General features: G+C 63.6%; 857 protein-coding genes, 3 tRNA genes, 12 pseudogenes and 3 riboswitches (2 of these 875 cut by a window edge). Of the genes and pseudogenes, 397 read left to right on the top strand and 475 right to left on the bottom strand.

Translation table 11 applies throughout. From position 1 onward, the window contains the following. A protein-coding gene (locus AB7531_RS16975) for an IS1182 family transposase (protein ID WP_441280005.1) crosses the window boundary here: on the bottom strand, positions 1-995 show its 5' portion. The gene continues 451 nt to the left of window position 1, outside the view; 995 of the gene's 1,446 nt are visible here — the first part of the coding sequence; the start codon lies at positions 993-995; the stop codon falls past the left edge of the window. Positions 996-1,152: 157 nt separating this feature from the next. On the opposite strand from AB7531_RS16975, the gene AB7531_RS16970 reads away from it, so the two are divergent. After that, positions 1,153-2,193, top strand: a complete 1,041-nt coding sequence (locus AB7531_RS16970; RefSeq protein WP_135216197.1) for an IS110 family transposase — start codon at positions 1,153-1,155, stop codon at positions 2,191-2,193. Positions 2,194-2,548: 355 nt separating this feature from the next. On the opposite strand, the gene AB7531_RS16965 is transcribed toward AB7531_RS16970, so the two are convergent. Then, positions 2,549-3,556: an ABC transporter substrate-binding protein gene (locus AB7531_RS16965; RefSeq protein ID WP_441280004.1), complete on the bottom strand. Its 1,008-nt coding sequence runs from the start codon at positions 3,554-3,556 to the stop codon at positions 2,549-2,551. 172 nt (positions 3,557-3,728) lie between these two features. Here AB7531_RS16965 and AB7531_RS16960 point away from each other — a divergent pair, with 172 nt between their 5' ends. Next, complete coding sequence (locus tag AB7531_RS16960; RefSeq protein WP_441280003.1) at positions 3,729-4,106, top strand: hypothetical protein; 378 nt, start codon at positions 3,729-3,731, stop codon at positions 4,104-4,106. Next, a complete protein-coding gene (locus tag AB7531_RS16955; protein ID WP_441280002.1) occupies positions 4,103-4,375 on the top strand; it encodes a hypothetical protein in 273 nt (90 codons plus the stop codon). The genes AB7531_RS16960 and AB7531_RS16955 overlap by 4 nt, the downstream gene beginning before the upstream one ends. Positions 4,376-5,011: 636 nt before the next feature. Here AB7531_RS16955 and AB7531_RS16950 read toward each other — a convergent pair. Together AB7531_RS16950 and AB7531_RS16945 are read right to left on the bottom strand one after the other, a co-directional pair. After that, positions 5,012-5,215: a hypothetical protein gene (locus AB7531_RS16950; protein ID WP_441280001.1), complete on the bottom strand. Its 204-nt coding sequence runs from the start codon at positions 5,213-5,215 to the stop codon at positions 5,012-5,014. A 120-nt stretch (positions 5,216-5,335) separates the two neighbouring features. Continuing rightward, a complete protein-coding gene (locus AB7531_RS16945; protein WP_441280000.1) occupies positions 5,336-5,578 on the bottom strand; it encodes a DUF6894 family protein in 243 nt (80 codons plus the stop codon). A 513-nt stretch (positions 5,579-6,091) separates the two neighbouring features. On the opposite strand from AB7531_RS16945, the pseudogene AB7531_RS16940 reads away from it, so the two are divergent. Both AB7531_RS16940 and AB7531_RS16935 read left to right on the top strand, forming a co-directional pair. Then, positions 6,092-6,449, top strand: a pseudogene (locus AB7531_RS16940) (hypothetical protein). Next, positions 6,449-6,685 (top strand): hypothetical protein, encoded by a 237-nt coding sequence (locus tag AB7531_RS16935; RefSeq protein ID WP_441279999.1) that lies wholly within the window; start codon positions 6,449-6,451, stop codon positions 6,683-6,685. Before AB7531_RS16940 ends, AB7531_RS16935 begins: the two are co-directional and overlap by 1 nt. Before the next feature lie 826 nt (positions 6,686-7,511). Here AB7531_RS16935 and AB7531_RS16930 read toward each other — a convergent pair. Continuing rightward, a complete protein-coding gene (locus tag AB7531_RS16930) occupies positions 7,512-7,742 on the bottom strand; it encodes a hypothetical protein (RefSeq protein WP_283019008.1) in 231 nt (76 codons plus the stop codon). A 107-nt stretch (positions 7,743-7,849) separates the two neighbouring features. On the opposite strand from AB7531_RS16930, the gene AB7531_RS16925 reads away from it, so the two are divergent. Both AB7531_RS16925 and ligD read left to right on the top strand, forming a co-directional pair. Further along, positions 7,850-8,200, top strand: a complete 351-nt coding sequence (locus AB7531_RS16925; protein WP_441279998.1) for a hypothetical protein — start codon at positions 7,850-7,852, stop codon at positions 8,198-8,200. Between the two features lie 2 nt (positions 8,201-8,202). Beyond that, complete coding sequence (gene ligD / locus AB7531_RS16920; protein ID WP_441279997.1) at positions 8,203-9,123, top strand: non-homologous end-joining DNA ligase; 921 nt, start codon at positions 8,203-8,205, stop codon at positions 9,121-9,123. Positions 9,124-9,197: 74 nt separating this feature from the next. On the opposite strand, the pseudogene AB7531_RS16915 reads toward ligD, so the two are convergent. The 3 genes and pseudogenes from AB7531_RS16915 to AB7531_RS16905 form a co-directional block, all read right to left on the bottom strand. Continuing rightward, positions 9,198-10,306 (bottom strand): annotated as a pseudogene (locus tag AB7531_RS16915) (IS630 family transposase). Between the two features lie 429 nt (positions 10,307-10,735). Further along, complete coding sequence (locus AB7531_RS16910) at positions 10,736-11,764, bottom strand: IS110 family transposase (protein ID WP_283016398.1); 1,029 nt, start codon at positions 11,762-11,764, stop codon at positions 10,736-10,738. A gap of 222 nt (positions 11,765-11,986) precedes the next feature. Beyond that, positions 11,987-13,552, bottom strand: coding sequence for a winged helix-turn-helix domain-containing protein (locus tag AB7531_RS16905; RefSeq protein WP_063985051.1), 1,566 nt, complete (start codon positions 13,550-13,552; stop codon positions 11,987-11,989). Positions 13,553-13,805: 253 nt separating this feature from the next. Between AB7531_RS16905 and AB7531_RS16900 the strand changes: the two genes are divergently transcribed. After that, positions 13,806-13,940: a DUF1127 domain-containing protein gene (locus AB7531_RS16900; RefSeq protein WP_371496218.1), complete on the top strand. Its 135-nt coding sequence runs from the start codon at positions 13,806-13,808 to the stop codon at positions 13,938-13,940. 131 nt (positions 13,941-14,071) lie between these two features. On the opposite strand, the gene AB7531_RS16895 is transcribed toward AB7531_RS16900, so the two are convergent. Continuing rightward, positions 14,072-14,749 (bottom strand): alpha/beta fold hydrolase, encoded by a 678-nt coding sequence (locus AB7531_RS16895; protein WP_283016397.1) that lies wholly within the window; start codon positions 14,747-14,749, stop codon positions 14,072-14,074. A gap of 345 nt (positions 14,750-15,094) precedes the next feature. Here AB7531_RS16895 and AB7531_RS16890 point away from each other — a divergent pair, with 345 nt between their 5' ends. Further along, complete coding sequence (locus tag AB7531_RS16890; RefSeq protein WP_354099096.1) at positions 15,095-15,913, top strand: alpha/beta fold hydrolase; 819 nt, start codon at positions 15,095-15,097, stop codon at positions 15,911-15,913. Between the two features lie 448 nt (positions 15,914-16,361). On the opposite strand, the gene AB7531_RS16885 is transcribed toward AB7531_RS16890, so the two are convergent. Then, complete coding sequence (locus AB7531_RS16885) at positions 16,362-16,670, bottom strand: DUF6894 family protein (RefSeq protein WP_354114662.1); 309 nt, start codon at positions 16,668-16,670, stop codon at positions 16,362-16,364. Between the two features lie 40 nt (positions 16,671-16,710). On the opposite strand from AB7531_RS16885, the gene AB7531_RS16880 reads away from it, so the two are divergent. Next, on the top strand, positions 16,711-16,887 hold the full coding sequence (locus AB7531_RS16880) for a DUF2934 domain-containing protein (RefSeq protein WP_084795268.1): 177 nt from the start codon (positions 16,711-16,713) through the stop codon (positions 16,885-16,887). A 414-nt stretch (positions 16,888-17,301) separates the two neighbouring features. On the opposite strand, the pseudogene AB7531_RS16875 reads toward AB7531_RS16880, so the two are convergent. After that, a pseudogene (locus tag AB7531_RS16875) lies at positions 17,302-17,477 on the bottom strand (PRC-barrel domain-containing protein). A gap of 393 nt (positions 17,478-17,870) precedes the next feature. Here AB7531_RS16875 and AB7531_RS16870 point away from each other — a divergent pair. Then, on the top strand, positions 17,871-18,305 hold the full coding sequence (locus AB7531_RS16870; protein ID WP_085398627.1) for a hypothetical protein: 435 nt from the start codon (positions 17,871-17,873) through the stop codon (positions 18,303-18,305). 103 nt (positions 18,306-18,408) lie between these two features. Here the strand turns inward: AB7531_RS16870 and AB7531_RS16865 are convergent. From AB7531_RS16865 to AB7531_RS16855, 3 genes and pseudogenes are all read right to left on the bottom strand, one after another. Next, a pseudogene (locus AB7531_RS16865) lies at positions 18,409-19,194 on the bottom strand (ABC transporter substrate-binding protein). Positions 19,195-19,932: 738 nt separating this feature from the next. Next, positions 19,933-20,346 (bottom strand): nucleoside diphosphate kinase regulator, encoded by a 414-nt coding sequence (gene rnk / locus AB7531_RS16860; RefSeq protein WP_063985056.1) that lies wholly within the window; start codon positions 20,344-20,346, stop codon positions 19,933-19,935. A 9-nt stretch (positions 20,347-20,355) separates the two neighbouring features. After that, positions 20,356-20,847: a GreA/GreB family elongation factor gene (locus tag AB7531_RS16855; protein WP_063986618.1), complete on the bottom strand. Its 492-nt coding sequence runs from the start codon at positions 20,845-20,847 to the stop codon at positions 20,356-20,358. 479 nt (positions 20,848-21,326) lie between these two features. On the opposite strand from AB7531_RS16855, the gene AB7531_RS16850 reads away from it, so the two are divergent. The 8 genes from AB7531_RS16850 (at position 21,327) to AB7531_RS16815 (ending at position 29,343) form a co-directional block, all read left to right on the top strand. Further along, entirely contained in the window at positions 21,327-21,482 is a 156-nt protein-coding gene (locus AB7531_RS16850) for a hypothetical protein (RefSeq protein WP_283016394.1), read from the top strand. Between the two features lie 163 nt (positions 21,483-21,645). Further along, entirely contained in the window at positions 21,646-24,567 is a 2,922-nt protein-coding gene (locus tag AB7531_RS16845; RefSeq protein WP_441279996.1) for a monovalent cation/H+ antiporter subunit A, read from the top strand. Then, entirely contained in the window at positions 24,567-24,908 is a 342-nt protein-coding gene (locus AB7531_RS16840) for a Na+/H+ antiporter subunit C (protein WP_063985058.1), read from the top strand. Before AB7531_RS16845 ends, AB7531_RS16840 begins: the two co-directional genes overlap by 1 nt. Beyond that, entirely contained in the window at positions 24,905-26,536 is a 1,632-nt protein-coding gene (locus AB7531_RS16835; RefSeq protein WP_441279995.1) for a monovalent cation/H+ antiporter subunit D, read from the top strand. Before AB7531_RS16840 ends, AB7531_RS16835 begins: the two co-directional genes overlap by 4 nt. Continuing rightward, on the top strand, positions 26,533-27,021 hold the full coding sequence (locus AB7531_RS16830) for a Na+/H+ antiporter subunit E (RefSeq protein WP_063985059.1): 489 nt from the start codon (positions 26,533-26,535) through the stop codon (positions 27,019-27,021). The genes AB7531_RS16835 and AB7531_RS16830 overlap by 4 nt, the downstream gene beginning before the upstream one ends. Continuing rightward, positions 27,018-27,299, top strand: coding sequence for a K+/H+ antiporter subunit F (locus AB7531_RS16825; RefSeq protein ID WP_063985060.1), 282 nt, complete (start codon positions 27,018-27,020; stop codon positions 27,297-27,299). Before AB7531_RS16830 ends, AB7531_RS16825 begins: the two co-directional genes overlap by 4 nt. Then, the gene (mnhG, locus tag AB7531_RS16820; RefSeq protein WP_441279994.1) at positions 27,296-27,646 is read left to right on the top strand and encodes a monovalent cation/H(+) antiporter subunit G; all 351 of its coding nucleotides are present in this window, start codon (positions 27,296-27,298) and stop codon (positions 27,644-27,646) included. Before AB7531_RS16825 ends, mnhG begins: the two co-directional genes overlap by 4 nt. Before the next feature lie 800 nt (positions 27,647-28,446). After that, the gene (locus AB7531_RS16815) at positions 28,447-29,343 is read left to right on the top strand and encodes a universal stress protein (RefSeq protein ID WP_063985062.1); all 897 of its coding nucleotides are present in this window, start codon (positions 28,447-28,449) and stop codon (positions 29,341-29,343) included. A 202-nt stretch (positions 29,344-29,545) separates the two neighbouring features. Here the strand turns inward: AB7531_RS16815 and AB7531_RS16810 are convergent, their stop codons facing one another. From AB7531_RS16810 to AB7531_RS16800, 3 genes are all read right to left on the bottom strand, one after another. After that, a complete protein-coding gene (locus AB7531_RS16810; RefSeq protein WP_161495740.1) occupies positions 29,546-29,722 on the bottom strand; it encodes a hypothetical protein in 177 nt (58 codons plus the stop codon). A gap of 546 nt (positions 29,723-30,268) precedes the next feature. Then, complete coding sequence (locus tag AB7531_RS16805) at positions 30,269-31,135, bottom strand: class II fructose-bisphosphate aldolase (protein WP_283016390.1); 867 nt, start codon at positions 31,133-31,135, stop codon at positions 30,269-30,271. Between the two features lie 319 nt (positions 31,136-31,454). Then, complete coding sequence (locus tag AB7531_RS16800; protein ID WP_283016389.1) at positions 31,455-32,093, bottom strand: HD domain-containing protein; 639 nt, start codon at positions 32,091-32,093, stop codon at positions 31,455-31,457. Positions 32,094-32,584: 491 nt separating this feature from the next. Here AB7531_RS16800 and AB7531_RS16795 point away from each other — a divergent pair, with 491 nt between their 5' ends. Further along, on the top strand, positions 32,585-33,541 hold the full coding sequence (locus tag AB7531_RS16795; protein ID WP_283018866.1) for an NADP-dependent oxidoreductase: 957 nt from the start codon (positions 32,585-32,587) through the stop codon (positions 33,539-33,541). A gap of 334 nt (positions 33,542-33,875) precedes the next feature. Here the strand turns inward: AB7531_RS16795 and AB7531_RS16790 are convergent, their stop codons facing one another. The 3 genes from AB7531_RS16790 to AB7531_RS16780 form a co-directional block, all read right to left on the bottom strand. Then, positions 33,876-34,640, bottom strand: coding sequence for an HD domain-containing protein (locus AB7531_RS16790; RefSeq protein ID WP_084795271.1), 765 nt, complete (start codon positions 34,638-34,640; stop codon positions 33,876-33,878). Positions 34,641-34,776: 136 nt separating this feature from the next. After that, positions 34,777-35,214: a DsrE family protein gene (locus AB7531_RS16785; protein WP_063986621.1), complete on the bottom strand. Its 438-nt coding sequence runs from the start codon at positions 35,212-35,214 to the stop codon at positions 34,777-34,779. A gap of 54 nt (positions 35,215-35,268) precedes the next feature. Next, positions 35,269-36,234, bottom strand: a complete 966-nt coding sequence (locus AB7531_RS16780) for an MBL fold metallo-hydrolase (RefSeq protein WP_283016388.1) — start codon at positions 36,232-36,234, stop codon at positions 35,269-35,271. A 560-nt stretch (positions 36,235-36,794) separates the two neighbouring features. Between AB7531_RS16780 and AB7531_RS16775 the strand changes: the two genes are divergently transcribed. Together AB7531_RS16775 and AB7531_RS16770 are read left to right on the top strand one after the other, a co-directional pair. Next, positions 36,795-37,010 (top strand): hypothetical protein, encoded by a 216-nt coding sequence (locus tag AB7531_RS16775; protein ID WP_441279993.1) that lies wholly within the window; start codon positions 36,795-36,797, stop codon positions 37,008-37,010. Positions 37,011-37,149: 139 nt separating this feature from the next. Further along, positions 37,150-37,530, top strand: a complete 381-nt coding sequence (locus AB7531_RS16770; RefSeq protein WP_354080641.1) for an NUDIX hydrolase — start codon at positions 37,150-37,152, stop codon at positions 37,528-37,530. 838 nt (positions 37,531-38,368) lie between these two features. Here AB7531_RS16770 and AB7531_RS16765 read toward each other — a convergent pair. The 7 genes from AB7531_RS16765 to AB7531_RS16735 all read right to left on the bottom strand — a co-directional run bounded on the left by AB7531_RS16765 (position 38,369) and on the right by AB7531_RS16735 (position 44,932). Further along, entirely contained in the window at positions 38,369-38,530 is a 162-nt protein-coding gene (locus AB7531_RS16765) for a hypothetical protein (RefSeq protein WP_354080645.1), read from the bottom strand. A 246-nt stretch (positions 38,531-38,776) separates the two neighbouring features. Then, the gene (locus tag AB7531_RS16760; protein WP_441279992.1) at positions 38,777-41,065 is read right to left on the bottom strand and encodes a bifunctional DNA primase/polymerase; all 2,289 of its coding nucleotides are present in this window, start codon (positions 41,063-41,065) and stop codon (positions 38,777-38,779) included. Between the two features lie 310 nt (positions 41,066-41,375). Then, the gene (locus tag AB7531_RS16755; protein ID WP_441279991.1) at positions 41,376-41,600 is read right to left on the bottom strand and encodes a helix-turn-helix transcriptional regulator; all 225 of its coding nucleotides are present in this window, start codon (positions 41,598-41,600) and stop codon (positions 41,376-41,378) included. Positions 41,601-41,709: 109 nt separating this feature from the next. Continuing rightward, the gene (locus AB7531_RS16750; RefSeq protein ID WP_441279990.1) at positions 41,710-42,084 is read right to left on the bottom strand and encodes a hypothetical protein; all 375 of its coding nucleotides are present in this window, start codon (positions 42,082-42,084) and stop codon (positions 41,710-41,712) included. Continuing rightward, positions 42,084-43,358 carry a tyrosine-type recombinase/integrase gene (locus AB7531_RS16745; protein ID WP_441279989.1) on the bottom strand — a complete coding sequence of 425 codons (1,275 nt, stop codon included), beginning with the start codon at positions 43,356-43,358 and terminating at the stop codon, positions 42,084-42,086. Before AB7531_RS16745 ends, AB7531_RS16750 begins: the two co-directional genes overlap by 1 nt. A gap of 457 nt (positions 43,359-43,815) precedes the next feature. Then, positions 43,816-44,445 (bottom strand): TerC family protein, encoded by a 630-nt coding sequence (locus AB7531_RS16740; protein ID WP_354124988.1) that lies wholly within the window; start codon positions 44,443-44,445, stop codon positions 43,816-43,818. Between the two features lie 115 nt (positions 44,446-44,560). Further along, on the bottom strand, positions 44,561-44,932 hold the full coding sequence (locus AB7531_RS16735; protein ID WP_084795359.1) for a hypothetical protein: 372 nt from the start codon (positions 44,930-44,932) through the stop codon (positions 44,561-44,563). Positions 44,933-45,345: 413 nt separating this feature from the next. Here AB7531_RS16735 and AB7531_RS16730 point away from each other — a divergent pair. Continuing rightward, positions 45,346-45,444 (top strand): annotated as a pseudogene (locus AB7531_RS16730). 18 nt (positions 45,445-45,462) lie between these two features. On the opposite strand, the gene AB7531_RS16725 reads toward AB7531_RS16730, so the two are convergent. The 3 genes from AB7531_RS16725 to AB7531_RS16715 form a co-directional block, all read right to left on the bottom strand. Next, complete coding sequence (locus tag AB7531_RS16725) at positions 45,463-45,876, bottom strand: GFA family protein (protein ID WP_063986280.1); 414 nt, start codon at positions 45,874-45,876, stop codon at positions 45,463-45,465. Positions 45,877-45,896: 20 nt separating this feature from the next. After that, positions 45,897-47,729 carry an outer membrane protein assembly factor BamB family protein gene (locus AB7531_RS16720; protein WP_063982531.1) on the bottom strand — a complete coding sequence of 611 codons (1,833 nt, stop codon included), beginning with the start codon at positions 47,727-47,729 and terminating at the stop codon, positions 45,897-45,899. A gap of 104 nt (positions 47,730-47,833) precedes the next feature. Next, entirely contained in the window at positions 47,834-48,547 is a 714-nt protein-coding gene (locus AB7531_RS16715; RefSeq protein ID WP_063982530.1) for a class I SAM-dependent methyltransferase, read from the bottom strand. An 87-nt stretch (positions 48,548-48,634) separates the two neighbouring features. Here AB7531_RS16715 and AB7531_RS16710 point away from each other — a divergent pair, with 87 nt between their 5' ends. Beyond that, on the top strand, positions 48,635-49,396 hold the full coding sequence (locus AB7531_RS16710; protein WP_245328623.1) for a dienelactone hydrolase family protein: 762 nt from the start codon (positions 48,635-48,637) through the stop codon (positions 49,394-49,396). A gap of 226 nt (positions 49,397-49,622) precedes the next feature. On the opposite strand, the gene AB7531_RS16705 is transcribed toward AB7531_RS16710, so the two are convergent. Further along, positions 49,623-51,320 carry a methyl-accepting chemotaxis protein gene (locus AB7531_RS16705; protein WP_063982528.1) on the bottom strand — a complete coding sequence of 566 codons (1,698 nt, stop codon included), beginning with the start codon at positions 51,318-51,320 and terminating at the stop codon, positions 49,623-49,625. 218 nt (positions 51,321-51,538) lie between these two features. On the opposite strand from AB7531_RS16705, the gene AB7531_RS16700 reads away from it, so the two are divergent. The 3 genes from AB7531_RS16700 (at position 51,539) to AB7531_RS16690 (ending at position 52,968) form a co-directional block, all read left to right on the top strand. Further along, on the top strand, positions 51,539-51,757 hold the full coding sequence (locus tag AB7531_RS16700) for a hypothetical protein (RefSeq protein WP_063982527.1): 219 nt from the start codon (positions 51,539-51,541) through the stop codon (positions 51,755-51,757). Positions 51,758-52,027: 270 nt separating this feature from the next. Next, positions 52,028-52,417, top strand: coding sequence for a hypothetical protein (locus AB7531_RS16695; protein ID WP_063982526.1), 390 nt, complete (start codon positions 52,028-52,030; stop codon positions 52,415-52,417). 296 nt (positions 52,418-52,713) lie between these two features. Beyond that, on the top strand, positions 52,714-52,968 hold the full coding sequence (locus AB7531_RS16690) for a hypothetical protein (protein ID WP_063982525.1): 255 nt from the start codon (positions 52,714-52,716) through the stop codon (positions 52,966-52,968). Between the two features lie 33 nt (positions 52,969-53,001). On the opposite strand, the gene AB7531_RS16685 is transcribed toward AB7531_RS16690, so the two are convergent. The 4 genes from AB7531_RS16685 to AB7531_RS16670 form a co-directional block, all read right to left on the bottom strand. After that, positions 53,002-53,244, bottom strand: a complete 243-nt coding sequence (locus AB7531_RS16685) for a DUF6719 family protein (protein WP_038935984.1) — start codon at positions 53,242-53,244, stop codon at positions 53,002-53,004. A 251-nt stretch (positions 53,245-53,495) separates the two neighbouring features. Then, the gene (locus tag AB7531_RS16680; protein ID WP_063986279.1) at positions 53,496-54,206 is read right to left on the bottom strand and encodes an outer membrane protein; all 711 of its coding nucleotides are present in this window, start codon (positions 54,204-54,206) and stop codon (positions 53,496-53,498) included. Positions 54,207-54,493: 287 nt separating this feature from the next. Continuing rightward, positions 54,494-54,928, bottom strand: a complete 435-nt coding sequence (locus tag AB7531_RS16675; protein WP_187388016.1) for a hypothetical protein — start codon at positions 54,926-54,928, stop codon at positions 54,494-54,496. Between the two features lie 212 nt (positions 54,929-55,140). Further along, the gene (locus AB7531_RS16670) at positions 55,141-55,509 is read right to left on the bottom strand and encodes a His-rich protein BRANT (RefSeq protein ID WP_063982524.1); all 369 of its coding nucleotides are present in this window, start codon (positions 55,507-55,509) and stop codon (positions 55,141-55,143) included. A 251-nt stretch (positions 55,510-55,760) separates the two neighbouring features. Here AB7531_RS16670 and AB7531_RS16665 point away from each other — a divergent pair, with 251 nt between their 5' ends. Together AB7531_RS16665 and AB7531_RS16660 are read left to right on the top strand one after the other, a co-directional pair. Then, on the top strand, positions 55,761-56,303 hold the full coding sequence (locus AB7531_RS16665) for a tetratricopeptide repeat protein (protein WP_028150223.1): 543 nt from the start codon (positions 55,761-55,763) through the stop codon (positions 56,301-56,303). Positions 56,304-56,412: 109 nt separating this feature from the next. Beyond that, positions 56,413-57,801 (top strand): serine hydrolase domain-containing protein, encoded by a 1,389-nt coding sequence (locus AB7531_RS16660; RefSeq protein WP_063982523.1) that lies wholly within the window; start codon positions 56,413-56,415, stop codon positions 57,799-57,801. Here AB7531_RS16660 and AB7531_RS16655 read toward each other — a convergent pair. Next, positions 57,788-59,359 (bottom strand): S10 family peptidase, encoded by a 1,572-nt coding sequence (locus AB7531_RS16655; RefSeq protein ID WP_063982522.1) that lies wholly within the window; start codon positions 59,357-59,359, stop codon positions 57,788-57,790. The two genes, AB7531_RS16660 and AB7531_RS16655, sit on opposite strands and share 14 nt — an antisense overlap. A 250-nt stretch (positions 59,360-59,609) precedes the next feature. Here AB7531_RS16655 and AB7531_RS16650 point away from each other — a divergent pair, with 250 nt between their 5' ends. Then, positions 59,610-60,389 (top strand): NAD kinase, encoded by a 780-nt coding sequence (locus tag AB7531_RS16650; RefSeq protein ID WP_063982521.1) that lies wholly within the window; start codon positions 59,610-59,612, stop codon positions 60,387-60,389. 13 nt (positions 60,390-60,402) lie between these two features. Here AB7531_RS16650 and AB7531_RS16645 read toward each other — a convergent pair whose 3' ends face one another. The 3 genes from AB7531_RS16645 to AB7531_RS16635 all read right to left on the bottom strand — a co-directional run bounded on the left by AB7531_RS16645 (position 60,403) and on the right by AB7531_RS16635 (position 61,842). After that, complete coding sequence (locus AB7531_RS16645; RefSeq protein WP_063986277.1) at positions 60,403-60,987, bottom strand: hypothetical protein; 585 nt, start codon at positions 60,985-60,987, stop codon at positions 60,403-60,405. 34 nt (positions 60,988-61,021) lie between these two features. After that, entirely contained in the window at positions 61,022-61,276 is a 255-nt protein-coding gene (locus tag AB7531_RS16640; RefSeq protein WP_049807677.1) for a helix-turn-helix domain-containing protein, read from the bottom strand. A gap of 89 nt (positions 61,277-61,365) precedes the next feature. Then, complete coding sequence (locus AB7531_RS16635; protein ID WP_245328622.1) at positions 61,366-61,842, bottom strand: DUF2975 domain-containing protein; 477 nt, start codon at positions 61,840-61,842, stop codon at positions 61,366-61,368. Between the two features lie 172 nt (positions 61,843-62,014). On the opposite strand from AB7531_RS16635, the gene AB7531_RS16630 reads away from it, so the two are divergent. Both AB7531_RS16630 and AB7531_RS16625 read left to right on the top strand, forming a co-directional pair. Next, complete coding sequence (locus AB7531_RS16630; RefSeq protein WP_008549760.1) at positions 62,015-62,560, top strand: response regulator; 546 nt, start codon at positions 62,015-62,017, stop codon at positions 62,558-62,560. A gap of 31 nt (positions 62,561-62,591) precedes the next feature. After that, entirely contained in the window at positions 62,592-63,170 is a 579-nt protein-coding gene (locus tag AB7531_RS16625; RefSeq protein ID WP_063982520.1) for an Hpt domain-containing protein, read from the top strand. A 176-nt stretch (positions 63,171-63,346) separates the two neighbouring features. Here AB7531_RS16625 and AB7531_RS16620 read toward each other — a convergent pair whose 3' ends face one another. The 4 genes from AB7531_RS16620 to folE form a co-directional block, all read right to left on the bottom strand. Further along, on the bottom strand, positions 63,347-64,522 hold the full coding sequence (locus AB7531_RS16620) for a DUF2336 domain-containing protein (RefSeq protein ID WP_063982519.1): 1,176 nt from the start codon (positions 64,520-64,522) through the stop codon (positions 63,347-63,349). 180 nt (positions 64,523-64,702) lie between these two features. Beyond that, positions 64,703-65,722 carry a lytic transglycosylase domain-containing protein gene (locus AB7531_RS16615; protein WP_245328621.1) on the bottom strand — a complete coding sequence of 340 codons (1,020 nt, stop codon included), beginning with the start codon at positions 65,720-65,722 and terminating at the stop codon, positions 64,703-64,705. Between the two features lie 139 nt (positions 65,723-65,861). Beyond that, positions 65,862-66,284, bottom strand: coding sequence for a phosphoribosyl-AMP cyclohydrolase (hisI, locus tag AB7531_RS16610; RefSeq protein ID WP_063986276.1), 423 nt, complete (start codon positions 66,282-66,284; stop codon positions 65,862-65,864). A 46-nt stretch (positions 66,285-66,330) separates the two neighbouring features. Further along, complete coding sequence (folE, locus tag AB7531_RS16605) at positions 66,331-67,023, bottom strand: GTP cyclohydrolase I FolE (protein ID WP_063982517.1); 693 nt, start codon at positions 67,021-67,023, stop codon at positions 66,331-66,333. 242 nt (positions 67,024-67,265) lie between these two features. Between folE and AB7531_RS16600 the strand changes: the two genes are divergently transcribed. Then, positions 67,266-67,721, top strand: coding sequence for an iron-sulfur cluster assembly scaffold protein (locus tag AB7531_RS16600; protein ID WP_014494348.1), 456 nt, complete (start codon positions 67,266-67,268; stop codon positions 67,719-67,721). A 51-nt stretch (positions 67,722-67,772) separates the two neighbouring features. Here AB7531_RS16600 and AB7531_RS16595 read toward each other — a convergent pair whose 3' ends face one another. After that, positions 67,773-68,669, bottom strand: coding sequence for a hypothetical protein (locus AB7531_RS16595; RefSeq protein WP_063982516.1), 897 nt, complete (start codon positions 68,667-68,669; stop codon positions 67,773-67,775). A gap of 248 nt (positions 68,670-68,917) precedes the next feature. Here AB7531_RS16595 and yidD point away from each other — a divergent pair, with 248 nt between their 5' ends. Both yidD and AB7531_RS16585 read left to right on the top strand, forming a co-directional pair. Continuing rightward, on the top strand, positions 68,918-69,256 hold the full coding sequence (gene yidD / locus AB7531_RS16590; protein WP_063982515.1) for a membrane protein insertion efficiency factor YidD: 339 nt from the start codon (positions 68,918-68,920) through the stop codon (positions 69,254-69,256). Between the two features lie 101 nt (positions 69,257-69,357). After that, positions 69,358-69,564 carry a hypothetical protein gene (locus AB7531_RS16585; RefSeq protein ID WP_063986275.1) on the top strand — a complete coding sequence of 69 codons (207 nt, stop codon included), beginning with the start codon at positions 69,358-69,360 and terminating at the stop codon, positions 69,562-69,564. A 128-nt stretch (positions 69,565-69,692) separates the two neighbouring features. Here AB7531_RS16585 and AB7531_RS16580 read toward each other — a convergent pair whose 3' ends face one another. Next, on the bottom strand, positions 69,693-70,895 hold the full coding sequence (locus AB7531_RS16580) for a hypothetical protein (RefSeq protein ID WP_063982514.1): 1,203 nt from the start codon (positions 70,893-70,895) through the stop codon (positions 69,693-69,695). A 14-nt stretch (positions 70,896-70,909) separates the two neighbouring features. Then, positions 70,910-72,277, bottom strand: a complete 1,368-nt coding sequence (locus AB7531_RS16575; protein ID WP_063982513.1) for an APC family permease — start codon at positions 72,275-72,277, stop codon at positions 70,910-70,912. A 329-nt stretch (positions 72,278-72,606) separates the two neighbouring features. Between AB7531_RS16575 and AB7531_RS16570 the strand changes: the two genes are divergently transcribed. Continuing rightward, complete coding sequence (locus tag AB7531_RS16570; protein WP_063982512.1) at positions 72,607-73,932, top strand: hypothetical protein; 1,326 nt, start codon at positions 72,607-72,609, stop codon at positions 73,930-73,932. Positions 73,933-74,100: 168 nt separating this feature from the next. Next, the gene (locus AB7531_RS16565; RefSeq protein ID WP_063982511.1) at positions 74,101-74,427 is read left to right on the top strand and encodes a GrlR family regulatory protein; all 327 of its coding nucleotides are present in this window, start codon (positions 74,101-74,103) and stop codon (positions 74,425-74,427) included. Between the two features lie 60 nt (positions 74,428-74,487). On the opposite strand, the gene AB7531_RS16560 is transcribed toward AB7531_RS16565, so the two are convergent. Together AB7531_RS16560 and AB7531_RS16555 are read right to left on the bottom strand one after the other, a co-directional pair. Next, positions 74,488-74,865, bottom strand: coding sequence for a hypothetical protein (locus AB7531_RS16560; protein ID WP_028150242.1), 378 nt, complete (start codon positions 74,863-74,865; stop codon positions 74,488-74,490). A gap of 91 nt (positions 74,866-74,956) precedes the next feature. Further along, positions 74,957-76,132 (bottom strand): MFS transporter, encoded by a 1,176-nt coding sequence (locus AB7531_RS16555; RefSeq protein WP_063982510.1) that lies wholly within the window; start codon positions 76,130-76,132, stop codon positions 74,957-74,959. A gap of 185 nt (positions 76,133-76,317) precedes the next feature. On the opposite strand from AB7531_RS16555, the gene thrS reads away from it, so the two are divergent. From thrS to AB7531_RS16540, 3 genes are all read left to right on the top strand, one after another. Beyond that, positions 76,318-78,360 carry a threonine--tRNA ligase gene (gene thrS / locus AB7531_RS16550; RefSeq protein WP_063982509.1) on the top strand — a complete coding sequence of 681 codons (2,043 nt, stop codon included), beginning with the start codon at positions 76,318-76,320 and terminating at the stop codon, positions 78,358-78,360. A 93-nt stretch (positions 78,361-78,453) separates the two neighbouring features. Then, positions 78,454-79,017 (top strand): nitroreductase family protein, encoded by a 564-nt coding sequence (locus tag AB7531_RS16545; RefSeq protein WP_028154760.1) that lies wholly within the window; start codon positions 78,454-78,456, stop codon positions 79,015-79,017. A 63-nt stretch (positions 79,018-79,080) separates the two neighbouring features. Further along, a complete protein-coding gene (locus AB7531_RS16540) occupies positions 79,081-80,343 on the top strand; it encodes a serine hydrolase domain-containing protein (RefSeq protein WP_063982508.1) in 1,263 nt (420 codons plus the stop codon). Here AB7531_RS16540 and AB7531_RS16535 read toward each other — a convergent pair. Continuing rightward, positions 80,329-82,791, bottom strand: a complete 2,463-nt coding sequence (locus AB7531_RS16535; protein WP_063982507.1) for a putative bifunctional diguanylate cyclase/phosphodiesterase — start codon at positions 82,789-82,791, stop codon at positions 80,329-80,331. The two genes, AB7531_RS16540 and AB7531_RS16535, sit on opposite strands and share 15 nt — an antisense overlap. A gap of 1,079 nt (positions 82,792-83,870) precedes the next feature. Further along, a complete protein-coding gene (locus AB7531_RS16530; protein WP_441279988.1) occupies positions 83,871-85,487 on the bottom strand; it encodes an alpha/beta fold hydrolase in 1,617 nt (538 codons plus the stop codon). A gap of 152 nt (positions 85,488-85,639) precedes the next feature. Between AB7531_RS16530 and AB7531_RS16525 the strand changes: the two genes are divergently transcribed. From AB7531_RS16525 to AB7531_RS16515, 3 genes are all read left to right on the top strand, one after another. Further along, positions 85,640-85,903, top strand: a complete 264-nt coding sequence (locus tag AB7531_RS16525; protein ID WP_063982505.1) for a DUF1127 domain-containing protein — start codon at positions 85,640-85,642, stop codon at positions 85,901-85,903. A 110-nt stretch (positions 85,904-86,013) separates the two neighbouring features. Further along, positions 86,014-86,736 carry a methanethiol S-methyltransferase gene (gene mddA, locus AB7531_RS16520; RefSeq protein WP_187388061.1) on the top strand — a complete coding sequence of 241 codons (723 nt, stop codon included), beginning with the start codon at positions 86,014-86,016 and terminating at the stop codon, positions 86,734-86,736. A 21-nt stretch (positions 86,737-86,757) separates the two neighbouring features. Further along, positions 86,758-87,159 carry a nuclear transport factor 2 family protein gene (locus AB7531_RS16515; RefSeq protein ID WP_038944930.1) on the top strand — a complete coding sequence of 134 codons (402 nt, stop codon included), beginning with the start codon at positions 86,758-86,760 and terminating at the stop codon, positions 87,157-87,159. Between the two features lie 69 nt (positions 87,160-87,228). Here AB7531_RS16515 and AB7531_RS16510 read toward each other — a convergent pair whose 3' ends face one another. After that, on the bottom strand, positions 87,229-88,077 hold the full coding sequence (locus tag AB7531_RS16510) for a LysR family transcriptional regulator (RefSeq protein ID WP_063986273.1): 849 nt from the start codon (positions 88,075-88,077) through the stop codon (positions 87,229-87,231). Positions 88,078-88,180: 103 nt separating this feature from the next. On the opposite strand from AB7531_RS16510, the gene AB7531_RS16505 reads away from it, so the two are divergent. Beyond that, entirely contained in the window at positions 88,181-89,173 is a 993-nt protein-coding gene (locus AB7531_RS16505; protein ID WP_305764330.1) for a zinc-dependent alcohol dehydrogenase family protein, read from the top strand. A 44-nt stretch (positions 89,174-89,217) separates the two neighbouring features. Here AB7531_RS16505 and AB7531_RS16500 read toward each other — a convergent pair whose 3' ends face one another. Next, positions 89,218-89,448: a hypothetical protein gene (locus AB7531_RS16500; protein WP_014494328.1), complete on the bottom strand. Its 231-nt coding sequence runs from the start codon at positions 89,446-89,448 to the stop codon at positions 89,218-89,220. A gap of 276 nt (positions 89,449-89,724) precedes the next feature. Further along, a complete protein-coding gene (locus AB7531_RS16495; RefSeq protein WP_063982503.1) occupies positions 89,725-90,708 on the bottom strand; it encodes an aldo/keto reductase in 984 nt (327 codons plus the stop codon). Between the two features lie 103 nt (positions 90,709-90,811). Between AB7531_RS16495 and AB7531_RS16490 the strand changes: the two genes are divergently transcribed. After that, the gene (locus tag AB7531_RS16490; RefSeq protein ID WP_063982502.1) at positions 90,812-91,705 is read left to right on the top strand and encodes a LysR family transcriptional regulator; all 894 of its coding nucleotides are present in this window, start codon (positions 90,812-90,814) and stop codon (positions 91,703-91,705) included. A gap of 274 nt (positions 91,706-91,979) precedes the next feature. On the opposite strand, the gene AB7531_RS16485 is transcribed toward AB7531_RS16490, so the two are convergent. Then, positions 91,980-93,053, bottom strand: coding sequence for a hypothetical protein (locus AB7531_RS16485; protein ID WP_063982501.1), 1,074 nt, complete (start codon positions 93,051-93,053; stop codon positions 91,980-91,982). A gap of 244 nt (positions 93,054-93,297) precedes the next feature. On the opposite strand from AB7531_RS16485, the gene AB7531_RS16480 reads away from it, so the two are divergent. Further along, a complete protein-coding gene (locus tag AB7531_RS16480) occupies positions 93,298-94,341 on the top strand; it encodes a patatin-like phospholipase family protein (RefSeq protein WP_063982500.1) in 1,044 nt (347 codons plus the stop codon). A 19-nt stretch (positions 94,342-94,360) separates the two neighbouring features. Here the strand turns inward: AB7531_RS16480 and AB7531_RS16475 are convergent, their stop codons facing one another. Continuing rightward, on the bottom strand, positions 94,361-94,789 hold the full coding sequence (locus AB7531_RS16475) for a CBS domain-containing protein (RefSeq protein WP_063982499.1): 429 nt from the start codon (positions 94,787-94,789) through the stop codon (positions 94,361-94,363). A gap of 190 nt (positions 94,790-94,979) precedes the next feature. Continuing rightward, positions 94,980-95,786 carry a rhomboid family intramembrane serine protease gene (locus AB7531_RS16470; RefSeq protein WP_014494322.1) on the bottom strand — a complete coding sequence of 269 codons (807 nt, stop codon included), beginning with the start codon at positions 95,784-95,786 and terminating at the stop codon, positions 94,980-94,982. Between the two features lie 466 nt (positions 95,787-96,252). Here AB7531_RS16470 and AB7531_RS16465 point away from each other — a divergent pair, with 466 nt between their 5' ends. The 3 genes and pseudogenes from AB7531_RS16465 (at position 96,253) to AB7531_RS16455 (ending at position 98,237) form a co-directional block, all read left to right on the top strand. Further along, positions 96,253-96,807 (top strand): PAS domain-containing protein, encoded by a 555-nt coding sequence (locus tag AB7531_RS16465; protein WP_041958462.1) that lies wholly within the window; start codon positions 96,253-96,255, stop codon positions 96,805-96,807. A 64-nt stretch (positions 96,808-96,871) separates the two neighbouring features. Then, entirely contained in the window at positions 96,872-97,300 is a 429-nt protein-coding gene (locus AB7531_RS16460) for a cupin domain-containing protein (RefSeq protein ID WP_028150261.1), read from the top strand. A 143-nt stretch (positions 97,301-97,443) separates the two neighbouring features. Then, a pseudogene (locus tag AB7531_RS16455) lies at positions 97,444-98,237 on the top strand (Crp/Fnr family transcriptional regulator). Positions 98,238-98,530: 293 nt separating this feature from the next. On the opposite strand, the gene AB7531_RS16450 reads toward AB7531_RS16455, so the two are convergent. From AB7531_RS16450 to AB7531_RS16440, 3 genes are all read right to left on the bottom strand, one after another. Then, positions 98,531-98,719, bottom strand: coding sequence for a phasin family protein (locus AB7531_RS16450; protein WP_245328620.1), 189 nt, complete (start codon positions 98,717-98,719; stop codon positions 98,531-98,533). Beyond that, on the bottom strand, positions 98,698-99,024 hold the full coding sequence (locus AB7531_RS16445; protein WP_245328619.1) for a hypothetical protein: 327 nt from the start codon (positions 99,022-99,024) through the stop codon (positions 98,698-98,700). Before AB7531_RS16445 ends, AB7531_RS16450 begins: the two co-directional genes overlap by 22 nt. A 529-nt stretch (positions 99,025-99,553) precedes the next feature. Then, positions 99,554-99,940: a COG4315 family predicted lipoprotein gene (locus AB7531_RS16440; RefSeq protein ID WP_063982498.1), complete on the bottom strand. Its 387-nt coding sequence runs from the start codon at positions 99,938-99,940 to the stop codon at positions 99,554-99,556. A gap of 147 nt (positions 99,941-100,087) precedes the next feature. Between AB7531_RS16440 and AB7531_RS16435 the strand changes: the two genes are divergently transcribed. Further along, the gene (locus tag AB7531_RS16435; protein WP_063986272.1) at positions 100,088-100,594 is read left to right on the top strand and encodes a GNAT family N-acetyltransferase; all 507 of its coding nucleotides are present in this window, start codon (positions 100,088-100,090) and stop codon (positions 100,592-100,594) included. 117 nt (positions 100,595-100,711) lie between these two features. Then, on the top strand, positions 100,712-101,023 hold the full coding sequence (locus tag AB7531_RS16430; protein WP_441279987.1) for a hypothetical protein: 312 nt from the start codon (positions 100,712-100,714) through the stop codon (positions 101,021-101,023). 77 nt (positions 101,024-101,100) lie between these two features. Here AB7531_RS16430 and AB7531_RS16425 read toward each other — a convergent pair whose 3' ends face one another. Next, on the bottom strand, positions 101,101-103,074 hold the full coding sequence (locus tag AB7531_RS16425) for a DEAD/DEAH box helicase (RefSeq protein WP_063982496.1): 1,974 nt from the start codon (positions 103,072-103,074) through the stop codon (positions 101,101-101,103). A 244-nt stretch (positions 103,075-103,318) separates the two neighbouring features. On the opposite strand from AB7531_RS16425, the gene AB7531_RS16420 reads away from it, so the two are divergent. The 3 genes from AB7531_RS16420 (at position 103,319) to AB7531_RS16410 (ending at position 104,862) form a co-directional block, all read left to right on the top strand. Beyond that, the gene (locus AB7531_RS16420) at positions 103,319-103,648 is read left to right on the top strand and encodes a hypothetical protein (protein WP_245328618.1); all 330 of its coding nucleotides are present in this window, start codon (positions 103,319-103,321) and stop codon (positions 103,646-103,648) included. 54 nt (positions 103,649-103,702) lie between these two features. Continuing rightward, positions 103,703-104,443 carry a metallophosphoesterase family protein gene (locus tag AB7531_RS16415; RefSeq protein WP_063982494.1) on the top strand — a complete coding sequence of 247 codons (741 nt, stop codon included), beginning with the start codon at positions 103,703-103,705 and terminating at the stop codon, positions 104,441-104,443. Positions 104,444-104,508: 65 nt separating this feature from the next. After that, complete coding sequence (locus tag AB7531_RS16410; RefSeq protein WP_063982493.1) at positions 104,509-104,862, top strand: cupin domain-containing protein; 354 nt, start codon at positions 104,509-104,511, stop codon at positions 104,860-104,862. Between the two features lie 23 nt (positions 104,863-104,885). On the opposite strand, the gene AB7531_RS16405 is transcribed toward AB7531_RS16410, so the two are convergent. The 4 genes from AB7531_RS16405 to AB7531_RS16390 form a co-directional block, all read right to left on the bottom strand. Continuing rightward, positions 104,886-105,398, bottom strand: a complete 513-nt coding sequence (locus AB7531_RS16405) for a hypothetical protein (RefSeq protein WP_063982492.1) — start codon at positions 105,396-105,398, stop codon at positions 104,886-104,888. 95 nt (positions 105,399-105,493) lie between these two features. Continuing rightward, positions 105,494-105,910 (bottom strand): VOC family protein, encoded by a 417-nt coding sequence (locus tag AB7531_RS16400; RefSeq protein ID WP_187388014.1) that lies wholly within the window; start codon positions 105,908-105,910, stop codon positions 105,494-105,496. Positions 105,911-106,015: 105 nt separating this feature from the next. Further along, positions 106,016-106,498 carry a DUF5680 domain-containing protein gene (locus AB7531_RS16395; RefSeq protein ID WP_063982490.1) on the bottom strand — a complete coding sequence of 161 codons (483 nt, stop codon included), beginning with the start codon at positions 106,496-106,498 and terminating at the stop codon, positions 106,016-106,018. Between the two features lie 3 nt (positions 106,499-106,501). Continuing rightward, on the bottom strand, positions 106,502-107,653 hold the full coding sequence (locus AB7531_RS16390; protein ID WP_441279986.1) for a zinc-binding dehydrogenase: 1,152 nt from the start codon (positions 107,651-107,653) through the stop codon (positions 106,502-106,504). A gap of 177 nt (positions 107,654-107,830) precedes the next feature. On the opposite strand from AB7531_RS16390, the gene AB7531_RS16385 reads away from it, so the two are divergent. The 5 genes from AB7531_RS16385 (at position 107,831) to AB7531_RS16365 (ending at position 112,437) form a co-directional block, all read left to right on the top strand. Further along, complete coding sequence (locus AB7531_RS16385; protein ID WP_063982488.1) at positions 107,831-108,310, top strand: GNAT family N-acetyltransferase; 480 nt, start codon at positions 107,831-107,833, stop codon at positions 108,308-108,310. Between the two features lie 37 nt (positions 108,311-108,347). Further along, positions 108,348-109,145: an alpha/beta fold hydrolase gene (locus AB7531_RS16380; RefSeq protein WP_063982487.1), complete on the top strand. Its 798-nt coding sequence runs from the start codon at positions 108,348-108,350 to the stop codon at positions 109,143-109,145. Between the two features lie 145 nt (positions 109,146-109,290). Then, positions 109,291-110,538: an MFS transporter gene (locus AB7531_RS16375; RefSeq protein ID WP_256376483.1), complete on the top strand. Its 1,248-nt coding sequence runs from the start codon at positions 109,291-109,293 to the stop codon at positions 110,536-110,538. A 52-nt stretch (positions 110,539-110,590) separates the two neighbouring features. After that, positions 110,591-111,757 carry an MFS transporter gene (locus AB7531_RS16370; RefSeq protein ID WP_441279985.1) on the top strand — a complete coding sequence of 389 codons (1,167 nt, stop codon included), beginning with the start codon at positions 110,591-110,593 and terminating at the stop codon, positions 111,755-111,757. 68 nt (positions 111,758-111,825) lie between these two features. Next, positions 111,826-112,437: a PilZ domain-containing protein gene (locus AB7531_RS16365; protein WP_063982484.1), complete on the top strand. Its 612-nt coding sequence runs from the start codon at positions 111,826-111,828 to the stop codon at positions 112,435-112,437. On the opposite strand, the gene AB7531_RS16360 is transcribed toward AB7531_RS16365, so the two are convergent. Beyond that, a complete protein-coding gene (locus AB7531_RS16360; RefSeq protein ID WP_187388013.1) occupies positions 112,424-112,627 on the bottom strand; it encodes a hypothetical protein in 204 nt (67 codons plus the stop codon). The genes AB7531_RS16365 and AB7531_RS16360 overlap by 14 nt on opposite strands. Before the next feature lie 140 nt (positions 112,628-112,767). Between AB7531_RS16360 and AB7531_RS16355 the strand changes: the two genes are divergently transcribed. After that, positions 112,768-113,391: a transglutaminase-like cysteine peptidase gene (locus AB7531_RS16355; RefSeq protein ID WP_028154093.1), complete on the top strand. Its 624-nt coding sequence runs from the start codon at positions 112,768-112,770 to the stop codon at positions 113,389-113,391. A gap of 116 nt (positions 113,392-113,507) precedes the next feature. On the opposite strand, the gene AB7531_RS16350 is transcribed toward AB7531_RS16355, so the two are convergent. Both AB7531_RS16350 and AB7531_RS16345 read right to left on the bottom strand, forming a co-directional pair. Next, the gene (locus AB7531_RS16350; protein WP_063982483.1) at positions 113,508-115,271 is read right to left on the bottom strand and encodes a CYTH and CHAD domain-containing protein; all 1,764 of its coding nucleotides are present in this window, start codon (positions 115,269-115,271) and stop codon (positions 113,508-113,510) included. A 451-nt stretch (positions 115,272-115,722) separates the two neighbouring features. Then, positions 115,723-117,075, bottom strand: coding sequence for a metal-dependent hydrolase family protein (locus tag AB7531_RS16345; protein ID WP_063982482.1), 1,353 nt, complete (start codon positions 117,073-117,075; stop codon positions 115,723-115,725). Between the two features lie 356 nt (positions 117,076-117,431). Between AB7531_RS16345 and AB7531_RS16340 the strand changes: the two genes are divergently transcribed. Beyond that, on the top strand, positions 117,432-117,638 hold the full coding sequence (locus AB7531_RS16340) for a hypothetical protein (RefSeq protein ID WP_063982481.1): 207 nt from the start codon (positions 117,432-117,434) through the stop codon (positions 117,636-117,638). Positions 117,639-117,652: 14 nt separating this feature from the next. Here the strand turns inward: AB7531_RS16340 and AB7531_RS16335 are convergent, their stop codons facing one another. Then, positions 117,653-118,360 carry a GntR family transcriptional regulator gene (locus AB7531_RS16335; protein ID WP_063982480.1) on the bottom strand — a complete coding sequence of 236 codons (708 nt, stop codon included), beginning with the start codon at positions 118,358-118,360 and terminating at the stop codon, positions 117,653-117,655. A 268-nt stretch (positions 118,361-118,628) separates the two neighbouring features. Here AB7531_RS16335 and AB7531_RS16330 point away from each other — a divergent pair, with 268 nt between their 5' ends. From AB7531_RS16330 to AB7531_RS16305, 6 genes are all read left to right on the top strand, one after another. Then, positions 118,629-119,615: an ABC transporter ATP-binding protein gene (locus tag AB7531_RS16330; protein WP_063982479.1), complete on the top strand. Its 987-nt coding sequence runs from the start codon at positions 118,629-118,631 to the stop codon at positions 119,613-119,615. A gap of 42 nt (positions 119,616-119,657) precedes the next feature. Continuing rightward, positions 119,658-120,947, top strand: coding sequence for an ABC transporter substrate-binding protein (locus tag AB7531_RS16325; protein ID WP_028150047.1), 1,290 nt, complete (start codon positions 119,658-119,660; stop codon positions 120,945-120,947). A 4-nt stretch (positions 120,948-120,951) separates the two neighbouring features. Next, complete coding sequence (locus AB7531_RS16320) at positions 120,952-121,911, top strand: ABC transporter permease (protein WP_063982478.1); 960 nt, start codon at positions 120,952-120,954, stop codon at positions 121,909-121,911. 3 nt (positions 121,912-121,914) lie between these two features. Then, positions 121,915-122,793 (top strand): ABC transporter permease, encoded by an 879-nt coding sequence (locus tag AB7531_RS16315; RefSeq protein WP_063982477.1) that lies wholly within the window; start codon positions 121,915-121,917, stop codon positions 122,791-122,793. Between the two features lie 20 nt (positions 122,794-122,813). Then, positions 122,814-123,545, top strand: coding sequence for an aspartate/glutamate racemase family protein (locus AB7531_RS16310; protein ID WP_063982476.1), 732 nt, complete (start codon positions 122,814-122,816; stop codon positions 123,543-123,545). 177 nt (positions 123,546-123,722) lie between these two features. Then, positions 123,723-124,214 (top strand): hypothetical protein, encoded by a 492-nt coding sequence (locus AB7531_RS16305; RefSeq protein WP_063982475.1) that lies wholly within the window; start codon positions 123,723-123,725, stop codon positions 124,212-124,214. A gap of 221 nt (positions 124,215-124,435) precedes the next feature. Here AB7531_RS16305 and AB7531_RS16300 read toward each other — a convergent pair whose 3' ends face one another. From AB7531_RS16300 to AB7531_RS16290, 3 genes are all read right to left on the bottom strand, one after another. Then, entirely contained in the window at positions 124,436-124,816 is a 381-nt protein-coding gene (locus AB7531_RS16300) for a hypothetical protein (protein ID WP_063982474.1), read from the bottom strand. Positions 124,817-125,021: 205 nt separating this feature from the next. After that, positions 125,022-125,552, bottom strand: a complete 531-nt coding sequence (locus AB7531_RS16295) for a gamma carbonic anhydrase family protein (protein WP_063982473.1) — start codon at positions 125,550-125,552, stop codon at positions 125,022-125,024. 106 nt (positions 125,553-125,658) lie between these two features. Beyond that, positions 125,659-125,988, bottom strand: coding sequence for a DUF6949 family protein (locus AB7531_RS16290; RefSeq protein WP_014494286.1), 330 nt, complete (start codon positions 125,986-125,988; stop codon positions 125,659-125,661). Between the two features lie 223 nt (positions 125,989-126,211). Here AB7531_RS16290 and AB7531_RS16285 point away from each other — a divergent pair, with 223 nt between their 5' ends. Together AB7531_RS16285 and AB7531_RS16280 are read left to right on the top strand one after the other, a co-directional pair. Beyond that, entirely contained in the window at positions 126,212-126,919 is a 708-nt protein-coding gene (locus tag AB7531_RS16285; RefSeq protein WP_063986271.1) for a hypothetical protein, read from the top strand. Between the two features lie 63 nt (positions 126,920-126,982). Further along, positions 126,983-127,387, top strand: coding sequence for a PaaI family thioesterase (locus AB7531_RS16280; protein ID WP_187388012.1), 405 nt, complete (start codon positions 126,983-126,985; stop codon positions 127,385-127,387). Positions 127,388-127,503: 116 nt separating this feature from the next. Here the strand turns inward: AB7531_RS16280 and AB7531_RS16275 are convergent, their stop codons facing one another. Both AB7531_RS16275 and cysE read right to left on the bottom strand, forming a co-directional pair. Continuing rightward, the gene (locus tag AB7531_RS16275; protein ID WP_007602550.1) at positions 127,504-127,722 is read right to left on the bottom strand and encodes a DUF3126 family protein; all 219 of its coding nucleotides are present in this window, start codon (positions 127,720-127,722) and stop codon (positions 127,504-127,506) included. 124 nt (positions 127,723-127,846) lie between these two features. Beyond that, positions 127,847-128,671, bottom strand: coding sequence for a serine O-acetyltransferase (gene cysE, locus AB7531_RS16270; protein WP_014494283.1), 825 nt, complete (start codon positions 128,669-128,671; stop codon positions 127,847-127,849). Positions 128,672-128,948: 277 nt separating this feature from the next. Here cysE and AB7531_RS16265 point away from each other — a divergent pair, with 277 nt between their 5' ends. Further along, entirely contained in the window at positions 128,949-130,325 is a 1,377-nt protein-coding gene (locus tag AB7531_RS16265) for a hypothetical protein (protein ID WP_063986269.1), read from the top strand. Here the strand turns inward: AB7531_RS16265 and AB7531_RS16260 are convergent. Continuing rightward, the gene (locus tag AB7531_RS16260; RefSeq protein ID WP_063982472.1) at positions 130,311-131,066 is read right to left on the bottom strand and encodes an alpha/beta fold hydrolase; all 756 of its coding nucleotides are present in this window, start codon (positions 131,064-131,066) and stop codon (positions 130,311-130,313) included. The genes AB7531_RS16265 and AB7531_RS16260 overlap by 15 nt on opposite strands. Before the next feature lie 114 nt (positions 131,067-131,180). Then, positions 131,181-132,317 (bottom strand): hypothetical protein, encoded by a 1,137-nt coding sequence (locus AB7531_RS16255; RefSeq protein ID WP_063986268.1) that lies wholly within the window; start codon positions 132,315-132,317, stop codon positions 131,181-131,183. Between the two features lie 330 nt (positions 132,318-132,647). Here AB7531_RS16255 and AB7531_RS16250 point away from each other — a divergent pair, with 330 nt between their 5' ends. Continuing rightward, entirely contained in the window at positions 132,648-132,893 is a 246-nt protein-coding gene (locus AB7531_RS16250; RefSeq protein WP_008562814.1) for a zinc-finger domain-containing protein, read from the top strand. A gap of 19 nt (positions 132,894-132,912) precedes the next feature. Continuing rightward, positions 132,913-134,115: an FAD-dependent monooxygenase gene (locus tag AB7531_RS16245; RefSeq protein WP_063982471.1), complete on the top strand. Its 1,203-nt coding sequence runs from the start codon at positions 132,913-132,915 to the stop codon at positions 134,113-134,115. A gap of 21 nt (positions 134,116-134,136) precedes the next feature. On the opposite strand, the gene AB7531_RS16240 is transcribed toward AB7531_RS16245, so the two are convergent. After that, entirely contained in the window at positions 134,137-134,562 is a 426-nt protein-coding gene (locus AB7531_RS16240) for a hypothetical protein (RefSeq protein WP_063982470.1), read from the bottom strand. 175 nt (positions 134,563-134,737) lie between these two features. Between AB7531_RS16240 and AB7531_RS16235 the strand changes: the two genes are divergently transcribed. Beyond that, a tRNA-Leu gene (locus AB7531_RS16235) sits at positions 134,738-134,826 on the top strand. A gap of 122 nt (positions 134,827-134,948) precedes the next feature. Here the strand turns inward: AB7531_RS16235 and AB7531_RS16230 are convergent. Together AB7531_RS16230 and AB7531_RS16225 are read right to left on the bottom strand one after the other, a co-directional pair. Next, on the bottom strand, positions 134,949-136,232 hold the full coding sequence (locus tag AB7531_RS16230; RefSeq protein WP_063986267.1) for a hypothetical protein: 1,284 nt from the start codon (positions 136,230-136,232) through the stop codon (positions 134,949-134,951). Between the two features lie 250 nt (positions 136,233-136,482). Continuing rightward, a complete protein-coding gene (locus tag AB7531_RS16225) occupies positions 136,483-137,262 on the bottom strand; it encodes a crotonase/enoyl-CoA hydratase family protein (RefSeq protein ID WP_063982469.1) in 780 nt (259 codons plus the stop codon). 98 nt (positions 137,263-137,360) lie between these two features. Here AB7531_RS16225 and AB7531_RS16220 point away from each other — a divergent pair, with 98 nt between their 5' ends. Together AB7531_RS16220 and AB7531_RS16215 are read left to right on the top strand one after the other, a co-directional pair. Further along, on the top strand, positions 137,361-137,942 hold the full coding sequence (locus AB7531_RS16220) for a TetR/AcrR family transcriptional regulator (RefSeq protein WP_063982468.1): 582 nt from the start codon (positions 137,361-137,363) through the stop codon (positions 137,940-137,942). Between the two features lie 179 nt (positions 137,943-138,121). After that, complete coding sequence (locus AB7531_RS16215) at positions 138,122-139,324, top strand: multidrug effflux MFS transporter (protein ID WP_371497853.1); 1,203 nt, start codon at positions 138,122-138,124, stop codon at positions 139,322-139,324. Between the two features lie 203 nt (positions 139,325-139,527). Here the strand turns inward: AB7531_RS16215 and AB7531_RS16210 are convergent, their stop codons facing one another. Together AB7531_RS16210 and AB7531_RS16205 are read right to left on the bottom strand one after the other, a co-directional pair. After that, positions 139,528-141,123, bottom strand: coding sequence for a glycosyltransferase family 39 protein (locus AB7531_RS16210; RefSeq protein WP_245328617.1), 1,596 nt, complete (start codon positions 141,121-141,123; stop codon positions 139,528-139,530). A 213-nt stretch (positions 141,124-141,336) separates the two neighbouring features. Further along, positions 141,337-142,947 (bottom strand): ABC transporter substrate-binding protein, encoded by a 1,611-nt coding sequence (locus AB7531_RS16205; protein WP_063982465.1) that lies wholly within the window; start codon positions 142,945-142,947, stop codon positions 141,337-141,339. A gap of 267 nt (positions 142,948-143,214) precedes the next feature. On the opposite strand from AB7531_RS16205, the gene AB7531_RS16200 reads away from it, so the two are divergent. The 9 genes from AB7531_RS16200 to AB7531_RS16160 all read left to right on the top strand — a co-directional run bounded on the left by AB7531_RS16200 (position 143,215) and on the right by AB7531_RS16160 (position 155,077). Then, complete coding sequence (locus AB7531_RS16200) at positions 143,215-144,345, top strand: M20/M25/M40 family metallo-hydrolase (RefSeq protein WP_063982464.1); 1,131 nt, start codon at positions 143,215-143,217, stop codon at positions 144,343-144,345. Between the two features lie 94 nt (positions 144,346-144,439). Then, a riboswitch (glycine riboswitch) is annotated at positions 144,440-144,543 on the top strand. Between the two features lie 3 nt (positions 144,544-144,546). Then, a riboswitch (glycine riboswitch) is annotated at positions 144,547-144,660 on the top strand. A 67-nt stretch (positions 144,661-144,727) separates the two neighbouring features. Beyond that, positions 144,728-146,029: a D-amino acid dehydrogenase gene (locus tag AB7531_RS16195; RefSeq protein WP_063982463.1), complete on the top strand. Its 1,302-nt coding sequence runs from the start codon at positions 144,728-144,730 to the stop codon at positions 146,027-146,029. Between the two features lie 181 nt (positions 146,030-146,210). Beyond that, on the top strand, positions 146,211-147,152 hold the full coding sequence (locus AB7531_RS16190) for an ABC transporter permease (RefSeq protein WP_014494267.1): 942 nt from the start codon (positions 146,211-146,213) through the stop codon (positions 147,150-147,152). Between the two features lie 20 nt (positions 147,153-147,172). Beyond that, positions 147,173-148,060 (top strand): ABC transporter permease, encoded by an 888-nt coding sequence (locus AB7531_RS16185; RefSeq protein WP_028150021.1) that lies wholly within the window; start codon positions 147,173-147,175, stop codon positions 148,058-148,060. A 14-nt stretch (positions 148,061-148,074) separates the two neighbouring features. Further along, positions 148,075-149,724: an ABC transporter ATP-binding protein gene (locus AB7531_RS16180; protein WP_063986265.1), complete on the top strand. Its 1,650-nt coding sequence runs from the start codon at positions 148,075-148,077 to the stop codon at positions 149,722-149,724. A gap of 213 nt (positions 149,725-149,937) precedes the next feature. Beyond that, positions 149,938-151,443 carry a M81 family metallopeptidase gene (locus AB7531_RS16175; RefSeq protein WP_063982462.1) on the top strand — a complete coding sequence of 502 codons (1,506 nt, stop codon included), beginning with the start codon at positions 149,938-149,940 and terminating at the stop codon, positions 151,441-151,443. A gap of 14 nt (positions 151,444-151,457) precedes the next feature. Continuing rightward, complete coding sequence (locus tag AB7531_RS16170; RefSeq protein ID WP_063982461.1) at positions 151,458-152,621, top strand: M20 aminoacylase family protein; 1,164 nt, start codon at positions 151,458-151,460, stop codon at positions 152,619-152,621. Between the two features lie 2 nt (positions 152,622-152,623). Further along, positions 152,624-154,045, top strand: coding sequence for an amidase (locus tag AB7531_RS16165; RefSeq protein ID WP_063982460.1), 1,422 nt, complete (start codon positions 152,624-152,626; stop codon positions 154,043-154,045). A 141-nt stretch (positions 154,046-154,186) separates the two neighbouring features. Beyond that, positions 154,187-155,077, top strand: coding sequence for a crotonase/enoyl-CoA hydratase family protein (locus AB7531_RS16160; protein ID WP_063982459.1), 891 nt, complete (start codon positions 154,187-154,189; stop codon positions 155,075-155,077). Positions 155,078-155,182: 105 nt separating this feature from the next. Here the strand turns inward: AB7531_RS16160 and AB7531_RS16155 are convergent, their stop codons facing one another. The 3 genes from AB7531_RS16155 to AB7531_RS16145 form a co-directional block, all read right to left on the bottom strand. Further along, the gene (locus tag AB7531_RS16155) at positions 155,183-156,160 is read right to left on the bottom strand and encodes an NADPH:quinone oxidoreductase family protein (protein WP_063982458.1); all 978 of its coding nucleotides are present in this window, start codon (positions 156,158-156,160) and stop codon (positions 155,183-155,185) included. After that, positions 156,160-156,768: a 2-hydroxychromene-2-carboxylate isomerase gene (locus AB7531_RS16150; protein ID WP_063982457.1), complete on the bottom strand. Its 609-nt coding sequence runs from the start codon at positions 156,766-156,768 to the stop codon at positions 156,160-156,162. The genes AB7531_RS16155 and AB7531_RS16150 overlap by 1 nt, the downstream gene beginning before the upstream one ends. A 171-nt stretch (positions 156,769-156,939) precedes the next feature. Next, complete coding sequence (locus AB7531_RS16145; protein ID WP_063982456.1) at positions 156,940-157,641, bottom strand: glutathione S-transferase N-terminal domain-containing protein; 702 nt, start codon at positions 157,639-157,641, stop codon at positions 156,940-156,942. A 110-nt stretch (positions 157,642-157,751) separates the two neighbouring features. Between AB7531_RS16145 and AB7531_RS16140 the strand changes: the two genes are divergently transcribed. Together AB7531_RS16140 and AB7531_RS16135 are read left to right on the top strand one after the other, a co-directional pair. After that, positions 157,752-158,774 (top strand): methionine synthase, encoded by a 1,023-nt coding sequence (locus AB7531_RS16140; RefSeq protein WP_063982455.1) that lies wholly within the window; start codon positions 157,752-157,754, stop codon positions 158,772-158,774. Next, complete coding sequence (locus tag AB7531_RS16135; protein WP_063982454.1) at positions 158,774-159,004, top strand: hypothetical protein; 231 nt, start codon at positions 158,774-158,776, stop codon at positions 159,002-159,004. The genes AB7531_RS16140 and AB7531_RS16135 overlap by 1 nt, the downstream gene beginning before the upstream one ends. A gap of 35 nt (positions 159,005-159,039) precedes the next feature. Here the strand turns inward: AB7531_RS16135 and AB7531_RS16130 are convergent, their stop codons facing one another. The 3 genes from AB7531_RS16130 to AB7531_RS16120 all read right to left on the bottom strand — a co-directional run bounded on the left by AB7531_RS16130 (position 159,040) and on the right by AB7531_RS16120 (position 161,050). Further along, positions 159,040-159,660 (bottom strand): hypothetical protein, encoded by a 621-nt coding sequence (locus AB7531_RS16130; protein WP_063986264.1) that lies wholly within the window; start codon positions 159,658-159,660, stop codon positions 159,040-159,042. Between the two features lie 86 nt (positions 159,661-159,746). Further along, the gene (gene gpt, locus AB7531_RS16125; RefSeq protein ID WP_028150009.1) at positions 159,747-160,274 is read right to left on the bottom strand and encodes a xanthine phosphoribosyltransferase; all 528 of its coding nucleotides are present in this window, start codon (positions 160,272-160,274) and stop codon (positions 159,747-159,749) included. Positions 160,275-160,312: 38 nt separating this feature from the next. Continuing rightward, the gene (locus AB7531_RS16120; RefSeq protein WP_063982453.1) at positions 160,313-161,050 is read right to left on the bottom strand and encodes a competence/damage-inducible protein A; all 738 of its coding nucleotides are present in this window, start codon (positions 161,048-161,050) and stop codon (positions 160,313-160,315) included. 277 nt (positions 161,051-161,327) lie between these two features. Here AB7531_RS16120 and AB7531_RS16115 point away from each other — a divergent pair, with 277 nt between their 5' ends. From AB7531_RS16115 to AB7531_RS16080, 8 genes are all read left to right on the top strand, one after another. Beyond that, positions 161,328-162,746 carry a circularly permuted type 2 ATP-grasp protein gene (locus AB7531_RS16115; protein WP_014494252.1) on the top strand — a complete coding sequence of 473 codons (1,419 nt, stop codon included), beginning with the start codon at positions 161,328-161,330 and terminating at the stop codon, positions 162,744-162,746. A 4-nt stretch (positions 162,747-162,750) separates the two neighbouring features. Then, entirely contained in the window at positions 162,751-163,695 is a 945-nt protein-coding gene (locus tag AB7531_RS16110) for an alpha-E domain-containing protein (protein ID WP_028150006.1), read from the top strand. 165 nt (positions 163,696-163,860) lie between these two features. Then, the gene (locus tag AB7531_RS16105; RefSeq protein WP_063982452.1) at positions 163,861-164,709 is read left to right on the top strand and encodes a transglutaminase family protein; all 849 of its coding nucleotides are present in this window, start codon (positions 163,861-163,863) and stop codon (positions 164,707-164,709) included. A gap of 150 nt (positions 164,710-164,859) precedes the next feature. Beyond that, positions 164,860-166,059, top strand: a complete 1,200-nt coding sequence (locus tag AB7531_RS16100) for an acyl-CoA dehydrogenase family protein (RefSeq protein ID WP_063982451.1) — start codon at positions 164,860-164,862, stop codon at positions 166,057-166,059. 54 nt (positions 166,060-166,113) lie between these two features. Beyond that, positions 166,114-166,521 (top strand): carboxymuconolactone decarboxylase family protein, encoded by a 408-nt coding sequence (locus AB7531_RS16095; protein WP_063982450.1) that lies wholly within the window; start codon positions 166,114-166,116, stop codon positions 166,519-166,521. Positions 166,522-166,635: 114 nt separating this feature from the next. Then, complete coding sequence (locus AB7531_RS16090) at positions 166,636-167,394, top strand: proteasome-type protease (protein WP_028150003.1); 759 nt, start codon at positions 166,636-166,638, stop codon at positions 167,392-167,394. Positions 167,395-167,427: 33 nt separating this feature from the next. Further along, complete coding sequence (locus tag AB7531_RS16085; RefSeq protein WP_028150002.1) at positions 167,428-168,186, top strand: SDR family oxidoreductase; 759 nt, start codon at positions 167,428-167,430, stop codon at positions 168,184-168,186. Positions 168,187-168,468: 282 nt separating this feature from the next. Continuing rightward, complete coding sequence (locus AB7531_RS16080) at positions 168,469-169,080, top strand: hypothetical protein (protein ID WP_063982449.1); 612 nt, start codon at positions 168,469-168,471, stop codon at positions 169,078-169,080. Positions 169,081-169,152: 72 nt separating this feature from the next. On the opposite strand, the gene AB7531_RS16075 is transcribed toward AB7531_RS16080, so the two are convergent. After that, entirely contained in the window at positions 169,153-170,391 is a 1,239-nt protein-coding gene (locus tag AB7531_RS16075) for an MFS transporter (RefSeq protein WP_063982448.1), read from the bottom strand. A 159-nt stretch (positions 170,392-170,550) separates the two neighbouring features. On the opposite strand from AB7531_RS16075, the gene AB7531_RS16070 reads away from it, so the two are divergent. Next, a complete protein-coding gene (locus tag AB7531_RS16070; RefSeq protein ID WP_063982447.1) occupies positions 170,551-171,801 on the top strand; it encodes a NupC/NupG family nucleoside CNT transporter in 1,251 nt (416 codons plus the stop codon). Between the two features lie 199 nt (positions 171,802-172,000). On the opposite strand, the gene AB7531_RS16065 is transcribed toward AB7531_RS16070, so the two are convergent. Together AB7531_RS16065 and AB7531_RS16060 are read right to left on the bottom strand one after the other, a co-directional pair. Beyond that, the gene (locus AB7531_RS16065) at positions 172,001-172,540 is read right to left on the bottom strand and encodes a cupin domain-containing protein (RefSeq protein ID WP_063982446.1); all 540 of its coding nucleotides are present in this window, start codon (positions 172,538-172,540) and stop codon (positions 172,001-172,003) included. 160 nt (positions 172,541-172,700) lie between these two features. Next, positions 172,701-172,988: an usg protein gene (locus tag AB7531_RS16060; RefSeq protein ID WP_014494242.1), complete on the bottom strand. Its 288-nt coding sequence runs from the start codon at positions 172,986-172,988 to the stop codon at positions 172,701-172,703. A gap of 378 nt (positions 172,989-173,366) precedes the next feature. Here AB7531_RS16060 and AB7531_RS16055 point away from each other — a divergent pair, with 378 nt between their 5' ends. From AB7531_RS16055 to AB7531_RS16045, 3 genes are all read left to right on the top strand, one after another. Continuing rightward, positions 173,367-173,681: a co-chaperone GroES gene (locus AB7531_RS16055; protein ID WP_008139213.1), complete on the top strand. Its 315-nt coding sequence runs from the start codon at positions 173,367-173,369 to the stop codon at positions 173,679-173,681. 44 nt (positions 173,682-173,725) lie between these two features. Further along, positions 173,726-175,366: a chaperonin GroEL gene (gene groL, locus AB7531_RS16050; RefSeq protein ID WP_071912538.1), complete on the top strand. Its 1,641-nt coding sequence runs from the start codon at positions 173,726-173,728 to the stop codon at positions 175,364-175,366. Positions 175,367-175,546: 180 nt separating this feature from the next. Beyond that, the gene (locus tag AB7531_RS16045) at positions 175,547-176,164 is read left to right on the top strand and encodes a sel1 repeat family protein (protein WP_208087554.1); all 618 of its coding nucleotides are present in this window, start codon (positions 175,547-175,549) and stop codon (positions 176,162-176,164) included. Positions 176,165-176,260: 96 nt separating this feature from the next. Here AB7531_RS16045 and lepB read toward each other — a convergent pair whose 3' ends face one another. From lepB to AB7531_RS16020, 5 genes are all read right to left on the bottom strand, one after another. Further along, positions 176,261-177,007: a signal peptidase I gene (gene lepB, locus AB7531_RS16040; protein ID WP_063982443.1), complete on the bottom strand. Its 747-nt coding sequence runs from the start codon at positions 177,005-177,007 to the stop codon at positions 176,261-176,263. 162 nt (positions 177,008-177,169) lie between these two features. Next, positions 177,170-178,321, bottom strand: a complete 1,152-nt coding sequence (locus AB7531_RS16035) for a slipin family protein (protein ID WP_063982442.1) — start codon at positions 178,319-178,321, stop codon at positions 177,170-177,172. Between the two features lie 339 nt (positions 178,322-178,660). Then, a tRNA-Asn gene (locus AB7531_RS16030) sits at positions 178,661-178,726 on the bottom strand. Between the two features lie 4 nt (positions 178,727-178,730). Then, positions 178,731-178,800, bottom strand: a tRNA-Phe gene (locus tag AB7531_RS16025). 194 nt (positions 178,801-178,994) lie between these two features. Then, positions 178,995-179,828, bottom strand: coding sequence for a LysR family transcriptional regulator (locus AB7531_RS16020; protein ID WP_063982441.1), 834 nt, complete (start codon positions 179,826-179,828; stop codon positions 178,995-178,997). Positions 179,829-179,955: 127 nt separating this feature from the next. Between AB7531_RS16020 and AB7531_RS16015 the strand changes: the two genes are divergently transcribed. The 3 genes from AB7531_RS16015 to AB7531_RS16005 all read left to right on the top strand — a co-directional run bounded on the left by AB7531_RS16015 (position 179,956) and on the right by AB7531_RS16005 (position 182,674). Next, on the top strand, positions 179,956-180,549 hold the full coding sequence (locus tag AB7531_RS16015) for a cysteine hydrolase family protein (protein WP_063982440.1): 594 nt from the start codon (positions 179,956-179,958) through the stop codon (positions 180,547-180,549). A gap of 12 nt (positions 180,550-180,561) precedes the next feature. After that, entirely contained in the window at positions 180,562-181,200 is a 639-nt protein-coding gene (locus AB7531_RS16010; RefSeq protein WP_063982439.1) for a glutathione binding-like protein, read from the top strand. A gap of 109 nt (positions 181,201-181,309) precedes the next feature. Next, positions 181,310-182,674: a caspase family protein gene (locus AB7531_RS16005; RefSeq protein ID WP_231142250.1), complete on the top strand. Its 1,365-nt coding sequence runs from the start codon at positions 181,310-181,312 to the stop codon at positions 182,672-182,674. A gap of 38 nt (positions 182,675-182,712) precedes the next feature. Here the strand turns inward: AB7531_RS16005 and AB7531_RS16000 are convergent, their stop codons facing one another. From AB7531_RS16000 to AB7531_RS15970, 7 genes are all read right to left on the bottom strand, one after another. After that, positions 182,713-184,149 (bottom strand): NAD-dependent succinate-semialdehyde dehydrogenase, encoded by a 1,437-nt coding sequence (locus AB7531_RS16000; RefSeq protein WP_063982437.1) that lies wholly within the window; start codon positions 184,147-184,149, stop codon positions 182,713-182,715. Between the two features lie 12 nt (positions 184,150-184,161). Continuing rightward, complete coding sequence (locus AB7531_RS15995; RefSeq protein ID WP_063982436.1) at positions 184,162-184,809, bottom strand: ATP-binding cassette domain-containing protein; 648 nt, start codon at positions 184,807-184,809, stop codon at positions 184,162-184,164. Continuing rightward, the gene (locus AB7531_RS15990) at positions 184,810-185,511 is read right to left on the bottom strand and encodes an ABC transporter ATP-binding protein (RefSeq protein WP_063982435.1); all 702 of its coding nucleotides are present in this window, start codon (positions 185,509-185,511) and stop codon (positions 184,810-184,812) included. It lies immediately after the preceding gene. After that, positions 185,508-186,251, bottom strand: coding sequence for an ABC transporter ATP-binding protein (locus AB7531_RS15985; RefSeq protein ID WP_028158494.1), 744 nt, complete (start codon positions 186,249-186,251; stop codon positions 185,508-185,510). The genes AB7531_RS15990 and AB7531_RS15985 overlap by 4 nt, the downstream gene beginning before the upstream one ends. Further along, positions 186,248-187,291: a branched-chain amino acid ABC transporter permease gene (locus AB7531_RS15980; protein WP_063982434.1), complete on the bottom strand. Its 1,044-nt coding sequence runs from the start codon at positions 187,289-187,291 to the stop codon at positions 186,248-186,250. Before AB7531_RS15980 ends, AB7531_RS15985 begins: the two co-directional genes overlap by 4 nt. A gap of 3 nt (positions 187,292-187,294) precedes the next feature. Next, a complete protein-coding gene (locus AB7531_RS15975; protein ID WP_084795071.1) occupies positions 187,295-188,215 on the bottom strand; it encodes a branched-chain amino acid ABC transporter permease in 921 nt (306 codons plus the stop codon). Between the two features lie 103 nt (positions 188,216-188,318). Further along, positions 188,319-189,563, bottom strand: a complete 1,245-nt coding sequence (locus AB7531_RS15970; RefSeq protein ID WP_063982432.1) for an ABC transporter substrate-binding protein — start codon at positions 189,561-189,563, stop codon at positions 188,319-188,321. A gap of 184 nt (positions 189,564-189,747) precedes the next feature. Between AB7531_RS15970 and AB7531_RS15965 the strand changes: the two genes are divergently transcribed. Next, entirely contained in the window at positions 189,748-190,581 is an 834-nt protein-coding gene (locus tag AB7531_RS15965) for a MurR/RpiR family transcriptional regulator (protein WP_063982431.1), read from the top strand. A gap of 22 nt (positions 190,582-190,603) precedes the next feature. Then, entirely contained in the window at positions 190,604-191,425 is an 822-nt protein-coding gene (locus AB7531_RS15960) for an SDR family NAD(P)-dependent oxidoreductase (RefSeq protein ID WP_063982430.1), read from the top strand. Between the two features lie 61 nt (positions 191,426-191,486). Here the strand turns inward: AB7531_RS15960 and AB7531_RS15955 are convergent, their stop codons facing one another. Further along, positions 191,487-192,578, bottom strand: coding sequence for a DUF2778 domain-containing protein (locus AB7531_RS15955; protein ID WP_063982429.1), 1,092 nt, complete (start codon positions 192,576-192,578; stop codon positions 191,487-191,489). Between the two features lie 657 nt (positions 192,579-193,235). Here AB7531_RS15955 and AB7531_RS15950 point away from each other — a divergent pair. Continuing rightward, the gene (locus AB7531_RS15950) at positions 193,236-193,760 is read left to right on the top strand and encodes a FecR domain-containing protein (protein ID WP_063982428.1); all 525 of its coding nucleotides are present in this window, start codon (positions 193,236-193,238) and stop codon (positions 193,758-193,760) included. A gap of 61 nt (positions 193,761-193,821) precedes the next feature. Continuing rightward, on the top strand, positions 193,822-195,708 hold the full coding sequence (locus AB7531_RS15945; protein WP_063982427.1) for a CHASE2 domain-containing protein: 1,887 nt from the start codon (positions 193,822-193,824) through the stop codon (positions 195,706-195,708). Positions 195,709-195,721: 13 nt separating this feature from the next. On the opposite strand, the gene AB7531_RS15940 is transcribed toward AB7531_RS15945, so the two are convergent. The 4 genes from AB7531_RS15940 to AB7531_RS15925 form a co-directional block, all read right to left on the bottom strand. Next, positions 195,722-197,224, bottom strand: a complete 1,503-nt coding sequence (locus AB7531_RS15940) for a glycosyltransferase family 39 protein (RefSeq protein WP_063982426.1) — start codon at positions 197,222-197,224, stop codon at positions 195,722-195,724. A 6-nt stretch (positions 197,225-197,230) separates the two neighbouring features. After that, positions 197,231-198,364 (bottom strand): glycosyltransferase family 2 protein, encoded by a 1,134-nt coding sequence (locus AB7531_RS15935; RefSeq protein ID WP_063982425.1) that lies wholly within the window; start codon positions 198,362-198,364, stop codon positions 197,231-197,233. A 270-nt stretch (positions 198,365-198,634) separates the two neighbouring features. Then, positions 198,635-198,835: a hypothetical protein gene (locus tag AB7531_RS15930; protein ID WP_063982424.1), complete on the bottom strand. Its 201-nt coding sequence runs from the start codon at positions 198,833-198,835 to the stop codon at positions 198,635-198,637. Positions 198,836-198,990: 155 nt separating this feature from the next. Beyond that, positions 198,991-199,374: a hypothetical protein gene (locus AB7531_RS15925; protein WP_063982423.1), complete on the bottom strand. Its 384-nt coding sequence runs from the start codon at positions 199,372-199,374 to the stop codon at positions 198,991-198,993. Positions 199,375-199,474: 100 nt separating this feature from the next. Between AB7531_RS15925 and AB7531_RS15920 the strand changes: the two genes are divergently transcribed. Together AB7531_RS15920 and AB7531_RS15915 are read left to right on the top strand one after the other, a co-directional pair. Beyond that, positions 199,475-200,311, top strand: a complete 837-nt coding sequence (locus AB7531_RS15920; RefSeq protein WP_014494217.1) for a DUF72 domain-containing protein — start codon at positions 199,475-199,477, stop codon at positions 200,309-200,311. Between the two features lie 9 nt (positions 200,312-200,320). Beyond that, on the top strand, positions 200,321-200,782 hold the full coding sequence (locus tag AB7531_RS15915) for a DUF488 domain-containing protein (RefSeq protein WP_063982422.1): 462 nt from the start codon (positions 200,321-200,323) through the stop codon (positions 200,780-200,782). Between the two features lie 190 nt (positions 200,783-200,972). Here the strand turns inward: AB7531_RS15915 and AB7531_RS15910 are convergent, their stop codons facing one another. The 5 genes from AB7531_RS15910 to AB7531_RS15890 all read right to left on the bottom strand — a co-directional run bounded on the left by AB7531_RS15910 (position 200,973) and on the right by AB7531_RS15890 (position 205,270). Then, positions 200,973-201,887: a PhzF family phenazine biosynthesis protein gene (locus AB7531_RS15910; RefSeq protein WP_063986263.1), complete on the bottom strand. Its 915-nt coding sequence runs from the start codon at positions 201,885-201,887 to the stop codon at positions 200,973-200,975. A gap of 132 nt (positions 201,888-202,019) precedes the next feature. After that, positions 202,020-202,919: an amidohydrolase family protein gene (locus tag AB7531_RS15905; protein ID WP_063982421.1), complete on the bottom strand. Its 900-nt coding sequence runs from the start codon at positions 202,917-202,919 to the stop codon at positions 202,020-202,022. Positions 202,920-202,941: 22 nt separating this feature from the next. Then, the gene (locus tag AB7531_RS15900) at positions 202,942-204,159 is read right to left on the bottom strand and encodes an MFS transporter (RefSeq protein WP_063982420.1); all 1,218 of its coding nucleotides are present in this window, start codon (positions 204,157-204,159) and stop codon (positions 202,942-202,944) included. Between the two features lie 49 nt (positions 204,160-204,208). Then, positions 204,209-204,940 (bottom strand): GntR family transcriptional regulator, encoded by a 732-nt coding sequence (locus AB7531_RS15895; protein ID WP_063982419.1) that lies wholly within the window; start codon positions 204,938-204,940, stop codon positions 204,209-204,211. Positions 204,941-205,072: 132 nt separating this feature from the next. Further along, positions 205,073-205,270 (bottom strand): hypothetical protein, encoded by a 198-nt coding sequence (locus AB7531_RS15890; RefSeq protein WP_063982418.1) that lies wholly within the window; start codon positions 205,268-205,270, stop codon positions 205,073-205,075. A gap of 292 nt (positions 205,271-205,562) precedes the next feature. Here AB7531_RS15890 and AB7531_RS15885 point away from each other — a divergent pair, with 292 nt between their 5' ends. After that, the gene (locus tag AB7531_RS15885) at positions 205,563-206,495 is read left to right on the top strand and encodes an IS110 family transposase (RefSeq protein WP_441279984.1); all 933 of its coding nucleotides are present in this window, start codon (positions 205,563-205,565) and stop codon (positions 206,493-206,495) included. Between the two features lie 16 nt (positions 206,496-206,511). Here AB7531_RS15885 and AB7531_RS15880 read toward each other — a convergent pair whose 3' ends face one another. From AB7531_RS15880 to AB7531_RS15860, 5 genes are read right to left on the bottom strand one after another with little or no spacing between them, the layout of a single operon-like run. Then, a complete protein-coding gene (locus AB7531_RS15880) occupies positions 206,512-207,819 on the bottom strand; it encodes an adenylate/guanylate cyclase domain-containing protein (RefSeq protein ID WP_063982416.1) in 1,308 nt (435 codons plus the stop codon). A gap of 29 nt (positions 207,820-207,848) precedes the next feature. Next, positions 207,849-209,012: an ABC transporter permease gene (locus AB7531_RS15875; RefSeq protein ID WP_354238818.1), complete on the bottom strand. Its 1,164-nt coding sequence runs from the start codon at positions 209,010-209,012 to the stop codon at positions 207,849-207,851. Next, on the bottom strand, positions 209,009-209,941 hold the full coding sequence (locus tag AB7531_RS15870) for an ABC transporter ATP-binding protein (RefSeq protein WP_063982414.1): 933 nt from the start codon (positions 209,939-209,941) through the stop codon (positions 209,009-209,011). Before AB7531_RS15870 ends, AB7531_RS15875 begins: the two co-directional genes overlap by 4 nt. Then, positions 209,938-210,726 (bottom strand): HlyD family secretion protein, encoded by a 789-nt coding sequence (locus AB7531_RS15865; protein WP_063982413.1) that lies wholly within the window; start codon positions 210,724-210,726, stop codon positions 209,938-209,940. Before AB7531_RS15865 ends, AB7531_RS15870 begins: the two co-directional genes overlap by 4 nt. After that, the gene (locus tag AB7531_RS15860) at positions 210,723-211,412 is read right to left on the bottom strand and encodes a TetR/AcrR family transcriptional regulator (protein ID WP_187388011.1); all 690 of its coding nucleotides are present in this window, start codon (positions 211,410-211,412) and stop codon (positions 210,723-210,725) included. The genes AB7531_RS15865 and AB7531_RS15860 overlap by 4 nt, the downstream gene beginning before the upstream one ends. A 108-nt stretch (positions 211,413-211,520) precedes the next feature. Between AB7531_RS15860 and AB7531_RS15855 the strand changes: the two genes are divergently transcribed. The 3 genes from AB7531_RS15855 to AB7531_RS15845 are packed head-to-tail and all read left to right on the top strand — an operon-like array spanning position 211,521 to position 212,755. Continuing rightward, positions 211,521-211,856, top strand: coding sequence for an ArsR/SmtB family transcription factor (locus AB7531_RS15855; RefSeq protein WP_011088398.1), 336 nt, complete (start codon positions 211,521-211,523; stop codon positions 211,854-211,856). Beyond that, the gene (locus tag AB7531_RS15850; RefSeq protein ID WP_063982412.1) at positions 211,853-212,326 is read left to right on the top strand and encodes an SRPBCC family protein; all 474 of its coding nucleotides are present in this window, start codon (positions 211,853-211,855) and stop codon (positions 212,324-212,326) included. The genes AB7531_RS15855 and AB7531_RS15850 overlap by 4 nt, the downstream gene beginning before the upstream one ends. A gap of 15 nt (positions 212,327-212,341) precedes the next feature. Beyond that, complete coding sequence (locus AB7531_RS15845; RefSeq protein ID WP_063982411.1) at positions 212,342-212,755, top strand: GFA family protein; 414 nt, start codon at positions 212,342-212,344, stop codon at positions 212,753-212,755. Positions 212,756-212,885: 130 nt separating this feature from the next. Here the strand turns inward: AB7531_RS15845 and AB7531_RS15840 are convergent, their stop codons facing one another. From AB7531_RS15840 to AB7531_RS15800, 9 genes are all read right to left on the bottom strand, one after another. Then, positions 212,886-213,275 carry a DUF4189 domain-containing protein gene (locus AB7531_RS15840; protein ID WP_028158473.1) on the bottom strand — a complete coding sequence of 130 codons (390 nt, stop codon included), beginning with the start codon at positions 213,273-213,275 and terminating at the stop codon, positions 212,886-212,888. A gap of 226 nt (positions 213,276-213,501) precedes the next feature. Then, a complete protein-coding gene (locus AB7531_RS15835) occupies positions 213,502-215,106 on the bottom strand; it encodes an NTP transferase domain-containing protein (RefSeq protein ID WP_063982410.1) in 1,605 nt (534 codons plus the stop codon). Beyond that, positions 215,103-215,804, bottom strand: a complete 702-nt coding sequence (locus tag AB7531_RS15830) for an XdhC family protein (protein WP_063982409.1) — start codon at positions 215,802-215,804, stop codon at positions 215,103-215,105. Before AB7531_RS15830 ends, AB7531_RS15835 begins: the two co-directional genes overlap by 4 nt. A 2-nt stretch (positions 215,805-215,806) precedes the next feature. After that, positions 215,807-216,130, bottom strand: a complete 324-nt coding sequence (locus tag AB7531_RS15825; RefSeq protein ID WP_007602422.1) for an XdhC family protein — start codon at positions 216,128-216,130, stop codon at positions 215,807-215,809. Positions 216,131-216,141: 11 nt separating this feature from the next. Beyond that, complete coding sequence (locus AB7531_RS15820) at positions 216,142-217,344, bottom strand: vWA domain-containing protein (protein ID WP_063982408.1); 1,203 nt, start codon at positions 217,342-217,344, stop codon at positions 216,142-216,144. Positions 217,345-217,484: 140 nt separating this feature from the next. Then, a complete protein-coding gene (locus AB7531_RS15815; RefSeq protein WP_014494196.1) occupies positions 217,485-218,393 on the bottom strand; it encodes an AAA family ATPase in 909 nt (302 codons plus the stop codon). Between the two features lie 62 nt (positions 218,394-218,455). Continuing rightward, a complete protein-coding gene (locus AB7531_RS15810; protein ID WP_014494195.1) occupies positions 218,456-219,262 on the bottom strand; it encodes an FAD binding domain-containing protein in 807 nt (268 codons plus the stop codon). 32 nt (positions 219,263-219,294) lie between these two features. Continuing rightward, entirely contained in the window at positions 219,295-219,780 is a 486-nt protein-coding gene (locus tag AB7531_RS15805; protein ID WP_014494194.1) for a (2Fe-2S)-binding protein, read from the bottom strand. Between the two features lie 149 nt (positions 219,781-219,929). Next, a complete protein-coding gene (locus AB7531_RS15800; protein ID WP_063982407.1) occupies positions 219,930-220,376 on the bottom strand; it encodes an SRPBCC family protein in 447 nt (148 codons plus the stop codon). A gap of 169 nt (positions 220,377-220,545) precedes the next feature. On the opposite strand from AB7531_RS15800, the gene AB7531_RS15795 reads away from it, so the two are divergent. The 4 genes from AB7531_RS15795 (at position 220,546) to AB7531_RS15780 (ending at position 223,548) form a co-directional block, all read left to right on the top strand. Further along, complete coding sequence (locus tag AB7531_RS15795) at positions 220,546-221,901, top strand: 3-carboxy-cis,cis-muconate cycloisomerase (RefSeq protein ID WP_063982406.1); 1,356 nt, start codon at positions 220,546-220,548, stop codon at positions 221,899-221,901. A 54-nt stretch (positions 221,902-221,955) separates the two neighbouring features. After that, the gene (locus tag AB7531_RS15790; RefSeq protein WP_063982405.1) at positions 221,956-222,222 is read left to right on the top strand and encodes a hypothetical protein; all 267 of its coding nucleotides are present in this window, start codon (positions 221,956-221,958) and stop codon (positions 222,220-222,222) included. A gap of 42 nt (positions 222,223-222,264) precedes the next feature. After that, positions 222,265-223,047 (top strand): 3-oxoadipate enol-lactonase, encoded by a 783-nt coding sequence (gene pcaD / locus AB7531_RS15785; protein WP_039152039.1) that lies wholly within the window; start codon positions 222,265-222,267, stop codon positions 223,045-223,047. 108 nt (positions 223,048-223,155) lie between these two features. Continuing rightward, positions 223,156-223,548, top strand: a complete 393-nt coding sequence (locus AB7531_RS15780) for a carboxymuconolactone decarboxylase family protein (RefSeq protein WP_039152041.1) — start codon at positions 223,156-223,158, stop codon at positions 223,546-223,548. Here the strand turns inward: AB7531_RS15780 and AB7531_RS15775 are convergent. Both AB7531_RS15775 and AB7531_RS15770 read right to left on the bottom strand, forming a co-directional pair. Further along, on the bottom strand, positions 223,510-224,046 hold the full coding sequence (locus AB7531_RS15775) for a hypothetical protein (RefSeq protein WP_063982404.1): 537 nt from the start codon (positions 224,044-224,046) through the stop codon (positions 223,510-223,512). The two genes, AB7531_RS15780 and AB7531_RS15775, sit on opposite strands and share 39 nt — an antisense overlap. A gap of 182 nt (positions 224,047-224,228) precedes the next feature. Next, complete coding sequence (locus AB7531_RS15770) at positions 224,229-224,387, bottom strand: hypothetical protein (RefSeq protein ID WP_166091448.1); 159 nt, start codon at positions 224,385-224,387, stop codon at positions 224,229-224,231. Positions 224,388-224,676: 289 nt separating this feature from the next. Between AB7531_RS15770 and AB7531_RS15765 the strand changes: the two genes are divergently transcribed. The 5 genes from AB7531_RS15765 (at position 224,677) to AB7531_RS15745 (ending at position 229,784) form a co-directional block, all read left to right on the top strand. Beyond that, positions 224,677-225,594 (top strand): ABC transporter permease subunit, encoded by a 918-nt coding sequence (locus tag AB7531_RS15765; RefSeq protein ID WP_028147449.1) that lies wholly within the window; start codon positions 224,677-224,679, stop codon positions 225,592-225,594. A 10-nt stretch (positions 225,595-225,604) separates the two neighbouring features. Next, the gene (gene livM / locus AB7531_RS15760) at positions 225,605-226,924 is read left to right on the top strand and encodes a high-affinity branched-chain amino acid ABC transporter permease LivM (protein ID WP_063986261.1); all 1,320 of its coding nucleotides are present in this window, start codon (positions 225,605-225,607) and stop codon (positions 226,922-226,924) included. Next, on the top strand, positions 226,921-227,766 hold the full coding sequence (locus tag AB7531_RS15755) for an ABC transporter ATP-binding protein (protein ID WP_063982403.1): 846 nt from the start codon (positions 226,921-226,923) through the stop codon (positions 227,764-227,766). Before livM ends, AB7531_RS15755 begins: the two co-directional genes overlap by 4 nt. After that, positions 227,763-228,506: an ABC transporter ATP-binding protein gene (locus AB7531_RS15750; protein ID WP_063982402.1), complete on the top strand. Its 744-nt coding sequence runs from the start codon at positions 227,763-227,765 to the stop codon at positions 228,504-228,506. The genes AB7531_RS15755 and AB7531_RS15750 overlap by 4 nt, the downstream gene beginning before the upstream one ends. Positions 228,507-228,665: 159 nt before the next feature. Further along, complete coding sequence (locus tag AB7531_RS15745) at positions 228,666-229,784, top strand: branched-chain amino acid ABC transporter substrate-binding protein (RefSeq protein WP_028147453.1); 1,119 nt, start codon at positions 228,666-228,668, stop codon at positions 229,782-229,784. A 74-nt stretch (positions 229,785-229,858) separates the two neighbouring features. Here the strand turns inward: AB7531_RS15745 and AB7531_RS15740 are convergent, their stop codons facing one another. Further along, on the bottom strand, positions 229,859-230,245 hold the full coding sequence (locus AB7531_RS15740; protein ID WP_063982401.1) for a response regulator: 387 nt from the start codon (positions 230,243-230,245) through the stop codon (positions 229,859-229,861). Positions 230,246-230,440: 195 nt separating this feature from the next. On the opposite strand from AB7531_RS15740, the gene AB7531_RS15735 reads away from it, so the two are divergent. After that, the gene (locus AB7531_RS15735) at positions 230,441-233,293 is read left to right on the top strand and encodes a PAS domain S-box protein (protein WP_063982400.1); all 2,853 of its coding nucleotides are present in this window, start codon (positions 230,441-230,443) and stop codon (positions 233,291-233,293) included. Between the two features lie 54 nt (positions 233,294-233,347). Then, positions 233,348-234,346, top strand: a complete 999-nt coding sequence (locus AB7531_RS15730; RefSeq protein WP_441279983.1) for a P1 family peptidase — start codon at positions 233,348-233,350, stop codon at positions 234,344-234,346. Between the two features lie 212 nt (positions 234,347-234,558). Here the strand turns inward: AB7531_RS15730 and AB7531_RS15725 are convergent, their stop codons facing one another. Next, positions 234,559-235,341 (bottom strand): EF-hand domain-containing protein, encoded by a 783-nt coding sequence (locus AB7531_RS15725; protein WP_063982399.1) that lies wholly within the window; start codon positions 235,339-235,341, stop codon positions 234,559-234,561. Positions 235,342-235,590: 249 nt separating this feature from the next. Here AB7531_RS15725 and rpe point away from each other — a divergent pair, with 249 nt between their 5' ends. Together rpe and AB7531_RS15715 are read left to right on the top strand one after the other, a co-directional pair. Beyond that, positions 235,591-236,292 (top strand): ribulose-phosphate 3-epimerase, encoded by a 702-nt coding sequence (rpe, locus tag AB7531_RS15720; RefSeq protein WP_063982398.1) that lies wholly within the window; start codon positions 235,591-235,593, stop codon positions 236,290-236,292. A gap of 500 nt (positions 236,293-236,792) precedes the next feature. Further along, positions 236,793-236,984, top strand: a complete 192-nt coding sequence (locus AB7531_RS15715) for a hypothetical protein (protein WP_014494175.1) — start codon at positions 236,793-236,795, stop codon at positions 236,982-236,984. A 6-nt stretch (positions 236,985-236,990) separates the two neighbouring features. Here the strand turns inward: AB7531_RS15715 and AB7531_RS15710 are convergent, their stop codons facing one another. From AB7531_RS15710 to AB7531_RS15690, 5 genes are all read right to left on the bottom strand, one after another. Then, on the bottom strand, positions 236,991-238,424 hold the full coding sequence (locus AB7531_RS15710; protein ID WP_063982397.1) for a serine/threonine protein kinase: 1,434 nt from the start codon (positions 238,422-238,424) through the stop codon (positions 236,991-236,993). 6 nt (positions 238,425-238,430) lie between these two features. After that, positions 238,431-239,171 carry a metallophosphoesterase family protein gene (locus tag AB7531_RS15705; RefSeq protein WP_063982396.1) on the bottom strand — a complete coding sequence of 247 codons (741 nt, stop codon included), beginning with the start codon at positions 239,169-239,171 and terminating at the stop codon, positions 238,431-238,433. Between the two features lie 117 nt (positions 239,172-239,288). Continuing rightward, positions 239,289-239,894, bottom strand: a complete 606-nt coding sequence (locus AB7531_RS15700) for a hypothetical protein (RefSeq protein WP_063982395.1) — start codon at positions 239,892-239,894, stop codon at positions 239,289-239,291. After that, entirely contained in the window at positions 239,887-240,573 is a 687-nt protein-coding gene (locus AB7531_RS15695) for a hypothetical protein (RefSeq protein WP_063982394.1), read from the bottom strand. The genes AB7531_RS15700 and AB7531_RS15695 overlap by 8 nt, the downstream gene beginning before the upstream one ends. Further along, positions 240,570-241,340: a MotA/TolQ/ExbB proton channel family protein gene (locus AB7531_RS15690; protein ID WP_063982393.1), complete on the bottom strand. Its 771-nt coding sequence runs from the start codon at positions 241,338-241,340 to the stop codon at positions 240,570-240,572. The genes AB7531_RS15695 and AB7531_RS15690 overlap by 4 nt, the downstream gene beginning before the upstream one ends. A gap of 200 nt (positions 241,341-241,540) precedes the next feature. Here AB7531_RS15690 and AB7531_RS15685 point away from each other — a divergent pair, with 200 nt between their 5' ends. The 4 genes from AB7531_RS15685 to AB7531_RS15670 all read left to right on the top strand — a co-directional run bounded on the left by AB7531_RS15685 (position 241,541) and on the right by AB7531_RS15670 (position 245,219). Continuing rightward, positions 241,541-242,911, top strand: a complete 1,371-nt coding sequence (locus tag AB7531_RS15685; protein WP_063982392.1) for a sensor histidine kinase — start codon at positions 241,541-241,543, stop codon at positions 242,909-242,911. Positions 242,912-242,918: 7 nt separating this feature from the next. Next, positions 242,919-243,569: a response regulator gene (locus AB7531_RS15680; protein WP_063982391.1), complete on the top strand. Its 651-nt coding sequence runs from the start codon at positions 242,919-242,921 to the stop codon at positions 243,567-243,569. A gap of 222 nt (positions 243,570-243,791) precedes the next feature. Then, positions 243,792-244,823, top strand: coding sequence for an MBL fold metallo-hydrolase (locus tag AB7531_RS15675; protein WP_063982390.1), 1,032 nt, complete (start codon positions 243,792-243,794; stop codon positions 244,821-244,823). Positions 244,824-244,928: 105 nt separating this feature from the next. Then, a complete protein-coding gene (locus AB7531_RS15670; protein ID WP_038933963.1) occupies positions 244,929-245,219 on the top strand; it encodes a hypothetical protein in 291 nt (96 codons plus the stop codon). Positions 245,220-245,255: 36 nt separating this feature from the next. On the opposite strand, the gene AB7531_RS15665 is transcribed toward AB7531_RS15670, so the two are convergent. Further along, positions 245,256-245,843: a TetR family transcriptional regulator gene (locus AB7531_RS15665; RefSeq protein WP_231142285.1), complete on the bottom strand. Its 588-nt coding sequence runs from the start codon at positions 245,841-245,843 to the stop codon at positions 245,256-245,258. Positions 245,844-246,407: 564 nt separating this feature from the next. Here AB7531_RS15665 and purB point away from each other — a divergent pair. Next, on the top strand, positions 246,408-247,715 hold the full coding sequence (gene purB / locus AB7531_RS15660; protein ID WP_063982388.1) for an adenylosuccinate lyase: 1,308 nt from the start codon (positions 246,408-246,410) through the stop codon (positions 247,713-247,715). Positions 247,716-247,833: 118 nt separating this feature from the next. Further along, on the top strand, positions 247,834-249,006 hold the full coding sequence (locus AB7531_RS15655; protein ID WP_063982387.1) for a M20 aminoacylase family protein: 1,173 nt from the start codon (positions 247,834-247,836) through the stop codon (positions 249,004-249,006). A gap of 66 nt (positions 249,007-249,072) precedes the next feature. Here the strand turns inward: AB7531_RS15655 and AB7531_RS15650 are convergent, their stop codons facing one another. Then, entirely contained in the window at positions 249,073-250,926 is a 1,854-nt protein-coding gene (locus AB7531_RS15650; RefSeq protein WP_341850574.1) for an ATP-binding protein, read from the bottom strand. Between the two features lie 201 nt (positions 250,927-251,127). On the opposite strand from AB7531_RS15650, the gene AB7531_RS15645 reads away from it, so the two are divergent. Beyond that, positions 251,128-252,489, top strand: a complete 1,362-nt coding sequence (locus tag AB7531_RS15645; RefSeq protein WP_063982385.1) for an ABC transporter substrate-binding protein — start codon at positions 251,128-251,130, stop codon at positions 252,487-252,489. A gap of 69 nt (positions 252,490-252,558) precedes the next feature. Here AB7531_RS15645 and AB7531_RS15640 read toward each other — a convergent pair whose 3' ends face one another. Continuing rightward, positions 252,559-253,884 carry an LVIVD repeat-containing protein gene (locus AB7531_RS15640; protein ID WP_084795069.1) on the bottom strand — a complete coding sequence of 442 codons (1,326 nt, stop codon included), beginning with the start codon at positions 253,882-253,884 and terminating at the stop codon, positions 252,559-252,561. A 71-nt stretch (positions 253,885-253,955) separates the two neighbouring features. Next, entirely contained in the window at positions 253,956-255,863 is a 1,908-nt protein-coding gene (locus tag AB7531_RS15635; RefSeq protein ID WP_063982384.1) for an acyl-CoA synthetase, read from the bottom strand. A 247-nt stretch (positions 255,864-256,110) separates the two neighbouring features. On the opposite strand from AB7531_RS15635, the gene AB7531_RS15630 reads away from it, so the two are divergent. Both AB7531_RS15630 and AB7531_RS15625 read left to right on the top strand, forming a co-directional pair. After that, positions 256,111-257,223, top strand: coding sequence for a SecDF P1 head subdomain-containing protein (locus tag AB7531_RS15630; protein WP_063982383.1), 1,113 nt, complete (start codon positions 256,111-256,113; stop codon positions 257,221-257,223). Between the two features lie 260 nt (positions 257,224-257,483). Then, positions 257,484-258,290 (top strand): Crp/Fnr family transcriptional regulator, encoded by an 807-nt coding sequence (locus tag AB7531_RS15625; RefSeq protein WP_063982382.1) that lies wholly within the window; start codon positions 257,484-257,486, stop codon positions 258,288-258,290. A 16-nt stretch (positions 258,291-258,306) separates the two neighbouring features. Here AB7531_RS15625 and AB7531_RS15620 read toward each other — a convergent pair whose 3' ends face one another. Then, on the bottom strand, positions 258,307-258,948 hold the full coding sequence (locus tag AB7531_RS15620; protein WP_063982381.1) for a glutathione S-transferase family protein: 642 nt from the start codon (positions 258,946-258,948) through the stop codon (positions 258,307-258,309). A 147-nt stretch (positions 258,949-259,095) separates the two neighbouring features. Next, a complete protein-coding gene (locus AB7531_RS15615) occupies positions 259,096-259,647 on the bottom strand; it encodes a cytochrome b (protein WP_063982380.1) in 552 nt (183 codons plus the stop codon). 170 nt (positions 259,648-259,817) lie between these two features. On the opposite strand from AB7531_RS15615, the gene murI reads away from it, so the two are divergent. The 6 genes from murI to AB7531_RS15585 all read left to right on the top strand — a co-directional run bounded on the left by murI (position 259,818) and on the right by AB7531_RS15585 (position 264,743). Then, positions 259,818-260,615 carry a glutamate racemase gene (gene murI, locus AB7531_RS15610; RefSeq protein ID WP_441279982.1) on the top strand — a complete coding sequence of 266 codons (798 nt, stop codon included), beginning with the start codon at positions 259,818-259,820 and terminating at the stop codon, positions 260,613-260,615. A gap of 61 nt (positions 260,616-260,676) precedes the next feature. Beyond that, on the top strand, positions 260,677-261,450 hold the full coding sequence (locus AB7531_RS15605) for an HpcH/HpaI aldolase family protein (protein ID WP_063982378.1): 774 nt from the start codon (positions 260,677-260,679) through the stop codon (positions 261,448-261,450). A gap of 69 nt (positions 261,451-261,519) precedes the next feature. Then, positions 261,520-261,897 (top strand): cupin domain-containing protein, encoded by a 378-nt coding sequence (locus AB7531_RS15600; RefSeq protein ID WP_063982377.1) that lies wholly within the window; start codon positions 261,520-261,522, stop codon positions 261,895-261,897. Positions 261,898-262,002: 105 nt separating this feature from the next. Beyond that, positions 262,003-262,770 carry a hypothetical protein gene (locus AB7531_RS15595; RefSeq protein ID WP_063982376.1) on the top strand — a complete coding sequence of 256 codons (768 nt, stop codon included), beginning with the start codon at positions 262,003-262,005 and terminating at the stop codon, positions 262,768-262,770. A gap of 199 nt (positions 262,771-262,969) precedes the next feature. Next, positions 262,970-263,587, top strand: coding sequence for a 30S ribosomal protein S4 (gene rpsD, locus AB7531_RS15590; RefSeq protein ID WP_071912408.1), 618 nt, complete (start codon positions 262,970-262,972; stop codon positions 263,585-263,587). An 88-nt stretch (positions 263,588-263,675) separates the two neighbouring features. Further along, a complete protein-coding gene (locus tag AB7531_RS15585) occupies positions 263,676-264,743 on the top strand; it encodes a threonine aldolase family protein (RefSeq protein WP_028158436.1) in 1,068 nt (355 codons plus the stop codon). Between the two features lie 101 nt (positions 264,744-264,844). Here AB7531_RS15585 and AB7531_RS15580 read toward each other — a convergent pair whose 3' ends face one another. From AB7531_RS15580 to grxD, 4 genes are read right to left on the bottom strand one after another with little or no spacing between them, the layout of a single operon-like run. Further along, positions 264,845-266,107: a serine hydrolase domain-containing protein gene (locus tag AB7531_RS15580; RefSeq protein WP_231142288.1), complete on the bottom strand. Its 1,263-nt coding sequence runs from the start codon at positions 266,105-266,107 to the stop codon at positions 264,845-264,847. Between the two features lies 1 nt (position 266,108). Further along, complete coding sequence (locus AB7531_RS15575; protein WP_063982373.1) at positions 266,109-267,395, bottom strand: serine hydrolase domain-containing protein; 1,287 nt, start codon at positions 267,393-267,395, stop codon at positions 266,109-266,111. A gap of 46 nt (positions 267,396-267,441) precedes the next feature. Continuing rightward, positions 267,442-267,993, bottom strand: a complete 552-nt coding sequence (locus tag AB7531_RS15570; protein WP_063982372.1) for an O-acetyl-ADP-ribose deacetylase — start codon at positions 267,991-267,993, stop codon at positions 267,442-267,444. 3 nt (positions 267,994-267,996) lie between these two features. Next, entirely contained in the window at positions 267,997-268,323 is a 327-nt protein-coding gene (gene grxD, locus AB7531_RS15565; protein ID WP_085404302.1) for a Grx4 family monothiol glutaredoxin, read from the bottom strand. A 252-nt stretch (positions 268,324-268,575) separates the two neighbouring features. Between grxD and egtB the strand changes: the two genes are divergently transcribed. Together egtB and egtD are read left to right on the top strand one after the other, a co-directional pair. Next, positions 268,576-269,874 (top strand): ergothioneine biosynthesis protein EgtB, encoded by a 1,299-nt coding sequence (gene egtB / locus AB7531_RS15560; protein ID WP_063982370.1) that lies wholly within the window; start codon positions 268,576-268,578, stop codon positions 269,872-269,874. 51 nt (positions 269,875-269,925) lie between these two features. Beyond that, complete coding sequence (egtD, locus tag AB7531_RS15555) at positions 269,926-270,897, top strand: L-histidine N(alpha)-methyltransferase (protein WP_063982369.1); 972 nt, start codon at positions 269,926-269,928, stop codon at positions 270,895-270,897. Between the two features lie 193 nt (positions 270,898-271,090). On the opposite strand, the gene AB7531_RS15550 is transcribed toward egtD, so the two are convergent. Both AB7531_RS15550 and AB7531_RS15545 read right to left on the bottom strand, forming a co-directional pair. Then, positions 271,091-272,284, bottom strand: a complete 1,194-nt coding sequence (locus tag AB7531_RS15550) for a low temperature requirement protein A (RefSeq protein ID WP_063986258.1) — start codon at positions 272,282-272,284, stop codon at positions 271,091-271,093. Positions 272,285-272,310: 26 nt separating this feature from the next. Continuing rightward, on the bottom strand, positions 272,311-272,547 hold the full coding sequence (locus AB7531_RS15545) for a BolA/IbaG family iron-sulfur metabolism protein (protein WP_028147489.1): 237 nt from the start codon (positions 272,545-272,547) through the stop codon (positions 272,311-272,313). A gap of 179 nt (positions 272,548-272,726) precedes the next feature. On the opposite strand from AB7531_RS15545, the gene AB7531_RS15540 reads away from it, so the two are divergent. Both AB7531_RS15540 and AB7531_RS15535 read left to right on the top strand, forming a co-directional pair. Continuing rightward, the gene (locus tag AB7531_RS15540) at positions 272,727-273,086 is read left to right on the top strand and encodes a DUF427 domain-containing protein (protein WP_063982368.1); all 360 of its coding nucleotides are present in this window, start codon (positions 272,727-272,729) and stop codon (positions 273,084-273,086) included. A 58-nt stretch (positions 273,087-273,144) separates the two neighbouring features. Next, positions 273,145-274,248, top strand: a complete 1,104-nt coding sequence (locus AB7531_RS15535; protein ID WP_063982367.1) for an alpha/beta fold hydrolase — start codon at positions 273,145-273,147, stop codon at positions 274,246-274,248. Positions 274,249-274,288: 40 nt separating this feature from the next. Here AB7531_RS15535 and AB7531_RS15530 read toward each other — a convergent pair whose 3' ends face one another. Next, positions 274,289-274,462: a DUF1328 domain-containing protein gene (locus AB7531_RS15530; RefSeq protein WP_014494135.1), complete on the bottom strand. Its 174-nt coding sequence runs from the start codon at positions 274,460-274,462 to the stop codon at positions 274,289-274,291. Positions 274,463-274,645: 183 nt separating this feature from the next. Here AB7531_RS15530 and AB7531_RS15525 point away from each other — a divergent pair, with 183 nt between their 5' ends. Continuing rightward, positions 274,646-275,833, top strand: a complete 1,188-nt coding sequence (locus tag AB7531_RS15525; protein WP_063982366.1) for an acyltransferase family protein — start codon at positions 274,646-274,648, stop codon at positions 275,831-275,833. A gap of 121 nt (positions 275,834-275,954) precedes the next feature. On the opposite strand, the gene purL is transcribed toward AB7531_RS15525, so the two are convergent. After that, complete coding sequence (gene purL / locus AB7531_RS15520) at positions 275,955-278,165, bottom strand: phosphoribosylformylglycinamidine synthase subunit PurL (RefSeq protein WP_063982365.1); 2,211 nt, start codon at positions 278,163-278,165, stop codon at positions 275,955-275,957. A gap of 185 nt (positions 278,166-278,350) precedes the next feature. On the opposite strand from purL, the gene AB7531_RS15515 reads away from it, so the two are divergent. Beyond that, positions 278,351-278,830 carry a PaaI family thioesterase gene (locus AB7531_RS15515; protein ID WP_063982364.1) on the top strand — a complete coding sequence of 160 codons (480 nt, stop codon included), beginning with the start codon at positions 278,351-278,353 and terminating at the stop codon, positions 278,828-278,830. A 75-nt stretch (positions 278,831-278,905) separates the two neighbouring features. Further along, a complete protein-coding gene (locus tag AB7531_RS15510) occupies positions 278,906-279,877 on the top strand; it encodes a DMT family transporter (protein ID WP_063982363.1) in 972 nt (323 codons plus the stop codon). A gap of 56 nt (positions 279,878-279,933) precedes the next feature. On the opposite strand, the gene AB7531_RS15505 is transcribed toward AB7531_RS15510, so the two are convergent. The 3 genes from AB7531_RS15505 to purQ all read right to left on the bottom strand — a co-directional run bounded on the left by AB7531_RS15505 (position 279,934) and on the right by purQ (position 282,568). Continuing rightward, positions 279,934-280,671 carry a tetratricopeptide repeat protein gene (locus AB7531_RS15505; RefSeq protein ID WP_063982362.1) on the bottom strand — a complete coding sequence of 246 codons (738 nt, stop codon included), beginning with the start codon at positions 280,669-280,671 and terminating at the stop codon, positions 279,934-279,936. Positions 280,672-280,883: 212 nt separating this feature from the next. Further along, entirely contained in the window at positions 280,884-281,870 is a 987-nt protein-coding gene (locus tag AB7531_RS15500; protein ID WP_441279981.1) for a tripartite tricarboxylate transporter substrate binding protein BugD, read from the bottom strand. Then, on the bottom strand, positions 281,867-282,568 hold the full coding sequence (purQ, locus tag AB7531_RS15495) for a phosphoribosylformylglycinamidine synthase subunit PurQ (protein WP_063982360.1): 702 nt from the start codon (positions 282,566-282,568) through the stop codon (positions 281,867-281,869). The genes AB7531_RS15500 and purQ overlap by 4 nt, the downstream gene beginning before the upstream one ends. 167 nt (positions 282,569-282,735) lie before the next feature. On the opposite strand from purQ, the gene AB7531_RS15490 reads away from it, so the two are divergent. Continuing rightward, positions 282,736-283,752 (top strand): magnesium and cobalt transport protein CorA, encoded by a 1,017-nt coding sequence (locus AB7531_RS15490; protein ID WP_063982359.1) that lies wholly within the window; start codon positions 282,736-282,738, stop codon positions 283,750-283,752. A gap of 13 nt (positions 283,753-283,765) precedes the next feature. Here the strand turns inward: AB7531_RS15490 and purS are convergent, their stop codons facing one another. Next, a complete protein-coding gene (gene purS, locus AB7531_RS15485; RefSeq protein WP_014494125.1) occupies positions 283,766-284,005 on the bottom strand; it encodes a phosphoribosylformylglycinamidine synthase subunit PurS in 240 nt (79 codons plus the stop codon). A 12-nt stretch (positions 284,006-284,017) separates the two neighbouring features. Next, a complete protein-coding gene (gene purC / locus AB7531_RS15480) occupies positions 284,018-284,785 on the bottom strand; it encodes a phosphoribosylaminoimidazolesuccinocarboxamide synthase (RefSeq protein ID WP_172782948.1) in 768 nt (255 codons plus the stop codon). Positions 284,786-285,105: 320 nt separating this feature from the next. Here purC and AB7531_RS15475 point away from each other — a divergent pair, with 320 nt between their 5' ends. Further along, positions 285,106-285,429 (top strand): DUF1476 domain-containing protein, encoded by a 324-nt coding sequence (locus AB7531_RS15475; protein ID WP_014494124.1) that lies wholly within the window; start codon positions 285,106-285,108, stop codon positions 285,427-285,429. A gap of 66 nt (positions 285,430-285,495) precedes the next feature. On the opposite strand, the gene cynS is transcribed toward AB7531_RS15475, so the two are convergent. Together cynS and AB7531_RS15465 are read right to left on the bottom strand one after the other, a co-directional pair. Continuing rightward, entirely contained in the window at positions 285,496-285,984 is a 489-nt protein-coding gene (cynS, locus tag AB7531_RS15470; RefSeq protein WP_231142291.1) for a cyanase, read from the bottom strand. 88 nt (positions 285,985-286,072) lie between these two features. Further along, complete coding sequence (locus AB7531_RS15465; protein ID WP_063982357.1) at positions 286,073-287,641, bottom strand: alpha/beta fold hydrolase; 1,569 nt, start codon at positions 287,639-287,641, stop codon at positions 286,073-286,075. Between the two features lie 148 nt (positions 287,642-287,789). On the opposite strand from AB7531_RS15465, the gene mddA (AB7531_RS15460) reads away from it, so the two are divergent. The 4 genes from mddA (AB7531_RS15460) (at position 287,790) to AB7531_RS15445 (ending at position 291,863) form a co-directional block, all read left to right on the top strand. Next, positions 287,790-288,539 carry a methanethiol S-methyltransferase gene (gene mddA / locus AB7531_RS15460; protein ID WP_063982356.1) on the top strand — a complete coding sequence of 250 codons (750 nt, stop codon included), beginning with the start codon at positions 287,790-287,792 and terminating at the stop codon, positions 288,537-288,539. Beyond that, positions 288,536-289,513, top strand: a complete 978-nt coding sequence (locus tag AB7531_RS15455; protein ID WP_063982355.1) for an NADPH:quinone oxidoreductase family protein — start codon at positions 288,536-288,538, stop codon at positions 289,511-289,513. Before mddA (AB7531_RS15460) ends, AB7531_RS15455 begins: the two co-directional genes overlap by 4 nt. Before the next feature lie 33 nt (positions 289,514-289,546). Then, a complete protein-coding gene (locus AB7531_RS15450; protein ID WP_063982354.1) occupies positions 289,547-290,302 on the top strand; it encodes a hypothetical protein in 756 nt (251 codons plus the stop codon). 352 nt (positions 290,303-290,654) lie between these two features. After that, complete coding sequence (locus AB7531_RS15445) at positions 290,655-291,863, top strand: GGDEF domain-containing protein (protein ID WP_063982353.1); 1,209 nt, start codon at positions 290,655-290,657, stop codon at positions 291,861-291,863. Positions 291,864-292,005: 142 nt separating this feature from the next. Here the strand turns inward: AB7531_RS15445 and AB7531_RS15440 are convergent, their stop codons facing one another. Next, complete coding sequence (locus AB7531_RS15440; protein WP_063982352.1) at positions 292,006-293,307, bottom strand: tetratricopeptide repeat protein; 1,302 nt, start codon at positions 293,305-293,307, stop codon at positions 292,006-292,008. A 149-nt stretch (positions 293,308-293,456) separates the two neighbouring features. After that, on the bottom strand, positions 293,457-294,656 hold the full coding sequence (locus tag AB7531_RS15435) for a TrmJ/YjtD family RNA methyltransferase (protein ID WP_231142292.1): 1,200 nt from the start codon (positions 294,654-294,656) through the stop codon (positions 293,457-293,459). Between the two features lie 348 nt (positions 294,657-295,004). Here AB7531_RS15435 and AB7531_RS15430 point away from each other — a divergent pair, with 348 nt between their 5' ends. Both AB7531_RS15430 and AB7531_RS15425 read left to right on the top strand, forming a co-directional pair. Beyond that, on the top strand, positions 295,005-296,216 hold the full coding sequence (locus tag AB7531_RS15430; RefSeq protein ID WP_231142293.1) for an NADP-dependent isocitrate dehydrogenase: 1,212 nt from the start codon (positions 295,005-295,007) through the stop codon (positions 296,214-296,216). 98 nt (positions 296,217-296,314) lie between these two features. Next, positions 296,315-296,818 carry a DUF3455 domain-containing protein gene (locus AB7531_RS15425; protein WP_231142294.1) on the top strand — a complete coding sequence of 168 codons (504 nt, stop codon included), beginning with the start codon at positions 296,315-296,317 and terminating at the stop codon, positions 296,816-296,818. Between the two features lie 4 nt (positions 296,819-296,822). Here the strand turns inward: AB7531_RS15425 and AB7531_RS15420 are convergent, their stop codons facing one another. Together AB7531_RS15420 and alaS are read right to left on the bottom strand one after the other, a co-directional pair. Further along, positions 296,823-298,049: a cyclic nucleotide-gated ion channel gene (locus tag AB7531_RS15420; protein WP_063982351.1), complete on the bottom strand. Its 1,227-nt coding sequence runs from the start codon at positions 298,047-298,049 to the stop codon at positions 296,823-296,825. Between the two features lie 6 nt (positions 298,050-298,055). Then, positions 298,056-300,734: an alanine--tRNA ligase gene (gene alaS / locus AB7531_RS15415; RefSeq protein ID WP_063986257.1), complete on the bottom strand. Its 2,679-nt coding sequence runs from the start codon at positions 300,732-300,734 to the stop codon at positions 298,056-298,058. Positions 300,735-300,967: 233 nt separating this feature from the next. Beyond that, positions 300,968-301,056, top strand: a riboswitch (glycine riboswitch). A 145-nt stretch (positions 301,057-301,201) separates the two neighbouring features. Between alaS and gcvT the strand changes: the two genes are divergently transcribed. The 3 genes from gcvT (at position 301,202) to gcvP (ending at position 305,778) form a co-directional block, all read left to right on the top strand. Next, positions 301,202-302,350, top strand: coding sequence for a glycine cleavage system aminomethyltransferase GcvT (gcvT, locus tag AB7531_RS15410; RefSeq protein ID WP_441280291.1), 1,149 nt, complete (start codon positions 301,202-301,204; stop codon positions 302,348-302,350). Between the two features lie 11 nt (positions 302,351-302,361). After that, entirely contained in the window at positions 302,362-302,730 is a 369-nt protein-coding gene (gcvH, locus tag AB7531_RS15405) for a glycine cleavage system protein GcvH (protein ID WP_063982349.1), read from the top strand. Between the two features lie 180 nt (positions 302,731-302,910). Next, positions 302,911-305,778: an aminomethyl-transferring glycine dehydrogenase gene (gene gcvP, locus AB7531_RS15400; RefSeq protein WP_063986256.1), complete on the top strand. Its 2,868-nt coding sequence runs from the start codon at positions 302,911-302,913 to the stop codon at positions 305,776-305,778. Between the two features lie 152 nt (positions 305,779-305,930). Here gcvP and AB7531_RS15395 read toward each other — a convergent pair whose 3' ends face one another. From AB7531_RS15395 to AB7531_RS15385, 3 genes are all read right to left on the bottom strand, one after another. Then, positions 305,931-306,926 carry a hypothetical protein gene (locus AB7531_RS15395; protein WP_063982348.1) on the bottom strand — a complete coding sequence of 332 codons (996 nt, stop codon included), beginning with the start codon at positions 306,924-306,926 and terminating at the stop codon, positions 305,931-305,933. Between the two features lie 93 nt (positions 306,927-307,019). Further along, positions 307,020-308,108, bottom strand: a complete 1,089-nt coding sequence (gene recA / locus AB7531_RS15390; protein ID WP_014494106.1) for a recombinase RecA — start codon at positions 308,106-308,108, stop codon at positions 307,020-307,022. A gap of 633 nt (positions 308,109-308,741) precedes the next feature. Beyond that, the gene (locus AB7531_RS15385; RefSeq protein WP_166091088.1) at positions 308,742-308,915 is read right to left on the bottom strand and encodes a hypothetical protein; all 174 of its coding nucleotides are present in this window, start codon (positions 308,913-308,915) and stop codon (positions 308,742-308,744) included. A gap of 293 nt (positions 308,916-309,208) precedes the next feature. Here AB7531_RS15385 and AB7531_RS15380 point away from each other — a divergent pair, with 293 nt between their 5' ends. The 6 genes from AB7531_RS15380 to AB7531_RS15355 all read left to right on the top strand — a co-directional run bounded on the left by AB7531_RS15380 (position 309,209) and on the right by AB7531_RS15355 (position 316,216). Continuing rightward, on the top strand, positions 309,209-309,406 hold the full coding sequence (locus AB7531_RS15380) for a hypothetical protein (RefSeq protein WP_063982347.1): 198 nt from the start codon (positions 309,209-309,211) through the stop codon (positions 309,404-309,406). Between the two features lie 1,648 nt (positions 309,407-311,054). Then, on the top strand, positions 311,055-311,297 hold the full coding sequence (locus AB7531_RS15375) for a DUF6894 family protein (protein ID WP_063982346.1): 243 nt from the start codon (positions 311,055-311,057) through the stop codon (positions 311,295-311,297). Positions 311,298-312,911: 1,614 nt separating this feature from the next. Then, positions 312,912-313,925: a glycosyltransferase family 2 protein gene (locus AB7531_RS15370; protein ID WP_063982345.1), complete on the top strand. Its 1,014-nt coding sequence runs from the start codon at positions 312,912-312,914 to the stop codon at positions 313,923-313,925. Positions 313,926-315,113: 1,188 nt separating this feature from the next. Continuing rightward, complete coding sequence (locus tag AB7531_RS15365) at positions 315,114-315,350, top strand: DUF6894 family protein (RefSeq protein ID WP_063986255.1); 237 nt, start codon at positions 315,114-315,116, stop codon at positions 315,348-315,350. Positions 315,351-315,596: 246 nt separating this feature from the next. Further along, on the top strand, positions 315,597-315,788 hold the full coding sequence (locus AB7531_RS15360; protein WP_085404274.1) for a hypothetical protein: 192 nt from the start codon (positions 315,597-315,599) through the stop codon (positions 315,786-315,788). A gap of 263 nt (positions 315,789-316,051) precedes the next feature. Beyond that, positions 316,052-316,216, top strand: coding sequence for a hypothetical protein (locus AB7531_RS15355; protein WP_441279980.1), 165 nt, complete (start codon positions 316,052-316,054; stop codon positions 316,214-316,216). 883 nt (positions 316,217-317,099) lie between these two features. On the opposite strand, the gene AB7531_RS15350 is transcribed toward AB7531_RS15355, so the two are convergent. Continuing rightward, the gene (locus AB7531_RS15350) at positions 317,100-317,339 is read right to left on the bottom strand and encodes a DUF2798 domain-containing protein (protein ID WP_063982341.1); all 240 of its coding nucleotides are present in this window, start codon (positions 317,337-317,339) and stop codon (positions 317,100-317,102) included. An 802-nt stretch (positions 317,340-318,141) separates the two neighbouring features. Between AB7531_RS15350 and AB7531_RS15345 the strand changes: the two genes are divergently transcribed. Both AB7531_RS15345 and AB7531_RS15340 read left to right on the top strand, forming a co-directional pair. After that, on the top strand, positions 318,142-318,330 hold the full coding sequence (locus AB7531_RS15345) for a hypothetical protein (RefSeq protein ID WP_063986254.1): 189 nt from the start codon (positions 318,142-318,144) through the stop codon (positions 318,328-318,330). 147 nt (positions 318,331-318,477) lie between these two features. Then, positions 318,478-318,717 (top strand): DUF6894 family protein, encoded by a 240-nt coding sequence (locus AB7531_RS15340; RefSeq protein ID WP_028152656.1) that lies wholly within the window; start codon positions 318,478-318,480, stop codon positions 318,715-318,717. A 3-nt stretch (positions 318,718-318,720) separates the two neighbouring features. Here AB7531_RS15340 and AB7531_RS15335 read toward each other — a convergent pair whose 3' ends face one another. Continuing rightward, positions 318,721-318,975 carry a hypothetical protein gene (locus AB7531_RS15335; RefSeq protein WP_014494095.1) on the bottom strand — a complete coding sequence of 85 codons (255 nt, stop codon included), beginning with the start codon at positions 318,973-318,975 and terminating at the stop codon, positions 318,721-318,723. 103 nt (positions 318,976-319,078) lie between these two features. Next, complete coding sequence (locus AB7531_RS15330; RefSeq protein ID WP_084795357.1) at positions 319,079-319,375, bottom strand: hypothetical protein; 297 nt, start codon at positions 319,373-319,375, stop codon at positions 319,079-319,081. 363 nt (positions 319,376-319,738) lie between these two features. On the opposite strand from AB7531_RS15330, the gene AB7531_RS15325 reads away from it, so the two are divergent. Next, the gene (locus AB7531_RS15325) at positions 319,739-320,203 is read left to right on the top strand and encodes a PaaI family thioesterase (RefSeq protein WP_063982339.1); all 465 of its coding nucleotides are present in this window, start codon (positions 319,739-319,741) and stop codon (positions 320,201-320,203) included. Between the two features lie 123 nt (positions 320,204-320,326). Here the strand turns inward: AB7531_RS15325 and AB7531_RS15320 are convergent, their stop codons facing one another. Next, positions 320,327-320,620, bottom strand: a complete 294-nt coding sequence (locus AB7531_RS15320; protein WP_014494092.1) for an HdeA family protein — start codon at positions 320,618-320,620, stop codon at positions 320,327-320,329. 178 nt (positions 320,621-320,798) lie between these two features. Between AB7531_RS15320 and AB7531_RS15315 the strand changes: the two genes are divergently transcribed. Continuing rightward, positions 320,799-321,047: a PilZ domain-containing protein gene (locus AB7531_RS15315; protein ID WP_231142297.1), complete on the top strand. Its 249-nt coding sequence runs from the start codon at positions 320,799-320,801 to the stop codon at positions 321,045-321,047. A 46-nt stretch (positions 321,048-321,093) separates the two neighbouring features. On the opposite strand, the gene AB7531_RS15310 is transcribed toward AB7531_RS15315, so the two are convergent. Continuing rightward, positions 321,094-323,142 carry a pyrroloquinoline quinone-dependent dehydrogenase gene (locus tag AB7531_RS15310; RefSeq protein ID WP_063982338.1) on the bottom strand — a complete coding sequence of 683 codons (2,049 nt, stop codon included), beginning with the start codon at positions 323,140-323,142 and terminating at the stop codon, positions 321,094-321,096. Beyond that, a complete protein-coding gene (locus tag AB7531_RS15305; RefSeq protein WP_063982337.1) occupies positions 323,143-323,367 on the bottom strand; it encodes a hypothetical protein in 225 nt (74 codons plus the stop codon). Between the two features lie 151 nt (positions 323,368-323,518). Here AB7531_RS15305 and AB7531_RS15300 point away from each other — a divergent pair, with 151 nt between their 5' ends. After that, on the top strand, positions 323,519-323,923 hold the full coding sequence (locus tag AB7531_RS15300) for a hypothetical protein (protein ID WP_063982336.1): 405 nt from the start codon (positions 323,519-323,521) through the stop codon (positions 323,921-323,923). A gap of 114 nt (positions 323,924-324,037) precedes the next feature. Beyond that, positions 324,038-324,367: a hypothetical protein gene (locus tag AB7531_RS15295; protein WP_028152664.1), complete on the top strand. Its 330-nt coding sequence runs from the start codon at positions 324,038-324,040 to the stop codon at positions 324,365-324,367. Positions 324,368-324,426: 59 nt separating this feature from the next. Here the strand turns inward: AB7531_RS15295 and AB7531_RS15290 are convergent, their stop codons facing one another. Then, complete coding sequence (locus tag AB7531_RS15290; RefSeq protein WP_063982335.1) at positions 324,427-324,894, bottom strand: DUF6691 family protein; 468 nt, start codon at positions 324,892-324,894, stop codon at positions 324,427-324,429. A 5-nt stretch (positions 324,895-324,899) separates the two neighbouring features. Beyond that, positions 324,900-325,358: a YeeE/YedE family protein gene (locus tag AB7531_RS15285; RefSeq protein WP_371497795.1), complete on the bottom strand. Its 459-nt coding sequence runs from the start codon at positions 325,356-325,358 to the stop codon at positions 324,900-324,902. Positions 325,359-325,484: 126 nt separating this feature from the next. On the opposite strand from AB7531_RS15285, the gene AB7531_RS15280 reads away from it, so the two are divergent. Next, positions 325,485-326,654, top strand: coding sequence for a GNAT family N-acetyltransferase (locus AB7531_RS15280; protein ID WP_063982334.1), 1,170 nt, complete (start codon positions 325,485-325,487; stop codon positions 326,652-326,654). A gap of 7 nt (positions 326,655-326,661) precedes the next feature. Here AB7531_RS15280 and AB7531_RS15275 read toward each other — a convergent pair whose 3' ends face one another. The 10 genes from AB7531_RS15275 to deoC form a co-directional block, all read right to left on the bottom strand. Next, the gene (locus AB7531_RS15275) at positions 326,662-327,327 is read right to left on the bottom strand and encodes a DsbA family oxidoreductase (RefSeq protein ID WP_063982333.1); all 666 of its coding nucleotides are present in this window, start codon (positions 327,325-327,327) and stop codon (positions 326,662-326,664) included. 76 nt (positions 327,328-327,403) lie between these two features. After that, entirely contained in the window at positions 327,404-328,225 is an 822-nt protein-coding gene (locus tag AB7531_RS15270) for a helix-turn-helix domain-containing protein (protein ID WP_063982332.1), read from the bottom strand. Positions 328,226-328,484: 259 nt separating this feature from the next. After that, positions 328,485-329,576 (bottom strand): ABC transporter ATP-binding protein, encoded by a 1,092-nt coding sequence (locus AB7531_RS15265; protein WP_063982331.1) that lies wholly within the window; start codon positions 329,574-329,576, stop codon positions 328,485-328,487. An 84-nt stretch (positions 329,577-329,660) separates the two neighbouring features. Next, positions 329,661-331,100 (bottom strand): extracellular solute-binding protein, encoded by a 1,440-nt coding sequence (locus tag AB7531_RS15260; RefSeq protein ID WP_306326732.1) that lies wholly within the window; start codon positions 331,098-331,100, stop codon positions 329,661-329,663. 49 nt (positions 331,101-331,149) lie between these two features. After that, positions 331,150-332,187, bottom strand: coding sequence for a carbohydrate ABC transporter permease (locus tag AB7531_RS15255; RefSeq protein ID WP_063982330.1), 1,038 nt, complete (start codon positions 332,185-332,187; stop codon positions 331,150-331,152). Continuing rightward, complete coding sequence (locus tag AB7531_RS15250) at positions 332,184-333,059, bottom strand: carbohydrate ABC transporter permease (protein WP_063982329.1); 876 nt, start codon at positions 333,057-333,059, stop codon at positions 332,184-332,186. Before AB7531_RS15250 ends, AB7531_RS15255 begins: the two co-directional genes overlap by 4 nt. A 7-nt stretch (positions 333,060-333,066) precedes the next feature. Then, positions 333,067-333,990, bottom strand: a complete 924-nt coding sequence (gene rbsK, locus AB7531_RS15245; protein WP_063986250.1) for a ribokinase — start codon at positions 333,988-333,990, stop codon at positions 333,067-333,069. A gap of 5 nt (positions 333,991-333,995) precedes the next feature. Continuing rightward, positions 333,996-334,451 carry an RbsD/FucU family protein gene (locus tag AB7531_RS15240; protein ID WP_014494077.1) on the bottom strand — a complete coding sequence of 152 codons (456 nt, stop codon included), beginning with the start codon at positions 334,449-334,451 and terminating at the stop codon, positions 333,996-333,998. 83 nt (positions 334,452-334,534) lie between these two features. Continuing rightward, positions 334,535-336,925, bottom strand: a complete 2,391-nt coding sequence (locus AB7531_RS15235; protein WP_063982328.1) for an aldehyde dehydrogenase family protein — start codon at positions 336,923-336,925, stop codon at positions 334,535-334,537. A 2-nt stretch (positions 336,926-336,927) separates the two neighbouring features. After that, on the bottom strand, positions 336,928-337,845 hold the full coding sequence (gene deoC / locus AB7531_RS15230; RefSeq protein ID WP_224580998.1) for a deoxyribose-phosphate aldolase: 918 nt from the start codon (positions 337,843-337,845) through the stop codon (positions 336,928-336,930). A 340-nt stretch (positions 337,846-338,185) separates the two neighbouring features. On the opposite strand from deoC, the gene AB7531_RS15225 reads away from it, so the two are divergent. After that, positions 338,186-338,980, top strand: coding sequence for a DeoR/GlpR family DNA-binding transcription regulator (locus AB7531_RS15225; RefSeq protein WP_063982327.1), 795 nt, complete (start codon positions 338,186-338,188; stop codon positions 338,978-338,980). An 80-nt stretch (positions 338,981-339,060) separates the two neighbouring features. On the opposite strand, the gene AB7531_RS15220 is transcribed toward AB7531_RS15225, so the two are convergent. From AB7531_RS15220 to AB7531_RS15155, 14 genes are all read right to left on the bottom strand, one after another. Further along, positions 339,061-340,170: a substrate-binding domain-containing protein gene (locus AB7531_RS15220; protein ID WP_245328615.1), complete on the bottom strand. Its 1,110-nt coding sequence runs from the start codon at positions 340,168-340,170 to the stop codon at positions 339,061-339,063. A gap of 147 nt (positions 340,171-340,317) precedes the next feature. Next, entirely contained in the window at positions 340,318-341,310 is a 993-nt protein-coding gene (locus AB7531_RS15215) for an ABC transporter permease (RefSeq protein WP_028151194.1), read from the bottom strand. Then, a complete protein-coding gene (locus AB7531_RS15210; protein ID WP_231142299.1) occupies positions 341,307-342,887 on the bottom strand; it encodes a sugar ABC transporter ATP-binding protein in 1,581 nt (526 codons plus the stop codon). The genes AB7531_RS15215 and AB7531_RS15210 overlap by 4 nt, the downstream gene beginning before the upstream one ends. A 229-nt stretch (positions 342,888-343,116) precedes the next feature. After that, the gene (locus tag AB7531_RS15205) at positions 343,117-343,380 is read right to left on the bottom strand and encodes an MFS transporter (RefSeq protein WP_371497788.1); all 264 of its coding nucleotides are present in this window, start codon (positions 343,378-343,380) and stop codon (positions 343,117-343,119) included. Continuing rightward, a complete protein-coding gene (locus tag AB7531_RS15200) occupies positions 343,368-343,691 on the bottom strand; it encodes an MFS transporter (RefSeq protein WP_063982323.1) in 324 nt (107 codons plus the stop codon). The genes AB7531_RS15205 and AB7531_RS15200 overlap by 13 nt, the downstream gene beginning before the upstream one ends. 104 nt (positions 343,692-343,795) lie before the next feature. Next, on the bottom strand, positions 343,796-345,199 hold the full coding sequence (locus AB7531_RS15195) for an amidase (protein ID WP_063982322.1): 1,404 nt from the start codon (positions 345,197-345,199) through the stop codon (positions 343,796-343,798). An 86-nt stretch (positions 345,200-345,285) separates the two neighbouring features. Next, entirely contained in the window at positions 345,286-346,047 is a 762-nt protein-coding gene (locus AB7531_RS15190; protein WP_028158375.1) for an SDR family NAD(P)-dependent oxidoreductase, read from the bottom strand. 47 nt (positions 346,048-346,094) lie between these two features. Continuing rightward, complete coding sequence (locus AB7531_RS15185; protein ID WP_084795065.1) at positions 346,095-346,820, bottom strand: ABC transporter ATP-binding protein; 726 nt, start codon at positions 346,818-346,820, stop codon at positions 346,095-346,097. Continuing rightward, positions 346,810-347,529 carry an ABC transporter ATP-binding protein gene (locus AB7531_RS15180; RefSeq protein ID WP_014494067.1) on the bottom strand — a complete coding sequence of 240 codons (720 nt, stop codon included), beginning with the start codon at positions 347,527-347,529 and terminating at the stop codon, positions 346,810-346,812. Before AB7531_RS15180 ends, AB7531_RS15185 begins: the two co-directional genes overlap by 11 nt. Positions 347,530-347,531: 2 nt before the next feature. Then, positions 347,532-348,605, bottom strand: coding sequence for a branched-chain amino acid ABC transporter permease (locus AB7531_RS15175; RefSeq protein ID WP_063982321.1), 1,074 nt, complete (start codon positions 348,603-348,605; stop codon positions 347,532-347,534). A gap of 12 nt (positions 348,606-348,617) precedes the next feature. Further along, positions 348,618-349,484 carry an ABC transporter permease subunit gene (locus AB7531_RS15170; RefSeq protein WP_063982320.1) on the bottom strand — a complete coding sequence of 289 codons (867 nt, stop codon included), beginning with the start codon at positions 349,482-349,484 and terminating at the stop codon, positions 348,618-348,620. Positions 349,485-349,582: 98 nt separating this feature from the next. Next, positions 349,583-350,824 carry an urea ABC transporter substrate-binding protein gene (locus AB7531_RS15165; RefSeq protein ID WP_063982319.1) on the bottom strand — a complete coding sequence of 414 codons (1,242 nt, stop codon included), beginning with the start codon at positions 350,822-350,824 and terminating at the stop codon, positions 349,583-349,585. 34 nt (positions 350,825-350,858) lie between these two features. Beyond that, positions 350,859-351,857: an acetamidase/formamidase family protein gene (locus tag AB7531_RS15160; protein ID WP_063982318.1), complete on the bottom strand. Its 999-nt coding sequence runs from the start codon at positions 351,855-351,857 to the stop codon at positions 350,859-350,861. Positions 351,858-351,874: 17 nt separating this feature from the next. Continuing rightward, positions 351,875-353,275 carry an amidase gene (locus AB7531_RS15155; RefSeq protein ID WP_063982317.1) on the bottom strand — a complete coding sequence of 467 codons (1,401 nt, stop codon included), beginning with the start codon at positions 353,273-353,275 and terminating at the stop codon, positions 351,875-351,877. Between the two features lie 409 nt (positions 353,276-353,684). On the opposite strand from AB7531_RS15155, the gene AB7531_RS15150 reads away from it, so the two are divergent. Further along, on the top strand, positions 353,685-354,860 hold the full coding sequence (locus AB7531_RS15150) for a transporter substrate-binding domain-containing protein (protein ID WP_063982316.1): 1,176 nt from the start codon (positions 353,685-353,687) through the stop codon (positions 354,858-354,860). Further along, positions 354,857-355,444 carry an ANTAR domain-containing response regulator gene (locus AB7531_RS15145; protein WP_028151206.1) on the top strand — a complete coding sequence of 196 codons (588 nt, stop codon included), beginning with the start codon at positions 354,857-354,859 and terminating at the stop codon, positions 355,442-355,444. Before AB7531_RS15150 ends, AB7531_RS15145 begins: the two co-directional genes overlap by 4 nt. A gap of 229 nt (positions 355,445-355,673) precedes the next feature. On the opposite strand, the gene AB7531_RS15140 is transcribed toward AB7531_RS15145, so the two are convergent. Continuing rightward, positions 355,674-356,408 carry an IclR family transcriptional regulator gene (locus AB7531_RS15140; RefSeq protein WP_063982315.1) on the bottom strand — a complete coding sequence of 245 codons (735 nt, stop codon included), beginning with the start codon at positions 356,406-356,408 and terminating at the stop codon, positions 355,674-355,676. A gap of 90 nt (positions 356,409-356,498) precedes the next feature. Here AB7531_RS15140 and AB7531_RS15135 point away from each other — a divergent pair, with 90 nt between their 5' ends. The 10 genes from AB7531_RS15135 (at position 356,499) to AB7531_RS15090 (ending at position 365,975) form a co-directional block, all read left to right on the top strand. Then, the gene (locus AB7531_RS15135; RefSeq protein WP_063982314.1) at positions 356,499-357,179 is read left to right on the top strand and encodes an RraA family protein; all 681 of its coding nucleotides are present in this window, start codon (positions 356,499-356,501) and stop codon (positions 357,177-357,179) included. Between the two features lie 2 nt (positions 357,180-357,181). Continuing rightward, complete coding sequence (locus AB7531_RS15130; protein WP_063982313.1) at positions 357,182-358,444, top strand: 3-isopropylmalate dehydratase large subunit; 1,263 nt, start codon at positions 357,182-357,184, stop codon at positions 358,442-358,444. Beyond that, a complete protein-coding gene (locus AB7531_RS15125) occupies positions 358,441-358,938 on the top strand; it encodes a LeuD/DmdB family oxidoreductase small subunit (protein ID WP_038956051.1) in 498 nt (165 codons plus the stop codon). The genes AB7531_RS15130 and AB7531_RS15125 overlap by 4 nt, the downstream gene beginning before the upstream one ends. Next, positions 358,935-360,113: a pyridoxal-phosphate-dependent aminotransferase family protein gene (locus AB7531_RS15120; protein ID WP_063982312.1), complete on the top strand. Its 1,179-nt coding sequence runs from the start codon at positions 358,935-358,937 to the stop codon at positions 360,111-360,113. The genes AB7531_RS15125 and AB7531_RS15120 overlap by 4 nt, the downstream gene beginning before the upstream one ends. A gap of 31 nt (positions 360,114-360,144) precedes the next feature. Then, positions 360,145-361,152, top strand: coding sequence for an extracellular solute-binding protein (locus tag AB7531_RS15115; RefSeq protein ID WP_084795063.1), 1,008 nt, complete (start codon positions 360,145-360,147; stop codon positions 361,150-361,152). Between the two features lie 4 nt (positions 361,153-361,156). After that, on the top strand, positions 361,157-362,218 hold the full coding sequence (locus tag AB7531_RS15110; protein ID WP_063982310.1) for an ABC transporter ATP-binding protein: 1,062 nt from the start codon (positions 361,157-361,159) through the stop codon (positions 362,216-362,218). Continuing rightward, positions 362,215-363,852 (top strand): ABC transporter permease, encoded by a 1,638-nt coding sequence (locus AB7531_RS15105; protein ID WP_028151212.1) that lies wholly within the window; start codon positions 362,215-362,217, stop codon positions 363,850-363,852. The genes AB7531_RS15110 and AB7531_RS15105 overlap by 4 nt, the downstream gene beginning before the upstream one ends. Positions 363,853-363,869: 17 nt before the next feature. Further along, positions 363,870-364,925 (top strand): threonine aldolase family protein, encoded by a 1,056-nt coding sequence (locus AB7531_RS15100; RefSeq protein WP_063982309.1) that lies wholly within the window; start codon positions 363,870-363,872, stop codon positions 364,923-364,925. 384 nt (positions 364,926-365,309) lie between these two features. Then, entirely contained in the window at positions 365,310-365,540 is a 231-nt protein-coding gene (locus AB7531_RS15095) for a hypothetical protein (RefSeq protein ID WP_014494050.1), read from the top strand. A 36-nt stretch (positions 365,541-365,576) separates the two neighbouring features. Further along, entirely contained in the window at positions 365,577-365,975 is a 399-nt protein-coding gene (locus AB7531_RS15090) for a hypothetical protein (protein WP_063986247.1), read from the top strand. Positions 365,976-366,105: 130 nt separating this feature from the next. Here the strand turns inward: AB7531_RS15090 and AB7531_RS15085 are convergent, their stop codons facing one another. Next, the gene (locus AB7531_RS15085) at positions 366,106-366,663 is read right to left on the bottom strand and encodes an SET domain-containing protein (protein ID WP_063982308.1); all 558 of its coding nucleotides are present in this window, start codon (positions 366,661-366,663) and stop codon (positions 366,106-366,108) included. Positions 366,664-366,824: 161 nt separating this feature from the next. Here AB7531_RS15085 and AB7531_RS15080 point away from each other — a divergent pair, with 161 nt between their 5' ends. Further along, the gene (locus AB7531_RS15080) at positions 366,825-367,430 is read left to right on the top strand and encodes a hypothetical protein (protein ID WP_063982307.1); all 606 of its coding nucleotides are present in this window, start codon (positions 366,825-366,827) and stop codon (positions 367,428-367,430) included. A 21-nt stretch (positions 367,431-367,451) separates the two neighbouring features. Here AB7531_RS15080 and AB7531_RS15075 read toward each other — a convergent pair whose 3' ends face one another. After that, the gene (locus tag AB7531_RS15075; RefSeq protein WP_063982306.1) at positions 367,452-368,186 is read right to left on the bottom strand and encodes a TetR/AcrR family transcriptional regulator; all 735 of its coding nucleotides are present in this window, start codon (positions 368,184-368,186) and stop codon (positions 367,452-367,454) included. Positions 368,187-368,292: 106 nt separating this feature from the next. Here AB7531_RS15075 and AB7531_RS15070 point away from each other — a divergent pair, with 106 nt between their 5' ends. The 7 genes from AB7531_RS15070 (at position 368,293) to AB7531_RS15040 (ending at position 373,749) form a co-directional block, all read left to right on the top strand. Further along, positions 368,293-369,690: a carotenoid oxygenase family protein gene (locus AB7531_RS15070; RefSeq protein ID WP_063982305.1), complete on the top strand. Its 1,398-nt coding sequence runs from the start codon at positions 368,293-368,295 to the stop codon at positions 369,688-369,690. A gap of 74 nt (positions 369,691-369,764) precedes the next feature. Continuing rightward, complete coding sequence (locus AB7531_RS15065; RefSeq protein WP_063982304.1) at positions 369,765-370,028, top strand: hypothetical protein; 264 nt, start codon at positions 369,765-369,767, stop codon at positions 370,026-370,028. A 76-nt stretch (positions 370,029-370,104) separates the two neighbouring features. Next, positions 370,105-370,680, top strand: coding sequence for a hypothetical protein (locus AB7531_RS15060; RefSeq protein WP_063982303.1), 576 nt, complete (start codon positions 370,105-370,107; stop codon positions 370,678-370,680). A 14-nt stretch (positions 370,681-370,694) separates the two neighbouring features. Continuing rightward, positions 370,695-371,246: an inner membrane-spanning protein YciB gene (locus tag AB7531_RS15055; protein WP_063982302.1), complete on the top strand. Its 552-nt coding sequence runs from the start codon at positions 370,695-370,697 to the stop codon at positions 371,244-371,246. A gap of 108 nt (positions 371,247-371,354) precedes the next feature. Next, positions 371,355-371,651 carry a hypothetical protein gene (locus AB7531_RS15050; RefSeq protein ID WP_063982301.1) on the top strand — a complete coding sequence of 99 codons (297 nt, stop codon included), beginning with the start codon at positions 371,355-371,357 and terminating at the stop codon, positions 371,649-371,651. Positions 371,652-371,665: 14 nt separating this feature from the next. Then, positions 371,666-372,586, top strand: coding sequence for a hypothetical protein (locus AB7531_RS15045; RefSeq protein WP_063986246.1), 921 nt, complete (start codon positions 371,666-371,668; stop codon positions 372,584-372,586). A 143-nt stretch (positions 372,587-372,729) separates the two neighbouring features. Continuing rightward, the gene (locus tag AB7531_RS15040) at positions 372,730-373,749 is read left to right on the top strand and encodes a DUF3616 domain-containing protein (protein ID WP_063982300.1); all 1,020 of its coding nucleotides are present in this window, start codon (positions 372,730-372,732) and stop codon (positions 373,747-373,749) included. Positions 373,750-373,792: 43 nt separating this feature from the next. Here AB7531_RS15040 and AB7531_RS15035 read toward each other — a convergent pair whose 3' ends face one another. After that, positions 373,793-375,448: a fumarate hydratase gene (locus tag AB7531_RS15035; protein WP_014494037.1), complete on the bottom strand. Its 1,656-nt coding sequence runs from the start codon at positions 375,446-375,448 to the stop codon at positions 373,793-373,795. Between the two features lie 247 nt (positions 375,449-375,695). On the opposite strand from AB7531_RS15035, the gene AB7531_RS15030 reads away from it, so the two are divergent. The 4 genes from AB7531_RS15030 (at position 375,696) to AB7531_RS15015 (ending at position 378,851) form a co-directional block, all read left to right on the top strand. Beyond that, complete coding sequence (locus tag AB7531_RS15030) at positions 375,696-376,169, top strand: hypothetical protein (protein WP_063982299.1); 474 nt, start codon at positions 375,696-375,698, stop codon at positions 376,167-376,169. Between the two features lie 259 nt (positions 376,170-376,428). Next, a complete protein-coding gene (locus AB7531_RS15025) occupies positions 376,429-376,599 on the top strand; it encodes a hypothetical protein (RefSeq protein ID WP_166090739.1) in 171 nt (56 codons plus the stop codon). A gap of 375 nt (positions 376,600-376,974) precedes the next feature. Beyond that, entirely contained in the window at positions 376,975-378,096 is a 1,122-nt protein-coding gene (locus AB7531_RS15020) for a helix-turn-helix transcriptional regulator (RefSeq protein WP_063986245.1), read from the top strand. An 80-nt stretch (positions 378,097-378,176) separates the two neighbouring features. Further along, a complete protein-coding gene (locus AB7531_RS15015; protein ID WP_063982298.1) occupies positions 378,177-378,851 on the top strand; it encodes a methyltransferase family protein in 675 nt (224 codons plus the stop codon). 17 nt (positions 378,852-378,868) lie between these two features. Here the strand turns inward: AB7531_RS15015 and AB7531_RS15010 are convergent, their stop codons facing one another. Then, on the bottom strand, positions 378,869-379,576 hold the full coding sequence (locus AB7531_RS15010; RefSeq protein WP_063982297.1) for a glutathione S-transferase: 708 nt from the start codon (positions 379,574-379,576) through the stop codon (positions 378,869-378,871). Positions 379,577-379,776: 200 nt separating this feature from the next. Beyond that, entirely contained in the window at positions 379,777-380,451 is a 675-nt protein-coding gene (locus AB7531_RS15005) for a lectin (protein ID WP_063982296.1), read from the bottom strand. 59 nt (positions 380,452-380,510) lie between these two features. Here AB7531_RS15005 and AB7531_RS15000 point away from each other — a divergent pair, with 59 nt between their 5' ends. From AB7531_RS15000 to AB7531_RS14985, 4 genes are all read left to right on the top strand, one after another. Then, on the top strand, positions 380,511-381,776 hold the full coding sequence (locus AB7531_RS15000) for an NrtA/SsuA/CpmA family ABC transporter substrate-binding protein (protein WP_354122514.1): 1,266 nt from the start codon (positions 380,511-380,513) through the stop codon (positions 381,774-381,776). A gap of 14 nt (positions 381,777-381,790) precedes the next feature. After that, positions 381,791-382,615 (top strand): ABC transporter permease, encoded by an 825-nt coding sequence (locus tag AB7531_RS14995; RefSeq protein WP_231142303.1) that lies wholly within the window; start codon positions 381,791-381,793, stop codon positions 382,613-382,615. Between the two features lie 20 nt (positions 382,616-382,635). Continuing rightward, a complete protein-coding gene (locus AB7531_RS14990; RefSeq protein ID WP_063982293.1) occupies positions 382,636-383,475 on the top strand; it encodes an ABC transporter ATP-binding protein in 840 nt (279 codons plus the stop codon). A 90-nt stretch (positions 383,476-383,565) separates the two neighbouring features. After that, positions 383,566-384,291 carry a Crp/Fnr family transcriptional regulator gene (locus AB7531_RS14985; protein WP_063986244.1) on the top strand — a complete coding sequence of 242 codons (726 nt, stop codon included), beginning with the start codon at positions 383,566-383,568 and terminating at the stop codon, positions 384,289-384,291. A 10-nt stretch (positions 384,292-384,301) separates the two neighbouring features. Here AB7531_RS14985 and atzF read toward each other — a convergent pair whose 3' ends face one another. The 9 genes from atzF to flgB all read right to left on the bottom strand — a co-directional run bounded on the left by atzF (position 384,302) and on the right by flgB (position 393,377). Next, positions 384,302-385,687, bottom strand: a complete 1,386-nt coding sequence (gene atzF, locus AB7531_RS14980) for an allophanate hydrolase (RefSeq protein WP_063982292.1) — start codon at positions 385,685-385,687, stop codon at positions 384,302-384,304. A 169-nt stretch (positions 385,688-385,856) separates the two neighbouring features. After that, a complete protein-coding gene (locus tag AB7531_RS14975) occupies positions 385,857-386,888 on the bottom strand; it encodes a Tim44 domain-containing protein (RefSeq protein ID WP_063982291.1) in 1,032 nt (343 codons plus the stop codon). A 230-nt stretch (positions 386,889-387,118) separates the two neighbouring features. Then, complete coding sequence (gene cckA / locus AB7531_RS14970) at positions 387,119-389,701, bottom strand: cell cycle histidine kinase CckA (RefSeq protein WP_063982290.1); 2,583 nt, start codon at positions 389,699-389,701, stop codon at positions 387,119-387,121. A gap of 154 nt (positions 389,702-389,855) precedes the next feature. Then, positions 389,856-390,935 carry a flagellar biosynthesis protein FlhB gene (gene flhB, locus AB7531_RS14965; protein WP_063982289.1) on the bottom strand — a complete coding sequence of 360 codons (1,080 nt, stop codon included), beginning with the start codon at positions 390,933-390,935 and terminating at the stop codon, positions 389,856-389,858. A gap of 7 nt (positions 390,936-390,942) precedes the next feature. Beyond that, positions 390,943-391,713, bottom strand: a complete 771-nt coding sequence (gene fliR, locus AB7531_RS14960) for a flagellar biosynthetic protein FliR (RefSeq protein WP_028148497.1) — start codon at positions 391,711-391,713, stop codon at positions 390,943-390,945. 17 nt (positions 391,714-391,730) lie between these two features. Then, positions 391,731-391,994, bottom strand: a complete 264-nt coding sequence (gene fliQ, locus AB7531_RS14955; RefSeq protein ID WP_014494021.1) for a flagellar biosynthesis protein FliQ — start codon at positions 391,992-391,994, stop codon at positions 391,731-391,733. A gap of 130 nt (positions 391,995-392,124) precedes the next feature. After that, a complete protein-coding gene (fliE, locus tag AB7531_RS14950; protein ID WP_008142413.1) occupies positions 392,125-392,433 on the bottom strand; it encodes a flagellar hook-basal body complex protein FliE in 309 nt (102 codons plus the stop codon). A 16-nt stretch (positions 392,434-392,449) separates the two neighbouring features. Beyond that, entirely contained in the window at positions 392,450-392,875 is a 426-nt protein-coding gene (gene flgC / locus AB7531_RS14945) for a flagellar basal body rod protein FlgC (RefSeq protein WP_028158335.1), read from the bottom strand. Between the two features lie 97 nt (positions 392,876-392,972). Beyond that, on the bottom strand, positions 392,973-393,377 hold the full coding sequence (flgB, locus tag AB7531_RS14940; protein WP_063982288.1) for a flagellar basal body rod protein FlgB: 405 nt from the start codon (positions 393,375-393,377) through the stop codon (positions 392,973-392,975). A gap of 350 nt (positions 393,378-393,727) precedes the next feature. Here flgB and AB7531_RS14935 point away from each other — a divergent pair, with 350 nt between their 5' ends. Both AB7531_RS14935 and fliP read left to right on the top strand, forming a co-directional pair. Continuing rightward, on the top strand, positions 393,728-394,711 hold the full coding sequence (locus tag AB7531_RS14935; protein ID WP_436855371.1) for a flagellar biosynthetic protein FliO: 984 nt from the start codon (positions 393,728-393,730) through the stop codon (positions 394,709-394,711). Further along, positions 394,708-395,463 carry a flagellar type III secretion system pore protein FliP gene (gene fliP, locus AB7531_RS14930; protein WP_063982286.1) on the top strand — a complete coding sequence of 252 codons (756 nt, stop codon included), beginning with the start codon at positions 394,708-394,710 and terminating at the stop codon, positions 395,461-395,463. Before AB7531_RS14935 ends, fliP begins: the two co-directional genes overlap by 4 nt. 162 nt (positions 395,464-395,625) lie before the next feature. On the opposite strand, the gene AB7531_RS14925 is transcribed toward fliP, so the two are convergent. From AB7531_RS14925 to AB7531_RS14905, 5 genes are all read right to left on the bottom strand, one after another. Beyond that, on the bottom strand, positions 395,626-395,862 hold the full coding sequence (locus tag AB7531_RS14925; RefSeq protein ID WP_063982285.1) for a hypothetical protein: 237 nt from the start codon (positions 395,860-395,862) through the stop codon (positions 395,626-395,628). 81 nt (positions 395,863-395,943) lie between these two features. Beyond that, positions 395,944-399,705 (bottom strand): tetratricopeptide repeat protein, encoded by a 3,762-nt coding sequence (locus tag AB7531_RS14920; RefSeq protein ID WP_436855374.1) that lies wholly within the window; start codon positions 399,703-399,705, stop codon positions 395,944-395,946. Positions 399,706-399,937: 232 nt separating this feature from the next. After that, complete coding sequence (locus AB7531_RS14915; RefSeq protein WP_135214595.1) at positions 399,938-400,132, bottom strand: hypothetical protein; 195 nt, start codon at positions 400,130-400,132, stop codon at positions 399,938-399,940. A 36-nt stretch (positions 400,133-400,168) separates the two neighbouring features. Then, entirely contained in the window at positions 400,169-400,942 is a 774-nt protein-coding gene (locus AB7531_RS14910; RefSeq protein ID WP_245328614.1) for a tetratricopeptide repeat protein, read from the bottom strand. 144 nt (positions 400,943-401,086) lie between these two features. Further along, the gene (locus tag AB7531_RS14905) at positions 401,087-401,779 is read right to left on the bottom strand and encodes a FecR family protein (protein WP_084795356.1); all 693 of its coding nucleotides are present in this window, start codon (positions 401,777-401,779) and stop codon (positions 401,087-401,089) included. A gap of 371 nt (positions 401,780-402,150) precedes the next feature. Here AB7531_RS14905 and AB7531_RS14900 point away from each other — a divergent pair, with 371 nt between their 5' ends. Continuing rightward, positions 402,151-405,555, top strand: a complete 3,405-nt coding sequence (locus AB7531_RS14900) for a VCBS domain-containing protein (RefSeq protein WP_084795061.1) — start codon at positions 402,151-402,153, stop codon at positions 405,553-405,555. 22 nt (positions 405,556-405,577) lie between these two features. Here the strand turns inward: AB7531_RS14900 and AB7531_RS14895 are convergent, their stop codons facing one another. The 5 genes from AB7531_RS14895 to fliL form a co-directional block, all read right to left on the bottom strand. Continuing rightward, positions 405,578-405,775 (bottom strand): hypothetical protein, encoded by a 198-nt coding sequence (locus AB7531_RS14895; RefSeq protein ID WP_187388008.1) that lies wholly within the window; start codon positions 405,773-405,775, stop codon positions 405,578-405,580. A gap of 660 nt (positions 405,776-406,435) precedes the next feature. After that, a complete protein-coding gene (locus tag AB7531_RS14890; RefSeq protein WP_014494009.1) occupies positions 406,436-407,197 on the bottom strand; it encodes a MotE family protein in 762 nt (253 codons plus the stop codon). A 9-nt stretch (positions 407,198-407,206) separates the two neighbouring features. Then, on the bottom strand, positions 407,207-407,653 hold the full coding sequence (locus tag AB7531_RS14885) for a DUF6468 domain-containing protein (RefSeq protein WP_063982280.1): 447 nt from the start codon (positions 407,651-407,653) through the stop codon (positions 407,207-407,209). Continuing rightward, positions 407,650-408,852 carry a flagellar motor switch protein FliM gene (gene fliM / locus AB7531_RS14880; protein WP_063982279.1) on the bottom strand — a complete coding sequence of 401 codons (1,203 nt, stop codon included), beginning with the start codon at positions 408,850-408,852 and terminating at the stop codon, positions 407,650-407,652. Before fliM ends, AB7531_RS14885 begins: the two co-directional genes overlap by 4 nt. Before the next feature lie 19 nt (positions 408,853-408,871). Then, the gene (gene fliL, locus AB7531_RS14875; protein WP_063982278.1) at positions 408,872-409,372 is read right to left on the bottom strand and encodes a flagellar basal body-associated protein FliL; all 501 of its coding nucleotides are present in this window, start codon (positions 409,370-409,372) and stop codon (positions 408,872-408,874) included. Between the two features lie 381 nt (positions 409,373-409,753). On the opposite strand from fliL, the gene flgF reads away from it, so the two are divergent. Genes flgF through flgH form a run of 4 tightly spaced genes read left to right on the top strand, consistent with a single transcriptional unit; the run spans position 409,754 to position 413,241 of the window. Beyond that, positions 409,754-410,515, top strand: a complete 762-nt coding sequence (gene flgF / locus AB7531_RS14870) for a flagellar basal-body rod protein FlgF (RefSeq protein ID WP_063982277.1) — start codon at positions 409,754-409,756, stop codon at positions 410,513-410,515. 16 nt (positions 410,516-410,531) lie between these two features. Continuing rightward, complete coding sequence (flgG, locus tag AB7531_RS14865; RefSeq protein ID WP_014494004.1) at positions 410,532-411,320, top strand: flagellar basal-body rod protein FlgG; 789 nt, start codon at positions 410,532-410,534, stop codon at positions 411,318-411,320. A 10-nt stretch (positions 411,321-411,330) separates the two neighbouring features. After that, complete coding sequence (gene flgA, locus AB7531_RS14860; protein WP_063986242.1) at positions 411,331-412,473, top strand: flagellar basal body P-ring formation chaperone FlgA; 1,143 nt, start codon at positions 411,331-411,333, stop codon at positions 412,471-412,473. Between the two features lie 3 nt (positions 412,474-412,476). Continuing rightward, positions 412,477-413,241, top strand: coding sequence for a flagellar basal body L-ring protein FlgH (gene flgH / locus AB7531_RS14855; protein WP_063982276.1), 765 nt, complete (start codon positions 412,477-412,479; stop codon positions 413,239-413,241). Between the two features lie 146 nt (positions 413,242-413,387). Here the strand turns inward: flgH and AB7531_RS14850 are convergent, their stop codons facing one another. Together AB7531_RS14850 and AB7531_RS14845 are read right to left on the bottom strand one after the other, a co-directional pair. Then, positions 413,388-414,167 carry a 2-keto-4-pentenoate hydratase gene (locus AB7531_RS14850; RefSeq protein WP_063982275.1) on the bottom strand — a complete coding sequence of 260 codons (780 nt, stop codon included), beginning with the start codon at positions 414,165-414,167 and terminating at the stop codon, positions 413,388-413,390. Positions 414,168-414,269: 102 nt separating this feature from the next. Continuing rightward, a complete protein-coding gene (locus AB7531_RS14845; protein ID WP_063982274.1) occupies positions 414,270-415,298 on the bottom strand; it encodes an SDR family oxidoreductase in 1,029 nt (342 codons plus the stop codon). Positions 415,299-415,392: 94 nt separating this feature from the next. Here AB7531_RS14845 and AB7531_RS14840 point away from each other — a divergent pair, with 94 nt between their 5' ends. Next, a complete protein-coding gene (locus AB7531_RS14840) occupies positions 415,393-415,791 on the top strand; it encodes a winged helix-turn-helix transcriptional regulator (protein ID WP_187388007.1) in 399 nt (132 codons plus the stop codon). Between the two features lie 297 nt (positions 415,792-416,088). On the opposite strand, the gene dksA is transcribed toward AB7531_RS14840, so the two are convergent. Further along, on the bottom strand, positions 416,089-416,454 hold the full coding sequence (gene dksA, locus AB7531_RS14835) for an RNA polymerase-binding protein DksA (RefSeq protein WP_008554760.1): 366 nt from the start codon (positions 416,452-416,454) through the stop codon (positions 416,089-416,091). Between the two features lie 213 nt (positions 416,455-416,667). Then, a complete protein-coding gene (locus tag AB7531_RS14830) occupies positions 416,668-417,279 on the bottom strand; it encodes an NAD(P)-dependent oxidoreductase (RefSeq protein WP_063982273.1) in 612 nt (203 codons plus the stop codon). Between the two features lie 164 nt (positions 417,280-417,443). On the opposite strand from AB7531_RS14830, the gene AB7531_RS14825 reads away from it, so the two are divergent. Then, a complete protein-coding gene (locus AB7531_RS14825) occupies positions 417,444-417,815 on the top strand; it encodes a winged helix-turn-helix transcriptional regulator (protein WP_063982272.1) in 372 nt (123 codons plus the stop codon). Here AB7531_RS14825 and AB7531_RS14820 read toward each other — a convergent pair. Next, on the bottom strand, positions 417,812-418,225 hold the full coding sequence (locus tag AB7531_RS14820; RefSeq protein WP_063982271.1) for a flagellar assembly protein FliX: 414 nt from the start codon (positions 418,223-418,225) through the stop codon (positions 417,812-417,814). The two genes, AB7531_RS14825 and AB7531_RS14820, sit on opposite strands and share 4 nt — an antisense overlap. 270 nt (positions 418,226-418,495) lie before the next feature. Between AB7531_RS14820 and AB7531_RS14815 the strand changes: the two genes are divergently transcribed. The 4 genes from AB7531_RS14815 (at position 418,496) to AB7531_RS14800 (ending at position 421,019) form a co-directional block, all read left to right on the top strand. Continuing rightward, positions 418,496-419,620, top strand: coding sequence for a flagellar basal body P-ring protein FlgI (locus AB7531_RS14815; protein ID WP_028148517.1), 1,125 nt, complete (start codon positions 418,496-418,498; stop codon positions 419,618-419,620). Further along, a complete protein-coding gene (gene flgJ / locus AB7531_RS14810; protein WP_028148518.1) occupies positions 419,620-419,988 on the top strand; it encodes a flagellar assembly peptidoglycan hydrolase FlgJ in 369 nt (122 codons plus the stop codon). Before AB7531_RS14815 ends, flgJ begins: the two co-directional genes overlap by 1 nt. Before the next feature lie 11 nt (positions 419,989-419,999). Continuing rightward, positions 420,000-420,497: a hypothetical protein gene (locus AB7531_RS14805; RefSeq protein ID WP_063982269.1), complete on the top strand. Its 498-nt coding sequence runs from the start codon at positions 420,000-420,002 to the stop codon at positions 420,495-420,497. A gap of 159 nt (positions 420,498-420,656) precedes the next feature. Beyond that, positions 420,657-421,019, top strand: a complete 363-nt coding sequence (locus AB7531_RS14800) for a hypothetical protein (RefSeq protein WP_063982268.1) — start codon at positions 420,657-420,659, stop codon at positions 421,017-421,019. A 52-nt stretch (positions 421,020-421,071) separates the two neighbouring features. Here the strand turns inward: AB7531_RS14800 and flaF are convergent, their stop codons facing one another. From flaF to AB7531_RS14785, 3 genes are all read right to left on the bottom strand, one after another. Beyond that, the gene (gene flaF / locus AB7531_RS14795) at positions 421,072-421,440 is read right to left on the bottom strand and encodes a flagellar biosynthesis regulator FlaF (protein ID WP_014493991.1); all 369 of its coding nucleotides are present in this window, start codon (positions 421,438-421,440) and stop codon (positions 421,072-421,074) included. 290 nt (positions 421,441-421,730) lie between these two features. Then, positions 421,731-423,338 (bottom strand): flagellin N-terminal helical domain-containing protein, encoded by a 1,608-nt coding sequence (locus AB7531_RS14790; RefSeq protein WP_028148522.1) that lies wholly within the window; start codon positions 423,336-423,338, stop codon positions 421,731-421,733. Positions 423,339-423,582: 244 nt separating this feature from the next. Next, positions 423,583-425,187 carry a flagellin N-terminal helical domain-containing protein gene (locus AB7531_RS14785; RefSeq protein ID WP_063982267.1) on the bottom strand — a complete coding sequence of 535 codons (1,605 nt, stop codon included), beginning with the start codon at positions 425,185-425,187 and terminating at the stop codon, positions 423,583-423,585. A 322-nt stretch (positions 425,188-425,509) separates the two neighbouring features. Between AB7531_RS14785 and flbT the strand changes: the two genes are divergently transcribed. Beyond that, complete coding sequence (gene flbT, locus AB7531_RS14780) at positions 425,510-425,935, top strand: flagellar biosynthesis repressor FlbT (RefSeq protein WP_063982266.1); 426 nt, start codon at positions 425,510-425,512, stop codon at positions 425,933-425,935. Between the two features lie 79 nt (positions 425,936-426,014). On the opposite strand, the gene AB7531_RS14775 is transcribed toward flbT, so the two are convergent. The 9 genes from AB7531_RS14775 to AB7531_RS14735 form a co-directional block, all read right to left on the bottom strand. Continuing rightward, a complete protein-coding gene (locus tag AB7531_RS14775; RefSeq protein WP_063982265.1) occupies positions 426,015-427,514 on the bottom strand; it encodes a pyridoxal phosphate-dependent decarboxylase family protein in 1,500 nt (499 codons plus the stop codon). Then, entirely contained in the window at positions 427,511-428,764 is a 1,254-nt protein-coding gene (locus tag AB7531_RS14770; protein ID WP_063982264.1) for an ATP-grasp domain-containing protein, read from the bottom strand. The genes AB7531_RS14775 and AB7531_RS14770 overlap by 4 nt, the downstream gene beginning before the upstream one ends. 1 nt (position 428,765) lies before the next feature. Next, entirely contained in the window at positions 428,766-430,415 is a 1,650-nt protein-coding gene (locus tag AB7531_RS14765; protein ID WP_354102236.1) for a hypothetical protein, read from the bottom strand. Beyond that, a complete protein-coding gene (locus tag AB7531_RS14760) occupies positions 430,405-431,187 on the bottom strand; it encodes a hypothetical protein (protein WP_063982262.1) in 783 nt (260 codons plus the stop codon). The genes AB7531_RS14765 and AB7531_RS14760 overlap by 11 nt, the downstream gene beginning before the upstream one ends. A 72-nt stretch (positions 431,188-431,259) precedes the next feature. Beyond that, on the bottom strand, positions 431,260-433,134 hold the full coding sequence (locus AB7531_RS14755) for a flagellar protein (protein ID WP_063982261.1): 1,875 nt from the start codon (positions 433,132-433,134) through the stop codon (positions 431,260-431,262). Positions 433,135-433,154: 20 nt separating this feature from the next. Next, positions 433,155-435,038, bottom strand: a complete 1,884-nt coding sequence (gene flgK, locus AB7531_RS14750; protein WP_063982260.1) for a flagellar hook-associated protein FlgK — start codon at positions 435,036-435,038, stop codon at positions 433,155-433,157. Positions 435,039-435,072: 34 nt separating this feature from the next. Further along, entirely contained in the window at positions 435,073-437,352 is a 2,280-nt protein-coding gene (locus AB7531_RS14745; RefSeq protein ID WP_063982259.1) for a flagellar hook-basal body complex protein, read from the bottom strand. 292 nt (positions 437,353-437,644) lie between these two features. After that, the gene (gene msrB, locus AB7531_RS14740; protein WP_231142319.1) at positions 437,645-438,157 is read right to left on the bottom strand and encodes a peptide-methionine (R)-S-oxide reductase MsrB; all 513 of its coding nucleotides are present in this window, start codon (positions 438,155-438,157) and stop codon (positions 437,645-437,647) included. Between the two features lie 108 nt (positions 438,158-438,265). Next, entirely contained in the window at positions 438,266-439,702 is a 1,437-nt protein-coding gene (locus AB7531_RS14735; RefSeq protein ID WP_063982257.1) for an NAD(P)/FAD-dependent oxidoreductase, read from the bottom strand. Between the two features lie 93 nt (positions 439,703-439,795). Between AB7531_RS14735 and AB7531_RS14730 the strand changes: the two genes are divergently transcribed. Further along, on the top strand, positions 439,796-440,332 hold the full coding sequence (locus AB7531_RS14730) for a SixA phosphatase family protein (protein ID WP_038956013.1): 537 nt from the start codon (positions 439,796-439,798) through the stop codon (positions 440,330-440,332). A gap of 60 nt (positions 440,333-440,392) precedes the next feature. Beyond that, a complete protein-coding gene (locus AB7531_RS14725; protein WP_231142320.1) occupies positions 440,393-440,818 on the top strand; it encodes a universal stress protein in 426 nt (141 codons plus the stop codon). A 150-nt stretch (positions 440,819-440,968) separates the two neighbouring features. Here the strand turns inward: AB7531_RS14725 and AB7531_RS14720 are convergent, their stop codons facing one another. Then, a complete protein-coding gene (locus AB7531_RS14720) occupies positions 440,969-441,205 on the bottom strand; it encodes a DUF1127 domain-containing protein (RefSeq protein WP_038933822.1) in 237 nt (78 codons plus the stop codon). A 184-nt stretch (positions 441,206-441,389) separates the two neighbouring features. On the opposite strand from AB7531_RS14720, the gene AB7531_RS14715 reads away from it, so the two are divergent. Then, positions 441,390-442,733, top strand: coding sequence for an aminotransferase-like domain-containing protein (locus tag AB7531_RS14715; RefSeq protein WP_063982256.1), 1,344 nt, complete (start codon positions 441,390-441,392; stop codon positions 442,731-442,733). Between the two features lie 70 nt (positions 442,734-442,803). Here AB7531_RS14715 and AB7531_RS14710 read toward each other — a convergent pair whose 3' ends face one another. Further along, positions 442,804-443,403: a YdcF family protein gene (locus AB7531_RS14710; protein ID WP_063982255.1), complete on the bottom strand. Its 600-nt coding sequence runs from the start codon at positions 443,401-443,403 to the stop codon at positions 442,804-442,806. 62 nt (positions 443,404-443,465) lie between these two features. After that, positions 443,466-444,053 carry a hypothetical protein gene (locus AB7531_RS14705; RefSeq protein WP_063982254.1) on the bottom strand — a complete coding sequence of 196 codons (588 nt, stop codon included), beginning with the start codon at positions 444,051-444,053 and terminating at the stop codon, positions 443,466-443,468. Between the two features lie 79 nt (positions 444,054-444,132). On the opposite strand from AB7531_RS14705, the gene AB7531_RS14700 reads away from it, so the two are divergent. Continuing rightward, positions 444,133-444,567, top strand: coding sequence for a hypothetical protein (locus tag AB7531_RS14700; protein ID WP_063982253.1), 435 nt, complete (start codon positions 444,133-444,135; stop codon positions 444,565-444,567). 3 nt (positions 444,568-444,570) lie between these two features. Here AB7531_RS14700 and AB7531_RS14695 read toward each other — a convergent pair whose 3' ends face one another. The 3 genes from AB7531_RS14695 to AB7531_RS14685 all read right to left on the bottom strand — a co-directional run bounded on the left by AB7531_RS14695 (position 444,571) and on the right by AB7531_RS14685 (position 449,158). Further along, positions 444,571-446,970 carry a bifunctional diguanylate cyclase/phosphodiesterase gene (locus AB7531_RS14695; RefSeq protein WP_063982252.1) on the bottom strand — a complete coding sequence of 800 codons (2,400 nt, stop codon included), beginning with the start codon at positions 446,968-446,970 and terminating at the stop codon, positions 444,571-444,573. A 104-nt stretch (positions 446,971-447,074) separates the two neighbouring features. After that, complete coding sequence (locus AB7531_RS14690) at positions 447,075-448,508, bottom strand: MFS transporter (protein WP_063982251.1); 1,434 nt, start codon at positions 448,506-448,508, stop codon at positions 447,075-447,077. A gap of 143 nt (positions 448,509-448,651) precedes the next feature. Next, on the bottom strand, positions 448,652-449,158 hold the full coding sequence (locus AB7531_RS14685) for a YciE/YciF ferroxidase family protein (protein ID WP_063982250.1): 507 nt from the start codon (positions 449,156-449,158) through the stop codon (positions 448,652-448,654). A 444-nt stretch (positions 449,159-449,602) separates the two neighbouring features. Between AB7531_RS14685 and AB7531_RS14680 the strand changes: the two genes are divergently transcribed. The 8 genes from AB7531_RS14680 to garD all read left to right on the top strand — a co-directional run bounded on the left by AB7531_RS14680 (position 449,603) and on the right by garD (position 461,022). Continuing rightward, entirely contained in the window at positions 449,603-450,685 is a 1,083-nt protein-coding gene (locus tag AB7531_RS14680) for a lysylphosphatidylglycerol synthase transmembrane domain-containing protein (RefSeq protein WP_063982249.1), read from the top strand. 90 nt (positions 450,686-450,775) lie between these two features. Continuing rightward, positions 450,776-452,725 carry a hypothetical protein gene (locus AB7531_RS14675; protein WP_063982248.1) on the top strand — a complete coding sequence of 650 codons (1,950 nt, stop codon included), beginning with the start codon at positions 450,776-450,778 and terminating at the stop codon, positions 452,723-452,725. Between the two features lie 317 nt (positions 452,726-453,042). After that, complete coding sequence (locus AB7531_RS14670) at positions 453,043-454,398, top strand: MFS transporter (protein ID WP_063982247.1); 1,356 nt, start codon at positions 453,043-453,045, stop codon at positions 454,396-454,398. Positions 454,399-454,520: 122 nt separating this feature from the next. After that, positions 454,521-455,426, top strand: a complete 906-nt coding sequence (locus AB7531_RS14665) for a LysR substrate-binding domain-containing protein (protein WP_063982246.1) — start codon at positions 454,521-454,523, stop codon at positions 455,424-455,426. Between the two features lie 130 nt (positions 455,427-455,556). Further along, the gene (gene kdgD, locus AB7531_RS14660) at positions 455,557-456,501 is read left to right on the top strand and encodes a 5-dehydro-4-deoxyglucarate dehydratase (protein ID WP_063982245.1); all 945 of its coding nucleotides are present in this window, start codon (positions 455,557-455,559) and stop codon (positions 456,499-456,501) included. A 26-nt stretch (positions 456,502-456,527) separates the two neighbouring features. Further along, positions 456,528-457,871, top strand: a complete 1,344-nt coding sequence (gene gudD / locus AB7531_RS14655; protein ID WP_436855394.1) for a glucarate dehydratase — start codon at positions 456,528-456,530, stop codon at positions 457,869-457,871. Positions 457,872-457,890: 19 nt separating this feature from the next. Beyond that, on the top strand, positions 457,891-459,339 hold the full coding sequence (locus AB7531_RS14650) for an aldehyde dehydrogenase family protein (protein ID WP_063982243.1): 1,449 nt from the start codon (positions 457,891-457,893) through the stop codon (positions 459,337-459,339). A gap of 141 nt (positions 459,340-459,480) precedes the next feature. Next, on the top strand, positions 459,481-461,022 hold the full coding sequence (gene garD, locus AB7531_RS14645) for a galactarate dehydratase (RefSeq protein ID WP_135214562.1): 1,542 nt from the start codon (positions 459,481-459,483) through the stop codon (positions 461,020-461,022). Positions 461,023-461,139: 117 nt separating this feature from the next. Here garD and AB7531_RS14640 read toward each other — a convergent pair whose 3' ends face one another. Beyond that, the gene (locus AB7531_RS14640) at positions 461,140-461,880 is read right to left on the bottom strand and encodes a hypothetical protein (protein ID WP_063982241.1); all 741 of its coding nucleotides are present in this window, start codon (positions 461,878-461,880) and stop codon (positions 461,140-461,142) included. A gap of 6 nt (positions 461,881-461,886) precedes the next feature. Continuing rightward, on the bottom strand, positions 461,887-462,780 hold the full coding sequence (locus AB7531_RS14635; RefSeq protein WP_063982240.1) for a MipA/OmpV family protein: 894 nt from the start codon (positions 462,778-462,780) through the stop codon (positions 461,887-461,889). Between the two features lie 348 nt (positions 462,781-463,128). On the opposite strand from AB7531_RS14635, the gene AB7531_RS14630 reads away from it, so the two are divergent. The 3 genes from AB7531_RS14630 (at position 463,129) to AB7531_RS14620 (ending at position 465,632) form a co-directional block, all read left to right on the top strand. Next, the gene (locus tag AB7531_RS14630) at positions 463,129-463,809 is read left to right on the top strand and encodes a response regulator transcription factor (protein ID WP_441279979.1); all 681 of its coding nucleotides are present in this window, start codon (positions 463,129-463,131) and stop codon (positions 463,807-463,809) included. Positions 463,810-463,901: 92 nt separating this feature from the next. Further along, complete coding sequence (locus AB7531_RS14625) at positions 463,902-465,170, top strand: sensor histidine kinase (protein WP_441279978.1); 1,269 nt, start codon at positions 463,902-463,904, stop codon at positions 465,168-465,170. Positions 465,171-465,362: 192 nt separating this feature from the next. Next, the gene (locus tag AB7531_RS14620) at positions 465,363-465,632 is read left to right on the top strand and encodes a hypothetical protein (protein WP_063986239.1); all 270 of its coding nucleotides are present in this window, start codon (positions 465,363-465,365) and stop codon (positions 465,630-465,632) included. A gap of 48 nt (positions 465,633-465,680) precedes the next feature. Here AB7531_RS14620 and AB7531_RS14615 read toward each other — a convergent pair whose 3' ends face one another. Continuing rightward, the gene (locus tag AB7531_RS14615; protein ID WP_063982237.1) at positions 465,681-466,802 is read right to left on the bottom strand and encodes an L-dopachrome tautomerase-related protein; all 1,122 of its coding nucleotides are present in this window, start codon (positions 466,800-466,802) and stop codon (positions 465,681-465,683) included. 227 nt (positions 466,803-467,029) lie between these two features. Between AB7531_RS14615 and AB7531_RS14610 the strand changes: the two genes are divergently transcribed. Then, positions 467,030-467,446, top strand: a complete 417-nt coding sequence (locus AB7531_RS14610; protein ID WP_080583959.1) for a winged helix-turn-helix transcriptional regulator — start codon at positions 467,030-467,032, stop codon at positions 467,444-467,446. Between the two features lie 267 nt (positions 467,447-467,713). Beyond that, positions 467,714-469,978: a TonB-dependent siderophore receptor gene (locus tag AB7531_RS14605; protein WP_085405874.1), complete on the top strand. Its 2,265-nt coding sequence runs from the start codon at positions 467,714-467,716 to the stop codon at positions 469,976-469,978. Positions 469,979-469,987: 9 nt separating this feature from the next. Here AB7531_RS14605 and AB7531_RS14600 read toward each other — a convergent pair whose 3' ends face one another. Continuing rightward, positions 469,988-470,344 (bottom strand): hypothetical protein, encoded by a 357-nt coding sequence (locus AB7531_RS14600; RefSeq protein WP_028158285.1) that lies wholly within the window; start codon positions 470,342-470,344, stop codon positions 469,988-469,990. A 399-nt stretch (positions 470,345-470,743) separates the two neighbouring features. Here AB7531_RS14600 and AB7531_RS14595 point away from each other — a divergent pair, with 399 nt between their 5' ends. After that, complete coding sequence (locus tag AB7531_RS14595) at positions 470,744-471,844, top strand: hypothetical protein (protein WP_245328613.1); 1,101 nt, start codon at positions 470,744-470,746, stop codon at positions 471,842-471,844. 115 nt (positions 471,845-471,959) lie between these two features. Here the strand turns inward: AB7531_RS14595 and AB7531_RS14590 are convergent, their stop codons facing one another. Further along, positions 471,960-472,571, bottom strand: coding sequence for a DUF2147 domain-containing protein (locus AB7531_RS14590; RefSeq protein WP_063982234.1), 612 nt, complete (start codon positions 472,569-472,571; stop codon positions 471,960-471,962). A 107-nt stretch (positions 472,572-472,678) separates the two neighbouring features. Then, positions 472,679-473,707, bottom strand: coding sequence for an NAD(P)/FAD-dependent oxidoreductase (locus tag AB7531_RS14585; protein WP_063982233.1), 1,029 nt, complete (start codon positions 473,705-473,707; stop codon positions 472,679-472,681). A 182-nt stretch (positions 473,708-473,889) separates the two neighbouring features. Here AB7531_RS14585 and AB7531_RS14580 point away from each other — a divergent pair, with 182 nt between their 5' ends. After that, the gene (locus AB7531_RS14580; protein ID WP_063982232.1) at positions 473,890-474,357 is read left to right on the top strand and encodes an acyl-CoA thioesterase; all 468 of its coding nucleotides are present in this window, start codon (positions 473,890-473,892) and stop codon (positions 474,355-474,357) included. A 15-nt stretch (positions 474,358-474,372) separates the two neighbouring features. On the opposite strand, the gene AB7531_RS14575 is transcribed toward AB7531_RS14580, so the two are convergent. Then, on the bottom strand, positions 474,373-474,693 hold the full coding sequence (locus AB7531_RS14575) for a 2Fe-2S iron-sulfur cluster-binding protein (protein ID WP_014493954.1): 321 nt from the start codon (positions 474,691-474,693) through the stop codon (positions 474,373-474,375). A 166-nt stretch (positions 474,694-474,859) separates the two neighbouring features. After that, positions 474,860-475,234, bottom strand: a complete 375-nt coding sequence (locus AB7531_RS14570; protein WP_187388006.1) for an Hpt domain-containing protein — start codon at positions 475,232-475,234, stop codon at positions 474,860-474,862. Positions 475,235-475,629: 395 nt separating this feature from the next. Here AB7531_RS14570 and AB7531_RS14565 point away from each other — a divergent pair, with 395 nt between their 5' ends. Continuing rightward, positions 475,630-481,371 (top strand): negative regulator of septation ring formation, encoded by a 5,742-nt coding sequence (locus AB7531_RS14565; protein WP_085405870.1) that lies wholly within the window; start codon positions 475,630-475,632, stop codon positions 481,369-481,371. Positions 481,372-481,550: 179 nt separating this feature from the next. On the opposite strand, the gene AB7531_RS14560 is transcribed toward AB7531_RS14565, so the two are convergent. The 3 genes from AB7531_RS14560 to AB7531_RS14550 are packed head-to-tail and all read right to left on the bottom strand — an operon-like array spanning position 481,551 to position 484,367. After that, on the bottom strand, positions 481,551-482,432 hold the full coding sequence (locus AB7531_RS14560; RefSeq protein WP_085405869.1) for an MlaD family protein: 882 nt from the start codon (positions 482,430-482,432) through the stop codon (positions 481,551-481,553). Between the two features lie 16 nt (positions 482,433-482,448). Continuing rightward, on the bottom strand, positions 482,449-483,231 hold the full coding sequence (locus AB7531_RS14555) for an ABC transporter ATP-binding protein (RefSeq protein ID WP_063982229.1): 783 nt from the start codon (positions 483,229-483,231) through the stop codon (positions 482,449-482,451). A gap of 2 nt (positions 483,232-483,233) precedes the next feature. Next, complete coding sequence (locus AB7531_RS14550; protein WP_063982228.1) at positions 483,234-484,367, bottom strand: MlaE family ABC transporter permease; 1,134 nt, start codon at positions 484,365-484,367, stop codon at positions 483,234-483,236. 143 nt (positions 484,368-484,510) lie between these two features. Between AB7531_RS14550 and dgcA the strand changes: the two genes are divergently transcribed. Further along, positions 484,511-485,506, top strand: coding sequence for an N-acetyl-D-Glu racemase DgcA (gene dgcA / locus AB7531_RS14545; RefSeq protein WP_441279977.1), 996 nt, complete (start codon positions 484,511-484,513; stop codon positions 485,504-485,506). Here dgcA and AB7531_RS14540 read toward each other — a convergent pair. Then, positions 485,476-486,672 (bottom strand): MFS transporter, encoded by a 1,197-nt coding sequence (locus tag AB7531_RS14540; RefSeq protein WP_441279976.1) that lies wholly within the window; start codon positions 486,670-486,672, stop codon positions 485,476-485,478. The genes dgcA and AB7531_RS14540 overlap by 31 nt on opposite strands. Before the next feature lie 75 nt (positions 486,673-486,747). On the opposite strand from AB7531_RS14540, the gene AB7531_RS14535 reads away from it, so the two are divergent. Then, positions 486,748-488,115 carry a hypothetical protein gene (locus tag AB7531_RS14535; RefSeq protein ID WP_063986237.1) on the top strand — a complete coding sequence of 456 codons (1,368 nt, stop codon included), beginning with the start codon at positions 486,748-486,750 and terminating at the stop codon, positions 488,113-488,115. Positions 488,116-488,333: 218 nt separating this feature from the next. On the opposite strand, the gene AB7531_RS14530 is transcribed toward AB7531_RS14535, so the two are convergent. From AB7531_RS14530 to AB7531_RS14520, 3 genes are all read right to left on the bottom strand, one after another. Further along, complete coding sequence (locus AB7531_RS14530) at positions 488,334-488,747, bottom strand: SDR family NAD(P)-dependent oxidoreductase (RefSeq protein ID WP_256376479.1); 414 nt, start codon at positions 488,745-488,747, stop codon at positions 488,334-488,336. Positions 488,748-488,818: 71 nt separating this feature from the next. Beyond that, positions 488,819-489,079 (bottom strand): SDR family NAD(P)-dependent oxidoreductase, encoded by a 261-nt coding sequence (locus tag AB7531_RS14525; RefSeq protein ID WP_256376478.1) that lies wholly within the window; start codon positions 489,077-489,079, stop codon positions 488,819-488,821. A gap of 138 nt (positions 489,080-489,217) precedes the next feature. Next, a complete protein-coding gene (locus AB7531_RS14520) occupies positions 489,218-489,577 on the bottom strand; it encodes a hypothetical protein (protein WP_063982225.1) in 360 nt (119 codons plus the stop codon). 147 nt (positions 489,578-489,724) lie between these two features. On the opposite strand from AB7531_RS14520, the gene AB7531_RS14515 reads away from it, so the two are divergent. Then, the gene (locus tag AB7531_RS14515; protein ID WP_063986236.1) at positions 489,725-490,108 is read left to right on the top strand and encodes a VOC family protein; all 384 of its coding nucleotides are present in this window, start codon (positions 489,725-489,727) and stop codon (positions 490,106-490,108) included. Positions 490,109-490,229: 121 nt separating this feature from the next. After that, positions 490,230-491,912: a Na/Pi cotransporter family protein gene (locus AB7531_RS14510; RefSeq protein WP_063982224.1), complete on the top strand. Its 1,683-nt coding sequence runs from the start codon at positions 490,230-490,232 to the stop codon at positions 491,910-491,912. 95 nt (positions 491,913-492,007) lie between these two features. On the opposite strand, the gene AB7531_RS14505 is transcribed toward AB7531_RS14510, so the two are convergent. Beyond that, the gene (locus tag AB7531_RS14505; protein ID WP_371497739.1) at positions 492,008-492,223 is read right to left on the bottom strand and encodes an RbsD/FucU domain-containing protein; all 216 of its coding nucleotides are present in this window, start codon (positions 492,221-492,223) and stop codon (positions 492,008-492,010) included. A gap of 205 nt (positions 492,224-492,428) precedes the next feature. Here AB7531_RS14505 and AB7531_RS14500 point away from each other — a divergent pair, with 205 nt between their 5' ends. After that, entirely contained in the window at positions 492,429-494,261 is a 1,833-nt protein-coding gene (locus AB7531_RS14500; RefSeq protein ID WP_063982223.1) for a caspase family protein, read from the top strand. 73 nt (positions 494,262-494,334) lie between these two features. Here the strand turns inward: AB7531_RS14500 and AB7531_RS14495 are convergent, their stop codons facing one another. The 4 genes from AB7531_RS14495 to thiD form a co-directional block, all read right to left on the bottom strand. Further along, positions 494,335-495,318: a threonine/serine dehydratase gene (locus AB7531_RS14495; RefSeq protein ID WP_063982222.1), complete on the bottom strand. Its 984-nt coding sequence runs from the start codon at positions 495,316-495,318 to the stop codon at positions 494,335-494,337. A gap of 64 nt (positions 495,319-495,382) precedes the next feature. Beyond that, positions 495,383-496,426 (bottom strand): glycosyltransferase family 4 protein, encoded by a 1,044-nt coding sequence (locus AB7531_RS14490; protein WP_063982221.1) that lies wholly within the window; start codon positions 496,424-496,426, stop codon positions 495,383-495,385. Beyond that, on the bottom strand, positions 496,426-497,238 hold the full coding sequence (locus AB7531_RS14485; RefSeq protein ID WP_063982220.1) for a UDP-2,3-diacylglucosamine diphosphatase: 813 nt from the start codon (positions 497,236-497,238) through the stop codon (positions 496,426-496,428). The genes AB7531_RS14490 and AB7531_RS14485 overlap by 1 nt, the downstream gene beginning before the upstream one ends. A 226-nt stretch (positions 497,239-497,464) precedes the next feature. Further along, on the bottom strand, positions 497,465-498,265 hold the full coding sequence (gene thiD, locus AB7531_RS14480) for a bifunctional hydroxymethylpyrimidine kinase/phosphomethylpyrimidine kinase (RefSeq protein WP_063982219.1): 801 nt from the start codon (positions 498,263-498,265) through the stop codon (positions 497,465-497,467). Between the two features lie 129 nt (positions 498,266-498,394). Here thiD and AB7531_RS14475 point away from each other — a divergent pair, with 129 nt between their 5' ends. The 3 genes from AB7531_RS14475 to AB7531_RS14465 all read left to right on the top strand — a co-directional run bounded on the left by AB7531_RS14475 (position 498,395) and on the right by AB7531_RS14465 (position 501,808). Continuing rightward, on the top strand, positions 498,395-498,640 hold the full coding sequence (locus AB7531_RS14475; RefSeq protein WP_014493934.1) for an Lrp/AsnC ligand binding domain-containing protein: 246 nt from the start codon (positions 498,395-498,397) through the stop codon (positions 498,638-498,640). A 377-nt stretch (positions 498,641-499,017) separates the two neighbouring features. Then, positions 499,018-500,052 (top strand): KPN_02809 family neutral zinc metallopeptidase, encoded by a 1,035-nt coding sequence (gene ypfJ, locus AB7531_RS14470; protein WP_245328612.1) that lies wholly within the window; start codon positions 499,018-499,020, stop codon positions 500,050-500,052. A 124-nt stretch (positions 500,053-500,176) separates the two neighbouring features. Then, the gene (locus AB7531_RS14465) at positions 500,177-501,808 is read left to right on the top strand and encodes an alpha/beta hydrolase (protein ID WP_187388005.1); all 1,632 of its coding nucleotides are present in this window, start codon (positions 500,177-500,179) and stop codon (positions 501,806-501,808) included. A gap of 1 nt (position 501,809) precedes the next feature. On the opposite strand, the gene AB7531_RS14460 is transcribed toward AB7531_RS14465, so the two are convergent. Then, positions 501,810-502,739, bottom strand: a complete 930-nt coding sequence (locus tag AB7531_RS14460) for a c-type cytochrome (RefSeq protein ID WP_063986235.1) — start codon at positions 502,737-502,739, stop codon at positions 501,810-501,812. Between the two features lie 153 nt (positions 502,740-502,892). Between AB7531_RS14460 and AB7531_RS14455 the strand changes: the two genes are divergently transcribed. Then, positions 502,893-503,309 carry a CHRD domain-containing protein gene (locus tag AB7531_RS14455; protein ID WP_014493929.1) on the top strand — a complete coding sequence of 139 codons (417 nt, stop codon included), beginning with the start codon at positions 502,893-502,895 and terminating at the stop codon, positions 503,307-503,309. A gap of 180 nt (positions 503,310-503,489) precedes the next feature. On the opposite strand, the gene AB7531_RS14450 is transcribed toward AB7531_RS14455, so the two are convergent. Beyond that, the gene (locus AB7531_RS14450) at positions 503,490-504,965 is read right to left on the bottom strand and encodes a winged helix-turn-helix domain-containing tetratricopeptide repeat protein (RefSeq protein WP_436855413.1); all 1,476 of its coding nucleotides are present in this window, start codon (positions 504,963-504,965) and stop codon (positions 503,490-503,492) included. Between the two features lie 170 nt (positions 504,966-505,135). Here AB7531_RS14450 and AB7531_RS14445 point away from each other — a divergent pair, with 170 nt between their 5' ends. After that, positions 505,136-505,387, top strand: a complete 252-nt coding sequence (locus AB7531_RS14445; protein WP_063982216.1) for a DUF1127 domain-containing protein — start codon at positions 505,136-505,138, stop codon at positions 505,385-505,387. Between the two features lie 132 nt (positions 505,388-505,519). Here AB7531_RS14445 and AB7531_RS14440 read toward each other — a convergent pair whose 3' ends face one another. Beyond that, complete coding sequence (locus AB7531_RS14440) at positions 505,520-506,803, bottom strand: cystathionine gamma-synthase family protein (protein ID WP_063982215.1); 1,284 nt, start codon at positions 506,801-506,803, stop codon at positions 505,520-505,522. Positions 506,804-507,148: 345 nt separating this feature from the next. On the opposite strand from AB7531_RS14440, the gene AB7531_RS14435 reads away from it, so the two are divergent. Further along, positions 507,149-507,451, top strand: a complete 303-nt coding sequence (locus AB7531_RS14435; protein WP_441279975.1) for a hypothetical protein — start codon at positions 507,149-507,151, stop codon at positions 507,449-507,451. A gap of 134 nt (positions 507,452-507,585) precedes the next feature. Here AB7531_RS14435 and AB7531_RS14430 read toward each other — a convergent pair whose 3' ends face one another. From AB7531_RS14430 to AB7531_RS14380, 11 genes and pseudogenes are all read right to left on the bottom strand, one after another. Next, positions 507,586-508,032, bottom strand: coding sequence for a c-type cytochrome (locus AB7531_RS14430; protein WP_028153044.1), 447 nt, complete (start codon positions 508,030-508,032; stop codon positions 507,586-507,588). A 131-nt stretch (positions 508,033-508,163) separates the two neighbouring features. Further along, a complete protein-coding gene (locus AB7531_RS14425; protein WP_063982214.1) occupies positions 508,164-510,473 on the bottom strand; it encodes a xanthine dehydrogenase family protein molybdopterin-binding subunit in 2,310 nt (769 codons plus the stop codon). A gap of 282 nt (positions 510,474-510,755) precedes the next feature. After that, on the bottom strand, positions 510,756-511,031 hold the full coding sequence (locus AB7531_RS14420; RefSeq protein ID WP_063982213.1) for a DUF1127 domain-containing protein: 276 nt from the start codon (positions 511,029-511,031) through the stop codon (positions 510,756-510,758). A gap of 428 nt (positions 511,032-511,459) precedes the next feature. Next, a pseudogene (locus AB7531_RS14415) lies at positions 511,460-512,373 on the bottom strand (NADP-dependent oxidoreductase). 447 nt (positions 512,374-512,820) lie between these two features. Next, positions 512,821-513,807: an alpha/beta hydrolase gene (locus AB7531_RS14410; RefSeq protein WP_231142355.1), complete on the bottom strand. Its 987-nt coding sequence runs from the start codon at positions 513,805-513,807 to the stop codon at positions 512,821-512,823. A gap of 146 nt (positions 513,808-513,953) precedes the next feature. Then, positions 513,954-516,761 carry a helix-turn-helix transcriptional regulator gene (locus AB7531_RS14405; RefSeq protein ID WP_436855419.1) on the bottom strand — a complete coding sequence of 936 codons (2,808 nt, stop codon included), beginning with the start codon at positions 516,759-516,761 and terminating at the stop codon, positions 513,954-513,956. A 154-nt stretch (positions 516,762-516,915) separates the two neighbouring features. Continuing rightward, positions 516,916-518,442, bottom strand: coding sequence for a murein biosynthesis integral membrane protein MurJ (murJ, locus tag AB7531_RS14400; protein WP_063982211.1), 1,527 nt, complete (start codon positions 518,440-518,442; stop codon positions 516,916-516,918). A gap of 270 nt (positions 518,443-518,712) precedes the next feature. Beyond that, positions 518,713-519,864, bottom strand: coding sequence for a DegT/DnrJ/EryC1/StrS family aminotransferase (locus AB7531_RS14395; RefSeq protein ID WP_063982210.1), 1,152 nt, complete (start codon positions 519,862-519,864; stop codon positions 518,713-518,715). A 40-nt stretch (positions 519,865-519,904) separates the two neighbouring features. Next, a complete protein-coding gene (locus AB7531_RS14390) occupies positions 519,905-520,909 on the bottom strand; it encodes a Gfo/Idh/MocA family protein (protein WP_063982209.1) in 1,005 nt (334 codons plus the stop codon). A 181-nt stretch (positions 520,910-521,090) separates the two neighbouring features. Beyond that, positions 521,091-522,503, bottom strand: coding sequence for a mannose-1-phosphate guanylyltransferase/mannose-6-phosphate isomerase (locus AB7531_RS14385; RefSeq protein WP_063986234.1), 1,413 nt, complete (start codon positions 522,501-522,503; stop codon positions 521,091-521,093). Positions 522,504-522,510: 7 nt separating this feature from the next. After that, on the bottom strand, positions 522,511-523,500 hold the full coding sequence (locus AB7531_RS14380) for an SDR family NAD(P)-dependent oxidoreductase (RefSeq protein WP_063982208.1): 990 nt from the start codon (positions 523,498-523,500) through the stop codon (positions 522,511-522,513). Positions 523,501-523,721: 221 nt separating this feature from the next. Between AB7531_RS14380 and AB7531_RS14375 the strand changes: the two genes are divergently transcribed. Together AB7531_RS14375 and AB7531_RS14370 are read left to right on the top strand one after the other, a co-directional pair. Further along, complete coding sequence (locus tag AB7531_RS14375; protein WP_063982207.1) at positions 523,722-524,681, top strand: lysylphosphatidylglycerol synthase transmembrane domain-containing protein; 960 nt, start codon at positions 523,722-523,724, stop codon at positions 524,679-524,681. Between the two features lie 26 nt (positions 524,682-524,707). Continuing rightward, positions 524,708-525,697, top strand: coding sequence for an MraY family glycosyltransferase (locus tag AB7531_RS14370; protein ID WP_371498143.1), 990 nt, complete (start codon positions 524,708-524,710; stop codon positions 525,695-525,697). On the opposite strand, the gene AB7531_RS14365 is transcribed toward AB7531_RS14370, so the two are convergent. The 6 genes from AB7531_RS14365 to rfaD form a co-directional block, all read right to left on the bottom strand. Continuing rightward, a complete protein-coding gene (locus AB7531_RS14365) occupies positions 525,685-526,632 on the bottom strand; it encodes an NAD-dependent epimerase/dehydratase family protein (RefSeq protein ID WP_063982205.1) in 948 nt (315 codons plus the stop codon). The two genes, AB7531_RS14370 and AB7531_RS14365, sit on opposite strands and share 13 nt — an antisense overlap. After that, the gene (locus AB7531_RS14360; RefSeq protein ID WP_063982204.1) at positions 526,629-527,849 is read right to left on the bottom strand and encodes a glycosyltransferase family 4 protein; all 1,221 of its coding nucleotides are present in this window, start codon (positions 527,847-527,849) and stop codon (positions 526,629-526,631) included. The genes AB7531_RS14365 and AB7531_RS14360 overlap by 4 nt, the downstream gene beginning before the upstream one ends. Positions 527,850-527,851: 2 nt before the next feature. Then, positions 527,852-529,765: a nucleoside-diphosphate sugar epimerase/dehydratase gene (locus AB7531_RS14355; protein WP_063982203.1), complete on the bottom strand. Its 1,914-nt coding sequence runs from the start codon at positions 529,763-529,765 to the stop codon at positions 527,852-527,854. A gap of 99 nt (positions 529,766-529,864) precedes the next feature. Beyond that, positions 529,865-531,160, bottom strand: coding sequence for an O-antigen ligase family protein (locus AB7531_RS14350; RefSeq protein WP_436855424.1), 1,296 nt, complete (start codon positions 531,158-531,160; stop codon positions 529,865-529,867). Then, on the bottom strand, positions 531,157-532,641 hold the full coding sequence (gene rfaE1, locus AB7531_RS14345) for a D-glycero-beta-D-manno-heptose-7-phosphate kinase (RefSeq protein WP_135214518.1): 1,485 nt from the start codon (positions 532,639-532,641) through the stop codon (positions 531,157-531,159). The genes AB7531_RS14350 and rfaE1 overlap by 4 nt, the downstream gene beginning before the upstream one ends. A 13-nt stretch (positions 532,642-532,654) precedes the next feature. Continuing rightward, positions 532,655-533,635: an ADP-glyceromanno-heptose 6-epimerase gene (gene rfaD, locus AB7531_RS14340; RefSeq protein ID WP_063982201.1), complete on the bottom strand. Its 981-nt coding sequence runs from the start codon at positions 533,633-533,635 to the stop codon at positions 532,655-532,657. Between the two features lie 174 nt (positions 533,636-533,809). Between rfaD and waaF the strand changes: the two genes are divergently transcribed. The 3 genes from waaF (at position 533,810) to AB7531_RS14325 (ending at position 536,094) form a co-directional block, all read left to right on the top strand. Continuing rightward, a complete protein-coding gene (gene waaF, locus AB7531_RS14335) occupies positions 533,810-534,859 on the top strand; it encodes a lipopolysaccharide heptosyltransferase II (RefSeq protein WP_436855427.1) in 1,050 nt (349 codons plus the stop codon). 254 nt (positions 534,860-535,113) lie between these two features. After that, positions 535,114-535,413 (top strand): hypothetical protein, encoded by a 300-nt coding sequence (locus tag AB7531_RS14330; protein WP_028153513.1) that lies wholly within the window; start codon positions 535,114-535,116, stop codon positions 535,411-535,413. A 282-nt stretch (positions 535,414-535,695) separates the two neighbouring features. Next, entirely contained in the window at positions 535,696-536,094 is a 399-nt protein-coding gene (locus tag AB7531_RS14325; RefSeq protein WP_028153514.1) for a hypothetical protein, read from the top strand. Between the two features lie 219 nt (positions 536,095-536,313). On the opposite strand, the gene AB7531_RS14320 is transcribed toward AB7531_RS14325, so the two are convergent. Next, positions 536,314-537,351 carry a glycosyltransferase family 4 protein gene (locus AB7531_RS14320; protein ID WP_063982199.1) on the bottom strand — a complete coding sequence of 346 codons (1,038 nt, stop codon included), beginning with the start codon at positions 537,349-537,351 and terminating at the stop codon, positions 536,314-536,316. Between the two features lie 126 nt (positions 537,352-537,477). Between AB7531_RS14320 and galE the strand changes: the two genes are divergently transcribed. The 3 genes from galE to AB7531_RS14305 all read left to right on the top strand — a co-directional run bounded on the left by galE (position 537,478) and on the right by AB7531_RS14305 (position 541,152). Next, a complete protein-coding gene (galE, locus tag AB7531_RS14315; RefSeq protein WP_028153516.1) occupies positions 537,478-538,491 on the top strand; it encodes a UDP-glucose 4-epimerase GalE in 1,014 nt (337 codons plus the stop codon). A gap of 118 nt (positions 538,492-538,609) precedes the next feature. Continuing rightward, positions 538,610-540,412 (top strand): ABC transporter ATP-binding protein, encoded by a 1,803-nt coding sequence (locus AB7531_RS14310; protein WP_063982198.1) that lies wholly within the window; start codon positions 538,610-538,612, stop codon positions 540,410-540,412. Between the two features lie 38 nt (positions 540,413-540,450). After that, positions 540,451-541,152, top strand: a complete 702-nt coding sequence (locus AB7531_RS14305; protein WP_063982197.1) for a fumarylacetoacetate hydrolase family protein — start codon at positions 540,451-540,453, stop codon at positions 541,150-541,152. A 57-nt stretch (positions 541,153-541,209) separates the two neighbouring features. Here the strand turns inward: AB7531_RS14305 and AB7531_RS14300 are convergent, their stop codons facing one another. After that, on the bottom strand, positions 541,210-541,668 hold the full coding sequence (locus AB7531_RS14300) for a YybH family protein (protein WP_063982196.1): 459 nt from the start codon (positions 541,666-541,668) through the stop codon (positions 541,210-541,212). Between the two features lie 131 nt (positions 541,669-541,799). On the opposite strand from AB7531_RS14300, the gene AB7531_RS14295 reads away from it, so the two are divergent. Further along, positions 541,800-542,612 carry an amino acid kinase family protein gene (locus tag AB7531_RS14295; RefSeq protein ID WP_063982195.1) on the top strand — a complete coding sequence of 271 codons (813 nt, stop codon included), beginning with the start codon at positions 541,800-541,802 and terminating at the stop codon, positions 542,610-542,612. A 13-nt stretch (positions 542,613-542,625) separates the two neighbouring features. Beyond that, entirely contained in the window at positions 542,626-543,453 is an 828-nt protein-coding gene (locus tag AB7531_RS14290; protein ID WP_063982194.1) for an amino acid kinase family protein, read from the top strand. A 64-nt stretch (positions 543,454-543,517) separates the two neighbouring features. On the opposite strand, the gene AB7531_RS14285 is transcribed toward AB7531_RS14290, so the two are convergent. Beyond that, entirely contained in the window at positions 543,518-544,447 is a 930-nt protein-coding gene (locus tag AB7531_RS14285; protein ID WP_063982193.1) for an aspartyl/asparaginyl beta-hydroxylase domain-containing protein, read from the bottom strand. A 233-nt stretch (positions 544,448-544,680) separates the two neighbouring features. Between AB7531_RS14285 and AB7531_RS14280 the strand changes: the two genes are divergently transcribed. Then, the gene (locus AB7531_RS14280; RefSeq protein ID WP_063982192.1) at positions 544,681-545,301 is read left to right on the top strand and encodes a hypothetical protein; all 621 of its coding nucleotides are present in this window, start codon (positions 544,681-544,683) and stop codon (positions 545,299-545,301) included. A gap of 13 nt (positions 545,302-545,314) precedes the next feature. Here AB7531_RS14280 and AB7531_RS14275 read toward each other — a convergent pair whose 3' ends face one another. Then, on the bottom strand, positions 545,315-545,470 hold the full coding sequence (locus tag AB7531_RS14275; protein ID WP_014493894.1) for a hypothetical protein: 156 nt from the start codon (positions 545,468-545,470) through the stop codon (positions 545,315-545,317). Positions 545,471-545,623: 153 nt separating this feature from the next. Then, the gene (locus AB7531_RS14270; RefSeq protein ID WP_063982191.1) at positions 545,624-546,547 is read right to left on the bottom strand and encodes a LysR family transcriptional regulator; all 924 of its coding nucleotides are present in this window, start codon (positions 546,545-546,547) and stop codon (positions 545,624-545,626) included. A 213-nt stretch (positions 546,548-546,760) separates the two neighbouring features. Here AB7531_RS14270 and AB7531_RS14265 point away from each other — a divergent pair, with 213 nt between their 5' ends. The 3 genes from AB7531_RS14265 to AB7531_RS14255 are packed head-to-tail and all read left to right on the top strand — an operon-like array spanning position 546,761 to position 548,994. Further along, the gene (locus tag AB7531_RS14265) at positions 546,761-547,471 is read left to right on the top strand and encodes an SDR family NAD(P)-dependent oxidoreductase (protein WP_028154477.1); all 711 of its coding nucleotides are present in this window, start codon (positions 546,761-546,763) and stop codon (positions 547,469-547,471) included. A gap of 15 nt (positions 547,472-547,486) precedes the next feature. Then, positions 547,487-547,723: a tautomerase family protein gene (locus AB7531_RS14260; RefSeq protein WP_063982190.1), complete on the top strand. Its 237-nt coding sequence runs from the start codon at positions 547,487-547,489 to the stop codon at positions 547,721-547,723. A gap of 29 nt (positions 547,724-547,752) precedes the next feature. Beyond that, positions 547,753-548,994 carry a YbfB/YjiJ family MFS transporter gene (locus tag AB7531_RS14255; RefSeq protein ID WP_084795352.1) on the top strand — a complete coding sequence of 414 codons (1,242 nt, stop codon included), beginning with the start codon at positions 547,753-547,755 and terminating at the stop codon, positions 548,992-548,994. A 20-nt stretch (positions 548,995-549,014) separates the two neighbouring features. On the opposite strand, the gene AB7531_RS14250 is transcribed toward AB7531_RS14255, so the two are convergent. The 5 genes from AB7531_RS14250 to AB7531_RS14230 all read right to left on the bottom strand — a co-directional run bounded on the left by AB7531_RS14250 (position 549,015) and on the right by AB7531_RS14230 (position 555,275). Further along, positions 549,015-550,481, bottom strand: coding sequence for a flavin-containing monooxygenase (locus AB7531_RS14250; protein ID WP_063982188.1), 1,467 nt, complete (start codon positions 550,479-550,481; stop codon positions 549,015-549,017). A gap of 49 nt (positions 550,482-550,530) precedes the next feature. After that, a complete protein-coding gene (locus tag AB7531_RS14245; protein WP_063982187.1) occupies positions 550,531-550,950 on the bottom strand; it encodes a nuclear transport factor 2 family protein in 420 nt (139 codons plus the stop codon). Positions 550,951-551,113: 163 nt separating this feature from the next. Then, on the bottom strand, positions 551,114-552,535 hold the full coding sequence (gene ahcY / locus AB7531_RS14240; RefSeq protein ID WP_063982186.1) for an adenosylhomocysteinase: 1,422 nt from the start codon (positions 552,533-552,535) through the stop codon (positions 551,114-551,116). Positions 552,536-552,660: 125 nt separating this feature from the next. Continuing rightward, the gene (gene metK / locus AB7531_RS14235; protein WP_063982185.1) at positions 552,661-553,857 is read right to left on the bottom strand and encodes a methionine adenosyltransferase; all 1,197 of its coding nucleotides are present in this window, start codon (positions 553,855-553,857) and stop codon (positions 552,661-552,663) included. Positions 553,858-553,919: 62 nt separating this feature from the next. Next, positions 553,920-555,275, bottom strand: coding sequence for a hypothetical protein (locus tag AB7531_RS14230; RefSeq protein ID WP_038957543.1), 1,356 nt, complete (start codon positions 555,273-555,275; stop codon positions 553,920-553,922). Between the two features lie 166 nt (positions 555,276-555,441). On the opposite strand from AB7531_RS14230, the gene AB7531_RS14225 reads away from it, so the two are divergent. Beyond that, the gene (locus AB7531_RS14225) at positions 555,442-557,148 is read left to right on the top strand and encodes a caspase family protein (protein WP_063982184.1); all 1,707 of its coding nucleotides are present in this window, start codon (positions 555,442-555,444) and stop codon (positions 557,146-557,148) included. A gap of 208 nt (positions 557,149-557,356) precedes the next feature. Here the strand turns inward: AB7531_RS14225 and AB7531_RS14220 are convergent, their stop codons facing one another. From AB7531_RS14220 to AB7531_RS14195, 6 genes are all read right to left on the bottom strand, one after another. Continuing rightward, positions 557,357-558,475: a cobalamin-independent methionine synthase II family protein gene (locus AB7531_RS14220; RefSeq protein ID WP_063982183.1), complete on the bottom strand. Its 1,119-nt coding sequence runs from the start codon at positions 558,473-558,475 to the stop codon at positions 557,357-557,359. A gap of 20 nt (positions 558,476-558,495) precedes the next feature. Further along, positions 558,496-559,212: an ABC transporter ATP-binding protein gene (locus tag AB7531_RS14215; protein ID WP_063982182.1), complete on the bottom strand. Its 717-nt coding sequence runs from the start codon at positions 559,210-559,212 to the stop codon at positions 558,496-558,498. After that, a complete protein-coding gene (locus tag AB7531_RS14210) occupies positions 559,205-559,960 on the bottom strand; it encodes an ABC transporter ATP-binding protein (protein ID WP_014493881.1) in 756 nt (251 codons plus the stop codon). The genes AB7531_RS14215 and AB7531_RS14210 overlap by 8 nt, the downstream gene beginning before the upstream one ends. Continuing rightward, entirely contained in the window at positions 559,957-560,985 is a 1,029-nt protein-coding gene (locus AB7531_RS14205; RefSeq protein ID WP_063982181.1) for a branched-chain amino acid ABC transporter permease, read from the bottom strand. Before AB7531_RS14205 ends, AB7531_RS14210 begins: the two co-directional genes overlap by 4 nt. Positions 560,986-560,993: 8 nt before the next feature. Next, entirely contained in the window at positions 560,994-561,863 is an 870-nt protein-coding gene (locus AB7531_RS14200) for a branched-chain amino acid ABC transporter permease (protein ID WP_063982180.1), read from the bottom strand. A 134-nt stretch (positions 561,864-561,997) separates the two neighbouring features. Beyond that, positions 561,998-563,188 (bottom strand): ABC transporter substrate-binding protein, encoded by a 1,191-nt coding sequence (locus tag AB7531_RS14195; RefSeq protein ID WP_063982179.1) that lies wholly within the window; start codon positions 563,186-563,188, stop codon positions 561,998-562,000. A 519-nt stretch (positions 563,189-563,707) separates the two neighbouring features. Here AB7531_RS14195 and AB7531_RS14190 point away from each other — a divergent pair. Next, entirely contained in the window at positions 563,708-563,992 is a 285-nt protein-coding gene (locus AB7531_RS14190) for a hypothetical protein (protein ID WP_014493877.1), read from the top strand. 73 nt (positions 563,993-564,065) lie between these two features. Here the strand turns inward: AB7531_RS14190 and purU are convergent, their stop codons facing one another. After that, a complete protein-coding gene (gene purU / locus AB7531_RS14185; protein ID WP_028152006.1) occupies positions 564,066-564,929 on the bottom strand; it encodes a formyltetrahydrofolate deformylase in 864 nt (287 codons plus the stop codon). Positions 564,930-565,071: 142 nt separating this feature from the next. On the opposite strand from purU, the gene AB7531_RS14180 reads away from it, so the two are divergent. Further along, positions 565,072-565,911 (top strand): uroporphyrinogen-III synthase, encoded by an 840-nt coding sequence (locus tag AB7531_RS14180; RefSeq protein WP_063982178.1) that lies wholly within the window; start codon positions 565,072-565,074, stop codon positions 565,909-565,911. A gap of 14 nt (positions 565,912-565,925) precedes the next feature. On the opposite strand, the gene AB7531_RS14175 is transcribed toward AB7531_RS14180, so the two are convergent. After that, positions 565,926-566,606 (bottom strand): redoxin family protein, encoded by a 681-nt coding sequence (locus AB7531_RS14175; RefSeq protein ID WP_063982177.1) that lies wholly within the window; start codon positions 566,604-566,606, stop codon positions 565,926-565,928. A 21-nt stretch (positions 566,607-566,627) separates the two neighbouring features. Then, positions 566,628-569,948 (bottom strand): adenylate/guanylate cyclase domain-containing protein, encoded by a 3,321-nt coding sequence (locus AB7531_RS14170; RefSeq protein WP_063982176.1) that lies wholly within the window; start codon positions 569,946-569,948, stop codon positions 566,628-566,630. A 290-nt stretch (positions 569,949-570,238) separates the two neighbouring features. Here AB7531_RS14170 and AB7531_RS14165 point away from each other — a divergent pair, with 290 nt between their 5' ends. After that, positions 570,239-571,501 (top strand): MFS transporter, encoded by a 1,263-nt coding sequence (locus AB7531_RS14165; RefSeq protein WP_441279974.1) that lies wholly within the window; start codon positions 570,239-570,241, stop codon positions 571,499-571,501. Here the strand turns inward: AB7531_RS14165 and AB7531_RS14160 are convergent. Further along, a complete protein-coding gene (locus tag AB7531_RS14160) occupies positions 571,498-572,172 on the bottom strand; it encodes a Crp/Fnr family transcriptional regulator (RefSeq protein ID WP_063986232.1) in 675 nt (224 codons plus the stop codon). The genes AB7531_RS14165 and AB7531_RS14160 overlap by 4 nt on opposite strands. Positions 572,173-572,509: 337 nt before the next feature. Between AB7531_RS14160 and AB7531_RS14155 the strand changes: the two genes are divergently transcribed. The 6 genes from AB7531_RS14155 to AB7531_RS14130 all read left to right on the top strand — a co-directional run bounded on the left by AB7531_RS14155 (position 572,510) and on the right by AB7531_RS14130 (position 579,767). Then, positions 572,510-573,331, top strand: a complete 822-nt coding sequence (locus AB7531_RS14155) for an ABC transporter ATP-binding protein (protein ID WP_063986231.1) — start codon at positions 572,510-572,512, stop codon at positions 573,329-573,331. Next, on the top strand, positions 573,328-575,259 hold the full coding sequence (locus AB7531_RS14150) for a long-chain fatty acid--CoA ligase (protein ID WP_063982174.1): 1,932 nt from the start codon (positions 573,328-573,330) through the stop codon (positions 575,257-575,259). The genes AB7531_RS14155 and AB7531_RS14150 overlap by 4 nt, the downstream gene beginning before the upstream one ends. Positions 575,260-575,482: 223 nt before the next feature. After that, positions 575,483-576,376, top strand: a complete 894-nt coding sequence (locus AB7531_RS14145; RefSeq protein WP_063982173.1) for a branched-chain amino acid ABC transporter permease — start codon at positions 575,483-575,485, stop codon at positions 576,374-576,376. Positions 576,377-576,379: 3 nt separating this feature from the next. Next, on the top strand, positions 576,380-577,453 hold the full coding sequence (locus AB7531_RS14140; protein WP_041960455.1) for a branched-chain amino acid ABC transporter permease: 1,074 nt from the start codon (positions 576,380-576,382) through the stop codon (positions 577,451-577,453). Between the two features lie 45 nt (positions 577,454-577,498). Beyond that, a complete protein-coding gene (locus tag AB7531_RS14135; RefSeq protein ID WP_063982172.1) occupies positions 577,499-578,782 on the top strand; it encodes an ABC transporter substrate-binding protein in 1,284 nt (427 codons plus the stop codon). A gap of 145 nt (positions 578,783-578,927) precedes the next feature. Next, positions 578,928-579,767, top strand: a complete 840-nt coding sequence (locus AB7531_RS14130) for an ABC transporter ATP-binding protein (RefSeq protein WP_028152015.1) — start codon at positions 578,928-578,930, stop codon at positions 579,765-579,767. A 3-nt stretch (positions 579,768-579,770) separates the two neighbouring features. Here the strand turns inward: AB7531_RS14130 and AB7531_RS14125 are convergent, their stop codons facing one another. Further along, positions 579,771-580,922 carry an AGE family epimerase/isomerase gene (locus AB7531_RS14125; protein WP_063982171.1) on the bottom strand — a complete coding sequence of 384 codons (1,152 nt, stop codon included), beginning with the start codon at positions 580,920-580,922 and terminating at the stop codon, positions 579,771-579,773. An 86-nt stretch (positions 580,923-581,008) separates the two neighbouring features. On the opposite strand from AB7531_RS14125, the gene AB7531_RS14120 reads away from it, so the two are divergent. From AB7531_RS14120 to AB7531_RS14110, 3 genes are all read left to right on the top strand, one after another. Beyond that, positions 581,009-582,232 carry a phenylacetate--CoA ligase family protein gene (locus tag AB7531_RS14120; protein ID WP_063982170.1) on the top strand — a complete coding sequence of 408 codons (1,224 nt, stop codon included), beginning with the start codon at positions 581,009-581,011 and terminating at the stop codon, positions 582,230-582,232. 520 nt (positions 582,233-582,752) lie between these two features. Beyond that, positions 582,753-583,373 carry a TVP38/TMEM64 family protein gene (locus AB7531_RS14115; protein ID WP_063982168.1) on the top strand — a complete coding sequence of 207 codons (621 nt, stop codon included), beginning with the start codon at positions 582,753-582,755 and terminating at the stop codon, positions 583,371-583,373. Positions 583,374-583,660: 287 nt separating this feature from the next. Next, entirely contained in the window at positions 583,661-584,179 is a 519-nt protein-coding gene (locus AB7531_RS14110) for a D-glycero-alpha-D-manno-heptose-1,7-bisphosphate 7-phosphatase (RefSeq protein ID WP_245328607.1), read from the top strand. An 87-nt stretch (positions 584,180-584,266) separates the two neighbouring features. Here the strand turns inward: AB7531_RS14110 and AB7531_RS14105 are convergent, their stop codons facing one another. The 7 genes from AB7531_RS14105 to AB7531_RS14075 all read right to left on the bottom strand — a co-directional run bounded on the left by AB7531_RS14105 (position 584,267) and on the right by AB7531_RS14075 (position 595,316). Then, entirely contained in the window at positions 584,267-585,718 is a 1,452-nt protein-coding gene (locus AB7531_RS14105) for a hypothetical protein (protein ID WP_187388003.1), read from the bottom strand. Between the two features lie 90 nt (positions 585,719-585,808). Next, complete coding sequence (locus AB7531_RS14100; RefSeq protein ID WP_063982165.1) at positions 585,809-587,446, bottom strand: carbamoyltransferase family protein; 1,638 nt, start codon at positions 587,444-587,446, stop codon at positions 585,809-585,811. Positions 587,447-587,912: 466 nt separating this feature from the next. Next, positions 587,913-590,039 carry a bi-domain-containing oxidoreductase gene (locus AB7531_RS14095; protein ID WP_063986230.1) on the bottom strand — a complete coding sequence of 709 codons (2,127 nt, stop codon included), beginning with the start codon at positions 590,037-590,039 and terminating at the stop codon, positions 587,913-587,915. Next, positions 590,036-591,271, bottom strand: coding sequence for a UDP-N-acetyl-D-mannosamine dehydrogenase (gene wecC / locus AB7531_RS14090; RefSeq protein WP_371498140.1), 1,236 nt, complete (start codon positions 591,269-591,271; stop codon positions 590,036-590,038). The genes AB7531_RS14095 and wecC overlap by 4 nt, the downstream gene beginning before the upstream one ends. A gap of 26 nt (positions 591,272-591,297) precedes the next feature. Continuing rightward, on the bottom strand, positions 591,298-592,419 hold the full coding sequence (gene wecB, locus AB7531_RS14085; protein WP_063982164.1) for a non-hydrolyzing UDP-N-acetylglucosamine 2-epimerase: 1,122 nt from the start codon (positions 592,417-592,419) through the stop codon (positions 591,298-591,300). 184 nt (positions 592,420-592,603) lie between these two features. Further along, on the bottom strand, positions 592,604-593,881 hold the full coding sequence (locus AB7531_RS14080; RefSeq protein WP_063982163.1) for a glycosyltransferase family 4 protein: 1,278 nt from the start codon (positions 593,879-593,881) through the stop codon (positions 592,604-592,606). 1 nt (position 593,882) lies between these two features. Beyond that, positions 593,883-595,316 (bottom strand): heparinase II/III family protein, encoded by a 1,434-nt coding sequence (locus tag AB7531_RS14075; RefSeq protein WP_187388002.1) that lies wholly within the window; start codon positions 595,314-595,316, stop codon positions 593,883-593,885. A 454-nt stretch (positions 595,317-595,770) separates the two neighbouring features. On the opposite strand from AB7531_RS14075, the gene AB7531_RS14070 reads away from it, so the two are divergent. Then, on the top strand, positions 595,771-596,580 hold the full coding sequence (locus tag AB7531_RS14070) for a class I SAM-dependent methyltransferase (protein ID WP_063982161.1): 810 nt from the start codon (positions 595,771-595,773) through the stop codon (positions 596,578-596,580). Between the two features lie 121 nt (positions 596,581-596,701). Here AB7531_RS14070 and AB7531_RS14065 read toward each other — a convergent pair whose 3' ends face one another. The 4 genes from AB7531_RS14065 to AB7531_RS14050 are packed head-to-tail and all read right to left on the bottom strand — an operon-like array spanning position 596,702 to position 603,689. After that, entirely contained in the window at positions 596,702-597,922 is a 1,221-nt protein-coding gene (locus AB7531_RS14065; RefSeq protein WP_063982160.1) for an oligosaccharide flippase family protein, read from the bottom strand. Next, on the bottom strand, positions 597,910-599,934 hold the full coding sequence (locus AB7531_RS14060) for an alginate lyase family protein (RefSeq protein ID WP_063982159.1): 2,025 nt from the start codon (positions 599,932-599,934) through the stop codon (positions 597,910-597,912). The genes AB7531_RS14065 and AB7531_RS14060 overlap by 13 nt, the downstream gene beginning before the upstream one ends. Continuing rightward, positions 599,921-601,963, bottom strand: coding sequence for an asparagine synthase (glutamine-hydrolyzing) (gene asnB, locus AB7531_RS14055; RefSeq protein ID WP_063982158.1), 2,043 nt, complete (start codon positions 601,961-601,963; stop codon positions 599,921-599,923). Before asnB (AB7531_RS14055) ends, AB7531_RS14060 begins: the two co-directional genes overlap by 14 nt. Before the next feature lie 31 nt (positions 601,964-601,994). Then, positions 601,995-603,689: a glycosyltransferase gene (locus tag AB7531_RS14050; RefSeq protein WP_063982157.1), complete on the bottom strand. Its 1,695-nt coding sequence runs from the start codon at positions 603,687-603,689 to the stop codon at positions 601,995-601,997. Between the two features lie 549 nt (positions 603,690-604,238). On the opposite strand from AB7531_RS14050, the gene AB7531_RS14045 reads away from it, so the two are divergent. Then, positions 604,239-605,555, top strand: coding sequence for a hypothetical protein (locus tag AB7531_RS14045; protein ID WP_084795054.1), 1,317 nt, complete (start codon positions 604,239-604,241; stop codon positions 605,553-605,555). A 69-nt stretch (positions 605,556-605,624) separates the two neighbouring features. Here AB7531_RS14045 and AB7531_RS14040 read toward each other — a convergent pair whose 3' ends face one another. The 7 genes from AB7531_RS14040 to AB7531_RS14010 form a co-directional block, all read right to left on the bottom strand. Then, a complete protein-coding gene (locus AB7531_RS14040; protein ID WP_436855455.1) occupies positions 605,625-606,950 on the bottom strand; it encodes a hypothetical protein in 1,326 nt (441 codons plus the stop codon). A 24-nt stretch (positions 606,951-606,974) separates the two neighbouring features. After that, entirely contained in the window at positions 606,975-608,783 is a 1,809-nt protein-coding gene (locus tag AB7531_RS14035; RefSeq protein WP_063982155.1) for a hypothetical protein, read from the bottom strand. Between the two features lie 192 nt (positions 608,784-608,975). Then, a complete protein-coding gene (locus AB7531_RS14030) occupies positions 608,976-609,968 on the bottom strand; it encodes a Gfo/Idh/MocA family protein (protein ID WP_063982154.1) in 993 nt (330 codons plus the stop codon). A 37-nt stretch (positions 609,969-610,005) separates the two neighbouring features. Beyond that, positions 610,006-610,740, bottom strand: a complete 735-nt coding sequence (locus AB7531_RS14025; protein WP_063982153.1) for a class I SAM-dependent methyltransferase — start codon at positions 610,738-610,740, stop codon at positions 610,006-610,008. Then, the gene (locus AB7531_RS14020) at positions 610,737-611,201 is read right to left on the bottom strand and encodes a GtrA family protein (RefSeq protein ID WP_063982152.1); all 465 of its coding nucleotides are present in this window, start codon (positions 611,199-611,201) and stop codon (positions 610,737-610,739) included. Before AB7531_RS14020 ends, AB7531_RS14025 begins: the two co-directional genes overlap by 4 nt. Next, complete coding sequence (locus AB7531_RS14015; RefSeq protein WP_199877127.1) at positions 611,198-612,256, bottom strand: glycosyltransferase family 2 protein; 1,059 nt, start codon at positions 612,254-612,256, stop codon at positions 611,198-611,200. The genes AB7531_RS14020 and AB7531_RS14015 overlap by 4 nt, the downstream gene beginning before the upstream one ends. Further along, positions 612,256-613,488 carry a class I SAM-dependent methyltransferase gene (locus AB7531_RS14010; RefSeq protein WP_063982150.1) on the bottom strand — a complete coding sequence of 411 codons (1,233 nt, stop codon included), beginning with the start codon at positions 613,486-613,488 and terminating at the stop codon, positions 612,256-612,258. Before AB7531_RS14010 ends, AB7531_RS14015 begins: the two co-directional genes overlap by 1 nt. Before the next feature lie 128 nt (positions 613,489-613,616). Here AB7531_RS14010 and AB7531_RS14005 point away from each other — a divergent pair, with 128 nt between their 5' ends. Next, entirely contained in the window at positions 613,617-615,590 is a 1,974-nt protein-coding gene (locus AB7531_RS14005) for an acyltransferase family protein (RefSeq protein ID WP_063982149.1), read from the top strand. A 109-nt stretch (positions 615,591-615,699) separates the two neighbouring features. On the opposite strand, the gene AB7531_RS14000 is transcribed toward AB7531_RS14005, so the two are convergent. Beyond that, positions 615,700-618,324: a M10 family metallopeptidase C-terminal domain-containing protein gene (locus AB7531_RS14000; protein WP_436855458.1), complete on the bottom strand. Its 2,625-nt coding sequence runs from the start codon at positions 618,322-618,324 to the stop codon at positions 615,700-615,702. 662 nt (positions 618,325-618,986) lie between these two features. On the opposite strand from AB7531_RS14000, the pseudogene AB7531_RS13995 reads away from it, so the two are divergent. Next, a pseudogene (locus tag AB7531_RS13995) lies at positions 618,987-620,804 on the top strand (chloride channel protein). On the opposite strand, the gene rfbG reads toward AB7531_RS13995, so the two are convergent. From rfbG to AB7531_RS13940, 11 genes and pseudogenes are all read right to left on the bottom strand, one after another. Further along, positions 620,768-621,841 carry a CDP-glucose 4,6-dehydratase gene (gene rfbG, locus AB7531_RS13990; protein ID WP_063986227.1) on the bottom strand — a complete coding sequence of 358 codons (1,074 nt, stop codon included), beginning with the start codon at positions 621,839-621,841 and terminating at the stop codon, positions 620,768-620,770. The pseudogene AB7531_RS13995 and the gene rfbG overlap by 37 nt on opposite strands. Then, positions 621,838-622,608, bottom strand: a complete 771-nt coding sequence (gene rfbF / locus AB7531_RS13985) for a glucose-1-phosphate cytidylyltransferase (protein ID WP_038957498.1) — start codon at positions 622,606-622,608, stop codon at positions 621,838-621,840. Before rfbF ends, rfbG begins: the two co-directional genes overlap by 4 nt. A gap of 1,210 nt (positions 622,609-623,818) precedes the next feature. Next, positions 623,819-625,015, bottom strand: coding sequence for a glycosyltransferase family 4 protein (locus AB7531_RS13980; RefSeq protein ID WP_063982147.1), 1,197 nt, complete (start codon positions 625,013-625,015; stop codon positions 623,819-623,821). Further along, entirely contained in the window at positions 625,008-625,940 is a 933-nt protein-coding gene (locus AB7531_RS13975) for an NAD-dependent epimerase/dehydratase family protein (RefSeq protein WP_038957496.1), read from the bottom strand. The genes AB7531_RS13980 and AB7531_RS13975 overlap by 8 nt, the downstream gene beginning before the upstream one ends. Positions 625,941-625,942: 2 nt before the next feature. Next, on the bottom strand, positions 625,943-626,791 hold the full coding sequence (locus AB7531_RS13970) for a class I SAM-dependent methyltransferase (protein WP_063982146.1): 849 nt from the start codon (positions 626,789-626,791) through the stop codon (positions 625,943-625,945). Further along, positions 626,781-627,404 carry an acyltransferase gene (locus AB7531_RS13965; RefSeq protein WP_063712108.1) on the bottom strand — a complete coding sequence of 208 codons (624 nt, stop codon included), beginning with the start codon at positions 627,402-627,404 and terminating at the stop codon, positions 626,781-626,783. Before AB7531_RS13965 ends, AB7531_RS13970 begins: the two co-directional genes overlap by 11 nt. 103 nt (positions 627,405-627,507) lie before the next feature. After that, a complete protein-coding gene (locus AB7531_RS13960) occupies positions 627,508-628,497 on the bottom strand; it encodes a glycosyltransferase family protein (RefSeq protein WP_436855461.1) in 990 nt (329 codons plus the stop codon). 99 nt (positions 628,498-628,596) lie between these two features. Continuing rightward, positions 628,597-630,435 carry an asparagine synthase (glutamine-hydrolyzing) gene (gene asnB, locus AB7531_RS13955; protein ID WP_063982144.1) on the bottom strand — a complete coding sequence of 613 codons (1,839 nt, stop codon included), beginning with the start codon at positions 630,433-630,435 and terminating at the stop codon, positions 628,597-628,599. A 3-nt stretch (positions 630,436-630,438) separates the two neighbouring features. Next, entirely contained in the window at positions 630,439-631,989 is a 1,551-nt protein-coding gene (locus tag AB7531_RS13950; protein WP_245328605.1) for a lipopolysaccharide biosynthesis protein, read from the bottom strand. A gap of 348 nt (positions 631,990-632,337) precedes the next feature. Continuing rightward, entirely contained in the window at positions 632,338-632,832 is a 495-nt protein-coding gene (locus AB7531_RS13945; protein WP_245328604.1) for a hypothetical protein, read from the bottom strand. A gap of 740 nt (positions 632,833-633,572) precedes the next feature. Continuing rightward, a pseudogene (locus tag AB7531_RS13940) lies at positions 633,573-634,491 on the bottom strand (M10 family metallopeptidase); the annotation flags it as partial. A gap of 202 nt (positions 634,492-634,693) precedes the next feature. On the opposite strand from AB7531_RS13940, the gene AB7531_RS13935 reads away from it, so the two are divergent. Both AB7531_RS13935 and AB7531_RS13930 read left to right on the top strand, forming a co-directional pair. Beyond that, entirely contained in the window at positions 634,694-635,002 is a 309-nt protein-coding gene (locus tag AB7531_RS13935; protein ID WP_063986226.1) for a hypothetical protein, read from the top strand. Positions 635,003-635,132: 130 nt separating this feature from the next. Then, on the top strand, positions 635,133-636,326 hold the full coding sequence (locus AB7531_RS13930) for a CaiB/BaiF CoA transferase family protein (RefSeq protein ID WP_063982142.1): 1,194 nt from the start codon (positions 635,133-635,135) through the stop codon (positions 636,324-636,326). 85 nt (positions 636,327-636,411) lie between these two features. Here the strand turns inward: AB7531_RS13930 and AB7531_RS13925 are convergent, their stop codons facing one another. The 7 genes from AB7531_RS13925 to AB7531_RS13895 all read right to left on the bottom strand — a co-directional run bounded on the left by AB7531_RS13925 (position 636,412) and on the right by AB7531_RS13895 (position 643,225). Beyond that, on the bottom strand, positions 636,412-636,684 hold the full coding sequence (locus AB7531_RS13925) for a hypothetical protein (protein WP_245285670.1): 273 nt from the start codon (positions 636,682-636,684) through the stop codon (positions 636,412-636,414). Between the two features lie 58 nt (positions 636,685-636,742). Beyond that, positions 636,743-638,077 (bottom strand): IS5 family transposase, encoded by a 1,335-nt coding sequence (locus tag AB7531_RS13920; protein ID WP_436855093.1) that lies wholly within the window; start codon positions 638,075-638,077, stop codon positions 636,743-636,745. Between the two features lie 211 nt (positions 638,078-638,288). Further along, entirely contained in the window at positions 638,289-639,152 is an 864-nt protein-coding gene (locus AB7531_RS13915; RefSeq protein WP_245328603.1) for a leishmanolysin-related zinc metalloendopeptidase, read from the bottom strand. Positions 639,153-639,540: 388 nt separating this feature from the next. Then, positions 639,541-639,894 (bottom strand): hypothetical protein, encoded by a 354-nt coding sequence (locus AB7531_RS13910; RefSeq protein ID WP_063982141.1) that lies wholly within the window; start codon positions 639,892-639,894, stop codon positions 639,541-639,543. A gap of 97 nt (positions 639,895-639,991) precedes the next feature. Beyond that, positions 639,992-641,491, bottom strand: coding sequence for a tripartite tricarboxylate transporter permease (locus AB7531_RS13905; protein ID WP_441279973.1), 1,500 nt, complete (start codon positions 641,489-641,491; stop codon positions 639,992-639,994). 9 nt (positions 641,492-641,500) lie between these two features. Continuing rightward, positions 641,501-642,043 (bottom strand): tripartite tricarboxylate transporter TctB family protein, encoded by a 543-nt coding sequence (locus AB7531_RS13900; protein WP_063982139.1) that lies wholly within the window; start codon positions 642,041-642,043, stop codon positions 641,501-641,503. A gap of 207 nt (positions 642,044-642,250) precedes the next feature. Beyond that, on the bottom strand, positions 642,251-643,225 hold the full coding sequence (locus AB7531_RS13895) for a Bug family tripartite tricarboxylate transporter substrate binding protein (protein WP_028149699.1): 975 nt from the start codon (positions 643,223-643,225) through the stop codon (positions 642,251-642,253). 421 nt (positions 643,226-643,646) lie between these two features. Between AB7531_RS13895 and AB7531_RS13890 the strand changes: the two genes are divergently transcribed. Next, entirely contained in the window at positions 643,647-644,258 is a 612-nt protein-coding gene (locus tag AB7531_RS13890; protein ID WP_084795051.1) for a prepilin peptidase, read from the top strand. A gap of 82 nt (positions 644,259-644,340) precedes the next feature. On the opposite strand, the gene AB7531_RS13885 is transcribed toward AB7531_RS13890, so the two are convergent. The 4 genes from AB7531_RS13885 to AB7531_RS13870 all read right to left on the bottom strand — a co-directional run bounded on the left by AB7531_RS13885 (position 644,341) and on the right by AB7531_RS13870 (position 649,035). Then, positions 644,341-645,138, bottom strand: a complete 798-nt coding sequence (locus AB7531_RS13885) for an enoyl-CoA hydratase/isomerase family protein (RefSeq protein ID WP_063982137.1) — start codon at positions 645,136-645,138, stop codon at positions 644,341-644,343. A 42-nt stretch (positions 645,139-645,180) separates the two neighbouring features. Then, the gene (locus AB7531_RS13880; protein WP_063982136.1) at positions 645,181-646,380 is read right to left on the bottom strand and encodes a pyridoxal-phosphate-dependent aminotransferase family protein; all 1,200 of its coding nucleotides are present in this window, start codon (positions 646,378-646,380) and stop codon (positions 645,181-645,183) included. Positions 646,381-646,496: 116 nt separating this feature from the next. After that, a complete protein-coding gene (locus AB7531_RS13875; protein WP_208070387.1) occupies positions 646,497-647,780 on the bottom strand; it encodes an MFS transporter in 1,284 nt (427 codons plus the stop codon). 52 nt (positions 647,781-647,832) lie between these two features. Continuing rightward, positions 647,833-649,035 (bottom strand): pyridoxal-phosphate-dependent aminotransferase family protein, encoded by a 1,203-nt coding sequence (locus tag AB7531_RS13870; protein ID WP_441279972.1) that lies wholly within the window; start codon positions 649,033-649,035, stop codon positions 647,833-647,835. A 131-nt stretch (positions 649,036-649,166) separates the two neighbouring features. On the opposite strand from AB7531_RS13870, the gene AB7531_RS13865 reads away from it, so the two are divergent. From AB7531_RS13865 to AB7531_RS13855, 3 genes are all read left to right on the top strand, one after another. Beyond that, complete coding sequence (locus tag AB7531_RS13865; protein WP_063986224.1) at positions 649,167-649,904, top strand: GntR family transcriptional regulator; 738 nt, start codon at positions 649,167-649,169, stop codon at positions 649,902-649,904. A gap of 104 nt (positions 649,905-650,008) precedes the next feature. After that, positions 650,009-652,984 (top strand): FAD-binding and (Fe-S)-binding domain-containing protein, encoded by a 2,976-nt coding sequence (locus AB7531_RS13860; RefSeq protein WP_063982133.1) that lies wholly within the window; start codon positions 650,009-650,011, stop codon positions 652,982-652,984. Next, positions 652,977-653,405, top strand: coding sequence for a GlcG/HbpS family heme-binding protein (locus AB7531_RS13855; protein ID WP_038957479.1), 429 nt, complete (start codon positions 652,977-652,979; stop codon positions 653,403-653,405). The genes AB7531_RS13860 and AB7531_RS13855 overlap by 8 nt, the downstream gene beginning before the upstream one ends. 681 nt (positions 653,406-654,086) lie before the next feature. On the opposite strand, the gene AB7531_RS13850 is transcribed toward AB7531_RS13855, so the two are convergent. Next, complete coding sequence (locus AB7531_RS13850; protein ID WP_063982131.1) at positions 654,087-655,175, bottom strand: tyrosine-type recombinase/integrase; 1,089 nt, start codon at positions 655,173-655,175, stop codon at positions 654,087-654,089. Between the two features lie 183 nt (positions 655,176-655,358). Here AB7531_RS13850 and dusA point away from each other — a divergent pair, with 183 nt between their 5' ends. Further along, positions 655,359-656,342, top strand: a complete 984-nt coding sequence (gene dusA / locus AB7531_RS13845; protein WP_225005777.1) for a tRNA dihydrouridine(20/20a) synthase DusA — start codon at positions 655,359-655,361, stop codon at positions 656,340-656,342. Positions 656,343-656,525: 183 nt separating this feature from the next. On the opposite strand, the gene AB7531_RS13840 is transcribed toward dusA, so the two are convergent. Both AB7531_RS13840 and AB7531_RS13835 read right to left on the bottom strand, forming a co-directional pair. Then, complete coding sequence (locus tag AB7531_RS13840) at positions 656,526-656,912, bottom strand: hypothetical protein (protein WP_245328602.1); 387 nt, start codon at positions 656,910-656,912, stop codon at positions 656,526-656,528. A 395-nt stretch (positions 656,913-657,307) separates the two neighbouring features. Further along, on the bottom strand, positions 657,308-657,697 hold the full coding sequence (locus tag AB7531_RS13835) for a hypothetical protein (RefSeq protein WP_208070371.1): 390 nt from the start codon (positions 657,695-657,697) through the stop codon (positions 657,308-657,310). Between the two features lie 176 nt (positions 657,698-657,873). Between AB7531_RS13835 and AB7531_RS13830 the strand changes: the two genes are divergently transcribed. Further along, positions 657,874-658,824, top strand: coding sequence for a LysR substrate-binding domain-containing protein (locus AB7531_RS13830; protein ID WP_063982128.1), 951 nt, complete (start codon positions 657,874-657,876; stop codon positions 658,822-658,824). Here the strand turns inward: AB7531_RS13830 and AB7531_RS13825 are convergent. The 13 genes and pseudogenes from AB7531_RS13825 to trbB all read right to left on the bottom strand — a co-directional run bounded on the left by AB7531_RS13825 (position 658,800) and on the right by trbB (position 669,792). Continuing rightward, positions 658,800-659,033 (bottom strand): DUF2274 domain-containing protein, encoded by a 234-nt coding sequence (locus AB7531_RS13825; protein ID WP_084795049.1) that lies wholly within the window; start codon positions 659,031-659,033, stop codon positions 658,800-658,802. The genes AB7531_RS13830 and AB7531_RS13825 overlap by 25 nt on opposite strands. A 7-nt stretch (positions 659,034-659,040) precedes the next feature. Beyond that, positions 659,041-659,262, bottom strand: a pseudogene (locus AB7531_RS13820) (TrbI/VirB10 family protein); the annotation flags it as partial. 16 nt (positions 659,263-659,278) lie between these two features. After that, on the bottom strand, positions 659,279-660,400 hold the full coding sequence (locus AB7531_RS13815) for an IS630 family transposase (protein ID WP_063981152.1): 1,122 nt from the start codon (positions 660,398-660,400) through the stop codon (positions 659,279-659,281). 227 nt (positions 660,401-660,627) lie between these two features. Next, positions 660,628-661,743 (bottom strand): TrbI/VirB10 family protein, encoded by a 1,116-nt coding sequence (locus tag AB7531_RS13810; protein WP_441279971.1) that lies wholly within the window; start codon positions 661,741-661,743, stop codon positions 660,628-660,630. Then, the gene (gene trbG, locus AB7531_RS13805) at positions 661,740-662,756 is read right to left on the bottom strand and encodes a P-type conjugative transfer protein TrbG (protein WP_063982126.1); all 1,017 of its coding nucleotides are present in this window, start codon (positions 662,754-662,756) and stop codon (positions 661,740-661,742) included. The genes AB7531_RS13810 and trbG overlap by 4 nt, the downstream gene beginning before the upstream one ends. Then, complete coding sequence (trbF, locus tag AB7531_RS13800; protein WP_063982125.1) at positions 662,753-663,436, bottom strand: conjugal transfer protein TrbF; 684 nt, start codon at positions 663,434-663,436, stop codon at positions 662,753-662,755. Before trbF ends, trbG begins: the two co-directional genes overlap by 4 nt. Before the next feature lie 91 nt (positions 663,437-663,527). Then, on the bottom strand, positions 663,528-664,757 hold the full coding sequence (gene trbL, locus AB7531_RS13795) for a P-type conjugative transfer protein TrbL (RefSeq protein WP_247302167.1): 1,230 nt from the start codon (positions 664,755-664,757) through the stop codon (positions 663,528-663,530). Then, positions 664,754-665,110: a putative entry exclusion protein TrbK-alt gene (gene trbK-alt / locus AB7531_RS13790; protein ID WP_084795046.1), complete on the bottom strand. Its 357-nt coding sequence runs from the start codon at positions 665,108-665,110 to the stop codon at positions 664,754-664,756. Before trbK-alt ends, trbL begins: the two co-directional genes overlap by 4 nt. After that, on the bottom strand, positions 665,107-665,841 hold the full coding sequence (gene trbJ, locus AB7531_RS13785) for a P-type conjugative transfer protein TrbJ (RefSeq protein WP_063982123.1): 735 nt from the start codon (positions 665,839-665,841) through the stop codon (positions 665,107-665,109). Before trbJ ends, trbK-alt begins: the two co-directional genes overlap by 4 nt. Beyond that, complete coding sequence (gene trbE, locus AB7531_RS13780) at positions 665,838-668,279, bottom strand: conjugal transfer protein TrbE (RefSeq protein ID WP_247302166.1); 2,442 nt, start codon at positions 668,277-668,279, stop codon at positions 665,838-665,840. Before trbE ends, trbJ begins: the two co-directional genes overlap by 4 nt. A 10-nt stretch (positions 668,280-668,289) precedes the next feature. Beyond that, positions 668,290-668,553: a VirB3 family type IV secretion system protein gene (locus tag AB7531_RS13775; protein ID WP_038957466.1), complete on the bottom strand. Its 264-nt coding sequence runs from the start codon at positions 668,551-668,553 to the stop codon at positions 668,290-668,292. Continuing rightward, positions 668,553-668,816, bottom strand: a complete 264-nt coding sequence (locus AB7531_RS13770) for a TrbC/VirB2 family protein (RefSeq protein ID WP_232674470.1) — start codon at positions 668,814-668,816, stop codon at positions 668,553-668,555. The genes AB7531_RS13775 and AB7531_RS13770 overlap by 1 nt, the downstream gene beginning before the upstream one ends. 61 nt (positions 668,817-668,877) lie before the next feature. After that, positions 668,878-669,792, bottom strand: coding sequence for a P-type conjugative transfer ATPase TrbB (trbB, locus tag AB7531_RS13765; protein WP_038957464.1), 915 nt, complete (start codon positions 669,790-669,792; stop codon positions 668,878-668,880). Between the two features lie 432 nt (positions 669,793-670,224). On the opposite strand from trbB, the gene AB7531_RS13760 reads away from it, so the two are divergent. The 6 genes from AB7531_RS13760 to AB7531_RS13735 all read left to right on the top strand — a co-directional run bounded on the left by AB7531_RS13760 (position 670,225) and on the right by AB7531_RS13735 (position 675,587). Beyond that, positions 670,225-670,395 carry a hypothetical protein gene (locus tag AB7531_RS13760; protein ID WP_157789197.1) on the top strand — a complete coding sequence of 57 codons (171 nt, stop codon included), beginning with the start codon at positions 670,225-670,227 and terminating at the stop codon, positions 670,393-670,395. Positions 670,396-671,159: 764 nt separating this feature from the next. Further along, entirely contained in the window at positions 671,160-671,441 is a 282-nt protein-coding gene (locus tag AB7531_RS13755; RefSeq protein WP_063982122.1) for a hypothetical protein, read from the top strand. A 179-nt stretch (positions 671,442-671,620) separates the two neighbouring features. Further along, positions 671,621-671,767: a hypothetical protein gene (locus AB7531_RS13750; RefSeq protein ID WP_224580826.1), complete on the top strand. Its 147-nt coding sequence runs from the start codon at positions 671,621-671,623 to the stop codon at positions 671,765-671,767. Between the two features lie 1,713 nt (positions 671,768-673,480). Then, complete coding sequence (locus AB7531_RS13745) at positions 673,481-673,738, top strand: hypothetical protein (RefSeq protein ID WP_038958625.1); 258 nt, start codon at positions 673,481-673,483, stop codon at positions 673,736-673,738. Between the two features lie 190 nt (positions 673,739-673,928). Beyond that, a complete protein-coding gene (locus tag AB7531_RS13740) occupies positions 673,929-675,212 on the top strand; it encodes a hypothetical protein (protein ID WP_157789196.1) in 1,284 nt (427 codons plus the stop codon). A 27-nt stretch (positions 675,213-675,239) separates the two neighbouring features. Further along, positions 675,240-675,587, top strand: a complete 348-nt coding sequence (locus AB7531_RS13735; protein ID WP_157789195.1) for a hypothetical protein — start codon at positions 675,240-675,242, stop codon at positions 675,585-675,587. Positions 675,588-675,718: 131 nt separating this feature from the next. Here AB7531_RS13735 and AB7531_RS13730 read toward each other — a convergent pair whose 3' ends face one another. Continuing rightward, a complete protein-coding gene (locus AB7531_RS13730) occupies positions 675,719-675,877 on the bottom strand; it encodes a hypothetical protein (protein WP_158332916.1) in 159 nt (52 codons plus the stop codon). Positions 675,878-676,191: 314 nt separating this feature from the next. Here AB7531_RS13730 and AB7531_RS13725 point away from each other — a divergent pair, with 314 nt between their 5' ends. From AB7531_RS13725 to AB7531_RS13710, 4 genes are all read left to right on the top strand, one after another. Then, positions 676,192-677,442 carry a hypothetical protein gene (locus AB7531_RS13725; protein WP_187388001.1) on the top strand — a complete coding sequence of 417 codons (1,251 nt, stop codon included), beginning with the start codon at positions 676,192-676,194 and terminating at the stop codon, positions 677,440-677,442. A gap of 168 nt (positions 677,443-677,610) precedes the next feature. Then, a complete protein-coding gene (locus AB7531_RS13720; protein ID WP_063982120.1) occupies positions 677,611-678,696 on the top strand; it encodes an IS110 family transposase in 1,086 nt (361 codons plus the stop codon). 387 nt (positions 678,697-679,083) lie between these two features. After that, positions 679,084-680,517: a hypothetical protein gene (locus AB7531_RS13715; protein WP_063982119.1), complete on the top strand. Its 1,434-nt coding sequence runs from the start codon at positions 679,084-679,086 to the stop codon at positions 680,515-680,517. Between the two features lie 79 nt (positions 680,518-680,596). Beyond that, on the top strand, positions 680,597-680,752 hold the full coding sequence (locus tag AB7531_RS13710; protein WP_166099961.1) for a hypothetical protein: 156 nt from the start codon (positions 680,597-680,599) through the stop codon (positions 680,750-680,752). A 94-nt stretch (positions 680,753-680,846) separates the two neighbouring features. On the opposite strand, the gene AB7531_RS13705 is transcribed toward AB7531_RS13710, so the two are convergent. The 13 genes and pseudogenes from AB7531_RS13705 to AB7531_RS13645 form a co-directional block, all read right to left on the bottom strand. Next, positions 680,847-681,155: a hypothetical protein gene (locus tag AB7531_RS13705; RefSeq protein WP_063982118.1), complete on the bottom strand. Its 309-nt coding sequence runs from the start codon at positions 681,153-681,155 to the stop codon at positions 680,847-680,849. A gap of 476 nt (positions 681,156-681,631) precedes the next feature. Continuing rightward, on the bottom strand, positions 681,632-681,790 hold the full coding sequence (locus AB7531_RS13700; RefSeq protein ID WP_187388000.1) for a hypothetical protein: 159 nt from the start codon (positions 681,788-681,790) through the stop codon (positions 681,632-681,634). A gap of 1,413 nt (positions 681,791-683,203) precedes the next feature. Continuing rightward, entirely contained in the window at positions 683,204-683,620 is a 417-nt protein-coding gene (locus AB7531_RS13695; protein ID WP_063982117.1) for a CopG family transcriptional regulator, read from the bottom strand. Positions 683,621-683,626: 6 nt separating this feature from the next. After that, the gene (locus tag AB7531_RS13690; RefSeq protein WP_063982116.1) at positions 683,627-685,615 is read right to left on the bottom strand and encodes a conjugal transfer protein TraG; all 1,989 of its coding nucleotides are present in this window, start codon (positions 685,613-685,615) and stop codon (positions 683,627-683,629) included. 35 nt (positions 685,616-685,650) lie between these two features. Beyond that, positions 685,651-687,414: a relaxase/mobilization nuclease domain-containing protein gene (locus AB7531_RS13685; RefSeq protein WP_063982115.1), complete on the bottom strand. Its 1,764-nt coding sequence runs from the start codon at positions 687,412-687,414 to the stop codon at positions 685,651-685,653. Positions 687,415-687,663: 249 nt separating this feature from the next. Next, complete coding sequence (locus AB7531_RS13680; protein ID WP_245328600.1) at positions 687,664-688,347, bottom strand: lytic transglycosylase domain-containing protein; 684 nt, start codon at positions 688,345-688,347, stop codon at positions 687,664-687,666. 188 nt (positions 688,348-688,535) lie between these two features. Then, a complete protein-coding gene (locus AB7531_RS13675) occupies positions 688,536-689,048 on the bottom strand; it encodes a S26 family signal peptidase (RefSeq protein ID WP_038958605.1) in 513 nt (170 codons plus the stop codon). Beyond that, on the bottom strand, positions 689,045-689,509 hold the full coding sequence (locus AB7531_RS13670) for a DUF2840 domain-containing protein (protein ID WP_038958604.1): 465 nt from the start codon (positions 689,507-689,509) through the stop codon (positions 689,045-689,047). The genes AB7531_RS13675 and AB7531_RS13670 overlap by 4 nt, the downstream gene beginning before the upstream one ends. A 226-nt stretch (positions 689,510-689,735) precedes the next feature. Beyond that, positions 689,736-690,613 (bottom strand): annotated as a pseudogene (locus AB7531_RS13665) (replication initiator protein A). 21 nt (positions 690,614-690,634) lie between these two features. Next, positions 690,635-690,916 (bottom strand): helix-turn-helix transcriptional regulator, encoded by a 282-nt coding sequence (locus tag AB7531_RS13660; protein ID WP_038958603.1) that lies wholly within the window; start codon positions 690,914-690,916, stop codon positions 690,635-690,637. 132 nt (positions 690,917-691,048) lie between these two features. Further along, the gene (locus AB7531_RS13655; RefSeq protein ID WP_080584124.1) at positions 691,049-691,531 is read right to left on the bottom strand and encodes a DUF2285 domain-containing protein; all 483 of its coding nucleotides are present in this window, start codon (positions 691,529-691,531) and stop codon (positions 691,049-691,051) included. A gap of 97 nt (positions 691,532-691,628) precedes the next feature. Beyond that, on the bottom strand, positions 691,629-691,823 hold the full coding sequence (locus AB7531_RS13650; RefSeq protein WP_038958601.1) for a transcriptional regulator domain-containing protein: 195 nt from the start codon (positions 691,821-691,823) through the stop codon (positions 691,629-691,631). Between the two features lie 164 nt (positions 691,824-691,987). Beyond that, a complete protein-coding gene (locus AB7531_RS13645; protein ID WP_080584123.1) occupies positions 691,988-692,260 on the bottom strand; it encodes a DUF2285 domain-containing protein in 273 nt (90 codons plus the stop codon). A gap of 112 nt (positions 692,261-692,372) precedes the next feature. Here AB7531_RS13645 and AB7531_RS13640 point away from each other — a divergent pair, with 112 nt between their 5' ends. Both AB7531_RS13640 and AB7531_RS13635 read left to right on the top strand, forming a co-directional pair. After that, on the top strand, positions 692,373-692,603 hold the full coding sequence (locus AB7531_RS13640; RefSeq protein WP_038958600.1) for a helix-turn-helix domain-containing protein: 231 nt from the start codon (positions 692,373-692,375) through the stop codon (positions 692,601-692,603). A gap of 226 nt (positions 692,604-692,829) precedes the next feature. Beyond that, on the top strand, positions 692,830-694,164 hold the full coding sequence (locus AB7531_RS13635; RefSeq protein WP_063982113.1) for an IS5 family transposase: 1,335 nt from the start codon (positions 692,830-692,832) through the stop codon (positions 694,162-694,164). Positions 694,165-694,298: 134 nt separating this feature from the next. On the opposite strand, the gene AB7531_RS13630 is transcribed toward AB7531_RS13635, so the two are convergent. The 3 genes from AB7531_RS13630 to AB7531_RS13620 all read right to left on the bottom strand — a co-directional run bounded on the left by AB7531_RS13630 (position 694,299) and on the right by AB7531_RS13620 (position 698,068). Next, positions 694,299-695,489, bottom strand: a complete 1,191-nt coding sequence (locus AB7531_RS13630; RefSeq protein ID WP_187388056.1) for a DUF932 domain-containing protein — start codon at positions 695,487-695,489, stop codon at positions 694,299-694,301. 539 nt (positions 695,490-696,028) lie between these two features. Then, positions 696,029-697,273, bottom strand: coding sequence for an IS110 family transposase (locus tag AB7531_RS13625; protein WP_063982112.1), 1,245 nt, complete (start codon positions 697,271-697,273; stop codon positions 696,029-696,031). A gap of 483 nt (positions 697,274-697,756) precedes the next feature. Continuing rightward, a complete protein-coding gene (locus AB7531_RS13620) occupies positions 697,757-698,068 on the bottom strand; it encodes a DUF736 domain-containing protein (protein WP_063982111.1) in 312 nt (103 codons plus the stop codon). A 1,917-nt stretch (positions 698,069-699,985) separates the two neighbouring features. Between AB7531_RS13620 and AB7531_RS13615 the strand changes: the two genes are divergently transcribed. Next, a complete protein-coding gene (locus AB7531_RS13615; RefSeq protein ID WP_049813062.1) occupies positions 699,986-701,053 on the top strand; it encodes a hypothetical protein in 1,068 nt (355 codons plus the stop codon). A 50-nt stretch (positions 701,054-701,103) separates the two neighbouring features. On the opposite strand, the gene AB7531_RS13610 is transcribed toward AB7531_RS13615, so the two are convergent. Both AB7531_RS13610 and AB7531_RS13605 read right to left on the bottom strand, forming a co-directional pair. Then, a complete protein-coding gene (locus AB7531_RS13610) occupies positions 701,104-701,886 on the bottom strand; it encodes an enoyl-CoA hydratase/isomerase family protein (protein WP_063982109.1) in 783 nt (260 codons plus the stop codon). Positions 701,887-702,015: 129 nt separating this feature from the next. Continuing rightward, positions 702,016-704,106, bottom strand: a complete 2,091-nt coding sequence (locus AB7531_RS13605) for a molybdopterin oxidoreductase family protein (protein ID WP_063982108.1) — start codon at positions 704,104-704,106, stop codon at positions 702,016-702,018. Positions 704,107-704,343: 237 nt separating this feature from the next. Here AB7531_RS13605 and AB7531_RS13600 point away from each other — a divergent pair, with 237 nt between their 5' ends. From AB7531_RS13600 to AB7531_RS13585, 4 genes are read left to right on the top strand one after another with little or no spacing between them, the layout of a single operon-like run. Then, positions 704,344-705,315 carry a Bug family tripartite tricarboxylate transporter substrate binding protein gene (locus AB7531_RS13600; protein ID WP_354134232.1) on the top strand — a complete coding sequence of 324 codons (972 nt, stop codon included), beginning with the start codon at positions 704,344-704,346 and terminating at the stop codon, positions 705,313-705,315. A gap of 15 nt (positions 705,316-705,330) precedes the next feature. After that, positions 705,331-705,801 carry a (2Fe-2S)-binding protein gene (locus AB7531_RS13595; RefSeq protein WP_063982107.1) on the top strand — a complete coding sequence of 157 codons (471 nt, stop codon included), beginning with the start codon at positions 705,331-705,333 and terminating at the stop codon, positions 705,799-705,801. A gap of 2 nt (positions 705,802-705,803) precedes the next feature. Next, entirely contained in the window at positions 705,804-707,930 is a 2,127-nt protein-coding gene (locus AB7531_RS13590) for a xanthine dehydrogenase family protein molybdopterin-binding subunit (protein ID WP_063982106.1), read from the top strand. Then, positions 707,927-708,625 carry a molybdate ABC transporter substrate-binding protein gene (locus AB7531_RS13585; RefSeq protein WP_063982105.1) on the top strand — a complete coding sequence of 233 codons (699 nt, stop codon included), beginning with the start codon at positions 707,927-707,929 and terminating at the stop codon, positions 708,623-708,625. Before AB7531_RS13590 ends, AB7531_RS13585 begins: the two co-directional genes overlap by 4 nt. 15 nt (positions 708,626-708,640) lie before the next feature. Here AB7531_RS13585 and AB7531_RS13580 read toward each other — a convergent pair whose 3' ends face one another. The 5 genes from AB7531_RS13580 to AB7531_RS13560 form a co-directional block, all read right to left on the bottom strand. Further along, complete coding sequence (locus AB7531_RS13580; protein ID WP_063982104.1) at positions 708,641-709,447, bottom strand: SDR family NAD(P)-dependent oxidoreductase; 807 nt, start codon at positions 709,445-709,447, stop codon at positions 708,641-708,643. Between the two features lie 24 nt (positions 709,448-709,471). Further along, the gene (locus AB7531_RS13575) at positions 709,472-710,764 is read right to left on the bottom strand and encodes a TRAP transporter large permease (RefSeq protein WP_014493780.1); all 1,293 of its coding nucleotides are present in this window, start codon (positions 710,762-710,764) and stop codon (positions 709,472-709,474) included. Then, the gene (locus AB7531_RS13570; protein WP_014493779.1) at positions 710,755-711,303 is read right to left on the bottom strand and encodes a TRAP transporter small permease; all 549 of its coding nucleotides are present in this window, start codon (positions 711,301-711,303) and stop codon (positions 710,755-710,757) included. Before AB7531_RS13570 ends, AB7531_RS13575 begins: the two co-directional genes overlap by 10 nt. Before the next feature lie 75 nt (positions 711,304-711,378). Further along, positions 711,379-712,350 (bottom strand): TRAP transporter substrate-binding protein, encoded by a 972-nt coding sequence (locus AB7531_RS13565; RefSeq protein ID WP_436855489.1) that lies wholly within the window; start codon positions 712,348-712,350, stop codon positions 711,379-711,381. 21 nt (positions 712,351-712,371) lie between these two features. Next, entirely contained in the window at positions 712,372-712,530 is a 159-nt protein-coding gene (locus AB7531_RS13560; protein ID WP_187387998.1) for a hypothetical protein, read from the bottom strand. 429 nt (positions 712,531-712,959) lie between these two features. Between AB7531_RS13560 and AB7531_RS13555 the strand changes: the two genes are divergently transcribed. Then, positions 712,960-713,736, top strand: a complete 777-nt coding sequence (locus tag AB7531_RS13555) for a cyclase family protein (RefSeq protein ID WP_063982101.1) — start codon at positions 712,960-712,962, stop codon at positions 713,734-713,736. Positions 713,737-713,740: 4 nt separating this feature from the next. Here AB7531_RS13555 and AB7531_RS13550 read toward each other — a convergent pair whose 3' ends face one another. The 6 genes from AB7531_RS13550 to AB7531_RS13525 form a co-directional block, all read right to left on the bottom strand. Then, positions 713,741-714,469 (bottom strand): Crp/Fnr family transcriptional regulator, encoded by a 729-nt coding sequence (locus AB7531_RS13550; protein ID WP_063982100.1) that lies wholly within the window; start codon positions 714,467-714,469, stop codon positions 713,741-713,743. A 282-nt stretch (positions 714,470-714,751) separates the two neighbouring features. Beyond that, positions 714,752-714,877 carry a hypothetical protein gene (locus tag AB7531_RS13545; protein WP_256376474.1) on the bottom strand — a complete coding sequence of 42 codons (126 nt, stop codon included), beginning with the start codon at positions 714,875-714,877 and terminating at the stop codon, positions 714,752-714,754. 81 nt (positions 714,878-714,958) lie between these two features. Beyond that, a complete protein-coding gene (locus AB7531_RS13540; protein ID WP_063982099.1) occupies positions 714,959-715,672 on the bottom strand; it encodes a helix-turn-helix domain-containing protein in 714 nt (237 codons plus the stop codon). Between the two features lie 127 nt (positions 715,673-715,799). Further along, positions 715,800-716,903, bottom strand: a complete 1,104-nt coding sequence (locus tag AB7531_RS13535) for an ABC-type transport auxiliary lipoprotein family protein (protein ID WP_063982098.1) — start codon at positions 716,901-716,903, stop codon at positions 715,800-715,802. 3 nt (positions 716,904-716,906) lie between these two features. Continuing rightward, entirely contained in the window at positions 716,907-717,674 is a 768-nt protein-coding gene (locus AB7531_RS13530; protein WP_063982097.1) for an ABC transporter ATP-binding protein, read from the bottom strand. 2 nt (positions 717,675-717,676) lie between these two features. After that, positions 717,677-718,813 (bottom strand): ABC transporter permease, encoded by a 1,137-nt coding sequence (locus tag AB7531_RS13525; protein WP_063982096.1) that lies wholly within the window; start codon positions 718,811-718,813, stop codon positions 717,677-717,679. Between the two features lie 176 nt (positions 718,814-718,989). Here AB7531_RS13525 and AB7531_RS13520 point away from each other — a divergent pair, with 176 nt between their 5' ends. Next, positions 718,990-719,265, top strand: a complete 276-nt coding sequence (locus AB7531_RS13520; protein WP_063982095.1) for a hypothetical protein — start codon at positions 718,990-718,992, stop codon at positions 719,263-719,265. Next, entirely contained in the window at positions 719,266-719,748 is a 483-nt protein-coding gene (locus AB7531_RS13515) for a phage holin family protein (protein ID WP_063982094.1), read from the top strand. It begins immediately after the preceding gene. 9 nt (positions 719,749-719,757) lie between these two features. On the opposite strand, the gene AB7531_RS13510 is transcribed toward AB7531_RS13515, so the two are convergent. Both AB7531_RS13510 and AB7531_RS13505 read right to left on the bottom strand, forming a co-directional pair. Next, the gene (locus AB7531_RS13510) at positions 719,758-722,451 is read right to left on the bottom strand and encodes a bifunctional acetate--CoA ligase family protein/GNAT family N-acetyltransferase (protein WP_063982093.1); all 2,694 of its coding nucleotides are present in this window, start codon (positions 722,449-722,451) and stop codon (positions 719,758-719,760) included. Positions 722,452-722,519: 68 nt separating this feature from the next. Continuing rightward, positions 722,520-723,359 (bottom strand): universal stress protein, encoded by an 840-nt coding sequence (locus AB7531_RS13505; RefSeq protein ID WP_063982092.1) that lies wholly within the window; start codon positions 723,357-723,359, stop codon positions 722,520-722,522. 184 nt (positions 723,360-723,543) lie between these two features. Here AB7531_RS13505 and AB7531_RS13500 point away from each other — a divergent pair, with 184 nt between their 5' ends. From AB7531_RS13500 to AB7531_RS13490, 3 genes are all read left to right on the top strand, one after another. After that, positions 723,544-725,067, top strand: a complete 1,524-nt coding sequence (locus AB7531_RS13500; protein WP_063986220.1) for a bifunctional aminoglycoside phosphotransferase/ATP-binding protein — start codon at positions 723,544-723,546, stop codon at positions 725,065-725,067. Between the two features lie 25 nt (positions 725,068-725,092). After that, the gene (locus AB7531_RS13495) at positions 725,093-726,067 is read left to right on the top strand and encodes a CHAD domain-containing protein (RefSeq protein ID WP_441279970.1); all 975 of its coding nucleotides are present in this window, start codon (positions 725,093-725,095) and stop codon (positions 726,065-726,067) included. 91 nt (positions 726,068-726,158) lie between these two features. Further along, on the top strand, positions 726,159-726,887 hold the full coding sequence (locus tag AB7531_RS13490) for a CBS domain-containing protein (RefSeq protein ID WP_063982090.1): 729 nt from the start codon (positions 726,159-726,161) through the stop codon (positions 726,885-726,887). Positions 726,888-726,905: 18 nt separating this feature from the next. On the opposite strand, the gene AB7531_RS13485 is transcribed toward AB7531_RS13490, so the two are convergent. From AB7531_RS13485 to AB7531_RS13475, 3 genes are all read right to left on the bottom strand, one after another. Next, a complete protein-coding gene (locus AB7531_RS13485; RefSeq protein WP_063982089.1) occupies positions 726,906-727,364 on the bottom strand; it encodes a RidA family protein in 459 nt (152 codons plus the stop codon). A 21-nt stretch (positions 727,365-727,385) separates the two neighbouring features. After that, positions 727,386-729,077 (bottom strand): benzoate-CoA ligase family protein, encoded by a 1,692-nt coding sequence (locus tag AB7531_RS13480; RefSeq protein WP_441279969.1) that lies wholly within the window; start codon positions 729,075-729,077, stop codon positions 727,386-727,388. 151 nt (positions 729,078-729,228) lie between these two features. Next, positions 729,229-729,738: a MarR family winged helix-turn-helix transcriptional regulator gene (locus AB7531_RS13475; protein WP_231142628.1), complete on the bottom strand. Its 510-nt coding sequence runs from the start codon at positions 729,736-729,738 to the stop codon at positions 729,229-729,231. 260 nt (positions 729,739-729,998) lie between these two features. On the opposite strand from AB7531_RS13475, the gene AB7531_RS13470 reads away from it, so the two are divergent. Together AB7531_RS13470 and AB7531_RS13465 are read left to right on the top strand one after the other, a co-directional pair. After that, the gene (locus tag AB7531_RS13470; RefSeq protein ID WP_063982087.1) at positions 729,999-731,174 is read left to right on the top strand and encodes an ABC transporter substrate-binding protein; all 1,176 of its coding nucleotides are present in this window, start codon (positions 729,999-730,001) and stop codon (positions 731,172-731,174) included. A 27-nt stretch (positions 731,175-731,201) separates the two neighbouring features. Beyond that, positions 731,202-731,657 (top strand): cupin domain-containing protein, encoded by a 456-nt coding sequence (locus AB7531_RS13465; RefSeq protein WP_007601580.1) that lies wholly within the window; start codon positions 731,202-731,204, stop codon positions 731,655-731,657. Positions 731,658-731,666: 9 nt separating this feature from the next. Here AB7531_RS13465 and AB7531_RS13460 read toward each other — a convergent pair whose 3' ends face one another. The 3 genes from AB7531_RS13460 to AB7531_RS13450 form a co-directional block, all read right to left on the bottom strand. Then, on the bottom strand, positions 731,667-732,917 hold the full coding sequence (locus AB7531_RS13460) for a flavin-dependent oxidoreductase (protein WP_063982086.1): 1,251 nt from the start codon (positions 732,915-732,917) through the stop codon (positions 731,667-731,669). 241 nt (positions 732,918-733,158) lie between these two features. Further along, positions 733,159-733,995, bottom strand: coding sequence for an enoyl-CoA hydratase family protein (locus tag AB7531_RS13455; protein WP_028156623.1), 837 nt, complete (start codon positions 733,993-733,995; stop codon positions 733,159-733,161). A gap of 31 nt (positions 733,996-734,026) precedes the next feature. Next, positions 734,027-734,788 (bottom strand): SDR family NAD(P)-dependent oxidoreductase, encoded by a 762-nt coding sequence (locus tag AB7531_RS13450; RefSeq protein ID WP_063982085.1) that lies wholly within the window; start codon positions 734,786-734,788, stop codon positions 734,027-734,029. A gap of 210 nt (positions 734,789-734,998) precedes the next feature. Here AB7531_RS13450 and AB7531_RS13445 point away from each other — a divergent pair, with 210 nt between their 5' ends. The 5 genes from AB7531_RS13445 to AB7531_RS13425 are packed head-to-tail and all read left to right on the top strand — an operon-like array spanning position 734,999 to position 740,708. Further along, on the top strand, positions 734,999-735,796 hold the full coding sequence (locus tag AB7531_RS13445) for an alpha/beta fold hydrolase (protein ID WP_063982084.1): 798 nt from the start codon (positions 734,999-735,001) through the stop codon (positions 735,794-735,796). A 12-nt stretch (positions 735,797-735,808) separates the two neighbouring features. Beyond that, positions 735,809-737,098: an acyl-CoA dehydrogenase family protein gene (locus tag AB7531_RS13440; RefSeq protein ID WP_063982083.1), complete on the top strand. Its 1,290-nt coding sequence runs from the start codon at positions 735,809-735,811 to the stop codon at positions 737,096-737,098. A 2-nt stretch (positions 737,099-737,100) separates the two neighbouring features. After that, positions 737,101-738,627, top strand: a complete 1,527-nt coding sequence (locus tag AB7531_RS13435) for a class I adenylate-forming enzyme family protein (RefSeq protein ID WP_063982082.1) — start codon at positions 737,101-737,103, stop codon at positions 738,625-738,627. Further along, positions 738,624-739,712 (top strand): NAD/NADP-dependent octopine/nopaline dehydrogenase family protein, encoded by a 1,089-nt coding sequence (locus AB7531_RS13430; protein WP_063982081.1) that lies wholly within the window; start codon positions 738,624-738,626, stop codon positions 739,710-739,712. Before AB7531_RS13435 ends, AB7531_RS13430 begins: the two co-directional genes overlap by 4 nt. 3 nt (positions 739,713-739,715) lie before the next feature. After that, on the top strand, positions 739,716-740,708 hold the full coding sequence (locus AB7531_RS13425) for a 3-hydroxybutyryl-CoA dehydrogenase (RefSeq protein WP_063982080.1): 993 nt from the start codon (positions 739,716-739,718) through the stop codon (positions 740,706-740,708). Here AB7531_RS13425 and AB7531_RS13420 read toward each other — a convergent pair. The 6 genes from AB7531_RS13420 to AB7531_RS13395 all read right to left on the bottom strand — a co-directional run bounded on the left by AB7531_RS13420 (position 740,705) and on the right by AB7531_RS13395 (position 747,062). Next, on the bottom strand, positions 740,705-741,751 hold the full coding sequence (locus tag AB7531_RS13420) for a hypothetical protein (protein WP_063982079.1): 1,047 nt from the start codon (positions 741,749-741,751) through the stop codon (positions 740,705-740,707). The two genes, AB7531_RS13425 and AB7531_RS13420, sit on opposite strands and share 4 nt — an antisense overlap. Before the next feature lie 40 nt (positions 741,752-741,791). Continuing rightward, positions 741,792-742,559 (bottom strand): ABC transporter permease, encoded by a 768-nt coding sequence (locus AB7531_RS13415; RefSeq protein WP_063982078.1) that lies wholly within the window; start codon positions 742,557-742,559, stop codon positions 741,792-741,794. Further along, complete coding sequence (locus tag AB7531_RS13410) at positions 742,556-743,341, bottom strand: ABC transporter permease (RefSeq protein WP_063982077.1); 786 nt, start codon at positions 743,339-743,341, stop codon at positions 742,556-742,558. Before AB7531_RS13410 ends, AB7531_RS13415 begins: the two co-directional genes overlap by 4 nt. Then, positions 743,338-744,183: an ABC transporter ATP-binding protein gene (locus AB7531_RS13405; protein ID WP_063982076.1), complete on the bottom strand. Its 846-nt coding sequence runs from the start codon at positions 744,181-744,183 to the stop codon at positions 743,338-743,340. Before AB7531_RS13405 ends, AB7531_RS13410 begins: the two co-directional genes overlap by 4 nt. Positions 744,184-744,307: 124 nt before the next feature. After that, complete coding sequence (ilvD, locus tag AB7531_RS13400) at positions 744,308-746,002, bottom strand: dihydroxy-acid dehydratase (protein ID WP_063982075.1); 1,695 nt, start codon at positions 746,000-746,002, stop codon at positions 744,308-744,310. Positions 746,003-746,078: 76 nt separating this feature from the next. After that, positions 746,079-747,062, bottom strand: a complete 984-nt coding sequence (locus AB7531_RS13395; protein ID WP_063986219.1) for an ABC transporter substrate-binding protein — start codon at positions 747,060-747,062, stop codon at positions 746,079-746,081. A 165-nt stretch (positions 747,063-747,227) separates the two neighbouring features. On the opposite strand from AB7531_RS13395, the gene AB7531_RS13390 reads away from it, so the two are divergent. After that, positions 747,228-748,136: an NAD(P)-dependent oxidoreductase gene (locus AB7531_RS13390; RefSeq protein ID WP_063982074.1), complete on the top strand. Its 909-nt coding sequence runs from the start codon at positions 747,228-747,230 to the stop codon at positions 748,134-748,136. 24 nt (positions 748,137-748,160) lie between these two features. Here AB7531_RS13390 and AB7531_RS13385 read toward each other — a convergent pair whose 3' ends face one another. The 4 genes from AB7531_RS13385 to AB7531_RS13370 form a co-directional block, all read right to left on the bottom strand. Further along, on the bottom strand, positions 748,161-748,724 hold the full coding sequence (locus tag AB7531_RS13385; RefSeq protein ID WP_014493742.1) for a flavin reductase family protein: 564 nt from the start codon (positions 748,722-748,724) through the stop codon (positions 748,161-748,163). A gap of 9 nt (positions 748,725-748,733) precedes the next feature. Continuing rightward, complete coding sequence (locus AB7531_RS13380; RefSeq protein ID WP_063982072.1) at positions 748,734-749,963, bottom strand: acyl-CoA dehydrogenase family protein; 1,230 nt, start codon at positions 749,961-749,963, stop codon at positions 748,734-748,736. 182 nt (positions 749,964-750,145) lie between these two features. Next, positions 750,146-751,420 carry a CaiB/BaiF CoA transferase family protein gene (locus AB7531_RS13375; RefSeq protein WP_063982071.1) on the bottom strand — a complete coding sequence of 425 codons (1,275 nt, stop codon included), beginning with the start codon at positions 751,418-751,420 and terminating at the stop codon, positions 750,146-750,148. A gap of 673 nt (positions 751,421-752,093) precedes the next feature. Next, positions 752,094-752,435 carry a hypothetical protein gene (locus AB7531_RS13370; protein WP_063986218.1) on the bottom strand — a complete coding sequence of 114 codons (342 nt, stop codon included), beginning with the start codon at positions 752,433-752,435 and terminating at the stop codon, positions 752,094-752,096. A gap of 533 nt (positions 752,436-752,968) precedes the next feature. On the opposite strand from AB7531_RS13370, the gene AB7531_RS13365 reads away from it, so the two are divergent. From AB7531_RS13365 to tnpC (AB7531_RS13345), 5 genes are all read left to right on the top strand, one after another. After that, entirely contained in the window at positions 752,969-753,313 is a 345-nt protein-coding gene (locus tag AB7531_RS13365) for a response regulator (protein ID WP_063982070.1), read from the top strand. Between the two features lie 229 nt (positions 753,314-753,542). After that, the gene (locus AB7531_RS13360; protein WP_441279968.1) at positions 753,543-755,072 is read left to right on the top strand and encodes an FAD-dependent monooxygenase; all 1,530 of its coding nucleotides are present in this window, start codon (positions 753,543-753,545) and stop codon (positions 755,070-755,072) included. 141 nt (positions 755,073-755,213) lie between these two features. Continuing rightward, positions 755,214-755,645, top strand: a complete 432-nt coding sequence (gene tnpA / locus AB7531_RS13355; RefSeq protein WP_063980519.1) for an IS66-like element accessory protein TnpA — start codon at positions 755,214-755,216, stop codon at positions 755,643-755,645. Beyond that, entirely contained in the window at positions 755,642-755,998 is a 357-nt protein-coding gene (gene tnpB / locus AB7531_RS13350) for an IS66 family insertion sequence element accessory protein TnpB (RefSeq protein ID WP_063980520.1), read from the top strand. Before tnpA (AB7531_RS13355) ends, tnpB (AB7531_RS13350) begins: the two co-directional genes overlap by 4 nt. Before the next feature lie 122 nt (positions 755,999-756,120). Continuing rightward, positions 756,121-757,599, top strand: coding sequence for an IS66 family transposase (tnpC, locus tag AB7531_RS13345; protein ID WP_063986009.1), 1,479 nt, complete (start codon positions 756,121-756,123; stop codon positions 757,597-757,599). Positions 757,600-757,999: 400 nt separating this feature from the next. Here the strand turns inward: tnpC (AB7531_RS13345) and AB7531_RS13340 are convergent, their stop codons facing one another. Then, positions 758,000-758,782 (bottom strand): outer membrane protein, encoded by a 783-nt coding sequence (locus AB7531_RS13340; protein ID WP_063982067.1) that lies wholly within the window; start codon positions 758,780-758,782, stop codon positions 758,000-758,002. Positions 758,783-758,893: 111 nt separating this feature from the next. Between AB7531_RS13340 and AB7531_RS13335 the strand changes: the two genes are divergently transcribed. Next, the gene (locus AB7531_RS13335) at positions 758,894-759,496 is read left to right on the top strand and encodes a helix-turn-helix domain-containing transcriptional regulator (protein ID WP_063982066.1); all 603 of its coding nucleotides are present in this window, start codon (positions 758,894-758,896) and stop codon (positions 759,494-759,496) included. A 433-nt stretch (positions 759,497-759,929) separates the two neighbouring features. Here the strand turns inward: AB7531_RS13335 and AB7531_RS13330 are convergent, their stop codons facing one another. From AB7531_RS13330 to AB7531_RS13290, 9 genes are all read right to left on the bottom strand, one after another. Continuing rightward, positions 759,930-761,288 carry a hypothetical protein gene (locus AB7531_RS13330; RefSeq protein WP_354100732.1) on the bottom strand — a complete coding sequence of 453 codons (1,359 nt, stop codon included), beginning with the start codon at positions 761,286-761,288 and terminating at the stop codon, positions 759,930-759,932. A gap of 1,453 nt (positions 761,289-762,741) precedes the next feature. Further along, on the bottom strand, positions 762,742-763,008 hold the full coding sequence (locus tag AB7531_RS13325) for a hypothetical protein (protein WP_354102597.1): 267 nt from the start codon (positions 763,006-763,008) through the stop codon (positions 762,742-762,744). A 58-nt stretch (positions 763,009-763,066) separates the two neighbouring features. After that, a complete protein-coding gene (locus AB7531_RS13320) occupies positions 763,067-763,258 on the bottom strand; it encodes a hypothetical protein (RefSeq protein WP_063982064.1) in 192 nt (63 codons plus the stop codon). A gap of 319 nt (positions 763,259-763,577) precedes the next feature. After that, positions 763,578-765,440 (bottom strand): acyltransferase family protein, encoded by a 1,863-nt coding sequence (locus AB7531_RS13315; RefSeq protein ID WP_187387994.1) that lies wholly within the window; start codon positions 765,438-765,440, stop codon positions 763,578-763,580. A 355-nt stretch (positions 765,441-765,795) separates the two neighbouring features. Further along, on the bottom strand, positions 765,796-766,185 hold the full coding sequence (locus AB7531_RS13310) for a tyrosine-type recombinase/integrase (RefSeq protein ID WP_063982062.1): 390 nt from the start codon (positions 766,183-766,185) through the stop codon (positions 765,796-765,798). Between the two features lie 109 nt (positions 766,186-766,294). Then, positions 766,295-767,824: an IS66 family transposase gene (tnpC, locus tag AB7531_RS13305; RefSeq protein WP_354132706.1), complete on the bottom strand. Its 1,530-nt coding sequence runs from the start codon at positions 767,822-767,824 to the stop codon at positions 766,295-766,297. Positions 767,825-767,893: 69 nt separating this feature from the next. Next, positions 767,894-768,250: an IS66 family insertion sequence element accessory protein TnpB gene (gene tnpB, locus AB7531_RS13300; protein ID WP_007606730.1), complete on the bottom strand. Its 357-nt coding sequence runs from the start codon at positions 768,248-768,250 to the stop codon at positions 767,894-767,896. Then, positions 768,247-768,699, bottom strand: coding sequence for an IS66-like element accessory protein TnpA (tnpA, locus tag AB7531_RS13295; RefSeq protein WP_144030647.1), 453 nt, complete (start codon positions 768,697-768,699; stop codon positions 768,247-768,249). The genes tnpB (AB7531_RS13300) and tnpA (AB7531_RS13295) overlap by 4 nt, the downstream gene beginning before the upstream one ends. Before the next feature lie 360 nt (positions 768,700-769,059). Continuing rightward, a complete protein-coding gene (locus tag AB7531_RS13290; protein WP_084795043.1) occupies positions 769,060-771,210 on the bottom strand; it encodes an acyltransferase family protein in 2,151 nt (716 codons plus the stop codon). 385 nt (positions 771,211-771,595) lie between these two features. On the opposite strand from AB7531_RS13290, the pseudogene AB7531_RS13285 reads away from it, so the two are divergent. Next, positions 771,596-771,709: pseudogene (locus AB7531_RS13285) on the top strand (hypothetical protein); the annotation flags it as partial. Between the two features lie 5 nt (positions 771,710-771,714). Here AB7531_RS13285 and AB7531_RS13280 read toward each other — a convergent pair. The 4 genes from AB7531_RS13280 to AB7531_RS13265 form a co-directional block, all read right to left on the bottom strand. Beyond that, positions 771,715-771,954 (bottom strand): hypothetical protein, encoded by a 240-nt coding sequence (locus AB7531_RS13280; protein ID WP_187387993.1) that lies wholly within the window; start codon positions 771,952-771,954, stop codon positions 771,715-771,717. Positions 771,955-772,510: 556 nt separating this feature from the next. Continuing rightward, a complete protein-coding gene (locus tag AB7531_RS13275; RefSeq protein ID WP_063982058.1) occupies positions 772,511-772,864 on the bottom strand; it encodes a hypothetical protein in 354 nt (117 codons plus the stop codon). A 328-nt stretch (positions 772,865-773,192) separates the two neighbouring features. Further along, entirely contained in the window at positions 773,193-773,711 is a 519-nt protein-coding gene (locus AB7531_RS13270; RefSeq protein ID WP_063982057.1) for a Cache 3/Cache 2 fusion domain-containing protein, read from the bottom strand. Positions 773,712-774,202: 491 nt separating this feature from the next. Next, entirely contained in the window at positions 774,203-774,610 is a 408-nt protein-coding gene (locus AB7531_RS13265) for a hypothetical protein (RefSeq protein WP_085405751.1), read from the bottom strand. Between the two features lie 389 nt (positions 774,611-774,999). Here AB7531_RS13265 and AB7531_RS13260 point away from each other — a divergent pair, with 389 nt between their 5' ends. The 3 genes from AB7531_RS13260 to AB7531_RS13250 all read left to right on the top strand — a co-directional run bounded on the left by AB7531_RS13260 (position 775,000) and on the right by AB7531_RS13250 (position 776,294). Next, on the top strand, positions 775,000-775,686 hold the full coding sequence (locus tag AB7531_RS13260; protein ID WP_354077023.1) for an SOS response-associated peptidase: 687 nt from the start codon (positions 775,000-775,002) through the stop codon (positions 775,684-775,686). A gap of 213 nt (positions 775,687-775,899) precedes the next feature. Then, on the top strand, positions 775,900-776,100 hold the full coding sequence (locus AB7531_RS13255) for a hypothetical protein (protein ID WP_063982055.1): 201 nt from the start codon (positions 775,900-775,902) through the stop codon (positions 776,098-776,100). Continuing rightward, positions 776,097-776,294 carry a hypothetical protein gene (locus AB7531_RS13250; RefSeq protein WP_028153017.1) on the top strand — a complete coding sequence of 66 codons (198 nt, stop codon included), beginning with the start codon at positions 776,097-776,099 and terminating at the stop codon, positions 776,292-776,294. Before AB7531_RS13255 ends, AB7531_RS13250 begins: the two co-directional genes overlap by 4 nt. Positions 776,295-776,332: 38 nt before the next feature. Here the strand turns inward: AB7531_RS13250 and AB7531_RS13245 are convergent, their stop codons facing one another. Further along, positions 776,333-776,581 (bottom strand): hypothetical protein, encoded by a 249-nt coding sequence (locus tag AB7531_RS13245; protein ID WP_014493719.1) that lies wholly within the window; start codon positions 776,579-776,581, stop codon positions 776,333-776,335. Between the two features lie 673 nt (positions 776,582-777,254). Next, a complete protein-coding gene (locus tag AB7531_RS13240) occupies positions 777,255-777,569 on the bottom strand; it encodes a hypothetical protein (RefSeq protein WP_231142700.1) in 315 nt (104 codons plus the stop codon). Between the two features lie 965 nt (positions 777,570-778,534). Here AB7531_RS13240 and AB7531_RS13235 point away from each other — a divergent pair. After that, entirely contained in the window at positions 778,535-778,720 is a 186-nt protein-coding gene (locus AB7531_RS13235; RefSeq protein WP_014493715.1) for a hypothetical protein, read from the top strand. Between the two features lie 34 nt (positions 778,721-778,754). Here the strand turns inward: AB7531_RS13235 and AB7531_RS13230 are convergent, their stop codons facing one another. Beyond that, on the bottom strand, positions 778,755-778,928 hold the full coding sequence (locus tag AB7531_RS13230) for a DUF3606 domain-containing protein (protein ID WP_064502491.1): 174 nt from the start codon (positions 778,926-778,928) through the stop codon (positions 778,755-778,757). 694 nt (positions 778,929-779,622) lie between these two features. Between AB7531_RS13230 and AB7531_RS13225 the strand changes: the two genes are divergently transcribed. Further along, on the top strand, positions 779,623-780,990 hold the full coding sequence (locus AB7531_RS13225; RefSeq protein WP_231142703.1) for an NRAMP family divalent metal transporter: 1,368 nt from the start codon (positions 779,623-779,625) through the stop codon (positions 780,988-780,990). 116 nt (positions 780,991-781,106) lie between these two features. On the opposite strand, the gene AB7531_RS13220 is transcribed toward AB7531_RS13225, so the two are convergent. From AB7531_RS13220 to rocF, 4 genes are all read right to left on the bottom strand, one after another. Continuing rightward, on the bottom strand, positions 781,107-781,391 hold the full coding sequence (locus AB7531_RS13220; RefSeq protein WP_063982050.1) for a hypothetical protein: 285 nt from the start codon (positions 781,389-781,391) through the stop codon (positions 781,107-781,109). 113 nt (positions 781,392-781,504) lie between these two features. Beyond that, positions 781,505-782,047, bottom strand: a complete 543-nt coding sequence (locus AB7531_RS13215; protein WP_063982049.1) for a c-type cytochrome — start codon at positions 782,045-782,047, stop codon at positions 781,505-781,507. Then, positions 782,034-783,305: a sulfite dehydrogenase gene (gene soxC, locus AB7531_RS13210; RefSeq protein ID WP_063982048.1), complete on the bottom strand. Its 1,272-nt coding sequence runs from the start codon at positions 783,303-783,305 to the stop codon at positions 782,034-782,036. Before soxC ends, AB7531_RS13215 begins: the two co-directional genes overlap by 14 nt. A gap of 160 nt (positions 783,306-783,465) precedes the next feature. Continuing rightward, positions 783,466-784,443: an arginase gene (rocF, locus tag AB7531_RS13205; RefSeq protein ID WP_063982047.1), complete on the bottom strand. Its 978-nt coding sequence runs from the start codon at positions 784,441-784,443 to the stop codon at positions 783,466-783,468. A 277-nt stretch (positions 784,444-784,720) separates the two neighbouring features. Here rocF and AB7531_RS13200 point away from each other — a divergent pair, with 277 nt between their 5' ends. Then, the gene (locus AB7531_RS13200) at positions 784,721-785,014 is read left to right on the top strand and encodes a hypothetical protein (protein WP_063982046.1); all 294 of its coding nucleotides are present in this window, start codon (positions 784,721-784,723) and stop codon (positions 785,012-785,014) included. On the opposite strand, the gene AB7531_RS13195 is transcribed toward AB7531_RS13200, so the two are convergent. Further along, on the bottom strand, positions 785,001-787,745 hold the full coding sequence (locus AB7531_RS13195; RefSeq protein ID WP_063982045.1) for an EAL domain-containing protein: 2,745 nt from the start codon (positions 787,743-787,745) through the stop codon (positions 785,001-785,003). The genes AB7531_RS13200 and AB7531_RS13195 overlap by 14 nt on opposite strands. Before the next feature lie 61 nt (positions 787,746-787,806). Continuing rightward, complete coding sequence (locus tag AB7531_RS13190; RefSeq protein ID WP_063982044.1) at positions 787,807-789,054, bottom strand: FecR family protein; 1,248 nt, start codon at positions 789,052-789,054, stop codon at positions 787,807-787,809. A gap of 131 nt (positions 789,055-789,185) precedes the next feature. On the opposite strand from AB7531_RS13190, the gene AB7531_RS13185 reads away from it, so the two are divergent. The 3 genes from AB7531_RS13185 (at position 789,186) to AB7531_RS13175 (ending at position 792,216) form a co-directional block, all read left to right on the top strand. After that, positions 789,186-790,982, top strand: a complete 1,797-nt coding sequence (locus AB7531_RS13185; protein WP_231142709.1) for a ShlB/FhaC/HecB family hemolysin secretion/activation protein — start codon at positions 789,186-789,188, stop codon at positions 790,980-790,982. 148 nt (positions 790,983-791,130) lie between these two features. Continuing rightward, complete coding sequence (locus AB7531_RS13180) at positions 791,131-791,961, top strand: alpha/beta hydrolase (protein WP_063982042.1); 831 nt, start codon at positions 791,131-791,133, stop codon at positions 791,959-791,961. 78 nt (positions 791,962-792,039) lie between these two features. Beyond that, complete coding sequence (locus AB7531_RS13175) at positions 792,040-792,216, top strand: hypothetical protein (RefSeq protein ID WP_187387992.1); 177 nt, start codon at positions 792,040-792,042, stop codon at positions 792,214-792,216. 50 nt (positions 792,217-792,266) lie between these two features. Here AB7531_RS13175 and AB7531_RS13170 read toward each other — a convergent pair whose 3' ends face one another. Together AB7531_RS13170 and AB7531_RS13165 are read right to left on the bottom strand one after the other, a co-directional pair. After that, positions 792,267-792,608 carry a phasin gene (locus tag AB7531_RS13170; protein WP_014493705.1) on the bottom strand — a complete coding sequence of 114 codons (342 nt, stop codon included), beginning with the start codon at positions 792,606-792,608 and terminating at the stop codon, positions 792,267-792,269. 134 nt (positions 792,609-792,742) lie between these two features. Then, positions 792,743-792,928 carry a hypothetical protein gene (locus AB7531_RS13165; protein ID WP_063982041.1) on the bottom strand — a complete coding sequence of 62 codons (186 nt, stop codon included), beginning with the start codon at positions 792,926-792,928 and terminating at the stop codon, positions 792,743-792,745. A gap of 679 nt (positions 792,929-793,607) precedes the next feature. Here AB7531_RS13165 and AB7531_RS13160 point away from each other — a divergent pair. Continuing rightward, complete coding sequence (locus tag AB7531_RS13160) at positions 793,608-793,964, top strand: hypothetical protein (RefSeq protein WP_063982040.1); 357 nt, start codon at positions 793,608-793,610, stop codon at positions 793,962-793,964. A gap of 50 nt (positions 793,965-794,014) precedes the next feature. Here AB7531_RS13160 and AB7531_RS13155 read toward each other — a convergent pair whose 3' ends face one another. Both AB7531_RS13155 and AB7531_RS13150 read right to left on the bottom strand, forming a co-directional pair. Beyond that, on the bottom strand, positions 794,015-794,587 hold the full coding sequence (locus tag AB7531_RS13155; RefSeq protein ID WP_063982039.1) for a hypothetical protein: 573 nt from the start codon (positions 794,585-794,587) through the stop codon (positions 794,015-794,017). 38 nt (positions 794,588-794,625) lie between these two features. Next, a complete protein-coding gene (locus AB7531_RS13150) occupies positions 794,626-795,156 on the bottom strand; it encodes a GcrA family cell cycle regulator (protein ID WP_084795042.1) in 531 nt (176 codons plus the stop codon). A gap of 166 nt (positions 795,157-795,322) precedes the next feature. Here AB7531_RS13150 and AB7531_RS13145 point away from each other — a divergent pair, with 166 nt between their 5' ends. Together AB7531_RS13145 and AB7531_RS13140 are read left to right on the top strand one after the other, a co-directional pair. Continuing rightward, entirely contained in the window at positions 795,323-795,931 is a 609-nt protein-coding gene (locus AB7531_RS13145; RefSeq protein WP_028152904.1) for a S24 family peptidase, read from the top strand. 99 nt (positions 795,932-796,030) lie between these two features. After that, positions 796,031-796,306, top strand: a complete 276-nt coding sequence (locus AB7531_RS13140) for a hypothetical protein (protein WP_063982037.1) — start codon at positions 796,031-796,033, stop codon at positions 796,304-796,306. 44 nt (positions 796,307-796,350) lie between these two features. Here the strand turns inward: AB7531_RS13140 and AB7531_RS13135 are convergent, their stop codons facing one another. Then, entirely contained in the window at positions 796,351-797,325 is a 975-nt protein-coding gene (locus AB7531_RS13135; protein ID WP_063982036.1) for a quinone oxidoreductase family protein, read from the bottom strand. A 227-nt stretch (positions 797,326-797,552) separates the two neighbouring features. On the opposite strand from AB7531_RS13135, the gene AB7531_RS13130 reads away from it, so the two are divergent. The 3 genes from AB7531_RS13130 (at position 797,553) to AB7531_RS13120 (ending at position 800,229) form a co-directional block, all read left to right on the top strand. After that, on the top strand, positions 797,553-797,750 hold the full coding sequence (locus AB7531_RS13130) for a hypothetical protein (protein ID WP_028152902.1): 198 nt from the start codon (positions 797,553-797,555) through the stop codon (positions 797,748-797,750). A gap of 146 nt (positions 797,751-797,896) precedes the next feature. Then, positions 797,897-798,844, top strand: a complete 948-nt coding sequence (locus AB7531_RS13125; RefSeq protein ID WP_063982035.1) for an AAA family ATPase — start codon at positions 797,897-797,899, stop codon at positions 798,842-798,844. Positions 798,845-798,849: 5 nt separating this feature from the next. Continuing rightward, positions 798,850-800,229 carry a vWA domain-containing protein gene (locus AB7531_RS13120; protein ID WP_063986213.1) on the top strand — a complete coding sequence of 460 codons (1,380 nt, stop codon included), beginning with the start codon at positions 798,850-798,852 and terminating at the stop codon, positions 800,227-800,229. 25 nt (positions 800,230-800,254) lie between these two features. Here the strand turns inward: AB7531_RS13120 and AB7531_RS13115 are convergent, their stop codons facing one another. Further along, complete coding sequence (locus AB7531_RS13115) at positions 800,255-800,437, bottom strand: hypothetical protein (protein ID WP_028152900.1); 183 nt, start codon at positions 800,435-800,437, stop codon at positions 800,255-800,257. 365 nt (positions 800,438-800,802) lie between these two features. Between AB7531_RS13115 and AB7531_RS13110 the strand changes: the two genes are divergently transcribed. Further along, complete coding sequence (locus tag AB7531_RS13110; protein ID WP_063982034.1) at positions 800,803-801,024, top strand: hypothetical protein; 222 nt, start codon at positions 800,803-800,805, stop codon at positions 801,022-801,024. A gap of 88 nt (positions 801,025-801,112) precedes the next feature. On the opposite strand, the gene map is transcribed toward AB7531_RS13110, so the two are convergent. After that, positions 801,113-801,865 (bottom strand): type I methionyl aminopeptidase, encoded by a 753-nt coding sequence (gene map / locus AB7531_RS13105; RefSeq protein ID WP_063982033.1) that lies wholly within the window; start codon positions 801,863-801,865, stop codon positions 801,113-801,115. 181 nt (positions 801,866-802,046) lie between these two features. Here map and AB7531_RS13100 point away from each other — a divergent pair, with 181 nt between their 5' ends. Further along, the gene (locus AB7531_RS13100; RefSeq protein WP_063982032.1) at positions 802,047-803,366 is read left to right on the top strand and encodes a dicarboxylate/amino acid:cation symporter; all 1,320 of its coding nucleotides are present in this window, start codon (positions 802,047-802,049) and stop codon (positions 803,364-803,366) included. 8 nt (positions 803,367-803,374) lie between these two features. Here AB7531_RS13100 and AB7531_RS13095 read toward each other — a convergent pair whose 3' ends face one another. After that, entirely contained in the window at positions 803,375-804,748 is a 1,374-nt protein-coding gene (locus tag AB7531_RS13095; RefSeq protein WP_063982031.1) for a hypothetical protein, read from the bottom strand. 101 nt (positions 804,749-804,849) lie between these two features. Next, a complete protein-coding gene (locus tag AB7531_RS13090) occupies positions 804,850-806,124 on the bottom strand; it encodes an allantoate amidohydrolase (protein ID WP_063982030.1) in 1,275 nt (424 codons plus the stop codon). Between the two features lie 399 nt (positions 806,125-806,523). On the opposite strand from AB7531_RS13090, the gene AB7531_RS13085 reads away from it, so the two are divergent. The 6 genes from AB7531_RS13085 to AB7531_RS13060 are packed head-to-tail and all read left to right on the top strand — an operon-like array spanning position 806,524 to position 812,396. Beyond that, positions 806,524-807,636 carry a BMP family ABC transporter substrate-binding protein gene (locus AB7531_RS13085; RefSeq protein WP_063982029.1) on the top strand — a complete coding sequence of 371 codons (1,113 nt, stop codon included), beginning with the start codon at positions 806,524-806,526 and terminating at the stop codon, positions 807,634-807,636. Continuing rightward, positions 807,633-808,745, top strand: coding sequence for an ABC transporter permease (locus tag AB7531_RS13080; protein WP_063982028.1), 1,113 nt, complete (start codon positions 807,633-807,635; stop codon positions 808,743-808,745). Before AB7531_RS13085 ends, AB7531_RS13080 begins: the two co-directional genes overlap by 4 nt. A 1-nt stretch (position 808,746) precedes the next feature. After that, positions 808,747-809,673 (top strand): ABC transporter permease, encoded by a 927-nt coding sequence (locus AB7531_RS13075; RefSeq protein ID WP_038957599.1) that lies wholly within the window; start codon positions 808,747-808,749, stop codon positions 809,671-809,673. An 11-nt stretch (positions 809,674-809,684) separates the two neighbouring features. After that, positions 809,685-810,368, top strand: a complete 684-nt coding sequence (biuH, locus tag AB7531_RS13070; RefSeq protein ID WP_063982027.1) for a biuret amidohydrolase — start codon at positions 809,685-809,687, stop codon at positions 810,366-810,368. After that, positions 810,365-811,897: an ABC transporter ATP-binding protein gene (locus tag AB7531_RS13065; protein WP_441279967.1), complete on the top strand. Its 1,533-nt coding sequence runs from the start codon at positions 810,365-810,367 to the stop codon at positions 811,895-811,897. The genes biuH and AB7531_RS13065 overlap by 4 nt, the downstream gene beginning before the upstream one ends. A 13-nt stretch (positions 811,898-811,910) precedes the next feature. Further along, the gene (locus AB7531_RS13060; protein ID WP_063982026.1) at positions 811,911-812,396 is read left to right on the top strand and encodes a nucleoside deaminase; all 486 of its coding nucleotides are present in this window, start codon (positions 811,911-811,913) and stop codon (positions 812,394-812,396) included. A gap of 178 nt (positions 812,397-812,574) precedes the next feature. Here the strand turns inward: AB7531_RS13060 and AB7531_RS13055 are convergent, their stop codons facing one another. Further along, positions 812,575-813,684: a hypothetical protein gene (locus AB7531_RS13055; RefSeq protein WP_063982025.1), complete on the bottom strand. Its 1,110-nt coding sequence runs from the start codon at positions 813,682-813,684 to the stop codon at positions 812,575-812,577. A 575-nt stretch (positions 813,685-814,259) separates the two neighbouring features. On the opposite strand from AB7531_RS13055, the gene AB7531_RS13050 reads away from it, so the two are divergent. The 4 genes from AB7531_RS13050 (at position 814,260) to AB7531_RS13035 (ending at position 818,963) form a co-directional block, all read left to right on the top strand. Next, complete coding sequence (locus tag AB7531_RS13050; protein WP_063982024.1) at positions 814,260-815,831, top strand: ABC transporter ATP-binding protein; 1,572 nt, start codon at positions 814,260-814,262, stop codon at positions 815,829-815,831. Next, positions 815,815-816,906: an ABC transporter permease gene (locus AB7531_RS13045; protein ID WP_063982023.1), complete on the top strand. Its 1,092-nt coding sequence runs from the start codon at positions 815,815-815,817 to the stop codon at positions 816,904-816,906. Before AB7531_RS13050 ends, AB7531_RS13045 begins: the two co-directional genes overlap by 17 nt. After that, a complete protein-coding gene (locus AB7531_RS13040; RefSeq protein ID WP_063982022.1) occupies positions 816,893-817,810 on the top strand; it encodes an ABC transporter permease in 918 nt (305 codons plus the stop codon). The genes AB7531_RS13045 and AB7531_RS13040 overlap by 14 nt, the downstream gene beginning before the upstream one ends. 76 nt (positions 817,811-817,886) lie before the next feature. Continuing rightward, positions 817,887-818,963 (top strand): BMP family ABC transporter substrate-binding protein, encoded by a 1,077-nt coding sequence (locus AB7531_RS13035; protein WP_063986211.1) that lies wholly within the window; start codon positions 817,887-817,889, stop codon positions 818,961-818,963. Between the two features lie 110 nt (positions 818,964-819,073). Here the strand turns inward: AB7531_RS13035 and AB7531_RS13030 are convergent, their stop codons facing one another. Continuing rightward, positions 819,074-820,423 (bottom strand): 8-oxoguanine deaminase, encoded by a 1,350-nt coding sequence (locus AB7531_RS13030; protein ID WP_063982021.1) that lies wholly within the window; start codon positions 820,421-820,423, stop codon positions 819,074-819,076. 152 nt (positions 820,424-820,575) lie between these two features. Between AB7531_RS13030 and AB7531_RS13025 the strand changes: the two genes are divergently transcribed. Both AB7531_RS13025 and AB7531_RS13020 read left to right on the top strand, forming a co-directional pair. After that, positions 820,576-821,403 carry an FAD binding domain-containing protein gene (locus AB7531_RS13025; protein ID WP_441279966.1) on the top strand — a complete coding sequence of 276 codons (828 nt, stop codon included), beginning with the start codon at positions 820,576-820,578 and terminating at the stop codon, positions 821,401-821,403. Next, entirely contained in the window at positions 821,400-824,126 is a 2,727-nt protein-coding gene (locus tag AB7531_RS13020; RefSeq protein ID WP_063982019.1) for a molybdopterin-dependent oxidoreductase, read from the top strand. Before AB7531_RS13025 ends, AB7531_RS13020 begins: the two co-directional genes overlap by 4 nt. Here AB7531_RS13020 and uraD read toward each other — a convergent pair. The 4 genes from uraD to AB7531_RS13000 form a co-directional block, all read right to left on the bottom strand. After that, a complete protein-coding gene (gene uraD / locus AB7531_RS13015) occupies positions 824,123-825,010 on the bottom strand; it encodes a 2-oxo-4-hydroxy-4-carboxy-5-ureidoimidazoline decarboxylase (RefSeq protein ID WP_063982018.1) in 888 nt (295 codons plus the stop codon). The genes AB7531_RS13020 and uraD overlap by 4 nt on opposite strands. A 5-nt stretch (positions 825,011-825,015) precedes the next feature. Beyond that, positions 825,016-825,951 (bottom strand): allantoinase PuuE, encoded by a 936-nt coding sequence (puuE, locus tag AB7531_RS13010; RefSeq protein ID WP_063982017.1) that lies wholly within the window; start codon positions 825,949-825,951, stop codon positions 825,016-825,018. Beyond that, positions 825,952-826,365, bottom strand: a complete 414-nt coding sequence (locus AB7531_RS13005; RefSeq protein WP_014493672.1) for a DUF3830 family protein — start codon at positions 826,363-826,365, stop codon at positions 825,952-825,954. Between the two features lie 89 nt (positions 826,366-826,454). Further along, positions 826,455-826,742: a hypothetical protein gene (locus tag AB7531_RS13000; RefSeq protein WP_038934641.1), complete on the bottom strand. Its 288-nt coding sequence runs from the start codon at positions 826,740-826,742 to the stop codon at positions 826,455-826,457. Between the two features lie 253 nt (positions 826,743-826,995). Here AB7531_RS13000 and AB7531_RS12995 point away from each other — a divergent pair, with 253 nt between their 5' ends. Continuing rightward, positions 826,996-827,211, top strand: a complete 216-nt coding sequence (locus AB7531_RS12995; RefSeq protein ID WP_063982016.1) for a hypothetical protein — start codon at positions 826,996-826,998, stop codon at positions 827,209-827,211. Positions 827,212-827,759: 548 nt separating this feature from the next. Here the strand turns inward: AB7531_RS12995 and AB7531_RS12990 are convergent. From AB7531_RS12990 to AB7531_RS12980, 3 genes are all read right to left on the bottom strand, one after another. Next, positions 827,760-828,260, bottom strand: coding sequence for a hypothetical protein (locus tag AB7531_RS12990; protein ID WP_063982015.1), 501 nt, complete (start codon positions 828,258-828,260; stop codon positions 827,760-827,762). A 537-nt stretch (positions 828,261-828,797) separates the two neighbouring features. Continuing rightward, a complete protein-coding gene (locus AB7531_RS12985) occupies positions 828,798-830,723 on the bottom strand; it encodes an AI-2E family transporter (RefSeq protein ID WP_231142722.1) in 1,926 nt (641 codons plus the stop codon). 272 nt (positions 830,724-830,995) lie between these two features. Then, the gene (locus tag AB7531_RS12980) at positions 830,996-831,391 is read right to left on the bottom strand and encodes a hypothetical protein (protein WP_063982014.1); all 396 of its coding nucleotides are present in this window, start codon (positions 831,389-831,391) and stop codon (positions 830,996-830,998) included. Positions 831,392-831,680: 289 nt separating this feature from the next. Between AB7531_RS12980 and AB7531_RS12975 the strand changes: the two genes are divergently transcribed. Then, positions 831,681-831,938 carry a DUF2798 domain-containing protein gene (locus tag AB7531_RS12975; RefSeq protein ID WP_063982013.1) on the top strand — a complete coding sequence of 86 codons (258 nt, stop codon included), beginning with the start codon at positions 831,681-831,683 and terminating at the stop codon, positions 831,936-831,938. Between the two features lie 62 nt (positions 831,939-832,000). Here AB7531_RS12975 and AB7531_RS12970 read toward each other — a convergent pair whose 3' ends face one another. The 3 genes from AB7531_RS12970 to AB7531_RS12960 all read right to left on the bottom strand — a co-directional run bounded on the left by AB7531_RS12970 (position 832,001) and on the right by AB7531_RS12960 (position 835,240). After that, a complete protein-coding gene (locus AB7531_RS12970) occupies positions 832,001-833,788 on the bottom strand; it encodes a chloride channel protein (RefSeq protein WP_063982012.1) in 1,788 nt (595 codons plus the stop codon). Between the two features lie 13 nt (positions 833,789-833,801). Further along, entirely contained in the window at positions 833,802-834,449 is a 648-nt protein-coding gene (locus AB7531_RS12965) for an L-fuculose-phosphate aldolase (protein WP_231142724.1), read from the bottom strand. A gap of 176 nt (positions 834,450-834,625) precedes the next feature. After that, a complete protein-coding gene (locus tag AB7531_RS12960) occupies positions 834,626-835,240 on the bottom strand; it encodes a MarC family protein (RefSeq protein WP_063982010.1) in 615 nt (204 codons plus the stop codon). 145 nt (positions 835,241-835,385) lie between these two features. On the opposite strand from AB7531_RS12960, the gene AB7531_RS12955 reads away from it, so the two are divergent. The 4 genes from AB7531_RS12955 to AB7531_RS12940 all read left to right on the top strand — a co-directional run bounded on the left by AB7531_RS12955 (position 835,386) and on the right by AB7531_RS12940 (position 839,086). Beyond that, the gene (locus AB7531_RS12955) at positions 835,386-835,955 is read left to right on the top strand and encodes a YciE/YciF ferroxidase family protein (RefSeq protein ID WP_063982009.1); all 570 of its coding nucleotides are present in this window, start codon (positions 835,386-835,388) and stop codon (positions 835,953-835,955) included. Between the two features lie 187 nt (positions 835,956-836,142). Next, positions 836,143-836,526: an Hsp20/alpha crystallin family protein gene (locus tag AB7531_RS12950; RefSeq protein WP_014493661.1), complete on the top strand. Its 384-nt coding sequence runs from the start codon at positions 836,143-836,145 to the stop codon at positions 836,524-836,526. 8 nt (positions 836,527-836,534) lie between these two features. Then, positions 836,535-838,925, top strand: a complete 2,391-nt coding sequence (gene lon, locus AB7531_RS12945) for an endopeptidase La (RefSeq protein ID WP_063982008.1) — start codon at positions 836,535-836,537, stop codon at positions 838,923-838,925. A 5-nt stretch (positions 838,926-838,930) separates the two neighbouring features. Further along, positions 838,931-839,086 carry a hypothetical protein gene (locus tag AB7531_RS12940; RefSeq protein WP_187387991.1) on the top strand — a complete coding sequence of 52 codons (156 nt, stop codon included), beginning with the start codon at positions 838,931-838,933 and terminating at the stop codon, positions 839,084-839,086. A 72-nt stretch (positions 839,087-839,158) separates the two neighbouring features. On the opposite strand, the gene AB7531_RS12935 is transcribed toward AB7531_RS12940, so the two are convergent. The 5 genes from AB7531_RS12935 to AB7531_RS12915 all read right to left on the bottom strand — a co-directional run bounded on the left by AB7531_RS12935 (position 839,159) and on the right by AB7531_RS12915 (position 843,830). Next, positions 839,159-839,461 (bottom strand): HU family DNA-binding protein, encoded by a 303-nt coding sequence (locus AB7531_RS12935; RefSeq protein ID WP_014493658.1) that lies wholly within the window; start codon positions 839,459-839,461, stop codon positions 839,159-839,161. A gap of 281 nt (positions 839,462-839,742) precedes the next feature. Continuing rightward, positions 839,743-840,975, bottom strand: coding sequence for an acetyl-CoA C-acetyltransferase (locus tag AB7531_RS12930; RefSeq protein WP_063982007.1), 1,233 nt, complete (start codon positions 840,973-840,975; stop codon positions 839,743-839,745). Positions 840,976-841,252: 277 nt separating this feature from the next. Continuing rightward, positions 841,253-842,716 carry a GH1 family beta-glucosidase gene (locus AB7531_RS12925; RefSeq protein ID WP_063982006.1) on the bottom strand — a complete coding sequence of 488 codons (1,464 nt, stop codon included), beginning with the start codon at positions 842,714-842,716 and terminating at the stop codon, positions 841,253-841,255. A 477-nt stretch (positions 842,717-843,193) separates the two neighbouring features. Then, complete coding sequence (locus tag AB7531_RS12920; RefSeq protein WP_063982005.1) at positions 843,194-843,601, bottom strand: hypothetical protein; 408 nt, start codon at positions 843,599-843,601, stop codon at positions 843,194-843,196. Positions 843,602-843,662: 61 nt separating this feature from the next. After that, on the bottom strand, positions 843,663-843,830 hold the full coding sequence (locus AB7531_RS12915) for a hypothetical protein (protein ID WP_187387990.1): 168 nt from the start codon (positions 843,828-843,830) through the stop codon (positions 843,663-843,665). Positions 843,831-843,959: 129 nt separating this feature from the next. Here AB7531_RS12915 and AB7531_RS12910 point away from each other — a divergent pair, with 129 nt between their 5' ends. Next, complete coding sequence (locus AB7531_RS12910; protein ID WP_063982004.1) at positions 843,960-844,526, top strand: DinB family protein; 567 nt, start codon at positions 843,960-843,962, stop codon at positions 844,524-844,526. 93 nt (positions 844,527-844,619) lie between these two features. Here AB7531_RS12910 and AB7531_RS12905 read toward each other — a convergent pair whose 3' ends face one another. Further along, positions 844,620-847,082 (bottom strand): TonB-dependent receptor, encoded by a 2,463-nt coding sequence (locus tag AB7531_RS12905; RefSeq protein ID WP_231142730.1) that lies wholly within the window; start codon positions 847,080-847,082, stop codon positions 844,620-844,622. A gap of 153 nt (positions 847,083-847,235) precedes the next feature. Then, positions 847,236-848,585 (bottom strand): histidine kinase, encoded by a 1,350-nt coding sequence (locus tag AB7531_RS12900; protein ID WP_063982002.1) that lies wholly within the window; start codon positions 848,583-848,585, stop codon positions 847,236-847,238. A 193-nt stretch (positions 848,586-848,778) separates the two neighbouring features. On the opposite strand from AB7531_RS12900, the gene AB7531_RS12895 reads away from it, so the two are divergent. From AB7531_RS12895 to AB7531_RS12885, 3 genes are all read left to right on the top strand, one after another. Beyond that, positions 848,779-849,399, top strand: a complete 621-nt coding sequence (locus AB7531_RS12895) for a response regulator (RefSeq protein WP_014493646.1) — start codon at positions 848,779-848,781, stop codon at positions 849,397-849,399. A 73-nt stretch (positions 849,400-849,472) separates the two neighbouring features. Further along, complete coding sequence (gene fghA, locus AB7531_RS12890; protein WP_063982001.1) at positions 849,473-850,318, top strand: S-formylglutathione hydrolase; 846 nt, start codon at positions 849,473-849,475, stop codon at positions 850,316-850,318. A gap of 336 nt (positions 850,319-850,654) precedes the next feature. After that, entirely contained in the window at positions 850,655-851,587 is a 933-nt protein-coding gene (locus AB7531_RS12885) for an IS110 family transposase (protein ID WP_231142732.1), read from the top strand. Positions 851,588-851,683: 96 nt separating this feature from the next. Here the strand turns inward: AB7531_RS12885 and AB7531_RS12880 are convergent, their stop codons facing one another. After that, complete coding sequence (locus AB7531_RS12880) at positions 851,684-852,256, bottom strand: DUF3280 domain-containing protein (protein ID WP_187387989.1); 573 nt, start codon at positions 852,254-852,256, stop codon at positions 851,684-851,686. A gap of 59 nt (positions 852,257-852,315) precedes the next feature. On the opposite strand from AB7531_RS12880, the gene AB7531_RS12875 reads away from it, so the two are divergent. The 6 genes from AB7531_RS12875 (at position 852,316) to AB7531_RS12850 (ending at position 857,166) form a co-directional block, all read left to right on the top strand. Continuing rightward, positions 852,316-853,497 (top strand): ABC transporter substrate-binding protein, encoded by a 1,182-nt coding sequence (locus tag AB7531_RS12875; RefSeq protein WP_063982000.1) that lies wholly within the window; start codon positions 852,316-852,318, stop codon positions 853,495-853,497. A gap of 8 nt (positions 853,498-853,505) precedes the next feature. Then, the gene (locus AB7531_RS12870; protein WP_063981999.1) at positions 853,506-854,474 is read left to right on the top strand and encodes a YVTN family beta-propeller repeat protein; all 969 of its coding nucleotides are present in this window, start codon (positions 853,506-853,508) and stop codon (positions 854,472-854,474) included. Then, the gene (locus tag AB7531_RS12865; RefSeq protein ID WP_063981998.1) at positions 854,471-855,277 is read left to right on the top strand and encodes an ABC transporter ATP-binding protein; all 807 of its coding nucleotides are present in this window, start codon (positions 854,471-854,473) and stop codon (positions 855,275-855,277) included. The genes AB7531_RS12870 and AB7531_RS12865 overlap by 4 nt, the downstream gene beginning before the upstream one ends. Further along, complete coding sequence (locus AB7531_RS12860; protein WP_063981997.1) at positions 855,274-856,122, top strand: ABC transporter permease; 849 nt, start codon at positions 855,274-855,276, stop codon at positions 856,120-856,122. The genes AB7531_RS12865 and AB7531_RS12860 overlap by 4 nt, the downstream gene beginning before the upstream one ends. Continuing rightward, positions 856,119-856,727, top strand: a complete 609-nt coding sequence (locus tag AB7531_RS12855; protein WP_063981996.1) for a hypothetical protein — start codon at positions 856,119-856,121, stop codon at positions 856,725-856,727. The genes AB7531_RS12860 and AB7531_RS12855 overlap by 4 nt, the downstream gene beginning before the upstream one ends. Before the next feature lie 139 nt (positions 856,728-856,866). Next, positions 856,867-857,166: a copper-binding protein gene (locus tag AB7531_RS12850; RefSeq protein WP_063981995.1), complete on the top strand. Its 300-nt coding sequence runs from the start codon at positions 856,867-856,869 to the stop codon at positions 857,164-857,166. Positions 857,167-857,335: 169 nt separating this feature from the next. Here the strand turns inward: AB7531_RS12850 and AB7531_RS12845 are convergent, their stop codons facing one another. Beyond that, positions 857,336-857,893, bottom strand: a complete 558-nt coding sequence (locus tag AB7531_RS12845; RefSeq protein ID WP_063981994.1) for a PQQ-dependent catabolism-associated CXXCW motif protein — start codon at positions 857,891-857,893, stop codon at positions 857,336-857,338. After that, a complete protein-coding gene (locus tag AB7531_RS12840; protein ID WP_063981993.1) occupies positions 857,890-858,771 on the bottom strand; it encodes a substrate-binding domain-containing protein in 882 nt (293 codons plus the stop codon). The genes AB7531_RS12845 and AB7531_RS12840 overlap by 4 nt, the downstream gene beginning before the upstream one ends. A gap of 129 nt (positions 858,772-858,900) precedes the next feature. On the opposite strand from AB7531_RS12840, the gene AB7531_RS12835 reads away from it, so the two are divergent. Further along, positions 858,901-859,827: a quinoprotein relay system zinc metallohydrolase 2 gene (locus AB7531_RS12835; protein WP_063981992.1), complete on the top strand. Its 927-nt coding sequence runs from the start codon at positions 858,901-858,903 to the stop codon at positions 859,825-859,827. A gap of 76 nt (positions 859,828-859,903) precedes the next feature. After that, the gene (locus AB7531_RS12830; protein WP_063981991.1) at positions 859,904-860,722 is read left to right on the top strand and encodes a quinoprotein dehydrogenase-associated SoxYZ-like carrier; all 819 of its coding nucleotides are present in this window, start codon (positions 859,904-859,906) and stop codon (positions 860,720-860,722) included. 157 nt (positions 860,723-860,879) lie between these two features. On the opposite strand, the gene AB7531_RS12825 is transcribed toward AB7531_RS12830, so the two are convergent. Next, on the bottom strand, positions 860,880-861,239 hold the full coding sequence (locus AB7531_RS12825; RefSeq protein WP_014493633.1) for a hypothetical protein: 360 nt from the start codon (positions 861,237-861,239) through the stop codon (positions 860,880-860,882). A 135-nt stretch (positions 861,240-861,374) separates the two neighbouring features. Here AB7531_RS12825 and AB7531_RS12820 point away from each other — a divergent pair, with 135 nt between their 5' ends. The 5 genes from AB7531_RS12820 to AB7531_RS12800 are packed head-to-tail and all read left to right on the top strand — an operon-like array spanning position 861,375 to position 865,009. Next, positions 861,375-862,322 carry an ABC transporter substrate-binding protein gene (locus AB7531_RS12820; protein WP_063986209.1) on the top strand — a complete coding sequence of 316 codons (948 nt, stop codon included), beginning with the start codon at positions 861,375-861,377 and terminating at the stop codon, positions 862,320-862,322. A 1-nt stretch (position 862,323) separates the two neighbouring features. After that, positions 862,324-863,061, top strand: a complete 738-nt coding sequence (locus AB7531_RS12815; RefSeq protein ID WP_063981990.1) for an ABC transporter permease — start codon at positions 862,324-862,326, stop codon at positions 863,059-863,061. Then, the gene (locus tag AB7531_RS12810) at positions 863,051-863,791 is read left to right on the top strand and encodes an ABC transporter ATP-binding protein (protein ID WP_063981989.1); all 741 of its coding nucleotides are present in this window, start codon (positions 863,051-863,053) and stop codon (positions 863,789-863,791) included. The genes AB7531_RS12815 and AB7531_RS12810 overlap by 11 nt, the downstream gene beginning before the upstream one ends. A gap of 58 nt (positions 863,792-863,849) precedes the next feature. Further along, positions 863,850-864,635 carry a pentapeptide repeat-containing protein gene (locus tag AB7531_RS12805; RefSeq protein WP_245328594.1) on the top strand — a complete coding sequence of 262 codons (786 nt, stop codon included), beginning with the start codon at positions 863,850-863,852 and terminating at the stop codon, positions 864,633-864,635. Positions 864,636-864,661: 26 nt separating this feature from the next. Further along, entirely contained in the window at positions 864,662-865,009 is a 348-nt protein-coding gene (locus tag AB7531_RS12800; RefSeq protein WP_187387988.1) for a hypothetical protein, read from the top strand. A 10-nt stretch (positions 865,010-865,019) separates the two neighbouring features. Here AB7531_RS12800 and AB7531_RS12795 read toward each other — a convergent pair whose 3' ends face one another. The 4 genes from AB7531_RS12795 to AB7531_RS12780 form a co-directional block, all read right to left on the bottom strand. After that, the gene (locus AB7531_RS12795; RefSeq protein ID WP_014493627.1) at positions 865,020-865,229 is read right to left on the bottom strand and encodes a hypothetical protein; all 210 of its coding nucleotides are present in this window, start codon (positions 865,227-865,229) and stop codon (positions 865,020-865,022) included. A gap of 124 nt (positions 865,230-865,353) precedes the next feature. Then, positions 865,354-866,256 (bottom strand): hypothetical protein, encoded by a 903-nt coding sequence (locus tag AB7531_RS12790; RefSeq protein ID WP_063981986.1) that lies wholly within the window; start codon positions 866,254-866,256, stop codon positions 865,354-865,356. 24 nt (positions 866,257-866,280) lie between these two features. Then, the gene (gene pqqA / locus AB7531_RS12785) at positions 866,281-866,361 is read right to left on the bottom strand and encodes a pyrroloquinoline quinone precursor peptide PqqA (RefSeq protein WP_012029362.1); all 81 of its coding nucleotides are present in this window, start codon (positions 866,359-866,361) and stop codon (positions 866,281-866,283) included. A gap of 171 nt (positions 866,362-866,532) precedes the next feature. After that, positions 866,533-866,925, bottom strand: a complete 393-nt coding sequence (locus tag AB7531_RS12780; RefSeq protein ID WP_063981985.1) for an EF-hand domain-containing protein — start codon at positions 866,923-866,925, stop codon at positions 866,533-866,535. 339 nt (positions 866,926-867,264) lie between these two features. Here AB7531_RS12780 and AB7531_RS12775 point away from each other — a divergent pair, with 339 nt between their 5' ends. The 6 genes from AB7531_RS12775 to AB7531_RS12750 all read left to right on the top strand — a co-directional run bounded on the left by AB7531_RS12775 (position 867,265) and on the right by AB7531_RS12750 (position 873,120). Continuing rightward, on the top strand, positions 867,265-868,929 hold the full coding sequence (locus tag AB7531_RS12775; RefSeq protein ID WP_441279965.1) for a methanol/ethanol family PQQ-dependent dehydrogenase: 1,665 nt from the start codon (positions 867,265-867,267) through the stop codon (positions 868,927-868,929). Between the two features lie 10 nt (positions 868,930-868,939). After that, the gene (locus AB7531_RS12770) at positions 868,940-869,296 is read left to right on the top strand and encodes a c-type cytochrome (RefSeq protein WP_063981983.1); all 357 of its coding nucleotides are present in this window, start codon (positions 868,940-868,942) and stop codon (positions 869,294-869,296) included. Further along, positions 869,293-870,222, top strand: a complete 930-nt coding sequence (locus AB7531_RS12765; RefSeq protein ID WP_063981982.1) for a substrate-binding periplasmic protein — start codon at positions 869,293-869,295, stop codon at positions 870,220-870,222. The genes AB7531_RS12770 and AB7531_RS12765 overlap by 4 nt, the downstream gene beginning before the upstream one ends. Before the next feature lie 259 nt (positions 870,223-870,481). Further along, complete coding sequence (locus AB7531_RS12760) at positions 870,482-871,471, top strand: FUSC family protein (protein ID WP_231142734.1); 990 nt, start codon at positions 870,482-870,484, stop codon at positions 871,469-871,471. A gap of 99 nt (positions 871,472-871,570) precedes the next feature. Then, complete coding sequence (locus AB7531_RS12755) at positions 871,571-872,560, top strand: Bug family tripartite tricarboxylate transporter substrate binding protein (RefSeq protein ID WP_063981980.1); 990 nt, start codon at positions 871,571-871,573, stop codon at positions 872,558-872,560. A 134-nt stretch (positions 872,561-872,694) separates the two neighbouring features. Continuing rightward, entirely contained in the window at positions 872,695-873,120 is a 426-nt protein-coding gene (locus AB7531_RS12750) for a hypothetical protein (RefSeq protein ID WP_063981979.1), read from the top strand. Between the two features lie 40 nt (positions 873,121-873,160). On the opposite strand, the gene AB7531_RS12745 is transcribed toward AB7531_RS12750, so the two are convergent. After that, positions 873,161-874,129: a helix-turn-helix domain-containing protein gene (locus AB7531_RS12745; protein ID WP_014493617.1), complete on the bottom strand. Its 969-nt coding sequence runs from the start codon at positions 874,127-874,129 to the stop codon at positions 873,161-873,163. Between the two features lie 513 nt (positions 874,130-874,642). Between AB7531_RS12745 and xoxF5 the strand changes: the two genes are divergently transcribed. The 7 genes from xoxF5 (at position 874,643) to AB7531_RS12710 (ending at position 882,553) form a co-directional block, all read left to right on the top strand. Next, positions 874,643-876,454: a lanthanide-dependent methanol dehydrogenase XoxF5 gene (gene xoxF5 / locus AB7531_RS12740; protein WP_063981978.1), complete on the top strand. Its 1,812-nt coding sequence runs from the start codon at positions 874,643-874,645 to the stop codon at positions 876,452-876,454. Between the two features lie 81 nt (positions 876,455-876,535). Next, the gene (locus tag AB7531_RS12735; RefSeq protein WP_084795040.1) at positions 876,536-877,057 is read left to right on the top strand and encodes a c-type cytochrome, methanol metabolism-related; all 522 of its coding nucleotides are present in this window, start codon (positions 876,536-876,538) and stop codon (positions 877,055-877,057) included. Between the two features lie 57 nt (positions 877,058-877,114). Further along, positions 877,115-878,224 carry an S-(hydroxymethyl)glutathione dehydrogenase/class III alcohol dehydrogenase gene (locus AB7531_RS12730; RefSeq protein WP_014493614.1) on the top strand — a complete coding sequence of 370 codons (1,110 nt, stop codon included), beginning with the start codon at positions 877,115-877,117 and terminating at the stop codon, positions 878,222-878,224. A 33-nt stretch (positions 878,225-878,257) separates the two neighbouring features. Beyond that, positions 878,258-878,821: an S-(hydroxymethyl)glutathione synthase gene (gfa, locus tag AB7531_RS12725; protein WP_063981977.1), complete on the top strand. Its 564-nt coding sequence runs from the start codon at positions 878,258-878,260 to the stop codon at positions 878,819-878,821. 649 nt (positions 878,822-879,470) lie between these two features. Further along, complete coding sequence (locus AB7531_RS12720) at positions 879,471-879,923, top strand: (2Fe-2S)-binding protein (RefSeq protein WP_014493612.1); 453 nt, start codon at positions 879,471-879,473, stop codon at positions 879,921-879,923. 1 nt (position 879,924) lies between these two features. Further along, positions 879,925-882,237 (top strand): xanthine dehydrogenase family protein molybdopterin-binding subunit, encoded by a 2,313-nt coding sequence (locus AB7531_RS12715; protein ID WP_063981976.1) that lies wholly within the window; start codon positions 879,925-879,927, stop codon positions 882,235-882,237. A gap of 55 nt (positions 882,238-882,292) precedes the next feature. Beyond that, the gene (locus AB7531_RS12710; protein ID WP_028151274.1) at positions 882,293-882,553 is read left to right on the top strand and encodes a hypothetical protein; all 261 of its coding nucleotides are present in this window, start codon (positions 882,293-882,295) and stop codon (positions 882,551-882,553) included. A gap of 221 nt (positions 882,554-882,774) precedes the next feature. Here the strand turns inward: AB7531_RS12710 and AB7531_RS12705 are convergent, their stop codons facing one another. The 4 genes from AB7531_RS12705 to AB7531_RS12690 form a co-directional block, all read right to left on the bottom strand. Beyond that, positions 882,775-884,502 carry a methanol/ethanol family PQQ-dependent dehydrogenase gene (locus tag AB7531_RS12705; protein ID WP_231142740.1) on the bottom strand — a complete coding sequence of 576 codons (1,728 nt, stop codon included), beginning with the start codon at positions 884,500-884,502 and terminating at the stop codon, positions 882,775-882,777. A 117-nt stretch (positions 884,503-884,619) separates the two neighbouring features. Next, positions 884,620-885,273 carry a ubiquinol-cytochrome c reductase iron-sulfur subunit gene (locus tag AB7531_RS12700; protein ID WP_063981974.1) on the bottom strand — a complete coding sequence of 218 codons (654 nt, stop codon included), beginning with the start codon at positions 885,271-885,273 and terminating at the stop codon, positions 884,620-884,622. Between the two features lie 264 nt (positions 885,274-885,537). Continuing rightward, on the bottom strand, positions 885,538-886,002 hold the full coding sequence (locus AB7531_RS12695) for a group III truncated hemoglobin (RefSeq protein ID WP_063981973.1): 465 nt from the start codon (positions 886,000-886,002) through the stop codon (positions 885,538-885,540). A 135-nt stretch (positions 886,003-886,137) separates the two neighbouring features. Beyond that, complete coding sequence (locus AB7531_RS12690) at positions 886,138-887,049, bottom strand: 3-hydroxybutyryl-CoA dehydrogenase (RefSeq protein WP_354102673.1); 912 nt, start codon at positions 887,047-887,049, stop codon at positions 886,138-886,140. Positions 887,050-887,293: 244 nt separating this feature from the next. Between AB7531_RS12690 and pstS the strand changes: the two genes are divergently transcribed. The 3 genes from pstS (at position 887,294) to AB7531_RS12675 (ending at position 889,595) form a co-directional block, all read left to right on the top strand. Next, positions 887,294-888,349 carry a phosphate ABC transporter substrate-binding protein PstS gene (gene pstS, locus AB7531_RS12685; RefSeq protein WP_187387986.1) on the top strand — a complete coding sequence of 352 codons (1,056 nt, stop codon included), beginning with the start codon at positions 887,294-887,296 and terminating at the stop codon, positions 888,347-888,349. Between the two features lie 182 nt (positions 888,350-888,531). Further along, complete coding sequence (gene arsC, locus AB7531_RS12680) at positions 888,532-888,900, top strand: arsenate reductase (glutaredoxin) (RefSeq protein WP_063981972.1); 369 nt, start codon at positions 888,532-888,534, stop codon at positions 888,898-888,900. Next, the gene (locus tag AB7531_RS12675) at positions 888,897-889,595 is read left to right on the top strand and encodes an ABC transporter permease (RefSeq protein WP_063981971.1); all 699 of its coding nucleotides are present in this window, start codon (positions 888,897-888,899) and stop codon (positions 889,593-889,595) included. Before arsC ends, AB7531_RS12675 begins: the two co-directional genes overlap by 4 nt. Here AB7531_RS12675 and AB7531_RS12670 read toward each other — a convergent pair. Both AB7531_RS12670 and AB7531_RS12665 read right to left on the bottom strand, forming a co-directional pair. Then, entirely contained in the window at positions 889,569-890,378 is an 810-nt protein-coding gene (locus tag AB7531_RS12670) for an extracellular solute-binding protein (RefSeq protein WP_063981970.1), read from the bottom strand. The genes AB7531_RS12675 and AB7531_RS12670 overlap by 27 nt on opposite strands. Positions 890,379-890,557: 179 nt before the next feature. After that, positions 890,558-890,965 (bottom strand): hypothetical protein, encoded by a 408-nt coding sequence (locus AB7531_RS12665; RefSeq protein ID WP_187387985.1) that lies wholly within the window; start codon positions 890,963-890,965, stop codon positions 890,558-890,560. 125 nt (positions 890,966-891,090) lie between these two features. On the opposite strand from AB7531_RS12665, the gene AB7531_RS12660 reads away from it, so the two are divergent. Both AB7531_RS12660 and AB7531_RS12655 read left to right on the top strand, forming a co-directional pair. Beyond that, entirely contained in the window at positions 891,091-892,443 is a 1,353-nt protein-coding gene (locus AB7531_RS12660; protein ID WP_063981968.1) for a hypothetical protein, read from the top strand. Between the two features lie 63 nt (positions 892,444-892,506). Then, complete coding sequence (locus AB7531_RS12655) at positions 892,507-892,785, top strand: TonB-dependent receptor plug domain-containing protein (RefSeq protein WP_441279964.1); 279 nt, start codon at positions 892,507-892,509, stop codon at positions 892,783-892,785. Positions 892,786-892,804: 19 nt separating this feature from the next. Here the strand turns inward: AB7531_RS12655 and AB7531_RS12650 are convergent, their stop codons facing one another. Beyond that, the gene (locus AB7531_RS12650) at positions 892,805-894,121 is read right to left on the bottom strand and encodes an alpha/beta hydrolase (protein ID WP_063981966.1); all 1,317 of its coding nucleotides are present in this window, start codon (positions 894,119-894,121) and stop codon (positions 892,805-892,807) included. A gap of 272 nt (positions 894,122-894,393) precedes the next feature. On the opposite strand from AB7531_RS12650, the gene blaBJP reads away from it, so the two are divergent. The 6 genes from blaBJP to AB7531_RS12620 form a co-directional block, all read left to right on the top strand. Next, positions 894,394-895,278: a BJP family subclass B3 metallo-beta-lactamase gene (blaBJP, locus tag AB7531_RS12645; RefSeq protein WP_063981965.1), complete on the top strand. Its 885-nt coding sequence runs from the start codon at positions 894,394-894,396 to the stop codon at positions 895,276-895,278. A gap of 335 nt (positions 895,279-895,613) precedes the next feature. Further along, positions 895,614-897,623 (top strand): putative bifunctional diguanylate cyclase/phosphodiesterase, encoded by a 2,010-nt coding sequence (locus AB7531_RS12640; protein WP_063981964.1) that lies wholly within the window; start codon positions 895,614-895,616, stop codon positions 897,621-897,623. Between the two features lie 245 nt (positions 897,624-897,868). Further along, positions 897,869-898,651 (top strand): LuxR C-terminal-related transcriptional regulator, encoded by a 783-nt coding sequence (locus AB7531_RS12635; RefSeq protein WP_063981963.1) that lies wholly within the window; start codon positions 897,869-897,871, stop codon positions 898,649-898,651. Positions 898,652-898,895: 244 nt separating this feature from the next. Next, positions 898,896-899,264 carry a hypothetical protein gene (locus AB7531_RS12630; protein ID WP_063981962.1) on the top strand — a complete coding sequence of 123 codons (369 nt, stop codon included), beginning with the start codon at positions 898,896-898,898 and terminating at the stop codon, positions 899,262-899,264. Positions 899,265-899,300: 36 nt separating this feature from the next. After that, entirely contained in the window at positions 899,301-900,821 is a 1,521-nt protein-coding gene (locus AB7531_RS12625) for a phage tail sheath family protein (protein ID WP_063981961.1), read from the top strand. Positions 900,822-900,845: 24 nt separating this feature from the next. Then, positions 900,846-901,258: the 5' portion of a phage tail protein gene (locus AB7531_RS12620; RefSeq protein ID WP_063981960.1), read on the top strand. 112 nt of this gene lie beyond the right edge of the window; the window shows 413 of its 525 coding nt (coding positions 1-413); its start codon is at positions 900,846-900,848; its stop codon lies off the right edge, out of view.

The following is a 901,258-nucleotide window of genomic DNA, read 5'->3' as shown; positions in this document are numbered from 1 at the left end:
CCCTCAGCCTTGGCGCCCGACGTCATGGGCTTGGGCAAGGTCACTGCGACGCCAGCCTCTTCGCAAGCCAGTATCTCCTCTCCATCGAAGTAGCCACGGTCGGCGACGGCCTCGAGTTTGTCCACTTCGAGCACTTCCTTGGCTTGCTTCGACATCCGAGCAAGCTGCCCACGGTCATTGCCGACGTTTATGACCTCGTGCGTAACGATCAGATGGTGTTCGGTGTCCACGGCGACCTGGACATTGTAGCCGACGACGCCCGATCCGCGTCCGCTGGTGGCCATCGAACGGGCATCCGGATCGGTGAGCGATATCTGTTGATCCGGCGTGTTGCGCATCTGCGCGTCAAGCACTTCTAGACGGCTCATCTCCTGCTTCAATCGAGCGATCTTTTCCTTGATCCTCGTCGTCTTGATGCTGATCGCTTCCGAAGGCTCCTGCCGATCGGCGCTATCGAGCTGACGCAGATACCGACCGACGCTTTCCTCGATCTGCGCCATCCACCTCGCCATCTTGGCATGCGTGAAGTTGCGGTCGCGGTTGTTCACCGCCTTGAACTTTCTGCCGTCGATCGCGACGCTTGAGGTCTGCAACAGGCCCATTTGCCGGCATAGCGCAACGAACTTCGCGCAGACCTTCCGGATCGCCGCGCCATTGTCCTTCCGGAAATCGGCGATCGTCTTGTGGTCGGGAGCCAGGCGGCCGATCAGCCACATCACCTCGACATTGCGGCACGTCTCACGTGCCAGGCGGCGACTGGATTGCACGCGATTGAGATAGCCGTAGATGTGAAGCTTCAGAAGGACTGCCGGATGATAGGAGGGCCGGCCCGTCTCCTTGGCGATCACGCGCTCAAACCCCATTCCATGCAGGTCGAGCGCCTCGACGAACACATCGATCACATGGACCGCGTTGTCCTCGCTTACCCAATCCTCCAGACATTCCGGCAAGAGCGTCAGCTGGGATCTGTCCGCGCCTTCAACGAAGCGTCCCATCCGTATCCCCCATCAGGAAACGGAAGAATCGTAGCCGACTCGCGACTTTTCACACATGGGGTAATTCCGGGCTCGAGCCATACTCAGGCTCTGGGAATCAGCTCTCCTGGAATCGACGAGGCCCTCCCTCAGGGCCTTGCAATGAAGGAGAGAGGTAATGGAACACTATGTCGGATTAGACGTATCGCTGAAACTGACTTCGATCTGCATCGTCGATCGGACAGGAAAGGTCGAGCGCGAAGGAGTGGTTGCTTCTGCCCCGGAGGCGATCGCGACATTCATCAAATTGCATGCGCCACACGTCGTTCGGATTGGGCTCGAGACCGGAGCAACGTCGACATGGTTGTGGACCGAGCTGGATAAGATGGGGTTGCCCATCGTCTGCATTGACGCCAGGCATGCGAAGGCGGTTCTGAAGATGCAGATCAACAAGAGCGACCGAAATGACGCCGCTGGCATAGCGCGTATCATGCAATGTGGTTGGTACAAGGAGGTTTGCGTCAAAGATCTCGATAGTCATGCGACCAAAGCTCTTCTTGTCAGTCGAGCTCTGCTCGTCAAGATCAAGCGGGATATCGAAAATCAAATCCGGGGGCTCCTCAAGAATCTTGGCCTGGTCATCGGACGGGCAAAGATGAATATGTTTGCTGTGCGCGCCGCGCAGTTGGCCGAGGATCGGTCAGAGCTTTTTGCCGCGGTAGATCCATTGCTGAAGGCACGCGAGGCCATCGAGCAACAGATTGTGGACCTTGACCGCAAGGTGCTGCGGCTGGCTCGCAATAATGCTCAGGTGCGACGGTTCATGACGGCTCCTGGCATCGGCCCGGTCACGGCCCTTTGCTTCCTTGCGACGATCGATGACCCCGCTCGCTTCAAGAGATCACGAAGCGTCGGAGCCTACGCAGGGCTAACGACCCGCCGATACGCATCCGGCGAGATTGACTGGACGGGCCGAATCTCGAAATGCGGCGATAAGATGCTCCGAGGTTACCTCTACGAGGCGGCCAATGTGCTGCTCACACGCGTAGCAAAATGGTCAGCACTCAAGGCGTGGGGCATTCGGCTTGCGAAACGAAGCGGGCTACGCAAAGCCAAGGTTGCGGTTGCCCGCAAACTTGCCGTCATTCTGCATCGGATGTGGATCGATGGCACCGAATTCAAATGGTCATCAAAGGATGCTGCTGGGCAACCTGCATAAAGGATAACGAGTTCCCGCCGACCAGCGGGAGCGAACGTCCCTGCCGGGACGCTGGCGTTGGTGAGATCGCCCCTGGCTTTGCGACGCTCGAAAGAGCAAAGCGCGCTTCACACATTGATCCGCCAGCGTCATCTTACGCCATCATGCGGAGGGCACGCCCCTACCGCGGAGAGAACCATGGACCCGGCAAGGATGTTCAAGGAGAGCTTGACCTCACGCCCGGAATTAGAGAACAGCCAGGGTCAAAATGCGAAACACTCGAACGGAGCAAATGTTTTCCGCTATACCCTCGAACTCAGACGTTGCTCAGAGCGGTTGGCATGTCAAAGGGGCGCCACACCGGACCTTTGCCCGTTCACTCAATTACCTTATCGGCCCTCGCGACGAGCGCAGGAGGTACGGAAAGCCTCAGCTGCTCGGCTGTCTTGAGGTTGATGGACAACTCGAATTTCGTGACTTGATAAATCGGTATGTCGCCGGGTTTTGCTCCTCGGAGAATCGCGTCGATGGTGTCGGCGGCGCGCGTAAACAATTCGATGAGGTCGAAGGAATAGGCCATTAGTCCCCCGGCCTCGACGTAGTTAAGATGCGTAAAAATTGCCGGAAGATTCGCGTTGCCGATTAACCTAACGATCAACGTTTTGTTTTGATCGACCTCAGGCGAATCGACGACCACAATTGCATGTGCACCCTCGCGCGCGATGCTCTCGATCGCCGTCCGATAGTCTGCTTCGCTGGCACCAAATTCCACTAAACCCACCGCGAGAGGGAGGCCCGCCGCTTCGGCCGCGGCCCGGATTGCGGGACCTGAGACTGGTCCATTCCATGACCACCGAAGAGCAAGACAGCCAAGTTTCGACATCGTTGGAACCATCTCGCGCAACAGTTCAATCCGTTTTCCATGAATGGAAACACCGGCGTCGATGCTAATTCCCGTGAAATTTCCGCCCGGGTGAGCCAGACTTTCGGCGATCCCTGTCTTCACAGGGTCGCCGGTAATCACCACGATCGGAATAAGCGATGTCAGCTTTTTGAAAAAGGGCGCGCCAGGTCCAATGATAAAGATGACATCCGGGTTGCTCCTAACGATTTCCGCCGCCAGGGCTTCGGGGCCGGACGAATTTTGCTCGCGGCCGTAAGCTTCGACTTTGAGATTGTGTCCCTCGACCTGCCCCAACCGCCGAAGTTCAGCGAACAAGGCTCGGGAACCTATGTTTTCGCTGTGGGAGTGCAGGTCCACGCTTGGGTGTGATGGGCTGAAGACAGCAAGACGCTTGCTATTGGTTCTTTGCTGTGCCGCCGCAGTGAGCGGCCATGTCACCGCCGCACCGCCAAGAAGACTGATGAAATCGCGCCGCCTCATGCAGCCCTCCAAGGAGGCTCAGGAGCACGCTAAATCCAGTTGAAGCATACCACATCGCGGCCCGGGAGTCCGGGGAGTTGGAGGCGCAAGATGTCGCGCGCGGCGACCGGCAAATGAGTGAAGCAAGTCCCAGCGGCTGGCTCAAGGCTCGGCTAGTCCCTATCCTGTCGCCATGATCAATAACACCACCCTCACCCGCCGCCGCGCCGACAACCCGCACGAGGAGACTTGGCACATCTATTTCAACGACGTTCGCATCGGCGCGATCGGCATGCGCGCCGGCGTGCCCGTGCTCGCCGATCAGTGGGGCTGGTCGTGCGGATTTTATCCCGGTCTAGAACCCGGCCAGCACCGCTACGGAACGGCCGCGACCTTCGAAGCCGCGCGCGAGGCTTTCGAGACCGCATGGTCGGAGCTACAGCCGAGCATCCCCGACAATGCCTTCGCCGAATGGCGCCAAGATCGCGACTGGCGAACTGAGGTTGCGGCCAACCGGGCGCGCCGCGAGAAGCTCGCCGCCGCGCAGGTGGCCAACGGGACACGCCGATGAAGCACACCGAAGAACGACCCTATGCAGATCCGGAGGCGGCCGCGCGCAAGCTCGTCGAGCTCGCAGCGAACGTCGAGGCTGTTCAGGACGGTCGCATCTACATCGAGCGGATCAACTCGCCGTTCCTTTACACGCTAAAAGCCAGTGGCTCGGAGTTTGGGGCCGGCATCAAGTATGCAGTTGAATGCGGCTGGCTCGGGCTGCACGAAAGCGGGACCTATGTCCGGCTGATCGGCAGCAGCGCAAAAGCGGCCCCCGCAAAAGACTAAATTGCCGGGGCCGTTTGGAGATCACCTTGGCGGTTATGGGGGCGCCAGATGGTCATGAGCTTAGGATAAACCGGCAATCAGCTCTACCTGCTTTCGCAGAAAGCGGTATAGTTCGAGATCGGGAACGGAACCGATCACACTGAAAGATATGCATATGGGAGCGGAACGTCGGCTTCGAGCTGGCACGGACATCGAGCGATGGAGATACTCGTGGACAATCCAAAGAGGCCACCGAAACAGGAAACCAGCCCCCGCATTTGCCCCACCTGCCGCGATCCTACTCGCGTCTCTACTTTGATAGTGGACGTGGAGCACGCCAGGACCGTCCCGGTATTTTTCTGCGATACCTGCCAGAAGGAAATCTGGGACTGAGGGAGCGGCCTTAGTTTGCCTTATTGGCGGTCCACTCTTGAACAGAGGCCGCCAACTCAGGCGGCCTTACTTCACGTCCATCATGAATTCGCGGGCGGTCGCCTCTTGAGGCGCCAGTGCCCGACTAGCGCGCGCCACTCGAATACGATGACGATGGTGCCGATCAGCGCAGTCCCTAGCAATGACATTATCAAAACCATTTGGGCATCGAGTCACCGTGTCGTGTCGATGTTCCTAAGTATCAAAGTGAACAATTGTTCCAGCCTACTTGGGTGACTGCAAGCCCGGCGAGCGCAGCCAGTCACTTATATGGGCGCCGATCTCGGCGGTCCTGGCTCGCTTTAGAAGGGCATCGCGCTCGACGCCTGGCGGCAACCTATCGGCCAACGTTTTGAGCTTGGCGGCGGCCTGCTCGGCCATTCGTTCTTCAAGGGACCGGGTTTGCTTCACTCTGCGGCGCTCTCCCATGGCGCGGCTCCTTGAGCAGTTCACAACGACTCCAAAACTAGTTAAAAGTAAGATCAGTTCCCACACTGAAACGAACCTATGCCACCGCGAAATTCGACCAGGGCGCCAGTTGAGGCGGCCTCAATGCCCGCGCCGTTCGACCGCGAATGTGAATTTGAGGTGGAGCACCGGACCGCTGTCGTCCCGGACTTCAATCGACAGCTGTTGGCTATCGCCCCCTAAGGTGCGGACGGCATCTCTGGCCATATCGGCAAGCGAGCGAGCCGCCTGTTCCTGCACCTTCGCTATGGTTGAGAGCTCTAGACCTTCCTCATCCGGGAAAATCTCGTCACCCTCTATGAGATCAAAATAGTACCGTCTCATCTGACCAAAACGACGCCGACCTCAAATGTTCTTTTCGTAAAACGGGCCACTCAACTAGGCGACTGATGCCGCAAGCAGGCCGGCCCCCCACCTCTGCTCGTTCCTCGCGAGAGAAGCAAGTCTATCCAGTTGGCCAGCCTAACCGACATAAGTTCGGGCGATGTCGGCGCGATCTTTGGAAATGCCGCTCGCGCCAGAAAGTCTCTTGTAGAGGTCAGCATGTTCTCGGCACTCAGCAATGTTGATCACTGGCTCTGCCTTCTGTTGGCCGTGCGGGTCACAGCAGCGCCTTCCCCGCTGGCTTACCTTCTACCAAGTTAGGCCCCGTTAAAATCAGTCTTATGACACTGGTTAAATACGAAGCGCCCGCTTCAGTTTGGAAAAGGAACCACAGAGGCGACTGATATTTGAGTCGTCGCTGGCTCGCTGGCCGAGCTGGCGGAGCGGCCCTGGCCTACCCCCTTTGACCCCTTTGCCGGGGCCGTCTCTCGCCTTGTCATGTCGGAGTAGCGTATGCGTTCCTCGCCCTCGATCGTGCCGGCCGACCGCCTCGACCGCGACATCAATCTAGTGCTTGAAGACTTCGGCGCGCGCGCCGGTTGCGCCTGGCGCGAGACCGACGTGGCTGACGCCGACCTCGAGACAATCCTGCAAAATCTCCTATCCGGCCAGTACGCCTATCCGGTCCGAATTGTATCCTTCAATCCCGTCGAGGGGTGGCCCCGCGATGCGACTTCCGACGTCGCCGACGCACTGGCCCAGCGCGTAGCCGACACCGACGCCGAGATATCCTCTGCAAGCCTTCATCGCCGCCAACGCCACTAGGCGCTTCGACGTACAGCTGACGCTGCCCTTGCGCGGGGCCGCCTGATGCCCACCGCGGAAAAGCCGGCGGCCGCCGGAATGATCGTGACGTGCGTCAACTGCGACGGTCTCGGCTGGGTCTGCGAGAACCACCCGGAGCGCCCCTGGGACGGCCCGCGCGCCTGCACCTGTGGCGGCGCCGGCGCACCCTGCCCGGCCTGCAACGCTGCTGGCGAAGGTGAAGTGCCGCGCATGCCAGAAGGTTTTCGGGTGGAGGTCGACAAGGACGGCTGGCGACACTGAGGTCCCTCGACTGATGTGAGCGGCCCCAAGCGCCTCCGGGCTGGAGGAACGGAGACACCGGGACCGCCACGACGCACCGGCTCGAAGTTGGGGCGCCGTGGATATTCTCCGCCCCTGGATTCATCGCAGGCTCTAACAAATGTTGGGTGTCCCAGATTAACTTTGCGGGCTTCCTCCGTTGCGCCTGTGCAACGCTCTCAGTGTTCCTGCGCGGAACAGAGCCGACGAAATATTCCTGACACAAATCGCTGCTTCCATGCCTTCAACCGGGCGCGGTGTTTGTATCCTTAGTTGTTTTCATTCCCGGGGCTGGCTTTGCTCGAACCAATTTTTTGACCGGCGTCGATAGACTTTGGAAAGGGCCGCCCCACAAAGGCGGCCCTTTCTTCTGCGGGCTTCACACCCTATCTGCGGCCTATGCGTACCGCGTTCGAATTCTGCCTGCCGACCGCCGCCTAGACGGTACCTGGCCGGATTCGACCGGAAGTTAGGAACGGCTCCATTTGTTACAGCATTCTGTCGTGGCGCGCGTTGCTATGAATACGGGATGCCTCTTGGTTGGAAAGCCGCAGTTTCATGGACCGGTTGCAAGGGATTGCGACGAAGAAGGCTTTCGCAATTATTGCAATCTTTTGCTCGACGAATTCCAAATCCGCGTTTTCCTGAACGATGCGGAGCAGATCGAATACACTGCGGCAAATCCTGAAGAAGGGTGGGTTCGGGTAATTCCTCCCGGCAACTCGTTGTCCGCTCGCGTTACTCTGACGGGCTATGTTGAGATCAGGATTGAGCGAACGTCCAGATCAGGGCGCACGTGAAGAGCCGCCTAGCTCTTCTTTGCCTTTTTCTTTTTGGTAGCTTTCTTCTCAAGCCGCACGCCCTTAAATTTCTTTGCAGCCTTCTTGCCCTTCGCGGGCTTCTTGACGCCCATGAATTCGCCGGACGCCTTGTCGCGCTTAGTGAAGGCGGAAGCTCCACCCAATGTCGCCTTCGCCTGCGAACGCTTCTTGACCGCACCTTTGCGAGCGTTGTCGCCGGTGGGCTTGTTGACCGCCATTTCGTCCTCCCGATATTGCTTTGCCTCTCTGGCGCCCCTGTTCACAGTTTCTGGAACGAATCGGGCCCCGTCAAATTGAATCCCGGTTCTTTGTGGAGTTGCGTATTATGCGTCAGTCCCGGTGGACCCCGTCCATTATTCCGGCCGATGAGCCGACCGTTTATCTGGTCGCGGACGATTTTGGCCGCGCCGGCAGCGCTTGGCGCGAGACGGACATGGAAGCGGCCGACCTGGAGACGGTCATTCAAGACCTGATGGCGGGCCAGTACAAGCGCCCTATCAAGGTGGTCGCCTTCAACACGTCGGAGCGCTGGTCCGAAGATGTGTCAGAGGATGTCGCACGCGAAATTCAACATCGCTGTAATCTCCAACTGAACGACGTCCCCTCGCATCTTCAGGAGTTCGTCGATCGCTACGCGCCTCAAGATGCGCGGCAGTTCAGCCTGCGCCTCGTGTAACCATGGCCTTCCAGCGGAAAAAGCCGGAAGCGCTCGGTGTCAAGGGGCCCCTGCCCGGCTTCGTCGTGCCGGCTCTCGCCTCCGCGACCGACCGCGTGCCATCCGGCGAGCGATGGATTCACGAAATCAAGTTCGACGGCTACCGCGTGCAAGTCCACCTCGCCAACGAAGCCGTCAAGGTCTTCACACGGCGCGGCCACGACTGGACCAAGCGTTTCAAGAAGGTTTCCGATGACGCCTGGCACGTCAAGGCGAGCTCGGCCATCATCGACGGAGAGATTGTCGTACCTGCCACCGACGGCACGACGGACTTCTCGGTCTTGCAGAATGAGCTCAAAGGCAAGTCAACGAAGATCGTTCTGGTCGCTTTCGACTTGCTCTACCTCAACGGCAGGGACATCCGGAAGTTACCGCTGTTTCAGCGCAAGGCGGAGCTGAAGAAGATCATTGCCGGCACCGACGTTCAGTTCAGCGCGAGTTTCGAGATCGACGGGAACGAGATGTTTGCCCATGCCTGCAAGATCGGGCTCGAAGGCGTCGTCTCCAAGGTGCGCGACAGCGCCTACCCGGTCGGCCGCACCAATAATTGGGTCAAGAAAACCTGCGCCCAGCGCGAGACACTCACCATCGCCGGCTTCGCGCTCGACGACGGCAAATGGGACGGCATATACCTTGCTCGGCGAAAGGGTTCTGACCTGGTTTACGCTGGCAAGGTCGACCATGGCTTCGACAAGACGTCGGCGGCCGAGCTGCGGCGGCGCCTCGAGCCGCTGGTCCGGAAGACACAGCCCTACGCGAAGCGGATAGCGCACAAAGGCATCTGGGTCGAACCGAAGCTATTTGCTGAGATTGAGTACCGAGCGAAGTCGGCCGAGGGGAAGGTGCGGCATCCGTTCTTCAAGGGGTGGCGCGAGGACCTGTAACGTCGGGCGATCGGTGACAATTTTTTTTCAGCCTCCTCTTGAAACCAAAACCGGCTTTGCTAGGTCACGTGAATCTAAAGTTCGCCACATAAAGTCCGCTGAGCTTTATAGCAGAAGCGTTTGACGGAAGCCAAAATCTGGTCTGCGGACTTGGTCCATTTGAATGGCTTCGGTTTTCTGTTGTGCAGGTCGATGAAGGTACGGATGTCGGCCTCGAGCTGCCTGACGGAGGTGTGAACACCTCGCTGGATCTGTTTTCTGGTGAGTTCAGCGAACCAGCGCTCGACCTGATTGATCCATGACGCGGAAGTCGGCGTGAAGTGGACATGATAGTGCGGCCGACGGGCGAGCCACGCTTTGATCTTAGGTGTTTTGTGGGTGGCGTAGTTGTCCATGACGAGATGGACATCGAGGCCTTCAGGAACTTGAGCATCGATCCCTTTTAAAAACTTCAAGAACTCGACTGCCCGGTGCCGCTTATAGCATTTGCCGATGACGAACCCCGAGGCGACATCGAGCGCGGCAAACAGCGAGGTCGTACCATGCCGCACATAACTGTGCGTGCGCCGTTCCGGTACGCCCGGCATCATCGGCAGGACCGGCTGCTCGCGATCCAGGGCCTGGATCTGGCTTTTCTCATCGATACTGAGGACAAGGGCTCGGTTCGGTGGGGACAGGTAAAGGCCGACGATATCGCGGACCTTGTCGACGAACAGCGGGTCGCTCGACAGCTTGAATGTCTGGCTGTGGTGCGGCTGCAGGCCGAACGCCATCCACATTCGGCGGATCGTGGTGTGGGAAAAGCCAGTTTCCCCAGCCATTGAGCGGATCGACCAGTGCGTCGCGTCGGGTGGCGTTGTACGCAATGTCCGCTCAATTACCTCAGCAACCTGGTCGTCGTTGATGGTTCGAGGGCGGCCAGGGCGGGCCTCGTCAAGCAGGCCATCACAGCGATCCTTCAAAAATCGGCGACGCCACTTGCCAACGGTGTGTTCGTGGAGGCCGAGTTCGGCAGCCACGGCTTGCTTGGCAAGCCATCCGCACACCGCAGGATCGCGCGGCAGCGCTCAGATAGCGATCGGGCAACGCGATGACGACGAACTTGCCTCTCCAAGTACGCCCGCTCCTGCGGACTAAGCACCAACGGCGCGATCGGCCGGCCTCGTTCACCTGCATTCGCCACGAGCTCTCTCCTCTGTAGAGATTCGAGCTATCAACTAATGTGGCGAACTTGCGTTCCAGATGACTAGGCCGTGAACCCATAAATCTGCCGGGCGGACGGCTTGCCAGAGTCCGCTATGCTCCGATAGCGACCAAATTCCGTAGCGCAGCGAAATGACGCGATGGGCCATGTGTGGACGGCTCCAGGTTGGCAAGAAGAATCTTCACGTCACAGCATTGGTCGGACAGCCATGTGTTCGGCCTGTTTGCGCGGTTCACATGACCGCTGGCCATAATGCCCTCCGCAGATCAGGTCCCGGTCAATACCTCGCATTCGACGATGCTGTGGCCCATGTGGGTTGTCCTGATCGCCGGATCGACCGGCACTGCATTACGTGCTGTTCGCCTTCCCAACCGTTACGTCACGCCGGGCTTTCCCGTGTGATCTCATTCACGCCGCGAGGGCGGCGGGTTCCTTGTAGCGTTCGTTCCTGGCCATCATCGCCCAAGCCATCCGGGCGAGTTTGTTGGCGAGTGCGATAGCGGCAACCTTGGTGGGGCGCCGGGCCAACAATCGAGTGAGCCAGGGCCGATGATCGGTGCCATGGATCTTGGCATAGCGGATGACGGCGAGCGCGCCAGCCGTGAACAGGCTGCGCAGATAGCGATCGCCTTGCTTGCTGATACTGCCAAGCTTGTCCTTGCCCCCGCTCGAGTTCTGCTTCGGCACGAGCCCCACCCAGGCCGAGAAGTCCCGTCCCGATCGGAAAGCCTTGGGATCCGCAATGCTGGCGACCAAGGCTGTTGCCAACGCCGGCCCGACGCCGGGGATCGCGTCCCGTTTGCTCGTCGCGCTTGATCGATGCCAGGCGATGATGCGTCGGTCGAACTCCAGGATTTGGGCCTTCAATGCCCGCAATTGACTGCCGAGAGCAGCAAGACACGCACGGGCCACCTCGGGGAGCCGGCGGTCGGCTATATCGGCGACGACTTCCAGCAGTTGCTCGACACCCCTGCGCCCGACAGGGGCGACAATCCCGAACTCGGCGAGATAGGCGCGGATTGAGTTGATCACGGCCGTCTGCTGGCGGATGAAGAGATGGCGCGCCCGGTGAAGCATCAGACAGCTCTGTTGCTCGACCGTCTTGGTCGGCACGAACCGCATATTGGGTCGCGTGACCGCCTCGCAAATCGCCTCCGCGTCGGTGCTGTCGTTCTTCTGCCGCTTGACGTAGGGCTTCACATAGGCCGGAGGCATCAATAGCACCGTATGCCCCAACGCCTGCAGTTCGCGGGACCAATGGTGCGATGATGCGCAAGCCTCGATCCCTATAAGACATGGTGGCACCTTCTGGAAAAACGCCAGGACGTGCCGGCGCCGCAACTGACGGCGTACGACCACCTGGCCGGCTGCATCAACGCCATGCACTTGAAAGACCGACTTCGCGATATCCAGGCCGACTGTCGAAAATGACTGCATAGGCTGCTCCTCCGAATCGTGGGAGCCTCAGACGGCGCCCACTCCTTGGCACTCTCGTGCCGGTGGAGGAGCCGTCCACAGCATCAAAACCGGAAGTCGCCGGGTCGCTCGATGACTTCACGTCCCGAGTGTCTCATCCAATCAGCGTCGACCTTATCAGCGCTGACGAGACGGGAACAATCCGTGCGTCGACAGCGGGACTGGACTGCGAGGCGGCGCGGCTCATTCCGGTAGGCCCGCCATCCGGCAAGCTTGCGACAATCTTTCGATATCTTCCGCCCTGCGAAATCTTGTTTTGATTCTGGAAATACGTAGGACCGGCTTCAGTTGCAGTAGGCGCGCAAAGACGACTCGTGCTTCCTCAACCCGTCCAGACATCGAAAGGCATGCCGCCAGAATAAATTGTGCGTTCACATAATTTGGCCGCTGCAGGACAGCAGACCTTGCCCAAGATGAACCGTCGTCATACCGACCCGCCATAAAATGAGCATATGCTATCCCGGTCTGGGCAAAAAATATTAATGGATCCAGCGGACTTAAACGCACCGCGATTTCATATTGTTCGAGCGCCGCGTCTAATTCGCCGAGCATAAGGTGTTCTCCGCCGCGCGAATACCGTGCGATGACGAGATTTGGATCTAGATTTATCGCCCGTGAGAGGAGGGCTGCGCCCTCCTCGACCTCACCCAATAATTCAGAGATCACCTGTCCGGTCCTCGCCAGCACCGTTGGATCGTCCTTATCGAGCTCAATTGCCCGCATTACGAGTCGCCTGGCTTCAACACACTCCTGTGCAGCATCGCTTCTCCAGCCGAAGAACTTTCTTTGCAGATAGGAATAAGCGCCAAGGGCGTATGCTGCGGCGAATTCGGGATCGATCACGTTGGCGGCCTGGCTCAGTCTAACCGCTTCAATATTCTGTTCGCGGGTGAATTGGTAAAAGCTTGATAGCGCGCGAAGATAATAGTCGTAGGCCTCAAGGCTTCCAGTCGGCTTGCGTTTCGCGCGCTCGATTTCGGCGCGCTCCAATTGAGGAAAGATTGCGCCAATCACGCAGCTCGTTACTTGATCCTGCAGGTCGAAAATATCTTCGAGTTGACTGTCGAACCGGTCCGCCCAAAGATGTGCTCCTGTCGTAGCGTAGATCAACTGCCCGGTAATGCGGACTCGATTGCCGGCTTTGCGCACACTGCCTTCGAGCACATAGCGAACGCCAAGTTCACGCCCGACCTGCTTGATGTCGACGGCCTTGCCTTTGTAAGTAAAGGTGGAGTGTCGCGCGATGACAAAAAGCGACTTGGACCGCGACAGGCCGGTAATGATGTCCTCGACCATGCCGTCGGCGAAATACTCCTGCTCCGGGTCGGAGCTCAGGTTGGTAAAGGGGAGAACGGCGAGCGAGGGCTTATCGGGGAGTGGCAGGACGGGTTTCGGCTGTTCCGCCGGGATTTCGGTCACCGCCACGCTTAAGGGCCTCTGCGCTTCCCGCACCGGGCCAACGAAGCGAAAGCCCTTCCTTGGCAGTGTTTTGATCAGGCGCTGTTCCTCGCCGGAATCGCCGATCGCGCTCCGGGCGACGTTCACGCGGGTCGTCAGCGCTGCATCGGAGACGATACGCCCGTCCCAAATGGCCTTGATGAGGTCGTCTTTACTAACGACGCGCTCCCTATTGCGGAGCAGGTAGTCGAGCAGGTCGAATACCTGGGGCGCGATGGCCACGACGTTCGCTCCGCGATGTAGCTCCCGGCGGTCAGTGTCGAATGCGTACTCCTCGAAGAGGTAGCGCACGTTGCTATTTCCCTACGTTGCCTCCAACGGCTTCTGTTGCCGGTTGCAGGCGCAAAGAATAAGCCGCCGGGGAGGAAAAAGTAAGCCGGATGTTAAGCGCGCCAGCGCATCGCCCGGTATCCTCGGCTCGTGAAACAGTCCAGCCTGGACACATCGCAATGAGCACGGTCCACGGGGCCACCGAGCCGAGACAGGCAGCCGCAAAGCGGCAAGTCTACAGCCCTCTCGAAATATATTGGGATGCATTTCAACAGTGGCGAGGTTACGAGCCACCTTGTGCGACCTAAGTGACAGGGAGCTAATGGATATCGGTACTACGCGCGGCGAGATCGATTACGTCGCCTCGAACCGAGGTATCGATCCGCGAGGCATCCGATCTGCCGAATGAACGTTCGATGTCTGGTAATGGTGGGGGCCTGAATTTGCCACGACCAGATGCGGCGGGGAAAGCGGACGTCTCCCGAGGTCGCTGAAGGGCCATGAGCCGACCTAGACTCATTTAGCAAAGCTGGCCCGCAATCAACCCTTCTCATAGGCAACAAGGCATTCGGCCAGTCCCTCCGCATTCGACAACGCAACAAGATGGCCACCGGGAATTTCTGCCACCTCCTTTCCGAGCCTTTCGCGCGCGACACGCCGTTGAAATTCGATTGGGAAAAAGCGGTCATCTTTTCCCGCAAGAACATGAATTGGGATGTCAGGCCAACGCTCGAAAAGACAGGGCTCGCCGAAAATGGTCTCGGCTTCCTCGCGAGGCTTTTCAGGGCCAGCGCGCAGCACCTCCTGCGCCACGTCGTGCAGAAAGTACGTTTCCACGTCGAATTCCGCCGTATAGCCACGCACCGCCGCAGCTTGTTCCCGCGCCTCTACTGCTCCTGTTGCGCCCCACCATACGCCAGCGGTCTCGCCCGGCTCTGGGATCATCGCGTTGACAAACACCACCATCCGCACGTGCGCACGTGCGCAAACGAGGGGTGCCGTGAAGCCTGCAAGCGACTGAGCGACCAGAATAACATCGGCTCGTTCCGCGATCGAGCGGACGACGATGTCAGCATACGCTGCAAGACCGGCGTGCCTGTCGTCGCCAGGGAGGTCAACCGCCACGGGTTCGTGCCCTGACGCGTGAATAAGCGGGGCCACACGGTGCCAATACCAAGCCATGCCGCCTGCCCCGGGAACAAGGATGAATGTTGCCATATTGAGTCCTCCTTTTCTTAAGACCGCTCGTAAGCCGCACTTTGATGGGCTGCCTCCCTATAAGACGGCTTGGAATGAGCTGGACCGACGGCATCACAGATTGTTTTGTCAGCGATGGCACCCTGATCCCTCATTCAGACGGATGTCTGGGTGGGGTCATTCGCGTCGGTTTGGCCGGAGCACGACGACTTCCGGTCTACCCCCCGGTGAACGGACATTCTCAGGATAGTGGGCACGTCTCAAACGGGCCACGAGCAGGCCTTGGCCGCGAACCGACGCGCGGATATCCTCCAAGGTTGCAATCCGCTTCGGTCCCGATCTTCCTCAAACCATAGGAATTTTGTCATGACGAATGGTGGAATTACCCGCCGTCGCATCCTGCGCAGTGCTGCAGCCGGCGGTCTCGCGGCAGCAGCGACCCCAGGGGCGGTCGGTGCCGCCCGCGCGCAATCGGCGCGAAAGACCTTTGTCTTTGTCAGCGGGGCTTTTTGCGGTGGCTGGATATGGCGCCGGGTCACTGACCGGCTCGAACAGGACGGCCATAAAGTGTTCGCTCCGTCACTCACGGGTTTAGCCGAGCGCTCGCATTTGCTGAGCAAGGATGTCGATCTGGACACCCACATTGCCGACGTCGTCAACCTGATCAAATGGGAAAGTCTCGAGAACGTCTGCCTCGTGGCTTGGTCCTATGCAGGCTTTGTAGGCTCGGGTGCACTCGAAAGCATCGGCGATCGCGTCTCATCGGTTGTATGGCTTGATGCCTACATTCCGGCCGACGGACAAAGGGTGGCGGACTACGCAGCCGAGCCGGTCCGCAAAGGCATACAAATGGCCATCGACAAGGGCGAGGCGGGCGTTCGCGGATCGGCGCATTATCCGGCCAGTGTTGTTGCCGAACGCGATCGGGCATTCGCCGAGTCTAAGGTTACTCCGCATCCAGTCGGCACCTATCTCCAGCAGATCAAGGTTTCCGGGGCGCTCCAAAAGGTGGCGAAGAAGACATACATCCGGCTCCCAAAATTTCCACAGCCGCCCTTTGACAAGGCACTGGCAGACTGCAAGAGCGACAAGTCTTGGGCCACATTCGAACTGCCGGATTTTGGGCACATGGCCATGCTCGATGCACCAGACCGCGTGAGCGAGTTGATACTGCAAGCCGCGTAAGATCGACCTCCCCGCAACGTAGGGGAAGACATCACGCCGGAGTGCGTTATGTCCGCCATGGGTCCAAAAGGCGAAATGCTCAAATTGCCTGCGTAGTCTGCTTTTCCTTCAGAAGCGGTCATCCATCCGTGCATTGCTGTGCCGGCTTCGGCGAGATGATCCACCAAAGCACGCGCCCGGTCTCGTAGAGGCTGAATGGCACGCCGACCCCGCAAACGAATACGACGGGCAAACCGCTCAGGTCGGGACCGTATGTGGGACGCTCCTGGGCAACGCCGGGATTTGGCCGGGGGCCGACCTCGAGCTTTTCTAGGCGGGGCGTGCCGAGCTCAGGCCGGTTCATGTCTTAGCAGCGACGCCCCCGAAGCAGGCGGTGCGCGAACTACGCAGGTCAGGATCATACCCACAAAACGCCAGCAAATCGTGTGGAAAGGCGGGTCTCTGGGCCTCACTTTGGCACTTCAGCTTGAATGCGCAGGACGTAAAGCGTGGTCTGAAACTCGTCCGTCACTTCCATCTGCCAGTCTCGGGCCGGCGTCAGCTTCCCATCAATGCCTTGGAGCATCTGACGGGCTGTCACAGTGGCCTCGTTCCACACCGCATGCTTGTCAGGAAGTTCCTCATCCTGGTGGTCGATCTCGCCACGCACGTGCTTGATATGAAAGAAGTATCTCGGCATGACCAGAAAATGCTGCGAAACTTTAGTTTCATGGGTTGCCGCGTCGCATCGCGGGTTCACTCCGTGCAGGAACTTCAACACCTCGCCCTACGTTTTCCCGGAAAGGGAGATCTCTCACATGACGGGTATGACCGAGCAAGACATCAGGAATCGAGCTTACCTCCTTTGGGAAAAGGCGGGCCAACCAGCAAGGCAGATGGACACTTTCTGGTACGAGGCTGAGAAGGAGCTTATCGCCGAGCGCAAAAAGCAGGGCGACGTGCCTTCCTACTTGCCCAACCTGGCGGCTAGCTGACCTTCGCAGTCATTGTTAAGACAGCGGCCTCTACCTGTATGCGATGTACAGCCGGATCAGCACGTAGCCCCAGCCGATGCCGTAGGCAGCAGCTGTGCAGACCAGGGCCGCGGCGGTGGCTTACCATATGATCTCGTGAACGCTCACGCGCTCGCCTCTTGCGCCAGCGACCGCCGGCCCCCACAGCGAGGACGTTCAGCCCGATCCAGCAGGCGGCGGCGATCAGGGCGATGGTCATTGGCCTGCCTCGTCGAAGATGTGCGGGCTGAGGGCGGACTGCTCGACCAGAAAGCCGGCGCGGTCGAGCACCAGAGGGGGACGGTCCAGAGCCGCCCCAACTCGGCATTCATCGGAGACTGGGCGAGTCGCTTCGATTAGCCGATAACATCAGATCATTATACGCGCGGTGAAGTTCTATCGCTCTAGGAGCTTAATCGTTGAGACGGGCCACTTCCCGGGACGGCCAGCGACGGAAAGACGCAAACGTGCGCTTCGTCCAAGCACAATTCCTCGACAGTCCCTGCCTTTTCATCCGTCAGCACCACGGCCTTGCCGATCAATTCCGTCTCGGCTTTGTGATACTCCCACAGACTAGCGGCGGCGTGCGCTTGGCTCGGGGCATTGCCTCAGCTGTCTCCAACGCATCAGAGCGACTGTGCATGCAAACCTTAGGAAGCTGAGCAGGGTTCCTTCGGGTGCCAGATGGCTGCCGGCGCGCGCATCGCAGCATGTTGCTCATAGGAGTTAAACAGAAATTTTCTGTTCAATGAAAGCACGTTGGGGCATCAGCAGAGGTGAGCCCCTACCCTAGCCAGCCTGCTCACTCCGCTTCAACCTGGGCCAGGAACCGACTGGTTGGTAAGGTTCGCGTTTGAACTCTCCCGCGCTGTCATTACTGTGACTGGATTGCCAATTGCCCTTCCTGCCGCGCGGATGGTGTCGACGAACAGCCTCGCGGCCGGATTCCAACCAATCGGACCACCATGTCCTCCGGTTCCAGCGCCAGTATCGCCAAGAAAGCGCGCACGAAGGCTGAGGCGGATTTTGCCACCTGGCTAATGATGGCCAAGCTCGGTGGTTTCGATGACCTGCCGTCCAGCGCCCAAAGCTTTCTGACTAACTATCGAACTCGGCTCGAGACAATGAGCGAGGCCGAATCCACGGCCCTAGCCGTTCGCGAGGTCTACAGCGCTTATTACAGCGAGATGGGAGGCGTGGGCGCAGCGCCGGAACCAAAGGCTCGGACGCCAACGACAGAGGGCAAAGTCGTGCGGTCCCAGAGACCGCCTAGATCTCAACCCCGTGAATCGGCTGCGCGCCGTTCGACGAGGCCAATGACCCGAAAAACCCTCGCGGCGCTGCTGATTTTCGCGAGCATGGTGGCGCTGGTTGTCGCATTCAGATTTCTAGCGCAGTAATACCGCCCGCGGATTGTGTGCGACGTCCGCTTTTACCCCGATAGCGACTAAATAGCGGACATCGTGCACTTCGCATTTAGGCCAATTTCGGAAGTGGCGACGCTCATTCGATGATCCTGTCGGCACGACTCAGGATCGTTGACGGCACCACAATGTTTGAGGCCTTAGCCGTCTTGAGTTTGACGACAAGCTCGAACGTGGTCGGCCGCTCGACGGGGATGTCTGCCGGCTTCCCGCCTTTGAGAATGAGGTCGATGATCTCCGCGCCGCGCCGCCATTGCTCGCCATGATCGGTGCCGTAGGACATAAGGCCGCCTGCCTCCGCGAACTCGCGGTAGCCGTAGAGAGCGGGCGAATGCAGGCGGGAGGCGGCCGCGGCGATTTCGGTCCGCTACTAAACGTGAGGCGGTCCTCGAGGATCGCAAGGCCCCGGCTCCTGCAACCTTGCTGGCCTCGAGCTGCGGCGCGATCTCCTCGGGCGAGCGCACAAGACCCGTAACTCTATTCTCCCGACATGCGCTGCGGTCTCGAGTTCCCTGTAGGCGAGGGCCGCGTACGGCGTGCCCGGGTTCAAGACCGCGGCAATCAACGAGGCGGCAGGGACGATCTCGCGCAACAGCTGAAGCCCGGATGCCCTATATGCGGCTAGGTCCGACAGTCCGGTGACGTTACCGCCGGGCCGGGCGAGACTTGCAACGACCTCGGCGCCGGCAGGATCGCCCACAGCCATGAGTACAACGGGGATGCCGCTTCTGGCTGCCTTGCCCGCCGTGGCGGCAACCGTGCCAAATCCGGTGACAAGCGCGTCAGGCTTCATCCGAATGAGGTCGGACGCAAGGCCTCGCAAGAGTTCCGGCCGGCCTTCTGCCGAGCGATAGACGAACTGCAGGTTTTTTCCGTCACGTTAATCAAGCTGATCGAGACGGCGCAAAAAAATTCCGCACGAAGCTACGATCCTCACCTGCAAGTAGGCGAGGTAGGCAATGGTGAATGATTTGACTTTTTGTGCGCTGGCCCTGCGCGCGACGCCGAGGAGCGTGGCACCGGCTAGGATTTTCAATCAACGACCGCAGGTCCGTCATGCAAATGCCTCTCGCTCGAAGTATTCGAGCCGCAGACCAGAACGGGTCGCTCAAGAATGCTGCTAGATATCAAATGCGCCTTGACTATTCCCGAACAAAAATACGGACTTAATCTTCCATTCGCCGTTGGATTGGTGCGCATAAAGCTGAACGGTACCGCCGGACAGCATGGTCGTTTCCTCGCCCTTTACCAAATGAAGCTTTGAATAGCGAGGTAAGCGTAGTCTCCCATCTGCAAAGTCTCTACAAGCTCAAGCTTGTGATTTCTGACGCTCGTGCCTCTTTTGGCAAAGAAGTCGCGTATCGCCGTAGGTCCAGAGGCGCTGCGCCGGGTGGCATTAGACTGGCGTCGGCGGCATACATTGGCAGCAAGGCGTCGAAATTCGGATCGTTGATCGCAGCATCCCATTGCGCATCGAGTTTCGTCATGTCTTCAGGGAGCGGGTCCGCCCGAGAGAGGGCCCGCGATCCAGACGCGACGCCCTCCTAGACGGCGCGCCCACATCGCAAGACGGCGAGGCTCGATCTGACTTAACGTACAGCCCTTATTCGGAAACAGCGAGAACGGTCAGGCCCCTGGTGCGCTTGTGGGGTGTCTCGAATTCGATCCGCTGCCCCGGCGATAGGCCGATCAAGGCCGCTCCAACAGGCGTCAGGACCGAGATCCGATTGAGTTCGATGTTTGCCTCATGCGGATAGACCAGCACGATCTCTCGGCTCGCACCCGTTTCGTCATCGCGATAGGTTACTTTCGACCCCATCCTGATCACACCTCGCAAGTTGTTCTCGTCCGTCACCGTGGCACGTTCCATTTCTCGAGCCAGAAAATGGGCGACTCGCGGAAACAGATCCATGCTCGAATTGGCCAAAGAACTGAGACGCCGCGATTCGTCCTCAGTGATCTTGATCGGCGGCAACACCGGCTGTTCTCGCAGGCTCTCAGCTTCGAAATTGCGCATTGATCGCTCCTATGCTGCAGTTGGTCCGGGGTCGTCATCGAACTGGTTGCCTGACCGCCTCGTCCCTCTCCGGAAGAGTGGGACGACCTTTGAATCCGATGGGGTCAGGCTTTGGACCCTGACGACATTCAGACATCCGGCGACAAAGTACGGCATCTGATCGCCGACCTGCAGTCCGATCAAAGCCGCACCCAGCGGGGTCAACACCGAAATGGAGGCGGGATCCGACCAGCACTCCTCGGGCCAGACCAATTGCACGGTGCGACGCGGAACGCCCCAATTCGTGCAATGAGTGACCCATGATCCGATCGTCACGAACGGACGGACGTTGTCCGCTTCGTCCGGGACGATATCGGCGCGGTTGATTTCGCCCATGAGGAATATCCCGTCCAAATCTCCTTTTTGGACGGCGAGGCGGGCGAGCTGTTCGAGCCGCGGATAGTCTGATGCGGTCAGCGCGATTTTTGGAAGAGGCAGCACGGCACACTCCTTCTGCTTCAAGACGACCTCTCGAGTGGAGGTCACGAAAGCTGGAAAAGAGCCCGGACGGCGCGAACACCGTCCGGCTAACCGCCTGCTTGGAGGCGGCCGGCGTGAAGAGCAAAACGCGCGGTGCGCGCATCAATGTCGATGACATAAGCCATGATGCTCTGACTATAGTAGTTCATTTCCCTGGAAACATTGCGACGAAACCGCACAGCACCTGTGCACGCGAAGTATCGAGAGGGGACAAAGGGACGTCGTTGGAGTGAGAGGGGCGGACAATCACGCGGGACTGCCTGGCTGCGTAAGAACATGCGTCGAAAGATTACATCGCGTGGGATGGCCAGGCTGGCGTTGCTGCAGGCGATCACTCTTGTCGCTTCACCGGTAGGCCTGGGCGGTTTGACGTGAATGTGAGCCGTAGTTCTACAGAGCCATTGTTATAGTCGGCGTCGATCGCTTGCACCTGCGATGGAACACTGAACGGGCGCCATGACATGCGATACCGCTCCGAAGTCAGCCCAGCTGAGGACACCGAGCCGGTCGAGATGAGTGGCTGGCAGGTGATCGCGCTCTGCGGATTCTACGCGTTGCTCGGCGCTCTCGCGGCCGTCGTCGCCGCTGCGACTGGCACGCTTCCACACTGGATCTGAACCGCTCGATTGCGGAGCCAGTGTCCGCCAGAATGGCGGTTTCCGGGTCAAACCAATCACAATGGCGCTAAATCTAGCAGTGGAGATATCGATCCGCCTCGGCTAAGCAATTGAGGATCAGCGAAGCATCTCTCCACCTCGCAGCCTGGGGCAATGAACGCAAATGTTCCTGCTTGCCGTTCTCGTCCTTCCTTTCGCAGGAAGCTTTATTGCGGCACTCTTGCGGGTCAATGCACGCAACGCTGAAGCATGGCTCGCTGGATCGATCGCACTTACAGCTTTTTGCCTCATCGGCGCGGCTTATCCGAACGTGACGAATGGCCGCGTTGTCGGGTGGCGAACGGACTGGGTCGCTGAACTTGGACTCGCATTTGTGCTGAGGCTTGACGGGTTCGCATGGGCCTTCGCCATGCTGATCACCGGCATCGGCTTTCTGGTGGTGCTGTATGCCCGCTACTACATGTCACCCAGTGATCCCGTTCCGCGGTTTTTCTCCCTCCTGCTCGCCTTCATGGGGGCAATGCTTGGAATCGTGCTCTCCGGCAACCTGCTGCAACTTGTTTTTTTCTGGGAGCTGACCAGTCTCTTTTCATTCCTGCTGATCAGTTACTGGCACCACAACGCGGCTGCGAGAGACGGCGCGCGCATGGCGCTGGTGATCACGTCGACGGGCGGGCTTTGCCTCTTCGCTGGCGTGCTGCTGATCGGGCACATCGTCGGCAGCTATGACCTGGAGCAGGTGCTGGCTTCCGGCAACGTGATCCGTTCGCACGCGCTTTATGTCCCCGCACTCGTTCTGATCCTTCTCGGCGCTCTGACCAAAAGCGCGCAATTCCCGTTTCATTTCTGGCTGCCGCACGCGATGGCCGCTCCAACTCCCGTTTCCGCTTATCTCCATTCGGCAACAATGGTGAAAGCCGGAGTGTTCCTTCTGGTGCGGCTCTGGCCGGCAATGGGTGGAACGAATGAATGGCTGTGGCTGGTGGGCTCGATCGGCCTGATCACGTTTTTTCTGGGCGCGTTTCTCGCCGTGTTCCAGCAGGATCTGAAGGGGCTACTGGCCTACTCGACGATCAGCCATCTCGGACTGATCACGCTTTTGACCGGACTCGATACCCCATTCGGGCAGATCGCGGCGATTTTCCATATCATGAACCACGCGACCTTTAAGGCATCGCTGTTCATGGCGGCCGGCATCATCGATCACGAAACCGGCACGCGCGACATCCGCCGCCTTAGCGGGCTATGGGCCTTCATGCCGATTACGGCGACGCTGGCCATGGTGGCTGCCGCGGCAATGGCGGGAGTGCCGTTGCTGAACGGTTTTCTGTCGAAGGAGATGTTTTTTGCCGAGACGATCGAGGTCCATGACAATTCCCTCGTCGATCAGGCGCTGCCGTACATCGTCACTCTCGCCAGCACGTTCACGGTTGCCTATTCACTGCGCTTTATTCGCGACGTGTTCTTCGGCCCGGCTCCAACCGGCTTGCCACGCGTTCCACATGAGCCGCCCCTGTTGATGCGACTTCCGGCCGAACTGCTCGTGCTGGCATGCCTCGTCGTCGGCGTCGCGCCGGCTCTCACCGTAGCGCCGATCCTCGATACGGCTGCTCGGGCGGTTCTCGGCTCCGCGATGCCGGAGTACAGCCTTCGTCTCTGGCACGGAATTACGCCCGAACTTCTGATGAGCATAGTAGCGATGGTCGGGGGGTTGGGCGTCTACGTCATGCTGCGCTCCTACCTGCTCGTGCACGAGGGACCGCCGTTGCTCGGTCGCATCAACGGTAAGCGGATCTTTGACTGGGTGTTGGTGACGTTGTCCTGGCGCCTTGCGCGATGGCTCGCCACCAATCTCGGGACGAGACACCTCCAACCACAATTGCGAATCTTGGCTGGCGTGGCGTTCGTCGCTGCCCTGCTACCCCTGTACGCCCGCGGCCTCTCGCTGACGGGACCATCAGGGCGTGAATTCGACCTCGTCTTCGGATCACTCTGGGTGGTGGGCGTCGGTTGCGCGGTAGGAGCCGCGGTCCAGGCCAAATTTCATCGGGTGGTCGCGCTGATACTGCTCGGGACCGCGGGCCTCGTCACCTGCGTCAGCTTCGTCTGGCTGTCCGCTCCCGATGTCGCGCTGACGCAGATCGTCGTTGAGACGGTTACGACGGTTCTCCTATTGCTCGGCTTGCGGTGGCTGCCAAAACGCATTGCTCAATCAAGCCCGGACGAGGCACGCGGCAGCATTCGGTGGCACCGCGCTCGCGACTTCTCCATCGCGCTCCTCGCCGGGCTCGGTTTGGCCACCCTCGCTCTGGCAGCTATGCAGCTCCCGGATAATCACAGCATTTCACGATACTTCGTGGAAAACGCATACACGAAGGGTGGCGGAACCAATGTGGTGAACGTCATCCTGGTTGATTTCCGCGGGTTCGATACGCTCGGCGAGATCACGGTGCTTGCGGTCGTCGCACTGACCGTCTTCGCGCTTTTGCGCCGTTTCCGTCCGGCCCCCGAAAGCATTCCCGTTCCCGAACAGCAGCATGCCCAGGATACCCACGACGAGGCTCATCCCGATCGACAGAAGGGCGACACTGCCAAGGACACGCTTGCTACCGCGGCATTGATGATGGGGCTGCTGTTTCCCGTGATCGGCGTCGTGGCCATTTTCCTTCTATTGCGCGGGCACGACCTTCCGGGCGGCGGCTTCGTCGCCGGCATCGCAATGGCGACAGCGTTCATCCTGCAATATATGGCTCGCGGCACGGTTTGGGTGGAAGCTCGTCTTCACGTCATGCCGGTGCGTTGGATGGGTTTCGGCCTCTTGCTGGCAGGGTGTGCGGGAGCTGCCGCCTGCGTTTTCGGACAGCCCTTCCTGACCTCGTACTTTGCATATGCCGAATTGCCTCTGCTCGGTCGCGTCCCCACGGCCAGCGCTCTTCTCTTCGATATCGGTGTGTTCTCGCTCGTCGTCGGCGCCACGGTCTTGATGCTCATCGCAATCGCGCATCAATCGCTGCGTCGCTACGGCGTGCCGCTCCAGGCGGGGCAACGCGGGCCCGGTGAGCGACCGAAAGAGGAGTTGGTGTAATGGAGCTTAGCCTGGCCATCGGCATAGGTGCGCTTGCGGCGTCCGGCGTGTGGCTGGTCCTCAGGCCGCGCACGTTTCAAGTCATCATCGGGCTTTCGTTGCTCTCTTACGCCGTCAACCTCTTCATCGTGGCCATGGGGCGGGCGCGGACGGGAGCGCCGGTGCTGATCGCAAAGGAGATCGGGGATGCAATGAAACATGCTGACCCGCTACCACAGGCGCTCGTATTGACTGCAATCGTCATCAGTTTTGCGACGACGGCGCTGTTCCTTGTCGTTCTCCTCGCGTCGCGCGGCCTGGCTCGCACCGATCACGTCGACGGTCAGGAGCCCGAGGCGTGAGCGGAATCGCAAATCTGGTCGTTGCGCCCATCGTCCTGCCCCTGCTTGCCGGTGCAGGCATGCTGCTCTTGAATGGAGAGCGGCACCGCAACATAGTGGCATCCGTCAATGTCGCCGCAACGGTTGCACTCGTTTGCGTCGCGATGATCTTGCTCGGAATGTCTGATTCGGGTCACCCCGGAATCAGGGAAGTCTATCGCCTGGGCGATTGGCCCGCTCCTTTCGGAATTGTCCTCGTTCTCGATCGGCTCTCCGCGCTCATGCTGCTCCTGACCAGCATCCTGGCGTTGGCGTCGGTTGTGTTCTCTCTTGCCCGTTGGCACCGGACAGGCGCGCATTTCCATCCGCTCTTTCAGTTTCTGTTGATGGGCCTCAATGGTGCCTTCCTGACCGGCGATCTCTTCAACCTGTTTGTCTTCTTCGAGTTATTGCTGGCCGCTTCGTACGGCCTTCTGCTGCATGGTTCCGGTCTCGCACGGGTGAAAGCTGGGTTGCACTACATCGTCGTCAATCTGGTCGCGTCGCTGTTGTTCCTGATCGGGGTCAGCCTGATCTATGGCGTCACCGGGACGCTCAATATGGCGGACCTCTCGGCGCGGATACCTACAATCGCTGCGGAGAGCCGCGGTTTGCTCGAAGCAGGCGCCGGCATGCTGGCGGTGGCCTTCCTGCTCAAGGCAGGCATGTGGCCCCTGTGTTTCTGGCTGCCGACGGCCTACGCAGCCGCGAGTCCACCGGTGGCGTCGATCTTTGCGATCATGACCAAGGTCGGCGCGTATATCATCCTGCGTCTATCGCTGTTGCTTTTTGGTGAGGCCAGCGGCGCGTCAGCGGGCTTCGGTAGTGACTGGCTGTTGTGGGGCGGGTTGGCGACGATCGCATTCGGAGCAATCGGCACACTGGCATCCCAGGACACCGCCCGTCTCGGCGGCTTTTCGGTGCTGGTATCCTCCGGAACCGTACTGGCAGCCACAGGGACCGGACAAGTCAGTGTCACCGGTGGAGCACTGTTTTACCTGGTTAGCTCGACTCTCGGCATCAGCGCGTTCTTCCTTCTGGCCGAACTCATCGAGCGCGGCCGCGAACCCGGAGCTGATGTGATCGCCGTCACCCGGGAAGCTTATGGAGAAGATGATGACGCGGACGATACGGAAGAGGAGGTCGGCATGGCCATTGTGGCCACGATGGGGTTGCTCGGCGTCGCCTTTATGGGGTGCGCGCTAGTCATCGCCGGGCTCCCGCCGCTGTCGGGGTTCATAGCCAAATTCGCGCTGCTGACGGCGGCGCTTCGTCCTGCAGACATGCATCCGGGCGGTGCCGTTCCTGGCAGTGGATGGGCGCTCCTGTTGGCGCTCCTCGTATCCAGTTTCGCGGCGTTGGTCGCGCTGACCCGAGCAGGCATACGCTCCTTCTGGGCCTCGCCAGATCGCGCCGTGCCGCGTGTGCGCTTGATCGAGATGGCGCCCATCATGTTCCTGTTGATCATTTGCGCGGCCCAGACAGTGCTCGCCGGTCCGGTGATGCGTTTCATGCAGGCAACGGCGCAATCGCTGCACGCGCCGGCGGGCTACGTCAGCGACGTCCTGGAGATCAGCGCCCAAGGCAGTCGAAAGGCGGGCGGCAAATGACGCGATTCCTGCCCTTTCCGCGGATGAGCTTCTGTCTGCTCGCATTGTGGCTACTGCTCAATCAGGCAGTCACGATCGGACATGTCCTCCTCGGTTGTGTGATTGCGCTCGTCGGCGGGCGGTTTCTCACCGTACTGGAGTTACCAAGCACGCGCGTCAGGCGACCCGGCGTCCTTCTACGCCTGCTGGGATTGGTGGCGATTGATATCATCCGCTCCAACTTGGCGGTTGGCCGGATCATTCTCGGTTTTGGGCGCCGACAGCGAAAATCCGGATTCGTGAACGTTCCGCTCGATATGCGCAATCCCTACGGACTGGCGTTGCTGGCCTGCATCATTACCTCGAGCCCCGGAACGCTGTGGGTGAACTTCGATGCACAGAAGGGTTTGTTGATGATCCATGTTCTGGACCTGGTCGATGAAGCCGAGTGGATCCGCACGATCAAGCAGCGCTACGAACGCCATCTGCTGGAGATATTCGAATGAGCCAGCTCTTGCTGATCTACGCGCTTTCCGCCGCGCAGGTACTTCTGGTGTTGGCTATCGGCTGTGGCGTGGTCCGCATCTTTCGCGGGCCGCGGGCACAGGATCGCGTTTTGGGCTTCGACACGTTGTCCGTGAACGCGATGTTGTTGCTTCTGACGTTCGGGATTCGATCCGGCGAAACGCTCTATTTCGAAGCGGCCCTGGCCATGGCCCTCTTCGGTTTTGTTGGTACGGTTGCGCTGGCGAAGTTTCTGCTGCGCGGCGAGGTGATGGAATGAACGGCATCGAACACCTGCCGCCCTGGGCTGCGGCTCTCACGGCATTTCTCCTGCTTGTTGGCGCCGCCGTCACACTGGTCGGTTCGCTGGGCCTTTTGCGGCTCGGCACATTCTACGAGCGGGTCCACGCGCCGACGCTCGGGACAACGCTGGGCACCGTATTCATTGCAGCTGCTTCAATCGTTTGCTTTTCGGTACTTCAGAGCAGGCCAGTGCTGCACGAAATCCTAATCATCGGGCTTGGCGTGGTAACCACGCCTGTTGCCTTGACCGTATTGGTGGGCGCAGCGCGATTTCGCGATACTGCCGAAAAGAGTGCGCAGGTTCGCGGACCAGAGGGCAATTAGCGCGAGACGCGCGATTTCTTGCAGCAGGTTCCTTGACCGGCGAGTCGGCCAATCCAGGCTAAATGTCGCATTTGATTTCCTGCATCGCATGGCCACCTCTAAGTGCATGATGTATGATGCTGAGTAGTAAACGAGTTCGCCGAAGTCTTTGCAGATTGGCCGCCTGATCGGAGGCAATCAGCCCCGAACTCAGTGCACGTCGCGGCCGCGAGGGCTCTAGCTCGCTGCCCCGCAGGGCGATGCACATGCCGCTCGCAAACAAGCCGTACGGCAAACAGAGGCAGTGATGACTACAACGCTACGACGCCGGATTTATAGGACCCAGCTGCAGATCCGCCGATAACCCGGACGATGCCACATCGTCCGGGACGGCACCTCAATAGTTCTGCAACCAAAGCCGGGAGTTTCTCATGTCAGTGTTTTTCGCGCTGCTCGTCCTGACCTCATGGGTCATGTTCATCTGGATTTCAGATCCCGATGGTTTCCGCGAGGCATTCGCTCGCCGCCAACCGCCAATTCCTCACGACCCTAAAAGGTGACGTTGAGAGGTTCACCTCCGTCACCGCGTACAACAGTTGCTTATGAGCGAGAAAGATATCGTGCTCCGGATGTTCGCGGGGCGCGATGCTTGGTTGCTTCTCGGCTACAGATCGTCGGTCCAAGCCAATCTGGTGGATTAGACGAACGAAGCCGGCACGCGACAGCGTCATAGGCCCTCCGCAAGGCAACCGAATTGCCGCGCTGGTCGAACTTGGCAAGCCATCGTTCTTGCTGCCGTTCGCAATTACAAGGATTATGACATGAACATCGTAGCTGCGACAGATTTCTCGACGCGCTCCAACCGCGCTCTGCGGAAGGCCGGCCTCTCAGCGCGCTCCCTTGATGCAAAGCTGCACCTTGTTCATGTCGTCGACGATGATCAGCCAAAAGAGCTGGTCCGCATCGAAGAGCGTGAGGCACAACGGGTGCTGGTTGAGCAGATCGTATCCATGCCGGAGCTGCAAAACGTTCAGTGCTATCCGACTGTGGTCAAGGGCCATCCTTTTGACGGGATACTGCGAGCGGCTGCAGCAGCCGACGCGGATCTCGTTGTAATGGGAGCCCATCGCAAGCAGTTTCTGCGCGATATCTTCACGGGCACCACAATCGAGCGTGTTATTCGCGGAGGAAGGTATCCTGTTCTGATGGTGAACAACGAGGCGCAGCGGCGCTATGAACGCGCTCTAGTGCCAGTTGATATGTCGGATACATCGGCCGATGCAATTCGCGTGGGCCTGTCCACCGGACTCTTGGCGGAGGGCACGATTCTTCACGCCTTCTCGCCGATGGCGAAAACGCGATTGCTCAGCTCTGGTGCGAGCGGGGCTGTAATCAGCGGATATGTCGATAGCGAGCGTCAAAAGGCAATGGAGGAGCTGACGAAGTTTCTGGTGACGAACAAGCTCGGCACGCAACGATGGTTTCTCCAGGTCGCCGAGGGCGGGCCTATGCAGGTCATCACCCGTGCTGTTTCGGAGAGGCGGCCTGACATGCTGGTGATGGGCACGCACGGCCGATCTGGCATGCTTCGGGCGTTGATCGGGAGCGTAACGGAAGAAGTCCTGCGTTCGTTGAACGTGGACGTTCTCGTTGTTCCTCCCGGCGGCTCTGAACGCACAATAGCAAATCCACCGATCGCCCCTGCCCCAAAGGCGTGACGCGTGCCGCGGCTCATCGCTCGCGAGCGAGTCATGCGCGCTCCGCCTGCAAACCGGCGGCGATCTGGCAAGAGACCCCCAAGAAATCGACGCCGTCTCTTGGTCTCCGCCCGCGCTAGGCGTCGGCCAGCCGTGTTCGCAGGGCCGGCGACCCCTCCTTTCAGCGAACAACGGCTCCCATTCTGCCGGGTTGGTCGATAGACTAGCGGCGTCTTCGTTCAGCGTCGCGCGCAGCCGGCTTTGCTGCGTGTGGTTTAGTCGAGCCCCGCGTGATTTTCAACGGATCGCTGGCCGGAAAGGTTTGCTGCAATTGCCGGTCCAGCTCCTCGTCGAGTTCTCGCTTCTCCCGCTGCTCCGATGTTTCGTAGTGCTTTGGCATTGCTCAATCTCCGCGTTTAGCACTTGGTGACCGGCCGTCTGCCACCAAAGAATTGTGGCGCCAAATACGCACAGTTGACGTTAAAGCGAGCGGAATTGAGGATTTAGAATCAACAAAGATCTTGAGGCAACAGCGCAGTGCTCGGGGCACCAATGCGGAGTTCGTGGTGCCGAGGCGCTCTACACCGGCAGGTTGCAGTCTGGTGATGCACTGCGCAAGCGCATGCAACGCTTCGAGTACCTGGCCCTGCGCTGTTGCGCCTAAGATCGGGCATTCCTGTCGGGGTGACGTAGATCCGGCGGATCAATTGTCCGGTCCGGGTCAATCGCTGCACGGGCGAGCCAGCGGTAAGTCCGGCTAATGTCGGCCATCCCGCCGAAAGCGGAAGTAACTTCAGAACATTTGCAATAGGCCGGTGCGGGTCGAATGCCTTGACGTGTTGAAGCTCTGAAATCGGAACCTCGAATCATGCGCTAGGAACTCAGCGACTGTGAGTGGCCGCCATTCCACCGACAAGAGCGAGAGCAACCCTCTAAAGATCGAGTCTCAGAGCTTGTTGAACAATTTCAATCGAGAGTACACCAGTCGACGCGTCGCTTCCACGACTGCGGGCAGGATCTTGTACGGAACCACTTCATCCGGCATAGCTGACAGCGCGTCATCCAGGCTACGACGCCAAGCCACCCTGAGCTCAGTGTTCACATGAATAATGTTTATGCCGGCATCTATGGCACTGACGAAATCGACATCCTCCGTTCCCGACCCGCCATGAAGCGTAAGCAACGTCCCAGTGGCTCGCTTGATGGCCGCAATCCTTTCAATGTCCAGGTGCTTTCTAGTCTTTCCCTCAACCATGCTCCGCAGCATGCCGTGCATGTTGCCGACCGCAGGGGCCAAGATGTGTATACCGGTCGCCTCGACAAAGGCCTTGGCCTGCTCCGGATCAGTTAACCCGCGGCTGAAATCAGGGGCAGCATCATGGATCCGCGAGCCCGTTCCGATGTCGCCGATTTCACCTTCTATCAGGATCGACGGATTGATGTCTTTGAGCATTTCAACCGCTGCTTTGGTTTTCCGGATATTTTCGTCGATCGGAAGAGCTGAGAGATCGAACACGATGGAATTGAAGCCAACTTTTGCGGCGGCCATCGCCGATTCCAACGAGTGGGTGTGATCGGCGTTAAGATAGACTGGGAGTCCTTCGCCATCGCGGAAGCTTGCGACCAGAGCCGATATTTGCCTATCACCGAGAAGCTCGCGTTCGCCCTCTGAAACCCCGACGACGACAGGAACCTGCAGGTCCTTGGCCGCCGCCACGATGCCCTTCAGTGTCCATAGATCCGATACATTGAAGTGACCGACCGCGATCTTCTTCTTTTGGGCGTCCTGATAGGTTGTAAGCAGATTTTTCACTATTCCCTCCCAATACGAGCGGACGATTGCCGACTGAATAATTTTGTCGATGTTCGAGCCATCGAGACATTTGTGGCCTAGCCTGCGCAGATCGATACCGAAATCCGCTGCAGTAACAGACGGCGCGCCCTGGAGCGGGAGTGCCAGCGCAACACCGATCAGCTGGCGCGCCAGCCATCGTCAAGCCGATTACTGTGAACTACAGTGCGACTGTCGAGGAAGCTCGCACGGATAATTCACGTGCTGTTGTGTTTCCCGAGTGCTGCAACAGCGTAGCGATCGCTCCCGACCACCTCCAGATGGCCGGCGGCTGGCAGGGTCAGCTATGCCACGGGTTGTTGTGGATCCAAGTGCACGCGTTTGGCTTGCGAAATGTGGGATCGCGATATTCGATGTAGTCGAAGTTCACCGTCCCGAACGTTGTCTGAGGCTTCTTTAAAGCCGAGCAAGTCTGAACCTCGATAAATTCGCTCTTGAAATTACCGCGTGGAAAAGCCGCGATGACTTGGTCGCGTTGCTCTGGCGTGTACTCATCATATCCAATCCCGACGACGTCCACCAAAACACCCGCGTTTGTGAGAGCGATCTCGGGCCGCATATACTGGGGGATACCAGGCGTGGTGTGTAGGGCGATGGCTTCCCACACCAGATCCGCCTTCGATTCGGAAATGCCATGGCTCTTGAGAAATTCGCGCGCTGCATCTGCGCCATCGACTTCAAAACGTTTTGTCTCGGTATGATAGGTGTCGATAAGGCCCAAGTCATGAAACAGCGCAGCGACATAGAGCAGTTCAGAGTCGAATTTCAGGTTCTGGCGGACACCCTTCATCGCACCAAACACAAAGACTCGAACCGAGTGGTTAAACAACATCTCGGTTTCGTGGTGCCGCACCAGTTCGGTGGCTTCGCGCGCGATCTTGCTATCCGGAATCTTAATGCCGAAAATTATGTCGTTCATTGTTAAACTCCTGTCTTGGGGGCGCTGAACTGCCGACAGCACCGCAATTCATGCCCACCGACGCTTTAGATCGATACCCACAAGGTAACGCGCGAATGTTGGACCGGAAGTACCCTTCTGTATGAAGATACTGCAGTGCGATGGAGACTGAAAGCAGCGTCTCGTTCGGGCAGTGTGGTTGTCGTGTTCTGATCAGCGATCCCTGTTCTCGTGTGGTGCACTCCATGGATTAGGGGCGGCCTGAAGCTCCTGAGGAAGTTCGCCACCCTAGTCAAAGAAATGTGCTGGGAAATTGTGTCGATCCCGGTCTAGAATTTCAAAATGCGATAAAGGCTACGAAGCCCATCTCTCAAACGTGCAGACTCCGGGTTGTGGAGAGCGCCGAGCGTAGGTGTGACTTTTGAACTCGGCAATAGCGCAAGCCGGCGGCTGACTCTTAGGAGTCCAGAATGGGAAGCACTCTCGTCGGTAATGGTCCTCCTGATTCTTCTATGTTGGCATGGCGAGTACACAAATTCGGCGCGCCGGACGTAATGATATTTGAACGGGTCCCAAGGCCAGATCCTGGTCCGGGCGAAGTTCTTGTCGATGTTCACGCAGCAGGCGTCGGTCCCTGGGACGGCTGGATCAGGGCCGGCAAGAGCGCGTTGCCGCAGCCTCTTCCTCTCACGCTCGGCTCCGATCTGTCCGGAACGGTCGCGGCTGTAGGATCGGGCATTTCGGACCTGGCTGTCGGAGATCAGGTTTTCGGAGTGACCAACACTCAGTTCCTTGGTGCTTACGCACAATACGCGGTGGCCTCCGCTGCGATGCTCGCGCAGAAACCACTCTCGCTGAGCTATGCCGAAGCTGCTTCCGTTCCCGTCGTTGCGGTCACGGCGTGGCAAGGTCTGTTCGACCACGCTCGCCTCGAAGCCGGGCAGACGGTGGTCATTCATGGAGCTGCGGGAAACGTTGGAGCCTACGCGGTTCAGCTCGCTCGTCGCGCTCGGCTTCGTTCAATCGCAACGGCTGGGGCGAAGGACGTCGAATACGTGCGGTCCCTCGGTGCCGACAAAGTATTCGACTATCATACGCAACGCTTCGAGGAAGAGGTGAAGGACGCGGACGCGGTACTGGATCTCGTCGGGGGCGAAACGCAAATGCGTTCTTTTCAGGTTCTTCGCCCGGGCGGCAAGCTGATCTCCGCCGTGTCCCAGCCCGATCAAGACCGCGCAAAGTCCCGGGGGGTCACCGCAGCCTTCTTCTTGGTGGAAGTGACCACCGAGCGGCTGCGCACAATCGCCGATCTCATTGACCGCGGCGAACTGAAAACCCGCGTCGGTGTAGTTCTGCCTCTCGCCGATGCGCGAGACGCGCACATGATGCTAGAAGGCCGACGATCACCGCCGAAAGGAAAGATCGTTCTCAACGTAGAGGCCACGGGCGAAGTCACCGCGCCCGCTTGAATTCGGGCTAACGATGAGCGTCGCGGCAAGCAGGTGTGGAGGGCCGCCGGCTCCCGAGGGGACCGGGATCAATTGCTGAGAACGCTTTGGCTTGTGGGCTCTGCTTGTAATCACCCATCGCTGATGCCGTCGTCAACGCAGGTTTCAGCCCGTCGACCCAACGCCGAGCACATCATCGCACTCAATCGCCAAGCTAGGCGGAGGGACGCGCCTCATTCGACGTCGACGACAAAAGTCTGGTTTCGGCTTCAAGATCTTCTTGTGAAACTCCGAAGCCTCTTCGAACTGAACGCTCTCCATGTGGGAGAACCGGACCACTGAGGGATCGCTTCGCCTATTGCCCGACAGCCCAGCGCGACTTCCGCATCAGATTGCTGAAGTCCCTGCGACGGAAACCAGGGTCCTTGTAGGCCATTACATCGGCCAAACCGGTGCCTTGGGTGGTTTCAGGACGGTGCTTGAGGCTGTCGTAAAGGGCCTGCAGGAAGCCTTCCGCGAATTGTGGCGGACGCGGATAAACCGTCTCGACAGCGCTCCGCTGCGCGGCAGTGAAGTCGTCATAGCCGGCGCCGACAAGGTCCATGTTGGCTCCTTCGGCAAGAAGTGCCGCGATGGGGTACAGATGCGGGGAAATTCCATTTGTCGTATGCAGTGCGATCGCAAGCCAGACGCTCTGGCCATCAGCTTCCGAAATGCCGTGACTCCGCAAAAAATCGCGTGCGGCATTCGCGCCATCCACTTCATAGCGCAGGTGACTTTCCCCATAACTTGCAGTCAGTCCATAATCATGGAACATGGCCGCTATGTAGAGAAGTTCCGGATCAAAGGTCAGACCCTTGCGCTTTCCTGCCAAAGCAGCCCAATAGTAAACGCGCATGGAGTGCTGAAACAGCAAATCGTTTTCGGTATCGCGAATGACCTGAGCTGCATCGCGCGACAATTTGCTGTCGGGAACTCTTATCCCCGAAACCTCCTCGACGGCGTTCGGAACCGCTTCCGCAATTTTAGGCGTGACCGTTTCGGCCTGACCGTTTGGTGCCAAGGCGGATCCGGCGACCAATGCGAGGGCGGCCCAGGTGAGAGTGGTACGAACATTCATGGCGTTCTCCTTCCGTAGCCGGAGATGGCGCGTATTGGGCTAGAACGTGCTTTCGCCCTAGCATCGGCCATTGGAGTTTTACCTGTTCGAGTCGAAAAGACGCTCCTCAGATCGCAAACAACACGCTCTCTTGCGCTTATTCCGTAATCTTTACGAATCCCTGCTGAACGAGCTGCGTCGTCCTCGCCATGGCATCCGTGTTGACTTTGATGCCGGGGAGCAGATCGGCATTGCCCCAGTTGTGAGCCTTCGCGGTCGCTCCGCATAGCTCGATGCGCACACTGCGCTTCATCAGGTCTACCACAAGGTCCTTATAGGGATTGCCGGTCCCGATGTTTCGATCGGCGTTGTAGGCGATGTCGTGCAGCGTCACGTGGCCGGCATTCGTGTGAAAGACGGCGATAACCTCCGATTCGGCCTTCGCGTGGGCGATGTCGTTGGTGATCAGCTGAAGGTGGAAAATGGAAGCCGGCAGATCGCCTTCGAACGCCAACGCGCCGATGCTATACACTGTCTTCACGTCCTTGAGCGTTACCTGAATATCGATGTGAAGCGGCTTCTCGGAGGCAGACATATCCATACTCCTTTCACTGGAAGAACGGGTGATGGCCATCATTTGAGAGGACCGTCAGACGCCCTCGTAAACCAGTCGGGTGAAGAGCGCCGGGGTGATGAGGAACTGGCCCCATATCGCATCGAACGCCGCGGTCGGCTTGGCGGCGATCGCGTCATCGAGCGATCGGCCCTGCTGCTTGAGCTTGCCGACATTGTCGCGGATTGCGATAAGCATGTCGCGGTAGGCCGCAAGTTCAACCTTGTTGCTGACAGGGTTGCCGTGCCCCGGGATGACGATCGTCTTGTCGGTTACGGCGGCAACATTCGCCTCGGCCGCCTTGATCATCCCGTCGATGTTTCCGCCGGTTGAATAGTCGATGAACGGATAGATGCCGTTCCAGTAGGTATCGCCACAATGAAAAATGTCCGCTTCGGGGATCGTCACCGATAAGTCGCTATCGGTGTGCGCGGGACCGTAATATTTAAGGAGAAGCGTGGACCGGTTGAGCTTCAGGGCTTTCTCAGACGAGAAGGTTTCGGTCGGAACGGCCGATAGCGGAGGAGACGGGAAGTTGAAATCCCAGTCCGCAACTCTCTGGGCAACTAGCAGATGCTTGTGGGTGTTCTCATGGGCGATGATGGCTGCCCCTTCCGCATTTAGCCATTGATTTCCGTCCGTGTGATCGAAGTGCCAGTGCGTGTTGATCAGGTGCGAAATTGGCTCGCGGCTCAAACTGTTCGCAGCCTCTAGGATGCGCGGACGGGATGCGGTGATGCCGGCGTCAATGAACACCTTGCCGTCGGCGCCTGTCATGACCGCGATATTGCCGCCAGAGCCCTCGAGGACGCTGACATTGTCGCGCAACTTATGGACTTTGATGGCCGCTTTGGCGGCGTCGTCGCGGATGAGGTCCACAATGTTGCGCGCTTCCGCGAAAGCCTGTCGCGGCGAGAGCCAGCCGCCCGTGGCCGCTGTCGCCGCCACGCAGCACAGGCAGAATCCGCGTCGTGACATGATATCCTGGTTGAGGGTCACCATGGGTTTCTCCAATGGATGTCCGCAAATGGTCTAGCGCCACAACGCGGCGTCGCGCATGATGCTTGCGACGTGAATGATGGTCATGCGGAAAACGCTTGTTGGCCCACCATCATCTCTTCTGCAATGCTCTTCGTAGCCTTATCGCTATCGACTTAACCTTGCATATCCGGAGCGATAAACGCAGATCTGTCGCCGAGCCGCTCAGTCCTCGGGAGGAACTCACGGTTGCTTTGCGGCCGCCGTGCATGCACAGAACCACGGGACCGTGACGTAATAAACCGTAACACCATTTGTCTTGATCCGCTTGTGAATCGTTTCCACGGAGCTGCTATTGGACTCCGGCCCTGGACTTGCTTCAGGACAGAGTTACTCAGCTTTGGCAAATCCCATCAGCCCTCGCCGGTGCCGCGTCGCAAGCCCATCTAGCGTACCGCTTCTAGTTGGCTCCTTCTCGAGGGTCTTTCGAGATCGCACTTAAACCCGGGATCAGACTCACATGGCATGATCATCGTGAGTGGCAACCCACAATTAAACCGACGACCTCTCGAGGTTGCTCCTCCATGATCCAGTGGCCGGACTTCATTTATGACAGCGCACTGGACGTTTCACGCGACAGCGGCGAGCTCAGAGCGCAAAATCCAATGAGTCCGTACAAGCCACCCATCCATATGATGCTCCTCAGTTTTAATGACAGAGCCTTTGTCCTCGGCCTGCGCTATTTAACCTCAACTTTTGAATTGCAGATGCGAGTAAAATGGGGGGCCGCCGGTTTTTGAAAACGATTTTTCTCGGAAAACTCGGACACCCCTCCCCGGTCGCAGCGCCACCGGGAACGATCGCCTCAAGCCTTCGGAAACTGAGGCTCAACCGATATTCTGCTATAGTTGCTCACCAATTTGGTCGGCGAAAACGGAAATGGCGAAGTCCTCAAAACTCGTAGCCGTGAAGCGCGGCAAGGTTCTCTTGGTGCGCCGCAAGAGTGACCGGTTTTGGATGTTTCCTGGCGGTCGCAAGCTACCGCGCGAGACCGATAAAGACTGCCTGCGAAGAGAAATCAAAGAGGAACTACCCAAGCTCAAGCTCGGAGGCGTCCAGCTTTGGCGGGAGGTAAGATCAAAGAACCGTCGCTCGGGCAAAAAAATGAGTGACGCGATCTTTGTCGCCAGAAAAGCATCCGGTCCCCTGACCATTGGCGACAAGAACGAGATCGACAGAGCTATTTGGCGGAAGCCGCGCGGCATTCGACTGACGCCCACGTCCCGTTATGTCAGGGATAAGCTGTTTCCGAAAAAGTAGAGCCGCCTCAGTTGGCGGCCTAAATCGCCTGTTGGCCCGAATGCGCCAAAGCTGACGCATGCTTGTGGGTGCATGCTCTAAGCCGGACCCCGCTCTCCTTCTGCCGTCGCCGTCTTCCGCGCGGCGACCGCCGCACGAACCTTCTTGCCGGCCGTCCGCGTCGCGTTTTGGCCGCCCAATCCCCAGACCTCGCCAATCTCCGCCGTGCTGTTGCCCGCAGCCATGTCCAACACAGTGGACGCTTCCGAGCCGACCACGCAACTTCTCGGTATCCATCGCCCGAGCTAACTCCACCTGTGCATCGGGCGCTTCTGCATCGAAATTCTCGAACGCAGCCTTGTCGCGCTTGCGCTGACGGACTTCGCCGAAACGCTCTTCAGGGCTAACCCAGACATGCCCGTCCCAAACCTTCACGACCCGAATGCCAACCCAGCGCGTCATTCCGTTCTCATGGGCACATTTGAGTTGCTTGGCTGATACGTCGACCAATTCCCTATCAAAGTTAGGCAACGGTGGCCGATCACCGCCCTCCGCGGGCATCCGGCACCTCAATATCGTTCGCAGCTATGCACGTGGCTCGCTTAGGCTCCGCCGAGCATTTCGTGGAAACTCAACACTCTGCTGAATCCGGGCGGCGCAATGGACGATTGTGGGCTGCGGCGGAGGGGTAGGTAGGGCTCTACGCCGATCCCCTCCAAATGCCGGCTCTTGCGGACGCGACGCCGCAGGTTTTCTGCTTGTGTCACCGGGCTAAAATAAGCCGCATATCTGCGGCGTCGCGCGTCTGACTGTGCGGCCGGTAGGCAAGGCGGTGGGCTGGCAACTTCGGAATGGCCCCCTACCCTAACCACGGCACCAAGTCGCCGCGACCTGCCTCGATCAGCACATCAACGGGCACCCACTGCCATTGCCACTCGCCAGTCGAGGTGTCGCGCCCGTAGGCGTGGAGCAACTCGCCATCGCAGTCGTCGGCATCTTCAATTGTGTCTGGATCGATCATCACACCCCATCCTCCGAGACCGACTTGCAGATTTGCAACCCATAGGGATTCTCGGAGTGATCCGAAAAAAGCGGGAGTGATTGCAAATGCTGCAATTCTGCAAGTGAATAGATAATATTTATATATATCATATACTTACACCTACCACACCACTTGCCAAACTCTTGCCATTTGCAACACCGTGGCACAATTTCCAGTACCACCTCGTTGCAATTGCCGTTCTTCTGCAAGAATTCTGCAAGTCCCTCACCCACCACTGGCGGGTGAGAGAACGAACCGCTTGCCGTCCGTCTTCTCGATCTGGCGGGTTTCCTGAAGCCGGAGGATCGCAGCATCAAACGTCCTGGTATCTGAGCCACTGATGCCGCGGCGCTTCAGCAATTCAGCTCGATACATAGAGCCGCCGCGACTGGAGCGGAGCGAAGACAGAATGGCCTGGCAGAGCTGCTCAAACTGGCTGCTAGACATATACTTGTCGACGCCATCATCGAGCGACCGGACGGAGGCCAACATGATCGCGTGTGCCCACCGCACATCCTCGACACTGACTGAAGGCCGCGAGGGGCTGCGGCTGAGCGCGCGTAAAGTGGCCAACCGGATTGCGTTCTCTGCCAATCGTCCAACGAGACCATCCCTGGTTTCGTCACGCTCGATTTCAGATTCCTGCCAATCTTCGATTGCCAACCACGCGGCTTCGGCCGCCTCATCAGCCCACGGGACTTCGTACAGATGGGGCTGAACATCGGGCGTCCGCCAATTCCCCTGCGAGTTCATGGATGGCCACGGGAACTTCTTTTGCGCTTCCTTGATCGCCTCCCGCAATGGCTCCGGCACCACCAGCCCGCCGTCGCGAGGATTGCCGCGCTCCGGTCGCTTGGTTGGGGCAATAAAGACCATGCGGGCGGCGAAGCCGTCCGACAGGTTTTTATCCGACAAACCACCGTAAAATCGTGTTGGTGTCGACGTGCCGATGACTGTCAACGACGGGCAATGGATCGGCGCCCCGATCCGATCGTCATCCATGGTTTCCTTGCCGAACCAGACACCGGTCGATTTCGAGTATAGCTCCAACATAGCTTTGCGAATTGTCGACGCCCAGTTCCCATTTCCTTTTGCGTTGATCGACTCCAGAACGTCACCAACTTCGTCCCAAGGCATTACGACGACGGGCTTACGACGAAGGATTTTCTCGATCGCACTGGCGCTGGATACTTCACCGGCTCCCACGAGGAACGCCATATCGGTCTCCTGCAGCAACTTCACCAACCGCTGCAGCGGCGCCTCTTTACCGAACCCCGGACCGGCGATGCCGGCGAGATAGAGGTTCACCCCACAAGTGGTCGGGCCAATAACGCGCCGCCCATAGAACACTGACATGAAGGCGATTGCCGACATGACCGCAAACTCGGGTGACTTGCGCCGAGACGTATCGAGAATCCACTGTGAGATGTCTGCCATGAGACCACCGCACGCTTCAGGCGTGAAAGGGTCCTCGTCATGACGACGGTTCGCAGGCGATCTGGTGTCATCGTTGGCGGGCGTCGGCAGCGCGACTGGGCCAGTGATGATCGCGACAGCCTGGCGCTGCTGCCATCCAAGATCGGCGGGATCGACGCCAACCTGTTCGCATAGCCAGAATGCGGCATCCTTGGTGGTGGGCGCACCACCAAACTCCTTCACGAGTTCAATGGGCGTGGCACCATGTTCGCGGCCGAAGTCTTGAATCCCTTCGGGATGGATTGAGATATCCTCCTCAAGTTTCCGGCCAAGCTCTTGGCTGGAAACTCGCCACGCTCCAGTGCCAGGTTGGTACTGTGCGCCAGGAAATAGCGTTTCCACCCATCGGTCTGGCGACGCAATAGCCGCGGTGTTGACCTGCTGCCAGAACGAATCTCCAGCCGACGCGCGCTTCGTCTTAGGCTTCTCCTTCACCCGCTCGCCAAGGCCAGCGAGAATAGTTTCGGCCTCGGAAAGAAACGCGGCGATCTCACTGTTGGTTATGGCGGGCAAATCGACTGGCCTCACATCGAGCGGTGAGCCATTATCCCAACGATACGGCTTGCCGGTTTCGACGTGATCGCCGAATGCGACAAACTGCTGCCCGTCGCGCAGAACCTCGACCTGATGCTTAGCGCCGTCGATCTTGAATTCTGGCGTGGCACTCTTGTCGCCCGGCTCAGTGGCTCGAAATAGGAATAGGCATTTTGGCGCTTTACCGGTACGGCGTGGCGCTTGTGCAGCGGCGTGCACAACCTCGGTCAGCCGAGTGAACAGCCTCTCGCTGACTGCCTCGATTGGCGCGTCGATATCAATAGCGACGAGATCGTTGCCGCACAGAATGCCAGTGCGGACGTGGTCAGGATATTGGCGAAGATACCCGTCTACCTGGCCCGTGGTAATACGCTTCTTCGCCCAGCCAGGAATACGCGGACCCTTATCCTTCACAGGGATGTGGGGATAGCCGTTCTCGCAGAGTGTGCGCCGAAGGTCGGCGATATCGTTTTTGTCGGTGTTGTTAGCTGCGAGTGCGGTCATTGGTGCGATGGCCCGTCAATGAGAGTTGAGAAATGGTTGCTGCTGCGATGTCTGCGACGATGGCTTGAGAGAATGAGCAGGTACGTCCGCGCTCGGAGTTCTGGCCGAATGCGCGATACGTGCCGTCATCAGCCCGCGAGACGCGGATTCCGAATAGTTTGGCGCCGTCGATTAATTCGACATCGACGTACGCAATCGTCGACGAGCCAGGCGGTGCCGGGCGGACTGATAGGATTCGCAATGTGGAATTCCCCTTTAGGGGTTGCTCCTTCGGAGCGATGCTCTCGGCTAAGGACCGATCGAGCTGGGACTAGGCGGCTTGGGTGCCGCCCTGCTTGTTATCATTGGCCGCAACAGCGGTGGACTCCCGCCGCCGCGATGTCATCCAGGCGTCAAGGTCATCCCGCGCATAGACAATCACCCGTCCGAGCTTGAAGTAGCGCGGCCCGCCCCCATGACAGCGAAGCTTGTCCAACGTTGATTTGGATAACCGAAGGTGTTCAGCCGCTTCCGCGACCCGAAGATTGTGCATCATTACCTCCACCTGTTGCCGCGAGAGTCGCGGCGATGGAGAGAATATGCGCCGTGTCGGCCTATGATCTTAGTTGCCTATAATAGGAAAGATGGTTGCTTAAAATGAGAAACTAGCCCTCGCCAACGACCGCGCCGTATTCGTCCATGGCCTTCTTATAGAGAGCAAGCGCGGTCTTGATCTTCGACTCGTCGCGCAGGTCGAACTCCTCGCCCAAGAGCCTCAGCCGAACCTCATACTTATGGCCTTCGTCGCGAAGAATCCCGTCCCGCTCGCCGATCTCGAACCATCGATACTTAGCCCCCGTCCTCGGTCGGCCGCGCCGAGCCTTTTCCAGTTCATCGGCGATCTTCCGAATCTCTGGGCGATGCCTCCCCTCGGCCAGGATTTCTGCGCAGCGCTGTTTCACCGCCTCGCGCTCGCCCTTATGAAGGCGCACGCGGAGCCTCATCGCTTCCAGATCAAACGACTTCGGAAGGGCCGCCATTACTTACCCCCAAGCGCACTGGCGATCGTGTCGCCGATTATATTGGTTGCCGCGCGCAGCGGTGCGTTGGCAAGGTGGGCATATCGGGCTGTCGTCTTCGGCTGGGAATGCCCCAGCAGGCCGCCGATCTGCACCAAACCCAATCCCTGACCCGCACCGACTGCAGCGTAGGAGTGCCGCAGGTCGTGCAGGCGGACATCCTCAAGTCCAGCGCGACGACGAATTGCGCGCCACGGCCTATTCAGATCTGCGCGAGGCCGCTCGTCCTTTTGGCCGGCCCTTTCGCCCGCAATGACATAGCGCCCCAGCTTCGGCAGGTTCTTCAACACAGCCGTGGCAGCATCATTTAGAACGAGGGACTTTTTGCCGGTCTTGGAGTCGGGCAGATTGAGCAAACCGCGCTGCTGGTCCCAATCGAGCCACCGGAGGTGCAAGATTTCCCGCAGGCGCGCACCGGTCAGTAACAATAGGCGAATGGCAGCAACGGCGTGCTGGTCGGTTACGACGGCGCGGTTTTCAGGTTTAGGAGCATGCTTCGCTTTCTTGAGAGGGTCCGGCTCCCATCGAATGCCGCGGGTCTCGGCGTCCCGCAGTGCGGCCCCGAGCCGCTGAAATTCTTTGACCGACAGGAAGCGTTCGCGGCTCTCTTCTTTGTACTTTTCAATTTTCCTGGTCGGGTTCGTCCCTTCCGGCACAAGTCCGCGCGCGTCGCCAAACGAATAAATAGCGCTCAGCACGGCAACGGCACGATTAGCCGTGACCGCTGTCTTACGCAGTGATAGGTGGAACTTGGCGACCTCAGCGCGGGTGAGGTCAATAGCACGCGCGGTTCCCAGCTTCGGTTTGATAAAATCATCGATCAACCGGCGATATGTCGACGCCGTTCGATCCTTCCGCTTTGGTTCCACGTGGTCAGTAATGAATGCATCGGCCAAGTCTGATACGCTTATCGCCGCACGCCCGTCGGCGCGCGCTGTCGCAGGGTCGTCGCCGACTCTGGCGTTTGCCAGCGCATCCTTAGCGGCCCTGCGCGCCTTCTCGGCGGTTAATGTGGATGCCGAACCCAATACTATTCTTTTCTTGGAAACGCCCCTACCTCCCGCGCCGGGCCGATACTCAACAATCCAGGCCCTGTGCCCATTCTCGGTGATCTTCAGACCAAAGCCCTTAAGCTGTGTGTCCCAGTAAATGACGTACCGGTCGGCGCCTCGATTGGTCGGTAGAAACTCCGGCTTGATCCTTAGTGATGACGCGCCCAATCGAACCATCGGCATTCGGTCTTTCCCCTCAAAAGTAGCCACCGAGAAGCCACCAAAACGGAAACCCACGGCCATCCCGCGGCAACACGGTGAAAGCAAAATAAGGAGAAATGGCATGTTTACAAGGGATTTAGTTCATCTCTAGAAACAATCGGCAAGCCCGCGAAAACTGTCGGACCAGTTTTGTAAACCGAAGGTCGGGGGTTCAATCCCCTCAGCCGGCACCAGCGCTTAGCTTGTTTTATTTCGATGTCCCTCAACCGGGCGCGGCGTTTGTATCCTTAGTTGTTTTCATTCCCGGGGCTGGCTTTGCTCTAACCTAATTTTTTTTGACCGGCGTCGATAGACTTTGGACAGGGCCGCCCCACAAAGGCGGCCCTTTCTTCTGCGGGCTTCACACCCATCTGCAGCCTATGCGTACCGCGTTCGAATTCTGCCTGACGATTTAGGATATCTAGGGTGAAACAGCATCTCATATCGACGCAACGTTAATGACATCCAACATCCCGCGAAAGACCATGTCACCCGCCACATAAAGGATGACGGCTAGGCCGACGTAAGCAATCCATCGATAAGTTTGCAGAAGGCGCGCAATGAAAGAAGCGGCCACGCCCATCATCGCGATGGAAAGCCCCAGGCCGAAAATCAAGATCATCGGATGCTCGCGTGCTGCCCCCGCCACGGCCAGAACGTTGTCGAGAGACATGGAAACGTCGGCCACGACAATCTGCCAACTCGCTTGAGCGAGGGTTTTGCGAGCTTTGCTGCCTGCAATTGCTCCAGCGGCGTCCATCGCACCTGTTGGCCCTGTGGAGGATGTGCGCAACTCTCGCCACATTTTCCAGCATACCCACAACAACAGGATCCCGCCAGCGAGCAAGAGGCCGACGATCTGGAGGATTTGCGTCGCCAACCCGGCGAGTAAGACGCGCAGTATCGTCGCGGCAACAATACCGATCAAAATCGCCTTGCCTCGTTGCGCCTCAGGAAGTCCGGCTGAAGCAAGACCGATGACGATGGCGTTATCGCCAGCGAGCACCAGGTCGATCAGAACGATCTGCAAGAAAACGCTAAGGACATCTGTATCGTAATAATCAGGCACGGGTCATGTCCCCGCCGCAGGGGAATGGGCAGCTGCAAGCGAGATCGCATACGTCCATCGGATCGGTTGACCGATACCTGCCACCAAGAAACGGGGGTCCTAACGCCGCCGGTTATCAGGGGCTAGCGCTATCGCCTAGAGCCGCGTCCGAATGTAGTCTAACCGGTTGCTCGAAAAGAAGTGCCACTTGATCTGGTTCGCCAAGAATCGCTGCGGCACAACCCAACATGGTCAATGCCCCGGCAACATCCCATAGCGTTACATTTTCTAATGTCGCATTTCCCGACTTTGCCCAAGCCAAAACCGCAGTGATCATCGCGTCTGAGAAAAATAGAATACTGAGCGCTGGCAAGACGAGCTGGGAATCCAGCAGGAGTATCATCACGAATGCAGGAGCTGCGACCAGTATGCTCAACACCGCGCATGTGCAAAATGCTTGCCGCCAAGAAGCATTCCTGTTTGTCCAACTTGCACGAGAAAGGATCATTTGATCCTCCTGCATAGGAGCACTTTTTAGCGCCACTCACCTGCTGAACTACTCTGGTCTAGCTGATCGTTTTCCGACGTCTCCCCATCAATGTTTTGTCCTATGACGCTGACTCTCAATTAGCGTAAGAATGCCAGCGGTCACCACGGCAATAACGACGACGGCTGCCAGCGCCTCGACAGAGGCCAAGGTCCCGTACCACTTGTTCCAAAGCTCAATCATGTGCTGGCCTCTCGCGAGAGCGCACCCACGATCGACAAGATCTGCTCTCCAAGAAGAACGAACCGGGCGATAAAAAAAGCAATGCTACTCATCGTCGCGCGGTTTTTCACCGCGCGGCAAGGTGACTTATGTGGCAAGCCTAGCATTTTGGAGAGTCTCCTATTGCCGGCTATTCCAGCGGCCGTCGGCGAGCCGGTTGATGCTCTTCCGACCTCAGCTTGCCGAGGTCAGCGGTCAAGCTTCGTAGATCGCCTTGAAGGTCGGGGGTTCAATCCCCTCAGCCGGCACCAGCGCTTGAGGCGGAAACCTCAGCTTGCATTCTTCTTCGCACTGCTTTGCTGGAAGTGCTCCGCACCGTTGATTTCGACCCAGCCATGTTTCGACTGCTCGAAAACCGATCTTAGCGGAGCCGGGAAATTCGGGTCCGCCATCGCGCCGACGGCGACGCCGATCATCCCTGGCAGGTTGTCCGCCTTCCAGTAGACCGTCGAGCCGCAATGGGTGCAAAAATAGCTGCGGACGTTGCCGCCGCTCGCGGCCTTGCGAACGTATTCGCTTGGGGTCCCCGAGATCGTGACGGCCTCAGCCGCGTAGAAGGCACCGACGCCGAAGGGCGCACCGGTTCGGCGCTGGCAGTCCATGCAGTGACAAGCAACGACCGCGCGGGATGGCCCCGCGAGCGACAATGCAACGGCGCCACAACTGCATCGGGCATCGATCATCGCGCCTCCCTGCCTCGCGCTCACTCCGTCCCCACCTCGAACGCCAGCAGCACGTTGCCGGCGACGCCGCTCCATTGGCCGTAGCCGGAATTGGTGTAGAGCATGCCGCCGGCGATGACCGGTCCGGGACCGTCGATCGCGCCGCCATGGGCGGGGACGCCGTTGACGGCCTTGTAATCCTGCGCGGAGTCGAACTCCCAGAGCAGCTTGCCGTCGCTGGCATAGGCACGCAGGAAGCCGCTGACGCCGCCGGAGAACACGACGCCGGGGATCAGGCTCACCGCCGCCGACAGCGCGGGGCTGCATTGGAGACGATCGCCACAGGCGACCGGAGGCACCTCCATCACGACTGTCCCGCTGGCGAGATCGAGCCCGAACAGGCCGCCGCCTTGCGTGGAGTCGAGACGCCTGGTGCCGTCACGCAGGAAACGCACGTCGGAGTTCGCGACATAGATGCGATCCTGATCGGCCGCCGAGCCCCATTCGCTGCCGCCGAGCGCACCGCCCTTCCCGATCCGCGTCTGCCACAGGATCTTGCCGCCGTCGTCGGGATCGAGCGCGTGCACGACACCGGATTTCTGTGCGATGGCAAGAACGCGCCTGCCGTCGCGCAGAGTCACCAGGATCGGCGACTGGCCGAAATCGTGGTCGGGTCCGTGATCCTCGGGACAATTGGTCTTGTCCGCGGCGAAGCACGCCACGACATAAGCGTCCTTCGGCGTGGCCTGCCGGCTCCAGAGCAGCTTTCCCGTCGCAAGATCGAAGGCGAGAATCGCGTCACTCGTCGCGGATGGCGGATTCGAATAGGAATTGCTGGTCGCGACATAGATCGCGCCGCGCTTCACATCGATCGTCGGCGCCGACCAGATCGCGGCACCGGACGGGCCGAACAGCTGCACGCCCCTCGCGTTCTTGTCGGTCGGATGCGGCACTTCCGGGATCGTATAGGCTTGCCAGACCGGCTTGCCGGTCGCGGCCTCCAGCGCCATCACGCTGCCGCGGAAGGTGCAGCATTCGTAAGAGGGTTGCGAGCCGGCGGCCTCCTCGAGCGAGGACACCGGCACGTAGAGCACGCCGGAATGCAGCACCGGCGCGCCGGTGATGCGCGCGGCCGGATGCTCCTCGACCTTCGTCTTCCAGATCAGCGCCCCCGTCAGCGCGTTCACGGCATAGGCGTTCGCACGCAAATCGCCGAAGAAGATCGCGAACTGATCGGAGCCGGGAAGCGGCGCGACCGTGATCGCGGCGCGCACCGCCGCATCGATCGCGAACGTCCACAGCGTGCAGCCGGTTCGCGCGTCGAGCGCGTGCACCTTGCGGTCGGTGCCGCCGATGAACAGCAGGCCGCCCATGATCGTCGGCGGCGCAAAGGATACCGAGGCGCCGGGAAACGCGTAGGCCCATTTCAGCCGCAGGCGCGGCACCTGCGCCGCGGTCAGCCCCGCCATGTCGGCCGGCTGGAAGCGGCTGTTGTTGAGATCGACGCCCCACCCGTTCCAGCGTGGACCGTCGAGCGGTTGCGGAAAGCCGCTGATCTGCTGCGTGCAGCGGCCCTGCCCGTCAGACGCGCTGTTGATTGCGGCCTTGCCGGTGACGAAAGCAGCAATCGCGCGACGCTCGTCGTCGCTGCGCTCCTTCGCCATCGCGGCCATGCTGCCGGAGGTCAGCGTCCCCAGCACGTGATCGAACGACATCGCCTGCATGGCGCCGCGCGCGGGCGCGCGGTTCTGGGCATCGCCGGCATCGTGACATTGCACGCAGTGCGCTGCGTAGAGCGCGGCGCCGTCCTGCTGCGCCAGTGCCGGCGTGGAGCACCAGATCAACAGAGCCGCTACGGCAAAACTCGGCTTCATGGCGTTCTCCGGTATCGTCGGCACGCGACGCAAAAATCGCGTCACACAACCTGAAGTGTATCGCCAGTGCGGTCACGGACGCAATGGAGTTCCGCCTGCGTCCGTCACATCGCCGTGGCCATGCGGATACGATCGGGCAGTTCATCCAGCCGCCATAGGGCAAGGCTCTTGTCGCGCCAGCCGCCGCCGCCCTCCTCGCAACGCTCGTTGATCAACGCGCGCGGCGCGGGCCAGTTGAATGGCGCCTTCTCCATGTTCAGCGCGCGCCAATCGCCATCCGCGCAATCGCGATTTGCATCCCATTCGGGAAATGTCGTGACCAGCAGGAAGCCCGCGCCGCTCTCGGCAAAGCGGGCAACGGCGCGGGCGATGTTGTCGAAGCTCAAATGAACCAGGCAGTCCCGGCACAGAATGACATCCGCGCGCGGCAGCGCATCGCGCGTGATGTCGGCAACGAGAAACCGGCCGGACAATTCGCCGCTGGCCACACGCCGGCGATTGGTCTCGATCAGCGACGGCACGATGTCGATGCCGGTGTAGTCGAGGTCGAGCTTGATGCGGCCGATCCAGCCGGCATCGCCGCAGGGCGCATCGAGCAGCGAGCGCGCGCCGAGCCGTTGCAGCAGGGGAGGAAGCTCCTCCCGGATCGCGGCGGTCGCCGGGTCCTCCGAGCCGAGGCCCGAGACGGATGTGGCCGCGCCCCACAGGTTGGTCCGCTCGATCCGCTCGAACCGCGCGGCGAGATCGAGGCCGTCAAAGCTCTCGCGGTCCGCAACGAAGCGCTCATGGGCGAGCACGGGTGGACGATTGGGGATCATCGGGCGGGACTCGCGTCAAGATTCCGTCGCAAGCACACTATACAGCCGACGCGTCGCCTCCGAAATCTCCCTGGCGCGAGTTCGCTGATGATTACCCGACGAACGGCCATGACCGGCATCGCCGCGCTGCTGACGTCTATCCTTGCACACGGTGCACCAGGCGAACAGTTCAGCGTCACCTCCGGCAATGACAGCCTGCCTGTATCACGTTACGCGGCGACGGTGGCCGGGAAGCGCCCTGCCGTGATTTTGCTGCACGGGTCCCGCGGCATCGAGCTTAGGCTCCGCGCCTACGAGCGATATGCCGATGCGCTGTCCGCCAAGGGCATCGACGTCTATTTTCTCCGCTATATGACACCGGCCGATACGGCCGCGCTGACGCCGAAGTCCAGCACGCATGAGAGCCGCGATGCCTATGACACGACGCGGTTCGACGATTGGGCCAACACGGTCTCCGCCACCGTGACGGCCATCCTGGGCCGGTCCGACAGTTCCGGGCGCATCGGCCTGCTCGGCTTCTCGCTGGGCGGCTACGTCGCCGCCGACACCGCCGCGCGGGACAAGCGTATCGCCGCGCTCGCGGTGCTCTATGGCGGCATGCCCGACGCTATGGCCGCCAAGGTCAAGCACCTGCCGCCCCTGATCGCATTGCATGGCGAGGCAGACAGGAACGTGCCGGTCGCGAAGGGACGGCAGCTGGTCGAGCTCGGCAAGTCGGTCGGCGCGGAGGCCGAATTCGTGCCCTATCCAGGCAAAGCCCACGGCTTTGATTTCTCCGACACCGACCCGATGACATCCGATGCGATCGATCGCGTCACACGGTTCTTCCAGCAAAGGCTCGCCGCCTGACCGAGGCGGGTCACGAGGATGGCTCCGGACCGCAGATTGGACCGAAGTTCAACATGAGGTAGCATGCAGCCCGCATGCGCTCGACCACCAGCAAAGAGAAGGCCAAAATCGTTGCCGGCGCCGTGACGGCCGTCGTCATGACGGCCATGCTGTTGGTGTTCGCGCTCGGCCTCTTGCTTCCGCATTAGGCGCGGTGAGCGCGGCGGACGAGTGCCGCGGCGCTCACTTACGCCGCGCGCACGGTCCGCAAGAATTTTCCGACTTCGTCCTTCAGCCGGTTGCTGTCGGTCGCCAGCATCTTGGCGGTCGAAAGCACCTGCGAGGACGCCGAGCCGGTCTCGGCCGCGCCGCGCTGCACGTCGGTGATATTAGTGGAGACCTGCTGGGTGCCGTGAGCGGCCTGCTGCACGTTGCGCGAGATCTCCTGGGTCGCGGCGCCCTGCTCCTCGACGGCCGCGGCAATGGTGGACGACACCTCCGATAGCCGCTCGATCGTCGCGGAGATGTCGCGGATCGCGTTGACGGATTCCTGGGTCGCGGTCTGGATTCCGGAAATCTGCTGGCTGATCTCGCCGGTCGCCTTCGCGGTCTGCTCGGCTAGCGTCTTCACCTCGGAGGCGACGACCGCGAAGCCGCGGCCGGCCTCGCCGGCGCGTGCCGCCTCGATCGTGGCGTTCAGCGCCAGCAGGTTGGTCTGGCCGGCAATGGTGTTGATCAGCTCGACCACATCGCCGATCCGCGTCGCCGCGATCGAGAGCTCGCTGACCCGCTCGGTCGTGGTGCGCGCCTGGGTGACGGCTTCGCCCGCCATCCGCGCGGATTCCTGCACCTGCCGGCTGATCTCGTTGACCGAGGACGACAGCTCCTCTGTGGCGGTCGCAACCGACTGCACGTTGCCGGTGGCTTCACCCGAAGCGACCGCGACCACCGAGGTCAGCTCCTGCGCGCGGTGCGCGGTGGTGGCCAGCGTCGAGGACGACGCTTCGAGCTCGGTGGACGCCGAGCCCACCGTCTCGATGATCTCGCCGACCGCGCGTTCGAAGCCGTCGGCCAGGTTGACCATGTCACGGCGGCGCTGCTCGGCAGCCTGCTTCTCGATCTCGAGCTGCGCAGCCTTGAGGCGTTCGACCTCGAGCGCGTTGGTCTTGAAGACTTCGACGGTCCTCGCCATGTCGCCGATCTCGTCGCTCCGCTCCTTCTCGGGCACCTCGGTCTTGAGATCGTTGCGGGCGAGACCCTCCATGGCGAGCTTGAGCCGGGCGATCGGCCGGGACATCGCATTGAGGCCGATGAACAGCGCGATCGCGATGCCGACGATCAGGCCGCCGGCGCTGACTCCGATCACGGTCCAGGTCGCGGATCTGGCGTCGCGGTTGATGGCTTCCTTGCGGTTGCTGACCGCCTGTGCGGACTCGGTCACGAACTGGACGATGCGTGCGAGCGCCGCGTCCAGCACCGGATCGCACTCCTTGTGCGCACGTTCGGCGGCCTTGGCATTCTCCTCCACGCTGCTTGCCTGCGCACCGGCCTGAAGTACCGGATCGCAGCTGGCGAACGCGGCCTTCAGCTGGTCCCCGATGCTCTTGACCTGGCTGGCGCGCGACGGGTCGTCCTGCACGGCCGCATCGAGGTACTGACTGATTTCGGTGCGGTTCTGGTTCGCGATCTTGAGACGGCCAGCGTTGCCCGCCTCCGTCGCTTCGGTGAAGACCGCATAGAGCGCGGCATGATAGGTCTCGGCGCGGCGCTGGGCCCGCGTCAGGTTGAGCGCCGAGGATTGCGCGGCGGAGAGTTCGGCAAATCCGTCGACGGTCGCCGAAAGTTCGCGCGCGGCGAAGCCGGCGACGGCAAGCATCGCGCATCCCATCACCGCCACGATCAGTGCGACCTTCCACACGATTTTCAGATTGTTCAAAAAGCTCATCACAGCCGCCCCAATGCTTCTGCCGACGCATAATCCCAGCAACGGGCATTGGAACCGGCGGACGTTAAGATTTGATGCCAAATCCTCCGAGTAGTCTTACGGAAAAATAACTATTCGGGGGGTCGGCGTAAGCCTCGTGTAAGCTTCTGCCTGTTTTGGGGGCGTGATCCGGACATGACCGGCCGGAACCGGTCGCCGACGTCAGTCGTTGTCGGCCCATGCGGATCAAGGAAGAAAACCGAAACATGTTTCTGCTGGCGACGGTGACGCTGTGCTGTGTCGCCGTGGCCGGCACCGTTGCGCTGTTCGAGCTGGCACCAGCGCCGGCTCAGGCAACGCAGGTCGCCGAACGCGCGGCGATCGACGTTACGGCTCCGACACCAGTCCGGGTGGTGGGGGCGCCGTTCGAGCCCAACATTAACCCGCGCGAGCGATAGCGCTCACGTCGGCGATGCCTCTGTGCCTGCCTCGGGCCGGCCTTGGGCCCGCGCCAATTCCTCCACGAACGCGATCACCTCCGCCCGCTTGTCGGGCGGCAGCGACAAGAACGCACGGACGAGCCTCAGGCCCTGCGCTTCGTCCGACTCGTCTAAATTGACGTCCATTCCCCACTGTCGGGCGAGCGGGAAAAATATGCAATCCCCAGCCGGACACCTCCTTGATTCGGCCGGCCACCTTTGCTGGAATAGCTCCAACAGAGGTGGACCATGAAGTGGATCAGCGAGCGCGACGCACTGATCGCGCAAACAATGGCCTTCGTCCAATCGGTAACCGGCAAGAAGGGTGACTTCCATCCGCCGGAGAGACCGACGGCTGCACCGGACGTGCCGGTGGGGACCGTCACCGTCGAGACCGTGGCGGTCGAGACATTGGCGGTCGAGATCAAGCCGCCGCCAGTCCCGCTCGCCCCGCCCGTCATGATCCCGCCAGCACGGACAAGCGGCGATTTCCGCTCCGAGATGCAGGCCCGCATCGCCAATTTCCGCAAGCATCAGGAGCGATTCGAGCGCGAGCGGGAGGAGTATTGCGCGGCGACCCTGACCAGGCTCCGCGCGGCCATTCGCGACCCCTCCCTCCGTCCGCCAGCCGAAAACTAAGGCCGACGGTCGATCAGACACCTACAGCCAGGACCAAACCAACCAGAGATTGGCCGCACAGGCGCTGAGCAATCCCAGCGTCAGTGGCAGCAGCATGTGCCCGCAGCAGGTCTTGAGGTCGGTCGTCATGGCCGAAAACATCCGCTGATTCCGGCAAATGAGTCCCAGGGATTCTTTTTTTTGGGATTCAGGACTCGTTAAAGACTCAGGGCCCGCGGCTCCGATTACGCCCCCGTGATCGCCCCGGAACCCCCTGCCCCATGAAGCCGTTAACGCGCTTTCCGGGAGCGGGAAGAATGCCCCACGCCCTGTTCTGCAACGACGCCCAAATCAGCAAGGCCTATCCCAGCGAGGCCGACGTCTGGCAGCTCGCGCAGCAAAGCGGCCTCGTCGTGGACGTCAGCACCGACGACCAGCGCCACGGGCCGCGCCGGGTCCTGGACAATGATTACGAGATCAAGCCCTGCCGGGCCGCCCAGGGCGAGGACCCCGCCAGGAACAAGGCCGAGGCCGAACAGCAGTCGAGGATGGAGCTTGCGCTGAATTCCTGAGGTTAGACCCAGGGTATCTCAGGAAGGGATCTCTCAGGGGGTCGCGGTCGCCAGCGAGGCCTGCTCGCCCGCCAGCACCACGCAGGCCTTGCGACGGTGCAGCCCGCGGATCGCGCCCGTTACTTTCAGCACCTTACCGGATGGGCAGGAAGCGTCCTTGACGAAGGCCACCTCATAGGGTGCCAGCATCAGAGGCTCGGATTTGAGGATTGTCTGTGCAGCGCACGGCAGGGAGATGAAGCACGAGAGCACTACTGCCGACACAAAGATACGCATGTCCGTCGTCCCACCAGCCCGGTAATTCTCATATAACGCCTTCCGGAGCGCGAGTTCCGTAGGCGGCAAAAATTATTTTTGCTTTACGCCAGTCCCATGACGCGCGTGAGAACGCGCGCCCCAGACCATTTGCTTGCAAATGACGCGCCAGATGGTTCACGCAAAGCAAACAACAGGCAGGCAAACAAGGGCCCGGCAAACGAAAGGCCGGCGTGAGCCGGCCCTTGTCAGGTCGTGGTCGCTGTTGAGCGTCAGTAGCGCGAGGCTGCCGGCCCGCCCCAGCCGAAGCGGTAGTTCACACCGACCTTGACGGTATGCTCGTCCTCCCGGCCCCGGACGCCGACGACGTCGGCCGGACCGGAGGTGAAGGTCGTGCTGCCAAAGTTGTAATACTGGTACTCGGCCTTGGCCGACCAGCTCGGTGCGAACATGTATTCGAGGCCGGCACCGACAGTATAGCCGTCCTTGTTGTTGCCAGTGGCAGTGAAGGGCTGCGCCACGCCGGCGACGTTGACGCCGAGGCCGCCATTACGCCAGGCGTAACCGCCCTTGGCATAGACCAGCGCCGGTCCCCAAGTGTAGCCGATGCGGCCGGTCACCGACCCGAGCTGGTCGGTGTTCGACGTCACCTGCGTCCCCAGCGGGAACGTGACACCATTGTTGTTGGTCGGCAGCCAGGAGTACTGGGCCTCGATGCCTACCACCCAATTGGGCGCGAACTGGTAGTCGAAGCCGCCCTGCACGCCGCCCAGGAAGCGGGCGTCGCTCGACTGGAAGCTGCTGTCACCGGCGAACGCGCCGCCGACATGGCCGCCGATGTAGAAACCGGTCCAGTTGTAGATCACCTGCGGCGGCGTATAGGCGGGCGCCTTGTTATAGGTGCGCGGCTGCATGTCGGCCGCAGCGGCCGGTGCGACCAGCGCCAGCAGAGCGGCTGCTGCGCCCAGCAAAATCGTCTTCATGATCATCCCCGTTCTTTCAAATTCGACACTCAGGAAACAACGTGGCGTGAATTAGGTTGCTTCGCGGCGATGCCGGAACGTTGATCGTCTGTAACTGTGACGGGTTGGCAACAACGCGATTTTGTTCCGTCACACCTGCTTGCACCGACTGTTTTCGTCGTCTGCGCAAGGCGGGCTGTAACGATCTGTCGCAAGGCAAACCAGCCCCGTTCAAAGCTCGCCAAATTGTGATCCAGCGGCTCCGGCGGCCCCTGTCCTAGCACCTGCCGATGAAGGCCGGCTTTGCGCTACCGCGCCATCTTTTCCAGTTCCGGAAAGGGTGCGTAAACCGCACCGGCGCAGAGCTCGCCGGCGCGATCGACGATGCGGTCGCCCCGCCCGTTGACGAACACGGCGGCCCGTTCGCGCATGCCCTTGTAGCTGCCGTCGGTCTCGCGTGGCGTGAAGTGCAGGCAGGCGACGTAGAACTGCCGTCCGCCGATCTCGCGGAGCACCGGATCGGCCATGGTGGCCTCGCGCACGCCGACGGGATTGTTGAGGTAAGCGCGCATCAAGGCCAGCGTGTCACTGCGAAAATTGTCGGGAAACGGCTGCGGCCCTCCCGCCTGGGTCCCCTCCATCAGGGATGGACGATCACCGTCGCTGCCGAAACATGCCGCGAGCGCCAGCGGCAAGACCAGAACCAACGCCAAGATCACCGCACGCTTCGCCAATCGCCCCACAGGCCACGCTCTCCGCTCGATCAGACTCGGAGGATGTTCTAGCTCCAAGGTTGCACGAAGGGAATTCGCTCCTGCTCGTAGGCTGCGCAAATAACGCACCGCCCCGCCGCCGGCGCCTGCGCTTTCGCGCTGACGCCGAGACGACGGGCCGGGCCTGAATTCCGCACGCGGCGGCGGGCAATGCCAGGGATGCCGCCGCGCCGGATCAGTCGTTAGCTGCGCTTGTCGACGGCCGCCGGCTTGGTCACGTCAGGCTGCGCCTTCAGCGACTTCTTGGCCGACAGATGCTTGTTGTGGTGGCGATGCGTGCGCACGGCCTTGTGCTCGTCGGGCGTGACCGCGGCATTGGCGTTCATCGCCTTCGACTTGGTATCCACCTTGGCGTCCGCCTTGACGTCGGCGGCCTTCGTGTCGGCCTTGACGCCGGCCTCGGGTTTCGCGGCGGTGGTCGACACCTTGGTCTGGCTCTGGTCCGCCTTGATCACCGGCGCGGTCGTGGTGGTCTTGCCGGCTTCAGCGGCGAAGGCCGGGGCTGCGATTACGGAAGCGGCGAGCAAGGCTGCGGAAATGGTCTTCAACATGGTTGGTCTCCTCTTGGAAGGATCTTGAGGCGGCGCCCTCTCGCCTACTCTTCGATCGTGGGTGGGAGCCTAGGCGGCGCGCGCTGAACCCAGTCTGAAGTCCCTTGCAGGCTTCTGTTCATCTCGATGACAAGTTTGTCATCTGCGGAGGGGCGAATAGATCGTGCGAAGCGGGAATGTTTTTGCCCTCTGGGTGTTCCGGTCTTTGGGCAATCGTGTAGGATCGCCACGTTCCATACGGGAGAAGATAGATGCGCAAACTTTCCATGCTTCTGGTACCGGGGCTTGTCTCGATGGCGTTGGCCGCCGGACCGATGCTGACCAGCGCCTACGCCGCGGGCAGCGACGAGCCCTCGCCGCCGCCGAAGTCGGACAGCTCGGCCAAGAAGGGGAAGAAGAAGAGCTCCTCCATCAGCGATCCCAAATTCCTCGCGGCCTATCGCACCGCCTACACCACGATCTACGACGGTCACGACTACACGAGCGCGATCGGCCAGCTGAAGTCGCTCGAGCGCGACGACGTCGCCGACGTCGCCAATTTGATCGGCTACTCCTATCGCAAGCTCGGCGACTACCAGTCGTCCAAGGTCTATTACGAGATCGCACTGAAGGACGATCCGAACCACGTCCGCACCTGGCAGTATTACGGCCTCTGGCAGCTCGAGCAGGGCAACCGCGAACAGGCGCAGTACCACCTGAACAAGATCGCCTCGCTCGCCGGCACCGACAGCTCCGAGTATCGCTCGCTCGCCGCGGCGCTCGACAAGCCGACCGGCGCGACGCTCGTCTACTGAGACATCGCATCCTCGAACGAAACGAACGGGCACAACCTCGGGGTTGTGCCCGTTCCGCTTTCTCGGTTAGCCTCTCGCATCAAGTGCTCCCCTCGCAAATTGGTGCGCAATGGATACGTGGCTGCGATCCGCGATCGACTACATCGGCTCCTGGATCGAATTCCAACAGACGACATTCCAGCAGCCCGGCGTCATCGTCGCATTTGCCCATCGCGGCGAAATCGTCGCCGAGCACGCCTTTGGTCTTGCCAACCTCGACACCGGCGAAAAACTCACCCCGCGCCACCGCTGCCGCATCGCCTCGCACTCGAAGAGCTTTACCTCCGCCGGCATCATGAAGCTGCGCGACCAGCGCAAGCTCCGGCTCGACGACACGGTCAGCCAACATGTCGGCGGCCTGCATCCGCGCGTCGCCGAGACGACGATTGCGCAGGTGCTATCGCACAGCGCGGGGCTGACGCGCGATGGCGCCGATTCCGGGCAGTTCATCGACAACCGTCCCTATCTCAACGCCAGGGAGTTGCTCGCGGAATTGAAGCTGCCGACCGCGATCGAGCCGGGGACGCGCTTCAAATACTCCAACCACGGCTTTGGCCTGCTCGGCCTCGTCATCGAAGCCGTGTCGAAGGAGCCCTACTCCGCCTGGATCAAGCGCGAGATCATCGAGCCCGCAGGCCTGCGCGAGACTGAGCCGGATGCGCCGCTTCCCAAGGGCGCATCGTTCGCGCGCGGCCACACGCGAAAAGTGCCCTTGGGCGAGCGTTGCGTGATCCCCGGCGACAATCCGACGCACGCGATGGCGTCCGCCACGGGCTTCGCCGCCACCGCCGGCGATACGGCCCGCTTCTTCGCGCAGCTTGCGCCCAACGCCAGGAAGAGCGTGCTCTCAGTCGCAAGCCGCCGCGAAATGACCCGGCATCACTGGCGCATCCCGCAGAGTTTCGAGGCCTATTACGGCCTTGGCATCAACGCCGGCAAAACCGACGGCTGGGACTGGTTCGGCCATGGCGGCCATTTTCAGGGTTACATCTCCCGGACCTGCTCCATCCCCGCTTGCGAGCTCGCGATCAGCATCCTCAGCAACTCCATCGACGGCGCGGCGCCGTTCTGGATGGACGGCGCGATGCAGATCCTGCGCGTGTTCAGGACTCGCGGCGCCCCCGACCGCCGCGTGCGCGACTGGACCGGCCGCTGGTGGACGATCTGGGGCGCAACCGATCTCGTCCCCGCGGGCAACCGCGTGCTGGTCGCCAATCCGCAGTTCATCAATCCGTTCATGGATGCCGCCGAGATCGAGGTCACCGGCCGCGACACCGGCAAGCTCGCCTGGGCTGCCGGGTATTCCAGCCACGGCGAGCCAGTGCGCCGCGTCCGTGACGCGCGCGGCAAGGTCAGCGACATCTGGATCGCCGGCGCCAATATCAAGCCGGAGCGTGTCGTGGCGCGCGAGATCGCGCGGAGATATCCGCCGCGCAAGCGGCGGCCTACTCTCGGATAAGAGCCTCGACCTCGCTCCGAAACGCCTGCCGCGAGCCGTCGCGCGAATAGAACATGTGGCCGCCGGGATAGACGACGAACTTGACCCGCTGCGTGGCGAACGCCGGAAGCTGGTCGAGCACCCGCTTCGATCCGAAATAGGGCGTGGCGAGATCGAACAGGCCGTGCGCGACCAGCACGTTCAGCTTTCCGTCGGTGGCGAGGATCTGGCGCAGCTCCGACACCGACTGGGGCGGGTTGATGCCGCGGCCGAAATCCCAATTGCCCTCGACGGCGCCGTTGAGGACTTCATAGGAGCCATCCGGCCGCCAGTTGAGCTTGCGCGTGAGAACATCGACCGCCGCGCTCGTCAGCGGCGCCTGGAGCGCATCGCCCGAGGGATCGCCGAACCGGGAGCTGCTCGAATCCGGATAGGGATCATAGCCTCGCACCGAGGCGTCGTAGCGCCCCGTGACCTTGCCGTTCTTGCGGTCGAACTCGCGGCGGAATTCACCGACGTCGAAACGGCCGGCGAGCCGGCGGCTCACGGCCTGATCGATCCCGGTGAGCTCAGCAACCTTGTCGGCAAGGCGATTGGTGGCCTCCTTGTCCGCCTCGCCCTTGACGAGGTCGGCCAGGAACTCGCCCCGCGCGTAAGCCTCGACGTCGGCGAGATCGGCGCGCTTGACCGCTCCCTTGGCTTCGCGCGCCACCGCGGCATAGCTCGGCAGCGTCGCGACATATTGCAGGAGGCTGGTGCCGGTGAACTCGCGGAAGTCCAGGAGCGGCGACACCAGGATCAATCCCCTGACGCCGACGCCGTGCTGGAGCTGCAACTGGCGCACGACCTTCGGCCCGCGAATGCCGCCATAGCTTTCGCCGCCGACATATTTCGGCGAGGTCAGCCGGTCGTGCTTCTCCAGCCAGCGGCGGATCACGAGCGCGATCGAATTGGCGTCGCCGTCGACGGAGTAGAAGGACTTGCGCGCGTCCTCGCCGCTGGCAACGAAACGGCTGTAGCCAGTGCTGACGGGATCGATGAAGACGAGATCGGTGAAGTCGAGCCACGTCTCCGCGTTCGGCTTCACATCCGGTGAGGCGGACGGCGACAGGGCTTCGCCATCGAGCGGCAGCCGCCACGGACCCGCAGCGCCGAACTGGAGCCATGCCGAGGACGCGCCGGGACCGCCGTTGAACAGGAACGTCACGGGGCGCGTCGCGCGGTCGGCACCATCGAGCTCATAGGACGTATAGGCGATGTCGGCGAGCGGCTCACCCTTGCCGTCGAACACGCGGATCGAGCCGGCCGTCGCGGTGAAGTCGAGTGCGCGGCCCGGCAGATCGAGCGTCTGCTTCGTGGTCGAATCCGACGGAAGTCGATGCGGCTCGGCGGCGGACGATGAACCCTGTGACGCGCCTGGCGTGTTGCCGCCGCGCCCACCACCCTTCTGTCCCGCTGGGGCCGCCGTCTCGGCGCGCGGCTGCTGCGGATCGTCCGCGCGGGCAAATCCCGCGAGCGCGAAAGTCGACACCGCCAGTACCAGGGTCGCGCGGCGGAGCGCCGGCAAACGCATGACCATGATCGTTCTCCTTGTCCGGCTACGAGAGCCGGCGAGCATCGCAAGGCTAGCGAGAAATTGCGACGGTTTGGGGGATAGCCGGCCCGGCGGCGCCTGAAGAAGCCGGGCGAGCACAAATCGACCCGGATTTGCCCTGAATCGGGATGGACGCTGTTTGCCTTGAACAGCGGTCCTTCTCGACAATGCAGGCCCAGGTCGTATAGACGAGCCCGGCGGAACTTTCTCCAGCCAGCGGCCCTGCCCGGAAGCCATGACCAAGCCAGCGCGATACAACCGGATCGCCTTTGTCGCGAGCCCAAGCAGCGAGGCGCAAACCGCCTTCGGCCAGCTCACTCGGGACTATGGCAATTGCGACCCGAACGACGCCGATGTCGTGGTCGCGCTCGGCGGCGACGGACTGATGCTCCAGACGCTGCACCAGAACATGCACTCGGGCAAACCGATCTATGGCATGCACCGCGGCACCGTCGGCTTCCTGATGAACGAGTACTCGACGGTCGACCTTCGCGCCCGTCTCGAGGCAGCGCAGGAATCCGAGATCAACCCGCTCCTGATGCGCGCCACCGACGTCAACGACCGCGTTCACCTGCATCACGCCATCAACGAGGTCGCCCTGTTCCGGCAGACCTTCCAGGCCGCGCGCCTCCGGATCCTGATCGACGAGCGCGAGCGCATGGCTGAGCTGATTGCCGACGGCATCATGGTGGCGACGCCCGCCGGCTCCACCGCCTACAATCTGTCCGCGCAGGGACCGATCCTGCCGATCAACGCCGCGCTGCTGGCGCTGACGCCGATCAGCGCCTTCCGCCCGCGCCGCTGGCGCGGCGCGCTCCTGCCCAATACGGCTTACGTCGTGATCGAGGTGCTGGAGGGCGACAAGCGGCCGGTGGCGGCGGTGGCCGACCATGACGAGGTGCGCGACGTCCGCCGCGTTGAGGTGCTGTCCGACAAGACCATCTCGATGCGCATGCTGTTCGACCCCGGCCACAGCCTGGAAGAACGCATCCTGCGCGAGCAGTTCGGCTATTGAGCGCCGGCGCGGATCACTGGCCGCAAGGCTGAATCGATTCCAGGCCGCCCGCCATGGCGGGATCTCCGAGCAGATCAAAATCCCTGACAACGGGAACGAAGCTCTTCGTCTCCGACGTCATCAGATAGATCGTGACAGGCAGCGATCCCTGCGGCGCCGCGTTGGCGCGACAGAATTCCCTGGCTGCCACGCCGAGCCCCATCGACCCGCGTTTGCCTTGCCTCCCCTGCTCGACCATCGACGCACGTAGCGCTTCGAAGCGTGCAGCATCGCCTGGCGACAAGCGATAGGCGTAGGTCGAGGAGCCCAGCGACGGCGCAGGCAGGCCGGCGCGATCTCGCGGGTCGCTCATCTCCATCATGGCGAAGCTCGTCCTGGTCTCGGCCTCGCCGGCCACTTTGGTGACGACGTCGAGCTTGACGCCGCCCGAACGTGGCCGCAGCGCGTCAGGCAACTGCACGGCGACGCGCAGCATCGACAGATCCGTCGTCCTGGCATCGATGCGGGCAAGCGGCGGAATCGATGTCAGCGGCACCGAGCTGCAACCGGCAAGCATGAGCGCAGCCGCGCTCGCAAGAACACGCGCCAGGCGGTTCATCGCAGGCATCTCCAGTCTGGACTTGAAGGATTGGCTAGGCCGATTTCCGGCCAGCCCCGCGCGGCTCCAGCGCGTCGTCCGCGCTGTCGGGGACATATTCCAGGATATCGCCGGGCTGGCAGTCGAGCACGGCGCAGATCCGCTCGAGCGTGTCGAAGCGGATGCCGCGCACCTTGCCCGACTTCAGCAGGGAGACGTTCGCCTCCGTGAGCTCGATGCGCGCAGCAAGCTCGCGCGACCTGATCTTGCGCCTGGCGAGCATGACGTCGAGGTTGACGATGATCGGCATGGTCAGATGATCTCGCTGTTCTCGTGCCACATGCGAACGGCATCGGCCATCACGGTCGCGAAGGCGACGAGCGCGAGGCCACTCAGCACCTACAGCACATGCGACTGCTCGATGCCGAACATGACCACGAGCTGGCCCGGCTGGTTGGCCCGCGTCAGGTTGAGCGTGGTGAGCATCTGCACCAGCGGCGACATCAACGCGTTGGCGATCAGCGCGAGGCCCATCCGGCGGATGCGCCAGGCGTTGTCGGTCACGAAGACCTCGCCGCGCGCGAAACGGGAGAACAGCATCGAGAGCTGCAACAAGGCGTAGAGGACAGGCGCAAGTCCGATCAGGCTGATCAGGGCACCGGCGAGGCGCGTACTGAGGTTGAGCGTGAAGGGCCGCGCCCCCAGCGGGGACTGGGTCGCGATCCAGTGCCGGAGCATCTCGTCGCTCGACCAGAGCAGCGGCACCGCAAGCACAGCGCCGGCGACGCAGAGGAGCGCGCCGACGGCCACGATCCGTCCGATGCGCCGCAACCGCGGCTCGACCGGCGCAGGAAAAGGAAACGCGACGACGCTCATCGGACTAGCTCCCATTAAATTGTATATTTTTATCGTTTTACAATAAAAAATGGCAGAATTACGATATTAATCCCTTCCCTCGTCACGTACTCCGCGAAATGCCGGCAGCAACCCTTCCTTAACCCCCGCCGCGATATGGTTAACGAAAGTTGACCGCTCCGGCCCAGGCGTCATGTTCCGCATCGATTTCAACAAGCTGCGCTTCCTCGTCTGCGACGACAATCCGCACATGCGCCGCATCCTGCGGACGCTGCTGCACTCCTTCGGCGCGCGCGAGGTTTACGAGGCCGAGGACGGCGCCACCGCGCTGGAAATGTACAGCCATTACGTGCCCGACATCGTCATCACCGACTGGGCGATGCCGATCTTCGACGGGCTCGAGCTCGCGCAGATGATCCGGCAGCCGGAATCCAAGGGCAATCCTTACGCGCCGATCATCATGCTGACCGGTCATTCCGAGAAACGCCGCGTCACGGTCGCGCGCGATGCCGGCGTCACCGAATTCCTGGCCAAGCCGATCTCCGCCAAGGGCCTCTACCAGCGCATCCTCAACGTCGTCGCCAATCCCCGGCCCTTCATCAAGACCAAGACCTATTTCGGTCCGGACCGGCGCCGCAACACCAACTCCGCCTATATGGGCCCCGAGCGCCGCGTCGGCGAAAAGCACGAGGTGCTCCAGCAACCCTCGCTGCTCGACAAGGCTCGTTCCTCCATCTAGCGCAACGTCTCACACGATCGGGGCAGACATCATGGCGAAGAACGGCGCAAAGGACATCGAGGTCACGGCCTTCGCCACGCACCAAGTGATCACGCAGCCCAATCCGCTGCGCAAGGTTCTGCGCCGTGTCGAAGAAAAGGACCTGGACGATCCGGTCGCCCGCGCCGAGCAGGCGCTGGCGGGCCTCGCCGGTGAGTTCAAGGACTGGATGGCGACCGAGGTCAATCGTCTGTCGGCCGCTTATGTCGCTGTCCGCCATGAGGGCTTCACCAAGGAGCGGCGCGACGAGCTGTTCCGCGCCGCGCACGACATCAAGGGCGACGCTGCGACGTTCGGCTATCCGGCGGCGGCGGGAGTTGCGGAGAGCCTGTGCCGCGTCATCGAGCACGCACCCGATCTCGACAAGGTGCCGGCCGAGCTGTTCACGCACCACATCAACGCCATCCTCGCCATCGTGCATGAAAACACCAAGCTCGACAGCATCAGCGTCTCGGCCGAGCTCAGCCGCCGCCTGCGCAAGGTCGCCGACGACTATCTCGCCCACGCCAACCGCGACCGCCCCGAGCATCTCGAGGTGATTTTGGCACCGAGCATCGCGCCGGCGGAGTAGCGGCTCCCGCTCTCTCCTCTCGTTATTGCGAATGCAAGTGTCGTAGGGTGGGCAAAGCGACTCGTCCGCCGTAGCTCGAAGAGCGAAGGCGGAAGCGTGCCCACCTACTAATATAAGCCGTGCGGATCGATGGTGGGCACGGCGCTACGCGCCTTTGCCCACCCTACGGCGTCTCGCTACGCCGCGATCAGATCGTCATACGCCGGATCGAGCGCGTCATCCGCGACGAGCTCGTCGCAGAACAACCTTGCCTCTTCGCGCGCGGATTCCGTGGCGAAGCGGCGGAGCAGGACCATCAGCGGTTCGGTGGCGCCGCGGTCGGTCTCGCAATGGGTGAGCACGCGCTCGACCATGCGCCGGCGCAGCCGCGCCGCGCCGTCGTCGGTATCGACAAAACCTTGCTCGTGGCAGGCATCGAGCGCAACCTGGAACGCCGCAAAGGTCGCCTCGGGAAGTCCGGCGCGGCGGAGCACCGCGTGCAGGCTGTTGCCCCCACGGTCGTGCAGCAGCGCGCAGACACGTGCCAGCGGCAGGTCGGCAAGTTCAGCGAGCGCGGCATCGAACAAATCGAGATTGCTCGACAGCAGCGCACGCAGGATCAGGCCCGCGGTGAGCTGGCCGGTGACGCGCAGATGATGCACGAGGCCCTGCATGTCCTCGCCGCGCGACCGCGCCGCGATGTTCATGGTGGAGCGATCGCGCGCCTCGACCGTGATGCGCTCGGCGCGGTCGGCGCTCAGCCAGTTCCGCGCGACGACGAATTGCGCAAGGGTCTCGGAGAGTTTTGCCACCAGCGCGGCGCGCGTTGCGGCCGGCAGATCCTCAAGCACCAGCATCGCCTCGCGGATCGCGGCGAGATGGCCGTGGCGCTCGACGATGCGATTCCAGGAGAACGGCGCGAGCTCGGCGTGGGGATTTTCGATCAGCTCGAGCGCGGCCGCCGCGCAGCCGACTTCGGCGATGGCGGCGCAGACCGACACCGGCAACGCGATGCGGCGGGCGACCGCGCATTGCACCTCGTCATTGCCGGTTGCGACGATGTCGACGAGATCGGCGTCGATCAGGAGCGGAGAATGTTCGAGCACCGGCAGCGCGACGGTCGGCTGGTCCGCCGACAGCGCCCGCACGATCGACGCCGGCGCATCGGTGCTGCGCGCAAAAGCCTCGGCCATCGCCTGCCGCACCAGCGGCGAGGGATCGTCGAGCAGCATCAGGAGCGCGCCTTCGGCCGCGATACGGTCGTCATGGGAAAGGTCTGAGATCAGCCAGGCCCGGGCCAATGCCCGCGTCGCCTCGGCCCGCTCGCCGGCGGGCGCCGTCCTGATCCAATTGATGAACTGCCGAACAATCATGCTGCTTCCGGCTTACACAACAAACGAAAACGGTGACGGCTTGTCACCTGCAACACAAAATAAACCACGACGCTTAACAAAGCGTTCACCATAACTGGCTGGTTTTATTGACGTTTTGTTAAGGGAACAAAGCCGCCTGCCACGCGTCCGGGACACGAGAGCGGGTTATTCGCGCGACGATCAGCTCGAGAACGTACCGCTGCGATCGCTGAAGAGATCGAGCGGTTGCGGCGGGCGCACGTCAGGCGTCGCCGATGCGATCGAGGCAAGCGAGGCGTTGTTGCCCCACAATTTCTGCACCGTGGTCGAAACCGGCTGCGTGGTATCGCCGGGCTGATAGATTGAGCGGAATGCGGGTGTGATCGGCGTGTTGTCTGCAACCGTTGACGACGACGTCGCACTCACCGGCGTCACGCCGCGCGCCTCCGGAAAGGTCTGCAGATAGGCGGCGTTGTCGATGACAGGCGCGCTGGGCTGCACGCCGTTGGCACTTGCGACCTGCGTCGTGGATGGCGTGTCGCCATACATCGCCATCGCACTGCGCGTCGTCTTCGAATTCGCCGCGCTGGCGTAGCGCGCGTCGAGCACCGAATAGACCTCGGAGACGCTGCGGGCGCGGCCGTCCCTGGCGTAGAAGATCGATCGGTTGGCGGAGGCCGCATTGGGAAACAGCCGCGCGCCGACCGCTTGCGGATTGTCCTCGGCATTGGCGATCAGCTTTGCGGCGCCGCCGACACCCATGAAATGCGCCATGTAGAGTTCGCTGTCAGACGGCCTGCGGCCAAGCAATCCGGTGAGCTTGAAACTGTTCGACTGCGTCAGCGCTGCGGCCATGGTGGAGGCGGCTTCCGGATCGTCGCGCAGCTTCATGATCGACCGCTTCATGGCGGGATCATCGACCGCGTAACTGCCCGACGACGTCCTGGTGATGGCGTCGGAATAATTGCCATAGCCGAGCTGGGTGCCCGCCTCCTTCACCGTACCCAGCCAGGTCTGGTCGATGAACTGGTAGAGCCCGTGCGCGGACGACGTGGTGGCTTCCGCCGTCGGATCGAAATCCGATTCCATCTTGGCGGTGGTCAGCATGTACTGGAAGCTGACGCCCGTCCGGTTAGAGACCTGCTTGATTGCGCCGGCGACGCGTGCCCGCGACGGATCGAGACCCGTCGTCTGAGAGGCACTGGAATTGTCGACCGACATGATGGAGTGCCCGCCCCGTGCGGCGTTGAGCGACGCCGGCAATTCGGCGCCTGTCGTCTCACCGTGGGACAGGTATGGTTAATGCGGGGTTAATCTGCCCCTCGCCGTCATTGCGGCCCGAATTCGGGGTGACGGCCGGCTATTTCTTGTAGACGGCGTCCGGATCGAACAACCTATCCGCATCGACGAAGACGAGCTTGGTGCCGCCGCTCTCGGCCTCGACCTTGCGGTAAAAGCAGGACCGGCGGCCGGTGTGGCAGGCCGCGCCGATCTGCTCGACACGGATCCAGACCGCATCCTGGTCGCAATCGGTGCGGATCTCGACCACGCGCTGGGTCTGACCCGACGTCTCACCTTTTCGCCACAAGGCATTGCGCGATCGGCTGAAGTACCAGGCCTCGCCGGTCGCAATCGTCTTGCGCAGCGCCTCGTTGTTCATGTGCGCGACCATGAGCACGTCACCGGTGGCAACGTCGGTCGCCACGCAGGTCACGAGGCCGGCGGCGTCGAACCTGGGCAGGAAGGCGAGGCCTTCCTCGATCTCATGGGAGTGAGCGGACACGGGCGTCCTCGCTTGGAGCATGACGCGGACATAGACCTTCGCGAGGTCAGCGCGTCGTGCCTCGCACCAGGGACAGGAAACGGGCTTGCTCCGCCGGATTGTCGCGGAACATGCCAGTGAAGCGGCTGGTGAAGGTCGAGGCACCATGCTTGGCAACGCCGCGCACCGACATGCAGGTATGCTCGGCCTCGATCAACACGGCAACGCCGCGGGGCTTGAGGATCTCGTCGATGGCCGCCGCGATCTGCGCCGTCATGTGCTCCTGGGTCTGGAGCCTGCGGGCGAAGATGTCGGTCAGGCGCGCAAGCTTCGACAGGCCGACGACGCGTTCCACCGGCGTATAGGCGATGTGCGCCTTGCCGTAGAACGGCATCATGTGATGCTCGCACTGCGAGGTGAACTCGATGTCGCGCACCAGCACGAAGTCGTCATAGCCGGCCGTCTCGCCGAAGGTGCGGTCGAGCACCTCGGCCGGGCACTGGTGGTAGCCCTGATAGAGCTCGTCGAAGGCCTCGACCACACGGCGCGGCGTGTCGAGCAAGCCTTCGCGCGCGGTGTTCTCGCCGATATAGGCGAGCAGCGTCTTCACCGCCGCTTCCGCCTCTGCGCGCGCGGGGCGCGGCTGGTCGGCGCGGACGGCGGCCGCGAGGAATTCGGCAGGGTCGAGCTCAGCCGGGCGGCTCTCGGGCTGGCGGTCGGAGGGCTTGCCCGGGCGGATGGATTTGATCGTAGCGTCCATGTCTACTCCGTTCGACGGCCTCGCGGCCGGAGTGTCACCGGCAGACGGGGCGGCAAGCCGCCGGACGCCTGAAGAGAACAGTTTTGACGAAAAAGGTCCTTTGGGTCATCACGCTGGCAGCGCAGATCTGGACCGCTGCCGCCGCACCGCTGGACTGTTTTTCCGCCAGTTCCGCCCCTATATAGGACCGTGGGCGGCGCCCGCCAAGGCCGATCCGGTGCGGAAGTGTTGGACTCCATCACATGCTGAACGACATCTATAACAAGCGGATCATCGAACTGGCCGGGAATATTCCACGCCTCGGACGGCTGCCGGACCCCGACGCCACCGCCACCGCCCACTCCAAATTGTGCGGCTCGACCGTGAAGATCGACCTCAAGATGGAGGGCGACAAGGTCACCGACTTCGCCCATGACGTGAAGGCCTGTGCCCTCGGACAAGCCTCTTCATCCATCATGGCAAGTCGCGTCGTCGGCTCGACCGCGAGCGAACTCCGCGAGTTACGCGAAACCGTTCGCAAGATGCTCAAGGAGAACGGTGCGCCTCCTGAAGGCAAATGGGAAGAGATCAAATTCCTCGAGCCGGTCCGCGACTACAAGGCGCGACACGCCTCGACCCTCCTGACCTTCGATGCCGTGGTCGATGCCATCGGCCAGATCGAGGCGAAAGCCAAGCAGCCGGCCGCGGCGCAGGGCTGATTTGGCCGAGGTCATTCCGGCGCACGCGCCGGCATGACGATCAGGGAAATCCTACTTCTGCGAGCCCGCGCTTTGCGCCGCACCGGTCGGCACCACGGCTTCCGCCGTCTTGGTCGACTTGACAGGCTGCGGTTCCGCTTCCGCGCCGAACCTCGCCTGGGTCTTCGGTGCAAGTTCCGCCACCGCGGGCGCAGCGACGTCCACATGTGGCAGCACGTCGGCCACCAGGTTGGTGGTGACGAGATTGGTGAGCTTCAGCTCGCCAGCATCCAGCTCGTGCAGATCTTCCCACGGCGGCACGCTGAGCGCGAGCGAGAGCAAGTCGCCGGCGCCGCCCATATCGAACGTGTATTTGGCGAGCCGGCCGATGTCGCGCTCCACGATCATCAGGTCCTGCGCGCTGTAGCTCGCCGCCTTGGCATCGTCGGCACGATCGCCCATCCAGATCTGGTGGACCCGGACGTGAGCTGCTTCCGGCACGTAGCGCTTCTTGCCGGCCAGCAGCAGGAACACGCACATGGATTCGCAATAGGCTTCGGGCGCAACCGCCGGACGGGCCGACTGCCCGCTGCGGTTCTGAACGCTGATGCCGACGGTGGTCGAAAGTCCAAGATTGCGGAAGCGCCGGCCGAGCGTGATCGCGTCGTTGACGGAACCGCCGCTGGAGTCGAGCACCACGGTCGCGCCGCCAAGTTGGCGTCCGCGCGAAAACTCCTCGAAATCCCTCGGCGTATCGGCGGTGATGATGCCGACCGCGCTGACCCAGCCGCGGCAGTTCGGGTCGCAGGCGACCCAGTTGAACTTCATCGGCAGCTTGCGCTCTTCGAGGGCGGCACCGGCATGAGCCGTTGTGCCGGTCGTGGCCACAGCTCCGAAGAGTGCGGCGCCAAGTGCGGCTGCCCCAAGCAACAACCAACCGCGACGATCGAGGGAGTTCAGAAGTCTCAATCTGGTTCCTTCCCCAAGCCCCAAAGGTTCCCCAACAGTCCTCGGTAGCGCCCTCTGAGTCCATCATACGGGCGTATGTTTCTACACACGGTCGTCATAAAAATGGTATCCGGGGGAATACAGATCGTCCACAGGTACTTGCTGCACTGCTCCCAAAAAGCACGGGAAATATGGCGCAGAAACAACAACTTGCGGTTCCCTGCGCCGGAACCGCGCAATACGTCGCTCACGATCGCAGCACAGCGCCCATGAAGCATTCAACCTGCGAGCACTGTTCCACTCCCATCGAGGGCGCGCTCCGGCTCCCGCGCCGATTCGGCCGCGCATTGATCTGGCTCTACCGCCACACGCTCTCGCCGCTGGTCGGCTACAATTGCCGGCACCTGCCGACCTGCTCCGTCTATGGCGACGAGGCGATCGAGCGGTTCGGCCTGTGGGCCGGCGGCTGGATGACGCTCGCGCGACTGCTTCGCTGCAATCCTTTCGGCACATCGGGAATCGACAACGTGCCCCTCAGCGCACCGCAAGGCGCGCGCTGGTATCTGCCCTGGCGCTATGGCAGGTGGCGCGGCGTCAACGCATCCTGAATATCACCAGGAACGCCGCGGCGCTTCGCGCATCGCTGCCTTGAATGGAACCGGAACTTCCCCCTCGCGTTGTTGTGATGCTCCTACGGGAGGAAACAAGAATGCGCTGGAAAATCAGCCCTCTTCACTTCAGGCTTGGTCCACATCCTGGTTCCAGAGGGCATCACGACCCCAGAACCCTCGACATGATTGCCATCATTGCGCTGCTGGCGCTCGTGGTCGGCTCCGGCTGGTATCTGGCAACGAGCCTTGCCACGGCGCCGAGCACCACGGCCTTCATCGTGCCGAGCCAGAGCGTGCACTGGTAGGCTGGACGTTAGAGATCGAGCACCAACCAATCCGCATCGGGTTTGGCGACATATCATCAGATGGCGTTCGCGTTCGTACGGCTGGTTGTCATCGCCCGGAGCGCGTGACACCCGCCTCAACAGGCAACCTAACGAAACCAGAAAAAGCGCCCGGGCGGTGGCGGGATCGACTCGGGCGGACGCAGCCGCTTCGGACGCGGCGGCTTTGGCGACGGCTCGGCGGACGAGGTGGTCTCCGCAGCCGGCGCGGTCTCGCTTCCCGGCACCCTCACCGACAGCAGCAAGTTCGATTCATGCGTCCGCCAGCGATAGCCGACGCCGAAATCGATCGGCTGGGCGCGCGTGAACAGTTCGGCGTAGCGCTCCTGGTAGCGGCCGGGGAATTCGTCGATCGGTCCGAGATAGCGGCCGAACGGGAAGAACCGCCACTGTTGCGCATTGTAGTTCGCAAGCGGAATGCCGGAATCGTCCTGGATGATGGTCGCGCTGTTGGCCAGCAGCCAGTTGCGAGCGACGGAGAAGTCGCCCTTGTGCAGGAGATAGGACGCGCTCTTGAGCAGGCTGTTGCCGGGCCCGAGCGTCTCGCAGAATTTCAGAAATCCCGTGTTGCGCGCGCTCGCATTGGAGAGATCGGTCGAGAAATAGTACAGCGTGCGCGCCTCGCCGTCGCTTCCGGCAAAGGTGATGCGGACACCGCGCGTCGCGTTCCGTCCCGGATTGTCGCCTCCCGTATGCACCCCGCCTTTGTCGTCGAGCGCGATCATCTCGACATTGCGGATGGTCTTGCCGGAGCGCGCGAGGAAGACATAGAGGATCGGCAACGTGCCGTTGACCTGGTTGGCGTGCAGGTCGACCTTCATGTGCTTGGTGATGAAGAAGGAGAAGCTCAGGATCGAGCCGAGCGAACGCTCGACATTGTAGAGCGCGGCACCGACCGAGCCGCGCGGCAGCCGCGTCAGGTCAGGCACCGCGCCGACCGGCTCCAGCGCGCCGAGCACGTAGGTGCTGGCCTTGGAGTAGAACGCATCGGCGTAGAGGAAGTCGGGGCCGCTGAACAAGTAGAACATGGTCGGCCGGGGCGCGGCCAGATTGACGTCGGCCCAATTGCGGATCTTCGAGAGCTGCCGCTGCTCGAGCTGGGCGAAGGCGCCGTCGAAGAATTTTGCGTGGCGCTGCCAGCCCGGGTCCTTGGTGAGCGGCACCAGCGGCGAGTCCGGCGAAGGCTGCATGCCCGCGAGAAAGCGCGCGGTATCATCGAAGGTGACGTCGGCGGCACGTGCAGACGAGACGGCCGCGGCCAGCAGGGCAAGAGCGACGGCCGCAATTCTCATGGGTCGAAACATGTCTATTCGCGGTGTGATGACGTGCCAGCGGCGACCGGCCGCCTGCGGAAAACAGCATAGATCAACAGGCCCGAGAGCATGAGGAGCATCCCCGCCAGCGACTGCACCGGCCGCTCGGTCAACAGGTAGTACATCATGAACGCGGTCACGAGCAGGAAAACGAGCGGCGTGAACGGGTATCCCCAGGCGCGATAGGGCCGCGGCAGGTCGGGATCGGTGATGCGCAGCTTGATGACGCCGGCGACCGTGAAGAACGAACAGAACAGCAGCGCCAACTGGATGAAGTCGAGCACCGCCTCGAAGCTGCGCGTGAACAGCAGCAGATTGGCGACGGCAAGCTGAAACAGGATGGCATAGGCCGGCGCGCCGCTCACCGATCGCTTCGAGAACACGCGCAGGGCCGGAATGTCCTCGCCCATCGTCATCATCACGCGCGGGCCGATCCACATCATCGCGCTGATCGAGGAGATCAGGCCGACGCAGATCATCGCACCGACGATCCGCCCGCCGAGGCTGCCGAAGATCGCGCTGCCCGCGACGCTGGCAACGTCGAGCTGGCCGGCCAGCGCACTGACCGGCGTCGAGTAGAGAAACACCGCATTCAGCGCGACGTACAGGACGAGCACGATCAGCGTGCCCGCGAGCAGCGCGCGCGGCAGATCGCGTTGCGGCATGTTCATCTCGCCGATGATGTAGGTCGCGGCATTCCAGCCCGAGAACGAGTACATCACGAAGACGAGGCCGATCGCGAAGGGCGCGCTGACGATATGCGCGAGATCACCCGGCTGCGGCGTGAAGGCAATCGGCTGCGGCGTGCCGATGACGAAGCCCGCGAGCAGGAAGGCGACGATCAGCACGACCTTGAGGATGGTCGAGATCAGCTGGAAGGTCGATGAGTGCCTGACGCCGGTCAATTGCACGATCGAGACCAGCCACACCACGCCGATGGCGAGCGGGATCGGCGGCAGATCGGGAACGACCGATTTCGCGTATTCGCCGAACGCCATCGCCGCAAGCGCGACAGGCGCTGCGAAGCCAACCGTCGCCGAGACCCAGCCGGCGAGAAAGCCGAAGGCGGGATGATAGGCGCGGCCGAGGAAATTGTACTCGCCGCTCGAGCGCGGAAACATGGCGCCGAGCTCGCTGTAGGAGAACACCCCGCACAGCGCGACGATGCCGCCGACGGTCCAGAGCAACAGGATCGAGAAGCCGGACGGGATGTCCTTGACCTGGAAGCCGAGGCTGGTGAAGACGCCGACCCCGATCATGTCGGCAACGACGATGGCGGTTGCGACCAGAACGGAGACCCCCGGCCCGCTCCCCGTCAGCCGGCCGGTCCAGGGCGCGGGTCCCGCATCTGATGCCGTCATCGGGGTCCTCAACCTCAGGCGTCACGTGTCGTGGAGAGCATCGTGCAGTCCGGTCCAGTCAATTCAAGCAGGGTTAACAAGGGTTAAATGAGGCGCATGGAATCGGTATTGCGGCACCTTTTGTGTACGATCCTGGGCAACAAAGCCCCGTAAACACCTGAGAATCCCGTTTCGCACCCCCACAATCAGGACACGATTGCATGGTCCCCTTGAGCATTCCGGATTTGGGGAAGTTTCTCCGGACACTTAACGTCGCCTAAACGCCAGTCGGCTCAATTAGCTTGAATATTGCCGCTGGGCTTGTGGACATGACTTGGGGTCATGGGTGGATGGTCGGGGCCGCTCCGAAATTGAGAGCTGACATTCGTGCTGATCGGACGCTGTCCGGCGTGCGCAGTGGTGCGCGCCGGATCGCGCTGGTCTCAGCCTTGGTGCCGCTGTCGCTCACGCTGGTTCAATGCGGCAGGGCCCCCAACCCGGCGGCGCTCGCGGCGAACTCGCAGGCCAACGTCCAAATCGTCGCGAAGACCAATCCTCAGGTCGCAAGCAGCGACACGTTCGAGGATCGCTTCCCCGCCCCGCAATTCAAGGAGCGCTTCCCGTCGGCGAGCGAGAGTCTTCTGCAACGGCAGATGTCGGACTTCTCGCCCAAACGCGCCGTTCAGCAGCAGCCTCAGCCGGAGCAGGCGCCGTACAAGGTGGCTTCGCTCGCACCGCAGATCCCCTACCAGCGTCCGGCACGTGAAGACCTGACGACGCTCGTCAGCATGAAATCGTCGGCCTTCCCGTATTTCGGCAACAACCCCGCCTCCGACGCGCCATTCCTCAACATCTCCAAGGGCGATCGCCGCGGCCACCGCAGCTATTCCGGGCGCGTCTACTGGCAGGACGAGACTTACAGCGACAGCCGCGTGCTGATGCACGTGCCCGAGCATTTCGACGTGCGCAAGCCGGGCGTGATCGTGGTGTTCTTCCACGGCAACGGCGCAACGCTGGAGCGCGACGTGCGCGACCGCCAACTCGTACCGCAGCAGGTCACCGATTCCGGCGCCAACGCCATCCTGCTGGCGCCACAGATGGCGGTCGATGCCGCCGATTCCAGCGCCGGCAAGTTCTGGCAGGCGGGCGGCCTCAAGCGCTTCATGGAAGAGTCGGCGGCCCATCTGGCCCGGCTCACCGGCGATCCCAACAACGCCCGCGCCTTCGCCAACATGCCGATCGTGATCGTCGGCTATAGCGGCGGCTTCCTGCCGACGGCCTGGAGCCTCGAGGTCGGCGGCATCAGCGACCGCGTCCGCGGCGTCGTCCTGCTCGATGCCGTCTACGGCGAAATGGACAAGTTCGCCTCCTGGATCGAGAGCCACCGCTCCGGCTTCTTCGTCAGCTCCTACACCCGCTACACCGCGCGGCGCGACCGCGAGCTGATGAGCATGTTGCGGCAAAAGGGCATCAGCGTCTCCGAGGACATGGACGGGCCACTCCGTCCCGGCAGCGTGGTGTTCGTCGAAACCGGCGACGGGATCACGCATCGTGATTATGTGACGCGCGCCTGGACCCGGGACCCGCTCAAGGACGTGCTGGTGAAGATGTCGGCGACGCCGTCGTTGGCGCTGACGCGCGTTGCGTCCACCAATCCAGCCGCATCGAGCCGCTAGCCGATATTGCGCGCGCCGGCATTTGGCCGCGCTGCCCGCAATTGCCGCAGGCTTTGATCAAAATGTGATGTTGATGGCCGACATCCCCGGGAGCCACCGGATTGCTTCCGCTGGCAACGATCATAATTTGCCGGCCAAGTTTTAGCTTGAATTCTGCGGGGACAGACGGTGCGTCAGGGACTGTATAAGGTCGACTTCCACACGGTTCATGGAACCGGCTGCGGCGTCGTCTATGTGACGGATGGCAAGATGCGCGGCGGCAATTCCGCCTTCGCTTTCATCGGGACCTACGTCGGGGAAGGCGACAGCATCAAGGTCAAGATTTCGACCCAGCGCTACAACGACGATCCGTCCTTCAAGCCGCTGTTCGGGCACGACAGGATCACGCTGACGCTGGCCGGCCGTGAGGACGGCGACACGGCGGAATTCGAAGGCACCGCGCTGCAGGTGCCGGGCGTTGCCTTCAGGGCCGTGCTCAGCCGGATCAGCGACTAGCCGTCCGGCTTCCAGACCTCGGCTCTTGATCTTCAGGTCTTGATGTTCGGGTCTTGATCTTCAGGTCTTGGGCAGCTTCGGAATGCTCTCGGCGAAGCCGTTGAAGCAGGCCAGCCGCTCGTCCTCTTCCTTGAAGAAGCGGCAATCGGCGTAACCCTTGGCCTTCGCCGGTTTCGGCTTCGGCTGCGGCGCGATCACGGCGTCGTAGCAGTTGAGGCGGTCCTTGGTGCCGTCATCGAGGTCGAGGCAGGCCTGGAGCCGTGCCGCGATCGACTGCGGTTTGCCCTTCGGCGCCGCGGCCGGCTTGGCCGCGGCCTCTTTGGTCCCCTTGGGCGTGACCTGCACCAGCGGCTTGTCTCCCACCATGGGTGGCTTGTCGGTTTGTGCAAACGCGGAGGCTGAATAGAGCACCGCGGCAACCGCCAGAATCATCCTCATGTCAGTCAACTCTCTTTGGTCCCCATGCCTCGCCTTCTAGCGCTCCCGCGCGTGGTTTGCCAAGCACCTTGCGCATAGGAAAACGCACCCTTCAGGCCGTGGTGGCAGCAGCCGGCCGGGGCCGGGTCAGAACCACGAGGATCAGCGCCAGGACGACGAAGCCGACCGCGACGAAACCAAGCGGATGCAGCAGTTCGCGGGCGAACAGCAGCCCGCCGATGGCGGAGCCGACAGCCTGGCCGACATAGAGGACGGAGGTGTTGAGCGCGACGGTCGCCGATGCGAGCGGCGGCGCAGCCGCGACCAGCCGCACCTGCTGCATCGAATTGGTCGAGGCAAAGCCGAGGCCCCAGATCGCGACCGCGAGCGCCATGAACACCAGGCTCCCCGCACCGAGCGCCCAGCCGGTGATGCCCGCAAACAGCAGGCAGGTGAACAGCAGCGACGTCCGATAAGGCCCCCAGGTGTCGACGATGCGGGTCGCGATGACGACGCCGAGGAAACCGCAAACGCCGTAGATGCCGAACACCATGCCGATTGCATCCGGGCTCGCCTCGGTCAGCTTCTTGAGCAGCGGACCCATGAAGGTAAACACCACAAACTGACCGGACATTTGCAGCATCGTGATCGCAAGCAGCAGCAGGATAGTCCTGCTGCGGCCGACCGCGCTCCAGGTCTTCAGGTCAACAGGCGTGCCCTTCAGGCCCGCCGGCAGGCGCAGCAGCAACAACAGGAAGCTGATGCAACCGAGCGCGCCGATCCCGCCATAGGCCGCGCGCCAGCCATAGCGGCTGGCGATGAAAGTGATCAGCGGAAGACCGACGGCCGCAGCTAACGACCAGCCGAGAAAGATGTAGGCGATGGTGCTGCCCCGCCGCTTCACCGGCACGATCAGCGCCGCCGTGCCCGCAGCCTGCGGCGTGTAGAGCGCGCCGACCGCCAGCATCAGCAGGCGAATGATGAGGAGGCTCGTGTAATCAGGCGCAAAGGCCGAAGCGAGATTGCCCAGCGCCAGCACCGCCAGTGTCGTCGCGAGTAGCGTCCTGCGGTCGATGCGGCTGGTGAGCCAAGCCGTCAGCGGCGAGCCGATGCATAGCGTGACCGCACCGAAGGTGATCAGCAGCCCGGCCGCGTGAATGCTGACGTCGAGCCCCGTTGCCAATTCCGGCAGCATCCCCGCCGGTGCCAGCACCGAGCTGCCGGTGACGAGATTGCCGAGCATCAGGGCGGTTGCGGTGAAACGGCCGGCGGCGGGCGGATTTTCCATGCAAGTGCATGTAGAGCAGGCCTGCGACCAGTTAAAGGGCGCGTTGCGAAATAGTTGGAGCATCGCCCAAGCTTTTGCGCGCGACTTTCTTGGAAATGCCGGATTGCACAGGCCGAATCGCCTGATATATCGCTCGTTCCCGCTTACCTGCGCTCGTTCGCAGGAGTGAGCCTCAGGAGAAAAGCATGACCGACCAGCCCAAATCCGAATCCGGCTTTCAATACAGCCTCAGCAATCTGAGACCCGTGACCCCGCCCGAAAAGATCACCCTCACCTTCCCCGACGGCGCCCGGCGCGAATACGCCAAGAGCATCACCGGCCTCGAGATCGCCAAGGGCATTTCGCCGTCGCTGGCCAAGCGCACGGTCGCGATGGCGCTCGACGGCGAGGTCGCCGACCTCGACGATCCCATCGAAGCCGATGCCAAGATCGAGCTGATCAACCGCGACGATCCGCGCGCGCTCGAACTGATCCGCCACGACTGCGCCCACGTGCTCGCGGAAGCCGTGCAGACGCTGTGGCCCGGCACGCAAGTCACCATCGGTCCCGTGATCGAGAACGGCTTCTACTACGACTTCTTCCGCAACGAGCCGTTCACGCCGGAAGACTTTGCCGCGATCGAGAAGAAGATGCGCGAGATCATCGCGCGCGACAAACCCTTCACCAAGGAAGTCTGGGACCGCGAGAAGACCAAGCAGGTGTTCCGCGACAAGGGCGAGGCGTTCAAGGTCGAGCTGGTCGACGCCATTCCCGGCAACGAGCCGATCAAGATCTACTACCAGGGCGACTGGTTCGATCTCTGCCGCGGCCCGCACATGACCTCGACCGGCAAGGTCGGCAGCGCCTTCAAGCTGATGAAGGTGGCCGGCGCCTATTGGCGCGGCGACAGCAACAACCCGATGCTGACCCGCATCTACGGCACGGCGTTCGCCAAGCAGGAGGACCTCGACGCTTATCTGAAGCAGATCGAGGAAGCCGAAAAGCGCGACCATCGCAAGCTCGGGCGCGAGCTCGACCTCTTCCACTTCCAGGAAGAAGGTCCGGGCGTCGTGTTCTGGCACGCCAAGGGCTGGACCATCTTCCAGCAGCTGATCGCCTATATGCGCCGGCGCCTCGCCGGCGACTACAGCGAGGTCAATGCGCCGCAGATCCTCGACAAGTCCTTGTGGGAGACCTCGGGCCATTGGGGCTGGTATCGCGAGAACATGTTCGCGGCGCAGTCCGCCGGCGACGAGGCCGAGGACAAGCGCTGGTTCGCGCTGAAGCCGATGAACTGCCCCGGCCACGTGCAGATCTTCAAGCACGGCCTGAAGAGCTACCGCGACCTGCCGCTGCGCCTCGCCGAGTTCGGCGTGGTGCATCGCTATGAGCCCTCCGGCGCCATGCATGGCCTGATGCGTGTGCGCGGCTTCACCCAGGACGACGCGCACGTCTTCTGCATGGAAGACCAGCTCGCCGACGAGTGCCTCAAGATCAACGATCTCATTCTATCGACCTATGCCGATTTCGGTTTCACCGGCGATCTCACGGTGAAGCTCTCGACCCGGCCCGAGAAGCGCGTCGGCACCGATGCGATGTGGGATCACGCCGAGCGCGTGATGGCGACGGTGCTGCGCGAGATCCAGTCGCAGAACAATCACATCAAGACCGAGATCAATCCGGGCGAAGGCGCCTTCTACGGGCCGAAGTTCGAATATGTGCTGCGCGACGCCATCGGCCGCGACTGGCAGTGCGGCACCACGCAAGTCGACTTCAACCTGCCGGAGCGGTTCGGTGCGTTCTACATCGACCATGACAGCGGCAAGAAGGCGCCGGTGATGGTGCACCGCGCGATCTGCGGCTCGATGGAGCGCTTCATCGGCATCCTGATCGAGCACTATGCCGGCAACTTCCCGCTCTGGCTGTCCCCGGTGCAGGTGGTGGTCACCACCATCACCTCGGAGGCCGACGAGTATGCCAAGCAGGTGCTGGAACAGGTCCGGCGCGCGGGGCTTCGGGCCGAGATCGACCTGCGCAACGAGAAGATCAACTACAAGGTCCGCGAGCACTCGCTGGCCAAGATTCCGGCGCTGCTCGTGTGCGGCAAGAAGGAGGCCGAGACGCAGTCGGTCTCCGTCCGCCGGCTCGGCAGCGACGGCCAGAAGGTGATGACGACTGTGGAGGCGCTCGCCGCCCTCGTCGACGAGGCCACCCCACCGGACGTCCGGCGGGCGCGCGAGGCGGCCTGAGTCCTGAAATCGATCTAAATTCGCTTCCGGTTGCGGGCGTGCATGCTTATCTCGGCATGGCACGCCCGACGACCAGCCGAAGAGGACATCGCAGTGCCCGACGCCATCGAACTCCTGAAAACCCGCCGCTCGGTCAAGCCGCGCGAGATGACCGGGCCCGGCCCCTCCCCCGCCGAGCTCGAAACCATCCTCACCATCGGTGCGCGCGTGCCCGACCACGGCAAGCTCGCGCCCTGGCGCTTCATCATTTTCGAGGGTGACGCCCGCGAGCGGGCCGGCGAGGTCATTGCGACGGTCTTTGCCCGCAAGAATCCGGACGCGCCGGCGGCGAACATCGAGACCGAGCGCAAACGCCTCACCGACGCGCCGCTGGTGATCGGTATCGTCAGCTTCACCAAGCCGCATCCGAAGGTGCCGGCGTTCGAGCAGGAATTGTCGGCCGGCGCCAGCGTCATGAACATTGTCACGGCCGCGACCGCGCTCGGCTACGGCGCCTGCTGGCTGACCGGCTGGTTCGCCTTCGATCGCGACGTGCTGGACGGCCTCGGCCTCAAGCCCGACGAAAAGCTCGCCGGCCTCGTCCATATCGGCACGCCGACCAAGCCCAGCGAAGACCGTCCGCGGCCGTTCCTTTCGGAAATCGTGACGCGTTTTTAATCGATGTCTTGTTGACGCCTCCGACGTCTTGCGGCTTTGATCCCGGCGAGGGAGGAAGCCCGGATGAAGCGTCGTGAATTTCTGGTCGGGGCCGCGCTGCTGGCCGGCACGATGGGGCGCAGCCGTGCCGCCACCAACATCCCTACTCCGTCGGCTGACGGGCTCGACCGCATCACCGCCTATTTTGACAACGAGGTGACGCTTGGCCGCCTGCCGGGCGCGGTGGTCCTGGTGCAGCAGCACGGCAAGCCGGTCTACCTCAAGAACTTCGGCGTGCGCGACACCAGGACCGGCCTCGCCATGACGCCGGATACGATCTTCGCCATCCACTCGATGACCAAGCCGATCACGTGTCTCGGCGCGATGATGCTGATCGACGAGGGCAGGCTCGCGCTCACCGACCCCCTGTCGAAATACGTCCCGCTCTTCGCCGACACCAAGGTGGGCGCGGAGCCGGAGGGCACCTCGAAGGTCGAACTCGAGCCGCCGATCCGCCCTGTCAACATCGAGGATCTGCTGCGGCAAACCTCGGGCATCAGCTACGACTATATCGGCGCCCCATGGGTGATGCAGGTTTACCAGGCCGCCAATATTTTCGAGGGGCCCTTCAACAACAGGCAATTCGCCGACCGCATCGCCAAGCTGCCGCTCACGCGCCAGCCCGGAACGCTGTGGCGCTACGGCCATTCCACCGACGTGCTCGGCGCCGTTATCGAGATCATCTCGGGCCAGACGCTGTATGAATTCATCAAGCAGCGCATTCTCGATCCGCTCGGAATGAACAGCACCAAATTCGTGCTGAAAACGCCGGAGGAGCGCGCCCGGATGGCGCGGCCGCTGCCGAGCGACCCGGTCCTGCTCGCCGGCGAGCGCGACCGCCTCGCCCATCCCGAATGGGAATCCGGCGGCGGCGGGCTGCTCTCCACCATCACCGACTATCAACGCTTCTCCCAAATGCTGCTCAATGGCGGCGAGTTCGAGGGCAAGCGTTACCTCAGCCCCGCCGTGTTCAAGGCGATGACCACCGATCACGTCGGGCCCGGCTCCGGTGTGAGCCGCGACTATTTCTATTTTCCGGGCGACGGTTTTGGCTATGGTTACGGCATCGGTGTGCGCACCGATCCCGGCAATGCGAAGCCGCCGCCGGCCGGATCGATCGGCGAATTGAAATGGGACTCAGGGAGCGGCACCTATTTCGGCGTCGACCCCAAGCTCGACATGGTCTACCTCTTGATGCAGCAGACCCAGAACGAGCGCAGCCGCATCACGCCCGCCTTCAAGGAACTGGTCTACGGCTGCTATCCCGAAGGGCTACGCCGCCCGTGAGGCGCGCTGGCCGAAATCGGCCAGCAGCTTTGCGATCTCGGCGGCGGGCCGCGCCGCGCTGAACAGAAACCCCTGCACCTCGTTGCAGCCTTCGGCGCGCAGCCAATCGAGCTGATCCTCGGTCTCGACGCCTTCAGCCGTCGTGGTGATGTTGAGGCTGCGGCCGAGGCCGGAGATCGCGCGCACGATCGCGACGCAATCGGGCCGCTGCGCCAGATCCTTCACAAACGAACGGTCGATCTTGATCTTGTCGAACGGGAAGCTACGGAGATAGCTGAGGCTGGAATAGCCGGTGCCGAAATCATCCATGGAGATGCTGACGCCGAGCTCGCGCAATTGATGCAGGATCGCGAGATTGGCATCGGTCTCCGCCAGGAAGATCGACTCGGTGATCTCAAGCTCGAGCCGCTTCGGCGACAGGCCGGACTGCGCAAGCGCGGAAATCACGACCTGGACCAGGTTGCGGCTGCGGAATTGCGCCGGCGACAGATTAACCGCGACCTTGACGTCGACAGGCCATTTCACCGCCTCCGCGCAAGCTTCGCGCAGCACCCACTCGCCGAGCTGGGTGATGAGGCCGATGTCTTCGGCGACCGGAATGAATTCCGCCGGCGAGATCATGCCCTTGTCGGGATGACGCCAGCGCAACAGCGATTCGAAGCCGGAGATGCGGTCGGACGCGATCGACACCAGCGGCTGGTAGTGCAGCTCGAACTCGCCATTGGCGAAGGCGCGGCGCAGATCGAGCTCCATGTCGCGGCGCTTCTGCGCCTGGAGGTCCATCTCGCGCTCGAAGAAATGGTGCACGCCGCCGCCGTCGGACTTCGCCCGGTACAGCGCCATGTCGGCGTTGCGCATCAGCTCCTCCGACGTCGTCCCGTCGCCGGGCGACAGCGCGATGCCGATGCTGGCGCCGATCACCATCTCCTGGCCGTCGAGGTCGTAGGGCGCCTTCAGCATGTCGATCAGCAAGGTCGCACAGGCGCTGGCTTCGTTCGGCGAGACGTCGGCTGCCAGGATCACGGCGAACTCGTCGCCGCCAAGCCGGGCCGCGAGATTGCCGCCGCGGACCGCGGTGGTGAGGCGTTCGGCAACTTGCTTCAGCAGGCGATCCCCCACCGGATGCCCGAAGGAATCATTGATGTTCTTGAACAGGTCGAGATCGATATAGAGCACGCCGACTCGTTTTCCGCCGGCCTGGTCGAGCGCCTGCTTCAGGCACTGCTGGAAATGTTCGCGGTTCGGCAGATCGGTGAGCCCGTCATGGTGCGCCATGTGGGCGATCCGCGCCTCGGCCTTGCGCCGCTCCGTGATGTCGACCACCGCGACCAGATAGCCGTCGCGATCGTCGAAGGCGACGCGACGACCGAAAGTGAGCACCTCGATCTCGCTGCCGTCGGCGCACAAATGGCGCCAGTTGCGCGAGGAGTGATAGGTGTCGCCGATGCGTTCGAGCGCCTCGGCGTGGCTGTCCCACTCGTCCTCGGGCCAGATCTCGTGCAGCTTCATGCGCAGGAAGGTGGCGCGGCTGTAGCCGTAATGCTGGACCGCGGCATCGTTGACGCTGAGAAATTCCTTGGTCTGTGCCTCGAACACCCACATCGGCATCGGGTTGTTGTCGAACAGCAGACGAAACGAGGCATCGCGCCGCTTCAACGCGGTGACGTCGGAGATCGTCAACGAGACCAGATCGACGAAGGCGGTGGCACTGAGCCGAAGGTAACGTCCGTCGTCCTCGATCTCGAGCTGCTCGCCGCGGCCGCCGGAGACGACCTTGAGCAGGAAGTCCATGATTTCGGGCGAGGCCAATAGCGTGTGCCCCTCGCCGATCCGCCGCCACAACAGGCCCGCGCTCGCGACCTTCAGCAGCGCACCGGCGCTCTTGTTGTGATGCACGATCTGGAGATCGAACGGCTTGCCTGCGGCATCGCGCAGCGTCGCCAGCGAAACCACGGCGTCATCGGTCGACGAGAAGATCGCGTCCAAGAGATTGTATTGCGCGCCGCGCTCGTTGATGTAGGCGCCGACCAGCGTGGCGCCCCAGCGCGAGGCGGTCGGCAGCGCCAGCACATCGTAGGTCCGGACCATGCCGTCGCGCACGCAATGCGCGCTGGCCTGGTGCGGACGTCCGTTCTCGAGCGCGCTCGCCACAGCTTCCGACAGCGCCGTGGCGCAATCGGGCGAGAGCTCGGCGACCGGGATATCCCAGCGCTCCTCGCCGAGCCATTTCTGCACGTAACGCCCGCTGCGCGACAATTCGAGCGCGCCATCGTTCTTCAGCAGCGCGATGTGGTCGGCGAGCCGTCCGAGGCTCCCAAGCATCACGTCCTCATAGCGCGGCAGCCGTTCGCCCGGCTTCAACGCGGCACGCCATTTGCGTTGAAGCACCGGGATGTCGTCAAACATTTCGGCGGCCGGTTTTCCCGGCATCTTCTTCGCGGCAGTCATTGCAGTCCCCAACGCACTTTCCCAGGGCATCCAATGCAGCCGCGCTTAATGCCGTGTAAAAAGGACGCAGCCGCGGGTTCCATTCGGTGATTATGACAGTTTTAAGTCAGGTGTTGGTTAGTGCACGTTAGAGACTATGACGGTTGCCTAAAATGCGATGCGTGCGCGTGAGAGTGAAGTTATGGCGCACAGCTGCTTCATCCTCGTCATTGCGAGCGCAGCGAAGCAATCCAGACTGCCGCCGCGGAAAGATTCCGGATTGCTTCGCTGCGCTCGCAATGACGGAGTGTGCAGGAGCTGCGCCCGCCTCTCTCGTGTCCCGGACGCGACGCAGCGCGTAGCGGTGCGGCGCAGAGCCGGGACCCAGCAGGTGACACAACACACTGACGCATGGGCCCCGGCTCTGCAGCGCATCACTTCGTGCTGCGCTGCGTCCGGGGCACGAGAGCGTCGATGAGTGACTGACATGGGCTCGCATCCTCGCGGCGCATTTCGCCCGAGCTTTGCCTGATCGCCTCACCCTCGAATGAAAGAGGGCGCAGGGAAGACCGGGAGCCCGCTGGCACCCGAGGTCCACTGTGCGGAGTTGTAGTGAGAAGTCTGCACAGCGGCATACAGGTGTAGCCAGGACATCCCGGCCTTCCCTGCGCAGTGGTTGGAACGGCGTATGTCGTGCTCTCCCCGGGGAGCGATGCACTATTGCCCCCGTCGCCTTGCGGATGGCTGATGCGCGCGCCCGGTTGGGCAACACGCACCACCACAAGACTTGGCGCACAGACCCCGGGCGCCAGGACGACACGATTTGGCCGTACGTGGATCCCACCGGTCGTGCGTACGACATGTCTCGCTCACGGTTTCCCGCCCTGCGATCACCTTCGCACCAGTGTGCCCCACGTCCACCGCCGCCCGGCCCGCGTTCGTGACGATCGCGATACGCCCCTCTTCCTTGGGCCGAAGTGAGGCAACACATACGCCGTTTCCGAATTCTTATAAAGCGAATTGTTTTCGTTGAAGGCGATTGACAGCGTTCTACCCTGAGTTCGGTGTTTTGCCCGTCGGGCAAAACTCGGCAAGCACGATCACCGACAGCGATCGGGCGCGAGAAACCTTCTTACACTGTCCAGAAATACCGACCAGGCCGGCTCGGTCCCCAGCAAGATATGATTGGGACTCTCGAGCGGAACGAATGTTGCGCCTTTAATCCGAGCAGCGAGTTCCTGCCCCTCCGTGAACTTTACGCTCGCGTCGGCACGAGCGTGCAACACCAGGGTCGGCGTTCGTACATCCTGCAGCAGATGCCGCACATCGATTTCGCCGAAGATATTCGTAAGCTTGAAGGCGTTCTGCGGCGACGTCGTAATCCGCTGCAGATCGTTGAACCACTGCGCCTGCTCGGCATTTGCTTCAGGAATGAAGAGGGACGTGAATATCTGGCGAAACACCGGACTTTCTTGCCCCCACCCCTCGAGGACCAGAGTTGTCAATGCCTCCCGGCGGGCCACGTTTGACGGGTCCTGATGGCGCCAACCCTTTGCGTATCCGCCATAAAGAACGAGATGACTGACACGCTCCGGGTGCTTCACGGCGTAGGCTATCGAGATCGCGCAGCCCTGAGAAATGCCAAGCAGGGGAAAACGTTCGAGCCCCGCCGCATCGACGACCGTCTCGAGATCACGCACGAAAGCGTCGAAGGAGATGTCGAAGACATCCCAGTCCGACAAGCCCGTACCGCGTTCGTCGTAGCGCAGGAACGTGTTGTCGCGGCTCAACGCCTCGATCCAGTGCTGCCAGACCGGGCTCGCAAAGTCGAATTCCAGATGATTGAGCCAATTGGCGGCTTTCACCAGCGGCGGCCCGGCGCCGACCGACGCATAGGCGATGCGCACCCCGTCGCGCGCGGTGCAGGTTCGAACGTTCTGCTTGAGCTGCCTCGGCGAAGCCGCTGGCTCAGCGGCGGCCACATCCCCGGGCGGCCCCCGATGCTGCGACCGATGTCGCAGGAGTTGCTGGTAGAGCGCCCTCGTCTCCTGATCCGGCTCGACGTTGAGCTCTTTGCGCAGGATCGCCTCGCAGCGCTTGTATTGCCGCAACGCCAACGCGGTCTGCCCCTGCTCGGAGTAGAGCCGCATCAAGGCGCGATCCACCTCTTCCTGCAACGGATCGATGGCCAACAAACGGAGCGCCAACGCGATCGCCTCCTCCCGTGCGCCGATAAGCTGTAATTCCTGCAGCAGCGTATGGAAGGCAGAGGTGGCGACGGCGCGCAACCGGGTCCGCTCGCCCAATAACCACTCGTCGAAAAGATCGGACCGCGCGTTCAGTCCCTCGAGAAAGGGGCCGCGATACAACTCCGCTGCACGTTTCAAATTGGCGATGGACGGATCGGATACCGCATCCTTGAATTCGACGACGTCGGTCGTGACGGCGCCGATATCGAAGCCAAGCAGGTCGTGATCGGCGGACAGCGGCAGCTCGGCGCAATCATGTCGCAGCATGCTGATGCATTGGCGCAAGCTTTGTCGCGCCGCGTCCTCGTGACTGTCGGGCCAGAGCAACGCCGCAAGCCGCTCACGAACATGGACGACCCCAGGGTTCATGGCCAGAAATGCCACGAGGGCCTGCGCCTTCTTGTTGCGCAAGGTGACCGGCCCGCCCCGGTCCATGGAAAACGAACCCAGCAAGGTCAACCGCGGCATTCCCACCCCCTCGGCATCAAATGGCGCAATTCTAGCAGCCTCGACCGCGTTTTTGACGGTTTTTTCACGCCTGCCCTGACGAGCCGCTCACCGCCGTCCTCTAGAAAGGAGACAACGCGCTACCCGGCGCACATTTGAAAAGGCACAAACACGTGACCCTGATTTCCCTATCCACATCAAGCCTCGCGGCGCCCTTCGGGCGCCGAGGCATTCCGCTGCTTCTCGCGAGGTTCCGGCGCCTGCTGAACGGTTGGATCGCCGCCGCCATTGCCCATCACGAGCGCCGGGCGGCGCTCGTCGCCCTGCGCCCGCTGGACGACCGGGCGTTGAAGGATGTGGGTCTCTATCGCGGCCCGTTCGATGACCTCATCGAACGCGCTGCACGGTCTCGATGGAGCCGCTTCCGGCAGGCGTGAGACGACCACATCAGTTCAATTCGATCCTCGCCAAAGACCAGGAGAAGATGATGTCTATCACGATTCAAAACGGGCCAGGTACAGCACCCACTCGCCCCTTCGCGCTGGCGATGAAGTCCGCGGCCCTCGTCTACGGGACCAGTGCCTATTTGATCTTTCTGGGCACGTTCCTCTATGCCATCGGCTTCGTCACGCAATATATCGTGCCCAAGACCATCGACACCGGCGCGCCGACCTCGCTAACCAACGCGCTCGCCATCAATCTGCTGTTGCTATCGACCTTCGCGGTTCAGCATAGCGGCATGGCGCGGCAGGGGTTCAAGCGGCTGTTCGCGCGCTTCGCTTCGCCGGTCATCGAGCGCTCCAGCTACGTGCTGCTGGCAAGCCTGACGCTCTTGCTGCTGTTCTGGCAATGGCAACCGATTCCGACGGTCATCTGGAACATCGAGTCTCCCGCCTTGGCCGGGCTCGTGATTGCGGGCGAGTTCCTGGGCTGGCTGATTGTGCTCTACAGCACATTCCTCATCAGCCATTTCGAACTGTTCGGCTTGACACAGGTTATCAGCCATTTCGCCGGCCGGCTCACCGCGCCCGTCAAGTTCAAGACGCCGGGCCTGTATCGCCTCATCCGCCACCCGATCTATCTGGGGTTCATCATCGCCTTCTGGTCGACACCGGTGATGACGCTCGGACACCTGATGTTCGCATCAGTGACAACGGCCTATATCTTCGTCGGCATCTGGCTCGAGGAGCGCGATCTGGTGGCGCTCTTCGGCGACGAGTACCGAAAGTATCGGATGCGCGTCGCGATGCTGTTGCCGGGCCTTTTCTGAACAGATTGGAAAGGCACCATCGTGACCGGACAGGATTTGATCGATCGTGCAAAAGCCTTCGTCGCGGCAGTCGCCGCGGCGAAGCCCCGCCAGACCGTCGAGGCCTTTTATGCCGATGATATCGTGCAGGAGGAATTTCCAAACCTTCTCCTGCCGCAGGGCGCAGTGCGCGATTTCATCAACTTGCGAGCGTCTTACGACAGATCCCGTTACATCCTTGCCTCGCAATCGTTCGAAATCGTCAACGCCCTTGCGTCAGGCAATTGCGTGGTGATGGAGACGATCTGGACAGCGACACTGGCGGTCGGCGTCGGCAAGCTTGCTCCCGGCGACACTATGCGCGCCCGTTTTGCGCAGTTCTTCGAATTCCGTGACGGGCTGATCTTCAGGATTCGCAACTACGATTGTTTCGAGCGAATCTAGTCCGTTGGGTGAGTTACGCCTGTCGACTGCGCTTCGCACGGCCGAAAGGCTGATCCACCCCGCAGGCCGTCATGCCAACCGTTCGATCACGAGATCCAGCAGCGCGCGCAGGCGCGCCAAGCGCCTGAGATCGCGGTGATAGCCGACATAGGTGTCGCGGCCGGGCGGCGTGGCGCCGATGTCGAGCGCGACGAGACGGCGGTCACGGTCGCCGAGGGGGCGTGGCAGCACGGCGAACCCGCCGCCGCTCGCGCAGAGCTCCGCCTGCGCCTGCCGGTTGTTGCTGCGCGAGGCGATCTCCGCATTCGGCAGCGTGCGCTTCAACCAGATCGCATCTGGCATGTCGGCGAATTCGGCATTCATGGTGACGACACGGGCGCCGCTTCCGTCGCCGGCGCGCGGCGGCTTGCTGCCCTTCCGGCCATAGAGCGCGTAGGGAATGTGGAGCAGTTTTCTCGAGATCACCTCGGGCTCGCTGAACGGCTTGATGCGGAAGACGAGATCGGCCTCGCGCCGCGGCAGGCTGTAGAGGCGTGCATCGGTCAGGAGCTCGACGATCACCTTGGGATGGCGCTTGCCGAAGGCGGCGATCACCGGCGACAGCATCACCGTGCCGAACCAATCCGACGACGACAGCCGCAGCATGCCGTCGAGCTGCGTCTCCGCACCCGAGGCGTGGCGCTGAAGCGCGAGCGCCTCCTCCTCGATCCGCTCGGCGTGGCGCAGCACGGCGGCGCCCTCGTCGGTCAGCACAAAACCATCGGCGGTGCGCTGGAACAGCGTTTGTCCCAGCGCGGTTTCGAGCGCGCGAAGCCGCCGCCCCATCGTCGGCTGGGTCTGGCCGATCTTGCGCGCGGCAGCTCCGAGCGTGCCTTCGCGCGCAATCGCCAGGAAGATACGCAGATCGCTCCAGTCCATCGAAATGACCTCATACAGAAATGCACGATTATCGTACATTCTTGTTCCTTCTCATGCAAAATTTCATGAGCATATTGGAGGCCGACAACGGAGCAAGACGATCATGACGAGACAATCGACGATGCGGGCTGCGATCCTGGAGACCCACAACGCGCCGCTGCGCCTCTCAACCGTCTCCACGCCCGAGGTCGGGCCGCGCGAGGTGCTGGTGCGGGTGCATGCGAGCGGGGTCAATCCGCTCGACACCAAGATCCATGCCGGTGCGGCGGCGCATGCGCGTCATCCGCTGCCCGCCATTCTCGGGATCGATCTCGCCGGCGTGGTCGAGCAGACCGGGCGCGACGTGACGCGGTTCAAGCCGGGCGACGAGGTCTATGGCATGACCGGCGGCGTCGGCGGCGTGCCGGGATCGCTCGCTGAATTCGCCGCGGTCGATGCCGACCTGCTGGCGTCCAAGCCCGCCAATCTCAGCATGCGCGAAGCGGCCGCCCTGCCGCTGATCTTCATCACGGCCTGGGAAGGCCTGATCGATCGCGCGGCGCTGATGGGCGGCCAGAAGGTTTTGATTCATGGCGGTGCCGGCGGCGTCGGCCATGTCGCGATCCAGATCGCGCGCGCCATCGGAGCAGACGTGTTCGCGACCGGCTCGGCAGCGCAGCGCGCCACCATCGAAGGCTTTGGCGCTGTGTTCATCGACCGCGGCACTGCGATCGAAGCTTACGTTGCAGATCATACCGGCGGCCGCGGCTTCGACATCGTCTATGACACCGTCGGCGGCAAGGTGCTCGATGCCTCCTTCGAAGCCGTGCGCCGTTTTGGCCATGTGGTGAGCGCGCTGGGCTGGGGTACGCACGCGCTTGCGCCGCTGTCGTTCCGCGCCGCCAGCTATTCCGGTGTGTTCACGCTGCTGCCGCTGCTATCAGGCGAAGGCCGCGCGCATCACGGTGAGATCATGGCGGAAGCGACGCGCCTGGTTGAAGCCGGCAAGCTCGCGCCGCTGGTCGATGCAAGGCGCTTCACGCTGGAAAGTGTTGGCGATGCCCACGCTCTGATCCGGGATCACGCCGCCAAGGGCAAGCTGGTCGTCGACATCTGAGGGGAGGCTCGTAGCCCGGATGGAGCCGTCTGCTGCACCCGCCGCTAGTCCTCGCTGGCCGCCGCGGAGCGATTGCGCAGGTAAGCCTGCGACAACAGGAAGAACAATGCGCGCTCGCCATGATATTTGGCGGACGGCCGGGTGCGCTCGAAGCCATCGGCAAATATCTTGCCGGACTGGCACACCTGCCATCGCCAGCCAAACCGCTTACGCCTGGTGATGATCACTTCAAACATGCCGACGGGCTTGGTCCCCTGCTTCTGCCGGTCTCGCAAGGCATGCGCCTGCTCCGGCCTCCCCCGTTAGACGGATGCCCGACATATAGCGCAGCAGGACGGAAAGAGAATAAAATTGATTATCGGAAATCCGTATCTTCCACCGGCTATGACGAAGTCGCGACGCTTGCGGAATAAGCCTGTGCTGGCGGTGTTAATCGATTCCTTCAACGCTGCTTGCAACGCTGCTTGGTAGCGCTGGCAAAGGTATTCAAGTCGGAACACAAGACGCGTATGCCCGGTAAGCGAACGCTCACCGGACATTCACGCCGCAGCTCAGCGGCCGACTCGCGCCTGGAGATGCGCAGGATAGCGGTCGCCCTGCACGGCGACCCTGGACAGCGCCCCTGCAATTGCAGTGAGATCCGCGTCCGACAGCGTCACCGCAGCCGCGCCGAGATTTTCCTCGAGCCGGTGCAGCTTGGTGGTGCCGGGGATCGGCACGATCCACGGCTTCTGCGCGAGCAGCCAGGCCAACGCGATCTGTGCCGGCGTCGCTTTCTTCATTGCGGCGATCTCGCCAAGCAGATCGACGAGGGTCTGATTGGATTTGCGTGCGCTGGATGAGAAGCGCGGCACGATGTTGCGGAAGTCGCTCGCATCGAACGTCGTGCTCTCGGTGATCGCGCCGGTCAGAAAGCCCTTGCCGAGCGGGCTGAACGGAACGAAGCCGATGCCGAGTTCTTCCAGCGTCGGCAGGATCTCCTGCTCCGGCTCGCGCCACCACAGCGAATACTCGCTTTGCAATGCGGTCACGGGCTGCACCGCATGGGCGCGGCGAATGGTCTGCGCACCCGCTTCCGACAGGCCAAAATGCAGCACCTTGCCGGCCTGGATCAGGTCCTTGACCGCGCCCGCAGTCTCCTCAACCGGCACGTCGGGATCGACGCGGTGCTGGTAGAACAGATCGATGCGATCGGTCTTGAGCCGCTTCAGCGCAGCCTCCGCCACCGCCTTGACGTTGGCGGGCCGGCTGTCGAGCCCGGCATCGACCTTGCCGCCCTTGAAGCCGAACTTGGTGGCGATCACGACCTTGTCGCGGAATGGCTGAAGCGCCTCGCCGAGCAGCTCCTCGTTGGCAAAGGGCCCATAGGCCTCGGCGGTGTCGAAGAAGGTCACACCGCGCGCGACGGCGGTCCTGATCAGTGCGATCGCCTGCGACGTCTCGGTCGCCGGGCCATAACCGTAGCTCAGGCCCATGCAGCCGAGGCCGAGGGCCGAGACCTCGAGGCCGCTCTTGCCCAATGTTCGCATCTGCATCGTCAGCTCTCCCTTGAGTTCATGTTCGGCGGCGAATTTAGGCCACGCGCCGACCTGCGATTAGATGATAAAATCGGTATGTACTGATGAGATGGATTCATGAATGACCCGCACCAACGTCAATGACCTCCTGGCCTTCCTTGCGGTCGCGCGCGAGCGCAGCTTTACCCGCGCGGCAGCCCAGCTCGGTGTGTCGCAGTCGGCGCTCAGCCATACTGTGCGCGGCCTGGAGGAACGGCTCGGCCTGCGGCTGCTCACCCGCACCACCCGCAGCGTCGCGCCAACGGAAGCGGGCGAACGTCTGCTCCGCAATGTCGGGCCGCGCTTTGCGGAGATCGACGCAGAGCTGTCGGCGCTGACCGCGCTCCGCGAGACGCCGGCGGGCACCATCCGCATCACCACCGGCGAGCACGCCGCACAGACGGTGCTGTGGCCAGTGCTCGCAAAGCTGCTGCCGCGCTACCCCGATATCAAGGTCGAGCTCGTCGTCGACTATGGCCTGACCGACATCGTCGCCGAGCGCTACGACGCCGGCGTGCGCCTCGGCGAGCAGGTCGCCAGGGACATGATCGCGGTGCGGATCGGGCCGGAGATGCGCATGGCCGTGGTCGGCGCGCCCGCCTATTTCGCCGCGCGGGGCAAGCCGAAGCTGCCGCAGGATCTCACCGAGCATAATTGCATCAACCTCCGCCTGCCGACCTATGGCGGGATCTATGCCTGGGAGTTCGAGAAGCGCGGACGCGCGATGAAGGTGCGGGTCGACGGCCAACTCGTGTTCAACACCGGCCTGCTCAGGATGAATGCCGTGCTGGCGGGGCTTGGCCTTGCCTATATCCCCGACGATCTCGTGAAGCGCGAGATCGCCGACGGCCGGCTGATCCGCGTGCTCGCCGACTGGTGCGCACCGTTTGCGGGCTATCACCTGTATTATCCGAGCCGTCGGCAGCCGACGCCGGCGTTTGCGGTGCTGGTGGAGGCGCTGCGCTATCGGAAGTGAGGGGCGCAGCCCTCCTCCTCGTCATTGCGAGCGCAGCGAAGCAATCCAGAATCTTTCCGCGGAGGTACTCTGGATTGCTTCGCTGCGCTCGCAATGACGATGTGGAAACAGCTGCGCGTCGAAACTGCGCTCTCGTGCCCCAGACGCGGCGCAGCGCTTCTTCAGCGGTGCGCCGCTGAGCCGGGGCCCATCTATCGAGATATGTGCTTGTGGCTTCCTGGGTCCCGGCTCTGCGGAGCGGCATTGCGTGCCGCACCGCGTCCGGGACACGAGACTAGCGCGCGACCACTTCCACTTCGCCGTCGACGCCGTTGACGACGTTGAAGCCGCGCTCGTAGACCTTGCCCTCGTTCTTGGCGATGGCGCGGTATTCGCCTTCGGAGAGCACGACGCGCGGGAAGGCGCCGATCGATTCCTTGATGACGTCGCCGCCGGGGGTCAGCACCGACCAGGCGGTGTTGGCGAGCGCCTCGCCGCCCCTGTCGCTGACGAGCTTCAGCGTGATCACGGCGGCGCGGTGGGTGATGGTGACGTCGGTGAGCTTGCCGGCCTGGACGCGGATATCCGAGCGCACCACCGAATTGGCGTCGCCATAATTGGAGATGATGTAGTAGGTGCCCTCCGGGATCAGCACGACGTCGCCGGCGGCGACGTTCGGCACCAGCGAGGCGCGCTCGCCGGACTCGAACTGGCTGCCCTTGTAGATCGCGAACGAAATCTGGTTCTGCGGAATGCGGCTGGTGCCGACGCGCCCCTCGATGCGCAGGCCGCCGGCCGGCAGCACGAAGGATTCGCGATCGGTCTCGGCCTTCAGGCTGACGGTGCGCACCGCGCTGACGAGGCCGAAGGCGACGTGCACGACGTAATTGCCCGGCGGCAACACGATGTTCGGCGTGGCGTTCCGATCCTCGCGGATCAGCTTGAAGGTGCCGTTCTCGTCAGGACGGTCGGCAAACACGCGCCAGACCAGGCCGCTGGTGATCGCGGGTGTGTCCTTGCCGTATTTCGCGGTCAGCGACAGAACGCCCTGGCCGGGCACGGCCGCGTTGAGCGGCGGGGCCGCCGGCACGGTGCTGACCGCAGGCGGGGGCATGCTGGGCGTATTCGGCTGCAGCAGGGTCGGCGGCAGGCTCGGCGGCGCAGCACCTGGGCCGGAGGGGGGCGCGAGGCTGACGGCGCCGCCCGGATCGGGCACCGAGGCAGGCGGCACCGGGGGCGGTCGATCGGAGAAAAGCTGCGCCCGCGCTGCATTTTGACCAAGGATATAGAGGCAGGCAGCAAGGATCAGGGTCGGCAGCAGCGATGTGCTGCGCCGCCATCCGATGATGCCGTCACCCCCGAGAGTCATGCCACCTGCTTTTCACCGAAAACGCGGCAAATTCAAGCCTCCGAATCCCCGGGGAATACGGCCGGATACAGTTCTTTGGAACCCGGTTGACGCCTGCGTGATTAAACGGGAGGCAACCCCTCCTCGCCACACTCCTGCCCCCTGCTTCCCGAACGGTATAAACCATGCTTTGCCCTCGTTCTGGCGGAGCGGAAGTACGGCGCCTACTCTGCTGTGAGGGCTGGCCCGGGGTAGGAGGGTTTCGGTGCTTGATATCTTGAAGGGTCGGGGCGCGAACGGCTCCAATGGAGAGAAGGTCGGTCTTGGCAGCGTGCGACGGCCGGTCATTGGCCTGGCGCTCGGCGGTGGCGCGGCGCGCGGCTTTGCCCATATCGGCATCCTCAGAACCCTGGCCGCCAATGGCATCGTGCCTGACGTCGTGGTCGGCACCTCGATCGGCGCCGTGGTCGGCGGCCTCTATGCGGCCGGCCGGCTCGATACGCTACAGGAGTGGGGACGCAGCCTGCAGGGGATGCGCAACATCCTCGGCTATCTCGACATCCGACTGAGCGGCTCCGGCCTGATCGGCGGTGAGAAGCTGGCAACCCGGCTCGAGGACGCGGTCGGCCAGACCCTGATCGAGGATCTTCCGATCAAGTTCGCCGCCGTCGCAACCGAGGTCCGTACCGGCCACGAGATCTGGCTGACGCGCGGCCGCGTGGTCGACGCCATGCGCGCCTCCTACGCCCTGCCCGGCATCTTCTCGCCCGTCCTGATCGGTGACCGCTGGCTGGTCGACGGCGCGCTGGTGAATCCGGTGCCGGTCTCGGCCGCCCGCGCGCTCGGCGCCGAAATCGTCATCGCCGCAAATCTTTCCAGCGACATCTTCACCCATTCCACGACGATCTATTCGCACGGCGCGGTGCCCGAGACGGTCCCGCCGGCGGCCGAGGCGACCACGGCGAAGCGGCGCTTCCCGCGATTGTTCTCGCCCGAGAAGACCATGAAGCGCGAGTTCTTCGGCGGCGCCGGACGGCCCGGCATCTCCTCGGTGATGGTCGACGCCTTCAACATCATGCAGGACCGCATTACCCGCGCGCGCCTCGCCGGCGATCCGCCCGATCTCCTGATCACGCCGCGGGTCGGTCATTTCGGCTGGTTCGACTTCCACCGCGGCGAGGATCTGATCGCGCACGGCACCCGCGCCGCCGAGCGCGCGCTGGAGTCGATCCAGGAGGCGATCGAGGTGCTCGCGCCGGCGCCCGCGGGCAGCGCGCCCAAGGCGGGCGAGCCCAAGGCAGACGAATAACGCCGACGAGTAAGGCCGCTCAGGCCGTCTTGATGTAGTCGCGCAGGGCTTCCTGCTCGGTCTCGTATTCCTGGACGCGGCGCTTCACGATGTCGCCGATCGAGATCAGGCCGACCACCTTGCCATCGTCGACGACCGGCAAATGGCGGAACTTGCCGGTGGTCATCGTCTCCATGAGCTCGGCGACCGTGTCCGTCTCCTTGCAGGTCACCACCTTGCGGGTCATGACCTGGGAGACCGGCTCCTCCAGCGCGCCGGCGCCGCGCTCGCCGATCACGCGCACGATGTCGCGCTCGGACAGGATGCCTTCGAGCCGGCTCTGGTTCATCACCAGCACCGCGCCGATCTTCTTCTCGCCGAGCAGTTTGACCGCGGCAGCCAGCTTGGCGTCGGGCTCGACGCTCATGATCTGGTGGCCCTTGGTGTTGAGAATGGAACGTACCGTCATTGTCGGCCTCCCTGAATCGGATCCGTCCGCATTTCGCGGACCGGACTTGTTCGTCGAGTCTTCAACTAACAGTTTAGGCGCCGGTTGCACGCTGAGGCGCTTTGCGAAGCATCGCCGCTAGCGGCTTGTCGCTTCGGAACATTCTTCTCGGGAATGATGGATGAATTCGGGCGGCGCCGCAAGCGGCGCTTCAAATGCGGTTTGAAATGTCCTGTGATGACGCATCCGCAGCATCGTTTCGCACGCGCGGCACGGGATCGAACAGCGCGAACAGCAGAAGGCCCGCGAAGAAGCCGCCGATATGCGCCTGCCAGGCGACGCTCGTGGTTTCGGAATCGACGCCGATCGCGCCGACGCCGAAGATGATGTTGACGCCGAACCAAACGGCGAGGAAGCCGACCACCCTCCCGTCGCGCAGTGCGCGCGACAGTGGCAGTGCCGGAACCCTTGCGGCGGTATCGGCGTCTGATCGGCTGAACGACAGGAAGCTGCCGCGGACAAAGGCGAAGCGGATCGCCGCCGCCATCGCGCCGGACACCGAGGCCGAGGCGCCGATCATCGGCGCCACCGCGTGCTCATGGGTGACAAGATGGGCGAGCGCGCCGGCCGCTGCCGTCACCGCGAGAAACAGGAAGAACCTGATCGCGCCGAAGCGCCGCGCCAGCGCGCTGCCGAACGGCAGCAGCCACAGCACGTTGAAGCCGAGATGGGTCAGATTGGCGTGCAGCAGCGAATAGGTGACGAAGGTCCAGACCTTGGCGCCGGCCCCACCGGGGATTTGCAGGTTGAGCAGCGAGGAATCGTAGCGCTTCGGGATGAAGCCGAAGACGTCGATGGTCCAGTTCTCGAGCTCCGGCGGCAGCAGCACCCGCAGATGGATCACCGCCAAAAGGAGGATATAGGCGGTCAGCGCGACCGGCAGCGTCAGGATCGGCTCGCGCGGAGCTTCCTCGACAACGGCCGGTATCTCCGGCGGAGAATCTTGCGGGGAATCCAAGGCAGCTTCGCTTTCAGGCGCGATCGGAGCGACAGGCTTAACGACAGCCTTGGAGATAGTCGCCTTTGCCGGCCTTGCGCAAGTGCACAAAAGGAAAAGGCAGGGCCCTGGGAAAGCCCTGCCTGTCCGTGTCGGTCTTCCGGTACCCAGAGGAATAAGGTGTATCCCCACCCCTCCCCGCGGCCCGCGACCAAACTGTTTGACGCCCGTGTACAGGCCCCGCCGAGAACCTGGATGAAAGCGGCGAGGCTTGCGACCGCGATCACCATAGCAGCGGCGCGCCGGACGGAAAGCGGATAGTTAATTTAACGTTAACGACGCAAAGACCGCCTCCGGGGGCCCGAAAACGCCTCCACGGCATGGACGCTGCAAATCCCCTCCTGCACAACAACAGAAGGGATCGCGGGTGCACTGAAGCGGGACAGGTTTGTCCCGCGAGCTAGCGCCCCGGGGTAAGCGTTCAGTCATGAAACATCCGTCGAGCCGCGCGTTCTTCGCGTATTGGGACAAGAAGCGCGGCACTGCGCGGGCCCCTGATCGGGCCGATATCGATCCGGCCGCGGTCCGCGGCCTGCTCGGCGATATCTTCGTGCTGTCCTGCGAGCAAAACCTCGGCTTCCCGTTCCGCGTCGCCGGCACGCGCGTCTGCGCGCTCGCGGGGCTCGACCTCAAGGACCAGAGCTTTGCGGCGCTGTTCACCGAGGCCAGCCGCAGCGAGATCGAGGAGATCACCACGATCGTCGCCGACGAGACGTTAGGTGCGATCGCCGGCGTCACCGCCGCGCGCGAGGATGGCAGCAAGGCGCATCTCGAGCTGCTGCTGCTGCCCTTCAACGCCCGCCCGCATACGCCGGTGAGTGTCACCGGCGTGCTCGCACCGTTCAACGACGAATGCGGCGCGTTGTCCGCATTCGCCCTCACCTCCTGGCGCTATCTGCATCAGCCGGAGAAGCTGCTGCCGCGCGCAATCCGCAAATTGCAGATCGCACGCGGGCTGATGGTGTATGAGGGGCTGAGGTAGTTTTCGTTTCGACGAGGGCGAACGCCGCGACCTCGATACAGTCTCTCACCGGGATGACACAGCCATGTCCGACATCATCAGTTTCGGTACGCTTCAGCTCCGCTTCCTGCACAGCAAGGACGACACCGGTGGCAGTGTCGACATCTTCGAAATGACGCTCCAGCCGAATGCGCGGATGCCGATCCCGCATTATCACGACCGCTGGGACGAAACCATCTACGGGCTGTCCGGCGTATCGACCTGGACGATCGACGGCAAGCAGAACGATCTCGGCCCCGGAGAATCGGTCTTCATCAAGCGCGGCATCGTGCACGGCTTCACCAACCGTTCGACGGGACCGGCAACATGCCTGTGCATCCTGAGCCCCGGGGTGCTGGGCCCGCAATATTTCACGGAGATGGCCGCACTCCTGTCGGCCGGCGCGCCACCCGATCCCGCGAAGATGAAAGAGACGATGCTGCGCTACGGACTGGTGCCCGCGCCGGCAGCGTGAGCCAGGCTCGCGATCCATCATTGGAACCTTACCTGCTGCAGGACGTTTAGCTGTTTGCCGGGCATACGCCTGCACGGCAACGCGGCTCGGCCGGAGACGATGCGTTTGCTCGCCGCCGGGCCTCCGTCGAGGGACGATTCCCCGTGATGGAGCACGCGACCAGAGTTGGTAATCGCCTGTTAGCTGCATTACCGCCGGCCGACTTCGCTTTGCTTGCACCGTATCTCCGGAAAGTGCCGCTCCAGCACGACGCAGTCCTGGTTCGATCGGGCGACCGGATCGAGCACCTTTGCTTCCCGTGCAGCGGCGCGATCGCCCTCATCATGGAGTTGCCGAACGGACAGACGGCTGCAACCGCCGTGATCGGCAACGACGGCGTCGTCGGCCTCATGACGGCGCTCGGCCCCGTCCGCTCCCCCTGACGGCGGTTGTCCGCGTGGCCGGGACCGCACTGCAGATCTCGCCCGCGCGATTTCAAGCGACGCTCGAACGCAGTCCCGCCCTCGCGAGCGCAGTTCAGATCGTCACCAGGGCGATGATGACGCAATTCCTGCACGTCGCGGCCTGCAATGCACTGCACTCCGTCGAGGCCCGGCTGGCCCGCTGGCTGCTTCACATTCACGATCGAACGGAGGGCCGTGGTGACGTCCTGCACCTGACGCAAGAGACGTTGTCGGAATTGCTCGGCGTCCGGCGGACCACCGTCACGCACGTCGTGAGCGCACTTCGAACGTCAAGGGCCCTGAAATCCAGTCGGCGCGGCCAACTCGAGATCGACAGGCCGCGGCTCGAGGTCGTCGCCTGCGAGTGCTACAAGGTGATGAGCCGCAGGATCGACCGGATCGTTTCGCAGGATGCCGTCAGGCGGCTTCACACCGCGCCCGCGCGGAATGGCTGCCCGCCCCCGGACTTCCCGTTCGCCAAGACCGATTCATAGACCCAGGCCTCTCTGGCGAACCACTCGTGCGTCGCCGCGCACATCCCGCAATATGTGCGCGAAAAGAACACCGTACTGCACCGAAATCTTTCGCGATCTATCTCGATGCCCGTCGGAATGGCGTGGCCCGTTTCCGGGCACTTGATCATCACCATACCCATCCTGACTTCCTCCAGCTTGGCATCACCTCACGGCAAGGCTTCTCACGGCAACGCTTCGCCGCCTCGGCCGGACTTGCGTCTCTTCTGGCGAAGACGCTCGTCCAGCCGATCCACGCGGCCAGTAGCCTCGATTCAAGCAGCCCTATGCAGAACCACGTTGAAGCTCTTCTTGATCGGCTCGGCCGTCTCGGTTGCGACCTTCTGGGCGAGGTCCCAAAGCTCCCGGTTTTGGCGAGAAGCCGCTTCAAAGGTCTTGCCGCTGTGGCTGGTGGAGAGGTTCACGACATCCGCAAACGACCTCACATCCGCAAGCTGGGACATGAACTCTCCAGCGCGGAGCTGGTATTGATGTTTGATATTTCGATGACCCTGGTGCCGTAATCGGCGGCACGCGTGGCATTGGTCGAACAGGCTTCGCGGAGCGCTTCGGTGATCTCCTCGGAAGCCGCCCTCATCCGCTCTAAATTTGCCTTGGCCCGGGCGGCGCCCTGCTCGGCGAGATCGCCGAAGATCGCCTGGAAGTTGAAAAATGGCAGGTCGAACCTGGGCATTGCACCGCCATTCGCCGTCCCATTCAGCGCAGTGGCGTTCGTCTCGGCTTTCAGATTGGCATCATTCATGGTCATTCATCCCCTCACGCGAAACCAGATAATGGATTGAAGACTCCCAGAAGCTCCCAGGTGCGGACCGCACCGGGAAACCAGTGCCCCTACTCTCAAATGGAGGGATGCTGCTGCCGATATGCCGCTTTCGCCCCCTGCCGGAACCAACTATGACCAACCAAAATCGGGCCTTCGGTTCGCTTTCGGACTCTCGACTTGAATAAATTCGATTCAAGCGACGGCGCGCCACGGGCAGCGTTTTTACTTCTTCGAAGTTGTCGCGATTACCTCCGCCAACTTGAGATCAGTCCGGCAAGCGGTTCGGAGACGCCGGCGCCGGTGGCCTTCCGCTGGGGCGCGGCGAGGATTCGGCCGCTTCCAGATGGCGCCCTGTCACTAATTGACAGCGAGTTGCTGGAGCCGCTCCGCAGCGCACCGCATTGAACGATACGTCGCATCGCCAACGCGGCGTTGCGCTGCGTCCGAAGCACGAGACCGGTGGCATCTCGTCAATGTCAGACACCACCTCGCATTCCCGCGGCGGATTGTCCGCTCACGGCATCGCCAGATGCCAGGCGCCGTTCAGAAAGCCGTCGCCGGTGATGTCGCCGGGCTTCTGGTCCTTGGCGAAGGTGTAGAGCGGCTTGCCCTTGTAAGCCCACTGCCTGGATCCGTCGTCGCGCGTGATGACGGTGTAGCCGTCGGCCGCGGCATCGCTCGCCTCGGCCTTCAGCACCGGCCAGTTTGTCGCACACGGTCCGTTGCAGGCCGACTTGCCGTCCGCATCCTTGTCGAAGGTGTAGAGCGTCATGCCCTTGGCGTCGGTGAGCACGTTGCCCTTGTCGGACTTGCCGGTCTTGGTCGGCGGCGCGGCGAAGGCAGCGGGGATGATGGCGAGCGATACGGCGAGCGTGAGCGCGAGGCGGATCGAGGACGTCATGGGTTCTCCTGTCATGCAATTGGCTTGCATGGGGTAGGACGCCGCGCAACGCTTCGTATTCCTGGGAGTGCGGCAAAGATATTTTTCGCTGCGCGCATCGTCGCGACGGAATAAACTGGAATGGGTGAGACCGACCAACGGACCGACATGAGCAAGCCGCACTGGCGTCCCGCGCGCGCCTCCGACCTGGTCGCGATCAGCGCGATCGCAGCGCGAATCCATCCCGATCTTCCTGAGAGTCCCGACGTGTTCGCGGAGAAGATGCGACTCTATCCCGATGGCTGCCGTCTGCTCATCGCCGACGAAGAGATCGCCGGCTACGGACTCGCGCATCCGTGGAAGCAGCACCGGATTCCGCCGCTCAACGGCTTCCTGCAACAATTGCCCGATGATGCGGATTGTCTCTACGTGCACGACGTCGCCGTGCTGCCCGATTTCCGCGGTGGCATCGCGCGCGACTATATTGCCGATATCGAGAAGCTGGCGCGCGCATCACACATCACAACGCTCGCGCTGGTCTCGGTCTACGCCACGCGGCCGTTGTGGGAGCGTCTCGGCTTTCGGCCCGTCGCGGCGGATGCGGAGGCGCGCGCAAAGCTCGCTTCCTACGGCGAAGGCGCGACCTACATGCTTCGCGACCTCGCTGCGACATAACGCCCCCGCCCGGCTCACGCGGGCGTGAAGCCGTCCCTCGAACCGCCTTCGATCACCCCCCGTCGAAGGTGTGCGCGGGCCGTTCTGGTCTCGCCGAATCGAGACTGGAGAATTTCCATGAAACTTACATTGTCAAAAGTTGCTTTGATTGCATTCGCCGCGGCGGCCGCGTTCAGCGCGACCAGTGCCAACGCGGCACAGGTCCGGACCTATGGCTGCGATTCCGCCTTCTTCGAGGGCTGCGGTATCCTTGTCGAGACGCCGACCCCTGGCGGCAGAAGCCGCGTCAACCTCACTCACGACACCTCGCCCATCTACATGAAGCAGACCGACCCCCGCTACAGCTCGTCGATGCGTGATGCCGGTGGTGGCGGCGGCGGAGGTGGTGGTGGTGGTGGTGGTGGTGGCGGCGGTGGCGGTGGCCGCTGAGTTCGCAGCTGACTTCTCAGATGATGTCGCCGGCGCAATCCGGCGGCATCATTGCTGTCTGCACGGTCAGGCGCAGTTCAGCCCCGATGCTTTTTCTTCGCCTTCTTTTTTCCAGGCGCGCCCTTCAACGGCCACGGCGTCACCGCCGGCTCGGCATGGCCAGGCTTGTTCTTGTGCTTCTTTTTCTTTCCGAACGAAGGAGCATCATCGAATTTCGGCCTGCGCTCGCCGTGAGCCTTGTCGCGGGGCTTGAATCCAGCTGCATCGCGCGGGCGATCGTCGCGACGTTCGCGATGATCGCTGTCGCCGCTCTCGCGCCGGGGCGGCCTTGACCGCTCTTCCGAAGGCGCCTGCCGCTGCGGCGCATCCGTCATCGGCTCGAGGCGGATATTGTCTTCCTTGTCCGGACGCTTGATCTTGGCGGCGAAGGTTTCCGCGACCCGCTCGGAAATTTCGAACTCGGTCGTCGTGTCCATGATCTTGATGGCGCCGATGTCGCCCTTGTCGATGCCGCCGCGGCGGCAGATCATCGGCAAGAGCCAGCGTGCTTCCGCATTCTTTCTTCGTCCGATGTTGGCCCGGAACCAGACGCTGCCGTCCGCCATGCCGTGTTTCGCCGACGATTTTCCTGATTTGGGTCGGGCTCTTTCGGGGCGATCATCGCCGCGCGAAGTGCGGGCATCGTCGCGCGGTGCGCGGACATTGTCGCGCCCGCGATCGTCGCGCGGCCGGCCGGCTCGCTCGCCGGGATCGATGATGTCTTCGGGCGACGGCAGCCGTGCGCGATAGAGCCGCGCGAGTGCGGCTGCGATATCCTCGGCCGACCGCTCGGCCAGCAGCGCCTGCGCCAGCACCAGATCGTCCGCGGTCGTCTCCTCGGTGAACAACACGTCCTTCATGCGGTCGTGATCGAGCTTGCGGATTTCCTCCGCCTGCGGTGCCGTTCCCCAGACCGCGTCGATCCCCGAGACATTCAGCAGCATTTCCGCACGTCGCCGCCGTACAGGCGGCACCAGCAGGACGCTCGTCCCCTTGCGGCCCGCCCGCCCGGTGCGGCCGGAGCGATGCTGCATCACCTCGGCGTCGTTGGGCAGATCGGCATGGATGACGAGATCGAGGCTCGGCAGGTCGATGCCGCGGGCGGCGACGTCGGTCGCCACACAGACGCGAGCGCGTCCGTCCCGGAGCGACTGCAGCGCCGTGGTCCGCTCGTTCTGCGTCAATTCGCCTGACAGCGCGACCACGGAGAAGCCGCGCTCCAGCAGCGCCGCCTGCAAATGCCTGACGTGATCGCGCGTGCTGCAAAACACCAGCGCGCTCGGCGCCTCGAAGAAGCGCAGCACGTTGACGACGGCATGTTCGACATCACCGGGGGCGACCCGGATGGCGCGGTACTCGATGTCGGCGTGACCGCCTTCATCGCCGGCGACCTCGATCCGAAACGCCTGCTGCTGATATTGCTTGGCCAGCGCCACGATACCGCGCGGAAACGTCGCCGAGAACAGCAACGTGCGGCGTGTCTCCGGCGTGGTCTTGAGGATGAATTCCATGTCCTCGCGAAAGCCGAGATTGAGCATCTCGTCGGCCTCATCGAGGACGACCACTTTCAATTCCGTGATGTCGAGACGGCCGCGACGCAAATGGTCGCACAACCGGCCGGGCGTGCCGACGACGATGTGAGCGCCCGCCGCAAGCTCGCGCTGCTCGCGCCGCGGATCCATGCCGCCGACGCAGGAGACGACCCGCCCGCCGGCATGCCCATACAGCCATGCCAGTTCGCGCTGAACCTGCAAGGCAAGCTCGCGGGTCGGCGCCACGATCAGGGCAAGCGGCGCCCCCGCCTGCTCGAACCGCTCGGCATCGCCAAACAGATCCTTGGCCATGGCGAGGCCATACGCGAGGGTCTTGCCGGAGCCGGTCTGGGCCGAAACCAGGAGGTCGCGGTCGGCGGCTTCGTCTGCGAGCACGGCGAGCTGGACGGGGGTGGGTGAATCATAGTTCCGCTCGGCCAAAGCGTGGGCGAGCGGCGGGGTCAGGGCCGGAAAAGACACGGGATGGAGAACCTTGGTTAATGTCAGGCGCGGAACGGTGAACCGGCGGACCTGAGTTGCGTGCGCGGCAAACGGCCCGGCCGCACGCTGGATGTGATCAGGGCGCTCTTTACGCCAAGTGCTCTGAAATCACCATGCCTATGATGCATGGCTTGACGGAAAGAACCGCGCCTGAAGGTTGCAGCGGCCTTTCGCGGCCACCTCCGTTAACCTGAAGCCAACCGGCTTAGAGGGGGACGGCCGCGTGACGCCTTCCGCCACACGCGCCTGCGGCGATTGCACGCTTTGCTGCAAGGTCATGGCCATCGAGGCGCTGGCCAAACCGGCTGGAAGCTGGTGCCGGCACTGCAAACCCGGCCAGGGCTGCGCGATCTATGCCGAACGCTCGGCCATCATGGGCCAGCGCATGATCCTCATCACGCCGGACCGCGAGTTCGATCTCGGCATCGTCGGGCCGGACGAGCGGATCGTGCGGGAGCTGGAGGGGACCAAGGTCGTCGGCGCGACGGTGGTGAAGGAACATCAGATCAGCCATGGCTGGTTGGTGAACGTCCCATCAGCCGATGCTAGATAGGTCCGGTGACCTGGCAGAGTTAAGTTCAGGCAAAGCAGCACGGGGAGCACGACGATGCGATTGGCAGTCATTTCCGATATCCACGGCAATCTCGCTGCGTTGGAAGCGGTGCTGGCCGACATCAAGGCGCGCGGCGTCGATCGTACGGTCAACCTCGGCGATTGCGTCACCAGCCCGCTGTGGCCAAAGGAAACTTTCGAGGCTCTCCAGTCGCTGTCGTTGCCGACGGTGCGCGGAAATCATGATCGCTGGATTGAGGAGTTTCCAGACGACAAGCTCTCGCCGGCAGGTCTGTTTGCGCGTAGCGCATTGACCGCGGAGCAGCGCCGCGCACTTCACAGCCTGCCCTCCCAAATTCGGCTGGACGACGGGATCCTGGCCTGCCACGGCACACCCGACGACGATACGACGTGCCTGCTCGAAGAAGCGCTCGAGGACGGCCGCTTCGTGCCGGCGCGTCGCGACGTGCTGACCGCGCGCCTTTCGAGCGCGCCAACGGCGCGTGTCGTGCTGTGTGGTCACAGCCACCGCCAAGCGGCTGTTCAGGGCCCGGGCGACCGCCTGGTCCTCAATCCCGGCAGCGTTGGTTGCCCGGTGTTCGCGGACATTCCTTTTGCCGCAAACCTGGAGCATCGCTCGCCTCACGCCCGCTACGCGATCCTCACGAAACGAACAAGAGGCTGGCAAGTCGAACTGCTGGCCCTGGAATACGACTGGGAAGCCGCGTCCGCGCAGGCGCTCGCCAACGGCCGCCCGGAATGGGCGGAGGCCATGTTATCAGGACATGTCAAATAGCTGGCCTTGCCACGTCGGTCATTCGATCCCAAATCGTGCCTCACGAGAGAGCAACGGGGTGAAACATGGCCGACAAGATATCGCTTGCCGACAAACTCGCGACCTTTGGGGATTTCTGGTCGCCGCGCACGGTCACGACCTTCAACGATTGCGACGTGATGGTGGTGAAGGTGAAGGGCGAGTTCACCTGGCACAAGCACGATGACACCGACGATTTCTTTCTCGTCCTGAAAGGCAGTCTGGACATTGAATTGCGGGATCGCACGGTGACGCTCGGCCCGGGCGAACTCTATGTCGTGCCCAAAGGGGTCGAGCATCGCCCGGTGGCACGCGAGGAGGTTCACCTCCTGCTCATCGAGCCCACCGGCACCCCGAACACGGGCGACAAGGCCACCGCCGCAGCACGCAAGCTCGCATAGAGGACAACGCGCTTGGCGCGCGTCTAATCCCTGGAGGTCGCCAGCTTGCTGAAGCGGCCGACCAGCCTCGCCTTTACCCGTGCAACTGTGTCCCTCGCCGCGCGGCTCAGGGCGCGGATGGCGCGCCAGGCGTCGGTTGCCTGCAGCCACGCCTTCACCTCAGAGAACTTGCCGTACGCCCAGGCGAACGCCGGAATCCGCATCAGCTTGTCGCGCGTGAGATGGAACAGGCGCTCGACCAGCACGAGCTTGAGCAGTTCGCCGATGATGAAAGTCACGGCGGCGCTCACGACCTGACCCGTTGCAGCGAGGTAGGCCGCCACGGGCTTGATCGGCTCCAGAATGATCACGGGCACGGAAAACAGGGCGAGCGAGGGATAAGGGGACAGCGACCTGATCCAGGTGCGCAACCACTTGAATTCGAAATGCCGCCCAATCCAGCGCGCCATTGGCCGCGCGACGGCCATGAAGACGGCATCCACCAGGAAGTAGATGGCCGCCAGGATGTAAGTAACGGGTTTCAGGATTCGCTTCACGATACCTCTCCCGTGAAGTGAAAGTCGGAACCTGAGCCTAAGTTTCACCTTAACATGGATAGATCGGGGATTCCCGATGGAACTTTTTGGGCGCCTCAAATCTCGGCATAGATTTCTAGCAAATTGCCGTCGGGATCGCGAAAGAACAGCGTCCGATGTCCGAACGACTGGTTCGTCGGCGGTGACAGCAGCGCCACGCCCTGCCGCACCAGTTCATCGGCACATTGATCGACCTCGCTCGCGGACACCTTGAAGGCCAGTTGCAGCGAGGCGCTGCCCGCCGGTGTCGGCGCGTCGGCCGCGGTCCGGCTTGGTCTGGCCAGCGCCAGCGTATTGCCGCCGAGGCCGTACTCGATCCAGTTCGGCGAGAGCTCGCGCAGCAGCGGAAAGGCGAGAACGTCCTCGTAGAACCGGCGCATCGCCGCCATGTCGCGCACGAAGATGACGGTGTAGTCGATCGCGCCAATGGCGTGGAAGGGGGAGCGGGTGCGCGGGTTAGGTTCGTCTGTCATTGTAGCCCTCATTCCAAAATCAGGCTCGTAACCCGCATGGAGCGAAACGGAATGCGGGACCGGCGGCCCCGGATTGCGCTGCGCTCCATCCGGGCTACGGACCATCTATCGCAGCAGGCCGCCACTATAGTGCAGCTCGTACAGCGGCGCGCCATTCTGCCGCGCGACCATCTCGATGCCGTGAAAACGATCGAGCGAACCTTCGACCTCGTTGCGGTAGGTCATGCCGCTCTGCTCGAACAGGCGCGGTCCCCGATAAGGCTCCTCGACGCTTGCGCCCAGTAGCGCCCGGCGCAGGAATTTGTAGATCTCGAGCAGCGTGGACCGATCCGTGATGTCCGCGCGGACGCCGCCGCTGTAGCTCATCGACCAGATGACACGGTCATCCCGTGACACGGTCTCTTGGCCAACGAAAAATCCAATCCCGAAATAGATATCGCGATAGGCATAAGGTGGCGCGCGATGCTCGAGCTGCTTGGAGCCGGCGAGCAGCGGCGCGGCCACGGTCGCGTCGTCGTCCAGCCCCGCATAGGTGCGCCGCTTGGCTTCGACCAGAAACGCTGCGAGATCGGGTGGAATGGACGGCATTGTCTAGTCCACCAATTCCGGCCACGGCACGATGGTCGATTTCACCGTCTTCATCGCCATCGCATCCCTCACCGCCTGTGCGACGCCCGCTTCCGTGAACGGATAGATCGTCTGCATCTTCAGCCAGGGATATTTGTCACGCGTGCGGTAGAGCATGTCGACGCCGAGCGGCAGATCGTTGCCGGTAAAACCCCAGGATCCCAGCACGTTGAGGTCCTTGGTGCAGATGCGGTGCCAGGAGGTCTCGATCGAGCCGGCATCGGTGAACTGACCCATCTCGACATAGGTGCCGCCGTCGCGGAGCATCTCGATGCCTTCGGGGCCGGCGGTCGGATGTCCCGAGCAATCCATCACGAGATCGGCGCCGAAGTGGCCTATGATCTCGCGCACACGGGCGATGCGCTCCTGCGGCGATTTGATCTCCTCGATGTTCACCGTCGCCTCCGCGCCGAACTCGCGCGCGAGCTTGAGCCGCGGCTCTTCCGGCGCGCCGACGCAGATCACACGCCCTGCCCCCATCTCCTTGGCGGCCGCGACCGCGAGAATGCCGATCGGACCCGAGCCCTGGATCACCACCGTGTCGCCCCAGGAAAAACCACCGGCGCGACTGGCGCGGTTGAAGGCGCGGATGCAGGACGTCAGCGGCTCCGAGAGCGCGCCCAGCCGCAGCGACATGTCGTCGGGCAGCTTGTAGATCTTGGTGCCCGGCAGCATCTCGAGATCGACATAGACATATTCGGCCCAGCCGCCCCACATGTGCGGCGCCTTGTCGAAGCCGAGATAGCGGCCGTAATAGACCGGCGTCAGGCACTTGTTGGCGGTCTGCGGATAATGGATGCAGTAATAGCAGTGGCCGCAGGGCATCAGCGGCGGGATCATCACTTTTGATCCGACCTTCAGCGGCTTGCTCATGAAGTCCTCGGTGAATTCGTCGCCGCATTCGACGATGATTCCGCCGAGCTCGTGGCCGAGCGTGAACGGCCAGGGCAACGGCTTCGGCCAATGCCCTTTGAGAATGTGCAGATCGGTCCCGCAGACGCCGCAGGCGCCGACCTTGATCAGCGCGGCTTTCCGGCCGACCTTCGGCCATGGCACGGTCTTGATGACGGGCTCCGAGCCCGGCCCTGCGTGAGTGCAGACGCGGATCTGGTCCATGGGTGTGTCCTCGCGGCCCGTCTGTTATGATTGATGGTGCGGGCGTGAGGCAAAGCGTATGTGAGATGCACGGTCGTGCCAAGCGTGAGTCTCGTAGCCCGCATGGAGCAGCGCGAAATGCGGGACCGACGGCCCCGGATTACGCTTCGCTCCATCCGGGCTACAAGGACAACGTCGATGCTACGTGACTATCAGCCAGCGGATGCGGAAGCGATCGTGCGCGTCGCTCTCGCGGCATTCGCGCAATTCGAGCAGGATTATTCCGACTGGCCGTTGTTTACGACCCATGTCGCGAAAATGCCGGAGCTTGCCAAAACCGGCGAGATCATCGTCGCCGAGGATGGCGGCCAGATCGTCGGCGCCGTCGCCTATGTCGGTCCGCAAGCCCCGAAGCCGGCCTTCTTCGATCCGGCCTGGCCGATCATCCGCATGCTGGTGGTTGATCCGGCCGCGCGCAGCAAGGGCATCGGCCGACAATTGACCGAAGAATGCCTGCGCCGCGCCGAGCGCGACCGGTCGCCGGTCATCGCCCTGCACACGACGCCGATCATGACGGTCGCATTGCCGATGTATCAGCGGATGGGATTTACCAGGGTTCGCGAGGCGCCGGATATTCTGGGCGTGCCGTATGCGGTTTGCGTCAAGGCGCTGGGGTAGGATGGCGTCGGCGTTGATTCTCTGACAGTCGTTGCGAATGACAAACTGGACGAGCCGAACCTGCGCGGCAAATGGCATCGACATCCATTATTTACGGACCGGGGACGACAAGCCTGCGCTGATTGCGCTGCATGGTCTGACCGGAAGCAGCGCCTGCTGGACACCGTTGGCGCGCGCTCTCGAGGACGGCTACGACGTCATCATGCCCTCTGCGAGAGGACATGGAGCGTCGAGCGCACCGTCCGGCGGGTATCGGTACCGCGATCTCGCAGACGACGTCATCGGCCTCATTGACGCGCTCGGGCTGACTGCCCCGATCCTGCTCGGCCATTCCATGGGCGGCATGACCGCCGCCGTGGTTGCGAGCGAGATGGGTACGGCCATTCGCAGCGTTATCCTCGCCGATCCGACCTTCCTGCCACCGGAGCGCCAGCGCGAGGTTTACGAGAGTGATGTCGCCGAGCAGCATCGCCGGCTTCTGGGGCAGGACAAGGATGAGGTACTGGCCGAGGCCCGGCGGCGGCATCCGCACCGCTCATCCGAGCTGCTTGACCTGATCGTTGATGCACGGCTGCGGACCGAGATCAGCGCCTTCGAGGTGCTCACGCCGCCGAACCCGGATTATCGCGAGCTTGTCAAAGCCATTGCCGTGCCGAGCCTGCTTCTCATCGGAGACAATGGCGTTGTCTCGGTCGAAACGGCGCGGGAGCTGCAGGGGCTCAATCGACACCTCCGCCATGAGGTGATCGCGAATGCGGGCCATGGGTTGCCATATGACAAGCCGGATGAGTTTGCTGCGGTGGTCAGGTCGTTTCTGGCGACGGAGATCGCGTGACGCGCTGCTTCGTAGCCCGCATGGAGCTTTGCGGAATGCGGGGCCGGCGGCGGTCCCGGATTGCGGGCTACGGACACACACCCAAGTGTCTTGAGCGGCTGGCGGCGAACGTGTAAGGCCCGAACAGTCCCACCCAGGTGATCGCTTGAACCCCCTTCCCCAAAATCCTGTTGTCGCGTCCGGTTCGTTCGCGGCGATGAAGTCGGTGCCGTACCGACTCCAGTTCATCGCCTATGTGCTGGCGATGATGGCGGACAATATCGAGCATGTGATCAGCTATTGGGTGGTGTTCCAGAAATTCCATTCGCCGACGCTGGGGGGCTTTGCCGTGCTGTCGCACTGGCTGCCGTTCCTGCTGTTCTCGGTCGCGGTCGGCGGGCTCGCCGACCGGTTCGATCCGCGGCGCATCATCCAATGCGGCATGCTGCTGTTCATCGTGGCCTCGGCCGGATGGGGCTTCTTCTTCATCACCGACACCATCCAGATGTGGCACGCGATGCTGCTGCTGGTGATCCATGGCTGCGCCGGCGTGCTGTGGCAGACGCCGAACCAGCTTCTGCTCTACGATCTCGTCGGTCCCGCCGATCTTCCGAGCGCGGTGCGCCTGAATGCGATGGCGCGCTATCTCGGCATCCTGGTCGGGCCCGCCGTCGGCGGTGTCATCATGCTGACGCTGGGCACCTCGCACGGCATCATCTTCAACACGCTGTTCTACCTGCCGATGCTGCTGTGGCTGTTCTGGGCGCCGGTGCGCGACAAGAGCGTCGCGGTGCGGCGCTTCGCCATGCGCGGCCTTGCCGACATCGTGCTGACGATGCGCGCCATCGGCACGCAGCCGGTGCTGACCGCAATGACGTGGCTCGCCGGCCTCACCTCCTTCATGATCGGCAACGCCTATCACGCCCAGATGCCGGGGTTTGCCGGCGATCTCGGCCACGGCGACCCCGGCGTCTCCTACAGCGTGCTGCTCGCGGCCGATGCGGCAGGTGCACTGCTCGCCGGCATCGCGCTGGAATCCTGGGGACGGTTGAAGGGCACGCCGCGCACCGCGATCATGCTCGCCATGCTGTGGAGCGTGGCGCTGCTCGGCTTCGCCGCGGTGCGGATCTATCCGGTCGCGATCGTGCTGCTGTTCTTTGCGGGTTTCTTCGAGCTGTCCTTCAACACCATGGCGCAGGCGCTGGTGCAGTTGAACGCGCCGCACGACATCCGCGGCCGCGTCGTAGGGCTCTACAACATGGCCGGCCTCGGGATGCGGGCCTTCAGCGGCATCACCGTCGGCCTGTTCGGCGCGGCGATCGGCATTCACTGGTCGCTTGGGCTCTCAGCCGCGGTGCTGTTGGCGCTGCTGTGTCTTCTCTATGGGCGCGCGACGAGGAAGACAGCCGGTTGACTCTCGTCCCTCCCCACCGCACCTTCGAGAGAGGGCTTGGGGAGATGAGACGTTGCGCAATCGCTGGGGCATTCTTGCGATCCTGTTCGTTGTGCGTCTCACCATCGCGTTCCAGTTCCAGAGCGTGGCCGCTGTCGCGCCGTTGCTGCAACAGACCTTTGGCGTCGGGCTCGCCGATATCGGCATCCTGATCGGACTCTATTTCACCCCCGGCATCGTGCTGGCGCTGCCGGGCGGCGCGATCGGCCGGACTCTTGGCGACAAGCCGACGACGATCGCAGCGCTGCTGCTGATGACCGCGGGCAGCCTCGTCATGACTACCACCGACATCTGGGGCTGGCAGATGGCGGGCCGGCTGGTCTCCGGCGCCGGCGGCGTGCTGCTGACGGTGCAGCTCACCAAGATGGGCACCGACTGGTTCGCCGGGAAGGAGATCGCGACCGCGATGGCGATCTTCGTCAATTCCTGGCCGGCCGGCGTCGCGATCTCGCTGCTGGTGCTGCCGGCGATCGGCACGGCCTATGGCGCAAGCGCGGTGTTCCTGGCGGCGGGCGCACTCACGGCAATCGGTACTGTGCTGATCACGCTCTATCAGTCGCCGCCGGGAGCCACGATCAGCGCGGCCGGTCCAGGCCGGCTCGATCCCCTCGCGCTGCTGGCGGTGATCGTCGCGGGCCTGATCTGGGGACTCTTTAATGTCGGCTTCGCCATGATCTTCTCGTTCGGGCCCTCCCTGCTCGCCGAGCGCGGCTGGAGCATTGCGGCGGCAGGCTCCGCGATCAGCCTCGTGATGTGGCTGTCGGTGATCTCGGTGCCAGCAGGCGGCTATCTCGCCGACCGCTTCAAGCGGCCGCTCACGCTCGCGACCGCAGCCAGCCTCATCGTGGCCGGGCTGCTGGCCTGGTTGCCGCGATCGGATGCGGTGATCACGGTCCTCGTCCTGATCGGCCTGATCGGCGGCCATCCGGCCGGCCCGATCATGAGCCTGGCCGCCCGCGTGCTCGCGCCGGAAACAAGGGCGATCGGCATGGGCGTGTTCTACACTCTCTTCTATGCCGCGATGATGCTGGGGCCGGCGGTCGCCGGCCGGCTGGCCAAATCGGCCGGGACGGCCGCGGTGGCACTCGACCTCGGCGCGCTGACGGTGCTGGCCTGCCCGCCGCTGATGTGGCTTTTCGAGCGCATTGTGTCTGTCCGTAATCGACGCGCCCAATCCTAACGCGGCGTTAACCCTGTGCACCTTAGGCTCGTCCCGGACTCCGCCAGGCGGGGGGTCGGGTTGTGAAAATGGCGTTGGCGAATAAAAAATTTCTTCCGGCCGCCGAGGAACGACGGCGTTTCCAGCGGGTGAAGGTTCACCTGCTCGGCCGCTACATGCTGCCGGACCGCCGGGAATTCCCCTGCCAGGTCATCAACATGTCGCCGGGCGGACTGGCGCTTCTGGCCCCCGGCATCGGCAATGTCGGCGACCGCGTGGTCGCCTATCTCGACCATATCGGCCGGGTCGAGGGCAAGATCACCCGCATCATCGACAACGGGTTCGCCATGACGGTCGGGGCGACGCCGCGCAAACGCGACAAGCTGGCGGCACAGCTGACCTGGCTTGCCAACCGCGACATCCTCAATCTGCCGGAGGATCGCCGCCACGACCGTATCGTGCCGCGTAACCCGATTGCGGTGCTGACGCTCGAGGACGGCACCAAGATGACCTGCCGCATCATCGACCTCTCGCTGTCCGGTGCCGCCATTGCCGCGGAGAACCGCCCGCCGGTGAAATCGATCGTGCTGCTCGGCCGGGTCCAGGGCCGCGTGGTCCGAAACCTCGAGGACGGCTTCGCGCTGGAGTTCATGCACGAGCAGCCGATAGAGACTCTCGAAGAGAGCGTTACCGCGCGGTAAAGCGCAAGGACGCTAAAACGCCTGTATTTCCAGCCCTGAAGGCGGCTTCCGCGATGCGGACGCCGCCTTTTTCGTGTCCGGCGACCGCCTCGCGCGGGTTAACGCGAGGGCCGCGTGCGCGCGCAAACAACAGTTCCGCCAGCGTTTCCGCGTTAATAGATAAAATTTGAATCAATTGAAGTAATTTCAAATCTTAGTCGAATTCGATTCAAGTATAGATCGAATTCATCGCGCCTTTTACTTGTATTCGTCTCGACTTGACTTGGCCGACTTAGCGGCAACTCAAAAGCTCCATGCGAAATGTGGTCCCAACAAGAAACGGGGGCCGCAATGTTGGACTTCAGGGGACAGGGGAAAGGGCTGGCACTGGCTGCCATGCTCTTCGGGATCAGCGCGGCAGCGCAGGCCGGCGAAGGCCGTCTGCTCTACGCGAGCCTCGGCGACACCACGCGTGCGCCGATCGGCTGGGTCGAGTTCTGTGCGGATAATGCCGCTCAGTGCCAAGGCGCGCCGACGCAACCGCGCGACATCGTGATGTCGCAGGCCGCATGGCGCGACCTCGTCAAGGTCAATCGCTGGGTCAACGAGACCGTCAAGCCTTTGACCGACCAGGAGCACTGGGGCGTGATCGAGAAGTGGTCGCTGCCGACCGACGGTTACGGCGACTGTGAAGACTACGTGCTGCTGAAGCGCAAGATGCTGATCGATGCCGGATGGCCGCGCGAGGCCCTGCTCATCACCGTCGTGCGGGACAAGAAGGGCGAAGGACACGCGGTGCTGACGGTGAAGACCGACAAGGGCGAGTTCGTTCTCGACAATCAGAACGAGAACGTCGTTGCCTGGACGGAGACCGGCTACCGCTTCGTCAAGCGCCAGTCACAGAGCGATCCCAACGTCTGGGTCTCGCTCGGCGACACCAAGCCGGCGGTCTCCACCGCCAGCGCCAAGAACTAGCAGTCAGGAAAACGAGTTACGCGGCCCGGTCACATCCCCACCCCTCCCCGTCCCAGACCGGTTCGCGCGCGCCCAGCCATCCCCCAATGGCTGGGCGCAACTTTTTGGGGAGAGCATCAGCCCTGTGACGACCACGGCACGCGCGCCGCAGTGAAATCGCGCCACGTGCGTTGCAAAGCGGGCTGCACGCCGATCGATGCACGGGCCTGCCAGCCGGCGATCGCCGCGGCCGCGATGGCGCTGTCGGGTTCAGTACCGAGCCCATCGAGCAGCGATGCCGTGACCGCCATGTCGTTGAAGGCGCCGAGTTCCTCCTGCAAACCGGCGAGGCTGCGCGAGAAACGTCGCGCCGACTTGCGATCCTCGTACAGCGGCAGCAGGAATTCGCTGAGATAGCGCAGCCGCTTGGTCGCGAGCCGCACCCGGTGCAGCTCTTCTGCAGGAAGCGACTTGAAGCGGCGGCCGCGCTTGAGCACCTTGGCGTATTGCTCCGACAAGATGCGCCGCGCGAAGTCGACGGCAGGTTCGGCGAGCTGGCCAAGATCTTCGGCGGCAACGTCGTTGCGCCAGCCCCGGGTCTCGATCCAGTTTCCGAGGCCGATCAGGAACACGGCGCAGCGGCGATCATCGAGCGCATCATGCGCCTTACGATAGGCGTCCGACTGGCGCTCGGCCGCAGCCCGGCCCAGCGCATCGAAGCCGTCGACCGACGGACAGGCCTGTGCGATCGTCGGCAAGGTCTCGAGCTGGAACACGTCCCAATCACGGGCGGCGGACAGGTCTTGCGCCAGCCATTTGACCTCCGACCGCAGCGCATCGAGATTGCTGAGCGCACCGACCGATCGCATCAGGTCGAGCGCCGATCGCAGCCGGCGAAGCGAGACGCGGAGTTGATGCACGCCTTCCGGGTTGCGCCCGTCCTCGGCCGCCGGCAGCGACTGAAGCAGATGGAGGAAGCAGGAGCGCAGGATCGTCGCGAAGGCCTCGTCGAGCGTGACCGACGCATCGAGGCGAAGTTTTCGCGGGCGACGTGCCGGGGGTGGCTCATCGGCGGCAAGATCAAAGCCGCGCGCCGACTTGGTACGGATGGACGGCTTCACCGCACCCTGCTCCGCGAGCCGCAGCGCGACCTCGTAGATCGTGCTGGCGCTGCCGCTCTTCAGCTCAAGCTCGATCTCGCTCACCTGTAGCGTGCGATCGCCAGCCGTCAGCTCGCCTTGATCGAAGGCGATTTCGACCGTGCCGGACGGCAAGTCGATCATCCTCGCATGACGACGGATGTCGGCGGTGAAGACGGCTTCGAGCGGCTGCGTCACGAGGTGGCTACGAAGCTTCTCCGGAATGAAGGGCATCGCCAGAGCGAGATCGGGCGCAAGCGACAACACGCTCGCCTCCCACTCGCCACGGCGCAACGGATCGTCCGCGGCGTCCGTCTTCACGGTCTGCACGAAGCGCGCGCCGCTCTGGCGGACACGCAGGCTCAGGCCATTGCGCCGAAGCAGGCGCTCGGCCGTGTCGTAATAGACCGACTTGAGATGCTTGCGCGTGCCCTTGTTGCGCGCGTTGGCCGTGATGACCGGCGCAGCGTTGAAATGCGCCATGCGATCGGCATCGACGAGAAGCTTGAGCTCGATCTCACCGGCGGGACGCGCAACAGTGCCGGACTGGGCTGGCTCCGGTGCAGGCGTCGTGTCTTGCGATGGCGTCTGATCAATCACAGCGCCCTCGACGATCGCATGTTCCGGGTCGGGCTCAGCTGCGTCACGTTGCCTGAGGAAGCCGGCGACGACTTGCGTTCTCTTGTTCCTGTCCTTGAGGACAGGATTCCCATCCGGCGCGCTCATGGTTTTGCGAGCCAGCGTAGCGTCTGATTTCAACATTTCCGGTGACATGACAATTTGATGACAGAGCGCAGCATATAGCTCGTCAGGCCCGCAAGGAATAGCAACGTTACGTCGCAACGCATTATCGTCCACATGCGACATGCTCGACGCTAAAGATCGGGCAGGACTGTCATAATTCGTCTGGCGTGACGAATTAAATTGCCGCCGCGTACAGTAAGTGATCGAATTGATGGCGAATCTCGTCGTTCTCGAAACCGAGATGAACGCGTCAGCGAGCTTGACTCATGCTAGCAGAAAAATTCTTTCTGGTTTTGGAGACGCTCAGAAGTCACGCCTCCGATGATGACAGGCCGGAGATTGTGACACGCCCCGCGCGGCCTCCTGCGCTTCCGGAGATCGCAAACGACTCCCGGCCAGGAAAGCCGGTTCCTGACGAGCGAGACTAGGAGCGATCGAATCTCGCAGGCTCACACCTGCCCAGCGCGCGTTATTGCGCGAGCCTGTTCTTGTAGATCCTGCCGTCCTTCATGATCACCACAAAATTCTTCGCGGGATCTTCGACAAGGGCGATGTTGTCGAGCGGATTGCCATCGACCAGCAGGAGATCGGCGAGCGCGCCTTCCTCGACCACGCCGAGCTTGCCGGGATAGGGATTGCGCAGGCCCGACAGATTCAACAGTTCGGCATTGGTGGACGTCGCCATGGCCAGCGCTTCGGCCGGCGTGTACCAGCGCGTCAGTGCGGCCAGCATCGAGCCCTGCTTGTCCGCCAAGGCCTTCGAGAACAGGACGTCAGTGCCGAACGCGGTCTTGATCTTGTACTTCTTCGCCAGCGCGTAGACGCGGTCGGTGCCGGCAACGACCTGCCGCATCTTGTCCTGCTCCGACGGTCCCAGCGCCGCGGCGCCGGAGATATCAAGGAATGGTTGCGTGCTCAGCCAGACGCCCTTCTCCGCGATCAGCTTCGCGCTCGCCTCGTCCATGAGATGACCGTGCTCGATGCATCTGACACCTGCTGCGATCGAACGCTGGATCGCGACCGGCGTATAGGCGTGCGTCGCGACATAGGTGCCCCAATTATCGGCGGCTTCGACGGCCGCGCGCAATTCGGGCTCGGTGAAGGTGGAGACGTCGAGCGGGCTGAAGGGCGACGCGACGCCGCCACCCGCGGTGAGCTTGACCTGCGAGGCGCCCTGCATCAGCTGCTCGCGCGCGCGCACGCGAACCTCGTCCGGGCTGTCGGCGACCAGGCTGCCGCCGATCAGCTCCATGCGGCTGAGCATGCCGCCGATGGTTCGCGGCAGATCGGTGAGTTGGCGGAAATCGCCATGACCGCCGGTGATGGTGATGATGGCGCCGGACGGATAGATGCGCGGACCGGCGACGAGACCCTCGTCGATGGCCCGCTTGAGGCCGAAACTCGGCCCGCCCATGTCGCGTATGGTGGTGAAGCCGCGCATCAGCGTCGCTGTCGCCTCGCTGGCGGCGAGCAGATTGTTGTAGCCGACATCGCCGAGCGCCGCGGCCGGCGTCGGGCGCACCAGCATCGCGTGCCAATGCGCGTCGATCAGTCCCGGCATCAGCACCCGGCCGCCGCCGTCGATCACTTGGCCGGTGGCCGTGATGTCGGTGGTGGAAATCTTCTCGATCTTCCTGTTCCTGATCAGGACGTTGGACGCGGCCGAGAGCGCGGCATTCTTTCCGTCGAAGATCCGAACGTTGCGGAACAGGACGGCGGAGTCCTGCTGGGCTTGTAAGGGCAACGGGCTGCCGAGGCTTCCAATCGACACAAGCAATGCGGCGGCTCTGAAGAGTCCGGCCGGCGTGGTCCAACCCCACATGTCCAATCTCCACGCAGATCTGGGCGAACGCCAGCCAGCTGACGCCGCGCGATGCAGCTATGGATTGATGCCTGCAAACCGCATCGAGTCAATTTGCAACCACAGGGAGGTTTTGCAAATCAGCCATACGGACGCGAAGAGAAGCGTCCCCATCAAGTTGGACAGGCGAATGGGTAAGTGCACCTGTCGCACTCGCGTCGAACTCAAATTAAAACGCACTATCGATTTCGACCCGCCAGCAACGGTAGATTGCAACTTTCTCGCTTGGGAGTACGATCCTGCGCGGTCTACGCGACTTGAGCCGCTGGGCAGGAGGGCTTGCGGTCGTCTGTAGAATTCAAATGACGAGGCGTAACATGGTGGCGCAAACGAGTGACGGACGCATCCTGCTGGCCAAGAAGCTCGGCGGGCTCATCGCAATCATCTTGGGATGCCTGCTGACGGCCGTAGGCGTGACGTTCGAATACAGCGGCATGACTTTCGTCGGCGTGTTGTTGCTGGTCCTCGGAGCCGTCCTGCTGGTGCTCAAGATCATGAGGCGAAATCAGGAACGTCCGTTCTGACAGACGGCAGGCGGTCACACGCCCAGCACGTCGGCGAGCCGCCGCTCGTCGGCGGCGGGATCCTTCAAGAACAGCTCGGCCTCGATCTCGTCCAGATGCGACAGCATCTGCACGCGCGCAGCCTGCTTGTCGCGCTTGCGGATCGCGGCGACGATGCCGGCGTGATGATCGGTGCCACAGGCCGGCGTGTCGTGGCGGCGGTAGAGCAGGATGATGAGCGAGGAGCGCGCGATCAGCTCTTTCAGGAAGCCAAGATAGATGCTGTGGCCGCTCATCTCGGCGACGAGACGGTGAAACTCGCCGGAGAGCCGGACCGAGGCGCGCGCGTCACCGCGCAGCTCCGCCTCGCGCTCCTCGGCGAGATGCTGCTGGAGGCGGTCGATCCAGGCCGGTGACACCGCATCGATCGCGTGATCGACGATGGTGGGCTCGATCAGGCGGCGCGCCTCGAACACTTCACGGGCATCACCCGGCGTCGGCCGCGCGACGAAGGCGCCGCGGTTCTTCTCGATGTTGACGATGCCTTCATGTGCAAGCTGCTGCAGCGCCGTGCGGACCAGCGTACGGCTCGCGCCGTAGATCTCGCCGATCTCGTCCTCGCCGAGCTTCGTACCGGGCAGCAGGCGATGCTCGAGGATCGCGGCGGTCACCCCTTCCCTGATACGGCTGACGCGATCGCTCGCGTCTGGCGCGTCGGATTTCGTGCGAGTCTTGGCGGCCATCAGTTCGACGGGTTGGGTGTGAGGGCTCGATCGGCGACGTTCGGCCTTGAATGTTAGTCGACGACCTGTATCCAATCACAGGCGAAAGATTATACAATCCGCGCCCGTTTTGTGTGCAGCGAGGCAGACGGGCGCTGGGACGGCCGAAGGCGGCGGATTCGATCTAACGACCTGACTCTGCTGCACAGTTCTGGAATTCGGCCGGCCAAGGGCGGTTGGCACGGACCTTGCGGAGAGACGGGAGCATCGCCCCTCCCTTGGACACGCCATGGCCACTCCCGCCGCTCTCGAACTGGTCGCCGTCACCAAGCGCTACGACACGACACTGGCGGTCGACACCGTCAATTTGAAGATCCCGGCCGGGACCTATTGCTGCCTGCTCGGCCCCTCCGGCTGCGGCAAGACCTCGACCTTGCGCATGATCGCGGGCCATGAGGCGGTCAGCAAAGGCGACATCATTCTCGGTGCGCAGAACGTGACCGACCTCGAGCCCGCCAAGCGCGGCACGGCGATGATGTTCCAGTCCTACGCGCTGTTTCCGCATCTGACCGTGCTCGACAATGTGGCGTTTGCGCTCAAAATGCGAGGCGTCGACCGCGCGACCAGGCACAGGCGCGCCGGCGAATTGCTCGAGCTGGTGGCGATGACACCCTATGCGGGCCGGCTCCCGGCCCAACTCTCCGGCGGCCAGCAGCAGCGCGTGGCGCTGGCTCGCGCACTGATCACCGAGCCGCAGATCCTGCTGCTCGACGAGCCGCTCTCCGCGCTCGATCCGTTCCTGCGGGTGAGGATGCGCGGCGAGTTGAAGCGCCTTCAGCGCGAGCTCGGCATCAGCTTCATCCAGGTCACCCACGGCCAGGAAGAAGCGATGGCGCTCGCCGACCACATCGTGGTGATGAACCAGGGCAGGATCGAACAGCAAGGCACCGCGCGCGAGATCTTCCACCGCCCCCGCACCGAATTCGTGGCGCGCTTCATCGGCGGCCACAACGTCCTCAGCGACGCCGGAAACCTCATCGCCGTGCGCGCCGATCAGCTCGGCATCGCGCCGTTCGCCGAGGGCGCGTTCGGCGCGCCGGCGCTGCTGACCCAGACCGAGTACCAGGGCTCCTACATTGCCGTCTCGCTCACGCTCGACGACGGCACCGCCCTATTCTCCCACCTCCCCGAGGCCGCCTTCGACGTCCACCCGTTCCGTCCGGGCGATCGCGTGCTGGCCACCTGGGATCCTGCCAAGGCGCAACGCCTGCAATAGCGCCGATCGATCACTGGAATGCGCAACAGAGGAGTGACTGATATGACCGAGACCACCAGGACGAAGGGCGTCAGCCGCCGCACGCTGCTCAAGGGCACCGCAGGTCTCGCGGGCCTCGCCGCCGGCTCCGGCGCCATCACCGGCTTTCCCTATGTGAAGTCGGCCGATGCGAAGGTGCTGCGCTATCTCGGCACCGCCGTGAACGAGGGCGACGACATCTCCAAGCAGTGCCTCAAGGACACCGGCATCAAGATCGAATACATCACCGCGACCACCGACGACGTCACCAAGCGGGTGATGACCCAGCCCAACTCCTTCGACGTGCTGGACACCGAATATTTCTCGCTGAAGAAGATCGTGCCGTCGGGCAACATCCTTGCGCTCGACGCCAAGAAGATCAAGGAGTTCGACAACATCACGCCGGTCTTCACCAAGGGCGAGACGCCCGGCGGCAAGAAGATCGGCGGCCAGGGCACGGCGCCCTGGAAGGTGCTCTATCTCGAAGGCAAGGACTCCAAGAAGTTCGCGACGTCGGCGACCGAGTTCGTCACGCTGATCCCGACCGTCTACAACGCCGACACGCTCGGCATCCGTCCCGATTTGATCAAGCGCCCGATCAGCTCGTGGTCCGAGCTGCTCAATCCCGAATTCAAGGGCAAGGCCTCGATCCTCAACATCCCCTCGATCGGCATCATGGACGCCGCGATGGTCGTGGAAGCCACCGGCAAGTACAAATATGCCGACAAGGGCAACATGACCAAGGAAGAGATCGATCTCACCATGAAGGTGATGACCGAAGCCAAGAAGGCGGGGCAATTCCGCGCCTTCTGGAAAGACTTCAACGAGAGTGTCAACCTGATGGCTTCAGGCGAAACGGTGATCCAGTCGATGTGGTCGCCGGCGGTGACGAAGGTGCGCTCGATGGGCATCCCCTGCACCTTCCAGCCGCTGAAGGAAGGCTATCGCTCCTGGGCCTCGGGCTTCTGCGTCTCCAAGGGCGTCTCGGGTGCGAAGCTCGAATGGGCCTATGAGTTCGTGAACTGGTTCCTGTCCGGCTATGCCGGTGCCTATCTCAACCGCCAGGGCTACTACTCCGCCGTGCTCTCGACCGCGAAGGCGCACATGGAGCCGTACGAGTGGGCGTACTGGATGGAAGGCAAGCCGGCCGAGAAGGACATCAAGGCGCCCGACGGCTCGCTGCTCGAGAAGGCCGGCGCGGTGCGCGACGGCGGCTCCTACGAGGACCGCATGGGCGGCGTTGCCTGCTGGAACGCCGTGATGGACGAGAACGACTACATGGTCCGCAAGTGGAACGAGTTCATCGCGGCCTAACGTGATGGACACGTCAGAGGACATCCTGCAACAGGCGTCCCCGGGATTGATCCCGGGGTCGGGCATGGCGCGCGCCGCGAAAGCGACGCGCCTGTCGCCGTCCTTCATCTCCTGGCTCCAGGCCGGGCCGATGATGCTGGTGTTTCTCGCCTTCTTCCTGATCCCGCTGGTCTTCGTCGTCATCGTCTCGTTCTGGGACTACAACGAATACCAGTTGCTGCCGGCCTTCTCCGGCCGCGGCTACACCGACACGTTCGAGGGCTGCATCGCGCAGCTCCCTGATCTCTGCACCATCGCCAAGACCTATCTGAAGACGCTGAAGCTGTGCTTCCTGGTCTGGGTCATCACGCTCTTCATCGGATTCTGGGTCGCCTACTTCCTTGCCTTCCACGTCAAGTCGAAGACCTGGCAGATGGGATTGTCGCTGCTCTGCACGATCCCGTTCTGGACCTCCAACGTCATCCGCATGATCGCCTGGATCCCGCTGCTCGGACGCAACGGCCTGGTGAACTCCGGACTGGTCAAGAGCGGATTGATCAACCATCCGCTGGAATGGCTGCTGTTCTCCGAATTCTCCGTGGTGCTGGCGCTGGTTCACCTCTTCACCTTCTTCATGGTGGTGCCGATCTTCAATTCGATGGTGCGCATCGACAAGTCGCTGATCGAGGCGGCTTATGATGCCGGTGCCACCGGCTTCCAGACGCTGGTCAACGTCATCATCCCGCTCTCCAAGCCCGGCATCGTGATCGGCTCGATCTTCGTCATCACCATCGTGATGGGCGACTTCATCACCATCGGCGTGATGGGCGGCCAGCAGATCGCGGCCGCCGGCAAGATCATCGAGACGCGGGTGAACGCGCTGCAGTTCCCGGCTGCGGCCGCGAACGCCGTGATCCTGCTCATCATCACCTTCCTGATCATCACCATGATGTCGCGCATCGTCGACATCAAGAAGGAGCTCTAGAGCATGAAGGAGGGACGCCCGCGCTCGTTCTACGTGCTCGCGATCTTCTTCGCGGCCTATGTGCTGTTTCTCTACGGCCCGATGATCGCGATCTACGTCCTCTCGTTCCAGGGCCCGCAGGGCGGCCTCACTTTCCCGATGAATGGCGTGTCGACCTTCTGGATCGCAAAACTGTTCCAGGGCACCGGCATCGTCGATCTCGGCGCGGCCTTCCGCCGCTCGCTGCTGCTTGGCCTGATCGTGATGGTTGTGACCGTCGTGCTGTCGGTCGCCGCCGGCATGGCCTTCCGCCGCAAGTTCAAGGCGCAAAGCATTTTGTTCTACTCGGCGATCGCGAGCCTGATCGTGCCCTCGATCATCACCTCGCTCGGCATCTCGCTTGAATTCCGCATCATCGACGACCTGATCAAGGCGCACTGGAACGAGAATTTCGAGACCTCAATGGGCCTGCTGACCTCGGGCTTAGGTGCGCACCTGACCTGGACGCTGCCGTTCGGCCTGCTCATCATGTTCGCGATCTTCAACCGCTTCGATCCCAGGCTCGAGGAAGCCGCGCGCGATCTCGGTGCGACGCCGTGGCAGGCCTTCCGTCATGTCGTGCTGCCGATCATCCTGCCCTCCGTGATCGGCATCGGCCTGTTCGGCTTCACGCTGTCCTGGGACGAGCTCGCCCGCTCCAGCCAGGCGATCGGGGCGGTGAACACGCTGCCGCTCGATCTCCAGGGCCTCACCACCACCGTGACGAACCCCGACATCTATGCGCTCGGCACCGTGATCTCGGCGGTGTCGTTCACCGTGATCGCCCTTGCACTCGGCACCATCCACATGCTCAACAAACGGCAGGCGGCCAAGGGCTCGGATGCCGGCCAAGGGCTTGTCTGACAAGGGGCTTGTCTGAACTGATGCGGCTGCACGTCGTCAATCCCAACACCACCGCGTCGATGACGGCGAAGATCGCCGCTGCCGCACGCAGCGTCGCCCTGCCCGACACATTGATCGATGCGCGCCAGCCCGCGATGGGCCCGGTCTCGATCGAGGGCTTTTACGACGAAGCCTTCGCCGTGCCCGGCATGCTCGGCTGCATCCGCGACGCCGACGCGGACGGCGCCGACGCCCACATCATCGCCTGCTTCGACGACACCGGCCTCGACGCCGCGCGTGCCGCCGCGAAAGCGCCGGTGATCGGCATCGGGGAAGCCGGCTTCCACATGGCGAGCCTGATCGCGGCGCGTTTTGCCGTGGTGACGACGCTCGGTGTCTCCATCGTGCCGATCGAGCATAATTTGCGGAAATACGGTCTCGCCGAGCGCTGCGCGCGTGTCCGCGCCGCCGAGGTCCCGGTGCTCGCGCTCGAGGAGCGCAATACTGATGCCCTCGGCAAGATCTCCGCGGAGATCACCGCCGCGGTCCGCGACGATCGAGCGGAAGCCGTCGTGCTGGGCTGCGCCGGCATGGCTGATCTCGCCGCCGAGCTCGCCGCCACACATGGCCTGCCCGTGGTCGACGGCGTCGCCGCGGCGGTCACGCTGGCAGAATCACTGGTGCGGCTGGGACTGAAGACCTCCCGACTCGGGCCCTATGCGGCGCCGCGCTCGAAGACCTATTCCGGACCGTTTTCGCCGTTCCAGCCTTGATCCCGGCTCTTTTCGAGGACCTTCAGGGGTCCCAAGACCAGCTGATTGCTGGTTTTTTGCCGTTAGCCTCTTTTTGGTCCCATTTGTTGCCGAATGGTAACACTTTCGGGACGTCCCGGCGACCTCTGGTTGCCGCACTTCGCCACTCACCAAGTTTCAATTTGGGTTTTGTCAGCGATGATCGATCTCGTCCAGGACAGGCCGTCCAACCCCCTCCTTCGCCTTGGCGCCCAGCCGATTGCGCTGACCGCCGCAGCCCTCCTGCTCCTCATCGCCGGCGTGACCTCGATCGCGATCTGGCGCGCTTCTACCGGTGCAACTCCTGAGACCGACCGCGTGGTGGCGTCGCGGCAGCTCCAGGCCCGCACGGCCCAGGCATCCGAGCAACTCGTCGAGAAGACCAAGGGTCTCGAGGCGACCCAGCAGGAATCGATCGACCAGCTCCAGGTCGTGCAGGACCAACTCCAGACCATGAAGCGCCTGATGGCGGCGCAGCAGGCCGACACCAAGCGCCTGTCCGAACAGGTCACGACGCTGAACGAATCCATCGACGGCCTTCGGCAGTCCTTTGCCAGCGTCCGGGCCACGGAAGCGGAGACACCCTCGGTTACCCGCAGGAAACCGTCGCGCCGTGTCCATGCCAGCGCCCGCAAGCGTTCGCGCGGCTAGCCGGGTCAGGACCTGCGACTTAAATTTTTCCACATGTGAACTGGATCACATTCCCCCGTATGATTCCGCGCCATGCTCCCGGTTACCGGATGGCGTGAGCCGATTTCAATGTCCGGGGCTGGCAAGGTCGTTGACGGTATACTGCGTCAACGGCCTTGTTCTTTAGTGGGTCCGGTCTTTTGGTAGATCTGGCTTTGTAGTCTGCCTGGGCCTCGTGGCCGCTATTCGCAGACGTCCACGCGGCGGACACGCCAGCCCGACGGCGTCATGACGCGCTTCCGCGCCACGTAACAGCCGCCGTAACCGCCGTCGTCATAGCCGGTACCATAGTAATAGGGGTCGCCGTAACCATAGCCGTAGCCGTAATAGCCGCCATAGTAGCCGGCGCCGGCGAGACCTGCCCCGATCGCCACTCCGGGCCAGAAGCCGCCGCCACGCCAGTGACCGCCATGGCCCCAGCCGCCACCATGGCCCCAGCCGCCGCCGCCGTGGCCCCAGCCGCCGCCACCATGACCGAAACCGCCCCGCGCCTCAGCCGCCTGCGGCGCCGACAAGCCGACTGCCGCGACGGCCAGCGCCGCCATCATCATCTTGCGTAACATCACTCGATCCTCCGCGTGGAGACGTTCCACGCTCAAAGCAGGACCAAGCTAACGTCACCCGAGCCTTCCTGACAGCCTTACTGCCTCACTTCCGCGCGAGTATCAGCAGCCGCGATCGAAGCATGTGAATCCGAAGGAAGCTGACGCGCGGCGCGCGCGGACCGCTTGCGGCGGCCGCCATCTTCTCGGCGGCCCACGGCCATTCTCAGCCGATCCGCTTCAGGCCTTTCTTGAAGCGCGGGCCGTTGGCCACGTAGAACCTCGCGGCACCCCCCATCTTCTGCACCTGGGCGTCGTCGAGCGTGCGGATCACGCGCGCGGGCGAGCCGATGATCAGGGAACGTTCGGGAAATTCCTTGCCCTCGGTGATGACCGAGCCCGCGCCGACGATGCTGTTGCGGCCGATCTTCGCGCCGTTCATCACGATCGAGCCCATCCCGACGAGGGCGCCCTCCTCGATCGTGCAGCCGTGCAGGATGACGTTGTGGCCGACGGTGCAGTTCTTGCCGATGACCAAGGGAAAGCCGAGGTCGGTGTGGCAGGTCGAGCCATCCTGCACATTGGCGCCCTCGCCGATCTCGATCCATTCATTGTCGCCGCGCAGCACGGCGCCGAACCAGACGCTCGCACCCGGCTTCAGGCGCACGCGGCCGATCACGGTCGCGGTCTCGGCGATGAAGTAATTCCCGTCGGCGGGAAGATCGGGTGCCTGTCCGTCGAGCTCGTAGATCGCCATGGGGTTCTCCTGTCGCGTCAACCCCAGCCATAGCGAAACGGCGACGCTGAGGCAAAGGGCCGCCGCGCCACGCAGGGGACGCAGAGTATCCCGTGCAACGGAAGCGTCAGACCAGAACGCCGGCGGCGCGTAGCGTCATCAGGAAGAAGGTGCCGCTCATCATGCTCCAGAAGCCGGCGATGACGGTCGCCATCATCACGAATTCGACGCGGCGGCTTTCCACCCGCATGCCACGCAACGTGTTGCGCATGATGATGAAGGGCGCCGCGAACACCAGGAACGGAACCGCGGCAAACGTCTTCGGCGCCACGCCGTCCTGCAACAGGCCGAAACCGGCGGGCCGCTGGGCAAACGCCTGGTATCCGTTCACGAGCGCGCCCGCGAGCGCGAAACCGATGCAGATCGAGAACAGAGAATTGAAGGCTTCAGGTGTCATCGGAACGGTCCGCCCTTACGCAACGCCGGAGCCTTCCTGTGACAAAGAGTGCCGGTTAACGCTACATTATCCTTAAGGGAAGGTTAACGTCGGCGGCCGATCCACGCAGGGCCCTCCCCCGTCCCGGCGGCCGGGAACGCTCCGCGAATTCGCCGCCGCATGGCATATTCGCCGCTGATTCGTCGGCCACCGGCCGACTTCCCGGTTCGACTTGCGCAAGCTCATGACGATGTTTTCGGCAGCTCCCCTTAGGTCCTCCAGGACGCACCCTCGGGCGCATGTCGTCCCGATCGTGCTCGGCGGCATTGCGGCGCTGGGCGCGGTGGCGCTCGTCGCCTATTTGCTGTGGCCGACCTGGGGCTCGGGCGGCGCGAATGCTCCGGACCGGCTGCCGGTGAGCGTCGGCGGCACGCTGTTCAACGTTCCCACGACCGCGATCCGGATGAAGATCCAGCGGCACTCCGGGCCGCAGGAGCGCATCGATCTCGACTTCCTCTACCCTTCGCTTGAGCCGCCGGGCGCGCCGAAACATGTCACCGCCGACACCGTGGAAGAGGCGATGCAACCGATCGACCGTGTCTTCCTGTCGATATCGGCGCATCACGATGCGCTGGCGCCGGAGCAGCGAACAGCCACGATCTATCCGCGCTATCTCGACCAGACCGCGACCAGTGCGGCGGACGGCCTGACGATGCGGATGTTCCGCGCCGACACGCCCTATGGCAGCGAGGACTTCTATTCCGCCGCAAGCCCCGCGCTGACCGCACGCTGCACGCGCGATGCCGCCACGCCCGGCATGTGCCTTTCCGAACGCCGTGTCGGCGGCGCCGATCTCACCTTCCGTTTTCCGCGGAGCTGGCTGTCGCAATGGCGCGATGTCGCGGAAGCGCTGGACCGGCTGTCAGCGCAATTGCGCGGACCGAAGGGCTGACCCCCGATCGCTTTGCGCCGCATTGACCGGCTGATAGGCTCGTCGCCAACAACATCAAGCGCGGTGATCGACGTGACCGATGCAGCAGCAAACCTGCCTCCGGGCGCCCAATTGTTGGGGCGCGAATGGCTCGGCTTTGACGAGGGCGGGCGGGCCTTGATCCGCTTCCAGGCTCAGCCCGCGTTCACCAACAGGCATGGCACGATCCAGGGCGGCTTCCTCGCGGCGATGCTGGACTCCGCCACCGGGATTGGCGCGCTGGCAGCGCTGTCTCCCGACCTGACAGTGGTCACCAGAAGTCTGGATACGCGCTTCCTGAAGCCTGCCGCGGTCGGAGCCATCACGGCACGCGCGCGCGTTGTCGAACGGACGGATCGCGATATGGTCGTGCAGGCCGAGCTCGTCGATGCGAACGGCATCACTGTCGCTGATGCCACGGCGCGGCTGCGCATTCTCGCGAAGAAATAGAACTACGGAACCGCGGAGCTAACGTTCGTCATTGCGAGCAGAGCGAAGCAATCCAGAATCCCTCCGCGGAAAGATCCTGGATTGCTTCGCTTCGCTCGCAATGACGGAGAGAGAAACTATTCCTGATCGACGAGATCGTCCTCGAGGATCGCCATCTGGAATTGGAACGAGCGATCATCATCCTCGTCATCGACGAAGAGCACGCCGATGAACTCCTCGCCGATATAAACCTCGGCGGAATCATCCTTCTTCGGCCGCGGCACGACGCGGATCTTGGGATTGCCGAATACGCGCTTCAGATACGCGTCGAGCTTCCTTACTTCCTTGACGTCCACGGCAAGTCTCCAATCGAAATCTGGGTTGGCGGGGTTTTAGGACGAGACGCGACGAACCGCCAGCATGAATTGCCAAAGAATTTGGGGACGAGCAGGGCCGGAGAATCCGGCCCGTTTCTCTAGCTCAAAGTCCCATCGCGTTGATCATCTGATCCATGGTGCGCGACGGCTCGGCGCAGCCGGCCTCACCGACGATCTTGGCGGGCACACCGGCAACCGTGACGTTGTGCGGCACCGGCTTGACCACGACCGAGCCGGCGGCGATGCGCGCGCAATGACCGATCTCGATGTTGCCGAGGATCTTTGCGCCGGCGCCGATCAGGACGCCGTGACGGATCTTCGGATGGCGGTCCTCGTTCTCCTTGCCGGTGCCGCCGAGCGTAACGCCGTGCAGGATCGAGACGTCATCCTCGATCACCGCGGTCTCACCGCAGACGAAGCCGGTGGCGTGGTCGAGGAAGATGCCGCGGCCGATGCGCGCGGCGGGATTGATGTCGGTCTGGAACACCGCAGACGCGCGGCTCTGGAGATAATACGCAAAGTCCTTGCGGCCCTTCAGATAGAGCCAGTGCGCGAGACGATGGGTCTGGATGGCGTGAAAGCCCTTGAAGTAGAGCAAGGGGTCGATGAAGCGCGACGTCGCGGGATCGCGGTCGTAGACGGCGACGAGATCGGCGCGGAAGGCGTTGCCGAGATCGGGAGCCTCGCGCAGCGCCTCGTCATAGGTCTGGCGAACGAGATCACCCGACAGCGCGGAATGATCGAGCCGGTCGGCGAGACGATGGATCACCGAATCTTCCAGGCGACTGTGATGCAGCACCGTCGAGTAGATGAAGGTCGCAAGCTCTGGCTCGCGATGGACGATGTCCTCCGCCTCGCCGCGGATCCGATCCCAGATCGGATCGAGCGTTGCGAGCTTTCCTCCCGGACTGACCTGATGCACTGCCATAGGATCTGCTCTTTCGAATTGGCTCATTTTGCTGGCTCTATACCACAGTCTAGCCGACGAAGTCCCGACGGGCTTGCCTGAGAGTGAACAGTGAGTTGCTCCGCGAAAGCACGCCAACGCCTTGAAACACAACAGTTTCTTTTGACGCCCCCAGGCGGCGAGGTCGGCTCAAAATGGTCAGGGTTTTGCCAAATTCAAGCCGGGCAGCGCCAAACTATTGGTGAATTCCGCCTCGACGGCTATTGCGGGCATGGTCGGGGAACACGACGGAGCGGATTTGAGCATCACCACCGATCAATTGCGCGCGGGCGCCGCGGGCTCGCTTTGGCTGCGGCTGGCGGCGGTGGGACTGCCCCTCCTCTTGATCGCGCCGGCGTTCTGGAACGGCTATCCGCTGTTGCAGTGGGATACCGGCGGCTATCTGGCCCGCTGGTACGAGGGCTATCTGGTCCCGAGCCGCTCGACCGTGTTCGGCCTCTATCTGCACTACGGCGAGAATTCCGGCTTCTGGATCAATCTCGCGGTCCAGTCGCTGGCGACGCTGTGGCTGTTGCAACTGACGCTGCGCGTACTCGGGTTGATGCAGACGTCTCGCTTCGTCGCGATCAGCCTCTGCCTGATCCTGTCGACCGCGCTGCCCTGGCTCGCGAGCATGCTGCTCACGGACATCTTTGCGGGGCTCTCGATCCTGTCCGTGTTCTTGCTGGTCGTCGGCGCGAGCCGGACATCGGGCCTCGAAAAGATCTCGCTGTTCGTCTTCACCGCCTTTGCCGCCGCAACCCACAGCGCCACACTGGGCGTGCTGTTCGGGCTCTGCGCCGCCGGCTGGATCGCGCGGCCGTTCCTCGGCGCGCGCCTGCCGCTCGCCGGATTGGCGCAGGCAAGCCTCACAATCGTCGCGGGCGGCCTGATGCTGGTGTCGGCAAACCATGCGCTGTCGGGCAAATGGGCCTGGACGCCCGGCGGCTATGGCGTCGCTTTCGGACGCATGATGCAGGACGGTATCGTCGCGCGCTTCCTGAGCGATCATTGCCCGCGCGAGCACTACAAGCTCTGTCCCTATCGCAACCAATTGCCGGCGACCGCCGACGAGTTCCTGTGGGGCAAGAGCATGTTCAACACGCTCGGCCGCTTCGAAGGCATGAACGACGAGATGGGCTATATCGTCGTGCATTCGCTCGCCGACTATCCGGCGTGGCAGGCCGGCGCGGCGTTGCGGGCGATGGGCCAGCAATTGCTGCATGTGGCCACCGGCGAAGGCACCAGTGTCTGGATCGGGCACACCTACGGCATCATCGAGCGCTACATCCCGGCGCAAGTCGCGCCGATGCGCGCGGCGCGGCAGCAGAATCACGGCCTCGATTTCGATCACGTCAACCGGCTGCACGTTCCCGTCGCGCTGGCCTCGATGCTGGCGCTGGTCGGGCTGCTCGCGCATGCGCTCGCCAATCGCCGGCTCGACGATCTGACGCTGCTGGCGGCAACCGTCACGCTGGCGCTGCTCGGCAACGCCTTCATCTGCGGCGTGATCTCGGGCCCGCACGACCGCTACGGCGCACGGATGGTGTGGGTCGCGACCTTCGTGGTCCTGATGGCGCTGGCGCGTCGTTTCGGTGACGACGAGCCTGACGACGAGACCTCAGCCGCGGCGTGACAGGAAGTCGAGCACGCCGGTCTTGTAGATCTTGTCGCCAACCGCGCGCATGTGGTCGCGGTTGGGGATATCGAGCACTTCCGATCCCGGGATGATGGCGCCGAGCGCGCTGGCGGATCCTGCGACGTCGTCTGTGCTGCCGACCGCGATCAGCACGGGCACGTCGATGCGCGCGGCCTCTTCCTTCGTCATGAGATCGCGGGTGCCGCGCAGACAGGCGGCGAGCGCACGACGGTCGGAACGGGTCTGATCGGCGAAGGCGCGAAACGTGCGGCCGACCGGATCGGTGACGTCGTCGAGCGAGGGCGCCTCCAGCGCCTTTGCGACATTCTCGCCGGGCCCGGTGCCCTCGATTAGGCCGCCAATTCCGATGCCGCCCAGGATCGCCGAGCGCAGGCGCTGCGACTCGTTGAGGGAGAGCCACGCCGTCATCCGTCCGCCCATCGAATAGCCCATCATGTCGGCCTGCGGAATCGCGAGGTGATCCATCAGCGCGAGCACGTCGCCGGCCATGGTCGGGATCGAGTACTGTGCGGGCTCGTAGAGCTTTGCGCTTTCGCCGTGGCCGCGATTGTCCAGAGCGATGACACGGCGGCCGTTCTTGCGCAGTTCCGAGACCCAGGTCGGATAGACCCAGTTCACGTTCTTGCTCGAGGCAAAGCCGTGCACCAGGATGATCGGATCGCCCTCGCCTTCGTCGAGATAGGCAATTTCAACGGCGCCGTTGTGAAAGCTCGGCATCACATGTTCCGCAGTCTTGAGGGGAAAGTTTGATCTTAGAGCATGATCCGGAAAAGTGTGCAGCGGTTTTCCGGCAAGATCATGCCCAAACGATAGCCTGAAGCGTATCGCGCTTCAGGCCGTGAGGGCCCCGTCCGCCAGAGCGGCCTCGGCCGCGGCCTGCGCGCGGCGGAGCCGGCGCGCCCGTCTGCGATCGCACCAGGCCTGGGTCATGCGCTCCGTCGCCGCCTTGATCGAAGACAGCAGGCCGAACAGCGTCAGTGCCGCGCCGAACAGCCAGAGCGCCAGATCGAACATGCCGCCGACGAGCAGCAGGGCGCCGCGGCCGAGCAGCTTCATGATCGCGCGGGTCTTGCCGCCCTGCGCTTCCGCAAGCCGGGCCGCGCGCGCGACGTCCTTCGGGCCTTCGGCGATGCGCAGCGTATCCATGGCGCCGCGCGTGCCGGTCTTTTCGGCAACGCGGGTGACGTCCTTGCCGAGCCGGACCAGCGCACCGGCCTTCTCGGCACGGAACGCGGCCTTGATCGCGCTCGCGGTCTCGCCGGGGCGGAACACCGAACCCTTGGCGACGGCATTCTGAAGCATCGGCGTATCGACCACCTCACGCGCCGACCGGCCGGCCCATGCGGCGAGTCCCTCGCCGAGCCGTCCGACCTTGCGGGCATCCTTCACCAGCGTCAGTCCAGCGCGAACAGGCGCAGCACCGCCAACGGAGACGTAGGTCACGGCCGTCACGGCAAGGCCCGCGGTCGCAAGCCCCAGCACCAGGCGATCGGTGTCCTCGCCCATGGCGAGGTGCTTGCCCTCGCGGACGACATCCCTGATGTCGCCGATCACGAAGAGATCGCCGGCGACGGTTCCGGACAGGCTCGCGACATCGTCGGCGTTGCCGGTGACGAGGCCGGTGGCGAACCGTTTGGCGAAATGCCGCGTGGAATTTTCGTCCTTGACCGCATCGCTTACGCGGTTGAGGAGGTCGTCGGGCAGCGCGATGTTGCGTTCACGCGCCAGCGCGACAAAACTGCCGGCGAGATCAGCGTCGCCGGCGGCGAGTGCGGCCTCGATATTGTCCTGAACCAGGCGGTCGTTCTGCCGCAGCAGCGCATCGAGCTTGAGCTCGGAGAGCGCCGCCGGATCGTCCTGGGCGGAGAGGAGCGCGCCGGCCTCGCGGGCATGCGGCGCTACCTGCGTGAGCATGAAGCTGCATGCCGCGATACCGGTCAACGCCGTGCTGATTCGCAGCCACTTCATGCCAAGAGTCATACCAAGAGTTGTGCCAAGAGCCTGGACGATCCCGAGATCATTGCGCCTGACGATTCGTCTTTCGTCGCAATTCCGCTTGTCCAAAGACATAGTATGCCAAAATTGCGACACAACGTCCCCGACGAAAGAAGGGCTTCTCTCAGGCCGCAAGATTGTGTCGAATTTGCATGAGCAAATGAGCATGGGGCAATTGCGAACCTTTCGGTTCCGCTGGACTAGCAATCATCTGCACCCAACAGTATGGTCCGCGGCGCCTCAAAGATGCCGCGTCAGTGTTTGATTGTGTCTGCCGCCATTGCCACTCCAGGATGAACTACGATGTCCGACCATGTCGTCCCGCACTTCCATAACGATGCCGGTGTCCCCGTCATCGAGATCGGCTCGCAAGAGTTCATGTGCGTCGGCGCCAATCCTCCGTTCGATCATCCGCACGTCTTCCTGGACCTCGGCAACGACAACGAGATCATCTGCCCCTATTGCTCGACGCTGTACCGTTTCGCCGCCGACCTGAAGCCGGGCGAAGCCCGTCCGCCGGAATGCGTGCTGAAGGACAAGGTGGCCTGACCGCCTCTCACGGTCAGGGGTGGCGCTCTCCAGAACGATTGTCATCGCCGGTGCCGGCATCGGTGGACTGACGGCCGCGCTTGCGCTCGCAGCCCGCGGCTTCCGCATCGTCGTGCTGGAAAAGGCCGAGCGGCTCGAGGAAGTCGGTGCCGGCCTACAACTCTCCCCCAACGCCAGCCGCGTGCTGGTCGAGCTCGGCCTCACCGAGCGGCTCAAGCGAAGCGCCGTGACGCCTGAGGCGCTCTGCGTCATGAGCGCGCGGGCCGGCGGCGAACTGCTGCGCATGCCGCTTGGCGAAGCCGCTTCCGCGCGGGCCGGCGCGCCCTATTGGGTGGTGCACCGCGCCGACCTGCAATCCGCGCTGGCCGGTGCGGTCTCCGACCATCCCGATATCGACCTGAAATTAGGTGCGACCTTCGAGGACGTGGCGCCCCACGCCAAGGGGCTGACGGTCGTCCATCGCAGCGGCACGATCCGCCGCAGCGATCTCGCCAGCGCACTGATCGGCGCCGACGGTATCTGGTCGACGGTACGCCAGCATCTGTTTCCCGAGGTGCAGCCGCGCTTCTCCGGCCTGATCGCCTGGCGCGGCACGCTCGATGCCACGCAACTGCCGAAGGATTTTACCGCGCGGCGGGTCCAGCTCTGGATGGGGCCGAATGCCCATCTCGTGGCTTATCCGATCGCCGGCGGGCGCCAGATCAACGTGGTCGCGGTGCTGCCGGGGACCTGGAACAGGCCCGGCTGGAGCACGCCGGGCGACCCCTTCGAGGTGATGGACGCCTTCGCGGCACCGCGCTGGCCATCGGCGGCCAGGATGATGCTCACTGCCGTCGACAATTGGCGCAAATGGGCGCTGTTCGGCGTGCCCGACGGCTGCCCCTGGAGCCAAGGACCGGTCGGCCTGCTTGGTGACGCCGTGCATGCGATGCTGCCATTCGCGGCCCAGGGCGCCGGCATGGCGATCGAGGACGCCGCCGTGCTCGCTCGGCATCTGAGCCTCGAGGCTGCCGAGAGCACCGCTGGTATCACGGCGACGCTCAAGCAATATGGCCGCGCGCGGCAGGCGCGGGTGCGGCGGGTGCAGCGGACGGCGCGGCAGCAGGGCCGCATCTATCATCTCGGTGGGCCGTTCGCGATCGCGCGCGATGTTGCGATCCGCGCGCTCGGCCCGGGGCGCATGCTGGCGCGGCAGGACTGGATCTACGGCTGGCGGCCGTGAGGCGGGCGCAATCGTGTCAACTCAGCGAACGGCGCTGCCGGATTTCGGGGCGGGCTTGATGTCCGGCCGCTGCGGAGCAGAGGCCGCCGGCGTCGCACCGGGCGGCGTTTCCCGGCACCTATTGCGGCGCCACGCGTCCTCGGCAAGTTGCGACTGCCCGCGCACCGCGATGTAGTCGTTGCGATAGGCGAGCTCGGACACGACCGCGCCTCCCGCCCCGGTCTCAGCCTTCTCCATCAGCTTCTGCAACTGCTCGGTGCGGCTGGCGAGCGCCTTACGCTCAGCCTCGAGTTGCTTGCAGTCGTACAATTCGTACTTGCCGGGATCGGCAAAGGCCGGTGCGACCGTCTCGGTCATGCTGGCGCAACCGGACAGCGCCGCGCCCGCCGCGAGCAGCGCCAGAAATGCGCCCGAGTCGCGCAGGCGAGAGGAAAACGTAGCAGCCATGCCGGATGAATAGTCCCCGTGGATTGAGAATGCCTAAAGCAACAACAGATGTCCGGATTGAGGCTTTGCCTTGCGCGGCCGGCTCGCTTAAGGAAGAACCGCCCATCCGGCCCGCGAAACGCGCCAATTCCAGACGGCCGGAGATGGACTTAACTAGTTGATCTCGTTGGATCAAGCGGGCATGGCGGAATTGGTAGACGCAAGGGACTTAAAATCCCTCGGCGCGCAAGCGCTGTGCCGGTTCGACCCCGGCTGCCCGCACCATCGGAGCTGACGGGGCGAGCCTCCGCCCAGAGGCGGACGGCAGACCGGTGCAGTCACGAACCGGCTGGAGCCTGCGCGGGGGCAAGGCGCCGTCCCTTTTCCGGCGGACGCGGCGGCATGCGCTATGACTGCGCACCTTCCGTCTCCAGTCGCTTCGGCTCGGCGCGAAGGTCGAGCAGCAGGATCCAGAAACTTGTCAGCGCAATGATGAGGAGGATGAAGCTGCCCTCGAATGCCGTCCCCAGAATCGAGATCAGTGCCGGAAAGGCGAGACCGACGGCGAGGAACGCTGCAAGTGACAGGGCCGGAAGATCGACGACGAGGATCGCGGCATAAAGCGCGAGCTCGAAGAAGGCATATTCCTTGAGGCGCGGCGAGCTGAGATAGAGCGCAAACATCGCGAATACCGTGATGCGCATGGCGACGCGCGGATGATCCATCAGCCAGCGATCCAGTCGCACAAGAAGTGATCCGCCTGCCTGCGCTGGCTCGCTCGTGACCATGCGCAGGATGGACAAGGCGAACGGCACCAGCACGAGCGCGAGCGCTGCGAATGCATAGGTCGCGAACGTCGCCGCCTTGCTGTCACCGAGGCCGGCATGATCCATGAGGTCGCGTGCCGCCAGCAGCAGCGACGGATTGATCTCGAAGAGATCGACGAGATGCTGGTCGGGGATATTTCCGCCCATCGCCAGTTGCCAGCTCGCGAACAGCTCGGGGTACATCAGCCGCGATATCAGGATCGGCAATGCGAAGCTGAACGCCGCAACCGCGATCAGCGTGAGCTTGCGGCCACGCGGCAGCGGCAGGAAATAGAGCGCGGCCAGCACGGGAAAGAACACCAGCTTGAACGATGTCACGAGGCCGAGCAGCGCGGCGCCGGCGAGCCGCAACGGAAAGCTGCGGCCCTCAGGCGCGTCGGACGCCGACCGAGAAAGCAGAAACCTCAGCGCAATCGCGGTCAGCACGCCGCTCAGGATCGCGAAATTGCCGGACGCCTGCACCCATTCGAAACCGACGAACGCGCCGAGCGTGCAGAGCACCCTCAGCGCAACATCGCGCGCGCTCGGGCGCGTTCGGCCAAGACCGGGCAAGAGGAGCCCGCAGAGCACGGCGAGGACAGGAAAGATGCCCTTGTAGTGATCGACCAGAAGTCCACCCGCGCACAACGGGCGGAAGACATCCAGCGTCACCGGCAGATAGGGATAAGAGAGCTTGGTGCCCTTCAGGTTCTTGACGAAATAGGGATCGAGCCCGCTGGCATACGCATCGACCGCCGCGCAATTGACGCGGGTGTCCCAGCCATATTTCATATCGAGCACGGCGTCGTTGGCGAGATTGCCGAGCACCAGCAGTGCGGTCAGTGCGATCAGGCAGGCGAGCCAAAAGTTCCGCCGCGAAGCCATGTCGGCCGAGGGTTCCAACCATCGTGCTGCACCGGTGACGTCGGACACAATCGGATACCTTGTTTGGCCAGGTTTCTCCCGGCGCCAACGCGGCGCCAGGCCGTGCCACCATGGACAGGATGGGTTGCGGATTCATCTCCCCTGTGCGTTGCGCTCGCGCTTATGGTGAATCCCTGGTTGCCAGCCGTCCGTCTGGACGGCAGGGAACCGGTTCCCTGTCGCCGCGACCGCCAGATCAGCCGCGCCAGCCCTACCGCGACGAGCGGACGGCAAGCCAGGCGTCGAGCGCTTCGCGCGTGTCCCGTGTCGCCGCCATGCGTGCGAACTGCTCGCTCTCGATGGCGAGGCCTTCCGAAATCGAGACGTTGAGGCCCCGCGTAGCGGCAGTGATGACCCGGGCGACCGCCAGGTGCGAATGCCGCGTGATGCGGCCTGCCAGCGCGAAGGCTGCGTCCAGGAGCTGCCCGTGCGGCACGACCTGGTTGACCAAACCGATCTCATGAGCCCGTTGTGGTGAAAAGGAATCTCCTGTCAGGAGATACTCGAGCGCCCGCTTCCGGCCTGCGAGCCGTGGCAGGCGCTGCGTGCCGCCGAAGGTCGGCGTGATTCCGATCGCGATCTCGGGCTTGGCGAAGCTCGCCCGCTCGCTCGCCACGGCGAGATGCACGGCCTCCGTGATCTCGCAGCCGCCGCCGAAGGCGATGCCGTTCACGGCGGCGATGATCGGCTTCGGAAACGCCTCCATGCGCGCCGTCATCGCCTGCCCGCGCCGTACGAAGGCCTTTACCGCCGCGTCCGGCCCGCATTTCACGCTCTCCGAGAACTCGGCAATGTCGGCGCCGGCCGAGAAGGCGCGGTCGCCCGCCCCGGTCAGGATCACGGCGCGGATATCGGCATCGTCCTCGATACGATCGAGGAGCGCCATCAGACGGTCGACGAGGGCGTAGCTCAGCGCATTGAGCTTGTTCGGGCGATTGAACGTCAGCAGCGCGACAGCGCCTCGCGTTTCGGAGAGTATGAGATCGGACAAGTGCAGGCTCCTTCCAGGTCGAATTCCAGGTCGAACAGGCGCGGAAGTCAGCCACAGCGATCTTGTCGTGTATACTCACTAGGCAGTATACATTGGCGATGTCAGGCAAAGGCGACACCACGCGCGAGCAGATCGTCATCGCGGCGACGCGCCTGTTCTATGGCGAAGGCATCAGGGCGGTGAGCATGGACGCGGTCGCCGAGAAGGCCGGCGTCACCAAGAAGACGCTCTATTATCACTTCACCAGCAAGGACGAGCTCGTCGCCGAGACCATCGCGGCCAGGGACCAGCCGACGCTGGAGCTCTATATGCGCTGGTTCGCCGAGACCGAGGGCACGGTGGCCGACAAGGTCCGCGGTCTCTTCACAAGGCTCGGACGCTCCGTGGATACGCCCCGATGGCGCGGCTGCGGATTCCTGCGCACCATCGCCGAGCTCGCAAACACGCCGGCACATCCCGCGGTCAAGGCCGGCGCGGCGCACAAGAAGCGTTTTGAAGCGTGGCTCGAAACCGAATTGCGCGGGCATGGCGTTGCCGGTGCACCGGCGCTCGCGCGCCAGCTTGTGATCCTGCTCGACGGCGCCACGACCGTGATGCTGATCCATCGCGATCTCGACTATGTCGACACCGCGGGACGCTTGGCGCTCGGCCTGGTCGAGCAGGCCCGTAGCGCACGATGATGGACGAGGCAGCCCTTCCCGAGCCGGCGACATCACCAATTCTTGTGCACCCGCCTGTCAGCCATCCCGAAACATGGGTTGTGCGACGCAGCATAACCGATAGAAAAGCCTCTGATTTTCAGAGGTGAGCTTTGTCCGACGTCAATGCCGACGATTGGGTGTCCTCGGGACACCGGCCTATGGGTTTTCCAGAATTCGTCATCGTGATCGCGTCCATCATGGCGCTGAATCCGCTTGCGATGGACATGATGCTGCCGGCGCTGCCCAACATCGGGGCAGCCTTCGCCATTCCCAACGCCAACCATCTTCAGCTGGTGCTCTCGACCTTCCTGATCGGCTTCGGCGCCGGCCAGTTCGTCATGGGCCCGTTGTCGGACCGCTTCGGGCGCCGCCCGGTGCTGCTCGGCGGCATGGCGGTCTATGCGGTGGCGAGCGTGCTGGCGGTCGCCGCGCCCTCGTTCGAGACGCTGCTGCTGGCGCGCGCGCTGCAAGGACTCGGCACGTCGGCAACGCGCGTGATCGCGACCTCGATCGTGCGCGACTGTTATGTCGGCCGCCGGATGGCGAGCGTGATGTCGCTCGCCATGATGGTGTTCATCGCGGTGCCCGTGATCGCGCCCTCGTTCGGGCAGGCGGTGCTGCTGGTCACGCAATGGCGCGGCATCTTCGTCGTACTGATGCTCTACGGGCTGCTCGCGCTCGCATGGAGCGTGCTGCGGCTGCCTGAAACTCTTCCCGAGTCCGAACGCAGGTCGCTGGCGCCCGCAGACGTGCTCTCGGCGTTCCGGCAGACCGTGACCAACCGCCAGACCATCGGCTATGCGACGGCCGCCGGCAGCGTGATAGGCGCGCTCTTTGCCTATGTCTTCTCAGCGCAGCAGGTCTTTACCGGCGTCTATCATCTCGGCCATTATTTCCCGATTGCCTTCGCCGCGATCGCGGCCGGCACCGCGATCGCCGGTTTCCTCAATGCGAAGCTGGTCGGACGGCTCGGCATGCGCGTGATCTCGCACGGCGCGCTGACACTCTACACCGCGGTTGCGGGCGTGATGCTGCTGACGGAAACTCTCGGCATGCTGCCGCTCTCCTTGTTCATGGTGCTGTCCGCCCTGATGATGTTCTCGTTCGGCATGATGGTCGCGAACTTCACCGCACTGGCCATGGAGCCGCAGGGCCACATCGCCGGCACCGCCTCCTCGCTCTACGGCTCGATCACGACGCTGATCGGCATCGTCGTCGGCATGGCGATCGGGCAGAGTTTCGACGGCACGCTGCTGCCGTTCTCGGTCGGCTTCTTCCTGTCGACGCTGGCGGCGCTTGCGATCGTGCTGGTGGTGGAAAAGGGACGGCTGTTCAAGCCGCATCATCGTCCCATCGCATGAGGAACTTCCCGGCCGCGTCGATGTTGTACTGCAGCAATTCGAAAGGCTGCCTCATGGAACCGGAACATCGCGAAGACAACACCACCCCGGATCGGGCGGGAACGGAGCGCCCGACGCCGGGCGCCGACCGAACTGCGTTCACTCCCCCCTTCGCGAGCGAAGGCCTCGAGCGAATCCGCGACAGCCACTGCTGAGCGCAAAGCCTAGTCCGTCGGGCGCCTGCTGGCGCTGAAGTCCTGCGCGGCGCTCTCGGGCGTCGCGCTGCTCGTTCGCGGTGGCACGATCAGCACGACCACGTCCCGCGTCAGGCCGGGCTTGCCCCATAGCGTCGCCTGCACGGTGAACTGGCGTCTGACGAAATGCTCGGCGCGCGCGGACACCGACTCCATCCACCTGCCGCAATAGTCCTGGCCGCTGAAGCAGAGCGCGGCCCAACCGCGATCCAATGTCGTCTTTCGCGGCATGCCCCACGTGTACTGAAATTCGAACGGCCGCGCGTAATACGGATGGTCCGGACTGTAGAACGCGGTCGCAAAGGCCAGCGAATCGTCGCCGCTGACGGCGCTGAGCGGTTCCCCGGTCAGCTCGTGCCACTCGCGAGTAATCTCGTTAGCTACCTGCGCGTAGAAATTCCGGCCCTCTTCGTAGCCGTGATTGTTGCGATAGACGGCGTGAATCGGGGCGGCGACGAAGACAGCGGCGAGCCCAACGATTGCGGTGATGACCGTGACATTGACGGTGTAGAATCTTTCGATCGGGTAGCGCGTGCCGCAAACGATCAGCACGACGAACAGGAACAGCCCTTGCAACGCCCATAGCGACGGCAGATCGGTGCCCATCGCCAGCGACGTCAGGACCGGCAGTACGATCGTGCCGATCGCAACGTAAAAAAGAAGCCGCAGGCCGGAACTCATCGCGGCGAAGTCGGCCGCAAATTGTTTCAGCCGTGTGCCGGCGATGATCACCCAGAAGACGGCCGATACGCTGATGGCCGCCACGAGTCCGAGCAGGAAGTTCTGCACCTCGCCGAGCGAGCTCACGAAGTTGCCGTTGGCGTGCGCCATCGCGTAGGTGAAGGCCGACGCGCCCGTCGTCGCGAGCCAGTAGATATGCGGCGACAACACCGCGAGCCCGACCACGACCGATATCCACGGCGAAGCGGACGTGAAATAGGCGCGGCGCGCGGGATGAGCCAGCGCGGCAAATGCAAAGCTCGCCACGAGGAAGACCGAATAATATTTGCCGACCATCGCCAGCGCCGTGGTGCATCCTACCGCGACCGCCCAGGCCGCGCTGCGGGTCTCGAACGCGCGCAGAAAACACCAGGTCGCGAGCGGCCAGAGCGCAAGAAGCACCGCGTTGGCGTTGAAGCGCTGGGCGTGGAATTGATAGGCCGGCGTCAGCATCAGGAGCAGCAGCACCAGGATGCGCTTGTGCCCGGTCACGAACTGCCGTGCGATCCGGTCGACGAAAAACAGGGCGAGCCCGGCATTGGCCATCGCCATCAATTGCAGCGACCAGTCGCTGAGCGGGAAGACGGAGGTCCACACCGCCGTAACCCAGCCCATCAGCGGCGGATGCTTGTGGTAGCCCCACGCGAAACGGCGCCCGAGCGTCCAGGCCTCGAGGGTATCAGGGTGCAGGCCGCTGCCGGCATAGGCGACGGCCAGATAGACCGTCCAGAGCGCGACAAAGCACACAATGAGAAGCGGAACGGCCCAACCCGTCTCGACGCCGTCGAGCCAGCGCAGGAAAGGCCGCCGCCATCGCGCCGGCGCGCGATCGGACCGCTCGGCCATCGCCCGAAATGAAAAATCAATCGACACGGGACTCAAATGCAGGAAGGAAGTGATGTGCGAACTGCGCACATCTATTTCAAGTCAGAAACAAATAGCAATGATTGGACACTGGAAGAGTTAAAAGCTGACGCGAGGCTGACAAACGAAAACGGCGCCGCTGATGACAGCGACGCCGCGTAACGCTCGGGGAAAGCGCGCGGGCGCGCCCTCGCCTTACTCGGTCTTGTCGATGTTCCAGAACACCGGCGTCGCCGGGCCGTCGAGCACGCCGGTGAGCGACTTCCGCCACGCGCTCGGCGCCAGATACTGGCCGAGCGGCACGTAAATCACCTGGTCATAGGCTTCCTTCTGGATCTCGGTCGCGATCTTCTTCTGATCGTCGAGCGAGGCGGCGCGGACGAAGTCGTCCTTGAGCTTCTCGATCTTGGCGTTTTCCGCCCAGCCGAACCAGCCCTTCTTGCCCTGGCCGCCGATCGACAGATTGGCGATCGGGTTGGACACGTCGGCGCTGACCCAGTTGGTGAAGAACATGTTCCAGCCGCCCTCCTTCGGAGGCTTCTGGCTGGCGCGCCTGCTGACCACCGTCTGCCAGTCGGTCGCCTGCGCGTCGACCTTGAAGCCGGCCTCGCGGAGCAACTGCACCGCGACCGTCGGCTGCGCCTTCAGCGTCACGACGTCGCCGGGCACCATGACCACGACGGGCGTGCCGTCATAGCCGGACTCGGCGAGCGCCTTCTTGGCTTCCGCCATGCCGTTGCCCTTGACCAGCGATTCCGAGCCGACGTCGGTCGCGAACGGCGTATCGCAGATGAAGAACGCACCGCAGATCTTGTAGTATTTGGGATTGCCGACGAGCGCGTCGAGCACGTCCTTCTGGTTCATCGCCAGAAGTGCGGCACGGCGGATCTTCGGATTGTCGAAGGGCGGATAGAGGAAGTTCATGCGCCCAAGGGTCTGGTAGCCGAACTTGTTCAGCGTCTCGGTCTTGAGGTCGGCATTGCCTTCAAGGACGGGCAGCAGATCCCACGGCGGCACTTCCATGAAGTCGATGTCGCCCGATTGCAGCGCGTTCACTGCGGTCTGCGCATCCGGCATGGTGATCCATTCGACGCGATCAACCTTGACCACCTTGCCTCCGGCAGTCCAGCTCGACGCCTCCTTGCGCGGCACGTAGTCGGTGTTCTTGACGTACACCGCCTTCACGCCGGGCTGGAATTCACCCTGCACGAACTTGAACGGACCGGAGCCGATCTGCTCGGGGATCTGCTTGTCCGGCGGCGTTTCGGCGAGACGCTTCGGCATCATGAAGGCGACGCGCGAGGACGGCTTGCCGATGGATTCGAGCACGAGGCCGTAGGGCTCCTTCAGCTTCAGCGTGATCGTCTTGGGGTCGGTCGCCTCGATGCTCGCAGTAAACTGCATCATCTGCTGGCCCATGCCGTCGACCGCGGCCCAGCGCTTCAGCGAAGCGGCGCAGTCTTCCGCCGTCACCGGCGTACCGTCGTGCCACTTCAGGCCGTCGCGCAGCGTGAAGGTGTAGGTGAGCTTGTCGTCGGAGATCTTCCAGTCCGCCATCTGCGGCTGGATCTTGAAATTCGAGTCCGTCGCGATCAGCGTGTCGTAGACCATGTAGCCATGGTCACGCGTGATGTAGGCGGTGGTGAAAATCGGATCGATGATGCGCAGATCCGAATGCATCACCGCGGTGATGGTCTTGCTGGCGGCGGCAAGTACCGGCGAGGCCATCGCCGTCGAAAGCGCAACGACCGATAGCGCAAGTGTGGAGGCGAACGCGCGACGCCCCCGGCGCATCAAGCTCAACATAAAAGTTTCTCCTGACGTGAAACTGTTCAAAGGCAGGTTATTGGTTGAGCATTCGGTTCGTTCTTTAGGCGAACTAACCTCATGCGATGCCTTTGTCTTTCGAGACTTGCAGACAGTGTTGAGCGCGTCAATCCGGTTTCGGTGCAGCCCCAAGCGGCGCGCCCACGGGCTCCACAAAGATCGGTTTGGCTCTACAACGCTTTCCGCCAGTCCCGTCCGCGCCAATGCAATGCGCGTTCCATCTTTCGAAGCTTGAGAGACATTAAGATGAATCCAGCCAATCTTCCCTTCGATTCCGAGGCGATGCTTGAGGGCCTGCGCACCTGGGTGGAATGCGAGAGCCCGACCTGGGACGCGGGCGCCGTCAACCGCATGCTCGATATCGCAGCGCGGGATATGGCGATCATGGGTGCGACGATCGAACGCATCAGCGGCCGACAGGGCTTTGGCGGCGTGATGCGCGCGCGCTTCCCGCATCCGAAACAGGGCGAGCCGGGCATCCTGATCGCCGGCCACATGGATACCGTCCACCCGGTCGGCACCATCGAGAAGCTGAAATGGCGGCGCGAGGGCAACAAGTGCTACGGCCCCGGCATCTACGACATGAAGGGCGGCAACTATCTCTCGCTGGAAGCGATCCGCCAGCTGGCACGTGCTTCCTTCACCACGCCGCTGCCGATCACCGTGCTGTTTACGCCCGACGAGGAAGTCGGCACGCCCTCGACGCGGGACATCATCGAAGCGGAAGCCGCGCGCAACAAATATGTGCTGGTGCCCGAACCGGGCCGCGCCGACAACGGTGTCACCACCGGACGTTACGCCATCGCGCGTTTCAATCTGGAAGCGACGGGCCGACCGAGCCATGCCGGCGCAACATTGTCGGCCGGACGCTCGGCGATCCGCGAGATGGCGCGGCAGATCCTCGCCATCGACGCGATGACGACGGAGGACTGCACCTTCTCGGTCGGCGTCGTGCACGGCGGACAATGGGTCAATTGCGTTGCCACGACCGCCACCGGCGAGGCGCTGTCCATGGCCAAGCGCCAGGCCGATCTCGACCGCGGCGTCGAGCGGATGCTGGCGCTGTCGGGCACGTCCAATGATGTCACGTTCAAGGTGACGCGCGGCGTCACGCGCCCCGTATGGGAGCCCGATGCCGGCACCATGGCGCTTTATGAAAAGGCGCGCGGCATCGCCAAGTCGCTCGGCACCGATCTGCCGCATGCGAGCTCTGGCGGCGGCTCCGACGGCAACTTTACCGGTGCGATGGGCATCCCGACGCTCGACGGCCTCGGCGTGCGCGGCGGCAACGGCCACACGCTCGAGGAGTTCATCGAGGTCGAGAGCCTGGTTGAACGCGGGCGCCTGATGGCCGGCTTGCTGGCGACGCTCGACTGACGACGCAGCCTTCGCACTGCACAATGCGTTGGCAGTCGCGGTTTAAATTTAGCCTTGTCTAAAAATGAGGCGCATCGTACTGCTCGATTGTCCACGCGACGATGCGGGAGAGATCGCAACGAGAGTTCAGGCTTTCGTTGCGGCGCCGACGGAGCAACCGCCCCGGAAACTCTCAGGCAAAAGGACCGTATCGTCAGGACGATCTGGAGAGAGGCGGCGCGATCTTGGGATCGTGACGTCCACCGAAGGGGATAGTCCGGAGCTGACCTCGCCGAGGTCCGCAACGGATCAAGCTCTCAGGTAACCGTGACAGATGGGGCGCCGCCAACGGCCTTTGGCCGGCGGTTAGCCGACTCTAACTCACGGGAGCCCCGAACCTGCCATGACCCATATCGCCATCATCGGCGCCGGCATCACCGGCGTAACGACCGCCTATGCCCTGCTCGAACGCGGATACAAGGTGACGGTGCTCGACAAGCACCGCTACGCCGCGATGGAGACGTCCTTCGCCAATGGCGGACAGCTCTCCGCCAGCAATGCCGAAGTCTGGAACAGCACCGCCACGATCCTGAAAGGCCTGCGCTGGATGTTCCGGCGCGATGCGCCGCTGCTGATGAACCCGCGGCCGAACTGGCACAAATATTCGTGGATGAGCGAGTTCGTCGCCAATATCGGCAACTACCGCGCCAACACGGTCCAGACCACGCGGCTCGCGATCGAAGCCCGCAAGCATCTGTTCGAGATCGCGGAGCGCGAAGGCATCGACTTCGATCTCGAACGCCGCGGCATCCTGCACATCTATCACGACAAGAAGGGTTTTGAATCCGGCCTGCAGGTCAATGCGCTATTGAAGGAAGGCGGGCTCGATCGCCGCCCGGTGACGCCGGAGGAGATCCGCGCCATCGAGCCGACGCTGCGCAAGGACTATTTTGGCGGCTTCTACACGCCGTCGGATGCGACCGGCGATATCCACAAGTTCACGCGCGGACTTGCGGAAGCCTGCAAGCGGCGCGGCGCGACCTTTATCCACGAAGCCAACATCGATTCCATTGCCCAGGCAGGTGGCGGCTTTGTCATCGGCTGGGCTGATCTTTCGGCCAGTGACACTGTCGCATCCGCGCGCGGCATGCTGAAGGCTGATGGCGTCGTGGTCTGCGCCGGTGTGGCCAGCCGCCACTTCGCCGCCCTCCTCGACGAGCGCGTCAACGTCTATCCGGTGAAGGGCTATTCGATCACCGTTCAGCTCGACACTGCCGCAAGCCGCAATGCGACGCCGACCGTGAGCCTGCTCGACGAAGCCGCAAAAATCGTCACCAGCCGGCTCGGCGCCGATCGCTTCCGCGTCGCAGGCACCGCCGAATTCAATGACTTCAACCGCGACATCCGCGCCGACCGCGTGCAGCCGCTGGTCGACTGGGTGCGCAGCAACTTCCCCGGCGTCGAAACGTCCAAGGTTGTGCCCTGGGCCGGGCTGCGGCCGATGATGCCGAACATGATGCCCGTGGTGCGCGCAGGACGGATGCCGGGCGTGTTCTTCAACACCGGCCACGGCCATCTCGGCTGGACCTTGTCGGCCGCGACCGCGCAGATGATTGCCGGGACCATCGATGGCTGGCGCGGGCTCAACGCACCGCCGGCCGCACCGTCACTCAGGGTTGAGCACAAGTTCCGTCATGCATCCTGAGTGGTCGATATCGGAGGCTCGGCGGCCCCTTGCGACCGCCCTGCCCTTGGCACACAATTTGCCCCGAAACGTCGGCTTCCACGGCCGGCTTTCCAGCCCGAGTGACAGGCGTGCATGATAGACAGAACCGATTCCACAGGGGCCTCCCGGCCCCACAAGTTCCGCAGCCGGAGATAGGTGCATGCTAGGTTATCTCATTCGCCGCGTTCTGGCCGCGGTGCCCGTGATGGGCGTCGTCGCGCTGTTCGTCTTCCTGCTGCTGCGGCTGACGCCGGGCGATCCCGCCGCCATTCTCGCCGGCGATAACGCGACGCCGGAACGGCTGGAACGCATCCGCGACTCGCTCGGCCTCAACGAGCCGCTGATCGTGCAATTCATCACCTGGGTGAACAAGCTGCTGCACGGCGATCTCGGGACGTCGCTGATCTCCAACCTGCCAGTCATGAAGATGATCAGCCAGCGCGTCGAACCGTCGATCTCGATCGCGCTCTCGACGATCATTCTCGCCGTGATCGTCGCCGTGCCGCTCGGCGTCATCGCGGCGTGGAAGCACGGCACCTGGATCGACCGTTTCGTGATGGGCCTCTCCGTGCTCGGCTTCTCCGTGCCGGTGTTCGTGGTCGGCTATCTCCTGATCGAGGTCTTCGCGATCGACCTTCGCTGGGTGCCGGTGCAGGGCTTCCGCAGCATCTTCAACGGCTTTGGACCGTTCTTCGAGCGCATCATCCTGCCGACCTGCGCGCTCTCCTTCATCTACATCGCGCTGATCGCGCGCATGACGCGCGCGGCGATGCTCGACGTGCTCGGTGAGGACTACGTCCGCACCGCCCGCGCCAAGGGCATCAACGAGGTCGCCGTGATGATGCGCCATGCGCTGCGCAACGCCGCGGTGCCCGTCATCACCGTGATCGGCACCGGCTTTGCGCTGCTGATCTCCGGCGTCGTCGTCACCGAGAGCGTGTTCAACATCCCCGGCATCGGCCGCCTCACGGTGGACGCGGTGCTGGCGCGCGACTACCCAGTCATCCAGGCGATGATCCTGCTGACGTCGCTGATCTATGTCGTCGTCAATCTCCTGATCGACGTCGCCTACACGCTGCTCGATCCCCGGATCCGGTACTAGGGCTAAGGATAACAACAAAAATGTCCGTCGATAGCCTTCCCCAGTCGTCCATTCCGATCACGTCGCCGCTGCGGCCGCGTTTCGGATTCCTCACCTCGACGCCGATCATCGCGGCGGCCACGATCCTGCTCGCGCTGATCGTGCTGGTCTCGATCCTGGCGCCGCTGATCGCGCCGCACGATCCGGTCCAGCTTGCGCCCTCGCAGCGGCTGAAGCCGGCCTCGGCGCAGTTCCTGCTCGGCACCGACGCCTATGGCCGTGACCTCTTGTCGCGCGTCATCTATGGTGGCCGCATCTCGCTCCTGATCGGCATCGGCTCGGCGATCCTGTCGATCGTCATCGGCCTTGCGATCGGCCTGGTCTCCGGCTTCTTCAAGCTGGTCGATGCCGTCCTGATGCGCGTCATGGACGGCCTCATGGCGATGCCGAGCATCCTGCTCGCGATCGCCGTGGTGTCGCTGTCCGGCGCCAGCATCTGGACCGTGCTGGTCGCGATCACCATCCCCGAAATACCGCGCGTGGCACGCCTGGTACGCTCGGTCGTGCTGTCCGCGCGCGAGGAGCCTTACGTCGAGGCCGCGATCTCGGTCGGCTCCAGCCTGCCGAAGATTATGTGGCGCCATCTGATGCCGAACACGATCGCACCGCTGATCGTCCAGGGCACCTATGTCTGCGCCTCCGCGATCCTGACCGAGGCCATTCTCTCCTTCCTCGGCGCCGGCATCTCGCCGGAGACGCCGACCTGGGGCAACATCATGGCCGAGGGCCGCCAGTATTTTCAGCTCAAGCCGACGCTGATCTTCTGGCCGGGCCTGCTGCTCTCGATCGCCATCCTCAGCATCAATCTGATCGGCGACGCCGCCCGCGACGCCCTCGATCCCCGCATGAAGCAGCGGGAGGGCAAGTGATGACGGATCAAGTGATGACCAACCCAGTTCTCGACATCAACAATCTCGTCGTCTCCATCGGCAAGAAGCCGAAGGGCGCCAACATCATCGATGGCATCTCGATCCAGGTGCACAAGGGCGAGACACTGTGTCTCGTCGGCGAAAGCGGCTCGGGCAAGTCGGTGACCTCGCTCACCACGATGGGCCTGCTGCCGAAGGGCACGCTGGTTCCGACCGGCGGCAGCGTCAAGCTCGTCGGCGAAGAGATACTCACCGCGACCGATCGCCGCCTGCGCCAGCTCCGCGCGACGCAGATGGCGATGATCTTCCAGGAGCCGATGACCGCACTCAATCCGGTGGTGCCGGTCGGCCGCCAGATCGACGAGGTCCTGCGCGCCCACACCGATCTCGACGCCAAGGCGCGGAAGAAGCGCATTCTCGACATGATGGAGCAGGTCCGCCTGCCCCAGGTCGAGCGCATCTTCGCCTCCTATCCGCATCGCCTGTCCGGCGGCCAGCGCCAGCGCATCATGATCGCGATGGCGCTGGTGCTGGAGCCGAAGCTGCTGATCGCCGACGAGCCGACCACCGCGCTCGACGTCACCACCCAGAAGCAGATCCTGACGCTGATCCGCGACCTCCAGCGCGATCACGGCACCGCCGTCCTGTTCATCACCCACGACATGGGCGTAGTTGCCGAGATCGCCGACCGCGTCGCCGTGATGCGGCAGGGCCGGCTGGTCGAGACCGGTCCGCTCGAGACCGTGCTGCGCAACCCGACCATGGAGTACACCCGCAATCTGCTTTCCGCGGTGCCGAGCCTGGTGCCGCGCGCGGCGCGGCCCGAGACCAAGGAGCCGGTGGTGCTGGAGGCCAACGAGCTCGGCAAGGTCTATAAGGAGCGCGCCTTCTTCGGCAAAGGCCGCGAGGTCGTCGCCGCCGACAAGGTCACGCTGACGCTGCGCAAGGGCCGCACGCTCGGCATCGTCGGCGAGAGCGGCTCGGGCAAGTCGACGGTGGCGCGGTGCATCGTCCGCCTGATCGATCCGACCTCCGGCGGCGTGCGTCTCGCCGGCCGCGAGATCGCCGACATCTCGCGCCGCCTGCTCCAGCCGCACCGGCAGAAGATCCAGATCGTGTTCCAGGATCCCTATCGCTCGCTCAACCCGCGCATTACCGTCGGCGAGAGCATCGCGGAAGGCCCGATCAATTACGGCACCTCGCATGCCGATGCGATGAAGCGGGCGCGCGAACTGCTCGAGCTCGTTGGCCTGCCCGCGGACGCAGTGACGCGCTATCCGCACCAGTTCTCCGGCGGCCAGCGCCAGCGCATCGCCATTGCGCGTGCGCTCGCGCTCGACCCCGACGTGCTGGTCGCGGACGAAGCGGTCTCGGCACTCGACGTCTCGGTTCAGGCGCAGGTGCTGGAACTGCTCGACGAGATCCAGAACCGGCTCGGCATCGCCATCCTGTTCATTACCCACGATCTGCGCGTCGCAGCCCAGATCTGCGACGAGGTCGTGGTGATGCAGCACGGCCGTGTCGTCGAACAGGGCCTGGCCGCCGAGGTGCTGACGCATCCGAAGGAAGCCTACACCAGGGCGCTGCTGGAGGCCGCACCGGGCCGCGGCTGGGATTTTGCGAACTTCAGGCCGGTGTCGGAAGGCGTCGCGGCGACGGCTTAGGTTTGTCCACTCGTCATTGCGAGCGGAGCGAAGCAATCCAGAGTCCCTCTGCGGAAACGGTCTGGATTGCTTCGCTTCGCTCGCAATGACGGGTAGCGACCATCATCATTCGAAAATGACTTAAAGCCATGCGCGGCGGCATGGGCTCCTCGCTTGCCCCCGCCTCGAAGCCAAGGCTAACGTCGCGCACTTTCAAACGCTGGACAAGAATTAATGACACGTATCGCCGTCGGCGGCTTCCTGCACGAGACCAACACGTTCGCCCCGACGAAGGCGACTTTCGCGGACTTCCAGCATGGCGGCGGCTGGCCGGCCATGACGGAAGGCGCCGACGTATTGAAGGTGATGCGCCGCATCAATGTCGGTCTCGCCGGCTTCGTCGACAGCGCCGAAGCCAATGGCTGGAACCTCATTCCGACGATCGCCTGCGGCGCAAGTCCGTCGGCGCATGTCACCAGGGACGCCTTCGAGCGTATCGTGAAGGTGATGGTCGACGGTATCGCCGCCGCCGGCCCGCTCGATGCGGTCTATCTCGATCTGCATGGCGCGATGGTGACCGAGCATCTCGACGACGGCGAAGGCGAGATTTTGGCGCGCGTGCGCCGCGTCATCGGCAAGGACGTTCCGCTCGTTGCCAGCCTCGACCTGCACGCCAACGTCACGCCCGAGATGATGGAACACGCGGATGCGCTGATCGCCTACCGCACCTATCCGCATGTCGACATGGCCGAGACCGGCCGCGCCTCCGCAAGGCACCTCGCCCTGCTGCTGCAGACCAAGCAGCGCTTTGCAAAGTCGTTTCGCCAATTGCCGTTCCTGATCGCGATCAGCTGGCAATGCACCAATGACTTTCCCACCGAGGGCATCTACGAAAAACTGGCCGCGCTGGAGAGCGACGCCATTCCGACGCTGTCCTTCGCGCCCGGCTTCCCCGCCGCCGACTTCCGCGACTGCGGCCCGAGCGTGTTCGCCTATGGCAAGACGCAGGCCGATGCCGACCGCGCGGCCGATGCGATCGTCAAACTGATCGAAAGCCACGAGGACGATTTCGACGGCAAGATCTGGTCGCCCGACGACGGCGTGCGCCATGCGATGGAACTCGCCAAGGGCGCGAGCAAGCCGATCATCATCGCCGACACCCAGGACAATCCCGGCGCCGGCGGTGATTCCGACACCACCGGCATGCTGCGCGCGCTGGTACGCAACAAGGCGAGCGCTGCGACCGGCGTCATCTACGACCCGGTCTCGGCCAAGGCCGCGCATGCGGCCGGCGTCGGCGCCACCGTGACGCTGTCGCTCGGCGGCAAGTCCGGCATTCCCGGGGATGAGCCCTATCGCGAGACCTTCATCGTCGAAAAGCTCTCCGACGGCCGCTTCATCGCGCCCGGCCCCTATTACGGTGGCCGCGAGATGGAGATGGGTCCCTCCGCGTGCCTGCGCATCGGTGACGTCCGCGTCGTCGTGTCCTCGCACAAGGCGCAGCTCGCCGATCAGGCGATGTACCGCTATGTCGGCATCGAGCCGACCGCGCAGAAGATTCTGGTCAACAAGAGCTCGGTGCACTTCCGCGCCGATTTCGAGCCGATCGCGGAAAAGCTGATGATCTGCGCCGCGCCCGGCGCGATGCCGGCCGACACAGCCACCCTGCCCTGGACGCGGCTGCGGCCGGGCATCCGCATCAAGCCGAACGGCCCCGTTTTCACGCCCCCATCACGCTAACCGGACAGGAACACATGCCCACGATCGAGCGCATCGACGGCTTTGCCGACGAACTCACCGCTATCAGGCGCGACCTTCACGCCCATCCCGAGATCGGCTTCGAGGAAGTGCGCACCTCCGGCATCGTCGCCGACAAGCTGAAGAGCTGGGGCATCGAGGTGCACCGCGGTCTCGGCGGCACCGGCGTGATCGGCGTGATCAAGGGCAAGGGTTCGGGCAGCAAGCGCATCGGCCTGCGCGCCGACATGGACGCACTGCCGATGGAAGAGAACACCAATCTGAAATGGAGTTCGAAAATCCCCGGCCGCTTCCACGGCTGCGGCCATGACGGCCACACCACCATGCTGCTCGGCACCGCGCGCTACCTCGCCGAGACCAAAAATTTCGACGGCACCGTGCACCTGATCTTCCAGCCGGCCGAGGAAGGCCTTGGTGGCGCTCGCGCGATGATCAAGGACGGCCTGTTCGAGAAGTTTCCCTGCGACGAGCTCTACGGCCTGCACAACGCGCCCGACCTCAACCTCGGCGAAATCGCGATCCTGCCCGGCCCCGCGATGGCCAGCGCCGACTTCTTCGACCTGCGCATCACCGGCTACGGCGCGCATGGCGCGATGCCAGAGCGCTCCAAGGACGCGGTGATCATCGCGACCACGCTGGCGCAGGCGATCCAGACCATCGTCAGCCGCAACGTCGAGCCGCTGCAGGCCGCCGTCATCTCGATCACGCAGATTCACGCCGGTTCCGCCTACAACGTCATCCCCGGCGAGGCGCATCTCTGCGGCACCATCCGCACCTTCTCGGATGAAGTCCGCGCCCTGATCGCCGAACGCATCCGCACGATCTGCGCCGGCATCGCGAGCGCCTATCAGTGCGTGATCGAAGCCGACATCCGCGACACCTTCGGCGTGCTGGTCAACCAGGTCGAGCAGTCCAAGGTGGTCGAGGAGGTCGCGCGCACCGTCGTCAACCCCGCCAACGTGATCACCCGCGCCCAGCCGAAGATGGGCAGCGAGGATTTCGCCGACATGCTGCAAACCATTCCCGGCGCCTATTTCTGGATCGGCCACGACGGCTCGGTGCCCGTGCACAATCCCGGCTTTGTGCTCGACGACAAGATCCTGCCGATCGGCGCCAGCATGTTCGCCCGGATCATCGAAACGCGCATGCCGGTAGGTTAGCAATGCACAAGAAGAGCGTCGAAGAGGCCGTCACCTCGCTGCACGATCTCTCCGCGGTTGATCTGATCGCGGGCTATCGGGCCAAGCAATTCTCGCCGAGCGAGGTGCTGGAGGACGTGCTTGCGCACGTCGCTGCGTGGGAACCGCATCTCAAGGCGCTCTACGCGTTCGATCCCGACAGCGCGCGCGAGGCCGCGAAGGCCTCGACCGCGCGCTGGAGCGGGGGCGAACCTTCCGGCGCGCTCGACGGCGTGCCTGTCACGGTAAAGGACAACATCGCGACCAAGGGCGTGCCGGTGCCGCTCGGCGCTGCGAGCGTGAAGCTCGTGCCGGCCGAGAAAGACGCCCCGCCCGCTGCGCGCCTGCGCGAGGCCGGTGCGATCATCTTCGCGAAGACCACCATGCCCGATTACGGCATGCTGTCCTCGGGACTCTCCAGCTTCCATGCGCTGGCGCGCAATCCCTGGGACCTCTCCAAGAATCCCGGCGGCTCCAGCGCGGGCGCCGGCGCCGCTGCTGCGGCTGGCTACGGCCCCTTGCATCTCGGCACCGATATCGGCGGCTCGGTCCGCCTGCCTGCGGGCTGGTGCGGCCTCGTCGGCCTGAAACCGAGTTTTGGCCGCGTGCCGATTGACCCGACCTATGTCGGCCGTGTCGCCGGTCCCATGACCCGCACGGTCGACGATTGCGCGCTGATGATGAGCGTGATTGCAAAGCCCGACCGGCGCGACGGCATGAGCCTGCCCGCCGAGCCTCTCAACTGGAAGGGGCTCGAAAAGTCGCCACGCAAACTGCGCATCGGCCTGATGCTCGATGCCGGCGTCGGCCTGCCGGCAGAAAGGCCGGTCCGCGATGTCGCGGTGAAAGCCGCAAAGGCGTTCGAATCCGCAGGTAGCGTCGTCACCGAGGTCGACGGCATTTTGACCCGCGAGATGCTCGACGGCCTCGACAATTTCTGGCGCGCGCGGATGTGGGACGATCTGGCCAAGCTGACGCCGGCCGAACAGGCAAAGGTGCTGCCCTACATCTTCAAATGGGGCGCATCCGGCGCAAAGCTCTCGGGTGTGGATGTCATCCGCGGATTCAACCAGACCGTGGCGATCCGCGCTGCCGCGTCAAAGCTGTTCTGCGAGCTCGACTATTTGATCTCGCCGACCGCGCCGAACGTGAACTATGCGGCGGACTGGGCTTCACCCACCAACGATCCCATGCGGCCGTTCGAGCACATCTGCTATACCGTGCCGTGGAATATGTCGGAGAACCCCGCGGTTTCCATCAATGGCGGCTTCGACGCCAACGGCTTTCCCATCGGCGTGCAGATCGTCGGCCGCCGCTTCGACGATATCGGCGTGCTCGGCATGGCCAAGGCGTTCGAGGGCTTGCGCAGCGCACAGAAGCCCTGGCCGAGCCCGCCGGCAAAGTAGGCATTCCGCTATGGCCGGGCTTGTCCCGGCCATCCACGTTCTCGTACCGGCCGCCACATGCCCAGTCCGCGCAAGACGGATGGTGGCGACCATGCATGACGTCTCTTCGAGACAGAATTCACGGCAAGGAAGGAAACCACCATGGCGTATGAGACCATCAAATACGAGGTCGCCGAGCAGATCCTCACCATCACGCTGAACCGGCCCGACAAGCTCAACGCCTTCAACGCGCAGATGCAGGCCGAGCTGATCGACGCGTTCGACGCCGCAGACAAGGACGACGACGTCCGCGCCATCATCGTCACCGGCGCGGGCCGCGGCTTTTGCGCGGGCGCCGATCTTTCCTCGGGCGCGGATACCTTCGATCGCGATGCGCGGCGCGGGCCGGTCAAGCGCTTCGCGGACGGCAAGGTCGATTACAGCGATCCGCAGGTGCGCGACGGCGGCGGTCAGGTGACGCTGCGCATCTTCAAGTGTCTGAAGCCCGTCATCGCCGCCGTGAACGGCCCTGCCGTCGGCATCGGCGTCACCATGCAACTCGCGATGGACATCCGCATCGCCTCGGATGCCGCGCGCTTCGGTTTCGTGTTCTCCCAGCGTGGCATCGTGCCGGAGGCCGCCTCGAGCTGGTTCCTGCCGCGCATCGTCGGCATCTCGCAGGCGCTGGAATGGTGCTATTCCGGCCGCGTCTTCCCGGCCCAGGAAGCGCTCGCCGGCCGCCTCGTCAGCAAGGTCGTAGCTCCCGATGATCTCTTGCCGACCGCCCGCGCGCTGGCCAAGGAATTCGCCGCCAAGACCGCGCCGGTGTCGGTCGCGCTGATCCGCCAGATGATGTGGCGCATGATGGGTGCCGACGATCCCATGGAAGCCCACAAGGTCGACAGCCGTGGCATCTATACGCGCGGCCGCTCGGACGACGTCAAGGAAGGCGTGGTGTCGTTCCTGGAGAAGCGTCCGGCGCAGTTCAAGAACAAGGTGTCGAGCGATATGCCGGATTATTTTCCGTGGTGGACGGAGCGGGAGTATAAGTAGGAGATCGTAGGGTGGGCAAAGGCGCTCTTGCGCCGTGCCCACCATCTATCAGCAATCGAAACCAGAATGGTGGGCACGCTTCGCTTTGCCCACCCTACGGCACCGTCACTCCATCACCAGCGCCACGCGCCCGATCGCCTTGCGGTCGATCAACAGCCGCATCGCCTTTGCATAGTCCTCCAGCGGCAGGCGGTGCGAGATGTTCGGGCGCAGCTTGCCTTCTTCCGCCCATTGCAGCAGCGCCTTCAGGCGCACCTCGCCGAGCGCGGGATTTTTCCGTACCGCCTCACCCGCACGCACGCCGAGCACGCTGGCGCCCTTGATCAGCAGCAGGTTGGTCTTCGCCGAGCCGATACCACCGGTAAAGCCGATCACCAGCAGCCGCGCGCCCCAGGCGATGCAGCGCATCGAGTTCTCGAACACCTCGCCGCCGACGGGATCGAACACGACGTCGGCGCCACGGCCGTCGGTGATGCGCTTGACGGCATCGCGAAACGGCTCCCGATCGTAGCGCACGAGATGATCGGCGCCGCGCGATTTCGCAATCGCGAGCTTCTCGTCGCTGGAGGCGGTCGCGATCACGGTCGCGCCCAGCATCTTGCCGATCTCGACCGCGGCAAGGCCCACGCCGCCGCCGGCGCCATGCACCAGCAACACCTCGCCCGGCATGACACGGCCGCGATCGATCAGCGCGTGATAGGCGGTGCCGTGGCCGGCCAGATAGGTCGCGGCTTCCGCATAGTCGAACGTCGACGGCATCGGCGTTAGCTGCGTCGGCGTCACCACCGCTTCGTCGGCGAAGGCGCCATGGCGCATCTTGACGATGACCTTGTCGCCGACGGCCACGCCGCTTGCCTCTGCGCCCACCTCGGTGACGTCGCCGGCGGCCTCCATGCCGGGCGTGAACGGCAGCTCCGGCTTGAGCTGATATTCGCCGGCCGCCATCAGCACGTCCGGAAAGTTCAATCCGGCGGCGCGGATCGCAACGCGCACCTCACCCGGTTTGACGGCGCGCGACGGAAACTCTTCCAGCCGCAACGTCTCGGGCGCGCCGAGTTCGCGGCAGACGACAGCCCGCACCATCAGGCCGCACTCGCCTTGCTGCGTTCAAGCGCCTCGCGGATCAGCGGCAGGCGGTCGTTGCCAAAGTACATGTCGGTCTTGCCCACGAAGATCGTCGGTGAGCCGAAGCCACCGCGTGCCACGACCTCTTCCGTGTTGGCCTTGAGCTGGTCCTTGATTGCCTGCTCGGAGATGCCGGCAAAGAACTTCTGCTCGTCGACACCGACCTTCCTGCAGATCTCGGCGAGCACGGCGTCCTGCGAGATGTCCTTGTCGCCGCCCCAATAGGTCTCGAACACGGCAGTGGCGAACGGCACCATGTCTTTCCCCAGCCAGATGCAGCCGCGCATGACCTTCACGCTGTTCACCGGAAACACCGTCGGCGGCATCTTGATCGCGAGGCCGGCCGAGCGCGACCAGTCTGCGAGGTCTTTTTTCATATAGCGCGCCTTCAGCGGCACCGGCGTCTCGCGCTGCGCGTAGACGCTCGGATTGACCGTGTTGAAGATGCCGCCGACCAGGATCGGCCGCCAGATGATCTCGGCCCCCAGCTCCTTTGCCAGCGGCTGGATGTTGTGGAAGGCGAGGTAGGTCCAGGGGCTGGAACAGTCGAAGAAGAATTCAATCATGGCGTTTCCTTTGCGTCTTGTTTGTCGTGCTCTATCCCCGTCATTGCGAGCGACTTGTCCGCCATAGCTCGAAGAGCGACGGCGGAAGCGAAGCAATCCAGAATCTTTCCGCGGAACCAGTCTGGATTGCTTCGTCGCTTCGCTCCTCGCAATGACGATGGGGCGAGCAGCCTAGTTCTTTCCCAGCACTTCCTTGGCACGCTGGCCGAACATGATCTTGCGTGATTCCTCGTCGAACGGCTCCTTCACGAACTTGCCGATCGCAAGCCCCGCTTGCACCTGCGGCCGTGCGCGCACCTCGGCGTACCAGTTTTTCACGTTCGGATAGTCGTCGAGCGTAAAGCCCTGCGCCTTGTGGGTCATGGTCCAGGGGAAGCAGGCGATGTCCGCGATGGAATAGTCGCCGGCGACGTAGGCGCCGGTCTTGGCCAACTGCCGGTCGAGCACGCCATAGAGCCGCGCGGCCTCGTCGCGGTAGCGCTCAATCGCATAAGGGATTTTTTCAGCAGCATAGAGCGCGAAATGGCCGTGCTGGCCGAGCATCGGCCCGAGGCCCGCCATCTGCCACATCACCCACTGGATGGTCGTCGAGCGGCCGCGCAGATCGCTGGCCAGAAAGCGGCCGGTCTTTTCCGCGAGGTAAATCAGGATCGCACCGGTCTCGAACGCCGAGAACGGCGCACCGCCGTCGGCGGGTGCGTGGTCGACGATCGCGGGAATGCGATTGTTGGGGGAGACCGCCAGAAATTCGGGGCTGAACTGCTCCCCGGCGCGGATATTGACCGGCTTCACGTCATAGGGGAGCCCGAGTTCCTCCAGCATGATCGAGATTTTCCAGCCGTTCGGCGTCGGCGCATAATAGAGGTCGATCATCGCCCTTCCCTGTCGTCGCCAATGGAATAGTGAGCGACTTTTGTTGTTCTGTACCTTGACGTTAAGACATGGCAGGAAGGGGCGCAACACAACCTGCCGGGAGAGCCGCCATGCTGTTTCCAACCACGATCGCCGGCTCCTTGCCGAAACCCGAATGGCTTGCCGAGCCCAACATGCTGTGGGCACCCTGGAAGTCGCAAGGCGACGAGCTTCTCCGCGCCAAGCGCGACGCGACGATGCTTGCCGTCAAGGTCCAGGAGGATGCCGGCATCGACATCGTCACCGAGGGCGAGCAGGCCCGCCAGCATTTCGTGCACGGCTTCCTCGAGAAGATCGACGGCATCGATTTCGCCCACAAGGTCGAGATGGGCATCCGCAAGGACCGCTACAAGGCGATGGTGCCCCAGGTGGTCGCGCCGCTTCAGCTCAAGGGGCGTGTTCATGCCGACGAGGCGCGCGTGGCGCGCACGCACACGAAGAAGAAGCTGAAGTTCACCCTGCCCGGCCCGATGACCATCATCGACACGATTGCGGACCGCTACTACGGTGATCGCGTCAAGATGGCCTTTGCTTTCGCCGATCTCCTCAACGAGGAAGCCAAGGCGTTGCAGGCCGACGGCGTCGATCTCGTGCAGTTCGACGAGCCCGCCTTCAACGTCTACATGGACGAGGTCAACGACTGGGGCATCAAGGCGCTGGAGCGTGCCGCGCAGGGGCTGACCTGCGCCACCGCCGTGCACATCTGCTACGGCTACGGCATCAAGGCCAACACCGACTGGAAGGAGACGCTCGGCGCGCAGTGGCGGCAGTACGAGCAGATCTTTCCGGCGATCGACGCGAGTCCGATCCAGCAGGTCGCAATCGAGTGCCGCAATTCGAAGGTGCCGCTCGATTTGCTGGCGCTGCTGAAAAACAAGATCGTGCAGGCCGGCGTGATCGACGTCGCCAGCGACACGGTGGAGACGGCCGAGGACGTCGTGCAGGTGATCGACGCGGTGTCGAAGTTCGTGCCCAAGAGCAACATCATCGCCACCACCAATTGCGGCATGGCGCCAATGCGGCGGGAGATCGCCGAGGCCAAGCTGATGGCGCTCGGCGCCGGTGCCGCGCTGGCGCGCGAGAAGCTGGGGTGATGGTGCTCCGAACGGCACTCGTCGTCACGGCTCTTGCGGGGATCACATTCGCTGCGCGCGCCGAGGATCGCTCCGTGCTGCTGAATTGCAAGGCCATGGTCGAGCGTGCGTCAAAGGATACGGGTACGGCAACCGAGGCCGAGCTCACCCGCTGCCGCCAGATCATGCGCGAATGGGCGCTGCGCGATGCGCGGACGACTGTGGATGAGCAAGGGCGGCCGCTGAAATAGCCACACGCTCGCTGCGTTCCCCCTTGCGGGGACGGTCAGGCGCGGTGCGCGCTGGGGTGCAATGTGACCTCATAGCCGGCGCTCATCGCGCGCAGCGTCGATGGCGGGGTCAGCAACTGCGCATCGTCAAGCTCTCGCGCGCCTTCAACATAACCCGCCGTCGACCACAGCAGCACCCCGCCCTGCATCAGCAGAAAGCTTTCCTCGCCCTGCTGCAGCATCGCGCCGTCTGGAAGCTGGTCGAGCGGCACCAGCAGCGCATGAAGCCGCTTCTTGCCGTGATCGAGCCGCTCGTGGTGCAGCACCGTGTCGATATCGTGCATGCGGACATCACGTACGCGGTTGCCCTTCTCCCACGCAGCCCGGAAGCGATTGGCATCGTCACGGCGGCAGTAGAAGCAGGGGCGATGGCCGGCGGCGAGCGCGGTGGCCTCGTCGAGGAAGAACAGCTCGGTCCAGCTGTGCGTCGTCATCACCTCGCGACGGCGGCCGCGGAATTCGCAAACACAGGTGAGCCAGGCCGGCGACGACCACCGCTTCTTGAGCAGCGTCCTGGTCGCGGGATCATGGATGATGCCGCGATTGCCGGTGAACAGGCCACGGTGCGGCGTGGCGATGATGTCGCCGGTCGGCGTGACACGGTTTTGCAGGGGCATGGCCACCTCCACCTGTCATTGCGAGCGAAGCGAGACAATCCAGAAATGCGTCTGCGGAAATCGTCTGGATTGCTTCGTCGCTTCACTCACGCCGCGCCGTCTCGCAGCGGCGGGTGGTAGGACAGCGCGGTGTCCCAGGGGAAGAAGATCCAGGTGTCCTGCGAGACCTCCGTGATGAAGGTGTCGACCAGCGGGCGTCCCTTCGGCTTGGCGTAGACGGTGGCGAAATGCGCATCGGGCAGCATGTCGCGGACCAGCCTGCCGGTCTTGCCGGTGTCGACGAGGTCGTCGACGATCAGAAGTCCCTTGCCGGTGCCGCCGCCGAGCTTCATCGCCGCCTCGGACATGCCCTTGAGGACCTGGAGCTCGCCCTGCTTGTCGTGGTCGTAGCTGGCGATGCAGACCGTATCGATGATGCGGACACCGAGCTCGCGCGCCACGATCGCGGCCGGCACCAGCCCGCCGCGGGTGATCGCGATGACGGCGTGGAACGGGCCGACCTCGTTGAGCCGCCAGGTCAGCGCCCGGCAGTCGCGGTGGAACTGGTCCCACGAAACAGGGAAGGCCTTGCCGGCCCGCTCCTGCGCGCTCAGTTCCGGTGCTTCGCCAGCCATTGTTGTCTCCTGCCAATCTTCATCCGGCAGCCATTCTGCTACCGGGTGACGTTCAATCCCGCCAGCATTTCCTTCACCGCCGCCATCGCCGCTGCCAGCTTGTCCGCGTCGCGCGAGCGCACCACCAGATTGGTGTTCGGCTTCTGATCTTCGTCCATGAACGGATAGCTGCCGATGATGGTGTCGGGATGGGCGGCGGCGATCGCGCGCAGCGGGCTGCCGATGTCACCTTCGCGCGCATTGGCGCGGACCGATTCGGAGAGCATGCGCACGCCCGACTTCAGCTTGGGCGAGACGATGTCCATCATCGCCTGCATGATCGAGGGCACGCCGGCCATCACGATGACGTTGCCGATCTTGAAGCCGGGGGCGAGGATGGTGGCGCTCTGGATCAGCTCGGCGCCGTCGGGGATGCGGGCCATGCGCAGGCGGGCCTCGTTGAGGTCCTGCTCGCTCCAGCGCTCGCGGAAGCGGGCGACGACCTCCGGATGGTGGTCGATGCCGACGCCGAACGCCTTGGCGACGCTGTCGGCGGTGATGTCGTCATGGGTCGGCCCGATGCCGCCGGTGGTGAAGACATAGGCGTAGCGATGCCGCAGTGCATCCAACGCCGCGATGATGTCGTCCTCGTCGTCGGAGACGACCCGGACTTCCTTCAGGTCGATGCCGATATTGGTCAGGTATTCGGCGATGAAGCCGATATTCTTGTCCTTGGTGCGGCCGGACAGGATTTCATCCCCGATGACCAGAATGCCCGCCGTGACGATGTCGCTCATACCTTAAGTCCCTCACCTGTCGGCCCGACTTTGCCGAGGTAACGCGTTGAAGTCACGCGGTTTTGCTGCCGAAATAAGCAGTCCTCAGCCATTTTTTGAGGCACCCTCCCGGCTGTCCCCGGCAAATGCCACAACTCCATGCTTATCGCGCTGGCCCAGCCCTTGCTACCTCCTCAGAGTCATGCACTCTTGCCGCATGGCCAGGACGTTGCGGTCTTCACCAAGGCCTGACGACCTGTCGAATGGCGCAACGCCTTGCGGAGACAAGTCGGGATCTATGGCAGTCGCGTTTGATGAAATGAACATTCCCGGCGGGGACCTTCGCCCCGCCTATCAGGAGCTGGCGCGCTGGCTCAAGGAGACGCCTCCCGAGGCGCTCGAATATCGCCGCCAAGAGGCCGAGCTCCTGTTCCGCCGCATCGGCATCACCTTTGCCGTCTATGGCGATTCCGAATCCACCGAGCGCCTGATCCCCTTCGACGTGATCCCGCGAATCATGTCCGGCAAGGAATGGGCGCTGCTGGAGAAGGGCCTGAAGCAGCGCGTGCGCGCGCTCAACATGTTCCTGCGGGACATCTATCATGGCCGCGACATCCTGCGCGCCGAGGTCGTGCCCGACGACCTGATCTTCCAGAACCCGGTGTTCCGCCCCGAGATGAACGGCCAGCAGGTGCCGCACGACGTCTACGTGCACATCGCCGGCATCGACATCGTCCGGGTCGATGCCGAGGACTTCATCGTGCTGGAGGACAATGCCCGTACGCCGTCGGGCGTGTCCTACATGCTGGAAAACCGCGAGATCATGATGCGGTTGTTTCCGGACCTGTTCGCCCGCCACAGGGTGGCGCCGGTCGAACGCTATCCGGACGAGCTGCTCTCCGCCCTGCGATCGGTGGCGCCGCAAGGCGCCTCCGGCGAGCCGACGGTCGCCCTGCTCACGCCTGGCGTCTACAACTCGGCCTACTACGAGCACTCCTTCCTCGCCGACAAGCTCGGCATCGAACTGGTCGAAGGCCGCGACCTCATCGTCAAGAACAACGAAGTGTTCATGCGGACGACCGAGGGAGTGAAGCGGATCGACGTGATCTATCGCCGCGTCGACGACGATTTCATCGACCCCCTCACCTTCCGCCCCGACTCCGTGCTCGGCGTGCCCGGGCTGATGTCGGCCTATGCGGCCGGCAACATCACGCTCGCCAACGCGGTCGGCACCGGCATCGCCGACGACAAGGCGATCTACTCCTACATGCCGGACATCGTGAAATTCTATCTCGGCGAGGAGCCGATCCTGAAGAACGTGCCGACCTGGCGTTGCCGCGAGCCGAAGGACCTCGCCTATGTGCTCGACAATCTCGGCGAGCTCGTCGTCAAGGAAGTCCACGGCTCCGGCGGCTACGGCATGCTGATCGGCCCCGCCGCGACGAAAGCGACGATCGAAGCCTTCCGCGAAAAGCTCAAGCGCGAGCCGGAAGGTTTTATCGCGCAGCCGACGCTGGCGCTCTCGACCTGCCCGACCTGTACGGCAAGCGGCCTCGCGCCACGCCACGTTGACCTGCGGCCCTTCGTGCTCACCGGCAGCAAGAGCACCACGATCGTGCCCGGCGGGCTGACACGGGTCGCGCTCAAGGAAGGCTCCCTGGTGGTGAATTCGAGCCAGGGCGGCGGCACCAAAGACACCTGGATCCTGGACGAGTAGTCAGATGCTGTCGCGTACCGCCGAAAACCTCTACTGGCTCGCCCGCTATGTCGAACGGGCCGAATATCTCGCGCGCACCATCGATGCGACGCTGCGCGTCACTGCGCTTCCCGCCGCCTATATCGGCAAGACCAATGAATGGGACTCGGCGCTTCTCACCGCCGGCGTCGCCGCGAGCTTCTATCAGCAATATGAAGTCGCCAACGAGCACAACGTCGTCGACTACCTCTCGTTCTCGGCAAGCAATCCATCATCGATCCGGAACTGCATCGAGGCGGCGCGGTTGAACTCGCGCTCGGTGCGCACCGCGCTCACCAGCGAGATGTGGGACACCATCAACTCGGCCTGGATCGAGCTCCAGGAGGTCTGGAGCAAGGGCACCTCCACGCGCGAGGATCTCGCCAAATTCCTGCGCTTCGTGCAGGAGACTTCGCTGCGCTTCGACGGCTCGGCCTACCGGACCATGCTGCGCAACGACGCCTACTGGTTCTCGCGGATGGGCGTGCATCTGGAGCGCGCCGACAACACCGCGCGCATCCTCGACGTGAAGTACCACGTGCTGCTGCCCGAGGAGGAGCATGTCGGCGGCCCGCTCGACTTCTATCAGTGGAGCTCGATCTTGCGCTCGGTCTCGGCGCTGACGGCCTATCACTGGGTCTATCGCGAGACGCTGAAGCCGTGGCTGATTGCGGACCTGCTCATCCTCAACGACACGCTGCCGCGCTCGCTGGCAAGCTGTTACGGCAATCTCGTGCGCAATCTCGACCAGATCGGCGTCGCCTATGGCCGCCAGGGCCCCGCCCAGCGCCATGCCCGCGGCATCCGCAACCGGCTGGAACACAGCAATATGAACGACATTTTCCAGCACGGCGTGCATGAATTCATTCAGGAATTCATCACGGACAATTCCAGGCTGGGCGAAATCATCACGAAGCAGTATTTGATCTGATGTCCCCCGGCTGACGAAAACGGGATATCGTCATGGCCGGGCTTGTCCCGGACATCCACGTTCTTGCTTTTGCGAGGGAAGATCGTGGATGCCCGGGACAAGCCCGGCCATGACGAGCTTCTTCGCAATAGGCAGCGGGTCTAACCACTAACTTCACGGTCCACCATGCGCCTGCGAATCCTGCACACCACGACCTATCGCTACGAGCCGCCGGCCACGAGCGTGATCCAGATCCTGCGCATGACGCCCGGCAGCCATGACGGGCAATATGTGGCGGAGTGGCAGATCGACGTCTCGACCGACACCAAGCTCGACACCCATGAGGACGCCTTCGGCAACGTCACCCATGTGCTGTCCTGCGGACCCGTCGGTGACATCAAGATCACCGCCGAGGGCCTGATCGAGACCCACGACACCGGCGGCGTGCTGCGCGGCGCCGACGAGCGCTTTCCGGCCGGCATGTTCCTGCGCGCCACCGACCTCACCACCGTCAATCCGGCGATGACGGCGGTCGCGCGGCAGTTGCGCAGCGAGGCCGAGAGCGACACGCTCGGCTTCCTGCACACGCTGATGACGCAAATCAGCGATCACATGACCTTCGACGAGGATCCGACCAACAGCGGCACCTCGGCGGCCGAAGCGTTCACGCTCAAGCGCGGCGTCTGCCAGGACTACGCGCATATCTTCATCGCCTGCGCCCGCAGCGGTGGCGTGCCGGCGCGCTTCGTCTCCGGCCATTTCCTGCGCTCGGACGGCACGGTGCACCAGGATGCCGGCCATGCCTGGGCGGAAGCTTACGTCGACGGTCTCGGCTGGGTCGGCTTCGATCCCGCCAACTGCATCTGCACCACCGACGCCCATGTCCGCGTTGCGATCGGGCTCGACTATCTCGGCGCAGCCCCCGTGCGCGGCACCCGCTATGGCGGCGGCGCGGAGACGCTGACGGTGGCCGTGAAGGTCGAGCAGGCCGGCCGCGGCGGGCAATCGCAGTCCCAGTCACAGCGGCAGAGCTAGGCGCTGCGGTATCTCGTCACGAGGCATCTGCGGCGCAATCACGTCGCAGCGTTACAGCTGTAATCGACGACGGCCCGCGCTGAAACCGTCCCGTAGCGCCATCTCTTCAACCTCCGTTGTGATCCGTTTCCGCAACAGAGGTTGAGACAGATGCGGCTTCACGACAAGAACAAGAAGCATTCCGTGCCCCTGCGCGATCCCCACCAAAACATGCTTGCGGGGATCCGGGAGTTGGCTCCCGAGATCAAGGCCCGCGCCGCCGAGATCGAAGCCGCACGCCGCGTCCCGCCCGACCTCGTGGAACGGCTGCGGTCGATCGGGCTCTTCCGGATGTTCGTTCCGCGCAGCCATGGCGGACTGGAGCTGGATTTTCCGGCCGGACTGGAGGTTATCAAGGCACTGACCCAGCTCGACGGCTCGATCGGCTGGATCTCGATTGTCGGCGGAGTCGGCAGCCTTTTCGCCGCCGCAGCACACCCTGAACTGTACCAGCAAATTTATAAGGACGGTCCGGACGTGGCGATCTGCGGCTCATCCCAACCGGGTGGAACAGCAGAGCGCGTGGCCGACGGCTATCGCGTCAAGGGCCGCTGGCCGTTCGCCAGCAGTTGCACCCACGCCGACTGGATCGGCGGGTTCTGCATCGTCACCGAAAATGGCAAGCCGGTCCCCGGCCAGCAAGGCAAGCCGCAGGTTCGCGTCGTTGTGCTGCCGGCGCGCGACTGGGAGATCGAGGACACCTGGCACGCGGCAGGGCTGAAGGGCACCGGCAGCCATCACATCACGCTACGGGAGACGCTGGTTCCCGAGACCCATGTTTTCGATGTCGAAGCTCCCCCTCGCATGTCGGGTCCGCTCTATCAGGCGTTGCGGCAATGGTTGCCATTGGTGCACGGCGCATTCTCGGTGGGTCTCGCCGAAGGCACTGTCGACGACTTGCTTGCGCTGGCCCATACCGGGAGGCAGCAATTGTATGCGGCCGTCCCGATGCGGGAGTCCGAGACCTTCCAGTACGAGCTCGGCCGGATTTCCGCCAACCTCCGGGCTGCGCAGGCCTTGCTCGAGGTGCAGATCGCCAGCCACTGGCGCCGCGCGATGGCCGGCACGCTGAGAGACGAAGACCTCATGATCGAGGGCGCCCGATCCGCGGTCTGGCTCGCCACGACCTGCGTCGGCATCGCGGATGCCTGTTTTGCGCTGGCCGGAAGCAGCGCGGTCTACGACAGCTCGCCGCTGCAGCGGCGCCTGCGCGACGTTCACGTCGGAGCGCAGCACGCCCATGCGCAGCAGCGGCAATATGTCGACGTCGGCAAGCTGGCCTTGCGTCGTGCGGCCGGACATGCCGGCTGAGCGCTTGAGCCGTGCTACACTCGCGGGATCAGACCTGACCCCGCGAGGTACCCCATGGCGACCGTAAAGTTGCTTTCGGACGATGAACTCTCCGCCGAGGCGCGCGCCGTTTTCGACGATATCCGCAAGGTGCGGAAGTCGGACTTCGTCAACAATTTCTGGCGCGCGCTGGCGCATGATCCGAAGACGCTGCGGCGGACCTGGGAGAGCATCAAGGAGGTGATGGCACCCGGCGCGCTCGATCCCAAGATCAAGGAAATGCTCTATGTCGCAGTCTCGATCGCGCATGGCTGCAGCTATTGCATCCATTCGCACATCGCGGGCGCACGCGCCAAGGGCATGACCGAGGCCGAATATGGCGAGATGCTCGCCATCGTCGGCATGGCCGCGGAGACCAACCGGCTGGTCACGGCGCTCGGCGTCCCCGTCGACGAGGCGTTTCTCGTCGATGCCGCTGACTGAGCGGCAGAGATAGCTGTTTCGCCGGAGAATGACGACCTCCCCCGGGGAATCGGGGGTTTCATGCCTCCCCGAAATTGGCTAGTAATTCCGCGCAAACGCGTTCGGGGACGGGAAATGACCTATTGTTGCGGAATCCTGGTTCGGGACGGTCTGGTGATGATCGCCGATACCCGAACCAATGCCGGGCTCGACAATGTCTCGACCTTCCGCAAGCTCCACATCTTCTCCAAACCCGGCGACCGCATCATGGCGATCGCCAGCGCCGGTAACCTCGCCATCAGCCAGTCGGTGCTGTCGACACTGACCGAAGGCCTGGAGGACCCCACCACGGGCGAGGTCGAGACGCTGATGAACGCACCGACCATGTTCCAGGCCGCCCAGCGCATCGGCCGGGCGATCCGGGCGGTGCACGCGACCGAAGGACCCGCGCTGAGATCCGAAGACGTTTCCTTCGACGTCTCCTTCCTGTTCGGCGGCCAGATCAAGGGCGCGCGCATGCGCCTGTTCATGGTCTACACCGCCGGCAATTTCATCGAGTGCACCACGGACACGCCCTACCTGCAGATCGGCGAGCACAAATACGGCAAGCCGGTGCTCGACCGCGCCATGCATTACGACGTCGAGCTCTACGAGGCGCTGAAGACCGGCCTGATCTCGATGGACTCGACCATGCGCTCCAATCTCGGCGTCGGTCTGCCGATCGACGTGCTGGTGGTGCGCGCAGACGCCTGCGATGCCGATCTCAACCACCGCATCGAGGCGGGCGAGCCCTATTTCCACGACCTCCGTTCGCGCTGGTCGGCGGCCTTGCGCGCGGCGCATCAGAACATTCCGCGGCCGCCCTACAAGAACGAAAAAGAACCAAAAACCTGACAGCCAACTTGAAGAGAGAAAAGGCAGGAAACGATGAGTGAAGCAAACAAGATCGCAGTGGTGACGGGCGCGGGCACCGGTGTCGGGCGCGCGGCGTCGCTGGCGTTGATGAACATCGGCTTCACCGTGGTGCTGGTCGGGCGCCGGCTCGACATGCTCGAGGAGACCGCGAAGCTCGGCCCCGCGGGCAAGAGCCTGTGCGTCACCGCGGACATGACCAAGCCGGACTCCATTGCCGCGCTGTTCGACAAGGTGAAGGCGACCTACGGCCGGCTCGACGTGCTGTTCAACAATGCCGGCATGGGCGCGCCGGCGGTGAACTTCGAGGATCTCAGCCTCGAGCAGTGGCAGGCGGTGGTGAACACCAACCTCACCGGCCCGTTCCTGTGCACCCAGCACGCCTTCCGCATCATGAAGGACCAGAGCCCGCGCGGCGGCCGCATCATCAACAACGGCTCGATCTCGGCGCACGCGCCGCGGCCGTTCTCGGCGGCCTACACTTCGACCAAGCACGCCATCACGGGCCTCACCAAGGCCTCGAACCTCGACGGCCGCATGTACGACATCGCGGTCGGCCAGGTCGACATCGGCAATGCCGCCACGCCCATGACCGATCGCATGGTCAACGGCCCCGGCGTGCTGCAGCCCGACGGCACGACCAAGCACGAGCCGCGCATGGACGCCAAGGCGGTCGGCGACGCCGTCGCCTACATGGCCGGCCTGCCGCTCGATGCCAACGTGCTGACCATGACGGTCATGGCCACCAAGATGCCGTTTGTCGGACGGGGCTAATCTCTCTTCCCTCTCCTCGCTTGCGGGGAGAGGGCCTGACTCAAAAAACTGAAAAACAACCCCATGCACAGTAGGCGTCAAGGCGCCGCGAAGTCTCCCCGCAAGCGGGGTGAGACGGAATAAGTCCTGGCCCCGCCTCGACAATCGTCCTTACACGCGCGAAGAGGCGGGCAACGGCGAGAATGCATGTCACAACCCCGAACTAAGGTATGATCCACCTAGGGTAGAGCCATAATCCCGGCCATTGCCCGGCGGCTCCGCAAATCGTTCGGAACAGTACAAATGGGTTTGGACATATATCATCTTCACATCGACGATGACGTCACTGATTTTCCCGTCATCATCGACGTCGAGCAGGCTCAACTTCAAAAGATCGTTCAATTCAGCCGCAAGAAAACAAATCAGTATATCGACTTTGAGCGGCTTCTTTCCGATCACGGATTCTCTGCGCGAGACTACTATCAAGCCCTTCATCAACGGGAGCTGTCAGGGATCGGAAAATTCTCCGACAGCTTTTATTTCTGCCCCACAGGTGAATCGGATCCGATGAACCCGAGCCAGACGGGTCTATACTTTACCGACAAGAGAAGCTTTTTCGCGCCGAAGCCGCAACTGCCGCCAAATGTCTTGAAGCGATTGAAGACCTTCAAGATCAAGCAGTATCCGATGATCGATCGATTGGAGGATGTCGTCTACACCAAACAGATCGGGTATCAAAGAAACGCCGTCGCTGACGCCTTTTTCAATGAATTCCTCCCGGACGGGATGTTCGTTGAAAAATCGTACGCGCAGAGAATATTCGAACTAACGATCGCTGAGGCACAGCAGGATTTCCGGACCAGCTTTCTCGACAACTGGGACGACCAACGCAGTCTCGTCGTGGTCTCCTGGTGAGAGACCACGCCTCCACGGCAGCAGTCTGGATTGCTTCGCTGCGCTCGCAATGACGGATGATAGAGCGGAGCCCTACTCCAAACTCTCCACCTGCCGCAGCGCCGGAAACAGCTTCATCCACAGCAGCGCGACCGCGACGGTGCAGACGCCGCCGAGCACGGCCGCAGGCATCGCGCCGAGCAGCGCGGCCGCGACGCCGCTCTCGAACTGGCCGAGCTGGTTGGAGGCGTTGATGAAGAGGAAGTTCACCGCGCCGACGCGGCCGCGCATCTCGTCGGGGGTTGAGAGTTGCACCAGCGAGAAGCGGATCACGACGCTGATCGTGTCGGCGGCGCCCAGAATGGCGAGCGACAACACCGACAGCCACATCCACGACGACAGCGCGAACACGACCGTGGCGACGCCGAACACGATCACAGCCTGGAACATGCGCAGGCCCACATGCCGCGAGATGGCGTGACGCGCCAGCACCATGGTCATCAGCAGCGCACCGACCGCGGGCGCGGCGCGCAAGATCCCGAGCCCCATCGGGCCGGTCTGAAGGATGTCGCGGGCATAGATCGGCAACAGCGCGGTGACGCCGCCGAACAGCACGGCAAACAGATCGAGCGAGATGGTGCCGAGGATCGCCGGGTTGCTGCGGATGAAACGAACGCCGGCGAAGATGTTGTCGGCGTCCGTCCCCTCCTTGGAGACCGCCTGCGGGCGCGGCCGGATGAAGCCGGTCAAAATCATCCCGAGAATCCAGAACAGCAGCATCACGGCATAGGCAAGATGCGGCGCGACCGCGTAGGCAAAGCCGCCGAGCGCCGGACCGGTGATGGTCGCGACCTGCCCCGCGCCGCTCGCGACTGCGGTTGCGCGCTGGAGCGATCCCTGCGGCGCGATCAGCGGCAAGAGAGCCGCGGTGGTCGGGCTCTCGAAGGCGCCGGCAATGCCGAGCACGAAGGTCGCGATGAAGATCTGCACCTCGCTGACCAGGCCGAGATAGGTGATGATCGCGAGATAGAGCGCGGTCGCGGCTTCCACGAGCTGGCAGAGCTGGACCACGCGCTTGCGCTCGAAACGGTCGGCGGCGTGGCCGGCGACGAACACCAGAAGCGCGGTGGGCAGGAACTGCACGAGGCCGACCATGCCGAGATCGAAGGCCGAGCCGGTGAGATCATAGATCTGCCAGCCGATCGCGACCGCCGCGATCTGGCTGGAAAAGCGCGACAGGCTGCGCGAGAGCAGGAAGAACAGGAAAGCGCGGTGGGCGAGGAGCGCGCGGGCACTGACCGGCGGGCTGGCTGATATTGGCTGCTCTGGCATCGCCTCTTGGGTCACCCTGGACCGTCCGCCCCCTGATATCGACGTGCCCCCGCGTGACTGAGGCGCACCTGCTTGTCAACAGCGGGAGGCTCAGGTCATCTCCCGGCATTGCGTTTGCAACGCGGGCGCGGCCATAATCATTGGGGGTTTGGGGACACCATGCTGCGCTTGCAATCGGCACTCGGCATTTTCGCATTGCTGTTGATCGCTTTCGCGTTGGCAGAGAATCGCCGCGCCGTATCGCTGCGGCAGGCTGCGATTGGCCTCGTCGCGACCTTCGTCACCGCGGCTGTCCTCCTGAAAGTACCCGTCGTCGCGCGCGCCTTCGGCGCCATCAACGACGCGGTCGGCGCGATCTCGGCGGCCTCGCGCGCCGGCTCCTCCTTCGTGTTCGGCTATGTCGGGGGCGGTCCCCTGCCCTTCGATCTGAAGGTGCCGGGCGCCGATTTCATCCTCGCGTTCCAGGCGCTGCCGATCGTGCTGGTCATGAGCGTGCTGACGACGCTCTTGTTCTATTGGCGCGTGCTGCCGCCGGTCGTGCGCGGCATGGCCTGGCTGCTGGAGCGGACGCTGGGCGTCGGCGGTGCTGTCGGGCTCTCGACCGCGGCCAACATCTTCCTCGGCATGGTGGAGGCGCCGCTGTTCGTGCGGCCGTATCTGGCGCAGATGACGCGCAGCGAATTGTTCCTGGTGATGACCGGCGGCATGGCCGGCATCGCCGGCACGGTGCTGGTGCTCTACGCGACGCTGCTGGCGCCGCTCATTCCCGATGCCGCCGCCCATTTCGTCATCGCCTCGGTGCTGGGTGCGCCGGCCGCGATCCTCGTCAGCCTGATCATGGTGCCGGAGACGTCAGACAAGCGCACCGGCGGCGCGCTGGAGGATCCCGAGATGGATGTCTCCGGCCCGATGGATGCGATCGTGAAGGGGACGAGTGCGGGGATCGAGCTGCTGATCAACATCGTCGCCATGCTGCTGGTGCTGGTGGCGCTGGTCTATCTCGTCAATGCCGTCCTCGGCCTGCTGCCCAATATCGGCGGCGCCGCGATCTCGTTGCAGCGGCTGCTGGGCCTCGTGATGGCGCCGGTGTGCTGGCTGATGGGATTGCCCTGGGACCAGGCGGTGACCGCCGGCAGCCTGATGGGCACCAAGACCGTGCTCAACGAGCTGATCGCCTATGTCGACTTCTCAAAACTGCCGCCCGATACGCTCGATCCGCGCTCGCGCCTGATCATGCTCTACGCAATGTGCGGCTTCGCCAATTTCGCCAGCCTCGGCATCATGATCGGCGGCTTAGGGGTGATGGCGCCGGAGCGGCGCGAGGAGATCAACGCGCTCGGGCTGAAATCGATCGTGTCGGGAACGCTGACGACGTGTTTGATGGGCGCGGTGGTGGGGGTGTTGAGCTGAGTGGCCGTAGCCCGGATGGAGCGCAGCGCAATCCGGGACAGTATCTCCGTCGCAGGCAGTCGCCCCGGATTACGCTGCGCTCCATCCGGGCTACGAAGAAACCCTCCACCGTCGTTGCGAGCGCAGCGAAGCAATCCAGAATCTTTCCGCAGTGACAGTCTGGATTGCTTCGCTGCGCTCGCAATGACGAGGAGACAGCCTACGCCTTCAACTCCACCGTCCTGAACTCCGCGGGCAGGATCACCTCCAGCAGCTCCACGTCATCCGAATAGTCCAAAATCATGTGCTTGATCTTCGGCGGCTGGGTCCAGGCGCTGCCTTCCTTCATCAAGGTCTCACCCTGACCGTCCATGTAGGTTTTCACCCAGCCCTTGAGCACGTAGACCATCTGGAATTCGACGTCGTGGAAGTGCAGCTTCGACACCTCGTTCGGATCGCAGGGGCCTTGCAGGCGGATCACGTGGGCTTGCGCGAGGCCGTGGCTGGCTTCGGCGATGCCGAGGTCGCGATACTTTGCGTAGGCGCGCAGGCCGTCGGCCTTGAAGTCTTCCTCGCGGTGATGGCTGATGGCGATGCGCTGCTTGGGACGCGCGGGCTTTTTCGGAGCGGCCCTCGCCGGTGTCGTGCGCGCCTTTGCCTTCACCGCCTTGCGCGCCGAGGATCGTGCCACGGCCTTGGCTCCGCTCCGCTTCTTCACCGCGGCCTGGGCTGCACTGCGCGATTTTGTTTTCTTGGCCATGGGCCGCCTCCCTGTTGTTATAGGCGGAGGCTAGCACAGAACGAGATATCGTAGGGTGGGCAAAGCGAAAGCGTGCCCACCATTGCCAGATGCAATCGTGGAGAGATGGTAGGCACGGCGCGAGCGCGCCTTTGCCCACTCTACGATGCCGGCGCGCTGTTCAATGCAGCCGGAACACGCCATCCACGGCGCGCAGCTCGGCCGGCTTGATCAGCTTGGAATGCGCGACGGTCACCGAATGGAGCGGACCGTCGAGCTTCTCCTGCCAGAACGCCAGGAAATCCTTCAGCGCCGGAAATTTCGGAAACATGTCGTAGTTCTGCCAGACGTAGGTCTGGAGAAGCGAGGGATGATCGGGCATCCGATAGAGAATTTGCGCCGTCGTCAGCCCGTAACCCAAAAGCTGTTTCCGGAAATCTTCGGAAACGCCCCCACTCCGCAAGCCCATGCCAACCTCCTTTGCAGGAGCGCATTCAAGGGGCGGCTTGGTCGGTGTGCGCCTTACGAGCCACCCGGTACTGATGCGCTCACATGAGAGAAATGTGACGCAAACTGACAATCCATCTCAAGCCTAAAAGTTTAACAAGCTGTTGAAATTCAATGCTTTAGCAGCAGAGGCGGCTCCGTGCTAATACGGTCACCGGGCGGGTTAACGATGGTAAAGAGATTCTGGCACCCGGGCCTTCAGAGTGCCGATTTTTCTGCTAGAAGCCCTTGCCCCCGCAAAATTCCTGTCCTATTTCAGCCTCGCCTGTGCTAGCACTCGTGAGCACAGACTGCTAACGCCAAAAAATTCCCATACCGTGCAACTACTTAGGAGGACTGCATGAAATTCCGTCCGCTTCACGACCGCGTCGTGGTCAAGCGTATCGACGCAGAAGAGAAGACCGCCGGCGGCATCATCATTCCCGACACTGCCAAGGAAAAGCCCTCGCAGGGCGAAGTCGTCGCCGTCGGCCCCGGTGGCCGCGACGAAGCTGGCAAGCTGATCCCGATCGACCTGAAGGTCGGCGACCGCGTGCTGTTCGGCAAGTGGTCCGGCACTGAAGTCAAGATCGACAACGTCGACCTGCTGATCATGAAGGAAAGCGACATCATGGGCGTCCTCGACGTCCCCGCTTCCAAGAAGAAGGCGGCCTAAGAGCCCCCTCTCCCCACCAGCTAAACACCTAAGGAAAAATCCAGATGTCAGCTAAAGAAGTCAAATTCGGCGTCGATGCACGCGACAAGATGCTGCGTGGCGTCGACATCCTCGCCAACGCCGTCAAGGTGACGCTCGGCCCCAAGGGCCGCAACGTCGTCCTCGACAAGTCGTTCGGCGCTCCCCGCATCACCAAGGACGGCGTCACCGTCGCCAAGGAGATCGAGCTCGACGACAAGTTCGAGAACATGGGCGCGCAGATGGTGCGCGAAGTCGCCTCCAAGTCGGCTGACGCGGCCGGCGATGGCACCACCACCGCAACCGTGCTCGCGGCTGCGATCGTTCGTGAAGGCGCAAAGTCGGTTGCCGCCGGCATGAACCCGATGGACCTGAAGCGTGGTATCGACCTGGCCGTGGAAGCCGTGGTCGCCGACCTCGTCAAGAACTCCAAGAAGGTCACCTCGAACGACGAGATCGCCCAGGTCGGCACCATCTCCGCCAACGGCGACGCGGAGATCGGCAAGTTCCTCTCCGACGCCATGAAGAAGGTCGGCAACGAGGGTGTCATCACCGTCGAGGAAGCCAAGTCGCTCGAGACCGAGCTCGACGTCGTCGAGGGCATGCAGTTCGACCGCGGCTACATCTCGCCCTACTTCGTCACCAACGCCGACAAGATGCGCGTTGAGATGGACGACGCCTACATCCTCATCAACGAGAAGAAGCTCTCCTCGCTGAACGAGCTGCTGCCGCTGCTCGAGGCCGTGGTGCAGACCGGCAAGCCGCTGGTCATCGTCGCCGAGGACGTCGAAGGCGAAGCGCTTGCGACCCTCGTCGTGAACCGTCTGCGCGGTGGTCTGAAGGTCGCGGCCGTCAAGGCTCCGGGCTTCGGCGATCGCCGCAAGGCCATGCTGCAGGACATCGCGATCCTGACCGGCGGCCAGGCGATCTCGGAAGATCTCGGCATCAAGCTCGAGAACGTCACGCTCAACATGCTCGGTCGCGCCAAGAAGGTGATGATCGACAAGGAGAACACCACGATCGTCAACGGCGCCGGCAAGAAGGCCGACATCGAGGCGCGCGTGGCCCAGATCAAGGCGCAGATCGAGGAGACCACCTCGGACTACGACCGTGAGAAACTCCAGGAGCGTCTCGCCAAGCTCGCAGGCGGCGTCGCGGTGATCCGCGTCGGCGGCGCGACCGAGGTCGAGGTGAAGGAGCGCAAGGATCGCGTTGATGACGCGATGCATGCGACCCGCGCGGCGGTCGAGGAAGGCATCGTCCCGGGCGGCGGCGTCGCCCTGCTCCGTGCCTCCGAGCAGCTCAAGGGTCTGCGCACCAAGAACGACGACCAGAAGACCGGCGTCGAGATCGTGCGCAAAGCGCTGTCGGCTCCCGCTCGCCAGATCGCGATCAACGCCGGTGAAGACGGTTCGGTGATCGTCGGCAAGATCCTGGAGAACAAGACCTACGCTTACGGCTTCGACTCCCAGACCGGCGAGTACGTCAACCTGGTCACCAAGGGCATCATCGACCCGACCAAGGTGGTCCGTACCGCGATCCAGAACGCAGCCTCGGTTGCCGCGCTCCTGATCACCACGGAAGCCATGGTCGCCGAGCTGCCCAAGAAGGGCGGCGCCGGTCCGGCGATGCCCCCGGGCGGCGGCATGGGCGGCATGGACTTCTGATCCAGCCGTTCAGATACGATACGGAATGCGAAACCCCGGCAGCGATGCCGGGGTTTTTGTTTTGGGGCGGCGCCCCGATGCAACGCCTTGTGGCGACCTGCGAGCGCACCTACAATTCAAAGGTGTATCCTTCGGATCACTAATGCTGCAGGATCCCGTCGAGCCCTGACGAGAATTGCAATGCCGCACCGCAAGATACGTCCGCTGCTGGCAGCCCTTGTCATCATCTCCGCTGCGGGCCTTTCCGCGCCGACGCCCGTAGACGCGGCGGACAACAATGACGCGATTGGGAAGATGGAAGGGACATGGCCGGATTGGCTTCCGCGAGCCGAGCAATGCCCCGCTGACTCCATGCCGGCGAACGCGGGCGCACCTGCTTTTTCGATCGAAGGATGCTCGGCTGCGGCGGAGCAGTGCCTTGATCGCTGTCGGGCGGGCAACGCGAGCGACTGCTACGCAGCCGCACTCGTCGTCCAGCGGATGATCAAGACCGGGCCGCTCTCCGATGCGCTGTTTCTGAGGGCCTGCAAGCTCGGCGTTGCTTCAGGCTGTACGAACGTTGCCGCCAGCATGGAAGACAGCGGCGACTATGCCTGTCCCAATCGGACGTATGAACTGGCATGCGGCCGAGACGATCCCTGGGCATGCACGATGATGGGATTTCACTTGATCAAAGGTATCGGCGTCGAAAAGAACAACGACCGGGCGCGGCGTTTCTTGGCGAAATCCTGCCGCTTTGGCGACACGGACGAAGCCTGCGCAAACGCGAAGGCCTTTCTGAAAGAGATTGGCGACTGAAGGGCTCGGCCCGACGACCTTCGGGAAACGAACCTTGCGGACGAATGAATTCCGGGCTCGGCGCTACGCGCCGCCCCGGAATGACGGCGGCGCCCCTCACCACACCTTCCCCAGCCGCTCCATGTGCGGCTCGCCGTCTTCGTCGAGCGACCAGATGATCCGCGTCACCTTGCCGATGAGATTGTCCATCGGGATGAAACCCATCACTGACATCAGCCGGCTGTCGGACGAGTTGTCGCGGTTGTCGCCGAGCGCGAAGAAATGGCCGGGGGGCACCGTGAAGACGTCCGTGTTGTCGAGATAACCGTTGTCGACGCAGTCGTAGGTTATGTAGGACGCGCCGCTCGGCAGCGTCTCGCGCCAGCGCTTGACCTTCGCGCCATCATCGGTGCCGCAGGCAGAGCCCGCGGGCACCTCCTTCAGAGGGACGCGCGTCACGGGGCGATCGTTCAGGATGAGTTGCCCCTTCCGCATCTGGATGCGGTCGCCTGGCAACCCGACCACGCGCTTGACATAGTCGGCCGAAGTCCCCTTCGACGAGCGGAATACGACGACGTCGCCGTGTTCCGGATCGGCGGCCCGGAAGCGGCCCGAGATCCATGACGGCGCGAACGGAAAGGAATAGCGGCCGTAGCCATAGGCATATTTTGCGGCGAAGACGTAGTCGCCGACGACCAGCGTCGGGGTCATCGAGCCGGAAGGAATGTTGAACGGCTGATACAGGAAGAAGCGAAACAGGAACGGCGGCGACCACAGCACCGGGATCAACAGGATCAGGACGACGATCGCTTTCCATTCCCGCGGCCGGGCCGTAGGGCCGATCGTTTGCTGAAGAGTGGTCATTCGCTTGCCATGATCGAGATTGTGGTCGTCACCGTGAGATTACGCAACCTTCGCGCGCGTGCAATACCCACTCATGGTTTGGTCGCACAGGCGCGCGCACGCGTTCATCGCAAGCGTCGACAATGAACATGTGAAGGGCCGCCCGTGGGCGGCCCTTCTGCTTCATGCAATCTCGGGCGCCTTCAGGCGCACGAGCCGGGTCAGGAGGGCATCGAGGCCCTCGCCGTTGCCGGCGTGGAGGTCGATGCGGCCGACCTTCTCGACCAGCCGCTCCAGCGACTCCAGCTCCTTGAGCCGCAGCAGCAGGGGGTTCTCCTCCATCAGGCGGGCGGTGTTCAGGAGCGAACGCGTCGCCGCGGTCTCCTCCTGCCGGCGGATCAGGTTCGCCTTCGCGACCCGCTCCGCCTCCACCACCTTGTTCACCAGCTCCCGGATCTCGCCGGGCAGGATCACGTCCTTGACGCCGAGCTCGGTTACCTCCACGCCGGACTCTGCGACGCGTGCCCGCACATAGTCGCGCAGCTCCGCATCCAGCGCCGCCTTCGCAGACAGCACCTCGTCCAGCGTCCGGCCCGCCACCGCCTCGCGGATCGCGAACTGCACCAGCCGGTACAGCCACGCATCCACGTCGGGCACGGTCGCAACCGTGCGCTCGGGATCGACGATCCTGCGGAACGCCGTCAGCGTCACCCGCAGCGCGATGCGATCCTTGGTCAGCATCTCCTGCGCAGTGATCTCGACCGCCTGGGGCCGCAGGTCGAGGCGCTTCACCTCGATCTTGCGGCCGACGGTCCAGAAGGCGTGCCGGCCGGGCGCAAGCCGCTCCACGAGCCGGCCCTCGACATAGAGCAGGCCCGCCTCGTGGTTCTCGACCACCGCTTCCATCACGACGGTCGAGCGGTTGCGCTCGATCATGGTCAGGTGCCGCGCGCCAACCCGGGGATCGGCGGACACATCGATGCGCTCGACATCGATGCGGGTCGCGACCTTCCAGTAGACGCGCACCTGCCAGGGCGTCATCAGATGCACGGGCCGGCCGTCGAGGCTGACGATGGCGATCTCGTCCGCCTTGGTCTCGATCGCCTCGAACAGCTCAGCGGCCAGATCAGGCCGCGCGGCCTTCAGCACCGCGTAGCGATCCGCGGGGAATTCGCTGCGCACCACGTCGAGCACCTCGGCCTTCAGCTCGTGCAGGGGATCGAACAGCCGGTGCTTGCCGGGCGCGAGCACGCGCACGAGCTGTCCGTTGCGCGTGAGCAACGCACGCTCGCCATCGTTCACCGTCACGTTCAGCATCAGCAAATGCCAGGTCATGGCACGCCTCCATCATGTTGCCTCCGGCCGCACGCGGCCGGATAGCGGGTTTCGTTTGCAAAGGACGTGAGGACGCGGACGACGCTTCCCTAGAGATCGGCGGGCCGGGGTTTGAGCTCGCGCGATGACGGGCGCACGCGCGCGATCGCTCGACGCGTGTCGAGCGGTCATGCGGAGCCACCCGGCATCCGCGCAAGCGGTATCGACCCGCGGCGCAAAGCCGGTCTCACAGTGTCTAGGTTCGGACGGAAAGCCTTTCGGCAAAACGGCCGGACTGCGACTGAAGCGCGCGTCCGGTCCTCGTCAGAGGTATCAGCTTTTCAGGCTGAAACGGAGCGCTGGAGCGGGATTCGAACCCGCGACAGGATGAGTAACAGTCATCTGCTCTACCAAACTGAGCTATCCTTTGTGCAAGAGACCGGAATCGAACCGATGCCTTCGGGTGTTCAGCCCGACGCTCTCCATGAGCTACGTCCTGCGTTTGCCCTTCATTCGGCGGAACACGAAACCGCAGAGCGGCCCGCGCCAGTCGGAATCTCAGAGAGCCCGAACCCATGGCCTAGCGAAGGAGGGGCGCTAATAGACGAAGCACGTTCGGGTTGCAAGGGGGAAAGCCAAGATTTTTCGTCACGCACTCCGCACTGTGACGCGATGATCACAATGCGATGTGACGTCAACCACGCGACGTTTCCTGAAAACACGCCCTCACCCAGTCGATCGTGACACGCGTCGCGGGATCGCGCTTGAGGTGGTTCTGCACCAGCAGCCAGGCGTCGCGCCGCTTCGGCAGCAGCGTGGCGCGCAGGCGGCGATCGCCGAGCAAGTCCGCGCAAACATACTCCGGCAACACGCCGGCGGCCCGATGCGCGCGGATCAGGTTACGGATGACGCGAACGTTGTCCGTGACGCAGCGCGCGCGGGATTGCTTCATGCGCAGGAATTGCATCTCGGGAATGGCACCGAGTTCGTCCGGATAGGCGCACAGCACCGGCTCGCCCTCGGTCGCAACAGGCTCGAAATAATAAATGCGGATCTCGCCGAGCCTGGAGATCGCGAAGTCACCCTTGTCGGGTTTGCGCAGCCGGATGGCGAGATCGGCCTCCCAGCGCGAGAACTTGACGTTCTCACTCGAGGTGAGGAATTGCAGCGTCAGGCCGGGATTGGCGCGCAGGAAGTCGCTCGCGCGCGGCGACAGCACCTCCTCAGCGAACGTGTTGGTGGAGGCGATGCGCAGGCGTCCCACCGGACCTGCCAGGCTCGCGCCGACGCGACCGATCTCGGCGGCATGTGCGGCCATCGCCTCGACATGCGCCAGCACCGCCTCGCAACTCCGCGTCGGCCTGCGGACGCCGTCGGCCGCCTCGAACAGACGCAAACCGAGCGCACGCTCGATGCGCGACAGCCTGCGCCCGACCGTGGTCTCGTCGATGCGCAGCCGCGCGCTGGCGCCCGCGTAGGTGCCCTCGTCCCTGACGGCAGCGATGATGCGCAGATCGTCCCAGTTCATTGCGTCAGGTTATACCGGCCGGAAGCAGCCTGCAATATCGCAGCCACCCGCTGCAATATCCCTGCATATCGGCAGGCATTCCCGGGGCTATGTTTGTGCAGCCTTTTGCCCCGGAGATTTCCAGACCATGACGACCGCAAAGACCCTGCTGCAGCTCGCCGGTGCCGATCTCAACCCGCCGCGTCTTAGCGACGCCGCGCTGGTGCTGATCGATATCCAGAACGAATATCTCGCAGGTCCCCTCGCTTTGCCCGACGCGGGACCTGCGATCGCGCGGGCGGCTGCGCTCCTGGCACGGGCACGCGAGAGCGGAGCCGCGATCATCCATATCGCCCATCGCGGCAAGGCCGGCAGCCTGTTCGATCGCGGCGCCGACCGCGGCGCCATCGTCGCCGAGCTGAGCCCCCGTGCCGGCGAGCTGGTGATCGAGAAGGAGTTGCCCAATGCATTTGCTGGCACTGATTTGCAGGCGCGCCTTGCCGCAACCGACAGGAAGAACATCGTACTGGCCGGCTTCATGACGCATATGTGCGTCAGCTCCACCGCCCGTGCCGCGCTCGACCTCGGCTTTCGCACGACTGTTGACGCCGATGCCTGCGCCACGCGCGACCTGCCCGACGGCCGCGGCGGCACGCTGGACGCCCGGACCATCCACGAGGTTGCACTTGCCGAGCTATCCGACCGCTTCGCGATCATCGCGCGCGGCGATGCGCTGAAATAGCGGAGCGACGCGATGCTGCAGCTCTATTTCTCGCCGATGGCCTGCTCGCTTGCGAGCCGCATCGCGCTGATGGAAGCCGGCCTCGATGCGAGCTATCATCTGGTGCATCTCCGGACCAAGACGGTCGCGGACGACGACCGCGATTTCCGCGGCGTGTCGCCGAAGGGCGCGGTGCCGGTCCTGGTGCTGGAGAACGGCGAACGGCTGACCGAAAGCGCGGCGGTGCTGCAATACATCGCCGATGCGAAGCCGGAGGCGGGCCTTGCGCCCCGGTTCGGCGATCCCAACCGCTACCGCCTGCAGGAATGGCTGAGCTTCATCGGCACCGAGATCCACAAGGCATTCCTGTTTCCGACCTTCTGGTACAAGGACGATGGCTCGCTCGCCAAGCCGCGTGCAAAGATCACGCTGACATTGGCGGTGCCATCAGCACATCTCGCGGACCGCGAATTCCTCGTCGGTGACCGTTTCACCGTCGCAGATGCCCACCTCGCCTGGGCCCTGCTGCTGCTCCGTCCCGCGGGCGTCGACATCGCGCAATGGCCGAGCCTGTCGGCCTATCTCGCGCGCATGCAGGCGCGGCCCGCCGTGCGGGAGGCGATTGCGACCGAGATGGAGCTGCGCAAGACGGTGCCGGCAAACCCGGCGTGACAGGATGTCACGGTCGCCAAATCTGACCGGGCCACAGCGAGGGCATTGATACCGACGCGGCATGCGCTAATCTGGGGCATATTTTTCGATATTTCCCTGGAAGGCATTCATGCGTGCTCCTTCTGGAATTTTGCGTCATTTTTTCCTGCCCCTCCTCGCCCTCTGGCTGAGCCTTGGACTGGGCCTTGGTCCCGCATCGGCGGACACGCGGGTCGCGCTGGTGATCGGCAACGGCGCTTATGTCTCTACAGCGCAGCTTCCCAACCCGTCGCATGACGCCGAAGACGTCGCAGCCTCGCTCAAGCGCAGCGGTTTCGAGGTGTTCCAGGGTATCGACCTGCGCCAGGCCGACATGCAGGACCTGACCATCCGCTTCGCGCGCGCCGCCAGCCGCGCCGACGTCGCGATGTTCTACTACAGCGGCCATGCGATGCAGTACAACGGCGTCAACTATCTGATGCCTGTCGATGCTGTGCTGACGGATGAAGCAGACCTCAAGCGCTTCGTACGTGTCGACGACATCGTGAACGATTTGCAGCAGGCCAAGAATTTGCGCATCCTCGTGCTCGATTCCTGCCGCGACAATCCGCTGGCCGAAACCTTGAAGCGCTCTGCCGGCTCGACGCGCGCCGCCTCGATCGGACGAGGCCTGTCGAAAGTCGAGGCGCCGCGCGGCACGATCGTGTCGTTCTCTACGCAATCAGGGCAGGTCGCCGCCGACGGCACCGGCCGCAACAGCCCCTACACGACCGCGTTCCTCAAGCATATCGAGGAACCGCAGGAAATCGGCGACGTCTTTCGCGACATCAGCAGCGACGTCTATGACTCCAGCGGCAAGACCCAGCTGCCGGAGCTCTCGCTGTCGATCATCGGCAAGTTCTACCTGAACGGGCCTGTAACGGTCACGGTCGCGCCGGCGGCCCCCCAAGCTGCACCGAAGGCCGATCCCTGCGCGGCCGCCGAGGCGCACTGGAAGGCTGCTGAGGGCATCGGCACGCTGGGTGCCTTTGAGGATCATCTCGCGAGATTCCCGAACTGCATCTTCGCCACCCTCGCCAAGGCACGCATTGAAGGCCTGAAGCAGAAAGTGGCGGTCGCGCCGAGCGGCAATGCCAGAACCACCGGCAGCAAGGATTTCGACGGCAGCTGGGACGTGACGTTGAACTGCCCGGCTTCCGGCAAGGCGCAGGGCTTCACCAGGCCCCTGGTCGCCACCGTGACCAATGGCGTGTTTCACGCCGAGGTGCAGGGTCCGGGCGGTGTCAATCGGCTGGAGATCGACGGCCAGATCCCCGCGGACGGCAAGACGACCTTGAGCGCGCGCGGCACGACCGGGGCGAGCACCTACACACTCAACAATCTCGCACCCGGCTCGCCTTACGCCTTTACGGTCGATGCGCAGTTCGATCGCACCCGTGGCAGCGGAAAGCGCAACGAGGCGCGTGCCTGCAACCTGGTTTTCGTCAAGCGCTAAGCCGCGCGATGATCGCGCGGCCTTGCGTGCACGCCCGATCACACGCCCGTCTGGCTGATGAACTTGGTGTTGAAGTAGCCTTCCATCGCCTCGGTGCCGCCTTCCGAGCCATAGCCGGAATCCTTGATGCCGCCGAACGGCACTTCGGGCAGCGCCAGACCAAAGCTGTTGATCGACATCATGCCGGCCTCAACCGCCGAGCCGATCGCGGCCGCCGTCTTGGCCGAGCTGGTGAAGGCGTAGGAGGCGAGACCAAAGGGCAGCCGGTTCGCCTCCTCGACCACGTCGTCGAATGACGAGAAGCGGGAGATCAGGGCGAGCGGGCCGAACGGCTCCTCGTTCATCGCGCGCGCATCCTTCGGCACATCGCTCACCACGGTCGGCTCGAAGAAGTGGCCCTTGTTGCCGACACGCTTGCCCCCGATCTCGAGCCTGGCGCCCTTGCCGACGGCATCCTGCACCATGCCTTCGATGGCGGTGACGCGGCGCGGATTGGCGAGCGAGCCCATTTTGGACTCTGGATCGAGGCCGTTGCCGACCTTGAACGCCTTGGCGCTGTCGACGAATTTGTCGACGAATTCGCGGAACACGTCGTCCTGCACCAGCATCCGCGTCGGCGAGATGCAGACCTGGCCGGCGTTGCGATATTTCGCCGCCGCGAGGATCTTCGCGGCCGACGCAACGTCGGCGTCGTTGAACACGATCGCCGGCGCATGACCGCCGAGCTCCATGGTGGCGCGCTTCATGTGCAGACCCGCGAGCGCGTTGAGCTGCTTGCCGACATGAGTCGAGCCGGTGAAGGAGATTTTTCGGATCACCGGATGCGGGATCAGATATTCGGAGATCTCCGACGGCACGCCGTAGACGAGGTTGATGACGCCATCGGGCACGCCCGCGTCCGCAAACGCTCGGATCAACTGCGCGGGCGAAGCTGGTGTCTCCTCCGGTGCCTTAACGATGATCGAGCAGCCGGCGGCGAGCGCTGCGGAAAGCTTGCGCACGACTTGGTTGATCGGGAAATTCCAGGGCGTGAACGCGGCGACCGGACCGACCGGCTCCTTTATCGCGATCTGGTAGATGCCGGGGCCGCGCGCGGGGATCAACCGGCCATAGGCGCGCTTGGCTTCCTCGGCGAACCACTCGATCACGTCAGCGGCGGCCATCGCCTCCATCTTCGCCTCGCCCAGCGTCTTGCCCTGCTCCATCGTCAGCAGCGGCGCGATCTCGTCATTGCGCTCGCGCATGATCGCGGCGGCCTTGCGCATGATCCGGCAGCGCTCGAACGGCGCGACATTGCGCCAGACCTTGAAGCCGGCGGAAGCGGCGGCGAGCGCCTCGTCGAGATCGGACTGGCCAGCATGCGCGACGGTGCCGATCACCTCCTCGGTCGCGGGATTGCGCACCTCGATCACTTTGCCCGAATGGGCCGGGCGCCATTTGCCGGCAATGAAAAGCTGCGTGTTCGAATAGGCCAACGGAGTCTCCTTTTACGTCGAGCTGTGACAGATGGCGTCCGCGGCGCGCGTCATCTCCGGTCCGAGATAGAGGCGGAAGCGCGGCTCGGCGGCGAGCGTGCGGAAGTCCGCCATCCGCGTCACCCCGCCGCCGGCGACGAACAGGAATTGCCCGGCGATCTCGGCGAGGATGTCGAGGTGCCAGCTGGCTGTCGGATGCATGCAGAGGACGACCAGCCTGCCCTCGTCGCGCAGCTTGCGGAAGAAATCGAGCATGAAGCCGATATAGCCGTCCTGCAGGTTGAACTGCGGTTCGTCGAACAAGTGAACCAGCGGCGTTTTTGTCGGCGACGGCGCCAGCAAGGCGGACGGAACGCGCTTGCGGAACCGCCTGACCTGATAGGACTGGTGATAGTGGATCGCGAGCCGGTCACGCTCGCGATATTTGACGCCATGGATATCGGTGCCCGCGACCAGCACGCGCCCCGAAGTCGGCGCGTTGGAACCGGTCATCATCTCGAACAAGGTCGTCTTGCCGGCGCCGTTCGGCCCGACCACGCCGACGATACCCGGCTCCTCCAGCGACAGGTTTGCCTGAAGCGTGAACGTCGGACGGCGGATGACGCGGCCCCTGGTGTAGACCTTGCGGACATCATCGAGAACGAGCAGTGGTGCGGCCACTCATTGTACTCCCAGCAAGCGCTGACGAAGCGCGCGATCATCGCGCAAGGTAGCGGCCTCGCCGGTCCAGACGATCCGGCCGCGATCGATCACCGCGGCATGGTCCGCGACCGACAGCGCGATCTCGGCATTCTGCTCGACAACCAGCGAGGCGATGCCCTCGTCCTTCATGCGCAATATCGTCGCGAGCACGTCGCCGACGATCTTTGGCGCAAGACCCTGGCTCGGCTCGTCGAACAGGACCAGTCCCGGCGAACCGACCAACGCGCGCGCAATGGCGACCATCTGCATCTCGCCGCCCGACAGGTTCTCGCAGTCGCGCTCCATGAGATATTCGAGCGGCGAGAAGATCGCGGCGGCCTCCTTGACGCTCCAGTTGCGAAAGCGAGTGCGCTTCTGCGCGATAGTGAGGTTACGCGCCACCGACAAGGTCGGGCACAACCGCCGGTCGTCGGGCACCCAGCCGATGCCGGCGCGCGCGATCTCGTGGGTCGGATCGCGCGTCACGTCATGCCCGTCGAAACGAACGGCGCCGCGGCGCGGGCGGGTCAGCCCGAGAATTGAACGGAGCATGGTGGTCTTGCCGGCGCCGTTGGGCCCAAGCAGTGCAAACACCTTGGCGTGCTCGATAGCGAGCGAGGCGCCGAACAGCGCCTGGGTCTCGCCGTAGAAGGTATCGACCCCGTCCACTTCGAGGATCATGCGAACTTCCCGAGGTTGGAGCGACGCACCCATTCGTTCTGCTGCAGCTCGTGCGGCGTGCCGCGCGCCACCACCTGGCCCCAATGGATGACCGAGATGCGATCGGCGAGCGAAAACAGGAACTCCATGTCGTGCTCGATGGCGACAATGGTCAGCCGGCCCTTCAGGCGCGCCACCAGAGCTGCCAGCCGCTGCACGCCGTCGGAGCCGAGGCCGGAGGTGGGCTCGTCCAGGCACAGCACGCGCGGGGCCTGCGCGAGCGCGACCGCGATCTCCAGTGCGCGGCGGTCGCCATAGGACAGGTCCTTGGCGCGGACATCGCCCTTGTCGGCAAGCCCGACCGCGGCGAGCGCTTCGGATGCCTGCTCGGCAAACCTGCGATCTCCAGCCGCCGCCCGCGCGATATCGAGGCCACGGGCGCGAAACGCGGGCAAGCCCATCATGACGTTGTCGCGGGCGGAGAATTCGTCGAACAGGGTCATGATCTGGAACGAGCGGGCGATGCCCTTGGCGGCGATGCGGTGCGGGCTCAATCCCGTGACATCCTCGCCGCCGAGCAGGACTCGGCCGCGGCTCGGCTTCACCCTGCCGGTGAGGACGTTGAAGAAGGTGGTCTTGCCCGCGCCGTTCGGGCCCATCACGCCGTGAAACTCGCCCTCGGCAACCGCGAGATCGACGCTTTCCAGCACGACGCGATCGCCGAAGCGAACGTGCACACCTGCGGCCTCGATCATGCTCATCGCCCGCCCCCGACCAGCAGACGCATCGCGGACGTGCCACGCCGCCTTAGCGCGTTCAATGAATGTTGCTGCACGGCGGCCGAGAGCGCGCCCGCAATGCCTTCCGGGCGGAACAGCACGATCGCAATGAACAGCAGACCAAAATAGAGCATCCAGGCATTGGTCAGCGCGCCGATCACGTCGCGCGCGGTGAGGAAGAGAAACACGCCGATCACCGGCCCCCAGAAGCTGACGAGCCCGCCACCGACCAGCGTCATCATCACGACGTAGCCGGATTGATGCAGGCTCATGACATCGGGGAATGCGGCGAGTTGCGCCATCGCGAACAGTCCGCCGGCAAAGCCGGACACGGCCGCCGACAGCGCGAACACCGATGCCTTGTAGAGCCACACGTTATAGCCGAGATGGGCGGCGCGAACCTCGCTCTGCCTGATCGCAGCGACCACGCGGCCATAGGGCGAGTGCACCAGCCGCCACAAGACGGCGGTACCGACCGCGAACACCGCGAGCACGAAATAGTAGAACGCGACATTGTCGGTGAGATCGAACGACACCAGCCCGAAATCGGCCGGCAGCCGCTTGATCTTGAGCAGCCCATCCTCACCGCCGGTGATGCGGTGCGACTTGATCGCCAGCGTCCAGAAGATCTGGCCGAATGCGATCGTCATGAAGGCATAGTAGATGCCGCGCCGGTGCGAGATGAACAGCGCCACCAGCACGCCGGCAAGCCCCGCGACCACGGCAGCAGCAGCGAGGCAGATCCAGAGATTGGCGACGATGTCGAGCTGGCAGAGCCCGAACGCATAGGCGCCGATGCCGAAATAGGCACCATGTCCGAACGAGGGAAGTCCGGCCGTGCCCAGCACCAGGTTGAACGCAAGCGCATAGAGCGACCAGATCAGGATCTCGATCCCGAGATAGGGATAGAGCCCGATCCGCGTGATCCACAGCGGCACCGTTGCAAGCACCAGCCAGAGCACCAGCATCGTCGGCGTGACGAGGCGCGCGGCATCGGATGAAGATCTTGATCCCACAATCATTCCCTAGGCCTCGAGCACGCTTTTCTTGCCCCACAGCCCGCGTGCACGGAACGTCACGACGGCGACGAGCAGGATGTACATCGACAACAGCGACCATTCGGACGCGTAAGCGCCGGCAAGGCCGACACACAGTCCGACCAGCAGCCCGGCCACGACGGCGCCCCAGAAACTCCCGACGCCGCCGAGCACGATCACCAGGAACGCGGGGATGACGGCATCGACGCCCATATGCGGACGAATGCCCCAGATCGGCGCGACGATAATGCCCGCGATCGCGGCCAGCATCGTACCGAACACGAACACCAGCAGCCGCAATCGCGACAGGTTGATGCCGAGCGCGCGGACGATCTCGCTGTCATGAGCGCCGGCCTTGACGGTTGCGCCGAATGAAGTCTTTTCGATCAGCAGCCAGACCAGGCCGATGATCCCCGCCGCAATGCCGGCGGCGTAGAAGCGATAGGTCGACCAGATCAGATCGCCGAACAGGAAGCCGCCATTGATGGCGGACGGCACTTGCAGCACATAGTCCCGCGTCCCCCAGACCAGGCGGATCAACTCCTCGATCACCATCGCTGCGCCAAACGTCAGGAGAAGCCCGTACAGCGGGTCCTTGCCGTAGGTCCGCCGCATGCAGAGCTCGATCAGCATCCCGACGAGACTCACGATCACGGGCGCGATCACCAGCGTCGCGGCATAGCGCCAGCCCAGCGGCAGCGTGAGCCACGCTTTGGCAAGATCGGCTGGCAGTGGCGGGCGCGGTCCGGTGAGCTGCATGGCGACATAGGCCCCGAGCGCGAACAGGGACCCATGCGCAAGGTTGATCTGCTCCATCAGCCCGACAATGAGCATGAAGCCGAGCGCGATCAGCGCGAACAACAGGCCAAGCGTCAGGCCATTCAGGAGATGCGAAAGAAGGTCGAACAAGGTTTTGACTCTCGCAACTGGCATTGCTCTCCCAAGCCCTCGAAGGCCCGGGCTGCGGCGCGCGACATGCGCGCCGCTCGTTCCACGACGCGACGCACCGTCTCTAGGAGTCGACGGTCGGCACCTGCTCGTAGGGCGTGAGCTTGCACTTGCCGGGAGCAGCGTCGTCGGCGGCCGATTTGGGCTCCGTCCAGCTGATGATCTCGAACAGATCGGTGTTGTCGGCCGGCTTGGCGTTGCGCCGCGCCAGATAAATCGTCTGCTGCATCTGATGCGTCATGGGATCCATGTAGGCGTCGAAATGCTGCATGCGGTCGGTCGCCGAGACCTTGAGGTTCTCGATCTCCTTGATGATCTTGACGTTGTTGGTCGACCCTGCCCGCTCGATCGCGCGCAGCAATTCGCGCGTGCTCATGTAGCCGTTGTAGGAGACGTTGCCCGGCACCGGGATCGGGCCGTCCTTGTTGGCGGCCTGCCATTTCTTGACGAAGTCGGCGACGCCGGGCAGCTGCAGCTTGTGATACCAGGTGGTGCCGAACACGCCGAACAGGCTGTCGGGCGCGCCCCAGACGTCGGGCCAGTCCTGCTGGTTGTTGATCCAGGCGGGCTTGCCGTCGAGCTTGAGCTGCGCCACCTGCTCGCGCAGTGCCTTGATGTCGTCGCCGCCGATCGCAGTCGCGACCACGTCGGGTTTTGCTTGCTGGATCTTCAGGAGGTAGGCGGTGAAGTCGCGGGTGTTCTGCGGCACCAGCAGATTATCGATGATCTTGCCGCCGGCAGCCTCGACCTGCGCTTTGGTCGCGGCAGACGTGGTGTGACCCCAGACGTAGTCATTGGTCAGCAGCATCCAGTTCTTGCCGATGGAATCGACTGCGTTCTTGACCGATGCCTTGGAGAAATTGGTGCCGTTGCCGTCCCAGACGAATTTCACACGCGAGCAATTCTCCCCGGCCTCGCTCGGCGCGGAGGAATTGGTGTTCATGTAGATCACGCCGTATTTGCTGGCGACCTGGGTGATGGCGTTAGCGACGCCGGAATGCAGCGCGCCGATCAGGATGGTGCAGTCCTCGCGGGTGATGAAGCGTTCGGCGACGCGGCTGCCTGTGGCCGGCGTCGTCTCGGTGTCCGCGGTGATGAACGAGATCTGGCGTCCGAGCACGCCGCCTTTGGCGTTGACCTCGTCGATCGCCATCTTGATGCCGCGGAAATCGTCCTGGCCGCTGTTGCCGTATTGGCCGCTGGCGTCGCAGGTCAGGCCGAGCTTGATCGGCTTGGCGCCTTGCGCCCACGCGTGATTCTCTTTCCACGGTCCAAAGAAGCTGCCGGTGCCGCCGATGACGCTGGCCATCAAGCTGCCCTTCAGAACGCTTCGCCGTGAGATCTGACGCCCTCTCATCGTTTCCTCCCGTTTTCGAAGTCTTTTGCTTTTTTCTGCGATTAGAATATTCATTCCATTTGTTATGTAAAGTAGAATATTTGATCCAAACGGTGAAATGCCGTTAAACAGGCGACCGATCCGGAGACCCGAGACGATGAACAAGGCACAAGGCGCGATGAGCTACGACGAGCTGCGCGGCGCCATTGCGCTGCGGCACCGGGCGCTGTCCGGCCGGCTGCAGCAAATCGCGGAGTTCGTGCTCGATCACCCGACCGATGTCGCGCTCGGCACCGTGGCGGAGGTTGCGCAGCGCTCGGGCGTGCCGCCGTCGGCAATCGTTCGCTTCGCCCATGCACTCGGCTTTGGCGGCTTCACCGAGATGCAGCAGGTGTTCCGCTCACGGCTCGTTGCCGGCGTAGCACCAAGCTACAAGGCGCGGCTCGCCCGCATGAAGAGCGAGGAGAAATCGGTGCTCGGCCGCCAGCCCGCCGCGGTGCTGTCGCGCTTCGTCTCGGAAGCGCAATCGGCGCTGGTGACGCTGAGCCAGTCCGTGCATGCGCGCGAACTCGACGCCGCGACCGCGATCCTCGCCAAGGCGCGCGACATCTATCTGCTCGGCCTCGGCGGCTCGTTTCCGGTTGCGACCCACCTCGCCTACGTGCTGCGCAAGCTCGGACGCCGCGTCGTCCTGCTCGACGGCACGGGCGGCAGCATCCACGAGCAGTCGCATGCCGCAACCACGGAGGACGCGCTGGTCGCGATCAGCTTCCGGAACTACTATCCGGATACGGCGCGGCTGTTTCCCGAACTCGTTGCGCGAGGCGTGCCCACGATTTCCATCACCGACAGCCTCCTAAGCCCGATCGTCGAAGGCGCGAGCGTCGTGTTCGAGATCCAGGACATGCCCGAGCCGGCGCTGCGTACGCTGGTCGCACCGATGTGCCTCGTGCAGGCGATGGCGATCGGGCTCGATCTCGCGGCGGACTGACGTTTCATAACAGGAGAAGATCATGGCTGCACATGACGGGAAAGTATTGTCAGGACAGGTGGCGTTGGTGACCGGCGCGGGACGCGGGCTCGGACGCGCCTTTGCAGAGAAGCTCGCCGCGCTCGGCGCCGATGTCGCCATCCACGGCATGCGCGAGAACGGGCCGGCGGAATATGGCGAGGGCACCACCCTCACCGCGGTGGCGGCAGAAATCGGCCAGCAATTCGGCGTCCGCAGCCAGCGCGTGCTCGGCGATCTCACCAGGGGCGATGACATCGCGCGCGTGATCGCCGAGACGGAAGCAGCCCTCGGCCCGATCGACATTCTCGTGCACAATGCCGGCGGCGACATCGCAGCCGCCGGCGGCAAGCCCGATCCGAACGATGCGGTAAACATCAAGGAGGCCGATGTGCGCGCGGTGCTGGAGCGCAATCTGCTCTCGACCATCCTGACCTGCCAGGCGGTCGCGAAGGGAATGATGGAGCGGCGCCGCGGCCGCATCGTCACGCTCGGTTCGGTCGCCGCGTTCAAGGGCCGCACCCAGGGCTCGATCTATGCGGTGTCGAAGGCCGGCGTGACCCACTACACGCGATGCCTGGCCGACCAGCTCCGCGCTTACGACATCGCCGTCAACTGCATCGCGCCCGGCGATACCCGCACCGGCCGTTTCCTCGGCACGCGCGCGGTGGACCCCGACAGGATGGTCGAGACCGGCACGCTCGACCGCATCGCGACCGTCGACGAGGTCGCGCGCGTCGTCGAATTCTTTGCAGGTCCCATGGGCGCCTTCGTCTCGGGCCAGGTGCTCAGGATCGACGGCGGCGGACAATGCTGGCCAGGCTAAATCAGAAACGAAAAAGGGCCGCTGCAAGCGGCCCTTTGAGATCATCGCGAATTGACTGAGATCACTCGACCCGCGCCAGCACCGCGAGCTTGCGGATGCCCTTGTTGCGGTAGGCGTCGAGGAACGCGTAATAGTCCTTGAACGACACGCAGCCGTTGGAATCGCCGTTCGGCCCGAGCATGAAGGTGTGGGCGAGCAGGCCGTCGCGGCCGTAGATCGCGCTTTCGCCGCCGATCGGAGTCAGGCGCAGCGCCGGCACACCATGGAACAGCGCTTCGCGCGGCTTCAGCATGTAGATGTGCGGCGGCGTCACGCCGCGCATGCGGACGCGCGAGGAGCGCGGATCGTCGAGATTGGAGCCGAGGCCGGAATGCGCCTCGAGCTTGGTGCCGTCGGGCAGGTAAACCATCTTGGCGGTGATGTCGTAGACCGCCGTGTCGCGCTCATAGGGCGCCGAACCGCCGAGCATGGGGTTCTGCTCCCTCGGCGCGATGGACGCGGTCACGCTGGCATCGGCCGAGGCATAGGCCAGCAGCCCGCCGGACGGCTCCCGCTTACCCCAGAGCTTCTCGACCATCGACTGGCGCGGCCCGGTGATCGACATCACCGCGGCCTTGGCGCGATCGGCAAATGATTTCGGCTTCGCCTCGGGCGCCGGCACGATCTCGGCCGGATCGGCCGAAGCCAGTTGCATCTGCGCATCCGGCGCACGCTTGGCCTTGTCCGCAGACTTGTCAGCAATCTTGGCCGGCGCCGCCGGCTTCAGCGCTTCCGCGACCTTCGCGATCACGCTCTGCTTGGGGGCGTCCTTCGACGCTTCCTTGGCGACGGCGACCTGGGTTGCGGGCGCGGCGCTCGCGTTCGACGCAACGCCCTGGGTCGCGGCCGCGGCAAAGCGCTCGTTGAACATCTCGCGCGAGATCGGGGCTGCGACCTGGAGCCGGTCGGGCAGCAGCGCAAAGGTGTCCCTGATGGCCTCGCCGGCCTCACGCAGCGCCACCCTGGGCGCGCGCTTGATCACGGGCTCGTCGTAGCCAATGCTGCCGACGGTCGGATAGACACTTGCGCCGAGGACGTTGCTGTAGATGGTCCAGCCGGCGCCCATCACGACGCAGCCGATCGCCGCGGCGCCCAGCCAATTGGTGGTGGTCATTTTCCGGGAAGGCTTCCGAAGAGAATTCTTGGACTTCCGTGCCGCGTTACTCTGCGCAGCGATACTCGTACTCATTCGCCTTGCGTCCAGGACGGTGTCACTCAGTCCCCCTTCGAAGTGCCGCTGGTCACGATCCGGGAACAGCATCTCGCAGGAGGTCGGAGCGTCATTAAGGCGACTTTTAGTTAAATGCAGATTAAGTTCGGGCAGATATGAGGCACCGCGTTAACGCTGTCCCATTTCGAGAAAAAAGTCCGCAGAACTACGGACTTAGGAGCGTCTGTTAACTATAATTCTCGGCCGGTTCGGCACGTTCGACGGACGTCACAGGCCGCCCCTCTAAGGCCATCCAACCAAGTCGTTTTCGTGATCTTCAATACCCGGACAATAGCGGGGAAGCATTGCGCGAGGCTGGTGCGCGCCGCCCTCTCCAGCGGGTGCCAGCAGGGTGGCGGCAGAGCCCGTCCCACATCACACATCGCGCACAGAGTGCTCACGCGGCACGGCGCCCTGACTGAAAGTTGATCGCGTCGGACTGGAAAAGACCGCACCGAGGAAATAGCTCCGAGAGCGGCACTTTTCAGCAGCCTCTGCGTGTGATACGGTACCGTATCAACATCGCTTTGAACTGTGCCAAGCACGCAAACGGAGGCTGGCATGAGAGGGATCGCGGGCGCCGGTATTTTCGCTCTGGCGTGGTTGTTTCAGTTGATCGGGTCTGCGAATGCACAGCCGGCTGTCAATGTCGGCTGCACCGCATCGCCATCGGCTGCGGGCACGCAAGTGTGGCGCTGCGACAACGGCATCACCATCGTTGCGGAAAACGGCGCGAGATTTGAACTTAAGGACGCCAACCGCGACGGACATATTGACTCCGTGGAGTTGAGCAGCAAGGCGCTGCTGATCGAGGTGCCCAAGAAGCCCGGCGGCAATCCCTTCAAGGTGCTGACGCCGCAGGCGATCGCCGCAGTGCGCGGGACCAAATGGGCCGTCGATGTCGCTGAGGCCAAGACCGCGGTCTTCGTTGCTGACGGCCGTGTCGGTGTGAGCCGCAGGGCTCGTGGACGCGGCGTCGTGCTCGGACCGGGCCAAGGCGTCGATGTCGAGGCAACGGGCCCGTTGACCGTCAAGACCTGGGGCCAGCCGCGCGTCGACGCGCTGATGGCAAGACTGGGTCAATAAGGCCTGGACAATTAAGGCCCGCGCAGCAACGCCCGGGCCACAAAGAAGATTGCAGCACGTAATGACTAGACGCGTTCAGATCCTGGTGGCACTCGTCCTCACCGCGCTGTGGGGTGCCGGCATCTATGCCGGCCACGCCAACGGTCATCTGCGCTTTCTCGATCGGCTCGAGGCGACGCTGACGGATTGGCGGACCCAGGTCCGCGGCGTGCAGGCTCCGCCCGATCTCGTCACCATCGTCGCGATCGACGACACCGTCGTGAAACGCGGTGGCAGCTATCCGCTGCCGCGCGCCGATCTCGCGCGCGTCGTCGATACCATCGTGCAGTTCAAGCCGAAGGTCGTCGCGATCGACCTGCTGCTGGTCGACCGCAGCGCGGCGATCGGCGACGCGACGCTGGCCAACACGCTCGCCACCGGTCCCATGGTGCTCGCCGCCGCGGCGATCTTCCCGACCGCCAGCGAGACCGTGGAGCCGGGCACCCAAGGTCCCCTCGCCGCGCTGCCACAGGCCGAGCGATTCCTGCTGCCGCTGCCCGCCTTCGCCGATCACGCCGAGGTCGGAGTCGTCAACGTCGCGACGGGGCAGTCGGGCTCGCCGCTTTCGGTGCCGATGCTGTTCCGGACCCGCGACAAGGTCGAGCTGTCATTTCCCTTGCGCGTCGCGACCCGCGCGCTCGACAAGCCGCTGACGATCGCGCCGGATCATCTCATGCTCGGCGATCGCGCGGTGTCGACTGACAGCGATTTCGCGCTGCCGATCACCTATTACGGCCCGCGCCGCACCATCCGCACCGTCAGCGCGCAGAGCATCTTCGACGGTACGCTCAATCGCGCGGCGATCGAGAACCGCATCGTCGTGATCGGCGCCGCGGTCGCCGGCGGCGGCGACTTCTATCCGACACCGTTCGATTCCCTGATGCCCGGCGTCGAGGTGATCTCGACCGCGATCACCCATCTCGTCGCCGGTGACGGCATCGTGCGCGACCGCAAGGTCCACATCGCCGACGCGCTTTTCGCGATCCTTTTGCCGATGCTGCTGGTCGGCCTGCTCGCCTGGCGGCGCAGCGCGCCCGGCATCGTCGCGGCCGCCGCGGTGATGATCGCCTGGGCCGGGCTCAATCTGTTCGCCTTCACGCACGGCGTTTGGCTGAACGCCGCGACGACACTTGCCGCCGCGGTGCCGCCGGTCGCGGTCTTTGCCGGCGTGCAGCTGTGGGCCGGCGGCCGCCGCACGCAATATTTTGCCGCCAAGAGCAGGTCGCTGGCGCAATTCCAGGCGCCCGCCGTGCAGGAATGGCTGACGCGCGATCCGAATTTCCTGTCCAGGCCGGTCCGGCAGGATGCGGCCGTCGTCTTCATCGATCTCTCCGGTTTCACGACGCTCAGCGAACGGATCGATCCGGACGAGCTGCAGCATCTGCTGAGGGCATTTCACGCGCTGATCGACAAGGCCGCGGTCGATTGCGGCGGCCTGATCACCGGCTTTCTCGGCGACGGCGCCATGATCCTGTTCGGACTGCCACACGCGATGCCCGACGACGCGGCGCGCGCGCTGCAATGCTCGATCGACCTGTATCGCAGCGTCGATCGCTGGATCGCTTCGCTGCCGCCTGCCCTCCGCGGCCAGCTCGGTTTCAAGATCGGCGCGCATTTCGGCCCGATCGTCGCCTCCCGCCTCGGCGAAAGCCACCAGCACATCACGGCGACCGGCGACACGGTCAACGTCGCGAACCGCTTGATGGAGGTTGCCGCCCAGAACTGTGCGCGGCTCGCGCTGACCGATACGCTGCTGGATGCGGCCGACTTCCACGGCGCTCCCGACGGCATTCTGTCGGGTCCCCTGCTCACGCAGGTCCGCGGCCGCTCCGGCGTCGTGACCGTCTGGTTCTGGCGCGACCAGAACGGGCCGAGCCAGGCCGCCGCCAGGGCCGAGATGATCGACTGATTTTTGGGGCCGCCTACCGCGCTTCCGGCGGCGGCGAGCGGTCGAGCACGTCGCCCTTGGCGCCTTCGAGCAGATCAATGCCGTAGGTTTCAATCACGAGCGGCCCGCGCTTGCGCTGCAATTGCGCAATTTGCGTCACCTTCGCGAAGAGCTCGTCGAGGGCGGGATGGCCGTCCGGGCGCAGCTCGTCGACAGAGATCACCTTGCCGGCAAGCAGCTTTGGATCGGGCTCGGGCATGTTGACCCAGCGGATGCGCTGGTTCTGCTGCACCACGCAGGTGCCGCGCGGCAGATAGAAGGCGAGCCAGCCCGTGGTGCCGTAGTCCTGCGCGAGCACGCAGGTCGCGCCACTGCGCGCGCGCACCGCCTCGATCTCGGCGGCGAGTTCACGCCAGCCGACGCCGACGCTGCGCACCGTCGCGTCGCGGCGATAGCCCGACAGCCAGCCGGTGTTGGCCTGCACGATCAGCGCGGCAAACATCACGATGCCTACGGGCGCGGCCCAGCGCAGGCAGAAGTCCACCAGGCGGCGCGCGCGTGGTTGCCACTGCACGAGATTGGCGGCGGCGGCCGCGGCAACGATGAAGGGCGGATAGACCGGCGCGAACCAGTTGGCCTCGACGCGGGCATGCAGCGAATGCCAGACGAAATAGACGACGATGGTCCAGAACAGCGTCTCGATCAGCAAACGCGAGGCCAGCGCGCCGGCCCGGCGCCAGGTCAGCGCGTGCAGGCCCATCGCGCCGAGGATGAAGACCAGCGGGGTCGCAAAGGCGATCTGGGTCGGGATCAGCTCGGCGATGAAGACGGGACGGAAGTCCTCGATCTTCGCGCGGCCGAGCTGCTTCACGAACGAGACCCATTGATGATCCGCATTCCACAGGATCACCGGTGAGAACAGCGCGAACGCAACGAGACCGCCGAGATAGGGCCAGGGCGAGAGGAACCAGCGCCGCAGTTTCGGCACGGCCGCAAGCCAGATCAGGATCGCAGCGCCAAAGAACATCGCGGTGTATTTCGACAGCAGCGCCGCGCCGACCGCCGCGCCGACGGCGAGCCACCAGACGCCGCGGCCGGTCTCCAGCACCTTGGCGAGGAAGAACAGCACGAAGCTGGAGGCAACCAGCAGCGGCGCATCGGGCGTGACGATCAGCGTGCCGACCGAGGCCATCATCGTCACGTTGAGCAGGATGGCGCTGGTCGCCGCCACCCGCGCGCCACCGAACAGGATGGCGGCGGAGCGGTAGATCGCGTAGCTCATCGGCAGCGCGAGCAGGATCGAGAACACGCGGACGCCGAGCTCGGTGTCGCCGGCGATCATGGTGCCGGCGCGGATCACATAGGCGACCATCGGCGGGTGGTCGTAATATCCGCCGGCGAGGTTCTTCGACCACATCCAGTAATAGGCTTCGTCGAAGGTGATGGGCGTGAACGCGGCCGCGACCAGCCGCAAGCCGACCAGCGCAACGATCACCAGCGCGGTATTGCGGACAATCCGCGCGTCAGCCCCGCCCATGTCGAGCTATTTCTTGCGCCAGACGAACAGTCCGGACATTGCGTAGTTCCACACCACGCCCATCAGCGCGCCGGCCATGCCGGCCAGCCACCAGATCGGCTCCTGGTCGTAGACAGAGAAGGCGACGCCGACATTGGCGAGCAGGCCGACGCTGCACACGATGTAGAAGGCGATCAAGCCGCGCAGCAGCGCAAAGCCCTTCAGCCGCTGGTCGCGATAGGTGAGGAAGTTGTTGAGGACGAAGTTGCTGGTCATGGCGACGACGGCGCCCGCGGCCTGCGCCTCCGCGAACGGCGCCTTGAACAGCTGAAGGGCGATGAACAGCGTCGTCAGATGCACCACGAGGCCGATGCCGCCGACCATCGCGAACAGGATGAAGCGAAGCGAGACAGCATCGTTGGTGAATTTGGCCAGCACCAGGCCGAGAAAATCCAGCGCGACCATGGAATCGAGCTTGCTCTCGCCGTGCTGGCGCTGACCGAACGTGTAGGGAATTTCAACGGCTCGCAAGCCACCGTTCGCGCTCGCGACGAGGTCGAGCAGGATCTTGAAGCCGTGCACCGACAGCTTCGGCGCGAGCTCCTCGAAACGGTCGCGGCGAACCATGAAGAAGCCGCTCATGGGATCGGCGATCTCGACCCGCAGCACCTTCCTGGCGAGTTCGGTCGCAAGCGCGCTGGCGCCGGCGCGCTGCTTGTTGAAGCCTTCGCTCTTGTAGCCCTCGATGTAGCGGCTGCCGACGACGAGATCGGCCTGGTCGCTTGCGAGCAGCAACAGCATCTTCGGCAGTTGCGTCTCGTCGTGCTGGAGGTCGGCATCGATCACGGCCACATAGGGCGCGCTGGAGGCCAGGATACCCTCGATGCAGGCGCCCGATAGGCCGCGGCGGCCGATGCGGCGGACACAACGCACGCGGCTGTCGCGCTGCGCCAGCGCGCGCACGACGTCCCAGGTGCCGTCGGGCGAATTATCGTCGACGAACACGACTTCCCAGGCGACGTTGGCGAGCGTCGCCTCCAGCCGCCGGTACAGCACCGTGACGTTGTCGCGCTCGTTGAACGTCGGGACGATGACCGACAGTTCCGGCGCCTCTTGAGCCTGCGGGGGAGTGCCGGAGCCCGGTCTGATCGCTTCATTCATGACGGCAGCGTATATCCGCCGCGTCCTGCGCTGCCAAGACGTTGCGCTGCCAAGATCTACCGAGCCGGGGGTCTGTGGGGAAAGGCCCAAAAAGGGCCCAAAAATGCCAACGACCCCGGAATGGCGGACCGCGCGTACATCCGGCGCGAGCCCAAGCTATTCCAAGGTCGTTCCAGCGCCGGAGGTTTCACTCAACGTCGCCGTTAGAAGCTAAATAGGTACGGCAAAACCGCTTCGCAAGGGGGCATAGCGCTCTTTTTTAGACCCTTGCTAATTCGGGACTTCCTTGATCACCGGCCCACGCGGCACGGGGGCGGCCGGGACAGCGGGCGCTGCCGCCGGAGCCGGCTCGGCCTTTGCCGGCCTGGGCGGCTTGCCGTACTGGCCGATCGGCCCCAATACGACGGCGACCGCAAGCACGACCGCCGCGACGATCGCGCCCAGAATGCCACCCATCGACTCAGACGACATGGAAGCCCATCCCTGTTCCAGATGCCTCCAGTGATACCATGGATGCGCGCGGAGCTGGAAGAGCCCTCCGCGAAGGGGCGAGTAGCGAATGGCTCGTCGCGCATGAGGATCGCCGGCTTACATGCCCTCTTCGCGATTGGCCATTCGCCACTGCCCTACTTTGCGGGCGGCCTGTGCTTGACGAAGGCCGTCACGATGTCCTTCTGCGCCGACTCGACCGCCCTGTTCGCGGTGGCGAGATGGGCGCCGGCATCGATGTTCGGATATTGCGTGGTGAGATAGTCGAGCAACGCCACCCGGTAATATTGCCGCTCCGACGGACAGGCGCCCGCGACCGAGCGGCCGAAATCCTGTTCCGACATTCCCTGATTGGAGTCGCGCGAATATTCCCGCGCCAGGCAATGCCAGTAATCGTCGCGGCCCTGCATGGCGAGCTTCTGCGCACCCTTGGCATCGTCGTCATCGTCGGCCATGGCACCAAACGTCATGGCAGCAGATGTCATCATGACGAGCGCCGCTCCCACCATCAGCATCCGCATTCTTGTTCTCCTTTTGCGCGGGTCCCGTTGCGACCTTAGACGGGACGGCGCAACTGGCCAATCACATCTGGTTTGATTAGGATGAGGTCCCTCCCCGTCGATGCGAGACCCTCCCGTGGCCAAAGCAAAAACCGCGTCCAAAAAATCCGGCAACATTTTCATCGGCGTGGGCGGCTGGACCTTCGAGCCCTGGCGCGGCGTGTTCTACCCGGAGAAGCTCACGCAGGCCAAGGAGCTGTCCTACGCCGCCTCGAAGCTGACCTCGATCGAGATCAACGGCACCTATTACGGCTCGCAGAAGCCGGAGAGCTTCCGGAAATGGGCCAGCGAAGTGCCCGATGGTTTCGTGTTCTCGGTGAAGGGACCCCGCTTCGCCACCAACCGCCGCGTGCTCGCCGAGGCCGGCGATTCCATCAAGCGGTTCTATGATTCCGGCGTGCTGGAACTCGGCGACCATCTCGGACCGGTGCTGTGGCAGTTCGCGCCGACGAAAAAGTTCGACGGCGCCGATTTCGGCAAGTTCCTCGAGCTGCTGCCGCGCAAGCTCGAGGGGCGCGCGCTGCGCCATGTCGTCGAGGTCCGCCACGACAGCTTTTGCGCACCGGACTTCGTCGCGCTGATCCGCGAGTTCGAGACGCCTGTCGTGTTCGCCGAGCACGGCAAATATCCGGCGATCGCCGACGTCGCCGGCGATTTCGTCTATGCACGGCTCCAGAAGGGCAATGACGAGATCAAGACCTGCTATCCGCCGAAGCAGCTCGATGCCTGGGCCAAGCGCTTTCAGGACTGGGCCGAGGGGAGTGAACCCGACGATCTGCCGAAGGTCGACAAGGCCAAGCCGAAGAAGGAGCCGCGTGACGTGTTCGCCTATGTCATCCACGAGGGCAAGGTGCGCGCACCGGCCGGCGCCATGGAACTGATCGCACGGGTGAGCTGAGGATGGTTCATGGCAAAGGCGAAAAAGCTCTTCACCATCGGTTATGAACAGACGCCGCCCAAGGCGGTGCTCGACGAGCTGGTAGAGGCCGGCGTCAAGCTCGTGGTCGACGTGCGCGCGGTGACCTCTTCGCGCCGGCCCGGCTTTTCGAAGAAGCAGCTGTCCGCGGGCCTCGATGAGCGCGGGATCACCTATGTCCATCTCGCCGCGCTCGGCACGCCGAAGGAAGGCCGCCTCGCCGCGCGCAGCGGCCAATACGATGTGCTGGAGAGGATCTATTCCAAGCACCTGAAGACGCCGCAGGCCAGGGAAGAGATGGACGAGCTCTCGGCGCTGGTGATGAAGGCCGGACCGGTCTGCCTGCTCTGCTACGAACGCGATCACACCCATTGCCACCGCCAGATGATCGCGGAGATCATCGAGGAGCGCGATGGCGTGGCGGTGAGGAATTTGGCCGGACGACAGGTGTAGCGGCCTTCGGGCGGGGAGGACGACTTTAACCGTAGCCGTCATCCTGAGGTGGCCGCTTCTTCAGCGGCCCTCGAAGGACGACGGCGTGCCCCGATGTAGCATCTCGGCCGTGCATCCTTCGAGGCTCGCAAGGGCTCGCACCTCAGGATGACGGATCTGGCGCGAGTTCGTCTTGGCGCGTGGAGAGAGCTCACCCCTCCCCCGCCAGCCGAAACGTCCCTTCCATCATTTGCACGCAGCTGCCGCCGACATGAGCGGACGTGATCTTACCATCCTGCTTGCGCACGCGCGTCCGGAGGATGCTTGGCCGTCCCATGTCAAAGCCCTGGCCCACGGTGAGCTTCAACTCGCCATCGCGCGTGGGATCGAGATCGGCAAACAGCGCGGCCGCGGCGACCGTCGCGCTGCCGGTGGCGGGATCCTCGACGAGGCCGCTGGCGCCGCGCATGAACATCCGCGCCTGCCGGTCGCAAGGCGCCTCCGCTGGCGGCACGTCGCGCGTGTAGAACCATACCGAGCGGGCGCCGTCCCGCGGCAAGACCTTGCCGTAGGCCGCCGCATCGGGCCGGGCGCGCTTGAGCGCCTCGCGCGAATGCAGCTCCATCACCAGAAACGCGTTTCCAACGCTGACGATCTGCGGCGCGTGGCTGTCGACCTTGATGTCATCCGCACCGAGCGAGACGCAGCTTGCAGCTTCAGCGGCAGACAATTGCGACAGCCGCGCCAAAGGCTGGGGCGCGGTGAGCTCGGTTCTGACCACCCGGCCCTGTTCTCTCACGATCTCGACCGGCACGAGCCCGGCCTTCTCCTCAAACAGCAGGCGCGGTTTCAGCTCTTTTGCCATCGAGGCCAGCACGAAGGCGGTGCCGACATTGGGATGGCCGGCAAAGGCAATCTCCAGCACCGGCGTGAAGATGCGCACCTCGGCGTCATTGGCCCTGTCGCGCGGTGGCAGCACGAAGGTCGTCTCGGAATAATTGAACTCGGTCGCGATCGCCTGCATCTGCTGCGTCGTGAGCCCGCCGGCATCGAGCACCACGGCGAGCTGGTTCCCGCCGAAGGCGCGGTCGGTGAACACGTCGACGGTGATGTAGCGGCGCTGCATCTTCACTTCCTCATGAAAATCGCGGCCTCAACCGGCCGCATCGCCGGCAGTCTACAGGCCGGCGACATCGCTCGTCATGCCCCAAAATTCGGAGCATTCGGAGCAATCGCGCGAGGAGATCAGGAGGGAGAATCAGAAGCGGAACAGCTGATGCGGCGATGCGAGCACCCGCGCGCGCTCGCTGTCGTCGACGATCAGCGCATCGAGAAACTGCCGGTTTTTCGCGTAAGCCTGCGACGCCTCGAACTGCGTGTGCGGCCAGTCGCTGCCCCACAGCAGGCGGTCGAGGCCGTAAGCCTTGCGCAGCAGCGGATAGGCCTCCTTCGCAAAACTCTCGCCGCTCGCGCCGTTGCGATACGGCGCCGAGATCTTGACCCAGACATTTCGCGTCGCGCCGAGCTTCAGCACCGACTGGAAGCCGGGATCGGCGACGCCGAGTTTCGGATCCGGCAACGCGTAGTGATCGAGCACGACGGTGACACCATGGTCGAGCAGCTGCGGCGCCAGCACTGCGAGGTCGGACGCGTTGCGCTGGAGCTCGACTTGCCAGCCCATCGATTTCACGTTTCCGAGCAGCGCCTTCCATTCGCCGGCAGCGAGATCGGGCAAGGGCTGACCGACCAGATTGAGGCGGATGCCGACGACGCCGGCGCGATCGAGCGCGCGCAGTTCGTCCGCGGTCACGGAAGGATCGACCACCGCGATACCACGCAGGCGTCCGCCGGAAGTCTTCAGGCTCTCGACCAGATAGGAATTGTCGGCGCCGAGAAAGCTCGGCTGCACCAGCACGCCATTGCTCATGCCATTGCGGTCGAGCTGCTCCAGATAGAGCGCCAGCGGCGCATCGTAATCTGGGGCATAGCGCCGGCCGGGCGCGAGCTTGAGGCCGCGGTGGAAGACATGGGCATGGGTATCGATTGTCGGCAAGCTCGTCTCACTCTTCGCTCGGCTCGCGACGGCCGTGGCCGACACGAGGGATACAAGGCCTGTGCCGAATTGGCGGCGCGTCAGGCCACGCTCGCGGGATATCATGGTGACTGCTCCCCATCCGGCGTCAGGCGCGCGTCGCCGCGGCTTGTTCGAAAACCTTGCCGCGGGTTTCGGGCAGCAGCACCACCGCGATCAGCACCAGCGAATAGGCGAAGGCCGCATCGATGCCGATCGCCGGTCCGAGCCCGATATGGTCGCTGAGATAGCCCACGAGGAAGGGGAACGCGGCGGAGACGATGCGGCCGAAATTGTAGCAGAAGCCGACACCGGTGCCGCGCACGCCGGCCGGATAGAGCTCGCTGAACAGCGCCGCCATGCTGGCGGGAATGCCGGCCGAGAAGAAGCCGAGCGGAAAGCCGAGCACCAGCATCTCGCCGTTGGTCAGCGGCGCGAAGATGTAGATCAGCACGGTGACGATGCAGGCGCTGGCGAAGAAGGTGACATTGGCCCTGCGGCCGATGCGGTCGCTGATGATGCCGCTCGCGATGCAGCCGCAGAAGAAGGCAACGATGATGACTGCGAGATAGCCGCTGGAGCCCAGCACCGACAGATGCCGCACTTCGCGCAAGTATGTCGGCAGGAACGTGGTCAGGGCCGCGTAACCGCCATGGGCGCCGATGCCAAACAGGCCTCCGATCAGCGTCGAGCGCAGCACGTCACGATGGAAGATGCCCGAGAGCGTGGCGAAGAATGGCGTCTTGTCGGCTGCGACCGCGCGCGGCGGCTCCTTCAAGCCGCGGCGGATGAAGATGATGAGGAGCGCGGGCAACAGCCCCAGCGCAAACAGCAGCCGCCAGGCGATGTCGGCGGGTGCATAAGTGAACACGAGGGCCGAGAGCAGCACAGCTGCGCCCCACCCCACGGCCCAGGCGCTCTGCACCGAGCCCAGCGCCTTGCCGCGATGCTCGGGGCGAATGATCTCGGCCATCAGCACCGCGCCGCAAGCCCATTCGGCGCCGAAGCCGAGGCCCTGAATCGCCTTCAGGATCAGGAGCTGGTTGTAAGTCATCGCGAACGCGCAGGCGAAGGTCGCGAGCGCAAAGGTCGCAACGGTAATCTGAAGCGCCTTGACGCGGCCAAAACGGTCGCCGAACGCGCCGAAGAACAGCGTGACCGAGCCGAGCAGGCCCGCATCGGCCTTGCTGATGCCGAAGGCGGCGATCAGCGCGGGAATGGCAAGGCCGAACATCTGGACGTCGAGCGCATCCAGCGCCCAGCCGCCAAAGCTTGCCCAGAACGTGCGCCGCTCCAGCGGCGAGCTTTCGCTGTACCAGTTTGACATTGTTTCTCCCTTGAATTCGTTATTGCTTGATGTCGTTGAAAGGTCGCTCTCACCTGATCTCGGCGTGGTAGCGGAACCGGTCGGCCGGCCCCCTCGACCTGCGCCATTCGATCGGCCGCCGCTCCAGATCGAGCGCGAGGCGCTCGATCACGATCAATGGTGCGTGCGCTTCGAGGCGCAGCAGGCGGGCCTGCATCTCGTTGGCGGTTTCGACCGTCAGAATTTCCTCGGCCGACACCACCACCTCCCCGCAGCGCTCCTCGTAGAGCGGATAAAGCAGGTCGCCGAATTCGGCGGTGTCGATCTCCAGGATCGGCGCGAAGCGCGATTGCTGGAGCCAGATTTCTTCGGCGAGCAGCGGTACATCGTCGATCAGGCGCAGACGCGACAGGCTGATCACGGGCTCGCCGACAGGGATGCGCAGCGCCGACGCAACGGCCGAATTCGCCGGAACGCTCTTGCGCCGGATGATGCGGCTCTTCGGCACGCGCCGCTCGCCGCTCTCGGACTGGAAGCGGAAGAAGCGGAATAGCGAGGAGTTGAAGCGCGCCCGGCGCACGAAGGTGCCGCGGCCCTGCTGGCGCTCCAGCACGGTATCGGCAACGAGCTGATCGATCGCTTTGCGCACGGTGCCGATGGCGACGCCGTAATGCGCCGCGAGCTCGGCCTCCGACGGGATCGGCTCGCCCGGCAGCCATTCATTGCGGTTGATCCGCGCGGCGAGGTCGTCGCGCAGGCGCTGGTAGCGTGGCAGGCGGTCGTCGTGCGGGGCTGCATTCATATAGTCATATAGATGACTAGATGAGATGGGAGTCAAGCACTACCGAGGTACCGCAGTCGAGAAACCGGCGATGCCCGCGGGGGACGCGAGGTCGGGCCGGCGGACGTTGCCAACCCGACCTCGCCTTGCGCGTTAATTCGCTGCCCTCGGCGTGCAGGGCGGCTGCTTGTAGGGCGCTGAGGCAAACGCGCCCTGTGCCGGAGCCCTCACGCAATCCGCAGCCGCCTGAGGCGAGGCGCGCCGCGGGGCGACGTCGCGAGCGGCTGCGACCTGGGTTTGATAGACGGCGGCGGCGATCAGGGCGGCCGAGACAAGGGTCAATCGGGTCATGGGTTCTCTCCGCGTGGCAAACGGAAGCCGAGAGGTTTCGGCGTCCTGACAATATGAGCGGAAATCGCCGTGGGATATTTCATCACGCGCCTTCAACGAAACGCGAGCCGCTTGTAAGTCGAAGCGCCGCAGGTCTGCTATTGTAGACGTTGCGGTGACGGACGGGAGCCCGCAACCCCCCAGGTCGTTGCAGGCCGTGGGTGAGAGAGGTGCCCCGTCCGTTAGTCCATTGAACCCGAACAGTCGCCTGGGCCGCAAAGTGCGAAGCCCGATTAGGCAAGGAAGGGTGACCATGGATATCATCGCAGTTGGTATCGACGTATCGAAGGACCGTCTTGACGTTGCAGTTCATCCCGGTGGTGAGGCGTTCGTCGTAGAACGCAACGGTGCGGGGTTGGAGCAGCTGACCGCTCGGCTGAAACAGCTTGCCCCCACTATTGTGGCGCTCGAGGCGACGGGCGGCTTCGAGACCATTGCGGCAGCGGCAGTTGGCGGCGCCGGCCTTCCTATCGTCGTTGTCAATCCGGCGCAGGTCCGTGCCTTTGCCAAGGCACTCGGACAACGCGCCAAGACCGATCCGATCGATGCTTCTGTAATCGCTCACTTTGCCGCAGCGACACGGCCCGAACCCCGGCCTTTGCCGGATGAGGCGACACGGTTTTTGTCGGATTTGGTGACGCGCCGGCGTCAAATCGTGGACATGATAGGTGCCGAGCGGCAACGGGAAAAGCGCGCAACCTCGCAGCATTTAAGAAAGAGCATCACACGGCTGATCAAGGCGCTGGAGAAGGAGCTCGTCAGCGTCGATACGGACATCGACGATGCAGTGCGATCTTCGCCGGCCTGGCGCGAAGCAGAGGATTTGCTCGCCTCCGTTCCCGGCGTTGGGCCCATCATTGCCCGGACCTTGATGGCCGAGCTGCCAGAGCTCGGCCGCCTGAACCGCAAGCAGATTGCGGCACTGGCCGGCTTGGCGCCCTACACGCGCCAATCCGGCCAATGGCGCGGAAAAAGCTTCATTGGTGGCGGGCGACAAGCGGTGCGAACGGTATTGTTCATGGGAGCAATGACCGCCAGACGTCACAACCCCGTCCTCAAGGCCTTCTTTGAGCGCCTCGTGGCCAAGGGAAAGCCGAAGCTCGTTGCCCTGATCGCCGTCGCCCGCAAGCTGCTTACCATCCTCAACGTCATGATCAGGACGAAAACACCATGGCAACCCGCTTGACAGCGAACACAGTCGCTCACCCCAGTTGAAACACCGCCACCTTGTGCTCGTAGCCGCGAACCGCGACCTCGCCGAGCGCGACGGCGTCCTCACCGTCGTCGCCGAGCGCCTCGCGGACGGACGCGGAGATCAGGAGGTGCGAGCCGAACTCCTTGTTGAGTGCCTCCAGCCGCGAGGCGAAGTTCACGGTGTCGCCGATCACCGTGTACTCCTTGCGCCGGGGCGAGCCGATATTGCCGGCAACGACCTCGCCGAAATGGATGCCGATGCCGATCCGCAGCGGCCAGCTCGTTTGCGCGTTGATGCGGTCCATCGCGGCCAGCATCTCGCGGCCTGCGGCAACCGCGCGGTGCGCGGCGTCGGAGGCCTCCAGCGGCGCGCCGAACAGGGCGAGGAAGCCATCGCCCAAAAACTTGTTCACGATGCCGCCCTGACGATCGAGAATGTCGACCAGCACGGCGAACGCACCGTCGAGCCGGTCAACCACCTCCTGCGGGGTGCGCAACCGCGCGCTGGCGGTGAAGCCGCGGAAATCGACGAACATCACCGCGACGCGGCGAAGGTCGCCGCCCGCGCTGGGCCCCGCCGCCATCAGCCGTTCCACCACCTGCGGCGAGACGTGCTGGCCGAACAGGTTGGTGACGCGATCACGCGCGGTGGCGGCCGCGATGCTCGCGGCAAATTGCCGCCGCAGCCGCGCGCCGACGGAGCCGGCGAGCACGCCGCAGATCAGGATGATGGTGCTGCGCACAGCGTGAAAGTAGATCAGCGGTTCGCCAGCGTCGCTGGCCGAATTGTAGTACAGCGCGACGGCTAGGAGTTCGGCTGCGGCCACAAATCCCGTGAAGGTGGACAGCCAGAAATCGAGCCGCAGCGTCGAAAGAATGATGAAGATGAAATAGGCCAGTGGCAGCACGAAACCGAGCGCGGGCCCAGCGCCCATGCTGCGAATCTGCAGAATCAGGATGATCGTCGGCAGCGACGTTTCGATGAGAGCGCCGATATAGCGCCTGATCACCGGCAGGTCGCGATCGAGCTTGAGGTTTCGCCTGATCTGGCTGTGGACCCAGACCTCGAAGAGGATGAAGCCCCCCAAGAGCATGTATTCGCGGACCAAGCCCTCCGTCCCGCGCCAGACCCGGTTCACGATGGCAGGGTCGATCAGGTAGGTTGCGGTGAGGAACAGGATCATGACGCAGCCCGTCGTGATCAGCGCCCTCACCCGCAACAGCTCGGTCCGCAGCACTTCTCGCGTCAGCTCGCGCTCGAACTCGTCCGACATCACGGCATGCTGCCGGGTCTTCCTGCTGGCAAACCTGACCATTCCACCCCTCGATTCCGGGGCATTGTGCCTCAATCCAGCGTACGGCGGAAGCGCGTCACCGCGATGGTCATGGCGACCAGCATCAGGATCGCCAGCGCCAGCGCGTCGAAGTGCAAATTCTGCATGGTCGCGCCCTTCAGCATGATGGCGCGGACGATCCGCAAGTAGTGGGTCAGCGGCAGGCATTCACCGAGATATTGCGCCCAGACCGGCATGCCGGCGAACGGGAACATGAATCCGGAGAGCAGAATGCTCGGCAGGAAGAACATCATGGCCATCTGCATGGCCTGGAGCTGGTTCTGCACCACGGTCGAGATGGTGTAGCCAATCGACAGATTTGTAGCGATGAACAAGGTCGACAGCAGCGCGAGCAGGAACAGATTGCCGAGCAAGGGCACGCCGAACAGGCCGACACCGATGCCGATGATGAGGAAGGCCTGAAGGAAGCCAACCAGCACATAAGGAACGATCTTGCCGAACATCACCTCGACCGGCTTGATCGGCATCGACAGCAGGCTCTCCATGGTGCCCCGCTCGACCTCGCGGGTGACCGAGAGCGCGGTGAAGATCAGCATGGTCATGGTGAGGATGGTGCCGACGAGGCCCGGCACGATATTGAGGCTGGACGACGCGGCCGGATTGTAGCGCGCATGCGCGCGGATCTCGAACGGCATCTCGGGCGGATTGCCGATATAGAGATCGTGCGCAAGCGCGGTCTGTACGACCATGCCGAGCGAGCCGAGCGCGGCGCTGGCCGCAACGGGATCGGTGGCGTCGGCCGCAACCAGCAGCGCCGGCCTGTCGCCGCGCCGCACCGCCCGCTCGAAGCCGCGCGGAATCTCGACGCCGAACAGCACCTTGCCCGATTTCAGCAGGTTGTCGAAATCGTCGACATCGTGCACCTCGTAGATGAAGCGGAAATAGGCGGTGTTCTCCAGCGCCTTCAACACCGAGCGGGCAAGATCCGAATCCTCCTGGAGCAGCACCGCGCTCGGCAGATGGTGCGGCGTGGTGTTGATGGCATAGCCGAACAGCAGAAGCTGCATCACCGGCAACATCACGATCATCGCGAACGAGACGCGGTCGCGCTTGAGCTGGATGAACTCCTTGACCAGCATCGCATAGGAGCGCTTCCAGAAGCCGAAGCGCTCGCGGATCTCGTGCGCGGGTGCGGGGTGATCGGCGGCGCTCATTGGAAATTGTCCCTGGAACGGCTCATCAATTCGATGAACACGTCTTCGAGCGAGGGCGATGATTTGTGCCAGTGCAGGCCGCCCTTCTCGCGCCACGGCGCGATGCTGGCCTCGAGCGCGGCGACGTCGCGCCCGGAAACGTGCAGCGAAGTGCCGAACGGCGCCACCATATCTACGCCGGGCTTGCCGGTGAGCGCGGCCGTCAGCCCGTTGAGCTCCTCGCCCGTCACGGTGTAGGTCGTCAGGGCGGACTTCGCGATCACCTCCTCGACCGTGCCGTGCGCCAGGAGATGGCCGTAGGCGATGTAGGCGATCTCGTGGCAGCGCTCGGCCTCGTCCATGTAGTGGGTCGAGACCAGGACGGTGAGGCCGTCGGCCGCGAGCGCATGGATCTCGTTCCAGAAGTCGCGCCGCGCCTTGGGATCGACGCCGGCGGTGGGCTCGTCCAGCAGCAGCAGTTTCGGACTGGGCAGCGTGCAGGCCCCGAGCGCGAGCCGCTGCTTCCAGCCACCGGAGAGCTCGCCCGCGAGCTGCTCCTCGCGCCCCGACAGCCCGAGCCGCTTGATCATGTCGCGCGCGGCGCCGCGTGGATCGGCGAGGCCATAGAGGCGCGCGACGAATTCGAGGTTCTCGCGCACCGAGAGGTCCTGGTACAGGCTGAAGCGCTGGGTCATGTAGCCGACCTGGCGCTTGATCTTTTCGGCATCGCGCCGGATGTCGTAGCCGAGGCAGGTGCCCTCGCCGCTGTCGGGCGTGAGCAGGCCGCAGAGGATGCGGATGGTGGTGGTCTTGCCCGAGCCGTTCGGCCCGAGGAAGCCGTAGATCGAGCCGCGCTTCACCTGCATCGACAGATCGTGCACGACCTCGCGGCCGCCAAACGACTTGGTCAGGCCCTTGACGTCGATCGCGATGCCGTTGCCGCCGCTCATCGCTTGTCGGCCACCGGCGTTTTTGGATGGAGATAGACGTCGATCGGCTGTCCGACCCGCAGGGCATCGGGCCGCGAGGGCCGCGCCTGGATCAAATAGACCAGCTTGTTGCGCTCATCGAGGCTGTAGATGACAGGCGGAGTATATTCGGCCGAGGTCGCGATGAAATAGATCTTTGCGGTGAGATCCGCCGCGCAATTGTCGCAAGAGATGCGCACCGTGTCGCCGATCGCAAGCTTCGGCAACTCGGTCTCCGGAACGAAGAAGCGCAGCTTCATGTTGCCGGGCGGCATGATCGAGAGCACCGGCCGCTGCGCCGCCACCATTTCGCCCTCGCGGAAGTAGATCTGCTGGATGGTGCCGGCAACGGGCGCAAAGCCCCTGCGCCGCGCCATTCGCGTCTCCGACGTCGCGACCCGCGCTTCGGCGACACGCAAGGACGACACGGCGGAATCGAGATTGGCCTGCGTACCGGAGCCAGTCTTGTTCAGCGAGGCCGCGCGATCATAGGTCTGCTGCGCATTGGCCAGTGTCGCCTTGTTCTGGTTGAGGTCGGCAAGCTGGAGATCGTCGTCGACGGAATAGAGGGGATCGCCGACCTTCACCTCGTCGCCCTCGCGGACATTGAGCTTCGTCACCCGGCCCGCTTCGTCCGGGCTGACGAAGATCATGTCGGCCTCGACCCAACCCTGAAATCCGGGATCGCGCTTGTCCTTGCAGCCGGCAAGGCCGGTTGCAAGGACGGCAGCCAATGCAACCACAGAAATTGCTCGTGACGACCTCATGTCGTCCTCCGTTCGCCAAAAATCAAATCGAGATGGACGCGCAGCATGTCCTGGGCGTCGAGCGGCGCGTGCCGCGCAAACAGGCTCTGCCAGATCACCGCGATCATCGCCGGTGCGACCAGGATCTGCGGATAGCGCGCGAGGTTCTTCTCGCGGATCTCGCCGCGGGCAATGCCGAGCTCGATCAGCGCGCGCATGCCAGCGGTCCCGCGCGAGACGACCTCGCGATAGTAGAAATCGGCGACGGACGGAAAGCGCGGCCCTTCCGCCACGATCAATCGCACGAGATCGCCGCGCCTCGTGCCGATGACCTCCTTGAGGAAGTTACCGGCAAAGGCCTCGACGAGATCGCGCACCGAGCCCGTCGGCGGCGGCAGCGCATTCAGCTTCGCCACGACCGGCACGATCACCGTGCGCACGAGCTCCTCGAACATCGATTCCTTGTCCTTGAAGTGCAGGTAGATCGTGCCCTTGGCCACGCCCGCCCGCTTGGCGATATCGTCGAGCCGCGTCGCGGCAAAGCCGCGCGCGATGAACTCCTCCATCGCCGCTTCCACGATGGCCGACCGACGCTCGGCCGCACGCGTGGCACGGTTCGAAGCGGGCGGAGCGTCGGCGGGCGCACGGCCCTTCGCATCGGCGCGAGCTGCGGTTGGCGTGGCTGCTTTGGTGGGCTTCTTTGTCATTCCCTATTTATGACTGACCGGTCAGTCATAGTCAAGGCAGTGATCCAACCCTATACAGCCAACAAATTAGTATTGACTAATGCATTAGCGAATGCTAATCGAATATCCATGATCGAAGCCGCCCCAAATCCCGTCACGACCGTGATGCGCGCCCTCGCCGATCCGACCCGCCGCGCCGTGTTCGAGCGCGTGTTCGAGAGCAAGGAGATCAGCGTCGCCGAACTCACCCGCGGCAGCGGCGTGACGCAGGGCGCGATCTCGCAGCATTTGAAGTCGCTGAAGCAGGCCGGCCTCGTCGCCGAGCGCGCCGAGGGCCGCAACGTCTATTACCGCGCCGCGCCGCAAGGACTCGAGCCGCTGGTCACCTGGATGGACCATTACGGCGTGTTCTGGCGCGAGCGCTTCCAGAATCTGCGTGACCTCTTGAAGGAGATCGATCCGTGAGTGCAGCCGAGTTCAAAGCCGAGACTAAAGACATCGTCCAAGACATTGTTTTGGAGGAGGTCTTCCCTCACGCGCCCGAGACGATCTGGAAGACGCTGACCAGCGCCCAGTTGATCGCGCGCTGGCTGATGCAGCCGACCGGCTTCGAAGCCATCGAAGGCAAGGCCTTCACGTTCCAGACCACGCCGGGCGGCAACTGGGATGGCGTCATCCATTGCCGGGTTCTGGAAGTCGTACCGAACCGGCGCCTCGTCTATGCCTGGAAGGGCGGCGACGAACGCAACACCGGCTACGGCGCGCCGCTCGATACCGTCGTGACGTGGTCCCTCACCCCGGTCGAAGCCGGCACGCGGATCCGCCTGGTGCATGCGGGCTTCGTCATGCCGAGGAACGAGTCGGCCTACACGGTCATGAGCGGCGGCTGGAAGAAGGTCGTGCGTCAGCTCGACGAGATCAGTGGCGAGAAGTGAGTGGGAGATCTTCCGATGACCAGGCCTTTTACCGGCGGCTGCGCCTGCGGCGCGATCCGCTATTCGATTCTCGGTGAGCCGCTGTTCAGCAATCACTGCCAATGCCGGGATTGCCAGCGCGAAAGCGGCGGCGGTCACGGCTCGTACATGACCTTCGCGCGCGGAGGTGTCACGCTGACCGGCGAGGCGAAGCATTGGGACATGGTCGGCGACAGCGGCAACGTGAAGACGCGCGGTTTCTGCACGCAGTGCGGCTTGCCGGTCTACATGACCTTTGCGGCGATGCCCGACATCTTCACCATCCGCGCCGCAAGCCTCGACGAGCCCGCCCGCTACAAGCCGCAGGTGGTGACCTACGCGGCACGCGGACATGACTGGGATCGTCTCGATCCAGACCTGCCGAAATTCGCAGGCATGCCGCCGGGATGAGGCAGCTGTACTTGGAGTGTCGAAGTCTCGGCATCGTCATGGCCGGACTGTCCCGAATGTCATTCCTGACGCAATGCTCCGGTCCGCGCATCGCGCGGTACCCGTTGCATCGCCAATGACAGCAAAAGGATTATCCCTTGGCGTCGCAGGCCCAGGCGCGGATCACGCATTCCTTGCCGCCGTATTTGTAGCACTCGCGCGTGGCGGCATTGAGCGAGGCGGAGATCTTCGGCTTGACGGCATAGCCATAGGCGCCGCACGGGTTGGCCATATCGACCGACATCGCCGCGCAGGCACGCTTCATGGTCACGGTCGTGCAGTCGCCCTTGCACTGCTTCTGTGCCGCTGCACGGGCCTCGCGCTCGGCGCCGTAATCAAAAGCCTGGCCATAGGCCCCGCACTTGCCGACCGCAAACGCACCGGCGGCATGCGCATCCGTGATGTAGCGCGCGCCGGCGACACAAACCGACAGCGCAAAGAAAAACATCGCGCAACGGCGCGCGACGACATTCGAAGCCATGGAAAAACCCCTCCCCCCAAGGCAGGTGGAGAGGACTCTAGGCGGTGGACGTTTCCAGATGGTGAACGAGGGGTGAAATCGAACGAATGAGAGTGCCGTAGGGTGGGCAAAGGCGCAAAGCGCCGTGCCCACCATCCATCCACACCATCAATCAAAATGGGTGGGCACGCTTCCGCCTTCGCTCTACGAGCTACGGCGGACAAGTCGCTTTGCCCACCCAACGGCACTATCCCCGTCGTGCCGCTTCCAGCGCCTGCGGCGTGTCGATGTCGAGGAAGGCGCTCTCGCCATCCACGGGGACTTCGGCCACCGCTTCGGTGTGCTTGGCGATCAGATGGCGCGCGCCGACGTCGCCGTCGAGCGTCATCAATTCCTTGAAGAAGCGGCGCGACCACAGCACGGGATTGCCGCGGCGCCCGTCACTGACGGGCACGACGATGAGGTTGCCGCGGTCCGGCGCAAAGCCGTCGATGAGACGGTCGATCAGGCCGGCATCGATCAGTGGCATGTCGCCCAAACAGACCACGGCGCCGTCGCAAGCCTCAGGCACGGCCGCGATGCCGGCCTTGACCGAGCTCGCGATGCCGCCGGCGAAATCCGGGTTGCGGACGAACTTCACCTTCAAGCCTTGCAGCGCCTGCTCGACCAGCTCGGTCTGATGGCCGGTGACGACGATCACCTCGGAGGCCTTGGAGGCCAGCGCCTGCTCGGTCGCGATCCGCACCAGCTTCTTGCCGTCGAGCTCGGCGAGCAGCTTGTTCGGTCCGCCCATCCGGGTCGAGCGGCCCGCCGCGAGCACGATGGCCGCGACCTGGCTGTTGCCCTCGATCGCGGGTTCTGCGCGCGGCTGCGGCCGCGTCACGATCTCCATCAGGAGGCCGCCGACGCCCATGCCCATCAACTCGGAACGCGTCACCTTGATGCCGGCGAGCAGCCGCATCAGCACCCAGTCAAAACCGTTCTCGACCGGCGAGCGTGCGCAGCCCGGCGCGCCCAGCACCGGCACCCCGCCGGCCCGCGCGATCAGCAGCAAATTGCCGGGATCGACCGGCATGCCGAAATGCTCGATCTCGCCGCCGATCCCGGTGACGGCCGCCGGGATCACGTCGCGGCGATCGGCGATCGCGGATGCGCCGAACACGATCACGAGCTCGGCGCCGAGGCCGAGCAATTCCTTGATCGCCGCGGACAGCGCACGTTCCTCATGTTGGACGCGCCGCTCGGCAATGATGCTGGCGCCGGCCGGCGCGAGCCGCTCGGCGGTAACGCGCAGCGTCTTGTCGATCACCTTCGACGAGAGGCCCGGCAGCAGCGTCGAGACCACGCCGACGCGCTTGACGACGTAGGGCGCGATCTTCAGCACCTCCCTGCCCGCCGCCTTCACCGCGGCATCGCGCAAATTGCCTTCGACGCCGAACGGGATGATCTTGACGGTGCCGACCATCTCGCCCTCGACCACCGGCTTGTAGGCGGTGAGCGTCGCAAAGGTGATGGCCTCGTCGATATTGTTGATGCGGTCGACTGCGGCGCGGTCGATCACCAGCACGCCCGGGCGCGCGGCGAACAGATTGGCACGGCCGGTGAAGGCGCGCTCGACATGAATGCCCTCGCCGCCGACGGCCAGCGCGATGCTGGCGGCGGCGACATCCTCGGAGACGTCGCCCTCCTCCATGCGCACCACCACGACGTCCTTGATGCCGGCGCGCGTCAGCGCCTCGACCTCGGCCGGGCCGATCGTCGTGCCTTTCTTCAGCACCAGCGGACCCTGGCGCAGGGTGTGGACGGTCACCCCGCCGATCGCATCCTTGGGGCTCGCCGGTCCGAATTTCATGCCGCTTCTTCTTTTTCTTTGGGAGGCAGGCGCAGCACCGCCGTGATCTCGGCCATGATCGACACCGCGATCTCGGACGGCGAGACCGCGCCGATCGCCAGCCCAATGGGCGCGTGGATGCGCGCGATGTCGCTGTCCTTGGCGCCCTGCGCGCGCAGCCGGTCGCCGCGCTTGGCATGCGTCTTTCGCGAGCCGAGCGCGCCGATATAGAAGCAGTTGCGCTCGAAGGCGTGCAGCAGCGCGGGATCGTCGATCTTCGGATCGTGCGTCACCGCGACGAAAGCCGTGTAGGCATCGACATTGAGCGGCGGCAGCGCCGTGTCGGGCCATTCGGCGACCAGGGGAATGTCAGGGAAGCGCTCCGCGCTCGCAAACGCCGTGCGGGGATCGACCACGGTGACGTCGTAGCCGAGCGAGCGCGCCAGCGGCGCCAGGGCCTGGCTGATATGGACCGCGCCGACGACGACGAGCTTTGCGGTCGGCGCGTAGACGTTGAGGAACAGCTTTTTGCCGCCGGCTTCGACACTGGCGCTCTTGCCCATGCGAAGCTGCTTGTCCAGTTCGGCACGCAGCGGGTCTTTTGCAAAATCCGCAGCCTTCACCAGGCGCTGATCGCCGCTCTCGGTGTCGGTCACCAGGATCACCGGTCGGCGCGCGGCGCGCTCGGCATTGAGTTCGTGCAGGATTGCGAGCTTCACGGCTAGCCGACCTTCTCGACGAAGACGCGGATGGTGCCGCCGCAGGACAACCCGACATTCCAGGCCGTCTCATCGGCAACGCCGAACTCCAGCATCCTGGGCTTGCCGCTCTGGATCACGTCCATGGCCTCGGTGACCACGGCGCCTTCGACGCAGCCGCCGGAGACCGAGCCCAGAAACGTGCCCTCATCGTTGATGACGAGGCTCGAGCCCGCCGGGCGCGGCGCCGAGCCCCAGGTCTCGACAACGGTGGCCAGCGCGACGCCCCGGCCGGCCTTCTGCCAATCCTCCGCCGCCTTCAGAATATCCTCGTCGCGATCGAGCATGGCTTAACCTCTCAAGCTGCGGAACGGATCAGGCTGCGGTGATGCGGCGGCAGCGGCCGGGAGAGCGTCGTGATCAGCTCCTGGATCGAACTCAAATTATGTACCGGGCGGAATTCGTCAACGTGCGGGAGCATCATTTTGATGCCCTGGGCCTTGGCCTCGAAGCCGCCGAACCGCAGAAGCGGGTTGAGCCAGATCAGCCGCCGGCAGGACCGGTGCAGCCGGTCCATCTCGAAGGCGAGCTTGGAATCGGCCTCCCGCTCCAGCCCGTCGGAGATCAGTAGCACGATGGCGCCCTGGCTCAGCACGCGCCGCGCCCACAATTTGTTGAAGTTGTGCAGCGAGGCCGAAATCCGGGTGCCGCCGGCCCAGTCCTCGACCGAGGCCGAGCAGCTCGCCAGCGCCTCATCGGGGTCGCGCTGGCGCAGCGCACGGGTGACGTTGGTCAGCCGCGTGCCGAACAGGAACACCGAGACGCGCTTGCGGGCGTCGCCGATGGCGTGGAGAAAGTGCAGGAACAGGCGGGTGTACTCGCTCATCGAGCCCGAGATATCGAGCAACGCGACGATCGGCGCCGGCTTTTCGATGCGCCCGAGGCGATGGATGTCGATGATGTCGCCGCCGGTGCGCAAGGACGCGCGCAGCGTGCGGCGCAAATCGAGACGAAGCCCGCGGGGATCGGGCCGGTGCCGGCGCGTCAGAAGCTCGGCCTGCGGCAGCCGCATCCGCTCGACGGCGTGGAGCGCTTCGGTGATCTCAGCCGCGCTCATCTGCGCAAAATCCTTCTTCTGAAGGATCTCCTTGTCGGAGACCGACAGGCGCAAATCCTGCTCCTGGTGCTGCGGCGTCTCCGTCATCCGCGGCTGCGACATCGCCTCCTGCACGCGGCGGGAGCCGGCCTGCGGCTTCTTCTTCGCCTGCTCCGGCAACGGCACCGAATCCAGCATGTGCTTCCACTCTTCCGAGGCGCGGAAGAACAGGTTGAAGGCCTGCCTGAAGATCAGCGCATGCTCGTGGCGCTTGACGAAGATCGCCTCCAGCGTGGTGAAGACGTCGGCGCGGTTGCCGATGTCGATCACCTGGAGCGCGCTCATGGCATCGATGACGGCGCCCGGCCCGACCGGCATGCTGGCTGCACGCAACGCGCGGGCGAAGCCGACGATGTTGTCGGCGAACTGCTCGGTCTGGTCGGGCGCAAGGTGGTTGATGGCCATGGTCTCGTATCCATCCCCTCGTCATTCCGGGGCGCGCCACTTGGCGCGAGCCCGGAATCCATACTCCCGATCGTGGTTATGGATTCCGGGCTCGACGCTGCGCGTCGCCCCGGAATGACCGGAGTACTAGTGGCGCAAGATCAATTCTCGCTCGTCGCTTCCTTCAGCACCTTTTGCAGGGTATCGCCCTGCATCCGGGTGATATCGTCCTGGTACTTGAGCAGCGCGCCCAGCGTGTCGCCGACCACTTGCGGGGTCAGCGAGCGGGCGTCGAGCTCCGACAACGCAGTGGCCCAGTCGATGGTCTCCGCAACACCGGGCGACTTGTAGAAATCCTGGTTGCGCAGCGCCTGGACGAAACGCACGACCTGCTGCGACAGCTTGGCCGAGATGCCGGGCACGCGCGTCTTGACGATCGCGAGCTCGCGCTCGGCTTCGGGATAGTCGACCCAGTGATAGAGACAGCGCCGCTTCAGCGCGTCGTGGATCTCGCGGGTGCGGTTGGAGGTGATGATGACGATCGGCGGATGCGGCGCCTTCACGGTGCCGAATTCGGGAATGGTCACCTGGAAGTCGCTGAGGATTTCGAGCAGGTATGCCTCGAACGCCTCGTCGGCGCGGTCGAGCTCGTCGATCAGGAGCACCGGCGGCCCGGCGACGTCAGGCTCCAGCGCCTGAAGCAACGGCCGCTTGATCATGTAGCGGTCGGCGAAGATATCGGACGAGAGCTGATCGCGGTCGGTGTCGCCGGCGGCTTCCGCCATCCGGATCGCGATCATCTGCGCGGCGCTATTCCACTCGTAGACGGCAGAGGAGACGTCGAGGCCCTCGTAGCACTGCAGGCGGATCAGCTTCCGCCCCAGCGCCGCCGACAGCACCTTTGCGATCTCGGTCTTGCCGACGCCGGCTTCGCCCTCCAGGAACAGCGGCCGGCCCATGCGCAGCGACAGATAGGTCACCGTCGCCAGCGATCGCTCCGCGAGATAACCGCGCGAAGTCAAGAGTTCGAGCATCGCATCGACCGATGCCGGCAGGGCCGTGAGAGTCATGAAAAAGCCAGTCTCGCTACGCCCTCACCGGGGACAAGTTTGGGCCGAGGCGTGAGGTTCACTCACTCCTTGGCGTTGGCGGCATCGAGGGCACGCCGCGTCAGCACCCCGATGAGATGCGCACGGTATTCGGCGCTGCCGTGGATGTCGCTGTTGAGGCCTTCCGCCGGCACCTCGATGCCGTCGAGCGCCTTCGCGGCGAAGCGCTTCTTCAGGGCTTCCTCGAACGCGGTGACGCGGAACACGCCTTCGGAGCCGGCGCCGGTGACGGCGACGCGCACGTCCGAAGGACGCCGCGCCACGAACACGCCGACCAGCGCATAGCGAGAAGCCTGGTTGCGGAACTTGATGTAGGCCGCCTTCTTCGGCAGCGGGAACATCACCTTGGTGATGATCTCGTCGGCTTCGAGCGCCGTCGTGAACAGGCCCTGGAAATACTCTTCCGCCTTGAGGCGGCGCTTGTTGGTGACGATGGTGGCGCCGAGCGCGAGCACCGCGGCCGGATAGTCCGCGGTCGGATCGTTGTTGGCGAGCGAGCCGCCGATCGTGCCCTTGTGGCGCACGGCGGGGTCGCCGATCTGGCTGGCAAGATTGGCCAGTGCCGGGATCGCCTCACCGACGATCGCGGAGCTTGCGACCTCGGCATGCCTGGCGGTGGCGCCGATCACGAGCGCGCGGCCCTTCATCTCGATCGTGTTGAGCCCCTCGATATGGGAGAGGTCGACCAGATGGGGCGGGCTCGCGAGACGCTGCTTCATGACGGGAATCAGCGTGTGGCCGCCGGCGATCACCTTGGCGTCTTCGTTCTTCACCAGGAGGTTGGCCGCCTGGCGAACGGTCCCAGGGCGATGGTATTTGAATTCGTACATCTGAATGTCCTGATCGCAGAATGCGCGCGAGGTTAGGCGAGATCGGATTTCGCCATCGCCTTGGCGCCGGCGGAGATCGAAGCGACGATGTTCTGGTAGCCGGTGCAACGGCAGAGATTGCCTTCCAGCTCCTCGCGGATGGTGTGGTCGTCGAGCTCGTGGCCCTTGCGATGGACGATGTCGATCGCCGTCATGATCATGCCCGGCGTGCAGAAGCCGCACTGCAGGCCATGGTGCTCGCGGAAGGCCTCCTGCATCGGATGTAGCGGAGCGCCGTCGGCGGCCAGTCCCTCGATCGTCTTGACCTCGTGGCCGTCGGCCATCACGGCCAGCGTGGTGCAGGACTTCACGGCCTTGCCGTCGAGATGCACGACACAGGCGCCGCACTGCGAGGTGTCGCAGCCGACATGGGTGCCGGTCAGGCGCAGATTCTCGCGCAGGAACTGCACCAGAAGGGTGCGGGGATCGACGTTGGCCGTGACAGGATTGCCGTTCACGATGAGGGAGATTTTTGCCATAAGCACTCTCTATCAGCGCCCCGACGGGTCCCGTCGAAGCGGTTCTTATAATTATTCCAACCCATCATATGGGCCATTATGCCCGGGGGCAACATCGCCCCGGACGCAAGGCGCCATGCCGAAAGGCGATAGCCTTCAGCCCTGTACCGCTAGCCCTGTACCGCTTTGGCGAAGTTCGCGAAAAATTCGTCGGCCAGCTTCTTGGCGGCGCCGTTGATGAGGCGCTGGCCGAGCTGCGCCAACTTGCCGCCGATCTGCGCCTCGACCTCGTAGGAGAGCAGCGTACCGCCGTCCTTCTCCGCGAGCTTGACCACGGCGCCGCCCTTGGCGAAGCCGGCCACCCCGCCCTCGCCTTCGCCGGAGATCTTGTAGCCGTTCGGCGGGTCGAGATCGGAGAGTGTGACCTTGCCCTTGAAGCGCGCCGACACCGGCCCGACCTTCATTTTCGCCGTCGCGCGAAAGCCGCCGTCGTCGGTCTTCTCCAGCTCCTCGCAGCCGGGGATGCAGGCCTTCAGCACCTCGGGATTGTTGAGCTTCTCCCACACGGCCTCGCGCGGCGCCGCAAGCTGGACTTCGCCGTTCATCGTCATGGCCATGGGGTACCTCCCGGATGCTTCGCTATACGCTGCTCAAGTAACGCACGGAGGCCGCAAAGGAAAGGGCAGCCCCCGGCCACGTGCAATGCATATTCGCAACTGCAAAAAGCTTTGCGCCGATGGTTTGGGATTGGCAGAGCCGGGGCATGGTGATTAGGTCCCGCGCAACATGAGCACAGCCCTCTCCCCCCTGCTCGCGCCGATGCTGTCGAGCCCAGCCATGCGCGCGGTCTGCGACGACCGGTCGACCCTCCAGAACATGCTCGATTTTGAGGCAGCCCTGGCACGCGCCGAGGCCGCCACGGATGTGATTCCCGCATCCGCCGTGGGCCCGATCGAAGCCGCGTGCAGGGCTGATACCTTTGACATGGCCGCCCTGGGCGAGGCCGCGACGCGATCCGGCAATCTCGCGATTCCCCTGGTCAAGGCGCTGACCGCCAATGTCGGCAAGGCCGATGCGGAGGCCGCGCGCTACGTCCATTGGGGCGCAACGAGCCAGGATGTCATCGACACCGCGACCATGCTCACACTTCGCGCCGGCGTCCATGCACTCGATGCCGATCTCAGCCGCGCCATCAAGGGCTTCGCCGCCCTGGCACGGAGCCATCGCAACACCGCCATGGTGGCGCGGACCTGGCTCCAGCACGCGCTGCCGATGCCGTTCGGGCTCAAGGCCGCGGAATACGCATCAAGCCTCGCCCGCGCCCGCTGCCGCCTGCGGCGGCTCTCCCGCGAGGGTCTGGCGCTGCAATTCGGCGGCGCGGCCGGCACGCTCGCGGCCCTCGGCGACAAGGGGCTCGTCGTTGCAGAGCGATTGGCGCAGGAGCTCAACCTGCCGCTGCCGGAAGCGCCCTGGCACACCCATCGCGACCGGATCGCGGAAGCCGCATCATGCTTTGCGATTCTCGCCGGAAGCTGCGGCAAGATCGCGCGCGACGTCTCGCTGATGATGCAGACCGATGTTGGCGAAGCGTTCGAGCCTGCCGGCGAAGGCCGCGGTGGCTCCTCGACCATGCCGCACAAGCGCAACCCGGTCGCGGCCGCGAGCGCGCTGGGATGTGCGACCATGGCGCCGCAGCTCGCCGCGACGATTTTTGCGGCCCAGGTGCAGGACCACGAGCGCAGCGCCGGCCCCTGGCACGCGGAATGGCCGACGTTGCCGCAATTGATGCTGGTCGCCTCGGGCGCGCTCGCCGCCATCGTCGACATCGCCGAGGGCCTCGACGTCGATGCCGCGCGCATGCGCAGCAACCTCGATGCAACGCATGGGCTCATCATGGCGGAGGCGGTCACCTTTGCGCTGGCCGACAAGATCGGCAAGAGCGATGCGCATCATCTGATCGAGGCCGCCAGCAAGCGCGCGGTCGCCGAGAAGAAGCACCTGCGCGAGGTTCTCGCGGCCGATTCGCAGGTCACGGCGCATCTTTCGCCGGAAAAAATTGCGGCATTGTTCGAGCCGATGGCCTATCAAGGGGCGTCGCAGGCCCTGATCGACCGGCTGCTCGCTTCCCTCAACGAATCCTAAATCGGCGAATGCGACTTCAACCTCGATCGAAAATTCGCTTTGCAAGGTTGGGCAATGACAATAGGCGTCGACAAGCTAGTCCACGCATTGCAGCGCGCCGCGTCAGGTGAGAACGTTGATGTTGAATACGCTCGAACGCTTGAATTCGATACACAGGACGGCAATGTCAGAAAAGCCGCCTTTGAGTCGTGGAGAAGGCTGGTCAACTTTGCCGACGACATCGATATACGATCGAAAGACCCTCATTGTGATAAGCAGATGAGGGAAGAGATGGAGTGGCGTTGGCGCGAATTGACCGCCCTCCTGACCGGGCGGCGCTAGCCGAACCAACCAAGAGCGTGCTTTGACAACGAGGAGCGACCGATGCCCATGATCGATGCCGACGGCTGCTTGATCAACGTCTCCGTCGAAGGCCGCGACGGCGGGCCGACCTTAATGCTCTCCAATTCGCTCGGCTGCACGTTGCAGATGTGGGAGCCGCAGATGAAGGCGTTGACGCAGGTGTTCCGCGTCATCCGCTATGACCGCCGCGGCCACGGCAAGTCCAACGTTCCGCCCGGCCCCTATACGATGGAGCGCTTCGGCCGCGACGTGCTGGCGATCCTCGACGATCTCAACATCGAGAAGGTGCATTGGTGCGGCCTGTCGATGGGCGGCATGGTCGGGCAATGGCTAGGGGCCAATGCGCCGGAGCGGTTCGGCAAGCTCATCCTCGCCAACACCTCCTGCTACTACGCCGAGCCGACCAAATGGCTGGAGCGCATCGACGCGGTGAAGAAGGGCGGCATCGCCGCAGTGGCCGATGCCGTGATCGCGGGCTGGCTGACCCAGGATTTCCGCGAGCGCGAGCCGCAGATCACGGCGAAGATGAAGTCGATGCTGCTCGCCTCCCCCGTCGAGGGCTATCTCGCCTGCTGCGAGGCGCTGTCGACGCTCGATCAGCGCGAGATGCTCGCCAAGATCAAGAGCCCGACGCTGGTGATCGCCGGCCGCCACGACATGGCGACGCCGATCTCGGCGGGTGAATTGATCCGCTCCAACATTCCCGGCGCCAGCATGACCATCATCGACGCCGCTCACATTTCCAATGTCGAGCAGCCGCACGCCTTCACCGACGCGGTGGTGGGTTTCCTGACGCAGCGCTAACCACGGCCGTCATTGCGAGGAGCGTAGCGACGAAGCAATCCAGACTGCCTCCGCGGAAAGATTCTGGATTGCTTCGCTGCGCTCGCAATGACGAAGGAGGAAATACAAATGGACGACCAGAAGCGCCGCGATGCCGGCATGAATGTGCGCCGGAAGGTTTTGGGCAATGCCTGGGTCGACAAGTCGATCGCGGGCCGCAACGCCTTCAACACCGACTTCCAGGACATGATCACGCGCTACGCCTGGGGCGAGATCTGGACGCGGCCGCATTTCGACGAGCGCACGCGGCGCGTGCTCGTGATCGGCACCATGGTCGCGCTGGGGCAATGGGACGAATTCCGCCTGCATGTGCGCGCGGCGCTCGCCGAGGGCGGCTTCACCCCCGACGACATCAAGGAAATCCTGCTTCAGCAGGCAATCTATTGCGGCGTGCCGGCGGCGAACCACGCCGTCAAGGAAGCCTCAGCGATTGTGCAGGAGCTCGGCCTGCTCAAGAGCTAGCGGCGCGGCGGTCTCGACGATCTCCCGAACGTTCTTGGGCGCCGGCGCGGGCCGCTCGATCACCACCACGATGGCAGCGCCGAGCAGCAGCAGGAGCTCGGTGGCATGCAGCCGGAGCGCGGCCATCTCGCCGACCTTCGAGGCCATCAACATGCTCGTAAACGAGATGAGGCTGCCGATCGCAAGCGCAATGCCGAGCGCCTCGTCGCTGCCGTCATTCTTGCGGACGCGGGGAATGCACAGAAGCGCGAGATAGATGGCAAAGAACGCCACCACCGTCAGCCGGCCCAGCGCCAGCAGCCAGGCGGCACGCACCGTGCTCATCCCCGCCATCTGAAGATGGTCGCTGAGGAACAGCGCCACCGCGACACTCGGCCGCTCGTAAAGGCCGTGCACCGGTGCCGCCATGATGTTGAAGGCCACGAGCGTCCAGGCCGGGATGAAATAGGCCGCCAGCAGGGCGCCGTTGACCGAACCGATCCGCCAATTCCTGAACATGCCGCTTCCCGCTTCGCTCGCTGCGCGCCTTCCATGGGAAGGCTTTGCCGGGGAGCTAACTCGCATCAGACCATGGCGGCAATTTAAACCCTTTGTTTACCTTAACCGGCCCGCCGGGCGGCGCGCCCAAGGAAAAAGGCCCCGCCTCCCGGCGGGGCCCTCTTCACGTCTAGGCTCCGAAACTACTTGTCCTGACCGTGCTGGCCGCCCTGTTGCTGGCCGGGCTTCTCGCCCTGGCGCTGCGGATCCTGCTGCTGCTGTCCGGGTTTCTGCCCGCCACCCTGCTGCTGCCCGGGTTTCTGAGTCTGCTGGCCCGGATTCTGATCTTGCTGCTTCGACATTTGGGGGAACTCCCTAGTTGGACCTCAGAGGAGAGACAACGGCCGGGATTCAGTTTGGTTGCTTTGCGGAACCCGGTTCCTCGCACCTGCGGAACCGAAATGACATCCGTAGCGAAATGACCTCTGTACAAGCCTTTGTGTCGAGGCATGGCCAGTTGCAGCCACCAGTTCCCTCCTGTTACAAAACGAGAAGAATGCTTAGGGGCTGCCGGGGCCCGAGAAGAAACTCAATCACACTTTCTCTCGAAGAGCTCCCTTTGAGCCGCGTCAGGTTTGGTAACGGCAGCCCATGGATTATTTCGCCCAGCAGCTCATCAACGGTCTCGTTCTGGGCTCGATCTACGGCCTGATCGCCATCGGCTATACGATGGTCTACGGCATCGTCGGCATGATCAATTTCGCCCATGGCGATGTCTTCATGATCGGCGGCTTCATCGCCCTGATCACCTTCCTGATCCTGATCTCGCTCGGCCTGACCGCGATCCCGGTGATCCTGCTGGTGGTGCTGCTGGTGTCGATGGCGATCACCGCGCTCTATGGCTGGACCATCGAACGCATCGCCTACCGGCCCCTGCGCCATTCCTTCCGCCTCGCCCCGATGCTGTCGGCGATCGGCATGTCCTTCGTGCTGACCAATTACTCGCAGGTCGCGCAGGGCGCCCGCGTCAAGCCGATCCCGCCCTTCATCACGGGCGGCTATACGCTGCACGAAAGCGCGGACGGTTTTGTGATCCAGCTCTCCAACATCCAGATCATGGTGGTTCTCACCACCATCGTGCTGCTTGGGATCTTCACCTGGCTGGTGTCGCGCACCCGGCTCGGCCGCGACATGCGGGCCTGCGAACAGGACCAGACCATGGCGGCGCTGCTCGGCGTCAACGTCGACCGCACCATCTCCATGACCTTCGTGATCGGCGCCGCACTCGCCGCGGTCGCGGGCCTGATGTACCTGCTCTATTACGGCCTGGTGGATTTCTTCATGGGCTTCGTCGCCGGCATCAAGGCGTTCACCGCGGCGGTGCTCGGCGGCATCGGCTCGCTGCCTGGCGCCATGCTGGGCGGTCTCGCGATCGGCCTGATCGAGACGTTCTGGTCGGCCTATTTCTCGGTCGAGTACAAGGACGTCGCGGCGTTCTCGATCCTGATCGTCGTGCTGATCTTCATGCCGACCGGCCTGCTTGGCCGTCCCGAAGTCGAAAAAGTCTGACGGTCGCCGCGTGACAGTTCTCTCGAGCAATACGACCAAACCTGCAACGGACATCCCCGCTCTGCTGAAAACGGCCTTCGTCAACGCCCTGATCGCGCTGGTGCTGTTCTCGCTGATGGTCGGCGTCCGCACCGAAGCGGGTTCCGACGGCCAGCTCACCTATTGGACCCGCTTCGGCGAGGTCGCCTCCCTCGTCGCCGCTGTGTTCGGCGGCTCGATCGTGCTCGGGCTGCTCAGGCAATGGATCGGTCCGACCGGCACCGAGAAGCTGGTGCCGCCGGCGGTGCGGAGCGGGATGTCGTTCGTCGGCCGCTACCTGGCGCCCGCGCTTCTGATCTTCACGGTGCTTGTGCCCGTGATCTTCTATGATCAGCGCTATATCCTCGACCTCGCGATCCTCGTGCTCACCTATGTCATGCTCGGCTGGGGGCTGAACGTCGTGGTCGGGCTCGCCGGCCTGCTCGATCTCGGCTACGTCGCCTTCTACGCGGTCGGCGCCTATTCCTACGCGCTGCTGGCCACCAATTTTGGCTGGTCGTTCTGGGTCTGCCTGCCGCTTGCCGGCATCCTCGCCGCGTTCTGGGGCGTGCTGCTCGGCTTCCCCGTGCTGCGCCTGCGCGGCGACTATCTCGCCATCGTGACGCTCGCCTTCGGCGAGATCATCCGCCTCGTCATCATCAACTGGCAGAGCCTTACCGGCGGCCCCAACGGCGTCTCCAGCATTCCCCGCCCCTCGTTCTTCGGCATCCCGCTGGACAACAGCGACAACGGGCTCGCCGCCAGGCTCGGCATCGAATATTCGCCGACCCAGCGCATCGTCTTCCTGTTCTACCTGATCCTGGCGCTTGCGCTGCTCACCAACTGGGTGACGATCCGGCTGCGCCGCCTGCCGATCGGCCGCGCCTGGGAGGCCTTGCGCGAGGACGAGGTCGCCTGCCGCGCGCTCGGCATCAACACCACGACCACCAAGCTCACGGCGTTCGCGACCGGCGCCATGTTCGGCGGCTTTGCCGGTGCGTTTTTCGCGACGCGCCAGGGCTTCATCAGTCCGGAATCCTTCACCTTCCAGGAATCGGCGCTGGTGCTCGCCATCGTCGTGCTCGGCGGCATGGGCTCGCAGCTCGGCGTCGCGCTCGCTGCGCTCGCCATGATCGGCGGCTTCGAGCTGTTCCGCAGCCTCGAGACCTACCGCATGCTGGTGTTCGGCATGGCCATGGTGCTGATCATGATCTGGCGGCCGCGCGGCCTGATCGGCCATCGCGCGCCGACCGTGTATCTGACCAAGGCGCAGGCGATCTCCTCCGACCTCGTCAAGGAAGGGCACGGATGAGCGGCGACAAGATTAGCGACAAGATTCTTGGCGTCGACCGGCTGACCATGCGCTTCGGTGGCATCGTCGCCGTGCAGGACCTGTCGTTTGCGGCCGAACGGAAGAAGATCACCGCGCTGATCGGACCGAACGGCGCCGGCAAGACCACCGTGTTCAACTGCATCACCGGCTTCTACAAGCCGAGCGGCGGCGCCATTCGCCTCACCCATGACGACGGCAAGGTGATTGCGCTGGAGCGGCTCAATGATTTCCGCATCGCCAAGCAGGCCAAGGTGGCGCGCACCTTCCAGAACATCCGCCTGTTTCCCGGCATGACCGCGCTGGAAAACCTGATGGTGGCGCAACACAACGCGTTGATGCGCGCCTCCGGCTTCACCTTTCTCGGCCTCATCGGCGCGCCCGGCTACCGCGACGCCGAAAAGCGCGCGATCGACCTCGCCACCGACTGGCTGAAGCGGGTCAATCTGCTCGACCGCGCCGACGATGCCGCCGGCAATTTCGCCTATGGCGACCAGCGCCGGCTCGAGATCGCGCGCGCGATGTGCACCGAGCCCGCGCTTTTGTGCCTGGACGAGCCCGCCGCGGGTCTCAACGCGCGCGAGAGCGCAGCCTTGAGTGAGCTCCTGCTCTCGATCCGCAACGAGCTCGGCACCTCGATCCTGCTGATCGAGCACGATATGTCGGTCGTGATGGAGATCTCCGACCACATCGTGGTGATGGACCATGGCGTCAAGATCGCGGAAGGCTCGCCGCGCGAGATCCGCGACGATCCCAAGGTGATCGCCGCCTATCTCGGCACCGACGAGGAAGAGGCCGTGGCCGTGATGGAGAGCGGGTCGTGACGTCGGCGTCCACTCCCCTGCTTTCGATCCGGGGCCTGCGCGCGGCCTACGGCAAGATCGAGGCACTGAAGGGCGTCGATGTCGAGATTAGCGCCGGCGAGATCGTCGCGCTGATCGGCGCCAACGGCGCCGGCAAGTCGACGCTGATGATGACGATCTTCGGCAAGCCGCGCGCCCACGCCGGGCAGATCCTGTACGAAGGCCGCGACATCACCGAGGTTCCCACCCATGAGATCGCCCATTTGCGCATCGCGCAATCGCCGGAAGGCCGCCGCATCTTCCCGCGCATGAGCGTGGCGGAAAACCTCCAGATGGGGGCGGATGCCACCGGATGCACCGACGCCGAACGCGAGGCCACGCTGCAACGCGTGTTCACGCTGTTCCCGCGCCTGAAGGAGCGCTACGCCCAGCGCGGCGGAACGCTGTCCGGCGGCGAGCAGCAGATGCTGGCAATCGGCCGCGCTCTGATGAGCCGCCCCCGCCTGCTTCTGCTCGACGAGCCCTCGCTCGGGCTGGCGCCGCTGATCGCGCGCCAGATTTTCGATGCGATCCGCACCCTGAACCGCCAGGACGGCCTGACGGTCCTGATCGTCGAGCAGAACGCCAACCATGCACTGAAGCTCGCCCATCGCGGTTACGTCATGGTCAACGGCCTGATCACGCTGGCCGGGACCGGCGCCGAGTTGTTGCAGCGCCCCGAGATTCGCGCCGCCTACCTGGAGGGCGGCCGGCACGGCTGAGGTTGCCGACGGGGAGCGCGTGCGGCCGAATGTGGCGAGATATCTCCGCCAATGCCCGTATTTTGCCGGTGACTTCTCCCGAGATTCATTCGAGAATGGCGCCGGTTTGGACCGGGCGTATCCGGCAACTTCCACAGGCGACCACCCGCGAGGTATCTCATGAAATCACTGAAGCTCATCGGTCTGGCATTCGGCGCGTCGATCGCGCTATCGAGCGCGGCTTTCGCGCAGGATGTCACCGTCGCAGTCGCAGGCCCGATGACCGGCGGAGAGTCCGCCTTCGGCCGCCAGATGAAGAACGGCGCCGAGATGGCCGTGGCTGACATCAACGCCGCCGGCGGCGTCAACGGCAAGAAGCTCGCGCTCAACGTCGAGGACGACGCCTGCGACCCGAAGCAGGCGCGCTCGATCGCTGAAAAGATCGCCGGCGCGAAAATCCCGTTCGTGGCCGGGCACTATTGCTCGTCGTCGTCGATCCCCGCCTCCGAAGCCTATGCCGACGGCAACGTGCTCCAGATTACCCCCGCCTCGACCAATCCGAAGTTCACCGATAGCGGACTCTGGAACGTGGCGCGCGTCTGCGGCCGTGACGACCAGCAGGGCCTGGTCGCGGCGCAGTACATCGCCAAGAACTACAAGGGCAAGAACATCGCGATCCTCAACGACAAGACCACCTACGGCAAGGGTCTCGCCGACGAGACCAAGAAGGCGCTCAACAAGGCCGGCATCACCGAGAAGATGTACGAGTCCTACAACAAGGGCGACAAGGACTTCAACGCGATCGTCTCGCGCCTGAAGCGCGACAACATCGACCTCGTCTATGTCGGCGGCTATCATCAGGAGAGCGGCCTGATCCTGCGCCAGATGCGTGACCAGGGCCTCAAGACGATCCTGATGGCCGGCGACGCGCTCGCCGACAAGGAGTACGCCTCCATCACCGGTCCGGCCGGCGAAGGCACGCTGTTCACCTTCGGCCCCGATCCGCGCAACAAGCCGACCGCGAAGAAGATCGTCGACGCCTTCAAGGCCAAGAACATCGACCCCGAGGGCTATACGCTCTACACCTACGCGGCGATGCAGGTCTGGTCGCAGGCGGCAAAGAAGGCCGGCACCACGGACGCCAAGAAGGTCATGGCGGCGATCAAGGCCGGCAAGTGGGACACCGTGATCGGCCCGATCGAGTATGACGCCAAGGGCGACATCAAGCAGCTCGACTATGTCGTCTACAAATGGGACGCCAAGGGCGGCTACGCTGAGATCAAGGGCAACGGCACCTAAGACAGGATGCCTGACCTTTTAACCGGATCAATCCAACGCCCCGGTTCGCCGGGGCGTTTTCTTTCGCTGTGCGGTCACACGGCTGCGGAGAGTTCGCCGCCCGCCGCAGCCCGGGCCTTGTGGAGCGCTTGCAGGAGATCGTTCGGCCGAAATGGCTTTTGCAGGCATACCACGTCGGCCAGACCAGGCGCCTCGCCCATGAAATCCAGCGCGGTCATGCCGGAGACCGCGACGATCGGGAACCCGGGAACTCGCTCGCGAATGGCCACCATGACGTCAACGCCGCTGGTGTCGGCCAGGAAAATATCGACGATCGCGGCATCGAAAGCGCCCTCGCTGAAGGCTTTCAGGCCCGCCGCGCCGCTCTCGGCTTCGACGACGTCAAAGCGGTTGACCCGAAGCACGATCGCGACCATGGCGCGGACCTCCTTCTGGTCGTCGACAACGAGAACACGGCGCATGGGAACAACTCCCGGATACGTATCATTATTTGGTTCAATTCACCGCAACTGCCCGGCAAGGCAGTATGGGTCTGTCCCGGTAAATCACCTCTTACCAGCTACCTGTTCCAAGTCCCACCCCAAGTTAAATAAGCTGTAACCTTCGGTTGAGTCGCATGCGCTTTCTGTCAGGATGCGCGCCCGGAGCGGGCTACCATGCGGGTAGCGGCTTCCCGGCCGGAAGAGATTGACGTAGGAGGTCATCATGCCGGCTTACGAGAGATCGACGTGCTAGCGCCTAACGACCGAAGCACATTCCTGTCGACCTTGCCGGCTACGCGAAGCGATCGCAGGGCTGCGTTGGCGATCGTCGGCATCTCCGCGATCCTGTTCGCACTGGCGGTACCGTTTGCGGGCTTGCCGCTCGCACAGGTGCCGGCCTTCGTGGCGAGCTACCAGTCGGCGCTCGCGGTCAGCGACATCATCACCGCCGTTTTGCTGCTGTCGCAGTTCGCCGTGCTGCGCAGCCGCGCGCTGCTGCTGCTGTCGATCGGCTATCTGTTCACGGCGGGCGCCGCGGTGACCCACGCCCTCACCTTCCCCGGGCTGTTCGCCCCGGCCGGATTGTTCGGTGCAGGCTCACAGACCACCGTCTGGCTCTATATGATCTGGCACGCCGGTTTCCCGCTGTTCGTGCTGGCCTATGCCTGGCTCAAGGACGGCAACGGCGGCAACAGGGTTGCGGGCGCGACGGCTCCCGCGATCGCACTTTCCGTCGCCGGCGTGTTCGTCGCGTTGACCGTCTTCGCCTGGCTGGTGACTGCGCAGCACGGCCTGCTACCGGTCCTGCTCAAGGACGGCCACTACACCCCCACCATGATCGGCGTGGTGTCGTTCGTGTGGTCCCTCAGCTTCGCGGCGCTGGTCACGCTGTGGTTTCGCAAGCCGCACACGGTGATCGACATCTGGCTCATGGTCACGATGTGCGCCTGGCTGTTCGACATCGCGCTGTCGGCGATCGTCAACGTCGCGCGTTTCGACCTCGGCTTCTATGCCGGCCGGCTCTACGGCCTCTTTGCGTCGAGTTTCGTGCTCGCGGTGCTGCTGATCGAGAACGTGCGGCTCCAGGCCAACACGGCAGGCATGGTCGGCGCGCTGCAGCGGCAGTCGAGCTCGGAGCGGAACTATTATGCCGAGCGCGAGCGGCTGTTCAGCGCCGTCGTCGAGTCCTCCAACGACGCCATCATCACGAAGTCGCTCGACGGCACCATCACGTCCTGGAACAAGGCGGCCGAGCGCGTCTTCGGCTACTCCGCCAGCGAGGCGATCGGCCGCCAGGTCGATATCATCATGCCCGAGGGGCAGCGCGAGGAAGTCGCCGAAATGCTGGCCCGCACCCGCAACGGCGAGGTCATCGACCAGCACGAGACCGTGCGGCTGCACAAGAGCGGCCAGCCGATCGACGTCCTGCTGAGCCAGGTCCCGCTGCGATCGACCGACGGCAAGATCATCGGCGCCTCCAAGGTCGCCCGCGACATCACCGAGCGGAAGCGGGCGGAATCCGCCCTCAACCGCGAGATCGAGGAGCGCCAGCGCATCTTCGAGACCTCGCAGGACCTGATCCTCGTGACGGACGGTTACGGCAATTTCATCCAGATCAGCCCGAGCGTGAAGGACATCCTCGGGTACAAGCCGGAGGACATGATCGGGCACAGCGCCATCGAGTTCATTCACCCCGATGACCTCGACAACACCCGCAGCGAGATGCGCGCGGCGCGGCGTGGCGCCGTCAAGCGCAGCTTCGAGGCGCGCTACTACCACTACGACGGTCACGAGGTGACGCTGAACTGGATGGGGACCTGGTCGGAGCCGGTGAAGCGCCATTTCTTCATCGGCCGCGACCTCACCGAGAAGCAGGCCGCGGAAGCCCAGCTCAGGCAGGTCCAGAAAATGGACTCCATCGGCCAGCTGACCGGCGGCGTCGCCCACGATTTCAACAACGTGCTGACCGTCATCACCGGCACGATCGGCATCCTCGCGGATGCGGTGGCCGACCGTCCCGAGCTCGCCGCCATCACCAAGCTGATCGACGACGCCGCCGAGCGCGGCGCGCAACTGACCAAGCACCTGCTCGCCTTTGCCCGCAAGCAGCCGCTCCAGCCGCGCGAGATCGACGTCAATGCGCTGGCGCTCGAGGCCGCCAAGCTGCTGCACCCGACCCTCGGCGAGCAGATCACCATCATGCCGCAGCTCACCGAGGATGCCTGGCCGGCGCTGGTCGACCCGGGCCAGCTTTCCACCGCGATCCTCAATCTCGCGCTGAACGCGCGCGACGCCATGCCGGACGGCGGCACGCTGGTGCTGGAGACCCGCAACATCTTCCTCGACGACGGCTATGCCAGCATGAATCCCGACGTCGTCGCCGGCAGCTATGTGATGATCGCGGTCAGCGACACCGGCACCGGCATTCCACCGGACCTGATGGAGCGGGTGTTCGACCCGTTCTTCACCACCAAGGAGGTCGGCAAGGGCACCGGGCTCGGGCTCAGCATGGTGTTCGGCTTCGTCAAGCAGTCCGGCGGCCACATCAAGATCTACAGCGAGGAAGGCCACGGCACGAGCGTGAAGATCTACCTGCCGCGCTCGAGCGGCGTGCAGGAGAGCGAATACGAGTCGCTCCAGAACGTGCCCATCGCCGGCGGCGACGAGAAGATCCTGATCGTCGAGGACGACGCGCTGGTACGGCAATATGTCGTGACCCAGATCAAGAGCCTCGGCTATGCCGCGCTCGAGGCCGCCAACGCGGCCGAAGCCCTCACCATCATCGATGCCGACAAGGGCATCGACCTGCTCTTCACCGACATCATCATGCCGGGCCACATGAACGGCCGCCAGCTCGCGGACGAGGCGGTGCGGCGGCGTCCCGACCTGAAGACGCTGTTCACCTCGGGCTACACCGAGAACGCCATCGTCCATCACGGCCGGCTCGATTCCGGCGTGCTGCTGCTGGCCAAGCCCTACCGCAAATCCGAGCTTGCCAAGATGCTCAGGACGGCGCTGGCGAGTTGAGCGCGCGGCACCGGTGCGCTATCGCTGATGCCTGAAGCGCATGGAGTGCCGGCCTTGAAAAACCTGCTTACCGATATCGCCGGCGTCCGCGTCGGCCATGCCGAGGATGCGAAAGTCGCCTCTGGCACGACGGCGATCATCTTCGATGCCCCGGCGGTCGCGGCGATCGACGTGCGCGGCGGCGGGCCCGGCACGCGCGAGGATGCGCTGCTCGATCTTGCCAGCACGGTCGAGCGCATCGATGCGATCGCGCTGTCCGGCGGCTCCGCCTTTGGCATCGAGACCGGCGGCGGCGTCCAGGCCTGGCTTGCCGAACAGGGCCGCGGTTTCCGGATTCGCGAGGCGGTGATCCCGATCGTGCCGGGCGCCATCGTGTTCGACCTGCTCAACGGCGGCGACAAGGCCTGGGGGCGCTTCGCGCCCTATCGCGATCTCGGCTACGCGGCAGCTGTGGCCGCGGGCCACGATTTCGCGCTGGGCAGTGTCGGCGCGGGCCTCGGCTGTACCACCGCGACCTTCAAGGGCGGCCTTGGCTCGGCTTCAGCGGTCCTGCCCAACGGCATCAAGGTCGCCGCCATCATGGTCGTCAACGCGGTCGGCAGCGCAACTGTCGGCGAGGGACCGTGGTTCTGGGCGGCGCCGTTCGAGGAAAACGGCGAGTTCGGCGGGCGCGGCCTGCCTGCCAAATTCACGCCTGACATGCTGGCGATGCGCATCAAGGGCGGCCCGGCCGCAAGCGCGCGCGAGAACACCACGATCGGCCTCGTCGTCACCGATGCGACGCTGACCAAGGCCCAGGCCAAGCGGCTTGCGATGATCGCGCACACCGGATTTGCCCGCGCCATCTATCCCGTGCATGCCCCGACCGACGGCGACGTGCTGTTTGCGGCTGCGACCTGTGAGAAGCCGATCGAGCCGCTGGTCGGCCTCACCGAGCTCGGCACGGTCGCCGCCAACATGGTCGCGCGCGCGATCGCGCGCGGCGTGTACAGCGCGACAGCGCTGCCGTTTGCGGGAGCATTACCGGCGTGGAAGGACCGCTTCGGCGCGTAAGGGGCACGCGCCTCTCACCACATATCGCGCGTCATCGCCCGGCGAAGACCGGGCGATCCAGTATTCCAGAGACAGTTGTGATTGAACCAAGAAGCCGCGGCGTACTGGATGCCCCGGTCCCGGCTCCGCCAAGGCTACGCCGGGGCCACAAGGGTGCTCGGCCGCCGAAGCTTTAGCGAAGGCGGCAAGCCGGGCATGACAGCGAGTAGGCGTCAGACGCTCATCGACATCGACGAGCCGGCGGTCGCTGAGGCGCCTTGGCCCTGCCCGCCTTGCCGCTGCATCAACTGCGCGAACAGATCGTAGGCCGAATTGCGAGAGGCGCTGGAGGCGCCCGGGACCGTCGTCGACATCTTGAAGCCGTCGGCGTAGGTGACAGTGGTGGTGGTCGAGCCATCGGCGGCGGTCGTCGTGGTCGAGGTCGATCCACCGCTCGACGACGAATCCGAGCCGCTGCCGGAGGCGTCGCCGGAGCCGCTTGCACCGTGGGCATGGCCGTGATGGCCGCTCTTCAGCGCCTTCGACATCTCATCCAGGCTGACGCTGCCGTCGGAATTCGTATCCATCTTCGAGAACACGTCGTCGGCCTGCGCGAGGTTGGTGCCGCCAGCGCCGAGCGCGTTCTCGAATTCGGACTTGGTGATCTTGCCGTCGCCGTCCCCGTCGATCTGAGAGAACAGGTCCTTCAGCGCAGCGTCCCGGCTCGTCGAGGTCGAAGACGTCGAGCTCGAGCTGGCCGTGCTGCCGGTGCTGTCCGTCGACTGGCTTTGCGCGGCGAACAGCGCGTTCATCGTCTCCGGCGAGATCTGCGGAGTTTTGCCTGCGTTGACCGGCGAGGTCGCGTTGCTGGTCGTGCTGCTGCTGTCGATCGCGAACGGATTGATCGGCGCGTTCTGCGAAGACCCCGTCTTCTGGGTCGAGGAGGACGATTTCGAGTTCGTCAGCGACTGGATCGCGTCGAGCGCGCTCGATACGGCACCAAGGGCAAACAACATTGCACAACTCCAACCGATGCGGCACGCCGCAGCCAATGTTCTGGCGGTGATGTCAGCAAGCGTCGTGCCAGCGCAAAAAGCTCAATGAAATCCGCCTTCGCGACGCCTGGCGCGGCTCGGGAACACCGGCAATTCATGCCGGTTGCGGCAGAAATTTCCGCCCACAGGAAGCACACCCCTGCATTGCCCGGCTGAGAGGCCCATGTTAGGCGAGCATCATCTTTCACGGCCGCCACGGGACACCGCGCCATGACCCAATCCTTCACTCCCCGCCCCCTGGCCATCGCGCCCTCGATCCTGGCCTCGGACTTCTCCAGGCTCGGCGAAGAGGTGCGCGCGGTGGACGCGGCCGGCGCCGACTGGATCCATCTCGACGTGATGGACGGTCATTTCGTTCCCAACATCTCCTACGGCCCCGACGTCATCAAGGCGATGCGCCCGCACACCAAGAAGATCTTCGACGCGCATCTGATGATCTCGCCCTGCGACCCCTATCTCGAGGCCTTCGCCAAAGCCGGCTGTGACCACATCACCGTGCATGCGGAAGCAGGTCCCCATCTGCACCGCTCGCTCCAGGCGATCCGCGCGCTCGGCAAGAAGGCCGGCGTCTCGCTCAATCCGGGCACGCCGATCAGCGTGCTCGAATACGTCATCGACCTCGTCGACCTCGTGCTGGTGATGTCGGTCAATCCCGGCTTCGGCGGCCAGGCCTTCATCCCGTCTGCGATCGGCAAGATCCGCGACATCCGCGCGATGACGGCGGGACGTCCGATCGACATCGAGGTCGATGGCGGCGTCGGTCCCGATGTCGCGGGTCCCCTGGCCGCGGCGGGCGCCAACGCCTTCGTCGCCGGCACCTCGGTGTTCAAGGGCGGCACGCAGGAAGCGTACAAGACCAACATCGCCGCGATCCGTAACGCCGCCGCAGGCGCACGCGGCGAAGCGATCTGAAGCACAAGCAACATATTTGCTGAAAAGCTGCGGGTCTTACGGGCGTTGCGACACGCAATGCCTAAATTGCACCTTGATCCGTACTCCTCCGGGCTTCCCTGATTCGTGCAAATCACCGCTAGTGATTCCTGCCTGTTTTCGCGGGAGCACATCATGACGACGACCCTGGTTTGGACTGGCGTGGCGTTGTGGCTTGGTTTCAGTGCGTTTGTTGTGTTTGGCCCATCGGCCGGACCGACGAGGGTGCCGGCACGTTCGGCCCGCATCGTCCGTCGCGACTGGTATCGGGCCTGAGCCCATGCAGATCGCGCTCGTGAAGCGTCAAGCGAAGCGCAGGTGCCGCATCCCGCGGCGCCCGCATCCTGACCTCGACTATTTCTTCGGTCGGCTCGAACGCACCGAAGGCGAGAGGCGCGACGACACCGGGCCCGAGATGGCGGACCCGGATCACCCGCTCCGGTCACCGCGCCGGCATTGAATTCTGTTCTGGACCACGCCCGATGAAACCGCACTGCCCGAACTGCCTGAAGGAAATGACCAAGGCATCCGCGTCGCGTAACCTCTTCAATTGCGAGCCCTGCCGCGAGATCATCCAGTATTTCGGCGGCGGCGCGGATCACGGCGAGCCCGGCCCGCAATTCTGCTGGCCGATCCGCCGCAAGCGCTCCGTCCACGCCGCCCACGCGGCGTGATCTTTCCTAGCCCCACACGACGCCGGCGTCCGGTTTCGCCGCAGCCATCCGCGGCGGCCGCACCACGGTGACGGTGCAGGCCGCCTCCGAGGCCACCTTGGCCGAGACGCTGCCGAGCAGCGCGCGGCGGAACGAGCTCTGCCGTGCGCCGATGATGACGTGGTCGACCTGATTGACCTCGGCGAATTCCAACAGCGCCGCGGCGGGGTCGACGGCCTCCAGCACGTGAACCGACAGCCGGCTCTCATCCAGCTTGAGCGGCGTCGCCCAATGCCGGAGCGCGACCAGGCGGTCGATATGCTTGTTGGAGCCCTGCTCGTCGAGCGTCCGGTCGATCGCGATGCGGTTGAGCTTGAGCACGTTGACGCAGGCAAGCCGCGCCGACGGCAGCGTCGCGAGAATGCGCTCGGTCGTCACGCGCAGCGCCTCGTTCAGCTCGCCCTCGCCTTCCACCGTGTCGAGCGCGACCGCGAGGATCGGGCTGGAGGCGATTTGCGCGGCCACGTCCGATTTCGCGCGCGGCGCCATGACGCCCAGGTTGAAGCGCCGCCGCCAGGCCACGCTTAACGGGTCGCGCTTCAGCCGTTCCGAACGCGCGGTGAGCCTGACCTGGTCCGGATGAGCGAGATCGAAGGCGAGCTGGGACGCGGTCGGATAGCGCCGCACCGGCTCGATCTCGAGACAGCGCAGCACCACCTCCTGAAGCCAGGGCGGATAGTCCGCGCGCAATTCGCGCGGCGGATGCGGATCGCGCCACAGCCGGCGACGCATCGCGCGCAGCGTCTCGCCCTCTCCGAAGGGACGCTCGCCGGTGGTGAAGAAATAGAGCAGTACGCCCAGCGAGAACAGATCGCTGCGCGGATCGTCGCGTACCCCCAACAGCCGCTCGGGCGCCATGTAGGGCGCGGTGCCGTAAGGCAGCCGGAATTCTTCCTGCAACAGGTCCGGCAGATGGTTGTGGTGCGACAGGCCGTAATCGATCAGGACCGCCTCGCCGCTATCGCGGAACATGATGCTGCTCGGCTTGATGTCGTGATGAATCACGTTCTGCCGGTGCAGATCGGCCAACGCGGCGGCGATCTTCGCGACGAGCTGCCGCGCCTCCTCATATGGGAGCGGCAGGTCGGGCAGCCGCTTGTAGAGCGTGGTCCCGGGAATGCGCTCGATCACGGCGTAGGCCTGGTGCGCGAAGTCACCGGTGCCGAAACACGAGGGCACGTGCGGCCCGGCGAGCCGCGGCAAGATCATCATCTCCATCTCGAACGAGACGATCGCGGCGGGGTCCTCGCCCTCCGACACCCGCGGAATCTTCATCAGCAGCGGCACGTCGATGCCGGGATGGGTGACGGTCCACAGCGTCGCCATGCCGCCGGCATGGACGCATTCACCGATGGTGTAGCCGTCGATCTCGGCGCCTGATTTGACCAGGGATTGCGGCATCGGCCTCTAGCGTCCCTGCGACAGCCGGTCGGCGAGCCAGGGCGGCAGGCCGTTCTCGCGAATCTTGTTCGCCGCGCTCGCGATGTCATAGGGCGCGCGGCAATAGGTGATCTGGCACGACACGGTGTCGAACAGCACGAAGGCTGCGGATGGATCGCCATCGCGAGGCTGGCCCACCGAGCCGAGCACGGCCAGCCATTGCCGCCCGCGCAGCAGCGGCACGGAAACGTCGGTCTTGGGCACGAGGCCCGTCATCTTCGCCGTCACCGACATCGAATAGAGCGCCGGGCGATGGATGTGGCCGCAGAAGGTGACATGGGCGGGCGTCGATATCAGGCTCTTGGCGGCATCCGCCGTCGAACGGACATAGTGCCAGCGCTGCGGGCTCGAGGCCTCCGAGTGGACGTAAAGGCGCTCCTTCTCATCCACCAGCATCGGCAGCTCGGCGAGGAACCGCCGCTGCGCGACGTCGAGCCGCCCGCGCGTCCATTCGATCGCGATCTGCGCCTCCGCATTCATGGCTTCGGTCGTGGTGTTGACCGCCTCGTCATGATTGCCGCGGACGGCGATGGCGCCCTCCCGGACCAGACCCATCACGGTATCCACGACCCATTCCGGATCGGCGCCATAGCCGACGAAATCGCCGAGCAGGACGAACCGCTCCGCGCCCTTCGCGCGGGCAACCTTCAGGCAGGCCTCGAACGCCTGCCGGTTGCCGTGGATATCCGAGAAGACAGCGAGAAGCACGCACCCTCCACCCCAAAGGCCTTATCGGAAGCCGATAAGGCCAAATTGAGGGACGTCAAGAAGATGCGCCAGTGCGGGTGCGTTTTCCAGCGTGCCCCTGTCGCGATGGTGAAGAGCCTATTGCTCGTCCTTCGGCGGCATCCGGGGCGGCGGAATCGGGGTGAACACCGCGCCTTGCGCGCCGGCGGGTGGTGCCAGGAATTCGCCGGTCGAGGAATCGCCGCCGCTGGTCTCCAAAATGGTCTTGGGCGTCACATATTCCCGGACCATGTCAATGAGACTGCCATCGCCGCCGCCGAAATCGGCGGCACGGCCGCCTTGCGGATGTCCCAACGCGATCTCGTTCTCCGCCGCATGGGTCTTGTCGGCCAGCCTGTCATTGTAGGGCACACGAAAGGCGCGCGGGATGCCGCTCGGGCGATTGTCGTCATCCAGCTGCTCGACCCAGAGATAGATCGAGCCGGGATCGCCTTCCAGCGAATGCGGCTCGACGATGCGGGCCTTCAGCAGCTTGAAGGAGGTTGGCAGCCGGTCGGCGCTGGCCCAGCCGAGCAGTCCGCGCATCTCGGTGAAGCTGACGACATAGAAGGCGCTGGTCACGACCACCGCGACGGCCTTCAACGACCAGTGCAGCCGCGCATAGACCAGCACGACAAGCAACAACGCGCCGATGACGGCGTAGGCGACCGACAGCGTGAGGATGACCGTTTGCAGGCTAGTCACGGCGCACCCTCGTAGCGTTCTTGCTCACGCCGGTCCTCGGGTCCAGATCGGCGCCGTTGCGCCAGCTGCTCCGGAACGTCTCGAGCAGCGATTTCGGCCTCTGGTCCACATTGACGACCTTGCCCTCGGCATCGAGCCGGAACCGCACCGCGGTCTTCTCGTCGCCGGTGTGATCGAGCGTGAATTTGTTGTCGAAGACCACCTGCGCGGTCGGATTGAGCTTCTGCACCTTCACATTGGCCTGGACCGGTTCGCCGGTCGTCGCCACGAAATGTGAGACGTTGACGGTGTATTCGCCGGCGACGATGCCGCGCACCGTGACGATCTCCTCGCGGATCGGCGAGGCGATCTTCTTACCGTTGACCATGATGAAGTCGTTGGCCCCGCCGCGGTCGTCGCGATCGAGCGTGAGGAAGCCGGCTTCGCGGTGGCGATACCAGGCGATGTTGCCGGCGGGATCCTGCACGAACAGGTCGAGATCGTCTGGATGGCTGTCCGGCCAGTCCAGCGTGATCATGAACTCGGCCTTGGAATCGATCTTGCCGTCCTTGGCATCGGGCGACACCGCGAGGAGCGCGAGGAAGAACAGGAAAGCGATCACCTGGAGCGCCTTGAACAGCATCACGCCCAGCGGATCGAACGGCTCCTCGCGCGGATAGAGACCAAAGTCATCCATCATGACGCGGTTCCAGTGCCTTTGCGCTCCAGCACCGGCGTCACATAGGTCTCGGTCAGCACCACCGCGTCCGAGAACACGCGTTGGGTCGCGGCATCCAGCATGTAGTACTGGATGCGGACCAGGATCGAGCCGACGAGGCCCGCCAGCGTCGTGTACATCGCGACCGCCATGCCGTCGCTCATCAGCCCCATCGAGGAACGCATCGCGACCTTGTCGGCGGCATCCAGCCCCGCGATCGGCGCCAGCATGATGATGAAGCCGATGATGGTGCCGAGCAGGCCGAGCTTCATCAGCGTGTCCGAGACGAAGGCACCGAACCCGTTGGAGCCGCGCAGCCGGTCGGCCAGCGTCCGCAGCAGCAGCGTCTGGTCGACCGCCCGGTAGTCCTGCGCGGACGCTTTCGTCACGAGGCTCTCGATGTGGTCCCGCACCAGCCCGCGTGGCAGCGCGGCCGCGCTGCCGTCGAGCACCTTGCTGCCCCCGGGCGCCGCGAGCACCGCCCGGCACCGCCGCGCCGCCGCGCCTTCACGGGCGATCGCCCGTGTCCGCAGGAAGCAGTGGCCGCAGGTAAGGACATAGAGCAGCGCGATCACGCTGGAAATGTAGGTGCGGTCGGAGGTCAGCATCAGACGGATCAGGCCGAAGCGCCACAGCAGCACGACGGCGAAGATCGATAGCCCGGTGAAGATCATCCAGAACAGCAGCGCGCTGCGCTCGGATGGGTCGGCAGCAGACCCGGCGATCGGTCCAATCGTCATCGAACTCATGCTGCACTGCTCCTGGCTTGCAGGGATTGGCCTGCAACGATTCCACCCCGATTAGATCAAAGCCGCCGCGCGCGGTCCAAAGAGCCATGCCCAATCCGGCTTGGGAAATTTGCCCGAGCTGCAATCGGGCCCAAACCCCGCAATTGGCAAGGCGCGGCGGCGTTGTTAGGCTGACCTTACCAAACGTTGAGGGTGATCGCATGCGCCTCGTGCTTCAGCTTGTCGCCCGTCTGCTTCTCATCGTCGCGCTCTGCCTTGGCGCTGCAACCGTCTGGGCCACGTTCGACGCCTATCGCAGCGTCGACCGGGCGACCGCGGCCTCGGCGCAGCGGGTCGCGCAGGCGCTTCAGGCGCTGTACTGGCACGAGTTCTTGTTGCGCAGCAGCAGAACGCGCGAGCAGCTCTTGCCGGTTCCGGAGTGGCGCACCCTGGAGACGATGAAGCTGATCTCGCCCGGCGTCTGCGTCGAGTTCCAGCCGGCCATCGCGTTCGAAAGGCCGCTCTGCGGCCAGAGCGTGGGGCTAGGCAAGACGCCGCCGCACTGGTTCACCGCGATCGTACCCATCTTCCTCGGCAGCCACGCCGAAGTGATAAGGCCCGTCAGTCCCCGCGCGGCAGCCGCCGGAACGGTCGTCGCGACGCCGGATGCCGCAGCGGCCATCTCGCTTGCCTGGGAGTATCTCCTCAACGTGGTCGATGTCGCGCTTCTGATGGCGGCGGCGATCGCGCTCTTGGCGTCGCTCGCCATCGCACACGCGCTGGCACCGGCGCGCACCATCGTCGCCGCGCTCCAGCGCATGGCGCGGGGCCAGTATCGCACGAAACTGCCGCGCTTCCGCTCCATGGAGCTGGCGATGATCGGCAGCGCCGTCGGCGAGCTCGGCGGCCGGCTGGAGGAAGCCACCGAACAGCGCGCGGCGCTGACAAGGCGGCTGATCGAGATCCGTGACGACGAACGCCGCGCGCTCGCCCGCGAGCTGCACGACGAGTTCGGCCAAAATCTCTCCGCCATCCTCGCGTTTGCCAACACGATCGAGACGGCAAGCGCGAAGGAGAGCAAGGATAACGCAATCGCGCAGGACGCGCGCATGATCTCGCAGGCCACCCATCATCTGATGGCCTCGCTGCGTGATGCGCTCAAACGCCTGCGCAATCCCCTGCCCGCGGAGCTCGGGCTCGAGGCCAGCCTGGTCAATTTGGTGGACAGCTGGCGCTCGCAAAGCGCAGCGCAGCCGACCATCCGGCTCGATCTCAGGGGCGACCTCACCGACATCAGCGGCCCGGCAGCCACCACCGCCTATCGCGTGGCGCAGGAATGCCTGACCAACGCACTGCGCCACAGCTCGGCGCGCGAAATCTCCTTGCGCATCGAGCGGCGCGCCGGTGACGACGACGCGTTGCTGATCCGTGTCGAGGACGACGGCGGCGGCGATGCCGCACGCGTGGCGCAGTCGGCCGGCTTCGGGCTCACCGGCATCCGCGAGCGGGTCGCGGCGGCCGGCGGATCGCTGTCGATCCTGCCTGCGCGAGGAGGCCTCAGCGTCGCCGCCACCATCCCGCTCGCAGCGTGAGGCCGACATGAGCGAGGTCGCGGCAACAGGCATCTCCGTGCTGCTGGTCGACGATCATCCGATCGTGCGGCAAGGCTACCGGCGCGTGCTGGAGAGCCAGGGCGATCTCCATGTCGTGGCGGAAGCCGACAACGCGGCCGACGCCTACGGCGCCTTCAAGGCGCACGACCCTGATGTCGTCCTGCTGGATATCTCGATGCCCGGCGCGAGCGGGCTGGAGGCGATCCGCAACATCCGCGCGCGCAGCCCGCGGGCGCGCATCCTCGTCTTCACGATGCACAACGAGGCCGTGCTGGTGAAAGCCGCCTTCAGCGCCGGAGCCAGCGGCTTCGTCACCAAGAGCAGCGAACCCTCCGCGGTCGTCACCGCGATCCGCAGCGTTGCGCGCGGCGAGCGCGCCATGAGCGACGACATCGCGCACATTTTGGCCGAGGACAGCCTGTCGGCGGGCTCGGCGCTGGACCAACTGGGTGAGCGCGAGATCGAGATCCTGCGCCAATTCGCCGGCGGCGCGACGACTGAGCAGATTGCTGCTCATCTCAATCTCAGCGTCAAGACGGTGCAGAACTATCACTATTTGATCAAGACCAAGACCGGCGCGCGCACCGACGCGCAACTCGTGCGGCTGGCAGCGACCTGCGGGCTGACGAGGATCTAGAGCTTGGCGGCTGGACGCCTATCTGTTTTCGGCCGGCCGCCCCAACGAAGGTCTCCAGTCGCTCTCGGATTGTGCTAGGCTCGATCGCAGCCACGGCATCCGCGCGAGACCGCCGGTGGATGTCTGTTGGGCTCCGATCTTGACGCGAGCCTTTTGGCCCGGCTCTTTCGAAGCCGCCCTCGTTCCCGTTGTATGTTTTGCATGACAACAGGAGACGCTTCCATGAACATCAGGGACAGTCTTCTTGCCTTACTGATCGCCTTCAACATATTCGCGACCGGAACCACCGAGTGCGCAGCAGCCGAGGCGAAAGACCAGATCACCATTCTATATGACGCCTTCGGCACAAATGACGCGATGACAAAGGACTGGGGTTTTTCCGCCCTTGTCGAAGTCGCGGGAAAACGCATCTTGTTCGACACGGGTAACGACCCCGAAATCTTCGCGGCAAACGTGAAGGCCAGGGGCGTCAACCTCTCGGACCTCGACTTTGTCGTTCTCTCGCACCGCCACTCCGATCATATGGCGGGTTTGTCCTACGTCCTAAGCGTCAATCCGACCGTCAAGATCTACGCGCCTAGGGAAGGATTTGGCATCTACGGCTCTTCGCTGCCTTCCGGATTCTACCGGAAAGACGAGGCCCTGCCGCCGGAGATGCGGTACTATGGAGGCAAGCCCCCAGCGGTGATGAAGTTCGGCTCGGCATGGGCCAACGCAAACTTCGAACTGATCGATCAAACGACCGAGATTGCTCCTGGGATCACGCTGATTTCGCTGATCTCCGACGCGCCCGGAACAAGAGAGCTCAAGGAGCTGTCTCTGGCCGTCAACACCGCAGAAGGCGTAGTCCTTCTGGTCGGTTGTTCGCACCCCGGGATCGAGCGCATTGTCGAAGCGGCGACCGGTATCAATCCCAGGATTCATCTCATCGCCGGCGGATTTCATCTGGTCGTGGCGCCTGACGATGCAATCGCGAAAGTCGTTACCGCTCTGAAGGACAGGTTCAAGGTCGATGCCGTAGCACCGGGACATTGCACCGGTGAGCCGACTTTTGCCGCGCTCAAGAAGGCGTTCGGCGACAGCTATCTCTATGCCGGCCTCGGCACGTCGATTCCGGTTGGAACGAATGGGAATGCCAGACGCGGAGAAGGTCCGACGCTTGACGACCTTGCGACATATCGGAAACTGGCCGGGCGTGAAGACCCATTCGGCATCTTGCGGTCGCGCGGCCTGCGGTCGGGATCCGCGCTCTAGCGCGGCGGCGCGCAGTTCGCGCCTTTATCCAGCGCTTGAGGCGAGCGGAATGGAACCGACACCGTCGCGCTTTGGTTAGCAGCAGAGTGAAGGAGGAGTTGCGCCATGAGTAAGGCCATGCACCGAACGGTCGTCGATCCTCCGCTCCTCACCGTGGGCGAGCTCATCGACGAACTCTGCCGCTTGCCGGATACGGCCGTCGTCCACTTCCGCTGCCCCGCACTCGATCAGGAGCTTACATTCTACCGCATTCGGAAGCGGTCAAAGGACGCTGTCGAAATCGCGGTGAACACATATCCGGAGAGCCCGCCGGTTGTTCCATCCTCCAACGGAAGGCAATCGACCCGCTCGCCTCCCCTTCGCGAGGAGGCCCTGCTGCACAAGGCGAAAGGCTGAATCGGCGGTGGCGCGTTTTGGAGGGAGCGTGTCGGTCTAGGCCGCCTTCAACCCGCGCAGCACCAGCGCCAGGGTAGCATCGACACGGGCGGGCAGATCGGCGTCCTTCCATTCGTCGGCATGGGCCGGATGGTGGAAGCGCACGGTGGCATCGAAGATGGCGCGGGCGGTGGCCTTGACGTCGCCCACCTCGAACACGCCCTGCTTCACGCCGTCGGTCAGGATCGACGCGATCTGGTCGATCATGGTGTCCTTGTGGCACTTGACGGCGGCGCAAGCCTCGCGCGCCAGCGTCAGATAGGTGTCGAACATCTCGGGATCGTCGAGCACGCGCGAGCGCTTGGCGGCGAACAGCGTGCGCAGCCAGCGGTCGAGTCGGGCCGGCACCGGCCCCTGCTCCTCGGCGATCGCCAGTAACGGCGCGTCGATGCGATCCAGCCAGCGTTTGGCGACGGCCTCGCGCAGCGAGGCCTTGCTCGGGAAATGGCGATAGACGCTGCCGTGGCTCACATCGAGCGCACGGGCAACGTCAACCACGGTGGCCTTGGCAAGTCCGTAGCGCCGCAGAACGTCCTCGGTGACTTCGAGGATCCGCTCCGGCGTCAAGATCACGGCTTCATTCATGCCAGCACCATGTTCCCGTTGAGGGCTCAGTTACCCGGCGATGGAGCTGCTTCCGAAGCGCCCGTGCCGGTCGTTTCGGAAAGCTCTCGCCTTAATGAGGCAGTTTTGCAGCCTGCGCCGCGATCTGGCGCGCAACCAGTAAATTGAGCCAATGCCCAATCGTTCCGGTGAAGTTGATGATTTCGGTCGTCATTGTCTTAAGTCTCCATTCGTCCGCGGTCCCAACCTCCTTATGTCCCGCGATCCGCAACTGTTTCGGACCTCGGGCTCCCCGGGCGGGTCGCCGCGGGACGCCCAATCGGAGCGTCCGAGAACGGATATACACGTCCCGCTGACAGATTTCAATATCTGTCAGTCAATGATCCGTGATTGACAGTTAATTTTGCGGGCGGCGTCTCCTCAGCTTGGGCTGGTCCAGGGGCGGTGGATAGCTCGCCGATCCCCCTCGCCTGGGGTCCAGATCGTTTGTTTCGCCCTGCCCGCTCTGCTAAATCACGGCGTAAAAAGCATTTTGGCCGGTCGCCGCCCCCTTGGGCCGCCCGCCCACCTTCCTGGAGCAGTCTGATGATCCCCCGCTATACCCGCCCGGAAATGGCCTCGATCTGGGAGCCGCAGACCCGGTTCAAGATCTGGTTCGAGATCGAGGCGCACGCGGCGGACGCCCTCGCCGAGCTCGGGACCATCCCCAAGGAGGCCGCCAAGACGGTCTGGGCCAAGGCCAAGGACGCCACCTTCGACGTCGCCCGCATCGATGAGATCGAGCGCGAGACCAAGCACGACGTCATCGCCTTCCTGACCCACCTTGCCGAAATCGTCGGCCCCGAGGCGCGCTTCGTACACCAGGGCATGACGTCCTCGGACGTGCTCGACACCTGCCTCAACGTCCAGCTCACCCGCGCCGCCGACCTCCTGCTTGCCGATCTCGACAAGGTGCTGGCCGCGCTGAAGAAGCGTGCCTTCGAGCACAAGATGACGCCGACTATCGGCCGCAGCCACGGCATCCACGCCGAGCCTGTGACCTTCGGCCTCAAGCTCGCTTATGCCTATGCCGAATTCTCGCGCGCCAAGGAGCGCCTGATCGCGGCGCGCAAGGAAGTCGCGACCTGCGCCATCTCCGGCGCCGTCGGCACCTTCGCCCAGATCGACCCGCGCGTCGAAGAGCACGTCGCCAAGGCGATGGGCCTCGTCCCCGAGCCGATCTCCACTCAGGTCATCCCGCGCGACCGCCATGCGATGTATTTCTCGACGCTTGGCGTGATCGCCTCCTCGGTCGAGCGCATTGCCGTGGAGATCCGCCACATGCAGCGCACCGAGGTGCTGGAGGCCGAAGAGTTCTTCTCCGAAGGGCAGAAGGGCTCGTCCGCGATGCCGCACAAGCGCAACCCGGTGCTGTCGGAAAACCTCACCGGCCTCTCCCGCATGGTCCGCGCCTATGTGACGCCGGCCCTGGAAAACGTCGTGCTCTGGCACGAGCGCGACATCTCGCACTCCTCCGCCGAGCGCATGATGGGCCCGGATGCGACCGTGACGCTCGACTTCGCGCTGGTGCGCCTGGCCGGCCTGATCGACAAGCTGCTGGTGTACCCCGCCAACATGCAGAAGAACCTCGACCGCCTCGGCGGCCTCGTTCATTCGCAGCGCGTGCTGCTGGCCCTGACGCAGAAGGGCGCGAGCCGCGAGGACGCCTACAAGCTGGTGCAGCGCAACGCCATGCCGGTCTGGCGCGGCGAAGGCGACTTCCTTCAGCTCCTGAAGAAGGACGCCGAGGTGAAGAAATATCTCACCGACGCCGAGATCGAGGAGCAGTTCGACCTCGGCTATCACCTCAAGCATGTCGATACGATCTTCAAGCGCGTGTTCGGCGAGAGCTGAGCGCGCGTCCGTAGAAACTGCGGGGTGGTTAGCCGCAGGCATAACCCACCATTCCCCGTGACAAGGCGGTGGGTTACGCTACGCTAACCCACCCCACGAACAAGAAACGGATCCCCTCATGCCCATCGTCAACCGCGTTGCCGCCCTCTCCGACGAAATGGCCGCCTGGCGCCATGACTTCCATGAGAACCCGGAGCTGCTCTACGAGGTCCATCGCACCGCCGGCATCGTCGCCGATCGCTTGCGCGAATTCGGCTGCGACGAGGTGGTGACGGGCATCGGCCGGACCGGTGTCGTCGGCGTGATCCGCGGCCGCAAGTCGGCCTCCGGCAAGACCATCGGGCTGCGTGCCGACATGGACGCGCTGCCGATCATGGAGACGTCGGGCGTCGCCTACGCCTCCAAGGTGCCCGGCAAGATGCACGCCTGCGGCCATGACGGCCACACCGCCATGCTGCTCGGTGCCGCCAAATATCTCGCCGAGACGCGCAATTTCGACGGCACCGCGATCATGATCTTCCAGCCTGCGGAAGAAGGCGGCGGCGGCGGCAAAGCGATGGTCGATGACGGCTTGATGACGCGCTGGAACATCCAGGAGGTCTACGGCATGCACAACATGCCGGGCCTGCCCGAGGGCCATTTCGCGACCACGCCCGGCGCGATGCTGGCCTCCTCCGACAACATCCAGATCATCGTCCACGGCAAGGGCGGCCACGCCGGCGCCGGGCCGCACAAATCCGTCGACAGCGTGCTGATCGGCTCGCAGATCGTCAACGCGCTGCAGTCAATCGTCGCGCGCAACGTCGATCCGCTGAAGTCCGCCGTCATCTCGATCACGCAATTCCACTCCGGCACGGCCTTCAACATCATCCCTGAAGTCGCCGAGCTCGGCGGCACCGTCCGCACGCTCGATCCTGAAGTGCGCGATCTCGTCGAGCGCCGCATCGGCGAGGTCGCCGAGAGCGTTGCCCGTGCCTATGGCGGCTCGGCCGAGACCAAGTATACGCGGATGTATCCGGTGACGATGAACCATGCGCGCGAGGCCGGCCTTGCCGCCGACGTCGCCCGCGACATCGTCGGTGCCGAGCGTGTCAACGACAAGTTCATCCCGATGATGGGCGCCGAGGACTTCTCGTTCATGCTGGAAGCACGTCCCGGCGCGATGATCCTGGTCGGCATGGGCGACGGCAACGAGTGCCATCACCCGGCCTATGTCTTCAACGACAACATCCTCGGCCACGGCGCCTCCTACTGGGCGCGCCTGGTGGAGACGCGGATGCCGGCGGGTTAGCGCCGCTTCGCGGCAGCCGTGGCCCGGGCGACATTGTCGCCAAAGGGCCACGCCACGCGGAGCCCGTCATCGAGCCGCAGAGCGTTGCCCCGTTGGCTCTTCCGTCTCCAGCGGGCTGGATGCGGTCTCGTCTGAGGCGAGAGGCAGGGTGAACTGGAAGAAGGCGCCCCGCGGCTCGTTTGCGCCGGCCCACATCCGCCCACCATGCGCCTCGATGATCGAGCGGCAGATGGCGAGACCCATCCCCATGCCTGTGGGCTTGGTGGTGTAGAAGGCTTCGAACAGCCGATCCACGTTCTTCGGATCCAGCCCCGGACCGGAATCCCGCAAGGTGACGTGGACGCCGTCGGATGCATCCCGACCGGTGCTGATCAGCAACTCCCGTCCCCCCTCGCCGACCGCGGCCATCGCCTCGATCGCGTTGACGATCAGGTTGAGCACCACTTGCTGAACTTGAACCCGGTCGGCCTGAATCGGCGGCAAGCCCTCGGCAAATTGCATTCGCACCGAGACGCCGTTCTTGAACGCTTCGCTGCGTGTCAGCGCGATGACCTCAAGCACCGCCGGGTTGATCTCCAGGGTCTCTTTTTGCGGGGGCGCGTTCCTGATGAGCGCCCGGATCCGGCCGATGATGTCGCCGGCTCGCATACCATCACCGGTGATCCAGTCGAGGGTCTGTCGAACCCGCTCCAGGTTTGGCGGTCGCGCCTCCAGCCAATTCAGCCCGGCCTCGGCGTTCGCCACGATCGCGGCGATCGGCTGGTTGACTTCATGGGCGATCGAAGCGGTTAGCTGTCCCATCGTGGTGACGCGATTGGCGTGCGCGAGCTCCATCAGCGCTTCACGGTAGCGCCGCTCGTGTTCGCGGCCTTCGGCTTCCGCCCGCTTGAGAGCCGTCAGATCAAGGACAAAGCCGACGCCATGATCCGTACCTTCTCCGAACATGGTCCCGCCGATCAGCACCGGAACACGGCTTCCGTCCTTCCGCACATACTCCTTCTCGAATGGCTGGGCCGTCCCGATCCGCTTCAGTTCCGCCACGGTATGCAAGTCGCGGTCGCGCCATTCCGGCGGCGTGAGGTCGGTCCGATGCAGGCGCCCTGCGGCGAGATCTTCCCGGTCGTATCCCACGATGCGCAGGAAGGCATCGTTGGCCTCGAGAATGCGCCCCTCGACTTCCCAGATGATGATGCCGATGATGTTGGCATCGAACAGGCGCCTGATCTTGATATCCCGTGCTGCAAGATCACTCTGGAGCTGGATGTTCTCCTCGGTCGCCTCCCGCCGCCGTTTCGCTTCGAGCCGCGCGAGCGCCAGCGCTGCTGCGGCCAGCGCGACGACGAGGACAACGGCGCCGGCGATCAGCCAGGTCCAGCGTTGCTCGAATGCTTCTGCGCGCGCCTCCCGGCCGGCGAGCCGAAAGCGCTCGTGATCCACCATCTGGTCGATTTGCGAGCGGATCTCGTCCATGCTGCGGATCATTGCCAGCGCGGCCAGCCCGGACGTGCCGGCCGTCTTCAGCAGTTCGTCGATCTCGCGCAGCGTGGCTGTAACGGTCAGCGCCAGATGTCCGGCCCGAAGGCCCTGCAACGGATCATCCGCCACCAACATCTGCAGCGCCTGAGCCTCGCGCCGTACGCTTTCGTCAGAGACGCCGTAGGCCTTGAGATAGGCGGGGTCGAGGGTCATGAGATACCCGCGCCTTTCAGTCTCCAGTTCCGCGACGATCGCCCGCAGCCGATCAAGCGTTTCGAGGACCTGGCGGCTATGCTCGATGAAGTGATGAGCTGCTTGCCGCTCCTGCCAATATTGCAGGCCGAGGAAGCTGGTCGCGGCAAACAGGGTCACAAGCACTGCGACCGCAAGGATCAGCGGACGAGCAAACCATCGCAGAGGCAGGGCCCGAACAGGAACGGACATTGGCCGTGGGTCTTCGATGCTCGTGTGACCGCGCGTGTTCTGGTGCCGACGCCAGAGCATGATGGGACAATAGCACGGATAAGGAGGTCGGGAACCCGACATTCATCGGATACGCCAGAGGTCGGGCCGTGATGTCGCAGGACTGCGGCACCGTGCGTGTGCTATGGATGAATGCCCTTGGTTGATTCAAGGAGCATCATCATGGCACAGGGTGAAAACTCATTGAGCCATCCGGCGAGCCGCCGCAGTTTCATCAAGGGACTGGGGGCGGCTGGCGCGGGCCTGACCGCGCTGCCGCGATGGGGCTTTGCCGAGGATTCCGCTGCGGCTAACGCCAACGCCGCGATCGACTGGAAGCAATTTGCGGGACAGACGATCGCACTTTCGGGTGCGATCCATCCGTGGTCGAACGCGATCGCGCCGCTGTTGCCGGAGTTCACCATCCTCACCGGCATCAACGTCACCATCGATTTCCAGCTGGAAACCACCTACCTCGGCGCGCTGCCGATCAGGCTCGCTCGCGGCAGTAGCACGCCCGACGTCTTCATGTTCACGACCTATGGCCAGGGCATCACGAACGGATGGGTGGAGCCACTGAACGGCTATTATTCCATGAAGTCGCTGACCGACCCCGCCTGGTATGACGAGAGCGACCTGCTCAAGACGGCCCGCGCCTTCCCGCTGTGGTCGGACGGCGAACGGTACGCGGTCCCGATTACCTCAGAGGCGACGACCCTGTTCATCAACCGCGATGCGCTGGCAGCCAAGGACCAGCCGGTACCCCAGACTTTCGACGAGCTGCTTGTCACCGCCAAGGCGGTCAAGAGCAACGGGATGTCGGGGATCGCGATGCGGGCCCAGGCGAGCGGCAATTCCTCCCCGCCAGCCATGGGCTTCCTGTTCTCCTACGGTGGGGCCATGGTCGAGCACAACAGGGTCGTTTTCGCGAGCCCGGAGGGGATCGCGGCCGTCGAGATGTACGGACAGTTGCTCGGTCAGGCCGGGCCTGCCGGCGTCGGCAGCTACGAATGGTACCACGTGCTGGACGACTTCCTGCAGGGGCGGACGGCCATGGCGATCGACAGCAGCAACTTCGCGACCGACATTTCCAATCCAGCGAAAAGCCGTGTCGCCAAGCAGGCCGGGTTTGCAACCTTTCCGCATCTCGCCGGTCGCGGCCCCGTCCCCTTCATGTCGCACTGGCAGGCGTGCATCAATTCCAAATCGCGAAACAAGCGCGCGGCTTTCCTGTTCCTGCTCTGGGCGACGAGCAAGGCGACCTCGCTGCAGACTGCTGCAGCAGGGCTGGCGACGACACGCGTGTCGGCCTGGTCGAGCGAGGGCTTCAGGAAGGCGTTCGGTTCGCAGGCCGCCGAGGCGGCGCTGATCAATTTGCAGAATGCCGACGTCGACCGCGCCAAGGCGATTCTTTTCCATCCGCAATCAAGACTGATCCTGGACGCCTTCATGATCGGCGTGAATGAAGTGGTCAACGGTGCGAAATCGGCCAAGGATGCGATGACGGGCGCAGCCGAAAGGGCCAATGCGGCGATCCGCGGGTAGCGGCGAGGCGTCACCTAATCGGAAGAGGTGGCCACGGCGGACAAGTCGCCGACTCCCGCTACGCGGCGATTACCCCTGATATTGCAGCACGTGCATGCCGGCGTTCCAGTCGGAGACGAACATCAGCCCGTCGGGCCGGACATAGGAATCGCAGGTCTTGGCTGCGAGCGCGACGTTCGGGCGGGGGTCGACGAGTTTTTTCGGTACCGGCGGCACCCAATACGCGATCTCCTTCGGCGCAAACTGATCCCTGACGTCAAACACCCTGACGCCGGCATTGTTGTAGGTCGCGAAAATCGTCTCCTCGCTCTGGAAGGAGCCGGGGCGGTTCTCATGCAGATTATGCGGACCGAAGGTGCCCTTCGCACAGAAGTCGCGATCGCGTGGCGTCGGCAGCGTCGCGATCGGCACCGGATTTTGCGGCGCGCGCACGTCAAGCACGAATGTGTGAAACAGGCCCTTGGCGCATTGATCCGCATTGGCTTCATCCGCGACGATGGCGAGCTGACGCTTGGGCAGCGGCAGCGGCGTATGCGTGCCGCCGGCGAAGGGCGGCGACCAGTTGATGTGCGAGAGCAGCTTCGGATTGGCGGGATCGCCGATGTCGTGGATGGTGAAGCCGCCGTCGCGCCAGGCGGCATAGCCGCGATCGCCCGCCGTGATCATGTGATGCAGCGCAAAGCGCTTGCCCTTGGGCGTCGCCGGCTCGCCGGCTGCGCGGTTCATGCCCGGCAGCCACCATTTCGCGACGATCTCCGGCTTGGTGATGGTCTTGAGATCGACCACGCAAAGGATGTGGTCGGTGAAGCCGTCGAAATGCGCCGACACATAGGCATAGCGGCCGCCGGGCCACCACAGCCGGTTGATGCCGAAGCCCGGCATTTCGAGGAACGCGACCTCGCGCATCTCGCCCGGTTTCGAGATGTCGTGGATCGACAGGCCGGAGCGGAATTTCTTGGCCTTGGTGATGCTGTCGGCGAGCGAATTCTCGAAATAGCCGCGCATGCTGTCGTAGGACTGCATCGCGACGATGTTGGCGCCGTTCGCAAGCAGCAGCAGGTCTTCCGCCACCTGCAGATGGTGGGTGCGGGTGTATTGCCCGGCAGTGAAGAAATTGACCGGTTTCAGTGCGCGCGGATCGGACGCGTCCAGGATCGTCACGCCGTCGCTGAACATGTGTCCGACATAGACGTGCTGCCGGTTGAACATCACCTGCACGGTGTCGGGCCGGCCGCCGACGTCGCTGTACGAGATATGCTTGATGCCCTTGCCGATGCCCTCCGGCGGAATGTCCGGCTCTGACGCCCATACCGGCCGTGACAATCCGGACAGCGCAGCGGATCCGAACACGGCCGACAATTGTTGAAGGTGATGGCGGCGAGAGAGTTCAGGCATCGGCTTCCCCCCATTTTTTGAGAGGATGATGCGCGCTCGCGGCGAGGCGCGCAAGCCTCGCGTGCCCTTACCTACGCCTGCACCACCTCGTGCCGCATCACGAACGGATCGAGCAGCGTGTGCACCTCGCCAGCGACGAGTTCGCGCTGGTCTGCCGGCAGGCCCGCGAGCGTCACAGTGGCGATCGAGCCGTGGCTGCCATGCGCGCCGACCTTCACCTTGCAGTCGATGCCGCGCGCGATGATCGGCGACAGCACCTTGGTGAACACCCGCTGCGCGGCGTCCCAGCGCAGCTGCGGCTTGAACACCTTGCCGACGCCCGTCACCGGCATCGGGTCGATCGGAATGACCTGCACCGGAACGGCGGCGCGCTCCGGCGTCCGCTCGCGCACCCAGGACTCGAGCTCGCCCGGCTGAATGGTCGCGCCCGGCTTCAGTTGCACGTAACCGACCGGCAGCTCACCCGCATAGGCGTCGGGCTGGCCAACCACGGCGGCGAAGCCGACGGCGGGATGGCGAAACATGATCTCTTCGATCGGCGCCGGATCGATATTGTGGCCGCCACGGATCACGAGATCCTTGGCGCGGCCGGTGATCCAGAGGTAGCCGTCGGCATCGAGACGTCCGAGGTCGCCGGAGTTGACCCAGACCTCGTCGACGAACGCGCCCTTGTTGTGCTCGTCGTTGAGATAGCCGCCGAACACGCCGGGCCCGGCCATGATGACGACGCCGATCTCGTCGGCTGCGCAGTCGCGGATCAGGCGGCCGTCAGCATCGAGCTGCACGATGCGCACGCGCGCGTAAGGCATGGGAAGGCCGACCGAGCCGAGCCGGATCGGCCGGCTGGGATAAGCAAGCGTGTGCACGCTCGAGGTCTCGGTCATGCCGTAGACCTCGACCACCGGCAGCTTCAGCTTCTCCTGGATCGCCGAGCCGACGGCGACGGGAATCGCCGAGCCGCCGCCGGCGGCATATTTCAGGCTGGAGATGTCCGCATTGCCTGGCGGCACCGCAAGCGTGGCCGCCAGCACCGTCGGCACGCTCGACAGCGCCTCGGGCTTGAAGCGCTCCACCAGCCCCCAGATGTTCTTCACCGAATTCGGATTGCGCCAGCCGCTCGGCGACAGCACGACCAATGAGCCGCCGGCGGACAGCGTCAGCAGCACCTGCGTCAGCGATCCCCCGACATGGAATAGCGGCATGCCGAACAGCATGTTGGCGCCGGGCTTCGACTTCAGCAGCAGATTGAGCGCCCAGGCCTGATAGACCTGATTGGCGTGGGTGTGCCGCACAAGCTTCGGCGTGCCGGTGGTGCCGCCGGTGTGGAAATAGGCCGCGATGTCGCCACCCAGAATCTTGCGCCCGCTGATAAGCCGGTCGGACGGCTGCTGCTTGATCAGGTCGTTGAAGGCGAAGATGCCCTTGTCCGGATCGCCTCCGCCGAACACCTGCACGACCGTCTTGAGATGTTTCAGCTGCGGACGGATCTGCTCGACCTTCTGCCAGATGTCGGTGCCCGGCATCGGCCCGAGCGCAACCAGGACCTTGGTGTTCGCGGCCTCAAGGATCTCCGCGATCTGGTGCGGCTCGAGCAGCGGATTGACGGGATTGGCGATGCCCGCGGCCTCGGCGCCGAACAGCGTCACGAAGGCGTCGGGCACCAGCGGCAGCATGAAGCTGACGACGTCGCCCTTCTCGACGCCGAGCGCGTGAAACATGTTGGCGGCCTGCGTGACGCGCGCGACGAAATCGCGATAGGTGACCATCACAGGCGTATCGGCCGGATCGGCGTTTTGCAGGAACTGGATCGCGGCCCCATCGGGGTTGCGCGCCGCACCGAGCCTGATGGCGTCGTAGGTGCTCTCGGCCGCGACGCGATCGGCGTAAGGGACCTGCTCGAAGGCCCGGACCTCTGCGTCCGTCGCGAAGTCCGGATAGTCGTTGCCGATGAACCGATCGAGCGCGTGGATGCCCGCCATGGAATTCCGTCCTCCCTCAGATGCATTTCCCCGCCCCCTGTCTTTTGACATTTTGGTCGGCGAGGCCTCGGCCGATAGCCGGTCGAGCGCCGACAGAATGATGGATGATTGAGCGTTCGTCCATGGCCGAACGGCTACGGTCGTAGCACGCGTATTCAAGGCCATTGAACCTCCCCGCCCGATCGGGGGACCAAGAACATGCATCGGACTCCCCTGCCAGCGTCCTGCCGCAAGACTTGAGGAAATCATGACTACGCCCCCGCGGCACCGCATCACACGGCTGATTGTCGCGCTCGCCGTGACTTCGGCGATCATGACTTCAGCGATCATGACTTCGGCGATCGTCCTGCCCCGCGCGGCGCGCGCCGAGGACGGCCAGTTCGACAAGATGCGTGCCAGGATCGCCGCCTTCGTCGCCGACAAGATGGAGAAGCTGGGCGGCTCGCGCATCGTCTACAAGGTCGATACCGACGGCTTGCGCGAAAGCGTCGTCACGGATTTGCGCGACGATGTCTACAAGACCCTGCGCGAGGGCAAGATCGCCTTCTCCGGTCTTGCGATCCGCGACGCCGGCGTCGAGGTGAAGATCGCGGATGCCAAGGGCCGCGAACAGCTCGCACGCAAGCTCGCGTCGGCCGCGGAGGGATTGCCGTCGCACGCGCTCACGGTGACCGATAGCGGCGACGGACTGGTCAGGCTCGCGCCGACCGATGCCGCATCCGCGGCCCGGCTGCGCGATCTCGTCGAAGATTCCATCGCCATGATCGAGCAGCGCCTCAAGGATGCCGGCATCAACCTCGCCAGCGTCCTGCCGGATGGCACGGATCGCATCCGCATTTTCATCCCGGGCATGATGGAGCCCGCCCGCGTGACCGCGGTCTTCGCCAGGAAGGTCAAGGTCAGCTTCCGCCTGATCGACGTCTCGATGCCCGCGGAGCAGGCGCAATCCGGCACGCCGCCCACGGGCACCGAAGTCCTGCCCGGCTTCAAGGACGAGCGCCACTACCTGGTCGCCAGGGACAGCGCACTCGACGGCGACGACATCAGCTATGCCGGCCCGGGATTTGCCAGCGGCACGAAAGACCCGATCGCCTCGTTCCGCTTCAACGGCCGCGGCACGCGGCGCTTTGCCCACGTCACCGAGGAGAACATCGGAAGGCCCTTCGCCATCGTGCTCGACGGCAAGGTGATCTCCGCCCCCGTGATCCGCGAGCCCATCACCGGCGGCTCGGGCCAGATCTCCGGCAATTTCACCCTGGAGGAAGCCAATAGCGTCGCAATGCTGCTGCGCGCCGGTTCGCTGCCGGGGCACCTCGACCTCGTCGAGCAGCAGGTCGTGCAGCCCGCCGCCAAGCCGTAAGGCTGGTCGCCCTGCGCTCCGCCCCGTCGGGGCGCCACGGTCCGCGACGCCAAAGCCCCGCGCCCCCGGGGCCCCGAATCACGGGCGCGCGACGGCCATGCGCACAACCAACGGGCAATTGCCGAAACGCCCGATCAGGCTAAAATTTGCCTCTTGCGGCATGGCGGCCGAAGGCTTCATTTCAAGCGGTCGTCATTCGATTTCGGCTATACGTGTCGAGCATACCGACCAGGACTGAAGGCCTTACGCGGGGTTAGTACATGCCGTCCGGCAGCGCAGACATTTCCTCGATCCTCGACCGCATTCTGGATGCGGCGACGGACAACCTCAGGATCGCAAAGATCCTGGTCCAGATGGGCCTCGATCCCAACAACGTCACCTACGACGCGATCTTCAACCGGTTGCTGGAGATCTTTGTCCAAAACATCACGCTGGCCAATCTGTTCGCCGCGGTCGGCGCCGGCTTCTTCGTCGCCACCCTCCTGATGCGGACGATGGTGCCGCTGCGCGTCGCCAACATGGTTGGCTGTGCGTTCTTCGCCGTTTTCGGCGCGCTCTCGGCCAACGTCTCGACCTTCCTCCTCTATCTGTTGCTGCTTCCGATCAACGCCCTGCGCCTGCGGCAGATGCTCAAGCTGGTCAAGAAGGCGCGCCATGCGGCCGAAGGCGACATGTCGATCGAGTGGCTCAAGCCGTTCATGACCGAGCGCAAATATCGCAGTGGCGAAACGCTCTTCAAACTGGGCGATCCGGCCAAGGAGATGCTCCTCACGGTCACCGGCAAGTTCCTGGTCAAGGAGATCAATGTGGAGATCGGGCCCGGAGCTCTCATGGGAGAGCTCGGCTTCCTCACGCCGGACAACCGGCGCACCGGAACGATCGAATGCGTCGAGGACGGACAGGTGCTGACGATCACCTATGACCGCTTGCTCGAGATCTATTTTCAGGACCCGCAGTTCGGCTATTACTTCCTGGTGCTGACCAGCCAGCGCCTGCTGCAAAACATCGACCGCTTGCAGAAGCAGCTGGCGAGCGAGCGGTCAACGACCACGAACCGGATCGCGTGAACCGGGCAGCTGCGGCTCAGCTCAGCAGCAGCGCCATTCCCGGATCGCCCTTCTCCATCGCGCGCCGGTAAGCTGCCCGCGCGCCGATGCGGCCGAGATAGTTCACCACGTTCGGGCAGCGCGACAGGTCATAGGGCTGGAAGTAGCGCATCGTGGTGAGCGAGAAGCCCATCATGATGTCGGCGGTGGTGAAGGTGTCGCCCGCCAGATATTCGGCGTCGCGAGCACGTGCATCGACCAGGTCGAAGGCGCGGTCGGTACGCCCTCTGCTCGCGACCAGCATCGGATTGTCCGCGGCGAGCTTGAGCCGGTTCAGGATCATCAGCCGGCCCATGCCGGCCTGTAGCGTGCCGTTGGCAAAGTGAAACCAGTACAGGAACTGCGCGAAATCAGGATGATCAGGGCGGAGCGCAAGGCGTCCGTCGCCGTATTTGGCCATGATGTAATCGACGATGGCGCCGGACTCGGCGAGCACGAGGTCGCCGTCGGTGATCACGGGCGCGCTCCCGATCGGATGCAGCGCCTTGTAGTCGGGCGGCGCCAGCATGGTGACGGAATCGCGCGCGTAGCGCTTCAGTTCGTAGGGAATTCCCAGTTCCTCGCAGAGCCAGACGATGCGCTCGGATTGCGACTTGCCGAGATGATGGACGGTGAGCATGGCGTCTCCTGCGACCGTGAGTTAGACCTGCCGTGACGCCGCATCTTAACCCGTCATTGCGAGCGCAGCGAAGCAATCCAGACTGCCACCGCGGAAAGACTTTGGATTGCTTCGCTGCGCTCGCAATGACGACGTGGAGGGACCGCCCTACCCCGCCTCGTCCGTCACCATCCGCGCCACGACGCGGTCGCGGCGGATGAAGTGGTGCCAGAGGGCAGCGACCACGTGAATCGCAATCAGCGCCAGCAGCACATAGGCAAAGAGGATGTGGCGGTCCTCATAGGCGCCCGCCGCCGCACGGTCGGGAGAGGTGAATTGCGGCACGTGGAACAGGCCGAAGAAGTCCGAATAATCAGGCGTACGCGCGCCGGAATGCGCCCAGCCCAGCATCGCGACCAGGATGACCACGAGATAGAGCGCGCCGTGGCTGACATGGGCCGCGATCTTCTGCCAGCGCGAGGTTTCAGGCGGCATCGCGGGCGTCGGGTTGACGGCGCGCCAGACCAGGCGCAGCACGGTCAGCAGCAGGATCACATAGCCGATATCGGCGTGGATCGAGCGGTAAAAGAAGCGGTCGGGACGCGCCGGGATGTGGTTCATCCACCAGCCGAAGCCGATCATGGCGAGGATGGCCAGCGCCAAAATCCAGTGCAGCCACCGGGAAACGCTGCCCCAGCCGTTACTGGTATTTCTGATCATGTCGGCTCTCCGGAGTTTTGCGGATATGTCCCCGTCCGCAGCGCAGCTGCTGATAGCGGGAACTTGCGGCAACCGTGAAATCGAATCGTTCCAAATTGGTACCAAGCGGGCCCTGCCGCAAAACCGCCCCAAAAACCGAATGGTAACCATGGTGCCCTTAAGGTAGCGACGTGACCTATTCCCCGACGATCCTGGTGTTCGATTCCGGCCTTGGCGGACTCACGGTGCTCCGCGAGGTCGTGGCTGCGCGCCCGGACGCGCATTTCGTCTATGTCGCCGACGATGCCTTCTTCCCCTATGGCCACCACAGCGAGGACGAGATCATCGCCCGCGTCGTGCCGCTGATGGGCGAACTGATCAGCACGCACGATCCTGACCTCATCGTCATCGCCTGCAACACGGCGTCCACCCTGGTCCTATCTCACTTGCGCGCCGCTTATTCCCTGCCCTTCGTCGGCACCGTGCCGGCGATCAAGCCCGCCTGCGCGCAGTCGAAGACCCGCCGCGTCTCGGTGCTCGGCACCAAGGGCACGGTGAAGCGCGAATACACCAAGGCGCTGATCCGCGATTTCGGGCTCGGTTGCGAGGTGACATTGGTCGGCTCGCCCGAGCTCGCCTCTCTGGCAGAAGCAGCGCTCAGCGGCCATCCGATCAGCGACGGCGACATCCTCGCCGAACTCGCCCCCTGCTTCGTCGGTGACCCCGCGGACGCGACATCGCGCACCGACACCGTTGTGCTCGCCTGCACGCATTACCCGCTGCTGCTCGACCGGATGAAGACGCTCGCGCCCTGGCCGGTCGAATGGATCGACCCCGCGCCCGCCATCGCCCGCCGCGTCTCCGACCTGCTCGGCACGCAAATCGGCGGCATCGCGCAGTCCGGCGCCGAGATGATCTTCACCTCGAACCGCGTGCATGGGCTTTCGGCCACGCTGACGCCGTTCTTCGGCGGCCGCGCACTGGCCTGACCTTGCGCCTCGACGGCGCGCTGCTAGGTTTCGCCGTCGCCATCTTCGCAGGTTCATCCCCATGCCGGTCCCCGCAACGCCGCTCAATCGCCTCCGCCAATTGTGGAGCGAAGGGCGCCCCGCCTTCGGCGCAATCGCGACAATCCCGAGCGTGCAGACCGTACAGATCATGGCGCGCTCGCTCGACTGGATCATCGTCGATCTCGAGCATGGCCCGATTGGCTTGACCGAAGCGCATGCGATGATCGCGGCCACGACAGGCACGCCATGCACGCCCCTGGTGCGGATCGCGGCGAACGAGCCGTGGCTTGCGAAAGCGCCGATGGACATCGGCGCCTTCGGCATCAATTTCCCGATGATCACCAATCGCGCCGAAGCCGAGAAGGCGGTGCGCAGCGTGCGCTATCCGCCGCGCGGCGATCGTCTCTGGGGTCCGTTCCACGCGCCGTTCCGCTGGGGCCAGTCGATGCCGGACTACATGGCCAGCGCCGACGACGAGATGATCTGCATGATCACCATCGAGCACGTCGAGGCCGTCAATCGCATCGACGAGATCATGGCGACGCCGGGCATCGACGTCGCGGTGATCGGCCCCGGCGATCTCGCGACGTCCATCAACAAGCGTGGCCAGATGGACGATCCGGAATTGCTGCAGCTGGTCGCCCGCGCCGAGGCCGGCATCCTCAAGAGCGGCGTGCCGATCGGCGGCGTGGCCCGCACCGCCGACCAGGCCAACGCCCTGGTCGACCGCGGTTATCGCGCGATCGCGCTGGGTTTCGACTGGTCGCTGTTCCAGCGCGGCATCATGGCGGCGTTCGAGGGAATCAAGCGCTGAACGAGCCGATCGCGGCCTTGCCGGGAACTGCGACGCTGCTAGGGTCGGCGGTTCCAGGGAGGAAGAACCATGCTCAAAAAGACTTTGCTCGCTCTCGCCTTTACCAGCCTTGCCCTCGCGGCCTTCGCCCAGCAGGCCGGCATCAAGCGGACCCCGCTGCAGAAGGTCGAATTTCCCGACGGTTACAACACCATCACCGCCATCGCAGAAGTCCCCGCGGGCGGCGCGGCCGGACGCCATACCCATCCTGGGGTCGAAACCGGCTACGTGCTCGAAGGCGAGCTGAATCTCCTCATCGACGGCCAACCGGAGAAAACCCTGAAAGCCGGGGATTCCTACCAGATCCCGGCAGGCGTCGTGCACGACGCCAAGGCTCATGGCGACAAGGCCATGAAAGTGCTCGGGGTTTACATCGTCGACAAAACCAAGCCGCTGGCTTCGCCCTGATGCGGCGAACCGACCGGCGCCAGGCGGGTTGGTTCGTGCTAGAGCACGCGGCGAGCGGGAACCCTGCTCGCTGCACATACTTTAATCCGTGGGAACCGGAGACCAATGCGCGGGACGCCCAAGACCATTTCGCTGCCGCGCCGCCTGATTTGCGACCTCATGCGCGCGTCGATGGACGTGCCATTCGTCTCGCTCTCCCGCCCCCTCAATATCCGCCCCCTGCTGGAGGCGCGTGCGGGAGCGATGGCGCCCTCCGGCTGGGCCGCAATGTTCGTCAAGGCCTTTGCCCTGGTCGCCAGGGACGAGCCGGTCCTGCGCACCGTCTACGCCAAATGGCCCTGGCCGATGCTCTACGAGCTGCCCAATAGCGTGGCGTCGGTGGCGATCGCCCGGGTCCAAGACGGCGAGGAATGCGTGATGCCGCAGCGAATCGCGGCTCCAGAGGCCATGGCGCTGGCCGCGGTGGACGCCGAAATCCGGCGTGCCAAGACGGCCCCGGTCGAAGAGGTTCCCATGTTCCGCAAGGTCATGCGGGCCACCCGCCTGCCGCTGCCGCTGCGGCGGCTGTGCTGGGCGGTCGGGCTGAATTTCGGCCGGCAGCGCGGCAACTGGTTCGGCAGTTTTGCCGTGAGCTCGGTGGCTGCCTATGGCGGCGGCGAGCTCCATCCCATCACGCCGGGCCCGTTCATCCTCAGCTATGGGGTGGTCGAGGCCGACCAGACCATCCATGTCGTGATCCGCTGGGACCACCGGGTCACCGACGCCGCCCCCATTGCCCGGGTCCTGACCCGGCTGGAACAGGTCCTGAACACTGAAATCGCTGCCGAATTGCGCGCCGCCGGGCCGAAGCCGATCCGGGCGGTCCGGACATGATTTCGGGGCTATTCGCATTGACAGAACGGCCCAAACTCACCTAAAAGCCGCCTGCTCGCGGGCCGATTTCGGCCCGCGAAGCGTTTCGCGACCCGTGGTCCTCTCCCTTCAGCTTTGGGGATCGGACCTGTCAGTGCCGGGCCCAGCCCGTCACACAGGAGGGCGCGTTTCCTCAAACCATGTACCTGAAGAGGACGCGATGACTAAGCGCAGTGAGGCGAAGTACAAACTCGATCGCCGTATGGGCCAGAACATCTGGGGCCGCCCGAAGAGCCCCGTCAACCGCCGCGAATACGGCCCCGGCCAGCACGGCCAGCGCCGCAAGGGCAAGCTCTCCGACTTCGGCGTGCAGCTGCGCGCCAAGCAGAAGCTGAAGGGCTACTACGCCAACATTTCCGAGCGTCAGTTCCACGGCATCTATGTCGAGGCGAGCCGCCTCAAGGGTGACACCGGCGAGAACCTGATCGGTCTCCTGGAGCGTCGTCTCGACGCGGTCGTGTACCGCGCCAAGTTCGTCTCCACGATCTTCGCCGCGCGCCAGTTCATCAACCACGGCCACGTCAAGGTGAACGGCCGCAAGGTGAACATCTCGAGCTACCAGCTCAAGATCGGCGACGTGATCGAGGTCAAGGAAGCCTCCAAGCAGCTCGCCCACGTGCTCGAAGCCAGCCAGCTCCCCGAGCGCGACACCCCCGACTATCTCGAAGTCGACCACGGCAAGATGACCGCCAAGTATGTGCGCATCCCCGGCCTCTCCGACGTGCCGTTCCCGGTGCAGATGGAGCCGCATCTGGTCGTCGAATTCTATTCGCGCTAAGATCTGAATATCGAAAGGCCCCGGTTCGCCGGGGCCTTTTTGCTTAAGAGCCACACTTCAGTGGCCGCACTGCTTGAGGAGCCTTCGTATGCTCTACACCCCTCCCCCGATCGATCCCAAGGCGCCGCCGGTGCGCATCAATCTGCTCTCGGACACGCAGACCAAGCCGACGGCTGCGATGCGCGAGGCGATGGCGCGGGCGGAGGTCGGCGACGAGCAGGTCGGCGACGATCCGACCGTGAACGCACTGTGCGAGCGCGTTGCCGCGCTGCTCGGCAAGGAAGCCGCGGTCTACATGCCCTCAGGCACGATGTGCAACGTCACCGCGACGCTGGTGCATTGCCGTCCCGGCGACGAGATCCTCGCCCACGAGAGCGCACATATCATCGCCCGTGAAGGCGGCGCGCATGCTGCGATCGGCGGCTTCCAGGTCACCCAGCTCAAGGGACCCGACGGCCAGTTCACGCCGGAGACGTTTCGCAAGGCACTGCATCCGCGGACGCGCTACCAGCCGCCGCAGACCGTCGTCAGCGTCGAGCAGACCGCCAATATCGGCGGCGGCACGATCTGGAAAAAGGCAGCGCTCGACGAGATCGTCGCGATCGCCAAGCAGCACGGCCTCGTCACCCACATGGACGGTGCGCGCCTGCTCAACGCCACGGTGGCAAGCGGCATCTCCCCGCGCGACATGACAGCGGGCTGGGATTCGGCCTGGATCGACTTCTCCAAGGGCCTGGGCGCGCCGATCGGCGGCGTGCTCGCGGGCACCCGCGCCTTCATCGACGCGGTGTGGCAGTGGAAGCAGCGCCTCGGCGGCTCGATGCGGCAGGCCGGCGTCTGCGCGGCCGCCTGCATCTACGCACTCGATCATCACGTCGATCGCCTCGCCGACGACCACGCCAACGCGCGCGCGCTCGCCCGCGGCCTGTCGCAGATCGCAGGCGTCGAGGTGCAGGAGCCCGAGACCAATCTCGTGTTCTTCAAGCCTGATGGCGCCGGAATTGCCGGCGACAAGATGGTCGCCGCACTGCGCCAGCGCGGCGTGACGCTCGCGATGATGGACGGCCGCATCCGCGCCTGCACCCATCTCGACGTCAATGCGGCCCAGGTCGAGGAAACGATCGGATACGTGCGCGAGATCGTGCGCGGGGCGTAAGTCCGTAGCCCGGATGGAGCGCAGCGAAATCCGGGGTCTTCGCCTCGCGAAAGATTTTCCCGGATTGCGCTTCGCTCCATCCGGGCTACGAAGGCGGCTAGCTACCGCCCCATCGCCTGATAGATCAGCGTCTTCAGCGCCAGCTGAATCCGGCCACGCTGCGACGGGGTCTGCACCATGAAAATTCCGAACAGATCGTCTTCGGGATCGATGAAGAAGAAGGTGCCGCCGACGCCGTCCCAGCGATATTCGCCAAGCGGCCACGATGTCCCCGATGGCACCGAGGTGCGCACGGCGAAGCCGAGGCCGAAGCCGGAGCTTCCGCCCGGATAGTAATTCTGATCGCGCGCGATCTTCGTCTCGGGGCCGATATGATCCGACGCCATCAGCGCGATGGTCTCCGGCTTGAGATAGCGCCGGCCTTCATAGCTGCCGCCGTTGAGCAGCATCTGCGAGAAGCGGGCGTAGTCACCGACCGTACCGACAAGGCCGCCGCCGCCCGACTCCCACCTCAGCGGTTTCCGGGGATCGCGGATCTGTGTCATCGGGCTAATCGCGCGATCCTGCGGCATCGGCTCGGCGATGCGCGGCCACTTGGCAGGATCGGCGACATAGTATGCAGTGTCCGTCATCCCGAGCGGATCGAGCAGCCGCTCCTTCTCGAACCCGAACAGCGATTTCCCCGATATGACCTCGACGATGCGGCCGAGCACGTCCGTGGAGTGGCCATAGTCCCAGTTCGTGCCGGGCTGTTCCGCGAGCGGAAGCGTGGTGATCTTCGCGACGAGTTCGGCGTTGGTCAAAGCCTGGTTGTCGAAGAGGCCGGCGTCGGCATAGAGCTTGTTCACCAAGCCCCCGCCATAATAGCCGTAGGGCAGCCCGGCAGTGTGGCGCATCAAATCCTTGATCGTCACGGGGCGACTGAGCGGCTCCAGCACCAGCGCAACCTTGCCGTCCTCGGCCTTCGTCTCGACACCGACCTTCATCGCGCCAAAGGCCGGAATGTACTTTGCGACGGGATCATCGAGCGAGAGCTTGCCCTGCTCGACCAGCATCATCGCCATGACTGTCGTGACCGGCTTCGACATCGAATAGAGCCGGAAGATCGTGTCCGCGCTCATCGAGATCTCGGTGGCGACATCGCGGACGCCGAAATTCTCGTAATAGACCGACTTGCCGTGCTGCTGGAGCAGCAGGATCGCGCCCGGAAAGGTGCCGGCTGCGACCTCGCTCCTGATGTAGTCGGAAACCTTTGCCAGACCTTCTGGCGAGAAAGTGTGGGCGCGCCCCTCGGAGCCCGCCTGCGCACCACCTGCACCGAACAAAAGAACGAGCGCCGCGATCAGCGCGCGGCGCCCGAACATGTCACTTCTCCATCGCTTCATAAACCAACTGCTTCAATGTCCGCTGCACGCGCTGGCGCTCGGTCGGGGTCTGTTCCAGCAGCACGAAGAACATGTCCTGCTTGGGGTCGATGACGAAATAGCAACCGGAGGCGCCGTCCCACTTCAATTCCCCGAGATCGCCGGGCGGCGGTGGCTTGGCGTTGCCGGGATCGGTGCGGACCGCAAGGCCGAGGCCGAAGCCGAACCCGTCGCCGGGGAAATAGAAATAGTCGCGACTGACCCCCGAGGTCGGGCCGACCTGGTCGGTCACCATCAGCTTGAACGTCTCGGGCTTGAGGATGGTCTTGCCGTCGAGGCTGCCGCCATTGAGCAGCATCTGCGCAAAGCGCTCATAGTCCGCCATGGTCGTAACCATGCCGCCGCTGGCGAATTGAATTTTTTTGACAACCGTCGGATCATTGATCCGGCCGACACGAAAATCGGCGTCATTCGGCACCGGCTGCGCCAGAAGCTTCTGCTTCTCGGGCGCGGTGACGAAGAAGCCGGTGTCGACCATGCCGAGCGGATCGAGCAGCTTCTCCCGCTCGATCTCGAGCAGCGGCTTGCCGGTTGCGACCTCCATGACTCGCGCCAGAATGTCGGTGGAATGGCCGTATTGCCACAGCGCGCCCGGCTGGTTGTGCAGCGGCAGTTTTGCGATGCGCTCGGCGAACTCGGCGAGATCGAAATCGCCGTCGTAGATCTTGGCGTCGCGATAGGCCTTGCGGACCAGGCTGTCGCCGTAGAAGCCATAGGTGACGCCAGACGTGTGCGTCATCAGATCCTTCACCGTCATCGGCCGGCTCAGCGGCACGAGTTCGAGCGACTTGGTGCCGTCGTCGGCCTTCTTCTCGACGCCGACCTTCACATTGGCGAAGGATGGGATGTATTTCGAGACGGGATCGTCCAGCTTGATCTTGCCGTCTTCGATCAACTGCACCGCGACGACGGAGGTGATCGCCTTGCTCATCGAGAACAGGCGGAAGATGGTCTTGTCCGTGATCGGCGCCTTGCTCACCACGTCCTGCACGCCGAAGGCTTCGTGGTAGACGGGCTTGCCGTGCTGCTTGATCAGCACGGTCGCGCCGGCGATCTTGCCGGTCGCGACCTCGTTCTTGAAGAACTCGCTGACCTTGGCGAGCTTGTCCTGATTGAAATGCGCGCCGGCCGGAATCTCGTAGGTGCCTTCGGCGCGCGCGAGCGACATCGCACCCAGCGACACCAGTGCGCCGCAAACGAACGCACGCAGTCCGAAATGTGAATTCATATCCCCTCCCCGGAAGGTGGCCGAGCGGAGTGTACTGACCACGTCATCAGGCACAAGGGCTGCTGTACCGCGCCAGAACGTCCGTGTGGAGCGCGGCGCTTGTCTCCGAGAAACAACAGAATATGACGTGGGTGACCAGCGGCGTAGCCGGCAGGGCTTCAATGGTCGTGTGGACCGCAATCTTCGCGGCCTGGTCGGCCGGAAAGCGATATACCCCGGTCGAGATCGCGGAGAAGGCTAGAGAGTTCAGTCTATTGGCCTGGGAGAGCTCAAGCGCACGGCGATAACAGGAGCGCAGCGAATCCGCCTCGCCGCGGCTGCCGCCGTGCCAGACGGGGCCGACTGCGTGGATCACATGTCGCGCGGGCAGACGGTAGCCCTTCGTGATCTTGGCATCGCCGGTCGGACATCCCCCGAGCGTCCGGCACTCGGCCAGAAGCTCGGGACCGGCAGCGTCGTGGATTGCGCCATCAACGCCGCCTCCGCCGAGGAGAGACGAATTTGCGGCGTTGACGATGGCGTCAACGCCGAGTGTCGTGATGTCATCGACGATAACCTCAAGCTCGGCGCCGCCGATGCGGCGCGTCAGCTGGGTCACGTGTCAGGCCGCGACGGCGACGCCCTTCTCGGAGAGCAGCTGCTGCAGTTCGCCGGCCTGGAACATCTCGCGGACGATGTCGCATCCGCCGACGAACTCGCCCTTCACATAGAGCTGCGGAATGGTCGGCCAGTTCGAGTAGTCCTTGATGCCGTTGCGCAGTTCGGCGGATTCGAGGACGTTGAGGCCCTTATAGCCAACGCCGATATGGTCGAGGATCTGGACGACCTGGCCGGAGAAACCGCACTGCGGAAACTGCGGCGTTCCCTTCATGAACAGAACCACGTCGTTCGACTTGACTTCGTTGGCGATGAATTCCGCGATGCTCATATCCGTGTCCTTCTGGGGCGGAGCCCTCAACAATCACTCCGGGCCGGCTCAGCCGATTTAACCCGATACCTGCCTATATATGTAGCCCAAACCGTTGTGCATCCAAAGTAAAATGGCGGCGAACAGCCCCTTGAACACCCCTTGGGCGGCCGGTCCAGGCCACGCCGGCCCCATTACATGATGCCACGAATATCATCGCCGGGGAGGACTTTCATACCGTAACGGAGCCCCTATCTAGGACGAACCCAGGTTTTGGAACCGGGCAACGCCAACAACGTTCTCTTGTCCTGTCTGGAGAAAAACGTGACGAAATCAGCCTCCGCTACGGCCACCCCGCCGCTTTCGTCACCGTCGGCCGACCCGCGCGGCCTCGCCCAGGGGCTGGAAGAGGCATTTCTCGCCGTCCGCAACGAGACCGAGCGCCGGGCCGCGCCGCTGTCGCCCGAAGACCAGCAGATTCAATCCATGCCGGATGCGAGCCCCACGAAATGGCATCGGGCCCATACCACCTGGTTCTGGGAGCAATTCCTGCTCGGCGAGCACTGTCCCGGCTACCGGCCCTTCCACCCTGATTTCGCTTTCCTGTTCAATTCCTATTACGTCAGCGCCGGCCCGCGTCATTCCCGCAATCACCGCGGCGACATCACCCGTCCCAGCGCCGATCAGGTCGGCGCCTATCGAACATATGTCGATGCGGCCGTCGTCAAATTCTTTCGCGAGGTTGGCGCGGACAAGCTTCGCGAGATCGCACCGCTGGTCGAGGTCGGGCTCAATCACGAGCAGCAGCATCAGGAATTGATGGTCACCGACATCCTGCATGCCTTCGCGCAGAACCCGATCCCGCCGGCCTATGATCCGGACTGGCGCTTCCCGGCTTCGACACGCGCGGGTGAGGATTGGCTGACACTGAACGAGGGTATCCACACCGTCGGTCATGTCGACGACAGTTTTCATTTCGACAATGAGAAGCCGGCGCATCGCGCCCTCGTCGGTCCAGTCAGGGTCGCACGCAACCTCGTCACCAACGCCGAGTGGCTCGCCTTCATGCGCGACGGCGGCTACCGGACCGCAACGCTGTGGCTGATGGACGGCTTTGCCACCGTCAACAACGAAGGCTGGGACGCCCCCGGTCATTGGCGCGAGATCGACGGCCAGTGGCACATGATGACGCTCGCCGGCCTCAAGCCGGTCGATCCGGACGCGCCGGTCTGCCATGTCAGCTATTACGAGGCCGATGCGTTTGCGCGCTGGGCCGGAAAGCATCTGCCGACCGAGATGGAATGGGAGGTTGCTGCGCGTGCCGGCCAGCTCAACGACGCCTTCGGCATCGTCTGGCAGTGGACGCGTTCTTCATATTCGCCCTACCCCGGCTATCGCGCCATCGAAGGCGCGCTCGGGGAGTACAACGGAAAGTTCATGATCAACCAACTGGTGCTGCGCGGCTCCTCGCTTGCAACTCCCGAGGGCCACAGCCGTATTACCTATCGCAACTTCTTTTATCCGCACCATCGCTGGCAGTTCACGGGACTGCGGCTCGCCGACTACGAATAAAAAATCATCCGACGACAAATACGCGCCGGACAGCGCGTTCAGGAGAGTATCATGAATGTGCACGCCAGCGCTTTGGCCGAAGCCCATCTCCCCGACGAGCAGACCACCGCTTTCGCCCGCGAGGCCATCGAGGACCTGTCGCAGCAGCCGAAAAAGCTGTCGCCGAAATATTTCTACGACGCGACCGGCTCGGAGCTGTTCGAGGCAATCACGCGCCTGCCGGAATATTACCCGACGCGCACCGAGCTTGCGATCCTGAAGGAGCGCGGCAGCGAGATCGCGAAGATCATTCCGCAGCATGCGGCGCTGGTCGAGTTCGGCGCTGGAGCAACCACGAAAGTCCGCCTGCTGCTCGATCACTGCAAGTTTGCGGCCTATGTGCCCGTGGACATCTCCGGCGACTTCCTGAAGGCGCAGGCCAACGGCCTCAAGCGCGACTTCCCGACGCTCGGCATCTATCCGGTGGCGGCCGACTTCACGACGCCGTTCGAGTTGCCCAAGGCCGTCGCATCGATGCCCAAGGTCGGCTTCTTCCCCGGCTCGACCATCGGAAATTTCGAGCCGCATGAGGCGCAGGCCTTCCTGAAGAGCGCCCGCAAGATCCTGGGCAAGGGCGCGCAGATGATCATCGGCGCCGACCTCGAGAAGGAAGAGCGCGTCCTCCACGACGCCTACAACGATGCCGCCGGCGTCACCGCCCGCTTCAACCTCAATGTGCTCGTGCGCATCAACCGCGAGCTCGGCGGCAATTTCGACCTGTCCGCCTTCACCCATCGCGCGATCTACAACCGCGAGCGGCACCGGATCGAGATGCATCTCATCAGCAAGAAGAGCCAGACCGTGCGCCTGCTCGGCACCAGCTTCTCGTTCCGCCCCGGCGAGAGCATCCACACCGAGAACAGCTACAAATACAGCCTCGAGCGTTTTGCTGCGCTGGCGCAGGGCGCGGGCTGGCAGGTGCGCGAAAGCTGGACGGACGCGGCGAAGATGTTTTCGGTGCACGCGCTGGAGGCGGCGGAGTAAGTGCTCCGTTGAATCTGAGAGCGGTTTCCTGCGGCACATCCTTCGAGACGCCCGCCTTCGGCGGGCTCCTCAGGATGAGGACGGAGCGCGCGGCAACAGTTTCAACGGGCGCCTATGCCGATTAGCCTCATCCTGAGGAGACCGCGCAGCGGTCGTCTCGAAGGTCGAGGCGCTCGCTCAGACCGCTCCAAATTCAATGCTGCTCTGCCTCCTCCGGCTTCGACCCCAGCGACATCGACTCCCAGACCGCGACCACGATCATGATCACGGTCGACGCGACCGACAGCCAGAGCGGCGAGAGATCGGCGGCGAACCACCACAGCACCAGTAGCAGGATGATGCCGATGCCGTGGGAGAGCTGGAGGAAGCCGCGGATCGCGTGCTTGAACAGGATGGTGCCGACCAGGAACACCAAGGGACCACCGACCGTGCTCACGATGGTCCTGATGTCGGAATGGCCGGTCGGATGCTTCAGCACCAGCTCGTCCGACACCGCGGTCAGGATGATGCCGGCGACGATCGGCATGTGCAGATAGGTGTAGGCGAGCCGCGCCAGCCGGCCGGATTCCGCGGACTTCGAGATGCGCTCGGAGCCGGCTTCCGCGCCCTTGTGGAAATAGATCCACCACATCGCGATGGCGCCGGTGAGCGCGGAGATGAAGGCCAGGATGTTTTCCGCGGTCCACTCCAGCTCGGCGAAGGTGGCACCGTTGACGACGACGGCCTCGCCGAGCGCGATGATGATGAAGCCGGCGCAGCGCTCGGCCATGTGCCCGCCTTCGACGGCCCAGGCCTCCACCGACGAGAAGCCGAGCTTCGGGACCCAGAAGCGCACCGCGGGCGAGACGTATTCGATCGCGAGCGCCGCGATCCAGAACCACAGCCGCGCCTCGTCATGGGCGAGACCGCCGAGGATCCAGAAGATCGCGGAGCCAGAGAGCCAGACCAGAATGCGGATCGCGTTGTGCCGGACGGCCGTTCGATGGCGCGGGGTCGCGAACAGCCAGAAGGCGGTGCGTCCGACCTGCATGGTCGCGTAGGCGATCGCAAACCACAGGCCCCGCCCCTCGAACGCGGTCGGGATCGTCGTCGACAGCACGAGGCCGCCCAGCATCATCAGGAAGATCAGGATGCGGACCGGGGTCAGCTCGGGATTGAGCCAGTTGGTGACCCAGGCGGTGTAGACCCACACCCACCACACCGCGAGGAACAGCACCGTGACGTGCACCGCGCCGAGCGGGGTGAAATGGTGCAGCAGCGTATGCGAGACCTGCGTGACGGCGAAGACGAAGACGAGGTCGAAGAACAGCTCGGCATTGGTGACGCGGCTGTGCTGGTTCGGAGCGATGACGCGAAACATCGCGCCGCGAGGATTGTCCGCAGCCATCGTCATCCCCCCGTCACGCGATCAGATCAGGCCCCCGGTACCCCGGTTTGCAGCGCCAGCGCATGCAGCACGCCGCCCATCTGGCCTTGCAAGGACTGATAGACGATCTGGTGCTGCTGGACGCGGGACTTGCCGCGGAAGGATTCCGAGATCACGGTCGCGGCATAGTGGTCGCCATCGCCGGCGAGGTCACGGATCGTCACCTCGGCATCGGGGATCGCTGCCTTGATCATCGCCTCGATATCGTGGGCGTCCATGGGCATTCGGGTCTTGCTCCTGTCTCGGCTTCGAATCGCTTGCCGGGGTCCCCGGACCGGCAGGGCCAAACTTAGCGTGAACGGCCTTCTACGTCACGCATTCCGGCACTATATCCCTGATCCCATCCGGATAAAGGCACGACAAAGTGCCGCGCGCGCAAGATTGATCGAAAAGGCGTGAAATCATGAAGCTTCCAGGGCCCGACCACCCCATCACCATTACCCAAAATCCCCGACGCGTCCGCGTCACGGCCGGCGACATCGTGATCGCCGAGACCAGCAAGGCACTGATCTTGAAGGAGGCCAAATATCCGGCGGTGCAATATGTGCCGCGGGAGGACGCCAACATGGCGGTGCTGGAGCGCACCGACCGCGTCACCCATTGCCCCTACAAAGGGGACGCGAGCTATTACAGCGTCAAGGCCGACGGCAAGACGCTGGACAACGCGATCTGGACCTACGAGACTCCCTTCCCCGCGATGACGGAGATTTCCGGCCATCTGGCCTTCTATCCGGACAAGGTGAAGATCGAGGAGCTGGGCTAGGCTCATCGCGCCGGGGGCGATCGCAGGTCGCTTCCTCTCAGTCGACACAAGGCTCAAGATGCCGCGCAAAGCCGCAAGACTGATTGGGGTCTCGTTGCTGGGCGTGGCCGGTATCCTCATCGTGGTGACCGCCGCCGGACTGGGTTTTCGCGCCTATCGCCAGCATCTTGCTGCCGAAACCCTCGCGATCCGATCACCGAAGGGCGTGCAGGAAGGAGGGTTCGTCGACATCGGCGGAATCAAGCAATGGATTCAAATCCGCGGCGAGGATCGGGATAACCCGGTCCTCCTGTTCGTCCATGGCGGGCCCGGAGGCTCCAGCTGGCCAATGTCGTCGGGTTGGCGCCCCTGGGAAAAGCACTTCACCATCGTGCAATGGGACCAGCGCGGCACCGGCCGCACGTATGGCGCCGCCGGAGACACGCTGGCGCCAACCATGACGCTGGAGCGCATGACGCAGGATGGCGTCGAGCTGGCCGAGCATCTGCGCACGCATCTGCACAAGGACAGGATCGTCCTGGTCGGGCATTCGTGGGGCTCGTTCCTGGGAATTCACATGGTGAAGCAACGCCCGGACCTGTTCTCGGCCTATGTCGGCACGGGCCAGGTGGTTGGCAGGACGACCTTCGAGAAGGCATTCGAGCTCACGATCGCGCGCCTGCAACGGCTTGCGGCATCCGCCAACAATCGTGAAGCCCTGGCGGAATTGGCGCCGGTCGCTTCGCAGCCGACCCTCACCCCGGAAAATCGCCTGATTGCGGACAGATGGAGCAACGCGCTGGGTCTGCCGCCCGCCGGCGGCTTCCAGCTCGCCGGCCCCATCCCGCCGCTCTTCATGCCGGATGTCTCGCTGCTCGACTTGTACAACTGGCGCAAGGGCGTCGCCTTCTCAGCCAAATATCTGACCGGACGGAACGGGCCGATGTTTCAGAGCGACATGGCCTCGATGGGATTCAGATCTTCGATCCCCATGTTCTTCATTGAGGGCGACGCGGACGGCGTGACGCCGGGCGAACCCGCCGAGCAATATTTCAAGGAGATCACGGCCCCGCATAAGGAGTTTGTGTGGGTTCGCGGCGGCGATCATTTCATTCCGTTCGATCGTCCTGATGAGTTCCTGGCTGAGCTGATGGCCCGCGTCATGCCATTCGCAGGCAATTGAGGGCCGGCGCCCCGGCCCCGCGATTCGAGCGGCAGCCCGGCTACGCCCTGAAGATCGTGAGCCCCAGTATCAGCAGCACCAGGAAGATCACGACGAAGATATAGAACAGGAAGCGGGCGACATCGGCCGAGGCGGCCGAGAGGCCGGTGAAGCCGAGCACGCCGGCCACGATCGAGATCAAGAGAAAGATCAGCGCCCATTTCAGGATCGTCATAACCAACTCCGACTAAAATGCCGCATGTTTTGCGGCCCTCAACCTATTCGCGAACGCTAACTTCGCTGCGCGGAACTGGTTCCTCGGGGCACTCCGCGGGCAAGGCGCGGCACAAACTGCGCTTGCTGAATCCGGTTCCCGGCGGCACAGTCCGGCCAGGGCAGGAGCGCAATCGGGGCGACCATGATGACGATGTCACATTCCGCGACGATCGGCGCGGAGGCGCACGCCGCGCCGAAAGCCAAGACGCGCAATCTGTCGCTCGATCGGACCCGCACCTTCCTCACGCTGGTGGTGCTGCTGCACCACGCCGTCATTCCCTACACCTATTTCGGTCACACCGACCCGGCGTCCTGGATCGGCTTCGACGTCGTCGTGCTCTGCACCGACAGCTTCTTCATGGCGATGTTCTTCTTCCTGTCGGGACTGTTCACGTGGTCCGGCATCGCGCGCAAGGCGCCACAGGTTTTCCTGCGCGACCGCCTGTTGCGGCTCGGGCTGCCGTTCGTGATCGCGGCCTTCACGGTCATCCCGATCGCCTATTACGCGATCGCGCTGCGGCACGATCCCGAGCTGACCTTCGCTTCGTTCTGGTGGAAGACGATCACCGTCGGGCCGTGGCCGAGCGGGCCGATCTGGTTCGTGTGGGTGCTGCTGGCGTTCGACCTGACCGCGAGCCTGCTCTACCGGGTCTCAGCCCACCTGGTCGATCCGGTCAACCGCGTTTCGCTGCGCGGTTTTGACCAGCCGGCCGTGTTCTGGCTGCTGCTGGCCGTCGTCACTGCCGTCGTCTACGTGCCCGCGCTGGTCCATTTCGGGGCCAACAAATGGTTCGAGTTCGGACCGTTTTCGGTGCAGGCGAGCCGCGTCCTGCTCTACTTCGCCTATTTCTTCATTGGCGTCAGCGTCGGTGCCGCCAACTTCGATCGCGGTATCCTCAGCGCCGAAGGGCAGTTGCCGAAGAACCGATGGATATGGGTGATCGCCACGCTGGTCCCCTACTGCCTGATGTGGTGCATGATCTACATCAAGCGCGCAATCCTCGGGAATCCCAACGTGCTGCCGGACTGGTATCAGGCGATCTACGGCACGTTCGTCGTGCTGTTCTCGGCCGCGATCCTGCTCGCGATCCTCGCCTTCTTCCTGCACCAGAAGTCGCCGGGGCCGAACCTGCTCGACCGCATGCAGGCGGACGCCTACGGCATGTTCCTGGTGCACTACCCGATCGCGCTGTGGATCCAGTATGCGCTGTTCGACTATTCGTGGCCTGCGATCTTCAAGGCCGCGATCGGCTTCGTGCTCACGGTGTTGCTGAGCTGGGGACTGACGGCAATGTTGCGGAAGATTCCGGGCGCGTCACACGTTTTGTAAGGCCGAGGTCTCTCCGCCCGTCATTGCGAGCGTAGCGAAGCAATCCAGAGTCTCTCCGCGGAGACAGTCTGGATTGCTTCGTCGCTTTGCTCCTCGCAATGACGGAGTGTGTGGCGGCGCCTTACGCCGCCTTCCCGCTCATATATTCCGGCAGCCAGCGCTCGAACGATTTCCGCAGGCTATCGATCGTGACCGGCGCCTCGCCCGCGATCGCGATCGCATCGCCGCCGGTGGTGCCGATGCGCACGCAGGGCACCTCGCATCCGCGCATCTTGGCCAGCACGCGGCCGGCTTCCGCTTCCGGCACGGTGACGAGATAGCGCGCCTGGTCCTCGCCGAACCAATAGGCCTGCGAGACGAGCGACGTCGGCGCCGCCAGCAGTTTTGCGCCGATGCCGCTGGCCATTGCCATTTCGGCGAGCGCGATCAGGAGGCCACCGTCGGAGAGATCGTGCACCGCGGTCGCGGTGCCCGCATGGATCATGCCGCGCACGCAATCGCCGTTGCGCTTCTCGGCCGCGAGGTCGACCGGCGGCGGCGCGCCCTCCTCGCGACCACAGATGTCGCGCAGGTAGACCGACTGGCCGAGCCAGCCGTGGGTTTCGCCGACCAGGAGGATCGCCTCGCCCTCGGCCTTGAAGGCCAGCGAAGCGGACTTGGTGAAATCGTCGAGCAGGCCGACGCCGCCGATCGAAGGTGTCGGCAGGATCGCGCGGCCGTTGGTCTCGTTGTAGAGCGAGACGTTGCCGGACACGACCGGGAAGTCGAGCGTGCGGCAGGCTTCCGAGATGCCCTTCAGGCAGCCGACGAACTGGCCCATGATCTCGGGCCGTTCAGGGTTGCCGAAATTGAGATTGTCGGTGATCGCGAGCGGCTTGCCGCCGACTGCGGTGATGTTGCGCCAGGCTTCCGCCACCGCCTGCTTGCCGCCCTCGAACGGATCGGCCTCGCAATAGCGCGGTGTCACGTCGACGGTCAGCGCCAGCCCCTTCGGCCCGTCCTGCACGCGCACGACGGCGGCGTCGCCGCCGGGACGCTGCAAGGTGTTGCCGAGGATGACGTGGTCGTACTGCTCCCAGACCCAGCGCTTGCTGCACATGTCGGGCGTGCCGATGAGCTTCTCCAGCGCGGCACCGACGCCCATCGGCGCCGGCACCTCGCGCGCGTGCACCACAGGCAGCGCGGCGGAGGGAACGTGCGGACGGTCGTAGAGCGGCGCCTCGTCACCGAGCTCCTTGATCGGCAGGTCGGCCATGACGTCGCCGCCATGCTTGACGACGAAACGCTTGCTCGGCGTGGTGTAGCCGACGACCGCAAAGTCGAGCCCCCACTTCTTGAAGATCGCCTCGGCTTCCTTTTCCTTCTCGGGCTTGAGCACCATGAGCATGCGCTCCTGGCTTTCCGAGAGCATCATCTCGTAGGCGCTCATGCCGGTCTCGCGGGTCGGCACCGCGTCGAGATCGAGGTCGACGCCGAGGTCGCCCTTGGCGCCCATCTCGACCGCCGAGCAGGTCAGGCCGGCCGCGCCCATGTCCTGGATCGCGATGACGCAGCCCTTCTCCATGATCTCGAGGCAGGCCTCGAGCAGCAGTTTTTCGGCGAAGGGATCGCCGACCTGCACGGTGGGGCGCTTCTCCTCGGACTTGTCGTCGAACTCGGCCGACGCCATCGAGGCGCCGTGGATGCCATCGCGCCCCGTCTTGGAGCCGAGATAGACGATCGGCATGTTCACGCCGGAGGCGGCAGCATAGAAAATCTTGTCGGCATCGGCGAGGCCGACCGCCATTGCGTTGACGAGGATGTTGCCGTCATAGCGGGTGTGAAAGCGCACCTGGCCGCCGACCGTCGGCACGCCGAAGGAATTGCCATAGCCGCCGACGCCGGCGACGACGCCGGAGACGAGATGCCGTGTCCTGGTATGCTCGGGCGCGCCGAAGCTCAGCGCATTGAGGCAGGCGATAGGACGCGCGCCCATGGTGAAGACGTCGCGCAGAATGCCGCCGACGCCGGTGGTCGCGCCCTGATAGGGCTCGATGTAGCTCGGGTGGTTGTGGCTCTCCATCTTGAAGACCACGGCCTGGCCGTCGCCGATGTCGATCACGCCGGCATTCTCGCCGGGGCCCTGGATCACCCAGGGCGCCTTGGTCGGCAGGCCGCGCAGATGGATGCGCGAGGATTTGTACGAGCAGTGCTCGTTCCACATCGCCGAGAAGATGCCGAGCTCGGTGAAGGTCGGCTCCCGCCCGATCAGCTTCAGGATGCGCTCGTACTCGTCGGGCTTGAGCCCGTGGGCGGCAACCAGTTCGGGGGTGATCTTGGGTTCGTTCTTCATGGATTCGGGGCTTTCGGCGGCGTTTTGCCGTTCTTAGGAAGATCGGGGGCCTACGAAAAGCCCTTTATGGCGCATTTTCCCGCTGTCCCACGTTTTGCGGGCAGGCGGTCGGCGGGAACGGGAATTGCAAGGCGCTGACGGATCGGATTTAAGGACTAAAGACCCGTAATTGAAGGCCCATTTCCTTGCACGAATTGACCAAAGTCCCCTCCACCCGCCGCCCGGACCTGCACGTCGCCACCGATGGCGAGTTCACGGGCTGGCGGACCTGGGTTCGCGACAGTTTTGAGAGCCATATCGGCCCGTTCTGGCACAAAATCGAGGACGACGGCAGCGTCCGCTCGGCGTTCCGGGTCGAGAAAAAGCACCTCAACGGCTCCGGAAACGTCCATGGCGGCTGCTTCATGGCGTTCGCGGACTATTGCCTGTTCGCGATCGCCACCCATGAGCTGGATGGCCCGGCCGTGACGACGAATTTCGCCTGTGATTTCCTCGACGCGGCCCGCGAGGGCGAGCTGGTCGAATGCGTCGGCGAAGTGTCCCGCGCCGGCGGCTCGCTGATCTTCCTGCGGGGCAAGCTGACCTCGGCCGGGCGGCCGCTGTTTACCTTCTCCGGCACGATCAAGCGGGTGAAGCGGAAGCCCGCACTCCAGCCAAACGCATAGCTCGACGCCTTCCCTTTTCGCGCCCCCTCGCCCAGACTTGCTGAAAGCGCTTTTGCGCGGGGGAGCAAGAACAAGGTGCCGCAGAGCACATCCGGATCGGGCCACACAGCGCCCTCCGCGTCAGCGCCATTGCAATCCATGACCGCCGTCGGCGCCCGTAACTGGCGCGACTATGCACTGCTGTTCGCGCTCGCCTGCTGCTGGAGCTCGACCTATCCGCTGGCCAAGCTCGCGCTTCCCACGATCCCGCCGATCACCTTCATCTCGGCGCGCTCGCTGATCGCGTTCGCCTTCCTGTTCGCGATCTTGTGGATGCGCGGCCTCAAGCTCCCGACGGATGCGAAGGCCTGGAAGCTGTTCGCAGTCCAGCAGCCGATCAACTCGACCTTTCCGTTCCTGGTCATCACCTGGTCGCAGCAATATGTGCCGGCGTCGAACACGGTGGTGCTGGCCTCGACGACGCCGATCTTCGCCTTCCTGATCACGTCGCTGATCACGCGGCACGAGCCGGCCACGCTACTGAAGCTCGCGGGCGCAATTCTCGGCCTCGCCGGCACGATCGCCATCGTCGGGCTGGACGCGCTGCGCGGCTTCGGCAGCGAGATCGTGGCGGAGATCGCGATCCTGCTCGCCACCATCTCCTTTGCCTGCGCGACCATCTTTGGCTTGCGGCTCTCCGAATACGATCCGATGGTGGTCGCAACCGGCTCGCTGCTATTCGGTGGCCTCGTGCTGCTGCCGCCCGCGCTGATCATCGACCAGCCCTGGACGCTGCATCCGACGCCGACGGCAATCGTCGCCACCATCGTCATGGGCATCGTCTCCAGCGCGCTGGGGCTGATGCTGTTCTACGTCTGCCTCGGCCGGCTCGGCACGCTGACCACGAACGCACAAGGCTATCTGCGCATTCCGATCGGCGTCGGATTGTCCGTGTTGCTGCTCGGCGAGAGCGTGCCGTCGAACCTCGCGCTGGGACTTCTGCTGGTCATGGCCGGCGTCGCCGCGATGACGGTGCCGGCGGAACGGCTGAAGCTGCGCAAGGCATGATCCGGAAAAGTGCGCAGCAGTTTTCCGATAAGATCATGCTCAAACAATAAGACCGCTCAGGTCGAAATCTGCTTCTCGGCGATCGAGAGCCAATCGGCCTGGGCGTCGCGCAGATATTTGGGTGCGCGCCGCATCTGGATCAGGAGCTCGTTGAAGACCACGCGCGCCTCGGCGCTGCGGCCGACCATCTGGAGCAGCATGCCGTAGCGCACCCGCGCCTCGGCGCCGGGGAAATAGCCGGCGACGGCGTGATATTCCTCCAGCGCCTCGTCGAGCCGGCCGACCTCGGCGAGCGCGCGGGCGTAGAGCAGATGCGCGTCGGCGGAATCGAAGTCCGGCCATTGCTTCTGAAGATCGTCCAGCGTCGCCAGCGCATCGGCCGGACGCTTGGCGGAAAACTCGGCCTGCGCCTTGCCGAAGGCATAAGCGGGGTCGTGGCCCATCGGCAGGCTCAGGATGTGACCGTAATGCTGCTCGGCCTCGCTGAAGCGGCCGACCTTCGCGCATTCCTCGGCCAGCGCCGCACGGTTGGCGATGGTGTCGGTGGCCGCCAGCCGGTCGCACAGCTCGCGATAACGCTTCTCCGGATCGAGCCGATTGGCAACGCGCTGACGCGCCTGTCGCGCACCGGGGCTGGAAAACCATTCAGGGACGAGTTCGACCGCGATGTAGGCGAGCGCGCCGATCAGCGGCACCATCAGGATGATGAAGGCCCAGGGCTGCAACCGCCCGGTTCGCGACGCGTGGTAAATCAGTGTGATATCGAGCAGCAGAACGACCAAAGCGACGGGCATGTGACATCCGGGAGCACAACGACAGCGCACGCTTCCTGATATCGCAACTCGCGCGGCGAAACAACTTTGAGTTGCTTCCATCCGCGCGGAAATCAGCGACCCCGGACGCGCGCGCCTTGATGGCGACGAGGAGTCAGTCGTCTCAAACGCGATTGAGGTTCATGAGACAGCAAGCCCAAAACCGCCATGACTTGCTGTGCCTTGGGCGGCTGCTACTTGGCGTCGTCCGCCAGCATCTTCCGGTATTTCTCGACGTCGCGCGTCACGAGTTGCTGGAGCAGCTCGGGCGTATGCTCGTTGTCATCAGGCGCAACGGTCGACAGGTCGGCAAAACGCTTCTTCACCGCGTCGGTCTCGACAGCCGTGCGCGCGGCGGCATTCAGCTTGGCGATGACGGCCTGCGGCGTGCCCTTGGGTGCGAACAGGCCATTCCAGCCCTGCGCCTCGAAGTCCGGCAGGCCCGCCTCGGCAGACGTCGGCAGATCGGGCAGCGTGGCCAGCCGCACGGTCGAGCCGACCACGAGGCCCCTCACCAGCTTCTCGTTGATCGACTGCGAGACGGAGGCCGCAGCATCGCAGACGCCGTCGATCTGGCTGCCGATCGCATCCGTCAGCGCGGGCGATGCGCCGCGATAGCCGACCAGCGTCGCGTCGATGCCGGCGGCCGTGACAAAACTCTTGCAGATGAGGTAGTTCGACGAGCCGACGCCGGCACGGCCGAGATTGATCTTGCCCGGGTTGGCCTTGGCGTAGGCGACGAACTCCTTCAGGTCCTTCGCCGGGAAATCCTTGCGCAGCGCGATGATACCGAACGTCTTCGCGACCATGGCGATAGGCACGAAGGATTCAGGCGTGAACGGCAGTTTTGGATAGATCGTGTAGGTCGCGGCATTGGTGCCGGCATTGCCGATCGCGATGGTGTAGCCGTCAGGCTCGGCGCGGGAGGCGCGCGCCAGTGCGGTCGAGCCGCCGGCGCCGGCGACGTTCTCGATCACGATGGTCTGGCCGAGTGCGATGCCCATCTGCTCGGCGACCGTGCGCGCGATCACGTCCGACGTGCCGCCGGCCGCGAACGGCACGATCATCGTGATCGGGCGCTTGGGGAAATCCTGCGCGAAGGCGGCGGTCGCGAGCGAAAATGTCGCGAGCGACAGCGCCGCGATCGCGGCGAGAGCCCGCTTCCCCACGAACGCGATCACGCGGCCTTTTCCAGATGGGCAGTGAGGCCGGCGAACAGGCCGCGGCCATCGGTGCAGCCCATGATGTCTTCGACGTGGTTCTCCGGGTGCGGCATCATGCCGAGCACGTTGCCCCTGTCGTTGACGATTCCGGCGATGGATTGCGCCGCGCCGTTGATGTTATGGGCCTCGTCGACCACGCCCTCGGCCGAGCAGTAGCGATAGAGCACCCGCCCCTCGCCTTCGAGCCGCTTGATGGTCTCTTCATCCGCCTCGTAATTGCCCTCGCCATGCGCCACCGGCACGCGGATCACCTGGCCCGCATTATAGCCGCGGGTGAACGGCGTGTCGGAGCGCTCGACGCGCAGATGCACGTCGTGACAGATGAATTTCAGCCGTGCGTTGCGCATCAGGACGCCGGGCAGCAGGCCGGACTCGCAGAGGATCTGAAAACCATTGCAGACGCCGAGCACGAGACCGCCCTTGGCCGCATAGTCGCGCACCGCGTCCATCACCGGCGACCGCGCCGCGATCGCGCCGCAGCGCAGATAGTCGCCGTAGGAGAAGCCGCCGGGCACCACGACGAGGTCGGTGCCCGCGGGCAGCGACGTCTCGGCGTGCCAGACCATCGCGGGCTCGCTGCCGGAGATCAGCCTCAAGGCGCGCGCCATGTCGCGCTCGCGGTTGATTCCGGGAAAGACGAGGATGGCGGCTTTCATGGTTCGGGTTCCGACGGTGATGGGAATCGGGCTGGCCAAAGGGCCAATTCGTCAGGAGACATAGCCATTTGACGGGGATTTTACCAGTGCTAGCCTCGCCGGGCGGCCTTGTACACAGGCCATAGCCACGGCACTTTTGCCTGACGATCTTGCCCGGGATTGAAGCCATGAACGTCCCGTCGCTGCCCGCCTCCCTCTCCGAACCGGTGTCCACTCAGGGCGTCATCGCTGCCGGCGCCTATGTCGACGGCCGGCGTGTCGCCAATATCGCCATCAGTGAGGCTTCGAGCTGGCGGGCCAAGCCCGGCCACGTGGTGTGGATCGGGCTGCACGAGCCTGACATGGCGCTGCTCGGCGCCGTGCAGAAGCAGTTCGACCTGCACGACCTTGCCATTGAGGACGCCAACAACGCCCATCAACGGCCGAAGATCGAGCAATATGGCGAGGCCCTGTTCATCGTGGCGCGGACGGCGCAACTGCTCGAGGGCCGGATCGCCTTCGGCGAGACGCACATCTTCGTCGGCGAAGGCTATCTGGTCTCGGTGCGCCACGGCGCCTCGACATCCTACACGCCGGTGCGCGAACGCTGCGAAAGCTGCCCGCGGGCGCTGGCGCGCGGCGAGGACTACATCCTCTACGCCATCCTCGATTTCATCGTCGACAACTACTCGCCCGTGCTGGAGAGCATCCACGAGGAGGTCGAGGGCATCGAGGACGACGTGCTCTCCAAGCCGATCAGCAAGGCACAGATCGAGCGGCTCTACATGCTGCGCCGCGACCTGTTGCGGCTCAGGACCGCGATCGGCCCGCTGGTGGAAGTCTGCCGTCGCCTCGAGCATGACGAGCTTGCGATGGTGCGTGCGACGATGCAGCCGCTGTTCCGCGACGTCACCGACCACGTCAGGAACATCCAGGAGCGCATCGATTCCATGCGCGAGGTGCTGGCCTTCGCCTTCGAGGCGAGCCTGCTGGTCGGACAGGCGCAGGAGACCGCGGTCTCCAAGAAGCTCGCCTCGTGGCTGGCGATCCTCGCCGTGCCCACCGCAGTCGCAGGCATCTACGGGATGAACTTCAAGTACATCCCCGAGCTGCAATGGGAGTACAGCTATTTCGTCGTCATGGGGATGATGGCGCTCGCCTGCCTCGCATTGTACTGGCGCTTCCACCGCGTCGGATGGCTGTGAAGCGCCGCGCGGGTTAGACGATCTCGACGCGATAGTTCTCGATCACGGTGTTCGCCAGGAGCTTGTCGGCGGCCTCCTTCAGCGCCGCTTCGGCCTTGGCCTTGTCGGCGCCGGCAAGCTCGATGTCGAACACCTTGCCCTGGCGGACGCTGGCGACGCCGTCGACGCCGAGCGACTTCAGCGCGCCTTCGATGGCCTTGCCCTGCGGATCGAGGATGCCCGTTTTCAGGGTAACGGTAACACGTGCCTTCACGTCAAATCCCTCTTAGCTCTTCACCAGCACCGGGCCAGTGCCCTGCGGACGCTCATTCTCCATGAGGATGCCGAGGCGTTTTGCGACTTCGGTGTAGGCCTCGAGCAGGCCGCCGAGGTCCCTGCGGAAACGGTCCTTGTCGAGCTTCTCGTTCGACTTGATGTCCCACAGACGGCAGCTATCCGGCGAGATCTCGTCGGCGACGATGATCCGCATCATCTCGTTTTCGAACAGCCGGCCGCACTCCATCTTGAAGTCGACGAGGCGGATGCCGATACCGAGGAAGAGGCCGGTGAGGAAGTCGTTGACACGGATGGCGAGCGCCATGATGTCGTCGATCTCCTGCGGCGTGGCCCAGCCGAACGCGGTGATGTGCTCTTCCGACACCATGGGGTCGTTGAGCTGGTCGTTCTTGTAGTAGAATTCGATGATCGACCGGGGCAGCTGCGTGCCCTCCTCGATGCCGAGGCGCTGCGACAGCGAGCCGGCGGCAACGTTCCGCACCACCACTTCCAGCGGCACGATCTCGACCTCGCGAATCAACTGCTCGCGCATGTTGAGGCGGCGGATGAAATGGGTCGGCACCCCGATGTCGTTGAGGTGCTGAAACAGGTACTCCGAGATCCGGTTGTTGAGGACACCCTTGCCCTCGATCACCTGATGCTTTTTCGCATTGAACGCGGTGGCGTCATCCTTGAAGTGCTGGATCAGGGTACCGGGCTCCGGGCCTTCGTAAAGAACCTTTGCCTTGCCTTCATAAATACGACGCCGACGGCTCATGGGGATGTACCGTGTTTTGTTGAAATCCATGTATTTGGTGTGCTCCGGTTACCAGGTTACGACCCACAGCGGAGCTGCCGTGAACGGCTGGGAACCCGTCTATAACCCCTTGGAAACAGAACGGGAACCAAACCTTCAGGCAACCTATCCGATTGGCTGTCCCAGCACAATCGATCCGGCCGCCCGGCATCAACTTATACCGTCTTGCCTGCGGCTTAACGGCTCGTTGTTTTGCCGATTCGTGCCCCCTATCTAGGCATGCGCCGGGGCCGTCGCAACGATGGCCACCGGATCCAGTCAGCAGGGAATTGGAAAAAGGCATGAGCAGTTTGGACAAGCGCGAGGAAGGCTTCGAGAAGAAGTTCGCCCTCGACGAGGAGCAGAAATTCAAGGCGGAAGCCCGCCGCAACCGGCTGCTCGGCCTTTGGGCCGCCGAGAAGCTCGGCATCACCGGCGAGGCCGCCACGGCCTACGCCAAGGAAGTGGTCGCGGCCGATTTCGAGGAGGCCGGCGACGCCGACGTCCTGCGCAAGGTCATGGCCGATTTCGCCGCCAAGAACGTCGCCATCACCGAACAGGCGATTCGCGCCAAGATGAGCGAATTGATCGCCGTGGCCGCGGCCGAGGTGAAGGCGGGCAAATAGGCGAATAGGGAGCGGCGAGTAGCGAATGAACCCCATTCGCTACTCGCGATTCGCCATTCGCGTCCCTCACCCCTCCTTGAAGCCGTATTCCGGCACATTGCCGCTGGCGCCGTAATATTTGTACGGCAGAAACTTGCCGCTCATGGTGATCTTGACGCGGTCGCCCTTCGGGTTGGCAACGCGCTCCATCGCCATGTCGAAGTCGATCGCCGACATGATGCCGTCGCCGAATTCCTCCTCGATCAGCGCCTTCCACGCCGGACCGTTGACCATCACCATCTCGTAGAAACGATAGATCAACGGATCGGTCGGCGGCATCGGCGTGCCGGTGCCGCGCATCGGCACCTCGTTGAGCATCGCGATCTCGGCCTTCGACAGGCCGAACAGCTCGCCGGCATTGGCGGCCTGCGGTTTCGTCAGCTTCATCTGGCCGAGGATCGCACCGACGATCAGCACCTCGGAATAGCCGCCGACCTTGTCGCAGATGTGTTTCCAGCTCCAGCCGTTCTCGCGCTTGATGTCGAGCAGCTTTTCGGTGAGGTCTTCGCGTTTCATGTCAGGGTCTCCTTGGCCAGGCATCGTGTCATGTCGTTTGTGCCGCTTTGGGAGGCACGAAACGTGCCAGTAAATGAGGCTTGAGGCGTCACCGCCTCGACCTCCCCTCACGCGGTAAAGCCTCCGTGAACCGCTTGATCGCCTCGAGCACCGGCTGCTGATCGCCGGCAAAGAACCAATGGTCATTGCCGTCGAGCTCGACGAATTCTGCACCGGTGATCCGGCTCGCGATGTCGCGCCCGGCCGCGATCCGCACGGCCTTGTCGTCCCGCCGATGCAGCACCAGCGTCGGCACCGCAATCCGCGCCAGAAGGTGTCGCACGTCGGCGTCGCGAAAGGCCTCGAGCACGGCGGAGATGCCGCCGGGACTGGACGCCGCGCGCAACAGCCCCGCCCACCAGGCGCGCGCCTGCGGATCATTGGCAAGGCTCGGCGCGAAGGCTTCGATCCCGACCGGACCGCCCCATTGCGCAATCAGGTGCTTGCTCCAGGCGTCATACTGGCTGGCTCGCAGCGCGTGCGGATAGTCCTCCGACCAGCAGCCCTTGGCCAGTGCGCCGAACAGAATGAGCCCGGCCACATGGCGGGATTCCTCGACCGCAAATTTGATGCAGGCCGGCCCGCATTCGGATGCGCCAAACAGCACGACGCGGCGCGAGTCCGTCGCCCGCAGCACGGTGCCGATATCTTCCGCGGTGACGTCGATGCCAGGGGCCGATCCGACCCGGTCGGACAGGCCGATGCCGCGGCGATCGAAAACGATCAGCCGCCCAAGCCTTATCAATGAGGCCAGAAACGTCCGGCTCGCGGGATGTTCCCAGGCGCGCTCCACATGCGACACGAAACCTGGCATGACCAGGATATCGAGCGGACCGCTGCCATAGGTCTGATAGGCCAGATGCACGCCGGCGCCCTTCACGTAGCGTGTCGCTGGAAGAGCATCGCGCAGCGGCGCGGCCGCGCGGCTCATGAGCGCTTCGGTCTCGGCTTCCGGCGCGACGCCAAGCTCGTCGCGCAGCCGCTGCGCCAGTGCCGCGTGATGCCGTTCCGCTGCGCTTCGGTCGCCCGCCAGCAGCAGGCTGCGGATCAGGTGCCGGCCATACACCTCGCTGAGCGGATCGAGCTCGACCAGACGGCCCGCATGCAGTGTCGCGGCGAGATGATCGCCCGCGGCATTCCTGTCCTGCACCAGACGCTCGAGCGCCTGCACGAGCCGTCCCCGCAACGCCTCGCGGCGAAAGAACGCCCAATCGTCGAACTCAGGACAGTCGTCCGGAGAAAAGCCCGCCAGGAAGTCGCCGCGATAGATCCGGCAGGCCTCTTCAAACGCACCGCGATCGCAGGCGCGCTCGAACAGATGCGAGTCGATCTTCAGCTCGACCTCCGGAGACCAACGCAAGCTTGTGCGGTCGGTCTCGAAAACCGCCTGGCCGAGCGTAAGCTCGACGCGGTGAAGCAGACGCCGCAATCGTGCAAGGCCCGTCTCGCGGGACGTCTCGGGCCACAGCAGCGTGGCAATGACGTCGCGCGCGACGGGGCCTTTGGCTTCCGCGAGATAGACCAGCAGCGCAAGCCCCTTGCGCAAGGCCAGCTTGACCGGGCGATCGTCGGCATGGACCTCGGGGAACCCGAACGTGACAAGCGAAAAGGCCGTCATGGAGATCCTCCCTCCCCGGCCGGCGCCCCCGGGGGACGCGCAGGGGACGGTCCAGCGATAGCAGTCAGGCCAGATCGAGCCCACTCGCCAGCGAGCAGCTCAGGTTCCTGAATGCGGCACCGCCGCCATCGGCACAATAGGAAAAACCATGTTCGCGCGCCTCGCAATCCTGCCCTACGCCATCGTGAGCTACGCCGTCTTCACGGCGTCATTCCTCTACGCGCTCGGTTTCGTCGGCAATTATGTCGTGCCCAAGTCAATCGACACGTCGATCGACGTCGGCGCGCCTGCGAATTTGGGTGAGGCCATCGTCGTCAACCTGCTGCTGATGAGCCTGTTTGCCATCCAGCACAGCGTCATGGCGCGCCCGGCATTCAAGCGATGGTGGGCGGGAAGCCTTCCCATCGCCTGCCAGCGCAGCACCTATGTGCTGCTCTCCAGCCTGATCCTCCTGCTGCTGTTCTGGCAGTGGCGTCCGATCCCGACGCCGATCTGGCAGGCCAGCGGCATTACGGCGTGGCTCCTGACCGGCGTACATTGGCTCGGCTGGCTGATCGCGTTCGCATCGACCTACATGATCGATCATTCCGATCTGTTCGGCCTGCGCCAGGCTCTCGTCGCGTTGCGCGGAGCCGAGATATCAGGTCAATCCTTCCGGACGCCGCTGCTCTACAAGATCGTGCGGCATCCGCTCATGCTCGGCTTTCTGCTCGCGTTCTGGGCGACGCCCGAGATGACCGCCGGCCATCTTCTGTTCGCGATTGCGAACACGGCCTACATCCTGGTCGCCCTGCAGTTCGAGGAGCGGGATTTGATCGCCGAGTTCGGCGCGACCTACCAGGACTATCGCCGGCGCGTTCCGATGCTGTTGCCGCGCATTTTCGGAGCGCCCCGATGAAAGCGATTCTGTGCAATTCGTTCACGGGCCCCGCGGATCTGCGCCTCGGTGAGATCGATGCGCCGCGGCCTGCCGGCGACGAGATTCTCATCGACGTCCACGCGGCGTCCGTGAGCTTCATGGACCAGTTGCTGGTCTCGGGCCTCTACCAGATGCGGCCGGCGACACCCTTCGTGCCCGGCACCGAAGCATCCGGCGTCGTCGTCGCGGTCGGCAACAAGGTCACGACATTCGCCCCCGGCGATCGCGTGGCGTGCAGTGCCTGGACCGGCGGCTACGCCGAACGGATGATCGCGAAGGAATCGAAGAGCGTGCGGCTGCCGGATGGGGTCGCGTTCGAAGCCGGGGCGACGGTGCTGCACAATTACGGCACGGCCCATTATGCGCTGGTCGAGCGGGCACGGGCGCAACGCGGCGAAACCCTGTTCGTCACCGGCGCAGCCGGCGGAGTTGGCCTCGCCGCCGTCGACCTCGGGCGTCATCTCGGCCTGCGCGTCATCGCCGGTGTCGGCTCCGACGACAAGGCCGCCCTGGTGCGCGGTTACGGCGCCAGCGAGGTCATCAACTATCGCAGCGAGGACATGCGCAACCGGATCAAGTCGATCACATCGGGGGCAGGCATCGATGTCGGCCTCGACAACGTCGGCGGCGCTATCTTCGAACAGATGGCAAGGCTGATGAGATGGGACGGACGGCTGATGCCGATCGGCTTCACCGGCGGCGAGATTCCACAGATCCCGATGAACCTGCCTCTCCTGAAAAATTACGCCATCATCGGCGTCTTTGTCGGCGCCTGGGCGGAGAAATTCTCCGCGGAGGCCGCGCGCATGAATGACACGCTGATGCAATTGCTGGCCGACGGAAAGATCCGCCCGCACATCGATCGCGTCCTCCCTTTGGAGAAGGCCGGCGACGCCATGCGCGCCGTCGCCAATCGCGCGGTTATGGGACGAATTGTCCTCAAGATCAGGTAGACTGCGCCCGACCAGGAAGAGAGGACAGAACCGATGACCGAGATCATCATCGACAAGCGCTTTTGCGGTCCTCCGAACTCCGGGAATGGTGGCTATGTCTGCGGCCGGCTGGCCCGCCACATTTCCGGCGGCGCCGAGGTGACGCTGCGCGCCCCGCCTCCTCTCGACAAATCCCTCGATGCGGCCGCGACCGCCGACGGCACATGGGAGCTTCGCGACGGCGCCAAGGTCGTCGCGACCGGGCGAGCGGCAAGCGTCGAGCTCGCGCGCGTAGAGACAGCCAGCTTGCAGGAAGCACGCGCGGCCGAATTGCTGGCGCTGTTCAAGCCGCACGAGCATCCGCTGCCGAACTGTTTCGTCTGCGGTCCCGCAAGAGCGAAAGGCGACGGCCTGCGCATCTTCGCCGGCCCGCTCAGCCGTCATGGACAGCTTCCCGTTCTCGCGGCGACCTGGATGCCGGATCAGAACCTGGCCGCCGAGGATGACCTCATCGCACCCGAATTCCTCTGGTCCGCGCTCGATTGCCCCACCGGCTTTGCCTGCAATTTTGATCAGCAGAGCGGCAGCTTCGAGAAGACCCCGCTCCTGCTCGGACGGATGTCAGCCCGCATCGAGACTCGGCCCCGCCCCGGCGAAGGCTGCATCATCACCGCCTGGCCAACCGGCCGCGACGGCCGCAAGCGCATGGCCGAGGCTGCGCTCCACGATGAAGCCGGGAGACTCCTGGCCGTGGCGAGGACGACATGGATCGCAGTCGACCGCAACGTGCTGCTCGGGCGTACTTCGTAGGGTGGATTAGCGGAGCACCACTTTGATGTCCGTACAAACTCGAGGTGGGCAAAAGGCGCACAGCGCCGTGCCCACCACTCCTATCTCAGCGCCGTTGAGCGACATGGTGGGCACGCTTCCGCCTCCGCTCTTCGAGCTACGGCGGACAAGTCGCTTTGCCCTCCCTCTAATCACGCAACACATCCGTCGCCGCACCTTCGGCCTGCACCAATCCGCATTCTCCTGCACGCCCGCGGCCGCGCTTGCGACGGTTTACCTTGCGTCAAGCACGCCCGGCAATCGATGGCTGTCTTAAAAGGCTTGTTAGGAGCGGTCATCGTTGTTGGCGCCCGGAATACGGGGACGCTCTGCAATGCAATCGGACGAGGGACTCTACAGTGCGCCACGCTGGCGCCTGACACGCTGGCTCGCCGAGCCGGGGCTAGGTGTTCCCGACGACATCCGCGCCGCGCTCATTGTCCAGCTCTATGGATCGCTGCCGGTTTTTGCTGCCGGCGCCGTCAACACCATTGCCGTCGCCGCCGTGATCGCTGGCCGCAAGCAGACTGCACCATTCATTGTCTGGCTGGTCATGGAGATCGCGATCTGCCTGGCCCGCCTCGCCGTGCTCGTCAGCGCGCATCGCAGGGCGCGTGCCCACCGCCCGACGCCGACCGACCTTCATCTCCTGCTCGCGGTCGCCTGGAGCGCCAGCGTTGGATTTGGCGTCGTTGCCAGCCTGGCCAGCGGGGACTGGGTCGTCGCCATGCTGGCCTCGCTCTCGGCGGCGGCGATGGTCGGCGGCATCTGCTTCCGCAATTTCGGCGCGCCGCGGCTGGCCGGGACCATGATCCTGCTGAGCCTCGGTCCCATCATCCCCGGCGCTGCGTTCGCCGGCGAGCCGCTGTTCTACATCGTCTACCTCCAGGTGCCGATGTATCTGGCCGCGATGACGGCCGCCGCCTTCCGCCTCAACCGGATGCTGATCACCACCATGCGCGCCGAACGCGAGAACAGCCATCGCGCGCATCATGATGCACTCACGGGGCTGCTCAATCGCGCGGGCTTCGTCGAGGCGCTCGGCGCGAGACTTGGGGCCTCCGCCGAACGGCGGTTCGCGGTGATGTTCTTGGATCTCGACAACTTCAAGCCGATCAACGACACGTTCGGACACGCGGCGGGCGATGCGGTCCTGAAAGGCGTGGCCGGCCGCGTGCGCCGGGCGCTGCCGGACGGCGCGATGGTCGCCCGGATGGGTGGCGACGAATTCGTCGTGCTCGTCGATGGCCTCACCGCAGACATGGCGCTGGAGACTGGATATCGCCTGATCAGCGAGGTGGCCGTCTCCTACGAGCTCGGCGGCGAGGTGGGCACCAGTGTCGGTGCCAGTGTCGGCATTGCGATGTCACCTGATCATGGCGCCGAGGTCGAGGAATTGCTCGCGGTCGCCGACGCCGCGCTCTACGAGGCGAAGTCAGGCGGCAAATCGCGTTGCTGCCTTGCCTCGGTCGAGACCAACCTCGCCGCGTTACGTCGGCTGCAGCAGAGCGGCGCGAAGGGCCCTGTCGCAAGCGCCGCCTGAGGTGGAGTTCGTAGGGTGGGCAAAGGCGCGAAGCGCCGTGCCCGCCATTGTCACCTCAGTTGATCGGTCGAAGCATGGTGGGCACGCTTCGCTTTGCCCACCTACGAAGCTGATTAAACTAGACTGTTCGGTCGGTACGTCGTCAGGGGGTCACCTCCAGCGCCTTGAGCTCGGCGCCGGCCGCCTGGAATTCCTCGAAGGTCGGCGGGCAATCGGCGAGCGCGAGACCAAAGAGTCGCCGCGCCTCCTCTTTCACACCGCGCTGCAAAGCGAGTTCGGCAGTGTAAAAGTTCGCCTCGCAGATTTGCCCCTTCTTCTTGACCAGATCGGGATCGTCGGCCGCGCGCAGCAGTTCGTCAGCCGTCATCGTTTCCAACAACAACCGGATCACCGGAGCAGGCCATTTGGTCATGTCCAGCTTGGCGGTCGCCTCCGACAGCGTACTCGGCACATTGCCGCGCCGACCCGCGATCTCGCGCCAGATCGTGGCATAGGGCTCCCTGGGATCAAGCTCCCTTGACCGATCGAGGTAGGTGATAGCCTCCCCAGGCGAGCCGGCCTGCAAGTGTGCCATGGCACATGAACGATAGGGGCTCGCCGCCTTCGGGGCACGCTCGATCGCGAGATCGCATGCCGTAACGGCGCGCTGCGGATCCCCCATCGCCAGATAAGTGAAGCTGCGGCACAGATACGAGTTGGGGTCCTTGGGCCCGAAGGCCACCGCGCGGTCGCAATCATCCAATGCGCGCGCAAGATCTTGCTTGGCCCGATACGCGCCTGCACGATAGACGTACGAAGGCGGATACCCTGGATCGAGCGCGAGCGCCCCCTCATAATCCGAGATTGCGCCGTCGATATTGCCTTTTTTGCCCTTGGCAACGCCGCGCGCCAGATAAGCCGCCATGTGCAATGGATTGAACTGAGCGGACGGGCCGGGAGCCGTTGGAGCCAGATCGCCACCATAAGAGTAAGCTCCGCTGGCAGCCACAGACTGATCAAGCTTCAATTCAATCGCTCTCGTATAGTCGGCAATAGCGAGGTCGAGATCTCCCTTCTTCGAGTGGGACACCGCGCGACTGTAGTAAGCGCGCTGATCTTTGGGGTTCAACCCGATGACCTCGCCGTAGTCGGCAATCGCGCGGTCGAACTCTTCCAATTGATAGTGTGAGTATGCGCGATTGTAGTAGGCGTGCATATTCCGGGGATAGAGCCTGATCAGTTCGCTGTAGTCGGCAACCGCGAGCTCGAATGCGCCCTTCTTGTTATAGGCTCCGGCACGATTGAGCCGGGCCCTGATGGTGCCCTGCTGACCGAATTTCCCAGCTTCCAGCACAGACGTGCAGGCAGCGATCCGCTCGTCGACCGGGATTTCCGTGATCGCATTGCATTTCCAGTCCGAGGCGGGATCTGCGATCGCGGGAGAGACAAACAGAAGAGCGGCCAAACAAATCGCCGCGCAAACAATTGCGCGGCTTGTCATTCCAATCATGGGGCCCCCGGTTGAATCTGCGGGGAATGTCATAGCAACCGATCTCGCTGCTGCACAGCCCTCGGTTGCGGCGTTCGCAAACTGCGGCTCGGGCTGGCCCGAAGCTATGTGGATTGCGACATCATCGCCTGCAGCCGTGCCGCCTCCGCTTCTAGATCGCGCTCCACATCCGCGGCCCGCATCTCGATCACCCGATAATCCCGCGCTTCCAGCCACGCTTTCCGCGCGGTGCGGTCGGCGACGATGGTCTCGCTCTCGTGCGGATTGACCAGTTCGATCGCGATCCGGTGCGAGAACGAGACGAAATCGGGAATGTGCCGGCCGACCGGGGTCTGGCGCTTGAACCCTCCTGCGAAGCGGCGGTCGCGGGTCAGAGCCTGCCAGAGCAGGCGCTCGGCGTCGGTCGGGTTGCGCCGGAGCAGGCGCGCGAGCCCGCGCACCGTCGAGCCGCTGTCGGGCACGCCGCCGCCCTGTCCGTGCTCGGCCAGCAGCGCGCGGAGCCGCGTCGCCTGCTCGCCGTCGAGCACGCCGCCCTTGGCCGGGCCCTTGCGCCCTTCCGCGATCGCCATCACCACACCATGCAGGGTGTGCATGTCCTGCTTGGTCGGCTCCATCCGGCTGAAGATGTTGCGCAGGTTGACCAGCATGGTGTCGCGCTTCTCGGCCGGGCGCAGGAATTCGACCCGGTCGAGCTCGCGGATGAGGTTGTCGAAGAAGGCCTGCATCTGGTGCTGCGAGGCGCGCTCGGAGCGCTCCGGCATGCTGTGCGGCAGCTCGCCTGACGTTGCCCGCTTGAACCATTCATAGCCGACCAGCAGCACGGCCTGGGCGAGGTTGAGCGAGGCAAAGCCCGGATTGACCGGGAAGGTGATGATGCGATTCGAGAGCCCAACCTCCTCGTTGGTCAGCCCCCAGCGCTCGCGGCCGAACAGGATGCCGGCCTTGCCCCCGGTCGCGACGTGACCCGAGATCTCGGCCGCGGCCGCCTCCGGCCCGACCACCGGCTTGGCCTGGTCATGGGGACGCGCGGTGGTGGCGAACAGCAGGTCGAGATCTGCGACCGCCTCGCCGACCGTGTCGAACAATTCGACCTTTTCCAGAATATAGTCGGCGCCGGCCGCGGCGCGCTGGGCGGCGATGTTGGGCCAGCCGTCGCGGGGATTGACGATGCGCAATCGGCTGAGCGCAAAATTGCCCATGGCGCGCGCGGCCATGCCGATGTTTTCGCCAAGCTGCGGCTCGACCAGGATCACGATGGGACCGTCGAGGGAAAGGCCCGCCTTGGTCTTGTCAGTCCCCGACATCTCGCTTCGCTTTCACACTGGTTCTCAAGGCCTTGGCAAGGCGCTCTTCAGGAATTGATTCAAAGCCGGTCTGCCCCGATCCGTTGGGGCCGGCTGCCCGTTCGCCTGTCGTTTGCCTGTCCTGACGAAATTCTCAAGGGAAATAACGGGTTGGATTCGACTTTTGAATCTCTTCTGAAGCCTGAGGCTCGCCCCCGCGGCAGGGCCCGCCCTGCCCCCCATCTGGGCAAGCTGGATGAGCTAAAAGTGCATAATCCCTTGGCTTTCGCCCGCTGCAGTCCGGTGCTAAGAGGCGGCGGATATTCCCGTGGCGCGCCAAAGCGCCGTTCCCAAGAGGCTTCCCCGATCATGGCAAAAATCAAGGTGTCCAACCCCGTCGTCGAACTCGATGGCGACGAGATGACCCGGATCATCTGGCAGTACATCAAGGACAAGCTGATCAACCCGTACCTTGATGTCGAGCTGCTGTATTTCGACCTGGGCATGGAGTACCGCGACGAGACCAACGATCAGGTCACCATCGACGCCGCCGAAGCCATCAAGAAGGTCGGCGTCGGCGTCAAGTGCGCCACCATCACCCCGGACGAGGCCCGGGTGAAGGAGTTCAACCTCAAGCAGATGTGGAAGTCGCCGAACGGCACCATCCGCAACATCCTCGGCGGCGTGATCTTCCGCGAGCCGATCATCTGCAAGAACGTGCCGCGCCTGGTTCCCGGCTGGACCAAGCCAATCATCATCGGCCGCCACGCCTATGGCGACCAGTACCGCGCCACCGACATCAAGTTCCCGGGCAAGGGCACGCTGTCGATGAAGTTCGTCGGCGAGGACGGCACCGTCATCGAGAAGGAAGTGTTCAAGGCGCCCGGCGCCGGTGTCGCCATGGAGATGTACAATCTCGACGACTCCATCATCGACTTCGCCCGCGCCTCGCTGAACTACGGCCTGCTGCGCAACTACCCGGTCTACCTCTCGACCAAGAACACCATCCTCAAGGTCTATGACGGCCGCTTCAAGGACATCTTCCAGGACATCTACGACCGCGAGTTCAAAAAGGAATTCGAGGCCAAGGGCCTGACCTACGAGCACCGCCTGATCGACGACATGGTGGCCTCGGCGCTGAAATGGTCCGGCGGCTATGTCTGGGCCTGTAAGAACTACGACGGCGACGTGCAGTCCGATACGGTCGCGCAGGGCTACGGCTCGCTCGGCCTGATGACCTCGGTGCTGCTCACCCCCGACGGCAAGACCGTGGAAGCCGAAGCCGCCCACGGCACGGTGACCCGCCATTACCGCGAGCACCAGAAGGGCAAGGAGACCTCGACCAACTCGATCGCGTCGATTTTCGCCTGGACCCGCGGCCTGTCGCATCGCGCCAAGCTCGACAACAATGCCGAGCTCGCCAAGTTCGCGAGCACCCTGGAGAAGGTCTGCGTCGACACCGTCGAGGAAGGCTACATGACCAAGGACCTCGCGCTCCTGGTCGGCGCCGACCAGCGCTGGCTCTCGACCACCGGCTTCCTCGACAAGGTCGCCGAGAATCTCACGAAAGCGTTGGCGTAAGCCCGCGCATTATTTTCGTCTGATCGGGGTTAGACATCATTATGGGCCGCGCCGAGGCGCGGCCCATTTTTTGAGACCCCTCGCGCGGAGATGCGACCATGTCGATCAAGCTTGCCGTCCCCTGCCTGATGCTGCTGGCCGCCATGGCCGGGCCGACCGCCGCCGCGGAGACACTTCCCGAGGCGATCGCCGCTCCCGGCGAGACTATCGTGCTCAGCGTCCACGCCGAGGGCGCGCAGGTCTATGAGTGCAAGGCCGGAACCGACGGCAAGCTCGCCTGGGCTTTCCGCGAGCCGGTCGCGACGCTGCTGTCCGAGGGCAAGACCATTGGCCGGCACTATGCCGGCCCGAACTGGGAGCTTGCCGACAGCAGCGCCGTCGTCGGCAAGGCCATCGGCAACGCGCCGGGCGCGACCGCCGCCGACATCCCCTGGCTGAAGCTGGAGGTCGCCTCCCGCCGCGGCAGCGGCGTGCTGACGCCTGCTACCACCGTCCAGCGCATCAACACCCACGGCGGCAAGCTCGAGGGTTCTTGCGACAAGGCCGGCGAGTTCAAAAGCGCGCCCTACTCGGCCGACTACATTTTCCTGAAGAAGGGCTGACCGCTCAGCGGTCGGTGTCGTCGCGCTCCGCCTGCGCCAATTCTGCCGCCGCAAGATCGCCGGTCTCCTCGAGCCGTGCCTTCGCGGTCTGGTGGACGTGGGCGGCGAGCGTCGGCATGCGCTCGATCAGCGCGTGAAAATCCTGGGCGTCGAGCACGAGCAGCCGCGTCTTGCGCGTCGCCGTCACCGTACCGCTGCGTTTGGTCTTGTGCAGCAGCGCGATCTCGCCAAAGAACGTGCCGTCGGCGAGCCGCACCTGCTGGCTCGGCAGCGTGATCTCGACCTCGCCGGCAGTGATGAAATACATCGACGAGGCGGCATCGCCACGGCGCACCAATATTTCGCCCTGCTCGATGGTGCGGGCCCGGAGCAGCCGCATGATGTCGGCGATCTCCGCGGCCGAAAGATGCGAGAACAGCGGCACCCGCGCCAGCATGCCCCAGGTCACCACGAAGTCGCGCCGCCTCACCTCCTCGGCAAAGGCGGTCGAGATGATCGCGACCGGCAGCGCGATCATGGCAAAACCTGAGATGATCGCGAACACCGAGATGAACTTGCCGAGCGGCGTCACCGGCACGACGTCGCCATAGCCGACGGTGCCGAGCGTCACGATCGCCCACCACATCGCGTCCGGAATGGTGCCGAGCTTGCTGGGCTGCACGTCGCGCTCGATGGCGTAGAGCAGCGAGGCGAAGGTCAGTACCACACCGATCAGGATGACGATGCAGCCGATCAGCGCACGCCGCTCGGCATGGATGGCCGCGAGCAGCGAGCGCATTGCCGGCGAGTACCGTATCAGCTTGAAGAACGGCAGCACGCCGAGCCCGGCCAGCGTCGCGTGCCGGCCGGTGGCCAGCACGATCGCGGCCGGCAGGAACGCCATGAGGTCGATGATGCCGAGCGCGGAGAAGGCATAAGAGAGCCGGTCGGACAGCGCGGAGCCGTTGCGCTGGGTGTGCCCCGCCACGGTCCACAGCCGCGCCAGATATTCGAGCGCGAACACGATGACGGCGAGGACGGCGACCGCGCTGAACAGCGTGTCGAACCGCGCGTCGAGCTCCGGCACCGAGGCGAGGATCATCGCGACCACGTCGAGCACGATGACGCTGATGATCACCTGGATGAAGCGCGACCCGATCGAGTAGGCGAGCGGATCGTGCTCCAGCAATTCGTACAGGCGATCCCTTAGGTTGGGATCGGCCGAGCCACGTCCTCGCGGAACGAGGCGCATGGCCGTTTACGCGCCTGCCATCGCTTTTTCGATCGCCGCGAGCGCCTCGGGCGCCTTGGCGCCATCGGGACCGCCAGCCTGCGCCATGTCGGGCCGGCCGCCGCCGCCCTTGCCGCCGAGCGCCTCGGAGGCGACGCGCACCAGGTTCACGGCATTGAAGCGCGCGGTGAGATCCGCGGTGACGCCGACCACGATTCCGGCCTTGCCGTCCTCGGTGACGCCAACGATGGCGACCACGCCGGAGCCGATCTGCTTCTTGCCGTCGTCCGCAAGGCTCTTGAGATCCTTCATCTCGATGCCCTCGACCGCGCGCGCCATCAGCTTGACGTCGCCGACCTCGCGCACGCCTGCGGCTGCGCCGTTCCCGACGGATGTACCGCCGCCCATCGCGAGCTTCTTGCGGGCGTCGGAGAGCTCGCGCTCGAGCTTCTTGCGCTCCTCCATCAGGGCTGTGATGCGCGCCGGGACGTCGTCGATCGAGGTGCGCAGCTCGTTGGCCGCGGTCTTCGCCAGCGCCATGGTCTCGTTGGCGTGCCTGCGCGCATAATTGCCGGTCAGCGCCTCGATGCGGCGCACGCCGGAGGCGACCGCGCTCTCGCCGGTCAGCGTGATCAGGCCGATGTCGCCGGTGCGCTTCACATGGGTGCCGCCGCAGAGCTCGACGGACCAGCCGAGCGCGTTGGTGCCGCGCTCCCGCGCGGTCCGGCCCATCGAGACGACGCGGACCTCGTCGCCATACTTTTCGCCGAACAGCGCGCGCGCGCCGGCCTCGCGGGCCTCGTCCACGCCCATGACGCGGGTGGTGACCTCGTCATTCTCCAGCACCACGTCGTTGGCGATGTCCTCGACGCGGGCAAGCTCTTCCGCCGTGATCGGCTTCGGATGCACGAAGTCGAAGCGCAGCCGGTCCGGCGCGACCATTGAGCCGCGCTGGGCGATGTGGTCGCCGAGCACCTGGCGCAGCGCCTCGTGGATGAGATGCGTCGCCGAATGGTGCGCGCGGATCGAGGAACGCCTGCCGTGATCGACCTCGAGCTGCAGCGCGGTGCCGAGCTTCAGCTCGCCGCTCTCCACGGTGCCGACGTGGACGAAGAGATCGCCGAGCTTCTTCTGCGTGTCGGTAACGCGGAACTTGATGCCGCCCTCGCCGCTGAGCACGCCGGTGTCGCCGACCTGGCCGCCGGACTCCGCGTAGAACGGCGTCTGGTTGAGCACGATCGCGCCGGTCTCGCCGGCCTTGAGGCTCGCGGTTTCCTGGCCGTCCTTCACCAGCGCGGAGACCACGCCTTCGGCGCTCTCGGTCTCATAGCCCAGGAATTCGGTGGCCCCGAGCTTCTCGCGCAGCGGGAACCAGATCGCTTCGGAAGCTGCCTCGCCAGAACCCTTCCAGGACTCGCGCGCCTTGGCCTTCTGGCGCTCCATCGCGTCGGTGAAAGAGGCCTGGTCGACGCCGATGCCGCGCGACTTCAGCGCGTCCTGCGTGAGATCCAGCGGGAAGCCGTAAGTGTCGTACAGCGTGAAGGCGACGTCGCCGTCGAACATGTCGCCTTTCTTCAGGGACGCGCTCTTCTCGTCGAGGATGGCAAGGCCGCGCACCAGCGTCTTGCGGAAGCGGGTCTCTTCCAGCCGCAGCGTTTCCTCGATCAGATTCTCCGCGCGCATCAGGTCGGGATAGGCCTGGCCCATCTCGCGCACCAGCGCCCAGACCAGCCGATGCATCAGCGGCTCCTTGGCGCCGAGCAGCTGCGCGTGGCGCATCGCACGGCGCATGATCCGGCGCAGCACATAGCCGCGGCCCTCGTTCGAGGGCAGCACGCCGTCGGAGACGAGGAACGCCGAGGAGCGCAGATGGTCGGCGATGACGCGGAACGAGGCCACGGTCTGCTCGTTCGGCCCGCTGCCGAGTGCGGACGCGGTCGCGTCGATCAGATGGCGGAACAGGTCGGTCTCGAACACGCTGTCGACGCCCTGCATAATGCAGGCCATGCGCTCCAGCCCCATGCCGGTGTCGATCGAGGGACGCGGCAGATCCACGCGCTCCTCCTTCGTCACCTGCTCGTACTGCATGAACACCAGGTTCCAGAATTCGAGGAAGCGGTCGCCGTCCTCTTCCGGCGAGCCCGGAGGTCCACCCCAGATGTGATCGCCGCGATCGATGAAGATCTCCGAGCACGGGCCGCACGGCCCGGTGTCGCCCATCGCCCAGAAATTGTCCGAGGTCGGGATGCGGATGATGCGGTCCTCGGAGAAGCCCGCGATCTTCTTCCACAGGCCGGCCGCCTCGTCGTCGGTGTGGTAGACGGTGACGAGCAGCTTGTCTTTCTTGAGCCCGAACTCCCGCGTGATCAGGGTCCAGGCCAGCTCGATCGCGCGCTCCTTGAAATAGTCGCCGAACGAGAAATTGCCGAGCATCTCGAAGAAGGTGAGATGGCGCGCGGTGTAGCCGACATTGTCGAGGTCGTTGTGCTTGCCGCCGGCGCGCACGCATTTCTGCGACGTGGTGGCGCGCTGATAGGGCCGCTTCTCGACGCCGGTGAAGACGTTCTTGAACTGCACCATGCCGGCATTGGTGAACATCAGCGTGGGATCGTTGCGCGGCACCAATGGCGAGGACGACACGATCTCGTGGCCGTTCTCGGCAAAGAAGTTCAGAAAGGTCGACCTGATCTCGTTGACGCCGCTCATGTTCATCCAATCGGGTGTGCTTGGACCCGCGATACGCCATCCAAACCGGGCATTTGGGCTGATATCTGCGGGTCAAAGCGCTTTTAGACAAGGCCAGCTGCGCTGTCCAGAAACTGTGCAAGGAGATCAGTGAGTTGCCGCAGGCGCGCAATCCCGTTTGCAATCCCGTTGAAAGCCGCCAGGTGCGCGTTGACAGGCTTGGCCGGCCTGTGGTCTGTACCCATCTGTATCGTACGGCCACGTCGGGAGAGACCGGCTTTGGTGCCGGCGCCGAAGGAGCAACCGCCCCGGAAACTCTCAGGCAAAAGGACCGCGTGGCTTTGACGACATCTGGAAAGAGGCGCCGACGGGCATAAGACCCGGACTGCGTCCGCCGACGGGATAATACTCTCAGGCACAGCGACAGATGGGGCTTCGACTGGTTGCTACCGGGGAATCGTCCCCGGGGAACCGCCGAGGGCCCCGTGATGCTTGCGCGCGACGACCAAGATTCCCTCAAACGTACGCCCCTTCACGGGCTTCATGTCTCCCTCGGCGGCAAGATGGTGCCGTTCGCGGGCTATGACATGCCCGTTCAGTACCCCGCGGGCGTCCTTAAAGAGCACCTCCATACCCGTTCCTCCGCCGGCCTGTTCGACGTCTCCCACATGGGTCAGCTCGCGCTTCGGCCGAAGTCGGGCAAGGTCGAGGACGCCGCCCGCGCGCTGGAACGGCTGGTGCCGCAGGATATCGTGGCGATTGCCCCGGGACGGCAGCGCTATGCCCAGTTCACCAATCCGGACGGCGGTATTCTCGACGATCTGATGGTCGCCAATTTCGGCGATCACCTGTTCCTGGTCGTCAACGCCGCCTGCAAGGAAGCGGACGAGGCGCATCTGCGCGCGCATCTCTCGGACGACTGCATCATCGATTCGCTTCAAGACCGCGCCCTGATCGCGCTGCAGGGCCCGAAGGCAGAAGCCGCATTGGCGAAATTGTGTGCAGAGGCGCCCTCCATGAAGTTCATGGATGCCGGCCCGCACAAGGTCGCCGGTCTCGACTGCTTCGTCTTGCGCTCCGGCTACACCGGCGAGGACGGGTTCGAGATTTCGGTCCCCGCGGCCGATGCCGAGCGCCTCGCCAAAACGCTGCTGGACAATCCCGACGTGATGCCGATCGGCTTGGGGGCCCGCGACAGCCTGCGGCTGGAAGGCGGGCTCTGCCTCTACGGCCACGACATCGACACCGCCACCACGCCGGTCGAGGCCGCGCTGGAATGGTCGGTGCAGAAGAGCCGCCGCAGCGGCGGCGCCCGCGCCGGTGGTTTTCCCGGCGCTGATACGATCCTCGCCCATTTCGATCACGGCGCGAGCCGCCGCCGCGTCGGCCTGCGCACGGAAGGCCGCGCGCCGGTGCGCGAGGGCGCGATGCTGTTTGCGGATGACGCGGGCGGCGAGCCGATCGGAAAGGTCACCTCGGGCGGTTTCGGCCCGAGCCTGAACGCGCCGGTCGCGATGGGCTACGTGCCCTCCGCCCTGAGCGCGCTCGATACAAAACTCTTCGCCGAGGTGCGCGGCCAGCGGCTGCCGCTCACGGTCGCCGCTATGCCTTTCGTGAAAAACACCTACAAACGCTGAGGACTGAGAAAATGACCACGACGCTGTACACCTCCGACCACGAATGGCTGGCCATCGACGGCGACGTCGCCACCGTCGGCATCACCGACTACGCGCAGTCGCAGCTCGGCGACGTCGTATTCGTCGAGCTGCCCAAGGTCGGCCGTGCGCTGAAGAAGGCCGAAGCCGCCGCCGTCGTGGAGTCGGTGAAGGCCGCCTCCGACGTCTACGCGCCTGTTACGGGCGAAGTGCTCGAGACCAACGACGCGCTCGCCGCCGAGCCGGCGCTGGTGAACTCGGACGCGCAAGGCAAGGCGTGGTTCTTCAAGATCAGAATTGCCGACAAGAGCGAGCTCGGCGGCCTCATGGATGAGGCCGCCTACAAGGCACATACGGCGTGAGATGAAGCGAACTCTGACCTCATATTCGGTGTCATCACCCGCCTTGTGCGCACTGCGCACTGGGGCGGGTGATCCAGTACGCCGCGGCTTCTCGGCTCAAGCCGTGACGCCTGCGTTTACTGGATGCCCCGCCTTCGCGGGGCATGACGGCGACAGCGAAATCTAAAGCGAGGACCCATGATGACCGCGCACCGCAAATCCAATGGCGACACCGCCGCCACCTTCGTTCGCCGCCACATCGGCCCGTCGGCGCGCGACGTCACCGCAATGCTGGAGGCCGTCGGCGCCAAGAGCGTCGACGCCCTGATGGCGGAGACGCTGCCGGCCTCGATCCGGCAGACCGCCCCGCTCGACCTCGGCAAGCCCTTGAGCGAGACCGAGGCGATCGCGCACATGGCCGAGCTCGCGCGAGAGAACCAGGTCTTCACCTCGCTGATCGGCCAAGGCTATTCCGGCACGGTTTTGCCCGCGGTGATCCAGCGCAACATTTTGGAGAACCCGGCCTGGTACACGGCCTACACGCCCTACCAGCCCGAGATCAGCCAGGGCCGGCTGGAGGCGCTGCTCAACTTCCAGACCATGATCTGCGACCTCACCGGGCTCGACGTCGCCAACGCCTCGCTGCTCGACGAGGCGACCGCCGCGGCCGAAGCGATGGCGCTCGCCGAGCGCCACTCGCGGGTCGAAGCAAAAGCCTTCTTCGTCGACAAGGACGTGCATCCGCAGACGCTGGCGGTGATGCGCACCCGCGCCGAGCCGCTGGGCTGGACCCTGATCGTCGGCGATCCCCTCGCCGATCTCGACAAATCAGACGTGCTCGGCGCGCTGCTGCAATATCCGGGCTCCTCGGGCGCCGTGCGCGACCTCAGGCCCGCGATCGCGACGTTGAAGGCCAAGGGCGCACTCGCGATCGTTGCCGCCGATCTCCTGGCACTGACGCTGCTCGCCTCGCCCGGCGAGCTTGGCGCCGACATCGCGATCGGCTCGGCGCAGCGCTTTGGCGTGCCGATGGGTTATGGCGGGCCGCACGCGGCCTATATGGCGGTGCGCGATGCGCTGAAGCGCTCGCTGCCCGGCCGCATCGTCGGCCTCTCCGTGGACTCGCGCGGGATGCCTGCCTATCGCCTCGCGCTGCAGACCCGCGAGCAGCACATCCGCCGCGAGAAGGCGACCTCCAACATCTGCACCGCGCAGGTGCTGCTCGCCGTGATCGCCTCGATGTACGCGGTCTATCACGGCCCCGAGGGGCTTGCGCAGATCGCGCGCAACGTGCATCGCCGCGCCGCCGTGCTTGCAGCGGGCTTGCGCAAGCTCGGCTTCGCGCCGCAGTCGGATAGCTTCTTCGACACGCTCAGCGTGGACGCCGGTGCCAAGCGCGCCGAGATCGTCGCGCGCGCTACCGCCGAGAAGATCAACCTCGGCGTTGGCGAAACCGCGCTCCGCATCGCGCTCGACGAGACCACGACGCCGGCGACCGTCGAGGCGGTCTGGCGCGCGTTCGGCGGCACGCTTGTTTACGCCGAAATCGACGCGACCACGCGCGAGGTGCTGCCGGAGGCGCTCAAGCGCACCACCGCCTTCCTCACCCATCCCGTGTTCCACGCGCATCGCTCGGAGACCGAGATGCTGCGCTACATGCGCAAGCTCAGCGACCGCGATCTCGCGCTCGACCGCGCCATGATCCCGCTCGGCTCCTGCACCATGAAGCTGAACGCGACCACCGAGATGATGCCGCTGACCTGGCCGGAGTTCGGCAGCCTGCACCCGTTCGCCCCGCGCGAGCAGGCCAAGGGTTACCACGCACTGTTCGCGCGGCTGGAAAAATGGCTGTGCGCTATCACCGGCTATGACGCGATCTCGCTGCAGCCGAATTCGGGCGCGCAAGGAGAATATGCCGGGCTGCTCGCGATCCGCGGCTATCATGCCGCGCGCGGCGAGACGCACCGAAAAATCTGCCTGATCCCCTCCTCCGCCCACGGCACCAACCCGGCTTCGGCCGCGATGGTCGGCATGGACGTGGTGGTGGTCGCCTGCGAGAAGAACGGCGACGTCGACGTCAATGATCTCCGCGCCAAGGCCGAGAAGCACTCGAAGGATCTCGCCGCGGTGATGATCACCTATCCCTCGACGCACGGCGTGTTCGAGGAGCACATTCGCGAGATCTGCGACATCGTCCACGGCCATGGCGGCCAGGTGTATCTGGACGGCGCCAACCTCAACGCGCAGGTCGGCCTGTCCCGGCCCGGCGATTACGGCGCCGACGTCAGCCATCTCAACCTGCACAAGACCTTCTGCATCCCGCACGGTGGCGGCGGCCCCGGCATGGGCCCGATCGGCGTGAAGGCGCATCTCGCGCCGTTCCTACCCGGTCATCCCGCGACGAATGGGGACGCGCCGGTCGGTCCGGTGTCGGCCGCGCCGTTCGGCTCGGCGTCGATCCTCACCATCTCCTACATCTACATTCTGATGATGGGCGGCGACGGCTTGAAGCGCGCCACCGAGATCGCGATCCTCAACGCCAACTACATTGCCGCGCGCCTCGATGCGCGCTTCCCGGTGCTCTACAAGAACGCGAAGGGCCGCGTCGCGCATGAGTGCATCGTCGACCCGCGGCCGCTGAAGACCACGTCTGGCGTCACCGTCGACGACATCGCCAAGCGCCTGATCGATTACGGCTTCCATGCGCCGACCATGAGCTTCCCGGTGCCGGGCACGCTGATGATCGAGCCGACCGAGTCGGAATCCAAGGCGGAGCTGGACCGTTTCTGCGACGCCATGATCGCGATCCGGAAGGAGATCGCCGAGGTCGAGGCCGGCCGCTTCAAGATCGAGGCTTCGCCGCTGCGTCACGCCCCGCATACCGTGCACGACATCGCCGATGACAATTGGAATCGCGCCTACACCCGCGCCGAGGGCTGCTTCCCCGCGGGCACCTCGCGCACCGACAAATATTGGTGCCCGGTCGGCCGCGTCGACAACGTCTATGGCGATCGCAACCTGGTGTGCTCGTGCCCGCCGGTCAGCGATTACGCGGAAGCGGCGGAGTAAGGGATCGTAGCTTCGTAGGGTAGGCAAAGCGACTTGTCCGCCGTAGCTCGAAGAGCGAAGGCGGAAGCGTGCCCACCACCTTTGTGCGCGTTGGAATATGTTGGGCACGGCGCTTGCGCGCCTTTGCCCACCCTACGGCCCCGAACGCATATCTAGGGTGCAACCAGCGAATGGTTCTGTCGGTCCCAACGCCACAGCCGTTCGTTGGTCAGAAGCGTTCCGCCCCACCAGCGTCTGATCGGGTTTTGACGGCGGAAATCCTCCCGACCTTCAAGGACCGCTTCCCCAAATTCGGTGAGCGATAGCCGGCTTCGGCGAAAGGCGGCGTTGCGGCCTCGCGCATCGTGCGGGGCCAGCGTCGCGAGTTTCGGATCGAGACCCGTGATCACCGGCATTGGGCCGGACCCAAGCCCTTCGAGCAGCGGGCCCAATTCCCATTGATCGAACACGCGCGTTTGCAGCGGACCGTCCGGTTGAAACAGCTCCTTGGTACGGTTGTGCCCCCGCGCAATCAGGTCGAGAAGCCGCGCTTCCGTCGTACCTAGTCCGGTGATTGGTGATGGCAGTTCTGCCAGCAATTGTTCCATCGCAGGCTTCAGGAAGGGCAGCCTGGGGAAATCCCTGCCGAGCAATCCGAAACAGAGCTCCGGCGTTGGCGCCCGGTAGGCTTCCCAGGCCATGTTGGCGATCTCGAAGTCGCAGTCCGCGACCTCCAATTCCCGCACCATACGATCGCGAAGCTCTGTGCCGTCCGCTCCGCGCAGATCGAAATTGACACGTCGCAATCTCAGACGATCGGTGATCGATGGATGGGACCGCAAATAATCGAGGGTCCAGATCAGTTGCAACTGACTATTGGGCTCAGGGTCGAACCACAGCTCGATGAGATCGACGCCATAGGTCTCGCAAAACCAAATCAGGCCTGTCTCCTTGTGCGCGAGACCGGTCTGAGGCAACCGGCCAACAAGATCGGACCAACGCACCTCCGGATCGCCTCTGACATGGCCTCCCGTCAGGTATTGCTCGAGGTGATGCGAGGTAGGCAGTGGCCCCGAAACGAAGCGAAAGATGAACGGCACGACCATGTCGGCGCGATCCGCATGGGCAAGACCGACGCCGGACGAACTGGTCAGGATCACGCGTTTCATCGCGAACGCCCCCAAAACGAAACGGGCACTGACGACGTCGGCAACTCAACGTCCTCAGCGCCCGCTCCTCGCGAAAATTTTTCGCGTTAGGTCTTACTCGTCCGCCGGCTCCTCGCCGTCGGCGTCGCGCTCGGGGGTGCCGGCGAGAATCTGCTCGGCAATCAGGCCGGAGTTCTGGCGGATCGAGGTCTCGATCTTGGCGGTGATGTCAGGGTTGGCCTTCAAAAACGCTTTCGAGTTCTCGCGGCCCTGGCCGAGGCGCTGGCTGTCATAGGAGAACCAGGCGCCGGACTTTTCGACGATGCCGGCCTTGACGCCGAGATCGAGGATCTCGCCCATCTTGGAGACGCCCTCGCCGTACATGATGTCGAATTCGACCTGCTTGAAGGGCGGCGCCAGCTTGTTCTTCACCACCTTGACGCGCGTCGTGTTGCCAACCACTTCGTCGCGCTCCTTGATCGCGCCGATGCGGCGGATGTCGAGACGGACGGAGGCATAGAATTTCAGCGCGTTGCCGCCGGTCGTGGTTTCCGGCGAGCCGTACATCACACCGATCTTCATGCGGATCTGGTTGATGAAGATCACCATGGTGTTGGATTTGTTGATGGAGGCCGTCAGCTTGCGCAGCGCCTGGCTCATCAGACGGGCCTGGAGACCCGGCAGCGCGTCGCCCATCTCGCCCTCGAGCTCGGCCTTCGGCACCAGAGCCGCGACCGAATCGACCACCAGCACGTCCACCGCACCCGAGCGCACCAGCGTGTCGCAGATTTCCAGCGCCTGCTCGCCCGTGTCCGGCTGCGAAATCAGGAGCTCGTCGATGTTGACGCCCAGCTTGCGCGCATAGACCGGGTCGAGCGCGTGCTCGGCGTCGATGAAGGCGCAGATTCCGCCCTTCTTCTGCGCTTCCGCCACCGTGTGCAGCGCCAGCGTGGTCTTGCCCGAGGATTCCGGCCCGTAGATTTCCACGACGCGCCCCTTCGGCAGACCACCGATCCCGAGCGCAATGTCGAGCCCGAGGGAACCCGAGGACACCGCCTCGACATCCATCGACCGGTCGTTCTTGCCGAGCTTCATCACCGAGCCCTTGCCAAACTGGCGCTCGATCTGGGAGAGCGCGGCGGCCAGAGCTTTACTCTTGTCCATGGAAGATCCTTCGACGATACGCAGGGCAGTGTTGGACATTGGGTCGTGCTCCTTATGGCGAGGATTCGCTAGAGGGACAAACGATTGGCGGGGCGGGCCGGCGATAAAAACAATGTACCCTATTTGTTCCGGGTTCGCAATATGTTCTTTCACGGATTTGGGCGCTGGCCTGTTTCCGGCGACATTGCCCTGGTTTGAAATGACACGTGGCCTGTTTTGTTCTGGGCAACCATACGGTGTATTCACGGGCGGAACACGCCGTCATATATTACCGAAGTTTCCCGGTTTTGGCACGATCTGCATAGACGCCAATTCTAACCGGACGCATGCTTACCCCTCTAGATTGTGGAGGGTGAGCCATGATCGAGCGGCTCGTCCAGGCGGGCATTGTCGCGGTAGGCGCCATCAACACCGGCCTAATCGTCTGGCTGATCCTGATGATTTGAGGCCGCCTCAGTTGGCGGCCTCTTTTCCATCCAGCTTCTCATCGATGTAGGCCCGCGCTCCCTTTGAGGCCGCTTTAGTGGGAGCCATTCCTGCGAAGCGATCTCCTTGCCCGATCCTGGGATAAACAATCCATTCCCATTTTTCTTCGGTGAGTGGCCGGCCATAAAGCCGCCGTCCGGTGCGGTCCTATAGTGGCCCTACTTCGCATCTGCGAGTGGCCGGCATCTAACCGGCGGGTTTTTCTTTGTCCTCGTGCGGCTGCTCGCCACGGTTTTCGGCAGTCTGCTCCGGATCCCCGGGCTTCTTCCCGGCCATGTTCCCAGGATTGAAATGGTACTTGCCGTCCGGATTCTCGCCGGGCTGCTTCTCATTTGGATTTTTATTGTTGTCGTCGGCCATAAGGCTGTTCCTTTAGAGGGAGGAACAACATGCAACAGGGCGGGCAATCCCTTAGTTCCTACCAGTGGCCTACTTTGCAATCCCGAGTGGCCTATTTCGGCCAGTACCCGGATGCTGGCCTGGTTTCCGAGCGCGGTGGCCTAGTTTGATTTTCGCGGTGGCCCGATTTGGATTTGAAGAACGGACCGCAAACGAATGTGTTCCGCTAAGCGAACATGAGGTGTAGAGTTCCGTAGAACTTCTGTGCCCCTTGAAAGTTTTAAGCAGAGCGAACTTTGTGACAGGAGGAAGTCATGAAGCGCTTCCGATTCAAACCGGATAGAGTGCTTGGAGAGCGGCTCATCAAGGAAGCCAGACTAGCGCGAGAAAAGGCAGAACAATTGCAGGCGGCCCCAGAGCAAGAGGCTCTTTTGAAGAAGGCCCACGAATCCGATGTCGCCGCCCGCATTGAGGAATGGTTGAAATCATCCGGCTTGCAGCCGCCGAAGTAAGCCCGTCGCGTTGACTCCGCTGGTTCTCGAAACAGCGGGCCAGCGGGCGATGCAAGATCATCTGGTTCAACTTGAGAAGCTGCGGAAGGACGCGGCGGAGTGCGCTCTCATCCGCGACCGACGCCGCTAAGCGCGAACTATTCGACCGCCTCGCAAGTCATCTCACAGTCCTGGCCGACCAAGTTGAAATGGCGATGCTCAAACGGAAGACCGGTTAAGGCCGCCTCAGTTGGCGGCTTCTTTGCCAGCTTCCCGGCGAAGCTTTCGCAAAAGGATTTCGATGTAGCCTTCCAAGTCAGCCACGCTGTCAGCCGACAATCCCTCCGGGAAAAACGCGCAAGCTCGCCATTCATAGAACCACGGAAAAGAAGTGCCCTAATCCGCCTCTGCGCGTGTGAAACGATCTCGTCTCCTGCCCGTATCTATTGGGCTGGGGGATTTCAATGCCCAGTTCGACGCAGCGCCGCCACGCATCCATTTGAGCTTGGTCGCGTTGTGCCGTTGAACCTTCTCGTCATCCATTCGGACTGATCAATATCCGGGATTTTGCTAATCCCTCTCGGGGCTGGAACGCCGCCGCCTGCGCTTCATTTCAAGCGGGCGGCGTTTTCATTTGTGGCCTGATCTCCACTGAGCGGCGCCGACAGTTTCACACGACTGTCATGGCACGTTCCTAGCATTGTCATGCGACGGGGGTCCGGCGCGCGGCTCTCCGTCCAACCTCGGCCTAGACCACCAGATGGGCGGAGAGCTCGCCGACCTCCTGAACCATGGCGGCACGCCCGGGTTGGTTCGGCATGTATCGCATCCGGTATTTTTGCACCTTCCTCGCCGTGACCGGAATCGGCTTCGTATTTCTGGTCACGCGAACCCGCTTTGTAGGCGGATGAAGTCAGGTCGCCTCAGTGGGCGGCCTGACTGGAACGACTCTCCAACTTCGGGATTGAGATTCCGGTCTGTGGCGCGACACTCTCGCGCCATCCACCCGGAACGGTCCATCGTACAATGCGCGCGTTGGCGATGGGCCGGGTCTCGTGAGGCCGCCTCGGTTGGCGGCCTCTTTCGTTTCGTGAAGTCTTCCTTCCGCCAAGGAAGCACCTCCGTACTGACTGGTTGATCCCGATAGATCATCTTGAAGATGCTGGCCGCCGGATCCATGCCGCGCCCGTTCTTTCTGCTTTAGCGACACGCCCAGCTCAATAACATGGCGCTAAGTTGCGGCGGAGCGTGCTGTCCGCATTTGAGCCGTTGTGTCCCAAGTTGAATTCGGCAGTGTCCTAATTCGTAAAAGTTCCGAATGGCGGGACAAATTGAGGACTCGCTAATCCCCTGATCCGAGCGCACACTTTCACCATCACCGCCCGGATCGTGGATACCATCGGTGACGAGAACGCTCCATCACAGCGCTCCCGCCCCCTCGAACAGGGAGCAGCGCCTTGCAAAGACGGCAACGCATCAGACAATCCGTATCTCTTCAGGACAGGCTGCGGGTCTTCGCTGACGATATCCGCACCCGGGCGGCAGAGCTTTCGCCAGGCGTTCTGAAGGATGATATGCTGAGGAAAGCCCGTCAGGCTGACACTGCATGTCACCTCGAAGAGTGGGTCAATTCCTCGGGTTTGCAGGCACCGAAGTAAGCTGAGCATCAATGGCTCAGTATTTTTTCGACCTCAGGTCGGATGGCATCTTCTCGCAGGACAAAGATGGCGTCGAACTGCTGGACGCCGAGGCGGCACACGACATGGCGCTCGGCGCACTTGTCGATGCCGCCCGCGATGCGGTCATGGAAGGTTCGACGGGCCAGCATTTCGCGGTGGAAGTTCGTAACGGAACTGGCCGTGTTCTCGAAGTCACGGCCATTTTCAATTCCAGGATTTTCAGCAAGCAATGATAACGCCGCCTCAGTGGCGGCCTCTTTCACTTGAAGACGTCGTCTTCGCAATCAGCCGAAAGCTCGCGTCAAAGGCCGATAATCTGGCTAGACAGGCGAATAGTCCTTCGGCAATCCCGTAACAAGTACTGCCCCCACGACGTTCTTTCTTCGAGACAATACTGATTCTCAGAAATTCGTGGTACGTGGTGGCCCGATCCCCGCTGCGGCGTCCCGCAACGTGACATAAAACCTTGGCACAGGTTGTGCACACTCATCGTCACCGGGGTTTTGCATCCACCTCTCCGGGGCTGGAAAGCCGCCGCCCGCGCGATATTTAAGCGGGCGGCGTTTTTATTGATGTCCTAATCCGACAGTCCCGTTGTCCTAATTAGGACAGCGCTGGGATTTTGGTGCTGGGCCAACCTCCTGGTCCAAAGCGAATTTCGAAGCGGCTTGATTTTGAAAAGTTCACTTTGGAACTGAAGGTGGCTCGTCTGCATATTAAGTTCACTTGAACTCAAACCCTGCGGTTAGGACCCGTAAAGACGAGGTTGTGTCATGAAGCAGCGCCGTCGTTTCACGCAGACCGTGTCACTGGAAGAACGACTTGCCGGAGAAGCGAAACGCCTCCGCGAACAAGCTAAAGCCCTCCCTCACGGTCCTCAACGAGAGGACCTCCTCCGCAAAGCCAGACAGGCTGAGACCGGCTCGCACATGAGCGAGTGGCTGAGATCGCCGGGGCTTCAACCGCCCAAGCCAGCCTAGAAGCAGACGCGCCTGAGGTATCGCGTTGCCGGCACAGATCCGGATTCTGTCCCGGCGTGGTCATTCGCGTTGGCGGCATCAACGCTTGAGGATGAAGGTTTTCCCAATTCCTGCGGCTGGCCCGATGAACCTTGGCACGGGACGTGCAGACAAAACGATATCGGGATTTTACAATTTCCCTCCCGGGGCTGGAAAGCCGCCGTCCGCGCTTCATTTAAGCGGACGGCGTTCTTGCTTCTGAAGCCCAACAAGCAACCTGTCCTGACTTGATGTTCCGAGTGTCCTGATTGGGACAGCACCCGGGTTTGGGCGTGGTCTGTTTCCGACCTCACTGTCCGATTTTGAAACGAGCCGTGGCCGGATTTGAAGTCGGTCAATTGTCGCGAGGTGAGACAGCACGTCGCGGCAGGACGCAGTCACCCTCCACCTGTCACCGAGCGGCCCTTGGCAATCTACCGGTGATTGAAAACGCCATCACGCTCGCGCCTCGCTTCCCTCTTGGAAAGAAGCAACGCGGCAGAGCTTCGCGAAATCCTTCAGGCGCTCCGCAAGAAACTGAACCAACGCCGCCTCGATTGGCCGCCCCCGTCTTGATCCGTCACCGCGTTGGCGCGGCTGCTGCGGCGACAGAAACCGAGGGGAACCAGAACACTCTTTCACCAAGGCGGACAAGCGGCCGCTTCGAAACGTCGCGGCCTGCGGGAACAAAGTTCATGCGAATGGACGATGACCGCATCGAGATCGTCTCCCTAGCATTCACGCGCCTCGTTCGCTCGGTTCGATTCAAGATGCTCTGCGAACAGGCTCAAACCGAAGAAGGGTCTGCCACTTCCAGCCACGACCGCTTCGATCAACGAGGTACGATGAATGGATCAATTGTACGCCGAGCGGTTCGATAGCTCCCAGAGTTCGGAACACCGCCCATTCATTTCGGTGGCAATACCCACCTTCCGCCGACCGGAGATGGTGCGCCGCGCGATTGAAAGCGTGCTGCAGCAGGAGCACGCCGACTGGGAAATGGTGATCAGCGACGACGAAGGTCCGGAAGGCGCGACTTGGAGCATCCTGTCCGAGCACGCGCGGAGCGACCCGCGCATTCGCGTTATCGAGAACCACCGCGGCCGCGGCCAGGTTGAGAATACCAACAACGCGATGCTCGCATGTCGCGGCGACTGGATCAAAGTGCTGCACGACGACGACTGGCTCACGCCAGGATCGCTTGCGACTTTTGCGGAATTGGCGAGGACGTACCCCGCCGCTGCGTTCATGACCTCCACATCTCATCTCGTTCAGGACAGCGGCATAAGGTACCGGCGAGGACGCCAAGTTTATCTGTATTCGGGCCAGCAGTGCCTGGCGGATCTCTATCTGGCGGGCAAGACCCGATTGCTTGGGATTGTCCCGTCGACCCTGCTGATCAACGGCAAGGTCATCCGGGCCGGTTGCCTGATGCGAAACTACAAGTCGATCAGTTGGGGCGTGGACCAACTGTTCTTTCTCGATCTCGCCTGCCAGGGCGACATGGTGGCGATCGACGACGGTCTTGTGTTCTACGACACGACCAACCACGCGAGCATCACGGCATTGGGATCGTTCCCTCAGATCGACCAGGAGACCATCGAACTCAAGCACCTCGCCTGGAGCCTTCTGGAGGATAAGCGCGGACTTCCCGATCCTGAAACGATGGTGCGTGCATTGCGGGTTGCCCGGCTGCGCACACGGATCCGTCAGCAGCCCCTGAGCGCAACGATCCGCGATGCGCTTCAAATCTTGCGCCCCTCGGTTTTGAAGGCGGCCAACCTGGCGATCCGAGCCTGGGCGCGCGCACCGGGTGCGATTGCAACCTTACCGGGGATCGCTCATTGCACGGATTTCCTGTGAGCTCATTCGGCAGTCCCGGTGTCAGAGTTGCCACAGGTGCGTTTGAGACACCGAGATAGGTGACCGAAAATCAGTCCCTCCCAAAGCCGCTCCCGTCTCCCGATCCGGAGCGCACCGAGGAAGCCGGACGGGAGTATGCCGCGGCCCATCGGTCGCGGGAATTTTTGGCAATGCGGCGGACTTGACTGCCGCGCGCCCGTATAGACATCGGGCGCAGCTGTTTCGATGATCGCCAGGCCCTTGCGCTCTCGGTCGGACATCATCCAACCGATGCCACCCATCTGAATGAAAAAATCTGCCCTGCGAGGGTGCCGGTCAGGCAATACGCACGTCTCCGTGGTCTGCCAATCCAAGACGATAAGGAAACCGTACCGGCCCTCGATATGCATTTGCGCATGCGAATGCGGGGCAGGAAAATTTGGCAATTATGTGCTGAAACGAACAGAGGCGCGGTGAGGGTCGACTAAACTCGGATTCGCTTGGTCTTTGCCAAGGGCCAAGCATCCCCAAGCGGCCCCGGCCTTCACCCCTATCAAGCCCCACCGGCCGGGGCCGTCTTCAGGGACGAGCCTGTTTCCTGGCGTGGTGGCCTTTGATTTCGGGAGTGACGCGATTTGTGGCGCAGAACACAACCTGACGACGAATAGCTGTGGTAGGATGCGAGGCATTGCAACGCCAAGGGTCGTCAGCGCCCCGCGTGGGAACCGTATTAGGGTTGAGCTGTTGACCTGTTTCATAGATGGGCTCAATTATGATCGACGCTGCTAAATGCGAGGAACTCGCAAATCATTACAAGGTCCTCTCTCAATCGTCCGGGGTTTCGGCGGACAGGGCCTTCCTGTTGAAGAACATCGCCCGGAGCCTCACTGGCGTGGCTAGCCAATTGGACAGGCTTGCCGCCCTGACGAGAGACGAAGCAAGGGTCACGCCGCCACAGATGTAGGCGGACGCAAGGCGGATCGAGACCGTCCGTAAAGACAGCTATGATTGACCTGGTTCAACGGCGCTCGGCGTCCAGGTCTACGATTGCCCAACCTGCAAGCGGCGGTCCTGGCATTCTCGCCGGCCAACGGGACGCCAACCACGCCCGGGGATTGGGACAGTACCCGGATTCCAGCCGCCGAAATAATTAGGAACGGTCCTCCCAAGGCGGGGTTGGCGGCGATACTCTCTCTGAGAGGCGGCGCCATGGTCCGGTACTTTTTCGATATCCGAGACGACACCGGCCTCTATGCCGACGATGAGGGACTGGAGTTTCGAACCCAGCGCGAAGCAGAGATCGAGGCGACGCAGACATTGAGCGGCCTTGCGCGCGACCTGGCGGGACACGAGGATCGAACAGACGTTGCGATCGAAGTCCGCACCGACGCCGGGCGGGTGTTCCAAGCCGCCCTCATCTTCGAGCCGCCGACAACGAAGCAATAGGCCACCACGGCTCGCCACATTGGGCGTGCACGTCGCGACGGACCGAGGCCGCCTAATCGGTCCATTCCGCGGAGCGCTCGCCCCGCCTCATCTGCGATCTACCTCACTTTGCCCCATCTCGGTCCGCCGCGAGGACGGCGGTTCGTCGTCATGCCTCCGATCGAACTTGAATTGAACGCTACAGTGTGTAACGCTCATATAAGTAGCGTTACTCTTCGTACCGCTCGAACAACCTCAGGAGGCACGATGAAGGCAATCCTCAAGATCGCTCTGGCGCTGTCTGTCCTCGCCGGCTCGGTGCCGGCGCAAGCCCAGATATCGAATGCCGCGACGGCATCGGGCGCCCCGAAGGTCGGCGCAAAGGTGACGAGGAAGTCTCAGTTGCACGACGGCTGCCACAGCCGGCACGCCCAGATGATTGGCAAGCCCTGCCGCTAGAAGCCCTGCCGCTAGAAGCCCTGCCGCTAGCGGGCAAGCGATTCAAAGATCAAGTGATTCAAAGATGATGAGAGGCCGCCTCGGTTGGCGGCCTTTTTTGATTTTTGCCGATCCTCCGCATTCGTCACCCTTCGACTGAAGATGACGCGCATCAAAGACGCAGCCGACGCGCGCCGTCATAATTCCGCAATCCTGCGGCATCGAACCTTTTTGCGGTGTCCGGCTTTCTTCGGGATGCGATCGCAACGATGGGGACCAGGAACATGACGGAAGACGCGCACCCCAATGCTGTCAGGCGCACTCACCTCCTCGCGGCGGCATACGAGATGGTGAAGTTCGAGCGGAAGGAAAACGAGTTTCGCAAGAAGGACCGCGAAGAGCGCGCCGCCGAACTCCGCCTTCCCCTGGGTGAGATCAAGGTCCACTAAGCCCGCCGACGGGCTTCTGATCTGACCAAGGCTGCGCCGCGATGGGCGGGTAGCCGCCGTACCGGCCGTCGGGAATGCGCGTCGCAGGATTGGCCCGGCAGAGCCAGCCCCTGTTCATGTCGAGGATCCAGCATTGCGCTCGGGGCCCCGGAGCCATTGCGCGGATTTAAGGTATCTAAATACCACAATTAAGCCATTGATCGCACAACGAAATCGCCCGACCCCCTACTGTGCATGGGGTTGTTTTCCATGTTTTGAAAGGGCGCAGCGGCGTCCTGGGTGCCTACCCAGGATCGAAGCGCCTGCTTTAGCCCGGTCCGGCCTTGGCTGCCGTCCGCCGGTACGCCTTACAGCAGCGCCAGCAGCACGAGGCCGATCACCAGCACGACGAAGCCAGCCGCCGTCGCGGCGGCGAATGACCGCTCTACGTTATCCATGATGCCACCCCGCTGCCGGCGCACCACGTTTCCCCCATGGCGTCGCCGACGATGCGAAATCTCGCCGAGGGGTGTGGCTCCAGTGGTGCGATCGGGTGGCCAAATTGGGACGCGTGCGGGGCCAGTCTGCGGCCTCCCGACGCGGATTTCGGTGCCGGCCGTCAGGCACCCGTAAGCCTGGTCTCCTAGTCTGGCTGTGCCCGGTGGACCAACACCGGGCCTCCATACACAGTCGAGGACCCCGCTCTGCCCCGAGCGGGGTTTTCTGTTTGCGGGCGCGGACGCGCGGCAGGTTGAAAGCCGATCTGCCGGCCCTGTCAGGCTGTCGTAAGCTCAACCGGCTAGGGTCGTCGGGCTACGGTGTTGCAGCCCAGCACCTCAGCCTCCAATAACCTTTCACCCGCTTGGCTCTCCCCAAGCGGGTTTTTTTATGCCTGCCGGCCGCTTCACCGAGCCCTCTCCTCTCGCGTCAGCCGCAGCGAGAAGGCGCGGATCGCAGGCGCTGCGAGCAGCACGATCGGCAGCATCGCGGCCCACGCGATCAGCCACGACACCATCCAGTGCGCGAGGAAGACCGTCGCGCCAGGAGCGGGAAAGCTGGCGATGCCCGCGGCGATCAGCGAGGTCAGGCCGGACTGGATGACACCGAAGACGAAATGGGAGTAGCGGCGGGGAATGCCGAGCATGACGCGCCCATGTTGTTTGCCGTCATGAGGCCAAGCAAGGCATATGCCGCAGCGCGCATGGAGTGGACTTCGACGCACACCGCCGGCGTCGGATCAGTGCCGCGAATCGGACAGCGGCGCGCGCCGCCTCGCTTCAGTGCAATCGGGCCGGCTCGATAGTCCTTCGAAACGCCAGAACGTGACGACGCTGGTCTCGCCGCACTCTTCGCAGACGAGCCTCTCGTCACCGAGCATGAAACGCGCGCGCTTGAAGCTCGATGAGGACGCGGGATGCCGGCAATGGGGACAGGTCAGCGAGAAATTCCGTGCACCCCAGCGCAGCACAAGATGTCTCAGCCAGCTCACACCTTCCCCTTCGTGACATCGCGTTCGAACCGTCGTTCACAAGCAGAGCATAGATATATGACACGCAAAAGTGGAAAAGTATCGACCACACCTGTTCGCTTTGAATGGCGGCGGTAGCAACGCGCGCCGCTTTGGGTTCCACAAGATGCGGAATGGAATCCGGACCGCGCTTCGCAGCGATGTGTCAAATGCGCGGATCCCGCATTCCGGGGTTCTCCGTCCATGAACAGAGTTCCTCGGTGCGGACGGTTGCACGGCAAGACCGGATGAATTTGCCATGCCTTGCCCGCATTCCGTGCACGGATTTCGGAACTCGATTTCGTTTGTTTCGGACCGCGCGCGGTTCCAAAGATTACCGTGAACTATCCAAGGCTTACCGCCAAATTTCGCTTGTCGCAGGAATAGAGTGACGCCCAACATGTTCACGGTGAATGGAGGGTGAATCGTGGAGATGACCATGAATCACAGGGGCGTTGAGTTCACCGTTGCCAAGACGGCGCTTCCCGGAGTCTGGCAGTGGCAGTTCCGCATCGGTGACGAGACCAGGACGGGCAAGACCGAGACGAAGATCGATCTGTTGGCGATCCGGCGCGTGCAGCTGCGCATCGATCGGGAGCTGAAGGCGATCGGGCGTAAGACCGCTTGAACAAACCACCCGAGCCGGGTTCAGCAACCACGCGCGCCCGCGAGGTGACGCCCGTAGCGGCCCGGAATTGATCTGTCCCTGGTTTGGGACTGCACTGCGCGCGCCCATGGCCCGGGAGGCGGGACCATCATGTGACCGGTGCCAGCCATGCCGCTCTACTTCTTTCGAATTCGGAACGGCCGCTATTCCGGCTGCGCGGACCAGGCGACGGAATTTGCCGATCGCGATGCGGCCTGGAAGATGATGACCAGCATCTGCGCCGACATGGCCGCCGGCCTCGCGCGCAAGCTCAACGAAAACTCCGAATGGCACATGGAGTTGCTCGACGAGGCCAAGGAGCCCGTGTTCCGGATCCGCATCATCGCCGAATCCTTCGAGGAGACTTGACGTCTAGTCGGCGCTGGGCAGCCGCCTCATGGTGAATTCGATCTCGCCGCCCGGCAGTTCGCGCCAGGTCTCGACCGCGCTCATATAGCCGGCCTTGGGGTAGCGGGCGAAGAAAGCCTCCGCCCTCGCCCGCGCCGCCGGGCGCGGCAGGGTGAAAGTCTCACGCAAGAAGCCGTCGCCGCCGCGCTCGCCCGGCTTGCCGCCCATCTTGCGCCGGCGCGCCATCCGCTCGGCGAGATCCCGCGGACGATCGGCCATGCCGTTCCTCCTCAACGCAATACGCTCTCGGAGATGTAGGAAGCAGGCCGGCCGAAGAGGAGTCCCGGCCGGAGGCATCAGCCGCCTCCGATCGGGGACAAGGTCAATTGGCGGTCGTGCCGGATTTCTTCTTGGGCGCGCCGGTTGCGGCCGACGCCTTCGGCGCAGCCGCCTGCTTCGGCGGGTCGGAACGTATGCCGCCCCAGGGATCGTTGGACGCCTTGGAGTCCGGAATCTTCTTCAGCGTTTCCTTGTAGGCCTTGTCACGCTCGGCTTCCGCGGCCTTTTCCTCGGGGGTCTTGCCCGGACCTTCCTGCAACAAATTGAGATTGGGCATTTGCGCGTAGGCCGGTCCCGCCAGCACGGCCAGCAGCACCGCCGCCATACGGAAAAGCTTCATCATTGACTCCTTGATCATCCATGAAGGGCAGGTCAACCGCGCCTTGTCGTTCTTGTCAACGGCCCGCCAGGGCCGAATGGCGCGCTAGAGCCGGTCCGATCTGCACGATTTCGGCGCCTGCAGCCAGTCGTCCCAAATCGGGCCGCATCTGGTGCACCCGTCCAGCGCAAGTCCTAGCGCTATCAACCCAAACACAAGGACACACCGACGCAACATCGCCCACCCGTTCCCAAGCCCGGTATCATATCGGGCCAAGTCAGGCATTTTCAAGCCGACAGAGCCGACCGAAGACCGGGTGACTTTGCCGCGCCGATGCGCGCAGAATGGCCGAAACATCCGGCAACACAGGGGGGACCGACAGCAATGCCATCGCAGCCAGAAGCCGAGTTCGGCATCGCTGAGGCCAGACGCATACTCGGCGAGGTCTTTGCGCCCTGGGTCCAGGATCTCAACCTCGCCGTCGAGCGCCTCGAGCACCTGCCGCCGCCGGACGAGCCGGACTGGCAGCCGGGCGCGCTCCTGCGCATGCCATTCTCGGAGCGACTGTGCCGCAACGGCGGTGTGGTGTGCGGCCAGGCGCTGATGGCGCTCGCCGATACCGCGATGGTGATCGCGAACCTCGCCGCCAATCGCGGCTATCGTCCGATGACGACGGTCGACCAGACCACGCATTTCATGCGCGCGGTCTCCTCGTCGGATGTGCTCGCCGACGCGCGCGTGGTGCGGCTCGGACGCACCATGAGCTTCGGCCGCGTCACGCTGCTCTCGGCCACCGACAACAAACAGGTGGCGATGGTGTCGAGCGCGTTCGCGATGCTGCCGGGCTGAGCATCATCCAAAAAGAAGAGAGCCGCGTGAGCGCGCAAGGCGCTCCGCGGCTCTCCAATCAATTCCGCATCGAAGCGAGGGACTGAAGCGCGATTGCGTCCGCGCTTCGGTCAGCTTCACGAATTACTTGCCGAGAATTTCGTCAGCCGCGGTGACGACGCTGACGGTCGGATTCTTTCCGCAATAGGCACCGAACTTCTTGGCGTTCTCGATGAACACCTCGGTGTCGATGATCGCGTTGTCCTCGTCGCCCTTGTACCAGCCGTCCATCCAGGTCAGCACGACCGCGATGTTGTCTTCGCCGCTCTCGAGGAACTGTTTGCAGGTCATGGTCGAGAGGTCCCACTTGACGGCGTGGGCGGGCATCGATGACAGCGAGAGCGCTGCGGCGAACAGAAGCGAAAGCGTGGTCTTCATCAATATCTCCATCGGCGCGTAACGCCATAAAGGAAGGGCTTGTGAGGGAAGTCGGCGGGAAGTGACTCACCGCTCCAACGTCGTAAACGAAGTCTGAAGCGCTGTGCAAGTAGCGCCAGTATTGAGTTTATTTCAACGTAATTTCTATGCACTACTTCACAATCATCGTTATGGATTAATGCCGATGATCGAGAAACGTGCAGCGCAGCGTTACCGTGTTTTCAAGGGTGGAACGATCACCTTTGAAAGCAGCGGCATCGCGTGCACGGTGCGAAACATGTCGGAAGGCGGCGCGGCGATCGAGCTCGATTCCCCCGTCATATTGCCGAAATCATTCACGCTCTCGATCGCGCGCGACAATTTCGTACGGAATTGCCGCACCGTATGGCGCAATGACGGGCGCATAGGCCTCGCTTTCGTACGATAGCGCGCGCGATGTGAACAACCGTTCGCATCGCATACACAACGCAGCATCATGCTTGCTTTATACGACGTCGACGACGCCAGCGCAGGCTCGCGATGATCAGCAGGATGATCGCGAACACAATTGCTGACGACGACACCCAAAATCGTCCGCCCGGACGATCGATGGTGCGCGACCACAGCGACGGCCCTTCACCCGGCCGCGCCAGGCGAAATGCAACGACGCTGTCGCCGATCGAGGTGCCGACCTCGGAGTGGCCGCCCGCGCCGATCGCGACATACTGCTCGCCCTTCCAGAGATAGGTCATGGGGTTGGCGACGCCGGGCACCGGCAGCCGGCCTTGCCACAACTCCCGGCCGCTTCGCGCATCGAAGGCGCGCAGATAGGCATCCATCGCGCCGGTGAAGACGAGACCGCCTGCGGTGACCGCGAGCCCGTTGACGAGCGGCGCGCCCCACGGCAGCGGCACGCCGAGCGGCGCAAGGTCTTCCGTGGTGCCGACCGTTGAACGCCAGAGGATCTTGCCGGCCTTCAGATCGACTGCGACCATCTCGCCCCAAGGCGGCTTGTTACAAAGCAACCCGAGCGGCGACGTCACCACCGCACGCGACATCGCAAACGGCGCGCCCTTCTGCTGGCCGAAATCATGACCGGGAGGCGGATCGAATCCAGCCGCCTCCGCACGCGGGATCAGCTTGATGAGATGAACGGCGCGGCCGGTGTTGGCGTAGAGGATCTGGTTGACCGGGTCGAAGGCTGCGCTACCCCAGTTGACGCCGCCGCCGGTGAAGGGAAACTCCGCTGTGCCTTGCGTCGAGGGCGGGGTGAACAACCCCTCGTTACGTGCCTCCGCGAACTGCCTTTCGCAAGCGGAGCGACCCAGGCCAGGGAGGAGCGAGAGCGCATCCTCAGTCGAGATTCTCTGCGATGTCAGCGGCGGCACATGCGTCGGGAATGGCTGCGTCGGCGATAGTCGTTCACCTTCCGCGCCGCCTTGCGGCACCACGCGCTCTTCCACCGGCCACACCGGCTTGCCGGTATCGCGGTCGAGCACGAAGACAAATCCCTGCTTGGTCGGCTGAATCACGACATCGCGCTGGCCGTCTCCGGTGTCGATACGCGTGACCGTCGGCTGCGACGCCAGGTCGTAATCCCAGACGTCGTGATGCACGGTCTGGAATGCCCACACGAGCTCGCCGGTCTCGATGCGCAGCGCGACCACCGAATTGGCGTGCTCGTTGTTGCCCGGCCGCTTGCCGCCCCAAAAGTCCGGCGACGGCGAGGATGTCGGCAGGAAAACCAGCCCGCGCGCCGCGTCGACCGACATCGGCGCCCAGACATTGGCATGACCGGCTTCGACACCGTCGCGCTTGAGCGGCTCGAAGGTCCAGCGCGGCTGGCCGCTGCGCGCATCGAACGCGCGCACCACGCCGCTCGGCGCGTCGACGCGGCGGTTGTCGCCGATCGCGGAGCCAATCACGACGACACCGCGGCCGACCGCCGGCGGCGAGGTGATCTGGAATTCGCCGGGCCAGTCCAGCTTCATGCCGATATCGGGCCTGACCTCACCGCCAGTGCCGAAACCGGCGCAGGGAATGCCTGTCTTTGCATCGAGCGCGATCAGGCGGACATCGTTCGTGCCCATGAAGATGCGCGATCGGCAGGCGGCATTCGCGGGCGCCTCATCGTCGATCCAGTGGGTCACGCCGCGGCAGACATAGCGGTTGGCGGGCCGCTGATTGGTCGCGATCTTTGGATCGAAGCGCCATTTCTGCGCGCCCGTGCCGGGATCGAGCGCGATCACCTCATTGAAGGGCGAGCAGAAGATCAGGCTGTCCTCGACGAACAACGGTGTCGCCTGGAATTTGGTTCGCCGCATCACCTCGGGCGGCCGCACCGCGAGATCGCCGGTATGGAATTCGAAGGCCCGAACCAGATTGCCGACATTGTCGGGCGTGACCTCCCGCAAAGGCGAGAAGCGTGAGCCGCCGGGATCGCCACCCCAGCTCTCCCAGGCGATGCCTGGCCACGACGAAAACAGGAGGAGCACGATGGCGGCGGCCGACTGACACAGACGGCTCGCCAACGCCCCCCTCATTTATTTGGGCTTCTTGGCAGGTTCAGCCGGACGGGCTCCGCCCCACGGGTCGTACTTCTCCTTGGGCTCCGGAATGCGCTCGAGCGCGGCCTTGTAGGCCTTTTCGTCGACCTTGGGCTTGTTGTCCGACTTCGCTTCGTTCGGCTGGCCTCTGCTGCGGCCCTGCGCCTGCGCCGACGCAACCGTTAGTGCGAGCACGGCGGCCGCGATGACCAAAATCCGCATTGATGCAATCCCCCTCGTCTGGGGCACAAATTAGCCTGCAATCCCGTAATAGCAAATGCCGGGGGGCCGGGATTTCAGCAAATCTTGATCGGCCGGGACTTTGCCGGATCGCATTCCTGCCTATCTGTTGGCCCGCAGGGGACCTTCACGGATGTTGCGGATTGTTGCTCATGCGGCGCTTCTGGCCAGCGCGCTCGGACTCGGTTCTTGCGGCTTCGCCGACAGCCGCGCGCCGGTGCCCGAGTTCATGCGCCTGAAGGAAGCCGAGCAGCCGCCCCCCGAAGCGCCCCCTGACGTCAAACGCGTGGTCCGCGAGCAGATCAACGTGGTCTTCCTCAACACGTCCTATCCGCGGGAGGTGCACGTCGCCCCGCCCCATCGGGAGGTGCGGGGACAGGGCTGGACCGCCTGCGTCAGCGCGCAGCTCACCTCCGCGACCGGCTCCACGCTCGGCACCCAGATTTACATCGTGACGATCTCAGGGGGAAAGGTGGTCGATCGCCGCCGCGCGGAAGTCGACGACATCTGCGGGACGGAAACCTACGAGCCGATCTAGGAACAAATCACGCCGACACGCGCTCCGGTTCCGGGAAAAACCTGTAGTTCGACCCGGAACGATCACCGCCTCCCCTTCTTGTTACCCCCGAGGGCAGTTTCGGAGGAGGACACGATGAGGACATTCACGATCGCACTACTGGCTGGCGTCGGCGCCCTCGCTGCGGCGAGCGGCGCGAAGGCCGCGGACATCTACACGACCAGCGAATACGCCAACCCTGAGCTCGTTCAGGAAGTCCGGCTTGTCTGCGATGACGCCGGCAATTGCTATCGCACCCGTGGCGGCTCGCGCGTGATCGTGCGCGACTCCTACAACGCCATGCCGCGCGATCGCTATTACGAGCGCCGCACGTATCGCGACTGGGACGATGGTCCGCGCGGCGGCGTCGGCATTCGAGCGCCCGGCGTCAGCGTGGGCGTCGGTGTCGGCGGGGACCGCTGGTAGTCACTGAAGCTGTCACAGGGCAGGACCGGACGAGATCCACTCGCCCGGTCCTGTCCATGTCAGGTTTCGAGCGGATCGGCCGGCGCGACGAAGCGCGTTGACGACGGGAGCTGCGCGATGAAGCGGGCGAGCACCATGCCGGCAAACATCGCGGCGACGAAGATGAAGGCGGACGCCGAGCCGAATCCGAGCGCGGTGAGCGCAGGGCCCGGGCAAAAGCCTGCGAGCCCCCATCCGATGCCGAAGATGGCGGGACCAGCGATAATTCTCGGATCGATGTCCTTTCGCGTCGGAAGGTAAAAGCGGTCTGCGAAAAACGGTCGCGCGAGTTTCAAGACACGGCTGAAGCCGATGAAGGTTACCGCGACCGCACCTGCCATCACGAAAGCCAGGCTCGCATCCCACGTTCCAGCGGGAATTCCGGCGACGTCCAAGAAGTTCAGCACCTTTGCCGGATTCGACATGCCGGAGACGATGAGCCCGATACCGAAGACGAGGCCGATCACGAATTGAATGAGGATTGCCATCGTCGTCAGCCCCAGTGCCGCATCACGAAGACAGTGGCGATGCCCGCCGACATGAAGGAGATGGTCGCGACCAGCGATCGCAGCGACAGCCGCGACAGGCCGCAGACGCCATGGCCGGACGTGCAGCCGCTGCCCCAGACCGCACCGAAGCCCGTGAGCAATCCGGCGACGATCAGCACCGGCGTTCCCGCCGCGATCGTTTGCACCGGCAGGTTTCCGCTGACGATGCGCACCAGGATGGGCGCGGCGACGAGGCCGGCGACGAAAGCGAGCCGGCCGGCGAACTCGCGGTCCTCGTAAGGCGGAAACAGCCGCGCCGCGATGCCGCTGACACCGGCGATCCGTCCCGTCGCCCACATCAGGAGCACGGCGGACAGGCCGATCAACGCGCCACCAAGGAGCGACGCTATCGGCGTGAAAGGTGTGGCGATCATTTTGATCCTCCAGGTCGAGAGCTTGATCATGGCACGCCGCGGCTGCCCGAATGCTCAATGAGACGTTAATACTACCATTCGAATTGAAGCGGCGTCCCAACGGAATTTTCCAATCTTTGCGCTAAGCATGACCTTCTGAACGGGGAACGACGGGACGTGGTCGATATCGCGCATCAGGCAGCGATCAATCCAGCATCGGCAAGGGCTGCCGCGGCGACGCGCGCGCTCGTCCCCCTCACGTCCATCGATCCCGGCCAATGGCGCGCGCTCGCTCAACGCGTGATCGAGCCGAACGGCTATTACCTGCCGGGCTGGGAGCTCGCCGTGAGCGAGGCCGCGCGCGGCCGCGCCGACGCCTCGGCGCTGCCCGCCTTCGACGGCGCGTCGGCGCGGCTGATCGGGCTGATGCCGGTGGTCTCGCTCTGGCGCGCCTGGAAGATCCCCCTGCCCGCGCTGGTGAGCGCGCATCCCTATGGCACCCTGTGCAGCCCGCTGATCGACCGCGACGCGCCGATCGAAGCGGCCGCGCGGCTGTTGCAGCAGGCGCGCGAGGCCGGAGCGCATGCACTCGTGCTGAACGACGTTGCACTCGACGGCGCGGCGATGAGTTCGCTCAAGGACGTTCTCAATCGCGACGGCCTAAAGCCGCGTATCCTCTCCTCCTACATCCGCGCCAGCCTCGACGCGACGCAGGATGGTGAAACGCTGTTGCATGGCGCGCTCGGCGCCAAAAAACTCAAGGAGCTGCGTCGCCAGCGCCATCGCCTCGAAGAGCACGGGCCCGTCGCCTTCGCGGTCGCGCGCAAGCCCGACGAGATCGGGCCGGCGCTCGAAACTTTCCTGCAACTCGAGGCCAGTGGCTGGAAAGGCAAGCGCGGCACCGCGCTGATCCAGCATGCGGGCGATGCGACCTTCATTCGCCGCGCGGTTCCCGCGTTGGCAGAGACCGCGCAGTGCGAGGTCATCACGCTGCGCGCCGGCACGACGCCGGTGGCAGCCGGCATCGTGCTGCGCCACCAGGACCGCGCCTTCTTCTTCAAGCTCGGTATCGACGAACGCTTTGCAAGATATTCGCCGGGCGTGCAGCTCACGCTCGACCTTACCCGCCATCTCTGCGCCGATCCGGCTATCACCAGCGCGGACTCCACGGCGAGCGCCGACCACCCCATGATCAACCCGATCTGGCGCGGACGCTTCGCCATCGGCGACGTGCTGATTCCGCTGCGGCGCCACGATCCAGTGGTTGGCTTAATTCACGCAGCGCTGGTTGGCCTCAACACCGCACACGAGGCCGCGCGACGCGTGGTGCGTCTGCTCCGCAAATAGGCGAAAGCTACTCCGCCGCCTGCGCGTTGATCTCCGCCGAGACCTCGCGGATGGCGCGGGCGAGCAGGTTCGGATCCTGCGCGCCGGAGACGGCGTATTTCTGCGCGAATACGTAGGTCGGCACGCCGGAGATGCCCTTCTCGGCGGCCTCCTGCGCGTCGGCCGACACGCGCGCGACGTCCTCGTCGGTGGCGAGGCGCTTGCGCACGTCGTCGGCATCGAGGCCGACATCGGCGGCCGCCTGCGCCAGCACGTTCACGTCAGTGAGGTCGCCGCCGTCGCGGAAATACAGCTCCATCAGCCGCTGCTTCATCTCGGGCGCCTTGCCGATCGCATCGGCCCAGAGGATCAAGCGATGGCAGTCAGTCGTGTTGGGCTGGCGCGCGACCAGCTCGGGCTTGTAGACGAGGCCCTCCTCGCCCGCGGCTGCGACCACGCGGCCGGCAATGCCCTTATAGGCTTCGACCGAGCCGAACTTCTGGGTGAGATAGGCCTCGCGGCTGATGCCCTCGCGCGGCACCCAGGGATTGAGGAAGAAGGGGCGGAAATTCAGCTTGACCGGGACGTCGGGCACGAGCGCCAGCGCGCTCTCGATCCGGTGCTTGCCGATATAGCACCAGGGACACACCACGTCGGAGACGACATCGATCTGGAGCGGTTTCAACGTGCTCATAGCGCCTCCTTCGGGCGATGCGGGTTTGACCCAAGATAAGCCGAAGATAAGCCGAACCCGCTCCGAGGCAAGGGCGCTAGGTCATAGCTGCTGCCATCTGCTTCAGCCACTCGGCGGTGCGCTCGTCCGCCGGGAAGAACGTCTCCAGCGCCAGCTCGGACAGGGTGATGTCGACCGGTGTGCCGAACACCATGGTGGTGGAGAAGAAACTTAGTATCGCTCCGCCATGGCGCAGCTTGAAGGGAATCGCGACATTGTCGCTCGACAGCGGCCCCGAGCGCGCCGGGATGGGATAGCTCTTGAGGTCGTTATAGAGCTTGATCAGCTCAGGATCGGCCGTTGCCTCGCATTGCCGGTGCAGCCGCTCCAGCAGGTGCCCGCACCATTCCGCGAGATTGACCGTGCGCGGCGCCAGCGCTTCAGGGTGAAACGCGAGCCGCAGCACGTTGAAGGGCTGGCCGAGCAGCCGCTGCGGGATGCCGTCGAGCAGCGGCGCCACCATGCGGTTGGCGGACACCAGATTCCAGTGCCGGTCATAGGCCAGCGCCGGATTGGGCTCATGCGCCCTGAGAACGAGGTCGATCGCCTGGCGAGCTGATTTCAAGGCGGGATCCTCCAGCGGGCGCTGCGGAAACGCCGGCGCATAGCCGGCCGCGACCAGCAGCACGTTGCGTTCGCGCAAGGGCACCTCGAGACGTTCGGCGAGCCTGAGCACCATGTCGCGCGAGGGCGCGGCGCGACCGGTCTCGACGAAGCTCAAATGCCGCGCGGAAATCTCGGCCTCGCCCGCCAGATCGAGCTGACTCATGCGGCGGCGTTGCCGCCATTCGCGCAAATGGTCGCCGATATGGACGGGCTGGCTGCGTTCGGCCTGTGCCGTGGATGCATGTGCGTTCATGCTCGAAAACCTAGCACGCGGATTTCAGCCCTTCCATTACCCGCGAGGTAATGAATATTGGATGTAACCATCTGAAATCGTTTAATCTCTTTTCGCAGACTCTGCTCGACACCAATACCGGGCGAGCAAAGTTTGCGAAGAAGGGGGCAACGTCGCCCGCATCGCGTGCGAGCTCGCCGCAGCGCAAGTGACCGCGATGAGGCATGCGCACGCTGGAAGTAAAGATTAGGGATGACCTGCACCGCCAGAGGACCGCCGGCTATGAAACGGCCGCCCCGGAAACCTTGTCGAAAAGATGCGTTCGCTCCAGATCGATGGCGACATCTATTGGGCAATCCGGCGCCGCAGAAACACCGACTTGCATCTGCGCCGTGAATGGAAATGCGCCCACGGTTCCAATCACGAGAGTATGCGGCCCGAGCGGCTCCACGTCTTTCACCATCATGCGGACGGAGGAGCCCGATGGCGCATCTTGCCGCAGCACGTGGTCGGGCCGCACGCCGAGCACAACCGGCTTGCCGATGCTCCCTGCATAGGCCGCCTCTCGGGATTTCGGCAATCTCAACGCCGTACCCGAGGGTTCGGTGAAGATCAGTGCACCGTCGCGAGCGGCAATCTCCCCGTGGATGAAATTCATGCTGGGCGCGCCCATGAAGCCCGCGACGAAGAGATTGCTTGGTTTCTCATAGATCGTGATCGGATCAGCCGCCTGCTCGATGCGGCCGCGATTCATCACCACGACCCGATCGGCCATGGTCATAGCTTCGACCTGATCGTGTGTGACATAAACGATCGTCTTGGCGAGACGGCGATGCAATGCCTTGATCTCGGTCCGCATCTCGATGCGGAGTTTGGCGTCGAGGTTTGACAATGGCTCGTCGAACAGAAACACGTCCGGGCTGCGCACGATGGCACGGCCGATCGCCACGCGCTGACGCTGCCCACCGGAGAGCTGCTTGGGCCGACGGTCCACGTATTGCTCGAGGTCGAGAACCCGCGCCACGTCCTCGACGGCTTTCGCGATATTGGCGCGCGACTCGCCCCGCGCCTTCATGCCGTAGCCGATATTCTCACCAACAGTCATATGCGGATAGAGCGCATAATTCTGGAACACCATCGCGCAATTGCGCAAGCCTGGGCGCAGCTGCGTCACATCGCGATTACCGATACGAATGGTTCCGCTGGTGACTGTCTCCAGTCCCGCTATCATGCGCAACGTCGTGGTCTTGCCGCAGCCGGACGGCCCGACAAGCACGACAAACTCCTCGTCGGCCACACTCAGATTAAGCCCCTCGATGATCTTGTAGGGCCCATATGCCTTGCTGACGTTCTCGATCTCGACGTGCGCCATGGATTCCTTTTTCCGTCCCTATATCGACGGCCAACAAAGCCCGGATGATGCTCACGCATCATCCGGGGCAGTCTCCGCGGGAAGCTAGTTCTTCGGTGAGAGGCCCATCGCCGCGCGATAGGCGGCGAGCTGCTTCGCGCGGCCGAACTCATCGGTCAGGCGATTCCATTCCTTCGCGACCGCGTCCAGCGCGGCCTGCGGCGTGGTCTGGCCGGCCAGTGCCTTGCCAAGCTCAATCTCCACAACCTCGGTGTAGGAGAAATAGCCGGGCAAACGCATGTCGAGCGCAACGTTCTTGCCGTTAATGGAGTCGGCCTGGGCGCCGAGATATTCCTTGGCTTCCGTCGGCGAGAAGATCTTGCTCCACAACTCCAGATTCGTGGTGTGCGACTTGCGGTATGGATTGACACCCGTGCCACCGGTAATCGCGGCCTTGCCTGAGACTTCAGGGCTTGTCAGCGTCTTGACGAAATCCCATGCCGCCTGCTGGTTCTTGCCCACCTTTGGCACGGCAATCTGCCAGCCTCCGAACGCCATGAAGGGTGCCGGCAGCACTGCCGGAAACTTGTCCCACTTCTTGGTTTTGGCGTTCCATATCTCGTCAGAGCCGGGCAGCACTGCAGAGCCCACCTTGCCGGAAATCTTCGATTGCTTGGGGTCGGCGGCGATCACGCCGGTGTCGCCCCAGCCGATCGACTCGGCCACCTGGCCGCCGGCCACGGCGGCATTGACCTCGCCGAACGAAAAGTTCAGCGCATTGGGCGGGCCAAGCTTGGAAGCGCGAATATATTCCTCCAATCCCTTCACCCAGCCCGGATTGTTGATCTGGGCATCCATCGTTTCGGGGTCGAAGAACATCGCGCCCGGATAGTTCGGATTGTTGGTATAGGCCGCCGCGTGGCTGAAGAAGAACCAGAACTGCTGGCCACCGCGACGGAAGGCCTCCGCCGTGCCCCAGAGTCCCTTGTCGGGGCGCTGAAAGAACTCCGCGATGTCGAGATATTGCTTCCAGGTCTTTGGCGGCGCCAGGTCGTAGCCGTACTTGGCCTTGAAGGCGTCCTTCTCCTTGGGATCGCTGAACAGGTCGGTGCGATAGGTGTAGGTGTGAACGTCGCCGTCCATCGATTGCGAATAGATTTTGCCTTCCCACACCATCAGGCGCTCACGGTAGGCCGGCTCGACATCGTCCCAATCCTTGCCGGACTGCATCTCTTTCGGCATCTCGCTGAGATAGGTGACGAAGTCGGGCAGCCAGGCCGGCGCAAAGCTGACCAGATCGAACGTCGCGTCCGATCCGGTAAGCGATGTAACGATCTTCGGGTAGAGCTCCGACCAGGGGAATTCGACCACATTGACCTTGCCGCAGGTCTTCTTGGTCCATTCGTCCGCGCCGAGCTTGAGCGCGGAGGCGATATACGGTCCGGTCTGCGACGCCACAGTCAGGGTGACGCCGGAGTAATCCGGGCTACAAGCAGCGTTCGCCTGGCTCGCGGTGCAAGCCATCGCGAGCGAGGTGGTCAGCATCAGAAACGTCCGTCGCAACATCGTCCAGTCCTCCCTACATAGGTTTTTGCTATTTGATCGCTCCGAGCAGCAGGCCCGACCGCATCATGCGGCTGAGCAGACCTGCCATGATCATCATCGGAATGATGGCGACGAGCGCCGCGGCCGAGATCGCCCACCATTCGTCGCCGCGCTGGCTGTTCTGTCCCGCCACCAGGATCGGCAGCGTCTGCCATCTGGAATTGGTCAGGAACAGCGCGAACAGGAACTCGTTCCAGACGAAGGCGAGCGTGATCATGAAAGTCGCCAGCAGTCCGTTCATCGACATTGGCACCACGATGCCGAGGAAGATGCGCCAACTTGGCACGTTGTCGACCATCGCGGCTTCTTCGACCTCGATCGGAATGGCCTCGAAGAAGTCGCGCATCAGCCAGACCACGATCGGCAGCGAGAACGCGACGTAGCACAGCGTCAGGCCGACATAGCTGTCGATGAGCTGGAAGCCGAGCCGGCCGATTTCGCTGTAGAGGAGATACAGCGCGAAAGCCGTGACGATCGGCGGAAACATGCGCTGGCTGACGAACCAGAACAGGATGTCTTCATTGCCGAGGATCGGCCCCGGCAGCGGCAGGCGGTTGGCCAGGATTGCAGCGGCGAGCGCGATCGGGAACGCCAGCAGCAGCGCCTGCGCGCGGGTGAATCCGAGCGAATTGCTGAACAGCAGATAGCCGCCGAGCGCGAGCAGGAAGAAGATCAGGCCGGCGCCGAAGCGCACCCTGAATTCGAACCGCACCAGCGCATAGGCCGCCATTGCGCCGACGGCAGTCGCGATCGCCGCCGCCGACAGGCCAACGATTGTCGAGTTCAAAAAGGTCCGGAAGAACTCGCCACGGATACCCTGATAGAGATCAATGAAGGGCTGCAGGGTCGGCGTGAAATCGACGAACGGAATATAGGTCGGGCCGCCGACCACGCCCGGCGGGGTCTTGAACGCCGTCACGACCACCCAATAGAGCGGAAACGCCGTGATCAGGCACCATGCGAAGACACCGGCCGCGACCAGGCGGCGGCTCCAGCGCGACAGTCCGGTAAGGCCCTGCCCGCTCATCGGCGCTTCTCCAGATGCGGCCGCAGCAGCGCCAGATAAGTGACGCCAATGATCGTGATGGCGATCAGGAACAGGAAGCTGAGCGCCGACGTGTAGCCGAGATTGAACTTCTTGAAACCCTCCTGATAGGCGAACAAGGTCAGGGTCTCGGTGTCCACACCCGGTCCGCCGCCCGTCATCACGAATACGGTGTCCATGATCTTGTAGCTCTCGATCAGGCGGATGAAGACGACCGCGGCGGAGATCGGCAGCATCATCGGAAAGGTGATGCCCCAGAACTGTTGCCAGGCGCTGGCGTTCTCGAGCTCGGCCGCCTCGTAGACATCTTCGGGGAGCGTTTGCAGGCCAGCCAGCATCATCAGGATGACGAACGGGGTCCACTGCCAGATCTCAACAGCGATGATGCAGGCGAGCGCCCAATGACCGTTGGTGAGGAACGGCAGGTTCGCCATGCCGAACATGGACAGGAACTGGTTGAGCGGCCCCATGGTCGGATTGAAGATCATGCGAGCAACAAGCGCGACGGCAACCGGGGCCAGAAGCATGGGCAGCAGCAAGGCCACGCGAAATAGCCGTTCGCCCGGAACGCGCGCGTTCAGCGCGAGCGCAACGCCAAACCCGATCACGTATTGCAACCCGACGGCAATAAACGCGATCAGCGTCGTCGTGAAGATCGCATTCCAGAAGCGCGGCTCTTGCAGGAGCGTAGCATAATTGCCGAACCACACGACCCGCGGCGGGATCGGCGGAACCAGGCGATAGCTGAGGAAGCTCGTGGTCAACGAATAGATCAGCGGAAAGATCGAGATCGCCAGCACGACGAGCACCGCCGGCCAGATGAAGACATGCTTGATCGGATCGTTCCGCATCATGAGCAGATCATCCCTTCAACAGGGCTTCAATCTCAGCGCGCCGCGGCATGGCAGGCGCAGTCCCCGCGCGCGTCACGGAAATCCCCGCCGTAGCGGAACCGAAGCGCGCCGCTTCCAGGGGATCGGCGCCGCCCGCAAGCGCTGCAGCGAAGCCGCCGACGAATGCGTCGCCCGCGCCCGCGGTTTCGACCACCTTGCCGGCGGCGAACGGGGGCACGTGTAGCGAGCGGTCTCGCCCGTGAAACAGCGCCCCGCGTTCGCCGAGCGTGATCAGCGCGGTGCCCGCTCCCTTGGCCACCAACGCTTCGCCGGCGCGGCGGGCGCCGGCAAGATCGCTCACCGCGATCCCCGTCAGCGCTTCCGCCTCGGTCTCATTGGGAACGACGTAGTCGCACAAGGCAAACAGGCCATCGTCGAATTTGACCGCAGGTGCCGGGTTGAACACGGTGATGCTGCCCGCAGCGCGCGCGATCTCGAGCCCGCGCTGCGCGGCCGCGACCGGTTGCTCGAGCTGTGTCACAAAGACGCGGCTGGTGCGGATCGCATCCGCCGCCGCATCGACGTCGGTGGGGCTGAGACCGTCGGCCGCTCCGCTCACCACGATGATGGCGTTGTCGCCGCGTGTCTCGTGGACATAGATGAAGGCTGCGCCGGTCGGCGCCTCCGCAGTCCTGGCGACGCGCGGTCGAATGCCCTCGGTTTCCCACGTCTTGATGGCAAGATCACCGAAGGCGTCGCGGCCGATCCGGGAGATGAAGGTCACGTCTGCGCCTGCGCGCGCAGCGGCCACGGCCTGGTTCGACCCCTTGCCGCCTGGTCCCATGGCAAATCCCGAGCCGGCGATCGTTTCACCGATCGCGGGCATGTTGCCGGCCCGGAAGGCCAGATCGACGACGAAGATGCCGAGCACTGCGACGCCAGTCTTGCTCATGGTCGTCACTCTCCGTCCGGCGCGATGACGCCCTTGGAAAACAGGAAGCAGCCGTAGAAGCGCCGCTCTCCCGTGGCGATCACGCAGTAGGCCGTCTTGGCCTTTTCATAGAAGGCATGGCGCTCGACCCCGACCAGCGGCCAGGAGCGTCCCTCGGCGCGGTCGATCGCGGCCTGCACCTCGCGCTGCACCGGCGGCACCTCCTGGGGCTGGCCAACAATCTCCATGCGGATCGCGGCATCGTCGACGAACGTATCGAGCGGCAGCACCGAGAGGATGGCTTCGATCGCCTTTGCCGTACTGACGTTGTCGATGCGAAGCAGCTCGCCGAACACGGTCTGGCGCGCGATGGAGTCGGCTGGAAAATTGGTGTCGCACACCACGAGGCGGTCCCCGTGCCCCATTGCGCGCAAGGCATAAAGCACGTCGGCATTGAGCAGTGGATTGATGCCCTTGAGCATGTTGCGTCCCTCCCTTGTCTTCAAAACATCGCCCGAACTCTGGTGGTCCGGATGCCAACCCGTATCACCGCAAGGTGACGTCTTTAGTCCCCATAGGGAATCCAGATGTTCTTCACCTGCACCGCGTGGCGGAGCAGGATCGGCCCCTCGCTCGCCACCCGGTCGTACCAATCGAGCGCCAGCCCGTGGTCGACCAGCGTGCGCTTGAGGTTGCCGATCGACAGCCGCTCCGCAGCCGTCGAGGCCTCCTGCGAGCCGAACACCCAGAGCGCATCGACGTCGTCATGCTCGGCAAGGACCTTTGCGAGCGCATCGCGCTCGCCGGTGACGATATTGACGACGCCTGCCGGCACATCCGACGTCTCCAGCACCTGATAAAAATCGGTCGCTGCAAGCGGATGCCGCTCGCTTGGGACGGCGACGACGCGGTTGCCCATCGCAATCAACGGTGCCACCAGGCTGATGAAGCCCAGCAACGGGGCCTCGTCCGGACAGGCCACCCCGACCACGCCGATCGGCTCGTGCATGGCAAGCGCCACGCCGCGCAACGGCGGTGCATGGATCGTCCCCTCGTATTTGTCGGCCCAGGCCCCATAGCTGAACAGCCGTTCGATACTCGCCTCGACCTCCGCGCGCGCCTTGGCGGGCGAAACGCCGGTCATATCACCGACGCGTCGGGCGAACTCGTCGCCACGCGCGGACAGATTCTCGGCAAGGTAGTAGAGGATTTGGGCGCGATTATGCGTCGTCGCCCGCGCCCACCCCTCGGCCGAGCGCGCAGCGGCCACCGCGTTACGGATATCCTTGCGATTGCCCTCACCGGCTTCGCCGAGGTGCTTCCCCTTCGGCGACAGCACCGCGCGCGAATAATTTCCGTCGGGACGAACCTGCTTGCCGCCGACGAACAGCTTGGCGGTCCGGTCGATCGACGGCGTGCCAAATCCGGCACCGTCGTTAGAGGCCGCCGGGGATGGCGGCGGCACCGTCGCCCGCGCCTTCCGCCCGCTCCAGGCTTTCGGCTTGAGATATTCGTAGAGACCTTCCCGGCCGCCCTCGCGACCGAAGCCGGACTCGCGATAGCCGCCGAAGCCGACGCAGGCATCGAACAAATTGGTCGCATTGACCCAGACAACGCCGGCCTGAAGCTTCGGCGCGATATCGAGCGCCAGCCCGATGGTCTCGCTCCACACGCTGGCGGCAAGGCCATAGCGCGTGTTGTTGGCGAGCATCACCGCCTCGTCCGGCGTGCGGAACGTCATCGCGACCAGCACCGGGCCAAAGATCTCCTCGATCGCCACGGTCGATGACGGATGCACGTTCCAAAGCAAGGTCGGGGGATAGAAGCATCCCTCAGCGGGGATCGGCCCGGGCGCCTGATACTTCTCAGCGCCCTCCTTGACGCCGGTTTCGACCAGCGCCTTGATCCGCTCGAGCTGCACCGGTGCGACCACCGCGCCCATGTCGATCGCCTTGTCGAGCGGCGGACCCACGCGCAGCGTCTCCATGCGGCGGATGAGGCGCTTGCGGAATGTCTCTGCGATCCCTTCCTGCAGCAGAAGCCGCGATCCGGCACAACAGACCTGGCCCTGGTTGAACCAGATCGCATCGACCACGCCTTCCACGGCGCCATCGATGTCGGCGTCGTCGAACACGATGAACGGCGACTTGCCGCCGAGCTCGAGCGTCAGCGACTTCCCGCTGCCTGCGGTCGACTGACGGATCAACCGCCCGACCTCGGTCGACCCCGTGAAGGCGATCTTGTCGACACCGGAATTTTCGACCAGCAACGCGCCGGTGGCGCCATCACCCGTCACCACATTCAACACGCCAGGCGGCAGGCCGGCTTCCGCCGCGAGCTCGGCGAACAGCAGCGCGGTGAGTGACGTGAACTCTGCCGGTTTCAGCACCACGGTGTTGCCGGTCGCCAACGCGGGCGCGATCTTCCAGGCCAGCATCAGCAGCGGAAAGTTCCAGGGGATGATCTGGCCGATCACACCGACCGGGACATGGTCGGCGAATTCGCGGTCCTGCAATTGCGCCCAGCCGGCGTGATACAGGAAGTGGCGCGCAGCAAGTGGCACGTCGAGATCGCGGGTTTCCCTGATCGGTTTGCCATTGTCGATCGCTTCCAACACCGCGAACAGACGAGCATGACGTTGCAGCATGCGCGCCAGCGCATAGAGATGACGGGCACGACCGTGACCACCGAGCTTTGCCCATGGCGACTGCGCCGATCGCGCGGCGCCGACGGCAGCCTCGACATCCGCTGCGATGCCTTGCGCGATCTTGGCCAGCGTCTTTCCGGTGGCCGGCTCGATCGTCGCCAGATGCTTGCCCGAAGCCGGCGCGACGAATTTACCCGCAATGAAGTGCCCAAACGTCGTGTCATGCCGCTTCAGCCAGGCGCGCGCCTCGCCGTCCGCCTCGAGGGCGGGACCATAATCCATGGTCTCGTAGTAATGTGCGATACTCATGCTCAGCCCACGGGATGACGGTTGAAGGCCGAGTAGCGGCCGGTGACGTGATGCTCAAGCTGACGCTCGATGTCGGCGAGCAGACTCGAGGCGCCGACGCGGAACAGATCCGGCTCGAGCCAATCGCGTCCCAACTCCTCCTTCATCAGGAACTGGTAGTTGAGCACATCCTTCGCCGTCGAGATTCCGCCGGCCGGCTTGAAGCCGATCTTGAAGCCCGTGCGCTCCTCATAGACCCTGATCATGCGCAGCATCGCCAGCGTCACCGGCAGCGTGGCATTGACGCCTTCCTTGCCGGTGGAGGTCTTGATGAAATCCGCGCCGGCCATCATGCAGACCATCGACGCCTTGGCGACGTTGCGCAGCGTTTTGAGGTCGCCGGTTGCGAGGATCGTCTTCAGATGCGCATCGCCGCAGGCTGCGCGGAAATCCCGGACCTCGGCGTAGAGAGCGCGCCAATCTCCGGTCAGCACATGCTCACGCGTGATGACGATGTCGATCTCCTGCGCACCGTCCCTGACGGACGCCTCGATCTCCTTGAGTTTCAGATCGTGAGGCACGAGGCCTGCCGGAAATCCAGTCGAAACCGCAGCGACCGGAATGTCATACCCATCGAGCGCTTCGACCGCAGTTGCGACGAAGCGGTGATAGACGCAGATCGCGCCCGTGTGCAGCCGGCGCCCGGCAAAACCGAGTGCCTCGACGAGGTCACTTCGTATCGGGGCCCTCGCCTTGGCACAGAGGCGCTTCACCCGTTCGGCCGTATCGTCGCCGTTGAGTGTCGTCAGGTCGATGCAGGTGATCGCCTTGAGCAACCACGCCGCCTGCGCGTCCTTCTTGACGGTGCGCCGGCCCGGCAGGCTCGCAACGCGGCGCTCGGCGGCGGACAGATTGATCCGGATATCATCGACCCAGTCCATCTCGAGCGCGCGGCCGCTGTTGCGCGCGATCGGATGCGGATGATTGTGATCCCGCGCATGGGGCTGCGCCGGCACCGCGGATGGATTTGATATCAAGACGCCCTGCGCCATCGGTACGCCGCGCAATGCTAGCGAATCGGCTGAAACGGCAGATAGACTGAATGTGCCGATTGCAACATGCGATCCTCCCATCCCTTGGCCGCCGGCGCTTCTGCTGCCTCCCGTCGCCGACAGCGAAACACCCTTCGGGCCAAATGTTATTATTGTAACAGATTGACGTTGCTAAACTCACATCATTGTAAGATCATTGTCAACCGGATAAGCAAGCTCGGTGACGAAAATGACTGAAACACCGACCGCACGCCCCAGCGAGACGCGCATCCAACGGCTGCAACGGCTGCGACGCGCCGTCGAGACGAGCGGCGCACTGCATCTGAAGGACGCCGCAGAGCTGCTGAAGGTGTCGGAGATGACCGTCAGACGCGACCTTGCCGGGCCCGAGGCGGCGCTCGCCCTGCTCGGCGGCTACGTCGTCAACGCGGCGTCGCCGACCGGGATCAAGTACACATTCGAACAGGAAATCGACCAGCACACACAGGACAAGCGCCTCGCCTGCCGATCCGCAGCCGCCTCGATCAAGGAAGGTGACACCATCTTCATCGACTGCGGCACCACGATGCAGTCGCTGGCGGATTGCCTGCCCGAGGACATGCCTCTCTCGGTGATCTGCTATTCGCTGAACGTCGCCTCGATCGTCACCCACCGGCCAGCGACGCAGGTGATGTTGATGGGCGGGCTCTACCATCCGTCGTCGCAGTCGTTCTCGTCGGATGACGGCCTGTCCTACCTGCGGCGGCTCGGGGTCAACAAGGCTTTCATCTCGGCCGGCGGCCTGCACTGGACCCGCGGCGCCAGCTGCTCGAATTTTCACGAAGTCGCCATCAAGCAGGCCGTCATCGCTACCGCGATGGAGAGCATCCTCGTGGTCGACGCCAGCAAGCTCGGCAGCCTCAAGCCGGCGTTCTTCTCCGACGTCAGCTCATTCTCGCGGATCATCGTCGGTGGCTCCGTGTCGGCAGACACGCGCAAGCACTTCCGCAGCCTTCCCGTCGAATACGTCACCAGCACGGCCTGATCCGGACGGGGGCTGGTTCGCCCGGATCAGGCTTACTGAGCGATGCGCGGTCTCGGTGGATCGCGCATCGCTGTTTCGGGCTAGTTGCAGGCGGGCTTCGCCTTTTTGCAGGCATCCGTCAGCTCGGCCGGCGGGTCCTTCTTGAATACGGTCTTGTAGGACTCCAGCACGTTCGACTGCGTCACCGGCAGCGACTGCACACCGATCCAGCCAGGCGTTTCCTTACCCAGCAGCGCGTTCATCATCGCCATCGCCTCGGCTACGCCCTGGTCGTAGGGACGCTGCGAGCCGGTCGCCTTCAGCGGCCCGCCCTTGGCAATCTCGATCGCCGATTGCAGACCGAGGTCGACCGTCGTCATGGGAATATCGATGCCCTGAGCCCGCATCGAGCTCAGCGTGTCGAGCGCCGGTTGATCCCACACCGCGTACAGTCCCTTGACGTCGGGATTGCCGGTCAGGAAGTCGCCCGCGATCTGCGAGACCTTCGGCGGATCGGTGAAGTCGACCTGCTTCATCTTGATGTCAGGGCGGTTTGCTTTCATCCACTCCCGCACGCCCTTGGTGCGCTCGTTGGTGCTGAAATAGTCGACGCCGAAATTGACGAGACCGATGGTGCCGCCCTGCGCCACGCAGGATGCCAGGATCTGTGCCGCGATCTGGCCATTGCCCTGGCTATCGGCCGAGACCATCGTCGCATATTCCTCGGGATGCTTCAGACCAGTCGGGATGCTGTCCATCAGCACGAGCTTGATGCCGGCTTTGGCGATCTTCTTGTAGGTCGGCGCGGTCGCGGTGAAATCGACCGGAATCGAAATGATGCCGTCCGGATGCTGCTGGATCGTGTTCTCGATATCGGCGATCTGCTTGTCCACCTGATATTCGGCGGACGCGACGCCCGTCACCGTCACGCCGTACTTCTTCAGCGTATCGCTGATGCCCTGGATCTGGAGCTGCGACCAGTCGAGGTTGACCGTCTGCATGGAGATGCCGACCTTGAAGTTCTTCTCCTTGATCTTGGCGGCGTCGGCTTCCGACAGCGCGAGCACCTCGGGGGAAGCCGCCTTTTCGCCGTGGGGTCCCTGGCCGACGATCGACTTCGGCCCGAGCTTCGCGAGATCGACACCCTTGACGCAGGTCGCGGGCACTTCGGCGCGAGCCGACGGGATCATCGAGAGGGCGGCAGCGGCCACCAACGCAGTCAAAGGCAAGGTTTGTCGCAAGATTGGCTTCATTGTTTCCTCCATTTTTTGGTCGCCGATTCACCGGAGGGCCAGCGACCTTGCCCCTACCCGCGCAGCGCAATGAACTTGTTGTTCATGCGCCGCGCCTGACCTCGACTAGCGTTTCGTGAAAGCAACCGCGGCAACGATGATCGCCCCCTTGATCACGAGCTGCATCGGCGAGCTCACGCCGAGCAGAACAAGGCCGTTGTTGAGCGTGCCAATGATCAAGCTGCCGAACAGCGTCCCCAGGATGTAGCCGCGCCCGCCGAACAGGCTGCAGCCACCGAGGATCACCGCGGCGATGACGTCGAGTTCCATGCCCTGCACGACATCTGGCCGCGCAGCATGTGAACGCGCCGACAGCACCAGCGCCGCCAATCCGGCCAGCGTGCCGGTCAGGACAAAGGCCGCAGTCGTGATCCGTTTGGTGTTGATGCCGGAATAGAGCGCCGCGGTCGGGTTGCCGCCGACCGCATAGATGCGCCGGCCGAACACATTATAGTGCAGCAGCAGGATGCCGATAATCATCGCCGCCAAAGTCCAGGCGATCGGAACCGGTATGCCGAGGAATGTGCCTTCGCCAAATATCGCGAAATAGGTCTCGTTGGTGATGATCACCGGCTTGGTGTTGGTTACCATCATCGCCAGTCCCCGCGCCATGCTCAGCGAGCCCAGCGTCACCAGGAACGACGGGATCGATAGCTGCGTGGTCAGGATGCCATTGAGCAGCCCGACCAGCGCGCCGGTACCGAGCCCGGCCACGGCACCCACGATCCAGCTGTTGTTGATCTGGCTCATCGCGAGAGCAGCCGCCATGCCTGACAGCGCCAACGTCGAGGCAACCGACAGATCGATCTGACGCGCGATGATGATGAAGGTCATGCCGACTGCGATGATCGACACCAGCGTGGTCTGGCGCCCGATGTTCAGGAAATTGTCGACCGAGAGAAACCAGGGCGAAGACAGGCTGAACACGACCAACAGGATCACGAAGGCGATGTACAGCATGTACGGCCGCTCGCCCCGCAGCAAGTTCTGAAGAATCTTGCGGCGGCGATCAGATCGGGTCGACGAGGCGACCACGTTGGGAGCAGTCAGTTCGGTCATGCGGGAAGCTCTTGCAAGTGGCCTGGCCCGGAGGCCTGGTACATCTGGAGGAGATGATGCAGCTCTTCGGCATCATCGATCTCGCCGCGCGACAGCGTACGAGCCACACGCCCGTTGACGATCACGGAGATGCGGTCGCAGAGCTCGATCAATTCGACGAGATCGGACGAGACGACCAGGACCCCGCTGCCGTCGCGGACGGCATTCCGGATCACGGCATAGATTTCCTCGCGTGCGCCCACGTCGACGCCGACCGTCGGTTCATCCAGGAGCAGCACGCGCGGCCGCGGATCATTCCATTTTCCGAACACGACCTTTTGCTGGTTGCCGCCGGAGAGCGTCCTGACCAGGCTGAACGCGCCCGGCGCTTTCACCGAAAGCCTGGCGACCGCGGTTTCCGCACGCCTGGCGGCGGCGCGTTGCTGCATCCAGCCCCAGCGCGAGAAATGGGGAATTCGCGGCAAGGTGACGTTTCGTTCGATCGAATGGTCCAGGACCAGACCCTGCACATGCCGGTCTTCCGGCACCAGCGCGATGCCCTGCTCGATCGCATCGGCAGGCCCTCTCGGCAGCCATCGCCGGCCCTCGATCTCGATTGCGCCGCTCTCGAGCGGCCGGAGGCCAAACACTGTCTCCAAAATCTCCGTGCGGCCGCTGCCGATCAATCCGGCGAGGCCGTGGATCTCGCCCTTCAGCACGGACAGATCGACGGCACGAAGCCGGTCGTTGGACACGTCGGACAGCGACAGAACCGGCGACGGATCCAATTCACGCTTCGCGACAGGTTCGGTGCGCGGGCCCGTGGGTGCCGATCGATCGGTTCCGACGATCGCGTTCACCAGCCGCTTCATGTCGGTCTCGGCTGTGACAAACGTGCCCGCGTTAGCGCCATCGCGCAGCACCGTGACGCGCTGCGAGATCTCGAACACCTCATTGAGCCGATGGGTCACATAGATCACGCCGACTCCGCGGCGCGTCGCCTTCCCGATCGCATCGAACAGGATCCGGACCTCATCCGATGTCAGCGAGGAGGTCGGCTCGTCGAGGATCAGAAGCCGGACCTCGCCCATCAGCGCCTTGGCGATCTCCGTCATCTGGCGATAGGCGAAAGGCAGCGAGCCGACAGCCGCACTCGCATCCAGGGGAATGCCGAGCGCGTTCAGGAACGCCTCGGCCCTGGCCATCAGCGCACGCTGCCGGACGAAGCCGAAACGCGCACGCGGCTCACGGCCGAGCAACAGATTGTCCGCAACGCTCAAGGATTCGACGAGGCTGAGATCCTGATAAACGACAGCGATCCCCGCCTCGCGCGACTTCGCCGGGCTGTCGAATTCCACCGGCCTGCCGGCGATCTCGATCGTGCCGCTGTCGAGGGCATGAACACCACTGAGAATCTTGATCAGGGTAGATTTTCCCGCGCCGTTCTCGCCCAGTAGCGCATGGACCTCGCCGGCGCGAACCTCGAGGTTGACGTCACGCAGCGCTCGCACGCCGCCGAAGCGCTTGTTGATGCCACTGACCATCACTAGCGAGGCCGACGACCGAGGTTCTGCTGCAACCGAACCGGACAGTTCCAAACTTTCCTCCCGTCGCCCCGCTAGACGCTGGTACGATGGTGACATATTGTTATTTTTGCAACTTATCCTGTTATAATTCTATCATCTCCGCCGACCTGTCAATGGCGGATCGCGTCGCGGGGCCGGATCTAACCCTGGCCCTATCTCGATTTGTGCGGTTGCGAACGTCAGTACAGACAGCCGGCCATGCCAGCGCGGATCTGTTCAACATCAGGAGCGGACCAAGGCTTCACGACGCGCTCCATTCGGTCCTGGCGGCAAGCCCCCGATCATCCAATGGGGAGCGCGCTATCCCCAAGGCCTTGAAATCGGTCTCGCTCATGACGCTCTGCGTCCCGATGATGACCGCGATGGAGAGCAACCCGACCGACGATGCGATCTGGATCCAGCCGGTGAGCAGCCCGCGCCGGTCCGGACGCGAGTGCTCCGCAACGTAGACGACGGCACCGCCATATTCGCCGCCGACCGCGAGGCCCTGGATCAATCGCAGCAAGACCAGCGAGATCCATGCAGCATGACCCACGCTGGCATAGGTGGGCAGAAGCCGATCAGCGCCGTGCCGCCTCCCATCATCACGATGGTGATGAGGAAGGTATATTTTCGACCGACCAGATCACCGATGCGACCGAACACCACGGCGCCAATTGGCCGGATCACGAAGCCGGCCGCAAGGGCGCCGAGCGACGCAAGCACGTCGGCGGTCGGGTTGTCCGGCGGAAACAACACCGAGCTCATGAACACGGCGAGCGAGCCGTAGATGAAGAAGTCGTACCACTCGAACACCGTGCCGAGGGTCGTGGCCATCAGTTCCGCTGACGAATTTTCGTTTCGACGTGCTCAGCGTCTCCCCTCTCTGAACTCGCCCCATGATTGATTTTCGGATAGGCACCCTAGAATTCCGAAGATCTTCATTCGCCAAGGGCGCGTCGGGTGTGCCAATCTGTCACTGATTGGAAAGCATACCCGGCGCGGGCAAGCGTATCTTCGGACAGATGCGGGCCGACGAGCTGCATGCTGAGAGGCAACCCGTCCGCCGCCATGCCGTTCGGTAGCGTGATGGTCGGGCTGCCCGAGAAGTCGAATACCGCTGTGAAGCGCAGGATGCTGAGCAGCACGTTCGGATCGGCGCCGTATTCGCCCATCTTGGTCAGCGTTGGGATCGGCACGGGCATGGTGGGAATCAGGAGCAGGTCAATGTCGCCGAACAGCGCCGCGAGGCTGCCGCAGAACTTCAACCGCTCATGATGGATCTGAGCGATCTCGACGCCATTCATCGACCTGCCCTGCTCGATCAGTTGCGCCAGATCTGGGCCGTATTCCGACTTCCGCGACGGATAGGTTTCGAGATGCGCTTCTGCCGTTTCGATGGAGCACATCGGAATCCACATGCTCACGAGCTTCTCGTAAGCTGGGAACTTGACCTCACGAATATCGGCGCCGAGGTCCGCAAGCGTACGCTCCGCTTCCAGCAAGGCGGCGACCACCTGCGGATCGATCCCGTCCTGCGTGTAACTGCGGTCCACGCCAATCCGTAAGCCCCGCACGCCGTCACCGATCCCCGCCAGATAGTTCGGCACCGGCGCCTGAAGGGCGGTCGGATCATTGACGTCTGCGCCCGCGATGACGCAGAGCATGGCCGCGGCATCGGCTGCGGTCCGGCACATTGGCCCGACATGGTCGAGAGAGTCAGCCAGCGGGAAGACGCCGTGGCGGCTCACACGTCCCCAGGTAGGCTTGATCCCGGTCAGCCCGCACGTTGCCGACGGAAACCGGATCGAGCCGCCGGTGTCGCTGCCGATCGAGCCGAAGCAGAGGCCCGCCGAAGTGGCCACGCCCGATCCGCTCGAGGAGGAGCCGACCCAGTAGTCTGTCCCCCAGGGATTGAGCGGCGCCTGGTCGTCGGGATGATGGCTCGTATAGGCGCCCTCGGTCATTTTTAGCTTGCCGAGCGTGACGGCGCCGGCGTGCTCGAGCCGGTCCACGATTGTCGCGTTGAAGGAGGGTACGAACCGGGCGTGGATTGTCGTGCCGCCGGCGGTCGGCGCGAAGGTGGTGTAGCAGAGATCCTTCAATCCGATCGGCACGCCGTGCAGCGGCCCGCGCCAGATGCCCTTGGCAAGCTCGGCGTCACAGCGCTTCGCCTGCGCCATGGCCCGCTCGGCGAGGACGAGCGCGTAGCCGTGAAACTTCTGATCGAGCCTCGCGATCCGGCCCAGCATCACCTCGGTCACTTTCGAAGGTAGAAGCTCGCCGCGGCGGAACAGCTCGGAGATTTCGATGATCGACTTGTAGTGAATTGGATCTGCTGACATCTGACAGTCCTGCTGTTGTCGGAAACGGCTTCGCCCCCCGGCACCGCAGACGGCCCGGTTTCGTGACTGCGCTACTCAGGGAGCGCCTAGAATTGCACGCCGCGCGTGAGGGCACCGTCGACCACGAGGTTGGTCCCCGTGATGAAACTCGCTGCCTTGCTGGCAAGGAACACCGCACCGTTCGCCATTTCCTGCGGCGTGCCCATGCGGCCGGTCGGATTCAGCGCCAGCGCGGTCTTGTACAGTTCGGGATTGCCGTCCTTGATCTGATTCCAGACACCGCCCTCGAAATAGGTGTTGCCCGGCGACACCGAATTGGCGCGGATGCCTTTGCTGGCAAGCTGGAAGGCGAGACCTTGCGTATAGTGGATGATCGCGGCCTTGAACGTGCCGTAGGGGCCGCTCGCGAAGTCAACCTCCCGCCCTGAAACGCTGGAGATGGTCACGATCGCCGCAGCCTTGCTCTTCTCGAGATACGGCATCGCCGCATTGACCAGCCGCACGGTGCCCATCATGTCGGTGGAGAATTCCTTCTCCCAGCTCTCCTCGTCCTGCCCGATCGACAGCGCACTGACATTGGCGACCACGACGTCGATGCCGCCAAGCTTCGAGGCCATGTCCTCGACCCAGGCCTTGAGCGCCGGGCCGTTGGAGACATCGACCGAACTACCAAAGGCAGCGACGCCCTTCGCCTTGATCGCGGCGACTGCGCTATCGACGTCGGCCTGGTTGCGCGCGCAGATGCCGACATCCGCGCCTTCCGCCGCGAATGTGTCGGCGATCGCCCTGCCGATCCCCTTGGTGCTGCCGGTGACGAGAACCTTTGCTCCCTTGAGTCCCAGATCCATGTCCATTCCCTCCCTATTGACGACTTGAAAACATGCCATGCGGCCGTTTAGAGCAGGAGCTGCTCGCGGACATTGTCCTCGTTAACCTCGCCACCCGCCAGCGACTGCGCGATCTTGCCCTTCTCCATGATGTAACAACGCTCGGCGATTGCCAGGATCGTGTCGAGGTTCTGCTCGACGAAGATGATGGTGGTCCCGAGCTCATTCCGGAACGATCTCAGCGCCTCGCAGATGTGCTGGACGATCGAGGGCTGGATACCCTCGGACGGCTCGTCCAGGATCATCAATGACGGATTGCCGATCAGCGCGCGGCCTATGGCGAGCTGTTGCTGCTCGCCGCCCGACATCGTGCCTGCGGCCTGCCGCCGGCGTTCCTTCAGTCGCGGAAAATACTCATAGACGAGTTCAGGCAGCTTCTTGCCGCCGGGACCGCCGATCAACTCGCCGACCTGCAGGTTTTCCTCGACGGTCATCTGCGGAAAGACATCGCGTCCCTGCGGGATATAGCCGAAGCCCGCCCTCGCCCGCGCGTCGGCTTCGAGCTTTGTTACGTCCTGCTCCATGAAGCTGATCGTGCCACGCCCGGTTTGCAGCAAACCGATCAGGCACCGCATCAGAGTCGACTTGCCGACACCGTTACGGCCGATCACGCCGACAATCTCGCCGCGGGAGACCGACATGGTGACGCCCTGCAGAATCGGCGTCGCACCGTATCCCGCCCATAATTCCGATACGTCCAAAATCCGGTCAGTGGGATTGGGTTCAGTGAGCATGGGTCTTACCGAGATATATTTCCGCGACTTTCGCGTCCTGCAAAATGCTTTCGAGATCGCCGCGTGCGAAAATCTTGCCGAGATGCAGCACCGTGACGCGCTGGGCGACCTGGCGCACGAAGGCCATGTCATGCTCGACGACAAGGACCGTCATGCCCTCTGCATTGAACGACTTGATCAGCTCGCCGGTCTTGAAGGTTTCCTCCGGCGACATGCCGGCAGTCGGCTCGTCCAGGAGCAGGAGCTGCGGCTTCAGCGCCAGCGCCATCCCGATCTCGAGCCATTGCTGCTGGCCATGCGACAGCGCACCCGCGAGCTTATCGCTGTCCGGCCCCAGGTTGAGCAGAGTCAGCAGGCGATCCTCCTCGGCGATGCGTTCCGCGCCGGACAGTCGTTCCTGGAGCGCAATCTGGATGTTTTGCCGAACCGGCAGCTCCTTGAACACGCTCGGAGCCTGCATCTTGATGCTCATGCCTCGCTGCACGCGTGCGTAGGGACGCTCCTTGGTGATGTCGACGGTATCGAACAGGATGCTGCCCTGGCTCGGCGGGTAGAGACCCACGATCAGCTTGAACAATGTGCTCTTGCCGGCGCCATTGGGTCCGATCAGGCAGTGGACCTCGCCGGCGTTGACCGTGAGGTCGACGTCGGAGACTGCGGTCAATCCGCCAAAACGCTTGGATACGCCTTTGACTTCGACCAGCGCCATGATCAGGACTCTTCCGACTGCAAGCGACCAGCCTCCGCCATGACGGGGCTATCATCGCGCCGCCGACGTCCGCTCCACCAATCGGCAGCAAGCTTGCCGATGCCGAGCACAAAACCCTGCGGCGCCAGCATCACCGTGGCGAGCAGCAGCGCTCCCATCAGCACGAGTGCTGCCTGCTGGCTGTAGACCGTGATGGTCTGAAAGCCGAACAGCAGCAGGAACGATCCGACCAGAGTTGCGGTCAGATCGCTCCGTCCGGAGAAAGCCACCCATACGATGGGCATCGCCGCCGCAGGCAGGCCGATGCTGGACGGCGTGATGAATTGGCCCCAGGACGTGTACAGCGCACCACTCAGCCCTGCGAGGCCGCTGCCGATCACGAAGGTCAGGAGCTGGTATTTCCGGACGTCATAACCCAGCATCTCGGCGCGCTGCGGGTTCTCGCGCGTCGCCACGATAACGTTGCCGATGCCCGAATTCACGAGCATGCGCAACGCGAGATAGACGATCACGATCAGCGCGATCATGACGTAGTAGAGCGCCGATCCCTCGATATAGAAGTCGCCGACGGCGAGCGGGTCCATGCCCTTCATGCCGTTGAAGCCATTCAGCCGCGCCGGGCCGATGTGCCATTCCGGCCCCGCGGTCTGGCCGAGGAAGAAGGCAAGCACCAGCGTCGCCGACAGCGTCACGATCCCGAAGAAGATGCCGTTGATGCCACCCCAGATCATGAAATAGCCGAGGATGCCAGCCGCCACCATCGCAAGGACAACGGACAGCGCAAGCGCGGCGATCGTTGCGGTGCCGCCGCCCATGTTAATCGCGAGCACGCCATAACCGTAACCGGCGATGCCGAAGAACAAGGTCTGGCCGAACGAGAGCATCCCGCCATAGCCCCACATCAGGCAGAGGCCGAGCGCCATGAATATCCAGATCAGGAAATAGGCGAAATTCCCTACATCATAGGAGTCGGCGAACAGCGGATATGTCAGTGCGCCCGCGAGCACTGCAAGGAAGCAGGACCAGAAGATCTTGCCACGTCCGAGCGTCTGCGGACCTTCCAGCAGCTTGAACATCACAGATTCCCTTTAGCGCCCACGACGAACCAGAACGCTGGAGAGCCCCTCGGGCAACACCCGAATGATCAAAATAACGGCGACCAGCATGCCAATCTGTCCGATGATCTGGCCGTAGCTCGCGTTCAGCGCCATCCGGATCATCGCCAGGAACACAGCGGCCGGCGCTGTTCCGAGCAGCACGTTTGCCCCTCCAATGACGACCGTAACGAAGCTTTCGACCACGAAGGTCGCCCCCATGGTCGGGATCAGCGTCATCGTTGGCGCGTAGAGCGCCCCGCAAAGTCCGGCGAGGCCGGTGCCGATCCCGAAACTGATCGAATAGATTCGGCCCGTTCGCGCGCCCAGCGCCTTCGCCATCGCCGCATTCTGCATCGTCGCCCGGGCGATCACACCAAAGCGCGTCTTCATGAAAACGATGTAGAGACCGCCCAGCACGGCCACCGCGCAACCGAACAGAACCAGACGATAGGTCGAAAACGTATAGCCGCCGATTGCGAAGCTTCCTTCGGGCGTTCCGATGCCCCGCACGGCTGAACCGACAATCAGGAGCATCGATTGCGTCACGATGAGGCTGAGCCCCCAAGTGGCGAGCAGAGAATCCAGCGGCCGCTTGTAGAAGCGCCGCACGATCAGGAACTCGACGGCTATACCGATGAGCCCCGCCGTCAGCGCGGCCAGGATCTGGGCAATTGCGAGCGGAACGCCCAGATTCACCAGGCCGACGGTGACATAGGCGCCGCACATGATGAACTCGCCATGCGCCATATTGATGACGCCCATCATGCCGAACACGATAGCGAGACCTGCGGCCGAGAGAATGAGGAACGCGAACACGTCGGCGAACTGATAGAATACCGAGAATACTTCAGCCGACATCTTGGTCCCTTTGTCGATCCCGGCGCCGCATCGTTGCGGCGCCGGCCTTGTCCAAGAACGCAACTCTCAACACGAGCAAAATCCGTGCCCGTCAGGCGTCACGATTTCTTCGGGAGATGGCTCGGCGTGTATTGGTCCTTGTCGTTCTTCTTGGTGAGATCGCAACCGATTTCGCCAAGCCAGTACGGCTGGATCGTCCCATAGTCCTTCTCGACCTTCACCTCATGCTTCGGCCCGACCGAGATCAGGCGCATGCGGTGCGAGGTGTGCTGGCTCTTCGGATCGATGCACACCTTGCCTTCGGGAGCGTCGATGCATGCATCGCCGGTCGCGATGACCTTGCGCATGTCGTCGAGCTTGATCGACTTCGCCTTCTCGACCAGCGCCTTGTACATGTAGAGCGCATTATAGGCATTGTAGCCCATGTCGTTGATGTAGAGCTCGTCAGGGAATTTCGCGTGCCAGCGCTTCTTGAACTCGGTAGCCTCCGGCGTGTCGATCTCCTCGAACCAATTCGCAGTCGCATGCATGTTGTTAAGCGCCGGCGGCTTGAACCGCTTGTGCTCGAAGCCGAGCATGACCTTGATCGACGATCCCATCGGCAGATTGAGGTTGGCCGCAGCCGCCTGCTCGAAGAACGAATCCTGGGCAGCGCCGACATTGATCGTAAGCAGCCAATCCGGCTTCGCTTTCTGAATGTTCTGGATCGTCTGCGCGAACTGCGACACGCCGAGGGGAATGAACTCCTCACCGACGACCTCGCCGCCGAGATCCTTCATGATCTTGCGGTTCCACTCCGCCGAGATCTGACCGAAATTGTAGTCGGCCGCGATGACATAGACCTTCTTGCCGAACTTCTCGACCATCCACGGGATCAGCGTCGAGAATTGCTGCTCGGGCACCGCGCCCATGCTGATCATGCTGGCGTCGCAGACACCGCCTTCATACTGGTTGGTGTAGAAATAAGGCGTCGAGGTGCGGTCGACGATGGGACGCAGCGCCTCGCGCGAGGCCGATGTGATGCCGCCGATCAGCACGTCGACCTTGTCGCGATTGAGCAGACGTCGGCCGAATTCCTGATAACGGGCGTTGTCGCCCTGCGGATCGAGATGGATCAGCTCGATCTGCCGCCCCAGGATGCCGCCGCTCTTGTTGATCTCTTCGACGGCCAGCTGCGAGCCGTGCAGCTTCGGCATGCCCATGAAGGCGAGATCGCCCGACACGTCCTCGAGCAGACCCACCTTCAACGGTGGTTCCGCGGCCCGAGCAACGGTCATTGCCGCTGCGGTACCGAGCATGGCGCCGAGCAAAACCATCCCTAACTTGCGTCCCGAACTCATCGTGATATCCCCTGTTTCTGAAAGCGACTGGATGTCATGGCTTGAGGTAATTCTTCAGGATCGATGCTCCCATCGTGTATTTTGGGTCGACCATGTTGCCGAGGCGCATCCGCCCGGCTTGGCTGAGCAGCATGTAGGCGTCGATCTCGTCGAAGCCGTAGTCGGCCGCCATCCAGCGCACGAGCTCGCGATAGGCGATACGCGCCGCGTCCTCGAGCGGACGGGCGCTGCCGATCGTCATGATGAAGTCCTTGGTCTCGAGCCGCGGCCAGGCAAAGCTCCAGTTCTTGATCAGGTCGACCTGCAGCGTGACGGTCGCGCGCTGCTCGAGCGCCACGCCGGAGAGCTCACCGTCGCCTTGCGTCGCATGGCAGTCGCCGACGTAGAGCATCCCGCCGTCGGTATGCACCGGGAAGTAGATGATCGCGCCAGGCGCGACGTCGGGCAGATCCATGTTGCCGCCGTGGTAGTCAGGCTGCAGCGACGAGATCGCCTCGATCTCCGGCGAGACGCCGATGGTGCCGATGAACGGCTCGTAGGGCAGCGTGATCTTGTCGTTCCAGCGTATGCCGTTCCTGTCGACATGCAGCTTCTTCACGCGCTCCGACAGGGGCGGATTGAGCAGCGCCGTCGAGCTTGTTCCGACGAGTCCGCCGAACTCAGGAATAATGCAGGTCGTGCCGGCCGGCTGCTCGCCGCGGGTCTCGACGTCGCGGATGTAGATCGCGAGGCAATCGCCCTTCTTGGCGCCCTTGACGGCGATCGGCCCGCATTGCGGGTTGAGATAGGGAAAGTTCAGTTTGGCGGTGGGGCTGTCGCTCTCGCTGGTGAGCACACCGCCGAACGCATCCTCCGTCTCGACAACCACCACTCCACCCGGGTCGATCGACAGGGTCGGCTTGGCGTAGGGACCGTAGACGTAGTGGAAGCTGCCCTGCTGCTCGATGGTCAGACTGTGCGTCGCGCCGGTCGCGCCCTTTGCGACTGCGCGCTTGGCCATGATCGAATTCTTCAACCAGTCTTCTGCAGACATACGAATGGCTCCTCAATTCAGATCCCGGGATGACGCTTGTGCCAGTCGGTGACGCGCTGGAACGTATCGCCCGCGCGAACGAGGCCGGCCTCATCGAAATGACGACCGACGAACTGGAAGCCAACCGGACCGCCATTCGCGGCGAAGCCGCCGGGTAGCGTCACGGTCGGGCTTCCCGTCATGTCGAACGGGCATGTGAAGCGAAGCAAGCCTGCGATCAGCGAGGCGTCCTCGCCGAGCGACGCCATCTTGGCGAGCGTGGGCGCGGCGAATGCCTGGGCCGGCACTGCGAGGAGATCGACCGATTCGAACAGAAGGCGGACGGCGCCACGAAACGCTTCGCGCCGAAGCACGATCTTCTGATAGTCCATGCCGGACTGCTGCCGACCGAGATCGAGCAGGCCAGCGAGCGCCGGGCCGTACTCGTCCTTGCGCGCGGGATAGGTGTCCTCGTGCGCGACGGCGACCTCGATGCCGCAGAGCGGGAACCAGTCGTCGATGACCGCCTTGGGATCGGGGAACGTGATCTCCTTGATCTTCGCGCCGAGATCGGCCGCTACACGCAGACCCTCGGTCAACACCTTGGCCGCATCGCCATCGGTGCCTTCGCTGGTCCAGCGCCGGTCGACGCCGATCGTCACGCCGCGAAGGTCGCCGGACAAACCGGCGAGATAGTCAGGCACGGGCAGCGGAACCGACGTCGTGTCCTTGGGGTCCTGACCCGCGATCACGCCGAGGATGGCGCCGCAATCGACTGCGCTTCTTGCCATCGGGCCGATATGATCCAGCGTCGCCGCAAGCTCGAATGCGCCGTAGCGGCTGACGCGTCCCCAGGTCGGCTTGAGCCCGGTGACGCCGTTAGCCGCGGACGGAAAGCGGATCGATCCGCCCGTATCGGTGCCGAGCGAGCCGAAACAGAGGCCCGCCGCGGTAGCGACGCCGGAGCCGCTCGAGGATGCCCCCGGCCAGAGATCCGCGTTCCACGGGTTCTTCGGCGGGTCGATCTTCGGGTGATGATCGGCGTAGGCGCCTTCGGTTTGCTGCAGCTTGCCGAGGATGATGGCGCCGGCATCCTTCAACCGCGCAACTACCGTTGCATCCTCGGTGGGACGGAAATCTCGATGAATGGTCATGCCATGGGCCGCCGGCGCGCCCTTGGCCCAGCAGAGATCCTTGACCGCCACTGGCACACCATGCAGCGGCCCCTTGATCTTTCCGGAAGCGATCTCCTTCTCGGCCGTGGCAGCGTCCGCGAGCGCCGAGTCAGCCATCACATAAGCGAAACTCTTGAGCTTGCCGTCGAGCTTCTCGATACGCCCGAGCATCGCTTTGGTCGCTTCGACCGGCGACAGCTCCTTCGCCTGGATCTTCCGCCCGACGTCGACGAGTCCGAGATAGTGGAGATCTGTTGCCGCCATCGTTCTTCATCCTCACACTCGATGTGACGCGCGGTCGTCTCCGCGCATGCGTCACCGTTCTGGCGACGCGGACGCATCGCCAGCTTCCTTGGCGGCAAACGAAAAAAGCCACCCGTCCCTCCCGAATGAGGCGACGAATGGCTCAAATGCCGCGGCTATGATCTATCGCTTAGGGGCCGCAATCGAACGAAGCACTTAGTGCAAGGAGCTGGACGTCATCGGCCAGATCGGCGCACGCGAGGTTCGACAGGTAGCCCTGTAGGAGAAAAGTCTAAGTAACTGCCCATCGCATTGTCAACGATGCTCTCTGCCTAAATTTCGATAGTGCTGCGCAGCAAAACGGCAAGCCACTTGCACTGTCATCGCCGATGATGATTTCATCTTCGCGTTGCACTACCGAAAGTCGTCAATGACAAAACCGTCTGTTCCCGTTGGCATCATCTGCTCGCAGTCCGGGCCATATCAGGCTATGGGCCGCGAGATCCTCAAGAGCGCGATGATGGCGGTCGACGAGATCAACAACCAGACGGAGTTCGGCTTCTCGATTGCCGCTCATATCCGCGATCCTCGCGGCATCATCTCCGAATACCATACGGTCTGCGACGATCTCATCCGCAATGTCGGCGTCGAGCACATCATCGGCTGCTACACGTCGGCGTCGCGCAAACAAGTTCTGCCGATCGTGGAGCGCACCGATCGCCTGCTCTGGTATCCTGCGCGCTACGAAGGCTTCGAGTGCTCCGACAACGTCATTTATGTCGGCGCCTCGCCCAATCACAACGTCCTGCCGCTCGTCCGGTACGTGCTCGACAATCTGTCCCGGGAGATCTTCTGCGTCGGCTCCAACTACGTTTGGACATGGGAGACCAATCGCGTCACCCGGGAGCTGGTCAGCGCGGCAGACGGCCACATCCTGGCCGAACGGCTGCTCGAACTCGGCGAAAGCGCCGTCGGGCATATCGTCGACGAGATCGTCCGCCGCAAGCCGCCGATCGTGTTCAACACGCTGGTCGGAAGCTCGAGCTATGACTTCATTCGCGCCTTCCACGCCGGAACCAAGGCCGCCGGGCTCGAGATTCCGATGCTGAGCTGCAGCCTGTGCGAGCCGGAACTGTCGATCGTCGGACCGGCGTCGGCCGGCTGCATCACGTCATCGGCTTATTTCGAGAGCATCCGCCTGCCGGAGAACCGCGCATTCGTTGCGCGCTGGAAGGCGCGCTATGGCGACGACAGCAGCCCCTCGGTCGACGGGCAGTCCGCCTATGTCGCCGTCTATCTGCTGGCGCGCGCATTGCAGCGCGCTGGCACATCGAACATCGCCGAGGTGCGGCGCGCTGCGGCCGGTCATCGCTACAATTCGCCGCAAGGGCCGGTCTGGATCGACGGCGGCAACAATCATTGCGTCCTTACACCGCGGCTTGCCGTTTCCAATCCGCGAGGACAGTTTGATATCTTCTGGGAAGCCGACGCGCCTGTTAAGCCTGATCCTTACCTGACGCAGCTCGACGTTGCCGTCAGCCCTTCGAGGGAGACCTCGGCGGGCGGCGCATTGCCGAATGCGCCGCATTTGCGGGTTGTAAAATGAGCAGACCGTCTTCATTTTCGCTGCGCGGGCGTAAGGCAATCGTCGCCATCAAGGACGAACGCGACGCAACCATCGTGCGACGCCAGTTCGAGCGTCTTGGAGTCGACAGCATCGCGTGGGAGCCGACAGAGGCGATCGACTTCGCGCCGGATCTGGCGTTGATCGATGACGAGTTCCTGCCTTTGACGCAACCGGCACGACGCGCGTTCCTAGGACGCTGCCCGGTCATCGCCCTGCTCGGCACCGAAACGCCGAGCCGGCTGAAGCTAGTGTTCGAGCTCGATCCAGCCTCGTTCCTGGTCAAGCCGTTGCGCTCGGCCGGCATCTACGCGGCGCTCGTCATGGCAATCGAGCGAAGCGAACGCACCAACGAATTGAAGCAGCAGGTGGTCAAGCTCGAGCAGCGTCTTCGGTCGCGTCGCGTCGTGCTCGCCGCCGTTCTCCAGGTGATGCACTCGCACGCGCTCGCAGAACCAGCCGCCTTTGCGCTGATCCGCAAAGCCGCCATGGAACAACGCAAGACGATCGAAGAGCTTTCGGCGGAGATTACCGCCAAGGGCATGCTCCCGCGCGCAACCGGCTAGCTCACTTCCATACGTGTGCATTCCTCACCGCACTTCGCCTGACCTACCGGCAATGGTGAGGCGTAGGCTGATCTACGCCGAATGGCTCAAGTTTCGCGAGGACATCGTGACCGGGTTCAGAGTTGCGGAGGCGAGCTTTGAGTCCAATCTCTACAGTTTGTACAAGACCTGAGCGGAGTCTATTCACGAGCTTGCCGGTCGAAATAGTGCTGCCCCGAACGGGGCGGCGTCAGGGAGAGCCTGTTTCGGCCGATGGCAGACTGATGATCCGCGGCGCGCCGACCTCGCGGGGCAATGGCGCGCCGAGCACAAGTGAGAGCCGATACGAGGCGTCGGTGAGCCGGGACGCCAGCGCCTGGAGATCGGCCTGACGGATGCGTTCGATTGGGCCGCTCACGGTCATGGCGCCCACCAGCGCTCCTTCGTGGCCGAAAACGGCGGTGGAGAGGGAGGCCGTCACAGCGTCGTAGATTCCGGAACTGACGAAGACCTGCACGCCGCCATCCGTGCGGTCTGCCCAGCGCGCCGTCCGCAGCACTTGTCCCGTCGAGGTCAAATCGAGTGGCGCGAGATTTGTGGGCCGCGCGACGTCGCGCACGAGTTGCGGCGAATCCACCCGAAACAGACAAAGCCGGCTATCGCGTTCACGCACGTGGAACGCACTGCTCTCCAACGTCTCCTGGCTTAGCCGCTGAAGGACCGGCAGCACATGCTGTTCGAGATTGAAATTGGCCCGATAGGTGGTGCCGAGCTGGAATGTCTTTGCGCCGAGCGCGTAGCGGCCGTCGCTGAGGCGGACGACGTAGCCGGCTTCATCCAGCGACACCAGCGAGCGCATTACGGTCGGTTTCGCCAAGCCCGTGATCTTGGCGATGTCGGCCAGGCTGCGCGACCCGGCTCCAGCGAAGGTATCCAGGATCGCCAACGCCCGTTGCACGGCGGCGACCCCTTGCGTCTTGGGCATCGAAAATCCCTGTCCTGCCGATTTTCAGTTGACCTCGGCTCGTCACCGTTACACTATGCGTAACGGCGTTCCATTTTCAATGGGGTTGATATGGCCGTAGGGTTCAGGATCCTTTCCCGCAAGCGTGTTGTCGCAGGCGAATGGGTCGAACGGGCTCGCGCCCTTCCGGTCGCCAACATCAGCGATGTGATGTCGCGCATGGCCGCGGGCGGCGCCACGCTCCGGCCGATGCATGCAGCTGGCGGCATGGCCGGTCCCGCTTTGACCGTGAAGACGCGCCCCGGCGACAATCTGATGGTCCACAAAGCGCTCGACATCGCGGTTGCCGGCGACGTCATCGTGGTCGATGCGGGCGGCGACCTCAGCAACGCAATCTTCGGCGAGATGATGCTCGCGCAGGCCGCCCGGCGCGGCGTCGCCGGCATCGTTATCCATGGCGCGATCCGCGATGCCGCTGCGATCCGGGCAAACCCCCTTCCTGTTTTCGCGGCGGGTGTCACCCATCGCGGTCCGTACAAGGACGGTCCGGGCGAGATCAACGGACCGATCGCGATCGGCGGCATGGCCATCCAGTCCGGGGATTTGGTGCTGGGCGACGACGACGGCGTGCTAGCCGTCGCCATCGACGATTGCCGAGCGGTGATCGAGGCAGCCGAAGCCAAGCAGGCTGCCGAGACCAAGCAAATGGCGGCGATCGAAGCCGGCACGCTCGATCGTAGCTGGGTCGACGCCTCGCTCCGACGTCTCGGCTGCGAGATGCCAGAGGTCTAGCGATGGCCGGGCGTACGATCTCCGAGAAGATCCTCGCTCGAAAATCCGGGCAGGATGCGCACGCCGGGGACCTCGTGGTCTGCGAGGTCGATTGCGCGCTCGGCACCGACGGTTCGGTCCCGATGGCGCTCGACTATTTCAAGGCGATGGGCGGAGAGAACGTGCGCGATGCCGCCCGATTGGTCTTTGCGCTCGACCATTACGTGCCGCCGACAAGCCCGCAGACGATCGAGCTGCACCGCGTGATGCGGGACTTCGCCAGGCGGTTCAGCGTCACGCTGCATGAAGCTGGCGAAGGAATCGGTCACCAGCTCATCGTGGAGACGGGCCGCGCTCTGCCGGGTGGTCTGGTCGTTGGAGCCGACAGCCATGCCGTGACATACGGGGCACTGAATTGCTTTGCGACCGGGATCGGCTCGTCCGATCTCGCCGCGGTCATGCTGTGTGGCCGGATCTGGCTGCGCGTGCCGGATTCGATCCGCGTCGTCCTGACCGGACAACTGCCGAGCGGCGTCTATGCGAAGGATATCGCACTGGCCCTCGCGGGCATGCTCGGCGCTGACGGTGCCGCCTATCAGGCACTCGAATTCGCAGGACCGGGTGTCGCCACCCTCGCGCTGGAGGACCGCCTCGTCCTGAGCAATCTTGCGGTCGAGATGGGCGCGAAGACCGGCATCTTCCCGGCCGATGCTGAAACCGTCGCCTATCTGCAGGGCCGCACCGGCCAAGCTTTCGAACCGGTCGCAGCGGATCCGGATGCGCACTACAGCCGGACCGTGGAGATTGCGGTCGACGCCCTCACGCCGCGGATCGCGTTGCCGCATCTGGTGGATCAGGTCGTGGCGCTCGAGGATGCGGCCGGCACGCCGGTACAGATGGTCTATCTTGGCACCTGCACCGGCGGCAGGTTACGCGACTTCCATCAAGCCCTCGCCGTGCTCGAGGCGGGTGGAGGCGTCGCGCCCGGCGTGCAGCTCGTGGTCACGCCGGCATCGCGCGAGGTCCGCGACGCCATGGCGGCCGATGGCACGCTCGACGCCCTGGTCGGCTTCGGCGCCACCGTGGTCGAGCCGGGCTGCGGCTCCTGCTGCGGGACCTGCGGGGTGATCCCCGGCGACGGGGTTTCGGTGATCTCGACCGCCAACCGCAACTTCAAAGGCCGCATGGGCAACGCCAAGGCATCGATCTATCTCGCCTCCCCGGCAGCTTGCGCAGCCGCCGCGACCCGCGGTGTCGTGACCGATCCTCGCGAGGTGTCGCGATGACAGCCCTGCGAGGACGCGCGCGACTTGTCGGCGACGACGTCAACACCGACTCCATCATCAGCTCGACCCGCAAGCGGGAGAGCCTCGACCCCGCCGTTCTCAGGCAATTCCTGTTCGAGCATGTCGATCCGACCTTTGCAGCCTCTGTGCAACCCGGAGACATCCTGGTGGCAGGCAAGAATTTCGGTTGCGGCTCAGCCATGGAAGTCGCCGTCACAACAGTGCTCGGCGCCGGCATTCCGGCGGTGCTGGCCCGAAGCTTCTCGCGCACCTACTACCGCAACGCGATCAACAACGGCCTGCTGCCGCTCGTCTGCGATACCGGCGGGATTCGCGAGGGCGACATCCTGATCTCCGACGGCACCGGCGCGATCCGCAACGAACGCAGCGGCGAGACGCTCAGCCCGGAGCCGCTGCCGCCGATCATGCTGGCGATCCTGCGCGCGGGCGGCCTCGTTCCCTACATGCGTCAAAACGGTGACTTCAAGCTATGACGACCACAGACACTCCGAGCGCCATTGCCTCGACGGGATACCGTCTTCGGCTTCCCGGTCCAACCGAAGTGCCCGAGCGGGTGCGGCAGGCGATGGCTCGGGTGATGGTCAACCATCGCGGACCCGAATGCCGGACTGCAATCGGCGAGGCGGAGGAGATGATCCGCCCGATTTTAGGCACGACGAACCGCATCCTGTTCTTTGCGAGCTCCGGAACCGGCGTTATGGAGGCTGCGCTCGTCAACGTGGCCGGACCGGGCCATCGGATCCTCGTAGTCGAGCATGGTCAGTTCGGTGAGCGTTTCACCACGATCGCCAAGGCCATGAACATCACCGTCGACACGGTCGCGATCGAATGGGGCCAGGCGATCGATGTCGCCGCGGTGGAAGCCCGATTGCGCGAGCACGCCTATCGCGCCGTCGTCGTCGTGCACAATGAGAGCTCGACCGGGATCGTGGCCGATCTCGCGGCGCTCGGCGCACTGGTGCGCGACCGGCCAACACTGCTCATCGCAGACTCCGTCAGCGGCCTCGGCGGCATCGCGATGCGGCAGGACGAATGGGGCGTCGACATCGTCGTCTCGGCCTCGCAAAAGGCCTTGATGTGCCCGCCCGGCCTCGCACTTGCCAGCGTCAGCGCCAAGGCGTGGCGCGTGATCGGGCAGGACGAGCAGCGATCGGCCTTCTATTGGGATTTCCGTCGCGCGCTGAAATCCGCAGAGCAGAACGAGACCGCGTTCACGGCACCGGTGAGCCTCATCTATGGCCTGCGTGAGGCCTTGACGATGATGCACGAGGAAGGCTTCGCCAATGTGCTCGCGCGCCACAAGAAGCTCTCCGCCGCGCTGCGCGCCGGCGGCGCGGCGCTTGGACTCGCAGATTTTTGCCGCGATGAGCCACGCTCGAACACGGTCGTGGTTTTCAAGGTCCCCGACGGGCTCGAAGGCGGAGCCATCGTGCGGCAGCTCTACCAGGATCACCGCACGGTGATCGCAGGCGCCCGCAACCGTCTCTCCGGCCGTGTCATCCGGTTTGGCACGATGGGTGCTTTGAGCGCGGGGACCATTCTGACCGACCTTCTGCATCTCGAGGACGCACTCACGAAGTTCGGCCTGCCGATCGAACCCGGCGCCGGGCTCAAGGCGGCCACCGAGTACCTCGCCGCAACCGCATGAGCAATCGCTGAACCCACGAGGGCGAACCACGATGAGATCTCCTGCCTCCATCCTCGCCCGAGTCGTGACGCTCGCGGCATCGCTGTTCGCGGCCGAGCTGGCCTCGGCCCAGCAGAACGTCGTGCTCTATTCGGCCAACGACGACACCGTGAACAAGCTTGTAGCCGAAGGCTTCGCCAAGGCGACCGGAATCAAGGTCGACGTGGTCTCGACCGGATCAGGTGTGCTGGTGCGCCGCGTCGCGTCCGAGGCCGCCAATCCGCAGGGCGACGTGATCTGGGGCGTCAGTGCGACGCTGCTGCGGCTGGCGAGCCCGCACCTTCAGGCTTACGCGGCGAAGGGCCGCGAAGCCGTGCTGGCGCAATTTCGCGATCCAAACGACCTTTGGCTGGGCACCAACATCCAGGTCGTTGTGATCGGCCAGAACACCAAGGCGATCGACAAGGCCAGCGGGCCCAAAGCCTGGGCAGACCTCCTCGATCCGAAATGGAAAGGCAAGCTCGCCTTTACCGACCCTGCCAATTCCGGATTCTCATATGCGGCCGCGACCACGCTTCTCTCGCTGTGGGGCGCGGACGACGCAGCCTGGACCAAGATGGACGGGCTGCTTGCGAATGCGAAGGTGCTCAACCGCTCGACCCAGGTCTTCGACGGGATCGGCAGCGGCGAATATCCGCTTGGCATCACGCTCGAATATGCCGGGTTCCTGTGGGCCCATAACGGTGCGCCGGTGAGCGTCGCCTATCCGGCCGAGGGCACCTATGCGGGCGTCGAGGGCGCGGCCATCCTGAAAGGCGGACCGAACCCCGAGCCTGCCAAACGGCTGGTCGACTATCTGGCCAGCAAGGAAGTCCAGGAGATGTTGCTGAAGGCGACGTTCCGGCGCCCTGCCCGTCAGGATATCGAGCTCGAGGCAGTCGCACCGGGGATGCTGCCGTTCTCGGCGGTCAAGGTGCTACCCTATGACGACACCAAATGGGAAGCGGCCCGTCGCGACACCCTCGCGCGGCTGAAGACCACGATCCAGAACACGCGCTGATCCGATGACCGCGATTCGGATTGAAAACCTGACCCGCACCTTCGGCGCGGTGCGGGCCGTGGACGACATCTCGCTCGACATCAAGCATGGCGAGCTGTTCACGCTGCTTGGGCCGTCAGGCTGCGGGAAGACGACGTTGCTGCGCATGATCGCAGGCTTCATCGACGTCGAATCCGGCTCCATTTGCTTCGACGGCCGGCGCATCGATGCTCTGCCCGCGCATCGCCGCGACACCGGCATGGTGTTTCAGAACTACGCGATCTTCCCGAACCACACCGTCGCCGAAAACGTGGCCTACGGGCTGAAGGCCAGGAAGGTTCCGGCTGCCGAGATCGCATCGCGCGTCGACAAGGCGCTCGAGCGGGTCCGCCTTGCAGGTTACGGTCCACGCTCGCCACACCAGCTCTCCGGCGGTCAGCTGCAACGCGTGGCAATCGCCCGCGCGCTCGTGATCGAGCCCGCCGTGCTCCTGTTCGACGAGCCGCTGTCCAACCTCGACGCGCAGTTGCGCACCGAAATGCGGATCGAGGTCCGACAGCTGCAGCAGGCGCTCGGCCTGACTGCGATCTACGTGACACATGATCAGGAGGAGGCACTCGCCATCTCCGACCGCATCGCCGTCTTGCGTCACGGCAAGATCGAGCAAGTGGACACGCCGGAGCGCATCTATCGGATGCCGCAGACCGCCTTCGTCGCCGAATTCCTCGGTTCGACCAACATGGTGCCGGGCATCGCTGGAGCTTTCGACGGCCGTAACACTCCTGTCGCAGCAGCCGGAACGGAATTCACGGTCAGAGGCGAGGTCGCAGCGCCGGGCGCGCCGGTGTTGCTGTCGGTCAGGCCGGAGGCCCTGCAGCTGCGAGACGGTTCCGGTGGCTCGCTTGTGCATGCGCGTCTGGCGCTGCGTGAATTTCTCGGCCCGGTACAACGCCTCCACGCAACCCTGCCGGACGGCACCCAGATTCGGATTGCGGCGCTCGGCGGCCAGGCGCTCGATCTCTTGCCCGGCGCGCCGCTCACCCTTGCCTACGACCCTGCCCAGATCACGGCGTATCCAGCGCCATGAAACGCTTCGCCACCATCGTGACGCTGGCGGCGTTGGTGCTGCTCGCGGTGTTTCTGCTCTACCCGCTGGCGCTCGTCCTGGATGCAAGCTTTCGGATCGACGGCACGGGCGGCCTGACACTTGGGAACTATGCGGCGATTGTGAAGAGCCGTTACTATCTTGGCAGCATCGGCAACAGTCTGCTCTGCGCCGCGCTCGCGACGGCCTTCGCATGCGCGATCGGCATCCCGCTCGCCTTCTGTCTCGCCCGGATCGACATACCGGGCCGCGCGCTGCTGCTGACGCTTGCGTCCTTACCGCTGGTCCTGCCCTCTTTCGTCAGCGCCTACGCCCTCGTGCTGCTGTTCGGCCATGCGGGCGTCGTCACCACCGCTCTGCGCGGGATCGGCATCCCGATCGGATCAATCTACGGCGTGCCCGGAATCGTCATCGTGTTCACGTTGACGCTCTATCCATACGTCGTCATGCCCGTGCTGGCCGGATTCCAGGCAGTCGACGCCTCGATGGAGGAGGCAGCCCGCAATCTCGGCGGCTCACGGCCCTATGTGATCCGCACCGTGCTGCTGCCCATCGTGATGCCGGCGATCCTTGCCGGCGGACTATTGGTGTTCATTGAGGCACTGGAGAATTTCGGCGTGCCAGCGGTGCTGGCTGAGGACCGGCCGTTCCTGGCCGTCGACATCTTCAAGCTGTTCGCCGGCGAATCTGATGCCAACCCGGCCGCGGCGGGCGCACTCAGCGTGCTCCTGATCGCCTGCACGGCGATCGCGCTGCTCGTTCAGCGGCACTACCTTGGCAAGCGCCGGTTTTCGACCAATGCCCGCAGCGCGCCCGCGAAGCTGCCTCTGACGCCGGGACTGCGGCTCACGGCCACGATCGTGAGTTGGGGCATTGTGATTGCCTCGCTGCTGCCGTTCGCGGCCGTGTTGATGATCTCCCTCCTGCGCTTTCGCGGCCCTGTCCTGACCTGGGAGTTCGGATTGGGCAATTACGCCACCCTATTGTCGGGCTCCTATCGGCCGCTGCTCAACACGCTGACGCTCGCCAGCATCGCGGCCGTCGCCACCATGCTGATCGGCGCCCCGATCGGCTATGTCGTGGCCCGGCACCGCTCGCGCCTGTCGGGATTGCTCGATTTCGTCGGCATGGTGCCGTTTGCGGTCTCGGGCACGATCCTGGCGATCGGGCTCATCATCGCGTTCAACAGCGGTCCCTTGATTTTGACCGGCGGCTGGCTGATCCTGGTCATCGCCTATGTCGTCCGCAAGCTTCCCTTCGCGATCCGGTCGTCCTCGGCAATCGTGCACCAGCTCGATCCCTCGCTCGAGGAAGCCTCGATCAATCTCGGGGTCTCGCCAAGCAAAACCTTCGCGACCCTGACCGTACCGTTGATGGCCAGCGGCCTTGTCGGCGGGCTGGTGCTGGTCTGGATCACCGCGGCATCCGAGTTGAGCGCGACCATTGTGCTCTATGCGAGCGGCTGGGTCACCACGACCGTCGTGATGTACCATGCCATCGAGGGCACCGGCGCGGGTCTAGCGGCCGCCGCGGCCGCGGTGCTTATCCTCGTCACCGCAATCCCGTTGCTCCTGATCAATCGGCGCATCAACAAGCAGGAATCAACCGTGATATGACGGCAGGACAGGACGGTATGAACGAAGCAGCCCCGACGCTCCCGAATTTCCGCAGCGACAATGTCGCGCCGGTCTGCCCCGAGATTCTGCAAGCGATCGCCGAGGCCAATCGCGGCCCGGCCGCCGCCTATGGGGACGACGATTATTCGAGATTGTTGAATGCGCGCTTCTCGGAGCTGTTCGAGACCGCGGTCACCGTGTTCCCGGTCTCGACCGGTACGGCGGCCAACGCCTTGTCACTCGCGAGCTGCGCGCGGCCCTATGGCGCCATCTATTGTCACGAAGAGGCGCATATCCACACCGCGGAAGGCGGCGCGACCGAAGCCTTCACAGGCGGCGCGAAGCTCGTCGCCATGTCCGGCCGAAACTTTCGGATCGAGCCGTCGAGCCTGCGCCAGGCGCTGGGCCAGGCGGCCTGGGGAGTCCGCAATCGCTCCCAGCCCGATGCGGTGTCGATCACTCAGGCCAGCGAATATGGAACAATCTATCCCCTCGCCGAGATCGCCGAAATCGGAGCAATCGCCCACGACAGGAATCTGTCGCTGCACATGGATGGCGCCCGGTTCTCCAACGCGCTGGCGCGGCTCGGTTGCAGCCCGGCCGACATGACCTGGCGCGCCGGCGTCGACATCCTGTCCTTCGGGGCGACCAAAAACGGGGCGATGTCGGCGGATGCGATCGTGGTGTTCGACCAGGATCTCGTCGAATCCCTGTCCTATCGGCTTCGCCGCGCCGGCCAGACCTCGTCGAAGATGCGCTTCGCGTCGGCACAGCTGCTCGCCTACGTCGAGGATCGCCTTTATCTGCGGCTCGCGGCGAAGGCCAATGCCGTGGCCGCGCGTCTTGGAGCGGGTCTCGCTGCGCTGCCCGACGTCCAGCTCATTGCGCCAGTGGAAGCCAATCTGGTTTTCATCAACCTGCCCGCTTTGGCCATCAACCGTCTTGCAGCGAGCGGGCTGCAATTCGCGCGACGGGGCCAGGACGTAATCCGGTTCGTGGCTCGCTTTGACAGCACCGAACAGGAAGCCGACGAGGTCATCGCGCTCGTCCATCGCGCGATTGCAGGAGGCTGAGAGCGATCATTCCTTAATCGATCATTCTGCAGATAGTTGCCCCGCCCACCGTCACTCACGCGTCTACAGCCTTCCAATTTTCGATTGCAGCTCCTGCGCAACAAGAGCATCGCTTGGCAAGCGACACACGCTCAACCAACTGCCACGCCCGTTAGGGCGCGTGATGTCTTGCCGGTAGAGCCTGCCGAAACGCTTCTTCAAATAACCGGCCCGTCTTTCTAGTAGAGCGATGGTCTCGGGACTGCGCACGGTGACCAGCCTGCGCGCGCCTCGCGAAAAGCATCGAACACCTTAGGACTGTCGCGAACGGGCGCATTTTTTACCCGCGAGGTAATCGAATTGGTCCCCGCCACGGCGCATCTTCGGTCGCGACAGGAGATGACCATGATCGCGCTGCTGCTTTACCGGACCATCGCAGACCACCTTGTTCCCTGGGCCGTGACGCTCGCGACCCGCATGCTGGCACGCAGCCTCAACATGCCCGAGCCGCTGGTGCATTCGACCGGCCACTATGTCGTCGCGCAGGTCACAGCCTTCGAGCACGGCGTCGGCAAGAGCCTCTGCCCGTTCCGTCTCGCCCGCCTGCTCCGCGCCTGGTGGCGCGGACGGCACTGAATTCACCCCAAGCCCAACCCAACCATGGAGACCACGATGATCGACGCATCCACCTTCCTGCGCCGCGCGCTTCTCGCCGACGCCATCTTCAGCGGCGTCGCCGCCGTCGGCTTCACCTTCGGCGCCGGCGCGTTCGCATCGCTGTTTAACCTGCCTGAAGCGCTGCTGCGCGAAACCGGCCTGTTCCTGATCGCCTACACCGCGCTGGTCGGCTGGCTTGCCTCGCGTGGCTCCGTGGCGAGGCCGCTCGTGCTGCTGGTCGTGGTCGGCAACGCGGCCTGGACGGTCGGTAGCATCGCGCTGCTGTTCTCGGGCGCGGTGTCGCCGAACATCAGCGGCGAGCTCATGGTCGTCGCGCAGGCGATTGCGACCGGCGTGTTTGCCGAGCTGCAATATGTGGGATTGCGGAAGAGCGGGAATGTGGTGGCGGCGTGAGACCACGTCACTCGCTGTCGTCGCCCGGCTCGACCGGGCGACCCAGTATTCCGAGACAGTAGACGGATGCGGATGGGCTGCGGCGTACTGGATGCCCCGCTTTCGCGGGGCATGACACCGCGGCTAATGGCTAAGCCCGCGCGCGACCGTTCTTCTTGCCAACGGCATGGCCGTTGAGCTTCTTCTTGCCGGCCTTCGCGCCCGCCTTCTTGGCCTTGGCTTCCGTGCGCGCCTTCACCTTCGTGCGTTCGGCGCGGGCCTCGGCGCGCAGCTTCTTGCGCTTGGCCTCGCAGGAAGGGCATTTGCAGCCGATCGGCTTCAGATAGGCTTTGAAGTAGTCGGTGCCGTAATCGTAGTTGATCTCGTCGCCCGGCTCGATGTTCCTGATGGCGCGGATGAAGACCTTGCGCTCGCGCGGCCGGACGTCGGACTCGGCGTTGGGGCGGCAGGAATGGTTGATGTAGCGGGCGAGGTTCTTGCGCACCGACCCGTCGATGGTCCAGCGGTTGTTGAGCTCGAACAGATATTTGTTCTCGATCTCGTCATGCGCGGGAATTCTGGCGTCCAGGATCGGTCCGAAATAACGGATGATCCGGGTCCCCTTCTTGATCGGCATGGTAGCGAAGAGGCCAAGTCCGGTCTTGGAACGGCCGACGCGATAGGATTTGCTGGAAGCGATGGCTGGCATGATCGAATGAGATATGTCGCGGACGAAGCGCGGTAGGCGCAGCGGAAGGCGCCCTTCTAGAACGATTCCGCGCCGCTGTCAGGTACATCCCGCCTCTGTTTGAACCTTGCCCACAATGAAGACGTCTGATGGAGGGAGTTCCCTCTGTATAAGGCGTCGTCATGAGGCGTATCGCGTTCCTTTGTCTGACCGTGCTGCTGACTTGCCTGAGCGCGGGTCACGTCGCCGCCCAATCCATGGGCAGCACCTATTCCTCCACGGCGCCAAAAGACTGCCGCCAGATCGGCAAGCCCAGCGAGCTCGACGGCGGCACCACACGGGTCTGCCCGGGAAAAAACGGCCTGATCGTGCTGATCGCCGAGGATGATCTGCGCGAAATCGTCTCGATCGGCCGCAATCGCAAGGCCGCAGCGGAGGAACCGGCGGCAAAGGTCTGGTTCGCGCCGTTCAATTCATCGGAGGCCACCGTCGAATGGCGTAGCGCGGGCACCAAGCCGTTTGCCATGATCCAGCGCTGGCACATCGCCGATAGCACCGATCCCGACAAGCAGGGACGGCCGAACACCAAGGCCATGCTCGTCGTGACGCGGCTGCCGCCGGGGCCGGTCTGCCACGTCGCCTATGTCGATGCCATTGCCAACCCCACCGCCAATGAGCTCGCGCGCAAGGCGGCGGACGATTTAGCCCGCAGCTTCACTTGCGGCAAGGACGAGGTGAAGATTGTCGGCACGCGTGGACGTGCGGTCGAACTCGCGACGATGCGCTAGGGCAGCGCCCGCCCGAACGCGCTATGCCGGCAGCTTCGCCGTGATGGGCGCCGTCAGCATCGCCTCGAGCAACTGTTCGGCCGTCGTCCCCTCGGGCAGCCGCCCCAAAATGTCTTCGAGCCGTCCGTCGAGCAGCAGCATGGTGAAGCCGTGCACCATGGACCAGGCGCGGGCGATCGCCGCACCCTGGTTCAGCGTCAGCGAATCTTCGCTGATCTGCTCCTGACGCATCATGCCGATGGCATTGGCGAGCCCGGCGAAGGAGGCTTCGGCCGCCTCGTGCAGCGAGGGTCTGGAATAATCGAGGCGTTCGGTGCGGAACATGATGCCGTACATGCCGGGATGGGCCTGCGCATAGGCGACATAGGCCTTCGGCCGCGCCAGCGCGCGCTCCAGCGGCGTGGTGGCGGCGTCGCAGGACGAGGCCATCGCCGCGTTGAACTGGCGGAAGCCGACGGCCGCGAGCTCGCTGAGCAGACCGGTGAGATCGCCGAAATGATGGGTCGGCGCGGCATGCGAGACGCCCGCCTCGCGCGCCACTGCGCGCAAGGTCAGGCCGGACAGCCCGTCGCGCTCCAGCACCCGTTCGGCGGCCTGGAGCAGCGCCTCGCGCAGGGCGCCGTGATGATACGGCGTCTCCGTCTTCGCTACTGCCGGACGGCGTGCGGAACGCGCCTGCGCGCTCGCGGCCGACGATGTCTTGCTCGGTGTACGCGGCTTGCGCGCTGTTTCGCTCTTGGTGTCGCTTTTGGCCATTTGCAAGCTATATGACGCAATATTGACAGTGTAAAGATTTCACTTGACGAATGCGGCAATCGGCATTATCCGATCTTTACGATGTAAAGATAGGGAGGGATACGCCGTGCAGCACGACGCCGTCACCGAGCGCCGCCATAACCTCGGTCCGATTCCATTCGAAGCCGACGCGCCATTCCTCAAAATCGTCGGGGAATTGCCGCGCGATCTGAATGGCGTGCTCTATCGCAACGGTCCCAATCCGCAGTTCGATGCGCCCGGTGCGCACTGGTTCGTCGGCGACGGCATGCTGCACGCCTTCCACCTCGAGAACGGCCGCGCCAGCTATCGCAACCGCTGGGTCCGCACGCCGAAATGGCTGGCCGAGCACGATGCAGGCCGCGCGCTGTTCGGCGGCTTCGGCCGCAAGCTGCCGGATGCCCCGCAAAACCTCACCGACGGCGGCGTTGCCAACACCAACATCATCTTTCATGCCGGCAAGCTCTTGGCGCTGGAAGAAGCGCATCTGCCGACCGAGATCGAGCCGGGCACGCTGGCGACGCGCGGCTATCACAATTATCAGGGTCGCGTCGCCGGCAGCTTCACGGCGCATCCGAAGGTCGACCCGGTCACCGGCGAACTCGTGTTCTTCGGCTACAACGCCGCGGGTCCGCTGACCCCTGCCCTCTCCTACGGATCGATCGACGCCTCCGGCAAGGCGACGCGCTTCGAGCGTTTCGAGGCGCCCTACGCCAGCATGGTGCACGACTTCATCGTCACCGAGAACCATGTGCTGTTTCCGATCCTCCCGATCACCGGCAGCATGGAGCGCGCGATGAGCGGACGGCCGCCTTATGCCTGGGAGCCGGACAAGGGCGCCTATGTCGGCGTGATGAAGCGCAACGGCACGGCGAAGGACATCGTCTGGTTCCGCGGTGAAGCCTGCTACGTCTTCCACATCATGAACGCGTGGGAGGACGGCAACCGCATCATCGCCGACGTCATGCAGTTCGAGGAAGCGCCGCTGTTTCCGCATCCCGATGGCCGGCCGACGGATCCGGAGAAATCGCGCGCCCGCCATTGCCGCTGGACGTTCGATCTCTCAGGGAAGACCGACCGCTTCCAGCAGACTTACCTCGACGATCTCACGGGCGAATTCCCCCGCATCGACGACCGCCGCGCGGGATTGAAAAGCCATCACGGCTGGTACGCCTGCGCCAATCCGCGGCTGCCGATGTTCGGCGCGCTGTCGGGCGTCGTCCATGTCGACGGCAACGGCAGACGGCTCGGTCATTATCTGCTGCCGGCCGGCGATACCATCTCCGAGCCGGTGTTCGTCGAACGCGCGACGGATGCAGCGGAAGGCGACGGCTGGCTGCTGGCGGTGGTCTGGCGCGCGCGGGAGAACCGCAGCGACCTCGCCGTGTTCAACGCCACCGATGTCGAAGCCGGCCCCGTCGCGCTGGTGCAGCTCGGCCACCGCGTGCCCGACGGCTTTCACGGCAATTGGGTGGGCGCGCAATAACTCTCGTCATTCCGGGGCGCGACGACGTCGCGAGCCCCGGAATGACATCGCGGATGTCACCAAAGAGGCCTCGCATGCACATGCCCTCGATCACCGCAGATTGCCTTGCCGTCCTCGCCCTGGCCTGCGCAGCGCTCGCACTCCGGGCGATCCGGCCGCGACGGAGCGGCCATGTCATCTTCAATGGCGGCATCTTGCTCTCGGTCGGCCTCCTGCTCGCCGCCGCGCTGCCGATCCTGTCACGCCTGCCCTGGGCGGAATTCGCCGACGAGGCGTCCGACCAAGCCATTGCTGCCCTTCACTTTTTGGAAGTCACCTACGTTATTTTGACACTGTAAAGATTTCGCTTGACCCGGCACCGCTCCTGATTTATTCATCTTTACATCGTAAAGATTGGCGAGACCGAGGCGGCTCATGGCGATTTTCCTGATCCTCGCGCCCTACGGCGCCTACACTTTCCTGATGCTGGTGACGTCGACCACGATCAGCGTGTTCGCCGCGTCTGCAATCTGCCTCGCCACCATCACGGTCGATGTCGTGCGCGGCCGCTCCGTGAAGATCCTGGCGATGGGCTCGGCGATCGTATTCGCCGCAATCGGTCTCTACCTCGCGCTGATCGACCCGAAGCTCGGCACGCTGGGCGTCAAGCTGTCGGTCGACATCGGCATCTTCGTCATCTCGCTCGGCTCGATGCTGGTCCGCCACCCGTTCACTCTGCAATATGCGGTTGAAACGGTCCCGGCCGAGACGGCGGCGATGCCCGGCTTCCTCACCGCCAACTACGTCATCACCGGCGCCTGGACCGCCGCAGCGCTGTTGATGATGGCCGCCAACATCGCGCTGCTCTACGTCCCCGGCCTGCCGCTCTGGTCGGGCCTCGCGGTCGCCTTCGCCGCCCGCAACAGCGCGATCTATTTCACAAAGTGGTATCCCGAGTATCGTCAGATCAAATATGCTGCGCCCGCCGCCGCGCTGCCCCACACCCATTGAAGACAGGACAGACGATGAAAGACGTATTCCGCCGGCTCGTCTCTGATTTCCTCTCCACCATCGTCTTCCTGGCAATCTATCTCGCGACCGACAACGTCATCCTCGCGACCGCAGTCGCGATCCTTGGCGCCATCGGCCAGGTGGTCTGGTCGCGGATCAAGGGCCAGACGCTGGGCTACATGACCTGGGCGAGCCTCGGCCTAGTCATCGTGCTCGGCGGCGCAACGCTGCTCACCCACGACCCACGCTTCGTGCTGGCGAAGCCCGCGATCGGGCATGTCGCGATCGGCATCATCATGCTCAAGCGCGGCTGGATGCTGCGTTATCTGCCGGCGATCGTGACCGAGACCATTCCGGAATACGTTACCTTCGCGGGCTACGCTTGGGCCGCGCTGATGTTTGCGCTCGCCGCGGGGACCGTTGCGGTTGCCATGACCGGCGACATGAAGCTGTGGGCCTTCTATATTTCGGTGGTCCTGATCGGCGCGAAGATCGTTGCGTTCGCGATCCAGTACGTGGCCTTCCGCCTGCTCATCGGCAGCCGTATTCGCGCAGCCCGCGCTTAAGGGCGCGTCAAAGAGAGCGTTAGGCACGTCACGCGAGTTAGGCTATAGGCGTCCCTGGCTCACCTTGCGGATTGTCGCGAGGTGCCGGGAAAAAGTTGGGAGACACGAATGGCCGTGGACGGCAACTGGACTCTGACCATGACGACGCCCATGGGCGAGCGCAAGGCCACGCTGACCTTGCTGAGCTCCGGCGGCACACTGACCGGGACGCAGGGCGCCGACGGCAATTCGGCCGAGATCTTCGACGGCGCCATCAGCGGCGACGCCGTCAACTGGAAAGTCTCGATCACCAATCCGATGCCTTTGACGCTCGAGTTCATCGGAACGGTGTCCGGCGACAGCATGAGCGGCGAGATGGGCATCGGCCCGATGGGCAGTTTTCCGTTCACGGGCGAGCGCGCATAAGCACGTTGCGAACCGTGCGCGTGCTCCGTCTCATCGCGGCAACGATCCTGTGTGTCGCGACGCAAGCGGCGCGCGCGGACGACACCGAACCGGCGTGGCGCGCAAGCGCGCTCGCCATGGTGCCGGCGGGCTATGTCGCCGGCACGGCCTACCGGACCGAAGGATCGACCGGCACCCTCGCCGTCTATCCGGCCTCGTCGAACGATCCGAAGACACCGGCAAGCGTGTTCGCTGCGCGCCAGGCCCTTGTCGTCACGCTGACGCCGGATGCGACGCGCGCAGTCTCTGCCGAATTGAAGCCGCGCAGCGGGCCGGATCCTGACAACGACGATACCGATTTCGCAAAGCTCCACGCCGATCTCGCCGCCAGGCGCGCAACGCTGCCCGACGGCACCGAGCCCTGCGGTCTCGGCGCCTGGTCCATCGACAAGGATCCTGATGGCCTCAACGTGCGCGCCGAGCCCTCGGTGAAAGCGCGCGTGCTCGGCACGCTGCCGCCGCCCTATCGGCTGAAGCTTGGCGGCGCCGAGAACACGCCCGAGGGCGGATGGCTCACCGAATTCCGCATCATCGGCGTCAAGGACGGCTGGTTTCTGATCGAAGGCGCCAAGCCGCCAGGCAAGGACTACGAGGACGAGAAGAGATATCCGCGCAGCGCGCCAAAACCCTATGCGGGGCGCGGCTGGGTCGCGTCCAACAAGGTCGGCGCGTCCTATGCCAACGGCGCTACGCGCATGGGCGGCCTGTTTCAGGCGCCCTTCGTCGATGCGAAATGGATGCCCGCCCAGCGCGAGCTCGGCGGCGAAATCGACACCGACGGCGGCCCGAAGCGCATTTTTGCGTGTACCGGCCTCTGGGGCCTCGTCGAGAGCCAGGACGGCGTCCGCGGCTGGTGGCGCTCGCTGTGCTCGAACCAGGTTACCAATTGCAGCTGAGGGGCTGCGGTCAGTCTGCGGTCATTGGCCACGGGGCCAAGGCGCTCAGGTCGTTGACCATAGCCGGCTTCGCGAGCAGGATGAAGTATACAACTAAAGATTTTTATTGATCTCAACACACTTTCAGCAGAAGGGGAATTTGCATGGTCTCCCTCCCCGCTCGCAATCGCATCCACCTATTCGTGGCCTCCGCCATCTCCGCACTTGCCGGAGCAGCGCCGGCGAGTGCCGATGTGCTCGAGCCGCGGTCGCCGGCGTGGCAACTGAGCGAGCCGTTCAAGAAGAACGCGGATGCCCGCACCAACATCAGCGGAGCGGCGTGCGCGACCACATCCCCGCCCCTCAAATCCTGCCTCGTCGTCAACGACGAGAAGAAATACGCGCAGTTCTTTGCGATCGAAGGCACGACGATCAAACCCGGCAAGGTGATCCGCCTGCTGAGCGATCAGGCCAGCGGCGATCCGGATGCCGAGGGCGCCGCTTACGATGACGGTTATTTCTACGTGGTCGGATCGCACGGCCGTAAACGTCATCATCCCGACGTTAGCAATCCGACGAGCTATCACCTCTTTCGCTTTCCCGTCGACAAGGTCACTGGAGAGCCGCCCTTCCCGATCTCCGCGGACGAGGTGATCGGCGTCGAAGCATCCGTGACGCGCCTGCGCGGTGCAATCAAGGACGCACTGCCCGTGGATTACGACAAGCCCCTCGGCGACAACGGCGCCAACATTGAGGGCATCGCGGTCAAAGCGGACCTGATGTATCTTGGTTTCCGTGGTCCCTCCAAAGACGGCAATGCTTATATTCTCACGGTCGACGCAAAGGCCGTCTTCACCGAGAACATGCCGCTCAAGGCCAAGCTCATCGACCCTCCGCTGGCGCTTGGCACAACGACCGGTATCAGGGACATCGCCGCCGTGTCAGGCGGCTTGCTGCTCTTGACCGGGCCGGTCAACGAACAGCAGATCTCGCCCGCCGTCGTCTTCTACGATACCAGCAGCGGCAAGCTTGGACCGAGCCACACGCTCAGCGTCGCCGACAGCACCGCCAAGGCAGAGACCCTGCTGGTGCTCAGCGACATCAGCGGCGAGCCATGGCGCGTGCTCGTGATGTTCGATGGGCCCGAAAACGGCGCGCCGACGCAGTATGTGGTGCCGCGCTAAAGCGCACCATCAGCGGCGGACCGCCGTTCAACTGCGCGGAGCGCTAGCCCAGATTCAATTCCTTGAAGAAGTCGTTCCCCTTGTCATCGATGATGATGAACGCCGGGAAGTCGACGACTTCGATGCGCCAGATCGCTTCCATGCCGAGCTCGGGATATTCGAGCACCTCGACCTTCTTGATGCAGTGCTCGGCGAGGTTCGCGGCCGCACCGCCGATCGAGCCGAGATAGAAGCCGCCGTACTTCTTGCAGGCCTCGCGCACGGCAGGCGCGCGGTTGCCCTTGGCCACCATCACCATCGAACCGCCTGCCGCCTGGAACTGGTCGACGAAGGAATCCATGCGGCCTGCGGTGGTCGGGCCGAACGCGCCGGAGGCGTAGCCCTCGGGCGTCTTGGCGGGACCGGCGTAATAGACCGGATGGTTCTTGAAATAGTCCGGCAGCGGCTCGCCCCTCTCGAGGCGCTCGCGCAGCTTGGCGTGCGCGCTATCGCGCGCGACGATCATGGTGCCGGTCATCGAGACCCGCGTCTTGGTCGGGTACTTCGAGAACGTCGCCAGGATGTCCTTCATCGGCTGGTTGAGGTCGATCTTGACGACCTCGCCGCCGAGCGACTGCTCGACCTGCGGCAGATATTGCGCCGGATTGTGCTCGAGCTCCTCGAGATAGACGCCATCCCTGGTGATCTTGCCGAGCACTTGCCGGTCGGCCGAGCACGACACGCCGAGCCCGATCGGCAGCGAGGCGCCGTGGCGCGGCATGCGGATCACGCGCACGTCGTGGCAGAAATACTTGCCACCGAACTGCGCGCCGACGCCGAGCGACTGCGTCATCTTGTGGATTTCCTGCTCCATCTCGACGTCGCGGAAGGCGTTGCCGTCGGGCGAGCCGTGGGTCGGTAGCGCGTCGAGATAGCGGGCGGAGGCGAGCTTCACCGTCTTCATGCACAGCTCGGCCGAGGTGCCGCCGATCACGATGGCGAGGTGATAGGGCGGGCACGCGGCGGTGCCCAGCGTCAGGATCTTCTCCTTCAGGAAGGCGAGCAGCCGGTCCTTGGTCAACACCGAGGGCGTGGCCTGGAACAGGAAGCTTTTATTGGCGGAGCCGCCGCCCTTCGCCATGAACATGAACTTGTAGGCGTCGTCGCCCTCGGCGTAGATCTCGCACTGCGCCGGCATGTTGTTGGCGGTGTTCTTCTCCTCGTACATCGACAAGGGCGCGACCTGCGAGTAGCGCAGATTGCGGCGCAGGTAAGCGTCGCGCGCGCCTTCCGACAGCGCCGCCTCGTCGTCACCATCGGTGATGACGTTGCAGCCCTTCTTGCCCATGATGATCGCGGTACCGGTGTCCTGGCACATCGGCAGCACGCCGCCGGCCGCGATGTTGGCGTTCTTCAGGAAGTCGAGCGCGACGAACTTGTCGTTGGGGCTCGCCTCGCCGTCCTCCAGGATCGCGCGGAGCTGCTTCAGATGGCCGGGGCGCAGATAATGATTGATGTCGCCAAAGGCCGCCTCCGACAGCGCCCGCAGCGCCTCGCGCGACACCACCAGCATGTCCTTCCCCAGGACCTTCTCGACCCTGATACCCTCGGCCGTGATCTTCTTGTAGGGCGTCTCGTCCTTGCCCAGCGGGAACAGCGGGGTGTGCTTGTAGGGCGGAACGGGTTTTGCGGGGTCGGGGAAGGCAGTGGGAGCGTTCATGGGCAAATCTCGGGGTTTTGGAGCCCTTGCGGGCCTCTAAGCGTAGAAGCGTTCTAAGCTTTTTTGCCGCGAATGGAAGGCGTTCTGGCGCGGCCGAGGCATCCCGATTCGGCGTCACGACGGCCCTTTTTTGGTTGCCGCCGGCCGGACGCAAGGTGGCGATGACCGTCCCCGGCAGGCTCTGGGTGCACCCCTTGCGCTCGGCGCGCGACGAAGGTTGAATGCGCGGCCTAAGGGGCTTTTCATCATGATTTTCAAACTGAACGTCCGCGGCGCGATCCTGGTCGCCGCCGCCATCACCGGCCTTGTGACCCTCGCCTCGCCTGCCCGCGCGGATCGCTGCGATGACAGCGCCAAGGAGCTGGCGAACCAGGTCGAGCGCCTCAAGGTGAATTTCCGGGCCGCCAACATCGTCTACCTCTCGCACCCCGCGGCCAAGGAGCTGTCCGTGGGTTGCCGCGGCGACAGATATTCCATCGAGCTCTATGCCAAGGGCGATCGCAAGCCGACAGCGGAGTTCTTTTCACTGGTGGGGTCGATGGCGGCGATCGTCTTCACCGTCACGAAGGACGACACCACGACGGGCGCGACACGCTGCCTGAAGCGGATGGGACTGTTGCGCGGCGACAAGGTCGTCATGCGCTACCGCCGGCTCAACATGGAATGCACGCGTACCAAGACGGATGCGTCCATCGCGATCACGCGCGGCAAGGACGAGTAGACGGCACTCGCTCTTTCCACACGCTCCGTCATTGCGAGCGCAGCGAAGCAATCCAGAATCCCTCCGCGGTGACAGTCCTGGATTGCTTCGCTGCGCTCGCAATGACGAGGAGAGGTTCGTCCGCTCCCTCGTACAGCGCAAGGAGGCACAAAAGGCACATCCCACCGCACCAACTCCCTCGCATTTTAACGATTGGCTTGACGGAAGCTTCGCTCCTCGCAGCGCAAGGTCGATTGTTTCCATGTGTGAGGATTTGTGGATGAGCGTCTCTACCGTTGCGCCGCCGCCGATCGCGATCGTGGTGCCGAGCTACGACGCGACCAAGCAGCAGGACGACCAGAAGACCAAGGACAACGACCCGACCTACAAGCCGCCGCCGCCCGCGCCGCTGCCGCCGGGTCAGGGCACGCGGATCGATCAGCTCGCCTGATCAAGCCGGTCAAAGATGAAACGCCCGATCCGGTCGATCGGGCTTTTCGCGTGTCCGGCCGCATCTTCGCCGGATAGCGGGACCAACATCGTGCGCGGCTGACCTGCGCATGATCGCAAAATTGCCGTTGCAGAACACGATCACCGCCGCGGCCATGGGCGCGCTGCTGTTCGCCTGCGCCGGAACGATGCACTGGCCTTCGGCCTGACTGTTCCCGCGCCACTTCCGTCCGGCGCGTTCCTCCCGGCATCTCGCTCAGCGCCCGCCAGGGCTGCGAGAGCGTCTTCAAGTGTGATCCGGCTCATCAAATTTCCACATCCGGCGTGCTCATCTGTGAGGCTGAACGAGCCCATCCATCCGTTCATGGACACGCCTATGGAACTGAATGAAAAGCTGCTCTCGCTGGTGACGGACATCTACGATGCAGCGCTCGACGATTCCCGATGGACGGCGACACTTGGCAGCATCGTCGACATCGCGGGCGGCCAGAGCGGTGGTCTGGTCTGGATCGGGGCAGCGGGCGAGGCCGTGATCTCGCATGCCGTCGGTGTCGAACCCGCCTATGTTCAGTCCTACATCGAAACCTACGAGCCATTCGATCCGTCGCGCAACGTGCTCCACGCCGCGGTCGGTCAAATCCAGACGATCAGGGACTGGATCGACGTCGACGAATTCCGGACGACCACATTCTACAACGAATGGGCGCGGCCGCAGGGTCTCGAGGACGCCGCCAACATCCTGATCGGCAAGTCTGCAGGGGGAATATCCCGTCTCTCGATCATGAAGGGCGGCGGTCCGGTCGATCGCAGGATGTATCAGACCATCTCTCACCTGACGCCGCACATGCAACGGGCCATGCTCGTCAGACAGAAGCTGCAGCAGCAGAATGCATTGGAGACGACGTCGGTCCGCACGCTCGACGCTCTGCGCACCGCCGTTCTGCTGCTCGATACCGACGGTCACATCACGCACGCCAATGCAAGCGCGCGAGAGATTTTGGACGAGGCCGACGTCCTTCGTTCGGTCCATGGCCGGCTCGTGACGTCGGACCTGAATGCCGATCGGATGCTGCGGCAGGCACTGGCTGGCACGGCTCTCGGCGACCGGTCGATGATGAGCGCGAACATCTCGTTGCATCTGACGGCCCGCAACGGTTCGCATTATGTCGGGAATCTCCTGCCGCTCACCGCTGGACGCCGGCAAATGTTCGGGGCCAGCTATGAGGCCTGCGCCGTCCTGTTCGTCAGCAAGGCAGCGCTCGAGACGATCGTCGCGCCCGACCTCATCCGGAAGCTCTTCAAACTGACACCGGCCGAGCTGCGCGTCTTTCTGGCCATCGTCGAAATCGGCGGGGTTCCTGACGTGGCCAGAAGCATGGGCATCGCCGAAACGACGATCAAGACCCATCTCACCAGGATCTTCACGAAGACCGGAACCAAACGACAGGCGGATCTGGTTCGGCTCTTGGCGGCCTTTACATCGCCCATCAAGATCTGAAGCCAACCCTGTCGCACCGGACGCATGTTTGCCCGAAGAATGCTATCAATGCGCCGGCGTGTGACGGAATCAGATCGAACATGATCGCAAAACTGCTGTTGCAGAACACGATCACCACCGCCGGCATGGGCGCGCTGCTGTTCGCTTGCGCCGGGACGATGCATTGGCCTTCGGCCTGGGTGTTCCTCGCCACCTGCGCCCTGCTCGGCCCGCTCTGCGGCTGGTGGCTTTATCGGGTCGATCCGGCGCTGCTCGCCGAACGTCTGCGGCCGGTCCTGCAAAAGGACCAGCCTGCCGCCGACAAGGCCTTCATGATCGTCTTCGTCGTTGCGATGCTGGCCTGGCTTGCCGCGATGGGGCTCGACCGGCGCACGCAGTCCTCCGACGTGCCGGTTGCGTTCCAGGCGCTCGGTCTCGTGCTGTTCGTCCTCTCGACGCTGTTCATCCTGTGGGTGTTCCGCGAGAACTCGTTCGCCGCGCCCGTGGTGAAGCTCCAGGCCGAACGCGCACAGCGCGTGGTCTCGACGGGGCCTTACGCGCATGTGCGCCATCCCATGTACAGCGGCATGATCCTGTTCTTCGCCGGCGTGCCGCTGCTGCTGGGCTCGTGGTGGGGCCTCGTGATGGCGCCGGTCATCGTCGTTTTGTTTGCTGTCCGCGTCGGCATCGAGGAGCGCACGCTGCGCGAGGGCCTGCCGGGCTATTCCAACTATATGACGCGCGTGCGCTATCGCCTGCTGCCCGGCGTGTGGTGAGCCGCTATCCGGACCGGCTAATTGTCCAATTCCTTGTAGCGGCGGAAAATGCCTTGCTCGTTGAAGGGAATGCGGCGCTCACTTTCGAGATAGGCCTTGATGTTCGGCCGCGCGGCGATGCGGTCATGCAGATCGACGAGGCCCGGGATATTTCCCTCGAACGCCTTCATGCGCTTGGGGAAGGCGTAGCGCAGCCCATCGACGATCTGGAACAGCGAGAGATCGACGTAAGTCAGCCTTCGACCGGTGACATAGGCACCCCCATTGCCGGCGAGAAGCTCTTCGAAATAGCCGAGATATTTCGGCACGCGCTCGTCCCAAAACTCGGCCGTGCGCTTCTTCGCCGGCGCCTTCTGATCTTCATAGTACATCGAAGGCCCGAGCGGGTGATGGGTGTCGTGGATCTCGGTCACGAGGTCGGTGATGGTGAGCTGAAGCTGGTGCACCCAAAGCTTGCCCGCTTCCGTCTTCGGCGCGAGCCCATGACGGGCGCCGAGATAGAGCAGGATGTTGGCGGTCTGGCCGATGACGAGCTTGCCCGCTTTCAGGAACGGCGGCGCAAAGGGCGGCGTGCCGCCATGCGCGTCCATCATCTTCATCATGGCGCTGGTGCCGCGCGCCCCCCGCGCGACGTCGATATAAGCCGCCCCCGCCTCCTCCAGCGCCAGCCGCACATATTCGCCGCGACCCTGGATCTCGGGCCAGTAGTAGAGCTCGTATTTCATGGGAAGGGTCCGTGAGCGTGGAAGCGGTCGGACCAGTGTAACATGCGGCAGAAGGTTCCGTTAGAGCGAGACGGAACGGCCGCACCACATACCCCGTCGTTGCGAGCGCAAGCGAAGCAATCCAGAATCTTTCCGCGGAGACAGTCTGGATTGCTTCGCTACGCTCGCAATGTCGCGGGGAGAGAGCTGCGCGCCCTAACTCAATTCGCCGCGAAACAAAACAGCAGGCCGTCGCCGCCGGTGCTCTTCAGATCGGCCTGCGAGCAGCCGCCGTCAGGACCGCGCGAAGGGTGAGAGCTGTTCCAGGACTTTGACGGCTCGTCGTCGCGCAGGCCTTTACGATCGGCATGGCCGACGACCGCCGCGCCCTGCGTGCTCGACGTCCAGTTCCTGCAGGTCTTGTCGTCGCCCGCGGCAAAAGCGGTGCCGTCCGGTTGCGATCCCGTGAGGATATCGTGCCGGTTCGGCGTGTCGCCGGCGCCGTTGATGACCTCGCCCTTCTCGCTGAGCGCTGTCTGCTTGGTGAGATTATTGGCCGCGCCGTGCAGGTCGGCAACGTCCTTGGCAATCACCGCACCCTTGGCATTCTGCCACGGTCCCTTGCCAATGCGGTCCTTGGCATTGACGGCGGGCTTGCCGTCAGCGGCCTGCGTCGAGAGATAGGCGCGCCAGGTCTTGCCGCCGGCGCCGCCGGCCTGCGCCAGCTTCTGGCACTGCGCATCGGCTCCCTCCAGGCCGCCGAGATCGGCTCCCTTGCCCGGCCCGCTCGAAGTCACAAAGAAGGTCATGTCGGCTGACTGCGCCCACACCGATGGACTTGCGAAGACCGCGAACGCAACGCCTGCTGGCACGATGACCCTGGCAAGAATGCTCATCCTATCCTCCCGATTGTTCCGGCGATTGCGCCTCGCTGGACGGTCTTTGATCCGCAGACATGAACCCGTCACGACAGACATTATTCCAGCGGCCATCCGCCGCACGCGCATCACCTCGAGCGGCGGCGCACGACCGGTCGCCCCGAGGGCCATGTCGATTAATTGCTTCCCGAGACCGTAGCGCCGGGCGAGCATACCAACGTGGGGCCGATCCTCAAGAGATCGCCCAGGAGAGGACGCGGGAGTCTGCTGTGGGGCCGTTCAGGGCGGCATCCGCGATCACATCGGGGCTGCCGCCGGGCGCGGCGCGAGGGGAGATCGTCATGCACTGGAACACCGTCCGCCCAATCGCGGCAATTGCCGGCTATGCCGCGCTTTGCTGCCTTGCCATCAGTCCGGGCCGCGCCTCGGCCGCGGAATTGCTCAAAGCCCGGCTTGCGCAAAACCTCGGACCGATCTCCGGCCTTGCGATCGTCGCCAAATCGAAGGGGATTTTCGAAAAGAACGGACTGGACATCACCGTCTCGAACTTCACGTCCGGCAAGCAGTGCCTGGACACCGTGATCGGGGGCGGCGCCGACATCGCGACGACGGCGGAGGCGCCGGTCACCGCTTCGGCGATGGCAAACCAGCCCATCGCCTTCGTCGCCGGCATGGAATATTCCGACCTCAAGACGGTCGTCGCGGCCAAGGCCGGCGTCAAGACCAAGGCAGATCTTCGCGGCAAGCGAATCGGATTCACTGCCGGCACCGGCAGCGAGGTCTACACGGCGACTTTGCTGAAGTCGGCGGGATTGACTCCCAAGGATGTCACCCTCGTCAACCTGCGGCCGCAGGAGATGCTGCCGGCACTTGCAGCAGGAAGCATCGACGCGATCGACACTTGGGAACCCCACATCGCCAACGCCAAGAAGGCCCTCAGCGAAGCCGTCGCTGAACTCGATACAACGGGCACTTACTCCGAGACGTTCAACATCGTCGTCACGAGACCCTATCTGGATGCCAACCCTGCGCTGGTTGAGAAGTTCATCGCCTCACTGATCGACGCCGAGGTCTGGATGAAAGCACACCCGGATGAAGCGATCACGGTCGTGGCGGACGCGGTCGGCATGAAGCGGGACGACCTCGCTCCGATCTGGGCCGACTATGTTTACCGGGTGCGTCTCGACGACCGGCTGATCGAGATTCTCAAGACCCACTCCGCATGGCGCCTCGAGAGCGGCAACCATCCTCCGGGAGCGGCGATGCCCGACTTCAGCAAGGTCGTCGTCGCCGAGCCGCTGAAGAAGGTCGACCCCGCACGCGTGACGCTCTCGTGGAAATAGGCACCCGCACAGCCATGCAGGACGGCACTTCAGCAGGACAAGAAATTGCTCTCCGCACCGACGGTCGCGGTCGGCGGCCGGATTCAGCTCGTCTTCGCCGCCTCAATATTCTGATCGGGGCGCTTTCGCTTCCCCTGTTCGTCGGCCTCTGGGAACTGGTCTCTCGTTCCGGGGCCGTCAACATGGTGCTGTTTCCGCCGCCGACGGTGGTAGCTGCGGCGGTCCTTGAGTGGATACGAAGCGGGCAGTTCCTTGGCGATCTGCTGGCCAGCCTCTTTCGCGTCACCACGGGGTTCATCTTAGGCGGCGCGCTCGGCATCCTGCTCGGTATCCTCACCGGCCAATTCCCTGTTGTTTCGAGCTTGCTGTCCCCGCTATTCCACATCCTGCGGCCAATTCCGCCGATTGCTTTCGTGCCGATCATCATCCTGTGGTTCGGCCTGTCGGAGGCGGGAAAACTATTCCTCGTCGTATGGGGCGTGTTCTTCACGGTTTGGCTTTCGACCCACATCGGCGTGCAGAAGGTCGACCGCGGCCTGATTCGGGCGGCGTTGATGCTCGGCACGCCCCGGCGGCAGATGCTCCAGGAGATCGTGCTGCTGGGCGCGCTTCCCTACATCGTGGTCGGGTTGCGCACCGCCGTCAGCATCTCCTTTTACACGCTTGTCGCGGCCGAACTCGCAGGCGCTTTCGCCGGCATTGTCTACAGGATCGAGATTGCGCAGCAGAATTTGCAAACGGGCCAGGTCATGGGCGGGCTCGCAGCGCTCGGGTTGATTTCGTTCACTGCCGACCGGCTGTTTTCGGCTCTTGCGGAACGTACTGTCTGGTGGCGTTGATGTCGGGAGCTCGATCGATCATGAAACTGGCTCTGGCAAGTGCGCCAGCCTCCGTCGAATCGGCGCGGAAACAACCGGCCATTCAAGTCTCAAACCTGAGCATCGTTTTTGACACCCGCCGCGGGCAGACCATCGCGGTGGATCGCGTTTCCTTCGACGTGGCGCCTAGCGAGTTCGTTTGCATCGTCGGGCCCTCCGGCTGCGGCAAGTCGACGGTGCTCAATACGATCGCCGGACTGGAAGTGCCGTTTGAAGGCGACATCCTGGTAGAGGGCTCGCGCGTCTACAGCCCGCGACCCGATGTCGGCATGGTGTTCCAGCAGCCGCATCTCTTCCCCTGGAAGTCTGTCCGCAGGAACATCGCCCACGGCCCGAGGATGCTTGCGAAGTCCAGGACGGAAGCGAATGCCATCGCCGACGATCTGATCGCGATGGTCGGTCTCAAGCGTTTCGCCGACGCCTATCCGAACACGCTGTCCGGGGGCATGCAACAGCGCGTGGCGATCGCGCGAGCGTTGGCCAATCAGCCTCGCGTGCTGCTGATGGACGAGCCCTTCGGAGCCCTCGATGCGCAGACCCGGGCGGTGATGCAAGACAATCTGCTGGAGCTGCGCGACCGGATCAAGGCGACGATCGTGTTCGTCACGCATGACATAGATGAGGCCATCGTGCTGGCCGACCGTGTTCTCATCATGAGCGCGGGACCCGGCCGCATCCTGCGCGAAGTCGCGGTCAAGCTGCCGCGCCCGCGGTCGAGCTCTGTCATGGTCGAGCCAACCTATCTTTCCCTCAAGAAGGATTGTCTCGACGTCATCCGCGCAGAAGGGTTGCGGGCGTTCAATCAGTCGGACGCGAGCTGATCCCCCAGAACTTGGAAATCGCGAAGCAGCCCGCAGCGCGCTGGCATGGTTCTTGAATAATCGATGCCGGGTCTCACCGTGGAGCCGGCGATGCACAGGGCGAATAGCGCGATAGCGGCAGGCGTGATGCTGGCCGAGTCGGACAATCTCGTCAGGCCGCTGCCCGGCTTGCTGGATGGTCTCAACCGGGCTGATTGCAATCGGCTGCGCGCGATCGGACGCGAGAAGGCCCTGGAAGCCGGCCAACTGGTTTGGTCTCAGGGCGACACACAGGCTGGGATCTACCTGATCAGCGAGGGACGCATACGCAGCTACTATGCGGCGCCGTCGGGGCGCGAGGTCACGCTCGCCTACTGGTTTCCCGGCAACTTCGTCGGCGGCCCCGATATATTCGGAACGGGCCCGCACATGTGGTCATCGGTTGCGGCCGAACCCAGCCTGTTGACGTTCATGCCGGGACTGGCGCTGCGGCGGCTTGCGCTGGAATCGCCGGCGATCGCCGTCGCCCTGCTGGATGCCCTGGCATTCAAGGCGCGATGCTATTCGGCGATGGCCCAGATGCTCGGGACGCGCTCGGTGACCGAGCGGCTGCATAGCCTGTTGATCTTCCTGTCGCACGTCTACGGCGTTAAGCGCGACGGCGAGGTCGTCATCGGGATGCCGTTTACCCACGGCGATCTCGCCAATCTCATCGGATCCACCCGCCAATGGGTGACAGTACAGCTCGCGCGGCTCCAGGAGGAAGGCGTGATCAGGTACGACAGATCCGTGATTTCGATCCTGGATCTTTCGACACTCGAGCAAGAGATGGAATAAATTCCGTCCGTCAACCGCCAGACTTCAATTCGAACGCCGCTCGGCCTGCACTGGCCTCGAACCGCCGCGCCAGTCCGATCAGCGCGCGATCATGCCAGGCCGGCGCCAGAAGGGTCACGCCCATCGGCATGCCGTTCGGCAATGTCGCGTTCGGAACCGCCACGCCGCAGAGATCGAGCAGATTGGCAAAGTACGAGTAGTAGCCGAGGCGATTGTTGAGGGTGATCGGATCGCGATCCATCTCCTCCAGCGTGAACGGCCGCGGTGCGGTCGGGACCACCAGCGCATCGATACCCGCAAAGATCGCCTCGGCGTCGCGGCGAAGCCGGTGCAGCCGGTGAATGGCACCAAATGTGTCGATCGCTGAATAGCCGGCGGCCGAGCCCAGCACGGTCCTCGTGACATCAAGCAGGGAGCCAGAATCGATGTCCATAAGCGAAGCGATGGCCGAGTGCCGCTCCGCGACCCAGGGTCCGCTGAACATCAACTCCCCGGCCTGGCGGAACGGCGCGAAGTCCACCTCGATCGCCGTTCCCCCGATCTGCGTGAAACGCTCGCAGGCGCGCTCATAGAGCTCGCCGCATTCCGGCATGCCGAAGCATTCGAGATCGGCGGCCGCAATGCGGCCGAACCGGAACGATGGCACCGCCCCGCTGGCGAAAGAAAAGGCCCTGGGCAGGCGGCTGTAGGGATCTTCGAAATCGAACCCTTCGATAATTTCGAGGATTGCCTCGCCATCGCTGACGGTATTGCAGAACACCGAAACGCAATCGATCGTCGGGCAATTCGGCACCAGCCCGCGTGATGACACCAGCCCAACGGTCGGCTTGATTCCGACGATGTTGTTGAAGCCGGCAGGTATGCGGCCGGACCCGCCAGTATCGGTGCCGAGCGCGAACGCGACGTGCCCCGCCGCGACGGCGACCGCGGACCCGGAACTGGAGCCGCCCGCAATATAGCGCGCATCGGCAACCGACGCGCAGGGGCCATAGGGCGAACGCGCACCGGACAGGCCTGTGGCGAACTGATCGAGATTGGTCTTTCCGAGGCAAATTGCGCCGGCCGCGGTCAGGCGTTCGACGCTGTGCGCGGAATGCCAGGGCGTGTAGCTGAACGCGGGGCATGCGGCAGTGGTCGGCATTCCCTCGACATCGATATTGTCCTTCACACCAAAGGGAATGCCGAGCAGCGGAAGATTTTCGCCTGTCCGCGCGCGCGCCACAAGCTTCCGGCATGCTTCGAGCGCCTCCTCCCGCGGGCGGAGATAGATCCAGCAATTGCGGTCGCGCTCGGCCTCGATCCGGTCATACGCCGTTTCGATCGCCTCCAGCGGCAGGGACGAATTCCTGGCAATGGTTTCGTGATTTGTCCTGGAGCGCGCGACAGACTGGCTCACCGAATATCTCCCTCTCTAACCGGCAGGCGCGAAATTGCGGGAGCTCTGCGCGGGCAACAAGCAATTAAGTGCTTCGCGCAAAATGGTCGGCCGTATCAGGATATAAGCGGCTCAAAGAAAAAGGGCGCCGTGCCGAAGCACGACGCCCTTGTCTTTAATCTGCGTACGATCAGTTGGTCTGCTGGATCGCCGACAATTCCCAGCCGCTGCCCGGACGGCGGGCAAAGGTCCAGATCTCGGTCGCCTCGCCCGGCTGCTCGCTGCCGGCGACAACCGTACCGCTGTTGCGGTCCAGCGTCTTGTCGGTGAGGGCGAAGCGCAGCGCCACCGTGGCGTATTCGGTCTCGCCTTCGCGCCAGGCCTCCGCGAGGTCGCCCTGCAACAGCTTGACGTTGGTCACCTTGTTGACGACGTTGCGCGCGCGGTTCTGGCCAAGGTCCTGCTCGAAATAGGAGACCATTTCCGGCGTCGCGAGCGTGTGCAGCTTGGCCACGTCCTCGTTCGACCAGGCGGCCTGGACATCGCCGAGCAGGCGCTCGAACGCCTCATAGTCGTCCGGCTTGATCTCGAGCGGCGCGTTGTTGGCGCCGCCGAAGCCGAAGCCGCCGAGACCACCGCCAAGTCCACCACCGACGCTACCGCCACCGAGGCCGCTGCGATAGTTCGGCTGCGGTCTCTGACCGCTGCTTGCATCAGCATTGGCATAGGCCGCCTGCTGCGAGTGGCGGCGCTGCCACCAGGACATCGCCAGCCGCACCACCAACACCACGAGCGCGATCTGGATGATCAGGCCAATGATTGACGACAGGCCGCCGAGGCCACCGAACAGGCCGCCGCCGAACAGCATGCCGAGCAGGCCTGCGCCGAGGAAGCCGGCCGCAAGGCCGCCCATGAAGCCACCGGCGCGGCCGAACAGGCCGCCACGCGCGGGTGCGGCGGCAGCCGAATTCATGCCGGCACCCGGCTGGGTATAGGTGCGGTTGAACTGCGAGGTCGAGCCCGGCGCGGTCGTGGTCGACGGCGGCGCCGAATAGGTGCGCGAACCGCGCGAACCCGACGACATGCCACCACCGACGCGGGCGTCGGCGGACGAAATCACCAGCGCAGTCGGCAGCGCAAGCGCCAGCATGACGGCGAGGGTCTTGAAGAGAGTGCGGGAGCGTTGCGAGAAAGTCATGTGCGTTTCCCAAATCCCCGGCATGGGGACGTGCTCCTAAGATGGGCAGACTTCCCGAAAAGTGAAGCCGGTTTCGGAACTTATGGCTGCGGCCCTCAGTCGCGGGGATGTGGCAAAAGCCCATATTTGGCGGGGGTTTGGCCGGGGAGCCGGAGGAACTGCGGTCGCGGGTTACCGGCGAGTTTACGACAGGAATGCCGCTTTTTTCCTCGTCATTTCGAGGAACTCTCGCAAATCAACAGGGGTAGTCACCGTCATCCCGCCTTTGCCATTGTCTCCTTTACGGCCGCCACGAGCTGGCTGAGCGTGAACGGCTTTGGCAGGAAGTCGAATTGCTGGCCTTCGGGCAGGCTCTTCTCGAAGGCATCCTCGGCGTAGCCGGAGACGAAGATGAACTTGATGTCGGGATTCTTCTCGCGCATCGCCTTCAGCAGCGTCGGGCCGTCCATCTCGGGCATCACGACGTCGGAGACGACGAGATCGATCGCACCGCTCTGTTCCTCCAGGACCTCCATGGCCTCGACGCCGTTTTCGGCCTCGACCACGGTGTAGCCGCGCGAGCGCAGGCCGCGTGCGTTCAGCGCGCGCAGGCCCTCTTCGTCCTCGACGAGAAGGATGGTGCCCTGTCCGGTGAGATCGGTGCGCGGCTTGGCCTCCGCCGCCGCAGGCGTGGTCTCCTTCGCGGCGCCATTGGCCGCGCCGACCACTGCTGCGGGCTGCTCCTGCACCTCCGGCTCGGCGTGATGGCGCGGCAGGAAGATATGGAACGAAGTCCCCTGCCCCGGTTCCGAGTCCACGTAAATGAAGCCGCCGGTCTGCTTGACGATGCCGTAGACGGTGGAGAGCCCGAGGCCGGTTCCCTTGCCGACTTCCTTGGTCGAGAAGAACGGCTCGAAAATCTTGTCGCGGATATCGGCGGGGATGCCTGTGCCGGTGTCGGCGACCTCGATCCGTACATAGTCCGCGGCCGGCATGCCCTTGTAGGCGAGCTTGGCCGCTTCTTCCGCGGTGACGTTGGCGGTGCGGATGATCAGCTTACCGCCGTCGGGCATGGCGTCGCGCGCGTTCACCGCGAGGTTGACGATCACCTGCTCGAACTGGGAGACGTCGACCTTCACCGGCCAGAGATCGCGGCCGTGGATGGTCTCGTGCTTGACCTTCTCGCCGATCAGCCGGCGCAGCAGCATGGCGAGATCGGACAGCGCATCGCCGAGGTCGAGCACCTGCGGCCGCAACGTCTGCCGCCGCGAGAACGCCAGCAACTGCCGCACCAGCGTCGCCGCGCGCGTCGCGTTCTGCTTGATCTGCATGATGTCCTGGAACGACGGATCGGTCGGCTTGTGCGCGTTCAGCAGGAAGTCGTTCGCCATCATGATGGCGGAGAGCACGTTGTTGAAGTCGTGGGCGATGCCGCCGGCGAGCTGGCCGACCGTCTCCATCTTCTGCGACTGGTTGATCTGGTTCTCCAGCGCGCGCCGCTCGGTGGTCTCGAGCATGTGCACGATGGCGGCTTCGGCCTCGTTCTCGGCCGCATCCACCGGCGTGACGAAGAACTGGCCCCAGCGCTCCTTGGCTCCCTCGAGCGCCACCTCGACCGGCGCGACGTCGGCTTGGCCCTCCGCGGCCTGGTTGATGGCCGTGATCAAAAGTTGCCGGTCGCGCGAATTGACCGCGCGGAAGATCGACTTGCTGGCGCTGTCGAGCCCGAGCGCCTGCCCGAGCTTGGCGTAGCGCGCGTTGGCGCGCACGACGTTGCCGCCTCGGTCGACGGTCGCGATCGCCATCGGCGTATGGTCGAAGAAGCGCATGAAGCGCACTTCGGCGGCGCGGTCGGGATCGCTGCGCTCGTCGCGGGCGCGGCTGATGACGAGCGTGCGCGACGGCCCCGGCGCGCCGTCGGCGCCGAAGGCGAGCTTGTGATAGAGCCGCACCGGCATGGTCTTGCCGGTGCGCATGCGCAAGTCGATGTCGAAGACTTCCGTCTTCACCTCGCCCGGCACCGCCACGATCGCGGTGAGCAGCGAGGCGCCGTCGCCGGAGACGATGTCGGTGAGCTTCAGCCCGCCCGAGCCGATCTCGGCGAGATCGTAGTCGAGCCAGTTCGCCAGTGTCGCGTTGACATAGGCGAGCTCGCCTGCCGGGTTGACCGAGAAGAAGCCGCAGGGCGCGTGATCGAGATATTCGATCGCGTGCTGGAGTTCCTGGAACACGTCCTCCTGGCGCTCGCGGTCGCGGGTGATGTCGGAGATCGACCACACCGCGTATTTCGCCTCGCGCTTCCCGGTGCCGAGCGGGCGCACCCGCATGCGCAGCCAGCGGCCCTGGCTGCCGTCATGGCCGGAGATGCGCACCTCTTCCTGCTGCCGTTTTCCTTCGCGCGCAGCCTTGAGCAGGCGGAACACGGCTTCGGAGACGTCGGGGTTGCCGATGAAGACGCGCTCCACGGGCCGCACCTCCTGCGGTCCGCTGGCGCCGGTGAGCGTCAGATAGGCGGCGTTGGAATAGACCACGTGGCCGCGGGGATCGGTCACGGCCAGGCCGTCGAAGGCGTGGTCGGCAATGCGCCCCATCACGGGATCGTCGAGACTGCGGTCGACGAAGCGGATGATGCCGGCGGCGAAGGCGAACAGGTTGAACAGGCCAACCATCGCCAGCACGGCGAGGATGCCGAGGATATAGGGCTGCGCCTGCGCGCGCCCGAGCGTCATCAGCCCGACGGCGACGGCGACGAGGCCGGCGGCCACCAGCAGCACCAGCGCAATGCTGCCCGAGCGCGGCGACGGCTCGTGCGCCGCAACGGGCTCGCGTGTGAGGTCGTGGTCGGTCTCGGCAGTCATTTCAAGCTGGCACAGCCTGTCGGCAGAGAATCAACGCGCTACGGGGCGCGTGGGGTCCTCCCTGCCTGAATCGGACCCGCAGGCGCAAGGGCAGCAAGGGCGAAAGGTACGCTGATTCCCAGATTACGGCCATTTCCGGTACTTTTCGGGCATTTTATCCGCGTCCGGCGCCGAATCCCTGCTTCAGCCGCATGACGTAACCGATGACCTCGGCGACCGCATGGTAGTGCTCGGTCGGGATTTCCTGGTCGATTTCGACGGTGGCGTAGAGCGCGCGGGCGAGCGGCACGTTCTCGACGATCGGGATGTCGTGCTCGCGCGCGATCTCACGGATCTTGAAGGCGAGGTTGTCGACGCCCTTGGCGACGCAGATCGGCGCAGACATGCCGCGCTCGTAGGACAGCGCGATCGAATAGTGGGTCGGGTTGGTGATGATCACGGAGGCCTTGGGAACCGCCGCCATCATGCGCTTCTTGGAGCGCTGCTGGCGCAATTGCCGGAGCTTGCCCTTGATGTGCGGGTCGCCTTCGGACTGCTTGAACTCTTCCTTGATCTCCTGGAGCGACATCTTCTGCCGCTGGAACCAGCTGCGATATTGGAAGAAATAGTCGCCAATGGCGATGATCGCGAGCGCCGCGACCACTGCGCCGAGCAGATGAATGGTCAGGCTGGTGCTGGCGCCCAGCATGGCGGCCGGATCGAGCCTGACCATCGCCTCCATGCGATGGCGCTCCGGCCACAGGACCACGGTCATGACCGCGCCGAGCACGATCAGCTTGCCGAGCCCCTTGAGGAAGTTCGCGGCCGCCTGCTTGCCGAAGATGCGCTTGAGGCCCTCGGCCGGCGACAGTTTGCTGAATTTGGGTTTGAGGGATTCGGCCGACCAGACCAGGCGGTGCTGGAGCACGTTGCCGGCAATCGCCGCCAGCACCAGCATCAGCAGGGGCACGCCGATCGCTGCGAGCACGGCGACCTCGATCTGCTGCATCAGCGCGAGCAGAGCCCTGCCGTCGGTCTTGATCATCCAGGAATTGGCAAGCAGGTTGCGCATCGGCGTCACCAGCCCGCTGCCCACCGAGCCCGAGAAGGTGGAGACCACGAGCGTGCCGCCCGCGATCATGAACCAGGTGTTGATCTCCTGGCTCTTGGCGACGTCGCCGCGTTCGAGCGCCTCTTCGAGACGCTTTTGTGTCGGGTCTTCTGTTTGACTGTCGGGATCGTTGTCGTCTGCCATCGATCACCTATTTGAGCGGCATCATCTGGTGCATCACACCGATGAAATAGTCGAGATACGTGCCCATCATCGCGGTGAGCACCACGGCGAGCACCAGGAAGCCCACGAAGATCGACAGCGGCACGCCGACGAAATAGACCTGCATCTGCGGCATCAGCCGCGCCAGCACGCCGAGCCCGATGTTGAAGACGAGGCCGAACACCAGAAACGGTCCGGAAAGTTGCAAGCCCAGGCTGAACGCGGCGGCAAAGGCGCGCGTCGCCAGTGAAGCGACGTCGCCGCTCGATACGGTCTCGCCGGGCGCGAAGATCGTGTAGCTGTCGTTCAGCGCAGCGATCACCAGATGATGGCTGTCGGTGGCAAACAGCAGCGTCACCCCGAGCATGGTCAGGAAATTGCCGACCAGCACGCCCTGCTGTCCCTGTGTCGGATCGACCGAAGTGACGAAGCCGAGCCCCATCTGCTGCGCAATCACGGCGCCCGCGACCTGAAGCGCCGACAACGTCACGCGCGCGGTCGCCCCCAGCACGATGCCGATCACGATCTCATGCAGCATCATGACCAGCAGCGGCGCGATCGAGCCCATGTCGACGTGGTAGGCGTTGCGATGCAGCGGCAGGATGATCAGCGTCAGCAGCAGCGCGATCGCCAGCTTGATCCGCGTCGGAATGTTGGTCTCGCCCAGCCCCGGCAACAGCATCACCATCGCACCGACCCGGGCGAAGGCGAGCATGAAGGAAGCGGCGAGCGCCGGCAGCAGCGAGACGTCGATGCGCATGACGGGCGCATTGTGCCTCAGCCGCCGATGATTCGCGACGAGATCCGCATCATGTGGGAATGGAGTGCGTCGGCCATGAACGGCAGCGCCAGCAGCATCGTGGCGAAGATGGCCAGGATCTTCGGCACGTAGATCAGCGTCTGCTCCTGGATCTGCGTCAGCGCCTGGAACAGCGACACGACGACGCCGACCACGAGGCCGACCACCATCAGCGGCGACGACACGATCACGATGGTCCAGATCGCATCACGCGCGACGTCGAGGGTTTCAGGTCCGGTCATGTTCTTTTTCTCACTATGAGTTGTTCGTCATTCCGGGGCTCGCGAAGCGAGAGCCCGGAATCCATACTCCCGATCGTGGTTATGGATTCCGGGTTTGCGACTTCGTCGCGCCCCGGAATGACAGGACCGATCAGATCGGCATCTTCATGATGTCTTCATATGCCGCGATCACGCGGTCGCGGACCGAGACCAGCGTGGACACCGCGACGTCGGTGTCGGCGACCGCCGTCACCACGTCCATCACGTTGGCCTTGCCGGCGGCCATCGCCACCGTCTGCGCGTCGGACTTGCGGCCGGACTCCATGACGCTGCCGACAGCGTCTTTCAGGAGCGACGCGAAGGACTGCCCGCTCGCTTCGCTGCCCTTGCCGGCGCCGCTGTTCTCCAGCACGCGGGCGAGGTTGGCATAAGCATTGGCTGCGATTGTCGGTGATGCCATGGCTTAATTGTCCTGTTCAGCTCTTGAGGATGTCGAGCGTGCGCTGGATCATCCGGCGCGTCGCACTGATGATGTTGAGATTGGCCTCATAGGACCGCTGCGCGTCGCGCATGTCGGTCATCTCGACCACCGAGTTCACGTTGGGATATTTGACGTTGCCGGTCGCATCGGCGGCCGGATTGTTCGGCTCGAATTTGGTGCGGAAGTTCGACTGGTCCGGCTTGATCCTGCCGAGGGTGACGACCTGCGCGTCGAGCGTGCGGTCCAGCGCGGAGGAGAAGGTCGGCACCTTGCGCCGGTAGGGATCGCCACCTGATGTCTGCGAGGTCGAATCCGCGTTCGCGATGTTCTCCGAGATCACCCGCATGCGCCCGGCCTGCGCGCGCAGGCCGGAGGTCGCGATCGCCATCGAGCGGGCAAAGTCGCTGCTGTCATTCGCCATGATGCGCTTCCCTCAGCTCTTGAGCATGATCTCCGCGCAAACGCGTTCCGCGTTTGTCGCGAGGGAAAACCGCCCGCACACTTTTCCGGATCATGCTCTAGCCTTTGCCGATCGCGGTCTTGAGCAGATGCAGGCTCTTGGAATAGAGCGAGGTCGCCGCCGCGTAGTCCATCTGGTTGCTGGCGGCCTTCATCATCTCCTCCTCGAGATTGACGGCGTTGCCCGCGGGACGGGTCTCGAAACCCGCATTCCTGTTCTGGTCGAAGCCCGAGGCCGCGCCGGATGGCGTCATGTGGGAGCCGCTGGTGCGGGTGAGCGCCAGGGGGCCCATCGAGCCAGTGACGGCGCCTGATTTGTCGAGCTTCGGCTCGACCAGGTCGCGCGGCCGGAATTTGGGCGTGTCGGAATTGGAGACGTTCTCGGACAGGACGCGCTGGCGCTCCTGGTGCCACTGCATCTTGGTGCGAAGCGCCGACAGCACCGGGAGGTCGTTGATGGACATCGTTGCGGCTCCTTCCGCCTCTCGGACCAAAGGCCCGAAGCTAGGCAGAATTTGCCGCGTGTATGGTTAACAGGTGGTTAAAGATGGCGTCGATGCATGTCCCTTGATGGAACACCACTTTGCGCCCCCCGTGATTCTACGCATCCAAAAGCGGCATTAACCCAACCGTTTGGCGGGCCATGCACAGGCCAAGAAGTCGTTTTGGATCGAGCGATTCATAGGTTATTAAGAGCTGGGGACGGCAAAACTTGCCGTGGGACGTTAAGAAATCGCAGTTTGGGGCATCCCACGCCGATGGTTGGCGCGTCTGACCATGGGCACGAGAAAAGCGCCATTTGTCGGGGACAAGTATGCAAGGCAGCCCAATCACCTTCATCGTGGCGTTCATCGTCGTTCTGGCGTTGATCGGCGTCGCCGCATGGTTGGTTCGCCGATTCGCCAGCAGCCGGCTCGGTGCCAACACCCAGCGCGGCCGGATGCCCCGGCTTGCCGTGATCGATGCCGCCGCGGTCGATGGCCGGCGCCGCCTGGTGCTGGTCCGGCGTGACAATGTCGAGCATCTCCTGATGATTGGCGGTCCCACCGACATCGTCGTCGAGCCCAATATCGTGCGCGCAGCGCCCGGCCGCGACCAGCTTCCGCAGCGTTCCAATGCCGCCGAGCCGCCGCGCCTTGCCCCGATGCCCGATACCAGCAGCTGGACCGACGAAGCTCCGCGGCCCGAACTGCTCGATCATCCCGAACCGCAAATGCCCGAGCCGCCGCCGCGGCCGCGCCCCTCCTTCGCCGACGAGGTACGCCGGCCCGCTCCCGCACTGGCCGAGCGCCGCAACGAACCGCCACTGGCCGGCTTTCCGCCTGAGCCGATCCTGCCGCCGCGCCCCGAGCGCGAGGCACGCCCCGAGCCGGTTCCGCCGCGCATCGCCCGCAACGAGCCTCCGCTGATGCCACGTCCCCCGCGGCAGACCGAGCCGGTGAAAGTGCCCCCGGTGCGCGCCGAGCGCGCGGCCGCGCCACCGCCTCCCCCGCCCGTGCCGCAGGCTCCGCCCGTTCCGCCGCCGGCCCCCGCTCCTGCCGCGCCCTCGAACGCCGAGCAGAATCTCGCCGAGATGGCGCAGCGTCTCGAAGCCGCACTGCGCCGCCCCGCCGGCGAGACGGTCGCGCCTCCGGTTGCGCCCGAGCCGCCCGCGCCGCCGCCGCCGCCCCGCGCCGCGCGCAGCGAGCCGCCGGCACCCCCGGCTCCGCCCGCAAAGCCGGCCGCGGAGAAGACCAGCTTTGAAAATCTCGAAGACGAGATGGCCTCGCTGCTCGGCCGTCCGAAGCCGTCTTCGTGAGGCTGCCGGCCCTCCCGCGTAGAGTTGTTTTTCTTTCTGTCCTGATCGCCGCGGCTTCGCTCGCGATGCCTGCGCATGCGCAGGACATCAGCATCAATCTCGGCGGTCAGGGGGGCGGCGTCACCGAGCGCGCGATCCAGCTCATCGCGCTGCTCACGGTGCTGTCGATCGCGCCGTCGATCCTGATCATGATGACGTCATTCACGCGCATCGTGGTCGTCTTGTCGCTGCTGCGCACCGCGATGGGCACGGCGACCGCGCCGCCGAACTCGGTGATCATCGCGCTCGCGATGTTCCTCACCTTCTTCGTGATGGGACCTGTCCTGCAGAAGTCCTACGACGAGGGCATCCGCCCGCTCGTCGCCAACCAGCTTGGCGTCGAGGACGCACTCCAGCGCGCTTCCGTCCCCTTGCGCGGCTTCATGCAGAAGAACGTGCGCGAGAAGGACCTCAAGCTGTTCCTGGATCTCTCCGGCGAGCCGCCGCCGGCCACGCCGGACGACCTCGCCCTGCGCATCCTCGTCCCCGCCTTCATGATCTCCGAGTTGAAGCGCGCCTTCGAGATCGGCTTCCTGCTGTTTCTCCCCTTCCTGATCATCGACCTCGTCGTCGCCTCCGTGCTGATGTCGATGGGCATGATGATGCTGCCGCCCGCAACGATCTCGCTGCCGTTCAAGCTGATCTTCTTCGTGCTGGTCGATGGCTGGTCGCTGGTGGCGGGAAGCCTGGTGCAGAGTTACGGGGGCGGATAGCTGCGGCTCCATCCGCCGTCATGCCCCGGCTTGACCGGGGCATCCAGTACGCCGCGGCCTTTCGATTTCATCACTGCGGTCTCTGGAATACTAGATCGCCCGATCAAGTCGGGCGATGACACCGAGAACGTGGCGTACAGTGAGACGGCGTCGACAGCGCCCCTACCCCTTCACGTCATACTGCTTGCTGAGGTGATCGCCGATCTGCACCAGCATGGCGACGCTTTCGGGGAAGCCCGGCTTATCCGTCGCGGCCTGGTCGGCATCGGCGCGGAATTCCCAGCTATCGCCGTCGCGGACGATCAAGATGACGAGGTCATCCGGACCATCGGCATGGACCTTCAATTCGGCCCGCGCCATGGCGATGAGTTCGGCTTCGGTCTTGGCAGGCTTGCTCATATCGACGCTCTCCCGGCATGAAGACGCGCAGGTTGCCGCTTCAACGGGCACCTGTCGAGAGGCCTCGTAGTAGCAGGGTTCCTACCGCGTCATCTTGATCTGCCGCACGACGGGGATCGTGGGCAGCGAGCCGGTGTGGTCGGCCTCGTCCTTGGCTTGCGGCGAGGCCGGCGCGCGGGCGGTTGCGTCGGGGAAGCGCTGCTTCATCTCGCGCAGGAAGCCGTCGAGCGTGTCGACGCTGGCAGCGAGCTTGGCGATCTCGGCAAATTCGGCGCTGGAGGACGCTGCCGGCTTGCTCGCGATGTCGAAGGCGACCCGGTCCGCACTCTCGCTCATCAGCGGCGCATATTTCTCGCGGAAGCGCGACAGGCCGATCGAATCGTCGGCGAGCGCATAGCCGACGGCGGCGCGGATGATGTCGCTCTTCTCCACCGCGTTGAGTGGCTTGAAGTCGCGGAAGCGGTCGCCGTAATAGAGCTCGATCTGCTCGGCGGATTCGCGCCAGCGCCGCGCCGCCCAGAAGATGTCGGAGCGCAGGCGGAGCACCTCGCGTCCGGAAACGTTGGAGACGATGTCGAGCGCGAGATCGTGGCGGCCGACGTCGCTCTGCGCGCGCGCCTCCAGCAGCAGCCGCTGCTGCCGTAGCTCACCGGAGAGATCGCTGATGCGGCTCGCGCGCAGCGCCGAGATCGCCATGTCGGGCTTGCGGTTGGCGAGGTAGATCATGGACAGGCGCGCGGCGACCTGGGCGCGGGCTGCGCCTTCGAGGCGATGGTCGACCTGGTACTGCAACAGTTCGGCGGCCTGGTCGAGCAGGTCAATCGAGGCGAGACGATCGGCGAGGCGGCGGATCAGTTCGTCGCCGCGGCGGCCGATCGGCGTCAGTTCGCGGAACTCGTAGAACATCCCGAGCGCCTCGACCGGCGGCAGCTCGTCGCCCTTGGGCCCCAGGAAGATCTGCGTGAACAGGTCGGAGGCGAGGTCCTGCGCCTGACGCGAGGCCTCGGCGTTCGGCTGGAGCCTTGTCGCGGTGCGCGCCGCCCTGAGCGCGTCCCGGTAGCGCCCGTTCTCGGCATATATCTGCGACAGCATCTGGAGCGTCTTGACCTCGATCGAGTCGCCCCGCCAGGTCATCGACAGCGTCTCGAGCTCACGCAGCGCGTCTTCCTTGCTGATCTCGTCGCGCTTCTGCCGCAGCGCCACTTCGAGCTGCTTGGCCTCGGCCGCCGCCTGACGATCGTTCGAGGCGACCGCGAATTTGTAGTCGTCGAGCGCATCCCTGTCGTGCCCGAGCGCCTCGGCGAGCCGGCCGCGCAGCACGGCGAAGCCGGGCGCCGCCTCTGGCGATATGCCGACCACCTCGATCTCGCTGCGGCGCTTGGAGGCGCCGGCATAATCCTTCACCTCGAGCGAGGCGCGCATCGCCTCCATCGTCACGATGCGCTGGATGTCGATCGGCAGCGAGGCGATGGCGAATTCGACGTTCTTGAACTTCTCGCGCGCATCCGCCCACTTGCCCTGGCGCGCATAGGCGAGCGCCTTCCAGAGTTGGGAATCGTGGCTGTTGCCGATCACGGGATTGGCGAGGTCCTTCAAGCCCTGCGCCGGCCGGCCGATCAAGATGTTCGCGATCGCATGCATGATCAGCGCGCCGCTCTCCTCCTTGTTGAGGGGATCGGCCAGCATCAGGTCGGTCACCGACTTGGCTTCGTGGTACATGGCGCGCGACATGTAGAACTGCGCGAGATCGAGCCGCGGCAGCGAGCGCTGCGCCGGCTCGACGGCCGCGATCGCCGTGATCAGACTGCCCTGGCGCGTCCAGAAATCCTCCGACTGGCCCTTGCGCCAGCCTTCCGGACTGAAGACCGGCCGCACCGCGGTCGGCGCGCGCTCGGCGGAGATATCGACCGGCGACAGCGTCAGTCCGCCCTTCTTGCCGAGAATGACCTTGTCGGATCCGACCTCGACGCCGACCTCGTCGGAGTTCGGCCGGATCGCGATGCCGTGCGCGGATTCCAGCAGCGAGAGATCGACGAGATCCTGCCGCTTGATGAAGCCGCGCACCGGCCGCTGCCCGGTGACGACATAGAGCGTGTCGCCGGCGTCGGGATCGGTCAGCTTGTGCAACAGGCCCGGATTGGCGAAGGGGATCGCGATATTGGCGAGTGCGGGGTCGGTGATGTTGCGCGACATCATCAGCGGCAGCGGCGTCGCCTGGATCTTGTCGGCGAGCGTCAGGAGCCAATTGGTCTCCTTGCCGACCTCCTCGCTCGTCAGCGAGTAGACCAGCGGCCGGGTGAGACGGATGCGGACCGCCTGCCCCTTGTCGAGCGGCATGCGGCTGACCTCGCCGATCATCGCACCGCCCCGACTGCGGATCGCCTCGACGTCGATCGGCTTCGGCGTATCGAACACCAGCCACACCGTATCACCGCGGCGGAACGCCGCCGCAGGCGTTGCCACCTGAAGCGGGAAGATCACGCGCAAGCCATCGCTGTCGCGGCGCACATCGACGCTGGCCACGGTGGGCTGCGGCGCAGCCGGCGCCTCGGCAGGTGCGACCTTGACGCTGTCCTTGACCGGCTCTTTCGCAGCCTCCTTCACGACCTCCTTGGGCGCTTCGGACACCGCGGGCTTGACGGGCGCGACCACAGCTTCCGTTGCCGACGCCGCAGGCTTCGACACGTCCTTGTGCGGTTCCGCGGCATGCGGTGCTTCGGCCGCTGGAGCCGGCGCAGGCTTCGGTGCTTCGGCCGGCGGCATCGCCGCCGGAGCTTCCGGCTTCACCTCGGGCTTGGCTTCGATCTTGGCTTCGATCCTGGCTTCGCGCGCGATCGTCTCGGACGTCGGCGGCGCGATCTCGCGATGGACCTCCTTCGGCTTCTCCGCCGCCGGCTTTTCCGCCGCCGGCTTTTCCGGAGCCGGTCCATGGCCTTGGGCCATAGGCTTCGCCTGCGCGATCACCGCCTCAGCCGTCGCGGCGGTCTTGCCCTTGTCGGGTTGGAAGGAGATGTCGACGACGTAATTCTTCTCGTCGCGGAAGGAGTGCACGTCCGAATCGCCGATCAGCGCGATCTCGACACTGGTCTGGTCGATGTCGGACTTCTGCTTGATCGAGGCGACGTTCGGGGGCGCGGCGACGACCGCGTCCGCCAGATCGAAATTGAGGCCGGCATTGAACGCGAGCGTCAGCTTCTGCTCGTTGAGCACGGAGGACACGCCGACGCCGTCGGGCATCTCGAACACGAAGCGCACGAAAGTCGGCTGCACCGAGGCGCGCACGCGGATCTGCGGACGCTTCTTGGTCTCGGCTGCGGCGCGCTGGGCGCGCAAGGCACGTTCGGCGACACGCGCACGCTCGGCCAGTTCCCTGACCACGTCCATGGGCAGGCTTGGCGGCGGCCCCTTCCAGCCCTCCGGCAAGAGATCGATGAAGGTGCGCTCGCCGGCATTCATGGTGTTGACGGTGACGCGCCGCGCCAGCGACAGGCGGATGGCGCTGCCGTCGGGATCGCGGCGGGCAGAATTGACGTAGTCGGGCGCACCTTCCGGAACGCGATCGACGGGAACGTCGACCGCCCGGTCGAAGCGAATGATGAGAATGGAGCCGGCCGTCGTCACCTCGGAGGGAACGTCCTCGCCGAGCTTGATCACCAGACGGGCAAAGCCGCCACCGGCCGAGAAAGTCGCCTCGCCCCGGACCACATCGGCGGCGCGGGCGGGCGCACCAAGGCCGATAAGCAGGCAGGCCGCCAGCACGGGCGCCTTGCGGACATGGCGCGACAACCCCCGCGCCAAAGCGCGGGCTCGCGACATAAATCCAGCGGCAGCCTTCTGCGCCATTGGCGGCGTTTCTTCCAATTCGGCGGTCCATGCCGGCACTGGCGCCGGCCCGTGCCGTCGACTGTAGGTTTTGCCAATTAAGGACTTGTTAATGCTGTAATGACGAATTCACCCGGCACAGTGCGTCGCGACGCCTGCTTGCGGGCTCGGGCGTTCGTGCTTCGAAATCTGGGGAGCAAGTGGTTAAGGAGGTGTTAACACCCCCTTCGTCCGCACCCGTCAGGAATGCCAATCAAACCCCGCGATTGGCCGGCAAGGCATTCAACTTGCCTCGCGCTTCGCGAATTGACTGCAAGGTCAATCGCTTTTCCGAGATTCGGCTCTCGATGTACTCACGCTCGAGATCGGTCAACTGTGTGTTCAACAACCGCTGATAGCGGCGAATGCTATCGTCGTGAGCTTGAATGAGCGCGAACCTTGCATCCATATTCACCTCCGATTCGTTCCGCCTCACCGAGCCAACTCAGTCGTAATCGACGCCATAACGCGCGAACTCGTCGCCGATGTTCTTCTGAATTGTCCTTGCAGTCGAAATGTCAGATTTTCCGCCGATCGCATCGCCTTGCTTCAGCTTGGCAAGCCCGCGACCAAAAAGCGCGCTCGCCAATTCGGGGGCGACTCGCAAGGCAGCATTGTAGTCATCGATCGCCGCACCGAACTCACCCATCTTCAGGTGGATCAGCCCACGCGAGTCGTACACGGCAGCGCTGGTCGATCCCGATTGAAGCGCTCTGTCGCAATCCTCCAGCGCTTCTCGCGAGGCGCTGAGAACCGCGCGGGTCCAACATCGTCCGCTCCATGCCGCCCGCGAGGCGGGCTGGAGACGGATTGCCTCGTCGTAATCATGCGCCGCGCGCTGGTGGTCGTTTTTCTTCAGATAGGCTCCGGCGCGGTTGACGAAGGCAGCGCCATAGCCGGGATCGAGCTTGATCGCATCATCAAAGGCTTCGATCGCGAGCTCATATTCACGTCTCCTCAAGTGAGCCACGCCGCGGTTGTTGAAGGCCTTTGCGTATGTCGGATTGAGTGCGATCGACTGATCGAAGTCGCTGATGGCGCTGTCGTAGTCGCCCTTTGCCGTGTAGGCGTTGCCGCGATTGTTATACGCGATTGCCAGAGCTGCCGACGAATCTGGACGCGCCTGTATGAAAGTCGTGCAGGCGCCGATCCGGGCATCGAGCGAGGTGGTACCCGTCCCGTTGCACAGTTCGATATTGCTGAGATAGCTGTCCTTCACCCCGGAGTTCTGGGCCGCGACCGGCAAGCCGACCCACATCAGGACGACAAGCGCCAGTCCGCCTTCGGCAACGGAGGATCCTGGTTTCATGTCAGGCTCCCGATCTTCTGAGATCTGGCGATTGCACCGGCTCGGACCAATTCTCTAGCAGCCGCGACAGATGTTCAGATTGAGCCTTTGCTCGGCCCTTTGCTCGGGTTGGCGTGGCCCCGCTGCGCCGGGCTTCTTCGTATATTTGGTCTTGCCCTCTTCGATCAGAGTGGAAAACCTGGTGGTTCCGTCGTCCGAGATTTCGACGTGAGGTGTAGTGCCTCGAATGCCCATCGTCGCGACCGGCGTTTCGATCTTCATGTCACCGGTCTTCGCAACCTGGCCGGCAACAAAAACGAACGTACCCTTGGTCAGGTTGAAGGCTGTCGAATTGGACTTTCCACCCGGCTCGTAGACGTATTCGTCCAATGTCATGCGGGCGTTGCTCGACAAGTTGAACGAAGTTCCATCGACGAAATTGATGCCGACCCGACTGTCGGCACCGGTTCGAACCACATCGCCCAAATAGACGGGATCACCGACTTTCGTCTGGATGGATTCGGCCCCGACGTTTGCCTGGACAATGGCGGCGCCCGCATGCTCGATGATGACCGAGCCATCGGCTGTCACAACTTTCCCGATTGGCTTTGACGACGAGTCCAGCACGGCGCGCCGCGGAGAATCGTCCTGCGCCTGAACCGGGCGGGGTGACGAAGCGGCCAGCGCAAGCACGAGACCTGCCACGAGAACAATCGCTGCACGAGCGCCCATGGCTTCCTCCTTTTCGAAGATATGATCCTCGAGCATCCGAACGGCTCCGACAGCGCTGGCGAAAGCCATCGGGGATAATGGCAGACCAGCAACAGCAAACCACGACAGCCAAAATGGTTATTCCGGGGTAATCCGAATGGCTGATCGCCGTGTCCAAAAGAGTCACTATCCGCGCCAGGCAATTTCAAACAGCTTTTAGCGCTGAAAGCGGTACCGTCGGGCGAAACGTCAGCAATTCTGCCGTGATCAGCCTGGGCGGAATTCTCAGAAACGACAACTTTTTAGCGGGCATAGCTGAGGTTGCCGGCACAAAATTGTTCCCGATCGCGTGACGCGGCAAGCCGGCCAAGACGCGGCGGCATAGGGCGACGCCTGAGGCCGACCGCTAGGGCAATCGAGGTTGAAAAATGGCCGTCACGTCCACTGCAGAGCACGGGGGCGAGCGCGAAGCCGCTGCGGGCCTGCATCGCCGCGTGAAGACGGCGAAGAGCAATCCTCCTGATGTACCCGCTATTCAATCTCATGAGCGAGCCTCTGCCGGCCGTTTCGGGATGCTGTCGCTCACGGCATTGCTCTTCTCGATGATCAAAGAGGTCAGGGCCGCAGACCCGAACGCAACGTTCCTGGACGACGATACGATTACATACAAGGACTTTGCACACGGCACGTTCGAGCTCACGACCAAGGAATCAATCCCGCGGCACATCATCGTCGAGGACCCCGGACAAACGGTCGTGCTGAGCAAGGTCGGCTCCGGGCTTACCGTGAATCAGCTCGACAACAGCGCGACCCGCATGGAGGAGCTGCGGGTGGCCCAGCAGGAGGCGCTCGAAAATTTCTCGAAGGGATTTGGCAAGAACGGGTCCGGCACGCCTCCGTTCGTCGAATCTCTGCCGCTGGAGCCGATCAATTTCATAGCGCCCGCGGCGCCAAGCGCACTGCTGCCGTTGCAGCCGATCATCGTCACGGTGCCCGACATCATCACGCCCGTGCGGACGCCGCCGATCTTGAATGTGCAGGCGGGCCCGCTTGAACTCGACACGGTCGCGTTCGACGTCTTCGCCGCAACGAGGGGAACCTTCAGCGCCAGCAGCTCCAGCGCCGCGCTGACTTTCGGCATCAGCGGAGGCGCTACGGGCGCTACCGCGCTGCAGGGAGCGATCTACGACGTATCGAAGACCAGCTCTTATGGCACGCTTTATCTGAACAGCTCGACTGGCGCCTATGCCTTCGTTCCCAACAGTGGCGCGATCAACGCGCTGAAGACGCCGACCACCGATAGCTTTGTGATCACCGTGTCCGACGGGTCGCTTTCGGCTCAACAGGCCTTCACGATCAACATCAACGGGGCCGACGACGCGGCGATCATCTCCGGCACGACGACCGGCTCGTCAGTCGAATCCGGCGGCGTCGCCAATGCCGCATCCGGCCCACCTGGCCCACCTGTCACAACCGGCAAGCTTTCGGATATCGACGTCGACGACCCCGCCAACACTTTCACGGCCGTCAATTCCCCGACGAAGAGTGCACACGGCTACGGCACTTTCACCATGACCGCCGACGGCGTCTGGAGCTACACGCTCGATCAATCCAACAGCGCAGTGCAGGCTCTGAACGTCGGCAAGACGCTGACAGACACCTTCACGGTGACCAGCATCGGCGGCACCCCGCAGTTGATTACCATCACGATCAACGGCGCCAACGATGCTGCCATCATTTCCGGGACGACGACCGGCACCGTGACGGAAGCCGCATGTTGGAAGCCCGGGACTCCGATCGCGACCGGCAAGCTTGCAGATACGGATGTCGACAATACTCCCGACAGCTTCACGCCGGTGACCTCGCCAAGGGCGAGCGACCATGGCTACGGCTGCTTCCGGATGACGGCTGACGGCGTCTGGACCTACACGCTCGATGACACCAATTGCGCCGTCCAGGCGCTGAACGCCTACGACACCCTGACCGACACCTTCACCGTGACCACCGTCGACGGCACCGCGCAGGTGGTGACGATCACCATCCACGGCACGAACGATCCGGCCATCATCCACGGCTGCATCACTGGCTCGGTGACCGAGCCCGATTGCAGGGAACACGGCAAGCCGACGGCGAGCGGCAGACTGACTGACACCGACGTCGACAACACGCCGAACACATTCACGCCGGTCACTTGTGCGACCCGGAGCGCGGGCGGCTACGGCGCTTTCACGATGACCGCCGCCGGTGTGTGGACCTACACGCTCGACACCACCAACTGTGCCGTGCAGGCGCTTCCTTCCTGCGAGACTTTGACCGACACCTTCACGGTCACGACCATCGATGGGACGGAACAGACCATAGCCATCACAATCCACGGCGCCGACGATCGCGACCAGTTCGGCCACGCGGCAGCTCTCAATGCCGCCGATCCGCCCCACGCCACCGCGCCCCCCGAAAACAATGCGGCTGCGAGAGCGTTTGCCGCCGGTCCGACGGTGGCTGCGAGCACCCATGACGCGAACACGGATGGCATCGGCGCCTCCGGCGAAAGTCCCGATCATGGCAAGATCGGCACAAACGGCGGTCGCGACACCTCTCACGACGGGCACGAACAGACCCTTCTTGCCGGCGGCTCCAGAGACGATCATTTCGTCTTTGCCTCGACGTCGAATTCCAGTGCAGCGCGCCCTGATATCATCTCTGGTTTCAAGGCAGACTCTGAGCGGGGCGACCTGATAGCTCTCGGCGCGCTCACCCTCTCCGTTCTGGCACTCGACCCCTCCAGCACGACGGTGCCCGCACATACGATCGCCTGGCTCTACGACAGCTCGGCGAACCAGACCATCGTGTACGTCAATCCGACGGATCAAAGCCTGAGCATCGGCGATTCCAGTCTGGTGGAAATCCATCTCGATGGCTTCTCCACCGTCCAGACGTCGGATTTCATGCTCGCGCTGGAAACGTCGGGTCATGCGATGGCAGCCGCGCCGGCCAATCTGGAACCGGGCGCGGACAACGACGCGACCGGTAGCCCGACGACGGCGGCCAGCCTCTCATCGGGCGAAATCGTCCATGAGCGAGCCGCCCTGATCGACGGAGACGGGCCCGGGCAAGCTGCGAAGGCGAGCGGGTGCACATTCGATGCCGATTGCGAACGGGTTGTCCGGGTCGGGCACACCCAGTTCGTTCAGCCCGACGATACGAACACGCGATCGGACGCCCCCACCGGCGGGAACGCGGCCTCCGCGGTGAGCCACGTGCAGCCCGTCCACCAGCTGCATTCCACGGCAGTCGCGGAGAATAGGTTCGTATTCGACAAGCTGACACCGTTCGGCAACGGCAAGGAGATCGCGCCCGCTCCAGAGAGCGTGGCCACCAAGGACAGCGGCCCGGTCACACCGTCCACGGTCGACCCGAGCATCGAGTCCGGCCCAGACTCCATCGAGACGTCACACCACGAAAATCACTTGCGCGAGCATCATCATGGGGACCCGATAGCCGAGAACGGCCTTCCTCGAGTTGCTTCGGTTCACCTCGGGGACTCATTTCATTTCAAGCAGCACGGCTCTGACGGTTCGGGTGACATTGCGCCCGCGCCCTGGCACGCGGCGGTCGAACCCTACGCCATCAAGGATGGCGCTTTGCATGGCCACCATTCAGAGCTCAGCGCAGGATGGGACGATCCTTCGGACCCGTCCGGTCATCACGAACATGCTGGCGTCGTCCACGGATTCAGGGCGGCGTCGATGCCTGAGCCGTCCCCGCCGCATATTGATCCGGCTCACGGCGCAGGCTCAGCTCACGCCCACGTGCCCCACGATCTGATCGTGTGATGTCCGCAGGGCAACTGGATCTTCAGTGTTGTATTCCGGTGCCATCCGATGCGGCGGAGCTGTCCCGCTCGGGACAAACATCGTCAGTGTCGCCATCTTCTTCTTGCGGCGGCAATGCATGCTGATGGTCAAGCGCGGATGTCCAGGCCAACGTCATCGCCGCGATGAGCAGCCGATTGACGGCTTCGATTGCGCGTTCTGCTACGGACGAGTAATTCATGGCTTCCGCCCGCGCGGCTGATTGCCGATGGCGGGAGCCTAGGACGAACTCTCCAGCACCACTGTACTCCAGTTCACAGTTGCACGCGTCAACTCATCGCAGCCTCAGAAGATGCCGCTTGCTTCAGCTGCATCTGCAACGCGAGCCGACGAGCTTCGTGCGGCAAAGACATCAAGCTCGCGATCACCCCACTCCCCGGCGCGTTTGATCTGCGTACTTGGTTGCCGAGTAGGCTCGCACAACCTCAGAGGTGTTGCGGTCCATCAACGACTCTGAATCAAATGTGATCATTGCGATGCGAATGCGATTGGTCAACTTTTTTGGGGGAGCAATCAATGAGCGGAGAAGCCAACTGCATTGTATGTAGCCAGGCAAGAGCGGTCGTAGCCGTCTTTCCAATCGCGCGGGGCTATGCACTAAAGGTATACGAGTGTTCCTGCTGCCACAGCACCCTTCATCTCGTGACTCGCACGACGAAGGCTGCGCTGATCAGGCAGCACTGCGAGACCCTCCTTCCCGTCGAGAAGCCGCTGAGCGCGACGGGTCCCAGGGTTCAACAGCGGTTCGCGAACTAGACACGCAAGGCGTCTAGCCGCGTACAGGCCGAACGACCGCGCGATTGCGCGCAGGCTGCCGCAGCGCGCCGCGCCTTCGGAGCCTTCAATTCGGCTTTTGCGTCGGCTTGCCGTCGATCTTGGGGAGGTCGCCGGCCGCGGCCGATTGATCGCCGCCGCCATTGGCCCGGCGGGCCATCTCGACCGTCAGCCGCTCGGCGGCCTCCGGCGACATCACTCCCATGATGTCCGACATCTTTCGCGGCGCGATCTGCGAGGCGATCTCGATCAGCACGCCCATCTCGAGCCGGTCGAACACCCGCGCGGCATCCTTGGGCTTCATGCCCTCATACATGGTCACGAGGCCCTTCATGCGCTGGGCTTCAGCGGCCTTCTGCTCGGCCTGGGTCGCGGAGATGCGGGATTCCACCGCCTTCATCTCCTCAACCTTGTTTTCGATGCGCTTCTCGGCCGACTTCAGCAGGCTCTCGCGGATGTCGATCTCGCGCTGGCGGGACTCGATCTCCTGGCGGCGTGCCTGCAAGCGCTCCAGGATCGCGCGCTCGGAGGCCGAGACCTGCGGCTGGGCCTCGTCCATCTTGACCACGGTGCCCTCGGGTTTGGTCTCGGGCGCGGCGGGCTTTGGCGCCTCCTTCGGCGCGCCGTGGGTAGATCCCGTGATATCGGGGTCTTCCCGCCCCGTCGGAAAGTTCAGATTCTCCTGCGCCCAGGATTTCTTGATCTGGCTCGGCTGGTAGTCGAAGACATAGCCGCCATTGATCACGAGGCCCACGACCTTGAGCGTGGCGAGCCCTGCGACGGCGACCAGGACGACTGGAATGACGCGGATGTTACGAAAGGATTTCATACCCTGACTTTATGCCGCAAGGCCGTTGGATCGTCGGCGCTCGGAGAAGGCTTCGGCCGCAGCCGCCACCGCCTTCGCCGATGAGGGCTTGGCCGCGGGCACCGCGGCCGCTTCCGGGCTCGCCGCAGGGCGCGCGGCGATCGCGATCTTGGACAGGCGCCGCACCACGTTGTCGGCTTCGCCGAGCTGCTTGTAGAGCTGGTCCGACATCTGCGTCGCCGCCGCCAGCTGGCTGCCGAGGTTCTCGTTGACGTCGCGTACCGCGAGCTTCAGCCCGCCGATCGCGCGCTCGGCGATCTCGGTGGCAGTGATCAGCTCGCCGATGACCGCCTTCAGCGAATGCTCGTCCGCCTTCAGCCGCGTCAGCCGCTTGTTGAGCATGACACAGTAGACGATGGTCAGCATCAGCAGGATAGCCACCAGCGTCTCGATCGCCATTCCCAGGGAGTGGTTCATGGGGCCTCCATCATCTTGTTCTGCTCGTCCACCTTCTCGAACATCGCAAGTGTCGTACTTGGCTTGCGCAGGGGTTTCGTCACCCGTATCGCGACGCGGTCGCCGACCCGGCCCATCCGCCCCTCGGTCAGAGTGACGTCGCCGCAACGCACGGTCACGTTGGCATCCGCGCGCATGTCGAGCGGCAGGGTGTCGCCGACCTTGAGCCGCATCAGCTGCTTGAGCGGGATTTCGGCCTCGTAGAGCACGGCATCGACCGCGATCTCGGCCTGGTTGATCTCGGTGGCGAAATGGCCCTCCCAGATCGTGTCGCGGCCGAATTTTTCGCCCATGAACATCTGGAGCAGGACGCCCCGGATCGGCTCGATGGTCGCGTAAGGCAGCAGCAGCTCGATGTTGCCGCCGCGATCTTCCATGTCGATGCGCAGGCGCACCAGGATCGCGGCGTTGGCGGGACGGCTGATCGCGGCGAAACGCGGATTGGTCTCGAGCCGGTCGATCGTGAAGGTGACCGGCGACAGCGGCCGGAACGCCTGCTCGGCGTCGACCAGTACCACCTCGACCAGCCGCTTGACCAGCTCGGTCTCGATCGTGGTGTAGGGCCGGCCCTCGATGCGGAGCTGGCTGGCGCCGCGGCGACCGCCGAGCAGCACGTCGATCATCGAATAGATCAGGCTGGAATCGACCACCGCCATGCCGAAGTTTTCCCACTCCTCGGCCTTGAACACCGAGAGAACGGCCGGCAGCGGGATCGAGTTCATGTAGTCGCCGAAGCGCACCGAGGTGATGCGGTCGAGCGAGACCTCGACGTTGTCGGAGGTGAAATTGCGCAAGGAGGTCGTCAGCAACCGCACCAGGCGGTCGAAGACGATTTCGAGCATCGGCAGACGCTCGTAGGAGACCATCGCTGAATCGATGATCGCGCGAATGCCGGAATGGTCGTCGAGCGTGACGTCGCCGACCGCGAAGCCGAGAAGATTGTCGATCTCCTCCTGCGACAGCACCCGCTCGCCGGAATTCTTGCCGGCGCCGAGATCGCGGCTGCCGTCCTCGACCATGGCCGCCCATTGCAGGGCCATGGTCTCGGATAGTTCGTTTGCGGCAGCAGCCTTCGCGGCCTCCGCGGGATCCTCGGAATCAAGCGAGGCCTCCCATTGGGCGGCAATTGCATCCTGGTCTGGTTGGTCGGTGCCTGCCATGATCCCTAGCCCGTCATGCTCACTGGATCACGACTTCCTTGAACAGCACCGCGCTGACCTGGATCGGGGAAACCGCCGCATTGACGCGCTTGGTCAGCTCTTCCTTGAGGCGGAAGACGCCGGCGGAGCCGTTGAGGTCGGAGGAGCGCAGCTCGCGCACATAGGTCTGGAAGATGTCGGTGATGCGCGGCATCGTCGGCTTGATCGCCTCGATCTGCTTCTCTTCCTTGAGCTCCAGCACGATCTTGAGCTTGAGATATTGCACGCGCTCACCGGGCGCGCCGGCGAGGTTGACCATGATGTCGGGCACGTCGACGAAGGCCGGCGGCTTCGGCGGCGGCGCCGCCTCGGCGTGATGCTCGTCGTCGCCATGACGGAAGAAGAAGAACCAGGTCGCGGCACCGCCACCGAGGACGGCGAGCAGACCGACGGCCATGATGATGAGCTTGAGCTTGTTCTTCGGCGGAGCGGCTTCCGCGCCTTCGACGGCTGCGCCGCCTTCCGCTTCATTGTCTGCCATGGTCGATAGGCTCGCTCATCTCATAAGGGATCGAAAGAGCGAAGCCTCCTGGCAGACAGTGACGCGATACAAATGCCCCAGCGCAGTGCGCTCCTCTTACACGCAAACGCTACGGTAATAATGGTTAACGGAATCTTTCGATTGGGCCTCCACTAGGAAAAATCTGCCGGGCAAACATGGCTAACAGAACCTTTCTGCCGCCTCCCCGCGCCCCTCAAAAATCGACAAGACATTGAAATTACGACATTTTTCGAGTTGGCACGGCTTTCGCTGAGAGAGGACCGAGGCCGGAGGGTTTGGGAGAACCTGGCGGTCTCGTTCACGGGTCGGCCAAGGCGCTTGGGAGAGCGAGGTGGCAGGCTCACTCAGGGGAGATTTCCGATGCAGAACGCGCTTCTGATCGGCTTGTCACGGCAGATGACGTTGGAACGGCAGATGGATGTCATCGCCAACAACGTCGCCAATGCCAACACCAACGGCTTCAAGGCCGACCATTCGCTGTTCGAGGAGTTTCTCAACTCGAACGCGCGTGAGGACAATTTCATCGCGTCCGACCGCCGGGTCTCCTATGTGCAGGACCGCGGCACCTTCCGCGACGTCGGCCAGGGGCCGATGGAGCCGACCAACAACCCGCTCGACATGGCGATCGACGGCAACGCGTTCTTCGCGGTGCAGGCCAATGGTGGCGAACGCTACACCCGCGACGGCAAATTCTCGCTCAACAGCACCGGCCAGCTCGTCACCTCCGATGGCAACCTCGTGCTCGGCACCGGCGGCCCGATCACCTTCCAGCCCACCGACCACGACATCAATGTCGCGCCCGACGGCACCGTCACGGTGCTCGAGGGCACCGCCAAGACCGACTCGATCCGCGGCAAGATCCGCATGGCTGCGTTCGACGATGCGGCGAAGCTGACCAAGCTCGGCGCCAACCTCTACGACGTCGGCTCCGCGACCCCGCAGGCCATCACCAAGTCGACCGTGCGCCAGGGCTACATCGAGAAGTCCAACGTGAACTCGGTCGGCGAGATGAGCCGCATGGTCGAGGTCATGCGCAGCTACACCGCCATCGCCAACCTGCTCCAGCAGCAGAGCGACCTCCACAAATCGGCGATCGAGAAGCTCGCCGACGTTCCGGCCTGATTAGGGGATCATTGACATGCAAGCGCTCCACACCGCTGCGACCGGAATGGCGGCCCAGGAACTCAACGTCCAGGTCATCTCCAACAACATCGCCAACCTGCGCACCACCGGCTTCAAGAAGCAGACGGCGGCGTTCCAGGACCTGATCTACGAGCACGTCCGCCGCGTCGGCGCGCAGGCCTCGGACCAGGGCACCATCGTGCCTGTCGGCGTCGACATCGGCGGCGGCGTCAAGACCGTCGGCACGCCGCGCAGCATGACGCAGGGCACGCTGTCGCAGACCGGCAACGACCTCGACCTCGCGATCTCGGGCGAAGGCTTCTTCAAGATCCTGATGCCCGACGGCACCTTCCAGTACACCCGCGACGGCACCTTCCAGATGGACAACCAGGGCCGCGTCGTCACCGCGCAGGGCAACCCGGTGCAGCCGACCATCACCATCCCGAACAACGCCTCCGGCCTCGCCGTCAACGAGCAGGGCCAGGTCTCGGTGACGCTGCCAGGTTCGTCGACGTCGGCCGTTCAGGGCCAGATCGGCGTGACCCGCTTCATCAACAAGGCGGGCCTCCAGCCCGTCGGCAACAATCAGTTCGTCGAGACGCCCTCTTCCGGCCCGCCGCAGGACGGCACCGCGAACTCCGAAGGCTACGGCAAGGTCACGCAGGGCAGCCTGGAGCAGGCCAATGTCGACGTCGTCTCGGAGATGAGCGACCTGATCGCCGCGCAGCGCGCCTACGAGATGAACGCCAAGGTCATCAGCGCCGCCGACCAGATGATGCAATCGACCACGGCGCTGTTCCGCTGAGGTAATGACGATGATCCGCACCACCCTCGCCACGATCTCCGCTTTCCTGCTGCTGGCGCTGCCGGCGCAGGCCGCCGACGATTTCATCGCAGCGCCGACGCTGCGCGCGAGCGTCACCGTGACCTCGGACGTGGTGCGGGTCGGCGATCTCATCGACAATGCCGGCTCGGCCGCGCTGATCCCGGTCTACCGCTCGCCCGATCTCGGCACCACCGGCGCCCTGCCGGTCGCGCATGTGCTGTCGGTGCTGCGCGCAAAGCAGGTGATCGGCGTGATGACCGGCGACATCAAGGAAGTCCAGGTCACCCGCCTCGCCCGCACACTCGCCAACAAGGACCTCGAAACCGCGGTGTCCTCGGCGCTCGAGCGCCGCTTCGGCCTTGGCGATGCCGCCAACATCGCCGTCACGTTCGACCGCGGCGTCGCCGACATGCGGCTCGACGCCTCCAACACCGGTGTGCTCCAGCCGGTCGCAACCCGCTATGACGCCCGCAACGGCCGTTTCGACATCGCCTTCGAGATCAACAACGACAACAATCCGACGCCGACCAAGCTGCGCTTCACCGGCATCGCGATCGAGACGGTGGAAGTGGCCGTGCTGACGCGCGACATCGACCGCGCCGATCTCCTGAAGTCCTCCGACATCGCGCTCGAGCGCCGGCCGAAGGCAGAGGTCACCGGTGAGGCCGCCTCGCGCGAGCGCACGCTCGGCATGCAGCTGCGCCGGCCGATGCGGGCGGGTACGCCGATCCGCGTCGCCGACATCGTCAAGCCGGACTTCGTGTCGCGCGACCAGAGCGTCACCGTCATCTACCAGGTCCCCGGGATCTACCTCACCACGCGCGGCAAGGCGCTCGAGAGCGGCGCCGAGGGCGACACCGTGAGCGTGCTCAATCTCCAGACCAAGCGCACGCTGGCAGGCATTGTCACCGGTCGCGGCCAGGTGACGATCCAGGGCGCGAGCCAGTCCGCGCCGATGGCGCCTGCGGTCGAGCAGACCTCCTCGCTCAAGCGCGACGAAGCGCCCACCCCGGCGGCCGCTGCTGCAGCGCTCGCACAGAGCCTGGTCCAGCCCCCCGCGTCTCCGGCCCAGATCGCCCAAGCCCAGATTCCGCAAGTTCGCGTCCCGCAAGCTCCAGCCAAGTCAGAGTAAGTCATGTCCAGGTTCAGTTCGGCTTCCCGCCTTCGTCGCGTCGCGATCTCTGGTCTGCTGCTGGCAGTTTGCGCGCTGGCGAGCGGCTGCTCCTCGATCGACCGCCTGTCGCAGATTGGCGAGCAACCGAAATTGTCGGCGATCGACAATCCGACGACGCAGCCCGGCTACAAGCCGGTGCAGATGCCGATGCCGAAGCCGGAAGTCGCCTCCTACAATCCGAACTCATTGTGGCGCAACGGCAGCCGCGCCTTCTTCAAGGACCAGCGCGCGACCCATGTCGGCGACCTCCTGACCGTGACCGTGAACATCACCGACAAGGCCAACATCGCCAACGAGACCCAGCGCAGCCGAACCGCCAAGGAGGATTCGGGGATTACGGATTTCATCGGCAGCAAGACGGTCACGCAGCCGCTCAAGATCCTGCCCGGCCGCCTTCTCACCACCGACTCGACATCCTCCGCCGACGGCAAGGGCTCGGTCAATCGCACGGAGGCCTTGCAGACCAACGTCGCCGCGGTCGTGACCCAGGTGCTGCCGAACGGCAACCTCGTCGTCGAAGGCAAGCAGGAGATCCGCGTCAACTACGAGATCCGCGAGCTCATCGTCGCCGGCATCGTCCGCCCCGAAGACATCCAGAGCGACAACACCATCGATTCCAGCAAGATCGCACAGGCCCGCATCGCCTATGGCGGCCGCGGCCAGATCACGGACGTGCAGCAGCCGCGCTACGGTCAGCAGGTCATGGACGTGCTGTTGCCCTTCTAAGCCTCTCCCGAGCTCCCACATCGTGTTCGCGAACCTAGGCGCGAACGACGATGTACTACGCGGCCTCCGGTAGCTCCCCTGCCGGAGGCCGCATGTATTTTGTAAAGACGATTGGGACGACTGACGGCGGGAATGCCGTAGCAGCCTCACGTAAACTCCGCCTCCACCACGCCCAGCCCGTCCAGCTCCATCCGCACCTTGTCGCCGGCCTTCAGCCACAGCGTCTTCACCAGGCTCCCCGTCAGGACGAGTTGTCCAGCGTGCAGACCCTTGCCCTCGGCGGCGAGGTGGTTGGCGAGCCAGGCGAGTGCATTGTGGGGATGGCCGAGCACGTCGGCCCCGGTGCCGTGGCTGACCTCTTCGCCATTGACGATGGCGCGGCCCTTGACCGCCTTCAGATCCGGCACCGACGAGCGCGGCACCGCCTCACCCAGCACGCAGCCGGCGGCGAAGAAATCGTCGGCGATCAACGTCGGCGCGCCCATCGATTCCCACTTCACATAGCGGTCGTCGACGATCTCGATCGCGGGATGATAGGCCTCGACGGCCTCGCCGACCCATTCGGCCGTGAACGGCGCCTCGCCGGCGGCGAGATCGCGCTGCAATCGCACCGCGATCTCGCACTCGACGCCGACACGGACATAGTCGGCAGCCGCGAGCTTCGCCCCGCTCTCGTGCACGCCCTTCTGGAACACGCCGCCGCCGCAGGGATGCGGGATGCCGATATAGTCCTGCATCACCTGGCTGGTGCAGCCGATCTTGTAGCCGACCAGCGGCCCGACATGCGGCAACAGCAGATCGTGCAGCGCGCGCTGGACCTGATAGCCCTCGGCTTCGTCGGCCGGCGGATGGTCCAGGGCTGCGAGCGGCGCGTGGTTGCGGCGCGCGAGCGCAATCGCCTTTGCGGCTTTGAGAATTTTGTCCATCGGCGCCGGCTCCCACGCTACGCAATTGAGGTCGGCACTTCAGCATCCCCGCCGGGGCGTGACAAGCGCGGGCCAAAGGCAAAGGACGGCCCAAGGGCGCCCTCAGCGCTTCACGAGGCCGAGCCGGATCAGGCTTTCGGCCGTCGCGAGGATCGCCTCGTCGTTGGAACGGGCCTGCCAGCCGAGCAGCGACCTCGCCTTGGCGCTGGTGGAATGCCGAACCCTTCCAAGCATCGGCACGACCGCGCGCAGCAGCGGAATCCGGTTGGCGGCCAGCCGCACCAGCCAGTCCGGGGCCTGGAGCCGCGGAACCCGGCGCGCCCTGGGCCCGAGTTCCCGCCGCAGCACCCTGGCGATATCGAGGATCGACATCGTCTCGCCGGAGACCGCGATGAAGCGCTCGCCTTTTGCTTCGGGCGCCGTCATCGCGCGCAGGTGCAAATCGGCCACGTCGCGCACGTCGACCACGCCGAAATAGACCCGCGGCACCGCCGGCATGGCGCCGTCGAGCAGCGATTTGACGATCTCGATCGAGCCGGAGAAGTCCGGCCCCAGCACGGGGCCAAAAATGCCGGCGGGATTGACGACGGACAATTCGAGCCCACCGCCCTCGCGCGCGACGAAATCCCAGGCCGCCCGCTCGGCCAGGGTCTTGGATTTGATGTAGGGCTGCACGTCGGCGCCGTCGAGATTGGTCCAGTCGGCCTCGTCGAACGGCCTGTCGCGCGCCGGATGGCCATAGCCGATCGCGCCCAGCGACGAGGTGACGACGACCCGCCTGACGCCGGCCTCGCGTGCGGCACGCAGCACCCGCAGCGTGCCGTCGCGGGCCGGGATGATCATCTCGTTCTCGTCCTTGGGAACACTGGTCGACAATGGCGAGGCGACATGGAGCACGTAATCACAGCCGGCGATGGCTTCGCGCCAGCCGTCGTCCGCAGTGAGATCGGCGGTGAAAAAGGACAGGCTTTCAGGCGACGCAGCCCCACCCTCGCGCAACATCGCCAGCACGTCGGCCTGCCGGTCCGGGCGGCGCACCGTGGTCCGCACCTGATGGCCGGCGGCCAGAAGCTGCAGGACGACATGGACGCCGACGAAGCCGGACCCGCCGGTGACCAGAACAATGCTCATTGCCGAGTTCCCCTCATTGCGCAGGCTGGGCGAATTGGTTCCGCCACCCTGCTCAAGGCCGCATCTGGTCACTATCTGCCGGGGAACAAGTAGAATGGATTTCGAGACCGGTATGGAAAACCTGACCAGCGTTTGCGACGGCGACTGCGATTGCAGCCCCGACCCTGCCCTGCTCGCCGACTTCAAGCGCGCCATCCATGCGCTCGGCGGCAAGTGGAAGCTGGAGATCCTGTTCGCGCTGATGAACGGCGCCGTTCGCTTCGGTGCGTTGCGGCGAGCGATCGGCGGCATCACCCAGCACATGCTGACCACGCAGCTGCGCGAGCTTGAGCAGGACGGCCTAGTGTCGCGAACCGTCTTCGCGGAGAAACCTTTGAGGGTCGAGTACGAGTTGACGGATGCGGCCTACGGCCTGTTGCCGTCGTTTAAGGAAATATTGAGCTGGTCCAGGCTTTATGGCGATGCGCGCCTTGTGGCGTCGCAGCAAGCCTGATTGCAGCCAAGCCTGATTGCAGCGATGTGTGAAGCTGCCGGATCGTTGCCTCAGCATTCGAGTCGATCTCGTTGATGCGACTCGCAAAACCTCCCGCACCTGAAGTGAAGGCTGTTTCTCATCGGAACTTACGTGAGCTCGGAGGAAGTGACTCCAGCCCATTGATCGTGATTCACTTTTCACGATCGCGCCTGCGCTGATGCGCGTCACGGCAAGCGGCAGACAAAATGCTGATCACGGCGCTCAAGCGGCACCGTGCGTCCAAAAACAAAGAGCCGCATCGCTGCGGCTCGGACTCTATTCGTCGCGGTAGACCTTCTCGCGTTTCTCGTGGCGCTCCTGCGCTTCCACCGAGAGCGTCGCGATGGGCCGGGCTTCGAGCCGCTTCAGAGAGATCGGCTCGCCGGTGTCCTCGCAATAGCCGTAGGTGTTGTCCTCGATACGCTGGAGCGCGGCGTCGATCTTGGCGATCAACTTGCGCTGGCGGTCGCGGGCGCGGAGTTCGATGGCGCGGTCGGTTTCGGACGATGCCCGATCGGCGAGATCGGGGTGGTTCACGTTCTCCTCCTGCAGAGCCTGCAGCGTGAGCTTGGACTCTTTGAGGATCTCATCCTTCCAGGCGAGGAGCTTCAAACGGAAGTACTCCTTCTGCCGGTCGTTCATGAAAGGCTCTTTTTCGGTCGGTCGGTAGTTTTTCAACTTTTCCAAGGGCGGCCTATCTGTCTAAGCAACGACTCGCAACGGAACGGGGTCCGTTAAGCCGGGCTTATATAGCGGCCTCCTGTGACAGACAATATTTCCCTGATCGTTCGGTTAGCGCCCCCAAGCCCTTGCACAGGAAGGTTTATCCTGGAGAACCCGGGGGCGGCCGAAGGCCTAGTAACCGACCGTGAAACGCTGCCTCGGATGGGCCGGCCGCTCGATCTCGTCGGCGAGCGCAATGGCGTAGTCAGCGAAGCTGATCCAGCTTTTCCCGTTCGCATCTGCGAGAAGCTGATCGGTCCCGAGCCGGAACTTGCCGGTTCGCTCGCCCTCGATGAAGAGGGCCGACGGCGAGATGAAGGTCCAGTTCAGGTCCTTTTCCTGTCGCAGCAGGTCAAGGAAAGCCCCGCCCGCTTCCGCTTCGGCCTTGTATTGGGCGGGAAAACCCGGGGTTGTAACCAGTTTGACGCCGGGAGCGACTTCCAGGCTGCCGGCACCGCCGACAACGAGGTAGCGACCAACGCCGGACGCCTTCGCCGCGCCGATCAGCTTGAGCGGGTCGCTGGCCAGGAAGTGCACGGAACTCACGGCGACGTTATGCCCGGCCCACAGCTTGGCAAGGCCGGCCTGGTCGAGCACGTCGCCCTTGGTGGACGTGACGTTCGGCAGGGTCGCGATCTTCTCGGGGTTCCGAGCGATTGCCGTGACGGCATGGCCGCGGCGCGACAGTTCCTTGGTGATCTCCGACCCGGCCCGGCCCGAGGCGCCGGCGACTGCGATTTTCATGGAAGGCTCCTTTGCTTCTTTTGGTAACTATCGGTTACTAGATATCGCAAAGGATGCTGGTGTTAAGAGAGCACTTTGTGCTTACCTGATTACGCAAGAGTAACCGGGACCCGTCACCGGCGCGCGAGCCGGCAAGGGGCCAAACGGATCGTGAGGAGTTGACGATGAAGCCAGACGTCTATGCTGCGAACTGCCCCACGCGCCAGATCCTCGACCGCGTCGGCGACAAATGGGCGGTGCTGATCCTGCTGCTGCTGCGCGAGGAGCCGATGCGCTTCAATCAGTTGCGCCGAACGATTGAAGGCATTTCGCAGAAGATGTTGAGCCAGGTTCTCAAGTCGCTCGAGCGCGACGGCCTGATCAAGCGTCACGCCATCGCAACCGTACCGGTGACGGTGGAGTATTCGATCACGCAGCTCGGTGTGACGCTCGCGGCCGCCGTCGATCCCCTGCGCGATTGGGCCGAGCAGAATCTGAAGGACGTGCTCGCCGCCCAGAGCCGCTACGACACGCAGCAGAAGGACGAAGCGGCCTAAGCCTGCCCAGCCTTGGCCAGCTCGACCTCGACGCGCAGCTCGATCTCGGACAGCAGGGAATCCAAACCAGGATCGCCCGAGGATGATTTCAGGTTCGCCGCGGCATCGCGCAGCCGCATCACGGTCGAGGCGTCGAGATTGCCGGACAGTAGTCCCATCTTGAGATCGTCGAGCACGTCGAGCGCGGTCCTGCCGCGGGCGACCGAGCGCTTGCGGCGCTCGACCGGATCTTCCTCGATGCCCTGCAGCGCGAGCAGCCCGTCGATGTTCGCGGCGGCCTTCGGTGCGGCAGCGCCCCGCGTCTCCTGCGCCGACGAGGTGTCGGGCAGCACGAAGGTGCCGGAGCTCGTCCGCCTGGCCTGGCTGGCCGGCGTACCAAGCGTGGTGCCATTCGGTCCGTAGATGCGCATCGCAGGAATCCGGGTGATCGATGCCGTCACCTTCGCCGTCTTATGGTTAACGGCGCGTAAACGGCCCGGCAAAATCTGCCGACAGGCGGCAGTTTCGCTCCTCAGGGAGAACGCTCCCTGACACCGGTGGAAACAGGTTTATTCAACCTATTCAATCGCGTAACCCCGCTGCCCCGCGTTGGCACAGCACTCGCAAGGAAAGCGTCGGACCAGCTCGTCATGGGAGTGTCGAGGATGGTCCGAGATGTGAGGAGCCTCGGGGAGCAGAGGATGCCAGGCGTTCGTTGGGTGAGGATTGTTGGGGTGGCCTGCGCCGCGCTGTCAGCGCTGGCGCTCTCGGTCACGTCTGCAAGCGCGACATCGCGCATCAAGGACCTCGCCAATATCGAGGGTGTGCGGCAGAACCAGCTCATCGGCTACGGCCTCGTCGTCGGCCTCAACGGCACCGGCGATACGCTCAACAACATCCCCTTCACCAAGCAGTCGCTGCAAGCGATGCTCGAGCGCATGGGCGTCAACATCCGCGGCGCCACCATCCGCACCGGCAACGTCGCCGCCGTGATGGTCACGGGCAATCTGCCGGCCTTCGCCACCCAGGGCACGCGCATGGACGTCACAGTCTCCGCGCTGGGCGACGCCAAGGATCTGCGCGGCGGCACCCTGCTGGTCACGCCCCTGCTCGGCGCCGACGGCAATGTCTACGCGGTCGGACAGGGCTCGCTCGCGATCTCCGGTTTCCAGGCCGAGGGCGAAGCCGCGAAAATCGTGCGCGGCGTTCCGACCGTCGGCCGCATCGCCAACGGCGCCATCATCGAGCGCGAGATCGAGTTCGCGCTCAATCGGCTGCCGAACGTGCGGCTCGCGCTGCGCAACGCCGACTTCACCACAGCCAAGCGGATCGCGGCTGCGATCAACGACTATCTCGGCGTCAAGACCGCCGAACCGATCGATCCCTCGACGGTGCAGCTTTCGATCCCGCCGGAGTTCAAGGGCAACGTCGTCGCCTTCCTCACCGAGATCGAGCAGCTCCAGGTCGATCCTGATCTCGCCGCCAAGATCGTCATCGACGAACGCAGCGGCATCATCGTGATGGGCCGCGACGTTCGCGTCGCCACCGTCGCGGTGGCGCAAGGCAACCTCACCGTCACCATCTCCGAGAGCCCGCAGGTCAGCCAGCCCAACCCGCTGTCACGCGGGCGCACGGTGGTCACGCCGCGCACCGGCGTCAGCGTCGTCGAGGACGGCAAGAAGTTCGCCGTCGTCAAGGACGGCGTCTCGCTTCAGCAGCTCGTCGACGGCCTCAACGGCCTCGGCATCGGCCCGCGCGACCTCATCAGCATCCTCCAGGCGATCAAGGCCGCCGGCGCGATCGAAGCCGACATCGAGGTGATGTAATGCAGACCAGCATGATCAACACCCCGCACGTCGTCACCTCCTCGGCCTTCTCGGTGGAGAGCCGCAACGGCCGGCCCGACTTCGAGCTCGCCGCCGCGTTGCAGAAGGTCTCGCCACAGCAGCAGTCCAAGGCGCAGAAGACCGCCACCGATTTCGAGGCGATGTTCCTCAACAGCATGTTCTCGCAGATGACCTCGGGCCTGAAGGGCGAAGGTCCGTTCGGCGACACTCCGGGCACCGGCGTGTGGCGCTCGATGCTGACCGAGCAATATTCCAAGAACTTCGCCAAGGCCGGCGGCGTTGGTGTCGCCACCGAAGTCTACCGCACCCTCATCATGCAGCAGGCGAAAACGATCCGCACGGCATAAGGTCAACCGAGATGAACCATTTCAACGCCTCACGTCAGCCGGTGCAAGCGCAGCGCCCCAACACCGCACCCGGCAACGCCGAGGCTCGCAAGGTCGCCGAGCAGCTGATGGATGCGATGAACGCCCTGCTCGGACTGGTCGAGCGCGAGACCGAGCTCGTTCGCGCCGGCCAGGTCCGCGAAGCGATGACGCTCGAGGGCAAGAAGCAGGAGCTGTCGCGCAACTATGTCAGCGCCGTCAGCGAATTGAAGACGAACCAGGCCCAGCTCGCGAAATCCGCGCCCGAGCTGCTCTCGACGCTGCATCGGCACCACGATGCGTTCCGCGCGATGCTCCAGGTCAATCTCACCGTGCTAGCGACCGCACACGCGGTCTCCGAGAGCGTGGTGCGCGGCGTCAACGCCGAGATCCAGAAGCGCAACGTGCCGAACACCTACACGGCGGCGGGACGCCGCGCGGCTCCGGGCCCACGCCATATCACCCCACTCGCAGTCAGCCGCTCGCTCTGAGCGCGCGCGAAAACTCCCTGCAATTTTACGAAAAACCGCGCGGCGATATCGTCGCGCGGTTAGGCACGTTTGCTTACCCGGTCTTCAATCCTGGTGTTCCATGGTTGCGTATTGAGAGGGGTTGGGATTTGACTCAGACGAGGCAACCAGGAGGCTGCCATGAGTACAGATTTCAGCATCAGGCCGGTGGGGATACCGGCCCCCGTGCAGATCATAACGACGTCCAATGCGGCGGCGAACGAGGCCGTGCAAACTGATTTGCCGGTGAGCCAGACGGTCGCCGCGAGCAATACGAGCGCGGCTGCGCGCAATGATTTGCAGAGCACCAACGATAGCGTTTCACGCCAGGTCGTTTTCAACCAGCCCGCCGCGTCCTTCGTGTTCCAGGTTGTGAACGAAAGGACCGATGCGGTTGTCGATCAGTTTCCGGACGAAGCGATGCTGCGGCGGCGGGCCTATTTCCACGCACTGGATATGAAGTCCGAGCCCCCGCGTCCACTCAGCACCGATCGCAGCGCCTGACGTTCACGCAGCGGGTCGCGACGGCCGTATCGACGTCGCGAACCGGTCGCGTTTACGACCGTCCCGAAAGACCGGCGGCGATATTGCGATTGATCTCGATCAGCGGGCGGAAGTGATCGAGCTGCGGGCTCATCAGCAGCGCTGCAGTCTGGCTCAGCACGAACACGCTGATGTTGGCGATCCTCTGCCGAACGTCGAGCGGCTGCGGATTGGTGTCGCGCATCGCCTCGCTCAGGAAGATGGTCCAGAGCTTGCGGTTGAACATCAACGCCTGCGTCGTCTGCTCGTTGAAGGGATCGGCACTGTTGATGGCGTCCTGCAGCTTGTTGGCGGCCTTCAGGAGCGTCTGCGCCTCGATATCGCGAGGAGACGCAGTGGTCGTGGCTACACGCGCGTAGGCCGAAGCAGCAGAACTCGACATCGATCACCCTGGAGGTTTCCTCGCCCGTTGTACAGGCTTAAGGATTTCTTTCCCAACCCTAGGCAGCACCGCTTAAGATTTGCTTACGTGAGAGTGCGGACGATCTCCGGACAATTACGGGTCGCGGCATCCACCTTCACCTCCAGGCTAAATCCGAGTGCGCGCACTGTAAACGATTGCATCCATCATGCGCTGATCTGAGCTAATCGACAGTTAGCGATCTCGCTCAAAACAACGGCGAAGCCTAGGCTTCGCCGTTGAATGATTCATCGTGTACGTCAGCGTCGCGCTTAGCGGAGGAGCTGAAGCACGCTCTGCTGCGACTGGTTGGCGAGCGACAGCGCGGAGACTGCGATCGACTGGCGCGTCGAGAGCGCCTGGCTGTTGGCCGCTTCCTCGTTGGTGTCCGCGAGCGTCAAGCTCGACGAGCCGGTCTGCAGCACGTTGATCAGGTTCTTGCTGAAGTCCTGACGGATCTGCACGATCGACAGGTTCGAACCGAGCGTCGACGCCTCGGCACGCAGTGTGGTGCTGGCCGAGTTGAGCGAAGTCAGAATGGCGTTCGCCGATTTCGAGTCCAGGAAATCAACGCCCGAGGTCAAGGGAGCAAGGTTGAGGCCGGCGTCGTTGAAGGTCACGCCCTGAATGTTCAGCGTCGAACGCCCGGTTTCGTTGAACACGAGCTTGAGCGTATCGCCGTTCAGCAGATTCACGCCGTTGTAGGAAGAGTCCTGCGCCGTGGTGTTGATTTGCGCGAGCACGTTGTTGTACTGCCCGACCAGATTGGCGCGCGTGGCTTGCGAATCCGGGTCGACGGTGGGCGCTTGCGCGATCAGGCCATAGAAGGGCTGGCCGCTCGCCGCGGCCGTGCCGCCGATTGCGCCGATCGTCGAGGACGCCGAGTCGTTGGAGGTCACGATGTTGAGATGACCGGTCGTGTCGATCGTTGCCTGCAGGTTGTTCGCCGCCAGCGCCGCGTTGAGCTGATTGAGCGTGGAAACCTGCCCGACGCCGGCGCCGAAGGTGATGCTGGTGGCGGTGCCGCCGCCGGTCGCGCCGATCGTCAACGTCTTGCCGCTGAGCGGGGGCGGAACGCGGGCGGTGGTGCCGGCAGTGAGGCCGAGCGCCGTGAGCACGTTGCCCGAGCCGGAGATCGCCAGATCCTGGCTCGTGCCGGTGCTGAGCACGAGCTTGCCGCCGGAAACGGTCGAGGCCGTGCCCGTACCCGTGATGCCGTCGATCGCGCTCAGGACCGACTGCACCGTGAGTGTGCTGCCGGCACCGATGCCGATCGTGACGTTGCCGAACGAGTCGGTGGTCGAGGTGGTTTGCGCGGTCGAGAAGGTGATCGTCTTGCCGTCGACAGTCAGGACCGAACCGTTGGTGATCGTCGTACCGAGATCGTCGGAACCCGCACCGGCGGTACCGACCAGCTTGGTCGCGCCCGTGATCGGCGCCGCGCCGCTCGTATCGTCATTGTTGACGACGGTGCCGGTGACCGTGTTGTTGGTGTATGCCGTGCCCAGCAGGTTGTTGGCGGTCGCACCGGGGACCGCGGCCGCCGTCACGTTGGACTTGGGCGAGTACCCTGTCGGGCTCTGCAGCACCTGGCTGGCGATCGATTTGGCGCTGTCGACCAGCTTTTGCAGCGAGGTGATGCCGGTGTTCGCGGCCTGCAGCACCTGCACACCGTTGCTGATGCCATCCAGGAGATTGCTGATGTCGCTGGCGCGATTGTCGAGCCCCTGTGCGGTGAAGAAGTTGGTCGGATTGTCCAGCGCCGTGTTGACCTTCTTGCCGGTTGCAAGACGTTCCTGCGTGGTAGCGAGCAGGTCGGCTGTCGACTGCAGCGACAACAGGTTCTGGCGGACTGATGCCGAGAGAACGATGTTGGACATTGGCAGATCTTCCTCTTGGAGCGCGACGCGTACGAATCGGAGCCCGCCGGTCTGGCAAATGGGCTTTTGTCTAGTTCTAGGCGCACTCCTTTAAATTAAGGTTAATGGCCGCTTAAGCCACAGGGTTAACAAGGTATTAGCCGGTCAGGGTTCCCTGAAACCCGGCTCACGCAGCATCACGCGCAAAAAAACGGCGGGGCAAAAGCCCCGCCGTAATGCCTTGTTTGACGATTTTCGTCGCGTATCAGCGCAGGAGCTGCAACACGCTCTGCTGCGACTGGTTGGCCAGCGACAGCGCCGAGACGGCGATCGACTGGCGGGTCGACAGCGCCTGGCTGTTGGCCGCTTCCTCGTTGGTGTCGGCCAGCGTCAGGTTTGACGAACCGGTCTGCAGGACGTTGATCAGGTTCTTGTTGAAGTCCTGACGGATCTGCACGACCGACAGGTTCGAACCCAGCGTCGATGCTTCCGAACGCAGCGTGCTGCTGGCGGCATTGAGCGAGGTCAGGACCTTGTTGGCCGAAGCGTTGTCCAGGAAGTCGGTGCCCGAGGCGAGGGTCGAGATGTTGAGACCCGCGGTGTTGAAGGTCACACCGGTGATGCTCAGCGTCGACTTGCCGGTTTCGTTGAACGTCAGCTTCAGCGTGTCGCCGTTGAGCAGGTTGACGCCGTTGAAGGAGGCATCCTGCGCGGTCGTGTTGATCTGCGCGAGCACGTTGTTGTACTGCGCAACCAAGCCTGCACGCTGCGTCTGCGAGGTCGGATCGGCAACCGGAGCCGCGATGGCAGCGCTGTGGAACGGACCGGTGGCGGTAAAGGCCGAGCCGCCGAGCGTGCCGATCGTCGAGGAGGCCGCGTCGTTCGTGGTCGTGATGGAGATCACGCCGGTCGAGTCGATCGAGGCCTGCAGGTTGTTGGCCGCCAGCGCCGAATTGAGCCCGTTCAGCGTCGAGACCTGGCCGGTGCCGGTGCCGAAGGTGATGCTGGTGGGCGTGCCGCCGCCGGTGGCTGCGATCGTCAGCGTCTGGCCCGAGATGGCGGGCGGGACGCGGGCGGTGGTGCCGGCCGTGAGACCGAGCGCGGCGAGCACGTTGCCCGAACCCGCGATCGTGAGATCCGAGGTCGTGCCGGTGCTCAGCGTGAGCTTACCAGCCGCGACGGTCGAGGCGGTGCCGGTGCCGGTGATGCCGTCGATCGCGCTCAGCACGCTCTGCACCGTCAAGGTGCTGCCCGTGCCGATGCCGATGGTGACGTTGCCGGCGGTGTCGGTGGTCGAAGTGGTCTGCGCGGTCGAGAACGTGATGTTCTTGCCGTTGACCGTCAGGACCGAGCCGTTGGTGATGGCCGTAGCAAGGTCGTCGGACGTCGCGCCCGCGGTGCCAACCAGCTGGGTGGAAGCGGTGATGTTGACCGCAGTGCCGGTGTTGTCGTTCAGCACGGCGGTGCCGGCGACGGTGCTGTTGGTATAAGCGGTACCCAGCAGGTTGCTGGCGGTCGCGCCGGTGATGGCGGTCGAGGTCACGGTCGACTTGGTGGAGTAGCCCGTCGGGCTCTGCAGCACCTGGTTGGCGATCGACTTGGCGCTGTCCACCAGCTTCTGCAGCGAGGTGATGCCGGTGTTGGCTGCCTGGAGAACCTGAACGCCGTTGCCGATGCCATCGAGCAGATTGCCGATGTCGCTGGCGCGGTTATCAAGGCCCTGGGCGGTGAAGAAGTTGGTGGGATTATCCAGAGCCGAGTTCACCTTGCGGCCAGTCGACAGACGGGACTGGGTGGTGGCGAGGAGGTCGGCGGTGGACTGGAGGGAGAGCAGGTTCTGGCGAACCGATGCGGAGAGAACGACGGACATACTGTTACCTTTCTGGTAGCTACGCGTCCTATCTGACCAATTGATCAGACGACCGCCGGACCGTGCGTCCAAGCCTCTAACAATCCGTGAAATGAAACCCGCAGTTTTTCCCGCCGCGACGCCGGAAGCCCCCTTCGAGGCCGCGGCAGACGGCTGGACATGCCGCTATCGGCCTTGAAATTGTTGCATTTTCCGTCCCCGGCGCCGTCGTTTACGGCCTGTTAACCATGTTGCGCAAGGATCGGCTCCAAATCACGAACGATCGCCCTCATCGCACGAACGCCGCGACGGATCGTTGTAAAAGGGTTGATGGAGAACAGGCATGGCTCTCAAGGTTGAGCTCAAACCGCACGAACGCATCATCGTCGGCAATTCGGTGATCACCAACACCGACCAGCGCGCCCGCCTCCTGATCGACGGCGAGAACGTGCCGATCCTGCGCGAGCGCGACATCCTCACGCCGGAGACCGCCGACACGCCGGCCAAGCTCGTCTATCTCGCGGTCCAGCTCATGTACATCTCGCCGGATCCGCAGAGCCAGCACGGCACCTACTTCAACCTGGTGCGCGACATCGTCACTGCGGTGCCGAGCGCCTGGCCGATCATCGAAAGCATCAACAACAACATCATGAGCGGCGATCTCTACCGGGCGCTGAAGGATGCCCGCAAGCTGATCGCCTATGAAGAGAAGCTGCGGGACCAGTACCAAGCGACGCATCCCAAGGGCGACGTCAGCTCGGCCGCCTGATCGGCACGTATCAGCCTGCCCAAACGACAACGGCCCCGGATCATCTCCGGGGCCGTTGTCGTTTCACCTGCGTTCCTGGTCACTGCGCCGCCAGCGGCGGCGCCTCGACCTCGATCAGACCATCGCCGGTCCGCCGCGCGCCGAACTCCAGCACCGCAGCAACAAGCGCGTCGATGTCCGTCTCGTCGGTACGGTGATTGACGATGGCAGCGCGGATCGCGAACCTGCCGTCCAGCGTCGTGCTCGAGGGCGCCGCAACGCCGGACTCCTGGACATCGGCGACGATCTCGCGATTGACCGCATCGTCGGCGCGGTAGCGGAAGCAGACGATATTGAGGTTCACCGGTGCCAGCAATTCCAGCCGCGGCTCGGCCAGCACGCGCGTCTCCAGATATTTCGCCAGCGCGCAGCTTCGCGCGATCACCGCGCCCAGCCGGTCGGTGCCGAACGTCTTGAGCGTGAACCAGGTCTTCAGCGCGCGGAAGCCGCGCGACAGGTCGGGGCCGAGATCGCAGGGCCAGACCGCGCCCGCCGCAAGCCCCCTCGCCTCGCGGCGCAGATAGGCCGCCGGCTGCGCAAAAGCCTGCCGGTGCTGCTCGCCGTCGCGCACCAGCAGGAAGCCGGCGTCGTAGGGCACCTGCCCCCATTTGTGGAAGTCGAGCGCAATGGAATCAGCGAACTCGATGCCGCCGAGCATGGGCGCGAGCTCGGGCGAGAAGATCGCGAGCGCCCCGAAGGCGCCGTCGACGTGAAACCAGATTCCCTCCTCGCGGCACAGTTCAGCGATCGCCTTGAGGTCGTCGATCGCGCCGATATCGACCGTGCCGGCGGAAGCGACGACGAGAAACGGCCTGAAGCCGACCTCGCGATCGATCGCGATCTGCGCGCGCAACGCGGCGACGTCGATGCGATGATCGGCATCGACATCGATCTTGCGCAGCGCATCGGTACCGAGTCCGGCAATGTCCATCGCCCTGGAGACACAGCCATGCGCGGCCTGCGACGTGTAGGCGGTGAGCAGCGCGCCGTCGTTGCCGATGCCGTGCTGCCGCGCCAGCGTGCCGAGCGCGCTCGTGCGCGCCACCAGCACCGCCATCAAATTGGCCATCGACGTGCCCGTGACGAAGATGCCGCTCGCACTCTCCGGGAAATCAAACAGGCGGCGCATCCACGCGACGATCTGGCGCTCGACTTCGATCGGCATGTGATCGCGTCCGCCGAGATTGGCATTGAGGCCAGCTGCGAGCATCTCCGCGAGCATGCCGACCGCGGTGCCGCCGCCATGCACCCAGCCCATGAACCCGGGATGGACGTTGCCGGTCGCATAGGGCGCTACATGCTCGGCGAATTCGCGATAGACATCGGCAAGGTCGCTCGCCTCGCGCGGCACGTCGGCCTTCAATGCCGTGCGGATGCCGTCGGGAATCGGCTGCCACACCGGCCGCGCGCGGACATTGGCGATGCCGTCGATCGCCTCGTCCAGCATACGATGGGCGAGCGTACGAAATTCGCTCCAGTCCTGCGGATCGAGCGAAGCCTGCGCGACGGAGCTTTGCGCGTTGCGGATGATCTCGTTCATGCTGCGCTCGCCTTGCCTTCTCTTGCGTGCCGCGACAGCATCGCCGTGAACGCGGCAAAGATCTTGCGCATCTGCGGCGGCTTGTACGGAAACACGACCGGCGAATCCATGTTGTGCACGACGGCGGTGTTGTCGGCTTCGAAGACCAGCAGCTCGCGGTTCTGGTTCTCGGCGCAATCGACGATGAAATAATCGAGGCCGACGCGCCGGCTCATCTCGTCGAGCGCGGTCTTGTGGCGCGCGGCGAAGGCGTGGTCAAAGTCCAGCATGAAGACGGCCTCTTCAGCCCGCTTCTCCTCGCTGAACGCCATGTAGGCGTTGAGATACCAGATGTCCCAGCGATCGGCGATCGCCATGTGGCAGGCGTAGGGCTTGCCGTCGACCATGGCGAGACGATATTTGCGGTAGAGCCCGTCGGGGCTCGCATAATCGACGAAGCGTGCGACGAAGAAATCCTGCTCCTCGCGCTCGGCGAGATAGGCCGCGAGCGCCGGCGCATCGTCGAGCTTCGCGAGCCCGACACCGGCATGCGTGCCGCGCGGCCGCGCGATCATCGGAAAGCGTAATTCGCCGGCGATGTCCTCGCAAGCGATCCGGCCCTGCGCGAGATCCGTCAATTGCGCGCGCGTCGCGTGGATGGTCGATGGAATCTCGAGACCAGGGATGCCCGCCAGCAGCCGATACAGCTTGTCGCGATCGAGGTTGCCGATGAGATCGGGGCGATTGAGCAGCGGCCGCGGCCAGCGCGGCGCAGCCTTTTCGATCAGGGCGAGCGTTTCCCGGCATTCCTCGGAATCGGATGCAACCACGATGGCAACGTCGTGATCGGGCAACGTTTCAGGCAAGCCGACATCCTTGGTCACATAGAGTGTCAGCAGCTCGAAATCGGAGCCTTCGAGCAGGAATTCGATCGGCGTGTTGCCGCCCATGTCGATGTCGGCCGCAAGGGCGAGCACGCGCAAGCCGGGCTTCGGAGCCGCAGCGGGCGTGCGAAACAATTGATGGAAGGTCAGCACCTCCGACTGGATCGCCAGCCCCGCCGCCTTGTCGCCGAGTAGCTGGACGATCAGCGATAGGTCAAGGCCTTCGCCCGCGTGCGCTGCTCCTTCCGTGATCCGCGTGACGAGCTGATCGCGCAGTGGCTGCAGATCGACACCTTCGAACGCCTGGCGCGTCAGCTGCGCAAAGCCGATGCGGTCGGCATAGTTCGGCACGGTCACGCCGATCGGCGCGGAAACTGGATGCTGCATCTCATACCTCGAAGGCGGATTTTTCCGGCGCGGTTGCGGCTGCGCCGCGGTCAAGCAGCAGCTCGATCTTCACCAGGACATGGGCGATGCGATCGAGCAGGTGCTGCACATTGCGTTGCGCCTGCGCCATATCCGGCGACCAGGCCTCGGTCACGAGCCGGGCGCCGACGCAGAGGCGCAGCACGGCTTGCGGCGCATCGTCCTGCCGCTCCAGCCGGACCGGCTGGCCGATCAGACTGCGCTGGACGGCGATCTGCCGGTCCGTCGCGCTGCCGCTAATTTCGTTGTTCATGTCACGCCGCAGCGCCCGATGGACGGCGCCGGTCTCGGCCATCGAGACCGGCTTGCCGTCGCGCAGCAGCATGAACGGAAAGATCGTGGCGTGCGCGAACTCCTCGTCGTCCCCGGCAGTCTTCTCGGTCGCCGTTGGAATGGGTTGAAGCGACGGCGACAGCGCGATCATGCTGTCGATGCCGGCGGCAAGCTCGGCCAGCGCCCTGACGCGGAAAGCTCCGGGCACGGCGTAGTAGCTGCCGATCTCCGCAAGCGCCGCCTCCCAGCGCAGCCATTGTCCGAAATTCGGCCGGCGCTCGAAGCGTGAGCGCAGCGCCGTCCAGGCCATCGGCCAATCGCAGCGGCCGGCATAGTCGAAGAAGCCCGGCGCAATCCCCTCAATCCGGTCGAGCGACCGCGAAAACCCCTTCGGCACCAGCAGCGCGCCGCTGAAGGCAGGGCCACCGAAGAATTTCGAGCCGGTGATCAGCACCATATAGCCGCGGTCGAGATAGGAGCGCAGCCGGCGGCGGCCGAGCCGCGCCTGGCAGGCGTCGACGACGACCTGAACCTTGCGCGGCCAGCGCCGCGCGATCTCGTCAAGACACGCCACGCTCGGCGCGCGCCAGCCGAGCTTCGAGGAATCCATGATCTGAAGCAGCACGGGCGCACCTTGCGCGATCGTCGCCTCGATCGCCCCCAGCACCGCGGCATCGGTGTCGGCGCGCATCGCGATCCCGGGCCCGGCGCGAAGCAGCGGCAACGTCACGCTGGCGCCGGCGAGTCCGGCAACCGCGCCGTCCTTGCGCACGGCAAGGCCGCTCGCCGTCATGGAGCTGAAATGGTGACCGCGCGCGGTCTGGGCCGTGCCGCTACCCGTCTGGTCGGCGCCGACCACGATCGTCACTGGCGGGGCGCCGAGCACCGCACGCGCCAGGAACAGGGCGTGGAGCTGAGAATCCGTCCCGGACGGCGAGAACACGACGTCGACGCGCGGCGAGAGCTGGAGATGGCCGCGCAACTCCTCGCGCATGTCCTCGCAGCGCGCATCGAAGGCGATCTCGACCTCGTCGAACAGGCACCTGTGCATCAGCTCTTCGCGCGCCAGCGCGGCGCGGTCATAGGCGGATTGCGAGATCGTCGATGCCGTCGAGGAAGCGAAATTCCAGATCTCCGGTTCCGGCGAGGCCGCACAGCCATAAGCGTTGACGCGATCCCCAGCGTCGAGCGCCAGCCGCGGATCTCCGCCGGAGACGAGCAGCGTGTCCAATGGTGTGAAGAGATCGCGCAGGCGGTAGCGCGAGCCGCCGTCGAATGTGCGCTCGGGGACTGACAGACCGGATGCGCCGGCGCTCATCCCGGAAGGCTCACGCCGCATCGGCAGCTGCCGCGGGCGCGGCTGCGAATTGCGAGGCGATGTCGCCGTGGAACACCGACGGCCCGACGTGATCCAGCGAGCTCTCGATGTCGGCCCAGATCTCGCCGCCGATGTCGGTCCAGCGCTTGCAGAAGGCGAAGTCCTCGGAAAGATAAGTCCCCGTCGCCGGATCGATCATGCATTCGAACAGCGCGAAGCGGTTCTGGCTCGCAGCCAGTGTGTCGTGCGAATGCTCGCGGAAGAATTGCAGGCCGGCATAGTTGGGGTGGCGGCACATCGCCTCCAGCACGTGGCGGCGGATCATCAGGAAGCCGGTGCCGGCGTAGCGCACGCGGGTAAAACCGTTGACCACCACGATGCGGTCGGGATCCTCGATCTCGAGTACATAATCGAGCGCGGCCGCCGGCACATCCGCGCGGCCGGACTCGATCGCCCGCCTCGCCTTGTCCCAGTTGACCCGCTTGATCGGATAACAGCCGGCGACGACATCCGCGCCGCATTCGATCAGCCGGAACACCTGCTCGGGCTTGAAGCCGATGTCGGCATCGATGAACAGGAAATGGGTCGCCTTTGGATCGTCGAGGAACATCGCGGCCAGATTGGCCCGCGCGCGCGTGATCAGCGCATCGCCGTCACGCAGGAGCACCTTGAGCTCGAGATTGGACATGCCGTGCACGGCGCGCTGGAGCGCGAAGATCGAGCTCGCATAAATGCTCGAGACCTGCCCGCCGAAGCACGGCGTGGCCACCACCAGCTGCATCTTGTCCGACATCGACGGCCCCCGCCCCGCTCAACTCCTCACCAAAAGGTAAAGAGGCATGGTTAACGGCGTCTTAATGCGCCGTTACAGGAACTTGACGAGCGACAGCTGCGCGAGTTTCGAGGTAACCTGGTAGGACGCTTGAAGCGCATTCTGGAGCGACAGGAGCTCGCTCGCCACCTGATCCGGCGAGGCCGATTCCGCCTGGTCGATGATGGACTGGAGCTGCGCCTTGGCCTGGGTCTGGCGCGTGCCTGCGTCCTTCATCGTGTTCTGGGCCATCGCGAGGTCCGTCTGGATGTCCTCGATGTGCTGCTGGCCGGGCTGCTTCGTCAGCGACTGCGTCACCCGCAGGCTCAGCGCGGAGACCTGCCCGCCCGCATACTGGCTGGTCGGCGAGGTCGAGAACGTCCCGAACACGGCGATCGCCTGCAATTGCTGGCGGATCGCGTCCTCGTTGGCCTGCGCGCCATATTGCACGGTGACTGAATCATCGACCCGCGCCATCGCCGTGGAGCGCGGCGAGCCGGGCCCGTCATTGCCGGTGTACCATTTCACGGTATTGGCCGAGCCGTTGACCAGCATCGTCGCCGAACTCGCCGGTGAAGAACCGACGCGCAATGGCGGCTGCGTCGCGGTGACCGGCGTCGAGCCGAAACCGAGCGCGTTGAGTGCGCCCGAGTTCGAGGTCGTGATGTTGAGGCTCGCCGCGTCGTCCGTGTTGATCGTGATCGAACCGCCATGCACGGTCGAAGGCTTCGACGTGCCCGTGATCTGGTCGATCTTGCTCATCAGCGTCTGGATGCTGTCGCCGACATTGAGCTGGTTGCCGGTCGCGCCCGAATTGACGAAAGTCAGCGTGGTGCCGTTCACGGTGATGGTGTCGCCGGCGACGAAGCCCGGCGAGATCGAATTCGAGGGGCTCGCGCCGGACAGCGCCGTTGCTCCGCTGACCGGCGCCGGCGGCGCCGCCTGGTTGTTGGCGGGCGCACCGATCGCGGAGCTTGCGGTGTTGAAGAAATTGTCGCCGGCCGTGATCGCGGATGCCGCGACAAGCGAGGTGTTGGCGAGCTTCGTGATCGCGGTGTTCAATGCCGTGTTAAGATTCGTGGCGGTGTTGCCGGGAGTCGTCGCGTCAATCGCGAAGCTGCCGATCGGCGTCGGCGTGGCCGAGGACGCGGTCAGGTCGACCTGCCCGGTGGTGCCGTCCGGCAGCGTGAACTGGACGCTCAGCTTGTCGCCGTCGTTCGGGTTGAGGCCGTTGAGATCGACCGAGAACGACACCGGCGAGCCGCTCGGGCCGGTGACCGTCGCACCCGTCAGCGTCGAGGACACCGCCGCGATCTTCATTCCGAACGGCGATCCGGCGACGTCCTCGGATACCCGCACCGAGCTCGGCGTCGGCTGCGTCTGCACCAGCCGTCCCATGCCGTTGGCACCGAGGTCGGCGGCCTGGCGTTCCGCCATGACGGTCTTGAAGCCCGCCTGCGTGGTCGTGCCGTTGATGATGTCGCCGGCATTGGCAACCGACTGCGTGTTGAACGCCGTCCCGGAGAACAGATAGCGGTTGCCCGACTGCGTGTTGAGAACACCGACCATCGAGCCGAACTGCGAAGCGGCCGTGTTCTGCGCGACGGTCTGTCCGTTGACGTTGAGATCCTGCGCGGTGCTTGCGGAGCCGGTCTGCACCGTGTTGCGGATCGTCGTGAGCGACTGGAGCGCGGTATTGGCGAGGTTGATGTTCACGTTCACGTTCGTGATCGTGTCGGTATAGGCGGCGATGTTGGAGAGCTGCGAACGCCCGGCGATCGCAAAGCCCTCGTTGGTGCCCATCCCGGAATAGTTCTGCGACAGCTTGCCGGTTGCGAGCTGCGTCGACAGGTCGGTAAGCTGCTGATTGATGTTGCGGATCTGCGCGCCGAGGACCGACGAAGAGTAGTTGATGCTGCTGATCGACATCTTTCAGAACCCTGTACTGGTTACACTTGAGCCTGGATCAACGTGTTCATCATGCTCTGCACCACCGACATGACGTGGGCGTTGGCGGCATAGGCATTCTGAAGCTGGATCAGGTTCGACATCTCCGAGTCCAGATTGACGCTGGAGGTCGAGTCGAACTTGGCCTGGAGCGTCGAGACCACGACGCTCTGGCCCTGCTGGAGCTGGGTGGCCTGGGTCGAGGCGTTGGCCTGGACGCTCAGGAACTGCTGGAGGTAGTTCGAGACGCTGCCGGTGAAGGGCTGGTTCGCCGAGCCGAGGCCGGTCGTCGGCGAATAGGAAAACACCGCATTGGTGAGCTGCGAATAGAGATAGTCCGAGCGCGTGGTGTCGCCGGCGGGCGTCACCGGCGACGTGTTGTAGACGGACAGCCGCGTGGGATCGCTGACCAGCTGCGTGTTCACGGCGATGCGCCCGGCAAGGCCGGTCATCTGCGAGCCCGAGGCGGTGATCGCACCGGTGTAGAGCGCCTGCCCGCCGTCGGTGAACACCGCCAGCTGCGGGCTGCCCGAGGTCAGCGACGAGATCGTCTTGGTGGTCGAGGCCGAATTGACCTGGGCAAGGCCGGTATTGTCATCGGTCACCCGCAGCGTCGTGGCAATCGCCGGCGACGGAGCGGCAGAGAACGTCAGGTGCGAACCTGAGAGCGCGGTGTTGAGCGCAGCGGCGATCGCATTCATGCCGCCGGAGAAATTGACGCCCACCCGCATCGGGTTGGCATTGGTGGCGTTCTGGAGCGGCAGCGCCGCCGGATCGGTCACGTTGACGAGCGTGATCTGGCGCTGGGTGTTGGTCGCCGTGTCTTTGTAGGTGATGTTGACCGTATTGCCCGGCTGCGCACCGGCAAGGTCGAGATCGAATCCGGCCGGCGGGCCCGAGACCGTGCTGCCGGCCGTGGTCTTGTCCGACAGCGCGCTCGACATCGTCGCGGCGAGCTGGTCGATCTGGTCCTGCGCCTGCACCAGCGTCTGGTCGCGCAGCTTGAGATCGGCCGCGATCTGGCCGGAGGAGACCACGTTGTTGGCGACGACGTCGAGCTGCGAGCCGTTCGGCAGCTTGATGTTGAGCGCACCGACGCCGGACTTGGCCGGGTCGGCGTTGTAGAGCGAGGTCGCCGACAGCGCGCCGGCGGAGGCAAAGGTGAATTGCGAGGCGAGCCCGGCGCCGACGAGCTGGATGCCTGTCGTGGTGTAGATGTTGGCCTGGTTCGAACCGTCGGTGGTGACGCGAACGTCGACATATTTCGACAGCGTGTTGATGGCCTGGTCGCGCTGGTCCATCAGCGTCGCGGCGGACGGGTCGTTTGCCGACAAGCCCTGAAGCTTGGTGTTGATGTCGGCGACCTGCTGCATCGCCGCGTTGGCCTGCTGTGCGGAGGTGCCGAGATCCTGCTCGACATTGGAGCGCAGCGACTGGATGCCGTTGGTGGTGACGTTGAGCTGCTTCGCCAACGCCTGCGCCGCGCCGAGGGCAACCGTCTGCGCCGACGACGAGCCGGCGCTGGTCGACAGCGCCTGCAACGCCGTGGTGAATTTGTTCAGCGCGGTTTCGAGCGTGCCGCTGTTGCCGGGCGTGCCGTAGACACTCTGAAGCTGCTTCAGGATGTTGGCCATCTGGTCGGCGTAACCGCTGCCGCCGGTCTCGGTGCGCAGCTGGTTCTGCACAAAGGTGTCGAGCTCCCGGCTGACGCCGGTCGTCATCGCCGTCGAGCCGAAATCGCCGGTGGTGACCTCGATCTGGTTCGGCCTCTGGACGACGTAACCCGGCGTCTGCGAGTTGGCGACGTTCGAGGAGACGATCGAGAGCGCGGCCTGGTTGGCACGCAGACCGCTCATCGCACTGGCGAGGGCTGAACTCAAACCCATATCACTAGCCGCCTTTGGTTACGTCACGCGCCGATCAGCGCAACACGTTCAAGAGATCCTGCACCATCGAATTCGCTGTCGTGATCACCTTGGTGTTGGCCGAATAGGCCTGCTGGGTCACGATCAGCTTGGTGAATTCGTCGGCGATGTCGGTGTTCGAGCCTTCCAGCGACGAGCCGCTGATGCTGCCCGACGCGCCGTCGATCGCTGTGCCCGACTGTTCGGTCGCGGCGTAAGCGCCGCCGTCGAGGGCCTTGAGGTAATTGGTGCCGTTGAAGTGCGACAGCGTCACCTGGGCGAGGTTGAGGTTCTGGCCGTTGGAGAAGGTGCCGACCACGAGGCCGCTGTTGTTGACGGCGACCGAGCGGAGCTGACCGGCGGCGTAGCCGTTCTGCGTGATGGTGTTGATCGTCACCGCGCCGCTGGTGCTGGCATATTGCGTCAGCCCGCCCGAGGACATGTTGAAGGCGACCGAGCCGAGCGACTGGCCGCCGACGCTGACGTTGTTGATGGTGATGCCCGATCCGCTCGGCGAGGTCAGCGAGCCGTCGCTGGCGAAGGTGAAGGCCTGCCCGGTGTTGACCCAGCCGACCGCCGTGCCGGTCGCATTCGGATCGGTCTGGTAGAACAAGTTCCAGGTGTCGGAATGGCCGGTGCCCAGCGAGGCGCTGTCGGTCTTGGCCCAACGCAGCTGCAGGTTCACCGGCGTGCCCGCGGCGTTGTAGGCGGTGACCGCACCGCCGCTGATCGATTCCTTGGTGAACGTGGCGATGTCGTTGCCGATCACGCCGCCGGTGCCGGCCGTGCCGCCACCGCCGCGGTTCTTGGAGATGGACGACGTGAAGCCGAGCGCGGCGAAGGCGCTGCTGTTGTTGGGGCTCGTCACCGTCAAGGTGGGATTGGCGATACCGGTATTCAGGGTGATCACGCCGTTGCTGATCGAAGAACCGCTCGCACCGCTGAGCGTGTCGATCTGGCTGAGCAGAGTCGCTATGGAGTCGGTGATGTTGATCTGGTTCGGAGGGGTAGCGCCGGAGGCCACGAAGGTGATCGTATTGGCAGCTCCCGTGCCGTTGACCTGGATCGTGTTACCGACCACGAAGGGCGTCGAGAGGACTTCCGCCCCGCCGGGCGTCGCGGTGCCGCCGAGCTGTGTACCACTCGTAATCGCGGGAGTGGACAGCACGTTACCGCCGCGCGTCACGCTGCTGACGCCGAGCAATCCTGCCGCAGTGCCGCCGATCGTCACGTCGGCCGTGGTGCTGGTCGTGATCTGGATGTTGCCGCTGGCATTCATAGTCACGCTGGAGGCGGGAACGCCGGCTCCAGACGCGATCGCGCTGAGGACATCCGACATCAGTGCGCTGGTGGGCGACTTCAGACCAATCGTAGTGACCGCCGGGGGGCCCGCAACCGTCGAAACGCCCGAGACGGTGTTGTCGAAGTTGATTGTTTGGCCGTTGACCGTCAACGACTTGCCGGCCAGGTTGGTGAGAAGGCTGGTGTTGAGATGCGTGGCCAAGCCCGCATCGAGAGACGTGCTGCCAGTTGCCACCGCCGAAGCGCTGTCCAGCAGTGCCACCGAGCCAGTCGCGGTCGTCGCCGTATAGGCCGAGCGCAGATTGCCGGTGGCCGCCGCGCCGGAGACCGTCGCATTCGAATAGGGCGGCGGCGGCGTGCCGACGATCAGCGGGTTGGCGGCGAAATCGGACGGGTTCAGCCCGCCGGCCGCCAGCAGCGTGCCGCTCGCCGCAGTCGAGCTCGCCCCCGTGTTCGGCACGCTCGGCAGGTTCGCGGCGTACTGGATCGCGGTTGTCGCCTGTGCCGGGATGAAGTTGTTCTGGAATTTCAGGACGGACGCCACATTGCCGGTCGGGTTGCCGGTCTTGGGGTCGACCGTGACGCCCATCAGGTAGTAGCCGGCGCCATTGACGAGATTGCCGTTGGAATTGAGCTGGAAGTCGCCGCGGCGGGTGTAGTAGGTAACGCCGCTGAACTGCGGCAAGTTGTCGACGACGTTAGTCGCCTTCTGGATCGAGAAGAAGCCGTCGCCGGTGATCGCCATGTTGGTCGCGACGGAGGAGGACGAGATCGTACCCTGGGTGGTGATGGTCGCCTTGGCGTTGGCCGTCACACCGCCCGCGACCTGCTTGCTCGGGACCGAGGCGTCGGGGATGAGATCGACGAAGCTGGTGCCGATGCCCTTGTAACCGGTGGTGGATGAGTTCGCGATGTTGCCGGAAATGTTCTGCAGCGCGTAGGACTGCGCCTGCAGGCCACCCACCGAGGTGTTCATTGCATCGAAGATACCCATAACTTTGTCTCCAGATCCGATCTCGGCGGCCGGTCGACCATGGCCGCAGTCGGAAGAGACAGTCGCAAGGGCTATGCCAATGCGGGTATTCTCAGGAAATCAATGACTTGAATGGGCAAGCCCAGGTCCGATGACCGGGGCACAATTGCCGGGCCGGCAACAATTGCCGGGGCATCGGGTCATTCCGGGGGCGGCACGCAGCACCGAACTCAGGTGCGCAATTGCGCACCTGAGAAGCTCGAGATTCCGGATTCGATGCTCACGCATCGCACTGGAATGACTCCAGCGAGACCTACGTTGCCGACGCGGCGGCCGGGTGGAAGACCAGCCCGAAACCGTCGATGCAATAGCGCAATCCGGTCGGCTTCGGACCGTCGTCGAAGACGTGGCCGAGATGGCCGCCGCAGCGCCGGCAATGCACTTCGGTGCGCACCATGCCGAAGGTGCGGTCCTCGGTCTTGCCGACATTGCCTTCGATCGGCTGGTAGAAGCTCGGCCACCCCGTGCCGCTCTCGAACTTGGTCTCGGATGCGAACAGCGGCAGGTCGCAGCCGGCGCAGGCGAAGATGCCCTTGCGGTGCTCCTTGAGCAGCGGGCTGGAGCCCGGCCTTTCGGTGCCCTCCTTGCGGAGGATTTCATATTGCTGCGGCGTGAGCTGGGCGCGCCACTCGGCGTCCGTCTTCTCGATCTCGAATTTTTGCGTGGCCTTCTCTCCAGCCTCGGCAGGCGTTCCTCTCAGCCAGCGGAAGGCCGAAAGGCCGAACAGGCCGGCAACAGTTGTCAGCAGGATGCGGCGGTCAAACATCTGATTCTCCGTGCGCGGGGGAGTCCACGCTCCGAGATACGGGCTCTAACGGCCGACGTTACACGTCCGGGCGGAGTTTTTCTCAACTTATCGCGAGACACCCTGGTCCTACGAGGCCGGTTCCACATCCTCGGCCACAGGTTTCGGCGGTGGGGCCGGCTGCGGCCGGACGCTGGGCGGCGGACGGCGAGGACCAGTGCCGGCGGCCCGGTTGGCTTCAGCGAGGCGCGCCTCGCGTTCCCGGTCCTTGACCCGCGCACGCTCGCGGTAGCGGGCGAGCGAGCCTGCGGCGGCGGAACTCGCCCTGCCCCAAACTCCCACCAATTGGCCCGCGACCCGCCCGGTCGTGCCGCCCGCCCAGACCAGCTCGAATGGCGAGAACAGCTTCCAGCGGTCGTCGCCCCACAAAATGCTACGCGCGATCAGCTGCCCGGCCATGGCCGAGGTGTTCATGCCCTGGCGGCCGAACCCGCTCGCCACCCACAGGCCTTTGCGCAACTGGCCGATCTGCGGCATGCCGTGCACGGTCTGGCCGGTGGCGCCGCCGAACATGTCGGTGATCTCGACATCGCCGAACTGGGGGAAAATCGATCTGATCCGCCGCCTGACCGCGCCCGCAAAGCGCTGCGGACGCGCGGCCCAGGTGGTCTCGGGGCTTTCCCACATCAGGCGGTCACCGTCGACGACACGGAAATGGTCGACCCCGTCGGAATCCATCACCGATCCCTTGAACGCCACGATCTCGTGCACGCGTTCGCCGAGCGGCGCGGTAATCCCGGCATAGCGCCAGACCGGCAGCAGCGTCTCCGACAGGCGCCTCAAGGGCGCGCCGAGGTGGATGTTGCCGGCCAGCACGATGTGGGTGGCGCGCAGCCGCGCCGAGGGCGTGACGATGCGCTTGCGGATGCCGGAATGATCGATGCTGACGACCGGCGTGTCCTCGAAGATGCGCGCTCCCGCCCGCCGCGCCAGCGCTGCGAGGCCGTGCACATATTTGCGGCCGTCGAGCTGGAATGCCCGGGGATAATAGACGCCGTGGAAGTAACGGTCGGTCTTGAGCGCCTCGCGGACGCGATCCACCTGCCAGCCCTCGACCTCCGTGTCGAAATCCTCGTGGAGCATCTGCAACCGGCTGATCAGCCGGTCGCCGGCATCGACGTTGGAGACCTCCAGCACGCCATCGCTCGGGCCGATGCCGGGCATGTTCTCTTCGGTGGCGTTGGCCCGGACGAACTCGGCGCCCTCCTTCGCCAGTGTCCACAATTCGCGCGCGTCCTCGAAGCCGATGCGCTCGATCAAATCGGCGAGCGGCAGCGCAAAGCCCGGCATCACGGTGCCGAGCTGGTTTCCGGAGGCGTTCCAGCCGATATGGCGGCCCTCGAGCACCGCGACGCTGGCTCCAAGCCGGGCTGCCTCCAGCGCGATGGAGAGCCCGGCAAGCCCGGCCCCGATCACGCAGATGTCGGCATCGAGATCAAACGACAGTCGCGTGCGTTCACGAAAGCCGGCTTCTTCCTGGGACACGCTTGTGAAAGTCTCGCTCATGTCGTTTCCTTAAAGGACCGATCGGGCCCTTGTCACCTTGTCCTCAACCGGCGCCTGTAGATTATTCTGGACGCGTAACGATTCGAGAATGCCATGCGCCGTTTGATGCTGCTGCGTCACGCCAAGACCGAGACTGACGCGCCGAGCGGCCGTGACCAGGATCGTCGCCTCGACGACCGCGGCCACAAGGACGCCGCGCAGATCGGGGATTGGCTCGCCACCCATCCCCCCTTCCCCAAGGCCGTGCTGGTGTCGCACGCCGTCCGGGCCCGGCAGACCTGGGACATTGCCTGGGAGACGATGAAGGACCGCGTCGCAGCGCCGCAGGTGGAGGTCCTGCCCGAACTCTACGGCGCCGATCCCGCCCAGATCCTGGAATCCATTCGCACTGCAACCGTTCCGGCCAACCCGAAGCAGTTGCTGCTGGTGGGCCACAATCCCGGCATGCACGAGGCCGCGCTGATGCTGATGGGCGGCGGCGATCCGGCCGGCGCCAAGGCGCTCGCTCACAATCTGCCCACGTCGGGGCTTGCGATCTTCGACTTTGACGTCAAGGATTGGGGTGACGTGGCCTACCGCCGCGGCAAACTGGTGCTGTTCGTCAGCCCCAAGCTGCTTCGATCGGGTTGAGACGCGCGGGGCGCGCCGTCTCGACCGGTTGATCCTAGCTTGGTCAATTGGGAGGCGCAGATGTTCAAGTCCATCCTCGTGCCCATCGACCTCGCCGACACCGATCTGGCCAAGCCGGCGCTCGCGACCGCGATAACGCTGTCGCAGACCTGGAGCGGATCGATACGACTGCTCAACGTGCTGCCGATGACGCCGGTGATGCTCGCCGAATACGTCCCGGCCGATTTCGACGAGCAGCAGCGCCAGACCTCCGAGGAAGCGCTCGCCATCGTCGCGCGGGAGTCAGGCATCGAGACGGGGCGCATTTCCAGCGTGGTGCGACAGGGCGGCATCTATCATGAGATCCTGGAGGAGGCCGTGCACATGAAGGCCGACCTGATTGTGATGACCTCGCACCGGCCGGCGATGCGCACCTATTTCCTCGGCTCCAATGCCGGGCACGTCGTGCGCTACGCCAAGTGCTCGGTGCTGGTGGTCAGGCACTGAGCGCCACAACAAACGCTGTCATTGCGAGCGCAGCGAAGCAATCCAGAGTCTTTCCGCGGTGGCAGTCTGGATTGCTTCGCTCCGCTCGCAATGACGACGCGGAGGCATTGTCACCACGCCCGGACTTGCGGGCGTGGCGGCCGAACAAACTCACAGATACCGCGTCAGCTCGGCCTTGAACTGCCCGTAGACGGCGTCCTCGATCTGGCTGCGCGTGATCCCGATGTCGCGCAAGGCGTGGTCGTCGAGCTCGTTCAGCGTCTTGACGGCAGAGCGACGCTCCAGGCGATCGAACAGCGCATGGGCGGCGTTGGCGAGCGTGCTGAAAAATCCGCCCGACGAGGATGGGCGTAAACTCCGCCCGGCAGTTTGCGAGATCGTGGTCATTTTCTTCTCCGGCCTATTGTCCGCGCAGCGAAGCAGGTGCCGTTGGCGCGGACGCTGTGAGCGCCTGCACCTCATTTGCCATCGGATTGCTCTCGCTCTCCTCGGCTCAATCGCGGAACTTGATGGAACTTAAATGCTCCAGTACACTACTCGGAGCAAGTAAAACATTGCTCTCGGTGCAATAATGTCCAAGTTCGAATACGTGAAGCTTGCCGATGCCATTGCGGCCGATATCACTAAAGGCACGTTAAGGCCCGGCGACCGGCTGCCGCCACAGCGCAACTTTGCCTATGACCGCGGCATCGCGGTCTCGACCGCGAGCCGGGTTTATACGGAGTTGCTTCGCCGCGGGCTCGTCGTCGGCGAGGTCGGCCGCGGCACGTTCATCTCCGGCGACATCAAGCGCGAGGTCGAGGCGTTGAGCGAGCCGCGCGACGCGCGGATCGATTTCGAGGTCAATTATCCGTTATTGCCGCAGCAATGGGCGATGATCGCCAAGAGCCTTGCCGGGCTGGAGCGCGTCGATGCGCTCGAATCCGCCCTGCGCGTCTCGACCAGCACCGGCACCAAGAGCGCGCGCAATGCGGCCGTCGCCTATCTCGCGCGCAAGGATTTCACGCCGCAGGCCGAGCAGATCGTCTTCACCGCCAACGGCAAGCAGTCGCTCGCCGCCGCGCTCGCCGCCCTCGTTCCCACCGGCGGCCGCTGCGGCGTCGAGGCGCTGACCTACCCTTACGTCAAGAGCATCGCGGCGCGGCTCGGCGTGACGCTGGTCCCGATTCCGATGGACGAATTTGGCGCGCGTCCCGATGCGATCCAGAAGGCGCATCGCGAAGCGCATCTGTCGGCGCTGTATCTCCAGCCCATCATCCAGAACCCGCTCGGCGTCACCATGAACCCGACGCGGCGCGCCGACATCATGCGCGTCGCCGAGAAGCTCGATCTCACCATCATCGAGGACGCCGTCTACGGCTTCCTCGCCGACGACACGCCGCTGGCAGCGCTCGGGCCGGACCGTTGCATCGTGATCGACAGCCTGTCCAAGAAGGTCGCACCGGGCCTCGCGCTCGGCATCCTCGTCACCCCGCCGCATCTGCGCGAGAGCGTGATGAGCGCAGTCCGGACCGGCGGCTGGATCGCCTCGGGCCACGCGCTGGCGTCCGGGCAGCGGCTGATGGCCGACGGCACCGTCGCCGAGCTGACGCGGCTGAAACGGATCGACGCTGCGCGCCGGCAGCAGACCGCGGCAAGGCTGCTTGCCGGCTACCAGATCGCGGCCGACGCGCGCTCCTATCATCTCTGGCTGACACTGCCGCCGCACTGGCGCTCGCAGACCTTCGTCGCCGCAGCAGCCCGGCGGGGCATCGCACTGACGCCATCCTCGACGTTTGCAATTGCGCACGGACATGCACCGAACGCGGTGCGGCTCGCGCTCGCCCCGCCCTCGCTCGAGCAGCTCGATTCCGGCCTGCGCACGCTCGTGTCGCTGCTCGGCACCAAGGAAGAGGATTTCGACTCGACGGAGTAAGCCAGAGCGTTGCGAGCGAAGTGATACCGGTTCGAAAACGCGTTGCGACAAAGATCCGGCCCTTCGCCGCTCAGGCCGCCGGCCATTCCGCGATAAAGCCCCTCGCCCTGTACGGCTCGATCTTGTCCCATTCGTGCAGGACACGCCGGCGAAACTCGACATCGGTGTGCCAGAGCGCGCGCGGCGTCGCAAAGCTGTCGACGGTGAGCAGCATCTTCTCGGCTTCAGGCCAGTGCCGGTGCAGCGTCATCGGGTAGCGGCGCGCCGTCCAGGTGTTGCCGAGGCAGATCACGCTCCGGATGTTTCGCAGCCCCAGCGCCGCATCAATGATCGGCAGCGAGAAGATCACGTTCTCGCCGGTGTTCATTGCGCGATGTTCCTCGAGGATAAGGTCCGCCGGAATGCCGGCCGCGGCCATCGCTGCCTTGATGATGGTGCACTTAGATTGCTCCGAGCCCGGCGTCACACCACCGCTGACAATCGACCAGCGGAAAAGGCCCTCGCGCCACAGCCTCGCGGCGGTGTCGGCGCGCAAGCCAACGTCCTCGCGGGTGCCGAACATGAACAACAGATCGGCCGGCCGGAGCGGCGTATCGATCAGATGCGTACGGTTGATTTCGACGATCTCATCCGCTGTAGGCTGGCGCCTGTTGCGATCCATGGTTGGCATGACAGCACGATGCGACACCGGCGCAGGAGCGCGAAGTCACGTTTGATTGCGGCCGATTGCACCTAAGGCAGCAACGCCTTCGGCACACGATCAAAACTGTAGCTATGCGGCTGGTTGCGCCGCACGAAGCCGCCGACCTGCCAGGCGAACAGTGCGGCAAAGCCGATGATGAACAGGGCGCCGGCGAACTCCCCGATCATGAGCGCGCGGATCAGAAGCCCCGTCATCGCCACCGTCAGCACCGCCAGGAAGGCCAGCACCGCCGCATAGGTCTTGCGACCGAGGCCTGCGGTCAATTCGGCGCGGCTGCCGGCTTGCGCCATACGTGCGTGCAGTTCGATGATGAAATCGCGAAAACCGTTGTCCTGCGGCGCCATCAGCGCCGCGGTCTGCCAGCTCGTCGACAGGATCCTGACGCGGCCGCCGCCGGTGTGGCTGACATCGGCGCGAAAGCGGTGCTGCTGCATCGACACCGGGCGAAACGACAGCCGGATCGCCGAGATCTCGTCATAGCGCCACAGGCCGGAGCGCCCGGCGATGTGCCAGGACAGGCCCTCGTCCGTCAGCTCGAAACGATGCGCCGAGCCGATCAGCGACGCCTTGTAGGCGTAGCTCGTGACCGACGGGCCTTGCGCTCCCGAAACCTGCATCCCCACAATCAATCCCGTCCGCGCAATCCTGCCTGCGATCGGCTTGCGCGATCGCCCTCGCCCATCCTACAAGCGGGGCATGGCTGAGACGACCTTTTTTCCGCGCCGCCTGATTCTCGGTGCCGCCGTGATCTCCGGCGTGCTGCTCGCGCTCGCGGTGCACATGCTGGGTGCGCGCTACGGGCTCGACCTCGGCGGGCTCTGGCATTCCGACTCGCATGAATTCATACCCGCGGGCGCAGCGATCGCCTGGTGGCTGATTGCCACGGTCGGTTTCTCCGGCGGCTATTTCACGGCGACATTGATGCAGAGCGCCGTCTCCGGGCAGATCCCGCAGCGGATGCGGCAATTCCTGATCGCGGTCGGCGTGCTGCTGCTTGCCGGTGCGGGCCAGGTGGCCGCGGCGCCGAGCCCGATCCCGTCCGTCTCGGGCGTGCTCGCCGGGCTGGCCGCGCTATGTCTTGGCGCCGTGATGGCGTTTTGCGGCGCGCATTTCGCGCTGCGCCGCGGCTAGACATCAGGCCGAGGCGAGCAGCCGCGGCCGGTTCAGCATCAACGCGACATCGGATGCGGGCCGCGGCTTGCTGAAAAGATAGCCCTGCGCCTGGGTGCAGCCCTCGCGCCGTAGCAGCTCGAGCTGCGCGTCGTTCTCGACGCCTTCCGCCGTGGTGACGATGCCGAGGCTGCGCCCGAGGCCGGTCACGGCGCGGATGATCGCCATGGAATCCTCGCGCGTCGCAAGCTCCGACACGAAGGAGCGGTCGATCTTGATCTTGTCGAATGGGAAGCTGCGCAGGTAGCTCAGCGACGAATAGCCGGTACCGAAATCGTCGAGCGAGATCCGCACGCCCATGGCCCGCAGCTCGTGCAGGGTGGTCAGCGTCGCCTCGCTGTTCTGGAGCAGCACCGATTCGGTGATCTCGAGCTCGAGCCGCCGCGCCGCGAGCCCTGAGGCTGCAAGCGCATCGGTCACGGATGCGATCAGGTTCGGGCTCTTGAACTGCACCGGCGACAGGTTGACGGCGACATCGACATCGTCCGGCCAGGTGGCGGCGTCACTGCAGGCGCTGCGCAGCACGAACTCGCCGAGCTGGACGATGAGGCCGGTCTCCTCGGCCACCGGGATGAAGTTGATGGGGGCGATCAGGCCACGCTGCGGATGGTTCCAGCGCAGCAGCGCCTCGAAGGCGACGACGCGGCCGCTGGCGACGTCGCGGATCGGCTGGTAGTACGCCTCGAACTCGTCGCGCAGCAACGCTGCCCGCAAGTCCATCTCCAGCAGCCGCCGCGCCTGCGCGCGCGCATCCATGCCGGTCTCGAAGAAACGATAGGTACCGCGGCCGTCCGCCTTGGCGCGGTACAGCGCGAGGTCGGCGTTCTTCAACAGCTCGTCCGGATTGTCGCTGTCCTGCGGCGACAGCGAGATGCCGATCGAGACGCCGATCACGATCTGATGGTCGTCGATCTCGTAAGGCGCGGAGATCACCTCGACGAGGCGGCCGGCAAGGGCTCGCGCCGCGGCTTCCTCGGAGCGCCCGATCTGGACCACGGCGAACTCGTCGCCACCGAGCCGCGCGACGGTGTCGCTCGCGCCGACAGTGGCCTTCAGCCTGCGACCGACTTCCTTGAGCAGCGCATCGCCGATGGGATGGCCGAGCGAGTCGTTGATGTCCTTGAAGTGATCGAGATCGAGGCACAGCACCGCGAGCTGGTCGCCCGACTTCGCCCGGCCCAGTCCCTGCTCGAGCTGCTCGTGGAACAGCACGCGGTTCGGCAGATTGGTCAGCGCGTCATGGCGCGCCATGTGCGAGATCTTGGCCTGCGCCTCCAGCCATTCGGTGATGTCCTCGAAAGTCGCGACCCAGCCGCCGCCCTGCATCGGCTGGTTGACGACCCGGATGGAGCGACCGAACCGGGCGACGACCTGGCTGGTCGTGCGTCCCTCGCGCGCGTCGGCCACGAGGCGTGCGAAGAATTCGCCCGCATCGCCCTGCCACTGGCCCTTGGCCTGCTCTTCCCGCAACACGTCGACGAGCAGGCGGCCGGCGAGCGGAATGTCGGTGCGGCCGAGCAACGCTGCGTAGCGCTCGTTGAAGAGCTGGATCTTGCCGTCCGCATCGAACATGCACAGTCCCTGCGACATGTTCTCGAGCGCGGTATCCAGCACGACTTGCTGGCGTCCCAGTTCGCCCTTGGCGCGGCGGTCGAGCAGAGCCGCCGCGAGCGCAATCGCGATGATCGCAGCGGCGGCGCTGGCGGTGAGGATCGACAATGAGGCCGGCGGGATCGACAGGCCGCTGATCACGACCGCAGGATCCGGCGTCAGCTCCACGGCGCCCATGGCGGTGAAATGATGCGAGACGATGGCAAGCGTCAGCAGCACCGTCGCGCCGAGCGCGCCGGCAAGGCTGTCGCGCCGCCCTGCAACGACCATGGCAAGCGACCCGAGAACGATGCCGAGGATGATCGAGACCGTCACTGTGCCGGTCGTCCAGCCGATGTGCGCGGGAATCTCGAGCGCCATCATGCCGGTGTAATGCATGGCGGCAACGCCGCCACCAACGACGGCGCCACCGAGCGCAACCAGGCCCGCCCGCGTCACCGAGACCGAGATGCTCAGCCCGATGAAGGTGACCGCGATCGCGAAGATCAGCGACAGGACCGTCAACGGAATGTTGTAAGCGCCGCCCGCACCAGGACCGTAAGCCTGCATCGCGATGAAATGGGTTGCCCAGATGCCGCCGCCGGCGACGACGGCATCAAGCGCGACCCACGATACGCGAGCTCCCCCGCGCGCCGCACGCGCGCGGTGGAACAGGCTGATCGCCGCCGCGCTGGCGAGCAGGCACACCGCTCCGCCAAGTGCGACCAGACGCCAATCATGCTGATCCGTCAGGCAGTAAAGTACTTGATACATTGCCGGCCCCTATTCCAATCGCACTAGAGCCGGCAGAGATGGACAGTCGGTAACCGGCTATGCGCCGGTTTCGGGAATGGTGAACAGAGAATGTGTGGGATCGCTCACATTGAGCGGCGTTGCGCCTTTGCGTCAGGTGCAATTGCGCCGAGGCCGATCACGGCGGCGGCGAGCAGCAGGACGGCCGCCGATATGATTAGCGACTGGTGAAGGCCCGTCATGAATGCACTGTCCGAGGCCACCAGCGAGCCGAATAGCGCGACGCCGAGCACGCTGCCGGTCTGCCGCGTCGCGTTCAGGACGCCGGCGGCGATGCCGGAGCGCGCCTTGTCGATGCTGCCGAGCAAGCTGGAGGTCAGCGGCGGCACCAGCAGGCCAAGTCCGCCGCTGATCGCGATCATCTGCGCAAAGATCGCCCAGTAGCTGGTCCCGGCTTCGGTCCAGAGCAGCCCGAGACAGCCGAGTGCCGAGATACAGGCGCCGACCACGATGGTCGGGCATGAGCCGATGCGCTCGGCCAGACGCGGCGCCAGCAGGTTGACGGGCAGCACCGCCCCCATCATCGGCACGAAGGCGAGCCCGGTCCACCAGGCCGACAGCCCGTTGATCCTCTGGAAATACAGGCTCAGCACGAAGATCAGGCCGTAGATCGCGATGTTGACGAAGAGGCCGACGATCGTGGTCAGGGTAAACAGCCGGTGACGGAACAGCGACAGCGGCAGCATCGGCTGCACGGTGCGGCTCTCGCGCCAGACGAAGAGCACCGCGAATGCGGCTGAGGCAACGAATGCTGCGATCACGGCTGGATGGCTCCAGCCGAGCGCGCCAGCTTCGATGATCGCGCCGGCAAGCGTGCCCAACGCAGCGATCGCGGCGAGCTGGCCGGGCAGATCGATCTCGCGCGCGCGCGACCGCGTGGTCTCGCTGGCGTAGCGCCAGCTCAGCCACAAGCCGGTAAGACCGATCGGCAGGTTGACCAGGAAGATCGCGCGCCAGCCGACCAGCGTGATCAGTGCGCCGCCGACGAAGGGACCGGCAGTGAGCGCCAGGCTCGCTCCGGCGGCCCAGACCGCCACGGCGCGGCCACGCGCGCGGGCGTCCACATAGGCATGATTGAGCAGCGCCAGGGAATTCGGCACCAGGATCGCCGCCGCCAGCCCCTGCACCAGCCGCGCTGCGATCAGCACGACCGCATTGGGCGACATCGCGCAGGCGAGCGAGGCCGCGGTGAAGATGGCGAACCCCGCCATGAAGATGCGCTTGGCGCCGATGCGATCGCCGAGCGCACCGGCGGTCAAAATGAAAGCGGCAAAGGCGATGGTATAGGCGCTGACCACCCATTGCAGCTCGGCGACGCCGCCGCCGAGCGATTTTCCCATCGCATCCAGAGCGGTGTTGACGATGGTGACGTCGAGCTGGACCACGCCATAGCCGAGGCTCATCGCGGCAAGCGTGAGGGATGTCGCAAAGCGCGAGCCGGCACGCTGCGCAGCGGCTCCGCCGTCGAGGGGTTCATATTTGATGGTGCTGGCTCGCATGCTGCCGCCTCGGTTGCAGCCCCATGCGAAACATACGCTTCCAGCCCGAATTCATGCTTCGACAATGATCGAATTATGGATGCGTCAAATGCGAACGCCGCGCGGATGACCGCGCGACGCCTTTTTCGCAGCTACGCCCGGTCCTAGCTCGCCGCGCGCAGGTTCACCTTGCTCTCGGCGAGCGCGGTCAGCTTCCTGTCGGTCGCCTTCTCTTCTTCCAGCGTCTTGGCGAGCACGGTGGCGCAGTCGTTGCGGCCGAGCTGCTTGGCCCAGGCGACCAGGCTGCCGTAGCGGACGATCTCGTAATGCTCGGCGGCCTGGGCCGCGTTGATCAGGGCGGCGTCCAGCACCGCCTTGTCGGCGACTTCACCGGCGGTCTCGTCGGCTTCCTCGATGATGCCGTCGATGGCCGGGCAGTCGACCGCCTTCACCTGCGCGCCGTGCATCTTGAATACTTCCTCGAGCCGCTTGACGTGCTGCTTGGTTTCTTCGAGGTGCGTCAAAAAGCCCTGCTTCAGCTGCGGATCGGTAGCCTTATCTGCCATTTTCGGCAGCGCCTTGGTGAGCTGCTGCTCGGCATAATAGATGTCCTGTAGCTGGTGCACGAACAGGTCGTTCATGGTCTTGATGTCTTTTGTGAACAGTCCCATCGTTCCGATCCTCGCGGTTTCGGGAACACGGAGGCGTCGGCTCGCACGAAAAGCCGATGATTCCGCCATGTTCGATTGCTGATGGAGCGCTAACCAGCGCGCAGTACCGACGTTCCAAAAAAGCTCGCATCGCTTGCGCTGGAACAATGCCGACTACGGGCGGACACGAAATCATGTCAAGATGCGGACGCGCGTTCCAGGCAAGTGCCTCGACTCATATGCTTAACGCGCGCCCGATATGAACCACATATGACAAAAGCGGCGGTCCACCGCAGAACCTATCGGTCGAACGCAGAACCTATTGTTGTCAAGGGCTGCACAAGTCGCTGTTTTTGCCTTAAATGAGCTACATCATGCCTAGCGGTCGAAGCCCATTTCGGGCAGTGATCGCACCCGACCGGCCAATGTCTGGCCGATCGGTCTTGCCCCCCGCCGGGAGGATGAATGCACGGACTGCTGCCCGCGCTGAAGCGCGGCTTCAAGAGATGGATCGGCTGGCGACGGCTCGGTGTTGCTGCGAGCGTCTTCATCATCGCCTTCGCGATCACCACGCTTGCGCGCACCCTCAAGGACATCGATACCGGCGTCATCCTGACCGCGTTGACCGAGATTCCCCGCGGGAATATCGGTCTGGCGGCGATCTGCGTCGTCTTCGCGTTCTGTACGCTGACCTTCTACGATTATTTTGCACTGCGAACGATCGGCAAGAAACATGTGCCCTATCGCATCGCAGCACTCTCCAGCTTCACGTCCTATTCGATCGGCCACAACATCGGCGCCACCGTTTTTACCGGCGGCGCGATCCGCTTCCGGATCTATTCGGACTACGGGCTGAACGCGATCGACGTCGCGAAGATCTGTTTCCTGTCAGGCCTGACCTTCTGGCTCGGTAACATCTTCGTGCTCTCGATCGGCATGGTCATCCATCCGGATGCCGCCTCATCGATGGATCAACTGCCGTCGTCGATCAACCGGCTGATCGGGCTCGGCGGCCTCGCCTCGATCGGCGCCTATCTGGTCTGGCTCTGCATGGGCGAGAAGCGCCGCGAGCTCGGCCAGAAGGGCTGGAAGGTGGTGCTGCCCTCGGCGCCGCTGACGCTGGTCCAGATCCTGATCGGCGTGGTCGATCTCGGCTTCTGTGCGACGGCGATGTACCTGCTGATGCCGGCCAATCCGTCGATCGACTTCATGTCGCTGGCGGTGGTGTTCATCCTGGCGACGCTGATCGGCTTTGCCAGCCACGCGCCCGGCTCGATCGGCGTGTTTGATGTCGCCATGCTGGTCGCGCTGCCCGAATTCGGCCGCGAGCAGCTTCTGGCGACCCTGCTGGTCTTCCGCATCCTCTATTTCGTGATCCCGTTCGGCCTCGCCATCTCCATCATGGGCGCGCGCGAGCTCTGGATGAACGTGGTGGAGCCCTGGCAGGAGCGGCGGCGGCTGGCCGAGGCCTGCGCGCAAGGCAACCTGCCCAAGCAGGTAGCAGCGATGGAACGCGAGCGGTCGTTGCGACAGGCCAGCAAGCGGTAAGGCGGGCGGGCGACCGTCAGACAGAGGTTGCGGGCGGCGCAGCAATGCTCTCTTATTTCCGCCTCAACTTTGCCGTTGAACACGCGGGCCATGATCCCTTTTTCCTTTCGTACCCTTCCCGCAGGCCTCCTGCTGCTTGCCGGGATTCTGACGTCTTTGCCGCTCGAGCGCGCCGCCGCGCAGGACGCCGGTGCGATGCAAATATCCTGGGAGGTGCGCAACCGCTTCCGCCTGTTCCGCGAGGAGCGCGACTTCCAGCTCCATGTCGAGAACGCGCGTAACCGCAGCATCCTCGCCGCCGAGCAGTCGCTGGAGCTCCAGAGCGAGGGCCGCGGCTGGGCCCGCAACATGGTCAACCGGCTCTGCATCGACCTCCAGGGCCGGGTCAACCAGCCCTGCACCCGCGACAACGTCAAAGAGAATTACCTCACCCCGACCGACCATCCGGTGACCGTGCGCCTGACCGGCGCAGTGCCGGTCGGCGCCACCTGCGCCTGGTCGTTCGACGACGGCGACGGGCCGCAGACCTCGACTTTCGATTGCGCCGAGCCGATCAACCTGCGGGTCCGCTACGGCAAGCAGACGGTCGCGAGCGTCGACGTCTCCTCCGGCTCCGATCCGACCCAGCGCGTCCAGGCCGAGATTCAGGTCCGCGACATCTTCGTCGCCGGGCTCGGCGACAGCATCGGCTCCGGCGAAGGCAACCCGGACCGGCCGCTGGCGCTGTCGGACGAGGGCTTCTGCTTCCGCTCCTATCTCGGTACCGCCGGTGCGCAGTACTACCGGCCGAGCCGCGCCGGCTATAAAGGTGGCCGCGCCTGCGAGGCACCCGACACCCTCGCCAACTGGCAACATTACGGCGCGCTCTGGTTCAACTCGCCCTGCCACCGCTCGCTCTACAGCTACCAGGCCCGCACGGCTCTCGCGCTCGCGGTGCGCTACACCCACATCGCGGTGACCTTTCTGCCGCTCGCCTGCACCGGCGCCAGCATCGGCGACGGGCTGCTGGGCTCGCAGCGCGCCCGCGAATGCCCGCCCGGCAAGACCGGCGTCTGCAACACCAGCGTGAACGCCCAGGTCGCCGAGCTGCGCGAGGCGCTCACCGCGGCGAAAAAGCGCCAGCCCGACCGCACGCTTGACCTCGTGCTGCTCTCGGTCGGCGCGAACGATGTCTACTTCTCCGGCCTCGTCGCCGACGTCATCGTCGACACCGCGACCGAGCGCGCGCTGTTCCGCCGCTCCGGCGTGATGGCGAGCGTCGACGATTCCCGCGATGCGCTGGCGCGCGAGCTGCCGCAGAATTTCGCCAAGCTGCGCGAGGCGCTGAAGCCGCTCGTCAGCGGCGACCTCTCGCACGTGGTCTATGTCTCCTACGCCAATCCCGCGCTCGCCGATGGCGGCGTGCCCTGCCGCGGCGGCCGCGCCGGGTTCGACATCCATCCGTCCTTCAACGCCGATCCGCAGCGCCTGGCCCGCGTCTCGACCTTCGTCGACACCGAATTCCTGCCGCAGCTGAAGGGGCTCGCCACCTGCACGCGCGGCGCACTGTGCCGCGATCCCGAAGCCGATCGCATGACCTTCGTGGACTCGCACCAGGCGGTGTTCGCCGATCACGGCTTCTGCGCCCATGCGGGCAACGATCCCGAATTCGACCGCACGTGTTTCGCCGAGAACGGCCAGAGCTTCAATCCCGATATCGTGAGCGCGGCGAGCCAGCCGATGCTGTGCGGCCGCGGCGCCTCGGAGTATCGCGCCTACCTGCCGCGCGCGCGCTGGATCCGCGATGCCAACGACAGCTATTTTGCCGCGATGACCTATCCGCAAGGCCTGCCGGCGGCGAGCCAGCCGAGCGACATCCACGACGCCACCTGGGGCGTGCTCTCCGCCGTCTACGGCGGCGCCGTGCATCCAAGCGCGGAAGGCCACGCCGCGATGGCGGACGCCGCGCTGCCGGCCGCGAGCAGCGTGCTCGGCCTCGATGCCGTGCCGCCCGGCGTGACACGCGGACTGTTGGCGCCGCTGCTGGGCACGCAGCAATAGCACGACACTGCTCCCACATACTCGGTGTCATCGCCCGCGAAGGCTGGCGATCCAGTACTCCGTGACAGCGGTGATTGAATCGAGAGGCTGCGGCGTACTGGATTCCCCGCTTTCGCGGAGAATGACAGTGGTGTGCGGAGCACGACCTCGCGCATCACGATCGCACATTCTCGTCACCTCGTGATCGTTCCCCGCACCTGCCGTTCCATCGATCCAAAAACGGCATCGATCGATACTCCCTTGAACTTGGACACTTTGCCGCGCGCGCCTCTAGGAGTCGCAGAGAGGAAACATTTCGAGTTCTAAGGAGGCGCGTGATGAGCGCAGTGGTGTCGTCCGCAGCGGACGTGAGGAGGTCTCGCGTCAGGCTGTTCATCGTGACCATGTTGTTCCTGGTCACGACCGTGAACTATGCCGACCGCGCCACCCTGTCGATCGCGGGCCCCGCACTCTCGAAAGAGCTGCATCTCGATCCCGTCGCCATGGGCTGGATCTTCTCGGCCTTCGGCTGGTCCTATGTCGCGGCGCAGGTGCCGGGCGGCTGGCTGCTCGACCGCTACGGCTCGCGCCTCGTCTATGCCTTCAGCATCATCGTCTGGTCGCTGTTCACGATGATGCAGGGCTGGGTCGGCTTCCTCAGCGCCGGCGCCGCCATCATCGTGCTGTTCGCACTTCGCCTCCTTGTCGGCGTCGCGGAAGCGCCCTCGTTCCCCGCCAACGCCCGCATCGTCGCCGCCTGGTTTCCCGGCAATGAGCGCGGCACCGCATCGGCCTTCTTCAATTCGGGACAGTATTTCGCCACCGTGATCTTCGCGCCGCTAATGGGCTGGATCGCGCATGATTACGGCTGGCGCTTCGTATTCTTCGTGATGGGTGGGCTCGGCGTCATCATGGGCCTGGTCTGGATCAAGACCGTCTACGGCCCGAAGGAGCATCCCGGCATCAACGAGGCCGAGTTCGATTACATCAAGGAAGGCGGCGCGCTGGTCGATCTCGACGCGCCCAAAAACGATCTGGTGCAGGAGCGTGCGCCCGAGTCCGGCTCCGGGTGGGATCACATCCGCCAGTTGCTCTCCAACCGCATGATGCTCGGCGTCTATCTCGGCCAGTACTGCATCAACACGCTGACCTATTTCTTCCTGACATGGTTCCCGGTCTACCTCGTCAAGGAGCGCGGCCTGTCGATCCTGCAAGCCGGCTTCGTCGCGACGCTGCCCGCGCTGTGCGGCTTCATCGGCGGCGTGCTCGGCGGCGTCATCTCCGACGCCATTCTCCGCAAGACCGGCTCGCTCACCATGGCGCGCAAGATCCCGATCGTCGGCGGCATGCTGCTGTCGATGTCGATCATCGCCTGCAACTATGTCGACGGACAGGCGCTGGTGGTCGGCTTCATGGCGCTCGCCTTCTTCGGCAAGGGCATCGGCGCACTCGGCTGGGCGGTCGTCTCCGACACCTCGCCCAAGGAAGCCGGCGGCGTCTCCGGCGGCCTGTTCAACACCTTCGGCAACCTCTCCTCGATCAGCACCCCGATCGTGATCGGCTACATCCTGGCCGCGACCGGCTCATTCAACGGCGCACTGCTGTTCGTCGGCGCCAATGCGCTGGTGGCCGCGTTCGCCTATCTCGTGGTGGTCGGCAAGATCGAGCGGGTGGTGCTCAAACGTTCCTCCTGAGGGCTCCCGCGGGAGCTTGACCAGGCAACTCAACGGCGGCTCCTCAGCCGCCGTCTTTGTTTTGGGGATGATCGATGCTAGAAGTGCCGGGGAAACGCCTTATCCATCTAAGGCATGTATCGATGTTCGACCTCAACCAGCTCCGCTGTTTCGTCACGGTGGCCGAAGAACTGCATTTCGGCCGCGCCGCCGCGCGGCTGAACATGACCCAGCCACCGCTGTCGCGGCAGATCCAGGTGCTCGAGCACATCATCGACGCGCCCTTGCTCGAACGCACCAGCCGCTCGGTGCGCCTGACCCCGGCTGGGCGCAGCTTCCTGCCGGAGGCGCGGCGCATCCTGAAGCTCGCCGAAAGCGCCTCGCAGGTCGCCCGCCGCATTGCGCTCGGCAAAACCGGCTCGCTGAAAATCGGCTTCACGGCGGCTGCCGCCTACGGCTTCCTCCCGGAGCTCGTCGCCGCCTGCCGCGCCAAGCTGCCCGAGGTCGATTTCTCGCTGAAGGAGATGGTGTCCGGTGATCAGTTCGAGGCGCTCAGCTCCGGCCAGATCGACGCCGGGCTGTTGCGGCCGCCGATAGCGCGCCCCGAAGTGGCCAGCCGCCGTGTCGTCGCCGAACCCCTGCTCGCCGCGATCCCGAAGAAGCATCCGCTGGCGAACGCCGAGACCATCACCATAAAGGACTTCGACGACCAGCCCTTCGTGATGTACTCGCCCTATGAGAGCCGATATTTCCACGATCTCCTGGTGGCGCTGTTCACCCGCGCCGACGTGCTGCCGCGCTATGTGCAGCATCTGAGCCAGATCCATTCGATCCTCGCCATGGTCCGCGCCGGCCTCGGCCTTGCCATCGTGCCGGCCGCGGCCGCGAGCCTGAAGATCTCCGACGTGCGGCTGCGGCCGCTGAAGCTGCGCACGCGCGTTCCCGTCGAGCTGTTCATGGTCTGGCGCCGCGACGACGAGAATCCGCTGCTCTCCGCGCTGGTCAAAATCGCAGGCGAATTGTCCTCGGCGGAGGTGGCGGACGATTGATGCTCAATCCGCATCGGTCGATATAGGCTTTGGCTTGGACGCGCATCGAACGGTCTCCTAAACAACGGCGCATGGACGCGCAGGCTTCGGCCCGCGTCCTCCACAACACGCAATTAAGGGAGCAGCGCCCATGAGCAAGATGACCCCGCAGGAAATGGCCCAGAAGATCGGATCGGGCCTCCTGTCCTTCCCCGTCACGCCCTTCAAGGCGGACTATTCGTTCGATGAGGCGACCTACCGCGCCAATATGGACTGGCTGTGCGGCTATGACGTTGCCGGCTTGTTCGCCGCCGGCGGCACCGGCGAGTTCTTCTCCCTGACGCCGACCGAGGTTCCGCAGGTGGTCAAGATCGCCGTCGACGAGACCAAGGGCCGCGTGCCCGTGCTCGCCGGCACCGGCTACGGCACCGCCACCGCGCGCGAGATCGCGATCGGCGCGGAGAAGGCCGGCGCCGATGGCCTGCTGCTGCTGCCGCCCTATCTGACCCATTCCGAGCAGGACGGCCTTGCCGCCCACGTGGAAGCCGTGTGCGCGTCCGTGAAGATCGGCGTCATCGTCTACAACCGCGACAACGCCATCCTGCAGCCCGATACGCTGGCGCGCCTCGCCGAGCGGTGCCCGAACCTCGTCGGCTACAAGGACGGCATCGGCGACATCGAGCTGATGACCCGCGTCTACACCAAGCTCGGCGACCGCCTCACCTATATCGGCGGCCTGCCGACCGCGGAAACCTTCGCGCTGCCCTATCTCGACATGGGCGTGACGACCTATTCCTCGGCCGTGTTCAACTTCGTTCCGGAATTCGCCACCAATTTCTACGCCGCGGTGCGCAAGCGCGACCATGAGACGATCCATGCCGGCCTGAAAAACTTCATCCTGCCGCTGATTGCAATCCGCAACCGCAAGAAGGGCTATGCGGTCTCGATCATCAAGGCCGGCATGAAGGTGATCGGCCGCGATTCCGGCCCGGTCCGCCCGCCGCTAACCGATCTCACCGAGCAGGAGGTTGCGGAGCTGACCGCGCTGGTGAAGAATCTGCCCGCCATCCGATCGTCACAACAAGCTGCAGAATAACAGACAACAACAGGGAGGAGCGTGCTATGGCCCAGACTGAGGTCTCCGGCGCACCGGTCGTCACATCGATGCAGGTGATCCCGGTCGCGGGCCGCGACAGCATGCTCCTCAATCTGAGCGGCGCGCACGCGCCGTTCTTCACCCGCAACATCGTCATCCTCACCGACAATTCCGGACACACCGGCGTCGGCGAGGTACCGGGCGGGCAAAAGATCTGGCAGACGCTCCAGGATGCCCGCGATCTCGTGATCGGCAAGACCGTCGGCGCGATGAACAACATCCTTGCCGACGCCCGCACGGCGTTCGCCGATCGCGACGCCGGCGGCCGCGGCAAGCAGACGTTCGACCTGCGCGTGATGATCCATGCGGTCACGGCGATCGAGTCCGCACTGCTCGACCTGCTCGGCCAGCACCTCAACCTGCCCGTCGCGGCGCTGCTCGGCGAAGGCCAGCAGCGCAAGAGCGTCGAGACGCTCGGCTATCTCTTCTTCGTCGGCGATCGCCGCAGGTCGAAGCTCGATTACACCAAGGGCGAGACCGGCAAGCCCGAATGGTTCAACCTGCGCCACCAGGAGGCGATGACGCCGGAGACCGTGGTGCGGCTCGCGGAAGCCACCCACGACCATTATGGCTTCGCCGACTTCAAGCTCAAGGGCGGCGTGCTCCGCGGCGAGCAGGAGATCGAGGCCGTCACCGCCATCGCAAAACGCTTCCCCGACGCACGCGTCACGCTCGACCCCAACGGCGCATGGTCGCTCGACGAGGCGATCAGCCTCTGCAAGGACATGCACGGCATTCTTGCCTATGCCGAGGATCCCTGCGGCGCCGAAGCCGGCTTCTCGGGTCGCGAGATCATGGCCGAGTTCCGCCGTGCCACGGGCCTGCCGACCGCGACCAACATGATCGCAACCGACTGGCGCCAGCTCTCGCATGCGCTGCGCCTGGGCGCGGTGGACATTCCGCTGGCCGATCCCCACTTCTGGACCATGCAGGGCTCGGTGCGCGTCGCCCAGACCTGCCGCGACAACGGCCTGACCTGGGGCTCGCACTCCAACAATCACTTTGACATTTCGCTCGCGATGTTCACCCATGTCGGCGCCGCCGCGCCCGGCAAGGTCACCGCGATCGATACCCACTGGATCTGGCAGGACGGCCAGGCGCTGACCAAGGAGCCGCTCCAGATCAAGGGCGGCAAGATCGCCGTGCCCGAGCGGCCGGGCCTCGGCATCGAAATCGACCGCCCGGCCATCGAAACCGCGCATGAGCTTTACAAGAAGCATGGACTCGGCGCCCGCGATGACGCTACTGCCATGCAGGACCTGATCCCCGGCTGGACCTTTGACGACAAGCGTCCCTGCCTCGTGCGTTAAGAAAATCTCGGAGGACTACATGACTGCGATCCTGAAGAACTTCATCGGCGGCGAATGGGTCGACGGCTCCGGCGTCACCAAGAACATCAACCCCTCCAACACCAACGACCTCGTCGGCGAGTACGCCAAGGCCGACAAGGCGCAGACCGAGAAGGCGATCGCGGCAGCCAAGGCCGCCTTCCCGGCCTGGGCGCAGTCGACGCCGCAGGTGCGCTATGACGCGCTGAACAAGATTTCTCTCGAAATCCTCGCCCGCAAGGAAGAGCTCGGCCGCCTGCTCGCCCGCGAGGAAGGCAAGACGCTCCCCGAGGGCATCGGCGAGGTCGCGCGCGCCGGCCAGATCTTTGCGTTCTTCGCCGGCGAAGCGCTGCGCCTGATCGGCGAGAAGGGCGCCTCCGTCCGTCCCGGCCTCGACGTCGAGCTCACCCGTGAGCCCGTCGGCGTCGTCGGCATGATCACGCCCTGGAATTTCCCGATCGCGATCCCCGCCTGGAAGATCGCGCCCGCGCTCTGCTACGGCAACACGGTGGTGTTCAAGCCGGCCGAGCTGGTGCCGGGCTCGGGACATGCGCTGTCCGAGATCATCACCCGCTCCGGCATTCCGGCCGGCGTGTTCAACCTCGTGGTCGGCTCCGGCTCCGTCGTCGGCCAGACCCTGCTCGACCATCCGGATGTGGCCGCGATCTCCTTCACCGGTTCGGTGCAGACCGGCCGCAAGATCGCGCAGGCCTGCGTGCTGTCGAACCCGATGAAGAAGTTCCAGCTCGAGATGGGCGGCAAGAATCCGCTGGTCGTGCTCGACGATGCCGACCTGAAGACCGCCGTCGAGGTCGCCGTCAACGGCGCCTATTTCTCGACCGGCCAGCGCTGCACCGCCTCCTCCCGCCTGATCGTCACCGAAGGCATCCACGATCGCTTCGTCGCGGCGGTGGCCGAGCGCCTGAAGGGCCTGTCGGTGGACGACGCGCTCAAGGCCGGCGTGCATATCGGCCCGGTGGTCGACCAGAGCCAGCTCGACCAGGATCTGCGCTACATCAAGATCGGCCAGGACGAAGGCGCAAAGCTCGCCTTCGGCGGCGAGCTGCTCAAGCGCGAGACGCCCGGCCATTACCTCCAGCCGGCGCTGTTCACCGAGGCCAACAACAATATGCGCATCGCGCGTGAGGAGATTTTTGGCCCCGTCGCCGCCGTCATCCGCGCCAAGAACTACGAGGAAGCGCTGGCGATCTCCAACGACACCGAGTTCGGCCTCGCCTCGGGCATCTGCACGAGCAGCCTGAAATACGCCTCGCACTACAAGCGCAACAGCGAGTCCGGCATGGTGATGGTCAATCTGCCGACCGCCGGCGTCGACTATCACGTGCCGTTCGGCGGCCGGAAGGGTTCAAGCTACGGCGCCCGCGAGCAGGGCTCCTATGCGCGCGAGTTCTATACCACGGTGAAGACCGCCTATACCTATCCGGGTTGATAGGCCACGATCGTAGGGTGGGTTAGCCCGCGGCTGCGCAACGCGCGGTCCGCTGGCGTAACCCACCTCTTCTGCCTCCGCGGATGAAGACATTGGTGGGTTACGCTACGCTAACCCACCCTACACTTTCGGAGTCCTCCCATGGACCAGGACGTCGCAGCGAAAGAGCAGCCCCGCTACATCAAGCTCAACGAGCGCGACAATGTCGCGATCGTGGTCAATGATTTCGGGCTTCCCGCCGGCTCCCGCTTCGCCAGCGGGCTGACGCTGCGCGCCTTCGTGCCGCAGGGGCACAAGACGGCACTGGTCGATATCGCGCAAGATCAGCCGATTATCCGCTACGGCGAGGTGATCGGCCACGCGTTGTCGCCGATCCTGGCCGGCGAATGGGTCGACGAAGCGCGCATCCGCATGCCGGAGGCCCCTGCCCTCGACAAGCTGGAAATCTCGACCGCCGTCCCCGCGCCGCTGCCGCCGCTCGAAGGCTTCACCTTCGAAGGCTTTCGCAACACCGACGGCTCGGTCGGCACCAAGAACATCCTCGGCATCTCCTCCTCCGTGCAATGCGTCAAGGGCACGATGGAATACGCCGTGAAGCGCATCCGCGCCGAGCTGCTGCCGAAATACCCGAACGTCGACGACGTCGTGCCGCTGACGCACGCCTATGGCTGCGGCGTCGCCATCAATGCCCCCGATGCGGTCGTTCCGATCCGCACGCTGCAGAACATCGCGCAGAACCCGAATTTCGGCGGCGAGATCCTGGTCATCAGCCTCGGCTGCGAAAAGCTCGCGCCCGAGCGACTGGTGCCGGAGGGCGTCAGCGATGCCATCGTGCGCATGCAGGACGAAGCCTTCGACGGCTTTGGCGCCATCGTCGATGCGATCATGACCCAGGCCGAAGCCCGCCTGAAGATCCTCAACACCCGCACCCGTGAGACCTGCCCGGCCGCCGACCTCGTCATCGGCCTGCAATGCGGCGGCAGCGACGCCTTCTCCGGCGTCACCGCGAACCCCGCGCTGGGCTTTGCCGCGGACCTGCTGGTGCGTGCCGGCGCGACCGTGATGTTCTCCGAGGTCACCGAAGTCCGCGACGCGATCCAGCTCCTCACCCGCCGCGCCATCAACGAGGATGTCGGCCGCGCGCTGGTGCGCGAGATGGCCTGGTACGACTCTTATCTCGCCCGCGGCGGCGCCGATCGCAGCGCCAACACCACGCCCGGCAACAAGAAGGGCGGCCTCGCCAACATCGTCGAAAAGTCACTCGGCTCGATCGTCAAGTCCGGCTCGTCTGCCATCACCGGCGTGCTCTCGCCCGGCGAGAGGGCGACGCAGAAGGGCATGCTATTTGCGGCGACGCCCGCGTCCGACTTCATCTGCGGCACGCTCCAGCTCGCCTCCGGCATGACGCTGCAGGTGTTCACCACCGGCCGCGGCACACCCTACGGTCTTGCGGCTGCGCCTGTGATCAAGGTTGCGACCCGCACCGAGCTCGCGCGCCGCTGGAAGGACCTGATCGATTTCGATGCCGGCAGCATCGCCACCGGCGAGAAGACCATCGAGGAAACCGGCTGGGACCTGTTCCGCCTGATCCTCGATGTCGCCAGCGGCCGCACGAAGCCGTGGTCGGACCGTTGGGGCATCCACAACGACCTCACGCTGTTCAATCCGGCGCCGGTGACCTGAGCATGATCCGGAAAAGTGCAAAGCGGTTTTCCGAAAGATCATGCTCAAACAATAACCTAAAGCGCGATGACGATTCATACCAATCTCATCGCGCTTTAGAAGCCGGGCCAACCGGCCTCACTGACCGTCGATCAGGTGCATGTCGCCCAGCGTGACGGGCAAGCTGCGCGTGATGAGATCCGTGATCGCCGCGCGTAGCCGTTCGCTCGTAGCGGGCCCCTCGAACGTCGCGTCGATCGGTCCGCTGGGTCCGGCGAGCCGCATGGTCCCCGTGTTGTCGAGCGGCGCGGCCGCCCGCTTCTCGATCAAGTCGAACGACTTGCCGTCGATCACGCGCACCTCGTAGAGCGCGTGGATCAGGCCGTAATCCGCAAGCAGCGTCCGATATTGGGCGAGCCCGATGCCCTCGACGTTGCGGCCGTTGCCGAGCTTCGATCTGGCCCGGGTGATGACGATGTACGCATCCAACCCCTGGGGCGCGACATCGCTGCGAACCAGCTCCTTGAACGGATCGCTGCGCAGGAGATTGACGGGCGCAACCGCCGAATCCCTGATCGCGGCAAACGCGGCGCGTCGGTAGCTCACCGCCTGCACGCGAAAGCGTCCGCCGAGCAGTTTCGTCGCCTGCTGGACGATCAGCTCGTCCAGACCCCAAGCGCTGATCGAGAGGCTTTGCCCGGCGTTGCCGAGCGCGATCAGGCCGGCTTGCGTCAGGCTCATCTCCTCGCCGATGGCCGAGACGATGCCGACGGTCTTGATTGCCTGGAGCCGAGTCGCGCGCGTCTCGAACGCCGCGGCCGCGCCGAGGGCGATGCAAGCGATCGCCAGGCCAACCCATAGAAAAGCAATGCGGCGCATGGTGACCTATCGAATCCTGAAATCGAATGAATAGGACGCACCGAGGCCGATCGTCGTCTGGTTCGACGATCCCCGCAGCTTCACGAGCGGGCTGTCTGCGGCGTCGCCCAGCAGCTTCTCGTACTCGACATAGGCATGGACTTCCCACTGCGGATTGATGCGATAGGAGATCTGGCCGCCGAAGCCGACCGAATGCGCACCGCCTCTGGCATCGTACATCGGCAGCCCGGACGCCACGGACTGCACGGCGTCGACGCCGAAATAGGGCGCAGTCGCCTTGGTGCTTTTCCAGGTGAAGCGCGGGCCGGCCGAGATCGTGAGCCTTTGGATCAGCGGCACGATGACGTCGGCGGAGACATCGGCGACCGTGCCGGTATGACCGCCCATGCCCTGGCGCAATTCACTGCGCAGGCGCAGCCAGTCGACCGGGAAATATTCGACGAACCCGGCGAGCTCGTATGCGGCCTTGACGTCGCCAAGGCCGGTCAGCTCGGCATATTTGTCGCTCTTGCGCGACGCGACGTATTTGAACGCCGGGCCGGCGCGAAAATTGCCGACGTCGAGCAGCGCGATGCTGGCGCTGTCGCGGGGCCCGCGAAACTGGTCGACCGATCCGGCACGGCGAATGGAGAAGATCGGGATCGGCATGAGCTTCCCGTTCTTCGATCCGACGAAATCAGGCGTGTACTCTCCGCCGATGCCGACCATGACGGTCCAGTTGCCGGAAGGTGACGGCAGCATCGGCACGTCGAACGGCGGGGCTGGCAGTGTGAACGCCGTCTGCGCCGATGCCGACTGCGGGATTGCCAGGATCGCGCCGAACGCGGCGAGGAAGGCGGTCAGCAAGGTTTGCTGCGCTCTCGCCGCAGGATCGAGAACGGCTTCATCAAAATGCTTCATTTACAGGGCCCCGGACCGGCCTTGCTGGCCTGGTCGACTCGTGTGGTTAGGAGCCACAGCATGTGGTCCGGCAAAATTGCCCCAAGATTGCAAGAGGCAAGCAGCGCCCCGATCCATTCGCGGCGCATGCCGGGCGCGCCGCCGGATCAATATTGCCCGAACATTGCCGGGCCGCGCTCACGCTCCCAAACTTTGCGCGCCGGAGCCCGTCGGCGCCCGCGTTCCTGCCTTTTATTCGCCAAGCTCGCTGCCTTAATGGGAACCCTGCGCACGAGCCGGAACGCCAGACTTCGGCCAGGGAGCGTCACGCTCAGGGTCTTGTTGCCCCAGCAGAGTCAAGGACGTCCCGTGCGCTCCCTCGTAATCGAAGACGAACCGCAGATCGGCGCCTATGTCAGCCGCCTGCTCGGACAATTGCACGGCATTGTCGACGTCGTCGGCTCGATTGCCGATGCCCGTCAGGCGCTGGACAATTTCAAATATGATCTCGCGATCATCGACCGGATGCTGCCCGATGGAGATGCGCTCCAGGTGGTGACGGCGCTGAGCCGATCGGCGGACCGTCCCGCGATCATCATGCTGACCTCCAAGGACGCCAAGGAGGATGTCGTCGACGGTCTCAATGGCGGCGCCGACGACTATCTCGGCAAGCCGTTCGAGCCGCAGGAGCTCATTGCGCGGGTGCGCGCTGTGTTGCGGCGCCCCCGGCAGCTCGCGCCCTCGGTGCTGTCGCTCGGCAATGTCGAGCTGCATCTCGGCAGCAACGAGGCGGTGGTCGCCGACACGAAAATCCTGCTGCGCCGGCGCGAGGCGCTGATCCTCGGAGCGCTCCTAATGCGCCGCGACCGCGTCATCACCCGCGCCGCCCTGATCGAGGAGATCTACGGCTTCGACGACGAGATCGAATCCAACACGCTCGAAGCGCAGGTCCCGCGCTTGCGGAAGAAACTGACCGAGCTCGGCGGCGATGTCGAGATCCGCAGCATGCGGGGCATCGGCTACATCCTGCGGCTGGCAACACCGCGATGACGTCGATTGCCCGAACGTTTGCGCTGTCGCTCGGCATCGCCGCGACGACGATCTTCCTGATCATGCTCGGTGTCTTCATCTGGCGCTACCCGATGGAGGAGCGCGAGTTCAGGGCTTGCCGCATTGTGGTCGCCGTTCTCGATCGCGCTACGGTGATCGAAGGGCAAAACCTGACGGTACGCCCGACTCCGGCCCTCGAGGAGCTCAAAGCGGACAGCCCGAACCTCTGGTACGTCGTGTCCGCGGGCGATCTGGTCAGCGAATACGGGAGCGAACGCCGGCCCACCCTCCCCTTCGCGTTTCCCTATCACGGGCCGATCGGCTCGTCCGTCTTCAGCACACTCGACCAGAAGAACACCTTTTGTCTCGCCGTCGTGCAACGGGGCCCGTTGCAGCTTACGATGATGGTCGGCGAACCCAAGGTTCGCTTCGGCCGGATTGCAAGGAACTTCCTTGTCCGCAGCATTTTCGCGATCATCACGCTGGCGCTGGCCTTTGCGGCGACGGTCGCCATCGGCTCAATGCTGGCCGCACGTTTCGTCTCGCGCGGCATCGAACGGGTGGCGCGTCGCGCGCTCGCGATCGACCCAGCGGCCCCGCAGGGCCTGATATCCCTGTCCGAAGTCCCCACCGAGCTGAAGCCGCTGGTCGCAGCACTGAACCGCGCCTTCGGCGAGATCGACGCCTACATCAGGATGCAACGCCGCTTTCTCGGTAACGCCGCCCATCAGCTGCGCACGCCGCTCACCCTGCTGCGCGCGAAAATCGAGGACGTGCCCGAGCCGGGCCTGAAGGCCGAGCTGGTGCAGGACGTCCGCCGCCTGACGTCACTGGTCTCCGCCATGCTCGACCTGGCGCGGCTGCAAAATCATGCGATCGAGAAGCGACCGATCGATCTTGCCGAGATCACGCTGGACGTGCTCGCCGATTTCAGCCCCTCGGCGCTGGACGCCGGCATAGAGCTTGCGCTGGAACACGCGGAAGAAGGTCCGTTCCTGGTGCAAGGCGTCGACGCCGCCGTACGCAGTGCGCTCGCCAATCTCGTCGGCAACGCGCTCATCCACGCCCACGGTGCGCGGCGCATCGTCGCGACGGTTAGCCGCGGCGACATCTCGATCGACGATGACGGCGCGGGCCTGCCCGACGGTGCGGAGCACAGGCTGCTCGAGCCATTTCAGACCGGCAACAGCGCGGGCGACGGCGCCGGCCTCGGCCTGTCGATCGTCCGCGAGATCATGGCCGCGCACGGCGGCGAGTTGGTCATCTCCTCCGCGCCGGGCCGCGGCACGACGATGAGCTTGCGCTTTCCCGAGGCCACCGCGACGACCAGATCGCCGCACCTCGATCTGCAAACAGGCTGACGGATCGTTTCGAGCCTTCGGCGAAACCGTCCGGAAACATTGGCGTGGAAAACTTCTTCCGCGTTTCACGTCTGTCGCATCACGCAATCAAATAGATCCGCCGGCGGCGGTCGAATGTTCGCACACAAGCGAACCTGGCGTGGCATCGCCGCGACCAAACCTCCGATTGCCATCTTCCGCGGAGATTTTCCAATGCGCGTTCTTTCAATATTTGCCGTTGCCGGCGCCATGATTGCGAGCTCGGCCGGTGCATTTGCCGGCGAGCTTCCCTCTTACGACGTGAAGTCGTTTCCGATTTCGACGACGCAAGTGCAGGTGCTCGGCGGCGCCGGGGTCGAGGAGCAGCCGTCTGCGCCCGCGATGATCGTCGCCGGCATGCCGGCTTCGCCCGCGCAAATGTCGGTGCTGTCGCCGCGCGTCAAGCGGCTGGCGAGCGCCAACGCCACGAGCGAAGAGCGCTGAGACAGTTTTCGACCCCGGCTGCCCTTGCCGGGGTCGTCGCTCCCGCCGTCAGCGTGACATATAGCCTGCCGCGATCGGCTTGAACCGATAGATCAGATACGGCGTCTTGTTTTCGGCCTTGCCGCCATGGAACATGGCGGCTGCGGAGACCTGAGACGCGGACACGTACATGTACCCGTCGGGAGAGGCAGTAATCCCGTCCGGCCACACCATGTCCGGATCGCTCAAATAAGTGCGAAACTTCCGGTCGGCTCCTATGACTCCAATCGATTTGGTCTCGACCGCAGTCAGGTAGATGTTGCCCGCATAGTCGATCGACAGGCCGCCATTGTTCGGTTTGTCCGAGTAGCGTTCTACCCGCGCGCTCAGCTCTTCGGCGGGCAGCTTCTCGTTGCCGAGGTCGGTGGCCTTGATGCGGTACAGCGACCGGCCGCTGAGTGGCGCGAAATAGACCCATTCGGACCTGGCATCCATCGTGATGCCGTCGCAGCCGACCTTAATGAGCGAAGGCTTGCCGTCCTTGCCAGGCACGGTCAGATCATTGCCATCCACGGTGATCGGCACATTTTCAGGGTCGGTGGATCGATCGCCGTCCAGCACGCGCCGGGCGGCACCCGTATCCATGTCGATGACGATGATCGCAGCGTGAGAGCCATCGCCGCCGGGCCCGATGTTTTCGTCGGCGATGTAGAATTTCCGGTTCTTCTGGTCGATCACGATGTCCTGCGGCTGCGAGCCTTTCACGGTCACGGGCTCGGGCATGTAGTGGATGCGCTCCAGCCTGTTCGTGCGCGTGTTCCAGCCGACCAGCTTCGGCGTGATCTGCGTCCGAAATCCCATGTCGATGATCCACACGACACCGCTTTCGTCGGAACGAAGACCCAGGACGTTATCGAGGTACTGATCGGTGCCTTTTCGTGGCGTATTCCATTCCGCATTTGGAAACGGCTCGAACGTCGTCGGCGATGTCAGCCGCGCCACACGAACGTCGGGACTGAAGAATGGATGGTGACTGAAGATCAGCTGATTGTCCGGCGTAAACGCAATGTTGCCGACCGACTGAGGGAGCTTCGCAAAGACTTCCGCGTTGCCGCCTCCGTTCTCCGCACAGGCCGCGCCCGTGACGATTGCCGCCGACAGAAAAATGACAAGTCGAATTCCTCTCCTCACGCTTCGCACCGCTCCCTCCCTTTGTTTTCCACGGTTATTCCGGCGCGCGTGCGCCCGGTCCGCGCCGGCAACCGCCGCAGGATTTGAATGCAGAGACCCAATGCGAGCCGAAGCGGCCGCTCGTTCACCGCCTCGCCGATATCGATCTTTGCGAGAGCCACGATGCGCGCTAATTTGCGGACTGACAATTACGCACAGGCCAGTCCTCTAGTATCACGGAGTGAACCATGCAGAAGCTCGGCAGCAAGACGTATGATTGTGCCGTGGGATGCCCCGTGGAGGCCACCCTCGATCTGATCGACGGCAAGTGGAAGGGCGTGATTCTCTACCACCTGCTCGACGATACGATTCGCTTCAACGAGCTCAAGCGGCGCCTGTCCCGGATCACGCAGCGCATGCTGACGCGCCAGCTCCGCGAGCTCGAGGCGGACGGCCTCATTCATCGCGAGATCTATGCGGAGGTCCCGCCGCGGGTCGAGTATTCCCTGACGGCGCTTGGGCGCTCGCTCGAACCGGTCGTTCGCATGCTCTGGACATGGGGCAATCAGTATCTCGCGACGGAAGCGGCCCGTGCCGGTGCGGTCAACGGCGCCGTTTCGCTCTCGCCGCGGGTCAGACGGAGCCTGCCGGCAGGTCGCGCGTAGGCGGGCCCCTGCGTATCCACGATACCTTGCGGCGACTGCAAGTAAATCGCACACGTCGATCAAGACGGCGTGGGCCTACGCCGCGACGAGACACGATTCTCCATCCTCACATGAGGCCATCCGCGCGCCGCCATCAAGCGGCGCGCGCTCTACTTATATAAATACTAATTCCAAATCTGATGATTGAGGGACCATTGCGCCCCTCCCGCACTTCAAGCCATCGACTGCGCTTGTTAGTCGTCCGCCCCGCAAATGATGGGGTCGCGAATGACTACATATCTCAGAACGACGGCAGGATTGATCGGCGGCGCGCTGCCGCTGTTGGCAGGCCTGATGGATGCGGCGCCGGCCGAGGCGCAATCATCGTCGCAGGAATTGCCCGCCGTCGTGGTTGAGCAATCGTCGCGGCCGGCAGCGCGCACACGTCCGTCTCCCTCCCGTCAGGCCGCACAGGCGGCAAGCCGCCGTCGCCAGGCCGAGCGCGCACCATCGAACGCCGATACACAGGCGGCCGGCGCGAGCACGGGCGCGGAGACCGCGACAGGCCCCGTCCGCGGCTACGTCGCGACCCGCAGCGGCACCGGCACGAAGACCGATACGCCGCTGCGTGAGACACCGCAGTCGATCACCGTGGTCACCGCCGACCGCATCATCGACCAGGGCGCGACCACCGTTCAGGAGGCGCTGCGCTATGTCCCCGGCGTGTTCGCCGACGCCTACGGCGCGGACTCGCGCGGCGACTATCCGCGCATCCGCGGCCAGGACCCAAATATCTATCTCGACGGCACCCGCATGGTGAACACCAACAACTTCAACGAATGGCGGCCGGAGCCGTACACCCTGGAGCGCATCGAGGTCTTGCGCGGCCCCTCTTCCGTGCTCTACGGCGACACCTCGACCGCCGGCCTGTTGAACCTGATCTCGAAGCGCCCGCAGGCCGAATCCGCCAACGAGATCGGCGTGCAATATGGCAGCTTCTACCGTAAGCAGGTGCAGCTCGACTCCACGGGAAAGCTGACCAAGGACGGCGAGTGGCTCTATCGCTTCATCGGCGTATACCGCGACAGCAACACGCAGACCGATTACGTCAAGGACGGCCGCATCGTGCTCGCGCCATCACTGACCTGGCGGCCGACCAACAACACCAGCTGGACGGTGCTCGGCACCTATCAGAAGGACACCACGGGGTCCTCCACGGCCTTCCTGCCGCATGAGGGCACATTGTTTGCCGGCCCCAACGGCTACATTCCGGTGCGGCGCTTCGCCGGCGAGCCCGGCTTCGACCAGTACCAGACCGAGACCGGCGCGATCAGCAGCCTGTTCGAGCACAGCTTCAGCGACAGTCTGAAGATCCGGCAAAACCTGCGTTACGCCCATGTCGAGGGCATTTACCGGTCGACGTGGCCGGACCTGAACTTCGTCGATCCAAGCGATCCGAACTATCCATTTCTCGACGCCAGCCGACGCTCCGTGGCGCGCAGCGTATGGAGCCGCGAGACGGTCAAGGACAACCTGACCTCGGACAGCAATGCCGAGCTGAAATTGCACACCGGACCGGTCGCACACAAAGTGTTGTTCGGCACCGACTACCGCGAGTTCAGGGAGCACGCGCAATCAGGCTTCACCACAGACCCGACGCCGTTCGATCTCTACGCGCCGGTCTACCGCGGCGTACCCGCGCCGACGATGTCTCCCGAACCGGATCTGCGCCAGACCCAGCTCGGTATTTACGCTCAGGACCAGTTGCGCCTCGGACCGTGGCTCGCCGTGCTTGGGCTGCGCCACGACTACGTCACCAGTAACACGCAGGCCTCGCCGGTCGAAAACTACCAGGCGACCACCGGCCGCGCCGCGCTGATGTACGAGCTGCCATTCGGCGTCACGCCTTACGTGACCTATGCGCAGTCGTTCAACCCGGTGTTCGGCAGCGGCGTCTGCGCCACGGTGTGCGCGCCGCAGCGCGGCGAGATGGTGGAGCTCGGCTTCAAGTACAATCCGACACCGGGCAATGCGATCAACGGCGCGATCTTCGACACCACCGAACGGAATCGGCTGGCCAGCGACCCCGATGATGACCGCTTCTCGATCCAGACCGGGAAGGTGCGCATCCGCGGCGCCGAGCTCGAGGTGCTGGCGCGCGTCACGCCGGAGCTCGACCTGATCGGCGCCTATACCTATCTCGATGCCCGCGTGGAAAGCGGCGACAATTCCGGCAAGCATGTCGAGACCGTGCCGGATCACCAGGCCTCGCTCTGGGCGAAGTACCGTCTGTCCCTGCTCGGCCTGCCCGGCGTCACGCTCGGCGGCGGCGTGCGCTACATCGGCACCTCCTGGGACGGCACCGACACCCTCCGCACACCCGACTATACGCTGTTCGACGCCATGGTTCGTTACGAGACCGGTTCCTGGCGGCTTCAGGTCAATGCCAGCAATCTCTTCGACAAGCGTCACCTCACCACGTGCCTGGCGCGCGGCGACTGCTTTCTCGGAATCGGCCGCACGGTGCTCGGCAGCGTGACGTACAAATTCTAGCCACGACCGCTACGTCATGCTGCCGGGCATGAAGCAGCGCACGCGCGGATGGCCGTCGACATAGTGCTTCCACACCATGGTTCGACCGATCTTGTTCGGCTCGGTGATCACGGCACCGTCGGGCACGACGACCCATTCGTCGTCGATGCGCACGCGGTAGTGGCCGCGATCGGATTCCCAGTCGACGTCGGCTATGACGTAGCCGTCGGCATCCGAGCAGCATTGCCCGTATTGGCTGTGCAGGCTCTCGAACCAGGGTTTTAGCGGCGAGTTGGCATAGCGGCCGTCGTCGCGCGCCAGCGCCGAGGTCGCAAGCAGCGCCATCGGCCCCAGCAGCGCCGCCGCACATAGTCTGGCAAGTCGCATATCGTCTCCGCGGATCGCAATCAGCGCCGCGAGGGACAGACACCGCCGTCCGCCTTCCGCACGGTCGCGGCAGGCGTGGAGACGGCGACTCGCTCCCCAGCGGCTTTGCGACAGCTATGCAAATCCGGCGCCAGCGCGCATTCCGGGGAACTACGGCCGCACGGCGTTGCCCCGGCCGGCGCGCACGTCCTGCATGTCCAACGCGTCGGCAATTTGCCGCAGCTGTTTTGGAGGCTTTCCTTGTTCCGCGAGGACGTGTACGAAACGGCCGCGGACGCGGGCCGCATCTTTTAATCAACTGTTTCAATTAGAGAAATCAGGTGTTGGCGTGACTGGCATTGGACCGTCAGCGCTATGAGTTCGAGAGAGTTGCTTCCTGGCCAGCAGGATTCGACCGACTTGCCCGCAAGCGAAGTGCAGTTTGCGCTCGTGATTTCGCGCATGCTCGAGACGGTGAAGGACGACGCGGACGCCAGGCGGCAGATGGTCTACGACCTTGCCCGCTACAAGCTCCAGGAGCAGTTCACCTACGCCGACGCCAGGAACATCGACCAGATGAAGCGGGCGCTCGAGGTCGCAATCGAGGAGGTCGAAAAATTCTCGCGCGACCAGGCGCCGCTGGAGCGCTTGCCGTCACAACAGCTCACGTCGTCAAAGGCGACCGAGACAGGCGGTCTCCTGGTGTCCGGCGACGCGACCGTTTTGCGATCGAGGATCGAGATATCCCGCAGCAAGCTGCCTGCGATCTCGGGCCCGCTTCTACCGGTGATCAAGCGTACGGCGGCCATCCTGCTTGCCGTTGGCGCCGTCATCCTGATCGTCTCGCAGCGAGACAACATCGCCGCGCTGCGCCGCCAGATTTCGTCCCAGGCCCAGGAGATCGCGCAGGTATCGCCCAAGCCGGAGGCGACGATCACGGTCGCCAAACCGGAGATGGTCGCCCCCGCCCCGCCTCCCTCGACGCGCGTATTGCCAACCGACTACGGCATCTACGCATTGATCGACGACAAATCGCTGGCGGAATTGAATGCGACCGGCGTGATGGCGCCGGACATGCGCATCGCGATTTCACCGGAGTTCAAGAAGCCCGATCGCCCGCATCTGCCGAACGGCCGCGTCAAATTCATCGTGTTTCGGCGGGACGCCGCGAACGTGATCCCCGAGCGCGTCGAGGTTCGGGTCGTCGCGAAGATCGCCAGGGAGTTTTCGACCGACGCTGCAGGCAAAAATCTAGGCGGCGGAGAAGATGTCGGGGTGATCCGAAACTTCTCCTATCCGTTCCGGGTGTCGCCGATCCCGGGGAAGCCCGAGATGTACGAGCTTCACACCGGCGATTCAGGGCTCGAGCTTGCGCCGGGACATTACGTCCTGAGCCTGGGACCGCAGGCCTATTATTTCCAGGTCGACGGCGAGATCACCGATCCCCGGCAATGCCTCGAGCGGGTCGTCGCCGGCAACGGCACGTTCTACGCGCCTTGCAAGAAGGCACGGACGTATTGACGGTCGTCAAGACCGTCGCTGCTGAGGCAGGCCCGAGCCACACACTCAACTGTCATCGCCCGACTTGATCGGGCGATCCAGTATTCCAGAGACAGTGCGAGGATACGGAGGGGCCCTACTGCTTCGGCGCCGGCGCCATCATCGCGCCGCCCTTCTTCGCCGCGGGCGCGGGCGCCGGCTTCGTCGTCGCGGCGGTCGCCTGTGCCGGAAGATATTTGGCGACGATGGCAGGATCGACCTGGGCGATGTAGGCGTCGGGAAGACGCGTCCAGGTCTCGTCCTTGCCGAACAGGGAAATGCCGAGGAAGCCGCGCATGGTCAGCGTCTGCCCGTCCGGGCTGACCGACATCTTGGCCTTCCAGATGTTGCCGTCGCGCGGATTGACCACGTTGCCGCCGTCATACTTCAAGCCGTCGCGCTTCATGTCGCGGATGAAGGAGAGCCCGAGCACCGGGGCGTTTTTGCGATCATCCGTGCATTTCGCACAGACCTCATTCGGGTCGTCGCCGGGGCGCGGAAAGGTTTTTGCGATCACGCCTTCGAAGATGCCGTTGTGGTCGACGAAGAGAAACCATCCCACCGTCTTGCCGTCCTCGGTCTTCTGCCAAAGACCCGCGGCGGTTGGCTGCTGCGCCTGTGCGGCTACCGGCCCAACCGCGCCAAGCGTCAGCGCAACAGCGAGCGCGAGGGGCGAGAGCAGTCGAAAGCTGGAAAAGAGAGTCCGCATTATGATCACCTTGCTAAGCCGCCACTGCAATGGCCGCAGACTACGGCGATTTCGCGAACGGTTCCAGCACCAGAAACATGGGGCATTGCCTGCCGAACCCGGTGCCGTCAGTTGACACCGAGCTTCTTTTGCAGACTGGAGGACGAGGTCGTGTACTGGAACACGAGCCGCTTCTCCGGATAGACGTAGCGATGGGCTTTTTGCGCCATCAGTGCGCCCTCGTGGAAGCCGCACAGGATCAGCTTGAGCTTGCCCGGATAGGTGTTGATGTCGCCGATGGCGAAGATGCCGGATACGTTGGTCTCGAACGCGGACGTCTCGACCGGCACCAGATTGTTCTCCAGCGCGATGCCCCAGTTCGCGACCGGACCGAGCTTCATGGTCAGCCCGAAGAACGGCAGCATGGTGTCGCAGGAAATTTCGCTCACGCTGTTGTCGTTGCCCTTGACGGTGGCGCCGGTCAGCTTGCCCTCGGTGCCGGACAGCGCGGTGACCTGCCCGAGCCGCAGATCCATCTTTCCGTCGGCCACCAGCGCGCGCATCTGCTCGACGCTGTGGGGTGCGGCGCGAAAATCGTCGCGCCGGTGCAGCAGCGTGACGCGCTTGGCGAGCGGATGCAGATTGAGCGTCCAGTCGAGCGCGGAATCGCCGCCGCCGACGATCAGAACGCTCTTGTCGCGGAACGTCTCCATCTTGCGCACGGCGTAGTGCACCGAGGTGCCCTCATAGGCCTCGATGCCCGGCACCGGCGGGCGCTTGGGCTGGAACGAGCCGCCGCCGGCCGCGATCACCACCACCTTGCATTCGAACACCTTGCCCGCGTCGGTGGTGCAGCGAAACAAGGGATCGCCGATCTTCTCCACCGTCTCCACCATCTCGCCGAGATGGAAGGTCGGATGGAACGGCTTGATCTGCTCCATCAGCGCGTCGGTGAGGCCCTGCCCCGAAACGTGCGGAATGCCGGGAATGTCGTAGATCGGCTTTTCCGGATAGAGCTCGGCGCACTGGCCGCCGACCTTGGCGAGGATGTCGATGAAATGCGCCTTCATGTCGAGAAGGCCAAGCTCGAAGGCGGCGAACAGACCACAGGGGCCGGCGCCAATAATCAGCACATCGGTTTTTATCACGTCGCTCATGTCGTCTCTTTATCGATCGTTATCGGTTGGACGCCGCCCGGGGGGCAGAAGTGACCCTGCCTGTCTAGCCAACGGGGATGGATCAGGGAAGGCATAAAAGCGGGAGCACCCCGCAGCCGCGCCCACTTGCCGGGTCAGGATAACTGGGCTGTAACGGGAAGCGATATGACGGAGATCAATCGGTGAACGCACCAAGCCGCCTCGATACGACGCCGCGCCTGGAGGACTATCCCTATCGTCTCGGCGACAATGTCCGCTTCGGCGATCTCGATCCGAACCAGCACGTCAACAACGCGGTCTACGCCACTTATTTCGAGACCGGCCGGGTCACGCTGATGAAGAGCCCGGAATACGGGCTGACGCCGCCGGGCCTCGCCTGGATCATGGTGCGCCTCGACATCCATTTCCGCGCCGAGCTGCACTGGCCGAACACGATCGAGCTCGGCCTCGGCGTGGTCAAACTGGGACGGACGTCGGTGACCTTCGAACAGGTCGTGTTTTCGGAAGGAAAGTGCATCGCATCGGCGATGTCGGTCGGCGTCATGCTCGACGAGGCGACGCGGCGGCCCGCACCGCTCACCGCTGAGATCATCGAGAAGCTCAGGCCCTGGCACAAGCGCGGTATCGAGGTCGCGCCGCCGAGCATCTAGTATAGTGAGGGACGATCAGGCCTGCCGTTCCGGCGTCGCCACGACGAGCCCGTCGAGTTCGTCGGAGACCTTGATCTGGCAGGACAGCCGCGAGTTCGGGCGCACGTCGAAACCGAAATCGAGCATATCTTCTTCCATGGGCGTCGGGCTGCCGACCTTCTCGCGCCAGGCTTCGTCGACATAGACATGGCAGGTTGCGCAGGCACAGGCGCCGCCGCATTCGGCCTCGATGCCGGGAATGCTGTTGCGGATGGCGGCTTCCATCACGGTCGCGCCGTTCTCGACTTCCACCGTACGGGTTTCGCCCTTGTGGTCGACAAAGTTAATCTTGGCCATGTGTGCTCGTGCTGCCGCGATGTTGCGAATGAAGGAGGGTCCGGGCTGTCCTATAACGGGTCGATCCGCCCGGCGCCATAGGGTTTTGAAGCGACGTGAATCCCGCTTCGCGGGAAGAAAACGCGTCAAAACAAAAGACTAGAGCGCGGTTTCTCGCCCTGTCGCCCTAGGGCTTCAGGATCGCCTCGATGGCGGCGCGAGCCTCGGTCACCGCCTCTTTCAACGCGGCGAAGGCGTGGGGCTGGCCATGGCCGGTCCGGACCGCGGTCTCCAGGCTGGCCGCGGCATCGGCCACCGCAAAGGCGCCGATTCCGCGCGCGGAGCCCTCGAGCTTGTGGGCGAGTGTGCCGGCCTCGGCCGGCAGTGCTGCCATCGCCGCAACCAGGCGAACCGCCTGCTCGGCGAACATCGCGAGCACTTCCTGTTCCAGTTCGGTGTCCCCGAGCGTCATGCGCGAGAGGTGATCGAGGTCGAGCGGGCTGTCGATGGGTGCAAGCGGGGGCGAAGGCATCCAGTCCATCCGTTGCAGTTCAGGCGTCATGGCGCAGACCCCGGCATCGCGCGATGTCCGCCGATCCGGCGGTCAAGTTCCCCCACCGAAGCATGGAAATGGTTAACGAAGTGTTTGGGCCGTTTTACGCAAATCCGCCCGTTTATTGACGAAAAGTTGCCGCAATCCGGCGAGTCCGGTGGAGAATTCCATTTATTGCTAAGGCGTTACGGCGCTATCCTGTTAACGATGATTAAGACTGTCTTAATCCCGGGCATTTCATTCGCGACGCTCTGCCAATAGGATGTTGGGAGAAATTGGCGGACAAGCCGTCCGGGTGGGGACGGCTGGGAATCCGCGTAAGCGGCATGATCCGGTCTGTGGGCTTGCGTAGCGCGCTGGGCTCGCGGGAGGACGCGTACAAGTAACGAGGGCTCGGACTGAACATGGCGAACACCCCGAAAAAGGTCAAAGACCCCACAGAAGTTGCGCTTTCTGCGATCCAGGAAGCCCTGAACATCAGCGACACGGCCGCGGACACCAGCCGCAACGCCTCGATGCGCAACGAAACGTCGGCTCCGGTGGGGCCGCCGGCTCCCCCGATCTTCGACGAGCCGACCTTCGAGCCGCGTCCTGCCGCCAACGAGCGCACCACCGTGTTCGATACGATCGAGGAGCCGCGCACCTCGCGCCGCGCCGCCAACGATGACCGCGAGACCATCGGTCAGTTGCTCCAGGCGCTTCAGAAGGGCCGCCCTGCCCGCAGCGTCTACACCTTCGCCACCATCTTCGCCGGCGTCTGGCTCGCAGCCTGCGCCGCGCTCACCGTCGGCTTCCTGCCCTCGATCCAGGCCGCCATGGGCCAGAGCGGCGGCGTGCTCGTCATCGCCGGCCTGATCGCGATGTTCTTCGCGCCGATCATGCTGTTCTACTTCCTGGCGAGCCTGGTCTGGCGCGGCCAGGAAATGCGCATGATCGCGCAGGCGATGGCGCAGGTCGCGATCCGCTTCTCCGAGCCCGAGGGCTCGGCGTCCGATTCCATGGTCACCGTCGGCCAGGCCATCCGCCGCGAGGTCGCGGCGATGGGCGACGGCATCGAACGTGCCATCGCGCGCGCCGGCGAACTCGAGACGCTGGTCGCCAACGAGGTTGCGGCGCTCGAACGCGCCTATTCCGACAACGAAGTGCGCATCCGCTCCCTGCTCCAGGACATCGCGCACCAGCGCGACAATCTGGTCGGCCAGGCCGAGCAGGTCCGCAGCGCCATCTCCGGCGTGCAGATCGATCTGCGCCACGACATCGCGCTGATCTCGGACGCGATCGCCTCGCGCGTCGACGAGGTCGCCAAGAGCATCACCGGCGCGCTGGAAGAGCGCGGCGCCCACATCACCGGCGCACTGAGCAACGCCGGCGACAACATGATCCTCGCGCTCGGCGAGCGCGGCGGCGACCTGCTCGACCGCCTCGAGGAGGCCAGCAACGAGACCACGCGCGCCGTGCTCGACGCCAGCGAGCGGCTGACCACCAGCCTCAACTTCAAGACCGGCCACGTCCACGACGAGTTCGTCGACCTCGCCGACCGCGTCCACGAGATGCTGAACGAGCGTATCGACCGCATCACCGGCGAGTTCGAGCAGCGCTCCGCCGCCATCGTCGACGGCATCTCCGAGCGCACCGAGCAGGTGCACGACAGCCTGAAGAATTCGTCGGACTCGCTGCTGCTCGAGCTCGAGCTGCGCTCCAACGACCTCTCCGCCAAGATCGACGATGCCGGCAACCGGCTCGCCGGCCACATCATGACCTCCGGCGACAAGGCGAGCGAGGCGCTCGACGCCACCGTCAACACCCTCGTCGCCAAGGTCGTCAGCCAGACCGAGACCGCGCACGACTCGCTGTCGCTGCAGATGAGCGCGTTCGACGAGCTGGTGAAGAACCAGGGCACCGAGCTGGTCGAGAGGTTCGCCCGCGACTCCGGCACGCTCGGCGCGCTGATCACCCGCCACATCTCCGAGTTCGACCGCACCGTGAAGACGTTCGGCGGTGATATCGTCGATCGCATGGGCCAGCGCACCCAGGACATCGCCGAGAGCCTGAAGACCTATGTCGACAATTTCGATACCCGCTTCACCTCGAACGGCGGGGCGATCACGGCCGTGCTCGACCAGCGCCTGGTGCAGTTCGAGACCACGGTCGGCGAACGTGTCACCAACCTCGACGCCTCGCTGAACGACAAGATCGTCAGCCTCGACGGCACGATCGAAGGCCACATCAAGACTTTCGACGACCAGCTCGTCGGCCGCGTCGCCGCGCTCGAGCAGTCGTTCGACACCCGCGCCAAGTCGGTGACCGAAACCATCGACGGACGCCTCAACACCCTCGCCTCGTCGCTGACCGACGGTGCCGCGCAGGCGATCCAGTCGATCGACTCCCGCCTCACCCACCTCACGACGTCGCTCACTGACGGCGCATCGCAGGCCATCGAGACGATCGATACGCGCCTCAACTATCTCGCGACCTCGCTCACCGATGGCGCATCGCAGACCATCCAGTCGATCGATACGCGGCTGACGCACCTCACGACGACGCTCTCGGGCGGCGCCTCGCAGGCGCTCGAATCCATCGACACGCGCCTCACCTACCTGACGACTGCGGTGACGAACGGCGCCTCGCAAGCCGTGCAGTCGATCGACACGCGCCTCACCCTCCTGACCTCGACGCTCACCGACGGCACCGCGCAGGCGATCGAGGCGGTCGACCGCCGCATCACCGGCGTCGCCGAGATGATCGACGGCCGCAGCACGCACCTGACCGACACGGTCACGGCGCGCTTCCAGGACATCCACCAGGCCATCGAGACCAAGGTCGGCTCGGTCGCCAACGACATCGACGTGCGCGTGGCGCAGTTCGAGGACCTGCTCGGCTCGCGTGTCGAAGCCGTCGCCGGCCGCATCGAGAGCAGCGGCCGTCAGGCCAGCGAGGACATGATGTCCCGCGCCGAGATGATCTCGACCGCGATCCGCTCGCATGTCGAGGATGCCGAGCGCTCGCTCACCAACCTCGTCGTCAACACCAGCGAAACGATCCAGACCGGTGCGCGTACCGCCCAGCAGTCGCTGATGACGGTCTCCTCCGACGTCAACGCCCAGCTCAAAATGACCTCCTCCGATGTCAACGCCCAGCTCAAGATGACCTCCACTGAGGTCGAGCGCGCGCTGACCGCGGTCGGCACCGGTGCTGCGAACTCGATCCTGAGCAGCGCCCGCGAGGCTCAGTCGACCCTGGTCGCTGCCTCCGGCGATGCCTCCAACCAGATCAAGGGGCTCGCGGTCGACGTCGAACGCACGCTGTCGGCGGCCGGTTCTGCCACCGCAGCCTCGATCCTGGCCGGCGCCCGCGAGGTACAGACCACGCTCGTCACGGCGTCTTCGGACGCGGCCAACCACGTCAAGACCCTCACCGCCGACGTGCAGCGTTCGCTGTCGCTGGCCGGCGCCACCACGGCGGAATCGATCACCGCCGGCGCCCGCGATGCGCAGAGCGCGCTGATTGCGGCCTCGACCGAGACCGCCAACCAGATCAAGGCGCTGTCCTCGGACGTGCAGCGCTCGCTCTCGATGGCCGGCACCTCGACGGCCGAGACCATCATGACCGGCGCCCGCGAAGCCCAGACCACGCTCGTCAACGCGTCCTCGGATGCGGCGACCCAGGTCAAGTCGCTCGCGGTCGAAGTGCATCGGTCGCTCTCGCAGGTCGGCCAGTCGACCGCCGAGACGATCACGACCAGCGCCCGCGACGCCCAGAGCACCCTGCTCTCCGTCTCGGCCGAACAGACCAGCCAGGTCCGTTCGCTGGCGGCCGAGATGCAGCGCGCGCTGGCGACCGCCGGCGGCGCCACCATCGAGGCGCTCACCAGCGGCGTGCGCGAGGCCCAGGGCACGCTGATCACCGCCTCGACGGATGCGGCAAGCCAGATCAAGTCGCTGACCACGGACATCGAGCGCACGCTGACCTCGATCGGCGCCGACACCGCCTCGACCATCCTCAACAGCGCGCGTGAGGCGCAGACCTCGCTGACTTCGACGTCGGCGGATGCCGCAAGCCAGATCCGCACGATCTCGACCGAGATCGAGCGCGTATTGAGCACGGCCACGACCAACGCCACCAACGACATCCAGACCAGCGCGCTCAACGCCCAGAACGCGCTGATCAACGCCTCCAACGAGGCAAGCTCGCGTGTCAAGTCGAGTTCGGCCGACGTCGAGCGTTCGGTGCTCGCCGCCAGCAGCAGCTTCGGCCAGGCCATGACCGGCAAGACCGACGAGATCGTCACCTACGTGCAGCAGCAGGCCGACCGTCTGTCGAACATGATCGACGCCAAGCGCGGCGCGCTGGTCGACGCGATCGGCTCGAAGACCAGCCAGCTCACGCTCGACATCGACCGCGTCACCTCGGATGCGCTGAAGTCGATCGAGACGCGCGGCCATGCGTTCTCGCAGACGATGATGGGCAACGGCTCCGAAGTCGCCCGCACCATCAACGCGGCGAGCGAGATGGCCACCGGCGCGGTCGGCAAGTCGCTCAAGGACCTCGAGCAGGCCTCCCGCTCGGCGATCGACCAGTCGCGCCAGGTCTCGATCGCGGCCGTCACCGAGATGCAGGAGACCAGCAAGATCCTGCGTACCGATACGGTGGCCCTGTTCGAGCGTCTGCGCGAAGGCAACATCCTGCTCCAGGAGGTGCTGACCGGTGCGCACGACAACCTCAACTCGCTCGAGCGGGCGCTGGTGACGCGCGTCGCCGACTTCGTCTCGGCGATGAACGACGTCACCTCGCGCAACGGCGCTGCGACGCAGAACCTGGAAGACCAGCTCAACGTCTTCAACACGAAGACCACGCGGGCGCTGCAGGACCTCGGCGAGCTATCGACCCAGTTCGACGCGCACGGCAAGGCACTGGTCGAGGCCGCGCAGGTCGTCGAGGTGAGCAACAAGAACACCACCGCTTCCCTCGCCGAACGCAAGCAGGCGCTGGAATCGCTCGTCACGACCATCGACCTGCGCACGGCCGATCTCGACCAGCGTCTGTCGCGCTTCACCGGCCTGCTCGATGAATCGCTGGCCGCCGCCGAAGAGCGTGCCCGCGACATCGCCCGCGTCGTCGCGGAGACCGCCGGCGCAGGTTCCGCCGCGATCACCCGCCAGTTCGAGGCGGTGCGCGTGGCGTCCGAGGAGGAGCACCGCCAGACCATCGAGGCCATGCACGACATCTACCGCCAGACCACGGACGAGGCGGATACGATGTTCAAGCAGTCGACCGAGAAGTTCACCAACCTCGTCTCCAGCATGAAGCAGATGGCGTTCGAGATGCACAACGAGCTCGAAGCCACCCGCAACGAGCTGCGCCGCGGCGTGCTCGAGATGCCGCAGGAGGCCGCCGAGAGCACTGCGCAGATGCGCAAGGTGATCGTCGACCAGATCGAGGCCCTCGCCGAGCTCAACCGCATCGTGGCCCAGCATGGCCGTGGCCTCGACGTCTCCACGACGGGCCGCGCCGGCGCGCAGCGCCAGGAAGAGCCGTTGCTGGCAGCCGTCGGCACGCGCAACACCGAGACCCGCGGCCGCGACACCGGCAGCGCCTCGACGCTGCCGCCGCCGGACCTCGGCATGCCCGCCTCCTCGCGCCGCACCGAAGCGCCGCCGGTCGCGCCCGCAGGCAACGACCAGGGCCGCGACGGCTGGCTGTCGGACCTCCTGAACCGCACGGACGCCAACCAGGGTGCTCCGACCGGACGTGAGGCCCCGCGTGGCCGCGCGACACCCGCGCCGCAGCCGCAGGCTCCGCAGGGTGGCAGCAATCCGCTGGAGTCGCTGTCGCTCGACATCGGCCGCCTGATGGACCGCAACCTCGCCGCCGAGATGTGGGACCGCTACCAGCGCGGCGAGAACAAGGCCTTCACCAAGCGCCTCTACACGCCCGCCGGCCAGAAGGCCTTTGACGAGGTCGCCCGCAAGTACCGCGCCGACCGCAACTTCAAGGGCACGGTCGACCGCTACGTCGCCGAGTTCGAGCGTCTGCTCGACGAAGTCGCCCGCGACGGCCGTGGTCCGCAGGAGCTGCGCAGCCACCTGACCTCGGAGACGGGCCTGGTCTACACGCTGCTCGCGCATGCAGCGGGCCGGCTCGGGTGATCAGCCCATAGCGACAACGAATAGCGAATGAGAACGGAGGCCTCACGGCCTCCGTTTTCGTTTGAGCCCGTCATTGCGAGGAGTCCTTGCGACGAAGCAATCCAGACTGCTTCCGCGGAGACAATCTGGATTGCTTCGCTACGCTCGCAATAACGAGGTGAGGTCCGTGTACTAAACGCCTACTGCCGCCTGCCGCTCGCGGCGGGCGCCTGCCTCGGCGGCTCGGCGGGCGGCGGAGCGGCGGCCGGGGCGCTGTTGCTGGCGCCGAACAGCACGCGGGTCGGGTTGCGGTCGAAATTGTTCACGGCGCGGCTGATGTCGCCGAGCGTGCGCCGGCCGTCGGTCATCAATGCACCGGAGCGCTTGTCGAAATCCTCGGCCAGCTCGCGGATCGACTTCACCGCCTGGAACAGCTCGCCGCCGTCCTTGCCGCCGGCGAGCGTGTTGAGGCCAAGCATGAGGCTGTCGGCCTTGTGCATGACGCCGTCGACCTTGGCCATCACGCCGTCGATCTTCTCCGAGTTGCGCGCGAGCGAGTTGGTGAAGGTCTCGAGGTTCTTCAGCGAGTTCTTCACCGACTCCTGATTGTCCGCGACGATCTTGTTGATGTTCTGGAGCGTGCCGCGGATCGCCTCGGTGACGTCCTGGAGCTTGTTGGGATCGGCCGTCAGCGACGGGATGCCGTCCTCGTCGAGCGGCGGCGGAGGCGCGGCCTCCTCGCCGCCCTTGAGCGAGATCGCGGCGACGCCGGTCAGGCCCTGGAATTCGAGGCCGACCAGGGTGTCCTTGCGGAGCGGGGTGTTGTTCTCGACCATGGCGAGTGCGACAACCCGCCGCGGGTTGTCGAGCTTCACGGAGACCACCTCACCTACCCGGATACCGTTGAAGTTGACACTGCCGCCGTTGCGCAGGCCCGCCGCCGGGCCCTCGAACACGACGCGCAGGGGGCTGCGCTGCTTGGTGGTGTGCAGCGACTGGAACCACAGCACGAAGCCGATCGCCGCGGCGATCACCGCCAGCGTGAATGATCCGATCAGTACGTAATTGGCCCGCGTTTCCATCAGCTACTCCGGCACCTCAGCCCATCACCGCACGGGCGCGCTTGCCGTGGAAATATTGTCTCAGCCAGGGATGCTGCGAGGCCTGCATGTCGGCGATCGACCCTGCCGCAATGATCTTACCGTTCCCTAAAACGGCGATGCGGTCGCAGGCTGTGTAAAGGCTGTCGAGGTCGTGCGTTACCATGAAAACGGTCAGGCCCAAAGTACGCTGGAGCGTCCTGACCAGCTCGTCGAAATCGCCGGCGCCGATCGGATCGAGGCCCGAGGTCGGCTCGTCGAGGAACACGAGATCGGGATCGAGCGACAGCGCGCGCGCCAGCGCCACGCGCTTGATCATGCCGCCCGACAGTTCCGAGGGAAAGCGATCCGCGACTTCCGGCTTGAGCCCGACCATGGTGAGCTTGGCCAGGGTGATCTCGTCCATCAGCCGCTGCGAGACCCGGAGATATTCGCGCATCGGAAACTGGATGTTCTGCCGCACGGTCAACGAGGAGAACAGCGCGCCCTGCTGAAACAGCACGCCCCAGCGGCGCTCGACGCTGCGGCGCTGCGAGGTGCTGGAGGAATCGAGGTCGACGCCGAACACCTCGATGGAGCCCGCGACCTTCGGCACGAGACCGATGATGGTGCGCGTCAGCACCGACTTGCCGGCACCGGATGGGCCGACGAAGCCGAGGATTTCGCCGCGCTTGACGTCGAGGTTGAGGCCATCGAGCACGCGCGTCGCGCCGAACTGCACGGTGATATCGCGAACGCGGATGATCGGATCTTGAATCGCGTTTTGAGTTTCTTGCGCCATCGTCACATCCCGATCGAGGCGAAGAAGATGGCGAACACGCCGTCCATGACGATGACGAAGAAGATGCCCTTCACCACGGAGGCCGTGGTGTGCTGTCCGAGCGATTCCGCGCTGCCCTGCACGGCGAGACCCTCGACGCAGGCGACGATGCCGATCACGGCGGCCATCACCGGTGCTTTGACGATGCCGACGATGAAATGGTCGATCGAGATGGCGTCGCGCAGACGCAGCAGGAAGGCTTCGGGATCGACGCCGCCATAGAGCCAGGCGACGAGACCGCCGCCATAAAGCGCGGCCATGGCGCCGAGGAAGGCGAGGATCGGCAGCGCCAGCACCAGCGCCAGCATGCGCGGCAGCACCAGGACCTCGATCGGGTCGAAACCCATCGTGCGCAGCGCGTCGATCTCCTCGCGCATCTTCATCGAGCCGAGCTCGGCCGTGTAGGCGCTGCCCGAGCGACCCGCGACCATGATCGCGACCAGGAGGACGCCGATCTCGCGCAGCACCAGCACGCCGAGCATGTCGACGACGAAGATATCGGCGCCGAACCTGCGGAAATGAAAAATGCCCTGCTGGGCGATGATGCAGCCGATCAGGAACGTGATCAGCACGATGATCGGCACCGCGCGCCAGCAGACCTGCTCCATGTGGTGCACGGTCGAGGTCAGGCGGAACGAGCGCGGATGGATCAGGACGCGAAAACCCGCCGCGAGCACCGCGCCGAGCATGTCGACGAGGCCCGCAACCGTGCCGGCGACCCCGGCCACGGCCCGGCCGATCTGCTCCAGCATGCCGGTGATGGTGACCGCGCTGCTGTCGACGACCGGCGTCGCCCCGACCCGCCGCACCTCGTCCACGAGGCTCGAATAATTGGCGGAAAGCCCCGCGATCTGCGCCTCGACGGCGCCCTGGGTCAGGCTGCGGCGCAGCCGTTCGATCAGCCAGGCGCCGAAGGTGTCGAGCTTGGCGACCTCGGAGACGTCGATGAAGATGCTTTGCGAGCCGCCGGCGAGCTTTTCGGCGTCAGCCACCATCCGCTCCAGGACCGGCGCGAAGCTCGCGGTCCAGGTTCCGGTGGCGCAGAGTGCCAGCGCGTTGCCCTTGGCAATCCGTTCCAGCTTCGGATCGCCGCTCAATGTGTCCGCTCCCGTGCCGGGGCGCGAGAAACGGGTAGAATCAGATGGTTGCGCACACGCCCTTACCCGGAGAAGGTATCCCCAACTGGTTAATGTTAGTTGCTAGAGGTAACTAGCAGGTTCAGATTTCGCCAGAGTTCAAAATGACTTCCAGCAAAGTTCCGGCCCTCGCGGCGCGAATCGAGCGATTTCCCATCGCCGGCAGTTTCACCATCAACCGGGGCGCCAAGACCGAGGCCGTGACCGTCGTGGCCGGAGTCAGCCGGAACGGCCTCACCGGCCGCGGCGAATGCGTCCCCTATCCCCGCTATGGCGAGACCCCCGAGGCAACCCTTGCCGCCATCGAGGCCATGCAGGCGGCCGTCGCGGGCGGCCTCTCGCGGGAGGCCCTGCAAGCCGCCATGCCGCCCGGAGCGGCCCGCAACGCGCTGGATTGCGCCCTGATCGACCTCGAGGCCAAGGCGACCGGCCTGCGGGCCTGGAACCTGCTGGACCGCCCGGTGCCGGGCGAGCGCACCACCGCCTTCACGATTTCGTTGGGCACCCCCGAGGCGATGGCGGCGGCGACCGCCAGGGCGGCGCACCGGCCCCTGCTCAAGATCAAGCTCGGCGGCGACGGCGATCCGGAGCGGATCGCGGCGGTTCGCAAGGCCGCCCCCGAATCCGAGCTGATCGTGGATGCCAACGAGGCCTGGACCGAGGCCAATCTGGAGCAGAATCTCGCCGCCTGCGACGCCGTCGGCGTCACCCTGGTCGAGCAGCCGCTGCCGGCCGGGAGGGATGGCGCGCTGGCGCGGATCAAGCGGCCGCTCGCGGTCTGCGCCGACGAGAGCGTGCATGACCGCAAATCGCTGGCGCCGCTCCGCGAGCGCTACGACGCCGTGAACATCAAGCTCGACAAGACCGGCGGGCTCACCGAGGCGCTCGCGATGGCTGATGCGGCGCAGGCGCTCGGCTTCGAGATCATGATCGGCTGCATGGTCGCGACCTCGCTGTCGATGGCCCCCGCAATGCTGGTAACGCCGCAGGCGCGCTTCGTCGATCTCGACGGCCCGCTACTGCTCGCGCGCGACCGCGAGCACGGGCTGCGCTACGACGACAGTCTGGTCTATCCGCCCGCCTCCTCGCTCTGGGGATGAGCCTTGAGGCGATGCCGCGCCGACCAGATCACCAGCGCGCCGGCTGCGGCCATCGCGGCCATCACGTAATACAGGCTGTCGCCGATGCGGGCGTAGATCGCACCTGACGCGATCGAAGTCGTCGCACCCAGCAGGCCGTTGCACGCGGCGTAATAGCCCTGCCCCCGCGCGATCTGACGCGATGGCACGCGCTGCACCAGCAGATTCATGGTGCCGACGATGGTCATGCCGAAGGTGAGGCCGTGGCCGAGCTGCACGATCACGAGCAGCGCCAGCGGCGGCTCCTGCGCGGTGACGATCCAGCGCACCACGGCGCTCACGCCGCCGATCGCGATCAGCGTGGACGGATACAGCGAGAACCGCGGCGACAGCGCGAAGACGACGATCTCGGCGATCACACCCAGCGTCCAGAGGCCCGCGATCGTCAGCCCGCCGAAGCCGTGGAGCTGCCAGTTGATGGCCGAGAACGTGTAGTAGGCGACGTGGCTGCCCTGGATCAGCGCGGCCGACGCGATGACGGCCCAGAAGCCGCCATCGCGCAGCAAGGCCTTGCCGGCATGCGTCTCCGTCGTCCTCCGCCTGACATCGTCGAGCGGCTGCAGCAGCAGGCTGGCGGCGACCGCAACGACGGCCCACGCGACGATGATCCAGATCAGATCGCGCGCAGCGATGTGGTCGACGAGAAAGCCGCAGGCGAGCGAGCCCGCGGCGAAGGCCGCCGAACCCCACAGTCGCAACGGTCCGTAATCGAGCCCGTAGCGGGCGACGCCGCGCAGCGCATAGGCATCGGTCAGCGGGGTCGTCGGCGTCCACATCATGCAGGTCAGCGCATAGATCAGGAACAGCGCCAGCGGCTGCTGCTGCAGGCCGACCGCCGTGAACCCGATCGCGGTTGCCAGCACCGACACCATCATGCCGGCGCGAATGGCATGTCGCCTTTCGGCAAGGGCGGTGATCTGCGGCAGCGTGGTGAAGCGCGTGATCGCCGGCAGCGCGTTGATGAGGCCGATCCAGCTTGCGTCGATGCCGATCGCCTTCAGCCAGAGCGGAAAGAACGGCAGATGCGTGCCCGACACCGCGAAGACCGCCGAATAGAACAGCGCCAGGCTCACGGCGAATCGCCGCTTCACGGCAGCTTGCGTGGGGATTTGTGATTCGCCTGCCATCAAACCAATTGCGATTCGGTCGATATCGTGGTGATCGTTACAGTAACGCGTAGTGATTTGCGCGACGAGATTGTCATGGCCAACGAAGCATTCGCCCTCTCGCCTATGTCTGCCCGTGCGGCCGAGCCGAACGAGCAGGATTACGACGCGATCCGCGAAGCCTTCATGGAGACCGCGCGCGGCCGCTGGTTCCTCGGCGAATATGCCAAGCGCAACCGCAATGCGGATACCCGCATGGTGCTCGATGCGGTCGCGAAAATCGAAGAAACCCTTGCGGCACAGCGACAACCGGTCGTCGAGGATCGCTTGCCCGAGGCGCTGGTCGAGATCCGCCGCGCCATCCGCGAAGCCGAGACGATCGCGATCGCCGCCTTCGATCCCGCGGCGATCGAAGCCAGCCTCGCGCCGATTCCGCGCGGCGTGCGCATCATCAAGGAGATCTCCTGGCGCTGGCGCGAGATCGGCGCCGACGGGCGAATCTGCGACCTCATTGATTCGCAGCTCGCCTCCATCGAGGCCGCTTGCGGGCAGCTATCGACCGTCGACCCCCGCGTCGAGCTCAAGGCTGCATTCGATCTGCTCAGGGATCGGGTCGAGCAGCTCGATGGTGACGGCGACACAGCGCCGCAAGCGGCGGCGCATTCCGCACCTGCGCCGGTGCAGGAAGCGCCCGTCGCAGAGGCTGCGCCTGCCGTGATGGCCACCGAAGCACCCGTGGCTCTTACGGAGGCGCCGCAGGACATCGCAGCGACTCCCGCGCCCGAGGTAGCGGTCGAGGCGGCCGGCGCCGTCGAAGCACTCGCCGTTGGCGAGGAGGCAATGGACGTCGCCATCGAGCCGGAGTTCATCGCCGGCAATCACGTCGGACCCGAAGAGGAGGTCGCAGAGGCCGCCGCTTTCACTGAGGTGACTGACGGGGTCTCGCTCGACGCCGCCGCGGAAGCCGAGGACGAAGCCATACTCGATGCCATCGCGCTGGAAATGGCCGCGCCCGATCCGGAGTTCGACGAGATCACCGAACCGGTCGAGCTGGAAGCGGCCATTCCGGAGCCGATGGCTGCGGAGGTCGCAGCGCCCATTGCCGCAGAGCTTCCGGAGCCGGTCGCAGCCGAGCCGGCCGCCACCGCAGCCGCGGAGGAGCCCGCCGAAGACGCGCCGATCGCGATGGACTCGCTTGCGCGCCTCACCGACGCCATTGCGGAGGCCGCCGCCGAAGTGATGGAGCAGCCGGCCCCGGCCATGGCAGCCGCCGCGACATTCGGTGCGGCGCCGACCGCGACGCTTCCGATGCCCTCGCCCTTGTCCGCGTCCCTGCCCGAGCCCTCGCTCGGCGCCACCATCCTCGCCAGTGGCATCCTGCAAAAGCCCCGCGCGGCGGCCAACGACCCCATGGCGCCAATCCGCCGCATGACCCAGGCCGAGAAGATCGCGTTCTTCTCGTAAGGGGCGCGCGCTCTCCAAATCGTCATTGCGAGCGCAGCGAAGCAATCCAGAGTCTTTCCGCGGAGAGATTCTGGATTGCTTCGCTGCGCTCGCAATGACGGAGCAGGGTGAATCACCGCACCCTCTCTCGTGTCCCGGCAAGCTGCAACGCGTAGGCAGTTGCGGCGCAGAGCCGGGACCCAGGCTGCTGCACGGGTGCTCTCGCAAACCTAGCCGCGCTACGCGAAGGGGGCCTGCCCGGTTGATGCGTCGACGCCGCCGTCGACTGGAAGGTTCACCCCATTCACGAAGCTGGCGTCGTCGCTTGCGAGAAATGCGATGACGCTCGCGACTTCCTCGGACCGGGCTCCGCGCCCCAGGGGGATACGTTCCACCAGCTTCACGAACAATTCCGGATATTGCTCCATGATCGGCCTCGTCAGGTCGGTGAGGGTCAATGATGGGCACACCGCATTGATGCGCACGCCTCTCGGGCCAAATTCGAGCGCGAGGCTGCGTGTAAGATTGCTGACGGCACCCTTCGTGGCGTTGTAGAAGCTCACGCCCCGGTCACCGCCAAGCCCGCTGAGAGACGACACGTTGACGATCGAGCCGCCGCTTTCGATCAGGTGCGGAAGCGCCGCACGCGTCATGTAGAGGACACCGTCGACATTGACCGCGAAGACGTCTCGCCACAGCTGGATCGGCGAGCCCAGGAAACCGATCAGTTGACGAGGATGTCGATCCTCCCGAAGCGCTGCACCACGTTGGCGACCAGACTCTCGACGTCTTCGGCGATCGAGACGTCGCCGGATCGGATCATGCAGCGATCGGTGCCTAGCTCTGCACCGACTTCGGCCAATTTGAACTCGCGCCGTCCGTTGAGCACGACAATGGCGCCTTCGCCGTGAAAGCGCCTTGCGGCTGCGGCGCCGCTGCCGGCGCCCGTAACGATGACGACTTTGTCCTTGAACCGATCATTCATGCCAATAACTCCATCCGAACCCGCAAGGTCCGGACAAGAGCTAGGACACCGGAAAGACGGCTTGGTTTCAGCCGAACCGGATTCGGTTACGATTGAAATCTGTCGCGCGAAGCGTTCCGCGAATCGATGTGAGGCCGCTCACCCGCAGTTCCAGACCGCGCCGATCGGGGTCCGCGTCCAGCACGGCCCGAAGCTGCCGCCATTGTAGCGGCCGCCGCCGAAGCCGGGCCGGCCGAAATAGCGCCATTCGCCGTCCCAGCCGTAATATTGGGGAACCGGGTCGATATACCAATGGCGACGATCGCTCCGCGACATGCGGCGCATCGCCTCCTTCTGCTTGTAGAGCGGAATGCTGTTGCTCAGCGGCTGGCGATAGCCCGGCAGGAAGCCGTAGCCATGCCAAGCCTGCTTAGGACGCTTTTGAACGGGCTCAGCGGGCGCGACGGCCGGCAGCAGAGACAGGATGACAGCAACGGATAGACACATAAGGCGAGACATGAACCGACCATAGACAGTCGGGAGCTGACAGGCCACTCAAATTCGAGTGCGAGACTTTTCGCCGCTTCGATTCACCGTGCTCTCCCGATAAGCTTGAAAAAGCAGCATGAGAGCTGCGCGGACAACCGCTTATTCCGGAGCGAGCGAATGCCTCAAACCCCGCCCGTCGGCGCCTTCGCCATCATTCCGAGTAACGATCTTGCCGCTGCTATACCGTTCTGGGAGCGTCTTGGCTTCACGCGCGCGGGCGGTGACGCCGGCTACGTGATCATGAGGGGGTGGGGCTGCGAGGTGCATCTCACGCAAGCCGGCGATGGCCCGTGGCGCGTGCCCGAGCACAATCCCTTCGGCGTCTTCATTCGCACGCCCGACGTCGAGGCCATTGCCGCACGCGTGGACGATCTGATCATCCGGCCGGGCGGCGTGCTGCGCCACCGCGAATGGGGGATGTATGAGGTCGGCATCAACGGACCTGACGGCCTTCTCGTCCGGATCGGCTGGCCTTCCGATCTGATGACCTCCCGCGGCTGACGATGCCCCTCCCGAGTGGGGTGATGGCAGACGATCGCGTAACGATTGATCCGACCCATCGGGGCTTTGTTGCTGTACTGTCTGCTTCGCTATTCGTGGTGCATTGTCGCGAGGAGCATGCATGTCCACGGCGATCTCGACGCTCGGCGGGGTAGGTCTCTTCCTGCTCGGCATGACCGTGATGACGGAGGGCCTGAAGACGCTGGCCGGCTCCGCGCTGCGCGGGGTGCTCGGCAAGGCGGCATCGACGCCGCTGCTTGGCTCATTTTGGGGAGCCATCGTCACGCTGCTGGTGCAGTCCTCCAGCGCGACGACGATGACGACGATCGGTCTTGTCAGCGCCGGCCTGCTGACGTTCCAGCAAGGGTTGAGCCTGGTCTTCGGCGCGAATATCGGCACCACGGGGACCGGCTGGCTGGTCGCGCTGATCGGCGTCCGTGTCTCGCTAACGGCCGCGGCGTTGCCGATGATCTTCGTCGGCGCGTTGACCAAGCTTCTCGGCCGAGGGCGAGTTTCCGGCGCCGGTGCCGCGCTCGCGGGATTTGGACTCGTGCTGTTCGGGCTGACGACCCTGCAGCAGGGCATGGGCGGGCTGGCGGAACGTTTGCACCCGGCGGACCTGCCCGCGGTCCTCGGCAGTCCCGGGACGTCATGGTGGTCGGGCCTGCTCGGCGTGCTGGCGCTGGTGGTGATCGGATTGGTCATGACCGCGCTGATGCAATCGTCGACGGCCGCCATCGCAGTGACCTTGTCCGGCTATTTCGCAGGCGCAATCGGGTTGGACCAGGCCTGCGCGTTGATCATCGGCCAGAACATCGGAACGGCGACGAGTTCCGCGCTCGCCGCGATCGGCGCGAGCGCCACCGCGAAGCGGTTGGCCATCGCCTACGTTCTTTTCAAGCTGATCGCCGCGCTCATCGCGCTGGTAGCTTTTCCCGTCGTAACGCCCTTGCTGCTGCGCGCCTCGGACACGATCGACGGCGTCACGCTGCTGGCCGGGTACCACACAGCCTTCAACGTCGTCGGCGTCGCGGTCCTGCTCCCGCTGATCAACCCGTTTACGCGGCTGGTCGAACGGATCCTGCCCGAGCGCGGCTCGCCGCTGACGCGATGTCTCGATCCTTCGGCGCTTGAGACCCCGATCGTGGCCGTCGAGGCGGTACGGCGCACGATCGCGCGCGTGCTCCTGACGGTGTGCGGTTCGGTCGAGGCGAAACTGGCGGCCCGCGCTGCACCGATACGGCTGGGAAAGGACACCGTCTCCGTGCAGGAAGCGGCCGATGCCGTGAGCCAGGCGCAAATATTCCTGTCGGATGTGGCCGGGCCACCCGACACCGACGACGAGCAACGGCGTCTCACGAGCACGCTGCACGCACTCGACCACGCATCTCGACTGACGGACCTCGCAAGTGGAGGAAACAATTTCGGCTCGGTGGCAGGCGGGCCGGAGGACATCCGCGCCGGAGAGCTATGTGCCGAGGTCATGCGGAGCGCCGCCGCGATTGCGCGCGGCGTCGCGGCGCCGCCCCGCGGATCGACGCACTTCGCGCCCGCCTCGCATGCCGGCGACATCTTGGCTGGTCCCCGCGCCGACCCGCCCGACGAGGCCATCGCCGAGTTCGAGCGTTGTACGACACAACTCCGTGAAATGCTGCGCATCCACCGCAGCGCGACGCTTGGTGCGGTGGCCAATGGAACACTGACCGCAGACTCTGCCCTCCTTCGCGTCGAGGCGGTTCGCAACCTCGAGGCGTTGTCGCAGCACGCCTGGCGTTCGGCGATCCATCTCATCGGTCGCGGCTAGCGCGTTTTCAAGCGAAGAAGTGGATACCGGTTCGCGTCAAGAAAACGCGTCAAACAAGAATCTGGAGCCCCGTTCCGATCCCATCGGAAGGGGCTCTAGATCACGCCCTTGCGGATCAGGAAGCAGCCATAGCCCCTGCTGTCGCCGACCTGCACGACACCGAACCCCGCCGATGCCGCGCGATAGAATTCCGAGCGCGAGAGCTTGCCGGGGCTGACGGCGCCGCCGGCCGCGCGTTCGATCTCCGCCAGCACCGCGCGCTGCACGTCGGGGACGCAATCGGGATCGTCGACCGGCGCCATCACGCGCACCGGATCGGGATCGAAATCGTAGAGCGGGTCTTTCGCGGGCCGAACCGGCGCGGCCGGTCATCGGCCGTTCACCATAGCAGGTTCCAAGCGTGATTCAGATCACGCAGCTCATCATGGTGATTGCGATCACGGACCACGGGCTCGAACGCGACCAGGCTTCCTCGCAACCAATCTCGCATCGAGATGAGTGCCAGAGGAGCACGCCATGTCCCGCCTAAAGCCTTTCCTGATGACGGCTGGCCTCGTGGGAAGCCTGTTCGGCTTCGCCTGCGGCCCTGCTTCCGCGCAAGTCGCCCCGGTCCAGCCTGCCCCCGCCGCGCTGCAAGGGCCGGAGCAGCGGCTCGCGCTGGTGATCGGCAATTCCAACTACAAGAACGCGCCGCAGCTCCAAAACCCCGACAATGACGCGCAGTCGATGGCGCAGTTCCTGAACTCCGCCGGCTTCGAGGTGGTTGCCGCGACCGACCTGACCCAGAACGACATGCTCCGCGTCGTCCAGGACTTTTCCGCCAAGGTTTCCGCGCGGGGTCCGAACACTGTCGCCATGGTCTACTACGCCGGTCACGGCGTGCAGCTCGCCGGCGAGAACTATCTCGTCCCCGTCGATGCGAAAGTTTCGAACCCCACCGAGCTCGTGAGCAACTCGGTGCGCCTCGTCGACGTGATGTCGACGCTGGAGACGATCCCGAGCCGCATGCGCATCGTCATCCTCGATGCCTGCCGCAACAATCCGTTCCCTGATGTCAACGACGCCGGCCGCGGCCTCGCCATCGTCGATGCGCCGAACGGCTCGATCGTCGGCTACTCGACCGCGCCGGGTGCGGAAGCACAGGACGGCACCAACGGCCACAGCCCCTATACCCAGGCCTTCCTCAACGTCGCGCGCGAACCCAACGTGCCGATCGAGCAGCTGTTCAAGCGCGTGCGCCTCGAAGTGAACCAGACCACCAGCGGCGCGCAGATCCCGTGGGAAAGCTCGTCGCTGACCTCGGACTTCACCTTCTTCGGCGACACCGCTGTCGCCGCCAACCGCGCGCCGGTGAATGCGCCTGTCGTGCAGGTGGCCGCCAACCTGCCGAGCCGTTCGACGCGCCAGGCCTATGACTACGTCGTGTCCGAGGGACGGCCGGAGTACTATCAGGAGTTCATCCAGGTGTACCCGCATGACCCGCTATGCGACCACATCCGCTGGCTGCTCTCGAACCTGCTGATCACGCAGGCCTGGCACAAGGCGGTGCTCGCGAACTCCCCGCTCGGTTACAAGAGCTTCTACGACAGCTACGGCAACAGCCCCTATGCGCAATCCGCGCTGAAGCTCCAGACCCAGCCGAAGCTGATCCCCCTGATGCAGGCGACCAAGTTCCTGGCGCCGCAGAACATTGCTCCGACGTTCAAGGTCGGCAATCTCGGCCAGCCCAAATACATGCCGCTGATGCAGCAGGGCAATGGCGGTGGGCAGATGAATGGCAATCTGCCGGTCGTGCAGAAGCCGATCGACAGCAACGTCATCGGCAAGCTCGGCAATGGCGGCCAGATCGTCAACCTGCCGGCCGGCAACAATCAGCCGAACCAGCCGAACGGAACGCCGTCGCAGACCCCGGGCAAGATCATCACCCTGCCTGCGCCGACCAACGCGACCAACAATGGCGGCATTGGCAAGATCGTCACCCTGCCCGCGACCAACACAACGCAGAACGGCCGCAGCAACAATACCGGCACTGCCAACGGCACGACCAACGGCACTCCTGGCAAGATCGTGAGTATGCCGGTGAATGTCGGCAAGGGCGGCTCGACTGTCGATACGAAGCCGGTCGTTCAGACGCAGAACAACCCGATCCGCGTCAACAACGGCGTGAAGCTCAACAACAATCCGGTGAACAAAGTGCAGGTCCAGAACAACCAGCAGAACAACCGCCCGCAGTTCAACAGAACGAACCGCATGGTCAACAACGGCGGCAACAACTTCCGCCAGTCGATGAACCAGGCGCCGAGCACGAATAATGGCGGCAACAATCGCCGCGGCGGCTTCATGCACTGATCGCCACAAGCGAAACGAAGAAGGGGCAGAGCGGCAACGCCCTGCCCCTTCGTCGTGTCAAAATCTCAGAAGATCAGGCCACCAGCTCGGCAAACAGATCCGCATCGACATTGCCGCCGGAGAGCACGATGACGACGTTCTTCCCGGCGACGTCGAGACGTCCCGCCAGCAACGCGGCAAGGCCCACCGCACCTCCCGGCTCGACCACGAGCTTCAGCTCGCGATAGGCAAACGCCACCGCCGCGCCGACTTCCTTGTCAGATGCAGTCACGCCGCGCGCCAAGAGCTTGCTGTTGATCGCAAAGGTCATCTCGCCGGGGATCAGGGCCATCAGCGCATCGCAGATGGTGCGGCCCGCAGGCCCATGCGGCTCGCGGTGGCCGGCGGTCAGCGAAATGCCGTGATCGTCGAACGCCTCGGGCTCGGCCACCACGATCTCGGCGAGCGGATAGCGCGCCTTGACGGCCGTGGCGACGCCCGCGATCAGGCCGCCGCCGGAGGCCGGTGCCACCACGATGTCGGGACTGAGGGCGAGCGCAGCCATGTCCTCGGCGATCTCACGACCTGCGGTGCCCTGCCCCGCGATCACGAACGGATCGTCATAGGGCCTGACCAATGTCGCGCCGCGCTTCTCGGCGATGCCGCGCGAGATCGCCTCGCGGTCGTCGCGGTCGCGATCATACAGCACGACCTCGGCGCCATAGGATTTGGTGCGCTCGCGCTTCGACAGCGGCGCATCCGCGGGCATCACGATGGTCGCATGCATGTCGAGGATCTTTGCAGCCGCCGCGACGCCCTGGGCGTGGTTGCCGGACGAGAACGCGACGACGCCGCCGGCGCGCTTGTCCTGCGGGATCGAGGCGACCTTGTTGAAGGCGCCGCGGAACTTGAAGGAGCCGGTGCGCTGGAGCATCTCCGGCTTCAGGAAGACCTTTGCGCCGACGCGCTCGTTGAGCACGGGAAAGGACAACAGCGGGGTGCGGATGGCGAAGGGCGCGATCACGCGTGCTGCTGCTTCGATATCGGCAGGGCCGATTGGGAGGAGATGTTCGGTCATGCCTGATGTTATCGCGCCGGACGAGGCGCGGGGCAAGACACCTGCGCGCGATGAACCTTGGTTTTCAGGCTACGAAACTAACCGGCTCCGCCCCATTCCTGCCAGGAAGCACCGCGCCAACCGCCTTGATGCTGTCCACAAACGCCCTCGCCGAGGCCTCCCAGGTGTAATTGGCGGCGAATTCGACGCAGTCCTGCCGGGAGACGTCGAGCGCCGCGAAGCAGGCGTTGCGCAGATCATGATCGAGGGCGCCGACCGGTGCATCGCCGATCACGTCGCGAGGGCCCTTCACCGGGAAGGCCGCGACCGGCAGGCCGCTGGCGAGCGCTTCCAGCAGGACCAGGCCGAACGTGTCGGTCTTGCTGGGGAACACGAACACGTCGGCCGCAGCATAGATTGCCGCCAGCGCCTCGCCGTGCTTCTCGCCCAGGAAGATCGCATCCGGATAGGCTTCTTCCAGCGCGACCCGCGCCGGGCCGTCGCCGACGATCACCTTGGTGCCGGGCAGATCGAGATCGAGAAACGCCTCGAGATTCTTCTCCACCGCGATCCGGCCGACCGAGAGAAACACTGGCGCCGGCAGGCAGAGGTCGATCCCACGGGGGTGGAACAGGCTCGTGTCGACGCCGCGCGGCCACAGCACGACGTTGTCGAAGCCACGTTCACCAAGCTCGCGGGCGAGCGCAGGCGTCGCCGCCATCACGGCGCGGCTGGGCGCGTGAAATCGGCGCAGCGCCCGCCAGATCAGGGATTCCGGAACCGGCACGCGGGCGCGGACATATTCGGGAAAGCGGGTGTGGAAGCTGCTCGTGAACGGCAGCTTGCGCTGGCGGCAGTAGCGGCGGACCATCAGGCCGATCGGCCCCTCCGTCGCGATGTGGATGCTGTCGGGGCGCGCCTCTTCGATCAGCTTCGCGATTCGCGCCGGGCGCGGCATGGCGAGCCGCACGTCGCGGTAGCTCGGCATCGCAAAGGTGCGGAACGATTGCGGCGTCAGGAACGTGAACTCGACGCCGAGCCCCTTGGCGGCGTCTGCGAGCTTGGTCAGCGTCCGAACCACACCATTGACTTGCGGGTGCCAGGCGTCGGTCGCGACCAGGATGCGCATCAAGCGGCCCTTGCTGCGACCTGCGGGACCTGTGCCGGCTTCCGCGCCTGATCTGCCCAGGTGATGATCTCGAAATGACCGTCGTCATGCTCGACCAGCGCCGTGCAGCTCTCGACCCAGTCGCCGCAGTTCATGTAGCGGATGCCGGCCTCGTCGCGGATCACGGCATAGTGGATGTGGCCGCAGATCACGCCGTCGGCGTCGTGACGCCGCGCTTCGGCGGCGAGCGCCTGCTCGAACGCGCCGATATAGTTGACGGCGTTCTTGACCTTCTGCTTGGCCCATTGCGACAGCGACCAATAGGGCACCTTGAACATGCGCCGGAAGAAGTTGACGAAGCGATTCATCTGGATCGCGAAGTCGTAGGCCTTGTCGCCGAGATGGGCGAGCCAGCGCGCGTTCTGCACCACGAGATCGAAGATGTCGCCGTGGATGACGAGGTAGCGCTTGCCGTCCACGCCGGTGTGGACGGTGTTCTCGACCACGTCGATGCCGCCGAAATGCGTGCCGTAATAGTTGCGCAGGAATTCGTCGTGATTGCCGGGAATGTAGATGACCTTGGCGCCCTTCCGCGCCTTGCGCAGCAGCTTCTGGACCAGGTCGTTATGCGACTGCGGCCAGTGCCAGCTCGATTTCAGCGCCCAGCCGTCGACGATATCGCCGACGAGATAGATCGTATCGGCATCGTGGTAGCGAAGGAAGTCGAGCAGAAGGTCGGCTTGAGAACCGCGGGCTCCGAGATGAACGTCGGAGATGAACAACGTGCGAAAGCGCCTTTCAGGGCCCTCGTCACTCACATCGTAACTTCCCATGCGACAGCCTGTAACAATATCCCGTGACAGGGGGATGACCAATGAACCTTTGAGGCACCCTCGGATACGAATCAAACCTCGCCTCGCCCGCCCCGCGAATATCAGTCGCATGCGACAATCAGGCGACATGACGCCGCAACGGCCTCCGCAAGACCCCGGAACCGATGGCTGAACAGGTTAACGGCAGCGGTCCCGCGCGCCGCCGGCGGTGCGCTCGCGGCCCGGATCAGTAAAATTTGTGGAAATGATGGATCGGCCCGTGGCCGTGGCCGACGCTGAAGCGGTCGGCGGCCGCGATCGCTGCGCTGATCCAGGCCTTGGCGTTCCGCACGGCCCGCGCGAGATCCTCGCCCCTGGCAAGCCCCGCCGCGACGGCCGAGGACAGCGAGCACCCCGTGCCGTGGGTGTTGCGGGTGGCGACGCGCGGCGCCACAAGCGCGATCGTGTTCTCGGCCTCGACGAGATAGTCGATGCTTTCGGCGCCCTCGCCGTGCCCGCCCTTGATCAGGACCGCGCGGCAGCCCAGCGCCAGCAGCCGGCGCCCCTGGCTCTCGATCTCGGCCTCGCGTGTCGCGACGGGCTCGTCGAGCAGAGCCGCGGCCTCGGGCAGGTTGGGCGTGATCACCGACGCCAGCGGCATCAGCTTCCTGCGCAGGGCTTCCACGGCCTCCGCGGCGAGCAGGCGATCGCCCGAGGTTGCGACCATCACGGGATCGAGCACGATATGCCCCGGCTTCCAGCGCGACAGCGCCGCTGCGATCGCATCGATGCTGGCGGCCTGCGCCACCATGCCGATCTTCACCGCGCCGACCTCGAGATCGGAAAACACGGCATCGATCTGCGCGGTGACGAAGTCGGCAGGCACCGCGTGGATGCCGGTGACGCCTTTTGTGTTCTGCGCCGTCAGCGCCGTGATGGCGGAGGCGCCATAGACGCCGAACGCGGCAAAGGTCTTCAGGTCGGCCTGGATGCCGGCGCCGCCGCTCGAATCGGAGCCGGCGATGGTGAGCGCCACAGGCGTCGTCATGGGGCGATTTTCCGCGTTTTTGAGGCCATCGCCCCGTCCTAGCGCGCACCCCGGTCGCCCGCAAGTTCGCTTGCTAAATCCGGCCGGTTTTGGCCTATTAGCCGCCAGATATGCTTCGGAGTGACTGCAATGGTTCCTTTTTTCGTCCAGATCAAATGCAAGCTCGGCCAGTCCTACACGGTCGCCAACGCGCTTGCCGAAGCCGAGATCGCCTCCGAGATCTACTCCACGGCCGGCCATTACGATTTGCTGGTGAAGTTCTACGTCGACAAGGACACCGACATCGGCCACTTCATCAACGAGAAGGTGCAGGTGCTGCCGGGCATCCAGGACACCCTCACCATCATCACCTTCAAGGCGTTTGGCGCAAGCTAGGGTTTGCACTCACAGAGGGCCGGATGGAAAGTCCGCTTCCGAGACAGCGCAGCGGACCAATTGTGCTCAAAGTGAGTTCTTCGGATTTTAACCATCGCGCACATCATCCAGCGCTCGACACCCTCTTGCGCTGGCAAGGCTCAACGCGCTTCATCGATGACGGCCGCGTCGACATCGCGCCAATGTCCGGTCAAAAAACGGATAGTCTCCAAGCGGTTGGGGCCTTTGCATCGTAGCCCACGCGCTTAGGTCCGCGGAGGAACAATTCGGCGCCCGACCGCGTGCACTTATGCCGCGCGCAAAGTGTGAAACATTTCATTGAACATACAACCCTGGAATGCTCTTTTCGCACGGATCGTGAGCGCCGGGGGCCGGCAATGCCCAAAGGACCGCTTGTTTCGATAGCTGTTGCTGTCTGGGCGCTTTGCACAGGCGGCTTAGCCTGGGCAGTTCGCCCAGCACCGATAGACCCCGCTGCCATCCTCCGTAACCAAGTCGACAAGATTGGTCCGGGTTCAGTTGTATTTACTCCTCCGACGGAAATGACGGTCGGCTATCACGAGCCAATAACCGTCCAGCCGCTCCAACGTCATGGCGTGGCTCAAACTGAACAGATCGAGGTTGGCAGCTTCATGCGGGCTCGCCTATTCGGTGAAGGATTCACGGCAACAACGAGTAGCGATGACGCGCAAGCCGAGTGGCATTATGCTGAGCTTCCAGCGAAGTCGGGCGACCAGACCGGTGCACCGCGCGACAAGATGTATCTCTTCGTTTCGCGAGTTCTGGGCAGCACGGAGGAGGTCTGGCAGGCAATCTTCGCATCCGATCGCCTAACTTATCGGCCACCCCGTCTCGTCCTGTACACAAGCGCCACCTACGCAGCCTGCGGATTAGCCGAGAAAATCATGGGACCATTCTATTGTCCTGATGATCAGAAGGTCTACCTCGACCTTTCGTTCTTCCAAGAGATGCAGACTGAACTTCATGCCTGCGATTCGAGCGGCGCCGACTGTCAACTTCCTCAGGCCTATGTGATAGCCCACGAAATCGGACATCACGTTCAGAACTTGCTGGGAATTATGCCAAAAGTGCGCCAGCTCCAAGAGAGCATGGAAACGGAGGCGGAGAGAAACCGGTTACAAGTTCTTCTCGAGTTGCAGGCCGATTGTCTCGCCGGCATTTGGGCGCGTAAAATTAAAGAGAAAGCGAAGATCAACGCGAGCGACATAGCAGCGGCAATTCGAACGACAGAAGCACTGGGCAATGACACCCTGCAGAAAAGTGCCTTGGGGTACGTAGTGCCTGACTCGTTCACTCATGGCAGCGCTGCGCAGCGCCATCATTGGTTCGATGTCGGTTACGCAACTGGATTGGTGAAGAGCTGCAACACCTTTGCTGGAGCGCGGCAATGAGGCCCGACCTTCCCAACTCTCAACAGCCGATGTCCGACGACGACTGCATACGACCGAGCGGGACCGCTGGCGGTACGGGAGCCCCCACCGGACGAAGAGAAACTCTGCGACTTAGGGGAGTGCCGTGCCCCAGCATTGGTTAAAATACTTGGCTGTTTGGTCAATTGCTTTCGCAACGGGCTTCGGGAGCAGCTACGCGCAACCGATCGTCGCCGAGCGAGACGTCCTTCAGATTTGCGAAGCGTTTTCGCGGAAGGCCCCAGAGCGAATGCCGGAAATTGTTCAGCCGGAAGCTGCCAAAAATTTCGTTGGGAGATACGCTCGCTTTTCGGACCGGCTACGAGGCTGCCTATCGGCATCGGAGCGCGAGCGCGAACCAAATAGCGTGACTTTTTTGATTCAGAACACACAGTACGAGAGTTACTGGAAGTTCCTCACTGATCCCAACTCAATTCAACGGATTTCTATCGAGAGGTTTAGGCCCATCACGCTGGCAGATGATGAGCCATGGCGCGCGCCTTTTGATGTGATAGTAGCCCCGATCAAGCCGACGATCAAACCCGGCGGCACTAAAATAGACCCGGATATCCAAGGCGGTGCAATTCAGAAAGGGAATCAAAGTACAGCGAGTGGGGCTAACGATACGGACAAATCCTTAGAAAACGCAGCGCAAGACTCCAAAATCGACACACGTATCGTTGAGTTTTTCTATGCAACGAACCGCAAACAGTCGGACACTCCCCCCGATGTCGAAGGCCATCCCCAGCCCGCATTCACAAGCGATGGACCTCCTGTCTACAGCTTAAACGGCTGGACTGCTGTCAGCGGCTACACAGGCGAGCGCAACCCTGATCTGAGTGTCGGGATCGTTCGCGTCCGGGTGCCTGAAGGACACCACATCGGAAACATAGAATTGCCCTCGAGCCTTAAGCTCTTCGGATTTAAGTTGAGAAGAGACACACTTGACCCAACGAAGCATTTTACTATTCGCAGCATCGAGAAAACAGACGAAGCGAAATGGATAAAAACGCTAGCGTCAACGAAGAAGAGAAAGGCTCTCGTGTTTGTCCATGGCTTCAATACCAAATTCCGCGACGCCGTCTTCCGGGCAGCGCAGATAACTTGGGATCTTCAGTTCAGAGGCACCACAATCTTATTCTCATGGCCGTCTCGCGGGGATATCGCGGACTATCTCTATGACAAAGAAAGCGCGTTGGCTTCGCGCACGGCCTTTCTTCGCGTGATCGACGATCTTTACAAAGCCGGATATGACAACATCGATGTGATAGCTCACAGTATGGGGAACTTGATCGCAGTTGAGGCCCTATCAAATAGCGCCGCGACACGATCACCCACGGCTATCGCGCAGTTGATTATGGTCGCCCCCGATGTGGACCGAGACATGTTTGTTCAAGACATCTCCGGCGTTGCAAAGGTCACTAAGGGGCTTACACTTTACGCATCCAAGAACGACAAGGCCTTGCAGCTATCGAAGCGTATTGCCGGAGGTATCCCGCGCGCAGGAGATGTACCTGATGCCGGGCCAGTTGTTTTGCCTGGACTTTGGACGATTGATGTCAGTCTAATTGGAGATGAACTGTTCGGACTAAATCATAACACGTTCGCCACAACACGAAATGTGCTTAACGATCTTGCGATACTACTTATGGAAGGCAAGCCTCCACCACGGCTAGTTGAAATCCGGGGCTTCCCTGAGCCTCCCCAAAAAGCCGCATACTTCCGCTACATACCCTAGACTAGCTGCCTTCCTTGCGTTTCGGCCGCGGCGGCCCGTCCACCGGCGGCAGCGATTTGATGTAATCCGCCATCGCCGCGAGATCCTCGTCCGGCAATTGCGAGGTGTTCTTGATCACGCGCGTCATCGCGCTGCCGACACTGTCGCCGTCGGGCAATTCGCCGGTCTTGAGGAAATAGGCAATATCCTTCGCGCTCCACTCGCCGAGACGCTTCTGTGTGATGTTGGGCACCCAGCCCTCGCCTTCCGGATTGGGGCCGCCGGCAAAGCGTTCTCCGGAGATAATGCCGCCAAGCGCATTGCGCGGGCTGTGGCATTCGGCGCAATGGCCGAAACTGTTGACGAGATAGGCGCCGCGATTCCATTGCGGCGACTTCGTGCCGTCGGCGACGAAGGGCTTTCCGTCCATAAACAAGAATTTCCAGATCCCGATGTTACGCCGGATGTCGAACGGAAAGCGCACGTCGTGGTCACGCACCTTGCCTGCAACGGGCGGCAACGTTTTCAGATAGGCGAAGAGGTCGAGCACGTCCTCGCGCCTGGCGTGCTGATAGGACGTGTAGGGAAAGGCCGGGAAATAATGCTGTCCGTCCGGCGAGACCCCATGCATGACCGCGTTGACGAAATCGGCGTCGGTCCATTTGCCGATGCCGTAGGTCGGATCGGAGGAGATGTTCGGCGCGTAGAACGTTCCGAACGGCGACTTGATCGCGACGCCGCCGCCGAGCCTGGTGCGATCGGGCTGGTCGGGGACGGCATGGCAGGACGTGCATCCGCCGGCGTTGAACATCACCTCGCCATTGGCGAGATTGGGGACATGGGTAGGCGCTGCGGCGGCACCGGCCGCCACCACCGGCGCGCTGAGCCACCAATAGACGCCCACAGCAGCGACCGCGGCAAGCAGCGCCACGACAATTGTTCGTTGCAACATGCAGATCCATTCATTGCTTGCCGCGAACTTATGACCGATGTCCACGCGGCTCCAGCCACGAAGAATTTAGCCCGCCCCGGCCGGATACGGGAATAAACTGAAACGGCCAATGTTGGAAGGTTGGCAGGCCAACGAGGTCTCAGGGAGAATGTCATGAACAAGACCGTCATCGCCATGGTCGCGCTGGGCGCCGCAGCTTTTGCAGCCCCCGCCGGCGCCGAAAAGCTGAAAGCAACGCTCGACGGCAAGTCCGAGGTGCCAGCAACCACCACCAGCGGCACCGGAACCGCCGATCTGGACTATGATGCCGCCAGCAAGAAGCTGTCCTGGAAGGTCACCTATTCCGGTCTGTCCGGCCCGGCAACAGCCGCCCACTTCCACGGGCCGGCCGAGGCCGGCAAGAACGCCGGCGTCGCGGTCGCGATCCCGAATGCGACCTCCAGCCCGGTCGAGGGCTCGGCGACGCTGACCGATGCGCAGGCCGCTGACCTGCTCGCCGGCAAGCTCTACGTCAACATCCACACCGCGGCCAATCCGGGCGGCGAGATCCGCGGCCAGGTGACGAAGTAACCTCAAGGCTGCTTCGTACGCGAAGGCCGGGCGCCGGAGGGAGCGTCCGGCCTTTTCGATTCCGCACGCCGCGAGGCGGCCGCGCACGCTCATTCCGGCATGCCGGCAACCCGGAGCGCTTGCGTCAGCTTTTCGACATCTTCCCGTCGGCGGTATCGCCGTGTGTAGGCATCGATACGCTTATTGGGACATAGTTGCATCGCACGGTCGCAAATCCGCCGGGCCCCCAACCCGGTCTGACGCCGCATGGCATGCCGCCAGAATGAATTGCGCAGGCGGAAAGATCGGTATCAGCCTGATGGCGGCTGCCGCGCAAGCCAAGGCGTCATCATGACGGTCAGCAAGAAAATGAGCGTAAGCCAAGCCCGTCTGGGCATTGGCGCCCCCATGCGGATGAAGCGGGTTCAAACGCAATGCGGTGTTGAACTGCTCGATTGCGGCGTCACCACGACCAAGCCAGAGTTGGCTCCAACCGTTCCAATGTCGTGCGATGACGAGGTTTGGGTCCAGCTTTATCGCGCGCACGAGAAGAGCATCGCCTTCCTCGACCTCGCCTGCCACCTGGGAGAGCGCGTGTCCGGCCATCGCAAGCACCGACGGATCGTTCGGGTCAAGCTCGACCGCCCGCCTCGCCAGCCGCGCGGCTTCACTGTGTTCTTGGGCTTCATCAGTGATCCAGTCGAAAACATTCCTCAGGACATAGCAACGGGCGCCGAGCGCGTATGCACGCGCGAATTCGGGATCGATCTCGCGGGCAGTTTTTGCGAGCTCGATAGCCTCGATGCTTGCTTCCTCGGTGAATTTGAAGAAGGAGGCAAATGCCCGAAGATAATAGTCGTAAGCCTGAAGGTTGTCGGTCGGCTGGCGTTGGGCGCGCTCGATTTCGGCGCGCTCCAGTCGCGGGGAGATTGCGCCGATGACGCTGCTCGTCAGCCGATCCTGCAGGTCGAAAAGATCTTCGATCTCACTGTCAAACCGGTCCGTCCAGAGATTCAGGCCGGTCGTCGCGTCGATCAACTGACCGGCAATTCGGACTCGATTGCCGGCCTTGCGCACACTGCCTTCGAGCACGTAGCGAACGCCCAACTCCTGACCGATCTGTTTGACGTCGATCGCCCTGCCCTTGTAGGCCAGAGTCGAATGTCGCGCGATGACGAAAAGAGACTTCGAACGCGACAGTCCCGAAATGATGTCCTCGACCATACCGTCGGCAAAATAGTCCTGCTCCGGATCCGGGCACAGGTTGGCGAATGGAAGGACCGCGATCGAGGGTTTGTCGGGGAGCGAGAGCGCAGGTTTCGGCGTCTCGGCTCCGCCGTCGGCGGCCGCTGCGCCCTCGGCGGCAAGCGTTTCCCGGACCTGACCCACGAAGCGGAAGCCCCTGCGTGGCAGGGTTCTTATCAGCCGCTGCTCTTCGCCAGAATCCCCGATCGCGCATCGCGCACTGTTGAGGCGGGTCGTCAGCGCGGCATCGGACACGCAGCGCCCCTGCCAAATGGCATCGATGAGTTCATCCTTGCCTACGACGCGCTCCCTGTTGCGGATCAGGTAATCGAGGAGATCGAACACCAGTGGCGTAACTGAGATCCGATCCGCTCCGCGATGCAGCTCTCGCCGACCGGCGTCGAATGCATACTCCTCAAAGAGATAGCGCACGGTGCGAATCTCTTGGGTGAGCCCTCCGGGGCGACCGGGGTGGGCTTTTTGGCCCGCTGGACGTCGCAAGAATAAGCTGCCGGTAGGAAAAATGTAAGCTGTCGGTCAAGCACGCGCGTCGGTCTTCGGGCACCTTCTCGGGGTGAAAAACACCCTCCGAAGGCACTGCAATGACCCTGATCCAAGGTACAATGTGGCCGGAACGGGCGTCCATATCGTCCCGGCATGTCCGCGGCCTGATCTGGAAGTACTGGGATGTCTTTCAGGCACGTCGCGATCGCCAGAGAGTGCGCGGCACGTTGTCCGGCTTGAGTGACCGGGAGTTGATGGACATCGGCACGACGCGCGGCGAGATCGACTACGTTGCCTCCAGCCGCGATATCGACCCGCGAGACATCGTGAGCCATTCGCGCGGAGCGTAAGTCCGGAGCCATTCGGCCTGCCAGGGGACACCAGCCTGACCAACGGCTTGGCACCTTGGCTCGCGCGAGCGGCGGCATGGCCGACCTCATTGCGTTGCTTGGGGACGCTTCGGCAATGTCGGGGCTACGCCCTCAAGCCGCGTTCAGCGCCTGTGTGAGGTCCGCGATCAGGTCCGACGGGTTTTCGATGCCGATCGACAGCCGGATCGTGGAATCAAGCACACCGATTTTGCGGCGGATGTCGGCGGGAACGCCGGAATGGGTCATGGTTGCAGGCAGGCTCGCAAGCGACTCCGTTCCGCCAAGACTCACCGCCAGCTTGAGGATTTGCAGCGCGTTGAGGAATTTCACCGCCGCGTCCTTGCCGCCGACGATGTCGAACGAGAAGGTGGAGCCCGCCCCCAGGCATTGCCGCGCAAACACCATTCCGGCCGGCGAAGCCTTCTCGAGATGGCCGAGATAGTGAACCTTGGCCACCTTGGGGTGATCGCGCAAATAGTCCGCCACGAGGCGCGCGTTGCTGTCCGCCTTCTCCATGCGCAGGCTCAGCGTCTCGAGCGAGCGGTTGATCATCCAGCAGGAATGCGGATCGAGCTGGGTGCCGATCGCGCCGCGGAGCGCTTTGATGCCCTTCACGATCGCCTTCGCGCCGAGCGCGGCACCCGCGATCAGGTCCGAATGACCGCCGACATATTTCGTAAGCGAGTACAGGGAAATGTCCGCACCATGCTCGATCGGCCGCTGAAACACCGGACCGAGCAGCGTATTGTCGCAGGCGATGATTGGAATGTGCCCCTGGGTCTTTCCGATGGCTTCGGCGACACGGCGCATCATCGCGACGTCGACCAGCCCGTTGGTCGGGTTGGCCGGAGTTTCGATCAGAATCATCGAGACCCGGCCCTTGCGCATGGCCTCCTCCGAGGCCTGGCTGACCGCCGCTTCATCAACGCCATCGGCGAAGCCGACGGCGCCGATCGACAGGCGCGCAAGCGTGTTCGTCAGCAGGGTTTCCGTCCCGCCATAGAGCGGCTGGGAGTGCAGGATGACATCGCCGGGGCGGACGAACGCCAGGATCGTGGTTGCAATCGCCGCCATGCCGGATGAGAACAGCGCGCAGCTCTCGGTGCGCTCGTAGATCGCGAGCCTGTCCTCGACGATTTCGCTGTTGGGGTGATTGAAGCGCGAATAGACCAGCCCCGCGCCCATCCCTTCCGGCGGCTCGCGCCGGCCGGCGACGAAATCGAAGAAGTCCTGCCCGTCGTCGGCCGTCTTGAACACGAAGGTGGACGTCAGGAACACCGGCGGCTTGATGGCGCCTTCCGACAATTGCGGATCATAGCCATAGGTCAGCATCAGCGTTTCAGGATGCAGCATATGGTTGCCGATGTGCGTCTTCGACGGGAACGGTTTGACCATGGCCTGCCTCGCTGTTTTGATTCAGATTCTCGCCGCGAATTGGAACTCTGCGATCGAAGCACACGACTCGGATGCGCCTGCATCCAACAACTCTCGTCAACGTCGCAGCGGCTGCGGTTGAAGATAAGCTCATACGTGGCGCCCCGACAGCGATCAGCCAGGCCTCGCAAACAAATTTTGCCTTTGGTGTGGTTCGACGAATCGATGCCTCGGTAACCGAGGCACCTCAACGCAATGGTCCAAGCCTCCCCCGCTGCTGCCCTACCTTTGACGGGCCGCCCGCAAACATCCCCGATTCCGTCCATCCATTTTCGTGTTGCCGCCACAAACTGCACTCACGAAGGCGTGACCGCGTATGAGGAGAAAAAAGTGCGCGCAAGGAGACCATGGAAAGTCGCGGGGGCCAAACATCACCACTCAAGTGTCGAGCAACTTCAGCTCGATCTGGCGGCGATCAACCGGTGCATACACGTGCTGGAAAAGGCGGACGTCGATCCTCAGGACATTGAGGTACTGACCGTTCATGCGCTGACGCTCGCCGAACAGATCGATGAGGTGCGCTGGTTGAACCCAGCGAAGGCTTTGGGGTGGTTACTCGAAAAAGAGACTCGCAAGCCTGCCGCTCGAAAAGCATCGGGAGCCGGCTGAGCAATACGCTCGCCTTCGATCCGCCCAGATGCGCGTCCGACCGAAAAGGCGTACGAGTCAACCGAGGCGCCCGCGCACAACGCAAAAAGGGCGGATGCCGTGCGCATCCGCCCTCACTTTTTGCCGACTCCGCGTCAGCTGTTCTTCACACGAAAGGTCTCGTGGCAGCCGCCGCATTCCTTGCCGACCGCGGGAAAAGTCGCCTTGAGCGAATCGAGGTCCTTGATCTTGCCCTTGGCCTCGCCGACGACCTTGGCGAAGCTTGCGATCTTGGCGTCGAAGCCGGCCTTGTCCTCCCAGATCTTCGGCGAGGCGCTGTAGTCGCCCTCGGGCTTCTGGCCCTTTGCGCTCGCCGGGAACAGGTTTGGCAGCTTCTTGGCCGTATCCGCGAACTGCGCCAGCGCGCTGTCTACCGTGGCCTGGTCGTAAGGCTTCTCGCCCTTGACGATCGCCGCAACCGCGCCGGCGTTCTTGCCGTTGCCCTTCATGAGGGTCTGGACCTCCTTGACGGAGTCCTGCTGCGCCCAAACCGCGCCCATGCCGAGCAGCAGCGCGCCCCCAACAACCAACACTCGCTTCATTCGCAAAATCCCTTTCCCTGAGACAGGATCGTGCTGACCCCACATTGGGCCAACACCGATTGGCAGAGTTCATTCCATCCAAAGCGCGGCGATAGATCGTCGCACTATGGATTATTTGGTCGAGCTCGAGATTAAAGGCTGTGACGGCGGTGGTGCTCGTTGACGGCGATCCACACCCGCTCCGGGGTGGCCGGCATGTCGATGTGGTCGATCTTGTATTCGCGCCAGAGCCCGTCGACGATGGCGTTGACGACGGCCGGACAGGAGCCGATCGCGCCGGCCTCGCCCGCCCCCTTCACGCCCAGCGGATTGGTCGTGCAGGGAACGTTGCTGGTCTCGAATACGAAGTCCGGACCATCAGCCGCGCGCGGCAGCGCGTAGTCCATGAAGGTCGCGGTGATCAGTTGCCCGTCAGTGGCGCCGTAGACCACCTGCTCCATCAGCGCCTGGCCGATACCCTGCATGGCGCCGCCATGCACCTGGCCCGCCAAAAGCAGCGGATTGAGCGTCTTGCCGAAATCGTCGACGATCACGTAGTTGACGATCTTGATGATGCCGGTGGCCGGATCGATCTCGACTTCCGCCAGATGCGTGCCGTTCGGATAGGTGCCGTCGGCGCTGGCAAAGGTCGCGCTGCCGTTAAGCTTCGATGGATCGGCGCTCCCGCGCTTGGCGAGATCGGCGAACGACATCGAACGGTCGGTGCCGGCGATCCGCACGACGCCGTCGGAGAGCTCGAGGTCGCCGGCACTGGCTTCCATCGCCTGCGCCGCGATCTCCTTCAGCTTCTGCCCAAGCTCGCGCGTGGCGCGCTCGACGCTGACGCCTCCTGACGGGATCGAGGCCGAGCCGCCGGTGCCGAGCCCCGTGGCGATCTCGTCGGTGTCGCCCTGGCGCACGTGCACGCGCTCCGGCGGCAGGCCGAACTGCTCGGCGACGATCTGCGCATAAGCCGTCTGGTGGCCCTGCCCGCTCGACTGTGTGCCGATCAGGACGGTGACGTCGCCGCTGGGATCGAGCCGCACATTGGCGGTCTCCTCGCCCATCACGCCGCAGATCTCGACATAGCTCGCAAGGCCAATGCCGCGGATCAGGCCATTCTTCTTGGCTGCCTTGGCGCGCTTCGGAAATTCCTTCCACTCGCCGATCTCCATCGCGCGCTTGAGATGCGCGGCGAAATCGCCGGAATCATAGACCTTGCCCGTGGCCGTCTTGTAGGGCAGCGCCTTCGGCGGAATGAAATTCTTGCGGCGGATGGCGTCCGGCGTCATGTCGAGTTTTCGCGCACAGGCGTCCACGAGGCGTTCGATGACGTAAGCGGCCTCGGGGCGGCCCGCGCCGCGATAGGCATCGACCGGCACGCTGTTGGTGAAGATGGTGCGCACCCGGCAGTGGAAGGCCTGGATGTCGTAGAGGCCCGGCAGCATGCCGGCGCCGCCATGCGGAATGTAGGGGCCGAAGGTCGACAGATACGCGCCCATGTCGCCCATCAGGTCGCAATCCATCGCGAGGAATTTGCCGTCCTCGGCCAGCGCCATCTTGGCGGTGGTGACGTTGTCGCGGCCCTGCGCATCGCCCATGAAATGCTCGGTGCGGTCGGCCGCCCATTTCACTGCTTTCTTGAGCTGCCGCGCGGCGACCGCCATCAAGGCGTATTCGCGGTACGGAAACAGCTTGGTGCCGAAACCGCCGCCGACGTCGGGGCAGATCACCCGCATCTTCTCGGTCGGGATGTTGAGCACGTTCTGGCAGAGGATGTCGCGCAGGCGATGGCTGCCCTGGCTGCCGACGGTCAGCGTCAGGTGGTCGCGCTTGGCGTCGTATTCGCAAACCGCCGCGCGCGCCTCCATGAAGCTCGCGACCACGCGCGGATTGACGATGGAGATCTCGGCCACCGCATGCGCCTTCGCAAAGGCAGCCTCGGTCGCCGCCTTGTCGCCGATCGAGACGTCGAACAGCACGTTGCCGGCCTTGTCCGGCCAGACCTGCGGCGCGCCCTTCTTGACCGCGTTGACGACGCCGGTCACCGCCGGCAGCGGGCTCCACTTGACCTCGATCGCCTCGATCGCGTCGCGGGCCTGGTCGATGGTCTCGGCGACCACGAAGGCGATGGAATCGCCGACATGGCGCACCTCGTCCTTGGCGAGGATCGGGTAAGGCGGGCCGGTGAAGGGATCGGTCTCGAGATTGAACAGGCAGGGCAGATTGCCGAGATCCTTCACATCATCGGCGGTCAGGATCAGCGCAACGCCCGGCAGCGTGCGAGCCCGGCTCGCATCGATGGTGTACTTGGCATGCGCGTGCGGCGAGCGCAGCATCAGGCAGCGAAGCGCGGCCTGCGGCGCATAATCGTCGGTATAGCGGCCCTTGCCGCGGATGAGCGCGTCATCCTCCTTGCGCAGCACGCTTTGGCCAACGCCGAACTTGATGGGAGCCGCCATTTCTTATCCCGTCCTCATGGTTGTTTTGCGGGCATATTGCCGTGGAAAAAGTGGCAAGGCAAACGGCTTTAGGCGTGCACAGGCCGCGAAGACTTGCCCGGTGCCTCGCCTGTCAGAGCGGGATGCGACGAAAACGACGCAGCCCGGTCATTTCCCTGTGAGGAACGGTTCGGTTGATGGCACGATAGTTGCCGAACTCGTCCCGCGGTGCACTCCTAAGAAGTAGTCGTGCTGACTACCGCTTGTTCGCAAAGTGTATCTCCGCTTCCGACGGTTGATCACCTATATCACGCCCCGCCTCCATAGATCCGTGGCGCGATCTCTCAGCGTATCGATAGCGCGTTCAGGCGTGATGTAGTCGATCTCGGCACGCGTCAAGCCGATATCCGTCAGCTCCCTGTCACTCAGGTCCTGCAATGCGACCTGCGGGCGCGGCCGCCGCTCCTGAAACGCATACCAATATCGCCTGAGCAGGCTCAAGACGATGGAGAGGTCGAGGCGAAGCCTCGCGGCATCGCGCTCAATCTCGGATGAGATGTTCGTCTGTTGGGGTGGCATCGGATGCTCCTGCTGTTGTGCCGGCAGGGAGCGTGGCCAAACAAAAGGCCCCGTCCGATGCCGGCGGGGCCTGGTGGAAAAGATGTCGTCGTCGAATTCCTAGCGCGCGACTCCTCCCACGGCCCAGCCGAAGCGGGTCATGTGGTTGCGGTTGAAGTGGCGCGACGATTTGATCATGCGGCGCCAATACCACGGCCATCGTGCAAAATCAAGGGATGTGCAGAGGTCGGTTGCACCTTGGAGGCGAGTCCCTCGCTCCAACGAATTCGCTCATTCGACGCGACGGTTCATGCCCCCTACGCGAGGGGCATTCCAAAGCAGACGTTTACGACCGCTCTGAGAGGGCGGCCATTGCCCCTGGGACATTCTCAACAGCCGGCCGACCTGGACGAGCCGACCGGCTGCGCGCATCAACGGACGTGCGTCGCTCAGGGACGAACGCGGATAATCGTATTTCCCTTACGTCGCTCGGTCGAATTTAAGGCGGCGACGGCATCGTCGAGGGTCGAGACGTTGCCGATGTTAGTCCGCAGTCGTCCGTCCCGCACCCGCTGGACGATCTCACTCAGTTGGGCACGATCAGCCTCGACGACGAAGTCGATCGCCAGCCCGTTGGAAGGCTGCGCCTCCGCCGGCCCGATGATGGACACCAGTGTTCCCCCGGCTCGAATGAGTCCGGTGGACCGCTTCTGGATGTCACCACCGATGACGTCGAACACCAGATCGACTTCGCCGATGTCCTCCAGTGCGTCGTTGTCGAGGTCGACGAACTCATTCGCGCCAAGGTCGAGCACTGTCTGACGATCGGCGGCACGTCCGGAGCCGATGACGTAAGCTCCGGCCGCTCGTGCGAGTTGCGTCACCATAGACCCGACTGCGCCTGCCGCCCCGTGTGCCAGCACGCTCTGCCCCGCCTGAAGGCGACCGTGCTGGAACAGCCCTTGCCACGCGGTGAGGCCCGAGATCGGCAGGCTCGCGCCCACGGTAAAGTCGACGTCGCCCGGCAACGGCGCAAGGTTGCGCGCCTCGATTGCCACGTACTCGGCCAGCGCCGTCACGATACCAGTCCGCGAGGCCGAACACCCGTTGTCCCACCGACAGCCCCGTCGTTCCATATCCAAGGGCAGAGACCACTCCGGCCAGCTCGTGCCCAGGGATCGACGGCGTTCGGTCGCGATCAAGGCGATCGGCCCAGCTCGAGGGCCACGCAAGCTCAGTCGGGATAAATCTCGACGCATGAACCTGGACGACGACATCGTTTATCGCCGCCTGTGGCTCGGGCCGGTGCCAGCTTCATGCCGGCCGTTCCCGCGGCTTGCTCCGTTGCAACGATAGCCTTCATGAGATTTTCTCCTTGGTCATTTGTCTCTTCGGTGGAAATGCGAGGGAGCGCGCACGCGCCGGCTTTCCACAAAATGCTAGGCAGTGTGGAACTCCTGTCTCCGTGTCGGCGATTGAGTTGTCTGCACTGATCGGAACTCCCGCTAAGCCCGATGGATCGGGCTCGCTCCGATCTATGGTCGTAGCGAGTAGATGCGTTGCGCCTGGCTATAAAAAAGTACCAAGATTGACGATTCTGGCTGTACCAGCCGATGCCGTGATGTCGGCCTTGAGACTGTGAGCCGACGAGAATCGCAAAACTGGACTTGGCAAATTGCTGCAGACGCCATCCGGCTGGACTTTTTCAGTCAGCGGGGGCATTGCGCGAAAACGCCGCAATCATCAATTCGGGATCGGCCGGCAAACAGCAGGCGGCGACAAGGTCGCCGCCTGCTCTTCCAAGGCTAGATCAAGGCGCGAGATGTGCCTTGATCTCCGCCGAGATCTGCCGAATCGCGGCCTTGGGCTCGGGGTCGCTCTGGATGCCGTTCAGCAGGACGAAGTCGTGGATCATCCCGTTGTAGCGGGTCGCGATCACGGACACTCCGGCCTCCTTGAGCTTGCGCGCGTAAGCCTCGCCTTCGTCGCGCAGCGGATCGTTCTCTGCGGTGATGACAAGAGCCGGGGGAAGCCCCTTCAATTGCTGCAGGCTGGCACGGAGCGGCGAGACGTAGGGGTTGTTGCGCGTCGCCGCGTCCGGCGCGTACAGATCCCAGCCGTATTTCATGAAGGCGCGGGCGAGAAATCGTCCCGTGCCATATTCGTGGTAGGATGCGGTGTCGACGCTGGCGTCGGTCGCCGGGATCATCATGACCTGATAGCTGATCTTGGGTCCGCTGCGGTCTTTGGCCATCAGCGACAATGCCGCGGTCATGTTGCCGCCAACCGAATTGCCGGCCACCGCGATCCGGCTACCGTCCGCGCCGAACTCTTCGGCGTGGCTCGCCACCCATTTCAGCACCGCATAGGACTGGTCGAGCTGCGTGGGGAAGCGCGCCTTCGGCAGGGACGTGTACTCAACGAAAACACCGATCTGGCCGGAGCCGACCACCAGGTCGCGCAACAGACGCTGATGGTTCTGGAAATTGCCGACGATCCAGACACCGCCGTGAATGAACAGCAGTACGCCGGGCTTTCCGGTCACGTGCTCGGGCTTCATGATGTAGATTTTCACGGACTGACCATCCTGGGTGATGGTCTGCTCGGTCGTGTTCACCCCCGACATGTCGACTGGCGTCTTGTTCTGAAGCTCCGTCAGGATGTCCTGCGGCTTGGGCTGGGGCAGCTCCCAGAACGGGCTCGGATCCTTGTTGATCTCGCGCAGGAAGGCGCGAACCTGGGGATCGATCCGGGGGTCGGTCCCGGCGTCTGGGGCCGCATCGGCGGCTTGGGTCATGAGGATTGCTCCGAGGCTGAGGATTGCGAGTGAAGAGAACAGTTTCATGGTCAACTTTTGCTTGGGGGTAGACGCACTCGCACAGCTAGCCCGCGCGGAGGGGCTGCCGCTTCTGTCAAATGACCAGTCCGATGACGGGACGGCGATCAGTCCGCGGGGCGGCTGATGCTTGCGAGAACGGGGCGTAGCCCGGACCGCGAGGTGATTCCGGCCTTCGAAAAGATCCGGTGCAGGTGGTACCCGACAGTTCTGTGGGACAGATACAGTCTGGCGCCGATCTCCTTGTTCGAGAGACCTTCGGCGGCGAGTTGCGCGATGTGAAGCTCCTGCGGGGTCAGCGTGTCCCACACCTGTTCGGTTCGCCGGCGGCTGGTTTCGCCCGACGCTCGCAGTTCCTCGCGGGCCCGATCGCTCCAGGGCGAAGCGCCGAGCGCATCGAACATGTCGCGTGCCTCGCGCAACGGAGCCCTCGCATTGGCGGATCTGCGCTGGCGGCGCAGCCATCCGCCATAGGCCAGGAGAAAACGGGCTCGCAGGAACGGCCATTTCTTCGCGGCCGGCCCAGGACCTTGCAGTCCAAGACCTTGCAGGAAGAACGGCTCGGCGTCTTCCGGCGCAGCGAGGAACGCCTTGCCATATTGCAGCATCGTCCCGACCCACGGCACCGGCGTCGGAGCCGAGGCGCGCTCGATCTCATCAAGCACGCGGCTCGCCTCGTCCGCATTACCGGACGACACGGCGGCCTCCACGAAATCCGCGAGGCCAAAGAACTGAAGGCCGAAATTGAAAGCGGGATCGGCCGGCGTGAACAGGCGTCGCAGATGCTCAAAGGCCTCCCAATGCCGGCCCGCGCCGATTGCGGATACGCCTCGTGCGATCTGCAACATGGCCAGCAGGAAACTCGCGCCGATGGACAGGGCCAGGGCTTCCGCCTGCGCCGCATACGCTTCGGATTGCTCCAGATTGCCTTGCATTCCTGCGAGCCTGGCTTTCAGGATCGTGGCTGCGGCAATCCACGGAAGCCCGCCGGTCTCTTCGGCAAGCCGGGCGGATTCCTCGGCCTCCCTCATCGCGCCCCGCCAGTCACCGACTTCCATTTCCGCCCACCCTTGGGCGAAAAGCACCCGGGCGAGATCGCTGAGCCGTCCCTGCATGCGCAGCACGGCACTGGACTCGGCGAGAAAGTTCACGCCGATGTCGAAGGTCCCGATGACATTGGCGGTGCTGCCGAGGATGCTCGCAACGGTGGGGTCGCTGTGCGCCGTTCCCGCAAGCCCCTGAAGCTTGAGGTACAAGTCCGCCCCCCGCCGCAGCGGCTCGACGTAAGCGGATATCGCGATCAGGCGGGGGTCCCCGTCAGGCAATTCCAGCCGCGCAGCCGCATCGTGAACCCTTGCGCAGAGTTCATCGCTTGCGCTGCTCCACCAGCAGCGTTGCGCGGCTCGCCAAAGAAGATTGGCGGCCAGATCGATCGCGCCGGCGGCGTGGGCTTTCGCGGCGAACCCGATCAATGCGAGAATCTTCGCGGGATCGTTGACCGCCGGGGGCTGGCTGATCTCACGGCACCAGGCGATCCGGACCAGCGCCAACTGGTTCGTCTCGTCGATGTCGGCCTGCCGCAGCAGGCGCTCCATGAGCTCCGGCTGCCCCAGATCGGCGGCGAGTTCGGCTGCCCGCAACAGCCGGTCGCCTCTCGCCTTCGCCGTGCTGCTCAGCCGTGCCGCGCTTTCCAGAACCTCGATCGCCATCGCCACGGCGCCGCGCCGCAACGCGCGCGCCGCCATCAGGTCGTATTCGCCGGCGAGCTCGTCGTCAGGTCCGATCGTTGCTGCGGAACGATGCCACAATTGGCGGTCGAGCTGATCGTGAATCACGGCAGCAAGCGCGGCGTGGATCCTTTGGCGGGTCGCCGGGTCGGCGGCCTGGTGCATGGCGGAGCGAACGAGCGGATGCCGAAACCTCACCTCCGTCCCGTTGATCTCGATGAGCTTCGCGGCGACCGCGGGCGCGATGGCAGCGATACCCACGCGCTCGCCCAACACGGCTTCGGCGGCGGAAAGGATTTCGTGGAGCGATGTCCCGTCGTTCTCCGCCGTCACGAACAACAGCAATTGCGCGATGTGCGGGAGGTCGGACAAGCGACTGGAGAAGGCGCGCTCGAGCCGGTCGGTCAGCGGAAGCCACGGCGCATCTCCAGCGGCTCGTTCTCCGCGGGGCAGCTCCACAAGGGCCAGCGGATTGCCCGAGGCCTCCCGAAGGAAGCGGCTGCGCAGCTCCGCGGGAAGGCCCGGCGCATTGGCATCGAGCAGATGTTCGGCATCGGCCGCGTCAAGCCCTGAAAGTCGCAGCCTCAGGGTGGAGGCGTCGCCAAGCGAACTCTTGAAGTCGTCGCGCATGGCGACCACGAGAACGATCGGGTCCGAGCTCAGTCTGCGCGAGACGAAGGCCAGCACCTCAAAGGTCGCCTGATCCAGCCATTGGGCATCGTCGGCAACAAGCAGCAGAGGCTCGCGCGTCGCCCTTTCGCTCAGAAGAGACAGCGTCGCGAGCGCAACCAGGAAGATATCGGGCGGCCCCGCGTCGTCATGCATGCCAAAAGCGGCCAGCAAGGCCGATCGCTGGCGAGGGACAAGGCCCTCGGCCCCTTTCATCAGCGGACGCAAGGCCTGTTCAAGTGCTGCAAACGGCAAATGGACTTCGGCGAGGACGCCGGTCATGCTCAAGACGGAGAAGCCGCGTTCACTGGCTCTGTGCCTGGCAACATCGAGGAGCGCAGATTTTCCGATGCCGGGCTCACCGCTGATAACAAGCGTGGATCCACCTTGGTCGATCCGTTCGATCAGGTGATCGATCAGCGCAATGTCCTGCGCGCGACCCTGCAAACTGGGGGACGCAAGGGTAGCACCAACCCGCCCTTTCCGCGGCGAGGTCGCCTTTTTCGCCCGTCTGGTCATCGCATAACCGTTGGTGAGACCGCACCCTTTCGAACTCGACCGAGGTTAAACGTTACCATGTACCGGGAACCAGAGGAGAGCCATATACGTGATGGCTGCTTCCGGCGTGTCTCGCCTGCTGCAGCAGGCTTTGGCCCGTCGGATTGATACAGGCCTAGCCACGCACCAGCGAGACCAACCAGCTGCGGCCGAACAGGATGAGGATCGCGAGCGCGTAGACGATGGTGCCTCCGACGGCCAGCAGCACTAGCATCAGCTCATCGCGGAAGTGCATCGAGCCCAGCATAGAACCGCTGAAGCGTGCGATCAGCCAGAACGTGGCGGCGAGGATCAGTCCGGTCAGCAGGAATTTGGCGAGCGACAACAGCCAGGCGCGGTCCAGCACGAGAAAGCCTCGCCGCACGGCGAAGAAGAGCACCAGCAACAGATTGGTCCAGACACCGACAGCTGTCGCCAGCGCCAAACCGATCTGGGCGAGCGATCCCATCAAGGCCACCTTCAGGGCAACGTTGACCGCGATGCCGGTCAACGAGGCGCGAACCGGCGTTGCGGTGTCCTTGCGGGCATAGAAGGTCGCGACCGCACTGCGGATCAGCACGAAGGGGATCAGGCCGATGGCATAGGCCGCGAGCGTGGCGCCGGCGGCGGCGGCGTCGGCCTTCGAGAACGCCCCGCGGGCGAACAGCGCACGCATGATCGCGTCGGGCACGGTGATGAAGGCCGCCACGAACGGCACCGAGAACAGCAGCGTGAAATCGAAGGCGCGGCGCTGCGCCTTCATCGCGCCGTCATGGTCGTTGGCGGTGATCCGCCGCGACATCTCCGGCAGCAGCACCGTGCCTATCGCGATGCCGATCACGCCGATCGGCAGCTGGTTGAGGCGGTCGGCATAATAGAGCGCCGACAGCGCGCCTGCGGGCAGGAAGGTCGCGATGATGGTGTCGGCGAACAGCGCGACCTGTGTGCCCATCGATCCCAGCGTCGCCGGCCCAAGCGCCTTGAAGAAGCTGCGGACGTCCTCGTCGAGCTTCAGCGGCGCAAAGCGCGGCAGGCCGCCATGGCGCGCGAGATCGCCCGCGAGCAGGAAATATTGCAGGAAGCCGGAAATCAGGACGCCCCAGGCGGCGGCGTGGCCTGCGCTGGGAAACCAGGCGGCGAGCGCCAGCGTCATCATCATGGAGATGTTGAGGAAGATCGATGCCGCCGCGGCACTGGCAAAGCGCTGCATCACGTTGAGCATGCCGCCGTAGAGCGTCACCAGCGTGATCAGCAGCAGATAAGGAAAGGTGATCCGCGTCAGCTCGATCGCGAGCTTGCGCTGCTCGGCGTCCTCGGAAAAGCCCGGCGCCAGAATGCTCATGGCCTGCGGCATGAACAGCCAGGCGACGATCAGCAACACCACCTGCGAGGCCAGCAGCAGCGTGAAGATGCGGTCGGCGAACAGTTTTGCCGCCCCCTCCCCGCGCTCGCCATGGACATGCGCATAGGCCGGCACCCAGGCGGCGTTGAAGGCGCCCTCGGCGAAGATCGCGCGGAAATGATTGGGCAGCCGCAGCGCCACGAAAAAGGCGTCGGCCACGGGGCCGGCGCCGAGGATCGCCGCGAGCATGATGTCGCGGGCAAATCCCGTCAGCCGCGAGAGCAGCGTGTAACCACCAACCGTGAAGATGCGTCCGAGCATGCGTCTGTTTTAGAGACTTATCGGCCCAACGATAAGGCTTTGAAGTTTGACGTGATCAAAAAAGACGGGCGCTCGGCTTGCGATGTGCATTGCTGTGCCCTCTCCCCTTGTGGGAGAGGGCAGCGCCGCAGGTAGATACAAACTCAATCGGGTGAGGGGTCTCTCTCCCAGCTTTCCGTGCGGAGAGAGACCCCTCACCCGTCTCGCCGCTATCGCGACGAGCCACCCTCTCCCACAGGGGGAGAGGGAAAGAAGGGCAAAACAGCGAAATCAGCCCGCGATCGCGCCGCGGACTGCGGCGATGATTCGCTCCTGGTCGGCTTCGGTCAGGTAGGCGTGCATCGGCAGGCTGATGACGTCCTGCGACAGGTTCTCGCAGCCCGGCAGGCCGCCGTCGGCGACCGGATACTGCTTGTAGGCGGTCTGCTGGTGCATCGACTTGCCGTAATAGATCGCGGTCGGCACGCCCTGGGCCTTCAGCGCGGCAGCAAAGCCGTCGCGGTCGGTGCCCTCAGGAAGACGGATCGTGTACTGCGCCCAGACCGAGGTATTGCCCGGCGCAAGCCGCGGCACGGTGACGACGTTGGACAGGCCACGCGCGTAACGCTCCGCAACCTTGTTGCGGGCGGCGATCTCGTCGTCGAAAATCTTCAGCTTCTCGATCAAGATCGCGGCCTGCATGGTGTCGAGCCGGCCGGTCAGGCCGAGGCGGACGTTGTCGTATTTGTCCACGCCCTGCCCGTGCACGCGGATGCTGCGCAGCGTCGCCGCGAGTTCGTCGTCATCGGTGAAGATCGCGCCGCCGTCGCCGAAGCAGCCGAGCGGTTTGGCCGGGAAGAAGCTGGTCGCGGTGGCGAGCCCGAAGGTGCCGAGCTTGCAGCCCTTGTAGCTCGCACCAAATCCTTGGGCTGCGTCATCGAGCACGAACAGGCCCTCGGCCCTGGCGATCTCGGCGATGGAATCGTGGTCGGCGGGCTGCCCGAACAAATCGACCGGAATCACCGCGACCGGCTTCAGGCCGGCCTTGCGGGCGGTCGCGATGCCGCGCTTCAGCGACTCCGGGCTCATGTTGAAGGTGGCTTCATCGACATCGACGTAAACAGGCGTCGCACCGGTCCGCGCCACCGGCGAGGCGGTTGCGATGAAGGTGAAGGACGGGCACAGCACGGCATCGCCGGGGCCGACATTCTTCGCCATCATGACCATCAGGATCGCATCGGTGCCGCTGGCGCAGCCGATCACGTGCTTGGCGCCGCTATAGGCCGCAAGCTGCTTCTCGAGCTCGGCGACTTCCGGGCCGTTGACGAACTGGCAATGGTCGAGGACGCGCTTGACTGCGGCATCGAGCGAGGCGCCGAGCCGGCGGCGCTGCGAGGCGACGTCGATGAAGGGAATGGGTTCGGAACGCAGATGCTGGTTCATGGCGCCTTGCGGGTTTTGAGCGGTCGACATGGAGAAGAGATCAGCCCGCGACGCGGCGCGGACCCTTGCGGGCGGACGACGTGGCTGCGGGCCGCGACGGTGTTTCCAGGCACTGCGTGGCGATCTCGAGACTGGCGACGCCCTCGTCGCCGGTGACCGCCGGCGTCTCGCCGTTGCGGACGGCCTTCAGAAACGCGATCAGCTCGGCGCGGAGCGGCTCGTCGTGGCCGACCGGCAGATGCCGCATCGAATAGCTGCCGTCCGGCTTGAAGCCGAAGCACTCGGTGACCTGACGCGTCAACAGATCGCCCATCACGTATTTGCCGCGGGTCGCGACCGTGACGCTGCGCGCCTTGAACGGCGTCAGCCAGTTGGTGTTGATGTGCGCGAGCACACCGTTGGCGGTGCGGAACTGCAGGAGCGCGATGTCCTCGCGCTCGGCGACCGCGCTCGACAATTGCGGCTGCACCTCGACGATGTCGGATTCGGTGAACCAGCGGATCAGATCGATGTCGTGCACGGCGAGATCGATGACGACGCCGACATTGGACATGCGCGGCGGGAACGGACCGACACGGGTGATCGCGATGGAGAGAATATCCTCGCCCGCGATCGCCTGCTTGACGGCGGCGACCGCCGGATTGAAGCGCTCGACATGGCCGATCATCAGCGTGACGCCGGCCTTTTGCGCGGCGGCGACGATCTCGCGGCCTTCCGCGACCGTGGAGGCGATCGGCTTCTCCACCAGAACGTGGACGTCCCTGGCGATGCAGGCCAGCGCGACCTCGTGATGCAGATGGGTCGGCGCGGCGATGGTGACGGCGTCGACACCTTCGGCGAGGAGCTGGTCGAGCGTCTCGAAACCCTGGCAGCTGGCAAGCTCGGTGGTGCGCGTCAGATGCGCTGGCGACGGATCGACCACACCGACGAGGCTGACGCCTGGAAGACCCGCGAGCACGCGCGCATGGTTGCTGCCCATCACGCCCGCGCCAACGACGCCAACGCGCAAGCCGGCCTTTGCCGGTGCAAACCCTTTGGAACTCATCTGAGTAAACCCCGATTCAACGCAAATCCCCGGGCCGCTTCTAGCACGGGCGCCACATTTGTGGCGAATGTCAGCCGAATTGACCGGACACGATTTGATTCAAAAAGTTACACGTTCTCCGGGCCTTAGCGCCAAAAGCTTGCGCCTTCCGGCCCGGGTCGCGTGATTCGGAGCTTGCTGGTTACGACCTTTGATAGTCGTCTTCAATCCGGATGATGTCGTCTTCCCCGAGATAGCTTCCGGTCTGGACCTCGATGAGTTCCAGCATGATCTTGCCGGGATTCTCCATCCGATGCACCGCGCCCATCGGGATGTAGATGGACTCGTTCTCGTGCACCGTCTTGACGGTCTCGTTGACGGTCACCCGGGCGGCACCGCGGACGACGATCCAGTGCTCGGCACGATGATGGTGCTTCTGCAGCGACAGCCGCCCGCCCGGCTTGACGACAATGCGCTTGACCTGATGACGCTCGCCATTGTCGACGGACTGGTAGCTGCCCCAGGGCCGGTGCACCTTGAGATGCTCCTCGGTGACCTTCGGTGCGACCGCCTTCAGCTTCGTCACCAGGCGCTTCAGGCCGTTGGCATCCTTCTGGCGCGAGACCAGCACCGCATCTGCGGTGGCGACCACGACGAGATCGTCGACGCCTTCGAGCGCGACCAGCGCTGCATCAGTGGTGACGTTGCAGTTGCGCGAGTCTTCGAACACCGCACTGCCATGCGAAGCATTGCCTTGCGCGTCCTTCTCCGACAATTCCCACACCGCGTGCCAGGAGCCGACGTCGGACCAGCCGCAGGACACCGGCACGACCGCTGCGCGCGAGGTCTTCTCCATCACCGCATAGTCGATCGAGATCGCCTTCGCCGCGCCGAACGCCTCGGGCTCCAGCGTCACGAAGCCGAGATCGCGGCCGGCATTGCTCACCGCGTTGGAGATCGCCTCGACGCTCGCCGCGTCGACCCTGCGGTATTCGTCGAGCAGGACAGTGGCCGGGAACATGAAGTTGCCGCTGTTCCAGAGATAGCCCGAACTGACGTAGTCGGCCGCCTTCACGGCATCAGGCTTTTCGACGAAGCGCGCGACGGCGTGCACCTCGCCGGAGACCACCTCGCCCGGGCTGATATAGCCGTATTCAGTCGCCGGCCGCTCCGGCTTGACGCCGAAGGTGACGATGCGCCCGGCGCTCGCGGCGGTGAGGCCTTCACGGCACGCCGCGACGAAGGCCGCATTGTCCTGCACCACGTGGTCGGCGGCGAGCGCGAGCACGATCGCGTCACTGGAGCGGTTCTGCGCGAACACCGCGCCCGCGGCGATCGCGGGGCCGGAATCGCGCCGCATCGGCTCGAGGATCACGTCGGCCTCGATGCCGATCTCGGCGAGCTGCTCCAGCACCATGAAGCGATAGGACGCATTGGTGATGACGATCGGACGATCGAACAGCGAGGCATCGGACACGCGCAGCAGCGTGTCCTGGAAGGTCGAGCGCGTGCCGAACAGCGGCAGGAACTGTTTTGGGCGCACCTCGCGCGAAGCCGGCCACAGCCGCGTGCCGGCACCGCCGCACATGATCAGGGGGATAATGCGTTTGTCCATCGTCATTTCAAACCTTGAAGTAGTCCCGATACCAGGTGACAAAATTACGGACCCCGAGCGCGATCGGCGTTGACGGTGCAAAGCCGGTGTCGCGCGTCAGATCCTCGACATCCGCGAACGTTTCCAAGACGTCTCCCGGCTGCATCGGCAGCAATTCTTTGATTGCCGTCCGACCCAGCTCCTGCTCCAGAAGCCCGACGACATGCATCAGCTCTTCCGGACGGTGGTTGCCGACATTGTAGACCTTAGACGGCGCATTTGCGGCAGCCGGGTCATCCGCGGGCACCCGATCGATGAGCTTGGATACCACACGGGTGACGTCGTCAATATAGGTGAAGTCGCGACGCATTTTGCCATGGTTAAAGAGCCGGATCGGACGCTCCGCCATGATGGCGTTCACGAACAGAAACAGGGCCATGTCGGGCCGGCCCCACGGGCCGTAGATTGTGAAGAAGCGCAGGCCCGTGACCGGCAGCCGGTAGAGATGGCTGTAGGACTGCGCCATCAATTCGTTCGCCTTCTTGGTCGCGGCATAGAAGCTCACCGGATGGTCGGTGCGGTCCTGCACGGCAAATGGCAGTTTAGTGTTGGCGCCATAAACGGAGGATGACGAGGCGTAGACGAGATGACGACAAGAGTTGTTGCGGCAGCCCTCCAGCACGTTGAGAAAGCCCTGGAGATTGGAATCGGCGTAAGTGTGCGGATGGTCGATCGAGTAGCGCACGCCGGCCTGGGCCGCGAGATGCACGACTTTGTCAAATCGATGTCGCGCAAACAGCGCCGCGATGGTCTCGCCGTCGGCAAGATCGGCCTCGACGAAGGCGAAGCGGGAATCGTTTCGAAGCAGCGCCAGGCGCGCCTGTTTCAGCGCCGGATCGTAATAGCTGTTGAGATTGTCGAGCCCGACCACGGGCCGGCCCTCGGCCAGGAGCTGCCGGGCGACGTGAAAGCCGATGAACCCGGCGGCTCCCGTGACCAAAATCGCCTGATCCGTCATCCTGTTCCCAAGCGATCTGTTGCCACGCGGTCCCCAAGCCGGCCCCGCGGCGCCTCTTTAGCCGCGGTATCGAGGCCGTCGCAATAGCCTCGCCGCTATTCGTCACCGCTCCAGATAAGCGCTATTGCAAGATCGGCGCCAAGACCATACCAAAGCGGCCGAATTCGACGCCTCGCGTCGGGTTGCCTCAAATCTTCGCAAACCCTGATCAAGCGGGCGAGATGCGCCGAATCCTGCTGTCGACGGCCAAAATCCTGATTTCCGGAGCGCTACTCTACCTGGCGCTGCGCAAGGTCGATCTGTCCGAACTGTTTTCACGCCTGACCGCGACCAGCCTGCTCTGGATCGCCATGGCGATCGCGGTCACGTTCCTGCAAATCTTCGTCGGCGTGGTCCGCTGGCGCGAGGTCAGCGCCGAATGCGGCGCGCCGCTCGAGCTCGGCCGCGCGATGCGCTACAACGTGATCGGTGCGTTCTTCAACCAGACGCTGCCCTCCGCGATCGGTGGCGATGCGGTCCGGCTGTGGTTGGTTGCGCGCGCTGGCGCCGGATGGCGTGCGGCCACCTACTCGATCTTCGTCGACCGCGCGATCGGCCTTGTCGCGCTGGCGATCGTCGTCGTCGCGAGCCTGCCCTGGAGCTACGGGCTCATCACCGATCCGCACGGACGCTCGGCGCTGCTGCTCGTCGATTTCGCCGCGCTCGCGGGCGGCGTCGGTTTCCTGATCTTCGGCGCGCTGAAATGGTCGTGGCTGAAGACCTGGTGGGCCACCCATCACATCCACGCCTGCGCCGTGATTGCCAACCGCGTGATCTTCAACGCCAAGCGCGGACCGATCGTCGCAATTCTGTCGCTTCTCGTTCACGTGCTCGCCGTCGTCATTGCGTGGTGCGTGGTGAAGTCGATTGCCGCACCCGTCAGCTTCGGCCAAACATTCCTCCTCATTCCGCCGATCATGCTGATCACCCTGATGCCGATCTCGATCGCCGGCTGGGGCGTGCGCGAGGCGACGATGGGCCTGGCCTTCGGTTTCGCCGGGCTTTCCGCCAATGAAGGCGTTAACGTCTCGCTGCTATTCGGCGCCGTGCTCTTCATCGTCGGCGCGATCGGCGGCCTGGTCTGGATCTTCAGCGCGGAGAAGGCCGCGAAAGGGTCGGCGCCGCTCGGGGTGCCGCAGTGAGCCCAACTGTCGACGCTGTTGCCGTCATGTCGTCGCTACTTGCCGTCGCGGTCGCCGCGCTGATGTCGGCGATCATCACCTGGACCAGCCGTCCCCTGCTCCAGCGCTATGCCCTGGCGCGACCGAATGCCCGTTCCTCGCATCGCATTCCGACCCCGCAGGGCGCCGGCATCGCGGTGATCACCGCCACGCTGCTGGTCGCATCGGCCTGGGCCGCCTGGGCGAACGTTGCGATCCCGCCGGCGCTAGTCATTACAACGATCGTGATCGCCCTGGTCGGATTCGCCGACGACATCGTGTCGCTGCCAGTGTTGGCGCGGCTGGCGCTGCAAGCAGCCTGCGTCGGCGCGGTCGTGTTCACCGCGTCCGAGACTGCGCGCATCGTGCCGGCACTGCCCCTTCCGCTCGAGCGTGGCCTCATCCTGCTCGCCGGCGTCTGGTTCGTGAACCTCGTCAACTTCATGGACGGGCTGGACCTGATGACGGTCGCGGAAGTCGTGCCCGTCACCGCGGCGCTGCTGCTGCTGGGACTGCTCGGTGATCTCTCGTGGCCGGCGGCGCTGATCGCCACGGCAATGTGCGGCGCCATGCTCGGCTTTGCGCCGTTCAACCGTCCGGTCGCAAAAGTGTTTTTGGGCGATGTCGGCAGCCTGCCGATCGGCCTTTTGCTCGGCTGGTGCCTGCTGGAGCTCGCCTGGCATGGGCAGCCGGCTGCGGCACTGCTGCTGCCGGCCTATTACCTCGTCGATTCCACCATCACGCTGTTTCGGCGCATCGCGCGCCGCGAACAATTCTGGTCGGCGCACCGCTCGCACTTCTACCAGCGCGCCACCGACAACGGCTTCACGGTCCGCCGCGTGATCGGCGATGTGTTCGCGCTCAATCTATTGCTGGCTGTGCTTGCCATCATCACGGTTCGCGCAAGCTCGACCTCGGTCACATGGCTCGCGCTTGTCGCGGGCGCGATCGCAATCGGATTCGTCCTGCACCGCTTCTCCCGACCTCACGCGTCCTGAGCCGACAGCGCGAGCCGCAGGCCCTCGTCGAGGGAGACCTGCGGCTGCCAGCCGGTCGCGATCGCCTTGGCGAGGTTGAGCTCGAGCGAGCCGATCAGGCTGTCATGAGTATCCTGCCGGCCCATCACGCTGAGCAGCGTTGAGAGCAGGTCTGGCGGCATGCCGAACAGCCGCGAGGTCTTGCCGGCAGCCTTCGCCAGCCGCTCGATGAATTCGGGCGTCGAGACCTGTTCCGTGTCGGCGACCAGGAAGATCTCGAAATTGCTCGTGGGATCGGGGTGAGCCAGCCGGCGCAGGATGAACGACGACAGATTCTGCACGGCCAGGAACGCGCGCTGATTGCGGATCGCGCCAAAGGGCAGCGGCAGTCCCAGATTCACCGCACGCGTCAGCAGTGCGAAATTGCCCTTAGCGCCAGCGCCATAGACCAGCGGCGGCCTAATCACCGAGATCTTCATGTCGCTGTCGCGCGCCAGCGTCCTCAAGCCCGCCTCGGCGGCGGCCTTGGACATGCCGTAGAGGCCGCGCGGCGTGAGGATGTCCTCTTCGCAGAACGGCGCGCGGCCATCATTGCTGCGGCCGTGCACGAGAACGGTGCTGACGAAGATGAACTGGCGAACGCCCGCCGTTGCCGCGGAGCGCGCCAGGTGCAGCGTGCCGGCGATGTTGACGTTGCGGTAGAGCTGGACCGCGTGCTCCTCGTGCTTGTGATGCACGCGCGCGGCGAGATGGACCACGGCGTCGACGCCTTCGAGCGCCGCCTCCCAATCGGTATCGGGCCCGATCGATCCGATCGCGACCTCGTCCTCGATTCCCTCCGGCCTGCGCACCGCGCGGCGGACCGACCATCCCTCGCGCGCGAGCTCAGGCGCGACGTGGCGGCCGACGAAGCCGCTCGCCCCTGTCACCAGCACGACCGGTTTCCGCTCGCTCATCGTTGCTCCGTCAGATCGGGGTTGCGCAACAATTCGTCGATCAACCCGGCATAGGCGTTCATCGCGGTCGTCTGGTCGAATCTCGCTGCCGCCTTCACCGCGCGTTCGGCCATGGCGGCGGCGTCGCAACGTGATGCCGCGCGGATTGCGTCGGCGAGCTGATCGGCGCGGCCCGGCGTCACGACCCAGCCGAGCCCGTTCTCCACCACCGTCAACGCGGCCTCGGCCTCCGGCTCGGAGACCAGCGCCACCGGACGGCCGACCGCCAGCAGATTGTAGAACCGGCTCGGCACCGACACCCCCGCCACGTTCTTCCGGTACGGAATGATCCAGAGATTGGCAGCCGCCAGGAACGCCTCGAGCTCGGCATCCGCCACCCGCGCCACGAACGACACATTGGGCAAGTTCGCCTCGGCCTGCAACTGCTTCAGCCGCTTGAAGCCGATGCCCCAGCCGGACAGCAGGAAGTGGATGTCCCGCTCGTCCGTCAAAAGGCGTGCCGCCTCGAACACGATCTCCGGATCATGGGTGAAGCCAAGATTGCCCGACAGGCCGACAATGAATCGCGCGGAAAGCGCCTTGCGGAACGGATTGTCCGGCGCCAGGGGACGTGCCGCCGGTACGAGCGTCGCCCAGTTCGGGATGAAGCGGATCTTGTTCCGCGTCATGCCGGAATAGCTCAAGAGCGGCCGCTCCGCATCGCGGCCGATGGTGATGACGGCATTGAGCGCGCGGAACATCAGGCTGTTGGCCGCGCGCATCGTTCGCGTCACGAACGAGCCGGGCTTCAGGATTTCCGCCATCACGAGAACATCGGGGAAGAGGTCGTGCATGATCAGCGCCGAGCGCGCGCCCTTGCATCTTGCCGCGGCCGCGACCGCGTAAGGCAGCATGAACGGCGCGGTCACGGTGACCACGACGTCACCAGCCCTAAGCTCCCGGATCAACGCGAAGAAGGTGCGCGCCGCGAACAGCAGTTCGGAGGCGCCACGTCGCACCAGCGCGGCCTTTCCCGCCATCCGGTTCTTGATGGCAATTACGCGCGGCTTGCCTGGGCCGGTTTGCGAGGCCGGCAATTCGCCGGGCGAGCCCGACAGCACGATGACCTCGTGGTTGACGGCGACGCGGCAGGCGATCTCTGCCATGATCGCGGCGGTCGTGCTCGGATCAGGCGGATAATGCTGGCTCGCGACGACGATCTTGCCTTGAGACTGCATGGTCAGGCCGCGGTTGACCCGAATTCAGGAACCGCATCCTTCAGGATGGTCTTGATCGTGGCCCGATCGTCCCGCGCGATCGCCTGCTCCAGCGCCGCGATCCATTTGCGCAGCGTCTGCATCGGCGGCTCGTTCGGCTGCGCGGCCATGATGCCGGCGACACCGATCTCACGGGTCGGCTCCTCGGAGGCGAACAGGATTTCGTGCAGGCGCTCGCCCGGCCGCATGCCGGTGAACACGATCTCGATGTCGTAGCCGGGCTGGAGGCCCGAGAGGCGGATCATGCGCTCGGCGAGATCAACGATCTTCACCGGCTGGCCCATGTTGAGCACGTAGACCGAGACATCGGGTCGCTGCGTTCCGAGCGCATGCGTTGCCGCCGTGATGACGAGATCGCAGGCCTCGCGGATCGTCATGAAGTAGCGGACCATGTCGGGATGCGTCACCGTCACGGGGCCGCCGGCCTCGATCTGGGCTTTGAACTTCGGCACCACCGAGCCGTTCGATGCCAGAACGTTGCCGAACCGGACCGAGATCAACCGCATCGGCGGTCTCGCACTGCCGCTACCTGCGGCAAGATCGTGATCGAGCGCCTGGCAGTACATCTCGGCGAATCGCTTGGTGAGGCCGAGCATCGACACCGGCTCGATCGCCTTGTCGGTCGAGATCATCACCATGGCCTCGGCGCCGGCGCCGTGCGCCGCATCGGCAACGTTGATCGAGCCGAAGATGTTGGTCTTGACGCCCTCGCTCCAGTCGCGCTCCAGGATCGGCACGTGCTTGAGCGCGGCGGCGTGGAACACGATATCCGGCTTGAACTCCGCCATCAGGCGGATGATGCGCTCGCGGTCGCGGATGTCGGCGATCCGCCCCTCGATCGCGGCCGTAGCGCCCTGCGCAGCCAGCGTCTCCGTGACCGCGTAGAGCGCCGGCTCGGAATTTTCCACAATCAGCAAACGTGTGGCGCCGAAGGCAACGACACGCTCGCAGATCTCGGACCCGATCGATCCGCCGCCGCCGGTGACGATGACAGCCTTGCCCTTGATCAGAGCTTCGAGACGCGCATAGTCGATCTTTTCGCTCGGCCGCAGCAGGAGGTCCTCGACCGCGACGGCCGTGAGGCGCGGCGCGTCGCCGCTCTCCAGCGAGGGCATGCGGTTGACGATCACGCCCAGCTTGCGCGCGCGCATCAGGATCGATTCCGGATGAGCGTCCGGCTCGAACGCGGACGGCGTCATCACCAGGCGTGCGATCGGCTTGTGGCGTTTGGCGAAGTCGCCGACGACATCCTCGATGTCGTCGATGCCACCCAGCACCGGCACATTGCGGATGAGCTGGCCGCGATCCGAACTCGACGGCGACAGCACGCCCACCGGCCAGATGCGCTTGATCGCCCCGCTCTCGATGCCGCGCAAAAGCACCTCGGCATCCGCGGCGCGGCCGATCAGCAGCGTCGGCGCGGCATCCTCGGTTCGGGCATGACGCCGCACCCGCGTATAGCGGAAGTAGCGATAGGTCATGCGCAGCGCACTGAGGAAGGAGATCTCGAGGAACCAGTAGAGGACGATCGTCACCTTGCCGAGGAAGAAGGCGCCGCGGACGTTGGGGGCGACGAAAATGTAGTCGAGCGCCAGGAGGGCAACCGTCAGCACGGTCGCGACGCGGATGATGTTCAGCGCGTCAGGCAGCGAGATGAAGCGCCATTTCGTCGTGGTCAGATTGAAGAGGAAGAACACGACCACGCTGAAGGCGAGGAAGTAGGGCAGGATCCGGAACAGCAGCGGCAGCCGGTCGAAGAAGCCGTCGCCACCCTCGAAACGCACGTAGAAGGCTGCGAACAGCGCCGCCGTGGTCGCCAGCAGGTCGTGGAGCGCGATCAGGAAATTGCGCAAGGTGAGATGCGAAAGACGCGTCATCCGCCGACCGATGAAATCCCAGTTAGGTGCAACCTGACCGCGCTGATAGCCCATCTCGACAAGACTTGCCAGTACAAGACTTGCCAGCCGCGCGGCCGTTCAGGAACCAGCTTCCCCCACCTTCGCATCGACGCGTCTGGCCCGGATCACCATGCCGCCGGCAACGCCGACGCCGATGACATACATCCAGCCCTCGTGGAAGTCGAACAGATGGGAGTTGAACAGCGAGGTGAAGACGTTCTGCACCACGACCAGCAGGCCAACCCAATAGGCCAGCCCATCGCCGCGGAACAACAGGAGATGCAGGATCCAGGTCGCGTAGAGAACGGCGATGCCGATGACGCCCCATTGCACGGCGACATTGAGCGTCTGGTTATGCGGATTGCCGATCACCTCGGCGGAGGCCTGGTAGCCGCTGCCGGTCTTGACCTGCTCGAACAATCCGCGCGTCGAACCGGTGCCGTGCCCCTTGATCGGCGCCTCCGCGAAGAAGCCGAGCGATTTCCGCCAGAATTCGAGCCGCAGGCCCAGCGAGGTCGGCTCGCCCTTTTCGACATAGCGCGTGTAGTCGCTGGCGAAGGTGTCCGCGGTCTTGCGCAATTGCGGCGAGGCCTGCCAGGCGAGAGCGGCGCCGGCGAGCAGAGCGGCCGAGATGATCGCGATGCTGCGCCAGCGCAGGTGCAGCAGTGCGAACACGCCGAACATGATCGGAACGGTGACCAGCGCGGTGCGCGACACCACCACGAAGGCCATGTTGACGAAGAAGCTCAGAGCCAGCGCGATCAATAGTCCCGCGAACCAATAGCGCTTCTCGCGCAGCAGCATCACGATGGGATAGGCGAGCGCGACCGCGCACAGCGCGAATTCCTGGCTCTGGTCGATGTAGTTCTTGACGAAGATGCCGCGCTCGAGGTGATCGGGCTTGAGCGTCAGGTTGGGATAGAAGGCCACCAGCCACGACATCACCGAGAGCAGCGCGCAGGACACCAGGAACGCGATGAACATCCAGTGCCCGCGCGGCGAGCGCTCGAAATGATAGAGTAAGACCGGCAGCACGAGCAGCTTGACGGTCGGATTGACCGCATAGAGACGCGCGCCCCAGGCCGCATCCGACCACAGCGTGCCCACCAGCGCGAGCAGGACGAGCGCGATCGGCGCGGCTGCGATCGGGCGCTTCAGCGATTGCAGGAATGCGCGGACGTCGAGAAACGGCACCATGCAGAGCAGGAACACAGCGTTGAAGATCGCCGTGAGCGAGGTCGACCAGGGCAGCGACGCCACGGTCAGGATTGCGAACAGGTCGGCCGTCTCGTACCACGCCGCCGGGCTGCGAAAGCGCCGCCACAGCGTCTGGCCGGTCGTCTCCCGGGCGAGCGTCGTCGCTTGGTCCGTCACTTGCCCCCTCCCCGCGCGCGATGGACCAGCGCGGTCGTGCTGAAGCCCTCGAGGATGTCGACCAGCACGACGATTCCGCCGGCGGCCTCGACGACCTCATGGCCGACCACCTGCTCGCGGGTGTAGTCGCCACCCTTCACCAGCGCGCTCGGCTTGATCCGGGTGATCAAATCGATCGGCGTATCCTCCTCGAAGAGGACGACGAGGTCGACGGCTTCGAGCGCCGCGAGCACTTCCGCACGCGCACGTTCGTCCTGAACCGGGCGATCGGCGCCCTTCAACCGCCGCACCGAGGCATCGCTGTTGAGGCCGACGATCAGGCGATCGCAGGCTCTGCGCGCCGCGGTCAACACCTTGACGTGGCCGGGATGCAGGATGTCAAAGCAGCCATTGGTGAAGCCGACGCGCAGGTCCTGCCGGCGCCATTCCGCGAGCTGTGCGTCGAGCGTATCAGGCTCGAGCACGATCTTCTCCTCAGCCGCGAGATAAGCGTGCGGCAGGATATTCCGCCGCAGCTCGGCCGCGCTCACGCTGGCCGTGCCTTGCTTGCTGACGGCGACGGCAGCGGCCGCATTGGCCATCCGCAACGCCGTGTCCCAGTCCGCGCCCGCCGCGAGCGACACCGCAAGCGCGGCGGCGACGGTGTCACCGGCACCGGAGACGTCGCGCACCTTCACGGGGACAGCCGGAACATGAACGGCCTCGCCATTGCGCGGCACCAGCGTCATGCCGTGCTCGCCTTGCGTGACCAGGATCGCCTCGCAATCGGCGAGCCGCATCACGTCCTCGCTGGCATCGACGATGCTCTGCGGCGTGTCGGCGCGGCTGCGGGTCGCCTCCGAAAATTCCTTGCGATTGGGCGTGAGCAGCGTGGCGCCGCGATAGATCGCCCAGTTCAGGCTCTTGGGATCGACGATCACGGGCTTGCCGAGCGTTCGCGCGGCGTCGATCGTGTGACGGATCACGCGCGCGGTCAGCACGCCCTTGGCGTAGTCGGAGAGCAGTACGATGTCGGCGCGCGCGATCTGCGGCAGGATTGCGTCGATCAGCTTGGTCTCGATGTCGTCGGAGGCAGGCACCGCCTGCTCCCAATCCGCGCGCAGCATGTGCGTGGAAAAATGCTCGGAGACGAAGCGGACTTTTCGCGTGGTCGGCCGCGACGGATCGCACACCAGCGCGCTTTCGATGCCGGCATGCTCCGCAAGTGCCGCTTCGAGCCGCTTGCCCGCATCGTCCTCGCCGACGAGGCCGACAAAGATGCAGCGCGCCCCGAGGGACGCGATATTGCGCGCGACGTTTCCGGCGCCGCCGATATGGATCTCGCTGCGCTGGGCGGCGATCACGGGCGCCGGTGCTTCCGGCGAGATCCGCGACACCTCGCCATAGACGAACTCGTCCAGCATGATGTCGCCGATGCACAGCACCGTGCGGCCTGAGATGGCTTGCGCGAGGGCGTCGAAATCGAGAATGGGCGTCGGCATGGTCCTTGAAGCCTCAGCGGAAGCGGTCTGGCCGGTCGAGATAGTCGCCGACATAGGCTTTCACCGCATCCTCGAGCGTCGTGAAGCCGCCGTTATAGCCGGCGCGGTGCAGGCGATCGACCTCGCTCTGGGTGAAGTATTGATAGCTGCCGCGGATCTGCTCGGGCATGTCGACATATTCGATGTTGGGCCTGGTGCCGAGGGCCGCATAGGCAGCGAGCATCAGGTCCCTGAAGCTGCGCGCCTTGCCGGTACCGACGTTGAAGAGACCGGATACCGACGGCGTCGCAAGCAGCCACATGACGACGCGGACGACATCATCGACATAGATGAAATCGCGGCGCTGATCGCCGTCGGCGATGCCCTCGCGGTGCGACTTGAACAATTGCACGACACGGCCCGCCCTCACATCATCGAAGCGGCGCGCCAGCACGCTCATCATCGAGCCCTTGTGGTATTCGTTGGGGCCGAACACGTTGAAGAATTTCAGGCCGGCCCATTGCGGCGGCAGCTTCTCGCCGCGCGCGACGCGCTCGGCGACGGCGAGATCGAACAGGTGCTTGCTCCAGCCGTAAAGATTCATCGGCCGCAGTTTCTTCAATGCCGACAGTGAGGCGTCGTCGTCAAAGCCGTCGGCACCATCGCCATAGGTTGCGGCCGACGAGGCGTAGATCAACGGCACCGCATCCGCCGTGCACCAGTCCAGCAGGCGCATCGACAGGCGAAAATTGGTCTCGATCACGAGGTCGCCGTCGGTCGCGGTGGTCTCGGAAATCGCCCCGAGATGGATCACGGCGTCGAGCTTGCGGCCCTTCAGCCAGTCGGGCAGCTCGGCCGGCGGGACGATATCCACAAGCTGGCGCTTGGCGAGGTTTCGCCACTTGCCCTCGGTCCCGAGGAGATCGCAGACGACGACATCGCTGCGACCGGCCTCGTTCAGCGCGGCGACGACATTCGATCCGATAAAACCGGCCCCACCGGTCACCAGCAACATTCCACCTACCCTGCCAGGTTTTGCCCTGCCCGATTTTCACGGCCCGGTCCTGCCCTAGCGCATGATCCGCCAAAGTGTAAGCGGTTTTGGGGTCGGCGCTGTCCTGGCTTTACCTGCAGGTCCGGAGCGGGTAACCGAACCGCCACATCAGCGCGTTCCCGGTCCTATTAACGAATGAATCAAGATTCGCAATTTAGCCGAGATGCAGATCGGAGCGACACCCGCCCGATCCTGATCATCCCCTATATGTGGATCGGCGATTTCGTCCGGAATCACACCGTTGTCCGGGTCCTGAACGAGCGCTGGCCCAACCGGCCGGTCGATCTCCTGACCACCTCCCTCTGCGCCCCCCTGGTCGACTACATGCCCGGCGTGCGCGATGGCATCGTGTGGGACCTGCCGCGCAGCCGGCTCGCCGTTGGCCGCCAGTTCGGCCTGGCGAAGCTCCTGCGCGAGCGGAATTACGGGACAGCCCTGGTGCTGCCCCGGACCTGGAAGGCGGCCATCGCGCCCGCGCTGGCCAGGATTCCGGAAAGGGTCGGCTTCGTCGGCGAGTTCCGGTTCGGCCTGCTCAACCGCTGGCGCTGGGGCGAGAAGAAGCTGCCCCGCTTCATCGACAAGAACGCCGCCCTGGCCCAACCCGATGGCGCCCCCCTGCCCGCGGAATGGCCGGTGCCGCAATTGCGGGTCCCGGCCGAGGACATCGTCCGCTGGCGGCAGGCCAATGGCCTCAGCGCCGGGGCGGCGGTCGCGCTGGCTCCCGGCTCAGTCGGCGCCTCAAAGCGCTGGACCTACTATCCGGAGGCTGCCCGCCTGCTGGCCGAGCGCGGCCTGGAGGTCTGGGTGGTTGGCGGCCCCGCCGAAAAGGGCCTCGCCCAGGAGATCGTCGCCGCCGGCGGTCCGGGCGTGCGGGACCTCACCGGCACCGATCTGCGCAACGGCGTCCTTGCCATGGCCGCGGCCAGCGTCGCCATCTCCAACGATTCCGGCCTGATGCACATCGCAGCCGCGCTCGGCACGCCCACCATGGGCATTTTCGGCCCGACCAGCCCCTATCTCTGGGCTCCCCTCAACGGCCTCGCCGCGACCGTGGTCCAGGACAAGAGCGTGCTCTCATGCCAGCCCTGCCAGAGCACGATCTGCAAGATGAACGACCACCGCTGCATGCGGGATATCGCGGCTTCCGAGGTCGTGGCGATCGCGCAGCGGGTGCTCGGAGTGTGAACTCATTGACGCCATGCGTTGGTCGGGCAACTGGCAGCGAATCCAACAGCAGGTCTTTCCGTCCGCCAGCTTTAGTCAGTGACGTTGTCAGTTCATTCGCGGGATAAGGCTGCGTCGCTGCCGCTTCTGAGGGCTGAACCAAGATCACGTCGACAAAGACGAATCTTCATCGAGATTCGAACAAGAGGTTCGCTCCTCAAACGTCGCTCGATACATGCCTCTTGGACATTTTACACAGTTATGGAGGTAGCCCCATGCCGATCGTTCAATTCACTCGCTTCAAGACCGACAAGCCCGAGGAAATGATCAAGATCGTCAGGCAGGCGAAGAAAATCTTTGAGAAACACGGCGCCGAATTTCTTCGGCTCTCCCGCTTCCACACTGGCCAGTGGGCAGGAGAGTTGCTGGTTGCGACGCGCTATTCCAATTGGGAAGTTTACGGCAAAGTGCAGGAAGCCGTGGCAAACGACCCGGAGTTCGCGCAAGTGCAGGCTGACGGAATGAAGATTTCCCAACTACAGGGCCGCAACATCGCCGTTAGCATCGATCTCTAGCTGGGGCGCCGCCCCGCAAGCCACTCAAGCGCGGAGGCCGCCGGACAAATGCGGCGGCCTTTCCAGCTCTGACAGATCGCACTCGTCATCGCGCTACGCTGCGCTTTGCCTCAAGCAGACGAGCGCTCTGCAGAGCCTATTGACTTAGATCAACAACAGCTTCGCCAGTTCGCCGCACCCAAATACTGCTCAAGACCGATACGAAGGGGCGCGTCTTGCTGCGCCCCCATCGGCGTCGAAGAGGCTGATTTGGCAGTATTGACCATTTAGTCGGAGAGTTTCATGAGGACCTTCAATCCTTTGGTGACGTTGGTACTTCTCGTGACGCAATCGGCCTCGATTCAGGCTGCGGATTTGAACGGAGCTTGGACAATCGACGCCTCGGCCTGTGGCCAAATATTCACGAAAGAGAACAACAGGCTTGCCTTCAAGAAAGATGCTGATCTCCACGCGGGCGGTTTAATCGTCCAGGGAAGGCAAGTAACCGGCACATTTGAAAAATGCACGGTCAAATCGTTGCGCGATGACGGGCCGAATATGCGAATAATCGCGTCGTGCTCGGACGGCGTCGCGATTTCAGACGTCGCATTCGACCTGACATTCTCCGGAGAGAATAATATCACACTCAGCTCCAAGGAGCCGGTGCCAGTGCAAATGCCGTATGTGCGCTGCCCAATGTGAAGTCGACCGCGACGGTTTGAAGGAACCTGGATGGATGATCCGGGTATCGCAACTGCGGCCGATGATGACATCGTGCCGCTGTTTTGCCCGACGTGTCAAACGGCTGCGTAAAATCCGCAACGCATCGCACCGGCCGTCAACCCGTTGATTCCGCTGGCACCGGCTACTTTGCATGGGGTTGTTTTCGAGATTTTTGTTTGCGGTCGCGAAAACGGCAGTTCAGAGCAGCGGACGATAAACGTCGCCGATCCGCGCCGCTTCGGCATCGAGGCTGAACTTCGCCAGCACCCGTGCCCGCCCCCGCGCGCCCATGGCGAGCGCGGCGTCCGGGTCGCGCATCAGCGGTTCGAGCGCGGCGGCCAACGCATCAGCGTCACCAGTCGGGATCAGCACACCTGTCGAGCCGTCCTCGACCACGAGCGCGGCCGCACCGGCGCGCGCGGCAACGAGCGCGCTGCCGGCCGCCATCGCCTCTATCAGCGTCAAACCAAAACCTTCGTTGCGCGAGGTGAAGGCGTAGATCGTCAGCCGCTGATACCAGCGCTGCACCGCTTCGATCGGCAGCTCACCGGTGATGACGATGCGCGACTGCAGGCCGGCGGCATCGATCCGCTTCTTCAGATCGTTCGCAAAGGGAGTCTGCTCCGGCGTGACCTGTCCGACGATGATTGCAGTGAAGTCAGGATAGCGCGGCAGCAGGCGACACATCGCATCGACGAACACATCCGTGCCCTTCTGCGCGCGCACGCGGCCGAAACAGCCGATCGCGTAGCGGCCCGGCAGCGCGGCTTCCGCAAAGGCCGCGGCGCGATCGTTCGGCGGCGCATAAACGTCGGTGTCGACGCCGTGCGGGATCACCGTCGCCTTCACCTTCAGGAACGAGGCCGAGATGTCTGATGTCGCGATGATCGCGTCCATGCGCCGGATCAACCCGCGCGTGATCCAGCTGTGATGCCGCTGCGCGGCCGACGTGAACACGAGTTTCAATGGCCAGCCGAGCGCGCGCAGCACGACGCCCGCGATCATCTCGTTGTTGCGCCGCGCGTGCCAGATCAATGGCGTCTTGCGGCCCCATAGCTTGAGGAAATCGGCAGCGCTCAGCCGCGAAATCCCCTCCGGCGCATCCGAGCCGAACCACGCCGCGCGATAGAGCTTTGCCAGCCGGGGCGCCACCATCCGGTTGGTCGCGGTGACCCCGGAATAGCGCCTGTGCAGATTTGGCACGATCACTTCGAGATCGCCGGGGGAATTCGCCACGTCATGCTCCGTTACGAAAGCCCCCTATACGCAACATTAAGCATAGTGACCAGTTCAGAGCTGCCGAAACCCCCTCTTCACCGCGCAAACGTTAACTTGGCGCGTTGATCGAAGACGGGTGAGATCATGACTGTGCTAGTCACCGGCGGCGCCGGCTATATCGGAAGTCACACGGTCCTGGCGCTGGCGGAAGCCGGCGAGGACGTCGTCGTGATCGACGATCTCTCGACCGGTTTCTCGGCCTATCTGCCCGAGGGCGTGCCGCTGTTCATTGGCGACGCCGGCGACGAGAACCTGGTCGAAGGCGTGATCGCCCAGCACAACATCGAGAGCATCATCCATTTCGCGGGCTCCGTCGTCGTGCCGGAGTCGATGCGCGATCCGCTCGGCTACTACCGCAACAACTTCATGACCGCGCGCAACCTGCTCAACGTCGCCGTCAAGCGCGGCATCAGCCGTTTCATCTTCTCCTCGACCGCGGCCGTCTACGGCAATCCGGACCTGGTGCCGGTGCCGGAGCACGCGCCGACGCGGCCGCTGTCGCCCTACGGCTCGTCGAAGCTGATGACCGAGATCATGCTGCACGACGTCGCCGCCGCCTACGGCATGCAATACGTGACCTTGCGCTATTTCAACGTCGCTGGCGCCGATCCGCAGGCGCGCATCGGGCTGGCCACCGTCGGCGCTACGCATCTGCTCAAGATCGCCGTCGAGGCCGCGACCGGCCAGCGCGCCAAGATCGATGTGTTCGGCACCGACTATCCGACCCAGGACGGCAGCTGCATCCGCGACTTCATCCACGTCTCGGACCTCTCGCAGGCCCATCGCTCGGCACTCGCTTACCTGCGCAATGGCGGCGCCTCGACGACGCTCAATTGCGGCTATGGCCGCGGCTATTCGGTGCTGGAAACCATCGACGCGGTGCGCCGGGTTTCGGGGCGCAGCTTCGCCGTGCAATACGCCCCGCGCCGGCCCGGCGACATCATGACCATGGTCGCCGACACCAGCCGCATCCGCGGCCTGCTCGACTGGAAGCCGCAATACGACGACCTCGAGACCATCGCGGCCCACGCGCTGGCCTGGGAGGACAAGCTGTTCCGCGAGCGCCATGGCGAGCTCCGCCACGCCGTCTCGGCTTAGATTCCATCCCAGCGCAAGCCCTTAATTGGGCTTGAAAAGCGCGGCTTTAGCGGGCACAGAGGCCCTTCGATCCCTGACGCGCGGGCAGGCTTTTCCTTGCCCCGTCAATGGACACCGGATGGCCCAGTTTCCAAAGAAAATCACCGACGATCCCTATACGGCGGCAATCCTGATTCGCCGCCTGGTCACGGAACAGGGGATCATCTACTGGCGGCGTTACCTCGTCGCCTTCGCGCTGATGGCGCTTGCCGCCGGATCGACCGCGGGCGCGACCTACGTGCTCGGCCAGGTCATCAACCAGGCCTATGTCGACAAGAACATCCCGGGCATCGCGATGTTCTCGGGCATCACGGTGGTCCTGCTGTTCATCAAGGGCGTGGCGACCTACGGCCACATGGTGATCCTGACCAAGATAAGCAACGCGATCCTCGCTACCAACCAGCGCCAGCTATTCGCCAAGCTGATGCGCGAGAGCGTCGGCTTCTTCTCCGAACGGCATTCGTCTGAATTCCTGGCGCGGCTGACCGCCGGCGCCAAATCCATCACCGACGTGCTCAACATGCTGGTCAACGCTGTCGGACGCGACCTCATGATGCTGCTCGCGATGATCGGCGTGATGGTGTGGCAGGACCCGGTGATGTCGTTCATCGGCCTCGTCGTGGTGCCGCCGGCGATGCTGGTGCTGCGCAAGCTGGTCAAGCGCATCAAGGGCCTCGCCTTCAACCAGTTCACCGGCACCGCCGACATCTTGGAGACGATGCAGGAATCGCTCCAGGGCATCCGCACGGTGAAGGCATTCACGCTCGAAGACACCATGCAGAAGCGCATCGACGAGAACATCGCGATCGTCGAGCGCAACGCCAACAAGATGGCCCGCGTCGCCAACCGTTCCAACCCGCTGATGGAGATGCTCGGGGGGTTCGCGGTCGCCGGCTGCCTGCTCTACGGCGGCTACAGCGTGGTCGCGCTCAACGCCACGCCCGGCGCGTTCTTCTCCTTCATGACCGCGTTCCTGATGGCGACCGAGCCGGCCAAGCGGCTGGCGCGGCTCAACATCGACCTGAACAGCCAGCTCGTCGGCGCGCGCATGCTGCTCGAAGTGGTCGACAGCCCGGCGAGCGAGCATTCCGACGACGACAAGCCAGCGCTCAAGCTGTCCGAAGCGAAGATCGAGCTGCGCGACGTCAGCTTCTCCTACCGGACCGGCGAGACCGTCCTCAACCGCATGTCCTTCGTTGCCGAGCCCGGAAAAGTCACCGCGCTGGTCGGCCCCTCCGGCGGCGGCAAATCGACCGTGCTGGGGCTGCTGCTGCGCTTCTACGAGGTGACGCAAGGCGACATCGTGATCGACGGCCAGTCGATCGGCGCGGTCTCGCGCAAATCGCTGCGCGCGCAGACCGCCTATGTCGGCCAGGACGTGTATCTGTTCCGCGACACCATCCGCAGCAACATCGCCTTCGGCAAGCCCGGCGCGAGCGAAGAGCAAATCATTGATGCCGCGAAAGCCGCCTGCGCGCATGATTTCATCATGAGCTTCCCGCTCGGTTACGACACGCCGGTCGGCGAGCACGGCACGCAGCTCTCCGGCGGCCAGCGCCAGCGCATCGCGGTGGCGCGCGCGCTGATCAAGAACGCGCCGATCATCCTGCTCGATGAAGCCACCGCCGCGCTCGATTCCGAGTCCGAGCGGCAGGTGCAGGAGGCGATCGAGCATCTCTGCCAGAACCGCACCACCATCGTGATCGCGCACCGCCTGCACACCATCATGCACGCAGATGCGATCCTGGTGGTCGAGGGCGGCGAAATCGTCGAACAGGGCCGCCACGACGAATTGCTCCGCCGCTCGGGTCGCTACGCCTCGTTCTTCCGCCTGCAACACTACGACGCCGGCGCTCTGGCGCCGATCAGCGCAACCGCATAGAGTTTCCTTCACCCCACCAAGAGCAGCGAGACCGCTCCATGAACGCCGCCTCCTACGTCATTCCGCTTCCACCCCAGGCTTCGCTTCCCGTCGTCGGAGAGAGCGGCCGTTACCCGGTGCGCCGCATCTGGTGCGTTGGCCGCAACTACCTCGAGCACATCCGCGAGATGGGCAACGACGAGCGCGCCCCGCCGTTCTTCTTCGCCAAGCACGCCGACATGCTGGTGCCCCACGGCGCCACCATTCCCTATCCGCCGCTGACCAAGGATCTGCATCACGAGGTCGAGCTGATCGTCGCGATGAAGAGCGGCGGCCTCAACATCCCCGCCGACAAGGCGCTCGACCATGTCTACGGCTATGCCGTCGGCATCGACCTCACCCGCCGCGACCTCCAGATCGCCTCGCGCAAGAAGGAGCGTCCGTGGGAGATCGGCAAGTCGTTCGACGGCTCGGCCCCCTGCTCCGCAGTGCAGCCGGCCTCGAAGATCGGCCATCCCGCCAAGGGCAAGATCTGGCTGACGGTCAACGGCAAGGAAGCCCAGAAGGGCGATCTCACCGAGCTGATCTGGAACGTGCCCGAGATCATCTGGCAACTCTCGCAGCAGGTGAAGCTCGCCGCCGGCGACATCATCATGACGGGCACGCCGGCCGGCGTGTCGCAGCTCCAGCCGGGCGACAAGCTCGAATGCGGCGTCGACGGCGTCGGCACGCTGAAGGTGAGCATCGGCCAGCCGGAATAGGCTGAACGACATCTGGAAATCGAAAGGCCCCGGACACGTCCGGGGCCTTTTGCATTTCTACCAGGCCTTCACCGGCCGATTGGCATGGCTTGCCTGCGGCACCCCGCGATTGAGCGACATGTGCGAATGCACACACAGCCAGCCATCGCCATCTTTTGAAAACACCATCGTCGCTCGGCCGGGGCGCGGAAACGCGCTGCCATCGGGATGGTAGCCCGTGCTCGTCCACGGCGCGACCACCGTCGCCATCGTGCCGTCGGGGGACGCCAGGATCGAGACCTGGTCGAGGACGAAGCGGAAGTCGGTCGTCTTCGGCCAGACGTTATTCCATTGCGTCGTAACCCACTGGTCGAGCCCCGGGATGACGTCGTTATGCGTGCCGAAAGCGAGCACGTCCGGGTGAAACAGCGGCCGCGCCGAGGCGTAGTCGACCTCGCGGACATAGCCTGAGAAGGTATCCAACCACTCGCGGAAGAATTGCACGATCTCGGTGTTCGCAAGTGGCAACGGGGCCATTGCCTGCTCCATGTTTGGCCGCTAAATCGCGGCCACCTTGTTGCCATGGACTGAAGTGTGCGGCAAGATTCGCGGTCGAGGCTGAAGGGTCCGCCGCAGAGACTGCATCAGAAAACGAGAGGATGTCTCGGATGTCGAACACGATCACGGAGCTCGAGGGGCTGCTGATGCAGCGCTCGCTCACCGACCCACAGCTTGTGGCCGCAGCGGAGAAGGCAGCGGACTTCCGCATCCTCCCCGATGCAACCGTCATCAAGATCGGCGGCCAGAGCATGATCGATCGCGGCCGTGCCGCGGTCTATCCAATCGTCGAGGAGATCGTCGCCGCCCGCAAGGCGCACAAGCTCCTGATCGGAACCGGCGCCGGCACCCGTGCGCGGCATCTGTATTCGATCGCCGCCGGGCTCCGGCTGCCGGCCGGCGTGCTGTCGCAGCTCGGGGCTTCCGTCGCCGATCAGAACGCCGCGATGCTCGGGCAGCTGCTGGCCAGGCACGGTATCTCCGCCGTCTCCAGCGCCGGGCTGTCGTCCGTGCCGCTGTTCCTCGCCGAGGTGAGTGCGGTGATCTTCAGCGGCATGCCGCCCTATAGCCTGTGGATGCGTCCCGCGGCCGAGGGCGTGATCCCGCCCTATCGCACCGACGCCGGATGCTTCCTCGTCGCCGAGCAGTTCGGCTGCAAGGCGATGATCTATGTGAAGGACGAGAACGGCCTCTACACCGCGAACCCGAAGACGTCGAAGAACGCCACCTTCATCCCGAAGATCTCGGTGGCGGAGATGAAGGCCAAGGGCCTGCAGGATTCGATCCTCGAATTCCCGGTGCTCGATCTCCTCACCTCGGCGCGCCATGTCCGGCAGGTGCAGATCATCAACGGCCTCGTCCCCGGCAATCTCACCCGCGCGCTTGCGGGCGAGCATATCGGCACCATCATCACCGCGAGCTGAAGAGAGCACCGTCATGGCTGATACCAACCAGATCAAGCACGTCGCCTCGCCGCTCGCGCGCCAGACTCTGCTCGACAGCGATCTCACCCGCCCCGTTGCCGGCAACCGGCCGATCAAGCTGCTGCCCTGGCTGCAGGTCATCAAGATCGGCGGCCGCATCATGGACCGCGGTCACGAAGCGATCCTCCCGCTCGTCGACGAGTTGCGGTCGCTCTTGCCGGAGCATCGCCTGCTCATCCTGACCGGCGCCGGCATCCGCGCCCGCCATCTCTACAGCGTCGGCCTCGATCTCGGCCTACCCGTGGGTTCGCTCGCACCGCTCGCCGCCAGCGAGGCCGGCCAGAACGGCCACATCCTGGCGAGCCTGCTCGCGCCGGAGGGTGTCTCCTATGTCGAGCACCCGACCATCGCGAGCCAGCTCGCCATTCACCTCACGGCCGCGCGCGCGGTCGTCGGCAGCGCCTTCCCGCCCTACCACCATCATGAATTCCCGACCGCGCGCATCCCGCTGCATCGGGCCGATACCGGCGCCTTCCTGCTCGCCGACGCGCTTGGCGCTGCCGGGCTCACGATCGTGGAGGACGTTGACGGCGTCTACACGACCGATCCCAATGGCGCGGATGGCAAGAAGGCCGAGCTGCTGAAAGAGACGAGCTTTGCCGATCTTGCGAAGCTGAAGGGCACACTGCCGTTCGATCCCGCGCTGCTCGAGGTGATGGCCAACGCACGACACATCACGCGCGTACAAGTGGTCAACGGTCTCGTTCCCGGCCGGATCGCGGCAGCGCTGCGCGGGCAGCATGTGGGGTCGATCATCAACACCGGCGCCAGGCCGGTGTGAGGCCGCAGCAACGTCCGCAAAAACAAAACCCCGGAGCCTGCTCCGGGGTTTTTCGTAGGGCGGATTAGCGCAGCGCCGATATCACGATGAGACCGAGGATCAGCGCCGTCAGCGAATATTTCAGCGTGTAGTAGACGTTGCGGTTCCACTCCTTGACCTTGCGGCTGCCGAGGTGGATCTCGTAGAGCTTGCCGAACACCTTGTTGAGCACGCCGACGCTCTCGCCGTCCACGTTCTGGGTCGCCGACGCCTTGACGATGTGATGGCTGACCCAGCGGTTGATCGCGGTCATGAAGCCGTACTTCATCGGGCGCTCGACGTCGCAGAACAGGATGATGCGGTTGACGTCGGTCGCATTCTCCACGCTGTGGATGAAGGTCTCGTCGAACATGAAGGCCTCGCCGTCGCGCCAGACGCATTCGACGCCGTCGACGAGGATGCGGCACTTGTTCGAGTTCGGCGTGACGAGGCCGAGGTGATAACGCAGCGAGCCGGCAAAGGGATCGCGGTGCGCGCCAAGCTTGCCGCCCGGCGGCAGCATCGCGAACATCGCGCCGTGCACGCTCGGGATCGAATTCAACAGCTCCACCGTCTTCGGGCACAGCGTGCGCGCTGACGGCAGGAAGTCGTCGTACCATTTCAGATAAAACCGCTTCCAGCCGCTCTTGAAGAACGAGTAGAAGCCCCAATCGTTGTTCTTCGCAGCGGCCCGAATGAAGCCTTCGTCGAACAGGCGCACCGCCTCGTCGCGAATGGTCTCCCAATTCTCGCTGAGCGGCTTCAGCTCCGGAAACTGCTCGACCGGGATCACCGGCTTGTTCGGCACGGCCGAGCCCGCATACATCAGCACGTTGTAGGGCGCGAGATAGGTCGAGTGATCGCCGAGCTGGCGGGCGAAGCGCAGTCGCTGCTTGCCGCGGAAGTGAACGTAAATGGTCGAAGCCGCGAGCACATAGAGAATGACAAGTTGCGGCGCAAAAAGCTGTTTCAGCATTTCCCCAAATCCCGAGTGACTCAGCCGGGGACGTGATCTACTCCGACCTGGCCCGAGCTGCAAGATATTGGCGTGCATCCTGAGGCTGTTCCGCAGCTTGTGATTGGGACGTCCCGAGCCGTGCCGCGCACAATTTGAAATCGTAGCCGACCCGCCGCCAATCCCCGCGTTGCGGTCGGTTTGCGGCGTGCTATCCTGGTTCCAGGGTTGGAAAATCGGGGTGCGTCTTGGGGATGTGGCGGTCGTTGGCGGGCTCCGCGCTCGCGCTGGTTCTGCTTGGAATATTCGCACCCGTGAACGGCCAAGGCACTTCGCCGTCACCCCAAGGCGGCAAGCCTCCGGATCCGGAGCTGCGCGGCCAGTGGCTACGGGTCGGGCAGACATTCGCCTGCAAGGTCGAAGCCGGTAAGCGCATCACCCCGCCCGATCCCGACGTGCTTAGCTTTGCCTGCCAGCGCATGGGCGCGCTCGGCGTCGGCATCTCGGAGACCTCGCTCAAGGCCGTGCTCGGCGAGCCGCACCGCAGGCTGCCGCAACCGAACAACGCGACGGCCTATGTCTACTTCCTCGGCAAGACCGGCGAGTTTCCCTATCTTGCCGCCATCGTGAAAGCGAACCGCACCGTCGCGCTCCAGATCAGCGGCGAGGCACCGGTCGCCGCGTACAGCTTCAACCGGGTCAATCTCGGCGACAGCACCGACAAACTGATGGCGCAGTTCGGCGGCCCATTCCACGTCGGACCGAGCGGGCTGGAGAAGACCGAACTCTGGACTTACGAGCCATGGCCCTTCTCATTCGAGGTGAGGCAGGACCGCGTCACCTCGATCCGGATCAGCGATCCGACCAGCAAGTAGATTCGATTGCCGATCAAGCCCGGGACAGCGCCTGCAGGCCTTTGAACGTGAGGCGCTTGGGGTCGGTGACGCCGGCGAGATAGAGCCGGCGGATGAAGGCGATGACGGCGTCGCGGTCGCAATCGGTCAGCGCGACGACGGCGTCGACCGCAATCTTCTGGGCTTCCATTGGGCTCACCTCGGCCTTGCGAGTAACCCCGGCCGAGACAGGCTAGGACTCATCCGTTAAATCGGCGTTAACCGTTCTGGAACCATCGCCGATTCAGCCCGGCGGCCGTATACGCAAAACAACGCATTGGCAGTCGCCGTGCGGCCGCAATGTCTAGCGTGCACCGAGGCTCTTCTTGAGCTGCGCAAAGTGCTTCTTCAGCCGGGGCACGGCGAAGTCGGTGAAGGCCCGTACCTTCGGCACCGCGAGCCGGCCCTGCGGGCAGATCAGATGCGCGGGCATCTCCGGATCCTCATCGCCGGCCAGCACGATCTCGAGCTCGCCGCGCGCGACCTGCTCGGCCACCTGGTACGAATACATCCGCGCCACGCCGCGCCCGGCAACCGCGGATGCCACCGCCGCATAGGTGCTGTTGACGACGAGTCGCGGCATGAACTGGACTGTCCTGGCTGCCGATGAGCCGGCCTGTGGCGCAAAGGTCCAGGAATTGGGCAGGTGCGCCATCGCCACGATCTGGTGCTTGGCAAGATCGCCGGGGTCAGTGATGCGCGGGTGCTGCTTCAGGTAACGTGGCGCGGCCACCACGACACGGCTGATCTCGCCGACCCGCATCGCCACCATCGCCGAATCCGCGAGAGGTCCGATGCGAAGCGCGATGTCGACGCCCTCCTCGATCAGATTGACCGAGCGGTCGAACAGCAGGAGCTTCGCCGACACCGTCGGATAGGCATCGAGAAATGCATCGAGGATCGGCCGCAGCACCATCTCGCCCGAGACCACCGGCGCCGTGATCGTGAGCTGGCCGCGGGGCGCCGTGCGCGGTCCGGCCACGATGTCGTCGGCCTCCTCCAATTCGGTGAGCACGCGGCGGCAGATCGCAACATAGCGCTCGCCCTCCTCGCTCAGCTTGATCGAACGTGTCGTCCGGTGCAGCAGCTCGGCGCCGACCCGCTCCTCCAGGAAGGCGATGGCGCGGCTGACCGCCGCCGGCGAGCGGCCGAGCTTGCGCCCCGCGGCGGCCAGGCTGCCCTCGTCCACCGCAAGGACGAACACCTTCATCGCATCCAGACGATCCATGCCTACCCGTCGCCCCATCAAATTCCAGTGACAAGCTAGGCGCTCGCCCCCGCCGCGACAACCGCCGCCAAAGGCCGGTCCGGCATTCGTTCGCGCCACGTAACAGTGTCTGCCGGACAACGTGTATTCGCAGCCGGGCCGCCGCGGCGTACTTCAGCACGCAAGCCAGCCGCTGCTGGCCCAGGTTCTGAAAGCCAACAACAGGAGCCCGTCATGGGTATCGAGCAGAAGGTCGCCATCATCACCGGTGCATCGCAGGGCATCGGCGCCGCCCTGGTCCAGGGTTTTCGCGATCGCAACTATCGCGTCGTCGCAACGGCGCGTTCCATCAAGCCGTCGGGCGACGATGACATCCTCGCCGTTCCCGGCGACATCGCCGACCGGGCCACCGCGGAACGCGTGGTCTCGCAGGCCGTCGCGCGCTTCGGCCGCGTCGACACGCTGGTCAACAATGCCGGCATCTTCGTCGCAAAGCCGTTCACGCAGTACACGGCCGAGGACTATGCGGCGGTGATGGGCACCAACGTTGCGGGCTTTTTCCACATCACGCAGCTCGCCATTGCGGAGATGGAGAAGCAGGGTTCGGGTCACGTCGTCCAGATCACGACCACCCTGGCCGATCAGGCCAATTCGAACGTGCCGTCGGTGCTGGCCTCGCTGAGCAAGGGCGGGCTGAACGCCGCGACCAAGTCGCTCGCGATCGAATACGCCAGGCGCGGCATCCGCGTGAACGCGGTGGCGCCCGGCATCATCAAGTCGCCGATGCATCCCGTTGCGACGCATGCCCAGCTCGGCGCGCTGCATCCGGTCGGCCACATGGGTGAGATGTCCGACATCGTTGGCGCCGTGCTCTATCTCGAGCAGGCAAGCTTCGTCACCGGTGAGATCCTGCACGTCGACGGCGGCCAGAGCGCCGGCCACTGAGCGCGGAGAAACACCATGCCGATCGTCACCATTCAAGTGACCCGCGAAGGAACGACGCCGGGAGCGGCGTCGCTCACGGCGGAGGAGAAGGCCGCGCTGATCAAGGGATCGAGCCAGTTGCTGCTCGACGTGCTCGGCAAGCCGCTCGAGTCCACCTTCGTCGTGATCGAGGAAGTCGACACCGACAATTGGGGCTGGGGCGGCCTGCCCGTGCAGGACTTCCGGCGCCGCCGCGCCGCAAAGACAGGATGATCCGCGCGCGACGCGCGCCAGAGGATGACATGACCGAACTCAATGCAAACACTGGGCACCACGCCCGGCCGCATCAGCGGCCGGGATCGGATTCGCAATCGACTTCGCGGCAGGCTTGGCGGTACGCCGTGGCGGGATTGTCCGCATCACTGGTCGGGCTTGGCCTCGCCCGCTTTTCCTACACGCCGCTGATCCCGGCGCTGATCGCCGCAAAGTGGTTCAGCGCATCCGACGTCGTTTATCTCGGCGCTGCCAACCTCGCCGGTTATCTCGCCGGCGCGCTCGCGGCACGCGCCCTGGCCAATCGCATCGGCGCAGTCCGCGCGCTGCGGGCGATGATGCTGCTTGCCACCCTCTCCTTCTTCGCGAGCTCTAGTCCGGTGTCGTTCACCTGGTTTTTCGCCTGGCGCTTTCTGTCGGGCCTCACCGGCGGAATCATCATGGTGCTGGCGGCCTCCGTCATTCTGCCGCACGTATCGGCCGCGAGGCGCGGCATCGTCGGCGGCGTGATCTTTGCCGGCGTCGGCCTTGGCGTCGCGGCGTCGGGCACGCTGGTGCCGTTGCTCCTTCAACAGGGCTTGCAGCAGAGCTGGTATGGCCTCGGCGTGCTCTCCGCCGTGCTCACGCTCGCGAGCTGGTGGAACTGGCCTGCGGAGGCCAAGAGCGATGCCGCGCCTTCGCATCACGCGAAGTCCCATCAGGCCTCGCCCGCCGTCCGCGCGCTTCTGGTCCAGTATGGCCTCAACGCGGTGGCCCTGGTGCCGCACATGGTCTTCATCGTCGACTTCGTGGCGCGCGGCCTCGGCCAGGGCATTGCGGCGGGCTCGCGCTACTGGGTGCTGTACGGTCTCGGCGCCATCGTCGGCCCGCTCGTCACCGGCCATCTCGGTGACCGCTCGGGATTTGGACCCGCCTTGCGCGCCGCGTTCCTGATCGAGGCGGCCGCCGTGCTGCTGCCCACCGTCAGCACCGCGCCGGTTTCGCTGATCGTATCGAGCGTGGTGGTCGGCGGCTTCACGCCCGGCATCGTGCCGCTGGTGCTCGGTCGCATCCACGAGCTCGTGCCGCACTCGACCGAGCAGCAGCGCGCGACATGGAGCCACGCCACCACGAGCTTCGCGCTGTTCCAGGCGGCGGCAGCCTACGGTTTCTCCTGGATCTACGCGCAGACCGGCGGCGACTATCTGGTCCTGTTCGGACTTGGCGGCGCCGCCGTAGTGCTCGCACTTGCGATCGATCTTGGGCTCGCGCTCACCACGCGCAAGGCATAAAGCGGGCGGCGGCGGCGTGATCAGGAATACTGCATCACGCCGTCGTCGATCTTGCCGAAGCGCAAGGAGACGATGTCGAGCGCGTAGTTCTGGTACAGCCGCCATGGCTGCTTCGAGCCCTGCTTCGGCATCTTCGCGACCGAACGCTGCACATAGCCCGAGGTGAAATCGAGCGACGGCTGCGCGGTGATTTCAGGATCGTCATTGTGCGGCATGCACTGACGGAAATTGTGCCGGTCCATGTAGTTGATGAGCCGGCAGACATATTCGCAGGTGAGATCGCATTTCAGCGTCCAGGACGCGTTGGTGTAGCCGAAGGCCGAAGCCATGTTCGGCACGTCGGCGTACATCATGCCCTTGTAGGTCAGCGTGCTGGCGAAATCGACGGCGCGGCCGTCGACGCTGATTTCGAGACCGCCGACGACCTGGAGCACCAGCCCCGTCGCGGTGACGATGATGTCGGCCGCAAGCTCGCTCCCGTCCTTCAGGCGAATGCCGTCGCCCGTAAAGGTGTCGATCTCGTTGGTGACGACGGCGGCGCGCTGCTCGCGGATCGCCTTGAACAGATCGCCGTCGGGCACAAGGCAGAGCCGCTGGTCCCAGGGATTGTAGCGCGGCGTGAAATGGGTCGCGACGTCGTAGTCGGGGCCGAGCGCCATCTGCACGCCCTTGAGCACCAGCTCCTTGACCTTGGCGGGCCGGCGCCGGCTGAGCTGGAAGAAGAACATCCCCCACATCACGTTGCGCCAGCGGATGACATGATAGGCAAGCCGCGTCGGCAGATTGCGGCGCAATTTGTTGGCCACGGGGTCCTGCGCCGGACGCGACACCACGTAGGTCGGCGAGCGCTGGAGCATGGTGACCTGCGCCGCCTTCTTGGCGAGCTCCGGCACCAGCGTCACTGCGGTTGCGCCCGAGCCGATCACGACGACGCGTTTTCCCGCGTAGTCGATGTCCTCGGTCCATTTCTGCGGATGCACGATGCGGCCGGCGAAATCCGACGCACCCTTGAACTCCGGCGTATAGCCCGCCTCGTATTTGTAATAGCCCGAGCACATGAACAGGAAATTGCAGGTGAATCGCACGAGCTCGGTTGCGCCCTCGCCCGTAATGCGCTCGGCCTCGACGGTCCAGCGTGCCTCCGGCGTCGACCACGCCGCGCGCTTGACGCGATGGCGGAAGCGGATGTGCTTCTCGATGCCGTTCTCGGCTGCTGTCTCGCGTACGTAGTTCAGGATCTGCGGGCCATCGGCGATCGCCTTCGGATCAGTCCACGGCTTGAAGGAATAGCCGAGCGTGAACATGTCGCTGTCGGAGCGGACACCGGGATAGCGAAACAGGTCCCAGGTCCCGCCGATGCAGTCGCGCCCCTCCAGAATGACGTAGCTCTTGCCCGCGCACCTGTTCTGCAGATGATAGCCAGCGCCGATGCCGGACAGGCCGGCACCGACGATCAGGACGTCGAAATGTTCTGCGGCTTTAGCCATGGCGTTCTCCCCGGCACAGGATGAGCGACGCCGTGCCGAATTGCAACCGTCAGGCGGTGGTAGCGCCGTAGACAAGGGCTGTGTCGAAATACTCGTAGAATTCGACTGCCTTGCCATCCTTGAAGCGCCAGAAATCGACCTTCGGGGTCTCAGCGATCTTCCCGGTCCTTTTGTTGGTCCAGGCACATGAGCCGCGCGCGAAAACAGCGTCGCCCTGCGCGACGTATTCATTCATGGTGTAGTACTGCATGCTCCAATCAGCCAGCAGACCGTCGAAATAGCCACGAAGCTGCGCGCGGTCGTCATAACACCTGGCAAAGGGCACCGCCGGAGCCCCCTGCGGAAGCGAGTCGAATTTGATCTGCGGGCCGATGACGCTGTCGAACCAATAGTCGACGCTCCCGCCTTTGCTGTCGTTCCACCGACGATAGGCTTCTTTGAGCAACTGAACGTTGGCTTCGCTGGACATCGCATTCCCTCCATATGCATTTGACAATGAACGTGGGAAACGCGGCCACCCGCTTCAGAAGTGGCGGGCTTGTTTTGGCTCTACCTCCGAGCGTAGCACAATGAGTCTACAAAAAAAGGCCCCGGATCGCTCCGGGGCCTTCGTGTCGCAGCTGGATGCGATCTCAGTAGCGGTAGTGGTCCGACTTGTACGGACCTTCTTGCTTCACGCCGATGTAGTCGGCCTGGTCCTTGCGCAGCTCGGTGAGCTTGACGCCGATCTTGGCGAGGTGCAGGCGCGCGACCTTCTCGTCCAGCGACTTCGGCAGCACGTACACTTCCTTCTTGTACTTGCCGTCCTTGTTGTTGGCGAACAGCTCGATCTGCGCCAGCGTCTGGTTGGTGAAGGAGGCCGACATCACGAAGGACGGATGGCCCATCGCGTTGCCGAGGTTCACGAGGCGGCCTTCCGACAGCATGATGATGCGGTGCTTGTCGGGGAATTCGATCTCGTCGACCTGCGGCTTGATGTTGGTCCACTTCAGGTTACGCAGACCCGCGATCTGGATCTCGTTGTCGAAGTGGCCGATGTTGCAGACGATGGCGCGATCCTTCATCGCGCGCATGTGCTCGATCGTGATGATGTCCTTGTTGCCGGTCGCGGTGACGAAGATGTCGGCGCGCGGGGCGGCGTCTTCCATGGTCACGACCTCGTAGCCTTCCATCGCGGCCTGGAGCGCGCAGATCGGATCGACTTCCGACACCATCACGCGGCAGCCGGCTTGGCGCAGCGAGGCGGCCGAGCCCTTGCCGACGTCGCCGAAGCCCGCGACCATCGCGACCTTGCCCGACATCATCACGTCGGTGCCGCGACGGATGCCGTCGACCAGCGATTCACGGCAACCATAGAGGTTGTCGAACTTCGACTTGGTGACGCTGTCGTTGACGTTGATCGCCGGCCACAGCAGCGTGCCGGCCTTCTGCATGTCATAGAGACGATGCACGCCCGTGGTGGTCTCTTCGGAAACGCCCTTGATGCTCTTGGCGATCTCGGCGAAGTAGCCCTTCGGCTTCTCCTTGAGCTGCTTCTTCAGGAGCGCGAAGAAGACTTCCTCTTCCTCGGAGCCGGGCTTGTCGAGGAACGCGGTGTCGCCGTTCTCGGCGCGCAGACCGAGATGGACGTACATGGTGGCGTCGCCGCCGTCATCGAGGATCATGTTCGGGTGACCGCCGCCGTGCCAGTCGAACAGCTTGGCGGTGTAATCCCAGTATTCGGCCAGCGTCTCGCCCTTGACGGCAAAGACGGGAATGCCGGCGGCGGCGATCGCCGCGGCGGCGTGGTCCTGGGTCGAGTAGATGTTGCAGGAGACCCAGCGAATGTCGGCGCCGAGGGCTGCCAGCGTCTCGATCAGCACGCCGGTCTGGATCGTCATGTGCAGCGAGCCGGCGATGCGCGCGCCCTTCAGCGGCTGCTTCGGGCCGAACTCCTCGCGGGTGGCCATCAGGCCCGGCATCTCGGTCTCGGCCAGCGAGAGTTCCTTGCGGCCGAAGTCGGCCAGCGAAATGTCCTTGACGATGTAGTCGGTGAAGCCGGGCTTCGCATTCATAGCGGAGGTCCTGTTGTTGAATTGGTCGTTCCGGGTCGCCCTGGAGGGGCGCCCCGAAATCTCGACATGATGGATAAGGATCCCGGGTTCGCCGCTGTCGCGGCGCCCCGGAATGACGTTGGTACTTAGACTGCGCGCTTGAGCGCTTCGACCAGGTCGGTCTTCTCCCAGGAGAAGCCACCCTCGTTGTCGGGCGTGCGGCCGAAATGGCCGTAGGCCGAGGTGCGCGCGTAGATCGGACGGTTGAGGTCGAGATGGCTGCGGATGCCGCGTGGAGTGAGATCCATCGCTTTGGCGGCGGCCTTCTCGAGCTGGTCCTCCGACACCTTACCGGTGCCGTGGGTGTCGATGTAGATCGACAGCGGACGCGCGACGCCGATGGCGTAGGCGAGCTGGAGGGTGCAGCGATCGGCGAGACCGGCCGCGACGATGTTCTTGGCGACGTAGCGCGCCGCGTAAGCCGCCGAACGGTCGACCTTGGTCGGATCCTTGCCGGAGAACGCACCGCCGCCATGCGGGGCCGCGCCACCGTAGGTGTCGACGATGATCTTGCGGCCGGTCAGGCCGGAATCGCCGTCCGGACCGCCGATGTAGAACTTGCCGGTCGGATTGATGTGCCAGATGGTCTTCGACGTGATCCAGTCCTTCGGGAGCGCCTCGCGGACATACGGCTCGACGATGTCGCGGATCTGCTTCGACGAGATGTCCTCGACCAGATGCTGGTGCGACACGACGATCTCGCGCACGCCGACCGGCTTGCCGTTCTCGTACTGCACGGTGACCTGGCTCTTGGAGTCCGGACCCAGCACCTTCTCGCGACCGGAGTGACGCGCTTCCGAGATGAGACGCAGGATCTTGTGGGCATAGAATATCGGCGCCGGCATCAGGTCAGGCGTCTCGTTGGTGGCGTAACCGAACATGATGCCCTGGTCGCCTGCGCCCTCTTCCTTGACCTCACCCGGCTGCAGCGCATCGACGCCTTGCGCGATGTCGGCCGACTGCGGATGCAGCAGGATCTCGATGTCGGCCTTCTCCCAGTGGAAGCCGTCCTGCTCGTAGCCGATGTCCTTGATCGCGGCGCGCACAACGCTCTCGATCTGGTCGTTGGTGACGGATGCGGGACCGCGGGTCTCACCAGCGATCACCACCTTGTTGGTGGTCGCCAGCGTCTCGCAGGCCGCGCGGATCTGCCACGGATCGATGCCGGCCTTCGGCCCTTCGCGGTAGAACAGATCAACGATTTCATCGGAGATCCGGTCACAGACCTTGTCGGGATGACCCTCGGACACGGATTCGCTGGTGAAGAGATAGGACGCGCGCATCAGTAACCCCTTGTTCCGCCGTTAACCTGGCGGGCGTTTGCGATGTTTAACCTTGGATTATGTCAATCACGCCGTCGCGAGATGACGTAGGACTCGTCGAGAAACCAGAGCCCGTTGTACTTCCGCAGCACGTCCCGGGCGGCATCCAGAGTGCGGCCGTTTTGAGTCATTTCTGTCAATCGGTCGTCCTCGATCTGCGCCACATACACCGCCGCATTCCACGCTGCAAAGGCCGTCGAGGTTCCGATGGTACCCGTCACCTCGTTGGGCAGCGCTTCCATATCATACCTGAAGATCGAACGGTTGTCCGCATAAGCATTAAAATTTAGGTCGCGGCCCAACGACCCGAGCTCATACTTTACCGCGCGCAATAGCTCATGACGGCTGACCGCGAAAGGATTTTCTCCAGGCCAGATCGCCTGGATCATTTCCATGCCGGGATCGTGACCGTGGGAGTGGATACCGATCAGGCGCCCGCCCGGCCGAAGCGCCCGCGCCAGCGGTGCAATGATCCGCTTTGCCCGGAAATTGACCGAGGACAGGGCGCGGTAGGGCTGGGACGCAATGACCAGGTCGAAATTGGCCTCGGTCTGGCCCGGCCGCGGAATGGTCGAATCCAGCAGGAACCTGTGGTCCTCGCGGTACAGCACCAGGACGACGGGCCGCTCGTAGAGCGGCATGGCCGTGCGTGGGCTGATCGCGGCGCGCCAATTCTGCTCCAGGAACGGCCTCAACTCGGCGATCTGCTGCTCGAACTCGCCTGACGAGGCGCCCCGTAACGGAACCTCGTGCCAGACGGTGGCGGCCGCCGCCGCAGGCGATGCCGGCGTGAGCCAGGGCGCCTCCGAGTAGAACATGTTGGTGAACACGAACACCGACGCCGGATGCTCGAAAATGCGGTCCGGGACCCTCTCCAACGTCAGCCGCAAGTCCTCGAGGCTGAGCTCCTTGCCGGCGACGTAGAACGGCATGTGCGGGTAGCGCTGGTGCGTTGCGCGCAGCACCCGGGCCAGCACCGTGCCGTCGCCGACGCCTGCGTCGAAGATGCGCAGCGCCGGCGGGCGCGGATGGATGCTGGCGAGCTCCAGCGCGACGCGCTCGGCGACCACCCGCTTCTCGCTGCAGGTATGGACGAACAGCAGGTATTTTTGCCGGTTCTCGAAGAAACGGAAATTGCCACGCGGATCGCGTTTTTCCGGCGGCACCTGGAGCCCCCGCGGCGGCGGCAGGCCGCCCGTCGTCGATGCGGCGATATAGGCCTGGATCCGCTCCAGCGTGTCGATCGTGATGCGCTTTCCCTCGCGCAGGCGATGGACCAGCTTCCCATCGTTCACCGCGCGCCGGCCAAACGTCGATTCCGCCATGTCCGCCTTGCGGCAGAACTCGGTGATTTGGCTGAGGATTTCGTCGTTCTTCATGAGTGGGAAAGCGGTGGGCAGAACTGTTGGGACCAGCGTCGTAGCAAAATCTGCCCACTGAGGGAATACCCTCTCTTGGCTTTACCCCACGTCCAATGACGAGCGCGTGAACCCCGGCGGACCGCCGGGCAACAAACAAGCGCTTCTCCTTCAAGGGACCATCGCCATGCGCCGCCTGCTCGTCGCGCTCTGCCTGCTCACAGCGCCCATGTGGGCCGCGCCCGCCTTCGCGCAGGCGCGCAGCCAGCTCGGGCCGCTCTGCACGACCGACGCCACGCCGCCAGACCAGATGATCGACGCCTGCAACAAGATCGTCGCGCTGAAGGTGTTCAAAGGCGAGCAGCTCGCGACGATCTATTTCTGGCGCGCGGTGGGCTGGAACAAGAAGGGCGACTATTCGAAGGTCATCGCCGACACCACCGAGGCGATCCGGCTCCAGCCGAGCCAGGCGGTCTACAATCTCAGGGGATCGGCCTATTACGACAAGGGCGACTACGACATCGCGATCGCCGATTTCGACGACGCGCTGAAGCTCGGCCCGCCTGATGGCACCATCTTCCACAATCGCGGCAACGCCTGGCGCGGCAAGGGCGACTACGCCAAGGCCATTGCCGATTACGATGCCACGATCAAGCTGCAGCCCAAATCGACGTTCTCGTTCCAGAATCGCGGCATTGCGAAGGAGGCGCTCGGCGATCTCGACGGCGCGCTTGCCGACATCAACCAGGCGATCCGGCTCGACCCGACACTGCCGCAGCCGCTGATCAACCGCACCGCGATCTGGCGCGTGCGAGGCGATCTCGATCGCGCCGTTGCCGATGGCAGCGAGGCGATCCGGCTTGCGAAGGAAAAACCGCCCGTCAACATCATGACGCCGCCGAACAGCGTGCTGATCTCCGGCTATATCCACCGCGCGCTGGCCTATGAGGCGAAGGGCGACTACGCCCATGCGCGCGACGACTACAAGGCGACGCTGGCGATCGTGGCGTCCGATGCCGGCAGCAAGGCCAACCAGGCGACCGCCAAGGTGCGGCTGTCGCTGGTGACGGATGCGCTCACTCCCATCCCGCGCGATGCGCCGTCACCGGTGACGCAGCCGGCCCCGCAGCAAACGGGCGCGGCACCTGCGCCCTCGCCTACCCCGGCGACGCCTGGCAAGCGCCTCGCACTGGTGATCGGCAATGGCGCCTACGCGCATGTCAAGGCGCTGCCCAATCCGGCCAACGATGCGCGCGCCGTTGCCAGGAGCCTGCGCGACATCGGCTTCACGGTGTCGGAGGGCATCGATCTCGACCGCGCAGCGATGCAGAAAGTGACGCGCGACTTCCTGCGCGAGGCGGCGCGGGCACAGGTCGCGTTGGTGTACTATGCCGGCCACGGCGTGCAGGTCGACGGCCGCAACTATCTCATCCCCGTCGACGTCGAGCTCAAGCCCGGCGCGGGCATGACGGAGGCGATGATCGACATGGACACGATCATGGCCGGCCTCGACGACCAGGTCCGCACCAATATTTTGATCTTCGATGCCTGCCGCAACAATCCGATGGCGCAGCAGGTCGCAGCCGCCGGCACCAACCGAGGCATCGAGGGCGCTTCGGGCCTCGCAGCGCCAACGAGCCTGGGCGCCGGTGCAACGCTGGGCGCGGGGACGCTGATCGCGTTCGCCACCGCGCCGGGCCAGGTCGCGCTCGATGGCGAAGGCGCCAACTCGCCGTTCTCCGCCGCCCTCTCCCGCCATCTCGGCACGCCAGGGCTGGAGGTGCAGCAGATGCTGACGCGCGTGCGGGCGGAAGTGGTCTCGAGCACGAAGAACAAGCAGGTGCCGTGGTCGAACTCGTCGCTGCTGGGCGAGGTCTATCTGGCGGAGAAGTGAGGGCGGGTGAGCGCACCGGTTTTGAACGCCGCGCTATTCGCTCAACACTCAGGTGTCATCGCCCGGCTTGACCGGGCGATCCAGTACTCCGAGACAGTTGTGGTTGAATCGATAGGCCGCGGTGTACTGGATTCCCCGCTTTCGCGGGGAATGACAGTGAGTGTGTGGTGAGGCCTCGCCGTCACTCACGTGACGGACTGCGCAGCGCTTAGTTGCCCCACACTTCCTTGGCGATCTCGACCGCAAGGCTGAGCTTGGCCCACTGCTCTTCCTCGGAGAGGATGTTGCCTTCCTCGGTCGAGGCAAAGCCGCACTGCGGGGACAGCGCGAGCTGCTCCAGCGGCGCGAATTTGGCGGCCTCTTCGAGGCGACGCTTGATGTCGTCCTTTTTCTCGAGCTCGCCGAACTTCGAGGTGATAACGCCGACCACGACGACCTTGTTACCCTTGGGCAGGAAGCGCAGCGGCTCGAAGCCGCCGGCGCGGTCGCTGTCGTATTCGAGGAAGTAGCCATCGTAATTGGTACCGGCCAGCATGGTCTCGGCCACGGGCTCGTAGCCGCCCGAAGAAATCCAGGTCGAGCGGAAATTGCCGCGGCAGACATGCGTCGTCACCACCATGTCGGCCGGCTTCTCGGCCAGCGCGTAATTGATGACGCGCGCATAGATCTGCTGGAGACCCTCGGGATTGTCGCCGCGCTCGCGCGCCTTCTTCAATTCGTCCTGCGAACAGAGATAGGCCCACACGGTGTCGTCGAACTGAAGATAGCGGCAGCCGGCATCGTAAAACGCCTTCACGGCCTTGCGGTAGGTCTTGCCTAGGTCTTCGTAGAACGCGTCGAGATCGGGATAGACGTCCTTGGAGATCGCCTTGCGGCCGCCGCGGAAGTGCAGCACCGCCGGCGAGGGGATCGTCATCTTGGCGGTGACGTGGGCCTGGTCGGCGGACTTCTTCAAGAAGCGGAAGTGATCCAGCATCGGATGGTCGTCGGGGAAATCGAGCTTGCCGATCACGCGGACCGCGTCATGCCGCGTCTCGACGCCCGCGAACTGGATGCCCGTGTCCGGGTGAAACATTTCGCAGCCCGTGAGCTTGGCCAGGAAGTCAAAGTGCCACCAGGAGCGGCGGAATTCGCCGTCGGTCGCGAGCTTCAGGCCGATCGAGGCCTGCTTGTGCACGACCTTCTCGATCTCCATGTCCTCGATCTTGCGCAGATCGTCGGCCGAGATCTCGCCCTTCTCGAGCCTGACGCGGGCTTCCTTGATCTTGGCCGGACGCAGGAGACTGCCGACCTCGTCGGCGCGGAAGGGGGCTTTGGTTCGCTGCATTTCTTGTCTCTCCCGTATTTCTAGTGGGCCGCCGCCCCTGCGACGCCGAGGTGGCGCTCGAGGACCGACGGGTCGGCCTTCAGCGCGGCGCTCGGGGCGTCGTGGACGATCGTTCCGCGCTCCAATATCACAACACGGTCGGCGAGCCCCAGAATCTTTTGCGCGTTCTGCTCGACGATGATCGAGCAGATGCCGCCCGCCCGGGTGATGGTGCCGATCGCCTTCAGCAGCTCCTCGACGATGATGGGGGCGAGGCCCTCCGTCGGCTCGTCCAGCAGCAGGACCTTGGGATTTAGGGTCAGCGCCCGGCCGATCGCCAGCATCTGCTGCTCGCCGCCGGAGAGCTGGTTGCCAAAATTGCTCCGCCGCTCCTTCAGCCGCGGGAACATCTCGTAGACCCTCTCGACCGTCCAGGGGCCGGGCTGCGCCACCGCGGTCATGTTCTCTTCCACCGTCAGCGAGCGGAAGATATTGCGCTCCTGCGGCACCCAGCCGATGCCGGCGCGCGCCCGCTGGTCAGGCCGGAGCGAGGTGACATCGGTGCCGGCGAGCGCGACGGAGCCGGAGAAGCGGCGGGTCACGCCGACGATGGAGTTGATCAGCGTGGTCTTGCCGGTGCCGTTGCGGCCCAGCAACGCAAGCACCTGCCCCTCGGCGAGGCGCAGGGACATGTTGGGCAGCACCACCGCCTCGCCATAGCCAGCGCGCAGGGCGTCGATCGCGAGCAGGTCAGACATTGACCGCCTCCTCGCCGAGATAGACGGCCTTGACCTGCGGGTCGCGCGCGACCACGTCGGGCGGACCTTCGGTGAGCAGCGCGCCCGAGACCAATACCGAGATGCGGTCGGCGAAGGAAAAGACGAGGTCCATGTCGTGCTCGATCAGGAGCACGGTGACGTCACGCGGCAGGCTGCCTACGACCGCGAGAATGTCGTGGCGTTCGCTCTCGGGCACGCCGGCGGCGGGCTCGTCGAGCAGCAGCACGCGGGGCTTGGCGGCGATCGCGACCGCGATCTCGAGCAGGCGCTGCTTGCCGTAAGGCAGCGTCACGGTCTCTTCGTTCATGACGTCGAGCAGATGGAAGCGCCTCAGGAGATCGGCGATCTCGCCGTTGACGTCGCTCCGCGTGCCCATCCGCCGCCACCAGTCGCCGCCATGGCCGAGACGCTCGGAGACGGCAAGGCCGATGGTCTCGAGCGGGGTCAGGTCGGGATAGAGCTGGTTGATCTGGAAAGTGCGCGACAGGCCGCGCAGCACGCGCTTGTGCACGGGCAGATCGGTAATGTCCTGGCCTTCGAGCAGGATCCGGCCCGAGTTCGGCTTGAGCACGCCGGTGAGCTGGTTGATGACCGTGGTCTTGCCGGCACCGTTCGGGCCGATCAGCGCGTGACGGGCGCCCTGCTCGATCTTGAGCGACAGGTCCCGCGTCACGCGCAGGCCGCCGAACTGCTTTTCGAGATTCTGGGTTTCGAGCGCGATGGTCATGCGTCGCTCTCCGGCACAGCGACGACGGCCTTGCGCCCGGCAACCTGCTTGATGACCAGGTTCGGCACATAGAGCACCCAGCGGTGCAGGCGCTGGCGGCCGACCAGCACGATCACGACCAGCACGAGGCCGATCCAGAACTGCCAATATTGCGGGGTGATGGTGGAGAACACTTCCTGGAGCATGCGGAAGATCACCGCGCCGACCAGTCCGCCGTAGAGATAGCCGGTCCCGCCGATGACGAGCACCAGCATCAAATCGGCCGAACGCTCGAAGGCGAACACGTCGAGGGAGGCGATCGCCGTGGTCTGGGTGAACAGCGCGCCCGCGACGCCGGCATAGAACGCCGCGAGCGTGTAGATCGCGATCAGGCGGCGGTTGACGGGGATACCGATCGCCGCGGCGCGCAGCGGGTTGTTCTTGATCGCGCGCAGCGACAGCCCGAACGGCGAATGCACGACGCGGCGGGCGAACAGGAACAGCAAAAACAGCACGGCCAGCGAATAGAAGAAGCCGGTCTTGCCGAACATGTCGAACGGAATCTCGCCGAAGATCGGCTGCATCTCGATGCCCTGAAGGCCGTCGGTGCCGCCGGTGACGTTGGAGAAGCGCTCGGCGAGCGCCTCAAGGAGCAGCGCGATGCCGAGCGTGACCATCAGCCGGGTCAGGTCGACGCCGCGGATCACCAGGAAGCTGGTGGCGAAACCCAGCACCATCGCGGCAAGGCCGGCTACGATCAGCGCGAGCACGGGCTCATTGATGATCCCGTGCAAGGCGAGAAGCCCCGCGGCGTAGGCGCCGACGCCGAAGAAAGCAGCGTGGCCGAGCGAAACGATGCCGGCATAACCGAGGATGAGATCGAGCGACATCGCGAACAGCGCCAGCCGCAGGATGTCGGTCATGATCAGATAGCGCGTAGGAAATGCGAAGCCGCAGGCCAGCACGACCAGCCAGAAGGCGACTTCGCCATAGTGCCAGCGCGCGTGGCGCTGGGCGTGATAACCGACGTCGGAGGAAGCGCTCATCGGCGGCCTCAACGCGCGGCCGTGCGGCCGAACAGGCCGTTCGGGCGCCAGATCAGGATCACGATCATCATGGTGTAGATCACGAAGGGGCCCATCTTCGGCACGTAATATTTGCCGGCGACGTCGCCGATGCCGAGCAGGAGCGAGGCCAGGAATGGACCGGTGATCGAGGACGAGCCGCCGACCGTGACCACGATCAGGAAGTAGATCATGAACTTCAGCGGGAAATACGGATCGAGGCCGAGGATCTCGGCGCTCAGTGCACCACCGAGACCGGCGAGCCCGCAGCCGAAAGCAAAGGTGAAGGCGAACACCTGCGGCACGTTGATGCCGAGGCCGCTCGCGGCACGGGGATCATCGACCGCGGCGCGCAGCCGGCTGCCGAAACGGGTCTTGGCCAGCACCATCTGGAGACCAATGGTGAGCAGGCCGCAGATCACGATGATCATCAACCGGTAGCGGCCGATGCCGACACCGAACACGTCGAACTGGCCCTGGAGCGCAGCCGGCAAATTGATGAACACCCGCGACGAGCCCTGGATGTAATCGACGGCCGCGACCGACATGAACGTCAGACCGATCGTGAACAGCACCTGGTCGAGATGGCTGCGCGCATAGAGATGGCGGTAGAGCGTTCGTTCGAGCACGATGCCGATGGCTGCTGCGGAGACAAAGGCGAGCGGCAGCGCGGCGAAGAACGGCCAGCCCATCCGGTTGACCAGGACCATGCAGACATAGCCGCCGGCCATGGCGAAGGCACCGTGGGCGAGGTTGACGAAGTTCATCAGGCCGAGCGTGACCGCAAGCCCGCAAGCGAGCACGAACAGCAGCATGCCGTAGGCAACGCCATCGAACAGGTTGGTGAGGATAGAGGTCATCGGAAGCGGGTGAACCCTAGTAATCACTCGTCATTCCGGGGCAGCGCGCAGCGCTGAACCCGGAATCCATTTCCATCACGTCGAGATCCCCGATGCGCGCTAAGCGCGCTCGGGGATGACGCGCTTTTCGCGCGTCACTTCTTGGTCTTGCCGAGATCCTTGACGGCTTCGAAGGTCGCGAACTCGACATTGTAGAGCTCGCCGTCGACCTTCTCGACCTTGCGGATGTAGATGTTCTGCACGATGTCGCGGGTCTCGGGGTCGATCGAGATCGGGCCGCGCGGGCTTTCCCACTTCTGGCCCTTCATGGCTTCGACCAGCTTGGTGCCGTCGGTGTCGCCATTGGTCTTCTTAAGCGCCTCGTAGATGAGGTGGATGCCGTCATAGCCGCTCACGGCCATGAAGCCCGGACGGTTGCCGTAGGCCTTCTTGTAGGCCGCGACGAAATCCTTGTTCATCTGCGAGGGATGCGCCGCGGAATACAGATGCGCGGTGACCGTGCCGAGCACGGCGTCGCCCATGTTGTTGAGCAGGTCGTCGTCGGTGACGTCGCCCGGTCCGATCACCTTGATGCCGGCCTTGTCGAGGCCACGCTCGGCATACTGCTTCATGAAGTTGCCGCCCTGGCCGGCCGGCACGAACACGAAGATCGCGTCGGGCTTGGCGTCCTTCATGCGCTGGAGGAACGGCGCGAAATCGGGATTGGCGAGCGGCGTCTTCACCTCTTCGACCACCTCACCGCCGCCGGCGGTGAAATTCTGCTTGAAGAAGTTCAGCGCGTCGTTGCCCGGCGCGTAGTCGGAGGTGAGCGTCGCCACCTTCTTGATGCCGTTCTTCACCGCCCAGTCGGCGATGATGGTCGAGGACTGCGCCAGCGTGAAGCTGGTGCGCACGATGTAGGGCGAGCGCTCGGTGATGATGGAGGTGCCGGCCGCCATCACGACTTCCGGGATCTTGGCCTGGGTTGCGAGCGGCGCGGCCGCGAGCGCGGCTGGCGTCACGCCGAAGCCGGCGATGAAATTGACCTTGTCGTTGACGATCAGCTCCTGCGCGGCCGTCTTGGTCTTGTCCGGAATCGCGGCGTCGTCCTTGAGGATGATCTCGATCTTCTTGCCGGCGACGGTGTCGCCCTTCTGCTGCATGTAAAGCTTGATCGCGTTCTCGATCTGCTTGCCGGTCGAGGCCTGACCGCCGGTCATCGGCAGGATCAGGCCGACCTTGACGGTGTCCTCGGCCTTGGCGGGCACGATGGCCGCGAGGCCGGCGATGGCGGCCGCTGCTGCGGTCCAAGAGACCTTATAAGAAAACGTCTTCCGTTCGAACATCAGATGTCCCTCCCCTTCATTCCTGACCTCTTGTGCGCCGGACCGAGTGCCCGGTCCTTGGCTCAACCTTAGCTCACGCACGCGCGATGTCGCGCCACATGGCGTCTTTCGCGCCCTTATTGTCAATCGGACGTTTGGCGACCATTCGGCGCAAGCCACGCGTCCCGATTGCCGACGACGGGAGCGATGCCGTGGTTACGTCGGGGTAACCCGAGCATCCCCATCCTGGTCGCTCCTATTTGTACGATTGTACAAATAAAATGGACCTGTCAACGAAAAAGCCCCGCCGCCGACCAAGCCAGTTTGTCGCGCGCCCCTTGGACAGTCTAGAAAGCAGCCGGCCGCGTGGATGGAGGATTTCGTCTTTCTTTTGCAGAATTCGGACACCGGCGAGGCTTCGGTTCACCGCAAATCGGTATTTAATTACCTACCTCGAATAAGTCTATTTTACCTTGTTGAAGACTACTCTTCCCGCGCCAGCCTAACCCGGCGTCCAACACGACTGAATTCGCGCGCACAATGCTCAAGCCTTTCCGCTCCGTCCTCACCCTCGTTGCGCTCGCCGCGGGGCTGTCCGGCTGCGGCACCGTCAACGAAAAGCTCTCCGCCGGTATGGGCGACTACGTCCCGCAATGGGCCGGCGGCCTGCCGGCCGACGCACCGCCGCGGCCCGGCACGCCGCAATACGACGCCTACATGAAAGAGCGCGAACGCAAGCGGCTGCTGCCGGCGGCGGATCGCGAGAAGGAAGAGCAGGCGCAGAAGGGCGCGACGGGGTCCACGTCGGGCGGCGCGGTGCGCTAGGGGAGCGAATGGCGAATAGGGAGTGGCGAATATCGCCACCCTCTCCATTCGCTACTCGCCACTCCACTATTCGCTAGTCCATGAACACCACGGTCTTGCGGCCGTTGAGGATGACGCGGTCGTCGAGGTGGTAGCGGATCGCGCGGGCCAGCACGCGCCGCTCGATATCGCGGCCCTTGCGGACGAGATCCTCCGGCGTGTCGCGGTGGCTGATGCGCTCGACGTCCTGATCGACGATCGGACCTTCGTCGAGATCGCGCGTGACGTAATGGGCGGTCGCTCCGATCAGCTTGACGCCGCGCTCGTGGGCCTGGTGATAGGGCTTTGCGCCCTTGAAGCCCGGCAGGAACGAGTGGTGGATGTTGATGCAGCGGCCGGAAAGCTTGGCGGAAAGATCATCCGACAGGATCTGCATGTAGCGCGCGAGCACGACGAGATCGGTGCCGGTCTCGGCGACGAGATCGAGGATCTGCGCCTCCTGCTCGCGCTTGGTCTCCTTGGTGACAGGCAGATGGTGGAACGGGATGCCGCCAAAATCGAGCCCGGCATAGACCTCGCGCGGATGGTTGGAGACGATTGCGGTCGGGACCATCGGCAGCTCGCCGGTGCGCCAGCGATAGAGGATGTCGACCAGGCAATGGTCGGACTTCGACACCAGCAGCATTACCTTGCGATGCGCGGCACGGTCGCGCATCTGCCACTCCATGCCGAAACGCTCCGCGATCGCGGCAAAGCCGGTCTGGAGCGCCGACAGCTCCACGGCGAGATCGGCCGCGGTGAACACCACGCGCATGAAGAACTTCTTGGTCTCGACGTCGTCGAACTGCTGGGCATCGAGAATGTTCTGTCCGTTGTGGGCCAGAAAGGTCGACACCGCCGAGACGATGCCGGGACGATCCGGACAGGACAGGGTCAGGACATATTGATGATCGGGCATGGCTCTTGATGAAGGTTTGGGCAGCGACTGCGGAACGACCCGCGATTTGCGCCCTGCTCTATCACCGACCCCGCCCTTGCGCCAATCCCGACAGCGGAGTCAGGATGAATGGACCATTGCAATTTACCGCCGGAGCACACCCATGGCCGACCGCTTGAACGGCTACCGCATCCTGATCCTGGAGACGCGCGAGGAGGCGCAGTTTTCAAAGCTTCTGGCGGAGCAAGGTGCCGATGTCGTGCAGTGCCCGATGTTCACCATTCACGACGCGCCCGATCCCGCCCCGGTCGAGGCCTGGATCCGCCGCGCCATCGACCAGCCCCTTGACGACCTCGTGCTGATGACGGGCGAAGGCCTGCGGCGGATCATGAAGCTCGCGCGGAGCCGTGGTCTCGACCAGGCCCTGGTCGCAGCCCTCGCCAAATCGCGAAAATTCACCCGCGGCCCGAAGCCCGGCAGGGCGTTGCGCGAGATCTCCCTCGATGCGCAGCAGACCACGGAGAAGCCGACCACCGAAGGCGTGATCGAAATGCTGGGCAGGCTTGATCTGAAGGGGCGACGCGTCGGCCTTCAGCTTTATCCGGACAAGGACCACAGCGTCCTGACCGGCGCGCTTGCCGTGCAAGGCGCCGATGTCGATACCGTGCTGCCTTATGCCTACGATTCCAAGGCAGCGGATGCCAACATCGTCGCCGCCATCGACGACATGGCCGAGGGGCGGATCGATTCCATCGCGCTGACCAATCTTGGCCAGGTCCGCCGCCTCGTGGAAGCCGCGAAGGCACATGGCAGTGAGGCGAAGTTGCGCGCAGGGTTGGAGCGGACGCTGATTGCGTCGGTGGGTCCTGCAGTGTCGGGAGAGCTCGCCGCGCATGGCCTGCGCACGGACATCGCACCGGCGGAAGACCACTATTTCATGCGCCCGCTGATCTCGGCGATGGCGGCAGCGCTCGCCGAGAAACGGCCGAAGGTGGCGGGTTAATCACCAGCCGATGCCTAGCTCGCCACCTGCGATGCGGCCGACATCAACTCCTGCGGGCTCGGAGCCCCGAACATGCGGTGGCCGCCTTCAGGAACCTCGGTAAAGGTCCAGCGCACGATCCCCTCGCGATCGAGCAGGAACTGGCCGAACAGCTGGCCCTGGCCGGTTGCCGCCATGCGCTGATCGGCCTCCATCATCTCGTAGCCGTCCTTGTTGTTGAGGTACTCGGAAGCCGCCAACCGATTCATCGGCCCCGACGTTTCGCCGGGCACATCCACCTGCATGCTCTTGACGACGTCCATACCCACCTTGCGCGGCCACTCGGTTTCGTTCTCCGTAAACTCGATAGTGGGCAGGCCGAACGCACGGTGCGAGACCCGCTCGGGGTCGGACGCGGCGAGCAGATTGGGCAAGGGATGATAGCGGAAGTAGAGCCGCGCGCGTTCGATGGGCGTATTCACGACCGTGAGACTTTCGACGCCCTTGTCGCGCAGGGCTGCGTCAAGTTGCGCCTGTGCCGCGATATGGCGCCGACAGAACGGGCAGTGCAGCCCGCGAAACAAGCCGATCAGTATTGGACTGTGCCCGCGAAAATCCTGGAGCGAGATCGTCCCATCCCGTGTGATCGCGTCCAGCACGACGTTTGGCGCGCGATCGCCCGGTTGAAGCGGTCCATCGACATGAAGTTCTGACATGGTTGAACTCCTTCATATGACCTAGTCAAGAAATGGCAGCACGATCAGCCCGGCAGGATCGAGCCCGTGGCGAGCGCAGACATCATGGGCCAGCGCGAAATATCGGTCGGCCTCGGGCATGTCGCCTCGATCAAGGCTCAGCGTGGCAAGACCATCATAGCATGGAAAGAGCTGCTGCGGTTCGCCGGTTTCGTTCGCCACCTCGATAGCCTCATTGTAGCAGAGGGCGGCCAGATCGGGGCGGAAATGGCATTGATGGATTTGCCCGAGCACGATCAGCGGCACGGAGAGATGCTCGCGCTGATCGAGCGCACGGTCGATTTCGATCGCCTTCTCGGCAGCCGGTACCCCTTCCTCGGTACATCTGTCCGTGAACGTGCAACAGGCAACGGCAAAATTGGCGAGAAGACGCGCCTGGAAGCCGAGATCCCCGATCCGACGCGCGACATCGAGTCCACACCGGCAGACCTCCACGGCTTTCGCCGGGTCGACGATCGTGTAGAGCACACCGAGATTGGTGTAGCCGCGGCAGGCTACGTTGAGAAGGCCGGCGGTTTCGGCGGCTGCAACACTTTGCTCCACCTCGCGCACCGCCTCCTCGTGTCGTCCAAGCCGCGCTAGCGCAACCCCCTTGGTGTTGAGGGCCTCCGCAATCGCGCGTGCCGCCTCAAGACCGGCCTGCTCGTCCGCGTCCGCCGGTACGGACCGCGCATAGCCGAGCGCCTCGTCTGCCCATCTTGCGGCGGCGACATGATCGCCGGTCCGAAACGCGAGACGGCCGCGCTCCTGCAGGAGATGCGCCCACTCGATGGGCGCGTCGGTCCCTCCAAGCAGGTTGGCCGCCTCGGCGTAATGCGCCTCTGCCTTGATCCGCTTGCCGGCGTCCCACAGCAATCGGCCAAGCTTGCGAAGAATTCGCGCTTCGCCGATCCGGTCCTGGATGGCGCGGTGCCCCTCCAACGCGCTCTGATAGTGCTCCTCGGCCGTGTTCCGGCGGCCAGCCGCGCCACAAAGGTCCGCAATCCGCTCGTACAGGACCAGACGTTCCGGCTCCCGTTCGACGCCGGTCAACAGCACGGCGAGGGCCTGTTGGTAGAGACGGATGGCATCGTCGTTGGCATAGCTGGCGCGTGCGCGATCGCCGGCTGCGCGCAGATAGCGCGCGCCTTTCGGCTTGCTCGCGCTCAGACTGAAGTGATGTCCGAGCAGAATGATATCTTCGAGGCGCTCGGGCTCGGTGCCATAGAGCCTCTCGAGCGCCCCGCCGATCCGTCCATGGAGCTCGATCCGGCGCTGCAGAAGCAGGTTTTGATAGATCACGTCCTGAAGCATGGTTTGCGTGAAGCGATACGTCCGCAGCGAAATCGAGTTCGCGCCCGCGATCTCCTCGATGATCTCCGCGTCGCACAGAAGCTCGAGCCCTGCTTCAACCCTTGCCGGCTCGGTTGCCGCCGCACCGAGAGCAGCCGCATCAAAACGCGGGCCGATCACCGCAGCCTCCTGTGCCAGGCGGCGCACCTGATGCGGCAACCGGTCGAGACGCGCCAGCAACAGCGCCTGAATGCTTGCCGGGATATCGGCGGCGGCTTCATCCGACTTCATCCGCCACTGCGCGCCGTCGCGCTCCAGTGTGCCGGCCTCGATGAGGCCGCGTATGATCTCCTCGAGGAAAAGCGGATTGCCGCCGGCGCGATCGAGGATTCGACCGAACAGAGCTCCCGGCGGTTCACGCCAACCGTGACCGAAATAGGCCGCGAGCAGCCTTTGGCCGTCGGCGTCGCCAAGCGGGGGCAGCCGAAGGGTAGTGTGACTGATCCTGCTCGAACCGAACTGGTCCAGTTCGAGCATCGGCCGATGCGTAAACAGCAGCATCAGCCGCGTCCGCTCCAACCGATCCATCAGGAACCGCAACGCTTCAAGCGACACCGCGTCGGCCCAATGCAGATCCTCGACGATGATCAGCAGTGGCGACAGTGCCAGGCGGCGTTCGAAGACGGTGCGAATCGCGAAGAATATCTGCCGGCGGAGCTGTTCGGGCTCGACATGTCTCAGCGCGGCGTTGGGGTCGCCGAGGCCGAGGACGTGCAGATAGAGGGGCATCAGGCGGTCCGCCTCGTCGGTCGCGAGGCCAAGCTCCGACAGCGCTTCCGCGACCTTCGCCTCCGCCTCTGCGGCGCCCGCCTTCTGCGCAATGCCATAGGCGCTGCGCAGCACGGCGGCGAGAGTGCCGTAGGATTGTTCGCCCAGCGGCGAGCACGCCGCGTGCCGGATCGCCACGCCGGCGAATCGATCCTGGTCGCGGATGCGCGCGACGAACTCGCTGACCAGGCGCGTTTTCCCGATGCCGGCTTCACCGACCAGCCGCACCAGTTGGGCCGCGCCGCCGCACGCGCGATCAAGGCTGCCGATCAGGCGCGCAAGCTCGGCGTCGCGCCCGATCAACGGCGCATTGAGGCCCAGCGTGTCGAGACCGCGCGCCGCACGGGGCGTGTCGAGCGGCTCCTTCAGACGGTGGACCAGCACGCTGCCCATCTTGCCCTTGAGCGAGACCTCGCCAAGCGAGTCATAGGAGAACGCATGCCGCGTCAGACGGTGGGTCAACGGCCCGACCAGCACCTCGCCCGGAGCCGCCATCGACTGTAGCCGCTGGGCGGTATTCACCGTGTCGCCGGTCACCGAATAGGATTTGGAAACACCCGCACCGAGCCCGCCCGCGACGACGTGCCCGGTGTTGATGCCGACATGGAGCAGCAGCGGTGAACCGGCATACGCCTTCGCGCGTTCGCTGAGGCGCGCCGTCCGGCCGATCATGTCGAGGGCAGCGCGCACCGCCCGCTCCGGGTCGTCCTCGTGCGCCGCCGGCGCGCCAAACAGAGCCAGCAGCGCATCGCCGATGAATTTGTCCACGAAGCCGCCAAAGCTTTGCACCGCGGCCGTCAGCTCCTCGAACAATTCGTTTTGAAGCGTCTGCATGACCTCGGGGTCGAGCCGCTCGCTCATCGCAGTGAAGCCGCTGAGGTCGGCAAACAGCACGGTGATGGTGCGGCGGTTCGCCTCGCTGTCGATCTTGTCCGACGGAGCTCGAAATGCGGCTTGAGCCTCCTCCGCCGGCACGAGCGGCGGCGAGGAGGACCGGATCGGAAGCGTCGTCGGGCTCGTCCGCGCCGATGCCTGCCCGCCTGTGGGGACCTCAGCGACGAAGGCACCGCATTTCGGGCAATAGGCGAAATCCGGCGCGCATGGAAACCCGCAGCCTGGGCACGCGTTCGGCTGCTTCGTGCCGCACTTCGGGCAGAAGGCAAAGCCGCTCTGGACCTCTAAACCACAGCAAGAGCAGTTCATGGGTCAGGACCTCGCGGAAGCCGCGATGGCGCGAGCTCCTGGACCTGCCGGATGGGCCCAGGAACCTGGCAAGCATGGGCTCGTCGCACGGGAAGAGCAAGCGGCGGTTGGTCAGCCTCTCCGTATCGGCCGGGCGACGAAGCGATGCTGTGGGCGCACTGGCGCACCGCAAATCGTCGGCAAGCATGGCGGCATGCGGTAGCGCCAATTGACAGGGGCATGGCCGGGGCTACCCTGCCAACAGAAGAACAAAAACAAGGGGGAATCGCCGTGAAACCCGTCATCGCATCTTGAGCACATCCGCACGACCTTCCGCACTCGCGCCATTCCGCATCCGCAACTATCGCTTCCAGTGGCCGTCCGATCTGCTCACCTCGTGGGCGTTCGAAGTGGAGACGCTGGTGCTCGGCTGGTACATCATGGTCGAGACAGGCTCGGTGCTGCTGCTCACCGTGCTTGCGTCGCTGCAGTTCGTCGGGACCCTGGTCGCGCCGGTGCTCGGCATGATCGGCGACCGGATCGGGCATCGCGATCTCCTGGTCGTGATGCGCCTTGCCTATACGGCGCTCTCGTCGACCATCATGGTTCTGGCGCTGACCGGTCATTTGTCGCCGCTGAGCGTGATGATCATCGTCGCGCTCATGGGCCTGATCCGCCCCTCCGATCTCGGCGTTCGCGGCGCGCTGCTTGCCGAGATCATGCCGGCCGAGCAACTGGTGGACGCCATCAGCGTTGCGCGCACGACCCAGGACAGCGCCCGCATCGCCGGAGCGCTGACCGGCGCAGGTCTGTTCGCCGTCCTCGGCATCGGCCTCGTTTATGTGGCGATCGCCTGTCTGTATCTCGCGGCCGCACTTCTCATGCTCTGCCTGACCCGGCCGAAAAGGACCGTCACGACGAGCGATCTTCCGGCGAACAGCCACGCGGTCTCGCGATTGCTGGGCGACCTCAAGGAAGGGATCGTCTATGCCTGGAACGGCCCGGGAATGCGCGCGGCGCTGTGCGTCGCCTTCCTGGCCAATCTCACCGCATTTCCCTTCACCGGCGGACTATTGCCCTACATCGCGCGGGACATCTTTCATACCGACCAGACCGGCCTCGGCTATCTCTCGGCGAGCTTCGCCGTGGGCTCGCTGATCGGCTCCATCACGCTCAGCCTGGTCAGCGGACTGCGCATTGCCCGGCTTCTCATCGGCGCGACGCTGGCCTGGTACGCCATGCTGCTGGTGTTCGTCGAGATCAGGACCATGCCGGTGGCGATGGCCTGCCTCGTTCTCGCCGGCATCGCCCAGAGCATGTCGATGATCTCAGCTGCCGTGATCCTGATGCGGACGGCGAGCGCACACCTGCGCGGCCGCGTGATGGGCGTCCGCATGATGGTGATCTACGGCCTGCCGCTCGGATTGCTCGCGGCCGGTAGCCTGATCGACATCATCGGCTATTCCGCGACGGGCTCGCTCTACGCCGCCGCAGGCTTCATCGCGATGCTGGCGATCGCGATCCGCTGGCGCGCCGACCTCTGGCCGGTCCACGCTCCCGCAAACGCGCGCTAGTCCCCGTAGCCGCGCAGCCGCTCGACATCCAAAATGGTGACGCCGCCATATTCGAGCCGCAGCAGCCCCTCCTTCTCCAGCCGGTTCAGCGCGCGGTTGGCGTTCTGCCGTGACATGCCCGAGAGCGCCCCGATCTCCTCCTGGGTGATTTCCAGATGCGCGGTCGACTCGGGATAGAGGATCGGATTGAACAGCGAGGCGATGCTGCGCGCGAGGCGTGCGGTGGCATCCAGCGTGCGGTTGACCTCGAGCATGCCGATGAACTGGCCGAGCCGCTCGTTGAGCTGGCGCACCAGGAAGCGGTTGAAGCCGACGCTGTTCTCGAACAGCCACATGAAGGCGCTGCGTTCCATCAGCGCGACGCGGCTGTCGCGCAGCGCGACCACGTCGTAGCGGCGCGGCTCGTTCTTGAGCACGCTGCCCTCGCCGAACCAGGCCCCGGCCGTCAGCCCCGCAAGGCTCGTCTCCTTGCCGTCGCGCGAGACCCCGCCCATCCGTGCCAGGCCGCTCACCATGCCCGCCCAATAGCTGAACGTATCGCCGCGCATGAACACGGTCTCACCGGTGCGGTAGAACCGTTCCGTGATCCCGGTGCGGGCGACCTCGATCTCCGCGTCCGTGAGCTCGCGCGACCAGGCGGCGACCCGCTTCAGTTGATCCACTGAAATCATGATGCCGAAGCCAGCCGCACCGTTCGCCACCCAATCTCTCTGCTGCACTGCAACACGATCGCTTCGACCACCATCCGACGAAAGATGAAGGCCACTCCCGCCTGAAAAAACTTTGTCGCAGAATTGTCAGGCGGGAGACATTTCAAAATAGCGCTTTCCCCTATTGAGGACCACCTTGGGCGATGCGGCTTTTGATCCCGATCGGGAGCAAGAGTGGCGCGGCGCCGGTCGAGACCAATAGCTGCATGGCCTCACCGGCACGGCCGTACTAGGATCGCCCGACAGGAACGGACGAAGAGCGCCGCTGAATGCGCCATCACCGGGAGGGATTTGTTTGGTGGCTACCAGTCTCGAAGTGCGCGGCGTGTCCTTGCGATTCGGCGGCGTCCGTGCGCTGACCGATGTCAGCTTTGCAATCAATGACGGCGAGCTGTTCTCGATCATCGGCCCCAACGGCGCCGGCAAGACCTCGATCGTGAATTGTATTTCCGGCCGCTACAAGCCGACCGAGGGCCAGCTGTTCTACCGGGGCCGCGACATCACAGGGCTGACGCCGAACGCGCGCCCCACGCTCGGCATCGGCCGCACCTTCCAGAATCTGGCCCTGTTCCACCACATGAGCGTGCTCGACAACATCATGGTCGGGCGCCATCACCTCCTGAACAACAATTTCCTCACGGGATCGCTGTACTGGCTCACCGGCGCGCGCAAGGAAGAACTCGAGCACCGCCGCAAGGTCGAGGAGATCATCGACTTCCTCGATCTCCAGTCGGTGCGAAAGGCGCAAGCCGGCACCCTCTCCTACGGCCTGCGCAAACGCGTCGAGCTCGCCCGTGCCATGGCGCTGGAACCGCGCCTCATTCTCCTCGACGAGCCGATGGCCGGCATGAACTTCGAGGAGAAGGAGGACATGGCGCGCTACATCGTCGACCTCAACGAGGAGTTCGGGATGACGGTGGTGATGATCGAGCACGACATGGGCGTGGTGATGGACATCTCCCACCGCGTCATGGTGCTCGATTTCGGCCGCAAGATCGCCGAGGGCGATCCGGCCGCCGTGCTCGCCGATCCCCACGTCAGGCGCGCCTATCTCGGCGAGGAGGACGAGGTGCTGGTCGATCCGGACGATGCTCCGCCAGCGCAGGAGAGTGCGGCATGATGGATTACGCGGGCCGCGTCGCGCAGGCCGACACCTATCCGAAGATGCTGCGGCTCAATGCCAGGGAGCACGGCAAGGAGATCGCGTTGCGCGAAAAGGATCTCGGGCTCTGGCGCGTCTTCACCTGGAATGACTACCACACCCGCGTACGCGACTTCGCGCTCGGCCTCATCGAATTGGGCCTGGGGCGCGAGGACGTCATCGGCATCATCGGCGACAACCGGCCGGACTGGGTCGCGGCGGAAGTGGCGACCCACGCCATCGGTGGATTGAGCCTTGGGCTTTATCGCGACGTGCTGGACGAGGAAGCCTCCTACCTCCTCAACTATGGCGAGGCGCAGGTCGTTTTCGCCGAGGACGAAGAGCAGGTCGACAAGCTGCTCGCGCTTGCCGAGCGTGTGCCGCGGCTGAAGCACATCATCTATTCCGATCCGCGCGGCATGCGGAAATACGACGATCCCCGACTGATGTCGGCGGAAGCGTTCGCCGAACTCGGCCGCGGCCGCGCCACGCGTGAGCCGGAGCTCTACGATCGCCTCGTCGATGCCACCAAGGGCGAGGATGTCGCGATTCTCTGCACCACGTCGGGCACCACCTCGCACCCGAAGCTCGCCATGCTCGCCGCCGGCCGCGTGCTCGGCCATTGCGCGACCTATCTCGCCTTCGATCCGAAGGGGCCGGACGACGAATACGTCTCCGTGCTGCCGCTACCGTGGATCATGGAGCAGGTCTACGTGCTTGGCAAAGGCCTCTTGTGCCGGATGAAGATCAACTTCGTCGAAGAGCCTGATACGATGATGAACGATCTGCGCGAAATCGCGCCGACGTTCGTGCTGTTTGCGCCGCGCGTCTGGGAATCCATCGCCGCCGACGTCCGCGCCAAGGTGATGGACGCGACGCCTTTCAAGCAGCGCCTGTTCGACATCGGCATGAAAAGCGGCCTCGCCGCGCTCGCAGACGGCAAACGTTCGAACTTTGCCGACGCAATCCTGTTCCACGCGCTCCGCGACCGCCTCGGCTTTACCCGCCTGCGTTCGGCCGCGACCGGCGGCGCGGCACTCGGCCCTGATACTTTCAAGTTCTTCCAGGCCATGGGCGTGCCGCTGCGCACGCTCTACGGCCAGACCGAACTGTTAGGGGCCTACACGCTGCATCCCGAGGGCAAGGTCGATCCCGACACGACAGGCGTGCCGATGGCCGACAGCGTCGAGATCCGCATCGACAATGCCGACGTCCACGGCGTCGGCGAGATCGTGGTGCGGCATCCCAACATGTTCCTCGGCTACTACAAGAGCCCCGAAGCAAGCGTTGCCGACATCAGGGACGGCTGGATGCTGTCGGGCGATGCCGGCTATTTCAACGCGAACCGCCAGCTCGTCGTCATCGACCGCATCAAGGACCTGGCCGAGACCTCGCGCGGCGAGCGCTTCTCGCCGCAGTTCATCGAGAACAAGCTGAAGTTCTCGCCCTATATCGCGGAGGCCGTGGTGCTGGGGGCCGGCCGCGACACGCTCGCGGCGATGATCTGCATCCGTTACTCCATCATCTCGAAATGGGCGGAGAAGAGCCGGCTCTCGTTCACGACCTACAGCGACCTCGCCTCGCGGCCCGAGGTCTATACGCTGCTCAAAAAGGAAGTCGAGACCGTCAACACCACATTGCCGCCGGCGCAACGCATCTCGCGCTTCCTGCTGCTCTACAAGGAGCTGGACGCCGACGACGGCGAGCTCACCCGCACCCGAAAGGTGCGCCGCAGCGTCATCAACGAGAAATACGAAGGCATCATCAACGCGATCTACCGCGGCGACGCCGACATCCCCGTCGACACCGTGATCCGCTTCCAGGACGGCACCACGCAGCGCGTGCGAACGACGCTGCGCGTGGTGGATCTGGGCGGGCATGGGCATATGGCGGAGGCTGCGGAGTGAGCCTGCTTCGGACCGAGGCCGCGCTGCCAGCCGATGCGCCCTCTCCCCCGGTGGGAGAGGGCATCTCCGCCGCTAGCCACACCCTCGCCCGGCTGAGGGGTCCTCTCTCCGCACCGTCGCTGCCGAGAGAACCCCTCACCCGGCTTCGCTTCGCGAAGCCACCCTCTCCCACAAGGGGAGAGGGTGCACCGTCATCGCTTCTGCATTTTGCGCGGACATCGACATGAACACCGCCTTCCTCATCCAGCTCCTGGTCAACGGCCTCGTGGTCGGCACGCTCTATGGCGTGGTCGCAATGTCGTTCGTGCTGATCTACAAGGCGACGCAGGTCGTCAACTTCGCGCAAGGCGAGCTGCTGCTGGTCGGCGCCTGGGTGTGCTGGGCGCTGCTTGCGAAGTACCAGGTGCCGTTCTGGATCGGCATGCCGATGACGCTGGTGTTCATGTTCGTATTCGGCATCGCGATCCAGGTGCTGATCCTGAGACCGATGATCGGCGAACCCATCATCTCGGTGATCATGGTGACGATCGGCCTCTCGACCGTGCTCCAGGCCACGCTCAAATGGATATTCGGCGTCAATCCGCAACCGTTCCCGCGCGTGTTCGAGAGCCAGTCGGTCAGCCTGCTCGGGCTTCAGATCCAGACCGTCTATGTCATGAGCCTCGTGGTCTCGGTCGCCATGATGATCGGCATGGCCTGGTTCTTCCGCGCCTCGAAGTACGGCCTCGCCATGCGCGCCACCGCGTTCAACCAACAGGTCGCGCAGTCGCTCGGCATCTCCGTCAAGAGCGTGTTCGCGATGGCGTGGGCGATCTCCGCGACAGTGTCGGCGGTCGCGGGCGTGGTGGTCGCCGTCGTCAACGGCGTGTCCTCGGGACTTGCGGCCTACGGCATCAAGGTGTTCCCGGCGGCGATCCTCGGCGGGCTCGATTCCGTCGGCGGCGCCGTGCTCGGCGGCATCATCATCGGCTTGCTCGAGAACATCGCGCAATATGTCGACAGCGAGTATCTGCACTGGGGCAATCTCTACGAGATCGCACCGTTCTACGTCCTCATCATCGTGCTGATGATCAAGCCCTACGGCCTGTTCGGCACCCACGACATCGAGCGGATCTGATCCATGGCCGGCCCTGCCCTCATCCCTGCTGGTGATTTCCGCACCTCCTACGCGGCGGACACCACGATCTTCCCGACCACGACCAGCCGCAACTTTGCGATCATCGGCGTGCTGTTGCTCTGCCTCGTGCCGCAATTCCTTGGCGGGTACTGGCTCAGCATCCTGATCCAGATCGGCATCTTCTCGATCGCAGCGCTAGGCCTCAACATCCTCGTGGGCTTCACCGGCCAGATCTCGATCGGCCATGCCGCCTTTTTCCTGCTCGGCGCCTTCACCTCGGCCTACATCTCCAACAACGCGCCGATCCCGGTGTTCTTCGCGATCCCGCTCGCGGGCGTCGTCACCGCGCTGGTCGGGCTGATCTTCGGCATCCCGGCGGCGCGACTGAAGGGGCTCTACCTCGTCATCGCAACACTGGCGGCGCAATATATCCTGCTCGACTTCTTCTCCCGCGCGGAGTGGTTCACCGGCGGCTCGGTGCCGGCCAGCGCCAATCCGTTCTCGATCTTCGGCTTCACGCTGCGCGGCGACAGACAGTATTTCTATGTCGTGCTGGCCTATGTGGTCGCGAGCTACGTCCTCGTCACCAATCTGATGCGCACACGCGACGGCCGTGCGCTGGTGGCGATCCGCGACCATTATCTCTCCGCCGAGATCATGGGCATCAACCTCACCAAATACCGCACGCTGTCGTTTGGGCTGGCCGCCTTCTTCGCCGGCATCGCCGGCGCGCTTTATGCCCACTACCAGCTCGTGGTGTCGCAGGAGGGTTTCGGCATCGAGCGCTCGATCCTGTTCCTCGCCATGATCATCATCGGCGGTACCGGTTCGATCATGGGCACGCTGATGGGCACCGCCTTCGTGGTGCTGCTGCCTGAGACGATGGAATTCATCAGCCTGTACCTGAAGGGCGGCGCGATCGACAAGGCGCTGTCGCTCAACACCAACATCACCTTCCTGCGCGAGATCGCGATCGGGGTGATCATCATCGCGTTTTTGATGTTCGAGCCGGACGGGCTCGCGCATCGCTGGCGGCAGATCAAGGCCTACTGGAAACTCTACCCGTTCTCGCATTGAGCGCGGGCAACTCTCTAACCAACGAAAAACATGAGGAGGCAACCAATGAAGACAAAATCCCTTTTGAGCACCGCATCGCTGGCGCTGGCGATCGCAGCCTTTTCGGCGAGCGCGCAGGCGCAGATCGCGATCGGGCACCTCGCCGATTATTCCGGCGGCACTTCCGACGTCGGCACGCCCTACGGCCAGGCCGTCGCCGACACCTTCGCCTGGGTCAACAAGAACGGCGGCGTCGGCGGCAAGCAGCTCAGCGTCGATACCAACGATTACGGCTACCAGGTGCCGCGCGCGATCGCGCTCTACAAGAAATGGTCGGCGCCGGACTCGAAGGTCGCGGCGATTATGGGCTGGGGCACCGCAGACACCGAAGCGCTGACCGGCTTCCTCGCCCAGGACAAGATCCCCGACCTCTCCGGCTCCTATGCCGCAGCCCTCACCGATCCCGAGGGCGTCAGCGGCAAGGCCAAGCCTGCGCCTTATAATTTCTTCTACGGCCCGAGCTATTCGGACTCGCTGCGCGCGATGCTGATGTGGGCGGCCGAGGACTGGAAGGCCAAGGGCAAGCCCGGCAAGCCGAAGTTCGTGCACATGGGCGCCAACCACCCCTATCCGAACGCGCCGAAGGCCGCAGGCGAAGCCATGGCGCAGGAGCTCGGCTTCGAGGTGCTGCCGCCGCTGGTGTTCGCGCTCACACCGGGTGACTACAGCGCGCAGTGCCTGAGCCTGAAATCCTCGGGTGCCAACTACGCCTATCTCGGCAACACCGCGGCTTCCAACATCTCCGTCCTGAAGGCTTGCAAGACCGCCGGCGTCGAGATTCAGTTCCTCGGCAATGTCTGGGGCATGGACGAGAACGCCGCCAAGACCGCCGGCGATGCCGCCAACGGCGTGATCTTCCCGCTGCGCACCGCAGTGAGCTGGGGCGGCGATGCGCCCGGCATGAAGACGGTGATGGAGATCTCCAAGATGTCCGACCCCACCGGCAAGGTCTACCGGCCGGTGCATTACATCGCGGCGGTCTGCTCGGCGCTCTACATGAGGGAGGCGCTCGACTGGGCTGCCAAGAACGGCGGGGCGACCGGCGAGAACGTCGCCAAGGGCTTCTACCAGAAGAAGGACTGGGTGCCGGCCGGAATGGACGGCGTCTGCAATGCCTCGACCTGGACCGACAAGGACCACCGCGGCACGCTGAAGGTAGACCTCTATCGCACCAAGATCGCGGGTGCGACCGACGGCGACCTCAATGATCTCATGGCCAAGGGCACGATCAAGCTCGAGAAGGTCAAGACCGTCGAGCTGCTTCGCAAGCCGGAACTGCTGGGGTGGTGAGCCCGGCATTTACCACACGCACGAACGTCATCCCCCGCGAAAGCGGGGGATCCAGTACGCCGCGGCCTCTCGGGGAACGTCGAGCGTCTCTGGAATACTGGGTCACCCGCCTTCGCGGGTGACGACATCAAGAGAGTAACTAGCCATGAGTGAACCGGCTCACATCGAGCGTCCCTCCCCCAGCGTCGTGCCCGCGCCGCCCCTCCTCGCCGTCCGCAACATCGAGGTCGTCTATGACGACGTCATCCTGGTGCTGCGCGGCCTCAGCCTCGACGTGCCCAAGGGCGCGATCGTGGCGCTGCTCGGGGCCAACGGTGCCGGCAAGTCGACGACGCTGAAGGCGATCTCGGGGCTGCTCAAGACCGAGGACGGCGAGGTCACTCGCGGCGAGATCCTGTTCGAGGGCTCCGCTATCGCCGGCATCGATCCCGACAAGATCGTGCGTCGCGGCATCTTCCAGGTGATGGAGGGCCGGCGCATCGTCGCCGACATGACGTCGCTCGAAAACCTCAAGCTCGGCGCCTTCACCCGCAGGGATCGCGAGGTCGATGCCGATCTCGACATGGTCTTCAACTATTTCCCGCGCCTGAAGGAGCGCACCGGCCTTGCCGGTTATCTCTCAGGCGGCGAGCAGCAGATGCTTGCGATCGGCCGCGCTCTGATGGCGCGCCCGAAGATGATCTTGATGGACGAGCCCTCGATGGGCCTGTCGCCGCTGCTGGTGAAAGAGGTGTTCTCGATTATCCAGAAGATCAACCGCGACCTCGGCGTCACCATCCTGCTGGTCGAGCAGAACGCCCGCGCCGCGCTGTCGGTTGCGAGCCACGGCTACATCATGGAACAGGGCAAGGTCGTGCTCGACGGCACCGCGGACGAACTGCGCGACAACGAGGACGTCAAGGAGTTCTACCTCGGCGGCGCCGGCGATCAGCGCAAGAGCTTCAAGAACCTCAAGAGCTTCAAGCGGCGCAAACGGTGGCTGTGAAACTCAGCTCAGCACCTGCTCCGCTTCCGTGACTGCGCAGAGAACATGATAGAACGACGACGCAGGAATTGTGTCGACCAGCGATTTGCCGTCGCGATCGAACTGGTCGTACCAGCCGCCCTTCACGGGATGGCTGAGATAATGCCGTTCGAGCCGCACCAGCGCCGCGCGCGCCTCGTCCGCCGCGCCGGCCTCGCCGGACTCGGCCTGCGCGATCCACGCCTTGGCCATCTCGGTCTGCGGCCACAGCCGGCGAGTGCTGCGACGGATGTTGCCGCTGGCATCGCCCTCGTCGACCAGGCACCCCGTGGCCTCGTCGCGATAGCGCAGCGCGGTCGCGAGCAGTTCGGCGCGACGCTGTCCGGTCGGGCAACCCGTGATGCGTTCAAACCCTTTCAGCAGCCAGACCCACTCGGCCTGATGGCCGGGTTCGACGCTGACCGGCTCGATCTTGGACCAGTCCTCCTCGAAATACTCCGTCAGGATCCGCTTCTGCTTGTCGTAGAGATTGGCGAGGAACAGCGCGAAGAAGTCGCCGGCGCGGTTCTGGAACGACAGATCGTGGGTCGCATCGAAGCACGCGATCATCGCCTCGAACAGATGCATGTGCGGGTTCTGCCGGCGCGGCAGCGAGACCGGCAGGCCTTCATGGACGCCGCCATGCGGCGAGCGCAGATGGCCGTCGAGGAAGGCGAGCAGCGCGTCGATCTCGGCGCGAATTTGCGCATCCTGGTCGAGCGCGTAGACGGCCGCGAGCGCAAACAGGATGAAGGCGTGGTCGTAAGCATCGCGCCGGCCGTCCAGCACGGCGCCTTCCGGCGTCAGCCGGTGCACATAGCCGGCCCGGCCGTCGGGCGCCTTCGCTTTGCTGAGCAGATGCTCCAGTCCCTTCAGCGCGATGGCGCGCCCCTCAGGGTACCAGCCCATCTGCGCCGCCTTGGCGTAACAATAGATCTGGCGCGCCTGCACGAGCACGCGCCGCGGTGCGGCCGTGTCGGCCGTGCCGTCACGGTGCAGCCGGTCGACGAAACCGCCTGCCGCATCGTCCCAGCCGACGGACGACCACAGCGGCAGCGCCTCGTCGATCATGCGGCGCTTCAGGCGCGCGACGACGATCGCCGCCTCGTCCACCGCAATGATGCCTTCGTCCGCCATCGCGTCCCCTCCACGCCTCGACACTGGCCGTCTGATACCCATGCCGGCGGCGGCGTGCAACGGATGTCAACCCGGAAAGACCAGCCATGACTGCCCATTACGACGCCCGCGAGACGCGCGAACCGGCCGTGCGCGAGGCGGAGCTGTTCTCCCGCCTGCCGGACGTGCTGCGCGGCGCGATGGCCGCGCCCGCCTACGCCGAGCGGCTGAAGGGCATAGATCCGGCCGCCGTGACCTCCAGGGCGGCGCTGGCGGGCCTGCCGGTGCTCCGCAAGTCGGAGCTGCCGGCCCTGCACAAGGCGTCAGCGCCCTTCGGCGGCTTCGTGCCGGCAGCCCCGGGATCGTTCGCCCGCCTCTTCACCTCTCCCGGTCCGATCTTCGAGCCTGAAGGGCGGCAGGCCGATCCCTGGCGCGGTGCGCGGGCGCTGTTCGCGGCCGGGTTCCGCCCCGATGACATCGTGCTCAACACCTTCAGCTACCACCTCACCCCCGGCGGCTTCATCTTCGATGCCTCGGCCCGCGCGCTCGGCTGCGCGGTGATCCCGGCGGGCCCCGGCAATACCGAACAGCAATTCGAGCTGATCGAGGCCTACCGCCCTGTCGGCTACAGCGGCACGCCGGACTTTCTGAAGATCCTGCTCGATGCCGCCGCAAGCTCGGGGCGCGACGTCTCATCGATCAAGCGCGCGCTGGTCTCGGGTGCGGCCTTCCCGCCCTCGCTCCAGGCCGAAATCAAGGCACGCGGCATCGACGCCTACCAGGCCTTCGGCACCGCTGACCTCGGCCTCATCGCCTTCGAGACCGAGGCGCGCGAGGGCCTGGTCGTGAACGAGGATCTGATCATGGAGATCGTCAAACCCGGCACCGGCGATCCCGTCGCGCCGGGCGACGTCGGCGAGATCGTGGTGACCTCGCTCGATCCGCACCATCCCTGGATCCGTCTCGCGCTCGGCGACCTTACCGCGGTGTTGCCGGGCCCGAGCAAATGCCGCCGCACCAACATGCGCATCAAGGGCTGGATGGGTCGCGCCGACCAGACCACCAAGGTCAAGGGCATGTTCGTCCGCCCCGAGCAGGTCGCCGAGATCGGCAAGCGCCATGCCGCGCTCGGCCGCCTGCGCCTCGTCGTCATGCGCCAGGGCGAGGCCGATGCGATGACGCTGCGAGCGGAAACTGCGGCCGCGAGCGACGCCCTGCGCGAGGAAATTGCAGGCACCTTGCGCGCGGTGACGAAACTCGGCGGCAATGTCGAGCTGGTCAGCCCGGGCGCGCTGCCGAACGACGGCAAGGTGATCGCGGACGAGCGGTAAGCGCTCAAACCCCAATTCCCTGGTCACACGGAATTCTGCGCGAAATCGGTGCAAATAGGTAGGCGCGACGGCATATGCTCTCGCGGTCCTTTGGTGGTATGGACTCGCGTTGGTCGTTGTTGGCGGGGGATATTAAGGCACGTAGAATCTAAGCCGTATTGCGCGCTCCTCAGTTAGGCAGAGGAATGGCCTGTCCGAGTGGCCCGCTAGGCAATTCCTGTACATTCGCCTCTCAAGCGCATCGTCAAAAAGGCCGAAAATGGCGAGTAGCGCCAGCCCCACACCGCCCGCTATCCCGACCGAATAAATTGCTGCGCGCCGCACCTGCCACGCACGGGAAAATTCCTTACCCACGACAATTCACTACTATCCAAAAAATGCACTACCGTGAGTTGCTACTCCTGCCCTAAGCGACGGTTGGGGTCAATCAAGAAGTAGGCCTCGCCTAAGGTCCGGATACACCCACTTGTGGCTTTTGGGTGGGTTGATTGGTCTGCACAGATGGCGCAAAGCAACTCCTATGACAGATTATATCATCGAGGCATTCGAGGGATTGGGGCATCTTTCCGTCACATCGGGTGCCGCTCTCGCGCTGTTCTTTGGGTTGGCGGCGCTGATAGTCTTTCCTCGGACGATCCTTATCGTTGCGGCCGGCGCATCATTTGGGATTGGTGCGGCTCCCATCATCCTGGTGGCCGGCACAACGGGAGGAACGCTGGCGTTTCTGCTAGCCCGCCATATCGCGTCCGAGTGGTTTCGACGAAAGCTCGAACAACGATCTAGATTGGAAGCGATAGCCGAAGCTGTCGACAAGGAAGGATGGCGCATCGTCGCTCTCATGCGACTCGGTGCCCCGGTACCAAGCGCGTTACAAAACTATCTTTTCGGACTTACAAAAATCCATCTGGTGTCGTTCATCTTGGCCACTTTGGTATTCAGTGCCCCGCAGGTCTTCCTGTTCACCTTCCTCGGCGCAACCGGACGAACGTCGTTACTCGATGACAAACCCGTCGAACTCACCGTTGTGCCGATCATAGTGACAGTTGTGACCATCGCCCTTATTTCGCGGCGCGTCCAAAAACTGCTGAGATTGCGCGGCCGATCGGACGCCCCCAACAAAGGCTGTCATTCCATCCGCTAGCATCAAGAGGGCGCGCGCTACTCTGTGGGCGTTTCGGTGCTCATACGCCCCTTCGACAAGGAACCCGTGTATTCCGCTCCCACGGCGTATTTCGTTTTCCAAACACTCCCGAACCAAAGCGTGCGTTGCGATCAGCGGACTCAGAATTCAAGTGAAAGGCACCGAGTCGACGAACGCCTGCGGCCTGGAGCAACGGAAAGGTAATCGCGGACTACTGCTCCGCCATCAGATCCGGGTCCTTGACAAACTACTTGTGAGGAGAGATCACAACTTTTCAGGGGCAGCAGATGACAGCGACAATGGTGCGCCCGGCGGTCTTTTTCGACCGCGATGGCGTACTCAATCACGATCACGGCTACGTCTTCGAGGCGAGCAAGTTCGAGTGGAAAGAGGGCGCCCGTGAAGCGGTCAAGGTCGTCAACGACGCGGGCTATTTTGCCTTTGTCGTCACCAACCAGTCGGGTGTGGCCCGCGGATTCTTCGAGGAGAGCGACGTCCAAACTCTCCATCGCTGGATCACTAAGGAGCTAGCAGTAATCGGCGCGCACATCGACGCATTTGAATACTGTCCCGACCATCCCGAAGCCACCATCGAGCGCTATCGACGCGTAAGCGACCGTCGCAAGCCCGCGCCCGGCATGATCACCGACCTCCTCAAGCGCTTTCCAGTGGCAGCCGACAGAAGCATCCTGATCGGCGACAAGCCAAGCGACCTGGAGGCGGCCGAAGCTGCGGGCATTCAGGGCCTATTGTTTCAGGACGGAAACCTCGAAGCGTTCGTGCGGCAAGCGCTCTCCTTGCGCTGAGCGCGAGTGATTCAACCCTAGTCCAACGCGGCCGACCAAGCTCATCGAGGTGACTGGCATCGAGCAGCTTGCGCGGCGTGCGGTGACTCATTTTCGGAGAATGATGCTAATCATCCATGCCAGCGCACGCATTGCGGCAAGCGGAGCTATTAACCAAACGAGGCCATAGCTATCCAGCAGCGTCGCCGTTAGAGGAACCTGGGTCACGTAATACGCGTAGAGGCAGCCTGCCACCTGCATGGCAATGCTCATGGGATCGTTGCCTCTCGCCAGGACTGAAATCACGCCAATTAGCGAACCGGCGATCACCGTCGCCAAGACAGCGTAAAAGAGACCTCCCTCAGCATAGCCTGACAGGCTCACACCGGCCGGTTGCGAACCCATCGTGTATGTGATCGCGGGATAGATCACCGCGAACACTTTCGTGGCCGGATAGCAAGGTTGCGGGGCAAGAAGTCCGCTGAAGGTCGGCCGCACTATGCCGCAACGTTGATCGGGATCCGAAAAGATCTGCACATAGTATGGAGTTCCGACCGCCATCCGGAATACGCCCGATCGCACGATCCAAATTGCCTTCTGCAACACGGCACTGAATGCGCTCTCCGACGGCTCTCCAACGGCTGCTGATGGCGAGCGGAGCACGGATGATGGCGGGTTGAGAGCGGATGATGAGTCCGAACCGGGCGGCGGAATCCCGGGCGACCGTCCGAGGGGACCCGCCTGAACAGTGTTTTCCGGCTCGCCGACGTTCTTGATTTCGCAAAATTGGCTCAGAGCCAGGGCCAAGTAGATCGTTCCTCCTGCCGCGACCGTCAAGATCGCGGTGCGCACGAGACCGAATCCAGAGAGCGCCAACGTCAATCCGAGCACCAGCACATAGAGAAGCGCCGGTGCTTTCTGAATAGTTGCGACATCCAACCAAAGAACGATCAGGCTCAGCGCCGCGCAGGCTCCGAGGCTGACATTTTCGCGTTTGAGCAATCCCCGCGCCAGCAGATAGCAACCGACGATGGGTAGACTCGAATAGACGAACGAATAGTACTTGTTACCAAGCAGATTGAACAATTCGACCCGCCTCAGGATTTTCTCTTCGTAGCATAAGCTCTGATCCCACGCCTCACTCGCGGACAAGCCGCCGGCCTGAGCAAGCCTCCAGATACAGAAAGCGATCATGGCGCCCGCCAACACCAACGGAATCCACAAGGGTATCTCGTCGGAAAATGAAAGGGTTGCTGACGAAAAGACCTTCTCGGTGACAATCGCAGCTATCGGAAGAACTACGAGCGTCAGCAGAAATAAGAGCCAGTAAGTTGCAGATCCGAGCGAGGTCATCCACGCGTAAGGAACTTCCTGAGGGAAGAACAATTGGCCGAGCTGTTCTTGTCCAAGCGGAAATGGAATTAGCGCAGCCGCACCTGAAGTCGTGATGTAGGCGGCAACCGCCACACCGACGGCCAGATTAACCCGTCGCCTTTTCCTGAAGTTCATGAAATCGCTCTGGTACCACATTCGTCGGACAAACGATGTCAGATCCTTCATCAATTCAGGCAAATTCGCGAGATGCCCAAACTACAAAGGGCGAACCGCGTCATCGGTCGGTTGAGCCTTCGATCGGACCGATCCATTCGCTTAACGTGGCTTCGATAGTCGGTAGGGCCCGAGGTACAGCACGTCCAGACCGGAGCAAAAATAGGTATGCAGAGCTTCCAACGGTGCATTCACTGTCGGCTGCTCGTTGATGTTGAGGCTGGTGTTGATCAGAACCGGCAGTGAGGTCGCTTGCGCGAACTCGCCGATCAGGCGGCTGTAGAGCGGATTGCTGTCCGCATGGACGCTCTGGATGCGTGCTGTGTTATCGACATGGACCACCGCCGGCATAGTCTCCGCAACCTTCTGGTTGACCGGAAACGTCACCACCATGAAGGGTGCGTCGAACGTGTTCTCGAAATACTCGGCCTGGCGCTCGTACAGCACTGACGGGCAGAACGGACGGAACTCCTCGCGATATTTGATCGTGAGGTTGATGCGGTCCTTCATGCCCACATGGCGCGGATCGGCCAGGATCGAGCGGTTGCCGAGCGCGCGCGGGCCGTATTCCATCCGCCCTTGAAACCAGCCCACCGTCTTCTGCTCCGTCAGATCGGTGACGCAGCGCGAGACAGGATCGTCGAGCAACTCGAACCGCGCGCCGATCTTGTCCAGCGTTTCCCGGATCGCGTCGTTCGAATATTCCGGTCCCCAATAGGCATGGGTCAGCGGTGCGATCGCGTGGCCGGCCTCCGCACACTTCATCATCGCAGCACCCAGCGCCACACCCGCATCGTGCGGCACCGGCGGGACGTAGAGACGCTTCACAGACGGCTCGGCGGCGATCTCCATGTTCATCTTGCAGTTCAGCCCGACGCCTCCGGCGATGCAGACGTCGCCGCAGCCGGTCTCGGCGATCGCGGAGCGGATCACCTCGGTGGTGACGATCTCGAGCTGCTTCTGGCCGCTCGCGGCGATGTTGGTCAGCCGCTGGTCGAGCGGCGCCCCGCGCAAGCGCCGCGGCCCCAAAATCTCCTCCATCTTCTCGGTGAAGATACGCTCCTGTCGCGTCGAGAAATCGCTGGTGAAGATCTCGGCGTCGCGCCTGCGCTTGTCGAGCCCGGGATCGAGTTCGTAATCGATGCCGGCCGGGCGCAGCAGCTTGGCAAACTTGTCGAGATATTCGGGGCTGCCATAGGACGATAGGCCCATGACCTTGTACTCGTCATTGGTCATCTGATAGCCGAGATACTGGGTCAGCATCCCGTAATAGAGTCCGAGACTGTTGTGGCGGCCGAATCGTGTCAGCACGCGGAAGTCATTGCCGCGCGCATGCGCGACGAGACCAGAGCTGGAGTCGCCCGAGAAGTCAAAGCAGGCAACGGTCGCCTCGGAGAAACCGGAGCCGTAGAACGAGCTAGCGGCGTGACAGAGGTGATGGTCGTAGAGCTCGATCCTCGGGCTGTGCCCGAACTGGTACTTGAAATATTCGGTGAGGCGCTGAGCGTAGTTCGTGTAGGTCTTCAGCGGCGAACAGATCCAGTCGACGTCGCGCATGGTGATGCCGGCCTGCTTCAGGCAGAAACCGATGGCACCGCGCGGAAGCTCGCCGCGAGCATGCTTGGCCAGCGTGAATCTTTCTTCTTCCGCGGCAGCAATCAGCTCACCGTCACGCAACAACACGGCCGCGCCATCATGGTGACCATGCTTGATCCCGGAGCTGATTCCAATCGCGTACATTCGTTCACACCTCGAAAACGCTTCTCAAGAAGTCCCCCTGCAAAGCAGACCTACAAGAAACTCAGATCCGGCGAAATGGTGGTCGATTCCTACCGAGACGAGCTCGCCTTCCAGAGTAGGGCGAGAACCGTTTGCGACCGCGTGGAAAGCGCACGTGCAGATGGGACGGAAAGGGCCTTGCAGGCCGCATAGTTACCAACGACGCTTCGCGCCTGCAAGGGCGCAAATCCACCAGCTTTTGGCCTTGCCCTGGTGTGGTGCGTGAATAAGGCGTCGAGACGGTGGCCAGTGATTTGCCGGCACGACTTGCTTCAAGACATTCCGTGAAGAGACCACCGTTTTCCCCGACCGCGACCGAGAGCTAAATAGGGGCGGGGCCGCGTCTTCGAAATTCCCAAATTGGAGAGCGTGGGGCATACATCGATTGTTCGACTAGGTCCCGAGCACTACAACGGAACGCACCGCGTTACTCAGCGAGCTGTTTCTCGACCGCAAAACTGACCCGCGTCGCCGACAGCTGATCGGCGAGGGAAATCGGCCATTTGCCGCCCGGCTTGAAGGCTTCGGCGAGCGCCACCAACTCCTCGAACTGTCCCTTTTCAATGGTCAAGCCCTTCCAGCCCGCCTTTGCGCCGGTGACCTCCAATCGTTTGTAGTCGTCGAGCACGAGAACTTTCCCGTCCACAAAAATATCGAAGCGCTCCTTGGGGAACTCCTTCGAGCCCAGCGACGTATAAGTCAGCGTGCATAACGAACCATCGGCGTAACGTACGGTGGCGACGAAATTGTCATCACGCCGCCAATGGCCGCTGGCCGGTACAATCGACCGGGCCTGAACTTCGACAGGCTGGCTGCCGGTGAGCGAATTGAAAAGATCGTAGATGTGGCAAGCTTCGCCGATGTTGCGGCCTCCCCCATGTGGGCCATGCACCCAATGGTCGGAGGGAATGTATCCGGCATTCATGCGGTAGTTCACGATCATCGGCGACAAACGCCCCTTGATCACTTCGCGGGCCGCACTGACAGCCGGCGCGAACCGCCGGTTGAAGCCCGTCATCAACAGCGGTCCATTCGGGTTGGCTTCGTAGAATGCCTCGATGGCGTCCAGCCCCTCCTCGGCCATCGACAGCGGCTTCTCGACAAAGACGTGCTTGCCGGCCTTCAGCGCCGCCACGGTCATTTCGGCGTGCAGGTCATGCCGTGTTGCGATGAGCACAAGATCGACCTGCGGGTCATCGAGAACAGTCTGAAAATCAGTGCTCGCGGTGCTAAAACCAAAGCGTTCGGCGGCCGTGCGCGCAGACAGGCCGGTGCGGCTCACAACGCTGCGAAGATCGAACTTGTCACCGAGCTTCTTCAGGTTCGGGAGGTGCATGCCTTGCGCAAAGCTGCCCGCGCCGACAACCGCGATCTTGATGCGGCCATCGACGGGCTTCGGAGCAGAAATCTGCAGCACAGATCGCACGGCCTCTTCCCGATGCGGATATTGCAACAGGACCAGAAGTGGCTTCTCGCCCTCGCCTGCCAGCCGCCCATACGCCTCTTCGGCACGATCGACCGGATAGGGCTCATGCAGCATGTTATCGAGCCGAAGGCGACCGACCGCGAGCAGGCGAAGATATTCACCCATGTTGCGGTTCTCAGTCCACCGGACATAGGCGAGCGGGTAGTCTGCGCCTTCCTCCTCGTAGACGGGATCGTAGCGCCCGGGCCCATAGGAGCAGGAGATCAGGACATCGAGCTCTTTGGCGTAGATGTCCGATCGCGCCATGTTCAGGCCCACGTCGCCGACAATCACCACACGCGCCTTCTTGCGACAGGATTGAAAAGCCTGAGCGAGAATATCGCTGGAAGCGGAGGCAGCCGTGATGATCGCGGCGTCGGCGCCGACGCCATCGGTCAGCTTGATAATGCTTTCGACCAAGTTGCCGTCGTTCGGGTTGATGCCGTGATCAAGGCCATTTTCAAGCGCGGTCGAGATGCGCTTGTTATCCACATCGGTCCCGATTACGCGGCACCCGTTTGCGGTCAGGAGCTGTGCTGTAATCTGCCCGAGAATTCCTAGCCCGATCACGACGACGGTCTCGCCAAGCGTCGGCTGCGCGCGGCGCACGCCTTGCATCGCGATGGCACCGAGCGTCACTGTGGCTGCGGCGTCGAAGGAGACCTGCTGCGGGATAGGAACGCACAGATTGACCGGAACGTCGATGACTTCGGCGTGGTTGGCGACGCCCGCGCCGGCGCAGGCAATGCGATCGCCGATCGCGATCCCGTCGACCTCCGATCCGATGGCGATGACGGTGCCGGCGGCCGAGTACCCGGTCGGCAGTCCCGCATCGAGCTTGCCCTTGACCTGCTTGTAGACGCGCGCCACGCCCTGATCTCGCATGAGCTGAAGCACACGCTTGACGTGGTGCGGCTGCTTAAGGGCCCGGCGATACAGCGGGAGGCCCGACATCTTGACGCCGGCCATCTCGGTGCCGACGCTCACGCATGAACGCTCCACCCGAACCAGCACGTTCTTCGGACCGGCGACCGGCGCCGGGACGTCCTGCAAAAAGACTTTACCCGACCGGACCAGAAGCTGCTTCACGACCATACTCCACGCGTGTCGATCACCACCTTGCCATTCAGCTCGGCCGGCGGGATTTCATTGTAGGCACGATGATTGACCAGCATCACGACGATATGCGCCTCGGCGATCGCCTCGGTGACGTCATGCACCATGCGGACGTTCTTGTGCGTGGCAAGCCTTCCCGGTAACAGCTCGGCGAAGGGCTCCGATACCAGCAGTTCGCAGCTGTTCCACTCAGCCACCTCTTCGGCGATCTCGAGCGCCGGGCTTTCGCGGAAATCGTCGACGTCGGGCTTGAAGGCGAGACCGAGCGTCAGCACTTTCGGATAGGCGCCGACAGACCGAGCGCCGGCGACGGCGGTCCTGATCTTCTCGAGAACGTAGGACGGCTTGCCGTCGTTGACTTCGCGCGCGGTGCGGATCAGGCGGGACTCCTGCGGAGCCGCCTCGACGATGAACCAGGGATCCACCGCGATACAATGGCCGCCGACGCCGGGGCCCGGCTGGAGGATATTGACGCGCGGGTGATGGTTGGCGAGCCGGATCAGCTCCCAGACATTGATACCGAGCTTATCACAGACAATCGATAGTTCGTTTGCAAAGGCGATACCAACGTCTCGGAACGAGTTTTCGGTCAGCTTGCACATTTCCGCCGTGCGGACGCTGGTCTTGAGCAGGCTGCCGGTGCAGAAGATGCGATAGAGTTCCTCGGCGCGCGCCGAGCATTTGGCTGTGATGCCGCCGATCACACGGTCATTCTCGACCAGCTCGACCAGCACGCGTCCCGGCAATACGCGCTCGGGGCAATAGGCGACATGAACGTCGCAATCTTCGACCCCCGACACAGGCATGCGCAGATCGGGCCGCAGGGTCGCAAGCTGGGCAGTCATCCTTTCCGTCGTACCCGGCGGAGAGGTCGATTCAAGTACAACGAGATCGCCGCTCTTCAAGACCGGCGCGATGGATGCCGCCGCGGCCTCGACATAGCTGAGGTCCGCCTTCCCATCATGAAATGGCGTGGGGACGGCAATGATGAAAGCGTCCGCTGGCGCAGGCTTCGTGGCCGCACGCAACTTTCCGACCTGAACCGCGCGCGCGGTCACCGCATCGAGGTCGGGCTCCACGATGTGAACCTGACCACGGTTGATCTTGGCAACGACCGCCTCGCTGACATCGACACCCACGATAGAAACACCTCGCGAGGCGAGCACGACCGCAGTTGGGAGCCCGATATAACCGAGCCCGACCACACAAATCGCTTTTAGCTTTACGTCGCTCACAGTTGATCCTCGATCACCTTGCGAATTCGTTTTGCGGCCAGGCCGTCGCCGTAAGGATTAACCGATTGCGCCATCCGCCCATAGTGATCGCTGTCCGTCAATAACCTGGTTGTCTCATTGACGATACGCTCGCGGGACGTGCCCACGAGAATCACGGTTCCAGCGTCGACGGCCTCGGGACGTTCGGTTGTTTCGCGCATCACCAGGACCGGCTTGCCCAGCGACGGCGCCTCCTCCTGCACGCCGCCGGAATCTGTGATCACGAGACGTGAACGCTCCATCAGATAGACGAATGGTTCGTAGTCCAGGGGGGCGATCAAATGAATCCGCTTTTGGGCTCCGAGCAAGCGTTGGACGGGCGCCAGAACGTTGGGATTGGGATGGACAGGATACACGATCTGCACGTTGTGCTGAGTGACAATATCGAGCAGCGCATTGCAGATATTTTCGAACCCGTCACCGAAGTTCTCTCGCCGATGTCCGGTCACGAGGATCAGCGGAAGATCGAGATCGAGGTAGCTGAAGCGGCCTCGCAGCTCGGTGCCGGCAGAGGGCGCACTCCTCAACCGCTCCACAGTTTCCATCAACGCATCGATGACGGTGTTACCGGTCAGGTGGATATGAGACGGGTCGACTTCTTCATCGATGAGATTCTGCCGCGACCGCTCGGTTGGCGCGAAGTGAAACCGGGTCGCAAGGGTTGCGACCCGGCGGTTCATCTCTTCCGGCCACGGCGCGGACAGCGAGCCGGATCGCAGACCTGCTTCCACATGCCCCACGGGCAGCCTGCGATAGAATGCAGCCAGCGAACCGGCGAGCGTGGTCGAGGTATCGCCGTGGACCAGGACCAGGTTTGGCTTCTCCTGATCCAGCACCTGCCCGATCCCAGTGAGAAGCTTGGCGGTAAGTTGGTCCAACGCTTGGTTGGGCGACATCAGGTTGAGGTCGTGGTCGGGTTTGATCGCGAAGAGATCCAGCACCTGATCCAGCATGCCCCGATGCTGGCCCGTGACACAGACACGCAAATCAAGGCTCTGGCTCCGCCGTAGCTCAGTCACGACAGGGGCCATCTTGATGGCTTCCGGACGCGTTCCAAATATCGCAATGACTTTTCGCATCGTCGGGCTTGCTGTCCGCCTTAACGCTGATCCGGGCCTCCCCAGCGGAGCGCTGTGTAACCAGTCGCGCGGAAATATACAAACTCTAACGGTGGGCGGAACCTAACGAATCGCCCGGAATCGACCACTCCAAAAAGGCGTTAAATACCAGATAGTTGGAAGGTTGTTCCGGCAGCCTGCGCAGTTAGCTCGTCTTGTCTCGAGAGAGACCGCGATCCGACCGGTCTGATTCTCCTGGTTTCCCGGGACACCACCGTTGCAAAGCTTCCAGCATGCTATCGGCCAGCGCTTTGCGCTCGTAGCGCTTGCCCCCAGCAGCGGCGTTTGCCGCAAGCAAACGCCGGCGCGCCGGATCTCGTGCGAGTTCCCCAATAGCGCTCACCAGTGCTTCCACGCTGTCCGGCTCGATCATCTCCGCTGCGCCCAGTGGCTCCAGCAGACGCTCCAGCTCACCGCGCACATTGGTGATGATCGGCGTGCCGGTCGCCAAGGCCTCGAAGACCTTCGACGGCAACACCGTCTTGAACAGCGGGGTGTTCTTCAGCAATACCAGCGTGAAGTCGCTGAGATGCCAATAGTCGACAATCTCGTCGTGCGAAACGCGACCGACAAACAACACGTTCCGCAGTCGCCGACGCTCGGCCTGATGTTGTAGCTCCTCGCGCTCCGCACCGGATCCAACGATGATAAATTGCGCCTCGGGAACGTGGGTCAGACACTCGTCTGCCGCGTCCAGGATGAGCTGCAACCCATGCGCCATGCCGACTGTGCCGATGTACGAAACGACGACCTTGTTCTCAACTCCAAGCTTCTCGCGCAACGACGATGCCGCGCAACCCGGAGCGAGCTTCGTGGTGTCTGCGCCATTGGTGATGACGACGATCTTGTTGGCGTCGATTCCTCGCGACGCTAGCACATCGCGGGTCGCATACGTGACCGTAACGATGAGATCCGACTGCCGATAAAGAAAGCGCTCCACCCGCCGGACAAGATTCATCACTCTCCCTTCCTTCATGGCGCCGACGGCGACAATCGAGTCCGGCCAAAGATCGCGCACTTCGAACACGAAGGGCCTGCGGTGAACGCGGCTCACAATCCACCCTGCGACCGCGGCAAAGATGTGTGGCGACGTCGCAATGACGACGTCGGGCCGAGCAACGAAGGGGGACGCAAGGCTCGCCGTCACTACGAAGCTCAGGTAGTCAAGTATCCGCAGGAATGCACCACGATTTGGAAACACCAGCGTCGGTACGCGCACGACGTCCACCGTTTCGTATATCTCGCGCTTGTAGAGCGATTGCCGGTAGCCGCCGAACACCTCGCCATCCGGGTAGTTTGGAAAATTGGTCAGCATGGTGACCTGATGGCCGCGCTCGATCCAACGCTTCGCGTGCGTGCTGCAGCGGATGGACGGCGCACTCGCCTCAGGCGGATAGTGATCGGTGACGAAGAGGATACGCAAATCAGAGCTCGAACCGGGTTTCGACTTCCATGGGTAGCCCGCCCGTATAGCTCCAGGCAAGGACCGGTCGCAAGATTCGTTGCCCAAAACTCGGCGCATAGTACCCGTCGTTCAGCAGGAATTGCGACGCTCCTCTCGCTGACACACGAAGCCGCGGCTCCCCTGGCACCTCGATCGACCAGCCTTGCCCGTCCGGGCAAATACGACCGACCAGCGGGTGCAGCGGAAAACGACCGATGATCGCGTGGCTTCCCTCGCCCGTGACGCGGTCCCGAACAACTAGCGAAGTCGGCGACACCGTGACGCTGCGGCAGTGGACTGGCCGGCCAGGGAGCCAGCGGTACCCATCGTGACTGGCGGAGGCCGACTGGATGTGGCCGGTCACGGATACCGATCTGCCGAATGGATGCGCACGCCGCCCGACGCGAAAGCTGGCCCACACTTCGGTTGAATTCTCTGCATCGATCTCGACAGTCGCGTGGGCGCCGGTTGAACGCTCTTCATCTCGAATTGCATCGTGGGCGTAAGACGACGTCCCGGAGTTGGTGATCAACCGACGATCGCCAAACGACACTTCGAGCGAGAGAGTGTCTGCATGCGCATGTCCCGGCAGGTAGGAGGGGCCGACTTCGGCCGCATCGAGGATCGCGAGCCAGGGACCGGAGCGCAGCCGCACATACCCGCTGTCAGCCAGCCGACCGGTAGTGTCGTCCGCGCTCCGCAAGACGTGCAGCGATTCCCCATAGTCAGCAAGCTGCCCGTAAGTCCTCGCGATGCCTAAAGCGGCGTCGTTGAAGAAGGCGATTTCCCCGTCCGGATGGACCATTTCACCCAGCCAGGCCAGCATACGCGCGGCCAAGGCCGGCCATTGCGCCGCCGCTTCAGCAAGCTCGCGCGGATAGATCCTCGAAAGCTGAATGAGATCCAGGACATCCTCGAGCAGGATGGCGTGATACATCGGACTAAGCTCAAAGTGGCCGCCGTCCGACAGCACCTGTTCGCGCCACTCCCGTTGCAGCAGATCCAGGCCGGTGCGTCGCCATCGGTCTGCTTCGACTCCCGAGAAATAGCAACCCGCGAACACAAGGGCTTTCGCGTTCGCGAGCAGATGGTTGCCCAGCAGGTGATACTCGAGCGAGGAGTTCAGCGCGCGCGCCTGCGTTGCCAAGCTGTCGCGCACGGCGGAGCCCAGATCGTTGCCCGCCAGCGCCCATGCGACCCAGTTCACGATGCGCAGCGATATCGGATACGGTTCCCAGCCGTTTCCCGTCATGGGACGATTTTCGGCGATCCAGGCGTTGATCAGGTCGCGATGCCATGATGCACGGGCCTCGCTTGCCTCAGCGCGCAAATCGTCGAAGTAGTGCAGGTTGTACAGCCACAGCTTCGGCATTGCTGGATTGTTCCAGCCGGCACCGTCCAGCAGCTCCGCCACCTGCCCAAGAATCCGGAAGCGCCGGGGGGACACCATGGTGGCCGGCCGGCCCGCAGCATTCCGCCATCTCGCCGTCGGCGTGCGCAAACCTGGTGCCGGTCCATGCGCGATGCTGGGCGGAAGAATTCGGCGCCTGACGCGATTGATGATCTGTTCGGAACGCAAGTGGCGCACTGTTCGGACCAGGCGCGCGGGATCCCCCCATCGTTTCCCAAACATTCCACGTTCCGGCTGTGTTTCGCCCAAGCGCTGATACCATTTCCGGCGCCGAGTTCAATAGTTCGGCCTACATGAGACAGTACGCTTGCGGCTCGCCGGTAGATTTTGAAGGCTGAGGGAGCCTTGCACTGCCGGTCCGGAAGCTTCGGAACTCCGGCAAATCGGCAGTCGCCGGCGCCCATTCTTGTGCCAGGCTCATGGGGGGGATACAGTATGCCATGATGAGAGTGCGCCCATGAAAAATAGGGTTGTCCGCGATTTCTGGAACGAGGCCGCCTGCGGCGAGGCCGCCTATGCCGTCGGCATCGACGCCTCTAAGCGCTTCTCCAGCCAACGCGAGACGAGGTACGAGCTCGAGCCCTTCATCAGGCCCTTCGCCCGCTTCGAAGAGGGGCACCAGCAGGCTGTGCTCGAAATCGGCGTTGGCATGGGTGCGGACCATGAACAATGGGCTCGCAGCGGGCCCGCTCGCCTTTGCGGCATCGACTTGACCCCGCGCGCCGTCGACCTGACACGCGAACGTCTCGCCCTCGCCCAACTTGAATCCGAGCTCCAGGTCGCCGACGGGGAAAGGCTTCCTTTTCCGGATGCGACGTTTGATATCGTCTACAGCTGGGGCGTTCTGCACCACAGCGCCGATACAACGCAGGCGTTCAAGGAAGTTGCACGGGTGGTGAAGCCCGGGGGCTCCGCGCGGATCATGATCTACCACAAATGGTCGATCGTCGGACTCATGCTCTGGCTTCGCTATGGACGCTTGTCGTCGAGCCTTGCCTCGATCTATGCGAACCATCTCGAGAGCCCCGGCACCAAGGCCTATTCGACGAGGGAGGCAACCGCGATCGTCGAAGCCAGCGGCTTGCGGGTGGCCAAGATGGAAGTCGAGCTGAGCCCGGGTGACTTGCTCTCCGGCGCAACGGGCCAGCGTCATCGCGGAAGTCTGCTGTCGATCGCCCGGCGCCTTTGGCCGCGAACGCTCCTGCTTGCTGTTGCGCGCCAGCTCGGCCTCTATCTCATGATCGAAGCGATCCGTCCCTCGGAATAGGTTGCCGGAATATCTTGCTCCCGGCGAGGCTTCACGACCCCCGCCGGGGTTGGCGCGCCTGCTTTGCAGGCCATCCGGAAGACAGGAAGGGCGTGAAGCACCCCCGCGCCAAATCGTTGCATCAGAGATCGGCGGAAAGGCCGGACCTGAGGCTATTGAGAAGCAGCCAGACGCAGACGAATCCAGCGCTCGCGCTCTGAATCCACGCCAGACCAACGGCACCGAACTGTCCGAACAGCGCAACCGAGAGCACGACCTGCAGAGTGGCCCCGCAGAGCCAGGCCATGACCTGCGACCAGGGAAATCCGCTCGCCGACAGAAACTGGGAGGCTGCGGAGGCGACGCCGATGAAGAATACACCGGGAAGCAGCGCAAGAATGATGGCCACGGCCGGCTCGTACGCTTTCCCGAAAATGATCGTGACGATCGGGCTCGCCAGCACGGCGCTGGCCGTGCAGACGAGCGCCATCAGCAAGGTGATCTGTAGCAACGCGACCTTGTACTGCTGCATGCGCGCCGGACCTTTCGCGCGCACGAGCGCGGGAAACAGCAGAAGGCCGATCGTCGAGGGCAGGATCAGCAACGCATCGGCAATCTGTGCTGCGATCGACCAGTAACCGATATCCGCAAACTCGCCGAATTGCCTGAGCACCATGACGCTCATGCGGCCCATGACGAATCCCAGCAGAGTCGCGACATGAGCCCGCAGCGCAAATGCGATACCGTCCCGGAACAGCCCGACGTCGAAGCGGCGCGGAATGTCGACGCCCTTTGCCAGGACAGCCCAGGCGACGACGCAGGCGACGAACGAGGCGACGACCGCGGCAACGAGAAATCCCCCGAGTTGCGGAGCAAGCCAGGAGGCAGACAGCGCCGCACCGATGGCAGCGACGCCGTTGAGGATGATCAGACCGTTGAAGGTCCTGGGACGATTAAGAGCGACCGCGATATTGGACAGGTAGAGGAACAGGAGCAGCGACGGTGTCAGAGCCATTACGATGGCGACGAACATGAAGCTCTGCTCGGGACCTCCGATCGCCAGATCGAATGCGATGACGCCCGCCGCGGCCGCAACACCGGCCAGGACCGCAAGCCACAGCGAGTTGGCCATGATCTGCGCGAGCAGCGCCGGTGTCCGCGCAATCAGGTAGGTGTTGCTCGACTGGATACCGAGGGAAGCAATCTGCAGGGCAATCGCGGCAAGCGTCACGATGTAGTAATAGCGCCCGCGCTCGACGGGTCCGAGCATGCGCGCGGTCATGATCGCCACGCCGAACGAGCCGAGGATGGCGAGGCCCCGCGCCAGCAGCATCTCGGCGTAGGTATGGATCAGGGAGGGCACGAGATATCGTTCCCGTCCGGCTTGATCGTTATCGCCAGCCTCGCCGGCAAGGCTCCCTGCCTCCGCCACACCAGACTGTGCGACGGCTCGACAACGCCGTAGCTCGGCGAGATCGACGTGGGCTCGATCGTCAGTTCCCAGCCGTCATCGGATGCCGACAGGGAGAACAGGCGTCCCGCTGAGGCGAGGCGGATCTCCGCGCCGCTGCGCTCGACACGGACGGAAGGCGCTAGATGCAAGGGTACAACGATCTGGTGCTCGCCCTGGCCATCGATGGTATCGACGATCTGGAGCCGGCCCGATCGCCTGTCCAGGCTGATTTCGCGCGCAACGTCGACGCCGAGGCGTCGGTAGCCTTGGTGCCTGCCCGCAAACAGATCCTGCTCGTCGCCGGTCCGCCAGGTCGTGCATTCGGCTTGCGCATCGTCCTGGAGGTTCCAGAGATTGCCGGGATCGAAGCGGTTCATCTCCGCACCATCGATTCCCGGCGTGTTGTGCGACGAGGTCGAACGAAACTCGTTTCGCTTCTCGAACGAGGCCGTATAGACGAACGCGCCGCGGTCTATGATGACTGGCGCGCCGGCGAGCCAGGCTTCGAACGACAGCGCGTCATTGTGCCCGTGGCCGCCGCGGCCGGCGAGGCCGACCGGGCCGCAATCGATGAATACGTGATGATCCCCGGCGCGCATGACATAGGCACCGCCGTGCGGGAAGGCCATGGACGACGCAGGCGAGCGAGCGGCTGGCGCGAATGATGCGGCCAGCTCGGGCCCGACCACCCAGACGAGTTCGGAGCGAGGCCCCCCCGCTTGCGCCGCCAGATCGTTATCGCCGAATGCGAGCGCGATTAGGCTGACCAGATAGCGATGGTCGCCGAGTTTCTGTCCGCCGAATGGCAGGGCTCTTGCGTCGTCGGCATCGCCCCACAGCGGGCTGGTGCCGTCGGGGCGCGAATAGGCCGCGGCAAATCGCGCCATCGCGCGCAGCCGCTGGACGTAACTGTCCGACAGGCTGGCGCCGCAGGCCTTGCGGAACAGTGCCGGCCACAGGAAGAGCTCGCAGACCAGCCGGTGATAGGGCACCGACGCCTCGAAATCGACCCCGTCGGCGAAGACCTGCTCTTCGATTTCCTCTTGCAGCCCTCGCCAGCCGGCCTCCTGCCAGCGACCAGCATTCCCAACGTCGCCGAAAAAATGGCCGGCCATCACCAGGCCAGCAAGATCCGCGGTGTAGTGGTTGCCGTTGACATCGGCTTTCTCGATGTGCCTGAGCGTGAAGTCGCCGTGGAGATAAAGGCAGGCCAGAAACTTCGCGCGGAAGTCCTCGTCGCGCCAGGAGGGGCTGTTCGCGAAGACATGAAACAGCCAGGTCCAGGTAAAAAGCCGCATCGCGGCTTCCATCGTGCAGGACCAGTTCACGGTGTAGCCGAGCGGATTGCCGTCTATCCACTCCTGCAGGATATCGCGGGCAGCGACGGCATATTGCTCGTCGGCGTCCAGCAGGTAGGCCTGTCCCGCAGGGATCAGCCATTGCAGACGCGAAATCTCCCAGGGCACCTTGACGTCGCTGGGACGATCGCGGTTCACGTAGTCGATGGATCGCGCAAAGCCTCCCGGCCACCCCATCCCCACCCGGTAATCGCGGGCCCAGTCGATCGGCCTGCCGAGCGCGACCGGTCCCGTTCCGAGCAGGTCGACCGTTCGTGCGCAAGCAAGGCGTGCGGCGTCGCGAATCCGCGCGCTATCGCCGGGCTCGACGCGGTCGAGCGCCGCGAGATCCATCGCCGATGTCCAGGCCGGATAGGGGCGCTGGCGCAGCCGTGTCCACAATTCATCGATGGAGGAGGCCCGCGCCATCGCAAGCAGCCGCCCGCGAGAGAGGCTTCGCTCACGCATCGGCGCGAGCCAGCGGTCGAGCTCGCGCTCCCCCTCCTGCCAGGCGCGGCTGGCAACGTAGGTCGGAGATTTGCCGAGAATCCTCCTGGCGCGGCGCGCCGCGTCAAGCAACCGCATCGGACAACTGCGACGTATCGACCGCCTTGCGATCGATCCACAAATCATACCAGGCGGTCAGATTGTAGATCGCCCAGAGATACAGGCTGGTATCGGTCCGCCCGGTGAAGTGCCAGTCGAACAGCTTCTCGATATAGGAGGCATTCAGGAAGCCGCGCCGCATCAACCCCGAGGAGAACACCGACGTCCGGACCGCACGGCCGAAATCGCTGCGCATCCAGTCACTCATCGGCGCGCCGAAGCCCATCTTCTTGCGATAAATGATGTTGTCGGGGATCAGGCCCTCGACGGCCTTCTTCAGAAGATATTTCGGCTCGCCGCCCTTGGTCTTCCATTCCTCGGGAATGTCCATCGAGAACTCGACGAGCTTGTGGTCGAGGAAGGGGACACGCGCTTCCAGCGACTCCGACATGCCGATCTTGTCGACCCGCATCAGCAGTAGCTCGGGCAAGCGCAGCCTGAACTCGCTGTGGATCATGCGCGTCAGCGGATCAAGGTTGGGGAACTTGGCATCCAGGGGATCCATGAAGCTGCGGACGATATTGAAGCTGTCGAGCTTCAGATATTCGGGATCGAGCAACCCCGCCGCGTCCGCGTGATCGTCGTTGGCGGCCGCGATGGCGGCGGAGTCAACGAGCTGGCTCTTCATCAAATCAGGGAACACCATCGCACCGGACCAGAAATGCTCGCGGCTTCGGGCCGCGCGATCGATGACGTCAGCATAGACCGGTAGCTTCGGATGAATCCCCGAAAGCAGATTAGCAGTGCCCGCCGCAAGGCGCTGCGCCGGCTGCGGCAGATACTTGCGAAACGGCGCCCAGTATTTGTGATACATCTTCAGGTACGTCATGTAGCCCGAATAGCCGCAGAACTGCTCGTCCGAGCCTTCGCCGACCTGGACCACCTTCATGCCGTTGTCGTGCGCGAGCTTGGAGACGAAATAGAGCGGGATGCACACCCAGTCAGCGATCGGCTCATCCTGCGAGTGCAGCATCTGCGGCAGGTAGTTGATCATGTCCTTCTTGCTGATCCCAATCTCATGATGATTGGTGCCGAACTGACGTGCGATCTGATTGGCCTGCTCGTATTCGTTCAGATGCTTGTAATCGCTGAATCCGATCGTGAAGGTCTCCACGGGGCGGCTGGAGAATTCGCTCATCAACGCCACGTTAGTCGATGAATCGACGCCGCCCGACAGGAACACGCCCATCGGCACGTCCGACATCATCCGCTTCTCCACGCTGGCGCGGAGCCGGTCGCGAATGCCGCTGACGTAGAACTCCTCGAGCGCCGCCTCCGAAAGATTGGCGGTCTCGCCCGGGTCGATGCCGCGTCCGGGCACCGCGTCCCAGTATCGCGAGATCGTCGCCTTGCCGGAACGATCGATCGTCATGCTGCATCCGGCCGGCAGCTTGTAGATGCCGCGCATCATCGTCAGCGGCGCTGGCGTCGTCAGGAACGACAGGTAATGATACATCGCCGCGGTGTCGATCTCCCGCACGAAGTCGGGATGCTCGACCAGCGCCTTCATCTCCGAGGCGAAGGCGAAGCACCCCTTGATCCAGGCGAAATAGAGCGGTTTGACGCCGATGCGGTCTCGCGCGAGCGACAGCAGCCCCTTGCGCTCGTCCCAGATACCGAAGGCGTAGTCGCCCTCGATCCGCTCGAGCAGGCCGTCGAGGCCCCACTCCTCGTAGCCGTGCACCAGCACTTCTGTGTCGCTGTGATCGGTACGGAACTTGTGCCCACGGGCGACGAGCTCGGGCCTGAGCTTGGCGTGATTGTAGATTTCACCGTTGAAGGTGATGATGACGGTGCCGTCCTCGTTGCGCATCGGCTGCGTCGCGGCGACGTTGAGGTCGACGATCGAGAGACGGCGGTGGCCGAGCCCGATTTTGCGGTCGTCCGAGACCCAGCCGTCTCCGCCGTCCGGCCCGCGATGCGCCATGGCGTCGCGCATGCGATCCAGGACGCTACGATCGACCCTGCCGGCGTCGCCGTAAGATAGCAAACCCACTATTCCGCACATTCAGAACAATCCCCTTGGTTCGGAGACGAGATCATGCCGCGTCGCGATCCGGCCGGCGCACGAGCAACCCGTTACGGGCCATCGCGGCGAGAATAGCATCGACATGCCGCTTCCAGGTATAGCGATTCAGGACCTCGGCGCGGGCAGCCTTCGCCACCCCGGCGGCCGCTGGCATGTCGTCCACGACCCGCCGCAACGTGTCCTTGAAGGCCTGCGCATTGCCCGGCTCGTAAAGGAATCCGCAAGGTGCTCCCGCCCCCGGCGGCAACGCCCCCAGCCGCGTGGCACCGCGTCCGGCGATGACATCCTCGATCTGGCCGAGCGCCGATGCGACGATCGGCTTCTCCATCGCCATATACTCGAACAATTTGGTCGGCGATCCAAAAAATCCGGAGCCGTCCGCGTTCGGCACGTGAGGCGAGAGCAGCAGGTCCGCGCAGGCCAGATATCTGGGGGCTTCCGATTGCGCCACCAGGCCCGTCAGCGTGACAAAGCGCGCGATCTCGGGTGGTCCGACCAGCCGACGCACCTCGGGCATCTTCAGACCGTCGCCCACCAGCATGAAATGCAACTTGCTCCGCTCGAGCCAGGCGGCGTCGTTGCGCGCGAGGTCACTAATGCATTCGGCGAGAAACTCGATGCCATGCCACTGCCCGAATGTTCCGATGAACCCGGCGACCAGCGCATCTTTCGGGATGCCATGCTGCCGCTTCAGATCGGCGAGATCGTCCGTCGAGAATCTCGTGGAATCAAAAGCGGCCGGATCGACACAGTTGGGATAGACGAGAATCCGGCTATCGGGAATTCCTCTCCGCTTCAGCTCATCCCCCAACTCGTCCGAAACGGTGACGATCAAATCCGCAGCCTCCAGCGCGACTGCTTCTGCTTTCTCTGCGGCCCCGTGCAGGCGGAGCCGCGTTCCCCAATTCGCGGACGCCCAGGCCTCGGATCCGTTGAATTCGACGACGACCGGCAGGTTCAAGCGGCGCCCCAGATGAGGCCCGGTGAAATCGTGCAGAGAAAATCGTTGATAGATGAACGACCATGGATTGGAGCTGTGCAGCGGAACGATTCTTTTCTCGATCGCCTCCGCATACGGATAGAAATTCAGCTCTGCCGGCATTGCAAGCAGCCCATCGGGTTGCAACTTCAGCCAGCGCGCGCCTGCGCGATCCGTGGGCAGCGACTTGAGACTTGCGTAGTCCACCTCGAAGGCGTTGTCGAGAAATCCCCCGATGACGCCCGCCGTGTGACCGACCGAGCCGCCGACGGCCGCGCCAAGCGAGATGTTGGCATCGAGATAGAGAATGCGCGCGCCGCCGCTGGGTGGGACCCGACGGGGCATCGGCAACCGTCTCATCGCCTCTCCCTCGCGCAAACGGCGGACAAGAGCACGGCGGGACGATAGGGTATCGACGCCGAGCTGCAGCAAGTTCTGCAGCCCGCCAAGCCGCCCGAGAGCCTCGACCCGCAAATCGGGCCAGACAACCGCAAGTGAGCCGACCCGGGTCAATGCAGCCGCGATCGAGAGCGGTGCAATCAGCGCCGTGGAAACCTCGCTTTCCAGCGCGATGACCAGCTTATCGGCACGGAGACTGCGCAACTGCCGAAGCGCCGCGACGGGCGACAATTTGCGCAGGTTCGCCGCGTCATAGTAGCTGTCCACCGGTCCGCAGACCTCCGTGATTCGATCGGCAAACGATCTCGTCACGGGATGGAAGCTCATGACGATCAGCTTGGGTCTTGTGGAAAGGTCAGGACACATTAGTTTCGCGGACGGGTTGGACATCTGGGTCAGGCTATACTAGCAATAGAGCGTCAAGACCAGCGCCCAGGAGCCTCCCGCAAGGTTCGCGCGCCGCAGGCCCAAGCCATTCAGTTCCCGTCATTTTACCGGGACTCCGAAGACCCCGCCCACCCCCGCTAAAGCGCCACGAATACGGTCCACGTGCTTACCGTCCCCCTTGGTCGCCGAGACGCACTGTCTCGCGCCATCGCTGGTACTGGCGAAACGACACATCAAGCCATCGTGCGAACAGCCGGACGCCAGGCAATTGAGCTGCCCCGCCATTGCCTGGATATCGTGACGCACGTCGATGCCAGTGCACCAGGCCGTGCTGTTCGGCAGATCCTGACCGTGATCCCGACGGAGCCCGGCAACTTTGCGCGGCTGTTGACGAGGTCTTCAGCAAACCACCTCAACCGCCGCACGCGTTGAACTTCCCTAGCTGTCAGGATACGTTGCTCTGGGGTTGTTGAAGTGAGATCGGGAGTAATGGCCGAGTCCGTCAATTCAGTGCATCGCGGGCTTGCCGGCCTGTTCGATCGAGACCAAAAGCGTCCGCTGCTGCTCGGGCTTCTGATCTGTCTTCATATCGTAATCTGCGCCGCCTCACTTCGCATATCATTTCCGTTCTATCGATCGGAATATGTGATGTACGACCCGGCGGGACTTACAAACGCGATAGCGGCGACCGCGATCTTCTGCCTCATTGCTCCGCTCTTCGTTTTTACCCGCTTCAGCTTCGGTTATCTCTGCGGATTCTACCTGTTCACCATGGTGGCCGGCTTTCTTTGGCTGAACTCGTTCTCGAAGCTTCAGTACGACCATGTCGCCGCAGGTATCTCCGCGGGCTTGTCTTGCCTGACCTTCCTGCTGCCTGCCCTTCTCATCACCCCCCGGATCGGCCGCCCTTTCGAGATCTCGGAGCAAAGCTTCGAACGCATCCTCTACGTCGTCGCCGCGTTCTGTCTCGCAACGTCGATAGCAGCGGCCACATACGGCTTCCGCGTCGTCGCGATCAACGACATCTACCAATATCGCGCCGAGCTGCAGTTTCCGACTGCGCTGAACTACGCCATCGCATCGACCATGACCGTACTGATCCCGTTCGCCTATGCGTGCTTCGCCCTGCGGCATCGATACTGGATGGCAGCGGCGATGCTCGCCATCGCGATCTCATTTTATCCGAGCACGTTCACCAAGATTGCGCTGTTCACGCCGGCTTGGCTGCTTTGCATGACGCTGCTTTCGATATTCCTCGGACGGATCGCAACGATCCTGTCCCTGTTTCTGCCGGTTCTTGCCGGCGTGCTTCTCATCATCACAATCGGCGAGCCGATGAGGCGCTATTTCGGCATCGTCAATGCCAGAATGCTGAGTGTTCCGTCGGTAGCAATGGATGTCTACAACGAGTACTTCGCCCAGCACGAGCTGACCCACTTTTGTCAGATCTGGCTCCTGAAGCCCTTCGTTAGCTGTGCACTGAAACAGCAAATCTCCGTCGAGATGAACAGCACCTACCCGCTGGGTTTCCTCAATGCTTCCTTGTTCGCCACGGAGGGCATCGCATCCGTCGGCCTTTGGGCAGCTCCCCTGGTGACATTCGCCTGCGGGCTGGTCATTGGTTTCGGCAACCGGCTATCGGCAGGCCTGTCGGAACGCTTCATCCTCATATCCGCGGCCATCGTGCCACAGGTCATCACAAACGTCCCATTCTCGACGCTGATACTGACCCACGGCCTCTGGCTTCTGTTCCTGCTCTGGTACTTGACCCCGCGAACGCTGTTCGGCGGTCCTGCCGAACCTTGAGGCCCGGTCGCGCCCAAGCTCGATTCGCCATGGCGAAATCGTTGAAGCGGGACGAACCTTCGTAGCAGTCTAGGCTCGCCGGCTGGCCGGCTCGAACCTGCCGGCTCTTGCCAGGGTGAGAAGAATCTCAACCATGACGCCAAACAGCAAGACAAGAAAAATCTTTACCGGAAAAAGATAGAGTTCGGTGTAATGAAAAAGAGCCGCCTGCCCGAGAAAAGTGACAACAAACACGGCACTCACGCTGAATACCGCATCGTAGGAAGACCAGCCTGCAGAGTAGCGCACAAGTGAAAGCCGCGCCCAGGCGAAAACGCCTGAAACGACGATGAGAAGGTAGATCATATTGTAGGTGGTGAGCGCCTTCATCACCTTCTTCAGATAGATCGTGATCACTTCGATGGGATGGTGAAGGACAATCTCGAAATACTTCCGCTTCAGTATCGAATAATATTCAGCCGACAGATACAGCGTGCCGGGGCTGACCTCCTTGACGGCCCGGACACCGTCGTCATCGTTCCACACGATTCCGAACGGGTTCTCGACGACACCCAGACCGATATACAGATTGTGCCACGCCCCGTGCTGCTCCATCCGGGTGGACGGCGCGATGTCGAAGACGGCATCGCGAGCGCGAAGGATGGAGTACGGCGTCAAGATCGTCAGAACGGTTGTGACGAGAACGACGAGATGAGCCAGCCCCATATGCCGCATCTTCATGAGCGAACAAAAATAACTGACGCCAAGGGCGAGAAGAGCGGCCACAACTCCCATAAGCCCGATCGCCTCGCGGAAAACCATTCCGACAGCCAGACCAAGCAGACCGACGACCATCCATAGCCACCAGCTGGTGCGCGATGGGCCGGTGGATGGAATTCCGAGAATCGCCAATGGCAGCAATGCCACCAGACAGGCGACACCCAGGTGGCCTGGATGTGGCCCAAGCGAATGAAGCTTGTTGGCGATCACAGCCCCGACGGTCAGGACGAGAAACGAGAGAAACGGCAACCGCAGACGAAAAAGCAGCCCCGCCAGACTTACAAGTCCGACATAGTTGAGGATCGTATTCACTCTCGAGACGTCGGTTTCGGTTACGACTGCACCGCTGAGGGCTGCATAGAGACCCAGAACCAGAGGAGGTCCCGGATCATCCCCCGCCGAGAGGTCCGCGATAGGCAAGAGACGGTCTCCCTGACAAATCGCCAGGATGGCCTTCGTTGTTCGCGCGCAATCGGCGCTCTTCACCCATATGGCGGAAGAGGACCAGGAATGCTCGAGCTTGCCAGCCTTGTTCAGGGAAAGAAAGAAGGCCGGAACGAAAAACAGCATCAGAGCCGCCAGGAGCAGCGTGACCGGGATCGGCCGGCGGTCCAGTCGTGCAATGAGCTCGCGCAACGGTTCAGCCCCTTTCAAGATACACTATTGATGACTGGCGCCGCACTGCGGCTCGCGGCTGCTTTGACGATAGACGTAGGCGATCGCGCCTCCGGCGCTGCCTTCCGCAATATACTGATTGTCGATTCTCGGCCCGGGCACGATCTCGCGCGGTGGTCGCCTTCGTACCCGCAGTGCAGGACGTTCGAAGACATTGCATCGTGCAGGTGACGAGAGATACCCCCGATAGCGTTCGATGATCGGACCGACACTTTGCGCGAGCTCTGCCTGACGCACCCTACGATTGTCGCTCGCCGGATACCATGCATCGCGAAAGCTGAACAGGTAGCTGAGATTTGGTCCGGCCCGCTGCTGGATCTCTGCGCTCAGCAGCTGCTCTGCCGTCTCGGGATTCACGTCCGTCCGGAACCAGTGCTCGAACAGCTCATTCTCGTGGTGGCTGGGATCGGCGCTCCTGGCCTCCGGCTCCATGTTCGGAATGAAGTTCATGGCAACCCGGTAAAAAGTCAGAACGACATCGTAGCGATTGTTCGTTCTGACCTGCAGCATCGGCGCAATGCCCGCGTCATCCAATACCAGGCTCGCCCGGCTCGCCGTATCGGCGTCGACAGCCTGCAACGCCCGGACGATGGCGATGGACTCCATGTTGTAGGCCCGCCAGGTCGAGAACGCGGTCCGCTCCGCCCGCACGACGACGAGAACAATGAGAGCCGAACATATCCACAGCACCGGTGCAGGAAGCGACAGCCGCCTGGTGTAAGACGGCGCGATGACGGAAAGTGCAGCGACAACGCCGAACAGGAGTACCGGATAGCTGACCGTGCGCTCCCAATCCCGAGCGCTGAACATCACGCCGGTTACGATCTGCTGATTGCTCAACACCAGGGGGATGGCCAGACAACCCAAGGTCAGAAAAGCCAGCGGCTCCCTGCATCCTCGTAAGATCATCCAGAAGCCAAAGGCGGCGCTGAAGACGAGGCTGCCTATAACCCCAGGCGTTATGATCGGCAAACGCGTCGGGTAGGTAAGGCCGGCGAGCATGCCCGACGTTGTCTGACCGCCATTGTGATCCCAATAGACCGCACTGAGCGACACCAGTGCCGCTCCGAGCAAACCGGCTGCAATTGGGATGGCCGACATCTGCCTGAAACATCCCTGCACCAGCAGGAATCCGCCGGCGATCGCCGCCACCGGCAGCGTCACGAACGTGTACCCGATCGGAAGTAGCGACAAGGTTATGACCGCGGCCACAAGAGCTGCCCGTTCTCGGAGTCCGGTGACGACGGCGAAACGCGCGAGAAGCCCGAGGCTCAGGAACATGAGCACAAAGCTGACCTGCGGCTCCGGCGTCCTGAGGATTGCGAGAAAGCTCGTCTCATAGGACGGGACAAGCCTGGGGTGAACCAACCCCACGATCTGGGAAAACCGAGAGATATTGAACTGGCCCGACGTCCAGAGAATCAGATTGCCCAGTGAAAACAGGTCATTCGCAAAAACGAGCAGCAGTGCCGCCAGCACCCTCGCGGGGCGGCTCGACACGACCTGACTGACGGCGAAATAGGCGGCGCAGCTCGCCAGGAATGGAAATACAAAATCCGATGCAGCCAGCGTCGCGTCCAGCGAGGATCCGCAGATGTGATAAATGGCGCTGAGCGCAAAGCCGGACAGCGCACGCGTCGACCTCAACGTTCCCAGCAACCAGCTCAGAACGTAGGTATCCTCGTCATAGGCACCGTGAAAATACCGAAATTCACCAATCTCGCTGGCGAATTGCAGGTGCGGCCAAAGTCCCAGGAGTCCGACGAAAGTCGCTACCAGGCCGGCTGCCGACAAGTCAGCTCGCGACAAAGCGCAAGGCAATGGACGGTTCTTTGTCACGTCGACTTCCAATTGAAGGCAAAAACGTCGGAGGCGAATGCGGACGATCGCTCAATTCGGCTGTTCTGCAGTGATTGCCTCGTGCATGGGCCCTTTCACCGAACTTAGTACATTCGCATCCATAAATCGCAAGCCGTGGTGGACCGGTCAGATGCCGGCCGTTGCGAGCGCCCGTTTCAGGCCCTCCTGCACCGCAAGCAAGCCCGAGACGTCCCACCCCAGTAACGCTGCATCCGTCGCCCCCGTCACCTGAGACAGGAACGCTCCAAGCTCCAGTCGCAAGGTGCTGGCCATCACCGACATACGCGGATCAAGCGCGTGCGGCTGGCCGTTGATCGTCATCAGCCCATGGGCGCCGCTAAAGTCGACCGACGCGTGACCGGATTTGGTCCGGATCTCCAGCAGCCGTCGACGCGCTGTCGCTCTGGTGTCACAGCGAAATTCGTGGCGCCCTCCCCGGTCGTCGCGGAATTCGATAAGACCCCGACAGTCATCAGGGCTTTCCTGCGCTGCGCCAATCTTAAGACCGGCCTTCGGGGCAAAGACCCGGAAGATCGAAAGGGCATGAGGCAACAAGTCGTACAGCAACCCCGTCTCCTCATGCCGGGCCTTTGTCGCGCCATGCCGCACTTCGTTTTCGACGTCTTCCCATATCAGCGTCATATCTGCGCCGTCAGCGTCGGCGAATTCCACGGACAATTGATGAAAGGCCGGAAGGTAGGCGAATTCCGTGCCCACCGCGAGAATACGCTTCCTGTGCTGAGCCGCCGCCACCAGCGCCCGTCCGGCTTCCGGATCGACGCCGACCGGCTTTTCGACAAGAACGTGCAGACCATGTTCGAGCGCGTCCATCCCGTCGCGTATGTGATCGCGTGGCCGGCTCGATATGATCGCCGCTTGCAGCTGCTTATCGGCAAGCATGGCCTCGGCAACCGTCGCCACGACCGTCAGGCCTGCAAGCTCGGAGCGCGCGGCCGCCCATGTCCGCACTTCGTCGGGACGGCTGCGGGCAGCCAGAACGACACCTTCCGCAGAACCGCGCGCGGCCACGACGACCGAAAGCCATGTCCTGCCCCAGCGACCGCCGCCAACGACCACAAGCGGAATAGGCAACGCCGCCGCGCGCCAGAAGTCAGCCAATTGCAGAGCGATCGCGGTCAGAGGCGTCCCTCCTGGTTTAGGACGACGGTTTCACGCCGCTGAGGTAATATTGGGCGCCGAACGGAAGATGCCCCAGAAACGAGTCGAGGCGGCTGAGAAACGGATTGGCGGGCGGCACCGAGATGATCGTCTTCGTTTCGACGTTGGCAAAGCCTGCGTCCGCAAACATTCGCCGCAGCTGCCCCGGCCGTAACAACACCGCGTCCTTGTCGATGTCGCAACTCTTCACAATGTACTGCGTCGCGGGGTTATAGGGATTGTGCTCGAACACGAGCACCAGCCCGCCAGGCTTCGTCACGCGAAACATATCCGCGACGAACTCGGTCCATTGCGGCGGTGGCACATGATGCATGACGCAGACGGTGAACACGATCGAGAATTGCCCGTCGCGATAAGGCAGCCGGACGCCGTCGAAGGTCGAATAGCGCACGAAAGGATGCCGAGCTGCCGCGAGCTCGACGCTTTGCGCCGAGACGTCGATGCCGTGCAGCTCGCGGAACTTTCCTTCCAGACCGGGGTGGTACGCGCCGAGCCCGCAACCGAGGTCTAGTACATCCAGCTCTGTCAGATCGGGAAAATTCTCCCTGCCGAGCCGCAAGATGTGTTCGCGCTTGATGTCGATGTAGAACAAGTGCTCACGGCCGGCAAAGGCCAGCGCCGAATTGATCTTGTCCTCGTAGTCGCCGGCGACGTTGTCAAAATCCGTCGCGACCTGTGCCTGCGTCACCTGAGAGGTCTTCTGTTCGGTCATTCCGACTCTCCCGTTGTAACAGTCTGCTCGCGCCGGCCGCGGACGGCAAACACCCAGCCGCGCAGCAGGAAGAAATTCAGCACGGGTATGATCACGCAAACGCCAATTGCACCGGTCAGGTAGGGCCAATGCAGCAGGTCGACGCTAAGCGCCATCACGCACCAGGAAACCACAAGGCCAGCCAGGGACATGACCACGAAGCGAGCAACCTGGTCAAACGAATGGCCATCGACCCGGAAGGTGAAGCAGCTCTGCATCAGGTACGAGATGGCGACCGATATGACGTACGCGCTCACCGACGAGAGGACCGGCGTCATCACGCGTGAGAGCACGAACGCGTTCGTAAGCACGAAATACGCAAGCGTGGTCGTCACGCCCGACACCCCAAAGCGCAGGATCAGGCGCATGGAGGATGACGTCACCAGTGAGAAAAGGCCGGACGTGGCGCCGGTGCCGTTCATCGGAGCAAATTCCGTTCGACGCTGTCGATCTGCTCGTTGAAATTGATCAGGTCGGAAATGATCGTCGGCGGCCGCATCCGGACCTGATCGTAAATTCGCCCGACATAGATACCCAGCACCCCGAGAAAAAGGCTGTTCAACCCTATCCCGAACAAGATGAGGATCTGCGTGGTAGTGAATCCCGGCGGCACGATCTGGTGGGAGAATAACCTGACGACGAGATAGAAAGTCGCGAGCAGGACAGCGGCCAGCGCGATCACCAGTCCGATATAGAACGATACCCGCAGAGGCAGGCTCGAGTGCGCGATGATGCCGTCCATGGCCAGACGCACCAGGCTTCCAAATCGAAACTTGCTCTCGTTGTGTAACCGCGCAGCGCGATCGAAGGGAATGCCGGTCTGGCGCCTGGCGAGCGAGGAAATGAGACCGCGCAGATACATATGCGGCTCGTGAATCGGACGGAGCCGTTCGATCACGGACCGGTCAATCAGGCGGAAATCACCGCCATCCGGAATGAGATGAGGCCCGCCAATCCGCCGCATGAAGCGGTAATAGGCCCGCCTGGCGCGCCGCAGGAGCAAAGTCTCTTTCCGGCTCCTGCGTACGCCGACCACGACGTCAAAGCCTTCGCGCCATTTCTGCAGAAAGGGACCGAACATCGACGGCGGATCCTGAAGATCCGCGTCGATCTGGATCGCGGCCGCTCCGCGCGCCAGCCGATAGCCGGTCAGAACCGACTGCTGAAAACCGAAATTCCTTGCAAAGCGGGCGATCCGCACGCTCGGATCGTGGGCGGCAATGCTGGAGAGCTTCCCGAAGGTGGAGTCGGTGGAGTGATTGTCGGTGAACAGAATTTCGAACTGATAGTCCTTCAGCTCCGCCGTAACCCGCTTCAACTCCGAATATGTCCGATCGACGTTGTCTTCTTCATTGAACACGGGAACGATGATCGAAATGAGGGGCCTGCTCAAGGAGTCAGGTCCCCCATTTGCGGATTCGGCATTCACCCCTGACGTCGTCTCAGCCATCAAAGCCATTCCCGTCGCGCGCAGCACTAGGCCCGCTCAAACTCCTCTGGCGAAAATAGGTCAATGATCTGGCCGTCATATCCCTGCTTGCGCATGTACCCGTGAATTTCACCGGAGATGTGCCAGGCCAGATTGAGAAGCGGCACATCCCGGTTCGGGCGCTTGTCGAAGTCGTTGTCGGAAAGAATCGGGATGCGGGTGCCCGGGATGTAGTTTCCGATCTTCATCGAGCCTGGCTTCTCGTAGACCGCTTGCAGGGTGGACTGATCGAGATCGAGCAGCTTCACCAGGATAGCCGCGCGGCCCGGAAAGGCCTTGCCGACGAGTGGACCATGGCGAGAAACGGCCGCTTCGATTTCGGCGCGCTTGCTCTTCTGCCACGCAGGTATCCGCTTCGCCATGTCGAGCAGGCGCTGCTCGAAGCCGCCTTCCGCGGCCCCCACCTTGGCGAGTTCGGGAGCAGCCTGCTCCTCACCGTCGCCTCGCCGCATCATGACGCGGATGTTGCCGCCATAGCGTGCCGGGAACTCCAGTGCCTCGATCCGAGCCTGAAGCGATTTGGCGATGTACCGGAAGGACGTCAAACCATAGGTGCGCGGATGCTCGTGATAGAAGGTATCGAATTGATATCGATCGAGCACGGAGCCGAGATAGTGGTTCTCGATGACCAGCAGCGTGCTCGGCCCCATTAGCGCGCCGACGGCCGAGAGAACGCTGCGCAGATCCTCGATATGCGCGAAAACATTGGTGAACGTGATGATGTCCGGCAGACCACCGCTTGCCGCAATCTTTTCAGCCAGCGAAGGCGCGAAGTAGTCCTGATAAACCGTGTGGCCGGCCTGTTTCGCGTCTGTGGCGGCGCCGGTCGGCTCGACGCCAACGGTTCTCGCGCCTCGTTCCCTGAAGATCGACAACAGGCTGCCGTCGTTGCACCCCACGTCGAGCACCAACAGACCTTTAAGTGAACCGACCTGCTTTTCGCATCGCTCCACCAGCTGACGCATTCCGTTCAGCACATCTGCGGTGTGCCGTGCTCTGTAGTGGTACGTACTCGGAAACAACGTCCGTTTCGGAACCTGATACGCCTGGTGAGCCGTCTTACAGGTCGGACAGAAGACGATATCTATCGGATATGTTTCAGGAATCGCCGGATTCCCGACCGGCACGAGATCGTCGCACAGCGGATGGCGTCCAAGATCCAGAACATCCTTGAGTTCGGACCCGCCGCACACCTCGCAACCTTTGATTGTACGCGCCATGGATAGTTCCAAATTGGGGGGGAAGCAAGTCGCCTTATAAGTGAAGTCCGCGACATTGCAAACGTGCCATTTGATATCCACCGCCGCCCAGTGAAACCAGTGCTTCTCGCGACAGGACCGGTAGTCAAGTGCTGGCCACGCTTCTTCGTGTCCCTATCGTCGCCACGCATGTTAGGGCTATAAGAATCGGCAGCAGCAGCGTTGAGATTATGACGATATACCGTCCCGACATCGATGGGTTACGCGCGGTCGCCGTATTCCTGGTCCTTGGTTTTCATGCCTTTCCGGAAGTTGTCCCCGCCGGTTTTGTCGGAGTTGACATCTTCTTTGTCATTTCTGGATTCTTGATCACGGGCATCATTCTGGCAAATGACTTTTCATTTGCGGGCTTTTACGCGCGCAGGGCGCGTCGTCTGTTTCCGGCATTGCTGTTAGTAACCACGACCGCGCTGAGCTTCGGCTGGGTCTTTTTGACGCCCAGCCTTTTCGAAGCGCTCGGGAAACAAGTGGCCGCTGCAGCCTTATTCCTACCCAACTTGCTGTTCTGGACCGAAACGGGCTATTTCGATCTTGCCGCATCGACAAAGCCGCTCCTGCATCTCTGGTCGCTCGGGGTCGAAGAACAGTTCTATCTGGTCTGGCCGGTATTGATGCTGATCGGCGTGAGATTCCGTCTCCGAATGGAATGGATGCTTCTCGCCATTACTCTGCTGTCACTTCTGCACTGCTGGAGTCTCAGCCATTTCGGCCACACCTCTGCAGCTTTCTACTCGCCGCTTGCGCGGGCTTGGGAATTGTCGGCGGGCGGTTTGTTGGCGGTGATGAGAACGGGAAGCGCCAAGTCTGCCAACTCTACAATCTTTGTCATCGTTGGAGTGTCGATGATCGCGCTCGTCGCCTTCTTTGGCATCGGCCAGGCGGCTTGGCCGAACAAGTTCGCGTTGGCGATCGTTGCCGGGTCGATGCTTGCGATCCGTTACGGCGCAACATCGAGACTTGCGACGCGAACGCTGGGTAGCGGCTTGATGGTTTTCCTGGGCAGGATCAGCTACCCGCTCTACTTATGGCATTGGCCAATCCTGGTTTTCGCCTACATCAAGAATGGCACTACACTCGCGCCATGGCAGGCATCGGCGTGTTTGGTTGCGAGCATCTGTCTAGCAATCCTGACTTACCTGGCGGTCGAAGTGCCGCTCAAGAAGCATCTTCGACTTTCGCCTCTCGCGCGGGGCGCTGTCGCGTCGCTTGCCGTTGTCGGACTGGCCGGCTTTTCAATTGCATTTGCGCATGGAATCCCCAGCCGGCTACCCGACGCATTGCAAGCCGCTCTCGCCTACGAACGCTATGATTTCAAGACGGATGCCTACAATCCAGGGTGCTGGCTCGGAAATGAGGAGGATACTTCCAAGCTGCTGCCGGTATGCCTAAAGACAAAGCGAAACGACGCGATCGTGATCTGGGGAGACTCGCATGCTGCGCGGCTTTCGCCTGGTCTTCGGGAGGTTTTCGGTTCGGAGCGCATTTCGCAGCTCACGAGAAATGGCTGCGCCCCCCTGCTCGGACTTGGCGAGCCCGCGTCGTCGGGATGTCGCGACGGCAATGCGGCGGTCTTCGAGCTAATTCGGAAACATCCTGCCCAGACTGTCATCTTATTTGGTGCCTGGCAGAATTATCCGAACGATTGGAAGACCGGCTCAGCGTATGCAGCCATGCTTGAGGACACGATCGCGAAGATAAGGGCAGCCGGCGTAGCCGAAATATTTGTCCTTGGGCCTGCTCCGAGATTCGATCCGAGCCTTCCCTCGCGCCTGCTGCAATCTTGGCTGCAGTACAGATCGGATATGTTGCCAGGCCGCTTGCAAATTGACCTCAGCAAGACACTTGCCATCGAGAACGGAATTGAACGCGTCGCCAGAGAGAATGGGACGCGGTACATTTCCCTGATCAAGCTGTTTTGCAACAATGAAGGTTGCCTCACCAAAATTCCAGGCTCAACCAGCGATCTGGTCACCTGGGACTACGGTCATCTGACAACGAATGGCGCAATCCTTGCTGCTCAAGCGATCCAGAAGATGGACACCGCACTATCGACGGCAAGGTGAATGGCGATCGCGTGACACAAGTCCCCCTGCTGCCGCGATTTTGTCGTTGCCTAGGGAGACCACGCCAAGACGTTCCGGTTCACGAACGCAGGACGCGAACGCCGGTCAACTAGAAAAAGAACCCCGAATGATGCTCCCCATTCACGACTGACTCGTGGAGAGCTCCAATAACACCGTCCCCGTTCAGGTCTTGATGGAAATTGCTCTCTAAAGCGGCCAACGAAGCGCTTGAGCCCAGCACCCCACCGATCAGGTTGCCCGCCTGACCGTCCGCGAATGGCAAACCACCATGCTTCAGTTCAGGGCCAGCGCCGTCATTTCCGAGGTTGCCGAAATAGAACTTAGCGGAGGCCAGCTTGTTCGAGCCGAAAGCTTCGATCCCCGCCGTCGGTGCTGGCGACGCACCAATGACCCCGTCTCCGTTCAAGTCCTGATGAAAACTGCTCTCGAAGGACACCAACGAAGCGTTTGTCCCTGACACACCACCGATCAAGTTGGAAATGTAGTTGCCATTGCTGTCGGTGCTCCATACCGAGTAGTTATCGGCGCCGTCCACTTTCCACGCTACCTGATATCCGGAGCCGATCTGCTCGACGCCGATAGGACTCCAACCGCCCGCCTGGCCCGCCACAAATGGAGAACTGTTGTATTTCAGTTCTGGGCCCGCGCCGCTACTAATGTTGTCGAGATAGAAATTACTGCCGACCTGGACCAGCTTGGTGGAACCGAAAGATTCGATCACCGCTGTCAGTGCCGTCGACGCTCCAATTACTCCGTCCCCGTTCAAGTCCTGATGAAAACCGCTCTCGAATGACACCAACGAGGCGCTTGAGCCCGACACGCCGCCGATCAGGTTAGAAATGTAATTGCCATTGCTGTCGGTGCTCCACACCGAATAGTTGTCAACGCCGCCCACTTTCCAGGCGACCTGATAGCCGGAGCCGGTCTGCTCGACGCCGATCGGGGTCCATCCGCCCGCCTGACCGTCCACGAATGGCGAACCGTTGTATGTCAACTCCGGGCCTACGCTGCCGCTGCCGACCTCGCCAAAATAGAAATTAGAACCCACCTTGACCAGCTCTGTTGATCCGAAGGACTCAATCACCGTTCTCGATGGTGAACCAATGATACCGTCCCCATTCAGGTCTTGGTGAAAAGCGCTTTCGAATGACGCCAACGAAGCACTTGAGCCGGAGACGCCACCGATCACGTTGGAGATGTAGTTGCCGTTGCTATCGGTGCTCCACACTGAATAGTTATCGACGCCAATCACCTTCCAGGCCACCTGATAGCCGGAGCCGATCTGCTCAACTCCGATCGGAGTCCAGCTGCCAAACTGCCCGGCTACATAAGCCGTGCCCTGATATTTCAGCGTTGGCCCTGTGCCGGCGCCAACCGGGTTAAGATTATAGAGGCCGCCCGACTGGACAAGCGCAGTCGTGCCCATTGCTTCTATCGTGACAGGGATCAACGACGAGCTGGCGACCGTGCCATCTGCAAACTGAAGGTATTCAATGCCCGTGTCGGTATCCACGCCATCGGGCGAGGCACCACGCAAATCCGTGACGGTGAACGTCTGCGTGCTCGCATTGAACGAAATAGAATAGTTCGCCCTATTGCCCGAATACACCGCCGTATCGGTACCGGCGCCACCAATAATGGTGTCGTTGCCGCCACCGCCAGTGATCGTATCGTTGCCGGAGCCGCCGTTCAGTGCGTTGGCGATGACGTTCCCGATGATCGTGTCGTTGCCGGCCCCGCCGGTGGCGTTGTCGATGTAGGATCGCGCGTCGTTGTTGTAGAGATAGGCGTTGTAGACATTGCCCGAAGCGGAATGGCCGTTGCCGAGATTGGCCAGTTGCACCGACGAGAACAGTGACGACGCGCCGGGATTGAGATTGATGCCCAGGTTCGTCGTGTAGTTTGACAGATCGTAGGTATCGACGCCGCCGCCGTCCCACACCGTCTCGTAGATACGGTTGGCCGAGCCTCCGACGCCACCGCCCGGCGCGAGCTGTCCGACGCCGTTGATGAACTCCTGCCCCGTCGCCGGGTTCCAGCTGTAGACCGTGCTGCCGCTCTGGGTCGTGTAGTTCGCGCCGTACATCGTTTGTAGCGCGAGGATATCGTTGGCCATGTAGGTCTGCGGATATCCATACGCCTCGTTGGTATACCCGCTCGTGGTCGAAGCACCGACATAGCTGCGATAGCTCATGACGGTATATTCGCTGTCGTCGTGGGCCGTGGGAACTGCGACGTTAGCGACGCCGCCAGTTTCCTGACTGTGCTTGAGGCCAAGTGCATGACCGAGTTCGTGCAGCGCGGTCGTGAAATAGTAGTTGCCGAGCTGGGCCAGCGAATAGTTATACTGTGTTCCAAACCACACATCGCCGCCGGATGCATAGTTGCCGGGGTAATAGGCATAGGAGGTCGGATTGGCCGAGTGCGATTGCGCGATCATGACGTCGGCGCCGTTGGTGCCTGCGTACTGGATGCTGGCGTTGGTGTAGCCAAGGATCAACCCGATCGCGTAGTTGATCGCGGCCTGCATCTGGCTGGGCGCTGAAGCAAAGCCTGAGGTCGTCGGCTCGCTGTTGCCGCCCGTGTATGGATTCGCGTAGTCGCCAGGCGCGTCGGGAAAGCTGTAGGTGATGGTGCCCGACCATTTGTAGCCTGACAGCATACCGTCGATATCGCTGTTATTGGACTTGCTGATCGTGACTGCGTTGGCCATTGGACTCTCCAGAGCAGCTAGGCACGCTCGACGTAAGGCGCAGAATGCTCATTCTAGCTTCAGAGGTATACGTTCGGTTTAATTTTAGCGGTCGCGGCGCCACCTCGGTCATAATACCTGCCATGTATCGGATTCCGTAATTATACGGACCATGGGTGGAAGCCAGATCTCGGTTTCGGCGTAGGGAAGTCATGAGAATATACCTGTTCGCGGCCGGCCTTTGTGGGGCTCTGACAGCGATGGCCGAGCTGCATCCGCCGCTCTTCGGAAGAAGAGTGCCTGTCACGGTCGGAAAAGCCGGCGCTGATGGGAGCAGCAAGGCTGGTTCAATGCGTCGGTGAAGGTGCAAACGCCGGGGTCCGGCCGACCGGTCTTGCGTCCGATATCGAGCGCGCCATCCTCGCCTCATCGTCCTGCTCAAATCGTATCTCGCGGTCTGCGTCGGGCGCGCGCCTGAATCACGCGATCTCCTCGCAGGCGCGCATCTCCGAGATTCTGGAGCTGCCGCGCTAGACGGTCCGTCACCTGACTTTCAAGCCTACCTGCCCGTCAGCAATTGATCCGTTGATTTATATCGCTTTACGATATGTTTTTCGCCGCCGTCCGGCCTGAGCGGCGGCTCCGTCATCATTACAATTGCGTTATTCTCCGATCGGACCAAGATGCCACGCTCCATCCCCGCCAATTCCCTGCCGCGCCTCGGCGACTTCACGACAGACCGGCGTGTTCTGATGCTGGTCGCCATGGCCGTCTTCGTCGGCGCCGGCGGCGCGGCGACGGCGTGGCTGTTGCTGCATGCCATCGCGCTCGTCACCAATGCGGTATGGCTGCATACGCTGAGCGCGCAGACGCTCTCGCTGTCGGGCTTGAAGCCCGGCGTCTGGATGGTGGCGGCCCCGGCCCTCGGCGGCCTCGTCATCGGCTTGATGGCGCGCTTTGGCTCAGAGAGGATTCGCGGCCACGGCATTCCCGAGGCGATCGAGGCCATCCTCATCGGCGGCAGCCGTCTCCAGCCGAAGGTCGCCGTCTCAAACCGCTGTCGTCGGCGATCTCGATCGGTACCGGCGGCCCGTTCGGCGCCAAGGGCCCGATCATCATGACCGGCGGCGCCGTCGGCTCTCTCTTCGCGCAATGCTTCCACCTCACCGCCGCCGAGCGCAAGGCGCTGCTGGTCGCCGGTGCGACCGCGGGTATGACGGCGATCTTCGGAACCCCGGTCGCCGCCGTCCTGCTTGCCGTCGAACTTCTCCTGTTCGAGCTGAAGCCGCGCAGCCTGATTCCCGTGATCGCCGCCTGCGTGGTCTCGTCGGCACTGCGACCGTGGCTGATCGGCAGCGGCGCGCTGTTCCCGTTCGCCGGCCAGCTCGATTTGCCGTGGTGGGGACCGCTTGCCTGCGTCGGCATTGGCATCGCGGCAGGCTTGCAATCGGGATTGCTGACCACCCTCCTGTACAAGGCCGAGGACATCTTCGGCCATCTCCCAATTCACTGGATGTGGTGGCCGGCGATCGGCGGATTGCTCGTCGGTGCCGGCGGCCTGATCGAGCCACGCGCGCTCGGTGTCGGTTACGATATCATCGGCGACCTGCTCAACGACAACATTGCGGTATCGGCCACGGTCCTGATCCTGCTCGTGAAGTCTGCGATCTGGATCGTTGCCCTGGCATCGGGCACCTCCGGCGGCGTCCTCGCGCCGCTTCTCATTTTCGGCGGCTGCGCCGGCTGGCTCGAAGGACAGCTGCTGCCGGGCCCGCATGGTGCGTGGGCACTCATCGGCATGGCCGCAATGATGGGCGGCACCATGCGCTCGCCGCTGACCGCGATCCTGTTCGCCGTCGAGCTGACCGGCGAATTTGCGATGATGGGACCGCTTCTGATTGCCACGAGCGCTGCTTATGCGCTCACCGTGTTACTTCTCAAGCGCTCGATCCTCACCGAAAAGATCGCGCGGCGCGGCCAGCACGTCGTGCGCGAATACGGCATCGACCCCTTCGACCTGCTTCGCGTGAGCGAAGTGATGGTGAAGGATGTCGATACCCTGCCCGCAACCATGACCGTCGGCGAAGCGGTATCGTTTTTCTCCCACGGGGAACGACGTCACAAGTCCTATCCGCTGATCGACGCCGGCGGAGGGGTCTCCGGTCTCGTCGGCCGCTCGGACGTGCTGCGGTGGCGCGCGGAAAAGCGCCGATGGTCGCGCCACCCTGTTCGACTGCGCATCAGACCGCTCGCTCACGCTCGGCTATCCGGACGAGCCCGTCTCGCATGTTGCCGATCGGATGGTTCTGGCCGACGTCGGGCGGGTGCCGATCGTCGAGCGCGCGACCGGGCATCTCGTCGGCTTGGTTGCCCGCAAGGACCTCCTGCGCATTCGCGCCACCGCGAGATCGGTCGAGACACGGCGGTCCGCTTTCTTCGGCCCCGTCCGCCGTGAGCCGTCACGTCACGCGACCGTCCTCGACGACGCACCGACAACCTGATCGAGCTGGTCGATCGAGAATTTGCGCAGGTCTCTGCCCTCGCGCAGCGCCTTGTACCAGTCGACGGTGAGCCGCAACCCCTGCGTCAGATCGAGCCGCGGCGTCCAGCCGACCTCACTCCGTGCCTTGGCGCAGTCGAGCCTGAGATAGGCGGCCTCGTGCGGATGCGGGCCCGCGTCGGCGGTCCAGCGCGCACCCTCGCCCCACTGCGCGATCAGATGTTCGACCACGGCTCCCACAGGCACCTCGCTTGCGGCGTCAGGGCCGAAATTCCAGCCGCCAATGAAACGCCCGTCGGCCGCCAGCCGCTCGACCAGCGTCAGATAGCCCAGCACCGGATCGAGCGCGTGCTGCCAGGGCCGCACCGAGTTGGGATTGCGAATCCGCAACGGCTCGCCCGCAAGGAACGCCTGCATCGCGTCCGGAACGAGACGGTCGCGCGCCCAGTCGCCACCGCCGAAGACATTGCCGGCCCGCGCGGTCGCGACGCGCGCCGCACCCGGAGCCTTGAAGAAGCTGTGGCGATAGGAGTGCGTCACCAGCTCGGCGCAGGCCTTGCTGTTGCTGTAGGGATCGTCGCCGCCGAGGCGATCGACCTCACGGAAGGCGACGCCCGCCCCGTTGTTCTCGTAGCACTTGTCGCTGGTGACATTCAGGATAACCCGCACCGAACGCAGCTGCCGTGCCGCCTCCAGCACATGCACCGTGCCCATCACATTGGTCGCAAAGGTCTCGACCGGCTCCTCGTAAGACGGGCGCACCAGCGCTTGCGCCGCCATGTGAATGACGATGTCGGGCTCGGCCTCAGTCATTGCGGCGCGCAAGGCGGAGAGATCGCGAATGTCGGCGATGCGCTGCCTGATGTCGTCGGCGATGCGCGCCGTCACGAACAACGAGGATGGATGCGTCGGCTCGAGCGCGTAGCCGTAGACGCTGGCGCCGAGGCGGCGCAGCAACAGCGAGGCCCATGCCCCCTTGAAACCGGTGTGCCCGGTCAGAAAAACCTTCTTGCCGCGCCAGAATGCGGGATCCGTCACCAGACTCTCCATTTGGCGCGGTGGTTCGCCCATTCGCCCTCGAGGAAGTTGCGATCACGCAGCGAATCCATCGGGTGCCAGAAGCCGGGATGCACATAGGCGCGGAGATCGTCCCCACTCACGAGCTGCTCCATCGGCTCGCGCTCCCAGATCGTCTTGTCGCCTGCGATGAGCTCGCCGACCGACGGCGACAGCAGGAAGAAGCCGCCATTGATCCAGCCGCCGTCGTCGTTCGGCTTCTCCTCGAAATTGACGACCCGATCACCCTCGATCGCAACCGCGCCGAAGCGTTTTGCAGGCCGCACCACCGAGACGGTGGCGCGCCGCCCATGCGCCTTGTGGAAAGCGATCTCGGCGGCGAGGTCGATGTCGGCAACGCCGTCGCCATAGGTCAACGCAAAGAAGGGCTCGTTCGCGACGTAAGGAAGCACCCGCTTCAGCCGCCCGCCGGTCTGGGTGTCCTCGCCGGTGTCGACCAGCGTGACGCGCCAGGGCTCGGCGGTTTCGCGATGCACCTCCATCCGGTTTTCGGCCATATGAAAGGTCACGTCGGACATGTGCAGGAAGTAGTTCGCGAAGTACTCCTTGATCATGTAGCCCCGGTAACCAAGACAGATCACGAAGTCATTGAAGCCATAATGACTGTAGATCTTCATGATGTGCCAGAGGATCGGACGGCCGCCGATCTCGACCATCGGCTTCGGACGGGTGCTGGTTTCCTCGGCGATACGGGTGCCGAGACCTCCGGCAAGAATTACGACCTTCATTGATCTCTCCAGTCGGGAACACGCATTCTTGGCAACTTCTATACAAACCGGCGGCAACCGGGAAAATCCATCTCAGCGAGAGGTTTAAAGGCAATATCTCAGCTGGAGCAACCCTCTTGGCATTTCCCGTATAGCCGCATGACGCTGACAGCCTCTCCGAGAACCGATCGTGCCGTTAAATGGCTATGAGACTGCCGAATCTTCGTGGGCTCGGGGGCAGCGCTTCATCGGGTAGCACGATCGGGTAGCACGCCTGCGAAAGGCCGCTCGAGGCTAGCGCCAAGGACGGGTCAGCTGACAGACAATTCACCGGCAGCCGGCGCCACATCGCTCTGTTCGAGCGGTCCGGCACGACATCATTGTACTACTCTAAGGCGCCGTTGACGCGACCGTCAACCTTGGCCTGCTCAGCCGAGCCAATCCGTTACCAGTGCGCCCCGTGCAGACCAACAAGACCTCGGTGCAGGACGTCATCAACATGCTAGGTCTCGCCAAGCGACCGAAAACGCGAATCTGCCAGGCCACAACCAGCGAATATCCGCGAGCGCGCCGAGAAGGTCATCGAGCCCTCGGGCTCGCGCTCCAAGCTGGTGTTCAAGCCGCTGCCTGCCGCAGGACACCCGCGCCAGCGCCAATCCGCTGGCACTGCACGGTGTCCTCATCACCAGCAGACCGCGCCGAACTCGGCGGGCTGCGCAATTACCTGGTCTTCAAGCGTCGCGCTCACGGCGCCAACGCCGCAAAGTTGCGGAGCGCGATCGACGGCTATGTAGAGCAGCTGAGTTCTAGGCTACGGCCGCTTCGGAAGCCGTGAAGCTCGGTCTTCGGCTAAGCAGATCGGTGACTGCTGGTAAGCTCTTACACAATTCGCGTACATCCGCTTCTCTATCAGGTAGTCGAAAAGGCTGAACACGGCGAGTAGCGCAAGCCTCACGCCCGCTACCATCGCAGCCGAACAAATCACCGCGTGCTGCACCGGCGACGTAATGGAGAACTTCTGACTAAAGCAGCCTGCTGTTTGGACCGATAAATAGCGGGTTCCGATTGAGTATGAATTCAGCGTCCGCCTGCACTCGAGGAACGTCCAAGCAGTATCTTCGTTCCGCGCGCGGAACTATCTGCAAATGGCGCAATTCCGCAGCACCGCGATTCTCTTCCTGCTCCGGTACGTGATGCCGCGAAGCATCTTCGCGCAGCAGGCAGCTACCGACTAGCGCTTTCCCGCATTCTGCATCACGTCCGCGGTCAGCCGGACGAAATCCGCAACGAACGCCTTCACGCGCTGCTCGACGTCAGGCAGCAGCCTCCGGACGGTCGCAGGATCCGCTGATTGCGCGGCCTCTGCCATGTGATCGGCCAAGGCCGCAGAATCGCGAATACCGAAATACCGGGCGCGGCCCTCGGTCTGTTCGCGATGCACATCGAGGTCAGACAGCAGCATCGGGACACCAAACGACTTTGCCTCCTCGACGGTGGTGCTCCACCCCTCGCACTCCGACGGATTGATCAGCGCCACCGATGCGCGCAGGAGCGCGTAGACATGGTCCAGCGGAATCATTCCGAGGTGCCGAAAATTCTTCTCCAGGCCGCGCGCATCGACCTCCCGCATCATCGTGTCGAAAAGATCGGGCTCGCGGAAGTCCAGCGGGCTCCCCGACGCCGCGACCACGACGTCCAGCCCCCGGCGTTTCAACAGGCCGAGCGCATCGACGACGAGTTGATGATTTTTGTGACGCCAGAACTGGTTTGGCAGATAGAAATAGCGCGGCGGCAAGCCGTAGCTTGCGATCACCTCGGACGGATTCGTGGTCAGCAGGCCGGCCGGCGGCTCGGTCGCGAACCGGACCACGGAGACACCGTTCGACAAGCTTGGATAAAATCGTTTGAGGTCGCCGAGCGCGGTGGCACTGCTCAACATGATGTGGCGGCCGGACGCAAGCTGGACCCGAAAGCCGATATCACGCCGCCAATAGGCGCTCCTGGAGAAAAGATGCGGAAGCAGGCGGTGCTGGAAATCCGGAAACCAGGCGACCGCCGGTAACGGCAGGCGCCAGCCGAAGAAGCGCGCGGATTCGAACACCAGGTCGATCTTGCGAATCCTGAACTCGGCGACGGCGGGTCCGTCCAGGCCAAAGGCGATCGCGCGGGCGAGATCCGTCGCACGGGCAAGACCAGTCGCTGCGTGATCGAACACCGGCGAGCGCACGACCTCGACGGCGGGAATACCTGCCAGCGCCGCAATCTCCTCGGCATCATCGGCCGTTCCAGCAAACAGCACGGGCGTCACGGCGCCGGGCGCGTACCTGTTGAGCGTATCGAACAGGTTGCGTTGATAGTTGTAGCCTCCCGCCCATAGGCGGCGTGGAATGTTGGTGAATGCGATCCGCACCGGCGCCGCCTCAGGCACGGGCCTGGCCCCTGAACCATTCAACGTAGTCGGCGAGGCCCCGCTCCAGCGGAATGCGCCAATCGAAATTCATATCGCGTACGCGCCCGTTGTCGGCCAGCAGACTCGTCGGATCCCCCGGGCGCGCGACGCCGGAAAACTGCAGGGCCGTGCTGCTCCCCCAATGCCCGATCAGGCCATTGGCAATCTCGGCCACGCTCACGCCGCGCCCCGAGCCGCCATTGATCACGCCAAAATCGTTCTGCCACGGCGCTTCCGCGACGCGCGCCAGCAAGCGAACGACGTCGCGAACGTCGGTCCAGTCCCTGATCTCAGCCCCCGTCCCTCCGAGATTAAGCGTGCGCTGCTCGCTCCGCAGCCGCGAGCAGATATCCCAGAGCACCTGCTTGCGAAGGTTGGGACCGTAAACCGAGAACAATCGCACGACCATGCAGCGAACGTCGAAACTCTGGACGTAGCTGTGACACAGCTGCTCCATCATCCGCTTGTGGTGGCCGTAGGGCGACATCGGCGCCAGCGCCGCGCTTTCGGGAATCGGACCGGTGTGATCGGCACCGTAGACCGCCGCGCTCGACACCACCACCAGCCGGCTCGCGGGCGCAAAGCTTCGAAGCCATTCAAGCAGGCGCGCCGTACTGGCTACGGTCCGCGAAAAATCCTCGAACGGACGCTCTATCGACAATCCGACGGACGATCCACCGGCGAGGTGGAAGACGTGCGACGGCAGTCCGTGCGCAGCAGCGAGCGCATTCAGGTTGGCCGCGTCGACCTCGCCATTGATCCAGGTCTGCAAGCCGAGCCCCCGCGCATCGCCCGGATCGAGTGCACCATGACCGACACCATGCACCGCATGCCCGCTGCCCGCCAGCTCGCGGACGAGATGGCGGCCGATGAACCCGTTCGCGCCGGTAACCCACATCGACATCGCTAGACCTTGTGACAGACGAACGAATAGAGCCGGCCAGGCCGGTGGTCGAAGCGCTCGGCAAACGAGAGCAGGGAGGCGAACACGCGCTGCGAGGCAAACGCGGCGCGCCACAGCGGAGCAACCGGAATCTTCCGCGTCAACTTCTCGACCGCCGCGGATCGCAGCGTCTGCGCCGTATACGGGAACAGATTGATGGGGCTTTGGAGCGGCGCCAGCGTCTCGACGGCAAAGCCGGCCGATTTCAGCGCGCCGGTATAGCGGTCGAGCAGGTAGGCATGCTCGCCGCCGTAGAGGTGATGCAGCGGGTGCTGATCGAGGAATTGCTGAAGATCGCTTTCCTTGCTGATCACGTGCTCGCGCGCGGCGATCAGCATGCCGCCGGGGCGGAGCACACGAAACATCTCGCGGCAGGCACCCTCGAGATCGCGCGTGTGATGCAGCACGGCACGCGCAAACACGACATCGAACGTTCTGTCGGCGAACGGCAGGCGCTCGGAGAACTCCTCGACCACGCGGATCGGCAGCTTCGCCTGCGCCGCGAGATCGCGGATTGCCGCAGCGCCAACGATCGCGCTGCCATCGGGCTCGAGCGCGGTCACCTCAAATCCGCTCCGGGCCAGTGCATAGCTCGCAATGCCGCGACCGGCGCCGACGTCAAGTGCCGAGCCGGAGCGACCGGACAGCAACGCCGCAACAGCCTGCCATTCGGTGCCTCGAAAATAGCGCTCTGCAGCCGCAGCCAGCGGATCGTCATAGAAGGCGTCACGCACGAGCTGGCCCTGATCCGGCTGATTGCGCAGCCAGAGCACGGCTTCTTCCCACGTTCGGAATTGTCGATCACCGGTCATCCGAGCGGAGCTCCCGTGCGAGAGCCTGTCGTTCCGCCGAGTCGTTAGCATTCAGCATGCGAATGACGCGCGCCGGGTTTCCTGCAACGAGAGCATAAGGCGGAACGTCGCGCGTCACGACGGAGCACGCAGCAACGACGGCGCCCTCCCCGATCGTCACTCCCTTCAGAACAGTGACATTGAATCCGATCCACGACTTGTCGGCGACCACCACCGGTGCGGTGGGAACGTGAGTCCAGGCCTTCTGGTTGCGGGCCCAATCACGTACGTCGTTGCGTCGCAGATCCCACTCTAGACTATGCGAATCGTGATCGACGATGGTGGCGCCCCACGATACCAGCACGTCATCTCCGATTGAGACGCTGCGAAAGCAGATCAGATTGGACAGACCAATATAGGTCCGGCTGCCAATACGAATGTCAGCCCCTCCGTCCTCGAAAATGATATTGGCATGAACGATAGACTCGTCGCCAATCGTCAGCCGGTTGCCCCGAACACGACGCAGCCGCCGCCATGCCACCGACGTTCCCCGCCCGAGCGTGACCGTGCCGGATCGCCAGCTTTTCCACCCCAGCAGGATATCCAAGCCGCGGATTGGGAGTGAAGCAGCCATCACACCAGCCTTGCCCTCGCAACATCGGTCACAGCGCGGCCGACCGCTGTTGCGCCATCACTCATGAGCGTCATGGCAAATCCACCGACGTGCATGCTTGCTCCTAGAGACGGCTCACGAGGCTTCTAAATAGAGCCCACTGCTGCTGTTTACTATACAAATCTCGGACCGCGGCTCGACCTCGTTCGGCCTTGGCCTTGATCTCAGTCCAGTTGTTTAGGGACGTCTCGATCTGGGCAAGGCAGTCGCTGCCGCCCGCATAAGTCACGATTGTCTCGGAATCCATTCCCCCAGGATAGCGCCCGGCGTCCGACACCAGCAACGCGCCACATCCCATCGCCTCAAAGCAACGCATATTGCCGCGATCGCTGCCCGACATGTCGATCGCGCCGTTCAGCACAATCTTGGCCGAGCCGAGCAGGTCATAGAGATCTCTCCCGAACACCGGCGGCTGGGCAATTTTGGCGACCGCCTTTGGACGCCGGTGCTGCCGCAGCGGCAGCAATCGTCCAATCGCGCTCTCTGCGAGCCTGGTCAGGCGCGACGCATCGAGACAAAGCACGATGTTGCGACCGCCCGCGAGACGCGCGACCTGCTCCAGCGTCCTCGCACGTGCCCGATGGTGCCTCGAGTAGCCGCCGACGAAGACGACATCGATCGGACGTTCGCCGTGGCCATACTCGTCCATCACCGGATCATGCGCCGGAAAGAACGACTCGGCTCGGCATCCTTTGTCGCGCCACATGTCGAGAATCGACGGAAAGTTCCCAAGCACGGCGGCATAGGCCGTGAAATCGGCGTTTCCCGACGGCGCCGCGCGCCAGCACAATGCGGTTTTCACGCAACCCGGCAGCTTGGCGACGAACGCGCTCGGGTAGCGCACGGGATCGAGGTTGTAGAACACCTCGGTGGCGTGATGCTCGATCTGCGCAAGCAGGATGGCCTCGAGCGTCGGCTCGCCCGACATACCCTGCTCACGCGCCCAGCGGCGCTGCAGGACCGCGTCGTCGCCGTTGGTGAAGAAGGCCTCCGGCGATCCATCGAGCACCGGCTGCAGGAAATGCGATGCACCGAAACGATCATTTAGGAACACGTCTCGACGTTCCGCGAAACTTTGGGTGCTCATCGCGAGCTGGTTCAGCCGCGGCAGATAAGATGGGTAAAGGCCGTAATTTTGGAAAAGGCGCATCGTTCAGGCGTACCTTGCCAACATCCATTTCATGTTCAGATACGGCCAGATCCGCCCGACCGCCTCCCAGTCCCACGTCTTCGACGCTGTCAGACGGCCGACCGCTTTGCGCAAGGCAGCTTCATTCACCAGTTCGGCAAACGCCGGCACATCTTGGTCGAGCAGATCTGCCATCCAGCCGGCCAAAGGTCCGTTCAACCATTCGGGCATCGGCGAATTGAAGCCGACCTTGCGGCGCGCCGTCCTGATCGATTCCGGCATCAGATTGGCCATCGCCCGCCGGGCGACCGCCTTAGTATAGCCGTCTGCCGACTTGCTGCTCTCGGGAAGTGCCATCGTGTAGGTCACCAGGCGCCAGTCCATGAAGGGCATGCGGACTTCGATGCCGTGGGCCATCGAGAGACGATCGAAGTTGCGCAGGATGGTGGGCAGCACCGTGCTGTGAAACATGCGGTACAGCCGCCGGTTCAAGCCGCCCCATTCACGCGGCAGCACATCCTCCTCGGCGACCAGCGGAAGCAAGGCGGGAAGATCGCGCAGGCCGCCACGCAGGAAATAGACGCCCTTGCGCTTCAGGGCCAGCATGCGCAGGACATCCACGCCGCACCGCGCCAGCGACGATCGCGAAGCTAGGTCTTCCGTCGCGTTCCGGATCCGAAACCCTAGCGCCTGTCCTTCCTGCATATAGGCGCCCATCAATTCGTCGGCCCCGTGGCCGTCGAGCGACACCGTCACCTCGCTTTGCCTCAATTGCCGATAGATGAGCCACACGGCGCTGGGCAACCCGATATAGACATCGTCGAGGTCGTCGAGAATCCGGTCGAGGTCGGTCAGCGCGTCGCCCTGCCCGATTTCGAGGAAAGTGGGCTCGACCTTCGCCCAGGCCGCGGCCTCCTCGGCCATCGGCCTCTCGTCGTTCGAGGCGCCCGGGAACGTTGCGACGAAAGCATGCCGCCACGCGGTGCTATCGCGCGGCCCCATCCCGGCCCGCTCGTGCGCGGCCATGGTGCAGATCACCGCCGATGAATCGAAGCCGCCGGACAAGCAGGTTCCGATCGGCACGTCGCTGCGCATCCGCAAGGCCACGGCATCCTGGAACAGTTCGCGGAAACGATCGACACGCTCGGCTTCAGTGACCGGCACGGCCGGCAGATGGTCTACGGTCCGCCACCACCGGCGGACACTGACCTTGCCCTGGCGCAGCCACATGCAATGACCGGCCTGCAGACGGCGAACCTGCCGAAACAAGGTTCGTTCACTTCCCTCGATCCCGAAGGCGTCGAGCAACAGCCGGCGCGCCACGTCCATGTCGACGGAAGCATCGATCAGTCCGCTGCGCACCAGCGCCCGCTGCTCAGAGGCAAAAACAAATCGCTCCGGCGACATCGCATAGAGCAACGGCTTGATGCCGAAGCGATCGCGCGCGAGGAACAATTCGCGCGTGCTTGTGTCGAAGATCGCCAGGGCCCACATGCCATTGAAGCGCGGCAGCATGTCTTCCCGCCAGGCTTCCCATGCGGCCAGGATCACTTCGGTATCGGACTGGCTGCGGAAGACCGCGCCTTGCGCCTCGAGCTCGCGGCGCAGCTCGAGAAAATTGTAGATCTCGCCGTTGAAGACAATGACGTAGCGGCCGTCCGACGACAACATCGGCTGATAGCCGCCCTCGCCGGGATCGATGATCGCAAGGCGCCGGTGGCCGAATGCGAGAGTCCGGTCCGCACTGAACCAGATCCCTTCGCCGAACGGACCACGATGCGCGATCAGGCTGGTCAGCCGCGAGATGTCGGCCGGCTCGACCGCATTGCCGCGCAAATTGACGATTCCGGCGATTCCGCACATATCCTAGATGGCCTTCAGGGGCACGAAGCGACTGACAATGGCCCGCAGGTCCTGCCAGCAGGCATTTCGATACGGTCCGAGCTGCGACGCGGCAACTTCGACGACAAAGATAATCGCAGCTGTCAGCGACGAGACGACGCCCACGGACCACCAGGACGGCGCAAGCTGGAACAGTGCACGGTCGAGACCGTAGCGCAGCGCCAGCGCCGTCGCGATTCCGATGCCAAGCGGCATCAGTACGCAATGGACGACGCGCGACCAGATGCCGGGAAGATCAAAACTGCGGCGCAACAGCACGACGATGGTCGTGATCTGCGCGATCATGCCGGCGCAGGCGCTCCAGCCTGCGGCTTGCCATCCGAAGCTTGGCAGGACGATCGCACTGGTGACGAGGGTGACGACACCGGTAACCAGCGCGATGAGCGCGTTGGAGCGCGAGCGTGCCTGCGCCAGCAGATAAAAGCCGAACACGTTCGCACTGGATCCGAGGATGCCGGCAATCGCCAATACGACGAGCACCCGCGCAGCCTCGGCCGCGACCTCGGCACCGGTCCAGACATGCAGCAGCGGACCGGCCACGGGGATCAATGCGCCAAGGGCACTTGCGGCCAGGACGTTCAGAATCCACGACGATCGGAACAGTAGATCGACCTTGCGATCCTCGCTCTCCTTCTGCAACGTGCTGAAGAACGGAAACAGGATCTCCCCGACCTTGAGGATGCCGATATAGGTCGCCTCCTGCAGACGCTGCGCAACACCGTAGAAGCCGACGAATTGCGGTTGCAGCAGCGCGCCAAGCAAATATCGATCGGCCTGCCCCGCAAGCAGCGCACCACCCTGCGCGGCGACTTGCCAACCGCCCAGCCGAACCAATTTTCCGAGCGCCTCGCGGTGCAGCGCGGGCGGAGCGAGCCATTGGCCCATGCCACGGGACCAGACCAGAGCCATCAGCAGACCGGTTGCAAACCCGAGCGCCTGACAGCCGAGAAAAGTCGAGGCATGTGGCGCGGCGGGGATGAGCAGCAGCATCGAAAGCGTCGAGATCAATGTGCTGACAATGCCGATCGAGGCAATCCGGCGATAGTCCTGCCGCGCGGTGAACAACGACACGAAGACCGCCGACACGCATTGGCACAACCAGCCCGCACTGGCCAATGCGAAGGCCAGTCCAAGATCGTCGGCCGCGGGACCTGCCAGATGAAAGCCGAGACGCGCCAGCGGGGCTCCGGCAACCCAAAAGAAAATGGTGATCAGGCCGCCAGCAGCAGTCGCGACCGCGATCGCCGTTGCAAACAGGCGCCGCGCATCATCGCGGTCGGATGGCTCCAGTCGCAGCGCAAGCTCTCGCGCCGTCGACAGTCCGAGTGCGTTGCTGAACACGAGCGCGGGCGCAACGCAGGCGGTCACAAGACCCGCGACACCGAACGCGGCGAGACCGAGGCGAGCGATCACGAAGGGCAGGATGGCCAGGTTCAGCACCACGGCCACGACGAAGGCCACCGCATTCCACGCCGAATTCCCCAGCAGATCGGGCGGTCTTTTCTTTAACGCCATGCCAGCCACCCGGCCTTCACCCCGCAACGCCTTCGCTACCGCGCCGATCAGGGCTCCCCCTGGGTATCGCGAAACCGGGCTAGCAGCCAGCACGCGGAATGTCGATAGGTTCGCAGAACGGCAGCCGCCCGGCGGCGCGGGGCAGATTCGATTGCCCTTTCAGGCCTATCGGGCGTGTGGTTCGATCCGGGAAAGGCGCGGTTCAGAGGCCGTCCGACTCGCCGTTTTTCGGCGTCGAGCTGGGCGTGAACGGGGCAAATGACGGTCGGTTCGTGGTCGGGACGATCATCTTGCTCTCCGCACCCGCGGAATTGGTCGTCGCGGGGGCGGAGGGTCCGCATCCGGCCGTTACAGCCCCAGCACCTCGCTGCGCTCGCCGAGCTTGAGCGTCACCTCGCGCGGCTCGAGCGCGGTCAGCGACCGGCCACCGAGCGATTCGCCTTGCCGCAATCGCACGACCTTCTGGTCGATCCGATTGAGGAAGATCGCGATTGTGTCGCCCTCGCCGACCACGGCGCCGACCAGCAGCAATGGCGGCGGCGCCTCGACCGGCACGGGCGGTGGAGGCGGCTGCGCCTCTTCCACCGGAGCCGCGGCAACGGCGCGGGGCGGCGGCCGGCGCGACGCCGAGAAGATCGGGCGCTCCTGGGTCAGCGCCGAGAACGGCACCGACCACAGCGGATTGCCGCGGGGGATCGGCTTGCTCGCAGTCTGCGACGGCCGCGCGATCGGCCTCATGGTGCCGACATCAAGGCTTTCGGCGGCGCTGGGCGCGGCATCGCCGGACAGGATGTCCATGCGTGACCAGGTGGCAGCCGCGGTCTCGGCAATGCCCAGGATCATGCTCAAAATCCAACATGACGCGGCAGCCGCGCCCAAGATGACCAATCCCGTCGGTTTCAGCCCCCGGACATCTTAATTCCCTTGCGAATGGTTGCCACGCCAGCACGCGGCAAGCCTCGCCCACCAGACTAGTTACGATGCGCCCCCGCCATCAAACCGGCACCGGTTTGATCCCAAGCCCGACTGCTGTCCATCAGCTTCCTGCCATGTTGCAACGTGTGAGAGTGTTGCCCAACGGCCACGATCATTGAAATTGCACGCGGAACAGGTGGGAACCCGGCGCAAATAAGCCTTGCTGCCATCGGCCGTATAGATCTGCGCCTTGATGCTGCTGCCGCTGCTGTCGCCGCCGGTCTGGCTGAAATCGTACCAGGTCACGACAAAGCCGCCATTGGGCAGCGCCGAGATGGTTGGCTTGAGCTGGTCGGAGGCCGTCGCGGTGTTGACCAGGAATTCGCTGCTGACCTTGCTGCCATCAGCCGCAAACATCTGCGCCTTGACGCTGGTCGCTTCGTCATCGCCGAGCGTTCCGCTCAGATCTTCCCAGGTCACCACAAACCCGCCATTGGCCAGCCCCGTGATGGTTGCGTTGTCCTGGCTGCCGCCGGTTTTAGAGTTTTTTGAGCGGCCGCCGAGAGCCAGGGAGGCCGAGGCGTCAGACGGTCGATGCTCGCGGCTTGGCGCCCATTCCGGGCCTGGGCGATCTCTCTGCGCGTCATCTTGGTGGTCACGGCGTCGCGGAGAGTTGCCGGAGGCGGAATGGCCGTTGCCGAGATTGGCCAGTTGAACCGACGAGAACAGTGACGACGCGCCGGGATTGAGATTGACGCCCAGGTTCGTCGTGTAGTTGGACAGATCGTAGGTATCGACGCCACCGCCGTCCCAGACCGTCTCGTAGATGCGGTTGGCCGAGCCGCCAGCGCCGCCGCCCGGCGCGAGCTGCCCGACCCCGTTGATAATCTCCCGCCCATTCGTCGGGCTCCAAGCATAGACCATGTTGCTGCTCTGCGTGGTGTAGTTCGCGCCGTACATTGCCTGGAGTGCAAGGATATCGTTGGCCATGTAGGTCTGCGGATACCCGTAGGCCTCGTTGGTATAGCCGCTTGTCGTCGATGCACCGACATAGCTGCGATAGCTCATGACGGTATATTCGCTGTCGTCGTGGCCGCTCGGCACCGCGACATTGGCGGGGCCGCCAGTCTCCTGGCTGTGCTTGAGCCCGAGGGCGTGGCCGAGTTCGTGCAGCGCGGTCGTGAAATAGTAATTGCCGAGCTTGGCCAGCGAGTAATTGTATTGGGTCCCGAACCACACGTCGCCGCCCGACGCATAATTACCGGGGTAGTAGGCGTAGGAGGTCGGATTGGCCGAGAGCGATTGGGCGATCATAATGTCGGCGCCGTTGGTCCCTGCGTACTGGATGCTGGCGTTGGTGTAGCCTAGGATCAATCCGATCGCGTAGTTGATCGCGGCCTGCATCTGGCTGGGCGCTGAAGCAAAGCCTGAGGTCGTCGGCTCGCTGTTGCCGCCCGTGTATGGATTCGCGTAGTCGCCAGGCGCGTCGGGAAAGCTGTAGGTGACGGTGCCCGACCATTTGTAGCCTGACAGCATACCGTCGATATCGCCGTTGTTGGTGGCACTAACGGTGACAGACGTGGCCAATGGACTCTCCGGGGCGACGCGTCGCGCGTGATTCCGGGCGCTGGCGGCTGATTCTAGCTCCGGGGGTAAACGTTTGTCTTAAACTTGGTGTCCGTGCCTGGCCCCCTTCCGTAAGGCTGCATTAGCCGTCAAATTCCGTAGTCATACGGTGCCGAAGACAGATTGCGGGTTCCGCCTGGGACTATGTTTTGTAAGGGAAGTGATGAAACTCGGCCCATTGTCAGCCGGACTGATCGGTGCCCTGGCGGTGCTCGCCGGGCCGGATCGTCTGCCCATCGGAGAACAGCCTGTCATGGTCGGGAAAGCCAAGGCGGACGACAGCGCCAAGGACAAGGCGGGACGCGCCCCCTCCATGCCCATGGCCCGCGATCCCTCCGCCGCGGTGGCGGAGGAATACGAAGCCGCCCGCCGGAAGGGAACGCGGGAGGCGTTCGAGCTCTTCCTTGCGCGACACGGCGATGATCCGCAGGCCGAGCAAGCGCGCGCCGAGCTGAAGCGCCTGTCGCGCTGATCCCTTCATGCAGCGCAGCAAACCGCACCAAGCACTGCATTTTGACAGGCGACATCCGCGCCGGCGCAGACTTGCCGCATGATGTTTCGGCACTATGGTGACTCCGCAATCTGACCCGGAGCCTTTCACGATGCCCTTTCCGCATGCCTCGGAAGCCCTGTCGCGCTTCACCGTGCTCGATCTGACCCGTGTCCGGTCCGGGCCCACCTGCGTGCGGCAGCTCGCGGACTGGGGCGCCACCGTGATCAAGATCGACGCGCTGACCGAGGATTCCGGCGGCGAGCAGCCGGGTGGGCCGCGACGCGGGTCCGACTTCCAGAATTTGCACCGCAACAAGCGGGCGATGACGCTGAACCTGAAGGACGAGCGCGGGCTCGCCGTGTTCAAGCGCCTCGCCGCCAAGGCCGACGTCGTGGTCGAGAATTTCCGTCCCGACGTGAAGAAGAAGCTCGGCATCGACTATGAGAGCCTGCGCGAGATCAATCCGCGCATCGTCTATGGCAGCATCTCCGGCTTCGGACAGGACGGCCCCTATCACAAGCGCCCCGGCTTCGATCAGATCGCCCAGGGCATGGGCGGGCTGATGTCGATCACCGGCGCGCCGGGCGAAGGGCCGATGCGGGTCGGAATTCCCGTCGCCGACCTCGCGGCCGGCCTGTTCTGCGCCATGGGCATCCTCACCGCGCTGCTCGAGCGCGAGGTTTCCGGCAAGGGCCAGTGGGTGCAGACCTCGCTGCTGCAGGCCCAGATCTTCATGCTCGACTTCCAGGCCGCGCGCTGGCTGATGGAGAAGGAAGTGGCAAAGCAGGCCGGCAACAATCATCCGACCAGCATCCCGACCGGCGTGTTCAAGACTTCGGACGGCTACATCAACATCGCCACCACCGGCGGGCGGATCTGGGAGCGTTGCGCGCAGGCGATCGGCGCGCCGGAGCTCTACAGCCACCCTGATTATGCGACCGCCCCGGCCCGCTCCAAGAACCGCGACGCGCTCAACGCCGAGATCGAAAAGCGCACGGTGACGAAGTCGACCGAGACCTGGGTCCGCGAGTTCAACGACGCCGGCGTGCCCTGCGGACCGATCTACGCCATCGACCAGATGTTCGAGGACGCGCAGGTCAAACATCTCGGCATCGCGCAGGACGTGCCGAACGACGAGGACCGCCACATCCGCCTGGTCGGCCAACCCGTCACGCTGTCGCGCACGCCGAGCAAGATGGTGGCGCGGCCGCCGGAATTCGGCGAGCAGACCGACGAGATCTTGAAGGAGTTCGGCCTCAGTGCAGACGAGATCGCGACGCTCCGGAACGCCAAGGTGGTGTGAAGAACGGCCGCGTCTCGACAGCTGGCCCTTCGGATCCGGATCGCCGCGGTGATCACCATCGGCCGCGCATTGACGGCTTAAGCAACTAGATCTTGCGCAAACCGTCGAAGCGCGTGCCGACATAGCGGCCGGCAGCATCGACGACACGACAAAGCTCGCCGCCGTCATGGTAGAGCAGCACAACCTTCGCTCCCGCCTCGAACTGTCCGGTCGGTGGGTCGCTCGGCGCGCCCTGCGAGGCATAGAAGGGCTGCGATCTCGCCACCTCGTGGGTGAACTGGTTGGGCGGCGGCGAGATCAGGCAGTCCGACGGGATCAGTGACGAATCTGGAAGCACGATTGCTTCCGGTCGCTTCATGCCCTCCATGATCCTGTATCCCTGAGTCGTTCGTGAAGAACTGGCGGCGGCGCCCGGCTCAAGCGGTGTTTCGAGCCGGGACGGTCTCGAAGAAGGCTCGGATGATGACACGCAAGAGCTCTGCGAGCCATCGCAGCAGCAGACCGAAGTTATAGCCGGCGGCGGCGAGAACAGTGTTGATGCGGTCGCCGAGGCGTCCCTTGAGATAATTTCTGTCCATGCGGTGCTCGGCCTTGACGTGGCCGATGACAGGCTCGACAGCCGCGCGACGCTTCATCTCGCGACGGATGGAAGCTGTGACGCGGCGGACCTGACCCGAGATCCAGACCCTGAACCGATGCGGGTGGTTGTGACCGCGATATCCTTTGTCGACGTGGATACGGCGAGTCTCCACCCCGGTGAGCTTCTCCATGTCGGCGATTACGGGACCGAGCGTGTGCCCATCGAAGGGATTGCCATGCAGGGCCTTGGCATGGAGCACGAACTGGCCGCCCTTCGGAGACGTCACAGGGGTGGCGATGCTGACCTTGCAGCCGAACTCGTAGGGCGCGCGGGCTTTACCTTTGCCGATGCACTCAACCTCCGGAGCATGTAACGCATAGACCTTCGGACCGCGCTGATGCTGATCCTGGCTGCGCACCTGCTGCGCTAAACCGAGCAACGGGCCGAAGCGAGCTTCCAGCACCGTATCGCCATCAATCTTGCGGCGGATGTCGCGGATGATCCGGCCAAGCCGTGTCCGCAGGAACTTGAGCTGCCGCCGGGCGCGTTTGAACTGGTGGGCGTGGGTATAGCGGCCGGTCATGATGGCGGCGCGCTTGGCCAGGCGCAGATAGCTCTGGCGTAGCGGCACACGGTTGCACTTGGCGAGCCCGACCAGCTTGGTGATTGCTCGATGCAGCAGCCGCGCGTCGGTCGGATGTGCAACCGCCTTGGGCTGCACTGTGGTATCGACGACCACCCGTTCCAGGTCCTTGGGACCGATGGCGCCGGTCTTGTGCGCCACTGAAAGACTTTCCTGGATCAGGGCGACGAGCTGTTCCTCGCCGAGCCGCTGCCGCCAGCGTGTCATCGACGATCGATCGAACGGCAGACGGTGGCAGAAGCTCAATTCGCCGCAGAAGTATTGGTAATAGGGGTTCTCGATCCAGCGAGCGCACAGCACCTCATCTGACAGGTTGTGCATGTGCTTCAAAATGAACAGGCCGGCGACTAGCCGCGTCGGCAAGCCCGGCTGGCCCGACCCTGCTTGGCACACTGAACTGAAGCGCTCATTCAGGATGTTCCAGTCGATCAGCGCTGCCAACCGCACCAGCGGATGACCCATGTCGATGATCTGATCAAGCGCCGGAAGCAACAGGTCTTTCTGGCGATCATCCCTCGGCTTGCTCATCGCATTCCCCAATGTCGACGACGCCGTCAGGGAATCACGAATCGCCCAAAAGCAAAATCCTAAAACGCAAGAAAGCGAGGTCCAACACCCCGCTTTCCTGCAAAATCGAATACTACATCAAGACAAATTCTGCTTATTTCTCAGATCAATCCGCATTCTTCACGGACGACCCCTGAATTGCCGAGGAGCCTTGCTTGGCAAAGAGTTAGCCTTAGGGGCCAAGGCTCTCCTCGGGTAACGTGATCGGAATCCGCGGGAGCACGATGCCTCTTGCCTTTTCAGCATGCGCGGCGACGAGCCCCGCCTCAGCCATATGGAGATGATCAGGTAGCTGATACGGCTGGGCAGCGTCCATGTTCACCTGATAGCCGAGATCCTGCAAGCTTGCGATCGTCACCCGGCTCATCGGATTGCCGCCCTGATTGACGAAGCCGGTCATCAACTCTGCGCCGAACACTGTGTCGCGCCAATGCGAGTCCACCGTCCCCCGCCCGCCGGTGTTTTCGACGGGAACAGGCAGCGACCCCGCCGAACCACGGAGCTTGCCGTATTCGCGCATGGCGCTGGGGCCGTTGAATGTCGGATTGCTGGGGTCGACCCTCTTCAGCAATTTCTTGTTCGTCCAGATCGTGCCGATGCCGATCACGTGCCCCATCTCGTGCGTGATGACGTCGTTGAGGGTGCCGTCCGCCTCCATCGCCGCGAGGTCGGCCGTATCGAATTGCATGTCGCCTGTCGCCGGCAGGAACGCGGCGGCTCCGGCATTCTGCGGGCGCAAGCGGTTCGGTCCCGCCTGACCGAGAATCCTCCCGGGGCCGTCGATGTCGGTGCCCTGCGCCGTGATACGCAGATTGTTGATCCTCTCGCCGCCGACCGTGACATCAGGCAGATCGCCGACGATCGCATGTGTCCAGCGGTTTGCCGCAAGCTTGAAAGCAGCCTTCTGCTTAGGCGTCAGCCCGCCCAGGAACCGAACTTCAATCGTGTAGCCTCCGGCAGCTACAGCGGCGGCCGCGTGTGAAATCTCCTCGCCCTTCCGGGCTCGATAATGCTCAACAGCCATGATGTCCTCCACAAAGAACAGATCAATGAAACTCTATCTACGCTTGTATCCTGATGCTGATTAACGTCACTGAGAAGCGCGGGAAGCGTCACAGGCTCTGACCGTTTCACGATGAAATAACGAAAGCCCGGCGTCACCGCCGGGCTTTCGATTCATCGTCACCGCGATCAGGAGGACCACCGCAGATACTGAGGACCAGATCAGGGATGCGCTCAGTAAATTTTCGCCAGCTTCGCTCTCCCGATTTGAACGGCGGCAGCTTCGCTCAAGTCCTGATCGAGCCGGCTCAACGAGACCGCCCGCATCGCGCCGGGACGGAGAACGTTGCAAATACCAAAAGCCCCGGCGAGCCGGGGCTTTTGCATTTCACGTCATCGCTGAGCCGATGCGATTGTTGTTCTTATTGCAATCCGGTCGGATTGGTCGTGCTGCCGATTGGCGTGATCGTTCCGCCGGCACCGTTGTTCGTGAAGCGATTGTTCGAATGCGAGCTGACCGTGCCGGACACGCCAGTGCTGTTGAACGAAAGGTCGTCGTTGGACAGGTTGACCGATCCGCCGACTTGCTTGACGCCGATCGTGTTGAAGGAAATGGTCGTGGCGTCAATGTTGATGCCGCCGCCCGAGATGGCAATGCCGGCAACCGAGTTGCTTGACACGACCGAATTGCTGAGGTGAACGGCGGCGCCGGCACCCACGCCGATACCGCTGGCCGCGTTGATCACCTTGACGTTGCTGAGCGTCGCCTTGATCAAGCCCGCAGCCGCACTTGCAATCGTAAAGCCGCTGCCTCCCATATCCCGAACCGTGGTATTCACGACGTTCAGCGTTCCAGTTTTCAATTCGCTTGGCTCAAGCGGCAGGCTTCGGCCGCCGCGGCCATCCGACGCAGCGCACCAAGCGGTCGATCACAGGCCAAAACAACAGCACGATCGCCAAGGTTGTGATCGAGCCGACCAGGCCGTTCGACCAGAACACCTTGAGGTTGCCACCGGACCCGATCATCGACAGGCGGAAGGCATCCTCGGCGCGGTTGCCGAGCACGAGCGCCAGGGTAAACGGCGCGAGCGGGATGCCGATCTTCTTGAAGACGTAGCCGACGACGCCGAAGCCCAGCATCAGCCAGATGTCGAACATCGCGTTCTGGATCGCATAGGCGCCGATCGCGCAGGACACCACGATCATCGGCGCCACCGCGGCGAACGGCACCCGCAGGATCGAGGCGAAGATCGGCACCGTCGTCAGCACCAGCACGAGGCCGACAACATTGCCGAGATACATCGAGGCGATCAGGCCCCAGACGAAGTCCTTGTGCTCCACGAACAGCAGCGGACCCGGATTGAGTCCCCACACCATCAACCCGCCGAGCAGGATCGCGGCCGTACCGGAACCGGGAATGCCGAGCGCCAGCATCGGCAGCAGCGCCGAGGTGCCGGAGGCATGCGCCGCCGTCTCCGGTGCGAACACGCCCTCGATGCGGCCGGGATCTTTGGCGAAGCGTTTTGCGAGGTTGTAACCCATGAAGGAGGCCGCGATCGCGCCGCCTGGGGTGATGCCGAGCCAGCAGCCGATGAACGAGGAACGCAGCAGCGTCACCCAGTATTTCGGCAGGTCCTTCCAGACGCTGAGCACGACGCGGAGCGAAATGCTCGCGGCGTGTCCACGCAGCGCCAGCCGCTCCTCCATCGTCAGCAGGATCTCGCTGATGCCGAACAGGCCGATGACTGCAACGAGGAAGTTGATGCCGCGCAAGAGCTCGGCCGAGCCGAAGGTCATGCGCAGATTGCCCGACACCGTGTCCATGCCGACGCCCGCGAGCAGAAGACCGAGCGACATCGAGATGACCGTCTTGTGCTTGGCCTCGCGCCCCAATCCGACGAAGGAGCAGAAGGTCAGCAGATAGACAGCGAAGAACTCGGGCGGGCCGAACTTCAACGCAAAGGACGAGATCATCGGCGCGAGGAAGGTGATCAGCAGCACCGCGACCAGCGAGCCGATGAAGGAGGACGTGAACGCCGCGGTCAGCGCCTCCGCCGCCCTGCCCTGCTGCGCCATCGGATAGCCGTCGAACGTGGTCGCGACCGACCAGGCCTCGCCGGGGATGTTGAACAGGATTGAGGTGATGGCGCCGCCGAACAGCGCGCCCCAGTAGATGCAGGACAGCATCACGATCGCCGAGGTCGGATCCATCGTGAAGGTGAGCGGCAGCAGGATCGCAACGCCGTTGGGGCCGCCGAGCCCGGGCAGCACGCCGACGAAGATGCCGAGCACCAGCCCGACCATCATCAGCACGAGCGTCTTCCATGTCAGAAGGACGGCGAAGCCATGAAGCAAGAGACCGAAAGCTTCCATCGTGAGCGCCTAGTGGCCGAAGGCCGCTTCGAGCGGCCCTTTCGGCATGATGACGTCGAAGGCGATATCGAAGGTGACGAACATGATCGCCGTGAACATGAAGGCGGTGAGCAGCGACTTCCACAGCGCGATCTTGCCGACGAGCCGCATGAAGCCCGCGATCAGGAGGAAGCTCGCGACGTAGAGGCCGAGGAACTGCATCACCAGGCAGAACAGCAGCGTCGGCACGAACACCGCCATCACACGGCGCGCTTGCGCACGCGTGACGAAGCTTTCGGATGCAGCGCGGTGCGCCACAAAGGCTGCAATCAGGCCATAGAGGCTGCCGCCACCGAGGATGACGGAGAGATAAAACGGGAAATAGCCGGGCTCCGGCCCGGTCGAATCCCAGGAGGCGCCGGCGCGCCAATTGTCATAGCCAAGGGTTGCGGCCAACGCGAGCAACAGCAGGCAGACGAATATCTCGATCGTGCCGGAGGAGACGACGGAGGGTGAGTCGTCTTCAGGCGCGGTCGGATCGTCGACGACGATTTCAAGTTCGGTTTGGGACATGAGCTGCTTTGCAAAAGCCGGGAGTGATGTCACCTCGCCCCGCTTGCGGGAAGAGGCAGAGGCCGCGTCCGCGGCCGTTTTCTAGAACGCCGAAGCGCCGGGTGAGGGGGGGACTCTCCGCGAGTCCGCCTGCCACTCTCTTCGGGGAGAGAGCCCCTCACCCCTGCCCTCTCTCCGTAAGAACGGGGAGAGGGAGAAGAGAGACGGCTACTTCGCGACGAATCCGGCTTCCGTCATCAGCGACTTGTTGGTGGCATCGTCCTCCTCGAGGAATTGCACCATGTCCTTGCCGGTGAGGAAGATCGGCTTCAGCGCCTGCTTTTCCATGTAGTCCTTGTATTCCGCGGTCTGCGTCACCTTGTGGAACAGATCGACATAGAACGCCTGCTGCTCCGGCGTGACCTTGCCGGGCAGGAACATCGCGCGCAGCATCAGATACTGGACGTCGACGCCCTCCTCCTTGCAGGTCGGGATGTCGGCCCAGGATTGCGTGTCCGTCACCTTGCTGGTGTAGGAAATGCGCTCCTTGTCGAACACGCAGAGCGGACGCACCTGGCCGGCACGCCAGACTTCGAGATTTTCGCTCGGGTTGTTGACGTTGGATTCAGTGTGGTTGCCGACGAGCTGGGTCGCGGCCTCGCCGCCGGACTTGTAGGGCAGATAAGAGAATTTTGCGCCGGTCTTCTGCTCGAGGAAGACGGTCAGCACGTGATCCTCGCGCTTGGAGCCCGTGCCGCCCATCTTGAACGGCGAACTCGCCGCCTTCGCGGCCGCGACGAATTCCTTCACCGTCTTCGGACCTGCGCTGTTGTCCCACAGCACGAACTGGTCGAGCGCGATCACCGAGACCGGAGTCAGCTCGCGCCAGTTGAACGGGATCTTCGCCGACAGCGGCAGCATGTAGATCAGCGAATAGGCGATCAGCACCTTGTTCGGGTCGCCTTCGCTGGACTTCATGTACATCAGCGCTTCCGCGCCCGAGGCGCCGCCCTTAAGCGAGACGACGATCGGCTGCTTCATCAGATTGTTCTTCTGAATGGCGGCCTGCATCATCCGCGCCATCTGGTCGGAGGCGCCGCCCGCGCCGGCGGCCACCACGATCTCGACGGGCTTGGTCGGCTCCCAGCCGGCAAAAGCCGGCGCGCCACAAAGCGCGGCGGCCAGCACGACCGCGGCCTTCATTCCATGTCCCACGTGCGTCTCCCCAATTTTTCGCCTATGTTCTTGTTCGGATTGGCAATTCGCGAAGCAATGCGAATTGCATTGTGCGGGCGAATGCCGGCCAGTTCAAGCCGGCCCGGCGCCGCTCCGCTTATGACTTTGGAATGAGATCGATTGCAAGCTCGACCGCTGAAATCTCGGGACTGGAATAGAAGGCGAGTCACCAAATCAACGCTGCAGTTCGGTTTGCCGCCTACGATCGTTCGGGAATTCCCTACTGTCTGGCGGTGAGAGATAATTTGTCACAGCTTTGTGCCAAAAAGCCCGCGAGATCATCGGGCGGATCGGCCAGCACGCCAGACGCAACCGATATGATCACTGGTCTCCAGTCGCTTCATTGAAGAACGGGCGCGTTTCCTCGTTTCGCAGATGCCGAAAGCCTATGGTCTATTTCAATCGGAATTCCGCTGGTCGAAAACCAGAAGTAATTCAAAGCACTTTGGCATTCGCTGTTGTCGTATTCGTGCTCGTTGTCACGAGCCTCATGATCGCGCCGGGCGCGGATGGGCTGTTAGGTGCATACCTCGCCGCCTTAATGCTCGGCATCGCCTGCAACGACGCCCGCCACTACCTCATTCCAAACGAGCTGACCGCCGCGGCTTTCGGAATTGCTTTGTTACGCGGATTGATCTTATTCAATGCCACTGCATCATCCATGCTGTGGCTGGTCTTTCGCGCCTTAGCGGTAAGTCTGCCGTTGCTTCTTCTCTTGTTGTTCTACCGCCACTGGCGCGGCCGGGACGGATTGGGACTTGGGGACGTCAAGCTTGCCGCGGTTGCCGGTGCCTGGCTCGAACTTTCAACGGCGGCTGCGGTGATCGAATTGGCGGCACTTTCGGCGATTGCCGCCTACGCCGCCAATGCTGTCGTGCGACGGCAGTCTCTGCGAGGTACGGCATTCCTGCCGTTCGGACTTTTTATGGCGCCAGCGATTTGGATCGGCTGGCTGAGCGAACAATTGCTCTGGCGCTGGGGGTATTTCTGGCCGGGTTGACCTCGCGGCTTGCAAGGGCGATGCCCCGGCGGTCTCGCGGCCACCAGTGAATGATCGAGACGCGGAGACCTAGTGTTGCGCGCTACTTGCCCTTCCAGTTCGGCGCGCGCTTGTTGAGGAAGGCGTCCATGCCCTCGCGGAAATCTTCGCTCATATAGGCCTTGAGGATCAAATCCTCGCCCTCTTCACGCGACAGCGTGCGGCGGATGCGGCGCACCGCCTCCTTGGTCGCTTCAAGCGTGAGCGGCGCGTGGCTTGCGACCAGCTTGGCGGTCTCATCGGCACGGCGCTGCAGCGTCTCGACGTCGGGCACGACCTCGTTGAGCAGGCCGAGCGACAGCGCTTCCTGCGCCTCGACGAGGCGCGCCTTGAAGATCAGATCCTTGGTGCGGGCAGGTCCTACCAGCGAGACGACGCGGCTGATGTTCGACATCGACAGGCAGTTGCCGAGCGTGCGTGCGATCGGAAAGCCGATGCGCGTGGTTTCGGTACCGATGCGAAGGTCGCAGCAGGCCGCGATGCCGGCGCCGCCGCCGGTGCAGGCTCCCGCGATCGCCGCGATCACGGGCACGCGGCACTGCTCGAGCGTGCCGAGCACGCGGTCGATGCGAGCCTCGTAGTCGAGCGCGTCCTGCGCGGTCTTGAAGGCGCGGAATTGAGAAATATCGGTGCCCGAGGCGAACGCCTTGTCGCCGGCGCCGGTCAGGATCAGCGCCTTGATCGCGCGATCGGCGTTGATCTCCTGGCAGATCTCCGCCATGCGGTCATACATGGCGAAGGTCATTGCGTTACGCGCCTGGGGGCGGTTGAAGGTGATCCGCGCGATGCCGTCCTGGACGGAGTAGAGCAGGTCTTCGTTGGTCGTCGTCGGTGCGTTCATCGCGCGCTCACTTTCTAGGTTAGTTCAGGGCCACCTGAGCCTTCAGGCCACCTGCGCCTTGGCCATCGGCACCGCGTCGCGTCCCTTCAGGACGTCCATGGCCGCCAATACGCCACCGCTCCGGTGCGGAATTTTTGCAAGATCCAGGCCCATCTCGACGCCGGCGAGCGTACCCATCAGCATCAGGTCGTTGAAATGGCCGATATGGCCGATGCGGAACACCTTGCCCTTGACCTTGTTCAGGCCCGTGCCGAGCGACATGTCGAAGTTTTCGAGCACCACCTTGCGGAAGGCGTCGGCGTCGTGTCCATCGGGCACGCGCACGCCGGTCAGCGCCGGCGAGTGTGCGGCGGGATCGGCGCACTGCGTCTCCAGGCCCCAGACCTTGACCGCGGCGCGCGTCGCGGCGCTGTGGCGCTTGTGGCGGGTCCAGACATTCTCCAGCCCCTCCTCTTCCAGCATCTTGACCGCTTCACGCAGGCCGTAGAGTAGATTGGTCGCGGGCGTGTAGGGGAAGGTGCCGAGCTTGTTGAAGGAGATGACCTCCTGCCAATCCCAGTAGGAGCGCATGCCGGGGTTGGCCTTCGCCACCGCGAGCGCCTTCTCCGAGACGGCGTTGAAGCCGAGGCCCGGGGGCAGCATCAGGCCCTTCTGCGAGCCGGCAACCGAGACGTCGATGCCCCAGGCATCGTGCTCGTATTCCATCGACCCAAGGCCGGAGATGGTGTCGACCATCAGGAGGGCCGGATGCTTGACGCGGTCGAGCAGCTTGCGCACGTCGAGCGGCGGCGTCACGCAGCCGGTCGAGGTCTCGTTGTGGACGACGCAGACCGCCTTGATCGTGTGCTGCTTGTCGGCGCTAAGCCGCTTCTCGATCTCGGCGAGATCGGCGCCATGGCGCCAGTCGCTCGGGATGAAGTCGACGTCGAGCTTGAACTTGTCGGCGATGCCGCGCCACAGCACGGCGAACTGGCCGGTCTCGCACATCAAAACCTTGTCGCCGGGGGCGAACACGTTGACCATCGCCGCTTCCCAGGCACCGGTGCCGGACGAGGGGAAGATTATCACGGGCTGCTGCGTGCGGAACACCCGCTGCATCGAGGCGAGGACCGCGAAACCGAGCTCCGCGAACTCCGGACCGCGATGGTCCAGCGTCGGCATGTCCATCGCCCGCAGCACCCGGTCGGGCACATTGGTCGGTCCTGGAATCTGTAAGAAATGCCTTCCAGTGTGCACGGTCATCGGCGTCCTTCCCGGTCTAGCCTTGGTTTTAATGGGCGCCGAATAGCACCATTTGACCAGCTTGTCCCCTCTCCTTAAGACGCCTCCCATGCATAAGCGGCGGGCCTCCGCCGCCCCTACTCCGCGGCCACCACCTTTCCGACCGGCAGGCGCCCCTCGGCCTCCGTAAACGGGCGCTCCGGATGCATCAGGAAGGCGGAGAAGCCACCGAGCAACAGCAGCCCCATCGACATCAGGAACGGCAGGTACCAGTTGCCGGTCGCGTCGATCACGAAGCCGGCAACGAGCGGGGAGACGATGGCGGCGAAGGCCGAGCCGGTGTTCATGAGTCCCGAGGCGGTGCCGGAATATTTCGGGGCGATGTCCATCGGGATCGACCACATCGGGCCGATCACCAGCTCGGCGCAGAAGAAGCCGGCCGACAGGCACAGCGCGACGATCGTGATGTCGTGGACGAACAGGATCGGAAACAGCGAAAGCAGCGCCCCGGTAAATCCCGCAACGGTGACGCTCAGCCGCGCCAGGCGGACATTGCCGGTGCGGTCGAGGATCTTGTCCGAGAGCACGCCGCCGACGCTGTCGCCGACCACGCCGGCGAAGAACACGCCGGAGGCGAACAGCGCCGAGTTCTTGATATCGAGATTGTAGTTGTTCTTGAAGAACAGCGGCAGCCAGTTGAGATAGAGCCACAGGCACCAGCCGTAGCAGAAATAGGTCAGCGTCACTGGCCACATGCGGCCGAGCAACGGCCCCCACGGCACGCGCGGCCGCTCGCCGGTCGGGCGCGGCGGCAGTGCGGCGAGCTCGGCCTCGGTGATGGAGGCGTGCTCCTTCGGCTCGTTGCGGAAGTACCAGACCCAGACGACGCCCCAGACCAGGCTGACGAGACCGAGCACGACGAACGCGCCGCGCCAGGTCAGCCAGAGGATCAGCAACGCCACCACCGGTGGCGTCACGGCATTGCCGAGCCGGGCGAAGGAATGGGTCAGTCCCTGCGCAAAACCGCGGCGGTTCGCGGGCGTCCAGTATTGCATCGCGCGCGTTGCCGTCGGAAAGGTCGCGCCCTCGCCGAAGCCGAGCGCGAAACGCGCGACGAACAGTGCGGCAAGGCCGTTGACGAAGCCGGTCGAGATGGTCGCCGCCGCCCAGATCATGCCGCACCAGAACAACGTCTTGCGCGGCCCGAAGCGATCGCCGACCCAGCCGCCGATCACCTGAAACAGCAGATAGGGATAGGCGAAGGCGGAGAAGACGAGGCCAAGCTGGGTGTTCGACAGACCCAGCTCCTTCTGGATCTCGCTCGCGGCGGTGCCGATGTTCACCCGGTCGACATAGGTGATGAAATACATCGCGCAGAGCATCGCCAAGACGACATGCGTGGCCTTGAACCGAATTCCCATCTCCACCCTCCCTGACTGTTTTTTATGATTGGCCTTGCGTGTCCCGCGCGACCTAGGTGCCGACCACTTTCAGATGCGGCGAGGCATTGCCCTGCGGGCGCTGCTCCAGCAGCTTCATCGCGGCGTCGACACCGCCGGAGCGATGCGGCACGCCCGCAACCGACAGGCCCATCTCCACGCCGGTCAGCGCGCCGAGCAGCGTCAGCGCGTTGCATTCGCCGAGATGGCCAATGCGGAAGACTTTTCCGGCTACCTTCGAGAGCCCGGAGCCGAGCGACATGTTGTAATTGTCGAGCACGATCTGGCGGAACTGATCGGCATCATGGCCGGGCGGCATCAGCACCGCGGTCAGCACCGGCGAGAACTCCGAGGGCTCCTGGCAGAGGATCTCGAGGCCCCAGTGACTGACGGCGGCACGCGTCGCGGCAGCCAGCCGCTGATGGCGCGCGAACACGTTGTCGAGCCCCTCTTCGAGCAGCATCGCGATCGCCTCGCGCAGGCCGTAGAGCAGATTGGTCGCCGGCGTGTAGGGGAAGAAGCCGTTGGCGTTGGGCTTGAGCATCTCCTCCCAGTCGAAATAGGAGCGCGGCATCTTGTTGGTCTTCGCAGCAGCGCGGGCCTTCTCCGAGATCGCATTGAAGCCGAGACCGGGCGGCAGCATGAAACCCTTCTGCGAGCAGCTCACGCTGACATCGACCTTCCACTCGTCGTGGCGGTAGTCGACCGAGCCGAACGAGGAGATGGTGTCGACCATCAGCAGCGCCGGATGCGAGGTGCGGTCGATCGCGGCGCGGATCTCGGCGATGCGGCTGGTCGCGCCGGTCGAGGTCTCGTTGTGCACGACCATGACGGCCTTGATCGCGCGCGCCTTGTCCTCGGTGAGCTTCGCCTCGATCAATGCGGGATCGGCGCCGCGGCGCCAGTCGCCGGGCACGAAGTCGACCTCGATGCCGAACCGCCCCGCCATCTGCTGCCACAGGGTGGCGAAATGGCCGGTCTCGACCATCAGCACCTTATCGCCTGGCGACAGCGTGTTGACGATCGCGGCCTCCCAGGCGCCCGTCCCCGACGAGGGGAAGATCACGACCGGACCCGCCGTTTGGAAAATCTTCTGGCTGCCTTCGAGCACGGCGCGGCCGAGCTCGCCGAATTCCGCGCTCCGGTGGTCGATGACCGGCATGTCCATGGCGCGCAGGACGCGCTCGGGGACCGGGCTCGGGCCGGGAATCTGAAGGAAATGGCGTCCCTGGTGCATGAAAACCTCCCTGTCGGCGGGCTCTCGCCGGCTTCGGAACTATTTTGCATTCATTTTTTGTCTTTTCAATCGAATTTTGGTATTTGATTGTGAACATCGACGCGATCAAACAGGCAAACTATTGTGCTGCAATGAAATCCACGATTCCCGACACCGGGGTTCCGATCGCCCCACCAGCCGCGAACGGCGGCGACCGCCAGGAGGCCTCGCTTCACGGCGAGATCCTGCTGCGGCTGCGCGACTACGTGGTCGAGGGCAATATTCCCGACGGCGCGCGCGTCCCCGAGCGGCAGCTCTGCGCGATGCTCGGGATCTCCCGCACGCCACTGCGCGAGGCCCTGAAAGTGCTCGCCTCCGAGGGCCTGATCGAGCTTCTGCCCAACCGCGGCGCGCGCGTCCGCCAACTCAGCCAGCGCGACCTCGAGGAGCTGTTCGACGTGATGGCGGGGCTGGAGAGCCTTGCCGGGCGCCTCGCCTGCGAGGCCATTACGGATGAAGAAATCACCGCGATCGAGCAGCTGCATTACGAGATGTACGGGCACTATCTGCATCGCGACATGCACGGCTATTTCCAGACCAACCAGCGCATCCACGAAAGCATCGTCGCGGCCGCGCGCAACGAGACCCTGAAGACCGCCTACGCCAACTTCGCAGGCCGCATCCGCCGGGTCCGTTACTCCGCCAATTTCGCCCGCAAGCGGCAGCGCTGGGCGGAAGCAATGCGCGAGCACGAGACCATCCTCGACGCGCTGCGCCGCCGCGCCGCCAGCGAGCTCAGCGACATCCTGTTCCAGCACCTGCGCAACAAGCGGGCGGCCGCGATCGAGCACCTGACCGAGCCCCAAGAGGACGCACCGGCCTCGCCCTGAGGGGCGACCGACTTGCTCATTTTGAATTCATAATATAATCGGTCGTGAGAAATAATGAATAACTCAGCAAGGCTGGGCCTCGCTGGGTCAATCCGGGACCAGGGATGACAAACGCCTCCTCGCTCGAACGGCGCCTGCGCGCGGAAATGACCGGCGACGTCCTGTTCGACGGCTTCAGCCGCGGCCGCTATGCCACCGACGCCTCGTTCTACCAGATCGTGCCGGCCGGCGTGGTCGTGCCCAGGACCATGGACGAGGCCCTCAAAGCGCTGGCGATTGCCCGCGACGAGGGCATCAAGGTCACCCCGCGCGGCGGCGGCACCTCGCAATGCGGCCAGAGCGTCAATGACGGCCTCGTGGTCGATCTCTCGAAGCACCTCAACCGCATCCTCTCGCTCGACGTCGCGGGCCGCACCTGCGTGGTCGAGCCCGGCATCGTGCTCGACGACCTCAACCGTCAGCTCGAGAAGCACGGCCTGTGGTTTCCAGTCGACGTCTCCACGGCCTCGCGCGCCACGATCGGCGGCATGGCCGGCAACAATTCCTGCGGTGGCCGCTCGCTTCGCTACGGCACCATGCGCGACAACACGCTGTCGATGGAGGCGGCGCTCGCCGACGGCACGCTGGGCCGGTACGGCGAGGTGTCGCGCGATCTCTCCGATCTCGATGCGAACGACGGCGCGCGCGCCCTGTTCCGCGACATGCTCGATCTCGGCGCCCGCGAGGCCGACGAGATCGCCGCGCGCTTTCCCAAGGTGCAGCGCCGTGTCGGCGGCTACAATCTCGATGCGCTGACGCCGCGCAATGCGCGCAACAACATGGCGCATCTCCTGGTCGGCTCCGAAGGCACCCTCGCCTTCACCACCAAGGTCGAGCTGAAGTTGTGGCCTGTGATCCGCAACAAGGCGCTCGGCATCTGCCATTTCGGCAGTTTCTACGAGGCGATGGACGCCGCCCAGCACCTGGTCAAGCTCAAGCCAATCGCGGTCGAGCTGGTCGACCGCACCATGCTCGCGCTCGGCCGCGACATCGCGATGTTCAGGCCGATCATCTCCGCCGCCATCAAGGGCGATCCGGATGCCGTTCTGGTGGTCGAATTCGCCGAAGAGGACCAGGCCGACAATCTGGTGCGCCTCAAGCAACTCGGCGAATTGATGGGCGATCTCGGCTTCGGCTGGAATAACGACAAGCGTAAATGGGGCGGCGTGGTCGAGATCACCGAGCCCGCGCCGCAAAGTGGCATCGCCGATTTCCGCGCCGCCGGCCTCAACGTCATGATGTCGATGAAGCAGGAGGGCAAGCCGGTCTCGTTCGTCGAGGACTGCGCCGTGCCGCTGCCGCACCTGGCCGACTACACCGCGCGCTTGAGCGAGGTTTTCGCAAAGCACGGCACCAGCGGCACGATGTATGCGCATGCCTCCGAGGGCTGCCTGCACGTACGGCCCGTGCTGAACCTGAAACTGGAGAAGGACGTCAAGGCGATGCGCGCGATCGCCGAGGAAGCCTTCACGCTGGTGCGCGAGTACAAGGGCTCGCATTCCGGCGAGCATGGCGATGGCCTGGTGCGCTCCGAATTCCACGAAACCATGTTCGGCGAGCGTCTCGTCGCCGACTTCAGGGAGGTGAAGAGCCGCTTCGATCCCGAGGGCGTCCTCAATCCCGGCAAGATCGTCGATGCGCCCCGGATGGACGATCGCTCGCTGTTCCGCTTCAAACCCGACTACCGCGTCAACGAGTTGAAGACGATGCTGGATTGGTCCGCCTATCCCGGCGCCGGCGGCGGATTCCAGGGCGCGGTAGAGATGTGCAACAACAACGGCGCCTGCCGCAAGCTCGAGGGCGGCGTGATGTGCCCATCCTATCGCGCGACGCGCAACGAGAAGGACGTCACCCGCGGGCGCGCCAACAGCTTGCGGCTCGCCATCTCAGGTCAGCTTGGTCCCGATGCGTTGACCTCCGACGAGATGATGGAGACCCTAAAGCTCTGCGTCTCCTGCAAGGCCTGCCGCCACGAATGCCCGACCGGCGTCGACATGGCCAAGATGAAGATCGAGGTGCTCGCCGCCCGCGCCGCGTCCCATGGCCTGACCCTGCGTGACCGCCTGGTCGGCTACCTCCCGCGCTATGCCGGTCTCGCGTCGCGCTTCGCGCCACTCGCCAATTTGCGCAACCGCAGCCCGTTGCTGCGAAAGCTGTTCGAGCGCTTTGCCGGCATCAGCGCGCGCCGTGCCCTGCCCGCCTTCCGCAGCGACGTGTTCGTGCCGCCCGCGGAAGCGGTCGGGCCGGAGACCGGCCGTGAAGTCGTGTTGTTCACGGACACTTTCAATCGCATCTACGAGCGCGAAAATTTCGACGCCGCGCTCCGCGTGCTCGCCGCGGGCGGTTATCGCGTGCATCTGCCCAAGCCGGCGAGCGGCAGCCGCCCGCTCTGCTGCGGCCGTACATTCCTCTCAGCCGGTCTCGTCGACGAAGCCAGGGCCGAGCTCGACCGCCTCGTGGCGGCGTTCGCGCCCTTTGCCGCCCGCGGCGTGCCGATCGTCGGCCTCGAGCCGAGCTGTCTGCTGACGCTGCGCGACGAGCTCACCTCACTGCGCAAGGACAACGATGCCAGGGCGGTCGGCGCCCACGCGCTGACTTTCGAGGAATTTTTGGTGCGCGAAGCGGAGGCCGGAAGGCTGCAACTGCCGCTCGGCACCGTCGCCGACAAAGCCGTCGTGCACGGCCATTGCCACCAAAAATCCTTCGGCGCCTTCAAGCCGGTCGAGCAGGTGCTGCGCCTCATTCCAGGCCTGAAGGTCGAGACCATCGAATCGAGCTGCTGCGGCATGGCCGGCGCGTTCGGTTACGGCGCTGACACCTATGATGCCTCGATCGAGATGGCTGAGCTGTCGCTGTTGCCCGCGGTGCGGCGCGCCGACCAAGCTACACTCGTCGTTGCCGACGGCACCTCCTGCCGGCATCAGATCCACGACGGCGCCCAGCGCGAAGCGCTTCACGTCGCGCGCGTGCTGGCGATGAGCCTCGACCGCGCCGGAGCAAATTCCACTTCTCACCCTAAAAAGGAAACCAGCCATGGCTGACCTCTCGCTCGACACCGCCCGCAAGATCCTCGACGCCGCCTTCGCAAAATCCACCGAGCTGAAGCTCAAGCCGCTGGTCGTCACCATCCTAGACGCACGCGGCGTGCTCAAGATCGCCGCGGCGCAGGACGGCACCAGCCTGATGCGCGCCGAGATCGCTCACGGCAAGGCCTATGGTGCGCTCGCCATGGGCATGGGCTCGCGCGCCTTGTTCCAGCGTGCGCAGGAGCAGGCCTATTTCATCGATTCCGTGAACACCATCGCCAAGGGCGCGCTCGTGCCGGTCCCCGGCGGCGTGCTGATCATGGATGGCGCGACGCTGCTCGGTGCCGTCGGCGTGTCTGGCGACACCTCCGACAATGATGAGGCTTGTGCGGTCGCGGGAATCCAGGCGGCGGGGTTGAAGGCAAACGCTGGATAGCGCTCGTCCGCGGCGAGGCAAAGCAAAAACGTGCGTCGATGCTGAAAGTTCGCCGGCGGCTGATGTCATCCTGTTTGAAGCATGAAACGGGAATTAACAACTTACCGCCAAGCTGCAGGCGGCCCGACCGCCTTCTAGGCGTGCCAGTAAAGGCCGGCCTCTCTCAGAAATTCCGCTCCTCGCTCGAGCCCACAATGTTATTGTGGAGGTTTAGCCGCGCAACGTGGTTCTCGCCGCCATCTATGCGGGATTTTGTGACCACTAATCATTGCTAGAGCAGTAAATATCGAGCCAGACGACGCGCGGCAATCTGCTCATCTGTTGAATGGTCATCAGCCGGCCCGCAGATAAGGCAGCGGCATGCACAGAACCAAAAGAGCGCATTCAAAGCCGCGGATTAAGACGTAAATCGCCGCCGCGATCTGAACGATCAGGTTCACCGCATGGCCGGCCCGTAAGCTCACTATTCCAGTCGAGATTTTTCACCCACCTTTTGTCGTTTCGTCCGTTGTCTCGCAGTCTTGTCCCACGCCACGACTGCCTCTTCGATAGCGTCCATTCGTATGAGAACCATTTCGATGAAATCACCTTGGGGCTCAACGTAGAGTGCGCGCTGGTAGATCTCGCTGCGCAAACTTGGCACTATCTCTGAAGCAACCCGATTGCCGTGCGCCGCCATTTTTACGGATCCATCAACTGATCTATATAATCCGCAACCGACAGTTCCGCCGGTGGCTGCAATTTCACGAGATCCTCGGGCTTAAGACGAGTGTACCGTCTTAGCGTTTCCCAATCCTTGTGACCTGTGACAAGCGCAACCCTTTCGATCGGCAATCCAGCTTCGAAGAGTCGTGTTGCCGCTTCGCGGCGCAGATCGTGAAATCGTAGGTCCTCGATGTGAAGAACCTGGCACGCCCTGGCAAAGGCGGCGCCTGCGCTGGCTGCTCGATAAGGAAAAACCCGCCCTTTGCCTCGGGTCACAATCCTCTGCTCGAGAACTAGCTGCCAAGCGTCAAAGCCTGTCGCGTTCAGCATCGGTATAACTTGGTCATTGTCGTCTTGATCCTGGGGGGCCTTGCGGGCTCTGATCTTGATCAAGCGCTTTCTCATATCAACATCAGCCCATTCGATTCGGAAGATTTCGCCTTCGCGCATCGCCGTAGCAATTGCGAACGGAATAATGCGATCCATGGGGATGTACCGGCGTGGACTGGCTGCGAAGAATTCGATCAAACGCTGAATCTCTTCAACGGTGGGACGCCGCGTTCTTGCTCGACTTTTTCTCATCAGACCGAGCTTCTTTAGGGCTACGCGAGCTAAGTCAAACTCGTCGTGACGCAGCGGCGCGCCGTGCACGGCCTCAGCATAGGTCAGGATTGCGCTTATATCGGAGAAGTTGAACTGAACCGTACTTGCCGAAGCTCCCCCCTTTGCTCGCGAACGACCATATTCAACGAAGTTTGCTCGCGTGAGTTCTGAAAGCTTCAGTTTACCCAAAGTGGGCCGAATGCTTTCGAGGAAGAGCTGTCTGGTTCTCCCAACCTTCTTCCCAACTTCCAGCATGTCCTGAAGGTAGAGATCAATAAGCTCTTCCAACGTTCGCTTGTCCCAATCGGATGGTGCCTTTGCGGTAAGATCGATTTCACGTTCCAGGGCTAAACCCCAGGTCTCCGCGTCTTCCTTTTTGCGAAAGGTTCTCGTGGCGTACTGTCCCTTTCGACGGACTTGAATGCGCCAGTTGCTCGAAGGGAGCCTAATAAGTGTCGCCATGATCGTCCCCGCAGCTGCCGTTACAAAAATCGCGTCCTCCGCACATCAATTCGCAACCCTTTGTCCGCACTAGAGATGTCCGCACGGGCCGCTCGCGTAGGCGAGCTGGGTTGTAATTCCGCAGGCCCCGGGTTATCTCCAACGAGATCACGAAGCGTTCTTTCATCCTTGTTGGGCCATAAGTTGCAATCCGCTCCCTATCGCTTTTCTGTGGCTCCGATGATGGATTGGACCGACCGGCATTGCCGGGTGTTCCATCGTCACCTGACCCGGCGGGCGCTGCTTTATACGGAGATGCTGACCACCGGCGCCATCATTCACGGCGATCGAGAGCGGCTGCTCGGGTTCGACGCGATCGAGCATCCAGTGGCGCTTCAACTCGGTGGCTCGGATCCGCGCGACCTCGCGCAGGCCGCCCGGATTGGCGAGGATTTTGGGTATGACGAAATCAATCTCAATGTGGGCTGTCCCTCCGATCGCGTGAAGGACGGCCGCTTCGGCGCCTGCCTGATGGCGCAGCCAGAGCTTGTGGCGGTTTGCGTCGAGGCGATGAAACGCGTGGTCAAAGTGCCCGTCACGGTGAAATGCCGCATAGGCATCGATGACCAGGATCCGGAAGTCGCGCTGGATAAATTGGCGCGCGCCGTCGTCGCTTCCGGCTGCGATACCCTGACCGTGCATGCCAGAAAGGCCTGGCTCGACGGCCTGTCGCCCAAAGAAAACCGCGACATCCCGCCGCTCGACTATGATCGCGTCTACCGCCTCAAGCGCACGATGTCGGATGTGCCGGTCATCATCAATGGCGGCATCCCAGGCATTGACGAAGCGAAAGCGCATCTTGCGCATGTCGACGGCGTGATGCTCGGCCGTGCCGCGTATCAAGAGCCGTGGCGGCTTCTCTCCGTCGATCAAGACATTTTCGGCGAGGTGGCGCCGCATGCGACCATGCAAGACGCGCTCGAGGCGATGATGCCCTATATCGAGCGACAACTCGCGCGGGGTACACGGCTGCATGCTATCACGCGACATTTCGTCGGGGCATTTCACGCTGTGCCCGGCGCACGCGCCTTCCGCCGACATTTAGCGGAAAACGGGACGCGGCCCGGAGCTGACGTCCGGGTATTAGAAGACGCGATCGCCAAGATTTCCCAGCGACAGGCAGCCTAAGTTGGCCTTTCATTCGCCCAAGCAATAGCAGTGCGCCGGTTATACTGAAATCGCAGAGACAGTATAACCGTGGTGAAAGCCCGATGTGCTTGCGGGTTGACGCTGTCAAATTATTCCCCTTTGGATCTCGACTACGAAATTTGGATCAAAAGTCGGATTTTCCCATGCGCGCTGCGTCTGCAGCTATGGACCGCGGCCCTTGGCGTTAGAGACGACCCTCGTCATGCCAAAGTTTTTTCGAAGCATTCGTGGGTATGGCCGAAGATCCAAGCATCTGCCAGCCGCAGCGTTTTCTTTCCTCTCAATCGACTGGGGCCCCATGAGCGCCGTCAAGTCACTACGGTACGCTGCAGCTAAAATCTCTTCGTCCGTTAGTTGCGCGTAGTCGCGAGAGTGTTGGGCATCCGGCACCGGCGCGTGATGGGTGACAATCACCAACTTGCGGTCGCCCCTCGACTTACCCATTTCAGCCTCTAGAAACGCTCGCGATTGCCGGTGACGGAACAGCGCATTTGCCGGACGAAAAGGTCGCTTGTGGCGGTCGGTCCGGATCTTCTTGAAGTCGTTCATTCGCTTGTCCGCGATCGCCATTGCGCGTACATGTCGCCCCGCAGCATGAAGTCGGTCCACAACGTCGCTCCTGCGAACGTTACAGCCAAAAGGGATCGCGCAATTTTGAAGCACGTAGATCTTTGTGCCTCGGGCGGCGTCCATAGCCTTCTCTACTGTCCGAGCCTCGTCCGCCCCGTAAGCCTCATGGTTGCCCAGCACGTAAATGGCCGGCTTATCCGGCACACGCTCCTCAAAGCCAACGGACGCCACGCTCGGCACGCGGGATCAGTTCGCCTGCCATAATCAACACGTGGAACTCTGGCCGCTCCGCCGGCGGCGCAAGATCCCAACCACGGGTCAATATAACATGGAGATCACTCATGACCCACAAACGCATGGTTCATGCCCCAATCCTAGAGAGCAGCCGTTACAGCCGACACGAGCTGGATAGAAGTTTCTAGGCTCCTCTGGAGCGCTTGTAGGTCCGAGAGGCGGACCTCCTCCATCACCAAAGCGCGCGGCTCCAGGAGCTCTTTGACGAGCTGGATCAACGGCGTCTCTTGGATGCCTCTTTCATTCAAATGAAGGTTGGTTCTGATTGCGCCACTCGGCGTTAATCTCGTAGTCACCTCGATTGGGATCGACTGCAGCACGATGCTCAATGGGATCTCGATAGTTGCAAGAACTGCGTCAGTCCCTGCGATACGATGCCCGAATCTGTGCATACGGCTTGTGGGGCCAAAGCCATTTTGAGCGGAAGCCTCGCCGAAAGGCTCAATTTCTAGCCATTCTCTGAAAGCCATAGCAAGGCTCCTTTTTGGGTAACCGGAGCGTTCAACAGCGTTGGTCCCGACGCGCCTGTAACGCCATACCCGATCTCGGGAGGAATGCCCCCTGTCGAATCGTACAGGTGCGTCCAAATCTGAGCTGACCTACCTCGGAGGTGCCGGCTTCATTATCGACAAGGGGGTCGTATTGGATGTGCAGCCTTTCGGCCAAGTCCGACCGCCACCTCTCGGGACAGGCGATCGAGCTCAAGCACCTTCGATTCGCGGCACTCGCATATGAATGCGGCAGCTTCCGGAAGGCCGCCGAGCTCCTTCCTGTTCAGCATTCTGCATTGAGCCGTGCGGTGGCTCAACTCGAGGCCCAGGTTGGAGCGGCTTTATTCGAACGTTCGACAACAGGCGTACGACCTACCCTCGCTGGCCTGCATTTCTTGAAACACGCAATCTCAATTTTGGAGCAACTTGACGCACTTCTCGAATCGACAAGCGGCTTGGCACGTGGCCAGTCTGATCAACTTCGGGTAGGCTTATGCGCGTCGGTCGCCCCTGGCCGCCTCGGAGAACTCCTTGCCGGCTTTCGGCAACGTTGCGCTCCTACTAACCTAGTCGCCACAGAGCGATCTACGACAGGGTTACGTAGATCTCTTCAGAGCAGCGATTCAGATATTATAATTGGATCAGGACTGCCCGACTCGTCAACCGTCCACGCGCACGCGCTGTGGCGCGAGCGGGTTTTCGTTTTGCTCCCGACAGATCACGCGCTTGCTTCCCACGAAGCTGTCTTCTGGACGGACCTTCGCGATCAAACCATTTTGCTCGTAACGCCCGATCGTGCCGGCAGCGTGGAGGAAATGTTAGAATCCAGAATCCAGATGCGTGGGATCATCCAAAACGTGCAACGGCATCACGTCAGTCGGCACCTCATTCACAAGTTCACAAGACTGGGATTCGGCGTGAGCTTTATCCTAGACTCCGACGTCGCCACTGTTGGAGACGACGTTGTTTATCGAGAATTGCACGACGAGCAGGGTCAAGTGGACGTCTGCTTTTATGCGCACTGGATGCCCAGCAATAGGAAATTCGCATTACGTCCATTTCTGACGTTTTTAGCCGAGCGCTACCCGTCGCCAACCGAGCGATAGACGCGCTTTGACTTCGCAAAGCCTCTGTCTGCGGCCATAAATCGCGCCAGCATTGGCGCGACCAGTTTGATTGGATCAATCGCCTGGCCTGTTTCGCGCGCCAAGGCTTCAGCGTACGCAACCAAATCCCGGTGCACCGAAGCAGGTAGTTCCGTCATGACTTTGACTGGCTTATCGTCCGACAACGCCGTGATCTTAAGCTTCGACACCAGACACCTACCCTCTATACAGCTCAAGAACGAGATCTCGATTGACGATGACACGCACCGGGAAACCGGACCGGATGGTCAACGTTGGTTGAATACCGAGGCTGCGACGGACGATCTGTTGGCCTGTTTGATTGAGGGAGTCGCCTGCACCGCGCCGCATCGCCTGGAGGATCGCGCTGTCATTGCTGTTCGTATTTGAGCCCGCGCCGGGCTCGGTGCCGACGGCTAGTACCTCGTCACAGAGATTATGACTCTTTGGAAGTGGCGGGGTAGGCGCCAGCCATTTTGGCGCGAGCCTTGTCTGTTGTGAACATCCATTTGATGCGGGAGCGGGCGGCATTTCGTTGTCGTTCCCAGGCGGTGATTTCGCGGCGCAGTCGCTTAGGGTCGTCGATCCTGCGATCCAGGCACTGGCCCCGCAGGACGCCGATTTCGATCTCGACCATGTTGAGCCAGCTTGCGTGTTTTGGGGTATAGTGGAACTCGAGCCGTCGCAAAATCCGCCTGGCTTCGGCGGGCGGGAACGCCTGATAGAGGGCGCCGGCGGAGTGGGTCGATAAATTGTCCTGGACGACCCGGATGATCTCGGCGTCGGGATAATGGATGTCGACGAGATCACGCATGCATTGGGCGTAATCCCTTGCCGCTCGCCGCTCGGTGACCTTGACCTTGCGCCAGGGACGATGCACGTCGAGGAGAACGAAGAGATTGACCGTGCCATTGCGACGATACTCATAATCGTAACGTTCGAGCCTGCCGGGCTTGGCCGGGATGGGCTGACGCGTTTCGCCGATGAGTTGCACCGGGCTTTCGTCGAAGCACACCACTGGCCGCCTGGAGTCGGGTGCCTCGGCATAGAGGTCGAGCACATCCTCCATGCGGGCGACGTATTCGCCGTCGACCTGCGGAATGCACCACATGTCTTTGCGCCAGGGCTTGAGGGCATTCTCGGCCAGGCGCCGCCGAACCGTCTCGTGCGACAGGCTCTTGTGTTCGGTGAGCTTGACCATCGCACCCGCCAGCAGCTTTAGCGTCCAGCGGGCACGGCCCCTTGGCGGACTGGCGCAGGCTGTCGCCACCAGCAAGGCTTCTTCCTTGCCCGTGAGTTTGCGCTCCGCCCCGGGACGCGGCTCTTCGCTCAGCGCCCGCTCCAGATTGCCTTCCACGAAGCGTCGCTTGGTCCGGTACACGGTCGAGCCGCTCACGCCGACGCTCCTTGCGATCTCCTCGTCGCTGGTCTCGGCATCGGCGGCCAGCAAAATCTGCGCTCGCTTGAGCTTGCGGGACGCATGCTTGCCGCCGCTGAGCAGCGCCCTCAGTTCGGTGCGCTCGATTTGGCTGAGTTCGACCCGATAGCGTACATTCATGGCGTGCCTCCTCGTTCGAGGCACGCACGAACAACTGAATCGGATGGCCGGCGTGAGTCCTTCGACAAAACCCTTCACGCCCACGCAGGGGCAGTATCTGGCTTTTATCCACCTCTATACCCGGCTGCATCGCAGGCCCCCGGCCGAAACCGACATGCAGGAATATTTCCGCGTCAGCCCGCCTACGGTTCACCAGATGGTCCTGACACTGGAACGCGCCCGCCTCATCAGACGGCAGCCAAGGACGCCTCGCAGCATCGAGGTCCTCGTTGATCCGAAACTCCTGCCGGAGCTAATCTGACCGCCGGACCCAACCTGTCAAAATCACTGTGCAGAGCCACTAGTAGGGTCGAAAGAGCCGCGGCTTTGAACAATTCGCCCCAGTGATTATTGACCTCGTCTTCAAGCCCCGAATAGCCCGCGGTATCAGCCCCCTGTTCACGCTCCAACACCATCGAACGGCCATTCGGCATGATCAGCCGGGTCCAGACCAGCAACACGCGCGACTGACCGAAGGCAACCTGGCTGTCATAAACGCCAATCAGGCGCGCTCCCTGCGGGATAAGCAGAAAGCGCCCGGTGGGCGAATCGAACACATTTTCGGTCACCTGTGCGGTGATCTGGCCCGGAAGGTCCGACCGTATCCCTGTGATCAAGGCACCTGGAATGACAGTTCCCGCCTGCACGACATAGGGTGATGCCGGCTTGGTGACGCGATCGGGGCTTACTGTACGGCGATCAACGAATGCATTGACGAATGCGAGCTTCCTGTCCTGACCACCCTGCGAAACTCCCTCGTCGCCATTGGTGGCCGAAATTGATGAAGCATTCCGGTCGCCACCCTGGGCCGCGGCAGCAGGCGGGCGCGCATCTCTTGCATTGGCCGAAGCGAACAAATGGCTTACGCGGGCCGCTTCGGTTTCTTGATCCCGGCGCTGCTGTTCCGCATCGAGAGCCGTAGCCCCAATCGTCGGCGACTGACCTTGGGCGGCCAGAATAGGACGCCCAAGGTCTCCAGGAAGAGGTGGACCAAGCTGGGGAATACCTTGACGCGTCAACCCCATGTAGTCCTTCGGCAGCGTCGCAATGCCATCGGCAATATCGTGATGCTCAGTGGCGTAGAGCTCATCCGCCGGCTGATTTCGGGAACGATTGTTTTGCAACGACCACAATACAGCGCCGCCAATGACTACCAGCGCGACCGCAATTCCTCCTGCGAGAACCTTGCGCGATAGCCGTGTTACGCGCGGATGTTCCGCTCTTAGGCGGAAGCTTCTCGACGGGTCGTCCTGTGTTTGCCTCGAAATCGATCGATCCTGATCGCCTTCAATCTGCGAATTCATGACGACGACCTCCCGTCAGTCCTGACAATTCGGACCTTCTGCTGGTGTTCGCCCCCGAGCCGCAGTTCTGCCGCTGCAAACAGCCGATCCACAATCAGTAAATTGCCGTATGCGCGGTAGTTGACCAGCTCGGTCTTTCCGTCAGGGCCAATGACGAACAGCGGCGGCATCTCGCCTTGGACAATCCCTTGCGGGAATTCGACATAGACCTTGCGGCCGTCGTCATACGCACAGAGCGGCCGCCAGGGTGGACTGTCCCCCTCGATTGCGTAGCGAAGCACGCGCTGCGCTGGATCTGGAAGAACCGGTGTGAGGGAAGCCTCGCGCGATTTTTCGCGCGCTGTTTCTGGATAATACCAGGCGACGGAGGGCATGTAGGGCCGCTCGCGGGAGCGAAGCTCGATCAAATACGTGCGCCGGTCGGTATTAATGACAAGGTTGGTCTCGATTGCCGCCCGCGTCGGCTTCGCGAGGATGTGGACACGACGGGTGTCGCCGCTTCCACTTTCGGTATCGCCTACAACCCATCGCACCGTGTCTCCTGCCGCGATAGGCCCCGATCCTGTCAGTTGCTCCCCTTCTTCGAGCGCAATATCCGTGATTTGTCCGGGAGAGGCGTACACCTGATAAAGCGCTCCCGGGCTGTAAGCGTAGATCTGAGCCGCGTTGAAATATCCCCGCTTGCGCGGCTCGACTCGCGCCGCATTGTTTGCTGTTTCAACACGGCTCACCGGTTCAGCCTCCTCCTTCCCTCCTGACTTCCCGCCGAGAGCTGGCTTCCAGGCAGGCGGGACGTGAAGCGGGTGCGGTCTGTTGTCGACCGGTGCTGGAGGCGCTGGCAACGCCGGCAGCTCAGCGTCATAGTTGATTTTCGGCGGAATATAGGTCGCGCAACCTCCAAGGGCCGACGAGCAAACCAGCAGGGCCGACACGATCGCGCGCTTCGAGATCAAGGCGCTAGCGGTGGTTGGGTTGTTAGGCTTCGAGGAAATGTTTGACGTCGTCTTGGTCACTGACCCAGCTCCTTCGACCAATTGATGGCGCGTACATACACGCCGAGCGGATTCTTGCGCAGCCGTTCGGCGTTGCGCGGCGTCTCAATCACAACGGTGAGAATCGCGGTCCAGCGCTCGGTCGAACTCAACGAGCCGTAGTCGTAGGTGCGTTGGACCCAAGCGACTCGAAAGCTGTCCGGTGAGGCACGGATGACGCTGGAGACATCAACCGAGATTTGCGCCTTGCCCAACTTAACGAACGGATCGTTGTTGCGCGCGAAGTCATTGAGCGCGGCCGCGCCCCGATCGGTCGTAAAATCATAGGCGCGCAACCAATTCTGGCGGAGCACGATGCCGTCGGCGGGTAGGCCTCGGACATCTTCAACAAAACGCGCCAAATGGTAGGCGATCTGAGCGTCGGTGGGTTGATAGTCAATGTTGGCCGGGGCAACCCTTTGCGCCTGACCGAGCCGATCGACCTCGACCACCCAGGGCGTGATCGATCCTTGACTCGATTGCCAAACGAGACCACCCGCAAGACCACTTGCTAGCGTGAGGCAGCCAAAGGCCATCAACCGCCAGTTCTTGGCCTGGACGCGCGCAGATCCAATGCGCTGATCCCAGACCTGAGCAGCTTTTTGATAAGGCGTGACGGGTTCGGGCATGCGCCCGTAGTGAACGGACGGTCGTTTGAACATGAAATTTCCTCCTGAGATCAAGAGTTTCGTCTTAGCGTTGTAAGAAGTTGGCTGAGTTGTCAGTGCCAGTAGTTGGTGGATCGACGCCGCATCAGTGCTCTCCTTCGGAGAGATCGACTGAAGTGCCGGCTCCGCCGGGATCGCTGGAGCGAAGGGCATGCCCGGCCGCGGATGCGCCATGCCGAATTGTCTGGGCCTGCTTCGCGCGCCGTGCGAAATCTGGTTGCCGATCCGCTGAACTAGCTGCGGCCCGCTCGCCTGCTTGCCCATCGCTGGCGAATGTGCTCGCCATCCGGCGCAACGGATTTGTCACGGCTGACACACCGGTCTCGGCGGCGCCTGCAGCGTTGCCGCTTCGATAAGCAGCGGAGACCCCGCTTAGAGCGGCGCTTCCTCCGCGCGCAGCACCTGCGATCGCACCACCGGCGAGGCCTACACCGCCAGCGGCAAGGCCAGCGCCCGCGGCAACAGCACCGCCAACAGCAAGACCCGTCCCAATCGCCGCGCCGGCGCCAAGCTGCGGTCCGCCTGAGACCAAGCCGTTTGCGATTCCTGGCCCGAAGATACCAAGCCCCAACAAGGTGAGCGCCGCGAGAACAAGAGTCATCGCCTCTTCGATCGTCGGCTGTCCGCCACTGAATCCGGACGTGAACTGCGAGAACAAGGTCGAGCCGATACCGACGATGACGGCCAGGACTAGTACTTTGATTCCGGAAGACATCACGTTGCCCAGGACCCGCTCTGCTGCGAAGGCGGTTTTGCCGAAGAGGCCAAAAGGAATGAGCACGAAGCCGGCAAGTGTCGTCAGCTTGAACTCAATCAGAGTGACGAAAAGCTGGATCGCCAGAATGAAAAAGGCGAGGAGAACCACGGCCCATGCAAACAGCAGAACGACGATCTGGACGAAATTCTCGAAGAAGCTGATGTAGCCCATCAGGTTCGAGATCGAGTCGAGCAGCGGCCGGCCGGCGTCCAGGCCGACCTGAGCAATGCGACCCGGTCGTAGGAAATCTGATGCCAATAGGCCGGTCCCGGATGCTTTCAGTCCAAGCCCAGCAAAGCTTTCAAAAACAATGCGTGCGAGGTTGTTCCAATTGCCAATCAGGTAGGCGAAGACGCCGACGAATAGTGTCTTCTTCACCAGGCGGGCAATAATATCCTCGTCTGGCCCCCAGCTCCAGAACAGGGCAGCAAGAGTGACGTCAATCGCAGCAAGCGTTGTTGCGAGATATCCGACGTCGCCCCCCAATATGCCGAAGCCGCTATCGATATAGCGTGTGAACGTCTCCAGAAATTGATCGATAACACCAGTGCCAGTCATCGCCTGCTCGCGTCTGGAATTGTAACTGAGGGATAACCTTGGGATAGGCGGCTCTGGTCATTTGGTGCGGCCCCTGAGCTGCCAGGGTCGAAATCTAAGGGACCATTTTTGTCACCGAAGAAGCGGCGCCGGTTCTCCGCCCAAATGCGCAGGCAATGTTGGTAACCCATCGTGTCGTTCGTCGTGACGCTGCGGCAGCTAGCAACGTCAGAACCATCCAAGCTGGTCGTCTCTTCAGCCGTTGCCGGCGAGGAAGGGCCTTCGCCACCACGAAGCTGGATCGCGCAGGCTGCGGCGAGCAGCACTCCAACTGCTGCAACCAAGACGGCTCCAGAGGGTCTTGCGTCACTCATTGGTGGAACATCCGCACTTCCTGGGGTTGGTAGCCCTGACCCGGCGTCAGGAACCGTCGGAGTTGTTCACGTCCCTGGTCTTGAGCTGCGGCGCGCTGCGCCCCTTCGAGGCTCTGCGCCCTGCCCTGGGCTGCCACAGTGGCGGTGAGGTCAGCAAGTTGCTGTGCCTGGAGCGCGAGAATCTGATTGCCGGCCTGAGTTGCCTGCAGCGCGCCGCTGGCCCCCTGGCTTGACGTTACAAGCGCAGCGGTCTGGACGCGGTTGGTGTCGAGGTTGCCGACTACACCTGCCTGCACCCGGAGTGCGTCCTGCAGGCCAGCCACAGAATTTTGCCAGCGCGATTCAGCGTTGGTGAACAACGCCTGGCTGGACTGGTTGCTGGATGCCGGCCTATAGCTTGTCGAGAAGGCCTGATCAATCTGTTGTACGTCGTATGCAATGCGTTGGGCTTGGGCCAGCAGCTGCTGGGTCCGCTGGATCGATGACTGCAGCTGTTGCAACGACGAGTACGGTAGGTTGGCCAGATTCCTGGCCTGATTGGTCAGCATCTGCGCCTCGTTCTGCAACGAGGTGATCTGATTGTTGATCTGCTCGATCTCACGCGCCGCGGTTAGGACGTTCTGAAGGTAGTTGTCAGGATCGAAGACAATCCACTGCGCCCGCACCGGCGCCGTGATACCGAGCGTGAGGGTAATCATGCTGGCGGCGAGCAATGAGCTAAGTCTTCTCATAGCGGTCTCTCCAAATTGCCGAGTTCGGGGATCAGGTCGATGGCCCAGGCGAGACCACGGTGCTGGAGCCAGGCGGGCACGAAGCCATCCCGTCCATGTTCCGCGAGCACTCGCTCCATGGCGGCTTGGTCAGTCTTGGAAGAGGCCGCCGCGAAGGCGAGCGCCACTTCACCAAGGCCCAATTCGAACATCCGGTTGCCGCGGCGAGACTGGCAGTAATAGTCGCGCTTCGGCGTGGCCCGGCTTAAAAGTTCGATCTGCCGGTCATTGAGGCCGAAGCGCCGGTAGATTGCTGATATCTGCGGCTCGATTGCCCGTTCATTGGGGAGTAACAAGCGCGTTGGACAGCTTTCAATGATCGCCGGCGCGATTGCGGAGCCATCGATATCGGAAAGGGATTGGGTGGCGAAGATGACGGACGCATTCTTCTTTCGAAGCGTCTTCAGCCACTCGCGAAGCTTGCCGGCGAACCCCTCGTCGTCGAGGGCAAGCCAGCCTTCGTCGATAATGAGAAGGGTCGGCCGGCCGTCAAGACGGTCCCCGATGCGATGAAAAAGGTAAGACAGCACGGCCGGAGCCGCGCTCGTTCCGATCAACCCCTCGGTCTCAAACGCTTGGACCGAGGCCTCGCCAAGGCGCTCGAATTCGGCGTCGAGCAAGCGGCCGGACGGACCACCCAAGCAATAAGGTTGTAAAGCTCGTTTGAGGGGGGAAGATTGCAGAAGGACTGACAAGCCCGTCAGGGTGCGTTCTTGCGCCGGTGCTGACGCGAGGGAGCTCAGTGCCGACCACAGGTGATCCTTGACCTCCGGCGTGATCTCGATCTTTTCCCGGGCCAGGATCGCACTGATCCATTCGGTGGCCCATCCTCGCTCCGAACGATCATCGATCCAGGCGAGAGGTTGTAGGGCGACTGAGTTTTCGCTCTCGTTGGACAGCGCACCACCCAGATCATGCCAATCGCCACCTATCGCGAGCGCTGCCGCCCGGATTGAACCACCGAAATCGAACGCAAAGATCTGGGAGTTCGGATAGCGGCGGAACTGCAACGCCATCAGGGCCAGCAGCACAGACTTGCCCGCGCCTGTCGGTCCCACTACGAGAGTATGGCCGACATCGCCGACGTGGAGGGAAAATCGGAACGGAGTCGATCCTTCGGTCCGACCGTACAGCAACGGCGGACCCCTGAAATGCAGATCTCTCGCCTCGCCCGCCCATACCGCCGACATCGGAATCAAATGCGCAAGGTTGAGGGTCGAGACCGGCGGCCGCCTCACGTTGGCATAGGCATGTCCCGGTAGGCTGCCGAGCCAGGCCTCGACGGCATTCACCGTCTCGACCATGCAGGTGAAATCCCGCCCCTGGATGATTTTCTCGACCAGCCGCAACTTCTCGTCGGCTCTCTCAGGGGCACGATCCCAGACCGTGATAGTTGCCGTGACGAAAGCTTGTCCGATCTGATCTGACCCCAGTTCCTGCAGCGCGGCGTCGGCGTCCATCGCCTTGTTATGGGCATCGGTATCAAGCAGCGCCGACGCCTCGTTGGTCATCACCTCCTTGAGAATGGCGCCTATCGATTTTCTCTTGGCGAACCACTGGCGTCGAATTTTTGTCAGCAGCTTGGTGGCATCGGTCTTGTCGAGCATGATCGCCCGGGTCGACCACCGATACGAGAACGCCAGGCGATTGAGTTCGTCCAAAATTCCGGGCGTGGTTGCGCCAGGAAAGCCAACAATCGTGAGGATCCGGACGTTGGCTGATCCCAGCATCGGCCCCAGCCCGCAAGTCAGCGGCTGATCAGCCAACAGGGCGTCGATGTACATTGGAATTTCTGGCACGCGAACGCGATGACGCTTGGTCGAGACCGTCGAGTGCAGGAAAGTCAGCGTGTCCTGATCGTCGAGCCAGCCGCACTCGGGCATGAACCCTTCGACGAGCTGCAGCACGCGATTGGTTTGGTCAATGAATCCGTGTACGACCTCGCGCGCGTCGGTTCCAAGGGCACGATCGCGGCCCTCGTAGAGCAGACGTTCCGCCTTGGCGGCTCCCTCCTCCGGAGGCAGGTACAAAAACGTCAAGAAGTAGCTGGACTCGTAGTGCGCACCGGCTTCTTCGAACTGTGCTTTACGTTCGGCATCGACCAACGCCGATGCCACATCCGGAAACATGTCGTAGGGATAAGTGCCCGCAGAATGACGCTGCGCCTCAAAAAACACGGCCCAGCCTGAGCCGAGGCGCCGCAAAGCGTTGTTCACACGGCCGGCGATGGCAACAAGTTCGGACGGCACGGCGCTATCGAGGTCGGGTCCTCGAAATTTCGCCGTCCGTTGGAACGAACCGTCCTTGTTCAGGATGATTCCTTCGTCGACCAGAGCGGCCCACGGCAAGAAGTCGGCAAGCCGGACGTTGGAATGGCGGTATTCGGCGAGATGCATCATGACCGACGGCTCAGACGTTGAGATGACTGGGGATACGCAGATGGCGGCGCACGACATCAACAAAGGCAGGGTCGCGCTTGGCCGCCCAGACAGCGGCCATGTGACCGATGAACCAGAGGACGAGACCCGCGATCCAAAGCCGCAGTCCCAAGCCAAGGGCTGCGGCCAGCGTGCCGTTGATAATCGCGACCGACCGTGGCGCGCCGCCCATTAGGATCGGCTCAGTCAATGCACGGTGAAGGGGCGCGACAAAACCCACGACCGGTTCATCCATCAGATCACCACGCCGCCGCCGAAGGAGAAGAACGACAGGAAGAAGCTCGAGGCCGCGAAAGCGATCGACAGACCAAACACGATCTGGATTAGTCTACGGAACCCGCCGGAAGAATCGCCAAACGCAAGGGTCAATCCGGTTACGATGATAACGATCACCGCAATGATCTTGGCGACCGGTCCCTCCACCGATTGCAGGATCTGATTGAGCGGCTGCTCCCACGGCATATTCGAGCCGGCTGCCCATGCCGGTGCCGTTGTCATGAGAATCGCACTAGAGGCGGCAAAGGATACGACTTGAAGAGAACGAAGTGGTAGACGCATGTCAGTCTCCTGCTGATGAAACGCTGTAGTCGCCAGCGGCCCCAAGTCCCGTGACGAGGGCTAGCTCCACGAGGCGGCGATCAGCACCGCGTCCTGCGAGCACAGCGACCACATTGATTGTTTCGGCTATGAGAGCGCGCGGAACCGCGATGACGGCTTCCTGAATGAGTTGCTCGAGCCGCCGTAACGCTCCAATCGCGGTACCAGAATGGATCGTACCGATGCCGCCGGGATGACCAGTGCCCCAAGCCTTGAGCAGGTCGAGTGCTTCGGCACCGCGGACCTCGCCGATTGGGATGCGGTCAGGCCGCAGTCGGAGTGAGGAACGAACGAGATCAGAAAGCGTGGCTACGCCATCCTTGGTCCGAAGGGCTACGAGATTGGGAGCTCGACACTGAAGTTCTCGGGTGTCTTCGATCAGCACAACGCGATCGGAAGTCTTTGCCACTTCGGCCAAGAGCGCGTTCGTCAATGTTGTCTTTCCGGTCGACGTGCCACCGGCAACGAGTATGTTTTTCCGAGACGCGACTGCGATCCTGAGTGTCTTGGCTTGCGCGGAGGTCATGACGCCCGCGACGACGTAGTCGTCGAGCGTGAAGACCGCGACCGCCTTCTTGCGAATGGCGAACGCCGGAGCCGCAACGATCGGAGGCAAGAGACCTTCGAACCGCTCGCCCGTGCTCGGAAGTTCAGCCGAAACACGTGGCGATCCAGCGTGCACCTCTGAGCCAACATGGTGCGCTACCAAGCGAACAATACGTTCGCCGTCTGCCGCCGATAGTGTTTCCCCGGTATCAGCAAGCCCGCTCGACAGCCGGTCGACCCACAACCGCCCATCGGGATTGAGCATCACCTCGATGATCGCGTCATCTTCCAAGTAGCGAGCGACGGCGGCGCCCAGCGCGCTACGAAGCATTCGCGCACCCCGCGAAGTCGCTTCCGAATGATAAGAATGGACTCCCACCGCCGCCCCCACCGAGCGAGGACCTCTAAAGAGCGCCCTCAGATGGGGTGATTAAAAGAGCCACCAATCGAATTAGCGCAACAAGCGCTCCTTGGTCGTCGTAGGTTGGCGTAGGAAAAGAAAGACCCGCGGGAGAACTGGACGTCTGTTCGCGTGAGCAAGGCGGACGCGCCTACCCTAGACGTTCAGGTCCGAATCTGACCCTTAGCAAACCTTGAGACCGGCCACGACAATCGCTTAGCGTACTCGCTGGGCCGAGCCATCGCAGCTTTATATCGCATAGTCGCCAGAAGCTACGGTTCGATGCCATCATGACGAAGGCAGAGAACCGAGCGGCCGCCGGGCCTGGCACCAAGAGCGCATGCGTCAGCGCGCGGAAGAAGCGTGGGCCGAGGCGACCTAGCCGAGCTTGGCCGGCTTCGCCACTACCTCATCTTCGGTAGAAAGGACAACCGCGCGCATCGCGAGAAGCTGATGAAGGCCATCGACGACTACGTCGAAGAGATGACCGGCGATTGGACCTGGCTGCACGCCCAGAACCACAAGTGTGGTTGAAAAATCGCTGGCAAATCGGCCCCCGTGCCTTGGGGGCCGCACCCAAATCAATTAGCTAGGGACGCTTTAAGGCGCCCTGCTTGGCGATGGCTGCTTCACCCATCTTGTCTATCGTGTCGGCTATGTTGACCCTACGTTGCGCCTCAAGCTTTTGCGCACATTCTTCATCGCCGTGGCACTCCTGCCTGAACAGTTCAAGCATTGTCGTAAACTGAAATCCCGGCCGCGTCGCAAAGGCGATACAACCCAGACTGATCGCGAAGCCAATGCAAATGAACAGCCGTGACGGAATTTGTTCCCGCGCTCGTTTGATGGCACTGACGCGCGTCGGTCGTTGTCGGTCGCGGGGACGCTACGAAATGTAAAATCCGAGCCGCAATGCACGTTTTTCAGTTAGGCCGATTGGCGAGTCCTGATAAGCCCTGACGAAACTCCTGTACAATCTCTTTTCTATCACATCGTCGAACAGGCCGAAAACGACGAGTAGCGTGAGCGCCACTACGCCCGCCATCCCGACCGAATAGATTGCTGCGTGCCGCATGCACGGTGTTCCACTGTCGCGAAGAATGCATAGAACTTAAAACACTACTCGTGCCCCAAGTAATACAGCGCTTTATATCGCCATTCTTCCCAGAATTCCGCAATGGGAAGGAGATGGGAAGCGGCTTTGAAGGCAACTGACCTCGGCTCGGTAGCGGTTGGCCATGAACTCCAGCCCTGCCCGCTCCTCAAGGATCCGGCTGGTCCGGCGCAGCTCCAGGCAGATGCGCTCCAAGCGCGAGCTCGTCAACGTCGTGCTGATGCCACCCCATGGAGCAGATCAGACTCCGGCGCGCTTTAACGCTGGGCGAAATATCGGCCATACTCGCGTTATGGCTGCTCTCGATGAGATCGAACGAAACGCGGCACAGGCGCACTTGAAGCGCCTGGAAGGGCTCGTTGAGGATGTACGGAAGGCGCTAGCTGGCTCGAGGAATGCCAGCGAGAAGGTGGCGTGGCTCAAGGAAATGCTCGCCGCTCAAGGCTATCGCGTCGATGGCCATTAGGCCAGCCGGCGTGAACATCGGCCCCTCCATCATTCTGATTTCCTCTTTTCCACACCCACGACACCAGTAGTGGATCTGGTGCGCGCATCGTCCGATCATCGTCTTACCCAACTCACGCTCGTGCTGCATTGCTATCGCAATCGGCGATGTTATGTTCGGCGCAGAACCGGGCTTTTTCGATGCGCAAAATCGCCGTCGCCGTCTTGCTTGCCCTGATCGCCGCCCCCGCGCTGGCGCAGGACCATGTTCAACAGTATGGCGAACAGCCTAAGGAGAAGACGGCGTCGGAGAAGGCGGACGACGATCGGGCTGAGGGCACCTATTAACTCTCTCTCAACAATGTTCCGGACCAGAAGTCGGTCGATCCGTGGGGAACTGCCCGCGGCGATGATGCGTCGAAGAAGTCGGCCGCGCCGGCCAGGCCGGCTGTGAGCGGTCGTCCAAGACCAAGAGCCGCAGCACCGCCAATTAGCAAAGATGAGTGAAACGGCGGGCTCGCTTCGTCCGCACCACGACGCGCAGTAACTCGAGCGTGCTCCCGGGGCCCAAGGAATTGATAGCCTGCGAAGCGCTTCCGGCGCCGCTTGTCAGGTCGAGGTCAGAGGTTCAATCCGATGATAAACCGGATGGCAAAGAAGGAGCCGGCGGCGACAATAGCCGTCGCGCTAAGCGCGAACACAACTCTCCAAGTCTCATCCATTCGGCGCCTCGTATAAGACGGCCCCGTGGCGGCCCCATCGGGCCGGGGGGCGTGATGATGCTGAGGCCTCCGGACAGGCTCTTGCCTCGTGGGACCGAGATCGTCGCCGCAGAACGAAAGTCGGCCGCAGCCGGTATGTTCCCAGCCAAATTCTCATTTCTGCTGCTTGTGGCCCAATCCCCACAGTGCTTCAACTAAGGGCCGCAGGCTCCGTCTGGTCCGGCTCCTGCGACCCTTGCCGCGACGTTCCGCACGATCGACGCAGCGAATTGCGACGAATCATGTTGCTTGCCATCCGGACACCTCTGTCAGAGTGCGCCCCGATGGCTCGGCCATCTGAGGCGGCTTAGAAAGCGAGTATGAGCATCGCCACCAGCACGACGTTAAATGCTCCCAGCGCAATCATGGCGGCATCAAAGACGCGGGTTAAGTCGATCATGGTGCCCCTCCATCCACGCTTGCTCGGTAGAAGATGCTCCTGTTCGCAACCGGGGTCACTTGGAGGGCAGACATGCACGGCAGGTCATTTCCAGCCTCGATGCTCCCGGCTGCCGATCCAATTGCGGATTAGAGCGCCGGGAGTGCTAGGCCCGCCAGCTATGGCGAGGAAGAACAAACAGGCCAGCACGCCAATAGCGCCCGGTATTACCAGGTTAAGTCTATAAAGCACCGCCTGTCAGCAAAGGAATCGCCTGTCCGATAAACTGACGGGCCTTCGGCTGCGTTAAGCGTCAGCGACAAAAACCCGCCAGCGTGAACCGGCGGGCCTTTGTGATGGACTCGCGATCGGCTTACCAAGGAAGATAGAGCGCGACGAACAGCGCCAAGCCGATCAGACCGCACGCCCACGTGACCGGGCCAATTGGTGTCTGCGTATCCACGATACCCCCAAGATACCCCCAAAAAAACTGCGAGCTCGACTCTGAAGGGCGGCCCGTGCCTCGATCTCGTCCGCCGAGCGCCTACAATCCTCGGCGACCTTCAGTAGTCCGATCCGCTCGATATGCATCGTGGCAGGCGCAGCCTCAGCTAGGCAGATCTGCTCTAGCCTCCAGAGCTCTTCCAGGTCTCGCTTCATTCGACCACGCACGCCCATTGGTACATGCTGATCCTTCTGTAGTGCAAAACCGTGGCAATAACACTTGTGCGAGTAGCGTGCATATAGTTCCAAGATTTGCCGCAAGGTCCCGATCTCGGTCGTGGGGGCGCTCCTTGTCACAGCCGGGTCGGCAGCCCGGACGACCTTTTCCCACACCCACGACGCACAGCAGATCGCGCAGGTTTCGAGCCACTATAAACGACAATTTGACTCTCACTGGCGCCGCGTTTCGATGGCGTCATGACCAAGGCAGAGAACCGCGCGGCCGCGAAGGCCCACCACAAAGGACGGATGCGCAAGATCGATGAGGAAGCAGAAGTCGAACGCGTGAAGGCAGACCTCGCTGAGCTCGATCGGCTTCGCCGCTACCTCATCTTCGGCACGCAAGCCCGCCGCTTCGGCAACCGCGAGAAGCATTTAGCCACCATTGACGACTACGTGGAGGAAATGACTGGAGAGCGGACCGCGCCGCACGTCAAGAACCACCAGCGCGGATGACGAATAGAGGATACCGCCAACAGTGCTGCAGCCCCGTAGCTCCCCGTAGATTTCCCCAAGGGTTGCCGCTTCGCCTTTCGAAGGCCTTCTTTACCCTCAAGGGTCGCGATACCGTTTCAGAACAACCGGGCCAAATTCGAGGAATAAGCGCGGCGTTTAGCGCGCGCCCACAGACTATGCGGGGAGAGCTGTGAAGCGCACTTACCTAGCAATCTCTATTGCAGTGGGCGCCTATATCCTTACGACGGGAGTCGGCGCGGCGATCTTCCCTTTCTCATTCGGCCGCGACCAGCTCATGGCGTACGTGGGCCATGAACCCAATATCATTTCGGGGGCCACCCTCGGCTCTCTGACGTATTGGATGCTGCTGCTAGTCTTTGTGATCGCGCTACCGACAGCCGCGTTGCTGGCAGGAGGCTTGATCGATCGCCCCATCTTCTCTGAAGAATCAAAGGTACCCATTTGGCTTCCAATCGCCACCGCGTTGGCGATGACTGCCTACTGCCTCTATCGGCTTTCGCTGTCTGGCGGCCTCAACCTTCTGACAGCTCCCTGGGACCTGACCTCGTGTTACGAAGCCAAGATCCTGCGTCGGGCCGAATTGCAGAGCGCGCTTGGAAACTTCTACTTTGCCTTCGCCTTTGCGAGCCTCCCGATGCTCAGTTGCTATCTGCTTGCACGCGGCGTGATAGGTAAAAACAAACCGGCGTTGCTGTCCTTCGCCGTTCTAAGCGTCGTCATCCTTAGTCTTGACCTTGCGACAATGCAGAAGGCGCCAGCATTCATCTACCTCTTGATGGTGGGGCTGACGCTCGCACTCTCAGAATTCGGAATTTTACGCAGCGGCATTCTCGTGCTGCCGATTGCTGCCGCTCTCTTCCTCGTGCTTAGCATCACTCAGTTTTGCGCTGCTGAACACGTTGTATCGCCCGCGCCCTTTGCGGAGGGATCGCGACCAGAGGGATCGCGACCAGATCGCCTGTCAACGTTTCGGATCATCGCGATCCGGATGGTTCGCTCCAACTTATTGAGGATGGCCGTCGGCTTTCCCTTCTATGTAGAAACCTTCTCAGACCCAGAACGCCGATGTGGCATCGATCCATCGTGGCTACGTCGGGTCTTTGGCGAGCAACGATGCTTCCCGCCAACACTAATATTTCCTAAGGTATTTCCAAATGTCACGTCCACGACAGGCTATCAGCCTGCACCTGTGAACGTCTCCGGCTATGCAGAGGCAGGTCCCTGGTACGCATTGTTCGCGACCTTTGTTGCCGGATCACTGCTTGGCCTCATTTCCAGTCTGGGACGCGGCAGAGACCCTGCGGCGATCGCGACCACAGTCGCAGCATGCGTCTTCGCCTACTATATTGCGCAATCGTCTCTAACCGGAGCTCTGTTTGACGCATACGGACTGCTATGGCTAACGCTGCCCCTTTTCATTTTAAAGCTGTCAAATATTTCGCGTGGCACGTGACCGCCTGCGCTCGAAAGAAGATGAACGGTGAAAGAATTTTTATCTGTCGCCGCGAAGGTGATCGCGTTGATGATGCTGGGAATGGCCGCTGCGCTTTCCACGATGATGTGGCCATTTGGTCACAGGGCCTCGCGCGCAGCCCTGCTATTTTGGCGGTTCACTGGAGATCGGACCATGTCAATCGATCGGACACGGACTATCGAGTGGGACGGCAAGGTCTTGAGCGGCTCGGTTGCCGCAAATGGAACACCAACGAAGGTTACTTTTGCGGCCGTACAAACGGGCGGGACTGAGTCCGCAGATGTTCCTACCAATCGTTACTTGCCTGGTAGATGGAACTGGGGCCCGGCGAAATCCTCGATCGATTGGTATTGATACAACTGGCGTTCGGCGTGAACCGACGGGCGGCAAAAGAAAACCCTACCTCGTGAGCCGGCGGGAGTTTGGACTGTAGATTACGCCCGGGGTCTCCTGGTCGTGGACGGGTTATAGCACGAACGCCTGCGCTAAGTGTCGGCGCGCATCATCTCGGAATGCTCTACCGCAAGCGCACGATAGTGCGCGGCCATCTCTCGATAGTGCGCCCGGGAAATTGCATCCTTTGCCTCGTCCGCACGCTTTTCAAACATGGCCGCGCGGTCTCGAAGGTCTACGGGGTTGGCCATCAGCTATCTCCACAGGTCCAACTGCCCACCCAGCCACTGCTATATGGATGCTAGCGGCGTTGGAGCCAGTCGAAATTCCGTGAAATCACGGGAATGGGTTTGCTCGAACCGTGAATGAAAGAGGCCGCCTAAGTCAGCGGCGAGCCCGACTGGATGAGCTGACCCCGCCTTTGGTCTCATATAGTTTGGTGCGTTACGGCTTGTATTCGCGCTCCAGTTGCGGCTCAATAACGCTTTCGGTCTTGGGAGACCAACATGCATTTTTGATCGGCTGCATGACCTCCGAACCATCAGATTGAAGTGAGGGGCATACTATGCGTGCACTCATGCTAGCCTGCCTGTTGGCGTTCTCACTCGTCTCCCACGCAAAAGCCAATGAACCCCCACCGGACTGGCTTGCGGCTCGCCTCTGGCTGGACAGTGCAGATTGCGCACTCAAGACCGGCAAGTTCCTCGTTCTGTGTCGCGACAGCAGAGTGATTCCTATCGGCGATGACAGCCTCGGCGACGACCCCGGGCACGCTCTCGCGCTGGGACTCTACTCCGCGCTGACAGGACGGGCGGCAAAGCCGTCCGATATTGCCCGGATCAACCTTGGCATCAACGTCATCGGCCTGATCCTGCTCGCCCTCCTGCTGTTCACGCTGCAGCTGCGGATCAGCGCAGCGCTCGTGCTGCTGTCGATCGCCCTCGCTCGGCAATACCCCATCCTCACTCCCCACCCGGCAGGACTTGGCGATGCCTGCCTTTCCGCCATCCTGCCGCTGGCCCTGCTAGGCCTACCGCTGATCAAGGCATCGCAAGGAACGTTCATCGGCTGGCTGGTGGCGGGTATTCTGAGTCTTGCGACAGCAAGTCTGTTTCGCCAGTCAACGGCCATGATGGGAGTTGCCGCCTCCGCGGCAGCGATCGCCGTCAGCGCGGCCGTGTCAGGCCGCCGCACCATTCTGCCGCACATCGCGCTGCTTCTCGCCGTCTTCGTTGCCTACAAGGCCCCCCACCTGGTGCACCGCGCCCGCGACATTGCATACAACCTGCAGCCCGCGAGATTTACCGAGGAGCACGGCCCGTGGCACAGCCTCTACATCGGGCTCGGGGTGAACAAGAACCCGTTCGGCATTCGCTGGGATGACGCCAGCGGCATCGAAGCCGTCGAACGCTTAGACTCTCGCATCCTGTTCGGCACTCCCGCCTATTTCGATGCGCTCAAGCACGAATATTTCCGGATCGTCACGACGTCGCCAAGACAGGTTCTCCAAGTCTACGCGACCAAGCTCGCTAGCACCCTTCACCAATCATTGCCCGCACCGCTCCAAGTCCCCATCATGTGGCCGCTCCTGCTCGTTGGGCTGGCTGCCATGGTCGTCCGCTTCTGGATCGCACGTCACCTTCCACCTAATGCCGCGGACGCAGCACTGTTCGTCGCGTCGCTCTACACCTGCTTTTTCATCGGGCAGGCCGTCCTAATCAACTATGCGATGATCTACATGTTTCCGATCGGGATGTTCCTGCTGCTTGCCATCGGGGCGTGCCTCGATCTCACCCGCCGGACCATCTCAACTTGACGTCAGGAACCGTGCCGGCCCATCGGCAAAAACCGAGGTGGAACACTCACCTCACAGCTTGTCGTGCCAGCCACACCCAAGTAGGGGCTTGCTTCGACTAGATGCGGTAATGGGCCCGGCTCCAGAGCAAGGGGTCATGATGGTGGCTGTCCCCCGATAGATGATGAAATGGGGTCACGACTTGAGTCGGCCCCAAGCATCTGGAGACGGAGGACAGCCGTCGAGAATTATGCCGGAATCGACGTGTCATTGGAACTGTCGAGCGCGTGTGTTGTGGACGCCCAGGGTAAGATCCTGAAGGAAGCGAAGGTCGCGAGCGAACCCGACGCCTTAGTTGAGTTTTTTGAGACGCTCGGCTTTGCAGTGAAGCGGATCGGGCTGGAGGCTGGGCCGCTGTCGCAATGGCTGCATGCAGGCCTGAAAGGTGCAGGATTTGAAACAGTTCTGCTGGAAACGCGGCACGTGAAGGCCGCATTATCTGCAATGACGGTCAAGACGGATCGCAAGGATGCCCGCGGGATCGCCCAGTTGATCCGGATGGGATGGTTTCGGCAGGTACACGCAAAGTCGGTTGATGCGCAAGAGATCCGGGCACTCCTGATCGCACGCAAACAGCTTCTCGGGCGGCTGATCGATGTAGAATTAAGTATCCGAGGGATTTTGCGCGGCTTCGGTCTGAAGGTTGGCCCGGTGACGCGAAGGAATTTCGAAGCGCGGATTCTAGAGTTGGTTGCAGGCCAGGCGACATTGGAGCGCATTGCTGGTGCGATGCTTTCGGCACGATCGGCCCTGAAGGCAGAATACGGAAAACTACACAAGGCTGTGCTGGCAATTGTGCGTGATGATGCAGTCTGCAGCCGGCTTATGACAGTACCAGGCGTTGGTCCCCTGGTGGCCATCACCTACAAATCGGCGATTGATGATCCTCATCGCATTGTAAAGTCAAAGGCAGCAGGCGCGCTGTTCGGGCTCACGCCAAAGAAATATCAATCGGGAGAAAAGGACGTCACTGGCGGAATCACGCTGGCCGGCGATGAGACGGTGCGGACGGCCTTGTACGAAGCCGCCAACGTTCTGCTATCGCGCATCACGCGGTTCTCAAAACTCAAACGCTGGGGGATGGACGTCGCCAAGCGGAGAGGCTCGAAGCGCGCAAAGGTCGCCTTGGCACGCAAGCTCGCAGTGATCCTGCATCGGATCTGGGTCGATGGCACGACCTACCGATGGGCCGAAGCGGGCTCAATCGCAGCATAGAAGACGTGGAGGAGATCAAGAACGCAACCGGGATGAACTGAAGCCCGGTGCCCGAAGTCCCGTCGCCGGGACGGTGGATGCGGTGAAGCCGTTACACGCCCAGTGGCCGTCGTCCGACGAACCACGCGTATCTAGATAGGCTCACCGCTCCCTCTGACAGCATGATGTGGCGGCCAGGCGTCGACCACGAACAGAAGCATGAGCTCGGCGGCGTGACGTTCACTCGGGAGGCTTGACATCATCGGGCCCATTACAGAAGCTCGAGCTGAGCGCGACAAGATCTGATGTCCTGGTTCCGCGCATTCGACGGCCCTATCCCGGCATGAAGAACACCTTCCAGCTATTCACGAATTTACGCGGATAAGGCGGCTGTGCTATTCAACTTTCATGAATAAAGTTCCCGAAGCGCTCGCTCCAGACGGCGAGCCGTTCGTCGTTGAGGGCTACTATGACGGCGTGCCCTACAGGTTCGTTGACGGTACGACGATCGACGCGGTCGTGCGCGGAGAGGTCGTTAGGTTCGAGTCCTTTGAAGAGTTCGTGCAGCCGTCGGCTAAACCGGGCGCCAGATATCGGGGCAGCCTCGTCTTTGCAGCTCAAATATGTGTCTGTTGGGTCTCGGCTTTCTTCGTTCGAATCTATTATTCCTACATCCTCGATGTGCACCCCCCGGCGTTCGGTCAGGCCGCTAACCTGATCCAGATCTTGCCCTTTGTTTGTCTGGGCTTCGTGTTCCTGTTCGCCCGAATCAGTTTCGGGTATTTCGCTTGCTATTATTTTTTCAGTGTTCTTTTGACCTATGTGACGCTCACGGAGGCAACTTCAAGCTGGGAGATGCTGGCCGCTGCCGCAGCGTTATTTCTGCCGGCGATGTTCCTGCCGCTACGCCGGCCTCCGGTCCCTGAGCTTTCAGTTGGTTTGCTGCGAAAGCTGTTGATTGGCGCTCTCGCGCTTAGCGCAGTGGTTCTTATCGCGGCAGCGCAATATCATTTCAAATTCGTCAGTTATGAGAACATCTACTTGCACCGGTCGGGGATCGTGCTGCCGACGCCACTCGCGTATCTCATGGGCATCGTGACTGGCGCTCTGCTCCCGTTTACCTTCGCGTGCTTCGCGTTCTCAAGGCGGTGGTTAGGAGCCGGCGCCGCTCTTGCGCTCCTTTTCCTAGGCTATCCAATAATGCTCACAAAGATGAATCTTCTCGCCCCGGCCTGGATGTTGTTCCTGTTGCTGCTGTCTATGTGGAACGGGCCGCGCGCGACCGTGATGCTCTCGCTGCTCATCCCAATGGTGGTTGGGCTGCTGTCGATTTCCCTAGTCCTGGTCCCCGGGCTACCCGATGACTATCTCCCTATCTTTGGGCTCTTCAATTTCAGGCTGATCGCGGTTCCGGCTATTTCCATAGACCTCTACGACCGCTTTTTTGCTACCCATCCTCTTACGTATTTTTGCCAGATATCATTTTTGAAGCCCCTCCTTCATTGCCCCTACAGCGAGCAACTGGGCGTCGTGTTGGAGCGCGAATATCGGTTTGGTACACTAAACGCCTCTCTGTTTGCCACGGAGGGGATCGCGTCGGTGGGGCCGCGGTTAGCGCCGCTCAGCGTCTTCGGTTGTGGCTTGGTACTCGCCTTCGGCAATGCCTGCTCATCTCGACTCCCCGCTCGCTTCGTAATCGTCTCTGGTGGGATGGCTGTGTTAGCGCTGCTCAACGTTCCCCTGTCTACCGCACTACTGACGAGCGGACTTGGAACTCTCTTCTTGCTCTGGCTGGTGATGCCGCGAGCCTATTTCGATCGGCCTGCCTCGGGGCCATGTTGATAAGCTAGCGCCCTACCCATCCGGCATAACGCGCGTGTGGAAGCGCCCAAATGGTTCACACACGCCACGCGAAGCCGCCATGCAGGTGCTGATCCTGGTGGCGGAAGGTGGTGGCCCGACGATGTTTGCCCGCATCGGAGTCATGCGAGCGTTGAACCGCCACTATGTCCCGGAGCTCAACCCGAAGGGCAAAGAGCCCCATTGGGGCCGTCGCAAGCTGAAGAGGGATCAATGATTGTGAGGTCTGCCGGTATATGAGCCGGCAGACCTAATAATTCGCTTCGAATCATTGGCAGCTGCAACTGCCACTCATCTGTAAGCTGCTTGATTTACAGCTTTTCCCAGCATCGTTTCCAACGCAGGTTCCGGAGCACGCATTGTTGCGTTTGGCACATAGTCGAACTCCGCTTTAGGGCGTCCTGCTTGGCGATGGCTGCTTCGCCCATTTTGTCTATCGTGTCAGCTATGTTGATTCTACGTTGCGCCTCGAGCTTTTGCGCACATTCTTCATCGCCGTGGCACTCCTGCATGAACAGTTCAAGCGTCGTCGTGAACTGAAATCCCGGCCGCGTCGCAATGTAGGCGACACAACCCAGACTGATCGCGAGGCCGATGCAAATGAACAGCCGCGACGGCATTTGTTCCCGCGCTCCTTTGATGGCAGGGACGCGTGTCGGTCGTTGTTGGTCGCCGAAACACTACGGCGTGTAAAATCCCAGCCGTAAGGCCCGCTCCTCAGTTAGGCAGGCCATTGGCAGGTCCCGGTGAGCCCTTAGGCAATTTTTGTACAATCGCATCTCGATCGCATCGTCGAGCAGGCCGAACATAACGAGCAGCGCGAGCGCCACTCCGCCCGCCATCCCAACCGAATAAATTGCCGCGCGCCGCACCTGCGACGCACGGGAAAATTCTTTGCCCACGGAAATTGACTGCTACCAACGACTGCACGAGCGTAAAATACTACTTCTGCCCAACGTCACGGTTCGGGTCAATCGCCGATCTGGAGGAGCGGGCATAAAAAACCCGCCGACCGCGTGAGCCGGCGGGAGTTTGGACTGTAGATTACGCCCGGGTGTCCAGGTCGTGGACGGGTTATATCACGAACGCCTTTGCGCTAAGCGTCAGCGCGCATGATTTCGGAATGCTCTACCGCAAGCGTACGATAGTGCGCGGCCATCTCCCGATAGTGCGCTCGGGAAATTGCATCCTTTGCCTCGTCCGCACGCTTTTCAAACATGGCCGCGCGGTCTCGAAGGTCTCCGGGGTTGGCCATCAACGATCTCCTGAGGTCCAACTGCCCACCCAACCATAACTATATGGGCGCTAGCGGCGCTGGAGCCAGTCGAAATCTCGTGACATCACGGGAATGGGTTTGGTCGAACCGCGGATGAAGCAGACCGCCGGCGGGTCAGCGCTTCGCTGCGTTGCCAGCCAATTCCATCGCGAGATCTAGAGCTGCGACTCCAATTTGGTCGGTGGGACGCGATCGACAGCGCTGGTCCGTCCACGCAACTATCGCTGTAAAGTCACCGCCTCCGACAATTTCTCTATCGCCGCTAACATTCAGACCACTGATGAAGCCAACAACCCAGGATTCGAAAGCGCCTTTTACTACCGCGTTCTTGGTTCTGTTCGTCCAAGCCGAGCACGACTGCGAGCCGGCACCCACGATGGTGGCGCCGGCGCGGAGCGGATTGGTTGGCAGTAGTAGCAAGGCGACGACCGCCAAAACCCTCATCATCAGAACCGGTAAGCTGGGTGTAGAAGACCAGCCTACCGATCTAGGTCGCTCTTGTCAGCCGCAGTAAGACAACCCGAATGCTGGCCACTGCCGGGCACGCTTCCGGTGCAGTCGACGGCGGCGCTTCATTGGTCCCGCTCCGCCAGGATGCGGCGGATCTCGGCCTTCCTGACCAAGGAATGCGGCTCAGCTCTGGTCCGGGTTGCTAAACTAACGGACAGTCCACCGCTGATTTGGTAAAAATCCCATCCCCTTCCGGGCGAAGCTTGCGCCCGGTTCATGTCGTGGGGTGCTTCCGGAGACCTGAGCGGCTTTTGCTGCTTCTGCGCTTAGGATCGCGTCAATCGTACTTCTTGCCACGACGCTGGACACATGGACTGACGGGTTGCTGTGTAGATCGCCTGGAGGCACTCTTGCCGATGTTATTCCGAAATCCTCCCTGATGTCACCGATGGTAGCGGTCACCCGTTCTTCGAACGACCCATAATCCGAGTTGGCCGGTAGAATAATGAAAGTGGATAGAGACTTCATGCGAAGCGTCGACACGATCGTTTGTCGATGTGCGAAATCGACGCTCCTGTAATTAAAGTATCCGATGCCCTCCTTACGACTGCCATCGCAGTAGCTCTCATCACTATCGAAGCCCTCCAAGCAGAGTGCGTACAATTCGGTTGAAACTGGCTTCAGTTTGATCAAACTATCGAAGATGCCAATATAGTTGTCGTATTCGTCCTTGGTCCGCGGCCGAATGGCAACTAGGTGATTGGACCCAGTTCGGCCGCGGATAAGGACAAAGGCGTTGGTCAATAGACGTGATCGCCCCGTCCGCACAAAAATACTAGGCTGCGCCTCGCCACGGAGTTGGACAGGTTGGCTGAGGAAGCCATAAAACGAGGCGGTATCTTCGCTCGATACGAGTGATGCTCTTTTCTCAGGGCTTCCCCACTACACAGGGTCCTGATGAACGATGTCTTCCGGAATCTCACGCAGAAAGCTCTGCCCTTTTTGTAGACGGCGTCCGAGTGTCTCGACAAAACCTTCAAAGCGTTCCCGGCCTTTCAATTGCGCGGTTGCCTGCGCGTCGTTGGGCAATGGCGGCGTGATCGTCAACCAAAAGCGAATGAATAAAGCTAGTGTCTCGGCGGTCAAACCGACGTCGCGCTCTAGCCTCTGCATCTGGCGTGAAAGATGATCAAGGCGGCGTGTAAATGCTGCCTCCCTCCTGTCGGCGCCGTCTGGCGACAGAAACGAGGCCACTGCGGCTTCCACGATCGCCGACCTAGAGAGTTTCTTGCGATCGGCAAGATCCGAGATCTGCTTGAGCAGCTCAGGAGGGAAATAGACGTTCATACGGTTGCGCATTGAACCTCACAGCTCCATACCGTCATTTGGGTCCATGGTCACCTGGCGGGCTAGGCCGCGCATTTGCTGGCGTAGTAGACGAGACTGGCGGATCGCATCATCGTCATCGTCAAGAACTGCCGCAAATTCCTCCGCCGGGGTCGGTTCAGTCACCTCCTTGGCGATTGCAACGTGATCGGGAAGTTCTGGTTCAAGACGGAGCCCGCTGTTGGCCGTGTCCTCCGTGGCACCGCCGGCAAGGGTGGCCGACCCCGCCGCTGTCGTAGGAAGCTGACTCGTGGACCATCCGTCTATTCGCAATGACCGGCCGGCGGTGCTTGGGTCGGGCGGTGGCATTACCCGCTCGGTGAACCGCCGATCTTCGTAGTAGCGCACCTTCTTCGCCCGGATTGGCGCTATGCCTGCGACCATGACGATCTCATCTCCTGGCGGAAGCTGCATCACCTCGCCAGGGGTCAGTAGCGGCCTCGCGGACTCCTGCCGTGAGACCATGAGGTGCCCAAGCCAGGGGTTCAGCCTATGCCCGGCGTAGTTCTTCGTCGCCCGCATTTCGGTCGCGGTACCCAACGCATCGGACACACGTTTGGCGGTGCGCTCGTCATTCGTGGCAAAGCTGACGCGGACGTGGCAGTTGTCGAGAATGGCATTGTTGGGTCCATAGGCCTTCTCGATCTGATTGAGCGATTGCGCGATCAGGAAGCCCTTGATGCCGTAGCCCGCCATAAAGGCGAGAGCGGACTCGAAGAAATCGAGACGCCCAAGCGCCGGGAACTCGTCAAGCATCATCAGGACTCGATGCCGCCGATCACTGACGTGCAAATCCTCGGTCAGGCGGCGGCCGATCTGGTTCAGAACCAAACGGATCAATGGCTTGGTTCGCGAGATATCGGAGGGCGGCACCACGAGGTAGAGCGAGGTTGGACGGGCATCGGCAGTCAGGTCCGCGATGCGCCAGTCGCATCGGCGCGTCACCTCGGCCACCACCGGATCGCGATAGAGACCCAGGAAGGACATCGCGGTGGACAGGACGCCAGAGCGTTCATTCTCCGATTTGTTTAAGAGCTCACGCGCGGTCGAGGCGACTACGGGATGAATGCCCTGGTCGCCGAGGTGCGGCGTCGTCATCATCGCCTTCAAGGTCGCCTCGATCGGCCGCTTCGGGTCGGACAGGAAGCCAACCACGCCGGCTAACGTCTTATCCGCCTCGGCATAGAGGACATGAAGGATGGCGCCAACCAGAAGCGAGTGACTGGTCTTCTCCCAGTGGTTCCGCTTATCGAGCGAGCCTTCGGGGTCGACCAGTACGTCCGCGACGTTCTGGACATCGCGAACCTCCCATGCCCCGCGTCGAACCTCCAGGAGCGGATTGTAGGCTGCAGATTTTGGGTTGGTTGGGTCAAACAGAAGAACCCGGCCCTGCCGCGCGCGGAAGCCGGCGGTCAGCTGCCAGTTCTCACCCTTGATGTCGTGCACGATGGCCGAGCCGGGCCATGCAAGCAGCGAGGGGACGACCAGGCCAACACCTTTGCCAGACCGCGTAGGCGCGAAGCACAGCACGTGCTCTGGACCGTCATGGCGGAGGTAGTCACGGTCAAGTTTGCCAAGCACCACACCGTCCGCCCCGAGCAGGCCGGCCGCCCTCACCTCCTGCGCCTCCGCCCAGCGAGCCGAGCCATAGGTCTCGACAATCTTGGCTTCACGTGCCCGCCGGACCGACATAAAGATCGCCACTGCAATCGAAGCCAAACTCCCCGAGGCCGCGACAAAGGCTCCCTCAACAAACACCCCGGGCGCATAGGCGTCATAGACAAACCACCACCAGAAGAAGACCGGGGGGTAATAGACTTTGAAGCCCGAAAGCTCGAGCCAGGGCCGACCAAGCTCTGGCTGATAGCCCAACCGCCAAGCGGTCCACTCGGTCGCGCCCCAGATGGCCAGCAGAACGATCGAGCCGACCACGAAAATCTGCCCCCAGAGGATTTTGGTCCCGGACATTTTGCGCAACCTTCACAAGTCAATTTGAGAGTTAGCTAGAGGCCCAAGCCGCGTTTGCGGCCAAAACCCCATTCGATGCCGCCGCTGTCCTTCACGACCCCGGAGACATGCTGGCCGAGCCGGCTTTCGAGTTCGCGGGACCAGGGCACCAGTTGAAACCCGAGCCCATTGTCGATCATGGCGAACCGTCCCGAGGTCAGCGTCAGCCGCTGGCGATACGTGCCGGCCACATGCTCACCGGAAGCGGCCTTCACCTGAGGCAGGCCAGTGTCGGCCGAAACCCTTGCGCCCACTCCGTCCAGTTCGCGCCTGCGCAGCGTGTCCAGGAGGTCGCGCTGCAGGATGACGCGCCGGCCCTGCCGCCGCGCCAGACCTTCCTGAACCAGATGCTCAATCCGAGCCTCCATGGCATCGCGGGTCTCGCGGCCAAAGCCGCCCATGGCTAGCGGCAAATGCTCGCGCTCGACCAATCGGTGATCCAGCCATGTCGCGCCTTTCGCGTCGACCTGCGCGCCGAGATCGAAATCGGAACGGGTCGCGAGCACCAAAGTGGGACTGGGATCGTCGGCTTGACCGAAGCGCCGTACCTCGACAATTCCGCCGATTGGCGGAGCATTTTCGAAGGCTTCGATCCCGCGAAGGCGGAAGTGGTGCGCGCGACCGTCTGTTCCGTCGATCACGGCGTAAGCCTCGCCGGTGAACTCGTCATGCAATCCTCGATCGACCAGCCGCCCGATGATCGGGTTCGCTGGCCGTCCGCCTTCGATGACGAAGTCCGAAACACCTCGTGCTTCCCGACGCTCGGTGAAGGCACGGTGCATGGTCTTGATGATGTCGCCGCGCATGCCGAGGTCGCGCAGGCTGCGCTCGGCCTCGAGCCCCACCATCCATTCTCCGGGCGCAGCTGGCGCGGCAAGGCCCATCTTCTTCAGATGCTGTAGGCGGCCCACCATCAGGCGCCGGATTTCGGGATCCGAGCTGCCAGGGGGGTCAGGGCGAAGATCGACATAGCCGGCTTCGTCGGCGGCCAGCCAGATCTCCTGATCGAGCCGGGTCCATCGCTCTGCAATCACTTCCCTCTCCAGTGAATCGCGGATTTCGTGCTCGGGCTTCGGACCTAGTTCGATCGCAACCAGTTCCTCGGCCTGCGAACGAAGGCCACGGCTGATGTAGTCGCGGCAGATCACGAGGTCGGCCCCCTCCTCATCGACTCCCCGAACGAGAAGATGGATGTGAGGGTTGTCTGTGTTCCAATGATCGAGGGCCGCCCAATCGAGCCGCGTACCGAGATCAATCTCCATCTGCTTGGCCAGGTCGCGGGTGAACGCTCTGAGGTCGGTCATACCGCCGGCATCTTCGGGCGAGATGATGAACCGGAAATGGTGGCGGTCGTCCTGACACCGCTCGGCAAAGGCCGCGCCATCCGCACGGTCGCCGGAAGCATCGAACACACTGGCGGGCTCACCACTTCGGGTGACGCCGTCGCGCTTCAGGTACGAAAGATGGGCCGTCAATGGCGCTGAGCGGAAGGATCGCCCCTTGTGGCGAACAACACGCGCCTTCACGACAACACGTCGGGTCGGGCTGGACAACCGGCTTCGGCTGAAGGCTAGCCTGCCGCGGCCAAAGGTCGAGCGCCCATAGGCTGCTGACCGTCTGCCGGAGGCAGCCTGACCCGAGATGTGTCCAGCCTTCTTGGCGGCACGTAACACCTGGCTGATGAATGTTTTGAGCTTGGGCGCGCGCGTGCTGCGGATACGCCCAGGCCGGACACGCAAGTCGCTATCGCGAACGGTCATATCCGGCCCTCAAATGGCGCAATAGCACCCACAGTGCCGAAGATGTCTTTGATTGCATTGCCCAAAACGCAGAGCGCGGCACGCGTACCGACCGACCGGCACGCCAGAACCCAAGCCATGCCAATGGCTTGCGGTTCGACCGGTGAGCCCCTTTTATCTCGCCATCGCCCGTCGTATCTCCTACCGATCTCCAAGTCTCCGCAGACTTCTTCGAGCAGCACATGACTATTCGCAAGATTGCGTAACGGGTCATCGCCCCTCTCCCGCATCAAGCCTTGCGACAAACATTCCGGTTGGCTTCGGAACGATCACCGACGGCGTGTGCAGTCTTGACGCGGTCGGTTGCTGCCGGCCGGCGGCGCCCATTCGGTCAGATTGTGCAGGAAAGATCGGCGAAGCCAACCATAGACGTGCATCGGCAGGCGACGTCGAAGCGGATGCGGCGTCCAACTCAGCAACAATCCTGCTCACATAGCCTCGCGTCTCAATCGGCAAAGTGTCGCCCGCAAGATGCTGTTCGTAACGCACCGGCCCGGCGTTGTAGGCTGCGAACGCACCCGGAAAGCCGTAGTGGTCAAAGAGCTCTCTTAGATATGCCGAACCAGCCAGTATGTTGTCGTGCGGGTCGTACGGATCATTTCCCAGAGCATAGCGCAGGCGAAGTCCGGTCCACGTCGCTGGCATGATCTGCATCAGCCCTATTGCGCCCTTGTCCGATTTGGCGCGCGCATCTCCAGCGCTCTCGATCCGCAGGATTAATTGAATCCACTGCACGGGAATGGCGAACCGCTGCGCGGCTTCGCCGACGAAATGCTCGAACCGGCCGGTGGTCTGGCCCCTCGTCGGATGCGCGACCTCTTGTTCGTCGGCGCGTGCAAAACGACAGTCTATCGACAGTGCGAACAGCAGTGGCACGACGGCCCAAGTGCTCACCCACCATAACCCCAAGCATGCCACCGTGCTCGCGACCGCCCAGGGTAAAGCTGCTTCGCGCCGGCCGTTCGGCCGCCCTGGACTGCCGCTGCGCGCGACGGCATTACAATTTTCGGTCGGGACGGAGGAATGGTGCCGCAACTGATCGAACAGACGAATGACAGATCGAAAGTATGGAAGGACCAAGATCATTCCTCCCAGGTCCACACGGGGCGCGCACGGCCGATCACAGCCGATGCGGGTAGAACGCCGAAGTAGCGGCCATCCAGCGAGTCGTCAGACTGCCAATTCATGAGGAAGAGTTCGCCCTCGCCGACGGCTCGACAACCCTGCCAGTTCGGCAGAGGTCGGCCTCGCCCGTCGCGTTCTCGTGCCTCACCCATGACGATGGCGTCGACCGAGATTGAGACACCGTGCCTGCAAACCGTTTGTCCGGGCAGCGCCAGTACCCGCTTGAGCATGGGGACGCCGATTGGCAGATAGCCGTTCAGATCAAGAATGGTCGCAAGCGGCTCGGGTGGCCGAACCGCCACCAACTCTGTGACGTAAAACTCTTCGACGGATCGCAAGCGGTAGAGCCCAATCGCGACACTCGGCGATGCGTTCCAGATGTAGAGCGGGCTTATGTCTGCGATCACCGTTATGGCAAGCGCAGCCACTCCCGCAGATGTCATGGTCAGTGTCTTCAGGCCCCCCATCATCGCATGATCCTCTGCCGATGGAGCCAAGCCTGATGACGAGCCTTCGTATACGCGCGCGGGTTTTCGTTGACCGAGAGCCGGTTGTGAACGTGCTGCCAATGATCAGGGGCGACATCCGCCGGATTGATGCTAAGAGCCTCAATGGCGTCGATCGCCTGCAGCACCCGTTCGACTTTTTGCCAGCCGACCAGCCGCAGCAAACTCTCCGCCCCGGGCTTCACATAGGGCACGGTCGAGCAGCGCTGTCCCGGCGCGACCGCTCGCAAGACATCGACGCGCGAAATGAGTGTTCCAAAGTCGTTGGACGTCCAGCGGACGAAGGCAAAGATGCTGCCCGGCGCGAAAGACAGGATGCGCCGCGATTGATCGATCCTCTGCTCCTCAGCGATGCGACCGAAGCGAACACGATTCTCGATACGCTTCTCGAGCCACAGCACCTCTACTTGCGTGAGATCGCTCATGCAGCGGCTCCCTCGGTTTGGAGGCCACACTGTCGTTGACGAACGAGCCCATCACGGGCTTTGGAGCGGTCCGTTAGAAGAAATCCGAAGTATTTCCAGTTAGTAGAGTTAGAGCGCCAGGAAAGCGCAGAGAAACAAGCCCCTGGGCCCGATTCCGGTCCCTGATAGCACGAGGATCCGGTCCCCGATGGCACGAGGGTCGTGGTCCCCGATAGCACGAGCTGATTCACAGATTGTCCTCCGAGTTTGGAATGAGACCGCGCTTACGAAGTCTCGCAGATAGCGCCGCCACGGCGATGGGCTTGAAGTTCGACAGTTCAGCCCCGTTCTGATCGCGCGTGGGGACTAGCTCGTAGCCGGGCATCTGCTGGCTGACCACTTCGCGCACATCGTATGCAAAGTGCTTGAGCGGAGAGAGGCCGCCGGACCTGGCATGGAGATGCACAAGGTCAAAGCTCCAGCCACTGCCTGACGACCGCCGTGCTGGCGGACGAGACGATAGAGCCATCGGTCAACTCCGCCCGTCAGATCGAAATAAGCGCGATCAACCGCCAGCACGAACGCATCATCGATGACGCCGGCATAGAACCAATCCGGCAGGATCAGTTCGAGCCCGAGTGGACGGCCGTTTGCATCGGCTGTCCCCCGCCACTCGTTGATCCACGAGAAACGATGACGCCGCCGCTCAGTCGGCTGACGGATCGACGTCATCACCGTCGTCGACTGCAGCCTGTCGAGACCGGCCTTCAGCCAGGCATAATCTCGCGCACTCGTCCCACGGCCCACAAACGTCAGAATCTCGTAAGGCGTTGCAGCCATCAACCGAGAGGTCCTTAAGCCGGCATCACGAGCTTCGACAATCTGGGACGCGGCCCAGATCAGTGCGTCAGCATCCCAAATAGTGGCCATGCCGTGCTCGGGCGCGGTTTCGACGCGAATGGAGATTGACCCGCCACGAAAATCGATCGGCACAATCCGCTTCGTTTTTGCGAGCGAGAAGAACGGATATGCCTTCTGATCCTGCGCATCGCGGGGCGCCAGATCGCCGGGCAATGCCCGAAAGAGTTCGAGCTGATCGCGCTCGGAACGGTGTTTGTGCCGCATGATCTTTGCTTCCGACGTGAATCAGCGGCGTTCCTGGCCCGCATACGGGCGTAAGCCTGACTGCTTCTTGGCGGGCAACACCGTCCCCTTGCCGGGATCGGACGTCGACGTCTTGGCGCCGCGATCGGCCCAGGCTTTCAGATCGTCCAAAGCGTAGACGACACGTCCACCGATCTTCCGATAAGTCGGCCCAGTCCCGTACGTCCGATGCTTCTCTAGCGTGCGACCGGAGAGCCCGAGATAGCGCGCGGCCTCCGGGGTTCGCAGGAAGCGCGGTGGTAGACCAGCCATCAGATCGGGCATTTGAGAACTCCAGGGTGACACTCGCAGCGCGCGGCGGTGCCGGCTTGTGTGCGGTCATCATGGAGAAGGGCGATGTCGGAGGGGGATGCCGGAGATTGATCGGGCCGTTTTCGATCCCCCTAGAGAGAGGCGCTAGAAGTCTTTGCGCACCGGTCGCAATAGTTTGCGATAGCCGCCGCGCATTAACGCGGCGCCGCTCTGCACCAGACGGATAGTTCGATTGCGAAGATCGTGCGTTTTCCACGCACGATCGGGGACCCGCTTTTGGCCAAAGAGTGTTGCCGCGACGACGCGATAGGTGCCGCCGGCACCATGAACGTCGAGCGCACGCAGGGCGGCGCTCAAGCGCTCGCGCTTCTGCTGGGATAGCTCATGAAAGGCCTGGCCGGCCGGCCGTCCATTCATGGCGCGCCACAACCGTCGCGCTGCGTAGGCCCGCGCCTCGAAGTCGCGATCGAACGGCAACTCGGTCACGTAGTGGGCGCCGATACTCGGCGGTTCCCTCGACCAGACGCGATGGTCGACCGCGCCAATGCGCAGCACCGCGTGCCAACCATCATTCTCGCGGCGCAGCTGCCCGGCCGCAAGTTCAAGGGGTCGCGGAGATACGGCCATTTGATCGAGAGATGGCGGCGCTACTGCGATTGGAACGACTGTCGGAAGAACCTCGGGCGCCCAATAGATGGTCTCTTCCCCGAATGACCGCCGAGGGTCATGGGCGAAAGCAGATACCCCACTTCCTCCTGAATTCGGGCGTCACTTGACCGTCCTGGCTCCTCGCAATCATCGCGTCGTAGTCGCGTTGATAATCCGTATTGCGACGCAGGCATTCCCAGGCGATGTCGGTAATTTCTGCATCTTGAAGGCTTCGGTAGGACTCCGGCGAGCGCCAGTCAAACTCAGGCATGACTTCATTCCATTGCACGCAACCAACAGAGATTGCGGCGCAATAATTGTGATCGATTCGGTTGTGGGAAGTCCCTATTTGAGCACCATGTGGTGCTCCAGGTGCACCACGGCTCAACGGGAGAAAGGGATTTTTAGCCAAGTCTTCGCGGGGATGGATTTCTTCTAATTTGTGCCCTTGCCACGAAATAGACGCCCCTGTTCGGACATCCACTTAGCGCGAGAAAGATGACTTCGGTAAGCGTTGAGGGCGCGGTCCGGCTCACTGTCTGGATCAATATGTAAGACTATTCGGGCTACTTCCCGCCAGTCAGCCCCCTCACCTTCCGCCTGAAGAAGCCGAACGTAAGTTATTGCGTGCTGCTCATCGTACGATGTCAGCGCGGGTTCGGTGGGAGCCAAGTCAGCCACGTTGGGATCGAGCGGCGGAGTCTGCATGATCTCACAGTTAGAAGACTAAGCCGAGTTTACTGGTGTAACGGCTCATGAAAACGCGCTTTGTTAAGTATATCGAGGTGCAATATACTGAGCAAGCGGCATCCTTTCTCGCATGGATCTGCGGGAGACATTCGCCACAAACTTGCGTCGTCTACGCAATGGCAAGGGATGGTCTCAAGACGAACTTGCGTTGGAAGCCAAGATAAGCCGGAGTTATTTGAGTCAGCTTGAAAAGGGCGTGTACCACGTCAGCATCAAGGTCATTGGTCGTCTCGCCGATAAGCTGGATGTCGAACCTGATGAGTTTTTAAAGCGAACCACTAAAAGAGCTCGCGCCAAATAGGCGCCGCTTGATTCGCGAGCCGGGCCGGAGGCCCGGCGGGCCCCCGGACGCAAGTAGTCGTCCGTGAAGAATGCGGATTGATCTGAGAAATAAGCAGAATTTGTCTTGATGTAGTATTCGATTTTGCAGGAAAGCGGGGTGTTGGACCTCGCTTTCTTGCGTTTTAGGATTTTGCTTTTGGGCGATTCGTGATTCCCTGACGGCGTCGTCGACATTGGGGAATGCGATGAGCAAGCCGAGGGATGATCGCCAGAAAGACCTGTTGCTTCCGGCGCTTGATCAGATCATCGACATGGGTCATCCGCTGGTGCGGTTGGCAGCGCTGATCGACTGGAACATCCTGAATGAGCGCTTCAGTTCAGTGTGCCAAGCAGGGTCGGGCCAGCCGGGCTTGCCGACGCGGCTAGTCGCCGGCCTGTTCATTTTGAAGCACATGCACAACCTGTCAGATGAGGTGCTGTGCGCTCGCTGGATCGAGAACCCCTATTACCAATACTTCTGCGGCGAATTGAGCTTCTGCCACCGTCTGCCGTTCGATCGATCGTCGATGACACGCTGGCGGCAGCGGCTCGGCGAGGAACAGCTCGTCGCCCTGATCCAGGAAAGTCTTTCAGTGGCGCACAAGACCGGCGCCATCGGTCCCAAGGACCTGGAACGGGTGGTCGTCGATACCACAGTGCAGCCCAAGGCGGTTGCACATCCGACCGACGCGCGGCTGCTGCATCGAGCAATCACCAAGCTGGTCGGGCTCGCCAAGTGCAACCGTGTGCCGCTACGCCAGAGCTATCTGCGCCTGGCCAAGCGCGCCGCCATCATGACCGGCCGCTATACCCACGCCCACCAGTTCAAACGCGCCCGGCGGCAGCTCAAGTTCCTGCGGACACGGCTTGGCCGGATCATCCGCGACATCCGCCGCAAGATTGATGGCGATACGGTGCTGGAAGCTCGCTTCGGCCCGTTGCTCGGTTTAGCGCAGCAGGTGCGCAGCCAGGATCAGCATCAGCGCGGTCCGAAGGTCTATGCGTTACATGCTCCGGAGGTTGAGTGCATCGGCAAAGGTAAAGCCCGCGCGCCCTACGAGTTCGGCTGCAAGGTCAGCATCGCCACCCCTGTGACGTCTCCGAAGGGCGGCCAGTTCGTGCTCCATGCCAAGGCCCTGCATGGCAATCCCTTCGATGGGCACACGCTCGGTCCCGTAATCGCCGACATGGAGAAGCTCACCGGGGTGGAGACTCGCCGTATCCACGTCGACAAAGGATATCGCGGTCACAACCACCCGCATCGGTTCAGGGTCTGGATCTCGGGTCAGGTCCGCCGCGTCACAGCTTCCATCCGTCGCGAGATGAAGCGTCGCGCGGCTGTCGAGCCTGTCATCGGCCACGTCAAGGCCGAGCACCGCATGGACAGAAATTATCTCAAGGGACGCCTCGGCGACCGCATCAACGCTGTTCTCGCCGCCGCCGGCTATAACTTCGGTCTGCTGCTGCGATGGCTCGCAGAGCTCTTGCGTGTCATCATCCGAGCCTTCTTCGAGACCGTCCCGGCTCGAAACACCGCTTGAGCCGGGCGCCGCCGCCAGTTCTTCACGAACGACCAAGTATGCGTCCGCGCCGCCGATCTGGCTTGCCGGTCGGCGGCGACGCACCCCCTTAGGCGGAAAGCCGCGCAGCCCTACCGACTGCGCGACTTATCCCATTAGATGGCACGCTCCATCAAACGCTTTGCCTTGCCTTCGAGTTCAAGACGCGCGTCCTGATGAACCTTGCCGCGCGCGAACGCAGTAATCCCCTGCACGAAGTCGAAGATGATTTCGGGCTTGCGGCGTTCCTCGCACAAGATTGTCTCGATGATCTTCGTGGCGTCGGACTTAGAGAACCCACCCTTACGCAGGAAAGTCTCGCGATCCTCGTCGGTCCGGGCAATGATCCGCTCCCGTGCGGCCTTGATTCCCGCCACGAACGGCCCTGGCGAGGAATTGGCAAAGCGGGTCAGTGCTGGCGCAGCTTCATGGGCAAACCGCTGCGCCGCGAATTTCGAATGCCGGATCGTGATTTCCTCGAAATTCTCCACGCCCCACAGGTTACGGTTCATGCAAACCGCTCGGAGATAGAAGCTCGCGATTCCCAGTGTTTTGCTGCCGACCTCGCTATTCCAGCAGTAAAATCCCCGGAAATACAAATCCGGTGACCCATCCGCCAAACGTCCTGCTTCGATTGGATTCATATCGTCGACCAGAAACAGAAAGACGTCCCGATCGCTGGCGTAAAGCGTCGTCGTCTCCTCGGTGATGTCGATCAGGGGATTGTAGGTCATGCTTGACCAATCTAGCACACCCGGGACCTTCCAGCGCGTATCACCCGTGCCAACGCCCGCGATCTTCATGACGGCAGCCACAAGCTCATGGTCCCAGATGCGGCCGTAGTCAGGTCCGGTGACTGCGCGAAGCTCGATCCATCCGTTTTCGGCCTCCAAGGTTTTCACGAGCTCGGCGCGATGAGACAGCAGGCCGTGTTGCAGGTTGATGGCCGATAGCGCGGCATGAAGTTGCCGCATGTAAGAGGTCGGTGCGCCGACGAGCGTGCACAATTGACCAAAGCTCCAATGTGTCGGCGCCACGGACTCGTCACGTCCCGGCACAACCAGAGCCAACCGCTCGGGATTGTCCCGACTCGCTTCCACCTTGATGGCCCGGCTTTCCACGGTTCGCGCTTGCGCACGCTCTGCGCGACCGCGTACCACGTCATAGAGGTCCGGGAGATTCAGATAGCGTTCGTCATCTGGCCGAGCAAACCACTCGGACGATACGCGGCCGATCCGCTGGCCACGCGATACATCCACCCGGAAGCCCGCGGTGGCAGGCGGCTCGTTCTGAGACACAGACATCATGTTCACGGTCTTATTCCTTTGGGCCGAGGTTGAAGCGCAGCGCTGCGCTGCAACCCTGCCCGTCGGCGAGACCTGGGGTAGCAAGGGCCAGGGCGGCAGGACCGGAGGGGACTCCCCACCTTTTGCAAGAGCCTTCTTCTCGCAAGTTCGCTCAAACATTTGCAGCTTCCCGTTCTCACCTTTGGGCAGGGTGAAGAGCGCAACATCGCGCTCGAAGCCCTGCCTCGCGGCGAGCAGCGGGTGTGCAAGCGGAGCGAGTGCCTTCGCGGGGAACCGGCTGCAGGGAGCGTAGATATCTGTCGCCGATCGCGTCAGTGAGAAGCGACCGAAGCTGGGCGGAAGGCACTCCGCAGCGCGCTGAGGGCGGAGCCCTAAGCCTTCGCCGCGGGAGCGCAGCGACGCGCAAAACAACGCCGGCACGGCAACAACACTCCAAGTGTCATCGCTCGCAGATGTGAAGAAACGACTGGTTACATCCGGGCCTGTCGTCGTCGCGACGCTACGCAATTTGGAAGCTTCGCGTCTCGCCGACGACAGGATCAGGCCGCAGCGGACTGCGGCGGTCGGCCGTTGTCGAAGAGTTCGCCGGTCCTGAGCATGGCACAAGCAACGCCAATCAACCTGCTGCCGATTGATCGGAGCGCGCGAGCATGGGAATGCCCGCGCTTGCGTAAGGCGGCATATCGATTGCGCGTTTGGAAGTCATGCAGCACCGCAACGCGTGCCCAATGATAGACAGCGGTCCTCAGACGGTGCGGACAAGACTGCCTCATGACCACGACAATTTGCTTACCGCTGCGTCGCGTGACGGGCACGACGCCCGATAATCCCCGAAGCGCCTGAGCGTCTCGGCGAACGATCGCATCGTGTCCTTCGGACAGAAGTGCCGCGAGGACGATCGTTCCGATTCCAGGCATCGACCGCAAGATCTCGGGATCGGCGTGAGGCGCGATGCCGGTCGCTGATGGAAGTTCGGCCACCGCCGAACACAGGCGCTCGAGTTCCTTCATGGCAAGCTTCATCTGCTGCATAACCAGCCGCAGACGGCCTAGAATGAGCTCGCAGTGCGCCACGCAGGCCTCCGTCACACCGGATGCAACAGATATCGGTGTGCTGCGGAGATGATTGAGCAAGGTGTCCGCAGTCCACCTCTTTACCCTGCTCTCCTTAAGGCGCCTTGCGATCGTCGACGTCCTCACGGCGCGTGCCCTTGCCGGCGTGGGGATCAGATCCCAAAGATCCAATATCCACTGCTGCGACCAGTCTTCCGCGAGCTCAAGCATTTGCGGGAAATAGCGCCAGAGCTGATGACGAAAGCGGTTGGCCAGGCGATTGCGTTCGGCAGACAAGTCCTCCGTCATGCGCGACCACTCACGTAGCTGAATGATCGTCGGATGCACTGGCTCCAGGAATCGATAGAAACGGCTATCGGTCCGCAGAGCATCAGCGAGCACGAACGCGTCGAGCCGATCATCCTTGGCGCCGGCCATGGTGAAGCGATCTCGAAATCGATCGAGCTGCTTTGGATTTAGCGCATGAACCAGGAAGCCCGAATCCATCAAGCTCTCGACGACGGGCCCATGCGGGACCTCGATGCCAATCGCGATCCGGCCTGGTTCAGCACCCGTCGTGCGCTGGATCCAGTCTGCCAGTTCAGCCAACCCGTCACCGCTATGTTGGAACGAACGATGGCCGAGTTTTGCGCCTTGGGCATCCAATGCGTAAGCGTAGTGTGTCGCCGATGCCCAATCGACACCCACGTAGGCAGCTATGTCTTCATTCATTCCCTTCCCTCCTTCGCAGTCGGGCAGCTGCGATCTTCGCCGGCCCTGTTCTGGCGCTCAATGGCGCAACTCCCCACGGGGCGTCGAACGCAGCTCATCCGTCGGGGCACTCGTCCCCTCTGGGCGCTCACGGCGCAGGATCACCAGGTGGCTCCCAACGAATCAGCCCGTAGGCCAACGATAGCCCCGTGAGGAGCATCCTGATTGGAACAGGGATCACCCGCCCAAAAGGGGCGCGCTAATCGAGCGCGCGTCTGCACGCGCCCTGACGACCTTGGTCGTCAAGAGATCATGGCGCGGAAGTCCGGGGATACCGGTCCTGTCGGCACGCGTCAGCGTGCTTCACCCTTGCCCGCGCGAGGGCCGAGCCCTTAGCAATTCTCTTCAAGAGAAATGCTCTCCCCTACTTCCCTGCATAGCGGCAAAAGAAACGCAAAAAAAGCCCCGCCTCCGGAGGAGGCGGGGCCGAGGATCTCCGGGGGATCAGTCGCCGTTGTGGCGAGACCAGATCAGGATGAAGCCCTCCTCGCCTTCGACTTTCACCAGCGAGGCGTAGATCGGCGCCGGAAAGCTCGGATCGTCCAGCTTGACCGAGAGGTATTCGCGATCGCTGTCGCGGGCGGTCTTCTTCCAGGCCGCGCCGAACTCGGTCACGCCGGCGAAGATGCGGTAGTCGGGCGCCTTGTCGTTGTCCTTCTCGAAGGCGGCGAACCTGGCCTTGATGTTCAGTGTCAGCGTCTTGATCGAGCCGATGTAGCCGTAGTCCGCAGCGGTGAAGGTGCCGATGATAGCCATGGTAGTCTCCGTTGGTTGTTCGGGCCGCGTCCATCGCGGCCTCGATGGCGATCTTTGGCCCGGGGAGCGATCGGCCCGCAGCCGTCAGGCCCGCAGCACAGCGGAGGACGGCGATAAGCCTGCTTTTTTGTCTTCCGCGAGGAATGCCGCCTCTTCGCGGCAGGGAAAAAAGCAGGCGCAGCCGTTGCGGGAAGGCGATCGAGGCTCTTGCCGGTCCTCGGGCCTGATCAGCCCATTCGAGGTTGCGTTGGCCGCGCCCTTGAACGATCTGTCGGAAACAACATGACGGCCGGTGCTGGTGCTGCACAAGGACACCGCGGGATCAGTCGAACACTTGCTGACGATTGCGTATCAACGGCGGGAAAGACGTACCCGGCGCGAACATTGGCGCTCCCAAAAACATTCACTGCTGCTGGATCAAAGACACGTCGGGGGTCACGGCTCGATAGCAATCTCGACACCGTCGTCACTCCATAATTAAGTCGTCCGACCTCATCCACATCATCGCGGAAAAAGGTCGAGCGACACTGCACAGTTCTGGATGACGCAAGGCGACGGATACCAGGATCATGCCCCCTCATCCAAGTCGGAGGCTCTCCGAGCAGTCGCCGCTTTACATCTATCGAAAATGGCCGCGCGCCGATCAGGCGCGCCGCCGAAATTTTGGAATGAGCCGGGCGGCACTCGCGGTCCCAATCCAAAATGTCACTCGGCTGCTTGCGAGAAGCCGTCACTCACGCTGGTTGATGTGTCTGTCCGCTCTTGCGGCTTCGCTGCCCTCAAGAACGTAGGCAGCCAATCGGTCGCCGCCAGCAGCTGCTCAGCAGCTTCGCCATATCAACTTTCTTCATATCAGCTACCCATGTGTTGACGTGGCATCAGGTTGTCCGCGCCACCACGGATCCTCATAACTGCCGCACTTTCCGCAGGCCCGCGGTCGAACCGAGGTCGGCCGAGCACGCGGTAAGTCCTGTATCAATCAAAGCCGGTCCGTCGCAGTGCGCATTCCCAATTCCAACACTCGAAATCGATCCGATACCTCAATGCACGGCCGCCAGCGAATCTGTCGGATAGGCCATTGATGATGCATCCAAAGCAGTTGACTGCCTGCTAGCGGGCCCAACCGACAACCGTGCGCCGAGACTTTTAACTATTTCCACCTTTTGGATTTCATCGATCAAAATTGCCTTTCCTCGAGCCTGCGCTCCAAGCCCTCCTTTTCGCGCGCTAATCTGGCCTATCACCGCTAGGCCGCGCCGCGCACTAGAGAGACAACATCTCCTACTGTAGAAGTCCCTATGTGATCGGCGTCCACTCTCACTCCACGGACGAAATCTAGATCTTCCAAATCGGACGTAGTTCTTCTGAGATCGGCTCTTATTGCACCAAGCGGCACCCAGCAGTGAGATCAGACCTCCCACTTTCACCCCGCTCTCCGCTGCCTGCCCGCTATCCACCCGCTGGAACCTGGCCCGCGATGATGAGAGCAGACATGGCCGCAGCCTATCTGGACTTTGGAAACACAGGCGAGCTCGCGCGCGCAATCGGTCGAGGGCATGCACCGCCACCCGTCAGCTGGCGCGGAACAGGACGGCTGCGGCAGCCAGTTTGGTCGAAGGCGATCATGGACCAGTTTGCAGCGCCGATCGGGACAAGACATCTTCGAGAAGCGGAGGACCTATTATGCCTCGTATGATGTCATTTGATACAGCACCAACACTTCCTCGATATTGTCGACGAAAAATACTAGCGAACAATAGGATAGCCTATTATTTCGAGCCGCCAACCTGGGCTCGTCGACAGGGCTGCGGTTTAGGCCCTGAAGCGTTAGGAAGCGATTACGCCAGTGCCGTCGAGCGGGTGGATAAAGTTCTCTTGCCCGCGTTCGAAAGTTGGCGCTCGCGGGGCTTAAGTGACATGATCGCCGCCTCTCCCGAACCGGGCACGTTCGATTGGCTAGTCAGCATCTTCCAGGCTCACCAGAAGTGGGACGAAATCGACAGCAACACTCAGCGTCAGTACAGGAAAAGCCTCGCACTCTTCGCCAATCACGAGTTGAAAGATGGAAGTCGTGTTGGGTCGAAGCAATTGTCCGATTTCACAAAGGCCTTCGTCGACGCAGTCTATGGAAAGCTGCTAGTAGTAACAAAAGTAGGTAGCAATGGAGAGGTAATCGTCCGCGAACGTCGACGTTATGCAAATGTGGCCATGGCGAGCTGCCGGCGCGCCTGGTTCGTTGGCCAGCGCGCCCAGGAAAAGATGGTACCGGCGAGCAATCCATTTTCACGGATGGGACTAAAATCAAGTGCACCCGGACGGCCAATACGGCCCACGCCGACCGCAACGTGGGATGAACTTGTCGCTTTCAGAGCCGCCGCGACAAAGCTTGACTACCGCTCGATCGGAACTGCTGCTTTGTTGGCATGGGAGTGGTTACAGCGGGAGCAGCACGTCTTCGGCGCCTTCGACATTTCGCACTATCGCCCAAGCGAGCGGCCAAATAGCGTCAGGATCGTGCATCCAAAGAATGGAGAGGAAGCCTGGTGGCCGCTGCTAGACGAAACGGGCGCCCCTCTCTTTCCCGAACTTATGGAAGAGCTCGACGAGATTAAAAAGACCTCGCTCTCGGGCCTGGTATTCCGACGCGACCATGCGCATCGTCGGTCAAAAACCCCGCTTCCATGGATTACCCCACGCAAAGACCTGCGCTATCTGCGCAGCGTGGTAAAGAAGATAATCGCGGAGGCTGGCCTTCGTCAGGAACTTTCCTTTACTTCCTTCCGGCACGGAGGATTCACCGAAGGCGCCGACAGCGATCTCACGGATGCAGAGTTGCGCGCCGCTGGCCGTCATAGGTCGAGCCGCCAACTGCCAACCTACGCCAAGCGCACCGGAAAGCAATTGATCAGAGCCACCAAGAAACGTCGCGAGGAGCGGGCAAGATCGCTCTTTGTTCGACTAAACGCCAATCATCCCTTGGAATGAAGGTGTATTGGGCGACCGCGGCATCTAACGAATGTAAATGAAATGATCGCCTATTTTCCCGTCCAGACCGGCTTCCTCTTCTCGCCGAAGGCCTTCAGGCCTTCCTTCGCGTCCTCGGTCATCGCGAGCAATGCGATCTGGCTCTCCGTGTAGGCGATGCTCTCGTCGAACGACATCGAGGCGATGGCGCGCATGGCATATTTGCCGCGACGGATCGCGGTGGGGGATTTGTCGACGATGCGGCCGATCAGCCAGTCGACCTTGGCATCGAGTTCGCCGGTGGGCACAACGTAGTTGAGCAGGCCCGCAGCTTGCGCGGCTTTCGCGTCGAACGGCTCGCCGGTGAGCGCCCATTCGTTGACGAGTCGCGGCGGCGCGATGCTCTGCAACAGGCTCAGCACCTGCATCGGGAATACGCCGACCTTGACCTCCGGCAGACCGAAGATGACGTGATCGGCCGCAATCGCCATGTCAGTCATGCACAACAGGCCCATGCCGCCGGCCATGCAGACGCCGCCGACTCGCGCAATCGCCGGCTTCGTCGCATTCTGCGACAACCGCAGCAGATCGGCATAGTCGACGTTCGGCTTGGAATGATCCATCGCGAACGCCGCGCCGGAACTCTGCAAGTCGGCGCCGGCGCAGAACGCCTTGTCGCCTGCCCCCGTCAGAACGATGACGCGGACGTCCTTGTCGTCATGCGCGTCGCGATAGCCTTTGGTGATGCCGGCGATGACCTCGCCGTTCAGCGCGTTGCGTTTTTCCGGCCGGTTGATGGTGATCCAGAACGCCTGCCCACGCTTTTCGGTGATGATTGCTGTGGTGTCGGTCATGGTACGCTCGCTTCCTTGCTCCCGTTTGCAGCCATTTGCGGCAGCTCGGGCGGCAGGTGCAAGGGCAATCTGTGGCGAGGTGCCGCTTTAGCGCCTCGACACAAATCGGCGGGCGAGCGAAGCGTGCGCTCAGGCCGAGACCGTTTTCCTGATCCAGACCTTGTTGTCGTGGAATGCAGCTCCCCCGATCGGCGCGATCGTATCGGCTCCAGTCAGCACGTTGATGCCGCGGCCGCCGATATGATTCTTGTTCGGGTGAACGGATTCCGCGATCAGCACGCCGCGCCGCACGCCGTCGAACAGCGTTGCGAGCAGCGTGGTTTCGCCGCGGGTGTTGCCGAGCGTCACGGCGTCGCCGTCGGCGATGTCGAGCGCGGCCGCATCCAGCGGATGGATCATCACGCTCGCTCTGCCTTCGCGCGCCTGCGAGGACGGCGTCTCGTTGAAGGTGGTGTTGAGGAAGCTGCGCGAGGGACTGGTGGCGAGCCGGAACGGATGGGCTTGATCGGTATGCTCGATCACCGCCCAATGGTCCGGCAGCGACGGCATCTTGTCGAAATCGCCCATCGTCTGGCCGAACGGCGGATGCGCCCAATCGGCCTTGAAATGGAATTTCTTGTCGGCATGGGCAAAGCCGTCGAGATAATGCGAGGTCCGGAAGTCCGGTTGCAGGTCGCGCCAGATGTCGGCTTCGAGACCAGCGATGTCGCCGTGGTTGCTGAGCTTCAGCGTCGCGTCGATCAATTCGCGCGGCGTCATCTCGAAGCCCGGATGCTTCGCGCCAAGCCGCGGCGCCAGCGCCTGCATGACCTGATGGTTGGAGCGGCATTCGCCGGGCGGGTCGATCAGCTTCGGCCCGACCGAGATGTGCTGGTGGCCACCGCCGTAATAGAGATCGTCATGCTCCATGAACATGGTCGCCGGCAGCACGATGTCGGCCATCTCGGCCGTCTCGGTCATGAACTGCTCGTGCACCGCCACGAACAGATCCTCGCGCGCAAACCCCTGACGCACCAGCGCCTGCTCCGGTGCCACCGTCATCGGATTGGTGTTCTGGATCAGCATCGCCTTGATCGGCCCCTTGCCGAGCAAGGCTTCAGCATCGCCGGTGAGGATGCGGCCGACCTGCGACTGATCGAGCGCCCGCGTGGTCTTATCGATCGCGTCGTGGCCCTCGATGAGGGATTCATTGAAGTGCCACAGCGCGTAATTGTTGAAGAAGGCGCCACCGCCTTCATATTGCCAGGCGCCGGTCACCGCGGGAACGCAGAGCGCCGCATGCATTTGCGCGGCGCCGTTACGCGAGCGGGTAAAGCCGTAACCGAGCCGGAAGAAGGTCCGCTTGGTCTCGCCGACCAGTTTCGCAAAGGCCTCGATCTCCGATACCGGCACGCCGCAGATCGTGGACGCCCACTCCGGCGTGCGCGTCTTCAGATGCGCCTCGAGCTCATCGGGGCAATCCGTGTACTTGTCCATATAGGCGCGGTCGGCGTAGCCATCGCGGAACAGGACATGCATCACGCCGCACGCGAAGGCGCCATCGGTGCCGGGCCGCAGGATGATCTTGATGTCAGCCTGCTTCATGGTCTCGTTGTCGTAGATGTCGACGGCGGCAATCTTGGCGCCGCGCTCCTTCCGCGCACGCGCAGCATGCGTCATCACGTTGACCTGCGTGTTGACCGGGTTGGTGCCCCAGATCACGACGAGATCGGAGAGCGCCATCTCGCGCGGATCGACGCCGGCAATCTTGCCGGTGCCGATCGCGAACCCGATGCGCCCGACATTGGCGCAGATGGTCTGATAGAAGCGCGAATATTTCTTCACATGCGTGAGGCGATTGAGGCCGTCGCGCATCACCAGCCCCATCGTGCCGGCGTAGTAATAAGGCCAGATCGATTCCGCGCCATACTCGCGCTCGGCCTTGTTGAAGCGATCCGCGATCTCGTCCAGCGCCTCGTCCCACGAGATCCGCGCGAACTGCCCGGAGCCCTTCGGCCCGGTGCGGCGCATCGGATACATCAGCCGCTCGGGGTGATGGATGCGCTCGGCGTAACGGGCGACCTTGGCGCAGACGACGCCAGCCGTGTAGGTCTGCTTTTTCGAACCTCGGACGCGGCCAATGCTGCGGCCTTCGACCACCTCGATATCGAGCGCGCAGGCCGAGGGGCAGTCATGCGGACAGGTCGAATGGCGGATTTCGATCTTGGCGTGCTGGTTCATGTCCAAATTCGTAACACCAAATGACCTGCCAGCCGAGGGCATTTATCCGGCAATGCCCATGCGATTTGCTCAAATCGCGCGCGCCCGCGGTTCCTGCCGCGCCTGCGAAATGCTGCGGGATCACACCGAAAACCGCCCGATATTCCCTGTTCGACCAGCTTTGTGAGGCGTCGACAGTCCACGTTCCCTGCCGCTACAGTGCCAGCCAACAAGAACGACATCAGGGAGGTGGGCATAATGGCCCGACGTTTTATGCTGGCGCTGGCCGTAAGCCTGTTCGCCGCACTCTCGGCATCCCCCTCATTGGCACAGGATTACCCGACCCACGCCGTCCGGATCGTGGTGCCCTTTGGCGCCGGCGGGCCCGCGGACGTCGCGGCCCGGCTGATCGGCAACGTGCTCCAGGAGAGCTTTGGCCAGCCCTTCGTGGTCGAGAACCGCACCGGCGCGGGCGGCGTCATCGGCACGGTCGAAGCGGCGAAGTCGCCGGCCGACGGCTACACGCTGCTGATGATGTCCAACACCCAGACCGCGAATGAATCCCTATTGACGCCGGACAAGCGCAAATACGAGTTGATGCGCGACCTCGCGCCGATCGCGCCGGTGAACTACTCCGACCTCGTCATCGTGGTGAACCCGCAGGTTCCGGCGAAGACGCTGCAGGAGTTCATCGCGCTCGCCAAATCGCAGCCGGGCAAGCTGAACTACGCCTCCTCCGGCCAGGGCACACCCTATCACATGGCCGGCGAGCTGTTCAAAGCGATGGCCGGCATCGATGTGGTCCACGTGCCCTACCGCAACAGCGGCGAGGCGCGCAGCGGCGTGATCGGTGGACAGGTGCAGATGATGATCGACGCCGTGCCGGCGATGGCGCCGAATATTGGCGAGAACCAGGTCCGCGCGCTCGCGACCACCGGCAAGGAGCGCTCGGCCGTGCTGCCGAACGTGCCGACCGCTGGCGAAGCCGGCGTAGCAGGCTATGAGGCGACGATCTGGCTTGGCCTAATGGCCCCGGCCGGCACGCCGAAGCCTATCATCGACAAGCTCAATGCCGCCGTGAACGCAATGGTGAAGCGACCGGACATCGTAAAGCTCTGGACCGAGCAGGGTGCCGTACCCATGTCCATGACGCCGGAGGAATTCGAAAAATTCCTTCGCGGCGATATCGAGAAATGGGCCGATGTCGTCAAGAAGTTCGACAAGTCCTGAGGCCGTAGAGCGATCATGCCGACCATTCAATTTCAGCTCAACGGCGCGGCCATAGCCGTGGATGCCGATCCCGACCAGACGCTGCTCGATGTGCTGCGCGGCCGGCTCGGCGTCACCGGTCCGCATTTCGGCTGCGGGGCCGGTGAGTGCGGGGCCTGTCACGTCATGGTGGGCGACCGCGCGATGGCCTCCTGCGACATGCCGATGTGGTCGGTGGCGGACAAGGACGTCGTCACGGTGGAGGGCCTCGGCACGGCCGAGCAGCCGCATCCGCTGCAACGCGCCTTCGTCTCCGAGCAGGCGATGCAATGCGGTTACTGCGTATCGGGAATCCTCATCAGCGCGGCAGCGCTGCTGAAGCGCAATCCCTCGCCGACGGAGACCGAGGTCAGAGCCGCGCTCGATCGCAATCTGTGCCGCTGCGGATCGCACAATCGCATGGTCCGCGCCGTGCTGCGCGCGGCAGCGGAGACGGCGACGTCATGAGTATGCCCTCCCCCGTCCCGAAACTGCCGGTTAGCCTCGCGGCCAATCCAAAGCTGTCGTCCTGGGTGCGGTTTAGCGGCGAAGGCGGTGTCGCAATCTCGCCCGGCAAGGTCGAGATCGGCCAGGGCATCGTCACGGCGCTGGCGCAGATCGCCGCAGACGAGCTCGACGTCGATATCGGCAGGATCGAGCCGATCCGCGCCTCGACGGCGGCCAGCCCGAACGAGGGTGTCACCTCGGGCAGTCTTTCGGTCCAGCAGTCCGGCCGCGCGCTGCGACACGTCTGCGCCGAGGTGCGCCAGCGCTTCCTCGCAGCCGCATCGGAGCGTCTCGGCGTCGATGCGGCGCTGCTCGATGTCGATGACGGCACGATCTCGGGTCCCGGCAACGTCAGGACCAGCTATTGGGAGCTGGCTGGCGACGTCTCGCTCGACCGCGACGCCACCGCGGGCGCCGTCGCGAAGCCCGCTGCCACACGCGATGTCGCCGGACATTCGGTCCAGCGGGTCGACATTCCCGACAAGGTGTTTGCCCGACCGCGCTTCATTCACGATTGTGCATTGCCGGACCTGGTGCACGGCCGCGTGCTGCGGCCTGACATCTCGGGTGCCAGGCTGATCGCGCTCGACGAGACGGCGGCGCGCGTCGTTCCCGGCCTCGTCGCGATCGTCCGCGACGGCGGCTTTGCCGGCGTGGTTGCCGATAGCGAGGCTTCGGCGGAAGCCGCACTGAAAGCCTTGCGCAAGGGCGCAACCTGGTCGGCCGGCGAGCCGTTGCCCGACGAAGACGATCTCGCGAGCTTTCTGAAGAGCCAGCCGGTCGAAACCACCGTCATCGACACCAGAGCAGCGTCAATGACGAAGAAAGCTGCGCGCACCCTCCGCCGGCAATACACCCGTCCCTACATCGCACACGCCTCGATCGCGCCGTCCTGCGCCATGGCGCAATGGGACGGCGAGCGTGTCCATGTCTGGACACACAGCCAGGGCGTCTATCTGCTGCGCGCCGATCTTGCGATCGTGCTCGAGCTGCCGGCCGAGAACATCGTCGTCGAGCATATGGAGGGGGCCGGCTGCTACGGGCACAATGCGGCCGACGACGTCGCGCTCGATGCCGTGTTGCTGGCGAAAGCCGCCGGCGGCCGCCCGGTGCGGGTGCAGTGGTCGCGCCATGACGAGATGTCTCATGCGCCGTTTGGCGCAGCGATGGCCATCGAGATTGAGGCCGACCTCGATGCGAACAGCGAGATCGTCGGCTGGCGCCATGCGATCTGGAGCAACGGTCACGCCGCCCGGCCGGGACGCGCGGCACAGCCGGCGCTGCTTGCGGCGACCGAGATCGCGAACCCCTACCCGCGCATGATCTCGACGAATCCACCGGCCGCCAATGGCGGGGGCGGCGACCGCAACTCCGTTCCACTCTACGACCTTCCGGCCTGGACCATCACGAGCCACCGGCTGCTGACGATGCCGGTGCGCACGTCGGCGCTGCGGACCCTGGGCGGGCAAGGCAATGTGTTCGCGATCGAATCCATACTCGACGAGATCGCGGTCCTGCGCGGCGAGGACCCGATCGCGTTCCGCCTGCGTCATCTCCGCGACGAGCGCGCCAGCGACGTCATTCGCGCCGCGGCACGGCGCGCGCAGTGGAAACCGCAAAAACAGTCTGGCATCGGCCACGGCGTCGGCTTCGCTCGCTACAAGAACACGGGCGCCTATTGCGCCGCGATCGCCGAGATCGAAGGCACCGACGACATTCGCGTCCGGCGGTTGACACTTGCGGTCGACGTCGGCGAGGCCATCAATCCGGACGGCGTCATCAACCAGATCGAGGGCGGTGCGATCCAGGCCACGAGCTGGGTGCTGAGGGAGCGCGTGCGCTTCGATCGCACGCACATCACGTCGACATCCTGGACGGACTATCCGATCCTGACCTTCAGCGAGGTGCCGGCGGTGGATGTCGAAATCATCCAGCGGCCGGAGATCGAGCCGGTCGGCGCCGGTGAGGCCGCGCACGGCCCCGTGACGGCAGCGATCGCTAATGCGGTCTACGATTGCCTCGGCGTGCGCGTACGCGACCTGCCGATCACGCGCGACAGGATCATCGCAGCCATGGAGCTTGCATCGTGACGACAGTGAACATTTTGAGCGGCGGCGCGGCGCAAGGGCTGGTGCGCGGCCTCAGCGAGCCTTTCAAGGTGAAGACCGGCCTCAGTATCGACGGCGAGTTCGGTGCGGTCGGTCGCATGGCCGACAAGCTGCGCGCGGGAACGCCGGCCGATCTCGTGATCCTGACGCAGGCCATCCTTGCGAAGCTCGCCGCGGAGAAGCTCGTCGTCCCCTCCTCGATCGCAGATATCGGCCGGGTCGAGACCGCACTGGCGGTCCGTAACCGCGATCAGAAAGTCACGGTGAAGACTGAGGCCGATCTCCGCGAGGTGCTGCGATCCGCGGATGCCATCTACGTTCCAGACACCAAAGACTCGACCGCGGGACAGCATGTCGCAAAAGTGCTGGATCAGCTCGGCATCGCCTATGAGGTCGCATCGCGTCTCAAGATCTTTCCGAACGGAGCGACCGCGATGCGGGAGCTTGCGTCGTCCACCGCCGCACGGCCAATCGGATGCACGCAGGCGACCGAGATCATCGCGACCGACGGCATCGCGCTATCAGGGTCGCTGCCGCCGGGCTGCGAACTGGTGACGATGTACACGGCCGGCGTCACGGCGCGGGCCGCACACCCGAAGGAGGCGGCCGCGCTGATCGCACTGCTGACCGGCGCAGACCGGAAGGAGCTGCGCCGGAGCATGGGCTTTACCGGCTAGGTGCCGACGGCCGCCTTATTTGTGCAACTGGGTGAGACCGGTCGGCGGCCCGTCGACCGCGGTCCAGCCGCCGTCGACGAACAGCGTGCTGCCGCTGACATAGCTCGCGGCATCCGAAGCGAGGTAGGCCACGGCGGTCGCGACCTCGTCGGCGCTGCTCCAGCGGTTGAACACGGTGTGGCCGGCGTAGAGATTGTAGATGTCGGGCCGCTGCTTGAACGGGCCGGTCAGTGCGGTCTCCGCAATGCTTGGCGCGATCGCGTTGACGCGGACGCCAGCGTGGCCGACCTCCGAAGCAAAACCCTTCACCAGGAGGCCAATGGCCGCCTTGGTCGAGCCGTAGACGCCAAGGCCCGGCTCGATGGTCACCGCGCGCACCGAGGAGCAGGCGATGATGCTGCCGCCCTTCTGCTCGACCATGATGCGGCCGAAGGCCTGGAAGAACCAGACGGTGCCCTTGACGTTGAGGTTGAGGACGCGGTCGAGATCCTCCTCGGTGTAGTCGAGGATGGTCTTGCGGATGTTGAGCCCGGGCGTCGTCACGGCGATGTCGAGCCGCGAGAATTTCTGCATCACGATCTTGGCGAGCGCATTGACGTCCGCAGCGCTCGCGGCGTCGCAGCTAGCTGCTTCCGCCCAGCCGCCCTTATCGCGAATTCCGGCTGCCGTCGCCTCGGCGGCGTCAAGCGCACGATCTGCGCAAACGACGCGGGCGCCGAGCCCGGCCAGCGCCTCGGCCGACGATTTGCCGATGCCCGAGGCGGCGCCGAGCACCACGGCGGTCTTGCCGGTGAGATCGAAGAGCTTGCGATAGTCAGTCACGAACGGATTCTCCCTGCGTTGCTGCTATCCCTTGTAGCCCATCAGCAGGCGGGGCAGCCACAGCGAGAACGCGGGGACGTAGGTCACGAACATCAGAGCTGCGATCAGGGCGGCATAGAACGGCAGGATGGTGCGCATCACCGCCCCCACCGAGATGCCGCCGATGGCGCAGCCGACGAACTGCGTCGTTCCGACCGGCGGGGTGTTCAGCCCCAGCGCGCAGTTGATCAGCATCAGCATGCCGAACTGCACGGGGTCCATGCCCGCCTTCATCGCGATCGGCAGGAAGATCGGGGTGCAGATCAGGATGGTCGCCGCCATGTCCATGAACGTGCCGAGCACGAACAGGATGACGTTGATGAGCAGGAAGATGACCCAGGGTTGCGAGGACACCTTGCTCATCAAGTCGCCGGCGAAGTCGGCCACCTCGTAGAGTCCCATCAGGTACTGGAACATGGTGGAGACGCCGATCAGCAGTAGCACCACGCCCGTCGTCTTCACGGCCTTGGCGGCAGCCCGCAGGAAGTTCGGCAACGTCATGGTGCGGTAGATGAAGAACGTCAGCAGGATCGTGTAGGTGACCGCGACGGCTGCGGATTCAGTTGCGGTGAAGACGCCGGACAGGATGCCCGCCAGGATGATGCCGACGATCAGCAGGCCGGGCAGCGCGGCCGCGAACGAGCGGAAAACCTCGGCCCAGCCCGGGAACTTGCCGGCCGGATAGCCGCGCTTCACCGCGACCGCATAGGCGGCAACCAGCATGCACACCATCAGCACGAGCGCCGGCAGGAGGCCGGCCGCGATCAGCGCGCCGATCGAGACCTTGCCGCCCGCGGCGAGCGCATAGATGATCATGTTATGGCTGGTCGGCATGAGCGCGCCCACCAGAGAGGCATGGGTGGTGACGTTAACGGCGTAGTCGGTATCGAACCCTTCCTTCTTCATCATCGGGATCATCACCGCGCCCATCGCCGACACGTCGGCCACGGGCGAGCCGGAGACGCCGCCGAACAGCGTGCAGGCGACCACGTTCGACATGCCGAGCCCGCCGCGGATGTGTCCGACGAGATTCTTGGCGAGCTGCACGATCTTGTCGGCTACCCCGCCATGCAGCATCAGCTCACCGCTGAAGACGAAGAACGGGATGGCGAGGAAGGAGAAGATGTTCATCCCCGACATCATCTGCTGAAAGATGACGGCGACCGGCAGGCCTTCGTAGAGGATGGTGCAAATCGCCGAGAGGCCGATCGCGAAGGCGACGGGTACGCCGAGGATCAGGAAGCCGAAGAAGGTTGCGCCGAGGATGATCAGTTCCATGAGGGGACGACCTCTTCGCCGCGCAGGAGAGCAATGATGTGCTCGATTGAAAAGGAGACGATCAGGACGCCGGAGGCGATCAGCGGGACGTAGCGGATGACCTCGGGGAGCCCGAGATTGGGGATCTTCACGGTCCCGACCGACGCTCCGAGGATCCAGCCGTTGTAGGCCATCGCAATGCCGAACACGGCCACCAGAACGTGGATCACGAGCTCGATCTTCTCTCGCAGATGATCCGGAAGCATCACCAGCAAACTGTCCATGCCGATATGTCCGGCGTCGCGAACGCCGACGGCGGCGCCGATCAGCGTGACATACAGGATCAGGACCAGCGCAAGGTTCTCCGTCCAGGTCGGGCTGGAATTGAGCACGTAACGTCCGAACACCTGGTAGAACACGATGGTGACGATGACGAGCAGGCCGGTCACGGACAGATACATGCCGAGGCGAGCAACGACGGCATTGATCCGCGACAGCAAGCCGGTCGACGGTCGGCCGGTTACCTCCTGCTCGTGGCTTGCGACATGTGGGTCTGTCATCGGCGTCTCCTTACGCGTCCCCTTCGCGAGGGTCCGGTGCCGCCTCGCGGCGACGCCGGACCCGACGCTGTGGTCTTACTTCGTGTCCTGGATCCGCTTGACGAGGCCCTTCAGCTTTTCGTCACCGGCAAACTTGTCGTACACCGGCTTCATCGCTTCGACGAATTCCGCCTTGTTGGCGATCGTGACGACCTGGACGCCGGCGGCCTCGACGGTCTTGCGCGAGGCCTGCTCACGCTCGTCCCAGAGCTTGCGCATGACGGGCACCGATTCCTTGGCCGCCTTGCGGATCATCGCCTGATCCTCCTTGCTCAGCGTGTCCCAGACCTTCTTGGACATCACGAGAACTTCGGGCGCGAGCGAGTGCTCGGTGACGTTGTAGAACTTGGCGGCCTCGAAGTGGCGCGAGGACTCGTAAGAGGGCCAGTTGTTCTCGGCTGCGTCCACGAGGCCCGTCTTGAGGGCTGTGTAGACTTCGCCATACGGCATCGGCGTCGGATTGGCGCCAAGGCTCTGGATCATGCCGACCCAGAGGTCGGACTGCTGGACGCGGATCTTCAGGCCCTTGAGGTCGGCGAGCGACTTGACCGGCGCCTTGACGGTGTAGATGGAGCGGGCGCCGCTGTCGTAATAGGCAAGCCCGACCAGGCCAGCGGGCTCCATGGCTGCGAGGATCTCGTCGCCGATCGGTCCGTCAAGGACGGTGCGCATGTGCTGGGTGTCGCGGAAGACGAAGGGCAGGCACAACGCGATGGTTTCAGGCACGAAGTTGTTCAACGGCGATGCGTTGATCCGCATCATGTCGAGGGCGCCGATCTTCAGCTGCTCGATGGTGTCTTTCTCGGAGCCCAGGGCTCCATTGGGAAACACCTTCACGCCGAGCTTGCCGCCGCTCGCCGTCGCGAGCTGCTTGCCCATGAACCTGACGGCCTCGACGGTGGGATAATCGGTGGGGTGGATGTCGGCCGAGCGGAAATCGCGTGCGGTCGCCAGCGGCGCTGAGACCGCCAGTACGGCGGCTGCGATGATGCCGGTAAGTGTCTTCATCTGGGCTTCCTCCTGAGTTGATTATGTCGTTGTTGGGCCGATTCTGCAGGCCGCCTTGGGTCGCTCCACTTCAGGTGTAAAGTCAAGCGTTACAAACGCACCACCTTGGTCGGATTGCGCGGCGGAGTCGAGCGGATTTGACTGGTGGATGATCACGGCGAGGAAAGGTGCGAGCTTCATCGCGCCCTCTCCGGCGGGGACTTGCGCGGCAGGTGCCGGCTTCCCTTTAATCCCGCCTCGCCGTCGGCCAATGCCGGACGCGAGGTGACGATGCTCGTCATATCCATGGACGTTCCTCTGGTTTTAGAATCGACCGCTATTGGTTGCGGCTTGGAGGTGCAGACGTGACGGTCGCCCCATCCTTGTGCGATGCGCGCTGATCAGCGCGATGTCGCCAACGTCGTCCCTAGGGCGGGCGGCATTCTGAGTCCAAGCCAAATGCGGCATCGATCAATGCTGGAGTTGCATCGATCGGTCATGCATCACTTCGAGGGCGCGATCGGCGAATGCCCCCGTTTTTCCGAAATCGCCTGCACCGGGGCGTTACTTGACGCCACAGGGAGAGCCCGCCCAAGATGCGCCGAAACTGAACATCGCGAGGAAATTCCCATGCCGCGGAAGCTGATCGATATTTCCGTGCCGCTCAGAAACGACGTGACGGCCGATCCGCCGGGCAATCACCCGACGATCCAGTATATTGATCACCAGCAGGGCCTGCCCCGCATGCTGCAGTTCTTCGACGGCCTCAAGGCGGAGGATTTGCCGGATGGCCAGGGCTGGGCGGTCGAGCAGGTCTCGCTGTCCACCCACAACGGCACGCATCTCGACGCGCCCTGGCACTTCCACCCGACCATGAATCGCGGCGAGCGGTCATGGACGATCGACGAGGTGCCGCTCGAATGGTGCCTGCAGCCCGGCGTGAAGCTCGACTTCCTGCCCGATGGGTACGTGGTGACTGCCGACGACGTCGAGAAGGAGCTGAAACGGATCGGGCACACGCTGTCGCCGCTGGAGATCGTGGTCGTCAACACCAGCGCCGGCGCCAAATTCGGCCAGGCCGATTACGTCAACTCCGGCTGCGGCATGGGCTATGAGGCCACCATGTACCTGCTCGAACGCGGCGTGCGGCTGACCGGCACCGACGGCTGGAGCTGGGACGCGCCGTTCGTCTATACCGCGAAGAAATATGCCGAAACAAAAGATGCCGGCCTGATCTGGGAAGGTCACAAGGCGGGACGACACATCGGCTATTGCCATCTCGAGAAGCTGCACAATCTCGACAAGCTGCCGTCGACCGGATTCACGGTCTCATGCTTCCCGGTAAAGATCGAGCGAGCGTCCGCAGGGTGGACCCGAGCGGTCGCCATCGTCGACAATCAGGTCTGAGGCCTCACTCGCCGTCGAGGCCGCTCTCGGCGAGGTCGCGCAGCGCATCGGTATCCAGCACGACGATGGCACCGTGCTCGAGACGAACCCAGTTGCGGCCGGCCCAGGCGCGCAATTGCTTGTTGATGCTCTCGCGCGTCATCCCCACCATCTCGCTGATCTCCTGCTGCGTGATGGCGAGCGTGCCGCTGCCGGAATCGAACTTGCGCTCTTCGGTGAGACCGAGCAGCGCGCTCGCAAGCCGGCCCGGCAGATCTTGCAGGATCACCTGCTCGACCTGCTGGCTGGTCCAGCGCAGGCGCGCGCAAAGCAGCTCGATGAATTTCATCGCCAGCGCCGGCTGGCTCTTCACGAATGGCAGGAAGTCGCGGCGGTCGATGATGTAGAGCTCGCAATTGGTGTTGGCGGTCGCGTCGGCCGAGCGCGGCGCGCCATCGAGGACCGCGATCTCGCCAAAGATTTCTCCAGGACCGATCAGATTGAGAATAGCGTTCCTCCCATCCGGCGACGAAGAGGAAATCTTCACTGTTCCCGTGATCACCGCGAACAGGTTGTTGCCGGGATCGCCCTTGGCGGCGATCGTCGCACCACGCTTCACCGTCGTGTGCTTGGCGTAGCGGCAGAGCTGATCGAGCGCCTCTGGCTCCAGATCCGCAAAGATCGGGTGCTTGCGCAGGACCGATAATTTGTTGCCCGCCGCTTGTCGGGGGTCGCCGGTCTTGTCCTGAGGCACGCCGCTGGGCTCCTAAGACTGCGAGGCACTGGAGTTCCTGCGTAGTCAACGTTAGCAGGCTTTTCAACCGGAAAGCATGTGCATGGTTTGAGCCAAATACGGCGAAAATGCCACGGTCGGGCGCCAAGGCGGCATCCGGGGGATGAGCCAATGTGTCCCGGTCGATGCAGAGTTGCAGCTATCTCGCGCGCCATTGCGTTGAGGCGCTGCCGAACGGCCGCGAGCCGGCCGTGGAAGCCTCCGCGGCAAGCATGGTAAAACGCGATTGTGATCTCAGGACCGTCAGTGCTTGGCCTCCGAATCGGGCCGACCTGCGCTGGTTTGCCGGTCTGCCCATGCCAAAGCCCCGGCGAATGTGACAAAAACGACCACGACAGCGATCGTCACCAGCAGTGCGTCAGTCGGCATGATGCCCTCCCCTGTTATTTTGGGCATTATTGGCGGCGCACGACCGCCGTCATTGATTGGGATCAAAATTGGCGATCCGGATCAGGCCGCAGCCAAGGCCTCGACCTTCGCCGGATCGAGTAAGCTGATGCCGCCTTGAACGATCTCGATCACCCCATGTCGTTCCAGCTTGGTGAAGGTGCGACTGACGGTTTCGATGGTCAGGCCGAGGTAGTCGGCGATGTCCTGACGACTCATCGGCAGCTGAACCGTGTCCGACGCGCCCTTCAGCAAGAATAGCCGCTCGCGCCAGGCGAGCAGAAACGTCGCGACTTTCTCGTCCGCCGATCGGCGGCCGAGCAGGACCATGTGGTCGCGCGCCTGGCTCAACTCGCGAATCGCCAGCTCGTTGATCCGCCTGAGGAGATGCGGCCGGCTCTCGACGAAGCGGCCGAAGGGCGCCTTCGCGAACTGGCACACGGTGACGCCACCGATCGCATCGGCCGAAAAATTGTGACGGCCGGAAATATTCATCCCCAGGAAATCGCCTGGTAACGCGAATCCCACGATCTGCCGCCGACCGTCGGGCAATAGCTTGTAGAGCCGCATGACGCCGTCGAGGAGATTGTAGAACGAGGTCGTGCTGTCCTCCTCGGAGAAGACGGTCTCGCCCCCGTCAAAGAGGACGCGGCGCCCCAGATGCTCGAATTCCCTGAGCTCGGCCGGGTCCAGCGACGAGCACACCGCGAAGTCGCGGACCGCACAATCGCGACAGAAATGCCCGTTCGGCTCAATCGTCACCACGGAAGCCTTCATCTACCGCTCCAAGCACCGGCTGCCCCGCATCAGGCCGAGCCCACCGCGCGGGCTGCATTTTACTGCACCGCGCCAAAGCCGATTGACCCAGATCAATTTTGGCAGGCATGGCCGTCTTGTGCTGTTGCTAGACCGCCTGCACCGTCCAGCCGATCAGCTCCTTTGCAATGCGGGCGAAAGCTGTGTCGAACGCCGCGACCGCTGCGGCCGGCTCGACCTTGTCAAGCGTCTCGCTGGTCTCGACGAGGCGCGACGCCACCACTTTGCCGTTCTTGTCGACGATGCGTGCCGACAGTCCGATCTCGACCCGAGCCTCGCCTTCCGTGGCGATCCGGAAGCGCCTGATGTCGATCAGGAGCTGGTAGTCCGCCTGGCCGAGATCGCTCGTGCGCAACGGCGCGTGAGCGATGTCGTAATTCTCAAAACTGTCGATCAGCCGCGCCTGCACCAGTTTTGGAATGCTGTCGGCCCAGAGGAATTCCGCAAAGCCCGGATTATCCCCGCTGGGTGCAAACAACATCCGCTGGGTCTGGAGCATCGCGACCGCGGTCGGCTCGGGAATCGCCAGTGACGCCGAAAGCGTCTTGCCGGCCGGCCCAAGATTCTGCGGCGTGCGCAGGTCGTAGGTGATCTTCTGCGCCGGCGTCCCGCCGCCGGTCATCTTTTCGAGGCCTGCCAGAATACCGTCGATTTTGCCGGTGTTGCGCGCGAGCCCGTCGGAGAATGTCTTGAGGTTCGCGATGGTGTCCTTCAGCGGACCGGAATTGTCCTCCAGCACGGTGTCGACCCGTCGCAGCGCATCGCGCGCAGCCTGCGTCATGCTCTGGCCTGCACCGGCCTCGGCGATCAGGGTCACGGGCTCGCCGGCCTTGGCAACAATCATGCCGCCCTCCAGCGTCACCACCGGCACACCGGTCAGCCCCTGGAAATCGAGCCCGACCTTGGTGTCGGTACGCACGGGTGTCGTCGAGACAACCGAGATCGTCGCATTGACAAAGCGCGGATTATCCGGCGCGAGGCCGAGCTGCGTCACCTCGCCGACGCGGATGCCGTTGAACAGCACGCCGGCACCGACCAGCAGGCCCGGCACCGGACCCTGGAATTGCACATGATAGTTCGCGCGCGGCCCGATGCCGCCCGTGTTGTTCAGCCAATAGACGAAGCCGAACACCGCGAGGATAGCGGCCAGCACGAAGCTGCCGATCAGCACGTAGGGAGCGCGGGTTTCCATGTCTCATCTCATCTGGTGTTGCAGCATCTGTGAGCGCTTGCCGTGGAAATAGGCGCGCACCCAGGGATGCTCGGATTGCAGCAAATCGCGCATCGGACCGATCGCCACGATCTTGCCGTCGGCGAGCGCGGCGACGCGGTCGCAGACCGTGGTGAGGCTCGCAAGATCATGGGTGACCATGAACACGGTGAGGCCGAGGGTCTTCTGCAGCGTCCCGATCAGCGCGTCAAAATCGCCGGCGGCGATCGGGTCGAGACCGGAGGTCGGCTCGTCCAGGAACAGGATCGGCGGATCGAGCGCGAGTGCGCGGGCCAGCGCCACGCGCTTGGTCATGCCGCCCGAGAGCTCGGACGGATATTTGTCGGCGTCCTGCGCTCGCAACCCGACCATCTCGAGCTTGGCGATCGCAATCTCGTCCATCAGCTCCTGCGACAGCACGAGATTTTCGCGGAGCGGAAACTGCACGTTTTGACGAACCGTCAGCGAGGAGAACAGCGCACCTTGCTGGAACAAAATGCCCCACGTCGTGGCCGCGCCTTCGGTGCGGCCACCGATCGGCCGTCCCATGACTTCGATGCTCCCACCCTGGCGCGGGATGAGGCCAATGATGGTACGCATCAAGACCGACTTGCCGCCGCCGGACGCGCCGACGAGCCCGAGGATCTCGCCTCGGCGGACGTCGAGCGACAGATGGTCGAGCACGGTCTGGCGGCCGAAGCCGACCACGAGGTCGCGAACGCGGATCGCCAATACCTCTTGCGATTCGTCCATCGTCACATTCCGATCGAAGCGAAGAAGATCGCGAACAGGCCGTCGAGCACGATCACCAGGAAGATCGACTTCACCACCGACGTGGTCGTCTGCCGCCCGAGCGATTCCGCGCTGCCCTTCACACGCAATCCTTCGCTACAGGCGACGATCCCGATCACCAGAGCCATGAAGGGCGCCTTCAGGATGCCGACCTCGAAATGGGTGACGGAGATGGCCTCATGCAGCCGCGCGATATAGATCGCCGGTGCCATGCCGCCGTAGAATTGCGCGACCAGTCCTCCGCCATAGAGCGCCGCAACCGCCCCAATGAACGCGAGGATCGGCAGCGCGATGACGAGGGCCGCTACGCGCGGCAGTATCAGGACATGGACGGGATCGAGGCCCATGGTCGAGAGCGCGTCGATCTCCTCGCGCATCTTCATCGAGCCGAGCTCAGCGGTGTACGCACTCCCTGAACGTCCCGCGACCATGATGGCGACGATCAGCACACCCAGCTCGCGCAGCACCAGGATGCCGACCATGTCGACGGTGTAGGACTCCGCACCGAACCTGCGGAAATGAAAGAACCCCTGCTGGGCGATGATGGCACCGATCAGGAAGGTAATGAGAACGACAATCGGAATGGCCTGCCAGCCGATCCGGTAGAGCTGATAGACAAGCGATGTCAGCCGCAGCGAGCGTGGCCGGCGCAGCACGCCGATCACGGCGATGAACAATGCACCCAGCATTTGAAGAAAGATCGTGACGTCTTCGCGCGCGCCAACCGTGGATTTGCCGAGATCGCTGAGCCTGAGCAGAACCGGGTTTGGCGCGGCCGCAGCCGCCGGGGTGTGACGGTTGACCTGACGCACCTCATCCATCAAGCCGCTGAAATGATCGGCAACGCCGACGAATTCGGCCGATCTGCCGGATGATGCGGCCCGTCGCGACAGCTTCTCCAACACCCAGGCGCCGAGCGTGTCGAGCGCGCTGACGCCAGACATGTCCAGCGTCACGGCGCTGGATCGATCGACATCGGCCCCGACCGAACGGGACAGCGTTTCGAGCGCCGACACGTTGGCTGCCGTCCACGGCCCTTCCGGGCGCAATTTCAGCACATCGCCGGAGGGCGTTGCCAGCAACAGCGGTTCGGAGTTCACGCTTCCACCTCATCGGGACAATTGGTCCCCATTCAGCCGCCACTTCTAGGCCAGCATGTGGCGGCCGGGTTGACCTGTCTCAAGACCAGGACCGCGCTTCGTCCCTTGACGCAAATCAAGCGCGGCCGCGCCACCGGGCCTTAGGGTCGTTTCCATTCAAGGGAGTTCTCAAATCCATGTTCAACAGCGACAGGATGAGCGAAGAACTGCGAGCGCTGAAGGTGGACGTCACGCGTCTGCTGAGCACCGCAGGCGAAGAGATGTTCGACAGCTCGAAAGACCGGGCCGAGGCTCTGGCCGATCAGATCAAGGCTGCGCTTGCCGAGCTCGGAGAAACCGTCAGCGACGAGCAGGAGCAGCTTCAGCGCCTCATTGCGGAACGCCCGGTCACGTCGCTGGCCTCGGCTTTCGCGCTCGGCGTGGTCGTCGGCGTCATGCTGAGGAGACACTAGGTGAACACGGAGAATGTCGTCAAACATCTGCGCGTGCTGTGGCGCATCGACAGGATCATCGCGGACATCAGGCTGCGCCATCTGTTGATCGGTCTCGGCCTGCGGGCCTTCGCGGCCCTGATCGCGACATTCGGGCTCCTGATGCTGGAGCTGTCGGCCTATTTCGCCCTGGTCCAGATCTGGAGCGCAATTGCGGCGGCCGCCATCCTCGGCACCGTCAATTTCGCCATCGCGGCGATTCTCCTCATCGTTGCCGGCCGTCCTCCATCCGGCCGCGACATCGAGCTCGCCAATGAAATTCACGGCGCATCTATCGAAGCCTTGCAGCTCGAGGCGCGGGCGCTCCAAGCCCAGGTGTCAGGCGCGGTCCATCATCCGCTCAGCACGATTGTGCCGGTGCTGGTGCCGCTGATCGCGATCATCGTCAAGAGTCTGCGGAAAACGGCCACGGAATCCGCCGCATCGCGCGAAGCGCACTCGTGATCGGAACGCTCAGAGCTTGAGCCTGACGTCACAGAGGTCGGGCTCGGTCGAATCCGGCTTCACGTCGAAGCCGAGCTGGCGGCACATCTCAAGCATTGTGGTGTTCTCCCTGAGAACATCACCCGAGATGGTCTTCAGCCCCTCCGACCTCGCATAGTCGATGATCAACTGCATCAACGCCCATCCGAGCCCCCTGCCCTTGAGGTCCGACCGCAGCAGGATCGCATATTCGCCGCTCTCATAGACCGAGTCCGAATGGAGCCGGACCACGCCGACCATCTCGCCGGTCGCTTCGTCGAATGCGATGAAGGCCATTGCGCGCGCATAGTCGAGCTGGGTCAGGCGCGCGATGAACTCGTGGGTGAACTCCTTCATCGGCGCGAAGAAGCGCAGGCGGAGGTCGTGCGCCGTGACGTGACGCAGGAATTCGTGGATGGTCGGCTCGTCCTCGGGACGCAAGGGCCGTACGAAGATGCGCCAGTCGTCCTTGAGCGCCAGGCGGCGCTCCCATTGCGACGGATAGGCCCGGACGGCGAAGTTGGCCGGGCCGGAGCCAGCGAATTTGCGCTGCGGCGGCCCCACCGCGACGCGGGCGTCGACCGCCGTCACGCCGGTCTCGTCCGCAAGCAGTGGGTTGATGTCGAATTCACGGATCTCGGGAATGTCAGCGGCCATCTGGGCGAGCTTGACCAACACCAGCGCGACGGCGTCCGGCTCGACCGCGGGTACGTCGCGATAGGCCTTCAGCAGCCGTGATACGCGCGTGCGGCCGATCAGGTCGCGGGCGAGCTGCAGATCAAGCGGCGGAAGCGCCAGTGCCTTGTCGTTGATGATCTCGACCGCCGTCCCGCCCCGGCCGAAGACGACGACGGTGCCAAAGGTGGGATCGTCGGCAAGACCCAGGATCAGCTCACGCGCCTTCGCCTTGACGACCATCGCCTGCACGATGACGCCCTCGATGCGGGCTTCGGGACGGAGCTTCCTCGCCCGCGCGAGAATGTCGGTGGCAGCCGCGCGCACGGCCTCCGGCGTGGTCAGATTGAGGACGACGCCGCCGACGTCCGATTTGTGGACAATGTCGCGCGACATGATCTTCAGCACGACCGTGACGCCTTGCGCGAACATCTCGCTGGCGTAGGCGACGGCCTGCTCGACATCGGTCGCGGCACGGGTCGGTACCATCGCGATATCATAGGTTCCGAGCAGGTGCTTGATCTCGACGGGATCGAGCCATTTGCGGCCGTCCGCGATCGCAGCGGCGACGATCTGCCTGGCAGCCCGGGCGTCAGGCACGAACGTGTCGGGCATCGCGGGAGGAACCTGGCTCAGCTCCTCTACGACCTCGCGATGCCTCACGAGATGCATGAAGCCGCGCACCGCATCATCTTCGGTCGGATAATTCGGAATGCCCGCGCCGGAGAGCGCCTGAATGATGTTCTGATCGGCTCCGACCCAAGCCGCCAGCACGGGCTTCGCCCATCGGCGCTGCTGCTCGCGATATTTGCCGACGAGCTCGGTCACGGTCGCGGCGATGTCGGCCGCCGGGGCGACCGCGGTCTGCACGTTGAGGACGAGGACGGCATCATTATCAGGGTCCGCGAGCAGCACCTCCAGCGCCGCCGCGTAGCGCGATGCATCGGCATCACCGACGATGTCGACGGGATTCGAACCGGACCAGGTCGGCGGCAGCACCGCATCGAGGCTCTTGCGCGTCGCGGCCGAGATGGACGCCGGGATTCCACCAAGGTCCACCAACCGATCCACGGCCAGGACACCGATGCCGCCGCCATTGGTGAGGATGGCGAGACGCTTTCCCGCCGGCGGCTCGACGCGACCGAGCGTCTCGGCGCAATCGAACAGCTCGCGCAGATCGGAGACTCGCAGGACGCCCGCACGGCGGAACGCGGCATCATAGACGGCGTCGGCGCCGGCGAGCGCGCCCGTATGGGTTGCCGCCGCTTTGGCACCCTGCGCCATGCGGCCGGACTTCACCACGACGACCGGCTTCACGCGCGCCGCGGCCCGCGCCGCCGACATGAACTTGCGCGCGTCCTTGATGGCCTCGATATAGAGCAGGATCGCGCGAGTCTTGTGATCCATCGCGAAATGGTCGAGCAGGTCGGCAATATCGACGTCGATCTGATCGCCGATCGTGACAATGCCGGAGAACCCGACGCCGCGCTGCGCAGCCCAATCCACCATTCCGGCCGCGATCGAGCCGGACTGCGAGATCAGCGCGAGGTTGCCCGCCCCCGGCATGTGCGCGGCAAAGCTGGCATTGAGGCTGACGCCGGGCATCATGATGCCGAGACAGTTCGGCCCAATCAGCCGCATCCCGTATTTGCGTGCCGCAGTTATCGCGGCCTCGTGCAGGGATCCCGGTCCGTGACCGAGGCCCGCCGAGACGATCAGCGCGCCGGCCGAGCCGCGACGTCCGGCCTGGTCGATGATGCCGGGAACCTCTCGCGCCGGCGCGGTGATGACCACGAGCTCGGGCACGAAGTCCAACCTGTCCAGACTGCCCACCGCAGCGATGCCGCCGATCTCGGCGTGGCGCGGATTGACGAGGCCGAACCGACCCTTGAACTCGGCCTTGTGAATGTTCTCGAGAACGGCGCGTCCAACCGAGACCGGGCGGGCGCTCGCGCCGACGAGCGCAACCGAACGCGGCGACAGCAGATTCTTCAAGCGATAGGTTGACATGGAAGCATATGCGCCCGGTCGTTGGCGGTTCCGATGGTTGACGATCGGCCGATAAACTGGCGATGCGCCTAGTGCGAGATCATAACCCAGCACGGCGGCTGGCCAATGACGGTCTTTGTCACACCACCCCAGACGATCTCGTTCAGGCGTGAATGATGGTAGGCGCCCATCACGATCGCATCCATGGCATGGGAATTCGCCCAGCTTCCGAGCACCTTGCCGATCGAGCTGCCGCCGCCCTTCGTCGTTTCGAACGAGGCGTAGACCCCGTGTTCCCTCAGATGGTCGACGAGCGCGGTTCCGGATTGCACGACCGCATCGGCCTTGTCGTCCGCCACCGTGACCACCCGGACGGATGCCGCAGCCTGAAGAATGGGCAGCGCGTCGCCGACCGCCCGCGCGGCACGGGCGGAGTGATCCCAGGCGATCATGACGTTCTCGAACTCCGGTCGCAGCTCGTCCACATGCTGTTCCGGGCAGAGCAGCAGCGGCCGGCCGGATTCGAACAGGAGCGTTTCGATGATGCGCTCCGTTCGACTGTCATGCGGCCTCACGGGGACCAGCGTCAGATCGCTGAAGCGCGCATGCTCGGCCAGGATCGACGCGATCTGGTCCGCCGGCACCTTACCCGATCGGCTTTGGGCGCGAATGTTGGCGCGGGAGGCTGCATTGGTGAAGGCGTTGAGGAGTTGCTGCACGTCGCTTACCTCACGCGAACCGCTCGCCTCCGCGGAATCCAGCTCGCCAGGGCTGATGACCGTCGGTCGCGCGAAAACATCTTCCTCGAGCGCGAGCGCGGTGATCCTGGCGCCGAGGTCGGCGGCGACAGCCACGCATGTCGCGATCGCAGCGAGGGCCGGCCCGCGCGGCTGGCCGACAAGCGGCAGAAAGACATCCTTGATGGGCATCGGGTTTCTCCTTACCGGTCAGGATAAGCCACCTTTCGCCGGGAAGCTTGATCCTCCTCAAGGCGGGAACACCGCGCAGCCAGCGCGACGACAGGCTTTGACCGATGTCAAGGACTGGCCCCGATCCGCCTCTAAGGATTAGCCTGCTGCCTCACCGCTGACGCATCTGGAAATGCCTGCTGAGATGACAGACGATTCTGCAATCCAGGAACGGGTCTTCGAAGCTCTAAACGCGCGTCCTGGCGTAAAGCGGATCGACACCCACGCAGCGTCGGTGTTTCTCGACGGAACGCGCGCCCTGAAGATCAAGCGGGCTGTCAAGTTTCCATTCCTCGACTATTCGACGCTCGAAAAGCGCAAGGCAGCCTGCGAAGAGGAGATCAGGATCAACCGGCCGCTCGCGCCGCAAATCTATCACCGCGTCGTGGCGATCACGGAGGAGCCGGATGGATCGATCGAGATCGACGGTGGCGGCCGGCCGATCGAGTATGCGGTCGACATGTCCCGTTTCGACGAAAACCGGACGCTGGACCATGTGGCAAAAGCCGGCCCGCTGGATGCAGAGCTCGCTCCGGCCATCGCGGATGCGATCGCAGCATCGCATGCGAGAGCGCCCGTCGCGGACGGCGCCGCATGGATTGCCTCCATTCCTGCGCTGATCGATGGCAACAGCACCGGGCTGCGCAGCGGTGGCCATTTCGAAGCAGCAGAGGTTGATCAGCTTGACAAAGCCTCACACCGGGCATTCCTGCGCGTCCGCGCTACACTGGAAGAACGCGCGCGCCACGGTTTCGTGCGCCGCTGTCACGGCGACTTGCATCTTGCCAATATCGTGCTGATCGACCGGCAGCCTGTCCTGTTCGACGCGATCGAATTCGACGCGCAGATGGCGACTGTGGACGTGCTCTACGATCTTGCGTTCACGCTGATGGACCTGCTGCGCCATGACCAGTCGGCCACGGCCAATGCCGTCCTGAACCAGTATCTGATGACGGCGCCCGACGAAACGCTCGACGCCCTGGCGGCGCTGCCACTGTTCATGTCCATTCGCGCCGCGATCCGCGCGCAGGTGGCGCTGGCGCGACTGAGGCGGCTTGATGCCGACGGCCCCGGCACTCTCGACGAGGCGCGCCGCTATTTCGAGCTCGCCCGGGCTTTGATTCATCCCCCCGCCCCTCGCCTGATCGCGGTTGGCGGACTATCGGGCACCGGCAAATCCGTGCTCGCCCGCGCGCTGGCGCCCGCCGTGGCGCCACAGCCCGGCGCCGTCGTGCTGCGCAGCGACGTCATTCGCAAGCAGCTGTTTCAGGTGGGACACACCGAACGGCTACCGCCGTCCACGTACCGGCCTGACGTGACGGCACAGGTCTACGAGGTGCTGATGCAGCGCGCCCGCCAGGTTCTGGCGCAAGGCCATTCGGCAATCGTCGACGCCGTCTTTGCGCGTGAGTCCGAGCGAGACGAGATGGCCGCCCTGGCACGCGAGTGCGGCGTACCGCTCAATGGACTATTCCTCGTCGCCGACCTCGCCACCCGCAAGGCGCGAATCGGCGGTCGCCGGGGCGACGCGTCCGACGCCACGCAAGAGGTTGCCGCGCAGCAAGAGCACTATAATATCGGCCATGTCGGTTGGGCGACCATCGATGCATCCGGGACACAAGCGCAGACGCTCCAGAACTGCCGGGACGTAATCGCTGAGGGCAAATAAGGCAATCTGATTGGCGCGGGCTAGGATGGCGCGACCCACCACGAGTTCGATGGCGACCGCTCGCGCCAAGCCTGCGGCGCGGCGCAATGTTCTGCCCGGCCGCCTCAGCCCCGGCATGGCCTGCGACACCGCGTTCCGGATCATCGCCCGCCGTCACCTCGATGCCGTCCTCGCCCAGCACGATGGCACCTGCCACGGCGATCCGGAGGCGCTGCATCAGATCCGGATCGCAGTGACGCATCTGCGCACCGCCATCCGCTTCTTCTCGCCCATGGTCGACGATGCCCTGCGGCCGAATGTCTGGGCCGAATTGAAATGGCTGAACAGCCAGCTCGGCGTGGTGCGCGACCTCGACGTGGCGATCGAGCGAGTTATCGCCGAGAGCGGGGGCGAGCTTGACGTGATCGCCGAGCTTCAGCATTGGGACGAGAAGCGCGCCGAGAGCCACCGCCTGCTGGCGCGCGCGCTGCAATCGGCGCGGTATCGCCGTCTTGTCGAGCAGACCTCGGCCTGGATCGAGAGCGGTCCTTGGTCGACCCGGCGCAGCAAGGAAGCCATCCGATTGCGCCGCTGCCCGCTTGCCGACCACGCGACGACGCAGCTCACGGAATGGGAAACGACGCTGCTCAGGAAGGCGCGGAAACTCCGCAAGCTCGACGTCGGAAAACGGCACAAGCTGCGGCTCCTCAACAAGCGGCTGACCTATTCGATCGAATCGCTGGAGGATTTGTTTGCGGACGAATCGCTGACCAAACAGAAGTCGATCCTCAAGCAATTGCGCAAGGCGCAGAAGTCCCTCGGGCAATTGAACGACGATGCGCGAGGGCAAACCCTGGCAGCTTCACTGAACGAGGCCGTCCCCGAGGCGGGCATTCGCTTCCTCAACCGGAAGCGTCAAAAGAAGCTGTTGCGGACCGCCTCGAACGCTTACCGGAAACTGGACAAGGCCAAGCCGTTCCGCTCGTCCGACCTCGCCCCGAATGCAGAGCCCGAGGATTAGGGCGGACCAGCTTGACTTGGGTCAAATCAGCTTCCTGCCGGCGAACTAAGCTCCACACATCGATATTCGTGCGAACTTGCGGAGCTTCCCCATGCGCGCCCACCAGATCATGACCCGATCGGTCATCTCGGTTGCCCCCCACACCAGCATCGTCGAGGCGGCAAACATCATGCTGAAGCGGCACGTCAGCGGCCTCGCCGTGGTCGACGATGCCGGCAAGCTGGTCGGCGTGGTCTCCGAGGGGGATTTCGTCCGCCGCAGCGAAATCGGCACCGGGCGCAAGCGAGGCCGCTGGCTGCGGTTCATCCTCGGCCCCGGCAACTCCGCCAGCGATTTCGTCCACGAACATGGCCGCAAGGTGTCGGAGGTGATGACCGCCTCGGTCGTGACCATCACCGAGGATACGGCACTCGCGGAGATCGTTGATCTCATGGAACGGAACAACGTAAAACGGCTGCCGGTGGTGCGCGCCGACAAGGTCGTCGGCATCGTCTCGCGCGCGAATCTATTGCAGGCGGTGGCGGGGCTCGCCCGCGAGGTACCGGATCCGACGGCCGACGACGATCACATTCGAGGCCGTATCATCGACACCATGGAGAAAAACGACTGGTGCCCGTTCGGACTGAATGTCATCGTCCGGGACGGCATCGTTCATCTGAGCGGCGTCATCACCGAGGAACGCGCGCGTCAGGCCGCCGTCGTCGCGGCGGAGAACGTCGAGGGCGTCAAGAAGGTGCACGACCATCTGTGCTGGGTCGACACCGTATCGGGCGTCTATCTGAATTCGCCCGAGGACGACGATCTCGCCAGGGCCAGTTAGGCGCGAACCGAAGGCGACTTAGCGGGGAATGACAGCGGTGGCTTCGATCTCGACGCGCGCCGCCTTCTCGACGAGGCGGACGACCTGCACCAGCGCCATCGCAGGATAGTGCGCGCCGAAGGTGGCACGGTAGCTCTTGCCGAGCTCCCTCAGGTTCGCCAAGTATTCGTCCATGTCGACGACGTACCAGGTCAGGCGCACGAGGTGCTCGGGCCGCGCACCCGCCTCCGCCAATATCTCGGCGATGTTGCTCAGGGCTTGGCGCACCTGCGCAACAAAGCCGTCCGCGAGACGCTCCTCGGTGTCCCAGCCGATCACGCCGCCGGTGACGACGATGCGTCCCTCGGCGGCCATGCCGTTGGCATAGCCTTTCGGTAGCGGCCAGCCGGACGGTTGGAGCACCTGCGCCCTGGAGCCGGTTTCGCCCTCGGCTGCTGTCGGCAGCACTGCGAGATGCGGGCCTTTCGGCGTCGTCACGGACAATTCTTCATCCTTCTCTTATTCCGCCGCAACGCCAGAGGACGTCGCTGCAGCCTGCGCCAACTGCCGCAGGGCAAATCGCTTCAACTTGCCGGTCTCGGTCTTCGGCAGTTGCGCCACGAACTCGATCGCGCGCGGATATTTGTAAGGCGCAATCTCACGTTTGACATGCTCCTGCAACTCCGCTGCGAGTTGAGCGTCCGGCGTCACGCCGGGGGCGGCGATGACATAGGCCTTCACGATCATGCCACGCGCCTCGTCCGGCGCACCGACGACGCCGCACTCGGCTACGGATGGATGCGTCAGCAGCGCCGCCTCCACATCCGTGCCCGCGATGTTGTACCCGGCTGACACGATCATGTCGTCGGAGCGCGACTGGTACCAGAAGTAGCCGTCGCTATCCATCAGATAGGTATCGCCGGTGATGTTCCAACCGTTCTGGACGTATTTGCGCTGCCGCTCGTCGGCGAGATAGCGGCAGCCGGTCGGGCCGCGCACCGCGAGCCGCCCCATCGTGCCCGGCGGCAGGTCATTGCCGTCGTCATCGACGATTTTTGCTTCATAACCCGGCACGGGTTTGCCGGTTGCGCCGGGACGGATCTCGTCCTCGGTCGCGCTGATGAAGATGTGCAGCAGCTCGGTCGAACCGATGCCGTCCATCAGCTTGATGCCGGTGGCCTTGAGCCAGGCATCGAATGTCGGCTTGGGAAGGGTCTCGCCGGCAGAAATGCACTTGCGCAGCGAGGAAATGTCGCGACCTGCGAGCTTGCCGATCATGGCGCGATAGGCGGTCGGCGCGGTGAAGCAGACCGAGGTCTTGTATTGCTCGATCGCCGTCAGCATGTCGTCCGGCGTCGTCTTCTCCAGCACGACGAAGGAAGCGCCGATATGCATCGGAAACAACACGCCGCCGAAGCCGAAGGTAAAGGCGAGCGGCGCTGAACCGACGAAGCGATCCTTCTGCTCCGCCCTCAAGATGTTGTGCGCATAACCGTCGCAGACCGCCAGCATATCCCGATGGAAATGCATGGTGCCCTTGGGATCGCCCGTCGTGCCCGACGTGAAGGCAATCAGGCAGATGTCATCGGCGGCGGTATCGACCGCCTTGAACTCCGGGCTCGCATCAGCAATCAGCGCCTCGAGCGAGTCCGACGCGCCGTTGCCCCAATAGACCACGTGCTTGAGGCCGGGCGCCGCCGCTTTCGCCTTCTCCATCTCCTCCGAGAGTTTTCCATCGCAGAGCGCGAGTGTAATCTCCGCCGTCTGGATCGGATAAGATAGTTCCTTGGCGCGCAGCAGAGGCATGGTCGCCACGACGATGCCGCCAGCCTTGATCACCGCGAGATAGGTCGCAACCATCATCGGATTGTTGGCGGAGCGCAGCAGCACGCGTCCGCCGGTTACGAGACCAAGCTTGCGAACCAGCACGTCGGCGATGCGGTTCACGAGCGCTTGCAGCTCGCGATAGGTGTAGCTGACGGCCGGACTGATGACGCACGGCGCGTCGCCGTGGCCCTGCTCGACCCAGCGGTCGAGAAAATAGCTGACGCAGTTCAATCGCGGCGGGTAGTGCAGCTCCGGCCGCGTGAAGATGAATTCGGGCCAGAACTCTCGCGGCGGCAGATGCTGCCGTGCGAACGTATCGACGTGGGCTGTCGCGGCGTTGCCGTCATACGAGCCCGACTCTTCAGCCTTAGCGGCGTTGGCCATCGCACGCTCCTTTCAGCATGGAAAGCACCCGGCAGCATCATATGGGAAACATTTTAGGCTTAAAACAATTCGGCGCAATAGCGGATTTTGGGCATCCCATGCATTTTCCTGCGGCAAGGTGGTGGGACTGGCGGGGTGCCCCGCCGGCGGACTACGGCCGGCGGCGAGCGGCCGATTTCTGCGCCGACGCCTTTGTCTTGGCCAGGAGCCGCATCAATTCGCGGACGTCCTTCGGGGTCAGGTCGGCGAAGAGATCGGCGATCCAGGTCTCGTGCTCCGCAGCCATCCTGCGAAACTCGGCGCGACCCAGCTTTGTGAGGCGGATCACCTGGACGCGGCGGTCCGTCTCCGAGGTGCGCCGGTCGAGATGGCCCGATTCCACCAGCCGTTCGACGAGGCCGGTGACGTTGCCGTTGGACACCATCATGCGCTTGGAGACGTCGGACAGCGTCATGCCATCGGGCGCCTTGTCGAGCTGCGCCATCAGGTCGAACCGGGGCAGCGTGACGTCGAAGCGCTGTCGCAGGCGGCCACGGACTTCGCCTTCGATCAGGGTCGTGCAGGTGAGCAGACGCAGCCACAGCCGAAGCTCTTCGGCGTGGTCCTCCGGCGTCTCGACGGCCTTGGTCTCGGAATCGAGCATCTCGATGCAGTCACTCATGGCCGGCCTTGGCGCCAGCACGGATTCCCCAACGTTTTGAGCTTCAAATAAATCGGCCCCGGCCGCAAGCCTAAAGCTGCAACAAACGACCGCACTCAAATTTCTTTAGGCTTCAAATAACTGGCGCGCCGCTTGCATGCGCCACTGCCCGCAGGATGGCCCCGCCTTGAGCTTGCTTGCCGCGGCCGCCATCATCGGCATAAGCTTGAATTGGAGTACCCGGCTTGCTGCGCAGGCCCGATCGTCACGGGGGACACATCATGAAGACGCAACTGACCTTGGCCGCTGCCGCCCTGCTGCTCGGCACCGCAGTGAGCCCTTCCTTCGCCCAGGAGAAGATCAAGCTGGGCGTGGTCGTGACCCTGTCGGGCCCCGCCGCCGCGCTTGGCCAGCAGGTCCGCGACGGCTTTGCGCTCGCCGTGAAGGATCTCGGCGGCAAGATGGGGGGCCGAGATGTCGAGGTGATCGTCGCCGATGACGAGTTGAAGCCCGACGCAGCGGTCACGAAGGTCAAGGGCCTTCTGGAGCGCGACAAGGTCGACTTCGTGGTGGGCCCGATCTTCTCCAACATCCTCCAGGCGATCCACCGCCCCATTACGGAGTCCAAGACGTTCCTGATCAGCCCCAACGCCGGCCCATCGACTTTCGCCGGCAAGGACTGCAACCCGTTCTTCTATGTGACGTCGTATCAGAACGACCAGGTCCACGAGATCCTCGGCAAGGTCGCGCAGGATCGCGGCTACAAGCGCATGTATCTGATGGTGCCGAACTATCAGGCCGGCAAGGATTCAGTGGCGGGCTTCAAGCTCGACTACAAGGGCGAGATCGTCGAAGAATCCTACATGCCGCTGAACACGCTGGACTTCCAGCCGGAACTTTCCAAGATCTCGTCGCAGAAGCCCGATGCGCTGTTCACGTTCATGCCGGGCGGCCTCGGCGTCAATCTCGTCAAGCAATACCGGCAGGCCGGCCTCGCCGACACTATTCCGGTGCTCTCGGCTTTCACGGTGGATGAATCGACCTTGCCGGCGCAGCAGGATGCGGCCGTCGGCATGTTTGGCGGCGCGAACTGGGCGCCCAATCTCGACAACCCCCAGAACAAGAAGTTCGTCGCGGCCTATGAAGCCGCCTACAACGTCGTGCCCGGCACCTACGCTTTCCAGGCCTATGACGCCGCGATGCTGATCGACAGCGCGGTCAAGGCCGTGAAAGGCGATCTCTCGAACAAGGATGCGGTTGGGGCTGCGCTGAAGAAGGCCGACTTCACCTCTCTGCGCGGCGCCTTCAAGTTCAACACCAACGGCTATCCGATCCAGGATTTCTATCTGACCAAGGTCGCCAAGCGTGCGGACGGCAAGTTCCAGACCGAGATCGTTCAGAAAGTCTTTGAGAACTATGGCGACCGCTATGCCAAGGACTGCAAGGCGGCAAACTAAGCCGCACCGCATTACGGGAGGACTGCAATGAAAAGCGAAATCACCGGCATCACACGGGCCAATGAAGGGATCCAGGGCATTTCCTGGAACATCCTCGGCCAGACCTACGTGCCGAAGAGCAATACCGAGCACAGCTTCTCCTGGCACGCGACATTGCCGCCGGGCACATTCGTGCCGCCGCACATCCATCCCGACCAGGATGAGTATCTCTACATGCTCGAGGGCAAGCTCGACTTCATGCTCGGCAATTCGGAGTCGCAGGCGACCGCGGGCGATCTGATCCGCCTCGGCATGGGTGTGCCGCACGGCATCTTCAACAAGTCGGAGCAGACCGCAAAGGTGCTGTTCTGGGTGTCGCCGACCCGCAAGCTGTTCGACCTGTTCTGGGGCCTTCACAATATGAAGGAACAGAAGCCCGAGGACGTGGTGGCGATGGCCGCCGAGTTCAACATCCACTTCCTGCCGCCGCCGCCCGGCGGCTAGCAGCGAGTCCTAAGCGCGCACCGCCGCCAGACCCGGCACTGCGGCGAAGCCGGCCTTGGTGGCGTAGCCGCGGACGATCGCCTCGCGCTGGGAATAGCTCAGCACGTTGTCGACGTTGTCGAAGCCATCGGGCGCAAGCTGCTCGACTGCGTCGATGACGCCCTCGGGACCGCCGCGCCGGTTGGATCGGACGATGTCAGCGGTCATCGGCAGACGCTTCTTCTCATATTCAAGCAAAGCCTGGCGCGGATGCTCGGCGCGCACCAGCGCATCGGCAAGGCAGCGCGCGTCGAGGATCGCCTGAGATGCGCCGTTGGAGCCGACCGGATACATCGGATGCGCGGCGTCACCGAGCAGCGTAACGCGCCCGGACGACCAATAAGGCAAGGGATCGCGGTCGCAGGTCGGATATTCGTAGAATTCCGGCGTTGCCGAGATCAGGCTCTTGACGTCGATATAAGGCACCGAGAAGCGCGCGACATGCGGCATCAACTCCTCGCGCCGGCCGGGCCGCGACCAGTCTTCCTTCCGGGGCGGCGGGGCATTACCTTCGCCGACCTTCACCAGCACCGCCCAGTTGGTGAGACGGCTCGCCGGGCTCGATCCCTCTGCGATCGGATAGATCACCACCTTGGCGTTGAGGCCGCCGGCCACGATCATCGACTTGCCGGTGAGGAACAGCGGCCAATCGCGCGCACCGCGCCATAGCATCAGGCCGTTCCAGCACGGCGGTCCCTCGTTCGGGAACAGCGTGTCGCGAACGCGTGAATGGATGCCGTCAGCGCCGATCAGGATATCGCCGCGCGCAGTATGGATGTGCGCGCCCGAGCGGTCGAAGAAATAAGCGGTGACGCCGCCCTCGTCCTGCGTGAAGGCGCCGAGGCGGCAGCCGGTGTGAATTGCCTCCGGCCCGAGCCGCTCCTCGACGGCGCGATGGATGACGCCCTGAAGGCGGCCGCGGTGAATCGAGAATTGCGGCACGTCATGGCCGGCGTCGATGCCGCGGGCTTCACGCCAGACCTCCTGGCCGTGGCGATTGAGGTAATAGAGCTGGTCGGTGCGGATCGCGACGTCGTCGAGCTGCTGGAGGAGACCGAGGCCGGCAAGCTCCCGCATCGCATGCGGCAGCGTGTTGATGCCGACGCCGAGTTCGCGGATGGTGTCGGCCTGCTCGAAAATCTCGCATCCGATGCCGCGCGAGCGCAGCATCAATGCCGTGGTGAGACCACCGATACCGCCACCGACGACAATCGCCTTCATCGCCCTTACTCCACTCGAAAATACGCCAGGCAATGGGGTTAAAGTCGCACGGGCGGTCACTCCGCCGCAAGCGGCTTTGTCGCCTCCGCCTTGAGCTCGGCCCGGGTCTTGGGCTTAGCCTTAATTCTCAGCTTCTCGAGATCCCGCCGGCCGCGCACGTCGTTGCAGAAAATCTGATCTGTTCCGTGCAAGTACTGCGGCGCAAATCCCCATTGCTGGCTTCCCGCAGCAAGTCCGGAGCTCAGTCGCCCCTGAAGACCGGTTTGACCTTGTTGGCGAACGCTTCAAAGGCGCGCTCGAAATCCGCTGTGGTCATGCACAAGGCCTGGGCAACGGCTTCCGCTTCGATCGCCTCTTCAATCGACATCGCCCATTCCATCGCCAGCATCCGCTTGGTCATGGTGTTGCCGAAGGTCGGGCCTTCCGCAACCTGCTTGGCCAGCAACTGCGCCTGGGGCAGCACCTGCTCGGGCGTGACGATGCGGCTGAAGAAGCCCCAGCGCTCGCCCTCCTCCGCCGTCATGAACCGGCCGGTGTAGAGCAGCTCGGAGGCGCGGGACTGTCCGATGATCCGCGGCAGGATCGCACAGGCGCCCATGTCGCAGCCGCCAAGTCCGACCTTGTTGAAGAGGAACGCGACCTTCGCGCCGCTCGCCGCAAGCCGCATATCCGATGCCATCGCGATGATCGCGCCGGCGCCGGCGCAGATGCCTTCGACCGCGGCCACAATGGGTTGAGGGCAGGCCCGCATCGCTTTGACGAGGTCGCCGGTCATCCGCGTGAAAGCGGTCAGCCCCTTGGTGTCCATCTTCACGAGCGGGCCGATGATCTCGAACACATCGCCGCCGGACGAGAAGTTACCGCCGGCGCCGGTGACGATGATGGCCTTGACCGCATCATCGAAAGCGCAGGCGCGGAAGAAATCCGTCAGTTCCCGATAGCTCTCGAAGGTCAGTGGATTCTTCCGCTCGGGACGGTTGAGCGTCACCGTGGCAACGCCGTCGACCACCGCCAGCAGGAAGTGCTGCGGCGAATAATCCGCGAGCGGCACGGTCACAGGATTAGCTGGTCTGCTCATGCGATCTCCTAACTATGTTTGTTCCGCGCTACTAGATTTCGCCGCCTGCGACTGCAATCGCCTGCCCGGTGATCGCACCAGCGCCTTCGCCGCACAACCAAAGCACTGCGTCAGCCACCTCTTGAGGCGTGATCAGCCGTCCCTGCGGATTGTGCTTCGCGAGCTCGGCGATCGCCTGCTCGCGGCTCCTGCCGGTCTTCTTCATGATGTTTTCAATGCTGCCGGCGACCAGATCGGTGTCGGTGAAGCCCGGACACACCGCATTCACAGTCACATTGCTTCCGGCCGTCTCGAGGGCAAGAGAGCGCACGAGACCGACGACGGCGTGCTTCGCCGCCGTATACGCGCTGACATAGGCGTAGCCCTTGAGCCCCGCCGTCGAGGCAATCGCGACGATGCGGCCATAGGGACGATCCTTCATGCCCGGCAGAACGCCCTGGATGGCATGGACAACGCCCATGAAATTGACGTCCATCATGCGCACAAACAGGGCAGCGTCCGATTTCGCGAACGGCGCGGATTCGGCGCTGCCCGCGTTGGCGATCAGGATGTCGATCGGCTTTCGCGCGCTCGCTTCAGCGATAGCGGCTTTCAGTGATAATTCGTTCGAGACGTCGGCGATCGCAGCAAAATGCGCGGCACCTGCGCTGACCGCCTCTTCTAGAACAGCGGCGTTCCGGCCGAGCACCGTCACGGTTGCGCCTGCCCCGACAAGAGAGGCTGCGATGGCGCGGCCGATGCCGCGACCGCCACCGGTCACGAGCGCGTGCGGCGAGTGCGGCAATCCGGACATGCGCTGGCTCCTTGGCTCTGCTGATCGTTCCTCGATATATTTTAACCTTCAAGTTTTTGCAACGAAGCTGCCGTAGCGCCGCGAACGCCTTAGCGCGAGAGACCGGCCCGAAAATTGCTTTAAGTATAAAATTATCGCTTCCCATCCCCTACAGGCCTGTTAGCATCGACCGGCCGAGCAAAAGGATGTCGCGTGTCGCAGCCTGCGCCAATGATAACAAAAGACGGCCGCTTCGCCTATGAAGCCGCGGGCGATCCGGACGCGACACCCCTGATCTTCCTGCATGGCATTGGCGGCGCGGCACGGGCCTGGCGGCAGCAGCTTGCGAGATTCAGCACTCAGTTCCGCGCGATTGCATGGGACATGCCGGGCTACGGCGGATCGGCGCCGCTCGCCAGCGTCAGCATCGCGGCCCTTGCCGATGCGCTCCAGCAATTCATTGAGCAGCTTGGTGCAACCAAGCCAATTCTGGTCGGCCATTCGATCGGTGGCATGATCGTCCAGAAATGGCTGGCGCAATCCCCGAAACTGGCGCGCGCGGTCGTCCTCGCGCAGACCAGCCCGGCCTTCGGCAAGGCCGATGGCGATTGGCAGAAATCGTTCATCGCGGCGCGGCTTGGGCCGCTCGATCGCGGCGAGACCATGAAGTCGCTGGCTCCTTCCCTGGTGAAGGAGCTTGTCGGCGACGATCCTGATCCGAAGGGAATGGAGCTTGCGCGCGAGTGCATGGCAAGCGTGCCCGAGGCGAGCTATCGCGCCATGATGCTGGCTTTGATGGGCTTCGATCAGCGCAGCACGCTCAAGGACATTTCCGTCCCGACGCTGTTGTTGTCCGGCTCCAAGGACAACAATGCGCTTGCCCCCATGATGGCAAAGACGGCAACATTCATTCCCACTGCCGAATATGTCGAGCTGGCCGGGGTCGGCCATCTCGCCAACCTTGAACGCCCTGACGCGTTCGACGAAGCCCTCGGCCGGTTCCTGAATTCCGTCGCGACCAAAACGTAGGGTGGCTGCGCAATGACCATGCAAGTCAGAAAGAACATCGGCGCAACCGACAAGGTCGCGCTGGATGCTCCGATCTTCGATCCCGTCGCATTCCGCCTGAACGACGAGCAGGCCGGCATCATCGCGCGCGCCCGCGAGATCGGCCAGAGCGTGTTCGCTGGTCGCGCGGCGACTTACGATCGCGAGGCGATCTTCCCGACAGAGAATTATCGCGACCTGCATCGCGTCGGCCTGCTCGGCATCGCGGTTCCCAAGAAGCATGGCGGGCTCGGCGCGTACTATCAAACTTACGCACTAGCGGCAGCGGAAATCGGCCGCTATTGCGGCGCGACCGCCCTCACCTGGAATATGCACGTCTGCTCGACCCTGTGGTCCGGTCCGCTCGCCGACGATCTCGACATGGACGCGGAGACCCGCGCCGAGCACGAGCGGCGGCGCGCGGTGCATTACAAGCGTATCGTCGAGGATGGCGCGATCTACTCGCAGCCCTTTTCCGAGGGCGGAGCGGCCGCGGCCGGCGGCGTCGCGTTCGGCACGGAAGCAAAGCCCGTAAAGGGCGGTTGGATCGTCAACGGCAAGAAGATCTTTGCATCGCTGTCCGGTCATGCCGACTATTACGGCGTGCTCTGCACCGAGATGGAGGAGGGCGAAAAAGCCTCGCGCCGCAACACCCTTTACCTCGCGATCTCCGCGAAATCGGACGGTGTCTCGGTGGTCGGCGACTGGGATCCGCTCGGCATGCGCGGCACAGTCTCTCGCACGCTGCTGTTCAAGGATGTGTTCGTCCCTGAGGATTCCGCGCTGATGCCGCGCGGCGTCTATTTCCAGGCGGCGATGCGCTGGCCTCACATGTTCCTGACGCTGTCGCCGACCTATATGGGCCTGGCGCAAGCCGCCTATGATTTCACCGTGCGCTATCTTCGCGGCGAGGTACCGGGCATGCCGCCGGTCAAGCGCCGGATGTACCCGACCAAGCAAATCGCGGTCGCGCAGATGCAGATCAAGCTCGAGCAGATCAAGGCGATCTGGTTCCAGGCCGTCACCGAGGCCCGCGCCAATCCAAGCAAGGAGCAGGTGCTGCGCGCCTATGCCGCGCAATATTCGGTGATGGAGGGCGCCAATGAGCTCGCCGCGCTCGCGATCCGCACCTGCGGCGGTCAGGCCATGCTCCGTTCACTGCCGCTGGAGCGCATCTATCGCGACAGCCGCTGCGGCTCGCTCATGCTGCCCTGGACCGCCGAGCTCTGCCTCGACCGGATCGGGCGCGAGGCGCTGTACGAGGCCGGTGAAACGGACGACTGACCGTGGACCTCTGTAGTCTGATCGATCGCAACGCGGCGTTCGCGCCAGACAAGACGGCGATCGCCTTCGAGGGTGAGCGGCTGAGCTACGCCGCACTCGCCGCGCGCATCGAACGGACCGCCACGGCGTTGAAGCAGGAGCTCGGCGTTGGCCGAGGCGACCGCGTCGCAATCCTGAGCCTGAACCGGCCGGACTATCTGGTTCTGCTCTACGCATGCGCGCGACTTGGTGCGATGCTGGTGCCGCTGAACTGGCGGCTGGCGGTTGCCGAGCAGCGCTTCATTCTCACCGATGCGGGCGCAAAGGTCCTGGTACTCGAGCAGGCATTTGCCGGAGTTCTCCCGGAGCTTGCGCCGGGGACGGCCGTCATCGGCCTCGATTTCGCGCCGTCGCGGGGCGTAACATTCGAAGACCTGCTGGGTCGCAGCGAAGGCAGCGGCCGCAATCCGCACACTGATCTCTCCTGCCCGCTGCTCGTCGTCTACACGTCTGGAACGACGGGACGGCCGAAGGGCGCTGTTCTGCGGCAAGAAGCCTTGTTCTGGAACGGCGTCATGAGCCAGCACATGCAGAACATGACGTCAGATGATCACGTGCTGACGGTACTGCCGTTCTTCCATGTCGGTGGCCTCAACATCCAAACCACGCCGGCGCTGCAGCTTGGTGCGACGGTCACGATCCACGCCCGCTTCACGCCAGATACTGCGCTCGCGGCCATTGAACGGGAAAGACCGACCCTGACAGTGATGGTGCCTGCAATCCTCCAGGCCGTGAGCGAGCATCCCGCCTGGACAACGACCGATCTCTCGTCGCTCAAGGCCGTCTCGACCGGCTCGACCATCGTGCCACCGCACCTGATCGATCGCTTCGTGGCGCGCGATGTTCCGGTGCTTCAGGTCTATGGTTCGACGGAAACCTGCCCCATCGCAATCTACACCCGGCTTGGCGGCGATCTTTCGCGCGCGGGATCGACCGGACTTGCCGGCCTGTGCTGCGAAGCGAAGGTGATCGATCAGGCCGGCAATGAGGTCCCTGCGGGTACGCCGGGCGAAATCGCCGTGCGAGGGCCCAACGTGTTCTTCGAATATTGGGGCAATGCGGATGCCACGCGCGATGCGCTGCACGACGGTTGGTATCGCACCGGCGATATCGGCCTGTGCGACGCCGACGGCTATTTCTGGGTCCGCGACCGCAAGAAGAATGTGATTATTTCCGGCGGCGAGAACGTCTATCCGGCCGAGATCGAGCGCGTCCTGCTCGAACATCCCGATGTCAGCGAATGCGCCGTGATCGGCCGGCCGGACCCGCGCTGGGACGAGGTGCCGATCGCCTATGTCATCGGGCGGTCCGGCTGCCGGCTCGAAGCGGAGGAGCTGAGAGCGCATCTTCAGACGCAGCTCGCCCGTTACAAGGTTCCGCGCGACATCGTCTTCGTCAACGACCTGCCGCGCACGGCGCTGGGCAAGGTCCAGCATTTCCTGCTGAAGCAGCTTGATGCGCAATCGCGCGCGCAAGGAGAAGCATCTTGAAGATTGCAGTTCTGGGTGGGGGAAACGGCTCTTTCGCGGCCGCGGGCGATTTTGCGCTGTCCGGGCATGAGGTCCAGCTCTGGCGCCGCGACGCTGATCAGGTGACGGCGCATCGCGCGGCCGGCTCGCGCATCCTGGTGAAGGATCATAATGGCCGGCACGATGTGAAGCTCGCGCTGGTGACGACCGACATCGCCGAAGCAATTGATGGCACCGAGCTGATTCTGTGCCCCGCCCCTGCCTTCGCGCAGCCGGACATTGCTCGTTTGCTCGCTCCGCATTTGCAGGACGGCCAGGTCGTGTTCCTGCCGCCCGCCACATTCGGCTCGATGATCTTCGCCCAAGCCGCGCGGGATGCCGGAAACCACGCCAAGGCGAGCTTTGCCGAGACCGGCACGCTGCCTTGGCTGACCCGCAAGCACGGGCCGTTCGAGGTCGCGATTACCATCCGCGCCAAGCGGTTGCCGGTTGGCGTGTTTCCGCTCGATCGGGCCGCGCATGCAATCGAAGTGATCGGACGCGCTTTCCCTGATGCGATCGAGCCCTGCGGCGATGCACTCTCCGGCGCGCTGATGAATGCTGGGCCCATTATTCACCCGCCGTTGATCGTGATGAACGCGGGCCCGATCGAGCATTTCGAACGATGGGACATCCACAAGGAAGGAACGCAGGCCGCGATCCGCCGGGTGACCGACGCGCTCGACGCAGAACGAATCGCGGTGCGCGAAGCGCTTGGCTATGGCGCACCGCATTTTCCGCTGGCCCACCACTACGCCAAAGAGGACGAGATCTGGATGTATGGCCGTGGCTCGCACGACCGGCTGACCGATTCCGGCGACTGGCGTGAGCGGATCGTGCTGACCGAGCACCGCTATATGCGTGAGGATCTGCGGCTTGGGCTGTCGCTGCTGGTCTCCGTTGCCGGCATCGCGGGTGTATCCACGCCGCTGGCCAGAGCATTCCTCTCCATCGGCGGCGCTGTGTGCGGTGAGGATTTTGCGCAAGGCGGCCGAACGCTCGAGACGCTCGGACTAGGTAATCTCGGCAAGGCCGAACTACAGACGATTCTCCGTACGGGGTTTTAACCGATGACCAGTCGCGCCAATATCGCCTGTCTGGGAGCCGGCCGCATGGGACGCGGCATCGCCGTCGCGTTCGCCTATGCGGGTCATGCGGTCACGATGATCGACATCAAGGCCCGTTCCGCGGAGGACTTCGCCAGGCTGGAGGCGGACTCGCTGGGCGAGGTCAGCAAGACCATTGCCAGCCTGTCGAAGCTCGGTCTGCTGACGGAGGCGGACGTTGCTCCGCTCATCGCACGGGTTTCGGTGGTGCCGGCCAGCCGAAGCAGCGCAGCGCTGGCCGAAGCCGGGATGGTCTTCGAGGGCGTTCCCGAGGTCGTCGAGCTCAAGCGCGAGGTGCTGGGGGCGGCCTCAAAGCAGGTCGGCCCGGATACGATCATCGCTTCGACCACGTCGACCATCCTCGTCGACGATCTCGCTGGGGCGATCGTGAACCCTCGGCGCTTCCTCAATGTGCACTGGCTCAATCCGGCCTATCTGATCCCGCTGGTCGAGGTTTCACCCGGCAAAGCCACCGATCCCGCCATCATCGATGAGGTCAAGGCGCTGCTCGAAGCCATCGGAAAGGTCCCCGTGGTGTGCGCGGCGACGCCCGGCTTCATCGTCCCGCGCATCCAGGCGTTGGCGATGAACGAGGCCGCACGCATGGTCGAGGAGGGCGTCGCCAGCGCCGAGGAGATCGACAAAGCGATCCGTTACGGCTTTGGCTTCCGCTATGCCGTGCTCGGACTGCTCGAGTTCATCGACTGGGGCGGCGGCGACATCTTGTACTACGCCAGCCGGTATCTCGAAGGCGCGCTCGGCAGCGATCGCTATCGCGCGCCGGACGTCATTTCCCGCAATATGCAAGAAGGCCGGATCGGCTTGCGAACGGGTGCCGGCTTCCTCGATTATTCAGGCATGGACGTCGATGCCTATCGCGTGAAGCGGCTTCAGGCCATGGTCGACCTGCTCCGGCATTTCGGCCTGGCGCGCCCACCGGTCCTCGACCGCAGCTAGCCGAAGACGTCCTGCAGCACGCCATCACGAACGACCGCGACCCCGTCGAGTTCGATCGTCGTTCCCATCATCGGCAAATCAAAGTGGCCCGCCGTGTACCGGCCGGCAAATTCGTTCGCGCCGGTCGAGAACAGGAAATTGCCGGAGACGGCACGAATTTCAGTGCCGTTGGTGTCGCGCTGGTCATACATCGAGAGGGCTTCGTAGCGGGCCCCCGGGTTCATGCCGAAACCGACATGCGAGACCGCATAGGCCTCGCGATCACCCCACGCTGCGAGATAGGCGCGCATCATCGCCGCATCCGTGCCCTCGCCCTCCAGCTCGACGACATAATCGTCCTTCAGCGTCATTTTCACCGGGGACGCCAGGTAGCGCTTGAAGGTCAGATTGATGTCACCGGGGGCCATCACCAACGTCCCGTTGATCGTTCCGCTCTTGGGAAAGCTAACCACAATGCCACCCGGCCAGTGCGCCAGCGTGCCGGGCTTGTCGGTCCAGCCCCACACGCCGACCGTGGACGCACCGACCATGTCAACGTCGAGCGCCGTGCCGGCTTTCGATGTCACGCGCATCCGCTTCGTCCCACGCAACAACTTTGCCGCCGCGCGAACACGCTTCTCGAGTGCGGGATCCGGCACCATCCGCTCCAGCGCTTCCGGGTGTTCGTTGGAGATCACCAATATCCGTGCACCGGCCTTGAGGATCTCCGGCGTCTCCACCGCGTGCATCAAGCCCTCGATGGTGCAATCCACCACAAAGCCGGCCTGCTGGAGTGCGGTGATGACCGGACCAAGCCGCTGGATTGCCTCGCTTGCCCCGGTCGAGCGAACCGGCACGATATTCCGATTACGCGGCGTCGGCATCACCACATGAAACGGCCGCGCGCCCATCCGCAGCAGGGCGAGCTCCGCCAAATGAACGTTCAGCGCACGCGATTGGGTTTCCGAGAGGATCGCCGCGGTATCGCCGGCCTTGACGGCGCAGCGCTCAAAGATCTCGCTAAACGCGTCGATCCATTTTGCCTCGATGCGATCCGCCAGCATGGTTCACTCCCGGTCTTCTGGTTTCTTCTGTTCAGTCAGATCACGCTTCGGGGAAGCCCCGCAAGAGATACGATCGCAGGGCGCCCAGCAAGCCGTTCAGGATCAACCCCAGCAGCGAAATCGTGATCAGCGGTACGAACATGTCGACGGCCTGAAAGGTTCGGGCCGCCGTCACCAGCACATGCCCCAACCCGTCCGTCGACGTAATCATCTCGGCCAGAAACACCACGATGCAGGAAATGACAAGGCCGATCCGGCAGCCAGTCAGGATCGACGGCATCGCCGCCGGCAAGACCACCTTGAACAAGATTTCATAGCGCGGCGTTCCCGCTGCCATCGCCGACCAGATCAGCTTCTGCTCGACGGCTGACGCGCCGTAATAGGTGGACAGCAAAATGGGAAAGAGTGCGTCCGCCGCCACCAGCGTGATCTTCGATCCGTGGCCGAAGCCGAGCAGAAGTAACAACGCCGGATAGAGTGCGACTTTAGGCAACGGTGCCAATACGCGCACGATTGGACGAACCACGGCATTGATCGCTGGATTGGCGGCCGCGGCGATGCCGATGCTTACACCGAGCACGACCGCAATCGCAAAGCCGGCAAACAGCCGGATCAGGGTCGCCGCGATCTCCTGCTGAAACGTCCACGTCACGAGTTGCTGGAGCAACCTGCTGAAGACGTATCCCGGCGGCGGCAGCAAGACCGCAGGCGCAAAGCCGAACGATACGAGGCCTTGCCACACCGCGATCACCAGCACAATTGGCGCGAGCCCGAGAACGACGTTTGCTGAGGGAAGACGCGATGTCATGAGAAGCTCAGCGGCATGTCGAACTGAGGCTCGGACCAGCGCACCAGCCGTGCGCGGACCCGCTCGAAAATCGCATCGAGGCAAATTCCCATCGCCCCCACGATGATGATCATCGCGAAGACGGTGTCGTATTGGCCCATGTCCAGCGCATTGAACAGAATGTTGCCGGCGCCGGACTGGCGGGCGATCATCTCGCTGGTGATCATCGTGATCAGCGCCAGCACGAGACCGGTGCGACATCCGGTCAGGATTTCCGGCAGCGCCGCCGGCAGCACGATCCGCACCAGCCGTTGCGGCGGCGAAAGTCCCATCGCGGCGCCCGACCACAGCATCTTCTCTTCGACGGCTTGGGCGCCCTCAAAGCTGTGATAGATCACTGGGAGGCTGACGCCGAGGAAGATCACGAGCGTCTTCGTGATGTCGCCGACGCCCAGCCAAAGCATGATGATCGGCATCAGCGCCGCTTTCGGCACCGGATAGATCACCATTAGAAGCGGGTTGAAGAAGGCCGCGACGGCGCGGCTACGCCCCATCAACAGACCCAGCGGGATCGAAACCAGCACGGCTACACCGAACCCGATCGCCATGCGGCGAAGCGAGGCCAGGATGTTGATCAAGGACTCCTTGTCGCCAAGGATGTCCGGGATCGCGCGGATCGCCTCGATCGCCGTCGGAAAGCTGTCGTTCTTCAGCGCCAGCGACGCGACCTGCCACACCGCCAGCAGCCCGATGCAAGCGAACACCGGGGCGGCACGTCTGGAGGCTGCAGCCAGCAATGTCATGACGGCGATCCGGTTTCGTCAACCTCGTCGAACATGCGCTCGATGTCGACGACGTATTTCTGGTAGCGCGGATCGAGCAACAGCTCGTTGCGGCGACGCGGCCGAGGCAGATTGATGTCGATCACCTGCCGAATGCGGCCGGGAGATTTCGACATCATCACGACCTTGTCCGACAGGAAGACGGCCTCGTCGACCGAATGGGTCACGAACAGCACCGTCTTGCGGTCACGCTCCCAGATGTTCAGGAGATCATTCTGGAGGCGTGTACGGGTGTGCGCGTCGAGCGCGCCGAACGGCTCGTCCATCAGCAGAACTTCAGGGTGGTAAGCCAATGTCCGGGCCAGCGCGACGCGCTGCTTCATGCCACCCGAGAGCTCCTTGGGATAAAAGTTCTCATAGCCTTTGAGGCCGACCATCTCGATCAAGGCCCGGCTCTGTGCTCCGGCCTCGGTGGCAGGCACACCTTGCTGGCGCGGGCCATACATCACATTGCCCAACACGGTCTTCCAGGGAAACAGAGCGAACTCCTGAAACACTGGTCCGCGATCCGGACCCGGCCCCGTGATCGTCTGTCCCTTCATCCTCGCCACGCCGCTGGTCGGGTTGACGAAGCCGCCGACGATATAAAGAAGTGTCGACTTGCCGCAGCCGGACGGACCAAGGATGGAGACGAAGGCTCCTTCCCCGATCGTCAGCGAGATGTCCGATAGCGCCAAATGATCCTTACGCGCCGAGGTCTGAAAAACCTGGGAGACGCGGTCGATCTCGATGATCGCAGAAGCCGGCCTTTGTGACGTCACCGGATTCACCCATTCGCTCGATCTCGAAGGCACTACCCTCATCCCGTCTCTCACTTGATTCACGCGCGAATGTCACGCAACCGATCCGCTGATGTCCTCCATCAGCAGCTCAAGCTTAGCAAGAAACTTGCCAGACAGGCGGTCATTCTCGCGCGGGAGCGGCGCATCATTCGAACCAAGGCCATTCTGCAGGGCCCTCATGTGTCACGGCTCCGCCCGGCGCCTGTCCGACCAGCCGCGCATACTTTGCGAGCGCACCTGCACGGTGACGGGGCGGCCTCGGCTTCCAATCGCGTCGGCGCGCCGTGAGTTCCTGCTCGTCGACCAGCATATCCATCCGCCGGTTTGCGGCATCGATCCGGATCCTGTCGCCGTCGCGAACAAGCGCCAACGGACCGCCGACAAACGCTTCGGGGGACACGTAGCCGATGCACATGCCGCGAGTAGCGCCGGAGAACCGTCCATCGGTGATCAGGGCCACTTTCTCGCCCATACCCTGACCGTAGATCAGCGCGGTAACGCCGAGCATCTCGCGCATGCCCGGGCCGCCGACTGGCCCTTCATTGCGGATCACCAGCACCTCGCCGGCCGTGTAGGCGCGGTCACGGACCGCTTTGACACATGCCTCCTCATCTTCGAAGACGCGCGCAACGCCCTCGAAGTGCTGACTCTTTAAACCTGCGACCTTGATCACCGCACCGTCTGGACAGAGATTGCCCTTCAGAACCGCCACGCCACCATCGGGCATGATCGGCGCACGAGACGCGTAAACGACTTCACCATCGGGAGCGTTGGCCGCGCCATATTCTTCGGCGAGCGTGCGCCCCGTGACGGACAAGCAGCTCCCATCGATGTGCCCGCTCTGGATCAACTCGCGGATCACGACGGCCGCGCCGCCGATGTCGTAGACATCCTTCGCAGTGTACTTGCCGCCCGGCCGCAAGTTTCCAATCAGCGGCGTCCTGGCAAAGACCTTGCCGACGTCATCAATCGTGAATGCGATCCCGGCCTCATTCGCGATCGCCGGCAGATGCAGCGCAGCGTTGGTCGAGCCGCCCGTGGCGGCAACAATCGCCGCACCGTTCTCGAGGGATTTCCGAGTCACGAGGTCGCGCGGCAGCGGGCCGCCACGTTCCAGCATCTCCATCACCAGCCGCCCGGCGCGGCGCGAGATCTGTGCACGTTCGGCATAGACACCGGGCACCATCGAGACGTTGGGAATGGTCAGCCCCATCGCCTCCGACACCATCCCCATCGTGTTCGCGGTAAACTGGCCGGCGCACGCGCCAATGGTTGGCAGGCAGGCGCGCTCGATCCGTTCGAGCGTGGCGCCGTCGATCTCTCCGGTCATGAAGCTGCCGACAGCTTCATAGGAGTCGAGCACCGTGAGAGTCCGCCCGTCCAACCGGCCCGGCAGCGAGCTGCCGCCGTAGATGAAAATGGACGGTACGTTGCAACGAACCATACCCATCATCACGCCGGGAAGTGTCTTGTCGCATCCGCCGTACCCGATCAGCGCGTCATAGGCGAGACCATGAACGACGGCTTCGATCGAATCGGCAATCAGCTCGCGCGAAAAGAGAGAAAACTTCATTCCCTCGTGATTCATGCTGATGCCGTCGGAGACCGATACGGTGGAGAATTCGCGCGGCGTGCCGCCAGCCTCCTCGATTCCCGTCTTTGCCGCGGCCACTTGGAAGTCGTGGGTCATATTGCAGGGCGTCTGCTCGCCCTTCATGCTGACGACGCCCACCATCGGCTTGGCGATCGCGGCGTCGTCGAGCCCCATTGCGCGCATGAAAGCGCGGTGCGGGGCCCGGTCGAGGCCGTCAGTCGTGACCCGTGATCGCAACTTTTTCATGCGCGCATCTTTTTCAAGCAACGTCCGGGACGATCCGGAACGCCGCGCCCCCTTGTTGGGACAATTCGCCCGTCGCCTATTCCAGCGGCGCGACGATCGTCGCGTGCTTGAACTGCGCGGCATCCAGCTTCGGCAGCATTCCGGTCTCCGCGTAGATGTCCAGCATCTTCTGGATCGCGGGGAAGTTCGGCGCCGCACCCGGATCGCGGCCGAAATCGTTGTCCTTGAGCAGATAGGTCTCGAGCACCGGAATAGGCGCCTTGAGAACCTCATTGACGACCTTTAGCGTCTCTTCGCGGTTGGCCAGTGCTTTCTTCATACCTGAGGTAATGTCACGCACGTAGGCCTTCACCAAGTCGGGGTTCTTGTCGACGAAATCCGCGCGGCAGGCTTCCAGGATGTGTACGATGTTCGGCATTGCCTGCGACAATGAGAACAGCTTTCTTGTGCCACCCTTCGCCTCCGCACGTGCGGCAAAGGGCTGGTTCATGTTGACTGCGTCGACGCGGCCCTGACGCAGAGCATCTTCGGAGACGGCAAATCCGACCTCGACCAGCTTGATGTCCTTCGCCGGATCGACGCCATTCTGCTTGAGCAACAGGTTGAAGGGGCCTTGCGTGCCGCCGCCGATCACGGAAATGCCGACCGTCTTGCCTTTGAGATCGGCGATCGTCTTGATCGGCGAGTCATCCATGACCGCCCAATAGACCGAGAAACCGCCGGGCTTCTCGAAGACGTGCTGCGCCACGATGTAGGCCTTGAGATTGCCGCCAACTACACCGTTGGCGAGCGACAGCGGCGCTTGCGTCGCGCAGTCCAGCGCGCCGGCCGCCAATGCCTGCGTCATCGGCGCGGTGCCCTGAAATTGGGTCCATTCGATGTTGTAGGCCTTGCCGATATTGGGAAACTCAGCTGGCCTGCGCATCATCCAGTACTTGGATTCCTCGGCCGGGATGGTCCAGCCGACGCGAATGGTCTGCTGTGCCCATGACGGGGCTGCCCCCGCGCTCGCAGCCGCGGCCGCTCCCAAAGCCAGGATCCACTTCGAAACGGTTCGCATCGTGCCCACTCCGCTGCTCCGGCGCCGACCGGCGCCGCCCAACCCGACACTCAAATGTTTCATGGTTCAAACAATCAGGCAAGCCATGCGAGCCGAACGGTTTCACTGTCCGACCTGCAATGTATGGTAAGGCGGCGTTTGCGCTGCGACAGAAGGAGGCAACCTATGGCTGATGCGAGCAAGACAAGCCCGCAGGGCGTCGAGAGGCTGGGCTATCTCGGCCTTGGACTGATGGGAACGCCGATGACCCGGCGCCTGCTCGAAGCCGGCCATCAGGTCGCTGTCTGGAATCGTTCGGAGGGCAAGGTCGCTCCGCTCGTCGCGGCCGGCGCCAGGCGCGCAACCACGCCCCGCGACATGTTGGCGAACGCGGATATCGTCTTCATGTGCGTGACCGATGCCGCCGCCGTCGAAGAGGTGATTTTCGGGCCCGACGGTCTTGCAGCGGCTTCCGGCGCAGGCAAGCTCGTCGTCGACTTCTCGTCGATCCATCCCGACGCCGCGCGCGATCTTGCAGCGCGGCTGAAAGACGCGAATGGCGCGGGCTGGATAGATGCGCCGGTGTCCGGCGGCACCAAGGGCGCAGAGGAAGGCACGCTCGCCATCATGGCCGGCGGAGAAGCTGCCGACATCGAGCGGGCACGGCCCTATGTGCTGCACATGGCACGCAGGTTCACCCACATGGGCCCGATCGGGGCTGGCCAAACCACAAAACTCTGCAACCAGGTGATCGTCGGATGCGCGATGGCCGTTCTGGCGGAAGCCACGCGCCTTGCCTCGAATGCAGGGATTGACGCAGGCCGGCTGCCCGAGGCGCTCGCCGGCGGCTTTGCGGATTCCATCCCGCTTCAGCTCTTCGTGCCGCGCATGGTCCAGGGCATCCACTCGCCGCCGCTTGGCCATATCGCGACAATGCTCAAGGATCTCGACACGGTCGCCGATGTCGCCCGGGCGACGTCAACGCCGGTGCCGATGGCGACCCTCGCGGGACAGATATTCAGGCTGGCCAAGGCTGCACGCGGCGCCGACGCGGACGCTTTGGAAATCTACAAACTCTCGGCCACAGACCGCTGAGCCGACGAGCGTCCTTGAATCGCCTTATGGCGACTTCTTGCGTTCATCATCAGCCAGGAACCGGCCATACCCCCCGCGCGCAAACAGCAGGGGCTCCTTGGCACTGTAGGCATAGGCCTCGACCGCGCCGAGAAAGATCACGTGGTCACCGCCATAATAGCGATTGACCGATCGGCATTGAAAGTTGGCGACACTCTCGGCAAGGACCGGCGCGTTCCCGAGGCCCGGGGTCCAGTCGACCCCGGCGAACTTGTCTTCGGACGATTTTGCAAATTTGTTCGCAAGCGTTTGCTGCGACGTGCCGAGTATGTGAACGGCGAAATGGCTGGCGTTCTGAAACACGGGGAGGCTTGAGGAATAGAATCCGAGGCTCCAGAGGACCAGAGGGGGATTTAGGGAGACTGACGCGAACGAATTGCAGGTGATGCCATAGGGCTTTCCATCAGCGGCCATGGCCGTGATGATCGTTACGCCCGTTCCGTATGTGCCAAGCGCGTTGCGAAAATCGCGAGGATCGATCGGCGAACTGTCGCTGGCGAGTTCATTGGCTGGATCGGAAATGGCCGGCTGCTTCGGCAGATCATTCATCGGCCGGCCTCACAGCGTGAGATTCTCGGACGGCAGGCCCAGAGCCACCCGTCCGTAATTGGTTCCGGCCGCATCGAAGTTGAACGCAAGATGCGAGTTGATCGCGTGCGCATCGCGGAACTGCCGCTGCAACACGCCCGTCGTGAACAGACCGCGCGCTCCGCTCGCCGCAAACAGCATCGAGACCGCGTCGGTGCATAGATTCACCGAAAATGCGCCATCGCGACGATATCTGGTCTTGATCGCCATATCAGGAATACGGCCGCGCCTTGCATCTTCCATTGCATTGACGCAGGCCGAACGCATGATCAGGCGCGCAGCGTCGATCTTGGCCGAAGCCTCCGCGATCTTGATCTGAGTGCTTTGAAAGTCGCTGAGCTTGGCGCGGTTGTAGGTTGAAATGCGATGACGTGCGACCTCCGCATAATCGTCGAGGCATACTTGAGCGTTCCCCAGCGCGACGCCGGAGAGGACGTAAGGAAATAGCGAGAACACAGGTAGCGCATACAGCGGATTGGGATTGACCGTGCTTCCCGGCGTCGGGCCACCGGCAAGATCGCCAACCGCTACCGTCATATAGTCGGCCACGAAAACGTCCCTGACTTCGACATCGCAGGAGCCGGTACCGCGCAGTCCCGTGACATTCCAGGTGTCGAGCACCTTGTAGTCGACTTTCGGCAGCAGGAAGATTCGGTACTCGATCCCGTCTGCTTCGTCGTCGGAATAGACAACGCTTGCAAGCATGTTCCATTCGCAGGAGGCAACGCCCGAGGAGAACGGCCAGCTCCCGTGCAACCTGTAACCGCCCTCGACCCTCGTGGCGCGACCGGCTGGAAAAATGAACGAGGACGCAATCAGCGCGTCGGGATCACGGCCCCAGACCAGATCCTGCGCCTTCTGCTCGAACATGCCGAGCATCCAGTGATGGCTCGCCAGGTTAGCGAGATTCCACGCCACTGACGCATCCGCCATTCCCAGCAGTTCGGCGCAGTCGACAAGGGCGACATAGTCAAGCTCGGCACCGCCGATGCGCTTCGGCTGCAGCATGCGGAACAGGCCAGCGTCGTGGAGATCCTTCTCGGTTTCCGTCGGAAGATGCCGCAGCTCCTCCGTGCGGGCAGCCCGCTCTCGCAGCCGCGGCACGAGCGCCCGGGTCCTCGCGATCATTGCCGCATAGGCGCGTTCGCCGGCTTCCTGCCCCGTCGGCTGGCCCATGCTCGGCCCTTGACCAGGCGCCATTCGTGTCCCTCGCTTTCACATAGTTATGCGGCGGGAACTTCGCCAAATCAAGCTGGGCAGGGTTAACGTTGCGTGGTCGCCCTGCATCCCGGCTGTCCGCAGGAATGCGATGTCACGTACACCGTCTTCTCAAAGCAGCTTTCCGCGAACTTTGCGGTGCCTGGCTCCGCGGACCTGACCGCTCAGGCTTGGCCTGAGGTCGATGGCTTGTCTGATCCAAAGACGCCCTTCTGAGTGAACTCCGAAATCCGGCGCTCGTCGTAACCGAGCGTATCACGCAGGACGTCTTCGGTATGCTCGCCTAACAGGGGCGCAGCGACGGGATCAATCGCTCCCGTCAGGCTCATATTGATCGGAGGTTCGATATTGGGGACCCACTCTGCAGTACGGTGCGGAATCCTGTTCAGGCGATGGCGCTCGCGGGCCTCGGGCGCATTGAACCCCTCCTCGACCGTTCGGAGATAGCCGACCGGGATATTGGCCAGCTTCATCTTCGCTATCCAGTTCTCGAGGGTATCGCTCGCAAAGACCTCTGCGATGGCTGCCCGCAGGAGCTCCTTGTTCTCAGAGCGCGCTTTGCGCGACGCGAACTGCGGATCAGTGATCAAATCGGGCCGGTTCAGCACCTCGACCACCAGCCGGCGATAGAGCCGGTCGTTGGCGCAGGCCATGTAAAGCGGCCCATCGGAAGCTTCATAGACACCAACAGTGGGGGACCCGTTCGGCGAATTGCCGAACCGGCCAGGGTTTTCGCCGTTGATCAGATAGGCCATGCCGTAGAAGCCGGTCATGCCCATGGCGACGTCGAACAGGGCGACCTCGACATGCTGCCCACGGCCGAGCCGATCGCGCGCCAACAGCGCCAGCAGGATGGCGTTGCAGGCGGACATCCCCGTCGCCATGTCCACGATCGGCGGGCCGGTACGAACCGCAGGCCCATCGGCGAACCCATTGAGGGACATGAAGCCGCTTTCCGCCTGCGTGATGGGATCGAAGCCGGGCCGCGCGGCAAATGGTCCTGAGCGTCCGTAAGCCGAGATCGAGCAATAGACCAGCCGCGGGTTGAGCGGCGCGACCGCCTCGTAGTCGAGGCCGAACTTCTTCATGACCCCGCTCGAAAAATTCTCCACGACTACATCCGCCTTCCGGATCAGGTCCAGTGCGATCTCGCGAGCCTGCGGCATGGTCAGGTCGAGCGCGATGCCGCGCTTGTTGCGGTTCAGGCTCAGATAGGCGGCGCTTTCTCCGCCGATTTCGGCGTGTTCGTAGGCCCGCGTATCGTCGCCACCATCCGGATTCTCGATCTTGATGACGCGTGCACCGAAATCGGCAAGCGTCTGCGTGCAGGCCGGCCCCGCCACGACCCGCGTAAAATCGACGACCAACAGACCGTCGAGCGCGGTAGGCGCGCCCGTCGCCCGCGACGAACGTTCCGGTAATTGAGGCTTGGTGGGCATCGACGGCGCTCCCTTACATCGGCTTATGGTTGCCGAATTTCCTGCAAGAGCAAACTTAAAGCCCGGCACCACCAACTTCGCAAGTGCTTCACCCGCATCGCTTCAATACGCAAAAAGGGCCCGTCAGCCATCAAGCCGCCGGGCCCCCGAACATCTTGGGAGTGCGAGCCACACTGTGTCTCGCATTGGCCATCCTACGCCGAGAAAAGTACGTTCCGCATTACGGGAAACCCTGCTCAGCGAAGCCACTTCCGCCAATAGAGCGTGTGCGCCGAGGCCTCGGGCACCTCTGGCTCGAAGAGCCGATAGCCCGCCTGGATGAAGTTGTCCGTCGTATTCAAGACAATGACATCCCTTTCGATACGCAGCCCCCTGAAGTCCCCGCTCCCAATGCCGTCGCAGCACGCCGACCCTCGAGAAGTAGCGCCGTTTCGAATGTGCGTCGACGGTATGACGCCGGCAAATGCGACCGCCTCATCGCCATGTTAGGCAAGCCACCACGCTCCCAACTCGAATTGCGGCATGGCCGCCGTGTCGAAGAACGTCGACCGATGCAGATCAGCCAACGTCTCGACGAGGTCGTCATCGGATGCATCAACGATGCGAATTTTGTACGGCCCGTTTGCGGGAAATAGCGTGCGTGCAAGTGCAGCGATGTCGGCACCGTGGGAGCTCACTTGCCCAGCACGACCCTAACGCCTAGCAAAACGGCCCCCATCAGTCCGGTCGCGATCACCGTGATAACGGCCTTGAAGGTGTAGCTCTGCGCCTGCTCCACGCTCTTTCGCCACCTCCGCACGTGTTGGAGATCAGCCCTTAGCTCCTTCCGGTCGTCATGTTCGATTCCGAAGGAAGTTAGCACCGATGCGACGGCCTTCAGTACGAAGGCATCGATGCTCTCCTGTTGCACCCTGTGTTGCTCGGCCAGTGTCTCAGCCACGATCGCCCTGATTTCATCATCTGGTTGATGATCCTTGCAACGTTCTCGAAACCACGCTTGGCGAAGTAGAAGGATACAATCAGTCTCGGTCAGCATCCGCGCCTTAGACGTCTTCCGTCGCGCGGGCGGGCGGGCCGGCTCGCTCGCGAACTCCCTTTCGATCTCATCGCTCAAGAAAACGTCTCCCACAACACGATTGCAACCAAGCCCGCGAGTGCGAGCGATATCAGTTAGGCGGTCATCGTCTCTCCACGAAAAAGAAAAAAGTGGCAGATCGCGTGACCAAGCGCGATCGTTTCGGGCGCGAACCCTATGTCCGTGAGCCCCGAGACCGCAGCGGCGCGAGCAACGGACCCGGCGCCGCGCCGGTCGGCGTTCCTTGAACGTGGTCTAGCGAGTGCGTGGCCGGATGCGCGGCCACCGTCCGATCTCAAAATCGAGACGAAAAACCCGCGGCGGGTGCTTCCAGCGCGGGTGACCAAACTCGTCTCGATGATGTCATTGGCCAGTGTTTCGACATGTCAAACATCCCTCGTTCGACCACACCGTGCCGGAACTAACCCGAAGAGCGTCGCGTTCATTCCTTTAGTCAAAGGAACGTGCATGCGATGAGCCACACTGTACTGGTTGTTGACGACGATCCCGGCGTCCTCGACGTCATCGTGGGCATGTTGGAAGATCTCGGCTGCGAGGTGACAAGCGCCGAAAGCGGCCCGGATGCGCTCGATCAGCTCGGGCAGAACGAGAACATCTCCATCCTTATCACGGACATCAATATGCCGGGCATGGATGGTCACGAACTGGCCGAACTGGCGAAGCGGCTACGCCCGGGATTGAAAATCCTGCAATTATCGGGGCGCGAGCCGCGGCGCGGAGGCCTGCCAATGATCCGGAAGCCGTTTTCGTTCGAGGAGCTCGCCGACACCATGCGGCGAACCACCGGCGTTTGCTGAACGCAGAGCCCAAAAGAAAACCCGCGGCGGGGGCTCCCGCGCGGGTCGAACCAAACTCATGTTGATGATGCCATTCTGCCGGTGTTTTGCCCGACGTGTCAACGCGGCGAACGCGGAAGAAGGAGCCCTCCCTCCCACTTTGATATGTGGTGCGCAAGAGACTTGCTTCAAGCCCCCCGCCCTGCCGTAGAACCCCCGACCCAATGAACATCCAAAGCAGGGGGTCCACATGCCTGTATTGCTTCCGTCGTCCCGGCCGCGCGGCCGTTCCGAGCGGGCCGGCGCCAGCCGCGCGAGTCACCATGCCGTGGTGATCGCCGGCGGCGGCCCGACCGGTTTGATGCTGGCCGCCGAGCTGGCGCTCGCCGAGGTCGACGTCGCCGTGGTCGAGCGGCGCCCGGATCAGGAGCTCGTCGGTACGCGGGCCGGCGGATTGCACGCGCGTACCATCGAGATCCTCGATCAGCGCGGCGTCGCGGAGCGCTTCCTGCGCGAGGGGCAAGTCACCCAGCTCGCAGGCTTCGCCTGGACCAGGCTCGACATCGGCGATCTCCCCACCCGGCACGCTTATGGCCTCGCGCTGCGGCAGAGCCACATCGAGCGCATCATGGCCGACTGGGTCGAGGAGCTCGCGGTGCCGATCTATCGAAACTCCGAGGTGACGGGCTTCGTTCAGGACGCGACCGGCATCGACGTTGCGCTCTCCGGCGGCAAGACATTGCGCGCAAACTATCTCGTCGGCTGCGACGGCGGTCGCAGCCTGGTGCGCAAGCGGGCCGGCATCGATTTCGCCGGCTTCGATCCAACGCTCAGCAATCTCATGGCCGAAGTCGAGATGCGGGACGAGCCGGTATGGGGCCTCCGCCACGACGCCATCGGCTTTCATGGCCTCAGCAAAGCGGAGAGCGGTCGCGTGCTGGTCGTCGTGACGGAAGCGACGCTCGACCGCACCGGCGAACCCGGACTGCGCGATCTCAGCGATGCGCTCGTCGCAGTATTCGGCACCGACTTCGGGGTCCAAAACCCCGCCTGGATCTCCCGCTTCACCGATGCGGCGCGGCAGGCCGTGTCCTATCGCCGGGAGCGCGTGCTGCTCGCCGGCGATGCCGCGCATATCCATCACTCCGTCGGCGGGCAAGGCCTCAACACCGGCGTGCAGGACGCGGTCAATCTCGGCTGGAAGCTGGCGCAGGTGGTCAGGGGCATTGCGCCCGACGGCCTGCTCGACACCTACCACGCCGAACGTCATCCTGTAGCCGCGCGCGTCTTGCGTAACACGATGGCGCAAATCGCCATGCTCCGCCGCGGCGAGGCCGGCCTCAGGGCCGCGCGCGATGTGGTGTCCGACCTGCTCGCCATGGAGGAACCGCGCAAACGTTTTGGCGCGATGATGAGCGGGCTCGATATCCGCTATGATCTCGGCGAGGGACACGAACTGCTCGGGCGCCGGATGCCCGATCTCGACCTGATCGTCGACGGCTATCCACAGAGATTGTTCACGCTGCTGCACGGAGCGCAGGCGCTGCTGATCAATTTCGGCAAGTCCGGCGGCTTCGACATAGTATCCAGGGCTGATCGCATCAGAGTCATCAACGCCAGCCACGACGGCGCGTGGGAGCTCCCCGCCATCGGGCAGGTCGCCGCGCCCGAAGCGGTGCTGGTTCGGCCGGACGGGCACGTGGCGTGGGTCGGAGATGAAAGCCAGCGAGGACTTGAGGACGCGCTGATCATCTGGTTTGGATCGGCTGCCGCGGCGTAGCGCATGAGCGCCTCACCTAGAAACAAAAAGAGCCCGCGGCATTCCGCAGGCTTGATCGTAAGCGTCGTTCCGCTCCCACCTTTTCGGGGCAGATGGGATAGGCGAGTTTCACGATCTCTTTGAAGGGATCGGTTTGTGTCTATGTTTGACCATACGCTTAAGTCGGATGTAACGGCGCGCCGGTTGGAAGTGATCACGGAGACGGGACGACGTCGTTGGTTCTCCAAGGACGACAAGGCCCGGATTGTCGAGGAGACGCTGGTACCAGGCGCGGTCGTTTCCGAGATTGCCCGGCGACACGGGCTGACCCCACAACAAGTGTTCACTTGGCGCCGGCAAGCGCGCCGGCAGCCGGCGCCGATGGCTAACGATCCGCAGTTTGTACCTGCGGTGGTAGACGCCATGGCGCCGGTCGCGGTTGCGGGCCGTGAGCGCAAGACAGCGCGACGGAAGGCCAAGCCGGATGTTGGGGGCATCGAGATCGAAGCCGAAGGCGTCACTATCCGGGTCGGCCAAGGCGCGGACGTGGCGATGATTGCGGCCATCGTCCATGCGTTGAAGGCAAGCCGGTGATCGGCCCGTCCGGCACTGTCCGGGTGATGGTGGCAACCAAGCCAGTCGACTTCCGCAAGGGAATGGAAGGGCTTGCTATGTTGGTACGCGAGCACATGAAGGCCGATCCGTTCTCGGGTGCTGTTTATGTCTTCCGTGCCAAGCGCGCGGACCGGATCAAGCTGATCTTCTGGGATGGTACGGGTTTGTGCCTGTTCGCCAAGCGGCTCGAGGAAGGCGTCTTCCGCTGGCCGAAGATCGAGGATGGCGTGATGCGTTTGTCAGCGGCAGAATTGTCGGCGCTGCTCGAAGGGCTCGATTGGCGGCGTGTCCACGCGGCACGGGAGACGGTCGTCCCGACGCAAGCCGGATAATTGTGGGCCGCGCTGCGGCGAAGTGAATCAGAGGCATCGAGTACGTCGTCAGGCGGGCGCGAATATGCTCTGATTTGCCCGTGAGCGATAACCTTCCTGATGATCCCGAGACGCTGAAGGCGATGCTGCTTGCCGAGCGGCACGAGAGCGAGCGGCTGCGCCAGATCATCAAGGAATTGCAGCGTCATCGCTTTGGCCGGAGGGCGGAGTCGCTTCCTGAGGAACAGATGCTGCTGGGCCTCGAGGACGTCGAGCAGGTCGCGGCCTCTGCCGAGGCCGGTCAGGACGAGACCGCCCCGGAAGGTCGGGCGGAACGGGCGCGCAAGCGCCGCGTCAACCGCGGGGCACTGCCGGCGCATCTGCCGCGGATCGAGGTCGTCGTCGACATCGACGACAAGACCTGCCCCTGCTGCCAGGGCGAACTGCATCGGATCGGTGAAGACAAGAGCGAGCGGCTGGACATGGTGCCGGCGCAGTTCCGCGTTGTCGTTACCCGGCGTCCCAAATACGCCTGTCGTGCCTGCGAGGATGGTGTCGTGCAGGCCGAGGCTCCGGCCCGGCTGATCGAGGGCGGCCTGCCGACCGAGGCCACGGTCGCCCAGGTTCTGGTGTCCAAATATGCCGATCATCTGCCGCTCTACCGGCAGGCCCAGATCTATGCCCGCCAGGGCATCGCTCTCGATCGATCGACGCTGGCGGACTGGGTTGGGCATGCCGCCTTCCACCTGCGCTCGCTGCATGAGCGCCTTCTCACGATGCTTCGAGCGAGGTCCAAGCTGTTCGCCGACGAGACGACGGTGCCGGTGCTCGATCCCGGTCGAGGGCGCACCAAGACCGGCCAGCTCTGGGCCTATGCCGCCGACGACAGGCCCTGGGGCGGCCTCGATCCGCCCGGCATCGCCTATGTCTATGCACCCGACCGCAAGGCCGAGCGGTTGTTCAGCCATCTTGCCGGCTACAAGGGCGTCCTGCAGGTCGATGGCTACACCGCCTATCCAAAGCTTGCCGAGCGCGGCGAGGTCGAGCTCGCCTTCTGCTGGGTGCACATGCGGCGCAACTTCTACGAACTCGCGACGGCGGGCCCCGCGCCGATCGCAAGCGAGGCGCTGAAGCACATTGCCGCATTCTACGCGATCGAGAAGGAGATCCGCGGCCGCAGCCCGGAGGAGCGCCGTCTCGTGCGTCAGCAGAAAAGCCGACCGCTGGCCGATGCCTTCGAGGCTTGGCTACGCGCCAAGCTGGCTCTCATCAGCCAGAAGATCAAGCTCGCCGCCGCCATCCGCTACGCTCTCTCGCGCTGGCAGGGGCTGACGCGCTTCATCGATGACGGTCGCATCGAGCTCGACAACAATACGGTCGAACGATCGATCCGCGGCATCAAGCTCAGTCGCAAGAACGCGCTGTTTGCCGGATCCGACGGTGGTGCCGAACACTGGGCGGTCGTCGCGTCCCTGGTCGAGACCTGCAAGCTCAACGACGTCGATCCGCTTGCCTATCTCACCGACGTCCTGACCAGGATCGTCAGTGGTCATCCGAACCGCGACATCGACCAGCTATTGCCTTGGGCCTACCGCACTCAGTTCCTCAAAGCCGTGGCCTGATAACGACGCTTACGCTTGATCTACATCAAGTTTTTGGAACCCGTGGTTGATGCGGCTTCTACCAGTTGGTGCTCATGTATTCTGCTGCGAACGCAGCCAAAGCTCTTCGTCGAAATCGCCCGTCGCGCCGAAGCTTCCAAGAACGCTTAGCCACAGCCGCCGGCAACGTAGCCGAGGCCGAAAGCACCCCGACCTTCATTACCGGCCGAAACGACAAAGCCCGCCGCGGAGGTCCGGGCGAGCGTAATTCGGCATTCAATGTGATCGTGCAGGTCATTTTGCATATTCCAGCGCTAGGCGTTTGCCTGGATCCCATCGCACTTCGTGTTGCACGAGCGTTCAGGACAAACGAAAAAGCCCCGGCGATGCCGGGGCTTTGACGTCTGAAGTTGAGTTCAGATCAGTACTTCGCGACAACCGGACCGGTCCAGTTGAAGCGGTAGACCAACGAGGTCGAGATCGTCTGATTCCAGCTGTTGGCGCGGATGCTGTTGCCGACCGGAACATTGCCAGCGTCGAACAGCTCGTCCTGGGTCTTGGCGTTGTAGAAGGCCGAACGATATTCGGTCTTCATGAACCAGCCGGGCGAGCTGATGCCGAAGAAGTTCAGGCTGTTCTCGACGCCGCCACCGATGAACCAACCGTTGCGGTTGTAGCTGTTGAGGTGGGCACCGACGGGAACGCCGGCGAGGTCCGTGAAGTTGGTCTGGCCGAAGTGGGCGCCCGAGTAACCGCCGTTGACGTAGGTAAGAACGTTCGGGGCGGCCAGCCAGCCGAGGCGCACACCAGCGGCCCACGACGTCTCGAGCTTCTGGGAGCCCGTGATCTGATTGAGCGGATCCTGGATGGTGGCGCGGATGCTGCCGAACTGACCGTCAGCGAACACGCCAGCGACCCAGGTGCCGCTGAACTGCCAGTCGTAACCGGCGCCCACGGTGCCGAACCAGCCCGAGCCGCCCTGACGCTGGGTGATCGTCAGCGGCGTACCGGAAACCGTATCCACAACGCTCTGGTCAGCATTCGAGAGGCCGCCACCGCCACCGCCAAAAATGTAGAAGCCGGTCCAGTTGGCGACCGGCGCCGGCATCGGAGCGTTCACGTAAGGGCGGGCAGCCAGGTCAGCGGCCGAGGCCGAACCGGTCATCGCCACAACCGCGGCGAGAGCGAGCAAAGTCTTTTTCATTGTCGAAATTACCCCAAGTGGAAGCGTCGTCGATGTCTGTGAGGTAATCTAGACGTATTGGCCGATAATGCTGTAGCTGGAAGGCCACAGTGACGGACAAACGCTCTGGAAATGCTGGCTGGCAACGAAGAAGACATAGCCAATTTAGTCCGCGACAATCCAGCGGCTATCGCCATCTATCTATCTGATAACTTTGAAGAAAACGAGATACTGAAGGCTAAGACGGCGCTCAGCCTCGTCACGCGAGCTCATAACGTACAGATCCTGGCACGGGACGCGGGCCTTCGACGCGACACCCTCTATAGGACGTTTGGCGGTCGAATCGACCCGCAGCTCAGCCGGGTTCTTAGGCTGCTCGAAGCGCTGAACGTAAAGGCCCGGGTTACGCCTGCGTCCGGGATCGCCAGCCCGAGCGCGATCGCTACACGGCTCAGTCAAGCCTTCGCTTTCGACGATCCGACTGACACCATCCGGGAGCTGAGCACCGTCGTCAAATCGCAGAACGTCACCTCGCTCGCGCGCGAACTCGGCATTATGCGGACGACGGTTTACAAGACGTTCGGAGGAACCGTCGATCCGCAGCTAAGCCGGGTCCTAAGTCTCTTTGAGACTTTCCGGGTCAGGCTGGAGGTCGTGCCGTCGACTGAGCCCAAGGCCAGGCCACCCCGTCCGAAGCTTGGTCGACCGCGAAAGACCCTGGTCGAGCGGCCTTAGAGTTTCTCAAGTTGAGCCCCGTCCCGGCACCTATATGCGGCCTCGTACGGGAAACTCTTTCAAGCCAGAAAACCCGCTGGCCTCGCATGATGTGCAGGACCGCGTCCTGCGACCAGTGCGGCGGCGGGCGAGTACCTCACGGTAATGATCCGCGAGCTTAGCAATGTCGAGCCAGACTGGGCGGCTTGTATAACCCTTCGACACCTCGCCAGCCTCGAAAGCGAAGCCCTTGAGATCGACTTCGCTCCCCCCTCTTTCCAAATAGGTGGTACTTTCCGAATGGGTGGAAAGCGTCAGCCCGTGCATTTCGGAATCCCTGCCCTGCGCTAGCTCCCCGGGACGTTGAGCCCGCTCGCTGATTCGTCATTGCGTAACCCAGAAGTTTCGCGGCTGCGGCCCGAGCAGCTCACGAGCGAACAAGCCATGGCGAAGGCTAAGGAGTTTGCCAGAGAGGCGCTGCTGCGTAAGTCAGCGACGCGCCTTCGACCACCGTAATTCCGCGGTTCTGGAACATGGCCGAGAGATCGGCTTCGGTTGCCTTCCCCGTCGCCAAAAGCTGATCCGTCTTGAAGTCGTCGACCACGAAGCTTTTGCCGGCTGCCCGGCAGATGAGGTTGTTCTTCATGCAGTAGACCGCCCCGGGGATCTTCGAGACGCTCACCGCCGCCGCGGTCATGGCGGCGGCGGCGGTCGCGTAGCGGGCGCGGAATTGCGGATCAAGCAGTACTTGGGCGCTTTCCTGTCGACCGGACAAGACCAACCGCAGCGCCAACGCGACAACCACCATCACTCGCGATCGGTTCAGGCCGATCGCCGCGGCTATTGGCGAAGCGGCGATCCGCGCCAAGGTCGCGCCGAGACCGATCGCGAGCGCGATCGTAAGGTCGAACTCAGCATTCCCGAAGACGCCATCGCCGAGCCATTGCGTGAGGCAGGAGGCCAGCGCAACAGCGGAATGCAGCGCCGTAAAGCGCGCGGCGTAGCTGGCCCGGTCGAACCACGCCCACGACCCCCACAGGATCGCCGCGAGTGCCAGCCATTGCAGATGCCCCAACTGGCTCACCAGATGCCCCACCGAATAGGCGCGAGCAGTGAGCAGATTGGCGAAGAACTGAGGTCCGAAGACAGCGCCGCAGAGGGCGAGCCCCGCCGCTGCCGCCCCGCCACTGATCAGCACGGGCCGTGCAGCAGAGCGCCAGTCGCGCAGGCATAGCCACAGAACGGCCGCCGCCGGGATCGCGATGATGTTGTGTTTCCAGAAGCCTGCCAGAACCATCAGCAACAGCGGCGGAAGCGCTGATCGGCCAGCCTTTTCTCGGGCGAGGAACCACACCAGGGCAGCGCCCATGATCGCCTGCCCCGCAATCTGCGGGTCGTTCGCTCCAACATAGAGGGCGGCATTGTGCGCCATCAGAGCGACGAACCACATCCCGCCGACGACGCCGGCAGAGAACGACCCGGCCAAGATCCTTACGGCCAGCGTGATCTCCACGGCCAGCGCTAGCAGCCCAACGAACGAGAGCACCCGTCCGACATAGAGATTGTCACCGAACAGCTTGCCGAGCTCGCCGATGACTAAGAAGGAAAGCGGAGGGTAGTTGTTAACGACGAGCTGATCGCTGCCTGGATAGAGAGGCAGCCCAGCGGCCGCGATATCCTGATGGAACGCGTTCCACGACTCGGTGAACCAAATCTCGATCGGGAATTGAGCCCGCCAGACCGGCCAAAGCAAAAAATACGACGCGAGCATCGCAAGGATGCCCACGCACAAAAAGCGCGTGTGACTATGCATTTCTCAGCCCCGCCGGACGCTACTCAACCGGCGCGCGAACTGCAAGTCCTTCAATTGAACACGGGAGTTTAGATCCTGCGTCGGAAGCGAGCACCCTCTGGTCGTATCGGCAAGCTGTCGCGCGAGAGCAGAGATTAGCCCGCAAAATAGAGGTTCAGCGGCAAGCCTTGCTCGACTTGCAGGAGGCCGCTGCGTCTCTTGTACGCGCGACTTCGATCGGCTCACTTCACGACATCACGCATCTCACCGAAGCTCGACCCACAGGTCGGCAACAATATCGTTGCGAGTGTCCTGTTGGAGGTTACGTGGTGCGAAGCTGGACAGCCACTCGAAGTCACCGTCTTCGGGTATGTAAAGCGGGATATCGCTGCCAGGCACGACCTCAGCGGGTCGCTCAAAAATCACCCCTTTAACGCGCTGGGACGGGAGATTGTCGCAAAGTATAAGAGAGAGAATCCAATGAAAGCCTATGGCGACATTCGTTCACCGCGGCCGCTCGATGCGCCTGCGTATCTCGACGGTACTATGACGCGCGTCGAGATTGTCTCGGAGAGCCTCTGGTCGTGAACCAGCCGGTCTAGATTCGTTAGTTATCGACAACAATGCGGGCCCGTCAGCTGACACTGGCGGGCCGCTAACTGAAGCAGGCTTGTTCTCACAGCTTTCTACCCATTCGGCTCTGTACGGAGATTTCCGATCGGTGTTAAGTTGGCACGCGATGATCTTCAGAAATCCTCAGGCCGTCATTACGTTGATGGGCATTGGGGCCTGTTTTGGTCTGATGCTCTGGCTCCTTGCAAGCCTCTGGCCGGTTTTGCTTGCTCTCGGTGGTTGACGATTCCTTTGCTGAAAGGCGGTGCGTCATGGACTGTCTCAGCCTTGTTATACCCGCCGCAATTGGCGTGCTGGCCGCTTTGTTCTTCATTAGCCACAGTAAGATTGATCGGCGGAGACGGTGATGCAATTACCGCGGGCCCGCATGTGTATAGAGGGCCCGCCGGCTCACGCTGGCGGGCTCTTCGTCAGTGGAATCGCGGTCTAAGCCGTTGAGCTGACTCTCGTTTGATCCGGAATAAGCCAAAACGATTCACTGCAAGAATCCCCGCCGGCGTCACGTCGGCGGGGGGCTGACACTAACGGGAGGCGGAGAGAATGATCTTTTGGGCGCTCGTTTCGAATTTGATGGTGGTGGTCTGCGTCTTGGCGGCAAACTACCTAGATCGCCGAGCTATTGAGGCCGGGGCCTCTGGTCTGCGGTGGCGCCGACATTAAGGCCGCCTCAGTTGGCCTACTTGCCGGTTTTCGACACTGTCTCGCGCCGAATTGGCACAATGCTGCACATGCCAAGGAAAAGAGTCCCAGCTATGTTGGGTGATGCGTGAGGAATGGGGTTTTCGGTTTTTCATCTGCGCGGCCGGGGCCATACCAGTCGTCGTAGTGTTCATTCTGCTATTCAAAAAGTAAGGCCGCGTCGGTCGGCGGCCTCTCTACTGATCCCTCTTGAGCTTGCGCCGGCCCCAATGGGGCTCCTTTCCCTTCGGGTTAAGCTCGGGACGTGGTGCCGGTTCAATGCCCGCATGATGCCGATCCGAGCGAACATCGTCGGGCCGCCACCTTCCGCCACCAGGATCAAGGCTTCCATCGCCGCTTGCCACTCCGGTGCGGCGTGCTCCTTCTTCGGTAGCGCGGCGATGTACTCGCCGGCGTCGAGGAGCGTCACCAGAGTGCGTTCGCCAATCTTGACCGGATCCTCGAAACGCCGACCCAGCCTCGTTCGGTCATTCCTTCCGCTTCAGCTCAGGTCCCGCAACAGCAATGGCGTGTTCAACCTCGTCGGCCAGAACTGTCAGATGCTCGGCCAGCCTTGTGAACAGTTCTCGCTTCTTGGGTTCAGTAGCAAGATCGCGGATCAAGGCGCACTCGGCAGCATCCGTGCGGAGCTTTTCTAACTGAGCCTGCATGTCCTTCATTGCGATCGGTTCCGTTCCCGATGAGGAACTATACCGCTTTGGGCACAAGTGGACAGAACTGATTGCCGGTTTTTCCTATGCTCGTGATCACCGTGGCGACCCCATTACCGCCAAGGTAACTCCAACGGCCCCGGCCTTCACACCTCAAAAGCCATGCCGGGGCCGTTTTTAAGTGGCGATAGCCCATGCCACCGATAGGCCCATCCCTCGCCGCCGCTCTGTTCTCTGCCTTGGTCATGGCCCAAGATTACGAGGGAGTCGGACAAGGAGCCAGCCGCCGGATTTCGCAGGGCTGAAGCGGTCGAGCCCAAGCTATAGGTCAATAGGCTAGCGCTCGTGGACCCCAAAGCACCTTATCGATCACCGTCGCCATTAGAAGAATAGATGCGCGGTCAGTGAGGTGAACTGTATCGCTTGAGGTGAGATCGGCCGCCGTTGGTCCAATTCTCGTCAAACACCCCCGATGGTCGCAGAGTGCATCCCGTGCCGAGATGAACTCAGCTCCAAGCTGTTCCAGCTTCGCCCGCATGGGGGCATCCTGCCAATTCAGGGAAACTCCTATATTGGATCTTTCGGGGATCAATTCCTGATGTTGCAAGTAATGCAAAATGACCTCCTGCGGTAGGCCGCGCCGCCACACCGGCACGGGACCGAGGACCACTATACGGGCGTGAGTGCGCTGTTTCAGGGCCGCGACAATGCCGGCCACGCCATCCAAGTTTAGACCCCAGTAGGCATGCAGCAGCACAACCTCCGGGTCCATCTTCACCGCGATTTCGAGCACTCGTGCATTGTTTTCACGGCAATTCGCAGGGCCGTCCAGATCGGGCATGCAAGAGCTGGCAGTGAATTGCGCAATGCCAAATTCGCGCGTTTCTTGGGCTCGGCGCAGTCCAGGCAGAAGCGCACCGGCCGTCGAATCGCCCCATAGGAAAACCATCGGGCGCTTGCCGTGATCGACGCACGTTTCGGCGTAATCTGTTTTTTGACTCAGATCGAGAAGGCATTCGCCGACTCGCCAGCCAGAGCCATCCGTGCGGATGGAAGCTATCGCTCGGACCTGCGGAGGCAACCGCCCGTCAAAGCCATCCGATCGAACCACAATTATGCCGGCGGCCGCGATTGCCATCATCCCCGCGACTAGGCCGCAGGTCTTGAGTGGTTGGCTGCGGCCGAACCGGATTGGAAATTCAATGAACCGATAGGTCACCCATGCCAGCAGCAAGCTGAGGCTGATGACTAGGCCACGCTCGATTTCGGTCAGTGAGGCGGTTTTGATCATCGCGAAGTAGACAAGCAGCGGCCAGTGCCAGAGGTAATGCGGATAACTGATCAAACCACCCCACACCATCGGTCGGCTGGCAAGAATGACTCGGCACCCCCACGCGCCGGGAGACGAAAGCACAAGCAGCGTTCCGATAACGGGCAGCGCAGCCCGCCAGCCAGGAAATGGAGTGGCGCTATCGAATAGAACCACCGTGCAGCCGATCAACAGTGCGCCTGCCAGTGCTCGAATGTCCTGCCATCGCCCTTCCGAGGCCTCGCGACAGCCCAAAGCAAGCGCTGCGCCCGCGAAAAGCTCAAAGGCTCGGGTGACCGGCAGATAGAAAGCCGCAATGGGGTGATTGCCGATCAGCGCCAAATTTAGCGCGAATGAAGCCAAGCCGAGGAACAGCGACGCCCGGAACAGGCTTAGGCCTTTGCGGGCAAATACAATTAAAACCAATGGCCAGAAAAGATAAAACTGCTCTTCGATGCCGAGCGACCATAAATGCAGAAGTGGCTTCTTCGCCGATTCCACGTCGAAGTAGCCGGACTGCATCATGAGCGCGATATTGGCAGAGAACGCCGCGCTCGCCGCCGTGTCGATGCCAAGTTGCCGATAGGCGTCTGGAAGCATCAACCTGTAGCCGAGGGCCAATGCGGCGGCCAGCACAACCAGAAGCGCCGGGAATATTCGGCGAGCTCGCCTTGCGTAGAAGCCAGCCAGATCGAAGCGGCCCGCGCCAACGTCCCGAGCAATAATGCCCGTGATCAAGTAGCCGGAGATGACGAAAAAGATGTCAACGCCAATGAACCCGCCTGGGAAGGTGGACGGATAGGCGTGGAACAAGACGACCAGCGAAACCGCGATGGCGCGGAGCCCGTCAATGTGCGGTCTATAAATAGCTTGATTGCCCATGTCCCAGCGCCCGGCCAGCGCCCCCAGAAACATTGGGCAATAAAGCGTAACGAGCACACAAGGGCAACCATTGCGCGAGCGGGACTATTCCGGGGGCGGAAATCGACTAACTGGCAGGTGCTGCGCAGGTCTTTTCTATCAAATTGGTCAGCAGGCGGCCCGCGACGTTCATGTCCTCTCGGCCTGCGCTGACCAGCAGTCAACTTCAGGCGGGGCAGCACCCACGTTTCCTTCATGACAATGTAGCCTGGTCCGGTCCGTTGGACGTTGGCGCAAATTTCCGGATTAAACCGCGGGGCAGGAGGCATCTGAGCAACGCTAGTTGCCAATAAGACCGCGACAATCATGAACACCTCTACAGCAGGCCGGCGCCAGCATGATCCTTAAAAAGTTCCGCCTCTTGGACGTAGCCGCTCATCGTCTCGATTGACTTATGCCGGCTCACGTCTCGAATTCGGAAGATGGACTTTCCCGCAGCAGCAGACGAGGTGAGGAAGCCGCGGCGCAGCGAGTGCCCGGAGAATTGCTTTTCGTCCAAGCCGGCGGCGCCAGCGTAGACCTTCACGATGTTGGCGACCGATCGATCAGTGAGCCTACCCACGCTCACCGTGCCGGCTTTGTTGACCGGTCGGAACACTGGCCCGGCTTCAATGCCAGCCGCGTCGAGCCATTCCCGCAGAGCGACAACCGGACAGCTTGTGGAAGATCCTCGAGCAATGGCTATGGTTACGCCTTGGGCCACCATTAGGCCACCCCAGCGAACTGCCGCGGATCGATGCCGTCCGCCTTCAGTCTTACGATTACCGACTGCCGAATGTATTCGGATTTCGACTGCCACTTCGTAAGCGATGTTCTCAGGCCACGCGCCAGCGTTCTTGGGTAGCGAGATAGGCCCAGGGTAGCAGTTCGTCGATCTGGCTGTTCGGGTGGTCGTTGACGATGCGGGTGATGACGTCGGCGAGATAGGCGTGGGGTTCGACGCCGATGAGCTTGCAGGTTTCGATCAGTGAGGCGATGACGGCCCAGTGTTCGCCGCCGCCGTCCGAGCCAGCGAACAGGGCGTTCTTGCGGTTGAGCGCGATTGGGCGGATAGCGCGCTCGACGACGTTGGAATCGATCTCGACGCGGCCGTCGGCAATGAAGCGCGTCAGCCCGTCCCAACGCGACAGCGCATATCGGACGGCCTCCGCGAGTTTGGTCTTCTGGCTAATCAGACCAAGCTTGGCGCGCATCCAGGGTTCGAACTCGTCGGCGATCGGCCGGCTCTTCTCTTGGCGGACGGCGCGACGCTCGTCGGCGGTGCGGCCGCGGATCTCGGCTTCGATGACGTAGAGCCCGGCGATACGTTCGAGTGCCTCGCTGGCGATCGGTGCGGGACCGGCCGCGGCGAGTTCGTAGAAGCGCCGGCGCACATGGGACCAGCAGAACGCCAGTTCTACGTCACCGCGCTCGGCCATGACCCGATAGCCGGCATAGCCGTCGACCTGGAGGATGCCGGCAAAACCCGCGAGGTGGACGATCGGCCGTTCGGCCTTGCGATCGGGAGCGTAGACATAGGCGACGGCGGGCGGGTCCGTGCCGCCCCAGGGCCGGTCGTCGCGGGCATAGGCCCAGAGCTGGCCGGTCTTGGTGCGGCCGCGTCCGGGATCGAGCACCGGGGCGGTGGTCTCGTCGGCAAACAGTTTTGGCGACTGCTTCAGCCTCGCGAGCAGTCGCTCATGCACCGGCCGCAACAGGAAGGCTGCCCGCCCGACCCAATCGGCCAGGGTCGAGCGATCCAGCTCGAGGCCCTGGCGGGCGTAAATTTGAGCCTGCCGATACAGCGGCAGATGGTCGGCATATTTGGCGACGAGTACCTGCGCCACGGTGGCTTCGGTCGGTAGCCCGCCCTCGATCAGCCGCGCTGGCGCCGGTGCCTGTACCATGGTCTCGCAGGCCCGGCAGGCATACTTCGGCCGCCTTACGACTAGGACCCGGAACTGGGCCGGGACGATATCCAGTCGTTCGCTCACATCCTCGCCGATCCGGTGCAGCGCCTGCTGACAGCACGGGCAGGCGTGATCGTCGAGGTCGACCAGCATCTCGACCCGCGGCAGATGCGCCGGCAACGCTCCTCTGTTCCTGCGGCGCCGTGCGGCTCGGCTCGATCGCTCGGCAGCATTGGCTGCATCGGTCGCCGCATCACTGCTCGCCTCGACCTGCTCGACCTCCTCCAGGCCGAGCAGCAACTGGTCCTCCGGCAGCGTCTCGGCCCGGCGGCCGAAGCGATGACGCTGCAACTCCTTGATGATCTGCTCGAGCCGCGCGGCGCGCGCCCGTTCGGCCAGCAGCATCGCCTTGAGCGTGCCGGGATCGTCCGGAAGCGTGTCGGCCGTCGTCGCCATGATGCGATTACACCATGCGTCGCGGCATCCCGCGAGCGCGACATGCATACTGATTCACTGTGCCGCAGTTCAACTCGCTTGGATCGGCGACGGTGTCTCGCGCGCGGCGTGGACGCGCTTCCAGTCTAGTCCTTCGAGCAAGGCTGACAGCTGCGCCGCGGTCAGGCGAATGACGCCGTCCTGCACGTTGGGCCAGCAGAACGAACCGGTCTCAAGCCGCTTGGCGAACAGGCACACACCCGTGCCGTCCCAATAGATCAGCTTTACCCGGTCGGCGCGCTTGGCGCGGAACACATACACGGCGCCGGAGAACGGATCGGCCTGGATGCTCTCACGCACCAGGGCCGCGAGCCCTTCGGCACCCTTGCGGAAGTCGACCGGCCTGGTCGCCACCATCACCCGCACCGCGCCCGTCGGACCGATCACGTGCAGGTCTTCAGCGCATGGATCACGGCCGCAATCGTCGCGGCATCCGCGCCGCGGCCGACCCGGACCGCGACGCCGTTGATCTCGAGCTCGATGATGCTGCTGTTCTCGGCGCCCTCGAGCGCCTTCCGGAGGCGTCGGCGCTGCCGCGGTGAGCGCTCCGGCGGCGTGGACGATGGGGTAACGACAGCGGGCACGAACGTCTGCGGCTCGGGAGCCACAGGGATCGCAACCGGCTGTCGCATTTGCCGGCGCCACGTAAACAGCTGTTGCGGCGACAATCCGTGCCGCCGCGCGACCTCCGATACCACGGCTCCCGGGGCCAGCGTCTCCTCGACGAACCGCGCCTTGTCGTCGGCCGAGAACTGCCGGCGTCGGCCGCTCTCCGTGATGACCTCGACCAGACGAACCGAGGTCCTGGGCTCAAGCATATGTTCAAGCTTAGACACAAGCCGATCTCCAATCAGAGATCGATCATTCCTCGCTCGACGCCTTCAATGGAAGGTGGGACCGAAACAGCGCTTACGCCACTTCAGTCTGGCCGCGCCGTCAATCGCTTCCGACAAACCAGTCGGCGCACGAAATTTCACCAATTGTTCAAACCTGGTGGGGTCGTCCATTTCTTGTCCTCATGCGCTCTGCATGAGGTTGTAAATACGCGAGATGGATGATGCGTGGCCATGCCAACGCTGCTGGTGTTACGAGTTTGGTGAAAGCCGCGAACTTTCCGGCGCGCATCTGGGCCGGTCTCGGATCTGCCTTCTTCCGAGAAGGGACGACACTCGGACATTGCGGTAAAAAGAGAGGCACTACATCAAAAGAAAATCCAGGAAGTGCAAATGCTCCCGTACAAACACAGGACGCAAATGGACGCCGTCCGAAAATATCGGCTCGCGCGCTCCAAAAAAGGGTGAACACATCTCACCGTTACCGCAAACGTCAGGAAAGACATCTAGCAACTTCGCGCCCGTGCGCTCCGCGACGGTGCGTAGATCTGCGTCATGCTGAGCAAAAGGCGCTCGCAAATCGGTAATTCGCACGGATGATTGGGCATTCGGATCGACACGAATCCCAGTGACACTTCGAGTGACCATGCGTTGGGGATTTAGAGCGGTAGGGGACTGCGGCGCGCCTAGCACAAGGTAAACCGTCGCGTTTCGCTTCAATTCGCGAACAAAATCTTCGAGATTGGCATAGAAAGCGCGCCTGCCTTCGTCTCCTCCCTCCAGAGGGATTGACGTGCCAGCCCGTTCGATGAAGGCATGTTTCCTTGGCCAATAATGAGGACTGATAACGACCGCTTGCACTTTCTCTCTTCGTACCAGTTCCGACAATCTGTTCACGACGACGCCGCAGTCTGCAAATTCATCGCGTGCGGTCACGCCAGGCACCAACGGGCATGCTGGGCCTGTCACAAAATAAGCGCTGACCGCCAACTGCCCTTGGTCTTCGAGTTGCTGCAAACGAGGGCCGTAGTGGAACATTGTGCTATTGCCTGCCAGCGCGACTTTACGGTCGCCTTGTCCGATCTGCGCCACTACGGAATTTCTGCGGCGATCAAATTCAAGAACGTTCATGCCCTTCGTCGGCGCGTAGGTCTCATCGAGAGTGGCAGCATTCATCTTCTCCAGATCAAGGCTGGCCTGAAACCGTTGAGGCACACCACCTATGATCGATACCATCAAGCCAGAAGCGCCAAGCACGGCGACGCATGCCGCCGCAATGGCAGTGTATCGAAAGCGATTTGAATTAAGACGAACGGGCTGCTCAATGAAACGATACGTGGCCCAAGCTAGCAGCAAGCTCGCAACCACAAGTCCGAAAGCCATAAGAGAGGTTGGGGGCTTCCCTCGGATAACATAGGAGAAGGCGATCAGTGGCCAGTGCCAAAGGTATAGGGGATAGCTGATAAGGCCTATGGATACCGCAGCGCGGTTTGAAAGGATCGTTTTGTTAACAATGGCATTTGGTCCCGCCATGATGACCGCGATCGACCCCGCCACAGGTAGCAAAGCGAGCCATCCGGGAAAGCGCATCTCGGGTGCGAACGAAGCCGCAGAGATTGCAATGGCTGCAATGCCCGTAATTGAAATTACATGCCTGAGGCTTGCTTTGAGATTGATATCCGGTCGCCAAGCCAGTGCTGCACCCGCCAGTAGTTCCCAGAAGCGGGAGACCGGCAGGTAGAAATCGCTCGATGTGTCAGTGAGCGAGAGAGCCAAGTTGACCACAAAGGAGGCCACAAGCAACCCAGCTGTCAATCGCCCAATCGTAGCCTTTAGTTTGAAAGCAACCCAAAGCAGCGGTGGCCAGAGAATATAAAACTGCTCTTCAATCCCCAAAGACCAAAGATGCAGTAGCGGCTTTGAAGTAGCGGCACCGTCGAAGTACCCGCTCTCGCTCCAGAGCGCGATGTTAGACAGGAAGCTGGCCCCGAAAAATACCTGCTTGCCGAGTTGAGCAAGCTGCGAGGGCATCAATACGACGAAGCCATATACCAAGACGGCGGTGAGGCATACGGCGAGGGCAGGAAAGATGCGCCTGATGCGGCGCCCATAAAAGCCCGCCAAGGAGAAGCGGTGCTGCTCGATTTCGCTGAACAGGATTTTCGAGATGAGATATCCGGAGATGACAAAAAACACGTCAACGCCAACAAAGCCGCCAGGAAGCCACGCTTCATTAGGGAACGCATGGAAGATCACCACCAAAAGCACAGCCACCGCCCGCAACCCGTCGATATCGGGGCGATAGCTTTGGGCGAGCGTAGTTGTGTTGATCGGCGCGCGTCCGGCGCGGTTGAACTGCCCTGGATAAGATCCAAACTCGACAAATGTTTTTGTTGGCGCGTCTCGCGGAAAACTGTCGAGCAACTCCGCTTGTCTGCGGGCGCCTTGCATCCGGGAATAATGCTGTCGCAACTGAGTAGCGTTGCGAAGCACCCCAACCACAGTATGGATCATGCCGCTCGTTCCACCCTAGGTGCGTCGTGGCATGTTTTTCGATATGTGTCTAATTATTTCCAAGCGTTTCTATTCCGCTGTCGAAAATCACCTATTCTGGACATTTGGAGGGTTTGGGCAGCGGGACGCCGAAGCGATCAACGTACCGCACCACTCGCAAGTTCGAATGATCGCCCGCATGGTAAGCCGCGAGCGCCGCCTCATCCCCGTCTAGGAACATGGCAAGTGCAACTTGACTGACGACCCAAACGCCACCACCGACCCGCCGGCCAAGTCCATGTTGAGGACACCAATTCCGGATCGTGGTCTCAGATTTTCCTGCCCTTCTAGCTGCCGCAGCTAAACTGATCCCTTCCCGAGGGTCATATGGCGTGAGCACCTTCATATGAGCAGCCTCAGGCGCTTTCACGTTCAGTCTAAGTATCCCGGAAGGGTCGACTTGCTCAAACCGGTCGATTATCTCTGCGACCAAACGTGCCCAACGTATCACGCAGGCCATTGGCTTTATTGGGACGCTACGCATTTTACCTTGGCCGGATCGACTTTCATGACCGATAGGGCTGCCTCAACATTTCGCACGTTCATCCTGGGTGGATCGAACGCGATGTCTTCAGGCGCACCAACTGGGAACTGATCTGTTTCGCCTTCGCGCTCGACGAGGTCCGTCCTCTCGCATACTTCGTCGTGCGCGTGGTGCACGTTGTCGATCACGTATGAAGTAACAGGAGTAAGATTCGGGTTCATGCACGAGCTCTCCTGTGTCCGACAAGTACACGCTGGGATGTGCGCCAACTTAAACTTGCGAAAAATGACGGATTATTTTTGCGGGGGCATCAGATAGGTTGACGCTTGCAAGTTTCCCCCATGCCGCGCGTGCGTCGGCAAATTGTGGTCACAGCACTGTCACAACGGTCACATCAATTCGGCTTGCCTCGACTTGACCTTTGGGGGGTACGCCCCCTAACATATTGTAGTGATCGTCAGTGTTTTCAGGGACTTTTGAGACTTGCACTAGAGAGACGCCAAGCCCACCGAACCGGTCGCGTTGCCCTCCAATGCAGCCGTTTCACCCGGCGAGCCGACGTCTAGAGCCGGGCTCTGTGGTCTGTATGTAAGCGCGTCGGCCATCCAGCGCGGCCAACCGGTCAATTCCGCAATGCCTTGAGCTGGGGGATCTGGCTCAATCCGCGGTTGGCGCGGCTTCTGTCGGTCAGTGCTCATGTATTCTCCTGCGAACGCAGCCAAAGCTCTTCGTGAGAGACGTCGAAATCGCCCGTCGCGCCGATGCTTCCAAGAACGCTTAGCGGTTCGCGGAGCACGGATTCCTCAACATGGGCGTCGAACGTTTGACCGTCGCCGGGATGTACAATGACCCGCTCGATGCGATGAATGAACTCAAGGGCTTACCGTCTTCATTCGCGATGGGCTGCAACGGCTTGCCCCATCCGCGATCGAGAATGGCATTGGCGGCCGAGACACGTGCATGCGCTGGAGCATTCTTGTCGAGCATGATCTTCACGAGAGTATTCACGGCGTGTACCGTGTGCGTCCGCGCAAAGGATTTGATCTCAGTCATCGTTCGCTGCTTCAAAGTTCTGCGAGCCGCCTCCCTCACCAACGCCACTTCAGAACGCTTGTTCACCAATTCGGTCATCTGAAAAACCCCGTTGCAATCAGGTCCGGTCCTGGTTCGAGAATAAAAAAACCCGCGGCGGATGAATCTCCGGCGCGGGTACGAACGAAATCGTCTCAATGATAGTATTATGCCAGTGTGTTGCCCGACGTGTCAAAGACGCCAAAGCGGCTCCGGGTGCGGGTCGCGCCGGCGCCGTCATTCCAACCGGCAAATCGGCGACGTCGGTTTTTGGGATTTGAGCAGAAATTCTCTGCCAACCAGAGTATTGCCGGTTTTGACCCAACTCGGACCTCGACAGCTACGGCCGCGCGTCCAGTGTTGCCAGACGATTTCTCATGGCTCTCAACTACTTCTTGTAGCCGACGTAATAGGTGCCGATTTCGGCGCCCGTACTGTCCTTGATCGGTTCGTATCCGGTTATGTAGGGCGTACCCAGTATAGGCACCTCGCCGTAATAGCTCTTCCCCGCCTTGATCGCTTCAAGCGCTGGCCCGGCCAGGACGGTGCCAACTGCTCGGCCGCTTCCATCGGGTTTTGGCACACTTGTGGACACTCGGACGTATTCGCCTCCGTCTTTTGCAAACAGCGTGGCCGTCATCCCTTTGCCGTCCTCGCTTCCAACCGCGTCGACGATGTCAAAGTTGTTATTGATCTTAGTCGTGCCGAAATGCAGAGCGGGTGCGTCTTTACCCCCAACAGCTTCCCTTCCTTCGAGCTTGGGGGCTCCTAATTTCGCCGTCATAGCTTTTAAGGTTTCCATCGATTTCGTTACTCTCGGATCCGCTTGGGCGTGCCCGGTGCCCGGCGTTAGTGCAACAAGGCATGCGGCGGCCATAATGCCGACCAGAAAGGTTTTCCGATCCATTGTAAGCTCCTGATGTGAAATACGGCATTTTCCTTCACGCGCACATCACGCGGTGTGCACGACATTCGCGCCTCGGTTTTGACTGCGATTGAACAGACCAGAGATTACAGGTCTAAGAATTTGCCCGCCGACGGCATCAGCGCTGCCGCTAAGATAATTGGCGAATACAGGACTGTCGGCACGTCCTCATGGCAGCTCGCAAGAGAAGTTACATCACTTCTGCCTTGCCGCAAAGCGCGGTCGCGGCCCGCGCGTTGGTACACGGTTCACTCTGCTTCAAGGTCCTGCATTAGATTTGTAGTCGGGGTACCCGAAACTGACGAGCCCGGCGGCACTCGAGCAATCACAGAAATGCGCTCTGTTGGGCAGACCGGACATAGGCGACACGGTCGCTGATCGATGCGATTGACCGAGGCGGTCCTGCACGCGGATGGCGCGTTGTCGCATGCACCATCCGCACCCACAATCGATCTCTTGCGAAGAAACGAGCGTTAAGCCTTTAGGTCGGTGATCCGCATAATCGCGACCACATTCCCATCGTTGAACGCCTGTTCTTTTGTTTCCTTGTTGCAGGTCCAGACAAAATTCTTCTTGCCCGTAAAGGTCTTTCCCTCCTGCTCAAGCCGAAGCTCCCCTTCGGTGATATGGCAGATCATGGCATTCATCATCGGGGGCCCCATGGTCTTTGACCCCGGCTGCATAATGATATCGCGCATTGAGACGGTCTTAAAACCTGGGATCAAGGATGGTGTTTCGCCTTCATATTCACGCACCACGACACCTGGCCAAGGCGTCGTATCCTTGTAGCTTGTGGCTTGAGCGGCGGCTGGCTTGACCATGGCAGCCGAAACTGCAGCCAACGCGATTCCCAGTGCGGACCTTCGATCGATCTTGCTCATCGCTTTCTCCCGACGTTACCGAACGAGCCGCCGCATAAGCAGCGCGCAAAGTTCGTGGTGAACGGTGGTACGAAACCGAAAAAAGAACGGCTTCCAAGAGAGCGTGCTTGCCGACGGCACAAGTGCTGCTCGTTTGCCCGGACGGTGATTTCGGCACGTCCCGCTTCAAGGGGCAGTGGCATTCTACGTCACTTGACGCATCCGGGAAACAGGTGGCGTCACACGAAGACACTGTGGCCCCTAAGCAATGTCCGGAATTGGCCCTTAATGCACAGGCCAACCTGACGTCTGTTTGCCCATTGATGCGAATACAAGCATCATTACAACTAGCGACCCCCCTCACTCGAAACTACCTTTGGCCTGGCGAGCGGTAAGGAATAATCGTCTCCATGTGCAATCTGTATTCGATCACCACCAATCAGGCCGCCATCGCCGGGCTCTTCCGCGTGGTCCGTCGCTACGAGGGTAACTTGCCACCAATGCCGGGCGTATTTCCGGATTACCCGGCACCGGTCATTCGCGACGCAGGTGGGGGCGAACGGGAGATTGTGATGATGCGTTGGGGCATGCCGCCACCACCGAGCAAGCCCGGCCCGCCCGTCACCAACATCCGCAACACCTCGTCGCCGCACTGGCGCGCATGGCTCAAGCCGGAGCATCGCTGTCTCGTGCCCGTCAACAGTTTTGCTGAGTATGCCCCTGAGCCGAATCCGGAAACAAAGAAGAAGGACGTCGTGTGGTTTGCGATGGACGAGACGCGGCCGCTGTTCGCGTTCGCCGGTATCTGGACAACTTTCAAGGGCGATCGCGGTACGAAGTCAAAGCCCGTGCCTGGACCTCATCAGGTCCATGGCTTTCTCACGACGGCGCCGAATGCCGTTGTCGAGCCCATTCATCCAAAGGCAATGCCGGTGATCCTGACGACGGCCGAAGAACGAGATGCTTGGCTGCGGGCGCCATGGGACGAGGCTAAGGCGCTGCAACGGCCTTTGTCAGATCAAGCGCTTAAAATCGTGGCGCGGGGCGCAGACAAGGAGGATAGACCTTCAATCGCCGACGCCACTTCCGTTCAATAGTGAACTTAGGAACTACCTGCACGCGATAGGAATAAACTGCTCAAACCGAGCTGCGATGACGCCCGAGAGATTCTTCGATCCACTTAACAAATGATACTGACTCTCCTCGGCCCGAGGCGTAGAGTTGAAATATCACCGCAGCGGCACTTGGCATCGGTCGGTGATGAGAACGCCAGTTGCGCTCCCGCCCCACTCGAACGAGGGAGCAATGCCATGCTGAAGCGACGTCGTTACAAACAGTCCAAAACTCTCAAGGAGCGGCTCGCTGACGAGGCCGCTCGCCTTCGCGAGGAGGCCCAGTCGCTTGCGCCGGGACGGCGCCGTGAGATCCTGCTGCGCCGGGCGCGACAGGACGAGACGGCCATGCAGATCGAGTCCTGGCTGCATTCGCCGGGCCTGAGGGCGCCGACATGAGCCGGCAATACCGCGCCTATCTGGTCGGCGAGAACGGCGTGTTTCGCTCCGCCGAAGCGTTCGAGGCTGACTCCGATGCATCCGCGCTTCGCGTCGCACAACAGTTCACGCGCCGGGGCAACGTCGAGGTCTGGCAGCTCGACCGGAAGATCGGCCTGTTGCTGGCGCAAGCCACGCCGCCCATCGCAGCCTGACCGGCAGCCACGCGCCTGAACCGCCGCACTGGAAGGTGTCACTCCTCCGCAAGCTTGCGCTCGATATAGGCGTCCACCGTCTCCGCGAAGGAGCGCTGCACCCCGACCGCGGCACCGTGCTGGTCGAGCGCGTCGCGCTGGAGCACGCGCAGGCCGCGCCCGCGGAGGCTGGCCGGCGCGGTGTTCAAATATTGATCGATGGCGCCTTTGGCGAGCGGAATGGCCCTCGGATCGCCCCTTGCGATCAAGAGACGCAAGAGGCTCTGGCAATCGGCCAAACCGGGCATGGCTCCGCCTTCAGCGTTGCTGCGATTTCGGCTTCGGCCGCTTGACCGGCTGGGTGTGCGTGCCGAACAGTGCCAGCAGAAACGCGACTTCTTCCTTCGAACCGACCTGGATCATGACTTGTCTCCTTCTCGCTCCGTTGGTCGGGGCCAACGGGCGCGGCGTTCAGGACAATCGGGTTTCAGCAATGTTTCAGGCGTGTTTCGTCGAGACCGAAATCGATCTTCAGACAACGATCTACAGGTGGCTGCTGAACGTCTGGCGGCGGTGCCGCCGGTGTTTTTGTCTCACCTAACTCCTGAAAACGGCCCCGGCGCGGGACGGGGGGCTGGGGGGCGCCGGAGCCGCCATTCCAGGCCGGCCATCGGCGGTGGGCCGACCACAAGACCAATTCCAGTTTGGAGCAAGAAGTTCCAAAGGGGACCTGGCAAAGCGAACAGCTCAATACTGAGGACGCTTCAACAGCTCCGGCAATCGCGCGATTGCCGTTGCGATCCGTCGCGCCTCGTCGCGCGATAGATATTGGTGGGCATACTGATAGCCCCACGAGTGCAGATCATCGCGATGAAGAACGCAGCAGATCGTGAAGCCGTTCGCGTCCTTGACTCGGAAGCACTCCTCTTCCGCGATCATGACCCACGGCGCCGGAAACCGCCTGAGATTGTCCATCCATGATCACGGGCGTGCGTGGCCCCGTTGCTGCTCAACTCCGTGCGGTACGAGGCGGCGCTTGGCAAGACCAGTCCGCGGCGTTGCCGGCGGCCGGCGCGGAACGAAGAGGCTGCGCACGAGAATAGGCTCGCTGTCGCCGAGCCGTGTCCGCTCCTGAACCAGGCCGCTCATCACGACGCGCATCTTCATGATCTCTTCCGCCACGAAGGTGCAGTCCTCGTCGCGATTGATCTGCTCGTGCATGATGGCCTCGGCCTCTCGCATGCTGATGCGTAACGCTCTGATAATGTTGCGGATTTCATTGATGCGGTTGTCCACGGCCCATCTCCACCTGACGACCGGACAATAAGAACAAATCATGAACAATGAGTCAATACGATCTTCACTCGGATGACTGATTGCTGCCGGAGAGGCCATGCACAAGAATAGGCTGTCGCCGAGCCGTGTCCGCTGGCCTGTTTCCGACGTGGCCTAGTTTCAATTTTGGAACTGAAACCGGACGAGCCGTTACGAGAGTCGATCAAATGGCTCAAGGAGCGCGACATGCCGGAGCGCCGGAGAGTGACGCAAACCCGCTCCCTTGAGGAACGCCTTGTCGAAGAAGCCAAGCGGCTTCGTGCGCAGGCTCAACTACTCCCCCCAGGTTTTGATCGGGAGCATGCAATCCGTAAGGCCTGCCAAGCCGAGACCGGGTCGCACATGAACGAGTGGCTGAGATCGCCCGGGCTACAGCCGCCGAAGTGAGGCCACCTCAGTTGGCGGCCTCTCCTGTTTCTGGCGGCATGTAATCGTCCGGAAACGGCAGCATGAAGTCCTATCCCATGGTGTCCTAATCCGCCTCTGCGGGTGTGAAACGATCTCGTCTCCTACCCGTATCTATTGGGGCGGGGGATTTCAGTGCCCAGTTCGACGCAGCGCCGCTAAGCATCCATTTGAGCTTGGTCGCGTTGTGCCGTTGAACCTTCTCGTCATCCATTTGGACTGATCAATATCCGGGATTTTGCTGATCCCTCTCGGGGCTGGAACGCCGCCGCCTGCGCTTCATTTCAAGCGGGCGGCGTTTTCATTTGTGTCCTAATCTGCCAGATCGGCTGTCCTAATTAGAACAGCCCCCGATGTGGGAGATCTTCCACCCCCAAAGGTCCGGCCAACAGCGATCGTTGGCCCAACGGGTCAAACTTTAGCCAAATGCGGTGAAGCGGATTCGGCGGAATGAAATCTCCTCGCGCCATGCTGGGACATGTCCCTTGCGAGGGTGCATGGGCAGGCTGGAGATTCCGTCGATGTATTACGTCGCCGCCGCATTGCTGGTGCTGTCGGGACTGTTCTACTCCGCGAGCCATCACGAGCTCGGCCAGTTCGGTGCGAACGTGTGCAGCTATGGCAGCACGTTCTGCGACAACCCGGTGGTCGTCTTCACCGGCGGCGCGCTGGCCGCCGCCTGGGGCATGTTCGTCAGCATCAAGTAGCAGCACGCGCCTCGGCGCGCATGCGTTGGACGCGTTACATCGCCAATTCCTTGCGGACGGCCGCGGCCGAATTGCCGACCTTGTCGACAGCCTTTTGCAGCTCCTCCTTCGATACGCCGAGCGCGTGCGTCCAGTACTTGACCTCGAAGGCCTCGTGCATGTTGATCTTGCTGCGATCCGGTTGCCCGCGCTTCGTCAGATGGTCCATCGCGTATCCTCCCTCATGGAAGAGCAAAACGCCACCATGGACCGGCCGTTCCAAACGGCAGGACGAGACTCATACGTCGAGGCTTACGCGTCGAGGCTCATACGTTCAGCCACAGCATCGAAGCGAGCACCGCTGAAAAGAGAAACAGCCCGACAATTGCAATTCTGAAAACCAGGTCGGCGGCCAAATGTGCCCCCTCTTGTCGTTGCAAATTCTTTGCTCGTACGGCGCGCGGCCCCGCCTTGGGCAAGGCAGGACCGCACCGTGACTTTGCTGCCGGGGCGGGTTGGAACGGCCCGTCAAGCGGCACCGCAACACGCTCATCCACCATTGGTTCCAGGTTTTTCGGAGAGCGCGAATCGGAGCGATGTTAACCCCACTGATCAGTGGGCGCCACTGTCATGAGAACCAGACCGTGCCGCGCGACGGCGGACAGCCGAGCAAGTGCTGCCTGATCGCCGACGGCTTCCGTGTCCAGGGATCGGCCGACCGTCGGCGACATGCTCTGGCGCAAGAGGCTGGCGACCGTTTTGAACGTGGGCAAACGAAGAGCCCGCAACCGGTGACGGTGCGGGCTCGACGATCTCTGTGATGGTACTACTTTACAAGTGTTTTGCCCGACGTGTCAAAGTAAAGAAGAAGCATCGGCGTCAGCAGACGGCGCGGCGCCGGCCGACGCAGGAACTTTGCGGCCATGACGCGCTTAAAGCACACTTCGCAATTCCGGAAGCCGGAAGGTCAGCCCCTGTCAAACCGATCGAAGCAGCACGCCGCCAAGCACGACAGCGCCGAAGGATCGGCGAAGCCCGGGACGGGACTGCTGCAACGGCTGGGGCCCGGGCTCATCACCGGCGCAGCCGACGACGATCCGTCGGGCATCGCCACCTATTCGCAGGCGGGTGCGCAATTCGGCTACGGGCTGCTCTGGACGGTTTTTCTCACCCTGCCGTTCATGATCGCGATTCAGCTCGTCAGCGCTCGGATCGGCCGGGTCACCGGCAAAGGGCTCGCCGCCAACGTCCTGCAGCTCGCGCCGCGCTGGATCGTGCTGGGGCTCGTCTCGCTGCTCGTCATCGCCAACACCTTCAACATCGCCGCCGACATCGCCGCGATGGCGGAGGCGCTCTCGCTGGTCATCGGCGGGCTCAATCACGAGCACGCCCTGATCTTCGCGGCGGGTTCGACCCTGCTCCAGGTGTTCGTGCCCTATCGCCGCTATTCGCCGGTGCTGAAATTCCTGACGCTGACGCTGTTCGCCTATGTCGCCACCGCCTTCACCGTGGAGATCCCGTGGAGCACCGCGTTGCTCGCCGCGGTATGGCCGAAGGCGACGATCAGCGCCGACTATTTCCTGATGGTCGTCGCCGTGCTCGGCACCACCATCAGCCCCTATCTCTTCTTCTGGCAGGCCTCGCAAGAAGTCGAGGAGATGAACCAGGGCAAGCGCGACAAGCCGCTGCGCGACCTTCCAACCGGGGGCGCCCCTGAAATCGCGCGCATCAAGGCCGACACCATCGTCGGCATGCTGCTCTCCAACAGCATCGCCTTCTTCATCATCCTGACCACGGCGGCCGTGCTGAACGGCAATGGCATCACCAGGATCAACTCGGCGACGGAAGCGGCCGAAGCGCTGCGTCCGCTCGCCGGCGATTTCACCTTCGCGCTGTTCGCGCTCGGCATTATCGGCACCGGCCTTCTGGCGATCCCGGTACTCGCGGGCTCGGCGGCTTACGCCGTTGCTGAGACTTTCGGCTGGCACGCCACGCTGGAGGCGAAGCCGGAAAAGGCGATCGGCTTCTACGCCATCATCGCGGCCGCAACCATCATCGGCTTCGGTCTCGGCTTCACCGGCATCGACTCGATTCACATGCTGGTATGGAGCGCGGTGCTCAACGGCATCGTTGCCGTGCCGGTCATGGCCATGATGATGCTGATCGTCTCGAGCCGTGCGATCATGGGCCGCTTCAAGGCCCGCTCACGGCTGGTCGCGCTGGGCTGGCTCGGCACCGCGATCATGGCGCTGGCCGTCCTCGCTCTGCTCGGCTCGTCCGCGATCGGCTGACCAGACCGGCGACAGCGACGCCGAGACCTGCGACGCCAAGATCTGCGGCGCCAAGATCTGCGACGCGACGACGACGATGAAGGCCGCGAGCACGGCCGGCACGCTGATGAACCGTATTACGGCGTCACGGGATTGACGGTCGGAGATGTCTTCGGCCCCGGCCGCTCCGGCTCGACCAGCGACTTCGGTGCGGTGGGAAGCACCTTGGCGCCGGCGGCATGTGCGGCCTCGCCCGTCGTCGCATACATCGCAACATGAGCCGGCTGAGTCTTGGCGCGGTTCCACGGCCCGTGATCGACGATCACCATCGCAGCAATCGTCAAGCCGGCCACGATCAGCGCGATCACGCCGGGATGGCGAAGCGCCGAGGACATGGAGTTTACGAAGCGATGTGTTGTCATCGAAGGACCCGTGCTGTTTCCTCTCGCGGGTTAACTCAAACGCATCCTGCGAGTTCCGCCCTTCGCTTAAGCAAGTTCTGAGCCACTGCGCGGAACCGATCGTCCCGATGCGATCACTTTTTCACGTCCGGGCGCGCGTCGCCGACAAAGCTGTCGCGGTTCGGCATTTTGACAGCCGAAAGCGATTTGGCATTGAGTGTCGCATCGGCTCCCACCAGCCCGTTCAGGTTCAGGATATAGGCGGACACCGCATAGACGTCCTCGTCGCTCAGCGACTGCGGCGCGTTCTGCGGCATGGCGCGGCGGATATAATCGAACAGGGTCGGCGCATAAGGCCAATAGCTGCCGACGGTGCGGATCGGCTTGGCCGTTGCGATCGTCCCCTGCCCACCGGCGAGCCGGTCACCCAAGCCACCCTCGCCTTTATCGCCATGGCACGAAGCACATTGCTGGGCGAACACCTCGCGCCCATGGCTGACCGAACCGCCTCCCTGCGGTAGATTGCGGCCGTCACGTCCGACATCGATATTCCAGCCCGCGATCTCCGCAGCCGTCGCAGGGCGACCGATGCCATAAGGGCTTTGCGCCTGCGCTCCGCTCGCGAAGGCACCCAGCGCGATTGCGACGGCAACGCCGCAGGTCTCACGCCAGCGCATTGGTCACCTCGCCGTCGGCCGCGATGCGCCAGGGCCAGATCGCGTTGTTGTGGTAGAAATAGTTCTCGCCGCGCACCGCGAGCAGTTCGGCCAGCGTCGGCTGCACATAGCCGGTCTCGTCGACGGCACGGCTCTGGATCACGGCTGGCTTGCCGTCCCATTGCCAAGGCAGGCGGAAGCGCGTGAGGGCGCGCGTCAACACCGGCTCCTGCAATCGCGCGTCCTGCCAGCTCTTGCCGTCATCGACCGAAACCTCGACACGCTTGATCTTGCCATGTCCGCTCCACGCGATGCCGGTGATCTCGTGGAAGCCGGGCGCGCTCAGGCGATGACCGCCCGAGGGGCGCGTAATGATCGACTTCGTTTCCATATAGAAGGAAAACTCGCGCGCCGTGCCGTCGGACAAGAGATCGGTGTATTTCGAGGTCTCTTCGCGCGAATAAATGGGCTCCGCGGTCACGTGCAGGCGGCGCAGCCACTTCACGCTCATATTGCCTTCGAAGCCCGGCAGAAACAGCCGCAAGGGATAGCCCTGCTGCGGACGCAACCGCTCGCCGTTCTGGCTGTAGACCAGAAGGGCGTCCTCGAGGCATTTCTCGATCGGAATGCTGCGCGTCAGCGCGGCGGCGTCAGCGCCTTCGGCGACGACCCATTTGGCGTCCGGTTTCAATCCGGCCTCCTGGAGCACGAGCTTCAGGCTCACGCCGGTCCATTCGGCGCAACTCACCAGACCCACGAGGTCCGATGCCGTCTTGCCATAGGGCTTGGTGTAACCGGGATTGCCGGAGCATTCGAGGAAGTGGATGCGCGACTCCGACGGGAAGCGCCTGAGATCGTCCATCGTGAAGATCAGAGGCCGCTCGACGAGGCCGTGCATCATCAACCGATGCTGCGCCGGGTCGATGGTCGGAACACCGCCATGATGCCGCTCGTAGAACAGTCCATTCGGCGTGATGATGCCGTCGAGCTCCTGCAATGGCGTCCGGCTGGAGGCCGATATGTACTGCTTGAGAGTCTTCGAGATGTTCTTGACGACGCCCTTCTCGAACGGTGACGGCGCGCCATAGGGCTGGGCTCCCATCGGCTCGCCCGGCGCCTTCATCCATTCGGGAATGTTGGGCGGAAGGTTGTCCGTCTCCGCCGCGGCCGACGCACCAGCGCCCAGAACGGCGCCGCCCGCCACCGCGGTGCCGCCTTGCAGGAAGCGACGGCGTGTTGTTCTCGCGGATTTTCCCGCGGCGTCGATCGTGCTGCTCATTGCGGATCCTCGGCTGAAGCGCGACCCGCATCAAACCCTCCGCGAAGGGCGTTTGCAATCCGCACCTATTTCAAAAACAGGCGATTTCGACCAGGACTGGTCTAGATCAGCCAGCCGCAACAGTCATTCCGTTCTTCGCGATGCAAGACAGCTCTCAGTTTCACTCGCCCGGAGCGATCGCGTTACTCGGCGTCGGGCGGTCGGTGATCTGCTGTCCGAACAGGCTGCCGATCAGCTCGACCGCAGTGCGCGCGGTGCGACCGCGCTCGTCCAGGAACGGGTTGAGCTCGACGATGTCGACCGATCCGACCACGCCGGAATCATGAAGCAGCTCCATGATCAGATGCGCCTCGCGATAGGTCGCTCCGCCCGGCACTGTGGTGCCGACTCCCGGCGCCACACACGGATCGAGGAAATCGACATCGAAGCTGACATGGAGCACGCCATCGCACGCCTTGACGCGCTCGATGACGCGCCGGATCAGCACAGCGACGCCAAACTCGTCGATCTGGCGCATGTCGACCACCCTGATCCGGCGTGTGCGCATCAATTCCCTTTCGAGCTTGTCGATCGAACGCGCGCCGAACAGGTCCAGCCTGTCGGGATCAATCGAGGCGCGCGGATCATCGCCGAGCAATCCGTCGAGGCCGGGCTCGCCACACAAGAACGCCGCCGACATGCCGTGCATGTTGGCGGTGATCGTCGTCTCGGGCGTGTTGTAATCGGCATGGGCGTCGAGCCAGAGCACGAACAGCGCGCGTCCGCGCTCCTGCCAATGGCGCGCCATGGCATTTACCGATCCCATCGACAATGTGTGATCGCCGCCGAGGAAGATCGGCAACGCGCCGGTCTGCGCGATCTCATGGCCTCTGCGACTCAGCACCCGCGTCCAGCGCTGGATTTCGCGATAGTGATTGGCTTTCTCGGGCGGCCTGTCAGCGAGGTCCCCGACCTCCGCCACGGAGAGATCACCGTAATCGACGACTTCGAAATCAAGGCTTTCGAGCAGTGCCGCAAGGCCGGCGGTGCGCAGCGCTGCGGGGCCCATCAAGGTGCCACGCTGCGAAGCTCCCATGTCGATGGGCGCGCCTAGCAAGGCGATGCGCCGGGCTCGATCCGGCATGGTCCGATCGGTCACGGCAGCCTCCTGACATCCACAAGGTCGTGACAGCCTAACAGAGATTCGGACCCGTCGTTTCACGGGTATTTCCCGCTGAAAAGACGCCGCGCGAGAAGCCGTCCCGGAACAAAATCCCGCGCGCCGCATTTTCCCTGCAAGGCCGGCACCCGCCGTACATTACGGCGCCTGTCGCGGATAGCCAAAGGTCTTCGGACCCGCTGTTCAAAACGAGCGCTCGCGCGGATAGCCAAAGGTGCCGGCCTCATTCACCTCATCAGAAGCGGAGTTTACGACTTTGAGCACCGAGATTCCGCAGCCCCCGTCCCAGCCCGGCATGGCCGAGCGCGCCATCGACGCGGCGGCCGACGTCTCCCACACGATCGGAGAGGTCGCGGGAGGCTTGCGCGCCGCTGTCGACCGCTTGACGCATGTCATCGACGAAGCTCGAAAGCCCGGCCGGCCGCTCGCGACGGTCGCGGCAATCACGCGCGAAGCGCCCCTGGCCAGTCTGTTCGTCGCCTTCCTCTTTGGCGTGGCAGTTGCACGCCGGCGCTACCGATCGGAGTTGAAGCGGTTCAGGCCGCGCTGACGGCTTCGAGTTCAGCCGGCAGGAATTGCCTCTCGAACGCCTCGGCAGGCATCGGGCGGCCGAAGAAATATCCCTGCCCTTCCTCGCATCCCATGCTGACCAGGAAGTCGGCCGTGGCACGGTTCTCGATGCCTTCCGCCACCACAGTGAGCCCGAGTTGCTTGCTGAGACCAATGGTCGAGCCGACGATCGCGGCGTCGTCGGAATCGGCGAGCAGGTCAAGCACGAACGACCGGTCGATCTTGAGCCCGTCGAGCGGAAACTTCTTCAGATAGCTCAGGCTCGCGTAGCCCGTGCCGAAATCGTCGAACAGGACGCGGACGCCGAGCTGCTGGATCCGCTCGAACATGTCGAGCACGCGGCTTTCGTCATGCAGCAGGATATCCTCCGTGACTTCGAGCTCGAGCAGCGAGGGCGTGAGCCCCGTCTTCGCGAGCAGCGCCGCAACGGAATGCGCGAGGTCGCCGGAGTCGAGCTGCGACGGCGAGAGGTTGATCGCGACGCGCACGCTGTTTCCGGACAATTCCCAGGCTCGCGCCTGCCGGCAGGCGGTCTCCATCACCCAGTTCGCGATCCGCTCGGACAGGGACGAGGTGTTGACCACCGGCATGAATTCCCCGGGCGAGACATAGCCGCGCGCGGGATGCCGCCAGCGGATGAGCGCTTCAGCCCCGAGCAGGCTGCCGTCGACCAGCCGAACCTGTGGCTGGTAGAACAGTTCGAACTCTCCGCGATCCGCGGCAAGCGCCAGTTCGCTCTCCAATGTCAGCCGGTTCTCCAGCTCCTGCCTGATCGCGCTCTCGAAGATCACGTGGCTGCCGCGCCGCGTCATCTTTGCCTTGCTCAGCGCCAGATGACCATTGCCGAGAAGATCATCGGCGTTGTGCCCACCTTCCGGATAAACGGCGACGCCAATGCTGATCCTGACGCGATGTTGGCGCGCGCCCGTTGCGAGCGGCACTTCGAACGCGCGCGCGATCCGCTCGGCAAACTCCACAATCGGCTCGCCAGCCTCCGTGCAATCAAGCGCGATGGCGAACTCGTCGCCGCTGAGCCGGGCGACGACCGCCTTGCCATCGACCTTGGTCCGGAGGCGCTCCGCGACGGCCCGCAGCACGAGGTCGCCGGCCGAATGTCCAAGCATGTCGTTGATCTGCTGGAAGCCATCGAGGCCGAGCACGAGCAGCGCGACGTCGGACGATCGCCGCTCCGCCGCGGCGATCAGATTGGCGAGGCTCGCATGCAGCATGTTGCGGTTGGCAAGACCGGTCAACGCGTCATGTTCGGCGAGATACCTGACGCGTTCGGCTTCGCGCTTGCGGACCGAGATGTCGCGCAGGATCGCTCCGTACTGGAAGCCGTCCGTGCCCTGCCAGCCCGAAAAGCTCGCTTCGACCGGGAACGTCTCGCCGTTCTTCCGCCGCCCCTGGAACTCGACGACGACGGCACCGCCGGGCACCAACAGCGCCTGGCGCGCAGCATCGCGCATGGCAAAAGCCTTTGCGCCACCGCCGGTGGGCTCCGCACAGAGCGTTTCGAACGGACGCCCGATCATCTCGGTCGGCATGTAACCGAAGATCGCACTGGCGCCCGGATTCCACACCGTGATCCGATGATCCTCGTCGGTGCAGATCAAACCGTCGCCGAGCGACATCGCGATACGATGAAAGCGGCTCTCGGCAATACGTCCCAGGAGACTACGGAAATCGATCTCGTCGAGTGCAATCGCCGTCAGATAGGCAATGATCGCAATGTGAAACAGCGACGTGTCGATGATGAGCGGCCAGCTTGCCTGCACGAGCGCAGCGGCAAGTTCCACGCCCGCTCCTGCGGCGACGAGGATGGTGACACGGACGCCCGGTGCGGAACGGCGCCACGAATACATCATCGCCAGGCAGATCAGGCCCAAGCCAATGATCATGCCGGCATCGGACGTCCAGCGCAGCATCCGGTTCTGGAGGATCGATTCCGCCGCGAGCGCCTGGAGGACGGGCCCAGAGACGCTCTTACCGTTTGGAACACTGAACCGGTCGCCCAGTTCGAGCGCGGTAGCACCGACGATGATCTTCTTGTCTCTCAGCTTGTCCAAGGTCGCGGTATCGCCGCGCAGCACGTCATAATAGGAGACACTTGGGATGGAGGCCGCACGAATGCCGAAATCGATCAGGAAGGGTGGCCGCCGATTGGCGTCCTGCCCGGCCAGCACGACGGCCATCGACGGCATCACGGCATCGCCAAGCTTCTCTCCGACCGGATAGCGGCGCACGAGCCCGTCGGATTCGATCGCAACATTGACGACGGCCGGCCACGACTGGTTGCTGAACGGCTTCAGTGGACGATTGATGTGAACCGCGCCACCATTCGGCGTCGGCTGCTTGAAGGAGGGCAGGATCGTCGAACCGCCGACCTCCCGAAGCGCCGTGACGAGGGCCTCGTCTGAGGCCGGATCCGATGGTGTGCTGAAATCGACGTCGAAGGCGACGTCCTGTGCCCCCGCCGCCTCGAGCCTGTGCAACAGTTCCGCGTGGAGCCGGCGCGGCCAGGGCCATATCCCGATCTGGTCGATCGAGGGGGCGTCGATGGCCACCACGACGACATTGCCGCTGGCCGTACGCGATTGCCAGGCGAAGCGCAGATCGGTGAGCGCGTTGCGAAGCGCGCCGTGCCACCCCGTGGACAGCACGACCGCAAGCGCGATCATGACGAGAATATGCGGCCGATGGCGTTTCACTTTGCTCCCCTGCACCGGCGGTCCCTGCCGCCAGGCGCTCCCCTATGCCGACGACACGGTCCTAGCGATGGCCTCTGCCCCAATACCAACCATAGTGGTGGCCATGATTGCCGTTACCGTTGTTGCCGTTATTCCCGTTTCCGCTATTCCCGTTGCCGTTGTCGCCATTATTGCCGGTGCCACCGCTTCCGTTGCTGGTTGTACCAGTCCCGTTGCTTCCGCTCCCAGAGCTTCCGCCGGACACATCGCTGGTCGAACCAGAGGTGGTCGCAACAGTCGTCGTCGTATTTGACGACGTCGACGTGGCACTGGCCGCGGGTGCACTGCTGCTCACCGTAACCGCCGTCACGTTGGAGCTGTTGGCGGCCGTGGTCGTCTTGCTCGCCTTCGTATCGCTCCACACCGTCTCGGTCCCGGTGCTGGCGTTCGCGTTGCGCACGTGCCCCGTTGTCACGGCGCCGTGGGCGAGCCCGTTCGTGACCTTGTGGACGTTCAGCTTGACCTCGCCGAGCGAACTGGAGATGCGCACGACGCCGCCTTTGGGCGCCTGACCGCCGGCCGCTTGATGCGATTGCGCCGGCGCGCCGGCCGCCTTGGTCCCCTTGTCGATCGGACCGAGCGCATGGATCGCATGGCCGCTCGCCGCATTGCGCGGTGCCGACAGGCCCGATTTCGGCACCGGGACACGCTCGATCGTCGAGGCGCGCGGCTTGCCGTGCTCGATCGGATTGAAGGTCCCGGCACCACTCAGGCTGAGGCCGGGCTTGCCGTGCTCAAAGGAGGTGGCGGCCTGTCCCGGCATGACCTGTGCGATCTGTCCGGACTTGAAGTCGGAGACTTCAACCTGGCCGCGGAGCACGCCGACCTTGGTGCTGCCAGCATTCACGGTGACGCTGAATTGCGTTCCCTTGACCACGGCGGCGAGATACGGCGTCTCGACCTCGAAATGCTTGACGTTGCGCTTCTCGACCTCGAGCAGGATCGAACCCGCCTGCTGGATGATAGTGGTCGAGAGCCCTTCCTTCTTCTCGGCCGGCAAACCGACCACCGACTTCGGGGAGATCAAAATCGATTCCTCGCCGCGGACGAGCAGCACGCGTCCGTTGCGTCCGGTGCGAATGGTATCACCGGCCCTCAGCGTCCCTTCTTGGGTCAATGACACAGGCTGCGCGCCGTTGGCGGCAAGCCAGACCTCACCCGAGGACTTGCTGATTGACCAGACGCCATCATCCGCGGCAGATGCGAACGAGGCCGTACCCAGGATCAGCGCGGCCACGAAGGCGCACCGCATTCCAACTCTGCCCAGCATCACGATCCTCAGTCCCGCATTACAGCCAGGCCTGAGGCGTATCCGAAATCACTCAAGAGAGAATTAGCGGGAACCGGCAAGTCCAATGGCTGCATTAACCAATCATTGACCATAAAAAACTAAGAAAAATCATGCAGCTAACGAACTCTTACCGGCTCTTGTGCACTGCTCCGTTAAACTACGGTGAGCAGCTCGCTGCGCGCGTTGAGAAGCGGCATCTCCTCGTTGCACTGGTGCTGGCGGCACCGATTTTCACGGGAATTTCGCAGGCGTTCGCTCAACAGGCGAACCAGCCCGGCTTCGATCCGCGGCAGCCCGAGAAATACTTTGAAAACCAAACCGAGCAGGAATCGCTGAGCCGTCCTCCGGTCACGCTGCCGGCGGTCGGCCGGCCCAACACAGGCGGGGATGCGAAACCACAATTCGTGTTGCGCGGGATCGATGTCGGCGGCGCCCAAGCCATTCCCCGCGATCGCATCGCCGCAGCCTATCAGTCCTATCTCGGCAAGAAGGTCTCGCAAGCCGACCTCGCCACGATCGCCGGCGCGATCAGCGATCTCTACCGCGCAGACGGCTTTCATCTGAGCCGGGCGATCGTGCCGCCGCAGGACATCGCCGACGGTCGCATCCGGATCCAGGTGATTGAAGGCGCCATCGTGCAGGCCGAGCTGAAAGGCGACGGCGCCGAGCAGTTTGGCGTGAGGCCGATGCTGGGGCCGGTTCTCGCCGAGCAGCCGTCGCGCCTGGCAACGCTCGAACGTCAGCTCTTCCTCATCAACAGCGGGCCGGGCATCCGGATCACCGACACCGCGCTCGAGGAGATCGGCGGTGCCACCGGCCGCTTTCGCCTCATCGTCCATTTGAAAACCTGGCACGTCTTCTCGTCGTTCGGCGTGGATAATTTGGGCTCATCGTCGGTCGGCCCGTGGCAGACCTACGCGACCGGCGCTTTCAACTCCTACCTCACGCCCGGCGATACGCTGGCGGTCAACCTGTCGACCATTGCCAACGACCCGCGTGAGCTTGGCTTTGCGCGATTATCCTATGACGCGCCCGCCGGCGTCGACGGCGTGCGCCTCGGCGCTTCCGTCCTGTACAGCGCGGTCCGGCCGGGTGACGCCCGCCGCCTCGACAGCGACATCACCACGACAGAGGCGTTCGAGCTGCGGGCAAGCACCGTGCCCTTCATGTCGCAATCATCGGCGTTGACGCTGACCTTGGCCGGCACCTTCAGCAACGTGTCCGAGCACGATCTTTACGGCCCCTGGTACAACGACCACATCAGGACCGCGAGCCTGACCGCCGATTACCGGCTCCAGGATCGCTTCGGCGGCACCAATTTCGCGACGCTGACCTACCGCCAAGGTCTCGACATCTTCGGTGCCTCGCATTTCGACGACGATCTGCTGTCGCGCGACGGCGCCGCGTCGAACTTCTCGGTGCTGAACCTCTGGTTCACGCGCTACCAGACCCTCAACGACGCCTGGTCGCTCAAGCTGTCCGCGGCCAGCCAGACGGCATCGCGGCCGCTGTTCATTTCGCAGCAGTTCTATCTCGGCGGCGCGGCTTTCGGCCGGGGCTATGGCGCGGCCGAGATCAGCGGCGACAACGGTCTTGCCGGCTCGCTCGAGCTGCGCTTCGACCAGAAGCTCAATTTCCGCTACTGGACCGGCTATCAGCTCTACGCCTTTGGCGACGCCGGCGCAGTCTGGAACGACGGTTACCGCCTGAGCGACGGCCTGTCGCTGACATCGGCCGGAGCCGGCGTGCGGTTCTTTCTGCCGGATGATCTTCAAGCCGATCTCGGCGTAGCCGTCCCCTTGAGCTACCGGGCGCCAGACAACGAGCGCCGCAGCCCACGCTTCCTGTTCACCCTCTCGAGCGCATTCCGGCTCTGCCCCGAACGCGGCAGGGGCGGCTGCCTCTAGCTGCCGCGCTTTGAGCACACCCGGCATGCGGCCCTTTTGCGGCCTTGCTCACAGACTTGCCTAAATTTAATCCCGTAACCTGCTCACGATCGCTCGATCCGGGGGCTTGCAATGACCATTTTCAGTCGAAAGTGATTGGGACGGAACCATGAAGAGGGTGTTTGCAATCCTGGCCTTTCTCTGCGTGCTCGGCGTCGGCCAGTATTTCGTGGTCAGCCGGTTCGCGATCCGACATGAGATTTTGACCCTGTTCGATGCCTCGCGCCAACGGCCGATCTCGGTCGAGATCGCGGTGCGGCGCGACTACGAGACCAAGGCCAATCTCGGGCTCTGGAAGCTCCCGCTCGCCATCATCAGCAACGGCAACACCGTCAAGGCGACCGAGTATTCCTTCCTCGCCAACGTGCTCGCGGCGCGCGGTTATCTCGTTGCCAGCATCCAGCAGGACCTGCCGAGCGATCCGCCGTTGATGACCCATGTCGGTCAGCAATATGTCGGGCGGCGCGAGGTCTATATCCGCTGCGAGGCCAACATCCTTTTCGCCCTGGCCGAACTGAAGCGACGGCAGGAAAACACCGACTACGACCACATCACCCTCGTCGGCCATTCCAACGGTGGCGACGTCTCGATGTATGTCGCCCATCAGCACCCGGAGATCGTGTCGAAGGTGATCACGCTCGACAATCTGCGGGTGCCCTTCGTGCTCAGCGACAACCTGAAGATCCTGTCGTTCCGCTCCAAGGATCCGCATTTCCAGACCGACCCGGGCGTGCTGCCGACGCCTGAAGAGGCCAAAGCGCGCGGCATCGACATCGTCCATACCGGTGCTCAGCACACCGAGATGAGCGATCGCGGTCCCGATGCGGTCAAGGAGAAGATCCAGGCGACACTCGACCGCTTCCTGCGTGACAGCGCCAGCAGCTCGCTCGCGCCGGCTGACACCAGAAGCCCGATGATCATGAACCCCGGCGACTACTAGCCGGGTCCCCTTTGCGGCAGATCAAGGCAGCTCCAGGGTGGCGACGATAGGAAGGGCCTCACCATCCCGGAGGGGCACGTGTCGCACTCCATCGAAAGCCTTGATGCGAAACGTCTCGAGACGGCAGGCCTTGGCCTGCCGGCTGCGAGGACACCGGCATTCGCGCGGCATCTCTATCGTGCGACCCGCAAGCTGCTGCGGTCGATCATCGCCCGCATCGATCTCTCGCAATTTCCGGGATCGTGCTGCGGCTGAGCGCGGCGTCACGCAAAATCAATTTGCGGTCACGCGGCGCACACCGGAACTCAGGACTTTCCCTTGCCGGGCTGCATGAAACTGCCGGTCATCTGGCGCATGTGGTCGCCGGCGCTGGTGAACTGGCTCCGCAGGAAGTCGGACTGGATTCGCATCGCTTCCTGAAGGTCGGTGGCATGCACGAGCTTGCGCGCGTGCTCGAACGCCGACTTCATGTTCTGCTCAGTGAACGCGAGCGCCTGCTTGGACACCTCGGTACCCGCTCCGGGAACCGACGTCATCGATTTGGTGGCAGCTTCGAAAAACATGCCGAATGCCTGTTCCGCCTGATCGATCGTCTTTTCGGCCAGGTCGCGCAGTTCGGCCGGGACTTCGAGCTTCGGTTCGATCATGGTCATACTCCTCCCCTTTTTCCCAACTGAATACCACACTTGCCGGATCGCATTCCAGCGGCAGCCTGGCGGACAAACGTCGCCCGGCGGTCCGGCTCCGGCCGGAAAACGGGGGACGAGGCGTACGGCCGGGGTCAGGACAGGGGGTGCTCGGGAAGGGTTTCTTCGGTGCCGAGGTCTTCGACCAGCTTGATGACCTCGAAACGCTGTCGAGGCCCGAGCTTCAGGAACGCGCGAAGCAGGCGCAGACTTTCAACGGTGCTGCTTGCAGGCGCGCCGAGCTTGAGGTGCAGTTCAGCCGCGAAATTGAGGTTTTTCATCTCGCACCTATGACAAGCATCGGCCCTCGTGATCAGACGTCGAGGTCTCGCTCGAGAATCGAACACCATGACCGGACGCCATGGTGACCCTGAGATCTCGGCCGGGGCACCCGGTGGGTTAACACGCTGAACCATATACTGGCTCAACCGAACAGGTTGCAATTATGTCAAGAAACAACCCTTCCGGCAAGCCCAACCGTCGCCGTAGCGATGCTTCGTCCGCATCGCAGCACGGCAATTCCGGATAACAGGAATATGGACCGTCGTCACCCACCTGCGTCAAGAAGCGGCATCACTCACGCACACGGCCTCGGTCGCTGTCAATCGGTGCGGCGTTTCGCCGTGTTTCCGGTGTGAACGAGGCCAGATTGAAGTTTCTTCAGCGTATACACGTAATTGTTGAGCCCGACCTCGGCGGTTGTATCGTCGGCGAAATGAACGTCGAGCCGCGCAGCCGGCCTGCAGCGTCTTGATCCGTCCGCCAGTGAAGCCCCCCTTGAGCTGCTCGGCTTGGACGCGGTTCCCCGTACCGGGTTCATCGGTCCGAAGATATCTCCGCCAATGAACCGTCGTTCAAGGTGGAACGACCAAGCGGTTGCGAAGCGGCCACGCAGACCACGGGCGCCATGGCTGACGGACTTCTCGATTCGGGCGCGCCTCAGCACCAAAGGACGACAGCATGCTTTCCCGCTGCGATCTCATCAAGGGCGGCGCCGTCGCGCTTCTCACTTTCTCGATACAAGGCGCATGGGCGCAGGAGACAAGGATGAATCTGTTCAAGATCGTCACCATCAAGGACGAAATCGTCGTCGGATTGTCGGCGGAGGAGCTCCAGGCGCTCGGCGGCAATGATGCGAGCGCGGTTGCGCACGCGCTGGCGCAGAAGGGCGATCTCACGGTCTGGCAGTACAACGTGCATCGCGGCCCGAACGGTGAATTGCAACAGGCGCCGACCGCGAAGATCGGGCTCTTGGCCAACGCGTCTCTCCGTGTCGAGCCCTACACGACGCCTTACCAGATCGTGCCGCATCCGTAACAAGCGACCCGGGCGCGCCTGCGGCGAGACCCGCAGGCGCACCACTACTCTCAACGCTGCTTGGCGCGCCGAGCCCGGCCTTCCGTCGCAAAGCCGTAGATCAGCGCCAGCCGGTCCAGGCATTCGCGAAAGCGCCGCGCGAAATAGTCGTTCCAGCGCTGGGTACGAACAGCGCGCCGCTCCCCGATCTGATCCATGGTCAGCCCCAGCACCAGGACGTCGTGCACCAGCGCGGCGCCATCGGTACCGAGTTCGCGCTCGACCCGGTTGAGGCGCAGCACGGCCTGGCGCTGGTCCTCGGTGACGGGCTCGCGCGAGCGCGTGCCATCGACATATTCGCGCGTCGGGTCCACCGCCTGGGGCCCGCGCTCCGCCCTCTCCCAGTCGTTCTGGAAGGCGCGCCCGCCGCGATATTGCGCCTCGTCGATCTGGTGATGCGCGTGCAACCGGCCGAGCGGATCGCCGCGGATCGAGCGGACGGCGACGATCTTCTCGCCGGCATCGAGCGCCAGCGGATTGTCGACCTCGACCTCCGCCACCTCGGCATTGAACGGCACCTCGCGCGAGCGCCGATCGTAGATTCCAGTCAATCTGTAGGACTTGTTACGTCGTGCACCTGCCACTCGGATACTCCTCGCAAATTGAATGAATAGCGGTCCCGTCAGGCGGCAGAGATCAGCCTCAGGACGACGGGACCGGCGGCGCGAGCGGACGCAGCCTCAGACCTTCGCGTCAGGCAGGCATGCGGCGTGCAATAGCTGGAGCCCGGTTGGCGCGGATGGCCACAGAAGGCGATCCCCTCCCCGTCCTTGTCGCCACCATAGGGATAGCGGCAGTCGTCGCGCCCGAGTTCGCCTAGCGCGACTAGGCGGGGCTGGACGCCGACACAGCGCAACTTGACCCGCGCGGGTTTCATTGCGGATTTCGGTGGCAAGTTCAGGTTCGGCACCGCCGCACGGGGCGGCCCGATGAGACAGGCTCCTGACGGCAAGGACGGCACGATCGATGGACTCGTCATCCGCGCCGGCGTCGCGAGTCCAAGCCGCTTGGCGCGGCCGGCCACCGCGTTGCGTGTGTAAGCCGTTCCAAACCTTCCGTTTATCTGTCTTCCGATCTCCGCATAAGACATTCCCTTGAGAAAATAGTCGCGAAGCGCGTCGGAGTGCTCCGACGGCCAATGACCCGGTTCCATGCTGCTGTCCTGTGATGCGCCTCCTCCGATCGTTCGATCGCGAGGCGGATCCTACATTCCGGTATTCCGAAGCAACTGTCAAGCGACAATTCTGATATTCATAATTGCATCAATTCCGAATTTCGGATTACAAGAGGCGGGACGATGGGCAATCGAGGGAATCACCATGTTGGACGTTGCAATGATCGAGCGGGGCCTGGAGAAGACGGGCAAGAGCAAGGGCGGCCTGGCGGCGGCCATGGGCGTGCGGCCCGGCGCGGTGTCGGAGATCCTGGGCGGCGAGCGCCTGGTGAAGGCGTCCGAAATCATTCCGATCATGGAATATCTTGAGCTCAATCTCGCGCCGATCATGGGCCGCGTCGGGGCCGGCGCTGTGATCGAGCCCGATTATGAACAGGTTCCCCCGGAAGGCCTCGGCGATATCGCGCTGCCGTTCCCGATCATGGAAGAGACCGTCGCCTTCGAGATCGTTGGCGATTCGATGCTGCCCAAATACGAGAGCGGCGACGTGATCGTCGTCTACAAGGACCAGCGTCATCCGCTGTCGAGCTTCTACGGCGAAGAGGCCGTGGTCCGGCTCAAGACCGGTGAACGCTATTTGAAGACCATTGAACGCGGAAAAACTCCCTCCGTCGTCAATCTCAACAGCTTCAACGCCAAGCCGATCGTCGGCGTCAAGCTCGAGTGGGTCGGCGAGATCTGCTTGTCCATGCCCAAGGGCCAACTCGAGCGGCTGCGCGCCAAGTCGGCACGCCCTCGCAAGAAGAGCAAATAGGCGCCGATTTCCGATTTTTGGAAATCTTCCTTGACTTAATTCTGCTTTTCGGAAATACTCTGCCGCACTCCCGGCTACGGGGCGCGGCAGGATCGTTTCATGCAGTATTTCGTCGTGATGATCGACTATGGGCGGCGCGGACGCGAGGCGGTCGTCGATCCCGAAATCACAAGGCGCGAGGTCATCTCCCGCGTCGTTTCGGGTGAATATCGAAACATCTCGTTCATCCACGAAATCGCGGAGAATGCGGTCGAGGACGTGACCGAGGCGATCCTGACCGAGGCCGCCCTCCCCCAGGTTCCGCCTGAAGAAGTCGACCTCCAGGCCATCCGCCTCGATCACGCCCGCGACCTGCGCAAGCACGAGAAGACGTGACGCAGGCCCAAGCGGCCTGCGTCACGTCACTGCCCGGCCGGATATCACACCGTGAGAACGGTCGATCCCGTGGTCTTGCGCGCAGCGAGATCGGCATGCGCTTTGGCGGCATCCTTCAGCGGGTAGGTCTGGTGCACCTCGATCTTGACTGCGCCGGACTTCACGACGTCGAACAGCTCGTTCGCCATGGCGACCAGGGCCTCGCGCTTGGCAGCGTAGGTGAACAGCGTCGGACGGGTGACGTAGAGCGAGCCCTTCTGCGCGAGCAGGCCGAGATTGAGCGGCTCGACAGCGCCGGAGGACGCACCGAACAGCGCGGCAACACCGAGCGGCGCAAGACAATCCAGCGACTTCAGGAACGTATCCTTGCCGACGGAATCATAGACCACCGGCACCTTCTTGCCGCCCGTGATCTCGTCCACGCGCTTCACGAAATCCTCGCGCGTATAGATGATCACATGATCGCAGCCATGTGCCTTGGCGAGCTTTGCCTTCTCGTCGCTGCTGACGGTGCCGATCACTGTCGCGCCGAGATGTTTTGCCCACTGGCTCAAGATGAGACCAACGCCGCCGGCTGCGGCGTGGAGCAGGATGGTGTCGCCGGCCTTCACGCGATAGGTCTGCCGGATCAGGTATTGGGTGGTGAGCCCCTTCAGCATCATGGCCGCCGCGGTCTTGTCATCGACACCGTCGGGCAGCTTCAACAGCCGGTCGGCCGGGATCAGCCGCGCCTCGGCATAGGCTCCGAGCGGTGAGGCGCCGTAGGCAACGCGATCACCGGTCTTCAAATCGGTGACACCGGCCCCGACTTCCTCGACGACGCCGGCACCCTCGCTGCCGAGACCGCTCGGCAATTGTACCGGATACACCCCGGAGCGATTGTAGATGTCGACGAAGTTGAGGCCGACCGCCGTGTGGCGGATGCGCGCCTCGCCCGGCCCGGGCTTGCCGACACTGACTTCCTCCCAGACCAGGACTTCAGGACCGCCGGTCTTGTGAAAGCGAATGGCATGCGTCATGGGCGTTGCTCCCTTATTGTTGCAGTGAAGGTCCGTGGAAAACGGATCGGCCTGTGAAATAGGAATTCGGTCGGCCCGTTACAGTACAGAGACGTAACAAGAATGTCACAGCGAACGACAAACGCCTGCCGTTCCGCCTCTGTTCGAAAGAGTTGATGACGGCACCGGCGCGTTCCGGCAGTAGCCTTTTCGCGGGGTTTGGTGGTCGCCTGCGAAGGAGAGCCGAGATGCCAGCTTATGTACAGCATCATCAGGACATCGAAATCGCGCCTGTAATTTGTCCCGCCTGCATGGGGTTCCTGCCGATGTACGTCCGCGAGGTCGAACCGCATTGGGGCCTTGCCAGGATCGACTTCGTCTATGAATGCGCGGACTGCGGCGCGGAAGTCCGGCAGACCATCCGCAAGCCGGAGCTGCGGCACTGACCGCACCATCAGCCATCGCTTAAGTATTTGCGCTGAACGGAAAAAGCGACGTTCTGCGCGGGTCAGGCCGTCCCAAACGAGGCTTGTTCTTTGCCGGGAACGCAGGCAGAACAAGCCTCAAGCAAGACCTTTGGGAGCGCCCTTTCGTGGCTGAACAGAAGGCCTCGACCTCGATCGAGGCAGTGGAGAGCGGCCTCGCCGCGCAAGGCTATATCGCGAGCCGGCAGATCGCGACCGCAGTCTATTTGTCGCAGCAGATCGAGAAGCCGATTCTGGTCGAAGGCCCCGCGGGCGTCGGCAAGACCGAGCTTGCCAAGGCCATTGCCGCCTGGCGCGGCATGAAGATGATCCGCCTGCAATGCTACGAGGGCCTCGACGAGGCCAAGGCGCTCTACGAGTGGAAATACGCAAAACAGCTTCTCTATACCCAGATCCTCAAGGACAAGCTCGGCGAAGTCCTCGGCGGCGCGCAGACGCTGCATGCCGCGCTCGAGCAGCTCCATGATTTCGGCGATGTGTTCTTCTCCAAGGAGTTCGTCGAGCCCCGACCACTGCTCCAGGCGCTGGAGCAGCCTGGCGGCTGCGTGCTGCTGATCGACGAGATCGACAAGTCCGACGCTGAATTCGAATCGCTGCTGCTGGAAATCCTCTCCGATTTCCAGGTCACGATCCCGGAGCTCGGCACGGTCGCGGCGATCACGCCGCCGACGGTGATCCTCACCTCGAACAGCGAGCGTGACCTCGGCGACGCCCTGAAGCGGCGCTGCCTGCATCTGCATATCGGCTTCCCCGAGCAGCGGCTCGAAGAACGCATCGTCGAGAGCCGCGTCTCCGGCATCTCGCAGGCGCTGCGCCGGCAGATGGTCGGCTTCATCCACGAGATCCGCTCGCTCGACCTGAAAAAGCTGCCGTCGGTCAGTGAGACCATCGACTGGGCGCGCGTCCTGGTTCTACTTCAGGCCACGGAGCTAGACACCGATATCGTCAAGGACACGCTCAATGTGCTCCTGAAGTACGAGGCCGACATCGAGGCAGCAACGCCGCAAGTTACGACCTTCATTGCCAAGGCGGCACGGTCCAACGTCTTCGGTTGACGCCGATGCGCGAGAATCTCCATCGTTTCTTTCGAGCGGCGCGCGGTGCCGGCGTGCATGTCTCGCCCGCCGAAAGCATCGATGCGATGCGCGCGGTCAAGCAGGTCGGCTTTTCCGACCGGGCCATCCTGCGCGATGCGCTGCTCCTGACGCTCGCCAAGTCGCAGGACGAGAAGCTCGCCCTCGGCGACTGCTTTGATCTCTTCTTCAGCCAACCAGAGCCGCGGCAAGATCAACCCGAGGCCGACGACAACGACGACGCATCGCAGGACGCGGATCAGACCCCCTCACCCAGCTCGGCCAGTGAAGCAGGCGAAGGCCAGGCTTCCGAAGCATTGGGCCCGCTTGCGCAGATGCTGCTGTCGCAGGATCGCAACGCGATCGCAGCGGCGATCGCCAGCGCTTCCGGTGTGGCTTCGCTGTCCGACATCCGCTATTCGACTCAGCGCGGGATCTTTTCCAGCCGCATCCTCGACGCCATGGGCCTTCAGCGCCTGCGCGACGATCTCGACGCGCTCACCGCGACCAATCCGTCGCTGGCCGAGCGTCTGCGCGGCGCGCTGGACGCGTTGCGCGAAGCAGTCCGTGACACGGTCTCGCAAGGCCTTGCGCTTTATGCCCGCGAAGAGGCCGAAAACCTCCGCAACGAGATCCTGCGCAACGCGCCTCTCGCCCGCATCGAGCGGCGCCAAGTCGCGGAGATGCGCGCGCTCATCCGCCAGATCGCGCGGCGCCTGCGCGAGCGCTACTCGAAGCCGCGCAAGCGCCAGCGCCGCGGCCATCTCGACGTCCGCCGCACACTGCGCCGCAACGCGGCCTGGGGCGGCGTGCCCTTCCTCACCGCGTGGAAGCGCAAGCACCGCGACCGGCCCAAGATCGTCGCAATCTGCGACGTCTCAGGCTCGGTCGCGCAGGTCTCCGATTTCTTCCTGCTCCTGATCCACTCGCTGCACGAGGTGGTCGACGACGTCCACTCCTTCGCCTTCTCCTCGCATCTGATCGAGGTCAGCGAGATCCTGGAGAAGAAGTCGCCCGAAGAGGCGATGGCCGAGATCATGTCCAAGGTCGGCTTCGGCTCATCCGACTACGGCTCCTCTCTCGTCGATTTCGAGAAGGAGTTTATGAGCACGCTGACGCCGCAGACCACGGTGATCGTGCTCGGTGACGCCCGCAGCAACAATCTCGACCCGCGCGCCGACATCCTGCGCCGCATCTCCGAACGCTCGAAGCGCGTGGTCTGGCTCAATCCCGAAGGACGGCTCGCCTGGGGCTTCGGTGATTCCGAGATGCCGCGCTACGCGACCTTCTGCACTGTCGTGCGCCAATGCGCCACCGCACAGCAGCTCGAGCGCGCCGTGTCCGACATCGTGGCGACTTATCAGTAGACGGCAATCACGTCCGCCGCTGGCGTCAGGCGGCAGTCAGCTCGGCCTGGACGAGGTTGCACTCCCGAAAGTGATGCGCTATTTCGTCGAGCGCGCGCTGCTCCCATTCCTGGGCCTGCGCGAGCCAGAACGCCCGTCGCTCCGAATCCAGCGCCGCCCGCTCTCGGCAGAGGAATTCCTGACTGCGAATTGCCATCAGCCTGTTCATGCACTCACACTCCTGTCGTGTGAAGCCAATCCCCTGCGAATCAACGTAGCAGAGTCCAGTCAGAGTCCAATCGCCCTCGCTTCACGATTTCTGTGCATATCGCGACGCGCAATGGGACAGTGACGCTTCCCGTGCACTGCGGTAACTCTCGCCGCACGATCAAGCGCACATCATCAATTAGTGATCGGAGACCGGGACGATTTTCGTGCGCGAACGATCTTAACTGTTGTGGCGCAATGAAGTGCGGCAATTCGTGAAGAGAGGTTCTAAACAGCTTACCGAATTCCCGACTCATTGTCGTCGCATGGTGTTCATGCGGCGCCGCTAACAGGGGCGCACGAACTTGGACTATCGCTTGAGGCAACATGAGCAACGACATCGACTTCGATCTTTCGCCGGACCAATGGGAAGCGCTGAAAGCGCTTCGCAACCCCGTGTCGAATGGTCGCCTCTCGAAGGCCTATCTCGTCGAAGGTCTCGTCAAGCTCGGTCTCGTTGTTGTCAGTGACGGCGTACCTTCGATGACGCCAACCGGACGCAAGGTGCTGGTGCGCGGATCGTGCCGGCTACTGGATCTCGTGGCGTGACGAGACTGTCCGCCCGCAACGGCTCTGCCGTGATCGCCTGAAAAATAATCTCTTGCGTTCCCGCCGACAGCGCGTCGCAGGGACGACCTCAATCCGCCAGCGTAACGATCAAAGGCCCATTGCGGGTTGCGACAACCGTGTGCTCGTACTGAACGGTAGGCGCCTCCGGGCTGCTGTAGAGCGTCCATGGATCGTCATCACCGTTCTCGGCCCACTCCGCGCCAAGCGACAGGAACGGCTCGACGGTGAACACCAGGCCATCGCTCATGATGCGTCGCTCGGAGCGATCGGGCCATGTCGCGATCTCCGTCGGCTCCTCGTGGAGCGACAAGCCGACACCGTGACTGGCTAGGTTCTTGACGAGCATGTAGCCGTTTTTCCGCGCAAACGTCCCGATGGCTTGACCGATGCCGGCAATCGGTTTGCCGGCGCCGACCTGCCGCAAGCCCGTCCACATCGCCCGCCGACCATCCCTGCAAAGACGCTCGATCGAACGGGTCACGGGCGGAACGGCGAACGAGGCTCCCGTATCGGCAAAGAAGCCGCTCTTCTCGGCCGAGACGTCGATGTTGACGAGGTCGCCACGCTCGATCCGCCGGGCACCCGGGATGCCATGAGCGATCTCTTCGTTCACGCTGATGCAGGTTGCGCCAGGAAAGGCATAGGCCAGTTCCGGCGCCGAACGCGCTCCGGCGGCCTCAAGGAGCGCTCGTCCGATCCGGTCGAGTTCCGCGGTGGTCATGCCGGGCTCGAGGGCCTTCCCCATCGCCTCAAGGGCATTGGCGACGATACGCCCGACCTCTTTCAGGCAGATCAGATCGTTCTCATTCGAGATTGTCATATCAGGCTCTTGCGAAAGCCGGGACATAGCTGTTGCGATGCCGACTTGCAAACGGAAGAGCGCGCGCAAGAATCCCGGATTATGCGCGCCCTGGATCACTTCCAAGACCAGGCCGCGACAATCTGGCACGGTTGTTGCTCCTTTTTGACGTCCAAGACGCGTCAAACCGGGGGAGTCCACCATGTCGACCATCACCGCGGCACCTACCGCCGAGCCGAAGCCGCTCTACACCTCGCTGTTCGTCCAGGTCCTCGCCGCGCTGGTGCTTGGCGTCATCCTGGGGATGGCCGTTCCGGACTTCGCCATCGGGCTCAAGATCCTCAGCGACGCCTTCCTGAAGCTGATCTCGATGATCGTGGCCCCGATCGTGTTCTGCGTCGTCGTGCACGGCATTGCCGGTGCCGGCGACCTCAAGAAGGTCGGCCGGGTCGGCGTCAAGGCGCTGGTCTATTTCGAGGTGATGACGACGGTCGCCCTCGTGGTCGGTCTGCTGCTCGCCTATCTCTTCGGTCCCGGCCACGGCATGAACATCGATCCCTCGACGCTCGACGCCAAGGCGCTCAACACCTATGCCGACAACGCCCACAAGCTGTCCGGCGGCGGCATCGGCGCCTTCCTGATGAACGTGATCCCCAGCACCTCGTTCGATGCGCTGTCGCGCAACGACGTGCTCCAGGTGCTGTTCTTCGCGGTCCTGTTCGGTGTCGGCCTTGCGCTCGTCGGCGGCGAGAAGGGCGCGCTGGTCACATCGATCATCGACGCGGCCTCCACCGTGCTGTTTCGGGTCATGGGGCTGATCGTGCGGGTCGCGCCGCTCGGCGTGCTCGGCGCGGTCGCCTATACCGTCGGCAAATACGGCGTCGGCTCGCTGAAGCAGCTCGTCTCGCTGGTGATGCTGTTCTACGTCTCGGTCGGCATCTTCGTGCTGGGCGTGCTCGGCGGCGTGATGGCGCTCGCCGGAATCAACATCCTCAAATTCCTCGCTTACCTGCGCGAAGAGCTGACCATCGTGCTCGCGACCGCATCCTCCGATGCCGTGCTGCCGCAGATCATGAAGAAACTGGAGCGGATGGGCGTGAAGGATTCCGTCGTCGGCCTCGTCATCCCGACCGGCTATTCCTTCAACCTCGACGCTTTCTCGATCTACCTGACGCTCGCCGTCGTCTTCATCGCGCAGGCGACCAACACGCCGCTGTCCTTCGGCGACCTTCTGCTGGTGCTCGGCGTCTCGCTGATCACGTCGAAGGGCGCGCACGGCGTGCCGGGCTCGGCGATCGTGATCCTGGCCGCGACGCTCAACGCGGTGCCGAGCATTCCCGCCATCGGCCTCGTGCTGGTGCTGTCGGTCGATTGGTTCATCGGCATGGCCCGCGCGGTCGGCAACCTCGTCGGCAATTGCGTGGCGACGGTGGTGGTGGCCGCCTGGGAAGGCGATCTCGACCGCGCCAAGGCGGCCAAGGTGCTGGAGGGCGGCGAACTGGTGGACGTGACCGCGGGATAGGCCGCGGATCAATCATTCCACTGGAGGAGTGGCGTTCCATACGCCCTCCTCCAGACCGACAGGAAGCGCGGAAACCAGGAGTGCGCCACGGCGCCCTTATACGCCCAGGTGCGATACTTCAGGCCCTGCTCCGAGATCAGCTCCTGATAGCCGCCATGGACCTCGGTCGCGGTCCGAATGTCCTTCAATATTCCTTGCGCGCAGGTCCGGTAGGTATCGCTCCCTGAGGCTTCATCAAAATCCAGCATCCGATCCGCGAATTCGACATTGAACGTCGGCCACGACGAACGCCCCTGATAGGCCGGCGCCGCGATCTTGTGGATCATCTTGTTCCGTGGATTATCCGCGGACACCAGGAAGTGGAACGTGCTGGGGATGCGAAAGCGCGGCTCGGCGATGATCAGATCCGTCGTAGCCGCAAACAGCGCCCGCTCGCTGGCATCGTTCATGTCCCAGAAGCCGCGATGCACGCTGACGAAATCCAGGGCCACCAAGGACACCGGTGCCCCCGCCGGGCCGTCAAGCGAATGCTTGATATGGCCGTCCTTGCCGAACAAACGGAGCAGATCTCGCTTGTACTGCGCAAGGTCGCGACCGAGCAGCCGCTTCAGTTCGTTCTCGTCGACGATCCCGAGCTGCACGCCCCACACGAACGTCGTGTAAACGCAGGCGTTGGTGACGAAGCGCCTGCGCTCGGCCCGCGTATCCGTTGCCGCGGAGCGAGGCCCGCCGGCATCGCACAGCAAATATCTGGTGCCGTCAGCGTCGAATGGCTCAAGCTCACTCGCGAGCTGAAGGATCGCGCGCTTCAGGTCGACGCCATATTCGGCCAGCAGCAGGCGGCCGGCATGTGCGCATTGCGACATCGCCAGATAGGATGACGCTCTCTCGTCGGCACCAATCATCTGCTGGAGACCGGCGAGAATGCCGAGCAGCGTGTCCGAGGGCCGCGAGAAATAATTCACGCCGAGGTACCGCCCGCGCCCCGCAGGAACGATCGTCGTCGTGACCACGTCGGCGCGAACCGCCTGCAGCAGCAGACGAACGCTCTTTTCGAGCAGGCGCGCCCGACGGACTGCGTCCTGCGCATCCATGATGGTTTCGGGATCGAGAACGTCGGGGTAAAACCAGGCGAAGTCGCGCGGGTAATAGGCGGAGGCGTGCGGCGCTCCCGTGACGAGGAAGGCCTCGGTCACCGAAAAGGCACTGTCCATCGAGTGCCGGTAGAGGTCCTCTATGTCCGACAACGCATGATGCGATTGTCTCAGGAAGCGATCACCGAGAAAATTGACCGCCTGAAGCGCGTTGGCGACAAAGGTCGCAGCCATCCCCTGGTAGAACCGGTTCTCACGATGTGATGGAAAAGAGATGTCGCTGTTCATATGCGTCAATCGGCTGATGTCTCGTGACCCCGTGATGGCGGCCACCATTTTAAACATGACTGATTCGTATCTCTACCCCGTGACTTGCGGGCTTCAGGCAATCACTTCGCGCCGGCACGGCCCTCCTGCGGCCTGAAATTCTCGATCACCCGCAGCAGCACGCGCGCGCCCGCGTTGGCATCGGCGAGCTCGACGTGCTCGTCCGGGTGGTGGCTGATGCCGCCGCGACAGCGGACGAAGATCATGCCGACATCGGCGATATCGATCATCGCCATGCCGTCGTGCCCTGCTCCGCTCGGCAGCTCGAACACCGACGCGCCTTCGGCAGCGATCGCCTGCGCGATCTGATCCTTCAGCCAGGGTGCGCAAGGCGCGGTGCGGTTCTCGTGAGTGACGTCGAGCTGTAGCGCCAATTGCCGGCGTTTTGCAATCGCCTCGATCTGGCGGACGATATCGGCGACCGCGCGCTTGCGATGCATGTCGGTCGGTGCCCGCATGTCGATGGTGAAGGACACTTCGCCCGGGATGACATTGGTCGCCCCGGGCCTCGCCTGGATATAGCCGACGGTGCCGACCAACCCGTCCGCGTCGGTGCGGCAAAACTGCTCGATCGCGCCGATGCATTCGGCCGCGCCGGCGAGTGCATCACGGCGCAGCGCCATCGGCACGGTGCCGGCATGGCCGGCCATTCCGGTCAGCCGCGCAGCGAGCCGTGTCGCGCCCGCAATCGCAGTGACGACACCGACGGGCAGGTTCTGGGCTTCCAGCACCGGGCCCTGCTCGATGTGCAATTCGAGATAGGCGAGCAGCTCGCGCCGGGCCCGCGCGGCCGCGCCGATGTGATCGGGATCGAGGCCGAACGCGACGAGCGCATCGCGCATCGACACGCCGTCGCGGTCGCGCGTGTTCAGGACGCTCTCGTCGAAGGTGCCGGCCACCGCCCGGCTTCCGAGCAGCGTCGAGGCGAAACGTACCCCCTCTTCATCGGCAAAGCCGATCACCTCGATCGCGAACGGCAGGCGCTTGCCGCGGCGATTGAGATCGGCGACGCAGGCGATCGCCGTGATCACCCCCAGCGGACCGTCCCATTTGCCGGCATCGCGCACCGTGTCGTAGTGCGAGCCGAGCATCAGGCAGGGCGCCCCTGGCTGCTCGCCTTCGTAGCGTCCGCAGACATTCCCGATCGCATCGAGATGCGCGCTCATGCCGGCTTCGCGCATCCAGCCCAGGATGAGGTCAGCGGCCTTGCGCAGCTCGTTGGTGAGGTAGATGCGGGTGAGCTTGTCGCCGTCTTCCGAGATCGCGGCGAGCTCGTCGATCCGTCGCACGATCTCCTCGCCGAGCGATGCATTCTGAACGGCGTTACCAGCAACCATCTCGGCGAGCTTCCCATCTCTTGGGACCGCGGCGGCGGTCCTGGCGGCGATCGATACAAGTTCGGTGCCAGCAAAAAATCACGAACGCGGTCCCGATCCGCGCGTGGGTAGCATGAATGCGGGTTGCCGGCGGACCGTAGCTCCCGTCACGCACACACGCGAGCTGCGCCTGGCTGCTCAACTCCATTGCATACAACTTCTATATTTTGCTCAAAAGTTAATCTGCTGGCTTACTCGACAGAATTCTGAAAATTTACAAACACGATACTTTTCAATGACTTCAGATCAATTGACCACTCCGTGGCCTCTGGCACGAAGCTTGCGACATCTTATCCCAGGCTCCGCCAGACCGGCGCGGTCGCGAGATTAAGGCGGGACATCCGCCAAGGGGAGCGAGCAATGGATTTCGGCAAGATTTCACGACGTCATTTGTTGCAGGGCGGCGCGGCCCTGACCCTCGGTGCGGCAGCGGGCGTCCGCCCGGCCTTGGCGGCCGAAACGACCATCGGCTTCATCTATGTCGGCTCGCGCGATGACTACGGCTACAACCAGGCGCATGCGCAGGGCGCGGCGGCCCTGAAGAAAATTCCGGGGCTGAAGGTCGTCGAGGAAGAGAAGGTGCCGGAGACCGACGCGGTCGAGAAGACGATCGAGTCCATGATCAACCTCGACGGCGCCACCCTGCTCTTCCCGACCTCGTTCGGCTACTACAACCCGCACATGATCAAGATGGCCACCAAGTTCCCGAAGCTGCGCTTCGAGCACTGCGGCGGCCTGTGGAGCGACAAGGATCCAAAGAACGCCGGCAGCTATTTTGGCTATATCGACGAGGCCCAGTACATTTCGGGCATCGTTGCCGGCTACACCTCCAAGAGCGGCAAGCTCGGCTTCGTTGCCGCCAAGCCGATCCCGCAGGTGCTGCGTAACATCAACGCCTTCGCGCTCGGCGCCAGGCTCGCCAATCCCAAGGCCACCACGCAGGTTATTTTCACTGGCGATTGGTCGATGCCGGTCAAGGAGGCCGAAGCCACCAACAGCCTGATCGATCAGAGCGTCGACGTGCTCACCTGCCATGTCGACGGTCCGAAGACCATGGTCGAGAACGCCGCACGCCGCGGCGCCTTCGTCTGCGGCTATCACACCAACCAGTCGCCGCTGGCGCCGAAGGCGTATCTCACCGGTGCCGAGTGGAATTGGGAAGCGCTCTATCCGAAGTTCGTGAAGATGATCGCCGCCGGCGAAAGCATCCCGAACTTCTATCGCGGCGGCCTCAAGGAAGAGATCGTCAAGACCTCGCCCTACGGTGAGGCAGTCTCCGCCGAAGCGCGCAAGCACGCCGACGAGGTCAAGGCCAAATTCCTGTCGGCGGAGGGCTACGCCATCTTCAAGGGCGGCTTGGTCGACAACAAGGGCAAGACGGTGATCGCAGCCGGCACCGATCGCGGCCAGAAGGATCCCGAACTTGAGAAGATGGACTACCTGGTCGAAGGCGTGATCGGAGCGACTTCGTGACAACGGAAGCCGCGGATTCTACTGAAGCGGCCGGGACAATTGCCCCGGCCGCCGATCCCGGCTTTCTCCAGCGCCACGGCGCGACAATCGAATACATCCTGATCCCGGGCGCGGCGCTGGCCGGCGCGCTCGTGATCTTCGGCATCTTCGTCGCGATGTTCGGCAAGAACCCGCTCGATCTCTATTTTTATATGTACTACGGCGCCTTCGGCACCTGGTTCTCCTGGCAGAATACGTTGACGCGTGCCGCGCCGCTGATCCTCACCGCGCTCTGCACCGCACTGCCGGCACAGCTCGGCATGGTCATCATCGGCGGCGAAGGCGCGCTCCTGATCGGCGCGCTGTCGGCGACCAGCGCCGCGCTGGCGCTTCAGGGCATGCCGCCGCTCGTCGTCCAAATTGCCATGGTCGTCGGCGGCGTGATCGGCGGCGGTCTGTGGATCATTCTGTCGGGCGGCTTGCGCCAGTATCGCGGCGTCAACGAGACCATCTCGAGCCTGCTGCTCGTCTACATCGCGCTCGCGATCCTCAATCATCTTGTTGAGGGGCTGATGCGCGATCCCGCCAGCCTCAACAAGCCGTCGACGCGCGAGATCGGCGCCGCCAACATGATCGGCAGCATTCCCGGCACCGACGTGCATTGGGGCCTCGTCTTCGGCCTGATCGCCGCGATCGCCGCCTACGTCCTGATCTATCACACCGTGTTCGGCTTCGCCGCGCGCGTCGCCGGCGGCAACATCCGCGCCGCAAAGATCGTCGGTCTCGGCGTCAGCAAGCTGATCCTGACCATCTGCTTCCTCGCCGGCGGCGCCGCGGGCCTCGCCGGCATGGTCGAGGTCGCCGCGGTGCAGGGACGCACCAACGCCAACCTTGCGGCGGGCTACGGCTTCACCGGCATTCTTGTCGCCTTCCTCGCCCGGCAGAATCCGCTCGCGATCATTCCCGTCGCGATCCTGCTCGGCGGCATCAGCGCCAGCGGCGGCCTTTTGCAGCGCCGCCTCGGACTGCCCGACGCATCCGTTCTGGTGCTTCAGGGCATCATCTTCGTCTTCGTGCTGGCCAGCGATGCACTTTACGGCCGCATTGGATTCTTGAAGGGAAAATCCTGAGATGGCAGACGGATCGATCGGGCTCTGGACTGTCCCCCTCGCCGTGCTCGGCGGCGCCATCCGCGTCTCCACGCCGTTCCTGTTCGTGAGCCTCGGCGAATGCATCACCGAACGCTCCGGCCGCATCAATCTCGGCCTTGAGGGCACGCTGGTGATGGGCGCGATGAGCGCCTACGGAATCTCGTATCTCACGGGATCGCCCTGGCTTGGCGTGCTCGCCGCCGGCATCACAGGTGCACTGCTGGGCGCATTGCACGCCGGCATCTGCTCGCTGCCGCGCGTCAACGATATCGCGGTCGGCATCGCGCTGATGCTGTTCGGCACCGGCCTTGCCTTCTATCTCGGCAAGCCGCTGATCGAGCCCACCGCGCCGCGCCTGCCCGCGATCGATTTTGGCTGGTGGAGCGACGTCCCGCAGGTTCGCGCCGCGCTGCGCGTCAACGTCCTGTTCCTGATCGGCGTCGCGCTCGCGCCGATCCTCTATTGGGCCTTCCGCACCACGCGCTGGGGCCTTTTGATCCGCACCGCCGGCGAGAGCTCCGACGCAGCGCGCGCGATGGGCCATTCCGTGTTGCTGATCCGCCTGCGCGCGACCATGGTCGGCGGCTTCCTTGCCGGCATCGGCGGCTCGTTCCTGTCGCTGTTCTATCCCGGAAGCTGGAACGAGGGCCTGTCCTCCGGCCAGGGCATCACCGCCGTGGCCCTCGTGATCTTCGCGCGCTGGGATCCCCTGCTCTGCCTGTGGGCCTCGCTCGCCTTCGGCGGTGCCGCGGCCCTGGGCCCTGCACTGCAATCGGTCGGCGTCACCTCCGGCTACCACCTCTTCAACGCCGCCCCCTACATCCTGACGCTGGCGATCATGATCATCACCTGCTCGCCGAAACGCACGCTGACCGGAGCCCCGGCCGAATTGTCGATCACCCGCTAGAGAGCGAAATCATGCCCGAGCGCTATCTCAAGTCCGAGCCCTACGCCTGGCCTTACAATGGCGATCTCCGTCCCGAAAACACCGCGCTCATCATCATCGACATGCAGACCGATTTCTGCGGCATCGGCGGCTATGTCGACAAGATGGGCTACGACCTCTCGCTGACGCGGGCGCCGATCGAGCCGATCAAGAAGTTGCTCGCAGCGATGCGCGCGCAAGGCTTCCACATCATCCATACGCGCGAAGGCCACCGCCCCGATCTCTCCGACCTTCCCGCCAACAAGCGCTGGCGCTCGCGCCAGATCGGCGCCGGCATCGGCGATCCCGGCCCTTGCGGGCGTATCCTCGTTCGCGGCGAGCCGGGCTGGGACATCATCGAGGAGCTGGCGCCGCTGCCGGGCGAGCCGATCATCGACAAGCCCGGCAAGGGCTCGTTCTGCGCCACCGACCTGGAGCTGATCCTGCGCGTGCGTGGCATCGAGAACATCGTGCTCACGGGCATCACGACCGACGTCTGCGTCCACACCACGATGCGCGAGGCCAACGATCGCGGCTTCGAATGCGTCCTGCTGCACGATTGCTGCGGCGCCACCGACAAGAGCAATCACGACCATGCCCTGAAGATGATCAAGATGCAGGGCGGCGTGTTCGGCGCGGTCTCGACGTCGGACGCCTTCATCGGAGCTATTTCGTGATCATCGGCGAAACACCGCCGCCAGCAGGCGCCTTCGGCGTCGACGCCATCGCCATGACCATGCGCTTCGGCGACTTCCTCGCGCTCGACAATGTCGAGCTGAAGGTGCGGCCGGGCTCGTTCCACGCGCTGCTCGGCGAGAACGGCGCCGGCAAGTCGACGCTCGTCAAATGCATCATGGGCTATTACCACGCGACCGAAGGCGACATCCTCGTCGGCGGCCGCGAGCAGGCGATCGCGAATCCAAAGGACGCCCACGCGCTCGGCCTCGGCATGGTCTACCAGCATTTTACCCTGGTGCCGGCCATGACGGTCGCGGAAAATCTCGTGCTGGCCCGCGACGATGTGCCGGCCGTGGTGAACTGGCCAAAGGAGATGAAGGAGCTCGAGGCTTTTCTGGCGCGGATGCCGTTCAAGGTACCGCTCGGCGCCAAGGTCTCCGACATCTCCGCCGGGGAGCGGCAGAAATGCGAGATCCTCAAGCAGCTCTATCTGAAGCGCCGCTTCCTGATCCTGGACGAGCCGACCTCGGTGCTGACGCCGGCGGAGGCCGACGAAGTGCTCGGCATGCTCCGCGACATGGTCGTCAAGGGCGAACTGACCATCCTGATGATCACGCACAAATTCCGCGAGGTCATGGCCTTCGCCGACGACGTCACCATCCTGCGCCGCGGCAAGCTCGCAGGTGCCGGCAAGGTTTCCGAACTCACACCGGATGCGATGGCACGAACCATGATCGGCGCCGAGGAGCTGACCGTGCAGCCGCCGCGCACCGGCGAAGCCGGCCAGGCCCGGCTGGAATTGGCACAAGTCCGCGCGCTCGACGACGCGGGCGCCATCGCCGTGCACGACGTCTCACTCACGGTCCGCGCCGGTGAGATCGTGGGCATTGCCGGCGTCTCCGGCAATGGCCAGCGCCAGTTGGTCGAGGTGTTGGCCGGCCAGCGCGAGGCGGAGGGTGGTGAAATTCGCATCGCGGGCGATTCCTATCACGCCAGCCGCGAAGAGATGCGGCGCCACAAGATGTCGCTCCTGCCCGAGGAGCCGCTGAAGAACGCCTGCGTCGGCGGCATGAGCGTCGCCGACAACATCGCCTTCCGTGAATTCGACCGCGCGCCCTTCGCAAGCGGCGGCTGGTGGCTCAACCGCGGCGCCTTCCGGGACGATGCGAAGAAGAAAATCGCACAGTACAAGATCAAGACCCGCACGCCCGATACGCCGATCGCGGCGCTGTCGGGCGGCAACGTCCAGCGCGCCGTGCTGGCGCGCGAGCTTGGCGGCAACGTCGAGGTGCTGATCGCGGCCAATCCCTGTTTCGGCCTCGACTTCGCGGCGGTGGCGCAGATCCACGCCGAGATCATGGCCGCCCGCAACCGTGGCGCCGCCGTGCTGCTCGTCAGCGAGGATCTCGACGAATTGCTCGAACTCTCCGATCGGCTGGTGGTGATGTTCCACGGCGAATTCGTGTATGAAGCACGAACCAGCGAAGCCGATCTCACCGTGGTCGGCCGGCATATGGCGGGGCATTGACCAGAGACGAGCGATGAGCGGTGGATCCGAGCGCGACGAGCACTTCCTTCGCCTGTCCTTCACGGTCGCGCGCCGCTCGCTCACCCATGGCAACCATCCGTTCGGCTGCGTCGTCGTCGATGCCGATGGCAAGGTGCTGATCGAGACCGAGAACGGCTACATGCCCGACCATGACGGCACTGCGCATGCCGAGCGCCTCGCGGCCACGCAGGCCTGCCGTATGCTCGACCGCGAGGTGCTGGCGAAAGCCACGCTCTATTCCTCCGCCGAGCCCTGCGCGATGTGTGCCGGCGCGATCTACTGGGCCGGCATCGGCCGCGTGGTCTATGGCCTCAGCGAGCACCGCCTGCGCGGCGTCACCGGCAACCATCCGGAGAACCCGACGCTCGACCTGCCCTGTCGCGAGGTCTTTGCCAGCGGCCAGCGATCGACGGAAGTCGTCGGGCCGCTGCTTGAGGACGAGGCCGAGGCGCTGCACGACGGCGTGTGGACCAAGTAGCGAGCTCAACAACTCGACTTCGTAGGGTGGGCAAAGCGAAGCGTGCCCACCGATAACTAACTATCTGGGAAGATGGTGGGCACGGCGCATTGCGCCTTTGCCCACCCTACGCTCGGAAACGCTAATAACGCCGCGCATTCCTGCGCGGCGTTATTCAAACCTGAAGACCTTCAGCCGATCAGAACTTCACAGTGATACCCCCGTAAACCGTGGACTCGGTGCAGCTGTTGGTGCTCTGGCCGGTCGCGGCGACCGTGCAGACGCCGGGCATGGCGTTGTGGTCGAGGCCGAACTTGTTCTGCCAGTAGCGATAGGCAACCCAGAGATCGACGAAGTGCGAGTACTTGTCACCCCAGGCGGCCTTCGAAGCGTCGAAGGTCAGGCGGATCGGTTCGCTGTTCAACTCGACCTTGGAAGCAGTAGAGAACCGGCCAGGGCCGGAGAGCGCAGGCAGGCCGTTCGAGTCGCCCTTCGCTCCATACCAGCCGGCGCGGCCGCTGATCGACCAGAACTGCATGTTCGGCGGCAGGAAGCCGAGGTCCATATAGTAGTTGATTTCGACGGCCCAGGTCGGGTTGTAGCTGACATTGCCATCGGAGTTACAGCTCACACCCGGGAGGGGGCCAGCAAAACCGCTGCCGCACTGAGTGAAGGCGTTGTGGTTGGAGAACTCCCAGTACATCAAGGGCGCGACGTTGATGTAGCCCTTGTAAGGAAGGTCGAAGGCGAACTGGAGACCGGCAACGACGTCCCGCTTCGCGGGCGCCAAGAAGGTGTTCTCGGAATTGCCATCCATACCGACTTCAAACGAAATGTTCTGTAGCGGCCCCATGGTGAAGGCCTTGGTGTTGAAGAGCTGGTTCCAGCCGAAGGTCGAGCGGAACAGGCCGTAGATCTCGGTCGCGCCGGCGCAGTCGGCTGCACCGAAGGAGGAAGACAGACCAGGTGCGATACAGGGCGAAGCAGGGTCGTTATGGCCCGACTTGAACATCGAGATGGTGAAGAAGTTGGTGCCGTAGGCCCAGAGGTCGAAGTGCGTGAACGAATAGACCTGCTTGGCGGTCGTACCGTTGATGCTGCCGTTCGGATTGACGCTCCACATGCCGGGGTCAGTGCCCTTGGGCATCCAGGAGAACGTGACGCGGTTGTCGATCACCAGGAAGAACGGGACGTCCGACGCTTTCTTGGCAGCCTTGACCGGCAGGTCCGCTGCCTGAGCCAGGCCACTGGTAGCGAGTGTAGCAATCGACAGCGCCGCGGCTGCGATTGCCTTGAAACCAAACGACATCCTGAATACCCCCAAGTTTGGACACGTAAAAATGAACGCCCCTTGGGTGCGACACTTGCGCCGATCTCCCGGAGTGAGAAGCCTCAACTTTTTTCAAGGCATGCCGCTTGTTTCGGCAGGAGGCGGCCTTTCAACCCAGGAATTCGAGGATTTTTTCCGTTTCGCTGCTGCGTGCGTGCGGTGACGCGATGCCGAAGATTCCCGTTTGATTTCATTTGTCTTTTGTGGCGGCGCAAGAATGCAGACACAATTGACGACAGCGACCGTTGGCCCGGTCGGGAATTGCATACGCGCGCAGGCGCGACTTTGCTCAACTTCACGTCAGGCCTGCACAGCGGGTTCCGATTTGGTTTGAGCCGTCACAAATTTGCAACAGGCGTCTCTCGCAGGGAGGCCGCCGCAATGGCTCTCCCTGATGTCGGTTGGAAACGATCATCGACTGACAAGGGCCGCGACTCGCGACACAGACCGCCTGCCGAAGCGTTGAGCAAGGGATGACGCTTTTTCACATCTTACGCGACGGTTCAAACTAGCCCACAATTGAGGCACTTCACCCCGTGCCAGCGCATCAGCGAATGTTAGATCAGACGTCCAACGACCTGCATTCCGGCGAGCCCCCTCTGCTTCAGACGATCGGGCTCACCAAGCGCTATGGTGATTTCCTCGCCAACGACTCCATCAGCATCGAGATCCAGCCGAAACAGATCCATGCCCTGCTCGGCGAGAACGGCGCCGGCAAGTCGACGCTGGTCAAGGCGATCTACGGGCTGATCCAGCCCAGCGCCGGCGAGATCCGCTGGCAGGGCCACCCCATCGTGCTGTCGGGTCCATCAGAGGCGCGTAGCCGCGGCATCGGCATGGTGTTCCAGCATTTCTCGCTGTTCGACAATCTCACGGTCGCCGAGAACGTCGCGCTCGGCCTCGACGGCAGGGAATCCTTCAAGGACATGTCGGCGCGGCTGGAGCAGGTGTCGAAGACCTACGGCCTTCCGCTCGATCCCAGGCGCGAGGTCTGGCAACTCTCGGTCGGCGAGCGCCAGCGCATCGAGATCGTCCGCGCGCTGATGCAGGATCCGAAATTCCTGATCCTGGACGAGCCGACCGCCGTGCTGACACCGCAGGAGGCCGACCAGCTTTTCATCGTGCTGGAACGCCTCAAGGCCGAAGGCCGCGCCATCCTCTACATCAGCCACAAGCTGGAGGAGGTGAAGCGGCTCTGCGACACCGCCACGATCCTGCGCGGCGGCAAGAAGGTCGAGACCTGCAATCCCCGGCTCGAGACCGCGGCCTCGCTCGCGCGGATGATGGTCGGCGGCGAGATCAGGGAAGTGAGAGCACCGGTAGGCCGCAAGACCACCGTGCCGCGGCTCGTCGTCAACGACCTTTCACTCGCGCCGAGCGAGGCGCATGGCGTGCGGCTCGAGCACATCTCGTTCGAGCTGAAGGGCGGCGAGATCCTCGGCATCGCCGGCGTCGCCGGCAATGGCCAGGACGAGTTGTTCGCCGCGCTCTCCGGCGAGCGCCTGTCGAAGGACCCTGGCACGGTGGTGATCGAGGGCATCGCCGCCGGCCACCTCTCGATCACCCGGCGCCGCAAGCTGGGCGCGGCGTTCGTCCCGGAGGAACGGCTCGGCCACGGCACCGCGCCGCGCATGAAGCTGTCGGAGAACGCGCTACTGACCGGGCACGCCGCCAGCGGCATGGTCCATCACGGCTTCATCGACACCGCGGCGACACTGAAAACCGTGGACCGCGCGACCGAAACGTTCGACGTTCGCAAGGCCAAACGGGATCCGGAAGCTGCGAGCCTGTCCGGCGGCAATTTGCAAAAGTTCATCGTCGGCCGCGAGATCCTGCGCAACCCCGCGGTGCTGGTGGTGAGCCAGCCGACCTGGGGCGTCGATGCCGGTGCCGCCGCCGTGATCCGCCAGGCGCTGCTTGATCTCGCAACCGCAGGCGCCGCCGTGCTCGTCACCAGCCAGGATCTCGACGAGCTCGCGGAGATCGCCGACCGCATCGCCGTGATGTTCCACGGCCGGCTCTCGGCGCCGCTTGCCACGAGCGAAGCCACGCGCGAAAAACTCGGCCTGTTGATGGGGGGCAGCAGCCTGGAGCCGAAGGAGGCCGCGCATGCAGTTGGTGCTTGAGAAGCGCGTCGAGCGTTCCAACACGATCGCGCTGGTCTCGCCGCTCATCGCGATCGGCCTCACGATCGCGACCATGACCGTCCTGTTCGCGATCCTCGGCAAGAATCCGCTTCTGGCGCTGCAAGCCTATTTCATCGCGCCGTTGACCGACGGCTATTCACTGCAGGAGATCGCGGTGAAGGCGACGCCTCTGGTGATGATCGCGATCGGGTTGTCGCTCTGCTATCTCGCCAACGCGTGGAACATCGGCGCCGAAGGGCAATTCCTGATCGGCGCGGTGGCCGGAAGCTGGATCGCGGTGAAGACGCAGGGCACCGATGCCGGGGCCTGGGTGCTGCCGGCGATGCTCGTGCTCGCCGCCGCCGCAGGTGCGCTCTATGCGCTGATCCCGGCGATCTGCAAGGTGAAGTTCGGCGCCAGCGAAATCCTGACCAGCCTGATGCTGGTCTATGTCGCCGACCTCTTCCTCGACTATCTCGTGCGCGGCCCCTGGCGCGATCCGCATGGCTTCAACTTCCCGACCACGGCCGAGTTCGATCCGGTAGCGACGGTGCCCCTGCTGATCGAAGGCGGCCGGCTGCATCTCGGCTCGATCATCGCCCTGCTCGTCGTCGCGGCCGCCGCGATCCTGCTCGGCCGAACCATCAAGGGCTTTGAGATTCGCGTGGTCGGCGCGGCGCCGCGCGCCGCGCGGTTCGGCGGCTTCAACGCCAACCAGTTGGTCATCCTGACTTTCGCTGTGTCGGGCGCGCTCGCCGGGCTCGCCGGCATCATTGAGGTGGCGGGTCCGGTCGGGCATCTCCAACCCGGCATCTCGCCCGGCTACGGCTTTACCGCAATCATCGTCGCCTTCCTCGGTCGGTTGAACCCGCTTGGAATATTAATTGCAGGCCTTTTCCTCGCATTGACCTTTATCGGCGGCGAGCAGGCGCAGATCGCGATGAAGATCCCGTTGGACGTCACCAAGGTTTTCCAAGGCATCCTCCTGTTCTACGTCCTCGCCTGCGATTCGCTCATTCTCTATCGCTTCAAGCTGGTTTTCCCGAACCGACAGGTGGCCCGTGGAACTGGTTGAAGCCATCATCCTCGCGGTGCTCGCCGCATCGACGCCGCTCCTGATCGCCGCGACCGGCGAACTCGTGACCGAGCGCTCCGGTGTCCTCAATCTCGGCGTCGAGGGCATGATGATCGTCGGTGCGGCCTGCGGCTTTGCGGGTGCGTGGCTCACCGGCTCGATCTTCATCGGCGCGCTGTTCGGCATCGTCGCGGGCGCGCTGATGTCGCTGGTGTTCGCGCTGATGACGCTCGGGCTCGCCGTCAACCAGGTTGCAACGGGTCTCGCGCTGACCATCCTCGGCGTCGGCCTGTCCGGCCTGATCGGCGCCGGCTTCGTCGGCGAGCGCATCACGCCCGCGATGCACCTCTCCATTCCCGGCCTCACGGACATGCCGCTGATTGGCCGGATGCTGTTCGGCGAGGACGCCTTCGTCTATTTCTCCATCGCACTCGTTATCGGCGTCTGGTGGTTCCTGTACCGCACGCGCGCGGGATTGATCCTGCGTGCCTGCGGCGACAATCATGTCTCCGCGCATGCGCTCGGCTACCCCGTGCTGCGCATCCGCACCTTCGCCGTGATGTTCGGCGGCGCCTGCGCAGGCCTCGCCGGCGCCTACCTGCCGCTCGCCTACACACCGTTCTTCATTCCCGGCATGACCGCGGGCCGCGGCTGGATCGCGCTGGCGCTGGTGGTGTTTTCGTCCTGGCGGCCCGGCCGGCTCGTGGTCGGCGCCTACCTGTTCGGCGCGGTGACGATCCTGCAACTGCACGCGCAGGGCTGGGGCGTCGGCATTCCCTCGCAGTTCATGTCGGCGCTGCCTTACCTCGCAACCGTCATCGTCCTGGTCCTGCTCTCACGCGCGCGCACCGGCGGCTCGACCGCGCCGGCCGCGCTCGGCACCGTGTTCGTGCCCGACCGCTAGTTTCATTTCCGCGGCGTGCGCGATGGGGCGCGTACGTTGCGGATCGTGGCTGTCCCCTGATGTTTGGAGATTGATGATGAGGAAATCACTTCTTGCTCTGGCTGCCGGGCTTTTGCTTGCCGGAAGCGTCAGCGCAGCCTCCGCCGCCGACAAGCTGAAAGTCGGCTTCATCTATCTGGGTCCGATCGGAGACTTGGGCTGGACCTACCAGCACGACCTCGCGCGCCAGGCCCTGGTGAAGGAGCTGGGCGACAAGATCGAGACCACCTATCTCGAGAACGTGCCCGAAGGTCCCGACGCCGAGCGCTCCATCGAGCAGCTCGTCCGCGCCGGCAACAAGCTGATCTTCACGACCTCGTTCGGCTACATGGACCCGACGCTGAAGGTCGCCAAGAAATATCCGAACGTGCATTTCGAGCACGCCACCGGCTACAAGCGCAACCCGAACATGTCGACCTACTCGGCCAAATGGTGGCAGGGCCGCTACATCCAGGGCCTGATCGCGGCCAAGATGTCGAAGTCCGGCGTGCTCGGCTATATCGGCTCGTTCCCGATTCCGGAGGTCGTCTCCGGCATCAACGCGACGATCCTCGCGGCGCAGACCATCAATCCGAACATCAAGGTCAAGATCATCTGGGCCAACACATGGTTCGACCCGGGCAAGGAGGCCGACGCCGCCAAGGCGCTGATCGACCAGGGCGCCGACGTGATCATGCAGCACACGGATTCGCCCGCGGCGATGCAGATTGCCAGCGAACGCGGCAAGCTCGCTTTCGGCCAGGATTCCGAGATGATCAAGTTCGGGCCGAAGACCCAGCTCACCTCGATCCTGGACACCTGGGGCCCTTATTACATCGAACGCGTCAAGGCCGAGCTCGCCGGCACCTGGAAGTCCGAGGACAGCTGGGGTGGCCTCGACAGCCATATGTTCGCGATGGCGCCCTACACCAACATGCCTGACGACGTGAAGAAGCTCGCCGAGGATGCCCAGGCCGCGATCACAGCGGGCAAGCTGCATCCGTTCAAGTGCCCGGTCGTTGGGCAGGACGGCAAGCCGGTCGAGTGCAAAGGTGGCGATCACCTCGATGACGGCCAGATCCTCGGCATGAATTTCTATGTCAAAGGCATCGACGACAAGCTTCCGGGCAAGTAGCACGCTTCTTGCATTGCCTAGATCACCTGCTCCTCCCGGAGGAGGTTCGGAGGGGGTGGCCAGAAGCACCCGGCACTTGTGGTCGCCCCCTCTTTTTATTTTCGCCTGGATTATCCCGCCTGCATCGCCCGCGCCGCGGAACTGTGGCGGCGAATGAGATCGGGAACATCCAGTCCCGGGATCGCGCCGTCGATCACGGCCCATTGTCCCCCTACCATCACCCGGTCGGCCCGATGCGCCCCGCACAGCACCAGCGCGGCCAGCGGATCGCCGTGGCCAGAGAAGCGTAGTTCGTCGAGCTTGAACAGGGCGAGATCGGCGGCCTTGCCGACGGCGATCTCGCCCAGTTCCGGCCGGCCGACGCAGGCCGCCGAGCCCTTGGTGGCCCAACGAAGCGCGTCCTTGTGACTCACTTTTGCTACCCCGTAACGCGCCCGCTGCAGCAGGAACGCGGCCCGCACCTCCTGCATCAAATTCGACCCGTCGTTCGAGGCCGAGCCGTCGACGCCGATGCCGATGCCGACACCGGCCTCCTCCATCTCGCACACCGGGCAGCAGCCCGACGCCAGAATTTGATTGCTGCATGCGCAGTGGCTGATGGTGGTCTTGGCCTTGCCGAGCCGCTTCATCTCCTCCGCATTGAAGAAGATGCCGTGGGCGAGCCAGGTCCGCGCATTGAGCCATCCGCATTGCTCGAGATAGTCGAGCGGGCGGCAGCCATACATCTGCTGGCAGAAATTGGTCTCGTCCTCGGTCTCGGCGAGATGGGTGTGCAGGCGGACGTCCAGCTTGTCGGCGAGATCGGCGGTGGCGCGCATCAGGGACGTCGTGACCGAGAATGGTGAACATGGCGCCAGCGCGATCTGCACCATCGCATCCGCGCCGCGCTGGTGATGCTTTGCGACCACCCGCACGCTGTCGGCGAGGATGGTGTCCTCGTCCTGTACGACGCTGTCGGGCGGCAGGCCGCCATCGCGCTGCGACAGGTTCATCGAGCCGCGCGTGAGCAGCACCCGGACACCGAGCCGTTTTGCGACTGCGACTTCGATATCGACGGACTCCTCGAGTCCCGCCGGGAACACATAGTGGTGATCCGTTGTGGTGGTGCAGCCCGAGAGCAGGAGCTCGCACATCGCCACGGTGACGCCGAGCTCGAGCGATTCCGGCGTCATCCTCGCCCACACCGGATAGAGCGCCTGGAGCCAGGGAAACAGCTCGCGGTCCATCGCCGCCGGCAGCGCCCGCGTCAGCGTCTGATAGAAGTGATGATGTGTGTTGATCAGGCCTGGCAGCACGACATGCTCGCCCGCGTCGAACACCGCGACATCCGCCGTCGCAGGCCTGCCGCCGGCCGGCACGAGCTCGACAATCCGGCCATCCCTCACCACGATCCCGCGCTCGGCGCCGTCAGCGAGGATGGCCAGCGGATCCCTGAGCCAGATCGGCTTTGCATCGCTCATGATCCTGGTTCTCCTCACATCCGCTGATGACAGGCCCGCGAAGGCGGCCGCCGGCCCGATCACCTTCATGCTACGACTTGCTTGTTGCGACTTGGCTCCGGTCTTGCAAGACTCATCTGTACGATTCACGGGCGAAAAGCTTTGGCGCAGCCATGGATTTGAATACCATCACGACGGTGGCCCATCCGCAAACGCGCGCACAACTGCCCGCCTGGGCGGAAGGTGATGCTTGGCTCGCGGGCGGCACCTGGCTGTTCTCGGAGCCCCAGGTCCACCTGAAGCGGCTGATCGATCTCACTGACCTGAAATGGCCGGCGCTGACGATCACCGACACCCATCTCACCATCTCCGCCACCTGCACCATCACGCAGCTCGACGGTTTCGCCTGCCCGCCCGACTGGCTCGCAGCCCCGCTGATCGGCCAGTGCTGCCGGGCTTTCCTTGCGTCATTCAAGATCTGGAAGACCGCGACGGTCGGCGGCAATCTCTGCATGTCGCTGCCGGCGGGACCGATGATCTCGCTCACATCAGCGCTGGACGGCGTCTGCACCATCTGGAAGGCCGGCGGCGGTGAAGAGAAGATACCCGTCGTCGACTTCGTCATTGGCAACCAGCGCAACCGCCTGACGCCGGGCGACCTGATCCGGCAGATCGATATCCCGATTGCCGCGCTGAAGCGCCGCACGGCCTTTCGCCAGATCTCGCTAGCCCCTGTCGGCCGCTCTGCGGCGCTTCTGATCGGCAGCCTGGATAGCGATGGCACGCTGACGCTGTCGATGACCGCATCGACGGTGCGACCGATCCAGCTGTCCTTTCGCAAGGCTCCGGACGCGGGCGCGCTTCGCGACGCGATCGCGCAGCAGATCCCGGATGATCTGTACCACACCGACATCCACGGCAAGCCGACCTGGCGCAAGCATATGACGCTAAGGCTCGCCGAGGAGATTCGCGCCGAACTCGTCGGGGCAACGCCGTCATGAGTTTCGAGGTCAACGGCAAGACCTTCCCGCAAGAGCCGCGCGCCGGCCAGTGCCTGCGCACGTTCCTGCGCGAGCTCGGCCATTTCGGCGTGAAGAAGGGCTGCGATGCCGGCGATTGCGGTGCCTGCACCGTGCTGCTCGACGGCGAGCCGGTGCATAGCTGCCTCATCCCAGCGTTCCGCGCCGAGGGGCGCGCCGTCACCACGATCGAAGGGCTCGGTGGCGACCATGGCGCGCATCCGATGCAGCAGGCCTTCCTCGACGCGCAAGGCTTCCAATGCGGCTTCTGCACCGCCGGCATGATCCTGACCTGCGCCTCGCTGAACCAGGCGCAGCGTACTGATCTCGGATCGGCGCTGAAGGGCAATATCTGTCGCTGCACCGGCTATCGCTCGATCGAGGACGCGCTGCTCGGCAAGACCAATGTCGAGGAGAGCGTCGAGCCCGGCGCCGCCTTCGGCCGCAGCCTGCCGGCGCCCGCGGGCCCCGACGTCGTGCGCGGCAAGGCGCGCTACACCTTCGACACGCAGATCGACGGCCTACTGCACATCAAGCTGCTGCGCTCGCCGCACGCCCACGCGAAAATCGTCGCGATCGACAAGTCGGACGCGCTGCGCGTGCCCGGCGTGCACGCGGTCCTGACGCATGAGGATGCGCCGTCGGTGCTGATCTCGACGGCGCGGCATGAGAAGGACTGGATGGATCCGGAGGATACCCGCATCCTCGATGACGTCGTCCGCTTCATCGGCCAGAAGGTCGCCGCCGTCGTCGCCGAGAGCGAGGCCGCCGCCGAGGAGGCGTGCCGGCGGCTGAAGGTCGATTACGAAATCCTGCCTGCGCTGATCGATCCGGAGCAGGCGATGGCGCCGGGTGCACCTGTCATTCATCCTGACCGCACCACCGCGAACCGCATCGCCGATCCCCAGCGTAACCTCGCGGCGGAGACCCATGGCGAATACGGCGACGTGGCGGCGGCACTCGCGACGTCTGCCGTCACCTATGAGGCGACCTTCCACAGTCATCGCGTGCAGCACGCCGCGCTGGAGACCCATGGCGGCCTCGCCTGGCTCGATGCTTCCGGCGTGCTCAATGTCCGTACCTCCACGCAGGTGCCGTTCCTGACACGCCGCGCGCTGTCGGACATCTTTGGGCTTCCCTTGGACAAGGTCCGCGTGTTCTGCGAACGCGTCGGCGGCGGCTTTGGCGGCAAGCAGGAGATGTTCGTCGAGGACATTCTGGCGCTCGCGACGTTCAAGACCGGACGACCGGTCAAGCTGGAGCTGACCCGCGAGGAGCAGTTCATCGCGACCTCGACGCGGCATCCGATGCGGGTCCACATCAAGGCCGGCGCCGATGCCGACGGCCGGCTCACCGCGCTCCAGCTCGAGGTGCTCTCCAACACCGGTGCCTACGGCAATCATGCCGGCCCCGTGATGTTCCACTCGCTGTCCGAGTCCATCGCGGTCTACAACTGTCCGAACAAGAAGGTCGATGGCTTCGCCGTCTACACCAACACGGTGCCATCGGGCGCGTTTCGTGGCTACGGCCTGCCCCAAACGCAGATCGCGATCGAAGCCGCGATCGACGAATTGGCACGGCAGCTCGGCATCAGCCCCTACGACATGCGCCGGCGCAACGTCGTCAAACCAGGCGATCCCATGCTGTCGCCGCCGCCGTCCGAATTTCACGACGTGCTCTATGGCTCCTACGGGCTCGACCAGTGCCTCGACCTAGTCGAACGCGCCATGCAGGCCGATGGCCCGCAGCCGGACCTGACGCCGGAGTGGCTGATCGGCGACGGCGTCGCGCTGACCATGATCGACACAGTGCCGCCGGCCGGCCATCTCGCGGATGCGATGATCGCGCTCAACGACGAAGGCGGCTTCGACCTCACCGTCGGCACCGCCGAGTTCGGCAACGGCACCAGCACCGTGCACCGGCAGATCGCGGCGACGACGCTCGCAACCACCGTCGACCGCATCCGCTTGCGCCAGTCCGACACCGCCCATGGTGGCCACGACACTGGCGCCTATGGCAGTGCGGGCACCTTCGTTGCGGGCAAGGCAACGCATGCAGCCGCGATGCAGCTCGCGACCGAACTGATGGCGGTGGCCGCCAGCGTCTGGCTGTGCGACGCCGCGAGTTGCACGCTCGACGACGAAGCCGTCGTCAGCGGCGTGCGGCGGATGTCGTTTGCAGAACTCGCGAAGCTTGCGCGCGAACGCGGGCAGCCGTTCGCGGCCAGCGGCAATTCCGAGGGGACGCCGCGCTCGGTCGGCTTCAACGTCCAGGGCTTTCGCGTCGCCGTGAACAAGGGCACCGGCGAGATCAAGATTCTCCGGAGCGTGCAGGCGGCGGACGCCGGCGTCGTCGCCAATCCCATGCAGTGCCGCGGCCAGGTCGAGGGCGGCGTCGCGCAGGCGATCGGGGCGGCGCTCTACGAGGAGATGGTGATCGACGCGACCGGCCGCGTCACCAACCCGAAATTCCGCGACTACCACCTGCCCTCCTTCGCAGACGTTCCGCGCACGGAGGTCATCTTTGCCGAGACGTCCGACACGATCGGGCCGCTGGGCGCCAAGTCGATGAGCGAGAGCCCTTACAATCCGGTCACCGCCGCGCTCGGCAACGCGATCGCGGATGCCACCGGCATCCGCTTCACCGCGCCGCCGTTCAAGCCGGACCGAATGTTTCCGGCCCTGCACGAGAAGTTTGGGAATTAACTGCCGCGATAGGTCGAGTAGCTCCACGGCGTGACCAGCAGCGGCACGTGGTAGTGGCTTTCCGGCTCGCTGATCGCAAAGCGCAGCGGGATCTCGTCGAGGAACGGCGGGTCTGACAGCGGCACGTTGCGCTCGGAATAATATTTGGCAACGCTGAAGCGAAGCTCGTAGCGGCCGATCGGCAGCGGACGGCCGCCGATCAGCGGCTGGTCGGTGCGGCCATCGGCATTGGTCACGGCGCGCGCGATGACGCGGCTCTCACCGAGGCTCGCGAGCTCGACGAGCTCCACCGGGATGCCGGCTGCAGGCTTTCCGGCGTGATTGTCCAGCACATGAGTTGAGAGCCGGCCGTGCACTTTCAGCTTGTCGTCGGCGACGACGAGCTGATCGAGCCGCAGCGCGGAGATGCGGCCGATCTCCTCGATCGCGCGCCGCGTCTCGGTCTTGGCGATATTGCGCAACCGCGTCTCGAAGTCGCGCAACACGGAATCCCTGGTGTGACGGCGCACGCAGACGATATAGGGGAAGCCGAATTTTTCGCGGTACGCATTGTTGACGCGCTCGAACGCGGCGTATTCTGCATCCGAGAGACGGTCGAGGCCGGCGCTGTTCTGCTCGTCTGTCGATTCTGCAGTGAGCCCCGCTGCACGCTGGGTCTTGTTGGCGAGATCGGGATGCGCCCGGATCAGCGCGAGCTGCACGTCGGGCTCGGCGGCCTGGATCGCCGCCATCAGCGCTGAGTGCAACTGGTTGATACCGGCGAACGGCCGCTGCCCGGCAAGTTTCTCCGCAATCCACGGTGAATATTCGACGACGTTGGCGAGGGCCGCGACAAAGCTGGCCTTATCAGCAGCATTGAGATCGGCGAGCGAGATTTGCGCCATCGTCCTCACCCGATCTCGAAGGCGTCGGCGGCAAGATGGGCATGCTTGTCGTGCCAGTGCTGCGCGATCTGGAGCCGCGTCGGCACCCAGACGCGATCGTGCTTGCCGATATAGTCGAGGAAGCGGATCAGTCCCGCGGCGCGGCCGGGCCGGCCGGCAAGACGGCAGTGCAGCCCCACCGACATCATCTTCGGCGCGGTCTCGCCCTCGGCATAGAGCACGTCGAAGGCGTCCTTCAGATAGGTGAAGAACTGCTCGCCTTCGGCAAACCCTTGCGGGTTGATGAAGCGCATGTCGTTGGCATCTAACGTATAGGGAATGATGAGCTGCTTACCGTTCGCGCCCTTGACCCAGTAGGGCAGATCGTCGGCATAGGAGTCGCAGAGATAGAGGAAGCCGCCCTCCTCCATCAGGAGGCGGTTGGTGTTGATCGAGGAGCGCCCGGTGTACCAGCCGAGCGGCCGCGAGCCCGTCGCCTCGGTGTGAACGCGAATGGACTCGGCGATCTCGGCACGCTCCTGCGCCTCGGTCATGTCCTTGTGCTCGATCCATTTCAGGCTGTGGCTTGCGATGTCCCAGCCTGACTCCTTCATCGCCGCGACAATCTCCGGATTCCGCTTTAGCGCGGTGGCAACGCCGAACACGGTGGTCGGCCACTTCCGCTCGTTGAACATCCGCCACAGCCGCCAGAAGCCGGCGCGCGAGCCATATTCGAACATCGACTCGATATTGGCGTGGCGCTGGCCCGGCCAGGGCTGCGCGCCGAGGACGTCGGACAGAAACGCTTCCGAGGCGCGATCGCCGTGCAAGATGTTGTTCTCGCCGCCTTCCTCGAAGTTGACGACGAACTGCACCGCGACCCGCGCGTTGTCAGGCCATTGCGGATGCGGCGGGTTGCGGCCGTAACCGCGGAGATCGCGCGGGTAGCGAGTATCCGTCACTCAGACTTCCTCGAAGCGGATCGGCAGGGCGCCCTTCCACAGCACGCTCTTGCCGAGGGTCGCGAGATTCTCGAGGCCCGAGGTCAGCGTGATGAAATGGTTGCCGGCGAGCTGGCCCATTTTGCTGGCGAAGTGTACGCCGCCATAGGCGAGCAGGATCTCGGTTTCGCTGATACCGCCGGGATAGAGGATGATCTGACCCGGCGCGGGATAGCTCGTGTGGTTCTCGTAGCCGACGCCGAAATCGAGATCGCCGAGCGGCATCCAGACGCCCTCGCCGCTCCAGCGCACATGGATGATGTGGCTTTCGAACGGCAGCGCCTTGCGGAACGCAGCGACGGTCTTGGGCGCCAGTTGCTCCTCGAAGCGGGCATCGAAGGTGAAGTCGCCGGCGCGGATAACGAGTTTGCTCATCTCATCTCTCTGGATCGGGGGCTAAAGGCCCACGGGGAATTTTCAAGCAAAGAGCATTCCAGAGGGCTTCACGCAAGTGGCGCGGCCCGTCATCTGCGGTCGTAGGACCAGCCGAAAATACCGCTCCGCCGCACCTCCGGCTCGGGCTCGGCGGCGGGCGCGGCCGAAGGGGGCGCCTCCTTCAGTTCCGCCTGTGGCGGAGGTGGAGGCGGCGCCGGCAGATTCTCGCATTTCATGGAGTAGACCAGCTTGCCGTCCGCGGTCCGCCCGATCGGGGCGCAGGGGTCTGGATGCGCTGCCGAGGTCTTTGGCGTGAGCTTAACCTGCGCGGCCGCCGGCGACGCGATCAGGAGAAGGACCAGCAGATATTTCGACATCGTTGTCGCCTGAGAACTCAATTCGCCTCATTGAACCGGATTGCCGGGGGCAAGTCCACCGGCGCTGCGGGCGCGATTGCCGAATATTTGGCCGGGGCCAGAAAATTTGCTCGCCCCAACGTGATGGCCGCGCTTCAGATCGTGAAACCGGCCCGGCTGATATCCGGCAGGACACATCGCCATGTCAGCCACGACCGCGAACACAGGCGACCTTTTTCTCACAGCCTGAATCGCCGTCACGGGAGAAACAACCATGCGAAAGACCTTTGCCATTCTCGGCGTCACCCTGATCGCCGCCGCCACCATCCAGACCGCCGCCGCGAGCGACCGCCACCACAGAAGCAAGGTACACCCCGCCCCGATCACCCAGTCGGTCCGCGACTCCAACGCGTTCTGGCCGTCGCAGCCGACCACACCCGACTGGCAGCGCTACGCCAACGGCGCGCTGTCGGCACCGGCGGGGCGGTGATGCGGGCGTAGAACGCGGTTGCTGCGACGTCTCTCGTGTCCCGGACGCGCTGCAACGCGCAAGCGTTGCTGCGCAGAGCCGGGACCCAGAAAGCGACACGGTACAATGCGGAGAGTAGAACGCGGAGACATGGGCCCCGGCTCTGCAGCGCACCGCAAGAGCGCTGCGCTGCGTCCGGGGCACGAGACGGAGTATGAGGCAGCGGCGGCGTCCTCCAAGTGCCATTGTCATTCCCGGCGCAGGCGGGGAATCCAGTACGCCGCGGCCTCTCGGCTCAATCACAGCCGTCTCTGGAATGCTGGATCGCCCGGTCAAGCCGGGCGATGACAGCGAGTGCTGCAGACGCACCAATGGCCGACGCGCTGACAGTCGCAGAACCTTTGGCGATGGGCGGGCCGTCGCTCTCGGTCATCGTGTTCATTCCTGTTGCGTCGCGACAGGATAACTCGCTTCCGCTTTTTTGGCGGCATAGCGAACCTTGCCCGGACTTGCCGGTAGGTCAACCGAATGACCCCAACCGGACTTTGGCTGCGGGCCTCACGCATGCGCTACGCGGTTCGGGATGAACCCTGCATGACACGCTTGACCACCATGGCCGCGATCCCCGCGAGCACGGCCTTTGCCTGCGGGGACGCAAGTATGTCGATGATCGGGTTCGACGGTTGGGCTTGCTCGTGAGGCTGGGCATCGCCACTCGCGAGGATATCCCGGAGCTGACCGGGCCTCCCATGCAGATCGGTGAGCACCTCGCCCAGTTCCTTCGGTTCGGGGGCCACTTGTCCCGGTAGCGCCACGCCGCGCGCGGCGGCTCGCTCCTGCAGCATCTTCACGAACGCCGCCCGTTCTTCCGGCGAAAGCTTGCCCAACGCTTCTATCGCTGCCTGCGCGTACTGGTCAGACGGCACGGCGTGTGACACATCACCATACCGTTTGAGAACCTCTTGATCGGAATAACCCTCCGACGGATTTCCTTGTTCGTATCGATCAACGAAATCCCGATACTCTTTCTGGCGTTGCCCACCGCCCAGTAACTCGTCAAGGATACCCATGTACAGCTCCTCCTTGCGTGATTAGCTCAGGCTGCTTGCCACGGACAACCACACGTTTCCCTTGCGCGACATACGAGCGATATCGGCGTTACGCAGAAGATACAGGCGAAGAGTGCGGTCGCTCCGATAGTTGCTACTTCCAAGGTAAACCCACGTTGAGAGTATTGACCTAGGTCAAAGGGTCATGGCGGCCGTGCAAACTGAAAGTTTTGCTTGTGAGGCGTGAGTGGACATTCCACGCGCGTGTCGCAATGATCGCTATTGTCCCTGCTGAAGCTTTTGGGTCCGGCCAAATGTGCGGTTTGCGCCAAAACGGGCTGCACTTACGGTCCTCGGATTACGGCATTCGCCACATCGCGCCCGCCGTTTGTCTACCGGTTCGTATTAAATAAAATCGGGAATGCGCGATGGCAAATATTCGCAAGGGTCACCGTCGCGCGGTCCCCGCCAATCCTTTTGCTCTCCACAGGACCCGGTGACCGATGCGGATGGTCGCTCTGCGACGCCCGGCAATCCAGAGGAGCAAAAGATTCGTTTTTACGCCGGAGCAGCTGCCTTCGCCTGATCCGACGCATCAGGTTGCGCAGAGGTCACGTGAACGACTGCTTCCAAGGCTGCACCGAACGACCCGCTTGCTACCAACGCGTTGGAAGCGTTTCCCACCGTTTCTGCGGCTCCCGTTCCCAGCAAAGCGAACAGGATACGGGTTGCGCCAATCCTTTTACTGAGCCCTCGAACGACGTGCTGAATCTTGGCGGTGGACGGCTGACTCAGATAGCAGACGCATACAAGCGCGGTGTTCGCCAATTCGAGCGAAAGCAATTTCGACATTGATGAAGCATCAGCCTTTTCCGCAATTGCCTGAATCCCGCGGTACCGCAGAAGCTGCGCCAGCACAAGCGCCGTCGCCTCATCGAGTCGCCCGGCACCAGGGATGCAAACGACCGAAATAGACGAGGTCGGCGGCTCCGGAATCAAAGCGTGCTCGGAGCCTGCTCGCTCGAATGTAATGGCAGCTCCGGGGCTTGAGCTTAGATCCGGGGAACTGGGTCCTGTTGCTTCCACGTCATGGTGTGCCCCCAGCTCAGCGACCAATTCTTCCACCGTTGAGACTACCCGATTTAATCGGTCCTGATCGAGGTGACCCAATTGACGGTCGGCCTCCGCGAGTCTCAGGCCTTTCAAGAGGATGTCGTCATAATAATTCTCAAGCGACGAGTCATTCAGGTATTCATGTGCCTGTTCCACCGCTTCAATGGGATCTCCCGCCAGCATTCGTTGATAAGCCAGTTGCGGCGGCGTCAGCGGTGGTCGGTCGCCAAGCATAACGTCAAGAAATTTGAGGCGATCGACATGCCGCCCAAGGACGACGAGACAAATTGTTAAGGGCGTGGCCAACACCAGTCCGACCGGCCCCCAAAGCCACGTCCAGAATGACGCTGACAGGATAATTGCAATCGGGGAAAGACCCGAGCTATGCCCAAAAATCAAGGGTTCGAGGACCTGTCCTGCGAGCAACTCAAGCACGACGAACAATGCCGCCGTAAGTATCAGCATCTGCCAGCCCGTGCCCACCGCCGCCGCGAGAATGAGAGGGAATACCGCAGATATCAATGCACCGATATACGGTACAAATCGCATAATCATCGCGATCAGACCCCATAGCGGAGCCGAGGGGACACCGATGAATTCAAGACCTAAGCCTATTGCAAGACCGAACACGCCATTGAACGCGATCTGGGTAAGAAAGAGCTTGCTCAGACGCTTACCGGCGTCGTCCAGGGCCGCAGTCGTGCGTTGAATATCCGCGGATCCGGCCAGTCGGACAAGCCGATTCCTCAGATCTTCCCGTTGCAGCAGGACAAAGACAACAAAGATCACGACGATCCCTGTCGTCGTTAAAGGTGAAATCAGTGGCTGGATGATTGCGCCAAACGTCGACAGAGCACCAGGATCGGGTTGCCTTACCTCAACGGGTATGGGTATCGGCTTGTCTGAGGGCTGTCTGCTGAGTTCGCCGTCAGTAGGTCGACCGGCCCCATCTCGATTCTGCAACTCTGTCTTCAATTCTTTCAGAACTGTCGACGCCTGCTCCAATGTTCCAGAGCCGCCGCCCATTAAGCCGCGCAGGCTTTCGATCTTGTCACTCAATGTTTGTTGATAGCCTGGCAGCTTGGTGGCGAGCCGGGTCGCCTGCGAAACCATAAGACCGCCTAGACTAAATATGATCGAGAATCCGATGAAGACGACCACCAGCACAGAAATCGTGCGCGGAATTCGCCAGGAACGTAAGCGCATCACGAAGGGCGCCATAACGAAACTCAGGAGAACTGCTAACGCGAAGGGGACAAAAATTTCACGACCGAAATAGAGCGCAGCAATTATCAACGCTGCGACGGCCATATTCGTCAGCACAGTCCCCCGCGGCTGTGCCAATCTCATTTGAGGAGATTTCTCTTCCATGGCGCGTCTTCCATGGCGCGGCTCATTCATCCCATACGTGGGTGAATTCTCCTTCGCGACACCATCCTACACCGAACTAACTTGTTCCGACAGCCCGAGCATGCCGTTCAATGTCGCTAGCTCGTCTCATAGCGCGCGGGTTGACAGCCCGCCGGGTGTTTTGCCCGTCGGGCAACACAGAGACGCGTAACCCGGACGGAGCCAACGGGTCGGCGCGAAGCACCGCAGGCTGACACGCTCCGTGCAATCCGGGCTACGGAGAGAACAGGTGCCTAATAAGGCTGATAGTAGCCACGCGGACCGTAATAGGGACCGCCGCCATAATATCCCTGACCGCCATAGTAAGGACCCGGGCCGTCATAATAGCGATTCTCGTAGTACTCTTGGCGTCGGCTCTCTGCGATCGCGCCTCCGATCAGACCTGCCGCCACGCCCATGAAGGCAAGCCCTGCCGCATTTGGACCGCGGCGATAGTAGCGGTGGCGGCGGGCGGCGCTGAAATCGGTCGCTGCTGATCTGCCCGATGTCGCAGAGTCCGCGCTGACGGACGGCGAACCGGCCGGCGCCGCAGACGAGGGCGAGACGGAAGCTGTCGCCAGAGCCAGACTCGCAAACGCAGCCAGCGCGGTGTTGCGGCCGAACCTTGAATTTACGGGCCTGTCGCTCATCTCGGCGTCCTTTGTTCTTGTTCAAAGTCAAAATATGAAACGATCCACAACGTGCAAACCACTGAAAAGTTTCGTGATCGCGGCAATCTGCCACGCTTCGAACGATTGTAAACCGAACGACCAGATCCAGCTTGAACCACTCAACCTGAGCGGATAATGAACAGCCGCGCCGTTTTTCGGTCGCCGTAAGCGTTTCACGTGAACCAACGCATCAACCGACGCCGTCGGGATCGATGCATTTTCGCAGGTTCAACGTGACTGACGCGTCCTTTTCCTCAAGAGAAATCAGATGATTGCGGTTCGCAAACTGCCGGCGCGCTATGCGCCGATCGTGATGCCATTTGTGCTGTCCATCCTCATGACGGCCGTGGTGTCGGTCATTTCGACGCTCCGGAGCCTCGGCGCGACGCCGGCGTTCCTCGCGACCTGGCCGGGCGCCTGGGCGCTGTCATGGCTCGTCGCCTTTCCCACGCTGCTGATGATGCTGCCACTGGTCCGACGGATCGTGGCGTGCGTCGTCGCTTCCCCATCTCAACCAGGCCGATAGCCGGCGCGGACGGCGGCACACGAAGCACGCCGTCCCGCTTCCATGCGCCTGCGGGAGTGATCCTACGACAGCGCCCCGAGCACGCCGCGCGTTGCCTTGTCGATCTCCTCGACATAGCGGCGGCGGGCAAACGTCTCGGTGAGGAAGCCGACCACCTTGCGGCTGTCGGTGGAATCGACCACCGCCAGCATCTCGGCTTCCGCTTCGTCGAACACGGCCATCGCCGACTTCACATTCATTTCCGGGATCAGCACGATCTCGGTCAGGCGTGCGAGCTCGATCACCTGGATGTCGTCGGCGATGCTGTCGAGGTCGCTGGAGAACAGGTCGGGCAGCAGGACGAGGCCGACATATTCGTCCGCATTGTTGACGATGACGATGCCGGGCCGCGATCCCAGCGCGAATTCACCGCGCACGGCGGCGATCGTCGTGGTCGACGGCACCTTGCCTACGTCGGAGCGCATCAGCCGCTCGACCGTCAGGTTGCGCAGCCAGCCCACGTCATTGGCACTGCGGATGGTCTCGCCGCGCAGATGCAGGCGCCAGGTCGAGAAGGAATGGCCGAACATGAAGCGGACGCAGATCGAGGTGACAATGCAGCCGGCCAACACCACGGCGGTGACGTCGACATTGCGGGTCATCTCGAGCACGAGGAACGACATGGTCAGGGGACCGCCGACGATGGCGACGCCGAGCGTCGCCATACCCGTCAGCATCGCGACCAGCGGGTCGATCACGAACTCCGGGCTGATGAGCAAAAGAACCGCAGCGAAGAACTTTCCGATCAGGCTGCCGACGAACAGCGAGGCGAAGAACAGTCCGCCGCGGAAGCCCGAGGCGAGCGAGATCAGGCAGGCCGTCACCTTCAGGGCGATGATCAGCGCGATCAGGCCGATCGTCATGTCGTGAAAGAGATCGAGCACCATGGCGCCGTGGCCGGCCGCGAGCACCTGCGGCGTGACGATGGCAAAGCTGCCGACGATAAGGCCGCCGATCACCGGGCGCAGCCAGACCGGCAGCCAGACAAACAGGCGCTCGAACATCGAAGACGACCGCATCACGGCGATGCCGACGCCGCTGGTAATGAGCGCAAGCCCGATCAATGCCAGATATTGCTCGACGCCGACCGCGCTGACCTTCGGTATCTCGATAGAGTACGGCGCGCCGCCGAGCCATTGCGCGGTCAGCGCGCCAGCAAGCGAGGCCGCCAGGATCGGCGCGGCGCTGCCGACCGAATAGACGCCGACGATCAGCTCGCAGGCATAGAACGCGCCGGTGATCGGCGCGCCAAACGCCGCTGCGATCGCAGCGGCGGCGCCGCAACCGACGATCAGGCGCAAATCGTTGCGGCGCAGATTGAAGAACTTGCCGAGCAGTGAGGCGATACCCGAGCCGATCTGGGTGTAGCCGGCCTCGAGGCCGACCGAGGCGCCGCAGCCGTTCGAGATCAGCGTCTGGCTCGACACCACCATGCTGTCGCGCATCGACAGATTGCCGCCGCGCAGCGCGTTCGCCTCGATCGGGTCGACCGCGTTGGAGATCTTCAGCCGCCGCCGCCACCACTCCATGATACCGAGCGCCAATCCGCCGAGCGCGGGCGCGATCAGGGCCGCCCAGGGGCTGACCCGGGCGTGCGCGGATAGGCGAACGTCGACGGGAATGCCGTAGATCATCATATGGGCAATCTGCGCGATCTCGGCCATCAGCGTCACGATGGCACCGGTAAACGTGCCGATCACGAGTGCCAGCGGGATCAGGTAGAACTCGTTGCTGCGCAAGAGCGCGCGCAGGCGAACCATGACGCGGTTCGATCCCTTGCGATCGGCGATGTGTCTGATCCGCGCGAACACCTTTTTGCCCGCCCTAACCTTCCGACATGCCGTAGCCGGCCATGCGCTGGCTGACACGTTCGATCTCGGCACTCGACAGCAGTGGCGGTTTTCCGATCTGGAGGCAGCCGTGATACTGCCGCGCCAGCGTCTCGACCTCGACGGCGAGCCACATCGCCTTGTCCAGCGTCTTGCCGACCGCAATCATGCCGTGATGGTCGAGCAGGCAGGCGAGCCGGCCCTCCAGCGCCCGCAGCGCATGCTCGGACAGCTCCGCCGTTCCGAAGGTGGCATAGGGTGCGCAACGGATACTGTCACCGCCGGCGGCCGCGATCATGTAGTGCACGGGCGGAATCTCCATGCCCAAGATCGCCAGGATGGTGCAAAAGGTCGGATGAGCGTGGACGACGGCGTTGACGTCGGGCCGCGATTTCAGGATGTCGCGGTGGAAGCGCCATTCACTGGACGGCTTCTGACCGGGGGCATGCGAGCCGTCCATCGCCATGAACACGATCTGGTCGGGCGTCATGGCGTCATAGGGCACGCTGGTCGGCGTGACCAGAAGCCCGTCCAGATGCCGGACGCTGATATTGCCCGAGGTGCCCTGATTGATGCCGAGCGCGTTCATGCGGCGGCACGCGTCGATGATGGCCTGTCGCTTTGCGAGCTCGTCCGCTGTCATCGATATCTCGGATTCTTCTCGGTTTCTTGACGATGGACCTTTGTTAGACCGGGAGTACGTCAAAGCTATATGGCAGTGCAAGAGAAAGCGGCCGGGATTGGCTGCTGCCTTGCCGGCTGTACCGTTACATCAAGAAACCAATTGTAAAATCAGTATATTAGCAGATTGTCGCAGGTTTACAAAAAGCTCGCCCGGACGGCCGCGATCCCGTTGATCACGAACTGCACCGAATAGGCTGCGAGCAGCATGCCAAGCACGCGTGAGAGCACGGCATTTCCGGTGCGCCCGAGGGTGTGCGCGATCAGGCTCGCGGAGACGAAGCACAGCATGCAGGAGACGACGACCGCGATGATGATCGCGAGCTTGGCCCCATAGCCGGCATTGCCCGTCAGCAGCAGAGTGGTCGCGATCGCGCCGGGACCGGCCATCATCGGGATGGCCAAGGGAAACACCGCGACGTCTGAGGCATGCTCCGAGGTCGCCTTGTCGGCCTCGCGCGCCTCGCGATGCGGACGGTCGCCGAAGATCATCTGGTAGGAGACGCCGAACAGCAGCAGTCCGCCGGCGATCTGGAAGGCGGGGATGCCGATCCCGAGTTGGCGCAGCAGCCAGTTTCCGGCCAGCGAGATCACCACCAGGATCGAGGCCGCGATCAGCGGCGCGCGTAGCGCGATCGTTCGCTTGACCTTGTCGGGCATGCCTCCGGTCGCGGCGAGGAAGGCCGGCGCAAGGCCGACGGGATCGACCACCAGCAGCAGCGTCACGAAGGCGGACAGGGCGAAGTCGAGCATGCGGGTGGGTCTCACGCGAGGCGCAGCCGCAATCCATAACCGCTGGAGGAGGCCTTCGCGAGGAACATTTGCCCTCGCAGAGTCTTGGTCGCGCGAGGATTGAGGAGGGCATCGCCCTTCCCGTGTCGCCTCAAGAGGAGGATTTATGGCTAAACGAGCGAAGAAACGTGCGAACGCCAAAAAGACCGCGGCGCGCCGTCCGCGTCAGGCACCGAAGATGTTGAGCGACCTGTTCCTGGAGACGCTGAAGGACATCTATTACGCCGAGAACAAGATCATCAAGACGCTGCCGAAGATGGCCAAGGCCGCGCATTCCAAGGACCTTGCCGCCGCCTTCAACAAGCATCTGCGCGAGACGCAGGGCCAGGTCAAACGGCTCGACCAGATCTTCAAGATGCTGGGCAAGCCGGCCCGCGGAAAGCCCTGCGAAGCGATCAACGGCATCACCGACGAGGGCGCCGAGATCATGAAGGATTTCAAGAACGCCCCTGCCCTCGACGCCGGCCTGCTCGCGGCCGCTCAGGCCGTCGAGCACTACGAGATCTCCCGCTACGGCACGCTGCGCACCTGGGCCGAGGAGCTCGGCATGCCGGACGCGGCAAGGCTGCTCCAGGAGACGCTGGACGAGGAAGAGGCGACCGATCACACGCTGACCGAGCTCGCGACCTCGGTCATCAACCTCGAAGCGGAAGAGGAGTACCGCGCCGCGGCCTGATCGGCGCGACGCGCCCTACTGTTGCCTTCGATGCCGCGGAATATCCCCGCGGCGTCGAAGCGTGCGACGACAAGGGCCTCTTCCGGTTGGAGAGGCCAGGCATGCTCCAAACGCGCGATGCTGGAATTTTGGGGAACCGTCCCCATATGCTCGTTTTCCAACCGCAGCGCCTTCCCCGAGTTTTGCCATGCAACCCAAAAATCCCCTCGACTGGATGCTGTCCGAAGCCCTGGACTCGCTGACCCGCGCCGAACGGCTGCGGCAGCAGTTCGGCCGCCAGGAAGCCTGCTGGGAGCCGCCGATCGACGTGCTCGAAACCGAGCATGAGCTTCTCATCCTGGTCGCGCTTCCCGGCGTCAACCCTGATAATGTCGAGACGGTGATCCTCGACGGCGTGCTCGTCATCTCCGGCCAGCGCACGCTGCCGCCGGAGCTTCGCAACGCCCGCATCCACCGACTCGAGCTGCCGCAGGGCCGCTTCGAGCGGCGCATCGCGCTTCCCGTTGGCCGCTACGCCATCAGCCGCTTCGTGATGGACGGCTGCGTCGCGCTGCGCCTCGCCAAATCCTGAGGTCGATCATGGCCACCGAACAGATGAATAACGCACAGACCAATTCCACCGAGTCCGACGTGAAGATTCCCGAAGACGCGCTGATCGTCATCCCGGTGCGCGAGATGGTGCTGTTTCCCGGCGCCATCGCGCCGATCGCGATCGGCCGGGCGAAGTCCATCGCCGCCGCGCAGCAGGCGCTGCGCGAGCAGCGGCCGGTCGGCATCGTCCTGCAGCGCAGCCCCGAGATCGAGGAGCCCGGGCCTGATGATCTCTACCGGGTCGCGACCATCGCCAACATCGTGCGCTACATCACTGCGCCCGACGGCACGCATCACATCGTCTGCCAGGGCGTGCAGCGCGCCCGCATCCTCGACTTCCTGCCGGGAACACCGTTCCTGGCCGCGCGTTTCCAGCAGATCCCCGAGCCGACCACGAGCTCGCCCGAGATCGAGGCGCGCGCGCTGAATCTGCAGCGCCAGGCCATCGAGGCGGTCGAGCTGCTGCCGCAGGCGCCGCCCGAGCTGGTCGCGATGTTCCAGAGCACCACCGCGCCCGGCGCGCTGGCGGACCTGGCGACCTCGTTCATGGACATCAAGCCGCAGGACAAGCAGGAGGTGCTGGAGACCATCGACCTCGCCTTGCGCGTCGAGAAGGTGTCGAAGCACCTGGCCGAACGGCTGGAGGTGCTGCGCATCTCCAACGAGATCGGCCAGAAGACCAAGGCCTCTTTCGACGAGCGGCAGCGCGAGGCGATCCTGCGCGAGCAGATGGCGACCATCCAGCGCCAGCTCGGCGAAGGCGACGGCAAGGCGGCCGAGGTCGCCGAGCTGACGGCTGCCATCGCCAAGGCCAACATGCCGCCGGAAGCGGAGGCGCACGCCAAGAAGGAGCTGCGGCGGTACGAGCGCATGCCGGAGGCTGCCGGTGAATCCGGCATGGTCCGCACCTATCTCGACTGGCTGATCGAACTGCCGTGGGCGCTGCCCGCGGAGAAGCCGATCGACATCACGGAAGCACGCCGCATCCTCGATGCCGATCACTTTGGCCTGGAGAAGATCAAGAGCCGGATCATCGAATATCTGGCGGTACGCAAGCTCGCTCCGCAGGGCAAAGCGCCGATCCTGTGCTTCGTCGGCCCGCCCGGCGTCGGCAAGACCTCGCTCGGCCAGTCCATCGCACGCGCGATGGATCGCCCGTTCGTGCGCGTCAGCCTCGGCGGCGTGCATGACGAGGCCGAGATCCGCGGTCACCGGCGCACCTATATCGGCGCGCTGCCCGGCAACATCATCCAGGGCATCAAGAAGGCCGGCACGCGGAACTGCGTCATGATGCTGGACGAGATCGACAAGATGGGCCGTGGCGTGCAGGGCGATCCCTCGGCCGCCATGCTGGAGGTGCTCGACCCCGAGCAGAACGGGACGTTCCGGGACAACTACCTGGCCGTGCCGTTCGACCTGTCGCGCGTGGTGTTCATCGCGACCGCCAACATGCTGGACCAGATTCCGGGTCCGCTGCTGGATCGCATGGAGCTGATCAGCCTCGCCGGTTACACCGAGGAGGAGAAGCTGGAGATCGCGCGCCGCTACCTGGTGCGGCGTCAGCTCGAGGCCAACGGTCTGACGGCCGAGCAGGCCGAGATCGAGCCGGAGGCGTTGAAGCTGGTCGTCAAGGGCTACACCCGCGAGGCCGGAGTGCGCAATCTCGAGCGCGAGATCGGCAAGGTGTTCCGCCATGCCGCGGTGCAAATCGCCGAGGGCACGGCTGCCAAGGTCGCGGTGAGCCCCAAGGACATCGCCACCGTGCTCGGCCAGCCGCGCTTCGAGGGCGAGATCGCGCAGCGCACCAGCATTCCGGGCGTCGCCACCGGGCTCGCCTGGACGCCGGTCGGCGGTGACATCCTGTTCATCGAGGCCTCGCGCGTGCCCGGCCGGGGCGGCATGATCCTGACCGGCCAGCTCGGCGACGTCATGCGCGAGAGCGTGCAGGCTGCGATGACGCTGGTGAAGAGCAAGGCCACGCAGCTCGGCATCGATCCGTCGGTGTTCGAGAAGAGCGACATCCACGTTCACGTGCCGGCGGGCGCAACCCCGAAGGACGGACCGAGCGCGGGCGTTGCGATGTTCACGGCGTTGACGTCCCTGCTCACCAATCGCACGGTGCGCAGCGACACCGCGATGACCGGCGAGATCTCGCTGCGCGGCCTGGTGCTGCCTGTCGGCGGCATCAAGGAGAAGGTGGTGGCTGCGGCCGCCGCCGGATTGAAGCGGGTGATGCTGCCGGCACGCAACAAGCGGGACTACGACGACATCCCGAAGAGCGCGCGGGACAACCTCGAATTCATCTGGCTGGAGCGCGTCGACGAGGCCATCGCCGCAGCGCTCGAGCCGGCTGATGCCAAGGTCGAAGCGGCGGAGTGAAGACGATGAAGAAACTGCTGGAAAAAGCGAGGCGATCGCGGAAAACGCAGCGGCTGCGTCAGCTGCTCGACCGTGCGATCGACCGGGTTCGCGATGCGCTGGCGGCACCAGGGCCGCGGCTTCAGCCCGTTCCGGTCCGGGTGAAGCGCCGCAAGGGTTGAGCCCTCCGTCTCAAGCCCTCGCGGCAGCCCCAAACAAAAGGCCCCCTCCTAGCCGAGGGGGCCTTTGCGTTGTTAGCCCACCGCGTCCTTGGCGGCCTTGACCGGGCGGGCGCGGACGATCTTCCGGGCCGGCTTGGCCTTGAACATCATCTCTTCACCCGTGAACGGGTTGGTACCCTTGCGCGCCTTGGTCGCGGGCTTCTTGATGACCACGAACTTGGCGAAGCCCGGCACCAGGAACAGGCCGTTCTTCTTGAGCTCCTTGTGACCGACGTCGGTCAGCGTCTCCATGACGCTCTTGACGTCGCGCTTGGAAAGCTCGGTGGCGGTCGCAATCTTTTCGATCAGCTGCGATTTGGACATTTGGGTTGGCATCGTGTCTCCTCTGATTCGTTGCCGGTTGCATATTAGACCAACCGTTGAAGGCCCAGAGCCTTCTGCACAGTTTTGTCGCGATTTTACGGGCTTTTTTGGCCCTCTGAGGCAAAAAACCCTGCTTTTCAGCGGCTTCCAGAGCGGAAGGAGCCTCCGGCAGCGGTTTTTGCCTTGTTTCAAAGGCCCGCACGCCGCCTTGCTAAAGCTGATTCGCTGCTTTCGACAAGCGACGACCGGCCTCTTTGTGAAAGGCCGGTCGCGATTCACCCTGAAAAATAAGGCTAGACGCGCTCGATGATGACGGCGGGAGCCATGCCGCCGGCCGCGCACATGGTGACGAGACCGCGCTTCAGGTCGCGCCGTTCGAGCTCATCGAGCACGGTGCCGATCAGGATCGAGCCGGTGGCGCCGATGGGATGGCCGAGTGCGATCGAGCCGCCATTGACGTTGACCTTGGCGCGGTCGAGCTTGAGGTCGCGGATGTACTTTTCCGCCACCACCGCAAAGGCCTCGTTGATCTCGAACAGGTCGATGTCGTCGATGGAGAGCCCCGCCTTCGCCAGCACCTTGCGCGTGGCCGGCACCGGCGCGTTCAGCATCAGGGTCGGCGAGTCCCCCATATTGGCCATCGCGATGACACGAGCGCGCGGCTTCAGGCCGTGCGCGCTGGCATAAGCGGGCGATGCGAGCAGAATCGCGGCGGCACCGTCGACGACGCCGGAGGAATTGCCGGCGTGATGCATGAAGTCGATGTTCAGGTCCGGATATTTCTGCAGGATGAGGCCGCGATAGGTCGTCCCCTTGTCGTCGAGCGCATAGTCGGCGATCGCGGGGAATGCAGGCTTCAATGCGCTCAGCCCTTCCATCGTGGTTTGCGGCCGCGGATACTCTTCATGGTCGAGCGCGAGGCTGCCGTCCTCGCGATGCACGGGCACGAGGCTCTTCTTGAAGTGACCGCCGGCAATCGCCTGCGCTGCGCGCTTCTGGCTTTCGAGACCGAGCGCGTCGACGTCCTGCCGCGTGATGCCTTCCAGCGTCGCGATCGCGTCGGCGCAGACGCCCTGATGCGACTGCGGATGCCGCGCACGCAGGCGCAGATTGCCGGAGTCCATCATCATCGGACCGCCGCCGCGGCGTCCCTCCATCGACATCATCTCGCAGCCGCCGGCGATGACGAGGTCTTCGGTGCCCGACATGATCGAGGCCGCCGCCATGTTGACGCTGGTGATGCCGCTTCCGCAGAAGCGGTCCAGCGTCACCGCGCTGGCGCGCACGTCGTAGCCGGCATCGAGCGCCGACATGCGGCCGAGGTCGCCACTTTGGGTCGCGACCTGCGCGCTACAGCCCCATACGATGTCGTCGACATCGGCGGTGTCGATGCCGGTGCGATCGGCGAGCGCGCGCAGCACGGTCGCGCCGAGCTGCTGCGGATGAATGCCCGAGAGTGCTCCCTTGCCGGCCTTGCCGACGCCCCGCGGGGTCCGGCAGGCATCGATGATCAGCGCGTCAGCCATTGGCGTTGTCCTCTTGTTTATGGGTGTTGATGTCGTTTCTGAATAAGGGGAAGAGTGGAGTCAACGTGCGGTGCTGCGCAGCCTCCGCGCAAAAACTGAAAAACAACCCCATGCACAGTAGAAACGCGGGTTCCGCATGAGGCGCGGTGATACCGGTGAAGCGATTGGCCTGTCAGGCTAAACGGCCGTGGCCGCGCGATCTTGCGTCACCTCGCCCCGCCTGCGGGAAGAGGTCGGATTTTACGCGCGGCGGAAAATCCGGGAGAGGGAGAGAAAGCTATGCCCCCGCCGCGTTCTTCGCGATCACGTTGCGGTAGAAGGTCGCGCTGAGCTTCGGCGTGCGCACCTGCGTGTCGAAATTGACGTGATAGAGCCCGAAACGCTTGTTGAGCCCGAACACCCATTCAAAGTTGTCCAGCAGGCTCCAGAGGAAGTAGCCGCGCACCGGCACGCCCTCCGCGGTGGCGCGCTGGAGCTGCGCGAGATAGTTGCGCAGGTACATGATGCGGTCGGTGTCGTAGATCTTGCCGTCGGGCGTCACCACGTCGTCGCCGGAGGTGCCGTTCTCGCTGATGTAGATCGCATCCGTCTTCCAGATCTTTGCGGCCAGCTTCGGCACCCAGTAGATCGTCTCCGGCGCGACGCGGAGCCAGTTCGAGTTCATGTGCGGGAACGATTTCGGGATCGGAAGCGGCATGAAGCCCGCGCCCTGGTCGGAGGGCACCACGTAGTTCTGTGGCGCGTAGATGTTGAGGCCGAGGAAGTCGACCGGCGAGGAGATGATCTTCAGCTCGGCGTCGGTGTATTTCGGCGCATCGGCGCCCGCGTATTTCAGGAAGGCGTCGGTATACCGGCCGGTCATGATGACGTTGAGATAACCGGCATTCATCTCGCGTAGCGCGATCTCGGCCGCACGGACATGCTCGGGCGTGTCGATTGCGGGAACGCAGACGTCGATATTCTCGGCCGGCCCGACCCTGGTGCCGGGGCGGCCGTGCGCCCGCACCGCCTGCACCGCGAGCCCGTGCGCGAGCGCGCTGTTATGCCTGACCTGGTTGACCTCCGCTTGCGGCAGCGTCACGCCGGGCGCGTCGATGCCGAGGCCATAGCCGAACTGGACGAAACGTCCGCTCTCGTTCAGCGTGAACACGTTCTTGACGCGATCGGTCAGGCGCTCGGCGACATAGCCCGCATAGTCGCCAAAGATCTTGCACGTCTCGGTCGAGCGCCAGCCGCCGAAGCGATCCTGGAGCGATTGCGGCAGGTCCCAGTGATAAAGCGTCAGCCACGGCTCTATGCCGTTCTTGAGGAGCTCGTCGACGAGACGATTGTAGAAGTCGAGCCCCTTCGGGTTCGGCTTGCCGTCGCCGTCCGGAAACACCCGCGGCCATGCCACCGAGAAGCGGTAGGCCTTGCAGCCGAGCTCCTTGATGAGCGCGATGTCCTCCTTGTAGCGCTGATAATGCTCGACGGCGCGATCGCCGGTGGTGCCGTCCTCGATCTTGCCGGGGATGCGCACGAACTTGTCCCAGATCGAAGCCCCCCGCCCGTCGACGTCCACCGCACCCTCGACCTGATAGGACGAGGTCGCCGTGCCCCAGACAAAGCCCGCCGGAAAGCCGTCCACGCCCCGCGGCGCCGGCGCCGGCTTAACCTCGGCGGCCTCCAGCGGATTTGCGATTCCGGCTGCGGACAATCCCGCCAGCTTGGCAAACTGGCGACGCGAGACCTTGTCCGACATTGATACTGCCCCTTGAGACGATTGTTGCGGCGGCACAATGGCGTGTCGGAAGCTGCTTGAAAAGCGGGAGTTCCGGGACTTGCGGATGCAAAAATGCAGAAGAACGCCCCGGATTTACCCCCCAGCCCTGCTTTTTGCCCTTCACGCCCTGAGCCGCGTCGAAGCACGCCAACAGCGAATTGATCACGGCTCGCGAGCCCAGACCATCCACCACGAAGTCGCGGTCCTTGCCGTTGGGCGGTATGATCTTCAGCTTCGCGCTGCGAATGCAGGAGCGATCGTCCGAAACCATCGATAGAACGATCCGACGCTCCACCATCGATGGCAAGAACGCATACGTCCGTTCACAAACGCGGTCCCGAGTGATTGCGAGTCCTGCTGCGGCCGTCGCGCCAGCCTGGCAAGCTGGCGACGCGAAGCCTTGTCCGACATGATGCTGTATTGAACCGAGCACGCCGAGCGACCCGGCTCGCTCGATCAGCGCGAGCGCTTGGGCAATTTCGGAAGCTTGTCGGGATTGAACGCCGATGCCTGCTCGGTTCGCTCACGCGCGGGCGGCTGCTGTTCCGTGAGAATGAGCGTACCCTGGAGGATCATTCCCGGCATCTGCGCTGCCTTCGCCGTGTAGGTCGCGACCTTGCCGGGGCAGTTTCCCTCGATGTCCAGCGTGAGCTCGTCGTCGATGCCGAAGACCGTTGCACGTCCGTCGGTGTGACGCTTCGTCGACACGGTGGCGGTGAAGCGATCGCCATCGACCTTGCAGGAGCCGTGATAGGTCATCAGGCTGTCGCAGCCCCAGATTTGTCCGTCTGCGACATGGACGATCCCGGTACCCTGGTCGAGTGGCGTCTTGTACCACGCCGCGTAGGTGCCGTCCTTCAGCATGGGAGCAGTCTCCCTTGACATTCCCTCGCGAATAATCCGCATGATTAGCGCTAAGAAACGGTTAATCGCGCGGCCCGTGCGAATCCGGTCTGTCCCTTCGCAACTCGGCTTCCAGATCCTCGATGATGCTGTGAAGCAGGCACGCGGCAAGCGGATCGGTGACTTCGCGCTCCAGAAGCCTGTAACGCGCGATCTGGAATTCCCGCTCTCGCAACTGGTGCTCTGTCATCGGACGGGCCCTCCGGCAAACCTACCCGGAAACAGCCAAGTCGTTTCGTTACAATTTTCAGATCATTCGCTATGGTTTCTGATCGGTAAAGGAACGCGGCGCCAAGCAGGTCGGTGTACGGGGTTTGCAATGTCGATCGTTCAAAGCTATCGCGCCTTCGCCTACAATAATGCCTGGGCGAACCACCGGTTGCTCCGCGCGTGCGCCGAGCTGAGCCAAGGCGAATTTGAGGTCGAGCGGACGGGCTTCTTCCCGAGCCTACAGCGGACGTTGAACCACATTTACGTCGTCGACCTCTTTTACGTCGATGCACTCGAGGACGGATGGCTTGGGCCGAAGGCCTGGGAGGATCCGATCCCATTTCCAGCTCTTGCAGGGCTCTCGGAAGCTCAAGCATCGATGGACCGGCGCTTCATCGGCGTCTGCGATGCTCTGACACCCGCCTCGTTGAACGAAGACGTGCGGATCAATCGAGATCCTGGTGTCCAGATAGAGCGACGCGACCGGCTGCTGATGCATCTCATTCAGCATCAAATTCACCACCGTGGGCAGGTGCATACGATGTTATCGGGAACACGCGTCAAGCCGCCGCAGCTCGACGAGTTCTTTTCAGCTGCCGAAGCGCCGTTGAGGGCATCCGAGTTTGCCGATCTGGGCTGGACGGAGGAAACGGTTTGGGGGCCGCCCAACTCCTAGGTCGCCTATGGCTTATCAGCCCTCTCCCACAAGAAGGGGGAGAGGGCAAAACCTGCGCCGGTGCCCGACGCTAGTGGCTCAACGGAGCCACACTCAGAACGTCATCCGCATGCCCGCATAGAACGCACGGGGCCTTGCCGGGCTCAGCGATCGCGGGTCGTTAAATTCCGCACCGCCATTGGTGAAGTTGGGCAAGGCTTCCCTGTCGAAGAAGGTGCCAAGGGTCGAGTAGCGGTTGTCGAAGATGTTGGCGACGCGACCGTAAATCTGCAGGTTCTTGGTGATCTGGTAGGAGGTGTGGAGATTGAACACCGCGTAGGACGGCAGCTGCGGAAACTGGTTGGACTCGTCGCCGACGAAATACTGGCTCGAGACAAAGAGCGCGTCACCCCCGACCTTCCAGACATCGGTAACCGCATATTCGATGCTTGCCTTAATAAGGTGGCTAGGGAGGCGCGGAATGTGATTGCCCGGCAAGACCTGGATGTTGCCGGCGTCGGCGAACGGGCTCTCTGATCCAAGCGTCAGCGCGTCGAGGAAGCGCGCGTCCAGGAACGCATAGCTCGCCTGGAACTGAAGCACATTCGACTTCAGGCTCACCTCGGCTTCGATACCCTGCCTGCGCGTCCGGCCGACGTTCTGGAAGAAGCCGAAGCCAGTCAGGCCCGGAATTGGGGTCGCGAGGATGTCGTCGTAGTTGGTGGCACGGTAGGCACCGATTTTCCAGCCGAGCGAGCCGATGTTCAATTCCTTGGTACCGCGGAAGCCCGCTTCGAACGTCTTGGATACGACTTGCTGAAGTGGGGGGTCAGCGATCAGAAACTGCCCGATGATGCACGGCCTCGCCGGATCGGCGCAGCCGAGCTCGAGTGGCGTGGGCACCCGGTTGGCTTCGGAATAGCCGGCATAGGCAGTCACTTCAGAGGTGATCTTGTAGGTGCCGCCGATGATCGGATTGAACCGATCATAGGTATGATCGCCATTGAGTGCGGTGCCGAGCTGGTCCATCAGCGTGACACGGGCCGCGTTGAATCGCCCGCCTGCCGTCACCGCAAAGCGATCGTCCACGTTGAACGTGTCGAGCGCATAGAGCCCGTGATATTGGTTGACGGTGCGAAGCGACACGGGACCAACCGATGTCGGATCACCGGAGGGACCTAGGAATATGCCGCTGCCCGTGACGACATAGTTCGTGCCTATGGTTCCTAATTCAGCGCTGCCGGTGAAGCGCGTGCTGCTGACATCATAGCTCGCGCCAACTACGAAGCGGTTCTCATGACCGAACAGCTGGTCGGTGTTGGTTGCCTGACCGGATACGCCAAATGTGGTCGATTTCGTGCTGGTGCGATCGATCTCGCTGAGGATGGCGTCTGGCGCAAAGGTATTGGCGAGCTGAACGCCATTCAGGCCAAAAGCCGGGACCGTATCATTGCCAAAGCACAGGAGCGTTGGATCGGCACATGCCTGGGCGTCGGTCGGGTTTCCGTCCACGGTGCTCTGTTTGAAGCTCCGCACATGCGCCGTGCCCTCAAAGGTCCAGGTCGGCGTCGCCTCCACCTTGCCGGTCAGGTTGAGATAGCCGACCTTGTTGGAGATGGTTTGCGGCGTTGTGTAGGTCGCCCCCCAATATTGCTGGAGCAATTCGGCCGGAACAGTGCTGGGTCCTGCCAGGGAATTGTTGGCGACGCCGCCATTGAGGTGAAACTCGTTGCCTTCGAAGCGATACCCGACATCGCCATAGAACCGCCGGACATCCGATTGCGAGAAATTGCGGAAACCATTGTCGTGAACGCCTTCGAGCGCTCCGTAGACCGACCAATTGTTGTCGACCTGCTTGCCCCATTGTGCAGAGCCCTGGATGCGGCCGAATGAGCCGCCCATGATGTCGATTTCGGCACCTTGATAGTTAAAGCCGTTCTTCATCTGCAGATCGATGGCGCCGCCGAGCGCGTTAAGGCCGTATGCCGGATTGTTAGTTACGACCAGCGCCGATCGGATCGCGGCCGTCGGGATCAGATCCCAATTAACAGTGTCGGAAAACGCCTCGTTGATGCGCACGCCGTTCTGGTAGACGGCGAGGCCCTGCGGCGTGCCGGCCAGAGGTGAAGCGACGAAGCCGCGAAACTGCACATCGGGCTGGAATGGATTGCCGGTCACTTCATTGATGCTGAGACCAGGCACGTACTGCTGCAGGGCAACGGCGATATCTGGCGAGGCGGTACGCCTGATCTGGCTGGCATCAACCGCATTGATCGCGGACGGCACCTTGTCGACATCGAGACCTCGGCCGGTGCCCGGTGAGGTCGGGTAGACGTAAAGGCGTGTCTTCGGAGCGGCGGACGCCGGCGCCCCTACCCGTGCGACCGGCCGCGTTGGCGCACTGCGCCTCACGGCCGACGGCGGTGGTGCCGCGATCTCGACCGCCGGCAGATTCTGGACGTTGGTTTCCTCATCCTGCGCGGCTGCGGCGGGGCCTGCAAGGACCAAGCCCGACACCAGCCCCGTCGACACCGAGGCTATCAACAAACGACGCTTGAACCAAAGAGGCTTGCCCATCCCTGCCTTCCCATCCGTGACCACCGGCTGTTTTGATTTTCGCCGTTTGGTTGAGATGAGTGTATTCGGCGGCAGTGAGTCCGCCAGCCACAAAAGGTCTGGCACTATCCGCACCCGTTTTCCCGACCAAATCGGGAATTTTTCCCGATGCAATCAGGACGCCGCCGTCGGAACCAGCGCCTCCACGGTCAAGCCGCCGTCGCCGGAGACGACGTTGAGCGTGCCGCCCAGCGCCAGAATGCGCTCGCGCATGCCGACGAGGCCGAAGCCGAGCTTCTGGCCCGGCTCCATGCCGCGGCCGTTGTCGCTGACCCGCACGCGCGCATAGCCGCGGCCGCCGGCCTGCTCGACGGGCTCGATCACGACATTGACCGACGTCGCGCCGGCGTGGCGGAACACGTTGGTGAGCGCCTCCTGCACGATGCGGTAGATGGTGAGGTCGGCCGTCTCGCCGGTGACCCCGAGCGTGGCGGAGATCACGGTTTCGATCGCGACGTCGGGATGCGACTCCCGCCACAGCCGCGAGAGCGATTCCAGCGCCTGGCGCAGGCCGAGCTCGGCAAGGCCGACGGGCCGGAGCCGCTCCAGCACCCGGCGGGTGAACTGCTGGAGCTGGTTGATCTGTTCCAGCAAGGCGCTGCCGTGCTTTCGGACCGAGTCGGCATTCGGCGCGCGCCCGTCCGCGAGCTTCGCCAGCGCGCTCGCATGCGCGCGCAGCGAGAACAGATACGGCCCGAATTCGTCGTGCAGCTCGCGCGCGATCTCCTTGCGCTCGACGTCCTGGAGCGACACCGCGCGCTCGGCCAAAAGCCGCTTTTCCTCCACCGCCTCGCCGAGCGCCGCCGCGAGATGATTGAGCTTGCCGCAGATCGCGGCCAGCTCGGGCGCACCGCCCGGCGTGGCGCGCGCGTCATAATGCCCGCCCTCGATCGCGGTCATCGTCTGCGCCAACGACTGCAGCGGCGCGAGCGCGCGGCCGACCACCGTCATCATCACCAGGAACAGCGCGAGCGCGATCACCGAGCCGACCTCGAGCTGGGTCACGATGGCGTCCCAGATCTCGGCGATCTCGTCATCGGGATGCGCGGTGATCACCAGCGAGCCCGGCTTGCCATGGACCGAGACCGGCACGCTCACCGTGGTCTGCTCGGGATGAACCAGGCCGACGAACCAGGCCGGCGGTCCGCGCGCGTCGTCGTCGGCAGGCCGGGGCGGCGTCAGCGGGTTACCGCCGGCGTCCTGAAGCGCGATGCTGACATGGCGCAGGCGGCTCAGATCGCGCGCGATCTGGTTCAGCCTGGCATCCGGATCGGGCGCCTCGTTCAGATCCGCAACGATCATCTCGATGAATTCGCGCGCAAGCCGGATCACGCTCTGGTCCTCGGCCTGCACGCGCGGCCCGGCTTCCGCGACCTGGCGGCCGATATTGACGGCAAGCCCCAGCGCCAGCAGCAGCGCCAGCAGAAGGTTGATGCGCGCGCGCAACGATAGATTTTGCCACATTGGTGCTGCCCGTGCCTCGCGAAGGTTGGCCCGCGCCTGTCCGATGACGTTGACAGAGGCGAAGCGCCCGATATCTAATCGAAAGCGTACAGCAATCCCGGCCGGGTTGCATGAGGCGACATGAGACGCGCGCAGCGTTCTTGTTCGGATCATGCGGCGGAAAAGCAGGCCGAGGCTGTCACGGGGAACGCCTATGCGCATTCTGATCGTCGACGATCATCCCATTGTCGCCTCCGGCTGCCGTGCCGTGCTGGCCGACGAGGGCGAGATCGAGATTTTGGAGGCCGCCGACGCCGAGGACGGCGAATGCGTCTTCATTGTCGAGCGCCCCGACCTCTGCATCATCGACATCAACCTGCCGACCGTCTCCGGCTTCGAGCTCGCGCGCCGCATCCTCGAACGTGCGCCCGAGGCCCGCATCATCATGTTCAGCATGAACGACGACCCTGCATTCGCCGCGCGCGCGATCGAGTGCGGGGCCAAGGGCTACGTCTCCAAGACCGGCGACCCCGACGACCTCGTCGAGGCGATCCGCGCCGTCGGGGGCGGCGGCACCTATCTGCCCACCGCGATCGCGCGCAGCATCGCGTTTGCAGGACCGACGCTGGCGCAAAGCCCGCTGTCGAAGCTGAACGCACGCGAGATGGAAATCCTGCGGCTGCTCAGCGCCGGAAAGAGCCTGTCCGAGATCGCGTGGCTGGTGCAGTCGTCCTACAAGACTGTCGCCAACACCTCCTCGATCATGCGACAGAAGCTCGGCGTGAAGACCTCGGTCGAGCTGGTGCGGCTGGCGATCGACAGCGGCGTCGCCTGACAAACACCGCCACGAATTCGGTCACACAAGCGTTGCAATCTTGATGTGGTTAGATGCCACGGAGCATAACGGCATGACGATCCAGACTGTCTCGACCAACACATCCTATGGCGGCGTGCAGGGCGTGTACCGCCATGCCAGCCAGGCGACCGGAACCGACATGGTGTTCTCGGTCTATGTTCCCCCACATTCCGCCGGCGCAAAGCTTCCCGTGGTCTGGTATCTCTCCGGCCTCACCTGCACGCATGCCAACGTCACCGAGAAGGGCGAATTCCGCAAAGCCTGCGCCGAGCTCGGCCTGATCTTCGTCGCGCCGGACACCAGCCCGCGCGGGCCCGACGTGCCGGGCGACGCCAACAATGCCTATGATTTCGGCCTCGGCGCCGGCTTCTATGTCGACGCGACGCAGGAGCCGTTTGCGCGCAACTATCGCATGTGGAGCTATGTCACCGACGAGCTGCCCAAGCTCGTGGCGGAGAATTTTCCGGTCGACGCCAAGCGGCAATCGGTGATGGGCCATTCGATGGGCGGCCACGGCGCACTGACGGTCGCGCTGCGCAATCCGCACCGCTATCGCGCCGCCAGCGCATTCGCGCCGATCGTGGCGCCCTCGCTCGTGCCCTGGGGCATCAAGGCGCTGACCGGCTATCTCGGACCGAACAAGGAGACCTGGCGCAACCACGACACCGTTGCGCTGATCGAGGACGGCGCGAAATATTCCGGCTTCCTCGTCGACGTCGGCGAGGCCGACAATTTCCTGAAAGAACAGCTCAAGCCTGAGCTGCTGCAGGCCGCCTGCACCAAGGCGGGCATCCCGCTGACGCTGCGGCGGCAGGCGGGATATGACCACAGCTATTATTTCATCTCGACCTTCATGGGCGATCATCTGCACTGGCATGCGGAAAGATTGAAGGGGTGATGACTTCTTCCTTCTCCCCTTGTGGGAGAAGGTGGCATAGGCGGCCCACGGCCGCCGTTCTTAAGAACGCCGAAGCAAAGCTTCGGCTATGGCGCCGGATGAGGGGTATCTCACCGCGCGTTCAAATGAGAGTTAGACTCGCGGAGAGAGACCCCTTGTAAGTCGAAGCGCCGCAGGTCTGCTATTGTAGACGTTGCGGTGACGGACGGGAGCCCGCAAACCCCCAGGTCGTTGCAGGCCGTGGGAGAGAGAGGTGCCCCGTCCGTTAGTCCATTGAACCCGAACAGTCGCCTGGGCCGCAAAGTGCGAAGCCCGATTAGGCAAGGAAGGGTGACCATGGATATCATCGCGGTTGGTATCGACGTATCGAAGGACCGTCTTGACGTTGCAGTTCATCCCGGTGGTGAGGCGTTCGTCGTAGAACGCAACGATGCGGGGTTGGAGCAGCTGACCGCTCGGCTGAAACAGCTTGCACCCACTATTGTGGCGCTCGAGGCGACGGGCGGCTTCGAGACCATTGCGGCAGCGGCAGTTGGCGGCGCCGGCCTTCCTATCGTCGTTGTCAATCCGGCGCAGGTCCGTGCCTTTGCCAAGGCACTCGGACAACGCGCCAAGACCGATCCGATCGATGCTTCTGTAATCGCTCACTTTGCCGCAGCGACACGGCCCGAACCCCGGCCTTTGCCGGATGAGGCGACACGGTTTTTGTCGGATTTGGTGACGCGCCGGCGTCAAATCGTGGACATGATAGGTGCCGAGCGGCAACGGGAAAAGCGCGCAACCTCGCAGCATTTAAGAAAGAGCATCACACGGCTGATCAAGGCGCTGGAGAAGGAGCTCGTCAGCGTCGATACGGACATCGACGATGCAGTGCGATCTTCGCCGGCCTGGCGCGAAGCAGAGGATTTGCTCGCCTCCGTTCCCGGCGTTGGGCCCATCATTCCCCGGACCTTGATGGCCGAACTGCCAGAGCTCGGCCGCCTGAACCGCAAGCAGATTGCGGCACTGGCCGGCTTGGCGCCCTACACGCGCCAATCCGGCCAATGGCGCGGAAAAAGCTTCATTGGTGGCGGGCGACAAGCGGTGCGAACGGTATTGTTCATGGGAGCAATGACCGCCAGACGTCACAACCCCGTCCTCAAGGCCTTCTTTGAGCGCCTCGTGGCCAAGGGAAAGCCGAAGCTCGTTGCCCTGATCGCCGTCGCCCGCAAGCTGCTTACCATCCTCAACGTCATGATCAGGACGAAAACACCATGGCAACCCGCTTGACAGCGAACACAGTCGCTCACCCGTCTTCGCTTCGCGAAGCCACCCTCTCCCACAAGGGGCGAGGGTGCAGCAGAGCTAGCGGGGAAAGGCGAAAATCTACTCCGGCTTCCCGTAGTTCGGCGCCAGCAATCGATTGCGGATCAGGTAGCTCATCGTGCGCGACCACGATTCGTCCGTGTTGCCGCGCATGTCGGCGCTGGCGGTGGTGATCATGTTGCCGGTCTTCACGTCGCGCAGATAGATGTTGAGATTGATGATCAGGTTCGAGACCTTCTGCACCATGCCGGTGATCTCGAGGTCGGCGCCAAGCTGGCCGGCAAGCTTGAGGTCGCAGCCGCCGCAGGCCTGCAAATTGGCGTGACGGGCGGCATCCCTGATCGGCGCGATGTCGAGCAGCTGGAACCTTCCTGACAGCGCCAGTTCCTTGCGCAGCTGGTCGCTGATGCGCTCGAGCCGCGCCTCTTCCGGCCTGGAGCCGTAGAACTCGCCGGGAAGGCTGGTGTCGATCAGCTCGAAATCGAACACAGCGAGCTTGGGCGGATCGGCCAACGCGACCGAACCCGTCAACAGCAAAGCTGCGAAATAGATCAGCGCTCGCATGATCGTGATTCCCGGCCTCGCGCGCGCGGGGACGAAATGCGGGGTTGCAAGCCGGGCCAAATCGGTCATGCTTTAGCAGAGACAATTCTCCACCGGCGGTCAAGCCAGGGAGAACATCTGGAGGAAACATGATCCGATGGTTGGTCGGCCTGATCGGCCTGGGTCTTGCCGCGACGAGCGCGCTCGCGGCCGACCCGGTGCAGATCGGCGTCGGCTATCTCGGCGTCGCCGGCACCAGATCGACGCTGTCGCTGGTCGAGCAGCCCGCGGAGAATGACGGCGTCGCCGGCGCGCGCCTCGCCATCGAGGACAACAACACCACGGGAAAATTCCTCAACCAGCGTTTCACGCTGGAGGAGCGCCGCATCAAGGAAGGCGAAGATCCGGTTGAGGCTGCGGCTGCGCTTGCCGAGAAGAACGGCTTCATCATCGCCGACCTGCCGGCCGACGCGCTGTTGAAGGTCTCGGATGCCCTGCGTGAGCGCGGCACGCTGCTGTTCAACGCCGGCGCGATCGACGAGCGCCTGCGCGAGGCCGATTGCCGCGCCAACGTCATCCACACCGCACCGACGCGCGCGATGCTGGCCGATGCGCTCGGCCAATATCTGGTGTGGAAGCAGTGGAAGCGCTGGGTGCTCGTGGTCGGCTCGCATGACGAGGACAAGCTGTTTGCAGACGCGTTCCGGCGTACCGCCACACGCTTCGGCGCCAAGATCGTGCAAGAGAAGACCTTCGAGGACAAGGGCGGCGCGCGCCGCACCGATAGCGGTGTCACGCTGATCCAGCGCCAGATGCCGGTGTTCACGCAACAGTTGCCGGCCTATGACGTGCTGGTCGCCGCCGACGAGAGCGAAGTGTTCGGCGCCTACCTGCCCTATCGCACCTGGGATCCGCGCCCCGTCGCGGGCTCGGCCGGCCTCGTGCCGCGCAGCTGGGACGCATCGCAGGACCAGTGGGGCGCGATCCAGATGCAGAACCGCTTCATCAAGCTGAATTCGCGGCGCATGACCGCGCTCGACATGCAGGCCTGGACGGCGGTGCGCATGATCGGCGAGGCCACCTCGCGCACCAATTCCGGCGACGTCAAGAAGGTCACCGACTTCATCAAGGGGCCGGATTTTTCGGTCGCTGCCTTCAAGGGCACGAAACTGACCCTGCGCGACTGGAACCTGCAGCTGCGCCAGCCGATCCTGCTGGTCGACGGCCGGATGGTGGTGTCGGTATCGCCGCAGGAGGGATTTCTGCACCAGGTCTCCGAGCTCGACACGCTCGGCTACGACCGCCCGGAGAGCAAATGCAAGCTGAAATGAGGACGCGAATGTTGCGCATGTGGCGTGTGGGGTTGCTGTCCGGACTGGCGCTTGCGGCCGCGCCCGCGCATGCGTTCATCGCCTATGTCTCGAACGAGAAGAGCAACACGGTCTCGGTGATCGACACCGACAGCTGGACCGTGACCAAGACCATCAAGGTCGGCCAGCGCCCGCGCGGCATCGATTTCACGCGCGACGGCAAGTTCGTGATGGTCGCGGTCGGCGACGACGACACCATCCAGGTGATCGATGCCAAGACGCAAGCGATCGTGGACAGCCTGCCCTCCGGGCCCGACCCGGAATTGTTCGCGCAGGATGCGGCCGGAAAAATCCTCTATGTCGCCAACGAGAACGACAACACGGTGACCGTGATCGATCTGGAGAAGCGCGCGCGGCTCGGCGACATCCAGGTCGGCGTCGAGCCCGAGGGCATGACCATCAGCCCCGACGGCAAGACATTGATCAACACGTCCGAGACGACCAACATGGCGCATTTCATCGACACCTCGTCGCGCCAGATCGTCGCCAACGTGCTGGTCGACGCGCGGCCGCGCTTTGCCGAATTCAAGCACGACAGTTCGGAGCTGTGGGTGTCCTCGGAGATCGGCGGCACCATCTCGATCATCGATCCCAAAAAGCACGAGGTAACCGGCAAGGTTACGTTCGAGATTCCGGGGTTGCGGAAAGAGGCGATCCAGCCGGTCGGCATCGGCATGACCAAAGACGACAAGACCGCCTTCGTCGCGCTCGGCCCGGCCAACCGCGTCGCCGTGGTCGACGTCGCCTCGCGCAAGGTGACGAAATACCTGCTGGTGGGACAGCGGGTCTGGCACATGGCGTTCACGCCGGACGAGAAATACCTGCTCACCACCAACGGCGTGTCGAACGACGTCTCGGTCATCGACGTCGCCGCGCAAAAGGTGATCAAGACCATTCAGGTGGGCGAACTGCCCTGGGGCATTACGATCTCGCCATGACCAGCCCTGCTCCCATCGCCGAGCCGCAGGAGATGCTGAGGCTGGAAGCGGCCGCGGTGCCGGCGCTGTCGATCGACGGCGTCAGCCATTCCTATGGGCCGCGCCGGGCGTTGATGGACGTCTCCTTCAATGTGCAGCCTGCGAGCTTCACTGCGCTGCTCGGGCTCAACGGCGCCGGCAAGAGCACGCTGTTCTCGCTGATCACACGCCTGTTCGGCATCCAGAGCGGCCGCGTCGGCATCTTCGGCCACGACATCAGCAAGAGCCCCGGCGAGGCGCTGCGGCTGCTCGGCGTCGTATTCCAGCCGCGCACGCTCGATCTCGACCTGTCGCTGACGCAGAACCTGCTCTATCACGCCGCCCTGCACGGCATCAACCGGCGCGAGGCGGCCGCGCGCAGCGGCGAGCTGCTCGGCCGCATCGGCCTCTCGGAGCGTGCCGGCAGCAAGGTGCGCGATCTCTCGGGCGGCCAGATGCGGCGGCTGGAGATTGCCCGCGCCCTGCTGCACCGGCCGCGGCTGCTGTTGCTGGACGAGCCGACCGTCGGCCTCGACGTCAAGGCGCGCGCCGACATCATCAGCCATGTCCGCCAGCTCGTCACCGAGCAAGGCATCGGCGTGCTCTGGGCCACGCATCTGTTCGACGAGATCATGCCTGGTGACGACCTCGTGGTGCTGCACCAGGGCAAGGTGCTGGCGCAGGGGCCGATGAGCCGCGTCATCACGGATGCCGGCGCACAGGACGTCAACACCGCCTTCATGCGCCTGACCGGTGCGCAGACGATGCCGGGAGGCGGTGCATGAGCAGCATCACGACGCGGGATACACCGCGCGGTTTCTCGGCCGCGGAATACATGACTTGCCTCACCGGCATCGTCTGGCGCGAGGGCCTGCGCTTCCTGCATCAGCGCGAGCGCTTCGTCTCGGCGCTGGTGCGCCCGCTGGTGTGGCTGTTCATCTTCGCCGCCGGCTTCCGCCAGGTGCTCGGCATCTCGATCATCCCGCCTTACGAGACCTACATCCTCTACGAGGTCTATATCGCGCCCGGGCTGATGGCGATGATCCAGCTCTTCAACGGCATGCAGTCCTCGCTCTCGATGGTCTATGACCGCGAGATGGGCAATATGCGGACGCTGCTGGTGAGCCCGCTGCCGCGCGGGTTCCTCTTGTTCTGCAAGCTGCTGGCGGGCACCGCGGTGTCGCTGCTCCAGGTCTATGCGTTCCTGCTGATCGCCTGGTTCTGGGACATCACCCCTCCCGCGATCGGCTATCTCACCGTGCTGCCGGCGCTGATCCTGTCGGGGCTGATGCTGGGCTCGCTCGGCATGCTGATCTCCTCGGGCATCAAGCAGCTTGAAAGCTTCGCCGGCGTGATGAACTTCGTGATCTTTCCGATGTTCTTCGCCTCCTCCGCGCTCTACCCGCTCTGGCGCGTGCAGGAGGGGAGCCCCTATCTCTACTATCTCTGCCAGGCCAACCCGTTCACCCATGCGGTCGAACTGATCCGTTTTGCATTCTACGGGCAAATCAACTGGATCTCGCTGGCGGTAGTGGCGGCCTGCACAATCGTCTTCATGATCGGCGCGATTCTGGCCTATGATCCCTCGCGCGGGCTGGCGCGACGGGGCCCTGCGGGAGGCGAAGGATGAAGGTTCTGGCCATGGCCGCTTTTGCGCTCGCCGTTGCGAGCACGGCTGCGTGCGCCGCCGATCCGCGCTATCCCAACTGGCCTTGCACGCAGGCCAAGGTGCCGGACATCTCGCTCGCCGCCGTCTGGGCCGGTCCCGCACTCGACGACGCCGAGACCAAATGGAAGGACGACGCAAAGGTCACCGCGCTGGTCTCAAAACTGTCGGCGCGGAAGACGCCGATGGACGAGGCCGAGAAGTCGGTGAAGGAGTTTTTGGCCGGCTCCGCCGCTGACAAGACGGCAAACGCCAAGCTGTTGTTCGCCGGCTTGTTCGACACGCTCAACGCCCAGCGCTCGCAGGTCATGAACGGGCTCGAACGCGTCAGCCGCAAACAGCGCGAGGCGGCCGACAAGATCCGCGAGGAGTCGATCCAGCTCCAGGCGCTCCAGAGCGCGACACCACGCGACGACGCAAAGGTCGATGCGCTCAGCAACCAGTTGATCTGGGAAACCCGCATTTTCGAAGATCGCCACAAGGTGGTGCGGTTCGTCTGCGAGGTTCCGACCGCGATTGACCAGCGCCTGTTCGCTCTCGGACGCGTGATCCAGCAGGAAATGGAATAGCGTCAGCCTCGCTGACGACGACTTTCGGAAGGTTCCCGCGATATCAACGCCATCGTTACCCTTTGCCGCGCTATCAGCCGGAACCAAATCGCTCTAGGATGGCTTGTCGACGTGAACTCCAAGACGTCGGGAGGCCTCGATGGGAACAACAAAATTCATCTTCGCATGCGCTGCAGCCATCAGCACGCTTGCGTCCCCTGCTTTTGCTGACGACATGACCGGGATGGTCACCAGAATCGACCGGCTCAACAGCACGATCTCGATCCAGCAGACACAGAAGGGCACGGTCGGCGGCAGCGCAGGCGGCGCCGGCACGCTTCAGGAGTACAAGGCCAAGGACGCCGCGATGCTGGATGCCGTCCATGCCGGCGACAGGGTGACGTACTCGGCGACCGACAACAATGGTACAGGCACGCTGACGAAGCTGCAGAAGCAGTAGGCTTTGCTTCCGCCTCGCTCTCGGCGAAAGGGAGCTTCCGCGAGGCGTCTAGTCGATGTGCGCGGACGCTCGACCCACACCGTCATTGCGAGGGCAGCGAAGCAATCCAGAATCTTTCCACGGAGGGACTCCGGATTGCTTCGCTACGCTCGCAATGACGAGGAGAGAACTATTGCTCCGGCCGCGGCTCGGGTTGCGCATCGTCCAGCGGAAGGTTTGCGCGCTCCCAGCCATCTGTGCCGTCGGGGTACCAGGCGACGTTGGCATAACCGTAAGCCAAGGCGCGCTTGGCGGCGTTCCAGGACATCCAGCAGTCGGCCAGGCAATAGATCACGAGCAGCGCAGCCTTGTCGCCGCGCGCGGCGCGGGCGAGGCCGCGCTGGAAATAATCGTCCATGGCGGGCGGCAGCACGCCGTAGCCGGTGTCCGGCAGCCAGGTGCTGCCCGGTATGTTTTTTCGCGGCATATCGCGCCAGACGGTGCCTTCGGGAAGGTTCTTCGGCTTCGGCGCGCGCGGCAGCACGTCGATGAAGGCGCCGCTCTTCGCACGCCAGATTGCTTCGGCCTCCGCAGTCGTCAGCACGCGCGCGCCAGTGAGCGTCGCCGGCACCGGCGCGCGGTAATTGTCGGAGCGATATTCCTCGGGCTCGAACGGCTCCTGCTGCTGCGCCAACGCCGGCGCCACCAGAATGGCGGCAACCAGCGCAGCGGCAACGCGCCGCCTCATGGCGTCTTCTTGGCCGTCTCCGCGCCGAGCGGCTTGTCGCTCTCGTCGAGCAGCGGCACGCCAAAGTCGATCAGGATCTTGTTGATCTCGCCCTGGTTCTCCTGGATCAGCTTGTTGAGCTGCCGCTTCCAGTTCTGGTCGGCGGGCCGCACGCCCATGCCGATGCGATAGACCAGCTTCGGCCCGGTGGTTTCCTTCACCAGCGGCGTGACATGAAGCGAGCCAGCCTTCTTCGCATAATACCCGGCCATCGGACCCCACAGCACGCCTGCGTCGATCTTGCCGGCGACGAGGTCGTCGACCATCGCCTGCGCGGAGTTATCGAAGCGCGTGTCGATCATCAGGGGATAGGGTTTTGCATCGCCCATCAGGCCGGCGATCGCCATGTTGGTGGCCGGCGGCGTGCCGGCGACGATGCCGACATGCTTGCCCTTCAGGCGCGCGTCTTCGAGCGTATCGACGTCCTCGAGCCCGCTGCCGGTCTTGGCGACCAGCGCATAGGTCGTGCGGTAATAGGGATTGGTGCCCTGCACGAGGTCATCGCCTTGCGGAAATCCCATGATGACGTCGCAGCGATGCGCGCCCAGCGTCATGCGCACGAAGCCGGTGGCCTGCGGGAAGAAGACGTAGTCGAGCTTCTTCTGGAGCTTGTCCGCGAGCAGCTCGGCGAGCTTGTTCTCGAACCCCTCGCCCTTCTCGTTCGAGAACGGCAGATTGCGCGGGTCTGCACAGACGCGCAGCACTTTTGGATCGACCAGCTCGAACGAGAGGTCGCCGGTCTCGCTGGTCTGCGCAATGGCGACGTCGCCGAATGCGCAGGATGCCACCAGGACCCACAGTGAAAACAACCAGCGACGATGTCGCCCGGCCTCCGTCATCGCGCTTCCTCCTCGGTTTGTTTGAATGCTAGCCATGCAACGCATGACGCGCCATGCTTTGCCAAACTTTGTGTTGGCTTTGGTTTGTTGCAGTGCAGTGCGGCAAGCCATCTGAACTGAGGCGGAAAAGTGTCTCGCATCGCTTCCTTGATCGCAGCCCTGTCCCTGCTGGGGACAGCAACGCTAGCACGCGCCGGGGCAGCCGAATTGCCTGTGAGCGAAGTCGCACCGGGAATCTTCGTGCACTCCGGGACCACCGCCCTCATGACCCGCGAGAACGAAGGCGACATCGCCAATGTCGGCTTTATCGTCGGCGAGGATGCGGTAGCCATGATCGACACCGGCGGCAGCCTCCGTGAGGGCGAGGCGCTGCTGGCGGCGGTGCGGGCTCGCACATCCAAGCCGATCCGCTACGTCATCAACACCCACGGCCATCCCGACCATGTCTTCGGCAATGCGGCCTTTGCCGCAGAAGGAACCAGCTTCGTCGGCCACAGCAAGCTGCCGCAGGCGCTGGCGACGCGCGGGCCGTATTATCTCGACAATTTTAGACGCATCATGGGTAGCGAATTGATCGATCCCGTGAAGATCGTGCCGCCCACCCTGCTCGTCGTTGATACCCTGAAGCTCGATCTCGGGTCGCGCCGCCTCACCTTGCGGGCCTGGTCGGCCGGGCACAGCGACAACGATCTGACCGTGTTCGACGAGACCAGCAAGACGCTGTTCGCGGGCGATCTCGTCTTCCTCCGCCATATTCCGGTGATGGACGGCAGCATCCGCGGCTGGCTCGGCACGCTCGGGGAACTCGATAAAATTCCGGCGCAGCGCGTCGTGCCGGGTCACGGGCCTGTGAGCGACTGGCCTGCCGCGCTCGGCGACGAGCGGCGTTATCTCACGACCCTGCTGGCGGACGTCCGGGCGTCGAACAAGAAGGGCGAGCCGATCCGGACTGCCGCCGACAAGGCGGCCGCATCGGAACGGCCGCATTGGCAATTGTTCGACGACTACAATGCTCGCAACGCAACCGCAGCATTTTCGGAAATTGAATGGGAGTAGTGGACGCGCTACGCTGGACGGGGGATCGGCTGCGCCGCCCCAGAGAAAACTGCTTCGTCCGCACGGAACCACGACCATGACGGGATGCACACGCCGCCTGCCCCTGATCGCCGCATTGCTTGGCATCGCCTTCGCTGTGCCGGCGAGCGCCGAGGAGGCTTACGATCCCTGGCCGGGCCTGGTGCAGGACATCTTCAGCAACCGTCCGATCAACGACGGCAACGACGTCATCGGCATCGAGATGCCCTATCGCGCCGAGGACGCGGCGATCGTGCCGGTGACCCTGCGCAGCAAACTGTCGCCCGCGGATAGCCGCCGCATCCGTTCGATCACGCTGGTGATCGACCGCAACCCCGCGCCGATGGCAGCGAAGTTCGAGCTCGGCGCAGATGCCAACGTCACCGAGATCTCCACGCGCGTGCGCGTCAACAACTATACCGACGTCCACGCGGTTGCCGAGCTCAGCGACGGCCAGCTTTACGTCGCCAAGACCTATGTGAAGGCCTCAGGCGGCTGCTCGGCGCCGGCAGGAAAGAACATCGAGGAAGCCAGGAACCGGCTCGGCCAGATGCGCTACCGGCAATTCGCGCGCGAGGAGGCACCTGCGAGCCGCGTCCGCGAGGCGCAGATCATGATCGGCCATCCCAACAATTCCGGCCTGCAAATGGACCAGGTCACGCAGCTCTACATCCCCGCCTTTTTCGTCAACCAACTGAGGCTGACGCAGGACGACAGTCCCGTGCTGTCGGTGGAGGGCGGCATCTCGATCTCGGAAGATCCCAATCTGCGCTTCACCTACGTCTCCAATGGCGCCAAGCGCTTCCGTGCGGAGGCGAAGGACACGGATGGGCACGTGTTCCGCAATGAATGGGATGTGGAGAAGCCGGGGACGTGAGGCTCTCGATCGTCATGGCCGGGCATAGCCGTCCGAAGGACGGCGTCGCTTTGCTCGCCTATGTCCCGGCCATCCACGGACTTCGCGCCTATCCTAAGAACGTGGATGCCCGGGACAAGCCCGGGCATGACGGCTACGGTTGGCGTGAAGCTAGCCGTCAGAAACACCTCACCTCGGCTTCCGCCTGCGCGCGCCTGAGATCATTCACCGCCGAATTTGCCTGCTCGGATGTACGAAACTGGACGCCGAGATTGCCGCGCACCTGGGACATGCTCAGCGCCGTCTCGGCGGTGACGTAACGGTCATAGGACACGATCGAGGCCACCACGTCGATCGAGCAGGAGCATTGCTCGATCGACTGCCGGCTCTCGCCATTGGCCTTCATGCAGCCATAGACGTACTCGGCACGCGCTGAGGTCGGATAATCATTGGCCTCCTCGGCACGCGCGGCGTAGACGGTCGCAGCCCACACCGCCAATGCGGCGACAATCGGTCGTAGCTGTCCCGCCAGATTCATGAGCGTCCTCCCGCTGGTTGCGACGAAAGCTATGCTATGCGTATTGTCATGAAAAGCACTCCCTTCGAGGAAACGGCTCACAAGGTGATGAGAGCACTTGGTTTGAGAGCGCCTGGACGAACATTGGCGCTCGCGATGACGCTGGCGCTGTCGCTGGCCGCCCCCGGCCGCGCCGCGGATACGATCCGCCTTGCAGTGCAGAAGACCGGAACATTCTCCTGGGAGCTGGCTGCAATCCGCGCCGGCGGGCTCGACAAGGAAGCCGATCTGTCGCTCGACGTCACCGAGCTCGCGAGCCCCGAGGCCGGCAAGATCGCCCTGCGCGCCGGGAGTGCCGACATCATCCTGTCCGACTGGCTGTGGGTGTCGCGCGAGCGCGTGCTCGGCGCCATGCTCACCTTCTATCCCTATTCCAGCGCGCTCGGCGCGGTGATGGTGCCGGCCTCGTCGCCGCTCAAGACGCTCGCCGACCTCAAGGGCCGTAAGCTCGGCGTCGGCGGCGGCGCGATCGACAAGAGCTGGCTGCTGCTGCAGGCGCGGATGAAGCAGGACGGCATCGACCTGAAGTCCGATGCGAGCATCGTCTATGGCGCGCCGCCTTTGATCGCCGCCAAGGCGCTCGATGGCGAGATGGATGCAAGCCTCAACTTCTGGAATTTCTGTGCGCAGCTCGAGGCCAAGGGCTTTCGCCGCCTCGCCGGCATCGAGGACATTTTGCCGAAGCTGGGGGCCAAAGGCGCGGTATCCGCGGTCGGCTATGTCTTCGACGAGAGCTGGGCCGCAAGCCATCGCGATGCGGTGGCGCGTTTCATTGCGATGACCCGCAAGGCCAAGCAGCTGCTGGTCACCTCGGATGCCGCCTGGGACAAAATCGCTCCGCTCACCGGCGCGAGCGATCCGGCCATCCTCAAGACCTACCGCGACCGCTATCGCGACGGCATTCCGCGCCGAAGCATCGTGGACGAGGAGGCGGATGCGCGCGTGCTCTATCGCGTGCTCGCCGAGATCGGCGGACGCGACCTGGTCGGGCCGGCGGCCGAGCTCGATCCCGGCACCTTCTATCACGCGGTCCCCGGAGACTGAGGTGCTGCGTCTTCTCTCGTTTTCCCTGTTCCTCGCGACCTGGTGGATTGCAGCGCTGTTCGTCGGCGGCGCAAAGCTGCCCTCCCCGCCTGCCGTGCTCAACGTCACCATCGCCGAAGCATCTAGCGGCGCCCTGTTCCTGCATCTCGGCGCAACGCTGGCGCGCGTCGCGCTCGCCTTCGTGCTAGCGATGTCGCTCGGCAGCGCCATCGGCTACTTGATGGGACGGGTGAAGCTTGCCGACCGGCTCGGCGATCCCTGGCTGATCCTGCTGCTGAACCTGCCGGCGCTGGTCGTGATCGTGCTGGCCTACATCTGGGCCGGCCTGACCGAAGCGGCCGCGATCGCGGCGATCGCTATCAACAAGCTGCCGACCGCCATCGTCACCTTGCGCGAGGGCACGCGCGCGCTCGACCGTTCGCTCGACGAGATGGCCACCGTGTTCGCGATGCCGCGCTGGCGTGCGTTCCGCCACGTCGTGCTACCGCAGCTTGCGCCCTATATCGCAGCCTCGGCCCGGTCCGGATTGTCGCTGGTATGGAAGATCGTGCTGGTGGCCGAGCTGCTGGGACGGCCGAACGGTGTCGGCTTCGAGATCGGCGTCGCCTTCCAGCTGTTCGACACGCCGCGACTGCTGGCCTATTCGCTCACCTTCGCGGCCGTCGTACTCGTCATCGAAACCTTGCTGGTGCAGCCGTTCGAAGCCCGCGCAACACGGTGGCGGCCCCGTGCGGCTTGAAGTCGATATCTCCGGAAAGACATTCAGGAGTGCCGCGGGCGAAACGCACGAGGTGCTGGCCCCGGTCAGCTTCGCGCTTCAATCCGGTGAGGTCGGCGTTTTGATCGGCCCCTCCGGCTGCGGCAAGAGCACGATGCTGCGCATCATCCTCGGGCTCGACCGCGATTTCCACGGGACCATCGCGCGTCCACCGGAAGCGCGGATCGGGATGGTGTTCCAGGAGCCGCGGCTGTTGCCGTGGCGCTCGGTCGAGCAGAATGTGCGGCTTGCGGCTCCTGATATCTCCGAGGCGAAGCTGTCGGAGCTGTTCAGGATCCTGGAGCTGGAAGCGCATCGCAGCCACTTTCCCGGCGAATTGTCCCTGGGTCTTGCCCGGCGCGTCGCGCTGGCCCGCGCCTTCGCGGTCGAGCCCGATCTGCTCGTGCTCGACGAGCCCCTCGCCTCGCTCGACGACGCGCTCGCTGGCCGCCTGCGCGACGAGATCGCGACGCTGGTCGCAAGCCGCCCCATGATGACGCTGCTCGTCACCCACAGCCTCGACGATGCGATCCGCCTCGGCGACCGCTTGTTCTTCCTGTCGCCGCAGCCGGCGCGAATTCTGGCAGAAGTGCCCATCAGCATCCCGCGTGGCGCACGCGGCGACGCAGAGATCGCCGCGATCAGGGCGGACCTCGTGGCGAGAATCCAAGGCGAACATGGCGGCGAACACGCCGGGCGTGATGCCTCATAGGCAGCCACGCAAAGCGCGTGCTAAACAGGGCCCGTAGCGGAGCCCGATGATGACGCGAATGGTCGCCCTCATGACGCTTGGCCTCGCTCTCGTCGCGACCATGGCGAGCGCGCAGGACATGATGCGTGACGTCGACCTCACGTCACCCGCGATGGTCTCCGCGGAAATGAGCCGGCAGGAGGTCGAGGCCATCCTGGCCAAAGCCAGCCCCGGGGCGCCGGCCGATTTCACCGGCAAGCGGTTGTCGGGGCTCGATCTCTCGGGTCTTGACCTTTCCACGGCGATTCTCCGTGCGGCACGACTCAACAAGACGAAACTCGCCGGTGCCCGTCTTGATCAGGCGATCCTCGATCAGGCGTGGCTGCTCGACGCAGATCTCGCGGGCGCGAGCCTGAAGGGCGCCAATCTGTTCGCCTCGCAGATGGCGCGCGCGCGTCTGGACGGCGCGGACCTGACCGGTGCTCGCATCGCGGCCGACCTCACCGGCGCAAGCCTGATCGGCGCCTCGATTGCGAACGCGCATCTTGGCGCCGATATGCGCAACCAGTCGATGGGGCTGATGCGCGCCGTGCTGCGATCCGCCAATCTGGAAGGGTTGAACGCGCGCAATGCCGACCTGTCGCGCGTCGATCTCGAATTTGCCTCCCTCAAGGGAGCCGACCTGACCGGCGCATCGCTCAAAAATGCTCAGCTCGGCGGCGCCGACCTGACCGGAGCCACCGTCACTGACGCCGATTTCGAGGGCGCTGATCTTGCCTCGGCGAAGCTGATCGCGCCGATCGGCCTTGACCGCGCCAGGAATTTCGACAAGGCAAAGAACCGCGAGCGCCTGATCAGGGAATAACAGGTCGCCTTTGGGAGGATCGGCTGATGCGTTGGTTTCTGGCTTTGATCGCGTTGTTGACGTTGGCCGGCGAAGCCGCCGCCCAAAGCAAGGGCAAGGGCATCCGGCTCTGGAATTTGACGACGGAGACGATCTCCGGCTTCCAGCTCTCGCCCGCCGGCAAGACCGAGTGGGGCCCGAACCAGTGCCTGAACGACAAGGACAAGGAGGTCGACCACGACGAGCGGCTGCGCATCACCGGCGTCGAACCCGGCCGCTATGACGCCAGGGTCAGCTATCCCAATGCGCGGCAGTGCATCGTCCGCGACATCGAGATCAAGGCGGACGCGGTGTTCTCGATCGCCGACAAAGACCTGAAGGACTGCTCGAAATAACGAAGGCGGCTCACGCCTTGTCGTTCGGGTGCGGATATTCGCAGCGCCACCGCACCGCCTGCCACTTCGGATGGTCGCCGACCCATTGCGCGATATAGGGCGGCGCAGCCATCACGCATTGCCTCGGCGACCCCGCAAAGTTGAACACCAGATGCTGCTCCTCGCAGGTCGCAGGCGAGAGCACCGCACACACAGTCACCACCAGGTCAATCGGGTTCATGCCGGAATCCTGTCGCAAGGGGACAATCGAGATTAGCACGAAAGATTACGTTCCGAGGAGCGGGAAGTTTCGAACGGACGGGATGTTCCCTCTCCCAGCGCGCGGGCAGAGGCGGAACAAACACCTAGAAGTTTACCCCGAACACCAATCGCGCCTGATGACGCTCGAAATTGACGAGGTCGAGATTGCCGCCCGATCCGGCCGGGCGGCCCCAGGCCTGCATGCTCCAGCTCAGGGTGAGCCGCGACTTCTCCGATAGCTGGAAATAGGCGGTCGGACCGACAAACAGCGCCTGCCCCGAGAGCTCACCGAGGCCGATGCCCTCATACTGGCGGAAGTAGCGCATCTCCCCACCGAGCAGAAAATTGGGGCGCACGCGCACCAAGCCGCCAAACGCCGCCCCGATCGTCGAACTCTTCTCGGACAGACCTGCCACCTCGAAGCGCGCCCATTCCGGCTGATAGATCAAATTGAGCGCGCCGATGACGAAGTTCGGGACCAGCTCGCGGTCGAAAGCGAGCGTGAAATCGGTGCCGTACATCCGCCCCTTCGCGCCGCTGGTCTCGTCGATGCGATCGCCATGGAGTTCGGCGGCGACAGTCAATCCGAATGGTGCGCGCCCGCGGTCGAGCAGGCGGTAACGCAGGTCGAGCGAGGCGCCCTGGAAATTGAACTGGCGGCGGTCGTCGATATCGGGAACGCCGGTGATGTCATGCAGCGTGGCGGTGCCGCCGACCTCGATACGGAAGTTCGGCAGCGGCACGACTTCGATCTCGACCTCCTGCTGGAGGGCGCGATAGGTGCCGCCCTTGCCGAAGCGTCCCGTGGTCTGAGTCTGGAATTCGCGCTCGCCGGGATTGCCGACGTCGGTGCCGATCATGAAGCCGAAGATGTGCTCGGTATCGAAGCTCTCTTCGGCACTGACACACGCCGGTGCAAGCGCAACACCGAACGCAATTGCCGTCCAGATCGTGTGGGCTCCAAGGCGCATTGCGAACACTACCACGGCTTCGACGGCGTTCGCCATCGAAGCCGCGGCAGGTCGTCAGTCTTACTTGCGCGCAGCGCAGGCGTACATGTTGATTTCCATGCCGACCGGCACTTCCACGATCTTCGGAGCTTTCCAAGCCATTCGGGTCTCCCAAGGGTATTGAGCGCGACATCGCGCGGGGCAAAACCTAGGGCTGCGTCAGGTGCAGCGCAAGCCTGGAATCGAAGCGCAAACACAGCGAACTGTCGCATTATGCTCGCGAATTTCCCTCTCGGGCAAATCGCCTTCGCTCCCAGTCAAGCGCCGCGTCTCTCACCGCAACAAGCGCAGCAGCGCGCGGCCGGCGCGCGAGTTCAGCTCCTTCGCATCCAGCGTTCCGTCCTTGTCGGGATTCGCTGCGTTGAAGCGCTGCTCCACCACCGCGAGATATTCGTCGAGCGTGAGAGTCCCGTCGCGATCGGGATCGGCGGCGGCGAGTTCCTTCGCCGTTAACCGTCCGCGCAATTCGCGCGCGTCAAGCGTGCCGTCGTGATCGGGATCGAGCTTTGCGAACAGCGCGGCGGCCGCCTTCTTCACCTCGGCGAGATCGAGCGTGCCGTCATTGTCGGTGTCGAACATCTTTACGGCGTTGCCGGAAGCAGCCCAAGCTGGACCGGACAGCACTGCAATCGTGAGCGCAAGCGCAACTGAGCGACGTGAAATCATCAAACCCTCCTGACCAGCCCCCCGATTCGCAGGGGATCGAAACGACATAAGTCTACAAGCGAGCCCCGGTTCAAGTCCGGAATTGCAACCTGCGCACTGCACAACTCGCGGAACCCGACGGCCCGAGCAGAGCGGCCGAAGCCGCCTCCGCTTCATGCCACGGAATTTTTTCAGCGTCTGCGCACAAGTGAAAGTGGGTTGTCAGGTTTCTGTCAGGTGACCGGCATCTGGCATCCAACATATCGGCGACGCACTTACCACTTTCGTATTGACGTGTTTTGCGTTCGGGCGGAGTGTTGCTGCCGCAGCGTCAAAAGGCGCGCATATTGGGAGGAACGGATGAAACGCTTTGCGATGGCCGCGAGCCTCGTCATGCTTGCATCGACGTGTGCAAACGCCCAGACCACCGAGCAGCTGGTCAAGGGTGCGACCGATACATCGAACGTTCTCAATTACGGGATGGGCTACAATCTGCAGCGCTTCTCGACGCTGAACCAGGTCAACAAGGACACCGTCAAGAATCTCGTCCCGGTCTGGAACTACAGTTTCAACGACGATCGCAGCGAGGAATCGCAGCCGCTGGTGTACCAGGGCGTGATCTACGTGACCTCGCACAACGCCACCATGGCGGTCGACGCCAAGACCGGCAAGCAGATCTGGAAATCCAAGGTCGAGTATCCCACCGAGACGCCGCGCATCGTCTGCTGCGGCATCATCAACCGCGGCGCCGCGCTCTATGACGGCAAGGTCTTCCGTACCACGCTCGACGCCAACGTGATCGCGCTCGATGCCAAGGACGGCAAGGAGCTGTGGCGGCAGAAGGCGGCCGACATCAAGGAAGGCTATTCGATGACGGTGGCGCCGCTGGTCGCCGACGGTGTCGTCATCACCGGCATCTCCGGCGCCGAGTTCGGCACCCGCGGCTTCATCGACGGCTGGGACCCGGCGACGGGCAAGCATCTCTGGCGTACCCATTCGATCCCCTCGCCGGACGAGCCCGGCGGCGACACCTGGAAGGGCGACACCTGGAAGCTCGGCGGCGGCTCGACCTGGATCACCGGGTCCTACGATCCCGAGCTCAACACGGTCTATTGGGGCATCGGCAATCCCGGACCGTTCAACTCGGCGGTGCGTCCCGGCGACAACCTCTACACCTGCTCCGTGCTGGCGATGGATCCCAAGACCGGCAAGATCAAGTGGCACTACCAGTTCTCGCCGAACAATCCGTTCGACTATGACTCGGTGGCCGAGATGGTCCTCGCCGACATGAATGTCGAGGGCAAGCCGACCAAGGTGCTGATGGACGCCAACCGCAACGGCTTCTTCTATGTGCTCGACCGCACCAACGGAAAGCTGCTCGCGGCCAATCCTTACGTGAAGGTGAATTGGGCAACCGGCATCGACATGAAGACCGGCAAGCCGATCGAGACCGACGTCTCGAAGGACGCGCGCGACGGTAAGAAGGTCACCGTCTATCCGTCGATCCTCGGCGGCAAGAACTGGGAGCCGATGTCGTTCAATCCGCAGACCGGATTGGCCTATGCCAACACGCTCGCCTTCGGCGGCAGGTACAAGACCGAGCCCGTCACCTTCAAGCAGGGCGAATGGTATCTCGGCATGGACCTCACCGACCTCTGGGAGTGGGGTGACGGCCCGCGCGGTCATCTGAAGGCGATCGATCCCATGACCGGCAAGGCCAAGTGGGAAGCGCCAAGCGACATCCCGCGCTTCTCGGGCGTGCTGTCGACCGCAGGCGGCATCGTGTTCTCGGGCGCACTGACAGGCGAGTTCGAGGCCTACGACGCCGACACCGGCAAGAAGCTCTGGCAGTTCCAGACCGGTTCCGGCATCGAGGGACAACCGGTGACCTGGCAGCAGGATGGCGTGCAGTACGTTGCCGTCACCTCCGGCTATGGCGGCGTCTACTCGCTGTTCTCCGGCGACGAGCGGCTTGCCAAGGTGCCGCCCGGCGGCTCGCTGTGGGTTTTTGCGGTCAAGCAATAACCACGGCCCGATGCTGAAGGACATATCTCACAAGACGGTGGCGACGATCGCCACCGTCGCGGTGCTGACGGTCGCGCTTGCGGCGACCGTTCGTGCCGCGGACGATGCAACCGGCAATCCCGTGCAGGCACAGATCGACTATGGCAAGTCGACCTATACTTCGAAATGCTCGCACTGCCACGGCCCCAACATGATGAATTCTGGCACCATCACGCCGGACCTGCGCGCCTTTCCCGACGACAAGACGCGCTTCGTCACGACGGTGAAGAACGGCAAGAACAACAAGATGCCGCCCTGGGCCGACATTTTGAGCGACGACGAGATCGGCAATCTCTGGGCCTTCGTCTCGAGCAGGAGAAAGCCATGAGACCCTGGCTCGCCGCATGGAGCGTTGCCGCGATCCTCGCGGCGGCGACTACCGCCTCGCGCGCGGCCGAGGAGCCGCTGAAGGTTTGCCTCGATGAGGACCGGCCTCCGCTCTCGGTGCATCACAAGGGCAAGCCGGATTCAGGCTTCGACGTGCTGCTGGCGCAGGCGATCGCGGACCGGATCGGCCGGCCGCTGAAGATCCAGTGGTTCGAGAGCAAGCTGGACGAGGATTCGAGCCCGCAGCTCGAGGCCAACGCCTTGCTCTCCGATGGGCGCTGCTCGCTGGTCGGCGGCTATGCGTTGACGACGGATTCCCTCGTCAAGCCCGGCATGAAGACGGCACGCTTGCCCGACTTCGCCGGGGCCACGCGCGACGACCGGCGCCGCCGCGTCGCGCTCGGCGTGCTTGTGCCCAGCCAGCCTTACGTCTATTCGCCGATGACGGTGGTACTCGGGCCGAAAGCGCAGGGCCGCAAGATCGGCGACATCGGCGATCTCGGCGGCCTTCGCCTTGCGATCGAGAGCGGCTCGCTGGGCGATGCCATCCTGATGACCTTCGAAAAGGGCCGCCTGATCGACAGCATCACCCATCTCGTCCCCGGCCGCGACGATCTCCTCGGCGCGCTCCAGCGCGGCGACTATGACGCGACGCTGATCGACCTCGGCCGCTTCGATGCCCACCGCGCCGCGCATCCCGACACGACGATCACCGCGTCGGGCTATTATTATCCGATCGGCGCCAATCGCGGCTATGTCGGGCTCGCCAGCGACGGCGCACTGATCGACGCGGTCAACAAGACGCTGACCAGCCTTGCCGCCGAGGGCAAGATCGCCGAATTCGGCAAGCAGGCCGGCCTCACCTATCTGCCACCGCGCGAGCCTGCGATCCTCGGCGATGTCTGGACGAAGATCATTCAGCGGTGAGGTAGCCACACGTGCCGTCACATCACCGGTGTCATGCCCCGCGAAGGCGGGGCATCCAGTACGCTGCGGCCTCTCGATTCAATCGCAAGCGCCTCTGGAATACTGGATCGCCTGGTCAAGCCGGGCGATGACAGCGAGGGTGTGGCGCGACCGTCGCTCCACACGCCAAAGTGCCGACCACATTTCCGTGGTATGCATCGTGTTTCGTTCGCCCCTTTGGTGCCCCGTGAATCCCCCCACGACTCCCTCCGCCACCAACTTGCGTGATCTCCTCTCCCGCGAAGTCAAGACCAGCGAACTGCTGCGCGCGCTGATCGTCGTCGGTCCGATGGTCGCCGCCTATTTCATCTCGCGCGAGACGGCGCTGCTGAACCTGGGGCTCGTCGCGGTCTCGCTGCTGATTCCGGCGCTCAGGCAGCACTTTCCGCCAAAAGTCGTCGCGTGGCATTATCTCGCCATCCTCGTCACCTTTGCCGCGCTTTTCCTTGCAGCTCCGGTCAAGCCGCTATTCGTGGTGCTGACGGCGCTCGCCGGCTTCCTTGCGGTGGCGGGAACGCGCTATGGCGAACATTTCCGCACGCTCGGCAATTGGGTTTTCATCCCCGCCGTCTATCTCGCCTGCGAGGTGCGGGAGGGCGTGAGCGCCGAGGAAGCGATACGTCATGCCGGCGTGGTCATCGCCTCCTCTCCGATCGCGCTGGCGCTCGTCTGCGCGATCCAGATTTACGACCAGCGGCAGCGCGGCAATGCCGCGACCTCGTTCGGACCGCCCGCGACCGACTGGTTTCTGCCCGCCGCGGCAACCGCTATGGCGGTCTTTGCCGCAGCCGCCCTGGTCGAGATCTTCAACCTCGCGCAGGGGCAATGGGTGATGTGGTCGGCCGCAAGCGTCGTGGTCGGCGACCTCACGGCGTCCACCGGCAAGCTGAAGCAGCGGGCGATCGGCGCCTTCATCGGCGCGCCGCTCGGCTTTCTCGCGGGCCTTGCACTGCCGCAAAGCCGCGTCGGCTACGCCATCGCGATTCTCGCGGCCACCCTCACCCTGATCTCGTTCTCCCGCTACATCGTCGGCTTCGGCCTGCGCTGCTGCTTCATCGCGCTCGCCGCATCCTTTGCCGGCGGCGCCAGCGGCATCGCCGAGGAGCGCATCGTCAACGTGCTGATCGGCGGCACGTTCGGCCTGATTGCGGTGGCCCTGACCGAGATCGTCTGGCTGCGGGTGATGCGGAAGACCCGATCGCCCGGATGACGCGCAAATGGGCACCGCGCGGCCTGTCGAATGCGCCAATCTGTCTCGCCTACCACCCCAGCCTGATGCAGTAGGGTCGGCAAAAATCAGGAGGGAATCATGCCCGCAAAATTCGATCGCCGCCACTTCATCGCCGCCGGTACCAGTGCAATCGCGATGCCCTTCGTCGCGCGCGGCGCCTCGGCGCAAGGCAGTTGGCCCTCGCGGCAGATCCGCATGATTTGCAGCTATCCCGCCGGCGGACAGACCGCTTTGCTCGCGCGCGCCTATGGCGAATTCATCTCCAAGCAGGTCGGTAAGACCGTCGTGGTCGAGAACAAGCCCGGCGCCTCCGGCGCGATCGGCACCGCAGAGGTCGCCCGCGCCGAGCCCGACGGCCACACCATCCTGTGCTCGATCTCGACCACCTACATCATGAACCGGGTCGTGATGAAGAATCCCGGCTACGACATGGACAAGGATCTGACGCTGGTCAGCGTCATTCCGGGCGCCGGCCTGTTGCTGGTCGCAAACCCCAAGACCGGGGTCAAGACGCTGGAGGATTTCGTCGCCTTCGCGCGCAAGAGCGGCAAGGTCAACTTCGGCACCTATAGCGCGGGCTCGGCCCCGCACATGACGATCAACGAGCTCAACAAGCAGTACGGTCTTTCCATCGAGCCGGTTCACTACCGCGGCGAAGCGCCGATGTGGACGGGGATGCTGGAAGGCACGCTCGATGCCGCAATGGGCAGCTACACGGCGGCGCAGTCCGTCCTGCAAAGCGACCGTGGCACCGTGTTCGCCGTGCATTCGAAGAAGGTCGACGCGATCCCAGCCATCAAGACCCTCCCGGAGCAGGGCGCAACGTCGAAATTCTTCACCGTGAGCGGCTTCTCCGGCTGGGCCGTGCCGAAGGCGACGCCGCAGCCGGTGGTCGACCGCCTGGCGGCGCTCTGCGTCGCCGCCAACAGCGATCCGAAGGTGAAGGAGGTTCTCGCGACCTTCGTGCTCGAGCCGGCCATCGGCTTCAAGGAGACCAATGCCCTGTATCAGCACGAGTTGCCGATCTGGATCGAGAGCGCGCGGTCGCTCGGCCTCGAGCCGGCCTGAACCTTCCGCGGCGCACGGGGCTGTCCCATCGGAGCCCGGCATCCGACCAAAGCCTAGTGTCGGAAGCGCATTTTCCCGCTATGATTGTGCGCCGGTGCCGGCCCCCTCACCGGCGGACAAGAAAGGCCGATCGCATGACACCGGATGGCGTCGCCGTTGCCGTCATGATCACTCTGCTCTTTCCGATGGGCTACTTCACGCTGGCCTCGCCCGCCTTCCTGCTGGTGAAGCTCGATATCCAGCCCGTCGCCCAGCTATTGCGTGGGATGTTCAACGCCCATTTTCTGGTGATGCGCGTCGCCGGCGTGATCGGGGCGCTGGCTTTCCTGCTCGACGGTCGCCTGGTCGCCGCGATGGGCGTCGGCCTGCTCGCGGCCCTGGCGATCTGGGGACGCCGCTGGTTCATGCAACGGATCGACGACCAGCTCCGCGCGAGGGACGCAGGTGATGCTGAGGCCCCGCACCGGCTGCGCCGGCTGCATTGGAGCGGCATGCTGGGCAACGCGGTGCTGCTGGTCGCTCTCGTGACCAGCATTCCCTACGTCGCCATATCGGCCTGAGAGATATCGCCGCGCGGCCTGCGTCGGCTGCGGCGCTCGCCTAATGCTCGCCCGAGGCCGCGGCGCCCTGCTGGGCCTTGTGGATCGAGGACGGCACCACGCCAAAATATTTCCGGAACACGCGGCTGAAATGCGATGAGCTGGAGAAGCCCCAGGAGAAGGCGACATCGGTGATGGTCTTGCCGCCGTGCGCCTCGAGCTCCTGGCGACAATTCTGCAAGCGCGCCTGCCAGATGTAGTCGCTCACCGTGGTGCCGCGCTCGGAGAACAGCATGTGCAGATAGCGCTTGGAGCAGCCGAGCTCGGCGGAGATCTGGTCGATGCACAGATCCGGATCGCGCAGGTGCTCGCGGATGAAGAATTGTGCGCGCACGTACATTGCCTCGGGCCCGACGCGATCGAACATCGTGTCCGCTTCGCGCAACGGCAACAGCAAGAGGTCGATCAGCGAATCGGCGACACCGACCGCGCTGTTCGCCGACAGCTTGGCCGCCTCGTCGAAGGTGGCATGGACGAAATCATGGGCGATCCTCCCCGTCCCGGTCTTCGCCGACAATTTGCAGGCCGGCATCCGCTGCGACGGGAATCCACGGTCGCGCAGCAAGGCCTTCGGCACGATCACCACGTCGTGGCGGGTGAAGGCGGGGCTGATGATGGAATGCGGACACGAGACGTCATAGGCGATGATGTCGCCCGGGTTCAGCTCGATGTGGCGGCCTTCCTGCTCGAAATAGGACACGCCGTAGGTCTGGAAGTGGATCTTGATGTACGGGTGTTCGTTGGCCTTGGCGCGCGCCAGCGTGTGCGCGATGCGATGCTGGCTGACCTCGATCTGGCAGAGCTTCAGGCGCGAGACGCTCGTGTAGTCGATGCGGCCCTCGAGCGAGGACGCCTCGAGCGGATCGACGTCGAAATGCCCACACAGGCTTGTCAGCCCGTCGATCCAGCTCTGGATCTGCCGCTTCGGCGTCAGGCCGGTCGTCGAGAGCGTGTGAATGGTGTCGGACATTAATCCAGCCGCTGGTTTCATCTGCAGATTCGACGCGAATCGCAACCAGCGCTGCTGGAGCCCTCAGCCATGATTGCGTGACGTTTACCTCGAATTTGAGCGGTCTCTTGCAACGAGCGCGATCGTTCCATTGCCACCCTTGACGGTTAATCCTCCGCCTTAGTTGCAGCGCCGTCAAGGGGAACCTGAGCGCCGAAGGCGCCGCGAAGGCGCGCGGAAGCCGCTGAATTCGCTACTGCAAAATCAAAAACTTTGCGTCCGTGCGCTGTCAAGCAAACCGGCTTCCCTCTTGGGCAAGTTTCCCGATGACGAAGTCGTTAGGGATTGCGGCAGGAACAACAAAAACGGGCCTCTCCTGCACGTGGACCCGTAGCTCTCATCCGGAGGAGGAAACAGCACAGCATCGTTTCTGGTCCCAAACGTGACCGCCCTGCACGAGCAGACGCCGGACGAGAAGCCCGGTGATTAAGCAATGCTTCGGAAACAATAAACGAGACCAACGGAGGAATGACTATGCGCAAGGTGCTAATGGCGACCTATCTTGGCTCCGCGGCGATGCTCGCCGTCGGCAGCGCGTCAGCCAATGACGAGCTGATCAAGATGTCGCAGAATCCCAAAGACTGGGTCATGCCGGCGGGCGACTACGCCAATACCCGCTATTCCAAGCTGAACCAGATCAACGCACAAAACGTAGGCAAGCTCCAGGTCGCCTGGACCTTCTCCACCGGCGTGCTGCGCGGCCACGAAGGCGGCCCGCTGATCATCGGCAACGTGATGTACGTCCATACACCGTTCCCGAACAAGGTCTATGCTCTTGACCTTTCCAACGAGAACAAGATCATCTGGAAGTACGAGCCGAAGCAGGATCCGAACGTCATCCCGGTGATGTGCTGCGACACGGTCAACCGCGGCCTGTCTTACGGCGACGGCAAGATCATCCTGCATCAGGCTGACACCACACTGGTTGCGCTCGACGCCAAGACCGGCCAGGTCGCCTGGTCTGTGAAGAACGGCGATCCCACTAAGGGCGAGACCGGAACCTCTGCGGCGCTCGTCGTCAAGGACAAGGTCCTGGTTGGCATTTCCGGTGGCGAGTTTGGCGTCCAGGCTCACATGACGGCTTACGATCTCAAAACGGGCAAGTTGGCTTGGCGCGGTTACTCGGGAGGGCCTGATGATCAAATCCTGGTCGATGCCGAGAAGACCACCGCTCTCGGCAAGCCGGTCGGCAAGGACTCCAGCCTCAAGACCTGGCAGGGCGATCAGTGGAAGATTGGCGGCGGCGCCACCTGGGGCTGGATCTCCTTTGATCCTGAGCTGAACCTGATCTATTACGGATCAGGCAATCCCTCGACCTGGAACCCGAAGCAACGTCCAGGCGACAACAAATGGTCGATGACGATCTGGGCCCGCAATGCCGACACCGGCGTGGCCAAGTGGGTCTACCAGATGACGCCGCACGATGAGTGGGATTATGACGGCGTCAACGAAATGATCCTCTCGGATCAGTCGATCAACGGCCAACCGCGCAAGCTGCTGACCCATTTCGACCGCAACGGCCTCGCCTACACGATGGATCGTGTCACCGGCGAACTGCTGGTCGCCGAGAAATACGACCCGAAGGTGAACTGGACCTCCGGCGTCGACATGGACAAGAACTCACCGACCTATGGCCGCCCGAAGGTTCTCGACGCGGCCTCGACTGAAAAGGGCGGCGAGGATCACAACACCAAGGGCATCTGCCCGGCCGCGCTCGGTACCAAGGACGAGCAGCCGGCAGCCTACTCGCCGGACACGCAGCTGTTCTACGTTCCGACCAACCACGTCTGCATGGACTACGAGCCGTTCAAGGTGAGCTACACCGCGGGCCAGCCCTATGTGGGTGCGACGCTCTCGATGTATCCGCCGCAGGGTGAAACCCATATGGGTAATTTCATCGCCTGGGACGGCAAGACCGGCAAGATCGTCTGGTCGAACAAGGAGCAGTTCTCGGTCTGGTCGGGTGCGCTCGCAACCGCCGGCGGCGTGGTGTTCTACGGCACGCTCGAAGGCTACCTGAAGGCGGTCGACGCCAAGACCGGTAAGGAGCTCTACAAGTTCAAGACTCCCTCCGGCATCATCGGCAACGTCACCACCTATGAGAACGGCGGCAAGCAGTATGTCGCAGTGCTCTCCGGCGTGGGCGGCTGGGCCGGTATCGGTCTGGCAGCTGGTCTGACCGATCCGACCGCCGGTCTCGGCGCAGTCGGTGGCTACGCGGCTCTCAGCAACTACACGGCACTCGGCGGTACGCTGACCGTGTTCTCGCTGCCAGCGGCGAACTAGCCTCACCTTCGTGTCGCTCCGGCGCGTGGATCAACTCCACGCGCCGGCTCGTCTCCACCGAACGCCTTCGAGGATCATCTCTTGCGTAAAATCTGCTTTGTCATCGCTGCGACCATCTTCGTGACCTCGGGGGGAATTGCCGTTGCGGACGGTCCGGGCGACCCGGCCGCCGTCAAGAAGGAAGACGACGGAAAGTGGCTCGATAAGGAAGGAAACCCGACCTACAAGATTTCGGCCGACGGCACCGTGGACTGGTTCACCTATTCCGGATATCGCCGCTATCACTCCGACTGCCACGTCTGCCATGGCCCCGACGGCATGGGATCCACCTACGCACCGGCGTTGAAGGATTCGGTCAAGACCATGAGCTACGGCGACTTCCTCGGCGTCGTCGCCTCCGGTCGCAAGAACATCTCGACCGCGCAGGAGAACGTCATGCCTGCCTTCGGCGACAACCCGAACGTCGCCTGCTACATGGACGATCTCTACGTCTATCTGCGCGCCCGCTCCGACGAGGCGTGGGGCCGTCAACGTCCCTCCAAGAAGGATGAGAAGAACGAGACCTACACCAAGGCGGAAGACGCCTGCATGGGCAAGAAATGAAGGTTACCAGGACCGATACCACCTCGTGGCGTCCTGCGAGAATTTGAGGAGTTTACGATGAAGACACGTGCCGCCGTTGCTTTCGAAGCCAAGAAACCACTCGAGATCGTCGAAGTCGATCTGGAAGGACCGAAGGCCGGCGAAGTCCTGGTCGAGATCAAGGCGACGGGCATCTGCCATACCGACGCCTACACGCTCGACGGCTTCGACAGCGAAGGAATCTTCCCGTCGATCCTGGGTCATGAGGGCGCCGGTATCATCCGCGAGATCGGACCGGGCGTGACCTCGGTGAAACCGGGCGACCACGTCATCCCGCTCTACACGCCGGAGTGCCGGCAGTGCAAAAGCTGCCTGAGCCAGAAGACCAATCTCTGCACCGCGATTCGCGCGACGCAGGGCAAGGGCGTGATGCCTGATGGCACCAGCCGCTTCTCCTACAAGGGCAAGCCGGTCTACCACTACATGGGCTGCTCGACCTTCTCGAACTTCACCGTGCTGCCGGAGATCGCCGTCGCCAAGATCCGCGAGGACGCGCCGTTCGACAAGAGCTGCTACATCGGCTGCGGCGTCACCACCGGCGTCGGCGCCGTCGTCAACACCGCCAAGGTCACGCCGGGCTCCAACGTGGTCGTGTTCGGCCTCGGCGGCATCGGCCTCAACGTGATCCAGGGCGCCAAGATGGCCGGCGCCGACAAGATCATCGGCGTCGACATCAACGACTCCAAGGAGGATTGGGGCCGCCGGTTCGGCATGACCGAGTTCGTCAACCCCAAGAAGATCACCGGCGACATCGTCGCGCATCTGGTCAACCTGACCGACGGTGGTGCCGACTACACCTTCGATTGCACCGGCAACACCACCGTGATGCGCCAGGCGCTGGAAGCCTGCCATCGCGGCTGGGGCACCTCGATCATCATCGGCGTTGCCGAATCCGGCAAGGAGATCGCCACCCGCCCGTTCCAGCTCGTCACCGGGCGCAACTGGCGCGGCACGGCCTTCGGCGGCGCGCGCGGCCGCACCGACGTGCCCAAGATCGTCGACTGGTACATGAACGGAAAGATCCAGATCGATCCGATGATCACCCACGTGCTCAAGCTCGAGGAGATCAACAAGGGTTTTGACCTCATGCACGAGGGCAAATCCATCCGTTCAGTCGTTGTGTTCTAGCTCGAAAGCGTCACACCCAAGGAGGATCGACCCATGACTGTTGCACTCCATCCCTCGATCGATAACGGCGTCAAACAGGGCAGCGGCAGCTTTGCCGGCGGCACACTGGTTTGCAAATGCACGGACCACCCGGTCAAGGTCGCCGTGAAGGGCGACGTCGCCCACAACCACGCCTGCGGCTGCACCAAGTGCTGGAAGCCGCAAGGCGCGAATTTCTCGGTGGTCGCCGTGGTGCCGCGCCAGAACGTCAGCGTGACCGAGAACGGCGACAAGCTCCAGATCGTCGATCCCTCGGCGGTGATCCAGCGGCACGCCTGCAAGGCTTGCGGCACCCACATGTACGGCCGCATCGAGAACAAGGGCCATCCGTTCTACGGCCTCGACTTCATCCATCCCGAGCTGTTCCAGGAGCAGGGCTCGCAGGCGCCGCAATTCGCCGCCTTCGTCTCCTCCGTGATTGAATCCGGCGTGAAGCCGGAACAGATGGCAGGCATCCGCTCGCGGCTGAAGGAAATCGGGCTCGAGCCCTATGACTGCCTATCGCCGGCGCTGATGGACGCGATCGCGACCCACGTGGCGAAAGCCAAGGCTGCCTGACAAGGCTGCCTGACAAGGCCGCCTGAACAAGGCCGTCAGACCTTCGCCGTGCCCGTCCGCTCGCTGGCCCTGACCATCGCCAGCGAGCCGGACGGTCCGGCCCTCGACCAAATCGCTGCGATGCCGCCGCATCGCACGAGGCAGACGCGAGCGCCATGAGCTCCTCAGATGAGCTCCTCAGTCCTGGTCTCTGAATGACTGCGCAGTGCCGCCCACTTCCCCCTCGAAGTCCGCGCCGCTGCGTTCTCCCTCCCTCGACTGAGGCATCCTGCTTCGTCCGCGCAGTCTCTGCCGGACGAAGCTTTTTTCGTCGTGCACATTTCGCAGGCGCAGGGGCGTGATGCCGCGCCCTGCTTTTGACAAACCTTCGTTGCAACTTTTCCCTTCAACAACACCCGGCTGTGAACGCCGGGCCGGCGCGGTCTCTGCTACGGTCGCGTCGTCACGATGCCGCGCGAATTCAATCAATCAAGAATAAGACGGGAGGTATCGAGCACATCCGGACATCACGATTCGCATTCCTGCTTGCTGCCGGGATCTGCCCGCGCAGGAGAACAGGCCGGGATGCGACGACACGACGAAACGGGCAGTGCGCCGACCTGTGTCGGCAATGTTCAATCGACAAGCTTATGAAGAGCGAGGGACCATCATGATCAAGGTGAAGATCAACGGCCAGGAACAGAGCTGGGACGGCGACCCGGATCTCCCGCTACTCTGGTTCTTGCGTGACGAGGCCGGCCTGACCGGCACCAAGTTCGGCTGCGGCCAGGCCCTGTGCGGCGCCTGCACCGTCATCGTCGACAAGGAGGCCGTGCGTTCCTGCATCACGTCGATCAACGACGTCGCCGGGCGCGAGGTGACCACCATCGAAGGGCTGCATCCGAACGGCGACCACCCCGTCCAGAAGGCCTGGCGCCAGGTCAACGTGCCCCAATGCGGCTTCTGCCAGGCTGGCCAGATCATGCAGGCCGCCGCGCTGTTGATGGAGAATCCCAAGCCGTCACACGACCAGATCCGCGAAGCGATGGCCGGCAACATCTGCCGTTGCGGCTGCTACCAGCGCATCGAGAACGCAGTCCATCTCGCATCGACGGGAGTGTGACATGAATTTCATCGATAAACCCGGGAAGCTTCGTGGCTTCGAGAAGAACATTCGGGTCGAGAAGGTCTCGCGCCGCAGCATCCTGAAGGGGCTCGGCATCACCGGCGGCTTCGTGCTCGCCGCCCCCGTGATGTCGCGCCAGGCGTTTGCCTACGAGACCGGCGCCGGCAAGATGCCGCACGGCGTCGTGGTCGATCCCCGCGTCTTCGTCGCGGTTGCGCCCGACGGCACCGTCACCATCCTCGCCCATCGTGCCGAAATGGGCACCGGCGTGCGCACCAGCCTTCCGCTGATCGTCGCCGAGGAGATGGAGGCTGACTGGTCCAGGGTCAAAGTGCAGCAGGCCCATGGCGACGAGGTCAAGTTCGGCAACCAGGACACCGATGGCTCCCGCAGCACGCGGCATTATCTGATCCCGATGCGCCAGATCGGTGCCTCCGCCCGCACCATGCTGGAGCAGGCCGCGGCCAAGCGCTGGGGCGTGCCGGCGACCGAGGTCAAGGCCGTCAACCACGAGGTCGTCCACAGCGCCAGCGGCCGCAAGCTCGGCTTCGGCGAACTCGCCGCGGACGCAGCCAAAGAATCGGTGCCGAGCATCGAAGGCCTCAAGCTGAAGGACCCCAAGGACTTCCGTTATCTCGGCAAGGGCCAGATCAGCATCGTCGATCTCCACGACATCACCACCGGCAAGGCGCGCTACGGCGCCGACGTACGCCTGCCAGGCATGAAATATGCGGTCATCGCACGCCCGCCGGTGACCGGCGGCAAGCTGGTCTCGTTCGATCCGGACGCGGCGCTGAAGGTCCCCGGCGTCGAGAAGGTGATGCAGGTGCGCGGCTGGCCGTGGCCGTCGAAATTCCAGCCGCTCGGCGGCGTCGCGGTGATCGCGCGCAACACCGGCGCGGCGATCAAGGGCCGTGACGCGCTGAAGCTGACCTGGGACGACGGCGCCAACGGCAAATACGACTCGGTCGCCTATCGCAAGGAGCTCGAGGAAGCCTCGCGCAAACCGGGCCTCGTCGTACGCCAGGAGGGTGACGCAGACGCTGCGCTGAAGAGCGCCGACAAGGTCGTCGTCGGCGAATACTATCTGCCGCACCTCGCCCATGTCAGCATGGAGCCGCCGGTGGCGGTCGCCGACGTCAAGGGTGACAAAGCGGAGATCTGGGCGCCGGTGCAGAGTCCCGGCGGCACCCGCGAGGACGTCGCCAAGACGCTCGGCATTCCCGAGGACAACGTCACGGTGAATGTCACGCTGCTCGGCGGCGGTTTCGGCCGCAAGTCGAAATGCGACTTCGCGCTCGAGGCCGCGCTGCTGTCGAAGGAGCTCGGCGCGCCGGTGAAGGTGCAATGGACGCGCGAGGACGACGTCCGTCACGACTTCCTGCACACCGTCTCGGTCGAGCGGATCGAGGCAGGGCTCGACAAGAACGGCAAGGTGATCGCCTGGCGCCACCGCAGCGTGGCCCCGAGCATCGCCTCGACCTTCGCCGCGGGTGCAAACCACCAGGCACCCTTCGAGCTCGGCATGGGCCTCGTCGACATGCCGTTCGAGATCGCCAACATCTCCTGCGAGAACCCGGAAGCCGCGGCGTTCACCCGCATCGGCTGGTTCCGTTCGGTCTCGAACATCCCGCGGGCCTTTGCGGTGCAGTCGATGGTCGGCGAGATCGCGCAGGCGACCGGGCGCGACCAGAAGGAGACGTTGCTCGCGCTGATCGGCAGTCCCCGCATCGTCAAGCCGGCGGTGAAGGACATGTGGAACTACGGCGAGCCCTATGACAGCTACCCGATCGACACCGCGCGTCTCCGCAAGGTGGTCGAGCTGGTCGCCGAGAAGGGCGAATGGGGCCGTCAGGTACCGAAAGGCCATGGCCTCGGCATTGCCGTGCACCGCAGCTTCGTCAGCTACATCGCGACCATCGTCGAGGTGGCCGTCGACGAGAAGGGCAAGCTGACGGTGCCGCGGGTCGACACCGCGATCGACTGCGGCACTTATGTCAATCCCGAGCGCATCGCCTCGCAGATGGAGGGCGCGGCGATCATGGGGCTGAGCGTCGCCAAATACGGCGCGATCACCTTCAAGGACGGCAAGGTGGAGCAGAAGAACTTCGACGACTTCCAGGTCCTCAGGATGGATGAATCTCCTCTTGTAACCAACGTCTACATCGTCCCGCCCGGACCCGACACGCCGCCGAGCGGCGTCGGCGAGCCCGGTGTTCCGCCGTTCGCACCCGCGCTGACGAACGCGATCTTCGCCGCGACCGGAAAGCGTATCCGCAGCCTTCCGCTCGGTAAGCAATTGGAGGCTTAAGGCGGAACATTGAGCGGCCTCGCGCCGTTTCCATCGATCTGACAGGAGCAGATCGATGACCAACATCTCAAAGGCGCTCGCAGTCTCGTTGCTGTCGGGCGCCTTTTTCATGACGACCACGGCTGCGTTCGCTCAAAGCAACACCACCCCGCCGACCACCGCCACGCGCCCCACCGCGCCGGAGCAGAACTCGCTTCCCAACGCCGGAGCCCCGCCGCCTTCGACCACACAGACCACCGGGCAGACCAGCTCCGATCCGAAGGTTCAGGAGATGAACCAGAAGGAAAAGGACAAGGTTGATCGGCAGGGGAAGTAGCGGTCCAGCGCCTGCGCCCACAAACCGCCGCTCGCCGTCATGGCCGGGCTTGTCCCGGCCATCCACGACCTCTGCCGCGGCACGAAGAACGTGGATGCCCGGGACAAGCCCGGGCATGACGGGTTCGTGGCGCGAGCACCGCACACGCAAAATGCGGCGGACGTTGCCGTCCGCCGCATTTGCCCCCTGACGCTCCGCTTCCTTCGATTCGCCCGCGGAGCTTATTTCTTCAGCGCGAACACCCAGATCACGCCGCCCTGCGGCACATTGGATTCGATGCCGATATTGTTGGTCGCGAGCGCATCCTGGATGCGTTGCGCGTCCACGCCCCACCCCGACTGGATCGAGATGTATTGCGTGCCGTCGATCTCATAGGACACCGGCATGCCCATGATGCCGGAGTTGGTCTTCTGCTCCCACAAGAGTTCGCCGGTCTTGGCGTGGAAGGCGCGGAAGTTGCGGTCGTTGGTGCCGCCGACGAAGACGAGATCGCCTGCCGTCGCCGTTACCGAACCGAACAACTGCGATTTCGGGAAATTGTGCTGCCACACCTTCTTGCCGGTGGCGGGATCCCAAGCCTGGAGTTCGCCGAAATGATCGGCGCCGGGCTTCGTCGTTAGGCCGATGTCCTCCGGCTTGGTGCCGAGCCAGAGTTCGCCCGCCTTGAGCGGAACCTTCTCTCCGGTGAAGCCGCCGCAGAAATTCTCGTTGGCGGGCACGTAGACGAGGCCGGTCCTCTGGCTGTAGGCCGCCGACGGCCAGTCCTTGCCACCCCACAGCGACGGACAGAACTCGACCCGCTTGCCGATGACCGGCTTGTGCGCAGGATCGACGATCGGCTTGCCGCTCTCGGCGTCGATGCCCTTCCAGACATCGGTCGCGACGAAGGGCCAGCCTGCGACGTAGTTGATCTTGGTCGGGGTGCGCTCGAGCACCCAGAAGATCGCGTCGCGGCCCGGATGGATCAGGCTCTTGATGGTGCGACCGTCGCGTTGCAGGTCGACCAGGATCGGTGCTTCGACCTCGTCCCAGTCCCAGGAATCGTTCTGGTGGTACTGGTGGTAGGTCTTGATCTTCCCATTGCTGGGATCGAGCGCGAGCACCGAGGAGGTGTAGAGATTGTCGCCGGGATGCGTCTCGCCAGGCCATGGCGCGGCGTTACCGACGCCCCAATAGATCGTCTTGGTGTCCTTGTCGTAATTGCCGGTCATCCAGGCGGAGCCACCGCCGGTCTTCCAGTCGTCGCCCTGCCAGGTATCGTGACCGGGCTCGCCCTCGCCGGGGATGGTGAAGGTGCGCCACAACTCCTTGCCGTCCTTGGCATCGTATGCGGCGACGTAACCGCGCACGCCGAGTTCACCGCCGGAGCCTCCGACGATGACCTTGCCCTCGACGACAAGCGGCATCAGGGTCATGTACTGGCCCTTCTTGTAGTCCTGCACCTTGGTGTCCCACACCACCTTGCCGGTCTTGGCGTCGAGCGCGACGACATGGTCGTCGGTGGTGGCGAGATAAAGCTTGTCCTCCCAGAGACCGACGCCGCGGTTGGTCGGATGCAGCTGAAAGAGGTCGTCGGGAAGCTGCCGCTTGTAGCGCCAATATTCGTCGCCGGTCTTCGCGTTCAGCGCGATCACCTGCCCCATCGGGGTCGTTACGAACATCACGCCATTGTTGACGATCGGCGGCGCCTCGTGGCCTTCGACCACGCCGGTGGCAAAGGTCCAGACCGGTGTGAGATTCTTGACGTTCGAGGTGTTGATCTGGTCGAGCGGGCTGTAGCCCTGTCCGTCATAGGTGCGCCGATAGAGCATCCAGTTGCCGGGTTCCGGATTTTCCAGCCGCTGCTGGGTGACCGGCGCGTAGTTCTCGATCGGGCCGGCGACGGCGACGGTCGAGACAAGGCACGTGAAGGCGACGAAGCCGGACAGTAACCATTGCTTCCTGGTCATGAACGTTCCCCTTTTTCATCCGTTTGAATTCTTGTTTTGCATTCTTGTCGTTCGTCCCGTCGTCCGCCCATCGGCGGATGCGGCCTCTCGTGACGCGGGCACAACCCGCACCGTCCGTCATCCTGGCTGCACGCCACCTACCTTTCCGATGAAGTTGCCGGCGACGCTGAGCGAACCGTCAGCGAGCGCGAGCGGCAGCGCGGCAAGCCGCCGCGGCGCCGGTCCGAACACGACCTGCGCGCCCTCGCGGGGATCGTATTCGGAGTTGTGACACATGCACTTGAACACGTCCTTGTCGCCGACATCGCTCTTGACCCAGGCAGTGACGGGACAGCCTGCATGCGAGCAGATCGCCGAATAGGCCAGGATGCCATCGACGGCCCGCGCGCGGGTCTTCTCGTCGAGCTCGGCGGGATCGAGCCGGATGATCAGGATTTCGTTGAGGCGCGATGCGCTGCGCACCACCGATGTGTTGGGATCCTTCGGCCACGCATGGACCGGCGGTCCACCGGCCGGGAGATCGGCCGCAGTGATGAGCTTTCCCTCCTGGTCGCCTTCGGAGAAGACGAGCAGATCACCCTTCTGCGGACGTTCATCGGAGCCTGGCGGATCCTCGCCCGCGCGCGTCTGCGTGGAACAACCAAGGCAGGCGGTCGTGGCGAGCGCGCCAAGCAGCAGCGTTCGCCGCGTCTGTTCTGTACCCGCGTCGACTTCAGACTCCGCGGTGCTCTCGGACGATGAGGGAGTGGTGTTGAATGATGCGCGCGACATGCACGTTAGCAGGCGCTGGAACTCTGCCGAAAAAAAGGCGGAGAGTTGGCGCCGCAGCGCATCAATATGTCTTTGCTCGCTTTGGTTGAACGCAAATGAATGCGTTCCAGCGCATATTTGCAATTGCAACGTCGCGTCGCGCGATCGGCATGATGATTTTGCAGATCAGACCGATGATGCGGGAATTGGTGCAACGCGTTATTAGCCGCGCAGCGCAACCTCAGAGCGACACAACTGCACGTTTTACAGGCAGATTTGCTGTCGTCAGGACCGGAGCACGTGACGCGGCGCAGCGATACGGCCGGCGATGGTCGCCGACGCCATCTCAAAACTGTCGGCGATGCGTCGCGCCTTGTCGATGAAGAGCGCGGCCGCCGGCGGCGGACAGACCTCGCGCGCGGTCTGCTCGAACAGATCGAGCCAGCGGTCGAAATGATCGCCGACCAGGCTGAGCGGCACATGCGCCCGCATCGGCGAACCATGGTAGCGGCCGCTCATCAGCACGACCGACGACCAGAAATCCTTGAGTTTGGCGAGATGCTCGTCCCAATTCTGCACGATCGCAAAGACCGGCCCCAGCAGCGCATCCTCGCGCACGCGTCCGTAGAAGCGGGTGACGAGCTCCCCGATCATCTCCTCGGTGATCCCGGTGCGCTCGATCGCATCCTGGGTCAGCAGGTTCCGCCGCGCGGCCGCCGCCTCGCGCTCGGCCTTCAGTCGATCCGACATGTCCTTCGTTATCCGTTCATTTGTTCCCGCGGGCCGCCCGTTCGACATTGTCGGGCCAATTGCGCGCGGCGTCTTTGTCGCAGCGCAAATTGCGGGGATCGGGCGGCGGATGCTGGGCACCCGCCGCCGGCGCCATCAGGCACCGTAAGTGTAGAAGCCCTGGCCGGTCTTGCGGCCGAGATGGCCGGCATCGACCATTTCCTTGAGCAAGGGGGCCGGACGATATTTGGGGTCATTGAAGCCCTTATAGAAGACCTCCATCACCGAGAGCATGGTGTCGAGCCCGACGAGATCGGCGAGCGCCAGCGGCCCGATCGGATGGTTGCAGCCGAGCTTCATGCCGGCATCGATCTCCTCGGCGGTCGCGATCCCTTCCTGGAGCGCAAAGATCGCCTCGTTGATCATCGGGCACAGGATGCGATTGACGGCGAAGCCGGGGCTGTTCTTGGCCGTGATCGCCACCTTGCCGACCCGCTTGGCGAAATCCAGCGCCTTGGCGTGGGTGTCGTCGGAGGTCTGCAGGCCGCGGATGAGTTCCAGCAGCGCCATCACCGGCGCCGGGTTGAAGAAGTGCATGCCGATGAAGCGATCGGGACGATCGGTTGCGGCGGCAAGCTTCGTGATCGAGATCGAGGAGGTGTTGGTCGCGAGCAGCGTGCGCGGCGACAGCGTGGCGCAGAGGTCCTTCAGGATCTTGACCTTGAGCTCCTCGTTCTCGGTCGCGGCCTCGATAACGAGGTCGCAATCGGCGAGCTTCGCGCGATCGGTGGTGCCGGTGATGCGCTTGAGAGCCGCCTCGCGATCGGCAGCCGACATCTTCTCCTTCTTGACCAGGCGCTCGAGGCTACCGCCGACGGTCGACAGCCCGCGGTTCACCGCCGCATCGGAGATGTCGACCATCACGACCGAGAGCCCGGCCGCGGCACAAATCTGCGCGATGCCGTTCCCCATGGTCCCTGCCCCGATGATGCCAACCGTGTTGATCATTGCCTCGTATCCTTCATCCTTGCGGGCGTGCCAGACGGCCCGGCCCCATTGTTCCTGCATCAGGGTCTAGCACCGCCACCGGGCGGGTGCGACCTGATCCTGCCTCTCCTTAAAGCATCCCGGGCGGGAATAAAGCCGCTCTTCCGCCGCGGAGAGGTGCGATTTGATGCCCCGGCGAGCTGATTTGTTCGCATTTTGCCCGGCCGCTGCAGGGGGCGAGGGGCGCGCCAGCGAGCAGCTGGCCAAGACGTCTTTGTGACACAGGCCACATCTGCCTCGCGCCCGGCCTGCTAGGCTCGGCCCTATGATGAAGCACCTAACTCTCCCCGTACTCTTCACCGCTCTGCTCGTCGCCACGCAAAGCCTGGCGGCCGAGACCAAGGGAGCCGGCTCAACCTTCGTTTCGCCCGTGATGGCGAAATGGATCGACGCATACAAGACGAAGACCGGCAACACCGTCAGCTATCAGGCGGTCGGCTCGAGCATCGGCGTCGGCCTGATCAAGAAAGAGGCCGTCGACTTCGGCGCAAGCGACATGCCGTTTGATCCCAAGGAACTGGAGAGGCTCGGCATGATGCAATTCCCGATCGTGATCGGGGGCGTCGTACCGGTCGTCAATATCGATGGAGTCAAACCCGGCCAGATCCGCTTCACCGGCCAGATGCTCGCCGACATCTATCTCGGCAAGCTGAAATCATGGAACGATCCGGCCATTCGCGCGATCAACCCCGACATCAGGCTGCCGAACACTGCGATCACGGTGGTTCATCGCATCGACGGATCCGGCACGACGTTCAACTGGTCGAACTACCTCTCGAAGGTCAGCACGCAGTGGAAGACGAGCGTGGGCGAAGGCACCTCGGTCGAGTGGCCACTTGGTCTCGGCGGCAAGGGCAATGACGGCGTCGCCTCGCTCGTCAGCCTCGTGCCCGGTTCGATCGGCTATCTCGAATACACTTACGCGCTGCAACGGCTAGATAGAATCTCATTTGGCGTCGTGCAGAACAGCGCCGGAAATTTCGTCGTCCCCGACGCCGCATCGTTCCAGGCAGCGGCCTCGAGTGCGGACTGGAAGGCGGAGAAGGATTTCCACCTCGTGCTCACCAACGCGCCCGGCGAAGACGCCTACCCGATCACGGCCACGACGTTCGTACTGATGCCGAAGGCGCCGAAATCCGAGGAACGATCGGCAGCGGCCATCGACTTCATCCGCTGGTCGTTGGAGAACGGAAAGGCCCAGGCCGAGACGCTCAATTACGTGCCGCTTCCGCCTGCCCTGGTCAACCAGATCGAACGCTATTGGCAGCAGAGCATCGAGACAAACCCCACGGTCTCGGCCTCGGCTAACGTCAAGCGCTGAAGCTTGGAAACGAGCGGCCGTCATGCCCGGGCCTGTCCCGGGCATCCACGTTCCCAGTGCCAGCCACGCGACCGCGATCCTTCTGGAAATCTCGCCGTGAATCGTGATTTAGTCCCGCGGAAGGCCTGTTGCCGGCTCGCAGCGGCGAGAACGCGCGAAGGTCCAGGCCCGGGGGCTTTCGAATGGACGTGATCATCTACCACAATCCCGATTGCGGCACGTCGCGCAGCGCGCTTGCCACAATCAGGAGTGCCGGCATCGAGCCGCACGCGGTCGAATATTTGAAGACGCCACCTTCGCGTACCTTGTTGCAGCAGCTCGCGCGCATGGGGATTTCGGTGCGCGAGGCGGTCCGCGAAAAGGCGGCGCCCGATACGGAGCTCGGGCTCGACAACCCGGCACTGGCGGATGACCAGCGGCTCGAAGCGATGATGGTACATCCGATCCTGATCAACAGGCCGATCGTGGTGACCCCGAACGGCGTCAGGCTTTGCCGCCCTTCGGATCTGGTGCTTGATCTCCTGCCGGCGCAACAGCGTCCGGCCGGATGAACGATTTCGCGCGATCCATCGGCGCCGCGCTCACGCTGATCGGCGAGGCCGACGCCGAGCTGCTCGGCATCGTCGCGCTGTCGGTTCGTGTCAGCCTCACCGCCGGCATCGTCGCGCTGCTGATCGGCGCGCCCTTCGGGGCCCTGCTCGCGATCACCCGATTCCGCGGGCGACAGGTCGTCATCGTATTGACCAATGCGTTGCTCGGCCTTCCGCCGGTCGTGGTCGGGCTTGCGCTCTATCTTCTGCTGTCGCGGTCCGGCCCGCTCGGAGCAGCCGGACTGTTGTTCACGCCGACCGCCATGGTGATCGCGCAGACCCTGCTCGCGACCCCGATCGTGGTCGCGCTGGTGCACCGGCCGGCAAGCCTGCTCTGGGCCGAGTATGGCGACCTCGCGCGGATCGACGGACTATCGATACTGCGCAGCATCGGCTTGCTGTTCGCGCTCGGCCGAACGTCGCTGCTGACGGCCTTTCTCGCGGCTTTCGGACGCGCGATCGCCGAGGTCGGCGCCATCATCATCGTCGGTGGCAACATCCGCGGCTTCACGCGCACGATGACGACGGCGATCGCACTGGAGACCAGCAAGGGCGACCTGCCGCTGGCACTCGGGCTCGGGCTGATCCTGCTCGCGCTCAGCGTGGCGGTGTCGACCGTCGCCTTCCTGCTAGTGGGACGCGTTGGGGAAAAATAGCTGCTCGCCGCCGACCTTGTAGCCGGCGATCGCATCCTGCCCCTTCGGCGAGACCAGCCAGTCGATGAAGGCCTGTCCGTCCTTCGCCTTCACGTTCGCATGCGTCGCCGGATTCACCAGCATGACGCCATACTGGTTGAACAGCCGCTTGTCGCCCTCGGTCAGGACGGCAAGCTCGCCCCGGTTCTTGAACGACAGCCAGGTGCCACGGTCCGACAGGAGATAGGCGTTCGACGACGAGGCCATGTTCAGCGCCGGACCCATGCCCTGGCCGATCTCGCGATACCAGCTGTCCTTGCCGCCGCCGATATCGACGCCCGCCTCCTTCCACAATCTCAGCTCGGCCGCATGCGTGCCGGACTTGTCGCCGCGCGAAATGAAGGTTGCCTTTGCCGCCGCGATCTTGCGCAGCGCATCCGTGACGTCCTTGCCGCCGGCGATCTTTGCGGGATCGCTCTTCGGACCAACGATGATGAAGTCATTGTACATGACATCGAAGCGCTTCACGCCCTGCCCCTCGGACATGAACTTGTCCTCGGCCGGCCTGTCATGCACGAACACCACGTCGGCGTCGCCGCGCCGCCCGATATCGAGCGCCTGGCCGGTGCCGACGGCAACGACCTTCACCTCGATGCCCTCCGCCTTCGAGAACAACGGCAGCAGGTAACCAAACAGGCCCGACTGTTCCGTCGACGTCGTCGAGGCCACGGTGATGGTGCGATCCTGCGCGAATGCGCATGTCGACCAGAACAGAACCGCTGCGATGGCGGCAAGCTTTCTCATTGCGTTGTCCTCACTCCCCAGACGTTTGAACTTAGGCGGGAAGGATGGCGCAGGGAAGTCCGACGTTCGGCGCAGGATCAACGGCCGGGGCAGTACCGCATGACGTTGCGGTAGCCCTGCGGGTCCGGCTCCTTCATCCACTGCTCTTGCCAGGCAACCCAAAGCTTGTCGCCGGAGCTTCAGGACGACCGCAGCTTTTCGATGATGGCCGTCACCTCGTTCAGCTGGGCTTTGACCGTGGCCAGCAGATCGAGCAGATCGCGCGCCGACTGGGCTGATCCGCCAGCGGCGGCCTGATCGATCACGCTCAAGCCGTCGGTGAGACGCGAGATGATTTGCACGAGCTCATCGCGGCGCGCCTCGAGGTCCGCAAGCGTTGCGTCAAAGCGCTCGTCGAGCCGGGCGCCTTGCAACGAGCGGATCGGAACGATCCTGTCGTCGGGAGGATCGGACATGCGCGTGCTTTGCGTTGCTGTCCCGCCCATCCTAGGCGCGACCGCTCGCAACCCGGCGGTGGTGCATTGTCGCATCCGACACGGCAGTCGCGTTGCCCTTTCCCGCGCGGTGGACGCACGGATGTTCTGCAATTGGTCCCACCTACATTGACATCGATGTGACGGCCGGGGCAGTTTTTTGCATTGCTGGCGAATCAGCGATTGCTTCACGCCGAGTACCTCTTGGACAACTCCCTGTGCTTTCGAGACTGATATCGTTGCTGCGCCGCATTCCCGCGGTGAAATGGGCGTTCACCCGGCTTAGGCCCTTGCCTCACGGCGGCAGCATCGATGTCGCGCCGATCGCGGCAAGCGATTCGCCCGCAATCGTCGCCAACATCGCAGAAGCCGTTCCGGCTCCCGACGGCATCAGCACCAACCCGCAGCCCAGTGACACCGAGATCACCGTTGCGGCTCCGGTCGCCGAAGATGGCGCCGCTATCTCTGTCATCCCGGAGAGCCCGTCCGCAGCGTCAACTGATATCAGCGTCGCCGATGATTCATCCTTGGAAGCGCCGACAGAGGTCGAGTCGATCGTCGTCGAAGAGGTTTCGGTCTCATCAGTCGAGGTGGAGAGCGAGGCCGTTGTGCTCGTCAGCAGCGATCCGCCCGCGGAGCTTGAGACCAGCGTCGCACCCGTTGTCGTAGAAGAGACACCGGTCCCGGTTGTCGAGATCGAGAGTGAGCCGGTCGGTGCACCCGAGCTCGTCATCAGCGACCCACCTGTGGAACTTCCGGAGATCGTTGAACCCGTCATCGTTGAAGAGGCGCGGCTGTCGCCTGTCGAGGCCGAGAGCCGGCAGGCCAACGTTTCCGAGCCCGTCATCGGCAGCGATCCATCTCCCGACCTCTCGGCCGAGGTGGAGCTCGTCGTCGCAGAGGAGACGCCGGTCTCGTCTATCGACATCGAGACCGCTCCGGTTGATGCCCCCGTTCTCGCCGTCAACGACGATACCTCCTCCGACGTCGCTGATGTGGAGCCGACTGTCGTGGAGGACACGTGTGTCGCGCTTGCGGACAGCGACGTCTCGGCGGGGGAGGTCTCCGGGAACAGCATCGACAGCGTTGCCATCTCTGTCGTCGCAATGGAGATCGAGCCGGTCCCGGCCAACGATCCCGCCCCGATCGCAACGGAGGGTCCCTCCGCCGACACAGCGAGCGCCGTCACGCATGTCGCGCCGGAGCCGGTCCTCGAGTCTCCCGCTCCGGTGATCCCCAGCGCTCCGAAGACGCGCGCAAAGGTCGTGGAACCCGTCGACCGCGCCACGTTGATCCGGCAGCGCTGGACGGAGACCGGGATCAGGATGTGGAATCCGCGGCTTCACGGCGCCGGCGACGCCACGCTGAACATCCAGGGCCGCGTCGAGCTGCTGCCGCCCGCGCCCGGCGAGACCATGCCACGCTACGACAAGCTCGAATTCAGGATGCTGGACGGGCAGATCGTCTGCGAGGGCGTCGTCGTCGAGGCGCCCGCGTCGGCGGGTCAGCGCAGCTTTACCCGGCTCGCCGAGCCGCGTAACCCCGACCGGCCCCGCGAACCGGTACGGGAGCGCCGGGCCGCTCTCGCCTGACCCTTGTCCTCTGCGACCATGCCCGCCATATGCTAGGCTGACGGCTTGGACATGGGAGGCCGCATGCCCGCAAGATTATTGCGCCTGATCGTGATCGCCGCCCTCTGCATCTCGCAAGGGGCCTTTGCGGCGTCCGGTAAACGCCCGCACCATGCGCCCGCCACCGATCGGGCCGCGCCCTACAAGGCCGACCGGCTCTCGACCTCGCGCGGCGAGACGATCCTCAACACGCCCGGCCAGACCACCGTGCTGACACGTCAGATCCTTGACGACATGAACGCGACGACCCTCCGGGACGCCATGCGCTCGACCGCCGGCGTGACGATAGGGATTGGCCGCTAGATTTCGCGCGACTTCGCGTTCAGGGGATCGGATAGCCCTTCCAGACCCACTCCAGCGCCGACGGCAGCGTTTGCGCGATCGTCGGCCGGTCGACATGTTTGGCGTTGCGCACGAACAGGAACTGGTAGTGGTAGCCCTTCTCCGCCAGCACCTTCGCCATCAGCGCGTTCGACAGGGTCCAGTCGTGCATGCCGTCGGGAATGGTGGGGTTCGGATAGAACAGGTCCTGGTCGCCGCCGAAGAACCAGAAGCGGATCGGCTTCGCCGGCGCGGCGACGATCAGCGGCACGCCGGGCGGCTCGGCCGGCGTGAGCACGCCGGCCTTTGATATGAGGTTGGGACCGGCCGGCCCCGTCCATGCGCTGTGATATTCCCAGGCGCCGCCACGCAGCGACGGATCGTGCGGCCATTGCTGGTTGACCATCGTCGGCGAGAACGCCAGCACGCGGCGATAGAGATCGGGATAGAACCACGCCATGGTGAAGGCCGCCACACCGCTCGAGCTCAGGCCCATGGTCGCGCGCCCGTCGGGGTTTTTGGTCAACTTGACGTCGGCGTTCTTCTCGACCAGCGGCAGCACCTCGCGCTCGACGAATTGCGCATAGTCGCCTGACACCGCATCGTATTCGCGGCCGCGCTGGCTGCCCTGCGCGTCCTGGCCGCCGTTGCCGATCTGGATCGCGATCATCGGTGGCACGCGGCGCTGCGCGATCAGATTATCGAGCGTCGTGGCGAGGTCCTTGTAGGCGTTGGAGCCGCCGTCGCCGACCACGATGAACGGCGCCTCGGTGCCGCGCACATATTGCGCCGGCACGTAGACGTCGATCGTGCGCGACCAGATTCCAGGATGGCTGGTGGTGACGATCATGTGCGACTTGTCATCCGGCGCGGTGACGGTCGTCATGATCGAGGAATTGGTGCAGCCGGCGACGTCGTCGCGGATCAGGCCGGGATTGTAGATCGTGCTGTCCTTCGACGTCAGCGTGAAGGATTTTGTCGTGCCGCGTGGCACGCCTTCCTTCGCAATCGTCTCCGGCGCGGGATTGTGGGTGGGCCCGATGATGAAATTGCCCTCGGCGCCGGACGGCGGCAGCGTTCCGTCGGGTAGCTCGGTCGCGCGCGGATAGTTGGGGTTCGAGGGATCGCGCGTCGGCGGCGCCGTCTTGAAGTCGAGGCCCGTCGTGTCGATGAAGAACCGTGCCGCCTTATCGGTGGTGTTGGCCCCGGGCGGCACGGCCATGTTCTGGGTGACGCAGGCCGGCTGCGACAGTGCAATTGAAGTGAAGCAGACGAGGGAAATCAGCGTCCCTGCGAGGACGGAGAATGAATTGGTCATTTCAGCTCCCGGTGCCGACAAGTCTTTCTGGCTCGCCTTGACGCAAAGTATGGCGGGCCGCCTGCGCGCGGTCAAACAGCAAGCGGCCGCATTCCAGCGATAGCCGCCATGCTCAAACCGAACGGCGACCGTTATTCCGTGCATGCCCATGAATATTTCCGGATACGAGGCCGTTGCTGCCGCAGCTCGCGCGACGTTGCTTGCGCACCGCGCCGTGCCAAGCAAAAGGCGCGCACGGTCAAAATGAACAAGAACACTTCGGGAGGCAACCTATGAAGAAGCTCGCGGCCACGCTATGTGCGCTGGCGTTCCTCGCAACCGGCGCACAGGCGCAGACCATCAAGGATTTCCTGACAGCGGTCATGCAGAAATGGACGGCGCCATTCGATCCGTTCCAGCTGATCGGCAACATCTATTATGTCGGAACCGACGGCATTGCCGTTTATGTCATCAAGACATCGCAGGGCCTGATCCTGATGGACACGGCGATGCCCCAGTCGACCGGCATGATCGAGGAGCACATCGCGAAGCTCGGCCTCAAGGTCGCGGACATCAAGATCATCCTCAACACGCATGCGCATCTCGACCACACCGGCGGCTTCGCCGAGATCAAGAAGGAGACCGGCGCGCAGCTCGTTGCCGGTGAGCGCGACAAACCGCTGCTCGAAGGCGGCTACTATCCAGGCGACGAGAAGAACGAGGACCTCGCCTTTCCGGCGGTGAAGGTCGACCGCGCGGTGAAGGAAGGCGACAAGGTCACGCTCGGCGACACCACGCTGACGGCGCATGCAACGCCCGGCCACTCGCCGGGCTGTACGAGCTGGGAGATGACCGTCAAGGACGGTGGCCAGGACCGCGAGGTGCTGTTCTTCTGCAGCGGCACGGTGGCGCTGAACCGGCTGGTCGGCCAGCCGACCTATGCCGGCATCGTTGATGATTACCGCGCGACCTTCGCCAAGGCCAAGGCGATGAAGATCGACGTGCTGCTCGGACCGCATCCGGAAGTCTATGGCATGCAGGCCAAGCGTGCGGAGATGAAGGACGGCGCACCGAACCCGTTCGTCAAGCCGGACGAGCTCGCAACCTACGCAACCAGCCTGTCGGAGGATTTCGACAAGCAACTCACCAAGCAGACGGCGGCGTTGGAGAAGAAATAACGGCCATTTGTCCTCTCTTCACCTCTCCTTCCGCGGGGAGAGGTGAAGCACGTGCGTCGGCTGACCGCGCGGCCATGCGCCGTCGCCGATGTGAAAGCCAAGGTCTCGCATGGTTAGCGGATCGTAGCTGCGGGTGGCTGCGGGCAAGGTGTGCCTGAGACACGCGCCTCGGCCGCCGGATATCCTTAACACGGTCTCACCAATGCACGCGGCTGGAAAATCCCGTGGCCGCGCGCAACCTGCGCTGGCTTTTCGTGCAGCCCCACCTAACGCGACCTTTACCCCCGTCGTGCAAGATCGCCGCCGTTTTGAAGGGATCCGGGGCGCGTATTGCAATGCCTGTCGTCAATTTGAAGTCTCAGCTCGCCGCTGCGATGCGGCTGTTTCGCGTGCCGGCCGACAACCCGGACCTGACGCGCGCGCAGTTCGACGCCTTCTCGAAGCAGATCCCGCTGCTCTATTTCATCCTGATGAGCAACACGATCGCGGTTGCCTATACCTATGTCAACGTGGCGCCGGACTGGCTGACGATGATCGTGCCGAGCGTGCTCACCGTGCTCGCCGCGCTTCGGACCTTCTGGTGGCTACGCCAGCGGCACCTCGTGCGCAGCGATGCCGATATCCTGCGCAATCTGCGCGCCACCAACTGGATGACATTGCCGATCGGCGCCGGCTTCACCGCATGGTCCTTTGCGCTGTACCCTTACGGCGATGCCTTCGCCAAGAGCCAGGTCGCCTTCTACATGGCGGTGACCGTGATCGGCTGCATCTTTTCGCTGATGCATCTGCGTTCCGCGGCGCTGATCGTGACGCTCGTCGTCGACGTTCCCTATGTGCTGTTCTTCTGGGCCACCGGCGAACCGACGCTGAAGGCGATCGCGGTCAACAACCTTCTCGTCTCCGGCGCGATGGTGACGGTGCTGTTCATCTACTATCGCGACTTCGCCGATCTCGTCTCGAGCCGCAAATCGCTGCTGGCGCAGCAGGCGGCGACGCAAGCGCTCTCGGACGAGAACTTCCGCCTCGCCAATCTCGATTCCCTCACCGAGCTGCCGAACCGCCGCCGCTTCTTCGCCGAGCTGTCGAGCGCCTTTACCGACGCCGAGCGCAGGCGCGTTCGCGTCGCGGTGGGGATCATCGATCTCGACGGCTTCAAGCCGATCAACGACAATTACGGCCACTCGGTCGGCGATCGCGTCCTGATCGAAGCCGGGCGCCGCATCCGCGAAGTTTGCGAAGGCTTCGGCCCGCAGCGAGTGGAATTTGCCCGGCTCGGCGGCGACGAGTTCGGCCTCGTGGTGTGCGGCGATCCTGAAGATGACGATTTGATGCGGCTCGGCCAGCGCATCGGCGAACAGGTCAAGCTGCCCTACCAGCTCGACACCGCCCATACCGGGCTGTCCTGCTCGATCGGCTTCGCGCTGTTCCCAAGCTCGGCGACCAGCGCCGAAGCTCTCTATGAATGCGCCGACTACTCGCTCTATCACGCCAAGCGCCATCTGCGCGGCCGCACCGTGATCTTCTCGAGCGAGCTCGAGGCCGAGATCCGCAGCCGCGGCGTCATCGAGAACTTGCTCCGCACCGCCGATTTCAGCACCGAGATGGACCTGGTGTTCCAGCCGATCGTGGACGCGATGAGCGAGCACACCGCCGGCTTCGAAGTCCTGGCGCGCTGGCGCAGCTCCCGCCTCGGCCTAGTCTCGCCGGCCGACTTCATTCCGGCCGCAGAGCGCATCGGCCTGATCCGGCCGCTGACGCAGGCGCTGCTGGTCCGCGCGCTCGCGACGGCAAGGACCTGGCCCGACCACATCCGCCTGTCGTTCAACCTCTCCGCTCACGATGTCTGCGCAGCCGAGGGCATTCTGCCGCTGATCTCGATCATCGAGAGAAGCGGGTTGCCGCCGCACCGGATCGACTTCGAGATCACCGAGACCGCCGTCACCTTCGACTTCGTGCGCGCGCAGCAGTCGATCGCGACGCTGAAGGCAATGGGCTGCGGCATTTCACTGGACGATTTCGGCACCGGCTATTCCTCGCTGAGCCACGTGCATCGGCTGCCGCTCGACAAGATCAAGATCGACCGCAGCTTCGTCGCCGACATCAACGAAAATCCGGTGAGTCACAAGATCATCAAGTCTCTCGCCGGCCTGTGCGACGACATGGAGATCGCCTGCGTCGCCGAGGGCGTCGAAACCCGCGCCCAGCTCGACAGCCTGCGCCGCCTGGGATGCGACTTCATCCAGGGCTACTACTTCGCAAAGCCGATGTCGGGCGATGCGATCGGCGACTATCTCGCAAAGGAACGCCAGCGTCTCGGCGACGCCGGCGCCAAGATCGTGGCCTGAAGTCCAGATCTCTACGCACGCGTAGCGCTGATAAATTAAATTGCTGCCTGTCAATCGTCCGCTTCACATGCGTCGAAACGCCCCCGACATGCCGGGATGCCGTGTCGGTGCTTGTCAGCGACGCCAAAACGCGCGATACTCAATTTCAAGGGGAAAGATATTTAATATACAACTTTTTGATCTTGGTGGCCTTCAACTGGGCGCGGCGGCAAACACGGTTGTGAGTTGGCAATCGGGAGGCAGGCATGTCGTCCAATGCGTCATTTTCGGCAGGGCGCCACGCCCCGCCGCATTCCCACCTCACCGCTTCGCATGCATCACCGCCGCCCGCCGAGCCGGACGGCGGCAGCCTCATACCCATCAGCCTCTTCATCCTCAGCGATGTGCGCCTGCTCTGCGAAGGCCTCAGTTCCTGCCTGGCCCGGCAGGAATGCTTACGCATCGCCGGACACGGCGATCTTGCGACCCTGCCTGAGCAAGTCGTCGACAGCGGCGCGCAGGTGCTGCTGGTCGACATAGCGACGCCGCAGGGCTTGCAGCAATCGGCAGCCTGCCGCGCGCTGACGCCGGCGTTGAAGGTCGTCGCCATTGCGGTCGCCGAGGCCGAGCAGGACATCCTGGCCTGCGCAGAGGCCGGCGTGTCCGGCTTCGTGCTGCGCGAGGGTTCGATCAGCGACGTCGTCGCCGCCGTCCGTAACGCGATGCGCGACGAGCTCGTGTGCTCACCCAAAGTCGCCGCCGCCCTGTTCGGCCGGCTCGCGCTGCTCTCCGCGCGGACCGTCACGCGAGCGCCGGCCGCCGGCGTCGACACGCTGACACCACGCGAGCACGAGATCATTCGCTTCGTCGGCGAAGGGCTGTCGAACAAAGAGATCGCACGAGCCTTGCGGATCCGCAATTCGACGGTGAAGAACCACATGCACAACGTGCTCAGCAAATTGCAGATTCGCCGGCGCGGCGAGATCAGCAAGCATCTGCACGCGAACGGCGCGCCCGCGCCTGCATCGTCGCGGATCCAGACCCGCTAGACCTTTCGGCCTAGATCCTCCGAGCCGGCACGGGCCGGCATCGCGCGCGAAGCCGCCATGTCGCGGTGAAGCGCGCGCCCGTTTGCGTCATCGCGGTCTCACCACCGCGGGCATGGTCCGGACCATCAGCTCCATCCTCGCTAGACCTTTTGGCTCAGTCGCGCCGTCGCGCCTTGTGCAAGGCTCACCGCAAAGGTGGCCATTGCGACAGAGACGCATCCTCATTGCGGGATTTCCGAGGCTGATGACCGATCTTCTCGAGCATGTCGTCGCGAAAGATCCGGCGTTGTCCATAGTCGGGACGAGTGACGACGCCAATCTGGCGGCGGAGGCACGCCGCACCCGGGCCGACGTTCTCGTGGTGGCGCAGAAGGCACCGGACGAGCGCGACAGCCTCGCAAGCCTTCTGCACAGTCGGCCGCGGATGAAGGTCGTCACCATCGTCGCAAGCGGCGAAAGCGGCGCGCTCTACGAGCTGCGGCCGCACCGCACGGCCATCACCGAGATCACGACGCAATCCCTGTCGGAAGCCATTCGGGATCCGCCCGGCCCGAGGCGCAGGCCGCGCCAGCGGCGCGCGCGCCGGCTGGGCAAGACCATCGCCGCGGTCTGACCAAGGAAGACGGACCGCCAAATCACAGGAGCCGACATGCCCTCAGCCCTTCTGCAACCCGGCGTCTATATCGAGGAAATCTCCAGCGGCGTGCGCTCGATCTCGGGCGTGGCGACGTCGATCGCGCTGTTCATCGGCTGGGCGCCGCGCGGCCCCGTTGACCGTGCCGTGCGCATCTCGAGCTTTGCCGACTATGAGCGCGCCTATGGCGGGCTCGACCGCCGCGCCAATCTCGGCTACGCCGTGCGCCAATTCTTCGACAACGGCGGCAGCGACGCCTACGTCGTGCGGATCGCGCTGTTCAATTCGGGAACGCCCGCCAACGACGCGAAGACCGCGACCTGCGCGATCAACGATCTCGGTATCGAGGCGAGTTCGCCGGGTCTGTGGGCCAACTCCTACAGCGTCCGACTGACGCTACGCGCGGACGACAGCACCCGCTTCCGGCTCGACGTCATCGGCCCGTCGCCGAGCACTGACATCGTGGAGACGTTCCAGGACCTGTCGATGAACAAGGCGGATCCGCGCTACGCGCCGAGCGTCGTCAACGGCCGCTCCGCCTTCATGGACAAGCTGACCACGGCGTCAACGACGGTCCCGACCCCGGCCACGAAACCACTTGCGGGCGGAGCCGATGGCACGGTCCTCTCCGCCAATGACGGTCCGTTCGTCAGCGCGATCGATCCGCTGTTCGCGACCGGCGGGATCGTCGATCGTATCGACATCTTCAACCTGGTCTGCGTGCCCGGCCTCACCAACGTCAATTCAACAACCCAGGGCGCACTCGCCAAGCTACAGCAACGCTGCCACGTCCGCCGTGCGTTCCTGATCATCGACAGCCTCCAGAACGAGACCGTCGCCAACATGAGCGGCGCCAACGGCGAGGCCGGCCTGACCGGCTCGGACGGCAATTTCTCCGCGCTGTACTACCCGTGGGTGATGCAGGCCGATCCACTGCAATCCGGCGTCGTGCGCGACTTTCCACCTTGCGGCTTCGTCGCCGGCGTCTACGCCCGAACCGACGCCACGCGCGGGGTCTGGAAGGCGCCGGCCGGCACCGATGCCAGCGTCAACGGCGGCGTCGGCTTCGCGTTGAGCTTGAGCGACGCCGAGAACGGCCAACTCAATCCGATCGGCGTCAACTGCCTGCGCACGCTGCCGGTCTACGGCAACGTGGTCTGGGGCGCGCGCACGCTGCACGGCCAGAACGACCGCGGCTCGGAATGGAAATACGTTCCGGTACGGCGCATGGCGCTGTTCCTGGAGGAGAGCCTCTACCGCGGCACGCAATGGGTGGTGTTCGAGCCCAATGACGAACCGCTCTGGGCGCAGATCAGGCTCAACATCGGCGCCTTCTTGCAGGGCCTGTTCCGGCAGGGCGCGTTCCAGGGCCGCTCGCCGCGCGAGGCCTATTTCGTCAAATGCGACCGCGAGAGCACGACGCAGGCCGACATCAATCTCGGCATCGTCAACATCATCGTCGGCTTCGCGCCGCTGAAGCCCGCCGAGTTCGTCGTCATCAAGATCCAGCAGATCGCCGGCGACATTCCAACCTGAGGCAAAGACACCTGAGGCAAGCAAATGGCACAGTTCTCGGTCAATCCGCAGCGCTTCGATCCCTACAAGAACTTCAAGTTCCGCGTGAAATGGGACGGCCGCTACGTCGCCGGCATCAGCAAGGTGTCGGCGCTGAAACGCACCACCGAGGTGGTCGAGCACCGCGAGGGCGGTGATCCCTCGACGGGACGCAAGTCGCCCGGCCGCAGCAAGTTCGAGGCGATCACGCTCGATCGCGGTGTCACCCACGACACCGAGTTCGAGAAATGGGCCAACAAGGTCTGGCATTTCGGCGCAGGACTTGGCGCCGAGGTCTCGCTGAAGGATTTCCGCAAGGACATCATCCTCGAGGTCTATAACGAAGCCGGGCAGCTCGCGCTCGCCTACAAGATCTACCGCTGCTGGGTCTCCGAATACCAGTCGCTACCCGATCTCGA

It is taken from the genome of Bradyrhizobium sp. 63_E2_N1_3, assembly GCF_052076005.1.
In the GTDB taxonomy this organism is placed as follows: domain Bacteria; phylum Pseudomonadota; class Alphaproteobacteria; order Rhizobiales; family Xanthobacteraceae; genus Bradyrhizobium; species Bradyrhizobium barranii.
Note: the sequence above shows the minus strand (reverse complement) of the source record. Positions and strands in the feature narration are given on the sequence as shown.

Bases quoted from the DNA above. Each gene is read 5' to 3' on its own strand.
- AB7531_RS12730 (WP_014493614.1), top strand. From the start codon at position 877,115: ATGAAGACACGTGCCGCCGTTGCTTTCGAAGCCAAGAAACCACTCGAG.
- AB7531_RS13075 (WP_038957599.1), top strand. From the start codon at position 808,747: ATGGCAGACGGATCGATCGGGCTCTGGACTGTCCCCCTCGCCGTGCTC.
- AB7531_RS14330 (WP_028153513.1), top strand. From the start codon at position 535,114: ATGCCGATCGTTCAATTCACTCGCTTCAAGACCGACAAGCCCGAGGAA.
- recA (WP_014494106.1), bottom strand. From the start codon at position 308,108: ATGTCCAACACTGCCCTGCGTATCGTCGAAGGATCTTCCATGGACAAG.
- AB7531_RS12900 (WP_063982002.1), bottom strand. From the start codon at position 848,585: ATGTGGCAAAATCTATCGTTGCGCGCGCGCATCAACCTTCTGCTGGCG.
- AB7531_RS16190 (WP_014494267.1), top strand. From the start codon at position 146,211: ATGCTAGGTTATCTCATTCGCCGCGTTCTGGCCGCGGTGCCCGTGATG.
- AB7531_RS13230 (WP_064502491.1), bottom strand. From the start codon at position 778,928: ATGGACCATCTGACGAAGCGCGGGCAACCGGATCGCAGCAAGATCAAC.
- AB7531_RS14140 (WP_041960455.1), top strand. From the start codon at position 576,380: ATGGCCGGCCCTGCCCTCATCCCTGCTGGTGATTTCCGCACCTCCTAC.
- AB7531_RS16215 (WP_371497853.1), top strand. From the start codon at position 138,122: ATGGGTTTTCCAGAATTCGTCATCGTGATCGCGTCCATCATGGCGCTG.
- AB7531_RS13060 (WP_063982026.1), top strand. From the start codon at position 811,911: ATGAGCGGTGGATCCGAGCGCGACGAGCACTTCCTTCGCCTGTCCTTC.
- purQ (WP_063982360.1), bottom strand. From the start codon at position 282,568: ATGAAAGCCGCCATCCTCGTCTTTCCCGGAATCAACCGCGAGCGCGAC.
- AB7531_RS15315 (WP_231142297.1), top strand. From the start codon at position 320,799: ATGCCGATGATCGAGAAACGTGCAGCGCAGCGTTACCGTGTTTTCAAG.
- AB7531_RS13290 (WP_084795043.1), bottom strand. From the start codon at position 771,210: ATGATCCATACTGTGGTTGGGGTGCTTCGCAACGCTACTCAGTTGCGA.
- AB7531_RS12935 (WP_014493658.1), bottom strand. From the start codon at position 839,461: ATGCCAACCCAAATGTCCAAATCGCAGCTGATCGAAAAGATTGCGACC.
- AB7531_RS13570 (WP_014493779.1), bottom strand. From the start codon at position 711,303: ATGACAGACCCACATGTCGCAAGCCACGAGCAGGAGGTAACCGGCCGA.
- AB7531_RS15740 (WP_063982401.1), bottom strand. From the start codon at position 230,245: ATGCGCCGTGTTCTCGTTGTCGACGACCAGAAGGAGGTCCGCGCCATG.
- rfbF (WP_038957498.1), bottom strand. From the start codon at position 622,608: ATGAAGGTCGTAATTCTTGCCGGAGGTCTCGGCACCCGTATCGCCGAG.
- AB7531_RS13565 (WP_436855489.1), bottom strand. From the start codon at position 712,350: ATGAAGACACTTACCGGCATCATCGCAGCCGCCGTACTGGCGGTCTCA.
- AB7531_RS13875 (WP_208070387.1), bottom strand. From the start codon at position 647,780: ATGGGAATTCGGTTCAAGGCCACGCATGTCGTCTTGGCGATGCTCTGC.
- AB7531_RS15185 (WP_084795065.1), bottom strand. From the start codon at position 346,820: ATGCTCACTGAACCCAATCCCACTGACCGGATTTTGGACGTATCGGAA.
- AB7531_RS16570 (WP_063982512.1), top strand. From the start codon at position 72,607: ATGGTCGGGGCCGCTCCGAAATTGAGAGCTGACATTCGTGCTGATCGG.
- flgF (WP_063982277.1), top strand. From the start codon at position 409,754: ATGCAGAACGCGCTTCTGATCGGCTTGTCACGGCAGATGACGTTGGAA.
- tnpC (WP_354132706.1), bottom strand. From the start codon at position 767,824: ATGGCGACGACGGCCGACACGCTTCCGGACGATCCCGGCACGCTCAAG.
- AB7531_RS13650 (WP_038958601.1), bottom strand. From the start codon at position 691,823: ATGCCTGAGTTTGACTGGCGCTCGCCGGAGTCCTACCGAAGCCTTCAA.
- AB7531_RS16320 (WP_063982478.1), top strand. From the start codon at position 120,952: ATGGACACGTCAGAGGACATCCTGCAACAGGCGTCCCCGGGATTGATC.
- AB7531_RS13265 (WP_085405751.1), bottom strand. From the start codon at position 774,610: ATGAGCAAGATCGATCGAAGGTCCGCACTGGGAATCGCGTTGGCTGCA.
- AB7531_RS16750 (WP_441279990.1), bottom strand. From the start codon at position 42,084: ATGGCGGCCCTTCCGAAGTCGTTTGATCTGGAAGCGATGAGGCTCCGC.
- AB7531_RS16175 (WP_063982462.1), top strand. From the start codon at position 149,938: ATGACACGTATCGCCGTCGGCGGCTTCCTGCACGAGACCAACACGTTC.
- AB7531_RS14295 (WP_063982195.1), top strand. From the start codon at position 541,800: ATGTCGAACACGATCACGGAGCTCGAGGGGCTGCTGATGCAGCGCTCG.
- flgA (WP_063986242.1), top strand. From the start codon at position 411,331: ATGATCCGCACCACCCTCGCCACGATCTCCGCTTTCCTGCTGCTGGCG.
- AB7531_RS15710 (WP_063982397.1), bottom strand. From the start codon at position 238,424: ATGCCGCAATCCCTGGTCAAATCAGGCGCCGAGATCGACGGCTACACC.
- AB7531_RS14540 (WP_441279976.1), bottom strand. From the start codon at position 486,672: ATGGCAGGCGAATCACAAATCCCCACGCAAGCTGCCGTGAAGCGGCGA.
- AB7531_RS15050 (WP_063982301.1), top strand. From the start codon at position 371,355: ATGGCCGTGGACGGCAACTGGACTCTGACCATGACGACGCCCATGGGC.
- AB7531_RS15360 (WP_085404274.1), top strand. From the start codon at position 315,597: ATGAAGGCAATCCTCAAGATCGCTCTGGCGCTGTCTGTCCTCGCCGGC.
- AB7531_RS13505 (WP_063982092.1), bottom strand. From the start codon at position 723,359: ATGCCCATCAAGGATGTCTTTCTGCCGCTTGTCGGCCAGCCGCGCGGG.
- AB7531_RS15155 (WP_063982317.1), bottom strand. From the start codon at position 353,275: ATGGCGGCAACAGATCTCCACTATCTCGGACTCGTCGACGTCGGGCGG.
- AB7531_RS16935 (WP_441279999.1), top strand. From the start codon at position 6,449: ATGCCCACCGCGGAAAAGCCGGCGGCCGCCGGAATGATCGTGACGTGC.
- AB7531_RS15890 (WP_063982418.1), bottom strand. From the start codon at position 205,270: ATGACCCGATTGACCCTTGTCTCGGCCGCCCTGATCGCCGCCGCCGTC.
- trbL (WP_247302167.1), bottom strand. From the start codon at position 664,757: ATGACTGGCACTGGTGTTATCGATCAATTTCTGGAGACGTTCACACGC.
- AB7531_RS12655 (WP_441279964.1), top strand. From the start codon at position 892,507: ATGCCCGCAAGATTATTGCGCCTGATCGTGATCGCCGCCCTCTGCATC.
- AB7531_RS13490 (WP_063982090.1), top strand. From the start codon at position 726,159: ATGCGCGCCCACCAGATCATGACCCGATCGGTCATCTCGGTTGCCCCC.
- AB7531_RS16165 (WP_063982460.1), top strand. From the start codon at position 152,624: ATGCACAAGAAGAGCGTCGAAGAGGCCGTCACCTCGCTGCACGATCTC.
- rpsD (WP_071912408.1), top strand. From the start codon at position 262,970: ATGACTAAGCGCAGTGAGGCGAAGTACAAACTCGATCGCCGTATGGGC.
- AB7531_RS15475 (WP_014494124.1), top strand. From the start codon at position 285,106: ATGAGCAGTTTGGACAAGCGCGAGGAAGGCTTCGAGAAGAAGTTCGCC.
- AB7531_RS13130 (WP_028152902.1), top strand. From the start codon at position 797,553: ATGCCAGCTTATGTACAGCATCATCAGGACATCGAAATCGCGCCTGTA.
- murJ (WP_063982211.1), bottom strand. From the start codon at position 518,442: ATGCTCGGACGCATCTTCACGGTTGGTGGTTACACGCTGCTCTCGCGG.
- AB7531_RS14890 (WP_014494009.1), bottom strand. From the start codon at position 407,197: ATGAAATCCTTTCGTAACATCCGCGTCATTCCAGTCGTCCTGGTCGCC.
- metK (WP_063982185.1), bottom strand. From the start codon at position 553,857: ATGCGCGCGTCCTATCTCTTCACCAGCGAATCCGTGTCCGAGGGTCAT.
- AB7531_RS15670 (WP_038933963.1), top strand. From the start codon at position 244,929: ATGAGTAAGGCCATGCACCGAACGGTCGTCGATCCTCCGCTCCTCACC.
- AB7531_RS14560 (WP_085405869.1), bottom strand. From the start codon at position 482,432: ATGGAAACGCGGGCCAATTACGTACTGATCGGATCATTCACGCTGGCG.
- AB7531_RS15545 (WP_028147489.1), bottom strand. From the start codon at position 272,547: ATGCCCATGGACGCCCACGATATCGAGGCGATGATCAAGGCAGCGATC.
- AB7531_RS15015 (WP_063982298.1), top strand. From the start codon at position 378,177: ATGATCGCAAAACTGCTGTTGCAGAACACGATCACCACCGCCGGCATG.
- AB7531_RS13395 (WP_063986219.1), bottom strand. From the start codon at position 747,062: ATGCGAACCGTTTCGAAGTGGATCCTGGCTTTGGGAGCGGCCGCGGCT.
- AB7531_RS13315 (WP_187387994.1), bottom strand. From the start codon at position 765,440: ATGGGCAATCAAGCTATTTATAGACCGCACATTGACGGGCTCCGCGCC.
- AB7531_RS16400 (WP_187388014.1), bottom strand. From the start codon at position 105,910: ATGACAGACGAACCTAACCCGCGCACCCGCTCCCCCTTCCACGCCATT.
- map (WP_063982033.1), bottom strand. From the start codon at position 801,865: ATGACAATCTCGAATGAGAACGATCTGATCTGCCTGAAAGAGGTCGGG.
- purB (WP_063982388.1), top strand. From the start codon at position 246,408: ATGATCCCCCGCTATACCCGCCCGGAAATGGCCTCGATCTGGGAGCCG.
- AB7531_RS14510 (WP_063982224.1), top strand. From the start codon at position 490,230: ATGTCCACGGCGATCTCGACGCTCGGCGGGGTAGGTCTCTTCCTGCTC.
- AB7531_RS16155 (WP_063982458.1), bottom strand. From the start codon at position 156,160: ATGGTGCGGGCTGTCGTCTGCCGCGAACTCGGCGCGCCCGAGACGTTG.
- AB7531_RS16460 (WP_028150261.1), top strand. From the start codon at position 96,872: ATGTCCGACATCATCAGTTTCGGTACGCTTCAGCTCCGCTTCCTGCAC.
- AB7531_RS14010 (WP_063982150.1), bottom strand. From the start codon at position 613,488: ATGGCGCGTACAATCAAAGGTTGCGAGGTGTGCGGCGGGTCCGAACTC.
- AB7531_RS13270 (WP_063982057.1), bottom strand. From the start codon at position 773,711: ATGGATCGGAAAACCTTTCTGGTCGGCATTATGGCCGCCGCATGCCTT.
- AB7531_RS14280 (WP_063982192.1), top strand. From the start codon at position 544,681: ATGTGGCGGTCGTTGGCGGGCTCCGCGCTCGCGCTGGTTCTGCTTGGA.
- AB7531_RS13170 (WP_014493705.1), bottom strand. From the start codon at position 792,608: ATGATCGAACCGAAGCTCGAAGTCCCGGCCGAACTGCGCGACCTGGCC.
- AB7531_RS16010 (WP_063982439.1), top strand. From the start codon at position 180,562: ATGCTGCAGCTCTATTTCTCGCCGATGGCCTGCTCGCTTGCGAGCCGC.
- AB7531_RS15235 (WP_063982328.1), bottom strand. From the start codon at position 336,925: ATGAGTATCGCACATTACTACGAGACCATGGATTATGGTCCCGCCCTC.
- AB7531_RS15765 (WP_028147449.1), top strand. From the start codon at position 224,677: ATGGATTATTTCGCCCAGCAGCTCATCAACGGTCTCGTTCTGGGCTCG.
- galE (WP_028153516.1), top strand. From the start codon at position 537,478: ATGACTGTGCTAGTCACCGGCGGCGCCGGCTATATCGGAAGTCACACG.
- AB7531_RS14210 (WP_014493881.1), bottom strand. From the start codon at position 559,960: ATGACCATCGCGCTCGAAACCCAGAATCTCGAAAAGCAGTTCGGCGGC.
- AB7531_RS15130 (WP_063982313.1), top strand. From the start codon at position 357,182: ATGGCCGGGCGTACGATCTCCGAGAAGATCCTCGCTCGAAAATCCGGG.
- AB7531_RS12695 (WP_063981973.1), bottom strand. From the start codon at position 886,002: ATGTCGGATCGACTGAAGGCCGAGCGCGAGGCGGCGGCCGCGCGGCGG.
- AB7531_RS14815 (WP_028148517.1), top strand. From the start codon at position 418,496: ATGCCAGGCGTTCGTTGGGTGAGGATTGTTGGGGTGGCCTGCGCCGCG.
- AB7531_RS14585 (WP_063982233.1), bottom strand. From the start codon at position 473,707: ATGAGCGACGTGATAAAAACCGATGTGCTGATTATTGGCGCCGGCCCC.
- AB7531_RS16115 (WP_014494252.1), top strand. From the start codon at position 161,328: ATGGCAGTCGCGTTTGATGAAATGAACATTCCCGGCGGGGACCTTCGC.
- AB7531_RS13865 (WP_063986224.1), top strand. From the start codon at position 649,167: ATGAAATCCACGATTCCCGACACCGGGGTTCCGATCGCCCCACCAGCC.
- AB7531_RS13705 (WP_063982118.1), bottom strand. From the start codon at position 681,155: ATGCCGTCGCGGCTGTTCATTTGCATCGGCCTCGCGATCAGTCTGGGT.
- AB7531_RS15655 (WP_063982387.1), top strand. From the start codon at position 247,834: ATGCCCATCGTCAACCGCGTTGCCGCCCTCTCCGACGAAATGGCCGCC.
- AB7531_RS15865 (WP_063982413.1), bottom strand. From the start codon at position 210,726: ATGAGGTCGTCACGAGCAATTTCTGTGGTTGCATTGGCTGCCGTCCTT.
- biuH (WP_063982027.1), top strand. From the start codon at position 809,685: ATGCCCGAGCGCTATCTCAAGTCCGAGCCCTACGCCTGGCCTTACAAT.
- AB7531_RS16475 (WP_063982499.1), bottom strand. From the start codon at position 94,789: ATGACGGTACGTTCCATTCTCAACACCAAGGGCCACCAGATCATGAGC.
- AB7531_RS16600 (WP_014494348.1), top strand. From the start codon at position 67,266: ATGCTGAACGACATCTATAACAAGCGGATCATCGAACTGGCCGGGAAT.
- AB7531_RS16850 (WP_283016394.1), top strand. From the start codon at position 21,327: ATGCGATACCGCTCCGAAGTCAGCCCAGCTGAGGACACCGAGCCGGTC.
- AB7531_RS16555 (WP_063982510.1), bottom strand. From the start codon at position 76,132: ATGGAAAATCCGCCCGCCGCCGGCCGTTTCACCGCAACCGCCCTGATG.
- lepB (WP_063982443.1), bottom strand. From the start codon at position 177,007: ATGACCACTCTTCAGCAAACGATCGGCCCTACGGCCCGGCCGCGGGAA.
- AB7531_RS15905 (WP_063982421.1), bottom strand. From the start codon at position 202,919: ATGATATCCCGCGAGCGTGGCCTGACGCGCCGCCAATTCGGCACAGGC.
- AB7531_RS13110 (WP_063982034.1), top strand. From the start codon at position 800,803: ATGAGCAACGACATCGACTTCGATCTTTCGCCGGACCAATGGGAAGCG.
- AB7531_RS14715 (WP_063982256.1), top strand. From the start codon at position 441,390: ATGTCCAAGTTCGAATACGTGAAGCTTGCCGATGCCATTGCGGCCGAT.
- AB7531_RS16140 (WP_063982455.1), top strand. From the start codon at position 157,752: ATGCTGTTTCCAACCACGATCGCCGGCTCCTTGCCGAAACCCGAATGG.
- AB7531_RS16410 (WP_063982493.1), top strand. From the start codon at position 104,509: ATGGCCGACAAGATATCGCTTGCCGACAAACTCGCGACCTTTGGGGAT.
- AB7531_RS14500 (WP_063982223.1), top strand. From the start codon at position 492,429: ATGTCCCGCCTAAAGCCTTTCCTGATGACGGCTGGCCTCGTGGGAAGC.
- AB7531_RS14420 (WP_063982213.1), bottom strand. From the start codon at position 511,031: ATGCCACCCCAACAGACGAACATCTCATCCGAGATTGAGCGCGATGCC.
- AB7531_RS14885 (WP_063982280.1), bottom strand. From the start codon at position 407,653: ATGAACCACTCCCTGGGAATGGCGATCGAGACGCTGGTGGCTATCCTG.
- AB7531_RS13085 (WP_063982029.1), top strand. From the start codon at position 806,524: ATGGATTTCGGCAAGATTTCACGACGTCATTTGTTGCAGGGCGGCGCG.
- AB7531_RS13700 (WP_187388000.1), bottom strand. From the start codon at position 681,790: ATGGCCAACCCCGGAGACCTTCGAGACCGCGCGGCCATGTTTGAAAAG.
- AB7531_RS13725 (WP_187388001.1), top strand. From the start codon at position 676,192: ATGCGTGCACTCATGCTAGCCTGCCTGTTGGCGTTCTCACTCGTCTCC.
- AB7531_RS15260 (WP_306326732.1), bottom strand. From the start codon at position 331,100: ATGCTGACCACCTCGCTCGCGATGGCTTGCACCGCGAGCCAGGCGAAC.
- AB7531_RS14895 (WP_187388008.1), bottom strand. From the start codon at position 405,775: ATGAATTACTCGTCCGTAGCAGAACGCGCAATCGAAGCCGTCAATCGG.
- AB7531_RS15925 (WP_063982423.1), bottom strand. From the start codon at position 199,374: ATGCGGATGCTGATGGTGGGAGCGGCGCTCGTCATGATGACATCTGCT.
- AB7531_RS15650 (WP_341850574.1), bottom strand. From the start codon at position 250,926: ATGTCCGTTCCTGTTCGGGCCCTGCCTCTGCGATGGTTTGCTCGTCCG.
- AB7531_RS13375 (WP_063982071.1), bottom strand. From the start codon at position 751,420: ATGCCCACCAAGCCTCAATTACCGGAACGTTCGTCGCGGGCGACGGGC.
- AB7531_RS16330 (WP_063982479.1), top strand. From the start codon at position 118,629: ATGGCCACTCCCGCCGCTCTCGAACTGGTCGCCGTCACCAAGCGCTAC.
- AB7531_RS15380 (WP_063982347.1), top strand. From the start codon at position 309,209: ATGAAGCGCTTCCGATTCAAACCGGATAGAGTGCTTGGAGAGCGGCTC.
- AB7531_RS16240 (WP_063982470.1), bottom strand. From the start codon at position 134,562: ATGGCTGCTACGTTTTCCTCTCGCCTGCGCGACTCGGGCGCATTTCTG.
- AB7531_RS14300 (WP_063982196.1), bottom strand. From the start codon at position 541,668: ATGGCCCCGTTGCCACTTGCGAACACCGAGATCGTGCAATTCTTCCGC.
- AB7531_RS12920 (WP_063982005.1), bottom strand. From the start codon at position 843,601: ATGCTGAAGGACGGCACCTACGCGGCGTGGTACAAGACGCCACTCGAC.
- AB7531_RS13460 (WP_063982086.1), bottom strand. From the start codon at position 732,917: ATGAAGGCGATTGTCGTCGGTGGCGGTATCGGTGGTCTCACCACGGCA.
- AB7531_RS16350 (WP_063982483.1), bottom strand. From the start codon at position 115,271: ATGTTGAAATCAGACGCTACGCTGGCTCGCAAAACCATGAGCGCGCCG.
- AB7531_RS16780 (WP_283016388.1), bottom strand. From the start codon at position 36,234: ATGGTGACCCTCAACCAGGATATCATGTCACGACGCGGATTCTGCCTG.
- AB7531_RS15665 (WP_231142285.1), bottom strand. From the start codon at position 245,843: ATGAATGAAGCCGTGATCTTGACGCCGGAGCGGATCCTCGAAGTCACC.
- AB7531_RS14290 (WP_063982194.1), top strand. From the start codon at position 542,626: ATGGCTGATACCAACCAGATCAAGCACGTCGCCTCGCCGCTCGCGCGC.
- AB7531_RS13610 (WP_063982109.1), bottom strand. From the start codon at position 701,886: ATGACCGACACCACAGCAATCATCACCGAAAAGCGTGGGCAGGCGTTC.
- AB7531_RS12720 (WP_014493612.1), top strand. From the start codon at position 879,471: ATGATCAAGGTGAAGATCAACGGCCAGGAACAGAGCTGGGACGGCGAC.
- AB7531_RS15020 (WP_063986245.1), top strand. From the start codon at position 376,975: ATGGAACTGAATGAAAAGCTGCTCTCGCTGGTGACGGACATCTACGAT.
- AB7531_RS13720 (WP_063982120.1), top strand. From the start codon at position 677,611: ATGGGGTCACGACTTGAGTCGGCCCCAAGCATCTGGAGACGGAGGACA.
- AB7531_RS15010 (WP_063982297.1), bottom strand. From the start codon at position 379,576: ATGAAATACGAGCTCTACTACTGGCCCGAGATCCAGGGTCGCGGCGAA.
- pstS (WP_187387986.1), top strand. From the start codon at position 887,294: ATGATGAAGCACCTAACTCTCCCCGTACTCTTCACCGCTCTGCTCGTC.
- AB7531_RS14135 (WP_063982172.1), top strand. From the start codon at position 577,499: ATGAAGACAAAATCCCTTTTGAGCACCGCATCGCTGGCGCTGGCGATC.
- AB7531_RS15725 (WP_063982399.1), bottom strand. From the start codon at position 235,341: ATGTTGTTTGCCCTTGGTGCCGTATCGAGCGCGCTCGACGCGATCCAG.
- AB7531_RS16715 (WP_063982530.1), bottom strand. From the start codon at position 48,547: ATGATCCCCAATCGTCCACCCGTGCTCGCCCATGAGCGCTTCGTTGCG.
- AB7531_RS13755 (WP_063982122.1), top strand. From the start codon at position 671,160: ATGCGCTCCAAGCGCGAGCTCGTCAACGTCGTGCTGATGCCACCCCAT.
- AB7531_RS15395 (WP_063982348.1), bottom strand. From the start codon at position 306,926: ATGAAACGCGTGATCCTGACCAGTTCGTCCGGCGTCGGTCTTGCCCAT.
- AB7531_RS15115 (WP_084795063.1), top strand. From the start codon at position 360,145: ATGAGATCTCCTGCCTCCATCCTCGCCCGAGTCGTGACGCTCGCGGCA.
- AB7531_RS13495 (WP_441279970.1), top strand. From the start codon at position 725,093: ATGGCGCGACCCACCACGAGTTCGATGGCGACCGCTCGCGCCAAGCCT.
- AB7531_RS13870 (WP_441279972.1), bottom strand. From the start codon at position 649,035: ATGCACCAGGGACGCCATTTCCTTCAGATTCCCGGCCCGAGCCCGGTC.
- AB7531_RS14475 (WP_014493934.1), top strand. From the start codon at position 498,395: ATGGTTCCTTTTTTCGTCCAGATCAAATGCAAGCTCGGCCAGTCCTAC.
- AB7531_RS13425 (WP_063982080.1), top strand. From the start codon at position 739,716: ATGACCAGTCGCGCCAATATCGCCTGTCTGGGAGCCGGCCGCATGGGA.
- AB7531_RS13905 (WP_441279973.1), bottom strand. From the start codon at position 641,491: ATGGAAGCTTTCGGTCTCTTGCTTCATGGCTTCGCCGTCCTTCTGACA.
- AB7531_RS13480 (WP_441279969.1), bottom strand. From the start codon at position 729,077: ATGGCCAACGCCGCTAAGGCTGAAGAGTCGGGCTCGTATGACGGCAAC.
- AB7531_RS15445 (WP_063982353.1), top strand. From the start codon at position 290,655: ATGCAATCGGACGAGGGACTCTACAGTGCGCCACGCTGGCGCCTGACA.
- AB7531_RS14485 (WP_063982220.1), bottom strand. From the start codon at position 497,238: ATGGGAAGTTACGATGTGAGTGACGAGGGCCCTGAAAGGCGCTTTCGC.
- AB7531_RS12840 (WP_063981993.1), bottom strand. From the start codon at position 858,771: ATGACGGAGGCCGGGCGACATCGTCGCTGGTTGTTTTCACTGTGGGTC.
- AB7531_RS13055 (WP_063982025.1), bottom strand. From the start codon at position 813,684: ATGTCGTTTGGTTTCAAGGCAATCGCAGCCGCGGCGCTGTCGATTGCT.
- AB7531_RS16305 (WP_063982475.1), top strand. From the start codon at position 123,723: ATGATCGATCTCGTCCAGGACAGGCCGTCCAACCCCCTCCTTCGCCTT.
- mddA (WP_187388061.1), top strand. From the start codon at position 86,014: ATGAAGTCCGCGGCCCTCGTCTACGGGACCAGTGCCTATTTGATCTTT.
- AB7531_RS16220 (WP_063982468.1), top strand. From the start codon at position 137,361: ATGTCAGGCAAAGGCGACACCACGCGCGAGCAGATCGTCATCGCGGCG.
- AB7531_RS13310 (WP_063982062.1), bottom strand. From the start codon at position 766,185: ATGGTGGCCCAAGGCGTAACCATAGCCATTGCTCGAGGATCTTCCACA.
- AB7531_RS14370 (WP_371498143.1), top strand. From the start codon at position 524,708: ATGTCGTCGCTACTTGCCGTCGCGGTCGCCGCGCTGATGTCGGCGATC.
- uraD (WP_063982018.1), bottom strand. From the start codon at position 825,010: ATGGCGCAAATCTCGCTCGCCGATCTCAATGCTGCTGATAAGGCCAGC.
- AB7531_RS12675 (WP_063981971.1), top strand. From the start codon at position 888,897: ATGAACGATTTCGCGCGATCCATCGGCGCCGCGCTCACGCTGATCGGC.
- AB7531_RS13920 (WP_436855093.1), bottom strand. From the start codon at position 638,077: ATGAGCAAGCCGAGGGATGATCGCCAGAAAGACCTGTTGCTTCCGGCG.
- AB7531_RS14325 (WP_028153514.1), top strand. From the start codon at position 535,696: ATGAGGACCTTCAATCCTTTGGTGACGTTGGTACTTCTCGTGACGCAA.
- AB7531_RS15935 (WP_063982425.1), bottom strand. From the start codon at position 198,364: ATGAATGAAGCGATCAGACCGGGCTCCGGCACTCCCCCGCAGGCTCAA.
- AB7531_RS14490 (WP_063982221.1), bottom strand. From the start codon at position 496,426: ATGCGCATCCTGGTCGCGACCGACGCCTGGCACCCGCAAGTCAATGGT.
- AB7531_RS16690 (WP_063982525.1), top strand. From the start codon at position 52,714: ATGCCCCACGCCCTGTTCTGCAACGACGCCCAAATCAGCAAGGCCTAT.
- AB7531_RS13470 (WP_063982087.1), top strand. From the start codon at position 729,999: ATGAAGACGCAACTGACCTTGGCCGCTGCCGCCCTGCTGCTCGGCACC.
- AB7531_RS15735 (WP_063982400.1), top strand. From the start codon at position 230,441: ATGCGGGTAGCGGCTTCCCGGCCGGAAGAGATTGACGTAGGAGGTCAT.
- AB7531_RS15455 (WP_063982355.1), top strand. From the start codon at position 288,536: ATGAAAGCGATTCTGTGCAATTCGTTCACGGGCCCCGCGGATCTGCGC.
- AB7531_RS13410 (WP_063982077.1), bottom strand. From the start codon at position 743,341: ATGACATTGCTGGCTGCAGCCTCCAGACGTGCCGCCCCGGTGTTCGCT.
- AB7531_RS16660 (WP_063982523.1), top strand. From the start codon at position 56,413: ATGGATACGTGGCTGCGATCCGCGATCGACTACATCGGCTCCTGGATC.
- rbsK (WP_063986250.1), bottom strand. From the start codon at position 333,990: ATGAGCAAGACTGGCGTCGCAGTGCTCGGCATCTTCGTCGTCGATCTG.
- AB7531_RS12750 (WP_063981979.1), top strand. From the start codon at position 872,695: ATGACACCGGATGGCGTCGCCGTTGCCGTCATGATCACTCTGCTCTTT.
- AB7531_RS15860 (WP_187388011.1), bottom strand. From the start codon at position 211,412: ATGACAAAGAAGCCCACCAAAGCAGCCACGCCAACCGCAGCTCGCGCC.
- AB7531_RS13335 (WP_063982066.1), top strand. From the start codon at position 758,894: ATGCTGGCTGGCAACGAAGAAGACATAGCCAATTTAGTCCGCGACAAT.
- AB7531_RS16785 (WP_063986621.1), bottom strand. From the start codon at position 35,214: ATGTCTGCCTCCGAGAAGCCGCTTCACATCGATATTCAGGTAACGCTC.
- AB7531_RS14375 (WP_063982207.1), top strand. From the start codon at position 523,722: ATGCGCCGAATCCTGCTGTCGACGGCCAAAATCCTGATTTCCGGAGCG.
- AB7531_RS15365 (WP_063986255.1), top strand. From the start codon at position 315,114: ATGGTCCGGTACTTTTTCGATATCCGAGACGACACCGGCCTCTATGCC.
- AB7531_RS14110 (WP_245328607.1), top strand. From the start codon at position 583,661: ATGACAGCGACAATGGTGCGCCCGGCGGTCTTTTTCGACCGCGATGGC.
- AB7531_RS12650 (WP_063981966.1), bottom strand. From the start codon at position 894,121: ATGACCAATTCATTCTCCGTCCTCGCAGGGACGCTGATTTCCCTCGTC.
- AB7531_RS16840 (WP_063985058.1), top strand. From the start codon at position 24,567: ATGGAGCTTAGCCTGGCCATCGGCATAGGTGCGCTTGCGGCGTCCGGC.
- flgK (WP_063982260.1), bottom strand. From the start codon at position 435,038: ATGGGTTTGAGTTCAGCCCTCGCCAGTGCGATGAGCGGTCTGCGTGCC.
- AB7531_RS13675 (WP_038958605.1), bottom strand. From the start codon at position 689,048: ATGATGGGGGGCCTGAAGACACTGACCATGACATCTGCGGGAGTGGCT.
- AB7531_RS16035 (WP_063982442.1), bottom strand. From the start codon at position 178,321: ATGACCTGGCATTTGCTGATGCTGAACGTGACGGTGAACGATGGCGAG.
- AB7531_RS16195 (WP_063982463.1), top strand. From the start codon at position 144,728: ATGACCCATATCGCCATCATCGGCGCCGGCATCACCGGCGTAACGACC.
- msrB (WP_231142319.1), bottom strand. From the start codon at position 438,157: ATGTTTGACCGCCGCATCCTGCTGACAACTGTTGCCGGCCTGTTCGGC.
- AB7531_RS13635 (WP_063982113.1), top strand. From the start codon at position 692,830: ATGAGCAAGCCGAGGGATGATCGCCAGAAAGACCTGTTGCTTCCGGCG.
- AB7531_RS12635 (WP_063981963.1), top strand. From the start codon at position 897,869: ATGTCGTCCAATGCGTCATTTTCGGCAGGGCGCCACGCCCCGCCGCAT.
- gcvT (WP_441280291.1), top strand. From the start codon at position 301,202: ATGCTTGCGCGCGACGACCAAGATTCCCTCAAACGTACGCCCCTTCAC.
- AB7531_RS15780 (WP_039152041.1), top strand. From the start codon at position 223,156: ATGGACGACCAGAAGCGCCGCGATGCCGGCATGAATGTGCGCCGGAAG.
- AB7531_RS13260 (WP_354077023.1), top strand. From the start codon at position 775,000: ATGTGCAATCTGTATTCGATCACCACCAATCAGGCCGCCATCGCCGGG.
- AB7531_RS16250 (WP_008562814.1), top strand. From the start codon at position 132,648: ATGTCCGACCATGTCGTCCCGCACTTCCATAACGATGCCGGTGTCCCC.
- AB7531_RS15885 (WP_441279984.1), top strand. From the start codon at position 205,563: ATGGATATCATCGCAGTTGGTATCGACGTATCGAAGGACCGTCTTGAC.
- mddA (WP_063982356.1), top strand. From the start codon at position 287,790: ATGTTCGCGCGCCTCGCAATCCTGCCCTACGCCATCGTGAGCTACGCC.
- AB7531_RS14785 (WP_063982267.1), bottom strand. From the start codon at position 425,187: ATGTCCGTCGTTCTCTCCGCATCGGTTCGCCAGAACCTGCTCTCCCTC.
- AB7531_RS15005 (WP_063982296.1), bottom strand. From the start codon at position 380,451: ATGAGCATTCTTGCCAGGGTCATCGTGCCAGCAGGCGTTGCGTTCGCG.
- AB7531_RS15930 (WP_063982424.1), bottom strand. From the start codon at position 198,835: ATGTCGTCTGAGTCGATGGGTGGCATTCTGGGCGCGATCGTCGCGGCG.
- AB7531_RS16005 (WP_231142250.1), top strand. From the start codon at position 181,310: ATGCGTGCTCCTTCTGGAATTTTGCGTCATTTTTTCCTGCCCCTCCTC.
- AB7531_RS12980 (WP_063982014.1), bottom strand. From the start codon at position 831,391: ATGAGCGACAGGCCCGTAAATTCAAGGTTCGGCCGCAACACCGCGCTG.
- rfaD (WP_063982201.1), bottom strand. From the start codon at position 533,635: ATGTTGCTGGTGACCGGTGGGGCCGGTTTTATCGGATCGAATGTCGTC.
- AB7531_RS15605 (WP_063982378.1), top strand. From the start codon at position 260,677: ATGCCGGTCCCCGCAACGCCGCTCAATCGCCTCCGCCAATTGTGGAGC.
- AB7531_RS16580 (WP_063982514.1), bottom strand. From the start codon at position 70,895: ATGAGAATTGCGGCCGTCGCTCTTGCCCTGCTGGCCGCGGCCGTCTCG.
- AB7531_RS13595 (WP_063982107.1), top strand. From the start codon at position 705,331: ATGCCGACCATTCAATTTCAGCTCAACGGCGCGGCCATAGCCGTGGAT.
- AB7531_RS15160 (WP_063982318.1), bottom strand. From the start codon at position 351,857: ATGTCTGCAGAAGACTGGTTGAAGAATTCGATCATGGCCAAGCGCGCA.
- AB7531_RS13630 (WP_187388056.1), bottom strand. From the start codon at position 695,489: ATGATGTCTGTGTCTCAGAACGAGCCGCCTGCCACCGCGGGCTTCCGG.
- AB7531_RS16055 (WP_008139213.1), top strand. From the start codon at position 173,367: ATGAAATTCCGTCCGCTTCACGACCGCGTCGTGGTCAAGCGTATCGAC.
- AB7531_RS16105 (WP_063982452.1), top strand. From the start codon at position 163,861: ATGCGCCTGCGAATCCTGCACACCACGACCTATCGCTACGAGCCGCCG.
- AB7531_RS12845 (WP_063981994.1), bottom strand. From the start codon at position 857,893: ATGAGGCGGCGCGTTGCCGCTGCGCTGGTTGCCGCCATTCTGGTGGCG.
- AB7531_RS16390 (WP_441279986.1), bottom strand. From the start codon at position 107,653: ATGGACCAGATCCGCGTCTGCACTCACGCAGGGCCGGGCTCGGAGCCC.
- AB7531_RS12690 (WP_354102673.1), bottom strand. From the start codon at position 887,049: ATGCAGGAACAATGGGGCCGGGCCGTCTGGCACGCCCGCAAGGATGAA.
- AB7531_RS13885 (WP_063982137.1), bottom strand. From the start codon at position 645,138: ATGAACGCACCGACGACGACCAACGAAGACCTGCTCTACTCCGTCCAG.
- AB7531_RS14105 (WP_187388003.1), bottom strand. From the start codon at position 585,718: ATGAAGGATCTGACATCGTTTGTCCGACGAATGTGGTACCAGAGCGAT.
- AB7531_RS15715 (WP_014494175.1), top strand. From the start codon at position 236,793: ATGAAACCGCACTGCCCGAACTGCCTGAAGGAAATGACCAAGGCATCC.
- AB7531_RS13220 (WP_063982050.1), bottom strand. From the start codon at position 781,391: ATGACAACACATCGCTTCGTAAACTCCATGTCCTCGGCGCTTCGCCAT.
- AB7531_RS15060 (WP_063982303.1), top strand. From the start codon at position 370,105: ATGGCGATTTTCCTGATCCTCGCGCCCTACGGCGCCTACACTTTCCTG.
- AB7531_RS15870 (WP_063982414.1), bottom strand. From the start codon at position 209,941: ATGAGCGGCGGCAACGGCATCGCGATCGACGTCAAGGGCCTGACCAAG.
- AB7531_RS15790 (WP_063982405.1), top strand. From the start codon at position 221,956: ATGACAATAGGCGTCGACAAGCTAGTCCACGCATTGCAGCGCGCCGCG.
- AB7531_RS13250 (WP_028153017.1), top strand. From the start codon at position 776,097: ATGAGCCGGCAATACCGCGCCTATCTGGTCGGCGAGAACGGCGTGTTT.
- AB7531_RS12830 (WP_063981991.1), top strand. From the start codon at position 859,904: ATGACGGGATGCACACGCCGCCTGCCCCTGATCGCCGCATTGCTTGGC.
- AB7531_RS14520 (WP_063982225.1), bottom strand. From the start codon at position 489,577: ATGTCTCGCCTTATGTGTCTATCCGTTGCTGTCATCCTGTCTCTGCTG.
- AB7531_RS12765 (WP_063981982.1), top strand. From the start codon at position 869,293: ATGAGACCCTGGCTCGCCGCATGGAGCGTTGCCGCGATCCTCGCGGCG.
- AB7531_RS16955 (WP_441280002.1), top strand. From the start codon at position 4,103: ATGAAGCACACCGAAGAACGACCCTATGCAGATCCGGAGGCGGCCGCG.
- AB7531_RS14790 (WP_028148522.1), bottom strand. From the start codon at position 423,338: ATGTCCAACATCGTTCTCTCGGCATCAGTCCGCCAGAACCTGTTGTCG.
- AB7531_RS15110 (WP_063982310.1), top strand. From the start codon at position 361,157: ATGACCGCGATTCGGATTGAAAACCTGACCCGCACCTTCGGCGCGGTG.
- AB7531_RS16665 (WP_028150223.1), top strand. From the start codon at position 55,761: ATGCGCAAACTTTCCATGCTTCTGGTACCGGGGCTTGTCTCGATGGCG.
- AB7531_RS14225 (WP_063982184.1), top strand. From the start codon at position 555,442: ATGCGCCGCCTGCTCGTCGCGCTCTGCCTGCTCACAGCGCCCATGTGG.
- AB7531_RS15880 (WP_063982416.1), bottom strand. From the start codon at position 207,819: ATGGTCAGGTTTGCCAGCAGGAAGACCCGGCAGCATGCCGTGATGTCG.
- AB7531_RS16355 (WP_028154093.1), top strand. From the start codon at position 112,768: ATGTTGGACTTCAGGGGACAGGGGAAAGGGCTGGCACTGGCTGCCATG.
- AB7531_RS14445 (WP_063982216.1), top strand. From the start codon at position 505,136: ATGACCCTGATCCAAGGTACAATGTGGCCGGAACGGGCGTCCATATCG.
- AB7531_RS14710 (WP_063982255.1), bottom strand. From the start codon at position 443,403: ATGCCAACCATGGATCGCAACAGGCGCCAGCCTACAGCGGATGAGATC.
- AB7531_RS12950 (WP_014493661.1), top strand. From the start codon at position 836,143: ATGCAACCCAAAAATCCCCTCGACTGGATGCTGTCCGAAGCCCTGGAC.
- AB7531_RS16395 (WP_063982490.1), bottom strand. From the start codon at position 106,498: ATGCCGTCCATTCCACCCGATCTCGCAGCGTTTCTGGTCGAAGCCAAG.
- AB7531_RS16705 (WP_063982528.1), bottom strand. From the start codon at position 51,320: ATGAGCTTTTTGAACAATCTGAAAATCGTGTGGAAGGTCGCACTGATC.
- AB7531_RS13120 (WP_063986213.1), top strand. From the start codon at position 798,850: ATGCGCGAGAATCTCCATCGTTTCTTTCGAGCGGCGCGCGGTGCCGGC.
- AB7531_RS15255 (WP_063982330.1), bottom strand. From the start codon at position 332,187: ATGAGCGGGCAGGGCCTTACCGGACTGTCGCGCTGGAGCCGCCGCCTG.
- AB7531_RS15795 (WP_063982406.1), top strand. From the start codon at position 220,546: ATGAGCACAGCCCTCTCCCCCCTGCTCGCGCCGATGCTGTCGAGCCCA.
- AB7531_RS13745 (WP_038958625.1), top strand. From the start codon at position 673,481: ATGACCAAGGCAGAGAACCGCGCGGCCGCGAAGGCCCACCACAAAGGA.
- AB7531_RS16295 (WP_063982473.1), bottom strand. From the start codon at position 125,552: ATGGCGATCTACGAGCTCGACGGACAGGCACCCGATCTTCCCGCCGAC.
- AB7531_RS14640 (WP_063982241.1), bottom strand. From the start codon at position 461,880: ATGCGCCGCATTGCTTTTCTATGGGTTGGCCTGGCGATCGCTTGCATC.
- AB7531_RS13880 (WP_063982136.1), bottom strand. From the start codon at position 646,380: ATGACCGTGCACACTGGAAGGCATTTCTTACAGATTCCAGGACCGACC.
- AB7531_RS13050 (WP_063982024.1), top strand. From the start codon at position 814,260: ATGTTAGATCAGACGTCCAACGACCTGCATTCCGGCGAGCCCCCTCTG.
- AB7531_RS15635 (WP_063982384.1), bottom strand. From the start codon at position 255,863: ATGGCGGGCATCCACGCGCTCGATCGGTTCATCGGCAACGACTATCCG.
- AB7531_RS13365 (WP_063982070.1), top strand. From the start codon at position 752,969: ATGAGCCACACTGTACTGGTTGTTGACGACGATCCCGGCGTCCTCGAC.
- AB7531_RS15970 (WP_063982432.1), bottom strand. From the start codon at position 189,563: ATGGCCAGCGTCATCGGCGGCACCGGCAGCTTCTTTGGACCGTGGAAA.
- AB7531_RS16440 (WP_063982498.1), bottom strand. From the start codon at position 99,940: ATGACGTCCTCGATCCGCCTCGCGCTCACGCTCGCCGTATCGCTCGCC.
- AB7531_RS13025 (WP_441279966.1), top strand. From the start codon at position 820,576: ATGGATTTGAATACCATCACGACGGTGGCCCATCCGCAAACGCGCGCA.
- gpt (WP_028150009.1), bottom strand. From the start codon at position 160,274: ATGGCTGGCGAAGCACCGGAACTGAGCGCGCAGGAGCGGGCCGGCAAG.
- AB7531_RS15985 (WP_028158494.1), bottom strand. From the start codon at position 186,251: ATGAGCATGATCGAGGCCGCAGGTGTGCACGTTCGCTTCGGCGATCGC.
- AB7531_RS13530 (WP_063982097.1), bottom strand. From the start codon at position 717,674: ATGGACGAATCGCAAGAGGTATTGGCGATCCGCGTTCGCGACCTCGTG.
- AB7531_RS16635 (WP_245328622.1), bottom strand. From the start codon at position 61,842: ATGAGCGTCGTCGCGTTTCCTTTTCCTGCGCCGGTCGAGCCGCGGTTG.
- AB7531_RS16880 (WP_084795268.1), top strand. From the start codon at position 16,711: ATGACGGGTATGACCGAGCAAGACATCAGGAATCGAGCTTACCTCCTT.
- AB7531_RS13690 (WP_063982116.1), bottom strand. From the start codon at position 685,615: ATGTCCGGGACCAAAATCCTCTGGGGGCAGATTTTCGTGGTCGGCTCG.
- AB7531_RS14025 (WP_063982153.1), bottom strand. From the start codon at position 610,740: ATGACCGAACAGAAGACCTCTCAGGTGACGCAGGCACAGGTCGCGACG.
- AB7531_RS13600 (WP_354134232.1), top strand. From the start codon at position 704,344: ATGGCCCGACGTTTTATGCTGGCGCTGGCCGTAAGCCTGTTCGCCGCA.
- AB7531_RS13095 (WP_063982031.1), bottom strand. From the start codon at position 804,748: ATGAACAGCGACATCTCTTTTCCATCACATCGTGAGAACCGGTTCTAC.
- AB7531_RS15815 (WP_014494196.1), bottom strand. From the start codon at position 218,393: ATGACTCTCACGGCCCTGCCGGCATCGGTCGATGCGATGCTCGAACTC.
- AB7531_RS16110 (WP_028150006.1), top strand. From the start codon at position 162,751: ATGCTGTCGCGTACCGCCGAAAACCTCTACTGGCTCGCCCGCTATGTC.
- AB7531_RS12975 (WP_063982013.1), top strand. From the start codon at position 831,681: ATGATTGCGGTTCGCAAACTGCCGGCGCGCTATGCGCCGATCGTGATG.
- AB7531_RS16325 (WP_028150047.1), top strand. From the start codon at position 119,658: ATGACCGAGACCACCAGGACGAAGGGCGTCAGCCGCCGCACGCTGCTC.
- AB7531_RS14600 (WP_028158285.1), bottom strand. From the start codon at position 470,344: ATGCGACTTGCCAGACTATGTGCGGCGGCGCTGCTGGGGCCGATGGCG.
- AB7531_RS13975 (WP_038957496.1), bottom strand. From the start codon at position 625,940: ATGTCGATGTGGGTTACCGGCGCGAACGGGTTCATCGGCCGCCATCTC.
- ligD (WP_441279997.1), top strand. From the start codon at position 8,203: ATGGCCTTCCAGCGGAAAAAGCCGGAAGCGCTCGGTGTCAAGGGGCCC.
- AB7531_RS13275 (WP_063982058.1), bottom strand. From the start codon at position 772,864: ATGACCGAATTGGTGAACAAGCGTTCTGAAGTGGCGTTGGTGAGGGAG.
- AB7531_RS16180 (WP_063986265.1), top strand. From the start codon at position 148,075: ATGACCAACCCAGTTCTCGACATCAACAATCTCGTCGTCTCCATCGGC.
- AB7531_RS14535 (WP_063986237.1), top strand. From the start codon at position 486,748: ATGGCCAACGAAGCATTCGCCCTCTCGCCTATGTCTGCCCGTGCGGCC.
- AB7531_RS14935 (WP_436855371.1), top strand. From the start codon at position 393,728: ATGCAAGGCAGCCCAATCACCTTCATCGTGGCGTTCATCGTCGTTCTG.
- AB7531_RS13715 (WP_063982119.1), top strand. From the start codon at position 679,084: ATGAATAAAGTTCCCGAAGCGCTCGCTCCAGACGGCGAGCCGTTCGTC.
- AB7531_RS15225 (WP_063982327.1), top strand. From the start codon at position 338,186: ATGACTGAAACACCGACCGCACGCCCCAGCGAGACGCGCATCCAACGG.
- AB7531_RS14680 (WP_063982249.1), top strand. From the start codon at position 449,603: ATGCACGGACTGCTGCCCGCGCTGAAGCGCGGCTTCAAGAGATGGATC.
- AB7531_RS12940 (WP_187387991.1), top strand. From the start codon at position 838,931: ATGAAGAAACTGCTGGAAAAAGCGAGGCGATCGCGGAAAACGCAGCGG.
- AB7531_RS16310 (WP_063982476.1), top strand. From the start codon at position 122,814: ATGCGGCTGCACGTCGTCAATCCCAACACCACCGCGTCGATGACGGCG.
- AB7531_RS15285 (WP_371497795.1), bottom strand. From the start codon at position 325,358: ATGATCAAGCTCTCGACCTGGAGGATCAAAATGATCGCCACACCTTTC.
- AB7531_RS16380 (WP_063982487.1), top strand. From the start codon at position 108,348: ATGACAAACTGGACGAGCCGAACCTGCGCGGCAAATGGCATCGACATC.
- AB7531_RS14425 (WP_063982214.1), bottom strand. From the start codon at position 510,473: ATGGCGGCTCCCATCAAGTTCGGCGTTGGCCAAAGCGTGCTGCGCAAG.
- AB7531_RS14410 (WP_231142355.1), bottom strand. From the start codon at position 513,807: ATGACCCAAGCCGCCGATGCGGCCCCAGACGCCGGGACCGACCCCCGG.
- AB7531_RS12880 (WP_187387989.1), bottom strand. From the start codon at position 852,256: ATGACCGATTTGGCCCGGCTTGCAACCCCGCATTTCGTCCCCGCGCGC.
- AB7531_RS14130 (WP_028152015.1), top strand. From the start codon at position 578,928: ATGAGTGAACCGGCTCACATCGAGCGTCCCTCCCCCAGCGTCGTGCCC.
- AB7531_RS13380 (WP_063982072.1), bottom strand. From the start codon at position 749,963: ATGGCGCCTGGTCAAGGGCCGAGCATGGGCCAGCCGACGGGGCAGGAA.
- gfa (WP_063981977.1), top strand. From the start codon at position 878,258: ATGACTGTTGCACTCCATCCCTCGATCGATAACGGCGTCAAACAGGGC.
- AB7531_RS16160 (WP_063982459.1), top strand. From the start codon at position 154,187: ATGGCGTATGAGACCATCAAATACGAGGTCGCCGAGCAGATCCTCACC.
- AB7531_RS14260 (WP_063982190.1), top strand. From the start codon at position 547,487: ATGCCGATCGTCACCATTCAAGTGACCCGCGAAGGAACGACGCCGGGA.
- AB7531_RS16465 (WP_041958462.1), top strand. From the start codon at position 96,253: ATGAAACATCCGTCGAGCCGCGCGTTCTTCGCGTATTGGGACAAGAAG.
- AB7531_RS14745 (WP_063982259.1), bottom strand. From the start codon at position 437,352: ATGGGTATCTTCGATGCAATGAACACCTCGGTGGGTGGCCTGCAGGCG.
- AB7531_RS15820 (WP_063982408.1), bottom strand. From the start codon at position 217,344: ATGGCCATCAACCACCTTGCGCCCGACCAGACCGAGCAGTTCGCCGAC.
- AB7531_RS15840 (WP_028158473.1), bottom strand. From the start codon at position 213,275: ATGGCTTCGAATGTCGTCGCGCGCCGTTGCGCGATGTTTTTCTTTGCG.
- AB7531_RS16015 (WP_063982440.1), top strand. From the start codon at position 179,956: ATGACGACCGCAAAGACCCTGCTGCAGCTCGCCGGTGCCGATCTCAAC.
- AB7531_RS15575 (WP_063982373.1), bottom strand. From the start codon at position 267,395: ATGAATTCACATTTCGGACTGCGTGCGTTCGTTTGCGGCGCACTGGTG.
- AB7531_RS16065 (WP_063982446.1), bottom strand. From the start codon at position 172,540: ATGGCCAAGAAAACAAAATCGCGCAGTGCAGCCCAGGCCGCGGTGAAG.
- AB7531_RS13730 (WP_158332916.1), bottom strand. From the start codon at position 675,877: ATGGCCAACCCCGTAGACCTTCGAGACCGCGCGGCCATGTTTGAAAAG.
- tnpC (WP_063986009.1), top strand. From the start codon at position 756,121: ATGCTGCTTGCCGAGCGGCACGAGAGCGAGCGGCTGCGCCAGATCATC.
- AB7531_RS14720 (WP_038933822.1), bottom strand. From the start codon at position 441,205: ATGACCACGATCTCGCAAACTGCCGGGCGGAGTTTACGCCCATCCTCG.
- AB7531_RS16670 (WP_063982524.1), bottom strand. From the start codon at position 55,509: ATGTTGAAGACCATTTCCGCAGCCTTGCTCGCCGCTTCCGTAATCGCA.
- thiD (WP_063982219.1), bottom strand. From the start codon at position 498,265: ATGACGACGCCTGTGGCGCTCACCATCGCCGGCTCCGATTCGAGCGGC.
- AB7531_RS15330 (WP_084795357.1), bottom strand. From the start codon at position 319,375: ATGAAGCTTTTCCGTATGGCGGCGGTGCTGCTGGCCGTGCTGGCGGGA.
- AB7531_RS12755 (WP_063981980.1), top strand. From the start codon at position 871,571: ATGCCCGCAAAATTCGATCGCCGCCACTTCATCGCCGCCGGTACCAGT.
- AB7531_RS12715 (WP_063981976.1), top strand. From the start codon at position 879,925: ATGAATTTCATCGATAAACCCGGGAAGCTTCGTGGCTTCGAGAAGAAC.
- AB7531_RS15745 (WP_028147453.1), top strand. From the start codon at position 228,666: ATGAAATCACTGAAGCTCATCGGTCTGGCATTCGGCGCGTCGATCGCG.
- AB7531_RS14070 (WP_063982161.1), top strand. From the start codon at position 595,771: ATGAAAAATAGGGTTGTCCGCGATTTCTGGAACGAGGCCGCCTGCGGC.
- AB7531_RS16710 (WP_245328623.1), top strand. From the start codon at position 48,635: ATGATTACCCGACGAACGGCCATGACCGGCATCGCCGCGCTGCTGACG.
- lon (WP_063982008.1), top strand. From the start codon at position 836,535: ATGGCCACCGAACAGATGAATAACGCACAGACCAATTCCACCGAGTCC.
- AB7531_RS12670 (WP_063981970.1), bottom strand. From the start codon at position 890,378: ATGAGAAAGCTTGCCGCCATCGCAGCGGTTCTGTTCTGGTCGACATGC.
- AB7531_RS12825 (WP_014493633.1), bottom strand. From the start codon at position 861,239: ATGAATCTGGCGGGACAGCTACGACCGATTGTCGCCGCATTGGCGGTG.
- AB7531_RS14725 (WP_231142320.1), top strand. From the start codon at position 440,393: ATGTTCAAGTCCATCCTCGTGCCCATCGACCTCGCCGACACCGATCTG.
- AB7531_RS15465 (WP_063982357.1), bottom strand. From the start codon at position 287,641: ATGACGGCCTTTTCGCTTGTCACGTTCGGGTTCCCCGAGGTCCATGCC.
- AB7531_RS15625 (WP_063982382.1), top strand. From the start codon at position 257,484: ATGCCGTCCGGCAGCGCAGACATTTCCTCGATCCTCGACCGCATTCTG.
- AB7531_RS14305 (WP_063982197.1), top strand. From the start codon at position 540,451: ATGAACGCCGCCTCCTACGTCATTCCGCTTCCACCCCAGGCTTCGCTT.
- AB7531_RS12985 (WP_231142722.1), bottom strand. From the start codon at position 830,723: ATGGAAGAGAAATCTCCTCAAATGAGATTGGCACAGCCGCGGGGGACT.
- AB7531_RS15000 (WP_354122514.1), top strand. From the start codon at position 380,511: ATGAACCCGTCACGACAGACATTATTCCAGCGGCCATCCGCCGCACGC.
- AB7531_RS14695 (WP_063982252.1), bottom strand. From the start codon at position 446,970: ATGTATCAAGTACTTTACTGCCTGACGGATCAGCATGATTGGCGTCTG.
- AB7531_RS14985 (WP_063986244.1), top strand. From the start codon at position 383,566: ATGCACAGGGCGAATAGCGCGATAGCGGCAGGCGTGATGCTGGCCGAG.
- AB7531_RS14495 (WP_063982222.1), bottom strand. From the start codon at position 495,318: ATGACCGAACATCTCCTCCCAATCGGCCCTGCCGATATCGAAGCAGCA.
- AB7531_RS16795 (WP_283018866.1), top strand. From the start codon at position 32,585: ATGTTGGCATGGCGAGTACACAAATTCGGCGCGCCGGACGTAATGATA.
- AB7531_RS15090 (WP_063986247.1), top strand. From the start codon at position 365,577: ATGATCGACGCATCCACCTTCCTGCGCCGCGCGCTTCTCGCCGACGCC.
- AB7531_RS13890 (WP_084795051.1), top strand. From the start codon at position 643,647: ATGGTCTATTTCAATCGGAATTCCGCTGGTCGAAAACCAGAAGTAATT.
- AB7531_RS13840 (WP_245328602.1), bottom strand. From the start codon at position 656,912: ATGAACGACTTCAAGAAGATCCGGACCGACCGCCACAAGCGACCTTTT.
- AB7531_RS13320 (WP_063982064.1), bottom strand. From the start codon at position 763,258: ATGAAGGACATGCAGGCTCAGTTAGAAAAGCTCCGCACGGATGCTGCC.
- trbJ (WP_063982123.1), bottom strand. From the start codon at position 665,841: ATGAGAAGACTTAGCTCATTGCTCGCCGCCAGCATGATTACCCTCACG.
- asnB (WP_063982158.1), bottom strand. From the start codon at position 601,963: ATGTGCGGAATAGTGGGTTTGCTATCTTACGGCGACGCCGGCAGGGTC.
- AB7531_RS16150 (WP_063982457.1), bottom strand. From the start codon at position 156,768: ATGATTGAATTCTTCTTCGACTGTTCCAGCCCCTGGACCTACCTCGCC.
- AB7531_RS14175 (WP_063982177.1), bottom strand. From the start codon at position 566,606: ATGTCAGAACTTCATGTCGATGGACCGCTTCAACCGGGCGATCGCGCG.
- AB7531_RS15490 (WP_063982359.1), top strand. From the start codon at position 282,736: ATGAACGTCCCGTCGCTGCCCGCCTCCCTCTCCGAACCGGTGTCCACT.
- AB7531_RS14230 (WP_038957543.1), bottom strand. From the start codon at position 555,275: ATGAAGAACGACGAAATCCTCAGCCAAATCACCGAGTTCTGCCGCAAG.
- rfaE1 (WP_135214518.1), bottom strand. From the start codon at position 532,641: ATGCCGACGCCCATTCTCGATTTCGACGCCCTCGCGCAAGCCATCTCA.
- AB7531_RS12885 (WP_231142732.1), top strand. From the start codon at position 850,655: ATGGATATCATCGCGGTTGGTATCGACGTATCGAAGGACCGTCTTGAC.
- AB7531_RS16090 (WP_028150003.1), top strand. From the start codon at position 166,636: ATGACCTATTGTTGCGGAATCCTGGTTCGGGACGGTCTGGTGATGATC.
- AB7531_RS16385 (WP_063982488.1), top strand. From the start codon at position 107,831: ATGCTACGTGACTATCAGCCAGCGGATGCGGAAGCGATCGTGCGCGTC.
- AB7531_RS15420 (WP_063982351.1), bottom strand. From the start codon at position 298,049: ATGCGCCTCGTTCCGCGAGGACGTGGCTCGGCCGATCCCAACCTAAGG.
- AB7531_RS16075 (WP_063982448.1), bottom strand. From the start codon at position 170,391: ATGCCAGAGCAGCCAATATCAGCCAGCCCGCCGGTCAGTGCCCGCGCG.
- AB7531_RS16340 (WP_063982481.1), top strand. From the start codon at position 117,432: ATGGTGGCGCAAACGAGTGACGGACGCATCCTGCTGGCCAAGAAGCTC.
- AB7531_RS16085 (WP_028150002.1), top strand. From the start codon at position 167,428: ATGAGTGAAGCAAACAAGATCGCAGTGGTGACGGGCGCGGGCACCGGT.
- AB7531_RS15270 (WP_063982332.1), bottom strand. From the start codon at position 328,225: ATGAACGCACATGCATCCACGGCACAGGCCGAACGCAGCCAGCCCGTC.
- AB7531_RS16145 (WP_063982456.1), bottom strand. From the start codon at position 157,641: ATGATCGACCTCTATTATGCGCCGACGCCGAACGGCTGGAAAATCTCG.
- AB7531_RS15100 (WP_063982309.1), top strand. From the start codon at position 363,870: ATGAACGAAGCAGCCCCGACGCTCCCGAATTTCCGCAGCGACAATGTC.
- wecB (WP_063982164.1), bottom strand. From the start codon at position 592,419: ATGCGAAAAGTCATTGCGATATTTGGAACGCGTCCGGAAGCCATCAAG.
- AB7531_RS16845 (WP_441279996.1), top strand. From the start codon at position 21,646: ATGTTCCTGCTTGCCGTTCTCGTCCTTCCTTTCGCAGGAAGCTTTATT.
- AB7531_RS16630 (WP_008549760.1), top strand. From the start codon at position 62,015: ATGTTCCGCATCGATTTCAACAAGCTGCGCTTCCTCGTCTGCGACGAC.
- AB7531_RS14760 (WP_063982262.1), bottom strand. From the start codon at position 431,187: ATGTCGGACAAGATGCAGCTGGTGGTGGCCACGCCGTGCTTCGGCGGG.
- AB7531_RS14730 (WP_038956013.1), top strand. From the start codon at position 439,796: ATGCGCCGTTTGATGCTGCTGCGTCACGCCAAGACCGAGACTGACGCG.
- ahcY (WP_063982186.1), bottom strand. From the start codon at position 552,535: ATGAATGCGAAGCCCGGCTTCACCGACTACATCGTCAAGGACATTTCG.
- AB7531_RS13115 (WP_028152900.1), bottom strand. From the start codon at position 800,437: ATGAACAGGCTGATGGCAATTCGCAGTCAGGAATTCCTCTGCCGAGAG.
- AB7531_RS13190 (WP_063982044.1), bottom strand. From the start codon at position 789,054: ATGCTGGGCAGAGTTGGAATGCGGTGCGCCTTCGTGGCCGCGCTGATC.
- AB7531_RS12805 (WP_245328594.1), top strand. From the start codon at position 863,850: ATGGTCGCCCTCATGACGCTTGGCCTCGCTCTCGTCGCGACCATGGCG.
- AB7531_RS12965 (WP_231142724.1), bottom strand. From the start codon at position 834,449: ATGACAGCGGACGAGCTCGCAAAGCGACAGGCCATCATCGACGCGTGC.
- AB7531_RS13835 (WP_208070371.1), bottom strand. From the start codon at position 657,697: ATGGCTTTCAGAGAATGGCTAGAAATTGAGCCTTTCGGCGAGGCTTCC.
- AB7531_RS14385 (WP_063986234.1), bottom strand. From the start codon at position 522,503: ATGGACAAACGCATTATCCCCCTGATCATGTGCGGCGGTGCCGGCACG.
- AB7531_RS12930 (WP_063982007.1), bottom strand. From the start codon at position 840,975: ATGGCTGACGCGCTGATCATCGATGCCTGCCGGACCCCGCGGGGCGTC.
- AB7531_RS15800 (WP_063982407.1), bottom strand. From the start codon at position 220,376: ATGGCCATGACGATGAACGGCGAAGTCCAGCTTGCGGCGCCGCGCGAG.
- AB7531_RS15525 (WP_063982366.1), top strand. From the start codon at position 274,646: ATGATGACGATGTCACATTCCGCGACGATCGGCGCGGAGGCGCACGCC.
- AB7531_RS15550 (WP_063986258.1), bottom strand. From the start codon at position 272,284: ATGGCTGCGGACAATCCTCGCGGCGCGATGTTTCGCGTCATCGCTCCG.
- AB7531_RS15150 (WP_063982316.1), top strand. From the start codon at position 353,685: ATGACAAAACCGTCTGTTCCCGTTGGCATCATCTGCTCGCAGTCCGGG.
- AB7531_RS15770 (WP_166091448.1), bottom strand. From the start codon at position 224,387: ATGTCGAAGCAGCAAGATCAGAATCCGGGCCAGCAGACTCAGAAACCC.
- AB7531_RS15955 (WP_063982429.1), bottom strand. From the start codon at position 192,578: ATGACCACCACCAATTGGCTGGGCGCCGCGGCGATCGGCTGCGTCGTG.
- AB7531_RS16685 (WP_038935984.1), bottom strand. From the start codon at position 53,244: ATGCGTATCTTTGTGTCGGCAGTAGTGCTCTCGTGCTTCATCTCCCTG.
- grxD (WP_085404302.1), bottom strand. From the start codon at position 268,323: ATGAGCATCGCGGAATTCATCGCCAACGAAGTCAAGTCGAACGACGTG.
- AB7531_RS16130 (WP_063986264.1), bottom strand. From the start codon at position 159,660: ATGCCCCTGCAAAACCGTGTCACGCCGACCGGCGACATCATCGCCACG.
- AB7531_RS13895 (WP_028149699.1), bottom strand. From the start codon at position 643,225: ATGAAGGCCGCGGTCGTGCTGGCCGCCGCGCTTTGTGGCGCGCCGGCT.
- AB7531_RS16645 (WP_063986277.1), bottom strand. From the start codon at position 60,987: ATGAACCGCCTGGCGCGTGTTCTTGCGAGCGCGGCTGCGCTCATGCTT.
- AB7531_RS16200 (WP_063982464.1), top strand. From the start codon at position 143,215: ATGAATCCAGCCAATCTTCCCTTCGATTCCGAGGCGATGCTTGAGGGC.
- AB7531_RS13950 (WP_245328605.1), bottom strand. From the start codon at position 631,989: ATGGCGTTAAAGAAAAGACCGCCCGATCTGCTGGGGAATTCGGCGTGG.
- AB7531_RS13035 (WP_063986211.1), top strand. From the start codon at position 817,887: ATGAGGAAATCACTTCTTGCTCTGGCTGCCGGGCTTTTGCTTGCCGGA.
- AB7531_RS15910 (WP_063986263.1), bottom strand. From the start codon at position 201,887: ATGCAGCGCCGCTACATCACCGTCGACGTGTTCACCGACCGCGCCTTC.
- AB7531_RS14735 (WP_063982257.1), bottom strand. From the start codon at position 439,702: ATGAGCGAGACTTTCACAAGCGTGTCCCAGGAAGAAGCCGGCTTTCGT.
- AB7531_RS14995 (WP_231142303.1), top strand. From the start codon at position 381,791: ATGCAGGACGGCACTTCAGCAGGACAAGAAATTGCTCTCCGCACCGAC.
- AB7531_RS14565 (WP_085405870.1), top strand. From the start codon at position 475,630: ATGGCGAACACCCCGAAAAAGGTCAAAGACCCCACAGAAGTTGCGCTT.
- AB7531_RS16930 (WP_283019008.1), bottom strand. From the start codon at position 7,742: ATGGCGGTCAACAAGCCCACCGGCGACAACGCTCGCAAAGGTGCGGTC.
- AB7531_RS15190 (WP_028158375.1), bottom strand. From the start codon at position 346,047: ATGGATCTGGGACTCAAGGGAGCAAAGGTTCTCGTCACCGGCAGCACC.
- AB7531_RS14455 (WP_014493929.1), top strand. From the start codon at position 502,893: ATGAACAAGACCGTCATCGCCATGGTCGCGCTGGGCGCCGCAGCTTTT.
- AB7531_RS14310 (WP_063982198.1), top strand. From the start codon at position 538,610: ATGGCCCAGTTTCCAAAGAAAATCACCGACGATCCCTATACGGCGGCA.
- AB7531_RS16950 (WP_441280001.1), bottom strand. From the start codon at position 5,215: ATGGGAGAGCGCCGCAGAGTGAAGCAAACCCGGTCCCTTGAAGAACGA.
- AB7531_RS13245 (WP_014493719.1), bottom strand. From the start codon at position 776,581: ATGCCCGGTTTGGCCGATTGCCAGAGCCTCTTGCGTCTCTTGATCGCA.
- AB7531_RS14685 (WP_063982250.1), bottom strand. From the start codon at position 449,158: ATGGGACTGTTCACAAAAGACATCAAGACCATGAACGACCTGTTCGTG.
- AB7531_RS13575 (WP_014493780.1), bottom strand. From the start codon at position 710,764: ATGGAACTGATCATCCTCGGCGCAACCTTCTTCGGCTTCCTGATCCTC.
- trbK-alt (WP_084795046.1), bottom strand. From the start codon at position 665,110: ATGAGTGACGCAAGACCCTCTGGAGCCGTCTTGGTTGCAGCAGTTGGA.
- AB7531_RS13860 (WP_063982133.1), top strand. From the start codon at position 650,009: ATGACAAACGCCTCCTCGCTCGAACGGCGCCTGCGCGCGGAAATGACC.
- AB7531_RS15240 (WP_014494077.1), bottom strand. From the start codon at position 334,451: ATGCTCAAGGGCATCAATCCACTGCTCAATGCCGACGTGCTTTATGCC.
- AB7531_RS15430 (WP_231142293.1), top strand. From the start codon at position 295,005: ATGGCAAAAATCAAGGTGTCCAACCCCGTCGTCGAACTCGATGGCGAC.
- AB7531_RS13255 (WP_063982055.1), top strand. From the start codon at position 775,900: ATGCTGAAGCGACGTCGTTACAAACAGTCCAAAACTCTCAAGGAGCGG.
- AB7531_RS16315 (WP_063982477.1), top strand. From the start codon at position 121,915: ATGAAGGAGGGACGCCCGCGCTCGTTCTACGTGCTCGCGATCTTCTTC.
- AB7531_RS14575 (WP_014493954.1), bottom strand. From the start codon at position 474,693: ATGGCCAAGATTAACTTTGTCGACCACAAGGGCGAAACCCGTACGGTG.
- AB7531_RS15940 (WP_063982426.1), bottom strand. From the start codon at position 197,224: ATGGGCGGGGCTGACGCGCGGATTGTCCGCAATACCGCGCTGGTGATC.
- pqqA (WP_012029362.1), bottom strand. From the start codon at position 866,361: ATGGCTTGGAAAGCTCCGAAGATCGTGGAAGTGCCGGTCGGCATGGAA.
- AB7531_RS16575 (WP_063982513.1), bottom strand. From the start codon at position 72,277: ATGACGGCATCAGATGCGGGACCCGCGCCCTGGACCGGCCGGCTGACG.
- AB7531_RS15855 (WP_011088398.1), top strand. From the start codon at position 211,521: ATGATCGAAGCCGCCCCAAATCCCGTCACGACCGTGATGCGCGCCCTC.
- AB7531_RS15055 (WP_063982302.1), top strand. From the start codon at position 370,695: ATGAAAGACGTATTCCGCCGGCTCGTCTCTGATTTCCTCTCCACCATC.
- trbF (WP_063982125.1), bottom strand. From the start codon at position 663,436: ATGTTCAAACGACCGTCCGTTCACTACGGGCGCATGCCCGAACCCGTC.
- AB7531_RS16430 (WP_441279987.1), top strand. From the start codon at position 100,712: ATGAAACTTACATTGTCAAAAGTTGCTTTGATTGCATTCGCCGCGGCG.
- AB7531_RS14120 (WP_063982170.1), top strand. From the start codon at position 581,009: ATGACTGCCCATTACGACGCCCGCGAGACGCGCGAACCGGCCGTGCGC.
- AB7531_RS16045 (WP_208087554.1), top strand. From the start codon at position 175,547: ATGCCGCACCGCAAGATACGTCCGCTGCTGGCAGCCCTTGTCATCATC.
- AB7531_RS15310 (WP_063982338.1), bottom strand. From the start codon at position 323,142: ATGAGGGGGGCGTTGGCGAGCCGTCTGTGTCAGTCGGCCGCCGCCATC.
- AB7531_RS13545 (WP_256376474.1), bottom strand. From the start codon at position 714,877: ATGCCGACTGACGCACTGCTGGTGACGATCGCTGTCGTGGTCGTTTTT.
- AB7531_RS16625 (WP_063982520.1), top strand. From the start codon at position 62,592: ATGGCGAAGAACGGCGCAAAGGACATCGAGGTCACGGCCTTCGCCACG.
- AB7531_RS16335 (WP_063982480.1), bottom strand. From the start codon at position 118,360: ATGGCCGCCAAGACTCGCACGAAATCCGACGCGCCAGACGCGAGCGAT.
- AB7531_RS16825 (WP_063985060.1), top strand. From the start codon at position 27,018: ATGAGCCAGCTCTTGCTGATCTACGCGCTTTCCGCCGCGCAGGTACTT.
- AB7531_RS15030 (WP_063982299.1), top strand. From the start codon at position 375,696: ATGATTTTCAAACTGAACGTCCGCGGCGCGATCCTGGTCGCCGCCGCC.
- AB7531_RS13475 (WP_231142628.1), bottom strand. From the start codon at position 729,738: ATGAGTGACTGCATCGAGATGCTCGATTCCGAGACCAAGGCCGTCGAG.
- AB7531_RS15695 (WP_063982394.1), bottom strand. From the start codon at position 240,573: ATGATGGATGACTTTGGTCTCTATCCGCGCGAGGAGCCGTTCGATCCG.
- AB7531_RS16755 (WP_441279991.1), bottom strand. From the start codon at position 41,600: ATGATGCACAATCTTCGGGTCGCGGAAGCGGCTGAACACCTTCGGTTA.
- AB7531_RS12630 (WP_063981962.1), top strand. From the start codon at position 898,896: ATGACCGATCTTCTCGAGCATGTCGTCGCGAAAGATCCGGCGTTGTCC.
- AB7531_RS14525 (WP_256376478.1), bottom strand. From the start codon at position 489,079: ATGAATGATCGGTTCAAGGACAAAGTCGTCATCGTTACGGGCGCCGGC.
- AB7531_RS14380 (WP_063982208.1), bottom strand. From the start codon at position 523,500: ATGACGGATCAGGCGATTTTGGTCACGGGAGCCGCCGGGTTCATCGGC.
- AB7531_RS16530 (WP_441279988.1), bottom strand. From the start codon at position 85,487: ATGCCGCGGTTGACCTTGCTGGGTTCGTTTTCCATGGACCGGGGCGGG.
- AB7531_RS15535 (WP_063982367.1), top strand. From the start codon at position 273,145: ATGCCGCGCAAAGCCGCAAGACTGATTGGGGTCTCGTTGCTGGGCGTG.
- AB7531_RS14395 (WP_063982210.1), bottom strand. From the start codon at position 519,864: ATGAACCAGCATCTGCGTTCCGAACCCATTCCCTTCATCGACGTCGCC.
- AB7531_RS14250 (WP_063982188.1), bottom strand. From the start codon at position 550,481: ATGGCTAAAGCCGCAGAACATTTCGACGTCCTGATCGTCGGTGCCGGC.
- AB7531_RS14915 (WP_135214595.1), bottom strand. From the start codon at position 400,132: ATGGATGCAAGGTTCGCGCTCATTCAAGCTCACGACGATAGCATTCGC.
- AB7531_RS15835 (WP_063982410.1), bottom strand. From the start codon at position 215,106: ATGAAATTCGGACCGGCGAGCCCCAAGGATGCGATCGGCGGGGTGACC.
- AB7531_RS13710 (WP_166099961.1), top strand. From the start codon at position 680,597: ATGCAGGTGCTGATCCTGGTGGCGGAAGGTGGTGGCCCGACGATGTTT.
- AB7531_RS14020 (WP_063982152.1), bottom strand. From the start codon at position 611,201: ATGAACGGCACCGGCGCCACGTCCGGCCTTTTCTCACTGGTGACGTCA.
- AB7531_RS15580 (WP_231142288.1), bottom strand. From the start codon at position 266,107: ATGTTCGGGCGCCGCGCGCTGATCGCGGCGCTCGTTCTTTTGTTCGGT.
- AB7531_RS15675 (WP_063982390.1), top strand. From the start codon at position 243,792: ATGAACATCAGGGACAGTCTTCTTGCCTTACTGATCGCCTTCAACATA.
- AB7531_RS13625 (WP_063982112.1), bottom strand. From the start codon at position 697,273: ATGAATGAAGACATAGCTGCCTACGTGGGTGTCGATTGGGCATCGGCG.
- AB7531_RS16695 (WP_063982526.1), top strand. From the start codon at position 52,028: ATGAAGTGGATCAGCGAGCGCGACGCACTGATCGCGCAAACAATGGCC.
- AB7531_RS14670 (WP_063982247.1), top strand. From the start codon at position 453,043: ATGAGCGCAGTGGTGTCGTCCGCAGCGGACGTGAGGAGGTCTCGCGTC.
- AB7531_RS14925 (WP_063982285.1), bottom strand. From the start codon at position 395,862: ATGAGCAAGCCTGCCAAGACCGAAGCCGAACTCATCGCCATGGCGCGG.
- AB7531_RS14145 (WP_063982173.1), top strand. From the start codon at position 575,483: ATGAACACCGCCTTCCTCATCCAGCTCCTGGTCAACGGCCTCGTGGTC.
- AB7531_RS14775 (WP_063982265.1), bottom strand. From the start codon at position 427,514: ATGAACGAGATCATCCGCAACGCGCAAAGCTCCGTCGCGCAGGCTTCG.
- AB7531_RS13535 (WP_063982098.1), bottom strand. From the start codon at position 716,903: ATGGAAACCCGCGCTCCCTACGTGCTGATCGGCAGCTTCGTGCTGGCC.
- AB7531_RS15630 (WP_063982383.1), top strand. From the start codon at position 256,111: ATGACTACGCCCCCGCGGCACCGCATCACACGGCTGATTGTCGCGCTC.
- AB7531_RS13620 (WP_063982111.1), bottom strand. From the start codon at position 698,068: ATGGCTATCATCGGCACCTTCACCGCTGCGGACTACGGCTACATCGGC.
- AB7531_RS13465 (WP_007601580.1), top strand. From the start codon at position 731,202: ATGAAAAGCGAAATCACCGGCATCACACGGGCCAATGAAGGGATCCAG.
- alaS (WP_063986257.1), bottom strand. From the start codon at position 300,734: ATGAGCGGCGTCAACGAGATCAGGTCGACCTTTCTGAACTTCTTTGCC.
- AB7531_RS13935 (WP_063986226.1), top strand. From the start codon at position 634,694: ATGAAACTCGGCCCATTGTCAGCCGGACTGATCGGTGCCCTGGCGGTG.
- AB7531_RS15040 (WP_063982300.1), top strand. From the start codon at position 372,730: ATGGTCTCCCTCCCCGCTCGCAATCGCATCCACCTATTCGTGGCCTCC.
- AB7531_RS15085 (WP_063982308.1), bottom strand. From the start codon at position 366,663: ATGCCAGCCATCGCTTCCAGCAAATCCTATCGCGTCGGCCGTTCCAAG.
- flgG (WP_014494004.1), top strand. From the start codon at position 410,532: ATGCAAGCGCTCCACACCGCTGCGACCGGAATGGCGGCCCAGGAACTC.
- trbB (WP_038957464.1), bottom strand. From the start codon at position 669,792: ATGCTTCGTAGCGCGCTGGGCGCCGCCGTCGCTCGCTACTTGGAAGAT.
- AB7531_RS13045 (WP_063982023.1), top strand. From the start codon at position 815,815: ATGCAGTTGGTGCTTGAGAAGCGCGTCGAGCGTTCCAACACGATCGCG.
- AB7531_RS14805 (WP_063982269.1), top strand. From the start codon at position 420,000: ATGAACCATTTCAACGCCTCACGTCAGCCGGTGCAAGCGCAGCGCCCC.
- AB7531_RS13145 (WP_028152904.1), top strand. From the start codon at position 795,323: ATGTTGGACGTTGCAATGATCGAGCGGGGCCTGGAGAAGACGGGCAAG.
- egtD (WP_063982369.1), top strand. From the start codon at position 269,926: ATGAATGTGCACGCCAGCGCTTTGGCCGAAGCCCATCTCCCCGACGAG.
- AB7531_RS13655 (WP_080584124.1), bottom strand. From the start codon at position 691,531: ATGGCCGTATCTCCGCGACCCCTTGAACTTGCGGCCGGGCAGCTGCGC.
- AB7531_RS13415 (WP_063982078.1), bottom strand. From the start codon at position 742,559: ATGACATCGCGTCTTCCCTCAGCAAACGTCGTTCTCGGGCTCGCGCCA.
- AB7531_RS16910 (WP_283016398.1), bottom strand. From the start codon at position 11,764: ATGCAGTCATTTTCGACAGTCGGCCTGGATATCGCGAAGTCGGTCTTT.
- gcvH (WP_063982349.1), top strand. From the start codon at position 302,362: ATGACCACGACGCTGTACACCTCCGACCACGAATGGCTGGCCATCGAC.
- AB7531_RS14605 (WP_085405874.1), top strand. From the start codon at position 467,714: ATGACTACATATCTCAGAACGACGGCAGGATTGATCGGCGGCGCGCTG.
- AB7531_RS15035 (WP_014494037.1), bottom strand. From the start codon at position 375,448: ATGAACGCTCCCACTGCCTTCCCCGACCCCGCAAAACCCGTTCCGCCC.
- AB7531_RS13420 (WP_063982079.1), bottom strand. From the start codon at position 741,751: ATGCTGGCGGATCGCATCGAGGCAAAATGGATCGACGCGTTTAGCGAG.
- purL (WP_063982365.1), bottom strand. From the start codon at position 278,165: ATGAAGAACGAACCCAAGATCACCCCCGAACTGGTTGCCGCCCACGGG.
- AB7531_RS14355 (WP_063982203.1), bottom strand. From the start codon at position 529,765: ATGACGCGTCTTTCGCATCTCACCTTGCGCAATTTCCTGATCGCGCTC.
- AB7531_RS15105 (WP_028151212.1), top strand. From the start codon at position 362,215: ATGAAACGCTTCGCCACCATCGTGACGCTGGCGGCGTTGGTGCTGCTC.
- AB7531_RS13810 (WP_441279971.1), bottom strand. From the start codon at position 661,743: ATGAATTCGCAGATTGAAGGCGATCAGGATCGATCGATTTCGAGGCAA.
- AB7531_RS13500 (WP_063986220.1), top strand. From the start codon at position 723,544: ATGACAGACGATTCTGCAATCCAGGAACGGGTCTTCGAAGCTCTAAAC.
- AB7531_RS15135 (WP_063982314.1), top strand. From the start codon at position 356,499: ATGGCCGTAGGGTTCAGGATCCTTTCCCGCAAGCGTGTTGTCGCAGGC.
- AB7531_RS14690 (WP_063982251.1), bottom strand. From the start codon at position 448,508: ATGCGAGCCAGCACCATCAAATATGAACCCCTCGACGGCGGAGCCGCT.
- AB7531_RS15980 (WP_063982434.1), bottom strand. From the start codon at position 187,291: ATGATTGTGGGATCAAGATCTTCATCCGATGCCGCGCGCCTCGTCACG.
- AB7531_RS13925 (WP_245285670.1), bottom strand. From the start codon at position 636,684: ATGAAGCGACCGGAAGCAATCGTGCTTCCAGATTCGTCACTGATCCCG.
- AB7531_RS12870 (WP_063981999.1), top strand. From the start codon at position 853,506: ATGTTGCGCATGTGGCGTGTGGGGTTGCTGTCCGGACTGGCGCTTGCG.
- AB7531_RS16725 (WP_063986280.1), bottom strand. From the start codon at position 45,876: ATGATCGATGCCCGATGCAGTTGTGGCGCCGTTGCATTGTCGCTCGCG.
- AB7531_RS12925 (WP_063982006.1), bottom strand. From the start codon at position 842,716: ATGTCGGACAAGGTCTCGCGTCGCCAGTTTGCCAAGCTGGCGGGATTG.
- AB7531_RS15145 (WP_028151206.1), top strand. From the start codon at position 354,857: ATGAGCAGACCGTCTTCATTTTCGCTGCGCGGGCGTAAGGCAATCGTC.
- cckA (WP_063982290.1), bottom strand. From the start codon at position 389,701: ATGACTGCCGAGACCGACCACGACCTCACACGCGAGCCCGTTGCGGCG.
- trbE (WP_247302166.1), bottom strand. From the start codon at position 668,279: ATGATGCATCTCGCCGAATACCGCCATTCCAACGTCCGGCTTGCCGAC.
- AB7531_RS13615 (WP_049813062.1), top strand. From the start codon at position 699,986: ATGATCGCCGCCTCTCCCGAACCGGGCACGTTCGATTGGCTAGTCAGC.
- AB7531_RS14220 (WP_063982183.1), bottom strand. From the start codon at position 558,475: ATGCAGCGAACCAAAGCCCCCTTCCGCGCCGACGAGGTCGGCAGTCTC.
- AB7531_RS15825 (WP_007602422.1), bottom strand. From the start codon at position 216,130: ATGCTCGATCGCGACGAGGATATTCTGAAGGCGGCGGAGGATTGGCAG.
- AB7531_RS15340 (WP_028152656.1), top strand. From the start codon at position 318,478: ATGCCGCTCTACTTCTTTCGAATTCGGAACGGCCGCTATTCCGGCTGC.
- cynS (WP_231142291.1), bottom strand. From the start codon at position 285,984: ATGAAACGCGAAGACCTCACCGAAAAGCTGCTCGACATCAAGCGCGAG.
- AB7531_RS15965 (WP_063982431.1), top strand. From the start codon at position 189,748: ATGAACAAGGCACAAGGCGCGATGAGCTACGACGAGCTGCGCGGCGCC.
- AB7531_RS16560 (WP_028150242.1), bottom strand. From the start codon at position 74,865: ATGAGGATGATTCTGGCGGTTGCCGCGGTGCTCTATTCAGCCTCCGCG.
- AB7531_RS13685 (WP_063982115.1), bottom strand. From the start codon at position 687,414: ATGACCGTTCGCGATAGCGACTTGCGTGTCCGGCCTGGGCGTATCCGC.
- AB7531_RS13180 (WP_063982042.1), top strand. From the start codon at position 791,131: ATGAAGAGGGTGTTTGCAATCCTGGCCTTTCTCTGCGTGCTCGGCGTC.
- AB7531_RS15370 (WP_063982345.1), top strand. From the start codon at position 312,912: ATGGATCAATTGTACGCCGAGCGGTTCGATAGCTCCCAGAGTTCGGAA.
- AB7531_RS12865 (WP_063981998.1), top strand. From the start codon at position 854,471: ATGACCAGCCCTGCTCCCATCGCCGAGCCGCAGGAGATGCTGAGGCTG.
- AB7531_RS14570 (WP_187388006.1), bottom strand. From the start codon at position 475,234: ATGACGCCTGAACTGCAACGGATGGACTGGATGCCTTCGCCCCCGCTT.
- AB7531_RS16255 (WP_063986268.1), bottom strand. From the start codon at position 132,317: ATGAAGTGGCTGCGAATCAGCACGGCGTTGACCGGTATCGCGGCATGC.
- AB7531_RS15435 (WP_231142292.1), bottom strand. From the start codon at position 294,656: ATGTCGGGGACTGACAAGACCAAGGCGGGCCTTTCCCTCGACGGTCCC.
- AB7531_RS16095 (WP_063982450.1), top strand. From the start codon at position 166,114: ATGGCGACCGTAAAGTTGCTTTCGGACGATGAACTCTCCGCCGAGGCG.
- asnB (WP_063982144.1), bottom strand. From the start codon at position 630,435: ATGTGCGGAATCGCCGGAATCGTCAATTTGCGCGGCAATGCGGTCGAG.
- AB7531_RS14100 (WP_063982165.1), bottom strand. From the start codon at position 587,446: ATGTACGCGATTGGAATCAGCTCCGGGATCAAGCATGGTCACCATGAT.
- AB7531_RS15165 (WP_063982319.1), bottom strand. From the start codon at position 350,824: ATGAGTTCGGGACGCAAGTTAGGGATGGTTTTGCTCGGCGCCATGCTC.
- AB7531_RS15425 (WP_231142294.1), top strand. From the start codon at position 296,315: ATGTCGATCAAGCTTGCCGTCCCCTGCCTGATGCTGCTGGCCGCCATG.
- AB7531_RS13450 (WP_063982085.1), bottom strand. From the start codon at position 734,788: ATGTCCGGATTGCCGCACTCGCCGCACGCGCTCGTGACCGGTGGCGGT.
- AB7531_RS16720 (WP_063982531.1), bottom strand. From the start codon at position 47,729: ATGAAGCCGAGTTTTGCCGTAGCGGCTCTGTTGATCTGGTGCTCCACG.
- AB7531_RS15585 (WP_028158436.1), top strand. From the start codon at position 263,676: ATGCTCTACACCCCTCCCCCGATCGATCCCAAGGCGCCGCCGGTGCGC.
- AB7531_RS12710 (WP_028151274.1), top strand. From the start codon at position 882,293: ATGACCAACATCTCAAAGGCGCTCGCAGTCTCGTTGCTGTCGGGCGCC.
- fliM (WP_063982279.1), bottom strand. From the start codon at position 408,852: ATGGCAGGCACCGACCAACCAGACCAGGATGCAATTGCCGCCCAATGG.
- yidD (WP_063982515.1), top strand. From the start codon at position 68,918: ATGAAGCATTCAACCTGCGAGCACTGTTCCACTCCCATCGAGGGCGCG.
- AB7531_RS16260 (WP_063982472.1), bottom strand. From the start codon at position 131,066: ATGCCGAGCTTTCACAACGGCGCCGTTGAAATTGCCTATCTCGACGAA.
- AB7531_RS16745 (WP_441279989.1), bottom strand. From the start codon at position 43,358: ATGCCGATGGTTCGATTGGGCGCGTCATCACTAAGGATCAAGCCGGAG.
- AB7531_RS16925 (WP_441279998.1), top strand. From the start codon at position 7,850: ATGCGTCAGTCCCGGTGGACCCCGTCCATTATTCCGGCCGATGAGCCG.
- AB7531_RS14920 (WP_436855374.1), bottom strand. From the start codon at position 399,705: ATGGCGCAGAAGGCTGCCGCTGGATTTATGTCGCGAGCCCGCGCTTTG.
- deoC (WP_224580998.1), bottom strand. From the start codon at position 337,845: ATGGACTGGGTCGATGATATCCGGATCAATCTGTCCGCCGCCGAGCGC.
- AB7531_RS16100 (WP_063982451.1), top strand. From the start codon at position 164,860: ATGCGGCTTCACGACAAGAACAAGAAGCATTCCGTGCCCCTGCGCGAT.
- AB7531_RS13510 (WP_063982093.1), bottom strand. From the start codon at position 722,451: ATGTCAACCTATCGCTTGAAGAATCTGCTGTCGCCGCGTTCGGTTGCG.
- AB7531_RS14215 (WP_063982182.1), bottom strand. From the start codon at position 559,212: ATGTCTGACCTGCTCGCGATCGACGCCCTGCGCGCTGGCTATGGCGAG.
- AB7531_RS16485 (WP_063982501.1), bottom strand. From the start codon at position 93,053: ATGACTCTCGGGGGTGACGGCATCATCGGATGGCGGCGCAGCACATCG.
- AB7531_RS14000 (WP_436855458.1), bottom strand. From the start codon at position 618,324: ATGGCCAACGCAGTCACGATCAGCAAGTCCAATAACAGCGATATCGAC.
- AB7531_RS13855 (WP_038957479.1), top strand. From the start codon at position 652,977: ATGGCTGACCTCTCGCTCGACACCGCCCGCAAGATCCTCGACGCCGCC.
- AB7531_RS16770 (WP_354080641.1), top strand. From the start codon at position 37,150: ATGGCGAAGTCCTCAAAACTCGTAGCCGTGAAGCGCGGCAAGGTTCTC.
- AB7531_RS12910 (WP_063982004.1), top strand. From the start codon at position 843,960: ATGTCGATCGTTCAAAGCTATCGCGCCTTCGCCTACAATAATGCCTGG.
- AB7531_RS15895 (WP_063982419.1), bottom strand. From the start codon at position 204,940: ATGAATGCAGCCCCGCACGACGACCGCCTGCCACGCTACCAGCGCCTG.
- AB7531_RS16830 (WP_063985059.1), top strand. From the start codon at position 26,533: ATGACGCGATTCCTGCCCTTTCCGCGGATGAGCTTCTGTCTGCTCGCA.
- AB7531_RS15350 (WP_063982341.1), bottom strand. From the start codon at position 317,339: ATGCTCGGCATTCCCCGCCGCTACTCCCATTTCGTCTTCGGTGTCATC.
- AB7531_RS13645 (WP_080584123.1), bottom strand. From the start codon at position 692,260: ATGCAGACTCCGCCGCTCGATCCCAACGTGGCTGACTTGGCTCCCACC.
- AB7531_RS15320 (WP_014494092.1), bottom strand. From the start codon at position 320,620: ATGAAGACCACGCTTTCGCTTCTGTTCGCCGCAGCGCTCTCGCTGTCA.
- AB7531_RS16490 (WP_063982502.1), top strand. From the start codon at position 90,812: ATGACCCGCACCAACGTCAATGACCTCCTGGCCTTCCTTGCGGTCGCG.
- AB7531_RS15600 (WP_063982377.1), top strand. From the start codon at position 261,520: ATGCTCAAAAAGACTTTGCTCGCTCTCGCCTTTACCAGCCTTGCCCTC.
- AB7531_RS13030 (WP_063982021.1), bottom strand. From the start codon at position 820,423: ATGAGCGATGCAAAGCCGATCTGGCTCAGGGATCCGCTGGCCATCCTC.
- AB7531_RS15275 (WP_063982333.1), bottom strand. From the start codon at position 327,327: ATGAGCACGTTGAAACCGCTCCAGATCGATGTCGTCTCCGACGTGGTG.
- AB7531_RS16210 (WP_245328617.1), bottom strand. From the start codon at position 141,123: ATGGCCGAGCGGTCCGATCGCGCGCCGGCGCGATGGCGGCGGCCTTTC.
- AB7531_RS16965 (WP_441280004.1), bottom strand. From the start codon at position 3,556: ATGAGGCGGCGCGATTTCATCAGTCTTCTTGGCGGTGCGGCGGTGACA.
- AB7531_RS13160 (WP_063982040.1), top strand. From the start codon at position 793,608: ATGCTTTCCCGCTGCGATCTCATCAAGGGCGGCGCCGTCGCGCTTCTC.
- AB7531_RS14665 (WP_063982246.1), top strand. From the start codon at position 454,521: ATGTTCGACCTCAACCAGCTCCGCTGTTTCGTCACGGTGGCCGAAGAA.
- AB7531_RS15375 (WP_063982346.1), top strand. From the start codon at position 311,055: ATGGCTCAGTATTTTTTCGACCTCAGGTCGGATGGCATCTTCTCGCAG.
- AB7531_RS16510 (WP_063986273.1), bottom strand. From the start codon at position 88,077: ATGGACTGGAGCGATCTGCGTATCTTCCTGGCGATTGCGCGCGAAGGC.
- AB7531_RS15450 (WP_063982354.1), top strand. From the start codon at position 289,547: ATGACCGAGATCATCATCGACAAGCGCTTTTGCGGTCCTCCGAACTCC.
- AB7531_RS16775 (WP_441279993.1), top strand. From the start codon at position 36,795: ATGATCCAGTGGCCGGACTTCATTTATGACAGCGCACTGGACGTTTCA.
- AB7531_RS16680 (WP_063986279.1), bottom strand. From the start codon at position 54,206: ATGAAGACGATTTTGCTGGGCGCAGCAGCCGCTCTGCTGGCGCTGGTC.
- arsC (WP_063981972.1), top strand. From the start codon at position 888,532: ATGGACGTGATCATCTACCACAATCCCGATTGCGGCACGTCGCGCAGC.
- AB7531_RS13750 (WP_224580826.1), top strand. From the start codon at position 671,621: ATGCGCAAAATCGCCGTCGCCGTCTTGCTTGCCCTGATCGCCGCCCCC.
- AB7531_RS13330 (WP_354100732.1), bottom strand. From the start codon at position 761,288: ATGCATAGTCACACGCGCTTTTTGTGCGTGGGCATCCTTGCGATGCTC.
- AB7531_RS12700 (WP_063981974.1), bottom strand. From the start codon at position 885,273: ATGTCGCGCGCATCATTCAACACCACTCCCTCATCGTCCGAGAGCACC.
- gudD (WP_436855394.1), top strand. From the start codon at position 456,528: ATGGCCCAGACTGAGGTCTCCGGCGCACCGGTCGTCACATCGATGCAG.
- AB7531_RS16890 (WP_354099096.1), top strand. From the start codon at position 15,095: ATGACGAATGGTGGAATTACCCGCCGTCGCATCCTGCGCAGTGCTGCA.
- AB7531_RS12800 (WP_187387988.1), top strand. From the start codon at position 864,662: ATGCGTTGGTTTCTGGCTTTGATCGCGTTGTTGACGTTGGCCGGCGAA.
- AB7531_RS16290 (WP_014494286.1), bottom strand. From the start codon at position 125,988: ATGACACCTGAAGCCTTCAATTCTCTGTTCTCGATCTGCATCGGTTTC.
- AB7531_RS16895 (WP_283016397.1), bottom strand. From the start codon at position 14,749: ATGGCAACATTCATCCTTGTTCCCGGGGCAGGCGGCATGGCTTGGTAT.
- AB7531_RS13815 (WP_063981152.1), bottom strand. From the start codon at position 660,400: ATGAATGTACGCTATCGGGTCGAACTCAGCCAAATCGAGCGCACCGAA.
- gcvP (WP_063986256.1), top strand. From the start codon at position 302,911: ATGACCGCGCACCGCAAATCCAATGGCGACACCGCCGCCACCTTCGTT.
- AB7531_RS15385 (WP_166091088.1), bottom strand. From the start codon at position 308,915: ATGGCCGACGACAACAATAAAAATCCAAATGAGAAGCAGCCCGGCGAG.
- AB7531_RS16445 (WP_245328619.1), bottom strand. From the start codon at position 99,024: ATGACCATGAATGATGCCAATCTGAAAGCCGAGACGAACGCCACTGCG.
- AB7531_RS15265 (WP_063982331.1), bottom strand. From the start codon at position 329,576: ATGGCGCACGTCGAGATCGAGAACGTCAGCAAGGCATATGGGCCCTAC.
- AB7531_RS14975 (WP_063982291.1), bottom strand. From the start codon at position 386,888: ATGCCGGGGATTTGGGAAACGCACATGACTTTCTCGCAACGCTCCCGC.
- AB7531_RS13000 (WP_038934641.1), bottom strand. From the start codon at position 826,742: ATGTCGAAATATCTGCTGGTCCTTCTCCTGATCGCGTCGCCGGCGGCC.
- AB7531_RS14635 (WP_063982240.1), bottom strand. From the start codon at position 462,780: ATGAAGCATTTTGATGAAGCCGTTCTCGATCCTGCGGCGAGAGCGCAG.
- AB7531_RS14360 (WP_063982204.1), bottom strand. From the start codon at position 527,849: ATGCAGTCTCAAGGCAAGATCGTCGTCGCGAGCCAGCATTATCCGCCT.
- AB7531_RS12790 (WP_063981986.1), bottom strand. From the start codon at position 866,256: ATGGCGAACGCCGTCGAAGCCGTGGTAGTGTTCGCAATGCGCCTTGGA.
- AB7531_RS15305 (WP_063982337.1), bottom strand. From the start codon at position 323,367: ATGCGGATTTTGGTCATCGCGGCCGCCGTGCTCGCACTAACGGTTGCG.
- AB7531_RS15075 (WP_063982306.1), bottom strand. From the start codon at position 368,186: ATGGCCAAAAGCGACACCAAGAGCGAAACAGCGCGCAAGCCGCGTACA.
- AB7531_RS16760 (WP_441279992.1), bottom strand. From the start codon at position 41,065: ATGACCGCACTCGCAGCTAACAACACCGACAAAAACGATATCGCCGAC.
- flaF (WP_014493991.1), bottom strand. From the start codon at position 421,440: ATGTCGAGTTCTGCTGCTTCGGCCTACGCGCGTGTAGCCACGACCACT.
- AB7531_RS13440 (WP_063982083.1), top strand. From the start codon at position 735,809: ATGACCATGCAAGTCAGAAAGAACATCGGCGCAACCGACAAGGTCGCG.
- AB7531_RS13945 (WP_245328604.1), bottom strand. From the start codon at position 632,832: ATGATCCTGGGCATTGCCGAGACCGCGGCTGCCACCTGGTCACGCATG.
- AB7531_RS12745 (WP_014493617.1), bottom strand. From the start codon at position 874,129: ATGTCCGACACCATTCACACGCTCTCGACGACCGGCCTGACGCCGAAG.
- AB7531_RS13560 (WP_187387998.1), bottom strand. From the start codon at position 712,530: ATGAAGCTCGCACCTTTCCTCGCCGTGATCATCCACCAGTCAAATCCG.
- AB7531_RS14675 (WP_063982248.1), top strand. From the start codon at position 450,776: ATGATCCCTTTTTCCTTTCGTACCCTTCCCGCAGGCCTCCTGCTGCTT.
- AB7531_RS14590 (WP_063982234.1), bottom strand. From the start codon at position 472,571: ATGCGGACTCTCTTTTCCAGCTTTCGACTGCTCTCGCCCCTCGCGCTC.
- AB7531_RS13360 (WP_441279968.1), top strand. From the start codon at position 753,543: ATGCCTGTATTGCTTCCGTCGTCCCGGCCGCGCGGCCGTTCCGAGCGG.
- AB7531_RS12705 (WP_231142740.1), bottom strand. From the start codon at position 884,502: ATGACCAGGAAGCAATGGTTACTGTCCGGCTTCGTCGCCTTCACGTGC.
- AB7531_RS14530 (WP_256376479.1), bottom strand. From the start codon at position 488,747: ATGACGCGTGCGGCGCTTCCGCACCTGATCGAAAGCGGCGGCTCGATC.
- AB7531_RS13005 (WP_014493672.1), bottom strand. From the start codon at position 826,365: ATGAGCAAACTCGTTATCCGCGCCGGCGACTTCACCTTCGATGCCCGC.
- AB7531_RS14365 (WP_063982205.1), bottom strand. From the start codon at position 526,632: ATGAGCGAGCGGAAACCGGTCGTGCTGGTGACAGGGGCGAGCGGCTTC.
- flgH (WP_063982276.1), top strand. From the start codon at position 412,477: ATGTCCAGGTTCAGTTCGGCTTCCCGCCTTCGTCGCGTCGCGATCTCT.
- AB7531_RS13385 (WP_014493742.1), bottom strand. From the start codon at position 748,724: ATGAATGATCTGCCGAAGCAGCCGGCCATTTCCGATCCAGCCAATGAA.
- AB7531_RS16185 (WP_028150021.1), top strand. From the start codon at position 147,173: ATGTCCGTCGATAGCCTTCCCCAGTCGTCCATTCCGATCACGTCGCCG.
- AB7531_RS13555 (WP_063982101.1), top strand. From the start codon at position 712,960: ATGCCGCGGAAGCTGATCGATATTTCCGTGCCGCTCAGAAACGACGTG.
- fliE (WP_008142413.1), bottom strand. From the start codon at position 392,433: ATGGCATCACCGACAATCGCAGCCAATGCTTATGCCAACCTCGCCCGC.
- AB7531_RS14160 (WP_063986232.1), bottom strand. From the start codon at position 572,172: ATGATTTCAGTGGATCAACTGAAGCGGGTCGCCGCCTGGTCGCGCGAG.
- AB7531_RS13590 (WP_063982106.1), top strand. From the start codon at position 705,804: ATGCCCTCCCCCGTCCCGAAACTGCCGGTTAGCCTCGCGGCCAATCCA.
- AB7531_RS15900 (WP_063982420.1), bottom strand. From the start codon at position 204,159: ATGTCAAACTGGTACAGCGAAAGCTCGCCGCTGGAGCGGCGCACGTTC.
- AB7531_RS15685 (WP_063982392.1), top strand. From the start codon at position 241,541: ATGCGCCTCGTGCTTCAGCTTGTCGCCCGTCTGCTTCTCATCGTCGCG.
- AB7531_RS16735 (WP_084795359.1), bottom strand. From the start codon at position 44,932: ATGATCCTTTCTCGTGCAAGTTGGACAAACAGGAATGCTTCTTGGCGG.
- AB7531_RS16135 (WP_063982454.1), top strand. From the start codon at position 158,774: ATGGTGCTCCGAACGGCACTCGTCGTCACGGCTCTTGCGGGGATCACA.
- AB7531_RS15540 (WP_063982368.1), top strand. From the start codon at position 272,727: ATGAAGCTTCCAGGGCCCGACCACCCCATCACCATTACCCAAAATCCC.
- AB7531_RS14195 (WP_063982179.1), bottom strand. From the start codon at position 563,188: ATGTTCGAACGGAAGACGTTTTCTTATAAGGTCTCTTGGACCGCAGCA.
- AB7531_RS15290 (WP_063982335.1), bottom strand. From the start codon at position 324,894: ATGGCAATCCTCATTCAATTCGTGATCGGCCTCGTCTTCGGTATCGGG.
- rpe (WP_063982398.1), top strand. From the start codon at position 235,591: ATGACCCAATCCTTCACTCCCCGCCCCCTGGCCATCGCGCCCTCGATC.
- AB7531_RS15920 (WP_014494217.1), top strand. From the start codon at position 199,475: ATGCGAGACCCTCCCGTGGCCAAAGCAAAAACCGCGTCCAAAAAATCC.
- flgC (WP_028158335.1), bottom strand. From the start codon at position 392,875: ATGGCGAATGACAGCAGCGACTTTGCCCGCTCGATGGCGATCGCGACC.
- AB7531_RS13930 (WP_063982142.1), top strand. From the start codon at position 635,133: ATGCCCTTTCCGCATGCCTCGGAAGCCCTGTCGCGCTTCACCGTGCTC.
- AB7531_RS14285 (WP_063982193.1), bottom strand. From the start codon at position 544,447: ATGCTGAAACAGCTTTTTGCGCCGCAACTTGTCATTCTCTATGTGCTC.
- xoxF5 (WP_063981978.1), top strand. From the start codon at position 874,643: ATGCGCAAGGTGCTAATGGCGACCTATCTTGGCTCCGCGGCGATGCTC.
- AB7531_RS14265 (WP_028154477.1), top strand. From the start codon at position 546,761: ATGGGTATCGAGCAGAAGGTCGCCATCATCACCGGTGCATCGCAGGGC.
- cysE (WP_014494283.1), bottom strand. From the start codon at position 128,671: ATGGCAGTGCATCAGGTCAGTCCGGGAGGAAAGCTCGCAACGCTCGAT.
- AB7531_RS15845 (WP_063982411.1), top strand. From the start codon at position 212,342: ATGACCAGGCCTTTTACCGGCGGCTGCGCCTGCGGCGCGATCCGCTAT.
- AB7531_RS13775 (WP_038957466.1), bottom strand. From the start codon at position 668,553: ATGGATGAACCGGTCGTGGGTTTTGTCGCGCCCCTTCACCGTGCATTG.
- AB7531_RS13215 (WP_063982049.1), bottom strand. From the start codon at position 782,047: ATGCGCTGGCGTGAGACCTGCGGCGTTGCCGTCGCAATCGCGCTGGGT.
- AB7531_RS12955 (WP_063982009.1), top strand. From the start codon at position 835,386: ATGGCTAAACGAGCGAAGAAACGTGCGAACGCCAAAAAGACCGCGGCG.
- AB7531_RS16060 (WP_014494242.1), bottom strand. From the start codon at position 172,988: ATGGGCTTGCGGAGTGGGGGCGTTTCCGAAGATTTCCGGAAACAGCTT.
- groL (WP_071912538.1), top strand. From the start codon at position 173,726: ATGTCAGCTAAAGAAGTCAAATTCGGCGTCGATGCACGCGACAAGATG.
- AB7531_RS16120 (WP_063982453.1), bottom strand. From the start codon at position 161,050: ATGAGCGACATCGTCACGGCGGGCATTCTGGTCATCGGGGATGAAATC.
- AB7531_RS12915 (WP_187387990.1), bottom strand. From the start codon at position 843,830: ATGACAGAGCACCAGTTGCGAGAGCGGGAATTCCAGATCGCGCGTTAC.
- AB7531_RS14845 (WP_063982274.1), bottom strand. From the start codon at position 415,298: ATGAGCATTGTTCTGGTCACCGGCGGGTCCGGCTTCGTCGGCGTCCAT.
- AB7531_RS15990 (WP_063982435.1), bottom strand. From the start codon at position 185,511: ATGATCCTCGAAGTGGACGGGGTCGATACCTTCTACGGCGAGACCCAG.
- AB7531_RS12775 (WP_441279965.1), top strand. From the start codon at position 867,265: ATGAAACGCTTTGCGATGGCCGCGAGCCTCGTCATGCTTGCATCGACG.
- dgcA (WP_441279977.1), top strand. From the start codon at position 484,511: ATGACTTCCAGCAAAGTTCCGGCCCTCGCGGCGCGAATCGAGCGATTT.
- AB7531_RS14905 (WP_084795356.1), bottom strand. From the start codon at position 401,779: ATGCTCGAGGATCATATCTTCGAAAAGGAGGAAGCCATGGGCGCTCGT.
- AB7531_RS16870 (WP_085398627.1), top strand. From the start codon at position 17,871: ATGTCCTCCGGTTCCAGCGCCAGTATCGCCAAGAAAGCGCGCACGAAG.
- AB7531_RS15200 (WP_063982323.1), bottom strand. From the start codon at position 343,691: ATGGCCACGACCCTCGGCACGGTGTTCGAGTGGTACGACTTCTTCATC.
- AB7531_RS15775 (WP_063982404.1), bottom strand. From the start codon at position 224,046: ATGTTCAGGAATTGGCGGATCGGTTCGGTCAACGGCGCCCTGCTGGCG.
- AB7531_RS14270 (WP_063982191.1), bottom strand. From the start codon at position 546,547: ATGGATCGTCTGGATGCGATGAAGGTGTTCGTCCTTGCGGTGGACGAG.
- AB7531_RS15505 (WP_063982362.1), bottom strand. From the start codon at position 280,671: ATGCCCGTCGCTTTGGTCGTTCTGCTGCTCGATATCACACTGATTTAC.
- AB7531_RS15530 (WP_014494135.1), bottom strand. From the start codon at position 274,462: ATGACGATCCTGAAATGGGCGCTGATCTTTCTCTTGATCTCGATCGTG.
- AB7531_RS12875 (WP_063982000.1), top strand. From the start codon at position 852,316: ATGATCCGATGGTTGGTCGGCCTGATCGGCCTGGGTCTTGCCGCGACG.
- AB7531_RS16640 (WP_049807677.1), bottom strand. From the start codon at position 61,276: ATGCCGATCATCGTCAACCTCGACGTCATGCTCGCCAGGCGCAAGATC.
- AB7531_RS13390 (WP_063982074.1), top strand. From the start codon at position 747,228: ATGGCTGATGCGAGCAAGACAAGCCCGCAGGGCGTCGAGAGGCTGGGC.
- AB7531_RS15065 (WP_063982304.1), top strand. From the start codon at position 369,765: ATGCACATGCCCTCGATCACCGCAGATTGCCTTGCCGTCCTCGCCCTG.
- AB7531_RS15095 (WP_014494050.1), top strand. From the start codon at position 365,310: ATGATCGCGCTGCTGCTTTACCGGACCATCGCAGACCACCTTGTTCCC.
- AB7531_RS15620 (WP_063982381.1), bottom strand. From the start codon at position 258,948: ATGCTCACCGTCCATCATCTCGGCAAGTCGCAATCCGAGCGCATCGTC.
- garD (WP_135214562.1), top strand. From the start codon at position 459,481: ATGGACCAGGACGTCGCAGCGAAAGAGCAGCCCCGCTACATCAAGCTC.
- AB7531_RS13140 (WP_063982037.1), top strand. From the start codon at position 796,031: ATGCAGTATTTCGTCGTGATGATCGACTATGGGCGGCGCGGACGCGAG.
- AB7531_RS15195 (WP_063982322.1), bottom strand. From the start codon at position 345,199: ATGTCAGCAGATCCAATTCACTACAAGTCGATCATCGAAATCTCCGAG.
- AB7531_RS16815 (WP_063985062.1), top strand. From the start codon at position 28,447: ATGAACATCGTAGCTGCGACAGATTTCTCGACGCGCTCCAACCGCGCT.
- AB7531_RS14390 (WP_063982209.1), bottom strand. From the start codon at position 520,909: ATGAGTTCCAAAGGGTTTGCACCGGCAAAGGCCGGCTTGCGCGTTGGC.
- AB7531_RS16810 (WP_161495740.1), bottom strand. From the start codon at position 29,722: ATGCCAAAGCACTACGAAACATCGGAGCAGCGGGAGAAGCGAGAACTC.
- AB7531_RS13900 (WP_063982139.1), bottom strand. From the start codon at position 642,043: ATGTCCCAAACCGAACTTGAAATCGTCGTCGACGATCCGACCGCGCCT.
- AB7531_RS16960 (WP_441280003.1), top strand. From the start codon at position 3,729: ATGATCAATAACACCACCCTCACCCGCCGCCGCGCCGACAACCCGCAC.
- AB7531_RS16020 (WP_063982441.1), bottom strand. From the start codon at position 179,828: ATGAACTGGGACGATCTGCGCATCATCGCTGCCGTCAGGGACGAGGGC.
- AB7531_RS14625 (WP_441279978.1), top strand. From the start codon at position 463,902: ATGGAGGAGCGCGAGTTCAGGGCTTGCCGCATTGTGGTCGCCGTTCTC.
- AB7531_RS15215 (WP_028151194.1), bottom strand. From the start codon at position 341,310: ATGACCGAACTGACTGCTCCCAACGTGGTCGCCTCGTCGACCCGATCT.
- AB7531_RS16170 (WP_063982461.1), top strand. From the start codon at position 151,458: ATGCCCACGATCGAGCGCATCGACGGCTTTGCCGACGAACTCACCGCT.
- AB7531_RS15140 (WP_063982315.1), bottom strand. From the start codon at position 356,408: ATGCCCAAGACGCAAGGGGTCGCCGCCGTGCAACGGGCGTTGGCGATC.
- fliR (WP_028148497.1), bottom strand. From the start codon at position 391,713: ATGCGCATCGACGTCTCGCTGCTGCCGGCGCTCGCCGCTTCCTTCATG.
- AB7531_RS14840 (WP_187388007.1), top strand. From the start codon at position 415,393: ATGGATTTCGAGACCGGTATGGAAAACCTGACCAGCGTTTGCGACGGC.
- AB7531_RS13770 (WP_232674470.1), bottom strand. From the start codon at position 668,816: ATGACAACGGCACCGGCATGGGCAGCCGGCTCGAATATGCCGTGGGAG.
- purU (WP_028152006.1), bottom strand. From the start codon at position 564,929: ATGCCCGATCATCAATATGTCCTGACCCTGTCCTGTCCGGATCGTCCC.
- AB7531_RS16620 (WP_063982519.1), bottom strand. From the start codon at position 64,522: ATGATTGTTCGGCAGTTCATCAATTGGATCAGGACGGCGCCCGCCGGC.
- AB7531_RS14850 (WP_063982275.1), bottom strand. From the start codon at position 414,167: ATGGACAAAATTCTCAAAGCCGCAAAGGCGATTGCGCTCGCGCGCCGC.
- AB7531_RS15950 (WP_063982428.1), top strand. From the start codon at position 193,236: ATGAGAGGGATCGCGGGCGCCGGTATTTTCGCTCTGGCGTGGTTGTTT.
- AB7531_RS16540 (WP_063982508.1), top strand. From the start codon at position 79,081: ATGAAGCGTCGTGAATTTCTGGTCGGGGCCGCGCTGCTGGCCGGCACG.
- ypfJ (WP_245328612.1), top strand. From the start codon at position 499,018: ATGCCCAAAGGACCGCTTGTTTCGATAGCTGTTGCTGTCTGGGCGCTT.
- AB7531_RS16800 (WP_283016389.1), bottom strand. From the start codon at position 32,093: ATGAACGACATAATTTTCGGCATTAAGATTCCGGATAGCAAGATCGCG.
- AB7531_RS14050 (WP_063982157.1), bottom strand. From the start codon at position 603,689: ATGAGCTTCCATCCCGTGACGAGATCGTTTGCCGATCGAATCACGGAG.
- AB7531_RS15120 (WP_063982312.1), top strand. From the start codon at position 358,935: ATGACGACCACAGACACTCCGAGCGCCATTGCCTCGACGGGATACCGT.
- AB7531_RS12640 (WP_063981964.1), top strand. From the start codon at position 895,614: ATGCCTGTCGTCAATTTGAAGTCTCAGCTCGCCGCTGCGATGCGGCTG.
- AB7531_RS13235 (WP_014493715.1), top strand. From the start codon at position 778,535: ATGTATTACGTCGCCGCCGCATTGCTGGTGCTGTCGGGACTGTTCTAC.
- AB7531_RS14765 (WP_354102236.1), bottom strand. From the start codon at position 430,415: ATGCGGCGTGAGCCTTCCGGGATGAGCGCCGGCGCATCCGGTCTGTCA.
- AB7531_RS14705 (WP_063982254.1), bottom strand. From the start codon at position 444,053: ATGCAGGTTTCGGGAGCGCAAGGCCCGTCGGTCACGAGCTACGCCTAC.
- AB7531_RS15755 (WP_063982403.1), top strand. From the start codon at position 226,921: ATGAGCGGCGACAAGATTAGCGACAAGATTCTTGGCGTCGACCGGCTG.
- soxC (WP_063982048.1), bottom strand. From the start codon at position 783,305: ATGAGCAGCACGATCGACGCCGCGGGAAAATCCGCGAGAACAACACGC.
- AB7531_RS16415 (WP_063982494.1), top strand. From the start codon at position 103,703: ATGCGATTGGCAGTCATTTCCGATATCCACGGCAATCTCGCTGCGTTG.
- AB7531_RS12960 (WP_063982010.1), bottom strand. From the start codon at position 835,240: ATGCTCGACTTCGCCCTGTCCGCCTTCGTGACGCTGCTGCTGGTGGTC.
- AB7531_RS16285 (WP_063986271.1), top strand. From the start codon at position 126,212: ATGACGATGTTTTCGGCAGCTCCCCTTAGGTCCTCCAGGACGCACCCT.
- AB7531_RS14060 (WP_063982159.1), bottom strand. From the start codon at position 599,934: ATGCGGTTGCTTGACGCGGCGCGCCGCGCCAGGAGGATTCTCGGCAAA.
- fghA (WP_063982001.1), top strand. From the start codon at position 849,473: ATGACGATCCAGACTGTCTCGACCAACACATCCTATGGCGGCGTGCAG.
- AB7531_RS15915 (WP_063982422.1), top strand. From the start codon at position 200,321: ATGGCAAAGGCGAAAAAGCTCTTCACCATCGGTTATGAACAGACGCCG.
- AB7531_RS15345 (WP_063986254.1), top strand. From the start codon at position 318,142: ATGAATCACAGGGGCGTTGAGTTCACCGTTGCCAAGACGGCGCTTCCC.
- AB7531_RS15875 (WP_354238818.1), bottom strand. From the start codon at position 209,012: ATGAGCGCCGCCGATCACCCCGCACCCGCGCACGAGATCCGCGAGCGC.
- AB7531_RS14755 (WP_063982261.1), bottom strand. From the start codon at position 433,134: ATGTCGATCAGCAGCATCAACTACTCTTCGTCGGTCCTCGGCGCGCAG.
- AB7531_RS14150 (WP_063982174.1), top strand. From the start codon at position 573,328: ATGATGGATTACGCGGGCCGCGTCGCGCAGGCCGACACCTATCCGAAG.
- AB7531_RS14460 (WP_063986235.1), bottom strand. From the start codon at position 502,739: ATGTTGCAACGAACAATTGTCGTGGCGCTGCTTGCCGCGGTCGCTGCT.
- dksA (WP_008554760.1), bottom strand. From the start codon at position 416,454: ATGAACGACCGGCAGAAGGAGTACTTCCGTTTGAAGCTCCTCGCCTGG.
- AB7531_RS12625 (WP_063981961.1), top strand. From the start codon at position 899,301: ATGCCCTCAGCCCTTCTGCAACCCGGCGTCTATATCGAGGAAATCTCC.
- AB7531_RS14125 (WP_063982171.1), bottom strand. From the start codon at position 580,922: ATGGCGGACGAAGGCATCATTGCGGTGGACGAGGCGGCGATCGTCGTC.
- AB7531_RS16655 (WP_063982522.1), bottom strand. From the start codon at position 59,359: ATGGTCATGCGTTTGCCGGCGCTCCGCCGCGCGACCCTGGTACTGGCG.
- fliQ (WP_014494021.1), bottom strand. From the start codon at position 391,994: ATGACCGGACCTGAAACCCTCGACGTCGCGCGTGATGCGATCTGGACC.
- AB7531_RS16365 (WP_063982484.1), top strand. From the start codon at position 111,826: ATGGCGTTGGCGAATAAAAAATTTCTTCCGGCCGCCGAGGAACGACGG.
- AB7531_RS13020 (WP_063982019.1), top strand. From the start codon at position 821,400: ATGAGTTTCGAGGTCAACGGCAAGACCTTCCCGCAAGAGCCGCGCGCC.
- AB7531_RS12795 (WP_014493627.1), bottom strand. From the start codon at position 865,229: ATGAACCCGATTGACCTGGTGGTGACTGTGTGTGCGGTGCTCTCGCCT.
- AB7531_RS14555 (WP_063982229.1), bottom strand. From the start codon at position 483,231: ATGGCGCAAGAAACTCAAAACGCGATTCAAGATCCGATCATCCGCGTT.
- AB7531_RS14205 (WP_063982181.1), bottom strand. From the start codon at position 560,985: ATGAGCGCTTCCTCCGACGTCGGTTATCACGCCCAGCGCCACGCGCGC.
- AB7531_RS16650 (WP_063982521.1), top strand. From the start codon at position 59,610: ATGACCAAGCCAGCGCGATACAACCGGATCGCCTTTGTCGCGAGCCCA.
- folE (WP_063982517.1), bottom strand. From the start codon at position 67,023: ATGGACGCTACGATCAAATCCATCCGCCCGGGCAAGCCCTCCGACCGC.
- AB7531_RS16435 (WP_063986272.1), top strand. From the start codon at position 100,088: ATGAGCAAGCCGCACTGGCGTCCCGCGCGCGCCTCCGACCTGGTCGCG.
- AB7531_RS12780 (WP_063981985.1), bottom strand. From the start codon at position 866,925: ATGATTTCACGTCGCTCAGTTGCGCTTGCGCTCACGATTGCAGTGCTG.
- thrS (WP_063982509.1), top strand. From the start codon at position 76,318: ATGACCGACCAGCCCAAATCCGAATCCGGCTTTCAATACAGCCTCAGC.
- AB7531_RS15640 (WP_084795069.1), bottom strand. From the start codon at position 253,884: ATGCCTGAACTCTCTCGCCGCCATCACCTTCAACAATTGTCGGCCGTG.
- AB7531_RS13695 (WP_063982117.1), bottom strand. From the start codon at position 683,620: ATGCGCAACCGTATGAACGTCTATTTCCCTCCTGAGCTGCTCAAGCAG.
- AB7531_RS13150 (WP_084795042.1), bottom strand. From the start codon at position 795,156: ATGGAACCGGGTCATTGGCCGTCGGAGCACTCCGACGCGCTTCGCGAC.
- AB7531_RS16450 (WP_245328620.1), bottom strand. From the start codon at position 98,719: ATGTCCCAGCTTGCGGATGTGAGGTCGTTTGCGGATGTCGTGAACCTC.
- AB7531_RS14650 (WP_063982243.1), top strand. From the start codon at position 457,891: ATGACTGCGATCCTGAAGAACTTCATCGGCGGCGAATGGGTCGACGGC.
- mnhG (WP_441279994.1), top strand. From the start codon at position 27,296: ATGAACGGCATCGAACACCTGCCGCCCTGGGCTGCGGCTCTCACGGCA.
- AB7531_RS14820 (WP_063982271.1), bottom strand. From the start codon at position 418,225: ATGCGCATCTACGGACCGAATGGCACCACGCTTGGTACGCCGGCCAGC.
- AB7531_RS14515 (WP_063986236.1), top strand. From the start codon at position 489,725: ATGCCTCAAACCCCGCCCGTCGGCGCCTTCGCCATCATTCCGAGTAAC.
- AB7531_RS16300 (WP_063982474.1), bottom strand. From the start codon at position 124,816: ATGTTACGCAAGATGATGATGGCGGCGCTGGCCGTCGCGGCAGTCGGC.
- AB7531_RS13455 (WP_028156623.1), bottom strand. From the start codon at position 733,995: ATGAGCAGACCAGCTAATCCTGTGACCGTGCCGCTCGCGGATTATTCG.
- AB7531_RS12820 (WP_063986209.1), top strand. From the start codon at position 861,375: ATGACGCTGGCGCTGTCGCTGGCCGCCCCCGGCCGCGCCGCGGATACG.
- purC (WP_172782948.1), bottom strand. From the start codon at position 284,785: ATGAGCCGTCGGCGTCGTATTTATGAAGGCAAGGCAAAGGTTCTTTAC.
- AB7531_RS12860 (WP_063981997.1), top strand. From the start codon at position 855,274: ATGAGCAGCATCACGACGCGGGATACACCGCGCGGTTTCTCGGCCGCG.
- AB7531_RS15960 (WP_063982430.1), top strand. From the start codon at position 190,604: ATGGCTGCACATGACGGGAAAGTATTGTCAGGACAGGTGGCGTTGGTG.
- AB7531_RS14170 (WP_063982176.1), bottom strand. From the start codon at position 569,948: ATGAACTGCTCTTGCTGTGGTTTAGAGGTCCAGAGCGGCTTTGCCTTC.
- AB7531_RS14770 (WP_063982264.1), bottom strand. From the start codon at position 428,764: ATGCAGCATCCAGTTTCCGCGCCGATCGGCGTGACCGTGCCGAACTAT.
- AB7531_RS14825 (WP_063982272.1), top strand. From the start codon at position 417,444: ATGAAGCCAGACGTCTATGCTGCGAACTGCCCCACGCGCCAGATCCTC.
- pcaD (WP_039152039.1), top strand. From the start codon at position 222,265: ATGCCCATGATCGATGCCGACGGCTGCTTGATCAACGTCTCCGTCGAA.
- AB7531_RS15080 (WP_063982307.1), top strand. From the start codon at position 366,825: ATGAGGCGTATCGCGTTCCTTTGTCTGACCGTGCTGCTGACTTGCCTG.
- AB7531_RS16345 (WP_063982482.1), bottom strand. From the start codon at position 117,075: ATGTGGGGTTGGACCACGCCGGCCGGACTCTTCAGAGCCGCCGCATTG.
- AB7531_RS16070 (WP_063982447.1), top strand. From the start codon at position 170,551: ATGCTGCGCTTGCAATCGGCACTCGGCATTTTCGCATTGCTGTTGATC.
- AB7531_RS15180 (WP_014494067.1), bottom strand. From the start codon at position 347,529: ATGGCGCTGGTCGAAGTCAAAGGCGTATCCAAGCGTTTTGGCGGATTG.
- ilvD (WP_063982075.1), bottom strand. From the start codon at position 746,002: ATGAAAAAGTTGCGATCACGGGTCACGACTGACGGCCTCGACCGGGCC.
- AB7531_RS13965 (WP_063712108.1), bottom strand. From the start codon at position 627,404: ATGGCTGCTTCACTCCCAATCCGCGGCTTGGATATCCTGCTGGGGTGG.
- AB7531_RS16970 (WP_135216197.1), top strand. From the start codon at position 1,153: ATGGAACACTATGTCGGATTAGACGTATCGCTGAAACTGACTTCGATC.
- AB7531_RS16495 (WP_063982503.1), bottom strand. From the start codon at position 90,708: ATGCAGATGCGAACATTGGGCAAGAGCGGCCTCGAGGTCTCGGCCCTC.
- AB7531_RS16615 (WP_245328621.1), bottom strand. From the start codon at position 65,722: ATGTCGGTCGACAATTCCAGTGCCTCTCAGACGACGGGTCTCGATCCG.
- AB7531_RS15250 (WP_063982329.1), bottom strand. From the start codon at position 333,059: ATGATGCGGAACGATCCGATCAAGCATGTCTTCATCTGGCCGGCGGTG.
- AB7531_RS15690 (WP_063982393.1), bottom strand. From the start codon at position 241,340: ATGAGTTCGATGACGATTGGACCGATCGCCGGGTCTGCTGCCGACCCA.
- AB7531_RS12770 (WP_063981983.1), top strand. From the start codon at position 868,940: ATGCTGAAGGACATATCTCACAAGACGGTGGCGACGATCGCCACCGTC.
- AB7531_RS13850 (WP_063982131.1), bottom strand. From the start codon at position 655,175: ATGGCGACACTTATTAGGCTCCCTTCGAGCAACTGGCGCATTCAAGTC.
- AB7531_RS14245 (WP_063982187.1), bottom strand. From the start codon at position 550,950: ATGTCCAGCGAAGCCAACGTTCAGTTGCTCAAAGAAGCCTATCGTCGG.
- AB7531_RS15125 (WP_038956051.1), top strand. From the start codon at position 358,441: ATGACAGCCCTGCGAGGACGCGCGCGACTTGTCGGCGACGACGTCAAC.
- AB7531_RS13970 (WP_063982146.1), bottom strand. From the start codon at position 626,791: ATGACCGGTGATCGACAATTCCGAACGTGGGAAGAAGCCGTGCTCTGG.
- AB7531_RS12995 (WP_063982016.1), top strand. From the start codon at position 826,996: ATGCGAAAGACCTTTGCCATTCTCGGCGTCACCCTGATCGCCGCCGCC.
- AB7531_RS14180 (WP_063982178.1), top strand. From the start codon at position 565,072: ATGGCCGACCGCTTGAACGGCTACCGCATCCTGATCCTGGAGACGCGC.
- AB7531_RS16585 (WP_063986275.1), top strand. From the start codon at position 69,358: ATGCGCTGGAAAATCAGCCCTCTTCACTTCAGGCTTGGTCCACATCCT.
- AB7531_RS15300 (WP_063982336.1), top strand. From the start codon at position 323,519: ATGTTGCGGATTGTTGCTCATGCGGCGCTTCTGGCCAGCGCGCTCGGA.
- kdgD (WP_063982245.1), top strand. From the start codon at position 455,557: ATGAGCAAGATGACCCCGCAGGAAATGGCCCAGAAGATCGGATCGGGC.
- AB7531_RS13100 (WP_063982032.1), top strand. From the start codon at position 802,047: ATGTCGACCATCACCGCGGCACCTACCGCCGAGCCGAAGCCGCTCTAC.
- AB7531_RS14190 (WP_014493877.1), top strand. From the start codon at position 563,708: ATGCTCAAGCCTTTCCGCTCCGTCCTCACCCTCGTTGCGCTCGCCGCG.
- rnk (WP_063985056.1), bottom strand. From the start codon at position 20,346: ATGCGCAATTTCGAAGCTGAGAGCCTGCGAGAACAGCCGGTGTTGCCG.
- AB7531_RS12895 (WP_014493646.1), top strand. From the start codon at position 848,779: ATGCGCATTCTGATCGTCGACGATCATCCCATTGTCGCCTCCGGCTGC.
- AB7531_RS13445 (WP_063982084.1), top strand. From the start codon at position 734,999: ATGATAACAAAAGACGGCCGCTTCGCCTATGAAGCCGCGGGCGATCCG.
- AB7531_RS14800 (WP_063982268.1), top strand. From the start codon at position 420,657: ATGAGTACAGATTTCAGCATCAGGCCGGTGGGGATACCGGCCCCCGTG.
- AB7531_RS14440 (WP_063982215.1), bottom strand. From the start codon at position 506,803: ATGGTCAAACCGTTCCCGTCGAAGACGCACATCGGCAACCATATGCTG.
- AB7531_RS16765 (WP_354080645.1), bottom strand. From the start codon at position 38,530: ATGATCGATCCAGACACAATTGAAGATGCCGACGACTGCGATGGCGAG.
- AB7531_RS14255 (WP_084795352.1), top strand. From the start codon at position 547,753: ATGACCGAACTCAATGCAAACACTGGGCACCACGCCCGGCCGCATCAG.
- AB7531_RS15945 (WP_063982427.1), top strand. From the start codon at position 193,822: ATGACTAGACGCGTTCAGATCCTGGTGGCACTCGTCCTCACCGCGCTG.
- AB7531_RS13090 (WP_063982030.1), bottom strand. From the start codon at position 806,124: ATGGTTGCTGGTAACGCCGTTCAGAATGCATCGCTCGGCGAGGAGATC.
- AB7531_RS16700 (WP_063982527.1), top strand. From the start codon at position 51,539: ATGCGGATCAAGGAAGAAAACCGAAACATGTTTCTGCTGGCGACGGTG.
- flgB (WP_063982288.1), bottom strand. From the start codon at position 393,377: ATGTCCATCAACGACCTCCCGGTGCTGTCGGCGCTTCGCACCAAGATG.
- AB7531_RS14620 (WP_063986239.1), top strand. From the start codon at position 465,363: ATGCGCGTTCTTTCAATATTTGCCGTTGCCGGCGCCATGATTGCGAGC.
- AB7531_RS15595 (WP_063982376.1), top strand. From the start codon at position 262,003: ATGCGCGGGACGCCCAAGACCATTTCGCTGCCGCGCCGCCTGATTTGC.
- AB7531_RS14610 (WP_080583959.1), top strand. From the start codon at position 467,030: ATGCAGAAGCTCGGCAGCAAGACGTATGATTGTGCCGTGGGATGCCCC.
- AB7531_RS15335 (WP_014494095.1), bottom strand. From the start codon at position 318,975: ATGGCCGATCGTCCGCGGGATCTCGCCGAGCGGATGGCGCGCCGGCGC.
- AB7531_RS16505 (WP_305764330.1), top strand. From the start codon at position 88,181: ATGACGAGACAATCGACGATGCGGGCTGCGATCCTGGAGACCCACAAC.
- AB7531_RS15025 (WP_166090739.1), top strand. From the start codon at position 376,429: ATGAGCGTCTCTACCGTTGCGCCGCCGCCGATCGCGATCGTGGTGCCG.
- AB7531_RS13185 (WP_231142709.1), top strand. From the start codon at position 789,186: ATGCAGCTAACGAACTCTTACCGGCTCTTGTGCACTGCTCCGTTAAAC.
- AB7531_RS13165 (WP_063982041.1), bottom strand. From the start codon at position 792,928: ATGAAAAACCTCAATTTCGCGGCTGAACTGCACCTCAAGCTCGGCGCG.
- AB7531_RS15810 (WP_014494195.1), bottom strand. From the start codon at position 219,262: ATGTACGAATTCAAATACCATCGCCCTGGGACCGTTCGCCAGGCGGCC.
- AB7531_RS15295 (WP_028152664.1), top strand. From the start codon at position 324,038: ATGAGGACATTCACGATCGCACTACTGGCTGGCGTCGGCGCCCTCGCT.
- AB7531_RS14900 (WP_084795061.1), top strand. From the start codon at position 402,151: ATGGCCGTCACGTCCACTGCAGAGCACGGGGGCGAGCGCGAAGCCGCT.
- AB7531_RS14200 (WP_063982180.1), bottom strand. From the start codon at position 561,863: ATGACCTCTATCCTCACCAACCTGTTCGATGGCGTTGCCTACGGCATG.
- AB7531_RS15325 (WP_063982339.1), top strand. From the start codon at position 319,739: ATGCCATCGCAGCCAGAAGCCGAGTTCGGCATCGCTGAGGCCAGACGC.
- AB7531_RS14830 (WP_063982273.1), bottom strand. From the start codon at position 417,279: ATGAAAATCGCAGTCGCCGGCGCCTCGGGCCGGGCCGGGTCGGAGATC.
- AB7531_RS12990 (WP_063982015.1), bottom strand. From the start codon at position 828,260: ATGGGTATCCTTGACGAGTTACTGGGCGGTGGGCAACGCCAGAAAGAG.
- AB7531_RS14405 (WP_436855419.1), bottom strand. From the start codon at position 516,761: ATGACCAGACGGGCGAAAAAGGCGACCTCGCCGCGGAAAGGGCGGGTT.
- AB7531_RS12855 (WP_063981996.1), top strand. From the start codon at position 856,119: ATGAAGGTTCTGGCCATGGCCGCTTTTGCGCTCGCCGTTGCGAGCACG.
- AB7531_RS16535 (WP_063982507.1), bottom strand. From the start codon at position 82,791: ATGACTGCCGCGAAGAAGATGCCGGGAAAACCGGCCGCCGAAATGTTT.
- AB7531_RS15170 (WP_063982320.1), bottom strand. From the start codon at position 349,484: ATGTCGGCTGAAGTATTCTCGGTATTCTATCAGTTCGCCGACGTGTTC.
- AB7531_RS12850 (WP_063981995.1), top strand. From the start codon at position 856,867: ATGGGAACAACAAAATTCATCTTCGCATGCGCTGCAGCCATCAGCACG.
- AB7531_RS13540 (WP_063982099.1), bottom strand. From the start codon at position 715,672: ATGAAGGCTTCCGTGGTGACGATTGAGCCGAACGGGCATTTCTGTCGC.
- AB7531_RS16945 (WP_441280000.1), bottom strand. From the start codon at position 5,578: ATGAGACGGTACTATTTTGATCTCATAGAGGGTGACGAGATTTTCCCG.
- AB7531_RS13640 (WP_038958600.1), top strand. From the start codon at position 692,373: ATGGATCTGCGGGAGACATTCGCCACAAACTTGCGTCGTCTACGCAAT.
- AB7531_RS14700 (WP_063982253.1), top strand. From the start codon at position 444,133: ATGGCTGAGACGACCTTTTTTCCGCGCCGCCTGATTCTCGGTGCCGCC.
- AB7531_RS13830 (WP_063982128.1), top strand. From the start codon at position 657,874: ATGTGCAGCCTTTCGGCCAAGTCCGACCGCCACCTCTCGGGACAGGCG.
- AB7531_RS16080 (WP_063982449.1), top strand. From the start codon at position 168,469: ATGGGTTTGGACATATATCATCTTCACATCGACGATGACGTCACTGAT.
- AB7531_RS14045 (WP_084795054.1), top strand. From the start codon at position 604,239: ATGGCCGAGTCCGTCAATTCAGTGCATCGCGGGCTTGCCGGCCTGTTC.
- AB7531_RS14115 (WP_063982168.1), top strand. From the start codon at position 582,753: ATGACAGATTATATCATCGAGGCATTCGAGGGATTGGGGCATCTTTCC.
- fliL (WP_063982278.1), bottom strand. From the start codon at position 409,372: ATGGCAGACAATGAAGCGGAAGGCGGCGCAGCCGTCGAAGGCGCGGAA.
- AB7531_RS13660 (WP_038958603.1), bottom strand. From the start codon at position 690,916: ATGCCCGATCTGATGGCTGGTCTACCACCGCGCTTCCTGCGAACCCCG.
- AB7531_RS15355 (WP_441279980.1), top strand. From the start codon at position 316,052: ATGACGGAAGACGCGCACCCCAATGCTGTCAGGCGCACTCACCTCCTC.
- AB7531_RS15175 (WP_063982321.1), bottom strand. From the start codon at position 348,605: ATGTTCAAGCTGCTGGAAGGTCCGCAGACGCTCGGACGTGGCAAGATC.
- AB7531_RS12905 (WP_231142730.1), bottom strand. From the start codon at position 847,082: ATGGGCAAGCCTCTTTGGTTCAAGCGTCGTTTGTTGATAGCCTCGGTG.
- tnpA (WP_063980519.1), top strand. From the start codon at position 755,214: ATGTTTGACCATACGCTTAAGTCGGATGTAACGGCGCGCCGGTTGGAA.
- flhB (WP_063982289.1), bottom strand. From the start codon at position 390,935: ATGGCAGACGACAACGATCCCGACAGTCAAACAGAAGACCCGACACAA.
- AB7531_RS14275 (WP_014493894.1), bottom strand. From the start codon at position 545,470: ATGGAAGCCCAGAAGATTGCGGTCGACGCCGTCGTCGCGCTGACCGAT.
- blaBJP (WP_063981965.1), top strand. From the start codon at position 894,394: ATGAAGAAGCTCGCGGCCACGCTATGTGCGCTGGCGTTCCTCGCAACC.
- AB7531_RS15805 (WP_014494194.1), bottom strand. From the start codon at position 219,780: ATGGCAAAAATCTCCCTCATCGTGAACGGCAATCCTGTCACGGCCAAC.
- AB7531_RS13225 (WP_231142703.1), top strand. From the start codon at position 779,623: ATGACGCGCTTAAAGCACACTTCGCAATTCCGGAAGCCGGAAGGTCAG.
- AB7531_RS13405 (WP_063982076.1), bottom strand. From the start codon at position 744,183: ATGAGGGTAGTGCCTTCGAGATCGAGCGAATGGGTGAATCCGGTGACG.
- flbT (WP_063982266.1), top strand. From the start codon at position 425,510: ATGGCTCTCAAGGTTGAGCTCAAACCGCACGAACGCATCATCGTCGGC.
- AB7531_RS14990 (WP_063982293.1), top strand. From the start codon at position 382,636: ATGAAACTGGCTCTGGCAAGTGCGCCAGCCTCCGTCGAATCGGCGCGG.
- AB7531_RS16790 (WP_084795271.1), bottom strand. From the start codon at position 34,640: ATGAATGTTCGTACCACTCTCACCTGGGCCGCCCTCGCATTGGTCGCC.
- waaF (WP_436855427.1), top strand. From the start codon at position 533,810: ATGAATCAAGATTCGCAATTTAGCCGAGATGCAGATCGGAGCGACACC.
- AB7531_RS15615 (WP_063982380.1), bottom strand. From the start codon at position 259,647: ATGATCAGAAATACCAGTAACGGCTGGGGCAGCGTTTCCCGGTGGCTG.
- flgJ (WP_028148518.1), top strand. From the start codon at position 419,620: ATGCAGACCAGCATGATCAACACCCCGCACGTCGTCACCTCCTCGGCC.
- AB7531_RS15645 (WP_063982385.1), top strand. From the start codon at position 251,128: ATGGCACAGGGTGAAAACTCATTGAGCCATCCGGCGAGCCGCCGCAGT.
- AB7531_RS16205 (WP_063982465.1), bottom strand. From the start codon at position 142,947: ATGTTGAGCTTGATGCGCCGGGGGCGTCGCGCGTTCGCCTCCACACTT.
- AB7531_RS16230 (WP_063986267.1), bottom strand. From the start codon at position 136,232: ATGGCTTCGCGGCGGAACTTTTGGCTCGCCTGCCTGATCGCACTGACC.
- AB7531_RS13605 (WP_063982108.1), bottom strand. From the start codon at position 704,106: ATGAACCAGCACGCCAAGATCGAAATCCGCCATTCGACCTGTCCGCAT.
- AB7531_RS15680 (WP_063982391.1), top strand. From the start codon at position 242,919: ATGAGCGAGGTCGCGGCAACAGGCATCTCCGTGCTGCTGGTCGACGAT.
- AB7531_RS13670 (WP_038958604.1), bottom strand. From the start codon at position 689,509: ATGAGCGATCTCACGCAAGTAGAGGTGCTGTGGCTCGAGAAGCGTATC.
- AB7531_RS13520 (WP_063982095.1), top strand. From the start codon at position 718,990: ATGTTCAACAGCGACAGGATGAGCGAAGAACTGCGAGCGCTGAAGGTG.
- AB7531_RS13135 (WP_063982036.1), bottom strand. From the start codon at position 797,325: ATGACGCATGCCATTCGCTTTCACAAGACCGGCGGTCCTGAAGTCCTG.
- AB7531_RS13280 (WP_187387993.1), bottom strand. From the start codon at position 771,954: ATGAACCCGAATCTTACTCCTGTTACTTCATACGTGATCGACAACGTG.
- AB7531_RS14430 (WP_028153044.1), bottom strand. From the start codon at position 508,032: ATGAAGCGAGTGTTGGTTGTTGGGGGCGCGCTGCTGCTCGGCATGGGC.
- AB7531_RS13340 (WP_063982067.1), bottom strand. From the start codon at position 758,782: ATGAAAAAGACTTTGCTCGCTCTCGCCGCGGTTGTGGCGATGACCGGT.